The sequence below is a fragment of the Roseococcus microcysteis genome, from assembly GCF_014764365.1.
Taxonomy (GTDB): domain Bacteria; phylum Pseudomonadota; class Alphaproteobacteria; order Acetobacterales; family Acetobacteraceae; genus Roseococcus; species Roseococcus microcysteis.
Genome location: NZ_CP061718.1, coordinates 280,996 through 1,177,049, shown reverse-complemented (window position 1 = coordinate 1,177,049; position 896,054 = coordinate 280,996). Strand labels below are relative to the sequence as shown.

The window sequence follows — 896,054 nt, the reverse complement described above, 5'->3', positions numbered from 1 at the left end:
ACAAGCCCTGGATCTACGGGCCCTTCGCCTGGGTGTTCCACCAGCATGTCTCGCTGTGGTTCACCGTCATCGCCCATGCGCTCATCGTCTCGCACATGGTGTGGCTGCTGGGGCGCGTGGTGGGGTGGGGCTCGCCGCGCCGGCATGTGGCGCTGTGCCTGGGGCTTGCGGCGCTGACGGCGCTGCCCTGGTCCGTCTCCATCGTCATGCCCGATGTGCTGACGCCGGTCGCCATCCTGGGCACGGCGCTGCTGGCCTGGGGCTGGCCGGCACTGAGCCGGGCCGAGCGCGCCTGGCTGCTGCTGCTGACGCCCATCGCCGTGGCCTCGCATCTGTCGAATTTGCCGGTGATCTTCGCGGTGCTGGTGCTGGCCCTGCTGCTGCGGGCGGGCTGGGGCGTGGCGCTGCGGGCCGCGGTGCCGCTGCTGGGCGCCATCGCCCTGCTGCTGGTGACGAATGTGGTGGGACATGGGCGCCTCTCCATCTCGCCCTATGGCAGCACCTTCCTGCTGGCGCGGATGATCGCGGACGGGCCGGCCCAGCGCACCATCGCGGCCCTCTGCCCGGAGCGCGGCTGGTATCTCTGCCAATTCGTGGGCCAATTGCCGGATGATGCGGATGAGTTCCTCTGGAACAACACCAGCGCGATGAACCGCCGCCCCGACGGCACGGCCATCTTCCTGGGCGGCCGCGAGATCGCCCCGGAGGCGCGCGAGATCGTGATGGAGACCCTGCGGCGCGAGCCCGGCACGGTGGTGATGCTGGGGCTGGGCAATTTCCTGACGCAGATGACCTTGTCCGGCCTCGGCGACACCACCCGCCGGCGGGATGTGGGCTATGGCGTCATCCCGCATCTGCGCAACGGCTTCCCGGCCGCCGAGGTGGCCCGTTTCCAGTCCGCCCTGCAGCAGCGCGACGAGCTGAACGCCTGGGCCCTGGCCGTGGCGCGGGTCTTCCCCCTGGTGCTGATCCTGGCCGCGCCCTTCGCGCTGCTGGCCTGGGCACGGGCCCATGCGGCGCGGGATGCGCGGGCGCTGGGGCTGCTGCTGGCGCTGCTGGTGGGGATGACGGGCAATGCGCTGGCGGTGGGCGCGCTGTCGGGGCCGCATCCGCGCTACCAGGCGCGCATCGCCTGGTTCCTGCCGCTGGCGGCGGTGGTGTTCTGGCGCCCGCGGCAGGTCGTCATCCCGGCAGCAGCGGCTCCGGATCCAGCCAGGTCGCATACCAGCCCAGGCTGAAATGGAGATGCGGGCCGGTGACACGGCCCGTGGCGCCCATGTCGGCGATGCGGGCGCCCTGGTTCACCTCGGCGCCCTCGGCCACATGGATGTCGTTCAGGTGGGCGTAGAGGCTGTGGACCCCATGGCCGTGGTCCAGCACCACCAGCTTGCCGAAGAAGAAGAAATCCGCCGCCAGCGTCACGCGGCCGGGCAGGGTGGCGGCGATGGGCGTGCCCACCGGCCCCGCGATGTCGAGCCCATAATGCGGCGCGCGGGGCTGGCCGTTCAGCACGCGCTGGCTGCCGAAGACGCCGCTGATGCGCCCGCGCGCGGGCCAGGCGAGGTCGCCGGTGAAATCCGTGCGCGGCGTATCCGTGGCGCGCGCCTGGGCCAGGCGCGTGCGCTCCGCGCCGATGCGGCGCAGCGCCTCGGCATCGGGCGTGACCTGGGCGGGCGGCAGGCCGGTGATGTGCTGGATGCGCCAGTCGCGCGGCGCCACCTCCAGCACGCGCGTCTCGGCGCCCACGCGCAGCGTGGCGCGCGAGGCGTGGTCACGGCCGAAACCTAGCGCGAAGCGGCCATCTGGCGAGACGCGCACCGCGCGGCCGTCGAGAGTGACGGCTCGGCCCGCCGCCCCTTCGCCGCGCAGTAGCCCGCCCTGTTCGGGGCGCCCTTGCAAGGTGAAGGCGGCGGCGGGCCGGGAAAGGGCCAGTGCGGGCAGGGCGAGGGCGAGGCGGCGCGCGATCATAGCAGCGTCCCTTGCTTGTCCTCGGCGCTGGGCGCGCGGGCGGATTGGGCCTCCACCTGCCCATCCTGGAAGGTGAGGCGCAGCTTCTGGCCCGGCCGGACGGCGGCGGCGGTGGTGACGGCAGCCCCCTTGGCGTCCTGCACCAGGGCGAAGCCGCGCGCGAGCACGGCGTGGTAGCTGACGGCCTCCAGCCGCGCCGAGAGCCCGGCGAGCTGCGCGCCGCGCTCGCGGATCAGTGCCGAGACCGGCGCGGAGGAGAGGCGGCTCAGCGCCGGCGCGGCCGAACGGCGCTGCTGGCAGCGCGCCCAGGCGGCATCGGCGCGCTGGGCGAGGGAGGCGACCTGGGCGCGGGCGGCGGCCAGGATCTCGCGCGGGTGGCGCAGCCCCGCCTCGGCGCGAACGAGTTGCCCGCGCTTCACCTGCACCAAGGCGGGCAGGGCGCCGGCCAGCCTTTCGCCCCGGTCGTCGAGGCGCTGCCGGGCCTGGGCCAGCAAGGCCGGCGCGTCGGGGATGAAGCGTTCGGCGCGTGTCAGGTTCAGGTGCGCGGCGCGCAGCCGGGCCTGCACGGCCTGGTCCAGCCGCGCGGATTTCTGCGCGATGTCGGCCGCGATCTCGACGCGGGAGGGCACGGCCAGCTCCGCCGCCGCGGTCGGCGTGGGCGCGCGGCGGTCGGAGGCGAAATCGATCAGCGTGGTGTCGGTCTCGTGGCCCACCGCCGAGATCAGCGGGATGGTGCAGGTGGCGGCGGCGCGGACCACCTCCTCCTCGTTGAAGGCCATGAGGTCTTCGAGGGAGCCGCCGCCGCGCGCCACGATGATCACGTCCGGGCGCGGGATGGGGCCATCCGCGGGCAGCGCCGAGAATCCGTTGATGGCGGCCGCGATCTGCGCGGCGGCACCCTCGCCCTGCACCGCGACCGGCCACAGGATCACATGGCGCGGGAAGCGGCGGGCCAGCGTGGTGCGGATGTCCTGGATGACGGCCCCGCGCTCGCTCGTCACCACGCCGATGACGCGGGGCAGCAGGGGCAGGGGCCGCTTGCGCTCGAACAGGCCTTCCTTGAGCAGGGCCACGCGCAGGCGTTCGATGCGCGCCAGCAGCGCGCCCTCGCCGGCATATTCCAGCTTCTCGATGATGAGCTGGTATTTCGAGCGGTCGCCATAGGTGGAGACGCGGCCCGTCGCGATCACCTCCACGCCGTTCTCGGGCTTGAGGCCCAGGTTCCGCACGGCGCTCTTCCACACCACGCTCTCGATCTTGGCGTCCTGGTCCTTCAGCGAGAGGTAGATGTGGCCGGAGGGGTAGGGCTTCACCTCCGTCAATTCGCCGCGCACGCGGATGCGCGCGAAACTCCCTTCCAGGGTGCGCTTGATGGCGCCCGCCAATTCGCCGACACCGTATTCCGGGATGTTGGAGATGGTTCCGTCCATTGGGGCCTTATACGGAACGTTTCGGGTTTTGCGGAGGCAGTGGCATGCGGGTTCTCGTGGTGGGTGGTGGGGGCGGGAACACGCGCTGTGCTGGGCCATCGCGGCCTCGCCCTTGTTGAGCAAGCTGTGGTGCGCGCCGGGCAACCCGGGCATCGCGGAGGTGGCGGAATGCGTGGCGATCGGTGCCACGGACATCGAAGCCCTGGTGGCGTTTGCGAAGTCTGAACGCGTGGACCTCGTCGTGGTTGGCCCGGAGGCGCCGTTGACATTGGGGATCGCCGATGCCTGCGCGGCGGCGGGCATTCCCTGCTTCGGCCCGAGTGCCGCGGCGGCGCGACTCGAGGGCAGCAAGGCCTTCTTCAAGGAGGTGGCGGTGGCCGCCGGCGCGCCCACCGCGCACTACGCCGTCTTCACCGAGGCCGATGCCGCGCGTGCCCATATCCGCGGCCGCGGCGCGCCCATCGTGGTGAAGGCCGATGGGCTGGCCGCCGGCAAGGGCGTGGTCGTCGCCACGACGGAAGCCGAGGCGCTGGAGGCCGTCACCGACATGATGGAGGCCGGCATCCATGGCGCGGCCGGCGCGCGCGTCGTCATCGAGGAATGCCTGGTGGGCGAGGAGATCAGCTTCTTCGCGCTTTGTGACGGTGTCTCCGCCATCCCCTTCGGCGCCGCGCAGGACCACAAGCGCGCCCATGACGGCGACACGGGGCCGAACACCGGCGGCATGGGCGCCTATTCGCCCCCGCCCGCCTTCACGCCCGCGCTGCAGGAGGAGGTGATGGCCACCTGCATCCGCCCCGTGCTGGCCGAGATGGCGCGGCGCGGCGCGCCCTTCCGCGGCGTGCTCTTCGCCGGGCTGATGCTGACCGAGGCGGGACCCAAGCTGCTGGAATTCAACACCCGCTTCGGCGACCCCGAATGCCAGGCGCTGATGCTGCGCCTGAAGAGCGACCTGCTGCCCGCCCTGCTGGCCGCGACCCAGGGCGAACTCGCGCATTTCGACCTGCGGTGGGAGGGGCTGTCCTCCATCGTGGTGGTGATGGCGGCGGAGGGTTATCCCGCCGCCCCCGTCACGGGCAGCGAGATCCGCGCGCTGGAGGCGGCGGCGCAGGTGCCGGATGTGACCATCTTCCATGCCGGCACGGCGCGGCGCGAGGATGGCGCGCTGGTCGCCGCCGGCGGGCGCGTGCTGGGGGTGGCGGCGGTGGGGGCCAGCCTGCGCGAGGCCCGCGCGGCCGCCTATGCCGCGGTGGACCGGGTGGACTGGCCGGGCGGCTTCTGCCGGCGGGACATCGGCGCCCGGGGGCTTTGACGCCGCCTGGCGGCGCGCGTGCAGCCACCCCGCACCCATCGCGTTCCTTCCCTGTGGTGGCGGAAGGAGTTCGCGATATGGTGTCGTTCAAAGGCTATCTGGAAATGTGCAGGTTCCAGGATTCACCCGAGGCCGATTTCGTCCAGGCGGCCCTGGCCGATGGGCGGATCCATGGCGCGGGTTCCTGGGAGGAACTGCGCGCCTATCTTGAGACGGAGCGAAACGCCTCGGCGCGCGAGGTGCAGGCCGCGCAGAACATCTGGCAGGACTTCCAACGCTCGCCCTGAGCCTCAGATGTCCAGGCCCCAGTAATGGACGGTGCCGCCATTGACCTGGGCCGTGGAAATCCCCTCGGCCGGGATGGCGGTGGCCGTGCCGAATGGGCCCGCCGCGGGATAGACCGCGACCGCCATGGCGCTGCCGCCGATATCGCATTGCGCGACATAGCGCGTGGCGACGACCATGGGCGCGCGGATGGACATGCTGTCGGACACCAGGATCTGCACATGGATGGTCTTGCCGGCGGTGGCGTTCCAGGTGGCGAGGCGCCCGTGCTCGCCGCAGACCTCGAGGCCGAAGCCGATGCCTTCCACCTTGAAGTAGGGGTCGCTGTCCTTGGTGTCGTAGTCGAGCGTGCCTGGGTTCTTGCTCGCGGCGCCGTCGTCGAACTCCTTGTAGGCCTTCAGCAGGAAGCTGCCGTTCCGCAGCACGGGGCAGACATTGTAGGCCGCGTCATTCGTCCCCTGCGGCTTATGGTAGAAGATCGAGCCCGCCACCAGCACGAGCGAGCCGGCCTTCTTGGAGGTGGATTTCAGCGCCGAATAGATCGCGTGCTTGTCGTCGCGGTCCATGGCGAGGGGGCCATGCTGCGCCACCACCTTGCCGATCTGCCCGTAGCCGGACCAGAAATACTCGGGCGCCACCAGCATGCGCACGCCGGGCCTGCCGCCCTGCTTGGTCTTCAGGATCGCATTCGCCTGCTGGACCGTCATGTCGAACTCGGCGGCACGGTTCGCGGGGTTCGCCCCGAAGCCGTTCTTGTCCACCTTGAGCATGCCAAGGGCGAGGTAGGGCATGGCGCATCACTCCCCTGCGGCCCATGAAGCGGCCCGGTTGCGTGAAGGCTTCCAGATACGGCCCTGAGTTGCAAGGCCGATCCGGCCGGGTCAGGCGCCCTGGTCGAGCAGCGGCGCCAGGGCGGCGGCCTCGGCCTCGGGCAGCAACCCCTCGCGCAGGAAGAGGTGGATCAGCACCAGGTTCACGTTGAACTTCACGCTGTCCGTCTCGCGCACCGCCTCCAGCAGGCGGGCGGCGGGCCAGAGCTCGAAGCGCTCCACCTCGTCGTCGTTGGGGGTGGGGGTGAAGTCTTCGGGCAGGTCCAGGTCATAGACGTGCAGCACGTCGCGCCGGAGGCCCTCGGGCAGCGTCAGGATGTAGGAGACGCGGCCGGCGGGGCGGGCGCCCGCCACCAGCGCGGAGGGGATGGAGGCTTCCTCCGCGGCTTCCTTCACCAGCGTCTCGGCCGGCGTCAGTCCCGCCGGCACCCCGCCGCCCACCAGGTTGTCGAGCTGCCCCGGGGCCACCGCCTTGTCGCGCGCCCGCACCCCCACCCAGACATGCAGCCCATCGGCGCGCCGCACCAGCCCGTTCAGGTGGACGCCATGCCCGATGATGCCGAAGGCGGGGATGGCGCCGCGGTCGAGCGTGCCCAGCACCGGCCCCTCGAAGCCCGTGCGGATGTCGAAATTCTCGCCGCGGATGCGCAGGAAGCCCTGCTTGGCCAGGTCGCGGCAGGCGGCGGCCAGGGCGTCGGACCGCGCGCCGGCGCTGCGCAGCCGGCCCGCCATGGCGACGCCATCCCCGTCGAAATGGAAGCTCTGCGGCAGGAAGGTCAGCGCCTGGGCCAGCTCCTTCGACACCCAGCCCACCTGCGGCCCGCCGAAGCGGAAGGGCAGGAGGTGCGCGGGAGAGGGCGTGTTGTTGCAGGCCAGGATGTGGCGCATCAGCGTGGAGGACATGTCATCCATCTAACACCGGGCCCGCGCTTTCCAACCTGCGCGTTCCGCGCCATGTGGCTGCGATGCAACCGAAGCCCCCCGGAAACCACCGCAGCGCCCTGATCTCCATCCTCCCCTATCTCTGGCCACGCGGCGAGACGGAGATGAAGGTCCGGGTGGTGGTGGCGGTGATCTGCCTCATCCTCGCCAAGGCCGCGGGCGTGCTGGTGCCCATCGCCTATGCCCGCGCGGTGGACGCGCTGGCCCCGCGCGAGGGGGTGGGGGCCATGCTCGCCATCCCCATCGCGCTCATCCTGGGCTACGGGCTGCTGCGGGTGGTGAGCGCGGGGCTGGCGGAGCTTCGCAACGCCGTCTTCGCCAAGGTGCAGGCGCGGGCCGCGCGCTGGGTGGCGCTGCGGGTGTTCCGCCACCTGCACGCGCTGTCCATGCGCTTCCACATGGACCGCGCCACGGGCGGGCTGTCGCGCGTGATCGAGCGCGGCACGCGCGGTATCGCCATCGCGCTGAACTTCCTGCTGTTCAACATCATCCCGACCATCGTGGAAATCTTCCTGGTGGCGGGCATCCTGTGGTGGATGTTCGACGTCAGCTTCGCGCTGACGGTCATCGTCACCATCGTGGGCTACATCGCCTTCACGCTGATCTTCACCAATTGGCGGCTGCGCTTCCGCCGCGCGATGAACGCGATGGACGAGGAGGCGAACACCAAGGCCATTGACAGCCTGCTGAACTACGAGACGGTGAAGTATTTCAACAATGAGCGCCACGAGGCCGCGCGCTACGACGAAAGCCTGCAGCGCTACGAACGCGCCTATACCCGCAGCGAGACCACGCTGAACATGCTCAACGCGGGCCAGGCGCTGATCATGGCGGCGGGGCTGACGGTGGTGATGCTGCTGGCCGGCGGCGGCATCGCGAACGGCACGATGAGCGTGGGCGACTTCGTGATGGTGAACACCTACCTCATCCAGCTCTACCTGCCGCTGAACATCCTGGGCTTCGCCTACCGCGAAATCCGCCAGGGGCTGACGGATATGGAGCAGATGTTCTCCCTGCTCGATGTCCCGCGCGAGGTCGAGGACGCGCCCGGCGCCCCCGCGCTGAGCGTGCCGGAGGGGCGCGTGGTGTTCGACGACGTCCGCTTCCACTACCGCCCCGACCGCGAAATCCTGAAGGGCGTCAGCTTCGAGGTGCCGCCGGGGCGGATGCTGGCCATCGTGGGGCCCACGGGGGCGGGGAAGTCCACCATCTCGCGCCTGCTGTTCCGCTTCTATGATGCGACGGGCGGGCGCGTGCTGGTGGATGGGCAGGATGTGCGCGGCGTGACGCAGGACAGCCTGCGCCACGCCATCGGCGTGGTGCCGCAGGACACGGTGCTGTTCAACGACACCATCGCCTACAATATCGGCTATGGGCGGCCGGGGGCGAACGAGGCCGAGGTCATCGAGGCCGCTAAGCTCGCCCAGGTGCATGACTTCGTGATGAAGCTGCCCGATGGCTACAAGACGCGGGTGGGTGAGCGGGGCCTGAAGCTCTCGGGTGGCGAGAAGCAGCGCGTGGCCATCGCGCGCACCATCCTGAAGAACCCCCGCGTGCTGATCCTGGACGAGGCGACCAGCGCGCTCGACACCGCGACGGAACAGGAGATCCAGTCCGCGCTGCGGCAGGTGGCGACGGGGCGGACCACGCTGGTCATCGCGCACCGGCTTTCCACGGTGGTGGAGGCGGATGAGATCATCGTGCTGCAGGAGGGGCGCATCGCGGAGCGCGGCACCCATGCGGGGCTGATCGCGGAGGGGGGCTCTACGCCCAGATGTGGCAGCGCCAGGCCGATGCGGTGGCGGCCGCCGAGGCGGCGGCGCGGGCGGAGGCGGAGGCGCGCTTCGGCGAGGAGATGAGTGCGCGGCGACAGGGCGAACTTCCCTCCGGCGCCTGATCCGCGCCGGCGGACGCCGGAGCGGTGAATCAGTCGCCCAGCCAGCGCCTGATCCGCGCCGACGGACGCCGGAGCGGTGAATCAGTTGTCCATACATGAAGCAGCCGTAAGCTTTGCCCCCTTCCGTCGCGGCACCGCCTGCCCCATGTCGGGGCCTGCGTATGTAACCGGGAAAGAATGAGCATGGAGCAACAGACGCCCGAGGATCTGAGCCACGCGGGCTCGGTCGTGGACAAGGCGATCGAATACATGCTGGAGCAGAACATCGCGCCGGTCTCGGCGGCCTCGGCCCTGCTGGGCGGGGCGCTGGGATTGCTCTCGCGCAGCATGGATGACCGCTCCATCGCGGGCGTGCTGCGCCAGGCGCTGGCGAGCGTGGAGGCGGGGGAGCTGCGCCAGCTTCCGACCCTGCCGCGCTGAGGCCTTCCACGGGGGCGGGAATCGCCGCGCGCGCTTGACTTCGCGCGCCGGCTGACGCAAACAACCCCACGCATTGACACCGCGCGCGGTATGCCGCGCGCGCTTTTCGTTTGGGATCACGATCATGGCTCGCCGCTGCGGCATCACCGGCAAGACGGTTCAGTCTGGCAACAATGTCAGCCACGCGAACAACAAGACGCGCCGGCGCTTCCTGCCCAACCTGCAGCACCAGTCCTTCTGGTCGGACGTGCTGGGCACCTCCATCCAGATCCGCCTGACGACGCACGGCATCCGCACCATCGAGCACAATGGCGGCCTCGACGCCTTCCTGCTCACCACGCCGGACCGTCGCCTGCCGGCCGAGGCCATCACCCTGAAGCGCCGCGTCGAGCGCGCCCAGGCGAAGAAGGCCGCGGCCTGACAGCACGAACGGGCGCAAGCCCGAGCAAGCGCGCCGCGCCCGCAAGGGCCGGCGCGTTTTCGTTTTCACCGAGTCTCGCCGGATGAGACGGTCCAGGGTTTCTTAACCCTCCCCAGTTATCTTCCGCGTCATGTCGAGCGGTTCCATCCTCTTCTGCCTCTCCTTCCTGGTCCTCGCGGCGGGCCTGGTCGTGGTGTCCCTCTTCCGGCAGCGCCAACTGACGGCGCGCCTGGCCGCCGCGGAGGCACGCGCCACCCGCGGCGGCCGCGCCCTCGACCTCATGGCGCGGGAGGTGCACGGGCTGGGCCTGGGCCTGCTCGGCCGCGCCCAGGTGCTGGGCGGCGAGGCGGGGGCCGGCTTCGAGGCCGAGGCGCGGCGCATCCTCTCCCTCGCCGATGCGGTGGTGGAGGCGCATGGCGTGGTCAGCGCCGCGCGCGCCCTGCGCGATGAGCGCTTCGCCCTGGGCCCCGTCCTGGCCGATTCGGTGGAAGCCGCGCAGCGCCAACTCGGCCCCGGGCTGCGCCATTGGCGCCTCGACCCCGTGCTCGAATCGCTGGTGGTGCGGGCCGATGCCCGGGCGCTGCGGGGCGCGCTGGTGCAGGTGCTCTGCCGCGCCGCCCGCGCGACGGGCGAGGGCGACTTCATTGACATCCGCGCCGTGCAGACCCCCCAGGGCGTCACCATCGTGGTGGAGGATGAGGGGCTGGGCCTCGCTGTGGATGATCTCTCGCCCACCCTGCATTGCGGTGAGGAGCCGCGCACGCGCGGCCTGGTGCTGGGCCTTTCGCTCGCCCGCGCCCTGCTGCGCGCCCATGGCGGGGAGCTGGTGATGGAGGCCGCACCCGGCGTGGGCGCGCGTGCCTTCCTCTCCCTGCCCGCGAACCGGGTGGTGGCGAACTGACGCGCCCCTCAGGGCATCTCGTACAGCAGGATCATGCTGCGCTGGGCGGCGCGTTCATTGTCGTCGGAGATGAGGGCGACCAGGGTGCGCCCGGCCCGACGGGCCACGGCCACGCCTTCCCAATTGTCGGCTGGGCCATCGCCGGGCAGGCGCAGCAGCGTCTCACCGCGCAGCGGGGCCTGGCCCGCGAAGGCCTGGGGCGGCAGATGCGCCAGCCGGCACCGGAAGCCACCGAACAGCGAAAAATCCCGTTCGAGCACCAGCGCGCCGCCATCGGGCAGGCCGGCCGCGCCGGTCGGCACCATGGGGGTGGCCGGGGCGTAGTCGCGCGGGGTCCAGGCCACGCGGCGGCCCTGGATTGTGCCGAGCCAGGCGCGGGTGGTGCCGGGCGCGGTGCCGCGCAACTGCTCGGCCAGGGCCAGCAGCCTTCCATCGGCCAGCAGGGTCAGCCCCTCCAACCCACCATTGGAGGGCGCCTCGTTGAGGCCCGGCGGGGTGGGGAAGGGTGCGCCAGGCCCTTCCAGCTGGCGGTGGCGCTGAATGCGGTGGCGGCGCTCGAAGCCCACCAGCCAGTCGCCATCGGGCAGGCGGGTCAGCGCCTCCGCATCGCCATGGGTGATGCCCCGCAGGGGCGCGCCGGCGGCGTCACGCAGCGGGCCGTGCCGCACGCCGGAGAGGGCGCGGGGCGCGCCCGCCGCGTCCAACTCCAGCCGCGCCCGCCACCAGCGGCCGCGGTCGCTGACGGCGGTCAGGGTGAGGTCGGGCCTCATGTGCAGGCCGGAAAACCCGCCGAAGCCCCAGGCGCCGGTGTCCAGCACCAGCCCGCCCAGAGGGCGCAGGCCGGGCGTAGCTGGCTCGGGCAGGGGGAAGGCGCCGGCGCGCGGCAGCGGGTCGCCCCGCGCCGCGCAGGCGGGCAGGGCGAGGGGGAGGGCCAGGAAGGCGCGGCGTGGGGTCAGATCACCGCCGGGGCGCGCCGCATCAGATGACAGCCGGCGCGCGTTCGGAGGCGGCCCGTTGCCACGCCTCGGCCGCGTCCTCGTCGAAGAGTTCGGCCAGCTTCTTCATCATGGTGCCGCCCAGCTCCTCGGCGTCCACGATCGTCACGGCGCGGCGGTAGTAGCGCGTCACGTCATGGCCGATGCCGATGGCGATCAGCTCCACCTGGTTGCGCGTCTCGATGGTCTTGATCACGTCGCGCAGATGGCGTTCCAGGTAGTTGCCCGGGTTCACCGAGAGCGTGCTGTCATCCACCGGCGCGCCGTCGCTGATCACCATCAGGATGCGGCGATGCTCGCTGCGGGTCAGCAGGCGCTTGTAGGCCCAGTCCAGCGCCTCGCCGTCAATGTTCTCCTTCAGTAGCCCCTCGCGCAGCATCAGCCCGATGGAGCGGCGGGCGCGGCGCCAGGGCGCGTCGGCGGCCTTGTAGACGATGTGGCGCAAATCGTTCAGGCGGCCGGGGTTGCGGGGCTTGCCCTCGGCCACCCAGCGCTCGCGGCTCTGGCCGCCCTTCCAGGCGCGGGTGGTGAAGCCCAGGATCTCGGTCTTGACCGCGCAGCGTTCCAGCGTGCGGGCCAGGATGTCGGCGCACATGGCGGCCACCGTGATGGGGCGGCCGCGCATGGAGCCAGAATTGTCGATGAGCAGGGTCACGACGGTGTCGCGGAAATCCGCGTCGCGCTCCCGCTTGTAGGAGAGCGAGAGGGTGGGGTTGGCCACGACGCGCGCGAGGCGCGCCACGTCCAGGATGCCCTCCTCCAGGTCGAAATCCCAGGCGCGCTGCTGCTGCGCCATCAGCCGGCGCTGGAGCCGGTTGGCGAGCTTGGAGACCACGCCCTGCAAGTGCTGCAATTGCTGGTCGAGCTGCTGGCGCAGGCGGGTGAGTTCGTCGGGGTCGCAAAGGTCATCGGCCTCCACCACCTCGTCGAACTGGGTGGAGAAGGCGCGGTAGCGGCTGGCATCGTCGGTGACGGGGACCTCGCGGCGGGCCTGGGGGCCGCCGGGCTTCTCGTCGCCCTCGGCGGCCGCGCCCTCTTCCTCGGATTCCTGGGCCTCCTCGTCGGCGGCGTCGCCCTCCATGGTCTCGGGCTCGGCGCCCTGCATGGATTCCTGGTCCTGCGACTGCGCCTCGCCGGCCGAGGACTGGTCCTGCTGGCTGGCTTCCTCGGCGCCCTCGTCGCCCTCCTGGTCTTCGTTGGCCTCGCTTTCCAGCTCGGCCTCGGCCAGATCCATGGCGGCGAGCAATTTGCGCGCGGCGCGGGCGAAGCCCTCCTGGTCATCGGTGGCGGAGCAGAGCTCGTCCATCGCGGCGCTGGCTTTGTCGTCCAGGCTGTCGCGCCACATGTCCAGCACGCGTTGGGCCGCGGGCGGCACGGCCTCGCCCGAGATGCGTTCGCGCGCCATCAGGGCCAGCGCCGAATGCAGCGGCAGCTGGTCCTTGCGCGTCATGCGGTCATAGCCCTCCGCCTCGCACTCCTCCGAGAGGCGGGCGCGGAGGTTGGCGGCCACACCCGCCATGTGCCGGCTGCCCACCGTCTGCACGCGCACATCCTCCAGCGCGTCGAAGACCTCGCGCGCCTCCTTGCGGGCAGGCGCGCGGGCGGCGTGGGTCGCTTCGTCGTGGTGGCGCAGCTTGAGCGCCACGGCATCGGCGGCCCCGCGCAGCTTGGCCATCTCGGCGGGGGGAAGGCTGCGGGTGGGCAGCGGCAGGCGGGCGCGCTTGCCCGAGACGCCGGCGGGGCCAGGCTGGAAGGCGACCTGGACTTCCGTCTGTTGCGCGATGGCGCGCACGGCGCCAGCGGTCGCCCGCTTGAACTCTTCCTGCCGCGTGAGGTCCTGTTTGCTCATGTCATGCCTGCCTTGCGAGCCAGATCCAGCACGCGCCGCGCGCGAGCAGGCCGGTGGCGATCGAGGCGCCCAGCGCCTGGACGAGATTGGAAGTGACGCCCGAACCGACCCAGGGGTTGGACGCCTGGGTCAGCGAGAGGATGAGGCCGGCCAGCGCGCCCGCCACCATCCAGCGGGTGAAGGTGGCGGCGCGCTCCTGCGCGGGGGTCTGGACGGGGCGGGGCGGGGCCGTGGCGGCCTGCGCCTTGGGCGCGCGCCGGCGCGGCCCCAGCCTTTGCCGGGCGCTGCGTGGAATGGCCTGTGCCGCCCTGCGCCCCACCCTCGCCTCAGCCCGCCTTCTTGTAGAGGCCGGTCGCGATCTCCTCGTTGAAGCAGCGCTGGTAGTACTCCGCCACCGTCGAACGCTCGGCCTCGTCGCACTTGTTGAGGAAGGTCAGGCGGAAGGCGAAGCCCACATCGCCGAAGATGCGCGCATTGTCCGCCCAGGTGATGACGGTGCGCGGCGACATGACGGTGCTGATGTCGCCCGCGATGAAGCCGGCGCGCGTCAGGTCCGCCAGCGCCACCATCGCCTCGACCTGCTTCTTCATCTTGGGGTCGCTGCTGCCGATCTTGGCGAGGACGATCTCCGTCTCCTGCGCGTGCGGCAGGTAGTTCAGCGTCGCCACGATGTTCCAGCGGTCCATCTGGCCCTGGTTGATCTGCTGCGTGCCGTGATAGAGGCCCGTCGTGTCGCCCAGGCCCACCGTGTTGGCGGTGGCGAACAGCCGGAACATCGGGTGCGGGCGGATCACGCGGTTCTGGTCGAGCAGCGTCAGCTTGCCCTCGACCTCCAGCACGCGCTGGATCACGAACATCACGTCCGGACGGCCCGCGTCATACTCGTCGAAAACCAGCGCGCAGGGGTGCTGGAGCGCCCAGGGCAGGATGCCCTCGCGGAACTCCGTCACCTGCTTGCCGTCCTTGAGGACGATGGCGTCCTTGCCGATGAGATCAATTCGGCTGATGTGGCTGTCCAGGTTCACGCGGATGCAGGGCCAGTTGAGGCGCGCGGCCACCTGCTCGACATGGGTGGACTTGCCCGTGCCGTGGTAGCCCTGGATCATCACGCGGCGGTTGTGCGCGAAGCCGGCCAGGATGGCGAGCGTGGTCTCGCGGTCGAAGCGGTAGGCGGGGTCGGGCTCCGGCACATGCTCGGTCCGGACGGAGAAGGCCGGCACTTCCATGTCGATGTCGAGGCCGAAGACCTCGCGCGCGTTCACCGTCACATCCGGCATGTTGATCGCGCTGGTCGGGCGCACTTCACCGATCGGGGCCACTTGGTTCATCACGCTTCCGCTTCGCTGCAAGGGAGAGTTTCGGGATGTTAGGGCAGTCGTTCCCGGGCGTCACCCCGGGGCGAGGGGCCTAGCAAGGCATGGTGATGCGGCGCGAGGCCGCAAGCCCGTTCCAGCGCGCGCGCCTGGCGCATCACCGCATCGGGCCAGGTCACGCCCGTGGGGCTGAAGGGCAGGCCGGCACTCGCCAGCGCCCGCGCCGTCCAGGCGTTGCAGTTGTTCTCCAGCGTATAGGTCTCGCGCGCCTCGAAGAAGAGAAGATGCGGCAGGGCGTCCACGCGGATGGGGATGGGTGCCTGGCCCGCGAAGGCGTCGGCGATGAAGGCCGCCAGGCGCGCGCGGGTGGCGGGCGCCATGGGCAGGGCCGAGATGTCGCGCCCCGGCACCGCCTGTCCGGGCGGTGCGCGCAGCGGCGTGACCTGGAGGGCGGCGGGGCCGGGCAGGGGGCCGCGCAGCCATTCCCCCAGCGAGGGCTCGGGCGAGGTGATGAAGCTGCGCTTGCCGAAGCCGAACATGACCGTGTGCGCGTCCGGCAGGCGGGCGGCCAGCGCGCCCAGCACGGGGCCCTGCAGCGCCTCCATCGGCAATGCCACGTCGCTGTGCCAGGAGATGGCGACCACCCAGGCCGGCAGCCCGCCCGGATCGAGCGCGCAGGAGGTGACCTGCGGCTGGTGCAGGCTGGCGCAGCCCGGCAGCAGGGAAGCGGCGAGGACGGCGCGGCGGCTGGGCATCAGCCCGCCGCGGCCGCGGGCTCGGCCTGGGTGCCCACGCGGCGGCGCAGCAGGGAATAGGCGCGGTTGATGTCCTTCAGTCGTTCTTCGGCGCTGCGGTCGCCGCCGTTCGCGTCCGGATGGTAGCGCTTGGCGAGTTCCTTGTAGCGCGCCTTGAGCGTGGCGGCCTCCAGCGGCCAGGAGAGTTCCAGCAGGCCCAAGGCCGCGCGCAGCTCGGGCGGGGCCTCGCGCTTGGGCTCGACGCGGCGCTTCTCGTGCAGGGCGGTGTCGCGCAGGATGCCCAGCGGGTCCGCGACCCGATCGGGGTCCAGCCGCGCGCCCAGGCGGCCCAGCGGCCAGGTGGGACGCTGCCAGCCGGTGTCGGAGCGGATGGCGTGCTCGATGTCGTTGGGACCCATGCCGCGGTAGAAATCCCAGCCCTTGTTGTATTCGCGCACATGCTCCAGGCAGAACCAGAGATATTCGCTCAGGCGGCGATCCTTGGGCGCACGGAATTCCCCGGCCTCGGTGCAGCCGGGCGCGGCGCAGCCACGGGGCGGGGCCTTCGGGTCGGTCTGGGGCTGGAAGCTCGTGCGCCGGGCCATCGGTCGGTTATGGGTTTGCGGTGCGGGCTTGGCAACATCGCGGCGTTGGGCAAGTTTCGTGGCATGTCCGATCGCGCCACCCGCATCCGCACCGCGCTTGACGCGCAATTCCAGCCGCTTCACCTGGAGGTGGTGGATGACAGCCACATGCATGCGGGCCATGCCGGCGCGCGGCCGGAGGGCGAGACGCATTACAGCGTGCTGCTGGTCAGCCCCATCTTCTCGGGCATGTCACGCGTGAACCGTTCGCGCGCCGTGCACGCCACGCTGGCGGCGGAATTCGCCAATGGGCTGCACGCGCTGGCGCTGACGCTGCGCGCGCCGGAGGAAGTGGGTTAGCCTTGCTGAGCGACTGATTCACCGCTCCGGCGATTCCGCCTCCGCGGATCAGGCGCTATTCGGCCTTCGCGGGTTCAGGCGGCTGGTCGCTCCATTCCGGCCATTTCTTCCGGACGACCGGGCTCGACGGCGCATAGGCATGGCAGGTGCCGAGCAGCGCGGGGCGCTTGCGGGGCGCGCCCTTCGCCTCGGCCGCGCGCTGGGCGGCCTGGCGGCGGCTGCGGATGGGCCACATGGTCTGGAAGGCGACGGTGGCCATCTGGGCCAGCAATTCGCGCAGATGGGTGCAGCCCTCCACGCCGCCCACACGCTCATTCACCGCGCGGTTGAAGCCCGGACCGATGGAGAGCCCCGCCAGCCGCGCGAAATTGGGCGTGGCGCCGGGGCAGACGGCGAAGGGCGTGTGGTCGGAGGCGGCCTCGCAGGCGGTGATGACCATGTCCTCGTTCACCGTCAGGCGGATCCACATGCCATGGATGGGGTCGCCCGGGTTCACCTGGCCGCGGTGCTCGGAGGGGAAGCCGTAGGTCTTGGTGTCGGTGAGGTGCGCCTCCACGTCCACCAGCCCATCCTCGCGCAGGTAGCCGCGCAGCGAGATGTCGCGCAGGTGTTCGAGCTTGCGGGGGCGGGGGCGGGGAGGGGCATGTCCGGACAATAGGCGGAATGCTGCGTCGCCGCAAAGGCGCGGGGAAAGACGCCGCAAAGCGGCGCGGGGGATGCCTCGCAAAGCGGCGCGCCAGGGCCTGCGGGCTTCCGGCCCGGCGGGGGGCGTGGTAGCGCGCCCCACCTGTTCCAGAGCCAGAGAAGGGGCCACCCCCGATGTCCGACCAGCCCAACCCCACCCAGAATGGCGACGCCAACGGCAACCCGCCGCCGCCGCTCATCGTCGAGATCCAGTATGCGAAGGACATCTCCTTCGAGGTGCCGGGCGCGCCCGCCATCTTCACCACGCTCCGCAGCCAGCCCCAGGTGAACCTGGATGCGGACCTGGAGGTGAAGCAGCTCCAGGAAGGCGCCAATGTCTTCGAGGTGGCGCTGATGCTGCGCGTGGAGGCCCGCGCGCAGGAGGCGGTGTGCTACATCGTCGAGGTCACCTATTGCGGCGTCTTCACGCTGAACCTGCCGGCCGAGCACGCGGACCAGGTGCTGCACGTGGATTGCCCGCGGCTGCTCTATCCCTATGCGCGGACGATGGTGTCCGAACTCAGCGCCCAGGGCGGCTTCCCCACGCTGATGCTGCCGCCCATTGACGTGGCGCAGCTTCTGCACGCCAAGCGCCAGCAGCAGGCGGGTGCCTCGCCTTCCGTCGGCCACGCCTGATCCGGCGCCGGGCCGCGCGCCCGGTTCCCCACCCCTCCGCCGTCCGGGCCAAGGCCCGGCGAACCCGACCGGGCAGGCCTTCGCCGCCCGGTTTTTTCTTTCCGTATAAGTGCTTGTCGAGGGGTAAAGCCTCGGCCATCATCCCGTTGGACGAGTGTTTGGGGGGCTTCGTGCAACCTATCCGATGGGTGCGACGGCGGGTCGCGTCGCCGTGATGTCAATTTCTTTCATCGCAATTAACTAATAATTTATGCTTTCCCTGATTGCATGCAAGTGGAGTTTCGCTCTAGGTAAATTTATTCATGCAAGGTTGTCACAAAAAGTGCAACTTAACTCAATATTGACCCCGTCCGCCGCCGCGATCCTTCCCTTCCCCCGCGAAGCCCGAATCGCGCCGCGACCCATCCTCCTCTCGCCGCCCGAGCTCTCGGGCAACGAGCTGGACGAGGTGGCGCAGGCCCTGCGCAGCGGCTGGCTCGCCCCCGCCGGCCCCACCCTGGCGGCCTTCGAACAGGCCGTGGCCGAGAGCATGCAGGCGCCCGAGGCGATCGCGCTGAACTCGGGCACGGCGGCGCTGCACCTGGCCTATCGCGTGCTGGGCGTCGCACCCGGCGACGAGGTCTGGACCACCACCCTCACCTTCATCGCCACCATCGCCCCAGCCGTGCAGATGGGCGCCACCCCGCGCTTCCTCGACGTCTGCCCGCAGAGCTGGACGCTCGACCCCGCGCGGCTGCGGCGCGAACTCGCGGCCGCGGCGCGGCGGGGCCGTCTGCCGCGGGTGGTGGTGCCGGCGGACCTCTTCGGCCAGCCCTCCGACATGCCGGCCATCCGCGCCGCCTGCGCGCGCTGGGGCGTGCCCGTGCTGTCGGACAGCGCCTGCGCCATGGGCGGGCTCCAGCACGGAAGGCCGGCCGGGGCGGGGGCCGATCTGTCGGTGGTCAGCTTCAACGGCAACAAGATCATCACCACCGGCGGCGGCGGCGCCCTGCTGGGGGACCCCGCCCTGCTGGCCCGCGCCCGGCACCTGGCCACCCAGGCGCGGGAGGTCGCGGCGCACTACCAGCACGAGACGACCGGCCACAACTACGCCATGGGCAGCGTCACCGCCGCCATCGGCCTGGCCCAGCTGCCGGAGCTGGAGCGCCGGGTCGCCGCGCGGCGCGCCATCTTCCGCCGCTACCAGGAGGCGCTGGGCCATCTGCCCGGCATCACCTTCATGCCGGAACCGGGCTGGGCGCGGTCCTCGCGCTGGCTCACCGCCATGGTGGTGGACCCGCAGCGCTTCGGCGCCGACCGCGAGCTGATCCGCATGGCGCTGGCCGCCCAGGGCATCGAGAGCCGCCCGGTCTGGAAGCCCATGCACCTGCAGCCTGCCTTCCGCGACGCGCCGCGCTCGGGCGGGGCCTTCGCGACGGGGCTGTTCGAGGACGGGCTCTGCCTGCCCTCCGGCAGCGGGCTGACCGCGGCCGAGCAGGGGCGCGTCATCGAGGCGGTCCTCGGGGTGGCGCGGCGGGGCTGAGGCCGATGGCGCGCCTCCTCTACCTGCACCAGCATTTCTCCACGCCCGCCGGCAGCACGGCCACGCGCAGCCATGCCCAGGCGCGGGCGCTGGTGCGGGCGGGCCATGCGGTGACGCTGGCCACCGGCCGCTTCGAGGGCGCGGTGACGGGCCTCGACACCCCCTTCCGGCGCGGACGGCGGGAGGGGAGGGTGGACGGCATCCGCGTGGTGGAGTTCGCCATCCCCTACGGCAACGCGATGGGCCTCGCCGCGCGCAGCCTGGCCTTCCTGCGCTATGCGGCGCGCGCCACGCGGCTGGCGGCGGCGGAGCCCTGGGATGCGGTGATCGCCTCCTCCACGCCGCTCACGGTGGCGCTGCCGGCGCTGGAGGCGCGGCGGCGGCATGGCACGCCCTTCCTGTTCGAGATGCGCGACCCCTGGCCCGAGCTGCCCGCCGCATTGGGCCTGCGCGCGCGGCCCGTGCTGGCGGCGATGGGGGCCCTGGCCGATGCCGCCTGCCGCCGCGCGCGGCGCGTGGTGGCGCTGAGCGAGGGCATGGCGGCCATCGCCCGCGGTCGCGGTGCGGCGGAGGTGGCGGTCATTCCCCAGGGGGCCGATCTCGACCTCTTCGGCCCGCAGGTGGCGCCCTGGCGGCCTGAGGGGGTGGGCAGCCACGAGATCCTGGCCGTCTATGCGGGGGCGCATGGGGCGGCCAACGGGCTCGGCCTGCTGCTGGAGGCCGCGCGCCTGCTGGCCGCGCGGGGTGAACGGCGGGTGCGGCTGGTTCTGGTGGGCGAGGGGGCCACGAAGCCCGCCCTGGTCGCGCAGGCGGCGGGCCTGCCCAACCTCACCTTCCTGGACCCCCTGCCCAAGTGCCAGGTGGCCGGGCTGCTGGCGGGCGCGCAGGTGGGGCTTCTCTGCCTTGCCCCCGTGCCGGAATTCGCGGGGCATGTGGCGCCCAACAAGCTGGTGGACGTGCTGGCGGCCGGCCTGCCCGTGCTGTCCAACCTGCCCGGCGAGACGGCCGAGCTGCTGGCCACCCATGGCGCGGGCGAGACGGTGGGCCCGCGCGACGCGGCGGGCCTGGCCGATGCCCTGACGCGCCTGGCCGACGACCCCGCCCGCCGCCGCGCCATGGGCGAGGCCGCCCGGGCGCTGGCCCTGCGCCGCTTCGACCGCCGCCTGCTGACGGCGCGCTTCGTGGCTGAGGTGGAGGCCTGCCTGCCATGATCCTGATGCTCTCCGCCGCCCATCCGGCCGATGACATGCGCGTGGTCCGCAAGGAGGGCGCGGCGCTGGCGGCGGCGGGGTGGGAGGTGACGCATCTCTGCCCCGGGCCGGGTGGCGCGCTGCCCCCGGTGGCCGGCGTGGCCATCGAGACGGTGGCCGGGCGCGGGCGGCTCGCCCGCCTGCCGGCGCTCTATCGGCGCGCCATGGCGCTGCGGCCGCGGGCCATCCATGCCTCCGAGCCCGATGCCTGGGCCGTGGCGCGGCTGGCCGGCGCACGGCTGGGCTGCCCGGTGGTGCTGGATGTGCATGAGCACTACCCCTCGCGCCTCGATGCGCGCCTGCCCGCGCCCCTGCGCCCGCCGGCGCGGGCGGTGCTGCGCCGCGTGCTGGGCGGGCTGGCGCGCGGCTCCGACGCGGTGGTGCTGGCCAAGGAGGGGCTGGCGGCCGACTACCCCGCGGCACCCCGCGCCGTGGAGGTCCGCAATCACGCCCTGGCGCCCGAGGGCATCGCGCCGCGCCGCCATGGGCCGGGGCCGCTGACCCTGCTGCATCTGGGGGCCATCGGCGTCGCGCGGGGCTGGCCGCAGATGCTGGACGCGCTGGCGCTCGCCCCGCCCGACACGCGGCTGCTCGTGATCGGCCGCTTCACCGATGGCAGCGAGGAGGGCTTCCGTGCGCGGGCGGAGGCGCTCGGCCTCACGCCGCGCGTCACGCTGGCGGGCTGGATGCCGGCCGAGGCGGCGCTGGCGCGCGCGGCGGTGGAGGCGGATGTGAACCTCATCCTCTTCCAGCCCGGGGAGGAAAATCACCGCCTCGCCCTGCCGCACAAGCTGTTCGACGGCATGGCGCTGGGCCTGCCCGTCATCGCGCCCGGCTTCGCGGAGCCGGTGGCCGCCATAGTGGAGGACACCGGCTGCGGCCTGCTGGTGGATGTGACGCGGCCCGAGGCCATCGCGGGCGCCGTGGCCGAACTGGCCGACCCCGCCCGGCGAGCGGCGATGGGGGAGGCCGGGCGCGAGGCGGCGTCCACACGCTGGGGTTGGCCGGCGGAGGCCTCTCGCCTCGTGGGGTTGTATCGTGTGCTCTTGGGTGGAGTCGCTTGAACCTCTGAGTTAAGGAGGGCGCCATGAACAAGCTTGCCTCGGCCCGCGTCCTGCTGAACTTCGCGCTGGATGCGGCCCTCGCGGTGCTGGCTCTTCCGCTGGCGCTCTGGCTCTCGGGGCCGGGCAGCTGGCCGCCCGGCTCCGGTTGGTGGGGCATGGGCTTCACCCTGGCGGCGCTGACGGTGCTGCTTCCGGCCTGGGCCTTCGGCCTGCACAACCAGTATTGGCGCTTCGCCGGGCTGCGCGACCTGCTGGCGGTGATGGCCGCCTCACTCATGGCCGCGCTGTTCTTCTGGCTGGTGACCGCGGCCCTGGGGGCCTGGCGGCCCGCCAACCCCGCTTTTCCGGTGCTGCATGCCATGGTGCTGGCCGGCCTGTTGGGGGTGCCGCGGCTGGTCAGCCGGCTGCAGGCGCTGCGCCGCGTGTGGGAGCAGCAGGGGCTGCCGCCCATCCTGGTGGCGGGCTCGGCCGACCAGGTGGACATCTTCATCCATGCCCTGGCGCGGGAGAAGCGCCCCAGCTACCGCGTGCTGGGCGTGCTGACGCGCCGCACGCGCCAGACGGGAAGGCGCCTGCACGGCCAGCCCATCCTGGGCGCGATCGAGGAGGTGGAGGCGGTGCTGGACCGGCTGCGCGCCGAGGGCCGCCTGCCCGCCCTGCTGGTGCTGGCCGCGCCCGAGACGCGCGGGCCCGCGCTGGAGACGCTGCTCGACGCCGCCGACCGCCACGGCATCCCGGTGCGTGCCGCCCCCCTGCCCACGGCGCTGAGCCATGCCGCGCGGTCCTCGGGCGAAGGGCCGCGCATGGACCTCCGCCCCGTCTCCATCGAGGAATTGCTCGACCGCCCCCAGGTGCCGCTGGACCGCGAGGGGATGGCGCGCCTCGTGCAGGGGCGGCGCGTGCTGATCACGGGTGCCGGGGGCACCATCGGCGGCGAGCTGGCGCGGCAGGTGGCGGCCCTTGGTCCCGCCATGCTGACGCTGCTCGATCACGGGGAATACGCGCTTTATGAGATCAACCTCGAACTGAGCGAGCGCCATCCGGGCGTGCCCCGCCGCGCCATCCTGGCCGATATCCGCGACGAGGCGCGCCTGCGCCGCATCATGGAGGAGGCGCGGCCCGAATTGCTGTTCCACGCCGCCGCGCTCAAGCATGTGCCGATGGTCGAGAACGACCCGCTGGAGGGCATGCTGACCAACGCCCATGGCACCCGCGTGGTGGCCGAGGCCGCGCGCGCCGTGGGCTGCGGGCTGATGGTGTTCATCTCGACCGACAAGGCGGTGAACCCGACCAGCGTGATGGGCGCCACCAAGCGCCTGGCCGAGATGTTCTGCCAGGCGCTGGACAAGCAGGCGCGGGCCGGGGAGGGCCAGATGCGCTGCATCACCGTGCGCTTCGGCAATGTGCTGGGCAGCACGGGCAGCGTGGTGCCGCTGTTCCGCCGGCAGCTCGAACGCGGCGGGCCGCTGACCGTGACCCACCCCGACATGCGCCGCTATTTCATGACGGTGCGCGAGGCGGTGGGCCTCGTGCTCCAGGCCGCGGTGGTGGGGGCCACCGACCGCGAGGACGCGCCGCCCGAATTGCGCGATGGCGGCATCTTCGTGCTCGACATGGGCAACCCCGTGAAGATCGTGGACCTGGCCCGGCGCATGATCCGCCTGGCCGGCCTGCGCCCGGACGAGGATGTGGAAATCCGCTTCACCGGCCTGCGCCCTGGCGAGAAGCTGTTCGAGGAGATGTTCCACGGGCAGGAGCCGCCGCGCCCCACCGCCTTCCCGGGCCTGCTGGTGGCGACGCCCCGCACGGCCGATCCGGCGCTGGTCGGCCGCGCGCTGGAGGAGATCGCGGCCACGGCGCGGGCGGGGCAGGCGCGGCTCGCCCTCGCGCAGCTCTCGCGGCTGGTGCCGGAATTCGAGCATGAGGCGAACCCTGGCCAAAGCGGCAGTGCGGCGGGCTGAAGCCGCCCGGGCCATGCTTTGTCACATGGGGACATGAAACGGGACCGCCCCAAGGGGGGGAGGGGGCTTGATCCTTCCCGCGCGGCGTTGGACGAGGCCATCATGAACGTCATGCCAAAGCCCATCGCCCTCTTCGACATGCAGGCGCAGCAGGCGCTGATCCGCGAGGCGCTGGATGCGCGCATCGCCTCCGTCCTTTCCTCCGGCCGCTTCATCAATGGGCCCGAGGTGGCGGAGCTGGAAGCCCAGCTCGCCGCCTTCGCGGGGGTGGCGCACGCCGTCGGCGTCTCCTCCGGCACGGATGCCTTGCAGATCGCCATGATGGCCGAGGGAATCGGCCGGGGCGACGCGGTCTTCCTGCCCGCCTTCACCTACACCGCCACGGCCGAGGTGCCGCTGGTGCTGGGCGCCACCCCCATCTTCGTGGATGTGGACCGCGAGACCTTCAACATGGACATGGCGGACCTCGCTTCCCGCGTGGAGCAGGTGGCGCGCGAGGGCCGCCTGCGCCCCCGCGCCGTGGTGGGCGTGGACCTCTTCGGCCTGCCGGCGGACTGGCCCGCCATCCGCGGGCTTTGCGCGCGGCATGGCATGTTCACCCTGGACGACGCGGCCCAGGCCTTCGGCGCCCGGCTGCATGGCAGCCCGCTGGGGGGCCATGCGGAGGCGACGGCGCTGAGCTTCTATCCGACCAAGACGCTGGGCTGCTACGGCGATGGCGGCGCGTTGCTGACCAACAGCGCCGAGCGGGCGGAGCTGTATCGTTCGCTGCGCACCCATGGCGAGGGCGGGTCGCGCTACGAGGTGCTGCGGACCGGCATGAACGGCCGGCTGGACACGCTCCAGGCCGCGATCCTGCTGTGCAAGATGACGCTCTTCCCCGGCGAAATCGCCGCCCGCGCCCGCGTGGCCGGCTGGTATGCCGAGCGGCTGACCGGCCAGGTGGCGCTCCAGGCCCAGCCGGCGGGCTGCGAGAGCGCCTGGGGCCTCTACACCATCCGCTGCGCCGATGCGGCCGAACGGGCGCGGGTGCAGGCGTCGCTGAAGGGCCAGGGCATTCCCTTCGGCGTGTATTATCCCAAGCCCCTGCACCACCAGCCGGCCTATCAGGCCGCCCATGCGGCGGGTTTCGCGGGCACGCCGCCCGCTCTGCCCGTCAGTGAAGGCCTGTGCGACCAGGTGCTCTCCCTGCCCATGCACCCCTACCTGACCGAGGCGGAGGTGGAGCGCGTCTGCGCCGCCGTCAGCGCGGGGCTTTGATCGGGAATCTCGATCAGGCCGTTGAAAACTCTTCATTGGCCAAATCATGCTGCGTTGCGATATGTGAGCGCGCAGCCGGAACGAACCGGCGCATCTGAACCGGCGCCGCGCCCCGCGCGGCACCACAGGAGAAGCCGCATGCTGACCGTTGGCGACAAGTTCCCCGCCTTCAAGCTCACCGCCGTCAAGGGTGGCCCCGAGGGCCTGGGCGGCCCCGGCAAGTCCTTCGAGGAGATCACCTCCGACAGCAATCCCGGCAAGTGGAAGATCGTCTTCTTCTGGCCGAAGGACTTCACCTTCATCTGCCCGACCGAGATCGCGGCCTTCGGCAAGCTCAACACCGAGTTCGCCGACCGTGACGCCGTGGTCTATGGCGTGTCCACCGACAGCGAGTTCGTGCACCTGAACTGGCGCGTCTACAACGAGGACATCAAGACGCTGCCCTTCCCCATGCTGGCGGATGTGAAGCGCGAGCTGTCCACCGCGCTCGGCGTGCTGGACAAGGAGGCCGGCGTGCCCCTGCGCGTGACCTTCATCGTGGACCCCGACAACACCATCCAGCATGTGACGGTGAACGGGCTGAATGTGGGCCGCAACCCGCAGGAGACGCTGCGCGTGCTCGACGCGCTGCAGACCGACGAGCTGTGCCCCTGCAACTGGACGAAGGGCGAAGAGGCCCTGAAGCCGCAGGAACTGTTCGAAAAGGCGGCCTGAAGGCCGCGTCTGTCGCCGGCAGCGGTAGCCGCCACACCAACCCTACCGCCGCCGGCGAAAGGGGGGGCATCCAGCCCCCCTTAGACCCCCCGCTTTCGGCCGCCTGCGCGGCCGAAAGGTTGGTGTGTTCCCCTTGCCATCTGTTGTTGGAGCCCGCCATGTCGCTGGAAGCGCTGCGCAATGCCCTGCCCGAATACGCCAAGGACCAGAAGCTGAACCTCGGTTCGCTCTCCACCGAGCCCTCGCTCACCCAGCAGCAGCGCGCGGGCTGCTTCATCGTCTCCGCACTCGCCAGCCGCAACGCCATGGTCTCGAAGCACATCGTGGCGGAGTTCGGCCCGCAGCTTTCGGCCGAGGCGCTGAACGCCGCCAAGGCCGCGGCCTCCATCATGGGCATGAACAACATCTACTACCGCTTCACGCATCTGGTGCATGGCGACTATGCGACCATGCCGGCCAAGCTGCGGATGAACATCATGGCCAAGCCCGGCGTGGAGAAGATGGATTTCGAGCTGTGGTCGCTCGCCGTCTCGGCCATCAATGGCTGCGGCATGTGCATGGAAAGCCACGAGAAAATCCTGCTTCAGCACGGCGTGAGCAAGGAGCAGGTCCAGGCCGCCGTCCGCATCGCCGCGGTGGTCCATGCCACCGCCGCCACGCTGGACGCCGAGGCCGCGCTCGCCGCCTGAGACAGGACTTCACCTCCCATTAACCGCGCCATGCGCCTGATGCGCGCATGGACTTACCGCGCCACCAGGCCGACCGAGAGCGTTTCATCGCCTTCGCCTTCGCCGCCGCCGAGCTTCTGGTGGAGGTGGGGGCGGATGGCCGGGTCGTCTTCGCCGCCGGCGCCTTTCGCCAGCGCCTGGGGCGCGAACCCGAAAGCCTGGTGGGGCGCCTGCCCAGCGAAATCCTCGCCCCCGAGGACCGTGACGCCTTCGCCGCCGCCATGGCGCTGCTGCCCACCCGCGGCCGCCTGCCACCCAGCGCCTATGCGCTCAATGATGGCGAGCGCACGCCCTTCGCCGTGGCGGGCCTCTCCATGCCCCATGCCTGCGGCACCTCCCGCTTCTGCCTGACCTTCGCGCCGCTGCCCCAGGGCAGCGCGCATGCCGCCACCAAGACCAGCCCCAGCCTGTTGACCCGCGCGGCCGAGCAACGCCTGCGGGAGGGGGAGAGGGCGCGCCTCGCCCTCATCGAGGTGGCGGGCGTGCCGGAGGCCGAGGCGGACGCGCTGCGCGGGATGCTCGCCTCCGGCCGGGGGGGCGGGCTGTCCTTCTGCCATGACCCCACCGCGCCGGGGGCGGGCCCGGACCACCCCATCCGCGCGCGCCTTCCGGAAATGGAATCGCTCCGCAACATCCTGACGCGGGAGACGGGCGGCGCCCTGGTCGCGCGCCTGGCCCCGGGCCGCTACGGGGTGTTGCAGGAACCCGACGCCACGCCCGATCTCGCCGCCATCGCCCGCGCGGTCGAGGCGGTGCTGGGCGACCAGGCGGAGGTCTCGGTGAACCTTGCCGCGCAAATTGACCTGGCGCCCGGCGCGCTCTCGCCCATCCAGGCCGCGCGCGCGCTGCGGCACGGGCTGTCGGTCTTCGCGCGGCTGGGGGCGGAGGGGCTGAAGGAGGCCGGCTTCGAGAACGGGCTGGAGGGCATCGTCTCGCGCATCGCGGCGCGGGCGGGGGCCTTGCGCCTCGCGGTGGCCGAACGCCGCTTCCGGCTGGAATTCCAGCCCATCGCGGCCCTCGCCACCCGCCAGATCCACCATTACGAGGCCCTGCTGCGCCCCCACCCCGAGGTGCTGAAGCCCGGCGAGGGCCCGCAGGACTTCATCACCCTGGCCGAGACGGTGGGGCTGACGGAGGAGCTGGATCTGGCCGTGGCCTCGCTCGCCATCGCCTCCATTCCCGCGCTGCCGGCGGGGCGGCATCTGGCCTTCAACATCTCCGGCCTGTCGGCGCAGTCCAAGACCTTCCGCGCGCGGCTGCTGGCCCTGGTGGACCGCGACCGCCGCGCCGCCGCCCGGCTGATGGTGGAGCTGACCGAGAGCGCCGAGATCGAGAACCAGGCCAGCGCCGCCCTCACCCTGTCCGAGCTGCGGGAGCGGGGGGTGCGGGTCTGCCTCGATGATTTCGGCGCGGGCGCGGCCTCCTTCCGCTATTTGCGTGCCTTCCCGGTGGATTACGTGAAGGTGGATGGCAGCTATGTCGTCGCCGCCCTGACCAGTGAGCGGGACCGCAGCTTCGTGCAGGCCATGGTGGACCTCTCCCAGGCCGTGGGTGCCGCCGTGGTGGCCGAGCATATCGAGACCGAGGAATGCGCCGCCCTGATGCGGGAGCTGGGCGTGAAGTTCGGCCAGGGCTGGCTGTTCGGGAAGGCGGGGCCGCTCTAGCGTCTGATCGGCTTCGGGGTTCTGCCGAAGCCGTGAATCAGCCGCCTTCGTGCAGCGGCGCCCGTAACGGGGCAACGCGCGGATGGCGCGAGGGGGGCACCTCGCGCCACACTCGCCGCCATGGACAGCATTGCCCCCAACCTCGACGATCTCCGCTGGCAGGCGGTGCTGGGGCGGGACGCCGCGCCCGCCTGCGGGGATTTCCTTTACGCCGTCACCACCCAGGGCGTCTTTTGCCGGCCGGGCTGCCCGGCGCGGCCGCCCTTGCGGCGCAACACCCGCTTCTTCGCCTGCGTCGCCACCGCCGAGGCCGCGGGCTTCCGCGCCTGCAAGCGCTGCGACCCCAAGGGGGACCGCGCCGCCTTGCACCGCGACGCGGTCGCCGCCGCCTGCGCGCTGATCGAGGCGTCCGAGACCATCCCGAGTCTGGAGGCGCTGGCCGCCCGCGCCGGCTATGCCCGCCACCATTTCCTGCGGATGTTCCGCGAGGTGACGGGCGTCACGCCGCGTTCCTTCGCCGAATCCGTGCGCGGGCGGCGCTTGCAGGCGGCCTTGGCCGGGGGTGCCAGGGTGGCCGATGCGGTGGCCGAGGCGGGGTTCGGCAGCGAAAGCCGCGTCTACGGGCGGCCCGCGCTGGGCATGACGCCGGGTGCGGCGCGCCGGGGCGCGCGGGGGGAGGTGATCTCCATCGCCCGCGCGGAGTCGGTCATGGGGCCGCTGCTGGTGGGCGCGACCGCGCGCGGCGTCTGCTTCATCGGCTTCGCGGAACCCTTCGAGGCGCTGGAGGGCGATTTGCGCCGCCGCTTCCCCCACGCGACCTTGCAAGAAGACCCTGCACTGGCGGAGACGGTGGCCGCCATCGCGGCGCATCTGCGCGAACCCGCGGCGGCGCTGCACCTTCCATTGGACATCCGCGGCACCGCCTTCCAGCGGCGGGTGTGGGAGGCGTTGCAGGCCATCCCCTCTGGCGAGACGCGCAGCTATGCGGGGCTGGCGGCCGAGATGGGCGCGCCGGCGGCCACGCGCGCCGTGGCCCGGGCCTGCGCGCAGAACCCGCTGGCGCCGATCATTCCCTGCCACCGGGTGGTGGCGAAGGATGGGAACCTGACGGGCTATCGCTGGGGGTTGGCGGCGAAGAAGCGGCTGCTGGCGGGGGAGGGGGCGGCAACGCCGGAGCGGTGAATCCTCAGGCCGCCGCCACCTTCGCCGCCCGCGCCCTCTGCCAGGCCAGCAGCGCCAGCGCCGCCACCAGCGGCGGCAGCAAGGTCAGGTTCAGGATGGACCAGCCGAACCGGGCATGGAGGAAGCCCGAAAGGAAGGCCGTGCAGGCCACGGTGCCGAAGACGATGAAGTCATTGGCGGCCTGGGCCCGCACCCTCTCCTCGGGCGCGTAGCTGGTGGCGAGCAGGGTGGTGGCGCCCACGAACATGAAGTTCCACCCCACGCCCAGCAGGGCGAGGCCGGTGGAGAAATGCCAGAAGCTCTGCCCCGTGAGTGCTACGGCCACGCTGGCGGCCGTCAGCCCCGCACCGGTGGTGATGATGCGCATCACGCCGAAGCGGGCGATGAGGTGGCCGGTGACGAAGCCCGGCGCGAACATCGCCACCGCATGCGCCTGGATGACGGTGGCCGACGCGCTGACCGTGAAGCCGCAGAGCATCATCTCCAGCGGCGTGGCCGTCATGGCGAGGTTCATGGTGCCATAGGCCACCAGCCCCGCCACGGCGGCGGCCACGAAGGCGGGGCGGCGGATGATCTCGCCCACCGGGGTCGCCACCTTGGGCTTGGGCGGCGGCGGCGGCAGGCGCAGCCCCGCCAGAAGCACCATGCAGGCGAGCGGCAGCAGCGCCATGACCATGTAGGTGCCCAGGAACATGTAGGGCAGGAAGAGCTGGTTGGTGTGCTTCACGATCTCGGGGCCGAAGATCGCGGACAGCACGGGCCCGGCCATGACCAGCGCGATGGCGCGGGGGCGATAGGCGGGGGTGGCGGCCTCGGCGGCGGCGAAGCGGTAATGCTGGGCGATGCCGAAGCCCGCGCCCGCGAAGACCGCGCCCGCGCAATAGACCACGAAATCCTGCACCAGCAGCCCGGTGGCGAAGGTGACGGAGCCCAGGATGGACAGCACCGCACCCAGGAAGAAGCCCGTGCGGCGGCCATAACGGCTGAAGACGAAGGAGGCCGGGATGGAAATGGCCATCACCGCCGTCATCTGCACGGCCATGGGCAGGGTGGCGAGCGCGGCGTCGCCCGAGAGGGAATGGCCGATGAGCGCGCCCATCGCCACCTGGCCGATCATGGTGGCGTTCATCAGCGCCTGGCAGAAGAAGAGCCGCCACACGGTGGCCTTCATGGCGCGGTCTTCGATGTCGCTCACAGATGGCTCCAGCCCAGGGTCGCGGGCGTGATGTCGGCCCCGTCCGCGTCGCGCAGCGTCACACGGGGTTCGCCTTGGGTGAAGCGACCCAGGCGCATGACGGGCGTGCGGGCTGCGGCGGCCGCGGCCTCGATGCGGGCGCGGTCCTGCGGGGCGGCGGCGAAGAGGAGCTCGTAGTCGTCGCCGCCCGTCACCAGGGCGGCGATGGGGGCCATGGGGTCGGAGACGGGCACGCGGGCGGCCTCGACCTCGGCCGCCAGGCCCCCCGCGCGGCAGAGGTGGGAGAGGTCCTGCAACAGCCCGTCCGAGACATCCATGGCGGCATGGGCCAGGCCCCGCAGCGCGCGCCCCAGGGCGAGGCGCGGCTCCGGCAGGCGGTAGCGGCGGGCCAGGGCGCCATCGGGGTCCGGACGCTCGCCCCGCGCCGCGCGCAGGCCGAGCCAGCCATCCCCGATGCGCCCGCTGACCCAGAGGTCATCGCCCGCAAGCGCGCCCTCCCGCCGCAGCGCCTGTCCGCGCGGGACGGTGCCGAGGATGGTCAGCGACAGGGTGAGCGGCCCGGGCGTGGACACGGTGTCGCCCCCCAGCACGGAAAGCCCGAATTCCCGCTGATCCTCCAGCAGCCCGGCGGCGAAGCCCGCCACCCAGTCATCTTGCGTGCCGCGGGGCAGGGCCACCGTCATGAGGTAGCCCAGCGGGTCCGCGCCCATGGCCGCGAGGTCTGAGAGGTTCACGCGCAGCAGCTTGCGCCCGATGGTCTCAGCCGGGTCATCGGGCAGGAAATGCACGCCGGCCACCATGGCATCGGCGGCCAGCACCAGTTCCTGGCCCGCGGGCGGGGTCAGCAGCGCCGCGTCATCGGCGAGGTCCAGCGCCCCTTCCCCCGCCAGCGGCCGGAAGTGACGGCCGATGAGGGAGAACTCCGGGGGCAGGCTCACTGCCGCGCGAACTCCTCCGCCCGGAAGCTGCGGGCCATGGCGTCCAGCACGCCGTTGCAGAAGCGGGGTTCCTCGCCGCCGAAGAAGCCATGGGCAATGTCCATGTACTCCTTGATGACGACGCGGGCGGGCGGGCCGCCCATGTCGCGCATCTCGCCCCCGGCGGCGCGCAGGATGGCGCGCAGCACGGGGTCAAGGCGGTTCAGCGCCCAGCCCTGGGCCAGGTGCTGGGTGATGACCTGGTCGAGGTCATCGGGGTTGGTGGCGGCGCCGCGCAGCACGCGGGCGAAGAGCGAGACATCGGCGGCCTCGACGCGGCCATCCTCGAAACCCTCCTGGCCGGGGATGGAGCCCAGGCGGTGGCGGACGAACTGGTCCAGCACCGTCTCCACGCTCTCGCCCGATTGCTCGGCCTGGAACAGCGCCTGGACGGCGGCCACGCGCGCGCCCGTGCGGGGGCGGGCGGGATTCTGCGGCGGGCGCGCCTTCACGCGAGCCCCCAGCGGCGCCGCAGGCCCAGCTGCATGAGCGCGGCCTGCGCGGCCTCGGCGCCCTTGTTGTGGTGGTCGTCGCGCGAGCGGGCGATGGCCTGGGCCTCGGTGTGGACGGTCAGCAGGCCGCAGCCGATGGCGGCCCCGGTTTCGGCGGAGATCTGCATCACGCCCGACATCGCCTCGCGGCAGATGTGGTCGTAATGGTCCGTCTCGCCGCGGATGACGCAGCCCAGCAGCACATAGGCGTCCCAGCGGGGGGCGGGGTTGGGCGCGGCGTTCAGCGCCATGCGGAGGGTGGCGGGCAGTTCATAGGCGCCGGCCACGTCCACCACCTCCAGGGTCGCGCCGGCCTCGGCGGCCACGCGCTCCACGCCGGCGCGCATGCCGCCCACGATCTCGGCGTAGTAGGGCGCCTGGATCAGCAGCAGGCGGGGGGCGGGGCCGTCGAGGCGAATGGTCTCGCGGGCGGGGGCGTCGGCGGTGCTCATCGCTGTTTTTCCCCGGCGAGCGGCCGCGTCTCGACCACGCGCAGCCCCCAGCCCTCCAGCCCCACCAGCGGGCGCGGGTGGTTGGACAGGCGGATGATGTCGGTGACGCCCAGATCGGCCAGGATCTGCGCGCCGATGCCATAGTCGCGCAGCATGGGCTGGCCCGAGGGCAGGCGCTCGGCGCGGAGCTGGCTGGACAGCCCGTCGCGCCGCCAGTCGCGCAGGATGACGACCACGCCGCGCCCCTCGGCCGCGATGGCCTCCATGGCCGCGTGCAGCTCGAAGATCGAGCGCCCCACCACCATGTCGTTCAGCAGGTTGCCCGCGTGCATCCGGGCCAGGACCGGCTCCGGCCCGGTGATGTCGCCCTTCACCAGGGCGATGTGCTCGCCCCGCTCCAGGCCGGATTCATAGACATAGAGCTTCCATTCGCCGCCGATGGCGTTGCGGATGGTGCCCTCCTCCACGCGCTTGGCCATGCGCTCGGTGCGGCGGCGATGGGCGATCAGGTCCGCGATGGTGCCGAGCTTCAGGCCATGGTGCTGCGCGAAGGCCACCAGGTCCGGCAGGCGGGCCATGGTGCCGTCATCGTTCATGATCTCGCAGATCACGCCCGAGGGGTTGAGGCCCGCCAGCCGCGCGAAGTCCACGGCCGCCTCGGTGTGGCCGGCGCGGACCAGCGTGCCGCCCTCGCGCGCCACGAGCGGGAAGACATGGCCCGGGGTTACGATGTGCTCGCGCCCCAGTTCCGGGTTGATGGCGACGGCGACGGTGCGCGCGCGGTCGGCGGCGCTGATGCCGGTGGTCACGCCGTCGCGCGCCTCGATGGAGACGGTGAAGGCCGTCTGGTGCCGCGTGCCATTGGACTGCGCCATCAGCGGCAGCCCAAGCTGCTCCACCCGCTGCCGCGTCATGGCGAGGCAGATCAGCCCGCGCGCGTGGCGGGCCATGAAGTTGATGGCGTCGGGGGTCGCGAACTGGGCGGGGATGACGAGGTCACCCTCATTCTCGCGGTCCTCGTCATCCACCAGGATGAACATGCGGCCGCGCCGCGCCTCCTCGAGCAGCTCCTCGGTGGGGGTGATGAATTCATGCAGGCTGGTGGTGGTGGTCTGGACGCTCACGCGCGGAACTCCATCAGGCGGGCCACGTAGCGCGCCAGCGTGTCGATTTCGAGGTTCACCGCGTCGCCGGGCTGCAGCGTGCCGAAGCTGGTCACGGCGGCGGTGTGGGGGATGATGTTCACCCCGAATTCCAGCCCGTCAACCTCATTGACCGTCAGGGAGACGCCATCAATGGCGATGCTGCCCTTCACCGCGATATGCGGGGCCACATGGGCCGGCGCGCGGAAGCGCCAGCGCACCGAGGCGTTCTCCGGCGTGGCGGAGAGCACCTCGCCCACCCCGTCCACATGGCCGGACATGAGGTGCCCGCCCAGCTCGTCGCCGAGCTTGAGGGACCGCTCCAGATTGATGCGCCGCCCGGGCTTCCAGGCGCCGAGCGTGGTCTTGGACAGCGTCTCGGCGCTGGCATTGGCGGAGAAGCTGTCGGCATAGAGGTCCACCGCCGTGAGACAGGCGCCGGAGCAGGCGATGGAACAGCCCACCACCGCGCCGGCCAGGAAGTCCGGCTCCACGCCGATGACCAGGCGCATGTCGTGCCCGCCGCCGATGGGCTGCACCTCGCGCAGGCTGCCCAGCGCCGTGACGATCCCCGTGAACATCAGCCAGGCTCCTTTTCGAACTCGGTCATCACATCCTCGCCCACCGCGGCCACCGACACGCGCCGGAAACGGGGCATGCGCGCCAGCGGCGCGACGTGCAAGGGGCCCGCGCTGGGCCAGCCCTCCGCCCCCATCACGCCGGGAGCGTGGAACCAGACCAGCCGGTCCACCAGCCCCGCGGCCAGCAGCCCGGCGGCCAGCCCCGCGCCGCCTTCCACCAGCACCCGCGTGACGCCCCGGGTGCCGAGCGCGGCCAGCATGCCCCGCGGCTGCAAACCGCCCCCCGGCGCGCGGCGGATGCTGATCACCTGCACGCCCGCGCGGATATAGGGCGAAAGCGCGGAAGGGCGATGGCCCGAACCCGTCAGCAGCCATGTGGGGTGGGCGGGGGCGTCGCGCACCAGGCGCGCGCCGGGGGGCGTGCGCAGCCGCGCATCGGCCACCACGCGCAGCATGGGCACGGGATCGAGCCCCGCGATGCGGCAGGTCAGGTCCGGGTCATCGGCGATGACGGTGCCGCTGCCCACCATCACCGCGTCATGGCGCGCCCGCAGGGCATGGACGGCGCGGCGGGCCTCGGCGCCCGTGATCCAGCGGCTTTCCCCGGTGGCGGTGGCGATGCGCCCGTCCAGCGTGGCGGCGAGCTTGAGCGTGACGAGCGGCCGGCCCTGGGTGATGCGGTTCACGAAGCCCGCGTTCAGCCGCGCGGCCTCGGCGCCGAACAGGCCTTCCTCCACCGCGATGCCGGCCTCGCGCAGGCGGCGGAAGCCGCGGCCATCCACGCGGGCGTCGGGGTCGCGCATGGCGACCACCACGCGCGAGACGCCGGCGCGAATCAGCGCGTCGCAGCAGGGCGGCGTGCGGCCGTAATGGGAGCAGGGTTCGAGGGTGACATAGGCGGTGGCGCCACGGGCGGCCTCGCCGGCGCGGGTCAGCGCCTCCACCTCGGCATGGGGGCGGCCGCCGGGCTGGGTCCAGCCGCGGCCCACCACCTGGCCGTCACGCACCAGCACGCAGCCGACCGCCGGGTTGGGCCAGGTGTTGCCAAGGCCCCGCGCCGCGAGCCGGAGTGCGGCGCGCATATGGGCCTCGTCCTCCGCCGCCACGTCAGGGCTTCTCGAGGTCGCTGAGGAAGGCGCCGAAATCCTTTGCCTCGGAGAAATTCTGGTAGACGGAGGCGAAGCGGACATAGGCCACCTCGTCCACGCCGCGCAGCGCCTCCATCACCATCTCGCCGATGCGGCGGGAGGGGATTTCGGCCTCGGTCTCCATCTCCAGGCGGCGCTGGATGCCGTTCACCACGCGCTCGATCCGTTCATCATCCACGGGGCGCTTGCGGCAGGCGATGCGGATGGACTTCGCCATCTTGTCGCGGTCGAAGGGCACGCGGCGGCCATCGGATTTCGTGACGACGAGTTCCTTGAGCTGCACGCGCTCGAAGGTGGTGAAGCGGTTGCCGCAGGCGGGGCAGAAGCGGCGGCGACGGATGGAGGAGCCGTCCTCGGAGGGGCGGCTGTCCTTCACCTGGGTGTCGTCGTTACCGCAGTAGGGGCAGCGCATTTTTTTATGCCCTCAAGTGCCGGGCGCCGCCTCCGGCGGCTTGGCTTCGCCGCGCGGCAGGTGCGCCGGGCCGCGCGGTCATGTGGGCGGCGCCGGCCGCGTTGCGGCCGGAGCGTGGGAAGGGACCGCTGGTTTTGCGGCGTGGCGTCATCTGGTCAGTAGATCGGGAAGCGGGCGCAGAGCGCCTTCACATCCTTGGCCACCGCCTGCTCCACCGCGCTGTTCGCCTCGGGGTCGTTCGCCTGGGAAAGCCCGTCCAGCACGCGCACGATCATGCGGCCCACCTCGCGGAACTCCGTCTCCGTGAAGCCGCGCGTGGTGCCGGCGGGGGTGCCGAGGCGGATGCCGCTCGTCACCATGGGCTTGGCGGGGTCGAAGGGGATGGCGTTCTTGTTGCAGGTGAGGTGCGCGCGGCCCAGCGCTGCCTCCGCCGCCTTGCCCGTCAGGCTCTTGGGGCGGAGGTCCACCAGCATCAGGTGGCTGTCCGTGCCGCCCGAGACGATGGCGAGGCCACCCTTCACCAGCTCATCGGCCAGCGCGCGGGCATTGGCCACCACCTGCTTCGCATAGGCGCGGAATTCGGGGCGCAGCGCCTCGCCGAAGGCCACGGCCTTGGCTGCGATGACATGCATCAGCGGCCCGCCCTGCAGGCCCGGGAACATCGCGGAATTGATCTTCTTCGCGATGGCCTCGTCATTGGTCAGCACGAGGCCGCCGCGCGGGCCGCGCAAGGTCTTGTGGGTGGTGGTGGTCGTCACATGCGCGTGCGGCACGGGCGAGGGGTAGGCGCCCGCCGCCACCAGCCCCGCGTAATGCGCCATGTCCACCATCAGGATGGCGCCCACCTCATCGGCCACGGCGCGGAAGCGGGCGAAATCAATCTCGCGCGAATAGGCGGAACCACCGGCGATGATCAGCTTGGGCCGGTGCTCGCGCGCCAGGCGCTCCATCGTCTCGTAGTCCAGCAGGCCATCGGCCTCGCGCACGCCATAGGCGATGGGCTTGAACCACTTGCCGGAGAAGTTCACCGGCGCGCCATGGGTCAGGTGCCCGCCCGCCGCCAGGTCCATCGCCAGGAAGCTGTCACCCGGCTGGAGCAGGGCGAAGAACACGGCCAGGTTCGCGCTGGCGCCGCTGTGCGGCTGCACATTGGCGAATTGCGCGCCGAAGAGCTGCTTCGCGCGCTCGATGGCGAGCGTCTCGGCCACGTCCACATATTCGCAGCCGCCATAATAGCGCCGGCCGGGATAGCCCTCGGCATACTTGTTGGTCAGCACCGAGCCCTGCGCTTCCAGCACGGCGCGGCTGACGATATTCTCGGAGGCGATCAGCTCGATGCCGTCCTGCTGGCGCGTCAGCTCCTGGCCGATGGCGGCGGCGATCTCGGGGTCGCTTTCCGCCACGGGCGCCTGGAAGAAGCGGGCGGGGAGGAAGCGGGCGGTGCTCTCGTTCATCGGCCTGGCCTTTTCTCGGGCGGAATCGCTGGCTGCCCCGGGATTACCACAGGGGGCGGTGCGGGGGATATGGGCGCGGCTCAGCCTGTGGGGGCGAGCTTGGCCAAGCGGTTGTCATGCCGCCCGCCCTCATAGGTGGTGGCGAGGAAGGCGGTCAGCGCGTCCAGCGCCACCTCCACCCCCAGGGTGCGGGCGCCGAAGCAGGCGATGTTGGCGTCATTGTGCGCGCGGGTCAGCCGCGCCTCGGTGGCATCATGCAGGACGGCGGCGCGGATGCCGGGGTGGCGGTTGGCCGCGATCGCCATGCCGATGCCGCTGCCGCAGACCAGCACGCCGAAGCGCGCGCAGCCGGCCGCCACCTGGCGCGACACCGCATGGGCGAAGTCCGGATAGTCCACGCTGTCGGGGCCATGGGTCCCGGCGTCGAGCACCGAATGGCCCTGGGCCTCCAGCGCGGTCTTGAGGGCCTGCTTCAGCGGCAGGCCGGCATGGTCGGAGCCGATGGCGATGATCATGCCCGGCCGCTTACCAAGTCACGCGGCCCACATGAAGCGCGCAAGCGGCATGGCGCAATCGCGCCCCAAGCAGGTTAGGGCTGCGCGTGCCGCGCGAGGAACTCCATCACCGCCGCGCGCGCGGCCAAGCGCGCGGCCGGGTTGGGGCCGGCCGTCACGTCGCGGCCATTGGGCAGGCTGACGCGGCGCAGCGCCACCGTGTCCGGCGCGTCGAAGGCGTGATGGGCGCCGGCGTGGAGGTCATAGGCCATGCGCCCCCCGGACCGCGCGGCCAGCTCCACGCAGCGGAAGGCGGGCGTCCAGTCATCGGCGTCGCCCAGTTGCATCAGCAGGGGCGCGGTGCCGCGGGGCTGCCAGCCGCGGCCCATCGGGACCGGGCCGCAGCCCGGATAGAAGGCGATGGCCGCCGAAATCGTGCCGGGCGCCGCCCGCGCCCAGGCATGCAAGGTGGTGCTGCCGCCATGCGACCAGCCCAGCAGCACCGGCGCGCCCCGATTCCAGGGCTGCGCCGCCGCCCAGTCGCGCGCGGCCAGGGCATCGCCGGCGCGCAAGGCGGGCGGGGCTGCGTGGTCGGCGCGGCCGCAGGCGGGGCCGAGGTCGCGGCTGCCGAAGCTGTCGGGAAAGACCACCGGGTGCCCCGCCGCCACCAGCAGCGCCACCCATTCGCGCTCCCGCGCCGAAAGCCGGGGCGGGCGCGCGGCCCCGCCCAGCCCGCCGCAGCCATGCAGGGCGATGATGGTGGGGCGCGTGGCCTCGGCGGGGCGTTCCAGGATGGCGCGCAGCGTGACCCCCTTCGGGCCGGGAAGGGCGATGATTTCGGCCCGCGCGGGCAGCGCGAGCAGCAGGAGGAGGGCAGCCAGGCGTCGCATGGCGGCAGCCTCCCGCAGGGCTTGCGCCGGCGCAAGGGCATGCGCCGGCACATGTTCCATATTGCCGGGCATGAATGATCCCTGGACCCTCTCCGCCGATGGTTTCGCCGGCCTCGCCACGCCGCGGGCCCGGCTGCTTGTGCTGGCGGGCCATGCCATCCTGGCCCCCTCCTCGCACAACACCCAGCCCTGGCGGTTCCGCCTGGGCGCCGATCGGCTGGACCTGCTGGCCGACCGCAGCCGCGCCCTGCCGGTGGTGGACCCCGAGGACCGGGCGCTGGTCATCTCCTGCGGCGCCGCACTCGGCCATCTGCGCGTGGCGGCGGAGGCGCTGGGGCAGGGGCTGGATGTCACCCTCCTGCCCGACCCGGCGGAGCCTGACCTGTTGGCGCGCATCCGGCCCGGCCCCGCCTGCGCGCCGCACCGGCCCGAATTGCTGGCCGCGATCCACGCCCGCCGCACCACCCGCGCCGCCTTCACCACCGAAGCTTTGGCGCAGCCGCTCCCCTTGGCCGAGGCGCCGGGCGTCACCCTGCATTGGCGCACCGCGCCGGCCGAGCGCCACGCCATCGCGGAACTCGTGGCGGAAGGGGATCGCGCGCAGATGGCCGACCCTGGCTTCCGGGGCGAGCTCGCCGCCTGGGTGCGGTCCCGCCACGCCGCCTCGCGCGATGGCATGTCGGGCGCCGCCTTCGGCATGCCGGACCTGCTCAGCTTCGTGGGCGCCATGGCCATCCGCCGCTTCGACATGGGGGCGGGGCAGGCGGCGCACGACATGGCGCTGGCCGAGAATTCGCCCGCGCTGGGCGTCCTCACCACGCCGGGCGACACGCCGCTGGACTGGCTGCGGGCGGGCGAGGCGCTGAGCCGCGCGATTCTGGCCCTCACCGCCGCGGGGCTGAAGCATTCCTACCTGAACCAGCCCATCGAGGTGCCGGCGCTGCGCCCGAAGCTCGCCGCGCTGCTGGGCACGCGCGAATTCCCGCAAATGCTGATGCGGGCCGGGCATGGGCCGGACATCCGTCCCTCCGTCCGCCGCCCGCTGGAGGAGGTTCTCGCGGAGGCTTGATCGCCCCTTCCAGCCACACCGCCATCCCGGCACTGTGGTGCTTTGCCGGAGGTGCGCGCGTGCTGATCCATGTGGTGACGGATATCGAGACGGATGGGCCCGATCCCGGCATCCATTCCATGATCAGCCTGGCTGCCGTCGCCTGTGATGAAACAGGGGCGCGCCTGTCCCACCTGGCCCTCAACCTCGAACCCATCCCCGGCCACGCCGCCGACCCGGGCACGATGGCATGGTGGGCGACCGAACCCGAAGCCTGGGCCGCGACCCTCTCGAACCGCCTGCCGCCCGCCGAGGCCATCGCCCGCTACGTCGCCTGGGTGCGCGGTTTGGGCGGCACGCCGGTCTTCGCGGCCTACCCCCTCATCTTCGACGGGGCCTGGGTGGACTGGTACCTGCGCCGCTACGCCAGCCTGCGCCTGCTGACCGCGCCGCGCAGCACGGAGACCCTTTTCCTGGGCGGAGGCCTCGACATCGCCTCCTTCGCCCTCGGCCGCACGCGGCTGGACTACGACAGCCTCACCCGCAAATCCTTCCCCGACACCTGGCTCGGCGGATACCCCCACTCCCACATCGCGCTGGACGACGCCGAAGGCTACGCCCACCTCCTGGGAACCCTGCTGCGCGACGCGGGGGAAGGGCGGCGCTGAGGGTGCCGGCGGGGGCTGCCGCCTCCGAACCCCCGCCAGGGGCCATGGGCCCCTGACCCCATGTGTGATGGCCATTTGTGGGGAGGGGCATCAAGGTCGCATCCGTGATGAAGGGCACGCCATGCCCCTCCCCAGAAATGGCCATGAGACGGGTTCCGAGGGCCAAGGCCCTCGGCGGGAGGGGTCTGGGGAGGGCAGCGCCCTCCGCAGTGGCGCCCTATCCCCTCCGCCGCAGCACCAGGGTGCTCCAGGGGGTGAGCGAGATCCGGCGTTCCAGGACGAGGCCTTGGCGGCGGTGCGCGGCGAGGACCATCCGGACCTGGCTGTCGAGGAGGCCGGCCAGGATGGCGCGGCCGCCCGGGGCCAGGTGTTGGGCCAATTCCTTGGCCATGGCGCAGAGGGGCCGGGCCAGGATGTTGGCGAAGACGAGGTCATAGGGCGCGCGGGCGTGGATTTCGCGGTGGTTCCAGCCGAGGGCCAGCACGGCGCGGATGCGCCCGCGCAGCCCGTTGGCGATGGCGTTCTCCTCGGCCACGCGCACCGACCAGGGGTCGAGGTCGCTGGCCAGCACGCGCACATGGGACAGTTTGGCCGCGCCCATGGCGAGGATGCCGCTGCCCGCGCCCAAATCCAACACGCGGGCATTGGGCGGCAGGCGCAGGGCTTCGAGGGCGGTGAGGCAGCCGCGGGTGGAGGAATGCTCGCCCGAGCCGAAAGCCAGGCCCGCATCCAGCGTCAGCACATGGCGCCCCCAGACGCGCCGCTGCTCGGCATGGGAGGGGCGGACCAGGAAGCGCGTCGCGATGGGCTGTTCGGGAAAGGCCTCGACGGTGCGCGCGAGCCAGCCCTCGGCCTCGGTGGGGTTGCGGGCGAGGGTCGCGTCATGGCCGGTGAGGCCGGCGGCGAGCGCCAGCGCGGCGGACAGCGCATCCTGGTCGGCCGTCGCCTCGCGCACCGCCTCGATGCGCCAGGTGTCGGTGGCCTCGTCGCGGAAGAGGGCGACCGTGGCGCTGACGGCCTGGAGCGCGGCCTCATAGGCCGGCACCGCCTCGTCCGGAAGCTGGTCGAGGATGAGGGTTTCGAGGGGTTGGATGTGGCGTTTCATGCGGGGTCCACGAAGCGGTCGAGGACGCGCTTTTGGCCCGCCTTCTCGAATGCGATGTCGAGCTTGTCATCCTCGACGGCGATGACGCGGCCATAGCCGAATTTCTGGTGGAAGACGCGCTGGCCCGCGGCGAAGCCGCCCTCGCGCGCGGGGCGGGCCGCGACCTCCCAGGCGCCGGCCTCGATCAGCCGCGGGCGGCGCTGGCTGGAGAGGGGGCCCGCGCCGAAGACGGAGCTGGGGATGTGGCGGACGGGCTCGGCGCCCTCGCGCACCACCTCCTCCGGCGGCAATTCGTCGAGGAAGCGCGAGGGGATGGTGCTGGTCCAGTTGCCATAGATGCGGCGGTTGGCGGCGTGGCTGATGATGCAGTGCCGCCGCGCGCGGGTGATGCCGACATAGGCGAGGCGGCGTTCCTCCTCCAGGCTCTTGTTGCCGCCCTCATCGAGGCTGCGCTGGCTGGGGAAGAGGCCCTCTTCCCAGCCCGGCAGGAAGACCATGTCGAATTCGAGGCCCTTGGCCGCGTGCAGCGTCATGAGCGAAACGCGGGCGCCCTCCGCGTTCTGGTCATTCTCCATGACGAGGGCGATGTGTTCGAGGAAGGCGGCCATGGTGCCGAAATCCCCCATGGCGCGGAGCAGTTCCTTGAGGTTGTCGAGGCGGCCCGGCGCCTCGGGCGTGCGGTCCTGCTTCCACATCTCGATATAGCCGCTCTCCTCCAGGATCTGGGAGGCGACGACGATGTGGCCAAGCGATTCCAGCCCCGCATGCCAGCGCGCGAAGCCTTCCAGCAGGTCGCGCAGGGCGGCGCGGGGGCGGGGGCGGAGCGCGTCGGTCTGGATGAGTTGACCGGCGGCGATGCGCAGCGGCACGCCCTGTTCGCGCGCGGCGCGGTGCAGCGTGGCCAGCGCCGTGTCGCCCAGGCCGCGCTTCGGGGTGTTCACGATGCGCTCGAAGGCCAGATCATCGGCCGGGTTCACCATGGCGCGGAAATAGGCGATGGCGTCGCGGATTTCCTGCCGCTCATAGAACTTGGCGCCGCCATAGACGCGGTACGGGATGCCCTGGGTGACGAGGCGTTCCTCGAAGCTGCGCGTCTGGAAACCCGCGCGCACGAGGATGGCGATTTCGCTCAGGTCCTGGCCCGCGCGTTGGGCTTCCTCGATGCGGCCGCCCACCATGCGGGCCTCCTCCTCGCTGTCCCAGAGCGAGACGACGCGGACCTTCTCGCCCGAGGCATCGGCGCGGCCGGGGCGCAAAGTCTTGCCAAGGCGCCCTTCGTTCTTGGCGATCAGCCCCGAGGCGGCGGCGAGGATGGGGCGGGAGGAACGGTAATTCGCCTCCAGCCGCACGATGACGGCGCCGGGGAAATCCTTCTCGAAGCGCAGGATGTTCTCGATCTCGGCGCCGCGCCAGGAATAGATGGACTGGTCATCGTCGCCCACGCAGCAGATGTTCCTGTGCCCCTGCGCGAGCAGCCGCAGCCAGAGATATTGGACCAGGTTCGTGTCCTGGTATTCGTCCACCAGGATGTAGCGGAAGAGGCGGTGGTAGCGTTCCAGCACCTCGGGGTTGGTGCGGAGGATTTCCGTCACGTGCAGCAGCAGGTCGCCGAAATCCGCGGCGTTGAGCGCGACCAGCCGCGCCTGGTAGGCGGCATAGAGGGCTTCCGCGCGGTTGTTCGCGTAGTCGGAGCTTTCCGCCACCGGGATGCGCCCCGGCGTGAGCCCCCGGTCCTTCCAGCGCTGGATGATGCCCATGAGCCCGGCCACCGGCCAGCGCTTCATGTCCACGCCGCCCGCCTCCATCACCTGCTTGAGCAGCCGCGTCTGGTCATCGGGGTCGAGGATGGTGAAGTCGGATTTCAGCCCCACCAACTCCGCATGGCGGCGCAGCATCCGGGCGGCGAGCGCATGGAAGGTGCCGAGCCAGAGGCCTTCCACCGGCCGGCCGATGATGGCGCCCACACGCTCGCGCATCTCGCGCGCGGCCTTGTTGGTGAAGGTGACGGAGAGCACCTGGTGCGGCTGGGCGCGGCCCGTCATGAGCAGATGGGCGAAGCGCGTGGTCAGCACGCGGGTCTTGCCCGTGCCGGCGCCGGCCAGGACCAGCAGCGGGCCGTCGAGGGTTTCGACGGCGGCACGCTGCTCCGGGTTCAGGCGGGACAGGTATTCGGAGGGGGACGGTGTTGCGGACACCGGGGGGGTATAGAACACTGCCCCTGGCCCACCAACCGCGCGGAGGAACGCCCCTGATCCGGACCTTCCTCGAAGGCTGCGCCATGCGCGGCGCGCAGCTCCTGGCGGCCGCGATCTTCGTGGGGCTCTTCGTGCCCCCGCTGGCCGCGCTGTTCCGCGACGCGATCACGGCTGTGGTCTTCTTCCTGATGGTGCTGGTGCTGCTGCGCGTGGACCCCGCGCAGGTGCTGGCCTATCTGCGTCGGCCCGTGCTGGTCGGCGCCATGCTGCTCTTCCTGCTGGTGGCATGCCCGGTGCTGGCCTGGGCGGTGGTGAGCGCCATGGGCTTCAGCGGCGGGCTGGCCGCGGGGCTGGTCGTGGTGGCGACAGGCTGTGCCGCCACCTCCTCCCCCGCCTTCGCGCGGCTGGTGGGGCTGGATGGCGAGATCGCGCTGGTGGTTTCCCTGCTGTCCACCCTGCTGGTGCCCTTCACCGCGCCGCCGCTGGCGCTGGGACTGATGGGCATAGACCTCGCCATATCGCTGCCGGGGCTGATGCTGCGGCTCGCGCTGCTGGTGGGGTTGCCGCTGGTGATTTCCATCCTTCTCCGGCGCCTGATGGGGCCGGTGCGGCTGGGCTATTGGGGCCGGTCGGTGGATGGGGCCGTGGTGCTGCTGGTGGTCTTCTACGGCTTTGGCGTGATGGATGGCGTGCTGGCCCTGCTGCTGGCCGACCCCGCCTTGGTGCTGGGCGGCATCGCGCTGGCCTTCGCAGGCATGCTGGGGCTGAACCTGATCACGGCGCTGGCCTTCCGGGGGGCGGGGCTGCGGCTGGGGCTGTCGGCGGGGCTGCTGTCAGGCAACCGGAACATGGCGCTCTACCTGGCGGTGCTGCCGGCGGCGACGGACCCGCTGGTGCTGCTGTTCCTGGTGCTGTGCCAGTTTCCCCTGTTTCTCAGCCCCTTCCTGTTGCGGCCCATTTATGCACGCCTTCTGGGCAAAGGGGCGATTGTGACCTGAGGACTGCTTGACGCCCTGGCAGGGTGCCCACAGGCTTGGCATCTCCATCGAGGGATTTCGGGCATGCGTTTCTCCCGCCGGGCCGGTCTGCTGGCCTCCCCCTTCCTCCTGCCGGGCCTGGCCAGCGCCCAAGGATGGGCGCCGACCCAGCCGCTGCGCGTCATCATCCCCTTTCCGCCGGGCGGCACCATGGACCCCGTGGTGCGCCTCGCGCAGGATATCCTGGCGGCCGATCTGGGCCGGCCCGTGGTGGTGGAGCATCGGCCGGGCGGGGCCACCGTGGTCGGCACCATCGAATTGCAGCGCGCACCCGCCGATGGCCACACCATGCTGATGATCGCGAACAGCTTTTCCGCGAATGTCACCCTGCGGCCCAACACCCCCTACAACGGGTTGCGCGACTTCGCGCCGCTGGTGATGGCGACCGTGGTGCCGCATGTGCTGGCCGTGCACCCCTCGGTGGCGCGCGACTTCGCGGGCTTCCTGGAGGCGGCGCGCCGGCCGGGGCAGGGGATGAGCTTCGGCTCCTACGGCATCGGCACCTCCAACCACCTGGGCGGCGAGCAATTCCGCGAGCTGGCGGGGCTCAACGCCACCCATGTGCCCTATAGCGGCTCCAGCCAGGCCAATACGGACCTCATCGGCGGGCGGCTGCACTTCATGTTCGCGAACCTGCCGGACATGATCCCGCTGGTGCAGTCGGGGCGGGTGGTGGCGGTGGGCATCTCCAACGAGACCCGCGCGCGGGAACTGCCCGACGTGCCCACCATGGCGGAGCTGGGCTTCCCGCTGGTGCTGTCCGACAGCTGGTTCGGCCTGATCACCCGCGCGGAGGTGCCCGCGCCGGCCCGCGCCCGGCTGGAGGCCGCCTGGGTGGCCGCCCTGGCCAGGCCCGAGGTGAAGGCGCGGCTGGAGGAACAGGGCTTCACCGTGCTGGCGCGGCCCGCCGACCAGTTCGGCACGGAAATCCGCCGCTATGCCGAGACCTACGCGCAGGTGATCCGCGCCAACAACATCACCGTGAACTGAGGAAGGAACGCCACATGACGCCGCTGGAACACATTTTCCCCGAGGGCGAGTTCAAGGTCTCGGCCCCGCTTTCGCCCGCCGTGCGCTGCGGCAACCAGCTCTGGATCTCGGGCATCCCGGCCTATGATTCGCAGGGAAAGCTGGCGGTGGGCGACTTCACCGCGCAGATGAACCAGGTGATGGCCATCATCACCAAGATCCTGAAGGAGGCCGGCGCGGGCTGGGACCGGGTGGTGAAGGTGAACGTCTTCCTCACCCGGCGCGAGGATTTCGAAGAGATGAACCGCATCTACGCGGCGCATTTCCCGGACGGGAAATACCCCGCCCGGACCACCTGCATCGTCTACTCCCTGCCGCGCCCGAACTTCCTGCTGGAGATCGAGTGCACGGCGGTGCTGGACTGACCCTCTCGCTCCTTAATCGAAGCGGCTGTCGATGCACGCCGCATAGCCGGGGTGGTGGCTCATCGCCCCGGCGCCGATCATGGACACCGCCAGCCGGTCCAGCGCCGCTTCCGGCAGGCGCGTCGTGCCCTCCCATAGCCCCAGCGACTTGTAGCGCCGCACCGCGGCCAGCAGGTGGGCGGGCTTGGTGTCCGCGAAGCGGGGCGCCAGCAATTCCGCGATGGTCTCGGGCGTGCTGGCGGCGATCCAGTCCAGCGCCTCGCCGAGGGCCGCCACGGCGCCGCGGAAGGCCGCCTCCTTCTCCGCGATGCGCGGTGTGATGGCATAGAGCGCGCTATAGGCCGTGGGCCCGCGGCTGGCCGCCGCATACCACAGCGCGGCGCCCTGTTCCTCCAGCGCCGAGGCGAAGGGCTCGAACAGCAGCACCGCATCCACCTCGCCCGCCAGCAGCGCCTTCGCGCCCTCGCCCATGGGCATGAAGCGAATGCCGGGCATGGCGGCCGGGTCCACGCCCGCGTCGCGCAGATCCTGTTGCAGGCACCACCAGGGGGTGGGCACCTCGGAGGGGATGGCGACGCGCATCGAAGCCAGCTCCGCCATGGCGAAGCCGGGGCGCGCGCCCATGCCCATCAGCAGGAAGGGGTCGCGCATGATGGCCGCGCCGAAGCTGCGCAGCGGGCTTGCGTCGTTGCGGCTGCGCTCCAGCATGGGGCGCATGGGGCCGGACCAAGCCAAATCCGCGCTGCCATCCAGCAGGCGGGCGGCGGCGGCGTCCGGCGTGCCCGCCGTCTCGATGCGGATGTCGGCGCCATGCGCGGCGAAGAGGCCACGATCGAGCGCCACGTAGTAGGGGGTGTAGAAGACGGCCCGGAAGGGCTCCATCAGCAGAAGCTGCGCCATGGCTCAGGCCCTCCGCAGGATGGGCAGCCAGCGCGCACCCTCTTCGCGGATGGTGCGGGCCAGCGCCGAGGCATCGCCGTTGATCACCTCGATCCCGCGCTCGGTGAAGCGGGCGCGCACGGCGGGGTCGTCCAGCACCTTCTTCATGGCGGCGCCCAGCGTGGCCAGGATGGGCGCGGGGGTCGCCGCCGGCGCCAGCATCATCTGCAGCGAGGAGGTCTGGTAGCCCGCCACCCCGGCCTCCGCCATGGTCGGCAGGTCGGGCAGCATGGCGGAGCGCCGGGCGGTGGTCACCGCGATGCCCTTCACCCGCCCGTCGCGGATCATGGGCGCCAGCAGGGTCTGGCTGTCGATCATCATGTCCACGCGGCCAGCCAGGAAGTCGGTCACCGCCGCCGGCGTGCCGCGGTAGGAGACGAAGGTGAAGTTCACCCCGGCCATGTTCTTCAGCAGCTCGCCCGCCAGATGCGAGGCGGCGCCGATGCCGGTGGTGGAGAAGGTCGCGTCCCCGCCGCGCGTCCGCAGCCAGGCCAGCAGCTCGGGCAGGGTGTTGGCCGGCACGCCGGGATGGACGCAGAGCACGAAGGGCTGCTCGGAAATCAGCGAGATCGGCGCGAAATCCGCGACATTGTCGAAGCCCGCATCGGGGAACAGCGCGGGAATGACGCTGTGCGCCGCCCCCGTCACCATGATGGTATGGCCATCCGGCGTGGCGCGGGCCACATGGCGCGCCCCGATGGTGGTGCCGGCGCCGCCCATGTTCTCGACCACCACGGTCTGGCCGAGCTCCTGGCCCAGCGGCTCCTGGACCAGCCGCGCGGTGACGTCGATCACCCCCCCGCGTTGAAGGGCACGATGATCCGGACCGGGCGATCGGGCCAGCGCGGCTGGGCGAGGGCGGCGGCGGGCAGCAGAAGCGGCGCGGCAAGGAGGGAACGGCGGCTGGCCATGGCATGTCTCCGGCGGATATGGCGCGGAGGAGACCGCCTCCGCCCCGGCTTGTCAAAAGCGGGGCGGCGAAAAAATGGGCAAACATGCTGGATTCAACGGGTGAATCCGCATGTTTGCCCAGAAGCTACTCAGGCGGAGGCGCTGACCCCGGCCGGGCGCGCGCCCAGGATATGCGCGATGGCATAGGTCAGATCCGGGCGGTTCAGCGTGTAGAAGTGGAACTCGTCCACGCCATTGGCCTGCAGGATGCGGACCTGCTCGGCGGCCACCGTCGCGGCCACCATGCGGCGCGTGCTCTCATCCTCGTCCAGGCCCTCGAACAGCTTGCCCAGCCAGTCGGGCACCGAGGCGCCGCACATGGCCGAGAACCGCTTCACGCTGGCGAAATTGGTCACCGGCATGATGCCGGGGACGATCGGCACCGTGATGCCACGCGCGTGGCAGCGGTCGAGGAAGCGCAGATAGATGTCGGTGTCGAAGAAATACTGCGTGATGGCGCGGTTGGCGCCGGCATCGATCTTGCGCTTCAGGAAGTCGAGATCGGCGTCGGCGTTCAGCGCGGCCGGGTGGGTCTCCGGATAGGCGCCCACGCTGATGTCGAAATCCCCGATTCGGCGCAGGCCGCGCACAAGGTCCTCGGCCTGGGCATAGCCGCCCGGATGGGGTTCGTAGCGCGAGGCCCCGGCCGGCGGGTCGCCGCGCAGGGCCACGATGTGGCGCACGCCGGCCGCCAGGTATTCGCGGGCCACCTCGTTCACCTCGTCCTGGGTGGCGCCCACGCAGGTGAGGTGCGCGGCGGGCGTCAGCGAGGTCTCGCGTGCCAGGCGCGCCACCGTGTCATGGGTGCGGCTGCGGGTGGAGCCGCCCGCGCCATAGGTGACGGAGACGAAGCGCGGCCCCAGCGGCTCGAGCCGGCGGATGCAGGCCCAGAGGTCGGCCTCCAGCTTCTCGTTCTTCGGCGGGAAGAACTCGAAGGAGAGCTTCGGGGCCGGCATGGCGGCGGGGGCGGGCAGGGTGCCGACGCGCGGCCCGGTGAGCCAGCGTTCCAGCGTGTTCGGGGGCGCGGTGTCCATGCGGTCGGAATGGGGGCTTGCCGGAGTTTGCGCAAGGGGTTTGCCGAGGCCGTTGATACAATGTCGGGGAGCCCCGCCGGCCCGCGATACTTGCCTTGGGGAGGGGTGTGTGTTTTCCTCAATCGTCAGCCGCGCCTCGGCCTGATGTCCCATGGGCCTTGCGCCCGGAAAGGTTTCCACCCGGCCATGCGCCTCTCCCGCCTTCTCGCCCCCCGTCTCCTTGCGATGGCCGCCCTGGCGGCGGGCCTCAGCGCCTGCGCCACCCGCCCCCCGGCCAGCGAGCCGGAGGCCTTGGCGGAGTTCCAGGCGGCCAATGACCCGCTCGAACCGCTGAACCGGACCATGTACCAGGTGAATGAGGGCCTGGACACGCTGGTGCTGCGGCCCGCGGCCGAGATCTACCGCTTCTTCCTGCCTTATGAGGTTCGGCTCGGCGTCCGCAACGTCCTGACCAATCTGCGCGCGCCCACCGTGCTGGCCAATGACCTGCTGCAGGGCCAGACCCAGCGCGCGGGCCGCACCGCCTCGCGCTTCGTGATCAATTCCACGCTGGGCCTCGGCGGCATCATCGACGTCGCGGACCGCGGCTTCGGCATCCGCGGGCACAACGAGGATTTCGGCCAGACCCTGGCCGCCTGGGGCGTGCAGGGCGGCCCCTACCTCTTCGTCCCCGGCCTCGGCCCCAGCAACCCGCGCGACCTTTTCGGGTTTGGGGTGGACGCGGTGGCCAGCCCCTGGTTCTGGGTGGGGCAGGGCACCGCCGTGGAGGCGCTGCGGTACTCGCGCACCGGCGCCACCATCGTGGACACGCGCGAAGGGGTGATCGATACCTTGGACGACATCAACCGCACCTCCCTCGACCCCTACACGACCATTCGCAGCGGCTACCGTCAGCGGCGTGAGGCCGAGATCCGCAACGAACTCGTGCCGGCCGGCCGCCGCACCGGGCTCACGCCGTGAGCGCCGTGACGCGCCGCCTGGCGCTCGGCCTGCTGGCGCTGCCGGCGTTGGCCCCGTTCGCCTTCCCCGCCCAGGGCCAGACCATGGACCCCGGCCGCGCCGCGGGCTTCATCACCACCACCGGCGAGGAGCTGGTGGCCGTGCTGAACAGCGACGCGCCCGTGGAGCAGCGCCGTGAGCGCGTGGCCACCATCCTGCGCCGCGCGGTGGACATCGAGGGCACGGGCCGCTTCATCCTGGGCCGCTGGTGGCGCGTGGCGACGCCTGAGGAGCAGCGCGAATATCTGCGCCTCTTCGAAGAGACGCTGATCCGCAACCTCGCTTCCCGCTTCGGCGAGTTCCAGGGCGTGCGCTTCACCGTGGGCCGCAGCCAGACGCGCAGCGAGGAGGACGTGCTGGTCACGACCGTGGTCGAGCGCCCCAACGCGCCGGCCGTGACGCTGGACTGGCGCGTGGGCGAGGTGGGCGGGCAACCGCGCATCGTGGACCTGGTGGCCGAGGGCGCCTCGCTCCGCCTGACGCAGCGCAGCGAATACAGCGCGGTCATCACCCGCAGCGGCAACCGCATCGCCGCCCTGCTGGACGCCATGCGCGGCCAGATCGAACGGATGGGCTGACCGCCACCGCCCAGCCACGCCGCGCCGATGGAGGTCGTGCAGCTCGTCCTGGCCCTGATGGGGGCCTGCGTGCTGCTGGCCCTGCTGGCGCGGCGGCTGCGACTTCCCTACGCGGTGGTGCTGATCCTGGCCGGCATGGTGCTGGCCTTCCTCCCCGGCGTCCCGGTCGTGACGCTGGACCCCGCCTTGGCGCTGGCCTTCTTCCTGCCGCCGCTGCTGCAAGGCAGCGCCTATCGCACCGACTGGAAGGCCTTCCGCCGCGACCTGCGGCCCATCCTGCTGCTGGCCGTCGGCGCCGTCATCTTCACCGCCTTCCTGATGGGCGCACTGGCCCGCGTGCTGGTGCCGGAAATGCCCTGGGCGGCCGCCCTCGCGCTGGGCGCCATCCTGGCCCCCCCTGATGCGGTGGCCGCGGCCGCCGTGCTGCAACGCCTCAATTTGCCCCGCCGCCTCGTCACCCTGCTGGAGGGCGAGAGCCTGATGAACGACGCCACGGCGCTGGTGCTCTACCGCTTCGCCATCGCGGCGGCGGCGGTGGGCAGCGTGGCGCCGCACCTGGCCGCGGCGAGCTTCCTGGCCGTGGCGGTGGGGGCGTGCTGGTGGGCTGGCTGGTGGCGCGTGGCACGCTCTGGGCCATGGCGCGGCTGAACGACACGCTGCTGGAAACCGCGCTCTCCTTCCTGGCCTGCTACGGCGCCTTCCTGGCGGCGGAGGCGATCGGCGTCTCCGGCGTGCTGGCGGTCGTCACCACGGGCATCATGCTCTCGCGCGCGCAATACCGCGTCTTCTCCGCCCGCACGCGGATCGAGACGCGGGTGGTGTGGCAGTTCGTCGAATTCGTGCTGACCTCGCTGGTGTTCATCCTGATCGGGCTGCAGCTGCGTGGCGTGCTGGAGGGGCTGGCCGGGCGCGGCGCCTGGGATCTGGCCTGGCTCGCCTTCGCCATCTCGGCCGGGCTCATCGCCTCGCGCTTCCTGTGGGTCTTCGTGGCGGGGGGCGCGCAGGCCCTGCTGGGCGACCGGATGCCCGTGGCGCAGCTCACCGTTCTGTCCTGGGCGGGGATGCGGGGCGTGGTGTCGCTGGCGGCGGCCATCGCCCTGCCGCTCGACTTCCCGGAGCGGGAACTCATCGTCTTCCTCGCCTTCTGCGCCATCCTCGCCACGCTGGTGGTGCAGGGCACGACGCTGGGCTGGCTGATCCGCCGCCTGCGCCTGGTCCAGCCGCCGCACCGGGATGGCATCAACCTGCAGGAGGCCGCGCTGCGCCACCAGGCGGCCCGCGCCATGCTGGGCGCCATCGAGCGGCGCGCCACGGACGTGCTCTACGGCCCCATGGCGCAGGACCTGCTGGCCGAGCACCGGGACCGCGCGGCGCATCTGGAGCGCGTCTCACGCGGGGGCGGCGCCGCGGCGGCCGAGCGCGCGGCCCGTCGCGCCCTGCGCCTGGAGGGGCTGGAGGCGGCGCGGGCGGTGCTGCGCGAACACCATGCGCGCGGCGAGGTGCCGGAGGACATGCTGACCAAGCTCGCCGAGGAGCTGGACTATGAGGAGAATCGGCTGCGACGCGCCCTGGGCTGACCCTATACGGGTGCGCCATGACCCTCGCCGCCACGCTCCAGGACGCGCGCCGCGCCCTGCTCGACCTCTCCACCCGCAACCGCCTGCTGGCCTTGCCCGCCACATCCCGCGCGCGCGGGGTGCTGCGCATCGAGGGCGAGCGGGCCGCCTTCGTGGTGGAGCGGCTGGCCGCCGGCCGCGCCTTCGGTTTCGAGGCCACCGAGGCCAGCCAGGCGCGCGGGCGTCGCAAGTCCGAGGGCGTGCGCGCGGCCAGCGCCAGCGCGACCGAGGCCGAGTGGCAGGCCGATGACCATCTGCGCGTGGCCGTCCCGCCGGAGGAACTGGCCCGCCGCCTGCGCGACATCCTGACCGATGCCCGCACCACGCGGGAGGAGAGCGGCGTGCCGAGCCTGTTCCTGGCGGTGGGCGGGCTGCATTGGCGCGACCCGGGCACGCCGGCGACGCCACGCCTGGCCCCTTTGGCGCTGATCCCTGCCACACTGGAACGCGAGGGCGCCACCAGCCGCTTCCGCCTGCGCGCCAATCCGGAGGAGGTGCAGGAGAACCTTTCGCTGCGGGAGAAGCTGGCGGCCGAGTTCCAGATCACCCTGCCCGAATTCGGTGACTACGATCCGGAAGCCTGGGCCGCCGCCGTCGCCTCCGCCGCCACGGGGCGCGAGGGCTGGTCGGTGGAGGCGGATGCCATGGCCCTTGGGCTCTTCGCCTTCACGAAATTCCTGATGTGGCGGGACCTGAACCCCGAGATCCATCCCGGCCTGCTGGAACACCCCCTGCTGCGCCGCCTGCTCGACCCCGCGCCGCCGCCGCCCGACCCTGTGCCGTTCCCTGACGACGCGGACGTGGACAAGGAAATCCCGGTCGAGAAGCTGGACCATGTGCAGGAGATGGATGGCAGCCAGGCGCTGGCGGCCGAGGCGGTGCGGCGCGGGCATTCGCTCGTGGTCCAGGGCCCGCCCGGCACGGGCAAGAGCCAGACCATCGTGAACATCCTGGCCCAGGCGGTGCTGGACGGGCGCAGCGTGCTGTTCGTGGCGGAGAAGGCCGCGGCGCTGGAGGTGGTGAAGCGCCGCATGGACGCGCTGGGCCTGGGGGCGGCGGTGCTGGAACTGCACAGCGGCAAGCCCAGCAAGCGCGCCGTGCTGGATGAGCTGCGCGCGACGCTCGCCCTGCCCCCCGTGCCGGCGCACGCGCGGGAAGAGGCGATCCAGCGGCTGGGCGAATTGCGCGGCCGGCTGAACCGCCATGCTGCCTCCATGCGCGCACGGGTGGGCGAGAGCGGGCTTGCCGTGCAGGAGGTGATCGCGCGCCTGGCCGCGCTGCGGGCGCGGGGCGCGGCGGCGCCGGGCTTCACCTTGGATGCCTCGGGCTGGGATGCCGCGCGCATCACCACGTTGCGCGGTGCGGTGACGGAGCTGGTGGCGCGATTGCCCGGCGCGCGCAGCCCCTGGCGCGGCGTGCGGCCGGACTTCGACGCGCTGGCCGCCGAACGCCTGCTGGCCGACCTGCCCCGCCTGCTGCGCGCCTTCGCCGCCTGCCCTGGCGGCGTGGCCGAGGCACGGGCGGCCGTGGAGGCCGAGGCGCTGCGTGCCCAGGCCCCCATGCCGCTGGAGACACTCCCCGCCGCCCGCGCACGCCTCGCGGACCTGCAATTGCTGGACGCGGCGGGGCGGGACCCGCGCTTCCTCTCGGGCGCCTTGGGCGCCACGGGGCTGGAGGCGGCGCGGGCCACGCTCGCGCAGCCCGGCGGCATGCTGGGCTTCCTGAACGGGGCGCGGCGGGAGGCGAGGGCGCGCCTCGCGGCGGCACTGCGCGACCCCGAGGATGGCGCGGCGCTGGACGCGCTGCTGGCCGCGCAGGCGGCGGCCCTGCGGCTGCGCCATGGCCCCGAATCCGCCGGACTGGCCGCCGCCGCCCTGGCGCGCGAGATCGGCTGGATGGAGGCCCATGCCCAGCGCCTGGCCCTGCCCGGGCCGGATGCCGCGCAGCGCGCGGCGCTGGAAGCCTGGGAGGGGCTGCACGCCGCGACGGGCATCGCCGCGCCGCCGAGCTTCGCCGCGCTTGCCGAGACGCTCGCCCTCTGGGCCGCGGAGCCCGAGGGGCTGGCGGCGTGGCAGGGCTGGGCGCGGGCGGTGGCGGCGGCGCCGGAGCTGGCGGCGCTCGCGGGCGCGTTGGAGGGCGGCACACTGCTGCCCGAGGCGGCGCCAGAGGCCTTCGAATTCGCGCTGATGGAATCCCTGCGCGGTATCGCCTTGCGCGAGCACCCGGCGCTGGCCGGTTTCGACGGCGAGGGCGCGGATCGGCTGGTGGCCGATTTCCGCCACGCCGATGCCGCGCGCGTGCGGCTTGCGCGGCACGAGGCGGCCTCCGTCCATGCCGCCCGCGTGGCGGAGCTGCGCCAGGGCGCCCATCCCGCGGCACTCGCTTTCCTGCGCGGCGAGTTCGAGCGAAAGCGCGGCCATGCCCCGGTGCGCGTCCTGCTCTCGCGCGCCGCGCCGCTGATCCGCCAGGCCAAGCCCATTCTGATGATGAGCCCGCTCTCGGTCGCGCAGTTCCTGGGCAACCCGCACCACGCGACGCTGCCGGGCTTCCCCGAATTCGACCTGCTGGTGATGGACGAGGCCAGCCAGATCGAGCCCGTGGACGCGCTGGGCGCCATCGCCCGCGCGCGCCAGGTGGTGGTGGTGGGCGATGACCGGCAGATGCCGCCCACCCGCTTCTTTCAGCGCATGACCGAGGACGATGCCGAGGCGCCGCAGGACGAGGACGCCGCGCTGGCGGCGCGCGACGTCGAGAGCATCCTGGGCCTCGCCAATGCGCGCGGCATCCCGCGCATGATGCTGCGCTGGCACTACCGCAGCCGGCATGAGAGTCTGATCGCGACCTCCAACGCCGAGTTCTACGAGAACCGGCTGCTGGTGCTGCCCTCGCCACGGCCGCGCAGCGCCGCACTTGGCCTGTCGCTGGTGCGGGTGGAGGGACGCTTCGTGGCGAGCGGCAACGCCGCCGAGGCGGAGGCCGTGGCGCAAGCCGTGATGCGCCACGCGCGCGAGACGCCGGGGGATACGCTGGGCGTCGCCGCCTTCTCCGTCACGCAGCGCGATGCGATCATGGACGCGGTGGAGCGGCTGCGGCGTGACAGCCCTGAGACGGAACCCTTCTTCAACGCCCACCCCGACGAGCCCTTCTTCATCAAGAACCTGGAGAACGTGCAGGGCGACGAACGCGACGCCATCCTGATCAGCGTGGGCTATGGGCGCGACGCGAATGGGCGCCTGGCCATGCGCTTCGGGCCTTTGTCCAATGACGGCGGCGAGCGGCGGCTGAACGTGCTCATCACGCGGGCCAAGAAGCGCTGCATCGTCTTCTCGGGCATCGGCGCGGAGGAGGTGGACACGGAGCGTGCCAAGGGCCGCGGCGTGGCGGCACTCAAGACCTTCCTGGGCTTCGCGGCCAATGGCGGGGTGCGCGAAATCGTGGCGGGCGAGGCCTCGCCCATCGCCGCGCTGATCGGCCAGGTGATGGCCGAGGCGGGGCAGGAGGCGGTGCCGCGCGTGGGGCTGTCGGGGTTGTTCCTCGACGTGGCCGGTCGGGGGGCCGAGGGCTTCGAACTCGGCGTGGAACTCGACGCCGCCGACTGGGCCGGGCTGCGCTGCGCGCGTGACCGTGATCGCGGCCGGCAGATGGCGCTGGAGATGATGGGCTGGCGGCTGGCGCGCGCCTGGTCGCTCGACTGGCTGAACCAGCCCGAGGCGGCGCGGGCCAGGATGCGCGCGGCGCTGGGGCTGGAGGCGCCGGCCGCGGCCGCCCCTGTCGGGCCCGTGGGGGCCGCGCTGGCCGAACCCTATCGCGAGGCGGTGCTGGAACGCGCGCCCACCAACCGCGCGGAGCTGACCGATCTGGTCGTCGCCATCCTGCGCATCGAGGCGCCCATCCATCGCGACGCGCTGCTGGAACGCGCGCGCCTGCTGCTGGGCGAGGGTTTTGACGCGCGCGAGACGGCCGCCGCGCTGCGCGAGGCGGAGTTGCTGCACGGCGCCCGCGAATCGGGCGGGTTCTACGTGCTGGAGGACACGCCGCCCCCCACGCCCCGCGACCGCCGCGCCGCCAGCCCCCATCTGCGCCGCGCCGCCATGGTCCCGCCCGCCGAGATCGAGGCCGCCGCCCGCCTGCTGCTGGAACTGCAGCCCCGCGCGACGGAGGCGGAACTGGCCGCCGGCGTGGCGCGGATGCTGGGGCTGGAGGCTTCCGCCAGCACGGCCTTGCTGGCGCGCATCGCCCTGCTTTCCGCTTCGGGCAGGCTCGTGGCAGGATCGGGGGCATGACACGCCCCGATCTCGCCCAGCAGGTGACCTTCCTCTACGCCGAGGACACCGAAGCCTCCTGGCGCTTCTACGAAGAGACCCTGGAACTGCCTTTGGTGCAGGACCAGGGCACCTGCCGCATCTACGCCGCCGCGCCGGGCGACCGCGCCTTCCTGGGCGTCTGCCGCGCCCGCGCGCCGCGCGCCAGCGACAATCCGCGGGTGGTGGGGGGCGTGGTCTTCACCTTCGTGACGCCGGATGTCGAGGGCTGGCACGAATTCCTGAAGGCGCGCGGCGTGGCGCTGCCGCCCAAGCCGGAATATTCCGAGGCCTATCGCGTCACGCATTTCTTCGTGACCGACCCGGCCGGCTACACCATCGAATTCCAGCGTTTCGAGCGCGAGGACTGGCCGGAGGTCTGAAATTGCCTGGCGCCGTGATTCACGTCTTCGGCTTGCCCTCCGGCGATCATGGATGCTGGCGCCTGATCGGCTTCGGAGCCGACGGCGCCGTGGACCGGCCGCTCAACAATCTCGAAAGCATGATCGACGAAACTTGATCATGCGGTAGCGCCCGCGCGCGGTTTGCGGCACACCCATGCCGCACCGCAACATGACGGTGTTGAGGAAGAGGTAAAGCATGGCGGAACCGCAGATCTGGGTCGTGTGGGGCGGCGTCTTCACCGACATGACCTTCACCACGCTGGAACAGGGCAAGGAGGAATTCTACGGCCCCTTCCATGACGAGGAATCGGCCATCCGCCGCTGGCGCGAGGGCATGGCCCGCTTCGTGGACATCGCGAGCCACCGGCTGTTCGTGCTGCGCGCCCGGCAGGGGTAGCGTCAGGCCTCAGTCCGCGAAGTCCGGCTGTTCCTTCAGCAGGATGCGCTTGACGCTTTCCAGGTGCAGGCGGGCGCTCTCGCGGTCGCCCTCGCGCATCTGGGCATAGGTGGCCTGGGCCAGTTCGGGCGAGACGGGCTTCAGCGTGCGCCCCGTGGCCATGGCCAGGCGCTGCACCTCGGCCGCGCGCTCGAGGTAGTAGAGGTCATCCCAGGCCTCGGCGATGCTGGGGCCCACCACCATCACGCCGTGGTTCTTCATGAAGACGATGTCGGCGTCACCCAGCGACGCCGCGATGCGGTCGCCCTCGGCCTCGTCGAGCGCGAGGCCGTTGTAGTGCTCGTCCACCAGGGTGCGGCCGTAGAATTTCAGCGCCGTCTGCCCGGCCCAGACCAGCGGCGGGCCCTCCAGCATGGACAGCGCCGTGGCGTTGGGCATGTGGGTGTGGAAGGCGGCCTTGGCGCGCGGGTGCTTCATGTGCAGGCGGGCGTGGATGTAGAAGGCGGTCGCCTCCGGCACGCCGTGGCCCGCCACCACGCGCCCCTGGAAGTCGCAGATGACGAGGTTGGAGGCCGTCACCTCCGCGAAGGAATACCCATAGGGGTTCACCAGCATCAGGTCGTCGCGCCCGGGCACGACGAAGCTGAAGTGGTTGCAGATGCCTTCGCTGAGGCCGAGCTTGGCCGCCATGCGGAAGCAGGCGGCGAGATCGAGGCGCGCCTGGCGCACCTCCGGCCGGTCGAGGTCGCTGTTGCGGAGCAGGGCGGGGGCGGTGTTCAGCGCATGGGCCATGGGCGCAGCATGGCGCGCCCTGGCGCCCCTGCCAATCATCGCCCAACTCCTTATGGTGCCGCGCAGGAACAGGAAGGGGACCGCGGCCCATGGCCACCAACCAGCGCATCGACGGCAAGCGGCTGTGGGACAGCCTGATGGCCATGGCGGAGATCGGCGCCACCCCCAAGGGCGGCGTGAAGCGGCTGACGCTGACCGAGGTGGACCGCCAGGGCCGCGCCCGCTTCGCCGAATGGTGCGCGGCGCAGGGGCTGACCATGCGCGTGGACGCCATCGGCAACATGTTCGCCCGCCGCGAGGGGCGCGACCCCGCGCGCCCGCCCGTGCTCATGGGCAGCCACCTCGACAGCCAGCCCACGGGCGGCAAGTTCGACGGGGCGCTCGGCGTCATCGCCGGCCTGGAGGTGATCCGCACGCTGAACGACCTCGGCATCGAGACCGAGGCGCCCATCGAGCTGGTGAACTGGACCGATGAGGAGGGCAGCCGCTTCGGCCATTCGCTGATGGGCAGTGGTGTGTGGTCCGGCGTCTATGAGCTGGAGAAGGCCGAGGCGCTGCGCGACCTGGACGGCGTGACCGTGGGCGAGGCGCTGGACGCCATCGGCGCCCGCGGCCCGCACCCCGCCAAGCCCTTCCCCGCCGACGCCTATTTCGAGCTGCATATCGAGCAGGGGCCCATCCTGGAGGCCGAGGGCAAGATGATCGGCGTCGTCACCGGCGCCCAGGCGCAGGTGTGGTATGACGCCGTCATCACCGGCCAGGACAGCCATGCCGGCACCACGCCGCCCGCCAACCGGCGCGACGCGCTGGTGGCGGCCGCCCGCGTCATCACCCATGTGGATGCCACCATGCGCGCGCGCGGCGCCGATGGCCGCGGCACCGTCGGGCAACTGACGGTGCTGCCCAACAGCCGCAACGTGGTGCCGGGCGAGGTGCGCTTCTCCGTCGAATTCCGCCACCCGCGCACGGAGGAAATGGAGGCCATCGCCGCCCGCTTCCCGGAAGAGGCCGCGGCCCTTGTCGCGGAAACCGGCTGCCGCCTGGAATTGACGGAACTCTTCCGCATCCCGCACCAGCCCTTCGACGAAAGCTGCGTCGCCCTGGTGCGCGAGGCCGCCGCCCGCCTGGGCTACAAGGCGCGCGACATGGTCTCGGGCGCCGGGCACGACGCCGTCTACGCCGCCCGCCGCATCCCGGCCGCCATGATCTTCACGCCCTGCAAGGATGGCCTCAGCCACAACGAAGCGGAAAGCATCCTCCCCGAGGAAGCCGAAGCCGGCTGCCAGGTGCTGTTCGAAGCCGTCCTGGCCCGCGCCAACCGACGGCCCTGACGCCGCGATGGGGCAGGGGGTGCGTCCCGGGGAGGGCGCCGCCCTCCCCGGACCCCTCCCGCCGAGGGCCCAGGCCCTCGGAACCCGTCTCATGGCCATTTGCAGGGAGGGGCGTCAGGGGCGCGCCCGTGATCACGGACACGTCATGCCCCTCCCTGCAAATGGCCATCACACATGGGGTCAGGGGCCCATGGCCCCTGGCGGGGGTGGTCTGGCGGGGGCGGCAGCCCCTGCCAGGGCGCACCCTCGCCCTATTGCGGCGCCAGGGCCACTTCGGTCAGGCCGCGGGCCAGGCGGGCGCGTTGGCGGTTCAGGTCGGCGCGGGCGGTCTGGTATTGCAGCAGGGCGCGGCCGGCCAGGGCGGGCGGGGCGGGCAGGCGGCTGGTGGCGGGGTTCACCGCCTGGCCGTTCACGTGCAGCTCGTAGTGCAGGTGGGGGCCGGTGGACATGCCGGTGGAGCCCACGCGGCCGATGGTCTGCCCCTGGCGGACGCGGGTGCCGGCCGCCATGCCGGGCGCGAAGCGCGAGAGGTGGGCGTAGAGGGTCATGACATTGTTCGGGTGACGGACGCGGATGACGTTGCCATAGCCGCGCTCACGCCGCACGGAATGCACCACGCCATCGGCGGCCGCGTAGATGGGCGTGCCGGTGGGGGCCGCGAAATCCACGCCGCGATGCATGCGGTTGTAGCCCAGGATGGGGTGCCGCCGCGGGCCGAAGCCCGAGGACATGCGCGCCCCGTTCAGCGGCGTGCGCAGGAAGCCGCCGGCGAGCGGCCGGCCGGCCGCGTCATACCAGCCCACCTCGCCATCCGGGCCTTCGTGGCGCCAGATTTCCTGGGTCTGGCCGGAGAGGGTGAGGGCGGCGTAGAGCACGCGCCCGTGCCGCAGCAGCGTGCCATCCTCGCTGCGCATGCGCTCGAAGGCCACGGCCACGCGGTCGCCCGCGCGCAGGTCGCGCTGGAAGTCCACGCGGTGCGAATAGGCGCGCACGATCGAATAGGCGAGCTGGGGCGGAAGGCCCGCATTCACCAGCGCCGGGAAGACGCCGCCCGTCACCACCGCCTCCACCTGGGCGAGGTGCGGGTGCTCGGGCAGGCGGGCCTCATCGGCCTGCCAGCCTTCGCCCTGGCGTTCCACTGCAACCGTGTGGCCGGGTCCGGGGTTGATCTCCAGCGCCATGAGGCGCGTCTCGTCCTCGACGTCGAAGCGCAGGAGCAATTCCTGCCCGGGGCGGAGGCGGTTGGCCGGGAAGAGAGGCAGCAATTCGGCCAGCGCCGCATGGGCGTCGCCGCTGGGCACGCCCGCCTCGGTGAGCAGGCCGAGCAGCGTATCACCGGAAGCGACCGTCACGCTCTGCTCCGTGAAGGCGGGCTCGGGCTCCGGGTCCGGGGTGCCGGGGGCCGCATAGGGCACGGCCTCGACCAGCGCGGCCTCGGGCGCATCGAGGGTGAGGGGTGCTTCGGCCAGTTCCCCGACGGCCGGCTCCTCCGCGAAGGGGGCCATCGGGGCGGGGGCCAGCGCCGCGTCGGGTAAGGCCGCGGCTTCCACGTTCACCTGTTCCGCTGTCGGCCATGCGAAATGCACGGCGGGCAGCAACAGGAGGGCGGGCAGCAGCAAGCTTGTCGCGCGGCGCAACTTCATCATGCGGTGTGTATTTTCCCCACGGCCTTCCGACGGGCCATGGCCCTTTGCCTAACCATCACGACCCTGCGCCGCAAGGCGAAATTATCGCCATATGTCGCGGAACAACCAAGGATTTCCCGTTACATTCCGGCGCCGGCGCGGGCTGTTTGGGCCGGGGCGGGCAGCAGCAGGGGCGGCGGCAGCGAGGCCAGGAAGGCTTCCACCGGCATGGGCCGCGCCACAAGCCAACCCTGGATGACCTGGCAACCGGCCTCGCGCAGGGCAGCGGCCTGGGCCTCGGTCTCCACCCCCTCGCCCACCACCTCGATTCCCATCCCCCTCGCCAGCGCCATGGTGGCGCGCAGCACGGCCAGGGCCTTCGCGTCCTCGGGCAGTTGCGCGACGATGGAGCGGTCGAGCTTGAGGCGCTGCACCGGCAGCCGCACCACATGGGGCAGGCCCGAATGCCCGCTGCCGAAATCATCGAGGGCGAGCGTCACCCCCACCTCGCGCAGGGCCGTCAGTGTCTGGTGGACGGCGGGCAGGTCGCGCACCGCCAGGTCCTCCGGGATTTCGATTTCGAGCCGCCCGGGCGCCACCCCGGCGGCGTGCAGCACGTCCTGGACCTCCCCGGCGAAGCCCTGGTCGTGCAGGGTGCTGACGGAGATGTTGATGGCGAGGCAGGGCGGCGGGCCAGGCCAGCCGGCCAGCAGCTGGACGGCGCGGCGCAGCACCTGGCGGTCCAGCCGCCCCACCAGCCCCAGCTCGGCCGCCGCGGACAGGATTTCGGCGGGCGCGACCCAGCGGCCCAGGCGCGGGCTGTTCCAGCGCAGCAGCGCCTCCACCCCGGCGAGGCTGCCGTCCTCCAGGTTCCGCTGCGGCTGGAGGTGCAGTTCCAGCTCCTCCGCCTCCAGCGCGGCCGCCAGCGCCTCGCGCAGCCGCGCGCGCTGCTCGTCCCTTTCGCGCAGGGCGTGGGTGAAGAGGCTGACGGTGTCGCCGCCCATCTCCTTGGCCTCGATGACGGCGAGGCCCGCGGCGCGCAGCAGCGTGGCCGGGTCGCCGCCATGCTGGGGCGCCACCGCGAGTCCGATGGAGGCGGTGACCGGCACCTCCCTTCCCTCGGCCCGCAGCGGCGTGCGCAGCGCGGCCCGCACCCGCCCGGCGAGCGCCGGCGCCGCATGGGCCCCGGCCTCGAAGGCCAGCACCGCGAATTCGTCGCCCCGCGTCCGGCACACCAGGTCCGAGGGGCAGAGGGCGCCGCGCAGCCGGTGCGCCGCCTCGCGCAGCAGCGCATCGCCCACCGCATGGCCGTGGCGGTCATTGTGCTGGGCGAAGGCGTCGAGATCCACCAGCATCACCACCCCGCCCCGCGGGTCCTCCGCCATGGCGGCTAGGGCGGCCTGGAAGGTCGCGCGGTTGGCGAGGCCCGTCAGCGGGTCATGTTCGGAAAGATGGGCAAGGCGCGCCTGGGCATGGCGCAGCGCGCCGAGGTCGAGCACCGAGAGCAGCCGCCCCTGCGGCGCCCCGCCGGGCGGGTCCCAGGGGACGACACCCAGCAGCACGGGGCGTTCGGTGCCGTCCGGCAGGGGCATCAGGGTCTCGACACCTTCCGTCGGGGTTGGCTGGGGCAGCGTGGGGCGGGGGAAGCGGGACGGCACCTCGCCCTGGAAGAGGCGACGCAGCCTGGCGTTGGTGAAGAGCGTGCGGCCGTGGGCGTCCAGCTTCCACAGCCCGACCGGGGCGTGTTCCAGTAGGGCGAGCAGCCGCGCCTCCGAACTGGCGAGGGATTGCTCGCGCTGTCGCGCCTCCGTGATCTCGGCCGAGAAGCACACGGTTCCCCCGCTGGGCAGGCGGAATTGCCGCCGCTCGAACCAGCGCCCCTGCGCGTCCTGCACGCGCTGCGGCGTGCCGTCGGCGCGCAGATGGGCGTCGAGGCCGGCATTGACCATGGCCTCCCGCGCATGGGGCGGCAGGTGGCCATGCGCGGTCCTGAGGCGATCCTCCTCGCGGCCCGTGGTGTCCGCCCCGGTGAAGCTCGGACCGCTGCCCGCCTGCCAGAGCGGCCGGCGGTCCGGCCGCATCACCAAGGCATGGCAGGGCATGACGCGCAGCACGGCCAGGGCGTCCCGCAGCGCGATCTCGCGCAGGGCGACCCAGGTGAGGAGGCTGCCCAGCAGCCCCGACGCCACCGCGCCCCGCCAGGGCCAGCCCATCAGCGCACCGAGCATCGCCCCCGCCAGGAATCCCGCCGTCAGGAGAGGCGCCAGCCGGCCGCGCGGCGCGGGCCGCGCCGGGAGAGGGGCCGAAATGACATCAGGGAAAGGCCAGGGCAGCGTGGCAGGGCGGCGGCGGCGAGGGCGCATGAGGGTCTCCACCCCTCATGATGGGCGGCCGAAGCTTAACGAAGCCTGACCACGCTCAGGCCAGCATGCTGGCCAGCAGCGCGGCGAGCGCGCCCGCGACACCCAGCGCCAGCGCGCGCGCCGCCCCCCCCGCGCGCACCTGGCCCTTCGCCGCGGCCAGGCCCCAGCCCGCGCCCAGCATGACCGCCGCGCCCAGGGCGACAGGCCACGGCCAGCCCAGTTCGGGCGCGAGCCAGAGCGGCAGCAGCGCCAGCACGCCGCCAGCCAGGAAACCCAGCACCAGCAGCAGCGCCTCGCGCATCGCATGGGCGGGTTGGGGTTCGATCAGGTCCAGCTCGAAGCGCATCATGAAGTCCACCCAGCGCCGGCGGTCGGCGGCGATGCCCTCCACCGCGCGGGCCAGGGTGTCGCCGCGCAGCCCGTAGCGGTGGAGGATGGCCGCCACCTCCCAGCGTTCGCGCTCGGGGTAGAGGTGGGTTTCCTCCTCCTCGCGGCGGCGTTCGGCGGCGTAGCGTTCGGCCGCGCCCAGCACCGCGAAATAGCGGCCAAGCCCGGCCAGGATGGCGCCGGCGGCGAGTGCCGCGAGCCCGCCCGCGAGTGCGGCCGTGGCGGGGGTGCCGGCCGCCAGCAGCGCCACCACCAGCGCCACCGGCAGCAGCGGGCCCTGGGCCAAGCCCGCCAGCAGCGGCACCTGGGCGGCGCGCAGCAGGGCGTGCTGCTCGCCCTCGGGCGGGCCGGGCGGGGCGGGCGGCAATCCGTCGCGATACGGGTGGGGGGCGGGCTGGTCCATGGCGCGCAGCATAGCGAATTCGCGCCGATTGCGCGCTATGCGCCTGGCGGGTCGTCCTCGCGCCGCGCCTGGTCGAGCAGGGTGCGACGGCGGGCTTCCTCCGCGGCGTCGCGCGCCTTCTGCCCCTTGGTGCGGCCGAAGGCGACGCGGTTGGCGGCGGCCTGGGCCTCGGCCTCCATCTTCGCCTTGGCGGCGCGCCACTTTCGCAGGTTCACGACCTCGGCCATGCTGCGAAGCTACAGGAAACGCCCGCGACCCGTCCAGGAAAGGCCCTGCCCATGAACATCGCGCTCACCGCCGCCGACGGCCACCGCCTCGCCGCCTACAAGGCGGGCCCCGAGGATGCGACCCGCGCTTTGGTCATCGTGCAGGAGATCTTCGGCGTGAACCGCCACATGCGCCGCGTGGCCGACAGCTTCGCGGCCGAGGGCTATGCGGTGGTGGTGCCCGCCCTGTTCGACCGCACGGAGCGCGGCGTGGAACTCGGCTATACCGGCGACGACGTGACGCGCGGCCGTGCGCTGCGCGGCCAGATTGACGAGCACAAGACGCTGCTGGACATCCTGGCCGCGGCCGGCGCCCTGCCGGCGGGGGCCGCGCGCGGCATCGTGGGTTATTGCTGGGGCGGCACCGTCGCCTGGCATGGCGCGACCCGCAGCAGCGCCTTCCAGGCTTCGGTCGGCTGGTATGGCGGCGGCATCGCGGCGGCCAAGGACGAGGCCCCGCGCTGCCCGGTGCAGCTGCATTTCGGGGAGGTGGACGCCTCCATCCCGCTCACCGACGTCCATGCCATCGAACAGGCGCGGCCGGAGGTGGAGGTCTTCGTCTACAAGGGCGCCGGCCACGGCTTCGGCTGCGAGGAACGCGGCAGCTATGTGGAGGGCGATGCCGAGGTGGCGCAGCGCCGCACGCTGGAATTCTTCGCGCGGCATCTGGGGGCTGAGGCCCCCCGCCCTTTCAGAGGCCCTTCAGCTTCCGCTCCACCACCGCGGCCAGGACGCCCGCGCCATAGGGGATGGCCTGGTCGTTGAAATCGAAGCGGGGGTTGTGGACCTCGGCGCTGTCGCCATTGCCGCAGACGATGTAGGCGCCGGGGCACTTCTCCAGCATGTAGGCGAAATCCTCGCCGCCCATGACCGCGGGGAATTCGCGCTTCAGCCGGCCCTCGCCCACCAGGGCGGCGGCGGCATCGCCCAGCGCCTCGGCCTCGGCCGCGTCGTTCACCAGCGGCGTGGTGATGACGCGGAAATCCAGCACGGCCGAACCGCCCAGGCCCGCCGCCACACCCTCGCCGATCGCGCGCATGCGGCTTTCCACCAGGCCCATGATCTCGTTGGAGAAGGCGCGGACGGTGCCGCCCAGGCGCACCTCGTTCGGGATCACGTTGTAGGCCTGGCCGGCGTCGAAGCGGGTGACGGAGAGCACGGCGCGCTCGGCGGCCGGCACGTTGCGCGCGACGACGGATTGCAGCGCCTGCACGACGGCGGCACCCATCACCACGGGGTCGTTCGTGGCCTCCGGCCGCGCGCCATGGCCGCCCTTGCCGGTGATGACCATGTCGTAGAAGGCGACACCCGCCATCATCGGGCCCGCGCGCAGGCCGAATTCACCCAGCGGCATGCCGGGGCGGTTGTGGATGCCGTAGACCGCATCGCAGGGGAAGCGGGTGAAGAGACCGTCCTCCAGCATGGCCAGCGCGCCGCCGGCACCCTCCTCGCCGGGCTGGAAGATCAGGTTCACGGTGCCGTTGAAGTTCTTCGTCGCGGCCAGGTATTTGGCGGCGGCCAGCAGCATGGTGGTGTGGCCGTCATGGCCGCAGGCATGCATGCGGCCCGGGATGGTGCTGGCATGGGCGAAGCCGTTCGCTTCGGTCATGGCCAGCGCGTCCATATCCGCGCGCAGGCCGATGGCGGGGCCGTTGCCGTTGCGGATCACGCCGACCACGCCGGTCTGGCCCACGCCCTCATGCACCTCGATGCCCCATTCGCGCAGCTTGGCGGCGACGAGTGCGGCGGTGCGGTGTTCCTCCAGCCCGAGTTCCGGGTGGGCGTGGATGTCGCGGCGGATGGAGGTGAACTCCTCCTGCCAGGCGGAGATCTGTTCGACTGGGGTGCTCATGCCCCAGAGTTGCGCCCCTGCGTGGCCAAGGCAATGGCCTCCCGCAGCACTTCCGCATCACCGATATGGTTGGCCAGGATCAGCACGAGCTTGGCATCCAGCCGGCGCGAGGCGGCGTCGTCCAGCCCGCGATGCGCCTCCATCAACAGGGCGTAGAGCGCATCGGGATCGGCCAGGCGTGGCTCGGTGCGGAGGTGCGTCATCGGCCGAGCGCCCTGTCATGCGCGGCGAGGATGGGCGCGGCCTCTGTCGCCGGCAGGCGGGCGGCGAGCACCTGGTCGGGCCGGAACAGCGCGGCCTCGCCGGGCGCCAGGCCCAGGCGCGCGGCGGCGAGCCCCGAATGGTCCAGCAGCGCGCCCGACCGCGGCGCATCGGCCAGCAGGATGGTCGTGATGCCGGGAAGGGCGGGCGGCACGGCGTCGCGCGCCACGAGCGTGAAGCGGCCATCGGCGCCGATATGGCGCAGCAGCCAATCCGGGGTGTCGTCGCGCAGCACCGGCGCGTCCGCCGCCACCTCCTGCCCGGACCAGGGGCGGGAGAGGCGGCCGGAATTCACGAAGGGACGGGCAAAGGCTTGGTCCTCCGCCAGTTCCAGCACGGCATCCCTGTAGGCCGCCGCGGCGGCGTTCTTGGGCGTGATGAAGTCGGTGGCGCGGGTGGAGTGGAGGATGTTCTCCTCCGCCGCCGGGATGCGCTCGGCGTCATAGAAATCGAGCAGGGTCTCGGGCGCCTCGCCCCCCAGCACGGCGGCGAGCCGCCAGCAGAGATTGTCCGCATCCTGCACCCCGCCATTGCCGCCGCGAGCGCCGAAGGGCGAGACCTGGTGCGCCGCATCGCCCAGGAAGATCGTGCGGCCATGGCGGAAGCGTTCGAGGCGCCGGCAGCGGAAGGTGTAGATGCTGATCCATTCGATCTCGAAGGGCACCTCCGGCCCCAGCATGGCGGCGACGCGGGCACGCACGCGTTCGGGGTCGCGCTCCGCCTCCGGGTCCGCATCCCAGCCGAGCTGGAAGTCTATCCGCCACACATCATCGGGCTGGCGGTGCAGCAGCACGGATTGTCCGGGGTGGAAGGGCGGGTCGAACCAGAACCAGCGTTCGGTCGGGAAATTCGCCCGCATGGTGACGTCGGCGATGAGGAAGCGGTCGCGGAAGACCTGCCCCTCGAAGGGCAGGTCCATGGCGCGGCGGATGAAGCTGCGCGCCCCATCGCAGGCCAGCAGCCATTGGGCATGCAGCGTGTAGTTCCCGCCGGGGGTCTCGATGGCGAGGCGCGCGCCCTCCGCGCCGTTCTCCACCCCCACCACCCGGTGGCGCCAGCGCAGATCCACAAGGCCCGTGGCCTCGCAGGCCTCCACCAGCCACTGCTCCGCGTAATACTGCTGCAAGTTCACGAAGGCGGGGTATTCGTGGCCCTGCTCGGGCAGCAGGTCGAAGCTGTAGGCCTCGCGGTCCTGGCGGAAGACGCGGCCGCGATTCCAGGTGATGCCCTTGTCGAGGAAGCGCTGGCCGAGGCCAAGGCGGCCATAGATTTCCAGCGTGCGCTTGGCGAAGCAGATGGCGCGACTGCCCTCGCTGACCTGGTCGTCCTCATCGAGCAGAACGACGCGCAGGCCGCGCCGGGCAAGGTCCAGCGCCGCCGTCAGCCCCACCAGGCCCCCGCCCGCCACCACCACCGGGGCGGTTTCACCGGACGGGCCGGGGGGCGCGGCGGGGAAGCGCATGTCAGGGCGCGTCGGCCGGCTTGGGCGGCGCGTCCTGTTCGAGCGCCTGCCACATCTCGAGGTCGCGCTCCGCCGTCCAGATGCGCGGCTTCACGATGCCGCTCGCCTCGTCATAGGCGCGGGAGACGTTGAAGGGCATGCAGTGGTCGAAGATCACCCAATGGCCGTAGCGCGGGCGCATCTTCTCCATGGCCTCGTCGTAGAACTGCTTGAGTGACCAGCCCTTCTCCACCGCGGCCAGGGCCATGGCGAAGAGCGTCTCCACATAGGTGGCCGTATCGTGCAGCGCCTGCTCGCAATCGGCCCTCGTGGTCAGGGCGGGGCCGCGGCCGGGGACGAGCTTCTCGGGGCGCAGGCGGCGGAGGGCGGCGATGGTGGCGGACCAGTCGTTGAACCAGGCGTCGCCGCAATAGGGGGTCGCGCCGGCCTCCACCGTGTCGCCGGCGAAGAGCACCTTCTCCTTCGGCAGCCAGACCACCGTGTCGCCCGAGGTGTGGCTGCGGCCGATCTGGATGATCTGCACCTCGCGCTTGGCCTGCCACAGCGACATGCGGGCGCGGAAGGTCTCGGTGGGCCAGGTGAGGCCCGGCACCTCCTCCCGCCCGCGGAAGAGGCGGGGGAAGCGGCCGATCTCGCTGTCCATGTCCTGCTGGCCGCGCTCCTTGATCAGGTCGCGCGTGGCATCGGAGGCGATGATCGCGGCCCCCTCATAGGCGGAGGCACCCAGCACCCGCACCGCATGGTAATGGGTGAGCACCACCTTCTGGACGGGCAGCGAGGTGACGCCCGCGATCCGCGACTGGACCTCGCGCGCCAGCAGCGGCGTGGCCTGGGCGTCCACCACGATGACGCCCTTGTCGCCCACGACGACGCCGGAATTCGGGTCGCCCTCGGCGGTGTAGGCGTAGAGGCCCGCGCCCAGCTCGTCGAAGGAGATGCGCTTCTCGCCGAGATCCTGGCTTGAGGCGAAGCCCGCGGCCCGGGGTGCGGGCGAGGGCGCGGGGGCCGGCGGGGCGTCAGTGGAAGTCACGGCCGCGGCCCCCATGGAGGCGGGCTGCGGCGCCGCCTTGGCGGGCACCATCCGGTTGTTGCGGGACCGGCTGCGTCGCTTCGTGGCCATGGGTTTTCCTTCAATTTACTGTGCGGCACCATAGCCCAGTCCCCATCGCTGGACAGCAACAGTCCCGGGCCTTCATCGGGGCTGGGGCTTCACGCCCCAGGAATAGGCATAATCCTCCCATTCCACCTGGCGCGCGGCCTCGCCCATGTCCAGTGCGTCGCGCGTGTCGAGCATCACGGCGTATTCGTCGGTCGCGGGCTTCTTCGGCGTGAAGGCGTTGCCCAGCGCCTTGGGGTGCGGGCCATGGGTGAAGCCGCAGGGGTGCAGCGTCATCATGCCGGCATGGATGTTGTCGCGGCTGAAGAAGTCGCCCGCGTGGTAGAACAGCACCTCGTCGTAGTCGTCATTGTTGTGGAAGAACGGCACCTTCAGCGCGCCCGGATCCGTCTCGAAGGGGCGGGGGGTGAAGGTGCAGACCACGAAGCGGTTGGCCACGAAGGTGGTGTGGGCGCTGGGCGGCAGGTGGTAGCGGTGGGACATCAGCGGGCGGATGTCCTCCACGTTCAGCTTCACGGGGGCGAGGTCCCCATGCCAGCCCACCGCGTCCAGCGGGTTGAAGGGGTAGGTGACGGTGGAGAGCGCGTCGCGCCGCTTGATCACCACGCGGGTTTCGCGGGCGCCTTGCTGGGCGCGGAAGGCGTCGTCTATCGCCGGCGTGGCCAGCACCGCCGGGTCGAACTGCGCGTGCTTGCCCAGGATGCCGCGGTCGGGCAGCTGGTAGGTGCTGCCGGTGGCCTCGATGAGCAGGGCGGCGACGGGCGCATCGCATTCGATGCGCCACATGGTGCTGCGCGGCAGCAGGATGTAGTCGCCGGCGCGGAAGGGCATGTGGCCGTAGTCGCAGAACAGGCGGCCAGCCCCTGTGTGGATGAACAGAAGCTCATCGCCATCGGCGTTGCGCGCCAGGTGGTCCATGGCGGCCGGCGCCCGCCAGAAGCGCAGGCGGCAATGGGCGTTGTGCAGGATGTCGGCCGCGTCCCAGGGGCTCGGCTGCTCGGCGTTGATGCGGGCGAGGTCGAAGGCGCGGGGGCGGAGCGGGCCTTCCCAGCGCGTCCAGCCGGTGGGCGGGTTCGCATGATACATGTGGGTGGCGGGGCCGAAGAAGCCCTCCTTGCCCATCTCACGCTCATAGGTGCCCTGGGGGAGGTCGGCATGGGCCTGGCGCGAGGAAAGGCCCTCGCTGCGCGGGAAGGCGATGTATTGCTTGCTGGCCATGGTGCCGTTTCCCCTGCCTTGCGATTGCAGCCCAGGTAGTTTCAAATGCAACTGATGTCAAGCGAAGCGCCCGATTTCCGCCTGGAGGATTTCCTGCCCTACCGGCTGTCGGTGGCGGCCAACCGCGTCTCGCGCCGCTTCGCGGACCGCTATGGCGCGGCCTTCGGGCTGTCCATTCCGGAATGGCGGGTGATGGCGGTGCTGGGCCGCTTCGGCCGGCTGCCGGCGCGCGAGATCACGGCGCGCACGGCCATGGACAAGGTGAAGGTGAGCCGCGCGGTGCGGCAGCTGGAGGCGCGCGGCTTCCTGGAGCGCGCGGCCGATGCGGCCGATGCGCGGCTGCACTGGCTGGCATTGTCCAAGGCCGGACAGGGCGTCCATGGGGCCATCGTCCCCATGGCGCGCGAAATGGAGGCCGAGGTGGTGCAGGGCCTGACCGCCGAGGAATTGGCGGTGCTGCACGCGGCGCTGGGGCGGATCGCGGAGCGGTTTCCGGGGGAGGGGGTGGATTGACCAATATCACTTGAATCGGCGGGCGGAGCGCGTAGTCTCAACCTCAGGATGTGCTTTGGAAAGGCAAGGGCATTCATGGATCGTCGTCGACTCGCAACCCTTGCCATGGGGACGGCTCTCGCCACGCCCGCGCTCATCGGCCGCGCCGCAGCGCAATCCGGGACCGCCGCGGCGCCCCGCATGCAGACGCCGGGCTTCTTCCGCTTCCGGGTGGGCAGCTTCACCGTCACGACCTTGCTGGACGGGTTCTCGCCCTGGGTGGACCCCGCGACGAGCCTCGTCGTGAACGCCGACCGCGCGGCCGTGGAGGGGGCGCTGCGGGATGCCATGCTGCCGCCCGCACAGATCAACGACCTGTTCGCGCTGACGCTGCTGGAGACGCCGGCGGGCCTCACCCTCTTCGACAGCGGCACGGGGGGGCAGCTTGTTCCCACCGCCGGCATGCTGCCCGCGAGCCTCGCGGCGGCCGGCGTGGATCCCGCGCGCGTCGAGCGCGTCGTGCTGAGCCATTGCCACCTGGACCACATCACCGGTCTCACCACGCCCGACAACGTGGCGGTCTTTCCCAATGCGCGGATCCTGCTGCCCGAGGCGGAATGGAACTTCTGGACCGATGCGTCGAATGAGGCGCGCGTGCCGGATTACCAGCGCAACAACTTCGCCAACATCCCGCGACGTCTCGCCCCCTATCGCGGCCGGGTGGAGCGCTTCGCTCCGGGCGCCGAGATCCTGCCCGGGGTGCGCGCCGTGGCGGCGCCCGGCCACACGCCCGGCCACACGGTCTTCCACGTGGCGGAGGGTGCGGACCAGCTTTTCATCATGGGCGATACGGCCTCACGGCCGGAGCTTTTCCTGCGCCACCCGGAATGGCATCACAGCTATGACATCGACCCGGTGACGGCGTCCGCGACGCGCTTCCGCCTCTTCGACCGTATCGCCGCCGAGCGGGCGCGGATGACGGCCTACCATTTCCCCTTCCCGGCAAACGGGCATGTCCGGCGGGTCGGCGAAGGGTTCATCTTCGTGCCCGCGGATTGGAGCACCGCCCTCTAGAGCAATGTCCGGCCGGACGGCATGATCCGGTCCGACCACTTGCTTCAGAAACTGTAATGGCTGGAGCAGCCTTTTCCCATCTGGCGGAACCGCGCGCCGTTCCGCCAGACGGGACGCGGCTCCAGCCAGCGGCCGGCATCACGGAAGGGCAGGGGAGACCACATGGAAGACGTCGCGAAGAACAAGGCGCTGATCCGCTGGGTGTACGAGGAAGGCTTCAGCAACAACGACCTTGGCGTCATGGATGTGGCCTTTGGGGAAAGCTACATCTGCCGCTTCCCCGCGCTGGAGCCCATCGTGGGCCTCGAGGCCTGCAAGCGTGCGATCGGCGCCTTCCTCCGCGCCTTCCCGGCCACCTACCGCATCGAGCATCTGGTGGGGGAAGGCGACCGTGTGGTGGCGCGCTGGAATGCCCAGGGCGTCCATGCCGGCGATTTCCAGGACATGCTCGATCCTGGCCGGATCTATCCTGCCACTCACCTTCCGGTGCGGTTCAGCGCGACCGACATCTACCGGTTCGAGGGTGGGAAGATCGTGGAGGAGTGGAACAGCCTCGAGGAATTCGGCTTGCTCGCGCAGATTGGCGGGCTGGTCCGCCCTGGCTGAGCACCCCGGCAGGGGCCGCCACCTTCCTGGTCAGGCCCGCCGGTAGCGCGCCGCCGTCAGCGCATCCTCGCGCAGCGCGGCCGCCACGTCCCCATGCGGGTCCAGCGCCAGCACGCGGTCGAACCAGGGCACGGTGCCGCGCACGCGCCCCTGGAAGAGCATGTCCAGCGCCTTCGCCGCCTCGCCCCGGCCCAGGCAGCAGCCGCAGGCGGCGGCGTGGGGCGCCTCGCCAGGCTTGAAGGCGGTGATGGCCACCGCGCCATCGGGCGCGGCCTCGCCGCCCACCGTCAGCACGGCGGCGGGTTTCCCGCGCGAGAGGGCCAGCGCGAGGTTGTCCTCATTCGCCAGCAGGTGGACCGGGATTCGGGCGTCAATGGACCACGTCATGCGCTGGACATAAGGATATGTTTATGCCATTTGCAAGCCCATGGAAGACCTCCTCACGCAATTGCGCGCCGCGGCCGAGCCGACACGGCTGCGGCTGCTGGCCCTCTGCGCGCGGGGGGCCTTCAACGTGTCCGAGCTTTGCGCGGTGCTGGGGCAGTCGCAGCCGCGCCTTTCGCGCCACCTGAAGCTGCTGGCCGAGGCGAATTTGCTGGAGCGCCTGCCCGAGGGCCCGCATGTCTATTTCCAGCTTCCCGCCGGCGCCGACCTCGCCCGGCTGATCCTGGCCCGCCTGCCGGAGGACGAGCCCGTGCTCCAGGCCGACCGCCGCCAGGCCGCCCGCATCGCGGCGGAGCGGGCCCGCGCCGCCTCCGAGGCCTTCCGCCGCGACGGCATGGATTGGGATGAAATCCGCGCGCTCGGTCTCGATGCCGGCGCCATCGAGGCGGCGCTGCTCGATGCCCTGCCGCCCAGCGTGGAGCATCTGCTCGACATCGGCACCGGCACGGGCCGGCTGCTGGAATTGCTGGCCGACCGCGCGCGCCGGGCGCTGGGCGTGGATGCCAGCCGCGAGATGCTGGCGCTGGCCCGCGCGCGGCTGTCCGAACGCGGCCTGGCGGAGCGCTGCTCCGTGCGCCTGGCCGACATGTACCGCCTGCCGCTGGCCGATGCGCGCTTCGACGTGGTGACGCTGCAGATGGTGCTGCACTACGCCGAAGACCCCGCCGCTGCGCTGGCCGAGGCCGCGCGGGTGCTGGCGCCGGGGGGCAGCCTGCTGGTGCTGGACCTCGCCCCGCATGACCGCGCCGAGGTGCTGTCCCGCTTCGCCCATCGCTGGCCGGGCTTCGATGATGCCGCCATGGCCGGCTGGCTGGGCGGGGCGGGTTGCGCGCTGGCCGGCACCGCCCAACTCCCGGGTCCGCTCGAGGTGCGGCTGTGGTGCGCGACGCGCCTGCCGGCCCATGCCCTCGCCGTTGCCTGAATCTTCACACCGACACCAGAGAACTCTGACACATGGCCTCCAGACCGCACCTCCTCGATGCCCTGCGCGACCGCGTCCTGCTCTGCGATGGCGGCATGGGCAGCCGCGTGCAGGCGCTGACGCTCGATATCGTGAAGGATTTCTGGGACAAGGAGAATTGCACGGAGGTGCTGTCCCTCTCGCGGCCCGAGCTCATCCGCGAGATCCATCGTGGCTACTACGAGGCCGGCGCCGACATGGTGCTGACCAACACCTTCGGCGGCAGCCCCATCACGCTGGAGGAATTCGAACTCGGCGATCGCGCCTTCGAGATCAACAAGGTGGGCGTGGAGCTGGCGCGCGAGGCGGCGGAGAGCTTCGCCGATGGTCGCCACCGCTGGGTGGTGGGAGATATCGGACCCGGCACGAAGCTGCCGAGCCTGGGGCACGTCACCTATGACGCGCTGGAGGCGGCGCTGACCGAGCAATGCCTCGGCCTCATCGCCGGCGGGGCGGACGCGATCCTGACCGAGACGAACCAGGACACGCTCTACATCAAGGCCGCCGTCAACGCGGCCAAGATCGCGAAGGCGAAGACCAAGTCCGACATCCCCATCTTCGTGCAGGTGACGGTGGAGACGACGGGCACGCTGCTGGTGGGCCCCGACATCGCGGCCGCCGCGGCCGTGATCCATTCGCTGGACGTGCCGCTGATCGGCCTGAACTGCGCGACCGGCCCGCAGGAGATGGCGGAGCATGTGCGCTGGCTCAGCCAGAACTGGCCCGGCCTGCTGAGCGTGCAGCCCAATGCGGGCCTGCCCGAGCTGGTGGACGGCAAGACGCACTACCCGCTGGGCGCCGAGGAGATGGCGACCTGGATGGAGCGCTTCGTCGTGGAGGACGGCTTCAACCTCATCGGCGGCTGCTGCGGCACCTCCACGCCGCACATCGCGGCGCAGGACGCGATGCTGCGCCGGCTGGGCGGGGACAAGCACCGCCCCGCGCCCGTGAAGCGCAAGTATCACTGGGTGCCGAGCGTGGCCTCGCTCTACTCTTCCGTCTCGCTGCGGCAAGAGAACAGCTACTTCTCCATCGGCGAGCGCTGCAACGCCAACGGTTCCAAGGCTTGGCGCGAGCGTCAGGCGGCGCATGACTGGGACGGGTGCCTGGCGATCGGGCGCGAGCAGGTGGCCGAGGGCTCCAACTCGCTCGACATCTGCACGGCCTTCGTGGGCCGCGACGAGATGGCGGAGATGAGCGAGGTCATCACCCGCTTCACCTCCAGCGTGAACGCGCCGCTGGTGATCGACAGCACCGAGACGAATGTCATCGAGGCCTCGCTGAAGCTGCATGGCGGTAAGCCCATCATCAACTCGATCAACTTCGAGGAAGGCGAGGGCGCGGCGCATGACCGCATGAAGCTCGCCAAGAAGTTCGGCGCGGCCGTCATCGCGCTGACGATTGACGAAGTCGGCATGGCCAAGACGGCGGAGGACAAGCTGCGCATCGCCGAGCGGCTGGTGGATTTCGCCTGCACGCAATACGGCCTGCCGCAATCCGATCTGATGATCGATCCGCTGACCTTCACCATCGCGACCGGCAACGAGGATGACCGCAAGCTCGGCGTCTGGACGCTGGATGGCATCCGGATGATCCGGGAGAAGTTCCCGGACATCCAGATCATCCTGGGCCTGTCCAACATCTCCTTCGGCCTGAACCCGGCCGCGCGGCATGTGCTGAACAGCGTGTTCCTCGACCATGCCGTGAAGGCCGGCATGACGGGGGCGATCGTGCATGTCTCCAAGATCAAGCCCCTGCACCAGATCCCGCCGGAGGAGGTGCAGGTGATGGAGGATCTGATCTACGACCGCCGGCGCGAGGGATATGACCCCCTGCAGAAGGTCCTGGAGATGTTCTCCGGCCGCAAGGCCGCGGACAATGTGGCCAAGGTGAAGGCCGCCACCGTGCAGGGTCGCCTCAAGGACCGCATCGTGGATGGCGACCGCAAGGGGCTGGAGGACGAGCTTGCCGCCGCAATGGCGGAAGGCATGACGCCGCTCGCCATCATCAACGACGTGCTGCTGGACGGCATGAAGGTGGTGGGGGAACTGTTCGGCGCCGGCAAGATGCAGCTGCCCTTCGTGCTGCAATCGGCGGAGACGATGAAGGCGGCGGTGGCTTACCTCGAACCGCACATGGAGCGCGTGGAGGGCCAGGAGAAGGGCATCATCGTGCTGGGCACCGTGCGCGGCGACGTGCACGACATCGGCAAGAACCTGGTGGACATCATCCTCACCAACAACGGCTACAAGGTGGTGAACCTCGGCATCAAGGTGCCCTTGCAGCAGATCGTGGACGCGGCGCGGGAGCACAAGGCGCATGCCATCGGCATGTCCGGGCTGCTGGTGAAGTCCACCGTCGTGATGCGCGAGAACCTGGAGGAGATGTCCCGCCAGGGCGTGGACATCCCCGTGCTGCTGGGCGGCGCGGCGCTGACACGCAACTATGTCGAGGAGGACTGCGTGCAGGCCTATGCGAGCGGCCGCGTCGTCTATGCGCGTGACGCCTTCGACGGCCTGCACCTGATGGACAAGGTGATGGGCAACGACTTCGACGGCTATCTGGGCGCCATCCAGCAGAAGCGCTCGGGCAAGTCGAAGAACGAGAAGCGCACGCTCGGCACCGCCGACCCGCGCGGCTTCGCCCCCGTGGACCTGGCCTATGCCCAGGCCCGCCGCCGGCGCGAGACCGCCGGCCTGCCCGTGCCCACGCCGCCCTTCTGGGGCGCGCGCCTCATGGAGGCGGACCCCAAGGCGCTGGTGCCCTTCATCAACGAACGCAGCCTGTATCAGTTCCAGTGGGGCTTCCGGAAAGCCGGCCGCAGCCTGGAGGATTTCCTGGGCTGGGCGAAGCAGGAGCTGCGCCCGGTGCTCAAGCGCATGCTGGCGCTGGCGCAGGAACAGGACATCCTCAAGCCCCAGGCCATCTACGGCTATTGGAAGTGCGCGGGGCAGGGCAATGAGCTGATCCTCTTCGAGGAGGACGGCACCACCGAGGCCGCCCGCTTCCACCTTCCGCGACAACCGAAGGATGACGGGGATTGCATCGCCGACTTCGTCCGCGACGTGGACGATGCCGAGCGCGACGTGATCGGCCTGCAGGTGGTGACGGTGGGCCAGAAGGCTTCCGACATGGCGCGGGAGTGGTTCGACGGGAACCGCTACCAGGACTACCTCTACCTCCACGGTCTCTCGGTCGAGATGGCGGAGGCGCTGGCGGAATACGTCCACAAGCGCATCCGCGCCGAGCTGGGCTTCGCCGGCGAGGATGCGCGCGACATGGAGAAGATGCTCGCCCAGGGCTATCGCGGCGGGCGTTATTCCTTCGGCTATCCGGCCTGCCCGCGGCTGGAGGACCAGGTGCCGCTGCTGAAGCTGCTCCAGGCGGAACGTATCGGCGTCGAGATCAGCGACGAGTGGCAGCTCCACCCCGAGCAGAGCACCAGCGCCATCGTCCTGCACCACCCGCGGGCGAAATACTTCACGGTGTGATGGTGCTACCTGCCGGGGGCCATCATGCCCCTTGGCCCGGAACCCCCTGCTGGGGCATTGTCGCGCGGTTGCACCGCGCCCCTTCTGGCACGCGCGTTTGTAACCTTTGGTTGCGTTCGGGCGATGAGAGAGGTGGTGGAATGGGGCGACGGATGCGAATGGCGGCCCTGGCGGTCCTGGTCTCGCTGGGCTTCGCCATGATCGCCGCCGCTTCGCCCGCCGCGGCGCAGCCGGCCGGCACGGCGGCCACGCCCGGCACCGTGCATCTGCGCGTGGTGGGCGGGCTGGCCAGCATCAGCCAGTATGTTCGCTTCGAGAAACCCTTCTGGGAACAGAGGATCCAGGCCCTCTCGGGCGGGCGGATCACCGCGCAGATCGCCCCCTTCGACGAGAGCGGGCTGCGCGCGCCCGAATTGCTGGCCATGCTCCGCCTCGGCGTCGTGCCCTTCGGCACCGTGCTGCTGGGCGCGGCCGCGGCGGATGAGCCCGAGTTCAACGTGCTGGACCTGCCGGCGCTGAGCCCCGACTTCGCCACGCTGCGCCGCAACGTGGCGCGGGTGCGGCCCTATGTGGAAGCCCTCCTGCGCGACCGGCACAATGTCGAGGTGCTGGGCCTCTACACCTACCCCGCCCAGGTCCTGTTCTGCCGCCGGCCCTTCAACGGGCTGGGCGACCTGCGGGGGCGGCGCATCCGCACCTCGGGCGTCGCGCAGTCGGAACTGGTGGAGGCGCTGGGCGCCACCCCCGTCGTGATCCCCTTCGCCGAGATCGTTCCCGCGGTCCGCAACAACCTCGTGGAATGCGCCATCACGGGCACCCTTTCGGGCAATGCCATCGGGCTGCACGAGGTGACGGGGCATGTCCACGCCATGGCCATCTCCTGGGGGCTCTCGGCCTTCGGCGCCTCGCGCGGGGCCTGGGCCGCCCTGCCGCCCGACATCCAGGCGCTGCTGCGCGAGGCGGTGGCGGGCTTGGAGCGCGACATCTGGGACGGCGCCGACCGCGAGACGGGCGAGGGCCTGGCCTGCAATGCGGGCCGCCCGGGCTGCGAGCGCGGCACGCCGGGCCGCATGCAGATCGTCCCCGTCTCGCCCGCGGACACGGCGCTGCGCGACCGCCTGCTGCGCGAGACGGTGGTGCCGCGCTGGATCAGCCGTTGCGGCGATGACTGCGCCGAGGTCTGGAACCGCCATCTCGCACCCGTGACCGGCTTCCGCGCCGTGGGCGAGTGAATGCAGACCGGCCGCCTTCTGCGCGCCGCGGTGGTCGCGGCGGGCCTCATCATCCTGCTGGCCCAGATCGCGGCCAACCTGCTGCTGACCGAGCGTGCGCATCGCAGCGCGCTCGACAACGCCGAGGAGACCGTGACCCGCGTGGCGCGCTCGGTCGAGGCGACGATGAACCGCGCCTTCCTGCAGGTGGACAGCCTCCTGCTCGGCCTGCCCACGCTGCTTGGCCCCTTCGAAGGCTGGGGGCCCGGGGGCAGCTTCGACCGCGCCGCGGCGGGGCGGCTGCTACGGGAGCTGAACAACCAGAACCTGACCGTCCGCGACATCCTGCTGGTGGGGCCAGGCGGGCCGGAGGTCTCGGGCCTGACCGTCTCGCGCCGCCGCGCCCTGCCCATAGACCTGACGCGGGACCTTCGCCCCGCGGGGCTTCCGGGGGCGGGGCTGCAACTGGCCGGGCCGGTGCGGAACCCGGGCACGGGCGAATGGTCTCTCTTCTTCGCGCGGAACGTCAACATCCAGGGCCTGGGGGCGATGATGGCCGTGGCGGAGATGCCGGTCGCCGTCGTCACCGGCCTGCTGGGCGCGGGCGGGGAGCCCGAGGGGCTGCGCGTCAGCCTCGAGATGCGCGACGGCACCTTGCTGGCCACCCTGCCGCCCGATGAGACGCGCATGGGCCAGCGCCTGGACCGCGCCGCGGGGCAGGGGCTGGTCAGCGTCTCGCGCTTCGACGGCACGGCGGTGATCGGGGTCGAACGGCCCACGCTCTACCCTTCGCTCGCCATCAGTGTTTCGCTCGACCGCGATGTGGCGCTCGCCGCGTGGCGGGTCCAGCGCGACCGTGCGGCGGTGGTGGCGACGGCGCTGACGCTGCTGGTGCTGGCGGTGGTGGCCGCCATGCTGGTGGCGCTGCGCCAGCGCGCGCGCGTGGACGAGGAGCGCCTGCGCTGGCGCCGCACGCTGGAGAACGCGCTGGAGAGCATGACCGACGGCTTCGTCATGTTCGACGCCGAGGACCGCCTGGTCATCTGCAACCAGCGCTACCGTGAATTCTACGCCGAGAGCGCGCCCTTCATCGAGGAGGGCGCCTTCTTCGACGACATCATTCGCGGCGGCATCGCCAACGGGCAGTACCCGCAGTTCGAGGGCGACGTGGACGGCTTCATCGCCGAGCTGAAGGTCTGGCGCCGCTCGGGCGGCGCGCCGATCGAGCGGCTGCTGCCCGATGGCCGGTGGATCCTGATCACGGAACGCCCCACCCCCGATGGCGGCACGGTGGGCATCCGCACCGACATCACCGCGCTGAAGGAGGCCGTGCGCGAGGTCGAGGCCGCGGCCGAGGCCAAGAGCATGTTCCTGGCCCGCATGTCGCATGAGCTCCGCACGCCGCTGAACGCCATCCTGGGCTTCGCCGGGCTGTTGCTGTCGGACCGCACCATGACGCCCGCCCATTACGAGCAGCTGCGCCTGCTGCACGAGGCGGGGTCCCATGTGCGGGAGCTGGTGAACGGGTTGCTGGACCTCGCCAAGATCAATGCCGGCAAGCTGGAGCTGGAACAGGCGCCGCTCGCGCTCACGCCGCTCCTGGAGGGGTGCCTGGGCTTCCTCAGCCCGGATGCGCGGCGCAAGCAGATCACGCTGCGCATGGTGGCCGACCCGGACCTGCCGGCGGGCGTGCTGGGAGATGCGACCCGGCTGCGGCAGATGATCCTGAACCTGCTGTCCAACGCGGTGAAGTTCACCCCCGTGGGCGGGCGGGTGGAGCTGCGGGTGCGCCCCATCTCGGGCGGCATCCGCGTCGAGGTGCAGGACAGCGGCCCGGGCGTGCCGCGTGAGAAGCGCCATCTGCTGTTCCAGGACTTCACCCAGCTGGGTGAGCTGGGCGATCCCGAGAGCCCGGGAACGGGCCTCGGCCTTGCCATCACCGCGCGGCTGGTGGCGCTCATGCAGGGGAGGATCGGCGTGGAGAGTGAACCAGGCCAGGGGGCGATGTTCTGGGTGGAGGTGCCGCTCGCCGAGGCGACCCCCCGCGCGAGCCGGCGCAGCCGGGCATGGCCGGCGGCGCGGTGCGGCCGCTGCGCCTTCTGGTGGCGGACGACATCGCGCCCAACCGCCTGCTGATGCGCGCCCTGCTGGGCGCGGCCGGCCATGAGGTGACGGTGGTGACGGATGGTGCCGAGGCGCTGGCCGCCGTCCAGTCCCAGCCTTTCGACGCGGTGCTGATGGATGTGCGGATGCCCGGCATGGACGGGCTGGAGGCCACGCGGCGCCTGCGCGCCCTGCCGGGGCCCGAGGCCCGCCTGCCCGTGATCGCGGTGACGGCCTCGGCCTTGCCGGAGGAGATCGCGGAATGCCGCGCCGCGGGCATGGACACGCATGTGGCCAAGCCCGTGGACCGGGCGGTGCTGCTGGCGTTGCTCGCGCGCATCACCGCCGGGCCCGAGGCCCCGCCCGCCGAGGCCGTCCCGCCCGACCCCGTGGCCGCGCTGCGCGCCGAGCTGGGCGAGGCGGCGCTTCCCCTGCTGCACGGCTTCATGGACGAACTGGACGAGGTGGCGGCCGCGCTGGAGGTGCCGGGCGTGTCGGGCCAGATCCTGAACGCGCTCATCCATCGCGGCCAGGGCGCCGCCGCCAGCCTGGGCGACCGGCCCGTGATCGCGGCGCTGGAAGCCGCCCAGCGCCGCCTGCGCGAGGGCGAGGCCGCCCCCGCCGTCCTGGCCGGGCTGCGTCCCGCCCTGCGCGCCGAGTTGCCGCGGCTGCGCGCCGCGCTGGAGAAGGCGCTGGGGCCTTCCGCGGTGGCGAAGTAGGGCGGGCCGGACGCTACCGGTCCACTTCCTCCACGCTGAGCCCGAAGGCGGCCACGCCCTCGGCCAGCAGGTCGCCCAGGCCTTCCATGCCGGCCAGGTAGGCGCTGGCCGAGCCGGCCGCGTTGCGCTCGGTCGCGAGCTTCAGGGCCTCGTTCCACTCTTCCGGCTCATGGTCGCCGCGGCCCACCCAGGCCAGCGCGATCAGCGCCACCTGCTGCTCCTCGTTCAGCTCATCGAGGTAGTCGGTCAGCATTTCCTCGGTGATCTCGTCCTCGAGGTCGTCGTCCAGCTCCTCGTCGTCATCGGCGCGGCCGGCCTCGGCCTCCTCGGCTTCCTGGACGGCGCGGGCCAGGTCCACCACCGTGGCCACCACCTCGAGGCTGATGCCCAGGTCCACCTCGCCGTCTTCGTTCTCTTCGACTGCCATGCTAAGTCTTCCTCGTCCGCGTTACGGGCGTCTTGTGCGCCCGGTGTGCCACCCATGGGGCCACGCATCCGGTTGCTCCGGGGAGGGGGCGTGCATGTCCGCCACCCCTGGCCCCGAACTTCCGGCGCATGTCGTCATCTGGGCCTACCGCCTCATTCTAGGCCGTGATGCCGAGAGCAAGGAAGTCATTCGGCAATGGCAGTCGCTGGGCGATGCGCCAGCGCTGGTGCGACATTTCATGGACAGCGCCGAATTCCGCCAGACCCGTGCCGGCCGCGGCCTGGCGCCCGAGAGCTTGGTGCCGCCCGACGCGGAGGCGCTCGATGCCTGGCACTGGCTGCGCCATGGACGGCCGGCGCCCCGGGAGACGGGGCCCGTGCCCCCCTTCCTCACCCTGCGCGAGGCGCTGCTGCATGGCTGGGACACGCTGCCGGAGGTCCCGCCCGATGCGGTGCTGGTGGAGGTGGATGGCAGGCCGCATTGGGTGCGCGGCATCGCGGGCGACCCCTATCTGCGAAACGCGCCGAACGAGGCGGCCATGCTGCAGCGCCTCGTCCGGCTCACGCGCGCCCTGCTGCCCGATGGCGGCGAGGGCGCGGTGCTGCTCGATGGCGGGGCGAATCTGGGGCTGAGCGCGCTGGCCATGGCGGCCGGCGCGCCGCGCCACGCCCGGCTGCTCGCCATCGAGCCCAATCCGCGGCTGAGTGCCCTTCTGCGGGACAATTTGGCCCGGAATGGGCTGGCGCGCGCCGAGGTCCATCAGGCCGCGCTGGTGGCCACCCCGGGCGAGGTGCTGCTGCACGACCCCGCGAGTGCGTCGGTGGCCTTCGTGACCGCGGCCGAGAATGGCGTGGGCAGCGGCGCGCGGCATGTCGTCCCGGGGCTGACGCTGGACGAACTCGCGCGGCCTCTGGCGCGCCTGGACCTCGTGAAGCTGGACATCGAGGGCTCGGAGACCCAGGCCATCAAGGGCGGTCTCCGGAGCCTGCGGCGCCTGCGCACGGCCGTCTATGTGGAGCTGAACATCTGGACGCAGCTGCGCTTCGCCGGCGTCAACCCGCTGCGCGTGATCGAGACATGGGCGAAGTGGTTCCCGCATGTCGTGCACTTCACCGAGGCCGGCCCGCGCCCCGTCGAGGGCGTGCATGCGCGGAGCAAGATGGTGCACGATATCCTGATGTCGCCGGGTCGGCATGACGACATCGTGCTGTGCTTCGACCTCGACTGGGTGAAGCGCTGGGTCTGAGGCCTTGGAGCGGGATGCGTTGAGGTGGAATCACCGAAAACGCTGAATCCCGCTCTCAACAAAGGTGAGAGCAGGCTGCGTGAACGCATGTGAACGCAGCATGCTCTAGGCCGCCCAGTCGGGCGCGAAGTCGGGGTTCACGAGGCGCCGCCCCTTGGGCAGGGCGTCCAGCGCCGCGATGTCGGCCGCCGAGAGCGTCACGTCCAGCGCGCCCAGGTTCTCCTTCTGGCGCGCGGCGCTGGCCGCCTTGGGAATGGCCGAGACATCGCCCTTGGCGAGGAGATAGGCCAGCGCCACCTGCGCGGGCGTCACCCCATGCCGGGCGGCGATGGAGGCGATCTCAGGCCCTTCCGCGGCCTTTCCCTTGCCCAGAGGCGTGTAGCTGGTCAGCACCATGCCGGCCGGGCCGGTGATGGCCAGCAGCGCCGACTGGTCCAGCAGGACATGGTGCTCCACCTGCAGGCAGGCCAGCGGCGTGATCTTGAGGTTCAGCGCCTGGCGCAGCAGGCCGGGCGGGAAGTTGGAGACGCCCACCGCACGCGCCTGCCCGCCCTGGCGCAGCGCCTCCAGCGCCTCCAGCACCGAGGGGAGGTTAAGCTGCGGCGAGGGCCAATGGACCAGCAGCAGGTCCACATAGGGCGTGGCGAGGCGGTCGAGGCAGGCCAGCGCGGCTTCGCGGAAGCGCGGCCCGTCGGGCTTGTCGAACCAGACCTTGGTGGTGAGGAAGATGTCCCCGCGCGCGACGCCGCTGGCGCGGATCGCGGCCCCCACCTCCACTTCGTTGCCATACATCTCGGCCGTGTCCACATGGCGGTAGCCGAGGCCGAGTGCGGATTCCACCGCCGCCTGGCCTTCGGCGCCCTTCAACGGCCAGGTGCCGAGGCCGAGGCGCGGCATGGACATGTGCGGGGTGGTGATGACGGGGCTCTGGCCCATGCGGCGTCGCTCCTGGTGGCGCGTGATCGGCAGCGGCGAATCAGGCGGGGAGGGGAAATCCTAGCGCTTGGAGAGGTCAATCAAGCCGGCGAAACCCGTCTCCGTGCCGAAGGCGAGGTGGGTCCCGGTGGCGTTCCAGGCCAATGCCGAGACGCCGCCATGCCCGGGCGGGGCCAGCGGCAGCACCCGGCCCGAACCGACCTCGGCCAGAAGCACCAGCCCGTCCTCGAAGCCCGCCGCCACCATCTCGTGCTGCGGGTGGCAGGCCACGCGCGTGCACATCACCTGGTCGCCGCCGGCGAGTTCGGTGGGCGCCTTGCCCATGGGCCCGCCGCCGAAGAAGGGCCAGAGCACCACGGCCTCGGCCCCGCTGGTGGCGAGCCACTTCCCCTTGGCGCTGAAGCTGAGGCTGTGCGTCTTGGTGGGGTAGCCCGACATGCGCATGTGCTGGCCATCGGCGAGGCGCCAGCCATGCAGCGACATCTCCTGCATGGCGGTGACGACATGGGTGCCGTCCGGGCTGAAGGCGATGGCGTGGTGGCTGCCCTTCCATTCGAGCACGCGCGGCTTGTCCTCCTTCGCGTTCACGAACCAGAGGGAGGCGCCGTTGTAGTGGCTGACGGCGAGGCGCTTGCCCTTGGCGTCGAAGCACAGCCCGCCCACGGTGGAGGGATGGGCCAGCGACTTCACCGCCTCGCCCTTCGCGTCCAGCACATGCACGGCCTTGGCGACGGAGGCGGCGCGGAAGCCCCCTTCATGGGCGGCCACATGCTCCACCCATTTCCGGCCGAAGCGGGCGAGTTCGGTGGCGGTGCCGTCGGGGGCCACCTGCATCAGCCGGCCATCATCGCCGCCTGTCAGCACGCCCTCGCGGATGTCGGCGCAGAGGTCGAGACAGGCGCCCTCATGCGCCGCCACACTTCGCCATTCGGCGCCGGCGGCGGTCGTCATGTGGACGCTGCCATCGCCCAGGCCGAAGGCGAGGCTGCGCCCCTCGCGGCCGAAGGCGATGCCGACCACCCAGGCGCCCAGCTCCCGCGAGACGCCGCGGCTGTCGAGCAGATAGGCGATATCCTCGTCCTGCATCAGGCCGGGACCTGGCAGGCCTCGAAGCCGCGGCGCAGCTGGGGCCGGTTCAGGTCCCGCCCGATGAAGACGATCTTGGAGCGGCGGGGGTCGCCTTCCTTCCAGGGCGAGATGTAGTCGCCATCCGCGATCATGTGGACGGCCTGGAAGGCGAAGCGACGGTCCTCGCCGGGATAGGCCAGGATGCCCTTGGTCCGCAGCAGGTCCTGGCCCTTGGCGGCGAGAAGGTCCGTCATCCAGGTGTTGAACTTCTCGGGGTCGATGGGGCGCTCCACCTCGAAGCTGACGGAGTTCACCTCGCTGTCGTGCTCGTGGTCGTCCTCGCCCGAGAGGAAGTCGGGTTCGCGGGCCAGGATGCGTTCCAGGTTGAAGGCGTCGCGGCCGATGACGCTGCCGATGTCCACGTTGGACTTGGTGCTGCGGACCAGCTCAGCCATGGGGTTGATGGCGCGGATCTTCGCCTCGACCGCCTTGGCCTCCTCCTCCGATACGAGGTCCATCTTGTTGAGCAGGATGAGGTCGGCGAAGGCGATCTGCTCCTCGGCTTCCTTGCTGTCGTTCAGGCGGGCGGAGAGGTGCTTGGCGTCCACCACGGTCACGATGGAATCCAGACGCGTGGCCTTCTTCACATCCTCATCCACGAAGAAGGTCTGGGCGACGGGGGCGGGGTCGGCGAGGCCCGTGGTTTCCAGGATGATGCCGTCAAACTTGTCGCGCCGCTTCATCAGGCCCGAGAGGATGCGGATCATGTCGCCGCGGACGGTGCAGCAGATGCAGCCGTTGTTCATCTCGAACACTTCCTCGTCGGCATCCACGACGAGGTCATTGTCCACCCCCAGCTCCCCGAACTCGTTGATGATCACGGCGAATTTCTTGCCGTGGTTTTCGGTGAGGATGCGGTTCAGCAGGGTGGTCTTGCCGGCGCCGAGATAGCCGGTGAGCACGGTGACGGGGACGGGCGCGCGGGTGGCTTCGCTCATGAGGGGTCCTCCAGGGACGGAAATCATTGTCCCAAGAGATGGACCGGGCGGGGGGCGGTGAAAACCCCCCGCCGCCACGGGCGCCATGAGGGCTCAGTAATACTTGAGGTCCCGCGCCTTCCCGCCGAACACCCGCCACACATAGAAGGTGTAGAGAAAGATCATCGGCAGCACCGCCGCCGCGCCGAACAGGATGATCAGCAGCGATTCCGGTGCCGAGGCCGCCTCGAAGATCGTCACCTGCTCGGGCACCACATAGGGCCAGAAGGAATAGGCCAGCCCCTGGAAGCACAGCACGAAGATGGCGGCGGTGGCGGCGAAGGGCACCCAATCCAGGCTGTGGTCCACGCGGGGGAAGCGGCGCAGGAAGATGTGCAGCACCAGGAACAGCGCGCCGGTGGCCAGCGGGATGGGCGCCAGCATCAGCGCCTCGGGCATGGAGAACCAGCGCTCGAAGATGCGGGGGGAGGCCAGCGGGGTCGCGGCACTCACCACCAGCACGCCCGCCCAGGTGGCATAGAGCGCCCCCCGCGCCCAACGCGCGGCGCGCAGCTGCAACTCGCCCTCGGCCCGCCAGACCAGCCAGCAGGCGCCGACCAGCGTGTAGCCCGCCACCGTGAAGACCCCCACCAGCAGCGAGAAGGCGAAGGCGGCCCAGGAGGGGTCGAAGCCCAGGATGTAGCTGCCCAGCATCCAGCCCTGGCTGAAGGCGGCCATGATGGAGCCCAGCTGGAAGGCCACATCCCATTTGGGCTTTTGCGGCTCGGGCGCCTTGGCGCGGAACTCGAAGGCCACCCCGCGCAGGATCAGGCCGGCCAGCATCAGCGCCACGGGGATGTAGAGCGCCGTCAGGATCATGCCATGGGCCACGGGGAAGGCCACCAGCAGCAGCCCCACGCCCAGCACCAGCCAGGTCTCGTTCGCGTCCCAGAAGGGGCCGATGGAGGCGATCATCCTGTCGCGCTGCGCCTCCTCGCCGGTGGCGCGCAGCAGCACGCCCACGCCGAGGTCATAGCCGTCCAGGATGGCGTAGAGCAGCATCGCGACGGCCATCAGCACCGCGAAGGTGATGGGCAGCCAGGCGCCGTCGGGGAGGGTTTCCATGGGCGTCACTCCGCGGGGGCGATGGTGGGTCGCATCGGGTCGCGCGGCCCGAGTTCCTCGGGCTCCGGCGCGGTGGGGCGGCGGGCCAGGTGCATCAGCGTGCCGATATAGGCGGCCAGCAGCGCCACATAGATCAGCAGGTACATGAGCAGCGAGCCCATGATGGTGGTGGCCGCGACCGGCCCCGCCGCCTCGCCCGTGCGCAGGATGCCGGTGACGAGCCAGGGCTGGCGGCCGATTTCGGTCACATACCAGCCGGCCGGCGTCGCCACCCAGCCGGAGAAGGTCATGCCCACCAGGGCACGCGCCAGCCAGGGGGTGATGCCGCGGCGCCAGAGCGTGTAGGCGCCCCACCAGGACACCACCAGCATCAGCATGCCGATGCCCACCATCACGCGGAAGGCGTAGAAGACCGGCGCCACGGGCGGGTGCTCGCCCATGAATTCGTTGAGGCCGCGCACCTCGCCCTGCCAGTCATGGGTCAGGATGAAGGACGCCACGCCCGGGATCGCGATCTCCATGCGGTTGCTGCGGGTGGTCTCGTCCGGGATGGCGAAGAGGCGCAGCGCGGCCCCCTGCTCGGTCTCCCAGATGCCCTCCATGGCGGCGACCTTGGCGGGCTGGTGCTGCAGGGTGTTCAGCCCATGCAGGTCGCCCGCCAGGATCTGCGCGGGGATCAGCACCGCGCCCATCACCACGCCCGTCCGCAGCGCCTTGAGCACGCCCGGCGCGCGGTCGCCACGCAGCCAGCGCCAGGCGGAGAGGCCCGCCACCAGGAAGGCCACGGTCAGCCCCGAGGCCAGCAGCATATGCGCCAGGCGATAGGGCATGGAGGGGTTGAAGACGATGGCCCACCAATCCACCGCATGCACGATGCCGTCGCGGATCTCATGCCCCGCCGGCGTGTGCATCCAGGAATTCAGCACCAGGATCCAGAAGGCGGAGAGGGTGGTGCCGCCCGCCACCAGCACGGTCGCCAGCGTGTGGATGCGGTTGGACACGCGTCCATAGCCGAAGAGCATGATCGCGAGGAAGGAGGCCTCCAGGAAGAAGGCTGTGATGACCTCATAGGCCAGGAGCGGGCCGGCCACATTGCCCACGCGCTCCATGAAGCCCGGCCAGTTGGTGCCGAACTGGAAGGACATGACGACGCCCGAGACGACGCCGAGCGCGAAGCTCAGCGCGAAGACCTTCACCCAGAATTTGTAGGCGTCCATCCAGGCCGCATCGCCCGTCGCGTTGAAGCGCAGCTTGAAGAACAGCAGCACCCAGCCCAGCGCGATGGTGATGGTGGGGAACAGGATGTGGAAGGAGATGTTCGCCGCGAACTGGATGCGGGCGAGGAGGATCGGGTCCATGTCCATGGCGGCTCAGCCTTCCTGTGCCTTGCGGCGGGGCTTGCGGGTGACGATCTCGTGGAAGCGGTCCGTGGCCTCCAGCACGCGGGCCACGCGCCCGCCGAGCTTGAGCAGCGCCACCAGCCGTTCGTCGGGCAGCTTCTGCACGTCATCCATCCAGCCGGTGAGCAGCGAGATGACCTCGTGCAGGCTCTCCATGCGCTTGTGGGCGTGGCGCTCGGCGTCGCTGCGGGGCGTCTGCATCAGCGTGTCGCGCAGCAGGGTCAGGGTGGGGTCCACCTCGCGCTTGCGCCGCTCCTCGGCCAGCGTGCGGACGATGGCCCAGACGTCATCGGGCGTCGTGAAATGCTCGCGCCGGTCGCCGGGGAGGTGCTGGAGCTTGATGAGGCGCCAGTTCTCCAGCTCCTTCAGCCCCATGGAGACGTTGGAGCGGGAGAAGCCCAGCGACTGCGCGATCTCGTCCGCCGGCAGGGGGCGGTCGGAGAGGAAGAGCAGGGCATAGATCTGCCCCACCGTGCGGTTGATGCCCCATCGCGAGCCCATCTCGCCGAAATGGAGGACGAAGGCGGTGGTGGAGGGGGGCAGGTCCATGGAGGACGATATGTTCAGGAATTTCTGAAATGACAAGCGTGTTAGGCGGGGATTTTTGCCGGCGCCTTGCGCGCCGCGCTATAGCCGGCGCTTCATGGCCCTCCCGCCCTCCTTCCTGGACGAGCTCCGCGCCCGCACCCCCATGCCCTCGCTGGTGGGGCGGCGGGTGCGGCTGGCCAAATCCGGGCGGAACTGGAAGGGGCTGTGCCCGTTCCACAACGAGAAATCCCCGTCCTTCTATGTGTATGAGGACAGCTTCCACTGCTTCGGCTGCGGCGCGCATGGCGATGCCTTCGCCTTCGTCATGCGGGCCGAAGGCCTGGGCTTCATGGAGGCGGTGGAGCGCCTCTCGGGCGAGGCCGGGCTCGATGTCCCGAAGGCCACCCCCGAGGCCGCGGCGCGCGAGGCCCGGGCGCGCGACCTCTACGGCGTGCTGGAAGCGGCCGAGGCCGCCTATCGCCGCCGCCTGCACAGCGCCGAGGGCGCGGAGGGCCTCGCCTATCTGCGCAAGCGCGGCCTGACCGACGACACCATCGCGCGCTTCGGCCTGGGCTGGTCCGGCGGCGGGCGCGGGGCGCTGGCGGCGGAATTGCGGGAGCTGGGCATCACGCCCGCGCAACTCATCGAGGCCGGGCTGATGCAGCCGCGCGATGAGGGCGGCGCCTCCGACCTCTTCTTCAACCGCGTCATGTTCCCCATCCGCGACCGGCGCGGCCGCACCATCAGCTTCGGCGGCCGCATGCTGGGGGATGGCCAGCCCAAATATGTGAACGGGCCGGAGACGGCGCTGTTTTCCAAGCGCCGCAACCTCTATGGCCTCGACCTGGCGCGGGAGGGGGTGTTCCGCGGCGCCACCCTCATCGTGGCCGAGGGCTACATGGACGTGATCGCCCTGCACCAGGCGGGCTTCACGGGGGCCGTGGCCCCCCTCGGCACCGCGCTGACGGCCGAGCAGCTGGAAGCCCTGTGGCGCGTCAGTCCCGAACCCGTGCTCTGCTTCGACGGGGATGCCGCCGGCAGCCGCGCCGCCGGTCGCGCGGCCGAGGTGGCCCTGCCTTTGCTGACGCCCGAACGCACGCTGCGCTTCGCCACCCTGCCGCCGGGCGATGACCCGGACACGCTGATCCGCAAATCCGGCCCGGGCGGGATGCAGGCGCGGCTGGACGACGCGCAACCCCTGGCCGACGCCCTGTTCGGCCTGATCGCGGGGGCGAAGCTGCCCACGGGGCCGGAGGCGCGCGCCGCCATCCGCAACCGCCTGGCCGCCGCCGCCGCGGCCATTCCGGACAAGGCCTTGGCCGCCGAATTCCGCGGCGCGCTGTTCAACCGCTTCTTCTCGCAATCCCGCCGCCCCGATGCCCGCGCGGCCCCCCGCCACCCGCGCCCCGTGCCGGATGCGGCTGCCATCCAGGCGCAGCGGGCGCGGCTGCTGCTGGCGATATGCCTCCACCATCCGGACCTGCTACGCGAGGTTGAGGAGCCCTTGGCGCTGCTCGAATTGCCCGAGGGGCCGGCGAAGCAGGTCAGGGATGCCCTCCTGGCCTGGATTCCGCGGGCCGAACGCCTTGACTCCGTGGAGTTGATCGCCCACCTCGCACAGAGTCCCGTCTCGGCCGCCAGCGCCTGGGTGCTCCGCCCTGCGGGGCTGCCCATGGAAGCCCGTTCCGGGGCCCAACCGAAGGAGGCGCTGGACGCCTTCTGGCAGATTTTCGGCTTTCTCCGCGGCGAGGCGGAGCTGGCGGAGGATGCGCGGGCGGCGGAGGCCGCCTTCGCGGGGTCGAACGACCCGGCCGCCCAGGCGCGGCTGATCCGCCTCCGCGCCGCGCTGGATGCGCTGCGCCGGGGTGAGGTCGAGGATGAATTCTCCCCCGCCTGAGGGCGGTGGCATAGGGTAGGGGGGTTTTTCTCCCCGCAAGCATGGAGTGAGGCATGGCGAGCAAAACGGCAGCGGCGGGCGAGACGGCCGAGGCGCGCGAGGAAGCGGTGGAGGGCGCGTTGCTCGACATCACCTCGGCGGCCGTGAAGAAGCTCATCGCCCGCGGCAAGGAGCGTGGCTACGTCACCTTCGACGAGGTGAACTCCGCCATGCCCGAGGGCCAGGTCTCGCCCGAATTCATGGAGGACACCCTATCCTCCCTCTCCGAGGCCGGCATCAACGTGGTCGAGGCCGAGGAGACCGAGGAGGACGGCACGCCCAAGCCCGCCAAGGCCGAGGGCGAGGAGGATGAGGAGGAGAGCGGCGGCAATGTGGACGAGGAAAGCCTCGGCCGCACCGACGACCCCGTCCGCATGTATCTGCGCGAGATGGGCAGCGTGGAGCTGCTCTCGCGCGAGGGCGAGATCGCCATCGCCAAGCGGATCGAGGCCGGCCGCGACATGATGATCGGCGGGCTGTGCGAAAGCCCGCTGACCTTCAAGGCCATCGTCGCCTGGCATGACGCGGTGCGCGAAGGCCGCATGCTGCTGCGCGACGTGATTGACCTCGAGGCCACCAACAACGCCGACAACCCCGACGGCGCGCCCGCCGAGCCCGAGGAATTCGAGGAGGGCGAGGAAGGCGAGGGTGCGGGCCTGTCGCTCTCGGCCCTTGAGGAGAAGCTGAAGCCCGAGGTGCTGGCCAATTTCGAGGCCATCGAGAGCATCTATTCCAAGCTGAACAAGATTTCGTCCAAGCGTATGGACGCCTATACCTCCGGCGGCGACTTCGCGGGCCGCAGCGAGAAGAACTATGAGAAGCAGCGCCAGGAGCTGGTGGCGCTGGTGGAGAAGGTGCACCTCCACAACAACCGCATCGAGGAGCTGGTGGACCAGCTCAAGCAGCTGAACCGCAAGCTGAACGCGCTGGACGGGCAGGTGCTGCGCCTCGCGGAAAGCCACAAGGTGCGGCGCGAGGACTTCCTGCCGCTGTGGAAGGGGTCGGAGCTGGACCAGGCCTTCATGGACCGCGCGGCCCAGATGAAGGGCAAGGCGTGGCAGAACTTCTCGTCCAAGTCGCGTGACGACCTGGAGCGCATCCGCGTCGAGATTTCCGCTGTCGCCGGCGCCACGGGCCTGCCGGTGAGCGAGTTCCGCCGCGTTTACGCCACGGTCAGCCGCGGCGAGCGCGACATGAACCAGGCGAAGAAGGAGATGATCGAGGCCAATTTGCGCCTCGTGATTTCCATCGCCAAGAAATACACCAACCGCGGGCTGCAGTTCCTGGATTTGATCCAGGAGGGCAACATCGGCCTGATGAAGGCGGTGGACAAGTTCGAGTATCGCCGCGGCTACAAGTTCAGCACCTACGCGACCTGGTGGATCCGCCAGGCCATCACGCGCAGCATCGCGGACCAGGCGCGGACCATCCGCATCCCGGTCCATATGATCGAGACGATCAACAAGCTGGTGCGCACCTCGCGCCAGATGCTGCACGAGATCGGCCGCGAGCCGCAGCCGGAGGAGCTGGCCGAGAAGCTCGGCATGCCGCTCGAGAAGGTGCGGAAGGTGCTGAAGATCGCGAAGGAGCCGATCAGCCTCGAAACGCCCATCGGCGACGAGGAGGACAGCCACCTCGGCGACTTCATCGAGGACAAGAACGCCATCATCCCGCTGGACGCCGCCATCCAGTCCAATTTGCGCGAGGCCACGACGCGGGTGCTGGGTTCGCTGACCCCGCGCGAGGAACGCGTGCTGCGGATGCGCTTCGGCATCGGCATGAACACCGACCACACGCTGGAAGAGGTCGGCCAGCAGTTCAACGTGACGCGCGAGCGCATCCGGCAGATCGAGGCCAAGGCGCTGCGCAAGCTCAAGCACCCCAGCCGTTCGCGCAAGCTGCGCAGCTTCCTCGAAACCTGACGGCCGGCGATGTGGACCAAGGAGCCATCCACCCAGGTCACGGTGGATGTCACCTTCCTGCGGATGGATCGGGCCCCCGTGGAGCCCGGCCCCGCCTTGCCGGCCCCGCTGGCCGTCGAGTGGCTGCGGCCGCGCTGCGAGGTGGCGCAATATCGCCGCCTCTATGACGGCGTGGGCCATGACTATCTGTGGTGGCTGCGCCGCACCCTCTCCGATGCCGAGTTGGACGCGGTGCTGGCCGACCGCGCCATCAGCATCCACCTGCTGCATGACCGAGGCGAGGAGTTGGGCTTCTACGAGCTGGACCGGCGCAACTGGCCGCACATCAACCTGGCCTATTTCGGGCTGATGCCGGCGGCGATCGGGCGCGGGGTGGGCATCGCCTTCCTGCACCATGCCATCCGCACCGCCTGGGCCGAGGGGTGCAGCGCGCTCACGGTCAACACCTGCACGGCGGACCATCCGCGCGCCCTGCCCAACTATGTGAAGGCGGGATTCCGGGTGCTGCGGACGCTGCGCGAGGAATGGCCCATCCCCGACCGCTTGGGCCTGCCCATTCCGGAGCGAGTGCGGGGCTGATCAGGTCCGGTTCAGGAAGGGCCGGGCCGCGTTCAGCGCCGGGCCGCAGCCTGGCGCCGCATCACGCAGGGTGGATTCGGCCGGCAGGCGGCCGATCCAGATGCCGATGCCGGTGCTGATGGCCCACCAGGGGTCCTGCGTGGCGCGTGCCAGCAGGGCAGGTGTGGCCTGTGTGACGCAGGCCGTGACGTCGGTCACCACCTGGCGCGGCGCGTTTTCGAGGCGCGCGGCGAGTTCCGATTGCAGCGGCGCGATGAGGAAGGTGCTGAGCAGGAAGGCCAGGATGTCGTTCAGCACGGCGCGGCCTCGCGCCGGCGCGGGGTGGTGATGTGCGATGCCATGGCGGTTCCCTCATTCCGTGACGGAGGGTTCGACATCGCGCCGGCCCCCACACAGGAGACATCGGCGCCAGAGGGGCCCGAACCACGACAGCAGGAATGGCCCCGCCGCGCCCGGGCTTCAAGGGGGCGCTACAGCGCGGCGTCGAGCGCGCGCAGCATCATCCCCTCGGTGAGGATCTGCGGCAGCACCACCGGCGCGCCGCCGCCCGGCGGGTAGAGCAGATAGAGCGGCACGCCATCCCGCCCATGCTCCCGCAGCAGGGCGGTGATGGCGGCGTCGCCGCGCGTCCAGTCGCCCGTCAATTGCGCGACGTCGCCCGCGCGCATGCGGGCCTGGGTGGCGTCGGTGTGGAGCGCAATGCGCTCATTCACCTTGCAGGAGATGCACCAGGCGGCGGTGAGGTTCACGAAGACCGGGCGGCCCTCGGCGCGCAGTTCCGCGAGGCGGGCGGCGGACCAGGGCTCGGCCGCGCCGGTCGTGGCGGGGGCGGGGGTGGAGGCGGTGGCATTGCCCAGCAAGGGCAGCAGGGCGAGGGCCGCCACCAGGGCCAGCGCGGCGGTGGCCTGCCCCACGCGGCGCGGCGCCCGGCCGGCCTGCTGCGCCAGCCCGAAGGCCCAGGCGGCCAGCGCCACCAGCACGCCGCCGGCCAGCACCATCAGCACGCCATCGGGCCCCGCCTGCTGGGCCAGCACCCAAACCAGCCAGGCGGCCGCGCCATACATGGGGAAGGCCAGGAATTGCCGCAACCGCTCCATCCAGGCGCCCGGGCGTGGCAGGGCGCGGGCCAGGGCGGGGAAGACGCCCAGCAGCGCATAGGGCAGGGCAAGGCCCAGGCCCAGCGCCGCGAAGACGCCCAGCGTCGCGGCCGGGGGCAATGTGAGCGAGGCGCCGATGGCCGTCGCCATGAAGGGCGCCGTGCAGGGGGTGGCCACCAGCACGGCCAGCACGCCCGTGCCGAAGCTGCCGCCCGCATGGCCCGACAGCACCGGCCCCCGCACCGCGAAGACGCCCGAGAGGTTCAGCCCCACCGCCAGCATCAGCCAGGCCATGCCGGCCACGAAGGGCGCCCAGGTGAATTGGAACCCCCAGCCGGCGGCGAGCCCCGCCGCGCGCAGCCCCAGCATCAGCCCGCCGATGGCGAGGAAGGTCACCAGCACGCCGGCGGTGTAGCCCGCGGCCTCGGCCCGCACGGCGGAGCGGGCGGCACCACCCAGCTTCGCCAGCGCCATGGCCTTCATGGCCAGCACGGGGAAGACGCAGGGCATCAGGTTCAGGATCAGCCCGCCCAGCAAAGCGAGGCCCAGCACCTGCCAGAGCGGCAGGCCGGTGGCGGGGAGGGTGCCGCCCGGTTCGGCCGAGATGAGGTAGGCGCCGCGGACGCCGGCCGCGTCGGTGAGCGTCAGCACGCCCTCGACGCGCGTGGGCCAGGGGGCTTCGGCGGGGGGCAGCGCCAGGGTCAGCGCGCCCTCGCGCACCGTCAGTGGCTGGGCGGGGGCGTTCTCGATCAGGTTCTGGGCGAAGGGGAAGAAGGCGGCCTCGCGCAGGCTGGCGGGGTTCAGGCCTTCGCCCTCCACCGTCAGGGCGGCGCGGGCGCCCTCGCGGGCGAAGCGGGCGGTGAAGGGGGCGGGGCGGGGCAGGGCGGCCTCGGCCGCGAGGAAGAGGGGCAGGTTGGCCGGGCGGGGGCTCGCTTCCACGGGCAGGGTGAGGCGGAAGGCGCCTTCCTCCGGGATGCAGATGTCGGCGCAGGCCAGCCAGGTCCCGGTGGCGTCCAGGGTGACGGTCTCGCCTGGGCGCAGCGTAGTGGGTGCGGTGAGGGTGAAGGGGAAGGCGGCCTCGTTCAGATAGCCGAAATTCATCAGCGGGCCGAAGGGGATGCGGCTGGGGGCGGGGAATTGCAGCGGCGTGGATTGCCAGCCCTCGGGCAGCGCCAGGTCGAGTTCGGGCGGCGCGCCGGCATCGCCCGCATTGGACCAATAGGTGTGCCAGCCGGGGGCGAGGCGGATGCGAAGCAGGGCGCGGAACTCCTCGCCCGGGGCGATGGCCGCGCGGTCGGCGTGGAGGGTGACGGTGGCGCGCGGCGACACCACGGGCGCGGAATCGGCGGCCCGCGCCGGCAGGGCGAAAAACGTCAGCAGCAGAACGAAAAGCAGGCGGGCCATGCGGGGATAAAAGGCCCCAAACCCCAGCCGGCACAAGGGCAAACCACGCATGGAAGGGTGGCCCCCTGGAGCCCTCCCGTGGCTTCGCCACGGGAGGCGGTGCCCAACGCGCAGGATGGGCACCCAACCGGGGCCCCCAAGAAATCGCACTTCGCGATTTCTTGGGGAGGCGGCTACGCCGCCAAAATCGCCAGCAGCAGCAGCGCCACGATGTTGGTGATCTTGATCATCGGGTTCACGGCCGGCCCGGAGGTGTCCTTGTAGGGGTCGCCCACCGTGTCGCCCGTCACGGCGGCCTTGTGGGCATCGCTGCCCTTGCCGCCGTAATGGCCCTCCTCGATGTACTTCTTGGCATTGTCCCAGGCGCCGCCGCCCGTCGTCATCGAGATGGCGACGAAGAGGCCCGTCACGATGACGCCCAGCAGCATCGCCCCCAGCGCCGAGAAGGCCGCGGCCTTCCCCGCGATCATCAGCACCACGAAGTAACACACCACGGGGCTGAGCACCGGCAGCAGCGAGGGCAGGATCATTTCCCGGATGGCGGATTTGGTCAGCATGTCCACCGCCCGGCCGTAATCGGGCTTCTCGGTGCCGGCCATGATGCCGGGCTTCTCGCGGAACTGGCGGCGGACTTCCTCGACCACGGATTGCGCCGCGCGGCCCACCGCCGTCATGGACATGCCGCCGAAGAGGTAGGGCAGCAGGCCGCCGAACAGCAGGCCCACCACGACATAGGGGTTGGCCAGGCTGAAATCGATCGCCCCCAGGCCCGCGAAGTACGGGTAGGCCTCGGGCCGGGCGATGAAGTAGTTCAGGTCCTGCGTGTAGGCCGCGAACAGCACCAGGGCACCGAGGCCCGCCGAGCCGATGGCATAGCCCTTCGTCACGGCCTTGGTGGTGTTGCCGACCGCGTCCAGCGCGTCGGTGGTGACGCGCGTCTCGGCCGGCAGGCCCGCCATTTCCGCGATGCCGCCGGCATTGTCGGTGACGGGGCCGAAGGCATCGAGCGCCACGATCATGCCGGCCAGCGCCAGCATGGTGGTGGTGGCGATGGCAATCCCATAGAGGCCCGCCAGCGCGTGGGTGGAAATGACGCCCGCGATGATGATGAGCGCGGGCAGCGCCGTGCTCTCCATGGAGACCGCGAGGCCCCGGATCACGTTGGTGCCATGGCCGGTCTGCGAGGCCTCGGCGATGGAGCGCACCGGGCGGAAGCCCGTGCCCGTGTAGTATTCCGTCACCCAGACGATGGCGGCGGTGACCGCCAGCCCCACGGCCGCGCAGAGCCAAAGCCCGAAGGCGCCGACGGTGCGGCCCCCGGCCTCCACCCCCGAGAAGCCGAAGAAGATGAAGGCGAGCGGCAGGATCGCGACCAGCGACAGCGCCCCCGTCACCATCAGGCCGCGATACATGGCCCCCATGATGGAGTTGTTGGCCGGCAGCTTCACATAATAGGTGCCGACGATGGAGGTGATGACGCAGACCGCGCCGATGGCCAGCGGGAACAGCATGCCCGAGGCGCGGCCCGCATCGGTGAAGCTGATGGCGGCCAGCACCATGGTGGCGACGGCGGTCACGGCATAGGTCTCGAAGAGGTCGGCGGCCATGCCCGCGCAGTCGCCCACATTGTCACCGACGTTGTCGGCGATGGTGGCGGGGTTGCGGGGGTCGTCCTCGGGGATGCCGGCCTCGACCTTGCCCACCATGTCGCCGCCCACATCGGCGCCCTTGGTGAAGATGCCGCCGCCCAGCCGCGCGAAGATGGAGATGAGGCTGGCGCCGAAGCCCAGCGCCACCAGGCTGTCGATCACGAGGCGGGAATTGATGGCGTGCCCGCCGATGACGACCAGGATGAAGAAATAGCCCGCGACCCCCATCAGGGCGAGGCCCGCCACCAGCATGCCGGTGATGGCGCCCGACTTGAAGGCGAGGTCGAGCCCCGCCGCCAGGCCCAGCCGGCTCGCTTCCGCCGTGCGGACATTGGCGCGCACCGAGACGTTCATCCCGATGAAGCCCGCGGCCCCCGACAGCAGCGCGCCGATCAGGAAGCCGATGGCCACCGGCCCGCCCAGCAGCACCCACACCAGGGCCATGAGCACCACGCCCACGCCCCCGATGGTGATGTATTGCCGGCGAAGATAGGCGGAGGCGCCTTCCTGGATGGCGCGGGCGATTTCCTGCATGCGGGCATCGCCCGCCGGTTTCGCCATGATTTCCTTGGTCGTGATCCAGCCATAGGCGATGGAAGTTGCGCCCAGCAGGAGGACCAGCAGCAACGTCGCTGTGATCACTTTGCTCTCCCATGTTTATTGTTGCGTCGCGGTAATCGGCGATCGTTTTGAAAGCCTAGAACTATCGCACGGCCAGCGTCCACGGCCCTGCAAGCCCTCCCGGGCGGGTTTTGCGGTATTTTCCCGGGGGATGGCGGCAGGCCTCGCGCATCCCCCCTCGCGCCGGCACGGATTTTGTGGTGGAAAGCCGGGCCTTCCCAAACCGGAGCCCAGAGTCCATGCGTATTGACGCCATCCCCATCGGCAAGAACCCGCCCGAGGACCTGAACGTCATCATCGAGGTGGGCGTGGGCGGGGAGCCGGTGAAGTACGAGCTGGACAAGGATGCCGGCACGCTCTTCGTGGACCGCTTCCTCTACACCCCCATGCGCTACCCCGGGAATTACGGCTTCGTGCCCCACACCCTGTGCGGCGATGGCGACCCGCTGGACGTGCTGGTGGCCAATACCCGCCCCATCGCGCCCGGCGCCGTCATCAATGTGCGCCCGGTGGGCGTGCTGAAGATGGAGGATGACGGCGGCATGGACGAGAAGATCATCGCCGTGCCCTCGCCCAAGCTGACCAAGCGCTACGAGAACGTGTTCAACTACACGGACCTGCCCAAGATCACGATCGAGCAGATCCGGCACTTCTTCGAGCACTACAAGGATCTGGAGCCCGGCAAGTGGGTGAAGATCACGGGCTGGGGCGATGCCGAGGAGGCCAAGCGCTACATCCTCGAATCCATCGAGCGCGGCAAGGAAGCCTCCTGGCCCATGCACGAGCGGCGCAAGCCCACGCCCTGAGGCGCCACTGGACGGGGCGCGCGGCTCTCTGCATCTTCGCGCCCCCATGCGCCCGTAGCTCAATTGGTTAGAGCGGGCCGCTCATAACGGCTTGGTTGCGGGTTCAAGTCCTGCCGGGCGCAAGTCATTTCTCTTCTATGGCGGTGCGACATGCGGCAGGCCACGCGCCGCCGCCGCCACCCGCCCGCGCAGCCAGCGATGGGCGGGGGCACCGCCCAGCACCTCGGGCCAGAGCGCGGTCGTGGTGAAGCCGGGCAGGGGCAGCGGCGCCTCGCGCAGCTCCAGCCCCAGCGCCGGCCCGTGTTCCAGGGCCAGGCTGCGCGGCAGGGTCACCGCCATCGCCGTCTGCGCCACCATCCGCAGCGCCGCGTGGAAATGCGGCAGCCAGAGCGCCACCCGCCGCCGCCGGCCCAGCGCGGCCAGCGCGTCATCCACCGCCCCCGTCCCGCGCCCGGTGATGGAGACGAGGATGTGGTCCAGCGCGCAAAACCCCTCCAGCGACCACTCGTCCAGGGCGGGGTGGCCCGCGCGCAGCACCGTCACCAGCCGGTCCTGGTAGAGGGGCAATTGCCGCAGGCTGGCCGGCAGCGGCGCCCCCATCACCGAAAAGGCCAGGTCGAGCCGCCCCGCCGCCAATTCCTCCACCGTGCTGCCCGTGATGGGCAGCACGCGCAGCGCGAGGCCCGGCGCCTCGGCGGCCAGAAGCGGCACCAGGCGGGGCAGCAGCATCAGCGTGTCATGGTCGGTGGCGGCGATGCGCATCACGGTCTGCAGGCGCGCGGGGTCGAAGCCCTCGCGCGAGACCAGCTCCGCCGTCTCGGCCAGCAGGGCGGCGAGGCGGGGTGCCAGCGCCTGGGCGCGCGGGGTGGGGATGAGGGCGCCTGATGGGCCACGCACCAGCAGCGCATCGCCCAGCAGGCCGCGCAGCCGGCCCAGCGCGCGTGAGACGGCGGGCTGGCTCATGCCCAGTTCCTCCGCCGCGCGGGTGACGGAGGCGTGGCGCAGCAGGGCGCCCAGCACCGTCAGCAGGTTGAGGTCCACGCCGCGCAGTTTCACTTCGTGCATGTTCAGATTAACGAACATGCATTGGGAACATGTCCAGCCTTCCGGCATTCCTGTCACCAGCACAGGAGAACCCAAGCCATGTTCCTCATCGCCGGACTCACCGGAAACACGGGCGCCGCCGCCGCCCGGACGCTGCTCGACGCGGGCCACCAGGTGCGCGGCCTGGTCCGCGACCCCTCCCGCGCGGCGGGCTGGGCCGCGCGCGGCGTCGAACTCGCCACGGCCGATCTGCGCGACACCGCGGCGCTGACCGAGGCCATGCGCGGCGTGGCGGGGGCCTATCTGCTGATCGCCGCCCCCATCCAGGCGGAGGATGTGATCGGCGACTACATCACGATCGCCACCAGCATCCGCGCGGCGGCGCGGGCGGCGGGGCTGCGGCGCCTTGTCTTCCTCTCCTCGGAGGGCGCGCACCTGGCCTCGGGCACCGGCGCCGTGCGGGCGCTGCATGTGGCCGAGGCGCTGCTGGCCGATGCGGCGCCCAGCGTCACCTTCCTGCGGCCTTCCTATTTCCAGGAAAATTGGCGCGGCGTCTTCGACGCGGCGCGGCATGAGGGGGTGCTGCCCTCCTTCCACCCGGCGGAGGCGCCGCCGCGCGGCATGGTGGCCACGCGCGACATCGGCGCCGAGGCCGCGCGGCTGCTGACCGAAGCCACGACGCCCCCCGTGGTGGAGTTCACCAGCGCCATCCAGGCCACCGACGCCGATGCCGCCGCCGCCGCGGCCCAGGTTCTGGGCCGCCCGGTCCAGGTGGTGCGCCCGCCGCGCGAGGCCTGGGAGGGCATCCTGCGTGGCGCCGGGCTGGGCGCCGACTACACGAGGCTGCTGATCGGCCTCTATGACGGCATCAATTCCGGGCATCTGGGCTTCAGCGGTGCCGCGCCGCTGCGCACCGGCCCCACCACCCTCTCCCAGACCATGCGCGACTGGGTGTAGCGGGGCGCCGCGCCGGCATGGCAGCCTGATGGCCATGCCGGACCCCGACCACATCGCCCATCTCCGCCACGCCTTCACCGTCGCCCGCCGCGCGCGGGCGAACGGCAAGCACCCCTTTGGCGCCACCCTGGTGGACGAACAGGGCCGCGTGCTGATGGAGCAGGAAAACGCCTTCGACACGGAAGGCCGCACGGGCCATGCCGAGACGGTGCTGAGCCGCCGCGCCTGCGCCGCCTACAGCGCCGAGGAGTTGGCGCGAACCACCATGTATGTGAGCGCCGAGCCCTGCGCCATGTGCGCGGGTTCCCTCTACTGGGCCGGCATCGGCCGCCTCGTCTATGCGATGAGCGAGGAGAAGCTGAAGCGCATCATCGGCCCGCACCCCGACAATCTGACGCTCGATTTGCCCTGCCGCGTGGTGCTGGCAAGCGGCCAGCGGCCCGTGGAGGTGATCGGCCCCCTGCTGGAAGATGACCCCGAGGCGGCCGCCCTGCATGACGGCGTCTGGGACCGGCCCCCGGCTGCCATTGAAGCCCCACCCCCCGGGCTGTAGAACGGCGCCAACCCCCCTTCGCGCCGACAGGAATTGCCATGCCCGCCTACCAGTATGTCTATGTGATGAAGGACCTCACCAAGAGCTATCCCGGTGGGCGCGAGGTGTTCAAAGGCATCACCCTCTCCTTCCTCCCCGACGCCAAGATCGGCGTGCTCGGCCCGAACGGGGCCGGCAAGTCCACGCTCATGCGCATCATGGCCGGGCAGGACACGGATTACGGCGGCGAGGCCTGGGCGGCCGAGGGCGCGCGCGTGGGCTACCTCAGCCAGGAGCCGCAGCTCGACCCCGACAAGACGGTGGGCGAGAACGTCCGCGCCGCCTTCACCGAGCTTGAAGCCCAGCTCAAGCGCTTCAACGAGATTTCGGAAAAATTCGCCGAGCCGATGGAGGAGGACGAGATGAACGACCTCCTCGCCGAGCAGGGCCGCCTGCAGGAGGCGATCGACGCCGCCGATGGCTGGGACATCGATCGCCGCGTGGACATCGCGCTGGACGCGCTGCGCTGCCCGCCGGCGGACAGCGCCGTGACCAACCTCTCGGGCGGCGAGCGCCGGCGCGTGGCGCTGTGCCGGCTGCTGCTGGAAAAGCCCGACCTGCTGCTGCTGGACGAGCCCACCAACCACCTGGACGCCGAAAGCGTGTCCTGGCTGGAGACCACGCTGCGGGAATATCCGGGCGCGGTGCTGGTGGTTACCCACGACCGCTACTTCCTGGACAATGTGACCAACTGGATCCTGGAAGTGGATCGCGGCCGCGGCTTCCCCTACCAGGGCAACTACTCGGCCTATCTCGACCAGAAGCGCAAGCGGCTGGAGCAGGAGAACCGCGAGGACCAGGCCCGCATCCGGGCGCTCGCGCAGGAGCAGGAGTGGATCGGGCGCAGCCCCTCCGCCCGCCAGGCCAAGAGCAAGGCGCGCATCCAGCGCTACGAGGAACTGCTGGAAAAGAGCCAGGAGCGTGGCCCCGGGGAGCTCGAAATCCTCATCTCGCCGCCGCCGCGCCTGGGCAACACCGTCATCGAGGCCGAGGGGCTGCGGAAGGCCTATGGCAACCGCCTGCTGATTGACGACCTCTCCTTCAAGCTGCCGCCCGGTGGCATCGTGGGCGTCATCGGGCCGAACGGCGCGGGCAAGACCACGCTCTTCCGCATGATCACGGGCAATGAGGAGCCCGATGCCGGGTCCTTGCGCATCGGCGAGACGGTGCAGCTCGGCTATGTGGACCAGTCGCGCGACAGCCTGGATGACAAGAAGTCGGTCTGGCAGGAAATCTCGGGCGGCGATGATGTGATCAACATCGGCAAGCGCTCCATCCCGTCGCGCGCCTACACCGCCGCCTTCAACTTCAAGGGCGCGGACCAGCAGAAGCGCGTGGGGGTGCTCTCGGGCGGTGAGCGCAACCGGGTGCACCTGGCCAAGATGCTGCGCACGCCGCACAACGTGCTGCTGCTCGACGAGCCGACCAACGACCTCGACGTGGACACGCTGCGCGCCTTGGAAGAGGCGCTGATGGAGTTCGCCGGCTGCGTGGTCGTCATCAGCCACGACCGCTGGTTCCTCGATCGTCTCGCCACGCATATCCTGGCCTTCGAGGGCGACAGCCATGTCGAATGGTTCGAGGGCAACTTCCAGGCCTATGAGGCGGACAAGAAGCGGCGCCTGGGCAAGGATGCGGACCAGCCGCACCGGATCAAGTATCGTCCTCTGGAGCGCTAGGCGTTCTCCCCACAAAGTCGCCTTCGGCGCCTTTGCGGGGGCCCCGGTCTTGGCGCCTTTCCTGCGCAGGCGCACCAGTTGGCGCGGCAAAGCCGCGCCGCCTTGGCACGCGGGCGCGTGGGTGGGGCGCGCCTGTTCTTTTCTGTTCCTCTGGGGACGTCATGACGCACCAGCTTTTCCGTGCGCCGCGCACGGTCACGACGCCGCGCCTGTCCCTGCTGCCGCCGGGGCCGGAGCATTTGCCGGACCTCATTCGCCTCAAGGGGGATGAGGCCGTGTTCGGCTACATGCTGCACGGCACCCGCTCGCCCGAGCGCACGCGCGAGGAACTCGAGGACGACATGGATTTCTGGCAGGTGCGCGGCTACGGCACCTGGTCGGTCTTCGAGCGCGGCACGGGCGAATTCCTGGGCATCACGGGGTTGATGGAACGGCCGGACGGGCGCGGCGTGGCCGTGCGCTTCGCCCTCTGGCCGCATTGCCGCGGCAAGGGCTATGCGCGCGAAGCGGCCCGCGCGGCGCTGGATTTCGGGCATGCGGCGGGCCTGCCCCGCATCATCGGCGTGGCGCGGGAGACCAACCTCGCCTCGCGCGCGGTGCTCACCGATTGCGGGATGACGCTCTGCGCCGAATTCCCGCATCGCGGCCACAACATGCTGGTCTACGAGAGCCTGGCCTGACCCTTCGGGGCTGGCCGAAACCGATGCGCGGGGCGCATCCTATCCTCCGCACATGTCCAGCCTCGCCGCCATCGCCGCCCTGATCGGCGACCCCTCCCGCGCCGCCATGCTCCAGGCCCTGCTCCCGGGCGAGGCGCTGACGGCCGGCGAACTCGCCCGCGTGGCCGGCATCGGCGCGCCGGCGGCCTCCTCGCACCTCAAGGCGCTGGTCGAGGCGGGGCTGCTGCGCGTCCATGCCCAGGGCCGCCACCGCTATTTCGCGCTGGGTGGGGAAGAGGTGGCGGCGGCGCTGGAAACCCTGCTCTGCCTCGCGCGCCCCGCCGTTTCGGTGCGGCCCCCCTGGCCGCATGGCGAGGCCTTCCGCACGGGGCGCCTGTGCTGGCACCACCTGGCGGGGCGGCTTGGCGTGGCCCTCTACGCCCGCCTGACGGAAGATGGCTGGCTGGAACCCGCCCCCGGCGGCTGGGCCACCACGGCGCGGGGCGAGGCGCGCTTCACGGAACTCGGCGTGGACCTCGCCGCCGCCCGCGCCGCCCCCCGCTTCGCCTGTGACTGCATGGACTGGTCCGAACGCCGGCCACACCTCTCGGGCGGGCTGGGGCGCGAGGTCACCTCCCTGCTGCTGCGCCGCCGCTGGCTGAACCGCATCGAGCCCCGCGCCGACGAGGCCCTGCGCCGCCGCCGCCTGGAATGCACGCCCGAGGGGCGGCGGGCGCTCGCCGCCGAGTTCGGGCTGGCGGCGTGAGTCCTTCGGCGCGGCTGGGCGTGGCGCTCGCGGGCATGACGGTGGTGTCCCAGTTCCATCGCGCGGCGGTGGGGGTGGTGGCGCCGGAGCTGGCGGCCGATCTCGGCATGGGGCCCGGTGCGCTGGGGGCCGCCAACACCGCCTTCTTCGGGGCGCTGCTGCTGGCGCAGATTCCGGTGGGCGTGGCGCTCGACCGGATGGGGCCGCGGCGCCTCGTGCTGGCGCTCACCGCCCTGGCCGTGCCGGCCGCGCTGTTGCAGGCGCTGGCGCAGGATGGCGGGCAATTCCTCGCCGCGCGCTTCCTGCTGGGGCTGGGCTGCGCGGCCAGCTTCATGTCGGTGGTGGTGCTGGCCGGGCGCTGGCACCGGGGGCCGGCCATGACGGGGGCGGTGGCGCGCATCTTCGCCTGGAGCCAGTTGGGCATCCTGGCCGCAGGGGCGCCGCTGGCGGTGGTCTCGGGTGTGATCGGCTGGCGCGGGGCCTATGGGGCGTCGGCGGGGCTGACCCTGATGCTGGGCCTGCTGTGGTGGCGCTTCGCGGCCGATGACCCGCCCGGTACGGCCCCCCGCCTGGCCCCGCGCGAGACGCTGGCCGAAGTGCTGGCCGGGCAGTTCCAGGTCTGGGCCACGCCTGGCCTGCCGCGCATCCTGGCGCTGCACATGGTGGGCTATGGCGTGATGGCGACGCTGCTGGCCCTCTGGGCCGGGCCCTATCTGAACGATGTGCATGGCCTCGACCCCGCCGCGCGCGGGGCGGTGCTGCTGGCCATGGGGCTGGCCGTGCCGGCCGGGCAATTGGCCCTGCCCCTGATCGAGCGCCGGCTGGGGCGGGAGCGCACGGTGCTCGCCATGGCGGGGGTCGCGCTGGTGGCGCTGCTGGCCTTGGCCTGGCCCGGCCTGGCGCTCTGGCCGGCGGCGGGGTTGCTGGTGGGGGTGTGCTTCTTCTCGGCCTATCCCATCCTGCTGGTGACGCAGGGCAGGGGGCTGTTTCCGGAGCATCGGGTGGGGCGGGGCGTCACCACGGTCAACCTGGCGCAGGTGCTGGGCTCGGCGCTGCTGCCGGTGCTGGTGGGGGTGGCGCTGGACGGGTTCGGCCTGACGCCGGCCGGCTATCGGGCGGGTTTTTTGCTTTTGGGGGCGGCGCTGGCGGCGGGCATGGCGGGGTATCGCTTCCTGCCGCGGGGATAGCTCAATACATGGTGGCCTTGATCCGCTCCGGATAGCTGGCGTCCACCTCATCCGCCGCCACGCGGCCGGCCATCTGGCTGGCGAGCAACTGCCCCATGGTCGGCACGCCCTCCGGCCGCTTGCGCCCATCCCACAGCTTCGAGCGCATCAGCGCCTTGGCGCATTGCATGAAGAGGTCCTGCACCGCGATCACCAGCAGCGTTGCCGGCTCCTTCCCCTGGGCCATATGGGCGGCGCGCAGCGCGGGGTCGGTGGTGATGTGGGCGGTGCCATGGACGCGCAGCGTCTCCGCCACCCCGGGCACGAGGAAGAGCAGGGAGACGCGGTTGTCCTCCATCAGGTCGCGCAGGGCATCAATGCGGTTGTTGCCGCGCCGGTCGGGCAGGATGAGGGTGTGCGGGTCCGCCACCGTCACGAAGCCGGGCGCGTCGCCGCGGGGCGTGATGTGCAGGCCGCGCGCCCCGTTGGTGCCCAGCAGCACGAAGGGGCTGGCGGCGATGAAGGCGGCGGTCTTGGCGTCCACCCGGTCCGTCACCTTGTTCTGCGCGATCTCGGAAACGGGGCCGTAGAGCGCCTCCAGCTCGGCCAGGGTGGAGATGCGGTGCGGGTCGGGGATGTGGGCGTCCATGGGCGCATGGTGGCGCAATGGGGCGCGGGCCGCTATATCAATCTCTTCCACCAATATCTGAAGTTTGCCATGGCCGGCCATTCGCAATTCAAGAACATCATGCACCGCAAGGGGGCGCAGGACGCGAAGCGCGCCCGCATCTTCTCCAAGCTGGGGCGCGAGATCACGGTCGCGGCCCGGATGGGCCAGCCCGACCCCGCCTTCAACCCGCGCCTGCGCGCCGCCCTCATCGCCGCCCGCCAGGCGAACATGACCAAGGATGCGGTGGAGCGGGCCATCAAGAAGGCCAGCGGCGCGGGCCAGGGCGAGGACTACACCGAGGTCCGCTACGAGGGCCGCGGCCCGGCCGGCGTGGCGCTGATCGTCGAGGGCCTGACCGACAACCGCAACCGCACGGCGAGCGACGTGCGCTCCATGTTCAGCAAGCATGGCGGCGCGCTGGGCGAGACGGTGGCCTTCCAGTTCGACCGGCTGGGGGTGGTGCGCTACCCGGCCTCCGTGGCCGATGCCGACACGGTGCTGGAGGCTGCCATCGAAGCCGGCGCGCAGGATGTGATCAGCGGAGAGGAGGCGCATGAAATCCTTTCCGCCCCCGAAGACCTCAACACGGTGCGCGACGCGCTGGAGGCCCGCTTCGGCGAGGCGCAATCCGCCCGGCTCGACTGGCGCCCCAACCTGACCGTCCCGCTGGACGAAGAAGGGGCCGCCGCCGTCTTCAAGCTGATCGAGGCGCTGGACGACCATGACGACGTGCAGAACGTCTATGCCAATTTCGAGGTGAGCGACGCCGTGATGGCCAAGCTCTCCGAAGGCTGACCGCTGGCGGGGGTTCGCATCCTGGGGCTCGACCCTGGCCTCACCCATACGGGCTGGGGCGTGGTGGAGAGTGCCGGTTCGCATCTGCGCTTCATCGCGGCCGGCGCCATCAGCACCAGCGCCGGGGAGGAACTCTCCGCGCGGCTGGTGGTGTTGCACCGGGCGCTGGCGGCGCTGATTGGCGAATGGACGCCGGATGAGGCCGCGGTGGAACACACCTATGTGAACAAGAACCCCGCCGCGGCGCTGAAGCTCGGCCAGGCGCGGGGCGTGGTGTTGCTGGCGCCCGCGCTGGCCGGCCTGCCGGTGGCCGAATACCAGGCCATGGAGGTGAAGCGTGCGGTCGTCGGCACCGGCCATGCCGACAAGATCCAGGTGCAGGACATGGTGAAGCGCCTGCTGCCGGGGGCGGTGCTGAAGCGTGCGGATGCGGCCGATGCGCTGGCCATCGCCATCTGCCACGCGCATCACCGCGGCACGCGGGCCGCGATGGCCCGGCTGGCGGCCCTGCCATGATCGCCTCGCTGACCGGGAGCGTGCAGTCGGCGGGGGAGGGGCATTGCGTGCTGGACGTGCAGGGCGTGGGCTACCTCGTCGCCTGTTCGCGCAAGACGCTGGATAGGCTGACGGCGCGCGAGGGCACGCAGCGCCTGCTGGTGGAGGCGCGCTTCGCCGCCGAGACGGGCCTCACCCTCTACGGCTTCCTGGACGCGGCCGAGCGCGAGGCCTTCCGCGCGCTGAACGAGGTGAAGAACGTGGCCGCCAAGACGGCGCTGGCGGTGCTGTCCACCCTTTCGCCCGAGCAATTGGCGCGGGTGATCGCGGCCAAGGACCGCAAGGCGCTCTCGGCCGCCAAGGGGGTTGGGCCGACCACCGCCAACCGCATCATTGACGAGCCCGCCATGCAGAAATGGGCGGTGGGCCGCGCGACGCCGGAGGAAGGGGGCGAGGCCGCGCTGGCCGCGCCCCTGCCGGCGCAGGGCGTGGAGGCCGATGCGGTCAGCGCGCTGTCCAACCTCGGCCTCAAGCGGCCGGAGGCGGAGCGGGCCGTGGCGCGAGCCAAGGCGCTGCTGGGGGAGGGGGTTGAGCTGAACGCGCTGATCACACTGGCGCTCAGGGAGAGCGCGCGATGAGTGAGCGCCTCACCTCCGGCACCCGCCAGGACGAGGATGCGGGCGAGGCCTCGCTGCGCCCGCAGCGCCTCTCCGAATTCACCGGCCAGCAGCGGCTGCGCGAGAACCTCTCGGTCTATATCCAGGCTGCCTCGGCGCGGGGTGAGGCGCTGGACCATGTGCTGCTGCACGGCCCGCCCGGCCTGGGCAAGACCACGCTGGCGCAGATCGTGGCGCGGGAGATGGGGGTGGGGTTCCGCGCCACCTCCGGCCCCGTGCTGCAGCGCGCGGGCGATCTCGCCGCCATCCTGACCAATCTTCAGCCGCGCGACGTGCTCTTCGTGGACGAGATCCATCGGCTGCAGCCCGTGATCGAGGAAACCCTCTACCCGGCCATGGAGGATTTCCAGCTCGACCTCATCATCGGCGAGGGGCCGGCCGCGCGCACCGTGCGCATTGATCTGCCGCCCTTCACCCTGGTGGGGGCCACCACGCGCTCGGGCCTGCTCTCCACCCCGCTGCGCGACCGGTTTGGCATTCCGCTGCGGCTGAACCTCTACGCGCCGGAGGAACTCTTCGGCATCCTGCAACGCGGCGCCGTGAAGCTGGGCTTCGCGCTCAGCGAGGAGGGCGCGCGCGAAATCTCGACCCGCTCCCGCGGCACCCCGCGCATCGCGGGAAGGCTGCTGCGGCGCGTGCGGGACTTCGCGGCGGTGGGCGGCCGCGTGGCCGACCGCGCGCTGGTGGACATGGCGCTCGATCGGCTGGAGGTGGACGCCAAGGGCCTCGACGCCATGGACCGCCGCTACCTCCGCCGCATCGCGGAGCACCACAATGGCGGCCCCGTGGGCGTCGAGACCCTGGCCGCCGCGCTGTCCGAAAGCCGCGACACGCTGGAGGATGTCATCGAACCCTTCCTGATCCAGGAAGGGTTCGTCCTGCGCACCCCTCGCGGCCGCATGCTGGGCGAGCCTGGCTGGCGGCATCTGGGCCTGACGCCGCCCGCCGGCACCACCATCCAGCCGGACCTGCTCGATGAGTGACTTCGCCCATCGCCACCCGCTCCGCGTCTATTACGAGGACACGGATGCGGGCGGCATCGTCTATCACGCCGCCTACCTCCGGTTCGCCGAACGGGCGCGGACCGAGGCCCTGCGTGACATGGGCCTGCCGCATTCGCGGATGCAGGAAGAACATGGCTGCTTCCTGGTGGTGAAACGGGCCGCGCTGGAGTATGAGCGGCCCGCGCGGCTCGACGATTCGCTGGTGATCATCACCCGGATCCGCCGCGCGGCCGCCTCGCTCCTGCTCGACCAGCAGGCCTGGCGGGGGGAGGAGAGGCTGGTGCGCATCGAGGTGAAGCTGGCCTGCGTGGACCAGGCCACCTTGTCCGCGCGCCGGTTGCCCGAACCCTGGCTGGGCGCGCTCCGCGCCCGCATATCCGACTGTCCCGCCGAAGGAGGCCTCGCGCCGTGAACAACGTGACCACCGCAGCGCTCGGCGCCACGCACGACATGTCGGTGCTCGGCCTCTTCATGATGGCCGACTGGGTCGTGAAGACGGTCATGATCGGGCTGCTGCTGGCCTCCATCATCGTCTGGGCCATCGCCTTCGACAAATACGGCCAGCTCCGCCGCGCCAAGCGCGACGCCGACACCTTCGAGGACGAGTTCTGGAAGGGCGGCAGCGTGGATGAGCTCTACAAGCGCCATGGCGAGGCGCCGACGCACCCGCTGGCGGCGGTGTTCTCGGCCGGCATGGGCGAATGGCGGCGCAGCACCGAGGCGGGCACCAGCCCCTTCCTGGTGGTCGGCACCAAGGAACGCGTCGAGCGCGCCATGTCCGTCACCATCCAGCGTGAGATGGAACGCATCGAGAAGCGGATGACCTTCCTGGCCTCCACCGGCTCGGCCGCGCCCTTCGTCGGCCTCTTCGGCACGGTCTGGGGCATCATGAACAGCTTCACCGCCATCGCGGGCATGCAGAGCACGAACCTGGCCGTGGTGGCGCCGGGCATCGCGGAGGCGCTGCTGGCCACCGCCATCGGCCTCGTCGCCGCCATCCCGGCCGTGATCCTGTACAACAGCCTCTCCTCCGAATCGGCCAAGTTCGCCGGGCGGCTGGAGGGTTTCGCGGCCGAATTCGGCGCCATCCTCGCCCGCCAGACCGAGGCCGCCGCCCAGGCGCCCCGGGCCGCGGCGGAATAACGCCATGGCAGGCCCCCTGATGAAGCGCGGCGGCGGTGGCCGCTCCCGCTACCGCCCCATGTCGGACATCAACGTGACGCCCTTCGTGGACGTGATGCTGGTGCTGCTGATCATCTTCATGGTGGCGGCGCCCATGATGACCACGGGCGTGCCCGTGGACCTGCCCCGCACCGCCGCCCAGCCGCTGAACCAGGAGCAGGAACCGCTGACCATCTCGGTCAACAGCGAGGGCGCCATCTATCTCCAGGAAACCGAGGTGCCGCTGGATGGCCTCGTGGCCCGGCTGCAGGCCATCGCCCAGGCGCGGCCGGAGGGCACGCCGGAGCCGCGCATCTTCGTCCGCGGTGACCGTGCCATCTCCTATGGCCGCGTCATGGAGGTGATGGGCACGATCAGCGCGGGCGGGTTCAGCCGCGTGGCGCTGCTGGCCGAGCAGCAGCAGGCCGCGCCGGCGCCGCGCCGCTGATCATGCCGTTCGGGACCACGGAGGAGGGGCGGTTTCGCCTGTGGGTGGGGGCGTCGCTCGCCCTGCACCTGGCGCTGCTCGGCCTCGCCTTGGTCCAGTTCGATTCGCGCCGGCTCGAGGAGCCGCGTGAGACGGCGATCGCGGTGGAACTCATCGCCCCCGCCCAGGTGGCGCAGGGCGATGAGCCCGCGCCCAGCCCGGCGCCCCCGCAGAACGTCCCGCAGCCCCCCACGCCGGAGCCGCCCGCGCCCGAGGTGACGCAAGCCACACCGAGCCCGCCGCCGCCACCCCCTCCGCCGCCGCCCGCGCCTGCCGCTTCGGCCGCGCCGCCCGCGCCCACGCCCCCCGCGCCGACCGTGGCGCTGCCGGCCCCGCCGCCGCCCACGCCCACGCCGCCCGCCCCGGCCGCGACGCCGCCCACGCCCGCGACTCCCACGCCGCCGACGCCCGCGCCTGCTCCGGCGCAGGTGGCGGAGGCGCTGCCCATGCCGCCGCCGCCCGCGCCGGCCCCGCCCGCGCCCACGCCGCCGCGCCCGGAACCCACGCCGCCCACCCCCGCGCCGACCCCGCCGCGCCCGGCCACCCCGCCGCCGCCGCCCGCCGCCGCGCGCCCCACCCCCGCGCCGCCCCTGCCCACGCCGCCGCCGCCGACTCCGCCGCCGCCCCAGCCCGCGCAGACGCCGGGCACCGGCCGCACGCCGCCCGTGGCGCGGCCGGAGGAGCGCAGCCAGAGCGTGCTGAACACCCTCGAACGGCTGCGCCAGCAACAGCAGCAGCAGGAACCGCCCCGCGCCCGGCCGAGCCCGCCCCAGGGCGCCCCGCAGCGGGGTGGCGGCGCGCCCACCGGCTCCGCGCCGCTCACGGCCGGTGAGCGCACGGGCATCGCCGACCGCATCGCCGAATGCTGGGTGGTGGATGCCGGCGCGCCCAATCTTCGCGACATCATCGTGGAGCTGCGCGTGCAGGTGGACGCCCAGGGCATCGTGCGCGTGGTGACGCCCAATGGCGCGGTGCCCAGCGACCCGCGCGCCCGCATGGTGTTCGAGGCCGCCCGCCGCGCCCTGCTGGACCCGCGCTGCAACCCCATGCCCCTGCCGCCCGACCGCCTGGCCGCGCTGCGCGACGCCGTGTTCCGCTTCAACCCGCGCGATGTGGGCATGCGCTGACGCGCGCCCGCAACCGGGTCTGCGTGAAAGCGTTACAGTCGCGCCCCTTGACCCATGCCCTGGACCGGCCGAAGTGCGGGCGGAGTATCAATGCGGTTGGAGTTCCGTCCCGGTGAAGACACCCGCCATCCATCGCCGTGCCCTCTTCGCCAGCGCGGCCGCCACGCTGGTGGCCCCAGGCATCTGGTCCACGCCGCTGCCCGCCGCGGCGCAGGGGACGGGCGGCACCGTGATCGACATCACGCGCGCCCGCACCGAGCCCATTCCCATCGCCGTGCCGGACATGGCGGGCGCGGGGCCGGACGCGCAGCGCATGGGGCAGAACATCGCCCGCGTCATCGTGAACAATCTGCGCAGCTCCGGCCTGTTCCGGCCGATCGAGCGCGCGGCCTTCATCCAGACGCCCGAGGCCGCCGCCCAGGCGCCGCGTTTCCAGGACTGGCGCGTGCTGGGCGCCGTGGCGCTGACCACGGGCCGGGTGGAGCTGTCGGGTGACCGTCTGCGGGTGGAGTTCCGCCTGTGGGACATCCTGCCCGAGCAGCAGGCGCTGGGCACTGCCTACAACGCCACCGCCTCCAACTGGCGGCAGATCGCGCACATCATCTCGGATGATATCTACAAGCGGCTCCTGGGCGAGGACGGGTATTTCAACACCCGCGTCGCCTATGTGAGCGAAAGCGGGCCGCGCGACCGTCGCACCCGGCGCCTCGCCATCATGGACCAGGATGGCGAGAACCACCGCTTCCTGACGGATGGCCAGTTCCAGGCCCTGACGCCGCGCTTCCACCCGAACGCGACGCAGATCGCCTTCATGTCCTATCTGCGGAATGAGCCGCGGGTGTACCTGTTCAACCTCCAGACCGGGCGGCAGGAGGTGCTGGGCAATTTCGGCGGCATGACGCTGAGCCCGCGCTTCTCGCCCGATGGGCGGTCGGTGATCCTGTCCGCGATCCGGGGCGGCGATGCCTCCATCTTCGTGGTGGATCTGGCCTCGCGGCGGGAGCGGCAGCTGACCAACGCCGCGGGGCTGGACGTGTCGCCCTGCTTCTCGCCCGACGGGCAGCAGATCGTGTTCAACTCGGATCGCGGCGGGGACCAGCAGCTCTACGTCATGGACGCCAATGGCGGCGGCGTGCGGCGCATCAGCTTCGGCAATGGCCGCTATGCCACGCCCGTGTGGTCGCCCCGCGGGGACCTGATCGCCTTCACGCGCATCGGGCGCGGGCAGTTCGCCATCGGCGTGATGCGGCCCGACGGTTCGGGCGAGCGCATCCTGAGCGAGGGCTGGGCCATGGAAAGCCCCACCTTCGCCCCCAATGGCCGCGTGCTGATGTTCTACCGCGAGACGCCGGCGCGTGACGCGCGCGGCGCGGGCTTCTCGGCGCGCATCTCCTCCATTGACATCGCCGGCTTCAACGAGCGCCAGGTGGTGACGCCCAATGACGCGACCGATCCCTCCTGGTCGCCGCTGCTGAGCTGACACCAATGGTTACACAATCGCGGCACGCTGCCGTCTTCCCGCCATGTTTGCGCCACGCCCGCGCACCACTGGCCACGATTGATTAGAGGTTGCCGCGCATTTCTGCCGCCGCCCCCGGGATGGTCCGGGGGTGCGTGGCGCAGCCCCGCGCTGCTAGACAGGAGTTCATGATGTCCACCGCCAAGACCCTTCTCTCCCTGATGGCCGCCACCGGCCTTCTGGTGGCCTGTTCGAACACCGAACAGGCCGCCGTGACGGCCGGTGCGGGTGCCGGCGGCGCCGGCCAGATCCGCCCGGGCAGCCAGGAGGATCTCGTCGCCAATGTGGGCGATCGCGTGTTCTTCGACACCGACCGCAGCACCATCCGCGCCGACCAGCGCACCGTGCTGGACCGCCAGGCGGCCTGGATGCAGCAGAACGCCGCCGTGCAGGTGACCGTGGAAGGTCATGCGGACGAGCGCGGCACGCGCGAGTACAACCTGGCGCTCGGCCAGCGCCGCGCCAATTCCGCCCGTGACGTGCTGGTGGCCGGCGGCGTCGCCCCCGCGCGCATCCAGACCATCAGCTACGGCAAGGACCGTCCGGAGGCGCTGGGCTCCAATGAGGACGCCTGGGCGCAGAACCGCCGCGCCGTGACCGTGGTGCGCTGAGCATGACCATGCGCGTGGCCGCCACCTTCATCCTGGGGTTGACCCTCCTGGCCGGGCCGGCGGCCGCGCAAATGGAAAGCCGCGAGGGGATCGCGCTGCAAAACCAGATCCTGCAGTTGCGGCAGGAGATGGAGCAGGCCCTGCGTGGCCGTGGGGCGGCCCCGCCGATGGCCGGGCCCTCCATGGCCCCGCCCATGACGGGCTCCGCCAATGATCTCGTGGCCCGGCTGCTCGACCGGGTGAACGTGCTGGAGGAGGAGGTGCGCCGCCTGCGCGGCCGCACCGATGTGCTGGAAAACCAGAACACCCGCCTGCGCGAGGACCTGGAGAAGCTCCAGGGCGACATGGAGTTCCGCTTCAGCCAGCAGGGCGCGCCCGCCGCGGCCCCGCCGGCGGCCGCACCCGCCCGTCCCTCCGCGCCGGCACCCGCCGCGGCCGAGCCGGCCGCCCGTCCGCCCCGCACGCCGGAGCGCGCGTTGCAGGAAGGCCAGACGGCGCTCGCGCGTCGTGACTTCGCCACCGCCGAGGCCGCCGCGCGCGAGGTGATCGCGAGCCGCGCCGCGCCGCAGCAGGTGGCGGCGCAGCTGCTGCTGGCCGAGGCGTTGTCCGGCCGGCGTGACCACGCCAATGCGGCCATCGCCTACAATGAGGCCTATGTGCGCGCCCGCACCGGCCCCCGCGCCCCCGAGGCGCTGCTCGGCCTCGCCAATTCCTTCACCGCGCTGAACAGCCGGCGCGAGGCCTGCGACACGCTGAACGACTTGCGCAGCCAGTTCCCGAACCTGCGCCCGCCGCTCTCCGAACAGGCGGCGGCCGCGCGCCAGCGGGCCGGCTGCCGCTGACGGCCCCGGCCGAGCCCATCGGCGCGGCGGAATTCGCCGCGCGGATGGCGCCGCTCGGCCCCTTCGTCTTTCCCATCGCCATCGCCTGCTCGGGCGGGCCGGATTCGCTGGCGCTGACCTGGCTCGCCCATCGCTGGGCTGGCGGGAAGGCGGTGGCCTTCATCGTGGACCATGGGCTGCGACCGGAAAGCGCCGCCGAGGCGGCCGGCGTCGCGGCGCAGCTGGCGGAACACGGCATCGCGGCGCGGGTGCTGGCGCTGTCCTTGCCGGGCGGCGCGGGCTTGCAGGAACGCGCCCGGGCCGCGCGGCGGGCGGCGCTGCTGGAGGCCTGCCACGCGGCCGGCGCCGTCCATCTGCTGCTGGGCCACCACGCGCGCGACCAGGCCGAGACCATCGCCTTCCGTGCCCTTCGTGGGAGTGGCGCGCGTGGGCTCGCGGGCATGGCGCCGCTCTCCGTGGCGGCCGAGGCCCTGCTGCTGCGGCCCTTGCTGGACGTGCCGCCAGCGCGGCTGGCCGCCACCTGCGCGGCGGCGGGGCTGCGTCCGGTGACCGATCCTTCCAATGCCGACCCCCGCTTCGCCCGTGCCCGGCTGCGGCAGGTGGGCGCGCTGGAGGCCCTGTTGGCTGCCGCCCCCGCCTTTTCCGCCCGGCGCGCGCGCGAGGAGGCGGCGGTGCGGGCGCGCGCCGCGACCTGCCTGCGCCTGCTGCCCGAGGGCTGTGCCTTCCTCGACCGCGCGGCCCTGGGCCGGGATGCCACGGCCCGCGCCCTGCTGGCCGCCCTGGTGCGGATGGTGGGTGGGCGGCCGCACGCGCCTTCCCCCGACGCCGTGGCGCGGCTGCTGGTGGCGGGCCAGGGCAGCCTGGGCGGGTGCGTCTGGCGGGGTGGCTGGCTGGCGCGTGAGGCCACCGCCCACACCATCCCGGCCCGGCCCGGCGCGTTGTGGGATGGGAGGTTCCGCCTCCCCCGCGACCCCTTCCTGGAAGATGCGCAGGTGGCCGCCCTGGGCCCGGCCGTGGCGGCACGGCTGCGCGCCCGCCACCGCCATTTGCCGAGCCTCGCCCTCGCGGCACTTCCCGTCCTGCGCGGGGGGATGCAATGCTGGCCAAGGCCGCCCATCTCCCCTACCGTGAGACGTTGCGCGCGGGCTTGTCCGCCGCGCGCTTCACGCCCCTCGGCGGGCCGCTTGCGGGTTGAGTTTTTCCCGGCGGCCATTTCCGAACCAGGCGTAGACACTATCTCTAGGACGAGCCGGCCAGGGTCGCCGGTGAAGGGGAATGCGGATCGTGAGCAATTTCGGCCGGAACCTGGCCTTGTGGGTGATCGTGGCGCTGCTGCTGGTGGCGCTGTTCAACCTGTTCCAGCCTTCGGGCGGGCAGAACCGCGCCCAGCTCCAGGTGGCCTACAGCGACTTCCTGAACGAGGTGAACCAGGGCCAGGTGCGCGACGTGGTCATCCAGGGCCGCACCGTGTCGGGCCAGCTCACCGACGGGCGCAGCTTCACCACCTTTACCCCGGAGGACCCGGCCCTCGTCTCGCGCCTGACCGAGCGCGGCGTGCGCGTGGTGGCCCGGCCGGAGGAGAGCGACGTGAACCCGCTCTTCCAGATCCTGATCTCCTGGTTCCCGATGCTGCTGCTGATCGGCGTCTGGATCTTCTTCATGCGCCAGATGCAGGGCGGCGGCGGCCGGGCCATGGGCTTCGGCAAGTCCAAGGCCAAGCTGCTGACCGAGAAGCATGGCCGCGTGACCTTCGAGGACGTGGCCGGCATTGACGAGGCCAAGGCCGAGCTCGAGGAGATCGTGGACTTCCTCCGCGACCCCCAGAAGTTCCAGCGCCTCGGCGGCAAGATTCCCAAGGGCGTGCTGTTGATCGGGCCGCCGGGCACCGGCAAGACGCTGCTGGCCCGCTCCATCGCCGGCGAGGCGAACGTGCCCTTCTTCACCATCTCGGGCTCCGACTTCGTGGAGATGTTCGTGGGCGTGGGTGCCAGCCGCGTGCGCGACATGTTCGAGCAGGGCAAGAAGAACGCCCCCTGCCTGATCTTCATCGACGAAATTGACGCCGTGGGCCGCCATCGCGGCGCGGGCCTGGGCGGCGGCAATGACGAGCGCGAGCAGACGCTGAACCAGATGCTCGTCGAGATGGACGGCTTCGAGTCGAACGAGGGCGTCATCATCATCGCGGCCACCAACCGGCCGGACGTGCTGGACCCCGCGCTGCTGCGTCCCGGCCGCTTCGACCGCCAGGTGGTGGTGCCCAACCCCGACGTGAACGGGCGCGAGAAGATCCTGCGCGTGCACATGCGGAAGGTGCCGCTGGCGAGCGACGTGGACCCCAAGACCATCGCGCGCGGCACGCCGGGCTTCTCGGGCGCGGATCTCGCCAACCTCGTGAACGAGGCCGCTCTGCTGGCCGCCCGCACCGGCCGCCGCACCGTGGGCATGGCCGAGTTCGAGGCCGCCAAGGACAAGGTGATGATGGGAGCGGAGCGCCGCAGCCTCGTCATGTCCGAGGACGAGAAGAAGATGACGGCCTATCACGAGGCCGGCCACGCCCTTGTCGCCATGCACGAGCCGGAATGCGACCCGGTGCACAAGGCCACCATCATTCCGCGCGGCCGGGCGCTCGGCCTCGTCATGTCGCTGCCGGCGGGAGACCGCTACAGCAAGCACAAGTCCAAGATGAAGGCCGAGCTGGCCATGGCCATGGGGGGCCGCGTCGCGGAGGAGATCGTCTTCGGCTCCGACAAGGTCTCCAACGGCGCCAGCGGCGACATCAAGATGGCCACCAATCAGGCGCGCATGATGGTCACCGAATGGGGCATGTCCGAAAAGATCGGCATGGTGGCCTATGGCGAGAACAGCCAGGAGGTGTTCCTCGGCCATTCGGTCACCCAGTCGAAGAACCTGTCGGAAGAGACCGCGCGGATCATCGACAGCGAAATCCGCGGTATCATCGACAGCGCCTATGCCCGCGCCAAGCACATCCTGACCGAGAACAGGGAGGAGCTGGAGCGGCTGGCCAAGGGCCTGCTGGAATATGAGACCCTCTCCGGCGACGAAATCCGCCAGGTGCTGCGCGGCGAGGCGGTGGTGCGTGTGCGCCCCGACGAACCCACCAGCGCCGGGCGCGGCAGCGTGCCCAGCTCGGGCGGCGGGCGTACCCCGCGGCCGGACACGGGGGGCGGGCTCTCGCCCCAGCCCGCGGGCTGAGTTTGACGCTGATCGAGCCGCACGGCCTGCTCGACGGGCCGGCGGCGGAGGCGGCGATCCGTGAGGGGCTCGCCCTGCCATTGCAGGGCGGGCCCTTTGCCTTCACGGGGCTGCGCGACCACGCCGGCGCGCCCCTGCCGCTGGCCGCGGCACCCGCCGCGATGACCACCTCGCCGCCGCCCTTCGCCGGCCTTGCGCGCCACCGCTTTCGGCCGCTGGTCATGGGCATCGTCAACTGCACGCCGGACAGCTTTTCGGGGGATGGGCGCGCGGCGCACGCGGCCGCCATCGCCCACGGCCATGCCCTGCGGGCCGAGGGCGCGGACATCCTGGATGTGGGGGGCGAGAGCACCCGCCCCGGCGCCGCCCCCGTGACACCCGAGGAGGAGCAGGCGCGCATCCTGCCGGTCATCGCCGCCCTGGCGCCGGGCGGGCCTGTCAGCGTGGATACGCGCCACGCCGCCACCATGGGTGCCGCACTCGCCGCCGGGGCCAGCATCGTGAACGATGTCAGCGCGCTGGCGCATGACCCGGAGAGCCTCGCCACCGTCGCCGCCGCCGGCTGCCCGGTGGTGCTGATGCACATGCGGACGCTCGACCCGCGCACCATGCAGCAGGGCGTCGCCTACACGGACGCCGCGCGCGAGGTGGCCGCGCATCTGGCCGCCCGCATCGCCGCCTGCGAGGCGGCGGGGATTCCCCGCGCGCGCATCGCGGTGGACCCCGGCATCGGCTTCGGCAAGCGGGTGCGGGACAATCTGGACCTCGTGGCGCGACTGCCGCTTCTGGCCGCCTTGGGCTGCACCATTCTGGTGGGGGCCTCGCGCAAGGGTTTCATCGGGCGCATCACCGGCGTGGTCGAGCCTTCCCGCCGCGTGGCGGGAAGTGTCGCCCTGGCCCTGGAGGCGGCGCGGCGCGGGGCCCATATCCTGCGGGTGCATGATGTGGGCGCCACCGTCGAGGCACTGAAAATCCAGGAGGCCGTGACCATGGGCTGGACCGAATGAGCGATTGGCTTCCCCTGCTGGGCTTCTTCGCCGCCTGCTTCGCCACCGCGGCCTCGGGCGCCATCTTCTCGCCCGGCGCCTGGTATGAGGGGCTGCGCAAGCCCTGGTGGCGCCCGCCCAACTGGCTGTTCGGCCCGGCCTGGGGGGTGTTGTTCTGCTGCATCGCCGTGGCCGGCTGGCTGGTGTGGCGGGAGGTGGGGTTTGGGTTGGCGCTGGCGGTCTATGGCGTGCAGCTCGTGCTGAACTTCGCCTGGTCCGCGCTGTTCTTCGGGATGCGCCGGCCGGACCTCGCCTTCTGGGACCTCTGCGCGCTCTGGGTGAGCATTGCTGTCTGCATTGCCCTGTTCGCGCCCATCAGCGCCGCCGCCGCCTGGCTGTTCGTGCCCTATCTGGCCTGGGTGAGCTTCGCCGGCATCCTGAACCTCACCATGTGGCGACTGAACGGTCCCCGCCCGGCCTGAGCCGGGGGTGGGTGATGTGGGGGCGCCCCGGGGAGGGCGCCGCCCTCCCCGGACCGCTCCCGCCGAGGGCCCAGGCCCTCGGAACCCTTTTGACTTAATGGGTATTCAGAGGGAGGGGCGTCACGGGCGCGCGCGTGATCCAGTGCACAACATGCCCCTCCCTCCGAATACCCACTGAATCGAACGGGGTCAGCCCCACGCCACCTACCCCTCCGGATAGGCCGCGCGCAGGCGGTCCAGCAGCTCGGCCACTTGGCGGCGGGCGTCTGGGTGGTTGTCGCGCAGCGCGCGCATGGCGGCACGGGCCTCTTCCACGAAGCCCGCCCCGCCCAGATGGCCCACAGTGCCCGCGATGGCGTGGACGGGGCCAAGCAGGGGCAGGTTGTCCACCAGGGCGGCGTCCAGCTCGCGCAGGCGGGTGGCGAGTTCGCCCCGGAAGAGTGGCCGCAGCGCCTCCTCCTCCGGCAGGTCGCCCTGGCCGAGGGCGAGGACGATGCCGCGCATCAGCCCCACCCGCTCGACGGGTTTGGGTACATGGCCCGTCATGCCGGCCGCGTGGCAGGCGGCGATGTCCTCGGGGAAGCTGCTGGCGGTGACGGGGATGACCGGCACCTGCCCCAGCGCCCCGGGCAGGGCGCGGATCCGGCGCGTGCATTCCAGCCCGTCCATGCCCGGCATCACCACATCCATCAGCACGGCGTCGAAGGGTTGCCCGTTGGCGGCGGCGGCGGTGAGGGCCTCCAGCGCCGCGGGGCCATCCGTCACCGTCTCCAGCGTGAAGCCCGTATTGGAGAGCAGCGCGCGCAGGACGGAGAGGTTGGCGGGCGAATCATCCACTCCCAGCAGCCGAAGCCGCCCGCTGGGCCAGGGTGCCGTGGGCGGCGGGGACAGGGGCACGGGTGCGGCCGCGGGCGGGGGCGGCGCCGCGGGGGGCGGCACTTCGCTGTAGAGACCCAGGCGGAAGCCGCCTGGCAACGTCGCCGCACTGGCCAGCACCCAGCGCCCATCGGGCTGTGGCTGCGGCTTGGGGCCTGGCGGAGGCGGCGGGTCGGTGAAGAGCGCGCCATACCGGCTGTTGCAGCGCAGCAGCCGCCCTTGCCCATCCCACAGGGCCAAGGCGTGCGGGCTGCTTTCGAAGCCCGCAACGACGGGACGATAGTCAGGGGAGGAGGGGGGCGCCGGGGTTGGGGGCGCGTCCAGGCCAAGGCCAGCCCCGCGCCCAGCGCTACGCCGACGGCAACCAGGCCGACCGCACGCAGGGCCCAGCCAGGTTCCTCCAACAGGCCGGGAAGCATCATGTGGCGCCAGCACCGGCGAAGGCGCGAGGCTCCGTCGGTCTGGCGCGTCGGCGGTGCAACATCTGGTTCCTGCGGCGCCTGGCGGCCGCCAGGGGATGGCCACCCCCATAGCGGCCATGCCCTGCCAGAATGTCGGCCGCGGGTTAAGCCTTCCCGAACACCCTCAGGGCCGGATCAGCGTGCCGGCCCCGCCATCGGTCAGCAGCTCGCGCAGCACGGCGTGGGGCAGGCGGCCATCCAGGATGACGGCGCCCTTCACCCCCTGCTCGACCGCATGGATGCAGGTCTCGACCTTGGGGATCATGCCGCCCGCGATCCAGCCCGCCGCGATGCCGGCGCGGGCCTCGGCCACCGTCATCTCGGGGATGAAGTTCTTGTTCGCATCCATCACGCCGGCGACATCGGTCAGCATCAGCATGCGCTCGGCCCGCAGCGCCCCCGCGATGGCGCCCGAGACGGTGTCGGCGTTGATGTTGTAGGTCTGCCCATCCGCCCCCACGCCCACGGGCGCGATGACGGGGACGATGTCGGCGTCAATCAGCAATTCCAGGACGCGGGTGTCCACGCTCTCGGGCTCACCCACCAGGCCAAGGTCCAGCACCTGCTCGATGTTGGAGCCGGGGTCCTTCATGGTGCGCGTGGCCTTGCGGGCGCGCACCAGCCCGCCATCCTTGCCCGAGATGCCGACGGCCATGCAGCCCGCCCGCGTGATGGCGGAAGCGAGCTGCTTGTTGACGGTGCCGGCCAGGACCATCTCGACCACCTCCACCATCTGCGCATCGGTCACGCGCAGGCCCTGGACGAAGGTGGACTTCACACCCAGCCGCGACAGCATGGCGTTGATCTGCGGCCCGCCGCCATGGACCACCACGGGGTTCACGCCCACCTGCTCCAGCAGCGCGATGTCGCGGCCGAAGCGGTCGGCGGCGTGCTCCTCGCCCATGGCGTGGCCGCCATACTTCACGACGACGATCTGGTCGTCATAGCGCTTCAGGTAGGGCAGCGCGCCGATCAGGGTCTGCATCTGGGTGAGCGCGTCATCGGCCATCTGGCATTCCTCGAAACCTGGACCGCGCTATCCGGCGCGGGGCGCGATCCGTCAAGCGAGGGCGGCGAGTTCCGCGCGCAGCTCTTCCATGCCGCGGCCGGTGCGGCTGCTGGTGGTGAGCACCAGCGGGTGGCCGGCGGGGTGCTTGCGCGCCAGGCCTTCCACCTCGGCCTGGCGGGCGGCCAGTGCGGCGGGCTTCACATCATCGGCCTTGGTGAGCACGAGCTGGAAGGCGACGGCGGCCTTGTCGAGCAGGTCCATCACCGCGTGGTCCGAGGCCTTGGTCTCGATGCGCGCGTCCAGCAGCAGCAGCACGCGCCGCAAATTGGGCCGGCCGCGCAGGAAGTTGAACATCAGGCCCTGCCAATCCTCCTTCACCGACTTGGCGGCCTTGGCGAAGCCATAGCCCGGCATGTCCACCAGGGTCAGGCGGCCCTCGATGGTGAAGAAGTTCAACTGCTTGGTGCGCCCGGGCGTGTGCGAGACGCGGGCGAGGGCGTTCTGCCCCGTCAGCGCGTTCATCAGCGAGGACTTGCCGACATTCGAGCGCCCGGCCAGCGCCACCTCCACGCCATCCGGCGGGGGCAGGTGGTCCAGCGCCTGGGCGGCGGTGAAGAAGGTGCAGGGGCGGGCGAAGAGCAGGCGTCCGGCCTCGATGAGGGCGGCGCGCTCCTCCTCGTCGCGCGCCTCCAGCAGGCCGCCGGCGGGAAGCTCCGTCACTTCTTCGCCGCGGCCGGGCCGGCCAGCTTGCCGCCGCCCTTGGGGGCGGGCGGGGGCGCGCCCCCGGTGCCGCCTTGCGCGGGCGGCTTGGCCGCCTGGGCCTTCGCATCGAGCCGCATGATGTACCACTGCTGCGCGATGGAGAGCAGGTTGTTCCAGGTCCAGTAGATGACCAGGCCCGCGGGGAAGCTCGCCAGCATGAAGGTGAAGATCACCGGCAGCCAGGCGAAGATCTTCTGCTGGATCGGGTCGGGCGGCTGCGGGTTCAGCTTCTGCTGCACGAACATGGTCAGGCCCATCAGGATCGCCCAGACCGGCAGGTGCAGGAACAGCGGCGGATCCCAGGGAATGAGGCCGAACAGCGTGAAGGCGTTGGTCGGGTCCATGTCCGACAGGTCACGGATCCAGCCGAAGAAGGGCGCGTGGCGCATCTCGATAGTGACGAAGAGCACCTTGTAGAGCGCGAAGAAGACGGGAATCTGCACCAGGATGGGCAGGCAGCCCGAGGCGGGATTGATCTTCTCGCTCTTGTAGAGCGCCATCATCTCCGCCTGCATCTTCTGCGGGTCTTCTTTGTAGCGCTCGCGGATTTCCTGCATCTTCGGCGCCACCAGCCGCATGCGGCTCATGGACTTGTAGGCCTTGTTGGCCAGCGGGAAAAACAGGATCTTGAGCGCCAGCGTGAAGATCAGGATGGCCACGCCGAAATTGCCGGTCAGGATGAACAGATAGTCCAGCGCATAGAAGAACGGCTTGGTGATGAAGTAGAACCAGCCGAAATCAATCGCCTTGTCGAAATCCTGGATGTTCAGACGGTCGCGGTAATCGTCCAGCAGGCGCACTTCCTTGGCGCCGGCGAAGAGGCGACTGCCGAAGCCCGCGCTCTGCCCGGGCGCGATCAGCTGCGGCGCGGCGGGCGCGATGTCCACCTGCCAACGGTCCACCCCGGCATCGGGGATGTGGCGGAAGGCGCTGCGGACGCGCTCATTGCGGTCGAGGCGGGTCAGCGCCGTCAGCCAGTACTTGTCGGACAGGCCGGCCCAGCCCTCGCTCGCCTCGTTCTCCCAGGCCGAGCCCAGGGCGCGGCGGGAATTCCCCTGGTCGCGCCCGTTGCTGTAGGTCATTTCCGTCAGGCGGCCATCCTGCACGGCGATGAAGCCCTCGTGCAGGATGAAGAAGCCCTGCACCTGGGGCGTGCGCTCGCGGCGGATGCGGGCCCAGGGCAGCACAGTCACGGCCTGCTCGGAGGTGTTCTCCACCGATTGCCGCACCTCGAACATGTAGTTCGCGTCGAGCGAGACCACCGCCTGGAAGATCTGGCCCTGGCCATTGTCCCAGCGGAAGGTGACGGGGCTGTTGGGGCCGAGGGGCCCGCCCGTCACCGTCCAGTCGGTGTCGTTGTTGGGAACCGGCGTGCGGCCATCGGCCTGGGTCCAGCCCCATTGCGCGAAGTAGCCCTCCGGCCGGCCGCGGGGGCCAGCAAGGTGACGTTCGGGCTGTTGCGCTCCACCGTCTCGCGGTAGTCGCGCAGGGTCAGCTGGTCGAGCGAGAGGCCACGGGCCGAGAGGGCGCCCTGCACGCGGGTGTTCTCCACCTGCACGCGCTGCGCCGGGACGGCGGGGGGCGCGGCGGTGACGGCGGTCTCACCGGGGCTGGCCGCTTGCGGCGCACCCGGCACCGCACCCGGCGCCACTTGGGGCGTGGCGGGCGCGGGCACGGCCGGCAGCGGCACATCGGCCTGCTGCGTGGCCACGGGGCGCGGCGGCGGCACCGGGGCGTTGCCGCGGTTCCACATCTCGAAGAGCAGCAGGATGCCGACGGAAAGGGCGATGGCCGCCAGGAGGCGCTTCTGGTCCATGGGTCTCGATCAACTCTCGGGGCGGGTATCGGGGCCGGCGGAAGGGGAGGCGGCGGGTCGGAGGCGGTTCAGCCCCGGCCTGCGCGGCGGCACGGGATCATAGCCGCCGGCATTCCAGGGGTTGCAGCGCAGGATGCGCCAGGCGGACATGGCGGCACCCTTCACCGCGCCGTGTTCGGTCACGGCCTCGATCGCGTAGTGCGAGCAGGAGGGGTGGAAACGGCAATTCGCCCCGATGAAGGGGCGCAGCGTCCACTGATAGGTGACGATGGCGCCCTTCAGCACATGCTGGGCGGGGTTCATGGCGCCCGCACCCCGGCCTTGGCCAGCGCCGATTCGAATTCGGCCCGCAGGGTGGGGAAGGGGCAGGTCGCGGTCCCGTCACGGGCGATGAGCACCAGATCCCAGCCTGGGGCCGGGGTGGCCTCCAGCGCCAGGCGCGCCATGGCGCGCAACCGGCGCTTGGCACGGTTGCGGACCACGGCGTTGCCGATCTTCTTCGTCGCGGTGAAGCCCAGCCGCGTGGCCTCGTCGGCGCGCGGCAGGGCCTGCACGACGAGCGTCCCGCGCCCGACCTTGCGGCCTTCGCGCGCAGCACGGAGGAATTCCGCGCGGCGCTTCAGCCGTGCGGGCGGGGCAGCAGGCATCGCGGGGTCTCCCGCGCCGCGTGTGGCGCGATCAGGCGGAGAGCTTGGCGCGGCCCTTCGAGCGGCGGTTGGCCAGGATCTTGCGGCCCGCCACCGTGGCCGAACGGGCACGGAAGCCATGGCGCCGCTTGCGGACGAGCTTGGAGGGCTGATAGGTGCGCTTCACGGCGGGCTCCTGAACGGGCGTAAGCAAATGGAAAGGGCGGGACCGCCATAGGCTGTCCCGTGCTGTGGGGGGTATAGGAAGGGGGCGGCCTCCGCGTCAACCTCCGGCCCACCCGGCGCGGCCCGCGGGTCGGATGTTGATGCGGTGCAGCAATGGGCCTATCCACACGTTGCAAGGGTTTGGAGACAGGCGGCATGGAACGCATCCTCGAAGGCCAGGCGGCCCTCATCACCGGATCCACCTCGGGCATCGGCCTCGGCATCGCGCGGCTTTACGCCGAGGCGGGTGCGAAGGTGATGCTGAACGGATTCGGCAAGTCCGAGGAAATCGCCAAGGCCCGCGCCGAGGTCGGCGCCCTGATGGGCGGCGGCGACGCCCCCTACAGCCCGGCCGACATGTCCAAGCCCGGCGAGGTCCGCGCCATGGTGGCCGCCGCCGAATCCGCCTTCGGGCGGCTGGACATCCTGGTGAACAATGCCGGCATCCAGTTCGTCTCGCCCGTGCAGGATTTCCCGGACGAGAAGTGGGACGCCATCATCGCCATCAACATGTCGTCCAACTTCCACGCCATCAAGGCGGCCATGCCGGGCATGCTGGCGCGGAAATACGGGCGCATCATCAATGTCGCCTCGGCGCATGGCCTGGTCGCCAGCCCCTACAAGAGCGCCTATGTGGCCGCCAAGCACGGGGTGGTGGGCATGACCAAGTCCATCGCGCTCGAGATCGCGGAAAGCCCCATGACCTGCAACGCCATCTGCCCGGGCTTCGTCCGCACGCCGCTGGCCGAGGCGCAGGTGAAGCCGCTGGCCGAGAAGCATGGCGTCTCGGAGGAGGTGGCGTTGAAGGACCACCTTCTCGCCAAGCAGCCCTCCAAGCGTTGGGTCGAGGTCGAGGAGGTGGCGCGCATGGCGCTCTACCTGGTCGGCCCCGGCTCGGGCGGGGTGAATGGCGCGGCGCTGTCCATTGATGGGGGCTGGCTCGCGGCATGACGCCTTCCGAGGTCTCGGCCCCCGTCATGGTCGAGGAGATGGTGGCCAAGCCCCCGGCCGCGCCCGCCCTGCGCGAGGTGAAGCCGCGCCGCGTGAACCTGGCCCTCCAGGGCGGCGGCACGCATGGCGCCTTCACCTGGGGGGCGCTGGACCGCCTGCTGGAGGAGGAGTCGATGGATTTCGACGGCCTCTCCGGCACCTCGGCCGGCGCCATCAACGGCGCGGTGCTGGCGCTGGGCCTGCTGGAGGGCGGGCGCGAGGGCGCCAAGGCGGCGCTGGACCGGTTCTGGCGGGCGCTGGGCGCCAAGTTCGCCGTCTCGCCGCTCCGCTCCACCCCTTTCGAGAAGGCGCTCTGGGGCTGGGACCTGACCTACAGCTTCGCCTACAACGCCTTCGACACGGCGACGCGGATGCTGAGCCCCTACCAGTTCAACCCCTTCCCGATGGAGTTCAACCCGCTGCGGAAGGCGCTGGAGCAGAGCCTGGACCTTGAGCGCCTGCGGGCCGACCGCAACGCCATGCGGCTCTACATCTCCGCCACCAATGTCCGCACCGGCAAGCCGCGGGTGTTCAACCGCGCCGAGATCACGGTGGATGCGCTGCTGGCCTCGGCCTGCCTGCCCAACATCTTCAAGGCCGTCGAAATTGATGGCGAGGCCTATTGGGATGGCGGCTACCTGGGCAATCCGGCGCTTTGGCCGCTCTATCATGACCGCCCGGCGTCGGACATCATCATCGTCCAGTTGAACCCGCTGATCCGGCCCGAGGTGCCGACCACCTCGTCCGACATCATGAACCGGCTGAACGAGATCACCTTCAACGCCAGCCTGATGAGCGAGATGCGGGCCATAGACTTCGTGCAGCGCATGCTCGAATCCGGCCGGCTGGAGCAGCCGCGCTATCGCCGCATCTTCCTGCACGCCATCGAGGACGAGGCGCGGATGCGCGCCTTCAAGCTCAGCACCAAGTTCAATGGCGACTGGGATTTCCTCTCCACCCTGCGGGATTACGGGCGTCAGGCGGCGGACAAGTTCCTGCGCGAGAGCGGCGCCAGCCTGGGCCGCGAAAGCACCCTCGACATCCAGCGCTATCTGTAGCAAAGCCCGAGCCATGGACATGGGCATTGTGCTCCGCATCGGAGCGGGGGCGGTGGTGGCGTTGCTGGGCCTCGTGCTGGCGACGCGGACCACGATCGAGCTGCGCGTGACGCAGGAGCAACTGGGGATCGTGCTGATCCTCGGCGGGGTGTTCGTCGCCTATCGGGCGGTGAAGGCCTGGTTCGACGCGGCGGACCACGACCGCCACGGCGACTGATTCGCCCGAAGCTTCCCTACCGGCCGCGGCGCGCCAGGTGAAAGCCGGGCCAGGTGGCGAGGCGCAGCGGCCTTCCGCGCAGCACATGGACCACCGCCGCCTGCCGGTACTTGCGCGCCAGCGCCGCGACGCGCGCGGGGTGGGCGCCCAGGAACAGGGTCCGCTCCGACCAGCCCTCCGCGCCGCAATCCCCGGCGAGGCGCGGCAGGTTGCGCGTCTCGCCCTCCAGCCGCGCCTGGAGGCGGGCGTTGCGGGCCGGGCCGGCCGGCCGGCCCCAGGGGTTCCAGGCGGTCAGGAAGCTCCCGCGCCAGAGACCCCAATCGCGGAGCACCGCATCGAGCGCGGGTGAGCGCCGGCCGATGCGCCCCTCGGCGGCACCGGCGCGGTAGATCGTCGCGGCCCAGGCGCGGTGCTGGGCCTTGAGGCCGCGCGCCGCCTTCGGGATGCGGCGGACAAGCCGCCCAGGGTCCCCGCTCATCGCAGCTGGAACAGCAGCGCCTTGAGATAGGCGCTCTCGGGCAGCAGGGGGTGGACCGGGTGGTCGGGCCCCGCGCCGCCCTGGAAGAGCAGCCGCGCCTCGCGCCGCGCCCGCCACACGCCCTGGGCCACCGCATCGGCGAAGTCGGGTGGCGCCACATGGTGCGAGCAGGAGGCGATGAACAGCACGCCCCCCGGCGCCACCAGCTGCGCGCAGAGCCGGGCGAGGCGCAGATAGGCCCGCAGCGCCGCCGGGATGTCCTTGCGCGCCTTGGCGAAGGCGGGCGGGTCGGCCACCACCACCTCGAAGCGGCGGCCCATGCCCACCATGCGTTCCAGCGCCTCCAGCGCCTCGCCGCGCTGGGCGGTGACGCGCTCGGCGAGCCCATGCGCGGCCGCGGTGCGCATGGCCAGTGCCAGGGCGGGCTCCGAACGGTCCAGCAGCGTCACATGCGCGGCCCCGGCCTGCGCCGCCACCAGGCCGAAGCCGCCCGTGTGGCAGAAGGCGTCGAGCATGGTGGCGCCGGGGGCCAGGGCGGCCACGCGCGCGCGGTTCTCGCGCTGGTCGTGGAACCAGCCGGTCTTCTGGCCGGAGAGCAGGTCCATCTCGAAGGCCAGCCCGCCTTCCTCGATGCGCGCCGTGGCGTCGGTGCCGTGCAGCAGGCGGGATTCGAGGGGCAGGCCCTCCAGCGTCCGCACCGGGCTGTCATTGCGCGCCACCACCACGCGCGGCGCCATCAGGGCGTGCAGCGCCTCCAGCACCAGGGGGGTCGCGGCCTCCATGCCGGCGGTGTTGGCCTGGAGCGCCACCGCATCGCCGTGCCGGTCCAGGATCAGGCCGGGCAGGCCGTCCGCCTCGGCATGCACCAGGCGGCAGTGGCGGGCGACGCCCAGCTTCTCGCGCAGGGCCAGCGCCTCGGCGATGCGGGCCTGGAACCAGGCGGCGTCGGGGCGGGCGGCGGGGTCGCGGTCCAGCACGCGGGCCGCGATGAGGCTGTGCGGGTTGAACTGCCAGATGCCATGCTTCACCCCGTCATCGCCCTCCAGCCGCACCGGGCTGCCCGGGGGCAGGGCGCGGGCCTCGGGCGACATGGCCACCTCGTTGGAATAGGCCCAGGGGTGGCCCCCCTTCACGCGGCGGTCACGGCCGGGCAGCAGGCGGAGCAGGGGAAGGTCCATAAGTTGCAGTTCCAATCAATGACGCGGGCGGGCGGGCGGCGGGCGCACCGCCAATGCCACGCCCAGCACGATGCAGGCCAGCGCCCCCCATTGCCGCCAGCCCAGCGCCTCGCCCACCAGCCAGGCGGCGCCGAGCGTGCCCACCACGGGCGTCAGCAGCGTGCCCAGCGCCGCGGTGGAGGCCGGCAGGCGCCGCAGCGCGCCAAACCAGGTCATGTAGGCGATGCCGAGCGGCCCCACCGCCATCCAGAGGAAATAGCCCCAGCCGGCGGGAGAGAGCGCGGCCCAGTCCACCTCCTCCCACAGCGAGGAGATGAGGAACAGCGGCAGGCTGCCCAGCCCCAACTGCCAGGTCACGGCCGAGAGGGGCGGCAGGGCCAGAGGCTTGCGCTTGGCGATGACCGCGCCCAGCGCGAAGAGCAGGGCGGCGGCCAGCAGCATGGCCCCGCCCAGCACCTTGTCCGGCCCGATCTCGACCTCCTGCGGGGTGAAGAGCAGCGCCACGCCCAGCGTGCCCAGCGCCAGCGCCGCGATCTTGGCCCAGCCCAGCGGCTCGCCCAGGATCAGCCAAGCCAGCAGCGCGGCCCAGACGGGCATGGTGTAGGCGATGATGGCGGCCTCGCCGGCGGCGAGCCAGAGCAGCGCCATGGAGGCGAAGCCCATCCAGGCCGTGACGTTCAGCAGGGCAAAGAGCCAGACGCGGCCCCATTGCTCGCGCGGGACGGCGAGGCTTTCGCCCCGCGCCAGCGCGATGACCCCCACCAGCGCGGCCGCGATGAAGCCCGCATAGGCGCGGGCGCCGAGCGGCGGCATCTCGGCCAGCAGCAGCTTGAGCAAGGGCCAGTTGGACCCCCAGCACAGCGCCGTCACGATCAGGAGAAGGAGGCCGGTGCTGCGTTGGGTCACAGACGCGAGGCTACCCTCAATCCGGAAAGCCGGCCATGGCGCGGACCTCGGCGGGGCTGCGCCCGGCCTCGCGCAGGGCGCGCAGGGTGGGGGCCTGGTCGCGCTTGGCCAGGCGCCGGCCCTCCGCGTCCCGGATCAGGGTGTGGTGGGCGTAGCAGGGTTCCGGCCAGCCCATCAGCGCCTGGAGCAGGCGGTGGATGTCGGTCGCCTCCAGCAGATCCTCGCCGCGGGTCACGAGGGTGACACCCTGCAAGGCGTCATCATGCGTCACGCAGAGATGGTAGCTGGCGGGAACGTCCTTGCGCGCCAGGACCACGTCGCCCTGGGCCAGGGGGTCGCAGCGGCGGGGGCCGTGGATCAGGTCCTGGAAAGTCAGCGGCCCGGTCTCGGCCAGGGCACGCGCCACGTCGAGGCGCAGCGCATGGGCCTCGCCGGCGGCCACGCGGGCGGCGGCCAGGGCGGGGTCCAGCCCCCGGCAGGTGCCCGGATAGACATGGGCTGGCCCGTGTTGGGCGGCGACGGCGGCGGCGATGTCGGCGCGGGTGCAGAAGCAGGGGTAGAGCAGGCGGCGGGCCGCGAGGCGGTCCAGCGCGGCCCGGTAATCCGCGAAATGGGCGGATTGCACCCGCACCGGTTCCTCCCAGCGCAGGCCGAGCCAGGACAGGTCCTCGAAGATGGCCTCGGTGAATTCCGGGCGGCAGCGCGTGGCGTCAATGTCCTCCAGCCGCAGCAGGAAGCGGCCCCCCGCCCGTGCGGCATACAGCGCCGCATGGGCATGGCCCAGATGCAGCAGCCCGGTGGGCGAGGGGGCGAAGCGGGTGACGGCGCCCTGGATCATGGCGTCCATCCTCTCGCGCCCTTTCCCCATGGCGGCAAGGGCTTGTGTGGGCGTGCGAGTGTGACGGGCCGGTGAAACCGCCAAGCCCCGCCCGGCGCTTGGCTTGCGGCGGTGCGGCATCCCTGTCATGCCTGCGCTGCAGTTGTGGCGCAGAACCGAATCGGGAGCGCGCCCGCTCCCTCCGGGTCCGGCTTCCGCGCCACGCGAGACGTGGAGGAGCTTCGCTTGCCCGACGGCAGCCTCATTCCGCAGATCAACGGCCCCGGCGGCTTTCCCGCCCTGGTGCTGAACGCGGATTTCCGCCCGCTATCCTATTTCCCGCTCTCGGTCTGGGCCTGGCAGGACGCGGTGAAGGCCGTGGTGCTGGACCGTGTCTCGGTGCTGAGCGAATACGAGACGGAAGTGCGTTCCCCCTCCTTCTCCCTGCGCCTGCCCTCGGTCATCGCGCTGCGCGAATACATCCCGGCCGCGCGCCGCCCGGCCTTCACGCGCTTCAACGTGTTCCTGCGCGACCGCTTCGAATGCCAGTATTGCGGCGATGGCCAGCCGGCGCAGAACCTGACCTTCGACCATGTGATCCCGCGCAGCCGCGGCGGCCGCACGAACTGGGAAAACGTGGTCGCCGCCTGCGGCCCCTGCAATCTCCGGAAGGCGGACAAGCTGCCGCGCGAATGCCAGATGCTGCCCCGCGCCACCCCGCGCCAGCCGACAAGCTGGGAATTGCAGGAAAACGGCCGCGCCTTCCCGCCCAACCATTTGCATGAGAGCTGGCGTGACTATCTCTATTGGGACAGCGAACTGGAACAGGGCTGACCCTCATGGCGTATTTCACGGGCCGCCGCGCCCTGGCGGGGCTGATACTGGCGGCACCCGCCCTGGCCTCGGCGCAGACGCGCGACCGCGTGGTGGTCTCTTCCAAGATCGACACCGAGGGCGCGCTGCTGGGCAACCTGATCCTGGCCGTGCTGGAACGCGCCGGCGTGCCGGCCGAGGCGCGGCTTTCGCTGGGCCCCACGCGCATCGTCCGCGCCGCGCTGCTGGCGGGTGAGATTGACCTCTACCCCGAATACACCGGCAACGCCGCCTTCTTCCACAACCGCGCCGACGACCCGGCCTGGAAGAACGCCGACCAGGCGCACGCCCTGGCCCGCGAGCTGGACGCGCCGCAGGGCCTGGCCTGGCTTGGCCGCGCGCCGGCCAACAACACCTGGGCCATCGCGGTGCGCCGCGACGTGGCGACGCGCGAGAACCTGCGCACCATGGAGGACCTGGCCGCCGCCGCGGGCCGTGGCGTCCTGCGCCTCGCGGCCTCGGCCGAATTCGTGGAAAGCGCCGCCGCCCTGCCGAGCTTCGAGCAGACCTACGGCTTCACCTTCCCGCGCGACCGCATCGTGGTGCTGCCCGGCGGCGACACGGCGGTGACCATGCGTTCGGCCGCGCAGCAGATCTCGGGCGTCAATGCCGCCATGGTCTATGGGACGGATGGCGCCATCTCGGCGCTGAACCTCGTGGTGATGACCGACACCAAGGGCGCGCAGATCGTCTATGAGGCCGCCCCCGTGGTGCGCCAGGCCGTGCTGGACCGCTTCCCCGCCATGCGCGCGCCGCTCGACGCCGCCTTCACCACGCTGGACCTCACGACGCTGCAAAGGCTGAACGCGCAGATCGCGGTGGAGGGCCGCCCCGCGCGTGACGTGGCGCGTGCCCATCTGGAGGCCGCGGCGCGCTGAGGTGACGCCCGCCTGGCCGCGCCTGCTGCCGGCCGCTGTGGCGCTGGCGGCGCTCATCTTCGGGCAGGATGCGCTGTCGCTCGCCCCCAACCGCCTGATGCCGGGGGTGCCTCTGCCGGCGCGCGAGGTGCTGCCCGGCTGGGCTTGGCTGTTGCTGCCCCTGCTCGCGTTGGGGACCGCGCCCTGGCGCCACGCGCCCATCGCCGCTTCCGCCGCCTTGCTGGTGCTGCTGGCCGCCCTCGGCGCCGCCGCCGCCGGGCTGCTGGAGGGCGCGGCGCCGGCGGCCCGTGCCACGCTCGGGGCCACGGCCTGGGTCGCGCTGGGCGCCACGGCCGCGCTGGTCTTCTGGCCGGGGCAACGCCGCCTGCTGGCTGCGGCGCTGCTGGCGCTGGGCCTGGGCGCGCTGGCCTGGGGCGGCGTGCTGGACGGGCTTTCCCTGGCCGTCGAGTTCCGCGCGCGGCGGGAGGCGGTGGGGGCGGCGCTTCTCACCCATCTGTGGCTGTCGCTGGCCGCGCTCGCCCTGGCGCTGGCCTTGGCGAGTGTGCTGGCGCTGGCGGGGCTGGCCTCGACACGGCTGACGGGCTTTCTCGACGCGCTACTGGGCGGTGTGCAGGTGGTGCCGGCCATCGCGCTGTTTGGCCTGCTGGTGCCTTTGCTGGCGGCGTTGCTGGGCGTCTTCCCGGGGCTGCGCGCGGCGGGCTTCGGGGCCATCGGCGCCACGCCGGCCTTGATCGGCATTGCCCTCTACCTCTCGCTGCCGCTGCTGCGCGCGCTTCGCACGGGGCTGACGGCGACCGACCCCGCCGTGCTCCAGGCCGCGACCGCGCTGGGCATGGGGCGGGGGCGGATGCTGGCCTGGGTGCGGCTGCCGCTCGGCCTGCCGCATTTCCTGGGCGGGTTGCGCGTGGCGGCGGTGCAGGCGGTGGGGCTGGTCACGCTGGGCGGGCTGGTGGGCGCGGGGGGCTTGGGGGCGCTCGTTTTCGAGGGCATGGCGCAATTCGCGACCGACCTGATCCTGCTCGGCGCCCTGCCGGTCGTGGCCCTGGCGCTGGCGGTGGATGCGGGGCTGGGCGTCCTGGAGCGGCGGGCATGATCGAATTCGACAATGTCTCGGTGCGCTTCGGCGCGGCGCATGCGGTGGAGGGCGTTTCCGTGACCATCCCGGCCGGCGCGCTGGCGGTGCTGGTGGGGCCGTCGGGCTCCGGCAAGACCACGCTGCTGCGCCTGGTGAACCGCATGGCGACCCCCAGCGCCGGCCAGGTGCGGGTGCGGGGCGAGGATGTGGCCATGGCCGACCCGGCCCGGCTGCGGCGATCCATCGGCTATGTCATGCAGTCCATGGGGCTGTTCCCGCATTGGTCGGTGGCGCGCAACATCGGCACCGTGCCGGCGCTGCTCGGCTGGGCGCCGGAGCGCATCGCGGCCCGGGTGGAGGAATTGCTGGCGCTGGTGCGGCTCGACCCCGCGCTGGCGGCGCGCCGGCCCGCGGCGCTCTCGGGCGGACAGGCGCAGCGGGTGGGGCTGGCGCGCGCGCTCGCCGCCGACCCCGACATATTGCTGATGGACGAGCCCTTCGGCGCGGTGGACCCCATCGTGCGGCGCGAACTGCGCGCGGAGCTGACGCGCATCCATGCGGCGACGGGCAAGACCATCCTGCTGGTCACGCATGACCCGATCGAGGCGCTGGAACTGGCCACCCATCTCATCGTGCTGCGCGAGGGGCGGCTGGTGGCGGCGGGCGAGGCGGCCTCGCTGGCCGCACCCCCGGCCGCGCCCTTCCTGCGCGCGCTGTTCGGGCCGGAGGCGTTGGCCCTGCGCCGCCTGTCGCTGCTGCGCGCGGGCGATGCCGCGCTGGACGGCCCCGCCCCGGACGCCGCGCCCGAGATCGCGCCCGAAGCCAGCCTCGCCGAGGCCTGGACCCTGATGCAGGAACAGGGCGCGCCCGTGCTTTCCGTGGGCGGGCGGCACTTGCCCTGGTCCGCGCTGCTGCCGCGATGAGGCCATTGCCGGCCCTGATCCTGGCCGGCTTGCTCGCGGCCCTGGCCAGCGCGCCCGGTGCCGCGCTGGTGGCGCGCGTCCTAAGGCTGGAGGGCACCCCCTTCGACACCGCCCGCCTGCTGGCGCTGGCCTCGCAGCATCTGCTGCTGGTGCTGGGCGGCGCGGGGCCGGCCATCCTGCTGGGCATCGCCGTCGGCCTCTGGGTGACGCGGCCCGAGGGCGCGGGGCGCGCCCTGCGCCCGGTGGCCGATGCGGGGGCCGCCGCCGCCCAGGCCATCCCGCCCGTGGTGGTGGTGGCGCTGGCCTTCCCGGCACTCGGCTTCGGCGCGGCGCCGACCCTGCTGGCGCTGGCGCTCTACGCCGTGATGCCCGTGCTGCGCGCGACCATCGCCGCCGTCGAGGCCACGCCGCCCGACGCGGTCCTCGCCGCCCGCGCCATGGGCATGCGCGAGGGCCAGGCGCTGTGGCGCATCGTGCTGCCGCTGGCCTGGCCCGCCATGCTGCCGGGTGTCAGGACGGCGGTGCTGCTGGCCGCCGCCACCGCCGCTGTCGGCTCGCTGGCTGGGGCCGCCACGCTCGGCACGCCCATCATCCTCGGCCTGCAGACGATGAACGAGCTGCTGATCCTGCAAGGCGCCGCGGCCACCGCCGCGCTCGCTTTCCTCTGCGACGCGGCGCTGGGCGGGCTTGCGGCGCGATTGACGGGGGGGCAAGGCGCTGCGATTCAAGCGGGAGGAGACCGAACATGACCTTGCAAGCCACCATCGAAGCCCTCTGGGACAAGCGCGACACGCTGAACAGCGGCACGCGCGGCGAGGCGCGTGACGCCATCGAGAGCGCCCTCGACATGCTGGACCGCGGCCAGGCCCGCGTCGCCGCCCCCACCGAGAATGGCTGGGTGGTGAACCAGTGGCTGAAGCAGGCGGTCCTGCTCTCCTTCCGCATCGAGGACAGCGCGCCCATGGCGACCAGCGCCGGCGCCTTCGACAAGGTGCCGCTGAAGTGGTCCGATTGGGGCCCGAACCGCTGGAAGGAAGCCGGCTTCCGCGCGGTGCCCGGCGCCGTGGCGCGGCGTTCGGCCTATATCGCGCCCAATGTGGTGCTGATGCCCTCCTTCGTGAATCTCGGTGCCTATGTGGGCGAGAACACCATGGTGGACACCTGGGCCACCGTGGGCTCCTGCGCGCAGATCGGCAAGAACGTGCACCTCTCGGGCGGTGTCGGCATCGGCGGCGTGCTGGAGCCGCTGCAGGCCAACCCCGTCATCATCGAGGATGACTGCTTCATCGGCGCGCGCTCCGAAGTGGTGGAGGGCGTCATCGTCGAGAAGGGCAGCGTGCTCTCCATGGGCGTGTTCCTCAGCGCCACCACCAAGATCATCGACCGCAACACGGGCGAGATCTTCGTGGGCCGCGTGCCCTCCTATTCCGTGGTGGTGCCCGGTTCGCTGCCCGGAAAGCCGCTGCCCGACGGTTCGCCCGGGCCCAGCCTCTACTGCGCCGTGATCGTGAAGCGGGTGGACGCGCAGACCCGCGCCAAGACCGCCATCAACGACCTGCTGCGGGATTGAGGCCCATGCCCCTCACCGACCCGATTCCCGTCGCGCAGGACCTCATCCGCTGCCCCTCCGTCACGCCCGCCGACCATGGGGCGCTGGACGTGGTGCAGCGCTTCCTGGAGTCCCTGGGCTTCCAATGCTCGCGCCTGGTGTTCGGGCCGGATGAGTGGCGGGTGGACAACCTCTTCGCCATGAAGGGGGGCGGCGCCTCGCCCCACTTCATGTATTGCGGCCACACCGACGTGGTGCCGCCCGGTGACCCGGCGCATTGGACGGACGACCCCTTCTCCGGCGTGGTGCGCGATGGCTGGCTCTATGGCCGCGGCTCCAATGACATGAAGGGCGGCGTGGCCTCCTTCCTCGCGGGGCTGAAGGACTACATCGCGGCGCATCCGGACCACCCCGGCACCATCAGCGTGCTGATCACGGGCGATGAGGAGGCGCGCAGCGTGGACGGCGTGGCGCGCGTCATGCCGTGGCTCGCGGAGCGTGACCTCGTGCCCGACATGGCGCTGGTGGGCGAGCCTTCCTCCGCGCGCAATGTGGGCGACGTGATCCGCATCGGCCGGCGCGGTTCGCTGACGGCGCGCATCACGGTGCAGGGCAAGCAGGGGCACAGCGCCATGCCGTCCCGCGCCGACAACCCGGTGCATCGCCTCATGGCCGCGCTGACGCCGCTGCTGGCCGCGCCGCTGGACCAGGGCACCGAGTTCTTCCCGCCCTCCACGCTCCAGATCACGGGCTTCGACGTGGGCAACACGGCCGCCAACGTCATTCCCGCCACCGCGCGGGCCATGCTGAACATCCGCTTCAATGATCTGCACACGCGGGCCGGGCTGATCGAGCGGCTGAACGCGGCGCTGACCGCCGCCGGCTGCCGCTACGAGATGCAGGCCGACAGCAACGCGGACCCCTTCCTGACCGAGCCCGGCCCCTTCGTGGACGCGCTGGTCCGCGCCATCCGCCGCACCACCGGCGAGGAGCCCGAGCTGAACGCGGGCGGCGGCACCTCCGACGCGCGCTTCATCCGCGCCTTCTGCCCCGTGGCGGAGTTCGGCGACATCGGCGCCACCGGCCACCAGGTGGATGAGCGCGCGGGGGTGGAGAACCTTCGCACGCTGTCGCGCGTCTACACCGCGATCCTGGAGGAGTGCCTGGCTTGAACCCCAGCAGCGCCGCGGGCCTCGCGGCCGCATTGCTCTTCGCGCGCGGCCGGCCCGAGGGGCTGGCGCTGCTGCCCAATGACCTCGCCACCGCCCGCGCCTCCTTCCGCGCGGCGCTGATCTGCCTGCCGATGTTCCTCGTGATGCGCCTGCTCTCCTGGGGCATGCGCGGGGCGCCGGAGGCGGGCATCCCCTACGCGCTGGTGGTGGAGCTGATCGGCTACACCCTCTCCTGGACGGCCTTCGCCGTGGTGTCGCTGCCGCTGGCGGCGCAGGCGGGCCGGGCCGAGCAATGGCCGCAATTCATGGCCGCCTGGAACTGGACCAATGTGGTGCAGTTCATCCTGCTGGTGGCGATGGCCGTGTTGGCCGCGCTGGGCCTGCCGGGGTGGATGGCGAACATGCTGGGGCTGGCGGCGCTGGGCTATGCCGTCTGGCTCGAATGGTTCGTGGTGCGGGTGGCGCTGAACGTCACCGGCGGCACGGCGGCGCTCTTCGTCATCACGGACCTCATCCTGGGGCTGTTCATCGGCGGCTATTCGTCGCGGCTGCTGGCGGGCTGAGGCGTCAGCTCAGCGCCTCGAAGGCATCGCCGCGCGGCGCCACGCCCTCGACATGCGCGCGGTGCCACAGCGCGTAGAAGAGCAGGTTCCAGGCGGCGGCGCCGGCGCGGCGGTCGGTGGCGCGGCGGAACAGCGCCTCGGCCCGGCCCGGCCGGCAGATTTCCGCGACGCCGGGCTGGCGCGCGACCAGGGGCGCGAGCCGCGCCGCCTCCGCCTCCAGCCAGGCGCCGATGGGCAGGCGCGGCGCCGTGCGCGGCGAGGGCGTGCCCAGCCAGCGGCGCAGCAGGTGCTTGCCCTCGCCCCCCCGCACCTTCAGCGCATCGGGCAGGCGGAAGGTGGCGGCGACGACGCCGGCATCGAGGAAGGGGGCCCGCGCCTCGATCCCGTGCCGGGCGCAGCAGCGGTCGAGCCCGGCCAGCAGCCCGTTGGTGAGCCAGTCGCCCATGTCCACCGCCTGGGCCACCTGCAACCGGCTGCGGCCGGAACCCGCCTCGGCCGTCTCGGCGGCGGCGATGCCGTCGCGCCAGGCGCGGGGCTCGATGCCCAGCGTCTCCAGCCGGTCGAAGGCGCCGCGGGCGCGCATGGCCCGTCCCCAGAGCCACCAGGGGCGCATGGCGGCGCGGTGGCGGCCATGGCCGGCCAGCAATTCGCTGGAGCCATCGGGGGCCAGCAGCGCCGGGACCTGCCCCCGCGCCGCCTCCGCCAGGAGCCAGTGCAGCACATGGGCGGGCTCGGCCGAGGGATCGTCCAGCGCCTGGGCCAGGACGGGCAGGCAGGCCCAGAAGGCGTCGCGCGTGACGGGGACGGGAATGGCGTCGCCGGGTGCCGCCTGGCCCTCCAGCACGGGTGCGAAGGCGGGCAGGGGGGGTAGCCCCAGCCGCGCCACACCCGCGACCAGCGCGGCCGCACCGGCGCCGCCGGTCAGCAGCAGGCCGGGGGTGGGGCCTTCCAGCCGGGCGGCGAGGCTGGCCAGGAAGGCGGCCTCGAAACGCGCCAGCGCCTCGGGCTCGGAGATGGCCTCGGGGCCGCCCTCGGGCAGGGGCGGCGCGCGGCGGCGTTCCACGATGGCGCCGCCCGCGATGGCGAGGCACTCGGCCGGCAGCACGCGCTGGATGCCCTCGAAGATGGTCTCGGCGCCGGTGGTGAAGCGCAGCTGCAGCAATTCGTCGCGCGCGGCGGGGCGCAGCCGGGGGGTGGCGAAGCCCGCCGCGATCAGCGCCGCGGGTTCGGAGGCGAAGGCGACCCCCAGCGAGGTCTCCGCGAAATAGAGGGGCGCGAGCCCGAAGGCGTCGCGCGCCAGCACCAGGCGCCGCATGGCGTGGTCGGCCACGGCCAGCGCATGGGCGCCGCCCAGCACAGCGCCGAAATCGAGACCCCGGCGGCGATACAGCAGCAGGGGCAACTCGGCGTCGCGCGCCTCGGGCAGGCCCTGGGCCGCGCGCAGCGCCTCGGGTGCCGCCAGCAGATGGCTCGCGACCAGCGTCGCCGCGCCGGCCGAGAGGGGTTCGGTGGGCAGGCCGCGCCCGACCAGCCCGAGGCCCGGGCCCAGCACGGGCGGGCCGGAGGCGGGGCCGCGATGGGCCAGGGCGGCCGACAGCGCCTCCAGCGGCGCCGCATCGGGCACGCGCCGCCCGCGCAGGACGAGGCCCGCGATGGCGCTCAAGCCGCGTCCCCGCGCGGCGGCATCAGCTCCAGGAAGCGGCGGGCGACGGCGTCGAGCAGAAAGCCCTCATGCAGGCGGCGCGCGGCGGCGGCACCCATGGCATCGGCGCGGGCGGGGTCGTCCAGCAGGGCGGCGAGGTGCGTGGTGACGCTGTCCTGGTCCATGCCGTCGCAGAGCAGGCCGGTGACGCCTTCCTCCACCGCATCGCCCGCGCCGCCCTCGCGGCCGGCCAGCGAGGGGCGGCCATGCCAGGCGGCCTCCAGGTAGACGATGCCGAAGCCCTCCACCGAGGCGCCCTCGCGCCGCACCGGCATGGCGAAGAGAGCGCACTCGGCCAGCAGTGCGGCTTTCTGCGCGTCATCCACACGGCCCAGGAAATGGACGTGCGGGGTGACGCGGAGTTCGGCGGCCAGGGCTTCCAGCCGGGCACGGTCCTCGCCCTCGCCCGCGATGGCGAAGGCGAGGCCCGGATGGCGCGGCAGCAGTTCGGGCAGGGCGGCGATGACCCGGTCCACGCCCTTGCGCTTCTCGAGGCGGCACACCGTGGCGATCAACGGCCCCGCGCCGACCCGCGCGCGCAGGGCGGCGCGGGCCTCGGGCGTGGGGTCGGGCTGGGGGGCGATGGGGGCGGGATGATCTCCATCCGCGCGCCGGGGGCGAGGTAGGGCGCCACCGCCGTGGCCGTGTGGCGCGAGATGGGCAGCACGACGCTCGCCTTCGCCAGCGCGGCCTGGATGCGCCGCGCGCGGCGCGGCGAGGGGTTCGGCGGCAATTCCATGCCCATGGCCGGCACCAGCACGGGGGCGCTGGTGGGGGGCAGGATCTCGGCGCTCTTCCAGCTGTCGCAGAGCACGCCGCGCAAGGCGGGGTTCGCCAGCGGCCCGCGCAGCGCCCAGGCCTTGCGCCAGCCGCGCAGCGGGTTCGGGCCGCCGAAGCGGTGCAGGGCGGTGTAGGGGTGGCCCTCAAGCTCCGCTCCGCCGCCGCGGATGCGGTGGGCGAAGACCTCGACGGGGCCTTCCGCCGCCAGCGCGCCGGCCAGCGCGTGCATCACGATGGCGATGCCCCCGATGTCCGGCGCGAAATTCTGGGTGACGACGACGAACATGGTCAGGCCACCGGCTCATGCGCCAGCAATTCGCGCGCACCCGCCAGGGCGGCCGAGACGCTCAAGCCGCGCATGGGCGCATGCCCGGCCCGGCCCGGCGCCACCACCGGGCGCGCGCGCGGCCCGATGGGCGCGTATTCACTGACCATGGAGGGGCCGAAGAGGCCGAGGGTGGGTGCGCCCGCCGCCGCCGCCAGGTGCATCAGCCCGGAATCATTGCCGACATAGAGCGCGGCGCGCGAGAGCAGCGCCGTCACCTCCGGAATGGAGAGGGTGCCGATCAAGGGCCGGGCCTCGGGCAGGGCGGCCAGCAGGGGGGCGGCCATGCGGGCCTCCTCCGCGCCCGGCCCGCCCAGGATCAGGATGGGCGCGCCGGGCAGGGGGCCGTCGGGTGCGGTCAGCCTCTGGGCCAGGGCCACGAAGCGCTCGGTGGGCCACATCTTGGGCGCCCAGGTGGCGGTGGGGCCGAGGACCAGGAAGGGGGCCGCCGGCAGCAGGGGTTCGACGCGCGCCATGTCCTCGGGGGCGAACCAGGCGACGGGCCGCGGGGCGGGGGTGATGTCCAGCACTTCCGCGATGTGCAGGATGCGATGGCCCGGCCGCCTGCCGCCCCGCTTCACCGCCCGCCGGCGGGCCGGCACCGTCCAGGCGAAGGCCGAGCCGCGGAGGTCCACCACCAGGTCCCAGCGGCGGGTCACGCATCGCGCCCAGAGGCCCAGCCAATGCAAGGCGAAGCGCCGCTTGCGCAGCACCAGCGTGGCCACGCGCCCGGGCATGCGCTCGAACACCCCGGCTGCGGCGGGGCCGCAGGCGATGGTGAAGCGGGCGTCGGGGTGGGCCAGCCGCAGATGTTCGGCGAGGCCGGTCGAGAGCACGGCGTCCCCGATGCGGCTCGAGGTGATGAACAGGATTTCCACCCGCGCGGCTTAACATGCATGGGGTTGAGGCGGGAGGCTGGGCCCCCGATATCCCGTTCATGACCATCGCATACCTGCCCGAACGGGGCGTGCTGGAGGTGACCGGCGCGGACCGCGTCGCCTTCCTGCAAGGGCTGATCTCCAACGACGTGGCGGCCGCCGACGGGCAGGCGGCCGTCTGGGCCGCGCTGCTGTCGCCGCAGGGCAAGTGGCTGGCGGATTTCCTGCTGGTCGCGGAAGGCGAGGCGCTGCTGCTGGACACCGACCGTGCCCAGGTGCCGGAGCTGGTGCAGCGCCTCTCGCGCTTCCGGCTGCGCAGCAAGGTGGCGCTGCGGGATGCGTCGGCGGAGTGGCATGTCCATGCCGCCTGGGGCGCGGCGCCGCCGGGTGCGGGGCTGGTGCGGCGCGACCCCCGCCACAAGGAGGCGGGCTGGCGCGTGCTCTCGCCCACCCCCCTGCCGGCCGACGCCACGGCCGAGGATTACGACCTCCACCGCCTGGCCCTGGGCATTCCTGATGGCGGGCGCGACATGGATTCGGAAAAGTCGGTGCTGCTGGAGGCGGGCTTCGACGAGCTGCACGGCGTCTCCTGGACCAAGGGCTGCTACATGGGCCAGGAGCTGACGGCGCGGACCAAGTATCGCGGCCTGGTGAAGCGGCGCCTGGTGCCGGTGCGCGTGGAGGGGCCCCTGCCGGCGCGCGGCACACCCGTCACGCGCGAGGGGGTCGAGCTGGGCGAGATGCGCTCCGGCCGCGACGGGCGGGGCCTCGCGCTGCTGCGGATGGAGGCGCTGCGCGGTGGCGCCCTCGATTGCGGCGCGGCCCGGCTGACCCCGGAGGTGCCGGGCTGGATGAAGCTGCCCGAAGGTGCCGCCGATGTCCCCGCCTGACGAGGACGCGCATGGCCCCGGCGTGAAGGTGCCGCCGCCGCTGATGGTGCTGGCGGGGCTGCTGCTGGCCTGGGCGCTGAACTGGCTGGCGCCGGTGATGCTGGGCCCGCCCGCGCCCGAGCTCGGCATGCCGGTGATGCTGCTGGCCTTCCTGCTGATGGGCTGGGCGCTGCTGGTGCTCGTTCGCGCCGGCAATGACCCGCGGCCCGACAGGCCCGACACCGCCTTCGTCGCGCGCGGCCCCTTCCGGCTGGGCCGCAACCCCATCTATTCGGGCTTCCTGCTGGTGGCGGCGGGCATGGCGCTGGTCTGGGGCACGCTCTGGGGGTGGCTGGCCGTGGGCGGCATCTTCCTGGCGCTGGATTTCCTGGTGGTGCGGCGCGAGGAAGCCTATCTGGAGCGCCGTTTCGGCCAGGACTACCTGGACTACAAGGCCAAGGTGCGCCGCTGGTTCTGAATTATTCGCGCCAGTGTTCGGCCACCCAGTCGGGCCGGCGCAGCGTCTTGTAGAATTTTTTGTACCAGGGCGCGGGCCAGCGCCCGTCCAGCACGTCATGCACGTCGGGCTTGCCGGTGAAGGCCACGAGGCGCGTGCCCGGCGCCAGCGGCGCCGGCCGCCACAGCCGCGCGGGCCAGGGCGGCAGTAGGGAATGCTTGAAGCTGACGCACCAGCCCTGCGGCCAGAAGGCGATGCTGTGCGCGTGGCGCGAGATGAACACCTGCTCGATGCGGTGGGCGGCGAAGACGCCGTCGAAATCCGCCTCCACCGCCGCCAGCAGATGCGCGTTGGAGCCCACACGCAGCCGGAAGCAGGAGGTGTTGCCGATCGCCTCGCTGCGCGAGGTCCAGTTGCGGATCACCACGAAATCCTGCTCCGGCGCGTGGTCGAAGAAGCCGTCCACATCGCCCGTCACCACGAGGTCGAGGTCGAGGAACAGCACCGGGCCGGTCAGGTCGCCCAGCGTCTCCCCCAGAGGGACATCTTGCGCCAGGGAAAGCGCTGGTGGTGGGCGGGGATGCGGATGGGGGGCAGGGGCTGCACCTCGATGCCGGGGTGAAGCCCCGTGGCATCCTCGGTGAAGCAGACGAAGCGCAGCGGGCGGCGCGTGTTCCGCCGCACCATGGCGTGCAGGCGGTTGGCGTATTCGGGGCCATAGAGCGTGCCCCACTTCATGCAGATGACGGTCTGCATGTTCAGGTCGCCGGCCGGGCCGCGAGCGCCAGGCCCAGCCCCATCAGGAAGATCCGCAAGGCCGCCTGGTCAATGCCCGCATAGGCGCCGGCCGTCGCCACCGGCCAGAGCGCGATCAGTGCCGAGAGGAAGAGGCCAAGCCGCAGCGGATCGCCCAGCGCGCCCCGCCCCAGCGCCCAGAGCAGCGCGAGGCAGGAGGCGGTGAACAGCGCCAGCCCCACGATGCCGCCATCCACCAGCGCCTCCAGGTAGAAATGGTGCACATGGGGCACGCACATCGCCTCGCCCCCGCCATCGCCCACGCCCCCCCAGCCGATGTGGAAGCGTGGGTCGTAGCAGCCGGTGCGAAAGGCCTCGGCGCCGGCGCCGAGCCAGGGATGCGCCTCGACCATGGCCAGCGCGCGGGCCAGGATCTGGCCGTAATGCGTCTCCGGGAAACCCGCGAGCAATTGCGGCAGGTGGACGGCGTAGCGGTAGAAGGTGATGGGGGCGAAGATGGCCGCCAGCCCCAGCATCCCGGCCACCCCCAGCACCGCCAGCAAGGCCGGCACCCGCAGCGGCCGCAGCACCAGCGCGGCGAGCGCGAGCCCGAACAGCACCATGATCAGCGGGCTGCGCTGCGAGGCCAGGATCACCGCCCCCACTGCCAGCGCCACCAGCGCCACCCCCGCGCCCCGCCCCCAGAGCCCATGGGCCGCCAGCGCCACCACCGCCGGCAGCAGCACGGGCCAGAGCGTGACGGAAAGATACCCCCCCGCCCGCGGCCGCAGGAAGGGCCCCGAGAGATAGCCCGGCAGTTCATCGCCCGAACGCACCAGCCCATGCCCGAAGGTGAATTGCAGCCAGACTTCCAGCGCGACGAAGACCACCGCCCCCGCCAGGGCCCAGAGCGCCAGGCGCTGCGCGCGCGCGCTGGCCAGCGCCCAGGTCGCGATGGCGAGCGTGGCCAAGGGAAACCGCCCCCAGGCCAGGGCCGCCAGCATCTGATCGGGGTTGGCGCCCGCCAGCGCCGTCACCAACACCAGCCAGGCCCAATAGGCGGCGGCCAGCAGGAACCAGGGGGCACGCAGGGGGGCCACATTGCGGGTGGCCAGCAGGTGAAGCACGAAACCCAGGGCCAGCCCCGCCACCACCGCCTCGGCCACCGAGCGCGAGGCGATGACCACCCAGGGGATCGCCACCCCCACCGCCATGGCCAGCACGCTGCCCGGCCCGTCGAGACGCCGCAGCCAGCTGGGCGGTGTCGTGCTGGTCTGCTCCACGCGACCTCCCTGGATTGCGGCGCGGTTATACAGGCTGGGGCCGGCGGGCCAAGGCTGGCCCCCCGGCGTGCCATTGGGTAAGCCTGGGGCATGTCCGCCCCTCGGCGCGTCGCGATGGTCCTGCCCGCCAAGGAGCGCTTCGGCCCCCGGGGCGCGGGCGGCGTGGCGCTGGTGGTGCGCGACCTGGCCCGCGCGCCGGCCCCGGGCTGGGAGGCCATGGTGCTGGGCAGCCCCATGCAGGACGCGCCCTTCGAGTTCTGCCGCTTCGAGGGGCTGTTGCCGGGCCCGCTGGCTTTTCTCGGCCGCAACCGCGCCCATGCCCGTGCGGCCGCGCGCTGGCTCAGCGCCCACCCGGCCGATGTGGTGGAGGCGCACAATCGCGCGCCGCTGGCCCTGCACCTGGCTGAGGCGCTGCCCTGCCCGGTGGTGCTGGTGCTGCACAACGCGGCCTCGGGCATGGGCGGGTTGCGGCGGCCGGAGGAACGCGCCGCGCTGCTGCGCCAGGTGCGGGCCGTGGCCTGCGTCTCGGACTTCCTGCGGCGGGATTTCCTGGAGGGGCTGCCCCCGGCGCTGGCGCCCCGCGTCCATGTGCTGCCTAACCCGCATGATCCTGCCGCCTTCCCTGCGCTGCGCGGCCCACGCGAGCGGCTGATCCTCTTCGTGGGGCGGCTCAATGCCGAGAAGGGTGCGGACAGCTTCGTGGCCGCCTGCGCCCGCGCCCTGCCGCGCCTGCCGGGCTGGCGGGCCGAGATGGTGGGGGATGCCTGGTTCGGCGGCCGGGCGGACACGCCCTTCGTCACCGCGCTGCGCGCCCAGGCGGCCGCGGCCGGGGTGGAGATGCTGGGGTATCTCGACCACGCGGCCACCCTCGCCCGGATGGGGCGCGCCGCCATCATCGTCATGCCCAACCGCTGGGCGGAGCCCTTTGGCCGCGTGGCGCAGGAGGCGCTGGGGGCGGGGGCGGCGCTGGTCGCCTCGCGCCGGGGCGGGCTGCCGGAGGCGGCGGGCGAGGCCGCGCTCTATGCGGACCCCGATGACCCCGGCGCCATCGCCGAGGCCATCCATCACCTCGCCACCCATCCGGAGGAACGCGCCCGCCGCGCGGAGATGGGGCGCGCGCATCTGGAGGGGTTCCTGCTGCCCGCCATCGCGCGGCGATGGGCGGCGCTGCGCGAGGGGCTGCTGGCGGGCTGAGGGCTACAGCACCGGCGGCTTGGCGGCCTCCGGGTCCACGGCGCGGACCACATGCTCGTCCATGTCGGGGCGGTAGCGGTTCCACATCAGGCGCAGCGCGGGCAGGGCGGCGTCGGCCAGGTCCACGCGCAGGTCCACATAGGGAAAGCGCTGCTCATGCACGACGAGCAGGCAGGCGGAGAGCAGGGGCCGTCCCTCGCCGCCCGCCTCCTCGCCCGCTTCCAGCGCGCGCATCAGGCGTTCGGCCAATGGTTCGCCGGGGTCCGCGGCGAAGGCGGTGGCCATGGCGGTGGGCACGTCGGTGTTGGCCATGATGTTGCCGAGTGCCACGCAGCCCGACGCATGCACGGCCGCGCGGGCGTGCTTCACCGCCTCGCCGTCGAAATGCGCGGTGCGGCCGGCGCGGTCCATGATCGCGATCTGCCGCCAGCGGTGATGGGGTGTGCTGGCGACCAGCGCGGCCAGGGCCTCCTCCGCCGAGCAGCCGCTGCGCAGCAAATCAAGGCCGCGCGGACCCAGGCGCGGGTCGGTGCGGTGCTGGGTCAGCACGGCGCCGAGCCCCGCTTCCGCGAAGGGCACCCGGGCGCCCACGCCCATGGCCGAGGTGGTGACGGCGCAGCCGAACTGCCCCGTGCGGGCGCAATGGCCGATGAGGGAGAAGGTCATGTCCGATGGTGCGGGCGGCCCGGCGGCGTTGGCAAGCCGGCCCCGCCCGCCGTGAAGCGCCCCACCAGCCGGTGCCGCCCGCCCGGATGCCAGAGCCGCGCGAAAGTGACCGGAATTTCGCCATTCCAGGTGCGGCGTTCCACGACCAGCGCGGGCTCGCCCGGCGGCATGCCGAGGAAGCGGGCGATGCGCGCGGGCGTGCTTGTGGCGAGGATGCTGTGCTCGGCCTCGGTCCAGGCGATGTGGTCCAGCAGCCAGCGGCCGGGCGGGGTCTCGGTGAAGCGCTCGGCCGCCGCCTCGGGGGCGGCCTGGAGATGGATGCGCCGTTCCTCCAGCTGCACGGGGCGGCCATCGGCCAGGTGGCGGGTGGTCAGCGCCAGGATGGGCGCGCCCTCGGCCACGGTCAGCGCCGCGGCGTCGGCGGCGGTGGCGGGGCGCGTCGCGCGGTGCAGGATGTCATGGCTGTGGACGCCCCCCGCGGCCGCGATCTCGGCGCCGATGTCCCAGATCTCGAAGACGGCGCGGCCGCGTGCTTCGGGGCTTGCGATGGTGCCGGCGCGGCGGTTGCGGCGGACCAGCCCCTCGGCGGCGAGCTGGGCCAGCGCCCGATGCACCGTCATGCGCGAGGCGCCGAACAGCGTCATCAGCTCCGCCTCGGAGGGGATGCGCCCGCCGGGCGGGATGCGGCCGGACAGAATGGCCTGGGCCACCGCGCGCCGGATTTGCGCGTGCAGCGGGCCTTCGCCATCCAGCGGGAAGTCGGTCATGCGGCCAGGATGCGGCCCAGCACCGCGGAGACGCGCGCCTCGGCTGCCGCGCGCAGGGGGTGGCGCCCATCCTCCACCACGCGTCGCCCGCGTACCCAGACTTCGCGGATGGGCGAGGTGCGGGTGGCGAAGACCAGCGCATCCAGCCAGCGGTCGCCCTCGCGCGCGGCGAGCGCGGGGTGCGCGGGGTCGAGCAGCACAAGGTCCGCCCAGGCGCCGGGGGTGATGCCGGCGGGGCCGGCGGCCAGGGCCTGGGTGCCGCCCGCCAGCGCGGCATCCCACAACGCGCGGCCGGTGGAGGCCTCGCGCGGGGCCAGCGCGTTGCGGGTGCGCAGCGCGAGGCGCTGCCCGTATTCCAGCGTGCGGAGTTCCTCCGCCGCGCCGATCAGCACATTGCTGTCCGTGCCCACGCCGTAGCGGCCCCCCGCCGCGCGATAGCTGGGCGCGGGGAAGATGCCATCGCCCAGATTGGCCTCGGTGACGGGGCAGAGGCCCACCACCGCGCCCGCTTGTGCCACGGCCGCGAGTTCCGCCTCGGTGCCATGGGTGGCATGGATCAGGCACCAGCGCGCATCGAGGCCCACCTGGTCCAGCAGGGCCTGGATGGGGGGTGCGCCCAGGATGGCGCGGCACGTCTCGACCTCGCGCAGCTGTTCGGCGGCGTGGATGTGCAGGGGTTCGCCGGGCGCCAGCATGGCGACCACGTCGCGGATTTCCGCGAAGGTGGCGGCGCGCAGGGAGTGGGGTGCGGCGCCCAGGACGGCCCCCGGCAAGGGGGCGATGGCGGCGCGGCTGGCTTCCAGCAGGCGGGCGAAGCCGTCGCGGTCGTTCAGGAAGCGGCGCTGGGCGGGCAGGGGGGCGCCGCCGCCGGCCTCGCCATGGGCATAGAAGCTGGGCAGCAGGGTGAGGTGGATGCCGGTGGCGTCGGCCGCGCCGGCGATGCGCGCGGCCATCTCCGCGGGGTTGGCGTAGGGGCGGCCCTCGGCGTCATGGTGCAGGTAGTGGAACTCGCCCACACGGGTGAAGCCCGTCTCCAGCATCTCGGCATAGGCCAGGGTGGCCAGGGCCTCGACATCCTCTGGTGTAAGCTGGCCCAGGAAGCGGTACATCAGCTCGCGCCAGGTCCAGAAGCTGTCCTCGTTGGCGCCGGCCTGTTCCGTGAGGCCCGCCATGCCACGCTGGAAGGCATGGGAATGCAGGTTGGGCAGGCCGGGCAGGGCGATGGCGTGCTGGTATTCGCCGCCGGTTGCGTCAGGCTCCACGCTGGAGATGCGGCCCGTGGCATCGAGCGTGACCAGCACCTCGCGGCGCCAGCCTTCGGGCAGCAGGGCATGGGCGAAAAGCAGCTTGCGCATCGGCCATCTCCGAAGCAGATTATGTCTATACATTATCGCACAGGCCGCAGGATAGCGGCACGTCCACCCACCGCAAGGAAACCAACGTAAGGATTGGCGCATGGCGGGCATCCCGACCGATCTGCTGTTCGAGGGCGCGCGGCTGGCCACCATGGCGGGCGCGGGCCTCGGCGTGGTCGAGGATGGCGTGCTGGCGGTGCGCGACGGGCGCATCGCCTATGCCGGCCCACGCGAGGGCGCGCCGCGCTTCGACGCGGCCGAGCGGGTGGAGTGCGACGGCCGCTGGATCACGCCCGGCCTCGTGGATTGCCACACGCACCTCGTCTTCGCGGGTGACCGCTCAGAGGAATTCGCGCGTCGCCTGGCCGGCGAGAGCTATGCCGAGATCGCGCGCTCGGGCGGCGGCATCGCCTCCACCGTGCGCGCCACCCGCGCGGCGGATGAGGCGGCGCTGCTGGCCGCCGCCCTGCCGCGGCTGGATGCGCTGCTGGCCGAGGGCGTCACCACCGTCGAGGTGAAGTCCGGCTACGGGCTCGACGAGGAGACCGAGCGGCGACAGTTGCGCGTGGCGCGTGCCCTGGCGGGGCAGCGGGCGGTGACGGTGCGCGCCACCTATCTCGGCGCCCATGCCGTGCCGCCGGATGGCACGCGTGCGGGCTATCTCGACCTGGTGTGCGACCGCATGATCCCCGCCCTGGCGGCCGAGGGTCTGGCGGACGCGGTGGATGTCTTCCAGGAGGGCATCGCCTTCACGGGCGCCGAATGCGCCCGCGTCTTCACCGCGGCGCGCATGGCGGGCCTGCCGGTGAAATCCCATGCGGAACAGTTGAGCGACACGGGCGGTGCCGCGCTGGCCGCGCGCTTCGGCGCGCTCTCGGCCGACCACCTGGAATATTGCTCCAATGCCGGGGCCGCGGCCATGGCGCAGGCGGGCACGGTGGCCGTGATCCTGCCCGGCGCCTTCCTCATGCTGAACGAGGCGCGCAAGCCGCCCATCGCCGCCTTCCGTGCGGAAGGTGTCGCGATGGCGGTGGCGACGGACCTGAACCCGGGTTCCTCGCCCATCGCCTCGCTGCGCGTTTCGGCGACACTCGCCTGCGTGCTGTTCGGCATGACGGTGGAGGAGGTGTGGCGCGGCATGACGCTGCACGCCGCGCGCGCGCTGGGGATGCAGGCGGAGGCGGGCAGCCTGGAGGTGGGCAAGCGCGCCGACCTGGCGCTGTGGTCGGTGGAGAACCTGGCGCAGGTCGTGGCGCAGATCGGGCCCTCGCCGCTTTGGGCGCGCTATCACGGAGGGGTGCGGGCATGACGCTGGTTCCGGGCGCGGTCACGCTGGCGCAATGGCGCGCCGTGCTGGAGGGGGCGGCCACGCCGCTCGACGAAGGCGCGCGGGCGGCGGTGGAGCGCAGCGCGGCCGCGGTGGCCGGCGTCATCGCGCGGGGCGAGACGGCCTATGGCGTGAACACGGGCTTCGGCAAGCTGGCCTCCGTACGCATCGGCGATGCGGATCTGGCCGCGCTGCAGCGCAACCTGATTCTGTCGCACGCCTGCGGCGTGGGGGCGCCGCTGCCGGCACCCGTGGTGCGGCTGATCATGGCGATGAAGGCCGCGAGCCTGGCGCGCGGCGCCTCGGGCGTGCGGTGGGAGGTGGTGGCGCAGATCGAGGCCATGCGCGCGCGCGACGTGCTGCCGCTGATCCCGGCCAAGGGGTCGGTCGGCGCCTCGGGCGATTTGGCGCCGCTGGCGCACATGACGGCGGCGATGCTGGGCGAAGGCGCGGTTCTGCCGAATGTCCCGGCGACGCGGGCGCTGGCGGGCGCGGGGCTTTCGCCCGTCGCCCTCGGGCCCAAGGAGGGGCTGGCGCTGATCAATGGCACGCAGGTGTCCACGGCGCTGGCGCTGGCGGGGCTCTTCGCCGCGCATCGGGTGTTCCAGGCGGCGCTGGTTTCAGGCGCGCTGACGGTGGACGCGCTGCGCGGCTCCGACACGCCCTTCGACCCGCGCATCCATGCGCTGCGCGGCCATGCGGGCCAGCGCGACGTGGCCCACGCGCTGCGCGGGCTGCTGGCGGGCAGCGCCATCCGCGAAAGCCACCGCGAGGGCGATGACCGCGTGCAGGACCCGTATTCGCTGCGCTGCCAGCCGCAGGTGATGGGCGCGGGGCTGGACCTGCTGCGCTTCGCCGCGCGCACCCTGGCGGTGGAGGCCAATGCCGTCACCGACAACCCGCTGGTCATGGAGGATGGGTCCATCCTCTCCGGCGGGAATTTCCATGCGGAACCGGTGGCCTTCGCCGCCGACCAGATCGCCCTGGTGCTCGCCGAGATCGGCAACCTGGCCGAACGCCGCATCGCCCTGCTGGTGGACCCGGTGATGTCCGGCCTGCCCGCCTTCCTGGCACGCGATGCGGGGCTGAATTCGGGGCTGATGATCGCGCAGGTGACGGCGGCCGCGCTCGCTTCCGAGAACAAGCAGCGCGCGGCGCCGGCCTCGGTGGACAGCATCCCGACCTCGGCCAACCAGGAAGACCATGTGTCCATGGCCACCCACGCGGCCTGGCGCCTGCTGGAGATGGCGGAGAACGCGGCGGCCATCATCGGCATCGAGGCGCTGGCGGCGGCCGAGGCGCTGGAGCATCGGCGCCCGCTGACCAGCTCCGTGCCGCTGGAAGCCGCCCATGCCGCCATCCGCGCGCGCATCGCGCCGCTGCTGGCGGACCGTTTCCTGGCGCCGGACATCGCCGCCGCCACATCCCTGGTGCGGGACGGCGCGCTCGCCGCCGCCACCGCCCACCCCCTGCCCGAGCTGGACACCGACGCATGAGCCGCATGGCCAACAGCCGCATCATCACCGCACCCCACGGCCCCGAGCTGACCTGCAAGAGCTGGGCGGCCGAGGCGGCCATGCGGATGCTGATGAACAACCTGGACGCCGCCGTGGCCGAACGCCCGCAGGAGCTGGTGGTCTATGGCGGCATCGGCCGCGCGGCGCGGGATTGGGAGAGCTATGACCGGATCGTGCAGAGCCTGACGCGCCTTGAGCCGGACGAGACGCTGCTGGTGCAGTCCGGCAAGCCCGTCGGCATCTTCCGGACCACCGAGGATGGGCCGCGCGCGCTGATCGCCAACTCCAACCTGGTGCCGCATTGGGCCACCTGGGAGAAGTTCCACGAGCTCGATCGCGCCGGCCTCATGATGTACGGCCAGATGACGGCCGGTTCCTGGATCTACATCGGCAGCCAGGGCATCGTGCAGGGCACCTACGAGACCTTCGCGGAAGTGGGCCGGCAGCATTACGGGGGTTCGCTGGCGGGCCGCTGGGTGCTGACGGGGGGGCTGGGCGGCATGGGTGGCGCGCAGCCCCTGGCCGCCACCATGGCGGGGGCCTCGATGCTGGCCGTGGAATGCCAGCCCTCGCGCATCGAGATGCGGCTGCGCACGCGCTACCTCGACACCCAGGCGGCGACGCTGGAGGAGGCGCTTTCCATCATCGAGGCTGCGCGCGTCGAGGGCCGCGCCGTCTCGGTGGGGCTGCTGGGCAATGCGGCGGAGGTCTTTCCCGAAATCCTGCGCCGCGGCATCCGGCCCGATGTGGTGACGGACCAGACCAGCGCGCATGACCCGCTGAACGGCTACCTCCCCGCCGGCTGGACGCTGGCCGAGTGGGAGGAACGACGGGAGCGTGACCCGGACGGTGTCGTGGCCGCCGCCAAGCGCTCCATGGCCGCGCATGTCGAGGCCATGCTGGGCTTCCACCGCCTGGGCATTCCCACGCTCGACTACGGCAACAACATCCGCCAGATGGCGCAAGAGGCGGGGGTGGCGGACGCCTTCGACTTCCCGGGCTTCGTGCCCGCCTATATCCGCCCGCTCTTCTGCCGCGGCATCGGGCCCTTCCGCTGGGCCGCACTGTCGGGCGACCCGGAGGACATTGCGCGCACCGACGCCAAGGTGCGCGAACTGATGCCTGATGACGCCAACCTCCACCGCTGGCTGGACATGGCGGGCAAGCGCATCGCCTTCCAGGGCCTGCCCGCGCGCATCTGCTGGGTGGGGCTTGGGGACCGGCATCGCCTCGGCCTCGCCTTCAACGAGATGGTGGCGAAGGGCGAACTCAAGGCCCCCATCGTCATCGGGCGCGACCACCTGGACAGTGGTTCCGTCGCGTCCCCCAACCGCGAGACGGAGGCGATGCGCGACGGTTCCGACGCCATCTCCGACTGGCCGCTGCTGAATGCGTTGCTGAACACCGCCTCCGGCGCCTCCTGGGTGTCGCTGCATCATGGGGGCGGGGTGGGCATGGGTTTCTCGCAGCATGCGGGCATGGTCATCGTGGCCGATGGCACCGAAGCCGCGGCGAAACGCCTGGCGCGCGTGCTGTGGAACGACCCCGGCACGGGCGTCATGCGCCACGCCGATGCTGGCTATGAATTGGCCATCGAGCACGCCCGCCGCACAGGCTTGAAGCTGCCGTCGCTCGGAATCGGCACATGAGGCCGCGGCGCCGCTTTACAGGCTGACAGCGCAACCGCAGCATCGCCGCGCAGGGAGAGACCCGCATGGACCAAGCCGCCACCACCACCGACCCCGAGGTTCAGGCCTTCGCCGAGGATGGCGCCATCCTCCTGCGCGGCGCCTTCGCCGACTGGGTGGAACCGCTCCGCGCCGGCATCGAGACGCTGATGGCCCATCCCGGCCCCTATGAGCGCAGCTACACGCCCAAGGATGGCAGCGCGCGCTTCTTCCAGGATTTGTGCAACTGGCAGCGCATCCCGGAATTCCGCGCCTTCGTGGAGCAGGGACCCGGGGCGGCCATCGCGCGCCGACTCATGGGCAGCCAGGGTGCGCGCTTCTTCCACGACCATGTGCTGGTGAAGGAGCCGGGGACGAGCCTCGTCACCCCCTGGCACCAGGATTCGCCCTATTACTGCGTGGAGGCGGAGCAGAGCGTCAGCTTCTGGATTCCCCTCGACCCCGTGGGCCGCGACGTGACGCTGGAATGCGTGGCCGGCAGCCATCTCTGGACCAAGGCGCTCAAGCCCAAGCGCTTCGACGGCACCGACCTCTACGAGGGCGATGACCGCGAGGACATGCCCGACATCGACGCCGAGCGCGAGAAGCACCGCATCCTGGGCTGGGAGATGCAGCCGGGTGACGCGGTGGCCTTCCACTACCGCACGATGCATGGCGCACCGGCCAACACCTCGCCGCAGCGGCGGCGGCGCGTCTTCTCCGCGCGCTGGGTGGGCGATGACGCGGTGTTCCGCGACCGTGGCGGCCGAGGCTCTCCCCCCATGCGGCATCTGCGCCTGGCGGATGGCGCGCCCCTCGAAGGGCCGGACTTCCCCCGCTTCACCTGACACCACCCACAAGAACACAAGAGGCAGAGACGAAGATGCAAAGACGCACCATCATCGGTTCGGCCGCGGCCGCGACCGCCGCGACCTTGGCCACCCCCGCCCTCAGCCAGGGCCGGATCGAGTGGCGCATGGTCACCATCTGGCCGCGCAACCTGCCGGGCCCCGGCGTGGCCGCGCAGCGCTGCGCCGACCGCATCGGCCAGATGTCGGGCGGGCGGCTGACGGTGCGCCTCTTCGCCGCGGGCGAGGTGGTGCCCCCCGCCGGCGCCTTCGACGCGGTGGCGGCCGGCACGGCCGATCTCTACCACGGCGTGCCCTCCTTCTGGATTTCCAAGTCCCCCGGCATCGGCTTCTTCGGCAGCTTCCCCTACGGCATGACGGCCTATGAGCGGCAGGGCTGGATGATGCATGGCGGCGGCCAGGCCATGTATGACGAGATGTATGCCCGCTTCGGCGTGAAGGGCTTCATCGTGGGCGACAGCGGCCCGCAATGGATGGGCTTCTTCCGCCGCGAGTTGAACAGCCTCGAGGATTTCCGCGGCCTGCGCTACCGCACGGCCGGCCTGGGTGGCGAGATGTTCCGCCGCGCCGGCGCCTCGGTCGTGTCGCTGCCGGCCGGGCAGATCTTCGCCGCCCTGCAATCGGGCACGATTGACGCCGCCGAATTCGTCGGCCCCTTCTCGGACCTGCCGCTCGGCCTGCACCAGGTGGCCAAGAACTACTACTACCCGGGTGTGCAGGAGCCGTCCTCCGCCGAGGAGATCGGCATCAACATGGCGCGCTGGAACGCCCTGCCGGATGACCTGAAGGCCGTGGTGCGCTTCTGCGCCCTCTCCCTGCACGAGGAGACGACCAGCGAATACGACGTGCGCCACCCCATCGCGCTGAACGAGCTGGTGACGCGCCATGGCGTGCAGGTGAAGGAAGTGCCGCGCGACATGCTGATCGCCTTCGGCAACATCGCGGGCGAAATCCTGGCCGAGTTGCGCGCCCACCAGGACCCGCTGGTGAAGCGCATCGCCGACAGCTACGCGGAGTTCCGCAACCGCAGCCAAGCCTACATGCTGCAATCCTACGCGGGGAACTTCAACTCGCGCGCCCTGCCCATTCGCTGGGGCTGAGCGGCTTGCGCCTCCTGCTGCGTGCCGCCGACGCGCATGACGCCCTGAGCCGCTTCCTGGCCCAGGGCGTCAAGTGGTTGGCGCTGGGGGTGGTGCTGGTGCAGTTCATCGTCGTGGTGCTGCGCTACGCCTATGGCTCCTCCTTCGTCTGGATGCAGGAGAGCGTGATCTACATCCATGCCACGCTGTTCATGCTGGTCATGGGCTACACCTGGATGGTGGACCAGCATGTGCGGGTGGACGTCTTCTACGCCGGCTGGTCCGTGCGGCGGCAGGCGGCGGTGGACCTCGCCTGCGTGATCGTCGCCGCACTTCCCTTCTGCGCGCTGGTGGTCTGGGCCTCCTGGGACTACGCGGCGCGATCCTGGATGCAGAATGAGGGGCCCATGGCGCTGGGGGGCGTGCCTTTCGTGCCCGCGCTGAAATCGCTCATCCCGGCCATGGGGATATTGCTGGGCTTGCAGGCCGTCTCCATCGGCATCCGCTGCGTGGCGGTGCTGACGGGCGCGGCCACGACCCACTTCCCGCAGCGCCAAAGGCAGGGCGAGGCATGAGCACCGCCGCCATCGGGCAGGTGCTGGACCTGCTCATGTTCGCCTCGCTCTGCGGGCTGATCCTCACCGGCATTCCCGTCGTCTTCCTGCTGGTGGGCTGCGCCATCGTCTTCGGCACGGCGGGCATCCTGCTCGGCGTCTTCGACACCTTCCTGCTCGCGGCGCTGGCGCAGCGCATCTTCGGCACCATGACGGGGGAGACGCTGGTCGCGATCCCGCTGTTCGTCTTCATGGGCATCATGCTCGAACGCTCCCGCATCGCGGAGGAGCTGCTGGAGGCCATGGGGCGCCTCTTCGGCACGGTGCGCGGAGGCCTGGCCATCAGCGTCTCGGTGGTGGGCGCGCTGCTGGCGGCCTCCACGGGCATCGTGGGGGCCACCGTCGTCACCATGGGGCTGATCGCGCTGCCGGCCATGCTGCGACGCGGCTATGACAAGCGCTTCGCCTGCGGCACGGTCTGCGCGGCGGGGACGCTGGGGCAGATCATCCCGCCCTCCACCGTCATGGTCATCCTGGGCGAGGTCATCTCGGCCGCCTACCAGCAGGCGCAATTGGCCCAGGGGCTGTTCTCGGTGCAGACGGTCTCGGTGGGGCAGCTCTTTGCCGGCGCCATGATCCCCGGGCTGATGCTGGTGGGGCTCTACATCCTCTACCAATTGCTGCTCTGCCTGTGGCGGCCCGAAATGGGCCCGGCCATGGCGCCCGAGGAGGCCGGGCGCGTCACCACCGGCCAGCTGCTGCGCGCGCTGCTGCCACCCATCATTCTGGTGGTGGCCGTGCTGGGCTCCATCCTGGGCGGGGTGGCGACGCCGACCGAGGCCGCCTCGGTGGGCGCCATCGGCGCCACGCTGCTGGCGGGGTTGCGCCACAAGGGGCCGCGCGGCTGGCTGATCTGGCTGGCGGGGCTGGCGGCCGTAGGGCTCGTGCTTCTGGGCGTCTTCTTCGACATGCGGCTGGGCCGTGCCGCACCCCCGCTGTCCGACCGCATCGCCATCGGCGTGGCGGGCGTGCTGGTGGTCATCCTGGCCGCGGGCATCGCGCTCGCGCTGTGGCGCACCTTCCGGGGCGGGGTGCTGTCCGCCGTGTCGCATTCCACCATGACCATCACGGCCATGATCTTCGCGACCCTGATCGGCGCCACGCTCTTCTCGCTGGTGTTCCGGGGCCTGGGTGGCGACGAGACGGTGAAGGAGTTGCTCTCCCTCATTCCCGGCGGCGCGCATGGCGCGCTGGTCGCGGTGATGGTCCTGATCTTCCTGATGGGCTTCTTCCTCGACTTCGTGGAGATCACCATCATCGTGGTCCCCATCGTGGGCCCGGTGCTGCTGGCCATGGGCATCGACCCCATCTGGCTCGCGGTACTGATCGCGCTGAACCTGCAGACCAGCTTCCTCACGCCACCCTTCGGCTTCTCGCTGTTCTACCTGGGCGGGGTGGTGCCGGCGGGGGTGGGCACGGGGGATATCTACCGTGGCGTCATCCCCTATGTGCTGTTGCAGTTGCTGGCCATCGCGTTTGTCATGGTCTTTCCGGCGCTGGCCACCTGGTTGCCGGCGCAACTCTTCTGAAGCGGCGCGTCGTTTCAGAAGCAGGGACACCAGCATATCTGGCATGACTGTTACTCTGGCGCCATCAACTGGAAGTGCGTTATTTTTATTTAGCTGTAACTGCCTGGCCCAAGCCTGAAATATGGTCCGGAGGTGTGGCGGCGGGCGGGGTTTCTGTGTAGCTTGGCTGCCGCATCATTCGGAAAGACCGAGTTCATCGCCTTCCATCTGGACAGCCGAAGGCGCGCGACGTGACCCACGCCTCCAAATCCGCCGAGCTTCGGGTCACGGCCACGCCAAACGGCAGCATGCCGTCAGCCAGGCCGCGGGGCGATGCCCGGGGCGGTCTGCCGGAATCCCTGCGCGGCAATAGCCGGGCGCCGCAGACCCGTGGCACGCGCCTCGTGCAGCTGTTGCCCCTCATGGCCGTGCTGCTGCCTTTGTGCATGCTGGGCGGCGGCGGGTGGGTGATGTGGCGCCTCACCTGGGCCGAGGCGGGCGAGGAACTGCTCCGCTCGGCCGAGGCCACCGCGGAATATGGCGCGCGCGCGCTCACGGGCTATGCCGTCGGCGCGGGCCGCATCAATGAGCGCCTGCGCGGGCTGACGGATGAGCAGGTCCTCAACGCGGGGCCGGGCTTGCAGGGCGAACTCGGCCGCATCATCCGCGAATTGCCGCACGCCGCCTTCGGCCATGTGGTGAGCCGGGAGGGCAGGGCGCTGCTCATCACGGGCCTGCCCTTGCCGGAGGCGGCCGTCTCCATGGCGGACCGCGATTATTTCGAGGCCCTGCGCGCCGAGGATGCGCCGCAGATCTTCGTCAGCCGCCAGTTCAGCGGCCGCATCCAGGGCTCGCTGCTGTTCACCGTGGCGCGCCGCCGCGAGGACACCGGCAATGACCTCCCCCCGGGCGAGACCTTCGATGGCCTCATCGGCGTGTCGGTGGACCCCAACACCCTGGCCGAGGGCATGCGCCGCCTTCAGGCGCCGACGGACAGCCTGGCCTTGGTGCGCGACGATGGCCATGTTCTGAGCCGCAGCCTGGGCCAGACGGAGCCGCTGCCCCAGGTCGCCGTGGACAGCCCCTTCCACGAGATCGCGGCGGGGCGGCGCCATTCGCACATCTACACCTCCTCGCGCACGCAGGATGGGGCGCCCGCGCTCTTCGCGGCCTATCCCGTCGAAGGCTTCGACGTGCATGCGGTGGCGCTGCGCCCGCGGCATGAGATCGTGGCCCGTTGGCAGCGTGCCATGTTGGGCTACATCCTCTTCGGCCTGCCCGCCAGCGCGGCCCTGCTGTGGCTGAGCCTGCGCGTGCGCGCGGACCAGCTGCGCCTGCGCGCCGCCAATGCCGCCCTGGGTCGGGACCTGGAGCGTGACGCCGACCGGCTGAACCGCGCCGCGCGCCTGGGTTTGGTCGGCACCTTCGAGGTGGACCTCGCCACCGGCGTCAGCCTGCGCTCGCCTGAATACATGTCGCTGCAGGGCTTGGCCGCGCGCGCGGCCGTGGAAGGGCATGCCGACTGGGTGCGCCGTCTGCACCCCGATGACCGTGATCGGGCGGAATCCACCCTGCTGGAGGCGGTGTCGGAGACAAGCGGCATCACCGACTACGCGCAGAGCTACCGCATCGTGACGCCGGCGGGCGAGGTGCGCTGGATCGCGGCGCGCGGCGAGATCCAGCGCGACCCCGATGGCCGCCCCCGCGTGCTGCGCGGCGCCCATGTGGATGTGACGCCGTTGCGCGAGACGCAGATGGCGCTGGCCGAGAGCGATGCGCGGCTGCGCCTGGCGCAGGAGGCGGTGGGCATCGGCACCTGGGAATGGTTCCCCGCCAGCCGCACCCTCAACTGGTCGCCCAAGATGATCGAGCTGTGGGGTTTCGACCCCGCCGAGGGCCAGCCCGACCTGCAGGAGGCGATGCGGCGGCTCCACCCCGAGGACCGGATGCGGGTGCGCCGCGAGATGGCGATGGCCAACCGCGCCGGCTGGCTGCGCAGCGAGTTCCGCCTCAACCGCCCCACGGCGGAGGGCGGTGTCGAGACCATCTGGGTCATCGTGCGCGCGCGCCTCGTGCCGCCCGAGGGCGGGCCCGGCGCGCGGCTGATCGGCGTCGCCTATGACGTGACGGAACGCAAGGAGGCCGAGGCGCACAGCGAGATGCTGGCCCATGAGGTCGAGCACCGGGCCAAGAACGCGCTCGCCGTCGTCACGGGCCTGCTGCGCGTCACCACCGCCGACACGCATGAGGAATATGTCGAGGTGCTGGAGGCGCGCATCCGCGCCTTGGCCGGCACCATGGCGCTGCTGGGCCGCCACCGCTGGAAGGGTGCCAGCGTGGCCGACCTGCTGCACCACGAGCTGGAACCCTTTGGGGTGGGCGAGGAGGATGCGCCCGTCACCCTGGAGGGTCCGGAGGTGCTGGTCGGGCCGCATGTGGCGCAGCCCCTCTCCATGGCGCTGCACGAACTCGCCACCAACGCCGCGAAGTATGGCGCGCTCTCCACGGCCGAAGGCCGGCTGGAAGTGCGCTGGTCGCTGCGCGGGCAGGAGGTGGTGCTGCAATGGCGCGAGAGCGGGGGGCCGCCGCTGGAGGGCCCGCCGGAGCGCGTCAGCTTCGGCTCGCAGATCATCACCCACAGCTTCGAGGGCACGCTGGGCGGCACCATCGAGCGCCAGTGGCGCCCCGAGGGGCTGGCCTGCGACATCCGCTTCTCGACCGACCGCGAGGCGCCCGTGTCCGGTCTGCGCGGCTGAAGCTGAAACCCGGCGGCCCACGGGCCGTTGAAGCGGGGAGATGAAGGAGATCCCCGCCATGGCGTCCCACGTCGCCTCCACCTGGCCGAACCCGCCCCCGCCGGAGGTGCCGCCCGCCCCGCCGCCCGGGCCCGATGTCCCCCCGCCCGCGCCGGGGCCTGACCTTCCGCCCATCCCGCAGGAAATGCCGCCCCAGACGCCCGATGGCCCGACCACGCCGCCCCCCGCCGGGCCACGGATGGAGTTGGGCCGATGAAGGTCGTCTGGTGGATCATCGTGCTGGCCATCGTCTCGATCGTGGCCGGCGTGCTGGGGTTGAGCGGCGTGGCGGCCGCCGCGGGCGGCGTCGCCAGCATCCTGTTCTGGGCGCTGATCATCTTTGGCGTGGTGGCGCTCCTGGCGGGGCTCGTCCGGCGCCGATAGCCGGCCGGCGAGCCAGGTTCCGGGAGACCATGGCGTGACCTTCGAACAGGAGCTTCTGGCGCTGCTGCCGCGTCTGCGGGCCTATGCCCGCAACATGGCCCGCAATGCGCATGACGCCGACGATCTGGTCCAGGACACCGTGCTGCGCGCGCTTTCGGCACGGGAGCGCTTCGCGCCGGGCACCAATATGCGTGCCTGGCTGTTCACCATCCTGCGCAACCGCTTCTTCAACACCGTCGCGGCGCATGGGAGAACCAATGTTCCCCTGGAGGACGCGCCGCCCGAGGCCCTGGTCACGCCCCCCGCCCATGAATGGGCCTTCCGCCAGTCGGAGCTGCGGCTGGCGCTGGGCAAGCTGCACCACCTCCAGCGCGAGGCGCTGCTGCTGAGCGTGGGGGCGGAACTGAGTTACGCCGAGATCGGCGAGATCATCGGCTGCCCGGTGGGCACGGTGAAGAGCCGCGTTTTCCGCGCAAGGCAGGAATTGGCGGCGCTGCTGGACCATTCCAGCACCCTGGAACCGGACTCGGTCTGAACCCGTAACCCCGCCCACCCGCCGCGCGTTCAAGGGCGATGGACATTCCCGCACAACCCTTGTCCGCCAGCCTGGACGCGCGCGCCCTGGGCGTGGCCGCCGCGTTGCGGGCCGCGCCGCCGCGCAATGCCGCGGCCGCGTTGCGCCACCTGGCACCCTTGCTGCCGCTGGCGCGGGCCGCGCCGCATGCGCTGTGGCAGGCACTGGTGACGCTGGGCCATGCCGATCTGAGCGCGGGGCGGCTGTTCGAGGGACATGTGAACGTCCTTCACCTGCTGGACGCGCATGGCGACGCCGCGCAGCGCGCACGGGCGGAAGGGGCGGGCCTGCTGGCCATCTGGGGTGCCGACGACCCCGCTGCGCCCGTGCTGCTGGAGGGCGGGCGAATGTCGGGCCGCAAGCTGTTCTGTTCGGGCGCGACCTCGGTGGGCGCCGTGCTGGTCACGGCGCGCACGCCCGAGGGTCCGGTGCTGGTCTGGATCGAGCGGCCCGAGGCGGCGCGCTTCACGGATGGATCGGCCTGGCCCATCGGCGGCATGCGCGCCAGTGAGAGCCGCGCCTGCGCGCTGGACGGGCTGCGGGTGCGGCCAGGGGATGTGATCGGGGGGCCGGGAGACTATTTGGCGCAGCCGGCCTTCTCGGGCGGGATCTGGCGCATCCTCGCGCTGCAACTGGGCGCAATGCGGCGGCTGGACGAGGCCATGCGGGCGCACCTGCTGGCGAATGACCGCGCCGGCCACCCGGCGCAGCGCGCGCGGCTGATGGAGAACGCGCTGGACCTGGAGAGCACCCGCCTCTGGACACTTGCGGCCGCCGAGGCGGTGGAGGCGGGCCAGGACAGCGAGGCCGCGCTGGCCCGGGTCGGGCTGGCGCGCGAGGTGACGACGCGCGCGGCCGAGGGCGTCCTGGCCCGCCTCCGGCGCGGCATCGGGCTGCCTGCCAGTGTGGTGGACGGAACCCCCGGCGGCGCGCCGGTGGAGCGCCTGGCCCGCGACCTCGACAGCTTCCTGCGCCAGCCCGGCCCCGATGCGGCGCTGGACCGCGCGACGGACATCCTCATCGCGCGCGGGGCGGGGGTGCTGGGATGAGCCGCGCCTCCATTCCCGCCGCCTATTTCGACCAGCTCTACCGCGAGCGTCCCGACCCCTGGGACCTGGCGGGCAGCGACTATGAGGCGGCGAAATACGCGGCCACGCTGGACGCCCTGCCGGCGCGCCGCTTCGCGCGTGGGCTGGAGGTGGGGTGTTCCATCGGCACGCTCTCCGCCCTGCTGGCGCCGCGCTGCGGGGAGTTCCTGGGCATTGACCACGCCGAGGCACCGCTGGCCGAGGCGCGGCGGCGCTGCCCGCGAGGCGTCTTCCACCATATGGCCGCGCCCGGCGAATGGCCGGAGGGCCGCTTCGACCTGATCATGTTGTCGGAGATGCTCTACTACCTCGGCTTCGCCGATCTCGACGCCCTGGCGCGCCGTTGCCAGGACAGCCTCGCCCCCGGCGGCGTGGTGCTGCTGGTGAATTGGCGCGGCGAGAATGACGGCACCATGTCGGGCGATGCCGCCACGCTGAGCTTCCTGGCCGCGCTGCCGGCGCATTGGCCCGCGCGGAACCTGGCGCTGGGCCCGCGCTACCGGATGGATATCGCGGAGGCTGGCTAAACCAGCGCCCCCTCCGGCGGCGCCTCGGGCAGGGGGATGCCCAGGCGGCGCAGGGCGCGTTCGGCGGCCCGCGTCTGGCGCGCCAGTTCGAGGGCGGGCACGGGCACGGGTTGCAGGCGCGGCGCCGCGGCGCGCAGCCTGGCCCAGCTCTGGTCCTCCGACAGCCCGGCGGTAAGCGCCACCGCCTCGGCGCCCGCAAGGCCGAGCCGCCCCGCCAGCCGCTCGATCTCGACACCCTCGCGCAGGGCGCGGCGCAGGCGGTGCCGACGCAGAACATGCGAGACGGGTTCGATGGAGGCATCGCAGAAGGGGTCCGCATCCTCCGCGCGGCGGCGGAGCGCATCGGCCATCCCCCCCGCCGCGCGCCCCTTCAGCCGGGCCGAGACATGCACCACGCAATCAGGCGCGTGGCGGATGCGCGCACCGATCTCGGCGAGGCGCGCGAAGAGCAGACGGTCCTCCGCCAGCGGCACGTCGGGCACGCCGCCGCAGCGCCAATAGGCCTCCTTCGCCACGGCGAAATTGGCGCCGGAATGGCCGGTGTGGCGGGGCCAGGGGTCCCAGGGCAGGGGGTCCAGCACGCTGGCCAGCCGGTCGAGCAATTGGGCGAGCCGCGCCTCGGCCCGCGCGCGCTCCCGCACGGCGGGCGGCAGGGTGCGGGCCGAGGCGCGTTCCATGATGGCCCAGCCCGCGATGGCGTCCGACCCCGCCGCATGATGCCGGGCGAGCCCGGCCAGCCAGTTCGGCGCCGGCGTGGCGTCGGCATCGGTGCCGGCCAGAAGGCCTTGCTCGCCCAGCAGGGCGGCGGCGCGGGCCATGGCGAGGCCGCGCGCATGGCCGGCGTGGCGGTCGCTCTCGGGCAGCGTCACCTCCTCCACATGCAGCGGATAGGGCAGGCGGGGGACGAGGCGCCGCGCTACCTCCGCGGTGTCATCGGTGCAGTTGTTGGCCAGCACCACCACGGCGAAGGGCGGGGCGTCGCGCTGCGCGGCCAGGGCGGCCAGGCAGCGCGGCAGCATCCGCGCCTCGTCATGCGCGGGGATGGCGACGGCGAGGGCGGGCGTCACCTGGTCAGCCGCCGGATCGCGTCGTTGAGGGGGATGGCGGCAGCGTCGAAGCCGCGCCAGGGGTCGGGCGGCATGCGCGCATCGGCCAAGGCGGGCAGGGTCAGCGCGGCGGGGTCGAGCCCCGGCTTCACCGCCGACCAGGCGATGGGATGCGCCACCGGCGCGCCCGGCCGCGCGCGGGGCGACCAGTTGGCGATGGCCGTGGCCAGCCGGTCGTTCCGCAGATAATCGAGAAAGATCTTGCCCGTCCGCGCCTTCTTCGCGAGCGTCACGGTGTAGCGATCCGGCGCGTCACGCACCATCAGCGTGCAGAGCAGCCGCGCGAAGGATTTGGCCGCCGCCCAATCCGCCGCCGCCCCACGCGCTGGGATGGCCAGCGGCACGACGAGGTGCAGCCCCTTGCCGCCCGTGACGCGCGGGAAGGCGGTGAGGCCCAGCGCCTTCAGCCGCGCCCGCAATTCCTTCGCGCAGGCGATGATGGCGGGCATCTCCACGCCCTCGGCGGGGTCGAGGTCGAAGACCAGCCGGTCCGGGATCTCGGGGCGGGCGGCGGTGGCGCCCCAGGGGTGCAGTTCCAGGGCCGATATCTGCGCCAGCGCGGCGAGTCCCGCCGCGTCGTCCACCGCCATGTAGGGCTTGTCCTGCCCCTCGATATAGACCTCGCGCAGGGCGGGCGAGGGGGCGTTGCCCGCGTGCCGCTGGAAGAAGAGCGGCTTGCCGAGCCCGCCCGGCGCCCGCAGCACCGAAAGGGGCCGGCCCGCGACATGGGCCAGGATGCGGTCGGCGAAGCGCTCGTAATGCGCGGCCAGCGCCTCCTTCGTCACGGCGGGCGGGCCGGGCCAGAGCACGCGGCCGGGGTTGGAGAGGCGGGCGCCGGAGGTGCGGCGCGGGGCAGAGGGCTTGGCCGGCGGCGTGGCCTCGACCGCCTCGGCGGGCTTGTCCTCGCGTTCGCCGAGGAAGCTGGCGTGGCGCAGGATGCCCTCCTCGGTCCAGCCGCCATAGGCGACTTCCACAACCAGTTCGGGGTCCACCCAGGTCACGTCGCTGAGGCGGGCGGGGGCGCCCTGCTCGAAGGGCGTGGTTTTGCGGCGCAGCCCCTCCAGCCGCTTCAGCAGGCGGGAGGAGGCGGCGGCGTTGAAGCCCGTGCCCACGCGACCGGCATAGCTGAAGCGGCCGTCGCGCTGCAGCCCGACCAGCAGCGCGCCCAGGCCCCGGCCCGAGGCCTGGGGCGAGAAGCCGCCCACCACGAATTCCTCGCGCCCCCGGCATTTGGACTTCACCCAGGACTCACCCCGGCCCGAGCTGTAGGGCGCGTCCTGCCGCTTGGAGACGATGCCCTCCAGCGCGAGGCGGCAGGCGGAGGCCAGCATCTGCGCGCCAGGCGCGTCGAAATCGCCCACGAAGCGCCAGGGGTCGCCCTCTGGCAGCCAGTCGCGCAGCGCCGCCTTGCGGGCGCGCAGGGGTTCGCCCCGCAGGTCGCGGCTTCCGTCGTGCAGCAGGTCGAAGGCGTGGTAGAGCAGGGTCGCCCCGCGTTCACCCGCGAGATGCGCCTGGAGGGCGGCGAAGCTCGTCTCGCCCTTGCGGTCCAAGGCCACCACCTCACCATCCACGAGGCCATCGGGCAAGGCGCGGGCGGCGCGGGTTAGCGGGCCGAAGCGCGCGGTCCAGTCGAGGCCGGTGCGGGTCAGCAGCCGCGCCTTCCCGCCCTCCACGCGCAGCTGCACGCGATAGCCGTCCAGCTTGGGTTCGTGCCGCCAGGCCGCGCCGCTCGGCGGTGTGTCCACCAGGCGGCAGAGCTGGGGTTCCACGAAATCCGGGATGGCGGCGGTGCCGGCCTCGATGGCGGCCAAGGTGCGGCCGGTGGCGATGGAGGTCTCGGCCTTCAGCACCGCATCGCCCTCGCCGGGGCGGGCCATGCTGTCGCGCTCCTTGATGAGCAGCCAGTTGGGTTGGCGCGGGTTCTCGCCGCGGCGGGGCTTGAGGCGCACCAGCAGGAAGCCGCCACGCAGCCGCTCGCCGGCGAGCACGAATTTCAGCTCGCCCTTGGCGAGGTTCTCCTCCACCTGGTCCGGGTCGAGCGGCGCCCAGGCGCCCCGGTCGAAGAGCTGCACCACGCCCGCGCCATAGCCGGGCTTGGGGATGACGCCCTCGAAGCCGGCATAGTCGAGGGGGTGGTCCTCCACCTCCACGGCCAGGCGCTTGTCGGCGGGGTCCAGCGAGGGCCCGCGCGTGACGGCCCAGGATTTCAGCACGCCGCCCCATTCGAGGCGCAAGTCATAGTGCAGCCGACGCGCGGCATGGCGCTGGACGACGAAGGCGAGGCGGCCCTCCTGGGGTGTGCCCCCCTCCGGCTCCGGCGAGCGGCGGAAGTCGCGCTTGGCGCGGTAGCGGTCGAGGGCGGCGCGGGCCATGGCTCAGCCGGCGGCGCGCCGGCGCGTCGCAGGCTTGGGCTTCGCCTTGGCGGCCGGCTTGGATTTGGACTTCGCGGCGGGGGCCTTGGCGGCGGGCTTGGCCTTCGCGGCGGGGCGCGCCTTCCCGCCGCCGCCCTTGCCGCCACCCTGTTCCAGGCTGCGCCGCAGCGCCTCCATCAGGTCAATGACATTGTCCTCGCGCGGGGGCGCCGCCGTCACACCGCCGCCATCGCCATCCTCCTTGGAGGCGATCAGCGCGCGCAGCGCCTCCTCGTAGCGGTCATTGAAGGCGGCGGGGTCGAAGGGGCCCTGCTGCTGCGCGATGATCTTCTCCGCGATCTCGATCATGGGCGCGTTGCGCTTGCTGGAGGGGATGTCGCCGAGGATCTCCTCCTCGTCGCGCATCTCGTGCAGGGCGCGCAGCGTGGTCACCAGCATGCCGCGCCCGCGCGGTTCGATCGCCACCACGCGCTCGCGCGTGGTCAGCACCAGGCGCGCCAGGGCGACCTTCCCGGCCTCTTCCATCGCGGTGCGGATGACGGAGAAGGCGTCGAGCCCGGCCTTGCCATCGGGCACCATGAAATAGGGGTCGCTCCACCAGATGCGGTCGATCTCCGAGGCATCCACGAAGCGTTCGATCTCGATGGTGCGGGTGCTCTCCAGCCGGACGGATTTCAGCTCCTCGTCGGTGAGGAGGATGTGGCGGTCCTTCTCGACCTCATAGCCCTTCACCAGGTCGCGCCGCTCCACCTCGCCCGCCTCGGGGTCGATGGTCTGCATGCGGATGCGGTTGCCGGTGGCGGGGTTGATGAGATGGAAATGCACCTCGTTCGCGGCGGTGGTCGCCGGGAAGAGGGAGACGGGACAGGCGACGAGGGAAAGCTTCAGATGCCCCCGCCAGCTCGGTCGCGGCGCCATGGGTGAACCTCCTGCTGCCGGGCTGGAACGCGGCAGGGGGGCAGGCGTTGCGCCGCGCCCAGGACGGGCGCGGCGCGGGCGCCTCAGGCGGCGGCCTTGTTCACTTCGCGCGTGGCGATGCGGTTCAGCAGGGTGTCGGCCTTCTTCTCTTCCTCGAGCGTCTGGCGGAGAAGCTGCGCCGCTTCCTCATGCCCCATCATCGCGGCCCAGGCGGCCAGCGTGCCATAGCGGGCCATCTCGTAATGCTCCACGGCCTGGCCGCAGGCGATGAGGCCGGCGTCGCGGACCTGGCTGGGCTCCGGCGCCTCCTCCATCAGTTCCTCGGCCTCCTCGATCAGGCCCAGCATCGCTTGGCAGGTCTGGCCCTGGGCGCGCTTGCCGATGATCTCGAAGACGCGGGAGAGGCGGGCCACCTGCTCCTGGGTTTCCTCCCGGTGCTCGGTGAAGGCCTGCTTCAGTGTCTCGCTCTGCGCGGCGCGGGCCATCTTGGGCAGCGCCTTCAACAGCTGGCGCTCGGCGAAATAGACGTCTTTCAGGGTGGTCAGGAACAGCTTGTCCATCGAATACATGGGCGTTTCTCCTTGCATGAAGCGGGCGTGTCGCCCGTGCTTCCGGAACCGGCATCGCGGCGGGGGGTTCATCCATGAAGTTTCAGACACCCAGGGCAACCCGCTGGTCCGGCTGTCGTTCCGGTTCGCGTCGGTGCGGGAGGGGCGGCTTGATGGGGATGATGGAGAACTTGCCGGCGGGACGTTTCGCGGCCTGGCTGTGCGCGTCCGGCCCAGGCGCCGTGCTGCTGAGCGCGGGCCAGAACATGGGCCTGGCCGCGGCCGCGGCGCGGCATCTCGCGCGCGCCGGGCAGGACGTTCTGCTGCTGCACGCGCAGGCCGACGAGGCCCTGGCCCTTTCCACAGCGCTCGACGTGGAGGCCGAGGGCCGGCGCTGCGAACTGGTCGCGGGCGCGCTGGACGATATCGAGGCCTGCGAGGAGGCCGCGCTGCACGCCGCCTTCCTGGGCCGTGGCCGCATCGCGGCGCTGGTCTGCGTGGAGGGTTCGGCGCCCGGCGCGCGGCAGGATGTCGCGGGCTTCGGCGCCGTGCTGCGCGCGGCGGTGCCACTGCTGGCGCCGGATGCGCGGGTGGTCCACCTCCATCCCGAATTGCCGCGCGATGCGGGGCAGGAGGCGCTGTCCGCGCGTCGCCTGCTGCAGCGTTCCGCGCGGCGGATGCTCGGCCGGCTGCGGCGTGAGCATGGGCTGCACGGGTTGCGCGTGACCGCCGCCGTCGGATGGGGATGGACGGCCGAACAGGGCCGCGCGGGGCTGGAGGCCGGCTCCTGGGCACCTTCGGCAGGCTGAACGGGTAACCAACGCCGACGCGTTGCGTTCTCCCTGCAAGCTGCCTCGTGCAGCGCAAGCAGGAGGATGACATGACCCAACGTAATTTCACGCGGCTACCGCTGCTCGCCGTCACGCTGACGGGTGGCCTCGCGCTTGGTGGCGCGGCCTTCGCGCAGCAGGCGCCCAATCCCACCGCCCCGCCCGCTTCGGCCACGCCGGGCGCGCCCCCCACGGGCACCCAGGCACCGGCGACCGCCGGGCAGGGCCAGCAGGCCCCCGTGCAGCGCCAGGCGCCGCAGCCCCCGGCCTCGGGTGAATCCGCGCGGCCCGCTCCGGCGGAACGCGGCGGCGTCGCGCCTGGCGGCATGGTGCCGGGCACGCGCGCGGGCGATTACCCGGGCATGCGTCCCCGCACGCAGCAGGATGGGGCCCAGCAGGGTGGCGCGCAGCAGGGTGGCGCGGCGGGACAGGCGCGCGGCACGGGTGCCGGTGGCGCCACGACGGCCCCCGCCGCCTCGGGCGGGCCGGCCGGCCCCAGCCCCGGCAGCCCGACCGCGACCACGGATCAGCGCCCGCCGGTGCCGCAGCAGCCGCAGGGCCAGCCACCTGTCTCCTATGGCACGCCGCAAAATCCGGACAACCCCGCGGCCGCGGCGGCGCCCGCCCCGACCGGTGCGCCGGCCGCCCAGCCGCAGGTGAGCCCGGGCGCCGCGCAGACCCCTGCCACCCCGCCGCAGCAGCCCGACCGGACGCCCACGCCGCAGCAGCCCTCGGGTGGCACACAGCCGGGCGGCTGAGGCCATCTTCCCACCGGGGCGGCGTTCCTCACGCCGCCCCTTTTCTTGTCTGGAGTATTGCGTGTGTCGTTGCACCAATTGATCGGCCTCACCCTGCGCAGGGCGGACCGTCACGTGCTGGGCCAAGTGGTGGACATCGTATTCGTGCCCGTGACCCCCGGCCCGATCGAGGTGCCGCGCCACCAGGTCGAGGGCGGACTGGTGGCGTGGGCGATGGTGGCGCCCCCGGGTGGCGATGCCCGCCCCATGCCCTTCGAGATCACGCGGCTTGAGCATGACCCCGCGGGTGACGGGATCATCCCCGCCGCCTCAGCCGGCTGAGCGCATGAAAAACGGGCCGGGGCTGATGCCGCCGGCCCGTTTGATATCCTGTGAAATCCTGTTGCGCGCTCAGCGCAGCCCCAGGAAGCCCAGGATGAAGAGGACGATCACGACGGCGCCCACGATATAAACGATGCTGTTCATGGCATATCTCCTTTCCGATGGTGAGCTAACGGGAGTGGCGTGGCACGGTTGCAGCGCCGTCACGTTCAAGGCGCGAAAAATGAACGCCCGGTGGATCACTAAATATGCAATTGCACGCGTATGGGGCGTTTTCAGGCGTGGCGGTCCAGAAATGCCGATTTTCAAAACGTAAAATTTAGTTTGCGCCGCGGCGATGCACGTAACCTCCAGGTGGTTTCACACCCCCCGTGAGGACGCCATGCGCGAACCCAGCCATTCCGTCACCCGCCGCGGCCTGTTGGCCGCCCCCTTGGCCGTCGGGCTGACCGCCCCCTTGGCCGCGCCCGCCCTCGGCCAGCAGGCGCCGATCCGGGTCGGCGTGCTGCATTCGCTGTCGGGCACCATGGCCATCAGCGAGACCGCGCTGCGCGACACCGTGCTGATGATGGTCGAGGCGCAGAACGCGCAGGGCGGGCTGCTGGGCCGGCGGCTGGAGGCCGTGGTGGTGGACCCCGCCTCCAACTGGCCCCTCTTTGCCGAGAAGGCGCGCGAGCTGCTGCAGATTTCGCGCGTGGACGTGACCTTCGGCTGCTGGACGTCCGTCTCGCGCAAATCCGTGCTGCCGGTCTTCGAGGAACTGAACGGGCTGCTCTTCTACCCCGTGCAGTATGAAGGCGAGGAGGAAAGCCGGAACATCTTCTACACCGGCGCCGCCCCAAACCAGCAGGCCATCCCGGCCGTGGAATACCTGCTGGGCGCCGATGGCGGCGAAGCCAAGCGCATCGCGCTGCTGGGCACGGACTATGTCTATCCCCGCACCACCAACCGCATCCTGCGCGGCTTCCTGAACTCCAAGGGCATTCCTGACGCGGACATCCTGGAGGAATACACCCCCTTCGGCCACAGCGACTGGCAGGGCATCGTGGCGCGCGTGAAGCGCTTCGCGGGCGAGGGCAAGAAGACCGCCATCGTCAGCACCATCAATGGCGATGCGAACGTTCCCTTCTACCGCGAGCTGGGCAACCAGGGCATCCGCGCCGAGGACATCCCCTGCGTCGCGTTCAGCGTGGGCGAGGAGGAGCTGGCGGGCATCGACACCCGCCCGCTGGTGGGGCACCTCGCGGCGTGGAACTACTTCATGTCCGTGCAGTCGCCCGCCAACACCGAGTTCCTGACCATGTGGCGCAACTACATCCGCAACCCGCGCCGCGTGACCAACGACCCGATGGAGGCCACCCTCATCGGCTTCAAGATGTGGGCGCAGGCCGTCACCGCCGCGCGCGGCACGGGCGTGGATGCGGTGCGCGAGGCGCTCTACGGGCAGAAGGTGGCGGCGCCCTCGGGCTATGAGGTGGAGATGCACCGCAACCATCACCTCTCGAAGCCGGTGATGATCGGCGAAATCCGCGCCGATGGGCAGTTCGACATCGTCAGCCGCACGCCGACGGCCATCGTGGCCGAGAACTGGTCGCCCTTCATCCCCGAGAACGCGAACCGCCGGCGCTGATGCCAAGCCCAGGGGGCGGCATGCGCCCGCCCCCTTTTCGTGGCGCGAAGAAGGAAGCGGCGGAGTTGATGCCCTGGTTTTTGCTGCGCGGCTTGGCCGCCGCGCTGGCCCTGCTGCTGTTCCTGGCACCCGCCCGGGCGCAGGAATATGAGGCGCTGTTGCCGGGCCTGGCCGGCGGCTTCGCGCAGCAGGCCGAGACGGTGGAGCGGCTTGGCCTGCTGGGCGACCCGCGCGCCATTCCGCTGTTGCAGGCCATGGCGGATGCGCGGCTGCTGCGGCTGGCCGATGGCAGCTTCGCCCCGCAGCAGGGTGCGGCGCCGCCCGAGGGCGCCACGCTGATCCGCATCAACAACCGCGTGCGGGGCGCGCTTCGTGGCGCGCTGGGCCGGCTGCAACTGGTCTCGCCCGACCCGGCCGAGCGGCTGCGCGCCGCGGAGGCCATCCTGCGCAACCGAAGCGCGGCCGACATCCCGTTGATCGAGGCCGCGCTGGCGCGCGAGACGCAGGCGCCCATCCGCGTGCGGCTCGGGCTGGCGCTGGGGGGTGCGCGGCTGGCGTCGGAGGATGTGGCGGTGCGGCGGGAGGGGATCGCGGCGCTGGGCGCCTCCGCCTCGCCCGAGGCGCGGGGACAGTTGCTCGCCGCGCGTGCCGCCAATGCCGAATTGCTGCCGGAAATCGAGGCCGCCATCGCCGCCATTGATCGCCGCCTGCAACTGCGCCGTGCGGCGGAGACGATGTTCCAAGGGCTCTCGCTCGGCTCGGTGCTGCTGCTGGCGGCGCTGGGGCTCGCCATCACCTTCGGCGTGATGGGCGTCATCAACATGGCCCATGGCGAGTTCGTGATGCTGGGCGCCTACACCACCGTGGTGGTGCAGGAACTTTGTCGTGGCATTCCCGAACTCGCGCCGTGGTCGCTTCCCTTGGCCGTGCCGGCCGCCTTCCTGGTGACGGCCGCCATCGGCGCCGCGATGGAGCGCGGGCTGATCCGCCACCTCTATGGCCGCCCGCTGGAGACGCTGCTGCTGACCTTCGGCGTGGGGATGATCCTGCAGCAGGTGGTGCGCCTCACCTTCGGCGCGCAGAACCGCGAAGTCATCAGCCCCGACTGGATGATGGGCACGCTGCTGCTGCCCGGAGGCGTCGCGGTCACGCAGAACCGCCTCTGGATCATCCTCTTCGCATTGGCCGTGCTGCTGGCCTGCTTCGCCGCCATCAGGCTCACGCGCTTCGGGCTGGAGATGCGCGCCGTGGTGCAGAACCGGCGCATCGCGGCCACCATGGGCATCCGCACCGGGCGGGTGGACGCGATGACCTTTGCCTTCGGATCGGGCCTCGCGGGGTTGGCCGGCGTGGCGCTGAGCCAGATTGACAACGTCTCGCCCAATCTCGGCACGGGCTACATCATCGACAGCTTCATGGTGGTGGTGTTCGGCGGCGTGGGGTCGCTGATGGGCACGCTGATCGGGGCTTTCAGCCTGGGGCTGCTGAACAAGGTGCTGGAGCCCTATACGGGCGTGGTGCTGGCCAAGGTGGCGGTGCTGGTCGGCATCATGCTGTTCATCCAGCGCAGGCCCAAGGGCCTGTTCGCGCTGAAGGGGCGCGCGGCCGACCAATGAACCGTCGCCTCGTCCTGCTGCTGTGCGTGCTGGCGCTGGCGGCACTTCCGGCCTTCAACGCGCTGCCGGCCGAGCATCCGCTGCATGTCCCGGATTTCCTCGTGAGCGTGGTGGGCAAGTGGATCTGCTACGCCATTCTCGCCTTGGCCATTGATCTTGCCTGGGGCTATGCGGGCATTCTCTCGCTGGGCCATGGCGCCTTCTTCGCGCTGGGCGGCTACGCGATCGGGATGCACCTGATGCGGCTGATCGGGCCGCGCGGCGTCTATGGCCATCCGGTGCTGCCGGACTTCATGGTGTTCCTGGGCTACACGGAGCTGCCCTGGTATTGGCTGGGCTTCGACTGGTTCGCCTTCGCCTTCCTCATGGCGCTGTTTGTCCCTGGGCTGCTGGCGCTGGTGGTGGGGTGGCTCGCGTTTCGCAGCCGCATCACGGGCGTTTATCTCTCCATCATCACCCAGGCCATGACCTATGCGCTGATGCTGGCCTTCTTCCGCAATGACATGGGCTTCGGCGGCAATAACGGCTTCACCGACTTCAAGGAATTGCTGGGCATGCCGCTCAATACGGCGGGCACGCGGGCCACGCTGTTCTATGCCTCGCTGGCCACGCTGGTGCTGGTGTTCTGGGGCTGCGCGCATCTGACGCAAACCAAGCTCGGCCGCGTGCTGACAGCCATCCGCGATGCCGAGAGCCGCACGCGCTTCCTGGGCTATGACGTGACACAGCACAAGCTCTTCGTCTTCGTGCTCTCGGCCATGATCGCGGGGCTGGCGGGCGCGCTCTATGTGCCGCAGGTGGGCATCATCAACCCCTCAGAATTCTCGCCGGGCAATTCCATCGAGGCGGTGGTGTGGGTGGCCTTCGGCGGCCGCGGCACGCTGGTGGGGGCGGTGCTGGGCGCCTTCTCGGTGAACGCGCTCAAGACCTGGCTGACCTCGGTGGCGCCGGACCTCTGGCTGATCGTGCTGGGGCTGTTGTTCGTCATCGTGACGCTGCTGCTGCCCAAGGGGCTCATCGGCCTGCTGCGGAGGCGCCAGCCATGAGCACCGCGGGCCTTTATGTGGACGGCGTCACCGTCACCTTCGACGGCTTTCGCGCGCTGAACAACCTCTCCCTGCTGGTCGAACCCGGTGAGTTGCGCGCCGTCATCGGCCCCAATGGCGCGGGCAAGACGACGATGATGGACGTCCTCACCGGCAAGACACGGCCCGACACCGGCATCGTCCGCTTCGCCGCGCGGGACCTGACGCGGCTGGACGAAGCCGCCATCGCCATGCTGGGCATCGGGCGGAAATTCCAGAAGCCCACCGTCTTCGACGCGCTGACCGTCTTCGAGAATCTGGAGCTGGCGTTGAAAGCCCCGCGCGGGCCCATCGCCTGCCTGCGCTGGGTGCTGTCGGGCCAGGCGCGCGCGCGCATCGAGGCCACGATGGAACAAATCGGCCTCACCGCCCGGCGCGAGGACCTGGCCGGGCTGCTCAGCCACGGCCAGCGCCAATGGCTCGAGATCGGCATGCTGCTGATGCAGGAACCCGAACTCCTGCTGGTGGACGAACCCGTGGCCGGCATGACCGACCATGAGACCGAGCAGACCGCCGCCCTGCTGCGCGGCATCGCGGGCACGCGCAGCGTGGTGGTGGTGGAGCACGATCTGGAATTCGTCCGCGCGCTCGATTGCCGGGTCACGGTGCTGCACGAGGGCAGCGTGCTGTCCGAGGGCTCCATCACCCATGTGCAGGCCGATCCGCGCGTCATCGAAGTCTATCTGGGGCGCTGAGCGATGCTGAGTGTCGAAGGCGTGGACCTCTCCTATGGCGCGAGCCGCTGCCTGCGGGGCGTTTCGCTCGCCGTGCAGCCGGGCCAAGTGGCGGCCGTGCTGGGGCGCAACGGGGTGGGCAAGTCCTCGCTGCTGCGGGCGATCATGGGGCTGGAGCGCATCCAGGGCGGGCGCATCACCTGGGAGGGGCGGAACCTCGCGGGCCTCTCGCCCGCCGATCGCGCGCGGGCGGGCATCGGCTATGTGCCGCAGGGGCGCGAGATCTTTCCCTTCCTGACGGTGCAGGAAAACCTGGAGACGGCGCTGGCCGCCGCCCCGCGCGGCAGCAAGGTGGACCCGGAGGTGTTCGACCTCTTTCCCATCCTGCGGCAATTCCTGCGGCGGCGGGGAGGCGACCTTTCTGGCGGGCAGCAACAGCAGCTCGCCATCGCGCGAGCGATGACGGCGCGGCCTCGCCTGCTGATCCTGGACGAGCCGACAGAGGGCATCCAGCCCAACGTCATCAAGGACATCGGCCGCGTGATCCGTCACCTCGCGCGGGACCGCAACTTCGCGGTGGTGCTGGTCGAGCAGTATTTCGAATTCGCGCGCGACCTCGCGGACCACATCACGGTGATGGTCCGCGGCGAGGTGGCGCTGGCCGGCCCCACCGAGGCGTTGGACGAGGCCGCGGTGCGCCGGCTGCTGACGGTCTGAGCTAAAGCTCGGGTCGCTGGTCCAGGTAGAGCCGCTGCACCAGGATCATCACCACCACCATCAGCGGCGTGGCCACCAGCACGCCCATGAAGCCGAAGAGCGTGCCGAAGACCAGCACGGCCATGATGGTCAGCAGCGGCGGCAAGGCCACCGCCCAGCGCTGGATCAGCGGCGTGATCACCTCGCCCTCCAGCTGCTGCACGGCGATGCACAGCAGCAGGACATAGAGCGCCTGCATCGCCCCCTGCGAGAAGGCGAAGATGACGGCGATGGCCGTGAACAGTGTGGCGCCGATGAAGGGCACGAAGCCCAGCAGCCCCGCCAGCACGCCGAGCGAGGCCGCCATGGGCACGCCCAGCAGCCATAGCCCCACGCCGCTCAGCACGCCGATCACGGTCATGGACATCACCTGGCCCAGCAGCCAGCCTTGCAGGCCCTCGCCCGCCGCGCGCATCGCATCCGCCACGCGCGGCCGCAGGTCATGCGGCATGAGCGAGACGAAGCCGCGCAGGTAGAAGCCGGGTGTCGCGGCCAGGTAGACGCCCATGAAGCCGATCAGCACCGCGTTCACCACGCCGCCCACGCCGATGCCGACATAGGCCGCGAGGCTGGCCCAGGGCACGGTCGCGGTGGCATCGGCCGGGTCGCCGAGGATTTCACGCAGGCCGATGCCGAGGCCGGAATCCTCGCGCAGCCAGGTGTCGGCGGCGTCCAGCGCCTCGGGCAGGGCGGTGCGGAGTTCGTTCACCTCGCGCACCATCTGCGGGCCCATCAGGGCCACCACGCCAAGCAGCAGCGCCGGTATGCCCAGCACCACCACAGCCAGCGCCAGCCCGCGCGGCAGCCCCGTCAGGCGCGACAATGCGTTCGCCAGGACCGCGCCGGCGGTGGCCAGCAGGATGCCGGCGAAGAGCAGCAGCAGCACATGGGACAGCAGCCATAACAGCGCGAAGGCGCTGGCCACGGCGCCGAACTGGGTGAGGCGGCGCGTGAAATCGTCGAGGCGGGGCAGGGGGTATTCCTTCGCGGTGCGTGGTCCGTCGCTGCAACGCGCTACCTTGGGTGGGCGTTGCCCCGCGGCTTTGACATTCCCGCGACCCATCGCCGCCGTGGAAATGCCACCCGCGCCGCCCATATGCGCGGTCATGACCGAAGGACGCCCCGCTTGATCGAAACCGTCGAAGCCTGGCTCACGGCCCATGGCGGCTGGGCGCCTCTCGTGGTGTTCCTGCTCACCTTCCTTGAATCCTTGCCCGGCGTGAGCCTGCTCGTGCCGGCCACGGCGCTGCTGGTGATGACCGGGGCGCTGCTGGGCGCGGGCACGCTCGACCCCTGGGGGGTGCTGGGCGGCGCCATCGCGGGCGCCATATTGGGCGATGCGGTGGGGTTCTGGCTGTCGCGCTGGCTGGGGCCGCGGGCGGTGCGGCGCATCCTGCCGCGCAGCCAGCGGCGCAACTATGCGCGCGGCCTGCTGCTGTTCCGCCGCTGGGGCTGGGCCGCGGTGTTCTTCGGCCGCTTCCTCGGGCCCATGCGGGCGGTGTCCCCCCTGCTGGCCGGCGTGGCGCGCATGCGGGAGCGGCATTTCCAGTCCGCCAACATTGCCTCGGCCTTCCTCTGGGCGCCGGCCATGCTGCTGCCGGGCTATGCGGCGGCGCGCGGGCTGGAACAGGTGGCGGCCTCCGACCACCCCTTGCTGCTGGGCGCGGCCCTGCTGGCGCTCGGGGGCCTCGCCTGGTGGGGATGGCGGCGCTGGCAGCGGCGCAACCTGCCGGCGGAGTGACCAGCCGCGCGTGACGAAGGGTAACCCCCTGCTGGCCAGGACGGGGCGGCGCGTTATCTGCGAAGCATGACCTTCGCCCTTCCACGTCGCACGCTTCTGGCGGTGCCCGCGCTGATCCTCGCCCGCCCCGGTGCCGCCCAGGAGAATGTCGTCGCCGCGGCGGCTCGGCTGGAACCGCTGCGCGGGCTGATCGTGGCCCGCCAGGGCGAGGCATTGCTGGAACACCGCTTCGCCGGCCCCGCGCTGGACCGGCCGGTGAATGTGAAATCCGTCTCCAAGGCCATCATCGCCGCCCTTGCGGGCGCGGCCATCGCGCGCGGGCTGCTGGAGGGGCCGGACCAGCGCATCGCCCCCATCCTCGCCGACCGGCTGCCGCGCGACGCCGACCCGCGGCTGCAGCGCATCACGCTGGACCACCTGCTCTCGATGCGGGCGGGGCTGGAGCGAACCTCGGGCGTGAACTACGGGCGCTGGGTGACGAGCCCGGACTGGGTGCGCCACGCGCTGGCGCGGCCCTTCGTGGCGGAGCCGGGCGGGCCCATGCTGTATTCGACGGGCAATTCGCATCTGGTTTCGGCGATCCTGACACGCGTCGCGCGCCGCTCCACCCATGCGCTGGCGGAGGAATGGCTGGGCCGGCCGCTCGGCATCGCGATCCCGCCCTGGCCGCTCGACCCGCAGGGCATCTTCTTCGGCGGCAATGACATGCTGCTTTCACCCAGGGCCATGCTGGTCTTTGGCGAGATGATCCGCGCGGGCGGCGTTCACGAGGGCCGGCGCGTGCTGCCCGAGGCCTGGGTGGCCACCTGCTTCGCGCCGCGCACGGCCTCCGCCTTCACAGGGGCCGCGCATGGCTATGCCTGGTTCACCGCGCCCGGCGCCGGGCCGGTGCGGCATTATGCCTGGGGTTTCGGCGGGCAGATGATCCATGTGGTGCCCTCGCTCGGCGCCACGGTGGTGATGACCTCCGACCCCACCCAGCGCTCGGGCGGGGCGCAGGGCCATGCGCGGGCGCTGCATGGCCTGATGGAAGAAGCCATCCTGCCCATGCTGGCACGCGGCTGAGGCGCGGCAGGCCTCACCAGAAGGGAAGCTGATGGCCGTGCCGCAGAAGGGCCGCCAGCAGCGAAGCGGCCCCCGCCGCGGCCAGCGCGAGGTTCCACCCGCGGGCAGGCCACCGCCGCAGGGTCGCGAGGAGTGCCCCGACCGTCCAGCCGCCCGTCAGCGCGACGAGCAGCGTGGCGTAGAGGGGCCCGGACAGATCATACGCGCCGCCGCCGATGCCCGGCGAGCGGGTGCCACCGAAATCGCCCAGCATGCCGAACAGCACGGCCGTCGGTGCGCCCAGGAGGATGATCCAGGCGAGGAATGCCCTGCCGCTCATCGCCGCGGCGCCTTGCCGTCAGCGAAGGTGGATGATGTGAGGCGGCTGCGCGCCCTGGCCCTTGGGCGACATCTCGGCATGGGCTGTCCTTCGGGGCTTTCCGGGACGGCAGGCTAGACGGCAAAGCCCGGCGGGGAAACGCGTCGCCCTCCGTTTGGGGCGGCGAGGGGCGCCGATCGCGCCGCCAGGGACGAGGCGGGCAAACCAGCGGTGGACGCTAAACGCCCAGGCGGAGCCCAAGGTTTCCGGCGTCAACGCATGGGTTGCAGCCCCCTGCCGCATGGCTTTTCCTGCCGGCCCAACCGGCTGGGAAGGAGACCGCCATGCCTCGCCTGGCGCCTGTCATTGCCGCCCTGGCATGGCTTTGCCTCGGCCAACCCGCCGCTGCCCGCCTGGTCATCGCCTGCGGCGCGGTGGGGACGGAGGCCGCGCTGTGCCGCGAGGGCGCCGAGGCCTGGGCCCGCGCGGAGGGGCGTGAGGTCGCGCTGGTCGCCATGCCGGCCGGCAGCACCGAGCGCCTGGCGCTGATCCAGCAGCTCCTCGCCGCGCGGTCGGCGGACATTGATGTCTTCCAGCTCGACATCGTCTGGCCGGGCATCCTGGCGCGGCACCTGCTGGACCTTGGCCCGCACCTTCCGCCGGAGGAGGTGGCGGCGCACCTGCCCGCGCTCATCGCCAACAACACGGTCGGCGGGCGGCTGGTGGCGCTGCCATGGTTCGCCAATGCCGGGCTGCTCTACTACCGCGCGGACCTGCTGGCGCGGCATGGGCGCGGCGTGCCGGAAAGCTGGGAGGCGCTGGAGGCGACGGCGCGGCACATCCAGGCCGCCGAGGGCGGCTGGGGCCTCGTCTTCCAGGGCCGCGCCTATGAGGGGCTGACGGTGAACGCGCTGGAATGGCTGCACGCCGCCGGCGCGGGCCGCATCGTGGAACCTGATGGCCGCGTGAGCATCGCGACGCCGGAGGCCGCCGCCGTGCTGCGCCGCGCGGCCGGCTGGGTCGGCACCATCGCGCCGCGCGGCGTGCTGAACCATGCGGAGGAGGATGCGCGCGGCATCTTCCAATCCGGCCAGGCCGTCTTCATGCGGAACTGGCCCTATGCCTGGCCGCTGCTGGAGGCGGAGGGCAGCGCCGTCGCGGGCCGCGTGGGCGTCGCCCCCCTGCCGGGCGGCGGCGCGGTGCTGGGAGGCGAGCAACTGGGCGTCTCGCGCCATTCGCGCCAGCCCGAGGCGGCCATCAGCCTGGTACGGCACCTGACCAGCGCGGCCGAGCAGCGGCGCCGCGCGCTGGCGGCCGGGGCGCCGCCCACACGTCCCGCGCTGTATGAGGACGCCGAATTGCAGGCCGCCAACCCGGCCTTCGCCTTGCTCGCCGCCGCGCTGGAGGGGGCGGTGGCGCGGCCATCGGCCGTCACGGGCAACCGCTACAACCAGGTCTCGGCCGAGTTCTGGAACGCGGTGCACAACACGCTCTCGGGCCGGCTGGAGGCGGAGGTCGCCCTGGCCCGTCTCGACCGCATCCTGGCGCGGGTGGGGCGCGACGGCCAATGGTGACGCCGCGCACCGCCTGGCTGTTCCTGGCCCCCGCGCTGCTGGTGCTGGCGCTGGTGGCGGGCTGGCCGCTGGGGCGCACCATCTTCTTCTCGCTGACCGATGCGCGGCTGGATGCGCTGGAGGAATGGCGCTTCCTCGGCCTGTCCAACTACGCCTTCCTGCTGACGGACCCCGACTGGTGGGGCGCGGTCTGGGTGACGCTGATCTTCGCCGTGGTGTCGGTGTCCATCGAGACAATGCTGGGCCTCGTCATCGCGCTGACGCTGAACGCGCGGATGCAGGGCAGGGGGCTGGTGCGGGCGGCCATGCTGGTGCCCTGGGCCATTCCCACCGTGGTCTCGGCGCAGATGTGGGCCTGGATGCTGCATGACCAGCACGGCGTGGTGAATGCGGCGCTGCTGGGAATGGGCGTGATCGCGCAGCCGCTGGCCTGGACGGCGGAGCCGGGCCTGGCGCTGGCCGCCGTCATCGCGGTGGATGTGTGGAAGTCCACGCCCTTCATGGCGCTGCTGACGCTGGCCGCGCTGCAACTCGTGCCCAATGAATTGTATGAGGCCGCGAAGGTGGACGGGCTCGGCCCCGTCGGCACCTTCTTCCGCATCACCCTGCCGCTGATCTGGCCCGCGCTGCTGGTGGCCATCCTGTTCCGCACGATGGATGCGCTGCGCGTCTTCGACCTGATGTATGTGCTGACGGGCAACAGCCGCGCCACGGCCTCCATGTCCGTCCATGCGCGGCAATTGCTCGTGGACTTCCAGGATGTGGGCTATGGCTCGGCGGCTGCCACCATGGTGGCGCTGGTGGTGGCGCTGGTGGCTGTGGCGCTGGTGACGCTCGGGCGGCTTCGGCTTTCGCCGGCGGGGCGGGCATGAGGCGCGTGGCGGGCCGGTTGGGCTTCGCGGCGCTGGTCGCGCTGATCCTGTTCTACACGCTGTTCCCCTTCTACTGGGCGGTGGTGTCCTCGCTGAAGTCGGGGGCAGATCTCTTCCTGGTGGAGGCCTGGCCGCGCGCGCCCGCCTGGGGGAACTATGCGGCGGTGTTCCAGGAGCAGCCCTTCGGGCGGAACATCCTGAATTCCGTGTTCGTGGCGGGGACGGTGGTGCTGGTCTCGCTGGCGCTGGCGGCCTCGGCGGCCTTCGCCCTGGCGCGCGTGAGTTTCCGCGGGCGGGGCCTGCTGCTGGGCACGCTGCTCTGCGTCTCCATGTTCCCGCAGGTCGCGGTGCTGTCGGGGCTGTTCGAGCTGATCCGGGCGTTGGGTCTCTACAACAACCTGCTGGGGCTGGTGCTGAGCTACCTCATCTTCACGCTGCCCTTCACCATCTGGGTGCTGACCGCCTTCCTGCGGGAATTGCCGCTGGAACTGGAGGAGGCGGCGGCGATGGATGGCGCCACACCCTTCGTCACGCTGACGCGCATCTTCCTGCCGCTGATGGCGCCCGCCATGGTGACGACCGGCCTGCTCGCCTTCATCGCGGCCTGGAACGAGTTCCTCTTCGCACTCACGCTCACGCTGACGAACGAGATGCGCACCGTGCCCGTCGCCATCGCGATGATCACGGGGTCGAGCCGCTATGAATTGCCCTGGGGGCTTATCATGGCGGCTTCCGTCATCGTGACCGTGCCGCTGGTGCTGCTGGTGCTGGTGTTCCAGCGGCGGCTGGTGGCAGGGCTGACGGCGGGTGCGGTGAAGGGTTGAGACAAGCCCGTGGCGCAACCTTGGACAGGGCTCCGCGCTGATGAGGTGACGCGGGACCTGCTGCGGCCTGTGCCGCGCGCACCGCCGGGGAAGCCAGGAGTATTGCCGTGTTCGACCAGTTCAATGCCGCCGCGCGAAGTGTCGTGCTGATGTTCTCCTGGGCGCCGCCATTGGTTGTCAGTGCCGGCGTGCTGATCGTGGCGGTCCTGGTCGCGCTGGCGCTGCATCGGCTCGTTTTCCGCGGCATGACGCGGCTGGTGCGGGACCGGGACCTGTTCTGGCGTTCCATCGTGGCGCGGACGCGGGGCCTCACGCGGCTCGCCATCATCATGTTCTGCCTGTCCATCGCCGCCGGCATCGCGCCGCTCACCCGCGTCGAGACCAGCATGGTGCGCCATTTGCTGCTGATCTGTTTCATCTTCCTGGTGGGCTGGGTCGCGCGCACGGCCATCCACATCTGGTCCACCCTCTATCTGCGCCGCTTCAAGCTGGACGCGGAGGACAACCTGCTCGCCCGCAAGCACACCACCCAGCTCAGCATCCTGAAGCGGGTGGCGACGCTGCTGGTGCTGGTGCTGACCTTCGCGGCCGCGCTGATGACCTTCGACGGCGTGCGGCAATATGGCGTGAGCCTGCTGGCCTCGGCCGGTGCCGCGGGCATCGTGGTGGGCTTCGCCCTGCAGCCGCTGCTGCGGAACCTGGTGGCGGGCATCCAGCTCGCCATCACCCAGCCCATCCGCATCGATGACGCGGTGATCGTGGAGAATGAGTGGGGCAATGTGGAGGAAATCTCCTCCACCTATGTCGTGGTGCGGCTGTGGGACTGGCGCCGGATGGTGCTGCCGCTGACCTATTTCATCGAGACGCCCTTCCAGAACTGGACGCGCGAGAGCTCCTCCCTGCTCGGCACCGTGATCATCCATGTGGACTACACGGCGCCGGTCTCCGCCATGCGCCGCAAGCTGGAGGAGATCGCGGCGGCGTCGGCCCTGTGGGACCGCCGCGTGGCCGGGCTGCAGGTGCTGGAATTGCGGCAGGACACGATGGAAATCCGCATGCTGGTGAGTGCCACCAGCGCCGGCCGCGCCTTCGACCTGCGCTGCGAGGTGCGGGAGAAGCTCATCGCGTGGCTGCAGGCGGAGTATCCGGGCGCCCTGCCGCGTCGCCGCACCGAGATCGCGAGCCTGCCGGAGGGCGCGGCCTGGCTGCCCGATGCGGCGCCGAAGCCGCGCGCGACCGTGGAGGGGAATTGAGGCGCGGGCCTCAATTCGCGGAGGCGGTGGGCCGGATGGTGATCTCGGTCGTGTCCACATTCGCTGGCGCCTCGATCACCTGGCGCACGGCGCGGGCGATGTCGGCCGGCTGCAGGGCCGTGGCACGGTAGCTTTCCATTATCGCCAGGGTCTCGGCGTGGGTGATGCTGGAGGCCAGTTCGCTCTCGACCACGCCAGGATTGACGCAGGTGACGCGGATGTTCCGGCTTTCCTGCCGCAACCCGTCGGAAATGGCGCGGACGGCGAACTTGGTGGCGCAATAGACCGCCGCCGTCGGCACCACCTGCAAGGCCCCGATCGAGGCGATGTTGATGACATGGCCGCTGCCCTGCGCCTCCATGACCGGCAGGACGGCGCCGATGCCCCACAGCACGCCCTTGATGTTGACGTCCACCATCCGCTCCCACTCATCCTGCTGGACGGCCGCGAGGGGCGAGAGCGGCATCACGCCCGCATTGTTGATCTGCACGTCCACGCGGCCCCATTTCTCCACCGCCGCCTGCACGAAGGCGGCCATGGAAGGGCGGGAGGTGACATCCAGTCGCTGCGCCTCGGCGGTGCCGCCCGCGGCACGAAGCTGCGTGGCGATGGCCTCGATGCGGTCCAGCCGGCGCGCGCCCAGCAGCACCTTGGCACCCGCGCCCGCCAATTCCCGAGCCAGGCCTTCGCCGATGCCGCTGGAGGCGCCCGTGATGACGATGATCTTGTCCATGTCCATCTCCTTGAACGGTGTGTGGGAACAGATGGACCCGGCGGATTGGTGCTGGTATCCGCCTTTCGCTGGACTGGGTGGTTAGTGACGCTGGACAATGACGACCGACCTCAACCTCCTGCCGCTGTTCCTGGCCGTGGGGCAGGAACGCAGTTTCCGCGCCGCCGCGGACCGGCTGGGCGTGACGCGCTCCGCCGTGAGCCAGGCGATCCGGCGGCTGGAGGATGGGCTCGGCATCGCGCTGGTGATGCGGACCACGCGTTCCGTCCATCTGACGGAGGCGGGGGAACGCCTGCACGCCGCCCTCTCGCGCCCGTTGGGCGAGGTGGCGCAAGCCCTGGAGGATGTGGCGGCGCAGGACGCGCCGCATGGCCTGCTGCGGATCGCGGTCACCTCCATCGCGCAGCGTTTTCTCTCGGGGCCGCTCATCGCCTCCTTCGCGGCCGCCCATCCGGGCGTCACCCTCGACGTGACGGTGACGGATGAGGAATTCGATATCGTCGCCACGGGCCATGACGCCGGCGTCCGGCTGGGCGAGGTGATCGCGCAGGACATGATCGCCATCCCCATCACCGGCGAGCAGCGCGAGATGGCGGTCGCAAGCCCGGCCTACCTGGCGGCGCATGGCGCGCCCGCGCATCCGCGCGAGCTGGTGCGTCACCGCTGCATCGGCTGGCGCCCCGCGCCCCATCTGCCGCCCTATCGCTGGGAATTCGCGGAGGGTGGCGTTCCCTTCGACGTGGCGGTCGAGCCGCAGGTCACCACCAATGATCTGACGCTGATGCTGCGTACCGCACTGGCGGGGGGCGGGATCACCTTCGCGCCGGAGGATGTCTTCCGGCCCTATATCGACGCGGGGGAATTGGTGCCGCTGCTGGGCGACTTCCTGCCGCCCTTCCCGGGCTTCTTCCTGTATTTCCCGCAGCGTCACCACATGGCGCCCAAGCTGCGGGCGCTGATCGAGCACGTGCGACGGGCTGGTGTCGCATGAGGGGGCGCGCGGCGCGGCTGTGGGGCGGTTTCAGGCAAGCCGCGATGGGAGAGCTGGCATGATGGCTCCGGCGGTAGGATTCGAACCTACGACCAACGGATTAACAGTCCGCTGCGCTACCGCTGCGCCACGCCGGATCATGCGGTGGCGGGCTGATACCAGAGGCCGCCCGGTCCCGCAACACACCCCCCTGCCTTCATGTGCGGAAAGCGACGAGGAGGATGGGGTGCGCTGGAGGTCCGGGGCGGAATTGAACCGCCGTAGAGGGTTTTGCAGACCCTTGCCTGACCACTCGGCCACCGGACCCCATGCGGGCGCTGTATCGAATGCCCGGCGCCCGGGGTCAAGCGTCCCGGCTTTCCGCGCCGCGCCCAGGCCCGTATAAGCGCCCCCGGAAAGGCAGGATGTGACGATGAACGCGCAGACCCAGGCGGAACAGGCAGGGCTTCCCGCAGGCATGGAGGCGCGTCCGCACGACCACGCGGCGGCGCGCCGGCTGATGGTGCTGGGGCAGATCACCCCCAATGGCGTGATTGACCCGCTGCTGATCGAGGCCCTGCGCGAGGTCCCGCGCGAGGCCTTCCTGCCCCCCGCGCTCGCCGTGCGCGCCTATGCCGACGAACACCTGGCGCTGGGCGGCGGACGCGTAATGCTCTCGCCCATGGTCCTGGCACGCATGATCCAGCTGACCATGCCCCAGCCCGGCGAGCGCGCCCTCGTGCTCGGGGCCGGCGTGGGCTATGGCGCGGCCGTGCTGGCGCGGATGGGGTTGTCCGTCACGGCCATCGAATCCGACGCCCGGCTGGGTGACGCGGCGCGGCGCGGCTTCGCGGCCGCGGGCCTCGCCCAGGCGCCGGAATGGATCGAGGGCGCCCCCGCCGCGGGGATGCCCGGCGGCGCCCCCTGGCGCCTCATCCTGATCGAGGGCGCGGTGGCAGCACTGCCCGAGGCGCTGACCCACCAGCTGGGCGAGGGCGGGCGGCTGGCCCTGCTGCGGGCCGGCGAGGCGGGCGGCCCCGTGGCCCGTGGCGTGCTGATCCGCCGTGCCGGCGGGGGCTTGAGCGAAAGCTGGGCCTTCGAGACCGCCTCCCACCCCCTGCCGGATTTCGCCGCCCCGCCGCGCTTCAGCTTCTGAAAAAGCGGTCATGTTTCCCTGCCCCGACTGACGGTTGGGGCAGATTCGTCAGAGTGGCGCGGCGTTTCGCGCCGGTTTAGTGTGCGGGGCATGTCCGACCGCACGCTCCGCCCCCTTCCGGCGCACCCTGCCGCACGCCCACAGCACTCCCTGGCCCGCGCCGCACGCCCGCGAATCGGCTGGGCGATCGCCGGGCTGGCCATGGCCGGGGCATGGCTGATCGCCACCCCTGCTTCCGCGCAGACCCTGCAGGAGGCGCTGGCGCGCGCCTACAGCAACAACCCCACCCTGCTCGCCGCCCGCGCCCAGCTGCGCGCCGTGGACGAGAACGTGCCCCAGGCCCTGGCCGGCTGGCGGCCGACCGTGGTGCTGAGTGGCTCGGTCGGCACCGCGCAGACCCGGGTGGACCAGCAGGGCCGCTCCACCACCGTGGAACGCTCCCCCACCGCGCTGACCGCGACCGTCACCCAGCCTCTCTACCGCGGCGGGCGGACCGTGGCGCAGACGCGCCAGGCCGAGAACGCGGTGCTGGCCCAGCGCGCCCGCCTGCTGGCCACCGAGCAGCAGGTGCTGGGCGAGGCGGTGAACGCCTATATCTCCGTGATCCAGCAGGCGGAGCTGGTGCGGCTGAACGTGAACAATGAGCAGGTGCTCTCCCGCCAGCTCCAGGCCACCAATGAGCGTTTCCGGGTGGGCGAGATCACCCGCACCGACGTGGCCCAGGCCGAAAGCCGGCTGGCCGGCGCGCGGACCAGCCGCACCCAGGCCGAGGGCAACCTCCAGGTGGCGCGCGCCACCTTCCAGCGGGTGGTGGGCGAGGCGCCGGGTCGCCTCGTGAACCCGCAGCCGCTGCGCGTGCCCGTGACCAGCGCGGCCGAGGCCCAGGCGCTGGCCGCCACCAACAACCCGACCGTGGTGGCCGCGCTCTTCGCCGCCGCCGGCGCGCGCGACAACATTGACGTGCAGATGTCCACCCTGATGCCCACCCTCTCCGCCTCGGCCCAGGCCTTCCGGCAGGAGAACCAGCAGACGGCGGGCAACACCACCACGGGCGGCCAGGCCACGCTGAACCTCTCGGTGCCCATCTTCCAGGGCGGGGCCGAGCACGCGCTGGTGCGCCAGGCGCGCCAGACCGCCCAGCAGAGCCTGCAACAGGTGGACGAGGCGCGGCGCCTGGTGGCGCAGCAGGCCGCCTCCAACTGGGAAAGCCTGCGCAGCGCCCGCGCCACGGTGGAGAGCGTCCGCTCCCAGATCCGCGCGGCCGAGATCGCGCTGGACGGCGTGCAGCGCGAGGCCATCGTGGGCAGCCGCACCACCCTCGATGTGCTGAACGCCGAGCAGGAATTGCTGAACGCGCGCACCAACCTTGTTAACGCGCTGGCCACGGTCATCAACGCATCCTACGCGCTGGCCGGGTCCATCGGCCGCCTGACGGCGCAGGATCTGGGGCTGCCGGTGGAGCAATATGACATGACGGCCTATTACAACGCCGTGCGGAACCGCTGGGTGGGCCTCGGGGATTACTCCATCCCCGCCGCCGCGCGGCGCTGACGACATGGCCGCCACACCTCCGTCGGGCTCCGGCGCGGACCCCTCGATGGACGACATCCTCGCCTCGATCCGCAAGATCCTGAACGAGGATGAGGCCCAGCCGGCGGCGGCCACCGCCCCGGCCGCGGTGGAGGCCGGGGAGGAGGCGCTCGACCTTACGCCCGACATGATGATCGCGCCGCCTGAGGTTGCGCCGCCGCCCGCCCCGCCCCAGCTCCTGCAGATGGAGCCAGCGCCCCCGCCCATGCCGCCACCGCCCGCCCCCCTGCCGGAGCCGCCTGCCGCACCCATGCTGGTCTCTGCGCCCGCGGCGGCCGCGGCGGCGGCGGCGTTGGGCCAGCTTTCCCGCGCGGTGGCGCAGGATCGCGCGGCCATCATCTCCCGCGCGCCTGGCCTCTCCATCGAGGATGTGGTGCGCGAGGAATTGCGGCCCCTGCTGAAGGAATGGCTGGACACCCATCTGCCACCCCTGGTGGAACGCCTGGTGCGCGCCGAGATCGAGCGCGTGATGTCCCGCGCCGGCTGAGGCGCGGCGCCATCCGCGCCGTTCAGCCCAGACAGGCCGCGCGCACCCCTTGACGCGCGCGCCCGCGCGGTGGACCTCTGGTCCATGCTCGACAAGGCCTTCGACCCAGCCACGCTGGAAGCCCGACTCTACGCCGCCTCGGAAGCCTCCGGCGCCTTCCATGCCGATCCGTCGCGCGCGGCCGCGCCCTACACCATCGTCATCCCGCCGCCCAACGTCACGGGCAGCCTCCATATCGGCCATGCGCTGAACAACACCCTGCAGGACGTGCTGGTGCGCTTCCGCCGCATGCAGGGGCGCGACGCGCTGTGGATGCCCGGCACCGACCATGCGGGCATCGCCACCCAGATGGTGGTGGAGCGCCTGCTGGCCACGGAGGGGAAGAAGCGCCAGGAGATGGGGCGCGAAGCCTTCCTGGAGCGCGTCTGGCAATGGAAGGGCGAGAGCGGCGGCACCATCACCCGCCAGCTGCGCCGCCTGGGTGCTTCGCTCGACTGGGAGCGTGAGCGCTTCACCATGGATGAGGGGCTTTCGGCCGCCGTGCTGGAGGTCTTCGTCCGCCTGCACAAGGAAGGGCTGATCTACCGCGACACGCGGCTGGTGAACTGGGACCCGGTGTTCCAATCCGCCATCAGCGACCTCGAGGTGGAAAGCCGCGAGGTGAAGGGCAACCTCTGGACGCTGCGCTATCCTGTGGAGGGGCAGCCCGGCCGCTTCATCCGCGTGGCCACCACCCGCCCCGAGACCATGCTGGGCGATACCGCGGTGGCCGTGCACCCGGAAGATTTGCGCTTCGCGGACCTCGTGGGCAAGTTCGCCATCCTGCCGCTGACCGGCCGGCGCATTCCCATCGTCGCCGACACCTATTCGGACCCGGAGAAGGGCACCGGGGCAGTGAAGATCACGCCCGCGCACGACTTCAACGACTATGAGGTGGGCCGACGCCACGACCTGCCCATGCCCTCGGTGCTGGACGCCGAGGCGCGGGTGATGCTGGGCGAGATCGAGGCCGAGCTTGCCGCCGTGGAGGGCGTGGCCGACCCGGGCTTCGTGCGGTCGCTGGCGGGCATGGACCGCTTCGCCGCCCGCAAGGCCATCCTGGCGGAACTGGAACGCCTGGAATTGCTGGAGGCCACCGAGCCGCACACCCATCAGGTGCCGCATGGCGACCGCTCGGGCGTGCCCATCGAGCCGCGGCTGACGCTGCAATGGTATTGCGACGCGGCCACGCTGGCGAAGCCCGCCATCGCGGCGGTGGAGGATGGCCGCACGCAATTCGTGCCGCGGCAATACGAGAACCTCTTCTTCGCCTGGATGCGCGACATCCAGCCCTGGTGCGTCTCGCGCCAGCTCTGGTGGGGGCATCGCATCCCGGCCTGGTATGGGCCGGATGGGCAGGTCTTCGTGGAGCGCAGCGAGGCCGAGGCGCTCTCCGCCGCCGCCGCGCATTACGGCCACGCCGTGGAACTGACGCGCGACCCGGACGTGCTGGACACTTGGTTCAGCAGCGCGCTCTGGCCCTTCTCGACGCTGGGCTGGCCTGAGCAGACGGCTGAACTCAGGAAGCACTACCCGACCGACGTGCTGGTGACAGGCTTCGACATCATCTTCTTCTGGGTCGCCCGGATGATGATGATGGGGCTGCACTTCATGGAGGGCGAGGTGCCCTTCAAGCATGTCGTCATCCATGGCCTGGTGCGCGACGCGCGCGGCCAGAAGATGAGCAAGTCCAAGGGCAATGTGCTGGACCCGCTGGAGCTGATCGACCAGCACGGCGCCGATGCGGTGCGCTTCACGCTGTGTGCGCTGGCCTCGCCCGGGCGCGACGTGAAGCTCGACCCGCAGCGGCTGGAGGGCTACCGCGCCTTCGCCACCAAGCTGTGGAATGCGGCGCGCTTCCTGGAGATGAACGGCGTGCGGGTGGATGCCTCCTGGCGGCCCGAGGGCGCCCAGGGCGTGCTGGCGCGCTGGCTGCTGGCCAAGGCCGATGACGCCGCGCGCGATGCGACGGCGGCGCTGGAGGCCTTCCGCTTCGACGACTACGCCAGCACGCTCTACGGCTTCACCTGGAACACCTATTGCGACTGGTTCATCGAGTTCGCGAAGCCCGTGCTGAACGGCCCCGATGGGCCTGAGAAGGACGAGGTGCGGGGTGTCGCGCAATATGTGCTGGGGCAGGTGCTGCGGCTGCTGCACCCGGTGATGCCCTTCATCACGGCGGAGCTGTTCGAGAAGCTGGGCTATGGCGAGGCCGTGGCGCTGACCACCGCTGCCTATCCGAAGGCCGAAGGGCAGGGGGCGGCGAGCGCCGAGGTGGACCTCGCCATCGCCGCCATCACCGCCATCCGCTCCGCGCGCTCGGCGCTGAACGTGCCGGCCGCGGCGGTGCTGCCGCTGCGCGTGGGGCAGGGGAGTGCCGCGGCACTCCAGGCGCTGCGCGACTTCGCCCCGCAGATCATGCGCCTGGCGCGCGTGGAGGCGCCGCAATTCGTGGCCGACGCCGCCGAGGGCGCGGGGCCGGGGGCGAGTGCCGTGGCGGTTGACGTGCCGCTCTTCCTGCCGCTTTCGGGCGTGGTGGATCTGGCCGCCGAAGCCAAGCGCCTCGCCAAGGATCGCGCGAAGGCCGAGGCCGAGCGCGCCAAGCTCGAAGCCAAGCTCGCCAACCCGGGCTTCCGCGCCAAGGCCGAGGAGGCCGTCATCGCCGAGACCGAGCAACGGCTCACCGACGCCGCCGCCGAGGTCGCGCGCCTCGACGCCGCGCTCACCCGTATTTCCAGCTGACCATCGAGGAAACAGCCAATGACCACCTGGGACAAATCCCGCCTGCCCAGCCGCCATGTCAGCGTGGGCCCCGAGCGCGCGCCGCATCGCAGCTACTACTACGCGATGGGCATGACGAAGGAGCAGATCGCCTCGCCGCTGGTCGGCGTGGCCACCTGCTGGAACGAGGCCGCGCCCTGCAACATCGCGCTGAACCGCCAGGCGCAGGCCGCCAAGCGCGGTGTGAGTGACGCCGGCGCCGCGCCGCGCGAATTCACCACCATCACGGTGACCGATGGTATCGCCATGGGCCACCAGGGCATGAAGTCCTCGCTGGTGTCGCGCGACGTGATCGCGGACAGCATCGAGCTGACCATGCGCGGCCATTGCTATGACGCGCTGGTGGGGCTGGCGGGCTGCGACAAGTCGCTGCCGGGTGTCATGATGGCGATGGTGCGGCTGAACGTGCCCAGCGTCTTCATGTATGGCGGCTCCATCCGCCCCGGCCAGCACAAGGGCCGCGACGTGACCGTGCTCGACGTCTTCGAGGCGGTGGGCACCCATGCCGGCGGCAACATGTCCGACGAGGAGCTGGAGGAGCTGGAGCAGCATGCCTGCCCCGGCGCCGGCGCCTGCGGCGGCCAGTTCACCGCCAACACCATGGCCTGCATCAGCGAGGTGATCGGCCTCGCCATTCCCTTCTCCGCCGGGGCGCCGGCGCCGGACACGGAGCGGGACGAATACGCCTACAAGTCGGGCCGCGCGGTGGTGGACCTGATCCGCAGCCAGCTTCGCCCGCGCGACATCGTGACCCGCAAGGCGCTGGAGAATGCGGCGCGCATCGTGGGGGCCACGGGCGGCTCCACCAATGCGGCCCTGCACCTGCCCGCCATCGCGCATGAGGCCGGCATCGACTTCCCGCTGGAGGAAGTCGCGCGGCTGATGCGCGACACGCCGCACATCGCGGACCTCAAGCCCGGCGGCAAGTATGTGGCGCAGGACGTGCACCGCATCGGCGGCGTGCCCGTCATCATCAAGGCGCTGCTGGAGGGCGGGCTGCTGCATGGCGACTGCATCACCGCCACCGGCAAGACGCTGGAGGAGAACCACAAGGACGTGGTCTTCCCCACCAACCAGGATGTGGTGCGGCCCGTCTCCAACCCGATCAGCCAGATCGGCGGCGTGGTGAGCCTCTTTGGCAACCTGGCCCCGGACGGCGCCATCGTGAAGATCGCGGGCATGCAGAAGCTGCGCTTCGAAGGCACGGCGCTCTGCTTCGACTGCGAGGAGGATGCCTTCGCCGCCGTCGAGGCGCGCGCCTACAAGCCGGGCGACGTCATCGTCATCCGCTACGAAGGCCCCAAGGGCGGCCCGGGCATGCGCGAGATGCTGTCCACCACCAGCGCCATCTATGGCCAGGGCATGGGCGACAAGGTGGCGCTGATCACCGATGGCCGTTTCTCGGGCGCCACGCGCGGCTTCTGCATCGGCCATGTGGGGCCGGAGGCCGCGGTGGGCGGGCCCATCGGCCTGCTGAAGAATGGCGACAAGATCATCCTGGACGCCCAGGCCGGCACCATCGAGGTGGCGCTCTCCGACGAGGAGCTGGCCAAGCGCCGCGCCGAGTGGAAGCCGCGCGGCCACAACTACAATTCGGGCGTGCTGTGGAAGTATGCGCAGACGGTCGGCCCGGCGCGCTACGGCGCCGTGACCCAGCCGGGGGCGAAGGCCGAGACGCACACCTACGCGGATATCTGAATTTTCCGCCTGACGCGGGTTTGGCGTCAGGCTTTCGTTAACCAGCACGGGCGCAAGTTCCGGTCTCAGGACATGGAGCTTGCGCCCGATGTGTTCCGACCTGGCAGAAAACCTGCCATCGCCCACCGAGACGCCTCCGCCGTCGCGGATGCCGAAGTTCACCCATGTGGCGGACCGCTTCGCCATCTGGGGGCTGAACGTGCCCTATGCGCGGGACGAGGCCTTCAAGGCCGCCTTCCGGGCCTCGGCCGTGCCGCTCATTCCCCTCATCCAGCACAAGACCCCCGAGGTGCTCCGCATCGAGTGGAAGGCCTATGTCTGCTGCTGGGCCGCGCGCCAGGCCCTGCTGATCGAGGGTGACTTCGTCGAGTGCGGGGTGAATTACGGCCTGCTGTCGCGGACCATGGCGGCCTATATCGACCTTGCCTCCCAGCCGGACCGCACGCTCTGGCTCTATGACACCTTCCGGGGCATCCCGACGGAGCAGATGAGCGCGCGCGAGGCCAAGGGCCTCGGCACCTGGCATAACAGGAACAACTACACGGACGACGTGCTGCCCATCGCGCGGCACCGCTTCGCGCCCTTCCCCAATGCGCGGCTGGTGCCCGGCATGGTGCCAGACACGTTGCACGAAGCCGCGCCCGCGCGCGTGGCCTGGCTGCACATCGACATGAACATCACCCTGCCCGAGATCGCGGCGGCGGAGTTCTTCTGGGACAGGCTCTCGCCCGGCGGCGTCATCATCCTGGATGACTACGCCTATGCCGGCCATGAGGAGCAGATGCTGGCCTTCCAGGACTTCGCGGCCGCGCGCGGCGCGCTGGTCCTGCCGCTGCCCACGGGGCAGGGGCTGATCGTGAAGGTCTGAGACATGTCCGAGCACGTGCTGGACGTGAACCTGATCTACCACAACGCGGAGGCGACGCTGGACGGCGCCATCGCCTCGGTGGTGGGGCAGAGCTGGCCGCATTGGCGGCTGACGCTGCTCGATGACGGTTCCACCGATGGCGGGCCGGCCATCGCGGCCTTCTGGGCCGCGCGGGATGGGCGCATCGCGCTGAAGCGCCACCGCGCGAACCAGGGCATCGTGGGCGCCTATCGCCGCGCCTTCACCCATGGCGACGCCGATTTCGTGATGCCGAAAAGCGCCGATGACCTGATCGCGCCCGACTTCATGGCGAAGCTGATGGCGGTGCTGCAGGCGGATCGCGACGTGGCCATGTGCCATGCCGGGGCGCTGAACATTGACGAGGCCGGCACGGTGCTGGGCGAGGTGCCGGCGCATACCCGCCTCGACACGCCCGATGGCGGGCCGTTGCAGCGCGCCATGCATGTCATGTCGCGCTACGCCTATTCGCCGAGCTTCTGGGGGATCTATCGCCGCGAGGCCCTGGACCTCGCCAGCCAGCCCATGGCCTGTGGCGGCTGGGACCATGCCTTCCTGGCCGAGATCGCGCTCTACGGCCACATACGCCATGTCCCGGAGCCGCTCTTCCTGCGGCGTGGCGGCCCCGCGCCGCTGTGGCGTCTGGCGCGCAATGCCGGCATGGCCTGGGCGCGCGTGCGTTCCGAACGCGATGTCTTCGCCGATGTCGGGCCGCTGGCGCCCAACGCCTCCTGCGCCTGGGCGCATGTGGAGACCTTCAGCCTGGCCCGCCTGAGCGCGCCCGAGCGTGCGGGGCTGATCGAGGCGGCGCGCGACATCCTGCGCGCCCGCTGGTCGGCCTCATTCGTGCGCGAGGCGGCGCAGGTCACGGCCCGGCTGCCAGGGGTGCTGTCCCAGGCGCGCGAGGTGGCGCGTGGCGGCGCGACCGGCGCGGCCACGCGGCTGCGCGTCGAGGCGATGCGGCTGGTGGAGGCCCTTCTCTGGGTGCTCGAACCCGGTCGGGAGGCCGAGGCGCTGGCCGCCACCTGGCGCGCGCAGACCGGGCTCGCGGTGGGGCCGGAGGTGGCGGCATGACGCGGCTTCATATCGGCTGTGGCCCCAAGGTGCTGGAGGGCTGGGTCAACATTGACAGCGTGGCGCGCGCACCCGGCGTTCGGACAGATGTGGACGTGCTGGCCATGCCCTTCGGCGATGCCAGCGTGGAGCACATCCTGGCCGAGCATGTCTTCGAGCATTTCGCCTTCGCGGAGGAGGAACGCCTCTGGCGCGAATGCGCCCGCGTGTTGCGTCCGGGCGGGCTGCTGGAAATCGAGGTGCCGGATTTCGAATGGGTCTGCCAGGCCTTCCTGGCCGGCGAGGACCGCTTCCGCGCCTTCTACCAGACGGGCGCGCTCGACCATTACTTCGGCTCTGGCCGCGACACGGGGCAGCGCTGGGGCATCGTGCAGACGATGTTCTTCGGCAATCAGAACGGCGCCGGCCAGTTCCACAAATCGGCCTACACCCAGGGCAAGATTCGCGACGTGGCCGCGCTCGCGGGCTTCGCGCAGGTCCGCCAGCACACCCTTCACAACAAGGGCGGCCAGGCCATCCGCGCCCTCATCACCCGCTAGGAGCACCCCATGCGAATCTTCGTCAGCGGCATCGCGGGCTTTCTCGGCAGCCACCTGGCCGAGCGGCTGATCGGCATGGGCCATCATGTCGTGGGCTGCGACACGCTGCTGGGCGGCGAGCTGTGGCACGTCCCGCCCGAGGCCGAATTCTACCAGTATGACTGCCGCGACTTCAACGCGATGCAGAAGATCTCGCAGGGCTGCGAGCTGGTCTACCACTGCGCGGCCACGGCCTATGAGGGGCTGTCCGTCTTCTCGCCCGCGCTGGTGATGGACAACATCGTGAGCGGCTCGGTCTCGCTGTTTTCGGCGGCCATCGCGAACAAGGCGCGGCGCATCGTCTTCTGCTCCTCCATGGCGCGCTACGGCAGCAATGAGGTGCCGTTCCGCGAGGATTACACGCCCCGCCCGCAGGATCCCTATGGAATCGCGAAGGTGGCGGCGGAGGAGGCGCTGAAGAACCTCTGCGCCGTGCACGGGGTAGAGTGGTCCATCGCGGTGCCGCACAACATCATCGGCCCGCGGCAGAAATTCGACGACCCCTACCGCAACGTGGCCTCCATCATGGCGAACCTGATGCTGCAAGGCCGCCCGCCCATCATCTATGGCGATGGCGAGCAGAAGCGCTGCTTCTCCTACGTCGAGGACTGCCTCTCCTGCCTGCTGGCCATGGGCCTCGACGACGTGGCGCTGGGCGAGACGGTGAACATCGGCCCCGATGAGGAGTTCGTGAGCATCAATGAGCTGTCGCGGGTGCTCGCCAAGCTCACCAACTTCACCGGCACGCCCATCTACGTCCCCGGCCGGCCGCAGGAGGTGAAGTTCGCCACCTGCTCGGCCGACAAGGCGCGGCGGCTGCTGGGCTATCGCACCACGACGAAGCTGGAGGACGGGCTGGCCTCCATCACGGACTTCATCCGCAAGGTGGGGCCGCGCAAGTTCCGCTACCACCTCGACATCGAGATCGTCAGCGACAGGACGCCGCGCACCTGGACGCAGCGCATGTTCTGAAGGCGGAGGCGGCGCAAGCCTTCCTTAACCCTTCGTCTCCTACACGGCGGATGGTCCCCGAAATCCGAGGGCCGCATCTGACAAAGGAAAAAGACCAATGTCGCTGAACTCCGTGAATACCAACCTGGGCGCCATGGTGGCGCTGCAGTCGCTCAACCGCACGAACGAGGAGATGGCGGCGACGCAAAAGCGCATCTCCACCGGCTCGCGCGTGGCGGATGCGCGGGATGACGGCGCGGCTTTCGCCGTGGCCGAGCGCATCCGCGGCGACCTCGCGGCCACCACCTCGGCGAACCAGCAGCTGGGTGGGGCGAAGGGGCTGCTCGACACGACCCGGACCGGTCTTGAGAACGTCTCCAAGGCGTTGCAGGACGTGAAGGCCACGGTCGTGAAGCTTTCGGACAGCAACATCACGCCCGCCCAGCGCGAGCAGTACATGGCGGGGCTGAAGGAGACCTTCTCGCAGATCGCGAACTTCATCACCGATACGCGCTACAACGGGCAGTCCATGCTGGTGACGGCCGCCGCGGCGACGGCGGGTGGGACCACGCTGGGTGAAATCCGCACGGTGCGTAACGGCGAGGGCGCGACCTACTCCTTCGCCAAGATCGCGACCGCGGCCATCAATGGCGCGGCTGCCTTCACCGGGCTGACCACCGTGGGCTACAACGGCGCCACGATGCTGACGGGGGCCTCGCTTCTGGCCGCCCTGACCGAGTTCAGCAACGCCCTGACGACGGGCGGCGCGGTCAATGTCGCCATCAACAACACCCTGACCTCGCTGAACAACCTCGGCAGCTACAGCCGTTACGTGGACAGCCAGATCAACTTCAACAAGGCCAAGATGGACGCGCAGGAAGCCGGCATGGGCGCCCTGATCGACGCCGATCTCGCCAAGGAATCCGCGCGGCTGCAGTCCCTGCAGATCCGTCAGCAGCTCGGTTCCCAGGCGCTCGGCATCGCCAACCAGGCGCCGCAGGTTCTGCTCTCGCTCTTCCGGTAAGACCTTGAACGGAGGCTGGCAGGAGGCCGCCTTCCCCCCTTCCGCGCAGCCCCCTTGGCTGATGCGTTCCCGAATTTTCCCCATGCACGGCGTCGCGGCCCCGAGGGCGCGCCCGTTTGGGTTCCGAAATCCATCGCGGGAGGTTTCCCACCATGTCCTTTGCCAGCAACACATCCTCTGCCGGCCGGTATCGCCGCCAGCTCACGCCCAAGCAGATGGAGGCCGAGGTCTTCGCGCGCGCGACCCGCGCGCTGCGCGACGCGGGCACCGAAGGCGGCATCGCGCAGGCCCGTGCCATCGCGGACAACCGGCGCCTTTGGGATGCCGTGCTCGACTCGGTGCTGGACCCCACCAATCGCCTGGCCGTGCCGTTGCGCGCGCAGATCGCCTCGCTCGCCCGCGCCGTGCTGCGCGAGCTCGACGCCGAGGCGCCTGACGCGGCGTTCATCATCGAGATGAACGAGCAGATGGCCGGCGCGCTGTGGAACTGAGGGGGCGGCCATGAACATCCACGCCACGCATGACACGGCTGCCCTGCGCCTCCTCGACCGCGGGCGCGACCTGCTGCGCGACCGCCGGCCAGCCGATGCCGCGCTGCTGCTTTCGCGCGCCGCCGCGCTGCCCGCGGCACCCGCCGAGGCGCATGGCCTGCTGGCCGAGGCGCTGATGGAAAGCGACGACGCGCCGGCCGCACTCATCGCCGCTGACGCGGCACTCACCCTGCGCGATGATGCCGCGCTGCGCCTGCTGCGCGCCCGCATCCGGCGCGCCCTGGGCCATGCGGATGGCGCCATGGATGACGCGGCCGCGGCCGTGATGGCCGCTCCTTCCGACCGTGACGCCAAGGCGCTGCTGGCCACCTGCCTGTCCGAGGCCGGGCGGCATGACGAGGCCATCTTCCTGTTCCACCAGGCCTTCGTGGCCGAGCCGGAGGCACCGCACCGTTCGGCCATGCTGGCCATGGCCATGATGCGCGGCGGACGCCACGCCGCGGCCGAGGAGCTTTATGCGCTGGCGCATTCGATGGCGCCCTATGCGCGCGGCATCGTGCCGCTACGCGCGCAGAACGCGCTGCTGGGCGGCGATCCGCACAAGGCCATCGCGCTGATCGAAGGGGCGCTGGGGCGGCAGCAGGGCGAGGCGGCGCTCTATTCCGTGCTCGGTCAGGCGCGGCAGAGGCTTGGCCAGCAGGAAGCCGCGGCGGAGGCCTATGCCGAGGCCGCGCGGCTCGACCCGGCGGACACATATCTCCAGCACCTCGCGGCGGCGATGACCAATGCCGGCGCCGCCCCGGACCGCGCGAGCGACCGCTACGTGGCCGACGTCTTCGACGGCTACGCGAACCGCTTCGAGGCCGCGCTCTTCGCGCTCGGCTACCGGGTGCCGGGCGTTATGCTGAAGCTGATCGAGGGCCAGGGCTATGCCCCTGGCGGCCGGCATCTGGGCGATGTGCTCGACCTTGGCTGCGGCACCGGCCTGATGGGCGCCACCTTGCACGACATGCTGGGCGGGCGGCTGGTGGGTGTGGACCTCTCGCCGCGCATGCTGGAGGAGGCACGAGCCAAGTGCGTCTACACCGAGCTGCGCTGCGCCGAGATCACCGCGGCGATGGCCGCCGACACCACCCTCTATGATCTGATCCTGCTGTCGGATGTGCTCTGCTACTTTGGTCGCCTGGATGCGGTTCTCGGTGCTGTCGCCTCCCGCCTCAAGCCGGGCGGCCTTGTCGCGCTGAGCATCGAATCCGGCGCGGCTGAGGGCGGCTGGGAATTGCAGGCCAGTGCTCGCTACCGTCATGACCCCGGCTATCTGCGCGCCGTGCTGGAACGCGCGGGGCTCGCCACGCTGGAGTTCCGCGAGGAGACGCTGCGCTGGGAGGGCGAGGCCACCGTACCGGGCGTCATCGCCCTCGTCCGCCGCGAGGGTTGAGGCGATGGACGGCCTGCCCGGCGAGGCCTCGGCCTTCCAGGCCGCCCTGGCCCTGCTGCGCCAGGGGCGCACCCAGGCCGCGCTGCCCCTGCTGGAGGCCGTGCTGGCCGAGGCGCCCTGGGATGGGCTGGCCGCGCTGAACCTCGCCATGGCGCGGATGGATCTGGGCCGGCTTGACGCCGCGGCGGGCCCTCTCGCCACCGCGCTGGAACGGCTGCCCCATCATCCCGAACCGCATTTCCGCCGCGGCCGCCTCGCGCATCTGCGGGGCCAGGCCGAGGCCGCGCGCCAGGGTTATGAGGCCGCGCTGGTGCGGGACCCCGGACATGTCGCGGCACTTTGCGGCCTGGCCGAACTGGCCCGTGCCGAGGGCCGGGCGGAGGCTTCGGTCACACTCCTGCGCGAAGCCCTGCTTTACGTCCCCCAGGATGAGGGCATCGCGCTGGAACTGGCCCGCGCCCATGTGGCGGCGAACCAGCCCGTCGAGGCCCTGGCTCTGGCCGCGCCGCTGCTGGCCCGGGAAGGCGCCCCGGGCCTGGCCGGTGTCGTCTGGAGCGAGGCGGTGCTGGCGCGGGACGGCGCGGAAGGCGCGCGCGCGGCCAGCGAGGAGGCGCTGGCGGCGGACCCTCTCTCCCCCGCGCGGATCGCGGCCCATGCCACCCTGCTCGACGCCTTCGGGCAGACGCGGGAGGGGCTGCGCCATTGGCACCTGGCCGAGGCGCTGGCGCCGGAGGATGTCGCCATCCTTTCGGGCCTTGCCCATGGGCTGTGGCGGGAGCGCGCCTACAAGGCGGCCCTGCCGGTCTTTGAGCGCGCGGTGGCCCTGGCCCCCGGCGAGCGCGGCCTGCGCGTGGGCCATGGCGAAATCCTGTTCCGCCTGCACCGCCTGGCCGAGGCGGCGGAATCACTGCGCGCCACCCTGGCCGATCTGGGCGGGGATGAACGCACCCATGCCACGCTGGCCCTGGTGCTCGTCTCGCAGGGATTGCAGGAGGAGGCGCGGCTCGCCACCGAGGCCGCGGGGGGCGAGAACGCGCTGGTCCATGCCCTGTGCAATGTCGGCCCCTACCACCCCGACATGGCGACCTCCGCGGCGCTGGGCGAAGCCGCCCGTGCGCTGAAGCAGCGGCTGTCGCAGGGCATCAACCCCTATGTGCCCGTGGCGCGCCCGCCCGGCGAGCGGCTGCGGGTGGGGCTGCTCTCGTCCAATCTAGGCCGGCATCCGGTGGGGTGGCTGACCCTGCCGGCCATTGAACACCTGCCGCGCGAGGAATTCGAGGTGGTGGCGTTCAGCCTCACCGACCGCGACGACCCGCTGGCGCGGCGCTTCCGCGCGCGCGCCGACCGCTGGATCAGCTTCGAGCCGGGGGCGCGAGACCAACTCGTGCTGGAACGTCTGCGCGCGGAGGCGCTGGACATCCTGATTGACCTCAGCGGCCATGGGCAGGGCGGGCGGGTGCGGGTGCTGCGCCACCGCGCGGCGCCGGTGCAGATCAAGTGGGTGGGGTCGCAATCGGCCAGCTCCGGCGTGCCCAACATGGACTGGATGCTGACCGACCGCTGGGAAACGCCCGAGGGCTTCGAACCCCATTACACCGAACGCCTGCTGCGCATGCCCGATGGCTATTGCTGCTACGTCCCGCCCGACCGCGCGCCGGATGTGGCGCCGCTGCCCGCCCTGGCACGCGGCCATGTCACCTTCGGCTGCTACAACAACCTGGCCAAGGTGACGCCCGCGGTGCTGCGTGCCTGGGCGCGCATCCTGGCAGCGCTGCCCACGGCGCGCCTGGTGCTGCGGACCCATGCCCTGGGCGATGACCCCACGCGCGCCGCCTTCCTGGAACGCGCCGCCGCGCTCGGCATGCCACTGGACCGGCTGGAACTGCACGGCGCCGTGCCGCATGAGGCGCTGCTGGCCGCCTATGGCGAGATCGACCTCTCGCTGGACCCCTTTCCCTATACGGGCGGCCTGACGGTCTGCGAATCGCTCTGGATGGGCGTGCCGGTGCTGACCAAGGTCAGCGAGGGTTTCGCGGGCCGCCACGCCCTGTCGCACCTCTCCAATGTGGGCCTGCCGGATTGGGCCGTGCCCGATGAGGACGCCTATGTGGCCGAGGCGCTGCGCCGCGCCACGGACCTGCGGGCGCTCGCGGAACTGCGCGCCGGGCTGCGGGCGCGGGTGGCGGCTTCGCCGCTGTGTGACGGGCCACGCTTTGGGCGGAACCTGGGGCAGGCGCTGCGGCAGGCCTGGGAACAGCGAGTGGCTTGACGGCCTGGCCGCCTCCCGGCCAGCAATATGACATGCACAACCTGACCCTCCCCGAAATCGCCAGCCACCGCGGCGGTGCCTTCCTCTGGCCTGAGAACAGCCTTCTCGCCATCCGCGAGGCGCTGAAGTGGCCCACCGAACAGGTGGAGCTGGATGTCCATGCCTCGGCCGATGGCGAGCCGGTGGTCATGCACGACGCCACGCTGGATCGCATGACGGACGGGCAGGGGCCGGTCGTGACGCAGTCCTGGGAGGCGCTGGCCCAGCTTCGCGTGCGCGGCACGGGGGGCGAGACCATCCCGCACCTCTCCCACGCCGCGCGGCTGATCCATGGGGGCGGGCAGGTGCTGCGGCTGGAGGTGAAGGCCGATGCCCAGGGCCGGCCCTATCCGGGCCTGGTCGCCCGCTGCGCCGCGGTGGTGGACCAGCACGGCATGCGCCCCCGCACCGTCTTCATGAGCTTCGAGGCGGCGAATGTCGCCGAGGCCGCGGCCATTGGCGGCTTCGCCCAGACCGTCTGGCTGGCCGAGGGGCGCGTGCTGCGCGGCATGCGCCCGCGTGACGCGGCGGCCATGTGCCGCAGCTGCGGCGCGACCGAGCTGGGCGTGCCCGAGGGCCTGTCCGATGTCGCCCTGCGCGACGCGCTGCGGGCCGAGGGGCTGCGGCTTTCCGTCTGGGGGGCGAACCATGCGCCCACCATCCACCGCGCCCTGCGCCTGGGTGTGGACGCGATGGCGACCGACGACCCGCCGCTGGCGCTGCGGCTGCGCGCATCGGGCGTTCCGGCGGCCTAGAATCCGCGCTAGCCTGCCTCCCTTCCGAGGAAGGGAACGAAATGTCCGGAAACGCCCACCTCCCCTCGCTGGATTTCGGCCTGGGGCCTGAGATTGACGCGCTGCGCGACACGGTGCGCGCCTTCGCCGCCGAGCGCGTCGCGCCGCTGGCCGCCGAGATCGACCGGACGGACGAGTTCCCCCGCCACCTCTGGCCCGAGATGGGCGCGCTCGGCCTGCACGGCATCACGGTGGACGAGGCGCGGGGCGGGGCCGGCATGGGCTATGTCGCGCATTGCGTGGCGGTGGAGGAGATCAGCCGGGCGAGCGCCAGCGTGGGGCTGAGCTATGGCGCGCATTCGAACCTCTGCGTGAACCAGATCGAGCGCAACGGCACCCCCGCGCAGAAGGCGCGCTACCTGCCCAAGCTGATCAGCGGCGAACATTTGGGCGCGCTGGCCATGAGCGAGCCGGGGGCGGGGTCGGACGTGGTGTCCATGAAGCTGCGCGCCGAGAAGCGCGGCGACCGCTACGTGCTGAACGGCACGAAGATGTGGATCACCAACGCGCATTACGCCGAGACGCTGATCGTCTACGCCAAGACCGACCCCGAAGCCGGCCCCAAGGGCATCACCGCCTTCCTGATCGAGCGTGGCTTCAAGGGTTTCACGCCGGCGCAGAAGCTGGACAAGCTCGGCATGCGCGGCTCCCCCACCTCCGAACTGGTCTTCGAGGATTGCGAGGTGCCGGAGGAAAACGTGCTCGGCCAGGTCAATGGCGGAGTGCGGGTGCTGATGTCGGGCCTGGACTATGAGCGCGTGGTGCTGGCCGCCGGGCCGCTTGGCATCATGCAGGCCTGCCTGGATGTGGTCGTGCCCTACATCCATGAGCGCAAGCAGTTCGGCCAGGCGATCGGCGAGTTCCAGTTCATCCAGGGCAAGGTGGCCGACATGTACACGCGCTTCAACGCGGCGCGGGCCTATGTCTATGCGGTGGCGCGCGCCTGCGATGCCGGGCAGACCACGCGCAAGGATGCGGCCGGCGCCATCCTCTTCGCGGCCGAGGAGGCGACGCGCGCCGCGCTCGACGCCATCCAGATCCTGGGCGGCAATGGCTACATCAATGACTACCCGACGGGGCGCCTGCTGCGGGATGCCAAGCTCTACGAGATCGGCGCCGGCACCAGCGAAATCCGCCGCCTGCTGATCGGGCGCGAGCTGTTTCGCGAGACGGCCTGACCATGCGTATCACCTCCAGCCTCGACACGCGCGGGAAGGACTTCCGCGCTCAGGCGGCGCGCACCCAGGAATTGCTGGACGAACTCGCGGCGCGCACGGTGCGGGCCGCCCTGGGCGGGCCCGAGGCCGCCCGGGCCCGGCATGTCGCGCGCGGCAAGCTGCTGCCGCGGCAGCGGGTGGAGCGGCTGCTCGATCCTGGCGCGCCCTTCCTGGAGCTTTCGCCGCTGGCGGCGCACGGGATGTATGGCGAGGAGATCGCGGGTGCCGGCCTCATCACCGGCATCGGCACCGTGGCCGGTCGGGCGTGTGTCATCGTGGCCAATGACGCCACGGTGAAGGGCGGCAGCTACTACCCCATGACGGTGAAGAAGCACCTCCGCGCGCAGGAGGTGGCGCAGCAGAACCGGCTGCCCTGCCTCTATCTCGTGGACAGCGGCGGCGCCAACCTGCCCAACCAGGACGAGATCTTCCCCGACCGCGAGCATTTCGGCCGCATCTTCTTCAACCAGGCGAACATGTCGGCTTCGGGCATCCCGCAGATCGCGTCCGTGATGGGCTCCTGCACCGCGGGCGGCGCCTATGTGCCGGCGATGTGCGACGAGGCCGTGATCGTCCGCAACCAGGGCACCATCTTTCTGGGTGGCCCGCCGCTGGTGAAGGCGGCGACGGGCGAGGTGGTGAGTGCCGAGGATTTGGGCGGCGGCGATGTCCACACGCGCCTCTCGGGCGTGGCCGACCACCTGGCGCAGGACGACATGCACGCGCTGGGGCTGATGCGGCGCATCGTGGGCAACCTCAACGCCGCCGCCCCGCCCGCGCCGCCCTTCGCGCCCGAGGCGCCCGCCTATGACCCTGCCGAGCTGAATGGCGTGATCCCCTCCGACGTGCGCGCGCCCTTTGAGGTGCGCGAGGTGATCGCGCGCATCGTGGACGGCTCCGTGCTGGACGAGTTCAAGCCGCGCTATGGCACCACTCTGGTGACCGGTTTCGCGCGCATCTGGGGCATGCCGGTCGGCATCATCGCGAACAACGGCATCCTCTTCAGCGAGAGCGCGCAGAAGGGCGCCCATTTCATCGAGCTGTGCTGCCAGCGCGGCATCCCGCTGCTGTTCCTGCAGAACATCTCGGGCTTCATGGTGGGCCGCAAATACGAGAGCGGCGGCATCGCCAAGGATGGCGCCAAGCTGGTGACGGCGGTCGCCACCGCCCAGGTGCCCAAGATCACGGTGCTGATCGGCGGCAGCTTCGGCGCGGGCAATTACGGCATGTGCGGTCGCGCCTACAGCCCGCGCTTCCTCTTCACCTGGCCCAATGCGCGCATCAGCGTGATGGGGGGCGAGCAGGCGGCCTCCGTGCTGGCCACGCTGCGGCGGGACAATCTCGAAGCCTCCGGCCGCGCCTGGAGTGCCGAGGAAGAGGAGGCGTTCAAGGCGCCCATCCGGGAGAAGTACGAGCGCGAGGGCGATCCCTACTACGCCACCGCCCGCCTCTGGGATGACGGCATCATCCCGCCGGCCATGACGCGTGACGTGCTGGGCCTTGCGTTCAACGCCGCGCTGCACGCGCCCATACCGCCGACGAAGTTCGGCCTGTTCCGGATGTGACGCGCATGTTCCGCAAGATCCTGATCGCCAATCGCGGCGAGATCGCCGCCCGCATCATGCGCACCGCGCGGCGCATGGGCATTTCGACCGTCGCCGTCTTCAGCGAGGCCGACCGCCGCGCCCTGCATGTGCGCGAGGCGGATGAGGCGTATTTCATCGGACCCGCCCCGGCGCGCGAAAGCTACCTCCGCGCCGAGGCCATCCTGGAAGTGGCGCGGCTGAGCAGCGCGGAGGCCATCCACCCCGGCTATGGCTTCCTGTCCGAGAATGCCGAATTCGCCGAGGCCTGCGCCCAGGCCGGCATCGCCTTCATCGGCCCCACGCCCCACGCCATCCGCGCCATGGGCAGCAAGGCGGAGAGCAAGCGGCTGATGGTGGCGGCCGGCGTGCCCACCGTGCCCGGATATCACGGTGAGGGCCAGGACGACGCGCTGCTGGCGGCCGAAGCACAGCGCATCGGCTTCCCCGTGTTGATCAAGGCCAGCGCTGGCGGGGGCGGGAAGGGGATGCGCCCCGTGTATGACGCCGCCGACTTTGCGCGCGAACTGGAAGGCGCGCGGCGAGAGGCGCTGGCCGCCTTCGGCGACGATCGCGTGCTGATCGAAAAGTATCTGACGAAGCCGCGCCATGTGGAGGTGCAGGTCATGGGCGACACCCATGGCCGCATCGTCCATTTGCACACGCGCGACTGCTCCATCCAGCGCCGCCACCAGAAGGTGCTGGAGGAGGCGCCGGCCCCCGCGCTCTCGGACGCGCTGCGCGCGCGCCTGCACGAGGCCGCGGTGAACGCAGCCGCCGCCGTGGGCTATGTGAATGCCGGCACGGTGGAATTCGTGGTGGAGGGGGAGAACGCCTTCTTCCTGGAGATGAACACCCGCCTGCAGGTGGAACACCCGGTCACCGAGATGGTGACGGGCCTCGACCTGGTGGAGTGGCAATTGCGCGTGGCCGCCGGGGAACACCTGCCTGCCTCCTGGCCTCCCGCGCCGCAGGGCCACGCGGTGGAGGTGCGCCTCTATGCCGAGGAGCCGGAGCACAATTTCCGCCCCGCCACCGGGCGACTGCGCAAGCTGTCGCTGCCCGGCCTCGGCGCCGATGTGCGGATGGACACGGGCTTCACGGAAGGCGACAGCGTGACGCCCTTCTATGACCCCATGCTCGCGAAGCTGATCGCCTGGGGGCCGGACCGGGGGGCGGCGCTGCTGCGGCTCTCCCAGGCGCTGGCGGCGCTGGAGGTGGAGGGGGTCGGCAACAATTTGCGTTTCCTCCGCCGCCTGCTGGGCACCGAGGCGCTGCGGGCCGCCGAACTCGACACCGGCTTCATCGCCCGCCATGGCGAGGCGCTGCTGGCCGCGCCCGAAGCCGCGCCGCCCGAGGTGCTGATCGCGGCCGCGGCGGGCGAGGCCATGCTGGCGCGGCAGCGTGCGGCGCCGGCCACGCCCTGGGCCCAGGCCGCGGGCTGGCGCTTGCAGGGCGGGGCGGAGACGGTTTCCCTCTGGGAAGACGGCGTGGCCCCGCGCCGCGTGGTGCTGCGCTGGCGGGAAGATGGCTTCGAGGCGGAGGTGGAGGGCGAAGCGCCCCGCCACGTCACCATCACCCTGCAAGACGGTCGCCTGGCCCTGGGCGAGGGCGACCGGCTGAGCGCCTTCACCCTCCAGCCCGAGGAGGATGGCGTGACGCTGCGCCTCGGCGGCGAAGCCTGGCGGCTGCATCGCCGCGACCCCTATGCGCCGGTCGAGGAGGGGGGCGCCTCGGAAAGCCGCCTTGCCGCGCCCATCCCGGGCCGGGTGGTGCAGATGCTGGTCGCGCCCGGCGATGCCGTGACGCGCGGGCAATTGCTGGCGGTGCTGGAGGCCATGAAGACCGAGATCAAGATCACCGCCCCGCGCGACGGGGTGGTGGCGCATCTGGGCTGCGCCGCGGGTGATTCCATCGAGGAAGGCACCGAGGTCGTCACCCTGGCCGACCCCTGAACATGAAAAGGCCCGGCGGATCGCTCCGCCGGGCCGGTCCTCCGGAAATGGTTCCCGGTCAGTCCTGGTTCCGCATGCCCATGAACTGCAGCAGGAACTGGAACAGGTTGATGAAGTTCAGGTAGAGGCCCAGCGCATCCATCACGCTGCGCTTGCCCGCCATCTCCGAGCCCTCGGCATAGGCGTGCTCGATGTAGTCGTTCTTGATCCGCTGCGTGTCCCACATGGTCAGGCCGCAGAAGATGATCACGCCCAGGATCGAGACGACGAAGGCAATGGCCGGAGAGCCGATGAAGATGTTCACCACCATCGCGATGATGATGCCGATGAGGCCCATCATCATGAAGCTGCCGAGCTTCGTCAGGTCACGCTTCGTCGTGTAGCCGATCAGACTCATCGCCGCGAACATCGCCGAGGTGGCGAAGAAGGTGCTCGCGATCGAGGACGCGGTGTAGATGACGAAGATGTTCGACATGCTCGCGCCCATCACGGCCGCGAACACCCAGAACAGCGCCTGGGCCGTCGTCTTGCTCATCCGGTTGATGCCGAACGACAGGGCAAGGACGAAGGCCAGCGGCGAGAACATCGCGATCCAGCCCAGGATGGTCGGCGCGGTGGCCAGCCCCCGCGGCGTGCGGACCGTGGTGTAGAAGAGTTCGGCGACGGCAGGCGTGCTCGCGATCAGATAGGCCACGATGGCCGTGAGCAGCAGGCCCGACGCCATCCAGTTGTAGACGCGGAGCATGTAGCTGCGCAGCCCCTCGTCGAGGACCGCCTGATCGAGCGCGCCGGCGCGGCCCCAGCCTTGCTGCGGCTGAGTCCACCGAGATTGGGGTTGGAGTGCCATGGGTGAAAGTGTCCTCCTGAATCGGGCGTTGCCCGTCATGCCGCTATATGGACCGGCTGTAATCCGAATTCAACGCCATTTCACGACCTCAACCCTTCGTTACGCTGCGGTGCGGTCTAGTCGTTCCGCAGCAGGGGGCCAGGGCGGGCGCGCAGCGCCAGCGCGGTGCCGGCATAGCCGAAGGCCAATACCAGAGCCATGCAGCCCAGAACCGTCAAGGCCAGGGTGCCAGGAAGAAAAAGCCATTCCTGCCGCATGATTCCGCGGACCACGCCCCAAGCGGCCGCGGTGCCGGCCGCGGCGGCCAGAAGCCCCGCGAAGGCGCCGAGCGCCCCGAACTCCACCAGGAAAGCCCGGCGGATCTGGCCGCGCGTGGCGCCCACGGTCTTGAGCACCACCGCCTCGCGCACGCGGCGGCGCTGCCCGGCGGCGACGGCACCCGCCAGCACCAGGGCGCCGGCGAGCAAGGTCACGGAGCCCGTGGCCGTCAGCGCGGTGGCGATTCGGCCCAGCAGCTCCGCCACCTGGGCCAGCGCATCGCGCACCCGCACGCCCGAGACATTGGGCAATGCGTCGGTAATCCGGCGCAGCAGCAGCCCGTCCTGCGCCGGGTCGCCGCGCACCGTGGCGATATGGGTGTGCGGGGCCGCCGAGAGCAGGCCGGGCGAGGCCACCAGCGTGAAGTTCATGGCCAGGCTGCGCCATTCCACCTGGCGCAGGTTCGCGATGGTCATTTCCACCTCGCGCCCCAGCACATTCACCGTGATGGTGTCGCCGATGCCCACGCCCCAGCCGCGCGCGAGATTGGCGTCGAAGGAGAGCAGGGTGGGCCCTGAATGGTCGGGCGCCCACCACTGGCCTTCGACCAGCCGCGTGCCCTCGGGCATTTCCGCCGTGTAGGTCAGGCCGCGCTCGCCGCGGAGCGCCCAGGCGGTGTCCGGGGTGGTCTGGTATTCCTCGGCCGGGATGCCGCGCACGGCGCTGATGCGCGCGCGCAGGCTGGCCACGCGGCGGACTTCCTCCACGCCGGGGGTTTCACGCGCCAGCCGGTCGAAGTCGCGCACCTGGTCGGGCTGGATGTCAATGAAGAAGAAATTGGGCGCACGGTTGGGCATCTCATTGCCGATGGCGGCGCGGAGATTGCCCTCGATCTGCGCGATGGCGGCCAGCGTGGTCAGCCCCAGCCCTAGCGCGACCAGCATGATGGGCGTGGCCGCGCCGGGCCGGTGCAGGTTGGCGAGCCCCAGCCGGATGGCCGGCCGGCGGATATGCGACAGGCGCTTCGCCCCCCACATCAGCACCGCCGCACCCAAGCGGAACAGCACCAGCGCCACCGCGGCACCCGCGCAGAAGGCCATGGCGAAGAAGGGCTGCTCGGCCGTCAGGATGACCAGCGCCACCAGGGCGGCGGCCGTCAGCGCGTTCAGCGCCATGACGCGCCAGCCGGGGCGGCGGGCCTCGGTGCGGAACATGTCACGGAACAGGGCCGCGCCCGGGATGCGCCCCGCGCGGCCGAGCGGCCAGAGCGCGAAGGTCAGCGCCGTCAACAGCCCGTAGAGGGCGGCCAGCCCCAGCGGCGCCGGGTAGAAGCCCATTCGGGGCGGCACGGGCAGGGCGCCCGCCAGCAATTGCGCGGCGAGGAAGGTGAGGCCCCAGCCGGCCAGCAGGCCAAAGAGGATGCCCACGGTGGAGAGCGCCAGCACCTGGAACAGATAGGCCGAGAAGATGGCCGTGCTCGGCGCGCCCATGCAGCGAAGGGTCGCGATGGTCCGCGCCCGCGCCTCCAGCCAGGCGCGCACGCCCGTGGCGACCCCGATGCCGCCCACCAGAAGCGCCGTCAGCCCCGCCAGCGTCAGGAAGGAGGCCGCGCGGTCGAGGAAGCGGTTCACCCCCGGCTCGGCCTGTTCCGCGAGCCGCACGCGCCAGGGGGCGGAGGGGAAAGCCGCGCGCAGCTCATTGCCGAAGGCCCGGGCCGAGGCGCCCTCGGGCAGGCGGATGCGGTATTCATGGCTGATCAGGCTGCCGGGCTGGGCAAGGCCCGTGCCGGCGAGTTGGTCCAGCGGGATGATGGCGCGCGGCCCGAAGACGGTGGGGGTGGCGACGCGGTCCGGTTCCTCCGTGATGCGCGCGGCGAAGGTGAACTGCGCCTCGCCCAGCCGTACCGCATCGCCGGTCGTCAGGCCCAGGCGGTCGGCCACGGCGGGTTCGGCCACGACGATGGGGCCGGTGAGGGGCGCCGCCGGGTCCAGCCGCAGCTCGCCGAAAAGGGGGTAGAGGCCATCGGCGGCCTTGAGTTCCACCAGGCTCCGCTCGCCCGAGGGGGCCACCAGCATGGCCCGCAGCATCCGCACCTCGCTGATGGTGCCGCCCCGCGCCCGCACCCAGTCGAGGGTGGCCGCATCCACCGGCTGATAGCCGCCGCGGATTTCGAGGTCGCCGCCCAGGATACGCGCGCCATCCGCCTGCAGCCCGGCCTGGATGCCCGCGCGCAGCGTGCCCACGGCCGCGATGGCGGCCACGCCCAAGGCGAGGCAGGCCAGAACCAGCCACAGCCCCCGCGCCCCGCCGCGCAATTCGCGCCGCGCGAGGCGCAGCCCCATCATCACATCGCGCATGGCTATTCCGCGGCCAGCGGGAGTTCGGCCGTGTCGCGCTCGATGCGCCCATCGGCCACATGGATCTGCCGCGCGCAGCGCGCGGCCAGCAGCGGGTCATGGGTGATCAGCAGCAGGGTGGTGCCGTGCCGTTCGCGCAGATCAAACAGCAGGTCCATGACCAGATTGCCCGTGGCGCGGTCGAGATTGCCGGTGGGCTCATCGGCCAGGATCAGGCGGGGGGTGGCAACGAAGGCGCGGGCCAGGGCCACGCGCTGCTGCTCGCCGCCTGAAAGCTGGCCGGGGTAGTGGCCGACGCGGTGGCCAAGGCCCACGGAGCCCAGCGCCGCCTCGGCCTTGGCGAAGGCGTCCGGATCGCCCGCGAATTCCAGCGGGATGGCCACGTTCTCCAGCGCCGTCATGGTCGGCACCAGGTGGAAGGACTGGAAGACGATGCCGACCTCCTCGCGCCGGAAGCGGGCCAGGGCGTCCTCGTCCAGCGCCGAGAGGTCGCGCCCCGCCACGCTCAGCCTTCCCGCGGTCGCGCGCTCCAGCCCCGCCAGCAGCATCATCAGCGACGTCTTGCCCGAGCCGGAGGGGCCCACGATGGCCACCGCCTCGCCCTCCGCGACCGAGAGGCTCACGCCGCGCAAGATGTTGACCCGCCCGGCGGCGGCCCCCACCTCGAAGCGGAGATCATGGGCCGCGATCAACGGCGAAGGGGTTTGCTGCTTGTCCATCACCTTGCGATATGGGCGCCGCGTTGCGCTGCAAAAGGGTTTGTTGCTTTCCGCAACTCTAGGTGTCGGCGCCGCCAGAGCGCAGGAGCCGGTGCGCCTGCTGGCGCTGGGCGACAGCCTGACCGCCGGCTACGGCCTGCCGCGCGGCGAAGGCTTCGTGCCCCGGCTGGAGGCGGCGCTGAACGCGCGCGGCCGGCAGGTGCGGGTGCTGGATGGCGGCGTCTCGGGTGACACCATGGCCGGCGGTGCCGCGCGGCTCGACTGGGCGCTGGCCGACCGGCCCCAGGCCGCCATCGTGGCGCTCGGCGGCAATGACGGGCTGCGCGGGCTGCCGGTGCCGCGCATGGCCGAGGCGCTGAATTCCATTCTGGACCGGCTGGAGGCGCGCAACATCCCCATCCTGCTGGCCGGCATGCACGCGCCGCCCAATCTCGGCGCCGATTACGGGCGGGAGTTCCACGCGGTCTTCACGGAGGCGGCGCGGCGCCGGCCGAACATGCTGTTCATGCCCTTCTTCCTGGAGGGCGTGGCGGGTGAGCGGGCGCTGAACCAGGCCGACGGCATCCATCCGAACGCCCGGGGCGTTGAGCGGATGATCGCCGAGATCCTGCCTGTCACGGAACAACTGCTGGACCGGGTGGCGTCTTCCCCGGCAGGATAATGGTCGAATCCGGAAGGGGGTGCCCATGCGTCTCTTCGTCGCTCTCGAACTTCCGGAGGCGGTGCGCGACAGCCTGGCCCTGATGGTGGGCGGCCTGCCCGGTGTGCGCTGGGTGCCGCCGGCCAACTACCACTTGACGCTGCGCTTCATCGGCAACGTCACCTCCGTCGAGGCGGAGGAGGTGGACCTCGCCCTCGCCGCCATCCGCGCCAAGCCCTTCGAGCTGCGCCTGCAGGGCCTTGGTACCTTCGAGAAGGCCGGCCGCGTCCAGTCGCTGCACGCGGTGGCGGAGCGCACGCCGGGCCTTGCTCACCTCCAGGGCAAGATCGAGACAGCGCTGCAACGCGCGGGCCTGCCGGCCGAGAAGCGCCGCTTCACGCCGCATGTGACCCTGGCGCGGACCGACCTAGTGCCCATCGACAAGCTCGCGGGCTTCGTCCAGGCGCACAACCTGTTCCGCACCGAGCCCGTGATGGTGGAGCATTTCGTGCTCTTCTCCTCACGGCTGGGCAAGGAGATGGCGGTCTACACCCCCGAGGTGGAGTATGCCCTGGCGGCTTGAGTGCGGCGCGAGGCTGGCCTAGACCCTCCCATGTGGGAGCCTTCCGCCGCCTGAGCTGCCTGGCCTTCGCCCTCGTCCTGTTCATGCAGGCCGGGGTGGGTGCGGCGCATTGCCTGCGCGGCCTGGGCGCCGCCCATGGACTGCTGGTCGAGATCTGCACCATCGAGGGCAAGCGCCTCGCCCTGCTGGACCATGAGGGCCAGCCCATGGAGGCCCCGGCCGAGGCCGGTTCCGGCATCTGTCCCGCTTGTGCCGGCCTGCCCGGCGTGGTGCTGCCGGCGGCGCCGACGCTGTCGGAGCCCGTGATCTTCGCCGCCGTCCCCGGCTTCTCCCTGACTGGCACCGCCCTGCCGGCCCCGCGCGCCCGCGCGCCGCCCTACAGCACCCGCGCACCCCCCGTCCTGGCCTGAACACCCCCTCCGCGCGGCGCCCGCCGCGTGGCCGCGTTCACGCCATCTCGGGAAAGTCCCCATGTCTGCTTCGTCGCGCGCCTGCTGGGCCGCACCGCTTCTCGTGCTCGCCGCGCCCGCCTGGGCGCAGGCCCCCGCCGAAATCCCCTCCGTGCTGGTGACGGCCCCGGCACCCTCGCTCACCGTGCCGAGCAATGAGCAGGCGCGGGTGCGGGCCTGGCTCAGCCCGGGCAACAACACCGTGGTCCCGGCCAGCGATTTCCAGGACCGCGCCGGCGCCACCACCCTGCGCGACGTGCTGGAATTCGTCCCCGGCGTCTTCACACAGCCCAAATGGGGCGAGGATTCGCGCCTCTCCATCCGGGGCTCCGGCGTCGCGCGCGGCTTCCACCTGCGGGGGGTGCGCCTCTATCAGGATGGCATCCCGGTGAACCAGGCCGATGGCAGTGGCGACTTCCAGGAGCTGGACCCGCTGACCTTCCAGCGCGTCGAGGTCTTTCGCGGCGGCAATGCCTTCGCGCTGGGCGCCAACACCCTGGGCGGCGCCATCAACTTCGTGACGCCGACGGGGCGCGACCGGCAGGGCTCCATGGTCCGGCTGGAGGCGGGCAGCTTCGGCCTCTTCCGCGGGCAATTGGCCCATGGGGTGGTGTCCGGGCCCTTCGACGGCGCCATCAGCATCACGGGCGCGCGGCAGGATGGCTACCGGCGCCACAGCGGCGGCGACAGCGCCCGGGTGAACATGAACCTGGGCTGGCGCGTGAATGACGACATCGAGACGCGGCTCTTCTTCACCTACAATTCCATCCGGCAGGACATCCCGGGCTCGCTGACGCGCGCCGCGGCCCTGTCCAACCCGCGCCAAGCGGCGGCGGCCAATCTGGCCCTGCGCTACGCCCGCAACATCGAGAGCCTGCGGATCGGCTCCCGCACCGCCGTGCGGCTGGGCGAGGGGGGCTGCTGGAATTCGGCGGCAGCTACGTCCATCGGCGCCTGGATCACCCGATCTTCCAGGTGATCGACAACCGCAATGACGACGTGAACCTCTTCGCGCGCGTCACGCTGGACGGACGGCTGGGTGGGCTTCGCAACCGTGTGGTCATGGGCGTGAACGCGGCCATGGGCGATGTGGACAACCGCCGCTTCGTCAACCTTTCCGGGCGGCGTGGGGCGCTGACCTTCTCGGCGCGGGAGACGGCCACCACCCTCGACGCCTATGTCGAGAACAGCCTTTATGTGCTGGACAACCTGGCGCTGGTCACCGGCATCTCGGGCGGGCAGGCGCGGCGCGAAAGTTCCAACCGCCTGAACCCCGCGCTGAGCGGGTCCGGCGACTGGTCCTTCGCCAATCCGCGCCTGGGCGTGATGTGGCAGGCGACGCCGGGGCTGCAGGCCTATGGCAACGTGACCTGGTCCACCGAGCCGCCGACGCTGTCGGACCTCGTCTCGCTGGTGCCGTTGGGCGGCTTCCAACTGCTGAAACCCCAGCGCGCCACCACCATCGAACTCGGCGTGCGGGGCGAGGTGGGCCCGGTCAACATCGAGGCCGCCATCTGGCACGCTTGGCTGCGCAACGAGATCCAGCTCTTCCAGGGCCCCACGGCCGGGTCGAGCTTCGCGCTGAACGCCGGCCGCACCCTGCACCAGGGCGCGGAGCTGGCCGCCACCTGGCGCGCGGCGCAAAGCCTGGTCACGGCGCAGGACAGCGTCGTGCTGCGCGGCGCCTACAGCTTCAGCGATTTCCGCTTCGACGGCGACCCGACCTACCGCGACAACCGCCTGCCCGGCGTGCCCCGCCACGTGCTGCGGGCCGAGGCGCGCTACAACCACCCCGCCGGCTGGTGGGTGGCGCCCAATCTGGACTACGTGCCGGAGGGCCTCTTCGTGGACAACGCCAACACCACGCGCACCAACAGCTACACGCTGATGGGCCTGCGCGCGGGCTTCGAACTGCCCGAGCGCGGCATCTCCGTCTTCGTCGAGGGGCGCAACCTGCTGGACCGCCGCTACATCAGCTCGGCCTCGGTCACGCCGGTGGCGACGGCCAGCTCCGCCCTGTTCGAACCCGGCTTCGGCCGCGCCGTCTTCGCCGGCACCACCTTCCGCTTCTGACCCGCAGGAGAGCGACACATCATGCGCAAGCTTCTCGCCCTGCTCCTGCTGGCCAGCGCGCCGGCCGGGGCCCATGTCACCATTGATCCGCCGGAGGCCGCCCCCAACAGCTTCCAGCGCATCGCCTTCCGCGTGCCGCATGGCTGCGCGGGGCAGCCCACCACGGCCATCGAGGTGACGCTGCCGGAGGGCATCACCTCCGCCCGCCCCAGCCCCAAGCCGGGCTGGGAGCTGACGGTGCGGATGCGCCCGCTGGAACGGCCCGTCTCCGGCGGGCATGGGCTGGTGCGCGAGGCGCCCAGCTTCATCGCCTGGAGCGGCGGCAACCTGCCCGACCCCTTCTTCGAGGAGTTCGTGATGATGATCCGCACCCCCAACCGCCCGGGCGAGACGCTGCTCTTCCCCGTGGCGCAGCTTTGCGCGGGTGGCGCGCGGCATGATTGGGTGGAGGTGGCGACGGCCGGCCAGGCCCGTCCGCGCAGCCCCGCGCCGACCCTGCGCCTGGGGGCCGCGCCATGAAGGGCGCGCTGCTGGCCCTGGGGCTGATCGCCGCCCCCATCGCCGTTTGGGCCTGCGACCCGGAGGAGATGGAGCGCGCCATGACCGAGATCTGCCAGGCCGCGGCCGAGGGGGCGGAGGTGGCCATCGCCGCCGCCCTCCCGCGCGCCACGGCGGAGGAGGCGGCGACGCTCGAAGCCGGCCTCGCCACGCTGCGCCGCGGCTGCATTGAGGGCGACCCGGTGGTCGCCGTGCGCCAGGCGCCGGCGCTGGCGCGCATCGCGGGCCGCATCGAGGCGCGGCCGGCCCAGGCCGCCCGCCACATCCTAACCCCTGCCCCGCAAGAGGAGCCTTCGACATGATCCATCGCCGCATCCTTCTCGGCGCCCTGCCGCTGCTGCCCGTGGCGGCGCAGGCCCATCACCACCAGGGCCATGCCCAGCCCGTGCAGCACCAGCACGGCGCCACCAGCCTTGGCCCGCTGCGGATCGAGGCGCCCTGGACGCGCGCCGCGCTGGAAGGCCGCCAGGGGGCGGGCTTCATGACCATCCGCAACACCGGCGCGGCGGCGGATCGGCTGGTTTCCGCCACCTCGCCCGTCGCGGGGCGGGTGGAGCTGCACACCCATATCCGCGACGGCGACGTGATGCGGATGCGCCCCGTGCAGGACATCCCGGTGCCGGCGGGCGGCAGCGCGACCCTCGCGCCGGGCGGGCTGCACCTGATGTTCATGGGGCTGAACCGCGCGCTGGTGGCGGGCGAGACCATTCCCGTGACCCTGCGCTTCGCCGAGGCGGGCGAGGTGACCGTGCAGCTTCGCGTCCAGGCGGCGGGTGCGCGCGGGCACGGCCACTGAGGCTTGGCCGCACGCGCCCCGATGACCGAAGGGCCTCCTGGCCCGGAGGTCTGAATCGGGCCGCGCGACATGTGTCCCGATGACCGGAGGGCCATCTGGCCCGGAGGTCTGAATCGGGCCGCGCCACAAGCGCCCCGATGACCGAAGGGCCGTCCGGCCCGAAGGTCTGAATCGGGTCGCGCCAGACACGCGGCCCGAATGGGTGCAGGATGGCGGGCATGAACCTTGTCATCCTCACCGGGGCCGGGATTTCGGCCGAAAGCGGGCTCGCCACCTTCCGCGACCTGGGCGGCATCTGGTCCCAGGTGCGGCTGGAGGAGGTGGCGACGCCCGAAGCCTTCGCCGCGGACCCAGGACGCGTGCAGGGCTTCTACAATGCGCGCCGCGCGCAGCTTCGCACCGTCGCGCCGAACCCCGCCCATGCGGCCCTGGCCCGGCTGGATGCCGCCTGGGACCGGGGCGATTTCCTGCTGGTCACGCAGAACGTGGATGACCTGCACGAACGTGCCGGCAGTCGCCGCCTGCACCACATGCATGGCGAGCTGCGCCGCGCCCGCTGCCTGGAATGCCGAGCGGACAGCCCCTGGCAGGACGACATCACGCTGGCCAGCGCCTGCCCCGCCTGCGGCGCCATGGGCCGGCTGCGGCCGCATGTGGTGTGGTTCGGTGAAGTGCCGCTGGGGATGGAGCGCATCGAGGCGGCGCTGGAGGCGTGCGACATGCTCGTCTCCATCGGCACCTCGGGCCGGGTCTGGCCGGCGGCGGGCTTCGCGGCCGCCGTGCGCGGGCGGGCGCGTACGCTGGAAATCAACCTGGAAGCTTCCGACGGCACCTCCATCTTCCACGAGACACGCCATGGCCCCGCCGGGCGCCTCGTGCCGGAATGGGTGGAGGAGATGTTGCGATGACGCGGACCGCCCTCGCGCTGCTGGCCTTGCTGCTGGCCCCTCCGGCCTTCGCCCAGACGAAATCCCCCGCGCCGCCGGGCGGCGTGCCCCAGGCCGTGCCGCTGCCGGGCATCGGCAGCTTCGACCCGCGCGCGCCGGTCTCGATGGGCGAGGCGCCCTGGACCTCCATCGGCGTGGTGCAGACCCAAGGGGGCGGGCGCTGCACCGGCACGCTGATCGCGCCCGACCGGGTGCTGACCGCCGCCCATTGCCTGCTGCTGGTCCGCACCGGTGACTTCACCCATCCTCGCGGGGTGAGCTTCCTGCTGGGCTATGAGCGCGGGCGTTTCCGCGCGCGCGGCGCCGTCATCGGCTACCAGACCGGCCCCGGCTATGACCCCGCGCTGCGCGGGCCGGGGCGGGAGGATTGGGCCATCCTGACGCTGGCCCAGCCCATCCGGGGCGTGGCCCTTCCGCTGCTGGACCGGCCCGCCGCCCCGCGCACACCGCTGGTGCTGGGCGGCTACCAGCAGGACCAGCCGGAGATGATCCTGGCCGACACCGGCTGCCGGCTGCTCGACCTGCGGGGCGGGCTGCTGCTGCATGATTGCGCGGGCACGCGCGGCGCCTCGGGCGCGCCGCTGCTGGTGCGGCAGGGGGCTGGCTGGGCGGTGGCGGGCATCGCCTCGCGCGTCGCGGCCGACATGGCGCTGGGGCAGGCGGTGGCGGTGGAGATGGTGCGGCCGGCCCTGCCTTGACCGCACGCGGCGGGGCGCACAGCCTGCGCGCATGACATGGTCCGGCACCCTTCTGCACATCCACACCACCCCGCGCGGTGGCGCCCCCATGGAGGCGCGGCCCGAGGCGCGGCTGCTGGAGGGCCAGGGGATCGAGGGCGACCGCTATCTGCTCGGCACCGGCACCTATAGCCCCAAGCCGCAGCGCGAACGCCAGGTGACGCTGATCGAGGTGGAGACGCTGGAGGCCCTGGCCCGCGACCACGCGCTGGAACTGGCGCCGCATGAGCATCGCCGGAACCTGACGGTGCGGGGCGTCCCGCTGAACCACCTGGTCGGCCGGCGCTTCCGGGTGGGGGAGGCGGTGCTGGAGGGCATCCGGCTGAACGTGCCCTGCCAGTATCTGGACGACCTGCTGGGGCGGCGGCTGTTCAAGCCGCTGACCAACCGTTCGGGGCTGAACTGCATCATTGTGCGGGGCGGTGTCATCCGGCCGGGGGATGCCCTCGCACCGATGTGAGGAAGCGGCCGAGCTCGGCCACCACCTCGGGCTCGCCCAATCGCAGCCAGCGCGAGGCGGGCGCGAAGCCCGCCATGATGTCAATATGGGAGAGGCGCGGCCACACCACATGCCGCACCGGCACGCCGGCCGCGCGCGCCCGTTCGGCCAGGATTTCGGAATGGTAGGGGCCCACCGTGGTGTCGCGCCCGCCGTGCAGCAGCAGCATGGGGGCCGCCCCCGTCAGCGGCGCGGGCGCGGCCTGGATGCGCTCCAGCCCCGCGAAGATGGCAGGCGGCGTCACCTCATGCGCGCCGAACTCATAAGGGCCGGAGATGCCGATGAGGCCTGACACCAGCGACCGCACGCCCCAGCGCGGATCGAGCGCCACGGCGGCCGCGTTGAACGCGCCGGCCGAATGGCCCATCACCACCAGGGGCCGGTCTTGTGGGGCCAGGAAGCGCAGCGCCAGCGCCGCATCCTCCACGAAAGAAGGGTAGGCGGCCTCGGGCCAGAGCCTGTAGTCCGCGACCGCCGCGACGGCACCGAGCCGGGCGAGCGTGATTCCCACGAAGCCATACTCCGCGCGTTGGCCCGAGACCCAGGCGCCCCCGGGGAGGAAAAGTACGAGAGGCGCGTCGGAGGACAGTCCCTCGGGCGTGTAGAGATCGAGGCGCTGGCGGGGCAGGGGGCCGTAGGCCAGCCCCTGCTCGCGCCGCACGCCCTCGCTCGGCGTGAGCCAACTCGCAAGGCGGGCGGGTGAGCAGGCGGCGAGGCCAAACAACCCCGCCACCGCGACCGCCCGCCGCCCCGCGACCAGGCTCAGTTCTTCGCCTTGTCCACCAGGGCGCCCTTCTTGATCCAGGGCATCATGCCACGCAGCTTCTCGCCCACTTCCTCGATGGAGTGTTCGGCGAGGCGGCGGCGGGTGGCCTTGAAACTGGCCTGGTTCACCTTGTTCTCCAGCATCCAGTCGCGCGCGAACTTGCCCGACTGGATGTCGTCCAGCACGCGCTTCATCTCGGCCTTGGTCTCGGCGGTGATGATGCGGGGGCCGGTGACGTACTCACCGTACTCCGCGGTATTGGAGATCGAGTAGTTCATGTTCGCGATGCCGCCCTCGTAGATCAGGTCCACGATGAGCTTCACCTCGTGCAGGCACTCGAAATAGGCCATCTCGGGGGCGTAGCCGGCCTCGACCAGCGTCTCGTAGCCGCCCTTGATGAGTTCCACGAGGCCGCCGCAAAGCACCACCTGCTCACCGAACAGGTCGGTCTCGCACTCTTCCTTGAAGGTGGTCTCGATCACGCCCGAACGCCCGCCGCCGATGGCGCTGGCGTAGGAGAGCGCGATTTCCAGCGCATTGCCCGAGGGGTTCTGCGCCACGGCCACGAGGCAGGGCACGCCGCCGCCCTTCTGGTATTCGCTGCGCACCGTGTGGCCGGGGCCCTTGGGCGCGATCATGAACACGTCGAGATCGGCGCGCGGGTCGAGCAGGTTGAAGTGCACGTTCAGGCCATGCGCGAAGGCGATGGCGGCACCGGGCTTCAGGTTGTCGTGCAGGTGGTCGCGGTAGAGGTCGCCCTGGCCCTCATCCGGCGTCAGGATCATGACGATGTCGGCCCACTTCGCGGCATCGGCCGGCGACATGACCTTGAAGCCCGCGGCTTCGGCCTTCTTCGCGGAACCGCCCGGGCGCAGCCCGATGACGACGTCGGTGACACCGCTGTCGCGCATGTTCATGGCATGGGCATGGCCCTGGGAGCCGAAGCCGATCACGGCGACCTTCTTCGCCTTGATCAGGTTCACATCGGCATCACGGTCGTAATAGACGCGCATCTCTCGCGCACTCCTGTGGTTATAGTCTTGAACTGGACGTCACAGCGCCATCTGCCGCGTGCCGCGGGCGATGGCAACCGCCCCGGTCCGGCAAATCTCGGCTAAGCCTAGCGGGCGCATCAGCGCGCAGAAGGCATCTATCTTCTCGGCATTGCCGGTCATCTCGAAGACGAAACTTTCCGTGGTCGCGTCCACCACGCGGGCACGGAAGGCGTCCGCCAGCCGCAGCGCCTCCACACGATGATCCCCGGTGCCGACAACCTTGATCAGCGCCAACTCCCGCACGAGGTGCGGCCCCTCCACCGTCAGATCCGCCACCTTGTGCACGGGCACGAGGCGATCCAGCTGCGCTTTGATCTGCTCGATCACCATCTCCGTGCCCGAGGTCACGACGGTGATGCGCGACAGCCGCCCCGCCTCATCCACCGGCGCCACGGTCAGGCTGTCAATGTTGTAGCCACGGCCCGAAAACAGGCCGATCACGCGGGCCAGCACGCCCGCCTCGTTTTCCACCAGCACGGCGATCGTCGCCGTGCGCGTATCCATTGCCGACATTTTTTTCAGTCATCCAAGGCGGAAGTAATGGGGAAGGGCGCATCCTCGGCGAATGCGGCCGCGAAGCGGACGCCGCGCCCAGACCTACCGTTTGGCACGTGCACCAATGATGGCGCGAAGCCAAGCGGCCGGAGGCCGCGCCCGGCGTCTGAGGGCATCAAACAAGGACCTTGCCCTCATCCGTCACGCTGGCCGCGTTCTTCTCCTGGTCCGGGCCCAGGATCATCTCGTTATGGGCGGCGCCGGACGGGATCATCGGGAAGCAGTTCTCCTTCTGGTCCACACAGATGTCCGCAATGACGGGGCCCGGATGGGCGATCATCTCGCGGATCACGTCATCCAGCTCGCCTAGCTTCGTGGCCCGCAGCCCGCGCGCGTGGAAGCTTTCCGCCAGCTTCACGAAATCGGGCAGGGAGGCGCTGTAGCTCTCCGAATAGCGCCCGCCATGCAGCAGTTCCTGCCACTGGCGCACCATGCCCATGTACTCGTTGTTCAGGATGAACACCTTCACCGGCAGGCGATACTGCGCGAGCGTGCCCATCTCCTGGATGTTCATCAGGATGGACGCCTCGCCCGCGATGTCGATGCACAGCGCGTCGGGGTGGGCGATCTGCACGCCCATCGCCGCCGGCAGCCCGTAGCCCATGGTGCCGAGGCCACCGCTCGTCATCCAGCGGTTGGGCTTGTCGAAGCCGAAATACTGCGCGGCCCACATCTGGTGCTGGCCCACCTCGGTGGAGATGAAGGTTTCGCGCCCCAGCTCCTGCGTGATCTCGTAGAGGCGCTTCACCGCGTGCTGCGGCTTGATGATGGCGCCGGGCTCGGGCGCCTGGGTGTAGGCGAGGCAGTTGATGGACCGCCAGCCGTCAATCTTCCGCCACCAGCCGAGCTGGGCGTCCTTCGCGATGGGCGTGTCATCGCTCTTCCACGCCTCGATCATCGCGGCCAGCACCTGGCCGGCATCGCCCAGGATGGCGACGTCCACCTTCACATTCTTGTTGATGGAGGAGGGGTCGATGTCTGCATGGATCTTCTTCGAGCCCACGCTGAACTTGTCCAGCCGCCCGGTGATGCGGTCGTCGAAGCGCGCGCCGATGTTGAACATCACGTCGCAGCCATGCATGGCGAGGTTCGCCTCATAGGTGCCGTGCATGCCCAGCATCCCCACGAATTGCGGATCGCTGGCCGGATAGGCGCCGAGGCCCATCAGCGTGTTGGTGCAGGGCATGCCCGTCAGGCGCACGAACTCCGTCAGCAGGCGCGACGCCTCGGGCCCGGAATTGATGACACCACCGCCCGCATAGATGATGGGCCGCTCGGACCGCTTCAGCAGTCGCACCGCCTCCAGGATCGCGTCGCGGTTGGGCGAGGTCACGGGGCGGTAGGAGCGGTGGGGCGCCTCAGCCTTGGGCGCGTCCACATAGGGTGCCGGCTTGATCAGGATGTCCTTCGGCAGGTCAATCACCACCGGGCCAGGCCGGCCGGACTTCGCCACATAGAAGGCGTCATGCATCACGCGGGCCAGGTCCTCGCTGCGCTTCACCAGGTAGTTGTGCTTGGTGGCGGGGCGGGTGATGCCGGTGGTGTCGGCCTCCTGGAAGGCGTCATTGCCGATGAGGTGCGTGGGCACCTGGCCCGTCAGGCAGACCACCGGGATGCTGTCCATCAGCGCATCCACCAGCCCCGTCACGGCATTGGTGGCGCCGGGGCCGGATGTGACAAGCACCACGCCCACCTTGCCGGTGGAGCGCGCATAGCCCTCGGCCGCGTGGACGGCGGCCTGCTCGTGCCGCACCAGGATGTGGCGGATGTGGTTCTGCTGGAACAGCGCGTCATAGATCGGCAGCACGGCGCCGCCGGGATAGCCGAAGATGACGTCCACGCCCTGGTCCTTCAGCGCGCGCAGGACGACCTCGGCGCCCGACAGATGGTCGGTGGCGGCGGGGGCGGTGGGCATGGCGGTGGCGGACATGGCGAGGTTCCGGAAATGTGCGACTGCGAAGGGCTTACGGGGGTGGGACGGCCCCGTCAACACCCTCACGAAGAAATGCGAAGATTTTTGCCCGTTCACATTCTGAAAATTGCGCTAGAGCCGCGAAACGCGCATTGATCCTATGCGCGTGCCGCACGGCCACCAGCGGCTGATGGCGGAACCAAGTGGCCTGGCGCCGTGTATAGGCGCCGGTGTTGGCGATGGCGCGGCGGCTCGCCTCCGCTTCCGTGATCTCGCCGCGCAGCAGCGCCGCCAGTTCCGGCACGCCATGGGCGCGCATGGCGGGCAGGGCGGGGTCGAGGCCCTGGGCCAGCAGCGCCGCGACCTCCTCGCGCGCGCCGCCCGCCAGCATCGCGTCCCAGCGTGCCGCTATGGCTGCGCGCAACGCCTCGCGCGGTGGGTCGAGCAGGATGGCGCGAAAGGCATAGGGCGCGGGCGGCAGCAGGGGGGCCGCGCGCTGCCAATGCGCCAGGCTCTGGCCCGTGCTGAGCCAAACCTCATGCGCGCGGGCGATGCGCTGGCTGTCGGAGGGGCGGATGGCCGCGGCATCCTCGGCGTTGAGCCGCGCGTGCAGCGCCTCCGGCCCTAGCTCCGCCAGAAGAGCGCGCGCCTCGGCGCGGGCGGCCGGCGTCACGTCGGGCAGGGCCGAAAGGCCCTGGGTCAACGCGCGCAGATACATCCCCGTGCCGCCGCAGAGGATGGGCAAGCTTGCCCCTTCCATCGCCTCCAGCGCCGCCGCCCGCCACCAGGCCACGCTGCCCGCCACGGCGGCCGGCAGCACGCCATAGAGGGCATGCGGCACGCGGGCCTCCTCCTCCGGCGTGGGCCGGGCGGTCAGCACGCGAAGCTCGCGATAGCATTGCATGGCGTCGGCGTTGATGACGGTGCCGCCCAGCCGCCCGGCCAGTTCCAGCGCCAGGGCCGATTTCCCGCTGCACGTCGGCCCGGCGATGATGAGGGCTTGGCGCATCACGCCGCACCCGGCATGGTCCGCCCGCCATGCCCCATATGCTGACCCTGATCGCCGCCCCCGGCACGCTGACCCCTGACCATCTGCGCGCCGCCCGCGCCGCCCTTTCGGCGCTGGGCGCCGACCTGGACGCGGCCGAATGGCTGTCGGAGGCCGAGGCGGTGGACCAGCCCTTCACGGCCCTCGCCGCCGAGCAGGCGGAGGCCGCGGTGCGCGCCGCGCTGGGCGATGCGCCGCTGGACCTCATCGCCCAGCCCCGCGACGGTCGTCGCAAGAAGCTGCTGCTGGCCGACATGGACAGCACCATCGTCACCAGCGAGACGCTTGACGAGATCGCGGCCTTCGCGGGCCTCAAGGAGCAGATCGCGGAGATCACCCGCCGCTCCATGAATGGGGAGCTGGATTTCGCCCAGGCGCTGACCGCGCGCGTGGCCATGCTGCGCGGCCTCGATGACAGCGCGTTGGAGGCCACCTGGAAGGCCACGGAACTCACGCCCGGCGCGGCGGAGCTGGTCGGCACCATGCGCGCGAACGGCGCCCACACCGCGCTGGTCTCGGGCGGCTTCACCTTCTTCACCGCGCGTGTGGCGGAACTCGTGGGCTTTCATGAGCACCATGCCAATACGCTGCTGGTCGAGGAGGGCAAGCTGACCGGCGCGGTGGGCCAGCCCATCCTGGACCGCGACGCCAAGCTCGCCACGCTGAAGCGCCTGGCCGCGCAGCTCGGCGTGCCGCTGACCGAGGCCGCGACGGTGGGCGATGGCGCCAATGACCTGGCCATGATCCAGGCGGCGGGGCTGGGGGTGGCTTTCCGCGCCAAGCCCGTGGTGGCGGCCGCGGCGCGCCACCGGCTGGAACATGCGGATTTGCGGGGGCTGCTGTTCGCCCAGGGCTATCGCGCGGCGGAATTCCGCCGGGCCTGAGCCCGAAGGCTATTCCGCGACCCCCTCCCTGGCGCCGCGGATTACTCCGCGGCGACGCGCGGAACGGGCAAGGGCAGGATGGTCGCGTCGGTGAAGGCGCGGGGTTCGTCGCGCATGTCGAAGATGTCGGTGGTCTCGACGGGCAGCGCCAGCACGAAGGGGTGCGGGGCCTCGCGCCGTGCGGGGCCGGCGGAGATCTGGCGGCGACGTGCCAGGATCAGGGGCTTCAGAACACGCATGGTTCCCTCCACTCCGGCCCTCGCGGCGGTTCGGGTTGCCCCCGTTCCGCCACGGCGCCGCCTTGACTGTGGCGGGGTCAAAGCATCTTTGCGCTTTGGTTACAAGGCCGGTGCGCTGGGAACCTGCAATGCGATTTCCAGGGAACGCGCGGCGCGGAAGCACAGATCGTCGCGATACAGAGCCGCCGCCACCTGCACCGCGCGCGGCATGCCTTCGGAATCAAGGCCCACGGGCACGGAGATGGCCGGCTGGCGGGTCAGGTTGAAGGCGAAGGTCCAGGGCGCCCAGTCGCGCCACAGGGCGGTCTCGGGGTGCAGGGTGGGCTGGTCGGCGGCGAAGGCGGCGGTCGGAGTCGCGGCGGTCAGCACCAGGTCGAATCGCTGGTGGAAGCGCGCCATGGCATGCGCGGCCTCGATGCGCAGCGCGTCGGCGCCCAGGAAATCCACGGCCGACATGCGCGACTGGCGCTCGGCCACCTCCATGATCCCCGCATCGAGCAGCCCGCGCGATTCCTCCGGGATGGAGGCCACGAGTCGTGCCAGCGCCACGCCCCAGACGCGGCCGAAGATGGCGCGGGTGTCGGGAAGGGCGGGGTCCGCTTCCTCGACATGGGCGCCGGCGGCTTCCAGGGCACGGGCGGCCTGGAGCAACGCTTCCTCGCCCTCGGCGTCCAGCGGGGCCTCGAAGCCCAGGCGTCGGACGACGGCCACGCGCAGCCCGGCCACGCCGTCCTCGATGCCATCGCGCCAGTCGCGGTTGTCATCAGGCAGGCAGAAGGGGTCGCGCAGGTCGTGCCGCGCCATGGCGTTCATCATCAGCGCGGCATCGCGCACCGAGCGCGCCATGGGCCCGGCCACCGCCACATTGGCGAAGGCGCCGAGCGGCCATTGCGGCACGCGCCCGAAGCTGGGCTTCACGCCCACCACGCCGCAGAAGGCGGCCGGGATGCGGATGGAGCCGCCGGCATCGGTGCCGATGTGCAGCGGCCCGAAGCAGGCCGCGGCCGCGGCCCCCGCGCCGGAGGACGATCCGCCCGGCGTCCGCTCCCGGTTCCACGGGTTGCGGGTGATGCCGTGCAGCGGGCAGTCGCCCGGCGACTTCCAGCCGAATTCGGTGGTGGTGGTCTTGCCCAGGATGACCGCGCCGGCCGACTTCAGCCCGAGCACGGAGGGTGCGTCCTCGCTGGCCGGGGTGGCCTCGGTCGCGCGGCTACCGCGGCGGGTGGGGAAGCCCGCGAGGTTCAGCAGGTCCTTCACGGTGCAGGGCACGCCATCGAGCGGCCCCATGGGGCGGCCGGCGGCCCAGCGCGCCTCGCTCTCGCCCGCCTGGGCCAGGGCGCGGGGGTTCATCGCCGCGAAGGCGTTGACCCAGGGGTTCATGCGCGCCACCCGCTCCATCACGGCCTTCAGCGCCTCGACGGGCGAGAGGGCGCGGCGGGCGTAGAGGCCGAGCAGTTGCTCGGCCTCCATCAGGGCGGGGTCGGTGGGAGTGCTCACGCCGCCCCCGATCGCAGGCGTGAATCGGTGGCGGGAATCATGCCCCCTTCGCCACGCGACGGAACTTGGTCAGCAGGAATTCCGTGTAGCCATTGGGCTGCGCCGCGCCCTCCAGCACCAGGGCCAGCGCCGCCTGGAAGGCCGGTCCGTCGAAATTGGGCGCCATGGCCACATAGGCCCCATCGCTCGCATTCTGCTTGTCCACCACGCCGGCCATGCGCTTCATCGTTTCCACGACCATCGCTTCCGTCACGATGCCATGGCGCAGCCAGTTGGCGATGTGCTGGGCCGAGATGCGCAGTGTCGCGCGGTCCTCCATCAGGCCGACATTGTTGATGTCGGGGACCTTGGAGCAGCCCACGCCCTGGTCCACCCAGCGCACCACATAGCCCAGGATGCCCTGGGCGTTGTTGTCCAGCTCGGCCTGCAGGTCGGCCGGCGCCCAGTTGGTGTTGGTGGCGACGGGAACCGTCAGTAGGTCCGCAAGCTGGGCGCGGCGGCCGCCCTTCGCGATCTCCTCCTGGCGCGCGGCCACATCCACCTGGTGGTAGTGCAGGGCGTGCAGCGTGGCGGCGGTGGGCGAGGGCACCCAGGCCGTGTTCGCGCCCGCCTTCGGGTGGCCCACCTTCTGCTCCAGCATCGCGGCCATGGCATCGGGCATGGCCCACATGCCCTTGCCGATCTGCGCGCGGCCGCGCAGCCCGCACATCAGGCCGATATCCACATTCCAATCCTCATAGGCCTTGATCCAGGCCGTGCCCCGCATGTCGTTCTTGCGGATCATGGGGCCGGCTTCCATCGAGGTGTGGATCTCGTCGCCGGTGCGGTCGAGGAAGCCCGTGTTGATGAAGCACACGCGCTCGGAGGCCGCAGCGATGCAGGCCTTGAGGTTGACGGTGGTCCGGCGCTCCTCGTCCATGATGCCCATCTTCAGCGTGGCGTGCGGCAGGCCGAGCACCTTCTCGACACGGCCGAACAGCTCCACCGCCCAGGCCACTTCCTTGGGCCCGTGCATCTTCGGCTTCACGATGTAGACGGAGCCCGCGCGCGAATTCATGCGCTTGCCCTTGATGTCATGGATGGCGATGAGGCTCGTCACCATCGCGTCCAGGATGGTCTCGGCCGTCTCCGCGCCGTTCCAGGTGACGGCGTCGGTCATCATGTGGTGACCCACATTGCGGACCAGCATGACCGAGCGGCCAGGCAGCGTCAGCGTCGAGCCATCGGGCGCGGTGTAGACGCGGTCCTCGTTCAGGCGGCGCGTGATGGTCTTGCCGCCCTTCTCCAGATCGGCGCTCAGCGAGCCGTTCATCAGGCCGAGCCAGTTGCGGTAGACCGCGACCTTGTCCTCGGCGTCCACGGCGGCGACGCTGTCCTCGCAATCCTGGATGGTGGTCAGCGCCGATTCCAGGATGAGGTCCGCCACACCCGCCGCATCCTCCTTGCCGATGGGGTGGTTGCGGTTGATCACCAGCTCGGCGTGCAGCCCGTTGTGGCGGAACAGGATGGAGGAGGGCGAGGCGGCATCACCGGTGTAGCCCGCGAAGCGCTCCTTGAACTTCAGCACCGTGGCGCCGCCGCCCGAGAGCGTGACCGACAGCGCCCCGTCCTTCACCACATACTTCAGCGCCTCGGCATGGCCCGCGCCCAGCAGGGGCACCATGCTGTCCAGCGTCTTGCGCGCGAAGGTGATGACGCGCTGGCCGCGGGCGGGGTTGTAGCCGCCGCCGCGCGTGGCACCCTCGGTCTCCGGAATGGCGTCGGTGCCATAGAGCGCGTCATAGAGGCTGCCCCAGCGCGCATTGGCCGCGTTCAGCGCGTAGCGGGCGTTGGAGACCGGCACCACCAGCTGCGGGCCCGCGATGGCGCCCATCTCGGGGTCGGTGTTGGCGGTGGTCACCTGCACCTCGCCCGGCTCGGGCAGCAGGTAGCCGATCTCGCGCAGGAAGGCCTCATAGGCCGGCACGTCGATCGGGCGCGCGGGGTTGGCCTGGTGCCAGGCGTCGATCTTGGCCTGGAGCGCGTCACGCTCGGCCAGCAGCTCGGCGTTGCGGGGGCCGAGATCGGCCAGGATGGCGGCGAAGCCATCCCAGAAGGCCTCGGGGCTGACGCCGGTGCCGGGCAGGGCTTCGGTTTCCAGGAAGGTCTTCAGCACGGGGGCGACGTTCAGCGTCATTTCACTCTCCAGCAGCCGGGGTCATCATGGGCTTTAAGCAACATCTGCGGGCTGTGAAAGGGGCGGGTGTTCCAATGGGGCGCCCCGTTGGAGGTGGCGCCACCCTCTGGCACCATGGGTTCCAAACCCGGAGAGAGACGCCGCATGACGATCCAGCCCCACCTCACGCAGAACTGGCACATCCGCAAGCCCGCGGGCCGCGCGGCGGGGGGGATGGTGGCCAGCCAGGCCAAGGCGGCGGCGGAGGCGGGGGCGGAAATCCTGCGCGCCGGCGGCACGGCGGCCGATGCGGCGGTGGGGGCGGCCTTCGCCCTGGCCACGGTGGAGCCCTGGAACAGCGGCCTTGGCGGCATCGGCTTCGCGCAGGTGATGGCGCCGGGTTCTTCCTGCCAGACCTTCGATTTCGGCCCGGTGGCCCCGCGCGGGCTCGACCCCTCGGCCTATCCGCTCACGGGGCGGCAGAAGCAGGACCTGTTCTCCTGGCCCGAGGTGGTGGGGGATGTGAACATCCATGGGCCGAAATCGGCGCTGATCCCCTCCTCGGTGGCCGGCTATGCGCTGCTGCATGAGCGCCATGGGCGGATGCCGCTGCGCGATGTGATGGCGCCCGCCGTGGCGCTGGCCAGGCGCGGCCTGCCGCAGGACTGGTACACGACGCTCAAGATCGCCGCGAGCGCCGCCGTGCTGCGCCTCTATGAGGAGAGCGCCCGCATCTACCTCCCCAACGGCCTGCCCCCCATCGCGCCCTACCAGGGCACGCCGGGCTTCATGCCGCAGGGGCGCCTGGCCGACACGCTGGAACGGCTGCAGCACGCCGGTCTGCGCGACTTCTACGAGGGCGACATCGCGCGCGAGATCGCGGCCGACATGAAGGCGATGGGCGGCTTCGTGACGGCGGAGGACCTGCGCGGCTGCCAGGCCCGCAGCCTGCCCGCCATCGAGGCGCGCTTCCGCGACCGGACCTGGATGCTGGCGGCGGGGCTGACGGCGGGCCCGACCCTGGCCGCCGTGCTGCGCCGCATGGAGGAGGCACCCTACACCGCCACCCCCGATGCGGCCTGGTATGCCCATCTGGCGCGGGCGCTCCGCGAAGCCTATGCCGAGCGGCTGGAGGTGCTGGGCGATGCCGAGCCCGCCGCCGCCGACAGCTGCACCACCCACCTGACCACCTGCGACAAGGACGGGATGATGGTGGCGATGACCACCACGCTGCTCTCCTCCATGGGCAGCCGCATGGTGCTGCCGCGCACCGGCGTGCTGATGAACAATGGCGTGATGTGGTTCGACCCGACGCCGGGCAGTGCCAACGCCATCGCGCCGGGCAAGCGGCCGCTGTGCAACATGTGCCCCGTCATCATGCTGGACGGGAAGGGGAACCCCGAGATCGCGGGCGGGGCCTCGGGCGGGCGGCGCATCATGGCCGCCGTGTTCCAGCTGCTTTCCTATGTGGCGGACTTCGCCATGGACCCGGAGGCGGCCGCCCACCACCCGCGCATCGACGTGAGCGGACCCGACCGCGTCACGGCCGACCGGCGCCTGGGCGAGGCGGTGCATGCCGCGCTGCGCGCCGACAGCCCGCTGGAGGTGGTGGAGCATGGGGTGATGCCGCTGAACTTCGCCTGCCCCAACCTCATCCAGCGCAAGGCGGGCATGACCATCGGCATCACGGATGCCATGTCGCCCTGGTCGGCGGCCGTGGCCGAATGAGCCAGGCGCTCTCCCTGCCGGAGGAGATCGTCCTCCTCACCCTGGACGACGCCACGGGCCGCCCCGTGGGGCGCCAGGGGCCGGCGGCGGGGCTGGCGCTGGCGGGCGCGCTGATGATGGAGCTGGCACTCGCCGGCCGCGTTGACACCGACCGCGACCGGCTGGAGGTGCTCTCCACCGAGCCGCTCGGCGATGCCGCGCTGGACGGCGCCCTGGCGCGCATCGCCGGGGCCGAGGACAGCCGGGGCGCGCTGATGCTGCTGGCGCGGGAGGAGGCCGGCCTGCGTGCCACCCTCCTGGCGCGGCTGGAAGAACAGGGCCTGCTGCGCCGGGTGGATGGCCGTGTGCTGCTGATCTTCCCCGAACGGCGCTGGCTCAAGCCCGAGGACCGCCCGGAGCCGCGCGAGGTCCGTGCCCGACTGCTGCGCGCCATTGAGACCGACGACATCCCCGAGCCGCGCGAGGCGCTGCTGCTGGGCTTGGCGCGCGCCACGGCCTTGTTGCCGCTGCTGCTGCCGGCCGAATTGCTGGCCATTCGGCAGGAGCGCGTGGCCTTCTTGGCGGGGCTTGAGGCGCTGAACCGATCCTTGACGCAGGCGGTGGGCGATCTCTACTCGATCCGCATGCGGTCGGGCTGAGTGGCACGTCTCTTGCTTGAGTCTGGGGGCGCAACGAAATCCTGCGGGGTTATTGCCTTGTTGTAAGGCAGACACCCGGCGGGGCCGCGCCCTGGGAGATCAGATTTCATGCAACGTCGCCAAATCTTCGGCATGGCCGCTGGCCTCATCGCCGCGCCGCTCGCCGCCCCCGCCATCGCCAACGCCCAGGCCGCCTGGCCGGGCAGCCGTCCCATCCGCCTGGTCGCGCAGTTCCCTCCCGGCGGGCTGGTGGACACCGTGACCCGCCTCGCCGCGCCGCCGCTCTCCCGTGCGCTGGGCGGGCACAGCGTGGTGGTGGAGAACCGCGCGGGCGCGGGTGGCGTGATCGGCACGGATTACGTGGCGAAGCAGCCGGCCGATGGCCACACCTTCCTGATGACGCACGCTTCCGTGATGGTCTATTCGGCCGCCACCCTGCCGCGCCTGCCCTTCGACCCCATCCGCGACTTCACCCATCTGGGCCTGCTGGTCGAGGCGACGAGCGTGCTGCTGGTGCGCGCCGACAGCCCCATCCGCACCTTCGAGGATTTCCTCCAGCACGCGCGCACGCGCCCCACGCGCTATGGCTCCTCGGGCATCGGCTCGGCGCCGCACATGCTGGGCGCCATGCTGGGGGGGCTTGCGAACCTCACCCAGCTCGACCACTCGCCCTATGCCGGCAGCGCGCCCGCGCTGAATGACCTGATGGGCGGCCATATCGAGAGCTTCATCGACCCCATCACCACCAATGTGAACAACATGAAGAACGGGGTGCTGCGCGCCCTGGCCGTCTCGGCGCCGGCCCGCCTGGCCGATTTCCCCGACCTCCCCACCTTCTCGGAGCTGGGTTTCCCGAGCCTGGTGCAGACGCAATGGGTGGGCATGTCCGCCCCCCGCAACCTGCCCGAGCCCATCGCGCAGCGGATGATGGCCGAGATCCCCAAGATCATCCAGGACCAGGCCTTCATCCAGCGCATGACGGAACTCCAGACCCTGCCGCGCAACCCGATCCCGCTGGGCCCGGATTTCGTGCGGATCATGGAGGCCGACCAGGCCGTCGCCCGCCAGGTGGCCGAGCGCTACAACATCCGCGCCGGCGCCTGAGCCGGCGCGAAACCGGGGGCGCCTCTACAGCGTGATCAACCTGTGTTGGTCACGCTGTAGTCTTGGCCGGGCGGCTGATTCACGGCTTCGGTGATTCCACCGAAGCCGATCAGACGCCAGCGGCGCCCCCGGAAGCGCTTACTCCGCGGCCAGTTGCAGCCGGTCCTGCCGGCATTGCATCAGGGGCTGGATGCGGGTGCCGAACATCTCGATCCCCTCCAGGAAATCGTCGAAGCACAGCATGATGCCCTTCACCCCGGGCATCGCCGCCACCTCGTCCAGCATGCGCGCGCAGGTGGCGGGGCTGCCCACGATGGTGCCCATGTTGAAGTTGATGGGCGAGGGGCTGCGCTGGATGGAGGCCGCCATGGAGGTCGCCTCCGTGTTCACGTCCGCCGCCGCATGGCCGAGCAGGTGCGCCAGCGCCGCGCGGTCCGCCCCCTTCTGGTAGCTGTCCCACTTGGCCAGCGCGGCTTCGTCCGTCTCGTCGCAGATCACCATGTAGAGCATGTAGGCCCCCACATCGCGCCCGGTCTTCTTCGCGTGCTCCAGCACCCGGGCGGGGACGGAGGCGGCCTTGGTGGGTTCGTTCACGCCCTCGCCCAGGCAGAAATTGTAGTTGCAGTAGGTGGCGCCGAACTCCATGCCGCGGTCCGACTGGCCGGCGCTGACGATCTCGATGGGCTTGGACGGGCGGGGGCTCAGCTTGCACTTGTCCATCTGGAAGTAGGTGCCCTTGCGGTCGCTCTCGCCCGTCTCCCAGAGGTCGCGCAGAATTTGCACGTATTCGGTGCTGTAGTCGTATCGCTTGCCGAAATGTTCATCGCCCGGCCACAGACCCATCTGCGTGTATTCCACCTTGTGCCAGCCCGAGACGATGTTCACCCCGAAGCGCCCGCCCGAGATGCTGTCAATCGTGACCGTCATCCGCGCCACGATGGCGGGCGGGATGGTCAGCACGGCGGTGGAGGCGAAGAGCTTGATGCGCGTGGTGACGGCCGCGAGGCCCGCCATCAGGGTGAAGCTCTCCAGCCCATGGTCCCAGAATTCGGTCTTGCCGCCGAATCCATGCAGCTTGATCATGGAGAGGGCGAAATCCATGCCGTAGCCCTCGGCCTTCTGCACCACCTGCCGGTTCAGCTCGAAGCTCGGCATGTATTGGGGCGCGTTTTCCGAGATCAGCCACCCATTGTTGTTGATGGGGATGAAGACGCCGATATCCATCGCTTGGGCCCTCGCCTCAGGGGCCGCCGGAGCGGCCGCGGTTGTTGCGCGGGTGCGACGCAGCAAACCCCATGCCAGGGGGTGCCCCCTGCCTCGCTGGACAGCGCCCCCGCGCGCGGACAACATCGGACGGAAGCGCGGGAGCCTCCCGCGCACCCCAGACCCGGAGCCGCGGCCATGACGCCCAACATGCCGGAGGAGATCATGCTCCTCCTGCTCGACAACAAGACGGGCCGTCCCGTCGGCCTGCCGGCCCCGGCCGGCGACTATGCCATCGCCACCGCCATCCTGATGCAGCTCTCGCTCGATGGCCGTATCGACACCGACCTCGACCGGCTGACGGTGGTGAACGAGGCCCCCTCCGGCGACCCGGTGCTGGACGAGGCGCTGGCCGTGATCGCCCGCGGCCCGCATGGGCATGACAGCCGCCACTGGATCGTGGAGCTCGGCCGCAACGCCGAACATTACCGCGGCATGGTGCTGGACCAGCTCGTCGCCAAGGGCATTCTGCGGCTGGAGGAGGGGCGCTTCCTCTGGGTCTTCCCCGACCGCCGCTACCCCAAGGGCCCGCTGGGCGAGGCGGAGGTGCGCGAGGTGCGCGCCCGCCTGCGCGCCGTGCTTCTCCAGGACGAGATCCCCGACCCTCAGGACGCGCTGCTGGTGGGCCTGGCGCGCTCGGCCGGTCTCATCCCGCTGATCCTGACGCCCGAGGAGCAGGACCGCGCGGGCAAGCGTGTGGACCAGGTGGCGGATCTGGAGGAGCTCAGCCGCACCCTGTCCAATGTGACGCGCGAGGTCTTCGCCGTGATGCTGGCCTTCGCCGGCGCGCATTGAGGGCGGCATGAAAAAAGGCGCCGACCTGATGGCCGGCGCCTTCCTGGGATTGGCGCTGGTGGCGCCGTATCAGCGCTGGGCCTGGAGATAGGCCAGCAGGTCGTTCAGCTGCTGCTCGTTGCGGATACCGTTGAAGGCCATGGAGCCGCGCGGCACCAGATCCTTCGGGTTGGTCAGGTACTGGCGAAGATTGGCCTCGTTCCACACCAGCCCGCCCTGGGCCAGTTCCTGCATGTTCGCCGAATAGCGGAAGCCCTGGATGGAGGCGGCCGGACGCTCCCACACACCGTGCAGGTTGGGGCCGACGCCGTTGCGGCCGCCTTCATTGATGGTGTGGCAGGCGCGGCACTGGTTGAACACGCGCTGGCCGGCGGCCGCATCCTGCGCCATGGCGGCGCCGAAGGGAGCGAAGGCGAAGACGGCGCCCAGGATCATCAAAGCCCGCATATGGAAATCTCCTCCTCGATCACGGTTCATACCCATTTGTGGGAAGTGTGGGCAAAGCCGCAAGCCCATGTGATCACTTCGCCACCGCAACGGGATAAAGGCATAACCCTGTGAACGAAAGATGGTTGCCGCTGGCCCTCGGTGTGGCATGGGCCATGGGCACGGCCCTTCTGGGCGCCTCATTGACCACCATCGGGCCCTGGTATCAGGGCCTGGAACGCCCTTGGTTCCAACCCCCCGATTGGGCCTTCGGGCCAGCTTGGACCTTGATTTTCGCGCTGTCCGGCTACGCGCTGATGCGCGCCTGGCGGGCCGGAGCGGGGGGAATTCTGCTCGGTGTCTTCGTGCTGAACGGGGGTTGAACGCGCTGTGGAGTTTCCTCTTTTTCACCTCCCGGAGACCTGACTGGGCATTGATCGAAATCGTTCCGCTGTGGCTGTCCATCCTGGCGATGATCTGGCTTGCGGCCCGGCATGACCGCGTCGCGGCTTGGTGCATCGTCCCCTACATCGCCTGGGTGAGCTTCGCCGCCGTGCTGAACCTCGCCATCGTGCGGCTGAACGGGCCCTTCGGCTGATGCAGGCGCTGTTCGACACGGGCCGCGCCGCGGACCTCGTGCTGCTGGCCTTGGCCCTGGAGGCCGCGGGGCTTTGGGCGTTGCGGCGCTGGGCGGGGCAGGGGCCGGGGCTGGCGGCGATGCTGCCCTTCCTCCTGGCGGGGGCCGCCTTCGCCCTGGCGCTGCGGGCGGCGCTGACCGGGGCGGGCTGGGCGCTCGTGGCCCTGCCGCTGCTCGCCGCCTTTGCCGCGCATCTGTGGGATATCACGCGGCGGTGGCGGGCATAATCCTACCGCCGCCAGAGCCGCCTGGCACCCAGGAAGCCGCGATACCCCAGCTCCAGCCCCTGCGCGATGCCTGGCCAGGCGGCGACGCGGCCCAGCCAGCGCCAGCCCGGCAGCGCCCGCCAGATGGCGGCGAAGGCCGCGGCGCCGTCGCGCAGCGTGCCGTCGGCCATCCGCACATGCATCCGTCGCAGTGCCGCCTCGCGGTCAAGGTCCGGGCCAAGCTCGGCCTGCTGGCTGACATCCACGAAGGCGAGCGTCTCCGCCCCGCGCCGGGTGCGGTAATGCGCGATCTCGCGCGAGCAGACGGGGCAGGCGCCGTCATAATAGACGGTGGTGCAGCGGGGGGTGTCGGACATGGGCCAGAGATGGTCTGGACCTCCTTCGCGCCAACCCCATGTGGTCGCGCATGAGCACCTATCCGGACTGGCTGGTGGCCGAACTCCGCTCCGACCATGCGGGCGAGACGGGCGCCGTGATGATCTACCGCGGCATCCTGGCCTTCTGCCGCGACGCCGAGCTGCGCGACTTCGCCGAGCGCCACATGGCCACCGAACAGGGCCATCTGCGCCTGCTGGAGGCCGAGCTGCCGCCCGCCCAGCGCTCCCGCCTGCTGCCCATCTGGCGGGTGGCGGGCTGGGTCACGGGCGCCCTGCCGGCCCTGCTGGGGCCGCGCGCCGTCTATGCCACCATTGATGCGGTCGAGAGCTTCGTGGATCACCATTACCAGCAGCAGATTGACCGGCTGGACGCGGAGGGCATCTTCCCCGAACTCCGCGCCATGCTGGCCCGCTGCCAGGAGGAGGAGGTCCACCACCGCGACGAGGCGCGCGAACGCCATGCGGGCGTGGTCGGCGCCCTGCTGCGCGGCTGGTCCTGGATGGTCGGCGTGGGCAGCGAGGCGGCAGTCGCGGCGGCACGTCGGGTGTAGGGGGCGCTGCGGGAGGGCGCTGCCCTCCCGAACCCTCCCGCCGGGGACTTTTGGTCCCCGGACCCCTTCTTGAGATCTTGTGGGATTTGGGGGGAGGGGCGTCGCGCGAGCGCCCGGGGTGACGGGCGCACCTGGCCCCTCCCTCCAAATCCCACCAAGTCCCAAGGGTCCAGGGAACAAGTTCCCTGGCGGGGGAGCGCGAGGGGGCAGGGCCCCCTCGCAGGGTGCCTCCTACCCGAAGATGTCCGCCGGGCTGTCGGTCAGCAATTCCTCGCCCAGCGCCTGGCCCAGCGCCACGGCATCCGTGGCGTGGCCCGTCAGCGTCCGGCGCAGCAGGAAGCTGCCATCGGCCCGCGCGACGAGGCCCGTCAGATGGATGCCGCCATCGGGCAGCAGCCGCGCATGGCCGCCGATGGGCGTGCGGCAAGACCCGTCCAGCGCGCCGAGGAAGGCGCGCTCGGCCAGGCTGACCGCGCGGGATTCGGTGTCGCAGATGGCGCTGAGCAATTCGTGCAGTTCCACGTCATCGGCGCGGACGGTGACGCCGATGATGCCCTGGCAGGCGGCAGGCACCATGTCGTCCTCGCTGATGACCACGCCCGCGCGGTGGTCGAGTTCCAGTCGCTTCAGCCCCGCGATGGCGAGCAGGGAGGCGTCGAACTCACCCGTGCCGACGCGCGAGAGGCGGGTCTGCACATTCCCGCGGATCACCTCGCAGCGCAGGTCCGGCCGGGCGTGCAGAAGCTGCGCCTGGCGCCGCACGGAGGCGGTGCCGATCAAGGCGCCGAAGGGGAGGGCGGAGAAGGGCGAGGCGCCGGCGCGGCAGGCGGCCTCGGCCGTGCCCTCGCAGGCGGTGCCGAGCACGATGGCATCGCGCGGGTCCTCGCGGCGCAGGGTGCAGGCGAGGACGATGCCGGGGGGAAGCTCCGTCTCCAGGTCCTTCAGCGAATGCACCGCGAAATCCACGCGGCCATCGAGCAGCGCCTCGTGGATCTCCTTGGCGAAGAGGCCCTTGCCGCCGATCTCGGCGAGGCGCCGGTCCTGGATGCGGTCGCCGGCCGTGCTGATCTCGTGTTCCTCGAAGGCCTCCACATCACGCAGGATGGGGCAGACGCTGCGGATCAGGTCGAGGAAATGCCGGGTCTGGTAGAGGGCGAGGGGTGAGCCGCGCGTGCCGACCTTCAGCGGAAGGGTGGGGCCATGATGCCGTGTCGCGCGGGCGCGGGCGTGGTGGGGGTGAGCCAGATCCATGTGTTAAGCCCTCGCCAGCCCGAGCAGATGGGCCATGTCCTTGAAGAAGATTTTGATGTGCGCCAGGGGGTCCTTCCGGACCAGTTCCTTGTTCATGTAGGATTCCCAGGTCAGGCGCTGGACATCCTTGTCCTCGCACATCTTCACGAAGTGCTCGCGCGTCCAGTCGGTCCGGTACCAGAAGGTCTGCATGATCCCGAGGATCCAGAAGACCTTGCCGTGGTCCTTCATGAAGCGCTTGCGCGCGGTCTTCAGCGCCGCCGCATCGCCGGTGGCGAGTGCCATCTGCACCGCCTCGGCGGCGAGCCGCCCGCCCAGCATGGCGTAGTAGATGCCCTCGCCCGAGGCGGGGGCGACGACGCCCGAGGTGTCGCCCGCCAGGACCACGTCGCGGCCATTGTCCCAGCGCTTCAGCGGCTTCATGGGGATGGGCGCGCCTTCGCGGCGGATGGTCTCGAAACCGGCCAGGCCGTGCTGTTCACGCACCTCGGCCGTCGCGCCGCGCAGGGAAAAGCCCTTGCGCGCGCTGCCCGTGCCGATGCTGGCGCTGTCCCCATGGGGAAAGATCCAGGCGTAGAAATCGGGGCTGGTGCGGCCGTTGTAGATCACGTCGCAGCGGGTGGCCTCGTAGGTCCCGCGGGCGGCGGTGTCCTCGGGCACCTTCACGATCTCGTGATAGGCGAAGACGCATTTCGGATGGGCCTGGCCCGGGATGGCCTGGCGGGCCAGGTCGCTGCGCGCGCCATTGGCCAGGATCACCATGCGCGCGCGGATGCGCTGGGCGGGTCCTTCCTTGGGTTCGACGGCGATGACGGCCACGCCGTCCGGGTCGCGTTCCAGGGCGGTGGCATCGCCCGTGATGCGCTCGGCGCCGGCTTCGGTCGCGCGCACCCGCAGCCATTCGTCGAATTCGCAGCGGTCCACCATGCCGACATAGCCATTCTCGACCGGCATAGGCACGCGCTTGCCCTTGGGCGAGATGATGTCGGCGCAGGTGATCTTCGCCTTCAGCAGGTAGTCCGGAATGGCGAAGTCACGGATGGCGCGGGGAGGGATGGCGCCGCCGCAGGGCTTGATGCGCCCCGCGCGGTCCAGCATGGCGACGTGCTTGCCGGCCCGCGCCAGGTCATGGGCCGCCGTCGCACCCGAAGGTCCGCCGCCGACGACAAGGACGTCATAGGTTTCCGCTGTCACGTGACGGCCTCCTTCAGGGGCGGAATGGGGAAGAGGGGCCGGGGGGCCACCGTCAGCCGCGCCGCCAGCACGGCGGCCACCAGGAAAAGCCCGGCCTGGAAGAGAAAGACCGCGCCATAGCCCGCCGCCGCGCTGCCGAGCGCCGCGCGGGCGATGTCGGCCAGCACGGCGCCCGCGAAGCCGCCGATGGCGAAGGCGATGGCCTGCGCCGCGCCCCAGAGGCCCATGCGCGTCCCGGCACGGCCCGCGCCGGCCAGCTGCATCATGCTGGCGATGGCGGCGGCGGCGAAGGCGCCGGTCGCGAAGCCGAGGCCCATGTAGATCAGCGTGAGCGGCGGGGCTTCCATTTCCGGCGTGGCGGAAAGCGCCACCAGCATGGCGCCGGATCCGATGCAGCCCCCCACCATCCAGCCGCGCAGCGAGGCCAGCCGCGCGCCCAGCACGCCGCTGCCGAAGATGGCCATCACGATCATGCCCGCCAGCGTGCCGGCGTTCTGCAGCCCGGCGAGCGTGGTGGACTGGCCGATGGTCATGCCGAAGACCTGGCCCGCGAAGGGCTCGATGATCAGATCGCTGAGGTTGTAGGCCAGCATCGAGACGAAGACGAAGATGGTGAAGCGCCGCGCCGTGGCATCGGACCAGACCTCGCCCAGCACGGCGCGGAAGCTGGGCTTGGGGCCGGTGGCGACGGTGCGGGGCGCGGGCGGCGTGGCCACGGAATTCTCCACCCCGCGCACCGCCAGCGTCGCGATGCACACCGCGATGAGCGAGATGATGGCGGTGACGGCCACAAGGCGCTCGGGCGAGAAGGGGTCGAGGAAGCGGCCCGCCGTGGTGGCCGTCACCGCGAAGCCCGCGATCATCATCACCCAGAGGATGGTGGCGGCCGGCGCGCGGCGCTGCGGCGCGACCTTGGCGGCCACCAGCGCCAGCAGGGAGGTGCCGGCCGCGCCCGAGCCCAGCCCCACCAGGAAGAAGCCCAGCGCCGCCACCGCGACACCCAGGACGAAGAGGCTGCCCATCAGCGCCACACCCAGCGCCGCGGTGGCGCCGCCCGCGCCCAGCACCGCCATGCCGCCGATGATCCAGGGCGTGCGCCGCCGGCCCATGTCGCTGCCATAGCCCAGGCGCGGCCGCAGCATCTGCACGCCGTGATGGATGCCGACCAGCAGGCCGGGCAGGGTGGCGGGCAGGGCCAGTTCCACCACCATCACGCGGTTCAGCGTGGTCGTGGTCATGATGATGATGGCGCCCAGCGCCGTCTGCACGAGGCCGAGGCGGATGATGGAGACCCAGGAGAGCCCGTTCATGCCAGGGCCCTCAGCGCGAAGGCGGCGGCCAGCATGCCCAGCACATAGGGTCCCACGCCGGTCGCGTTGTACCAGGGGGCGAGCTTGCGGGGGTCGGTCAACATCCGGCGCATGGCCCAGATTTGCACGCCGATGAGGGCCAGGATGATGATCGGGCTCAATACCGCGCCCCAGGCGAAGAGAATTCCGACCACCACCAGCTGCGGCACCGCCATCATCCAGCAGGCCACCAGCGCCGCGCGCTCCGGCCCCAGCAGGACGGGCAGGGAGTTGATGCCGGTGCGGCGATCACCCTCGATGGCCTTGAAATCGTTCAAGGTCATGATGCCATGGGCGCCGATGCCGTAGAGCAGCGCGATCAGCAGGATCTCGGGGCGTGGCGCGCCGCCCGCCATGATGGCGGCGGCCGTGATCCAGGGCAGGGTCTCGTAGGAGAGGCCCGTGGCGGTGCAGCCCAGCCAGCCATTCAGCTTCAGGCGCAGCGGCGGCGCCGAGTAGATCCAGGCCAGGATCAGCGCCACCACCGTGGCGCCGAAGCCCCAGGGGCCCAGCGCCGCCGCCACCAGCAGCGACATGCCGGACCAGAAGATCGCGATGTAGAGGCCCCAGCGCCCCGGGATGCGGCCCGAAGGGATGGGCCGGTCGGGCTCGTTGATCGCGTCCACATGCCGGTCGAACCAGTCATTCACCGCCTGGCTGGTGGCGCAGACCATGGGCCCGGCCAGCAGCAGGCCGAGCGCCAGATACCCCCACTTCCCCTCGAAGCTGGCGCCCGAGGCCACCGCGCCGCACAGGAACGCCCAGACCGGCGGAAACCAGGTGACGGGCTTGAACAGCTCCAGCACCGCGGAGGGGTCGAGGCGGGTGAGGGTTCGGCCGGACATCGCGCTCAGCTCTCCTCGTCCGGGCCGAGGTCGCCGATGCCGTAGCGGCGCAGCTTCACGTACAGCGACTGCCGCGACAGCCCCAGCATCTCGGCCGCGGAGGCGCGGTTGTTGTTCGTGAGCTCAAGCGCCGCCTCGATGGCCAGCTTCTCGATGACGTCGGTGGCTTCGCGCACCAGCTCCTTCAGCGGCACCCGGCCCACGAGTTCCGTGAGCTGGCCGGCCGCGGCGGGCAGGGTGGGCGGGCCGGTCTCGATGGGGGCGGGACGGGGGCCGATGTCGCGGATGGTGAAGCCGAAGCATTGCTGCCCGCCATCGAGCACGGAGGCGGCGGAGACCTCGACCTCCGCCTCCGCCCCCTGGTCGCCGCGGATGCGGGTGCGGAACAGCCGCACGGGGCCACGCCCGCGCACCTGCGCCAGCAGCACGTCCAGCTCCACCGCCTGGCGGCCCAGGAAGCGGGAGAGTTCCTCGCCCCGCGCCGTCGCCTCGTTGGGCAGTTGCGCGAGTTCGAGGAAGGCCGGGTTGGCGGTGATGATGCGCCCATCGGCGGCCGTCAGCACGAAGGCGTCGGGCGTGCTCTCCACGAAATCCGCAAGGCGGGCGCGCGATTCCGGGATGGGGTTCTCACCCGCCTCGCCGCCGAGGAAGGCGAGGCGCACCAGGAAGAGCGAGCTGCGCTCATGCCGCAGCAGCGAGGCCGAGAGCAGCGCTTCGCGCCCGGTGCCCCGCATGGAGACGCGCCGCTCCTCGGCCGTGCCGGCGGCGCGCACGGTGGCGAGCAGCGCCTCGACCCGCGCGCGGTCCTCGGGCGCGAAGGCGTCGAGGAAGGAGGGCTGGGCGCCGAAGATGCGATCCGCGGCAAGGTTCGCCTCCAGCACGCGCAGGCTCGCGGCATCCAGCACCATCACCGGCTCGCCCGACATCTGGAAGAGCAGGCGATAGCGTGTCTCGGCCTGGCGCAGCCTGCCGTATTCGCGCTCCATGGCCTGCTGCGCCTCGACGAGGCGTTGCTGCAGGGAGGCCAGCAGCCGCAGATCACGCGCGAAGAGCACCACGCGGTCGGTGCCCGGCAGCCGGTTGGCCGCGCAAAGTAACGGAATGGACGCACCATCCGCCGCACGCAGATTGAGATGCCGCCAGCGCGGCATGTCCTGGGCCGAAGCTTCGCCCAGCATGTCATGAACCTTGGAGCGGCTGTCCTCGGCAACGGCGTCGGCGAGCGCGCGGCCAAGCCACGCCTTGCGCCCGCCCAGCGCTGCCGCCAGGTCCGCATTGCCGAAGGCCATGTCGCGGATCACTCCCGCACCGTCCATCACGAGCGTGGCGTCAGCCGCCGCCGCGATGAGGCGAGAGGCAGCCTCCGCATCCATGACCCCCAGCGACTGGCTCGGGGTACCAAAACCCAACACGTGCGGCTTGTTCCTTTTGGGGATGAGGGGAGAGGCATGGCATGAACATCATGAATGCGCGGCCATCAAGCTCACGAGGCCCTCCGCGCGCGCGAGGGCCCCGGCGGCGTCATCTGCGGTGGCATCGGCCCCCGCCATGGCCGCCTTCGCGGCGTCGTCCTGGAAGGCGGCACCGCCCACCATGACCGCCACGTCAGGGTTGAAGGAATGGGTGCGAATCGAGGCGATCAGCCCAGGCAAGGCCGGCAGGCGCTCCGAGACGCCACAGGACAGCGCCACCACGCCGAACCATTCGCGTGAGACGCGGCGACGCAGTTCCTTCTCCGTCCCGCCGCAATCCTGCGCGACATGCCAGCCGCCGGCGCGGAAGAACTCCGCCACCATGGCGATGCCGAAGCTGTGCTGCTCGCCCGGCATGGGCAGCATCAGGGCCGAGCGGCGCTGCGAACCCACCTTGCCGCCGGCCAGCGAAGGCGCGAGGTCATGCAGGACGGATTGCAGCGCCAGCATGCCGAGCGTGACCTCGACGAAGCCGCAACGGTCCTGCTTCCACCAGTCGCCCAGCTCACGCGCCACTGTTGTCAAGGTGACAAGACAGAGCGATTCGGCGCTGTCGCCCTGCTGTCTTTTCGCCCTGACAGCGGCCAGCAGCGCCTCGGCATTTCCGGCAATGGCGAGGCGGGCCAGGCGTTCCGTCTCGGACTGGTCCGCGGCCTCGCGGGCCTCGCCGATGCGGGGCAGGATTTCGCGGCTGAGCGCCGTTTCGATATGGGAGGTGAGGCGCAGGATGCGGCGTTCGAGCACGGCGGTCGCGTTGCTGCCGCGGTACGGCGTGGAGCGCTTCGGTGGCGCGACCCTGGCCTGTGTGTGCAGCATTATCCGCCCTCGGACCGTTCCCTGACGCCCGGATCATCGGCGGAACGCGTCCTATCTGTCAACGCATCTTTACGTCAATCTTGCTTGACATGCGCGGTTCCGGCCTCCTAGCTTTCACCCGTTCGGAGCGATCCGGCCGCCGGAATCCGGAGGGAGGGCCCAGGCCCCGTCCCGGTTTCGCCCAAGCGGGCAGGCGGCGGCACGAGAAGCGGTTCCGATGCGGAGGGGTAGTCAAGACATGCTGTCAGGCCCGGTTCTCGACCGTCTCATCGCCGCGGTGGATTCCTGCCCTTACGGCACCAGCGCCGGCCGCACCCACCGCCAGCGCGCCCCACGCCCTCTCTATACGCCCGAGGAGCGCGTGCGCCGGGACGCGACACCCTGGACGATGGTGCAGGGCATCCTCGCCCCCGTGCAGTTCCTGGTGTTCCTGGTCAGCCTCGGCCTGGTGCTGAACTACCTGGCCACCGGCCAGGGGCTCTGGGCCGCCGAGGCCTCGGTCGTGGTGAAGACGCTGGTGCTCTACACCATCATGATCACGGGCTGCGTGTGGGAACGCGTGGTCTTCGGGAAGTACCTCTTCGCGCCCTCCTTCTTCTGGGAGGACGTGTTCTCCATGCTGGTCCTGGCCCTGCACACCGCCTATCTCGGCGCGCTGCTGTTCGCCTGGGGCGACACCTACTTCCAGATGTGGCTGGCACTGGCCGCCTATGCCGCCTACGTCATCAACGCGGGCCAGTTCGTGTGGAAGCTGCGCATGGCGCGGCTGCAGGCGCGGGGCACCTGAGCGCCATGCTGGACCACGTCCCCGCCAGCGGCTGCGACACCCGCCCCGTCCTGCGTGAGCGCGGCCAGCGCGAGGTCTTCTGCGGCCTCACCGGCATCGTCTGGATGCACCGCAAGATCCAGGACGCCTTCTTCCTGGTGGTGGGCAGCCGCACCTGCGCGCATCTGCTGCAATCGGCCGCCGGCGTCATGATCTTCGCCGAGCCGCGCTTCGCCACCGCCATCCTGGATGAGCGCGACCTCGCGGGCTTGGCCGACGCGCAGGAGGAACTTGACCGCAACGTGGCCCGGCTGCTGGAGCGCCGGCCGGACATCAAGCTGCTGTTCCTGGTGGGGTCCTGCCCCTCCGAAGTCATCAAGCTCGACCTGCACCGCGCCGCGCAGCGCCTCGATCGCCGCTTCAACGGTGTGCGGGTGCTGAACTATTCGGGGTCGGGGATCGAGACCACCTTCACCCAGGGCGAGGATGCCTGCCTCGCTGCGCTGGTGCCCGAGCTGCCCGCCACGGATGCGGCGCAGCTCGTCATCGTGGGCGCGCTGGCCGAGGTGGTGGAGGACCAGTGGCGCCGCCTCTACGCCACCATGGGCATCACGAACATCGCTTTCCTGCCGGCGCGTCGTGCCGGCGAGATGCCGGCCGTGGGGCAGGGCACGCGCTACCTCCTGGCGCAGCCCTTCCTGGCCGAGACGGCGCGGCTGCTGGACGCGCGTGGCGCCCGCCACATCCCGGCGCTGTTCCCGCTGGGCGCGGAGGGCACCACCGCCTTCCTGCGCGCCGGCGCCGAGGCGATGGGTGTCGGCGCCGGCCGCTTCGCCGAAGCGACCGCCGCCGCCGAAGCCCGCGCCCGCGCGGCGCTGGAAGGCCCCCGCGCGCGGCTGGCCGGCAAGCGGATCTTCTTCTTCCCCGACTCGCAGCTGGAGGTGCCGATGGCGCGCTTCCTCACGCGCGAATGCGGGATGGAGGCCGTCGAGATCGGCACACCCTACCTGCACCGCGCGCATCTGGCGGCCGAGATGCCGCTGCTGCCCGCCGCGGCCACGCTGTCGGAAGGGCAGGATGTGGAACGCCAGCTCGATCGCTGCCTGGCGGCGCGGCCGGACCTCGTGGTGTGCGGGCTTGGCCTCGCGAACCCGCTGGAGGCGCAGGGCATCACGACCAAGTGGTCCATCGAGCTCGTCTTCACCCCGGTGCAGGGCTACGACCAGGCGGCGGACCTCGCCAGCCTCTTCGCGCGCCCCTTCGCGCGCCGCGACATGCTGAGGGTCTGAGGCCATGCAGCTCACGCTCTGGACCTATGAAGGCCCGCCGCATGTGGGGGCGATGCGTGTCGCGACCGGCATGGAGGGGCTGCACTACGTCCTGCACGCGCCCCAGGGCGACACCTATGCGGACCTGCTGTTCACCATGATCGAGCGGCGCTCCAAGCGCCCGCCCGTCACCTACACCACCTTCCAGGCACGGGACCTCGGCGGCGACACGGCGGAACTGTTCAAGCGCGCCCTGCTGGACGCGGCCGAGCGCTTCAAGCCGCAGGCCTTCATCGTCGGCGCCTCCTGCACGGCGGAGCTGATCCAGGACGATCCGGGCGGCCTCGCGGCCACGGCGGGGCTGGATGTGCCGGTGGTGCCGGTGGAACTGCCCTCCTACTCCAAGAAGGAGAACTGGGGCGCGGCCGAGACGTTTTATCAGTTGGTGCGGCGCTTCGCGGTGAAGGCCGAGCAGCGCCCGGCCACCTGCAATGTGCTCGGGCCGACGGCGCTGGGCTTCCGCCACCGCGACGACGTGAAGGAGGTGTGCGGGCTGCTCGCGCGGCTCGGCATCACGGTCAATGTGGTGGCGCCGATGGGCTCCACGCCAGCCGATCTTGCGCGGCTGGGCGAGGCCAGTTTCAACGTGGTGCTCTACCCCGAGACGGCGGGCGTCGCGGCGTCCTGGATGCAGCGCAACCTCGGCCAGCCCTTCACCAGGACCGTGCCCATCGGTGTGGGCGCCACGCGCGACTTCATCGCGGAAGTGGCCGCGCTGGCGGGCTTGGATGCCACGGCCATGCTCGCCGCCGAGGAAAGCCGCCTCCCCTGGTATTCGCGCAGCGTGGACAGCACTTACCTGACCGGCAAGCGCGTCTTCATCTTCGGTGACGCGACCCACGCCGTGGCCGCCGCCCGCGTGGCGCGCGAGGAGCTGGGCTTCGAGGTGGTGGGCCTCGGCACCTATTCGCGCGAGCAGGCGCGCGAGGTGCGGGAGGCCGCGAAGGCTTTGGGCCTGGAGGCGCTCATCACCGATGACTACCTGGCGGTGGAGCAGGCCATCGCCGACGCGCACCCCGAGCTGGTTCTCGGCACGCAGATGGAGCGCCACACGGCCAAGCGGCTGGGCGTGGCCTGCGCCGTGATCTCGGCGCCCGTCCATGTGCAGGACTTCCCCGCGCGCCACTCGCCGCAGATGGGGTTCGAAGGCGCGAATGTGATCTTCGACACCTGGGTCCATCCCCTGATGATGGGCCTGGAGGAACACCTGATCGGGATGTTCCGCGAGGATTTCGAGTTCAACGACCAGGCGCCCTCGCATCTGGGCCACAAGGCGGCCCCCGCGGCGCCCCCCGTGCGCGAGGCGCCGCCCATGGTCGAGGCCGTGGCCGTGCTGGAAGCGCCTGCCGAAACGCGCTGGGCGCCGGACGCCGAGGCCGAGCTGAAAAAGATCCCCTTCTTCGTCCGGGGCAAGGCCCGTCGGAACACGGAAGCCTTCGCCCGGGAACGCGGCGTCGCCACCATCACCGTCGAGACCCTGTATGACGCAAAAGCTCATTACTCGCGGTAGCCCCCTCCATCTCGTCTTCGTGACGATGGACAGCCATCTCGGCCAGGCGGTGGACCGCGCGCGCGAGATGCTGCTGCGGGATTGCCCGGGTGTGCGGCTAATCGTCCATTCGGCCGATGAATGGGGCAGCGACCCGGTGGCGCTGGCCGCCTGCCGTGCCGACATCGCGCGCGCTGACATCCTGGTGGCCGGCATGCTGTTCCTCGATGAGCATGTGCGCGCCGTGCAGGACGCGATCGCGGCCAGGCGCGATGCCACCATGGCCACCGTCTGCCTGCTCTCGGCGGGCGAGATCGTGAAGATGACGCGGCTGGGCAAGTTCGACATGTCCACCGAGGCGCGTGGCGCCATGGCGCTGCTGAAGAAGCTGCGCGGGTCGAAGGGCAAGAACACCTCCGGCCGCGGCCAGATGAAGACGCTGGCCATGCTGCCCAAGCTGCTGCGCTGGATTCCCGGCACGGCGCAGGACGTGCGCATCTACATGCTGGCCCTGCAATACTGGCTGGCGGGCTCGGCCGAGAACATCGCGAACCTGGCGCGCATGCTGGTGCAGCGCTATGGCGGCCATGCCAAGCTGCTGGTGGGCGCGCCGGTGGAATACCCCGATGTGGGGCTCTATCACCCCGGCCTGCCCGGCCGCATCGCGGAGAATGTCGCGCAGCTGCCGCAGGCGGGCGCACAAGGCCGGGTGGGGGTGCTGCTGCTGCGCTCCTATGTGCTGGCGGACAACGCGGCGCATTACCGCGGCGTGATCGAGGCGCTGGAGGCCAAGGGGCTCAGCGTGGTGCCGGCCTTCGCGGCCGGCCTCGACCAGCGCCCCGCCATCGAGCGCTTCTTCCTCAAGGACGGACAGCCCATCGTGGATGCGGTGGTGTCGCTCACGGGGTTCTCGCTGGTGGGCGGGCCGGCCTACAACGACGCCCGCGCGGCCGAGGAAATGCTCGCGAAGCTCGATGTGCCCTACATCGCGGCCCACCCCCTCGAATTCCAGACGATCGTGGACTGGCAGGCCGATCATCGCGGCCTGACGCCGGTCGAGGCCACGATGATGGTGGCCATCCCTGAGCTCGACGGCGCCATCATGCCGATGACCTTCGGCGGTCGCTGCGGCACGGATGACCTGAAGCAGCGCTGTCCGGGCTGCGACGGCATCCGCTGCAAGGGCAACATGGTCCCTCACCACGAGCGCGCGGTGACGCTGGCGCAGCGCGTGGCGCGGATGGTGGCGCTGCGGCGCAAGGCGCGGGCCGAGCGGCGCGTGGGCCTCGTCATCTTCAACTTCCCGCCCAATGCGGGGAATACCGGCACGGCGGCCTATCTCGCGGTGTTCGACAGCATCTTCGCCACGCTCCGCGCCATGAAGGCCGAGGGCTATAGCGTGGACCTGCCCGCCAGCGTGGATATGCTGCGCGAGCGCATCCTGAACGGCAACCGCGAGCGCTTCGGCGCGCTGGCCAATGTCGCCGCGCGCATGCCGGTGGACGAGCATGTGCGCCGCCAGAGCTGGCTCGCGGAGATCGAGCGGCAATGGGGCCCCGCGCCCGGCCGCCTGCAGACGGACGGCGCGACGCTGCACATCCTGGGCGAGCGCTTCGGCAATGTCTTCGTCGGCGTGCAGCCCGGCTTCGGCTATGAGGGCGACCCGATGCGCCTGCTCTTCGAGCAGGGCTTCGCCCCCACCCACGCCTTCGCCGCCTTCTACCGCTGGCTGCGCGAGGATTTTTCCGCTGATGCCGTGCTGCATTTCGGCACGCATGGCGCGCTGGAATTCATGCCCGGCAAGCAGGCCGGCATGTCCAAGGATTGCTGGCCGGACCGGCTGATCGGGGATTTGCCCAATTTCTACCTCTACGCCTCCAACAACCCGTCGGAGGGGATGCTGGCCAAGCGGCGCGCGAATGCGACGCTGATCAGCTACCTCACGCCGCCCGTGGCCCATGCCGGGCTATATCGCGGCCTGCTGGACCTGAAGGCCAGCCTCGACCGCTGGCGCGCTCTCGAGCCCGAGAGCGGCGATGCGACCGACATGCTGACCATGCTCCAGGCCCAGGCCGCCGCGGTGGACCTGGCCGAGGCCGAGCCGCAATGGCCGCTGGAGGGCATCGTGGCGCGGCTGCACAAGCTGGCGAACGACCTGCTGGAGCTGGAATACACCCTGATCCCGCACGGCCTGCACAGCCTGGGCGTGGCGCACACGCCTGCCCAGCGCGTGGAACTGCTGGACGCCGCCGGTGTCACGGACATGGCCGAGCGCACGCGGCTCGACGCGCTGCTGGCGCAGGACCACGAGATCCCCGCCATCCTGCACGCGCTGGACGGCGGCTATGTCCGCCCCGCGCCGGGTGGCGACCTGCTGCGGACCACCGATGTGCTGCCCACCGGCCGCAACATCCATGGCTTCGATCCCTTTCGCATCCCTTCCGCCTTCGCGGTGGAGGATGGCGCGCGCCAGGCCGAACGCCTGCTGGCGCGCCATGTCGAGACCAGCGGCGCGCTGCCCGAGACCATCGCCGTCGTCCTCTGGGGCACCGACAACCTCAAGACCGAGGGTGGGCCGCTCGCGCAGGCGCTGTGGCTGATGGGCGCCGAGCCGCGGCTCGATGGCTATGGCCGCGTCTGCGGCGCGCAGCTCGTGCCGCTGGAGCGTCTGGGCCGGCCGCGGGTGGATGTGATGATCAGCCTCTCGGGCATCTTCCGCGACCTGCTGCCCATGCAGACGAAGCTGCTGGCGGAGGCCGCCTTCCTCGCCGCCGGCGCCGAGGAACCCACGGAGCTGAACTTCATCCGAAAGCACGCGCTGGCGCTGATGGCGGAGAAGGGCATCTCGCTGGAGGATGCCGCGCTGCGCGTCTTCGGCAATGCCGAGGGCACCTATGGCGCCAACGTCAACCTCACCGTGGACAACGGCGCCTGGCAGGATGAGGACGAACTGGCCGACACCTACATGAAGCGCAAGGGCTTCGCCTATGGCGTGGACGGGCACCCCCGCCGCCAGGAGGCGACGATGGCGCATCTGCTCGGCACGGTGGAATGCGCCTACCAGAACCTCGACAGCGTCGAGAGCGGCATCACCACCATCAGCCACTACTTCGACAGCCTGGGTGGGATCAGCCGCGCCGCCCGCCGCGCCCGCGGTGGCAAGGACACGGCGGTCTATATCGGCGACCAGACGCGCGGCGCGGGCAAGATCCGCACACTGGCCGAGCAGGTCACGCTGGAAAGCCGCACCCGCGCCCTGAACCCGAAATGGTTCGAGGCGATGCTGACCCATGGCTATGAGGGCGTGCGCCAGATCGAGGAGCACGTGACCAACACCATGGGCTGGTCCGCCACCACGGGCCAGGTGGCGCCCTGGGTCTATCAGCACCTGGCGCAGACCTACATGCTCGACCCCGAGATGCGCGCGCGCCTGGCCGCACTCAACCCGACCGCTTCCGTGAAGATCGCGAACCGCCTGATCGAGGCCACCGAGCGCAGCTACTGGGCGCCGGACGAAGCCACGCTCGAGGCGCTGCGACGCGCGGGAGAGGAACTCGAAGATCGCCTTGAGGGGATCACGCCGGAGATGGCCGCATGAACAAGATCGTCCGCACGGAGCTCATCCGTGGCTCGAATCGCGAAAAGGTTGGCGATGGCTCTGGCAGCGTCCAGGTGCACATGGACCAGGTGGCCAAGATCGACACCGCCAAGGTCTTCGCAGTCTATGGCAAGGGGGGCATCGGCAAGAGCACGACCAGTTCGAACCTCTCGGTCGCCTTCGCGAAGCTCGGCAAGCGCGTGCTGCAGATCGGCTGCGACCCCAAGCACGACAGCACCTTCACGCTGACCAAGTGCATGATCCCCACCGTGATCGACGTGCTGGAGGGCGTCGATTTCCACGCCGAGGAACTCCGTCCCGAGGATTTCGTGGTGGAGGGCTATGCCGGGGTGATGTGCGTGGAGGCGGGCGGCCCACCGGCCGGCACGGGCTGCGGCGGCTATGTCGTGGGCCAGACGGTGAAGCTGCTGAAGGAACACCATCTGCTGGAAGACACCGATGTGGTGATCTTCGACGTGCTGGGCGACGTGGTGTGCGGCGGCTTCGCCGCCCCTCTGCTGCACGCGGACCGCGGCGTGATCGTCGCCGCCAACGACTTCGACAGCATCTTCGCCATGAACCGCATCGTCGCCGCCATCCACGCCAAGGCGAAGAATTACGGCGTGCGGCTGGGCGGCGTCATCGCCAACCGCAGCGCGGCCACCGACCAGATCGAGCGCTACAATGAGCGCACCGGCATGAAGCTGCTGGGGCATTTCCCGGACCTCGATGCCATCCGCCGCTCGCGCCTCAAAAAGCAGACGCTGTTCGAGATGGATGCGACGCCTGAGATCGAGGCGGTGCAGCAGGAATATCTCCGCATCGCCGCCAGCCTCTGGGCCGGGGTGGAGCCGGTGGAGGCCGAGGCGCTGAAGGATCGCGACATCTTCGACCTGCTGGGGTACGACTGATGCACAGCGGCACCTACACCGCGCGGCGCGGCGAACTCGAAACCTATTTCGACCGCACCGCCTCCGAGAACTGGGCGCGGCTGACCTCGGAAGCGCCCGTCAGCGGCATCCGCGCCACGGTCCGCGCCGGCCGCAACGCGATGCGCGAGACGCTGCTCTCCTGGCTGCCGGATGACATGACGGGGCTGCGCCTGCTTGACGCCGGCTGCGGCACCGGCGCCCTGGCCAATGAGGCCGCCCGCCGCGGCGCCGAAGTGGTGGCCGTGGACCTGGCCGGCACGCTGATCGAACACGCCCGTGACCGCGCCGCGCATCTGGGCGGCAACCAGCCTGATTTCCGGGTGGGCGACATGCTGGACGAGACGCTGGGCCAGTTCGACCACATCGTGGCAATGGACAGCCTCATTCACTACAAGCCCGCCGACATCGTGGACGCGCTGGCGCGGGTGGCGCCGCGCTGCCGGGGGTCGCTGATCTTCACGGTGGCCCCGCAGACGCCGTTGCTGTCGGTGATGCACGCCGTGGGCCGCATGTTCCCGCGCAGCGACCGCGCGCCTTTCATCGAGCCGCTGGCGGAAGCCAAGCTGCGCCGCCTGATCGCGGCCGATCCGCGCCTCGCTGGCTTTGCTGCCGGCCGGCACCGGCGGATCAAGAGCGGCTTCTACACCTCCCACGCCTATGAATGGGTGCGGCGATGAGCACGCAGGGCTTCAGCCTGGCGCGGCAATGGATGAAGATCAGCCCGTCCATGCTGCCCTTCGCGGATGCGGCCTCGGCCGATGTGCCGCTGAGCCGGCTGTTGCGCCTGTCGCTCTTTCAGATCTCGGTGGGCATGGCGGCGGTGCTGCTGATCGGCACGCTGAACCGCGTGATGATCGTGGAGTTGGGCGTGCCGGCGGGGCTGGTGGCGGTGATGGTGGCCCTGCCACTGGTCTTCGCGCCGCTGCGCGCGTTGATCGGCTTCCGCTCGGACAATCACAAATCCGTGCTGGGCTGGCGGCGCGTGCCCTATCTCTGGTTCGGCACGATCTTCCAGTTCAGCGGCTTCGCGATGATGCCCTTCGCGCTGCTGATCCTGTCCGGGGACACCTGGGCGCCGCCCATCGCCGGCCAGCTTTCCGCGGCCATCTGCTTCCTGCTGGTGGGCGCGGGCATGCACATGACGCAGACGGTGGGCCTCGCTCTCGCCACCGACATCTCGCCGCGCGAGAAGCAGCCCAAGGTCGTGGCGCTGATGTCCGTGATGCTGCTGCTGGGCATGCTGGGCAGCGCGCTGGTCTTCGGCCTGCTGCTGACGCCGTTCAGCCAGATCAAGCTGATCCAGGTCATCCAGGGCGTGGCCGGCGCCACCATGATCCTGAACTTCGTCGCCATCTGGAAGCAGGAGGTGCGCGACCCCGCGCGCTCAGCCGCGCTGCCGGAAGACCCGAGCTTCCGCCAGGCCTGGCGCGAGTTGAAGTCCACCGGTCCCTGGATGCGGCGCATCGTGGCCATCAGCCTCGGCACCTTCGGCTTCGCCATGCAGGACATCCTGCTGGAGCCTTATGGCGGCGAAATCCTGGGCCTCGAGGTCGGCACGACCACGCTGCTCACCGCGCTCTTCGCCTTTGGCGGGGTCAATGGCTTCATGCTGGCCTCGGGATGGATCGGACGCGGCGCCTGCGCCAACCGCATCGCGGGCTATGGCATGGGCTGGGGCACGCTGGCCTTCGCCTGCGTGATGCTGGCCGCCCCCTTCGACAGCCCGTTGATGTTCGCCCTCGGTTCCCTGCTCATCGGCTTCGGCGGTGGCCTCTTCGCCCATGGCACGCTGACCAGCTGCATGCAGGCGGCACCACCCGACAAGATCGGCCTGACGCTGGGCATCTGGGGCGCGGCGCAGGCCACGAGTGCCGGCATCGCCATCGCGCTGGGCGGCCTGGTGCGCGACGTGGTGAGCCACCTGGCCGAAGCGGGTGCGCTTGGCCCGGCGCTGACCGGCCCGGCGGTTGGCTATTGCACCGTCTACCTCATCGAGATCGTCGTGCTGTTCGCGGGCATCATCGCGATCGGCCCGCTCGTCCGGGGCTCGCTTGTCCCGGAATCCCTTGCAGAACCGCGCGGTGCCGCAGCACCGCAGACCGCCCATTAGGGCGAAAGGAGAGAGAGTGCCATGCAACCTGGCTCATATTTCGCGGGCTTCGACCTCGTCACGGCCGCGCTCTATGGCTTCTGGGTCTTCTTCCTGGGGCTGATCCTCTACCTGAACCGGGAGAGCAAGCGCGAAGGCTATCCGCTGGTGACGCCGGGCAAGCCGAATGACCGCCCCCAAGGCTTCCCCGGTGTGCCCACGCCCAAGATCTTCAAGCTGGCCCATGGCGGCACCGTCCAGGCGCCGCGCAATGACGGCGACCCGCAGCCGCCCATCGCGGCCGTCTGGGCCGACCCGACGCCGGGCGCGCCGCTGATCCCGACCGGCAACCCGATGATCGACGGCGTGGGCCCCGCGGCCTATGCGCTGCGCGCCGATGTGCCGGACCTCACCTTCGATGAGAGCCTGCCCAAGATCGTGCCGCTGCGCGTCGCCACCGACGTGACCATCGACCCCGAGGACCCCGACCCGCGCGGCATGACGGTGGTGGACGCCGATTGGCAGCCCGCCGGCGTGTGCGTGGACATCTGGTACGACAAGTCCGAGGCCATCTTCCGCTTCCTCGAGGTCGAGGTCGCGACCGAGATGGGCTTCCGCCGCGTCATGATCCCGGTGCCGATGATGACCATCAACTCGGCCCGCAACGTGATCCGCGTGCGGTCGCTGCTGGCCGAGCATTTCAAGACCGCGCCCACGCTGAAGAACCCCGACACCATCACCCTCCTCGAGGAGGACAAGGTGGCGGCCTACTGCGCCGGCGGTCAGTTCTATGCCAAGCGCGAGCGCAGCGAGCCCTTCATCTGAGGGCCCAAGCCCGGCGCGCGGCCGGCGCGCCGGGAACTGCCGAGGGGGCAGGGGTTGCGCCGCATCAAGGCGGCGATCCCCTGGAACCCTCCAACATTGTCCATGCCAGAAGGCTGGAGGAAGGTTTCGATGAAAGACCAGCACATTCCCGGGATGCCCGAACACGAGATCGAACCCGTGCCTGGCCTGCCCGAACGCCTGCCCGACGGCGAGGGCATCATCTGGCAGGGTTCTCCCGCCTGGTGGCCCTTCGCGCGGCGCGCCATGCACCTCAAGGGGCTTGGCTTCTACTTCCTGGCGCTGGTGGCGTGGCACCTGGTGGAATCCATGATGGCCGGCGGTTCGCTGCTGGCGGCGCTGGCCGGGCCTTCCCTGTCGGTGGTGCTGGCGAGCCTCTGCCTCGTGATCCTGGCCTTCATCGGGCGGGCGGCGGCGCGGTCCACGCTCTACACCATCACCAACCGGCGCATCGTGATGCGGGTCGGCGTGGCGCTGCCGATGACCATCAACATCCCTTTCAGCGCGGTGCAGTCGGCCTCCGTGCGGCGCCATGCGGATGGCACCGAGGACATCGTGCTGGCCCTGCTGCCCGAGCACCGGGTCTCGATGGTGGCGCTCTGGCCGCATTTGCGTCCCTGGCGGATGGGTCGGCCCGAGCCCATGCTGCGCGGCCTGCCCGTGAGTGCGGGCGCGTCGCAGGTGCTCTCGCGCATGCTGGCGGCCTCGGCGCAGATGCCGGTGCCGGCCGCGGTCACCGAGCCGCCGCGCCGTCCGGTGCGCCTGCCTGGCGAAGCGGTGGCCTGAGATGGACCGGATGATGGACCGCCGCCACCTCCTGCCGCTGCTGGCCTGCGGGACCGTGATCGCGGGGACGCTCGCGCTGGTGGGGCCGCAGCAGAACCGCGCGCTCATTACCCGCCCGAACGAAACCCCGCTGCGTGAGCGCATGGTCCGTTTCGAGGATGGTCCGGATGGCTCCGTTGTCATCCGGGATGCGGCGAATCATTCGGTGCTGGCGCGGTTTCCGGTGGCGGAGGGTGGCTTCGTCCGTGGTACGCTCCGGGCATTGGCGCGGGAGCGTCGGCAGGAAGAACAAGGGCAGGAAATGCCCTTCCGGGTGTCCGCCTGGCGGGATGGCCAGTTGACCTTGGATGATGTCGCCACCGGGCGGCGTGTGGACCTGACGGCCTTCGGCTCCACCAATGCCGGGATCTTCGCCCGGCTGCTGACAGCCCAAGGAGAGACACAATGAAGAAGGCGTTGGGGGCTTTCTGGGAGAGCCTGTCCGGGCCGCGCGTCATCACCGTGCCCTGCACCGTGGAGATCGAGCAGAGTTTCGACAGTCTGCACGCGCATGCGGTGCCCGAGGGCATCACGCTGCGCCCCGGCGACCGGGTGGTGGTGAACAACCCGCCCGGCCTTCCCGAATTCGGCACGGCCACCACCTACGAGACGACGGCCACCGTCTATCGCGCCGGCCCCTTCACCCAGCTCTGGACCGAGGTCGCGGCCTTCGCCGAACTGGCCGAGCTGTACCATTGCGGCTTCGAACCCAAGGAGTATGGCGCATGAACGCCGTGACCGGGTCCACCCCGCGCGTGCTGAACGAGACCACGCGCATGGCCAGCACCGAGACGGTGCTCTCGCCGCGCTTCTACACCACCGACTTCGCGGCGATGGACGCGCTGGATGTCAGCTCCATCCGCCCGGAGTGGGACAAGCTGATGGACGAGTTCCGCGCGGACCCGAACAAGGGCCATTTCGTCCGCAACGAGCAGTTCGACCAGTTCCGCCTGGAGGATCTGCCGGAGCCCTTGCAGAAGGAGGTGGTGGAATTCCTGGTGAGTTCCGTGACCGCCGAATTCTCGGGCTGCGTGCTCTATGCCGAGATCAAGAAGCGCATCAAGAACCCCGACATCAAGGAGCTGTTCGCGGTGATGAGCCGCGACGAGGCGCGCCATGCGGGCTTCATCAATGACAGCCTGAAGGATATCGGCGTCGGCGTGGATCTGGGCTTCCTGACCAAGGCGAAGAAGTATCACTACTTCCGGCCCAAGTTCATCTTCTACGCGACCTATCTGTCCGAGAAGATCGGCTACGCCCGCTACATCACGATCTTCCGCCAGTTCGAGAAGCACCCGGAGCGCCGCTTCCACCCGATCTTCAACTGGTTCGAGAAGTGGTGCAATGACGAGTTCCGCCACGGCGAGGCCTTCGCCCTGCTGATGCGCGCGAACCCCTCGCTGCTGACGGGCATCAATGCCTATTGGGCCAAGTTCTTCCAGTTGGCGGTCTTCGCCACCATGTATGTCCGCGACCACGCCCGCCCGGCCTTCCACGAGGCGCTGGGCATGACGCCGACCGAATACGACATGCAGGTGTTCGACAAGACGACCGAGATCTGCAAGCAGGTCTTCCCCATCACGCTGGCCTGGGACAGGCCCGCCTTCAAGGCGGGGCTGGACCGTCTGTTCCGCATCTCGGAACAGCTGGGGCAGCTGCGCGCGCAGAAGGGCGCCTGGGCCGCCACCAAGCGCACGGCGCTGAGCGCCGCCGCCGGCGCCACCTTCCTGCGCCTGCTGGCCATGCCCGGCCGCCGCGCCCCCCTGCCGGCCGAAATCCGGCTGAGCCCGGCCTACTGAGGGAAGCGCGCGGTGGAATACGTCGGGCCCTGCCTGTTCGCGGTGTTCGTGTGGTGGTTTGGCACGGCGCTCGTGTTCATGCTGGACCAGCTGCCGCGCCACACCTACCGGCGCACCATGTGGGGGGCGACCCTCATGCTGGGGGCCGCGCTGCTTTGCGTCGTGACGCTGTCCGAACGCACCACCATGGCCAGCGCCTATGCGGGCTTCGCCTGCGGGGTGCTGGTCTGGGCCTGGCAGGAGATCGCCTTCCTGACCGGCGTCGTCACTGGCCCCAACCGCGCGCCACTGCCCGAGGGCACGGAGGGCTTCCCGCGCTTCCGCGCGGCCCTTTCCGCCATCATCCACAATGAGCTGGCCATGCTGGCGCTGGGGTTGGTGCTGTTGGCGCTGCTGTGGGACGCGCCCAACCAGATGGCGCTCTGGACCTACCTGGCACTTTGGGTGATGCGGCAATCGGCCAAGATCAACATCTTCCTGGGCGCCCGGAACCTGGGCGAGGCCATGCTGCCGCCGCACCTCGCGCACCTGGCCAGCTATTTCCGCCGCCGGCCGATGAACTGGCTGTTCCCCTTCTCGGTGACGGGCGGGACGGTGGTGGCAGTGCTGCTGGCATTGGCCGCCGTCCAGGCCGATGACCCCTATCTCATCACGGCCTATACGCTGCTGGCGGCCCTGCTGGCGCTGGCCGTCATCGAACACTGGTTCCTGATGCTGCCGCTGCCGCTGGACGGCCTCTGGACCTGGGGGCGGCCGGCCTCCGCCCACCCACCGGCCCCGTTGCGCCCGCCGCGCAACGAGCCCGCCTCCCTGCCGCTGCGGCCATGAACGAAGAAGGAAAGGTTGTCGCCATGAACTACGAGGCCCTGTTCCGGAAGCAACTCGACGGTCTGCGCCGCGAGGGCCGCTACCGCGTCTTCGCCGACCTCGAACGCCGGGCGGGGTCCTTCCCGCGCGCGGTCCATCACCGCCCGGGCGGCACGGCCGAGGTGACGGTCTGGTGCTCGAACGACTACCTGGGCATGGGCCAGAACCCCAAGGTGCTGGAGGCGATGCACACGGCCATCGACCGCGCCGGGGCAGGGGCGGGCGGCACGCGCAACATCGGCGGCACCAACCACTACCATGTGCTGCTGGAGAAGGAGCTCGCGGACCTGCACGGCAAGGAAGCCGCCCTGCTGTTCAACTCCGGCTACATGTCGAACTGGGCCACGCTCTCCACCCTCGCCGCCAAGCTGCCCGGCTGCGTGGTGCTGTCGGATGAGCTGAACCATGCCTCCATGATCGAGGGCATCCGCCACTCCCGCGCGCAGTGCATCGTCTGGAAGCACAACGACCTGGCCGACCTGCGCGAGAAGCTCGCGGCCCTGCCGGCCGACACCCCCAAGCTGATCGCCTTCGAGAGCGTCTATTCGATGGATGGCGACGTCGCCCCCATCGCTTCCATCTGCGACCTGGCCGATGAGTTCGGCGCCATGACCTACCTGGACGAGGTGCACGCGGTGGGCCTCTACGGCCCGCGTGGCGGCGGCATCAGCGAGCGTGACGGCGTGGCGCACCGCCTCACCGTCATCGAGGGCACGCTGGCCAAGGCCTATGGCGTGATCGGCGGCTACATCGCGGGCTCCGCCGCCATGGTGGATTTCGTGCGCAGCTTCGCCTCGGGCTTCATCTTCTCGACCGCGCTGCCGCCGGCCGTCGCCGCCGGCGCCACGGCCAGCATCCAGCACCTCAAGGAAAGCGCGGAGGAGCGCCAGCGGATGCACGAACGCGTGGCCACGGTCCGCAGCCGCCTCGATGGCCTCTCCATCCCGCATCTGCGCAACCCGAGCCACATCGTGCCCGTCATGGTGGGCAATGCCGTGCTCTGCAAGGAGATCAGCGACCTGCTGCTGGAGCGCTACTCCGTCTATGTGCAGCCCATCAACTACCCGACGGTGCCGCGCGGGACGGAGCGCCTGCGCTTCACGCCCTCGCCCGCGCACACCGATGCCGACATCGATCACCTGATGCTGGCGCTGGACGAGGTCTGGACGGAATTCCAGATCCAGCGGCGCGCCTGAGCATGGATGGCCTCGCGACGCGCCTGAAACCCAAGGCGCGCCGCCCGGCGCGGGTAAAGCCGCGGCCGGTCTTTCCCTTCACCGCGATGGTGGGGCAGGAGGAGATGACCCTCTCGCTCATCCTCTGCGCGGTGGACCCGGCGATCGGCGGCGTGCTGGCGCTGGGTGACCGGGGTACGGGCAAGTCCACCGCCATTCGCGCGCTCGCGGCCCTGCTGCCGCCCATGAAGGCAATTCGCGGCTGCCGCTTCAACTGCGCGCCGGGCAAGCCCGCGCAGATGTGCGATTCCTGCCAACAGCCCCGCGCCCCGCGCGTGAGCGTGCCCGTGCCCGTGGTGGACCTGCCGCTGGGTGCGACCGAGGACCGGGTGGTGGGCGCCCTCGATCTCGAACGGGCGCTGACCCAGGGGGAGAAGGCCTTCGAGCCCGGCCTGCTGGCCCGAGCGCACCGCGGCTTCCTCTACATTGACGAGGTGAACCTGCTGGAGGACCACTTGGTGGACCTGCTGCTGGACGTCGCGGCCTCGGGCGAGAACGTGGTGGAACGCGACGGCCTCAGCGTCCGCCACCCCGCGCGCTTCGTGCTGGTCGGCAGCGGCAACCCCGAGGAGGGCGAACTTCGCCCGCAATTGCTCGACCGCTTCGGCCTCTCGGTCGAGGTGATGACGCCGACCGATCTTCCCACCCGCATGGAGGTCATCAAGCGCCGCGACGCCTTCGAGCGTGACCCGCCCGGCTTCTGTGCCCGCTTCGCGCCTGAGGAAGCGGCGCTGCGTGCCCGCATCCTGGCCGCGCGTGCGGCGCTGCCGCATGTGGCGGTGCCCGATGCCATGCTGGAACAGGCCGCGCGCCTGTGCATGACGGCCGGCACGGATGGGCTGCGAGGGGAACTGACGCTCATCCGCGTGGCGCGCGCGCTGGCCGCCTACGAAGGCGCGGCTGAGGTGACGCTGGACCATCTGCGCCGCCTGGCGCCCCTCGCGCTGCGGCACCGCCTGCGCCGCAACCCGCTCGATGATTCGGTCGCCACCACCCGCGTGGCCCGCGCCGTCGAGGAGGTCTTCGGGCCGTGACCCCGCCCACCCCGCGCGAGGATGCCGCGCTCGCGGCCTGCCTGCTCGCGGTGGATCCGAGGGGGCTTGGCGGTGCCGTGCTGCGGGCGCGCCCGGGCGTGGAGCGCGACCGCTGGCTCAGCCTTCTGCAATCCCTCCTGCCCTCTGGCACCGCGCTGCGCCGCCTGCCGCCCGGTGTCGCGGATGACGCGCTGCTTGGTGGGCTGGACCTGACCGCGACGCTGGCCAGCGGCCGCCCCGTGCAGCGCGCGGGGCTGCTGGAGGCGAGTGCGGACGGCGTGCTGGTCATGCCCATGGCCGAGCGCCTGACCCGCCCGACCGCCGCCCGCCTCAACGCCGGCCAGGAGCGCCACGGCTACGCCATGCTGGCGCTGGACGAAGGGCTGGAAGAGGACGAGGCCCCGCCGCCCGCGCTGCTGGACCGGCTGGCCTTCTGCCCGGACCTGTCGGAACCACCGGCCCCCGCGCCGCATGACGCGGCCGCCATCGCCGCGGCGCGGGCCCGCCTGCCGGGCGTGGACAGCCCGGAGCCCATCATCGAGGCCATCCTCGCCACCGCCATGGCGGCGGGCATCCTTTCCCTGCGCGCGCCCGCGCTGGCCCTGCGCGCGGCCCGCGCCGCGGCGGCGCTGGGTGGCCGCGACGCCCCAAGCGCGGAGGACGCCACGCTGGCCGTGCGCCTCGTGCTGGGCCCCCGGGCCACGGTCCTTCCTGAATTGCCACCGGAACAGGAAGCGCCACCGCCGCCACCTGAGGAGCCGGACGCCGAACGCCCCGATGACGCCACGGACCCCGCGCAGCGCGGCCAGATGGAGGACGTGGTGCAGGAGGCGCGCGAGGTGCCGCTGCCCGCGCAACTCCTGGCAAGCCTCGCTGCCGCCACGCTGCGGCTGCGCGCGCCCTCCTCCGGCCGCACGGGGGCGGAGCGCATTTCCCTCAAGCGCGGCCGCCCCGTCGGCAGCCGCCCGGGCGAGCCGCGCAACGGGGCCCGCATCGCCCTGCTGGACACGCTGCGCGCCGCTGCCCCCTGGCAAAGGCTGCGCCCCGCGCCGCCCCGCGCCCGCGTGGCCGTCCGCCGCGAGGATTTCCGCATCCGTCGCTTCCGCGAGCACAGCGAGAGCACGGCGATCTTCGTGGTGGACGCCTCGGGCTCGGCCGCGCTGCACCGCCTGGCTGAGGCCAAGGGCGCGGTCGAGATGCTGCTGGCCGAATGCTATGCGCGGCGCGACCGGGTGGGCGTCATCGCCTTCCGGGGTGCCGCGGCCGAGACGCTGCTGGCGCCCACGCATTCCCTGGTGCGGGCCAAGCGTGCCTTGGCGGGGCTGCCGGGGGGAGGGGCCTCGCCGCTCGCCTCGGGGCTGGATGCCGCACTCGCCATGGCGCGGCTGGAGAAGCGCGCCGGCCGCACGCCCCTGATCGTGACCCTGACCGATGGCCGCGCGAACATGGCGCGCGACGGCAGCAGCGGCCGCGCCGCCGCCGAGGCCGATGCGCTGGCCGTGGCGAAGCTGCTGCGCGCGGAGGGCCATTCCGTGCTGATCGTGGACACCGCGCCCCGCCCGCAGCCCTTCGCCACCACCCTGGCCGCCGAGGCTGGCGGGCGCGCGCTGGTGCTGCCCCAGGCGCGGGCGGAGGTGCTGGCGGGCGCGGTGCGGCAGGTGATGGGGGCATGACCGCCACCGCTTCACGCCTCCGGGCTTCCGCCCTCCGGCGATCGGGGGCGGGATGAGCGCCACCCTCCTCCTCCCCGAACGGGCCATCGTCCCCGCGGCGGCTGATTGGCTCTCCGCGGCCGACTGGCCGCATCGCGCCGCCAGCCGCTTCGTGCTGGCGGGTGGGTTGCGCTGGCATGTGCAGGTGCTGGACGGGGCGGCGCGCGATGCGCCCGTGGCGCTGCTGCTGCACGGCACCGGCGCCTCCACCCATTCCTGGCGTGACATCGGCCCGCTGCTGGCCCGGCGCTACACCATTGTCATGCCGGATCTGCCGGGGCAGGGGTTTTCCGCGATGCCGCCGCCGGGAGGGCTCTCGCTCGCGGGCATGGCCACGGGCATCACCGCACTGCTGCGGGTGCTGGATGTGCGGCCGGAGCTGATCATCGGGCATTCGGCGGGGGCTGCGCTGGGCGCGCGGCTTTGCCTGGATGGAGTGGCCGCGCCGGAGCGGCTCATCTCCATCAATGGCGCGCTGCTGCCGCTGGGCGGCATGGCCGGCATGGTGTTCGGCCCCATGGCGCGGCTGATGGTGAACCTGCCTGGCGTGGCCCGCCTCGCCGCGCGCCAGGCGCGCGACCGCGCGACGGTGGAACGCCTGCTGCGCGACACCGGTTCCGTCCTGCCGCCCGAGGGCGTGGATCTCTACGCCCGCCTGTTCCGCCGGCCCGGGCATGTGGCGGCCACGCTCGGCATGATGGCCGCCTGGGACCTGCCAGGCTTGGCGCGTGACCTGCCGCTTCTGGCCACGCCGCTGACGCTGATCGTGGGCAAGCAGGACCGCACCATCCGCCCCACCGAGGCGCGCCGCCTGCAGGCGCTGCTGCCCGCCGCCCGCATCGAGGCGCTGCCCGGCCTTGGTCATCTCGCGCATGAGGAGGCACCCGGCCTCGTCGCGCGTCGCATCCTGGAGACCGCGTGATGGACGCCGAACCCCGCCTTGCGCCCGAGGACCTCGAAGCCTGCCGCGACCTGCTGCGGGTTGGCTCGAAGAGCTTCCATGCCGCCTCGCTGCTGCTGCCGCGGCGGGTGCGTGACAGCGCCACCGCCCTCTACGCCTTCTGCCGCCTGGGCGATGACGCGGTGGACAATGCCGCCGACCCGCGCGCCGGGCTGGCCCTCATGCGCCGGCGGCTGGACGCGGCCTATGCCGGCCTGCCCGAGAACCACCCGGCCGATCGCGCCTTCGCCGCCGCGGTGCGCCTGCACGACATTCCGCGCACCCTGCCCGAAGCGCTGCTGGAAGGCTTCGCCTGGGACGCCGAGGGCCGCCACTATCCGGACATCGAGGCGCTGCACGGCTATGCCGCGCGCGTGGCGGGCACGGTGGGGGCGATGATGACCCTCATCATGGGCGTGCGCAGCCATGCGGCGCTGGCGCGCGCGACCGACCTCGGGGCCGCGATGCAGCTGACGAACATCGCGCGCGATGTGGGCGAGGATGCGCGGGCCGGCCGCCTCTATCTGCCCTGCGCCTGGCTGCGCGAGGCGGGGGTGGCGCCACGCGACTTCCTGGCGCAGCCGGAGTTCTCGCCCGCCATCGGCATCGTGGTGGCGCGGCTGCTGGCCGAGGCGCAGCGCCTCTACACCCGCGCGGAAGCCGGCATCGCCATGCTGCCGCGCGACTGCCGGCCCGCGATCCGCGCCGCGCACCGCATCTATGCCGAGATCGGCGCGGAGGTGACGCGCCATGGCTTCGACAGCATCTCGCGCCGCGCCGTGGTGTCCTCCTCGCGCAAGCTGGCGCTCGTCGCGCGCGCGCGGCTGCCGAGCCTGGCGCGCGCCGAAGGTGGGGCGGAGCCGCCGCTCGCCGCCAATGCCTTCCTGGTGAATGCGGTGACGCCCGCGCCCATGGCCGTCGCGGCGCGCAGCCTGGACGAGCGCATCGGCTGGGCCATCGAGCTGTTCGCGGACCTGCAGACCCGGGGCCGCCTGCCGCAGTAACGCGCATCGCGCTTGCGGCACATCAAGGTTGTGCCTGCAAGCCCGCGCCTAGCCTGCCTCCATCGTCAATGGAGGTGTCGCGATGCGCATCGTGCTGGTTCACCCCAATTACCATTCGGGCGGTGCGGAGATCGCGGGGAACTGGCCGCCGGCCTGGGTCGCCTATCTCGCGGGCTACCTGAAGGCGGATGGCTACACCGACCTGACCTTCATTGACGCCATGACCAACAACCTGACGGATGAGCAGGTGCGCGACGCATTGGCGGAACTGAAGCCCGACATCGTGGGCGCCACCGCCATCACGCCCTCCATCTACAAGGCCGAGCGCCTGTTGCAGATCGCCAAGGAGGTCTGCCCGCAGGCCGTGACGGTGCTGGGCGGCATCCATGGCACCTTCATGTACCAGCAGGTGCTGGCCGAGGCGCCCTGGATTGACGCCATCGTGCGTGGCGAGGGCGAGCAGGTCTTTCTCGACCTGGTGCGCTGCGTGGATGACGGAAAGTGGCTGGCCGAGCGCGGCAAGGTCAAGGGCATCGCCTATCTCGACGGCGGGCAGGTCGTGGCCACGCCGGCCGCCCCGCCGATCAAGGAGCTGGACCGCATCCAGCCCGATTGGGGCGTGCTGGAATGGAGCAAGTACATCTACATCCCGCTCGGCAAGCGCGTCGCCATCCCGAACATGGCGCGCGGCTGCCCCTTCACCTGCTCCTTCTGCAGCCAGTGGAAGTTCTGGCGCGACTATCGCGTGCGCGACCCGCGCAAGGTCGTGGACGAGATCGAGACGCTGGTGCGCGACCATGACGTGGGCTTCTTCATCCTGGCCGACGAGGAGCCCACCATCCACAAGAAGAAGTTCGTGCAGTTCTGCGAACTGATGATCGAGCGGAACCTGCCCGTGCTCTGGGGCATCAACACCCGCGTCACGGACATCCTGCGCGACGAGGCGCTGCTGCCCATGTACCGCAAGGCGGGGCTGATCCATGTGAGCCTGGGCACCGAGGCGGCGGCGCAGCTGAAGCTCGACCGCTTCAACAAGGAAACCACCATCGCGCAGAACAGGAAGGCCATCCAGCTGTTGCGCGACAACGGCATCGTCACCGAGGCGCAGTTCATCGTGGGCCTGGAGAACGAGACGGTCGAGACGCTGGAGGAAACCTACCGCATGGCGCAGGACTGGGCGCCGGACATGGCCAACTGGGCCATGTACACCCCCTGGCCCTTCAGCGACCTGTTCCGCGAGCTGGGCGACAAGGTGGAGGTGTTCGACTTCGAAAAGTACAACTTCGTCACCCCCATCATGAAGCCCGACGCGATGGACCGCGCCACGCTGCTCGACCGCGTGATGCACAATTACCGCCGCTTCTACATGCGCAAGAGTTTCCTGAGCTACCCTTGGGTGCGCGACAAGGTGCGGCGCAACTACCTGCTGGGCTGCCTGAAGGCCTTCCTGAAATCGGGCTTCGAGCGGAAATTCTATGACCTCGGCCGCGTCGGCTACTGGGGCCCGCAATCGAAGAAGAAGGTGGATTTCCACTTCGACGCGAACCGCCAGATGACCGAGGAGGCGCGCGACTGGAAGCAGGCGCCCAGCCGCAGGCGCGCGGCAGCCGCGGACATCAAGGCCTGCGGCGGGGGCGCCGAGCAGCTCACCGAAGCGCAGATGGAGGGCACGGCCCCGCCGCGCATGAAGCTGTGAACGGCCAGGTCGGGCCCAATGCCATCACGCGGGTTGCGGAGGCGCTGCGCGCGCACCGCGGCGCACGCCTCTGCCGTGCGGTCTTCGCGCGCGCCGGGCTCACCCACCACCTGGACCAGCCGCCCACGCGCATGGTGGACGAGGCGGATGTGGCGGCCCTGCAAGCCGCGCTGCGCGAGACCCTGGGCGACGCCCATGCCGCCTGCATCGCGCGCGAGGCCGGCAAGCTGACCGGCGACTACCTGCTGGCGCATCGCATTCCCCACCCGGTGCAATGGGTGATCCGCGCGCTGCCCGCGCGGCTCGGCGCGCGGCTGCTGCTGGCGAGCATCGCCCGCCATGGCTGGACCTTCGCGGGTTCGGGACGGATGCGCGTCACGCCGGGCAACCCGGCGCGGTTGGAGATCGCGGGCTGCCCGCTCTGCCGTGGGGCGCGCAGCGCGCACCCCGTATGCGACCTCTACGCCGTCACCCTCGAACGGCTGTTCCACCGCCTGGTGGACCCGGGCACAGTGGTGCGCGAGATCACCTGCGAGGCGATGGGCGCCGATGCCTGTCGCTTCGCCATCGCCTGGACGTCGCAACGCGCGGCCGCGAGCTACCGCCGGCCAGGGCTGGAGGCAGGCTAGGGCGCCCGGCGCCGCCTCAGCTGTTCGGCCCGCGGCCCAGGTTCACCGGCTGCCAGCGTTGCAGCTTCGTGGTTTGCAGAACAGCCGGGTTCACGCAGCTCATCGGCCATTTGTTCTGCGCGACGAGGGCGAGTTCCGCGCCCACGCGGCGCTTGCGTGCCTCGTCGAAGCGCGCGCTGGCCGAGGCGGTGTGCGCCGAGAGGATCACGTTCTCCATCTTCAGCAGCGGGTTGTTGTGGCTGGGCGGCTCCACCTCCAGCACGTCGAGGCCGGCATAGGCGATCCAGCCCTGTTGCAGCGCCTTGATCAGCGCGGCTTCGTCCACCGTGGGCCCGCGGCCGACATTGAGGAAGATGGCGCTGGGCTTCATCTGCTTGAAGTGGCGTTCCGTCAGCATGCCGGTGCATTCGGGCCGGGCTGGGGCGTGCATGGAGACGAAGTCCGAGCGCGACATCACCTCGTCCAGCGTGGCGGGCACGACGCCGTTCTCGATCATCACCGTCTCGTCCAGGAACGGGTCATAGGCGATCATGTTCAGGCCGAAGGGCTTGGCGCGCTTGGCGACCGCACGTGCCACGCGGCCGAAGCTGACGAAGCCCAGCGTCTGGCCCATCAGGCGGGGAATTTGCAGCAGGGCCGGGCGGCCTTCGCGCCAGCGATGCTCGCGCACCATGCGGTCCTGCTCGATGGTGCGGCGGAAGGTGGAGAGCAGCAGCATCATGCAATGGTCCGCCACCTCCTCGATGAAGGTGTCGGGCACGTTGGTGACCGGGATGCCGCGGGCGGTGGCGGCCTTCACGTCCACGCTGTCCACGCCGACCGAGCCGAGGGAGATCACCTTGCACTTGTCCAGCGCGTTGATGATCTCTGCGGTGAAGGGAATGCCCTTGGCGTAGATGGCGTCCGCGTCGCGGGCGGCGGCGATGAAGGCGGCGGTGTCGGTGGGGGCCTCCACGATCTCGGCGTCGATGTTGGCGAGGTTAAGCGCCTCCATCTCATAGTCGTAGCCGCCGCCGGCCACGGTGAAGCTGGCGCCGGCCGGCGTCACGATGCGGAACTTTGCCATGTCGTTTCCTCCTGATGGGCGAAGCGAAGCATGCGGCCGCACGGCTCACAAGCCGGGTTGCCGCGGCAGCCCGTTGCGTCAGACTGCCGCCCAAGGTTCCAAAGCAGAGGGAGAGGAACGATGGCGCAGCTCAAGGGAAAGATCGCCTGGGTCACGGGGGCGGGCACGGGCATCGGCGAGGCGGGCGCGCATGCGCTGGCGGCCGAGGGGGCCGTGGTGGTGCTGACGGGGCGCACCGCCTCCAAGCTGGAAGCCGTGGCCAAGGCCATCGCGGCCAAGGGCGGTACGGCCGAGGTGAAGGCCTGCGACATGGCCGATGCGGCGGCCGTGCAGGCGGTGGCGGATGCCATCCTCTCCGCGCATGGCCGCATTGACATCCTGGTGAACAATGCCGGGCTGAACATCACCGAACGCGCCTGGTCGCGGCTGACGGCCGCCGGTGTGAAGGAGCTGGTGGACGGAAATTTGATGTCCGCCTTCCACGGCACGCTGGCGGTGCTGCCCGCCATGCGGAAGCAGCAGGACGGGCTGATCATCCACACCGCCTCCATGGCCGGCCGCTTCGTGAGCCCGCTGAGCGGCCCGGGCTACACCGCCTGCAAGCATGGTGTGGTGGCGATGAGCCACAGCATCAACATGGAGGAATGCGCGAACGGCATCCGCAGCACCGTGGTCTGCCCGGGCGAGGTCCGCACGCCCATCATGGACAAGCGCCCCAACAAGCTGAGCGAGCAGGAGCTGTCCGAGATGGTGCAGCCCGAGGATTGCGGGCGCCTCATCGCCTTCATCGCGGCCACGCCCGCGCATGTCTGCCTGAACGAGATCCTGATCACGCCCACGCGCAACCGCGGCTACCTGGCGGCGATGCAGCGCAAGCTGTGATGGCACGGTCCCTGCATTGACGCGCCCTGTCGGCAGGAGGGGCGGGTTTTCCGCCCCTCCTGCCCAGGCGCGCGGCAGCCGCCGCCCATGCGGGCGGCAACGCCGCGCCAGAACAGGGAGAGTGGGCATGGACCGCAGACAATTCCTCCAGACCGGGGCCGCCTTGGCGGGCAGCGCCGGCTTCGCCGCGCCGGCACTCAGCCAGGGCGCCGCCGCGCGCACGCTGCGCTTCGTGCCGCAGGCGAACCTCGCCAATTTCGACCCGATCTGGGGCACGCAATATGTCGTGCGCAATGCGTCGGCCATGGTGTGGGACACGCTCTATGGCGTGGACGACACGCTGACGCCGCGGCCGCAGATGGTGGAGGGGCACACCACCTCGCAGGACGGGCTGACCTGGACCTTCACGCTGCGCGCCGGCCTGCGCTTCCACGACAATGAGCCGGTGCTGGCGCGCGACGTGGTGGCCTCCATCACGCGCTGGATGCCGCGCGACCCGATGGGCCAGATGATCCGCGCCATCCAGAACGAGCTGGTGGCGGTGGATGACCGCACCTTCCGCTGGGTGCTGCGCAGCCCCTATCCGAAGCTGCTCTACGCGCTGGGCAAGACCAACACGCCCATCTGCTTCATCATGCCCGAGCGCATAGCGCGCACGGACCCCTTCCAGCAGATCGGCGAATATGTGGGCTCCGGCCCCATGCGCTTCATCCGCAATGAATGGGTGCCCGGCGCGCGCTCGGTCTTCCAGAAGTTCGACGGCTATGTGCCGCGGGAGAATGGCGGCACCTGGCTCTCGGCGTCGAAGCGCATGATGGTGGACCGCGTCGAGTGGATCGTGATGCCGGACCCGGCGACGGCCGCCTCCGCCTTGCAGAACAACGAGATCGACTGGTGGGAAAACCCCATCACCGACCTGGTGCCGCTGCTGCGGCGCAACCGCCGCGTGCAGGTGGATATCGCGGACCCGCTGGGCAATATCGGCTCCTTCCGGATGAACCACCTGCACAAGCCCTTCAACTCGCAGAAGGTGCGCCAGGCCATCCTGATGGCGATGAGCCAGGAGGACTATATGACCGCGCTGGTCGGCAGTGACAGCGCGTTGTGGAAGCCGCTGCCCGGCTTCTTCACCCCGGGCACCCCTGGCTACACCGAGGCGGGCGGCGACATCCTGAAGGGTCGGCGCGACATTGACGCCGCCAAGCGGCTGCTGGCCGCGGGCGGCTATGCCGGTGAGCCGGTCACCTGCATCGTGGCGCAGGACCAGCCCATCACGAAGGCGCAGGGCGACGTGACGGCCGACCTGCTGCGGCGTCTCGGCATGAATGTGGATTTCGTGGCGACCGACTGGGGCACCACCGGCCAGCGCCGCGCCATGCGCAACCCGCCCGGCCAGGGCGGCTGGAGCATGTTCCACACCTGGCACGCGGGCGCGGATTGCGTGAACCCCGCCGCCTACAACGCGCTGCGCGCCACGGGTGAGCGCGCCTGGTTCGGCTGGCCCGATTCGGCCGAGGTCGAGGCGGGTGTGGACGAGTGGTTCGCCGCCCCCGACGCGGCCGCCGAGAAGGCCGCCATGGACAAGGTGAACGCGGCCGCGATCCGCGACGTGGTGTATGCGCCGACCGGCTTCTTCCTGGGCTACACGGCCTGGCGGAGCAACGTCACCGGCATCCAGAAGGGCCCGCTGCCCTTCTTCTGGGGCGTGTCGAAGAGCTGACCCCTGGAGTGGCGCGTGCCAACAGCGCGCGCCACCTGCCGTCCCCCCGGGGTCGCGCTGCCTTCACGACCACCCGGCCGCAAAGCGGCCGGCGCGCCCAAACCAACATTCCACCAGCCGCACCAGCGCGAGGCGCGTAAGCCAAGCCGCCGGAGGCGGCGCCCGGCGCCTGAGGGCGAATAAAAAGCTGTCGGGCGCCTCAGCGCCCGACAGCGTAGCCCTGCATCCCGCGCGGATTGGCGCCGGCGAAGATCTGGCCATCCGCCTCCAGCCGCGCGCCCGTCAGGCGCCCCTCGCTCCATTCCCCGCCCATCTCGGCCGCATGGCCTCGGGCCTTCAGCGCCTCCAGCACCGCGGGCGCAAAGCGGCCTTCCAGCACCAGCTTCCCGGGCTTGGCGCCGCGCGGCCAGAAGCTGCTGACCCAATGCTCGGAGTGGAAGGAGGGCAGATCAATGGCCTCCTGGATGTTGAAGCCATGCGCCAGCATCCGCGCCAGCATGATGGGCTGCCACTGGTCCTGCTGCTCCCCGCCCGGGGTGCCGAAGCTCATCCAGGGCTTGCCGTCGCGCAGCACCATGGAGGGCGAGAGGGTGGTGCGCGGCCGCTTGCCGGGCTTGAGGCCGTTTGGCAGCTCCGCGTCCAGCCAGAACATCTGGCAGCGCGTGCCGAGGCAGAAACCGAGCTCCGGCACGGCCGGCGAGGATTGCAGCCAGCCGGCCGACGGCGTCGCACTCACGAAATTGCCCCAGCGGTCAATCACGTCCACATGGCAGGTGTCGCCCCCCGAGGCGCCGAGGCGCGAGACGGTGGGCTCGCCCGTGCCGGCGGCAGCGGTCATCTCGGCGGCGCGGCGGATGGCGGCGGCGTAGTCCACGCCCTGCGCCGTGCGGCCATCGGGGGTGCCGGGGCGGAACTCCATCGAGGCCTCGCGCCCGATCAGCTTGCGGCGCTCGGCGGCATAGGCGTCGGACAGCAGGGTGGCGAGCGGCACGTCCACGAAGGCCGGGTCGCCATAGAAGCCCTCGCGGTCGGCGAAGGCGAGCTTCATGGCCTCGGTGACGGTGTGGACGAATTCCTCGCCCACCGGGTCCATGGCCGAAAGGTCATAGCCGTCCAGCAGGGCCAGGGTCTGGAGCATGGCCGGGCCCTGGCTCCAGGGGCCGCATTTCAGCACGGTGTGGCCGCGGAATTCGCGGGTGGTGGGGGCCTCGACGCCCGCGCGCCAGTTCGCCATGTCCTGGCCGGTCAGCACGCCGGCGTGGCGCTCGCCCGAGGTGTCCATCATGGGCGTGCGGACGAAGCGGTCGATGGCCTCGGCGATGAAGCCGCCATACCAGGCGTCGCGGGCGGCCTCGATCTCCTGCTCGCGGGTGCGGCCGGGGGCCTCGGCCTCGCGCACCAGCCGGGCATAGGTCTCGGCCAGCACGGGGTTGGACCAGAGCTTGCCGGGCTGGGGCCCGCCATCGCGCAGCCACAGCGCGGCGGAGGTCTTCCACTCCGCCTCGAAGAGCGGCTTCACGGTGGCCAGCGTCTGGATCACGCGCGGGACCATGTGCGCGCCGCGCGCGGCATAGCCGATGGCGTATTCCAGCACGTCGCGCAGGCGCCAGGTGCCGTGTTCCAGCAGCATGCGCGCCCAGGCGTCGAAGGCGCCCGGGACGGGGGCGGCGAGGAAGCCGGTGCCGGGCATGATGGACTGGCCGAGCTGGTCGCGCATCAGCGCCACGGTCAGCCCGCCCGGGGCGGGGCCCTGGCCGCAGATCACCTGCTGGGCGCCCAGCTTCGCGCTGTGCAGGATGATGGGGCAGTCGCCGCCCGGGCCGTTCAGGTGCGGCTCGACGATCTGCAGGGTGAAGCCGGCCGCGGCGGCGGCGTCGAAGGCGTTGCCGCCGCGTTCCAGCACGCTCATCCCGACCTGCGAGGCGATCCAGTGAGTGCTGGCCACGGCACCGAAGGTGGCGGCGATCTCGGGGCGAGTGGTGAACATGGCTGGCCTCCTTGGCATTGTGGGGATAGGGACGCCTGCGGCGCAATTCGTCAATCCGGGGACGGTTCGATGTGGGTGGCGGTGGTGGGGCCCTCCGGGGCGGGCAAGGACACCTTGCTGGCGGCGGCGCGGGCGGCGCTGGCGGGGGACGGCCGGTTCCATTTCGCGCGCCGCGTCATCTCCCGCCCCGATGGGCTGGGGGAGGAAGGGCATGAGGCGCTGGACGAGGCGGGCTTCGCCACGGCCGACCTCGCGGTGCGCTGGCGCGCGCATGGGCTGCACTACGGCATCCGCACCGAGGAGACGCGCCGCGCGCCGGTCACGGTGATGAGCCTCTCGCGTGCCGTGCTGGAGGAGGTGGCGTCCCGCGCGCCGCTCACCGTCATCGAGGTGACGGCGCCGGCCGCCGTGCTGGCCGCGCGCCTCGCGGCCCGCGGGCGGGAGGGCGAGGCCGAGATCGCGGCCCGGCTGGCACGCGAGGTGCCGCTGCCGCCGGGCCTCAGGGTGGTGCGCGTGGTCAATGACGGGACCGTGAAAGCAGGCGCCGAGCGGGTGGTTTTGGCCCTGGAGGCTTGCGTTCCGGCGGGAATTCGGCCATGAGCCCCGCGCCGGTGGAATGGTTCCGCCGGTAATCCACACGCGGCGCCCCTTCCGGAATGGTGTTTCCACCATGGCAGGGTCCGGTCCCGGAGCGATCCGGGGTTTGCGCCGCGGAGGCCCAACCGGACTGAACAGGAAGGAGATCGCCATGGCGATGCCCGAAGTTTCCCTGCGCCAACTGCTCGAAGCGGGCGTGCATTTCGGCCACCACACGCGGCGCTGGAACCCGCGGATGGCCCCCTACATCTTCGGCGTGCGCAACCAGGTCCACATCCTGGACCTGCAGCAGACCGTCCCGATGCTGGAGCGCGCCCTGCGCGTGGTGCGTGACACGGTGGCCGGCGGCGGCCGCGTGCTCTTCGTGGGCACCAAGAAGAGCGCGGCGGAATACGTGGCCGAGGCCGCGACCCGCTGCGGCCAGTATTATGTGAACCACCGCTGGCTGGGCGGCATGCTCACCAACTGGAAGACGATCACGGGCAGCATCAAGCGCCTGAAGGAACTGGACCAGCGCCTGTCCGGCGACATCCAGGGTCTCACCAAGAAGGAGATCCTGATGCTGACCCGCGACAAGGAGAAGCTGGACCGCGCGCTGGGCGGCATCCGCGAGATGGGCGGCCTGCCGGACCTGATCTTCGTCATTGACGTGGTCAAGGAGAAGCTGGCGATCGAGGAGGCCAACACGCTTGGCATTCCCGTGGTCGGCGTGGTGGACAGCAACGCGGACCCCGTGGGCGTGACCTACCCCATCCCGGGCAATGACGACGCGATCCGCGCGATCAACCTCTATTGCGACCTGGTGGCGGGTGCGGTGTTCGACGGCATCTCGGCCGAGATGCAGGCCTCGGGCGCCGACCTGGGCGCTATGGCCGCCCCGATGCCCGAAGAGGTGGCGGTGCCGGCCGAGGAAGCCCCGGCCGCCCAGGCCTGATTCAGCAAGCAAAGGAATAGGCTCATGGCTGAAATCACCGCCGCGATGGTGCGGGAGCTGCGCGACGCCACCGGCGCGGGCATGATGGATTGCAAGAAGGCCCTGGTCGAGGCGGGCGGCGACATGGAAGCCGCCATTGACTGGCTGCGGAAGAAGGGTCTTTCGGCCGCCGCCAAGAAGTCCGGCCGCGTGGCCGCCGAAGGGCTGGTGGGCGTGGCCTCGGACGGCCAGGTGGCCGCCATGGTCGAGGTGAACGCCGAGACCGATTTCGTGGCGCGCAACGAGGCCTTCCAGGGTTTCGTCGAGAACGTGGCCAAGCTGGCGCTGACGGTGGGTGAGGATGTGGCGGCGCTGCAGGCGGCGCCCTATCCCGGCACCGGCCACACCACGCAGGACGAGCTGACCAAGATGATCGCCACCATCGGCGAGAACATGACCATCCGCCGCGCGCGGGTGCTCAAGGTCGGCCAGGGCGCGGTCGCGACCTATGTCCACAACGCGGTGAAGCCCGGTTTGGGCAAGATCGGCGTGCTGGTGGCGCTGGAGGGTGCCGGCGAGGCCGATGCCATCCTGACGCTGGGCCGGCAGATGGGCATGCATGTGGCCGCCACCCGGCCGGATGCGCTGGACGTCTCCGCCGTGGACCCGGCGGCGCTGGAGCGCGAGAAGGCGGTGCTGACCGAGCAGGCCCAGGCCTCCGGCAAGCCCCCCGCCGTCATCGAGAAGATGGTCGAAGGCCGCATCCGCAAGTTCTATGAGGAAGTGGTGCTGCTGGAGCAGGTCTGGGTGCATGACGGTGAGAGCCGCGTGAAGGCCGTGGTCCAGAAGGCCGGCCTGACCTGCACGGGCTTCGCCCGCTTCCAGCTCGGCGAGGGCATCGAGAAGCAGGTGACGGACTTCGCCGCCGAGGTCGCGGCCCAGGCGGGCGTCTGACACCCGCCGCATGGTGAGGGCGGGGTGCGCGGCTTGCCGCGCCCTTGACCCCTGCTAAACTCCGCCGGCCCACCGGGTCGGCGGGCTGTTCACGGCCGGCCTGCCGCGCCGCTTTCCACTGCGCCTTCAACAAGAGCGGAACACCCATGAGCGAAACGCCCGTCTACAAGCGTGTGCTGCTGAAGGTGTCCGGCGAGGCGCTGATGGGGGACCGCAACTACGGTCTCGACACCGGCACGCTCAAGGCCATCGCGAACGACATCAAGGGCGTGGTGGCGCTCGGCGTCCAGGTGGCGCTGGTCATCGGCGGCGGCAACATCTTCCGCGGCATCGCGGGGGCGGCGACCGGCATGGACCGCGCCCAGGCCGACTACATGGGCATGCTGGCCACCGTGATGAACGCGCTGGGCATGCAGTCCGCGCTGGAGCAGATCGGCGTGCAGACCCGGGTGCAGAGCGCCATCCCCATGGCCTCCATCTGCGAGCCCTATATCCGCCGGCGTGCCATCCGGCACATGGAGAAGGGACGGGTGGTGATCTTCGCCGCCGGCACGGGCAACCCCTTCTTCACCACCGACACCGCGGCCGCCCTGCGCGCGGCCGAGATGGGCTGCAACGCCCTGCTGAAGGGCACGCAGGTGGATGGCGTTTATGACAGCGACCCGCGCCGCAACCCCGACGCCCAGCGCTTCACCACGCTGAGCTACCTGGAGATGCTCTCGCGCGACCTGGCCGTGATGGACGCGGCCGCCATTTCCGTGGCGCGCGAAAACCATCTTCCCATCGTCGTCTTCAACATCCATGAACCCGGTGCCTTTACTGAGGTGATGCTGGGCCACGGCCGCTTCACCACCGTGACCGACACCCCCTGACCGCGAGGCGAACCCATGGCGGCCCCACCCCCGACCTCAAGACGCTCAAGGCCGATCTCATCCGCCGCATGGACGGCGCGATGGAGACGCTCAAGAAGGAATTCACCGGTCTGCGGACCGGCCGGGCCTCGCCCTCGCTGCTGGAGCCCATCCGCATCGAGGCCTATGGCAGCAACCAGCCGCTGAGCCAGCTCGGCACCGTCTCGGTGGGCGGGCCCTCCATGCTGTCGGTCCAGGTCTGGGACCGTTCGGTGGTGAAGGCGGTCGAGATCGGCATCCGCGATTCGGGCCTGGGCCTGAACCCGCAGACCGAGGGCCAGACCATCCGGGTGAACCTGCCCCCGCTCACGGAACAGCGCCGCAACGAGCTGGCCAAGACCGCGGCCAAGTATGCGGAAGGGGCGAAGGTGGCCGTGCGCGGCGTGCGCCGTGATGGCATGGAGCAGATCCAGGGCTGGAAGAAGAAGTCCGAGATCGGCGAGGATGACGCCAAGCGCTGGTCCGACGAGGTCCAGAAGCTGACCGACGAATATGTGAAGAAGATCGAGCAGGTCACCGCCGAGAAGGAAAAGGACATCAAGACCGTCTGATGTCCTCCTTGCCCGCCACCGCGGCGGGCGTGGGCGCGCCGCCGCCCCGCCACGTCGCCGTCATCATGGACGGCAACCGGCGCTGGGCGCAGGCACGGGGGCTTCCGGTCGCGCTTGGCCACCGGGCGGGCGCGGATGCGGCGCGGCGCACCATCGAGGCGGCCATCCGCTCGGGCGTGTCCTGGCTGACCCTTTTCGCCTTCTCCTCCGAGAACTGGGCACGGCCGGCCGATGAGGTGCAGGAGTTGACCGGCCTGCTGCGCCACTATCTGCGCGCGGAGGTCGGGCACCTCACCAAGGAAGGCGTGCGCCTGCGCGTGATCGGCGACCGGGAGCGATTCGGCGCCGAGACCCGTGCCGCCATCCTCCAGGCCGAGGAACGCACGGCGGGCGGCGCGCGGCTGAACCTGACCGTGGCCCTGTCCTATGGCGCGCGGGCGGAAATCCTGGCCGCGGCGCGGGCCGTGGCGGCGGCCGCCCAAGCGGGCCAGCTGGATCCGGCCACGCTGGACGAGACGGGTTTCGGCGCACGCCTCTTCACGGCCGGCATGCCCGATCCGGACCTCATCATCCGCACCTCGGGCGAGCAGCGCATCTCGAACTTCCTGCTCTGGCAGGCCGCCTATGCGGAGCTTGTCTTTCTTCCCGTGCTCTGGCCCGATTTCGGAGCCGAGCATTTCGACGCCGCCCTGGCCGATTTCGCCGCCCGGGAGCGCCGCTTCGGCGCCCGGGTGGGCTGAGCCATGGGCAGGGCGCGCCGGCCGGGCTGACACATGCAACGCTGGGGAGATCTGCGAAAGCGGGCGCTGACGGCGGCGCTGCTCGGGCCCGCCGCGCTGGCCTGCATGTGGATGGGCGCCGAGTGGTGGGCCGGGCTGATGGCCATCTGCGTGGCCGGCATGGCCTGGGAATGGGTGCGGCTGTGCGGCGGTTCGACTCGCGCGCTGCCTGGCATGCTGGTCCCGGGCGTGGTGCTGCTCGCCGGGCTGCTGGCGGTGCTGGGCCTGTCCATCTGGGGGCTGCTGGTCCTGGCGGCGGGCGCCTATGGGGCGCAATGGGTCGCGCGGCATCCGCGCGGGCCGGTGCCGCCGCTCTGGCTGGGCTTTGGCGTCGTCTATATCGGGCTGGCGGGCATCGCGCTGATCGAGCTGCGGGCCGATGACCGGGTGGGTCGCGACAACGTCATCTTTCTTTTCCTGGTGGTCTGGGCCTCGGACATCTCGGCCTATCTGGCGGGGCGGGCCTTTGGCGGGCCGCGCCTCGTGCCCTCCATCTCGCCCAACAAGACCTGGTCCGGGGCGCTGGGCGGGCTCGCGGGGGCCATGCTGGTGGGGCTGCTGGCCGCCATGGTCTTCACCTCCGATTTCTCCGTCTCGCGGGTGCTGCTGGTGGCGGCTCTGCTGGGCCTGGCGGCCCAGGCGGGGGATCTGCTGGAAAGCTGGATCAAGCGCCGATTTGGGGTAAAGGATTCCTCCGGCCTGATCCCCGGTCATGGCGGGCTGCTGGACAGGCTGGACGGCGTGCTGGCCGCGGCCCCGGTGGGCGCCCTGATCGGGGTGCTGCTCGGCGCCGGGGTTCATCTTTGGAGGTAGTCTTGGGTCCATCGCGCCGCATCACCGTGCTGGGGAGCACCGGCTCCATCGGGCGCAGCACCATGGCCCTGCTGGAGGCCGCCCCCCCGGGGCGCTTCGCCGTGGAGGCGCTGGTGGCGGGCCGGGACGTGGCCACGCTCGCCGCCCAGGCGCGCCGGCATGCTGCGCGTCTGGCCGTGGTGGCGGACCCCGGATGCGGCCCGGCCCTGGCCGAGGCGCTGGCCGGCAGTGGAATCGAGACCGCCTGCGGCCCGGAGGCGGTGATTGATGCCGCCGCCCGCCCGGCCGACTGGACCATGGCCGCCATCGTGGGCGCGGTGGGGCTGGGCAGCACCATGGCCGCGCTGGCCCGTGGCGGCACGCTGGCCCTGGCCAACAAGGAGAGCCTGGTCTGCGCCGGCCCCCTGGTGCTGGAGGCGGCGCGGGCCGGCGGCGCCACCCTGCTGCCCGTGGATTCCGAGCACAACGCCATCTTCCAGGCGCTGATGAGCCGGGGCGGCGAGGGCTACGCCGCAGTGGAGAAGATCATCCTCACCGCCTCGGGCGGCCCCTTCCGGCAGGCGAGTCTCGCCCAGATGGCCCAGGCGACGCCCGAGCAGGCGGTGCGCCACCCGGTCTGGTCCATGGGGGCCAAGATCAGCGTGGACAGCGCCACCATGTTCAACAAGGGGCTGGAGCTGATCGAGGCCGCGCGGCTGTTCCCGGTGCGCCCGGACCAGCTGGAGGTGCTGGTCCATCCGCAATCGGCCGTGCATGGGCTGGTGCAGTATTCGGACGGCTCGCTCATCGCGCAGCTCGGCACGCCCGACATGCGCACGCCGATCGCGCATTGCCTCGCCTGGCCCGACCGGATGGCGGTGGATGTGGGTCGGCTCGACCTCGCGGCACTGTCCAAGCTGGAATTCGAGGCGCCGGACCCGGCGCGCTTCCCCGCCCTGCGCCTCGCGCGCGCGGCACTGGCCGCCGGCGGGGGCGCGCCCTGTGTGCTGAACGCGGCCAATGAGGTGGGGGTGGCGCTGTTCCTGTCCCGCCGCCTGGGCTTCCTCGATATCGCGGCCGTGGTGGAGGAGACGCTGTCCGCGCTGGGCGGGCAGCCTGTGAATGAGCTGGCCTCCGTGCTGGAACTGGATGCGGCGGCGCGCGCCCGCGCGACCGACATCGCCGCCCACCGCGCGGCCGCCTGAGGACCCGACATGCTGGAATTCCTGCCCGAGACGCTGCGCACCATCCTGGCCTTCCTGGTCGTGCTGGGCGTGCTGATCTTCTTCCACGAGCTGGGGCATTACCTCGCCGCGCGCTGGCGGCGCGTCCATGTGGACGTGTTCAGCATCGGCTTCGGCCGCGCGCTGGCCCGCTGGACGGACCGGCAGGGGACCGAATGGCGGATCGCCTGGATTCCGCTGGGTGGCTACGTGAAGCTGCATGGGCATGTGCCGGCCGAGGAACTGCCGCCCGAGTCGCGCGTGGACGAACGGCCGGGCCAGACCTTCCACGACAAGCCGGTGCGCGACCGCGCCATCATCGTCGCCGCCGGGCCGGTGGCCAATTTCGTGCTGGCGGCGGTGCTCTTCGCCGGGCTCTACGCCACTTTCGGCGCGCCGCGCGACATGACGACGGTGGCCGCGGTGGGTCCCGGCTCGCCCGCCGAGATGGCCGGGCTGCAGCCCGGGGATGCCATCATCGCGCTGGATGGCGAGCGGGTGGTCCGCTTCGACCAGGTGCAGCGCCACATCCAGCCGCGGGCGGGCCAGCAGGTCCGTGTGACGGTGCAGCGCGATGGGCGAAATCTCGACCTGGTGGCCACGCCCATCGCCCGGCCGGGCAGCGAGGCCGAGCCCGTGGGCATCCTGGGCGTGCAGGGCGGGCAGGGGCGTTTCGAGCGCCTGGACCCGCTGAGCGCCCTGGGCGCCGGGGTGGTCCAGACCTATGACATGAGTGTGGCCACCCTGACGGGCATCTGGGAGATGATCACCGGCACCCGCAGCGCGCGCGACATGGGCGGGCCCATCCGCATCGCGGAGGTCTCGGGCCAGGCGGCGACGCTCGGCATCGTGCCGCTGATCAACCTGATGGCGCTGCTGTCCATCAGCCTCGCCCTGCTAAACCTCTTTCCCATTCCGCTGCTGGATGGCGGGCACCTGATGTTCTACGCGGCCGAGGCCATCCGTGGCCGGCCGCTGCCGGCCCGGGCCCAGGAATATGGCTTCCGGGTGGGCTTCGCCCTGCTCATCAGCCTCTTCGTCTTCGTCACCTTCAACGACATCGCCCATGGCTCCATCGGCCGCTGGATCGGGGGATTGCTGGGGTGAGGGGGGCGGATTTCCCCCTGGGGTGGCGGCACGCCGCCGCCCCGTCTATGTTCACGCCTGTTCCGTTCCAGAACGAAGGGATGGCTTTTCCTTGAGCCTCACGCTCCGCGTCCTGCTTCTCGCCAGCGCCACTCTCGTGGCCCTGCCGCATCCGTTCGCGGAGGCCCAGCCGCGCGCGGGCGCGCCGCGCGCCGCCCAGTCCGGGGATGTCATCACCTCCGTGGTGGTCCGCGGCAACCAGCGCATCGAGGCGGACACCATCCGCAGCTACATGCTGGTCCAGCCTGGCGACGTCTATGAATCCGACCGGGCGGACCGCAGCCTGCGGACCCTGTTCGCCACCGGCCTGTTCCGCGATGTCCGCATCGGCCGCGAGGGCGCGACCCTCGTGGTGGAGGTGGCCGAGAACCCCATCGTCAACCGGGTGGCCTTCGAGGGCAACCGGCGCATTTCCGACGATGTGCTGCGCCAGGCCACCCAGCTGCGCGAGCGCTCGGTGCTCACGCCACAGCTGGTCCAGCTCGACCGGCAGGCGATCCTGGACACCTACGCCCGGCGCGGTCGCTTCGGCGCGGTGGTGGAGCCCAAGCTCATCGAGCTCGATCAGAACCGGGTGAACCTGGTCTTCGAGATCACGGAAGGCCCGACGGCGCTGGTGGCGCGCATCAACTTCGTGGGCAACACCGGCTTCTCCGACGCCCGCCTGCGGGACGTGGTGGCGACGAAGGAGCAGGCCTTCTACCGCATCCTCTCCACCTCCGACAGCTTCGACCCCGAGCGCCTGGCCTTCGACCGCGAGCTGCTGCGCCGCTACTACCTGCGCAACGGCTATCCGGACGTGCAGATCGGCGCCGCGACGGCGGAGCTGGCGCCGGACCGCAGCGGCTTCTTCATCACCTTCGCCATCAATGAGGGGCCGCGCTACACCTTCGGCGACATTGACATCACCTCGGCCTTCCCGGACCTCGACCCGGCGACGCTGCGCCGCTTCCTGGAGGTCGCGCCGGGCGGCACCTATGATGGCGACGCGGTGGAACGGACCTCGCAGGCGCTGTCGGACGCGGCCAATCTGCGCGGCTTCCCCTTCGTGGAGGTGCAGCCCCAGATCACGCGCGACACCGAGGCGCGGCGGGCGAACATCACCTTCGCCCTGACCGAAGGGCCGCGCATCTACATCGAGCGCATCGACATCAGCGGCAACACCCGCACCCAGGACCGCGTGATCCGCCGCGAGTTCCGCCTGGCCGAGGGCGATGCCTTCAACGCCGCGCAGATCCGCCGCTCGCGCGACCGCATCCGCAACCTGGGCTATTTCGGCGACATCACGATCAACAACACCCCGGGCTCGGCGCCCGACCGGACGATCGTGGACACCCGCGTGGTCGAGCGCGCCACCGGCGAGATCAGCCTGGGCGGCGGCTTCTCGACCGATGCCGGCTTCCTGGCCGATTTCGGCATCCGTGAGAGGAACCTGGGCGGCACCGGCATTGACGCCCGCGTCAACACCACCATCGCGCAGCGCCGCAGCCAGGTGGACCTGTCGGTCACCGATCCCTCCTTCCTCGACCGCAACCTCGCGATCGGCGGCGACGTCTTCTACATCCAGCGCGATCTGCGCAGCGTCTCGGGCTTCGACGAGCGCCGCGCGGGCGTCTCGCTGCGCGCGGGCTATGAGTTCAACGAGCGTTTGCGGCAGTCCTGGTCCTACAGTCTGGTGCAGCGCCGCATCTCCAATATCCAGGCCGGCTCCTCGCGCTTCGTGGTGGAGCAGGCGGGGACCACCATCCTCAGCCAGGTCAGCCAGACGCTGACCTATGACGTGCGCGACAACCCGCTGGACACCCGCCGCGGCTATGTCATCCGGCTGGGCAATGACCTGGCCGGCCTGGGCGGCGACGTGGCCTATCTGCGCACGCGCCTCGACGGCGCACTGTTCCTGCCGCTGGAGCGGCTGCTGGGCGATCCGGACTTCGTGCTGAGCATCTCGGGCAGCTTCGGCATCCTGAACGGCTTCGACAGCAGCCGGCGCGACCGCATCGTGGACCGCTTCTTCCTGGGCGGCGAGAACCTGCGCGGCTTCGCCGTCGCCGGCGCCGGCCCGCGCGACATCGCCTCGCGCGACGCGCTGGGTGGGCGTCTGATGTGGACGCAGTCCACCGAACTGCGCTTCCCCCTGCCAGTGCCCTCGGAACTCGGCCTGGTGGGCAGGGCCTTCGTGGATGTGGGCTCGCTGTCGCGCACGGTCAGCGGCACCGGGATCGGCGACGACGCCAGCCCCCGGGTGGGCGCGGGCGTGGGCGTGTCCTGGCGCAGCCCCTTCGGTCTGATCAACATTGACGTCGCCCAGGCGATCGCCAAGCAGAGCTACGACGAGACACAGGTTGTGCGTTTCGGCTTTGGCACCCGCTTCTGAGCGCGAGGATAGGCATTTGCGCATGAACGTGTTTCGCATTCACCCCGCCCCCGTGATGGGCGCGGTCATCCTGGGCTTGGCCGCCGGGCTGGGGTCCGCCCCCGCGGTGGCCCAGCAGCAGCAGCAGTGGTTCGTCCCGCAGCAGGGCCAGGCCCCCGCGCAGCAGCAGCAGCAGCGCCCCCCGCCCAGCGCCCGGCCGCCCAGCCGGCTCGCCCCGCCACCACGCAGCAGCCCACGGCCGTCATCGGCATCGTGGACATTCCCGAGGTGCAGCGCGTCTCCACCGCCTTCAACCAGGTGCGCGAGGAGATCGAGCGCCGGCGCAACCGCCTGAACGAGGATCTCCAGCGCGAGCAGACCAACTGGCGTGAGGCGCAGCAGCAGCTCGCCACCCAGCGCGCCCAGCTCAGCGCCGACCAGATCCGTGCCCGCGAGCGTGAGCTGCAGGAACGCATCACCGACAGCCAGCGCATCTTCCGCAACCGCAGCCAGCATATCGAGGTGGCGGCCCAGCAGGCCCTGGTGCAGATCGAGGAATCGCTGGCCAACATCGTGCGGCAGGTGGCGCAGGCGCGGAGCGTGAACATGGTCCTGCCGCGGCCGCTGGTCATCATGAACGACCCTGCCTTCGACCTGACGGAAGAGGTGGCGCAGCAGTTCAACCGGGCCACGCGGGAGGTGCAGATTCCCCCGAGAATGACGGCAGCAGCCCGCCCACCATGCCCGGTGCCGCGGCCCCCGCCGCCCCGCCCGCGGCGCCCGCCGCCCGCCCGGCGACGCCGCCGGCCCAACCCCCGCGCCGCTGAGGGCGGCCCCTTGCTCCATGGCGGCTGACCCTCGCTTCTTCCCACAGGCGGGGCCCCAGCGCCTCGAAGACATCCTTGCGGCGCTGGGCGAACCCTGTGACGCGACGGTGGAGACGGGCCTTGTCCTCACGGGCGTGGCGCCGCTGGCCGAGGCGGAGCGCGGGCAGCTTTCCTATTGCGATGGCGCGCGCAACCTCGCGGCCTTGCGCCGCACCGCCGCCGGGGCCGTCCTGGTGCAGGAAGCCCAGCGGGGGGCGGTGCCCGAGGGGTGCCTCGCCTTGGTCGTGCGGCACCCGGCCCTCGCTTTCTCGCGCGCGGCCGCCCTGTTCCATCCGCCGCCACGGCCCCCCGCGGGCATCCATCCCACGGCCGTGATCGGCGCTGGCGCGGAAATCGGCGCGGGCACGCATGTCGGCCCCTATGCCGTCATCGGCGAGGGTGCGCGCATCGGGCCCGACTGCGTCATCGGCCCCCATGCGGTGGTGGGCGAGGGCGTGGTGCTGGGCGAGGGCTGCCGGCTGCACGCCCACAGCAGCATCAGCCATGCCATCTGCGGGCGTGGCGTCGTGCTGCATCCGGGCGCGCGGGTGGGCCAGGAGGGGTTCGGCTTCGTGCCCACCCCGGAGGGCCGCTTCGTGACCATGCCCCAGCTCGGCCTCGTGCGGCTGGAGGATGGGGTCGAGATCGGCGCCAATGCCTGTGTGGACCGCGGCAGCCACGCCGACACGGTGATCGGCGCCGGAACCCGGCTGGATAACCTGGTGCAGGTGGGCCACAACGTGCGCATGGGGCCCGGCTGCGTGCTGGTTTCGCAATCGGGCGTTTCCGGTTCCACCACGCTGGGGCGTTATGTGACGCTGGCTGGGCAGGCCGGGCTGACGGGGCACCTGACCATTGGCGACGGCGCGCGCATCGGCGCCCAGGCCGGGGTCATGCGGGACGTGCCGGCCGGCGCCGACATGCTGGGCAGCCCCGCCATGCCGGTGAAGGAGGCCATGCGGGCCATGACCATGATGAGACGGCTTGCCGCGCAGAATCGCGCCGGCGCCAAGGACGGGGAGAAGGAATAGGCGGATGGATCAACAGGACGCACCACCAGCCACCATCGGTGCCTATGGCATCCTGGAGGTGATGCAGGCCATCCCGCATCGCTTCCCCTTCCTGATGATCGATCGGGTGGTGGACATCCGGCCCGACCACTCCGCGGTGGGCATCAAGAACGTCTCGATCAACGAGAACCACTTCCAGGGCCATTTCCCGAGCGAGCCGGTGATGCCGGGCGTGCTGATCATCGAGAGCATGGCGCAGACCGCGGCCGTGCTGGTGGTCGCCACGCTGGGCGAGGCCTTCAAGGGCAAGCTGGTCTATTTCATGTCGGTCGAGGGCGCGAAGTTCCGTCGGCCCGTGGTGCCCGGCGACCAGCTCTTCATCCATGTCACGAAGGCGCAGCGCCGCATGAATGTGTGGAAGTTCTCCGCCCAGGCCAAGGTGGACGGCGTGGTCGTCGCCGAGGCCACCTACGCCGCCATGATCCGGGACCGGTGATCCGCGTGGATGGCATCTCCCCCACCGCCATGATCCATGCCTCTTCCGTGGTGGCGCCGGGCGCCGTCATCGGCGCGGGCTGCCGCATCGGGCCCTTCTGCACCGTCGGGCCGGATGTCGTGCTCGAGGAGGGCGTGGAACTTCTCTCCCATGTCGTGATCGAGGGGCGCACGCGCATCGGCGCGGGCAGCCGGCTTTCGGCCTTCGCCTCGGTGGGCCTCGCCCCGCAGGACCTGAAGTACAAGGGCGAGCCCACGGGCGTCGTGGTCGGCGCCCGCTGCCAGATCCGCGAACATGTCACCATCCACCGCGGCAGCGTGGGCGGCGAAGGCATCACGCGCGTGGGCGATGACTGCCTGCTCATGGCCTGTTCTCATGTCGGGCATGATTGCCAGGTGGCGGACCGCGTCATCCTCGCCAACAATGTCATGCTGGGCGGCCATGTGCGGGTGGGCGAGCAATGCTTCCTGGGCGGGGGGGCCGCCGTGCACCAGATGGTCCGGGTGGGGCGCCACGCCATGGTGGGCGGCCTCGCGGGCGTGACCAATGACGTGCCGCCTTTCGCCAATGTCTTCGGCCTGCCCGCACGGCTGGTGGGGCTGAACGCCGTCGGGCTGCGCCGCCGCGGCTTCTCGCGCGACAATCTGCACGCGCTGCGCGCCGCCTTCCGCCTGCTTTTCCGCGAGCCCGGCATCTTCGCCGAGCGCATGGAAATGGCCGCGCAGCGCTTCGCCGGTGATGCGCTGGTGGAGGAGGTGCTGGCCTTCCTCCAGGCGCGCGACCGCCGCCGCGAACTGATCCGTCCCGGCCGCATGGCCGCCGAGATCGCGCCGGAGGAAGAAGAGGCATGAAGCTCGGCATCATCGCGGGGGCGGGCCCTATCCCCGCCGCGTGGCCGATGCCTGGGTGAAGAAGGGCGGCGAGGTCTTCATCGTCTGCATCCGCGACTTCGCGGACCCCAAGCTGTTCGACGGCTACCCCTTCATGGTCGAGCGCGTGGGCGCGGCCGGCAACATCATCGCCCGCCTGCGGGCCGAGGGCGTCACCAAGCTCTCGCTCAGCGGGCGCGCGCGCCGGCCCTCCATCCTGTCGCTGCTGCCCGATGCCTGGACGGCCAAGGCCATCGCGCGCGTGGGCCGCAGCGCCTTCAGCGGCGACGACACGCTGCTGCGCGCCGCCATGAACCTGCTGCGCGAGGAAGGCTTCGAGATCATCGGGCCCATGCACATCCTGGGCGGCATCCTGGCCGAGGCCGGTCTGGTGGCGGGGCCGGAGCCCGATGCGATGGCGCGTCAGGACATCGCCCGCGGCATCGCCGTCCTTTCCGCCTTGTCGCCGCAGGATGTGGGGCAGGCGGTGGTGGTCCAGCAGGGGCTGGTGCTGGGCGTGGAGGCGATCGAGGGCACGGATGCCCTGCTGGCCCGTGCCGGCGAGCAGCGGCGCGATGGCCCCGGCGGCGTGCTGGTGAAGCTGCCCAAGATCGGCCAGGAGATGCGCGTGGACGCGCCCGTGATCGGCCCCGTGACCGTGGCCGGCGCGGTGGCGGCCGGGCTGCGCGGCATCGCCATCGAGGCGCTGGGCACCGTCATCGCCGACAAGCCCGAGACCCTGCGGGCCGCCGCCGATGCGGGGCTGTTCATCTACGCCGTCGAGTCCCAGCGTTTCACCCCCTGACCGGAGAACACCCCATGGCTGGCTTCAGCTACCTGCACACCATGCTGCGCGTGGGCGACCTTGACCGCAGCGTCGCCTTCTACACCACCCATCTCGGCATGAAGGAGCTGCGCCGGCGCGATGTGCCGGATGGGAAGTACACCCTCGTCTTCCTCGGCTATGAGGGCGGCGGTACCGAGCTGGAGCTGACCTACAATTACGGCGTGGACAGCTACGAGATGGGCAAGGCCTTCGGGCACCTCGCCATCGGCGTGCCCGACATCTACGCCACCTGCGAGAAGATGCGCGCGGCGGGTGTCACGATCTCGCGCGAGCCGGGGCCGGTGAAGTTCGGCACCACCCTCATCGCCTTCATCGACGACCCGGACGGCTACAAGATCGAGCTGATCCAGCGCGGCAGCCTCTGACGCCAGCCGACGCGGGCGCCTGGCGCGCCCGCGTTCCCCGCCTCAGTCGAGGCGGACGTTGCCGGCGCGCGCCACCTCGCGCCACTTCGTGATCTCATTGCGGACGAAGGTCGCGAATTCCTCCGGCGTGCCCGGGTCAGGCGTGGTGCCGAGGTTGAGCAGGCGCTGCACCACATCGGGCTCGGCCAGCGCCGCCCGCACATCGGTCGAAATCTTGGCCACGATCTCGGGCGGCGTCGCGGCCGGCGCCACCAGCCCCGACCAGCCCGCCGCCTGATAGCCGGGCGAGATGGTCTCGGCGATGGTGGGCGTCTCGGGCAATTGCGGCACGCGGCCCGCCACCGTCACGGCCAGCGGGATGGCGCGGCCGCCGCGGATATGCGGCAGGGCGGAGGCCACGCTGTCCATCATCAGCGGCACCACGCCCGCGATCAGGTCCGTGATGCCAGGGCCCGAGCCGCGGTAGTGGACGATGGAAAAGCGCAGGTCGGTGCGCATCTGCAGCAGCTCGATCGCCATGTGCTGGCTGGTGGCGGGGCCGGCGCTGGCGATGTTGATGTCGCCCGGGCGGGCGCGGACCATCTCGGCCATGGCGCGCACGTCGCGCGCGGCGAAGCTCGGATGCGCCACCAGCATCAGCGGCACCATGGCGATGTTGCTGATGGGCGCGAAGTCGCGCTCGGCGTCATAGGGCACGCGGGCCAGCACCGAGGGGTTCACGCCCAGCGTGCCCGAGGTGCCGGCGGTCAGCGTATATCCATCGGGGGCGGCGCGCGCCCCGGCCTCCAGCCCCGGCGCACCCGCCCCGCCGGCACGGTTCTCGACCACCACGGGCTGGCCCCAGCGCGCGGAGAGCTTGTCGGCCACGAGGCGCGTCACGGTGTCGGCCGCCTGGCCGGGCGGGAAGGGAACGATGATGCGCACGGGCCGGGCGGGCCAGCCCGCGGCCGCACCTGGGGTCCCACTCTGGGCCCGGACATGCAGAGGCGCGAGGGCGACGGGGGCGGCCAGCAGGCCGCGACGGGACAAGGTCATGTTTCCTCCTGAGAAGCCTCTTGGGCGCTTCGTCGGGAAAAGCTAGCCTGGAAGTCGGAGATAGGGGGAGGGGTCCATGCTGGCCAACAGCTACGACATCGCTGTATTGCCAGGAGATGGCATAGGCGTCGAAGTCATGGATGCGACGCTCGACCTGCTGCGGGTGGTGGACCAGCGCTATGGCGTGGGCCTCAGCTTCTCGATGCAGCGCGCCGGCGCCTTCGCCTACAAGGAGACCGGCACCGACCTCTCCGACGAGACCTTCGAGCGCACGGCGCGGGCGGACGCCATCCTGCTGGGCGCCATGGGCTGGCCGGGCATCCGCCACGCGGACGGGACCGAGCTTTCGCCGCAGATCACGCTGCGGCAGCGGTTGAACCTCTATGGCGGGGTGCGGCCCATCCGCGCGATCCCTGGCGTGCCGCTGCCCCTGGCGGACCCGCGCGCGGCGAAAATCGACTTCGTGATCCTGCGCGAGAGCACGGAGGGCCTCTTCTTCTCCAAGGACCAGGGCATGGTCAGCAGCGACTGGGCGGAGGAGACGCTGCGCCTGACGCGCCCCACCACCGAGCGCCTGGCCCGCATGGCCTTCCGCCTGGCCGACCACCGCGCGGGGCAGCTCGGCCGGCCCGGCCGTGTCACGCTGGTGGACAAGGCCAATGTGTTCCGCGCCTTCGCCTGGATGCGCGCCCTCTTCGCCAAGGTGGCCGAGAGCTATCCGCATGTGCGGCATGACGCGCATTACGTGGACGCGATGGCGCTCGACCTCGTCCGCCGCCCATGGGATTTCGACGTGCTGCCCATGGAGAACATGTTCGGCGACATCCTCTCCGACCTGGGGGCGGGGCTGGTGGGGGGCATGGGCTTCGCGCCCTCGGCCGATCTCGGTGACACGCATGGGCTGTTCCAGCCGAGCCACGGCACGGCGCCCGACATCGCGGGAAAGGGCATCGCGAACCCCACGGCCTGCTTCCTCTCGGCCGCGATGATGCTGGAATGGCTTGCGGTGCGCGGCGGCGGTCAGCGCCTGGCCGATGCCGCGCTGGGCATCCGCGCGGCGGTGGATACCGCCTTCGCGGAAGGGCTTCGCACCGCGGATGTGGGCGGCAGCGCGGGCACCGTGCAGGTGACCCGCGCGGTGATTACCGCGCTTCGCTCAGCCCCCTGATGATGAGCTGGGCGACGGCCTCGCCCAGGCAGCCATTCAGCCGCTCCAGCGCCGCCGCGCGGTCACCCCGGGCCGCGCGCTCGAGGTCGAGCGTGCCGGTGTCCACCCAATGGCGCATCAGGTCATAGCGTGGAAACAGCGCCGCCCCGGCCGAGGCCGCCAGCAGCCGCAGCCTGTCGCGATAGGGTTCCACATTGGCATTGGCCCGCAGGAAGCGGGAATATTGCTGGTCCATCACGATGAGCTCGGCGCCGGAGCGGCGGATGGCCTCCAGCCCCTCGCGCATCACCTCCGTCATCTCGTGCGGGTCCATCCCGCGCGAAAGTTCCACCGTGCCGGCCTGCCACAGCACCAAAGCGGGGGTGTATTCGCGCAGCGCGTCCTTCAGGCGCTGGAGGTTGTCCGTGACCGAGGCGCCGCGCGTGCCGCGAACCAGCACGCTGATGCGGGCCTCGCTGTAGCGGCGGCCCAGGGCGGCTTCCAGGCGGGAGGGCCATGTGGTCGCGGCCTCGGCGGTGCCGGCCTGGACCACGGAGGCGGAGCCCAGCACCAGGATGCGAAGCTGGCCGAGTTCCAGGGCGCGTTGCGCGGCCTGGAGCGGACGGGCCTCCTCCAGCATCTCGGCCGGCATGGTGCAGCTGCGCGGCACGGCGGCGGCCGGCGCGGCCAGCAGGGCCAGGGCGAGGCAGGAGAGCGCGACGGGCCGCGCCAGATGATGGAGGGCGGGAAGCACGCGGCGGATCATGCCTTTTCGGCTCCGGCAGGCAAGGGGGAATTGGGGGTGGGGCGCGGCGCGCGCTCGACCGAACGGCTCCATTCGGACACGACGGCCACGCCCAGCAGGGCCATGAAGCAGGCGAGGTTGACGACGAGCTGCACCTCCCACCCATCCCAGGCCTCGATGGCGAGCCGGGCCAGGAAGGACAGCAGGATGCCCACGCAGAAGACCGGCAGGCTGTGCTGCCCCATGCGCTGGAAGGGCCGGGCGAGGCGCGAGCGCACCAGCACCCCGTCCCGCGCCACGAAATGGCCAATGAGGTAGGCCAGCGCCAGGATGGAGGCGAGGCGCCAGGGGTGCAGCGACTGCTTGTCCACGCGGGAGAGCCATTCGGCCGCCCAATAGGGCAGATGGGTGTAGAAGTGGTTATAGCCCACCATGGCGGCCAGGCTCGCGCCCAGGACCAATAGGGCTGCGGCGGTCAGCCAGGGGCTGCGCGGCGGCAGGCCCACCGTCGGCGCGCCGCGCACCGACTGGCCGAGCATGAAGCCGATGAAGAAGAGAAGCTGCCACGCCAGCGGGTTGAAGAACCAGGTGCCTTCCTCCCAGCGGGGCAGGTTGAAGCCCGCGGCGCGCACGCCCACCCACAGCGCCACCGACAGCCCCAGCAGCAGCCATGGCCAGCCGCGCAGCAGAAGCGCCGGGATGAACAGCGCCAGGATGACGATGTAGAGCGGCAGGATGTCCAGGAAGTGCGGCTGGAAGCGCAGCAGCAGCGCCTCCAGCAGGGCGCGATAGGGCTGCTCGGCGAAGGGGTCCAGCGCCAGTTCGTCCAGGAAGGCCGCGCGGTCCAGGGCCGCGGCCGAGAAGCCCACCTGCGCCGCGAAGACCACCAGCAGGAAGATGTGCGCGACATAGAGCTTGCCCACCCGCTGCGCCACCGAGGCCGCGGCCGGCAGCCAGCCCTGGCGGTCGGCCTTGCCGGCATAGGCGAAGGCGGCGGCATAGCCCGCCAGCAGCACGAAGGCCTCGGTCGCGTCTGCCAGCGCGAAGTTGCGCAGCGTCCAGTCGCCGGCCGCGTTGCCGGGGGTGTGGTTGACCATGATCATCCACAGCGCGAGGCCGCGGCAGATATCCGCCCGCGAATCACGGGGGGCGGGCGTGCGAAGCTGCGTGGCGTCGGTCATGGAGTGTCGCTATAGTGGAGGAATGCTTCAGCGCCTGGTGCTGCCACTGATCCTGGCAGCCGGTTTCCTGGCGGGCCCGCCCGCCGCCCCGGCCCAAGCCGCGCCGCCCTCGGCGGTGCCGGCCGAGTGTCCGCGCCCGCGCCTGGCGCTGCCGCCCATGCCGGTGGATCTGCGCGACGGGACGCTGGTGATCGTGGCACTGGGCTCATCCTCCACCGAGGGGGCGGGCGCATCGGGGCCGCACGCGGCCTATCCCCACCGGCTGGAGGCCATGCTGCGCCGCGCCTTGCCGGGCGTGGCGCTGCGCGTGATCAACGCCGGGCGCTCCGGCGAGACCTCCGAGGACATGCTGGCGCGGCTCGACCGGGATGTGCTGGCGCATGAACCTGATCTGGTGATCTGGCAGGCGGGCGGCAATGAGGTGTTGCGCGGCCGCACGGTGGAATCTTTCCTGGATGTCATGCGCACGGGCCTCGCCCGGCTGCGCGCCGCCGGGGTGGGGGTGGTGCTGATGGACAACCAGCGCGCGCCCCGTCTCGATTCCGTGCCGCTGGCCGCGCGCATGGATCGCGCCATGGAAATTCTTTCGGCCGAGACGGGCGTGCCGCTCTTCGCGCGTTCGCGCCTGATGCGCGCCTGGCGCGCGGAGGGGGTGGCGCCCGGCGATGTGCTCGCCCCCGACCAGCTGCACCACAATGACCGGGGCTATGCCTGCCTCGCCGAGGCGCTCGCCAAGGCGCTGGTGGACGCCGCCCTGCCCGCACCCAGCCGCGACTTCGCGGCCCGTTGAGGACCCTGCTTCGAACATGACCGCCTTTGCCCCTCTCGCCCGCATTCATTCCCCGCCGCGCAACGCCATGCAATCGGGCCGCGCCAATACCGGGGGCTGGCTGCTGGAATACGCGCCGACGCCCCAGGCGCTGGACCCGCTGATGGGCTGGGTGGGGCGCGGTGACACGCGCAACCAGGTGCGGCTGCGCTTCCCGACGCTGGAAGCCGCGGTGGCCTTCGCCGAGGCGCGGGGCATCAGCTACGAGGTGGCGCCGCCGCCGGCGGAGCGGCCCATCAAGCCCAAGGTCTATGCGGACAATTTCCGCTATGGCCGGACGGAGAACTGGTCGCACTGACCGGTTGTAATCCGGGGGCAGCCCCGGCTTCGCGCCCTTAGCTCAGTTGGATAGAGCAGGAGCCTTCTAAGCTTCAGGCCGGTGGTTCGAATCCACCAGGGCGCGCCAATGCCTTGTGCCTTACTCGCAGCGTCAACTGCACCTTGGGCTCTAGCTCAACCGCACGGCACAGATGGCCGGCGGATTAAATCCGCCCACCGTGAAGTTGGCCCGGCATCCATTCCCCAACCACTGCGTTGAAGCCTTGTGACGATTGAACACCGTCTCCTTCGGGAGATGTTCACCGGGGCCCACCTCAAACCCGGCAAACAGGCAACAACATCAGCAGGAAAGGGGCCGTCATGCCCGACAAGGATCGTATCAAGGGTGCCGCCAACCAGGCCAAGGGTTCCGTGAAGGAAGGCGTGGGCAAGCTGATCGGCGACCAGAAGCTCCAGGCCGAAGGCAAGGCCGACAAGGCCACCGGCAAGGTGCAGAGCGCCGTCGGCGGGGCCAAGGACGCCGCGCGCGACGTCGTGAAGGACTGACCCGGTCCTCCGCCCCACTCCTGGGGCGGAATAGCAGCGGGCGGCACCCCCGCCCGCTGCACGCGCTTAACCTATAGGCGCCGCCACACACCCCTCCATCAATTCGCCACCTTTGCCCCGGCCAATGCCGCGTCCGGAGCATCGCGTGACCCCCACCTCCCAAAGCCCCGCCTACACCGCCCTTGCCGGCACGCTTGCCGCGCTCGCGGGCGCCGCCACCATCATCGTGCTGTTCGGCTGGCATGTGGTGCCGCCGCACAACCAGCACTGGATCCTGAGCGGCATGATCGGCCCCGATCCCGTGCAATACTGGCTGGGCTGGAACTTCTTCCGCGAGGCCCCCTGGTCATGGCCGCCCGGGTTGAACCCGCGCTACGGCATGGAACTCGCCTCTTCCATCTTCTACGCGGATTCCATCCCGTTGCTGGCCTTCCTCTTCAAGGCGATCCAGCCGCTGTGGGAGGTGCCGCAGTATTGGGGCATCTGGCTGCTGGCCTGCGGCGCGTTGCAGGCCTGGCTCGGCTGGCGGCTGGTGGGGTTGGCGACGTCCGACCCCATCGCGCGGCTCGCGGGCGCGCTGCTCTTCGTCATCCAACCCATGATGCTGAACCGGCTGGGCGGGCATTTCGCGCTGGGCGCCCATTGGCTGCTGCTCTGGGGCCTGCTGCTGGCGCTGACGCCGGGGGGCGCTGGCGGGTGCCGGGCTGGGCGCTGCTGGTGCTGGCTGCCTCCCTCATCCATTCCTACCTGCTGCCCATGGTGCTGGCCTTCTGGACGGCCGATCTGTGGCGCCGGCGCGACGCGGGCTGGCGTCTGTTGCTGGAGATGGCGCTGGTCCCGGCCGTGGGATTGGCGGGCCTCTGGGCCGCGGGCTTCTTCGTGCTGGACACGGGCTTCGCCGGCACGCGCGAACGCTTCGGCGAGATGCAGATGGACCTGCTGGCCCCCGTCAGCGCCACGGTCTGGGGCTGGCTGCTGCCCGACCTGCCGGACACCGGCCATGTCGAGGTCAATGGCAGCTATGCGGGGCTGGGCGCGCTGATCCTGTCGGGCTTCGTGCTGTTCGTGCGGCCGGTGCGGCGGCATTGGCCGCTGATGGTGGTGCTGGGGCTGATGCTGGCCTTCGCCATCACCCACCGCCCGAGCTTCGCGGGCCACCAGGTCACCCTGTTTCCCCTGCCGGAGCGGCTGGTGGAGATGGCCTCGGCGCTCCGCGCCTCCGAACGCTTCTACTGGCCCATGGCCTATGCGCTGATGGTGGCCGGCGCGGTGGGGCTGGTGCGCGTGGCGGGCCCGCCGCTCGCGGGGCTCATCATGGCGGCGCTGGTGGTGGTGCAGGTGGTGGACCTGCAGCCCGGCTTCCGGCGCCTCGCTTCCTATTTTCCGCCCGATGCGCCGCAGATGGCCGCCCAACTCCAGCACCCCTTCTGGCTGGCCGCGGCCGGGCAATACACCGCCATCCGCGCCGTCCCGGCCGCGAACCAGGGGCCTTATTGGGAGCCCATTGCCGTCTTCGCGGCCCAGCGGCGCATGGTGACGGATGCCGTCTATCTGGCGCGAAGTGACGAGGCGGCGAAGGAAAGACTGCGTGCCGACGTGCTGGCGCGCCTCGCCGAAGGCCGACCGGAGCCGGGCACCCTCTATGTGCTGCGCGATGCGGAGAGCCTTGCCGCCGCCCGCGCCGGCCAGCGCGCGGGGCGTGACGCGCTGTTCTTCCTGGACGGCATCCATGTCCTGGCGCCCGACTGGGGCGACACCAGATAACGGCGTAACCGCTGGCCGGTGCCGCGCGAAACCGTATCACCGCCGTCCCAAATCCAGGAGCCATGCCATGCTGATCCGACGCCGCCGCGGCTGGGAACTCCCCGAGACCGCCGCCACGCCCGAGCATTGGGTGCTGAACCGCCGTGCCCTGATGGGGGCGGGGGCGGCGCTGTTGCCTGGCGCGGCGCTGGCCCAGCGCGTCTCCGACCTGCCGGCCGGGCCCCCGCTGCCGGCCCATAGCCGAAATGAGCGTTACGTCGCCGGGCGCGAGCTGAGCCCGGAGCGCGAGGTCACCAGCTACAACAACTTCTACGAATTCGGCACGAGCAAGAGCATCGCCCGCGCCGCCCAGCGCATGCAGACCCGCCCCTGGACCCTGAAGGTCGAGGGCATGGTCGCCCGTCCGCGCGAGTTCGACATGGACGACCTGATCCGCCAGGTGCCGATCGAGGAGCGCGTCTATCGCCTGCGCTGCGTCGAGGCCTGGGCGCTGACCGCGCCCTGGACGGGCTTCGAGATGTCGCATTTGCTGCGCCTCGTGGAACCCCAGGCCGGCGCCCGCTACGTCACCTTCGAGACGGCGAGCCTCCCCAACGTTATGCCCGGGCTACGGCAGAGCTGGTACCCCTGGCCGCATGTGGAAGCCTGCACCATCGAGGAAGCGGCCAATGAGCTGACCTTCCTGCCCATCGGCCTGTTCGGCCGGCCGCTGCCGCAGCAGAATGGCGGGCCGCTGCGCGTGCTGTTCCCGTGGAAGTATGGGTTCAAATCCGGCAAGTCGCTCACGCGCATCACCTTCACGGCCGAGCGCCCGCGCACCTTCTGGCCCACCATCCAGGCCTCGGAATACGGCTTCTGGGCGAACGTGAACCCCGAGGTGCCCCACCCCCGCTGGAGCCAGGCCACCGAACGCCTTCTGGGCAGCGGCGAGCGCGTGCCCACCCAGCTCTTCAACGGCTATGGGGAGTTCGTGGCCGGGCTCTACACCAACCTCGGCCGCGAACGCCTCTGGGCCTGAGGGGCGTCAGGCGGGTGTCGTGCCGAGCGCGGCGCGCACCCGTTCGGCGAAGCGCGGCTTCACCTCCGGGTTGACGATGCGCGGCGGCATGCGGCCCGCCGCCAGCTCCCCGAAGGCCAGCGCCGCGATCTTCGTGATGTTGGCGCGGCTTTCATGCGTGACGCCCGCCGTGTGCTGGCTTGCCATCACGGCCGGGTGGTGCAGCAGGGGGTGGCTGGGCGTCGGCGGCTCGACCTCCCACACATCGAGGCCGGCCGAGGCCACATGCCCCGATTGCAGCGCCTCCAGCAGCGCATCCTCGTCATGGATGGAGCCGCGCGCGGTGGTGATAAAGACCACGCCCTTCTTCATGGCGGCGAATTGCGCGCGGCCGATCAGGCCCCGTGTGGCGGGTGTCAGCGGGCAATGCAGGCTGACCACGTCGGCGCGGGCCAGCAGCTCATCCATCTCCACCTTGGTGGCGCCGCGCGCCACCAGCGTCTCGGCATCCACGAAGGGGTCGCAGGCCAGGACCTCGCAGCCGAAGGCGGCGCGGACGATCTCCGCCACGCGGCCGCCCACATGGCCGCAGCCCACCAGGCCGACCACCCGGCCGCGTAGCTCGCGCCCCATCAGCGCCCCGCGGTCCTGCGCCTGGCCGGCCTTCATGGCGGCATGGGCCTCGGGCACGCGCTTGAGGCAGCCCAGCATGAGGCCCACCGCGTGCTCGGCGACACCTTCCGCATTGCCGCCCGCCTGGTTCACCAGGGCCACGCCGGCGGCGGTGCAGGCGTCGGGGTCGCAGGGGTCGTAGCCGGCGCCGGTGCTCGCCACCATCAGCAGGTGGGGCAGCTTGGCCAGCAGCGCCTCGTTTACGTGCAGGTGGCGCGGCAACTCGTCGCGCGAGGCCATGGCGTAATAGCCATGGCAGGAGGAGAGGATCTGCACCGCCTCGCCGATATCCGCCTCCAGCGGCACCCGGACCACCTCCAGCGCCGGGTCGGCCGCGCAGGTGTCGAAGAAATTCTGGTGCGGCACATAGCCGACATAGCCGATGCGAAAGGTCATGGTGCGGTGCGTCTCTCCCTCGTCGCGCAGACTGCCCAGGGGGCGGCGCTTGCAAAGGGGGGCGGCTGCCATAGGCTGGCCCCGCCACGGTGGGGAAGACAGATGACAGGGGGGAAGGGGCCGCTCGCGGGCATCCGCGTGCTGGACATGACGACGGTGCTGCTCGGCCCCTATGCCACGCAGCTCATGGCGGAGATGGGGGCCGAGGTCATCAAGCTCGAAGCCCCCGAGGGCGATGTGATCCGTCTCATCGGCCCCATGCGGAACCGGGGCATGGGCTGCATGTATCTCACGCTGAACCGCGGCAAGCGTTCGCTCTGCCTCGACCTCAAGCGGGAGGAGGGGCGCGCGGCGGCGCGGGAGGTGGCGCGCGGCTGCGACGTGGTGGTGACCAACATCCGTCCCGCCGCGATGAAGCGCCTGGGCATGGACGCGGCCAGCCTGCGCGCGGCCGATCCGCGCCTCGTCTACGCTGCCATCGTGGGCTTCGGGCAGGCGGGGCCCTATGGCAAGCTTCCGGCCTATGACGATCTGATCCAGGGCCTGGCCGCCCTGCCGCATCTGACGCAGCGCCAGGGCTCGGACACGCCGCGCTACACGCCGCTCGCCTTGGCCGACCGCGTGACGGGGCTGCACACGCTGACCGCCGTGCTGGCCGCGCTGGTGGAGCGGGGGCGCACCGGCCTCGGCCAGGAGGTGGAGGTGCCGATGTTCGAGGTGATGGCGAGCCTCGTCCTCGGCGACCACATGACGGGCCTGACCTACGACCCGCCGCTGGACGAGGGCGGCTACCCGCGCCTGCTCAGCCGCGACCGCCGGCCTTACGCGACGAAGGACGGCTATCTCTGCGCCATGATCTACAATGACGCGCAGTGGCGCCGCTTCTTCGCGGCCATCGGCCAGCCCGAGCGCTTCGACAACGACCCCCGCATGGCCAGCCACACCACGCGCACCCAGCACATTGACGCCATCTATGCCGAGCTGGGCGAGATCCTCGCCACCCGCACCACGGCGGAATGGCTGGAGGTGCTGGGCCAGGCCGACGTCCCCTGCGCGCCGGCCCACACGCTGGAGAGCCTGCGCGCCGACCCGCACCTCAACGCCGTGGGCTTCTTCCAGGAAGAAGACCACCCGACCGAGGGCAAGCTGGTCCGCATGGCCGCGCCGGTGCGCTTCTCGGCGCATGAGGACATCCCCCGCGCGCCCACGCGGCGGCTCGGCGAGGATGGGCCGGACATCCTGCGCGAGGCGGGACTGGATGCCGCCCGCATCGCGGCGCTGGCCGAGAGCGGGGCGTTGGTCACCCCCGCGTGAGGCTCTACAGCCGCGCCAGCACCCGCTCCACGAATTGCCGCGCGCTGCCGAGATAGCTTTCCGGCTCGCACAGCGCGGCCACGGCGGCGGCATCCAGTTGGCTGGCCACCGCCTCCTCCTGCATCAGTGCCTCGGCCAGCGGGATGCCGTGGGCGATGGCCTGGTCGCAGGCGCGGTTCACCACATGATGCGCCTCGCCACGGCCGAGCACCGGGGCGAGGCCCATCATCACCTGCTCGCCCGCGATCAGCCCGCCCGTGGAGGCGAGGTTGTGACGCATCCGCGCGGGGTCCACCACCAGCCCTTCCGACAGGAAGCGCGCCTGGGCCAGCGCGCCATGGGTCAGCACCAGGGTCTGGCCCAGCACCAGGGGCTCGGTCTGCCAGGGGCCGGTGCCGCGCTCCAGGTCCTGCGCCATGGCCGACAGCATCTGCCCCACCAGCGCGTGCACCCCGCGTGACTGCGCCAGGATGTATTCGCAGCTGATCGGGTTGCGCTTCTGCGGCATGGTGCTGCTGCCGCCGCGGCCGGTGACGTGCGGCTCGTTCACCTCGGCCACCTCCGTCTGCATCATGAGCATGATGTCGGTCGCGATCTTGGACAGCGCGCCGCAGAGCAGGCCGCAGAAGGTGACGACTTCCGCCAGCCCGTCGCGCGCCACATGCCAGGTGATGTCGGCCGGGTGCAGGGAGAGTTCGCGCGCCAGCTCCTCATGCACGGCCAGCCCCTGCTCGCCCAGCGAGGCCAGCGTGCCGGCCGCACCGCCGAATTGCAGCCGCAGCGCCCGGGGTTCGAGCTGGTCCAGCCGTTCCTGCATCGTGATCAGCGGCGAAAGCCAGATGGCCACCTTGTAGCCGAAGGTGACGGGCAGCGCGTGCTGGAGGTGCGTGCGCCCGGCCATCACCGTGCCGGCATGGGCGCGCGCCATGCGGCCGAAGCCCTGGATGGTGGCGGCGAGTTCCGCGCGGAGCAGCTTCAGCGCCTCGCGCAACTGCAGCACCACGGCGCTGTCCATGATGTCCTGGGTGGTGGCGCCCCAATGGGTCCAGCGGCCCGCTTCCGGCCCCGCCAGCGCCGAGAGCTGCTTGACCAGGCCCACCACCGGATAGCCCGTGTTGCGCGTGGCGGTGGCGAGTGCCGGCAGGTCCAGGCTCTCGGCGCGCGCGGCGGCGGTGATGGCGGCGGCGGCCTCGGCGGGCACGATGCCCAGGCGGGCCTGGGCGCGGGCCAGCGCGGCCTCCACATCCAGCATGGATTGCAGGAAGCGCGTCTCGCTCATCACGGCGCGCATGGCGTCGGTGCCGTAGAGCGCGCCCAGGACGGGCGAATCGGCGGGGTTCACGGTCATGGCGGTGGTCCGGAAAGGCGTTGGGAAGGGTCGGTTGAGCCTATGTCAAAAGCCGCACCAGCCAAAGGCTCAGCCCCGGAAAGGCCACGCAGAGCAGCAGCCGCGCCAGGTCCGCCCCCACATAGGGCAGCACGCCGCGATAGGTGTCGAGGATGGGCACGTTGCGCGCGATGGCGCTGATGACGAAGACGTTGAGCCCGATGGGCGGCGAGGTGAGGCCAATTCCCACCACCACCAGCACCAATATGCCGAACCAGATGGCCGTCTCCTCCGTGGTCAGGCCGAAATCGAGCGCCGTCACCACGGGGAAGAAGATGGGGAGCGTGAGCAGAATCATCGCAAGCTCATCCATCACGGCACCCAGCACCAGGTAGGTCAGCAGGAGCACGGCGAGAACCGCATAGGGGGCGAAGCCCTGCTCGCTCACCCAGAGGCCCAGCAAATCCGGCGCCTGGGTGAGGGCGAGGAAGGCGTTGAAGATCTCGGCGCCGAGCAGGATGGCGAAGATCATGGCCGTGGTCTCGGCGGCGGCGAGGATGGCGGCGCGGATTTCCACGAGCGGCAGCGAACGCCGCAGCCTCCCCACCGCCAGCACGGCGATGCAACCCACGGCGGCACTCTCGGTGGGCGTGAAGACGCCGCCATAGAGCCCGCCCACCACCAGCACCGCGATGCCCAGCACCGGCACCACGCGACGGAAGGCGGCGCGGCGCTCGGCGGCATCGAGCGGCGGGGCAGGTGGGCCGAGCCCCGGGTTCAGCCGCATCCTGAGCCAGATCACGATCATGTAGGACAGCGTGGCCAGCAGCCCGGGGATCAGCGCCGCCATGAACAGCTTCGCCACGTTCTGCTCGGTGCTGATGGCATAGACCACCAGGATGACCGAGGGCGGGATCAGTATGCCCAATGTGCCCCCCGCCGCGATGGTGCCGGTGGCGAAGCCGGGCGCGGTGCCATGGCGCAGCAATTCGGGCAGGGCGGCGCGGCCGAAGGTGGCGGTGGTGGCGACGGAACTGCCGCAGACCGCGCCGAAGGCGGCACTCGCGCCGATCACGCTCATGGCCAGGCCGCCGGGGCGCCGGCCCAGCAGCGCATTGGCGGCCGCGAAGAGGTCGCGCGCCAGCCCGCCGCGCTCGGCCAGCGCGCCCATCAGGATGAAGAGCGGGATGATGGACAGCGTGTAGTTCGCGAACAGGTGATAGGGCGTGGTCTTGAGGTAGTTCAGCAGCGCCGCCGCATCGAGTACATGCACATAGCCCGCCGCGCCGACCAGCAGCAGCGCGAGCGCGATCGGCGCCCGCAGCACGATCAACCCCATCAGCGCCGCGAAGCCCGTCGCGGCCAGCGCGAACTCCGGCGCCATTCAGCGCTCGCCCCGCAGCAGCCGCGGCAGCCAGACCAGCGAGACCACCCCCGCCAGCGCGAAGCACAGCGCGCCCACGCCCACCGCCCACCAGAAGGGCAGGGCCAGCAGGCCGATGGTGCGCATGTTGTTGGCCCAGGTCTCATAGGCGCCCTGGGCCATGCGCTCGGCGATCACCAGCAGGGCCAGCGCCCAGGCCAATGTCCAGAAGGCGTCCAGCGCGCCGGTCGCGCGGCGGGGCAGCCATTGGGTGAAGCTGTCCACCAGGATGTTCGCGCGCGTGGCGCTGCCATGCGCCAGGGCGCAGAGAACGGCCAACCCGCCGCCGATGGACACCAGCTCGAAATCCCCGCGGATGGGCTGGCCCGTCAGCCAGCGCAGCAGCACCGAGATCACCGTCAGCAGCGCGGCACCCAGCAGCACGAGGCCGCCCAGCAGGGCGACCCCGCCCGCCAACCGCGCGACCACGCCCGGCAAGGCCTCAGGCGACCCCTTGGCCGTATTGCGCGATCAAGGCGCGGGCGCGTTCCAGCAGCGCGCCGCCCTGGATGTTGCGCTCGCCCATGGCGCGCACCCAGGCGTCAATGACGGGCTGGGTGGCGGCGGCCCAGCGGCGCGTCTCGGCCTCGTCGAGTTCCACGATGCTGTTGTTGGCGCGCCGGCGAACCATGGTCTCCACGCTCGGCCCCTGCTCGTCCCAGACGCGGGCGGCCATGGTGGCGGCGGCCTGGCCGGAATTGGCGTCCACGACAGCCTTCAGGTCCGCCGGCAAGGCGTCATACTTCGCGCGGTTCATCGCGAGCACGAAGCTCGCCGTGTACAAGGTGGGGCTGCCGGCGAATTGCGTGTGGTTGCGCAGTGTCTCGTGCAGGCGGATGGCGGGCACCACTTCCCAGGGCACCACGGCGCCGTCGATCACGCCCTGGGCCAGGGCCTCGGGCACCTGCGGGATGGGCATGCCGATGGGGGCGGCGCCCAGCGCGCGCAGCGCCTCGCCCGCCTGGCGCGTGGGAAAGCGCAGCTTGAGGCCGTTCATGTCCTCCATGCGGTTCACCGCGCGGCGGGCATGGATCACGCCCGCATCATGCGCCCAGGCGCAGAGGATGCGCGTGTCCTGGAACTCGCTGGCAAACACCTCGTCATGCAGCTGCTGCACCACGCGGGCGTTCACGCTGGCGCGCTTGTGGGCGACGAAGGGCAGCTCGATCACCTCGATGGAGGGGAAGCGGCCGGGCGTGTTGCCGGGCAGGGTCCAGATGATGTCGGCCACCCCGTCGCGCGCCTGGTCGTAGAGCTGCGGCGGCGCGCCACCGAGCTGCATGGCCGGGAAGATCTGGATGCGGAGGCGGTTGTTGCTCTCCTGCTGCACCTTCTGCGCCCAGGGCTGCAGGAAGTGGCGATGCACGTTGGAGACGGCGGGCAGGAAGTGGTGCAGCCGCAGCGTCACCTCCTGGGCGGAGGCGCGGCTCGCGGCCAGCACGGCGGGGGCGCCCAGCAGCAGGGCGCGTCGGGGCGGCGAAAGGCGCGGCAACGAGACCGTCATGACGTGTTCTTCCCTGGATAGTTTCTATCGAAACTTTTTATCCGGCTTCCTGCTTCGCTTCAACCGGCAACTGGACGCGCCCCCGCTTCAGGCGGAAGCTTCGTCCATGGGGACGCCGAGCACCAAGACCGCGCCGCGCTGGCTGGTGATCGCACCCTTCCTGTTCGTGACCCTGTGGTCTGGCGGCTTCACCGCCATCGCGGTCAGCCTGCCGCATGTGGAGCCGCTGACCTTGCAGGTGCTGCGCTACGCCGCCGTGGTGGCGCTGCTGGCGCCGCTCTGGCTGGTGCTGCGCCCGTCGCTGCCGGGGCGCGCCACCTTCTGGCATCTGGCGCGGATGGGGCTGCTGGTGCAGTTCGCCTATTTCGCCTCCATGAACCTCGCCATGAAGGCGGGCATGGGGGCGGGGACCATCGCGCTGCTCATCGGGCTGCAGCCGGTGGCGGTGGCGGTGCTGGCGCCGCGCGTGACGGGCGACCCGCCGCTGGATGCACGGGGCTGGGCGGGGTTGGGCCTGGGTGTCGTGGGGGCCGCGCTGGTGATCCTGTCGGGCTCCGGCCTCGCCGCCAGCGGCTGGGTGGGGCTGTTCTTCGCCATGCTGGCCCTGGCCACCATGACCGCAGGCGCGCTGCTGGAGCGGCGGGGAGGGCAGGGGACGCATCTCGTCACCGCCAACCTCGTGATGTGCGCGGTGGCGCTGTTGGCGACCTTGCCGCTGGCCTTCGCCCTGGAGACCATGCGGGTGGACTGGGCGCCCGGCCTCTTCGCGGGGCTGGCCTATCTGGTGCTGGTGAATTCCCTCATCTCGCTTTCGCTGCTGTTTGCCATGCTGCGCCATGGCGAGGCGGCCCGCGCCTCCTCCGTCTTCTTCCTGGTGCCGCCGCTGGCCGCCCTCATCGCCTGGGCGGTGATGGGCGAAGCCATGGCTGGCCAAGCCATCATCGGCACCGCCGTCGCGGTGCTGGGCGTGGCGCTCGTGGTCCGGCGACGTTGACCGCGCGCGGCCCCGGGGCCAGCCTTGCACGAAACCCCTCGGGAGTGCGTCCCATGCCCCATGCCGGCCTGAACTTCGGCATCTTCCTCGCCCCCTTCCACCGGCTGGGCGACAACCCCACTTTGGCGCTGGGGCGCGACCTCGACCTGCTCGTGGCCCTCGACCAGCTGGGCTATGACGAGGCCTGGATCGGCGAGCACCATTCCGCCGGCTGGGAGACGATCGCGAGCCCCGAGCTGATGATCGCGGCGGCCGCCGAGCGCACGAAGCACATCCGCCTCGGTTCCGGCGTCACCTCGCTGCCCTACCACCACCCCTTCCTGGTGGCGCAGCGCTTCGTCCAGCTCGACCACATGACGCGCGGCCGCACGATGCTGGGCTGCGGGCCGGGCGCCCTGGTCAGCGACGCCTACATGATGGGGATCGAGGCCAGGACGCAGCGGCCGCGCATGGAGGAATCGCTCGCCGCCATCATGGCGTTGCTGGCCTGCGATGGGCCGGTGACGATGAAGACCGACTGGTTCGAATTGCGCGAGGCCAGGCTGCACCTCGCACCCTACACATACCCGCGCTTTCCCATCGCCGTCGCCTCCTCCACCACGCCGGCCGGCGCGCTGGCCGCGGCGAAGCATGGGCTGGGGCTGATCTCGTTGGGCGCCGGGCTGCCGGGCGGCCCGCAGAAGCTGGCCGAGCAGTGGCGCATGGCCGAAGCCGAGGCCGCGAAGCACGGCAAGACCATGGACCGCCGCAACTGGCGCCTCGTGGTCAACATGCATTGCGCCGATGATGACGAGCGCGCCTTCGCCGATGTCCGCGTGGGCGAACGCCTGGAGACGGAGACCTATTTCGGCGAGACGCTCGGCCGCCCGCCCACCCGCAGCGAGGACCCGCTGCGCGACGGGCTGAAGGCCGGCACCACCTTGGTGGGCAGCCCCGACACCGTCGCGCAGGGCATCCAGCGCCTGCTCGACTTCAGCGATGGCGGGGCGGGCACCATCCTGTTCCGCGCCCATGAATGGGCCGATCGCCGCCAGACGCTGCACAGCTTCGAGCTGTTTGCCCGCTGGGTGATGCCGCGCTTCCAGGGCTCGCTGCGCATGCCGGCCGAGAGCCGGCAATGGTGCCACGACAACCGGGAGGGCATCTTCGCCCCCAACCTCCAGGCGCTGAAGCAGGCCTTCGTGGATGCGGGGCAGTCGGTGCCGGAGATGGACCGCCTCAAGCTGCGGGAGCGCTCGCCGGGCTGAACGCCCGGCCGCTCTATTCGTGCAAATCCTCGAGCGGCAGGGAGATGCGGCAGACCAGCCCCTCCGGGGCGAAATCCACCTCCGCCCCGCCCGAGGGCGTGTATTGCAGGCTGCGCGTGATCACCGTCTGGCCGAAGCCCCGGTGCTTGGGCGGCGTGACGGGCGGGCCGCCGCTTTCGCGCCATTCCACGAGGAAGCGTTCCCCCTCCGCATGGCCGCGGACGGAGAGCTTCCCCTCCGGCACGGACAGGGCGCCATACTTCGTGGCGTTGGTCGCGAGTTCGTGGATGACGAGGCCCAGCGCGATGGCCGCGCGCGGCGCCAGTGACTTGCCGAGGTCCTGGATGGTGAAGCGCCCGGCGGCGCCGGCCGTGTAGGGGGCCAGCTCGCTCCGGACGACATCGCCGATGGTGAGGTTGGTCCAGGAATTCTCGGCCAGCAGGCTGTGCGTCGCCGCCAGGGCATGGATGCGGCCGGTGAAGGCCTGCTGGAAGCCCTCCAGCGTGTCCTCATGGTGCAGGGTGCGGCTCGCGATGGAGAGCACCAGGGCCAGGGTGTTCTTCACCCGGTGGTCCAGCTCGCGCATCATCAGCAATTGCTGCTTTTCGGCGGCCTTGCGCTGCGACAGGTCCACCATGGTGATGACGCAGCCATTGATCATGTCATGGCCCACCTGCAGGGGGCCGCGCTGACCAGGTAGTCCTTCACCTTGGGGGCCTTGGGCGCATGCGCCTCCACCCCCTGCACCGAGGCGCCATCCACCACCATCCGCACGATGTCCTCGGCCTGGAGCAGGCCGGTGGCGTCGGGGAAGATGAGGGGAATGGCGTCCGCGAAGGGCAGGCCCAGGAGATCGCCGCCGAAGGAAAGCTCGGCCGCCGCATTGGCGTGGGTGATCACCCCCTCGCGGTCGCAGACCACCACGGCCTCATTGGCGGAGGCGATCACGGCATGGGCCGCGCGCTCGCTCTGCTCGGCCGCTTCGGCGCGCACACGCTCGGACACGTCGGTGAAGGTGATGGCGAAGCCATGGGTGGTGGAGAGGCGCAGGGGCGTGGCGGTCAGGATGTAGTGGACCTGCTCGCCCAGCCGGTCGAAGCCCACCTCCTCCGAGGCCACGCCGAGGGCGGCGCGCGGCATGATCCGCTCCACCGCCGCGGCCACCTCTTCAGGCGCGATGTCGGTGAAGCGGCTGCCCTGCACGGAATTCTGCGTGAAGCCGAGGACGGCGGTCAGCCGCGCATTGGCGTAGAGGATGCGCCCCGTGCCGTCGATGGCGGCGGCACCCACATGCATTGCTTCCATGAAGACGTGGTAGGCCTCGGCCCCGCCGCCGATGTCGAAGACCTGCGAGACGTTCTGCTGTTCCACCACCAGCGCGTCCACATCGCCGTCGCGGATGGCGCGCAGCGTCTCCTCCGCCTCGGCGAGGCGCCGGCGAAGCTCGGCGACTTCGTCGAGGCTCATTCGCCCTGCACCTTCAGCGCCACCAGTACCTTCTCCACGTCGGAGAGATCGCCGATCACCTTGCGGATGGGCACCGGCAGCTCCCGCACCAGGGTCGGGATGGCGACGATGCTGTGCTCCTTCGCGAGCTTCGGGTTCTGCCGCAGGTCAATGACCTCGATCTCGTATTGCCCGGCCAGGGGGCCCGCCACCATCGCCTTGAGGTTGGCGATGGCCGCGATGGATTTCGGCGTCTGGCCGGCCACGTAGAGGGTCAGCTTCCTGGGGTGCGGCGTGTCGTTCATTTGATCTTCCCGTCGCCGCGGCGACTGATCTGCATGAGGGCGGCATCATCCGCCGCCCGTCGCTGGTAATCGGTCTCGGCGGAGGCGGCGCTGGCCATCTCCGCCTCATAACCCGCAAGCTCGGCCTGCAGGGCCTCGATCTGCGCGGCCGCCTTGCGGCGGCGGATATCAATCTGGAGGCGCGCGCGCTCCACCTGGGCCAGGCGCTCGGCCTCCGCGCGGCGCGCCCGCGCCTCCTCGGCCCGGCGCGTGGAGCCGGTGACGGCGCCGCCCTCGCCCAGATAGGGCGGCAGCAACTGGATGCCCTGGTCGTTCATCACGAATTCGCGCACCTGGTTGGAATGCGCGGTTCCCCGCGCCTTGAGCAGATAGAGTTCCCGATTGAACTCCCCACCCACCTCGCGGTTGAGCATAAGTACCCAGCCATCCATCAGCGAGGACAGCCCGACATCCGTGGCGTAGTCGCCGCCCTGGGTGTGCATGAGGTGGGTGAAGACCCCCGTGATGCCACTGCTCTTGAGGAAGTCCACCACGCGCAGCAGCATGGACTGCACCTCCAGCGGATCGCCACTTTCCATGAAGGCGGAGATGGGGTCCAGCACCACCAGCTGGGGTCGGAACTTCTGCACCTCCCGCAGCATGATCGCGAGGTGCATCTCCAGGCTGTAGAAGGTCGGCCGGGCGGAGATGAAGCGGATCAGCCCCTGTGCCTGGAAGGGCTCCAGGTCCAGGCCGATGGAACGCATGTTGCGGATGATCTGCCGCTCCGCCTCCTCGAAGGAGAAGTAGATGGCGCGCTCGCCCCGCGCCGCGGCGGCGTGCAGGAAGCTGGCCGCCATCGAGGATTTTCCGGCCCCCGCCACGCCCGAGACGAGGATGGAGGAGCCGCGGTGGAAGCCCCCGCCCTGGATCATCGCGTCCAGGTCCACGACGCCCGAGGCGATGCGCTCCTCGAAGACCTGGTGGTTCAGGCCAAGCGAGCTGACCGGCAGCACCGAGAACCCGTCGCGGTCAATCAGGAAGGGGTATTCATTCGTGCCATGCGCCGTGCCGCGATACTTCACGATGCGCATGCGCCGCGTGGAAATCTGGTTGTGCACGCGATGGTCCAGCAGGATCACGCAGTCGGAGACGTATTCCTCCAGCCCCTGCCGCGTCAGCGTGCCATCGCCACGCTCGGCGGTGATGACGGTGGTCAGCCCACGATCCTTCAGCCAGTCGAACAGCCGCCGCAGCTCGGCGCGCAGCACTGCCTGGTTGGTGAAGGCGGAGAAGAGGCTCTCGATGGTGTCGAGGACGACACGCTTGGCCCCCACCGCGTCAATGGCCATTTCCAGGCGCAGGAAGAGGCCTTCCAGGTCGTATTCGCCGATCTCCGCCAGCTCGGCGGGGTTGATGGCGATGTGCTCCATCGCCAGCTTTCCCTCGGCGATGAGGCGGTCCATGTCGAAGCCCAGCGAGGCCACATTGGCGATGATGTCGGCCGGCCGTTCCTCGAAGGTGACGAAGACGCCGGCTTCGTCGTAATCCCGCGCGCCATGCACCAGGAAGGTGGTGGCGAAGAGCGTCTTGCCGCAGCCGGCGGAGCCGCAAACCAGCGAGGGGCGCCCCTTCGGCAGTCCGCCCAGGGTCAGGTCGTCAAATCCCTCGATGCCCGTCAGGGATTTGGGAAGGCTAGGCAGGGCATGCATCGAGAGTCCCATCCGTGATGGAGCAGTGAACAGGGGTGTGCGGGCGCGGTAGGGCCATGGGAAGGGCGGCCTGGGCGGCGCCATCGCCCCACCCGCAGTCTTGAAGCGCGGCCTCTTGCCGCACACTCGTGGCGGGATTGGGGCGGGCCCCGGGTGTCAGGCCCGGCCGCTTCATGCCGGCAGGCGAATGGTCAGCTCCAGCAGGCGGAAGCTGTGCGTCTTGCCATGGCCGTCGAGGTTCAGGCTGCCATTCACGCCGCCTTCCAGCACCTCATCCACCACGAAGTTGAAGGCGTGCAGCTTGGGCAGGTCATACCGCTTGCAGCCGGTGGCGCCGCGGTGGCGGAACAGGTCCAGCACGCGCGCCTCCGTCACCTGCGCCGCGATCAGCTCGTAATGCGCGGGGTCGTAGGGGATGAGCGACATGTTCAGCCGGTTGCCCTTGTCGCCCGCACGGCTGTGCGCGATGGCGTGCAGCGGAACCTCCTTCATGCCGCGATCTCCTTTGCGGTCCGGGTGGTGACGCGCGTGGGCACGCGCTCGCGCAGCACGAGGTGGCTGCGGGTGAGGATGCGTGGCGTCACCCGCCACCTGGCACCCCCGGTGCCCGCCGTGCCGCAGCAGAGCATGGCCAGCACCTCGCGCGAGGCCTGGTCGGCGTCGTCGCGGGTGCGCGCCTCGACGGCCAGGCGGATGCGGATGTCCTGCGGTTCCGGACCGACATATCCGCGCCACAGGCTGCCCCCGTCATCATCATGCACGGAGGCGACGCCGATCAGGTCCACCCGCGCCCGCACATCCAGGCCACGCAGCTTCATCCGTTCCAGCAGCACATCGGCCGTGGCGCGGGCGCGGGCCAGCGCGTTGGGGCCGGCGACCGAGACCTCGCCCTCGCCCAGCCAGCTTCCCTCGAAGCTCGCCGTCACCTTCAGCGTGTCCGGGCGGGGGCGGCCGCGCAGGCCATGGACTGCCACACGGTCCGGACCCACCTGTTCCAGCCGGCATTGCGTGATGTCTAGCACCACGTCGGGGGTGATGTAGTGGGCCGGGTCGTGCAGTTCATAGAGAAGCTGCTCCTTCACCGTGCGCAGATCCACGATGCCGCCCGTGCCCTCGGGCTTGGTGATGACCAGGCCGCCTTCGGCCGTCACCTCCGCGATGGGAAAGCCGATATTGGCGGGGTCCGGGATGTCCTTGAAGCCCGGGTCCCAGAAGACGCCGCCCGTGACCTGGCTGCCGCATTCCAGCAGGTGGCCGGTGGCGGCGCCGAGCGCCAGTCGCTCCCAATCGTCGAAGCGCCAGCCGAAATGATGGGCGAGGGGGGCGATGGCCAGCGCCGGGTCGCTGGTGCGCCCCGCGACCACCACATCGGCGCCCTGGGCCAGCGCCTCCACCAGCGGCTCGGCGCCGATATAGGCGTTGGCGGCGATGAGCGACCAGCCGCCCATGTCCAGCCCCGCATCGGCTTCGTGCACCGGCAACTGCCCGCCGGCCACCAGCGGCGTCACGTCATCGCCCTCCACCAGGCCGATGCGAAGCTGGGGCAGCCCCTTGGCCATGGCCAGCTTCGCCACGGCCAGCGCCGCGGCCGGCGGGTTGGCGGCGCCCCAATTGCCCAGCAGCGGGATGCGGTGGGCATGGGCCTCCACCAGGATGGGGTCCAGCAACCGCTCCAGCATGGGCTCATAGCCGCGGGCGGGGTTTGCGCGCTTTTCCAGATGCGCGAGGGCCACCGTGCGCTCGCCCAGCGTCTCGAAGAACAGGGCGGCCGGGCCGCCGCGCGCGATCAGGCTGCGCAGCACGGGGATGGGGGCGTCCACGCGGTCGCCCGAGAAGCCCGCGCCATTGCCGAGGTGAAAGGTGCTCATCCCGCGCAGTTCGGCACCGCGCGCGCCCCCGGTCAACCGGCCGAGCGCACCCTTCGCACGGCGTCCTGCCATTCGGCGTGGCGCCGGGCTGCCTCGTCGCGCGCCATGCCGGGCTGGAAGCGGCGGTCGAGCCGCCAATGGGTCGCGGCCCCGCCAGGCGGGGCGAGCAATCCGGCTTGCACCCCGGCCAGGTAGGCGGCACCCAGCGCGGTGGTCTCCTGCACCACGGGCCGGTCCACCGGGGCGCCCAGGATGTCGGCCAGGAACTGCATGGTCCAGTCGCTGGCCGCCATGCCGCCATCCACGCGCAGCACCGTGCGGCCCATTTCGGGCCAGTCGCGGCGCATGGCCTCCAGCAGATCGGCGGTCTGGAGTGCCACGGATTCCAGGGCGGCGCGGCAGATCTCGGCGCGGCCGGAGGCACGGGTCAGCCCCAGGATGGCGCCGCGCGCCGCCGCATCCCACCAGGGCGCGCCGAGGCCCGTGAAGGCCGGCACCAGGGTCACCCGCTCGGCCGGGTTGGCCTGTGCGGCGAGCTCGCCCGCCTCGCGCGCCTCGCGGATGATGCCGAGGCCGTCGCGCAGCCATTGCACGGCGGCACCGGCCACGAAGATGGAGCCTTCCAGCGCATAGTGCCGCCGCCCGCCCAGCTGCCATGCGATGGTGGTCAGCAGCCGGTTCGTCGAGGGCACCGGTGCCTCGCCCGTCACCAGCAGGGCGAAGCAGCCCGTGCCATAGGTGGACTTGATCATCCCCGGTGCGAAGCAGGCCTGGCCCAGCGTGGCCGCCTGCTGGTCCCCCGCCATGCCGAGGATGGGGATGGAGCCGCCCAGCAGCTTGGTCTCGCCGAAGGGGGCGGCGTTGTCGCGCACCTCCGGCAGCAGGGCCGCGGGAATGCGGAACAGCTCCAGCAGCTCCGGGTCCCAGTTGCCCGTGCGGATGTCCAGCAACAAGGTGCGCGCGGCGTTGCTCGCGTCGGTGGCGTGGACGCGGCCCTCGGTCAGGCGGAACAGCAGCCAGGAATCGATGGTGCCGAAGCAGAGCTCGCCCCGCTCGGCGGCCGTCCGGGCGCCGGCGATATTGTCCAGCATCCAGCCGAGCTTGGTCGCCGCGAAATAGGGGTCCAGCAGCAGGCCGGTGCGGGCGGTGACCAGCGGCTCATGGCCCGCCGCGCGCAGCGCCTCGCAGGCGGGGGCGGTGCGCCGGTCCTGCCAGACAATGGCGCGCCCGACCGGCCGGCCCGTCCGCCGTTCCCACAGCACGGTGGTCTCGCGCTGGTTGGTGATGCCGATTCCCGCGACGTCGGCGGGTGTGCCGCCCACGCGCGCCAGCGCCTCGCGCAGCACGGTCAGGCTGTGGGCGAAGATCTCCTCCGCGTCGTGCTCCACCCAGCCGGGGGTGGGAAAGTGCTGTGGCAGGGGAATTTGGGCGGTGGCGCGGGGCTCCAGCGCCGAGTCGAACGCGATGGCGCGGGTGGAGGTGGTGCCCTGGTCGAGCGCGAGCAGCAGAGTCATGGCGCCGAGTATGCGCCCCTCGCGCCCAGGCGGAAGCCCCGGTCCGGGGCTCACCTTGCCGTCTCATGGAACGGCACGCTATGGTTGCATTCCCGGAAACACCAGACAGAAGGCTATGCGCCAATGCGCGTTTCGAACATGGTCCTGGGCGCGGCCGCCCTGGGCGTCGCGGCCCTTGCCGCTCCCGTCCTGGCGCAGAACTTCAACCTGCCCCCCGCCTTCGGCACGCTGAACCTGACGGCCGGCTTCATGCCCGACCCGCAGCATGTCGACCTCGTGGCGGGCGGCAACATTCCGGCCGGCCGCCTCGGGCGCGATTGCGCGGGCAGCATCGCCGATGCTCCGGACGTGCGGCTGAACTACACGGCGGGTGGCTTCCCGCTCTACATCTTCGCCAATTCCAGCCGCGACACGACGCTGGTGGTGAACCTGCCGGACGGGTCCTGGATCTGCAATGACGACTTCATCGGCCTCGACCCCGGCATCGTGCTGACGCGCCCCGCCTCGGGCCAGTACGACATCTGGGTCGGCGTCTTCGAGGGTGGCACGGCGCCCGCGCGCCTGGGCGTTTCGGAAATCCCGCCCCGGCGCTGAGCCCGGCAGGGGAGTGACGAAAGGGGGGCGCCGGGCGATGCTCGGCGCCTCTTTTCATTCTGAGGTGCCGCCCATGCCCATCATCAACCGCATCGCCGATTTCCACGCCGAGATGACCGCCTGGCGGCAGGACATCCATGCCCATCCCGAACTCTGCTACGAGGAGCATCGCACCAGCGAGATCGTGGCCACCAAGCTCGCGGAATGGGGCATCGAGGTGCATCGCGGCCTGGGTGCGACCGGTGTCGTGGGCGTTCTGCGCAGCGGCAGTGGCGGGCGGGCCATCGGGTTGCGCGCCGACATGGACGCCCTGCCCATGCCGGAGGAGACGGGGCTGCCCTATGCCTCGACCGTGCCCGGCAAGATGCACGCCTGCGGCCATGACGGGCACACGACCATGCTGCTGGGTGCGGCCAAATATCTGGCCGAGACACGCAATTTCGACGGCACCGTGGTCTTCATCTTCCAGCCGGCGGAAGAGGGTGGGGCAGGGGCCAGGCGCATGCTGGAGGACGGCCTGCTCGACCGCTTCCCCTTCGACACCGTCTATGGGGTCCACAACGCCTCCAACCTGCCGCTGGGCGAGGCGGCGGTGGTGGCCGGCCCCGTGCTGGCGGCGGCGGATGGCGTCACCATCCATGTGCGCGGGCGGGGCGGCCATGCCGCGCGGCCGCATATCGGCATTGATCCGGTGCTGGTCGGCGCGCAGATCGTGGTGAACCTGCAGGCGCTGGTCGCGCGCCGCGTGGACCCGCTGGACAGCGCGGTGCTGAGCCTCTGCCAGTTCCACGCCGGCACGGCGAGCAACGTCATCCCCGACACGGCCGAAATCCGTGGCACCGTCCGCACGCTGAAGGCCGAGACGCGGGCGGAGATGGAACGCCTCATCACCCAGATCGCGACCGGGGTGGGGGCCATGCACGATGCCGAGGTGACGGTCACCTACCGCCGCGGCTACCCGCCCACCGTGAACCACGCGAACGAGGCCGAGCGCGCGGCCAAGGCCGTGGGGCAGGTGCTGGGCGGCGACCGCGTGATCCGCAACCGCCCCCCCGCCATGGGCGCCGAGGACTTCGCCTATTTCCTGCTGGAGCGCCCCGGCTGCTTCGTCCATCTCGGCCAGCGCGACGGCGAGCGGGGCAAGAGCCCCGCCCACACCACGACCTATGACTTCAATGACGATCTGCTGCCGATCGGCGCGAGCTTCTTCTCGCGCCTGGTGGAGCAGGAGCTGCCGCGGGGCTAGCTAGCCCCGCGACACGCGCAGAACCTCGCCATCCTCGTGCTCGGTCAACAACCAGACCGAGCCGTCGCGATGGACACGCACGTCCCGGATGCGGCGGTCGAGGTCCCGCAGCATCCATTCCTCGCCCACGACCCGTCCATTGGCCATGCGCGTGCGGACCAAAGCGCGGGCCTCAAGGCCGCCATGCAGCAGCGCGCCGCGCCATTCCGGGAACATATCGCCGCGATAGACCACGAGGCCCGACGGCGCGACGGTGCGCTCGAAGATATGGAAGGCGCTCTCCATGCCCTCGCGGCGCGTGCCTTCGCCCAGCGGCGCGCCGGAATAGTCGCGCCCTCCCGTCAGATAGGGCCACCCATAGTTCCGACCGGCCCGGATGAGATGGATCTCATCCCCCCGCAACGGCCCGTGGTCATTGACCCAGAGCTGGTGCGATTCCGGGTCGAAGGCCATGCCCTGCACGTTCCGCAGGCCGATGGCGTAGATGTGATGGTCCTTGTCGGATTCATTGAGGAAGGGGTTGCCGGGCGCCGGGTCGCCATCGGTGGTCATGCGGATGATGGAGCCCGCATGGTCCTTCGGGTCCTGGGAACGGTTCATGTTCCGCCGGTCGCCGATGGAGAGCAGCAGGCTGCCGTCGCGCGGGTCGAAGGCCAGACGCCCGCCGAAATGCAGGCCGCTGCCATCGGGGTTGTTCATCATGAAGATGTTCCGCACATCCTCAAGGCGCGGGTTGTCGCCCTCGGTCAGACGCGCGCGCGTGACGGCGGTGCCCGCACCCTGTTCCGTCCAGCGCGAATGGCTGAGGAAGATCGTGCGGTTCTGGTTGAAATCCGGGTGCAGGGCGATGTCGAACATCCCGCCCTGGCTGCGATCAGTGGGACCCGGATAACGATAGACCTCGGGCGCGCCCTGCAGCGGTTCGGAGAGCGAACCCCCACGCCGGCCCATGCGGACCGCGCCCTTGTTGCGCTCCGTCACCAGGAAGCGGTCGCCCTCCAGGAAGGCGAGGCCCCAGGGGTGCTCCACTTGGGCGATACGCTCCACCTGGACCTCGCCCACCTCCGTGCGGAGCGTGCGGCGTTCGGCACGGGCCGAGGGGGCGAGGAACGCGGCCATCAGCCCCCCTCCGAGCAGCGCGCGGCCCAGCGGGCGGCGGGCGATGGGAAGGGTCGTGCGGGCGTTCGAATGGCGCATGCGATGGCCTCCTTCGCGAAGGGTTAAGCCGCCGTAACGCCACCTTCAGGAATGGGTTGCGCCCGGGCGGGACCCGGGCGCCGCTTCTCAACCCAGCGCGTGCAGGCCCTGTGCCAGGTCCGCCTTCAGGTCGGCCACGTCCTCGAGGCCGATATGGATGCGCACCGTCTGCCCGCCGAAATCCCCGGTGTTCGCGCTGCGGGTGATGAAGCCCGTGGTGGGGATGGCCAGGCTCTCATACCCGCCCCAGCTCGCGCCGATGCCGAACAGGGAAAGCCCGTCCACGAAGCGCAGCATGTCCTCATGGGAATAGCGCGCGTCCAGCACGATGCCGAAGAGCGAGCATGCCCCCGTGAAGTCGCGCTTGAAAAGCGCATGCTGCGGATGGGAAGGGAGCGCCGGATGCAGCACCTTCTGGATCTGCGGCTGCTGCTCCAGCCAGGCGGCGATCTCCAGCGCGGCCGCGGCCTGGGTCTTGAGGCGCACCGCCATGGTGCGCACGCCGCGCAGGGCCAGCCAGCAATCATCCGGGCTCGCGTAATGGCCCATGGCCGAGGCGGCGGAGCGCACCGCGAGGTGGTCCTCCTCGCTGTTGACCGTGACGCTGCCCAGCAGGATGTCGCTGTGCCCGCCCACATACTTGGTCAGCGCCTGGATGGAGACATCCACCCCATGCGCGAAGGGCTGGAAGGTGTGGATGCCCCAGGTGTTGTCCATCATCACCTTCGCACCCGCCGCATGGGCGGCGCGGGCGATGGCCGGGATGTCCTGCACCTCGAAGGTGTGGCTGCCGGGGCTTTCCGTATAGACCACCTTGGTGTTGGGGCGGATGAGGGCGCGCATGCCCGCCTCGTCCACGCAGGGATCGTAGAAGGTCGTCTCGATGCCCCAGCCCTGCATGAGGCCGGTGGCCAGGTTGCGCGCCGGGCCATAGACGCTGTCGGGCATCAGGCAATGGTCGCCCGCCTTGAGATAGGCCAGCAGCGGGACGGCCACGGCGGCGAGGCCCGTGCCCACGATGGTGCAGCGCGTGCCGCCCTCGATCTCCGCGATCACGTCTTCCAGCGCGTAGTGGGTGGGGCCCCCCTGCGTGCCATAGGTCATGTGCTGTTCGTAGCGCTTGGACGCGGCCGCCATGCGCGAGGCGGCATCCGGGAACAGCACGGTGGAGCCGCGGTGCACCGCCGGGTTCACGAAGCCATGGATGCGCACGCCCGCGCGCCCGGCATGGCTCATGCGGGTGGAGAAGCCGTGGCGGCGGCGATGGTCGTCGGGCATCAGGAAGAGACCTTTTCTGTTTCGGGGCGGCTCGCCCATTCGGTCCAGGAGCCGTCATAGACGGCGGGTTCGGGCAGGCCCGCGCGCACGGCGCCCAGCGCCAGCACGCAGGCGGTGACGCCGGTGCCGCAGCTCGTCACCAACGGCTTTTCGCCAGTGGCGCCGGCGGCGGCGAAGCGGGCGCGGAGCGCATCGGGCGGCAGCATGGTGCCATCGGCGGCCAGCAGCTCGTTGAAGGGCAGGTTGGCGGCCCCCGGCATGTGGCCGGAGGGCAGGCCGGCGCGGGGCTCGGGCGCGGTGCCGGCGAAGCGGCCGGCGGCGCGGGCGTCCAGCACCAGCGCCGAGCCATCTTCCAGCAGACGCTTCACATCGCCGATGCCGGCCACGCGGCGGGCCATGAAGTCGGCCACATAGGTCGCGGGCGCGGGGGTAGCGGGCGCGCCGGAGGCGGTGGCGCGGCCCTCGCGCAGCCATTTCGGCAGGCCGCCATCCAGCACCGCCACTTTCTCGTGGCCAAAGAGGCGCATCAGCCACCAGCCGCGCGGCGAGGACTGCATCCCCTTCTGGTCGTAGAACACCACCCGCGCGGCGCGGGTGACACCCATGGCGCCCAGCAGCTTCTCGAAGCGGGCGGCGGTCGGGATCATGTGCGGCAGCGGGTTTTCGGTGTCCGCCACCTCGTCCATGTCGAAGAAATGCGCGCCGGGGATATGCGCCTCGGCGAATTTCGTGCGGCCGTCGAAGGGCTCGTTCGGCAGGTATTTCGTGATGTCGAAGACGACGAGGTCCGGCTGGCCCAGATGGGCCGCCAGCCATTCGGTGTTGACGATCGCGTCCATGTCAGTTCTCCACCAGGGCGAGGCTGATCCGGCGGTTCTGCCGGCCCTTGTTTTCCAGTTTCAGGACTTCGAGGCGCCCGATCTCGGCGGTGCTGCGCACATGCGTGCCGCCGCAGGGCTGCAGGTCCACGGGTGCCGCCTGGGGGCCGATCCGCACCAGGCGGATGCGGCCCGCGCCGCGCGGGGGCTGCACCGAGAGGGTGCGGACGAGACCGGGATTGGCCTCCAGCTCCGCCTCGCTGATCCATTCCTCGGTGATGGGGTGGTTCGCCTCCACCAGGGCGTTCAGCCGTTCGGTCAGCCATTCCTTGGTGGGTGGCTCGGCCAGGTCGAAGTCGAGGCGGGATTTCTCCGCGCCCACCTGGCCGCCGGTGACGCCGGCGCCCGGGATCAGGCTGCACAGCAGATGCATGGCGCTGTGCATCCGCATGTGCCGGTGGCGGCGCGCCCAGTCCAGCACCAGCGTGACCTGGGTGCCCGGGGCGGGCAGGGGGGCGCCGTCCGCCAGCTTGTGCAGGATGGCGTCGCCCTCGCCCTTCACGGCCTCGGTGATGGCGGCATCGCCGCCGTTCCAGCAGAGCTTGCCGCTGTCGCCCGGCTGGCCGCCGGCGCGCGGGTAGAAGATGCTGCGGTCCAGCACCAGGCCCTCGGGGCCGGCCGAGACGACATGCGCCGCGGCCTCCTGGGCATAGGCGTTGTTGCGGAACAGGGCATCGGTCATGCGGCGGTCCAGTCCTGGCGCAGCCGCGCGCGGTGCTGGCGCAGCCAATGCAGGCACAGCGCGGCGGTGGCGTTGGTGATGGTGTTGGCGTCGAGGCGCGCGAAGGCGTCCACGGCCGGAAGGATGAGCAGGCGGATATCCTCCCCCTCCGCCGCCAGCCCATGCGTGGCGCCCGCGCCGGGTTCGGGCAGGCGGGCGCGGCCGCAATAGAGGTGCATCATCTCGTCGCAGCCGCCCTGCATCAGAAAGAAGCGGCCGATCTTCTCGATGCGGTCGGGGTCGAGGCCCGCCTCCTCCTGGGTCTCACGCCGCGCGGCCTCAGCGGGGTCCTCGCCCGCCTCCAGCAGGCCCGCCACGCATTCCGTTTCGATGGGCGGGTAGCCGGCGGCCAGGATGGGCAGCCGGAATTGCTCGATCAGCGCGACCCGGTCCGCCCAGGGATCATAGGGCAGCAGGGCCACACCCTGGCCGCGGCGCCACAGCTCCCAGGTCAATTCGCGCGAGGGCGTGCCGTCGAAGCGCGTATAGGTGAACACCACCCGTTGCAGCGGAAAGCGCCCCGACCAGACAAGCTCATCCGTGCGGACATCGAGGCCGGGATGGGCGGGAATGGGCGGGGCCTTGGGCGGTCGGGCGGTCATGCGGCGCGAAGCCTAGATCACTTCGGCGGGCGCGGAAATGCGGGCGGGCACCATGGGTTCGCCCGAATCAGGGCCTATCCAAACCGTCCCGCCAGGTTCACACCCGAAAGCCATGACGCCCGATCCCTCCCTCGCGCTCCGCGCCGCGCGCCGCCGCGCCATCATGGCGATCCTGGCCGCGGCCCTGCTCTTCGCCGTGGCGGCGGCCTTCGTGAAGACGCTGGGCGGCACCATTCCGCTGGCGCAACTCGTGCTCTTCCGCAGCCTTTTCGCCCTGCCGGTGTTGCTGCCCATGTTGCCGGCGGCGGGCGGGTGGAAGGTGCTCCGCACGCGCCACCCCCTCGGCCATGCCGCGCGAGTCTTCTGGGGGCTGCTCGGCATGATCACCGCCTTCTATGGCTACACCACCCTACCGCTCGCCAATGTCACGGCGCTGGGCTTCACCATGCCTTTGTTTCTCACGCTGCTGGCCGTGCCACTGCTGGGTGAGCGTGTGGGCTGGCGGCGGGGCCTCGCCGTGCTGGTGGGCTTCCTGGGCGTGCTGTTCATGGTCAGCCCCGGCGACACCGACGCCGCCGACCTCTGGCCCAGCCTGGTCGTGCTGTTCGGCGCCTTCGCCTGGGCCATGGCCATGATCAGCATCCGGCGCCTCGGCGAGAAGGGGGAGCCGGGCGTCGCCATCGTGCTGTGGTTCGCCATCGGCTGTTCCATCCTGGCGCTGGCCGCCAGCATTCCGGTCTGGGTCTGGCCCAGCCCGACCCAATGGGTGTTCCTGCTGGGCATCGGCATCGCGTCCGCCTTCGCGCAGCTGCTGATGACCGAGGCCTATCGCAAGGGTGAGCCCACCCTGGTGGCCCCCTTCGAATATTCCGGCATCGTCTGGACCACCCTGCTCGGCGCCGTCATCTGGGCCGAGGCGCCCGATGGCTGGGACGCGCTGGGCATCCTGATTCTGGTGGCGTCGGGCCTCTACATCTGGCGGCGGGAAGTCCAGCTGGGGATCAAGCGATGAGCCGCCGCCTCGCCTGGGTGCTGGCGCTGCTGGCCATCCCGCCGCTGGTGCTGGGGCTGCGCTGGTTCTCCTTCCTGCCCTCCGTGATGGATTGGGATGAGAGCCTCTATCTGCTCCAGGCGCGGGAATGGGCGCGGGGCGTCTGGCCGCTTTCGGGCGTGTGGGACATGCACCCGGTGGGCGCGCCGGCCATGATCCTGATCGCCTTCACCATTCTGGGCGAGAGCATCACCACCGTGCGCCTGCTGGGCGCCATCTGCGTCATGGCCACCTGCTACGCGCTGATCGCGCTGGTGCGCGCGGCCGGTGGGCCGCGGTCGCTGGGGCTGGGGGCCGCCCTTCTCTACGCCGGCCACAGCGTGTTGCTGGGCGGGCTGACGACCAACACCGAGATCCTCTTCGCGCCCATGGTGGTGGGCGCCTTCGCGCTGGCGCTGTGGCGGGGGCCGGAATGGCCGCGGCTTCTGGGGATGGGGGTGCTGATCGGGCTCGCGCTCACCATCAAGCCGGTGGTGACGCCCGAGGGCTGCCTCGCCTTCGCCCTGCTGGCCTGGCCCACCCTCCAGGCGCGGCGCTGGGGGCGGCTCCTCGCCATGGCGGGCGCCTATCTCATCCTCTGCCTGCTGCCCACGCTGCTGGTGGCGGGCCTCTACGCCCTGCGCGGCGAATTCGCCGACTGGCTGGAGAGTTCCATCCTCGCCCCCTTCCAATATGCGTCCGAGGGCGCGCCGGCCGAGGTGGTGCGCCACCGCGTCAGCCTGATCCTGCTGGAGATGCACTGGCTCTTCGTGCTGCCCATCCCGGCCCTGCTGCTGCTGCGCCACCTCTCGCCCGTGATGCGGCACCTGACCTGGTTCGGCCTCGCCTGGCTCGCGGTTGCGGTGCTGGCGGTGGCGGTGCCGGGCCATTATTTCGACCATTACTTCCTGATCCTGCTGCCGCCGCTCGTGCTGCTCTCGGCGCTCGGCATCTTCGGCGCCGCGGCCCATGCGGCGCCGGTTCGGGGGCAATGGCTGGCGGGCGGCGTGGTGGTGGCGATGGTGCTGAATCCCTTCCTCCTCGACCTGAGGAAGCGGATCATGCCGGGCTTCCACCTGGGCCAGCCCGATGCCCCCACCCGCATCGCGGACGCCATCCGCGCCGAGATGCGACCCGGCGACGTGGTCTTCGTCGCCAACTCCCAGCCCGTGATCTATTTCCTCACCGGCTCGCCCCTGCCCACGCGCTTTCCCTTCCCGGCCCATCTGACCGGGCCTTTCGGGGATCTGGTGGGGGTGAACATGGATGCCGAGCTGGCGCGCGTGCTGGCCACCCGTCCGCGCTTCATCGTGCAGGATGTCCAGCACTGGTATGGCGTGCGTCCGGAGGCCCGGGCCTTGATCACGGCCTCGCTCGATGCGGAATATGAACCGATGGCACCCTTCGACAACCCGCATGGCGCGGTCGTGATCCATCGCCTGCGGGAGGGCAATTGATGGAAGACTTCCTCTTCACCCTCTCGAAGCTGTTCTGGCTCTTCGCGCGCCCCAACACCTTCGCGCTCTTCCTGGTCTGCCTGGGTGTGGGCCTGCTCATCGCCCGCCGGCGCTTCGGGCGCTGGCCGGCACTGCTGGGCCTCTCCTGGTATGTGGCGGTGCTGCTGACGCCGCTGGCCGCCTGGATCACCCTGCCGCTGGAAGACCGTTTCCCCCGCCCCGAACTGCCCGCGCGGGTGGATGGCGTGGTCATCCTGGGGGGCGCGGTGGAACAGGCGCTGACCGAGGGGCGCGGCATCCCCGCGCTCAACGGCGCGGCCGAGCGCATGACCGAGGCCGTGGCGCTCGCCCGGCTGCGGCCGGAGGCGCGCATCGTCTTCACCGGCGGCTCCGCGGCGCTGGCCCCCGGCCAGATGAGCGAGGCCGATGTGGCGCGCGCCCTCTTCGCCTCGCTGGGCCTGGAGGGGGAGCGGGTGGTCTTCGAGGACCGCTCCCGCAACACCTGGGAAAATGCCGCACTCACCCACGCCCAGGTGAACCCCGCCCCCGGCGAGACCTGGCTGCTGGTCACCTCGGCCAGCCACATGCCGCGCTCCATGGGCACGTTTCGACGCGCAGGTTGGGACATCACCGCCTGGCCCGTGAACTACTCCACCCGTCCGGGCGGGGCGGGCTGGTTCGACCCGCCCTTTTCCTTCCGCCTGGGCCAGGCCGAATGGGCGGCGCGCGAATATGTGGGCCTGCTGGCCTATTGGCTGCTGGGGCGCACCAGCGCGCTGTTCCCGGCGCCCTGAACAACTCCAGGTGACGGCGGGCAGCCGAGCGTCCATGCTGGCTTCCGCGTCAGGCATGAGGCCGGATTGATGTTCCATCCCTTCGTCACCGACTTCTTCAGCGATTTCGTCACGCTGCTGGTCGTGCTGAACCCGGTGGCGAAGCTGCCCATCTTCCTCGCCCAGACCGCGGCGCTGGACAGCAAGACACGCAACCGCGTGGCGATGTGGGCCATCGTCATCTCCTTCGGCGTGCTGATGTTCTTCCTGGTGGCGGGGCAGTTCCTGTTGCAGGGGCTGGGGGTGGGGCTGACGGCCTTCCGCATGGCGGGCTCGCTGGTCCTGCTGCTCTTCGCCCTGTCCATGATCTTCGACAGCGCGCCCCCGCCGCCGCCGGGCGCCACCGACACGACACCGATGGAACGCGCAATCTTCCCCATCGCCATGCCCGCGCTCGCGGGGCCGGGGACCATGCTGACGGTCGTGGTGCTGACCGACAATGACCGCTTCGACTGGGCCCATCAGGTGGACACCGCCCTCGCCCTGGTCCTGGCGCTGGCGGTCTGCTTCATCGTGATGCGCTTTGCCACGCTGCTGGTGCAGGTGCTGCGCCGCGCCGGCATCAGCATCCTCTCGCGCGTCATGGGCCTGATCCTGGCCGCGCTGGCGGTGGAGGGCATGCTGGCCTCTACACGCAGCTTCATTCACAGCCTGTGAGTTGAGAGGCCTGGGCGGCCAACGAATCGGCTCGCTTTGTGTTCTACTGGTGAAATGTGCCCCGCTCTGCAATTCGACCCAGGCTGCTGATGACGACCAACTTCCTCACGGACTTCATCACCCTGCTGGTCGTGCTGAACCCGCTGGGCAAGCTGCCGATCTTCCTGGCCACGACGGTGGGGCTGGAGCGCGCGGTGCGAAACCGCGTGGCCTTTCACGCCGTGCTGATCTCCTTCGGCATCCTGATGGTCTTCCTTGTGGCGGGACAATTCCTGCTGCAGGCACTGGGCGTGGGGCTGAACACCTTCCGCTTGGCGGGTTCGCTGGTGCTCCTGCTTTTCGCCCTGTCCATGATCTTCGACACGGTGCAGACGCCGCCGCCCACTCAGCCGGACATCACGCCGACCGAGCGCGCGGTGTTTCCGCTGGCCATGCCCGCCATTGCGGGGCCCGGCACGATGCTGACCGTGGTGGTCCTGACGGACAAGGACCGGTTCCTGTTCGCCGAGCAGAGCAGCACGGCGCTCGCCCTCGTGCTGGTGCTGGCGCTGGTCTACCTGGTGATGCGCTTTGCCACGCCGCTTGTGCAGTTCCTGCGGCGGGCGGGCATTTCCATCCTCTCGCGCGTCATGGGGCTGATCCTGGCGGCGGTGGCCATGGAGGGGATGGTCGTCTCCGTCCTCGCCATCCTGAGGCAGCTATAGGTCCAGGATGCGCTCCGGCGCGGCGCGGCCGCGCAGCAGGTCCCATAGGCCGATCATGTTGCCGCGGAAGCGGCCCCAGCGGTCCACCTCGGGCTCCGGCCGGGCGCTGCGGAGCAGGTTGATGAGACAATGCCGCGCCGCCGAGGGAATGGCGTGGTTCCAGGGAAAGCTGCCTTTCCGGGCCAGGTAGATGGGGTTCACCACCTGGCTGTAGCCCAGCCGCACCCCGGGCACGCGCCCCGACTTGGCGCCCAGATGCACCCCCCGCGCCCCGGCCAGGCGAAGGATATTGCCGTGCGGCAACAGCCGGCGCGTGAGGTCAATATCCTCATACCAGGCATAAAGGGGCAGGCGTTCGTCGAAGCGCAGCCCGTGTTCGCGCATGGGGGCGAGGCGCACGGCCATGTTGCAGCCATAGCCGTTGAAATGCGGCTGGACCGCGAGGGCATCCTCAGGCGGCCTGTCGGCGGCCAGGAGGGCCCGGCCCTCCGCGACCGTGAGGCCCGGCCCCTTGGCGCCATCGGCGATGACGGTCCCGGTCGCGACCGCGCAGCCGGGGTGGGCCGTCATCACCCCCTCCAGCACGGCCAGCCATTCCGGCGCGGGCAGGAAGTCGTCGTCGAGATAGAGCAGCAGGTCGCAATCCGGCACCGCGTCCAGGATGCGGTTGCGTTGGCGCGGCAGGCCGCCGGGATTCTGGGCCAGGAACTCCACGCCGGGGAAGCGGGCGGGCAGGTCGGCCACATCCTCGGGCGTCACATGGCAGACCAGCACGCGGTCGGGCGCGCGGGTCTGGCGGTCGAGCTCGGCCAGCACCTCGCCCAGGATGCCTGGGCGGCCGCGGGTGGCGATGCCGATCGCGATCTTCATGGCGCGGGTTCCAGGGGCGCGGGCCAGGGCAGGGGGCTGGCCAGCATGCCCTGGGCGCGGCCAAGCAGGCTGGCCATGTAGTAGCGCGCGTGCAGCCCCCGCCCGCGGGCCAGCGAGACCAGCGCCCCGCCCAGCGGCCGGTAGAGGAAGGCCGCCCGCACCGCCAGCGGCACCGGATGGCGTCGCAGCGCGAAGCCGAGGCCAAGCCCGTAGCGCTGCGCCCGCGCCACCGCCTCTTGTGTCAGGCGCTTGTCGGGGTGGACCACGCGCAGGGCGGGGTCGTAGCGGGCCTCCATGCCCGCGGACAAGGCGCGGCAGACCAGGTCATTGCCCTCGGCGCTGCCGAAGCGGGCGCCGGGGCCCATCCCCTCGTCGAAGCCGCCGAGACGCAGCGCCGCATCGCGCCGGAGCCAAAGGTTGAATTCGATCACGCTGGTCCAGACATTCTCCAGCGTGATCGGCCCCGCCTTGCCGTTCCACCGGCCGGAGCCGAGTCCGCCCTCGGGCGCCGCCGCCGGCCCGGTCAGCGCGGCCAGCGCCGGGGCGGCGTCGAAGGTGGCCCGCACCCGGGCCAACGTGCCGGGCGGCAGCAGGCAGTCATCATCGGGGAAGGCCACGAGATCACCGCGCGCGTGGCGGAGCCCGAGGTTGCGCGCCGCATTGGCATGGGGGCGGGGCGCGCGCAGATGGCGCAGGTTCAGGCGCGGCGTCCATTCGGCCACGAGCGCATCAAGCCGCGCATCCGGGTTCTGGTCCACCAGGATCACCTCGAAGGCGGTGTCCTGCGCGGCGAGGCTGTCGAACAGCGCGCCGATCTCCTCCACCCGCCCCAGAGTGGCCACCACCAGCGAGATCATGCCAGCGCCCCCGCCACGGCCGCGCGCAGCCCCGCGCGGAATTGCGGAATGCCGAAGCGCTCGGCATTGGCGCGGCAGGCATGGGGCGTGAAGCGCGCCTCTTGCGCCACGAAGGCGCGGATGGCGGCGGCGAGGCTTTCCGGCGTCTGCTCCGCGAAGGTGAGGCCGGTGGCATCAGTGACGATGTCGCGCGCGCCGCCGCGGCCGAAGACGATCAGCGGCGCGCCGCAGGCCTGGGCCTCGACCATGCCGATGCCGAAATCCTCCTCGGCGGGGAAGACGAAGGCGCGGGCGGATTGCAGCAGCGCCACCAATTCCGCCTGGGGCACGCGGCCGCGGATCTCGATGTTGGGCGCGCCGCCGGCGGCCTGGCGCACCAGCGGCGCCGAGGGCCCGTCGCCCGCGATGACCAGCTTGAACTCCGGCAGGGTGCGGAAAGCCTCGGCCACCAGCTCGATGCGCTTATAGGCGACCTGCCGCCCGGCCACGACGAAGTGGGGGCGGGAGCCGGTGGCCAGCGGAAAGCCTTCAATGTCCACGGGCGGGTGCAGCACCTCCGCCTCCCGCCGCCAGACCTTGGCGATGCGCCGCTGGATGTAGCTGGAATTGGCGAGGATCAGGTCCGGGCGGGCCGCGCTCGCCTGGTCCCACATCCGCATCCGGTGCAGCAGCCAGCGCGTGTAGACGGATTTCACCCCGCGCGTCAGGCCCGACTGTTCCAGATATTGCCCCTGCAAATCCCAGGCATAGCGCATGGGCGAATGCACATAGCTGACATGGGTGGTGCCCGGCCCCGTGATCACGCCCTTGGCGACGGCGTGGGAGGAGGACAGCACCAGGTCATAGCCACGCAGATCGAACTGCTCGACGGCCAGCGGCATGAGCTGGAGGTAGTTGCGGAAGCGCTTGCGCGCCATGGGCAGGCGCTGGAGGAAGCTGGTGCGCGGCACCTTGCCTTGCAGGAAGCCGCGTTCGCCCTCGGGCAGGAAATCCACCAGGGCGAAGAGGTCGGCCTCGGGATAGCAGGCGATCATCTGCTCCAGCACGCGCTCGCTGCCGGCGTAGTTGTCCAGCCATTCGTGGATGATGGCGGTCTTCATGTGGTGATGAACCCCAGCAGCCGACGCGCGGCCGCCTCCCAGGAGAAATGCGCGGCGCGGGCGCGCCCGGCGGCGATGAGGGCCTGGCGCCGCGCGGCGTCGGTGGCGAGGGTGGCGATGGCGTCGCCCAAAGCGTCCGGCGCTTCCGGGTCGAACCAGAGGGCGGCCTCGCCGCAGACCTCGGGCACGGCGCCCGCGCGGGCGGCGATGACGGGGCAGCCGCACCACATGGCCTCCAGCGGCGGCAGGCCGAAGCCCTCGTAGCGCGAGGGGAAGAGCAGGGTCAGCGCGTTCTCATACAGCGCGCGCAACTCGGCGTCGGAGACGCGGCCCAGGGCGCGGACCTCGCCGCCGCCCTCGGCCTCGCCCGTGCGGAAGACGGCGGCGTCCTTGGCGCCGGCTACGGCCAGGACGAGCCCCTGCGCCGCCATGGCGCGGCGCACGATACCCAGATTCTTGTGCGCGGCCCCCGTGCCGATGACGAGCGCGTAGCGGCCTGGCTCCAGCCCATGCCGCGCCAGCACGCCTGGGTCGGCGGTCTCGCGCAGGATGTGCTCGCCGCCCTCCAGCGTGACGCCGATGCCCGCTTGGGGAATGCCCAGCGCCGCCGCGATCCGCCCCGCCGAGAATTCCGAGACGCTGAGGATGCGCGCCCCGCGCCGCGCCAGCCCGCGCTGCATGACGCGATACCAGAGGCGGAACTTCCACCCGTAGCTCTCCGGCGTGTCGAAGACGCCGGCGTCATGGATCACGACGGCCTGCCGTCGCCCGGCCAGCAGCGGCCCGGTATTGCCCAGGTTCAGCAGCAGGCCCTGCGCGGCGCGGGGCAGATCCCATTGTTCCCAGGCCTGGCCGCCGCGCCCACCCACCACGCGGGGGGCCAGGTGCGGGAAGGCCTCCATCCCCACGGCACCTGGCGGGGCCAGCAGCGTCATCGGCGGGGCCTCGCCCCGCGCGGCCAAGGCATCCAGCGCCAGCGTGATCTCGCGCGCATAGCGCTGCACGCCGGTCAGGCCCTGGGTGAGGAAACGTCCGTTCAGCGTGATCATGGGCGGAGCACCTGTCGCACTGCCCAGGGGCGGCGCAGAAGGGGGGCGAGGGCGCGGCGTTCCTCGGCCGGCAGGCGCGCGACGGCCAGCGCCAGCGCCAGCGCGAAGCCCAATCCCGCCACCAGGGCGGACCACATTCCCTCGGGCGCCAGCGCCGTGGCGGCCAGCGCGACCGCGGCCGCCACCAGGGCCGGCAGCAGCGCGCGGGGTGCCTCGGCGGCGGCCGGGTAGAGCCGGGCCGCGAAGAACAGCTTGCCCCCCGCATCGGCCGCGGCGCGCAACGCCCAGGCCAGCGCCGCGCCCTGGATGCCGAAGGCCAGCAGCAGCGCGGCGGAGAGCGGCAGGAAGACCACGATCTGCGCCAGCATGAACTTGGCGGTCACATCGGGGCGCCCGATCGCATCCAGCAGCGCCCCGGGGGCGTAGGCGAGGCAGGAGAAGAAGATGCCGCCCGCCAGGATACGCAGCACCATGGCACTCTCCGCCGCGAAGCCCGCGCCGAGCCAGAGCCGCAGCGCCGTCTCGGCGAAGCCGGCCAGGATCAGGCAGGGCGGCAGGGTCAGCAGCATGATCATCAGCGCGCCGCGCCGCAGCAGGCCGGCCGTGGCCTCCGGCAGCAAGCGGAAGGCCGAGGCCATGGCCGGCAACAGCGCCTGCGCCACCGCCACGGGAATGATCCACATGCGCAGCACGAGGTCCAGCGGCGTCGCGTAATAGGCCACCGCCGCCAGCGTCAGCACCGCGCCCACCAGGAAGCGGTCGGCATAGATCAGCGCCTGGTTCATCATGGAGGAGGCTGTCATCCACCCCCCGATCCGCAGCAGCGGAAGCACCAGCAAGGGCGATCCCAGCCGCAGCGGTGGCAGCAGCCCCCGGCACAGCCAGGCATAGGACAGGGTATTGGCCAGCCGGCAGGCCACCAGCGCCAGCATGACGCCGACCAGGCTCTGCCACACCATCAGCACCAGCACCGGCCCCAGGTAATACATTGCCGCCACGGGAATGGTGACGAGGTTGGCCGCCCGGAAGCGCTGGTGCGCCGCCAGCACGCCCCAGAGCGCCGCATTCACCACCACCAGCGGCGCGGCCACCGCCAGAATACGAAAGGCGGCCAGCGCCTCGGCCTGGAGGGATTCGGGCACGTTCAGTGCGGAGCCCATCAGCCAGGGCAAAGCGGCCCAGAGGGCGGCGGCCCCCAGCGCCGCGAAACCCGCCAGCGCCGCCATGGCGGTGCCGACCAGCCGGCCCGTCTCGGCCTCGGCATGGGGCGTCTCGGCCGTCATGCGTTCGGAAAGCGCCCGGGTCAGGGCCGGGCCCACGCCCAGGTCGAAGATGCCGAAGACGCCGACCAGCGCGAGGGCCAGGGTGAAGAGGCCCCAGCGTTCCAGCCCCATCTGGCCCACCAGCACGGGCGTGAGCACCAGGGCCAGCAGAAGGGGAAGGCCGCGGCCCAGCCCGTTCCAGACCATGCCGGACAAGAGCCGGCCTGCCCCGGCGCGGTCGCGCGCGGTGTCACTCATCACACTGAAACCCGGAGGTGGCGGGGTGAAGCTTAGCTCAGCAGGCGCCGCGGCGCGACAGCACGGCGAGCGGGGTCCGCAGCAGGATGCGGATGTCGTTCCACAGTGAGGGGCTGGCCACATAGGCCACGTCCAGCGCCACGCGCTGGGCGTAGCTGGTGTCCGACCGGCCCGAGACCTGCCACAGGCCGGTGATGCCGGGGCGCACGCTGATATAGTGCGCGGCGGCCGCGCCGTAGAACTGGTCCAGCTCCGACTGGATGACGGGGCGGGGGCCCACCAGGCTCATCTCGCCGCGCAGCACATTGATCAGCTGGGGCAGCTCGTCGAGCGAGGTGGCGCGGAGAAAGCGGCCGACGGCCGTCACGCGCGGGTCCTGGCGCAGCTTTCGGGTGGCCTCCCATTCGGCGCGTGCCTCCGCGTCGCTGGCCAGCAGGGCGTCGAGCCGCGCCTGGCTGTCCACCACCATGGAGCGGAACTTGAGGCAGCCAAAACCCTCGCCACCCCGGCCCACGCGGCGGTGGGCATAGAAGGCGGGGCCACCATCGCCGCGCACCAGCCAGGCCAGCACGAGCATGAGGGGGGCGAGCAGCAGCAGCAGCACCCCCGCGCCCAGGACGTCGAGGGCGCGCTTCAGGAAGGGGCGCGCCCCGCTGCGCCAAGCGGCATGCGGGGGGGCCAGCACCATGGAGGGTGCGGCATAGCCGGCGCCCATCACGCTCTCGCGCGAGGCGGGGTCGCGTTGCAGGGACGAGAATGCGTCCAGGCCGGGCATATCGAACCTTCCGTAACTGGGCCGGGGGTGGCCCGTCAGGGTTGCCGTGGCGGTGGAAGGGACCGTCCCTTCCTGACCACGCTGCCGTTATCCGGTTGATCGCAGGCGGCTTTTGGACCCGCCCAAGGCAATATTGTGGCGCGCTCGAAATCCATGCCCGGGGCGGCAAAGAAGCCCAGGAGGCTTCCGGATCAGTCCATCGCGGATTGATAATTCACAGCAGCAGCATCCCCGAATTCACTGATTGGAAAGGGTTCGCAGGTGTGCTTCGAGGTGGCGCTCGGCGGACGTTCGGCCGCGCGCGACATGGCTGATCTGTCCCAGGTGAAGGTCAACCATGCGGCACGGAGTTGCGCCTGGCGAAAATCTGAAATTGCAAGCGCGACATCGGGACGCAATCAAGGCAGCGCCGCCACAATTGCGGCGCGCCGTCTCAGCCCGCCTGCTGTCCCGCGAGGGGGCGCTCCGTCGGCACCATGCCGGAGCGCAGATGGCGCTCCACGATGTAGAGGGGCCGGCGTTTCGTCTCGTTGAAGATGCGGCCGAGATATTCGCCGATGATGCCCAGCATCATCATCTGCACGCCGCCCATGAACAGCACCACGGCCATCAGGCTCGGATAGCCCGCCACCTCATTGCCGAAGACCAGCGTGCGGACCAGGAGCTGCACGATGTAGAGCCCCGCCAGCACCGCCACCGCCAGCCCCACATAGGAGGCGAGCTTCAGCGGCCCCAGGGTGAAGCTGGTGATGCCCTCCAGCGAAAGGTTCCACAGCTTCCACCAGTTCCACTTGGTGGTGCCCGCGGCGCGGGGCGCGCGCGCATAGGGCACGGCCACGGCCGGGAAGCCCACCCAGGCGAAGAGGCCCTTCATGAAGCGGTGCTGCTCCCGCAGTTGCAGCAGCGCATCCAGCGCGCGGCGGGACATGAAGCGGAAATCGCCGGTGTCGGGGGGCAGGGCCACGCGGCCGCCGACCCGCTGCATCAGCCGGTAGAAGCCGGCGGCGGTGGTCCGCTTCAGCCAGCCCTCGCCGTGGCGGGCGCTGCGCTGGGCATAGGCCACGTCGAAGCCGCGGCGCCAGGCGGCCAGCAATTCGGGGATGACCTCGGGCGGGTCCTGGAGGTCGGCGTCGATCACGACCACGCCCTCGCTGCCGCGCGCGTGGTCGAGGCCCGCCGTCAGCGCGATCTCCTTGCCGAAATTGCGCGAGAGGTTGACCACGGCCACGCGCGGATCGGTCGCGGCCAGGTCCAGCATCAGCCCGAGCGTGGCATCGCGCGAGCCGTCATTCACATAGACCACCTCCCAGGGCAGGTCCTGGGCGGACAACACGGCGCCGAGGCGGCGGTGGAATTCGGGCAGCACCTCCTGCTCATTGTAGCAGGGCACCACCACGGACAGCGCCGGGCGCGGGGGGTCCAGGGGCAGGGCATCGGGCATGATGCGGAGGCTGGTCCGCCTTCATGGTTTTTCCGCGGCAGAAATCATCCCTTCTGGTCCGCGCGGGCCAGCCAATGCGCCGCGATATCCCGCCGCCGCGCCACCCAGATGCCGGGGGTTCGTGCCACATGGGCCAGCACCGCCTCCAGCCCCGCCATGCGCCCGGGCCGGCCGATGATGCGCAGATGCAGGCCGATGGAGAGCATCTTGGGCGCCCGCGCGCCCTCCGCCAGCAGCCAGTCCACGGCGCCGATGCAGTACCGTGAAAAATCCTCGGCCTGGACGAAGCCGCCGCCGGGCGAGAAGCGCATGTCATTCGTGTCGAAGGCATAGGGCAGGATGACATGGCCTGGCGCGTGAAGGCGCGGCAGGTCGTCGTCATAGGCGTCGCTGTCGTAGAGGAAGCCCCCTTCCTCCCGCAGCAGCCGCCGCGTGTTGGGCGAGGAGGCCGAGCGCGTGTGCCAGCCCACCGGCCGTTCCCCGGTCGCGTCACGGATGGCGGCAACGGTGGCGGCGATGACCTCGCGCTCGGTCGCCTCGTCCATGTTGGCGTGGCTTTCCCAGCGCCAGCCATGGGCGCTGATCTCGTGGCCGGCGGCGTGCGGGGCGGCGGCCAGATGCGGGTTGGCGGCAATGGCGCGGCCGCAGGAAGAGAAGGTGGCCTTCACCCCATGCCGGTCGAAGGCATCCAGGATTCGCCAGATGCCGGCCCGCGCGCCATAGGCGTAGTGGGTCTCCATGCAGGGGTCGGGCACGCCCACCACCTCCTCGCGGATTTCGTGCACGCTTTCATTGCGCGCATCGCCGCTGGCGAGGCTGAGCTCCGCCCCTTCCTCCACATTCACCACGAAGGAGAGCGCCAGGCGCGCGCCGCCCGGCCATCGCGGGTCGGGCGGCTGGTTCGCATGGCCGACAAGATCACGGCTTGTCGGGGGCATTCCGCCGGGCAGGGGCATGGGACATCCTTCGCAGGGGCAGAAGACGGGTTTAGGTTCGCGCAAAGTTCAGGAGAAGTCCCATGCTCACCGCCCAGGCCCAAGGCGTCTGCGTCATTTGCCCCACGCCCTTCCTGCCCGATGGCACGCTGGATGAACGCAGCGCCGCCAGCATGACCGAGGCCTATGTGGCCGCCGGCGCCACGGGCCTCACCATCCTGGGCATCATGGGCGAGGCGCCCAAGCTGGATGCCGAGGAATCGCTGCGCCTGGTGCGCATCGTGCTGAAGCATGCGGCGGGCCTGCCGGTCATCGTGGGCGTCTCGGCGCCGGGCTATGCGCCCATGCGCGCGCTGGCGCGCGGCTCCATGGACGCAGGCGCGGCCGGCGTCATGATCGCGCCCCCCATGGGTCTGCGCGGGGATGAGGCCATCATCTCCTGGATGCAGGGCGCCTCGGAGGCCGTCGCACCCGCGCCCTGGTGCCTGCAGGATTTTCCTCAATTGACCAACGTGACCATGACGGCGCGGATGATCGCCACCCTGGCCAAGGCCGATCCGCGCCTCGTCATGCTCAAGGCCGAGGACTGGCCGGGCCTCGACAAGATCAGCGCCCTCGTTTCCATGATGAAGGCGGGCGAGATGCCCCGCATCGCCATCTATGGCGGCAATGGCGGGCAATACCTCCCCGAGGAGACGCTGCGCGGCGCCGACGGCATGATGACGGGCTACGCCTTCCCCGAGATGCTGGTGCGCGTGCGCAACCTGCTGCTGGACGGCAAGCGCGACGAGGCGATGGACGCCTTCGAGGCGCACCTGCCGCTGATCCGCACCGAATTGCAGCCGGGCCTCGGCCTCGCCGTGCGGAAATACATCCTGGCGCGGCGCGGCATCATCGCGCACCCGACCCTGCGCGCGCCGGGGCCGAAGCTGTCCGACGCCACGCGGGCGGAGGTGGACTACCAGCTGGCCCGCCTGGCGCGGCGCGACCCCACCGCGCTGAAGCTCGCCGCCGAATGAGCGAGCTGGCCGGCCGTATCGCGCTGGTCACGGGCGCGCAGCAGGGCATCGGCGCCGCCATTGCCCGCGCGCTCGCCGCGGCGGGGGCGGATGTGGCGGTGAACTGGCTGGATGCCGAGCCGGTGGACCTCGCCACCGAAATCCGGGCCATGGGGCGGCGCTGCGCGTTGCTGCAGGGCAGCGTGGCGACCGTGCCGGAGGTGCGGGCATTGCACGCCGCGGCCGTGGAAGCGCTGGGCGTGCCGGACATCCTGGTGAACAATGCCGGCATCTTCCCCCGCTGCGACTTCCTGGCCATGGAGGAAGCCGAGTGGGACGCCGTGCTGGGCATCAACCTCAAGGCCGGCGCCTTCCTGACCCAGGCCTTCGCCCGCGCGCTGGCGGGGCGGCCGGGTTCGGTGATCAACTTGTCCTCCTCGGCCGTGCGGGGTGATCCGCGCGGGGTGCACTACACCGCCAGCAAGAACGGCGTGGTGGGGCTGACGCGCGCCACGGCCCTGGCGCTGGCGCCCGCCATCCGGGTCAACGCCATCGCGCCCGGCCTGACCGACACCGCCCAGCCGCGCTTCGGCATGACGGAGGAGGAGATCGCCGCCCGTAGCACCACCTTCCCCGTGGGCCGCATTGGCCGCCCGGAGGAGATCGCGGAGCTGGCGGTCTTCCTGGCTGGCCCGAAGGCGGGTTTCATCACGGGGCAGGTCTATCACATCAACGGGGGCATGTACCTCGCATGAGCCGTTTTGCCGGGGTCTTCCCGTACCTGGTCTCACCCATCGGCCCCGATGGCGCGGTGCTGGAGGCCCCGCTGCGCGACCTGGTCGAGCATCTGATCGGTGCCGGCGTGCATGGGCTGACGCCGCTCGGCTCCACGGGCGAGTTTGCCTATCTCAGCCACGCCCAGAGGCACGAGATCGTCCGCATCGTGGTGGAACAGGCGCGCGGCCGGGTGCCGGTGGTGGCAGGGGTTGCGGCCACCACCACGGCCGATGCGATGGCCCAGGCGCGCGACTACGAAAGGCTGGGCGCGGACGGCATCCTGGGCGTGATGGAGGCCTATTTCCCCGTCCCCGAAGCGGGCGTGGTCAGCTATTTCACCGCGCTGGCGGATGCGACCGGGCTGCCCCTCGTTCTCTACACCAACCCGAATTTCCAGCGCAGCGACCTCTCCCTGCCGGCCATCACGAAGCTGTCCCACCACCCGCGCATCGTGGCCATCAAGGATGCCAGCACGAACACCGGTCGGCTGCTGTCCATCATGAATGCGGTGGAGGGGCGGATGGATGTGTTCAGCGCCTCCGCCCACATCCCGGCCGCCGTCATGCTCATCGGCGGCGTGGGCTGGATGGCCGGCCCCGCCTGCGTGATCCCGCGCGAGAGCGTGCGGCTCTACGATCTCTGCCGCGCCGGCAACTGGGCCGAGGCGCTGCCGCTGCAACGCCGCCTCTGGCGCTTCAACGAGCTGTTCGCCCAATACGCCCTGGCCGCCTGCATCAAGGGCGCGTTGCAAATCCAGGGCTTCGCGGTGGGCGACCCGCTGCCGCCCCAGGCGCCGCTGAGCGAGACGGGCCGCGCCGCCGTGGCCGAGGCGCTGTCTTCCCTCGGAGCGGGCCTTGGCTGACGAGGATGATGAGGAGGAAGGCCCACCCGGTCTTCCCCCCGGCACCCCCTTCTACATGACGCCCGCCGGCCATGCGGCGCTGACGCGCGAACTGCATGAGCTGTGGCATGGCGAACGGCCCAAGGTGGTGGAAGTGGTCTCGTGGGCCGCGGGCCTCGGCGACCGCAGCGAGAACGCCGACTACCAGTACGGCAAGCGCCGCCTGCGACAGATTGACAGCCGCGTGCGCTTCCTCCGCCGCCGGCTGGAGCGTGCGGAGGTGGTGGATGCCGCGAAACAGACCCGGCGCGACAAGATCTTCTTCGGCGCCACCGTCACCTATGCCCGGATGGACGACAGCGAAGTGACCATCACCATCGTGGGCATGGAGGAGGCGGACGCGACGCAGGGCCGCATCTCCTGGGTTTCGCCCGTGGCGCGGGCATTGCTGGGCAAGACCGTCGGCGATGTCGTGAAGCTGCGGACCCCTGCCGGCCTTGAGGAGATCGAGGTGGTCACCATCACTTACCCGCCCGCGCCATGAGCAAGGCGCTCGTCATCGCCATCCTGGGCACCACCCAGACGCTCGCCTGGGCCGGCAGCTACTACATCCCGGCCATCCTGGCGGGGCGGATGGCGGATGAGCTGGGGGTGAACGCCTCCACCATCTTCGTCGCCTTCTCCTGCGCCCTGCTGCTGACGGCCTTCCTGGGGCCGCGCGTGGGCCGGGCCATTGACCAGCATGGCGGGCGCGCGGTGCTGATCGCCTCCAACCTGGTGCTGGCCACGGGGCTGGCAGTGCTGGCCATGGCGCAAGGGCCGGTGGTGATGTTCCTGGGCTTCGCCGTGCTGGGCATCGGCATGGCGATGGGCCTGTACGACGCGGGCTTTGCCGCGTTGGCGCGCATCTATGGGCGTGACGCGCGCGGCGCCATCACGGGCATCACCCTGATCGCGGGCTTCGCCAGCACGGTGGGCTGGCCCGTCACGGCCTGGATGCAGGCGGAGTTCGGCTGGCGCGGCGCCTGCGCGGGCTGGGCGCTGGTGATGCTGCTGCTCGCCCTGCCGCTCAACGCGCTGCTGCCGCGCGGGACGGTGCGGGCCCCCGAGGCGCAGCCCGCGCCACCCCCCGACGCTGAGACGGCGCGCCGCACCCGCCGCGCGGCGTGGCTCATGGCCTTCATCTTCGTCTCGGGCGGGTTCTCGGCCTCGGCACTGGCGGCGCATCTGCCGGGGCTGCTGGTGGCTGCCGGCGCCACGCCCGCGGCCGCGATCGCCGCCGGCGCGCTGATGGGGCCGGCCCAGGTGGCCGCGCGGGTCTTCGAATTCACCCTGCTGCGGCGGGCCCACCCGCTGCTGTCAGCACGGATCGCGCTGACCACCCACCCCTTGGGCGCGGTGCTGCTGCTGATCTTCGGCGGGCCGCTGGCCGCGCCCTTCGTGCTGCTGCACGGGGCGGGGAACGGCATCCAGACCATCGTGCGCGGCACCCTGCCGCTCGCGATCTTCGGGGCGGCGGGGTATGGCGCGCGGCAGGGGCTGGTGGTGGCGCCGGCCCGCTTCATGGGGGCGCTGGCGCCGGCCCTGTTCGGCTTCGTGGTGGAGGGCTACGGCGCCCACGCGCTCTGGCTGACCATCGCGCTGTCGGTGATGGCGTTCATTGCGCTGTTCTTCCTTCACGTCGCGCCAGAATCGAAAGAAGTGCGGCGTTGAATTCCTCCGCCGCCTCATAGGCCACCCAATGGCCGGCGGCGGGGATGACGGCCTCCAGCATCGAGGGGTCGCGCGCGCGGATCACGTCCAGCCGCGCGGCCACGTTCGGGAAGGCCACGGCGTCGAATTCGCCCCAGATGCCGTTGAGCGGCGCGGTCACGCGCTCCAGCGCATCCTTCAGCGACGTGCCGGAGGCGAAGCCCCGGCTGCGGAGCCGCGCATGGTTGGTGTGCCAGTCCTGGATGGCCAGCGCCGTGGCATCAATCTTCGCCGGGTCGTGGAACATGAGGCGCTTCAGATTCTCGCGGTTGGCCTCGACCCGGGCCGCGCCCTGCTTGTCGCGCACCTTCAGCAATTCCAGCGGCGGGCGTGCGAGGCCCAGCGAGGCCGCGCCCACCAGCGTCAGCGTGCGGACATGCTCCCCCTCCAGCGCCGCCAACTGCCCACTGACATTGGCGCCGAAGGAGAAGCCCGTCAGGTGGTAGCGCCGCTCAGGCCCCAGCAATTGCACGAGACCGTCGCGCAGCGGCAGCGCGGCCGATTGCGGCGTGGCCTCGCCGGGGGGCATGGCGCTCTCGCCCAGGCCCGGGATGTCGGCCGCCAGCACGCGGTAATGGCGCGAGAGCGGCCCCACATTGCGCGCCCAATGCCGCCAGCTGCCCGAGCCGCCATGCAGCAGCACCAGCGGCTGGCCCTCGCCCCAGCTGCGCCAGACCACATGGCCATCGCCGCAGCGGGTCTCGTGGCGGGTGGCGGCGTGGTCGAGTTCGATGATGTCGGGCGTCATGCGGGGGTACTCCGTCCGCGCCGCGCCTCGACGCGCGCGATCCAGCTGGTGGAGAGGAAGATCACGGCGGCACCGGCCAGGGTGGTCGTGGTCGGGATTTCCGAGAAGGCCAGGTAGCCGAGGCAGGCGGCCCAGATCAGGTCCAGGAACTTCACTGGTTGGGCCGCCGAGATGTCGGCGATGCGATAGGCCATGGTCAGCATCCAATGCCCTAGGCTGCCCAGCGCCCCACAGAGCAGCACGATGCCCCATTGCGCCAGGCTCGGCCATTCCCAGAGCCAGACCGCTACGGGCAGGGTGAAGACCGCGACCGTCAGCGACTGCCAGGCGACGATCACCTGCGGCGTGTCATGCCGCGTCAGCGCCTTGGCGATGAGGAAGGAGGCCGCGAACAGGGGGGCGGAGGCCAGCATCAGCAGCGCATGGTGCCCGCCCGTGCCGGTGAAGCTGGGTGCGACCACCACCAGCACGCCCAGGAAGCCCAGCAGGGCCGCGGCCCAGCGCTGCCAGAACATGCGCTCCTTCAGAAACAGCACCGCCCCCAGCATGATGAAGATGGGCCCGGTGAAGCCGATGGCCGTCAGCGTCGCGAAAGGAATATGCGGCAGGGCCGAGAACCAGAAGAACAGCGCTGCCGTATGCGCCACCCCCCGCCAGAGCTGCCCGCCCAGGGCCCGCGGCACATAGGCGGCGATACCCGCCTGGATGATCCAGGGGATCATGACCACCAGCCCCGCCCCATAGCGCAGGAACTGGACCTGGAAGGGGGGAAGCTCGCTCGCCAGCACGCGCAGGTTCAGGTTCAGCAGGGCGAAGGTGAAGCCCGCCCCCGCCGCAAGGATCATGCCGTTCAGGGTGGGCGTCATGCGGGAAGGGGCGGCGAAACCATGGGATTGAGCGTGGCGCGACGGGCGGCCTTGCGGAAGCCCCCGTGGTGCCTACCATCTGTGTGACCCTTGCATGGATGACAGCGATGCCGGACACCAACCTGCCCTTCGACCCGACGCGCCTGAAATTCGGCATCGGCCAGCCCGTGCCGCGGCAGGAGGACCCGAAGCTGCTGCAGGGGCAGGGGCGCTACACGGATGACGTGGCGCTGCCCGGCCAGCTTCATGCCTGGGTGTTCCGCAGCCCCTATGCCCATGCGAAGGTGCTCTCGCTGGATGTGAGCGCGGCCCGTGAGGCGCCGGGCGTGCAGGCCGTGATCACGGCGGCCGACCTCGAGGGATATGGCGCCATGGTCTGCGCCATGCCGCTGAAGAACGCCGATGGCAGCGCGCTGCGCACCACCCACCGTCCAGCCCTGGCCAGCGACCGGCTGCGCTTCGTGGGCGACCCCATTGCCGTGGTGGTGGCCGAGACGCGCGCCCAGGCGCGCGATGCGGCCGAACTCATCATGCTGGACGTGGACATGCTGCCGGCGGTGACCGAGGCCTCCGCCGCCGCCGCGCCGGACGCCCCGCTGCTCTATGACGACATCCCCGGCAATTGCGTGCTGGACTTCGCCTTCGGCGACGCCGCCCAGGTGGCCGAGGCCTTCGCCGCCGCGGCGCATGTCCAGAAGCTCTCCATCCGCAACAGCCGCGTCGTGGTGGCGGCGATGGAGCCGCGCAGCGCCATCGGCGAATATGACGCCGCCGAGGGCCGCTTCATCCTGCATGTGGGCTGCCAGGGCGTCTTCGGCCTGCGGAACCAGCTGGCCGATGACATCCTGAAGATGCCGCGCGAGAAGGTGCGCGTGCTGACCGGCAATGTGGGCGGCAGCTTCGGCATGAAGGCCAATGCCTATCCGGAATACCTGCCGCTGCTGCACGCGGCGAAGCAATTGGGCCGCCCGGTGAAGTGGACCGATGACCGCAGCGGCGCCTTCCAGTCCGACCAGCACGGGCGCGACCACGAGGTGGTGGCGGAACTGGCGCTGGACAGTGAAGGAAAATTCCTGGCCGTGCGGCTGACCAGCTACGCGAATATGGGCGCCTACCTGTCCACCGTGGCCCCGCTGATGGGCACGGGCAATTTCGTGAAGAACGTGCAGTCCAACTACACCATGCCGCTGATCGAGGTGCGGACGAAGAGCTTGCTGACCAACACCACCCCCGTCTCGGCCTATCGCGGCGCGGGGCGGCCCGAGGGCAACTACTTCATGGAGCGGCTGATCGAGGAAGCCGCCCGCGAAATGGGCAAGGACCCCGTCGCGATCCGCCGCCTGAACCACATCAGGCCTGACCAGTTCCCCTACGCCGCCCCCACGGGCAGCGTCTATGACGGGGGCGAGTTCTCCGCGATCCTGGAGGACGCGCTGCGCGCCGCAGACTTCGCCAATTTCGAATCCCGCCGCGCGGAATCCAAGGCGCGCGGCATGCTGCGCGGCATCGGCGTGGGCAATTTCCTGGAATGCACCGCGCCGCCCATGAAGGAGCAGGGCGGCATCCGCTTCGAGAAGGATGGCACCGTCACCATCATCACCGGCACGCTGGACTATGGGCAGGGCCATTGGTCGGCCTTCGCCCAGGTGCTGCACCAGAAGCTGGGCGTGCCCTTCGAGGCCATCCGCCTCAAGCAGGGCGACAGCGATGAGCTGGTGGCGGGCGGCGGCACGGGTGGCTCGAAGTCGCTGATGGCTTCGGGGGCCGCGATCGTGGAGGCCTCGGCGCTGGTGGTGGAGAAGGGCAAGCTCGCCGCCGCGCATGTGCTGGAGACGGCACCGGCCGATATCGAATTCGAATGGGGCCGCTTCGTCGTGGCCGGCACCGACCGCGCCATCGGCATCATGGAACTGGCGGAGAAACTGCGCGAAAGCCACAGCCTGCCGAGCGAGGTGCCCTCCAGCCTCGACGTGACGCATGTCTTCGACCAGGCGCCCCAGGCCTACCCGAACGGCTGCCATGTCTGCGAGCTGGAGGTGGACCCCGACACGGGCCACGTCACCTTCCTGAACTATGTGGCGGTGAACGACTTCGGCGTCATCGTGAACCCGCTGCTGGTGGCGGGCCAGGCGCATGGCGGCATCGTCCAGGGTATCGGCCAGGCGCTGCATGAGCGGGTGGCCTATAGTGAGGAAGGCCAGCTTCTCTCGGCCAGCTTCATGGATTACGGCCTGCCGCGCGCGGAGGATTTGCCGGACTTCCAGCTGTCCTCGCGCGAGGTGCCTTGCACCACGAACCCGCTCGGCGCCAAGGGCTGCGGCGAGGCGGGCTGCGCCGGCAGCCTGCCGGCCGTGATGAACGCGCTGGTGGAGGCGCTGCGGCCCGTGGGGGTGAACCACCTGGACATGCCCGCCACGCCGGAGGTGATCTGGCGGGCCATCCACAAGGTGTAGCCGCGCGGCCGATTCAAGCCCCTGGATCCACGAGGGGCATCAGCCCAGGAAACGCCGCGCGAGTTCCGCATAGTCGGCCTCGCGCATCGCCGCCTCGCGCAGCGCCTTGGGGGCTGTCCCGCCCACCTGGGCGGGCGGTGTGCCCTCGCGCAAGGCCTTCAGGGTCGCGTGGATGGCCTGGATGGCCGCCTGGAAGGGCAGGTGCCCCTGCAAGGCGATCCGCACACCGCGGCTGGCCAGATAGGCGCGGTCGCTGATCTCGTCGGACAGCGTGCCCAGAACCAGCGGCAGCTTCGCCTCGGCGGCCAGCGCGTCCAGCTCCGCGCGCTTCGTCACGCCGGTCAGGAAGATGCCATCCGTGCCGGTGTGGTTGTAGGCACGCACCCGCGCCAGCGCATCTTCCAGCCCCGTGATGGAGACGGCCCCCGTCCGCGCGAAGATGATGAGCGAGGCATCGTCGCGCGCCGCCACCGCCGCGCGCATCTTGGCCACGCCCTCGTCGAGCGGAATCAGCACGGGCTTCTCCGTGCCGAAGGGGCGGGGCAGGGCGGTGTCCTCGATGGAGAGCGCGGCGACTCCCGCCACCTCCAGCTCCTCCACCGTGCGCATGACGTTCAGCGCGTTGCCGTAGCCATGGTCCGCATCCACCACCAGCGGCAGGCGGGAGGCCGCGCGGTTGATGCGCCGCGCCTGTTCCGCGAATTCGGTCAGCGTCAGCAGGATGATGTCGGGGGCGCCCAGCACGGCCAGGCTGCCCGTGCTGCCGGCGAACATGCCGAGTTCATAGCCCAGATCCTCGGCGATCCGCGCCGCCACCGGCTCATGCACCGAGGCGGGGTGGATGCAGTCATGCCCCTCCAGCACAGCCCTCGCCGCCGCGCGCCGCTCACTCCACCGCATTGCATGTCTCCTGACCTTGTCCGGTCATCTTGCCCCGCCTAGCGTCATCCTGAAACGGGAGGTGCTCCATGAGCGAGAGGCTGAATTCCAACGAGTTGGATGGCGGCAAATATCTGGTCCTGCATGAGTTCGTGAAGGCGGCGAAGCAGAAGCTGAACGCGAACATCTGGGACTACCTGATCGGCGGCACCGAGACCGAGACGACGCTGGCCCGCAACCGCATGGCCATCGACACGGTCGCGCTGCGGCCGCGCGTGCTGAACGACGTCTCGCGCGTGGACACGGGGGTGGATTTCTTCGGCCACCGGATTCGCCTGCCGGTCTTCCTCGCCCCCGTGGGGTCGCTGGAAAGCTTCGAACCCGGCGGCGGCGCCAGCGTGGCGAAGGGCGCCGGCGATTACGGCGTGCCCTACATGCTCAGCAGCGTGAGCAAGCCCGGCATGGAGGAGACGGCCGCCGCCGGGCGCGGCCCGCGCGTCTTCCAGCTCTATGTCCGTGGCGGCGACGACTTCGTGGATGACCATGCCAAGCGTGCCATCGCCGCCGGCTATGACGCCTTCTGCATGACGGTGGACACCGCCCATTACAGCCGCCGCGAACGCGACATGGCCAAGCGCTTCGTCAAGACCTGGCGCGCGGCCAACACCGGCATGGACCACCAGGCGGCGCTGTCCTGGCGCGAGGTCGCGCGCTTCAAGGAGAAGCACAAGATCCCCCTGATCCTGAAGGGCATCGGCACCGGCGAGGACGCCGCCATCGCCTGCGAGCATGGGGTGGACGTGATCTACGTCTCCAACCATGGCGGGCGGCAGCTGGATGGCGGGCGTGGTTCGCTCGACGTGCTGCCCGAGGTGGTGGAGGCCGTGGCCGGCCGCGCCAAGATCATGGTGGATGGCAGCTTCAGCCGCGGCACCGACCTGGTGAAGGCCGTGGCGCTGGGAGCGGATTGGGTGGGGCTGGGGCGCCTCTACCTCTACGGGCTGGCCGCGGAGGGCGCCTCGGGTGTCAGCCGCGTGCTGGAAATCCTGGAGGACGAGACGACCAAGGCGCTCGGCCTGACGGGCGTGAACAGCTTCGGCGAGTTGACGCGCAAGCATGTGCACATCGGCGCGCCGCCGGTGGTGTTCCCGAATGTCCACAGCGCCTTCCCGCTGCTGCGCGAAGGATACTGAAACCTTGCTGCGCGGCTGATCACGCGGCCCCGGTGAAACCCACCGGGGCCGATCAGACGCGATGGCTTCAGCCGTTCAGCTTCATCAGCCCGTCCACGGCCACGCAGCCATCCGGGCGGCAGACCAGCGGGTTGATCTCGGCCTCCTCCAGCCGATCTCCGGCGGCGGCGGCGAAGGCCGAGAAGCGGGCGATGGCGTCGGCCACCGCTGCCACATCCACCTTCGCCGCGCCCCGGAACCCGTCCAGCAGCGGCCAGGCCTTGAGGCGCTTGAGCATGGCCATCGCGCCCTCGGGTGAGACGGGCGCCACTTCCAGCGCCACATCCTTCCACAGCTCCGCCTGCACGCCGCCCAGGCCCACCAGCACCATCACGCCGAATTGCGGATCACGCCGCGCGCCGAGGATGAGCTCGACGCCCCTCGCCTCCATCCGCTGCACCAGCACGCCATCCACCCGCGCGCGAGGCGCGTGTTGCGCAGCGCCGTCCTTGATGCGCGCGAAGGCGGCGGTGACGGCGCCGGAATCGCCCAGGTTGAGCTGCACGCCGCCCACCTCGGTCTTGTGGGCGATGTCGGGGCTGTCCACCTTCAGCACCACCGGATAGCCGAGGCTCTGCGCGGCCCGCACGGCGTCCTCGGCGGTGGCGGCGCGCAGTTCGCGCACCACGGGCAGGCCGGCTTCGGCGAAGGCGGTCTTGGCGGCGGCCTCCATCAACGTCTGTTCGCCGGCCGGCAGCTTCGCGGCGGCGGCGCTGGCAGCGGCATCCGGCGTCGCGGGCGCGGGCTTCGGGTCATGGTGGTGGAACCACAGCCGCAGCGCATTCATCATCCGCCGCATCGAGCGGAACAGCACCAGGTTGGGCGAGACATCCGCGGCCTCGGCGCCCGGCCCCTCCAGGCTCTCCGGCACCCAGGCGATGCAGATGGGCTTGCCGGTCGCGGCCGCCATCGGCTCCATCGTCTTCATGCGGGCCGGCGTCGCGCCGGGGGCGGGGTTGTGATAGACCACCGGGAAAACGACGGTCGCGTACTGGTCGTCATTCAGCATCGCCAGCATGCAATCCTCGAAATACTTGGGATTGGTGGCGACCTGCGCGGTCATGTCGCAGGGGTTGCGCGGGCTGCCGAAGTCCGGGAGCGTGGCGCGGAAGATGGCCTCCGTCGCCGGCGCGGGCTGGGGCAAGGCGAGGCCCGCGAATTCCGCGTGGTCGGCGGCCATGATGCCCGCACCGCCCGAGGGGGTGAGGATGCCCACGCCGCGCGCCTTGGGCGGACCGGCCTTGGCGAAGAAGCCCGCCGTCTCCAGCAGCGCGTCGAAATCCTCGACCTCCAGCATGCCGGCGCGTTGGAAGCCCGCACTCCAGGCCGCCGTGCTGCCGGCCAGGCTGCCCGTATGCGACATGGCCGCCTTGGCGCCGATCTCGCCGCGACCGAGCTTCAGGACGACGATCGGCTTGCCGGCCTTGCGCGCCAATTCGCCCAGTTCAAAGAGGCGCCGCGCATCACGCAACCCTTCCACAGCCAGCGCGATGGAGCGGCATTCGGGCATGGAGAGCTGGAAGGCCACGAGGTCACAGACATCGAGGTCGGTGGCATTGCCCGCGGTGGCCATATGGCACATGGCGAAGCCGCGCTCGGCCGCCTGCATCAGTGCGTAGCCGAGCGCGCCCGACTGGCTGACGACGCCCACGCCGCCGGCGGGTGCGGTCATCTTGAAGTAGTCGGGCATGAAGGTGGCGCCCGCGCGCTGCGTGTGGTCGCAGAAACCCAGGCAATTGGCGCCGAGCAGCGGGAAGCCCAGGGCGCGGGCGGTGTCGCGCAGCTCTTGCTCCTCGACCGCGCGCTCGGGCAGGTCCGTCTCGCCATAGCCGGAGGCATAGAGCACCGCACCGCCGCCGCCCTTCTTCGCCAGCGCCTGCACGGCGGCCATCACGCCGGTGCGCGGCAGCGCGATCACGGCCGAATCGGGAGCGCCCGGAAGCTCGTCCACCGAGGCGTAGCAGGGGCGGCCATGCAGCTCCTGCCCCGCATATTTCGGGTTCACGCACCACACCGGCCCGTCGAAATTCGCCATGTTCTGCACGGTGCGCGCGCCGAAGCCCGTGGCCTCGCCGGAAACGCCGATCACGGCCAGGCTGCGGGGGGCGAGAAGGCGCTTCAGGCTGCGCGGGTCGCGCAGGGCTTCGGTGGCCGGCATGGCGGTTTCCTCAACTGCTGTTGCCCGTATTCCGAAGCGAAATCATGCGCTCGGCAACCCCCCGGCGCGCCTGTCGAACGGCAGATTCACGCCTTGGGCGATTCCGCCCGAGGCGATCCGTCGCTAAAGCATCCCCATGCTGCGCGGCAGCCATAGCGCGATGCCCGGCAACGCGATGACCAGCGCCAGCGCCGCCAGCATGGCCAGCACCATCCAGCTCACCCAAGGGATGGTGGTCTGCATGGAGACGCCCGCGATGCGGCAACTCACCATCATGTTCACCGCCATGGGCGGCGTGAACTGCCCGATCGCGATCTTCATGGTGAGGATGATGCCGAACCAGGTCGGGTCCCACCCGAAATGCCGCGCGATGGGCAGCAGCAGCGGCAGCAGGATGAGGAAGATGGAAATGCCATCCAGGAACATCCCCACCACGATCACCAGCACCACCAGCAGTGCCAGCGTGCCATATTCGCCTAACCCCAGCCCCAGGATCGCCCCCACCACCGGCTGCACCATGCCGAGCGTGGAGGTGGCCCAGGCGAAGACGGTGGCGAGTGCCACCACCATGAGGATGACGGCCGAAATCTCGCCCGCTTCCACCAGGATCTCGTAGAGGTCGCGCAGCGTCAGGCTGCGATAGATCACGAAGCCCACGAACAGGCCGTAGAAGACGGCCATGACCGCGGCCTCGGTCGGCGTGAAGGCGCCGATCCGCATGCCGCCCAGGATGACCACGGGTGCCATCAGCCCCCAGAAGGCCTCGCGGAAGGCGCGCCACACAGAGAGCCCGCCCCGGTCGGGGTTGCGCCCCCCGAAATCCCGTAACCAGGAGATCAACAGGATGGGCACCAGGATCGCGACGCCGGCCAATAGCCCCGGAAACAGCCCCGCCATGAAGATGGCCGGCACCGAGACGCCAGGCACCATCACCGCATAGATGATGAAGGCGATGGAGGGCGGGATCAGAATGTCCACCGCCGCCGCCGCCCCCACCACGCTCGCGATGAAGGGGCGCGGATAGCCGTCGCGCACCATGCCATCCGTCATCACCTTGCCCACCGCCGCCGCCGTGGCGGGGCCGGAGCCCGAGATGCCACCCATCACCATCGCGACCAGCACCGAAACGGAAGCGAGCGCCCCGCGCCCCGCGCCCACCAGCGTGGTGGCGAAGCGCACGAGGCGCAGCGCCACCCCCGCACGGTCGAAGACGCAACCCACCAGGATGAACATGGGCAGGGCGATCAGCGGGTATTTCGCGATGCCGGCAGAGACGTTGGTGGGCATGGCCATCATCGCCTGGTCCGACAGCACGATGGCCGCCGCACCCGCGAGGCCGAGTGCCACGCCGATCGGCACGCCCCCCAGCAGCATGACCAGGAAGGCCGCGAAAAGGATGCCGCCCGTCACGCGTCCTCGCCCCGCAGCAGCCGCCAGATGCGCCCCGCCGCGCGCGCCATCACCAGCAGCGACAGCAGCGGCAGCCACACGGAATACAGCCATTGCGGGTGGCCGAGCCCGGGCGAGAGCGCCTCGAAGCGATACTCATCCCAGGCCATTAGCCCGCCATACCAGGCGAGCAGCGCGAAGCAGAAGAACAGCAGCGCCATGCCCGTGATTTCGGCCCAGCGCTGCCCGCGCGGCGAGAGCTTGCCCGTCAGCCAATCAATCCGGATATGACGCCCCGTGGCGGTGGCGAGAGCCGTGCCCACCAGCGTCACGATCACGATCAGGGCCACCGAGTATTCCTCGGTGAAGGCGAGCGAGACGTCGGTCAAATAGCGCGTGACCACGTTGGCGAGCGTGATCAGCGCCATCGCCGCCATGCCGGCCGCCAGCAGCACCCGCTCCAGCGAGAGCGGCAGGCGGGTGCGCGGTTCCGCCATCAGGACAGCGCGCGGATGGCGGCCTCGGCCTTCTGCACCAGCCCGGTGCCGATGCGGCTGGCCCAGCGCTCATGCACGGGGCGCAGCGCCTGGGCGAAGGCGCGCTTTTCCTCCACGCTCAGCACCGTCACCTCCACGTTGCGGCGGCGGAGTTCCTGGAGTGCGGCGTCATCCGTGCCCGGGATGCCGAGGCCCGCGCGGGCCAGGCGGATGTTGTTCGCCGCCGCCTCCCGCGCGCAGTCGCGCAGCAGCGCCTGGTCCTCGGCGTTGAAGCTGTTCCAGACCGATTTCGAGACGCCGAAGATCAGCGCGTCGTTCACATAGTTCCAGATGGTCATGTGGCGCTGCGCCAGCGTGTCCATGCGGAAGGCGAGGAAGAGGTTGACCGGGTTCTCCTGGCCATCCACCGCGCCGGAGCTGAGCGCCGGCTGGAGGTCCGCGAAGGACATCTGCAGCGGGTTGGCGCCCATGCCGGTGAAGATGTCGTTGAAGATGGCGCCGGCGGCGAAGCGGATCTTGAGGCCGCGCAGATCGGCCGGCGTGCGGATGGCGCGGCGCGAATTGCTGATTTCGCGGAAGCCGTTTTCGCCGAAGGCGAGGCCCACCACGTCGCGGCCATCCATCACCTGCATGATGTCGCGGCCCACCTCGCCCTCGATCAGCGCGTCGAAGGCGCGGTGGTCGGGCATCAGGAAGGGCAGCTGGAAGACGCCGGCCTCGCGCACCTGGGGCGCGATGTTGATGGTGCTGAAGACGCACATGTCGATGACGCCCTGGCGCATGGCCAGCAATTCCCGCGTCTGGTCCCCGCCCACGAGCTGGCTGCCCGGATAGACGCGCACATTGATGCGCCCGCCGCTGCGCTGCGTCACCAGCTCGGCCCATTGGAAGGCGCCCTCGGCGAAGGGGATGGGCCGGTTGCCCACGACCGAGAGCTTGTATTCGGGCCGGTAGGTCTGGGCGGCCGCGATGGCGGGGGCGGCCAAGGGGGCGGCCAGCGCGGAGGCCAGCAGCAGGCTGCGACGGGTGGTCATTCGGGCGGTCCCTCCAGGACGGGTGCGGCTTGCGCCGTCTGTGTCCCCGCAGAATGATGAACCCAAGGGCGCCCGGCAAGCGCCCATCTATGGGAAGGGATGGATCATGGCGGGTCTGGTCGCGGTGACGGGTGGCGCCTCGGGCATCGGGGCGGCGGTGGCGGAGGCGGTGCGGGAAGCGGGCGGCCAGGCCGCCGTGGCCGACCTGAACGCCGGCGCGGGTGCAACCCGCCTGGACGTGACCGATGACGCGGCCGTCGCCGCCTGGATGGAAGGGCTCGCGGGGCTCACGGGCCTCGTCTGTGCCGCCGGCATCTCGGCCAATACGCCGAGCCTCACCGCCGCCCCCTCCACCTTCCGGCGCGTGCTGGAGGTGAACGTCACGGGCAGCTTCCTCGCGGCCCAGGCGGCGGCGCGGCGGATGGAAGAGGGCGGCTCCATCGTCTTCATCGCCTCGGTCTCGGGGCTGGTCGGCATGGCGGACCGCGTGGCCTATTCGGCCTCCAAGGCCGCGGTCATCAACATGGCGGCCGCCATGGCGGTGGACCTGGCCCCCCGCGGCATCCGCGTGAACGCCATCTGCCCCGGCCCCGTCGAGACGCCCATGGTGCGCGAACTGCACGACGCCGCCACCCGCGCGGCCTGGCACGCCCGCGTGCCGCTGCGCCGCTACGCCGAGCCGGAAGAGATCGCGCAGATGGCCCTCTTCCTGCTCGACCCCGCGCGGAGCGGCTATGTCACCGGCCAGGCCATCGCGGTGGATGGCGGCTTTTCCACGGCCGGGCTGATGCCGTGATCCTTGCGGCCAATCTCGGGCGGCTGCTGACCTGGACGGCGCGGCGCCTGCCGGCCGCCCCCGCGCTGCGCTGGCGCGACCGCGTGTGGTCCTGGGCCGAGCTGGACGCGCGGGTGGACCGCCTCGCCGCCGCCCTGCGCGCGCATGGCGTGGCACCCGGCGACCGCGTGCTCGTCCATTCGCGCAACTCCAACCTGATGTTCGAGGCGGTCTGGGCCTGCTGGAAGGCCGGCGCCGTCTTCGTGCCCACCAATGTGCGCCTGACGCCGGCCGAGGCCGCCTATCTCGGCGCCGCCTCGGGCGCGGTGGCCATGCTGCGCGACCACGGCTTCGCCGCCCATGCCGATGCGGTGCGGGACGCCAGCCCCGCCTGCCGGCTGGTGCTCGCCCTGGGCGACGCGCGCGCGGGCGAGGTGGATGTGGAGGCGCTGATCGCCGACACGCCCCGCCCGCCCGCCGACCATGAGGCGGATGTGGCGCCGGACCACCCCGCCTGGTTCTTCTTCACCTCCGGCACCACCGGCCGCCCCAAGGCCGCGGTGTTGACCCACGGGCAGCTGGGCTTCGTGGTGAACAACCACCTGGCCGACCTCATGCCGGGTCTGACCGAGCATGACGTCTCGCTGGTGGTGGCACCCCTCAGCCACGGCGCGGGGATCCATGCGCTGGCCCAGGTGGCGCGCGGCGCCTGCTCCATCCTGCTGCCCGGCGAGCGGATGGAGCCGGGCGAGGCCTGGCGGCTGATCGCGGAGCACCGCGTGACCAACATGTTCACCGTGCCGACCATTCTCAACATGTTGGCGGCCCACCCCGACGCCGCGCCGCACGCGCTCCGCCACGTGATCTATGCGGGGGCGCCCATGTACCGCGCCGACCAGAAGCGCGCGCTGGAGCGCCTGGGCCCCTGCCTCGTGCAGTATTTCGGCCTGGGCGAGGTGACGGGCAACATCACCGTGCTGCGGCCGGACCAGCACAGCCTGAACGATGCCGACCCGCGCGCGGGAAGCTGCGGCGTGCCGCGCACGGGCATGGACCTCGCCATCCTGGACCCGGCGGGCCAGCGCCTGCCACCGGGCGAGACCGGCGAAATCTGCGTGCGCGGCCCCGCCGTCTTCGCCGGCTATCACGACAACCCCGAGGCCAATGCCGCCGCCTTCCGTGATGGCTGGTTCCACACCGGAGACCTGGGACACCTCGATGCCCAGGGTTTCCTGTTCATCACCGGCCGGGCGTCCGACATGTTCATCTCGGGCGGATCCAACATCTATCCGCGCGAGGTGGAGGAGGCGCTGCTGACCCACCCTGATGTGCTGGAATGCGCCGTGGTCGGCGTGCCCGATGCGAAATGGGGCGAGGTGGGCGTGGCTTGCGTCGTGCCGCGCGGAACCGCCCCCGACCCAGCGGCGCTGCTGGCGCACCTCGCGCCCGTGCTCGCGCGCTACAAGCATCCGCATCGCTTCGTCTTCTGGGACGAACTGCCGAAATCGGCCTATGGGAAGGTTCCGAGATCGCTGCTGCGCGCGCGGCTGGAGGCGGGTTAGCGCGCCTCCCGCCGCCAGCCCATCACCGCCACCCCCAGCAGCAGCGCCAAGGCCAGCCAGGGCGGCAGCAGGGGCATGGCCGCGATGCCCGTCACCGTGTGGTCCTCGCGCTGGCGCAGGCCGATCCAGCCGGACCCCGCCGCATCCCGCCCCGCCGCCACACGGCGAATGTCGGGAATGGCCGGCCCGCCGCCCACATAGCGCGCGGCCCCGCCCGTGGCGGAGACCACCGGCCGCATCAGCGCCGGGTCCGCGCGCAGATCGGCGAATTCCGGCGGGTTGGCGGGCATGGCGGCGGCAAAGGCCTGGCGCCGTCCGTCACTGACCTGCCACAGCCCGGGCTGGTCGGCCGGGGCCTCGCCGGTGGCGCGGCCGCTGCCCGCATCGCCCGAGAGGGTGAGGCGGCGGGTCGTGCCGTCCGGGGCCGTGATCGTCACTTCGGGGGGCGCCGTCCCCTCCACGCTGCGCCGCTGGACCAGCAGGCGGCCTTCCTCGATACGGGCCGTCAGCGCCTCCTCCTCCAGTTCCGGCTCGCGCATCAGCCAGTGGGCGACGCGGCGCAGCAATTCCTGCTGCGGCCCGCCGCCATCATAGCCGCGCGACCAGAGCCAGATGTGGTCCGACAGCATCAGGGCCACGCGGCCCTGGCCCACCCGGTCCAGCACCAGAAGCGGCGCGCCCTGGGCGCCTTCCATGACCGTGGTGCCGGCCCGCGCCTCGGTGCGGATGGTGCGGTACCAGCGGCCCCAGGCGGCCTCGGTGCCCTCGTCGGGGTTGGCGCCGGTCAGCCCCTCGGTCACGGGATGGCGCGCGCCGGGTGGCGTGACGCGTGGGCGGAAAGGCTGCTCCGAGATGGCCTGGGCCGGGCTGAGCGGTCGCGCCGGCAGCACCGCGCCCAAGGGCGTGTTGGCCAGGCTGGTGCCGCCCACATACTCAGGCCCCACCGACAGCAGCAGCGCGCCGCCCTGGCGCACATATTCCGCGATGTTGCGCATGTAGCTGGGCGGCAGGATGCCGCGATTGGCGAAGCGGTCGAAGATGACGAGGTCGAATTCGCGCAGCTTCACCTGGAACAGCTCGCGCACCGGAAAGGCGATGAGCGCGAGTTCGTTCAGGGGGGTCAGGTCATCCTTCTCGGGCGGGCGGAGGATGGTGAAATGCACCAGGTCCACGCCCGGATCGGCCTTCAGCAGTCGCCGCCAGGTGCGCTGGCCGGCATGGGGCTCGCCGCTCACCAGCAGCACGCGCAGCCGGTCGCGCACGCCATTGATGGTGACGACGACGCGGTTGTTCACGTCGCTCACCTCACCGGGCCGCGCCTCGGCCATGATGTCGATGACCGAGGGGCCGGCGCGCTCGATGGGCACGGAGATGCGGTGCTCCTGCCCCACGGGCACGCTCTGCGTCACCGGGGCCTCCCCGTCGCGGCGGAGCGTCAGGCGCGTGCTCCCCTCGGGGCGGGGGTCGCCCAGGTCCTCCACGATGAGGCGCAGCTCCACCTCGCGGCCCACGATGCCGAAGCCCGGCGCCTCGATCAGGCGGATGCGCCGGTCCACCTCGCCCGCGCGGCCGGGCATCAGGACATGGACCGGCACGCCGTCGCCGGCCGACCAATTGGCCTCGGTGGGAGCATCGTGCACCTGCCCGTCCGAGAGCATGATGACGCCCGCGAGCCGGGCCGCGGGCACATCGGCCAGCGCCCGGTCCAGCGCCGCGAAGCCGCGCGTGCCCTGGGTGCCGCCCTCCTCGATCTCGGCCACGCGCAGCTCCACGTCGCGCAGCCGGGCGATGCGCGCCTCGATGGCGGCGCGCGCGGCCTCCAGCGCGTCGGGCCGTCCGCGCACCGCCGCCATGCTGGCCGAACGGTCCAGCAGCAGCAGGGCGATATCGGGCCGCGTCTCGCGCGTCTGCTCGACGAGGCGCGGCCCGGAGAGTGCCGCGATCAGCAGGGCGAAGGCGGCCGCCCGCCACCACACCCCGCGCGCCCCGCGCCAGAAGGCCGGCACCAGCACCAGCAGGGCCAGCGCGGCCAGCGTGCCGATCAGCCAGAGCGGCAGGACCGGAGCAAGGTCGAAGGTCAGCGCGGTTCCCGTCAATTGCCGAGCCTTTCCAGGATGGCGGGCACATGGACCTGGTCGCCCTTGTAGTTGCCCGTCAGCGCGTAGATCACGAGGTTGGCCCCGAACCGGTAGGCCAGCGTCCGCTGCCGGGCACCCCCTGGCACGGCCGCATGGATGTTCTGCCCGCCCGCATCCACCGCCCAGGCGCCGGCCCAGTCATGCCCGCCGATGACCACGGGGCTCACGCTGTCATTGGCGCGGTCCTGCTCGCGGCTGACCCAGACGGTGCCGCCGGTGAAGCGCCCGGGCAGGTCGGCCAGCAGGTAGAAGGCGCGGCGCAACACATGGTCCTCGGGCACCGGGGCGAGGGGCGGGATGGCGAGGCCCTGCGTGACGCGCCGCAGCGCGGCCCGCGCGCCGGGGGCGAAGCCTTCGCCCGAGCCCTCGTCGCGCGTGTCGAAGAGGATGATGCCGCCCTGGCGCATGAAGGTGTTCAGCGCCTCGACGGCCGCGGCATCGAGCGCCGCGGCATCCGGCCGCACGGTGAAATAGAGCAGGGGGAAGAAGCTGAGGTCGTCGCGCCCCGGCACCACCCCCACCGGCTCGGCCAGGGCGGCCGCGGTGCGGCGGTTCACGAAATCCGACAGGCCGGCGAGACCTTGGTGCATGATCTGGTCCGTGCCCGCATCGCCGGTGACGACATAGGCCAGCCGCGTGACCAGCGCGTGCTCCCCGGGCTCGGCCGGCTGGGCCAGGGCGGCGCCGGGCAGCAGCAGCGCCAGCGCGAGCCCCGCCGCCCGCACGGGCCCCAGCAGCCCACGCAGCCGGAGCGAGGCCAGCAGGTCCACCATCAGCAACACCAGCGCCGCGGCGAGCAGCCAGGGGCCGAGATCCTGCTCGGGCGGAATGCCCGCGATGGAGCGCAGCGTGGTGCCGGCGGGCGGCGGCGCGTGCAGCACCGGGGGGGCAGGGTGGCGCCGAGGTTCAGCGCGCGACGGAAGCCTTCCGGCCCCTGGGTGCCATACCAGCCGGGCGGGTGCCGGGCGGAGGGCATGGGGTCATCCCCGGGTGCCAAGGGCTGGGCGCCGGGGGGCGGGGGAGCGAGGCGCCCGAAACCGTCCAAAGCCTCCAGCGGCGCCAGCATGCCCTCGCCCTCCTGTCCCGAGACGCCGGCCGAGAGCGCCACCAACCGCCGCAGCATCTGCACGAAGAGGCCCGAGAGCGGCAGGTCCGACCATTCGGCCGTGGCGGTGACGTGGAACAGCACGATGCGCCCCTCGCCGCGCGATTCCGCCGTGACCAGCGGCGTGCCGTCGGCGAGCCGCGCCCAGATGCGCTCCGCCAGCCGCGCGGAGGGTTCGGCCAGGACCTGGCGTGAGATGCTGACCTCGGCCGGCACGGGCAGGCCGGCGAAAGGCGAGCCCTCCGGGAAGGCGGCCAGGCGCTGCGGCTGCTCCCAGGACAGGGCGCCGCCCAATTGCCGCTCGGCCCGCAGCGGCACGGGCAGAAGGGTGTCAGGCCGTTCCGCCAGGCGGGCGCCGGCGAAGCGGATCAGCGTGCCGCCCTCGTTCACGAAGCGCGTCAGCGCATCCAGCTCGGCACCCGGCGCGATGGGCCGGTCGGCCAGCATCAGCACGGAGAGGGGGCGGGCCAGCAGGCGTTCGGCCGTGTCGCGGCGCAGCTCGGCATAAGGAGCGAGGGCGCGTTCCAGATAAAACAGGTCGCCGATCAAGGGTGTGTCTGCCGTCTCCTCCGCGCCGGGCAGCAGGCCCACGGGGCGCCGGCGGAAGCGCTCGTCCAGCAGGACCACCGCACCCGGCCCGGCCTCGCCCGCGAGGTCCAGGCGGAAGACGCGGTTGCGGATTTCCGTGGGCAATTCCAGCACCGCCTCGCCCTCGGTGGCGCCGGCGGCGAGGCGGAACTCGGCCTGGGCCAAGGCGCGTCCATCCTGGCCGCGGGCGATGACCTGCGCCTCGCTCGGCGCGCCGACCGGCGATTGGCGCAGCGTCACACGCAGGCTGTCACCCTCGGTGCGGGGTGGGCTGAGCAGCCGCACGGGACGTCCATCGGCGCGGGCCAGGGTCAGCGGGCCGAGGGTGGCGAGGCGCGCCATCAGCGCGTCGGCCGCCGGGTCGGCCCGGTGGGAGAGGCCGTCGGAAAGATAGATCGGCGTCACCGCCCCTGGCGCCTGGGCGCGCCAGGCATCGAGCGCGGCCAGCGCCGCCGCCCGGTCCGGTGCCCAGGCGCGCGGGCGCAGCGCGGCGAGGCGCGGCGCCAGATCCTCGGCCGGCATGGGGCCGATGACGCGGGGGGGCTGCGCGCCCTCGCCCGGGGTGGTGGCGAGCAGGGCCGTGGGGCGGCCTTCGCGCCCCGCCCGGTCCAGCTCGGACTGCGCGATGGCGATGCGCAGCGGCCAGTCGGGGCCGGAGGCCCAGCCGTCATCCACCACCAGCAGCAGCGTGCCGGTGCCCTGCGCCGTCCCGCCCGGCCCCCAGACCGGCCGCGCCAGGCCAAGAATGAGCAGCGCGGCGGCCAGCAGCCGCAGCAGCAGCACCCACCAGGGCGTGCGGGCCGGCGTCTCCTCGGTCAGCGGGAGGTCGCGCAGCAGGAGGGCGGCGGGGAAGGCCTGGCGCCGAGGCTGCGGCGGTGTCACGCGCAGCAACCACCACAATATCGGCAGGGCGGGCAGGGCCAGCAGCAGCCAGGGCGCGGCGAAGCTGATCATGGCGTGGACCCCATCGCCTGCCACAGCGCCAGCAGCGCCGCCTGGGGCGGGTGGTCGGTGCGGTGGGTGAGGAACCCCCAATCCGTGGCACGCGCCATGGCGGCCAGCGCGGCACGGTGGGCGGCGAGGCGTTCGGCGTAGAGGCCGCGCACATTCTCCACGCGCGGGACCACCAGCGGCGCCTCACCCTCCAGCCCCTCGAAGACCACGCGGCCGTGATAGGGCAGGGTTTCCTCGGCGGGGTCCAGCACCTGCACCATCTGCCCGCGCAAGGGCCGGGCGGCGAAGGAGGAGAGCGTCGCCTGCACCTGCGGCAGCGGCTGCAGGAAGTCACTGAACATGACGAGGCGCGCATGGCGGGGCAGGGTCGCGTCGGCCTCGGGCGCGCCGACGTGTGGGCGCAGCAGCGCCGCTGCCAGGGCGGGCAGCGCGGCCCTTCCCATGAAGGCGCGGCCCTGGCCGGGCAGCAGCCGCACCCGCTCGCCCCCGCGCAGCAGCAGCGAAGCGAGCGCCAGCAGCAGCAGATCCGCGCGCTGCGCCTTGGGGTGCAGCCGCTTGTCGGAGCGCCATTCCATCGAGGCCGTGGGGTCGCGCCAGAGCAGCACGGTCTGCGCGGCCTCCCACTCCGTCTCGCGCACATAGAGCCGGTCGGAGCGCGCACTCTGCCGCCAATCCACGCGCGAGGCCGCATCGCCCGCCGTGTAGGGCCGGAATTGCCAGAAGGCATCGCCATGGCCCGCGCGGCGGCGTCCATGCACGCCCTGCATCACGGTGCTGGCGACCCGGTCGGCCTCCACCACCAGGGCGGGGAGGCGCGCCGCCACCGCCTCTGCGGCGGCGGCCGAAAGGCGGGGCGCCGCCTCAGCCAATGGAGGCCTTCAGGGCCGCGATGACCTCGGAAAGCTTCACGCCATCGGCCCGCGCCGAGAAGGAGAGCGCCATGCGGTGCCGCAGCACGGGTTCAGCCAGCGCCAGCACATCCTCCACGCTGGGCGAGAGCCGGCCATCCAGCACGGCCCGCGCGCGCGTTGCCAGCATCAGCGCCTGGGCGGCGCGGGGGCCGGGGCCCCAGGCCAGGTTCTCCCGCACCTCGCGAAGCCCGTCCTCGGAAGGGCGGGCGCCGCGCACCAGCTTCAGGATGGCGTCCACCACCTGCTCGCCCACCGGGATGCGGCGGATGAGGGATTGGGCGGCCACCAGCTCGGCCCCGGTCAGCACCGGCTGGGCCTTGTCCTCCTCCGCGCCGGTGGTGGCCAGCAGCATGGCGCGCTCGGCGGCCTCGTCGGGGTAGACGACCTCCACCTCCAGCAGGAAGCGGTCGAGCTGCGCCTCGGGCAGGGGGTAGGTGCCCTCCTGCTCGATCGGATTCTGGGTGGCGAGCACATGGAAGGGCTCGGGCAGGGGCAGCACGCGGCCGCCGATGGCGACCTTCCGCTCCTGCATGGCCTGGAGCAGGGCGGATTGGGTGCGCGGGCTCGCGCGGTTGATCTCATCGGCCATGAGAAGCTGGCAGAAGATGGGGCCGGGCAGGAAGCGGAAGGCGCGGCGGCCCTCGGCATCCTCCTCCAGCACCTCGCTGCCCAGGATGTCGGCGGGCATCAAATCGGGGGTGAACTGCACCCGCCGCTCGCCCAGGCCCATGACGGTGCCCAGCGTCTCGACCAGCTTCGTCTTGCCGAGTCCCGGCACGCCCACCAGCAGCACATGGCCGCCGGAGAGCAGGGTGATCAGCGTCTGCTCGACCACATCCTCCTGCCCGAAGATGACCCGGCCCACGGATTCCCGGGCCTTTTGCAGCCGGGCACCGAGGGCTTCGATCTCGGCCAGCAGGGAATCTGCGTCGGACACTTCACCCATGCGGTTACGGTTCCCATATTGCTGTTCAGGAGAGATTGGGGATGCGGTGCCTCGGCGCCAGCCCTTTTTCCCTCCTTCGCGATGATGACCACTCATGCTTTGCACGTCAGGGAAGCCTATGCCGCCGGAACGTCGGAACAAAGCTCCGAATGGAGGCACACGGGAGGGAACGGTTCCGGAATGGGCCCGTGGTCCAACCCAGGGCAGCACGCTGACCGGCAAGGGCAGCCCGCCACCCCGCCCCAAACATGATTGCGGCGACCTGGACATGCGGATCGCCCGCGACGGGACCTGGTTCTACAAGGGCAGTCCCATCGGCCGGAAGGAACTGGTCTGCCTCTTCGCCTCGGTGCTCAAGCGTGAACCCGATGGCTCCTATCTCCTCGAAACGCCGGTCGAACGCGGCCGCATCACCGTCGAGGACGCCCCCTTCGTCGCAGTCGAGATGGTCTGGCGCCATTGCGATTGCGGCACCGGCCTCGCCCCCCAGCAGTGCCTCACCTTCCGTACCAATTGCGATGAGGTGGTGACCGCGGGCCGCAAGCACCCCATCCGCATCCAGCTCGACCGCCGCACGCGCGAACCCCGCCCCTATGTCACCATCCGCCCGGGGCTCGAGGCCAAGATCAACCGCGCCGTCTTCTATGAGATGGTGGCGCTGGCCGTGACCGAGCGCATGGACGGGCGCGAGATCATGGGCGTCTGGAGCGAGGGCGTCTTCTTCCCCATTGACGAGGTCACCGCCCTCGACATGGCCGCGGAGTGAGCCCAGGCGAACTGCGCGACCGCCTCGCCCGTCCCGGAGTGTTCGAGGCGGCGCCCGCCATTCCGTCCACGGAGGAACCCGGCGCCGCCACGCGGCTTTGCGCCGTGCTGGTGCCGCTCGTGCTGCATGCCGATGGACCCTCCGTTCTGCTGACGCGGCGCGCGGCGCACCTCTCCTCCCATCCCGGCCAGGTGAGCTTCCCCGGCGGCCGCATCGAGCCTGGCGAGACGCCCGAACAGGCGGCGCTGCGCGAGGCGATGGAGGAGGTGGGCCTCGACCCCCGCTGGCCGGAGCTTGCGGGCCGCATGCCCGTGCAGCGCACGCTGACCGGCTTCGAGATCACGCCCGTCATCGGTCTGCTTCAGCCGGGCTTCACCCTCCAGCCCGACCCCGGCGAGGTGGCGCTGGCCTTCGAATTGCCGCTGGCCACCGTGCTCGACCCCGCCGCCCCGCGCCGCGAACGCGCGGAATGGAAAGGACAGTTGCGCGAATACTGGGTCTGGCCACATGAGCAGGAGTTCATCTGGGGCGCCACCGCCACCATACTCGTTGAGCTCGCGCGGGGCTTGAGGGGGCAGGGCTGAGCGCCGCCCGCGCGTCATTTCTCCAGGGGTTTCCATTCATGGGCGTCGTTTTCGGACTGATCCTTTTCCTGCTGCCCTTCGGCATCTACGCGCTCTGGTGGTATCTCGCGGGGCAGCAGGAGGGCATCACGCCGCCGCCGCTCGTGCTGGGGCTGGCGGGCATCGCGGTGGTGATGACAGTGGGACTTGCCTTCTATTACGGCCTGTCGCGCAGCATTGACCGCGACGACGATTACGTCCCCGCCCGCATCGAGGGCAGCACCCCGCCCCCGGTGCAGCGCCAGCGCTGAGACCGTGCCCGCCCCCGCCTTCCTGGCCGACCCCGCGCCGCGCGCCATCTTCGCGGCCCTGCCGGGCGCGCGGGCGGTGGGCGGCTGCGTGCGGGACCACCTGGCCGCGCTGCCGGTGCACGACATCGACATGGCCGCACCCTTCCCGCCGGAGGAGATCGCCCGCCGCCTCAAGGCCGCGGGCTTGCGCGTCTTCGAGACGGGGCTCGCGCATGGCACCGTCACCGCCGTGCTGGACCGCGCGCCCATCGAGGTGACCTCCCTCCGGCGCGATGTCGTGACCGATGGCCGCCACGCCGAGGTGGCCTGGACCACCGACTGGAAGGAGGACGCCGCCCGGCGCGACTTCACCATCAACGCCATGTCCATGGAGGGCGATGGCACGCTGCACGACCCCTTCGGCGGCGTGGCGGACCTCGCCGCGCGGCGGGTGCGCTTCGTGGGGGATGCGGCCACGCGGCTGGCGGAGGATTACCTCCGCGCGCTGCGCTTCTTCCGCTTTCAGGCGCGTTATGGCGGCGAGGTCCCCGATGCCGAGGCGCTGGACGCCATCCGCGCCGCCGTGCCGGGCCTCGCCCGCCTTTCGGCCGAACGTGTCTGGAGCGAGATCAAGCGGTTGCTGGCCGCGCCCGACCCGCGCGCCGCCCTCACGCTGATGGCAAAAAGCGGCGTGCTGCCCGCCATTCTGCCCGAGGCCGGGGCCCCCACGCGGCTCGATGCCGCCGTGGCGCGGGGCGAGGGGGATGTGCTGCTGCGCCTGGCGCTGTTGCTGCCGGTGGGCACGGACATCGCGGCCCTGGCGCGCCGGCTGAAATTCTCGGGCGAGGAGGCGGCGCGGCTGCGCGCCCTGCACGCCATCGGGACGGTGCCCGCCGACCCCACCGACCCCCGCGCCCGCCGGCGCTTCGCGGCCGAGGTGGCGGCGCGCGGTCATGCCCGGCCGGGTGAGGTGGCCCTGGTGGCCGCCGCGCAGGGACGCCTTGACCTTGCCCCCCTGTTCGACCTCGGCCCGGGGCCGGATTTCCCGCTCCAGGGGCGGGACGCGCTGGCCTTGGGCGTGCCGCCCGGCCCGCGCGTGGGCGCCCTGCTGGCCGCGACCCGCGCCTGGTGGCTGGAAGGCGGCGCCGAAGCGGGGCGCGAGGCTTGCCTGGACCACCTGCGCGGCTTGCTTTAGCCGGGGGGCATGCCTTCCAAAGCCCTGGCCGAGACCGCCTCGCTGCCCCTCATCCGTCGCCTCTGGCGCGAACACCTGGTCCATGAGCGGCGGCGCTTCTTCCTGGCCATGGTCTTCACCCTGGGGCTGGCGGCGAGCACGGCCATCTATCCTATCATCATCCAGCAGGCTTTCGACCTCTTCACCGCGGGGCGGACCGAGGCGCTGGTCTGGCTGCCCCTGGTCATCATCCTGGCCACCTCGGTGCGGGCGGCCTTCATGTATCTCCAGCAGGTCAACCTGCACGGGGCGGCGCTGGGCACCATCGAGCACATCCAGAACGGGCTGTTCGGCGCGCTGACCCGCGCGGACTATGCCACCATCGCCGCCGAGGCGCCGGCGCGGCAGGCCATGCGCTTCACGACCGATGCCGCCGCCATCCGCGAGGCCATCGCGCGCAGCCTGAATGGCGCGGGGGATGCGCTGACCATCGTGGGGCTGGTGGCCTCAATGCTGTGGCTCGACTGGCAACTGGCGTTGATGGCGGCGCTTCTCTATCCCATCGCGGCCTGGCCCATCGCCGTCATCGGCAAGCGGGTGCGGCGGGCGGCCAGGGGCATGCAGGACCGGGCGGGCGACACCTCCGCCTTGCTGAACGAGAGTTTCGCGGCCGCGCGTGTGGTCCGAACCTACCGGTTGGAGGCGCAGGAGGAGGGTCGGGCCCGCCAGGCCTTCGCCGCCCTGCGGGAGAGCCTGCTGCGCATCGTCCGCGCCCGCGCGCGCGTGGACCCTATTCTGGAGGTGCTGGGCGGGCTGACGGTCGCCCTGGTGCTGCTGGTGGTGGGCTGGCGGGTGACCACGGGCCAGGGAACCATCGGCGAGTTCACGGGTTTCGTGGCGGCGGTGCTGATCGCGGCGCGGCCGGTGCGCGCGCTGGGAAGTCTGAACGCCGCTTTGCAGGAGGGGTTGGCCGGGCTCAACCGCGTCTTCGGCGTGATGGACACGCCGCGCCGCGTGACCGATGCGCCCGCGGCACTTCCGCTGCCCGCCGGGCGCGGCGCGCTGCGCTTCGAGGGCGTGGGCTTCCACTACCCGGGCAGCGAGATCCCGGCGATCGAGCGGTTGGATTTCCTGGCGGAGCCTGGGCAGACGGTGGCGCTGGTCGGGCCGTCCGGCGCGGGAAAGTCCACCGCCATCGCGCTGCTGCCGCGGCTGCATGACGCGACGGCCGGGCGCATCCTGTTGGATGGGGCGGATGTGCGGGAGGTGACGCTGGCCTCGCTGCGCGACGCCATCGCCTTCGTGGGGCAGGAGGCGGTGATCTTCGACGACACGGCGCTGGCCAACATCGCCTGCGGCCGTCCCGGCGCCACCCGCGCCGAGGTCGAGGCCGCCGCGCGTGCCGCCCAGGCCCATGCCTTTCTGGAAGCCCTGCCGCAAGGCTACGACACGGTGCTGGGGCCGGGCGGGGGCAGGCTCTCGGGCGGGCAGCGCCAGCGGGTGAGCCTCGCCCGCGCCCTGCTGCGCGACCCGCGCGTGCTGCTACTGGACGAGGCCACCAGCGCGCTGGACGCGGAGAACGAGGCCGCGGTGCAGGAGGCGCTGGCCAGGCTGCGCCAGGGGCGGACCACGCTGGTCATCGCGCACCGCCTCGCCACCGTGCAGAATGCCGACCGCATCGTGGTGATGAATGAGGGGCGCGATGTGGAGCAGGGCACCCATGCCGAGCTGATGGCGGCGGGCGGACTCTATGCGCGACTGGTTCGGACCCAGGCTTTCACGGCCGGATGAAGCGGGGCGCGCCGCCGGTCGGGCGCATCACGCCGTCGCCAGCAGCACCACCCCCGTCGCGATGAGGAAGATGGCGGCCAGCTTCTGCGCCCCCAGTGGTTCCTGGAAGAAGTACCAGCCGATGGCGGCGATCACGACATAGCTCGCCGCCGTGCAGGGCAGCGCCACGCTCATCGGGATGCGGCGCAGCGCCAGGATGTAGAGCAGCGCGCCCGCGCCATAGAAGCCGATGCCCAGGATGGTCTGCCAACGCAGCAATTGCAGGAAGAAGGACATCTGCGCCGCCGCATCCGCGCCGGCCTTCAGCAGCACCTGCCCCACCAGCGAGGAGGAAATGGCCGCGGCCAGGGCCGCCCAGTAGAGGCTCATTCCGCGCGGACCGGGGCGCGCGCCTGGATCACCTCACGCACCACCCCCTGCGGCTTGCCATTGGCCGAGAGGAAGGCGCGGCCGACATATTCGCCGAGCAGCCCCAGCATCATGAATTGCGCGCCGGAGACGAGCAGGATCAGCACCATCATGGACGCCCAGCCCGAGGGCGTGACGAAGAACAGCGCCTCGATCACCACGAACAGCGCCAGCAGGAAGCCCAGCGCCCCCATGGCCACCCCCGCCATGGTCGCGAAGCGCAGCGGCAGGATGGAGAAATTGGTGGCGAGGTTGAGCCACAGCCGCACCAGGCGACGCATGGTGTAGTTGGACCGGCCTTCGGCGCGTGGGTAATGCGCCACCTCGATGGAGGCGATGCGCTGCGTCACCTGCATGATCAGGCCGTCAATGTAGGGGTAGGGGCCGGTGTATTTCACGACCTCCTGCGCCACGAGCGCGCTCATGCAGCGGAAGGAGGAGAGGTAGAGGCCCTTGGGCTTGTCCAGCAGCGAATCCGCCACCTTGTTGGCGAATTTGGAGCCGAGGTTGCGCCAGCCCTCATGCTCCTTCTTGGCGTAGCGCGTATAGACCACGTCCCAGCCGCCCAGCCGCGCATGGTCATAGAGGCGGATCACCTCCTCCGGCGGGTTCTGCAGGTCGTCATCCATGTTGATGATGTAGGCGCCGCGGGCATGGCGCAGCCCGGTCAGCACCGCGTTGTGCTCGCCGAAATTGCGTGCGTGCTCGACATAGGTCAGGGGCACGGTGGCGGTTTCGGCCAGGCGCCGGCAGACATCGCCGCTGTCATCGGGGCTGCCGTCGTTCACCAGGACGATCTCGATGCCGCCCGCGGGCTTCAGGGCGGAGAGCGCCTCCACCAGCTTTCCGACCGTGGCGGCGCCACGATAGACGGGAACGACGATGGAAAGCCCCACGGGGTAATGGGTCTCGGTCATGGCACAGGTCCGGGCTTGCGGGCGGTGGCGAGGATGGACCCCCCGGCGGGGAAGCGCAGCCCCGCGCGAAGCATCGCGGATTCCAACGCGCAGATGCCGCTGAGGCTGCGATCAAGCCAGGGGGGAAAGGGCTTCACGTCGGAGGCGGCGTGGTCGTCGCGCTTCACCAGGCGCCGTTGCAGCAACATGAGTGGCAGCAACAGGCTGTTCCAGTGGCGGGGGGAAATCTCGGCAAGGCCCGCGGCGGCGAGTTTGCCCGCCACCTCGCCCCGCGCATAGCGGCGCGCATTGTGTACCCGCGCGTCATGGGCCGAGCGCAGCCATTCATGGGCGGGCAGGTTCAGCACCAGAAGGCCGCCGGGCCGCAGCACGCGGGTGAATTCCGCCAGCGCCGCGCCTTCGTCCACCGCCGCGTGACAGAGCACGTCCAGGCTTACCACCGCGTCGAAGCTCGCATCGGGGAAGGGCAGGGCGTTGACGGTGCCGGCGGCGACCGCGGCACCGGCCTTGGTGGCGGCGCGACGGGCGGCTTCGGGCGCGTATTCCACGCCGAAGAGGGGCGCGCCGGGCCGCGCGGCGCGCAGCTTCGCCAGCAGCCCGCCCGTGCCGCAGCCCGCATCCAGGATGCGCGCATCGGCGGGCAACGCCGCCAGCGCGGCCAGGGCATGGCCGTGCAAGGTGCGATACCACCACATGCGGTCCTCGACCGCATCCATCAGCGCGTATTCGGTTTGCTCCACGCTGCCCTTGTGTGCCCTGATCGTGGCCAAGACCAGCCCCCATCATGGCGGGGGCAGGGCGGCGTTTCCCACTGATGGACAGCGGGGGGTGCAAGGGCGAAGACTGCCCCCGGACGCGCAGGGCGGGGACATGGCGCAGCAGCATGATGGGGGCCGGGTGAGGGCCTACGGAACGGCGGGTGCCCCGCTTGCGTAACGACCCCATTCCGGGCCGCTCCACCAGCGGCGAGGCGGCGGTGCGCGGGATTGCGCTCGCGGCGCTGGGCTATTTCATCATCACCGGTGCCGATGCCGCGGTGAAGTTCGCCCTGCCCGAGATCGGCGTGGCGGGTGCCATGCTCTGGCGCGGGGTGGTGGGGGCGGTGGCCGTTGCCGCCATCGCGCGCGGCCTGGGGTTGTGGCCGCGCAATGGCCGTCTGGTCCTGGGGCGGTCCTTCCTGCACTGCGCGGTCTCGGCGCTGTGGTACTTTGTCTGGCTGGCGGGCCTCGGTCTCGCGGATTCCTATGCGGTCGCGGCGGCCGCCCCGCTGCTGATGACGTTGTTGGCCATTCCCATGTTGGGCGAATCCGTGGGCTGGCGACGCTGGATCTCCTGCCTGCTGGGCTTTTCGGGCGTGCTGTTCATGCTTCAGCCGGGGGGTGACCTCTGGCGGTGGGAGGTGGCGGTGCTGCTGGTGGCCGTGGTCGGCATGGCCGTCAGCCGCATCTGGACGCGGACCTTGGCCAGCACGGACACGGCGGCCACCATCGCCTTCTGGCTGATGCTGATGCACATCCCGCTCGGCCTCGCCCTGCTGCCGGTGACGGCGCTGTGGCCGGAGGGGCGACCGCCCAACCTCTTCCCCTCCTGGCCGATGTTCTTCCTGCTGCTGTTCTTCGGCGTGTCCAATGCCATCGCGCACCTGCTCTTCGCCCGTGCCTTCGCGCTGACGCGGGTGGCCTCGCTCGCGCCGCTGGAATACACCCCCCTGCTCTGGGGCCTGGTGCTGGGCTTCGTGATCTTCGCGGAGGTTCCGGCCTGGACGACCCTGGCCGGGGCCGCCGTGGTCATCGCCGCCGGCATCTACAACCTGCACCGCGAGCGCGTGCGCCGCGCCGAGGAAAGGGCGAGACATGGCGCTGCGTCATGATGCGAGGCGCGGGGCGCTGCTCATGCTGGGGGCCACCGCGCTGTTCACCCTGATGGGCGCGCTGGTGAAGCTGGTGGGCGACCGCATCCATTTCCTCGAGATCATGTTCTTCCGCAGCGTGCTGGCCCTGCCGGTGGTGCTGCTGATCGTGGCGCGGCTGGGCCAGGGGGTGCGGCTTCGCACCCAGCGCCTGCCGCAGCATGTGGGCCGCGCCATGACGGGCACCATGGCGATGAGCTGCGCCTTCTTCTCGCTGACCGTGCTGCCGCTGGCCGAGCAGACGGCGCTGACCTTCACCACGCCACTCTTCGTCACGCTGCTGGCCATTCCCTTCCTGGGCGAGCGGGTGGGCATCCATCGGTTCAGCGCGGTGCTGCTCGGCTTCGGCGGCATCCTGGTCATCGCGCTGGGGCAGGGGGCCTTCCAGGGCCGCATCGATCCATGGATCGCGCTGGGCATGTCCATCGCGGTGCTGCACGGCGTGTTTTCGGCCATGACGACGCTGCTGGTGCGCAGCCTCTCCGCCACCGAAAGCTCCACCACCATCGTCACCTGGCAGTCCATCCTCATGACCTGCTTCACGGGGCTGGCGCTTCCCTTCGTCTGGGTGACCCCCACGCCCTGGGAATTCCTGCTGCTGCTGGGGGTGGGGCTGGTGGGCGGCATCGCGCAGGTGATGCTGACGGAGGCCTATGCGTCCGCGCAGGTCTCCTCCCTTGGCGCCTATTCCTACACGGGCATCCTCTGGGCCGTGCTGCTGGGCTGGATCTTCTTCGGCGACACGCCCGGCATCGCGACCTTCGTCGGCGCCGGATTGATCGTGCTGGCCGCCCTCTACATCATGCAGCGCGAAATGCGCCGAGGAGTGAAGCGTTGAACGTCCCCTTCCTGCGAGACGACCCCCTCGAATACGGCACGGTGGAGCATATCGCCCCCGGCGTGCGGCGGGTGCTGTGCAACAACCCCTCGGCCTTCACCTTCCGCGGCACCAACACCTACCTGATCGGTGGCGGCAAGTCTGTCGCGGTGCTGGATCCGGGGCCGGAAGATGCGGCGCATCTGCAGGCCATCCTGGCCGCGACCAGCGGCGAGACGATCACGCATGTCATCGTCTCGCACACCCACCGGGACCATTCGCCGGGTGCCCGCGCGCTGCAAGCCGCGACGGGCGCGCCGAGCTACGCCCATGGCCCGCACGCGACGCCGCCGCATGACGGGCAGGAAGGGGGCGACCATGACTTCATGCCCGATGTCCGCGTGCCCGATGGCGGCGCGATCGAGGGCGCGGATTGGCGCCTGACCGCTTTGTTCACACCGGGCCATTGCGGCAACCATCTGTGCTTCGCGCTGGAGGGCACCGGCATCCTGTTCAGCGCCGACCATGTCATGTCCTGGTCCACCAGCGTGGTCAGCCCGCCCGATGGCGACATGCGCGCCTATCGCGACAGCCTGGCGAAGCTGCGCGCGCGCGAGGGGCAGGACAGGCTCTACCTCCCCGGCCATGGGCCGAAGCTGCCCGACCCCATGCCCTTCCTGGATGCGCTGAGCCTCCACCGGCAGAAGCGCGAGGCCCGGGTGATCGCGGCGCTGCGCGAACACGGGCCCATCGCGGCCGAGGCGCTGGTGGGTCCGGTCTATGGCCCGCTCGATCCGCGCCTCGTGCGCGCGGCGGGGCGGAGCCTGCTGGCGCAACTCATCATGCTGGAAGGCGAGGGCGCGGCCATCCGCGAGGGTGAGCTATGGCGCCTCGCTTGAGGGCCATTTGCGTTCCGCGGAAAAGCGATCGCGGCCCTTGATGGCCATAAGCGCGCGGGCGTCGCGCGCCGCCTGGTCCATGGAGAGCCAGGACTGGAATTCCTCCAGGATCATGGCAGTGATCCGCATCACGGGCTGACCGGCGAGGCCTGTGAGCGGGAAGAAGCGCAATTCCTCCAACTCGCCCGAGCCGCGGAGTTCGCCCTGGGCCGCGCTGGCGGGGGCCACCAGGAAGCGCGCATGGAAGCGGATGGGCCGGCCAGCCGGCGTGATGGCGCGGCTGAGATAGTCCATGCAGCCCAGATCCGGCGCGACCCGCCCGCCGCGCATCTCGCCCAGCACCAGCGCGGTTTCCTCGTGCAGCTCGCGCGCGGCGGCGACCGCCAGCGCGCGGGCGAGGCTGGCGGGCGAGGAGAGCCGCAGCATGGCCAGCGTGGGCGCCCGCAACTCGCTGATGGCGGGCGCCTTGTAGTCGGTGCGGTCCACCCGTCCGCCGGGGAAGACCAGCACGCCTGGCATGAAGCGCAGCGCGTGGTGGCGGCGGCCCATCAGCACCTCGGGGCCGGACGGTCCCTCGCGCCACAGAACGAGGCTGGCGGCGTGGCGGGGATGGACGCGACGGCGCGTCACGCCCGCCGCATCGGCACTGCCGGGATTGTCGGCCGTGGGTTCAGTCAAGGGCGAAGCCGCGCGAGCGCAGCCAGGCGCGGAAACCCGCGCGTTCCGGCACCGAGAGCTGGCGGGCGACGTTCTCGGTCCAGCTGCAGCCCTCGGGCGCCGGGCCGTGGATTTCCGGATAGCGCGGCTTGGCCCGTTCGCGCCTTGCGTCATAGGCCGACAGGGCCTGCGCCTCGCCCGAGGCGTCATAGCGTTCGCGGTGGATGGTGACCGAGGGCGGCAGGCGGGCGGAGGGTTCGTTGCGCGCCTCGGGCACGCCCAGCGTCAGGCCGGCAATCGGGAAGACGCCCTTGGGCAGGCCGAGCAGGGGCCCGACCTTCTCCATGTGGTTCCGCACATAGGAGATGGGGCAGGTGCCCAGGCCCGCCGCATCGGCCGCCGCAATGGTCATCCCCATGGCGAGCGCGGCATCCACCGTCGCGTTCAGCACGGTGTCGAGATTGTCATTGGCATGTTCGCGCCCCGCGCGGTCGCAGATGTCGCGGCCACGGCGCACATCGGCGCAGAAGACGAGAAACACCGGCGCCTGCTTGATCCAGGGCATGGTGCCGATCCAGTCCGCGATGGCCGCGATCTTGGCGGGATCGCGCAGCACCACCACCGACCATTGCTGCATGTCGCTCTTGGAGGGGGCCGAGGAGGCGGCGGCCAGCACCGTGTCCAGCAGCGCGTCGGAGACGGGCTCCGCGCGGTAGCGGCGCGTGACGCGACGGTCGAGCAGGGCGCCCAGCGTGTCCGGGATTTCGGCCGGCGGGTCGAAGGGGAGGTGGCCGTAGCGCGCCTCGATCAGCGGTTTCGGGTCCATGCTCACCTCCTCACGATCCAGGCATCGGCGACGGTCACGCCGCTCTCATGGATCATCAGCGGGTTGATCTCGGCCTCCGCGATGCCCTCCATGGCGGCGAGGCGCGAGACGGCGGCGATGGCGTGGGCCAAAGCCTCCACATCGCCGCGCGGCAGGCCACGCCAGCCCTCGATGACGCGCAGCGCCCGCACCTCCGCGATCATGCCGCGGGCCTCGTCGAGGTGCAGTGGCGCGAGGCGAAGCGCCACGTCGCGGTGCAGTTCCGCCAGCACGCCGCCGGCGCCCAGCAGCACCACCGGCCCAACTTCCGGATCGCGGCGGAAGCCCAGGATGACCTCGGCCAACCCCTTGGCCATGGGCTGCGCCAGGAAGCCGGTGATCCGCGCCTGGGGTGCGGCCTTCTCCACCCGCGCGCGCATGTTCAGCATGGCCGAACGCAGCGCCGCCTCATCGGGGATGTTGAGCGCGACGCCGCCCACCTCGGTCTTGTGCGCGAGATCCGGCGAGAGGATCTTCAGCGCCACCGGATAGCGCAGCCCCTCGGGCGGCGTGTCGCTGAAGCGGGCATAGTCCGTGCGCAGGCCGAGGGCCGCGAAGACCTCGCGCGCATCGGCCTCATCAGGCCTTTCGGGCAGCGTCACTTCGGGCGCGGCCATGTGCGGGGCCGGCAGCGGCGCGCGCCAGTCGAGGAAGGCGCGCATGGCATCCGCCAGCGATTCAGGCGTGCGGAAGGCGGGAATGCCGGCCTCGGCCAGCAGCCGCAGCGAGGCATCGGCCTGGGGCACGAGGAAGGCGGCCACGGGCTTCGCATCGCCCACCGCGTCCCGCCCGCGCACGATGCCCGCCACCGCGTCATGCGGCCGGAACTGCGCGGAGGAGCCGATGACGGGCACCACCACATCCGTGTCCCGCGCGGCGGCGAGTGCCACGATGGCGGCCTCCACCCGGTCGGGCTTGGTGCCGGCTAGCGTCATGTCCAGCAGTCGGCCATGCGGGTGCATGTCCACCGCGTGCAGCTTCGCGGTGGCGTGCGCGTCGGGGATGCGCGCCTCGATGCCGGCCACGCCCAGCGCGTCCACCGCCATGGCGCCGCCGCCGCCGGTGGTGGTCATCACCGAGACGGCGCGGTGGGTGGATACATGCGGCTTGCGCCCCAGGACCAGGGCGGGAAGCTCCAGAAAACTCTCCAGCATGGTGGCGCGCAGGATGCCATGCGCACGGAAGAAGGCTTCGGCCGCCATGTCGCTGCCGGCCAGGGCGCCGGTGTGGCTGGTGGCCAGCTCCGCCCCGTAGGGCGAGCGGCCGAGCTTGTAGGCGATGATGGGTTTTCCCGCGCGGTGTGCTTTCCAGGCGGCGTGCGCGTAGTGCTGCGGCTCCCGGATGGCCTCCAGGAAGAGCATCACCGCGTCCACGCCTGGCTCGTCCACCAGCATGGCGGCAATTTCGCCGGCGGTGAGGTCGGCCTCGTTGCCCGTGGCGATGAGGTGCGAGAACCCCATGCCCCGCGCGGCCCCGCGCCCCATGATGGCGCCCAGCATGGAGCCGGACTGGCTGACGAGGGCGAGGCGCCCGGCGGGCAGCGTCTCGGCTTCGAGTGCGGCGTTCACGCTGGCCGCGATGCGGGCCGGGATGTTGATGATGCCCATGGAATTGGGGCCGAGCAGGCGCAGCCCCGCGGCCTTCGCGGCCGCGACGCAGCGGTCCTGCAAGGCCTGGCCCTCCGGCCCCGCTTCCGCGAAGCCATCGGCCAGGATGCAGGCGACCTTGGCCCCCTTGGCCGCCACGGCTGCAAGCTGCGCTTCCACCTGCTGCGTGCCCAGCAGGATATAGGCGAAGTCGATCTCGCCCGGGATGTCCTCGACGCGCGCGAAGGCGGGTTCGCCCAGGATTTCGCTGGCACGCGGGTTCACCGGGAAAAGCTCACCCTGATAGCCGTGCCGGCGCAGATAGATCTGCGCCCGCGCGGTCAGGCGGGCAGGGTCGCCGGAGGCGCCCACCAGGGCGATCCGGCGGGGCTCCAGCAACGCCTTCATTTCGGCGGACGCTGTGAGAATGTCTGCCCGAACACGCCTTCGGCGATGCGGTTCTTCATCACCTCCAGGCTGCCGCCCGCGATCATCCAGCCGCGGGTGCGGCGCACGCAGTATTCGATGAGCAGGTCCTTCGAATAGCCCGTGCCGCCCATCACCTGCATGGATTCATTGGAGGCAAGCCAGCCCGCCTGGTTGCAGGCATATTTGGCGATGGCGACTTCCTGTGCGTCCGGCAGGCCGCGCCCGGCATTCACCGCCGCGCGGTAGAGCAGCAGCCGCGCGGCATCGAGCGCCACGCGCATCTCGGCGAACTTCCATTGCAGGCCTTGGAATTCCATCAGCGGGCGGCCGAACTGCCGGCGCGTCATGGCGTGGTCGCGCGCCGCGGTGAAGCAGTATTCGCCCAGCGCCAGCGCCCGCGTCGTATTGCCCACGCGCTCCACATTGAAGCCGCCGATCTGCTTCTTGAAGCCGCCGGGGCCCAGCAGCACCATCTCGGGCGGGATGTAGACATTGTCGAAGTAGAGGGCGCACCACTCCTCATCGTTCATGTAGAGGCTGGGCTGGCCGAGGCTGAACCCCTCCATGCCCCGCTCAACGAGAACGCTGCCGATGCCGCCCACGCCAGGCCCGAAGCGGCAGTAGATGACGAAGACATTGGCTTCCGCGCTGTTGGTGGTGAAGACCTTCTGGCCGTTCAGCCGGAAGCCCTCGCCATCCGGCGTGCAATGCGTCTTGAGGTCGGTGAGCGCCGAACCCGCGTCGGGCTCCGTCATGCCGACCGCCGCCACGGCCTCACCGGCCAGAAGCGGCTTGAAGAACCGTTCCTTCTGGTAGGGCGAAGCGTATTCCGCGAAGGTGCGGAAGGCGCCGAAATTGCCGGCCTGCAGCACGTCCGCGCTGCGCGGGCAGACCTGCGCGATCTGCTCCATGGCCAGCACCGCGTCGAAGACGGTGCCGCCGGCCCCGCCATCCTCCTCGGGCAGCATGATGCCGAACAAGCCTTGTTCGGCCATCAGCTTCGCGACATCCCACGGAAAGCCCACCGTGTGGGCGCGTTCCACCGCGCCCTTGGCGAGGTGGCGCTCGGCGAAGCCGCGCACCACCTCCTGGAAGGCCTTCTGCTCCTCGTTGAGCTCGAAGTTCACGTCACACGGGGTCCCAGCTGAACACGTCGCCCGAGCGCTCCATGGGCACGAAGTTCGCACGGAAGGCCGGCAGCGCGACTTCCGCGATCTTCTCCGGCGTCCAGCCGCTTTCGCTGTGGACCGAGCGGATGGGGCGGTTCTGGCTGAACAGGAACAGCTCATGCATGCGGGGCGCGAAGATCTGGCCTGTCACCTCCTTGGCCGCGTCCGAGGCCAGGAACACCGCGAGCGGCGCGTTCTTCTCCGGGCCCATCCGCATGATGCGCTCCACGCGCGCCTTCTGCTCCGGCGTCTCGGCGGGGATGGAGCTGGTCATGCGCGACCAGGCGAAGGGGGCCAGGCAGTTCGAGCGGACATTGTAGCGCTTCATGTCCAGCGCGATGGACTTCGACAGCGCCACGATGCCGAGCTTGGCGGCGGAGTAGTTCGCCTGGCCGAAATTGCCGATCAGCCCCGAGGTCGAGGTGATGTGGACGAAGCTGCCGCTTTCCTGCTTGCGGAAATGCTCGGCCGCGGCGCGGCTCATGAAGAAGCTGCCGTTCAGGTGGACGTTGATGACAGAGAGCCACTCCTCCGGCGTCATCCGGTGGAAGATCTGGTCGCGCAGGATGCCCGCGTTGTTCACCACGATGTCCACGCGGCCAAAGGCATCAATGGCGGTCTGGACGATCTTCTTCGCATTCTCCCACTCGGAGACGCTGTCGGTGTTGATGACGGCCTGGCCGCCCTTCTGTTCGATGATGGCCTTGGTCTGCTCGGCCGGGCTGGTCGAGAAGCCCTCGCCGCCCAGCGAGGCGCCGATGTCGTTGATGACGACCTTGGCGCCGGCTTCCGCCATGGCGACCGCGATCTCGCGCCCGATACCCCCACCGGAGCCCGTGACGATGGCGACCTTGTCCTTGAGCATCATGTGGCCATTCCTCCTGCCTGTGTTCGCGCGGAGGCTAGAACGCCATGCGCCACGCGGGAAGGTGGGGGCCGCGCCTTGCGCTATGCGACGGGTGTCGGGAGGGTTACAGGACCGGCGCGAACACAACCTGCCGGGGACGCGCGATGTATGATGTGGGGTGGCTGATGGCGCTTGCGGCGGCCATGGTGGCGACGGGCGTCGTCTCCGGGACGCTGGCGGGGCTGCTGGGCGTGGGCGGCGGCATCGTCATCGTGCCGCTGCTGTTCAACGTCTTTCCCTTCTTCGACATCCCGGACGCCATCCAGATGAAGCTGGCGGTGGGCACCTCGCTCGCCACCATCATCCCCACCTCCATCGTCTCGGCGCGCAAGCACCGCGCCACGGGCGCGATGGACGAGACGCTGCTGCGCTCCATCTGGCTGCCCATGATGCTGGGTGTGGCCATCGGCACCGCACTGGCCGTGCATGTGCGCGGCGAAGGGCTGACGGCCGTCTTCGCCGTGGTCGCGCTGCTGGTGGCGCTGAACATGGGCTTCACGGGCGTGGATTTCCGCGTGGCGGAGAAGGTGCCCGAAGGCCCGCCGCGCGCGGCACTCGGCATGGGCATCGGCAGCGTGAGCGCGATGATGGGAATCGGCGGCGGCACGCTGGGCGTGCCGATCCTGTCCATGTTCGGCCACCCCATCCGCGCGGCGGTGGCCACCTCCAGCGTCTTCGGCCTGATCATCTCGGTGCCAGCCACCATCGGCTTCATCTGGGGCGGCTGGAATGATCCGAATCTGCCGCCCTGGTCGCTCGGCTATGTCAGCCTGATCGGCTTTGCGCTGATCGTGCCCAGCTCCATCATCGCCACGCCCTGGGGCGTGAAGCTGGCCCACACCATCAAGCCGCTCTGGCTGAAGCGGGCCTTCGCGCTGTTCCTGGCCGTGACCAGCCTCAGGATGTTCTACAGCCTCTTCAGCTGAGGCCGCGCGCCTCAGACGTGGAAGCTCTCGCCGCAGCCGCAGCGGCCCTTCTCGTTCGGATTCACGAAGACGAAGCCGGCGCTCATCGGCTTCACCTCGTAGTCCATGGTGGTGCCGAGGAGGTAGAGGGTGGCCTTGCGGTCCACCAGGATGGTGATGCCCTTGTCGGTCACGCGCTCATCGCCCGGCCCTTGGCTTTCCACGAAGCTCAAATCATAGGCCATGCCGGAGCAGCCCTTCGTCTTCACGCCGATGCGCAGCAGCTTGCCGGCTTCCGCCTTGTCGTAGAGGCGGCGCAGGCGTTCGGCAGCCGCCTCGGAGAGGGACATCAGGGGCGGCAATTCCCGCTTCACGCGCGGGGCTTCGGTGGTGGTGCTCATGACGGCACTCCCTTCATCAGAACATGTTCAGCGCGAGGCGCGCATCCTCGCTCATCCGCGACTGGTCCCAGGGCGGGTCCCACACGATCTCGACCTGGCAATCGGTGACGCCGGGCATCTGGCGGATGGCCTCCTCGGCCATGGAGGGCAATTCCTGCGCCGAGGGGCAGGAGGGGGTGGTCAGCGTCATCTCGACCTTCACGCGCCCGCCCTCCTCCAGCTCGATCGCGTAGACGAGACCGAGTTCGTAGATGTCCACGGGAATTTCGGGGTCGAAGACGGTCTTCAGCGCCTCGATGACGCCCTCTTCGGTCACGGCCGGCAGGGTTTCGCCCTCCGGGGTCCAGCTTCCGTGGCTGGCGGCCTGGTCACTCACTGCTCGCCTCCTTCGATCCATCCAGCGCGGCGTCGAGCGCGTGCCACGCGAGCGTGGCGCACTTCACCCGGCTGGGAAATTCATGCACGCCCGACAGGGCGGACAGCCGTTCCAACGCCGGTGTGCTGCCATCGCGCACACCGGTCTTCGCCATCTCGCGCAGGCGGGCGCCCATGGCGCGGGCCTCCCCGGGCGTCAGGCCCGGCACCAGCTCCGTCAGCAGCGAGGCGCTGGCCTGGCTGATGGCGCAGCCGCGGCCGATGAAGCTGGCCTTGCTGATATGGCCATCCGCCAGCGCCAGGAAAAGCTCCACCCGGTCGCCGCACATCGGGTTGTCACCGCGGGCGGAGGCGTCGAAGACCTCCATGCGGAAATGGTTCCGAGGCTTGCGGCCATGGTCGAGGATGACCTCCTGGTAGAGGTCCCGCAATTCCTCGAACCCGGCCGCCTGCCCCGTCATGCGAAGAATTTCCGCGCGGCGACCAGCGCCTCGGCCAGCGCGTCGATTTCCTCGGCGGTGGTGTAGAGGCCGAAGGAGGCACGGGAGGTGCCGCCCTCCAGCCCGAAGCGCGCATGCAGCGGCTCCGCGCAATGGCGGCCGGCGCGGACGCAGATGCCCCGCCGGTCGAGGAAGGTGGACAGGTCATGCGGGTGCGCCACGTCCAGGGAGAAGGCGAAGACGCCGCCCCGGTCCTGCGCCGAGCCCAGCAGGGTCAGGCCGGGCACCTGGGCGAGGGTGGCGGAGGCGTGTTCCACCAGCGTGCGCTCATGCGCCTCGATGGCCTCCATGCCGATGGCGTTCACGTACTCGATGGCCGCCAGCAGGCCCGCCGCCTCGATGATGGCGGGCGTGCCGGGTTCGAAGCGGGCAGGGGGCGCGGCCCAGGTGGAGCCTTCCAGCGTGACCGTCTCGATCATGTCGCCGCCGCCCTGGAAGGGAGGCATGGAGTCCAGCAATTCGCGCTTGCCATAGAGCACGCCGATGCCGGTGGGCCCGTACAGCTTGTGCCCGGTGAAGGCGTAGAAATCCGCGTCAATGGCGCGCACATCCACGGCGCGGTGGACCGCGGCCTGGCTGCCGTCAAACATGACGCGGGCGCCGGCCTCATGCGCCATGCGCGCGATGCGGGCGGCCGGCGTCACGGTGCCCAGCACATTGGACATGTGCGTGACGGAAACGAGCCCGACATCGCCCTGCGCGAGGTGCCGGGCATAGTCGTCCAGGTCGAGTTCCCCCGCATCGGTCACGCGGATGAAGCGCAGCCCGATGCCGAAGCCCGCATCGCGCAGCATTTGCCAGGGCACCAGGTTCGCGTGGTGCTCCATCTCCGAGACCAGCACCACCTGCCCGCGCTTGAGCAGCGCGCGGCCGAAGCTGTGCGCGACAAGGTTGAAGGCCTCGGTGGAGTTGCGGGTGAAGACGATTTCCTCGGGCGTCGCGGCACCCAGGAAACGCTGCGCCGCCTCGCGCGCCGCCTCGAAATTGGCGGTGGCGACCTCACTCAGGTGATAGGCGCCGCGATGGACATTGGCATAGGCCGTTTCCATGCAGCGCGTCATCGCCTCGATCACGGCGCGCGGCTTCTGGGCGGAGGCGCCGCTGTCCAGGAAGACCAGTGGCTTGCCGCGCACCTGCGTGCCAAGGATCGGGAAATCCTGGCGGATGCGCGCCACGTCCAGCCGGGCGGGGAGGGCGTCCATCACACCGCTTCTTTCTGCCACCAGCCGGAGATGGCCTCGGACAGCGCCTCCTGCGCGAGGGGGTTGATCACGCCCTCGATCGCTTCGGTCAGGAAGGCCTCGACCAGCATGGCGCGGGCGGTGCTGGCCGGGATGCCGCGTGCGCGCAAGTAGAAGAGCTGCGCTTCGTCCAGGGCGCCCACCGTCGCGCCATGGCTGCACTTCACGTCGTCGGCGTAGATTTCGAGCTGCGGCTTGGCGTTGATCTCGGCATCGTCCGAGAGCAGCAGCGCCTGGTTCATCTGGTAGCCATCGGTGCGCTGCGCGGCCTGTCGCACCAGGATCTTGCCCTGGAACACGCCGCGCGAACGCCCGGCCAGCACCGTCTTGTAGGTCTGCCGGCTGGGGCAGTCCGGGGCTGCGTGGTCGAGGAAGGTGGTGGTGTCCGCGTGCTGCCCCTCGGCCACCAGCTGCGCGCCATTCATGTGGCAGGCGGCCTTGGGGCCTTGCAGCGCCACATGGATCTCGTTGCGGACCAGCCGCCCGCCGGCATTCAGCGTGAAATTGTCATAGGTGCCGCCGGCCTGCACCGTGGCCAGCACGGTGGAAAGCTGAAAGCCCGCGCGACCCTCGCGCTGGATGCGGACATGCGTGAGTTCCGCCCCCTCCGCCACCGCGATCTCATAGACCGGGTTGTGCAGATAGGTGGCCTCCGCCTCGCCCAGGCTGGTGTCGATCAGCGTGAGCCTGGCGCCTTCGCCGAGGCGGATCAGGTGGCGCGGATGGAAGGCAATGGCGCGGCCGGCATGGGTGGCGAAGGAGAGCAGTTCCATCTCCCCCGCATCCACGCCCGCCGGCACGTCCAACACCAGCCCATCCTCGAACAGCATGGTGTTCAGCGCCACGATCGGCAGGGTCTGCGCCAGCGCGCCCAGCCGGCCTTCGGTGGCGTCCAGCGCCTCGGCCAGCGGCGCCGCACCCGCCGGCAGTTGCGACAGCGCGGACGCGAAGCGGCCATCCACAAAGACGGCGCGGTGCGCGGCGCGGGCGGGCGGCAGGGCAGGGGCCTCGTCCGCCAGCGTCAGCGCCTCGGTGAAGCCAAGCTGCGCCAGCACGCCGAGATCCGTGTAGTGCCAGGCCTCGATGCGCCGGCCGGGCAGGCCCTGGGCGCGGAAACTCTCGGCCGCTTCGGCGCGCAGCTTCGCCACCCAGGGCGTGCGGCCGCCAGGCAGGCGTTCGCGCAGGCCCTCAAAGCGGCCCAGGAAGGAAGCGGCACCGGTCACCATGGTGTTCATGCCGCCACCTTCGCGTAGCCCTCCGCCTCCAGCTCCAGCGCGAGCTCGGGGCCACCGGTCTTCACGATGCGCCCGCCCATCAGCACATGCACGCGGTCGGGCGTGATGTGGTCCAGCAGGCGCTGGTAGTGGGTGATGACGAGCGCCGAGAAGCCCGGCCCGCGCATGGCGTTCACGCCATCGGCCACGATCTTCAGCGCGTCGATGTCGAGGCCGCTGTCGGTCTCGTCGAGGATGGCGAGCTTGGGTTCCAGCAGCGCCATCTGCAGCACCTCGTTGCGCTTCTTCTCGCCGCCGGAGAAGCCCACATTCACGTTGCGCTTCAGCATGTCCTCGCTCATCTGCAGCGCCTTGATCTTGGCGCGCGAGAGCTTGAGGAACTGCATGGCGTCCACCTCCGCCTCGCCGCGCGCGCGGCGGATGGCGTTCAGCGCGGTGCGGAGGAAGTTGGCATTACCCACGCCGGGCAGTTCCACCGGGTACTGGAAGGCGAGAAACACGCCCGACGCCGCGCGCTCCTCCGGCTCCATCGCCAGCAGGTCCACGCCGTTGAAGGTGGCGCTGCCGCCCGTGATCTCATAGCCCTCACGCCCCGAGAGCACGTAGGACAGGGTGGACTTGCCCGAGCCGTTGGGGCCCATGATGGCGTGCACCTCGCCCGCCGGCACCTCGAGGTTGATGCCGTTCAGGATCTGCTTGCCGTCGATTTCCGCGGTCAGGTTCTCGATCTTCAACATGGTCAGCCAACGCTCCCTTCCAGCGAGATGGCGAGCAGCTTCTGCGCCTCCACCGCGAATTCCATGGGCAATTCCTTGAGCACTTCGCGGCAGAAGCCGTTCACGATGAGGCCCACCGCCTCCTCCTGGTTCAGGCCGCGGGCGCGGCAGTAGAACAGCTGGTCCTCGGCGATGCGGCTGGTGGTCGCCTCATGCTCGATCTTCGCGGTGGCGCAGCGGTTCTCGATGTAGGGCACGGTGTGCGCCCCGCACTGGTCGCCGATCAGCAGGCTGTCGCACTGGGTGAAGTTGCGGGCGCCGGTGGCCTTGGGGCTGATCTTTACCAGGCCTCGATAGGTGTTCTGCCCATGCCCCGCGCTGATGCCCTTGGAGACGATGGTGGACCGGGTGTTCTTCCCGATATGCCACATCTTCGTCCCGGTATCGGCCTGCTGGCGGTTGTTGGTGATGGCGACGGAATAGAACTCGCCCACGCTGTCATCGCCCTGCAGAATGCAGGAGGGATATTTCCAGGTGATGGCCGAGCCCGTCTCCACCTGCGTCCAGGAAATCTTGGACCGCGCGCCACGGCAGGCGCCGCGTTTGGTCACGAAGTTGTAGATGCCGCCCTTGCCTTCGGCGTCGCCGGGGTACCAGTTCTGCACGGTGGAATACTTGATGGTGGCGTCGTCCATGGCCACCAGCTCGACCACCGCGGCATGCATCTGGTTCTCGTCGCGCTGGGGCGCGGTGCAGCCTTCCAGGTAGGAGACATGGCTGCCCGCTTCCGCGATGATCAGCGTGCGCTCGAACTGGCCGGTGTTCTGGGCGTTGATGCGGAAATAGGTGGACAGCTCCATCGGGCAGCGCACGCCCTTGGGGATGTAGACGAAGCTGCCATCGGTGAAGACCGCGCTGTTCAGGCAGGCGAAGTAGTTGTCGCCCTGCGGCACCACGCTGCCGAGATACTGCTTCACCAGCTCCGGGTGCGTGTGCACCGCCTCGCTGATCGAGCAGAAGATGATGCCCTCCTTGCCCAGCCGCTCCTTGTAGGAGGTGGCGACGGAGACGCTGTCGAACACCGCGTCCACCGCGATGCCCTGCAGCCGCTCCTGCTCGCGCAGGGGAATGCCCAGCTTCTCGTAGGTGCGGAGCAGTTCGGGGTCCACCTCGTCAAGCGACTTCGGCACCACCTTGTTCTTCGGCGCGGCGTAGTAGTAGGCGTCCTGGTAGTCGAATTTGGGGTAGGAGACGGCGGCCCAATCGGGCTCCTCCATCTTCAGCCACATGGCATAGGCCTTCAGCCGCCATTCCAGCAGCCATTCCGGCTCACCCTTCTTGGCGGAGATGAAGCGGACGATGTCCTCGTTCAGCCCCTTGGGGGCGAACTCCATCTCGATCTTGGTCTCGAAGCCGAACTTGTAGCCGCCTTCCTGGGCGGACTGGACGGTCTCGATGGTTTCTGCGACGGCGGGCATTGCGTGCTCCTACTCGGCAGCCAGGCGGAAATCGGCCTCGACGGGGGCGAGCGCGTGCCCCGCCAGTTCGGCCACGGAAATCTTCTCGAGCGCATCGCGGATCGCGGTGTTCACCGGATCCCAACGACCGCGCACGGGGCAAAGATGCTCGCTCTCGCACAGCCCCGACCCACCATCCACGCAGGCGGTCAGCGCGATGGGGCCGTCGAAGGCCACGATCACCTCGGTCAGCTTGATGTCGGGCAGCGGCTTGGCCAGGCGGTAGCCGCCGCGCGCGCCGCGCAGCCCTTCCACCACCCCGGCCTGGGCCAGGGTCTTCAGCACCTTGGCCACGGTGGGCTCGGGCAGGCCGGTGCGCGTGGCAAGGCCCGGGGCGCTTTGCAAGGCGGCGGCCTCCTCGCCCATGCGGGCCAGGACCACGACCGCGTAATCCGTCAGTCTGGAGAGCCTGAGCACAGCGGTATCCTTCTGCTCCGGCTTAAATAGGACCAATCAAGTCCGATTTCCAGTGGGTGAGGGGCGCAACCCTGCATGTTTTCGCCGCATGGTCGCGTCTGGACCTCTCCTTAGGCCCGCCGCATCCTCGCTGGCAACAGCAGGAGAAGCCCATGCCCCATGTCATGACCGATGATGGTGTCGCGCTCCATTACGTCGAGGCCGGAAGCGGCACCCCCATCGTCTTCGTCCATGAATTCGCCGGCGATGCGCGCAGCTGGGAGCCGCAGATCCGCTACTTCTCCCGCCGCTATCGCTGCATCGCCTACCATGCCCGTGGATACCCGCCCTCGGACGTGCCGACCGATCCGCGTGCCTATTCGCAGGACCGCGCCACCGACGATATCGCGGCCGTGATCCAGGGGCTGGGTCTTGGCCCCGCGCATGTGGTCGGCCTCTCCATGGGTGCCTTCGCGGCCCTGCATCTCGGCCTGCGCCACCCGCACCTGGCCCGCAGCCTGACCGCGGCCGGGGTGGGCTATGGCGCCGCGCCCGACAAGCGCGCGCAGTTCCAGGCGGAGATCGATGCCTCGGTGGCGAAGCTCCGCGCAGGCGGCATGCAGGAATTCGGCCGCATCTACGCCCATGGCCCGACGCGCCTCATCTTCGAGGAAAAGGACCCGCGCGGCTTCGCCGAATTCGAGGCGCAGATGTGCGAGCATTCTACCGAAGGCTCCGCGCTGACCATGCTGGGCTGCCAGCGCGAGCGCCCCTCGCTCTTCGACCTCGAAGCCGGGTTCCGGAAGATGACCGTCCCCACCTTCATCATCGCCGGCGACGAGGACGACCCGACCCTCGAACCCGCCCTCTACCTCAAGCGCACCATCTCCACCTCGGCGCTGCTCGTCATGCCCAAATGCGGGCACACGATGAACCTGGAAGACCCCGGCGCCTTCAACAGCGCGCTGCAAGACTTCATCACCACCGTGGACGCCAACGCCTGGCGCCCCCGCATCCCGGCCAGCATCAGCGGCGGGATCATCGCGCAGCGGTAGCGTAGGGAGGCTGGCTCTCGGGGGGACGCCGTCCCCCCGAACCCCCTGCCAGGGGCCCAGGCCCCTGGGACCCCGTCTCATGGGGTTGGAGAGGGAGGGGCGTCGCGGGTGTGACCTTGTCACGCGCGCACCAGGCCCCTCCCTCTCCAACCCCATCACACTGAGAGGTTTCCAAAGGCCCCCGGCCTTTGGCGGGAGGGTCCGGGAGGGCGGCGCCCTCCCGGGACACAGCGCCCCCTACGCCACCCGCTGGGTGAAGACCTCCGCCATGCGCTCGGCGGGCCAGGCGCCGCTGAACATCACGCGGCCGTCCAGGGCGAAACTCGGCACGCCGGAGATGCCGATGCGGCGGAACTGGGCGTCTTCGGCGCGGATTTCGGCCTCCTCGGCGCCGGAGGCGAGGAATTCGGCGGCACCGTCAAAGCCGGCGCCGGTGGCGAGGGCGGCGAGGGTGGCGTCGTCGCCGATGTCCTGGCCGTCGTGGAAATAGGCCTGGAACAGGGCTTCCACCATGGCATCCTGGCGCGGCCCGGCCGCCCAGCGGATGAGGCGATGGGCCTTGATGGTGTTGGGCGTGCGCAGCATGCGGTCGTGGCGGAATTCGAGGCCCACGGCGCGCCCGGCCTCGGCCACGCGCGCATCGGCCTCCCGCGAGCGTTCGAGGCTGCCGAACTTGGCCGCGCGGTAGCTGGCGCGCTCGACGCCCTCGACGGGCATGTCGGGGTTGAGCTGGTAGGGGCGCCAATACACGGCGAAACCGCCGCCGAGCTGGCTCAGCGCGGCTTCCAGCTGCCGCTTGCCGATCCAGCACCAGGGGCAGATCGCGTCCGAGATCACGTCAATGCGGCGGGCCTGTTCCATGAAACGTATCCCCGTTGCGGCGGCGCCCCGATTGCGCCATTGCCGGTCCGTCATTGTTCTGCGGGCTGGATCGGGCCCGCGCAAGCCGGAATAGGCGAGGATCACCCCCATGCAGCTTTCCATCATCGGCCTCGGCATCATGGGCGAGCGCCTGTTGCGCGCGGCGCTGGACCATGGCGGCACGCGGGTTGTGGGCGTGTGGGACCCTTCGCCCGCGGCGGCGGCGCGGCTGGCTGCCATCACGGGCGCGGTGCCCATGCTGGACAGCGCCGAGGCGGCGATCGGGGCGGCCGAGGCCGTCTATGTCGCCTCGCCCCCCGCCTCGCACATCGCGCATGGGCAGGCGGTGCTGGGGGCGGGGCGTTCGCTCTTCCTGGAGAAGCCGCTCGCCTCCGACGTGGCGGCGGCGCGCGCCTTCGTGGCGGCCGCGGCCGGGCAGCGGGCGGCGGTGAACTTCCCCATGGCCTCCTCGCCGGCCGTCGCGCAGCTGCGCGCCTGGCTGCCGGAGGTAGGCGAGATCCAGTCCATCTCCATCAAGGTGGCCTTCGCCGCCTGGCCGCGTGCCTGGCAGGCGGCCGCCGCCTCCTGGCTCGCGCTGCGCGCCGAGGGCGGCTTTACGCGCGAGGTGGTGTCGCATTTCCTCTTTCTCGCGCAGCGCCTGGGCGGTGGGCTGCGGCTGGAGCAGGCACACGCCGAATTCCCGGGCGGCGAGGCCTGCGAGACGGCCATCACAGCGCGCCTGATGGCTGGGGACGTGCCGGTGACGCTGGAAGGTTCGGTCGGCACCGTGGCGGCGGAGGACCACAACCTCTTCGTTGTGACCGGCACCAAGGGCGCGCTGCGCCTGCGCGACTGGTCCTTCGCCGAGCGCCAGGGCGCCGATGGCGGCTGGCACGCCGCCCCTGACGCCCTGCCCAACCCGCAGATGCGCCCGCTGACCCTGTCGCGCCAGCTCGACAAGCTGGCCGCGCTCACGCGGGGCGAGAGCGTGGACCTCGCCACGCTCGGCGAGGCGCTGGCGGTGCAGGAGGTGGTGGAGGCGATCCTGGCGGCGTAGCCAGGTTCAATTGCCCGGCAGCAGGCGGCTGGGCAGCAGCACGCCATGCTGCTCCAGCACCGGATGCGCCACGCTGGCCAGGTGCGCCGAGACGCGGCGCAGGTCACGCACGCAGTCCAGCACGAAGCTGGGCACGGCGCCGCCTTCGCTGGCCAGGGCGCCGCCGGCCGTGACCACGCGGCGGGCCGCCTCACGCTCGGTCTCGCGCAGCTTCTCCTTGGCCGCGACGAGGCGGCGCGCGGCGTCGAGGTCCTCCGAGAGGAAGACCGTCACGGCCAGCGTCAGCTGCGCGCCCAGCGCGGCATGCACCGCGTCCAGCATGTCCTGCCCCTCCCGCGTGAGGTCGAGCCCACGGCGCTGGCGCTTGGCGGCGTGCTGCGCGAGGTCCCGAGCCAGCACATCGGCCGCTTGCTCCAGGGCGATCACGAAGCCCTGGATGCGCCGGGCGCGGCCCGCCTCCTCATCACCCAGCGCCTCGGCGGGCAGGGCGGCGAGGTAGGCGTGGATGGCGCGGTGCAGCCCGTCCACCGTGTCGTCCATGCGCGCGACGGGCTTGCCGGCCCCCCGGTCCTCGGTGGCGAAGCCATGGGCGGAAGCGGCCAGCATGTCCTTCAGCACATCCGCCACCCGCAGCGCCTCGCGCGTCGCGTGGGCCAGCGCGACGGAGGGGGTGCCGAGCGCCCCGCGGTCGAGGTAGCGGGGGGCGGCAGGGTCGGCCTCGGGCGGGGGCGGGTGCAATAGCCGCGTCAGCAGCCAGGCTTGCGGACGCAGCAGGGGCAGCGCCACCAATGCTGTCATCAAATTGAAGGCCAGGTGTGCGTTGGCGACCAGCCGCACCGGGTCGGGGTCCAGCGCCGCCATCAGGGCGGTGAAGCTTGGCAGCAAGGCCAATGCCACGGCGCAGCCCAGGGCCCGGTTCATCAGGTTGCCCAGCGGCAGGCGCAGCCGCGGCGGCCCCCCCGTGCCGCCCTGCGCCTGCAGCAGCGGGTTCAGCGCCGTGCCGAGATTGGCGCCCAGCACCATGGCCACCGCCGCCTCGGGTTGCAGGCTGCCGCCGCCCGCCAGCGCCGCGACGAAGAGCACGCCGGCCACCGAGGAATGCGCCGCCCAGGCCAGGATAGCCGCCATCAGCACCAGGACCAGGGGCATGTCGGCCAGCACGGCCAGCACCTCGCGCAGCCCCGCTGAGCGTTCCACGGGCGCGAGTGTGGCACCCAGCAGCGCCAGCGCCAGCAGCATCAGCCCCAGCCCGATGGCGACCCGCGCGAGGTCGCGCGTGCGGGTGCGGCCCGCGCGCCGGAAGGCGACGACGCCCGCCAGGATCAGGAGCGGCGACAGCCAGGCCATGTCGAAGGAGAGGGCCTGCACCAGCAGCGCCGTGCCCAGATTGGCCCCCAGCATGGCCGCCAGCGCCGGTGCCAGGCCCACCAGCCCGGCGGCGGCGAAGGAGCCCACCATCAGCGCCGTGGCGGTGCTGCTTTGCAGGACCGCGGTGACGCCCAGCCCTGCCAGCACCGCCCGCCAGGGCCGGCCCAGCGCCGCGCCCAGGATGGATTGCAGCCGCCCGCCATAGGCGCGCTGGATGCCGGACTGCACCATGTGCAGCCCCCAAAGGAGAAGCGCGGCCTCGCCGGCGAGCTGAAGGAGGAAGCGGAATTCGTTCACGGTGGTGAACGAGGTTTACGCCATTCCGGTTGAAGATGACAGTTTGATGACAGGGCTAATCTCGCGGTCGCAACAGCCACCACAGTGCCCCGCCCGCCACCAGCCCCCAGAAGGCGGCCCCCACGCCCCCCACGGTCAACCCCGAGGCGCTGACCACGAAGGTGGTGATGGCCGGGACGCGTGCGGATTCGCGCTCCAGCGCCGTGGCCAAGGCACCCGCCAGCGAGCCCAGCAGCGCCAAGCCCGCCACGGCCTGGATGAGCAACGGCGGGGCCGCCGCCACGATCACCGCCGCCATGCCGGACAGCACGGCGAAGCCCAGATAGCCCGCACTGGCCACCGCCCCCGCCACCCAGCGGCGACGCGGATCGGGGTGGGATTCCGGCCCCGCGCAAAGCGCCGCCGTGATGGCGGCGAGGTTCACCAGCTGCCCGCCCGCGAAGCCACCGGCGAAGCTGCCCAGCCCGGTGGCCACGAAGATGGGCCGCACGCCCGGCCGATACCCGTTGGCATGCAGCACCGCGAGGCCCGGCAAGTTCTGCGACGCCATCGTGACCAGGAAGAGCGGCAGCGCGATACCCGCCAGCGTGCCCCATTCCAGCCGCGGCGCCACGAATTCCAGCACGGGTGGCGTGAAGCCCGAGGCCCCCGGCAGTCCCGGCCCCAGCAGCAGCACGGCCACCGCGACCAGCACCGCGACCGGCACGGCCCAGAGCCGGTTGAGCCTCAGCATCACCGCCCAGGCCAGCACCACCGGCAGGGCAAGCCAGGGAATTGCCCCCACCGCCCGCACCGGCGCCAAGCAGAGGTCGAGCAACACGCCCGCCAGCATGGCCGCTGCCAGAGGCGCCGGGATGCGCTCCACGGCCTGGGCAAAGGGCCGCCACAGCCCCGCCACCACCACCAGCGCCGAGGCCACGAGGAAGGCGCCGACCGCGGCCGGGAACCCGCCCTCGGGCATGGCCGAGCCCGCCAGCAGCGCCGCCCCCGGCGTGGACCAGGCGATGCTGATGGGCATGCGCCACCACACGGAGAAGGCCAGCCCCAGCCCCCCCATCAGCAGGCACAGCACCACGAGGCCGGACGCCGCCTGGGCCGGCGTCGCGCCCATGGCCGCGAAGCCCGCCAGCACCACCGCGAAGGAGGAGGAGAAGCCGACAAAGGCCGCGAGCAGCCCCAGCGTGACGGGTTGCAGCATCAGGGTGTCAGGCGCAGCCGGGCGGTCGTGGCGGCGGGCTCACGCGTGAGGCGCAGGGTCTCGCCCGCCCGCCAGCGTTCCAGCAGATCCCCCCAGTGGCGCGAGAGCGGGTGGCCGGACTGCCCGGTGCCGATGATGGCCTCCGTGGCGTCGGGGTCCGACAGGTCCACCGCGATCCGCAGCCCCGCGCCATGCACGGCCGCGAAGGGCTCCGGCCCGGCTATGCGGAAGCTCTGGCGCTGCACGGTGTGGCCGTCGCCGCCCACGGGCGCGGCCAGGCCTGTCAGCCGGTTCAGCACGGGCACAAAGCGCAGCAGCGGGTGGTCGAAGCGGGCCTGGTGCGCCTGGCCCCAGCGCCATTGGGCGGGCTCGGGGCCGAAGCGGGCCACGAGGTCCGCCACCGCTTCCGCCATGGCCAGCGCCGCCATGGCCCGGCAATCCCCGCCGCACCACCATTCGCCGCGCGGGTCCGTCAGCAGGAAGCGCAGGAATTCCGCGCTGGTGGGGGCGTCGGGCGCCCCCGCCTGGGCGACCGCAAGCCGCGGCATGTGGTGGGAGAAGGCGGCCCAGATCAGCGGTTCCGGCCGGGCCGGGTCCATGTCGCCATCCCAGCCCGCCAGCAGGGCCTGCGCCGCCCCCACCGCGCCCGAGCCGCGGGGCAGGGTGTTGAGGAAGGGCAGGGCCTCCCGCGCCGGCAGGGAGAGCGTGTCCATCTGCACCGCCGCGAAGCCGGCCAGCGTGAAGCGCGCGCCGGGCGAGAGCAGTTCATGGATGCGGCGGAAGCGCCAGTCGCCATACCAGTCGCGGCCGAGGAAGGCGGGGTGGCCCTCCGGGCTCACGCGGTTGTTGGCGTTCACCAGCAGGCCGCTCCCCGGGTTCTCCACATGCGGCAGATCGTCGAATGGGATGAAGCCCCGCCAGGGCGCGGTGCCGGGGAAGGAGCCATCGCCCTCGCTGCGGAGGGGAGTGCGGCCGGTGAGGTACATGGCGATGCCGCCATCGCGCGCCGCCACCATCAGGTTCTGCGGCGGCGAGGTGATGCGCGCGGCGGCGTCGCGTGCGCCGGCGAGGTCCCGCGCGAGCGCCAGGCGCCGCAGCCCGTCCGCCGCGGTGTCGTTCGGCTCCAGGTTGGCCATGCGCACGGCCAGAACCCGGCCATCGGTGCGCGGCGTCTCGTCGAGGTCCGAGAGCACGGGGCCGTTTTCGGTCTCGCGCACCTCGAAGGTGACGGGCTCGCGCCCACGCACGCGGATGGTCTCGGTCCGCACCACGCGGGCGGCGGATTCCGGCTCGATATAGACGTCCTGCGTGTCGGAATGGGTGGTGGTGAAGCCCCAGGCGAGGTCCTGCGTGCGGCCGAACACCAGGAAGGGCACGCCGGGCGAGGTGGCGCCCGCGCGCAGGCCGCCATCGGCCAGCTCCACGCGCACCAGGTACCACAGCACGGGGGCGCCATAGCCCAGATGCGGGTCGGCCGCGAGCAAGGGCGCCGTGCCGCCCGCGCGCGGCCCCGCCACGGCCCAGGAATTGGAGGCCGAGCTGGGCAGGGGCGCGTCCTCGCCAAAGACCGGGATCGCGGCCAGCACGCGGTCCAGCTGCGGCAGCGCGGCAAGGTCGGGTCGCCCCGCGCTGCCATCCAGCGGCCAGAGATCCCACAGCCGCTCGGCGGGGAGGAGGGCGGCGAGGCGCGCGCGTTCCATCTCCACGCGGAAATTGTTGGAGAGCCAAAGCCCCATCACCTTGGCCCAGAGCAGGGAATGCCGCGGCTCCCAGGGCTCGGGCGCGCCGAGCAGCAGGAATTCCGGCGCGGCGAAGCGGCCGCGCGCCGCGATCCAGGCATTCACCCCGGCCGCATAGGCGTCCAGCATGTCGCGCGTCGCGGGCTCGAGCCCCGCGAGGTCCGCCTCGGCCCGCTGGGCCAGGCCCAGCACGCGCGAGAAACGGTCGAGCCGCAGCGCCGCGCCGCCCGCGATCTCGGAAAGCCGCCCCTCCGCCCCGCGCCGCATCGCCTCCATCTGGAAGAGGCGGTCGCGGGCATGGAGGTAGCCCAGCGCCATGGTGGCGTCGCGCTCCGTGGCGGCGCGGATGCGCGGGACGCCATGCGCGTCGAAGCTCACCTCCACCGGCGCGGAGAGGCCGGGCAGGGCGAGGCTTTCGTCGCGCGGCGGCAGCGTCCACCAGACGAGGCCGAGCGCCAGCGCCGGCACCGCCAGCACCAGCAGCAACAGGCCCAGCAGCGCGCCGCGCCAGAGGGAGGGGCGGCGGCGCCGCCTCATGGTCTCATTCGGGCTCGATCCCCGCGCTGCGGATCATCTCGCCCCAGGCGGCGATCTGCGCCACGATGAAGCGGCCGAGCTCCTCGGGCGTGGAGGTGAGGCCCTCGAACCGCGCCTGCGCCATGCGTTCGCGGTATTCGGGCTTGGCGCCCAGGCGCTGCATGGCGGCGCCCAGCGTGGCCGTGACCTCGGCCGGCAGGCGGGCAGGGCCCAGCAGGGCCGCCCAGCTCAGCATCTCGAAGCCGGTCATGCCGCCTTCGGCGAGGGTGGGCACATCGGGCGCCAGCCGCGAACGCTGGCCGGAGGTGACGCCCAGCGCGCGCAGCCGCCCCTCGCTCACATGCGCGATGGAGGGGGCGAAATCCACCACCATGCAGTTCACGCGGTTGGTCAGCAGGTCCGTCAGCGCGGGCGGGACCGAGCGGTAGGGCACATGCGTCATCTCCACCCCCGCATGCTTGGCCACCGCCGCACCGCCGACGATGCCCGAGCCATTGCCCGAGGCGTAGGTGATGCGCCCCGGATTGGCGCGCACATGGGCGATGAATTCCGGCAGGGTGCGGGCCGGGATGTCGGGGTGCACCACCAGCCAGAAGGCGTAGTTGCCCAGGCGCGAGATGGGCGTGAAGTCCGCGATCGGGTCATAGTCCAGCCGGCGCAGCAGCCAGGGGTTGGCGGCGTGCGGCGTGTTGGTGGTGACGAGCAGCGTGTGCCCGTCAGGCTGGGCGCGGGCCACGGCCATGGCGGCGATGGTGCCATTGGCGCCGGCGCGGTTCTCCACGGTGATGGTCGCGCCATCCATCTCTGCCGAGAGCATCTGGGCGAGGATGCGCGTGACGGCATCCGTGCCCGAGCCGGCGCCGAAGGGCACGACGAGCGTGATGGGGCGCGAGGGGCGCCAGCCGCCCTGGGCCAGGGCAGGGGCTGACAGCGCGGGCAGGGCGAGCGATGCGCCCAGCAGCGTGCGGCGTTGGAACATGACGTTATCCTCCATGGTCAGTGCGGCGGATCACCTTCTCGGGGTTCTCGCCATAGGGTGGTGCGTAGATCACGAGCACGCGCACCGGCGTGTCGCCAATCACCTGGAAAAGGTGTTCGGCATCGGCGGGGAAGAAGCAGGCATCGCCGGGCCCCATCTCGCCCTCTTCGCCATTGCAGGCGACGCGGGCGCGGCCTTCCAGCAGGTAGCAGATCTGCTCCAGCCCCGGATGGGCGTGGGGCAGGGCGGAGCCGCCGGGCTGCAGCGTGCCGTGCAGCATCTCGACCTGGCGCGCACCCACCGTTTCGGGGCCGATGAGGCGGTGGTTGACGGTGCCGTGGTGGTTGGCGGGGGAATAGGGCGTCACGTCGCCCATGCGGACGATGAGGGTCATGCCGCCCCCGATCGCCGGAGGGCGGCAGCCCGGAGGCGTGAATCGGTGGCGAACATCATGCCAACTCCATCTCCGCGACGGCCAGGATCGTGGCGAGGCTCGCGCGCATGCCGCGCAGCGAATCCTCGATCTCCACGTCGATCCATTCCTCCAGCGAATGCGCGCGGCCCCCGCGCCCGCCCGAGCCGATGCGAAGGGCCGGGATGCCGAGGCTCATCGGGATGTTGGCATCGGTGGAGGACCATTCGAAGGAGGGGCTGTAGCCCTCCGCCGCCACCGCCGCCGCGGCCAGCCGCGCGATGGGCGCGCCATTGGGCGTGTGGCCCGCGGGCCTGTCGCCCACGGGGGTGATCTCCACGCGGATGGTGCCCTCGCGCGCCATGTTCTCGGCGGCCACGGCGCCTTCGACGCCGGCCAGGAAGGCGCGTTCCAGCTTGGACAATTCCTCGGCCGAGGCGGAGCGCAAATCCACCTCCATCGTCACCGTCTCCGGGATGGCGTTGATCGAGGTGCCGCCCGAGACCACGCTGACGCAATGCGTCGTCACGGGTTCGCGGGGCACGCGGATGGCGGCGAGGCTGCGCGCGGCCTCGGCCATGGCATACATCGGGTTCACCATGCCGAAGGCGGCGTAGCTGTGGCCACCCGGGCCACGGAAGGTCACGCGGAAGCGGCGGGAGCCGATGCCGCCGGTGACGATGCGCTCCACCTCCGGGCTGTCCACCGTCAGGAAGCCACGGATGCGCTCGCGCTTCGGATGGGTCGCGAAGAGGTGCCGGATGCCGCGCAAATCGCCCAGCCCTTCCTCGCCCACATCACCGACGAACAGGATGTCATGCCGCGTGCGGATGCCCGCCGCGTCCATGGCGCGCAGGAAGGCGAGGTTCACGGCCAGGCTGCGCGTGTCGTCGCCCACGCCGGGGGCGAACAGCTTGGTGCCCTCGCGCCGCACCCGCACATCGGTGCCGGCGGGGAAGACGGTGTCGAGATGCGCCGCCACCACCAGGATGTCGCCATTGCCGAAGCCACGGCGCAGGCCCATGACGTTGCCGACCTCGTCCTGCGCGACCTCGTCCAGCCCATGGGCGCGCAGCATGTCGAGATAGGCGGCCGCGCGCTTCTCTTCCGCGAAGGGCGGGGCGGGGATTTCCGTGAGGGTGATGATGTCCTGCACCGTGCGGTCATGCTCGGCGCGCAGCACGTCGCAGGCGGCCTGGTAGGCGGCGTGGCCGCGGATGGAGGCGATGGTCTCGTCGGTGGTCACGCGAATTCCCTTTGTGAAGCAAGTGCCGCGGGTATGGCCCCACGGCGCGCGGCCTCGGCCCAGACGCGCTCGATGGCGGCGGCCCCGCGGCGGATGATGGCATCGGCGTCGCCGCGCACCAGGTCGCCGCCGCGCACCCGGATTTCGCCGGCGGTGACGACGGTGTGGACGTCGCTGCCGCGCCCATTGGTCAGCAGCGCGCGCAGGGGGTTCCAGATGGGCTGGTAGCGTGCGGCGGAGAGGTCGAACATCACGACATCGGCCCGGGCGCCGGGTGTCAGCCGCCCGAGATCGGGGCGGCCCAGCGCATCGGCGCTGTCGCGCGTGGCGGCCGTCAGCAGGCGTTCGGCGCTGCCCGCGCCCGGATTGGTGGATTGCGTCTTGGCGAGCAGCGCGGCGGCGCGCAATTCGTCCACCATGTCGAGCGTCACGCCATCCGTGCCGATGCCGAGCCGCACGCCGGAATCGAGGAAGCGCGCAATGGGCACGCCCTTGCCGGAGCGCGCAAAACCCAGCGGGCAGCAGGCGATGGTGGCATCGGCCTCGCGCACCATCGCGATCTCCTCATCGGTCGCGAGGAAGCAATGGCCCAGGATCACGCCCGGGCGCAGCAGGCCGCAATCGCGCAGATGCTCCACGCTGCCCTTGCCATGGGCGGCGCGCACGGCTGCGATCTCCAGCGGGTTCTGCGCGCAATGGACGGAGACGATGGCGCCCATCTCCCGCGCCGCCGCATCCACGCGCCGCAGCAATTCGGGCGAGTTGCTGTCGGGCCCATGCGGCCCGAAGCCCACCGAGGCCAGCCCGTCCGGCCCCTGGTGCCATTCGGCGTGCAGCTTCATCACGAAGTCGAAGCTGGCGTCGGAGGCATCCTCACCCTGCCAGACCGGCGTGCCCTCGGGCCCCATGGCGAGGTTGGGCACGGTGAAGGTGTAGGGGCAGGACCAGGTGCGCAGGCCCAGCGCCGTGGCGCGGGGCACGAATTCATGCTGCTGCGGGCGCCAGATGTCGAGCATCGCCGTCGTGCCCGTCATCAGGCATTCGAGCAGCGCCATCTCCACCGCGTCGCCGATGGCGTCCGGCTCCATGATCTCGGCGACCAGGTCGCCCAGCGGCATCAGCAGCGAGAACAGGATGTGCCCCGGCAGGCTGCCCGGCTGGATGTCATCCGCCAGCCCCCGGAACAGCGGGGCCGAGAAGGCGTGGTTGTGCAGGTTGATCAGCCCCGGCGTCAGCAGCCCCTGGGGTAGGGCGATGCGTTCGGCGTCCAGGCTCGGCGCCTCGTTGAGAATGGCCGTGATGCGGCCATTCTCGATGACGAAATGCGGGTGCTCCCTGAGGCCGGTCTCGGCGCACCAGGACCAGCGCGGCGAGAGCACCAGCGCCATGGCTCAGGCCACCTGGTTCACGAGGCTGGCCTCGCCGCGCTGGAGACGGCCGATGTTCTCCATCATCAGGTCCAGCACGTTGATCTCATAGGCGCAGGTCTCGCCGCCGGTATGCGGCGTCAGGTAGCAATTGGGCAGCGTCCAGAGAGGGGATTCCTCGGGCAGCGGCTCGGCCATCATCACGTCCAGCGCGGCGCCACGGATGGCGTTGGATTGCAGGGCGGTGATCAGCGCGGGCTCGTCCACCACGGCGCCGCGCGCGCAGTTGACGAGGTAGGCGCCGGGCTTCATGGCCGCCAGTGCTTCGGCGCCGATCAGGCCGCGCGTGGCGTCGGTCAGCGGGCAGACCAGCACCACGAAATCCGCGCGCGGCAGCAGGCCGGGCAGGGCGGAGGTGGCATGCACCTCATCGGCGCCCGCCGTGCCGCTGGCCGGGTTCTGCCGGACGCCGATGACATGCATGTCGAAGGCCTTGAGCAGCTTGATCAGCCGCGCGCCGATGCGCCCCGTGCCGACGACGATGGCGGTCTTGCCGGCCAGCTCATCCTCGCGCTGCGCGAAGTCACCCTTCATGCCGGAGAAGAACTTCTTGTGCTGGTCGTCGCGCGCCACGAACAGCTTGCGCGTGATGCCCAGCATCAGCCCCACCGCATGCTCGCTGACCGCATTGGCATTGGCGCCGGCGGCGGAAGCCAGGCGGATGCCGTGCTGCGCGAAGACCGCGCGGTCATACTGGTCCGTGCCGGCCGACAGCGACTGGACGAACTTCAGCCGGGGCGAGAGCGCGGGCAGGGTGTTGCGCCAGAGGCCGCTGACCACCAGCACATCCGCCTCGCCGATCCGCGCCTCGAGTTCGGCCAGGGAGCGCACCTCGAAATGGGGGAAGGGCGCGCCCCGCTCGGCGAAACGCTCGGCGCAGCGATAGGCCACATGGGCGAAGCAGATGGTGGGGTTGGTCGGAAATGTCACGCGGATGCCTCTTCAAGAAAGACCTGCACGGCCTGGAACAGAGCGCCCCGGTTGCGCTCCATGAGCATGGTGTGGGTGCCCTCGCCCAGCAGCACCATCCGCCGCCCGGGCGAGGAGGTCAGCAGCGGCAGGATGGTGAAGGCCATGGAGGGCGGCGTGTCGCGGTCCCATTCGCCCACCACCAGCAGGGTGGGGGCGGTGACGCGGCCGGGTTCCCAGAAGGGGCGGCCCGCCTGCCAGTATTCGCGGCTGTCCTGCAGCACGCCATTGGGCGCGCGCAGCGCCGCGGGGCTGCGGCGCAACCCTTCGGGATCCGTGGCCCAGGTGACGCCGGCCCAATGCTCGAACCAACCGCCGGGGATCAGGTTGGCGCGGGCCGCTTGCGGCACGCCATTCATCCAGCGCTCGCGCGCCTGGGCCTGGGTGACGAAGCGGTAGGCGCCCATCGCATCGCCGGCCGGGCTCGCGCCCTCGCGCAGCCAGACGGGGGCGAAGAGGACCAAGCGTTCGACCAGGGTCGGGTTGTCGGCGGCGAAGCGGCCCATCAGCGCGGTGCCCCAGGACCAGCCCATATGGATCAGGCGGGGGACGGAGCGGCGCTCGCGGATGAAGGCGGCGGCGGCGGCGATGTCGGCCACCGCGACCTCGCCGCGCACCAGGGGCGGGTTGGCCTCGGGCGGCTGGGCCATCTCGGGCGGGCGGGTGCTGCGGCCGTAGCCGCGCAAATCGAGGCACCACACGTCGAAGCCGCGGCCGGCCATGTAGTCCATCCAGGACAGCCCCCCCAGCGGCAGGTCGAAGGAGGTGTGGGCCGGGTAGGTCGCGCCATGCACGAACAGCACGGTGCGCGCGGGCGAGAAGCTGGTGAGGTTCTCCGGACGCTTGTTGCGCAGGAACAGCTCGATCCCCGCATCGCCGGACGGGACCATGAATTCCTCGCTCACCAGCGCGGCCTGGGCCGAGGCGGGGCTCGGCAGGAGAAGCGGCGCGGCGAGCAGCGGCGCGGCCAGCACGGCACGGCGTTGCATGGAAACCTCCTCGGCTTGTTGGGCGGCAGACTAGCCAAGCCCGCCCGGTTCCGCGAGGGGCCTACCTCTCGCAGCGTATGAAGAGTGTGGAGCGGTGCGCGACATCCCCCACATCCGCCGTGGACAGGTCGCGCCCCCGGCTTTCGGCCAACAGGGGCGTGATGCCGGCGCGGCGCGCGAATTCCAGTGCCGTGCGCCCCTGCACCGCGAAGTTGATGTTCTGCGCGATGTCGCCCGTGCTCTGCGCCAGGCGCTGGGCGTTGAGCTTGGAGACGATGACGCCCACCACATTTCCCTGCATGTCCAGCAGCGGCCCGCCGGAATTGCCGGGCTGGACCTCGGCGCTGATCTGGAACTGGTTGGGGTTGTCGCGCAGGCCGCGCAGCCCGTTCACCTCGCCGCGCGTCAGCTTGGGTTCGGAGCTCAGCAGGCCAGCCAGCGGGAAGCCATAGGCCACCACCCCCTCGCCCCGGCGCAGGGCGGGCGCCTCGCGGAAGGGCAGGGCGGGCCCCACCAGCCCGGGGACGTTCAGGATGGCGAGGTCGAGCGCCGCATCGGCCCGCGCGGGCGGGGCGGCGGCCAGCCAATGGCCGGAGGGCGTGTTGAGGATGATGCGGTTGCAGCCATCAATCACATGCTGGTTCGTCATCACCAGGCCATCGGCGATGAGGAAGCCCGAGCCGGTGGAGACGCGCTGGGCCCGCCGGTTGGGCTCGGCACGCGGCACCTGGGGGTTGGCGGGGCCGGCCATGCGGGGCGCGGCTGCGACGGCGGCGGCCAGGCGCTGGAGGTCCAGGTTGCGGTTCACGCAGATATCCTGGTCGCGCAGCACGGCCTCGCGCCCGTCCTGGGCCACGAGTCGCAGGTCGAAGCGGCAGCCGGCATCGGCGCTGGGCGTCACGCGGAAGCCTCCGCCATCGGGCAGGGGCCGGTCGGGGCGCAGCAGGTTGGGCCCCCAGTCGCCCGCCCCGCCGCGCGGGCTGCGGACGGCGTGCAGGGCGGTGGCCGGTACGCCCGAGCGGTTCACCACCCGGAATTCCTGTGGTTGCGCCGCATTCTGGGCGAGGGAGGGGAAAGCCAGGGTCGCCCCCAGCAGCAGGGTGGCCATGAATGCGCGCATGCCAGCCATGTGCCGTCCCGCTTGCGCTGGCGCAAGGTCAATCCGGCCTTGACCCTGCCATGGTGTCAGGCACCACCTGTCGGAACATGATGGATCACGCCGCCACCCTTTCCCGGACCACCCTCGCTTTGTCGGGGCTGAGCTGCGCCAGCTGCGTGCGCCGCGCGGAGGCCGCGCTGGCCGCCGTGCCCGGCGTGGCCGAGGCACGGGTGAACCTGGCCGATGAAAGCGCCACCGTCACCGGCACCGCCGATCTGCCCGCCCTGGAGGCCGCGCTGCGCCGCGCGGGCTACGGCCTGCGGGAAGAGGTGCTGGAGCTGGGCGTCACGGGCATGAGCTGCGCCTCCTGCGTGGGCCGGGTCGAGCGCGCCCTGCGGGCCGTGCCGGGGGTGATCGAGGCCGGGGTGAACCTGGCCACCGAGCGCGCCACCCTGCGCATCATGGCCGGCACCGAAACCTCCGCGCTGGAGGCGGCCCTCACCCGCGCCGGCTATGCCCTGGCCGAGACGGAGCAACGCCGCCGCCTGCCGCGCGAGGATCTGGCGCTGGGCGCCGCCTTCCTCCTGGCCCTGCCCTTCATGGCCGGGATGCTGGGCATGGCGCTGGGCCAGGGCATGGCCTGGATGCCGGGCGGCTGGTGGCAGCTGGCGCTGGCCACGCCGCTTCAATTCGGGCTGGGCTTCCGCTTCTACCGCGCCGGCTGGGCCGCGCTGCGCGCCGGCACGGGCAACATGGACCTGCTGGTGGCCATCGGCACCAGCGCGGCCTTCGGGCTGTCGCTCTGGATGCTGCTGCTGGGGCATGACCACCTCTATTTCGAGGCCGCCGCCCTCATCATCTTCTTCGTCCTGCTGGGCAAGCGGCTGGAGGCGCGGGCCAAGCGCTCCACCGCCGGCGCCATCCGCGCCCTGCTGGACCTCCGCCCCCGCACCGCCCGCCGCATCGAGAATGGCGAGGAGCGCGAAGTCCCCGCCGCCCTGCTGCGCGTGGAGGACCGCGTGGCGCTGCGCCCTGGCGAGCGCGTGCCCGCCGATGGCGTGATCGAGCGCGGCGAGGCGGGGCTGGACGAGGCCGCCATCACCGGCGAAAGCCGCCCGGTGCCCAAGCATCCGGGCGATGCGCTGATCACCGGCACGGTGGTGCTGGACGGGCATTTGACGCTCCGCGTCACCGCCACCGGCGAGGACACGGTGCTGGCGCGCGTGGCCGCCCTGGTCGCCGCCGCCCAGGCCAGCCGCGCTCCCATCCAGAAGCTGGTGGACCGCGTCTCGGCGGTCTTTGTGCCGGTGGTGATGGCGCTGTCCTTCGTCACGCTGCTGGCCTGGCTGGCGCTCGGCGCGGGGGCGAGGAGGCCATCCTGCACGCGGTCGCCGTGCTGGTCATCGCCTGCCCCTGCGCGCTGGGCCTTGCCACGCCCGCCGCCATCATGGCCGGCACCGGGGCCGCGGCGCGGGCGGGCATCCTGCTGCGCGACGCGGATTCCATCGAGCGCGGCCATGCCGCCACCCTCGTCGCCTTCGACAAGACGGGCACGCTGACCGAAGGGCGGCCCGTGCTGGCGGCGCTTCATGAGGCGGAGCCGGGCGCGCTGGCGCTCGCCGCCGCGCTGCAGGCTGGCAGTGAGCACCCGCTGGCCCGCGCCGTGCTGGCCGCCCATGGTGGCGCCACGGCACCCGTCGAGGATTTCCGCGCCCTGCCCGGACGAGGCGTGCGCGGCGTGGTGGCGGGCCGCGCCCTGCAACTGGGCGGCCCGCGCCTGCTGGCCGAGAGCGGTGCCGCACCCGCCTTCACGACCGAGGCCGCCGAACATGAGGCCGCCGGCCGCACTTTGGCCTGGCTGGTGGAGGGCGAGCGGGTGCTGGCCCTGCTGGCCTTCGAGGACGCCGTGAAGCCCGGCGCCGCCGAGGCCGTGGCGCGTCTGGCCGCCATGGGCGTGCGGGTGGCCATGCTGTCGGGTGATTCGCCCGCGGCGGCCCAGGCGGTCGCGTCCCGTCTCGGCATCACCGAGGTCGAGGCCGGGCTGCTCCCCGCCGACAAATCCGCCCGCATCGCGGGCTGGCAGGCCCAGGGGCTGAAGGTTGCCATGGTGGGCGATGGGGTGAATGACGCGCCGGCTCTGGCGGCGGCCGATCTCGGCATCGCCATGGGCAGCGGCACGGACGCGGCCATCGCGGCCGCCGGGGTCACGCTGCTGCGTGGCGACCCCCGCCTTGTGCCGGCGGCGCTGGAAGTGGCGCGGGCCACGCGGCGCAAGGTCCGGCAGAATCTGTTCTGGGCCTTCATCTACAATTCGGCCGGGCTGCCGCTGGCGGCGTTCGGATTTCTGTCGCCCGCATTGGCGGGGGCGGCCATGGCGGCCTCCTCCGTCTCGGTGCTGGGCAATGCGCTGCTGCTCTCCCGCTGGACGTGGAGAGAAGCCAAGGAGAGGGGGACCCCGGAATGAACATCGGCGAGGCGGCGGCCGCGAGCGGCGTCAGCGCCAAGATGATCCGCCACTACGAGACGCTGGGCCTGGTGCGGCCCGAGCGGCGGATGAACAATTACCGCGCCTACACCGAGCAGGACGTGTCGGTGCTGCGCTTCATCCGGCATGCGCGGGAACTGGCCTTCCCCCTCTCCGAGGTGAAGCGGCTGCTCGCGCTGTGGCAGGACAGCGGGCGCAAAAGTGCCGAGGTGCAGCGCATCGCGCTGTCCCATGTCGAGGCGCTGGAGGAGAAGGCGCGCTCGCTCCAGGCCGTCGCGGCCTCGCTGCGGCATCTGGCGCGGGCCTGCCAGGGCAATACGCGGCCCGAATGCCCCATCATCGAACATCTGGAGAGCTGAGCATGGCCACCATGGAACTGACGGTGCAGGGCCTGACCTGCGGCCATTGCGTGCGCGCCGTAACCGAGGCCATCCAGGCGCGCGACCCCGCGGCCCAGGTGGCGGTGACGCTGGAGGGCGGGCTTGTGCGCGCCGAGACGGTGCTGGACCGCCTGGCGATGGTCGCCGCCATCGAGGGCGAGGGCTACAAGGTGACAGGCTAGACCGCCCGCGCGCGGCCTTCCCAGAAGGGTGCGCGCAGCTTGCGCTTCAGCAGCTTGCCATTGGGGTCGCGCGGCATGGCCTCCACCGCCTCGTAGCTGCGGGGCACCTTGAAGCCGGCCAAAACCCCGCGCAGCCCCTCCTGCAAGGCCGCCGCGTCCAGCGCCGCCCCGGCTTCGAGCTGCACCACGGCGTGCAGCCTCTCCCCATATTCCTCGTCTGGCACGCCGAAGACGGCGCAATCCAGCACGGCCGGCTGGCGCAGCAGCGCGGCCTCGATCTCGGCCGGGTAGATGTTCACGCCGCCCGAGATCACCATGTCCGAGGCGCGGTCGGCCACGTAGAGGAAGCCGTCGCCGTCCAGCCAGCCCATGTCGCCCAGGGTGAAGAGGCCCTCATGCTCCACGGCCGCCCGCGCTTCCGGGTTGTTGTGGTAGGTCCAGTCCGGATAGGCGTGGTTGCGGGCATAGATGCGGCCCACGACGCCGGGCGGGCAGGGGCGGCCTTCCTCATCCAGGATGCGCAGCGTGACATCGGCCACGGGGCGGCCCGCCGTGCCGGGGCGGGCCAGGCTGTCCTCCGCGCGGCAGGCGGTCAGCATGCCGGTCTCGGTGCTGGCATAGGTCTCGGTGATGATGGGGCCGAACCATTCGATCATGGCGCGCTTGACCTCGGGCGCGCAGGGGGCGCCGGTGGAGGCCACGACCTTCAGCGAGGAAATGTCGTAGCGCGCCCGCACCTCCGGCGGCAGGCGCAGCAGCCGGACATACATCACGGGCACGAGATAGACGGTGGTGATGCGGTGGCGCTCGATCAGCGCCAGCGTTTCCTCCGCGTCGAAGCGCGGCGCCAGCACCAGGAGGTCGCCGAAGGCCAGGGCGTTCTGCGCGATCACGGTGGGCCCGGCATGGTAGAGCGGGGCCGAGACCAGCACGCGGCTGCCCTCCGTCACCCCCAGCGTCTCCTCCACCACGCGGCGCATCCGCGCCTGGCGGGCCGGCAGTTCACCGAGCGGGATGGGCAGGCGCCGCACGCCCTTCGGCCGGCCGGTGATGCCGGAGGTATAGCCCATCTGCCCGCGCGGACTGGCGGGGGGGCCGGCATAGGGGGGCTGGGCGGCGAGCCAGGTCTCATAATCCAGCGCGCCCTCCGCCCCGCCCACCGCCAGGACCGGCAGGCCGGGCGGGAGGATCTCGCGCAAGGCGGGCAGCAGCGCCGCGTCCGCGATCAGCGCCTTGGCCCCGCTGTCGGCCAGGATGAAGGCGATCTCGGGCGGGGTCAGGTGCCAGTTCAGCGCGGCGTAGTAGGTGCCGCCGATCCTGCAGGCGAGGATCACATCCGCCCAGACCGGCCCGTTGCGCAGCAGCACCGCCACCGCGTCATTTTCCTTGAGGCCGAGCCCCCGCAACCCTCCGGCCAGCGCGGCCCCGCGCCGATCCAGCGCCTCGCCCGGGATGCTCTGCCGTTCGAAGATCAGGGCGCTGGTCATGGCGGGTCGTCTCCGGGGAATCTATGATTTATTTCTGCAAAGGCGTTGCATCAGACCCGTCAAGTGCTTGATGAAGCACGCCGAAACATTTCGCCCTTGTCAAGCTTAGGCCAGTCGCGCCACCTTCTGCATGCGCCCATGACGGCGAGCCACTCCTGCCCCGAGGAGAATGGTCATGGTCAATCACAATGTCGCGAATCAAGTTACGGACAAGGCTAGGAAAAAACCCCAACCTACGCCGCGTGCCCTGTCATCTGCCCGTCTGGACGAGGAAGTGCAGGGCGGCGAATTCTGGGTGCTGATGCGTGCGGCCGGGATCCTGATCGGCCTGGTGGTCGTGGTCGGCTGGATCATCAGTTGACCTGGCGGTGATCAACTCAAGGTTGCGTTACTGGCGCAGCACCTGCCCCCGTGCGGCCAGGAATTCCCGCACCGCCTCGACCAGCGCATCCAGGTCCGCATCGGACAGTGGCAGCGACAGGCTGATCATCCCGCGCCGCGCCACATAGATGCCGGCCGCCAGCATATCGAGGAAAAACAGTTCCCGCCGCTGCTCATCCTCCGGCGTGGAGGTGTAGGGCGCGGTGATGGCGCCGGCGCGGAAATGCACCGTCATCATGCTGCCCGCGCCGGTGAACTGCATGGGCAGGCCGGCTTCGGCGCAGGCGGCGTTGAGCCGCGCGCGCAGGGTCTCGCCGCGGGCGAAAAGGGCTTCCGCGGCCTCGCCGGTAAAGATCTCCCCCAGCGCCACCCGCCCCGCCGCCATGGACCAGACATTGTTGTTGAAGGTGCCGGCATGGGGCAGGGCATTGGCGCGGTGGCCGTTGAACACATCCATGATGTCGGCGCGGCCACCGAAGGCGCCCACGTTGAAGCCGCCCGCGATGTATTTGCCGAGCGTGGTCATGTCGGGCGTGATGCCATGCCGCGCCTGCATGCCGCCGGGTCCGTGGCGGCTGGTCATCACCTCGTCGAAGATGAGCACGGCCCCCGTCTCCGCGCAGGCCTCGCGCAGCGCGGCCAGGAATTCGCGGCTCGCCGGGATGCAGCCGCCCGAGCCCAGCATGGGCTCGACCAGCACGGCCGCCAGCGCATCGCCCGCCGCGCGGATGGCGGCGGCGGCGCCCTCAGGGTCGTTGTAGTCCATGAAGCGCGTGGGCACCGGCAGGTTTACCGCGCTGCGTTCCTTGGCGAAGGTCAGCACGCCGCCGTGATAGGCGCCGCGCGCCACCATCATGTCGGTGCGGCCGGTGAAGGCGCGGGCGGTGGCCAGCGCCATGATGTTGGCCTCGGTGCCCGAATTGGTGAAGCGCACCCGTTCCACCGACGGGAAGCGGGCGCACACCAGGCCCGCGAAGGCGGCCTCGTCCCGGCCGGCGGCCGCAAGGTTGATGCCGCGCGCCATGGCGGCCTGGGCCGCGGCGAGGATGCGGCGCTCGCTGTGGCCGAACAGCCCGGCCGTGTACTCGCCCAGGAAATCCCGGTACTCCAGGCCGTCCGCATCCCACAGCCGCGCGCCCTCGCCGCGCGCCATGCTGATGGGGAAGGGGGTCCAGAACAGCACCGAGCGCGTGCTGCCCCCGGGCATCACGGCCTGGGCGGCCTGGTGCGCTTCGGCACTGGCGGGCCGCGCCTTGGCATAGAGGGTGCGGGCCTCGGCCAGGGCGGCGTCGAGGTCGCTGTTGCGGCGTTCGGGGGCGTCGAGCGGGCTCATGGAGGAAGGCTCGCCCGGCCCCGGCCCCCGGGTCAACCGCCGAATTTCCTTGGGTGCGCGGGCGCTTGCCGCGTCGGACGGGCAGTCCGCGCTTGGCGGGGGCGGCGGGGGGGTGTAAGACCACCCGCATGGAACGTCGCCTCTTGCTGGGTGGCCTGGCCGCGCTGATCGCCGGTCCCGCCGCCGCCACCAATCGGCCCGTCATGGCCCCCATGGCGCCGCCCGAGGGCACACGCACGCTCACCGCCTCGCCAGAGGCGCTGCGCCGGCTGGGCGAGAGGCTGCTGCGCCTCGACGAGGATGGTCTGAACCCCGGCTGGTATGGGCTCGACGCCGTGCGCGCGCAGGACCCCTACGCCGTCGCCAATGCCGCCGCCGGCGCGCTGACCGACCTGGTGCAGGGGCGGGTCACGCAATTGCCGGGCCGTGTGGATCTACGCCGCAGCGCCGACCCCGCCGCGCTCGCCACCTGGTTCGAGCGGATCGCCGCCGCCGAGGAACCCGCCGCCGTCATTGACGCCGCGGCCCACCGGGCGCCGGGCACCCTGCCGCTCAAATCCGCGCTGGCCGCGGCGCGGCTGCGGGCCGAGACGGGCTGGGGCAGCGTGCCGCGCGGCAATGGCCGGGTGCTGGAGACGGGCCGGTCGGACGCGGTCCGGGTGCCCGCCCTGCGCGCGCGCCTCGCCGCGACCGACCCCGTCTTCGCCGCCGACCCGGGCGATGGCGATCTCTTCGATGCGAAGCTTGCCGACGCCGTGCGCCGCTTCCAGGCCCAGGCGGGGCTGGAGGCCGATGGCCGGGTGGGCGGTGGCACCATGGCCGCGCTGAACCGCACCCCGCAGGAGCTGGTGGACCAGCTCCGCGTCGCCCTCGACATGCGCCGCGCCGAAGCCCCCGCCCCGCGCGAGCGGCATGTGGACGTGAACATCCCCGATTTCCGCCTGGCCGTGATCGAGGAGGGGCGGACGCTGATGGACATGGTCGTGATCGTGGGCCGGGCCGACCGCGCCACGCCCATGATCACCACGCGGCTGACCTCCGTGCAGTTCAACCCGCCCTGGGGCGTGCCCCAGCGCAACGCCGCGCAGGATTTGCTGCCGCGGCTGCGGCGCGACCCTCAGGCGGTGGCGCAGCGGGGCTTCCGCATCTTCCAGCGCGTGGCGGGCGAGACGGTCGAGGTGGACCCCATGTCGGTGGACTGGCACGCCATCCGCCCCGACCGCTTCCCCTATTTCATCCGCCAGGATGCGGGGGATGCGAATGCGCTCGGCCGGCTGAAGTTCATCATGCCGAACCGGGACGACATCTTCCTGCACGACACGCCGGACCGTCACCTCTTCCGCATGACGGACCGCGCCTTCTCCTCGGGCTGCATCCGGCTGGAACGCCCGATGGACCTGTTGCTGCTGCTGCTCTCCGGCAATGGGGGCTGGGACCAGGCACGGGCCGACCGCGTGCTGGACAGCCGGCAGACCATCGTGATCGCGCTGCGCCGCACCCTGCCCATCCGGTTGCACTACGACACGGTGATGGTGCGGGGGAACGAGGTCCGGATCCGACAGGACATCTACGGGCTGGATGCCGCCTATGCCCGTGCCATGGCCGCGCCCGCGCGCGATGGCGTGCCCCTGGCCTCGCGGGGCTGAGCATGCGGCTCTTTGCGCATTCGTGCCCGGCCTGCGAGGGGCTGGAGGGGGTCTCCTGCGAACCCGTGCTGGGCCGCCGTGCCATGTTGGGCGGCGCGCTGGCGCTGGCCACCGCGCCGCTGGCCAGCCCCGCCTTGGCCCAGGCTGTGGCCGGCAGCACCCGCCGCATCAGTCTGCGCCGCATGCAGACCGGCGAGAGCTTCTCCGGCATCTACTGGCGTGACGGTCATTACGACCGCAGCGCCCTGCAACAGCTCGACTGGGTGATGCGTGACCCGGGCGCGCAGGAAGCGACGCCCATGGACCCGCGCCTCTTCGACGTGCTGGTGGGGGTCCAGGGCCGGTTGAATTCCGACGCCACCTGGGAGGTGGTCAGCGGCTACCGCGCGCCCGAGACCAATGCGGCCCGCGCTCGGCAGTCGCGGCGGGTCTCCACCGCCTCGCTGCACATGTCGGGCATGGCGGCGGATTGCCGCCTGCCGGACCGCAACTCGCTCGCCGTGGCGCGTGCGGCGGCCGATATGCAGGTGGGTGGCGTAGGGCTCTATCGCCGCGATGGCTTCGTTCACCTGGATTGCGGGCCCTCACGCCGCTGGTGAGGCGCCCCGCTCCCGCCGCACCGCATCCAGGATGGCGCGCCCGATGGGTGTGGCGGTAAGGCCCGCGCCATCTTCGGAAAGGCGCAGCCGCCAATTGGGCCGCTGCCGGTCGGTCCCTGGCAGGTTCACCGCCACGCGCTCTCCGGCCAGATCTTCAGCCTGCACAAGCAGGACCGCGCTGGGCGTGGCCGCGACGTGCCCATGGATGGCGGCCGCGATATCGGGCGTGAAGGGGCCGTCGGCCGCGCCTGCGGGCAGGGGGTGGCCGGAGGCGGCCAGGGCGTCCAGCAGTTGCGTGCGCTCGGCGGCGCGCTCGGCGCGGGCCGCGCGGGCGGCGGCGGCGTCGAAGAGACCCAGCGCCTCCCGTTCCCGGATGTCCTCGCCCTCCCACCAGCCGGCCAGCGTCGGCACGTCATGGGTGGCGACGCAGGCCACGGCGGCCTCGGGCCAGCGTGCGGGGGGAATGAAGCGCTGCCCCTCCCGCTCGAACCACAGCACGCGGTAGGACAGCAGCCCAGCCTCGCCCAGCGCCTCGCGCAGGCCCTCGGGCACGGTGCCGAGATCCTCGCCCACCACGGCGCAGCCGGCGCGGTGGCTTTCCAGCCGGATTTCGCCGAGCAGGCCGGGCAGGTCCTGCGCCAGGTAGCAGCCCTCCGAGGCCGGGGCGCCATCGGGCACGAGGAACAAACGCTTCAGCCCCAGCACATGGTCAATGCGCAGCGCGGCGGCGTGGCGCATATTGGCGCGGATGAGGGCGGCGAAGCCCGCATGGCCCTCTTCCATCGAGGCCACGGGGTCGGGCGGCGGCACGCCCCAGACTTGGCCCTGCGGGCCCAGCGGGTCCGGCGGCGCGCCCATGGAGAAGCCGCGCAAGGTGGGCAGGGCGCGGCACCAGGCCTCGGCGCCATCGGGGGCGGAGCCCACGGCCAAGTCACGGTAGAGCCCGGCCCCGCCGCGCGCGGCCTCGGCCAGTTGGCGGTCGGCCAGGAATTGCAGGAAGGCGTGGAAGCCCACGGCATCGGCGTGGCGCGCGGCGAAATCGGCCACGCTGCGGTCATGCGCGTGGGCCAGCCCCGCGCCCCAGCGCGCCGGATCGCCATGGCCATGGTGCTCGGCCAGCGCGCCATAGGTCGCGAAATCCTCGAGCGCGGTGCCGCCGGCGCGGCGGAATGCCTGAAATTCGGGGTCGGCGGCGCCCACGCGTGCCCATTCCGCGGCCAGCACCGCACGCTTGGCGGCCCAGGCGGCGTCGTAATCCACCTGATGCCCGGCACCAGGCCAAGTTAGACCCTGGGCAGAGGCCAGCCGTGACACGTCAATCAGGAAGGGTTCCAGGAAGCGCCGGTCGCTCGGCTGGTAGGGGCTGGCGCGGGCGCGGTCCATCAGGTGCAGCGCATGCGGCGGCGAGAGACCGAGCCAGAGCGCGCCCTCCGCCCGCAAGGCCCGGGCCAGCTCGCCAACCGCGGTGAAGTCGCCCAGGCCCTGGTCCCGCGCGTGGCGCAGCGCGTAGATCTGCGCGGTGGCGCCGAAATGCCGGCCCGGCGGCGGCGGCACGGCCTGGGCGGGCGCGATGGTCAGGTGGCAGAGCGCCGTGCCGTGTTCCAGCCGATGGCGGCCGCTGGGCAGAGGCGGCAGGGTGACGAGGCCATCCTGCGGCAGCAGGGCCAGTTCGCGCCGCTCCCCGCCTTCCAGATGCAGTGCGAGCGTCAGGCGGCGGGCCGTGCCCACCTTCAGCCGGGTGGGCTGGCCGGTGATGCCGGCGACATGGGGCGGCAGCAGCGGGACGGTCATGCGGCGGGCCAAGCTATCACGCGCCTGCGCGGCGGTCTCGGCGGGCAGGCCGAGCGCGCCGAGTAGCGCGCGCAGCGTGCCCTCGGGCACCAGATGCCGGCGCCCCTCCACGTCATGCCAGATGGGCGCAAGGGCCGCGGCCTCGGCGAGGCGGCCCAGCAGGGCGGGTTCCGGCGCCCCCGCCTTTCGGGCGGGCCGGCTTTCCTCCACCAGCAGCACGACGGAGCGCGGCGCGATGGAGAGCGGCGAGGCGGCCTCCCCCTCGCGCGCAGGCTCCGCGCTGTCGGCCAGCAGGCGCCAGCGATGGCCCCAGCGAGGCAGGGGCAGGTGTGCCACGGCTGCCGCCTCGTCGCGGTGGAAGAGCGCCACCACGCGGTCGCCCTCATGGTGCAGGGCCACCATCAGGCTGCGGGCGCGCTCCCAGGCGGCGCCCTCCAGCGGTTCGCCCGTGAGTGTCAGCCAAGCCACGTCCCGGAAGCCGTCCTGCGCCTCGCCGGTCAAGGGCACCGTGGCGTGCAGGGCGGGGTGGGCGAGGCGGGCGGCGATCAGGCGCGCGGTGAAGTCGCGCAGCGCGGTGTCGCCCTTCGCCCAGTCCAGCCAGGAGATGTCATTGTCCTGGCAATAGGCGTTGTTGTTGCCGCCCTGGCCGCGGCCCAGCTCATCGCCCATGGCGAGCATGGGCACGCCGCGCGCCAGCAGCAGCGTGGCCAGCAGGGCGCGCGCGTCATTGGCGCGGCGGGCGCGGATGGCGGGGTCTTCGGTCGCGCCCTCCACCCCGTGGTTCCAGGAGAGGTTGTCCGCCGTGCCGTCGCGGTTGAATTCGCCATTGGCGAGGTTGTGCCGCGCGGCATGGCTGACCAGGTCGGCCAGGGTGAAGCCGTCATGGGCGGTCACGAAGTTCACGCTGTCGCCCGGCCGCCCGGGCAGCAGGTCGGAGGAGCCGGCCAGCCGCGTGGCGAGGCGCCCGGCCATGCCCGCATCGCCCCGCCAGAAGCGCCGGACATCGTCGCGGAAGCTGTCATTCCACTCGCCCCAGCCGGGGGGGAAGGCGCCCAGGCTGTGCGCCTCCATGTCCCAGGGCTCGGCAATGATACGCCGGGTGCGCAGCACGGGGTCCTGGCGCATGGCGGCCAGCAGGGGGGCGTGGGGGTCGAAGCCGTGACCCTCGCGCCGGCCGAGCGTGGTGGCGAGGTCGAGGCGGAACCCGTCCACCCCCGCGCCCTCGGCCCAATGGCGCAGCGCGTCCATGACCAGGCGCAGCGGCCAGGGCCGGTCCAGCGCCAGCACATTGCCGCAGCCCGACTGGTTGGCGCCGGCGCGATACCAATGCGCCTCGCCCAGGCCGCGCAGGCTGAGGGTGGCGCCCTGGGCGTCGCTTTCGGCCGTGTGGTTGAACACCACGTCCAGGAGCACGCCGATGCCCGCCGCGCGCAGGGCGGCGACGGCGGCGCGCACCTCCGCCATGCCCCCGGGCGCAAGGCGCGGGTCCGGGGCGAGGAAGGCCACGGGGTTGTAGCCCCAGTAATTGGTCAGGCCGAGCGCGGGCAGATGCCGCTCATCCGCCCAGGCCGCGCAGGGCAGGAGTTCCAGATGCGTGACGCCGAGGCCCTGCAGATGCGCGATCACGGCCGGGTGGGCCAGCGCCGCGAAGGTGCCGCGGATGTCGGCCGGCACTTCCGGGTGGCGCATGGTGAGGCCCCGCACATGCGCCTCGTAGATCACCTGGGGGCGGGGGGGCAGCGGCGCCCAGTCCAGCGGGGGCAGGTCGGCCGTGACGACCGCCTTGGCCATGTGCGGCGCGCTGTCCTCCGCGCTGGGCGCGACGCCCGTGTCGAATTGGCTGGCATGGAAGGGCTGCGGCCGGTCCAGCGCCCGCGCCCAGGGGTCGATCAGCAGTTTGGCGGGGTTGAAGCGGCCGAGGCTGGCCGGCCCCTCCGCGCGCAACCCGTAGCGCGCGCCGACCCCCACGCCGGGGATGAGGCCGCGGAACACCTCGTCCGCGCCGGGGGTGAGCCGGTGCCGCGCCACCTCCTCCTCGCCCTCGAAGAGGCACAGCCAAAGGGCGGTGGCACCGGGGGCAGGAATGGCGACGGAAAGCCCCTTGGGGCCGGGGGTCGCGCCGAGGGCCTCAGCCACCGGCGCGCATTTCGTGGAACAATGTGGCATATCTCCGGGCGGAACGTGCCCAGGAGACATCGGTTGCCATGGCGTTGGCGCGCAGCCGCGCCCAGGTCTCGGGCTGGCGATAGAGGCGGATGGCGCGCTCGATGCTGGCCTGGAGCATGGGGTGGGTGACGGGGGCGAAGTTGAACCCCGTGCCGGCGCCGGCCGCCAGCGCCATTTCGTTGGCGTCCACCACCGTGTCGGCCAACCCGCCCACGCGCGCCACCAGGGGCAGCGCGCCATAGCGCAAGGCGCAGAGCTGCCCGAGGCCACAGGGCTCGAAGCGCGAGGGCAGGATTACCGCATCCGCCCCGCCATAGCAGAGCCGCGCAAAGCCCTCGTCGAAGCCGATGAAGCTGCCCACCCGGCCGGGATTGGCCGCCGTCGCGCCATGCACCCGGTCTTCCAGCGCGCCATCGCCGGTGCCGAGCAGCGCGATCTGCGCGCCATTGTCGAGCACGGCGGGCAGGGCCTCCAGCACCAGATCAATGCCCTTCTGCCAGGTGAGGCGGCCGATGAAGGCGAAGAGCGGCGCATCCGGGTCGGGGGCGAGGCCCATCCGCGCCTGGAGATGCACCTTGTTGGCGGCGCGTGCCGAGGGGTCCGCCGCATCGTAATGGGCGGGCAGCAGCGGGTCCGTCGCGGGGTTCCATTCGTCGGTGTCGAGCCCGTTCAGGATGCCCTCCAGCGCCCGCGCCCGGCCGCGCAGCAGCCCATCCAGCCCCATGCCCCATTCGGGCGTGCGGATTTCCGCGGCATAGCTGGGCGAGACGGTGGTGATGCGGTCGGCGAACCACAGCCCCGCCTTGAGGTAGCCCACCTGCCCGTAATACTCGACGCCGGCGGGACCGAAGGCGTCCCAGGGCAGGCCCAGCGCCGGGAAGATGTCGGCCGGGAACTGCCCCTGGAAGGCCAGGTTGTGCAGCGTGAAGAGGCTGGGCAGGCGCGGCGCGTCGAAGCGCAGATAGGCCGGCGCCAGCCCCGCCTGCCAGTCATGCGCGTGCAGCGCGTCGAAGCCGCCCGTCTGCGCCAAGGTCGCCGCGGCGCGCGAGAGGGCGGCGAAGCGCATCGGGTTGTCCGGCCAGTCCTGCCCCCAGGGGGCTAGGTAGGGCGAACCCCCGCGGGCAAAGAAATGCGGCGCGTCCAGTGCCACCACATGCTGCCCGCCCGGCGCCGCATGGACCAGCCGCGCGGGGCCACCCAGCAGATCGGGGAGGGGCTCCACCCGCTGCACGGTTTCGAGGGCCGCCATCACCGCCGGATAGCCGGGCAGCAGCGTCGTGACCTCGACGCCCTCGGGCGCCAGGGCGGCGGGCAGGGCGCCCACCACATCGGCGAGGCCCCCGGTCTTGATCCAGGGAAAGGCCTCCGACGCCACGGCCAGCACGCGCAGCGAGGGGCGGGGGGCGGCGGGCGCTGCGTCCTGCGGCATCGCCGAAGGCCTGGGCGGCCAGTTCACTTCAGCCGGTCCAGCATGGCCTGGGTGATGAGCACGACGCCGCTCTCCGACCGGCGGAAACGCTGGGCGTCCAGCTCGGGGTCCTCGCCCACCACCAGCCCCTCGGGAATGCGGCAGGAGCGATCCACCACCACGCGGGAAAGGCGCGCCCCGCGCCCCACATCCACGCCCGGCAGCACCACCGCCTCGTGCAGGCGGGCATAGGAATGGACGTGGACGTTGGTGAACAGCAGGGACCGCCGCGCCGAACCGCCCGAGATGATGCAGCCGCCCGACACCAGCGAGGAGATGGCCTCGCCCCGACGCCCTTCCTCGTCATGGACGAACTTGGCGGGAGGCACGACCTCGGCATGCGTCCAGATGGGCCAGTCCTGGTCATAGAGGTCGAGCGGGGGGACGATGTCCGTGAGGTCGATATTCGCCTCCCAATAGGCGTCCACCGTCCCCACGTCGCGCCAATAGGGCGAGGATTCGCGCACGGACATCACGCAGGAGCGCTCGAAGCGGTGCGCGACCGCGTGGCCGTTCTCCACGATCCAGGGGATGATGTCCTTGCCGAAATCATGGCTGGACTCCGGGTTCTCGGCGTCGCGCTTCAGCAGTTGCAGCAGATAGCGCGTCTCGAAGACGTAGATGCCCATGGAGGCGAGTGCCAGGTCCGGCCGGTCCGGAATGCCGGGCGGGTCCTTGGGCTTCTCCAGGAAGTTCGTGATGCGGGAATTGCGGTCCACGGCCATGATGCCGAAGCCTGAGGATTGCTCGCGCGGGAAGGCGAGGCAGGAGACGGTGACGTCGGCGCCGCTGTCCACATGCTGCTGCAGCATGCGTTCGTAGTCCATCTTGTAGACGTGGTCGCCCGCCAGGATCACGATGTGGCGCGGTGCGGCGTCCTCGATGATGTCAATGTTCTGGTAGACCGCATCGGCCGTGCCGAGATACCAGCTGTTCTCGCTGACGCGCTGGCTGGCGGGCAGGATGTCGAAGCTCTCGTTGCGCTCGCCGCGGAAGAAGTTCCAGCCGCGCTGCAAATGCCGGATCAGGCTGTGGGCCTTGTATTGCGTCGCCACCGCCACGCGGCGGATGCCCGAGTTCAGTGCGTTGGACAGCGCGAAGTCGATGATGCGCGACTTGCCGCCAAAATAGACGGCGGGCTTGGCGCGGCGGTCCGTCAGCTCCATCAGGCGGGAGCCGCGGCCCCCCGCCAGCACGAAGGCCATGGCGGTGCGGGCCAGGGGCGCGGGCGCCAATTGGCGGTCAGGCATCGTTTTCCTCCGGTGGCGGCCATTCTTCGGGCGCCAGATAGACAACAGCGAGTGGCGGCAGCATGACCCAGGCCGAGGCGGGCTGGCCGAAGGCGGGCATGTCCCGGGCGCGCACCACGCCGAGATTGCCGAGGCCCGAGCCGCCATAGACGGTCGCGTCCGTGTTCAGCAATTCGCGCCAGCGTCCGGCCGCGGGCAGGCCGATCAGATGCGCCTCGCGCGGGGCGGCGGTGAAGTTGCACAGCACGGCCACGGGCGCGCCGCCCTCACCGTCGTGGCGCAGCCAGGTGAAGGTGCAATCGGCGCTGTCATCGGCGTCAATCCAGTGGAAGCCCTCGGGCTGCGCATCGGCCGCGTGCAGCGCGGGCAGCGCCTGGTGCAGGGCGTTGAGGTCGCGCACCAGGGTCTGCACGCCGGTGTGTCGCGCGTGCTGCAACAGCCACCAGTCGAGTTCCCGCGCCTCCGACCACTCGCGCCATTGCGCGATCTCATTGCCCATGAAGAGCAGCTTCTTGCCCGGGTGGCCCCACATGTAGCCGAGATAGGCGCGCAGGTTCGCGAAGCGCTGCCAGTCATCGGCGCCGTCGCCGCCCTTGGGCATGCGCCCCAGCAGGGAGCCCTTGCCATGCACCACCTCGTCATGGCTGAGCGGCAGGATGAAGTTCTCGTTGAAGGCGTACATGAGGGAGAAGTTCATCAGCTGGTGGTGCCAGCCGCGATGGATGGGCTCCTTCGCCACATAGCGCAGCGTGTCGTTCATCCAGCCCATGTTCCACTTGAAGTCGAAGCCGAGCCCGCCTTCCTCGGCCGGTGCCGTGACGCCGGACCAATCCGTGGCTTCCTCTGCGATCATCACGGCACCTTGGCCGGCGCGCCGCACCAGCGCGTTGATGTGGCGCAGGCAGGCGATGGCGTCGCGGTTGTCATTGCCGCCATCGGCATTGGGCGACCATTCGCCGGGCCCGCGCGAATAGTCGAGGTGGATCATGGAGGAGACGGCGTCCACCCTGAGCCCATCGGCGTGGAAGCGCTCGATCCAGAACATGGCGTTGGAGGCGAGGAAGGCGCGCACCTCGGTGCGGCCATAGTCGTAGATGGCCGTGCCCCAGTCCGGGTGGAAACCGCGCTGCGGATCGGGATGCTCGAAGAGCGGCGTGCCGTCGAAGCGCGCCAGGCCATGCGCGTCCTGCGGGAAATGCGCCGGCACCCAGTCGAGCAGGACGCCGAGCCCGGCCTCATGCGCGGCGTTGATAAAACGCATCAGGCCGCGCGGCCCGCCCAGCCGCGCCGTCACCGCATGCATGCCCACGGGCTGATAGCCCCAGGAGGCATCGAGCGGATGCTCCATCACGGGCATGAGCTGGATGTGGGTGAAGCCGAGCGAACGGACATAAGGGATGAGGTCGGCCGCCAATTCATCCCAGTTCCAGAACCTCCCATCGGGGTGTCGCTTCCACGACGGGGCGTGAACCTCGTAGACCGACATGGGTTGCGTGCGCGGCGCGGATTTGGCGCGCGCGGCCATCCAGGCGGCATCCGTCCATTCGAAGCCGTCCAGATCCGCCACGACCGAGGCATTGGCGGGGCGCAGTTCCGCCGCGAAGCCGAAGGGGTCGGCCTTTAGCGGCAGCAGCGTCCCCGCGGGGCCGAGCAGCTCATATTTATAGACCGTGCCGGGGCCGATGCCGGGCAGGAACAGCTCCCAGATGCCGCTGTCCACGCGCCGGCGCATGGTGTGGCGCCGCCCGTCCCAGAAGTTGAAGTCGCCCACCACCGAGACGCGCTTGGCATGCGGCGCCCAGACCGCGAAGCGCGTGCCCGCCACGCCCCCATGCGTGCCGGGATGCGCGCCCAGCCGCTCATGCAGCCGATGATGCGTGCCTTCGAGAAGAAGATGGTCGTCAAGTGGGCCGAGTGCGGGGCCCAGCGCATAGGCGTCATGGACCTCCCGCGCGCCGGCCGGCTCATGGACGCGCAGCCGCGTGCAGGCCTCGCGCCGCACTCCGGGCAGGAAACCCTCGAAGAAGCCCTGCTCGCCGCGCGGCGCGATCGGCCGCGCACCCTGCGGCAACAGCGCCTCCACGCGCGAGGCGCCGGGGAAGAAGGCGCGCCACACCACCCCGCCCTCGGTCGCGTGCGGGCCCAGCAGGGCGAAGGGGTCGCCATGGGCGGCGGCCAGGAAGGAGGCCAGCTCCGCCTCGCTGGCGCGCCAGTCTTCCATCGCCGTGCCGCTCAACGTTCCACCGGCACGCGCCAGATCTCCTCCGCGTATTCGCGGATGGTGCGGTCGGAGGAGAACCAGCCCAGACGCGCCGTGTTCAGGATGGCCGCGCGCTGCCATTCGGCCTGCTGCGCCCAGAGCATGTCCACCTCGCGCTGCTTGGCGAAGTAGCTGTCGAAATCGGCGGTGACGAGGAAGTGGTCATGGTCGCGCAAATTCCGCACCATCTCGGCATAGCGGCCGCGATCATCGGGCGAGAGCACGCCGGAACTCAACTGGTCCATCACCTGCGAGAGGCGGAAGGAGGCCCCGATGGCCATCTGCCCGTGCCAGCCTTCCCTTCGGCGCTTCTCCACCTCCGGCGTGGTCAGGCCGAAGATGAACATGTTCTCCGCGCCCACATGCTCCAGCATCTCGACATTGGCGCCGTCCAGCGTGCCGATGGTGAGTGCGCCATTGAGGCCGAGCTTCATGTTGCCGGTGCCCGATGCCTCCATGCCCGCCGTGCTGATCTGCTCGGACAGGTCGGCGGCGGGGATGATCACCTCGGCCAGCGAGACGTTGTAGTTGGGCAGGAACACCACCTTCAGCCGGTCGCGCATCATCGGGTCGCGGTTGACCATCCGCGCCACGTCATGCGCCAGCTTGATGATGAGCTTGGCGCGATGGTAGCTCGCCGCCGCCTTGCCCGCGAAGATCTTCACGCGGGGCTGCCAGTCGCGGTGCGGCTCGGCGCGGATCGCGTCGTAGAGCGCGATGGTCTCCAGCACGTTCAGCAATTGCCGCTTGTATTCGTGGATGCGCTTGATGTGGATGTCGAACATGGCCGTCGGGTCCACGCGGATGCCCGTGCGTTCGCGGATCACCTGCGCCAGCGCCTGCTTGTTCACGCGCTTCACTTCGGCGAAGCGGTGCTGGAAACCGGCATCGCCCGCGAGCTTCTCCAGCCCCCGCAGCGCTTCGGGGTCGTCCAGGAAATCCGGCCCGATGCTCTCGACCAGCAGCTCGGTCAGGCAGGGGTTGCACTGCTGCAGCCAGCGCCGGAAGGTCACGCCATTGGTCTTGTTGGTCAGCTTGTGGGGCTGGAGCATGTGGAAGTCGCGGAAGACCGTCTGCTTCAGCAGTTCCGAATGCAGGGCCGAGACGCCGTTCACCTTGTGGCTGCCCACGAAGGCCAGGTGCCCCATGCGAACGCGCCGCCCGGACTGCTCCTCGATGAGCGACAGGGAGGCCAGCAGCCGGTTGTCGCCCGGATAGGCTTCCGACACCTCGCCCAGATGCACGGCATTGATCATGTAGATGATCTGCATGTGGCGCGGCAGCAGCTGTTCCATCAGCGCCACGGGCCAGCTCTCCAGCGCCTCGGGCAGCAGGGTGTGGTTGGTGTAGCTGATGCAGCCCTGGGTGACGCGCCAGGCGTCGGCCCATTCCATCCCGTTGTCATCGAGCAGGATGCGCATCAGCTCCGCCACCACGATGGCGGGGTGGGTGTCGTTGAGCTGGATGGCGACGCGGTCGGGCAATGTGTTCAGGCTGCCATAGACGCGCTGGTGCCGCCGGATCAGGTCCTGCAGCGCGGCCGAGGAGAAGAAGAATTCCTGCCTCAGCCGCAACTCCTGCCCCGAGGGGCTGTCATCGGCCGGGTAGAGGATGCGGCTGATGGCCTCGGCCCGCGCGCGTTCGGAGACGGCGCCGATATGGTCGCCGCGGTTGAAGGCCTCCAGCCGCAGCACGTCGGGTGCGCGGGCTGACCACAGGCGCAGCGTGTTCACATGCTTGCCGCGCCAGCCCACGATGGGCGTGTCATAGGCCACGGCCAGCACCGTCTCGGCGGGCTTCCAGACATGGCGGATGCTGCCGTCGCCGCCCTCCACCTCCTCGACGCTGCCGCCGAAGCCGATGGGGTGGGCGATCTCGGGGCGCGCGAATTCCCAGGGGTTCGAGAAGTTCAGCCAATCCTCGGGGAATTCCTCCTGCCAGCCGTCGCGGATGGCCTGCTTGAACAGCCCGTGGTCGTAGCGGATGCCATAGCCGAAGGCGGGGATGGAGAGGGAGGCGAGGCTCTCCATGAAACAGGCCGCGAGCCGCCCGAGGCCGCCATTGCCAAGCGCCGCGTCGGGCTCGCAGGCCTCGACCAAGGCGGGGCTGACATCGAGCGAGACCAGCGCCGCCCGCACATCGGCCATCAGGCCGAAATTCGACATGTTCTCGCGCAGCAGCCGGCCGATGAGGAATTCGAGCGAGAGGTAGTAGACCTGCTTCTCGCCGGTGTCGTAGGCGGCGCGCATGTCATTCAGCCAGGGCTGCACCACATGGTCGCGCACCGCGAGCGCGGTGGCCATGAACCAGTCGCGGTCCAGCGCGCCGGCGCGGCTCTTGCCGATGTCGAAGGTCAGCTTGCGCAGGATGGCATCGCGCATGGCCTCCGCGCCACGGGCGACGGGGGCGGGGCTGTTCGTGTCGGGCGGTGTCACGGAGTGGCGCATCCTCAACTTGGGCGGTGCGATCCTCGCATGGATCGGCGGGGTGCCGGAAGCGTCTTCGGGCCCGTGCGGCTAGCCCTGTTCGGCCAGGAAAGCCTCGGTCTCGGCGCGGGTGGCGGTGGTGCCGTCCCGCGCGCGCAGGGCGCCCGCGGCATTGGCGAAACGCAGTGCCGCCTCCACCGGCCGGCCCTCGGCGATGGCGAGCGCATAGGCCCCGTGGAACACGTCGCCCGCGCCGGTGGTGTTGGTGGCGGCGACCGGGAAGGCCGGCATCTCGCGCGGCGTGCGCTGGCCGCGCGTCAGCCACAGCACGCCCTTCTCGCCGCGCGTGACGGCCGCGACCTCGGTCACGCCCTCGGCCAGGGCCCGGCGCAGGCCTTCCGCCGGGCGCGCGCCGGGGGCGAAGTTCATCAGCCCGGGGACGGAGAAGATGGCATGCCGCGCGCGGGGCACGAGGTCGAGCAGGATGCGCGTCTCGCTGCGCTCAGCGTCCAGCACGCTGGGCAGGTTGGCCGTCTCCGCCGCGGCCAGCGCCGCCACCGCCCCTTCATGCCAGCGCGGGTCACACAGCAACGCGCCCGCACCGGCCAGGGCACCGAGCGGCAACCAGGCCGGGTCCACAGCCAGGTGTTCGCCGCGATAGCCCAGGATCGCGCGCTCCCCCACCGCATCCACCAGCACGGCGGAGACGGGGCTGACCGCGCCCGGGATCACGCGCACCGCATCGGTGGCCACCCCTTCGGCCGCCAGCGCCGCCAGCAGCATGGCCCCGTTCGCGTCATCGCCAAGGCGCCCCCAGAAGGCGGCCCGCCCGCCCAGGCGCCGCGCCGCGATGGCCGCATTGGCCGCCATGCCGCCCGCTGTCAGCGCATAGCCGCGCGCACGGGCCTTGGCCGGCGGCTGGGGCACATCGTCCACGCGGAACACATGATCCGCCACGGCATTGCCGAGGCAGATGACGAGCGGGGAGGGGGTCAGGGAAGGGCCGTCCATGCCCGGCCATCTGGCCTGATCCGGCCCGCGCCGCGCAAGCTTCTCCTCGTTGCGGGCATGTTGCCGGGTGGCCGCGCTTGGCCCAACCTGCTTGCCATCGCATTCGTCAGGAGAGCCCATGGCCGCCCCCCTCCACCCCGATTGCCTCACGCTGCTGGAGATGGTGAAGGCCTCGGGCCGTCCCGCCTTCAACCTGATCTCACCCGAGGAGGCGCGCGAACTCTACGCCGCCGGCCGCCCCGTCCTGCAGCCGCCCCCGCCCGAGGTGGCCGAGGCGCGTGACCTCGTGCTGCCCGGCGGCAACCGTGCGCGCCTCTACCGCCCGGCCGGCAGCGTGCCGGGCCAGGTGCTCCCCGGGATGCTCTACATGCATGGCGGCGGCTGGGTCTTCGGCGACATCGACACCCATGACCATCTGGCGCGCAGCCTGGCGAACCAGGCGGGCTGCGCCGTGCTCTCGGTGGACTACCGCCTGGCGCCCGAGCACCGCTTCCCCGCCGCCATCGAAGATTGCGCCGCCGCCTTCCGCCACATGGCGGAGAATGCCGCGACCTATGGCATGGACCCCGCACGGCTCGCGGTGGGCGGTGACAGCGCGGGCGGTTCCATGGCGGCGGTGCTGGCGCTGATGTCGCGTGATGGCGCGTTGCCGCCGGTGAAGTTCCAGCTGCTGCTCTACCCCGCGACCGACATGGCGATGCGGCACGAGAGCTATGCCCGCTTCACCGGTGGCGTGCCGCTGACCGCCGTCATCATGGAGTGGTTCCGCGACCACTACGCGCCCGACCCCGGGAGCTGGAATGACTGGCGCGCCTCGCCGCTGCGCGCGCCTTCGCTGGCCGGGACCGCGCCCGCCTATGTGCTGACCGTGGCGCATGACCCGCTCTGCGACGAGGGGCGCGACTATGCCGCGCGGCTGGAGCGCGAGGGGGTGCGGGTGCAGCACCTGCACGCGGCCGACATGCTGCACGGCATGCTGACCATGGGCGCCATCATCCGCCCCGCCGCCACCTATATCAGCGGCGCCGCGGCGGCGCTGCGCGACGGGCTATCCTAGAACACACAAGAAGGAGGGGAGGATGCGCTTCAAGGACAAGGTGGCGGTGGTGACCGGGGCGGCCAATGGCCTCGGCCTCGACGCCGCACAGGGCTTCGCGCGCGAAGGTGCCCACGTGCTGCTGGTGGACCGTGACCCGGCCGTGCATGACGCCGCCGCCGCGCTGCGGGCGGAAGGCCATGACGCGCAGTCGCGCATCGCGGACGTCACGCGCGCGGCCGATGTCGCTTCCTATGTCGCCGCCGCCGTGGAGAGCTGGGGTGGCATCCACTGCTTCTTCAACAATGCCGGCATCGAGGGCCATGTCCGCCCCCTGGTCGAGCAGGAGGAGGAAGTCTTCGACGCCGTCATGGCCGTCAACGTGAAGGGCGTCTTCCTCGGCCTGCGCGCGGTGCTGCCCGTGATGCTGCGCCAGGGCGCGGGCGCGGTGGTGAACACGGCCTCCACGGCGGCTCTGGCGGGCTCCATGGGGCTCGCGCCCTATGTGGGCTCCAAGCATGCGGTGCTGGGCATCACGCGCTCGGTGGCGGGCGAGGTGGCGCGGCAGGGCGTGCGGGTGAACGCCGTCTGCCCCGGCCCCACCGAGACGCGCATGATCCATTCGCTGGAGGAACAGGCCGGGCTGCGCGGCGTGAACGACGCGGCGGAACGCTACAAGGCCAATATCCCGCTGGGCCGCTATTCCACCCCGGCCGAGGTCACGGCGGCGGTGCTGTTCCTGTGTTCGGACGCGGCCTCGGCCATCACGGGCGCGCATCTGCAGGTGGATGGCGGGCGCACGGCCTGCCCGGCGGCCAGCGCGCTACGGTAGCGCGGCACCCCCGCGCAGCACGGCCTCGGCCGCGGGCGTGAAGGAGCCGTCCGCGGCGTGGAGGACAAGGCCGGGCAGCACCTCATCCGCCCCCCGCCCGCCCCGCCGCGCCTGGATCAGCACGCGCTTGGCCGCCACCCCCGCGCGCGGCCAGAGCGGCAGCAGCCGCACCGACCCGCAGCCCGCGCCGCGCAGCGCCGCCGCGGCGGCGGCGAAGCGGCCGGCAGGCAACACCAGCGTCAGCGTGCCAAGGTGCCGCAGCGGCCGCGCCAGCATGGCCACCCAATCCTCCAGCGCCGCATCCTCATGCGCGGCGTCGCGCCGGCGCGGCTGGGGCGAGGGCGTGCCGCCCGGCCAATAGGGCGGGTTGGCGAAGGCGTGGTCGCAGCGAGGCAGGGGGGGCGGGGTGCGGATGTCGGCGGCATGGATCATCGCCGCCGCGCCATTGCCCTCCGCGTTGCGCCGAGCCAGCGCCGCCATCTCGGCGTCGCGCTCGACGGCCTGCACGGCCACCCCGGGCACCCGGACCGCGAGGCAAAGGAAGGCCGCCCCGCTGCCGCAGCCGGCCTCCAGCACCGTCTCGCCGGGCCGGGCGGGGATGAAGGCGGCCAGCAGCACGGGGTCGAGCGCGGCACGAAACCCCTCGCGCGGCTGGGTCAGCCGCACGCGGCCCCCCAGCAACGCATCCTCGGTGAAGGCCTCGGCGGGCGGCTCAGACCCCGGCATCGGCCAGGATGCGCCGGGCGCGCGGCCCATCCTCGCGTCGCACGGCCAGGCGCCGGGGGAAGACGGCCAGCCCCAGCCCCGCCAGGTTCGCGTCCAGCATCACGGGCTCGATGCCGGCATCGCGCAGCAGGGCGGCCAGGAACTGCATGCGCACCGGGTCACCATCCTCCGCCACAACCTCCACGCGCGTCCCCTCCAGCGGTGCCGAGCCCTTGCCAGGCCTTGCCTTGCCGCCATCTGTGCCGGGGCCTATCCTGCGGCGCGGCGCGGAACGGTCAAGCCGTGATGTCCGGTTGAGCGGCCCTGGGCCGGCCGCGTCTTTTCTGACCATTGGCCATCGCGCGGGACATGGCGCGTTTCGGGGGCATGACAGCGTGGGTGGTGTGATCGAGGCGAAGGACCAGGGCGCGGCCGGGCATGGCGAGGACGCGCTGAAACGCCTCACCGCCCTCGTGGCCGAGGACCTGGCGCAGTGCAACCGCCTGATCGTCGAGCGCATGCACAGCCCGGTGGCCCTCATCCCGCAGCTCGCCGCGCATCTGGTCAGCTCGGGTGGGAAGCGGCTGCGGCCGGTGCTGACGTTGGGTGCCTCGCGCATGTGCGGCTATGAGGGGCCGCGCCATGTGGCACTCGCCGCCTGCGTGGAGTTCATCCACACCGCCACCCTGCTGCATGACGATGTGGTGGACGAAAGCACCCTGCGCCGCGGCCAGGCCAGCGCCAACGCCCTCTTCGGCAACAAGCCCTCGGTCCTGGTGGGCGACTTCCTCTTCGCCCGCGCCTTCCGCCTGATGGTGGAGGATGGAAACCTGGAGGTGATGCGCATCCTCTCCTCGGCCGCCGCCACGCTGGCGGAGGGCGAGGTGCTGCAACTCCTCATCCAGAACGACCTGGGCACGACCGAAGCGCAATACCTCGAAGTCATCGAGGGCAAGACAGCCTCGCTCTTCGCCGCCGCCACACGCCTCGGCGCCGTCGTCGCCGACCGGCCCGAGGCGGAAGCCGAGGCGCTGGATTCCTATGGCCGCAACCTCGGCATCGCCTTCCAGCTGGTGGACGACGCCCTCGACTACGCGGCCGAACAGGAAAAGCTGGGCAAGACCGTCGGCGACGATTTCCGCGAGGGCAAGATCACCCTGCCCGTGCTCGCCGCCTTCCACGCCGGCGACGCGGCCGAGCAGCAGTTCTGGCGCCGCACCATCGAGGAACGCCAGCAGGACGAGAGCGATTTCGCCGAAGCCCAGCGCCTGATGACGCGCCACGGCGCCGTCGCCAAGACCATCGCCCGCGCGGAAGCCTATGGCGAGGCCGCCCTGCAATCCCTGGCCGGCTTCCCCGACAACCCCTTCCGCCACGCCCTGGCCGAGGTGGTGCGGTTCTGCATCGCACGGGCGCGTTGAGGCCCGGCGGGGGCTGCCGCCCCCGGACCCCCGCCAGGGGCCATGGGCCCCTAACCCCGTTCGATTCAGTGGGTATTCGGAGGGAGGGGCACGTTGTGCCCTGCATCACGCGCGCGCCCGTGACGCCCCTCCCTCTGAATACCCATTAAGTCAAAAGGGTTCCGAGGGCCTGGGCCCTCGGCGGGAGGGGTCTGGGGAGGGCAGCGCCCTCCCCGGGGCCTCACCTCACCCCGTGAGCTGCAGTCCCCGCAGCACCGCCTCGCGCGCGGCGACGACGTTCGCGAAGGCGGCGGTGGCTTGGTCGCGCGTCGCGGCGGGGGCGGTGCGGGGGTTTCCGGCCTGGAAGGGCGGGTGGGGGTCATACTGCATGTAGAGCTGGATGAACTGGGCCGCCTCGGACCCACGCAGCTTGGCGGCCACGTGCAGGGCGCCGTCGAAGCCCGAGGTCACGCCGGCCGCGGTCACGAACTTGCCGTCCTCGACCACGCGTTCATCCACCGGGGTGGCGCCCAGCAGGGGCAGCAGGTGGTGGCTGGCCCAATGGGTGGTGGCGCGGCGGCCGCGCAGCAGCCCGGTGGCGCCCAGCAGCAGGGAGCCGGTGCAGACGGTGAAGACCAGTTGCGCCCCTTCGGCCTGGCGCTTCAGCCAGTCCAGCAGGCGCGGGTCGCGCATGGCAGCGTCCACGCCGAAGCCGCCCGGGACGTGCAGCACGTCGAGCTGCGGCGCATCCTCCAGCACGGCATCGGGCAGAATTCGCAGGCCCTTCATGTCGGTGACGGGGTCGAGGCTGGGCCCGTAGAGGCGCCAGGTCGAATCGGGCAGGCGGGACAAGATCTCGTGCGGCCCGGTCAGGTCCACCTGGTCGAGGTCCGGGAAGATCACGCTGCCGATGGTCAGATGCGTCATGGAACGGGCCCCCTTTGTGGTTGTCCCGCCATTGTCGGGCTTTCCCGGGCGCCGTCCAGGTCGGAGGTCAGGAGGTGGCGAGTGCCACCTCGATCAGGCGTTGCAGCACCTCGCCCTCTTGGGCGCCGGCGATGGCGTGCTGCCCGTCCACCAGGAAGCAGGGCACCCCGTTGATGCCCAGGCGATGGGCGCGGAGGTTCTCCAGATGGACCCACTCGGTCTCGGCGGGGCTGGCCAGGAATTGGCGGGCTTCGGCGGGGTCGAGCCCCTCGGCGGCGGCCAGCGCGGCCAGGACGCTGTGCTGGCCGATATCCTGCCCCTCGCTGAAATAGGCCTGGAAGATGCGCTCCACGAGGCCGTCCAGCGGCCCCTGTGGGGCGGCCCAGCGCAGCAGCCGGTGGCCATCCAGGCTGGAGGGGATGCGGCGCATCAGCTCGAAGCGGAAGGCGATGCCCTCGGCCTGGCCCAGCTCGGCGATGGTGCCGTGCAGGCGGCGGGCGCGTTCCTCGCCGCCAAATTTCCGGGTCAGCCAGTCCTGGCGGGGGACGCCGCCGGGGGCGATGTCCGGGTTCAGCAGGAAGGGGCGCCAGAGCAGTTCGGCCTGCAGGTCCGGCCGCTCGGCCAGGACGCGCAGCAGGCGGCGCACGCCCAGATAGCACCAGGGGCAGACGAGATCGAAGACGATCTCGACGGAAAGCCGCGGCCGGGGTGGTGCGAGGACGTTCACGGGGCCATTCTACGCAGACCACCGCAAAACGATAGGGTTCCGTATGGAAAGCAAGGACTCAGTAGCCCGGCTGATCGGGCTGCTGGCAGCGGGCCTGCTGGCGCTGGCCTGCTTCCTGGTGCTGCGGCCCTTCATCTCGGCCCTGCTGGGGGCGGTCATCCTGGTCTTCTGCACCTGGCCCATCTTCCGCTTCCTCACCAACCGCCTGACCCTGCGGCCGGGCTATGCGGCGGTGGTGATGGTGGCGCTGGAATTCCTGCTGCTGGGCCTGCCCCTGCTGCTGGCGACGCCCGTCACGCGCGAGGATGTGGACGGCATCCGCGCCTGGATCGAGCGCGTGCTGACCGAGGGGCTGCCGGATCTGTCCGGCGTGCTGCTGCCCATCCCGCTGGTGGGCGGGCCGCTGAACAGCTTCTGGGACTCGCTGGCGGGCGACAGTTCGCAGCTCACGGCGCTGGTCGGCCCCTATGCCGGGACCATCGCGCAGCAGGCGCTGGGGCTGTTGCTGCTGCTGTTGTCGGGGCTGGTGGAGGTGCTGGTGGCCATCATCCTCGCCTTCTTCATCTACCGCGACGGGCCGGCCATCGCGGCGCATTGCTACCGTCTGCTGGAGCGGCTGGCCGGTGACCGCGCGCTGCACCTGTGGGAGCTGACGGGCAATGTGACGCGGGGCGTGGTCTATGGGCTGCTGGGCACGGCGCTGGCGCAAGGCTTCCTGACGGCCATCGGCCTCTGGGTGGCAGGGGTGCCGCAGCCTGTCCTGCTGGGGGTGGTGGCCGGGGTGATCTCCATCTTCCCGGTGGGGGCGCCGCTGGTCTGGCTGCCGGCCTCGATCTGGCTCTTCGCCACCGATTCCTGGGGCTGGGGGCTGTTCATGCTGCTCTACGGGGCGCTGGGCATCTCCTCCGTGGACAATGTGATCCGCCCCTGGCTGATCGCCCGCGGGGCGGACCTGCCCCTGCTGCTGACCCTGCTGGGCGCTTTGGGGGGGGTCTTCGCCTTCGGTTTCCTGGGCCTCTTCCTCGGGCCGGTGGTGCTGGCGGTGGGCTATGCGCTGCTGCTGGACTGGGGCGGGGTGAAGCAGGCCCCCCCACCCTGAACGAGGGCTTGCCTTTCGGGCCTTCCTGCCGGACACCCGGGAAAGCCACCCATCCGCAGCCCAGGAGACTTCCCATGAACGCCCCCCGTCGCGCGCTGCTCGGCGCGGCCCTCGCGGCACCGCTGGCCGCCCCTGGCCTCGCCCGCGCCCAGGCCGCCTGGCCCTCCCGCCCCATCCGCATCGTCGTCCCCTTCGCGCCCGGCGGCGCGGTGGACATCACCGGTCGCCTGCTGGCCGAGCGCATGCAGCCGCTGCTGAACGCCACCGTGGTGGTCGAGAATCGCGGCGGCGCCGGCGGCAACCTGGGCGGCGACATGGTCGCGAAGGCCGAGCCCGATGGGCACACCATCCTGCTCGGCACCGCCTCCATGCTGGCGGCGAACAAGTTCCTCTACCGCCGCTCCATGCCCTTCGACCCCATCCGGGACCTCGCCCCCGTGACGCGGGTGGTGACGGGGACCGTGCTGCTGGTCGTGAACGCCCGCCGCCCCTGGCAGAATTTCGGGGAGCTGGTGGCCGCCGCCCGCGCCAATCCGGGGCGGATCAGCATGGGTTCCTCCGGCACGGGCACGGTCAGCCACCTCACGCTCTCCAGCATCAACCGCGCGGCGGGCATGGACATCACCCATGTGCCCTATCGCGGCGGCGGTCCGGCCATCGTGGACCTCGTGGCGGGCAACATCGACATGATGTTCGACGTGATCCCGGCCCTGATGCCCCATGTGCGCGAGGGCCGCTTCCGCGCGCTCGCCGTGGGCAGCGCCGAGCGCGTGACCTATGTGCCCGAGCTGCGCGACGTGCCCGGCATGGCCGAGCTGCTGCCGCAGGCGGGCATCGACATGCAGTCCTGGTACGCGGTGAACGTGCCGGCGCGCACGCCGGCCCCCGTGATCGCGCGGCTGCACCAGGTCCTCACCCAGATCGCGCGCTCGGACGAGTTCAAGGGCCGGATGGAGCCGCTGGGCTTCACCCCCGTGACCGATGAGAGCCCCGAGGCCTATGGCCGCTACATGGCCGAGCAGGAGCGCGTCTGGCAGGGGCTGGTGGAGGCCTCGGGCGCCACGCTGGACTGACGGGGGCCCTTGGAGCGAGCTGCGTTCCCGCGGCCCGCTCCAGCCATGGCTGAGAGCGGGACTCAGCGTCTTCGGTGATTGCACCTCGACGCATCCCGCTCTTGCGGGTGGGTCAGCCCGCCCGCTCCAGGATGCTCACATAGTTGGCGACGGCCGCGCCGCCCATGTTGAACACGCCCGCCACCTCGGCGCGGGGCAATTGCATCTCGCCCGCCTCGCCGCACAGCTGCATGGCGGCGAGCGCGTGCATGGAGACCCCCGTGGCGCCGATCGGGTGGCCCTTGGCCTTCAACCCGCCCGAGCGGTTGATGGGCAGCTTTCCATCCTTGGCCGTCCAGCCCTCCAGGATGGCGCGGTGGCCCTGGCCCTCGGGCGTCAGCCCCATCGCCTCGTATTCGATGAGTTCGGCGATGGTGAAGCAGTCATGCACCTCGGCGAAGGAGAGGTCGGAGAGGCCCAGCCCCGCCGCCTCGAAGGCGCGCGCCCAGGCCTCGCGCGGGCCCTCGAAGCGGGTGATGTCGCGGCGCGCGATGGGCAGGAAGTCCTGCACATGGGCGGTGGCGCGGAAGCGGGCGGCGCGGGGGGCGGACTGGGCCACATCGCCCTCCGCGATGATGATGGCGGCGGCGCCGTCGCTCACCAGGCTGCAATCGGTGCGCTTGAGGGGGCGGGCGACGAAGGGGTTCTTCTCGCTCTCGGCGCGGCAGAACTCATACCCCAGGTCCTTGCGCATCTGCGCCCAGGGGTTGTCCACGCCATTCTTGTGATTCTTGGCGGCGATGGCGGCCAAGGCGTCGGACTGGTCGCCATGGCGCTGGAAATAGGCCTCGGCGATCCGGGCGAAGACGCCGGCGAAGCCCGCCTCGATGCCGCCCTCGGTCTTGAGGTGGCTGGCCGAGAGCAGGATCTCGCCCACGCGCGGCCCGGGGGTCGCGGTCATCTTCTCCACGCCCACGACCAGGGTGATCCGGCCGCGCTTCGCGGCGAGGAAATCGAGCGCGCCATGGATGGCGGCGCTGCCCGTGGCGCAGGCGTTCTCATAGCGGGTGGCGGGGCGGAAGCGGAGTTCCGGCACGGCCTGGAACACCAGCGAGGCCGGGAATTCCTGGGGCGTGAAGCCGCCATTGAACTGGCCGAGGAAGACCGCGTCCACATCGGCGGGTTCCAGCCCCGCATGCTCGATGGCCTGGCGGGCGACGAGGCCGATCAGCGCCTCGGCGTCGGGCGCGTCCTCGATCTTGCCGAAGCGGCTATGGGCCCAGCCGATGATGGCCGCGTCATGGGTGTGTCCGGTCATCGCATCCTCCATGTGTTGCGGGGGAGGATAGCGGGTGCGGGGCGGGCGCGAAATCACCGCCTGAGCGAGGGTTGAAACTTCGTTGTCATGGAAATTTTGTTAGGCGATGCGTTATCGAAAGGGTCTTGAAGAGGACCGGAACGGTCCCCATCTAAGGTAGGTCGGCAGGGCTTACGCCCTCCCGACAGCTTTGCCTTCCTCAACCTTGCCTTGGCCGCTCCCGAAAGGGGGCGGCCTCTTTTTATGTTCAGGCGGGCAGCAGCAGGCTCACGGCGGTCTGGCAGGCGATACCTTCGCCGCGGCCGGTGAAGCCCAGGCGTTCCGTGGTGGTGGCCTTCACGCCGATGCGGCCGATTTCCACGCCCAGCAGATCCGCCAGCCGCGCGCGCATCGCGGCGGCATGGGGGCCGATCTTGGGCCGCTCGCAGATCAGCGTGACGTCGGCATTGACCAGCATGCCGCCCCTTGCCGCGATCCGGCCGGCCGCGTGGATCAGGAACTGGGCGCTGTCGGCATCCTTCCACTTCATCTGCGAGGGCGGGAAGAAGGTGCCGATATCGCCCTCGGCCAGGGCGCCATAGATGGCGTCGCACAGGGCATGGATGCCCACATCGGCGTCCGAATGGCCATCGAGGCCCATCTCATGCGGCACCACCACCCCGCACAGCACCAGCGGCCGGCCAGGAACGAGGCGGTGCACGTCGAAGCCCGTCCCCACGCGCGGCAGCATCCGGGCGGTCATGTCATGTTCCATGCGGGGCAAATCCTCCGGGCGGGTGATCTTGATGTTGCGCTCCGACCCCTCGACCAGGGCCACGGGCAGGCCGGCCGCTTCCAGCAGCGCGGCGTCGTCGGTGGCGTCCTGGGTGGCGGCGCGGTGGGCGGCCAGGATGGCAGGGAAGCGGAAGGCCTGGGGCGTCTGGGCGCGGAACAGCCCCTCGCGCGGGACGGTGGCCGCGATCACGCCGCCCGCGCCGCGTTTCAGCGTATCGGCCACCGGCACGGCGGGGATGGCGCCGGGGTGGCTTTCCAGCGCCGCCAGCAGGGCAGGGATGGTGCCGGGCGGGAGGTAAGGCCGCGCCCCATCATGGATCAGCACCACATCGGGCGCATGCGCGGCCAGCGCCTCCAGCCCCGCCCGCACGCTGGCCTGGCGGGTGGCACCCCCGGCCACGATGGGCAGATGCGGCAGGCCGGCCAGCACGGGGGCGATGGAATCGGCCTCGCCCACGGGTTGCAGCCATGTCACCGCGCCGCCGGCCAGCAGCGCCTCGGCCGCGTGGCGCAGCACGGGCCGTCCGGCCAGGGGGGCGAACTGCTTCGGGACGGGGCCGCCGAAGCGTGAACCCGTCCCGGCGGCCAAGAGGAGAGCGGCGATCTTCATGCCCGCCTCGCTACCCCGCTTTGGGTTCCCTGCAAATGACCGGGGACAAATCGCCCCGCGACGATGCAAGGGCGACATGGACGCCGCGCCCGGATTTGCGTATGGCTGCCCAAATGATGAGCAACCCCCAGTCGCAGCCCCTGGCGCCCATCACCCTCGCCAAGGGTGTGTGCATCCAGACGCCCGTCATCCTCGCCCCCATGTCGGGCGTGACGGACCTGCCATTCCGCCGCCTGGCGCGGGCCGAGGGCACGGGGCTCGTGGTGTCGGAGATGATCGCCTCCGCCGCCATGATCCGGGAGAACCGCCAGAGCCTGAAGATGGCCGAGGTCGAGGGCTTCGGCGCCCCCAGCTCCGTCCAGCTGGCCGGCTGCGAGCCCACGGTCATGGCCGATGCCGCGCGCCTGGTGGTGGACCGGGGGGCGGCCATCGTGGACATCAATTTCGGCTGCCCGGTGAAGAAGGTGGCGGTGGGGCAGAGCGCGGGCTCAGCCCTCATGCGCGACGAGGTGCGGGCGGCCGCCATCCTGGAGGCCGTGGTGCGCGCGGTGCCCGTGCCCGTCACGCTGAAGATGCGCATGGGCTGGGATCACAACAGCCTGAACGCGCCGCGGCTGGCGCGCATCGCCCAGGAATGCGGCATCCGCCTCGTCACCATCCATGGGCGCACCCGGCAGCAGCTCTACACCGGCACGGCCAACTGGGCCTTCATCGCGGAGGTGAAGGCGGCGGTGGACATCCCCGTCATCGCCAATGGCGACATCCTCACCGTGGATGACGCGGCCGAGGCGCGGCGCCTGTCCGGGGCGGATGGCGTCATGATCGGCCGCGGCTGCTACGGGCGGCCCTGGTTCCCCCGCCAGGTCGCGGCCTTCCTGAACGAGGGGGTTCGCCTGCCCGACCCCACCCTGGCCGAGCAGCACGAGATCCTGCTGCGGCATTACCGCGCCATCCTGTCGCATCATGGCGTGAACACGGGGGTCCGCATGGCGCGCAAGCACATCGCCTGGTATTCGCGCGGCCTGCCCGGCAGCGCCGAGTTCCGGGCCCAGGTGAACCGCGTGGACACGCCGGAGGAGGCCGAGGCGCTGATGGACGGCTTCTACCGCCCCCTGATCGAGCGGGGCGTCGAGGCCTGCCGCGACGCCTTCCGCGAGGCGGCATGAGCAGGCGGCAACTGGCCATGCCACCCACGCGCCCTGGCAGCGACATGCCCGATGCGGTGAACATCCTCTCCGCCTTGCCCATGCCCGCCGTGGTCCTGGATGGGGAAGACAATTTCCGCTTCGCCAACCCGGCGGCCGAGCTGTTCTTCCAACACTCCCAGGTCACGCTGGCGAGCCTGCCGCTGGGTGAGCTGTTGCCGCCCGACAACCGCCTCTTCGCGCTGCTGCACCAGGTGCGCCGCACCGACAGCCCGGTGGCCGACCACGACCTGACGCTGGAAAGCCCGCGCCTGCACCGTTCCGGCGTCTCGGCCTATGGCGCGCCCATGCCGGACATGCCGGGCGGCGTGGTGCTGATGCTGCAGGATGGCTCGACGGCCGCCATGCTCGACCGGCAGCTGCATTTCCTGGGGGCGGCGCGCGGCGCCACCGCCATGGCGGCGATGCTGGCGCATGAGGTGAAGAACCCGCTGTCGGGCATCCGCGGTGCGGCCCAGCTGCTGGAACAGGGCGCGTCGCAGGGCGATCGGGACCTCTGCATCCTCATCCAGGAGGAGGCGGACCGCATCCGCACCCTGGTGGACCGGATGGAGATGTTCTCCGACCGGCCCATCACCCCACGCCCCGTGAACATCCATTCCGTGCTGGACCATGTGCGCCGCGTGGCGCAATCGGGCTTCGCCTGCCACCTGCGGATCGCCGAGGAGTACGACCCCTCGCTGCCGCCCGTCTGGGGCGATCGCGATCAGCTCATCCAGATCATGCTGAACCTGGTGAAGAACGCGGCCGAGGCGGTGGACGCCCGCGAGGGTGAAATCCAGCTCGGCACCGCCTATCACCATGGCGTGCGGATCGCCGTGCCCGGCTCCAATGAGCGGGTCCACCTGCCGCTCACCGTCACCGTGCGCGACAATGGCCCGGGCATTCCGGAGCCCCTGCGCGCCACCCTGTTCGAGCCCTTCGTCACCACCAAGCGGGGCGGGCAGGGGCTGGGGCTCGCCATCGTCGCCAAGCTCGTCGCCAACCAGGGAGGGCTGATCGAGTGCGACAGCCGCCCCGGCCGCACCACCTTCCGCCTTTCCCTTCCCGCGCCGCCGCCCGGCGAGGACATGACCGAGACCGATGAATGACCGAGACGCGCACCATCCTGATCGCCGATGACGACCGCGCGATCCGCACTGTCTTGTCCCAGGCGCTGTCGCGCGCGGGCTACAATGTGCGCGCCACCTCCTCCGCCGCCACGCTGTGGCGCTGGGTGGAGGATGGGGAAGGGGACCTCGTCATCACCGATGTCGTGATGCCCGACGAGAATGGTCTCGACCTGCTGCCACGCATGAAGCGCGTGCGGCCCGATCTGCGCGTGGTGGTCATGTCCGCGCAATCCACCTTCACCACGGCGGTGAAGGCGGCGCAGCGCGGCGCCTTCGAATACCTGCCCAAGCCCTTCGACCTGAAGGAATTGCTGGCGGTGGTGGAACGCGCCCTGGCCCAACCCGCCACCGCCCTGCCGCCCGATGACGGTCAGGAGGGGGGCGAGCGCCTGCCGCTGGTGGGCCGCTCGCCCGCCATGCAGGAGATCTACCGGACGGTGGCGCGCCTCACCACCGCCGACCTGACCGTCATGGTCACGGGCGAGAGCGGCACGGGCAAGGAACTCATTGCCCGCGCCCTGCACGACTACGGCAAGCGCCGCACGGGGCCCTTCGTCGCGATCAACATGGCGGCGATCCCGCGCGAACTCATCGAGAGCGAACTCTTCGGCCATGAGCGCGGCGCCTTCACCGGCGCGCTGACCCGTGGCATCGGCCGCTTCGAGCAGGCGGCCGGCGGCACGCTCTTCCTCGACGAGATCGGCGACATGCCGCCCGAGGCCCAGACCCGCCTGCTGCGCGTGCTGCAGGAGGGCGAGTTCACGACCGTCGGCGGCCGCAGCCCCGTGAAGGCCAATGTCCGCATCGTCGCCGCCACCCATCGCGACCTGCGCGCCGCCATCCGCGCCGGCCTGTTCCGCGAGGACCTGTTCTACCGCCTGAACGTGGTGCCCATCCGCCTGCCGCCGCTGCGCGAGCGCACCGAGGACATTCCCCTGCTGGCCCGGCATTTCCTGGAGCGCGCCCGTGCCTCCGGCCTGCCCGCCAAGTCGCTCAGCCCCGAGGCGCTGGAACGCCTCAAGCGCCATGCCTGGCCCGGCAACGCACGGGAGCTGGAGAACCTGATGCGGCGCCTGGCCGCCCTCTACCCGCAGGAGATCATCGGGGAGGAGGCGGTCTCGGCCGAACTCGCCGAAGCCGATGCGCCCACCGATGGCGCGCCGCGCAGCGCCGAGACACTGGAACAGGCGGTCGAGCGGCACCTCAAGCTGTTCATGGCGGCCCACAAGGACGGCATGCCCGTGCGCGACCTGCATGAGCGCGTGATCAGCGAGGTGGAGCGGCCGCTGCTGCGCCTGGCACTCAGCGCCACGCGGGGCAACCAGATCAAGGCGGCGGCGCTGCTCGGCCTCAACCGCAACACCTTGCGGAAGAAGCTGAAGGACCTCGACCTGCCCGTGGTGCGTGGGCTGACCTGATGGCCGTGGCGGCCCGCCCGCGCGTGCCCCTGCTGCGGCGGCTGGCCGACATGCTGCTGGGGCGCGGCGTGACGCTGGGCCTGGCGCTGGCCGCGCTGGTGATGGGGGTGGCGACCTTCGTCGTGCTCTCCGACGGCTCGCCCTTCGGGCCCACCAGCCCGGGGCAGCTCGCGGCCATCTTCCTGGGCAACACCGCGGTCGTGCTGCTGCTGCTGGCCTCGCTGGCCGGGCGGCTCGTGCGCGTCTGGGCGGAGCGACGGCGCGGCTCGGCCGGGTCGCGGCTGCACACGCGCCTCGTGCTGCTGTTCTCGGTGGTGGCGGTGGTGCCGGCCATGCTGGTGGCGGGCTTCTCGGTCACCTTCTTCAACCTGGGCATCCAGGCCTGGTTCAACGACCGTGTGCGGACGGCGCTGGAGGCCTCGCTCATCGCCTCGCGCGCCTATCTCCAGGAGCACCAGAACGCCATCCGCGCCGATGCGCTGGCCATGGTGAACGACCTCAACCGCGCGGTGGTCCTGCTGCCCGACCAGAACCTCGCCTTCGCGCGCGTGCTGGGCGGGCAGGCCAGTCAGCGCGGCCTGACCGAGGCGGTGGTCTTCGAACCGCTGCTGGGGCGCATCGTCGCCCATGCCGGCGTCACCTCCGCCTTCATGCTGGCGCCACCGCCCGGCTGGGCCATCGACATCGCCCGCAATGGCGAGGTGGCGGTGGTCGCGGGCGAGGAGGAGGGGCGGGTGCGCGCCGTTCTCGCGCTGGCGCCGCAGACCGGCCTCATGCTGATGATCGGCCGGCCGCTCGATGGCACGGTGCTGGAGCATATCAGCCGCACCGAGGCCGCCGTCACCGCCTACCAGGCGCTGGACCGAAATCGCGACGGCCTGCAGATCACCTTCATCATGATCTTCGCCGCCGGCGCGCTGCTGGTGCTGCTGGCGGCGGTGCTGATCGGCCTTGTGCTCGCCAACCAGCTGGCGCGGCCCATCTCGCGCCTCATCACCGCGGCCGAGCGGGTGCGGGCGGGCGACCTCTCCGTGCGGGTGGAGGAGGGCGACGCGGATGACGAGGTCGGCAGCCTGTCGCGCGCCTTCAACCGCATGACCAACCAGCTCGCCGCCCAGCGCAGCGAGCTGATGGAGGCCTATCGCCAGATCGCCGACCGGCAGAGCTTCACGGAGGCCGTGCTGGGCGGGGTTTCGGCGGGCGTCATCGGCCTCGACGCCGATCTCAGCATCAACCTGCCCAATCGCGGTGCCAGCAAGCTGCTGGGCCTCGACCTGGAGCGCGAGATCGGGCGGCGCCTGGCCGAGGTGGTGCCGGAGTTCGCGCCCCTGCTGGCCGGCCCCGCCGGGCGCACGGCGGAAATCAAGCTGGGTTCCCCCTCGGAGCGCCGGACCCTGCTGGCCCGCCTCTCGCCCGAGATGGAGGGGCAGGGCTTCGTCGTCACCTTCGACGACATCTCCGCCCTGCTGACCGCTCAGCGCCAGGCGGCCTGGGCCGATGTGGCGCGGCGCATCGCGCACGAGATCAAGAACCCGCTGACGCCCATCCAGCTCAGCGCCGAGCGGCTGAAGCGCCGCTACCTCAAGCAGATCACCAACGACCCCGAGACCTTCACCGCCTGCACCGACACCATCGTGCGGCAGGTGGGCGATATCGGCCGCATGGTGGACGAATTCAGCGCCTTCGCCCGCATGCCCCAGCCTGTGATTCGCGAGGAGGAGTTGTCGCGCATCGTGGAGGAGGCGCTGGTGCTGCCACGAACCGGCAGCCCGGAAATCGCCTATGAATGGTCCCCGCCCGGCATGCCCGTGCATGTGGCCTGCGACCGGCGGTTGATCCAGCAGGCCCTGGCCAACCTGCTCCAGAACGCGGCCGATTCCATCCGCCTGCGCGCCCAGGCGGAGGCGCCGGCGGATGAGGAGGCGCCCGCCACGCCCTCCCGCTCCCGGCCGCTCGGCCATATCCGGATCAGCCTCGCGCCTGCATCCGGTGGGGCGGGCATGGTCGCGATCCGTGTCGAGGATGACGGCCTCGGCCTGCCCGATGGCGAGGAGCGCGAGCGCCTGACGGAACCCTACGTCACCCACAAGCCCAAGGGCACCGGCCTTGGTCTTGCCATCGTGAAGAAGATCATGGAGGACCACGGCGGCCGCCTCCTGCTGGGGGATGCGGCGACCGGGCGCGGTGCGCGGGCGGAGCTGTTGCTGCCGCTCCGGCCGGCCGAAGGCAGCCCTGCGGAGGTCCGTGGGGCCGAGGCAGGCGGGGATGTGGTGATGGAGCGCGGCCATGGCGCATGACATCCTGATCGTGGATGACGAGCCGGACATCCGCGCCGTGATCGAGGGGATTCTCTCGGACGAGGGCTATGACACGCGCCAGGCGCACAACAGCGACACGGCCTTGCAGCAGTTCCGCGCGCGCAAGCCCTCGCTCGTGATCCTGGACATCTGGCTGCAGAATTCGCGCCTGGACGGGCTGGGCATCCTGGAGGCCATGCACCGCGAGGAGCCGCAGGTGCCCTGCGTGATGATCTCGGGCCACGGCACCATCGAGACGGCGGTGCAGGCCATCCAGCAGGGCGCCTATGACTTCATCGAGAAGCCCTTCAAGTCCGACCGCCTGCTGCTGATCGTCGAGCGCGCGCTGGAGGCCGCCCGGCTGCGCCGCGAGGTGAATGAGCTGCGCCTGCGCGCCGGCCCCGAGACGGAGCTGCTGGGCATCTCGCCGCACATCGCCCAGCTGCGCGGCGCCATCGACAAGGTGGCGCCCACCAATTCGCGCGTGCTGATCACAGGCCCCGCGGGCTCGGGCAAGGAGGTGGCGGCGCGCATGCTGCACGCCCGTTCCCGCCGGGCGGGCGAGCCCTTCGTGGCACTCAACTGCGCCACGCTGAACCCCGCCCGCATCGAGGAGGAGCTGTTCGGCGTCGAAGCCCAGGGCGATTCCCCGCGCCGCATCGGCACGCTGGAACGCGCCCATGGCGGCACGCTGCTGCTGGACGAGGTGGCGGACATGCCGCTGGAGACCCAGGGCAAGATCGTGCGCGCGCTGCAGGAGCAGGGGTTTGAGCGGGTGGGAGGGGCCACGCGCATCAAAGTGGATGCGCGCGTCATCGCCACCACCAACCGCGACCTCCAGGCCGAGATCGCGGCGGGGCGCTTCCGCGAGGATCTGTTCTACCGCCTCTCGGTCGTGCCGCTGCGCGTGCCCGCCCTGCGCGAGCGGCGTGAGGATGTGCCGGTGCTGGCGCGGCATTTCGTGGCGCGCTCGGTGGAGGCTTCGGGGCTGCAACCGCGCGAATTGGCCGAGGACACGATTGCCGCGTTGCAGACCTATGAATGGCCCGGCAATGTGCGGCAGCTGCGCAACCTGATCGACTGGCTGCTCATCATGGCGCCGGGCGAGGCGCAGGCGCCCATCCGCGCCGAGGCCCTGCCGCCCGAGATCGTCTCCGCCGCGCCGGCCATGCTGCGGCTTGATCGTTCCAGCGAGATCATGACCCTGCCGCTGCGCGAGGCGCGGGAGATGTTCGAGCGGCAATACCTCGAAGCGCAGCTGATGCGCTTCGGCGGCAATATCAGCCGCACCGCCAATTTCGTGGGCATGGAACGCAGCGCGCTGCACCGCAAGCTGAAATTCCTGAACGTCCAGGCGGAGGACAAGGCGGCCGGGACGGCCTAGACTGCCTGCCTCATTTGCGGAAAGCCCTGCATGTCCCGGATTGCCTATGTGAACGGCGCCTATCTGCCGCAGCGCAACGCCAGCGTGAACATCGAGGACCGCGGCTACCAGTTCGGTGACGGCATCTATGAGGTGGTGCATCTGCACGCCAACCGCTTCATCGACGAGGACCGCCATTTGGACCGGCTGGAGCGCAGCCTGAAGGAAGTCGCGCTGCCCATGCCGATGCCGCGCGCGGCACTCCGCATGGTGCTGGTGGAGGTGGCGCGCCTCAACCGCGTCACCGAGGGGCTGCTCTACATGCAGGTGACGCGGGGCGTGGCCCGGCGCGACCATGCCTTCCCCACGAAGCCGGTGCCGCCGGCGCTGGTGGTCACCATCCGCCGCATCCCCCCCTATCCGCGCGATATCGCGCGCTGGACCATCAAGGCCATCACCACGCCCGACCTGCGCTGGGCGCGGCGCGACATCAAGAGCGTGAACCTGCTGCCCAATTGCCTGGCCCGCCAGGCGGCGCGCGAGCAGGGCGCGGGCGAGGCCATCCTCTACGACCCCGTGACCGGCATGGTGACCGAGGGCGCGGCCACCACCATCTGGATCGTGGATGCGGAGGGCGTGCTGCGGACCCGCCACCTCGATTCCGTGATCCTGCCCGGCTGCACCCGCGGCGCGCTGATTGCGGAGCTGGACGCGGCGCGCATCCCCTACAGCCTGGAGGAATTTCACCGCGACGCGCTGGCCACGGCGCGCGAGGTGTTCCTGACCTCCGCCACCTCCTTCGTGAAGCCCATCGTGGCCGTGGATGGCGTGGCGGTGGGCGATGGCACGCCGGGGCCGATGACGCGGCGCCTCTTCGATCTCTTCGCGCGCCACGTCCACCAGCAGGCGGGCAATGCGGCATGAGGCCGCGCGCGCTGCTGTTCGACTGGGACAACACGCTGGTGGATGGCTGGGCCGCGATCCAATACGCGCTCAACACGACCTTCGCCGCCTTCGGCAAGCCCGCCTGGTCGCGCGAGGAGGTTCTGGCGAATGTCCGCAAATCCCTGCGTGACTCTTTCCCCATCCATTTCGGGGATGAGTGGGAGCGCGCGCGGGACATCTTCTACGACGCGATCCACGCCACGCACCTCGACGCGGTGCGGCCGTTGCCGGGTACGGCGGTGATGCTGGAAGCGGCCGCATCCTGGCCGCTGGGTGTCGTTTCCAACAAGCAGGGCGCGTTGCTGCGCGAGGAGGCCGCGCATCTCGGCCTTGCCCAGCATTTCAAGGTGCTTGTGGGCGCCGGCGACGCGGTGGCGGACAAGCCCAGCGCGGCACCTTTGCTGATGGCGCTGCGTGCGCTCGACCTGCCGCCCGGCCCTGACATCTGGTATGTCGGAGACACCGCGATCGACATGGAGGCGGCGCGCGCGGCGGGCTGCCGCGCGGTGTTGCTCGGTGATGCGGCACATGACGGCGGCGTCACGCATTGTGCCCCAGATATGGCATTTGCGGATGGCGCTGCGCTGGCCGTGCATCTCTCAGCCCTGGACAAGCCCGCCGCAACCCGCGAGACTCAGCCCGGTTGAGCGACGAGCGGGCCTGCCCGCCATGAAGAAGAGGAAGGAGGCCACCATGGCCGAGAAGTCCCAGAACGTGCAGGACGTGTTCCTGAATCACGTGCGGAAGAGCAAGACGCCGGTGACGGTCTTCCTCGTGAACGGCGTGAAGCTCCAGGGCATCATCACCTGGTTCGACAATTTCTCCGTCCTGCTGCGGCGGGATGGGCACACGCAACTGGTCTACAAGCACGCCATCAGCACCGTGATGCCGGGCGCGCCCATCATGCTGTTCGACCCGCAGGCGGCCGCGCAGGCCGCGCCAGCGTCCGGCGGCGCCGCGCCCGTGCGCGAGACCACATTGACCATGAACCGGGAGCCCGCCACTGCCCGCGACGAGTGAGGAGACCGCGGCGCCCCCCACCCGCGCCGCCGTCATCCTGCCCTATGGCCGCACGGCACGCGGCTCCGTCACCGAATTCGCACCGCCCGGCGCCATGCCGCGCGCGGCGGAGGCACGCCTTGCGGAGGCCGTGGGCCTCGCCGCCTCCATCGGCGTGACCATCGTCCACCAGGCCATCCATCCGCTGCGCGCCCGCCGGCCCTCCACCCTGCTGGGCGAGGGCCAGGTCGAGATGGTGCGCGCCGCGCTGGAGGAGCAGGAGGCCGGCCTCGTCGTCGTGGACGCGGCACTCACGCCCGTGCAGCAGCGCAACCTGGAACGCGCCTGGAAGGCCAAGGTCATTGATCGCACCGGCCTGATCCTGGAAATCTTCGGCGAGCGTGCCCGCACGCGCGAAGGCAGCCTGCAGGTCGAGCTCGCGCATCTGGAATACCAGCGCACGCGCCTCGTGCGGTCCTGGACCCACCTGGAGCGCCAGCGCGGCGGCTTCGGCTTCCTGGGCGGCCCCGGCGAGAGCCAGATCGAGATTGACCGCCGCCTGATCGGCGAGCGCATCGTGCGCCTCAAGAAGGAGCTGGAGCAGGTGCGCCGCACCCGCGGCCTGCACCGCAAGTCACGTGAGCGCGTGCCTTATCCCGTCATCGCGCTGGTGGGCTACACCAATGCCGGCAAGTCCACGCTGTTCAACGCGCTGACCGGTGCGGGGGTGATGGCGCAGGACCAGCTCTTCGCCACGCTCGACCCCACCATGCGGCAGATCACGCTGCCATCGGGCCGGCCGGCCATCCTGTCGGACACGGTGGGCTTCATCAGCGAATTGCCGACGCAGCTCGTCGAGGCCTTCCGCGCCACGCTGGAGGAGGTCGCCTCGGCTGACATCATCCTGCATGTGCGCGACGTGGCGCACCCCGACAGCGCGGCCCAGCGCGCCGATGTCCATGCCGTGCTGGATGGCATGGCCGACGGCGAGCACCCGTCCATGGGCGATGACTGGCGCGGGCGCACCATCGAGGTGCTGAACAAGGCCGACCTGCTGGGCGGGCCCGAAGCCGTGGCCGCGCGCATCGAGGGTGGGCTGGCCGTCTCGGCCCTGACGGGCGAGGGGCTGGACCAGCTTCGCGCGACGCTCGACGAACGCCTCTCCGCCGGCATGGTGACGGCGGAGCTGACGCTGGCGCCCTCCGATGGCGCGCGCCTGGCCTGGCTCTACCGTCATGGCGAGGTGCTGGAGCGGGTGGAGGAGGAGCGCGCGGTGCGCCTGACCGTCCGTCTCTCGCCCGCCGACCGCGCGCGTTTCGGGCAGCTTCCATGAGAATTTCCGCGACCGCGGCGCGGGAGGTGGCGCAGCTTCTGCGGACCGCCGCGTGCGCCGAGATCCTGCCGCGCTTCCGCCGTCTCGCCTCGGGCGATGTACGGACCAAATCCGGCCCGCTCGACCTCGTCACCGAGGCCGATGAGGCGGCCGAACGCCATATCGAGGCCGGGCTGCGCCGCCTCTTCCCCGAGGCCGTCATCCTGGGCGAGGAGGCGGCCGCGGCCGACCCCTCCAAGCTTGCCAACATGGCCGAGGCGCGGCTGTGCATCGTGGTGGACCCCGTGGACGGCACGGCCAATTTCGCCGCGGGCGTTCCCCTCTTCGGCGTGATGGCGGCCGCGATCTACCAGGGCGAGACCATCGCCGCCTGGATCCATGACCCCATGGGCGATGACACGCTGATCGCCCTACGGGGCGAGGGGGCCTGGGTGGAGGGGCAGGAAGGCCACCTGCATGATTGCCGGGTCTCCGCCCCCGTGCCGCTCGCGCGCATGGTGGGCGCCATTTCCTGGGGCTTCATGCCGCGCGACCGGAAGGCGGCGGTGCTGCCCAAGCTCGCGGGCTTTGCTTCGGTCATGAATTTCCGCTGCGCCGCGCATGAATACCGCCTGGTGAACACGGGCGGCGCGCATGTGCTGGTCTATAACCGGCTGCTCCCCTGGGACCATGCCGCGGGCGTGCTGATCCATGCCGAGGCCGGCGGGTATTCCGCCCAGTTCGACGGCGCGCCCTATTCCCCCCTGCGCCATACCGGCGGCATCATCTGCGCGCCCAACCAGGCCGGGTGGGAAGAAGTGCGGGCCTGGCTGCTGGGTTGAGGCTTTCCACGTTACGGTGATGGACAAGCGCGGCCCAGCGCTTATTCTGCGCCGCAACACGGCGCGAGGCGATAGAACCGGCGCCCTTGTTTTCAGGAAGGTAACAGCATGAGCGGCAGCAACGGCTCCATCACGATCACCCTGGACGGCACCAACCGGAGCACGACGCTGCCCCTGCTGTCCGGCACCGAAGGCCCGGATGTCGCGGACATCCGCAAGCTCTACGCCAATCTTGGCATCTTTACCTTCGACCCCGGCTATGGCGAGACCGCCAGCTGCGAGAGCAAGATCACCTACATCGATGGCGATGCCGGGGTGCTCATGTACCGCGGCTACCCGATCGAGCAGCTGGCCGAGCAGAGCGACTTCACCGAGGTCTGCTACCTGCTGATGAATGGCGAGCTGCCGACGGCCGCCCAGCTGAAGGAATTCAGCAATGGTGTGACCTATCACACCATGGTCCATGAGCAGATCCGTAACTTCTTCAACGGCTTCCGCCGCGATGCGCACCCCATGGCCATCCTGTGCGGGGTGGTGGGCGCGCTGGCGGCCTTCTACCACGACAACCTCGACATCAATGACCCCGAGCAGCGGCGCATCGCGGCCTTCCGCCTGATCGCGAAGGTGCCGACCATCGCGGCCATGGCCTACAAGTATTCGCTGGGCCAGCCCTTCGTGTATCCGAAGAATGCGCTGTCCAGCGGCCCGCAGGGCTATGCGCGCAACTTCCTGCACATGCTGAAGTCCGTGCCGGCCGAGGAATACGAGGTTCCCGACGTGCTGGCGAAGGCGATGGACCGCATCCTGGTCCTGCACGCGGACCATGAACAGAACGCCTCCACCTCCACCGTCCGCCTGGCCGGTTCCACGGGTGCCAACCCCTTCGCCTGCATCGCGGCGGGCATCGCGGCCCTTTGGGGCCCGGCCCATGGCGGCGCGAACGAGGCCGTGCTGAAGATGCTGGCCGAGATCGGCGATGTGAAGAACATCCCGGCCTTCATCGAGGGCGTGAAGGACAAGAACAGCGGCGTGAAGCTGATGGGCTTCGGCCACCGGGTCTACAAGAACTTCGACCCGCGCGCGAAGATCATGAAGGAAAGCTGCGACGAGGTGCTGGCGGCACTCGGCGTCGAGCACGAGCCGCTGCTGGAGATCGCGCGCGAGCTGGAGCGCATCGCGCTCAGCGACGACTACTTCATTTCGCGCAAGCTCTATCCGAACGTGGACTTCTATTCGGGCATCATCCTGAAGGCGATGGACATCCCGACCAGCATGTTCACCGTGATCTTCGCCGTCGCCCGCACCGTGGGCTGGGTGAGCCAGTGGAAGGAACTGGTGGAGGACCCGGCGCAGCGCATCGGCCGCCCGCGGCAGATCTACACCGGCGCCTCCAAGCGCGACTACAAGCCGCTCTCGGCGCGCTGAGGTCGTCATGTCCAGCTTCCAGCCCGTCATCGGGATCATCGGCGGTTCCGGCATCTATGACATTGACGGGCTGGAGGGGCGCGAGTGGAAGCGCGTCTTCACCCCCTGGGGCGAACCCTCGGACGAGATGCTCTTCGGCACGCTGGGCGGGGTGCGCTGCGTCTTCCTGCCGCGCCACGGCAAGGGGCATCCGCTACCGCCCTCCGCGCTGAACTACCGCGCGAACATTGATGCGCTGAAGCGCTCGGGCGTCACGGACGTGATCTCGCTCTCGGCCGTGGGTTCGCTGCGGGCGCAACTGCCGCCCGGGCATTTCGTGGTGGTGGACCAGTTCATTGACCGCACCTTCGCGCGGGAGAAATCCTTCTTCGGGCCGGGCTGTGTGGCGCATGTCAGCGTGGCGCACCCGACCTGCCCGCGCCTGTCCGACGCGGCCGAGGCGGCGGGGGCGGAGATCGGCCTGCCCATGACGCGGGGGGCCACCTACCTCGTCATGGAAGGCCCGCAATTCAGCACCAAGGCGGAGAGCGAACTCTACCGCGCCTGGGGCTGCGACGTGATCGGCATGACCAACATGCCCGAGGCCAAGCTCGCCCGCGAGGCGGAGCTTTGCTACGCCTCCGTCGCCATGGTGACCGATTTCGACTGCTGGCACCCCGACCATGACCATGTGACGGTGGACCAAGTGGTGAAGGTGCTGCAGGGCAATGCCGAAAAGGCGCGCGCCCTGGTCAAGGCGCTGATCCCGCGCATCGGCGCCGCGCGCGGCCCTTGCCCGGCGGGCTGTGACCGTGCCCTCGAATACGCCCTGATCACGGCGCCGGAAAAGCGCGACCCGGCGCTGCTGGCCAAGCTCGACGCCGTCGCCGGCCGGGTGCTGAACGCGGCCTGATCCGGTGCGCGCCGCCTTCGGGTTGATGTGCAAGGCGCCACGCCCTGGCGTCAGCAAGACGAGGCTAGCCGCGGTGGTGGGTGCGGCGCGCGCGGCGGCCTTGGCGCGGGCCTTCCTGCTGGACAGCGCCGATATCCTGCGCTTCCTCGCCCCGCGCTATGGCGCCACGCTCACGGCCTTCCACGCGCCCGCCGACGCCAGCGAAGAGATGGCCGCGCTGTTGCCCGGCTGGGCACTGGCGCCGCAGCCGGGTGGAGACCTCGGGGCACGGATGGGGGCGGCCTTCGACATGTTGTTCCAACCCGGCATCGGCTGCGCCCTGCTCACCGGCACCGATGCGCCGACCTTGCCGCCGGCCTTGCTGGAATTGCTGCCCGCCGCCATCGCGGGGGGCGCGGATGCCGCGCTGATCCCCGCATTGGATGGTGGCTATTGCGCCATCGCCATAGCGCGCCCGCTGCCCGCGCTGCTGGAGGGCATGCCCTGGAGCGCGCCTGGCCTGCTCGACGCCACCCGCGCCCGGGCGGCGGCGGAGGGGCTGCGCCTCGACGTGCTCCAGCCCTGGCATGACGTGGATGGCGCCGAGGATCTGGAACTGCTGCGCCTCAGCCTCGCCGCCGCGCAGCCGCCCGGCTGTTCGCCTTTGCCGCCCTATCGCGCCAACCACAGCCGGGTGGCGCTGGAAGCGCCCTGATCAGGCCTTGGCCGACGCGCCCCGGCACATGCGGCCTTCCTTCGCCGCGCGACGCAGCGCGCACAACCCGACCACGCCCGCCGTGCCGGCGACGGCGCCCAGGGTGAAGGCCCCGCGCACCGCCATCTTCGTCAGGACCACCTGCGCGCAAAGCAGCTTCAGGACCATCTTCGCCTCCTCTCGGAAGGCCTGGAGATGGGCCTGAAGCCGCGAAGCCGCAAGCGTCATCCCCGCAACCGTTACCCTCGAACGAGCGGGCAGCCGCCGTCGGCGAGGGGGCGGAAGGCCTCCTCGGCCGGGACGGTCGCGCGCAGCTTGTAGAAATCCCACATGCCGCGGCTCTCGGCGGGGGACTTCACCTCGAAGAGATAGGCGGGGTGGATCTTGCGGCCATCCTCGCGCACGCGGCCGGGGCCGAAGGCGTCGTCATCGGTCGGCATGCGCTTCATCACGTTGATGACCTCGATGCCCGAGGCCTTGGCGCGTGCCACGCCCACCTCGGCCACCGCCTTGAGGTAGTGGATCGCGCAGGAATAGGTGCCGGCGTGTTCCTGGCTGGGCATGTTGTCCGGCGTGCGGCGCAGGATGCGCTGCGCGAGGCCGCGCGTGCGGTCGTTCAGGTCGTGGTAGAAGACCTCGCTCATCACCATGCCCTGGGCGGATTCCAGGCCGATGGTGCGGATGTCCTGCACGAACATGATCATGCCGGCCAATTGCTGGCCGCGCCGCGTCAGCCCGAACTCATGCGCCTGCTTCACGCAGTTCTGCATGTCGCCGGCGGCCATGGCGAGGCCCACCACCTTCGCGCGGCTGGCCTGGGCCTGGAGCAGGAAGCTGCTGAAGTCGGTCGTGCCGGGGAAGGGGTAGCGTGCGCTGCCCATCACCCGCCCGCCAGCCCGCGTCACGAACTGCCCCGCGTCGCGCTCCAGCTGGTGGCCAAAGGCGTAGTCGGCCGTGATGAAATACCAGCTGTCCCCGCCCGAGCGCACCGTGGCCCCGCCGACCACATTGGCGAACATCCAGGTGTCATAGGTCCATTGCAGGGTGTGGGTGCTGCATTGCGGGCCGGTCAGTGCGGAGGAGGCGGCACCCGAGGCGAGCTGCACCTTGTCCCGCTCGCGCACCAGATTGGCGACGGCGAGCGCGATGGCGGAGTTGTTCACCTCGCAGATCATGTCCACGCCCTGGGTGTCGATCCAGCGCCGCGCCAGCGCCAGGGCGGCATCGGGGCGGTTGAGGTGGTCGCCCTGGATGACCTCGACGTTGATGCCGCGCTGCGCCACGCCGAGATCCTCGATGGCCTGCTGCACGGCGGCGACGGAGGTGGGCCCGGAGGTGTCGCGGTAGGGGCCCGAGAAATCGGCCAGCACACCGATGCGGATGGTGTTGTCGCGGCTCTGGGCGCGGCCCGCGACAGGAAGGGCGGCGACGCCCAGCGCGCCGCCCATTGCGGTGCGGCGGGTGATGCTTGTCATTGTTCGTTTCCTCGGCACTAGTGGCCAAGGGATGCTGCGCGGCGCCGCGACGCCGCGCAAGGGGAGGCTTTGAGGCCGCTTGAAAACGCTGGCGGGTCGGCTGCGCGGATCTTTTCCGTCCCCGATGCGTTGCCGGCCTTGCCGATGCTGCCAGCATCGGCCGCGCCCGGCGCCTTTCAGGGACGAAAAATCCCTCGCGCATCCTCCGCCGCCAGCATTCCCAAACGGCCTCTCACCGAAACACGAGGTGCGGCAGGAACAGCACCAGCGTCGGCACATAGGTGATGACCATGAGGCAAGCGAAGACCACGCCGATGAACACCACCAGGTAGCGCATCATCTGGTCCACCCCGCAGCCGGCCACCTGGGCGGCGGCGAAGAGGTTCACGCCGAAGGGCGGGGTGATCATGCCCAAGGCGAGGTTCACCACCATGATGGTGCCGAAATGCACCGCATCCACGCCGAGCCGCCCCGCCGCCTCCTGCAGGATGGGGGCGAGCACGATGATGGAGGCCGAGGTCTCCACGAACATCCCCACCAGGAACAGGAACAGGTTCACCACCAGCAGGAACAGCGCCGGGCTGTCGAATGAGGTGGCGAGCCAGGCCGCCGCCGCGTCCGGCACGCCCTGGCGGTTCAGCAGCCAGGAGAACAGCCCCGCGCAGGCGATGATGAACAGGATCACCGCCGAGGTGATGACGCTCTTGCGGAAGATGGGAAACAGGTCCGGCAGGCGGATTTCGCGGTGGATCACCACGCCCACGATGAGCGCGTAGACCACCGCGATGACCGAGGCCTCGGTCGGCGTGGTGATGCCGCCATAGATGCCGCCCAGCACCACCACGGGCATCATCAGCGCCCAGCCGGCCTGGCGCGTGGCGGTGAGGAAGGGCAGGCGGCCCTCGCCATCCTGCTTGCCCCAGCCCTTGATGCGGCACCAGACCAGCACCGTGGCGATGAGCGCGCCCGCGATCAGGATGCCAGGGCCGATGCCCGCGATGAACATCTCGGGGATCGAGGTCTGGGTGGTGACGCCATAGAGGATCATGGGAATGGAGGGTGGGATGACCACGCCCAGCTCCGCCGCCGTGGCCTGCAGCGCCGCCGCGAAGCCCACCGGATAGCCCGCCCGCACCAGCGCCGGGATCATGATGGCGCCGATGGCGAAGGTGGTGGCGACCGAGGAACCGCTGATGGCCGCGAAGATCATGCAGGTGACGACGCAGGTCGCCGGCAGCCCGCCCTGGATGCCGCCCACGATGGAGCGCGCGAATTCCACGAGGCGGCGGGAAATGCCACCCATCTCCATCAGCGCACCGGCCAGGATGAAGAAGGGGATGGCCGCCAGCGGGAACTTGTCGAGCGCCACGAACAACTGCTGCGCCGCCACGATCAGCGGGAAGGAGGTAAAGCCCGCGATCCCCACCACGGCCGATATGCCGATGGCCACCGCCACCGGCACGGCGGCGGCGAAGAGCACCAGCATCACGGTCAGCATCATGCCGCTCATAGGGCGGTCTCCAGCTCGTCGGTGGGCTTTCGGTCGAGGAAATGGGCGATGGCGCCGATCATGGCGAAGCAGGCCCCGATGGGGATGGCGGCATAGCCCCAGGACATCGAGACCTCCAGCCCTGCCATCTCCTGGAACTTCACCCGTTCGGCCATCATCCAGCCGAACCAGAACATGACGCCGAGAAGCGAGAGGATGGCGGCCAGCGAGGCAGCCTCCAGCGCGCGCTGCACATTGCCGCGGGTGAGGCGGCGGGCCACGTCAATGGACACCAGCGCCCCGGCGCGCAGCGCCACCGCGACGCCGATGAACGCGACCCAGACGATGGCGGTGCGGACCAGCGCCTCGGACCAGACCGAGGGGGTCTCGGTCGCGAAGCGCGCCACCACCTGCCAGGCGCCGGCGGCCACGGCCACCGCCATGGCGAGGGTGGCGAGGATGGCCGCGGCCCCGCTGGTGAGGCGATCCACCGCCAGGAAGGCGCGGCGCACCTGCCCCCGCGCGCCCGCCTCGCCCGAGCCCGCCCAGAGGGCCAGCGCCACGGCCAGGACCGTGGCCACGCCCATGATCTGGAGCGGCAGGACATTCATCGCATTCATGAAAAACCCCCGGCGGGCAGACGAAGGGGGCGCGGCGGAACCGCGCCCCCGGACAAGAAGGCTTTACCCAGGCTCAGTTCGGGCGCCAGTCGCGGATGCGGCGCAGCAGGGCGGCGTCCAGGCTGCGCTCCCATTCGGCGAAGGCGGGGGCCAGGGCTTCCTGGAAGGCGGCCGTGTTCACCGTCGTCACCACGGTCATGCCGCGGCTGCGGAGCAGTTCCACGCCGTTCGCGTCATCCTGGGTCACGCGGTCGCGGTTGGCGCGCTGGGCGGCGCGGGCCGCGGTCATGAAATGCTCGCGGTCGGCCGGGGTCATGCGCTGCATGAGGCCCGGGTTGCAGATCATGACGGAGGGCGAATAGACGTGGTTCGTCAGCGTCATGTAGCGCTGCACCTGGTTCAGGTTGTTCGCCACGATCACCGAGATCGGGTTCTCCTGCCCATCCACCGTGCCCTGCTGCAGGGCGGGCACCAGTTCGCTGAAGGCCATGGGCGTGGGCAGGGCACCCAGCACCGTGAAGGCCCGCATATGGACCTGGTTCTCCATGGTGCGGACCTTGAGGCCGCGCAGGTCCGCCGGCGCATTCACCTCGCGACGGGAATTCGTCAGGTGGCGGAAGCCGTTTTCGGTCCAGATCACGCCGTGCAGGCCGCGCGCGCTGAAGCGGGCCAGCACCTGCTGGCCGATCTCGCTGTCCAGCACGCCGCGGGCATGGGCGGTGTCGCGGAACAGGAAGGGCACGTCGAAGATGCGGACCTCCGGCACGAAGTTGCCGACGGGACCGGTGGAGGTGAAGGTGCAGTCGATGGTGCCGATCTGCACGCTCTCGACCATCTCGCGCTCATTGTCGTTGCGCTGGGCCACCACGCGGTAGCGGCCATTGGTCAGCCGTTCAAAGACTTCCTTGATGGCGGCGGGGCCCACGCCGGTGTGGCTGTTGGCCGGAAGGGCGTGCTGGATGGTGATCTGCGTCTGGGCGATGGCGGGGCCGGCCAGGAAAGCGGCGATACCCGCCGCCAGCGCCGAACGTCGGAACATGGACATTTCGTTTTTCTCTCCCTGAGTATCAATTGCATAGGGCATGTTCCGGCCCGGTTGCAATCGGACAATCAGGCGAGGGGCGCGTGATGAAAAAGGGGGCACCGGTCGCCCGGCACCCCCTTCGATTCGCGCCCGAACCAGCGCTCAGTTCGGCTGCCAGTCCCGGATGCGGCGCAGCAGGGCCGCGTTCAGGGTGCGCTCATATTCGGCGAAGGCCGGGGCCAGGGCCTCCTGGAAGGCGGCGGTGTTCACGGTCGTCACCACCGTCATGCCGCGCCGGCGCAGCTCCTCCACGCCCGATTCCTCATCGGCCGTCACGCGCGCCCGGTTGGCGGCCACACCCGCGCGGGCCGCTTCCTGGAAGGCCGTCCGGTCGGCGGCCGACATGCGGGCCAGCATGGCCGGATTGCAGATCAGTACGGCCGGCGAATAGACGTGGCTGGTCAGCGTCAGGAAGCGCTGCACCTGGTTCAGGTTGTTGGCCACGATGACGGGGATGGGGTTCTCCTGCCCATCCACCGTGCCCTGCTGGAGCGCGGGCACCAGTTCGCTGAAGGCCATCGGCGTGGGCAGCGCGCCCAGCGTGGAGAAGGCCCGCATATGCACCTGGTTCTCCATGGTCCGCACCTTCAGCCCGCGGATATCGGCGGGGTTGTTCACTTCGCGCCGGGAATTGGTGAGGTGGCGGAAGCCGTTCTCCATCCAGGCCACGCCCGCGAGGCCCCGGGCGTTGAAGCGGGACAGCAACTCCTGGCCAATCGGCCCGTCCAGCACGCCGCGGGCATGGGCGCTGTCGCGGAACAGGAAGGGCACGTCCAGGTTGCGCGTGTCGGGCACGAAGTTGCCGACCGGGCCGGTGGAGGTGATGACGCATTCGATCGTGCCGATCTGCACGCTCTCGATCGCCTCGCGCTCATTGTCATTGCGCTGGATGACGACGCGGTAGCGGCTGCCGGCCGCGCGCTCGAAGGCCTCCTTCAAGGCGGTTGCGCCGGCGCCGTAATGGCTGTTCAGCGGCAGCGGGTGCTGGATGGTGATCTGGGTCTGGGCGGCGGCGGGGCCGGCCAGCAGGGCGGTGAGCCCGGCGGCCAGGGCGGTGCGGCGGAACATGGGCATTTCCTGATTTCTCCCTCTTCTGAGGCATGGATTAAGTAGCATCCGGTGCCTTTGCAATCGGGCCGGCAGGTGGTTGGCGCGGGCCGGTCCCGGGTTCATCCTGAGGGCCGATTCCGCTTCAGATGAGGTTCCGCCCATGCCCCTGCGTTGTGATCTGGTGATCCGGGACGCCACCGTGCTGGATGGCACCGGCGCCCCCCGCTTCACCGCCGATGTGGCGGTGGAGGGCGACCGTGTGGTGGCCGTGGGCGAACTCGGCTCGGCCTCCGGCCAGGCGGAGCTGGACGCCAAGGGCCTGGCCCTCGCCCCCGGCTTCATTGACGCCCACACCCATGACGACCGGGCCGTGCTCTGCGGCCCGAACTGTCTGCACTGCAAGTCGAGCCAGGGCGTCACCACCGTGGTGGTGGGCAATTGCGGCGTCAGCCTCGCGCCCACCCGCATGAGCAAGCGCCCCCCGCCGCCACTGGACCTGCTGGGCGATGAGAGCTGGTTCACGCTCGGCAGCTTCGGCGAATACGCGGAGGCCTTGGCCAAGAACCCGCCCGCCGTGAACACGCTGGCCTTCTGCGGCGCGCAGTCGCTCCGCGTCGAGGCCATGGAGGGCGATGTCTACCGCGCCGCGAAGGACCACGAGATCGCGCGCATGCAGGGTCGCCTTCGCGAAAGCCTGCGCCAGGGCGCCTGCGGCTTCACCACCGGCCTCTACTACGCGCCCAATGCCCAGGCGACGACCGAGGAATGCATCGCCATCGCCTCGGTGCTGGCGGAGGAGGGCGGCCTCTACGCCACCCATATGCGCGACGAGGCCGACCATGTGCTGGACAGCATCCGCGAGACGCTGCGGGTGGGGCGCGAGGCGGGGCGCGAGGGCGCGCCGCTGGAGGTCGTCATCAGCCACCACAAATGCTCGATGAGCGAGAATTTCGGTCGCTCGCGCGAGACGCTGGCCCTGATGGACACGCTGGGCCAGGACCAGCCGGTGGCCTTCGACGTCTATCCTTATCCGGCCGGCTCCACCGTGCTCATGCCCGACAAGCTGCGCCAGGATGTGAAGGTCCAGATCACCTGGTCGGTGCCGCACCCGGACCAGGCGGGGCGGGACCTCGATGACATCGCGCAGGATTGGGGCATGACGCGGCGCGCGGCGGCCGAGAAGCTCCAGCCTGCCGGCGCCATCAGCTTCATGATGGACGAGGCCGATGTGCAGCGCATCATGGCTCACCCGCGCAGCATGATCGGCAGCGATGGCATCCCGCATGACGAGAAGCCGCACCCGCGCCTCTGGGGCACCTTCCCCCGGGTGCTGGGCCGCTATGTGCGCGACTTGCAGCTGTTCAGCCTGGAAACCGCCATCCACAAGATGACGGGCCGCACCGCGCAGATCTTCGGCATACCCGACCGCGGGGTGATCCGCGCCGGCGCCTTCGCGGACCTGGTGCTGTTCGACCCGACGCGGGTGCGCGACCACGCGACCTACAAGAACCCCACCGCGCTGTCGGAAGGTGTTGTGAAGGTGTGGTGCAACGGCATCCCGACCTTCGAGGAAGGTGCGGAGACGACCACCGCCGCCGCCGGCCGCTTCCTCGGCAACCCGAGGCTGAAGGCCGCCTGATGGGCGTCGAGCCCGAGGTCACGCGCGGGCGCATGTGGCAGTCCGGTACGCTGCCCAGGGCGGGGGCGATGGCGCTGGTGCTGGCCGCCATGCTGCTGTTCCTGTCCTGGCTCTCGCCAGACCGCGCGCCGCCCACCGATGTGGACCGCTACCTCCGCCGCGGCGAGGTGGCGGGGGCGGAGGCGCTGCGCGCGGATCTGGTGCGGCTTTCCCCGGCGGGCACGGATTCCGGGCCGGCGGTGCAGCACCTCATCTCGCTCGGTTTCAACTGCGTGGCGCCCATGCTGCCCAATGGCAGCTGGACCTGCCTGCACCGCCGCCCGGCGGAAGGGCGGGTGCTGCTCAGCTTCGAGGCGCGTGTCCGCCTGGATCGCGGCAGCACTGCCGAGATCACGACCCGAATCTGGGATGAGCCGATCCGCTGACATAGCCCGCCCAGCCGGCGGCGCGCAGCTCGCAGGCCGGGCATTCGCCACAGCCATGGCCCCAGGGGTGCAGCACGTCGCGCACGCCCTTGTAGCAGGAATGGCTCTCGCGCCGGATCAGTTCCACCAGCGCTGTGCCGCCGAGGCGCTCCGCCAGCCGCCAGGTGGCTGGCTTGTCCCGCCACATCAGCGGCGTGTGCAGCACGAAGCGGGAGGCCATGCCGAGGTTGATGGCCACCTGAAGCGCCTTGATGGTGTCGTCGCGGCAATCGGGGTAGCCCGAGTAATCCGTCTCGCAGACGCCGGTGACGATGTGGCGCAGGCCCCGCCGTGTCGCCAGCGCGGCCGCGAAGGTCAGGAAGATCAGGTTGCGGCCGGGGACGAAGGTGGTGGGCAGGCCATCTTCGCGCAGCGCGATCTCGGCCTCGCGCGTCAGGGCCGTGTCCGACAGCGCGCCCAGCACGCCGAGGTCCAGCAGGTGGTCCTCGCCCAGGCGCGGGCTCGCCATGCCGTCGCGCAGCGCGCCGCGGCAATCGAGTTCCACGCGGTGGCGCTGGCCATAGTCGAAGCCCAGCGTCTCCACATGGGCGAAGCGGTCCAGCGCCCAGGCGAGGCAGGTGGCGCTGTCCTGCCCACCGGAGAACAGGACAAGCGCGGCATCGTCTCTCATGCGGGAAGCCTTTCCAGGGCCCAGGCGGCGGCCTCGGCCAGCACGGGGTCGGGGTCGCGCGCCAGTGTCTGCGCGGCGGGGCGCAGCGCCGCATCGCCGCTGTTGCCGATGGCGATGGCGACGTTGCGCAGGAAGCGGTTGCGGCCGATCCGCTTGATGGGGCTGCCCGCAAAGCGTGCGCGGAAGGCGGCATCGTCCAGTTCGGCCAGCTCGGCCAGGGGTGGGGCCACTTCGCCGCGCGGGTGCAGCGCCATCTCGGCGGCTGCGCGGGCGAATTTGTTCCAGGGGCAGGCGGCCAGGCAGTCATCGCAGCCATAGATGCGGTTGCCCATGGCAGCGCGGAATTCCTCCGGAATGGGGCCGTGGTGCTCGATGGTGAGGTAGGAGAGGCAGCGCCGCGCATCCAGCACATAGGGCGCGGGGAAGGCGGATGTCGGGCAGGCATCCAGGCAGGCGCGGCAGGTGCCGCAATGGTCGCGCTCGGGCGCCTCGGGCGGAAGGTCGAGTGTGGTGTAGATCTCGCCCAGGAACAGCCAGGACCCCCATTCGCGGCTGACCAGGTTGCTGTGCTTGCCCTGCCAGCCCAGCCCCGCCTGCTGCGCCAGTGGCTTTTCCATGACGGGGGCGGTGTCCACGAAGACCTTCAGCGGCTCGCCCTTGAAGCGCCGTGCCATCCATTGCCCAAGCGCCTTGAGGCGCTTCTTCACGACGTCGTGATAGTCGCGCCCCTGGGCGTAGCAGGAGATCGTGGCGCGGGAGGGCTGTGCGAGGCTCGCCAGCGGGTCGTAATCGGGGCCGTAATTCTGGCCGAGGCTGATGACGCTGACCGCCTCCGGCCACAGGGCCTGGGGATGGGCGCGCTGCTCCACGCGTCGCTCCATCCATTCCATGCTGCCATGATGGCCGGCGGCGAGGCTGGCATCGAGCCGCGCGCGCGCCTCCTCCGGCAAATGGGCGCGGGTGAAGCCCACCGCATCAAAGCCCAGCCGCAACGCCTCGGCGCGGATTTCCGCCGCGACGTTCATGGCCGGTCGGTGAGGATGGCGGTGGCCTCGATTTCCAGCAGCGCCTCGGGCTCCACCAGCGCCGAGACCTGCACGAAGGTCATGGCCGGGAAATGCGTGCCCATCACCTCGCGCCAGGCATCGCCCAGTGCGGGCAGGTTCGCCTGGTAGTCGCGCAGGCTCAGCACGAACCAGGTCATGCGCGCGAGGTCGGGCGCGCCGCCGCCGGCTTCGGCCAGCACGGCCAGGATGTTGGACAGGGCCTGGCGCGCCTGGTCCACGAAGCCCGTGGGGAAGCGCCCCTCGCTGTCGCAGCCCACCTGGCCGCCCAGCACCACCAGGCGGCCGCTGCCGGCCCAGCCATGGGTGTGCCCGCGCGGGCGGGGCCAGCCTTGCGGATGGAGCTTGGTGAGCGGCATGGGTGGGGCTTTCGCAGCGGTGGCGCTTCCTGTCCAGCGTGATCTGTGCGGGGCGCACGGCGCGTGGCATCTTGCGCCGCAAGCAGGAGGAGGGGGGCATGACGGCACCGGTGCTGATCGCGGGCGGGGGCGTGGGCGGGCTGACGCTGGCCCTCTCCCTGCATGAGCGCGGCATTCCGTGCGAGGTCTTCGAGGCCGCGCCCGAGGTGAAGCAGCTCGGCGTCGGCATCAACACCCTTCCGCACGCCATCCGGGAATTGTCCGCGCTGGGATTGCTGGAGGCGCTGGACGCCATCGCCATCCGCACCCGCGAGTTGCGCTACCTCGACCGCTTCGGCAACCGCATCTGGACCGAGGCGCGCGGGCTGCATGCGGGGCATGAGGCGCCGCAATTCTCCATCCATCGCGGGCGGCTGCACGGCGCGCTGTGGCAGGCGGCGATGGAACGCCTGGGACCCGCGCGCATCCACACCAACAAGCGGCTGCAAGGCTATATGCAGGACAGAAGCGCGGTGACGGTGCGCTTCACCGATGGCAGCACGCGGCGCGGCAAGGCGCTGGTGGGGGCGGATGGCATCCACTCCGCCCTGCGCGCGCTGATGCACCCGCATGATGGCGGCATCCGCTGGAACGGCATCCAGATGTGGCGGGGCGCGGTGGATTGGCCCGTCTTCGAGGGCGGCGACGTGATGACGGTGGCCGGCGACATGCGGGAGAAGCTGGTGCTCTACCCCATCGCCGCCGGCGCCACGCCGCAGACGCGCCTGACGAACTGGGTGGTCTGCGCCCAGATCGGCGATGCCACGCAGCCGCCGCCGCGCCGCGAGGATTGGTCGCGCCCCGGCCGGCTGGAGGATGTGCTGCCCCATGTGCAGCGCTTCCGCGTGCCCTGGCTGGATGTGGAGGCGCTGGTCCGTGCCACGCCCGAATTCTGGGAATATCCCATGTGCGACCGTGACCCGCTGCCGCACTGGACCGAGGGCCGCGTCACGCTGCTGGGCGACGCCGCGCACCCCATGTATCCGGTGGGCTCCAATGGCGCCTCCCAGGCCATATTGGATGCGCGGCTGCTGGCGCGGTTGCTGGGCGAAATGACCGTGCCAAAGGCCCTGGCCGCCTATGAGGCCGAACGCCTGCCCGCCACGCGCGAGATCGTGCTCGCCAACCGTCGCGGCGGGCCCGAGCGCGTGGTGGATGTGGTCAGCGAACGCGCGCCCGAGGGCTTCGCCGACATCGCGCAGGTGATCGCACAGGACGAACTCGCCGCCATCGCGCGCGGCTATGCCCAAATGACAGGAGCCCGCCGATGAGCCGCATCGAGATCGAGGAACGCGGCGACATCCGCCACGTCATCGTGGCCAATGACGCCAAGCTGAACACGCTGAACTCGCCGCTGCTGGAGGCGCTGGCCGAGGCCTTCGCGGTGGGGCCGGACACGCGCGCCGTGGTGCTGGCGGGCGAGGGGCCGCGCGCCTTCATCGGCGGCGCCGACATCCGCGAGATGGGCGCCATCACCACGCCGGAGGGCGGGCGCGAATTCATCACCCGGGTCCATCGCGTGAGTGCCGCCATCCGTGCCTGCCGCGTGCCCGTCATCGCGCGCATCCAGGGCTGGTGCCTGGGCGCGGGGATGGAGATCGCGGCGGCCTGTGACATGCGGCTTGCTTCCACCGCCGCGAAATTCGGCATGCCGGAGGTGCGCGTGGGTATCCCTTCGGTGGTCGAGGCCGCGCTGCTGCCGGGCCTGATCGGCTGGGGCCGCACGCGCCGCCTGCTGCTGCTGGCCGAGACCATAGATGCCGCCACCGCCGAATCCTGGGGCTTCTGCGAGCGGGTGGTGGAACCGGAGGCGCTGGACGGCGCCCTCGACGAATGGCTGCACCTGCTGCGGGAGGCCGGCCCGCGCGCCATCGCCGACCAGAAGGCGCTGATCCGCGCCTGGGAGGATTTGCCGCTGAGCCAGGCCATCGCCGCAGGCATCCCCGCCTTCGCCCGCGCCTTCGAGACCGACGAGCCGGGGCGGATGATGGGGCAGTTTCTTCATCGGAAGCGCTGAAGCGCGATCGCCGCAGGGCGGATGCCCGGAGGCGTGAATCGCGCGCGCCGCTGGTCGCGATCGCCGCAGGGCGGATGCCCGGAGGCGTGAATCGCGCGCGCGCCGCTGGTCGCGATCGCCGCAGGGCGGATGCCCGGAGGCGTGAATTGCGCGCGCCGCTGGTCGCGATCGCCGCAGGGCGGATGCCCGGAGGCGTGAATCGCGCGCGGATATATCAGCCCCGCAGCGCCTTGATCTGCGCCGGATAGCTGGAGGGGTCGGTGCGCACATCAATGAGGCGCGGGCCGGGCGTCGCCTCCGCCTCGGCCAATGCCGCGCGCAGCCCGGCCGCATCCGCCACCCGCCAGGCCGTCCCTCCCATGCCGCGCATCACCTGCGCGAAATCGGCTTCGGGCCAGTCCAGCGCGCCCTCGGGCAGGTCACGCGCGCCTTTCTTGATGTCGATCAGCGAGAGCAGCGCGTCGTTGAACACCACCACCGTCAGGTTCAGCTTCATGGCGGCGGCGGTGGCCAATTCGCCGAGGCACATCATCAGCCCGCCATCGCCCGTGAAGGCCAAGGCACCCCGCGCGGGGTCGTGCCAGGCGGCGGCGATGGCCGCGGGCAGCGCATAGCCCATGGTGGCGAGGCCGTTGGAAATCAGCAGGTCCCCGGGCGCGAAGCATTCCCAGAAGGTCGTGCAGGGGAACATATGCGCCCCCGCATCCACCGCGACGCGCGGATGACCGGATAGCGCTGCCTGGGTGGTGGTCACGATCTCCGACGGCGCCATGCCACGATTGCCGCCGGCCGTGTTTCGTAGCGACTCCGCCCAGGCGGCGCGGCGCCGCGCCACTTCGCCGGTGGGCCAGGGGCGGGCGGGGCAGGTGCCGGCCAATTCCTCGGCCGCCGCCTCCCAGGCGCCATGCATGGCGAGGGCGGGCGGCGTGTAGTCGAGCCGGCGCGGGGCGGTGGCGAAATCGAGCACGGGGGCGGCATAGCGCCAGGCCTGGCCGATGAACTCCACCGGGTCCGCGCCCAGCAGGATGATCAGGTCCGCCTCGCGCAGCAGTGGCGCCTCGGCCTCGCCGCCCGTGAAGACGCCGGCGAACAGGGGGTGGCGGTCCGGCACCACGCCCTTGGCCTTGTAGGTGACGAGGGCCGGCGCCCCCAGCGCCTCCACCAGGGCGCGGGTCGCGGCGGCGCGGGCCGGGGCGGTGGCCTCCAGCCCGATGACCAGGGCGGGGCGCTGCGCCTGCCCGATCATCCGGCGCGCGGCGGCGATGGTCGCCGCATCGGGGGGCGGCAGTTCGGGCATGCGGAAGTCGGGTCCGGACACGGCCGCGCCGCCCGCCACATCGCCCGGCAGTTCGAGATAGGCGGGGCCGCGCGGGGCGGCCAGCGCGGCTTCGAGTGCGGCGCATGTGGCCTCGCCCGCCGGCACCTCCTGGGCGCGGAGCCGCGCGGAGGTGACGGGCGCCATCATCGCCGCCTGGTCGAACCATTGGTGGGTGGTGAAGCGCGCCTCGGCCGCCGGGAAGCCATCGGCGAAGAGGATCACGGGCGCCCGTTCCAGCGCCGCATTGGCCATGGCATTGGCGGCGTTGGACACGCCCGGGCCCCGCGTGGTCAGCAGGCCGACGGGCCGATGGGTCAGCTCCGCCAGGGCCCCGGCCATGATACCGGCACCCCCCTCGGTCCGGGCCAGTACGAAGGGAATGCCCTGGCGCTTTGCGGCGGCGATGAGGTCGAGGCTCGATCCACCGCCCGGAACGCCGAAGATGGCCGGCATGCCGGCCGCGGCGCAGCAGGCCATGACGGATTGCGCGCCGGTGAGGCGCTGTGGCGTCTGATCCATGGATGTGGTTCCCCCCGAGGCGTGTCGCCCATCATACGCCCCGGGCCGCCCCGGCCCAGCCCGGCGCTGCCTGTCCGGGCGGCAACTCCGTGCCGCTGCCCCGCTTTTTGCGTCGGGCTGGCTTGCGTCGGGCGCAAGGCCTTGGTCAATTCGGCGTTATGAGTCAAAGCCAATCCCAGGGCGGGCCCCGCACCCCCCCGCCGCCTTCGACGAGCTGGGCCAGGGTGCCGAGGTGCGCGCCGCCTATGCCGCCGTCGCCGCCTGGCTGGAGCGCACCCCGCCTGCCGAGCTGGAGGCCAAGCGCGCCGAGGCCGAGCTGCTGTTTCGCCGTGTCGGCATCACCTTCGCCGTCTATGGCGAGGGCGGCGACCCGGAGCGGCTGATCCCCTTCGACATCATCCCCCGCGTGCTGGCCCGCAGCGAATGGGACCGGCTCAGCGCCGGCCTCTCCCAGCGCGTACGCGCGCTGAACGCCTTCCTGGCCGATGCCTATGGCAAGCAGGAAATTCTCAAGGCAGGCGTGATCCCGGCAAGCCTCGTCACCGGCAACGAACAGTTCCGGCCCGAGATGCAGGGTTTCCAGCCCCCCGGCGGCGTCTATACCCATATCGCGGGCATCGACCTGGTCCGCACCGGGCCGGACCAGTTCTATGTGCTGGAGGACAATGCGCGCACGCCGTCGGGCGTCTCCTACATGCTGGAAAACCGGGAGGCGATGCTGCGCCTCTTCCCGCGTTTGCTGGCGCGCCACCGGCTGGCGCCGGTGAACCGCTACCCCGAGGATTTGCTGACCACACTGAAGGCCGCGGCACCCGACCGCGCGGGGCCCAACCCCACCGTCGTGATCCTGACGCCGGGCGCCTTCAACAGCGCCTACTATGAGCACTGCTTCCTGGCCGACGAGATGGGCGTGGAGGTGGTGGAAGGCGCCGACCTCTTCGTGGACGAGAACGTGGTCTTCATGCGGACCACGGCCGGCCCGCGCCGGGTGGACGTGATCTACCGCCGCATTGATGACGACTACCTGGATCCGCGTGCCTTCCGCCCCGATTCCATGCTGGGCGTGCCCGGCCTCATGGCCGCCTATCGCGCGGGCAATGTGGCGCTGTGCAACGCGCCCGGCTGCGGCATCGCGGACGACAAGGCGATCTACCCCTTCGTTCCGCAGATGATCCGCTTCTACCTGAATGAGGACCCCAAGCTGGCCAATGTCCCCACCTATCTCTGCGAGCGCGACGCCGACCGCGCCTATGTGCTGGACCACCTGGATGAGCTGGTCGTGAAGCTCGCCCAGGGCTCCGGCGGCTATGGGATGATGATCGGCCCCCATGCCACGGCGGCCGAGCGCGCGGATTTCGCGGCGCGCATCAAGGCGCGGCCCGCGGACTACATCGCCCAGCCGACGCTCGCGCTCTCCACCGTGCCCACCCTCTGCGCGAACGGCGTGGCGCCGCGGCATGTGGACCTCAGGCCCTTCGTGCTCTCCACGAAGGATGAGGTGCGGATCGTCCCCGGCGGGCTGACGCGCGTGGCGCTGCGCGAGGGTTCGCTGGTGGTGAACTCCTCCCAGGGCGGCGGCACCAAGGACACCTGGGTGCTGGAGAACGACCCCCAAGAAGGCGGCGCGCAAGGAGCCGTGGCATGCTGAGCCGCTCCGCCGACAGTCTCTTCTGGCTGGGCCGCTACACCGAGCGCGCGGCCAATGTGGCGCGCGGCCTTTCGGTGGCGTTGCGCATGGCGGGGCTTTCCGCGCAGCTGGGCGCGGAGGGCGATGAATGGCGCTCGCTGCTGATCGCCACCGGCTGCGAGCCCGCCTTCTTCGGGAAGCACGAGGAGGCCAGCCAAGAGAACGTCGTGGACTTCCTGGTGCGCGACCCGGACAACCCCACCGGCATCATCTCCTGCTTCGCCGCCGCCCGGCACAATGCGCGCAGCGTGCGCACCGCGCTGACGGTGGACATGTGGGGCGCGCTGAACGATTCCTGGAACACGCTGCGCCACGCCGAATTCCAGGGCGAACGCCTGCCGGGCTTCCTCGAATGGGTGCGTGAGCGGGTGCTGCTGTTCAACGGCGCGGCGCATGACACCATGCTGCGCGGCGAACCCTGGCTCTTCGTGCAGCTCGGCACCGCGCTGGAGCGTGCGGACAACACGGCGCGGTTGCTGGACGTGAAGCACCATCTGCTGGCGCCCGCGCAGCAGGCGACCGTGGAATACGCGCAGTGGCAGGCCATCCTGCAATCGGTCTCGGCGCTGCGGGCCTATCACTGGGTCTACAAGGACCGGCTGGAGCCGGCCAAGATCGCGGAACTTCTCATCCTGCGGCCCGAGCTGCCGCGCAGCCTCACCGCCTGCCATGGCCGCGTGCTGGAGGTGCTCGACCGCATCGCGGCCGGCCAGGCGGGGCGGCGAGGCGAATGCCACCGCATGGCGGGCGAGCTGCATGCCCGGCTGCGCTACGGGCGGATCGAGGAGATCCTCTCGGCCGGGCTGCACGAATACCTGACCGACATGATCATGCGCACGGCCGAGTTGGGGAACGAGATCGAGGCCTTCTACATCAGGGCGTAACAGCGCGGACTCCTCAGGTCTGTGCCCCGCCATTCACCTGCAGCATCTGCCCGTTCACATAGGCACCGCCCGACGAAACCAGCAGGCGCAGCACGGCGGCCACCTCGGCCGGCGTGCCCTCGCGTCCCACCGGCACTTTCGCCACGGCCGCGGCGCGGTAGGCCGCGCCCTCGCCCGTGGCCGGGTCATCGGCCGCGATCGGGCCAGGGGAGATGGCGTTCACCGTGACGCCGCGCGGCCCGAATTCCTTCGCCAGCGCCTTGGTCAGTCCCCAGACCCCGTGCTTGGCCACCGAAACCGGCGCGCGCCCGGCATAGCCATGGATGGCGTTCATCCCGGTGAAGTTCACGATACGCCCCCAGCCGCGTTCCAGCATGCCAGGCAGGCAGGCGCGCGAGAGCCACACCGCCGCATCCATGTCCACGGCGATGACGCGGCGCCATTCCTCCTCGCTCATCTCCAGGAAGGGTTTGGCGGGGCGCAGGGCGGCGTTGTTCACCAGCACATCCACGCCACCCGAAAGTGTCATCGCCTCCTGCGCGATGCGCGCGCATTCGGGGGCGCTGCCCACATCGCCCATCACGACCTGGGCGCGCACGCCATGCGCGCGGGCCGCCTCGGCCACCGCCTCGCAGGCCGCGCGGTCGCGTGAGCCGTTGATGACGACGTCGAAGCCATCCTGCGCCAGGCCCAGCGCCACGGCGCGGCCGATGTTGCGGCCGGCGCCGGTGATGAGGGCGGTCTTGCGGGTCGCGGACATGGGCATCCTCCTGATTTCTTGAGGTTGCCATCCAGCCATGGGCGGGCGGGGGGCGCCAGCCCCGGCCCGTCAGTGCATCAGGGCCGGCCGCGCGGGGCCGGGCAGGCGCAGCCCCTGCGCGGCCAGGATGGCGGCGAAGCGCTGCGCGCTGGCCAGCGCCGGCGTCACCTGGCCCGCCGGCAGCCAGTCCGTGAGAATCCGCACCGGCATGAAGGCATCGCCCTGCTGCAATGCCCCCATGAGCGAGAGCATGTGCACCTCGTCCTCGCCAAGGGCGGGGCAATGGCAGCAACGCACCTCGATCAGGCGCCGGGCATGGCCGGCCACCACCTCCATCAGCCGGTTGAAGCCCTGCGCGCCCTCGCCGGGCACCCCGGCCAGGCGCAGGATTTCGCGCCAGTTCGGGTGCTCCTGTCCGGGCTTGACCAGGGGTGCCACCCAGGCGCGCATCGCGCCCACCACCAGCAGGGCAGGGATGTCCAGCGCGTGCACGGGCCGGTCGGTGTCGGCATGGCCGTCCGGGCAGGGAGGGGTGTGGGACATGCGGCCTTCCTTCAAGCTGTCTCTTTCGGAACGGCCGGAGCCTATGCTAAATGAGAATGCGTCGCAATTACATTAAAGCCAGCCCGGAGCCCCCCATGCCCGATCACAACCCCCCCAACACGGCGCTGGCCATGCTGCTCGGCCGCGCCTCCGTCTCGCCCACGCAGCTTCGCCCGCCCGCGCCCGATGCGGCCGCGCTGGAATTGTCGGTGGCCGCGGCCTTGCGCGCACCCGACCATGGCGGGCTGCGCCCCTGGCGCTTCCGCATGATCGCGGGCGAGGCGCGGGCGCGCTGGGGCCAGGTGCTGGCGGATTCGCTGGCCCGCCGCATCCCCGAAACCCCGCCCGAGCGGCTGGAACTCGAAGCAAGCAAGCCGCTGCGGGCCCCGCTGGTGATCGCGGCGGGGGCCGCGCTGCGGCACAACCACCGCATCCCGGTCTGGGAACAGGAGGCCACGGCCGCGGCGGGCATCATGAACCTGATGAACGCGCTGCACGCCCAGGGCTATGGCGCCATCTGGCTCTCCTCCGGCGCGCTGGAGGACCCGGTGGTGAAGCGCGCCCTGGGCCTGGCCGAGGCCGATTTGCTGCTGGGCTGGATCTATGCCGGCACGCCGGCCGCCCCCGTAGCACCCGTGCCGCGTCCGGACCCTTCCGCCTTCTGGTCGGAATGGGAGTGAAGCCGCGCGGATCGCGCCCACATCAAACCCCAAGGCCGCCTTCCTGCCTGGCCTGACCTGAGGAGAAACCGCCCATGTATGTCGCCTGCAACCGCTTCCGGGTGATCCCGGCCGCCACTGCCGAGTTCGAGGCCATGTGGCTCAACCGCGAGAGCCACCTGCACGAGGTGGACGGCTTCATGACCTTCCATCTGCTGCGCGGGCCGGCGGCGGAGGACCATGTGCTCTATTCCTCCTTCACCCTCTGGGCCTCGCGCGAGGCCTTCGAGGGCTGGACGCGCTCCGAGCAGTTCCGCCGCGCCCATGCCGGGGCCGGGGGGTCCAAGCCCACCACCATCGGCCCGCCGCAATTCGAGGGCTTCGAGGTGCTGCAGACCATCGGCGCCGCGGCGCCGGCGGGCTGAGGGCGGTCAGGCCGTCCGCCACCCATAGGTGTCGAAGGCGATGCCGCGCGGGCGTGGATCGTCCGGATGCGGGACGGTCTCGCCCGTGTCGATCTCAAGCCGGACGAAGGGACGGCTCGGGCGGCAGGGAATGACCAGCCGCTCGGCATGGCCGCGCAATGGCTCGAAGAGGTGCGGAGCGGGTGCGCCATCCACCAGCACCGCGAGGCGCCCCCGCAGCGACGGGTCGCCATAGCCGCGCACCCAGACCAGCAATTCGATCGGCATGCCGGGCGGCACCGGCATGTAGAGCAGCAGCCGGGGCCCGGGGCCGGACCACAGGGACCGGAAGGGCGTGCCCGCGCCGTCGCGCGGGTGGAAGCCGCGGCCGATGAGCGGGCCGCGCACGCTGAAGCACATCGCCTCGCCGTCGAAGTCACCACGCAGCAGGGCGGTGGTGGCGGCGGCGTCGCGCGCCTCGAAGGCCTCGTCCGTCCAGGCCTGGGCGGTGGCGCGGTGGCGGGAATCGAAGAGCTCCACGGCGCGGGCATGGAGCTGGGCGTCGAAGCGGGTCAGCGACGCCAGTTCCTGCGCGGCCGGGCCGCTCTCGATGGCCCGGACGCGGTCCGAGGCGCTGTCGTTCAGCCGGGGGAAAGCCGCGACGGGCGGCAGGCCAAGGCGTTCGGCGATGGCGTTGCGCGTCAGGTCCAGCTCCTCGGTGAGGCCCACCACCTCGATGTCCTCCTCAAGGCAGGCCAGCGCGGCGCCCAGCAGCAAGGCGGGGTCGGCCGTCTCGCAGAAGGCCTTGTCGAGCCGACTGGAGGCGAGGATCCGCGTCATCGTGTTGTCCACATAATGCCGGTAGGGGCCGCGCCTGTGCCGCATGAGGAAGTCCTTGAGCGGCAGGCGCCGGGTATCGCTCACCATTTCGTGCAGGTCGGCCGGCCCATGGCGCGTGTCCGCGTCATCGAGCCGCCGCCAGTCGGAGATATGGGACACAAGCCGTGCCATCGGTTCGCGCAGCACGGTCAGTCGCAGCGTGCCGGGGGGGCATGTGCGATCAGGTTGCGGTGCCCATGTACCACGGCGGCGGACAGGAAAACGGTGCGGGTGCGAAGCAGGGTGCTCTGCATCAACCCGTCCCAGCGCCGCTGGTCGCCCGCCAGCGTGTCGAGCCAGCTGTTCAGCGAGGTGCCGGCGCATTTCATGATGTGGGCGTGCAGCACGCGCTGCCAGCGGGGGCTGGCCAAGCCGTTGGCCGCCTGGAAGCCGCCGGTCTGCAGCCCCGCCTCGCCGGCCTCGCGCGGGGCGGGTGGGGCCGGCTGGCCCGCTTCCAGCACGGAGGCCACATGGCTGAGGCTGGTCGCCACGGTCAGCGCCGGGGCGGTGGGCAGGGCGCCGTCCAGCATCTCCGCGCGCCCGGGCCCGCCATGGGACGCGATGTGGTCGAGATGCGGGAGGATCAGGGGCGCCTGCGCCAGCTCGGGCAGGGCGCGTCCCAGCGCGACCAGGGCCTCGGCCAGGCCCTGCGTCGCCTCCGGCGCCCCCAGCGCCTCGGCGAGGCGGGCCACCGCATGGCGCAGCGGCAGGTAGCCATAGAAGACCAGGGGCGCGGGCAGTTGGGGCCGATGCGCCGCCAGCAGCGCCAGCCAGTCCCCCAGCGCCGCCTCGCCCGCGGCATCGTCCCCGGCCGCCGCGACCCTGGCGCTGGCCTGCGCGAGATCGGAGGCGAAGCCTTCCGCGCCGGCCTCGCGCAGCCGCGCATCCGCCAGGCGCGCCGCCGCCATGAAGCCCGCCATCTCGTGCGGGGGCAGCTCAAGGTCGGCCAGGCCCGCCGCATGGGCAGCGGCCTCGTTGAGCAGCGCCAGATAGGTGGGGCTGTGGGTCTGCACAGGTGTCAGTGCATGTGGTCGCGGACGGTGCGGGCCAGCAGCAGGCCGAGCAGCGCGCCCAGCAGGGCGAGCGCGGCCGCCGTGCCCAGATGCTCCAGCCGGCGCGGATAGGCGGCGGAGCGGGGCAGGGTGGGCCGCACCACCTCGGCCAGATAGAGCTGCTGGCGGCTCGCATCGCTGCGCGCGCGCTCCAGCGAGCCCAGCAAGGCCTCATAGGATCGCAGGGCGAGCATGGACTCGGTCTCCAGCGTCTCATAGCCGCGCAGCGCACCGGCCAGCGCCTCGGCGTTCTGGCCGGTGGTGCGCTGCGCGATCTCGCGCAATTGCCCCTCCAGCGCGGCGATGCGCTGGCGCAGCTGCACGATGGCGGGCGCGTTGTCGGCGGTGAAGCGGCGCAGCTGGGTGAGGCGCGCACGTTCCTGCGTGATCTCGGCCTCCAGCCGGGCGCGCAGCTCGTCGCTCGCCTCGGCGGTGCGGCGGGGGTCCAGGATCTCGTTGGCCTCACGGAACCGGCGCAGCGCGTCGCGGGCGCGGGCGAGGCGGGTCTCGGCCTCGGCCACCTCCGCCTCCACCGCGTCCAGCAGGCCGCGCCGGGCGGCGAGCGACATGCGGTTCACCAGCTCCTCGGCGAGCGCGCGGGTGGCCTGGGCCAGGGCCAGGGCGTCCTCGGCCGAGAAGGCGCGCGCCTCCACCGCCACGATGCCATTGGTGTGGTCGAAATAGGGGCGAAGCTGGCTGGAGAGGTAGCGCCGCAGCCGCTCGGGCGAGGCATCGGCCGGCAGCCGCGCCAGGGGATCAATGGTGGGCGCGCCGAACATCCGCCGCAGGTCGAGCCGCTCCTCCAGCGTCTGCAAGGCGTCATGGCTGCGGAGGAACTGCACCACGGCATTGCTCTCGGTGACGGTGGCGAGCATGGGCGTGCCCATCATGGGCATGGCCCCCTGCACCCTAGGCTGGTCGGCCTGGCGCACGGCGAAGCGGACCTCGCTGACATAGACATCCGACGCCCAGAGGAAGAGGTAGGCGGCATAGGCCATGAAGCCCGCCAGCGCCGCCAGCAGCCACCAGCGCGTGCCGCCCCGCTTCCGGGGGCGCCCCAGGGAGGGCACGGCGAGCGGCGGTGGCGCCGCGGGCGCGGGCGGTGCCGCCGCCTCGCGCCGGGCCGGGGTGCGTGCGCGTTCCTCAAGCATGGGAGACCCCCATCAACGCCGCATAGGCGGCCATGGCCTCGTCCACCGTGTCATAGGGGGTGAGGGAACCGCCATCCAGAATGGCGCAGCAATCGCACAGCGCGCGGATGGTGGCGCTGCTGTGTGAGACGAGAATGAGCGAGGAGCGCGTCAGCCGCTCGCGGAAGGCCTGGGAGGATTTGGCGCGGAAGCGCGCATCGCCCACCTCCGTGATCTCGTCCACCAGATAGACGTCGAAATCGATGGCGAGCGACAGCCCGAAGGCGAGCTTGGCCACCATGCCGGAGGAGTAGGTCTCGATCGGCATGTCGAGCCAAGGGCCGAGTTCCGCGAAATCGGCCACGAAATCCAGCACCTCCCGCGGGGATGCCCCGTAGAGGCGGGAGAGGAAGAGCAGGTTCTCCCGCCCCGACAGCCCGCCATGGAAGGTGCCCGAGAAGCCCATGCTGAAGGAGACGCGGCAGCGGCGCTCGATCCGCCCGGCATCGGGCGCCTCGCTGCCCGCGATCAGGCGCAGCAGGGTGGACTTGCCCGCCCCGTTGCCGCCCAGGATGCCGACATTGCGTCCGGGCGGGAAGGCGATGCTGACATCGCGCAGGATGGGCTTTCGGCTGCCGTCGCGCGCCCGGTAGGCCTTGCTGACGCCGTCCAGCACGATCATGTCGCCCCCCGCAGCCGTCGGTGGAAGGCCGCCACCAGCAGCCCGCCCAGCAGCATGGACGCCAGCGACCAGCGCAGCAGGTAGCCGGTGTCGAGATAGGGCGAGACATAGAGCGGATAATAGGCCTGCCGCACCCATTCCAGCGCGTGGAGCAGCGGGTTCCACAGCGCCCATTCGCGGATGCCGGCCGGCATCATGTTCGGATGGTAGAAGATGCCCGAGACGAAATAGAGGCCGCGCAGCGAGACGGTCCAGATCCGTTCAGGCAGCTCGCTCAACTCGCTCAGCACCATGTTCGCCAGCGCGATCCCGCTGGCCAGCAGGAACAGCACCACATAGGCCGCGAGCAGCGAGAGCGGATCATCCGGCAGGCGCGCGAAGCCCATGGCGATGAAGGCCGTGAGCGTCACGAGGAAGACCACCACATCGGTGGCCGCGCGCAGCAGCAGGCGCGCGGCCGCGATGTCGCCCAGTGTCACCACCGGCACCGAGAGCAGCACCCGGCTGTCGCGCGCCATGTGCATGCCGCGTTCGGTCACATGGCAGAAGAAGAGGTAGGGCAGAACGCCCGTCATGTAGAAGACGGGCAGGCTGTCGCCGATCGGCGCCCGGCTCCCGCCCATGAGGCCGATGGCGACGAACAGGATGAAGACGTGGGTGATGGGCTCGAACAGGGACCAGGCATAGCCCAGCCGGCTATGGGTGAATTGCGTGCGCGCCTCGCGCAGCATCAGCGCGTCCACGATGCGCGCGCGCGTGCGCAGCAGCGGGCCCCATGCGACGCGGGGCCGTGGCGGCAGGCTGGCGGGCAGGCGGGCCCAGGCGGGCGTCTCGCGGCGTGGCGCCTCGATGTGGACGGGCGGCGGCGCGTGTTCGCGGTTGAGCGCCTCGGCGCCGCTGGAGACCAGCACCTCCTCCGCGAAACCCACCTGGTCGGCCGAGAGGGAGGCGGCGCGGCGGCTGGCGGCGATGGCCTCCTCCACCTGGCCCAGCGCCAGATGCGCGGCGGAGGCCATGCGCCAGGCCACGGCATGCTCCGGTGCCAGGCCGATGGCGCGCCCCGCCGCCAGCAGCGCCGCGCCGGGTGCCCCCTGTTGCAGGCGCAGCCCGGCCAGGTGGATGAGATATTCCTCGGCGCGCGGGTCGAGGCGCACCGCCGCCTCCGCCGCCTCAATGGCCAGGCGCTGCCGGCCCAGCACGGACCAGATGCCGCTCAGCACGCGGGCGAAAAGCGGCCCGGTGCCGGCTTCAGGCCAGAGCGGCAGCATGGCCTGCTCGGCCCAATGCGGCTCTTCGGCCTGGAGCAGCAGGCAGGCGGCTTCGATGCGCGGGAACTCCGCGCCTGGGGCCTCCGCCATGCGATCGAGGGCACCGGCCAGCCGTCCGGCGGGTTCGGCCGGGAAGGGGGCACGCAGCAGGGGCGCCAGCGCCTCAGGCGTCCAGGCCTCGCCCCGCGGCGCGGCCGCGCCCAGCAGCAGCGCGGCAAGACGCAGGGCGGGTCCATCCTCGCCCCGCGCCATCGCCGCCGCGATGCGCGCGCGCGCCTCGTCAGCGCGGTCCTCCCGCACCAGGGATGCGAGTGCCGCAGGGTCTTCCTGGCCGGTGCCGTCGCGGATCACACGGGGGGTCTCATCTGGGGAAGGCCCGCACCAGGCCGCCCGGCTTGCCATCGAACTGTGCCGGCGCCTCGGGGCCGTAATCGTGCCAGCCTGGCGGGGCGCCAGGGACGTTGTACTGCACGTGGTAGATGTCGCGTGGGATGGCGGCGAAGAGGTCGGCCGCGCTCTGGCCGAACTGCGGCAGGAATTGCGGGTGGACCTCGATGAAGATGCGTGGCCGGCATTCGCGCAGCATCCGCTGCGCGCCCATCAGCGCGCCCGCCTCGGCGCCCTCCACGTCGAGCTTGAGGAAGGAGGGGCGCGCGTCCAGGTAGTCGTCCAGCGGTTCGATCGCGAGCGGGAAGGCGCTGGCGGCGCGGTTGATGGGCTTGTTGCCGCTGGTCATCTGCACTTCCAGCTCGGTCATCACCGTCTCGCGCTTCACGCCCACGCCGGTGCGCGTGGAGGTGAGCCAGGGCGTGTCGTTCAGGATGGCCTGGGCCTCCACCTGCAGGTAGTTCTGCGGGAAGGGGTCGAAGGCGATCACGCGGCCGCTGGGGCCGGTGGTCTTGGCGAAGAGCATCGCGATCTCGCCCGCATGGGCGCCGCAGTCGAGGATGGTCTCTCCCGGCCGCGCATAGCCCTCGGTCACATAGAAGCCGCCGTGATGCTGGGTGCTCTGCGCATACCAGGAGAGCGAGTTGGGCGTGCCGATCAGCATGGGAAAGCGCGGGTCCATCCCACGCTCCACGAAGCAGGGCTTGAGGAAGCATTGCCCGCCCCGGTAGTCATGCTGCGCCATGGCGGCCTCGGCCATGCGCAGGAATTCGGCCCGCGCCTCGCGCGTCCGGCCGAGATCGGGCGGGCCGGTCAGCGCCGCCAGCTTCTCGTAATAGGGGTTGAAGCTGTAGGGGGCGTAGTCCTGCCCGGCGAAGCCGCGGGCGAAGCGCAGCGTGACCTCGCCCTCGAAGGGCTTGATCACCGCGACCAGCTGCAAGGAAGGCGATTGCGGCCGGGCCGCGATGCGCGAGGCCACGGAAAGGTGGCTCACGGCCCGCACCGGCATATGGCCCGCGAAGAGGAAGTCCTGCCCTTCGGCGATGCCCAGCGCCAGCCCCTCCACCACCGCGATGCGCCCGCATTTGAGCGAGAGTGCGGCGACGGTGCCGAAGCGCGGGTCCTCCACCGCCTCGGGCAGGAAGGGCAGGCGCAGGATGAGATGGCCGTTCTTCGCGGCCGTCCCCGTCCGGCGCAGCGTGATGGAGAGGTCCACCACATCCCCCCGCGCACGCCGCGCGGCCGAGATCGCGTGGAAGGTGACGCTGGCCGAGGGACGCTCCTCCTCGCCCAGCCCGTTCCAGGCGAGTTCCATCAGCAGCGGGTGGCAGCCCGGCTCATGCGTGACACCCGTGAGGTCGAGGCCGCTCGCGCTCACTTCCGGGCCGCTCAGCAGGAAGACGTCGTCATGCCGGACCAGGAAGCGGGCGGCGATGGCCTCCGGCACGCCTTCGGGAAGGGGATGTTCCATGGATTCAGCCTTTCACGCGCGCAGCGGGCGCGGGACGAGAGGTAGGGGCATCAGCGGGCATGGCGGCGATACACGGCACAGATGTTGCCGGGCGCCTCGGGCTGGTGGAGGAGGTCCACGCATTCGGCCATCTCATCCAGCAGCTCTCGGGCGGCGGTGGTGGTCTTCCATTGCGCGTCGTCGAACAGGATGATGCCGCCCGGCCGCACGCGGCGCCCATAGCGCAGCACATCCTCGGCGGCGGCGAGCCGCGCGTGGGAGCCATCGATGTGCAGGTAGTCGATGCTGGGAAAGAGCGTCGCCACCTCGGTCGAGGGCGCTTCCAGGATGCCCACCTCGCGCACCAGGTCGTGCTCGGCCAGGAACCGCAGGAAGCCGCGCTTGATCGGCGCGAAATCGAGGCCGGCCCACCAGTCGTCATTGTCCTTCGTGCCGCGGTCGCGCACCGCGAGCGTGCCGGACCAGCCCTCCACGCCCCAGATTCGCCCCTGGCCCAGATGCCGCAGTGCCGCGGCGCAAGGGATGAGGGAGCGCCCGCCATAGACGCCCACCTCGACGCAGACGAGGGGCCGTTCCTCCAGCACCAGCCGCGCGATGAAGAGGGATTTCTCGCGGTAGCACCAGCCTTCCAGCTGACTCTCCGCGGCCTCGATGAGGGCCAGCACCGAGGGAGGAACGCCGGCCCGCAGCGCAGGGCCGGTCAACGCCGCGGCGTCGCGCAGGACGGAGGCGGTGTTGCGCAGGAAGTCCGCCAGCACGCCTGGCGTGTCGGGCAGCGACGTCCCCCGCGCATGGGCCTGGAAGGCCTCGTGCGCCAGGAGATAGGCGTGGTGGCGCGCCAGCTCCTCGCGCAGGGTGGGCGGCAGCACCGGGGTGGCGAGTGTGAGGGCCTCCGGCAGCGCCTCGACCAGCGAAGCGAGATCCCGGGGGGGCTCGGTGCCCAGCAGGTCCCGCCAATGCTGCGCCAGCTCATGGGGCAGCGGAGGGAGGGCGGCGAGGGGCGCGCTCGCGTCGTCGGCCATGGGCTGCGGCTCCGGCTCAGCGCCCGGCCTGCGCCGCGGCGGGGGCTGCGTGCAGGCGGACATACATCTCGGCATTGGTGCGGGTGTTGAAGGGCATCTCGACGCCGCGCCGGTCGCGCGCGGGCTCGGCCATCACGCGCTGGGCGAGTTCTGCGTAGTTGCCGATGTCGAAGAACTCGATCTCGTCGGGGAAATAGCGCGCGAGCTGGAGGAAGGCCCGTGTGCGACTGGCCACCACGCGGCAACCCATGTTGAGCGCCAGCGCGATGGCGCCGCTGCTGGTCTGGCCCACCTCCAGGTAAGGCATGACGACGGTGTCGCAGATGGCCATGGCGCGTGCGAAGCCGGCATCGTCCAGCACGCCCATGAAATGGATGCGTGGGCCGAGATCGCCGGGATGCGTCTCCATCACGCGCGCGGCATCGGCTTCCAGCCGCAGTCCGCCCGCGCCCTCCTCGCGCAGAACGTCGAGCACGGAGCGCCCCACCCGACCCTCGCGCAGGATCTGGTCCAGGTAGGGGTCAATGGTGGCGTACCGCTTGATGGCCTGCGGGTGCACACCGCCGAAGACCAGCAGGTGGTGGTCGGGCGGCAGCAGGCGCAGCGCGCGCACCGCCGTCTCGAACCCCTTGTAGGGCGAGAGGAAGCCGAAGGTGCCGATCAGCTTCGCATCCGCGGGCAAATGGCGCAGCTGCGGGAAGTCATGCCGGTGCGCGGTGGCCCGGACCGTCTCGCTCTCGCTGGCGCTGACGAAGCTGAGCGGGTGATGGGAGACGTCGCGGAAGCCCATCACCTCGCGCAGCAGCCGCGCATCCCGCCGGTTGTGTGCGATGAGGCGCAGCGTCTTGCGCCGTTCCGTGCGCCGCAGCAGCCCATAGGCGCGGCGGGCGAGAATGTCGTCGCGGAGCCCACCCACCAGCGCCGCCGCCGCGCGGTGCGGCCGCAGCCGCGCCAGTGCCGCGCCGGCTTCGGCCCAGCGCAGGCCGGTGCTCACCTCCAGCATGGTGTGGAAGGTGATGCTGACCGCCGGCGCGGCGTCGAGCAGCCAGCCCAGCCGGCGCAGGATGCGTTCCGCGGTAAGGCCCAGCGTGCCGTATTCCAGTTGGATGTTCACGAAGTCAAAGGCGGGCAGGGCGCGCGCGATCTCCTGGATGTGGCGGTCCGCCTGCTGCCGCACGCGCCGGTGCGGGCTGCGCAGCAGAAACTGGTCGAGGTCGAACACCGTCACGTCCATGTGCGGTGAGAGCTGCTTCTCCAGCGCGCGGGTGTAGCCCGCGATGCCGCAAAGCTCGTCGAAGGTGCTGATGATGGCGAGCCGGGTGCGCCGGGGCGTGATCTGAGGCAGGTCCATCCGTGCACTCCCCGAAGGCGATGGCCGACCATGCTGTCGGACCAAGAAACGCCTGATCTTCCTTGGCTGCAACTTGAACGGGAAAAACTCTTTACGCAAGAGGAAGCGAAACTTAGAGTTCAACATGTCAGGGAGCTATTCGCTTTTGGGGACGCAGCCGGAAACGCCACAAAAGCGTGTGGGGAGGATAAATTGACCGTCGTGAGCTCCGTTGACGGAATATTAACCGCACTGCCGCAGCAAGTGTCGCTGCTGGCGCCGGAGACATTGCCGCCGGTTCTCCGACCTCCGGTAAACCCAGGATCGCCCCCGGTCGTCTGGCTCGACGTCTCCCGGCTTCTCTGGCGCGTTTTTCGTGGGAATCTCACGGGTATCGACCGGGTCGAACTCGCCTATGCCGAGCATCTGCTGGATGCGGAAGGCGAGGTGGAGACGCATCTCGTGGGCTTCGACTATCGGGGTGGGTTTCGCCTCCTCCCGAGCGCCCGGGCCAGGCGTCTGGTTCGCGCCGTCCGCCCCGCCCTCGCCGCCGGCCGCCTGTCAGAACTGCGCCGCCAGGCTGTTGGGCTGCTGACCGCGGGTGTGACAGGCGTGCTGCCGCATCCTTCGGCCCGGGGGCGGGCCGCCATCTACCTGAACGTCTCGCACCATCCATTGCACCATGGCGGGGCCATCGCACGGCTGCTGCGCCGGACGGGTGCGCGCTTCGTGCCCCTGGTGCATGACCTGATCCCGCTGGACTGGCCCGAATTCTCCCCGCCCGCCGAAGTGGCGCGCCATCGCCGCCGCCTGGACACCGTGAACGCCCTCGCCGATGCGGTGCTGACCAATTCCGCCGCCACCGCGGCCGTGCTGCGTCCGCGGCTGCGGCCTGGCCTGCCCGTCGTCGCGGCCCCACTCGGCGTGACGCCGGTCATGCCCGCGTCTGGCGCGGCGGGGCTGGCGCAGGGGCGGCCCTACTTCCTGGCGGTCGGCACCATCGAGCCGCGCAAGAACCATCTGCTTCTGCTCCATGCCTGGCGTCGCATGGCGGCGACGGGGCGCGGGCCCACGCCGCTGCTGCTGCTGGTGGGGCGGCGCGGCTGGGAGAACGAACAGGTGCTCGACGTGCTGGAACGCGGTCCGCTCGCGGGCCGTGAGGTGCGCGAACTGGGCGGGTTGAACGATGGCGAACTGGCTGGGCTGATGCTGGGCGCGCGCGCCCTCCTGATGCCGAGCTTCACCGAGGGTTTCGGCCTTCCCGTGGCCGAGGCGCTGGCGCAGGGCGTGCCCGTGATCGCGAGCGCCATTCCCGCGCACCAGGAGGTGGGCGCGGGCGTGCCCGAGTTTCTCGACCCTGGCGACCTGCCGGCCTGGCAGGCGATGATCGAGAACTACGCCGCCCCCTGCAGCCCCTTCCGCGAGGCGCAAATGCTGCGGCTGCGCGGTTGGGCGGCACCGCGCTGGGAGACGCATATGCGCACAGCCCTCACACTCCTGCGCGAGGTGGCCGAGGAAGGGCCGCGACTCTCCGCGCCATCGGCACCGGGCCTGCACTTGCACGGCGTCAGCTAGAGCGGGATGCGTTGAGGTGGAATCACCGAAAACGCTGAAGGCTGCGCTCCAATGGCTGGAGCGTGTTGCGTGAACCCATGTGAACGCAGCATACCATAGACAGGCCCGGGCAACGCCAGTGCCTGTGGCTTTGGTCAGGCCTTCGTCTCGGGCATGTGGCCCAGCGTGCCCTCGTATTTCTCCGCGGCCTCGGCGGGCAGGAACTGACCTTCCAGCTCGCGGATGCGGTCGAACCCCGCGAAGCCGTGCAGATTGCCCATGGGGTGCTGCTTGAAGCGGGCGTCCAGCGCGGCCTCGGCCATGGTGCCGTGTTCGCGGATGCTCATGGCGAAGTCGTGCACGGCCATGATGGTGGTGCGCATCGCGGCACCCGGCAGGATGCAGACGCCAATACCCATGCGCGCCATGTCCGCCTCCGAGAGGCGCGGCGAGATGCCGGTCATGTTGTAGAAGACGGGCCCCTTCACCTCACGGCCCACCTGCGCCACCTCCTCGACATTGGCGGGGCCTTCCACGAAGGCCATGTCGGCGCCGGCGTCCAGAAAGGCATTGGCGCGCCAGATGGCCTCCTCCAATGAACCTCCATGGGCGCCGCGCGCATCGGTGCGGGCGATCAGCACGAAGTCCGGGTCCAGCGCATCGCGCGTGGCCGCGGCGGCGCGGATCTTCTGGATGGCCTCCTCGCGCGGCAGCACCTCGCGCCCGGCCACATGGCCGCAGCGCTTGGGCGCCACCTGGTCTTCGAGATGGATGCCGGCGACACCCGCGCGCAGGAACTCCTCCACCGTGCGGATCACGTTGATGGCATTGCCATGGCCCGTATCGGCATCGGCGATCACGGGCACCCGCACCGCGCCCGCGATGCACTTCGCGTTGAAGACCATCTCGGTCAGTGTGGCCAGGCCCGCATCGGGCAGGCCCAGCAGCGAGAGTGAGGTGCCATAGCCCGACATGTAGACGGCCGGGAAACCCGCATGCTCCAGCACACGCGCCGAGAGCGCGTTGTAACAGCCCGGCACGACGAGCGGCTTGTTGGACTGCATCAGCGCCCGCAGGCGCGTGGTGGGGCGTTGGGATTCGGCGGTGCCGAGGCGCATCAGAGGGGTGCCCCTTCACAGGGTTTGCACGGCGCCATGTCACTCTCCCGAACCCGTTGATTGGCGGGATGGTAGCCACGCGGCGGCCGCGCGAGTCAACCCGGCGCGACCCTCATCCGGTGCGGCGCAGCGCGGTGGGGTAGAGGCGTCCACCTTCCGCGGCGCGCATCGCCTCCAGCACGAAATTGCCGGGCGCTTCGAGGGTCTCGCGCAGCGGCGGCGCATCATCGGCGGCGCGGAAGGCGGCGCGCAGCGCGCGCCCCTCCATGCCCTCGCCCGCGAGCCCCATGCCGTGCAGCAGCGTGGGCACGATGTCGGTGAGGTCCGCGGGTTCCTGGGCGACAATGCCGACGCCGAAGGCGCCGCCCTGCATGACCAGAACGGTGGCGAGTTCGGCGCGGTGCAGCCCGCCATGCATGCCGCCACCATCGGGCACGTCCGGCGCGTCGAAGGGCGCGCGGCCGGGCAGGCCCCAATGGTCTGGCTCTTCATCGCCCGCGAAGGTGACGACGAGGTCCGCGCTGCGCGCATGCGCGCTGCCCAGCAGCGACAGCGGCAGGGCACGGCCCGGGGCGAGGATGCCAGGGTCGCGCGCCAGCAGCGGCCCGGCCCAGTCCTGGGTGGCAAGATAATCCGCGATCTGCGGGGCGAGCGCCGCGTCCCGCAGCCACAGCCCGGGCGCCGAGGCGGGGGCGACCACCACATCCACATCCGCCGCCATGCCCGTGCCGGCGCGGAAGCCCGCGCGGCACAGTTCCTCGCGCAGGGACATCTTGCCATGGCCGGTGACATGGCCGTGGTCGGAGAGGATGATGAGGCCGATCTCGGCCGCATCGGGCTGTGCGTCGCGCCAGGCGATGATGCGGCCCAGCACGGCATCGGCCGCGCGCAGGGCCTCCAGCGTCGCCTGTGAACCCAGGCCGGCCCAGTGGAACGCCACGTCCGGTTCGGAGAGCCAGATCAGCGCCACATCCGGCCGGTGGCGCGGCAGGACGTGTTCGAGCAGCACGCGGCCGGCGAATTCCACCCGAGCCGTGTTGGGCGTGCCGTGCGGGGGCGTGGCGCCCAGCGCGTCGCGCACCTCGGCGGCGGTGGCGCCTTCCATGTCCTCGACATTCCAGCGGAAGCTGCCCAGGCGCTCGGCCGCCGGGTGCAGCAGCCGCGCGGCCCCGGCCGTGCCGGCGCTGACCAGGGCGAAGCTCTTGCCTTGCCGGGCCAGGCGCTCACCCAGGCTCGGGCGTTGCAGCGGCGTCTCGCCGCCCGCGGCCATGGCCAGCACATCCTCGACCAGCTTGGTCCGCAGCAGCCGGTCCGGCGCCACGGAGGCGTCGAACAGCGTGTTCGCCACCATGCCATGCCCGCCTGGCCGACAGCCGGTGATGAGCGAAGGCGTGGCGACCCGCGTCTCCGAAGGGAAGACACTGCGGCTGTTGGCGAAGCGTGTACCGCGCGTCGCAAGCGCCGCCAGGTTAGGCGTGTTGGCGGCGTTGACCATGTCCGGCCGCAACCCGTCCAGGGCGACCATGAGGCAGCGTTTCATCTCAGGCATTCCTCGCGGGTCTTCTCAGCGCAGTGTGGGGTCCAGCCGGTCGCGCAGCCAATCCCCGATCAGGGAGACGGAGAGCGTGGTCAACACGATGACGACGGCCGGCGCCAGCAGGATCCAGGGCGCGCGCGTCAGATACTCCCGTCCGAACCCCACCATGTTGCCGAGCGAGGTGGCCGGCGGCTGCACGCCCAGACCGAGGAAGGAGAGGCCGCTCTCCAGCAGGATCACCTCGGGGAAGGCCAGCGTCATGGAGACGATCAGCGTGGAGGCGATGTTGGGCAGGATGTGCCGCCCATAGACACGCAGCGGCCGCGCGCCCAATTGCCGCACCGCCCCCGCATAGCCCTGCGCCGAGGCCGAGATGGCAAGCCCGCGCGCGATGCGCGCATAGCGCTCCCATGCATGCAGCCCCAGCAGGAGGACGAAGAGCAGCATGGAATTGCCGAAGAAGGCCAGCACCGCGAGAGCGAGGATCAGGAAGGGGATGGAGGCGGAGAAATCCACCAGCGCCATCACGAAATTCTCCACCACCCCGCGGAAATGCGCGGCGAGGAAGCCCAGCGTGGTGCCCAGCACCGCGCCCACGATGGTGGCGCCGAAGGCGATGATGAGGCTGGTGCGGATGGAGTAGATCAGCCGCGAGAGCACATCACGCCCCAGCTCATCCGTGCCCAGCGGGTGCAGCCAGGTGCCGCCCGCAAAGACAGGGGGCGCCAGGCGGTTGCGAAGATCGAGCGCCGTGTAGGCGTAGGGGCTGATGAAGTCGGCCAGCAGCGCCACCACCAGCATCAGCCCGACCCAGAACAGGCCGAAGGTGACGAGGGCTGGCGGCAATTCGCGCTTGCGGGCGGGCGGCGCGCCGAGTGCCACATCGGTCATGGGGGCTTCGGGCATGGTTCAGGCCTCCGCCTTGCGTCCGCCGCCGCGCAGCCGCGGGTCGAGCACGCCATAGAGCAGGTCCACCACCAGATTGGCGGTGATCATGGTCATGGCCACCAGCAGCAGGATGCACTGCACCACCGCGAGGTCACGGTTGGAGACGGCCGTCACCAGCAGGCGGCCCACGCCGGGCCAGGAGAAGACGCTCTCCACCACCACGGCGCCCGCGATCAGCGAGCCGAACATGAAGCCGATGATGGTGACGGTCGGGATGGCGGCATTGGGCAGCGCATGGTTGGCGACGACCCGCCGCCAGGCCACGCCCTTGGCCGAGGCGGTGCGGATATAGGGCTGGCCCAGCACCTCCAGCATGGCGCTGCGGGTGAAGCGGGCGAGTGCGGCCGCACCGCCGATGCCCAGCGTGATCACCGGCAGGATGGCGTGGCGCCAGCTCTCCTGCCCGCCCGAGGGCAGCCACCCCAGCTGCACCGCGAAGACCAGCACCAGCAGCAAGCCCAGCACGAAGGAGGGGATGGTGAAGCCCGCCACCGCGAACATCATCACCGCCCGGTCGAGCGCCGAGTTGCGATAAAGCGCGGCCAGGATGCCCGCCGGGATGCCGAGTGCGAGCTTGATGACCAGCGCCGGCACGGTCAGCGCCAGCGTGGCCGGAATGCGTTCCAGCACCAGCACGATGGCCTCGCGCCCGTCGCGCATGGAGCGCCCCAGATCGCCCGAGAAGATGGCGCCGAAATAAGAGATGTATTGCACCCAGATCGGCTCATCGAGGCCCCAGGCGGTGCGGAAGGCGTCCACCGCCTCGGGCGGAGCGTCGGCCCCCATGATGATCTGCGCGGGGTCGCCCGAAAGGCGCAGCACCACGAAGGCGAAGGTGACGACCATCACGATGGTGATGACCGCGCGCAGCAGGCGCGTGACGGTGAAGCGCAGCATTCAGGCGACCCTTTCGAGGGGCGTGGTCCAGGCCTCGGCCGGGAGGTCGTCATCGGCGCGGTGGCAGGCGACGGTGCGGCCATCGCTGGCGCGCGGCGCCAGTTCCGGCACCACGGCGCGGCAGATCTCGGTGGCGAAGGCGCAGCGGGGATGGAAGGCGCAGCCCGAGGGTCGGTCGGCCGGGTTGGGCGGGTCGCCTTGCAGCACGATGCGCGGGGCGAGCCTGGCCCCGGCCCGCCGCGGCTGCGGAATGGCCGAGACGAGCGCGCGGCTGTAGGGGTGGGCGGGGCGGTGCAGCACGGCATCCGGCTCGCCCTCCTCCACGATGCGGCCGAGATACATCACGGCGACGCGGTGGCTCACCTGGCGCACGGCGCGCAGATCGTGGCTGATGAAGAGCATGCCCACGCCGCGCTCGGCCTGGATGTCGGTCAGCAGGTTCATCACCTGCGCCTGGATGGAGACGTCGAGCGCGCTGATCGGCTCGTCGCAGACCAGGAAGGCCGGGTCGGTGGCGAGCGCGCGGGCCAGCACGGCCCGCTGCCGCTGGCCGCCGGAGAGTTCATGCGGGTAGCGCGCCGCGTGGTCACGCCGCAGCCCCACGCTTTCCAGCAGGGGAATGACGCGCGCGGTGTCGAGGCCATGGATTTCCAGCGGCTCGGCCACCTGCGCGCCGATGGGCAGGCGGCGGTCGAGCGCGCCCAGCGGGTCCTGGAACACCATCTGCATGCGCGCGCGGCTGCGGCGCCATTCGGCGGAGTTGGGGGCGGGCATGGGGGCGCCGTCGAAGCGCACTTCGCCGCTGTCGGGCCGTTCGAGGCCGAGCGCCAGCCGCCCGGTGGTGGACTTGCCGCAGCCCGACTCACCCACGAGGCCCAGGGTCCGCCCGCGCTCGATGGTGAGCGAGACATGGTCCACCGCACGGACCTCCACGCTGCCGCCCAATATGCCGCGACGCAGACGATAGCTGCGCGAGATGCCGCGGGCTTCGAGCAGGGCGCTCATGCGTGCTGCATCGCGGTCATGCGCGCCGGCGCCACGCGCAGGCAGGCCGCCCGGTGCGCCGGGCCCACGGGGATATCACTGGGCATCTCGGCCTCGCAGGCGCCCATGCGGGCGGGGCAGCGCGGGGCGAAGGCGCAGCCCTTGGGCATGGCCCAGGGCTCGGGCACCCCGCCCGGAATGGCGGAGAGGCGCCGGCGCGCGCCATCCAGCGGCGGCAGCGCGCCCAGCAGCCCCTGGGCATAGGGGTGGGCGGGGCCATCGAAGAGCCGCTCCACCGGCGCTTCCTCCACGATGCGGCCGGCATACATGACCGCCACGCGCTCACAACTGTCGGCCACCACGCCGAGGTCATGGCTGATCAGCACCAGCGCCATGTTCCGCTCGCGCCGCAGCGACCGCAGCAACTCCAGGATCTGCGCCTGGATGGTGACGTCGAGCGCGGTGGTGGGTTCGTCGGCCACCAGCATCTCCGGGTCGCCCGCCAACGCCATCGCGATCATCACGCGCTGGTTCTGGCCGCCGGAGAATTCATGCGGGTAGGCATCAATGCGCCGCGCCGCGTCGGGGATGCCCACCAGGTCGAGCAGGCGCCGCGCCTCGGCCCGCGCTGATGCGCCCGTGATGCCCCGGTGCAGCGCCAGCGCTTCCATGATCTGCGTGCCGATGCGGTGCACGGGGTTGAGGCTGCTGGCAGGGTCCTGGAAGATCATGGCGACACGACCGCCGCGCACGCGTTCCAGCGTGGAGGCAGGCGCGCCCAGCAGTTCCTGACCATCCAGCTTCACGCTGCCGGTGATACGCGCCTTGCCGGGCAGCAGGCCCAGCGCGGCAAGCCAGGTCACGGACTTTCCGCAGCCGGACTCGCCCACCAGCCCCAGCGCCTCGCCCCGCGCGAGGTCGAGGTCAATGCCGCGCAGCGCGGGCTGCCCGCCAAAGCTGACATGCAGGCTGCGCAGCGAAACCAGCGGCGCCGTCATGCCGGGAAGGCCAGGTTGCCGGCGCGGAAGTCGAGCGGCCAGCCGCGCGAAGCCCTCCACCGGATGTCGCGCCGCTTGGCCACGAAGGTCGCCGCCGTGTGCAGCACCATGTAGCCGGGGTCCTCGCGCTCGATGATCTCCAGCATGCGCTGGAACACCACGCGGCGACGGGCACGGTCGGTGCCGCCGTCCAGCTCGGCGGAGAGGCGGTTGAACTCCTCATTCGTCCATTCGCGGTTGCGCTGCAGCGGTCCGCCAGGGCCCATGGCGCGCGAAAGCGAACCCACCGGGTCGCTGAAGACATGGGTGTTGGACCAGTCGCGGATGCCGCGGGTGGGGCCCGGTTCCTGGATCTGCGACCAGTTCTCCATCATCTGGAGCTGGACGTTCAGGCCCGCGGCCCGCCACATCTCCACCATCACCTGCGCGGTGGCGGTCTGGTTGATGTAGTAGTTGTTCAGGCAGCGATAGGGGATGGGTTCGCCGCGATAATTGGCCTCGCGCAGCAGGCGGCGCGCCTCGGCCAGGTCGAAGCGGGGGTTGTCCCACTCGCGCAGATACATGTCGCCGAAGAATTCGAGCTGCATGCCGCGCGAGACCTCGGTGCGCCCGGCCCAGAGCGCCTCCACGATCGCGCGCCGGTCAATGGCGTGCGTCATGGCGCGGCGTACCAGCGGGTTGCGCAGCACGGCGTGGTTCTGGTCGAAGACGATGAGGCGGATGTTGTTGATGGGGCTGCCCAGAACCTCGAAGCGGGCATTGCGCTCCACCGCCGCCACCTGGTCAGGCGGGATGTCGGTCGCGAAATCCACCTCGCCGGAAACCAGCGCATTGATGCGCGAGGACACCTCCGGCACTTCCAGGATGCGCACGCGCCGCGCGGGCGGGCGGCCGCCCCAATAGTCGTCATGCGCCTCGAAGATCAGGGACTGGTCGGGGCGGAATTCCGCCACGCGATAGGGGCCGGTGCCGACGGGCTGACGCGCCCAGGCCAGCCAGTTGCCCGCCGCCTCGAAGGCCGCGCGGGAGAAGATCACACCCACATTCTGCGCCACGCGCCCTTCGATGGTAACATCGGGCGTGCGGTTGACGAAGCGCACCACGCCGTCCCGCACGATCTCGACGCGCTCCAGGCCGGGGAAGGTGCGGCGGGCGGTGGCGATCACCTCGGGCTGGGGTTCGAGGCCGTCCTGGCCGGCGGTGATGCCGCCGCGCGTGCGGCCCTCGCCGCTGCCGAAGAGGCGCGCACCCGCCAGCGAGAACTGCACATCCTCGGCCGTCATGGTGCGGCCGTCATGCATCCGCACGCCCTGCCGCAGGTCGAACTCGACGGTGCGGTCATCCACGCGGCGCCAGGCGGAGGCGAGCTCGGGCAACTGGCCCATGTCGCCCGTCCAGTTCGTGCCGATCAGGCTTTCGGCGTAGAGGGTGGAGATGCGGAAGCCTACATTGGATTGCTCCCGCGGCGTCTCCAGTGTGTTGGAGTTGGAGATCTTCTGCACCGCCACCGTCACGGTGGGGCGCTGGTCGGCCTGTGCGAGCGCGGGGGCGGCGAGGCCGATTGCGGGCAGCAGGGCAAGGTCGCGGCGGCGCATGGTCAGGCCCCCCAGTTGCCGGGACGGAAGTCCATGGCGAAGGCGGGGCTCGCCTTCCAGCGGATGTCGCGGCGCTTCGCGGTGAAGGTCGCGTTCTGGTGCAGCACGGTGAAGGCAGGGTCCTCGCGCTCCGCGATCTCCAGCATGCGGCGGAACACCACGCGGCGCCGGGCGCGGTCGGTGCTGGTCTCCAGCTCGCCCGAGAGGCGGTTGAACTCCTCATTCGTCCACTCGCCGACCTGCTGCTGCTGGCCACGCGGCCCGTGCTGGTTCACGAGCGAGGAAACGGGGTCATTGAAGGGGGCCGAGTTGGACCAGTCGCGGATGGCGCGCGGCGTGCTGCGGTCGAAGATCTGCGCCCAGTTCTCCACCGTCTGGATCTGCACGTTCAGCCCGGCGGCACGCCACATCTCGACCAGGATCTGCGCGGTGGCGTTCTGGTTCGTGTAATAGCCGGCCAGCAGGCGGTAGGGGATGGGGTCGCCGCGGTAGTTCGCCTCGCGCAGCAGGCGGCGGGCCTCGGCCAGGTCGAAGCGCGGCACGGACCAGTCCGCGTGGAACATGTCGCCGTAATATTCCCACTGCAGGCCTTTCGGCACGACGGTGCGGCCGGCCCAGAGGCTGTCCACGATGGCCTGGCGGTCAATGGAGTGCGTCAGCGCGCGGCGCACGCGGGCATCGGCCAGGGTGGGGTGGTTCTTGTCGAACACCGTCAGGCGGTGGTTCAGGATGGTGCCGCCCTGCACCTCGAAGGTGCGGTTGCGCTCGATGCCCTGGATCTGATCCGGCGGGATGTCGCAGGCGAAGTGATACTCGCCGGAGAGCAGGCCGTTGATGCGCGAGGACACCTCGGGCACCTCCACGAAGCGGATCTGCCGCAGCGGCGGGCGGCCGCCCCAGTACTCGTCATGCGCGACCAGCGTCAGCGACACGTCGGGGCGGAATTCCGCCACCTTGTAGGGGCCGGTGGTGATGGGCTTGCGCGCCCAGTCGAGCCAGGTGGCGGCCTCGCTGAAGCCGCGGCGCGAGATGATGTCGCTGCCATAGCGCGCGAGGCGCCCTTCCAGCGTCACGTCCGGCGTGCGGTTGACGAAGCGCACGCGGTGCGGGTTCACGATCTCCACACGCTCCAGCGCGGGCCAGATGCGGCGCGCCACGGCCGGCACCTCCGGCGGCGGCTCGCGCCCACCGCGACCGGCGGCGGGGATCTGCTGAAACAGGGGCGTGTTGCCGCCGGCCTCGCCGCCGAACATGCGCTCGCGGCCGAAGGTGAAGGCCACGTCCTCGGCCGTCATCACGTCGCCATTGTGGAAGCGCACGCCCTCGCGCAGGTCGAGTTCCACCGTCCGGTCGTCAATGCGGCGCCATTCGGTGGCGAGGCCGGGCACGCTTTCGAGGTTGCCCATCCAGTTGCGCGAGATCAGCCCCTCCCACAGCGAGGAGTAGAAGACGCGCTCGCCCACATTGGACTGCTCGCGCAGCACCTCCAGCGTGTTGGAGTTCACGATCTTCTGCACCGCGATGGTGATGGAAGGGCGCTGGTCGGACTGCCCCAGCGCGGGGGCGGCCAGTAGCGCGGGCGGCGCGATCAGCAGCGAACGGCGGTTCAGCATGGGGGCGGTTCTCCTGGTCACTGCGCCGCCAGCGGCAGCGCGGGGCGGGAAGGGATGTCGCGTTCCTCGAGACCCGAGGGCGTCGCGCGGAAATGGGTCAGGGTGCGTTCAGCATGGCGCATGCGGTGGGAGAGGGCGCGCTGCGCCCAGTCGCGGACTTCGGCCGCGTATTCGGGCTTGTCCGCCAGGTTCTCGAACATGTGCGGGTCACGTTCGAGGTCGAAGAAGAGCGGCGGCAGACCCGAGAAGTGCACATACTTCCGCGTGCCGTCCTGGATGGCGCAGAGCGCGCAATCATCCATGGCGAGGCCCAGCGAGGTTTCGGGGCGCGAGTAAAATACGTCACGGAAGTCGTATTCGGTGAAGGCGAAGCGGCGCCAATCGGCGGGAGCCGCGCGATGGACCAGCGGCATCAGGTCATGCCCGTCGCTCGCGCGGGGGATGTCGCCGCCGAGTGCGGCGAGGATGGTGGGCATCACGTCCACGCTCTCGGTGAAGGCGGCCTCGACCTCGCCCGCGCGGGGGTTGTGGCCGGCATCCTTGATGACGAGCGGGATGCGGAAGCTCTCGTCGTGATAGCCGATCTTGCCCAGCAGCCAGTGGTCGCCCAGCTGCTCGCCATGGTCGGAGGTGAAGATCACCATCGTCTCCTCCCACTGGCCCGTCTCCTCCAGGTGGGCGAAGACCTGGCCCAGGCAGTCGTCAATCTCGGTGATGAGGCCGCAATAGGTGGCGCGCATCTGGCGGATGGCGGCTTCGTCCAGCTCGTTCGCCGCACCCTCCGCGCCGCGGAAGAAGGAGCCTTGCGCGACATGGCGCAGGTAGTGGTCGAGCAGCGGGTGCTGCGACGCTTCCTCCTGCCAGGTGCCGCGGCGCACGGGGGCGGGCATGTCCTCGGGCGAATACATCGCGTTGTAGGGCGCGGGCGCGATGAAGGGCGGGTGCGGGCGATAGAAGCCCAGGTGCAGGAACCAGGGGTGCTTGCCGCGACCCTTCAGGTAGGTCAGGGCGCGCTCGGTGAAGTAGGCGCTGTCCGACAGCTCGCGCGGGATGCGGCAGGGCAGGGCGGTGACGCCGGGTTCCGCATCCATGCCCTCGGGCAGCCAGATATTCTCGCGCGGCTCGGGCAGTTCGTAGCCCTTGTGCGCCAGCCAGCCGAAATACCCGTCCATCGAGGGCTCGAAGGCGCCGACGCTGCGGAACCCCTCCATCAGGTCACCCAGCGTGGTGAAGCGCGGGTCGCGCGGGCCGGTGGTGCGTGGGTCTGGCGTGGTGGTGGTGTAGCCGATCAGCGCCGGGTCATAGCCGATGAGGCGCAGCGCCTTGCCCAGGTTGAAGTGGCGCGCATCGAGCGGCACGGTGTTCTGCACCGCGCGATGGTTCATCAGATAGAGGCCCGTCAGCAGCGAAGCGCGCGCCGGGCCGCAGGGCACGGTGTTGGTGACGTGGTTGCGGAAGGTCACGCCCTCGCGGCACAGCCGGTCCAGATTGGGCGTCCGCAGGAAGCTGGCACCCAGATGCGGGATGAAATCCGCCCGCCACTGGTCCACCACGATGAGCAACACATTCTTCCGCCGCGCCATGCTTCGTCATTCCCCGCTCGTTGGGGCGGAGCGTTAGCCGCTGCCTGGTCACAGCCGCGTGACGATGCGGGGGAGGTTCCGTGACAATGCGCGCCGCTGCGGCATGCCCCCAAAGCGAGGCGTGGCGGCGGTTTGCCGCGCATGGCGACGGATCGGCACGGATGTCAGAGCGCGGTGGTCCACGCGAATGTTGCAATGGGACGACGCGGGCGTGGCCTTGGCGTGACGTTGCCCGCGGGACCGGGGGATGCCGCTTGTTGGGGGTTCATGCTACAGGTTGATCTCTGGACTGGTCAGGCCAAAGGAAGCGACAAGCGATGCAAGACGAGAATCCCGCCCAGGGTCTGGGCCGCCGCAACATGGCCGCGGCTGCCGCTGCCGGCCTGACACTGGGGGCGATGGCGCTGGCCCCCGCGGTACGCGCACAGAACGCCGCCCCAGCCCTGCCGGCCGGCGTGACCGCCACGCAGATCGCACGTTGGGACGTGGCGCGGCTCAATCGCATCCTCACCACCGACATGCCGGCCTTCTCAGGCGTGAATGTGGAATATCCCGCGGCCCGCAACGCGGTGCGCCTCTACCGCGTGACCTATCCTTCGGTTGTGCCGGAGCTCGGCAACAAGCCGGTGGCACTGACAGGGCTGGTGGCCATTCCCGAGGTGTCGCAGACCACCTTGCCGCTGGTGTCCTACCAGCACGGCACGGTCTACGGGAAACAGGAGGTGCCCTCCTACCCCGAGAACTCGCCCGAGACGCAGCTGATGATCGCGCTCTTCGCGGGGCAGGGCTACCTGCTGACGGGCGCGGACTATGTCGGCATGGGCGACTCGCGCGAACCCCAGGGCTACATGGTGAAGGCGAGCCACCAGCAGGCGACGGCGGACTTGCTGCCGGCGGCGCGTGCCTTTCTCGCGGCCCAGGGACTTACGCCCTCACAACTCTTCCTCGGCGGATGGTCGCAGGGTGGCTACGTCACCATGGCCATGCTGGAGCGGCTTGAGGCCATCGGGGTGCCGGTGCGCGCCGCGGCCACGGCCAGCGCCCCGGTGGACCCTTGGGCGGCGCTGAACGGCTTCCTGAACTTCCCGCGCCCGAATGATGCGGACTGGGTGGGGACGCTCTTCATCCTGGCCTCCTTCTCCTACGAGAATTACTACCGGGTGCCGGGCCTCGCGCGGTCGCTGCTGAAGCCCGAGCATTATGACGTGTGCCGCAGCGCCTATGAGGGCCAGGCGGTGGATCCGACCAAGATTCCCACCAAGCTGCGCGACCTCGTGACCGAACCCTATTTCGACGCGGCCTTCTTCGCGGGATCGCCTTTCGGCAGGATGCTCTTCGAGAACCAAGCCTATCGCTGGGTGGTGCGCACGCCCACGCGCAACTACTACGGCGATACGGATGAGGCCATCTCGCAGGGCATCGGCCGCCTCGCCATGGTGTTCCAGCAGGCCATGGGCAACGACAAGGTGGAAGCCATCTCCACCGGCCCCACCAGCCACCGCGGCACCTATGCCCGCGGCGCGGCCGAGTGGAAGCGCTGGTTCGACAGCCTGGCCTGAGGCGGGCCGCCGCTTTCGCCGCGCGGCATGTCGGGCCGCGCGGCTTGCCAGCCCCGGAACCCTGCGCCATATCTCGTTCTCCGGGAGAAACGCAGGGCACAAGCCCGCGGGAGATGAGATTGCGAGCAAGGCTGTTTTGCGGCACCGCATCAGGCGGGGCCGGAAGGTGACGCTTGTCCTGGATGTGGCGGGGCTTTCCATCCGCTTTCCGAATGGGTTGAAGGCGGTGGACGGGCTTTCGCTCCGTGTCGGCGCGGGGCAGACGCTGGCCGTGGTGGGCGAGTCCGGCTGCGGCAAGTCGGCCACGGCACTCGCCATCATCGGGCTGCTGGCCGAGGGCACGCAGGTGGGAGGTGCCGTTCGCCTGTCCAACCAGGAATTGCTGGGTCTCGCGCCGGACGAGATGCGACGCCTGCGCGGCGGCGATGTCGCCATGATCTTCCAGGAACCCATGACCAGCCTGAACCCCGCCTTCACGGCGGGCGACCAGGTGGCGGAGGCCATCCGCGCCCACCGCGCCATTTCCAAAGCCGAGGCGGCACGCGAGGCGGTGGCGATGCTGGAGCGCGTGCGCATCCCCGACGCCGCGCGCCGCGCCCGGCAATACCCCCATGAAATGAGCGGCGGCATGCGTCAGCGCGTCATGATCGCCATGGCGCTGGCCTGCCGCCCGAAGCTGCTGATCGCGGATGAACCCACCACCGCGCTCGACGTCACGGTGCAGGCGCAGATCCTGGCCCTGCTGGACGAGCTGAAGCGCGAGACGGGCACGGCCGTGCTGCTCATCACCCATGATCTCGGCGTGGTGGCCGACCATGCGGATCATGTCGCCGTCATGTATGCCGGGCGTATGGTCGAGCACGCGCCGGCCGCGCAGCTCTTCGCCCGGCCGGAGCACCCCTACACCATCGGCCTGCTGGGGGCGCGGCCCTCGGCGGCCTCGCCCACGGCGCGGCTTGCGTCCATCGAGGGCACGGTGCCCGACCTCCGCACCCCGCCGCCGGGCTGCCGCTTCGCGCCGCGCTGCCCCTTCCGCATTGCGCGCTGTGAGACCGAGGCGCCGGCGCTGACCGCCCTCGGCGCGGAGCATGGCGTGGCCTGCCACCGCGCGCCGCTGGAAGCGAGCCTCGCGGCATGAGCGACCTGCTTACCCTTTCCAACGTCGTGAAGCATTTTCCGGTGCGCGACGGCATGGGCCGTGCCCGCGGCGCGGTCCGCGCGGTGGATGGCGTGACGCTCTCCGTCGCCGCGGGCGAGGTGCTGGCCATCGTGGGCGAGAGCGGCTGTGGCAAGTCCACGCTGGGCCGCGTCATGCTGCGCCTCATCACGCCCGACAGCGGCCAAGTGCGCTTCGCGGGCGAGGACCTGGGCACGCTCTCGCCACGCGCCCTGCGTGCGCGCCGGCGGGAGATGCAGATCATCTTCCAGGACCCCTTCGGCAGCCTCGACCCGCGCATGACGGTGGAGGCTGCGGTGGCCGAGCCCCTGCGCCTGCACGGCATCGTCCCGCCATCGCAGGAACGCGCGGAGGTGGCGAGCCTGCTGGAACGGGTGGGCCTGCGCCCCGAGCATGCGCGCCGCTGGCCGCACGAGTTCAGCGGCGGGCAGCGCCAGCGCATCGCCATCGCGCGCGCGCTGGCCTCGCGCCCGCGCCTCATCATCGGCGATGAGCCCGTCTCGGCGCTGGATGTCTCGGTGCAGGCGCAGGTGGTGAACCTGCTCTCGGACCTGATCCGAGACCTCGGCCTCACCTTCGTGCTGATCAGCCATGATCTCGGCGTGGTGCGTCACCTCGCGAACCGGGTGGCGGTGATGTATCTCGGCCAGATCGTGGAGGAGGGGAGCGTGGCGGAAATCTTCGCCAACCCGCGCCACCCCTATACCCGTGCGCTGCTGGCGGCCATTCCGGGCCATGGCGGCGGGGCCCCCATCGCGGGCGATGTGCCGAGCCCCATCGCACCCCCCTCCGGCTGCCGTTTCCGCACCCGCTGCCCCCACGCCGAGGCACGCTGCGCGGCCGAGATGCCCGCGCTGGTGGGCGGCGTGGCCTGCCACTTCGCCGACACCCTGCCGCCCATCCCCGCCCCCGCGCCCCGCATGGCGCCCGATGCGCGGCTCAGGCACCTGCAATCCTTTTTCCAGCCGGCCTCATCACAGGGAGAGAGAGCATGAGACGCCATTTCGTCGCCGCGGCCATGGCCGTGGGGGTCGCGCTCGGCACCGGGCTTGCGGCCCAGCCCGCCGCCGCCCAGCAGCACCTGCGCATCGCCCTGCGCGAGGACCCGGACATTCTCGACCCGACGCTGGCCCGCACCTATGTGGGGCGCATCGTCTTCGCCTCGCTCTGCGACAAGCTGTTCGACATCAATGAGCAGCTGGAGATCGTCCCCCAGCTCGCCACCGGCTATCGCTGGGAAAACCCCACCACCCTCATCATCACCCTGCGCGAGGGCGTGCGCTTCCATGACGGCGAGCGGATGGACGCCGAGGCGGTGGTCTATTCCCTCAACCGCCACGCCAATTTCCAGGGCAGCTTCCGCCGCAGCGAGCTGACGGGCATCGAGAAGGTGGAGGCGGTGGACCCGCTCACGGTCCGCATCACGCTGCGCGCGCCCTCCGCCGCCTTCCTCTCGGTGCTGACCGACCGCTCGGGCATGATCCTGAGCCCCCGCGCCGCCGAGGCCGCGGGCCGTGACTTCGGTCTGCGCCCCGTCTGCGCCGGCCCCTTCCGCTTCGTGGAACGCGTCGCGCAGAGCCGCATCGTGGTGGAGCGCTTCGCCGACTACTGGAACCCCTCCGTCATCCACCTCGACCGCATCACCTACCTGCCCATCCCGGACAACAACGCCCGCATCGCCAACGTCCAGTCGGGCGCCGTCGAGTTCGCCGAGCGGATGGAGCCCGACCATGTCGAGATGGTGGCCCGCAACAACCGCCTGCGCGTGGTGCAGGTGCCCGAGCTCGGCTACCAGGGCATCACCTACAACCTGAACAACGGCCCGCGCGCCCAGACGCCCTTCGGCCAGAACCCCCGCGTGCGCGAGGCCTTCGAGCTGGCCATTGATCGCGCCGCCATCAACCAGGTGGTCTATAGCGGCGCCTATACGCCGACCGCCCAGGCCGTGCCGCCCGCCAACCCCTTCCACATCCGCGACTTCCAACCGGAGGCGCGCAACGTCGCCCGCGCCCGCCAGCTGCTGCGCGAGGCCGGGGTGCAGACGCCGGTGCGCGTGGAACTCACGGTCCCCAACAACCCGGACCTTCGCCAGGTGGGCGAGGTGATCCAGGCCATGGTGCGTGAGGCGGGCTTCGAGCTGCGCATCAACGCCATGGAATTCGCCTCCTCCCTCCAGGCGGCGACGCGGGGCGAGTTCGAGACCTACCTGCTCGGCTGGTCCGGCCGCGTGGACCCGGACGGCAACATCTACACCTTCGTCCACAGCCGCGGCCCCGCCAATGACGGCAAGTACAGCAACCCCGAGGCTGACCGCCTGCTCGATGCGGCCCGCGTGGAGCTGGACGCCGACCGCCGCCGCCAGCTCTACGCGCAGCTGAACCAGGTGGCGCTGCGGCAGGACCGCGCGCGCATGTATCTCTGGCACCGGAAGAACATCTTCATCCACTCCACGCGCCTGCAGGGCTATGTGCCGGTGCCGGATGGGATGATCCGGGTCCAGGGCCTGCGGCTGAACTGACCCATGGGCATCTGGCTGCTGCGGCGGGTGGGGCAGATCATCCCCACCCTGCTCATCCTCTCCGTGATGATCTTCGGGCTGCAGCAGCTGATGCCCGGCGACCCCGCGCTCATCCTCGCGGGCGAGGAGCGGGGCGACCCGCAGGTGCTGGCGCAGATCCGCGCCGAGCTGCTGCTGGACCGCCCCCTCTATGAGCAATACCTGGCCTGGATGGGCCGGGTGCTGCAGGGCGATTTCGGCTTCTCCTGGCGCATCCGGGTGCCGGTCTCGGAACTCATCCTGGAGAAGCTGCCCGTCACCTTCCAGCTGGGCGCGATGGCCTTCATCATCGCGGTGCTGATCGGTGTGCCGCTCGGCATCCTCTCTGCCGTTCGGAAGGACCAGCCGGCCGACTGGGCGGCCAATGGTGCGGCGCTGTTCGGCATTTCCATGCCGAACTTCTGGCTGGGCATCCTGATGATCCTGCTGTTCAGCGTGCAGCTGGGCTGGCTTCCGCCCTCGGGCTATGTGCCGATCACCGAGGATTTCTGGCAGTCCATCGCCACCACCATCATGCCGGCCTTCGTGCTGGGCACCGGTGTGGCCGGCGTGCTGATGCGCCACACCCGTGCCGCCATGTTGGGCGCGATGAGCCAGGACTATGTCCGCACCGCCCGCGCCAAGGGCCTGCGGGAGCGCGTGGTGGTGTGGAAGCACGCGCTGCGCAACGCGCTGATCCCCGTCGTCACGCTCGGCACCATCGAGTTCGGCCGCCTGCTCTCGGGCGCGGTCCTGACCGAGCAGATCTTCTCCATCCCGGGCTTCGGCAAGCTGGTGGTGGATGCGGTGTTCAACCGCGACTACCCGGTGGTGCAGGGGGTGGTGCTGGCCACCGCCCTCATCTTCGTCCTGCTGAGCCTGTTGGCGGACATCCTCTACATGGCCATCAACCCGAGGCTGCGCCGCGCATGAGTGCCGTGATCCAATCGGGCGAAAGCCCCACCCAACGCGCCTTCCGCCGCTTCCTGCGGCACCGCCTCGCCATGGCGGGGCTGGTGGTGGTGGTCCTCTTCGTGCTGGTGGCGGCCTTCGCGCCGCTGCTGGCCCCCTATGACCCGAACCAGACCTCGTGGTCCGCCATCCGCCGCGCACCCTCCGCCGCGCATTGGTTCGGCACGGATGAGAATGGGCGTGACGTGCTCTCGCGCGTCATCTGGGGCGCGCGCGCCTCGCTGATGGCGGGCGTGCTGGCGGTGCTGGGCGCCGTCATCATCGGCGTGCCCATCGGGCTGCTGGCGGGCATGGCGGGCGGCTGGGTGGACGCGGTGATCTCGCGCATCGCGGACGCCATGCTGTCGGTGCCCTTCCTCATCCTGGCCATCGCGCTCGCGGCCTTCCTGGGACCGGCGCTGGAAAATGCGATGCTCGCCATCGCCATCTCGGCCTCGCCGGTCTTCGTGCGGCTGGCGCGCGGCATGGCGCTGGAGGCCATGTCCACCGACTGGGTGGAGGCGGCGCGCGCGCTGGGCAACCCGCCCTGGCGCACGGCCATCGTGCATGTGGCGCCCAACATCGTGCCGCCCCTGATGGTGCAGGCCACGCTTTCCATCGCGGAGGCCATCATCGCCGAGGCCTCGCTGTCCTTCCTGGGCCTCGGCATGCAGCCGCCGGACCCGTCCTGGGGTTCGATGCTGAACTCGGCGCAGCGTTTCCTGACGCAGGCGCCCTGGCTCGCCATCTTCCCGGGGCTTGCCATCTTCCTGGTGGTGCTGGCCTTCAACCTGGCGGGGGATGGGCTGCGCGACGCGCTGGACCCGCGGTCGGATCGCAAGTAGCCGGCTCAGGCCGGCTCCCGCATGGCCTCCGGGTCGAAATGCGGGATGGCGGCCAATAGTTCCCGCGTGTAGGCGGCCTGGGGTGCCGCAAAGAGGGCGGCGCTCGGCCCCTGTTCCACGATGCGGCCTTGGCGCAGGACGATGGTGCGCTCACACATCATCCGCACCACATTGAGATCGTGGCTGACGAAGAGATAGCCCAGCCCGTCCTCGCGCCGCAGATCGTCCAGCAGCTTCAGGATCACCGCCTGCACCGAGACGTCCAGCGCGGCCGTCGGCTCATCCAGCACCAGCAGGCGCGGGCGCGTGGCGATGGCGCGCGCGATGCCCACCCGCGCCTTCTGCCCGCCCGAGAGCTGGTGCGGGAAGCGGTCCAGCAGCTCGCGCGGCAGGCCGCAGCGCTCGGCGCATTCCTCCACACGCGCGCGCAGCGCGGCCTCGGACGGCAGGCGGTCCAGCCGGCGCAGCGGGTGGGCGATGCTGTCGAAGGCGCTGAAGCGCGGATTGAGGCTGTCGGTCGGGTCCTGGAAGACGATCTGGATGTCGCGGCGCTGCGGCGCCTTGTGAAAATGCCGCGCGGGCGTGGCCGCGATGGAGTGGCCGTCGAACATGATCTCCCCCGCCGTGGGGTCTATCAACCGGCAGATGAGGCGCGAGATGGTGCTCTTGCCCGAGCCGCTTTCGCCCACCAGGCCCAAGCTTTCCCCTGGCTCCAGCGTGAAGGAGACGTCGTCCACCGCGCGGGTGCGGGCATATTGCTTGGACAGCCCCTGCACCTCCAGCAGCGGCGGCGTGCCGGGGGCGCGGGGCCTATGGCAGGGTGGGGGCGGGGCATCGCCTTCCACCAGGTCGGCCACGGTCGAGGTGCGCGTGGGCGAGGCCGCGATCAGCCGGCGCGTATAGGGATGGACCGGCGCCTGGAAGAGCCGCGCCGCCGCACCTTCCTCCACCACCAGGCCACGCTCCATCACCGCGACGCGCCGGCAATATTGCGCGGCGAGGCCGAGGTCATGCGTGATCAGGATCATGGCCATGCCGCGCTCGGCCGTGATGCGGGCCAGCAGATCCATCACCGTCTTCTGGGTGGTGACGTCGAGGCCCGTGGTAGGCTCGTCCGCGATCATCAGCGCGGGTTCGCAGGCGATCGCCATGGCGATCATCACGCGCTGGCACATGCCGCCCGAGAGTTCGTGCGGATAGGCGTCGAGATTGCCCTCCGGGTCGCGGATCAGCACGGCGCGCAGCAGGTCGAGCGCGCGGGCGCGGGCATCCGCCGCCGAAATCGGGTTGTGGGCGCGCAGCACATCGCCGATCTGGCGACCCACGGTGCGGATGGGGTTCAGCGCCCCGCGCGGGTTCTGGAAGATCATGGACATGGCATTGCCGCGCAATTCGCGCAGTTCGTGCCGCCCGGCGCGGGTGATGTCGCGCCCGCGGAACCGGATGCGGCCCCCCGTGATGCTGCCCGCGCGGTCGAGCAGATGCGTCACCGCATAGGCCGTGACCGACTTGCCCGAACCGCTTTCGCCCACCACGCCCAGCGTCTCGCCAGGCGCCAGTTGCAGGGAGACGCCACGCACCGCCTCCACCGGGCCGCGCCTGGTGGAGAAGCGGATGTGAAGGTCCTCGACCTCCAGCAGCGGCGCGGTCATGTCCGCATCCTGGGGTCGAGGATGTCGCGCAGCCCATCGCCCAGCAGGTTGAAGCACAGCACCGACAGCATCAGCGCCAGTCCCGGAAAGCCCACCAGCCACCAATGGCCGGAGGTGATGAAACGCGCGCCCTCGGCGACCATGATGCCCCATTCCGGCGTGGGCGGCGTGATGCCGAGCCCGATGAAGGAAAGCCCCGCCGCGTTCAGGATGGCCCAGCCGAGGTTGAGCGAAATCTGCACCGCCATGGCCGGCAGCACATTGGGCAGCAGGAAGCGCAGCACCACCGAGAGATCGCTGTCGCCCGAGGCGCGCGCGGCCTCCACCCAGCCCAGGTTGCGGCGGACATTCACCTCGGCGCGGGCGAAGCGGATGTAGAAAGGCAGGTTGATGAAGGCGGTGGCGAGGATGATGTTCTCGATGGAATTGCCCAGCGCCGCCACCAGCGCCATGGCCAGCACGAAGAGCGGGAAGGCCATCAGCACGTCCACGAGGCGCCCCACCACGCGGTCCAGCGCGCCGCCCACATAGCCGCAGAAACTGCCCACCACCGCGCCGATCACGAAGGAGAGGCTGACCGCCGAGAAGGCGATGGCGAGGTCCACGCGCGTGCCATGGAGGATGCGGCTGAACACGTCCCGGCCCAGTTGGTCGGTGCCGGCCCAATGCGCCGCGCTGGGCGGTTGCAGGGCATTGGGCACGTTGGAGGCGATGGGGTCATAGGGCGCCAGCCAGGGGGCGAAGAAGGCCACCAGGATCAGCAGCGTGGCCCCGGTGGCGGCCGTCGCCGTCACCAGGTTGCCGCGCAGCACCCAGCCCACATGGCGCAGGGTGGCGCTCATGCCACCGAGGCCCGTGGGTCGGCCACGCCGTAGAGAATGTCGATCAACAGGTTCACCATGACGAAGATGGTCGCCATCAGCAGCACGAAGCCTTGCACCGGCGCGTAGTCCGAGGCCAGCAGCGCATCCAGCGCGTAGGAGGCCACGCCGGGCCAGGAGAACACCTTCTCCACGAGCACATTGGCGCCCAGCATGGTCGAGAAGACGATGCCCGAGATGGTCAGCACCGGCAGCAGCGCATTCCGCAGCGCATAGACCACGATGATGCGCCAGTTCGACAGGCCGAGCGACTTCGCCGTCCGCACGAAATCACTGCCCAGCACGGCCAGCATCGAGGCGCGCGTCATGCGCGCCAGCGGCGCCAGGACGAAGAGCGCCATAGTCGAAGCGGGCAGGATCAACTGCCCCGCCGCGGCTCGCCAGCCCTCCCAATCCCCCACCAGCGCGAAGTCAATGAGGAGAAAGCCCGTGATCTCGGGCGGCGTGGCCGCGAAGATGTCGAGCCGCCCCGTCGGGTCCGGCGCCCAGGCCAGCAAATAGTAGAAGACATAGATCAGCAGCAGGCCGGAGACGAAGGTCGGCACGCAGACGCCCAGCGTGCAGAGGAAGCGCACGACATGGTCCACCAACGTGCCCGGCCGCAGCGCCGCCACGATGCCCAGCGGCAGGGCGAGGCTCAACGCCAGCAGCAGCGCCGAGAAGGTCAGTTCCAGCGAAGCCGGCAGCCGCTCGATCAGATCCGTCCGCACGGGCTGCCCCGTGGTCATGGAATTGCCGAGATTGCCCCGGGTGATGTCCCAGAGGTAGCGCACCAGCTGTTCATGCATGGGCCGGTCGAGGCCCATCTGCTCGCGCACCATGTCGATCTCCGCCTGGCCCGCATTGGCGCCGGCGGCGAAGAACACCGCCGGGTCGCCGGGCAGGACGCGCATCAGCAGGAAGGTGAAGATCAGCACGCCGAACAGCGCGGGCACGGCGGAGAGCAGGCGCACACCCACCCGCCGCCCCACCGCGCCCCACTTGCCCCCGCGCGGCGCGGGCTGCGCGGCGTCAGACACGCTTGAGGTCGCGGAAATCCGCCTGCCGGTAGAACCAGTAGGTGTAGCCCTCGATGTTGCGGGCCATCACCGCCTCGTGCAGCGGCTGCCAGGCGAGGATCAGGGGCACCTCGGCGGCGAGGATCTCGATCATGCGCTTGCAGGCGGCGTCGTAGCGGGCGGCATCCGTCTCGAACTGCGCCTCGCGCGTCAGGGCGTTGATTTCCTCATTGTTGAAGCTGGCGAAGTTCCAGCGCTGCGGCCGCGTGAAGTAGAGGCGGAAGAAGTAGTCCGGCGCCGGCAGCCAGGCCGTGCCGGCCTCGGTGTAGAATGGCAGGGTGCGTTCGGCCTGGCCCGTGTTGAACTGCGCGTCGGGCAGCTTGCGGATGTCCACATTGATGTTGATCCGCGCGAGCGATTCCTTGATCAGCGCCGCCATCGGCTCCGCCCAGGCCGAGACGCCCGTGCCGATGGTGAAGGTGGTCGAGAACCCGTTCGGGTGCCCCGATTCGCGCAGCAATTCCCGTGCGCGTTCCAGGTTGGTGTGCAGCGGCATGGGCTGCGGGAAGTCCGAATTGGGCGGCGTCGTGGTCCAGTCCGCGCCGAACAGCGCGCGGCCGCGGCTGAACAGCGCCGCCTGGAACATGTCCTGGTAGGGCAGGGCGGCGGCGATGGCCTGGCGCACCTTCACATCGTCGAAGGGCGCCATGGTGTTGTTCATGGAGATGTGCGTGAAGCCATTGGTCTGCGGCACCGAGACCACCTTCACCCGCCCGCGCTGCGCCAGCGCCGCGACATCGCTCGGCTGCAGATCAATGGAGAGGTCGGCATCGCCGCGTTCCACCAGGTTCGCGCGCGTCGCCACCTCCGGCACGGTCTGCACGATGACGCGGCGGAAGCCCGGCTGCTCGCCGCCCCGCCAGTTGTCGTTGCGGCGCAGGATGGTCTGGGTGCCGGGGCGGTGCTGCTCCACGATATAGGCGCCGCCGGCGGCCGAATTGTCCTTCAGCCAGTTCAGCGCCCAGGGGTCGTCCGTGGTCGCGTGACGCTTGGCGAGGGTGGAGTTGATCATGATGGCGTAGGGCACGCACATGTTGGACAGCGCGAGGCGGTCCGGCCGCTCCACCATCATCTCCACCACGCGCGGCCCGGCGATTCGGAACTGCTCGGGGCTGGTGATGGAGCCCGTGGACATCTGCGGCGGCGCCAGCGAACGGGCGGAGACGGCGCGGTCCAGCGACCACTTCACATCCTCGGCGGTGACGGGCGTGCCGTCATGCCATGTGGCCCCCTGCCGGATGTGGAAGGTGAAGGTGCGGCCGTCCGGGCTGCGGTCAATGCGCTCGGCCAGCTCGCCGCGGATGTCGTTGTGGTCGAAGACCCAGTTGTCGCCCAGCCGCTTGCGGCCGAAGGCGGCCAGGCGGTCATAGACATTCATGCTGAGGCCGAAGCTCTCGCGCGTGGAGCCGGGCACGCTCGGGTCGAGCGAGTTGACGGTGTTGCCCGTCACATAGCGCAGCGTCTCGGCGCGCGTCTGGGCCGAGGCCTCGCCCGCAGGCAGGGTTGCGCCCATGGCAAGTCCGCCCGCGGCGGCGAGGCCCTGTCTCCGATTGAATTCCATGCTCGTCCACCTCCGGTGCGTGGCCGGTGCGTGGCGTCGAACTCCCGGTGCGGAGGTTAGGACGTTGTCGGGCGGAAGCACAAGCGAGGGCGGGGGCCCTCAGGCGTGGCCGACCGGCCCCAGGCTGTCGGTGCTGGTGGCCCGCACCACGGAGGCGAAAAGGCGCAACGCATCCGGCCCGCCGCGGTCCTGCAACATGCCGCCCTCCATTTCGAAGGCCAGGAGTTCGGCGTGTTCGGCGAGGGTTTCCGCGGCGCGGCGCAGGGCTTCGCGCGCCAGGACAAGCTGGAGTTCGTCGGGCAAATGCTTCCAGTCCGGCGAAGACATGGGGGGCTATTCCTGCTGCCCGCCCTTCTGGCGGCTGGTCACTCGGGCCGGTTCGGCTCCTCGCCACCACATCCCATGCCGGGCGTTAACGCCGGGTAAACACGCCTCAGGTGAAGCGCAGCGTCACCCGGCCCAGCAGGTCGAACTCCACCTCCACCGCGCAGGGTCCGCCCAACCAGATCGGCGGGGTCACGGAGCCCAGCCAGACCACCTGTCCCGCCTTCAGCCCCCGAATTCCCGCGCGGCGCCCGAGCCCGCGAGCCAGGCCAGCGCCTCCAGCGGATGGCCCAGCAGATCGCGCCCGTGGCCCGACCCACGCACCTGGCCGTCCACGCGCAGCTCGCCCCGCGCGGCGCCCAGATCCAGCGCGCGCCAATCCGTCACCGGCGCGCCCAGCACGCCCGAGGCATGGAAGACCTGATCCGCGATCAGCGTGGGCGTGCCGAGCTGCCCCAGATCGCCATAGCGCTTTTCCACGATCTCGATGGCGGCGAAGACCTCGGCCACCGCCTCGGCCGCGGCCTCGCGGGTCGTGGGGCGGGCGGGCATGTCGCGCCCGAGTCGCACCGCCACCTCGCACTCCACGCCCGCGTTCAGGAAGTCGGCATAGGCGACGCTCAGGCCATCGGCATTGATGGAGCTGGCCGGCACGAAGCCCGCGGCCGGCCCGCCCAGGCCCAGGATTTCCTGCATCTGCCGCGTCGTGGCGCCGATCTTGAAGCCCGCGGGCGGGATGGCGCCCTGCGCTTCCGCCACGCGGCGCTGCACGGCATAGCCCTCGGCCTCCGTGCGGGGCGCGGCATTGCCCAGCGGGGCCAGCACCCGCTTGGCGCGCCAGGCTTCGAGAATCATGGCGGCGGCGTCGTTCATGCGGTCATTCCCTCACCAGTTCGTAGAGCGCCACGGCCGCGGCGGCCGAGACGTTCAGGCTTTCCATCGCGGGCATGATGGGCAGGCGGACGAGTTCATCACAATTCTCGCGCGTGAGTCGCCGCAGCCCCTCGCCCTCGGCGCCCAGCACCAGCGCCACGCGCCGCCCCTGCAAGCCCGATTGCGCGAGGGTGACGGGCCCCGCCGCCTCCAGCCCCACCACCCAGAGCCCGGCCTTCTTCAAGGCCTGCAAGGCGCGGGAGAGGTTCACCTCGCGCAGGATGGGCACCACCTCCAGCGCGCCCGAGGCGGCGCGGGCGAGCGAGCCGGTCTCCTGTGGGGCATGGCGGTCCTGCATCACCACCGCCGCCGCGCCGAAGGCGGCGGCGGAACGGAGGATGGCGCCGACATTGCGCGGGTCCGTCACCTGGTCCAGCACCAGCACGGGGCCGGTGGAGCCTTCCAGCACCTTCTCCAACAACAGCTCGGGCAGCGGCTCGACCAGCAGGGCCGCGCCCTGGTGGACGGATTCGGGTGGCAGCAGGGCCGCCAGCCGGTCCCGCTCCACCAGTTCGGGCGTGATGCGCCAGGGGTTGGGCACCCGCTCGGCCAGCTCGCGCTCGGCCTCGCGCGTCACCAGCAGGCGGCGCAGGCGGCGGGCGGGGTTGGCCAGGGCGGCGGCGACCGGGTGCAGGCCGTGCAGCCAGACGCCCTCCGCGTTCCCCCTTTGGCCCTCGGCCGGGCGGTGGTGGGCGGGGCCGCGGGCGCGCGGCGAGGGACGGTTGGGGCGCATGGCCCCATGAAGCGCGCCCGTCGCCTGCTGACAACCCATGGCCCCCTGCCGTAGAAGGACGCGCCTGGCCGGGTTAGCTCAGCGGTAGAGCAACCGCCTTGTAAGCGGTAGGTCGTCGGTTCAATCCCGACACCCGGCAGGGCCCGTCACATTTCATCACCTCCCGGGGCCCGCTTCGCCACGCAGGCGTTACAAGCGGGGTGCATGGTTGGCTCATCGGACGGAACATTCCGCCCGGCATTGAGGAGACCACCATGGCCCAGTTTCGCATTCCCTCCCTGTTCGGTGCCGCCATCCTGGGCGCCGGCCTGCTCGCGGGCGGCGTTGCCTTCGCCCAGCCTGGCCCCGGCGCCGGTCCGGGCGGTGGCCCCGGCGCCCGTATGTTCCAGCAGCTCGACACCAACAATGACGGCCGCATCACCTGGGACGAGGCCTGGGGTGTGATCACCCAGCGCTTCCAGGCCGCCGATGCCGACCGCAGCGGCGGGCTCACGCTGGAGGAATTCGGCAACATGTTCCCTCAGCGTGAGGGCCGCCCGCAGCGCGAGGGCCGTCCGCAGCGTGAAGGTCGTCCCGAGGCCGGCCCCCGCGCCGAGCGCATGCAGCGGCACCGCGCCGCCCTCTTCCGCGGCCTCGACGCCAACCGCGACGGCGTCGTGACGCTGGAGGAGATGCGTGCCCCGGCCGAGATGCGCTTCCGCATGGCCGATGTGAATGGCGATGGCGCCATCACCCGTGACGAGCTGCCCCGCCGCGCCCCCCGTGGCGAGGGCCGCGGCCCCGGGCAGCCCGGCCAGCCGGGTGCGCCCGCCGCCCCCGCCACGCGGTAAGGCGGCTACCCGCCGAGCGCCAGGCGCTCGGCGATCAGGAAGGGGGCGCCGGGGCCGGCCTGGGTGAACAGGCAGACCTCGCGCACCCGCCGCGCCCGGCCGGCCACGGTTGCGAAATGCGCCGCGGCGGCCGGGCGCACCACTGCGGTTTCCTCGGGCGTGAGGCGGCGCGTCAGCGTCACGTGGAACTGCCAATCCTCTTCGAGATAGGGATAGCCCCAGCGCGCCAGCATCGCCTCCTGGCGGGCAGAGAGCCCGGCTTTGCGGCGCCGTGCAAGCTCCTCCTCCGATGGGGGCGCGCGATGGGCGTCCAGCGCGGCCACCGCGCCATCGGTCAGTGCGCGCAGGGCGGGGCAGGGCGTCGTCTCCCGCAGGGCCAGAAACCCCTTCAGATCCATCACCGCGAGCGGCGGCAGGTCGAATGGCGCCGTGCGGGCCGCGAACACCGCCGCGTCCTGGCGCAGCGCGGCATAGGAGGTGGCGAGGCGGAAGGGCGGCTTCAGTGTCGCGTGCAGCCCATATCCCCGCGCATCAGCGGTGATCGCATGCAGGTCGGGGACGGGGGGCTGGGGCAGGGTGGCCCCCGTCTCGGCATCGCGCCCCAGCCAGGCGCTGCCCGCCGCGTGCAGCGGATCGTCCAGCTCCGGCGCCCAGTAGAGGGCGGCGCGCATCGTCACGCCACCCGCTCCCCGCCGCGCCACACGGCGCGAATCACCGGAATGCCCTGGTGCGGCAGCACGCGCACGATGTCGGCACGCTGCCCGATTGCCAGCCGCCCGCGATCCTGCAGGCGGCACATGTCGGCGGCATTGGCGGTGATGGTGGCGATGGCGGCGGGCAGGCCCGTGACCTCCGCCATGGCGAAGGCGGCCTCGATCAGCGCGGGCGGCACGTAGTCGCTGGCCAGCACGTCCACGGCGCCGGCGCGCACCAGGTCCATGGCCGCCACATTGCCCGAATGGCTGCCGCCGCGGACGATGTTGGGTGCGCCCGCGATGACGGAAACACCCAGCCGCGCCGCCTCCGCCGCCGCTTCCATGGTCACGGGGAATTCGCTGACCATGATGCCGTCGGCCGCGTTGCGCGCGACTTCGGCGGGCACCTCGTCATCATGGCTGGCCAGGGGCACGTTCCGGCCGGCGAAGCGGTCCAGCACCATGCGGCGTTGCGGTTCGCGCAGGCGGCCACGCTGTTCCAGCAGTTCCGCGATGCGCGCCTCGATCTGCGCCTCGGTCATTCGGGTGGTGCGCAGCCGCATCGCACGGTAGCGCACGAGGTCGCGGTACTGGCCCACGCCCGGCGAATGATCCATCAGGCTGACCATGGCGACGAGCGGATGCTCCGCCACGGGGTCGAGCAGGGCGGGCATGTCGGCCGCCGGCAATTCGCAGCGCAGATGTAGCAGGTGGTCCACCTTCAGCACGCCCTCGGTGGTCAGTGCCGTGATGTCGCGCACCCCGTCCTCGAAGGTCTTGCCGCGTTCCACGTCGAAGCCGAGATCGCCCAGGCAGAGCGCGTCCAGCACGGTGGTGACGCCGGCCACCGCGCATTGCGCGTCATGGCTGAGGAAGGCCGAGCGCGAGGGCCAGCGCGCATTGTTGCGCGGCATCACCTGGCGTTCGAGGTTGTCGGTGTGGACGTCCACCACGCCCGGCATCAGCACCTCGCCGCCGCAATCCACCGCCGAGGGGTGGTGGGCGCGGCCGGGCTGCACATCGGCGATGACGCCATCGCGCAGCACCAGCGTGCCATCCAGCTCCTGGTCAGGCAGGATGAGGCGCGCATGGGTCAGGATGGTTTCGCGCGCGGCGGGGGCGCGGTGAAGGATGGCGCTCATCGGGCCTCGCTGTGGGGTGTGACGTGTATGTGGGCGCTCATGCCGCGTCTTCTAGCGGCCGCACCTCATGCAGGCGATCCGCGACGCGGGCGCGCACCTCGCTGTCATGGAAAATTCCCAGAATGGCCGCCCCACGCGCCTTGGCTTCGGCGATCAGGGCGATCACCACCTCGCGGTTGGCGGGGTCGAGGCTGGCGGTGGGCTCGTCCAGCAGCATCAGCGGGTAATGGGCCACGAAGCCGCGGGCGATGTTCACCCGCTGCTGCTCGCCGCCCGAGAAGGTGGCGGGCGGCAGGCCGTGCAGGCGTTCGGGCAGGTTGAGTCGGGCCAGCAGGCCAGCGGCCTGGGCTTCGGCCTCGGCGCGCGGGACGCCACGGAGGCGCAGGGGTTCGGCCACCACCTCCAGCGCCGGCACGCGCGGGATCACGCGCAGGAATTGCGAGACATGGCCGAGGCTTTCCGCACGGATTTCCCGCATCAACCGCGCATCGGCGGCCGCGAGGTCCACCATGGCGTCCCGATGCCGCAGGCGGATATGGCCCGAATCCGCGCCGTAATTGCCCGCGATGCAGCGCATCAGCGTGGACTTGCCGGCGCCCGAGGGCCCGGTCAGTGCCACGCATTCGCCCGCGTGCAGCACCAGCGCCGCATCCTCCAGCACGGGAAAGCTCACGCCGCCGCGCAGGTGCAGGGTGAAGCGCTTGGACAGCGCCGCCACCTCCAATGCCACGTCGCTCATGCCGCCAGCACCGAGGCGACGAGAAGCTGGGTGTAGGGGTGCCGCGGGTCATCCAGCACACGGTCGGCCAGGCCTTCCTCCACGATGCGGCCATGGCGCATCACCACGATGCGGTGCGCGAGCAGCCGGGCGGCCGCGATGTCATGCGTCACGAACAGAACGGCCAGGTTCAACTCCGCCACCAGGGAACGGATCAGGTCCAGCAGCCGCGCCTGCACGCTGACATCGAGCCCGCCCGTGGGTTCATCCATGAAGACCAGGCGCGGGCGCGTGACCAGGCAGCGCGCGATCTGCAGTCGCTGCTGCATGCCGCCCGAAAAGTTGCGCGGCGCCTCGTCCATCCGGGCGGGGTCCATTTCCACGCGCGCCATCCATTCGGCGGCGGCCGTGCGGATATTGCCGTAGTGCCGGCCGCCCGCCGCCATCAGCCGCTCGCCAATGTTGCCGCCGGCCGAGACGCCCATGCGCAGCCCGTCGCGGGCATTCTGGTGCACGAAGCCCCAGTCGCGGCGCATCAGCGTGCGGCGCTCGGCCTCGCGCAGGGCGTGGACATCCTGCGTGGCACCCTTGGCGTCGTGGTAGAGCACGCGCCCGGCCTGGGGTTCCATGAGCCCCGCCAGCACGCGCAGCAAGGTGGACTTGCCCGATCCACTCTCACCCACGATGGCCACCACCTCGCCGGGCCAGAGCGAGAGCGACACATCATCCAGCGCGCGCACCGCGCCGAAGCGCAGCGCGAGATTCTGGCCTTCCAGGATCGGGCTCATTCCGCGGCCTTCCGCGCCATCTGGTTTTCGGCGCAATGATCGGTGTCGGAGCAGACGAACATGCGCCCGCCGCGGTCGTCGGTGACGATTTCGTCCAAGTAGCTGGTCGTACTGCCGCAGGCCGCGCAGGCATGCAGGGCGCGGACCGGCCGGAAGGGATGGTCGTCGAAGTCGAGGCTGACGACGCTGGTGTAGGGCGGCACGGCGTAGATCTTCTTTTCGCGCCCCGCGCCAAACAGCATCAGCGCCGGTGACATGTGCAGCTTCGGGTTGTCGAAGCCCGGGATGGGCGAGGGCGACATGAGGTAGCGGTGGTTCACCATGACCGGATGGCTGTAGGCGGACCCGCCCTCGCCCTGCCGCGCGATGTCCTCATAGAGCTTCACCTGCGCGAGGCTGTAGTCGCCAAGGGCGTGCAGGCGCCGGGTTTCCGCGAGGCGCGGTTCCAGCTTGAACAGCGGCTCCGGCATCGGCACCTGGAAGACCATCACCTGGCCCTCGGTCAACGGCCGCTCGGGGATGCGGTGGCGGGTCTGGATGATGGTCGCCTCGGCCGTGCGCGTCGTGGTGCGCACGCCGGCCACGCGGTGGAAGAAGCGACGGATGGAGACGGCGTTGGTCGTGTCATCCGCGCCCTGGTCGATCACCTTCAGCGTGTCGTCGGGGCCGAGGATGCTGGCCGTGACCTGGATGCCGCCCGTGCCCCAGCCATAGGGCAGCGGCATCTCGCGTGCGCCGAAGGGGATCTGGTGGCCCGGGATGGCGATGGCCTTGAGGAGCGTGCGACGGATCATCCGCTTCGTGGCTTCGTCCAGGTAGGCGAAGTTGTAGCCGGGGTCGCTCATTCCGCCGCCTCCGCGCTGCCGCCCCGCGCCGCTTCCCAGCGCGCGCGGATGCTCCGCAGCTTCTCCAGCTCGCTTTGGAAATCCACGTGGTGCGGCAGCTTGAGATGTTCCACGAAGCCCGTCGCCTCCACATTGTCCGCGTGCAGCAGCACGAATTCGTGGTCCTGGGCGGGGGCCGTGACCTCCTCGCCCAGGTCGCGCGCCATCAGGGCGCGGTCCACCAGCGCCATGGCCATCGCCTTGCGCTCGCTGTGGCCGAGCGAGAGCCCGTAGCCGCGGGTGAATTGCGGCGGCGTGTCGGCCTGGCCCGCGAACTGGTTCACCATCTGGCATTCGGTCACGGTGATCTCGCCCAGGCTGATGGGAAAGCCCAGCTCCGGCGGGGTGATCAACACCTCCACCTCACCCATGCGCAGCTCGGCCACGAAGGGATGGGCGTTGCCGTAGCCGCGCTGGGTGGAATAGCCGAGGCCCAGCAGGAAGCCCTCATCGCCGCGCGCGAGCGATTGCAGGCGCAGCGCGCGCGGGGCGGGGAAGGGCAGGGGGTCGCGCGTCAGGTCGGGCGGCGGGGCATCGTCGCCGGGTGGTTCGCGGCGCATCAGCCCCTCCTGCGCCAGGATGTCACTGACGCGCGGCATGGGCGCGCCCGTGGCTTCGGCCTCTTCGGGGGCGGTGGCGCCTCGCCTTCCGCCAGCAGCGCGAAGTCCAGCAGGCGGTGGGTGTAGTCGAAGGTCGGGCCCAGAACCTGACCGCCAGGCATGTCCTTGTAGGTGGCGCTGATGCGCCGGCGCACGCGCATGGCCCCCGTGTCCACCGGCTCGGCCGCCGGGAAGCGCGTCAGGGTGTTGCGGTAGGCGCGCAGCAGGAAGGCGGCCTCGATCAGGTCGCCGCGCGCCTGCTTGATGGCCAGTGCCGCCAGCTCCCGGTCATGGCAGCTGCCTTCCGCCATCACGCGGTCCACCGCGAGGCCCAGCTGTTCCTGAAGCTGTGCCGCGGAGAGCTCGGGCAGGGCGGTGTTCCCGCGCCGCTGCTCGGCCAGCCAGGCATGGGCGGCGGCGATGGCCGCATCGCCGCCCTTGACCGCGACATACATCAGCCACCCTCCCTGAGCGCCACGCTGCGCGGCAACGCGGCCAACCGGCCCCCCGCGCAGAGCACCACATCCACGCCGCAAGGGAAGCGCGCCGCATTGGCGCGCCATTGCGCGGGGAAATCCGCGGGCATGCCCGTGGCGGACAGGCGATGCTCGCGCTGGATGCCCGGCCCCGTCAGCCGCCAGCCCGACCCCTCCGCCAGCCCCGTGACCTGGCGGATGAGCGTGGCGCCGTCCTGCGGCGTCTCGTCCTGGCCCGCGTGCAGCGTGGCCAGTGCGGGCATGGTGGCCCCGGTGTTCAGCAGCAGCATGGCGGAACCCGCCTCCGCCACCAGCGGTGCCCCAGTGTGGAAGGTGATCCAGGCGCGGGCCTCCTCGCCCGCATCTGTCCAGAGCGGCGTCTCGGCATCGGCCAGCGTCAGGATGGCGGCGGCGGCGGCGGCTTCCAGCCCGGCCGGCAGTTCGGGCGGCGGAATGACCTGCTGGATCCGGCCCGGCCGGGCCATGGCCTCCATCAGCGCGCGGAAGCCGGCCTGGGCGTCGAGGACGGGGTCTGAGAAGGCGGGCTTCATCGCATGGCCGCCAGGGTGGCGAAGCGCACCTCGGTCGCGGCGGTGCGGCGGGCGTCGCGGGCGGTGGCGGCGCGCTGGGCCTCGGCCAGGGGCGTCACCACCCGTTCCAGCCATTCGGCCCGCCTTGCCTCGCCCTGCAACAGCGCGTCCAGCACGGCGGCCCATTCGGCGGCGCGCTTGCTGCGACCCAGCCGCCAGCCATGGCCGAGCGTGCCATCCTCCAGCGCCACGGTGCAGCGCGCGACGGTGGCTTCGCTCAGGTTGAAGACGGCGCCATCGCCGCCGGCGCGACCGCGCAGCATGGTCAGCCCCACCTCGGGGCCGCGCACGCGGCGATGCGGGGGCAGGGGCGGGGCGCCGGCGAGGGCGGCCTCGATCTCGGCTTCGGTGGCGCGGGCCAGCACGGCCATCCAGGAGGGGCGGTCCATCATTGGTCTAGACAGCTACACATCTTTCGGGCAGGGTCAATGCCAATGACGCCGCGCAGACATCCATGGGCTTGAAGCTTCCGTGACACCTGATCCCTATCCCCTTCAGCGCGGCGCCGGTCTCGCGCTGTGGCGGCAGATCGCGGCCAGCCTCGAAGCCACCATCCGCGACGGCACGCACCGCCCTGGCGCGCGCCTGCCCACCGAGGCCGAGCTCTCGGCCCGCTTCGCGGTGAACCGCCACACCATCCGCCGCGCCATGGAGGAGCTGGAGGGCAGGGGCCTCGTCCGCATCGAGCAGGGGCGCGGCAGCTTCGTGGCCGAGGATGTGCTGGACTACCCGCTCGGCCCCCGCACCCGCTTCAGCGAGATCATCCGCGCGCAGAACCGCGAACCGGCGGGCCGCGTGCTGCGGATGGCCGAGGTGCCGCCCGAGGCGCGAATCGCAGAATTGCTCGGCCTGCGCCGCGGCCGCACCGTGCTGCAGGTGGAGCGCCTGGCCCTGGCCGATGGAAGGCCGCTGGCCATCGGCCTGCACCACTTCCCCGCCCAGCGCTTCCCGCAGATGGCCGCCCTGCTGCGCGAGGACGCCTCCATCAGCCGCGCGCTGGCCGCCTGCGGCGTGCCCGACTACCGCCGCAAATCGACCCGCATCACCGCCCGCATGCCCACCGCCGAGGAGGCTGCCCTGCTCCAGCAATCCCGTGCCCGCCCGCTGCTCGTCAGCGAGGCGCTCAACATCGACAGCGAGGGCGAGCCCGTGGACGCCACCATCACCCGATATGCCGCCGGCCGCGCCCAGCTGGTGGTCGAGCCATGAGCTGGCGCATCACCGGCGGCCAGGTGCTGCGCGAGGGCCGGCTCGTCCCGGGCGAGCTGCATCTCTCCGGCGATACCATCGCCGAGGGGGGCGCGGGGCGGGGCTTCGACGCCACGGGCCTGTGCGTCATGCCGGGCCTGGTGGACATCCATGGCGACGCGCATGAACGCGCGATCCAGCCACGTCCTGGCGTCGCCTTCCCCACCGATTTCGCGCTGCGTGACGCCGCCGCGCAATGCTTGGCCTCGGGCATCACCACGGCCTGCCTGGGGGTGACGCTGTCCTGGGAGCCGGGGCTGCGTTCGGTCGAGACCTTCCGGGCCACCCTCGACGCCCTGGCCAAGCCCCCGCCGGGCACGGACCTCCTCGTCCACCTGCGCTTCGAGGCCGACAACCTGGACGCGGAGCCCGACGCCCTGGCCGCCATCTCCGCCGGCCGCGTGCATGTGCTGGGCTTCAACGACCACACGCCCGGCATCGTAAAGAAGCTCTCCAACCCCAAGGAACTCGGCAAATATGCCGGCCGCGCGGGCGTGGGCGAGGCGGAGTTCGAGGCGCTGGCGCTGCGCGCCAAGTCCCGCCGCGGCGAGGTGCCGGAAAGCCGCGCCCGCATGGCCGCCGCCTGCCGCGCGGCGGGCTTGCCCATGCTGAGCCATGACGATGCCACGCTCGACCAACGCGCAAAGTTCCGCGCCCTCGGCGCCCATATCTGCGAATTCCCCATGGCCGAGGCCGTTGCCGAAGACGCGCGCGCCCATGCCGAGCCCGTGGTGATGGGTGCGCCCAATGTGGTGCGCGGCGGCAGCCATCTGGGCTGGGCCAGCGCCGCGCCGCTGGCCGAGCGCGGCCTCGTCACCGTGCTGGCCTCCGACTACCACTGGCCGGCGCTGCTGGCGGCCCCCTTCCGCATGGCGGCGCGCGGGGTGATGACGCTGGCGCAGGCCTGGGCGCTGGTGTCGGAGAATCCGGCGCGGGCGCTGGGTCTGAACGACCGCGGACGGATCGCACCCGGGCTGCGCGGCGATTTGGCACTCGTCACGCCGGATGGGTCGCTCGCGGCTGTCTTCCTGGGCGGCGAACCCGCCTGGATCGCGCCATCCGCCGCCGCGCGCTTCGGCTGAGGCCTCAGCGCCGCGCGGGCTGCGCCATCTCGATGATGCTGGCCAGCGAGGCGGTGAAAGCCAACTGGATCCCCGCCACCAGCACCGTCATCGAGGCGAGGAAGAGGCGGGGGGAACGTGGATCCTCCAGGGGCCCGAGGCCGCGCCCCACCCAATCGGTCAGCGTATCGGCCATGCCCGCGCCGCCCAGCAGGACCAGGAAGGCGCCCAGGATCAGTCCGCGTTCGAAGTTCATCAGTCCGAGCAACCGCGCATCCAGCCCGGTGGGTGGCGGCAGGTAGCCGCGCCGCACGCCGACCTGCTTCGAGATCACGGCGAAGGTCACCACCTGCAGCCCCACCAGAACGGCAAGACACCCCGCCATGAAGGAGTGCATGTCGAAGGTGACGCCCGCGACCCGCAGCGGGCCGGGGAAGAGCAGTCCCGAAACCAGCGCGCCCAATCCCAGCAGGAGCAGCCCCGGATACAGGAACAGCCAGCGCGGCGAATAGAACAGCAGGAAGCGCAGGTGCCGCCAGCCATCGCGCCAGGTGCGCAGGTGCGGCGGACGCGACCGGCCATCGGGGCGCAGCCGCGTGGGCACCTCCACGATGCGGTAGCGGGCCAGGGCGGCACGCACCACCATCTCTGAGGCGAATTCCATCCCCGGCGTGGTCAGGCCGAGTTCCATGATGCGCGCGCGGGAGAAGCCGCGCAGCCCGCAATGGAAGTCGCCCGCCGGCACGCGGAAGAGCAGCCTTCCGATGAAGCTCAGCACCGGGTTGCCCAGATAGCGGTGCAGGAAGGGCATGGCGCCCTTCTCGATGCCGCCGCGGAAGCGGTTGCCCATGACGAGGTCCGCCCCCGCGCGCAGCTCCGCCACGAAGCCGTCGAGGTTTGCGAAGTCATAGGAATTGTCGCTGTCGCCCATGATGACGAAGCGGCCCCGCGCCGCCGCGATGCCTCCGCGCAGCGCCGCGCCATAGCCGCGCTCCGTGATGGGGACCACGCGCGCCCCTAGGCGCTGCGCGATCTCCTGCGAGCCATCGGTGCTGCCATTGTCGGCTATCAGAACCTCGCCCGCGATGCCGCTGCGCGCGAGGAAATCCTGTGCCTCGCGGATGCACAGCGCCAGCGTCTCCGCCTCGTTGAGGCAGGGCATGAGGATGGTCAGTTCCAGACCGGGGACCTGGGTGTCGGCGCCTGGGGGGCGTGCGGGGCGATATCCATCCCGCCCCATATGGGGCTTTCAGGATGTTAATGGGAGGGCAGGCTAGACAACACCAGCACGCAACAGGTCATGCAGGTGCAAAATGCCCACGGGGCGGCGCTGGTCCATCACGAACATGGAGGTAATGGCCCGCGTGTTCATCAGCGTCACCAGCTCCGGCGCCAGTGAATCCAGCCGCGCGATGGTGGGTGTCGCCGTCATCACCTCCGTGACCTTGCGGTCCACGAACCCTTGGTTGAAGGCGCGACGGATGTCGCCATCGGTGATGACGCCGAGCAATTCCCCCTCCGCCCCCACCACGCCGCCGATGCCAGAGCGGCGCGATGTCATGGCCACGATCGCCTCCGACAGCATCGCCTCCGGGCCAAGCAGCGGCAGGTTGTCGCCGCTCTGCATCAGATCCGCCGCGCGCAGCAACTGCGCGCCGAGCTTGCCGCCAGGATGAAAGACCCGAAAATCGGAGGCCGAGAAGCCCCGCGCCTCCAGGAGGCACATGGCGAAGGCATCGCCCAGCGCCATCTGCATGGTGGTGCTGGTGGTGGGCGCCAGGCCGTTCGGGCAGGCCTCGGCCGAGGAGGGCAGGATCAGCGGATAGTCCGCCGCACTGCCCAGCTGGCTTTCGGCGCGCGAGGTGATGCCGATGAGCGAGACGTCGAAGCGCCGCGCATAGGCGATGATGGTCGCCAGTTCAGGCGTGTCGCCCGACCAGGAGAGGGCCAGGACCACATCCTCGGGCACGATCATGCCGAGGTCGCCGTGGCTCGCCTCGCCCGGATGGACGTAGAGGGCCGCCGTGCCGGTGGAGGCCAGCGTCGCCGCGATCTTGCGCGCCACATGGCCGGACTTGCCCATGCCGGTGACCACGCAGCGCCCCTTGCGGCGCAGCATCATCTGCACGGCGGCGACGAGGCGCGCGCCCAGCTCGTCTTCCAGCGCCGCGCGCAGGGCGTTCAGCCCCGCGGCCTCCAGCTCGATGGTGCGAAGGGCGCTCTCGCGCAGGCGCTGGCCGATCGGGGTGTCGAGCGGGCTCATGCGCGGGCCTCCCACAGGGCGCGGGCGCGTGCCAGGTCCTCGGGCGTGTCCACGCCGAGGGGGATGTCGTCCACCACCGCCGCGTCCACCCGCATGCCATTCTCCAGCGCGCGGAGCTGTTCCAGCTTCTCACGCTGTTCGAGGGGCGAGGGCGGCAGGGCGACGAAACGCGCCAGCGCATCCCGCCGCCAGGCATAGAGGCCGATATGGTGCCACAGCGGGCCCTCGCCCCAGGGGGCGGTGGCGCGGGTGAAGTAGAGGCAGCGGAAGCGGCCGGGCGCGCGCTCGGTCCCCACCATCTTCACGACGGAGGAAGCGGTCCGCTCCTCCTCGCGCGTGATGGGGGCGACCAGCGTGCCGAGTGCCACCTCGGGCGGGTCCATCACCTCCAGCACCGCGCGAATGGCGCGAGGGGCGATGAGAGGCAGGTCGCCCTGCACGTTCACGACCAGGTCGTGGCGGCCCTCGGGGTCGAGCTGCGTCACGGCCTCATGGATGCGGTCGCTGCCGGAGGGGTGGTGGGCCGCGGTCATTTGCGCCTTGCCGCCGGCGGCGCGCACCACATCCGCCACCTCCGCGCTGTCGGTCGCCACCACCACGGGGCCGAGATCGGCCTCCTGGGCGCGGTGCAGCACCTGCACTATCATGGGCAGGCCGCCGATCTCGGCGAGCGGCTTGCCGGGCAGGCGGGTGGCACTCATGCGCGCGGGGATGAGGACGAGGGGGCGGCTCACGCGGCCCAGCCCTTCACCACGGCATCGAGCGCCTGGAGGCGGGTGATCAGCGCCTCGAACCGCGCCAGCGGCACCATGTTGGGGCCGTCGGAGGGCGCGCGATCAGGATCTTCATGGGTCTCGATGAAGAGGCCGGCCACGCCCACGGCCACGGCCGCGCGCGACAGGGTTTCCACGAATTGCCGCTGACCGCCCGAGGCGCCGCCCTGGCCGCCAGGCTGCTGCACCGAATGGGTGGCGTCGAAGATCACGGGCAGCCCCGTCTCCTCCGCCATCACGGGCAGGCCCCGCATGTCCGAGACCAGGGTGTTGTAGCCGAAGGAGGTGCCGCGCTCGGTCAGCAGCACGCGCGGATTGCCGGCGCCCGTGATCTTGGCCGCCACATGCTTCATGTCCCAGGGGGCGAGGAACTGGCCCTTCTTCACATTCACCGCGCGGCCCGTGGCGGCGGCGGCCAGCAGAAGGTCGGTCTGGCGGCAGAGGAAGGCCGGGATCTGCAGCACATCCACCACCGGGGCCACGGCCGCGCAATGGGCGGCTTCGTGCACATCGGTCAGGCAGGGCAGGCCCAGGCGGTCGCGGATTTCGGCGAAGACGGGCAGGGCGGCCTCCAGCCCCATGCCGCGCGGCGCCTGGCCGGAGGTGCGGTTCGCCTTGTCGAAGCTGGTCTTGTAGATCAGCCCGATGCCGCGCCGGGCGGCGATGTCCTTCAGCGCCGCGGCCATCTCCAGCGCATGTTCCCGGCTTTCCATCTGGCAGGGCCCGGCGATGAGCGCGATGGGCAGATGCGAGGCGAAGGCCACCGGGCCGATGGTGATGGGAGAGGCGGGCATCAGGGCAGTTCCGATCCTGGCAGGCTTTGCCGCGGCGGGGCAGCAAAGCCGCTACATAGGGCAGCGGGGCTGTCCGGGCTACCGCCCCTCAGGCCGCGGCGCCCGGGCGCCCTTCGTCCATGGAGAGCATCGCCGCCAGGGTCCCCACTGACGCTCACGGCCGTCCGATGGAGTGGTAGGTGAAGCCCGCCTCGCGCATGGCCGGCGGGTCATAGACATTGCGCAGATCCAGCAGCAGGTCTCCGCGCATCATGTTGCGCAGCTTGGTGGGGGCGATGTTGCGGTATTCGTTCCACTCGGTCAACAAAACGACGGCATCCGCCCCCTGGGCCGCGTTCAGCGCGCCCGAGGTGTATTCCACCGTGGCCGGCAGCAGGCGGCGCGCGGCATCCATGCCCTCCGGATCATGCGCGCGGATATGCGCGCCGGCGGCCACGAGGCGCGGGATGATCTCAAGCGAGGGAGCATCGCGCATGTCATCCGTCTCGGGCTTGAAGGTCAGGCCCAGGATGGCGATGACCTTGCCGTCCACATTCCCGCCGCAGGCACGGATGACGCGGTCGGCCATCGCCATCTTGCGCGAATCATTCACCGCGATGGTCGTCTCGATCAGGCGCAGCGGCGTGCCGAAATCCTGCGCCGACCGCGCGAAGGCCAGCGTGTCCTTGGGAAAGCAGGAGCCGCCATAGCCCGGCCCCGCATGCAGGAATTTCCGACCGATTCGGCCATCGAGGCCGATGCCGCGCGCCACGTCGTGCACATCGCCGCCCGCCGCCTCGCACAGATCAGCCACCTCGTTGATGAAGCTGATCTTCATGGCGAGAAAGGCATTGGCGGCGTATTTGATGATCTCGGCCGTCTCGAGGCGCGTGGCCACCATGGGCGTCTCGATGAGGAAGAGCGGACGGTAGAGGCGCCGCAGCACCGCCTCGGCCCGCGCCCCCGCCTCGCCATCCTCCACGCCGATCACGACACGGTCGGGGCGCATGAAGTCACCGATCGCGGCCCCCTCGCGCAGGAATTCGGGGTTGGAGGCGACGGCGATGTCGAGGTCGGGCCGCACCGCCTGGACGCGCCGCTTCACCTCGCGCCCCGTGCCCACCGGCACGGTGGACTTCGTCACCAGCACCAGCGGCTTGGTGGCGGTGCGGGCCACCTCCTCGGCGGCCGCGAAGACATAGGTGAGGTCGGCATGGCCATCCCCGCGGCGGGTGGGCGTGCCGACGGCCAGGAAGACGGCCTCCGCCCCCTGCATGGCCGCGGCCAGGTCCTGGGTGAAGGAGAGGCGGCCCTCGCGCACATTATCCGTGACCAGGGCTTCGAGCCCGGGCTCGTAGATGGGCATGCGGCCCTCACGCAGCATGCTGATCCGCCCGGCATCGGTGTCCACCAGCGTGACTTCCGTGCCGAATTCGGCAAAGCAGGCCGCCGACACGAGACCGACATAGCCGGCACCGAGGATCGCGATACGCATATTTTAACCTTTCGGTCACAATATATTTGCGGGCGGGAAAGCAGAGCGGGCAATGGCGCCGCCACAAACCCCATTATCGGAAGTTGCGTATATTGCACAACACTTGGCCGACCGGCAGAAATCACGGCGCGTCCCGCTGGCGGGCGGCTGGCATGATCGGCGGTGCAGGGGAGTTTGGATCATGGGCAGGATTCTCGTCACGGGGGCGGCCGGGTTCATCGGGGCGCATCTCTGCCAGGCGTTGCTGGCACGGGGCGAGGCGGTGCTCGGCCTCGACAATTTCAACGCCTATTATGACCCTTCGCTGAAGCAGGCGCGCCTCGCGGCGCTGACCGGCCAGGCGCCGGCGGACCGGTTCCGGATGGCCCGCCTGGACCTCGCCGACCATGAGGCGGTGCTGGCGCTGCTGCGGGAGAACCCCGACATTGACCGCGTGGCCCATCTGGGCGCCCAGGCGGGCGTGCGCTGGTCGCTGGAGGCGCCCTTCGCCTACACCGCCGCCAACGTCACGGGGCACCTCTCGGTGCTGGAGGCGGTGCGCCGGGCGGAAGGGCGAATCCGGCATGTCGTCTATGCCTCCACCAGTTCGGTCTATGGCAGCCGCACCGATGGCGCCTTCCGCGAGACGGACCGCGTGGACCGCCCCGCCTCGCTCTACGCCGCGACCAAGCTGGCCGATGAGGCGATGAGCAGCGCCTATGCGGACCTGTTCGGCCTGTCGCTCACGGGGCTGCGCTTCTTCACCGTCTATGGCCCCTGGGGGCGGCCGGACATGGCCTATTGGCTGTTCACCGAGGCCATGCTGGCCGGGCGGCCCATCCAGCTCTTCAACGAGGGGCGGATGCTGCGCGACTTCACCTATGTGGACGATATCGTCCAGGGCGTGATGGCCGCGCTGGACAACCCGGCGCCGGGCGGCGGGCACCGGCTCTACAACATCGGGAACAATCGGCCGGAACAGCTGCTCGACCTCGTCGCCATCCTGGAGGAATTGCTGGGCGTGCGGGCCCAGCGCGTGCTGAAGCCCATGCAGCCGGGCGATGTGCCCGCCACCTATGCCGACATCTCCGCGATGCGGCGGGATTTCGGCTGGGCCCCCACCACCGACCTGCGCACCGGGCTGACGCGCTTCGTCACCTGGTGGCGTGCTTATTTCGGCGATGGCCCCGGAAGGGCTTGATCATCACCATGATCTGAAAGACGACCTTCCGGGACTGCCGCGATCCACGAGGACAATGTCATGCAACCCGTCCAGACCCAAAGCCTCAGCCCTCATCTGCGGCGGCTTGAGGCCGAGGGGATCGCCATCATCCGGGAGACGGTTGCCAGTTTCCGCAACCCCGTCCTGCTCTACTCGATCGGCAAGGACAGCTCGGTCGTGCTGCATTTGGCCATGAAGGCCTTCGCGCCCGGCCGCATACCTTTCCCGTTGCTGCACATCGCGACCGGCTGGGATTTCCGTGACATGCTGGAATTCCGCGACCGCCGCGCGGCGGAGCTCGGTGCCCGTTTGATCGTGCACACCAACCCTGACGGCCTCGCACGCGGCATCGGTCCGCTGACCCATGGCAGCCAGGTCCATATGGATGTGATGGGCACCCAGGCGCTGAAGCAGGCGCTGGACATCGGCGGCTATGACGCGGCCCTGGGCGGCGCGCGGCGCGACGAGGAAAAGGCCCGCGCGAAGGAGCGCGTCTTCTCCCACCGCGCCCCCGGCCATGTCTGGGAACCGCGCGGCCAGCGGCCGGAACTCTGGGGCCTCTACAACACGCGCATCGCGCCGGGCGAGACCATGCGCGTCTTCCCCCTTTCCAACTGGACCGAGTTCGACGTGTGGGACTACATCGCGGCCGAGCAGATCCCCGTCGTACCCCTCTATTTCGCGGCCGAGCGGCCCGTGCTGCGCCGCAGCGGCGCGCTGATCATGCGCGACGACGACCGCATGCCGCTGAACGAGGGCGAGCAGGTGGAGAAGATGTGGGTGCGCTTCCGCACCATGGGCGACTGGCCGCTGACCGGCGCGCATGAGAGCCGCGCCCAGACCATGGAGCAGGTGCTGGAGGAACTCCGCCTCTCCCGCGTCTCCGAACGCCACGGCCGCCTGATTGACAACGACCAGGAAGCCTCCATGGAACGCAAGAAGCGCGAGGGGTATTTCTGAGATGGACGGCAGCACCATGTTGCGCGGCCTGCTGCGCGTTCTCACCTGCGGCTCGGTGGATGACGGCAAGTCCACGCTGATCGGCCGGCTTCTCCATGACAGCCAGATGATCATGGACGACACGCTCGCCGCCATCACCCGCGACAGCCGCAAGCACGGCACGGTGGGGGAGGAGGTGGACCTCGCCCTTCTCGTGGACGGGCTGGAGGCGGAGCGGCAGCAAGGCATCACGATTGATGTCGCCTATCGCTTCTTCACCACACCGCGACGCAGCTTCATCGTGGCCGACTGTCCGGGCCATGAGCAGTACACGCGCAACATGGCGACGGGGGCTTCCAACTCCGAGCTCGCCATCATCCTGGTGGATGCGCGCAAGGGGTTGCTGACCCAGACGCGGCGTCATTCCTACATCTGCTCACTGTTGGGCATCCGGCATGTCGTGCTGGCGGTGAACAAGGTGGACCTGGTCAATTTCGACCAGCAGGTCTTCGACCGCATCGTGGGCGAATACGCGACCTTCGCGGCCGGGTTCGGCTTCCACACCATGGTGCCCATTCCGGTTTCAGGCCGCTATGGCGACAATGTCAGCACCCGCTCCGGCAACACGCCCTGGTATCGCGGCGAGACGCTGCTGGAGCACCTGGAAAGCGTCAGCGTCGAGGAACAACTCACGCAGCTTGCCTTCCGCTTCCCGGTGCAGTGGGTGAACCGCCCCAGCCAGGATTTCCGCGGCTTCTCCGGCACGGTGGCCAGCGGCGTCGTGGCGCTGGGCGAGAACATCGTGGTCGCGGCCTCGGGGGTGACCAGCCATGTGACGCGTATCCTGGGCCCGGCGGGCGAGCAGGAGCGTGCGGTGGCGGGCGAAGCCGTCACCATCTGCCTCGCCGACGAGGTGGACGTGGCGCGCGGCGACGTCCTCGCCCCCATCGCGGACCGGCCCGCCGTGGCCGACCAGCTCGCCGCGCACCTGCTCTGGATGGACGAGGAGCCGATGCTTCCGGGCCGCCAGTACATGATGCGCATCGGCAATGTCTGGACCTCGGCCTCGGTCACTTCCATCAAGCACCGGGTGGACGTGACGACGCTGGACCACCAATCGGCCACGCGGCTGTCGCTGAACGAGATCGGGCTGTGCAACCTCAGCACGGCGCAGCGCGTGGCGATGGATCCCTACGCGCGGAACCGGCTGACCGGCGCCTTCATCCTGGTGGACCGTTTCACCAATCGTACCTCCGGCTGCGGGATGATCAATTTCGCGCTGCGCCGCGCGACCAATGTCCACCATGAGCACTTCCTGGTGGACAAGGCGGCGCGCGCCACGGCGCTGCACCAGAAGCCCATGCTGCTATGGTTCACGGGGCTTTCCGGCTCGGGCAAATCCACGGTGGCGAAGCTGGTCGAGCAGGCGTTGCACCGTGCCGGGCGCCACACCTATTCCCTGGACGGTGACAACCTGCGCCATGGGCTGAATCGCGACCTTGGCTTCACTGACCAGGACCGTGTGGAGAACATCCGCCGCGTGGGCGAAGTCGCGAAGCTGATGGTGGATGCGGGGCTGATCGTGCTGGCCTCCTTCATCTCGCCCTTCCGCGCGGAGCGGCAGATGGTGCGCGAGATGCTGGGCGAGGGCGAGTTCCTCGAGATCTTCGTGGATACGCCGATCGAAATCTGCATGCAGCGCGACGTGAAGGGGCTGTATGCCAAGGCCAGGCGCGGCGAGATCGCCAACTTCACCGGCGTGACCAGCCGCTATGAGCCGCCGGGGGCGGCGGACATCGTGCTCGACGGCGGCAGCTCCCAGCCGGAGGCCTTGGCGCAGCAGGTATTGGAGGTGGTGAACCGGCGCTTGGGGGCGGAGTGAGTGGATACGCGCCTGCCATCATGGCAATGCAAACTGCCCCGCTTGGGTGGCCGCTCTCCTGCGGACCCTAAAGATCGCAGCTTTCCATCTTATTGATCCGATTTCGCAATGATGTCCCCACATGCGGGGCAAGGCCACACTCGCCCCGATGCCATTTCTGTCCCCCACACTTCAGTGAGTGGTTCGAGGATTACAACACCATCAATTTCCAAAGCGATATGTCCGCCTTGACTTGGCTCCGTTCCAATTTTTACTTGGGACGTTTAATATATGTGCTTGTTCGTGAATGATACCATTGTGGTAGAAATTGTGGTCCGTCGGGTTGACGGTTCGGTTTTCGCTGGAGCGCAAGCCTATGTTCAAGATCGCAAATCGCACGCAAGGGTTGGGTTATGCCACCTCTGATGCCAGATTGCGCAAAACCGGCCATTTCACATTTACGACGGAAACGGCGCGCGATTAATATGCGGTCTTGCTGCCTTTATCTTCGGCTCAACACCAGAACTTGGCTACCATTGGGGTTGAACGGCTTTGTCTGACAGCCCATCCGGGAAGTTTGCTTTCACGCTGAGCGTCTTGGGGCCAGACGCCGAAGCATGATGCGGATCATGGCCATGCGCACGAAGGCGGCAGCGATACGGCAGTGGCGCTCGAAATCGCGGGCCAGCCGTCGGTTGCGGCTGATCCAGCCGATGGTGCGCTCCACGATCCAGCGCTTCGGCAGCACGACGAATTTGTGCCTGTCGCAGCGGCGGACGATCTCCATCTTCCACAATCCGGTGCGGGCAACGACAGCAGCCATCTTCGGCCCCCCATAGCCCGCATCGCCGATGATGCGCTCGACAAAGGGGAACAGCCTGCGCGCCTGGCGCAGCAGCGGCTCGGCGCCGTCGCGGTCTTGCACGCTGGCTGGGTGAACAACCACACCGAGCAGCAAGCCCAGCGTATCGGTCAGCAGGTGACGCTTGCGGCCGACGATCTTCTTGCCCGCGTCATAGCCGGACGGATCAAGCGTAGAGCCCCCTTTTGCGCCGCCTTTGCCGTCTGGCTGTCGATGATCGCCGTCGTAGGGCTGGCCTCACGGCCTGCCTGCTCGCGCACCGCGACAAAGAGCACGTGGTGCAGGCGCTCGATGGTCCCTTCCCACTCCCAGCGCGAGAAGTAGTCCCACACCGTGCTCTTCGGCGGCAGGTCCTTCGGCAGCGCGCTCCACTGGCAGCCGGTCGAGAGCACATAGAACACCGCGTTCAGCACCTCGCGCACATCCACCCTGCGCGGCCTGCCTCCGTGCTTCGCGGGTCGGATCAGCGGCGCCACCAGCGCCCATTCCGCATCCGTCAGGTCAGAGGGGTAACGCAGCCCGCGCCGATCCGCCGCACGTCGATGCTCCGCCGTCCACGCCATCCGTCTGCTCCCGCGAACCGTCCGTAGGACCAGAGAATCACATCCGATTCAGACGATTCAATTCCTTTCCGGATGGGCTCTGACAGAATGCCCCAAGCCCTTTCCCCTGCAAGAAAAAAAAGCTAGCTTTGTAAGGAAGGCGCAGAGCCCTGGCGCCTCGCCGTGGGCGTCACCGTCAGGAAAGGCATCGTATGCGTTTCGTCGTCGTGATCCCTGCCCGCTATCGGTCAGTTCGTCTCCCCGGCAAGCCGCTTGTAGACCTTATGGGGAAGTCCCTGGTGCTGCGTACCTATCTGCAGTGCGCGAAGGTGGTGCCGCAGGAGTTTATTTACGTCGCGACGGACGATGAACGCATCGCGGACCACTGCAGGGCCCATGGCATGCAGTACATCATGACTTCGCCCGACTGCCCGACCGGCACGGATCGTGTCGCGGAGGTGGCGACCCGAATTCCGGCCGATCTCTACGTGAACGTGCAGGGCGACGAGCCGCTGTTCAATCCAGGGGACATCGAGGTCATCCTCGATGCGGCGCGACGTGCGCCCGGCAGCGTCCTCAACGGTTTCGCGCCGTTCACGGATGAAGCGCTGTTCCGCAATCCCACGATTCCGAAGGTGGTGATGCGCCCCGATGGGCGCCTTCTCTACATGTCGCGCGGCGCGATCCCGACGACCAAGCGGCTCTCCTTCGAGGGTGCGCGGCGGCAGATCTGCATCTATGCGTTTCCTCCCGAGACGCTGCGCGCCTTCGCAGCGGCTGGCGGCAAGACCCCCCTGGAGAGCCTGGAGGACATCGAGATTCTCCGCTTCCTGGAACTGGGGTTCGAGGTGCAGATGGTGCCGCTGTCCGACCATTCCATTGCCGTGGACACGCCAGAGGATGTGGAGCGCGTATTGGCCGTGCTGCGGGCCTCGGCTTCCACGGACTGAAGGCGGATGTCCAAACCCCCGCCGGCGAACGCCGATCTTTCTTGCCGTTTCGACCTCGCTCGTCTGCACATCATCGCCATTCGACCCGGCGCGCTTGCCATGACGGTGCGGGTCGGCACGAAGATGCACACGACCGGCTTCGATGCCCAGCACCGCGCCGAGGCGACATTCCTGCTGGCCGATCTCCAGGAGGAGGCCTCGCTGGAGCATGAGGTGCAGCTTCTGCTGGCCGACGGGACATCCGCCACCTTGTCGGTGCCGCTCATGACGCGGGTTGATATCCGCACCGACGCGGAGTTTCTGGACCGCGTCCAATCTCTCCGGAACCGCATCAAGGACCCCGCCGCGGTTCGTTTCTGCGCCCGCCGCCTCCTGCATCGCCGGCCCGCCGCATCGCCCGCGCTGCGCGCCGCGGCGCTCTGCGCCATTGGCTACCGTATTGCCGAGAGCCTCGATCAACTCGACCCTGACCTGCCGCTGTTCTGGCGCGAAGTGGGTTGCCTCCTCGCCGAAGTTGAGGGCGGCGAGGACCTGGTTCGATGGACGACCTCGGTCACCATGTGCGCCACCTACGTGGCGATCTTGTTGCAAAACGACGTCGAGGCGGAAGCGCTGCTGCGCAAGACACTGTCCTACCGGTCGTTCCTGCCCAAATTGTCTCTCCTGCACACCAATTTTTCTCGTAGTGACATGTTGCTGGCCCTCATTCGTTTGGCGCGAGGGGACAGTCATGGCGCAGCGCTGCTGCTGAAGGACGTGCCGGACGTCGCCCGCACCGGCGTCGCCCACAGCCATATCGACAATCCCATGAAGGGTCGCAGCCAGTTCAGCGAGATCTTCGCGGTCATCAAGTCGCTCCGCATCGCCCACGGCATCGCTCAGGGGTTGCCACAGGCAACCAATGGCGAGCAGATGCTTCGTTTCGCGCTCGGCATATCAATCGGCGAAGTGACGAACATCACCCGGGGGCTGGAGGCAAAGGGGCATTGGTCCCGTCTGTTGATGCGCGCCGCCGGACGCGATGGCGATGAGGAATTGCCATCTCCGCAACGTATGATGGCTGCGGCGCCGGCGCCGGCGCCGGCGGCGGCAACGCCCCTCTCCGCCAACGCGGAAGCCTTGTGGCGCGCCGCGTTGGCCGCCCTGTCCGCGGGTGGGGAGGCGCCCCGATCCGATGGGCTTGCCGACCTTGACGCGGAGCTCGACGCGAACCATCGGCGGGGACGTTTTGATTGGCAAGCCGCTTTGGAGCTGTCACGGGCCCGCCTATGTCTGGCGTTGCTGGCCCGCGTACAGAATGATGAGAATTTGGCCTTTGATCTTGCCGCCGAAGCGGGGCCGCGCATCAAAAATTTGCTGTCTGTAGGCAGTCTCAACGCTTCGGAGGATTTTGATGCAGCTGGACTGATGGTTCTCTGTGCATCCTCCAGTTTCCTCTTTGCTCACCGCTTCCTTCGGCCCTTGCCGCCTTTGCTGAAAGATAATTTGGCAGGACAAGAATTTATCAAAACAACCAATCGTGTATTGCAGGATCCAGTTTTGCCTAAGTTACTTGATGAATTCCTGCAGCTTCATTTAAGCGAAGATGATATTTATGCTGGCTTAAGGTCATCTTCGGGAGTTCAATTGTTGAAGAAAAAAACAAAAAACGAGTCGCAAGTAAAGGGATTAAATTGATGAATCTTGATATTGCGTAGTGGTATTGTGTTGCCTCGACGCCGCTATTGGCCAATAGAGGGAGATTCATTTGCTTTTGGTGGGGGTGCGTTTACCACTTAGGGCGAATTTCTTGAACCATCCCGCCATCTTGGGCGCGCGCATCGGCATATGCCTGGGCCAACTGCCTCCAGCGCACTGACCGTCAGGCCGAGTTTCGCGATGCACGGCGCCCCTGCGCTTCTCGGCCAGTTCCCCGCAGCGCTGCAGTTCACATCATTGCCGCTCGCGGATGCTCTGCCTTTCCGCGGCAGCCAAAAGTTTCTCGATACGGTCATGGATGGATGGGTTTGCTCCCACCAAAACAGCGTCTTGCGCCACGGCCCTGGCCTCTGCGTGGCGACCCATCCGGGCATGCAGCTCTGAAAGAGCCGGCAGGGCAAGCCTTGTCTCGCCAAGATCACGGGCTTTTTCGAAATCGGCCATTGCATCTGACAGCCTGCGCATCTGCAGCAGCGTGCGGCCGCGTTCGACCCGGAACTTGCCAGAGCGTGGGGCGAGACGACAGGCGGTATCGTAGGCGGAGAGAGCCTCTTCCACTCGCCCGGCGCGCCGCAGTGGCATGGCCACGGCAAAGGCGACGCCCTTGTCTTGAGGCGCAAGCCGCAGAGCCGTCTGCGCGGCGAAGGTCGATAGGGCGGGACGGCGGCGACTGGCGAGTATCGCGAGGCGCGTCCACCAGAGTGCGTTGTTGCGGCGCATCTCACGGAACTTGTTCCGTATGTCGCCCGCTGGCTTGCCATGAATGGCAGCAAGTACCCACGGCTTCAGAAGCCCCGCCTTGGCAAGAGTCTTTCCGACGGGATGCCCCCCGAATGGAATGACCAACGGCATGCTATTTGCTGAAAAAGTCAGCAAATTCGTCGCATGCAGTTGCTCGGATGTCATGACTGGATCGTATGTGATATGAAATTCCGCGTCCGGGCAAAGGAGCTCACTCATCTCATCCCGCAAGAAACCGGGGCCTGCGAGGATGCGCTTTGCATGCGACAGGTAGCGCGGATCCCAGGGTGCTTTGGCCGGGTCAATGGAAAATTGCGGTGAGATCGATATGATCGCAGCCGCTCCGAGGGCCTTGCTGCAAACCGCGGCTGCATAGCCCCCCATGCTCGACCCGTAAGTCACAACCCGCTCGAATCCGCGGGCATGTTCTCGAATCGCAGCGAGAGCTTGGTAGGTCTCAGGCGTCTGGAACCAGTGATCGAACGACACCGTGACATGCGCCGCGGCGATGTTCTCCTTCGCCAGCAGGGCCTCGGCAAACCCCTTCCGATCGAGCCTGTTTCCCGCGCTGGAGGCAGGGAACGTGACCACCAAAGTATGGCTACCGCCTGGCACCAGACGGACGCGTATGTCCTGACCGGAAAAGATGATCTGTCCGGTTTGTGTAATCGCATCTTTTGCCATGCACTTAAATTAACACCGTAAGTGGTGGAGCCGCAATGCTTGCTTTTGGACTGTTTCCCTCCAAGCGGACACTTGGTTTTCGACCTGCTCCGCTGAATGTGTCCACCCAGTCGGAAATTCCTCTGCGTCGATGGTTTGAAAGCGATGTGACGTCCAGCAACGCCAAGCAGTGCCTATGTAGTCGTCCATTGTGCGAAGAATGCGAGGACGCCGACACAGCGTAATGCGCCAGACACGAAATCGAACGGCCAGCGCTGGTTCACCCCCCGCGGCTGCGCCATTGGCGCCCGGGTGCCCCATGCCCGTTTCCGGGCGCCGCATTGGCCACCTTCGGCTCTTCCTCTCGATAACGCCGCAACAGCTTCTTGCGGATCGGCGCCAGGCCCTCGCGCGCCAGCAAACGGCCCAAGCGATAATACCCAAACCACCGCAGCTGGCGTAGGCCCGTATCGTCTGCCAGGCATCGGCTGACGCTTGGCCGCTCGGGGCAAGGCGGATCAGATCACGCCAGACGCTCGCTCAGCCCGTGACATCCTCGGCATGGGCGATCGCCTCCGCCAACGGTTTCTTCCGCCTGGCATTCGGCTCCTCATGCACCTGAAGCCGTTTGGCCTCGGTCACCTCAAGCCTGCCGACTGCCCGGTCGAAATGGGGGAGGTTCCAGCTTGTCGTGCATTTGAGCCGCATCCATGTGTATATGAGCAGAGAATCTAGGAAGCATGGCTTGGAACCTCGCTCCCATCACGTCGCCATGGAGGCCCGCTTCGGGCTGGGGCTATCGCCGCGTGAAGCACTGTCTGCCCACGGCGCGCAGCGCAGCACGCCGCAAGACTGGACGCAGCGGATGGCAGATCCGCTACCTCCGGGAACACTGAACGCGGTTGAGGGGCTGGATCACTTCCTGCGGCGGCGCGCGTCGGTGATCGCCACGCGCGCCCGAGGTGGGCGGCCTGGAGAGGGTCGGGACTGGCTGACACCAGGCGAGGTGGCCGAGCAAGTCCTCAAGGCGCGGCTGGACGCCGCGGCAACCACACAGGCAGGCTTCGCCGAGAGGTTGGTCTGGTTCTGGAATGATCACTTCACCGCCAGCGCCGCCATCATCTTCGTGGCCTACTTCCTGCCCGACCGCGAGCAGGCGGTGATCCGCCCGGGGCTGCGGGGTTCGTTTGCCAGTTTGCTCAAGGGTGCGGTGCTGCACCCGTCCATGATCTTCTACCTCGATCAGCGTCGGTCGCTGGGCCCGAACTCCGAATTGGGAGCGCGATTCCGCGGACGCCTCGGCTTGAATGAAAACCTCGCGCGCGAAATCCTCGAATTGCACACGTTGGGTGCGGACGGTGGGTACACCCAGGAGGATGTGTCGGAATTTGCGTTGGCCTTGACCGGCTGGTCCATGGACGTCAGCCCCCAGGCCCCCACCGGTCAGCGTCTCGGCTTTTTCCCGGAGCGGCAGGAGCCAGGGCCGCGCCGTGTTCTGGGGCGCGTCTACACGCAGACGGGGCCTGACCTTGCCCTCGCCATCCTGGACGATCTTGCCCACCATCCCGCCACTGCCAGAAACGTCACGCGCCGCATGGTCCGGCACTTCGTCGGGCATGGCCTGCCAGGGCTGGAAGCGCGGCTTGAGGCGACGTTCCTCCGCACGCAGGGGGATCTGGGCGCCGTGACCCGCGCGCTGGTCGAGGATGTGGAGGCATGGGGCCCGCCGCGCAAAGTGCGCTCCCCCATGGAGTTCCTCTTCGCCACGGCGCGGCTGCTCGGCGGCTTGCCCGCGGCTGTGAAGCCCACCAGTGCCTTGACGGCCATGGGCCAACCCTTCTGGTCCCCGTCCTCGCCCAAGGGCTGGCCCCTCGAGGACGAGGCCTGGGCCGCGCCCGACGCCATCAAGACGCGGCTCGATTGGGCGAAGGAGGTGGCGGCGCAAGTGCCGCCTACGCTGGACCCCGTGGCCTTGCTCGACGCCACCTACGGCTCCGCCGCCAGCCCGGAGACCCGCCGCGCCGTGGCCCGCGCCGCCGATCGTCGGCAGGGCCTCGCCCTGCTGCTCCTCTCGCCGGAGTTCCAGCGCCGATGATGCATCCCATTGCCCGCCGCACCGCCCTTGCGGGGCTGGGCTCGCTCTTCGCCTGGGGCTTCGCACCCCGCCTCGCCACCGCCGCGGCCGGTGACCCGCGGCTGCTCGTCATCCTGCTGCGCGGCGGGCTGGACGGGATCTCCATGATCCAGCCCGTGGGTGACCCCGCCTTCGCCGCCCTGCGCGGCGCCGATGCCGGCGAGGCCGTGCCGCTGGACGGTCTCTTCGCGCTGCATCAGGGCATGCCCAACCTGCTCGCGCTGTTCCGCGCGGGGCAGGCGCTGCCGATCCACGCCGTTCATACCCCCTATCGCGAGCGGTCGCATTTCGACGGGCAGGATGTGCTGGAAACCGGCCTGCCCCGGGTGATGGCCGGCGCGCGCACCGGTTGGCTGAACCGCGCCCTGGCGGAGATCCCGCGCGGGGCACGCCTTCCGGCGCCACGGGGCCTCGCGGTCTCGCCCGTCGTGCCCGTCATCATGCAGGGGCCGGCGGCGGTGGAGACCTGGCAGCCCCAGGCCTTCCGCTATGCCGATGAGGACTTGGTGGCCCGCCTTCTGGACCTCTACGAAGCACGCGACCCTGGCCTCGCGGCCGCCTTGCGCGCGGGCGCCGATCTGGACCGCGCCATGCAGGAGGTGCCGGCCGGCCAGCCAGGTACGACCCGCATCCCCGGGCGCCCCGACTTTGTCACGGAAGCCGCCGGGGCGGCGCGCATCATGGCTCTGCCGGATGGGCCACGCGTGGCCGCGCTGGGGCTGACCGGCTGGGACACGCATGCGGGGCAGGGGACGGCGCGCGGCAACCTGGCCAACCGTCTCGGCGCGCTGGACGATGCCATCGGCGCCATCCATACCGGCCTGGGGCCGGTATGGGGCGATACGGTCGTGGCGATCGTGACGGAATTCGGCCGCACGGTGAGGATGAACGGCAGCGCTGGCACCGACCACGGGATGGCGACCTGCGCCCTGCTGCTGGGCGGCCGGGTCGCGGGCGGGCGGGTCCTGGCGGACTGGCCTGGGCTGGCTCCGCACCAGCTTCACGAGGGGCGGGACCTTCGCCCCACGGCCGACCTGCGTGGCGTCCTCGCGGGAGTTCTGGCCGACCAGCTCGGCTTGTCGGGCGCCGCATTGTCGCGGGCCTTCCCGGATGCCGCCGGCACCTCGCCCTGGCGGGGATTGATTCGTACCTGAATCGGGGTGAGGGGTTACCGTGAAGTGCTTTACGCAGGTGAGGTAAATGCCTAATAGCGAAATCATGTCTCGGGAGGAAACGAACCTGTGGCCTGATCAACAACCGGACCTTGATGCGCTCAGTGTCAACGTCAAGGTGCACGCCGAATTTGTCGAAGGTGAAGATCGCATTGCCTTTCTAGTCGAGGTGACAGACGTGCCGCCCTCCCTGTTGGGGGTGCGGATGCGGCTGGCCTTGGGGCCTGTGACGGTGATGACATTCACGCCGCCCGACAGGCCCACTACGCATCCGCTGCGCTTCGGGCCGACCCGTCTGGACTATGCGAACGTGGTGTTGCTCAACTCGCATGTCTTGACCCTTCGGCCCGATGACGCGACTGCTCAGGCTGCCGTTACGGTCCATCACGGCACGGGCGAGGTGATGGAGGCGATGACCCTCCGGGACGAAGCCGTCTTTTTCGAGCGCATCCAGTTGCATCACAGCCGCTTCCGCGACCGACGGCTGCTGGTGCTGGGGGCCCGCGCGTCTTTTCCTCACCTGGCCTCGTTCGAGGCGCGCTGCGCCGCCCTGACCGTGGTGGCCCACCGCCTGCTGGAGGCCGATCCGGCCGAGCCGCCGTCCAAATTCGCGTCCGCGCTGGCCGCCTGGGTGTTGTCCGAAGGCGACATATTGGTGACTGAAGGCGCGGCGCGGCTTGCGCAGGCGCGGGAGGCGGCCTGGAGCGATGTCCGCTGGACCGTCTCACTGGCCACCGTTTGCGCTCTGCTAAGCCTTTGCCGGGACGATATCGAGGGCGCGCATCACCATTTCGGGATCGCGGCGGCCCAGACGCATCATGTGGCTGTTGCCCCCGTGAGCGCCTTGAATCTCGTGAATGCGTGCCTGTTCAAGGGCCTCCTGCTGGCCATGGACGATCGGATGGAGGAAGCGCGGGAGCATTTCGAGCGGGGCGTAAAGGCCTTCCCCCCCTGCGTGGCAGCGCAGAACGTGATGCTGAACGTATGGGTGATCGGCGATCTGATCAACGTCGCGCGCGCGTCACGCCTCTGTTTCATCGCACTCGCCCGTTGTGGTCTGTTGCCGCCAAGTAACGAGCCGGTGATCAGTCCCGGTTCCCATCTTGATCTCGGCGGCGTCCAGTCTCCGGTGGCGCGCATCCTGGCGGCCGGCCACGCCCGGCGTCTCGCGGAATTCGTCGCTTCCGTCGCCGAGGTGTCGCCAAAGGTTCTTGCCTCATGATCTCGAGCATTCCTTCCGTCATCGAGGTCACCGCCGTATTGGATGAAGCCGCCCGGACCGCGGTTTTTTCGTTGCAGCCAGGGCTGCGCTTGCCGGGAAAGTCCTCCCGGCAATGGGTGGTCTCGTTGGGTGGCAGGGTGCTCGCGCGCTTCCCGGCGGACATGCTGGCACCGGTCAGCGCTGTCGTCCCGCTGGCGGAGCTGTATGAAACCGCCCACGGCCTTCTGGAAATTCATGACGACCAGGGCAAGGACGTCTCGGACTGGGTGCAGCTGAAGGGCGAGGGCGAATTGTTCGCCGCCTTGCGCATCGGCAGCGCGGAGGAGTTCTTCACGCGGCTGCAGCAGCACCACACCCGCTTTCGCTCTCTCTTCCTGCTGGAACTCGGCGCCCGCCTGGCCTTCGGGTCGGCCTGGGCGGACTACCGGGTGCGCGCCAGCGCGCTGACCATCATCGCCCACCGCTACCTGGAGCGCCTGCCAGGCCGCTTCACGGCCCAGGATGAGCGGCGGCTGGACTGGCTGATGGATGCCGCGGAGAAGCTGTTGCCGGAGGGCGAGGCGGCGCTGCTCAACGGACCGTTGGACTGGGAGATCGCCCGGTGGACCACCTCCCTCGCCACGGTTTGCGGCTACATCGCCCTGATCCGCCAGCAGCCGGATCGCGCACGGGAGTTCTTCGCCGTGCATGGCCGGCAGACCGGCACGGTGGAAGTCGCGCGGGTCAGTGCCCTGAACCTCGTCGTCGGCTGCTTCATGCATGGCCTGCTCTCGCACTTGGCGGGCCGGACGGAGGATGCGCGGCGCAGCCTCATACAGGGCCTTGAGACCGTGAAGCCCTCCGTCCAGGCGCAGGACCTGTTGGAAAACGTCTGGGTCATTGGCGACCTGATGAACGTCATGGCTGTGGGGCGTCAATGCTTCATCGCCCTGGTAAGGCTGCGCCTGCTGCACTCCGACCCCAGGCAACCGGTGCTCGATGCGGACGCCTCCATCGAGCCTTCGGCTGTGACGGGGCCATTGCAGAAGCTTCTCGAAGGCGGATACGTGCCGGAACTGGAAGCCCACCTCCTTCGCTATCGGTCCGCCTGACGGTTTTTTTTGCACTGCAGCACAAGGCGATTGACCCCATGTCTGTTCACCTTGATGATCATGGAATGATCTTCGGGCTGCATGGCATGTCGAATACAGTGAACTGGGCACGCGGAGCGTGAACGTTCCTGCATCGCCACCCGCGGGGATGCCTGGGATGCGAGAGCACCCCTTCCGTTCATGGACATTTTTCCCATGACTGCGGCACGCCGACGCCCGCCACGGTCGCATCGTTCCACCCCACGTCATCCGGAGACCACAGCCATGATCCTAGGCGCCATCGAAGAAGTGGAGCCCAACGCTGTCGCGGGCTGGATCTACGTTCGTAACGCGGATTTGCGCGATGCCACCGTGCTGGCCTTCCTGGACCGGCAATGCGTGGGCTCGGGCCGCGTGGGTCTGTTTCGCGAGGACCTGAAGGCCGCGGGCCTGGGTGATGGCCATCTGGGATTCCGCTTCGGCATCACCCTGCCGCGGCCGGCCGATGCGCTGCGCGTGACCGTGAGGCTGGAAGGGTGTGAGGCCGTGCTGCTGCAGGCCGACGCGCATGTCGGCAGCCGGCTCACGCCGCGCCCCGCCTCGGCTTTCATCGCCGGCGTCATGCCGTCCGAACCGGTGCGCGCCTGGCGTCACAATCGTGGGTGGCTTGATACCGGTACCGCCGACCTTCTCGCGACGCTCGAGGACTTCGGTGCCGTCACCCTTCCGATTGACGCCAGCCGGCAGGCCCCGGCGGATGCGGCACGCAACCTCTTCGAGGCGGTGACGCTGGCGCCTGTCGAGATTGCGACTGTGGATCTCGGGCCCATCAAGGGCATGCGGGCCCGCCTGCTGGACCCCACCGCGCCATGGGCGAACACGGGCCTGTTCGTGCTCTCGGCCGAGCGACGGCTGACCTTGCGGGTCGTGGAGATGGCCGGTTGCTCGCCCGAGACGTTGCTGGAGGAAGCCGACCTCTCAGGCGCGCTCGATTATCCGTTGGACCAGCGCAGCATGCTGGCGGTACGCCGTTGGGTGCACTTCGCACCCGGCCGCGTGGCCGGCGAAGGCAAGTTGCTGCTGCATTATCCGGTGGCCGCGGGCCAGCCCGCCGATGCGGCACAGACAGGGGCTACGGTGCCGGCCTGACAAGGTGGGCCGCTTGTGGGTCGCCGGGGATTCAAGGTAGCGTAGAGAACATTGGAAGAAGGAAATCGTGGCGATGGTCGAGCTCCTGGATTGCACCCTCCGCGATGGTGGCTATTACACGGCCTGGGACTTCGAGCCCGGTCTGGTGCGCACCTATCTCGCCGCGATGGCCAAGCTGCCGGTTCGTCACATTGAGCTCGGCTATGTGAACGACCCCATGCCCGGCTATGCGGGCGAGTTCTTCTTCCTCTCTCCCGAGCGGCTGCGCCAGGCGCGCGCCGCACTGCGTCCCGACCAATCCCTCGTTGTGATGATCGACGGCAAGGGCACGACGCCCGAGCGCATGGCGCCGCTGTTCGGCCACTTGGTCGGGCTCGTGGACATGGTGCGGATCACCGTATCGCCCGACAAGCTGGACCACGGCATCGCCCTGGCGCGCGCCATCAAGGCGACCGGGATGAAGGCCGGCTTCAACGTCATGTACCTGTCCACCTTCCAGACGCAGCTTTCGAAGATCTCCGCGGCGTTCGAGGTGCCTGAGGTGTTCGACAGCATTGCCCTGGTGGACAGCTATGGCGGCTGCACCCCGGAACGCGTGGAAAGCCTGTTCCGCGAGATGCGCGCCGCGCTGCCTGACAAGACCATCGGTTTCCACGGCCATGACAACATGTGCCTTGCCATGGCGAATTCCATCGCGGCGATCGCGGGCGGCGCCGATGTGGTGGATGGCACGCTGATCGGCATGGGCCGTGGCGCGGGCAACCTGCGCCTGGAGGCGATGCTGGCCTATCTGGACGGCCGCCCGGGCAACATGCCGGTTGACTACGAGGCGCTCTCCTCCGTGGTGGAGCCTTTTGACGCGCTTCAGCGTGAATATGGCTGGGGCACCAATCTCCCCTACATGATCAGCGGCGTGAACAACCTGCCGCAGCGCGACGTGATGGATTGGATCGGCAAGAAGCGTTACTCGGTGCTTTCCATCATCCAGGCCCTGCAGCGCCAGGCGGCGAGCGAGACCGATAGCCGTGCCTATCCCTCGCTGCAGCCGCTGGCCAATTCGACCCGCCCCGTGGTGGTCGTGGGCGGTGGCCCCTCGGTTCGGCGCCACGCCGATGCGATCGCCCGCTTCGTGGACCGCAGCGGCGCGCTGGTCCTGTTCTCCTCCTCGCGGCACATCGACCTGTGTGACCAGCTGGGCGGCGAACAGCTGCTGTGCCTGCCGGGCCATGATGCCATGCGCGTCGAGGTGACGGACAATCTCGGTCGCATGACGGCCGCCATCGTACCCACGCCGCCGCGGGTGGATGGCTGCGTGCCCGCCGGCTTCCCGCTCCAGGTGCAGCAGGCCGCGCAGCTCACCGCCGCCGGAACCGGCGACACGATCGGCCCTGTCTCGGATGTCAGCCCGCTGGACCTGGCGCTGGGCGCGGTGGTGGCCCTCGCCACGAAGGACTGCCTGCTGGTCGGCTTCGACGGCTACGAAACCGCCAGCACCGCCGAGCAGAGCCTGGCGCGCGAGGTGCAGAGCATGCTTGACGTCTTCCGTCAGAAGTACCCCGGCACGCGGCTGCGCAGCCTGACGCCGACCTTCTACGACATCGACGCCTTCTCCGTGTACGCCGAGCTGGCTGCGCTCAGCTGATCACTGATGATCGAAGACGGCGAGGTCCAGGCAGTCGTCTTTGACTGCGACGGCGTGTTACTCGACTCGAACGAGATGAAGGTGGCCTGCTTCCGCGATGCCGTGGAAGCGGCCGGCTTCTCACCGGGCGATGTCGAGCGCTTCAGCGCCTTCCAGCGTGCCAATTTCGGGACCTCGCGGTTTCGGCTTTTCGAGGCTCTGCTGGGTTGGGATCTGGAGCGGCGCCCACCGGTGGATCGTGACGGTCTGGTCGCGCTCTATGCGGAGCGGCTGCGCCACCTCTATGTCGAAGCCGCCGCCACCCCGGACATGCGGGCGGTCGTGGGTCGGCTGGCCGCGAAGCTTCCCACCTACGTGGTCTCCGGCTCAGACGAGGCGGAACTGCGTGACGTGCTGGCCACGCGGGGCGACGCGGCCATGTTCCGCCTGATCCTCGGCTCCCCGCGTACCAAGGTCGAGAACCTGCTCACACTTTTCGCCCGGCCCGAACTGGTGGCTCTGCCACGCTCCGCCATCACCTTCGTGGGCGATGCCGAGGCGGATTGGAAGGCGGCGCGCGAGACCGGATGCCGCTTCGTCTATATGGACCGCTTCTCGACGGTCCAGGCCCGGATGCGCGCGCTCGCCATCGAGGAGGGCTTCCCCGTGATCGAGGACCTGCGGGGCCTGCCCGCCGCGCTGGGCATGACGCAACCTGAGGATGGTTCACCCGCATGCTGACGGCCTTTCTTCCCTGCCGTGCCGGCAGCCAGAGGGTTCCCCACAAGAACACGCGCACCTTTGGCGGTGATAGGACTGGGCTGCTGGGCATCAAGCTGCGGCAGCTTCTGGCAGTGCCGGAGCTGGATCGCATCCTGCTCTCCACCAATGATCCCGAGGTGATCGCCTTGGCGGAGCCCTTCCTGGCCGCCAACCCCGGCCGGATGGTGCTGGACCGCCGGCCGGATCATCTCTGCTCCTCCGCCACTTCGACCGACGAGGTCATCGCCTATCTGCCGACGGTGATCGCCGAGGGCGATGTGCTCTGGACCCATGTCACTTCCCCCTTCCTTGGCAGCACCGACTATTCGGAGGCGATCCGCCTCTACCGTGAGGCACGGGCGGCCGGCACGCATGACAGCCTGATGGGCGTGCTGGAACTTCGGACCTTCATCTGGACACAGGACGGGCCGCTGAACTACGACCGCAATGTCGAGAAATGGCCGCGCACCCAGACACTGCCGGTCTATTACGAAGTGAACTCCTCGGTCTTCCTGGCCCCGCGCGCCACCTATGTCGAAACGGGCGACCGGATCGGCCGGACGCCGCTGCTGTGGTCGGTGTCAAAGGACCGATCCTTCGACGTGGACTGGGAGGAGGACTTCGTGTTGGCTTCGGATATCTGGCAACTTCGCCACGCCCCGCGCTGATCTGCCGCGGGGTGCGATATGCCTGCTCCAGCTATTGTGGAGGGCGGAACTCAACGGTTCCGCTAGTTCCACCTTTGCGGGTGCTGCTCTCGTACCCCGAATAAGGAAAGAGATCGGAGCGTTCCGCCAATCCGTGGCGAATACGCTGCGATGTCAACGAAACAGGGCAGCATTATCCCGCTGACGCGTCATTCTGCGCCTCACGAACGCTCCACCTGGTGCAGGGCGCCGATCACGCGCATCAATCCGTCCTGCCAGGGCGGCAAGGTGACACCGAAGGTCGCGTGCAGCTTGCCGAGCTCGAGGCGTCCGTCCGCGGGGCGTGTCGCCTTCACCGGATAGTCCTGCGTCGCAATGGGGTGCACGACCGGTCGCGGTCCGCCGAAGGGCTGCGCCGCGGCGAAGATCGCTTCGGCGAAGGCATGCCAGGTGGTGGCGCCCTGCGCGACGGCATGAAACACACCGCGATACTCGGCGCGCCAGCCGGTCTCCCGGGTGCGGGCCAGGATGGCGGCGATGGCGTCGGCAAGGTCGGGCGCCGCGGTGGGATGTCCATGCTGGTCCGCCACCACGCGCAATTCCGGCCGCTGCGCGCCGACAGCCAGCATGGTCCGGACGAAGTTCCTGCCGATCGGCGAGAAGACCCAGGCGGTGCGCAGCACGGTGGTCATCGGATTGCCCGCCAGCGCCGCCCATTCTCCCGCGAGCTTCGTGCGGCCATAGGCGGAAACCGGATGGGGCAAGTCCGACTCGTGATAGGGCTCGCCCTTCAAGCCATCATAGACGTAGTCGGTGCTCACCTGGATCAACGGGATCCGGGCAGCCGCGCACAGCCCGGCCAAAAGCGCGGGGCCGAGGGCATTGGCGCGGAAGGCGCCCGGTTCATCATCCTCGGCGGCGTCCACCGCGGTCCAGGCGGCGCAGTTCACCACCGCATCGGGCCGGGTTGCGGCGAAGGCGGCGCGGACGGTCTCTGGCTTGTCGAACTCGAAGTCAGGTTGCCCGACCAGGAACGCCTCGAAGCCCTGTGCCGGAAGGCTTGCCTCGAGGCCGGTGGCAAGCTGACCGCCGCGGCCGGTGACGAGAATTCGCCGCATCACCAGCTCCCACGCGGAAAGATGACCCCAGCCTCCGCGAGACGCGGCGCATTCGCGTCCTTGGCGGACAGGGTAGGGCCCTCCACTGGCAGCGGCCATTCGATGCCAAGTGCGGGGTCGTTCCAGGCGATGCCGCCATCGGCCTCGGCGTTGTACTCGCCATCCACCTTGTAGAGCACCTCGGTGTCGGGTTCGAGGGTGATGAGGCCGTGCGCGAAGCCGCGCGGCACCCAGATCTGGCGCCAGTTGGCCGCCGAAATCTCCGCCGTCACGTGCTGTCCGTAGGTCGGGCTGCCTTCGCGGATGTCCACGACCACATCCAGGATGCGCCCGCGCACCACGCGGACCAGCTTGCCCTGCGCATGCGGGGGACGCTGGAAATGCAGCCCCCGCAGCACGCCGACATCACGCGAGAAGGAGTGGTTGTCCTGCACGAACTCCACAGCGAGCCCCGCGGCGGAGAGCGCGCTTTTCTTCCACACCTCGCTGAAAAATCCCCGCGCGTCGCCGAAGCGGGACGGTTCGATCAGCAGCACGTCGGGGATGGCGAGCGGCGTGACCTTCATTCGGGGTGCGATCCGTTCGCGACGTCGATCAGGTAGCGGCCATAGGCGGTCTTGCCGAGCGCCTCGCCGCGCGTGCGCAGTTCTTCCGCGGAGAGGAAGCCGCGGCGGAAGCCGATTTCCTCCGGCGCCGAGACGAACAGGCCCTGCCGCTCCTGCACGGTCTGCACGAAGGTCGCGGCCTGCAGCATGCTGGCCGGCGTGCCGGCATCGAGCCAAGCGAAGCCCCGGCCAAGCTGCTCGCATGCAAGCGCCCCGTCCTGCATGTAGAGCAGGTTGAGATCCGTGATCTCGAGCTCGCCGCGCGCCGAGGGGCGCACCTGCTTCGCCATCTCCACCACGCGCCGGTCGTAGAAGTAAAGCCCGATCACCGCCCAGTCGGATTTGGGCTTGCTCGGCTTCTCCTCGATGGAGGTGACGCGGCCGGTGGCGTCGAACTCGGCAACGCCGTATCGCTCCGGGTCGACGACGCGGTAGCCGAAGACCGTCGCGACCCCGTTCTGCGCCCGGTTGCCGGCGCTGAGCAGCATCCGCGACAGGCCCTCGCCGTAGATGATGTTGTCGCCGAGCGCCAGGGCGCAGGGCTCGCCGCCGATGAAATCCTCGCCGATCAGGAAGGCCTGGGCGAGACCGTCGGGGGAGGGCTGCTCGGCATAGGACAATGTGATGCCGAAGGCACTGCCGTCGCCGAGCAGGCGTTGAAAAGCCGGCAGATCCTGCGGCGTCGAGATCACCAGGATGTCACGGATGCCGGCCAGCATCAGCGTGCCCAGCGGATAGTAGACCATCGGCTTGTCATAGACCGGCAGCAACTGCTTCGACGCCGCCAAGGTCATCGGGTGCAGCCGCGTGCCGGATCCCCCGGCGAGGATGATGCCCTTCATGCCTTCACTCCCAGGCGCTGGCCCGCATAGGCCTTGTCACGGATCGGCCGCCACCACGCCTCGTTGTCCAGGTACCAGCGGATCGTATGCTCGAGACCCGTTTCGAAATCATAGCGAGGCTTCCAGCCCAGCGCCGCTTCGGCACCGGAGGGGTCCATCGCGTAGCGGAAATCGTGGCCCGGCCGATCCTTCACATAGGTGATCAGCCGCTCGCGCGGACCGGCGGCGTCGGGCCGCAGGCGATCGAGGGTCGCGCAGATCGCGCGCACCACTTCGAGGTTGGTGCGTTCCTGGCGCGGTCCGATGCAATAGGTGGCACCCGGCGTGCCCCGCATCAGGGCAAGCACCAGCGCCTCGGCGTGGTCCTCGACATGGAGCCAGTCACGGATGTTGTCGCCCTTGCCGTAGACGGGCAGCGGCCGGCCCTCCAGCGCGTTCAGCGTGACGAGCGGGATAAGCTTCTCGGGGAATTGCCAGGGGCCGTAGTTGTTCGTGGTGTTGGAGACGAAGGAGGGAAAGCCGTAGGTGTGCTTCCAGGCCCGCACCAGGTGGTCGGACGCAGCCTTCGACGCGCTGTAGGGGCTGCGCGGGTCATAGGGCGTTTCCGGCGTGAAGGGCGGGTCGCCGGGATAGAGCGAGCCGAACACCTCGTCGGTGGAGACATGGTGGAAGCGGAAGGCGGACTTCGCCGGCTCAGGCAGCGCCGCCCAGTGTTCGCGGGCGGCTTCCAGCAGCACTTGCGTCCCCACGACGTTCGTGCGGACGAACTCCGCCGGACCGTCGATCGAGCGGTCCACATGGCTTTCCGCGGCCAAGTGCATCACGTGGCTGGGGCTGTGGGTGCGGAACACCATCCGCATCGCCTCGATGTCGCAGATATCGGCCTGGATATGGATGCATCGGGGGTCACCCGCGTGCATGGCGAGGGCGGCAGGACTTGCCGCGTAGGTCATCTTGTCAACATTGACGACCGTCTCGTCCGAAGTGGCAAGAATATGGCGGACAACGGCTGAACCGATGAAGCCAAAGCCACCTGTCAGTAAAATTGTCACCGCATACGATCCCGTTTACTCCGAGATCATTCGCATCCGGCGTGGGAGAAAACAAGGCCGGGTCGGGGGGGCGGGCACGGGCGGTCCTGGGTGTTGCCGCTATGCGGTGAGCCATACAGCGAGGCGCCCGCGGCCCTTGGCCGGATGCGGGCAATGCCGTCGTGTCCCGGCATTGTCCGCGTGACTGGCGTCTCGATCCCGGTCGTGAGAAGCGCCTTACCTCCGGGCGCCGGCCGAGGCCCGCATGGGGCTCTTGGGCATCTCGGCCGATTCCGTCTTGAACGGTGCAATGGCCTCGGGGGAAACCTCCGCCGCATTCATGAAGACCTCGATGCCGCTCGGCGGGGGCGGCAGCATCTGCTCGCCGAAGGTGCATCGCGCGTCAATGAACAGCAGCCGGTCGGGACCCAGCGCATATTCGACGGACGCCTTCGAAGAGGCACGATCCGCCTGCAGGTGGGAACCTTCAACGATATCCAGACGAGCTCGCTCCCGCGCCCAAAGGGCGATGACGGAGGGCAGGGTGCCTTGCTTCTTCAGGAAGGCGACGACGTCACCCGTGCTGGGAAGGTTCACCCTGACCGTCTCGACGCTGCCCAGATTCATGAGGCCCATCAACTCGCCAACCGCATGGGCCGGGTCGCGCACATCTGCCTCGAGCCGGTCGGGACGCTCAACCGGGATGGTCAGCGTGCGATCATAAACCCCAAGCTGCCGGAAGAAGCGCAGGAAGTCGTAGTCCGACTGGGAAAGCCAGCCGCGGCCCTGCATCCATTGCAAAGTCTCAAGCGTCATCGCAAGCGCCCCCTGAGGCAGCTTGGGGGCCGGCCCGGCGGCACCGACGATCCGGCTCGTCGCCTGCACCAGGAGGGCGTCGCTGCCTTCGAGCTTGACGATGAGCCGCTTGCCATCCGCTGGATCCGCAAGGGTGACGGGGAAGGAAAACCCGAACCGACCATCGTCCAGGCCGGCTTCGGCCAGATCGTTACGCTTGATTTCGACCTTGCCCCCGCCGACACACAGCGAGTCCACGAAGGCAAGGACGGTCAATCCCCTCAGGTCAACCGACGGAGAGTAGATCCATCCACCAACAGTGTTGCCCTGAACTTTTTCAATTGCGCCTCTGAGCATGGGACCTCCTATTGCTACTGTAGGTAGCTACAGTATGATGAGTGAAGTCAATAGGGTACGCCATGAAAATCTGTGCATGCGGGATCGTCACACCCGCTCGCGCCAAAGCCGAGTAGGGGCGCGAAGCGTTGCATAACGTAGTCAAAACACTTTTCTGGTCGGGAAAATTACGGTAAACATCATTTGGGATCGTCAAATTTACCGCCTCGGTAGGTCGCCGCGTGGGAGAGCAAATGTTTCGTTCTTTCGATGAAAATTTTCAACTAGGAATTGATTGTGTGGCCGCGCTCGGTGCGTCGAAGCGGGTGGTCTATGGCTGGCACATGACGCCGCGGGGTGTCCCCGTCAGCCTCGGCTTCTCGACGCCCGATGGCCGCGCCTGCCGGATTTGCCACATTTCCCGTCACGCCCGCGCGGACGTGGTTCCGGAGGACCCTGGCGCCGCCACGGTGGGGGGTTTCTCGATCATCGTCGCGCTGCCGCATGCGGCGCGTGGCCTGATCATGACGGTGACCGCGGGCGATGAGGTGGCGTCCGTCAATCTGGACGCGCCGGCCACGACAGATCTCTTCGCCGCGAACGAGGTGCGTGACTGGGGTGTGACCTTCGACCTGCTGAGGGAGTGCATCGGGCAGCCTGAACTTTTGCCGCTGCTGCAATATCAGTATCGCCCTTTTGGGGCCTTCGCCGGATGGATGGCGCATTTGCCCGTAGTCCAGGGGGAGGCCGAGAATTTCGGCATCGTCGCGCAGGTGGCATGCTCCTGCTCCCCGGCGGGCGAGGTCGCCCTGGACCTGCGCTTCATCGGGCGGTCGCGCAGCACCGTCCGCATAGACGCCGTTGCCATCGCGCGCTTGCGCAGCGACGATGGCGGGCCGGACGAGATTTCGCTGATGCCGTTTCACGATGTCCTGACGCGGCATGTCCCTGGGGCCAGCGCCTTCTATGGCAGAATGCAATGGGAGCATGTCGCGAGGCTGCGCGGCGTGGATCTCCTGGTGCAGATCACCTTCGACGATGAACGCGTCTGGCTGCGCTGCCAGCCCCGCGTCGAGTCGGTTCCAGCCTTCCTGGACATGCTCAGTTCCGCCCTGGCCGGCCAGACCGGTCAGACAACCCTCATTGCCGATGTGGCCGAGCGGCGCATCGCCCTCGTCACCGCCCTGATCGAGGCGGAGCAGGAGAGGGCGGCGGGTACGCCCTCCTTCCCGATGCTGGAGTTGCCCGAACTCGCGCTGGTCGGCGTGGAAGACGTGAGCGCATGCCGTCTCCTGCATCTGCTCGCTCCGGAGCTGGAGTCCGGCGCCAGCCGGCTCATGGTGCTGGGAGAGGCCGCGGAGACCGCAGCCCAGATCTTCAACCGGCGTGGCCGCCTGTCCGCCGTCGTGGCACGCGAGGGTGGCGCCATCCTTGCGCGGGTGGCGGAGGTCGGACCGACCAATCTCGTCGCCGTTGATGTGCCCTCCCTGGCCGCCGCCGCCATCGAGGGCGGGGTGTCCGGCCTGTTGCGGCAGGTCCGGGTGGGGGGTCTGGCATACCTTCTGCTGCTGCATTCGCTCGCCGGGCCAACCAGGGCTCTGGGCGAGACCCTCACGCGCTATGGGGCGATGCTGCGCGATCCGAACCTGCCCTGGCTGCCGGTTGCCCATGACTGGCGGACCTCGCTGGCCGCGGAACTGGTGAACGAGCATCTGGAAGTGATCTGGCGGGACGTCCTGGCGGTGTCGTCATCGGGAGTCAGCCCTGAACCTGCCCTGACGGTCCTGGAGATCGAAGCATGAGCGGCGTATCCCTGACGCGGCCCTCGGTCTGCGTCCTTTCCCATGCCCATCCGGATTTCTCGAAGGGCGGTGGCGAGATCGCGGCGTATCGGCACTACCAGACGATGCGAGGGGCGGGCTGGAACACCACCTTCGTGGCCGCCGCCGATCTGCGCCCCGCGGGGACAAAGGCCGGCCTGCCGCCGCTGCCCGTCGTCATGCCCTATGCCGAGGGCGAACACCTCATCACCACCGACCGGATGACCGAGGACCGGCTGTACTGGGAGGATGCGGATCAGAGGCGGGCGCTGGTGCGTTTCCTGGCCGGGCTCCAGGTGGATGTGTACCATTTCCACCATTACTGGCGGCTCGGCATGGACATGATCGCCGATCTTGTGGAGGCGCGGCCAGACGCTCATTTCGTCATGACCCTGCATGAAATGCTGGCGATATGTCTGCACCATGGTCAGATGATCAAGACGCGAGGTCGCGAGTTGTGCAACACGCAGTCGGCGGTGCGCTGTCTCTCCTGCTTTCCGTCGGAGGGCATTGATGCGCTGGTGCTGCGCAAGGCCTACATGCTGAAGGGCCTGCAGTGCATGGACCACCTGATCTACTGCTCCGAATTCCTGCAGGCGCGATACCTGGACTGGGGCTTGCACAATCGCGGCTCGGTGCTGGAAAACTATCTGGGCGACGACATGCTGGCCCTGCCGCGCCCCAAGCCCAGCGGGACGAATTCGCATCGCTTCGCCTTCTTCGGCCAACCCACCGCCTTCAAGGGGCTCGACGTGCTGCTGCGCGCCATGGCCCTGCTGCCGAAGGCCGGCCGCAAGGCCGGTACCAGCCCATTGCTGCTCGTCTTCGGGGCCGAACAGGCCGATGTGCTGCGCCTGTTCCCCAACTTGGCGCCCGTCATCGAAGCGCTCGGCCAATCCGTGATCTTTGCCGGACGTTATGAATCCAGCGACGTGATCCCGTTGATGCGATCGGTCGGGTGGGTCGTCGTGCCCTCCATCTGGTGGGAGAATTCCCCCGTGGTCATCCAGGAGGCGCGCCGCGCCGGTACGCCGCTCATCGTCTCGGACATCGGCGGCATGGCCGAGAAGGTCACGCCCGGACGCGACGGTCTGCATTTCCGCCGCAACTCCGCCACCGACCTGGCCGAGACGTTGGAATACGCGTCCAAATCCACGGTGCGGGCGCAGTTCGCCGCCTCGGTGGAAGATGTCATTGACCGGGACACCTTCCTGGCGGGGCTTGCCGAAGCCTATGCGCCCACGGCCGCCCGCGCGCCTTTCCGCCAGCAACAAGAGGCTGTCAGCTGAGCTTGCGTGAGAGAACCGTGCCCGATAGTTTCAGCTTGCTTGTACAGATGCCGGTGAGGTTGCGGGAAATCTCTCCCGAGCTGGAGCGGAATGGTCAGGCATGACAGTCAAGCAGGGAATTGGCTGACGTTCTTCCCATTCCGCTTCGGTTCATGGAGGACGACCGGCCAGGCTGTAACGGCAGGTCCTTTGGGAAGTCCACTCAAGGACTTCAGTCATTTTTGTATTTTTGATATGTTCTGGTAAAATTCATTCGGAATAGTGGTGTCGCGCATCGCATTTTGAACGCATGGTCGAGGTGGCAAGTTCCGACCGTGCGTCTGAATGACGCCGCACCGCGAAGGGCTTTCCAGGACTCGCCACACATCACATCGCATCCACCGAAGCGGGGCAGCAGTTTCAGAAGCATGCAAGTTCATCTCACGCCGGTGATGGTGCGCTGGGCCTATCGCCTACTGCTTGGCCGCGAACCGGAGAGCCAGGCGACCATCGACAACTGGTGCGGCGTGGGCAGCTTCCACGACCTGCGCGAAGGCATCCTCTCCAGTCCGGAAATGGCGGAACTCTCGATAGCAGGGTTCCCGGAGACGGGGGGGTGGATGGATGATGAGGTGACGGAGGAGGCCGTTTTCACCCTCCTCATGCTACGCGACGGTCAGCCCCCTGGCGCCGGGGTGATGGAAGCCTTTCAAGCGCAGCATGCCAACCTCCTGGACATGCGCCGCGCCCTGCTGCTCAGCCCTTCGATCAATGGGCGAATGCCGCGGGATGCCCATTCCGGCAGCCGGCAACTCGTGCTTCCAGGCGGCCTGGCACGGCTGTGGGGCGACCCCCGTGATCCGGAATTCGTCGGCGCTCCCGGCTTTGCCCCGCGCTATGCGGCGCTGCTGCAGGCCGCCTGGGCTGATGGTGGCGAGGGGCGTGTCATGGTGGAGAGCGAGGCCGGTATCGGCGTGGTGACCCTCGGGCTCGCCATGGGCGCACCACGCCACGCAATGCTGCTCACGCATGAGCCATCGCTCCGCAAGGCCGCGACGCTGGCGGAGAACGTCGCCGGCAACCGCCTCTCAACGGCGCATGTGCGCGATTTCGAGATGGGCGGGATCGCGCCGATGATGGAGCGGGAAGGGCTGGAGCGCCTGGACCTGCTGCGCCTGGCCGAGCCCGGCGCGCTGCGCCTCGCGCTCGAGAACGCGCCTCTGCTGCGGGCGCATGGCACCTTCGTGATCATCGGCTTCGACCTGACGCAGCTTCTGCTCCAGCCAGGGCCAAGCCCACTCAGCCTGCTGGCCGAATGCTGCGCCACCTTCGCCCATGTGGTCGCCTTCGGCGCATCGAACGAACCCATCGCCCTGCTCGACGAGGTGATGATGAAGGTCGCGCTGCGCCGAGCCTTGATGCGGCCCGACCGCCGCGATGAGTTCATCCTCTGCCCGGATCTCGACTGGATCGACCGTTTTCGCCTGTTCTGACGCCCCCCTTGTTCGGGTGCAGCCCGCGGTGAGGTGCGTCCCGGGGGCAGGGGAAGGGGCGCCACGCGGCACAAGGAGCTGGCCTCCTGGCGAAGCGGCAAACCACACCAACGGTGTTGCTCGCTTGGGAGGGGGCGTATCCCGCCGCTGCGCCGATGCGCCTCCAGGGCCGTGCCCTGCGAGCGGACATATCCAGGCTTCGGCGACAGCCCCTGTCCGGCCCGGTTGAGGAGTGCGAAATCTGGCACGGTGAGACCGAAGCGCCCGACAAGCCGGGCGCACCGTCCCACCGACGGGGCCTCACGCCGCGGCGCGCGCCCGGTAGCCATTGGGTTGGGCCGCATGCCAGTCCCAGGCCGTGCGGACGATCTGGTCGAGCTCCGCGAAGCGGGGCGTCCAGCCCGTCTCCGCCCGCAGCCGGGCCGAGGATGCCACCAGCGCGGGCGGGTCACCCGCGCGGCGGGGGCCGTTCTCATGCGGCACGGGCCGGCCGGCCACGCGCTCCACAGCCGCCATGACTTCGCGCACCGAATGCCCGGCGCCATTGCCGATATTGTAGCGCACCGAACCCTGGTCCAGCCGTGGAAGCACCGCGATATGGGCGGCCGCGAGGTCCGCCACATGCACATAGTCGCGCACCGCCGTGCCGTCGGGCGTGTCGTAGTCGGTGCCGAAGACGTGCAGCGGCGGCAGTTCGCCCAGCGTGGCCAGGATGGCGCGCGGGATCAGATGCGTCTCGGGGTCATGGTCCTCGCCCGCGCGGCCGGCCGGGTCCGCACCCGCCGCGTTGAAATAGCGCAGGGCGGCCGAGCGCAGCCCATGCGCGCCTTCCGCCCAGGCCAGCGCCTGCTCCACCATCAGCTTGGAGAGGCCATAGGGGTTGACCGGGGTGGTGGGGGCCTCCTCGGTGATGGGCACCTCGCGCGGCACGCCGAACACCGCCGCCGTCGAGGACAGCACGAACTTGGTGCAGCCCGCCCGCGCCGCCGTTTCGGCCAGGAAGAGGCTATTCGCCACATTCTCGCGGCAGTAGCGCAGCGGCTCCTTCATGCTGTCGCCCACCAGCGAGAGGGCGGCCATGTGGAAGACCGCGTCGAAGGACCAGGCGGCGAAGACCTCCTGCACCCGCGCGCGATCGGACAGGGTGGCCTGCACGAATTCCGCTGACGCCGGCACGGCCGCACGGTGGCCCATGCTGAGATCGTCCAGCACCACCACCTCATGCCCCGCGTCGAGCAGGGCCAGCACGAGATGGCTGCCCACATAGCCCGCGCCGCCGGAAACCAGATATCGCATCGTCAGATCTTTCCTGCCTCAACCGCGCGCCGCTTCCCCATGACCATCATGGCTGGCTTGAAGGCCGCCAAGTCTCATGCCGACAAAACCGATGATGGAAGCGGAACGAAGAATATGAAGGAGCTTCAGCCCCGGCAAGATCATCACCAGATCACACCGGCGATAATGAGGCAGGCCTGATGGTGCGGGACCCGATGACCGGCAATGCCGGATGCCTCGGCGATCCGCGTCATCACGGGCCCTTGGCTCGGCGCTGGGAGCGAGGTCCTGGCGCGGGTGGCGGCCATCAGGTGGCCTTCGCCGGAACAGGCGCGACAGGTCCTGGGTCAGGACCGGAAGGGCCGTGCCACCATCCCCTCATGCGCGAAGCGGTGCATCGTATGGGAGGGGTCAGGGGCCTGCGCGGTGGTGAACCGGGTGGGATTCGAACCCACGGCCATTCGATTAAAAGTCGAATGCTCTACCACTGAGCTACCGGTTCGCACGCGCGCGGGGCGGAGAAACGCCACCGCGCGCGGCAAGTCAACCCGAGAGGGTTCAGGTGGCGTCGGCCAGCACCTGCATGCGGATCAGCCGGTCCGGATTGCGCACCTGGCCCGACTGGCCGGCGCCGCGGGTGATGCGGTCCACATGCTCCATGCCCGCCGTCACCTGGCCCCAGATGGTGTACTGGCCATCGAGGAAGCTGCCCGGCGCGAACATGATGAAGAACTGGCTGTTCGCGCTGTTGGGGTTCTGCGAACGGGCCATGCCGCAGGTGCCGCGCAGGAAGCGCGCGCGGGAGGGGGGCACGAATTCGGCGGGAAGATCGGCGAAGCCGCGGTCGCGGAAGCCGCCGGTGCCGGTGCCGGTGGGGTCGCCGCCCTGGGCCATGAAGCCCTCGATCACGCGGTGGAAGGGCGTGCCGTCATAGAGGCCCTGGCGCGTGAGCGTCTTGATGCGCTCCACATGCAGCGGCGCCAGGTCCGGGCGCAGCTGGATGGTGACGAGGCCATTGTCCTTCAGCGTCATCCGCAGCGTGTTCTCGGGGTCCTGCGCGGGCGTCTGGGCCTCGGCTTCGTTCGTCTCGGTCATGATCGCTCCTGCGGCGAGAAGGGTGGTGGCGGTGAGAAGGGCGCGGCGTTGCATGTCGGGCCTCCTGTTCGGGTTTGGCGCGCGCTTGCCGGTCAGGCCTTGCGCGTGCGGGCGAGGGTGCGTTCGAGCGTCAGCGGGGGGACGAAGCTGTGGATGTCACCGCCCAGCTGCGCGATCTCCTTCACGAAGCGCGAGGAGATGAAGTGGTTCCGCTCGCTGGCCATCAGATAGACCGTCTCGATCTCGGGATCGAGACGGGCATTCATCCCGGCCATCTGGAACTCATAGTCGAAATCGGTGACGGCGCGCAGCCCGCGCACGATCATCTGCGCGCCCACCTCGCGCGCGAAATGCACGAGCAGGCCGGTGAAGGGCACCACCTCGATGTTGCAGCCCGTGCGCGCGGCGATGGCGTCGGTTTCGGCGCGGACCAGCTCCGCGCGCTCCTCCAGGGGGAAGAGGGGGCCCTTGCCGGCGTTCATCGCCACACCCACCACCAGCCGGTCCACCAGCCGCGCGGCGCGGCCGATCACGTCCAGGTGGCCATTGGTGACGGGGTCGAAAGTGCCCGGGTAGAGGGCCGTGCGTTCAACCATCTTCTTGCGTTTCCTCGACTTCTTCCAGGACGGGGAAGCAGCTCGTCACCCGCTCGCCCTCGTCCAGCCTCTGCAGCATGACGCCCTGCGACTGCCTTCCGGTCTTGCGGACCTGTTCCGCCGCGAAGCGGATGGCCTGGCCGCCATCGGTCATCAGCATGATGTGGTCGCCCGGATGGACGACGAAATTGGCCACCACCGCAGAACCGGTGCGGGCCGACAGGGTGAGGTTGGCGATGCCCTGCCCACCACGGCCCGTCACGCGATATTCATAGGCGCTGCTGCGCTTGCCGAAGCCGCGATCGGTGACGGTGAGGAGGAATTGCTCCGCCTGCTCCATCTCGGCCATGCGCTCGGCCGAGAGGGTGATTTCCTCCGACACCTCCGCGTCCTCGATCACGGCGGGCACGGCCTCCATCTCCTCGCCGGCGGCGCGGCGGCGGGCGCGCAGATAGGCTTCGCGCTCGGCGGGGCTCGCCTCCACGTGGCGCAGCACCACCAGCGCGATCACGCCATCCCCAGGGGCGAGGCGGATGCCGCGCACGCCCGTCGAATCGCGGCCGGCGAAGACGCGCAGCGTGTCGGCATCGGCCACGAAGCGGATGGCCTTGCCCTGGCGGGTGGCCAGCAGCACGTCATCGCCCTCCTGGCAGGTGGCGACGCCGATGAGCTTGTCACCCTCATCCAGCTTCATGGCGATGAGGCCGGAGGAACGGATGTTGCGGAAATCCGACAAGCGGTTGCGCCGCACGTCGCCGCCCGCGGTGGCGAAGACCAGGTGCAACGCGTCCCACAGCGTCTCATCCTGCGGCAGCGGCAGGACGGCGGTGATGGTCTCGTTCTCCTGCAATTGCAGCACCTGCCGCAGGGAGCGGCCCTTGCCGCCGGTACCGCCCTCGGGCAGCTGCCAGACCTTCTCGCGGAAGGCGATGCCGCGGCTGGTGAAGAAGATGACCCATTGGTGGGTGTGCGCCACGAAGCTGCGCACCACCACGTCATCGGCGCGGGTGGAGGCCGCACTCCGGCCCCGCCCGCCGCGATGCTGCGCGCGGAACACGTCGAGGGCGGTGCGCTTCACATAGCCGTCGCGTGTCAGCGTCACGACCATGGAGGCGGGGGCGATCAGGCTTTCGTCGTCAATGTCGCCGTCAATGTCCTCGATGCGCGTCATGCGCGGGCTGGCCAGCGTGGCGCGGACGGCGGTGAGTTCCTCGGCCATCACCTCCATGCGGCGGGGGCGGCTGCCCAGGATGTCCAGCAGTTCGACGATGCGGGCGCCCACTTCCTGCAGCTCGCCCTCGATCTTGGCGCGTTCCAGCCCGGTCAGGCGTTGCAGGCGCAGTTCCAGGATGCCGCGCGCCTGGGCTTCCGTCAGGCGCATGGTGCCGGTGTCGGAGAGGATGTTCCCCTCGTCCTGCACCAGGGCCACCAGCGGCGCCACATCGGCCGCCGGCCAGTCGCGCGCCATCAGCGCCACGCGGGCCGCGGCCGCGTCGGGGCTTTCGCGGATGAGGCGGATCACCTCGTCAATGTTCGCCACCGCGATGGCGAGGCCCACCAGATTGTGCGCCCGCTCCCGCGCCTTCATCAGGCGGTGGCGCGAGCGGCGGAGGATCACTTCCTCACGGAAGGCGATGAAGGCCAGCAGCGCCTCGCGGATGCCCATCTGCTGCGGGCGGCCGCCATTCAGCGCCAGGAAATTCACCGGGAAGCTGATCTGCAGCTGCGTCATGCGATACAGCGTGTTGAGCACGATCTCCGCCACCGCGTCGCGCTTCAGCTCGATCACGATGCGCAGCCCCGAACGGTCGCTTTCGTCGCGCAGGTCGCTGATGCCCTCGATCAGCTTGGAGCGCACCAGTTCCGCGATCCGCTCCACCAGGGTGGACTTGTTCACCTGGTAGGGAATCTCGGTGACGATGATGGCCTGGCGGGCGCCCTTCACCTCGATGTCGCAGACCGCGCGCAGCGGGATGGAACCACGCCCCGTCTCGAAGGCGGAGCGGATGCCCGAGCGCCCCAGGATGATGCCGCCCGTGGGGAAGTCCGGCCCCGGGATGATCTCCATGAGTTCCTGCAGCGTGGTCGCGGGCTCCGCGATCAGCTTCAGCGTGGCGTCGATCACCTCGGTCGGGTTGTGGGTCGGGATGTTGGTGGCCATGCCCACCGCGATGCCGCCCGCGCCATTCACCAGCAAATTGGGGAAGGCGGCCGGGAGCACTTTGGGCTCGTTCGCGCTCTCATCGTAGTTGGGCGCGAAATCGACCGTGTCCTCGTCAATCCCTTCCAGCAGCGCGGTGGCGGATTTGGCCAGCCGCACCTCCGTGTAGCGCATGGCCGCCGGCGGGTCGCCGTCCATGGAGCCGAAATTGCCCTGCCCATCCACCAGCGGCACGCGCATGGAGAAGGGCTGCGCCATGCGGACCATGGCGTCATAGATCGCGCTGTCGCCGTGCGGGTGATACTTGCCCATCACGTCGCCCACCACGCGGGCCGATTTGCGGTGCGGCTTGTCGGCCGTGTAGCCGGCCTCGTCCATGGCAAACAGGATGCGCCGGTGCACCGGTTTCAGCCCGTCGCGCACATCGGGCAGCGCGCGGCTGACGATGACGCTCATCGCGTAGTCGAGATAGGACCGCCGCATCTCCTCTTCGAGGGCGATGGGCGCGATGTCCGAAGACGGTTCGTCCGGGGCGGTGTCGCTCAAGTCGCAATCCTCATGGCGCGGGCGCGCGCCTGGTCATTCGGCAAGGGGTAGGGGGAGGGCAGGGGGTCAGAAGGGGATGTCGTCGTCCAGGTCGGCCTTCTTGGGCGCGTCCCAGCCCGAGCGCTGCGCGCCGCCCGTCCGGCCGCCGCCGCCATAGCCGCCAGCGCGCTGGGGGGCAGGGCTGTCGCCACCGCCATAGGAACGCTCCTCGCCCATGTCGCCGCCACCGCCGCCGCCGCGCCCGCCCACAAGGGTGAGCTCACCGCGGAAGTTCCGCAGCACGATCTCGGTGGTGTAGCGCTCCTGGCCCGCCTGGTCCTGCCATTTGCGGGTTTCGAGCTGGCCTTCGATGTAGACCTCGCTGCCCTTCTTCAGGTAGCGCTCGGCGATTTCGCCCAACTTCTCATTGAAGATGGCGACGGAGTGCCACTCTGTGCGCTCCTGCATGTTGCCATCACGGTCCTTGTAGCGCTCGGAGGTGGCGAGGCGCAGGTTCACCACGCGGCCGCCATTCTGGAAGTTCCGCACTTCCGGGTCCTTGCCGAGCCGGCCGAGGATGATCACCTTGTTCACGCCGGCCATGGGGGGAAAGCTCCTTGCAATCGGGTCGGACAACCTACCTTTTCGGCGCCCTCCCGCCAAGCCGAGGGCGTCGCCGCACTGCGTCCATAACTGTCACAACCACCCCCTAGGATGGGCCGATGACCCTTGCCCGCCGGAGTTCGCCCCATGCCGCGTGATGCCGCCCCCGAGACCCCGGCCACGCGCGGGGATGCCCGAAGCGACCTGATCCGCATCCGCGGCGCCCGGCAGCACAATCTGAAGTCGCTGGACATTGACCTGCCGCGCGGAAAGCTGGTGGTGCTGACCGGGCTGTCCGGCTCGGGCAAATCCTCGCTGGCCTTCGACACCATCTATGCCGAGGGGCAGCGGCGCTATGTCGAATCGCTCTCCGCCTATGCGCGGCAATTCCTGCAATTGATGCAGAAGCCCGATGTGGATTCGATCGAGGGCCTGAGCCCCGCCATCTCCATCGAGCAGAAGACCACCAGCCACAACCCGCGCTCCACCGTGGGCACGGTCACGGAAATCCATGACTACATGCGCCTGCTCTGGGCGCGGGTGGGCGTGCCCTACAGCCCGGCCACCGGCCTGCCCATCGAGGCGCAGACCGTCAGCCAGATGGTGGACCGGGTGCTGGCCATGCCGGAGGGGACGCGCCTGCTGATCCTGGCGCCTGTGATTCGCGGCAAGAAGGGCGAGTACCGAAAGGAACTCGCCGAGTACCAGCGCCGCGGCTTCGAGCGGGTGAAGGTCAATGGCGCGTTGCACCTCATCAGCGAAGCACCCAAGCTCGACAAGAAGCTCAAGCACGACATCGAGGTGGTGGTGGACCGCATCGTGGTCCGCGAGGGCATCGCGCAGCGCCTGGCGGACAGCTTCGAGACGGCGCTGGCTCTGGCCGATGGCATCGCCTATGCCGAGAACGCGGACAATGCCGAGCGCACCGTGTTCAGCCAGAAATTCGCCTGCCCTGTCAGCGGCTTCTCCATCGAGGAAATCGAGCCGCGGCTGTTCAGCTTCAACTCGCCCCAGGGCGCCTGCCCGGTCTGCGACGGGCTGGGGACCGAGAGCTTCTTCGACCCGGCCCTGGTCGTGCCCAATGAGGCCGCCAGCCTGCGCGAAGGCGCCATCGCCCCATGGGCCGGCAATGCCTCCAGCCCCTATTACGACCAGACGCTGGCCTCGCTGGCCAAGCACCTCAAGATCAACCTGGACCATGCCTGGGAGGAGCTGCCTCAGGTCGCCCGCCAGGCCATCCTGCACGGCACCGGCCCGGACCCGGTGACGCTCCGCTACAAGGATGGCTTGCGCGCCTATGAGGTGAACAAGCCCTTTGAGGGCGTGATCGCGAACCTCCAGCGCCGCTTCCGCGAGACGGACAACCCCTGGGTGCGCGAGGACCTGGCCCGCTACCAGGCGCAGAAGCCCTGCCATGCCTGCAACGGCCATCGCCTCAAGCCGCAATCGCTCGCGGTGAAGGTGGCCGGCTGCCATATCGGCGAGGCGAGCGCTCTGTCCATCCGCCGCGCGCGGGAATGGTTCGCGGGGGTGAACGAGACCCTCACCCCGCAGCGCCAGGAAATCGCCCGCCGGATTCTCCGCGAGATCGAGGACCGGCTGCAATTCCTGGTGGATGTGGGGCTGGACTACCTGTCGCTCGCGCGGTCCTCGGCCACGCTTTCGGGCGGGGAGAGCCAGCGCATCCGCCTCGCTTCCCAGATCGGCTCGGGGCTGACCGGCGTGCTCTATGTGCTGGACGAACCCTCCATCGGCCTGCACCAGCGGGACAATGAACGCCTGCTGGTGACGCTGCGCCGCCTGCGCGACCTCGGCAATTCCGTGCTGGTGGTGGAACACGACGAGGACGCCATCCGCACCGCCGACCACCTGGTGGATATCGGCCCCGGGGCGGGGGCGGCGGGCGGCACGGTGGTGGCGCAGGGCACGCCGGAGGAGGTGGCGGCCCACCCCACCTCCGTCACCGGCGCCTACCTTTCCGGCCGACGCGAAATTCCGATGCCGCCCGCGCGCCGGCCGATTGATCGCAAGCGCATGCTGCGGGTGGTGGGCGCCACGGGGAACAACCTGAAGAATGTGGATGCGGAATTCCCGCTGGGCACCTTCACCGCCATCGCCGGCGTGTCGGGCGGGGGCAAGTCCACGCTGGTGATCGAGACGCTGTTCAATGGCCTCTCGCGCCGGCTCATGGGGGCCAGCGTGGTGCCCGCGCCGCACCAGCGCATCGAGGGCATCGAGCTGATCGACAAGGTCATCGACATTGACCAGTCGCCCATCGGCCGCACGCCGCGCTCCAACCCCGCGACCTATACGGGCCTCTTCGCGCCCATCCGCGACTGGTTCGCGGAACTGCCGGATTCACGCTCGCGCGGCTACAAGCCCGGCCGCTTCAGCTTCAACGTGAAGGGCGGCCGCTGCGAGGCCTGCCAGGGCGATGGCGTCATCAAGATCGAGATGCACTTTTTGCCGGATGTCTACGTCACCTGCGACACCTGCAAAGGGAAGCGCTACAACCGCGAAACCCTGGAGGTGAAGTTCCGCGGCAAATCCATCGCCGACGTGCTGGACATGACGGTGACGGAGGGCCGCGCCTTCTTCTCGGCCGTGCCCTCCATCCATGAAAAGCTGCGGATGCTGGAGGAGGTGGGGCTCGGCTACATCCATCTCGGCCAGCAGGCGACGACGCTCTCGGGCGGCGAGGCGCAGCGCATCAAGCTCGCCAAGGAACTCAGCCGCCGCGCCACGGGCCGCACCCTCTACATCCTGGACGAGCCCACCACCGGCCTGCATTTCGAGGATGTGCGCAAGCTGCTGGAGGTGCTGCACCAGCTTGTCGCCACCGGGAACACGGTGGTGGTGATCGAGCACAACCTCGAGGTCATCAAGACCGCCGACTGGGTGCTGGATCTCGGGCCCGAGGGCGGCGAGGGCGGTGGGCGTATCGTGGCCCAGGGCACGCCGGAGGACATCGCGGCCAACCCCGAAAGCCACACCGGCCGCTTCCTCCAGCCCATCCTGGCGCGCCACGCGCCGCCGGCGAAGCCCAAGCGCAAGCGGGCAGGCTAGGACGCCCGCGCCGCCGCCTCGCCAGACAGCCAGGCGCCGGCGACGGTGCCGGCGAAACGGCTATGCGTGGCCTCGCCCGCGAAGGTGAGGCGCCCTTCGCCCAGTGGCGCCGCCAGCACGGCGCGCGAGGCATGGTGCCCCGGCCGCGCATGGCTGTAGCTGCCGAGGAACAAAGGGTCATCGCCCCAGCGCGTGACCAGCGCCTCGCCCAGCGCGGCGTCGCTGCCGAACATGGCGGCGAAATCGGCACGGGCGGCGGCCTCGGTGGCGGCCACGCCCTCGCGCAGCAATGCCCAGGCCCGCGCCCCGCCCACGAAGCCGAAGACCAGCGGCGCGTCGAAGGGGCGGAACACCCAGGACATGGGCTGCGGCGCGGCCGCCGTCACGACGCGGCGCGCGGAGTGGAAGGGCGCCACGCCCACATCGCGCCGCAGCCGGAAGGCGAATTTCGTCAGCAGCCCCATGGGCAGGCCCGCGATGGCGTCGCGTGTGGCCGGAGGCAATTCGGGTGTGAAGCGCAGCCCGCCAGCCGCCAGCACGCCGGTCGAGACGGTGACGATGGCGCGCGCGGCCCGCAGCGTGCCGAAATCGCCCTCCGCCACCACGCCCGGCCCTTCCCAGCGCAGGTGGCGCACGGGGTGGTGGAGGCGGATGTCGAGGCCCTCGGCCAGCCGCGCCACGAGCCCGCCCACGCCCTCGCGCGGCAGCAGGTTGGGCCCGTCCAGGTCGGTGCGGACGTAGTCCTCCAGCGAGATGCGCCCCAGCTCGGCCCCGTTGATCTGACTGCCCAGCCAATGCGCGATGGTGGCGTCCCAGCGGCCGCCCCGCGGCGCGGCCTCAGTCACGGGGCGGTCGGGCGTGAGGGGTGCCGCCGCCAGCGCATCCTCGAAGGCCCCATGGGCGCGCCAGTAGTCCTGGAATTCCTCGGCCGTCGCGAATCGGTCGCCCAGATGCAGATGGCGTTCGCGCACCGTGTCGTGGTCAATGTGCTCGGCCACATGCGCCGCCAGCGGGTTTTCATCCGCCTGGTGCAGCCAGGTGGCGCCATGGTCGAAGGGCACCCCAAGCGTCGTGCAGGTCCGCGCCCGCCCGCCCAGATGGCCCGAGGCCTCCAGCACCACGCAGCTTCGCCCCGCCGCGCGCAGCGCGCGCGCCGCCGCGATGCCGGCGCAGCCCGCGCCGATGATGAGCACCTCTGGATCGCTTCCGGACATGCCCGCATCATGCCCCCGATCACGGAGAACGCCCATGCTGCAGCCACCCCCCGCCGAACCCGGCATGCGCGAGGACGAGGTGGACACGCCCGCCTTGCTGCTCGACCTCGACGCCTTCGAGCACAACCTCGACACCATGGCCGCACTGCTGGCGCCCACCAATGTGAAGCTGCGGGCCCACGCCAAGACGCACAAATCGCCCGTGATCGCGCGGATGCAGATGGCGCGCGGGGCCATCGGCCAATGCGTGCAGAAGGTGGCCGAGGCCGAGGCGCTGGTCTGGGGCGGCGTGCCCGATGTGATGGTGACCAACCAGGTGGTGGGCGCGCGCAAGCTGGCGCGGCTCGCGGCGCTGGCGAAGGTGGCGCGCGTCTCCATCTGCGCCGACGACCCTGCCCATGTGGACGCCATCGAGGAAGCGGCCGAGGCCGCCGGCGTGCGTATCCCCGTGCTGGTGGAAATTGACGTGGGTGCGGCGCGCTGCGGCGTGCAGCCTGGCCCGCCCGCTGTGGCCCTGGCCCAGCGCATTGCGGCGTCGAAGCATCTGAGCTTCGGCGGCATCCAGGCCTATCACGGCAGCGCCCAGCACATCCGCACGCCCGAGGGCCGGGCCACCGCCATCCGCGGCGCGGCCGAGGAAGCCCGGCGCACGGTGGAGCAATTGCGCCAGCAGGGCCTCGACTGCCCCGTGGTGGGCGGCGCCGGCACCGGCACCTTCGCGCATGAGCTGGCGAGCGGCGTCTATACCGAACTGCAAGCCGGCTCCTACGCGCTGATGGACGCCGACTACGCCCGCAACGAGGAGGCACCGCCCTTCCAGCACGCGCTCTTCGTGCTGGCGACGGTGATGAGTGCCGCCACGCCGCACATCGCCGTGCTGGACGCCGGCCACAAGGCGATGCCGACCGACAGCGGTTATCCCTTGGTCTGGGGGCGGGAAGGGGTGCGCTATGTCGGCGCGTCCGACGAGCACGGGAAGCTGACGGTGGAGGACCCGTCGCTGCGTCCGCGGCTTGGAGAAAAGCTGCGCCTCGTCCCCGGCCATTGCGACCCCACGGTGGACCGCTACGACTGGTATGTGGGGGTCCGGAAGGGGCGGGTGGAATGCCTCTGGCCCGTCGCGGCGCGGGGGGGATGGCCTAGCGTCCGATCGTCCCGGCGCAGCCGGGGCGTGAATCGGCCGCGGGGAAAGCGTCCGATCGTCCCGGCGCAGCCGGGGCGTGAATCGGCCGCACCCCTACCTTCGCCGGAACCTCTCCACCGCCGCCACCAGCGCCGTGCGGATGCCGGGTTCCAGCGCCGAATGCCCGGCATCGGCCACCACGGTCAGCCGGGCGCGGGGCCAGGCGGCGGCCAGGTCGAAGGCCGTCTCGGCCGGGCAGACCATGTCGTAGCGCCCCTGGATGATCTCGGCCGGCATGTGCGCGATGCGGTGCATGCCGCCCAGCAGCCCGCCCTCGGGCAGGAAGAGCCGGTGCTTGAAGTAATGCGCCTCGATGCGCGCCAGCCCCAGCGCCGTGCGGTCCTGCGCGAAGGACGCCACCGTCTCGGGCGAGGGCAGCAGGGTGGAACAACTGCCCTCGTAATGGCTCCAGGCCCGGGCGGCGGGCAGGTGCAAGGCGGGGTCGGGGCTGGTGAGGCGCCGCAGATAGGCCTCCAGCAGGTCATGCCGTTCCTCGGGCGGGATGTGCTCGGCGAAGGCGGACCAGGCATCGGGGAAGAAGCGCCGCAGCCCGTGCAGGAACCACTCCACCTCCGCGTCGCGGCCGAGGAAGACGCCGCGCAGCACGCAGCCAGTCACCCGTTCCGGGTGCGCCTGGGCGTAGGCCAGCGCGAGGGTGGAGCCCCAGGAGCCGCCGAACAGCAGCCAGCGCTCCAGCCCCAGGAAGCGGCGCAGCGTCTCGATGTCCTCGACCAGATGCGGCGTGGTGTTGGCCGTGAGCTCCCCCAAGGGACGCGAACGGCCGGCGCCGCGCTGGTCGAACACCACCAGCCGCCAATGCGTGGGGTCGAAGAAGCGGCGGTGCACCGCGCCCGCCCCGGCACCCGGGCCGCCATGGAGAAACAGCACGGGCTGGCCGCGGGGATTGCCCACCTGCTCCCAATACATGACATGCCCGTCGCCGAGCGGCAGCAGGCCGGTCTCGAAGGGCGCGATATCGGGGAAAAGGTCGCCACGGGGCATCCCACAGTTATCCTTCGCCGCGCCGCGCGGGGCAATGGCTTCGGCCATCTGCGCCGATCATCATTCTCCCCCCTTCGCCTTCGGCCCAGGACTGCCTAGTTTAGCATTATGCCAGTTTCGCGACCCGGCCAGAGCGCCGCGTCCACCGCACCCCAGGGGGCCGTGTGCGCGGTCTGCGGCACCGAAAGCCGCCAGGCCCTGTTCCGCGCCACCGCGCCGGAGCAGGCGCCGGACCTCGACCTGCGGCCGGGCCAGCCGCTGCGCGCCACCATGGGCCGCTGGCTGCAGCAATGCCCGAGTTGCGGATATTCGGCGCCGGACATCACCCAGGCCCACCCGGCCGCGGCCCAGGCGGTGGGCGGGGCGAATTACCGCGCCCTGCTGAACGATGCCTCGCACCCGCCGCTGGCGCGGCGCTTCCTGGCCTGGGCGCTCGTGCTGGAAGAGACGGGCGCGCTGCACGCCGCCGCCGAGGCCACCCTCCAGGCCGCCTGGACCGCCGATGATCTGGGCCGTCCCGAACTCGCGCGCAGCTGGCGGCTGGAGGCGGTCGCACTCTGGCGCAGCGGCCCGCCGCTGGATGCCGAGCAGACCGTCCGCGTCGTGGACGCCCTGCGCCGCGCCGAGGAATGGGAGGATGCCGGCCACACCGCCCGCGCCCTGTTGCAGGACGACCCGCCCGAGGCGGTGGCCCAGGTATTGGCCCTGGAGTTGCGGCTGATCGAGGCCGAGGACGCGGCCCGCCACAGCGTGGCCTCCGCCCTGCCGCCGCCCTCGCGCCGGCCGCATGTCTCGCACCAGCGCCGCCAGCCGCGCCGCGATGGGCTCTTCGGTTGGCTGCGGCGGCTGTTCCGGCGTTGACCTGCGGGGGCGCCCCGTCCAGATAGGTTATAACATACCTATCTCGCGAGGTGCCCGATGAACCGCCGCCTTCTCCTGGCCCTTCCGGCCCTGCTGCCCTTTACCGCCGTCCGCGCCCAGTCGCGCCCCGTCGTGGCGGCCTCCTTCACCATCCTGGGCGACCTGACCCAACAGGTGGTGGGTGACCGTGCCGAGCTGCGCGTCATCGCCGGCCCCGATGTGGACGCGCATCATTTCCAGACCCGCCCCTCCCATGCCGAGGCGGTGCGCACCGCCAATGTCGCCATCCGCAACGGGGCGGGCTTCGACAACTGGTTCAACCGCCTGCTGGGCAGCACCAATTTCCGCGGCACGCGGGTGGTGGCGACGGAAGGCCTGACGCTGCTGCGCGAGGCCCCACGCCCCGGCCACAACCACGGCCACAACGACCCCCATGCCTGGCAGGATGCGCGCCTCGCCGCCCGCTACATCCGCAACATCGAGGCCGGCATGACCCGCGCCGACGCCGATGGCGCCGCCCATTACCGCGAACGCGCCGAGGCCGCCGTAGCCCGGCTGGAGGCGCTGGATGGCTGGGTGCGCGCCCAGATCCAAACCGTGCCGGAGGCGCGGCGCGTCGTCGTCACCAGCCATGACGCCTTCGCCTATTTCGGCGCCGCCTATGGCGTGCGCTTCCTCGCCCCCCAGGGCATCGGCAACACCGAGCCCTCGGCGCAGCAGGTGGCGCGCCTCATCCGGCAGATCCGCGAGAACAACATCACCGCCGTCTTCGTGGAAAACATCAGCAACCCCGCCACGCTGGAACGCCTGGCGCGCGAGGCGGGTGTGACGGTGCAGGGCCGGCTCTACGCCGACGCCCTTTCCGCCGCCGATGGCCCGGCCGCCACCTATGAGGCGATGATGCGCCACAATGTCGGGCTGATGGTCCGGGCCATGGCGGGCTAAAGTCAGCTCTCCAGCCGGCGCAGGCGGCCGCTGCGGACCAGCTCCGCCCAGCGGGCCGCGTCGGCGCGGAAATAGGCGGCGAAGCCCGCGGCGTCGGTCGGAATGGGTTCCACCAGCGCCTGGCGCATGCGCTCCTGCACGGCCGCGGTGGCGATGGCCTCGCGGCAGGCGGCCTCCAGGCGCTGGAAGGCGGCCTGGGGCGTGCCGGCACGGGTGAAGAAGCCCAGCCACAGGCCGAATTCGTAGTCCGCCACCCCCTGCTCGGCCACGGTCGGGACGTCGGGGAAGACGGCGGTGCGCGCCGCCGAGGTCACGCCCAGCGCCCGCACCGCGCCGCCCCGCACCTGGCCCGAGGCCGAGCCCGCCGCATCCAGCAGGAAGTTGATGCGCTGGCTGATCAGGTCCGGATAGACCGCGCCCGAGCCGCGATAGGGCACGTGCAGCAGCTGGGTGTTCGTCGCCGCCGCCAGCAATTCGCCGGCCAGGTGGCTGCCCGTGCCGGGGCCGGAGGAGCCATAGCTGATCTCGCCCGGCCGGGCCCGCGCGGCGGCCAGCAGCTCGCCCAGGTTCTGGAAGGGGGCTTGCGGCGAGACCACCAGCAGCATGGGCACGGCGCCGATGCCGCTCAGCGGCGTCAGGTCGTTCAGCGGGTCGTAGTTCAGCGTCTGCAAGGAAGGCCCGGTGGCCTTGGAGACCGAGCCGAGGACGAAGCTGTAGCCATCGGCCGGCGCGCTGCGCGCGACATGCGCGCCGCCGATATGCCCGCCGGCGCCCGGCCGCTGCTCCACCACCACCGTCTGGCCCAGGATGCGCGACATCTCGGGCGCGATGACCCGGCCCAGCACATCGGCCGAGCCGCCGGTGGCATAGGGAATGACCATGGTGACCGGGCGCTCGGGAAAGGCGGCGCGGGCGATGCCGGGGGCGGCGAGGCCAAGCCCCGCGAGGAGGGGGAGGGAACGGCGATGCAGCATGGGGCAGTCTCCTGGATCGGCTTGGGGCTCCAGGTAGGCATGAACCATGCCAAGGGGCCCCGCCGCCGCGAGACCCTTTATTGCACGATCTGATTTGGTAGGAAAGCTAGGCCGATATTTCCGCGGCCTTGCGCTGTAGAATAGCCTTGTCCACCTTGTTGGTGCCCGCCAGCGGCAGCGCCTCCAGGAACCACACCCGGCGCGGATGCATGAAGGCCGGCGCGTGGCGCAGGGTGAAGGCCTTGAGCGTGGCTTCGTCCACCGTCGCACCCGGCCGGCGCACCACGAAGGCCACGGGCTTGGTGCCCTTGATGTCGTCGGGCACGGGGATGACGGCGGCCTGCTCCACCTCCGGGTGGCGTTCGAGGACGGCCTCCACCTCACCGGGGAAGATGTTCTCGCCGCCGGAGATGAACATGTCATCGGCCCGGCCGACGACGTAGAAGAAGCCATCGGCATCGCGCCGCATCACGTCGCCCGTGACGTAGAATCCGTCCGCGGTCACGGGGGGCTTGAGGTCCGGCCGGTTGAAATAGCCGTTCATGAGGCCGGGTGTGCGCTGTTCCAGCACGCCCTCATCGCCCAGCGTGCCATCGGGCGCGCGCAGGCGCAGCTCCACCACCGGCAGCGGGTAGCCCACGGAAAGCTGCGGCGTGGGCAGGCCCTTGGGATGTGGCCCGAAGACCACCGGCCCGGCCTCGGTCGTGCCATAGGCGTTGATGAGGCGCGCGGTGGGGAAGGCGGCCTTGATGGCGGCCGCCAGCGCCTCGCTGACCGGGGCGGAGCCCAGGCGGATGGAGCGCACGCTGGTCGTGTCCGTCTCCGCCAGCAGCGCCTTCTCCCGCAGCAGCATGGCGAACATGGGCGGCACGGCGGTGAGCCAGGTGCAGCGCTCCTCGCCGATGGCGCGGATGTAGTCGGCCTCGCGGAATTGCGGCAGCAGCACGATGGTGGCGCCCGCGGCCAGCGCCAGCTGCGCCAGCGCCAGCCCGTTCATGTGGTAGAGGGGCGCCGCGATGAGGAAACGCTCCTCCCGCTGCGGCGCGGCCTTCAGGCGTTGTTCCACGATCCAGAGATGGGATTGGTGCGACAGCACCACCCCCTTGGGCTTGCCCGTGCTGCCCGAGGTGTAGAGGAAGAGCGCCGGCTCGGCCGGGGCGGGGAGGACGGGGTCCAATGCCCCCGCATCAAGAAATCCATGCCAATCAGGGCTTTCCAGGGGCAGGGTGGGAATTCCACCGGGCACCTGGTTGGCAAGGGCTGCGTCATGCGCGACCAGACTGACTTCCGCATTGCCCAGCACATAGGCAATCGTTTCGGGCGGGAAGCGCCAATTCACCGGCACCGCCACCACGCCCACGCGCATGGCGCCGCAGAGCAGCGCCAGGAACTCGACCGAATTGGCGCCGAGCAGCCCCAACCGGTCGCCGCGGACCAGGCCACGGCGCAGCAGGCCACGCCCGGCCGCATCGGCCAGGGCGTCGAACTCCGCATAGGTCACGACGCGCCGGGCGCCACCGGACCGGAAGACCAGGGCGGGCTTGTCGCCCGCCACATCGCCCGGCGTCAGCGCGCCGAGGTTGCGCGCCGTGAACCCGCTCATGCCTTCGGCGGGGCCGGGGGGGCCGTGAGGTAGACGCCGCGGCCCGAGGCGCAGAGCTTGCCGTCCCCGTCGAACACCGAGGCCTCGGCCACCGAGAACTGCCCGCCCGCGCGCACCACCTTGCCCTTGCAGGTCAGGTCGCCCGGCATGGCGGCGCGGTGATAGTCCACCCGCATGTCGATGGTGGGCACGCCGCGCCCGGTGCTCGAGACCAGCGCCCAGTCGGCCGTCAGGTCCACCAGCGCGGCCAGGATGCCGCCATGGGTGTAGCGGCGGTCGGGGTTCACCACCCATTCCTCGCGCCAGGTGGCCTTCAGCTCGATGGTGCCTTCGCCAACCGCGATCACCTTGATGCCGAGCCACTGGTGGTAGGGGCCACGCAGCAGCATGGCCTCGACCTCGGCGGGGGTGGGGAGGGGCTTCTTCTCGCTCATCCTTCGTCTCCGTTCGGCAGCACCACCACCTTGCCCAGCACCTCGCGGTCGCGGATCAGGCGCAGACCCTCCGCGGCTTCATCGAGCGGCAGCACCTTGTCGAGAACCGGCGCGATGCGCCCGTCCTGGATCATCTCCATCAGCGCGGCCAGGTTGTCGTCGTAGAAGGAATTGGAGCCGATGATCTGCAGCTCGAAGGACCAGACGTAGCGCAGGTCTTCCTTCGGGTCGTGGCCCGCGGTGGCGCCGCAGACCAGGATCTTGCCGCCCCGCTTCACGCAGCGCAGCGTCTTGGCCCAGGTGTCGCCGCCGGTGAAGTTGATGACGACATCCACGCCGCCCTCATAGTTGCGGCGCTGCGGCTTGCCATACTTCTCGGTGGCCCATTTGGAGAAGTCCACCTCATTGTAGTTGATGGCCTCGTCGGCGCCCATCTTGAGCAGCGCCTCGCACTTCTCGGCCGAGCCCGCGCAGGCGATGACATGCGCGCCGAGCTGCTTGGCCAGGATGACGCAGCCCGTGCCCACGCCGCCCGAGGCACCGAGGATCAGCACCTTGTCGCCGGCCTTGATCGTGTTGTGCGTCACGATCATGCGATGCGCCGTGCCATAGGCCACGGGCAGCGAGGCCGCCTGGGCGAAGGTCACGCCCGCGGGCATCTTGATGAGCTGGTCGGCGGCGACGCGGCAATATTGCGCCATGCCGCCATCGAGCATCTCGCCCATCAGCCCCTTCTTCTTGTTCAGCGGGTTGACCAGCACGCGGTCCCCACCGACCAGCCGGTGACGCCGGCACCCACCTCGGTGATGGTCCCCGCCATGTCGAGGCCGATCACGACCGGCATGGGCACCTTGATGCCCGGCATGCCCTTCACCGTGAACACGTCATGGTAGTTGAAGGAGGAGGCGCCGACGCGGATGACGACATGCCCCTCATCGGCCACCGGCATGGGGTGGTCTTCCACCACCTGGAGCTTGTCGAGGTCGCCATGTTCGCGCAGCAGCAGCGCGCGCATCGTTCCGGCCATCATCCATTCCCGTCTTGTGCAGCGATGCCTTGGAAACTACTGCACCTTGTCCGCATGACAAGCCGCGCACCCCCCAGAAGCGACCTCGTGAAACTGCGTAGATGCCAGTTGGAACTGGCCGCGCGGGCGGTGCGGGAGGATGCGCTGGGCGCGGTGCGGCGCATCGCGGGGGTGGATGTCTCCTCCTCGCGCTTCGACCCGGCGCGCATGGTGCATGCGGCGGTGGTGGTGTTGGATTGGCCCTCGCTGGAACCCGTGGCGCGCGCGGCGGTGAGCCTGCCGGCGCCCATGCCCTACATCACCGGGCTGCTGGCCTTCCGGGAAATCCCGGCCATCCAGGCCGCGCTGGCGCAACTCCCTGAGCCACCGGACCTGTTGATGGTGGACGGCCAGGGCATCGCCCACCCGCGCCGCTGCGGCATCGCCACGCATCTGGGCGTGGTGACGGACCTGCCCAGCATCGGCGTGGCGAAGTCGCGGCTGGTGGGCCAGCCCGTGGCGCCGCTGGGCGAGGAGCCCGGCGCCCTGGTCGAGGTGACGGACCGTGGCGAGGTGGTGGGCGCCCTCCTGCGGAGCCGCCTGCGCGCCAACCCGCTGCACATCTCGCCCGGCCACCGTGTCAGCCTCGACACCGCGCTGCATTGGGTGCGGGCCACGCTGCGCGGCCGCCGCCTGCCCGAGCCGACGCGTGCGGCGCATGAATGGGCCGGACAGGCGCGCCGCGCGGCCATGGCGCCGCCGCCCGGCGCGCAGTAGAGAGGGGCATGCAAAGACTCTGGTTCAGCGCGGCGGGCCTGGCGGGCTGCGCGGCGGTCGCCTTGGCCGCTCTTGGCGCCCATGCGCCCCTCGACGCGCGCGAAATGGTGCAGTCGGTGGCCATGATCCTGGGCTGGCACGCGCCGGCGCTGCTGGCCTTCGGCGTGTGGAACGACGCCCGGGGCCGGGCGGTGGCGGCGCTCATGCTGCCGGGCCTGGTGCTGTTCTCGGGGGCCGTGCTGTTCCGCGCCTTCACCGGCGTCTCGCCCGGCCCCATCGCGCCGCTGGGCGGCTTCGCGCTGATGGCGGGCTGGCTCGTATTGGTGGCACTCGCCCTGCGCAGCCCGCGCGCATGATCCGCGCCGCCTACCTGGCCGATGAGGGGCTGGAGACGGCGCTGGAGGAGGAGCTTGCCCTCTCCGGCCGCGCCGTCACGCGCTGGCATGGGCGCCTCGCCCTCTCGCCCGACCCGCCGGCGCCCGCCGCCTGGGCGCTGGATGTCTGGGATGCCCCGCGCGAAATTCCGGTGGCCTCCATCAAGGAGGCCGCCGATGCGCTGCGCGCCATCCAGCGCAACTGGTCGCTGGTGCCCGCCCTGCATCATCGCCGTGCGGCACTCATCGAGGCGCGGCTGCCGCCGGTGAAGGCGCGGCCGCTCGTCTTCCCCGAACCCGCGCCCACCGGGCATCTGGGCGGCTGGACCTTGCTGGAGACGGGGCTGATCCTGGCTTCGCCCACCAAATCCTCGCCCTTTCCGGGCGGCGCCGTGCGCTTCGTGGAGGACCGCGAGGGCCCGCCCTCGCGCGCCTATCTGAAGCTCTGGGAGGCGCTGACGCGGCTTGGCCGCCACCCCGCGCCCGGGGCGCGCTGCCTCGACCTCGGTGCCTCGCCGGGCGGCTGGACCTGGGCGCTGGCCCAGCTCGGCGCGCAGGTGACGGCGGTGGACAAGGCGCCGCTCGATCCGCGCGTGATGGCCATGCCCGGCGTCACCTGGCGGCAGGAGAGCGCCTTCGCGCTCGAGCCCGAGCCGGTGGAATGGCTGTTCAGCGATGTCATCTGCTACCCCGCCCGCCTGCTGGCCCTGGTGCGGCGCTGGCTGCCCATGGCCACGAACATCGTCTGCTCGGTGAAGTTCCAGGGGCCGACCGACCACGCCATCGTGGCGGATTTCGCGGCCATTCCGGGCGCCATGTTGTTCCACGGCGCCCACAACAAGCATGAGCTGACCTTCGCCCGCCTGGGGTGAGACTCCTAGGGCGCGTGATTCACGCTTCGGGCGCGGACGCCTGATTCACGCTTCGGCGGCAACCCCGGACTTCACCGCACGTTGACGGCGCGACGCGTGATCGCCGCTCCGGCGAAGGAGTCTCACCCCCCCATGTCCGATTTCCGCCGTGCCTATCACTCCATTCGGCCGGCGGGCGCACCGGAGGGCGGCACCAACCTCGCCCTGATGGCGCTGCTGGTCATGGGCGTGCTGTATTTCGCACGGGAATTGCTGGTGCCGCTGGCACTGGCCGTGCTGCTCTCCTTCGTGCTGGCGCCCATCGTGCGCGCCTTGCGCCGGGTGGGCACCCCGCGGGTGCTGGCCGTGCTGGCGGCGGTGCTGGCCGCCGTCGCGGTCCTTCTGGTGCTGGGCCTGGTCATGGCCCGGCAGCTCAGCGAACTCGCCAGCGACATTCCCTTCTACCAGTTCGAGCTGACCCGGAAGCTCGCTTCCATCAACGCCAGCGGCGGGATGATCGAGCGCGTGCAGGAGATGCTCCAGGGTCTCGCCGCCGGCGCGGAACGCGCGGCGGCCCCCGAGCCAGCACCCGTCCCCGCCGCCGACCCGGTGCGGCCATTGCCGGTGCAGGTCCATCAGCCGCCGCCCCGCACCTTCGAGGTGCTGCGCACGGTGGTCGAACCCTTGCTCTACCCGCTCGCCACCTTCGGCATCGTCATCGTCTTCGTCATCTTCGTGCTGCTCTACCGCGAGGATCTGCGCGACCGCCTCATCCGCCTGATCGGCGCGCATGATCTGCAGCGCACCATGGCCGCCATGGATGACGCGGCCTATCGCCTGTCGCGCTTCTTCCTGGCGCAGGTCGCGATGAACTCGATCTACGGGATGGTCATCGCGCTCGCGCTGTTCTTCATCGGCGTGCCGCAGCCCATCCTCTGGGGTATCGTGGCCGGGCTGATGCGCTTCGTGCCCTTCGTGGGCACCATCATCGCGGTTGCCTTCCCGCTGATCCTGGCGCTGGCGGTGGAGCCGGGCTGGACCATGCCCCTGCTGGTGCTGCTGCTCTTCGCGGTGGGCGAGGGCGCGATGGGCCAAGTTTTTGAACCGCTCATCTTCGGTCGGTCCACCGGCCTCTCCCCCATCGCCGTCATCGTGGCCGCCACCTTCTGGACCTGGCTCTGGGGGCCCATCGGGCTGGTGATGGCGGTGCCGCTCACGGTCTGTCTCGTGGTGCTGGGGCGGCATGTGGAGCGCTTCGAATTCCTGGAGGTGGCGTTGGGCGACCGACCCCCCTGGAACCGCCCGAGACCTTCTACCAGCGTGCCTTGGGCGACGATCCCGACGCGCTGGTCGAGCAGGCGGAGGGCGCGCTGAAGGAATGCCGCCTCTCCCGCTACTACGACACGGTGGCGCTGCCGGGCCTCGTCCTGGCACAGGGCGATGCCCAGCGCGGCCGACTGGGCGAACGCCAGCTCGATGGCATGCGCGCCCGCCTGGCCGCGCTGCTCGAGGATCTGGAGGAGGATGTGGAGGCAGATGTGCCACCCCATCCCACGGGGAAGGACGCACCCGCGGCGCCCCCCCCATCGCCGCCATCATCCGCCGGCCCGGTGCTCTGCGTGGGCGGGCGCGGCCCCTTCGACATGGCGGCGGCCGCCATGCTGGCCCAGGTCCTGCGCAAGCGTGGGTTGGACGCCGGGGCGGCCCCGGCCGAGATGCTGCGCGGCGATGCGACCCCCGCCGAGGAACTGGCGCGCATCCGCCAGGCCTGGCTCTGCACGGTGGAGGGCATGGGCTCCACCGCGGCCGCCCGTTCCATCCTGCGCCGGGTGAAGCGGCGCCTTCCGGGGGTGGAGGTGAATGTGCTGGTCATCGGCAATGAGGGGCGCCTGGCCGACGCCCTGCGCCAGGAGGGTGCGGGGTCCGTGACCAACAGCATCGAAGCCACCGCCACCCAGGCGTGCGAGGCCGGCGAGGACGAGAAGGACGCCTAGAGCAATATCCGACCGGATGGAATCATCCGGTCGGATTTCCTGCTATGGAGCGGGATGTGTTGAGGTTGGAGCAGGCTGCGCGAACGCATCCCGGGGCCAAACACCTAGTGCCGCCGCAACAGCCGCCCGGGCAGGCGCCCGGTGGGCGTGCCGTGGCGATAGGTGACCTGGCCGCGCTTGATCGTGGCCTGGTAGCCCCGCGCGCCCTGGATCAGCCGTTTCCCGCCGGCCGGCAGGTCATGGATCATGCGCGGCTGGGGCAGGGCGAGTTCCCCCTCCGCGATGAGGTTGATGTCGGCCAGCAGCCCCGGCGCCAGGACGCCGCGATCGGTCAGGCCCATGGCGCGGGCGGTGTCGCTGGTCTGGCGGCGGATCAGTTCCTCCATGGGGAAGCCGCGCTTGGACCAGTGCATCAGGGTGAAGGTCGGGAAGCTGCCATCGGAGATGAAGCCCACATGCGCGCCGCCATCCGACAGCCCCACGATGGCGTGGCGGTGCCGCAGGCATTCGGCTGACGCATCAAGCGTGTAGTCGGCGAAGTTCGTAAGTGGCGCGAAGATGAAGGCACTCCCATCCCCGGCGCAGAGCAGGTCATAGGCCACCTCCTCCGGGCGGCGGCCCTCGCGCGCGGCCTGGGCCTCGAGGCTCGCCTCGCGCGGGGGCGCGTAGTCGGGCGGGTCACCGAAGGGGAACATCCGCGACCAATGCAGGCGGGTGATGAGGGGGAAGTTGGACCCCGCCACCCGGTCCTCGGACAGGATGGCCGCGCGGCGGGCGGGCTCGCGCATGGCCGCCGCGCGCTCGGCCGGCGGGAGGTGCGCGATCTCGCGGTAGGAGGGGCAGCCGGAGAAGGGGTTCTGGGACCCCACCAACCCCATCAGGATGCCGATGGGCCGCGGCGGAAAGACCGGGCGGATGTCGAGCCCGGCCGCGATGGCCTCCCCGGACAGGGCCAGCAATTCCTTCCAGGCCTCGGTGCGGTCATGGCGCGCCGTCAGGCTGAACACCACGGGCTGGCCCGAGGCCGCGGCCACGCGGCGCACGATGGCGAATTCCGTGGCGGGGTCCGGCGTGTTCCAGTCGGAGACCATTTCCAGCAGCCCCCCACCGCCCTCTGCCATGCCGGCGGCGAGGCCGATGAGTTCCTCCTCCTGCGCCTTGAGGGTGGGTGTGGGGTCGCCGGCCAGCGTCTTGTGGCTGATGGTGCGGCTGGTGCTGGTGCCGAAGGCCCCGGCCGCCACCGCCTCGGCCGTGATGGCGCGCATGCGGGCGATGTCCTCGGCGGTCGCGTTCTCCAGGCGCAGGGCGCGCTCGCCCATAACGTTCACGCGCACGGCGCCATGCGGCAGCAGGGCCGCGATATCAATGTCGCGCGCCTTGCGTTCCAGCGCGTCGAGATATTCGGGGAAGCTTTCCCAGGACCAGTTCAGCCCCTCATGCAACACGGGGCCGGGGATGTCCTCCACACCCTCCATCAGTTCGATCAGCGTGTCGCGGTCCTCGGCGCGGCAGGGGGCGAAGCCGACGCCGCAATTGCCCATCAGCGCCGTGGTGACGCCGTGCAGGGCGGAGGGGGCGAGGTGGGAATCCCACACCGCCTGGCCGTCATAATGGGTGTGGATGTCCACGAAGCCGGGCGTGACCAGCAGGCCCTTTGCGTCCAGCTCCTCCCGGCCTGAGCCGTGCACCGTGCCGACCGCCGTGATGGTCTCCCCATCCACCGCGATATCGGCCTGAAATCCGGGCGCACCGGTGCCGTCCAGCACCCAGCCGTTGCGGATGACAAGGTCATGCTTCATGGCTTGGCTCCCCGGATCAGGCGGCCGGGCAGGGCGCCCGTGGCCTCTCCGTTCTGATGGACCACCTGGCCGGAGACGAGGGTCGCGACATAGCCCCGCGCCCCCTGCACCAGCCGCTTCCCGCCCGCCGGCAGATCGTAGCGCATGTTCGGGCGCTCGATGGAGAGTTCATCGAAATCAATGACGTTCAGGTCAGCTTTGAGACCGGGTGCGAGCCTGCCACGGTCATTCAGCCCCAGCGCCGCGGCATTGTCGGCGGAAAGCCGCTTCACCACGAACTCCACCGGCAGCTTCGCGCCACGCGCGCGGTCGCGCGCCCAATGGGTCAGCATATGGGTGGGGGCCGAGGCGTCGCAGATATAGCCCACATGCGCCCCGCCATCGCCCAGGCCCATCAGCGTGTGCGGGTGGGTGACCATCTCGCGGATCGCGTCCAGGTTGCCGTCCGCATAGTTCAGGAGGGGCCGGTTCAGGATGGCGCGGCCGCCTTCCTCCAGCATCCAGTCGTAGCAGAGGTCCTCGGGGTCGCGGCCCATGGCGCGCGCCTGCTCCAGCACGCTGGAATCCGGCGGGGGCTCGTAATCCATGGTCAGCTTGTAGATGCGGGCATAGTTGTTGAGGCGCGCCTTGAGCGCGGGGTCCGTCGGCTCGGCCAGAATGCGGGCGCGGCGTTCGGGGTCGCGCAGGGCGGCGGCGCGGGCGTCAATGGGCAGATGCGCCACCTCCTGGTAGGCCGCACGGGTCAGGAAGGGGTGCTGGGACAGCTCCCAGCCGAACATCAGCCCCACCGGCCGCCCCATCACCTGCCCCGAGACCTTCAGCCCCTCGGCATTGGCGCGGTCCACCTGCGCCAGGATCCAGCGCCAGAAATCCGGCTTGGACTCGCGCTGCAACAGCGAGAAGGTCATCGGCCGGCCCGAGAGGCGCATGATGCGCAGCAGGCGCTCCCATTCCTCCTCCGCCGGCTCGTCGAAGTCGGAAATCAGCTGCATCCAGCCGCCGCCCAGGCCGCGGGCGATCTCGGCCAGCTCGATCTCGGCGGCACCCAGGGTGGGGGTGGGCTCGCCCGCCAGCGTCTTGTGGGCGATGGCGCGGGAGGTGGAGAAGCCCAGCGCCCCGGCCGCGATCCCCTCACGCGCCAGGCGCGCCATCTCGGCGCGGTCGGCCTCGGTGGCGGGTTCGCGCTCGAAGCCGCGGCGGCCCATGACATGGACGCGCAGCGCGGCGTGCGGCACCTGGGTCGCGATGTCCATGTCATAGGGGCGACTGTCGAGGGCGTTGAGGTATTCCGGGAAGCTTTCCCAGTTCCAGGGAAGTCCTTCCGTCAGAACCACTTCCGGGAGGTCCTCGACACCTTCCATGAGCTTCACCAGCATGTCCCGCGCCTCGGGCCGGCAGGGGGCGAAGCCCACCCCGCAATTGCCTAGCAGCGCCGTCGTCACCCCATGCAGCGAGGAGGACAGGATTTCCGAGGTCCAGGTCGCCTGGGCGTCGTAATGGGTGTGGATGTCCACGAAGCCCGGCGTGACCAGCTTGCCGCGCGCATCGATCTCGGGCGTGCCACGGGGCGCCGCGATGTGCCGCTCGACGGCGGCGATCCGGTCGCCGGAAAGGGCGATGTCGGCCTCGCGCGGCGGCGTTCCGGTGCCATCGGCCACGAGCCCGCCCCGGATGATGAGCGTGGGGTCCGCCATGGACATTCTCTCCCGAAGTTGTTCGGACGATCATGTCATGTGTCAGGGGGGCTTGTGGACCCCTGCACGGACAAATCTCAGTAGGGCGCGCCGCCGCGCCCCGCATCATGCAGCGCATCGCCGCGCCGCTGGCCGTTGCGGAAGGCGGCACGCAGGGCAGCCGGGGTGGGACGGCGGTCCTCCGCCTCGTCGCGGCAGATGCGGATGGCGGCTTCGCCCAGGCCGCAGGTGACCGCGAAGGTCCAGGCGCTGACAGTGGCGCTGCCCCAGAAGGGCGCCAGTTTCAGGGCCTGGCGCACCATCCAGAACATGGCGTGGCGCAGCAGGAAGCCCGCGCCCAGCCCCGCGATCAGCGCGGCCCAGATGGCGGCGTCCGCGCCCAACCCGTAGCGCCGCGCGATGGCGCGCACCATGGCCGCCTGGAAGACCATGGCGGGCACCCCGCCCAGCAGGGGGAACGGGGGTGCATCGGCCGCCGCCGCGGCCATGGCCCAGGGCAGGATCACCTGCTGGCGGATGCCCTCCTCCGGGTCGGGCCCGGGGGCGAGGCCGGGCACCAGCTCGGGCGCCAGGGCCTGCATGGCGGCCAGGAGCTGGGGCAGCCCGTAGTCATGCGGCTCCCGCAGCCCCTCGCCCTCGGTGAGGTCCAGCGGCACGAAGCCATCCGCCAACCCCGAGAAGGCGGCGCGCTGGCCGGCCAGCGCCGCCGCGAGAGCGGGCGGGACGGGGTTCACCGCCATGGCCGGGGTGAAGGGATAGGGGGTGGGGTGGCCCGTGCCTTCGGGATACAGCTCATGCAGCCGGGTCTGCGCCACGAGCACCCGCCAATCCGGATGCGCCTCGCGGATGGTCCGCAGGGCGGCGCGCAACCCGCTATGATCGAGCTCCGCCGCCGCCAGGGTCACGAGGATGAGGCCGGGCGAGGCCTCCATGAAGGCCATGTCCTCCGACGGGTCATAGGGTTCGCCCGGCCGCAGCCCCGTGGTCAGCAGGAAGCGGATGAGGGGCAGTTCCTCGGGGTGGGCGAATTGCTCGGCGGTGGGGGTGGCGGGTTCGAAGGTCGGGCGCAGTGCCGCGCGCCAGCCATGAACCAGATGCGCGACCAGGCTGCTCTGCCCCGCGCCGGCATGGCCCAGCATCCAGAGAATAGGCGCCGCATCGCTGGCGCGCACGCGCGCGGCCTCGATCTTGCGCTCAACCCCCATTGTCCTGCCTCCCTCGGGCAATCTGGGGTTGGACTATATCCCTGCCTTTTCGGGCCGCTATTGTTCCGCCGCAAGGGCGATGCACGCAAACCCGACCCTGGCCTCGGTCGGTACGCCGAACAGGGCGGTGTGCCGGGCGGGCAGGCCGTTGGGGAAGAATTTCACGTATTCGGCGTTGCAGGCGGCGTAGTCGGCCCGGTCGCTGATGAGCATGGTCACCTGCACCACCCGGTCGAGCCCGCTGCCCGCCTCCTCCAGCAGCCCCGCGATATAGGTCAGCGCGTTGCGCACCTCCTCGGCCGGGGTGGCGCCGCGGTGGATGCCGCGCGCCGGGTCATGCGGGGCCGAGGCGCCGGAGACATAGACCATGCCGCCGGCCTTCACGGCGCGGGAGAAGGGGCGCGCCTCGCCCGGGCCGGGCGGGTGGAGGAAGGCGATCGTCATGCGGCCCGCACCAGCACATGCTTCTTCTTGCCGGCCGAGAGCTTGGCCGCGCCGTCGCGCAGATCATCGGCCGTGACGGTCAGCGCCGCGTCGTTCACCGGCGCATCGTTCAGCCGCACGCCGTTCTGGGCCACGAGGCGCCGCGCCTCGCCCTTGCTGGCGACGAGCCCGGCGCTCACCAGGAGATCGGCCAGGGGCGCGGGCAGGGTGGCGGTGATGCTGGGCAGCGTCTCGGCGGCCGCCCCCTCCTCGAAGGCGCGGCGCGCGGTCTCGGCGGCGAGGTCGGCGGCTTGGCGGCCGTGCAGGATGGCCGTGGCCTCGGTGGCGAGGATCTTCTTCGCGTCATTCACCTCGGACCCTTGCAGGGCGCCCAGGCGACGGACCTCCGCCATGGGCAGTTCGGTGAAGAGGGCGAGGAACTTGCCCACATCGGCATCCTCGGCATTGCGCCAGAACTGCCAGTAATCGTAGGCCGAAAGCCGCTCGGGGTTGGTCCAGACCGCCCCCGCCGCCGTCTTGCCCATCTTGGCGCCCGAGGCGGTGGTGATGAGGGGCGTGGTCAGGCCGAAGGCCTCGGCCTGGTCCATGCGGCGGATCAGGTCCGCGCCCATGACGATGTTGCCCCACTGGTCGCTGCCGCCCATCTGCAGCACGACGCCATGGCGGCGACGAAGCTCCACGAAATCATAGCTTTGCAGCAGCATGTAGTTGAATTCGATGAAGGTCAGCGGCTGGTCGCGCTCCAGGCGCAGGCGCACGCTGTCCATGGTCAGCATGCGGTTCACGCTGAAATGCCGGCCCACCTCGCGCAGGAAGGGGATGTAGCTCAGCTGGTCCAGCCATTCGGCATTGTCCAGCATCATCGCCTTGCCCGGGCCGTCGCCGAACTGAAGGATGGCGTCGAAGGTCTTGCGGATGCCGGCCTTGTTGGCCTCGATCTGCGCCTCGGTCAGGATCTGGCGCGTCTCGTCGCGGCCCGATGGGTCGCCGATCTTGGTCGTGCCGCCGCCCATGAGCACCACGGGCCGGTTCCCGGTGGTGCCGAGCCAGCGCAGCATCATGATCTGGACCAGGTGGCCGACATGCAGGCTGTCGGCGGTGCAGTCATAGCCGATATAGCCCGCGATGGGGCCGGCGTTCAGCCGCGCCTGGAGCGCGACCTCGTCGGTGACCTGATGGATGAAGCCACGCTCGCGCAGCACATGCAGGAAATCGGCGGAACTCATGGGGAAACGTCCAATTGGCGGGTGGGCGCCTCGCGTAGCACACTCGGCCGATGTTGAGAATCGTGGGGCTGATGAGCGGGACTTCCCTCGACGGGGTGGACGCCGCCTGGGTGGAGACGGATGGGGAGCGCGTGGAGCGCCTGGGGCCCACCCTGACCCTGCCCTATGATCCGGTCTTGCGCCGTGATCTCAGGCGCTTGTTGGAGTTGGCTCCCACATTGCATGAGGATGACGAATTCCTCGCCGGCGTCACCGCGCGCCTGACCGATGCCCATGTCGAGGCCGTGCGCCGCGTGATGCGCGAGGCCGCCCGCAACGGGCTTCCCGAGGCGGAACTGGCGGGATTCCACGGCCAGACCATCCTGCACCGCCCGCTCCGCCCCGGTGATGCCCGCAACGCCCAGGGCTTCACGTGGCAGATCGGCGATGCCCAGGCCCTGGCCCGCGCCACGGGGCTTTCCGTCGCCTTCGACTTCCGCACCGCGGATGTGGCGGCCGGCGGGCAGGGGGCGCCGCTGGTGCCCATTGCCCACCACGCCCTCGCAGCAAACCTCCCCAAGCCATTGGCTGTGCTGAATTTAGGCGGTGTGGGCAACGTCACCTGGCTGGGCGCGCAGGGCGAGATGCTGGCCTTCGACACCGGCCCGGCCAACGGCCCGCTGGATGATTGGGCCAAGCGCTCCATCGGGCGCGACTATGACCGCGATGGAAGGTTGGCCCTGGCGGGTGAGGTGGATGGCGCGGTGCTCGGGCGCCTCATGGCCCACCCCTATCTGGCGGCCCCGCCGCCCAAATCCCTGGACCGGTTGGATTTCGACCGGGCATTGCGGGAGGCCGGTGCCCACAACCTTTCCCCGCAGGATGGCGCGGCGACGCTGGTCGCCTTCGCCGCCGTCTGCGTGGCCGTGGCGGGCCGGCACTTCCCCGAACCGCCCATGCAATGGCTGGTGGCCGGCGGCGGGCGACGCAATCCCGCCCTGATGCGCGCGCTGTCGGCCGCCCTGTCCGAACCGGTGCGCCCGGTGGAAGTGGTCGGCTGGGATGGTGACGCCCTGGAAGCGCAATGCTTCGCCGTACTGGCGGCGCGCACCGCCCGCGGGTTGCCCATCAGCTTTCCAGAGACCACGGGCGCGCCACGCCCCATGGTGGGCGGGCGGGTCCTGGGGTCCTTGTTGTAGCGCTCAGCCCTTGTCGTGATGCAGGCGGGTGGGGCGGCGGCCGGTGCGGGCCACGCGCACCGGAATGGGCTGCGGCGCCGGGGCGATGAGGGCGGCCGCGGCCTCGCGAGTGGCCCTTGCCGCGGCGGCAATCGCCAGCGCGGCCTGGGCCAGAGAAATTCCACGTCCCGTGAGGCGAGTGGTCATGGCGGCGATCCTTGATGCCATTTCAATAAGTGGTGCGTGGCTGCCCGGTTGAAAGGCATTCGCCCCATAATCTTCCAACGCGAAGGTTAAGGCGCGGTTGCAGCTAAACCCATTGCCCGAAAAAAGATCAACTATCCGACTGTGACATTGTTGGCGCGGATCACCTCGCGCCAGCGCGCCACCTCCGTGCCCACGAATTCCGTCATGAAGGCCGGGTCCATATTGGTGCCCTCCACGCCCAGGCTCGCCAGGCGCTCGGTCACGGCGGGCAGGGCGAGGGCGGTGCGCAATTCGCTCACCCAGCGGGCGGCGATGGGCGCGGGCAGGCCCGCGGGGGTGCAGAAGCCGAACCAGTTCATGCCCGTGGCCTCCCCCACGCCGATCTCGTTGAAGGTAGGCGTGTCGGGCAGGGCGGGGCTGCGCGCGGGGCCGCTGACGGCCAGCGCCTTGATGCGCCCGGCGCGGATATGGCCGATCGCGGCACTCAGCGTGTCGATCATCACGGGCACGGTGCCCGCCATCACGTCGTTCAGCAGCGCGCCCGAGCCACGATAGGGCACGAAGGTGGGCGACATGCCCGCGGCCCGGTGCAGCGACAGCCCGATCAGGTGCGAGGCCGTGCCATTGCCGCCATATCCCATGGTCAGCGAGGCCCCCTGCTGGCGACCGGCCGCCAGCAACGCCGCCGCATCCGCCGCCGGGAAGGAGGGGTGCGCCGCCAGCACCATGGGCAGCGCGCCCAGCAGGCCCAGATGGGTGAAGTCGCGCTGCGCGTCATAGGCCACACCCGGGAAGAGGGTGGGCGAGACGCCATGCGGCGCGAAGTTGCTCACCATCACCAGATGCGTGTCGCCACGGCCCTGAAAGAGGATGTTGGCGGCCAGCGTGCCCCCCGCGCCGGCCCGGTTCTCGGGCGCGATGGGCTGGCCCAGGCTGCGGCTGACATGCTCGCCCAGCAGCCGGGCCAGGATGTCGGCCGTGCCGGCGGGCGGGAAGGGCACCACCCAGCGGATGGGCCGCTCGGGCCAGTTGCCCTGGGCGAGGGCCCGGGTGGCGAGGGCGGGTGTGGCAAGGGCGGCGGCGCCGGCCAGGGCCAGGGCGCGACGGGGCAGGCGGGTCATGCGGGTCATGCGGGGCTCTCCCATCACTGCACGGTCATGCCGGTGGCACGGACCAGCTCGGCCCATTGCTGCCGGTCGCGCGCGATATAGGTGCCGAATTCCTCGGGACTCATCGGCAGGGGCTGGGCGCCCTGGCTTGCCAGGCGCTCCAGGAAGGCCGGGCGGCCCAGCAGGGTCTGCATATGGGCGTGCAGCGTGGTCACGATGTTGGCGGGCAGGCCACGGGGCCCGGCCAGGCCATACCAGTTCAGCACCTCATAGCCCGGCACGCTGGCACCCAGCGGCGGCACATCCGGCAGCACCGGCAGCGGCGCGGGGCTGGAGACGCCGATGGCCCGCACCCGCCCGTCGCGGATGGCGGGCAGGGCGGAGGTAATGGTGTCCGTCATGCCGATGATGCGCCCGGCCAGCAGGTCGGGCATGGCCAGCGCCGTGCCGCGATAGGGCACATGCGTGACATCCAGCCCCGCCATGTGCAGCAGCAGCGCCATGGTCATGTGGGTGGAGGAGCCGATGCCGGCCGAGCCATAGGAGAGCTGCCCCGCCCGCGCCCGCGCATGGGCCGCGAATTCCGCGAAATTCGTGATGGGCAGGTCGCGGTTCACGATCAGCACGGCGGGCACGCCGGCCAAATTCGCCACCGGCACGGTATCGGTGGCCGGGTCGAAACTGAGGCGCGTGATGTTGGGAACGATGCCATGCGTCGCCTGGCTCGCCATCAGCAGGGTGAGGCCATCGGGGCGGGCGCGGGCCACGGATTCCGTGCCCACCGCGCCGCCGGCGCCGGTGCGGTTCTCCACCACCACCTGCTGGCCGAGCAGGGGCGAAAGATCCTCGGCCACGATGCGCGCGAGAATGTCGGCCGCCCCCCCGGCGGCGAAGGGCGCGATGAGGCGCACGGGCCGGTCAGGCACCCAGCCCGATTGGGCCGAGGCGCCGACGGGAAGGGCAGTTGCCGCGAGAATGGGCAGAAGCGAACGGCGACGCATCAGGTGAACCCCACATGGCAAGTTGATTGCCTGGGGTTCAGCAAATTGCGTGCCGGGCTAACGGCGAAGCGACACCGCTGAAGGAACGGTGATGAGCGACCGCATTATATGCTCTTTAATGTAATTATATTTCGTCATTTTGACTCGGCGTCTCCGGCATTACTACGGCACCAGCTTCACGAAATCGAGAAAAATTGTCGTCGAGATACTTATCGAACTTGGTATTTTTTACTTCTCTATGTCCGCCTGTGCTGCCCTGATTTCGGGTAAGCCCAAATACTATAGAGCGCTTTCCTTGATTTTTCCCCGACTTATTTTGTCTTGCTTCATCTATAAATTCCTCGGATGAAAGAATCCAAGTCGATTTTAATATTTCCGAGTAAAATATGAAAAAATAATTGTCGCGCTTTTCAGGATGTGAGATGGCCGAAAAGCGTGCCGCGCTTCCGTATCTGACATTTTCGGAGCGCGCTTTGATCTGAACTTCAATAAAAGTTCCGTCCGACTTCCGGATAATGGCATCTATTCCGAAATCGTCAACAAGTGGAACGTAAACATCAAGGCGATGTTTGAGCATCTGGCCAATAATCCAGTACTCAATTCGACGTCCAAATGAAGCCCTGCTGCGAAATGACGTATCCATGGGACCGCTACCTAATGCGCTCACGTCCCAGTATCAGTCGATCTAACGAGTCAGGGAAGCGCTTGGTCAGCCAAAGAATGAGAGTTATTCCTCCGGCGCGAGCTCCAGCGGCGTCAGCGTCCAGGGCGTGCCCGGCGCGGCCCAAAGGGGCAGAGCGTTGGGCGTGCGGATATTGGCCGTCATCCCCGCCTCGTGGCGGAAGGCGCGCCACAGCGCGCCATGGGCCACCACCAGCACGGGGCCGGGCAGGGCGGTGGCGCGGTTGATGGCGCGCACGGTCCGGGCGCGGAGTTCCGCGAAGCTCTCCGCACCCGCGGGGGTGTAGTCGCCCGCGATCCAGCCATCATACCAGTCGCCCATCAACTGGCCTTCCTGCTCGCCGAAATTCACCTCCTCCAGCTCGGGGTCGAGCTGGATGGGAAGGCCCAGCGCCGCGGCCACCGTCTCGGCGGTGACGCGGGCGCGCGACAGGGGCGAGGCCACGATGGTCGTGATCTTCTGGCCCAGCAGCGTCCGAGCGGCGCGGCGCGCCTGCATCTCGCCCACATGGTTCAGCGGGATGTCGGTGCGGCCCTGGCTGCGGCCCTCGGCGTTCCAGTCCGTCTCGCCATGGCGGAGGAACCAGAAGGGGATGGGGTTCAACGCCATGCGCGCCCTCAGCAGAACAGCGAGGAGACGGAACTCTCCTCGCTGATGCGCCGCATGGCCTCGGCCAGCAGGGGCGCGATGGGAAGCTGGCGGATATTGTTGGAGTTCCGCACCGCATCGGTCGCCGCGATGGTGTCGGTCACGGCCATGGATTCGATGGGGGCCTGCGCCACCCGCGCCACCGCGCCGCCCGAGAAGACGCCATGCGTGACATAGACGGAGACGCTGCGCGCCCCGTTCTTGATCAGCGCCTCGGCCGCGTTGCAATGGGTGCCGCCGCTGTCGATGATATCATCGATCACGATGCAGTCGCGGCCCGACACGTCGCCGATCACGTTCATCACTTCGGAGACGCCCGCCTGCGGCCGGCGCTTGTCGATGATGGCGAGGTCGGTGTTGAGCCGCTGCGCGATGGCGCGCGCGCGCACCACGCCGCCCACATCGGGGCTGACCACCATCAGCTCGCGGCCGGCGTAGCGGTCCTGGATGTCGCGCGCGAAGAGCGGCGCGGCATAGAGGTTGTCCACCGGGATGTCGAAGAAGCCCTGGATCTGCCCGGCATGCAGGTCCATCGTCAGCACGCGGTCGGCACCCGCCTGGGTGATGAGGTTCGCCACCAGCTTGGCCGAAATGGGCGAGCGCGGGCTGCTCTTCCGGTCCTGCCGGGCATAGCCGAAATAGGGCACCACGGCCGTCACGCGCCGCGCGGACGAACGCCGCAGCGCGTCCAGCGTGATCAGCAGCTCCATCAGGTGGTCATTGGCCGGATAGCTGGTGGACTGGATCACGAAGACATCCTCGCCGCGGATGTTCTCGTGGATCTCCACGAAGACCTCCATGTCGGCGAAGCGCCGCACCGAGGCGTTGGTCAGCGGGATGCCCAGCGCATCCGCGACCGCCTGGGCCAGGGGGCGATTGCTGTTGCAGGCGACGATCTTCATCGGGCCAGTTCACCCCTTGTTTCGTGCGCGGCAGGGATAGCCGCAGGGCATCGCGCTGTAAACTTCACGCCACGGCAGCCCTGGCATGTGGCGTCACGGGTTGGCCGCGTTGCGAATCACCTGCTGCACGCCGCCGGCGGCCTCCTGCGCGGCGGCGAAGGCGATGTCGCCCCAGAATCCATTCAGCCGCCCGGCCGGCACCTCGTTCAATTGCAGCACGCGCCCCAGCTCATGCCCGTCGCGGCGCGAGACGATCCATTGGATCTCCACGCGCTCGGTGCGCGGCGCGGGGGCGGGGACGACACTGACCTCGGCGGTCACGGCGAAAGCCGCGCCATCTGCGATGTCCTGCACCACATAGCCCTGGGCGGAGAGAAATTCGCGCAGCCTGGCCGTCAGCGCCTGGTTGCCGTCGCCGGGCGCGCCGGTGGCGGGCAGCAGGCGCACCCGCTCGGGGCCGGCGGCCAGGGCGGCGGGCGAGGCCGAGGCGCGCGCGGCCTGGATGCCCAGGATGAGCTGCGCGACCTTCGCCCCCGCATCGGAGGCCACGGCATCGAGGGTGGGCTGCTCGGCCGCCGCCCAGGCCGCGACGGGCACCAGATTGCCGCCCACGCTGCCCTGCGGGCGCCCATCGGCGTCCAGCAGCCGGTAGATGGGGCGCACCGTGCCGCCCTGGTTCTCGGCCAGGATGACGAGGCGCCAGTCGAGCGGCAGGGGCGTCGTGGCGGTGGCCGGCACGTCACCGGCCTGCAGCGCGTTGCTGACCGCCTCGGCCAGCCGCGCGGCATCGGCGGAGGGCATCAGCGCGGCCTCGGGCGGCGGGATGGCGATGCGGACAGCCAGCGGCCGCGACAGCCAGGGCGCCGCCCCGCCCGGATTGCCCCAATGCGGCGGTCGCGGCTCGATCCCGCAGGCCGCGACCAGCAGCGCCAGCGCGGCCAGCAGGAGGCTACGCGATGACACAGGAGACCATCGCGGTCAGCAGCAGCAGGGCGAGGAAGATGATCATGTAGGGCATGGCAGGGTCATAGCATGATGGCGGAAAGCTGATGTCCAAGGGGTCCGCCGCCGGCCAATGTGCGGCGGCGGTGGCTGAAGAAGCGCGCCTCATCGGCCAGCGTGTCCACCCCCAGCACCAGCGCCGCGCCGATGCCCGAAAGGCGATGGGCGCAATAGCCGGCCAGGTCGAACTGGAAATGCGCCGCGTCGCGGCCGGGGGCGAAGAAGCGCGCATCGCCCACCGCATCCCGCAAATCGGCCCGCACCTCATAGCTCGGCTGGGCGATGCAGGGGCCGATGACGGCGATGATGCGCGCCGGCTCGGCGCCCAGCTTCACCATGGCCTCCACGGTCGCTTCCAGCACGCCCGCCACCGCGCCGCGCCAGCCCGCATGGGCGGCGCCGGCCACGCCGGCCACGGGGTCGTGGAAAAGCACGGGCGCGCAATCGGCGGTGATGATGCCGAGCGCCAGGCCCGGTCGGTTGGTCACCAGCGCATCGGCCTCGGGCAGGGTGGCCCAGCCGGGTTCGGCCTCCACCACCGCCGGGCCATGGACCTGGCGGAGCGAGACAAGCCGCTCCGCCCCCAGCGCCGCCGTGGCCCGCGCCCGGTTCTCCGCGACATTGGCCGGGTCGTCATCGCCGCGCAGCCCGCAATTCAGCGAGGCATAGCCGCCCCCCGAGACGCCGCCGCGCCGGGTGAAGAAGCCGTGCCGGGCCGTGAGCGCGCCATGGGTCAGGTATTCGGCCATTCAGTTCTCGAAGCCTGCCGGAGTGGGAAGGGCAGGGTGCGCCAGGGCCAGCGCCTTGAACAGCCGCCCCATGCCCTCGGGCGCCACGAGGCGCTGCGCGGCGGCCAGGATGGCCCCCGCCTGGGCCGGTGCCGCCCGCGCCAGCATGGCCGAGCGCGCCATGAGCCCGAGGCGTTGCAGGAAGACACCCATCGGGATCGGGCCATGGGTGGACGCCCCGGCGCCGCGCCCCGCGGCGGCGAGGGCCGCGAAATCCACATGGGCGGTGATGTCCACGCTGCCAGGCTCGGCCAGGGGGTCGGCGGCGGCGTTGTCGCGCAGCGCCTGGAGCGTGTCGCCCAGGCCGGATTCGGCCGGGCCATAGTCCAGGATCAGCGCGGCCCCGCCCTCGCGCGCCAGCCGCGCGGCGAGGCTCTTGGCCACGGCGGAACCGGCCTCGCAGACCTCGCGCACCGCGCCTTCGGGCGCCTCGCCCTGGTCCTCGGCCGGCTGTTCCACGAAGGCGCCATCGGCCACGAAGCGCTCCGTCCAGCCCGCGCCCCTTCGCACGAATTGGCGGATGGGCAGGGCGTCGAAGAACTCATTGGCCAGGAGGATCATGGGGCCGGGGGGCAGGGTGTCGGCGCTGTCATGCCACGTCGCGGAAAGCCGCTCCGCCTGCGCCGCCCGCAGCAGGGGCGAGGACTCGACCAGGTGCAGATCCAGCGCGGCGGCGAAGGCGGGCACCATCTCGCGCACCGCCCGCAGCGCATCGGCCATCAGCGTGCCGCGCCCGGGGCCGAGTTCGGCCAGCACCACACGCGGCGGCGCGCCCATGGCCTGCCAGGTGACGGCACACCACAGGCCCAGGCATTCGCCGAAGGCCTGGCTCATCTCGGGCGCCGTGGTGAAGTCGCGCCCCAGCGCGGCGCGGCGCGCGTAGTAGGCGGCGCCGGCACGGGCCATGAAGGCGTCCAGGCGTTCCATGCCCTGGGCCATGTCAGCCCGCGCGGCGCGCGCGGAGCATGAGGAAGACGCCCACCAGGATCATCGGCAGCGACAGCAATTGCCCCATCGTCGCGCCCGCCAGCAGGAAGCCCAGATTGGCGTCGGGCTGGCGGAACAGCTCGCCCACGCTGCGCGCCACGCCATAGCCCGCGATCAGCGCGCCGGTCAGCATGCCGGGCCGCGCGCGGTTGGAGCGCACCGACCACAGCGCCAGCATCAGCGCGAAGAGGGCGATCCCTTCCAGCCCCGCCTGGTAAAGCTGGCTCGGGTGACGTGGCAGTTGCAGCGGGTCACGCGGGAAGATCATGGCCCATGGCACATGGGACGGGCGCCCCCAGAGCTCGCCATTCACGAAGTTGGCGATCCGCCCGAGGAAAAGGCCGATCGGCACGACCACCGCCACGCGGTCGCCGAAAGCCAGGGGGTTCAGCTTCTCGCTGCGGCAGAACAGCAGCGCGGCCACGATGACGCCCAACGCCCCGCCATGGAAGGCCATGCCCCCCTCGGTGATCATCACGATCTCCAGCGGGTTCTGGAGGTAGTAGGCCGGCCGGTAGACCAGCACATAGACCAGCCGCCCGCCCAGGATGATGCCCAGCGTGGCCCAGGTGACGAAATCATCCATCTGCCGCGCCGTGCCGGCGGCGGGCGCGGCCTCCACCAGCCGCCGCGCCACGCGCCAGGCGATGACGATGCCGACGATATAGGCCAGCGCATACCATCGGATGGCGATGGGCCCGATCTGCAGGGCCACGGGGTCGATCTCGGGGAAGGGGATCATGCGCGGAGCGATAGCCCGGAACGACGCGCCAGACGAGGGTTCAGGGCGCGCGCAGCAGCCCCGCGCAGGCGGCGGGCAGGGCGGGCGGCGGGCCGGGGCGGGCAGGGGGGCGCGGCGGGCGGCGGGCCTCCTCGCTCAGCCACCAGTCGAGGCTCGCATCGCAGCCATCGCCGGCCGGGATGGGGGGCGCCTCCTGGCAGGCGGCATCGCCCGGGGCGCAGCGCAGGCGGATGTGCATGTGGCTGTCATGCCCGCGCCAGGGGCGCACGCGCCGCAGCCAGGCCTCGCCGCGATGGGCGGCGCAGAGGCTGCGCTTGATGCCATGGTTCACGATGACGCGGTCCACGCCCGGATGTTCCGCCGCCTGCCGGATCAGCGCCGCGTGGCGGGCGGTGAAGTGGCGCGGGTCCACGCCCGACTGGTCGGGCAGCACGAGCGAGGTGATGCGGATCTCCTCCCGCGCCGCGCGCGGCTGCGGGGGCTTGGGCAGCAAATCGAGCCAAATGTCCACGTCGAGGCCGGTCTGGTGGCTCACATGGCCCCAGGGCATGGGCCCGCCGCGCGGCTGCGCCAGGTCGCCGATCCAGAGGTCGGGCAGGCCGCGCCGCTGCGCCTCGGCCGCGAAATCCTGCACGAAGCGGATGGTGATGGGGTGGCCCCAATGCCGATTCCGCGAGACGCGCACCGCCTGGTAGCCCACGCCCTCCAGCGGAAGCTGCACCCCGCCCGCGAGGCAGCCCAGCGAGGCGCCCCCGATGGAGCGCGCGGTGCCGGCGGTCGGGCCGGCCACCTCGGCCCAGGCATTGCTGCGCGGCGCCTGCGCCTGGGCGGGCAAGGCGAAGGCCAGCAGCAGAAGCACCGCACGGATCATGACCGCATCCTCTCGACCATGCCGGTGGTGGAGCGGCCCGGCAGCAATTCCAGCAGCACCGTCCGCCCGCCCCAGGAGGCGATCTCCGGCGCGCCCACCACCTCCTCGATGCGGTAGTCCTGGCCCTTGAACAGCACGTCCGGCCGCAGGGCGAGGATGGCTTCCAGCGGCGTGTCCTCGGCGAAGCCCACCACCGCGTCCACGGCGGCCAGGGCGCCGATGACCGTGGCGCGGTCGGCGAGCGTGTTGATGGGGCGCGAGGGGCCTTTCAGCCGCGCCACCGAGGCGTCGTCGTTCAGCGCCACCACCAGCCGGTCGCAATGGCCGCGGGCCGCGCGCAGCAGGCCGACATGACCGGCATGCAGCAGGTCGAAGCAGCCATTGGCGAAGCCCACCCGCAGCCCCTGGGCCTGCCAGGCGCGCACCTGCCGCGCGGCCTCGGGCCAGGTGAGCAGCGTGCCGTCACCCTCGCGCAGCGCCGCTTCCAGCTCGGCCAGGGAGCAGGTGGCGGTGCCGAGCTTGCCCACCACCACGCCCGCGGCCGCATTGGCCGCGCGCATAGCGGCCTCCAGCGACAACCCGCTGGCGACGCCCAGCGCCAGGGTCGCGATGACCGTGTCGCCCGCGCCGGAGACGTCGAAGACCTCGCGCGCCATGGCGGGGATGAGGGTGGCGGGGGTGTCGCGCGGCACCAGCATCATGCCCTTCTCGCTGCGGGTGGCGAGGATGGCGCGGGCCTCGATCCGCGTGAGCAGGTGGCGTGCCGCCGCTTCGCATTCGGCATCGGTGGCGACGGGTAGGCCCGCCGCCTCGGCCAACTCCCCGGCATTGGGTGTGAGCACATCCACCCCGGCATAGCGCGCGAAGTCCCGCCCCTTGGGGTCGGCCAGCACGGGGATGCCGCGCGCGCGGGCGCCGGCGATGGCGGCCGCGATCACGGCGGGGGGCAGGGTGCCCTTGGCGTAGTCGGACAGCACCACGGCCTGGGCGCCGTCCAGCGCGGCGGGGAGGGCGTCCAGCAGGGGGGCGGCGTCCATGAGCGGCGCGGCCTCCTCCTCATCCACCCGCACCACCTGCTGGCGGCCGGCGATGACGCGCAGCTTCACGGGCGTCATGCGCCCGGGGACGCGCAGCAGCCGCGCGGCGGGGCCGAGCAGCGCGGCCAGCTCCTCCCCCGCCGCATCGGCGCCGATGGCGGCCAACAGAAGCACCTCGCCGCCCAGGGCCTGGATGTTGCGCGCGACATTGCCCGCCCCGCCCGCCATGGCGCGGCGTTCGGACAGGCGCACCACCGGCACCGGCGCCTCGGGCGAGAGGCGCCCCGCCGCGCCATAGACGAAGCGGTCCAGCATCACATCGCCGAGAACGAGGACGCGGCGTCCCGAGGGGTCGAACATGCACCCTGTTTAGGCCTTGGCGCGCCCAAGGGGGAGAGGTGGGCGAGGGGTGGCTTCACGCGCGCCCCCGGCCCCGCCACCATCGCGCCCACGCAACGGGAGGACATGCCATGCAGATTTCCATCGAGGGCCGACGCGCGCTCATCACCGGGGGCTCGAAGGGGCTGGGGCTCGCCATGGGCCTGGCCTTCGCCCGCGCGGGCGGGCATGTGGCGCTGGTGGCCCGCGGCGCCGAGGCGCTGGCCGCCGCCAAGGCCGAGATCGAGGCCGCCGCGCCGACCGCGAAGGTGGCCGCCATCGCGGGCGATATCCGCGAGGCCGCCGAATGCGTGCGCCTGCACGCCGAGGCCGAGGCCGCCATCGGGCCCATCGACATCCTGGTGAACAATGCCGGCACCTCGCAGCGCGGGCCCTTCCTCGATATCAGCGACGCGCTCTGGCAGGACGACCTGGACCTGAAACTTATGGCGGCGGTGCGCTTTTGCCGCGCCGTGCTGCCGGGCATGCGTCAGCGCAAATGGGGCCGCATCATCAATGTGCTGAACATCGGGGCCAAGGCGCCGCTGGCCACCTCCACCCCCACCAGCGTGTCGCGCGCCGCGGGCATGGCGCTGACCAAGGCGCTGGCGAATGAATACGCGCCGGACAATATCCTGGTGAACGCCATGCTGGTCGGCATCATCGAGAGCGACCAGTGGGTGCGCCGCCACGCGGCCGACAAGCGCAACATCACCTGGGAGGAATGGAAGGAGGAGCAGGGCCGCGTCGTGCCGCTGGGCCGAATCGGCAAGCCGGAGGAGTTCGCCTCCCTCGCGCTGCTGCTGGCGAGCGAGCAGGGCGGCTACATCACCGGCACCGCCATCAATGTGGATGGGGGTCGCAGCCCGGTGGTGTGACGGGTCTGGATTGGGCAGGCGTTACCAACTCTGCCCTGAAATGATGCAGAATGGCGGCGGGGCTTGGAGATTTCGCCCTTGCCGCCCGCTCTTGCGGCACGCACACCCACCAATCTCATGGAGACCAGCCCAGGGAGTCTCCATGGCCCGCATGTTCCGCCGCGACCCTGTCCTTGATGTCTGCGCCTGCGGGGTGGGCCACCCGGCCGCCTTCGCCTGCGCCCCCGAGGCCCCGCCCGACGGCACGGGCGAGATGGGGCGCGTGGTGAACGAGGCGGCGTTGCGCGCGGCCTTCCCCAATGCGGCGACACGGCGCGGGCTGCTCTCCCTCTTCGGCGCGGGCACGCTGCTGTCGGCGCTGGAAGGCGTGCTGCCGCTGGGCAATGTGCGCGAGGCGCTGGCCCAACCGGCCGCGGCGCCCGAGAAGCGCGACCTCAAGATCGGCTTCATCCCCATCACCTGCGCGACGCCCATCATCATGGCGGACCCGATGGGCTTCTACCGCCGCCACGGGCTCAATGTGGAGGTGATCCGCACCGCCGGCTGGGCCGTGATCCGCGACCGCGCCATCGCGCGCGAATATGACGCGGCGCATATGCTGGCCCCCATGCCGGTGGCGATGTCGCTGGGCGTGGGCGTGGCCAACCCCATCCCCTTCGCCGTGGCCGCCATCGAGAACATCAACGGCCAGGCCATCACCCTCGCCAACAAGCACCGCGACAAGCGCAACCCGCGCGACTGGCGCGGCTTCCGCTTCGCCGTGCCCTTCGACTTCTCCATCCACAACTACCTGCTGCGCGCCTATGTGGCGGAGGCGGGCCTCGACCCCGACCGCGACATCCAGATCCGCTCCGTGCCGCCGCCGGAGATGGTCGCCAATCTGCGCGCCGACAACATTGACGGCTTCCTGGGCCCCGACCCCTTCAACCAGCGCGCGGTCTTCGACGGGGTGGGCTTCATCCACATCCTGACGCGCGAGCTGTGGGACGGCCACCCCTGCTGCGCCTTCGCCGTGCCGCGCAGCATGATCACGGACACGCCCAACACCTATGCGGCGCTGCTGCGCGCGATCGTGGAGGCGACTGCCCATTCCAATGACCCCGCCAACCGCGTGGCGGTGGCGCAGGCCATCCATGGGCCCAACTACCTCAACCAGCCGCTGACGGTGGTGCAGCAGGTGCTGACCGGCACCTTCGCCGACGGGCTGGGCGGGGTGCAGCGCGTGCCGCAGCGCATCGGCTTCGACCCCTATCCCTGGCATTCCATGGCCGTCTGGATCCTGACGCAGATGCGCCGCTGGAACCAGTTGCAGCGCGACGTGGACTGGGCGGCGGTGGCGGAACAGACCTTCCTCGCACTCGATGCCGGCCGTGCCATGCGCGATCTGGGCCTGCCCGTGCCCGAGAGTCCGATGCGCACCGAGACCATCCTCGGCCGCAGCTTCGACCCGCGCCAGCCCGAGGCCTATATGGCGAGCTTCGCCATCCGCCGGAACTGAGCCATGGCCGCGAAGGGGGAGGGCTGGCGCGCGGCGCTGCTGTCCGTGCTGCTGCTGGCGGTGCTGCTGGGCGCCTGGGAATGGGCGGTGAAAGGGGGCGGCGGGCCGGGTGGCCCGGCCGTGGACCCCGAGCTGGCCGCGCTGCTCAGCCCCGCCGCGGCGGCGGGCGGGCAGACGGCCATGCCCGCGCCGTCCGACATCGGCGCGCGGCTGATCGAGCTGCTGCGCGACCCCTTCCACCAGCGCGGCACCAATGACCAGGGCATCGGCATCCAGATCGCGTGGTCGCTCTGGCGCGTCATGGCGGGCTTTCTGCTGGCGGCGGCCATCGCCATTCCGCTGGGCTTCGTCATCGGCATGTCGCCGCTGCTGAATGCGGCGCTGAACCCGTTCATCCAGGTGCTGCGGCCGGTCTCGCCGCTCGCCTGGATGCCGCTTGCGCTCTACACCATCAAGGACAGCAACATCTCGTCCATCTTCGTCATCTTCATCTGCTCCATCTGGCCCATGCTGCTGAACACGGCCTTCGGCGTGGCGAGCGTGCGGAAGGAGTGGCTGAACGTGGCGCGCACGCTGGAGGCCGGGCGCTGGCGCACGGCCATGCGCGTGATCCTGCCCGCGGCCGCGCCCACCATCCTGACGGGGATGCGCATTTCCATCGGCATCGCCTGGCTGGTGATCGTGGCGGCGGAGATGCTCGTGGGCGGCACGGGCATCGGCTACTGGGTGTGGAACCAGTGGAACAATTTGAGCATCGCCGACATTGTCATCGCGATCCTGATGATCGGGCTGGTGGGGCTGCTGCTGGACCGCGCGCTTGGCCTCGTGGCGCGCGCGGTGGCGTGGCAGGAATGAACGCGATGACGGGCATGGGCGGGGCGCAGCGCCTGGTCAGCATCGAGGGGATCGCGCGGCGTTTCCCGGGGCTCACCGTCTTCCAGGACCTCTGGTTCCATGTGGACCGGGGGGAGTTCGTCTGCCTGGTCGGCCATTCGGGCTGCGGCAAGACGACCATCCTGAACATCCTGGCCGGGCTCGACGTGCCCGATGAGGGCGGCGTGCTGGTGGATGGGCGGGAGATCAGCGGGCCCTCGCTCGACCGCGCGGTGATCTTCCAGGGCCATGCGCTGATGCCCTGGCTCTCGGCGTTGGAGAACGTGGCCTTCGCCGTCTCCTGCCGCAATCCCAGTTGGGACAAGGCAGGGGTGCGCGATGCGGCGCGCGCGGCGCTGGCCCGCGTGGGACTGACCCAGGCGGCGGAGCGCAAGCCCGCGCAGCTTTCGGGCGGCATGAAGCAGCGCGTGGGCATCGCGCGCGCCCTGGCCGTGAACCCCAAGCTGCTGCTGATGGACGAGCCCTTCAGCGCGCTGGACGCGCTGACGCGCGGCACGCTGCAGGAGGAGGTGTCACGCCTCGTCACCGAGGCCGGGCAGACCGCCTTCATGATCACGCATGACGTGGACGAGGCCATCCTGCTGGCGGACCGCATCCTGCTGATGACCAACGGGCCCGAGGCGCGGGTGGCGGAGGTGGTGCAGAACACGCTGCCGCGGCCGCGGGCGCGCGCCAACCTGCACCACATGCCAGGCTACCACCCGCTGCGCGACCACATCATGGACTTCCTGATCACGCGCAGCCGCACGCTGGCGGGCAAGCCGCCCGAGGGCTGGGATGCGCGGCGGCCGCCGGTGGTGGTGCCGGCGGCGGTCTAGCTGGCCCGAACCAAGACACCCCCGAGGAATCCGGCCGCAGCGCGGCCGGCGGCGCCCAAGGGACATCGCAACAGGCGCGACCGCCGCGCGCCGAAAGCCCAGCGCGCGCAGCGCGCGCCCGGCGTTTGAGGGCAGAAACATGACCCGTGCCGACCTGACCGAGAAGCTGCTCGACATCAAGCGCGAGAAGAACTGGACCTGGAAGTATATCTGCGAGGAGATCGGCGGCATGTCGCCCACCCTCATCGTCGGCGCGCTTCTGGGCCAGATGAAGCTCGTGAAGCCGCTCGCCGCCAAGGCCGCCAAGCTCTTCGGCCTGTCGGAGGTCGAGGAACGGATGCTGAACGAGGTGCCCTATCGCGGCACGCAGATGCCCCCCACCGACCCGCTGATCTACCGCTTCTACGAGATGGTGATGGTGAACGGCCCGGCCTGGAAGGCGCTGATCGAGGAGGAGTTCGGCGACGGCATCATGTCCGCCATCGACTTCGACTTCCACTTCGAGCGCATGGCCCATGAGAAGGGCGACCGCGTGAAGATCGAGATGACCGGCAAGTTCCTGCCCTACAAATACTACGGCAACGAGCAGGGCATCCCGGCCTACGGCTTCAAGGAGGACTGACCTCCCGCCCTTGCCGGCGCGGCCTTCCCGCCCTTGCGGGCGAAGCGATGGGCGGGCATCAACCCCGGCGACACATCCGCCGGAGGAACCCGCCCATGTCCCGCACCCTCACCGTCGGCATCGCCGGTCTCGGCGCCATTGGCCTGCACCTTGCCCGCGCGCTGGACGCGGGGGTGGAGGGGCTGAGCCTGCATTCCGTCGCCGCGCGCGACCACGACAAGGCGTGCGCCAACCTGGCCGGCTTCCGCAAGATGCCCGCGATCACCGACCTCGCCGGCCTCGCCGAGGCCGATATCGTGGTCGAAGCCGCCCCCGCCTCCATCTTCGAGGAGGTGGCGACCGCCGCCATCGCCAAGGGGCGCATCTTCGTGCCCTCCTCCTGCGGGGCGCTGCTGCCGCGCATGCACCTGGTCGAGGAAGCGCGGAAGACCGGCGCGCGGATCATCGTCCCCACCGGCGCGCTGCTCGGCCTCGACGCCGTGCGCGCGGCCGCCGAGGGCGATGTCGCCTCCGTCACCATCGAGACGCGCAAGCCGCCGCGCGGCCTGGTCGGCGCGCCCTATCTCGAACAGCACAAGATCGACGTGCTGGCCGTGACCGATGAGAAGAAGCTCGTCTTCAAGGGCAACGCCTTCGACGCCGCCCAGGGCTTCCCCGCCAACGTCAACGTCGCCGCCGCGCTGGCCCTGGCCGGCATCGGCCCGCAGAAGACCATGATCGAGATCTGGGCCGACCCGCACGTCACCCGCAACACCCACACCATCCGCGTGGACGCCGCCTCGGCCCGCCTGACCATGACCATCGAGAACGTGCCCAGCGAGGAAAACCCCCGCACCGGCAAGATCACCCCCCTCTCCATCCTGGCCTGCCTGCGCGGCCTGACCAGCACGCTGAAGGTGGGCAGCTGAAGGGGCGCCGTGGGGAGGACGCTGTCCTCCCCACACCCCACCTGCCAAAGGCCATGGCCTTTGGAAACCGTCAGTTTTGGGGTTTGCGGGAGGGGGCGTCACACGCGCGCCCTTGATCGAGGGCACGACATGCCCCCTCCCGAAAACCCCAACAATCGAATGGGTGTCCAGAGGCCCTCGGCCTCTGGCAGGGGGTGCGGGGGACAGCGTCCCCCGCCGCGCGCCCTACAGCAGCGCCACCCCCAGCGCGCCGCCGCCGGCGAGGACCCAGAGGGGGGAGTATTTCGTCCGCCACACGAAGACGAAGGAGATGGCGAGGATCACCCAGGTCAGCCATCCGGTCGTGGCGGCGCGGGCGAGGGTGATGCCCGAGGCGCCGATGAGGCCGACGGCGATGGGCACCAGGCCGAACTGCGCGGGCTTGAGCCAGCGCGCCCCGCGCAGGCGGTGGGTGGCCCCGGCCACATACCAGGCCAGCACCGCCGCCGGCAGCAGCATGCCCAGCGTCGCCATGGCCAGGCCGCCCAGGCCCGCGATGTTCCACCCCATCAGCGAGGCGGCGAGGATGTTTGGGCCGGGTGCCGCCTGGGCCAGGGCGAAGAGTTGGGTGAAGGTCGCGTCATCCATCCAGCCATGGACGACCACCAGCAGGCGGTGCATCTCCGGCAGCACGGCGGTGGCGCCGCCCACGGCCACGAGGGAGAGGGTGGCGAAGGCCAGGAAGATCTGCAGCAGCAGGCTCATTTCGCGGGCGCCTCCCGGTAGGCCCGGCGGATGGAAAGCCAGATGCCGATGGGCGCCAGGCTGAACACGATCAGCAGCAGCGGCAGGCGCAGGAAGGCGGCCGCCACCAGCGCCGTGATGCCAATGGCGATGAGTTCCGGCGGCGGGCGCAAATTCTGCCCCATCTTGAGCGCGGTCGCGATCACCATGCCGGCGGCCGCGGCGGCGATGCCATGCATGAAGGAGGCGACGCCGGGCGCCTCGGCGAAGTTGTCATAGAGAAGGGCCAGGCCCATCAGCACCGTCAGCGGCCCGATATAGAGGCCCGAGGTGGCCAGCAGCGCGCCCACCAGCCCATGGAAGCGGCGCCCGATCATCACCGAGGCATTGCCCACATTGGGCCCGGGCAGGATCTGCCCCATACCCAGGATTTCGGCGTATTCGCGCTCGGTCAGCCAGCGGCGTTCCTCGACGATGACGTGGCGCGACCAGGCGGCGACACCGCCGAAGCCCAGCAGCCCCATCTTCGCATAGCCCAGGAAGAGTTCCGTCCGGGTCGGGGTCCGCGTCTCACTCACGGGGCAGCAGCTGCTCGGCGAGGGTGGACCACCAGGAGGCGCCGATGGGAAGGATCTCGTCGTTGAAGTCATACATGGGGTGGTGGACCGAGGCGTCATTGGCCCCGCGCCCGCCGCCCAGCATGAGGTAGCTGCCGGCCTTGGCCTCCAGCATGAAGGCGAAGTCCTCCGCGCCCATGGTGGGCTTGTCCATGTGCTGGACGGCGGCGGCACCCGCGATGGTCTCGGCGGCGCGGACGGCGAGGCGCGTGCTGTCGCCCTCGTTGATCGTGGCCGGGTAGGCGCGGCGGAAGACGGGCTCCGCCGTGGCGCCGAGGCTGGCGGCCACGCCGGTCACGATCTCCTTGAAGCGGCGCTCCAGCAGGTCGCCCACCTCGGGGAGGAACCAGCGGGCGGTGCCCGTCATCTTCACCACCTCGGGGATGACGTTGCCGGCCTCACCCGCGTGGATGCTGCCGATGGTGATGACGCCCGCATCGGCCGCGTCCATGTTGCGCGCCACGATGGTCTGCAAGGCCTGGATGATGGCGGCGGACGCCACGATGGGGTCCACCGTCTGGAAGGGGAGGGCGCCATGCCCACCCTTGCCCGTGACGGTGATCTCCAGCCCCGCCACGGCCGCCATGACCGGACCTTCGCGCCAGAGGAAGCTGCCCGCGGGGGCGCCCGGCCAGTTGTGCAGGCCGAAGACGCGCTCCATCGGGAAGCGTGTGAAGAGGCCTTCCTCGACCATCACGCCGCCCCCTCCGCCACCCTCTTCCGCCGGCTGGAAGATGACATAGACGGTGCCGTCGAAGTTGCGGGTCTCGGCCAGGTATTTGGCGGCGCCCAGCAGCATGGCCGTGTGCCCGTCATGGCCGCAGGCGTGCATCTTGCCGGGGATGGTGGAGGCGTGGGGCAAGCCCGTCGCCTCATGGATGGGCAGGGCGTCCATATCGGCGCGCAGACCGATGGCGCGGCCGCCCTTGCCCTTCGCGCCATGGATCACGCCCACCACGCCGGTCTTGGCGATACCGGTGATGACCTCGTCGCAGCCGAACTCCCGCAGCTTGCTGGCCACGATGCCGCTGGTGCGGACCTCCTCGAAGCCGAGCTCGGGGTGGCGGTGGAAATCCTGGCGCCACTCCGTCATCTCGGGGTGGAACTCGGCGATGCGGTTGAGGACGGGCATGGGGCGGAGACTCCGACTTTGCCCCATCAAAACGTCTGTTTGAGCCCGGCGGCAAGGGGGCGTGGCGCAATGCCCAGTGTGGCGCGCATCGGCGCGATGTCGAAGGCCTTGTCCTCGGTCAGGCGGCGGATTTCGTCGCGGCCGATGCGGGGCAGGAAGGGCAGGGCGCGGGTGAGGGGGGCGAAGGCCATCAGCGCCGAGGCCGGGATGGGCAAGACAGGGCGGGGTGCCATTCCCGCCGCGCGGGCCACGGCGGCGCAGAATTCGCGATAGGGCAGCGCTTCGGGCCCCGCGATGACCAGCGCGCCCGCCAGGCCGCGCGCGCGCCCTATGGCCGCCAGCAGGCAGGCGGTGACATCCCCCTGATGGATGGGCTGCACCAGCGCCCGCCCGCCCTGCGGCAGGGGCAGCACGGGCAGGCGGCGCATCAGGGCGGCCAGGCGCTGCACATTGTCCTCGCCCTCCGCGCCATAGATCATGGTGGGGTGCAGCATGACGCCAGGCCGGCCGGAGGCGAGGAAGGCCGCCTCGCCCGCCCGCACGCCATCCCCATGATCATCCGGCCAGCGCGAGAAGCGGCGGGTGGACCCCATCAGGATGAAGGCGGCCCCCGGGGGCGCCGCGGCCAGGATGGCGGGCGCGTGGCGCGCATGGGCGGTGGAGACCACCACCTCCGCCCCCGCCAATGCGGCGGCCAATGCCACCGGGTCGGTGAGGTCCGCGAGGGCGGGCGTCTCCGGCCCCGTCCACTTCAGGGCGTCGCGCAGCACGGGCCGGAAGGGCAGGCCCGCTTCGCGCAGGGCGGCGGCCAGCGCCCGCCCCGACCGCCCGCTGGCCCCGATGAGGGCGAGCGTCAGCGGGTGCTCCGTGCGGGCAGTTCGCAATCCACCTGGCGGGTGTGGTCCTCGGTGTCGGGCATGTCGCTGATTTGCACCGAGGCCCCGCGCCGGCACAAGGAGGCGGCGAGCAGCATGGGCTGGAACCCCGTGCCCACCACCACCAGCGGGTCGCCGGGGGCGCAGCGATGGGCGGCGATCTGACGGCGCGCCTCGGTCAGCGCCTCCTCGCCGCTGCGGGGCTGGGCCGTGAACAGTGTCACGGTGCAGGGCTGGAACGGGTCGGCATGGGCCGGCGCCGCCGCCAGGCATGGCAGCAGTACGGCCGCGAACAGGTGCCGCGACATGGCAATTTTCCTCCGGGCGCGGGCCGTTCTGCGACCCCGGATGGAGTCGGCAGCCCGTCACCTGAAGGAAAGCCTAACCCTGGCCCTTGGTTGCCGGCTACAGCGCGCGCGACATGCGTCGCACGCGGTTTCGCCGTGGCTCAGCGCCCCGAAGCGGAGGCGCGCTATTGCCCCTCCGGCAGCAGGAAGCGCAGATCGGCCCCCTGCGGCGCCTGGGTCACCTCGCGCCGCACCAGCGCGTCCCAGCCGCGCTTCGGCACCTTGGGCGGGGTCCAGCGGGCGCGGCGGGCGGCCAGCGTCGCCTCGTCCACCAGCAGGTCGAGGCTGCGCTTCTCCACCGAAAGCCGCACGCGGTCGCCGGTTTCCACCAGCGCGAGCGGCCCGCCAGCCACCGCCTCGGGCGCGATGTGCAGCACCACCGTGCCGAAGGCGGTCCCGGACATGCGGCAATCGCTCATCCGCACCATGTCCTTCACGCCCTGTCGGGCCAGCTTCTTCGGGATGGGCAGGTAGCCGGCCTCGGGCATGCCGGCGCTGGACAGCGGCCCGGCGCCCTTCAGGATCATGATGTCGCCCGGCTCCACGTCCAGCGCGGGGTCGTCGATGCGGGCCGCCAGATCCTCCAGCCCGTCGAAGACCAGGCAGCGCGCCTCGGTCTCGAAGAGGGCAGGGGTGGCGGCGGAACGCTTCAGGATGGCCCCCTCCGGCGCCAGCGAACCGTGCAATGCCACCAGCCCGCCCACCGGCGAGACCGGGTTCTCCCGCGCCTTGATGTAGGTGCGGTCCACATAGGCCGGGCCCGCGCCCAGCCGCTCGCCCAGCGTGACACCGTCGAGGTCGGGGCAATCCAGGTGCAGCAGGTCACGCAGCTCGTGCAGCAGCGCCTTCATGCCGCCGGCGAAGTGGAAATCCTCCATGTAGCCCTCGCCGGTGGGCTTCAGGTCCACCAGCACGGGCGTGGTGTCGGAGAGTTCGTTCAGCCGGTGGTAGTCGATGGCCACCCCCGCCCGGCCCGCGATGGCCGCCAGATGCACCAGCGCATTGGTGGACCCGCCCAGCGCCAGCAGGACGCGCAGCGCGTTCTCGATGGATTGCGGCGTCAGCAGCGCCGTGGGCGCCACGGGCTTGTGGATCAGCCGCACGGCCTGGGCGCCCGCCTCCTCCGCGATGCGCAGCCGGTCGGCATGGACGGCCGGGATGCTGGCCCCCTCCAGCGGCATGAAGCCCAACACGGCGGCGATGCAGGCCATGGTGCTGGCCGTGCCCATCACGCCGCAGGTGCCGGCGGTGGTGGCGAGCGCGCCCTCCACCTCCTCGATGCGCGCCTCATCCACCTCGCCCGCGCGGTAGCGGGCCCAGTAGCGGCGGCAATCGGTGCAGGCGGCCAGGCGCTCGCCCTGGAAACGGTTGGCGCTCATCGGCCCCGTGACGAGCTGCACGGCCGGCACGCCCGCGCTGGCCGCGGCCATGAGCTGGGCCGGCACCGTCTTGTCGCAGCCGCCCACCAGCACCACCGCATCCATGGGCTGGGCCGAGATCATCGCCTCGGTGTCGAGCGCCATGAGGTTGCGGTAGTGCATGGAACAGGGGTTCAGATAGGGCTCGCACAGGCTGACGGTGGGAAAGCTCATCGGCAGCCCGCCCGCCATCAGCACGCCGCGCTTCACCGCCTCGATGAGCTCGGGGGCGGTGCGGTGGCAATTGTTGAGGTCGCTGCCCGTGTCGGCGATCCCCACCACCGGCCGCGCCAGCGCGTCGCGTGAATAGCCCATGGACTTGGCGAAGGAGCGGCGCAGATACAGCGCGAATTCCCGGTCTCCGTAATTGGCCGCGTTCCGGGCCAGCCCCTTCTTCTCTTCCATGGTCATTCCCTCATGCCCCTCAGGCGGGGCGGTGGCACACGCAGCACAGCTTGTTCCCGTCCGCGTCGCGGACATAGGTCCCGTAGTAGTCGGGATGGTAGTGCGGGCGAAGCCCCGGGGGCCCCTCGCAATGCCCGCCCTGTTCGAGGGCGATGCGGTGGAATGCATCCACCGTCGCGCGGTCCTGCGCCTCGAAGGCGGCCATGGCGCCATTGCCGATGGTCGCCGCTTCGCCGTTGAAGGGCTTCATCAGGTAGAATTGCGGCGTGGCCTCGGGGTGGGTGCCATAGCCAATGAGGCCATGGGCGGGGTCGCTGTCGATGCGCCGGAAGCCCAGGCGCGTCATCAGCGGATCGTAGAAGGCGGCGGCCCGCGCGAGGTCATTGGTGCCGAAGGTGACGTGGCTGAACATGCGGCATCTCCCTTGGGTGGTGTCCCGCAGGTGTAACGCCGCATGGCCTGGCGCGTCTTGCGAAGGTCAGGCGCCGGGGGTGATGCCCGCGCGGCTCATCAATTCGCGGTTCTGCTCCAGCTCGCGCGGGATGCGGGCGACCAGCGCCTCCGTGCCGAACTCGTCGGGGGCGAGGCCGCGGCTTCGCATGAAGGCGATGGCCTCCGGCGTGCTGAAGCTCTCGATCGCGGCCTGGGTGATCCGGCGCGCCTGCTCGGGCTGCATGCCGCGCGGGCCGTGCAGCGAATACCAGGCGCCCCCGCCAAAGCCCGCGAAGCCCTGTTCGGCGACGGTCGGGATGTCGGGATAGGCCGCGATGCGCTCCTTGTTGGCCGCGCCCAGCACGCGCACCCGTCCCGCCTCCACCTGCCCGCGCGAGGCCGCGACCAGGACGATCATGCAGTCCACCCGGCCGGAGATCACTTCGGTCAGCGCCGCAGGGGCGCCGTTGAAGGGCACGTGCAGCATCTCGACCCCCGCCCGCGCCGTCAGCTCGACCATGGGCAGGTGGGCCGTGGTCCCCACACCCCAGCTCGCGTAGCTGAGCTGGCCCGGGCGCTGGCGGGCGGCGGCGAAAAGCGCTTCCAGGCTGCCCCAGCGCTCATTCGCCACCAGCCAGGCCTCGGTGGTGCAGACCGCGGTCATGTGCGTGAAGTCGCGCACCGGGTCATAGCCGGGCTCGCGGATGGCGAGCGGCGCCATGGCCATGGTGACCACGGTGGCCAGCAGCAGGGTGCGCCCATCGGGCTGGGCGCGGGCCACGTGCCGGGCGGCGATGGTGGTGGAGGCGCCGGGCTTGTGGTCCATGATGAAGGTGCCGCCCAGGCGTTGCGCCAGGCCCTCGGTCACGATGCGCCCCACCACGTCCGAGGCGCCGCCCGCCGCATAGGGAATGACGACGGAAGTGACGCCCGACTGCGCGCGGGCCGGGATGAAGGGGGCCGCGAGCAGTGGCGCGGCGAGCGCCGCGCGGCGGGTGATGGACATGCGTGTTTCCTCCAGGGATTCTTCTGGTTGTGACGCAGCCTGCCAAGCCGGGCGGGGGAAAAGCAAGAAATTGCCGCGCAATCCGGTATGATGATACCACGCACGAAAAACCCAGTCCGCGCTTGACCTCGCGCGCCACCTGGGGCACATGAGCGTCGGTTTTTCAATTCCAGGGTAGATCATGCTCAGCACACAGACCCGCTCGCTGAAGCCGGCGGAGGTCCAGAAGGGCTGGTGGGTGATTGACGCCGACGGCCTCATTCTCGGCCGCCTCGCGTCCATCGTCGCCAACCGGCTTCGCGGCAAGCACAAGCCGCAATTCACCCCGCATGTGGATTGTGGCGACCATGTCGTCATCATCAATGCCGACAAGGTGCGGCTGACCGGCAACAAGGCCGAGCAGGAATTCTTCTACTGGCACACCGGCTATGCCGGTGGCGTGAAGGGCCGCAGCCTGCGCCAGCGCCTCGAAAGCCGCTACCCCGAGCGCGTGGTCGAGAAGGCCGTGGAGCGCATGATCACCCGTGGTCCGCTCGGCCGGAAGCAGATGAAGAACCTGCACATCTACGCCGGCACCGAGCATCCCCATGCCGGCCAGTCGCCCGTGGCCCTCGATGTCGCGGCCATGAACCGCAAGAATGTCGCGCCTGGCGCGCAGAAGGCCTGACCCAGATGAGCGAGCAGACCACGGCGAATTCCCTCGCCGACCTCAAGAGCCTCGTCCAGGGCACCCCGGCCGCCGAAGGCGCCGCCGAGGCCGTGAAGCGCGAGCCGAAGCGTGACGCCCAGGGCCGCGCCTATGCCACCGGCTCCCGCAAGGAGAGCGTGGCGCGCGTCTGGATCAAGCCGGGCAAGGGCGTCATCACCATCAACGACAAGCCGGCGTCGAAGTATTTCGCGCGCCCGGTGCTGCGGATGCTGATCACCCAGCCCTTCCTGGTGGCCGACCGCTACCAGACCTTCGACGTCATCGCGACGGTGGTGGGCGGCGGTCTCTCGGGCCAGGCCGGCGCGGTGCGCCACGGCATCTCCCGCGCGCTGACCAACTATGAGCCGGAACTGCGCGGCATCCTGAAGAAGGCCGGCTTCCTGACGCGCGACCCGCGTGCGGTCGAGCGCAAGAAGTACGGCAAGATGAAGGCGCGACGTTCCTTCCAGTTCAGCAAGCGCTGACCGCCGGGCCCGGCGTCAGCGCCGGCCCGAACGGCTGTCATACCTTCCGAAAGGGGCGGGCCCACCAGGGTCCGCCCCTTTCTTATTCGCCCCTTCCGGTCCAGACTTGGCGCAGAGGAAAGCCCCATGACCCCCAGCATCTTCATTGACGGCGAGGCCGGCACCACCGGGCTGCAAATCCGCCAGCGCCTGGAACTGCTGTCCAATGTCACGGTCCGTTCCATCGCGCCCGAGCGCCGCAAGGACCCCGAGGCCCGCCGCGCCATGATGGAGGAGGTGGACCTGGTGGTCCTCTGCCTGCCCGATGACGCGGCGCGGGAGAGTGCTGCGCTGGCCGCCTCGCTGGGCGAGCGCGCGCCCAAGCTGCTGGACGCCAGCACCGCCCACCGCGTTGCCGCCGACTGGGAATACGGCCTGGCCGAACTCTCGCCCGAGCAGCCGGCCCGCATCGCCGCCGCCGCGCGCGTCTCCAACCCCGGCTGCTATCCCACCGGCGCCATCCTGCTGCTGCGGCCCCTGGTCGAGGCCGGGCTGATCCCGGCCGACTTCCCCATCAGCGTGAACGCCGTCTCGGGCTATTCCGGCGGCGGCAACGCCATGATCGCGGCCTATGAGGCCCGCACCGCGCCCGATTTCGAACTCTACGGCCTCACGCTGGAGCACAAGCATGTGGCCGAGCTGCAGCTCCATGCCGGGCTGACGCGCCGGCCCATCTTCGTGCCCTCGGTCGGGGATTTCCGCCAGGGCATGATCGACAGCATCCCGCTGCACCTCGACCTGCTGCCCGGCAATCCGGACCCGGCCGCGCTGGAGGAGGCGCTGCGCGCCCGCTATGCCGGCGCCGAGCATGTGCGCGTGGTCCCGGCCGAGCCGGGCGCCAAGCTCGAACCCCAGGCGCTGAACAACACCAATGGCATCGAGCTGCGCGTGCATGGCAATGCCAAGCGCGGCCAGGCGGTGCTGACGGCCCGTTACGACAACCTCGGCAAGGGCGCCTCGGGCGCGGCGGTGCAGAATATCGGATTGATGCTGGGGATCGCGGTGCAGACCACGCTGCCCGGTGCCACGCAACAGGCGGCGGAGTGACGCGCATGGGTCCCCTCTATCCCTTCGAAGGCAAGCTGCCGGTGGTGCACCCCGAGGCCTGGGTGGCGCCCACCGCGGCCGTCATCGGCGATGTCGAGATCGGGGCCGGCGCCAATATCTGGTACCATTGCGTGCTGCGCGGTGACACGAACGTCATCCGCATCGGGCCGCGCACCAATATCCAGGACGGCACCATCATCCATGTGAATGCCGGACGGCAGTCCACCATCATCGGCGCCGATGTCACGGTGGGCCATGCCGCCATCATCCACGCCTGCAAGCTGGAGGACCGCGCCTTCGTCGGCATGGGCGCCACCGTGCTGGATGACGCGGTGGTGGAGGCGGGCGGCGTGCTGGCCGCGGGGTCGGTCCTGCCGCCGGGCAAGCGCATCGGCGCGCTGGAACTCTGGATGGGCAACCCCGCGAAGCTGGTCCGCGTTCTCACGGTCGAGCAGCGCGCGGGTTTCGACACGACGGCGAAGCATTATGTGGAGCTGTCGGGGCGGCACCGTGCCTCGCTCGCCCCCCTCCTGGAACCGGAGACGCACAGCCCATGACCCCGAAGCGCCGTGCCCTGATCATGCTCATGCCGGTGGCGCTCGCCGCCTGCGCGGGCGTCACGCCACCCGAAACAGCGACCATGCCCAGCAACTATCTGCTGGGCGCGGGCGACCCCACGCGCGGCGCGGTCTTCGCCGCCAGCGGCACCTTCGCCCGGCCCGGCCAGCTTCAGGGCCGGCCGGCGGCGGCCGCGCGGGCCCTGGCCAACATGGAATACATCACCGTGGCCCTCCCGCAGGACCAGTTGATGAGTATCCGGCTGGACGGGATGACGGAGCTGCAGCTTCTCGCCGCGCGCCGCGAATGGCGGGCAGCGCTGGGTATCGCCGAGGCCGCGCCCGCGCAGGGTGTGATTGATGGCCTGCTGGCGGCCGAGGCGGCGCTTTCGGCCAATGAGCCGGGCAGGGCGGGGGCGGCGCTCAGCACGCCCGCCTTCACCGCCGGGCCCGAGGCCACGCTGGGGCGCCTCGCCGCGCTGCCACCCCTGCCGCAGACGGCCCGCGCCGCCGAGATGGCCCGCCTGTCGCTCGACCGGCAGATCGAGGTGCCCCGCAGTGTCTCAAGCCTGGGCCGCCACCGCTGATGCGCGCGCTGGGCGTCCTTGCCATGGCGGCGCTGCTGGCGGGCTGCGCCGAGGCGCGCCGCCCGGCCGTGCCCGAACCCGCGGCCGAATTGTCGGATGGGCGGGTGGTGACGCCGCTCAGCGCCATTCTGGACCTCGCCATTGCCGATGCGACCGCGCCCGAGACGGCGCGTGACAACCGCCCGGTCGAGGCCGCGCATGCCGCCGCCCGGCTGGAATGGCTTTCAGGCGAGACGCGGGCGGGCTACCGGCTGGCGAATCTTCCCTCCTCGCACCGCTTCGCCCTGCAACGCGCGGTGGATGAAAGCCGCGCGGCGCTGGCCATCTCACCCGATGCGACGCCCGAGCAGGTGGTGCAGGCACTGCTGGCCGCCTCGCGTGCCCTGCAGGCCAATGACGCGGCGGCGGTGCAGCAGGCCATGAATTCGCCGGTCTTCCTGCGCGTGCGTCCCGACGCGCTGGCACGTCTGCGCCAGCCGGGACCCCGCCCGGGCGCGGCCCTGGCCCTGCCCGCGCTGCGCGAGGAATTGGAGCGCCACCAGGGCTTCGCCGGACGGGGCCTTGGCGGCCCGGTGGGCGCCGAGCCGGTGGGGGTGCTGAACTGGATGGGGCTGGCCGGCCCGCCGCTCTGACGCGTCCGATCGTCCCGGCGCAGCCGGGGCGTGAATCGGCCGCGCAGCCCCTTCAGTCCACCGCCATCACCCGCACATAGCTGCCAGGCGCGGCCTCGATGGGCTTGAGCTGCCCATCGCCCGGCTTGCGCGCGGGCACCTGCGTGTTGTCCATGGCGCTGGCCCAGCGGTGCCAGTCCGGCCACCAGCTTCCGGCCAGCTCCGTGGCACCGGCCAGCCAGGCCTCGGGGTCGGGCGGCAGGTCCTCGTTGATCCAGTGGCTGTACTTGCCGGAATCGGGCGGGTTCACCACGCCGGCGATATGGCCGGACGCCGCGAGGACGAAGCGCACCTTGCCGCCATAGACCTGGGTGGCGCGGTAGGTGCTCTTCCAGGGCGCGATGTGGTCCTCGCGCGTCGAGATCATGTAGGTCGGCACCTTGATCTTGCGCAGGTCGATCTTGGTGCCGAGCAGTTCCAGCACGTTCGGCTTGATGAGGTCATTCTGCTGGTACATCCGGCGCAGGTAGAAGCTGTGCATCCTGGCCGGCATGCGCGTGCTGTCGTCGTTCCAGTAGAGCAGGTCGAAGGGGAAGGGGTCCTGGCCCATCAGGTAGTTGTTCACCACGAAGGACCAGATCAGGTCGTTGGCGCGCAGCATGTTGAAGGTGGTGGCCATCTCGCGGCCATCCAGGAAGCCGCGCTTGTCCATCTTGCCTTCGAGCGCCGTCAGCTGCTCCTCGTCAATGAAGACGCCGAGTTCGCCGGGCTGCGCGAAATCCGTCAGCGTCACGAAATAGGTGGCGGATTTGATGCGGTTGTCGCGCCGCACGGCCATGTGGGCGAGGGTGGTCGCCAACAGCGTCCCGCCCAGGCAATAGCCGATGGCGTTCACCTCGCGCTCACCCGTCGCGGCCTCGATGGCGTCCAATGCCGCCAGCACGCCCTCGCGCATGTAGTCGTCGAAGCCCTTGTCGGCCAGGCTCTCGTCGGGGTTCACCCAGGAGGCGACGAAGACCGTGTGCCCCTGGTCCACCGCCCAGCGGATGAAGCTGTTCTTGGGCCGCAGGTCCAGGATGTAGAACTTGTTGATCCAGGGCGGGAAGATCACGAGCGGGCGCTTCAGCACCGTCTCGGTGGTGGGGTTGTACTGGATCAGCTGCATCAGGTCGTTCTGGAAGACGACCTGGCCCGGGGTGACGGCGATGTTCTCGCCCACGCGGAACTTGCTGTCATCCGTCATGCGGATGCGCAGCTTGCCCTTGCCGCGCTCCAGGTCGGCCAGGAGGTTGGACAGGCCCTTGAGCAGGTTGGTCCCGCCCGTCTCGGCCGTGCGGCGCAGCACCTCGGGATTGGTCAGGACGAAGTTCGCGGGGCTCATCGCGTCCACGAATTGCCGTGTGTAGAAATCCACCTTCTGCGCGGTCTTCTCGTCCAGCCCATCGGCGCTGTTGACGGCCGTGGTGAAGTAACGCGCCGCCAGCAAATAGGACTGGCGGATGAAGTCGAACACCTCGTTCTCGCGCCAGGCATCGTCCTTGAAGCGGCGGTCGCCGCGCGGTTCCTCGATGACGGGGCCGGGGTCGCCGCCCATCATGCGCCGCGCGGTGTGGGACCAGAGCGTGATGTAGTCCTGCCAGAAGCCGAGCTGCGCCTCCATCAGCTTGGCCGGGTTGGCCATGAGGCGGCTCGTCATCTCCATGAAGGCGCCGCCGATGTTCAGCGGGTCCGGGTTGGCGTCGGTCTCGGCCTGGCGCTTCAGGAAGTCGCCCACGATGCGCTGGCTGCGCTCGGCCACCTCGGCCATGGTGCGGGTGACGAGGCGGGGGTCGGGCAGGCGGAAGTCTGGCATCGGGTCGCCGGGCTTTTCGGTCATTCGAGGTCCTATGGGCGGGGTCCCGTGGCCGGGACCGTCGTCTTGCGCGCAGAATAGGCCCTTTCCACGCGCCGCGCGAGTTTCGCGGTGCATTCCGGCGGGCGGCGATCTGCTTTATCCAGGCGGGAGACGTCGGAGGGGACAACGCGTGCCGCGCCAGACCATGCCTGCCCAAGCCCTGCCGGGGCTCGCCCTGCTGGCGCTGCTGCTGCCTGGCTGCGGCGCCCTGCCCGAGCGCGGCAACCCCATCTCCCTGTGGCGGGACGCGACGGGGGCCAGCCTGGACGCGCGGCTACCGCCCCCAGGCCTCGACCAGCCCACGCCCAACCTCGCCAGCGTGCCGCCCGTGCCCAACCGGCCGGACCTCGCCACGCGCAACGCCATCCTGCGCGGGCTGGAGGGCACGCGCGACGCCGCCGCCGCCCCGCTGCCCGACGGTCGGCCCGATGCGCCCCGCGCCGCCTCCGCCTCGCCGGGCAACCCGCCCATTCCGGCCGGCCCGCCGCCGCCGCCGCGCCTGGTGCGCGCGCCGGGCGTGCCCTGGGGCCCCGCGCGCGGCGCGGCGCCCGAGCCTGCCCTGCCGCCGCTGCCCCAGCCGGAACCCGGCGCCCTGCCGCCGCCGCCCGCGCCGGAGCTTCTGGCGCCCCCGCCGCCGCCGAACCTGCGGGGCGGATGACGCACTGCCACGACTCCGCTACACCCGCCCCATCATCAACCGCCAATGGCCCGCGCCCGCGGGCCTAGCCCGGCAGGCCAAGCGCCCGCCCGACCGAGGAGTGGCCACCCATGGCCGAGGAATTCCACCGCATCCGCCGCCTGCCGCCCTATGTCTTCGCCGAGGTGAACACCGCCAAGGCCAAGGCCCGGGCCGCCGCGGAGGACATCGTGGACCTCGGCATGGGCAACCCCGACAGCCCGACGCCCGCGCATATCGTGGCCAAGCTGGTCGAGACGGTGCAGGATCCGCGCAGCCACCGCTATTCCATGTCCAAGGGCATCCCCGGGCTGCGCAAGGCGCTGGCCGGCTACTACGCCCGCCGCTTCGGCGTGAAGCTGGACCCGGAGACGGAGGTCGTCGCCACGCTCGGCTCCAAGGAGGGGCTGGCGAACCTCGCCCAGGCCATCACCTCGCCGGGCGACACCATCCTGGTGCCCAACCCGTCCTATCCCATCCATCAGTTCGGCTTCATCATCGCGGGCGCGACCGCGCGCAGCATTCCCTACACGCCCGATGACGCGATGTTGGAGGCCATCACCCGCGCGGTGAAGCATTCCGTGCCCAAGCCCACCGCGCTGATCGTGAACTTCCCCTCGAATCCGACGGCGCTGCTGGCCAGCCGCGAATTCTACAAGGAGCTGGTGCGGATCGCCCGCCAACACGAGCTGTTCATCCTGAGCGACCTGGCCTACGCGGAACTCTATTTCGACGAGGCGAACCCGCCGCCCTCCGTGCTGGAAATCCCGGGGGCGATGGATTGCACGGTGGAGTTCACCAGCCTCTCCAAGACCTACAACATGCCGGGCTGGCGCATGGGCTTCGCGGCGGGCAACCCGCGGCTGATCTCGGCGCTGGCGCGGGTGAAGTCCTATCTGGACTATGGCGCCTTCACGCCCATCCAGGTCGCGGCCGCCGCCGCGCTGAACGGCCCGCAGGATTGCGTGGCGGAGATGCGGGCGCTGTACCGCGAGCGGCGCGACGTGCTGGTGAAGGGGCTGCAACAGGCCGGCTGGGACGTGCCCCCCTGCGAGGGCTCCATGTTCCTCTGGGCGCCGATCCCCGAGCGCTTCCGTGACCTGGGCTCGGTCGGCTTCTCCAAGCTGCTGCTGGAAAAGGCCAAGGTGGCCGTGGCCCCCGGCGTGGGCTTCGGCGAGCATGGCGACGGGCATGTCCGCATCGCCCTCGTCGAGAACAGCCAGCGCATCCGTCAGGCGCTGCGCGGCATCCGGACTTTTTTGCAGGGGGACAATGCAGCCCCCGTCGAGGAACAGATCAAGGCATGACGTCTCCCCTCAAACTTGGCGTGGCGGGGCTCGGCACCGTCGGCGCCGGCGTGATCTCCCTGCTGCGCGCCAATGCGGGGCTGATCGCGGCCCGCGCCGGCCGGCCCATCGAAGTGGTGTCCGTCTCCGCGCGGGATCGCGGGCGGGACCGTGGCGTGTCGCTGGACGGCCTCGCCTGGCATGAGGATCCCGTGGCGCTAGCCACGACGCCTGGGCTGGATGCGGTGGTCGAGGTGATGGGCGGCTCGGAAGGCCCGGCCCGTGCGCTGGTCGAGGCGTCGCTCGCCGCCGGGCGGCCCGTTGTCACGGCCAACAAGGCGCTGCTGGCCACCCATGGCGTGGCGCTGGCGCGGCTGGTGGAGAAGACGGGCGCGACCATGGCCTATGAGGCCGCGGTGGCCGGCGGCATCCCCGCCATCAAGGCCCTGCGCGAAGGCCTGGCCGCCAACCGCATCACCCGTGTGGCCGGCATCCTGAACGGCACCTGCAACTACATCCTGACCGAGATGCGCGTGAAGGGCCTGCCCTTCGCCACCGTGCTCAAGACCGCGCAGGAACTCGGCTATGCCGAGGCCGATCCGGGCTTCGACATTGACGGCGTGGATGCGGCGCACAAGCTGGCCATCCTGGCCGCGCTCGCCTTCGGACGGCCGGTGGACCTGGACGCGCTGCACATCGAGGGCATCCGCCACGTCTCCGCACTCGACATCGCGCTGGCGGGCGAACTCGGCTACCGCATCAAGCTGCTGGGCATCGCCTCGCGCGAGCAGGGCGGCGTGACCGCCCGCGTCCACCCCTGCATGGTGCCGGAAGCGAGCCCGCTGGCCGCGGTCGAAGGCGTGTTCAACGCCGTGCTCGCCGAGGGCGACGCGGTGGGCCGCGTGGTGCTGCAAGGCCGCGGCGCCGGCGCCGGCCCCACGGCCAGCGCGGTGGTGGCGGACCTCATTGACCTCGCGCGCGGACGTGCCGCACCGCTCTGGGGGGCGGCGTCGGACACGCTCGACGCCTCGCCCGCCTTGCCCATGGCGGCGCATCGCGGCGCCTATTACCTGCGGCTGATGGTGCTGGACCAGCCGGGCGTGATCGCGGACGTGACGGCGGTGCTGCGCGATGCGCGCATCAGCCTCGAATCCATGCTCCAGCGCGGCCGCGCGCCGGGCGAGGCCGTGCCCGTCGTCCTCGTCACCCATGAATGCGAGGAGGCGCAGATGAGCCAGGCGCTTGCCCGCCTCGCCGCCCTTCCCACCGTGGTGGAACCCCCCGCCATGATCCGCATCGAGGCGCTGTGAGCGTCCACCCCCGGAGGAACGACCAATGAGCGAGACCGAAGCCAAGCCCATGATGCAGGTGGACCGCAACCTGGCGCTGGAGCTGGTGCGCGTGACCGAGGCCGCCGCTCTTTCGGCCAGCCGCTGGGTCGGCAAGGGCGACAAGAACGCGGCCGATGGCGCGGCGGTGGAAGCCATGCGCGCGGCCTTCGACAGCGTGGCCATTGACGGCACCGTCGTCATCGGCGAGGGCGAGATGGACGAGGCGCCGATGCTCTATATCGGCGAGAAGGTGGGGCTCTACGCCCGCTCGGGCGGCGGCATGCGCGCCGACATCGCGGTGGACCCGCTGGAGGGCACCAGCACCACGGCCAAGGGCGGCCCCAATGCCATGGCCGTGGTGGCGCTGGCCGGGCGCGGCGGCTTCCTGCACGCCCCCGATGTCTACATGGACAAGATCGCGGTCGGCCCCGGCCTGCCGGAGGGCGTCGTGGATCTGGACCGCAGCCCCGAGGAGAACCTGCGCGCGCTCGCCAAGGCCAAGGGCGCGGAGGTGGGCGACCTCACCGTCTGCATCCTGGACCGCGACCGCCACAAGGACATCATCAAGGCCTGCCGCGCGGCCGGCGCCCGCCTCATGCTGATCCCGGATGGCGACGTGTTCGGCGTGCTGGCCGTGGCCCAGCCCGAGGCGGGCGTGGACATGTATCTGGGCTGGGGCGGCGCGCCGGAGGGCGTGCTGGCGGCGGCGGCGCTGCGCTGCATCGGCGGGCAGATGCAGGGGCGCCTCATCTATGAGGACGACACCCAGATCGAGCGCGCGCGGGAGATGGGCATCACCGACGTCCACGCCAAATATTCCATGGAAGAGATGGCCAAGGGCGATGTGATGTTCGCCGCCACCGGCGTCACCACCGGGCCGCTGCTGCGCGGGGTGCGCTTCTTCGCGGGCGGGGCGACCACGCATTCCATCGTGATGCGCAGCAAGTCCGGCACGGTGCGCTATGTGGAAGGCCACCACAATTTCCGCGTGAAGCCCATCTTCTGATGGAGACCGCGCTCGGGGTCGAGCGCAGCCTGAGCGGGCGGGCCTGGTATTGGCGCCCATATGAGGGGCGGATCGCGGCCGGGCTGTCCCAGCGCCTGGGCCTGCCCGAGCTGATCGGGCGGCTGATGGCGGCGCGGGGCGTGGGCCTCGACGCCGCGCAGGACTTCCTCAACCCCACCCTTCGCGCCCTGCTGCCCGACCCCTCGGTGCTGCTGGACATGGATGCGGCCGCGGCGCGCATCGCCGATGCGGTGGCGCGGGGCGAGCGCGTGGCCGTCTATGCCGATTACGACGTGGACGGCGCCTGTTCGGGCGCCATCATGCTGCACGCGCTACGCCAATGGGGCGTGGTGGCCACACACTACGTGCCTGACCGTCTGGCCGAGGGCTATGGGCCGAACGGCCCCGCCATCGCCCGGCTGGTGGCGGCGGGGGCGCAACTCATCATCTGCGTGGATTGCGGCATCGCGGCGCATGAGGCGCTGGCCGTCGCCGCCGGCCAGGCCGATGTGGTGGTGCTGGACCACCACAAGAGCGATGGCGCGCCGCCGCGTGTGGTGGCGGCGGTGAACCCGAACCGCTTCGACTGCCCCTCGGGCCTGCGGCAGCTTTGCGCGGCGGGGGTCGCTTTCCTGGCCGTGGTCGCGATCCAGCGCGAATTGCGAAGGCGCGGCTTCTTCGCGGCGCGGCCGGAGCCCGATCTGCGCCTGTTGCTCGATCTCGTGGCGCTTGCCACGGTCTGCGACGTGGTGCCGCTGGTGGGCGTAAACCGCGCGCTGGTGGTGCAGGGCCTGCGCGTGCTGGCGCGACGGGAACGCGCCGGGATGGCCGCGCTGCTGGACCTCGCGGCCGCGCGGGATGCGCCCAGCGCGCACACGCTGGGCTTCGTGCTGGGCCCGCGCATCAATGCGGGCGGGCGGATCGCGGCACCTGATCTCGGCCTGCGCCTGCTGACGGAATCCGACCCCATCACCGCCCGCGCCATGGCCGAGCGGCTGGATTCCGTGAACCGCGAACGCCAGGAGGTGGAGGCGGGCGTGCTGGCTTCCGCCATGCGCCAGGCCGAGGCGCAGCGCGAGGCGGGCCACGCCGTGCTGCTGCTGCATGGCGAGGGCTGGCACCCGGGCGTGGTCGGCATCGTGGCGGGGCGCGTGCGGGAACGCTTCAACCGCCCGGCCTGCGTGGCCGGCGTGGCGGAGGGCGTGGCGAAGGGTTCGGGCCGCTCGGTGCCGGGCTTCGACCTGGGCGCGGCCGTGATCGCGGCGCGGCAGGCGGGGCTGCTGCTGGCGGGCGGCGGACACGCCATGGCGGCGGGCTTCACCATCGAGGCCAGGCACCTGCCCGCGCTGCACACCCTTCTGGACGAGGCGCTGGCGCCGGCGCGCAACCTGCCGGACGTGGCGCCCATGGTGCTGGACGGCGCGCTGACAGTGCGCGGCGCCACGCTCGATCTGGCGCAATCCGTGGCGAGCCTCGGCCCCTTCGGCGCGGGCCATGACGAACCCGTGCTGGCCCTGACCCGCGCGCGCGTGGTGAAGGCGAGCCGTGTGGGGCGGGAAGGGACCACCATCCGCACCTTCCTTCAGGGCGAGGATGGCGGGCGGCTCAAGGCCGTGTGCTTCCGCGCGGGGGATGGACCCCTTGCCGCGGCGCTGGATTCCCCTGGCGCGGCATTGAATCTTTGCGGCTACCTGCGGACGGAACATTGGCAGGACCAGGTGGGCGTGGGCTTCCATATTCTGGACGCGGCGCGCTGCTGAGCGCAGCTTGTTTTGAATGCGTTCAGAATGTGTGAGAGAAAATTCCTGTAGTCCGCTGAAATTCCGGCATGTCACCCACCGCGCGCGGTTGTGGCGCAAGAAAAATTTCAACCAAACCCAAAAACTCCTTTGCGTGTGACATTTAACCTATGATTAAAATCAACCCACGGCGTGGTCGGAATTGGGAGCACAATCCATGGGTGAAATTCTTCCTGTCGTGAAGGGGCCCGTGTTGGACCGGAAGGTGCGGGAATGCCTGGACCGCTGGCCCCAGCGCCCGCCCGGCATCGAGCCCTCGCTCAAGCAGCCGGGAACCTGGCTGAAGGCGCGCCCCGACAGCGCCTGCACCGTCCATCAACCCTATCTGAAGCTGCCGGGTTCCAAGCAGCTCAAGACCTTGCCGGATGGGCTCTACCTCCATTTCAGCCCCCGCCCGGACGAGCCCTATGTGGACATCCTCTGCATCGAGGCGTGCAGCACCTATCAGAATCTGCTGGACAAGCGTTCGCGCTTCGCGCCCTCCACGGGCTCCCTGCTGGCCGTGTGCCCGGTGGACTGGCTGATGCAGCCCATCCGACCCGGCAGCGCCATCCCGCGCTGGCGGCTGATCCGCACCATCAACCATGAGCCGCGCGCGCCGCTCATCCTGCCGGTGCGCGATGCGCGGGTGCTCTTCGCCCTGCGGCCGCAGCACTACATGGGCTTCGTGTCCTCACAGACCGCCCATGCCCATGAATTCTACTGCCCCATGGACGCGCTGATGGACGAAGGCGGGGACCAAAATCCTGCCCTGCGCGCCCTGATGGCCCGTGCCGCCGCCGCGGCCAACTTCATGGAACTCCCCGCCCGCGCCGAGGGCTGGGATGGCGCCCCGCTGGACAAGGATTGAGCAGAGGCCGCGCGACGGCACCGCGACACGCGCCGCCGGCGCATTCCCCAGGCCGCCGCTCCGGCCCATAAGGGGGCATCCCTCCCGGCTGAGGTCGCCCGCCTTGCTCATCACCGATCCCTGGTTCTACGCGCTCGCCATCCCGGCCTTCCTGCTGACGGGCATCAGCAAGGGCGGCTTCGCCTCGGGGGCGGGGAATGCTGCCGTGCCGCTCATGTCGCTGGCCATCCCGGCACCCCAGGCGGCGGGCATCGCGCTGCCGGTGCTGTGCGCGATGGACATCTCGGCGCTGCGCGCCTGGTGGGGGCGCTGGGACTGGGCGCAGCTGCGCGCCACCCTGCCAGGGGCGATGGTGGGCATCGGGGCGGGCAGCCTGGTGTTCGGCGCGTTGTCCGATGCCGCGGTGAAGCTCATCATCGGCCTCATCACGCTGGCTTTCATCGCGCGCAGCCTTTGGCTGGAGCGGGCGGGGGCCAGCCGCAAGCCGGCCGAGACGAACCACGCCAAGGGCAATTTCTGGGGCGGTGTCTCGGGCTTCACCAGCTTCATCGCCCATGCGGGCGGGCCGCCGCTGGCCGTCTATCTCTACCCGCTGCGGCTGGAGCGCGCCCGGCTGGCCGCCACCACTGTCTTCTTCTTCGCCAGCATCAACTACGTGAAGCTGGTGCCGTATTTCTTCCTGGGCGCGCTGTCCGTGCAGAACGTGCTGACCAGCCTGGTCCTGCTGCCGCTGGCGCCCATTGGAATCAAGCTCGGCGTCTGGCTTTCCGCGCGGGTGGATGACAAGCTCTTCTACCGCATCATCCATGTGCTGTTGTTCGTGACCGGCTGCCAGCTGGTCTATGAGGGGCTTCGATGACACAAATCCTGGGCGTGCTGGGCGGCATGGGACCGCTGGCCTCGGCCGACTTCATGCGGCAGCTCACTTTGCTGACGCCTGCCGAGGACGATCAGGACCATATCCCCACCATCCTCTGGTCCGACCCGCGCGTGCCCAACCGCACCGCGGCGCGGCTCGCGGGCGGCGAGGACCCGCTGCCCGCCCTGATGCGAGGCATCCGTGGGCTGGAGGCGGCCGGCGCCGGCGCCATCGCCATTCCCTGCAACACGGCACATGGCTGGTTCGAGGCCATGTCGGCGCAGACGGCGCTTCCCATCCTGCACATCGTGGACGCGGCGCGAGCCGACCTGCTGCGCCAGGGCGTGAGCGAGGGCCCCATCGGGCTGATGGGCACGGCCGGCACGCTCGCCATGCGGCTCTATCAGGAGCGGATTGGCTTCGACTGCCTGACGCCCTCCGAGGAGGAAATGGCCCGCCTCGTCACCCCCGCCATCGGCGCCGTGAAGGCCAACCGCGTGGATGCGGCCTACGCCCCCCTGGCCGAAGCCGCCCGCCTGCTCCGTGCGCGCGGCGCGAAGGCCGTGGTGCTCGGCTGCACCGAAATCCCGCTCGGCATCGCGGCCGGCCCGGCGTTGGAATTCCCGGTGGTGGACACGGTGGCGGCCCTGGCGCGCGCTTCCATCCTCTGGTCGGGGCGTCAGCCCGTCCAGTAGCCCTGGTGGGGGAGGGCGCCCTCGTCTTCCAACAGGGGGCCCAGCACCGTGACGGGTTGGGCCGCGCTCTCCAGCACCGCGCGACAGGAGAGCGAGAGGCCCGCATTCTCGGGCTTCGCATTCCGCAGGTGCAGGATGGCGCCCGCCGAAAGTCCGTACACCACCCGCCCGATGCCGGTGTAGAAGATGGCCGCCGCGCACATGGCGCAGGGTTCCCCGCTGGAATAGATGGTGGCGGCGCGCAGCCTCTCACGCGGAATGCCCGCCGCGATCACCGCCCCGCAGGCATTCATCTCGGAATGGGCCAGGGTGCCGCCGCCGCCCGCGCCCTGGGTGGACATGCCCTCGGCCAGCACCGTGCCGTCCGGCCCCGCGATCACCGCCGCGAAGGGCCGGTCGCCCCGCGCCCGCGCTTCGCCGGCCAGGGCGAAGGCGTGGCGCAGCAGCGTGAGGTCCAGCGCGCTCGCCGTCATGCGATGGGCTTCACCCCGCACCAATCCGCGATGAAGGTGGCCATGGCGAGCGTCGTGGTCTTCAGGTGCGCCAGGTTCGTCCGCTCGTCGAAGGCGTGGGCGCCCTCGCCCTTGGGGCCGTAGCACAGCGCCGGGATGTCGAAATACAGCCCGTAGAAGCGCGTGTCGTTCACCGCCGTCGTGATGCGGGCCGGCATGTCCTCGCCAAAGGCCTGGCGGTGGGCGTCGGCCAGCACGGCCTCGGCCTCTGTGCCGGGTTCCAGCACATAGCCATCGGCCAGGAAGCCGTGCCAGAGGATCTCGGGCGGGTTGTTGGCCAGGAAGTTGTTGGACCGCGCCGCGGCCGCCACGGCGCGCTCCACCCCCGCGCGGGCCTCGGCCACGTCGGTGCCGGGCAGCAGGCCGATGCGGCAATCCACCTCGCACCAGGCCGGCGTCGAACTGGCCCAGTCGCCCCCGCGGATGATGCCCGGGTTGAACTTCACCGGGTCCGGCACGTCCTTGTACCAGGGGTGGGATTTCGCGGCCTCGTTCACCGCCGCCGTGTGGTCATACAGCGCCTGGATGAGGTGATAGGCGCTCATGATCGCGTTGCTGCCCGTCTGCGCCACGGCCACATGCACGGGCACGCCCCGCACGCGGATGCGGAACCACAGCGTGCCGGTGTGCGCGCGGGTGATGGTGCCGCCGGTGGGCTCCGGGATCAGGCAGGCATCGGCGCGGTAGCCGCGCAGCAGGGTCGCCAGCGCGCCATTGCCGGTGCTCTCCTCCTCCGTCACGGTCTGGAGATACACGTCGCCGCAGGGGGCGTAGCCCGCGCGCGTCACCGCTTCCATGGCGAAGCACATGGCCGCCACGCCCGCCTTCATGTCATGCGCGCCGCGGCCATACATCCAGCCATCATGGATGGCGGCGGCGTAGGGCGGGTGGCTCCACATCTCGTGCGGGCCCTCGGGCACCACGTCGATGTGGCCCTGGATGATCAGGCTGCGGCCCGTGGCGGGCTCGGCCCGCTTCGTCGCCACCACCTGCATGGAGAGGGCAGGGTCCACCTCCACCATGGGGCTCGCCTTAGGGTGGTCCTTCAGCGGCACGTCGGCGATGGAGAAGCGGTCCACCACATAGCCGCGCTGCGCGAACCAGCGGGCGATGTGGTCCTGCAGGGGCCCCTCGCGCCCGCGCAGCGAGGGGTGGCGGACGATCTCGGCCAGGAAGCGCACCTGCTCGTCGAAGCCCGCCTCCACCGCTTCGGAGAGGCGCTGGAGGATCACGGGGTCAGCCATGGGACGGGTCCTGTTCAGGCCGGGGTGGCCAGGATGGCGTTGGTGTAGAAAAGGGGCGAGGGATCATACCGCACCCGGTTCCGCAGCCCCGCCCAATTGTTCCGCAGGTAGTGCACCGGGATGATGCCGAGATCCGCCGTCAGCGCCCGCATGGCCTGCTGGGTCAGCGCGGTGCGGCGCGCCTCGTCCATGGTCCGCAGCGCTTCCTCCAGCGGACGATCCACCTCGGCGTTGGAATAGAGCAGGCGGTTGAAGGGGCCGACACCCGTCGCCGGGTCCCGCGTCATGGCCACCTGGCGCATCATGTTGGCGGCGGTGCTGGTGGTGAAGGTCGCGAAGATCACGGAGAATTCGCGGGCCGTCGCGCGGCTGTAGAAATTGGCCGGTGGCAGCACCTCCACCCGCGTCTCGATGCCCGCGCGCGTCCAGCCCTGGGCCACCGCCTGCAGCAGGTCCGCATCGCCCGGGATCCAGCCATTGGGGCCATGGATGGTGAGGCGGAAGCCCTCGCCCCAGCCCGCCTCGCGCAGCAGGGCGCGGGCGCGGTTCACGTCATAGGCCATCTCCGGCAGGTCCGGCACGCGGTCGGGCAGGGAGGGGGCGGCGAACTGGTTGGCCGGCCGCCCCTGGCCCTGGAACAGCCGCTCCACGATGCCCTGGCGCGGAATGGCGAGGCTGAGCGCCTGGCGCACCCGCACGTCGCGCAGGGGGTTGCGCTCCAGCGGCTGCCCCGCGCGGTTGAACATGTGCGGCGCGGGTTCGCGCACCGTGTCGGGCATGATGTAGCTGGTGGTGACGCTGTCCACGCTGAACAGCGCGATGCGCGGGTCGTTGTTGAAGCGCGGGATGTCCTGGAAGGGGACGTTGTCGATCAGGTCCACATCGCCCGCCAGCAGCGCCGCGCTGCGCGCGCCGGCATTGGTCAGGAAGCGGAAGACGGCGCGCGGCCAGGGGGCGGGGTCGCCCCAGTAGTCGGGGTTGCGCTCCACCTCCAGCCGCTCGCCCTGGGCGTAGGAGACGAACTTATACGGCCCGGTGCCGATCATGCCGCGGCCCGCGTTGAAGTCGGCCAGCGTCGCGTTCGCATGGATGCGGCGCGAGAGGATATGGATCGCGATGATGTCGCGCGGGAAGAAGGGCGTGGGCGCGCTGGTGTGGAAGCGCACCGTTACGGGGTCCACCACCTCGACGCGGCGCACGCTGCGGACCATGGGGGTGAAGGGGCCGGGCGAGTTGGGCACCTGGGGCACGCGCTCGAAGCTGAAGGCGATGTCCTCGGGTTCGAAGGGCGTGCCGTCGTGGAAGCGCACGCCGGAACGCAGCTTGAACTCCCAGGTCAGGTCATCCATCACCCGCCAGGATTCCGCGAGGCGGGGGCGCAGGCTGCCATCGGTGTGCATGAGGACCAGCGTCTCGAAGATCTGGCCCAGCAGCGCGTTGTTGTTGTTGGTGCTGTGGAAATGCGGGTCCATCCCGGTCGGGATGCCGGCCATGCCGACCGTCAGCGGGCGGTTGGGCTGGGCCAGCGCCGCCCCCGCGGGCAGGGCAAGGAAGGGGGAGGCGAGCAGGGCGCGGCGTTGCATGAAGGGGCTCTCGACAGGGCAATGAAGAATGCCATGCGATGCGCTGCCCCCGCACCTGTCAAGCCGTCACTCCACGCGGCGCCGGAAGAAGAGCAGCGGGATGCCCACCCCCGCCACCAGCGCGCCCAGCAGCATCCACTTGATCCAGGGCTGGTAGTGGGGCGCGCCGAATTTCTCGAGGAAGATGATGAAGATGACGGTGGTGCCGATGATGCTGAAGCCCACGAATCGGCCCGCGATGCTGACCTCGTGGCGCGGTTTGCCTTGTTCCATGGCGTCCTCCCTTCCGCTGACCTTCACCTGGGTCCGAGTGCCGTCGCGTAAAGCTCGGGCTTGAAGCCCAGCAGCCGACGGTCGCCCAGGTCCAGCACGGGCCGCTTCACCATCGAGGGCTGGGCCAGCATCAGCTTCACGGCGCGCGCCTCGTCGAGGTCGGTGCGCTCCGCCTCGGGCAGCTTGCGGAAGGTGGTGCCGGCGCGGTTCAGCAGCGCCTCCCAGCCCAGCTCCTTCACCCAGGCGTCGAGCAGGGCAGGGGGCAGCCCATCCGTCTTGAAGTCATGGAAGCGGTGGGCGACGCCCGCCTGGTCCAGCCAGGCCCGCGCCTTCTTCACCGTGTCGCAGTTGCGGATGCCGTGCAGCGTGATCAATGGCCACGTCCTCGCCCTTTGTGGTGTGGAAGCATGACGCCTTTCGGGGGTGTCGTGAAACCGGCTTCTGCGTCCGGCGTTGCCGTTGCACACCCGGAGCATTCCCATGGCCAAGCAACCCCCCAGCATCAGGACCACCAGCCCGGCAGCGAGGCCGAGATGACGCCGCGCCCGCGCAGCTTCATGGAGGACTGGCCCGGCGGCGACGCGCTGGCGGGCAAGACCGCCATCATCAGCGGGGGTGATTCCGGCATCGGCCGGGCCGTCGCCATCGGCTTCGCCAAGGAGGGGGCCGATGTGGTCATCCTCCACAAGGAGGAGCACGAGGACGCCGCCGAGACCCTGCGCCACATCGTCGAGGCCGGCGGCCGCGGCCACGCCATCGCGGGCGACATCGGCGACCCGCAATTCTGCGCCCGCGCGGCGGCGGAGGCGGTGGAGTTCCTGGGCGGCCAGGTGGACATCCTGGTGAACAACGCGGCCGAGCAGCACCCCTGCGACGACTTCGCCGAAATCCCGGTGGGCCAGGTGGACCGCACCTTCCGCACCAACATCCTGGGCATGTTCTGGCTGACCAAGGCGGTGCTGCCGCACATGCCCAAGGGCTCGGCCATCATCAACTCCACCTCGGTCACGGCCTATAAGGGCAGTCCGCAGCTGGTGGACTATGCCTCGACCAAGGGCGCGATCGTTGGCTTCACGCGCAGCCTGGCGCTGGCGCTGTGGGAGGACCGGCAGATCCGCGTGAACGGCGTGGCGCCGGGCCCGATCTGGACGCCGCTGATCCCTTCCTCCTTTGGCGAGGAGCGCACCTCCGAGCATGGTTCGGGCGTTCCGCTGGACCGTCCGGGCCAGCCGGATGAGGTGGCGCCCTGCTATCTCTTCCTCGCCGACCCGCTGCGCTCCTCCTACATGACGGGCCAGGTGCTGCACCCCAATGGCGGGACGGTGGTGAACGGGTGAACCGGGCCCAGTGGTATGCCGGGCTGCGCAAGCCCGGCTGGAAGCCACCGGATTGGGCGGTGCCCGTGGTCTGGGGCGTGCTCTACCCCATGATCCTGCTGGCGGGCTGGCTGGTCTGGCGCCGCGTGGGCTGGGGGGCCGAGATGGCCGCCTGGACCGCGCAGATGGCGCTGAACCTGGCCTGGCCCGTCGTCTTCATGGGGCTGCGTTCGCTGGGCGGCGCGGTGGCGCTGGCCGCCCTGCTGTGGCTGTCCATCCTGGCCTGCGTGGTGCTGTTCTGGCCGGTCAGCGCCTGGGCCGCGGGGCTGATGCTGCCCTACCTGCTCTGGGTGGGCTTCGCCGTGGCGCTGACCGAGGCCATCCGGCGCCGCAACCCATAGAAATGGGCGCGAGGCATGGCCCCGCGCCCAGATCCGTTCCACTGATCCGGAGATCAGCTGCCGCGGCCACCACCATGGCTGGCCTGACCGCCCTTGCGCCCGGCCTCGGCGGCGCGCTCGCGGTCCTGGGCGAAGTTGCCGCCGCCCGACTTGGAGCCATCGCCACCGCCGGACTGGTTGCCGCCCGACTGGTTGCCGCCGGAATGGCTGGCCTGGCCGCCCTTGCGCCCGGCCTCGGCGGCCAGCGCATGGTCCTTCGAGAAGGACCGATCCCCGGGCGCCACGCTCTGCCCACCCTTGCGGCCGGCTTCCGCGGCCAGTTCAGGGTCCTGCGAGAAGCTGCGCTTCTCGGCCGGCACGCTCTGCCCGCCCTTGGAGGCGATCTCACGCTGCTTGTCGTCATCCATCGCGGCGAAGCCGCGTTCGCTCTTCTGGTCAGCCATAATGTATTCCTCCAGTTGATCTGGCCCGCCTCAGCGGCGGACATGAGATCAACCAGTCAGAATTGGTATAGTTCCTTCATGAACCGTGATGAAATATGTAAAGAGATTAACGGTGACTGGACACCACCGTAAGCTTGGCGGTTTTCGGTGGTTATTATTTAAAACGCATTTTATTTTTTTATTTTATTGGAAGTGAATGGCGGATGAAGGCGTGGGAATGCGGCGATCCTGCAAATGCCCCGACTGCGCTGGATGCGAGGTTGGCGGGCTCGGAGGGCCTCTGGGAAGCGGGCGCCGGAAGATGCGGAAGATGGGCTTCTCCCGCATGAAAGACCGCCGTCGCGACCCATGTCGCGCATCAGGGCCCGGAAAGGCCCGCCGGCGTTCTCGAACACTCTCAGCGATACCCGTAGGAGCGCAGCACATACATGGTGCCCAGCATGCCACCCAGTGCCGCCAGCAGGCATGCGAGCCCGATCACGGCACCCAGGGGCCTGAACCGCTTCCTCTCCGCGTCGCGCGTCATGGGCTCGGTCCGCGCGCCCAGGATGATCAGTGTCACACCGATGATGATGAGAGGCCCCACCAGGGCGGAGGCGACGGACCAGGTCCTGATCGAGGCTACGCCCTGTTGGGCGAGCTGGATGCGCTCAAAGATGGTGGGCCAGGAGATGGCCGCGCCGGCCAGGATGCAGGCCAGGCCGGCCAGCCGGTGTTTCACATCCGAGTTCATGAGTTTCTCCGCTAAGTCCATGGCGAAGCTTCATGATGGGATATGAATGATGGCGGCGACGAGGCCATCAGCCCCGCCGCCCACGCGCCTCAGCCGCGCGTCTTGTCGGGGGTTTCCGCCCCCGGCTTGCCGCCGAGGCGGCCGGCTTCCGCCACCCGGTCATGCTCCTGCGAGAAGTGGCGGGCAATTCCGGGCGAGGGGTTGGGCTCCTGGCGCGGGACGCCGGTGAATTTGGGCTCGGCCAGGGCGGGATCGGGCTGATGGTCCTGCTTTTTCTGGGCCATGGTGGGGTTCCTCCTGTGATGGCCGCGACGGGCGCGGACAAGGGGAGAACCGGCGAAGGGGGCGGGTGGTTTCCGTTCCCCGCGCGATGGCATTCATTCATTTCTATGATATTTTGAAAGCCACGGCCGATTGGAGAAGGATCAGGCGCAATGGCGCTGCTGGGACGCGCGAATTTCGCCTGGCAATCGGATCATGGGCAATTCCACGTCATTGACACGGAGGATGCCGGCTTCAGCCCGCCCGTGACCCTCACGCCCGAGATGGAACGTCGCCGCCTGCATGTGCCCCAGAGCGGCCTCGTCATCTACACCCATGACGGCCTGCAACAGCACATCCGCATCGCCATCCATGCTTCGCAGCCCGTGCCTTCCGACAAGGAGCCCATGAGCGGCCGGGCCTGGACGCGCGTCGAGACGGTGCGGGCGCGGTTTCCCTACCGCACCTTCACCCTGACCAGCCCCTCGGCGCCGGATGTGCTGCCCTGCGGCCCCTTCTTCGCCCTGCCGGCGAGCGAGGTGATGGTGCGGATCAGCTGGATGGAGTTCGAGGGCAGCCGCGACGACAGCCGGCCCGTCGAACCCGATGTGATCCAGCTGGAGTTCTGGCCTGCCTGAGGCCTACTCCCACTCGATCGTCCCCGGCGGCTTGCTCGTGATGTCATAGGTCACGCGGTTCACGCCCCGCACCTCGTTCACGATGCGGTTGGAGACGCGTGTCAGGAAGGACATGTCGAAGGGATAGACATCCGCCGTCATGCCATCCGTGCTGGTCACGGCGCGCAGCGCGCAGGCGCTGTCATAGGTGCGGCCATCGCCCATCACGCCCACGGTCCGCACCGGCAGCAGCACGGCGAAGGCCTGCCAGATGGCGTCATAGAGGCCCGCCGCGCGGATCTCCTCCAGGAAGATGCTGTCCACCTTCCGCAGGATGTCCGCCTTCTCCCGCGTCACCTCGCCCGGAATGCGGATGGCGAGGCCAGGCCCGGGGAAGGGGTGCCGGCCCACGATCTCCTCGGGCATGCCCAGTTCACGGCCCAGCGCCCGCACCTCGTCCTTGAACAGGTCACGCAGCGGCTCCACCAGCTTCATGCGCATGCCGGCCGGCAGCCCGCCCACATTGTGGTGCGATTTGATGGTGACCGAGGGGCCGCCGGTGGCCGAGATGCTCTCGATCACATCCGGGTAGAGCGTGCCCTGGGCGAGGAAATCCGCGCCGCCAACCTTATTCTGCTCCTCCTCGAAGACCTCGATGAAGAGGCGGCCGATGGTCTTGCGCTTCACCTCCGGGTCCGTGACGCCGGAAAGCTGGCCGAGGAACAGGTCCGAAGCGTCGCGGTGCACCAGCTTGATGTTGAAGCGGTCGCGGAAGGTGGCCACCACCTGCGCGCTTTCGTTCGCGCGCATGAGGCCGTGGTCCACATAGATGCAGGTGAGTTGGTCGCCGATCGCCTCATGGATCAGCACCGCCGCCACCGAGGAATCGACGCCGCCCGAAAGCCCGCAGATCACCCGGCCATTCCCCACCTGGGCGCGAATCCGGGCCACCGCCTCGGCGCGATAGGCGCCCATGGTCCAGTCGCCGCGGCAGCCGCAGACGCCCTGGGCAAAGTTCTGCAGGAGCTGGGCGCCATGCGGGGTGTGGACCACCTCCGGGTGGAACATGGTGCCGTAGAAGCGGCGGGCATCGTCGGCGATGACGGCGAAGGGCGCGCCTTCGCTGCTGGCCACCACGCGGAAGCCGGGCGGCAGCTTCGTGATGCGGTCGCCATGGCTCATCCAGACCTGTTCGCGCGCGCCGGGCGCCCAGATGCCCTTGGTGATGGCGCATTCGCCCGTCACATCCACGAAGGCGCGGCCGAATTCCTTGTGGTCGGAGCCCTCGACCAGCCCGCCCAGATGATGCGCCATGGCCTGCTGCCCGTAGCAGATGCCCATCAGCGGCAGGCCCATCTCGAAGACCTCGGCCGGGGGGCGGGGGCTTTCGCCCTCGTTCACGCTGGCCGGGCCGCCGGAGAGGATGATGCCCTTCGGCGCGAATTCCCGGATTCGCGCCTCCGGGGCGGCGTTGAAGGGCCAGATCTCGCAATAGACGCCGGATTCACGCAGGCGGCGCGCGATCAGCTGCGTCACCTGGCTGCCGAAATCGAGGATAAGGATGCGGTCGTGCTGGCTCATGGCCGCTTGGACCATTTTTCCCCGCGCCGCTCAAGCCGCCGCGTCGCGGGTCAGCGCGGCAGCTTGGTCGTGGCGGTCGCCGTCAGCAGGGTGTGGATGGGGTCCCAGGCATAGGCGAGCTGCTGGACGGGGGTCCCGCCGAAGTTCAGCCCCTCCCGCGCCACAAGCCGCGCCCCCAGCCTTTCGTAGAACCAGCGGGACGGGTTGCCCTCCAGCACCCAGGCGAAGGCCGATTGCGCGCCGAGCGAAGCCAGGTGCGAGGCGGTGGCGCGCATGAGCCGCCGCCCGATGCCGCGCTCGCGGAAATCCTCCAGGAGATAGAGCGTCTCGATCTCACCCTCGGCCAGCCCCTCGCGCCGGGCGAGGCCACCGGTGGCGAAGCCCACCACGCCCGAGCCAGCGGCCTCGTTGCCATCCGCCACCGCCACGAAACCCGCATGGCCGCCCCGGCGCAGCATCATGGCGCGTTCGTATTGCGCGGCCTCCTGCGACACCGAGATTCCCGCCAGGTAGTCATCGGGCAGGATGCCGGCATAGGTCCCGCGCCAGCAGGCCAGGTGCACCAGGGCCATGCCCTGCGCGTCACCCGGGCGGGCGCGCCGGATGGTGACCATCGCCTGCGCCGCCCGTCAGGCCGCGCGCGTGAGCACGGCGCAGAAGAAGCCGTCCGTGCCATGCGCGGCGGGGGAGAGCAGCAGATGCGGGCCGGGGCAGGGGGCATCCCCCGGCAGCCCGGCCTCGGCCCAGGCCTGGGCGAGGGGGACCGCACGGAACTCGGGCCGGGCGTCGAGCAGATGCTGGACCTGCATGTCATCCTCCTCGGGCAGCAGCGAGCATGTCGCGTAGATGAGCCTACCCCCAGGCTTCACCAGCTGGGCCGAGATTGCAAGAATTTCACGCTGCTTGATGACGAGTTCGGCGAGGTCCTCGGCCGTGGTCCGGCTGCGCGCATCGGGGTTGCGGCGCCAAGTGCCGGTGCCCGTGCAGGGGGCATCCACCAGCACACGGTCGAAGGTGCCGGCGCGGCGCTTGGCGAAGCGGTCACCGGGCGTCAGCAGATGGGTCTCGGCGTTGTGGACGCCCGCGCGCCGCAGCCGCTTCATCGCCCCCTCGAGTCGCGGGGCGGAGACGTCGCAGGCGGTGATCCGGCCCTGGTTCTGCATGTCGGCCGCGATGGCGAGCGTCTTGCCCGCCGCCCCCGCGCAATAATCCAGCACCCGCATCCCTGGCCGCGCGGCGACCAGGGCGGCGATGAGCTGGCTGCCCTCATCCTGCACCTCGATCAGCCCCTGGAGATAGGCGGGGCTGGCCGCGATGGGCGCGCGGTGGGGCAGGCGCAGCCCGTCGGGCGAGAAGCGCATGGGCTCGGGCTTCAGCCCCTCGGCGCGGAGGGCGGCCAGGGCCGCGTCGCGGTCGCAGCGCAGCCGGTTGGCGCGCAGGTCGAGGGGGGCATTGGCCTCCAGCGCCGCGGCCTCCTCGGCCAGGGTGGCGCCAAACCGGGCTTGCAGGCCGGGATAGGCCCATTCGGGCAGGTTCAGCCGCGGCGCCTCGGGCATGGATTTGCCGGCCAGCGGCTTGCCCACCAGCGCCTGGGCCACGCCCACCTCGCCCACATCGAGGCTGCCGGCGCCATAGCGCCCGCCCTCGAAGCGGCGCCCGGCCTCGTTGGGCTTCAGCCCTTCCACCAGGATGAGATGCGCCAGCACCAGCAGGCGCGGCGTGATGCGGGCGCCAACCTCGGCCAGCCACCATTCCAGGCGCAGCCGCTGCCGCAGCACCCCCCAGGCGAGGTCCGAGATGAAGCGGCGATCGCTGCCGCCGATATAGCGCCGCGCACGGAAGAAGTCCGCGGCGATGGCATCGGCCGGGCGGCGGGGCTGGTCCAGCACCGCGTGCAGCAGGTCAATGGCGGCGGCGTGCCGGCCTTCGGGGGTCACGGAAGGGGGTCAGCCATCGGCGCGGTAGTTGGGGGCCTCGCGCGTCACCGCCACGTCGTGCACATGGCTTTCGCGCAGCCCGGCATTGGTGATGCGGCGGAAGCGGGCATTCTTCTGCAGGTCGGGGATGGTGGCGGAGCCCGTATAGCCCATGGCCGCCTTCAACCCGCCCACCAGCTGGTGGATGACCGGCCCGACCGGCCCCTTGTAGCCCACCTGGCCCTCGACGCCCTCGGGGACGAGCTTCAGCGTGTCCTGCACCTCGGCCTGGAAGTAGCGGTCGGCGGAACCGCGCGCCATGGCGCCCAGCGAGCCCATGCCGCGATAGGATTTGTAGCTGCGGCCCTGGTAGAGGAAGACCTCGCCCGGCGCTTCATCGGTCCCGGCGAAGAGGCTGCCCATCATCACGCATTCGGCGCCGGCGGCGATGGCCTTGGCGATGTCGCCCGAATTGCGGATGCCGCCATCGGCGATGGCCGGCACGCCCTGTTCCTTCGCGGCCGCCGCGCATTCCAGTACGGCGGTCAGCTGCGGCACGCCCACGCCGGCCACGATGCGCGTGGTGCAGATGGAGCCGGGCCCGATGCCGATCTTCACCGCGTCCGCGCCCGCCTCGATCAGCGCCAGCGCGCCCTCGGGCGTGGCCACATTGCCCGCCACCACCTGCACGGTGTTGGACAGGCGCTTGATGCGCTCGATGGCCTTCAGCACGCCGCCCGAATGGCCATGGGCGGTGTCCACGATGACGACATCGGCCTCGGCCCCCACCAGCAGCTCGGCGCGCTTGAAGCCATCCTCGCCCACGCCGGTGGCGGCGGCGGCGCGCAGACGGCCCAGCGCGTCCTTCACCGCGGCGGGGTGGGCCTCGGCCTTGTCCATGTCCTTGACGGTGATGAGGCCGACGCAGCGGCCCTGCTCATCCACCACCAGCAGCTTTTCCAGGCGGCGGCTGTGCAGCAGGGTGCGCGCCTGTTCGGCCGTGACGCCGGGATGGGCGGTGACCAGGCGTTCGCGCGTCATCAGCTCATAGACGCGCTGCTTGGGGTCGGTGGCGAAGCGCATGTCGCGGTTGGTGATGATGCCGACCAGGCGGTTGGTGCCGGGCTCCACCACCGGGAAGCCGCTGATGCGGTGCTGGGCCTTCAATGCCAGCAATTCGGCCAGCGTCTGGTCCGGATGGACCATGACGGGGTTCACCACCATGCCGCTCTCGAAGCGCTTCACGCGGCGCACCTGCTCGGCCTGTTCCTCGGGCGTCAGGTTCTTGTGGATGACGCCGATGCCGCCCCGCTGGGCCATCGCGATCGCCATCGGCGCCTCGGTCACCGTGTCCATCGCCGCCGAGATCAGGGGGATGTTCAGCGCGATCTCGCGCGTCATCCGCGTGCGGGTGTCCGTCTGGCTGGGCAGGACCGTGGAATAGGCCGGCAACAGCAGAACATCGTCAAAGGCGTAGGCCTCGGCGATGCGGATGGGCTGGGGGGAGGTGATGTCTGCCATGGGCGGGGGCCTTTCGGGCGGTCACGCGCGACCTTGGCGCGCTCCCTTAACCCTGGCGCCCCGTGCGGGCAAGGGAGGTTTGGGGTGCGATCCGCGAAGGCGGCATCGCCGGAGCGGTGAATCGCCCCCCCAGCCAAGGCTGGACCGTGGTCCGCGGAAGCGGATCACGGTTCAGGACGGAACCCTGTGGCCACGACATAGGTCTCGCTCGATTCCTTGCGGCTGGCCGGCGGCTTGGCGTGGCGGACCTCGGCGAAATGGGTTTTCAGGCGCGTCAGCATGTCGCGCTCGGCGCCACCCTGGAACAGCTTGGCCACGAAGGCGCCGCCCGGGTTCAGCACGCGCAGCGCGAAATCCAGCGCCAGTTCCGCCAGCGCCGTGATCCGCAGATGGTCCGTCGCGCCATGGCCCGTGGTGTTGGGCGCCATGTCCGACAGCACCACATCGGCCGGGCCATCCAGCGCCGCCAGGACCGCGCGCTCGGTCGCCTCGTCCTGGAAATCGCCCTCCAGGATGGTGGCGCCCGCCACGCCGTCCATGGGCAGCAGGTCCAGCGCCACCACGCGGCCATGCGAACCGACGCGGCTCATCGCCACCTGGGTCCAGCCGCCCGGGGCCGCGCCCAGATCCACCACGCGCTGGCCGGGCTTGAGCAGCTTGAAGCGGTCATCCAGCTCGGTCAGCTTGAAGGCGGCGCGGGAGCGCCAGCCGGCCTGCTGGGCGGCCTTCACATAGGGGTCGTTCAACTGACGCTGAAGCCAGCGCTGGCTGGCCGTGGTGCGGCCGCGCGCGGTCTTGAGGCTGGTGTGCGTCTGGCGCTTTCCGGGGGGAGGGGGCATCGCCTGGGCTTACGCCGCGCCGCGCCCGCCGTCACCACCTCTTCCCTCGGCTCGGCCGCCATCGCCGCGCATCAGGCGCATCAACATGCCCTCGCGCAGGCCACGGTCGGCGACCGTCACCTCCGGCATGGGCCAGAGGCGGCGGATGGCGGCATAGACGGCGCAGCCGGGCAGCACGAAATCCGCCCGTTCCGGCCCCACGCAGGGGTGGGCCACCAGCCCGGCCCGGCCCATGGCGAAGAGGGTTTCCAGCGCGTCATCGGCGGCGTCGGCGTTGATGCGCTGCCCGTCCACCAGCTGGCGGTTGTAGCGGGGCAGGGCGAGCACCACCCCGGCCAGCGTGGTGACGGTGCCCGAGGTCCCGATCAGCCGCACCCCGCCCGCGCGGATTTCCTGGCCGATGCAGTGCAGCCGGTCGAAGGCGGCCAGCCGGTCCGCGATGTCATCCACCACGGCGCCGAAGCCGCGGGTGGTGAAGCAATCCTCACCTTCCGACAGCGTCACCACGCCGCAGGGGATGGAAAGATAGCCGATGAGCTCCGGCCGCAGCCCCGTGCGAATCCAGGCGATCTCGGTCGAGCCGCCGCCGATGTCGAAGAGGATGGCGCGACGGTCCCCCCGCTCCAGCAGGGGGGCGCAGCTTTCCATCGCGAGCTCGGCCTCCTCGCGGGGCGAGATGATGCGCGGGCGCAGCCCGGTCTCCAGCGCGGCGCGGGCCAGGAATTCCTGGCCGTTGCGGGCGCGGCGGCAGGCCTCGGTGGCGACGGCGGCCAGGCGCCGCACGGGGCGGCGTTCCAGCCGGTCGGCGCAGGCGGACAGCGCCGCCAGGGTGCGCTCCATCGCCGGCTCGGACAGGGTGCCGGAGCGTGCCAGGCCCTCGCCCAGCCGCACCACGCGGGAAAAGCTCTCCACCACCCGGAACCCGCCGCGCACGGGCGCGCCGATCAGAAGCCGGCAATTGTTCGTGCCTAGGTCCAGCGCCGCGAAGAGCTGCGGCGGCGGGGCGCGGAGGGGTTGGGCGCCGGACAGGGGCTGGAGGGAGGGGGGCATGGGGATACGATATGGTGTTCTTTGTCATGATCCCGAAGTGTTTCATCCGCTGCAAGGGGAAAGCGGGTTGGCAAGGCCGCGGGGCTTTGGTATCCACCCGGCCGAGCCAACGGCACCCCGGATGCGGGTGCCCGTTGGGGGATAGTTTAACGGTAGAACTCCCGACTCTGACTCGGGCAGTCTTGGTTCGAATCCAGGTCCCCCAGCCACTTACCCCTCCCTCGCCTTCAACTTTCCAGCGGCGCCTTCGCCTGTTCCAGGAAGAAGCGCAGCATCTCGCGCGAGGCATCCGGCCCCCTGGGGTCGGTGTAGGACCCCGCGCTGCTGCCGCCGGACCAGGCATGGCCGCCCCCATGCACCACCCATTGCTCCAGCATCAGCCGGCCCGCCGCATCGGCATGGAGGGTGCGGGTATAGGCATGCCCGCCCGGCACCTGGCCGCGCTCCATCGTCACGCGCAGCCGGCCGCCGCCCGCCTGCGCGATCACCTGATCCCCATTGCGCGGGTGCACCGTGGTGTCCCGGTCGGCATGGAACACGATGGTCGGCACCAGGCGCCCGCTTGGGTCGGGGCGCGCGCCGCCTTGGCGCATGGCGGCGAAGGCCGAGGGCATGTCGCGCGCCGCACCGCAGGCCAGCCCCGAATGCACCCCCGCCGCCGCGTAGAGCTCCGGGTAGGCCTGCGCCATGATCGCCGCCGCCGCGCCGCCGGCGGAAAGGCCGGCCACGAAGACCCGCGCCGGGTCCGCCCCATGCTCCCGCATCACCTGCCGGGTGATCCCGGCGATGAGCGCGGGTTCCCCCTCTTCGCGCCGCTGGTCGGTCGGATTGAACCAGTTCCAGCATTTTTGTGGGTTCGCCGAGGAAGTCTGCCCGGGATAGACCACCAGGCAGCCATGCGCCTCCGCCAGCGCGTTCATCCGCGTGCCCGCCGCGAAATCCTCGGGCGACTGCGTGCAGCCATGCAGCATGACCAGGAGCGGCCGGGGCCCCGCGCTGGGTGTGGCGGGAATATAGAGCCTGTAGCCCCGGCTGCCCGCCGCCCCGGCGAAGCTGCCGGCGAGGAAGCGCGCGCCCTCGGGCAGCGCGGGCGAGGGCGCGGGGCCACCAGGCCCGAAGGGGCCGCGCAACGCCTCGCCCATCGCCCCGCCGCCGCGCCAGCCTGGGGACGCGTGGGCCTCGCCGCTGCGGGGGTCCACGTCGAACAGGCGCCCCTGGCGGGCGGCCGGCGGGGCCTGCGGCGCTGGCGGGGGCGTGGCGCCGGAAAAGCCGCCCTGCAGCAGCGCGGTCGCCTCGGCGAGCTTGCCCTCACGGGTGAGGCGTGTCGCCTCACGCATGAGGTCGGCGGAAAACGCGTTCATGTGACTGTGCTTTCAAGCGGCGCGGAGGTTCCGCGCCTGGGTTCGTGCGGGAGGCGCTCAGCGCATCCGGTCGGCGAGCGCGGCCTTCACCTCGGCGCTGGCCTGGAGCGCGCCCAGCACCGAGAGGGAGGCGATGGCCGCGCGGGCCAGTTCGGGCGTCACATCGGCCGCGATGCTGGCGAGGCCCAGCACCCGGATCTCCAGCGGCCGGCCCGCATCACGCGCCGCCTCCAGGTCCGCCCGGGTGAAATGCCGCAGCCCCAGGTCCAGGCTGCGCCGTGCCACGGATTGCCGCGCGGCCTCCGCATGGCGCTCGACCTGGTTCCGGATGGCGGTGCGGATGAAGTCGGTGCGGTTGGCGTAGAAACCGTCCTGCACCAGCAGGTCTATGTGGCCGAGGTCCACATAGCCGAGGTTGATGGTGATCTTTTCGGAGTCGCCGCCGGCCTTGGGCCGTAGCTCATGCACATTGCCGGCCATCTGAACACCATCCTGTCACCATCCGTGTGGATGGTAGATGGCGAGTGGCGGTGGTGCATTCAAGGCGTCACGCCGCGTGGGCGCCCTCACCGAACTGCAACCGCGCCAACCGCGCATAAAGCCCGCCCTCGGCCACGAGCGCCGCATGGGTCCCCATCGCCACCACGCGCCCGCCCTCCATCACCACGATCCGATCCGCCCGCCGCACGGTGGCCAGGCGATGCGCCACCACCAGCGTGGTCCGCCCCTCCGCCAGGCGCGCGATGGCCTGCTGCACGGCCTGTTCGCTCTCCGCGTCGAGCGCGCTCGTCGCCTCGTCCAGCAGCAGCAAAGGCGGGTCGCGCAGGATGGCGCGGGCGATGGCGATGCGCTGGCGCTGCCCGCCCGAGAGCAGCACGCCGCGCGGGCCCAGCTGGCTCGCATAGCCCTCGGGCAGGGCCGAGATGAACTCATGCGCGGCCGCGGCGCGGGCGGCGGCCTCCACCTCGGCATCGGTGGCGTCGGGGCGGCCGTAGCGGATGTTCTCGGCGGCGCTGGCGGAAAAAATCACCGGGTCCTGCGCCACCAGCGCCATGCGCCCGCGCAGGGCGGCGGGGTCGAGGTCGCGCAGGTCCACCCCCTCCAGCGTGATGCGCCCCTGGGCCGGGTCATAGAAGCGCAGCAGCAATTGCAGCACCGTGGTCTTGCCCGCGCCCGAGGGGCCCACCAGCGCCACCGTCTCGCCCGGCGCCACATGCAGGGTGAAGCGGTCCAGCGCGGGCGTGGCGGGGCGCGAGGGGTAGTGGAAGGTCACGTCCTCGAAGTCGACTTCGCCACGCGGGGCGGGCAAAGCGGCGGGAAGGGCAGGGGCGGCGATGAGGGGGGTGATGTCCAGTACCTCCACCAGCCGGTCGGCCGCGGCCGCCGCCCGCTGCACCTCCCCCCAGAGCTCCGACAGCGTGCTGCCCGAGGAGGCCAGCAGCACCGCATAGAAGACGAAGGCCGTCAGCTCGCCCCCGGTCATCCTTCCTGCGATCACATCCTGCCCACCCACCCAGAGGCTGAAGGTGATGGCCCCGAACCCCAGCAGGATCACGATCAGGATCAGCATGGCGCGCGAGCCGATGCGCCGGAGCGCGGCCTGCACCGAACGCTCCACCGCCGCGCCGAAGCGGGCGCGCTCATTGCCCTCCTGGGTGTAGGCCTGGACGGTGCGGAGGCTGTTCAGCGCCTCCTCCGCCTGGGCCGAGAGGTCCGCCACCCGCTCCTGCGCGGTGCGCGACAGCCGCCGTTCGCGCCGTCCGAACAGCACCAGCGGCACGACCACGATCGGCACCACCACCAGCACGATGCCCGCGAGCTTGGGGCTGGACGCCACCAGCAGCACCAGCGCGCCCGTGGAGGTCAGCGCCGTCCGCAGCCCCATGGAGATGGCCGAGCCGATCAGCGCCTGCAGCAGCGCGATATCGGCCGTCATGCGGGAGAGGATGTCGCCCGTGCGCGCCGTCTCGACGCTGGCGGGCGAGAGGCGCAGCACATGGCCGAAGACGGCGGCGCGCAGATCGGCCGCCACCCGCTCGCCCAGCCAGGAGACCAGGTAGAACCGCAGCGCGGTGGCGAAGCCGAGCGCGGCCACCACCGCGAACATGAACAGGGCCGCGGCGTTGAGGCTGGAGGCATCCTGGCTGGCGAAGCCGTCATCAATCAGCCGCCGCAGCCCCTGGCCGATGAGCAGCACGAGGCCCGCCGCCAGCAGCAGCGCGCCGGCGGCGGCCAAGGCGCGCTTCCAGTGGGGACGGAGGAACGGGAACAGCACGCGCAGCGCGCCGAGATTGCGGGGGGCAGGGGCCATGGCGCCCATCATGCCAGCATTCGCGTGGCGCGGCATGGCCCAAGGGACAAACTGTCAGCAATCCTGGACGGCGGCGCTGTCAGCCGACTAGCCTCGCCCCCATGGACCATGCCCATCCCGGCCCGATGACGCCGCCCTTGCGGCCCGCGCCGCACCGCAACCTCTGCACCGATTGCGGCGTCTCGCGCATGGAGGATCCGAAGGCCTGCGGCCGGGCCTGCCAGTTCGTGGCGCCCGACTATCCGGCGCTGGAGGCCCAGGTGCATGGCCGTGCCCGCGACCCCGCGCGGCCGGATGAGCTGCATTTCGGCCCGCATCTGCGCATGCTGCGCGCGAAGCTGCGCGCGCCGCTACCGGGCGCGCAATGGACCGGCATCACCACGCGGCTCGCCGCCCGGCTTCTGGAGGTGGGGGCGGTGGACGCGGTGCTGACCATGGCGCCCGACCCGGAGGACCGCTGGAAACCCACCCCCGTGCTGGTGACGAGGGCCGAGGACATGGCGGGCGTCCGCGGCATGCGCATGGGCTATGCGCCGCTGCTCGCCCTGCTGGAGCCCGCGCGGGCGGCCGGGCATCGGCGGCTGGCCGTCGTCGGCATTCCCTGCCAGGTCTATGCGCTGCGGGCGCTGGAGCAGGAGCTGGGCTTCGATAGGCTTTACGTCATCGGCACGCCCTGTTCCGACAACACCACCACGGAAAATTTTCATCATTTCCTGGCCCTGCTGGACGAGGATCCAGGAACAATCACCTATCTGGAATTCCGCGCCGATTTCCATGTGGAGCTGCGCTACGTGGATGGGCGGCGGCGGGAGATTCCCTTCCTGCAACTCCCCATTTCAAAACTTCCCAAGGATTTCTTTCCGCTGACCTGCCGCAGCTGCGTGGACTACACCAACGTCCTGGCCGACATCACCGTGGGCTATATGGGCGGGGAGGGGCGGCAATGGCTCATCCTCCGCAACGAACGCGGAGAGGAGTTGCTCTCCCTGCTGGGCGATGAGGTCGAGACCTCCACCCCCGGCAGCGCCGGCAAGCGCGCGGGGCCGGTGAAGGGCTTCCTCGCCAACACCCAGCGCGCGGCGGGCGGGCTGCCGCTGCGGCGCATGCCGAACTGGCTGCGGCCCATCGTCGGCTGGCTCATGCCCCGCATTGGCCCGCGCGGCCTGGAATTCGCCCGCGCGCGGGTGGAGATGAAGGCGGTGGAGAGCGTCATCCACCTCCAGCGCGAACAGCCGCGCCGCGCCCCGCGCATGATCCCGGCCCATGTGTGGGAGCTGGTGCGGCCCTATGGGCTGGAGCGTCCCAAGGACTAGCCGAACGCCCCCACCTCATGGCTGACGGCGGCCGAGCAGTTCCGCAGCAGGTCGAACATCTGCCGCATGGGGCCGAAGATCTCGGCATGCTCGCGCCCATAGCTCGGCCCCTCATCGGGGGCCGAGGGCTCATGGAAGTCGAGGCCCGTCACCGGGTCGGGCGCGGCGGGGAAGATCTGTTCCAGCAGGGTCACGGCCGGCTCCACGTCCAGCGCCAGGATGCGCGCCAGCACCCCCTCGCGCGTCGCGCCGTGCCTGGGACTGAATTCCGGCACCCGCACCGCCAGCAGCCACAGCCGATGGATCAGCGCGAGGCGCAGCGCGTGCAGCAGAACCAGGCGCTCCGGCATCTGGGGCAGTTCGGGCCAGGCGGCGCGCAGCGCCAGGTGATCGGCCTTGAGGCGGCGGTAGAGGCGGCGCAGCGGCGCCTCCAGCTCCATCGCGTCCAGCGGGTCCGCCACGGCCAGCAGCGCCTCGCGCCGGCCGGGGCGCAAGGTGGCCGAGGCCCGGTCCAGCCAGGTGCCCGGGTCCAGCGTGCCGATCACCGCCCGCACCACCCCGATGTCCGAGCATTCCGCCGCCCGCAGCGCCATCCCCAAGGCGCGCCGGAAGCGCGGGGAACGCGCGCGCAGATCATGGAAGGCCTCGGGATTGGCCGTCACCGCCGCGCCCAGCCCATGCAGCGTGTTCGCGAGCCACCCCACCTGGTGCAGGATGGCGTTGTTCGGGATGGCGCGCAGCTGCGAGGGGTGGGTCAGCCGCGCGGGCCCGCCCACGCCATCCGCCTGCCGCGCGGAGGGGCGGGAGCCGGTGCGCTCGATCAGCCCCGGCCCGAAGCCGCCCAGCAGGGCTGCGTAGCCCGGGTCCGCCACCAGCGCCTGCACCTCGCGCCGAAGGGTCGCGAAGAAATCCGCGCCATAGTCGCTCTCGGTGTAGATGGGGTCCACGCCGGCGGGCAGGGCGGCGAAGGCGTGCTCGGCGATGCGGGCCACGGTGGCGCGCGCCAGTTCGGGCGTGGCCCAGAGCAGATAGCCATCGCCGCCCTGGAAGCTCGATTCCTCGCGCGCCGGCAGCCCGGCCTCGGCCAGCGCCGCCCGCGCCTGGGGCGGAAACAGGTAGTCCAGCCGGTCCGCCAGGCTGTCCGGGTGCCCGCCGCGGCCGATGCTCTCGCCATGGGTGTCGAACAGCACGACCTCGATGCCGGACAGGCCATGTTTCCGCAGCAGTTCCGCCAGCCGCAGCTTCAGCCGTTCCACCAGATAGGAGGCGGCGAGCTGCCCCACATAGCGCCCGGAATCCGAATAGCCGAATTGCAGGCAAAGCCGCCCGTGCAGGCGCAGATAGTCGCGGAAGGAGGGGCTGCGCAGCGCCTCGTCCAGCACGCGCTCGCCACGTTCCAGCGCATCGGCCGTCTCGAAGAGGGGCGAGATCTCCACATGCCGCTCGCAGCCGAAATGCCGGGCGAGCCACAGCGCCGCCAGCAGGGTGAAGCCCGTCTCCGTCTCCGCGATCAGGAAGCGGATGGGCGCGGTGCGGTCCACATGCTTCGCGATCTGCGCGACATTCATCATCAGCTTGGCGGCCGAGGCCTGCTCGGCCAGCAGGGCGCCGTAATCCACCGGCCGGGCCCGCACATTCGCGAGCGCCGCGTTCACCTGGGCCAGCAAAGTGCGGCGCTGGGCCATGTCCTCGGGCGCGGTGGTGATGTCCAGGCGCTGCCGCACGGCATTGTGCACCTGCGTCGCGTTCAGCCGGACATGGGTGTGGGCGAGCGAAAGCCCATGCGCCACCAGCCCCGCCCGCGCCACGGCCAGCTTGCGGCGGGCGGCGTCGTCCGCGGCCTCCTCCAGCGCGGCGTCGAAGAGGGTGAGCAGGGGCGTCAGATCCGTCATCGCCGCCTCCCGCCGCGCCAGCATCTCGGCCGCCATGGCCTGCACCGCGGCGGGGGTGGGCCGGTCGGGGACGGAGGCGATCTGCATGTTGACGGCGTCCACCGCCTGTTCGGCGCGCTCGCCGATGGCGGTGCCGGGAAGCTGGGCGGCCAGCCGTTCCAGTTGCAGCCGCTTCATGATGAGGCGCAGCCGCAGCGTGTCCCACCAGCCGATATCGGTGCGCCCATCCGTGTCATACCCCACCCAGGAGGCGAGCTTCACGGGCGAGGGCCGCAACTGCGCCCAGCGGTCGGGCCAGATGGCGCGGGCGGCATCCAGCAGGGCGCCCGCGAATTCATCCAGCGCGTCGCGGCCGCGCAGGATGGCGGCGCAGGCCTGGTCGAATTCCTCGGTCAAGGTCACCGGCGCGGGGCGGTGTGCCAGGCCGCGCGCCGGGGCCTCGCCCGTGCTGGCGGCTTGGGCGAGCGCGCCATGGGTCGTGAGCGGCAGCGAGAAGGTGGGGTGCGCGGTGAAGACGGCCGCGAAGCGTGCGCGCTCGACCAGGGCGCGATAGGCGGCGAAGGGGATGGGGCTGTCCAGCGGGTCGGGCCGCGCCAGGCGTTGCGCGAGGCCGGGGAAGGGGTCCGCCCCCGGCGCATGGCCCAGATAACGCGCCAGCCGCCGCGCCCGCCCCGCCATGGCGTCATCGGCCAGTTGCTGGATGATGTCGCCCAGCCGGCCGAGGTCGAGCGAGCCGTCATCCAGTCCACGGCTGACCGAAAGCGCCGTCAGCAGCACCGGGTCGCCGAAGGGGTCCTGGGCGGAGGCCGCGCGCGCGTCGCGCATACGGCCGAGCAGGCGCGGGAGGAGATCGGGGTTGGTTCCATCCATGGCAAGGATGCTGCACCCGCGAAGGCCCCAAGACCAGTGAATTCCTAACCGGTCACCACCGCCCTTATGGCGAAGCTGGACTGGATGCGCGCCACGCCGGGCATGCGGCTCAGCTGTTCCTTGTGGATGCGTTCGTAATCGGCCGCGTCGCGGCATTCCACGCGCAACAGGTAATCCGCCATGCCGGTCATGAGGTAGCATTCGCGCACCTCCGGGCAGCGACGGATGGCGGCCTCGAAGCGGGTGAGGTGCTGTTCCGTCTGCCGGTCCAGCGTGATCTGGACGATGACCGTGACCTGGCCCGCCCGCTGCGGCTCGGCCAGCAGCACGGTGTAGCCGCGGATGACGCCGCGATGTTCCAGCAGCCGCAGCCGCCGCAGGCAGGCCGACGGCGAGAGCCCCACCGCCTCGGCCAGCCTGGCATTGGTGACGCGCGCATCCAGGCGCAGTTCGCGCAGGATGGCGAGGTCGGTCTCGTCCAAGGCGTGCATGGTGGTTTGTGCCACTTCCTCGCAGAATCTTGCAAGATTTCGCGCAAACGCCCGGTTCTGCGCAAGATGCGCGGAAACCACGCATGATCCTCCCGATACTGTCAGCCATTCGGCCAATCTGGAGGCGGCGATGCGGGTTCTCGTTCTCGGCAGTGGTGTGGTCGGTGTCACCAGCGCCTGGTATCTCGCCCAGGCGGGCCATGAGGTGACGGTGCTGGACCGCCAGCCCGGCGCCGGCATGGAGACCAGCTTCGCCAATGCGGGCCAGGTCTCGCCCGGCTATTCCGCCCCCTGGGCTGGCCCCGGCATCCCCGTCAAGGCCATGAAGTGGCTGATGATGCGCTATCGCCCCCTGGTGCTCTGGCCGCAGGCGAAGGGCGGGCTGTACCCCTGGCTCGCGCGGATGCTGGCGAACTGCACCGAGGCCGCCTACGCCACCAACAAGGCCCGCATGGTCCGCATCGCGGAATATTCGCGCGACGCGCTGCTGGCCCTGCGCGCCGAGACGGGCATCCAGTACGACCAGCGCACCCAGGGCACGCTGCAACTTTTCCGCACCCAGAAGCAGCTCGACGCCGTGCAGGCCGATGTCGCCGTGCTGCGCGAAAGCGGCGTGCCGCATGAGCTGCTGGACATGGCCGGCTGCATCGCGGCCGAACCCGCCCTGGCGCGTGTCGCGCAGAAATTCGTGGGCGGGCTGCGCCTGCCGGGCGACGAGACGGGCGATGCCTTCCTCTTCACCCAGCGGCTCGCCGAGATGGCCGCCGCGCGCGGCGTGGTGTTCCGCCAGGGCGTCTCCATCCAGGCCATCGAGCAGGAAGGCGGCGAGGTGACGGGCGTGGTCACCGACCAGGGCCGCTTCACCGCCGACCGCTACGTCGTCGCCCTCGGCAGCCATTCGACGGCGCTGCTCCGGCCGCTCGCCGTCTCCATCCCCGTCTATCCGGTGAAGGGCTATTCCCTCACCCTGCCGGTGCGCGACGCCGATGCCGCGCCTGTCTCCACCGTGATGGATGAGACCTACAAGATCGCGGTGACGCGCCTCGGCGACCGCATCCGCGTGGGCGGCACGGCGGAGCTGGCGGGCTTCTCGCTCAAGCTGCGCAAGCCCCGGCGCGCGACGCTGGAACACACGCTGACGGACCTCTTCCCCGATGCCGGCAACCCCGCCGAGGCGCAGTTCTGGACCGGCCTGCGGCCGATGACGCCGGATGGCACGCCCATCGTCGGCCCCACGCGCTACCGCAACCTCTTCCTGAACACGGGGCATGGCACGCTGGGCTGGACCATGGCCTGCGGCTCGGGCCGGCTGCTGGCCGATCTGGTCAGCGCCCGCGCGCCCGAGATCGCGCATAATGACCTGGCCCTGGCGCGCTACGCGCCGGCCTGAGGGGCGCTGAGGCGCCCCGACCAGGCGCTAGCCTAGCAACGCCGCCTTGAGCCGCGCGATCAGCGCGGCCCGCGCCGTGGGGTCGGCGGCGTGCTCGATGGCCTCCTCCACGCCCAGCAGCAGGGCCGCGCGTTCATTGTGCCAGTCGGGCCGGGCCAGGGCCTCGGGATCCATTCGGCGGGCATTCTCGGGCGCGGGCAGCGCCATCGGCGCCCCGCCCGCCGGCAGGCGCCAGCGCGAATCCAGCACGGGCCGCACCACCTGCTTGCCCAGCCGGGCGGCGAAGCCCTCGATGGCCTCGGGCTCGCCATGGGTCAGGAAGATGCCGCCGGCGATGGGCCGCCGCGCCTCCACCCAGCGGGCCAGTTCGGGCCCGTCGGCATGGCCCGAATAGCCTTCCAGGCGGGTGATGCGCGCCGCGACCTCGATGGTTTCGCCCTGGATGCGGACGCGCGGCGCGCCCTCCTGCAACAGCCGCCCCAGCGTGCCGCTGGCCTGGAAGCCCACCAGCACCACCATGGCCGCCGGGTCCCATAGCCTGGACTTCAGATGCTCGCGGATGCGCCCGGCATCGCACATGCCCGACCCGGCCAGCACGATGTGGAAGCCCTTGTGCTGCGCCAGCTTCCGGCTGGCCGCGCCCTCCACCACATGCAGCAGCCGGTGGGATTGCAGGGCGGCGCGCAGCGCCTCGCCCTCCTCCATGCCATGCGCGTGGCGGGCGAAAACCTTGCTGGCGCGGGTGGCGAGCGGGCTGTCCATATGGATGGTCGCGGCCGGGATCTCGCCGCGCTGCATCAGCAGCACCAGGTCCAGCACCACCTCCTGCGCCCGCTCCACCGCGAAGCTCGGGATGAGCAGGGCACCGTCGCGCTCCGCCGCCTCGCGCACCAGCGCCGCCAGGGCGGCGCGGCGTGCCTCGGGCGTGATGACCGGCCGGTCCTCATCGCCATAGGTGCTTTCGCAGATGAGGTGATCGAGGCCGCGCGGCCCCTCGGGCCCCGGGTGCAGCGTGCCGTCATCCGGGCCGATGTCGCCGGAGGCCATGACCCGTACCTCCCCGAACTCCATCTCGATGGAGGAGGAGCCCAGCATGTGCCCCGCATTCCACCAGCGCGCCCGCACGCCCTTCGCGGGGGTGATCCATTCGCCATAGGCCACGGGTTGAAAGGCTTCCAGCGCCGCATCGGCATCGGCGGGGCCATAGATGGGGCGGACCTCCTCGCGCCCGCGCCAGCGGCGGCGGTTGCGGCGGTTCAGCATCCGCACCTCGCTCTCCTGGATGTGGCCGCTGTCGGGCAGCAGGCAGGCGCAGAGTTCGATGGTGGCGGGGGTGGCGTGGATGGCGCCGCGGAAGCCCTCCTTCACCAGCCGCGGCAGCAGCCCGCTATGGTCTATGTGCGCGTGGGTCAGCAGCACCGCGTCGAGGCTGGCGGGGTCGAAGGGGAAGGGCTCGTGGTTCAGCGCCTTCAGCGTCTTGGGGCCCTGGAACATGCCGCAATCCACCAGCACATGCGCGCCCGGCGCCTCGAAGCGCAGGCAGGAGCCGGTGACGGTGCGCGCCGCGCCATGGACATGCAGGGTGACGGACATCGCTTGGCATCCCTTCGGCGCGCCATTGGTTGGAGGGGGGCGCTTGTGGGCGCATCATGCGCGCCGCGGCGCGGGGGGAGAAGATGACGGAGCACAATGACAACCCGGCCTATCGCCTGGCCCTGCTCGACGAGGATTTCCTGCGCGGCCCCGCCATGCGCGGCGTGCGGCTGCAACTGGAGGCGGTGAAGGCGGATGAAGCCCTGCGCGCGGCCCGCGTGGGCTCCACCATCGTCGTCTTCGGCGGGGCGCGGATCCGCGAGGACGGGCCAGGCCACCACCCCCGCTGGTATGCCGAGGCGCGGCGCTTCGGGCAGATCGCCTCCATGCGCGGCGGCGCGCTGGAACCCATAGACGGCTGGCGCGAGAACGTGATCGCGACGGGCGGTGGCCCCGGCATCATGGAGGCCGCCAACCGCGGCGCGCATGACGTGGGCGCCCCCAGCATCGGCTTCAACATCCAGCTGCCGCAGGAGCAGCACCCCAACCGCTATTCCACGCCCAACCTGACCTTCCAGTTCCACTACTTCGCCATCCGCAAGCTGCACCTGGCCATGCGGGCGCGGGCGCTGGTGGTCTTCCCCGGCGGCTTCGGCACGCTGGACGAGCTGTTCGAGATCCTGACCCTGCGCCAGACCGGCCGCACCCCCGCCGTGCCGGTCGTGCTGGTGGACAGCGCTCATTGGCGCGGCCTGATCAACTGGCAGGCCTTCCAGGACGCCGGGCTGATCGGCGAGGCCGATATGGGCCTGCTGCATTTCGTGGACGATGCGAAGGCCGCCTGGGCCGTCATCGCGGCGCATGAGCCGCCGGTTTTGCCGCGCGGCCCCGGTGTGGGTATGTGAACCTCCCTTGAGGAGGGGCGCATGGAGCTGGCGGAACACATGGCGGGCCAACTCGCGCGATCGGCGCGGGTGCTGGAGGCGATGGCGGCGGATGCGGCGCTCTGCGCCACCGCGGCCCGCGTGGCCGAGGTCACGACCGCGGCGCTGCGGGCGGGGCGCAAGCTGCTGCTCTGCGGCAATGGCGGAAGTGCCGCCGACGCCCAGCATTGGGCCGCGGAACTCGTGGGCCGCTTCCTGCACGACCGCCCGCCACTGCCCGCCATCGCGCTGACGACCGACAGCTCGGCCCTGACCTGCATCGGCAATGATTACGGCTTCGACCAGGTGTTCTCCCGCCAGGTGGCGGCGCTGGGGCAGGGGGGGATGTGCTCTTCGCGCTCTCCACCTCCGGCAATTCCGTGAATGTTCTGGCCGCGCTGGAGGCGGCACGGGCGCGGGGCATGGTGTGCGTGGGCTTCACGGGGGCGCGCGGGGGCCGCATGGACGCGCTGTGCGACCACCTGCTGCGCGTGCCCAGCACCGAGACGGCGCGCATCCAGGAGGGGCATGAGGCGCTGGGCCATGCGCTGTGCGGCGCCATCGAGGCCGCGATCTTCCCGCCGCCCGGGCCGTGACGGGACGGCGCGCACTCTTCCTCGACCGCGACGGGGTGGTGAACGAGGATCTGGGCTATGTCCACCGCATCGAGGATTTCCATTTCCGGCCGGGCATCTTCGAGCTGTGCCGGGCCGCGCGTGGGCTCGGCATGGCGCTGGTGGTGGTGACGAACCAGTCCGGCATCGGTCGCGGCATGTATTCCGAAGAGGATTTCGCGGCGCTGACGGAATGGATGTGCGCGCGTTTCAGGGCGGAGGGCGCGCCGCTCGACCGCGTGGAGCATTGCCCGGACGTGGCCCCGAGCCGCCGGCGCAAGCCCGCCCCGGGGATGATCCTGGATGCCGCGGCGGCGCTGGGCCTCGACGTGGCGGCCTCGGTGATGGTGGGGGACCGGCGGACGGACATGGCGGCGGCGAAGGCGGCGGGGATAGGCCTGAGGCTATTGTTCCCAAATGATCTTGCGGAAGTTTCTGACAACTGTCCTAGGACAATCGTCTTTTCCGTCAAGGACTCGCTGGTGACAGCGATTTCCTTCCTGTCGGCGAATTATGGTAAATCTTCCTAGAGCCGGCCCCCTGGCCTGGCATCCCATCCCGCGCGAGAACGAACTGAAGACGCCAAAGGACACGCCCATGGACACGCTGCCGCAGCTCGACACCATCGCCTTCGAAACCCCGGCCCCGCATGTGCTCGTGGCCAGGCTGAACCGGCCCGAGGTCTCCAACGCGCTGAACACCCAGATGGGGCGCGACCTGCTGACGCTCTGGACCCAGCTCACGGCCGAACCCGGCGATACGCGCTGCGTCATCTTCACCGGCACCGGCGGCCGCGCCTTCTGCGGCGGCGGTGACCTGAAGGAGCGCAACGGCATGACCGACGCGCAATGGATCGCCCAGCACGAGATCTTCGAACGCGCCTATTGGGCGCAGATGGACTGCCCCATCCCCATCATCGCGGCCGTGAACGGCCACGCCTATGCGGGGGGCCTCGAGATGGTCCTGGCCTCGGACTTCGCCTATGGCCAGCACGGCACCCGCTTCGCGCTGACCGAGGTCACCATCGGCATCATGCCGGGTGCGGGCGGCACCATGACGCTGCCCCGCACGGTGGGCGAGCGTCGGGCCAAGGAAATCATCCTCACGGGGCGCCCGTTCACCGCCGAGCAGGCGCTGGAATGGGGCATCCTGAACGCGCTGCACCCGGCCGAGGCGCTGTTCGACGCCGCGCTGGAGACGGCACGCACCATCGCGGGCAATGCGCCGCTCTCGGTGCGGCAGGCGAAGAAAAGCATCCATTTCGGCATGCAGATGGACCTCCGCACCGGGCTGCGCTTCGAAGTGGAGGCCTATAACCGCCTGGTGCCCACCGAGGACCGGCGCGAGGGCATCGCGAGCTTCAACGAGAAGCGCCGGCCAGTGTTCAAGGGGCGGTAGCGCCCGATCGTCGTCGGCCGCAGGCCGACGGCGTGAATCGGTCGCTCAGCTTCCGCCCAGGTTCCAGGGGTTCTCCCCCAGCCAGGCCACATATTCCGCGACACCCTGCTCCAGCGGTGTCGCGGGCGCCGCGAAGCCCGCCTGGCGCAGCCGCGCCATGGGGGCCTCGGTGAAATACTGGTACTTGCCCGCGAGGTCGGCCGGCATCGGCACATACTGGATGTCCGGCGCCCGCCCCAGCGCCGCGAACAGCGCCCCCGCCAGATCCGCGAAGCTGCGCGCCCGCCCGCTGCCCAGGTTGAACAGGCCCGAGACGCGGGGGGTGTCCAGCAGCCACAGCATGGCCGCCACCGCATCGCCCACCCAGACGAAGTCACGCATCTGCCCGCCATCCGGAATGCCCGGCCGGTCGGAGGCGAAGAGGCGCGCGGGCTGCCCCGCCATCACCTCCCGCCATTTGTGCAGCACCACGCTGGCCATGCGGCCCTTATGGGCCTCGCGGGGCCCGTACACGTTGAAGAATTTCAGCCCCACCCATTGCGGTGGGGCAGGGCGGCCCAAGGCCAGTATCTGCGCCACCCGCCGGTCAAAGGCGTGCTTGGACCAGCCATAGAGGTTCAGTGGCCGGAAGCGGGCCAGGCCCGCCGCGTCCTGCACGTCGTCGAAGCCTTCCGCGCCGTCACCATAGGTGGCGGCGGAGGAGGCGTAGATCAGCGGCACCTGCCGGGCCGCGCACCACTCCCACAGCCGCAGCGACAGCATCAAATTGTCGGCCGCCACCGCATCGCCATCGGTCGCCGTGGTGGCGCTGATGGCGCCCAGATGCACCACGGCGCGCGGTGCCATGGCGAGCGCCGCGTCCAGCGCCTCGGGCGGCCACAGCCCGGCCAGCACGCAGCCTTCGAGGTTGCGCCACTTCTCCCCCTCGCCAAGCCGGTCGAGGACCACCACCTCCTCCCCACGCGTGCTCAGCGCCTGGACGAGGTTGGAGCCGATGAAGCCGGCGCCGCCGGTGACGAGGATCATGGGCGCGGGTTATAGCGGGGCCCGCACGACGACAAGCGGCGCAGGAAGGATCAGGACATGCGGAACGAGGCAAGGCAGCGGCTGGACGACATCGCGGGTGTGGCGGGCGGCGCCTTCTCCCTGCTGTCGGGCATGCGCGCGGAGATGGAGGCCATGGCCCGCGCCCAGGCCGAGGGCATGGTGCGGCGCCTGGAACTGGCCCGCGCGGCCGACCTCGACGCCGTGATGGAGGTGGCCCGCCGCGCCCGCGAACAGGCCGAGGCGCTGGAGGCCCGCGTGGCGGCGCTGGAGGCGGAGATCGCCGCACTCCGCGCCGCCGACCCGGACCCGGAGCCGGTGGCCGGCGCGACGGGCTGAACCGACGCCCTTCGGGCGCTACCGGCTGAGCCGCAGATCCAGCCCGCGGCGCCGCCACCCCTCGTCAATCTCGTCGAGGTCGGTGAGGCCCGAGGGGTTCTGCCGGCTCGGGCTGTCGCGCAGCCCGGGTTCGCGCAGGGTGCGCCACAGCTTCATCAGGCGCTCAAGCTCATCCAGCGGCGCGCGGTGGTCGTCCACGCGCAGATCTATGTCCGGGAAATCCTCGACCGTGGTCAGGATCAGCGCGGCGGATTGCCGGCCGCGGCGGTCGCCGCCCGCGGCCTCGCCCGCCTGCATGGCGGCCAGCATGCGCTCGGGCATGGGCAATTCCTCGCGCGTGAGGAAGGCGGCGGCGGTGTCGGAGATCACCTCCTCGCCCGAAAGCATGTTGCCCGCCACCGACCAGCCCTGGCCGCTGCGCGAACCCGCATGCGCCACGCAGTTCCGCCCGGTCCAGGCCGCGGCGCGGCCGTGCCGGTCCAGCGCATGGACCTGGCGGAGATGCTTGCCGTCATCGCCCACCAGGGCGCCCTCGATGGCGGCCTGGGGCGAGAGGCCACGCGCCAGCCCCGCCAGCACCGCCGGCCCCAGGTAGCGGTTGGTCAGCGACTGGGTGGAGACCGCGCCCACCCCGCTGCGCACGAAGGGGCAGGAGGCCCCGACCGCGAGATTGCAGGTGGTGATCGCCACGGCGAAGGCCTGGCTCTCGGGGTCATGGACAAGCAGGGACCAAGTCACAGGGAACCTTCCTTTTCCCATTTTCTAGCACGGAGACGCCGGAAATTGGCAAGCTGGACCTTCTGATTGAGTTGTGGGGCCACCCCAACCATATACCCATGAAACGCATGCACGTATCGAGTGTCATATGTGGCACATTCATCAACTAAGGCGGGTATCCCGTCGCGACTTGCAAGTTCCGCATCTTCCCGTTGTGCCACCCTTCGCCCGGGCTAAAGTCGCGGCCAAGGGAGGAACGAATCCAATGATCAAGATCACCCGCCGCGCGGCCGGCGCCGCGCTGCTGCCGTTGCTGGCGGCCCCCTCGCTCCAGGCCCAGCCCGCCTGGCCGGACCGCAATATCCGTCTCATCGTGCCCTTCGGCGCGGGTGGGGCGGTGGATACGCTTTCCCGCATCGTCGCGGCCCGCTTCCCCGAGGTCGCGAACGGCCACACCCTGGTGGTGGAGAACCGACCCGGCGCGGGCGGCACCATCGCCGGCGCCTTCACCGCCCAGCAGCGCCCGGACGGGCAGACGCTGATGATGGCCGATATCGGCGCCAACGCCATCGGCAAGGAGCTGAACCCCAGCCTCTCCTACGACCCGATGACGGCCTTCAGCCCCATCATCCACCTGGTGAACCTGCCCTCCGTGCTGCTGGCCCACCCGACCATCGAGGCCCGCACCACCCAGGAGGTGATCGACCTCGCCCGGGCGCGGCCCGATGGCTACACCTATTCCTCGGCCGGGAACGGCAATGGCTCGCACCTCTTCATGGAGCTGTTCCTGCGCCGCGCCGGCATCCGCATGGTCCATGTGCCCTACCGCTCGGGCGCGGAGCTGGTCACCGCCCTGGTCCGCGGCGATGTGCAGTTCGCCTTCCCCTCCGTTTCCTCGGCGCTGTCCATGATCCGGGAGGGCAGGGTGCGCGCGATCGGCGTGGGTTCGCCCGCCGGCACGCCGCTGCTGCCCGAGACGCGGCCCGTGGCCGATGTGCTGCCCGGCTTCAACACCGCCATCTGGCACGGCATCCTGGGCCCGGCCGGCATGGACCGCGACCTGGTGCTGCGCATCAACGCCGTCTTCGCCCGCATCGCCGCCATGCCGGAGGTGGTCGAGCAGGTGGCACGCCAGCAGGCGGGACAGATGGTGCCCGGCACGCCCGAGGCCTTCGCCACCCATATCCGCACGGAGTTCGACACCTGGGCGCCCATCATCCGCGAGGGGAACATCCGCGCCTCCTGATGGTCTGGCCAAGCGGCGCCACCCGCGCTTGAGTGGCGCCCATGGACACGCCAGCCCCCGCCAAGCCCCGCCCCGCCGCCACCATCCTCCTGCTGCGCGACGGCGCGGCGGGGCTGGAGGTGCTGATGGTGGCCCGCGCGCGGGAGGTGGACTTCGCCTCCGGCGCGCTGGTCTTTCCGGGCGGGCGGGTGGAGGCGGCGGATTCGGCCCTGGCGCCCGAGGGCGACCCCCTCGGCCACTACCGCATCGCCGCCATCCGCGAAGCCTGGGAGGAATGCGGCCTGCTGCTGGCCCGCCCGCCCGCACCCCCGCCGGCCGAGGGCGCCTTCGCCGCGCATCTGGCGGGCCTCGGCCTGCGGCCGCATCACGAGGTCCTGACGCCCTTCGCCCACTGGGTGACGCCGGTGCACAGCCCCAAGCGCTTCGACACCCATTTCTTCGTGGCCCCGGCGCCCGAGGACCAGGTGGCGGTGCATGACGGGCGGGAGATGGTCGAGGCCGTCTGGATGCGCCCGGCCCAGGTGCTGGAGGAGGCCGAGGCCGGCCGCCGCACCCTGGTCTTCCCTACGCGGCTGAACCTCGGCCGCCTCGCGCGCCACCGCAGCATGGCGGAGGCCATCGCGGCCGCCCGCGCCACCCCCATCGTGACCGTGATGCCCGAGCCGGTGCCGGACGGGGAGGGGAATGTCATGCTCCGCATTCCCGAGGCGGCGGGCTATGGGGGCAGCCTGTTTCCGGCCAAGGACCGCCCGGCTTCGGGCGGGCGCTGGCCGGGGCAGAAGGGGTAGGGGCTGCCGGCGAAGGGTCTAAAGCCCCCGCGCCTTCGCCGCTTGCCACTCCGCCTCCATGGCTTCCAGCCCCGCATCGGCGGGCGCCTGGCCGCGTTCAGCCAGCGCCGCCTCCACCGCGCCGAAGCGGCGTTCGAACTTGGCATTGGCGCTGGCGAGGCAGGCCTCCGGGTCCAGGCCCAGCTTGCGGGCCAGGTTGGCCATGACGAAGAGCATGTCGCCCAGCTCATCCGCCAGCCGCGCGGGGTCGGCCGCCGGCAATTCGGCGCGCAGTTCCGCGGTTTCCTCGGCCAGCTTGTCGAGCACGGCGCCGGCATCGGGCCAGTCGAAGCCCACACGGGCCGCGCGCTTGGTCAGCTTTTCGGCGCGGGTGAGGGCGGGCAGGGCGGTGGCCACCCCGGCCAGCGCACCCGTCTCGGCCCGGGCCGCGCGCTCGGCGGCCTTGGCATCTTCCCAGGCCGCGGTCTGGGCGGCGGCGTCCGCGATCTCAGCCGCGCCGAAGACGTGCGGGTGGCGGCGGATCATCTTGGCGGTGATGCCGGCCGCCACATCGGCGAAGGCGAACCAGCCGCGCTCCTCCGCCATGCGCGCGTGATAGGCGACCTGGAGCAGCAGATCGCCCAGCTCATCGCGCAGCATGGCCGGGTCCGGGCCGCGCCGGATGGCATCCGCCACCTCATAGGCTTCCTCGACCGTATAGGGCGCGATGGAGGCGAAATCCTGCGCCACATCCCAGGGACATCCGGCCTCCGGGTCACGCAGCCGCGCCATGACGGCCAGCAGGGCGAGGGTGGCCTGGGCGGGGTCGGGGGAGGTCATGCGCGGGTTCTATCCGTCCATACATTTCTGTCCACAGGGCGTGGATACCGCATAAGATTTATTATGGAATTTTTCGGGGTGGGGAAAAGCCTGTGGATCAAGCCTGGGATCACGGGTGCAGCTCCATCCCGTCGAAGCCCGGCTCGACCCCCTCCGGCAATTCGTCGCGCAGCGTGGCGTAGTCCAGCGCGCCGCTCATATGCGTCAGCACGGTGCGCGGATGGCCCAGCGCCTCGCGCCACGCCAGCACCTGGTCGAGGTTCGCATGCACCGGATGCGGCACGCGCTGGAAGCAGCCCACCACCCAGAGCGACAGCCCGTGCAGCCGCGCGAAGCTCTCGGGCGGAAACGCCACCACATCGGTCGTGTAGGCGAAGCGGCCGATGCGCAGGCCCAGGCTGCGCATCACCCGGTGGTCCTGGTCCAGCAGCTCCACCTGCAGCCCGCCCAGGCGCAGGGTCTGGCCGGCCTCCACCTCGCGCGCGTCCAGCGCCGGGCGGTAGAAGCCGCGCGTGGGCGGCAGGAAGCAATAGTCGAAGCGTGCCTTCAGGGCCGTGATCGTCGTGGCGGTCGCATAGAGCGGCAGCGCCTGGCCCATGCGGCGGTTGATGGCCCGCATCTCATCCAGGCCGGCGATATGGTCCGCATGGGCGTGGGTGACGAGCAGCGCGTCCAGCCGGTCCACCCCGGCCGCCAGCAATTGCGCGCGGATGTCGGGCCCGGCATCCACCAGCAGCCGTGTGCCGTCCGCGGCCTCGATCAGCGCGGCGCTGCGGGTGCGCTGGTTGCGCGGTTCCGCGGGGTCGCAGTCGCCCCAGAGGCCGCCCAGCTCCGGCACGCCCTGGGACGGGCCCGTGCCCAGCAGCCGGACGCGCAGGCCCGTCACCCTTTCCTCGTCATTGGGCTTTGGTGAAAAGCCGGTGGAAGTTGGCCGTGGTGGTGGCCGCGATCTCCTCGGGCGAAACGCCGCGCGTCTCGGCCAGCACCTTGGCAGTCAGCGCCGTGTAGCCCGGCTCGCAGCGCTTGCCGCGAAAGGGCACGGGCGCGAGGTAGGGTGCATCCGTCTCCACCAGCAGCCGGTCCGCCGGCAGCCGCGCCGCCAGCTCCCGCAGCTCGGCCGAGCGCGGGAAGGTCAGGATTCCGGAAAAGGAAATAAATCCTCCCATCGCGATCGCGGCCTCGGCGAGCGCCGGGGTCGAGCTGAAGCAGTGCAGCAGGAAGGCGAAGGCCCCCCCTGCCCGCTCTTCCTCCAGGATGGAGGCGATGTCGTCATCGGCATCGCGCGCATGGACCACCAGCGGCAGCCCGGCCGCGCGCGCCGCGCGGATGTGGCGGCGAAAGCCCTCGCGCTGGGTGTCGCGTGGCGATTTGTCGTAGAAATAGTCGAGGCCGCTTTCCCCGATGCCGATCACGCGCGGGTGCCGGGCCAGGGCGACCAATTCCTCCACCGTGGGCATCACGCCCTCACCGGCCCGGTGCGGATGCACGCCGATGGTGCCCCAGACCTGCGGGAAGCGCTCGGCCAGCGCCACGACGGCCTCGGCTTGCGGAATGGAGGTGCCGATGGTGACCATCCGTTCCACCCCCGCCTCATGGGCGCGGGCGAGGATGCCCTCGATCTCGGCCTCGGTGAAGTAGTCGAGGTGGCAATGGGAATCGATCAACATCAGGGAATTACGCCGCGTTCTGGATTTTCTGGAAGAGCGGCGCGGGCGCGGGCAAGGCCAGCCCCTCCGGCAGTGGCGTGGCCAGCGCGGCCAGGCTGCGGGCCTCCGGCGGCACGCCCAACTGGTCCAGCAGCCGCGCCATGGTGTCGGGCATGAAGGGCTGCAGCAGGGTGGCAAAGACGCGCAGCGCATCGTGCAGGTTGCGCAGCACGGCCAGCATCCGCACGGGGTCGGTCTTCTTCAGCGCCCAAGGCGCCTCGCGGGTGATGTAGCCGTTGGCCTCGCGCACCGCCTCGAAGACGGCTTCCAGCGCCAGATGGAATTCCATCTTATCAAGGCGTTCGGCGACGCGGCTCGGGAGCGGGTCGAGGTAGGCGGCGAACAGGCCTTCCGTATCCGCCGCCGACCGCGCCACCCCCGGCAGCCTTGTCTCGCAATTCCGCTGGATCAGGCTCAGCACCCGGTTCGCCAAATTCCCTAGCGCGTCCGCCAGTTCGCCATTCAGCCGGTTGGTCAGCGCGGCGCGCGAGAAATCGCCATCCTGGCCGAAGGGCACCTCGCGCAGCAGGAAGTAGCGCACAGGGTCCAGCCCGAATTCCTGCACCAGCGCCAGCGGGTCAATGACATTGCCCACGGATTTGCTGATCTTCTGCCCCTCATTGGTCCACCAGCCATGGGCGAAGACGCGCCGCGGCGGTGGCAGGTCCGCCGCCATCAGGAAGGCTGGCCAGTAGATGGCGTGGAAGCGGACGATGTCCTTGCCCACCATATGCACATCGGCCGGCCAGAACTTCCAAAGCTCGGACTTTTCATCGGGATAGCCCAGCGCCGTGATGTAGTTTGTCAGCGCGTCCATCCAGACATACATCACATGCGCGTCATCGCCCGGCACCGGCACGCCCCAGCGGAAGGAGGTGCGCGAGATGGACAGATCCGTCAGCCCCGACTTCACGAAGGCCATCACCTCGTTGCGCCGCGTCGCGGGCTGGATGAATTCCGGGTGGTCCTCATAGAATTTCAGCAGCTTGTCGCCCCAGGCGGAGAGGCGGAAGAAATAAGAAGGCTCCCTTACCCACTCCACCGGCGCGCCGGAGGGGGCGTATTTCACCCCGTCCCGCTCCGTCAGCTCGTCCGGGCCATAGAAGGCCTCATCCCGCACCGCATACCAGCCCTCATAGGCGCCGAGATAGATCTCGCCCTTCTCCACCAGCCGCTTCCACAGCGCCTGGCAGGCCTCGCGGTGGCGCGGCTCCGTCGTGCGGATGAACCCGTCATTGGAGAGGTTCATGGACGCGGTCAGGTCGCGGAAGGCCTGGCTCACGCGGTCGGTGAAGGCCTGGGGGTCCTGGCCGGCATCCTGGGCGGCCTTTTCCACCTTCTGGCCATGCTCATCCGTACCGGTGAGGAAGAAGACCTCCTCCCCGGCCAGGCGGTGCCAGCGGGCCAGCACATCGGTCGCCAGGCTGGTGTAGGCGTGGCCGATATGGGGCTTGTCGTTCACATAATAGATGGGCGTGGTGAGATAGACGGGCATGGGCGCCTTCATGGCGCCCGGACGCGCGCGCGGCAAGGTGGCTTCACCGCCCGCGCAACGTCTCCATGGCCACCAGCACGGCCTGGCGGCGGTCCAGCGAGAGGCGCTCGGCCTCCTGCGCCTGTTGCGTCAAGGCGCTCGCGGCCTCCGCCCAGGCGGCGAGCGGCCTGGTGGCCAGCCAGCCGGGCATGGCCCCGCCCCGCGCCGCCTCCCGCACGGATTGCGTCAATTGCCGCACCAGCAGGGCGAAGAAAGCCGGGAAGGCCAGCGCCGCATCGCGTCCGGCGATACGGTCGGCCAGGGCATGGGCGCCGGCGGCATCGGGCAGCGCCTCCAGCACGGAACGGGCCAGCCTCGCCAGCTCCACCCCCTGCCCTTCGGCCAGTTCCAGCGCGCGGCCGGGCGCGCCCTCGGCCAGTTCCATCAGCGCGGCGCGATCCTCCGCGGACGTGTCGGGCAGCAGGGTGGCGAGGCACTCCGCCATGGCGCCCTCTTCCAGCGGGAACAGGTCGAGGCGCCGGCAGCGGCTGCGGATGGTGGGCAGCAGTCGCCCCGGCGCATCCGTCACCAGCAGCAGCACGGTCCGCGGCGGCGGTTCCTCCAGCGTCTTGAGAATGGTGTTGGCGGAGGCCGCCTCCATCGCCTCCGCCCCATCCACCAGCACCACGCGCCAGCCGCCCTCGGCCGCCGTCAGGGCCAGGAAATGGCGGGCGGCGCGCACCTCCTCCACCTTGATGATGCGCCGCTTGCCGGGTTCGGCCTGGGGGGCGAGTTCCAGCACATCGGCATGGGCGCCGGCGGCCACGCGGCGGAACACCACATCCTCGGGCGGCAGGTGCAAGGGCGGCCTGGCGTGTGGCCCGCCCGCCAGCACCCAGCGCGCGAAACGCCAGGCCAGCGTCGCCTTGCCGATTCCCGGCGGCCCACAGAACAGCCAGGCATGGGCGAGGCGGCCGGAATGGAAGGCGCGGGCGAGGCTCGCCTCCGCCTCCGCATGGCCGAACAGGCTGGGCGTGGCGCGCGGGCTCATGGCGCGCCCAGCCGCGTGCGGCAGGCTTCCAGCATGGCGGCCAGCACCTCGGGCGCGGGGCGCGTGGCGTCCAGCACGGCGAAGCGCCCGGGTTCCTCGGCGGCCTGGGCCAGGAAGCTGGCCCGCACCCGCTCATGGAAGCCCTGGCCCAGCGCGTCATAGCGGTTGACCTCGCCGCGCGCCTGGGCGCGGGCCAGCCCCGCCGCCACGGGCAGGTCCAGCAGCAGGGTCAGGTCCGGCGCCGCATCCCCCAGCGTGGCCGCCCGCAGCGCGGCCCAGGTGGCGCGCGGCGCCCCCTGCCCGCCCACCTGGTAGGCCAGCGTGCTGTCGAAGAAACGGTCGCAGACCACCCAGATGCCGGCCGCCAGGGCGGGTGCGATGGTGCTGGCCCAATGTTCGCGCCGTGCGGCGAAATGCAGTGTCATCTCCGCCACCGGGTCCCAGCCGCCGCGGCCCAGCAACAGGGCGCGGATGGCCTCGGCCCCCGCGCTGCCGCCCGGCTCGCGCGTGCGCAGCACCGGCAGGCCGCCCGACGCCAGGGCGGCGGCGAGCGCCCTGCCCTGGGTGGACTTGCCCGCCCCCTCGCCGCCCTCCAGCGAGATGAAGCGGCCTCGCATCTGGCCCGTCAGCGTCCCAGCAGGCCGCGCGCCAGCACCGGGATGCGGGCCAGCACGCCCAGCTTCTCCACATCCGCCCCGGCATAAAGCGGCAGGCTGAGCGGCGTGACACCCGCGCCCGACACCTCCATCCGCGCCAGTTCCTGCCCGCGCAGCACGGGGGCCGGCACGGGCGTGTCGTAGCGCAGCCGAACCTGGAGCTGGTCGCGCCAGCCGCGCGGCAGGGTGACCACCACATCGCGCCCCCCCACCAGCGGCACGCTGGCGCGCTCGCCCATATGGACCGGCACATCCTCGATGGTGTCGGCGGCGCGGAACAGCACGACATTGTCGAAGGCCTGGAAGCCCCATTCCATCAGCCGCTCGCTCTCCTCCGCGCGGGCGCGTTCGCTGGCGAGACCGGCCACGACCAGGATCAGCCGGCGGTTGTCGCGCAGCACGCTGGCGGTGAGGCAATAGCCCGCCTCGTCCGTGCGCCCGGTCTTGAGGCCATCCGCGCCGCGCATCCGCTCCAGCAGCGGGTTGCGGTTGGGCTGGGTGATGTTGTTCCAGCGGAAGGACCGCTCCGAATAGAAGCGGTAATGGTCCGGGAAGTCGGTGATCAGGCGCCGCGCCAGGGTGGCGAGGTCGCGCGGCGTCATCCGGTGCTCGGGGTCGGGCCAGCCGGTGGAATTGCGGAAGACGCTGTCGCGCAGCCCGATGGTGGGGGCCACGGTGTTCATTAGTTCCGAAAAGGCGCGTTCGCTGCCGGAGATGGCCTCGGCCAGCACCACGCAGGCATCATTGCCCGACTGGATGATGACGCCCCGCGCCAGATCCTCGACCGTGACGCGGCTGTTGAGCTCCAGGAACATGCGGCTGCCGCCCATGCGCCAGGCGGCCTCGCTGACCGGCAGCGTCTGGTCCAGCCGCAGCCTTCCCTGCCGGATCTGGTCGAAGACCACATACATGGTCATCAGCTTGGACATGGAGGCGGGCGGGATGGACTGGTCCGCCCCCTTGTCCAGCAGCACCGCCCCCGTGTCGAAATCCATCAGCAGCGCGTTGCGCGCGATGGTCTCGACAGGCCCGAGCGGCGACTGGCCCGGCGTGGCGGGCGGCGGCGCGGGACGGGCGGCGCGGGCGGCCGGGCGCGGGGATTGCGCCAGCGCGGGCATGGGCGCGAGGGCGGCGGCGCCGGCCAGCAGGGCCGTGCGGCGGGTCGGGTTGTTCACCATCTCCGGGACTTCGCGCATCTCTCAATCCACCACAAGGCGCAGTTCGGTGAGCCCGACCGCGATGGCGCGGGCCATGGCCGCATCGGCCTCCGCGAGGCTGCGATAGGGGCCGGTGCGGACGCGGAATTGCTGCTGCCGCCCGCGCGGCCCGCCGGCCACGCCCAAGGGCTCCACCCGGCCGCCGCTCAGGCGCGCGGCCTCGCGCGCGGCCAGTTGCCGGTTGAAATAGGTGCCGGCCTCGATCCAGAGCAGGCCGGGCCGGGGCGCGCCCTGAATCACCTGCTCGGGCAGGCGTTCGGGCGGGCGGGCCGTGGCCTGGGCCGCCACGGTCTGCACCGCGGGGCGCGCGGGCCGCGGCGCGGCAGTGGCGAGGCCGCGCGCGCCGGGCGGCGGGGCCAGGGCCTCGCGCCCCACCTCCCCCACCGGGGCGGCGGCGACGGGCAGCGCCTCCGCCTGCCCCGCGAGGCCCGCGATGGCGGCGCGCGAGGCCTCGGCGTCAATCACCACCCGCGCCTGGAAGGGGCCGGCCGCGCCCAGCAGCGCGGCGGCGCGGGGGGCGACGGCGATGACGCGCCCGGGCTCGGCCGGGCCGCGGTCATTCACGCGCAGCCGCAGGGAGCGGCCGTTTTCCAGATTGGTCACGGTGACGATGGCGGGCAGTTGCAGCGTGGGGTGGGCGGCGAACATGCCATCCTCCCGCCGCTCGCCATTGGCGGTGAGCGTGGCGCCGGCGCGGCGCGGCAGCAGGGACGCAATGCCCGTCTGGTCGAGGGCGAAATCCTCGCGCGGATAGGCCCAGAGCGGGCCCTGCCGCCAGGGTTCGCCCAGATGGTAGCGCGCCTCGGTGGGCGGTGGCGCGCGGCCGCAGCCCGCCAGCACGGCCAGCGCCAGAAACCCCGCCAGGGCGCGCCCCATGGTCAGGCCACGCGGTCGGACAGCAGCCCCACCGCCGTCGCGTAGAAGTTGGACGGGTTGTAGCGGCGGATGGCCATGAAGTTGGCGCCCACCAGGAAGGCCTGGCTGTCGCCGCGCGAAAGGCCCGGCATGACGATGGCCCATTCCCCGCCCATATCCGGCAGCCCGCCCGCCCCGGCGCGCGTCACGCGCATCCGCGCCCATTCGGCCACGGGGCGCATGCGCCGGTGGTCGGCCAGGGCGGTGTCGAAGCCCGGCGGCAGCGTCACCTCGAAGCCCCAGGGGGCGGGCTCGCGCCAGCCATGGTTCGCGAGGTAGTTGGCGATGGAGGCGAGCGCATCGGCCCGGCTGTCCCAGATGTCGCGGCGGCCATCGCCGTCGAAATCCACCGCCAGCCGCTCGAAGCTGGTCGGCATGAATTGCGGGTTGCCCATGGCGCCGGCGTGGCTGCCACGCATGCGGCTGACATCCACATGGCCGGCATCGAGGATGCGCAGCGCGGCCATGAGTTCCGCGCGGAAGAAGGCCGCGCGACGGCCTTCCCAGGCCAGCGTCGCCAGCGCCTCGATCACGTTGAAATTGCCGGTAAATCCGCCGTAATTCGTCTCCAGCCCCCAGATCGCGACCACCACGCGGCCACTGACGCCATGCCGGGCCTGGATGGCCTCCAGCAGGGTGCGGTTCTGGGCATAGGCGCGGCGGCCGGCCTCGATTCGCTGCGGCGAGAGCCGCGCGTCGCGGTATTGCGGCCAGGTCTGGGTGAATTCCGCTTGGCGGCGGTCCAGCTCGATCACCCGCTCATTGGGCTGCAGGCCGGATAAGGCGCGGTCCAGCGTCGCCTGGCGCACGCCCGCCCGGCGGGCTTCGGCGCGCACGCCCTGGAGAAAGGCGGCAAAGCTTTCCTGCGCGAAAGCGGGCCGGGCCGCGAACGCGCCGGCGGCGGTTCCGGCGAGGAGGCTGCGTCGGGTGAACATGGGGGGATAGGTGCCACTTCTATGCGTCTGGCGCAATTCGAACCGGCCGGTTCCAGCACGGCGGAAGACGGCGTAGCATCGGCGCAATTGCGAAAGGAAACATGTCCATGGTCGCGGTCACCGAAACCTTCGCCCGCTATGCCGCCACGATCCGCCACGCGGACCTGCCGGCCGAGGTGGAGGCACGCACGCGCTTTCTCATCCTGGACCTGGTGGGCAACATGGTCCGTGGCGGGGTCGAGGCCGAGAGCAGCCCGCCGCTGCGCGCCGCCGCCCGCGCCATGGGGCTGGGCCACGGCCAGGCCGCCGTCTTCGGCGAGGCCGCGCGCTGGTCGCCCGCCGGGGCCGCGCTGCTGAACGGCGCCTATGCCCACAGCCTCGACTTCGACGACACCCATGCCGCCGGCAGCCTGCACCCGGGCGCGCCCGTGATCCCGGCCGCACTCGCCGCCGCCGAGATGTGCGGCGCCAAGGGCGCCGACGTGATCGCCGCCATCGTGGCGGGCTATGAGGTGACGAACCGCCTGGCCGTGGCCCTGCCCGCCGGCGACCATTACGACCGCGGCTACCACCCGACCGCGACCTGCGGCGCCTTCGGGGGCGCGGCCGCCGCCGCGCGCGTGATGGGGCTGAACGAGGCGCAGATCACGGACGCCTTCGGCATCGTCCTCAGCCAGGCGGCCGGCAGCCTGCAATTCCTGGCCAATGGCGCCTGGACGAAGCGCTGGCAGGTGGGCTGGGCGGCCATGGCGGGCCTGTCCGCCGCGCTGCTGGCGCGCGAGGGCTTCCGTGGTGCGGCCCAGGCCATGGAGGGCAAGGCCGGCTTCCTCAGCGCCTATGCGCCCAACCCCATCCCCGAACGCGCCATCCGCAACCTGGGCGGCGAGTTCGAGCTCATGGAGACGGCGGTGAAGCCCTACCCCTCCTGCCGCTATGGCCATGCGAGCGTGGACGCCGCCCTGGCGCTCCGCGCCGAGCACGGGCTGCGTCCGGAGGAGATCGAGAGCGTCACCATGGGCCTACCCAACAAGGGCATGCTGCTGGTGGGCGCGCCGCTGGAATACAAGCAGCACCCGAAGAACACGGTGGATGGCCAGTTCAGCGGCCCCTTCGTGGTGTCCTGCGCGCTGGGCCACGGCCATTTCGGCTGGGACAGCTATGCCCGCATGGACGACCCCGTGCTGCGGACCCTGATGCCCAAGGTGACCTGCGTCGAGGACCCCGAGGTGCAGGCCGAATTCCCGCGCAACATGTCGGGCAAGCTGACCATCCGCGCGCGGGGCCAGGAATTCACGAAGTTCGTGGTGGTGCCCAAGGGCGAGCCCGGCAACTTCCTCACCGAGGCCGAGCTGCGCGCCAAGTTCCATGGCCTGTCCGACCAGGTGCTGGGCGCGGACCGCGCGGCCGCGCTGGCGGATGCGGTGCTGGGGCTGGCCGGGGCCGCGGATGTGAACGCCATGATGCGCCTGGGCAGCACGCTGGGAGCCGAGCCGGCCGCGCGCCTCGCGGGGGAGTGATCCCCTCGCGCGGCGCGCGCGGCGGCTGTATAGGCGCTGCGGCGCCCGGGACAGGTGGCCGAGTGGTTTAAGGCAGCGGTCTTGAAAACCGCCGTGGGGGCAACTCTACCGTGGGTTCGAATCCCACCCTGTCCGCCAGTTCCTATCGACGTCCCGCTCTCCGCCAGACCCACCGCCGCACTGAGCGGCAGGTTTCCTGGGGTTTTCGTGCTGGACCTGTTGACCGGCCCGAGGCGGAAGCTGCCGAAAATCGCTCTCCGGAGGCTATTTCTCTCCGGACCTCCTGACTTGGCCGATTCGGTACGGACCTCGAGAACATAGGTAAAAGGTCGATTTCGGCGCGGCCGGGGCCTGGTTGGTTTCGAATGCCACTCGCCAGAAACCGTACCATTCAAGCGGACACTCAGTACGCCCAGCAGAGGCATATCACTCCTCTGAGAAGAAATCCTCATCGAGACGCTTAAATTCAACGGTCCGGCTGGTGCGTACCCCTACACCGTGCTCGACCATTAGTTCTGTCAGTCGCTTGCCGCTGATGAGGATTACGCGTTGGGGGATGCGAGACGCAAAATCGATCGCCTGCGCCGAAAAACCGGCCGTCGTAACAAACACGCCCTTTGATGCGCCAAGGCCCACCAGGCTTCCTACGAAGGCCTGAACCTCTGGGCGCCCTATGGAATTACCTGGTGCGTGGCGCTTGGCCTGCACATAAACGCGGTCGAGGCCAAGCACATCCTCGTTGATCACACCGTCGACGCCACCATCCCCCGATTTACCAAGCTGCTCGGCGGCATTCAGACGAGAGCCGCCGTAGCCCATGGCAACGAGGAGGTCGACGATCAGTTGCTCGAAGAAACCCGGGCTGTTCTGCAGGATGCGTTCTAGCAACTCGTCGCGCAGTGCCGCCTGGAAGGCGTTGTGCGCCGCGTCGACGATCTCCTCAGGAGTGGCGACTGCGGGCTCAGCGGTTGTGACCGCGGAAGCATCGCTGGATCCCTGGTCACCGCGATAGAACTCATGGAAGGCCGGGATCGTCAGCAGGTACTTTGTGTCAAGCTTGGGAGGTGGTGCGGTGAGTACCTGCCGCCCCGAGTCCGTGATGGCGAAGCGCCCGCGCTTGGGGCTGGTGAGTAGGCCGGCCTTTGTCAGGTAGAACTTCGCCCAATGCAGGCGATTATGCAGCACAGTTTGCTTCCCGCTTGGAAGCCTCTTGGTGCGCTCCTCCTCGGACAGCCCAAGACGCGCTGCAACTTCCGCCTCTGCAATCGGGACCGATGACTCGCCCTTCGCGCCGATCTCCAGAAGGGGCAGCATGAGAGACTGGTAGTCTGGCATCGCCATCGTGGTTCGCTCCCGGGATACTGCAGATCGTCCAACGTCATCCGGCGAATGGCATATAGTCGACCGGCTCTCTGGCAGTGCGGATCACATCACTTGTCGAAGCCTGATGCGTGTCTGCGTGTCGGCCAGAGAAGATTGCGATCACTCCGTGCTCGCCCGCAAACCCGCAGCTTGGTCGGGCATGGCTGCCTCAAAGATGTTCTCGCGGTGCCAAATGACCCAGGCACGGTGCTGGGCCGTCAGCGGCAGCGGCTCCGACCAGGCAAGAGCCGTCAGAGCCTGGCTGCTCAGACTTCTGGACAGGCGAGGCGTCCCGTCGTCCTCGAACGTGACCAGGCCTCGGTCAAAGGCCGCGTCCCAGAGGGCGGAGAGCAGCAGGCCGTTGTGAACGTCCAACCGCTCGGCATCACTGGCGCAGCGCGCCCAGGGCTTTATGTGCGAGGCGCGGAGCAGCGCCGGGTCCGTGATGCCAGTGAGCGGGCAGCGGCCGCCCCAGTAGGCCAGCAAGCCCTCGCGGAAGATATCCTGGCCGACCCGCTGCACGACCAGACGCTCGGCCTCGGTGGAGCGCGGGAGATCTTTTGTCTTCGCGACAAAGGTCTGTAGCGGTGCATCAGGCAGGCTGCGCGCGAGCGCATAGACCCGGGCGAGGAGCACATAGAGATCCCGCAGCGTCGAGAAGGTGTAGCGCGCGTGGCCAGGACCAGGGATGCCCGCCGAGGTCAGGCCGAGTTCGGCAATGACGCCGGGATGGTCGAGCGCAAGAAACCACGGACCGTCTGGACCAGCAGCGCCAAGATGGATGTCCCCGCGCGCCGTGGTCGAGCTGTAGCGAGCCCATCCGTCCTGTTGTCCGAAGGTACGTCGGTAGCCGCTCTGCCAGGCTGCTTTGCGGCATTCCTCCGCGACGACGAAACCCTGCGGCGCCTCGAGCTTCATGCGCGTCCCTCCGCCTGCGCCTTGAGCTGGGCTGCCGACACGCCCATCACGGTTTCCACCGCGTTCGCCGCCCGCATCACCCCGTAGAGATCGAGCCCGGTGAAGGCCCCCTTATAGGCGTCGAGGTAGCTCTCGCTCCGCGGCTTCAGGCCGTTGCGCATCGCGACGAGATAGGCGGTCATCTCCGCCTCGACTTCTCGTTCGGCGAGCGATCGGTCTCTGCGATCTCTGATGTCGCGTCCCTTGTCCGCACCAAGATGACCGAGGAAGGCGTGGGCCAGCTCGTGAGCGATGGTGACGAGCTGCGTCCGCGCCGGGTGATTGCGATTGAAGGCAAGCTGGTAGCGCTGCTTGCCCTTCGGGGTGGCGGGGTGCCCGTGCCGGCGGATCCAGCCTGCTTCCGCATCGCCCCGGTCCAGCTCGACCAGTTCGAAGCCGGCACCGGCCACGCTGGCGAGGATCTGGTCGAAGCGTTGGCGCGACAGCGTCCCCAAGGTGGGGAAGGAGAAGGCATTCTCCGGCAGTTCGCGGCCATGGGTGTCGAGGATGTCGAAGACGAAGTCGACCGGGCCGCGCATGCGCATGATGAGGAGGGGCCGCGCGCCAGGCTTGGGAACGCGGCCGAAGCGCTCCCACCAGTCCTTCGCCGTTGCCGCGTGAGTGAGGCCGGGCTTCTGGATGTGCAGGATCATCGCGTTGAAGGGCGCGAAGGCGCGCAGGCGGATCGTGAAGTCGAGGAGGTCCTGTACCGCCGTGCTGTTGGCGTAGAGGCGGGTGGCGGCGATGAGCTGATCGAGGAGGGCCCGGTCGCGCTGTTCGTCATCGCTTTCCAGCGGAAGATTCGGTTGCTCGATGACGGCCGGCACGGGGCGTGGGTTGAAGAGCCCGCCCAGGCGTTCCTCGGCGAAGAGCGAGGCAGGGTTCGGCGTCGGTCTGCCGAGCAGGAATGGATCCAACCGGCTCAGCAGGACTTCTCCCAGGAAGGCCCGCAGATGCACCAGCAGGTTCTGACATGCTGGCGGGGCGAAGCCGGCAGTGGCGGCTTCCTGCGCGATGCGCTGGGCTATCTGGTAGGCGTCGTCTCCCGGTTTGCCGAAGGTCGCAAACGCGGCGAGGAAGTGCGGCCTGGCCTTCTGGATCAGCGCGGGGTCGGTCGCGGCCATCGGGACGTTCGCCTACATCCCCATGGACCGGAAGGCTCCTTCGCCTTCCATGCGGTCCCAGGCGGCAAGCACAAGGCGGCCGGTACGGTATTCGCCGTGCTGACGGATCTCGTTCTGCTTCAGCACACGGAAGGTCTCGGAGGGGTAGTCGGCGCCCTTCACGTCCGCAGGGTCTAGGATATAGCGCAACTCGTCGCGGGTCAGGCCGTAGGCGCGGGCGTAGAAGGCGTCGAGTTCGGCGCGCAGATGGGCGCGGCGGTCCTCGTTCCAGGCGAAGGGCGGGCCTTCATGGCCAAGGTCGCGGGCGAAGGGCGCGAGGGCACGCGACGTATAGGTGAGTTCGAGGACGCGGGGGACGACGAAGGCGAGGCGGTCGGGCGTGTAGACATCAGGCGGCACGACAGGAAACTGCTTTACATATGTATACGTGAGGTGGGTTCCCCCACTGACTGACGGGCAGCATAGTCGAGAACCAGCGCGTTCAAGTTGCCCAGCAAGCAAGACCACTGCACCGGCTCGGCGCTGGCAAAGATCAGCGGCGCGGTGTGGCCAACGCCAACACGCGGCACCGAGGCGACGATAACGGTCCGCTCATCCGTAGCGCGCGCGATGTCACGCCACCCCATGAGCCAGCCGCGCCTCCAAGACTTCCCGGCCAGACGCTCTTCCACCTCCGCCGCCGGCACCCAGTAGCGCGGCGCGGGCTCGAAGTCCGGGTCGCGCTTCTGAGCGGGCGTCGGAGCGGCGCTATCTTCGCCGTCCGCCGCATAGCTGGCCCAGCGATGGTCGAACTGGTGGACCATCTTGGCCTCGTAGAGTGGGACGTAGCGTCGCGGCGTGCGCGGACCGCCACCTGACAGATCGAGCGCACCGCCGCCGGCGCCCTCGACGGCCAGCACGGCTTGGCGTGGCTTCGCCCCTTCAGCCAGCCAGTCGCTGCCCTGCCGTACGAACCCCTCCGCTCCCAGTTGCGTGCCGGTGCGAAATAACGTGCTGTCGTTGGCCATGTCGAACAGCCGCGCGAAGGTGATGCCCCACGGATTGCCCGCAGCGCCTTTCGCCTCCTCGATCAGGGCCGGCACACGGGCGTAGATCTTGGCTGTGAGCTCGGCGTCGGCGCGGGTACGGAAGATGGGTGTCGTCAGCGTATTGGGGTTCAGGCGCGCGATCTGCTCGGGGGAAAGGGTGAAGCAACGCTCGGTGTCCGCGAGTTGCGCAACCTCGTCGAGAAAGAACGCAAACTCGGCCTTGCCCTTCCCGGAGCCGATAGTCAGCAAACAAAACGGGTTGCGATCATCTGTCGCCGTGAAGATGGCGCGGATCTCCCGGAACGAGCGAAGTGACCGAAGGCGATCAGTTGCAATGAGGCTCGCGAAGAATGGTGCGGTTGTAGCATCGGTGGCGATCCCGGTCGGCACGATCACTCCGGCGCATCCACCGTCCCGCGCGACCCGTGCGAAAAGCTCGGCGAAGAGCGCATAGGTGTTGATGTCTCCCCGCCCAGTCAGCGGGAAACGGCCGCCGATGGTGACCTTCCTCGTCACACCGCGGCGGTCCGTGACCTCCTCCTCGGCTGGGACGCGCGCGAACTCGCTCGCCGCCTCCGCTTCTCGCTTTGCCGAGATGAAGGCCGCATGCAGCGCCCGTTCCTGCGAGCCCTCGGGCGCTGCCGCCAGCGCCTTGATCATCCGCTCCCGCGCCGCCTTGTTCGGGGCTGCGGCAATCTCAGGCGAGCGCGCCGCGAAGAACTCCTGCTCCTGCAGCTTGATCCGTTCCCAGGGTGGGTTGCCCAGCACCGCGTCGAAGCCACCGCGGGCCATCACGTCCGGGAACTCCAGCGGCCAGTGGAAGGCTCGCGCCGTCTCCGCGAGTTCGACAACCCGCCCGACCAATGGCGGATACGGCATCCGCCCCGCCATCGCGTCCCAGACATGCGCCGTGGTCGGGATGGTCACCGTGTTGCGGTTGGGCGGCACACCGCCCGACTTGGGCACCAGGAAGGCCGCCACGTAGGCATCGCAGGCCACCTTCCAGCCGTACCAGGCTGGACCGCTGCGCAGGGACTGATACTGCCGTGCCTTGGCGGCGATTTCCTCCAACGTGTCCTCGCGCAGCGCGCGCAGCTTGCCGCCCAGGTCGGCGAACTGCCGGGCGGCCGGCATCGCGCCGCCGCCACGCGCGAAGTCCAAAGTGCCCTGGCCGGCCCGTTCGCTCCGATTTCGCGCCGCAAAATGCCGCGCCGTCTCTCTGTCGTCTCCGGCGAGCGGCTTGTATGCGGAGTCCGGAATGCCAGCCTCCAGCGCCTTCAGATCGAAGACGCCGAGCAGAGAGTCCCCGCAGCGGATCTGCGCATCGAAGAAGCCGAGCGGAAGACCGGGATCGACGGTTTCGATCCAAAGCGCGACCTTGGTCAGCTCCACCGCCATGGGATTGCGATCCACGCCATGGATGCAGCGCCGCGCGACGTCGCGCAGTGCGTGGCGGAAATCGTTGGAAGACGGCGTGCCATTCGCTCGATGGCGTGCGACGCGCGTGGCGATGCGCCGTGCCGCTGCGAGCAGGAAGTGACCGGAGCCGCAGGCTGGGTCCACCACTGTCAGATTTAGCAGAGCCTCGGCCGGGTCGTCGGCGCTGGCTTCCGCGCGATCCAGAACCGGGTCCAGCGTGGTGTCGAGCAGGGCCTGAACCAGGCTGTCCGGCGTGTAGTAGCTGCCGGTGGTCTTGCGCTGGTTGCCGCGCTGCTCCGCGGCATCCGACGCGAAGATGAGGCGTCGCCCGTCCTCGGCGAGCTGCGGCTGGAGCTCAAGCAAGGTTTCGTAGACCGAGCCAAGCTCCTCGGTCTCCATCGCCTGCCAGTTCACCGGTGCCACCGCAGTGCCGTCCGACAGCCAGCCGAGGCGGAACAGGGCGGAGAGGAGGGCTCGGTTGGAAAGCTGGGCACCTTCGAGTGTCGGCAGTTGCCCCGGCGTGAACAGGCCGCCGAGAGCCGGGAGACCGAGCCGGCGCTCGCCACCGGCCAGCGCACGGAAGACGATCTTCAGGCCTTCGTAGCGATCGTGGTGCCTGTCCCAGGCCGCGCGGCGCGCCGCTTGGGCGCGAAGCATGGCGAGGCTGTAGCCCTCGACGTAGAGCCGGTGTTCGTCCGCGCCGGCGTCCGGCGAATGGAGGAGGTTCCGGTCCTCTGCCACCATCAGAAAGATCAGGCGGTAGACTAGGCGCAGCAGTTCGTTGAACCACTCCGTCAGGCCAATCTCATGCGCGATGAGCTTCTCTCGCAGGTCGCGGTTCGCCTCGAGGAAGCCTGAGCCGAGGATTTTCAGGGCTTGCTCAACCTGCCCGGCCAAGCGATCGCGGGCGGCCTCGCCAGCTTTGGCGCCGGCATCCCGCCAGCGCTCCAGGGCACAATCGTTGGGCGGCGCCCCGGCCGGGCCGAAGCGCGAGCGGTGCATAAGCAGCCACAGCACCGCGAAGGACGCCATGTCCTCCGTCTCGAAGATCTGAGCGACGTTCACCTCGATGAAGGCGGGCCGGGTGAGCGAAGCGTTGTCCCGCATGAGGCGGAGGACGCTGCCATTGGAGGCGAGGCCCCAGGTCGCCTTGTCGGAGCCGCTTAGACGGTCCTGCAGGACAAGGGCCGCGGAACGGGGACGATCCGTCGAGAGCGAAGCGCTGCGGCGGTCCAGCTCGTCCGCGGGCGGCACTACGACGATAGGTACACGGCCATCGCCAGCAACCAGGGAACCGGGGCCGGTGTCCTCCTGCAGGTCGGCGAAGCCCAACGTCTCCCGCAGGAAGTCGCGGACGAAGCGGGTCGCGGCGGTGGCGGTGGGTGAGTGAGCCTTCAGGAACGAATCATAGTGCGCTTGGCCAACCCGGAAGGCGGTCGAGATCTCGTCCCGGATGGTTAGGCCCTTTCGGACACCGTAGGCGGTCTCGTCCTGCTCGGGCGCCTCGCGCCGATCGATGGAGGCGATCATCGCCGGGGAGATCAGGCTGCCCTCCAGCGTGAGGGCAGGCCAGGCAGTGACATCGGTTGCGGGCTTGCGTGGCATGGCAGGTCAAGCCCCGCCCGGAAGCACAACGAAGAGGCCGATCACGTCGGGAGGCAGGACGGCCTCGACCGTCACCCGAGACGCGGCACCAGCCGCGGCGCGCAGGCGGCCGTGGTCTTCGAGCAATCGAGCGGCGCGTCGCTCGACATGCTGGCGGACTGGGCCATCGAGCATGCCAGGAAGCTCGTCCTGCGCCATGCGCAAGAAACGTGTACGGGCAATCTCGGCGAGGTCGTGGCTGGCGGGGGCACCAAGAATAGCTCGCGCCTCCTGCCCATCGGCGATGACCTTCCCGCCTTCGACCGCGAGCAGCGCAGCCTCTTCCGCAAGCAGGAGCCTCTCGCGCCGCGCATGGACGGTGAGCTTCATGCGCAGGCGCAGGAGCAGGAGCGTCGTTCGGCGGCTGACCGAAGTGGTCGGCCACGCACCAGTGCGGCCAAGGCTGAGACCCGGCAGAGCGGCAGGATCGAGCGCGCCTTCGAGCAGGGCCTCAGCGAGCGTTGCCGTAAGCGGATGCGTCCGCGTCAGCAGATCCGCACCGGCGGGCGCAGGGTCAGAGCTGGCGAGGCGGATGGTGCCGCTCAGGCCGCGCTCGGCGAGACGCTCGCGCAGGCGATGGTCCAGGCCATGCAGGTGGGCTGCGTGGATCGCGCGCCGCGGCTCAAGCGGAGCGTCGAAGCGCCGCATCGCGGCTTCGACGAAGGCCAGCGCGGCGTCAGGCCCCCCGAGGAGATCGCGTGCCCGGGCCCATTCGGGCGCCACCTCCTGCGGCTTCATGGCGTTCTGTGCAAAGCGTGCACGCGACTTACGCTCATTCTCCTGCGCATCGCGCCACCGCTGCTCCATGGCTGCCCTGCCATCGGCGAGCCGCAGATCGAGCACGAGCTGCTGCTTGTCGCGCCGGCGCAGCATCATCGCGGCCATCAGCGCATCGGTGACGGGGCCACGCTCGTCGGGGAGCGGGACGGTGACGCCAGTGGCCTTCCGGATCGCCTCTGCCTTCCGAAGGATGACATCAAGCACCGCACCGTCGATGGCACTGTCGGGGGAGAACATCAGTACCGAACGAACCTCAGGTGCCGGCTGGCCGAATCGATCGACCCGCCCCTCGCGCTGCTGGTGCCGTGTCGGGTTCCAGGAGAGGTCGTAGTGCACCACAGCGTCGAACAGCTTCTGGAGGTTGATGCCTTCCGATAGGCAGTCGGTCGCCACGAGGATGCGCTGCTCGTCCTCCGCCATGTCGGCGACGCGGTCGCGCCTTTCTTCGGGCGTTAGGAGCCCAGTGACGGCTTCGATCCGGATCTTCGGGAAGGCCCGGCGCAACGCGTCGCGCACGTGCTCGGCGGTACTGATGAAGCGGCAGAAGATGACTGGATTAGCGCCGCCTCGAATGATGGGCTTTAGCAGATCGATCAGCGCGCTGGCCTTCGGATCTGGCTCTCTCGTAAGCTGGTTCGCGGTCTGGATGAGCGCGGCCAGCGCTCCATCGGCGGCCATTGCCGCTGCAGGCTCCACGTCGACAGCGTCTTCGTCCTCGCCATCCTCGTCGTAGATTTGCGGCTCGAGGCGCTCCACCTCGCTGGCCATCCTGTTGCGTAGGGCGCTCAGCGCCGCCGCCGGCGAGGAACCGACGCAGCGCATCAAGGCCAGCGTACCCCAGAAGGCCAGTCGCCGTTCCCTCTCGCCGGTGCCAGCCCGCGAAACGACACCGAAGCAGTAGTCCAGGACTGCCTCCTGGAAGGCGAGATGCTGCGCGTTGAGACGGTAGGGAGACTCTGTCGTGATGTGCTTGGGGAAAGCGCGCTCCTCAGCCCACTCGGCCGAGGTTAGGTCGATGCGGCGGCGCTGGACGTAGTGGCGTGCGAGCCGCTCCCTATAGCGAGCGTCGTCGAACTGGAGCGAAGCAAAGCCCGGGTCGATGAGCGAGAGAAGGCGTGCGAAAGCCTCCTCGTCGCCGCTGTGGGGAGTGGCGGTCAACATAAGCATCCCCCGGTCGGGATCTCGGGCCAGCTCGGAGAGGAGACTGAAGCGCTGCTGACGTCCCTTATGCGTTCCAACGCAGGCGTGCGCCTCGTCAACCACCACCATGTTGGGGCAGGCGCGAGCAAAGGCTTCACGCCGCTTCTCGGCCTTGATGTAGTCCAAGCTGACTACAGTGAACGGATGCGCGTTGAAGAGCGTCTGGTGGACGGGGAGGCCTCGCTCAAGCCGAGCGGCGGTACCCGCCGTGACGGCAACGGCTTCGAGCCCGAAGCGGGTGCTGAGCTCTCCGGTCCATTGCTCGACCAGGTGCGGAGGACACAGAACTGCGAAGGCATCGAGCTCGCCGCGATCATACAACTCGCGGAGGATGAGGCCCGCCTCGATCGTCTTGCCGATACCGACATCGTCGGCGATCAGGAGCCTGGGCACCTGGAGCCGCAGGGCCATTAAGAGTGGGACAAGCTGGTAGACGCGAGGCTCGAATGCGATCTGCGCTGCTGAACGGAATGGCCCGGCCCCTCGGCGAAGAGTGAGGCGCAGTGCGTCAGCGAGCAGCACAGCGTTGACTTGGGTAGTGACCAGCGCGTCTGCAGGCAGATCGAAGCGCGCCGGCTCGACCGGCTGCAGTTCCAACTCCGGCTTGAGCACCACGCGATCGGCCTCAGAGCCCGAGAGCGGGCGCAGCGCGAGCCACCCCTCCCGCGACGTCGGTAGGTTGACCCACTCGCGGCCACGAGCACGAACGATATCACCGGGGGCGAAGACATGGGACATAAAGTCAGCCCCTTAGCTGTGCTGCGAGCGCGTCTGGAACACCGGCTGCAGTATCGTCCGATAGCTCTACCAGCAGCCAGCCGGCGGCTTGTGCCTCATTCTGAGCTTCAGCCGGGATTGGCGCGACGTCTGCGGCGACGAAGTGCGACCGCCAGGCAAAGCGCAGCGCGCAGCCACCAAACGTCACGCCTGCCGGATCGGGTGCCGGCAGCTTCGCTCGCTCAAACTCTGCCACCCAGCCCTCCTCAGCATCCTCCGGCCCGTTCGGCTTCAGGGTCACTTCGCCCCGCGCCATCATGAGCAGAATTCGCTGCGCATCCTCATCTCGGCGATCGATAAGCTCGTGGTCGGGCTGGTTGAAGTAGGAGAGCAGGCAGCGGTAGCAGGCTTGCGCGCACGTATCTTCGGCGGTGTCGCGGAGAGCGACTGGGTCGCACGTCCGCACCGCCAAGTCGACATCAGCATAGTGCATCAGGCGCAGAGCCTCGCGGGCCACGCGGCCGAGCGCTAGTCGGTCGGAGATGATCCGATTGAGGACGCCGGCGCCACCTTCCGAGACCTCGTAAGCAAGCATGGCGCGTCGATCGTCTCGCGCAGGGAGTGGCTCGCTGAGCACTTCTCCTTCCTCTAGCTGATACGCGATCTCGACGCCCCTCATCAGGGCGTGCTGGACCGTGGCTATTGCCTCCCTCGAGAACCTGGCCGGATCCGCAAACCGCAGCAGAAGCGCATTCTTGCGGTCGCGGACGATCGGCACGATGCGAACCGACCGGACCTCCTCTGGGGATGGCGTGTCATTCTGATCCTGGTCTTCGTCGTCAGCCTTGCTCCAGTAGCCAGTGCGCGGGTCGATGTGGAACCCGAGCAGGGCTTTGTCCCGGCGCCGCTTTAGGCCTTTGTTGAGCCGGCTGATCTCTGCGCCATTTGCATACTGGAGCGTCAATAGGGCGTCACCGTCAGCCTCCAGCACGCCCTCTGTCACGACGACCTGGCCGTTGCGACGCGGCCATGAGAACACGGTCTGGATCTCGAAGCCCTGTCGAACCCGCTCCTCATCATTTGCCGTGATGCGGTCAGCGGGCGCGGTCTCCACGTTGTCAATCCGCAAGGTCTTGCGGATGGGCATGGCCCCGACCATCGAAGCTCTGCAGGCATGGCACCGTTCGACCTCGACGTCGTGCGAAGCGCCGCAGGCTCGACACACGAAGACTTCCTTCGTCGCGAGACCGTCGCCCTCAGCGCTACGGGCCTCAGGCGGCAGCTTCGCCTTTACAACGCGGTAGGCCCGTCCCTCGTGATAGATCAGGCTGCGTGGTCCGAACTCAGAGATCGCGAGGAATCGTGCTCGCTGAATAAATGCACCCTGGCCTGCAGCGGCCGGAATGTATGCATAAAGCGGCAGGCGAGGGAAATTGTAACCCGGCAAGAAACCCTCGGTTGCCAGGTAACGGTAAGAGTAGAAATCCGAGCCGTTAGTAGCGCGACCTTGCTCTAAGATTTCGAGCTGCTGATTCGCTTGTGCCTGCGCTTCCTTGATCCGGCGCCGCTCGACACCTGACAGGCCCGCCGTCTCGGAGCGTACGTTTGCATCCGCGAGTTGCCTACGCGCCGAGCTATAAAGCTCTCGCCATCGATCGAACGCGCGATCAAACTCCCTGGGCGCCTCCGCCGCGGCACGCGAGACGAAGGCCTCGGGGTCTCCAAGCCAGGTTGGCGTGCTGCTGCCGAGCGAGGCGATGACCTGATCGAAAACCCGGCGCATCGGGATCTGTGCCCGCCGGGTCAGGTCAGGATCAGAGACGCGGGCCAATATCTCCGGCTTGAGCGGAAAGCCCCGCGTGCCTAGATCCAGAATGTCGGGGATGTCTGGTGCCAGCGCGAGGCCAGCTTCCGCGAGCCAGACGGCCTGCAGGTGGGACGTGACGAGAGCCTCGTTGCCGAGGTCGAGCGCAGGCGGGCGCACAACTCCCGCCACCATCTCGTCGCGGCGCGCGAAGAAATACTGGTCGTGCGGACTCTGAGCGGAACAGTAGGTGACGATGGCTGCTGCTTGCCCTGAGCGGCCGGCGCGGCCAGCGCGCTGCGCGTAGTTCGCCGGCGTCGGGGGTACATTACGCAGATAGACTGCGTTGAGCGCGGAGATGTCGACACCGAGCTCCATTGTCGGTGAGCAAAAGAGCGCCGGAAGAAATTGCGTAGGCTCGGCCGCGGCTCGCATCTCCGCCTCGTGCTCAAGGATGCTCTTCCGGTCCTCCTCTTCGAACCGAAAGCGCCACTCGCGCCACTCGCGCTGCTCTTGCCGGACCTGAGCTGTGTGTTCGCGGCTCTCGAGACCGAGGTAGGGGGTAGCTCCGATGCGAAGGCTATCGGCAATCTCCAGGTAGAGCCTGTGGAAGTAGGAGTTACCGCTCGGCTGCCCACTCAGGGCGGACTCACCAGGCAACAGGCGGACCGCAGATGGCACGATCCGCCACCCCGGGCGATCCTGCCAAGTACCCACCTCCCGCACCAGGCCCTCGTCGCTCAGGACCCCAAGGATGCCCTCCATCAAGGAACGGTATTCACCGGTTTTCAGGCGCGCGCCGATGATTGATTTACGGTTGATCTGCCGAGCGAGACGAGAGCGAGCGCCACCGCGCAGAAACGTCTGCTCGTCGCGCAGCCCGGTCTCCCGGCGCGGCGGCGCGTCGAGCATAAATGCGGTCTGGCCTCTGAGTACCTCGTTGCGATCGACGGCCCATGGATCGCGGAGGAGCGAGCGCGAGTTCTGCGAAACGGCGTCGAGTACCGTGAGATCGAGCGCCTCGGTGTCGACCGCGAGTCCTTCTAGCATGAGGTCGAGGACCTGGCGCAAAACGACTTCCCGGGCCGCCGGTTCAAGGCGGCCGAGCACCGGGCTCGCTGCGTCCATCCGCGCTGTGTCCGCCGACAGCTCAGCCAGCCCCACGTACTCGACCCGAACGAGCTTCAGTACGCCAAGGCTCGGGTTGGTGATGCGCCAGCCGCGACGCAGGTCTGTCCAGACACGATGTGCGAGGATCTTCGTGAGGACCCGCTCTGCGTCTTTCCGTTGGATACCGCTTGCCTTCGCGTCGGCCATCCAGTGGATGCGTGTTCCCGCATTGTCCGCTGTAAAGCCGAGGGCGCGGCTGACGCGGAGGCCGAACTCGTCATCGGAGAGTCCTTCCGGGCCTCCGGCGAGGACAGCCCTTAGGATCGCACCACGCAACAAGCTGACGAAGAGGAAGTCGTTGAAGTGACCAGCCTGTAGCGCTGCGTCCTGCCGGTTGTCGGTGAATCCGAGCAGCTTGCGCTTATCGGCAGGAACGGCGCTGTCCCGGCGGTTCAGCCACTCGAGTGCGCTTGCGACAATCAAGGTTGTGGCGGAGCTTCGTCCCTCGGCTGAGAGGCCCGCGAGCTTGATCCGCTCGCTCGATCGGGATGCCGGGATCTCACGGCAGCATGGACAGAAGCCGAATTTGCCTGGAAGGAACCAGAATGGATTGCCGTCCGGTCGGATAGAGCCGTCGGCCGCTACGTGCACCCTAACAGGAGCCTGCTTCTTCCTGTTTGGCCTGAGGCGGACCGTCTCCCCCTGCTCTTCCAGCCAATCCTCGGGGAAGCTATCGATCTCGCCAGTGAATTCGTAGTCTTCGTCGCCGTCTCCGACCGGCGTCAGGTAGCCCGCCACATTGTCGTCCTCCTGGGCGGTGAGCGGCGTATCGTCGATGTCGCGCCGCAAGAATACCTGTTGCCCCTCGACCTCCGACAGCGTCACCACGTGGTACTCTTGCCCGCACGAGCGGCAGAAACGCGTGGGATAGAGTCTCGCCTCGGGGTCGCCCGGATCCCTTACCTGCCCCTCCAGCGAGACGCTCCGCGGCGCGGGCCGGAGAGTCGTGTAGACCTCGCCAGACCCAGCGATAAAGCGGTGGAGCTTAAAGGCAAGAAACGCGCGCTCACCTGATCCGCCTCGGGCATCCTCCGGCAGACTCGCCTTTGTCAGAAAGGCTTCGAGCTTGGCAGCGCATTCCTCTTTAGACAGTCCAGTTTCGTCCGCGAGCGCCTGCGCCGCGTCGCCGAACGGCAAGGGCCTCCTGCGCCGCAGAACCTGGCCGTCGTCAAGACCAAGCGCCAACTCGGCCCAGACCGCGAGTGGATGGCGGCGTAGCTCCGTGTCCGGAAGGTGATCTGGCAGTCGGGCCTCAACTGCGCCACGCAGAAGCGGCCGTACGTCGGCGAGGGAGAGCCCATCGTCGGTCGCGCGGCGAAGGCTTTCGTCGATGACGGACTCAGGACCAATCGCGACGCCGAAGAGCCTTGAGGCGACCTCCGCGACGCTGCCCGCGCGCGACGCGTCGGATCCCTCGCTAACCATCGTCGCAGACGTTCCAATGCATAATGGGTGCCTGTCTCCGGCGCACCGGTCACGCAGCCGCCGTACGAGCACCGCGACGTCCGCGCCCTGGCGCCCGCGGTAGGTGTGCAGTTCATCGAGGACGATGAACTCGACGCCACCGGCGTTCGCGATCACCCTCTTGTCGAGCTCATCCTGCCGAGTGAGCAAGAGCTCAAGCATCATGTAATTTGAGAGAAGAATATCCGGCGGATTATCCGCGATGGCTTGGCGCTCTGCCTGCTTTTCCTGGCCCGTATATCGCTTTACAGATGGCCGAAGTTGCTCAGGAAGATCTGCTTGCGCAATAAATTTTTCGATCTCCTTGAGCTGGCTATTTGCGAGGGCGTTCATGGGGTAGACGATTATTGCCCTCGTCCGCCGTTCACTCCGTTTTTTTCTTGCCCGAATCGCAGCGTCGATGATAGGGACGAAAAAGCAGAGTGACTTTCCGGATCCTGTCCCAGTCGTGACCACGAAGCTCTGGTGGGCGCGCGCTTTAGCGAGGGCCTGAGCTTGATGCGCGTGAAAGCGGATCGTGTCTCCTTTGACGCGAAATACGCGAGCGGTTAGCGGATCCAGATCGCCGGAAGTCGCCAGAGCGTCTGCTGTTGGGCCAGGCTCGTACTGCGGGTTGATCGACAAAAGTGAATCTGGCCAGAAATATCCACTATCGTACTGCCGATCGATTGATTCGCGCAAATCACCCGCGCGTATCTTGCTGAAAGATCTCGAAAAGCTGGAGTATTTTTCAATCAAGCTCCGGTCGAGATCAAAGGCCTTCACCCGAAACTCCCTCGCTCCGCGCCGAAATCTGACGCAGAATTCAGCGCCAGATACCTGTCACTCAAAATTCGCCGAACCGGCTCTCAGACTAGCCGGCTGATTACGGATCATCAATCGCTTATGGGCGCCGAGTATCCCTGTAACGGTCGCTGCCTGGGCGCGAACAGCCCAAAGAGAGCTGATACCGCCGAGCCTATGAACTGACCTTCGCGAGCCAGGGGAACGCGCAGAGGGATTGGAGGCGCTCTGGCGTCAGCGCGTTCCACGCTTCGCAGCAGGCGCTGACGATGTCGTCGTAGCCATCGAGCAGCCTGTGCGAGAGGAAGCGTTCACGCAGGAACAGCCAGACACGCTCGACCGGGTTCAGCTCGGGCGCGTAGGGCGGCAGCGGCACGAGCGTGATGCTCGGCGGCACGACCAGGCTCCGGGATCCGTGCCATCCCGCCCTGTCCAGCACGAGGACGGCATGGGTGTCCTCGGCCAGCGTGGCCGCGAAGTGGCCGAGGAAGGTCTGCATCGCGCCGGTGGACACTTCCGGCAGCACGAGAGCGAAGTCGCCGCCGGTGGCCGGGCGCACGGCGCCGAACAGATAGGCCCATTCGAAGCGCCGGTCGCACAGCCCGCGCGGGCGCTCGCCGCGCACCCACCAGCGGAACCCTGTCCGACCCTTCTGGCCGACGCGGGCTTCGTCCATGAACCAGAGTTCGATCCGCTTGCCCGGGTTCGCCTTGGACGCCGCCGTCAGCGCGTCGCGGAGCCCCTTTTTGCGAACGCAGCCTTGGCTTTCTCGTCAGCCATCGGGTGTAGCGACCGGGTCTTCTGCCGCGACAGGTCCAGGCGGCGCAGGACCCGCGACAGGCTGGCCGGGTGCAACCGCTTGTCGAAGCGGCGCTCGATCCAGCGGCAGAGCATCGGCAGGGTCCAGTCGGTGCCGCCGTCCTCAGCGCGATCCGGGCCGCGGAAGACAGCGTCCAGCAGCAGTGCCTGCTCCGCCTCGGTCAGCGTCGGGGTTCGGCCCGGTTTCGGCCGGTCGCGCAGTCCGTCCAGGCCCTCGGCGTTGTAGCGGATCACTGCGTCGCGCAGCGCCTGCCGCTCGATCCCCGCCAGGCGCGCCGCCTCGGCTCGGCTCATACCCTCCAGCGCGCCCGCGATCGCCAGCATCCGCGACGCCGTGCGTGGGTTCCGTTCCCGGCGTGCCAGCCGCCGCAGCCGGGCCGCGCTCACCACGTCCGTCCGGATCGCCAGCGCCCCTCCCATCGGCCCCTCCGTGTCCACCCGCCCAGAGGGAATCACGACCGGCGCCGCCGTGGGGTCACAGCCGAGTCAGTTCATCAGCGCGGCGGTATGAGACGGCCACTCTACCGGGAACGACTCCATCAGCGCCGGCAGCGTCGTCCCCTCAGGCTGCCGCCCATCCAGGATCGCCTCGACGATGTCGGGGGCCAGCAGCGTCAGCCGCAGCACGCGCGAGACATAGGACGAGTTGATCTTCTCGGCCGCTGCCAAGTCCTTGATCGTGGCGAACTGGCCGGATTCCAGCATCCGCCGCCACCGGAAGGCGCGTGCGACCGCCTTAATCAGCGTGATGTCCTGCCGACGCTCCAGCGCCAGCACGCCGGGCGTGACCATCGCCTTCCGCCCGCCGAGCGGCTTCACCCGGAGCGGGATGACCACTGTGAGGGTCTGCGCCTCCTCACTCATGCCGCAGCCCTCCCGGCCTCGGGCTCTCGCGCGGCGAGGTCACGGACCAGGCTGCCGAGCCCGTCTAGTGGGAGCCGCACCGCGGCGCCTTCGGCCCGGACGTCGACCCGGTCCACCAACAGCCGAACGATGCGCGCCCGTTCCGCAGGGAATAGCTCGTTCCACAGCGGCTCGATCCGCTCCAGCGCCAGCACCACCTCCTGCTCCGACACATCCGTCACCGTTGCGCGTGCCGCCCGCCAGGTGCCGACCGCCATCTCGGGCTGCCGCAGCAGCGCGCGAACCTGGGCGACCACCGCGGCCTCGATCTCCCCGGCCGGGAGGCGTGCGATCGCCGGCCGCTCCGTCGCGCCGCCCTTCAGCACGGCTTGGCTGACATAGTAGCGGTACATCTGCCCGCCCCGGCCGCGGCTATGGCTCGGCGACATGGCGCGCCCCTCGCTGTCGAAGATCAACCCGCGCAGCAGCGGCGCGGTGGTATTCCGCGTTCGGTTGACCCGCACCCGCGGGCTGACCTGAAGCACGGCGTGCACCGCGTCCCACTGCGCCTGCGCGACGATGGCGTCGTGCTCGCCGGGATAGGCCGTGCCCTTGTGCACCGCCTCGCCGAGGTACACGCGGTTGCTGAGGATGCGGTAGACGTCGCTCTTCGTCAGCGGGCGACCCCGCTTCGTGGTGGCGCCCTCGCCGCGCAGGATCTGCACCAGCTTGGTGCAGGACTCCGTCTCCACGAAGCCCTGAAAGATCCGCCGCACCAGCGCCGCCTCGGCGTCGTTCACCACGAGCTTCCGGTCGCGCACGTCGTAGCCGAGCGGCACGTAGCCTCCCATCCACATGCCCCGCTTGCGCGACGCCGCCACCTTGTCGCGGATTCGCTCGCCGATGACCTCACGCTCGAACTGCGCGAAGCTGAGCAAAATGTTCAGCGTCAGCCGCCCCATGCTGGTGGTGGTGTTGAAGGACTGGGTGACCGACACAAAGGTCACGCTGTTCGCATCGAACACCTCGACCAGCTTGGTGAAGTCGACCAACGAGCGGGAGAGGCGGTCGATCTTGTAGACCACCACCACGTCGACCAGCCCCTCCTGGATGTCCGCGACCAGCCGCTTCAGGGCTGGGCGCTCCAGGGTGCCGCCGGAGATGCCGCCGTCGTCGTAGCGGTCGCGCACCAGCACCCAGCCCTCCGCACGCTGGCTGGCGATGAAGGCCTCGCAGGCCTCGCGCTGCGCGTCGAGGGGTTGAACTCCATGTCGAGGCCTTCCTCGCTCGACTTCCGGGTGTAGACCGCGCAGCGCAGCTTGCGCACGGTCGCCGGCATCGCGCCGGCCGGCTTCGCGTCGCGCTTCATGCCGCAGCACTCCGGCTCGGGCGCAGCCCGAAGAACACGCGCCCGTTCCACCGCGTGCCGGTGATGGCGCGGGCGATGGCGGAGAGCGACTGGTAGGGCTGGCCCCCATACTCGTAGCCAGCGCGGGTCACGGTGACGACGTGCTCGACGCCCTGGTACTCCCGGATCAGCTGGGTGCCGGCGATCGGCTTGTCGTCGCCGCGCATGCGGCGGACGGTGACCTTCCCGCCGTCGAACTGCTGGCCCAGCGCCTCAAGCCGGGCCAGCGTCTCGGGCTTCAGGCCGCCATAGGCGAGTTCCTGGACCCGGTAAGCGAGGCGGCTTTCCAGGAAGCGCCGGTTGTAGGGCGGCGGTTCCGTGCCGAAGAGGTCCCGCCATTGCTGCTTCAGCACCGGCGTGGCGGCGCTCTTCAGGGCGGCGAGTCGGCCGAGCACGTCGGCGGGCGGGATGGCGGGGGCGGTGAACGCCGGCCGGGGGGTGGGCTTGGGCTTCGTGGTGCGCGTCATGCGTCTCTCCGGGTGGTCCGGTTCGCATGCAGGCGCTGCGTGGCCGTGAAGTGTAGCGGCCGCTCTCCGCTGTCCGCGGCGTCGCGCGCTGCTTGCTCGGCAGCGCGGCTGCGCAGCCGCAGCAGGCCGCGGGCGAGAAGGTCGCACACCTCGCGGAGGTGGGGCGGGAGATGCTGATTGAGGGGCTGGGCGGCGAGGCGGACCATGCCCCGCTGCTGCCAGATGAGCGACCGCCCGTGCAATGCACTGATTGCAGCGGGCGCGCAGCCCTCACATCCCGACCTGGCGCCCGAGCCAGATCACCCGCCCGATGACGTGGATCGCGTCCGGCTGGATGTCGCTGAAGGTCGGATACAGGTCCTTGTTGTCCGAGATCACGCTGATCCGCCCGTTGGTCGGGTTCACCGCGACCCGCTTTACCTGCAGACCGCCATCGGTGCGGATCACATAGATCCCGTCCTTCTGGCCCGGCCGCTGCTGGCCCATGTCGACCAGCACCGAATCGCCTTGGCGCAACGTCGGCTCCATCGAGTCGCCGTCGACCGTCAGCACCACCAGATCGCCGATGTTCCCGCGCGCCGCGCGGCGCAGCCAGTCCACCCGGAACGCAATGCGATAGGAGGGCGGTGCGTCCTCGGCCTCGAGCCCCGGGCCCGCAGAGACCATGTCGTCGTAGACCGGCAGCATGGCGAATCGGTCACCGCCGATCTGGACGATCTCCGGCATTGCGCGCGCGCGTCCCCCGGCCACGCTCGAACCCGCCTCCAGGTAGCCGAGGATCACCGGAATCTCGTGGGCGCGCATTGGCCGCTTGCCCGCCAGCAGCCGGCTTATGGTGCTGTTGTCGACGCCCATCGCCGCGGCCAGGCCCTTCTGCGACTTGCCGGGCTGGGCGAGCCCTTCCCGGATCTGCTCGATTGTCAGCATGGCGATTCGGCGCGCCGCATCGGTCTGCGCACGGATCGGGCTGTCGGCATGGAGGGGCTCCCACCTGGATTCGCCCCGGCTGTCCATGGGGAAAGCTGTGGATACCGGGGATGATGTTGCGTAATCCGCAATGCGAGGTGGGTCAACCACGGCACGCGCAAATAGTGCATTGTGGCGCGCGCGGAGGACGATCTACCTATCGCCCATGCCCCCGGTTGATCCCGCCGCCACCGTCCTCGCCCGCTTCGGCGGCGCAGGCCCGCTCGCCCAGTTGCTCCGCCTCGACCGAAGCGCCGTGCATCGCTGGGCGCTGCCCAAGCACCGCGGCGGCAGCGGCGGGCTGGTCCCCGCGCGCCACCACCAGCGTCTCCTGGCGCTGGCCGCCGCACAGGGCATCGCGCTCAGCCCCGCCGACCTGGTCGGCACGCCCGCGGCCACCGGCGATCCGCCCCGCGCCGGGGCCGACGACGGATAGCCCCGCCCCGTCCTTCTCCTTCTCCACGCCCGACCCGTCCCCGCCCTTCACGGAGCATCGCTGCATGCTGTCCGAACGGTTGCCTATTCCCGAAATCCAGCTCGCCGCGGCCGTCATCCACCGCGCGCTGGAGGACGCCGCCACCCCCGATGCGCGCCTCGCCCGCCCGCGGATGATCGACACGCCGCAGGGGCCGCGCCGCACCTTCACGCCTGGCCTCAAGCCGCAGGAGCGCGAGGAGGCGGTGCGCTTCCTGCTGGATAGCGGGCCCAACTGGCGCCAGACGCGCGAAGCCTGGTGCGAGATCGCTGACCTCTGCCCCCTGCGGCTGCGGCGCAGCGCCCTCGCACGCATCCCGCATTCCGCCATGCCGGCGGACCTCCGCCGCGCGCTACGGATCCCGGAGCCGACACCAGCCCCGGCCATCGCCGATGGCGCCTCCGTGGTCCGCGCCACGCCCATGCAGGAGGCCGCCTGACCATGGACACGCGCTCCAACCGTCCGACCCTGGACGCGCTGCGTCAGCTGCCGGTGGGTGAGGTGATCGCCCTGCCGGCCGAGCATCTCGCGCTGCTCCAGTCCGATGCCCGCGAGGCGCTGGACGCGGCCAAGCGCACCCTCGACTGGATCGAGGGCGCCATCGCGCTCCGCTACGAACAGCGCGCGGTCGGCGCCCGCGCAGCGGCGGGCAAGGACACCGGCATCGTCCGCTTCGAGGACGGGACCGTCGAGGTTGCCGTCGAACTGCCTAAGCGGGTGGAATGGGACCAGCGGCGCCTCGCCGCGCTGGTGGAGCAGATCCGCGCCGGCGGCGAGGACCCGGGCGAGTATGTCGAGCTCACCTTCAAGGTATCGGAGCGCGCCTATGCCGCCTGGCCCGAGCGTGTCCGCTGCGCCTTCGAGCCCGCGCGGACCGTGCGGACCGGAAAGCCCAGCTACCGCCTCACCATCCTGAACAACGTCGCCCTGCGCGACAGTCCGCACGGCGCCGGCATTCGCCCTGCCATCGGAGGGCCGCGCTGATGGCACTTCGTATCGTCACCGCCGATGAGCGCCTGTCACGCGCGGCGAACAAGACCACCATCGCGCTATTCGGTCCGACCGGCGTCGGCAAGACAACGCAGTTGAAGCGCCTCGCACCCAGCGAGACGGTCTGCATCGACCTCGAGGCCGGGATGAAGTCGGTCCAGGACTGGCCGGGAAACAGTATCCCTGTCCGCTGCTTCGAGGACATGGTGGTGCTCGCCTCGCTGGTGGGTGGGTCAAACCCCGCCGCGGCCCCGGAGGCGTTCTTCTCGCAGCAGCACTACACGCACTTCGCCGGCCAGCATCCCGAGCTGGTCGCGCTGCTCGCCAGCAAGTCGATCGTCTTCCTGGACAGCATCACCGACCTGACGCGCCAGGCGATGGCCTGGGCCAAGAAGCAGCCCGAGGCCTTCTCCGAGAAAACCGGCAAGCCCGACGTGCGAGGTGCCTACGGCCTGATGGCGCGCGAGGTGATCGGGCTGCTGAAGCACCTCCAGCACGCACCAGGCAAGACCACGATCATGGTCGGCATCCTGGAGAAGCACACCGACGAGTTCGGCAAGGTCAGCTGGCAGCCGCAGATGGAGGGCGGCAAAGCCGGCCGCGAGCTCCCCGGCATCGTCGACCAGGTGATCTCCATGTCGCTCTTCGCGCGGGAGGAGGACGGCACGCTGCGCCATGACCCCGAGCGCGGCACCGAGCGGCGCTTCGTGTGCCGCGCCGGCAATCGGTTCGGCCTGCCGGCGAAGGACCGCTCTGGCCGGCTCGACGAGACCGAGCCCGCCGACCTCGCCGCGCTGCTCCGCAAGATCAACGCCCCCGCTGCGCCCATTGCCTGAGCCGAGAGGAGACCTCGATGTACGACATGAACGATGCCGAGCTGCCGCGCAGCTCCGACCTGATCCCGGACGGCACCTTCGCGAAGGTGACGATGGTGATCCGCCCCGGCGGGATTGACGGCCAGGGCGAAGTCGACCGCGGGTTGCTGAAGGCCTCGCGCAGTGGCGGCGACACCAAGATGATCGATGCCGAGTTCACGGTGCTGGTCGGCCCGCATGCCAAGCGGAAGTTCTGGCAGAACTTCACTATCGCTGGCGGGAAGGTCGACGAGCACGGCGTCTCCATCGCCTGGAAGATCTCGAAGGGGACCTTCCGCGCCATGATCGACAGCGCCCTCGGCCTCGATCCGCAGGATATGAGCGAGGCGGCCAAGGCCAAGCGTGTGCTGCGTGGGCTGGCCGATCTCTCCGGCATCACCTTCGCCGCCAAGATCAAGGTCGAGGCATCGACGAACGCCGAGTATGGCGACCAGAACAGGCTCGACCGGGTCGTGCTGCCGGGCGAGCCCGAATACGCGCGCATCATGGCCGGCGAGGTGGTGCCGCCGTCGCCCTCCACGCATCGGACGCCGCGCCCCGCCTCCGCACCCTCTGCGGCGGCGCCCGCCTGGGCCAACACGGGCGTACCCCGGGCGCCGGTGACCGCCGCCCCGGCATGGGCCGCCCCTTCCGCCGCGCCGCCCGCCCCGCCCGCGGCTGCGCCGCCGCAGGCACCGCTCGCCAACGGTCCGGCTTGGCTGAACGGCTAATGGCGGCATGGCCCGACGACGCTGGAGCCGGCCACGGGAGGTCCGCGCTGCCGCCGCGAAGCCGATGCCGCTGCCGGGCTGCAGGCCGGAGGACCAGGTTCGTCGCCTGGTCTGCGCCCTGTGCAGCCGTGAGGCGAAGGGCTTCGGCTACGTGCACGAGATGCGGCTCGGCGAGTTCCCGCACCACCGGTTCTGCAGCATGGCCTGCTGCGACGCCGGTGGCGCGCTCGCGCGGAGATCGAACGGCGTGATCGATAAGACGCAGATGGAGGCGCGCGCGATCAAGGAGGCGCGGCGGCCGCTCGCGGAGGTGCTGGTCGAGCTGCAGCTCATGGCGCCGTTCCACGACCGCAGCGCGGCGGAGATCGATCGCATCATCGAGGCCTGCGTCGACGGCTTCCAGGCCTCGATGCAGCGCCAGGCAGCCGAGCGCGATCCGCTCGACGATCCCATTCCGTTCTGAGGTGACGGTGCTGCTCGACCTGAACCACGGCTCCGGTGCTGTCTATGGGCGGGGCGACGCACAGCCAAGCGACGCCGCGGTCATCACCGCGCGCATCAACATGCACATCGACGCCGCGCTCCTCGCGCGCCAGCGGCAGCAGGTGCCTCGCGACTATCTCGGTGGCAGCCGCGTCGGCGAGCCTTGCGCCCGCAAGCTGGTCTACGAGATCACCCACGCGCCGAAGGATCGCGACTTTGACGCTGGCATCCTCCGCGTCTTCGATGCGGGGCACCAGTTCGAAGCGCTGTCCATCCGCTGGCTCCGCCTGGCCGGCTTCGACCTGCGTGACCGTGGCGCCGATGGCGAGCAGTTCGGCTTTGCCGCCGCAGGCGGGCGGCTCCGCGGCCACGCAGATGGCGTCATCGTTGCCGGCCCCGATGTTGGCGTCCGCTGGCCTGCCCTATGGGAGCACAAGGCGCTCGGCCAGAAGTCCTGGACCGACCTGCTCAAGCGCGGGCTGCGCTTCTCCAAGCCGATCTACTTCGCGCAGGTGCAGCTCTACATGGCGTACCTCCAGCTCGAGGTGGCGCTGCTCACCGCGCTGAACCGCGACACGCTCGCCCTTCACCACGAGGCCGTGCCGTTCGAATCAGCAGAGGCGCAACGCCTGTCCGACCACGCCGCCGAAATCCTCCGCGCCGCCGAGGCGGGCGAGCTGCCGCCGCGCATCGCACAGGCCGCCGACTTCTTCCTCTGCCGCCTCTGCCCCTACGCCACGCGCTGCTGGGAGGCGCCGGCATGAGCATCACACCCTCGCCGCAGCAGGCCGCGGCCATCGCCGGTATCGTCGACTGGTATCGGACGCGCCGCAGCCAGCAGCAGGTGTTCCGACTCTTCGGCTATGCAGGCACCGGAAAGAGCACGATCACCGCGGCCGCGATCGAGGCGCTCGGCCTCGACCCCATGGCGCGCGACGGCGACACCGCCGGGGGCGTGCTGTTCGCGGCGTTCACCGGCAAGGCCGCGTTGGTGATGACGCGCAAGGGCACGCCCGCCTCGACCATCCACTCCCTCATCTACCGCGTCTCGGAGGCGACGCCGGAGGAGATCGCACGCGTCGAGAAGGAGCTGTTCGACCTCCAGCGCGATCTGCGCCGCATGGGCCCTGCCGAGCGGGCCTTCGCGGAGACGCAGATCAGCAAGCTGCAGCTCCGTCTCGCCGAATTCCACAAGCCCTCCTTCCTGCTGAACGAACAATCGCGCGTGCGGGACGCCGCGCTGGTCGTGCTGGACGAGGTCTCCATGGTCGGACCGGAGATGGCGGCCGACCTGCTCGCCTTCGGCAAGCCGATCCTCGTGCTCGGCGATCCTGGCCAGCTCCCGCCGATCAAGGGCGCGGGTGCATTCACCGAGGCGCCGCCCGACGTGGTGCTGACCGAGATCCACCGCCAGGCCGGCGAAAGCGCCATCATCCGCCTCGCCACCATGGCGCGGCAGGGGATCGAGATCCCGCCTGGCGGGCATGACGAGCATGTCTGGAAGCTGCCGCGGAACGCCGTCGGTGCGGCGCAGATGCTACGTGGCGGCCAGGTCATCTGCGGACGGAACAGCACCAGGCTGTGGCTGAACGGCGCCATGAAGGCGGCGGCCGGCTTTTCGGCCACCTATCCAGAGGGCTGCAGCGAAAAGATTATCTGCCTCAAGAACCGGCATGACCTCGGCCTGGTCAACGGCATGTTCGTCAACCTCACCGACATCGAGGATGACGGCCCTCTTTCCTTCCGTGCCAGCGTTACGACGGAGGATGGCCTCGCGATCGCCGGCCGGCATCGCTTCTACAAGGGGCACTACGACGACCACGTCCGACTGCAGCCGGATCGCGCGCGGCAGGATTGGCGTGAGCTCCGCGGCCTGATCGAGACCTCCTGGGGCTACGCGATCACCTGCCACAAGGCGCAGGGCAGCCAGTGGGAGAATGTCGTCGTCTATGACGACGGCCTCTCCCGCACACCCGACGACCGTGCCCGCTGGCTCTACACCGCGATCACGCGCGCCGAGCGCGGGCTGGTGCTGCTTGATTGACCTGAACGACGCGGCGCCGGCGCCGGCGCGCTACGACCTCGAGGCCATTGTGCAGCGCCTGCGTGACACGGCCCCTGCCTGGGTGCCGGGCATGTTCCCGAACGGCCGGCGGCAGGGCGACGAATGGCGACTGGCGAACATCCACGGCGCGCCGCCGCGGCAGTCGGGCTCCTGCGTCATCATGCTGCGCGGCGAGCACGCCGGCGACTGGCACGACTTCGACGGCGGCGATGGCGGTGGGCCGCTCTCGACGCTGGCGCACGGCACAGGGCTGGCGGATCGGGCGCTGTTCGCGCACGCGACGGGCATGACCGGCTGGGCCGGCGAAGGCCCTCCGCGCCAGGAGCCGCCGCCCCCGCCGAAGGCCGAGCGCGACGCCTCCCGCGACATCGCCTTCATCCTGGAGCATGCGCTGCCGATCCAGGGCACGGCGGCGGAGCGCTACCTGCTCGGCCGCGGGCTCTCCGTGTCGGACGGCGCGGACCTGCTCTTCCACCCCGACCTGGCGAACTTCGAAACCCGCGCCGGCTATCCGGCGATGGTCGCGCTGGTCCGAAACCTCGCCGGCGAGGTGGTGGCGGTGCACCGGACCTACCTCCGAGAGGATGGCGAGGCGGTCCGCAAGGCCGAAATCCCGAAGCCGCGCATGGTGCTCGGCCGGAGCGGTGGCGGCACGGTGCGACTGGCCCCGCTCGGCCCACATGGTGTGCTCGGCCTCTGCGAGGGCATCGAGACCGGGCTCTCGGCGATGCTGGCCTGCCCCGGGCTGCCAGTCTGGGCCGCGCTCTCGACCACCGGCCTCGAGCAGGCGCTGCTCCCGCCCGAGGTCAGGCGCGTCGTCATCCTCGCCGACCACGATGCCTCGGGTGCGGGCGCGCGGGCCGCCGAAGCCGCCGCCGCGAAGCTTCGCCTCGAGGGTCGCGAGGTCTCCATCGCCCTGCCTCCACGCGAGGGCAACGACTTCAACGACATGCTCCTGCGTGACGGGGCGGAGGCGATCGCCGCGCTGGTCGACCAGGCGATGCGCAGCGCCGCTCCCAAACCACCGCCTCAGGAGCCCGAGACCGGCCGGCACCTGCCCATCGGCTTCCTGGAGCCGGCACATCCGCTCCCGACCGCCCGCGCTGACGAGGGCAATCTCGACCGCGCCACCGCGCGCGCCTGGGGCCTCGTGTTGTCCGCCAACCGCTCGCCCTGGCTGTTCCGTCTCGGCGGCGAGCCATCCTGGGTCGTGCCCGACGATGACGGCCGGCCCGTCGCCGTCACCGTGCGCGAGGAGCGCCTGCGCCACATGCTGGCGAAGCTCGCCGACTGGCGAAAGGCGAACGCCAAGGGCGACCTCGTGCCCACCCCGCCGCCGACAGGCTTGGTGAAGTCGCTCGTCGCCACGCCTGACCCGGCGCTGCCAGTACTGGCTGGAATCGTCACGGCGCCCGTGCTCGGTCGCGGCGGCGTGCTGCTCACCGAGCCCGGCTACCACCCCGACGCCCGGCTGCTCTACCGCCCGCCGCCGGGCTTCGTGCTGCCGCCGGTGCCGGAGCGGCCGACGCCACCCGAGATTGCGGCTGCGCGCAATCTCCTCCTCGACGATCTGCTCGGCGATTTCCCCTTCACCGGCGAGGCGGAGCGTGCCCACGCGCTCGCGCTCCTGCTGCTCGGCTTCGTGCGGCCGATGATCGACGCGCCGACGCCGCTGCACATGATCGAGAAGCCCACGCCCGGCACCGGCGCGACGCTCATGGTGGACGCCATCGCCACCATCCTCACCGGCGCCGGCGCATCCGTGATGACGGAGGGGCGCGACGAGGACGAATGGCGCAAGCGTCTCACCGCAAAGCTGCGCCAGCTGCCAACGCTGCTCCTGATCGATAACCTCCGCCAGGAACTCGACAGCTCCGCCCTTGCCGCGGCCCTGACCGCTCCGGTCTGGGAGGACCGCGTGCTCGGCGCCTCGGACATGGTCCGCCTGCCGGTGCGCTGCGCCTGGGTCGCTACGGGCAACAACCCGGCCGTCTCGCACGAGATCGCCCGCCGCCTCGTCCGCATCCGCCTCGACGCCCGCACCGACCAGCCGTGGCGGCGCGATGGCTTCCGGCATCCCGACCTCATGGTGTGGGTCCGAGCCCAGCGCGGGCGCCTGGTCGCGGCCTGCCTCACGCTGTGCCGCGCCTGGATCGCAGCAGGTCGTCCGCGCGGGGCCCACAGCCTGGGCAGCTTCGAAGTATGGAGCCAGACGCTGGGCGGCATCCTGCAGGTCGCGGGCGTCGCTGGCTTCCTGGAGAACCTCGAAGAGGTGATCGCCGCCTCTGACAGCGAGGGCGGGGCCTGGCGCGCCTTCATCCAGCTCTGGTGGGACCGCTTCGGCAGCGCCGAGGTCAGCGTCAGCGATCTGCTCGGCCTGGCGCAGAGCGCCGAGGCCAGCCTGCCAATCAGCGCGAAGAACGAGCATGGCCTGAAGGTCTCGCTCGGGGCGGCCTTCACCAAGCTGCGCGACCGCGCCTTCCGCATCAGCGACCGACTGGTCCACCTCCGGCAGGGGAAGGTGCTGCACAATTCGCAACGCTGGCGCCTCGAACCCGCTGAGGCGGCGCCCGTACGTGGGGGTCTTGGGGGTCTTGTGGGGGTCTCACGCGGCGAGACCCCCATTGGTTCAGGCCAGGAAATCCGCGGGGTTGATGGGTCTTGGGGGTCTTGGGGGTCTTTTTCCAACCCCTGCGCACATGCGCGCGCACATGCGTGAGGAAGAGGCCAGAAAAGTCCCCCAAGACCCCCAAGACCCCCAAAGCCCAGGAGATACTTGCGTTTCCGCCGGGGGATCTTCCAACCAAAGACCCCCACAGACCCCCATGGCGCCTCCGTGGCTGGACGGCGTGCCGTGAGGCTTCGCCCGCACAGCACCGGGCCGCCTGCGAGCGGTCCATCCCGAAAAGCCGGGCAGCAACGGCGAGCTCCGCCAAGAACCGCGCCGTCGCCGCCCTCACCACGACGATCCCCTCTCGGAGACCCCATGGCTCTCGCGACTCTCCCCATGCCCGCGGCGCGCGCAAGCGGGCCGCCGCTCACCGCCCCGCCGCACGTCGCCCTGCGGCATCACGCCGTCCTGGCCCTCGACCTGGGCACCACCACCGGCTGGGCGCTCCGCGGCCACGACGGCGGCATCACTTCGGGCACCATCTCCTTCAAGCCGAGCCGCTTCGAGGGCGGCGGCATGCGCTACCTCCGCTTCCGCGGATGGCTGACCGAGATGGCCGGCCTCGCCAGCGGCCTTTCCCGCATCGCCTTCGAGGAAGTCCGCGCCCACGCCGGCACCGACGCCGCGCACCTCTACGGCGGCTTCCTGGCCCACCTCTCCGCCTGGTGCGAGGAACGCGGCATTGCCTACGAGGGCGTGCCCGTTGCCACCATCAAGCGCTTCGCGACTGGCCGCGGCAACGCCGACAAGGCGGCGATGATCGCAGCAATCCAGGCGCGCGGCTTCGCGCCGGCCGATGACAATGAGGCCGACGCCATCGCCATCCTGCTCTGGCTCACCGACGCACAGGGAGGCCGTGCATGAGCCTCCCCGGCGCACCCACCCTCGCGCGCAGTCCGATCGGGCGGCTGCGAAGCCCGACGAGCGAGCCCGAGCTCAACGCCATGCGCGCCGCCGCCTGGCACCGGCACGGCGTCGCCGCGATCCCGGTCGACGACATCAGCGATCCCTGGCTGCGCCAGGCGATCACCAACGAGGCCAATCGCCGCTGGGGGCGGCGGCAGGGAGGCGACAGCGATGGCAGGTAAGCGGAAGGCGAAGCGCACGACGTCACAGCGCGAGGATCTCTCCAGGCCCTCGAGGTGGCGGCTGCAGCACGGCGGCTTCGACGAGGGCGTCCGCGGGACCGATCCGGATACGGGCACGCCCATCCTGCACCGTCGCGCTGTCGACAGTCTGGGCGTGCTGCTCGCTAACGGCAGCATCACGCCGCAGATGCACGAGGCAGGCGAGATCTTCCGCGCCGTGTTCCAGCGTGCGGCGCTCGATCGCGTGCGGACCATGCCGATGATCCGCATCCCCGGCGGCAAGGCAGACCTGCTCTCCGAGAGCCAGACCGTCGCACGCGAGCGCGTAGCCCGCGCGATGACGCATCTCGGCGGCTTCGGCAGCCCATCCGGCAGCATCGCCTGGTACGTGCTCGGCCTCGAGCATAGCGTACGCGACTGGGCGCTGCGCCAGGGCTGGAACGGGCGCGCGGTCACGCCTGCGATCGCGCACGGAATCCTGCTCGGAACACTCGGCATTCTGACGGCGCACTACGGCCTTGCTCCGCCCGCCCGTGCTGCATTCGCCGCAACAGCATCGGTCGCTTCGACGGACGCTGCTGCTGCAAAATCTGCACAGCCTCAATGAGTGCATTGCTCGGTGTGATTTCGCCATGCTTGTCTGCCGTCACTGGCGAGGCGTGCGTCTCGCTGGTGGCGGTGGCTCACCGGCCACAGCGTCGCTCGATCGAGACAGTGGCTCGCGAACCGCAGGGTCCTTCCTGGGCCAGGCGTATGCGGGGGGCGGAAGCGCGCAAGGTTCCTAGCGCCAGGCCAGTCTTCCAGGTTGCCAGGTTGCCGCGCCGATCGTTCGGAGCTTGCGGGTAGATCTGGAACTCGGCAACCTTGCAGAGATGGCTTTGCCGCAGGGCTTTACTTTCGCTCGCAGGCTGCCGTCGCGGCGTGGATCGCGGCCATCACGGTCTCCATTGCGGTGAACATTTCGCTGACGATGGAGGTCATCATGGTTGCTAACGTCGAACTCTTGGGCGTGGTGAAGCTTGCGGTGTTGTGGAGACCTGGTGGTTGCCGATCCACGCCGGCGACGGAACTGAAAGCATAGTACGGCCACAGGCAGAGAGCACCGCGAGGGGTTCAATTCCCCTCCTCCACATCCACTGAAGTGCTCCTGAGCTCCATCACAACGCACTCCCATTTCCGTCAGCAGGTCCCGATGCCCAAGGCCCCCTGGGCCGCGAGCGCCGTCGAGGCGCGCGCGGTCGCCGCGCTGCTGCCCTATGCCGGCAACGCGCGCACGCACTCCGCCGACCAGGTGGCGCAGATCGCGGCAAGCATCCTCGAGTTCGGCTTCGTCGCGCCGGTGCTGGTGGACGAGCGTGGCGAGATCATCGCCGGCCACGGACGGTTGCTGGCTGCGAAGTCGCTCGGGCTCGACACCGTGCCGACCATCGTCCGCACCGGCCTGACCGAGCCGCAGAAGGCCGCGTATCGACTCGCGGACAATCGCATCGCGCTGAACGCCGGCTGGGACGAGGCGCTGCTCGCGGCCGAGGTCACGAAGCTGCAGGAGATGGGCGGCGTCGACCTGGCGCTGACCGGCTTCGAAGCCGCCGAGATCGAGCGGCTGCTGGCCGGGCTGGAAACCGATGCCGGCAACCTGCCGGCGCCGGCGGTTGCCAGCGGTGCCGAGCCGGCCCCTGGCAACCAGCCGGACGCGGATAGCGCCGAGCCAGCCGACGACCCCGCGGATGCCACGCCGGAGCCGCCGCGGCAGGCGGTCGCGCGGGTCGGCGACATCTGGCTGCTGGGCGAGCACCGCCTCGCCTGCGGCGACAGCACGAACCGCAGCACCGTCGCGCGCGTCATGGGCGCGGATCGCGCGGCGCTGCTCTTCACCAGCCCGCCCTACGGGAACCAGCGGGACTACACCACCGGCGGCGTCTCCGATTGGGATGCGCTGATGCAGGGCGTGTTCGCCCATCTCGACGGCGCGCTGCGCCGCGACGCGCAGGTTCTGGTGAATCTCGGGCTGATCCATCGCGAGGGGGAATGGCAGCCTTATTGGCAGGGCTGGCTCGACTGGATGCGTGGCCAGGGCTGGCGGCGCTTCGGGCTCTACGCCTGGGACCAGGGGCCCGGCCTGCCGGGCGACTGGAACGGGCGCCTCGCGCCTGCCTTCGAGTTGGTCTTCCACTTCAATCGCGAGGCGCGCCAGGCCAACAAGATCGTGCCGTGCAAATGGGCCGGCACGCCGAACAAGGGCAGCGGGCTCCGCGCCGCCGACGGCGAGGTGAAGGCCTACACCCACATCGGCCTGCCGGTGCAGGAGATGCGCATCCCGGACAGCGTGCTGCGCATCACCCGCCACAAGGGGCGGGGCATCGAGACCGAGCACCCGGCGGTGTTCCCCGTCGCGCTGCCAGAGTTCCTGATGCGCGCCTACACGGACGAGGGCGACGTCGTGTTCGAGCCGTTCGGCGGCTCCGGGACGACCATCCTGGCGGGCCAGCGGAGCGGGCGGCGGGTCCGCGCCATCGAACTCGCGCCGGCCTATGTCGACCTGGCGATCGCCCGCTGGCGGATGCTGAATCCCGAGCTGCCGGTGACGCTCGCCGATGACGGGCGAGATTACGATGCCGTCGCCGCCGCGCGCGCGGAGGCAATGGCCGATGCTGCCTGACCTCCGCGTCGAGATGATGCCGGTGGCCTCGCTCGCGCCCTATGCCGCCAATGCACGGCTGCACCCCACCGAGCAGGTGGCGCAGCTGGCGGCCTCGATCGGCGAGTTTGGCTTCAACGTGCCGGTGCTGGTGGACGATGCCGGCGTGCTCATCGCCGGCCACGGCCGCGTGCTCGCCGCGAAGGCGCTCGGCCTCGAGGAGGTGCCCGCGATCCGGCTCGGGCACCTGACCGAGGCGCAGGCGCGGGCCTTCCGGCTGGCGGACAACCAGCTGGCACTGAACTCCACCTGGGACGAGGGACTGCTAGCCGCCGAGCTGTGCGCGCTGCGCACCGACGAGTTCGACCTCGGGCTGATCGGCTTCGACAGGGCGACGCTCGACCGGCTGCTGGACGAGGCGGCGTCAGACGCCCCGGCCGCACCTTGCGGGGACCCCGACGCACCGGCGCCGGAGCCGCCGCCGGCTCCCATCACCCGGCCTGGCGATCTGTGGCTGCTCGGCCCGCACCGGCTGCTCTGTGGCGACGCCACCTCCGCTGAGGACGTCGCGCGGCTGCTCAACGGCGCGCGGCCACACCTGATGATCACGGACCCGCCCTACGGTGTGAACTACGATCCCGAGTGGCGGAATGAGGCGGGCGTCTCGGCCACGATGCGCACAGGCAAGGTGGCGAACGACGACCGCGCCGACTGGCGTGACGCCTGGACGCTGTTCCCTGGCGCCGTGGCCTATGTCTGGCACGCCGGCGTGCACGCGCGGACCGTGATCGAGAGCCTCGATGCCGCCGGCTTCGCGGTGCGGAGCCAGATCGTCTGGGCGAAGTCGCGCTTTGTGCTCGGGCGAGGCGACTACCACTGGCAGCACGAGCCCTGCCTCTACGCGGTGCGCAAGGGAGCGACCGGTCACTGGCAGGGCGCGCGGGACCAGGCGACGCTCTGGCCGATCAGCACCGGCGGCGACGAGGACGCGGCGACGGTGCAGGGCACGCAGAAGCCGGTCGAGTGCATGCGCCGGCCGATGCTGAACAACAGCGCGCCGGGGGATGCGGTCTACGAGCCGTTCTGCGGCAGCGGCAGCACCATCATCGCCGCGGAGACCATTGGTCGCATCTGCTTCGCGATGGATCTCGATGCCCGCTATGTCGATGTGGCGGTGCGCCGCTGGCAGGCCTTCACGGGCCGTGCGGCAGTGCTGGCGGGGGATGAGCGGGTCTTCGACGACATCGCCGCCGCCCGCGGCGCGCGGGCGGCGGCATGATCGGTGCGGCGCGCGTCAGGCCGGCAGGTGGTAGACGGTGTAGGACCCCTTCGCGCCCTCCTTGTTCGGGCCGACCTGGCGCACCCGCTCCAGCACCTGCACCTCGATCCCCTGGCGCTTCTTGAGGCCCGCGAAGAACCCGCGGACCGTGTGCTGCTGCCAGCCGGTCGCCTCGCAGATCTGCGCGATGGTCGCGCCCTCCTTGCGGCGGAGCATCGCCAGGACCGTCTCCTGCTTCGTGCCCTCGCGCGGCTTGCGCGGCGTGCCGGGCTCGCGCGGTGCGCGGGGCGGCTTACCGGCGAGGGCGGCGCGGAGCGCCTGCATCGGTCCGTCGAGGGCGGTGATCATGTCGGTCTCGCGGTTGGCCTCGTCGTCCCAGGCGGCCAGCACCGCCGCGGCGGCGTCGCGCAGGCTCGCGCGCAGGGCGGGCGCGGGCGCGCCCTGGGCGGGTTCGGACTCCTCCGCGGGGGCATCCCCCTCCGCCGGCTCCTCCCCGCCCGTGGGCGCCGGATCGGCCACCGGCGCGACGGCCTCGGCGACGGCGTGGCGCTCGGCGTTGCGGCGCGCGATGGCCTCGGCGCTCTGCTCGTCCTCCTCGCGCGCGTCGTCCTCGTTCGGGTCGATGCCGATGGCGCGCAGCCCGTCGTCGGTGATGCGCGCGACGATCCAGGTGCCGTCCTCATCCTGTCGCCAGCCGAGCCCGACATGCTCCCGCGGGGCGTTGATCTCCGTGAGCAGGTTGTTCTTGATCAGGCTGCGGAACACCGCGTTGCGGGCGGCGGCCGGCAGGGTCTTCGGCGCGCGGGCGAGGCCCATCTCGTGCTGCGCCGCGGCGCTCAGGATCACGCGCTGGGTATCGGAAAGCTTCATCGTCGGGATCTCCGGTTCGGCACCCGACCAGCCGGGTGCTACCACCCCGAGCCCCGCAGGCCTTGCCTGTCGGGGCGGTGGCGGCGCCGCGTGGCGGGCTACTCGGCGAATTCGCCGCGCTTGAAGTAGCAATCGGTCACGCTCGCCAGTCGGCTGTTCCAGTGTTCGAGCGTCGCCGCCTCGCCCCAGAGGACCTCCTCGGGATCCGCCCCGAAGTGATCCGCGCTCATCTGCTGAAGCTCGGCGACCATCGCGTCGAAGCGGGCCTTCTGCTGCAGGAAGGCTTCGAGGCTCTTCTGCTGATTGCGGGCGGCGCGGGCTTCGCGGTCGGTCATCTTCGTCTCCGTCTGGCGCGCGGTGCTCCGCGCGTGACCGACCATTCGCGCTGCGGCGGGGGCTGAGCCAAGCGCCATCGGCACGACGGCGATTGCTTTCTTCGAGGGGCCTCGATCACATCATGATCGCCACCGCGCAGCCGGGCCGCGTGGCCTCGCAGCGCGAGGTGGCGCGCCGCCTCGGCATCTCCCACACGGCGTTGCAGAAGGCGCAGCGCGCCGGCCGCATCGCGCCCGAGGCCGACGGCGCCTGGGATGTCGAGAAGGTTCGCGCGCGGCTGGCGGACAGCAGCGATCCTGTCCGGAAGACCGCGACTCTGGTGCAGCCAGCAGTGGCAGCACCCCGGCCCGCATCGCCGCCGCCTGTCGCCGCGATTCCGCCGGCCGCCGATCCCCTGCCGCGCGCCGCCCAGAACACCTTCCACGATGCGCGCACGGCGAACGAGGTGCTGAAGGCGCAGGAGCGTCGGCTACGGCTCGACGAACGAAAGGGCAAGCTGGTCGACAAGGCTCGCGCGCTCCTGCTCGTGCACCGGCTCGCCAAGGAGGAGCGCGACGCCATCCTAGCCTGGCCCGCCCGCGTCGCTGCCGAGATGGCGGCCGAGCTCGGCGTCGATGTGCATCGGCTGCAGACCATGATGGACACGCGCCTGCGCCAGCACCTGGCCGAGCGACACGATGTCCGAGTGACCGTCGGCTGATGGTGGGCGAGCATCTGCTCGACGAGCTCGGCCGCTTCGAGGGCGACGCCAAAATACTGCAGGCGTGGCGCGACGGCATGGCGCCGGAGCCGGCGCTGCTCGTGTCGGAATGGGCCGACCGACATCGCCTGCTCGGCAGCCGCGGCTCCGCCGAGCCCGGGCCGTGGCGCACCGCACGCACGCCCTATCTGCGCGAGATCATGGACGCGCTGTCGCCGGCGGACCCGGCACGGCGCGTGGTCTTCATGAAGGGCGCGCAGGTCGGCGGCACCGAGTGCGGCAACAACTGGATCGGCTACGTCATCCACCACGCGCCCGGGCCGATGCTCGCGGTGCAGCCGACGACGGAACTGGCGAAGCGCTTCTCCGACCAGCGCATCGATCCGTTGGTCGAGGAGACGCCGGCGATCCGCGAGCGGGTCGCACCAGCCCGCTCGCGGGACAGCGGCAATCGCCAGCTCAGCAAGGAGTTCCCCGGCGGCCAGCTGGTGATGACTGGCGCGAACAGCGCCGTCGGCCTGCGCTCGATGTCGGCGCGCTTCCTGTTCCTCGACGAGATCGACGCTTATCCGGGTGATGTCGAGGGCGAGGGCGATCCGATCGCGCTCGCCGAGGCACGGGCGCGGACCTTCGGCTGGCGGCGCAAGATGCTGCTGGTCAGCACGCCGACCATCGCCGGGCTGTCGCGGATCGAGCGCGAATACCTTGCGACCGACCAGCGGCGCTACTTCGTGCCCTGTCCGCATTGCGGCCACCGCCAGCACCTGCGCTTCGAGCGGCTGGTCTGGGACGACGGCGAGCCCGAGACGACGCGCTACCTCTGCGAGGACTGCGACGCGGCGATCGGCGAGCAGCACAAGGCGGCGATGCTGGCCGCGGGGGAATGGCGGGCCACGGCCACGGCGACGGACCCGCACGCCGTCGGCTTCCACATCTCGGCGCTCTACTCGCCGCCGGGCTGGATGCCCTGGTCGGAGATCGCCCGGCTCTGGCTCGCCGCGCAGGGCGACGACCGGGCGATCAAGACGTTCCGGAACACCGTGCTCGGCGAGACCTGGCAGGAGGCGGGCGAGGCGCCGGACTGGCAGCGCCTCTACGACCGCCGGGAGCACTGGCCCGCCGGCACCGTGCCGATGGGCGGGCTGCTGCTCACCGCGGGCGTGGACGTTCAGCGCGATCGCCTCGAGGCGAGCCTCTGGGCCTGGGGCCAGGACCGCCAGTCCTGGCTGGTCGAGCACCGCGTGCTGGCGGGGAACCCGTTCGAGGCGCTGGTGTGGGAGGAGCTGCGGCTGCTGCTGGGCGAGACCTGGCGACACGCGAGCGGGCACCGCCTGCCGATCGCCATGGCGGCGATCGACAGCGGCGACGGCATGACCACCGCGGAGGTGTACGCCTTCGTGCGGCGGGCCGGTGCGGGCCGCGCCATCGCCGTGAAGGGCCAGGATGGGTTGCGCGCCGCGGTCGGTCAGCCGGCCGCGACAGAGGTGCGGCGGAACGGCCGCAAGCTCGGCGGCCTGAAGGTCTGGCCCGTGGGATCCTCCTTCCTGAAGGCCGAGACCTACGGCTGGTTGAAGCTCGACCGGCCGACCGAGGAGAGCGGCGACCCGTTCCCGCCGGGCTACGTGCACCTGCCGGTGCACGCGGCGGGCGAGGAATTCTGCCGCCAGCTCACCGCCGAGCAGCTCGTCGCCCGGGCCGGCCGCAACGGCTTTCGCCGGCTGGAGTGGGTGAAGACGCGCGAGAGGAACGAGGCGCTGGACTGCCGGGTCTATGCCCGCGCGGCCGCGGCGGCGCTGGGGATGGATGGCTGGGGCGACGGCCGCTGGGCGCGGATGGCCGATGCGCTGTCGCTGCCTGCGGCCGAACTTCCTGTCAACGGGAATGTCGCTCCGGCGTCGCCCGCGCAGGCGGCACCCGACACTCATCGCCCGAGGGCCTGGCTCGCGCCGCGCACAGGCTGGCTTCGATAAGCAGGTAGCGAGACGAGCGGCTAGCGCCGCGATGTAGCTCGGCGCCCTTCCGTTTGCGCCAACAGGGCAGCCTCGTGATGCTCACGCAAATAATCCGGGTGCGCCTTCGTGGTCAGTCTGCTGCCGTGCAGCGGCTGGTAGTGACTGCGATCAAGGGTCTTGCAGAGGACAACGCGTCCGTCGGAAACGCTCAGCAGACCAGCATCGAAGAGGCGGTGCAGATCCGCGCGCAGCGCGATTCCATTCAGCGGATTGGTCCTGTGAGCCGGATGTGCCGCATACGGTAGCACGTGAGCTGCCTCAAGTACCTGCTGCGTGCTCTCTCCCGTGATAGCGCAGCGAAAGTCATGGTCCTGGAGAACAGCTGTTCGAAACGCCCCTTGTGAGGGCCGAGCTAATGCCTTTCGGAACCGGTCGAGCAGTTCTTGGCGCTGCTCCTGGCGATGCTGTTGCAGGGCCGACGCCGCGTTCCGCTCGTGAACAGCGAGGGCGAAGTGACGGTAATGGCGTTCCCACTCATCAACGTGAAGCGGCAGGATGTGCATGGTTTGCCGCAACGCGTAGCTCAATCGATCACCGACTTCCGATCGGCCCGAGCCCGCGTCTCTGATCTGCTCGTACGACACCGGCGGCCTGATGAGACGAACCTGCGTGATCCGCACGTTGAGATCGCTCGGACCGTCTGCTGAAATCTCGGCAGCTCTTGCCTTCGCGGTGAGGCCCCTACCATGGCTTCCGGGCTCGCGTTCGTGCACCCAGAGATAGAGCGTGTCGCCAACCCTCATCTCGGGAATCTCGGTGGCGTCCGCGTCTGTGGTGCGATGGGGCCGAGGAACATTGATGGTTCCTCCCTCCCACTGGGATGCTGCGGTCGGCACAGCAAGCCCATCGGGACAAAGCCTTCCATTGAACTTGCACAAGAATGAAGCCAAGGCGCCGGTCCTCAGTCGGATTGCGCAATAGACTACGGCGCCGGTTGCTGCCTGAGAACTGGCAAGGTCGAGGATTGCATGACTCCACTCGTCTTGGCGTGGGCGCTGGCGCAGCCGGCCGGCAGCCGCGCAGCTGCACTGGCGGCAGCCTACACGGGGGGCACCACGCGCGTGACTTTCGACGGGCGGACGGTGGAGTACCGCAGCCTGGATGAGCTCGGCCGCGCGCTGGCGGTGCTGCGCGGGGCGGAGATGACGGCGGCCCGCCGCCCGTCCGTGACGCTGGCCAGCTTCTCCCGCGAGGGAACCAGGTGATGGGGCGGCTACGAGACGCGTGGAACGCGCTGCGGGGCTATGCGGCGGCGCAGGACCAGCGCGCCTCTGCCTGGGCCCCGTCCGGGGGCAGCGCCACGGCCGAGGTTGGCATGGCCGCGGCGACGGTGGCGCGCCGCGCGCGGGATGCCGTCCGCAACGACCCCTACGCCAGCCGCATCGTCGACCTCTGGACCGGCAATGCGGTGGGCGCGGGCATCACGACCCGCTGGCCGGATGCGCTCCATGCCGATGCGTGGCGGCGTTGGGCGGAGAGCACGGCCTGCGACGCCGAGGGCCGGCTCGACCTCTACGGGCTGCAGGCGCTGGTCATGCGCGCCGTCGTCGAGAGCGGCGAGTGCTTCGTTCGCTTCCTGATGACAGCTACGTCGCTGACGAACCCGATCGGCTTGCGCCTGCAGGTGCTGGAGAGCGACCACCTCGACACGGCGCGAAACGGGACGGTCAGTGGCGCGCAGACCATCCAGGGCATCGCCCTTGGCGAAGCGGGAGAGCCGGTCGGCTACTGGCTACACAGGGTGCATCCCGGCGCGGCCTGGATCCTGCCGGGCGCGACCTGGCTCAGCAGCGAGCGCATCCCGGCCGGCGATGTGTTGCACGTCTACCGCAAGCGCCGACCGGGCCAGCTGCGCGACGTCTCCTGGCTCGCGCCCATCCTCCTTCGGCTGCGTGACCTCGGCGACTACGAGGCGGCGCTGCTGATGAAGGCGAAGATCGAGGCGTGCCTGGCGGCGGTCGTCACCGAGGAGGGCGATGAGGCGCTGACGGGCGCCGCCGCCGGCCTGCTCCGCGATGCCCAGGGCCGGACGGTGGAGAGCTTCGAGCCGGGGATGATCCTCTACCGTCGTGGCATGGGCTCGGTGGAGGTGGTGAACCCCTCGGGCGGCGGTTCGCACGCCGCTTTTGCCCGCCGCGCGCTCGAAGCCGCCGCCGTCGGCGCGGGCCTGACTTACGACCAGGTCTCCGGCGACCTGACGCAGGCGAACTACTCGTCGCTCCGCGCCGGCAAGATCGAGTTCCGCCGGCTCTGCGAGCAAGTCCAGTACGGGATGCTGATCCCGATGCTGGTGCGACCCATCGCCGACCGCTTCCACGCCCAGGGCGCGCTGCTCGGGCTCTGGGGTACGGAGATGCCGGACGGTGTCAGCCACGTCCCACCGGCACACGAGATGATCGATCCGCTGAAGGACACCACCGCCCTCATCGCCCAGGTCCGCGCCGGCTTCGTGCCGCAGCCCGAGGCCGCCGGTGCCTTCGGCTACGATTTTCGGGCCGCGGTGGAGATGATCCGCGAGGCCAATGCGCTGCTCGACGAAGCGGGCATCTCGCTCGACACCGATCCGCGTCGCGTCGCGAAGTCCGGTGCCGCCCAGGACGCCGCGCAGATGGCCGCCGTCGAGATCGCCGCCACCGGCGCCGCCGCGCCTGCTGCAGGAGAGCCCCGATGATCGCCGGCGCCTATGACTGGACGGACGACATGCTCAAGATCAAGAGCATGCAGAAGAAGTTCCGCGACAGCTTCAACGGGACCGAGATCAACCCGGCCCGCTGGGACGTCGCCGCCAGCGGCAGCGGCATGGCGCTCGCGGTCGCCGACGGCACCGTCACCATCTCGACCGGCACGACCCTCGACGACGAGCTGGTGCTGACGAGCCGCACCGCCTTCACCATCCCGCTGCGCGTCATGGTGGCGGTGAACCTGAGCCAGCGCATCGCTGGCCAGTCGGTCTGGCTCGAGCTGGTCTCGGTCGATCCGACCTCCGCCCAGCCCGACGGCCGCAGCGCCGCCGCCTGGCGGCTCGACGGCACCAGCCCGACGCTCGCGAATTATGAGGTGCAGAGCGAGGGCGCGCCACGGTTGGCGAGTTCCTCGGGCTCGCCGATCCCGACCACCGTCCCCACCGGCTGGTCGGTGCTGGAGATCGAGCCGACCAACGACGAGTGCTGGTTCCACGGAAGGCAGATCGACACCACGGCGGCGCGCTCGAACTCCTATGTCCGCCACCAGCAGATCCCGGAGCCGAATGCGCTCTACCGCTTCCGGATCCGGGTGCGGAACCGGCAGTTCATCAACGGCATCTCGGCGGTCGCCAACAACGGCTCCGGCCTGGTGCGGATCACCCGGGCCGCGCATGGCTTCGCGACGAACGACATGGTCACGGTCGCCGACGTCTCCGGCGTGCCCGGGGCGAACGGCACCTTCACGATCACGGTCATCGACGCGAACAGCTTCGACCTCGTCGGCTCGACCTTCTCCGGCGCCTACCTCAACACCGGCTGGGCCTCGGTCTCGCGCAACCTGGCGCCGGCCTCGAGCACCGACGTGAAGGTGCAGTTCGTCACCATCGCGGACTACGCCGAGCTCACCACCGAGATCACCGCAGGGCGCGGCCAGTCGGTCGCCGGCCAGGGGCTCGGGGTCAACGTGCTGAGCAGCATCGCGCCGACGCTGACGGCGGTGGGCGGCCAGGCGCGCAACACGAACGGCGCGCTGCCGGTGCTGGTCGCGACTGGGCTATCGGCCAACCCGACGGCGGTGACCACCGGCCGCGGCATCGACCTGCTCGCGACGCTGATCGGCGCGCTGGTGAACAAGCCCTTCTCGATCCCGGAGGCGGATTGGCAGTACGCCGGCGCCGCGGGCGGGATCGTCAACACCACCGACGTGGTGCTCAAGGCGGCAGCCGCGGCGGGCATTCGGAACTACGTGACCTCGATCGACCTGCGGAACGCGCATGCGACCGTCGCGACGGAGGTGGTGATCAAGGACGGGGCAACGGTGATCTGGCGGCAGCTGCTGCCGGCGGCGATGGCGACCCCGGTGGACATCACCTTCCCGACCCCGCTGCGCGGCACGGCGGCGACGGCGGTGAACTTCGCCTGCCTGACCACCGGCGCGCAGGTCTACGTCAACGCGCAGGGCTACGCCGCGCCGTAGCGGCGGCGGCCGCCAGGAATCCAGCATGACTGAGACGACCGAACCGGGCGGGGGCGACCCCGCGCCGGATGACCCTGCCATGCCGATCGTGGCGCAGCGCGCGCTGGCGGCCCCGGCCACCGTCGATCGTGCTGCGCGCACCGTCGAGGTGGTGTGGTCGACCGGCGCCCGCGCCCGCAACTTCGTCCCCGCCCTCGGCCTGATCACCGAGGAGTTGGAGATGTCGCCGAACGCGGTGCGCATGGAGGCGCTCCGCTCGGGCCAGGCCCCGGTGCTGAACACCCACCGGCGCGGCGACGCCCGCGACGTGCTCGGGCGCGTCACCGCTGCCCGCCTCGAGCGCGGCCGCGGCTACGCCACGCTGCAGTTCAGCACCGCCGCCGACGTGGAGCCGGTCTGGCAGCGCATCGCCGACGGCACGTTGCGCGCGGTGAGCGTCGGCTACCGCGTTCACCGCTACGAGCCGCGGCCCGACGCCGCGACCGGCGAGACCGTCCACCGCGCGGTGGATTGGGAGCCCTTCGAGATCTCCGTCGTGCCGGTCCCGGTGGATCGGGATGCGGCGGTCCGCGCGCAGGGGGAGCAGGGCCTCCCCGCGCCGGCGATCGAACCCGCCCTGCCTGACGAGGAACCCATCATGCCCGAGACGACGCCGGAGACCCCGGCTGCCCCGCCCGCGGCGCCGCCCTCCGCCGCGCCGTCCACGCCGCCCCAGGAGAATCCCGTGACCACTACGCCGAGCGCCCCGCCGCCCGAGCCCACCCGCGCCGCGCACGCGCCGGCCGCCCCGCCGATCGACCTCGACGCGATCCGCGCCGAGGCCGAGCGCGCCGTCGCCGAACGCATCGCCAGCTACGAGCCGGTGCTCGCCGCGGCGCGCGGCCTGCTCCCCGCCGACACCATCGACGCGCTGCGCCAGGCCGCGATGCGCGATCGCGCCAGCCCCGAGGTGCTGCGCGCCCGGCTGTGGGAGGCCTTCACCCAGGCGCAGACGGCCCGCCCCACGCTCCCGGCCCGCCCGGAGAGCGGCCCCGGCCACGATGACCCGGCGCAGCTGCTCGACGCCATGGCCGAGGCGCTCGCCGCCCGCTCCATGCCGGGCTACCAGCCGCCCAGCACCGGCCCCGGCGCTGGCCGCCACGCCGAGTTCATGGGCTGGCGCCCCTCCGACATGCTGCGCGAGCTCCTCGCGCGCCGGGGCGATCGCAATCCGCCGCGCAACCCGACGCTCCTCGCCGAGCGCGCCTTCCACACCAGCTCCGACTTCCCGGCGCTGCTCTCGGCCGCCGCCAACAAGATGCTGCTCGCCGCCTACGCGCCGGCGCAGCCGACCTACCGGCAGATCTTCCTCCGCCGCGACTTCCGCGACTTCAAGCCGCACCGGCACCTGCGCATCGGCGACTTCCCGACCCTTCTGCCGCTGCTGGAGAACGGTGAGATCCAGGTCGGCACCATGTCCGAGGGCCAGGAGATCGTCGTCCTGCAGACCTTCGCGCGGCGCATCCGCGTGACGCGACCGATGCTGGTGAACGACGACCTCGGCGCCTTCACCGACTTCGCCGCGGCGATCGGCCGCCGCGTCGCCGAGTTCGAGAACGCGACGGCCTACCAGCTGCTGAACAGCGGCAATGGCGACGGCCCGACGCTCACCAGCGGCAACGCCACCGTGTTCGGTACGGGCGCGGGGCGCGCGAACAAGGCCGGCGCGGGCTCCGCCCTCGACCTGCCGAACCTCGCCGTCGGCCGCGCGGCGATCATGCGCCAGAAGACGCTGGACGGCCTGCCCATCTCGATCGGCAGCACCATGCGGCTGCTGGTGGGCCCGAGCCAGGAGCTCGCGGCGCGGCAGCTCACCATCAGCGTCGCCGCCAACCAGATCGGCAACGCGAACGTCTTCGCGGGCTTCGTGCAGCCGCTCGTCGAGCCGCTCATCGGGGCGAACCGCTGGTACCTCTTCTCCGACCCGCTGAGCGCGCCGGTCTACGTCTATGGCTACCTGAACGGGGCGGAGGGGCCGCAGGTCACCACCGGACCGGTCCAGGGCGCGGACGGGATCGAAGTCAGCGTGATCTTCGACTTCGGTGTCGGCGCCATCGACTGGCGCGGCGCCTGGTTCAATCCGGGCACCTGACCGCCCAACCACCCCTCGTGCACCGATGCAGAGGCCGCCCACCCGGGCGGCTTCTGCGTTTCTGGAGACCCCATCCCCATGCGCAACTGCATCCGTCCCGACGCCCGCTCCGTCCCCATGGTCGTGCCCTATGCCGGCGGCGTCCTCTCCGGCCAGGGCATGCTGGTCGGCGCCTTCTTCGGCGTGGCCGCGGCCGACGCCGCGCAGAACGCCACCGTCGAGTGCGAGACCCGCGGCGAGTTCGAGCTCACCAAGGATCCGACCCAGGCCATGGCCGCCGGGACGCGCGTCTTCTGGGACAATACCAACCGTCGCCTGACCACCACCGCGACGGGCAACTTCCAGGTCGGCGTCGTCACCGTCGCCGCCCTCGCTGCCGACGCCACGGTCCGCGTCATGCTGGCCCGCGTGCCGGCCTCGGGGGCGTGACCATGGATCCCAAGGCCAGCCGGGGCTACCGCAACCGCAACCCCGGCAACATCGAGCACGTGGCCACGAACAAGTGGCTCGGGCTCGTCGATCCGCCTTCGGACGGGCGCTTCTGCCGCTTCCGCTCACACCAGCACGGCATCCGCGCGCTGGCCCTGCTGCTGCAGAGCTACCAGGACCGGCATGGGCTGCGCACGGTCCGCGGCATCGTCGCGCGCTGGGCGCCGAGCAGCGAGAACGACACCCGCGCCTACCAGGCGGCGGTGGCCGCGCGGCTCGGCGTCGCGCTCGACGATCCCGTCGACCTGCACGACGCGGCGACGATGCGCGGGCTGGTGGAGGCGATCATCCGCCATGAGCTCGGCGGCATGCCCTACGCGCCGGAGACGATCGCAGAGGGCCTGCGAATGGCGGGCTTGGTCCAGCCCGGCCTCGCCCACAGCGGGACGGTCCGTGCTGCGGCGGGCTCGGTGGTCGCCGGCGTCACGGCCGCGGCGGTGGTCGACGCCGTCACAACGCTCGCGCCGCATGCCGAGGGGCTGGCCGCGGTGCTGCGGGCGCTCGGCCCCTGGGGCGTCGCCGCCGCGGTGATCGGCGTCGCGGCCTGGACCATCCATCAGCGGCTGCAGCGGCAGCGGGAGGTCGCCCGATGACGGACCACGACCGCGAACTCGGCACCATCGTCACCCGCCTGACCGAGATCGAGCGGCGCCTGGCGGAGGGCGACAAGGACATGCGCGAGCTCACCCGCACCGTGACCGAGCTGGTCAAGGCGATGGCGGGTCTCACGGCGCGGCTGTCGCTGGCGGCGGGCGGCGCTCCGGCCGTGTCGCCGGCGGTCCCGGCCACCGGTGCGGCGGCAGCCGGCGGCATCGTCGGCGCGGCGGTCGGCGCGAAGCTCGCCTCCTGGCTCGGGCTCGGCTGAACCGGGATGGGCGTGTTCGACGATGCACTGGCGGTGCTCGCCGCCGACCCGAACTTGGGCGTCGAGGCGACCTACCGCGCCGCAGGTACCGGCGCGCCCGTGCCCCTCCGCGTCCTGCGCTCCAGCCCCGATCGCGTGGTGGACGCCTTCGACACGCCGATGCTGCGCGCGACCGATGTGCTGACCGTCAGCATCGCCCTGCTGGCGGCGATCGAGGCGGGCGATACCTTCGCCATCGGCGCGGACCTGCTGACGGTGGACAGCGCCGAGCGGGATGCCGCCGGCGTCGCCTGGCGCGTGCTCTGCCGGCGGTAGGCGATGCGCCTCTCCGCCATCGTCGGTGACCTCCGCAAGGCGCTCACGGAGGAGGTCCGCGCCGGTGAGCGCGCCGCCTCCCGCGCCGTGCGCGCCGAGACCGACGCGCTCAAGGGGGAGCTCCGCGGCCAGGTCACGGGCTCGCTCGGCGGCAAGGCGCGCGGCATCGCCAATGCCTGGCGCTCGCAGGTCTTCCCGCGGACCGGCGTGTCGATGCGCGCCGCCGGCCTGGTCTGGAGCAAGACCCCGCTGGTGATCGACGCCTTCGAGCGCGGGGCGCTGATCCGGCCGAAGGGCGGGGGGCGGTTCCTGGCGATCGCCACCGGCTTCAACGCGGCCCGCGGCTGGCGCGGCCGGGGCGACAAGGGGCTGCGCGTCACGCCGGCTCAGATGGTCGCCTCCGGCCAGGGCTTCCTCCGGCCGTTCCGCTCGGGGCGGGGCTTCGTCTGGTGCCTGCCGCTGCGCCAGGGCACGGCAACGGGCCGGCGCCGGCGCACCCGCCTCATCGCCGGCGGCGTCGCCGAGGTCGGCACCGCGAACCGGAAGGGCCGCGAGGCCTGGGCCCGCGGCCTACTCGAACAGGGGATGGTGCCGATGTTCCTGCTGCTGCCACAGGTGAAGCTGGCCAAGCGCCTCGACGTGCGCGGGGCATCGCTCCGCGCTCTGCGGCGCCTGCCGCGGCGCTTCGTGGCGGCCTGGAAAGCCGAAGCGGGGAGGTCCGGGTGAGTGTCCGCGAGACAGCCCTGGCCGCCCTGTCCGCACGCCTGGGTGCCGCCCTGGCCGTGCGGAACCCCGCCCCGAAGGTCCTCCGCAACGAGACCGTCCCGCAGCGCCTGCCCGCCGGTGGGCTCGTGGTGGTCCGCGACGGCGAGACGCTGGAGGAGACCCCGATCCTCTCGCCGCTCGCCTGGGCGGTCGAGCACCGCGCCGAGGTCGAGGTCGTCGCGAGCACGGGCGCGCTGCTCGACGCGCTGCTGGTCGACATCGCCGCCGCCATCGCTGGCGACCGCACCCTCGGCGGCGCGGTCGAGTGGGCGCAGCCCGGCGCGCCCTCCTTCGACGATGCCGAGGCCGAAGGCGCTGCCGCGGCGCGCGCCGCCTCCGTCCCCGTCACGCTGTCCTTCACCGTCGCCGGCTCACCGCTGGCCTGATCCCGCTCCCGGAGACGCCCCATGCCCCGTGCCATCGGCGCGAACTCGCGCCTGCTCATGATCCCCGAGGACACCTATGGCACCGCACCAGGCGGCAACTGGCGGCGCGTGCCCTTTCTCTCCTGCAACCTCGGCGCCGAGCAGCCGCTGCTGGATGCGGACGTCATCGGCCTCGGCGGCAATCGCGATCCCGCCGCGCCGTTCTTCGACACGGTCACCGTCGAGGGCGACGTCGTCGTGCCGGTGGACCTGATCAACATCGGGCATTGGCTGCGCCTGCTGCTCGGCGCGCCGACCACCACCGGCACCAACCCGAACTTCACACACACTTTCGGCTCCGGCGCGGCGACGCTGCCCTCGCAGGCGATCGAAATTGGCTACCCCGACGTGCCGAGCTACGACGTCTGCGCTGGGGTCCGTGCGGACGCGCTGGAGATCGACTTCTCGCCGACCGGGCCGGCGACGGCCACGATCAAGCTGATCGCCCAGGGCTCGACGCGCTCGGGCTCGTCCTCGGGCGGCACGCCGGTCTCGGCCGCCTACACCGCCTTCAACAAGGCGCAGGGCTCGATAAGCCGCGCTGGCTCGGCGCTGGCGCAGGTCACCGGCGCGCGCCTCGCTTACTCGAACACCGTGGAGGCGGTGCGCACCATCCGCGCCGACCGCAAGATCGAGGGCGCGGATCCCGGCATCGCGCGCGCCACCGGCCAGATCACCGCTCGCTTCGCCGATACCACGCTGCTGACGCAGGCGCAGAACGGCACGGCAGCGGAGTTCGGCTTTGCGTTCACCATCGACGCCAACCGCAGCCTCACCTTCACGCTGCATGAGGTCTACCTGGCGCTGGCGAAGACGCCGATCGACGGGCCGGCTGGCGTCGAGGCGACCTTCGAGTTCCGCGCGGCCTTCAACGCGACGGCGACGCGCATGATGACCACCGTGCTGAAGAACCAGCAGGCGGGGACGGAGTATGCTTAGCCCGCCTTCAAGCTGTCCCTGAGATATCCCGCCGCGGCCTCGTGACACTCCTCAACATACTTCAGGCCAACCGAGCGCACGATCAGGAAGCCAAGGCCCGCAGAAACCAGCATCCCAAAGACGGGAATATACTTTCCGACCTGCTGCATGATGGCGGGAGTTCCAGCTGCCTTGAGAAGAAGCAGGGCTCCTTCAGACGCCAGCAATTTGACAAGGTTCCGTGCCGCTAAGAGCCAAGCTGGCGGCGAGCCAGGAACTACGGTTGCCGCAATGATATCGAGGTTGTAAGCCGTAGCCACGCGATCAAGCATTTTTACAACATTCCCAAGATCTACCGCGACATTTAACCCAGGGATCGGATTTGCGCCGTTTGCGGCAGATATGAGGGAGTGAGTTAGGACCATACCCTCGACCGCAGATCGTTTTTTTTGCAGAAATTCTTCTGTGAATGCCTGAAAGTCGCGATAGAGAATATCTGCTTTAGAGCCCATCCGGAAAGGAATTGAATCGTCTGAATCGGATGTGATTCTCTGGTCCTACGGACGGTTCGCGGGAGCAGACGGATGGCGTGGACGGCGGAGCATCGACGTGCGGCGGATCGGCGCGGGCTGCGTTACCCCTCTGACCTGACGGATGCGGAATGGGCGCTGGTGGCGCCGCTGATCCGACCCGCGAAGCACGGAGGCAGGCCGCGCAGGGTGGATGTGCGCGAGGTGCTGAACGCGGTGTTCTATGTGCTCTCGACCGGCTGCCAGTGGAGCGCGCTGCCGAAGGACCTGCCGCCGAAGAGCACGGTGTGGGACTACTTCTCGCGCTGGGAGTGGGAAGGGACCATCGAGCGCCTGCACCACGTGCTCTTTGTCGCGGTGCGCGAGCAGGCAGGCCGTGAGGCCAGCCCTACGACGGCGATCATCGACAGCCAGACGGCAAAGGCGGCGCAAAAGGGGGCTCTACGCTTGATCCGTCCGGCTATGACGCGGGCAAGAAGATCGTCGGCCGCAAGCGTCACCTGCTGACCGATACGCTGGGCTTGCTGCTCGGTGTGGTTGTTCACCCAGCCAGCGTGCAAGACCGCGACGGCGCCGAGCCGCTGCTGCGCCAGGCGCGCAGGCTGTTCCCCTTTGTCGAGCGCATCATCGGCGATGCGGGCTATGGGGGGCCGAAGATGGCTGCTGTCGTTGCCCGCACCGGATTGTGGAAGATGGAGATCGTCCGCCGCTGCGACAGGCACAAATTCGTCGTGCTGCCGAAGCGCTGGATCGTGGAGCGCACCATCGGCTGGATCAGCCGCAACCGACGGCTGGCCCGCGATTTCGAGCGCCACTGCCGTATCGCTGCCGCCTTCGTGCGCATGGCCATGATCCGCATCATGCTTCGGCGTCTGGCCCCAAGACGCTCAGCGTGAAAGCAAACTTCCCGGATGGGCTGTAAGGCTCTTACGATGATCGAGTTCACCCGGGGAGACATGTTCACGATGGCGGCCGACGCCCGCGTGAACACTGTGAACTGCAAGGGCGTTATGGGAGCCGGGGTCGCGCTGGCGTTCAAGCAACGTTTTCCAGACATGTTTAAGGATTACCAACGAGCTTGCCGCAGTGGTGCTGTGAAGCCAGGCAAGCTTCATGTATGGCGAAATCTTTCCGGCGACTGGGTGATCAACTTCCCCACAAAGCGGGACTGGCGCGAGCAGTCGCGCTACGAAGACATAGAGGCTGGCCTCGACGCGCTCCGCGAGTACCTCAAGCCGCATGGTCCCATCACGGTCGCATTACCGGCTTTAGGCTGTGGGAACGGCGGTCTCGACTGGACACGCGTGTCATCGATGATCAAGGAAAGGCTGTCCGACATCGAGGCTCGTATCCTCGTTTTCGAACCCGCAGACTCGCACACCGCAGAAGCCAAGGCTCAAGCCGAACCGACACCTGACGAAATCCGAGCGCTGCGCAATTTGGGCTTTGAGTATGGGCCGCTGACCGCGTTGCCGTGTGCCAACGGGAAGCCTACTCGCGCCTCTTACAGAGGCGACATGCGCGCACTGTCTGGCAAGTGGATCGCCTTAATGCCAGCGAGATCACCATCTGATCGTGAGCAGGCCGCGCTGCGCGCGGTCGCGCGACAGCTTTGTCAGGCACCCGACGCCGCCACCGTCGCGCTTGTCCACGCGACTCGCGCGACAGAGCAGGTGGCAGAAGCCTTCCGGCAGGAGGGGGTGCCGGTCGTTATGATCTTGCCGTTCGGCCCGCTGACGAGACAGAAGATTTTTGACGCCGCTACGAGTAAATCCAGCTCGATGGTGACAACACTATCCCTCGCGGCTCCAAGCGAAAGCTGGAGTCGTCAACTCTTCGTCCAAGCGATGAGCTTTCTTCGTGCTAGAGCGGCCGGTGTACTTATTTCCGACCCCGATCCGGATTGGCTCAGCAGCGGGTTGGCTGCGTCGCTTGGAGAAGTGCCGGTCTTTTACATCCGCTATGAGGCGAACTCGCACATTGCCGCGCGCCTTCAAAATGCAGGCGCTCGGCCGATAGGGCGCAAAGCAGAGACAGGAGAACCGAACATCGATGCACTGCTAGCGGCGTCCAAAGCCGCGAACAACTCAGCTGGCGAGGCGACGCCAGCGGCGGAGGATGACGCGGTAACCGGCAGAGGCCAGCGGGCAGACGACGCAGCCGAGTCTCCGGGACAGCCTAGCGAACCCGGGGGCGCACCGGACTTCTACGCGCTATTCGTGCAGCGCCTGGGCGAGCTGACGGCCGGTAAGGCGATGCCGAGTGAGGAGATCGCTGCCAGCCTAGCTTTGGAGAAGGCGCAGGTTGCGGCTTGGCTCAAGCGCGGCGTCGCCGAGGGGCGGATCCAGAAACAACTCAAGCCGCCGAGGTATAAGCTTGCGATGCCCCGCTATGGCCAAGCGTCCCTGTTCGGCGCGCCTTGACCCTGGCCTCGGTGGTCTTCGGCGGCGGCCGGTCTGCGCCGCACGAGCGCCGTCTGGCTTCAGCTTTGCGCACCGGCCAGGTGGTCCGCCAAGCCGAACGGAGCCGGGGCCGCACCGGACTTCTACGCGCTATTCCTGCAGCGCCTGGGCGAGTTGACAGCGGGTACGGCGATGCCGACTGAGGAGATCGCTGCCAGCCTGGCTTTGGAGAAGGCGCAGGTTGCGGCTTGGCTGAAACGCGGAGTCGCCGAGCGGCGGATCCAGAAGCAAGTCAAGCCGACGAGGTATAAGCTTACGATGGCCGGTGATGGACAAGCGTCCCTGTTCGGCGCGCCCTGACCCTGGCCTCGGTGGTCTTCGGCGGCGGCCAGTCCGCGCCGTAGGAGCTCCGTCTGGCTTCACCTTTGCGCACCGGCCAGGTGGTCCGCCAGCGTTTCATGTTCGTCGAAGCCTGTCGCGTACTTGAATATGCTCCGCGCGAAACATCGATACCGCAGGAAGGACGCTGAAGAACGCTTTACGCGCGTCTACGACAAAGTCGAAGGGGACAGGTGCATTTATTGCGGGATGCCGAACGACGGCAAGTATGATCATCAACCACCGGTCTATGTTCTGCACAGATTCGCAGGCGGTGAACTCGTCACGAAAAGGCAGATCCGCGATCATTTCGGATCATGCAGATTGGTTCCATGCTGCACTATCTGCAATATGGGTCTGGGCGCCTATCATGGCAGCGACGATAACGACCGAAGAAGGGAAATCCTAAACTGGTTTCTTCCTGACGACAAATTCCCAGAAGACCAGACCATCCTAACGATCGGGTATAAACTCATCGAAAAGCGCCTTCAGGTCGGCCCTGAGAAGAACATCTATGTCTTTCCTGGCGTCGGTCGCGCCATCTACATTCAGTCGCTGTCTGGATTCATAGAGGGAAAATTCACGAGCCCTGCTGATTTTCCGGAATGGCTCAAGCTCACGCAGTCGGAACTGGCGATGTGGCTGCGTGAAGAGCCCAGGCGGAAATCTCAGTACTTCTTGGACATGGCCAATCTCCAAAGTTACGATCTCTTGCCCCATGCCCGGAGCGACCCTCGCGGTCAGTTCGAATAGAGCCCCGCAGCCAGCGCCGCCGAGTCCGGCGGCGATCAACTGTGCCTACGCATCCGCCGCGTCGAAAGGGTTCTGGAACCCCTCCCGGCAGCCTGCGCGCCGCTCATCAGAAGAGCCAGTCTTGGCTAGGCTTCGACGGGGACACGCCTCATTTGACGCGTGCTCTGCTGACGCGTGCTCTGCCGCTTTGGTGTCGTGGGCCCCGACGACCTAGACGGCTTGGCAACGGGCTTGGTGGGTAATTGGCCGAGCTCCGAAAAGCCAGCGAGCTTCACCGGCGGGCGGTCCTTGAACACAGCGCGCAGCTCAAGGTCGGCACCCATCGCCCGCAGATAGCCGCGCAGCGTAGAGATCATCAGATCGCTGCGCTTCTCGATACGCGACACCGCGACCTGCCCGACATCAAGCTTACGGGCGATCTGGACCTGAGTCTTCGCCATGGCCTTGCGGAGGTCCCGGATTGCGAGCTCCTGGCTCACGAGTTCCGCGGTTCGCTCGCTGACGCGCCGCTGAGCGTCGGGCGAGAGCTCCGCGATCTTCATTCCGAGTGACTTGCCCATCGCCTTACCTCGATTTCTTTGGCGGCTTCAGAGAAGCCAAGTGCTCCGCAAAGCGCTCGTCGGCGCGCCGGATGAGCGACCTGTAAAATCGCTTCTCCGACCCGCCGGACTTGTCGCCCCCCACGAGCAGGATTGCCCGCCGGTTTGGATCAAAAGCGAAAGCTACCCGCCACACACCATCGGCGGCCGCAAACCGAAGCTCCTTTATGTTCGCGTAGGCCGAGCCGTCGAGCGTATCCGCATGAGGCCGCCCGAGAGATGGACCAAACGCGGCCAGCAGCCCCGCCTGCGCCAGAAGTTCCTCCCGAACAGCCTCTGGCCATTCGTCGAATTCGGCCTCGAACCGATCGTGGAACTCGACTTCCCAGGCGGCCACCAAGATATGCCTTCAAGAGCCTAGAACCTCAAGAGCATATTTTGGGGGCGCCTTCAAGGGTACGCGAGGTCCAGCAGCATCCCAACTCATTGCGCCTGCGCGCCGGTCACGTGCTTGGTCGCAGACCTGACAGCGGCTCTCCAAGGCAACAGGTCGGCGACGGTTCGAATCCGGGTGCACTCCCTCCGCCAGCCCGTCTCGAAGACATTGATAACCCCCCGTGCGTTGGAGAACCAACTCCCCAGCGCGCTCCCCGCCTTTCCTCACTCGTATCCGACCTTGCCGATACGATGTCCTTCCCGGGGCAGGCCTTCTCCAACCGGATCTGAGCCAGACGGGCGGAATCAGGCGCCAAAGCCACCGCCGAGGCCGGCAGGCACAAAAGGTGGATGCCTTGCCGCCCGCATCGGCACAGAAGCTTCACAAGTCTGACACCCGCTTGCAGCACGGCTTCGCTAACCCCCTGCCCGAACGACATTGACGCGCCACGCCACAGGGGCCTGCGCGCCCAGGCGGTCGGGGAAGGCACAAGACGGGCATGGCAGGGATCGTCATCAGCGGCGTGCGGAAACGCTTTGGCGAGGTGCAGGCGCTGCGCGACGTCTCGATCTCGGTGGCGCCCGGCGAATTCCTGGCCCTGGTGGGCCCCTCCGGCTGCGGCAAGACCACGCTGATGCGCATCGTGGCCGGCATCGAGCGGCAGGATGCGGGCAGCGTCGTCATCGGCGGGCGCGAGGTGGGCGGGCTGCGCGCCGCCGACCGCGATGTCGCCATGGTGTTCCAATCCTACGCGCTCTACCCGCATCTCACCGTGGGGGAGAACATCGCCGTGCCGCTCACCATGCGGCGGCTGTCCACCTGGCAGCGCCTGCCGCTGATGGGGCGGTTCTGGCCAGGCGCGCGCACCGCCCGCGCCGGCATCGCCGCCGATGCGGCGGCAGCCGCCGAGGCGCTGGGGCTGGGCGCCATGCTGGGCCGCCGCCCGGCGCAGCTTTCGGGCGGGCAGCGGCAGCGCGTGGCACTTGCCAGGGCGATCGTCCGCAGCCCCAAGGCGTTCCTGATGGACGAGCCGCTGTCCAACCTCGACGCCGCGCTGCGCGTGCAGACCCGGCGCGAGATCGTGGACATCCACCGCCGCGTCGGCGCCACCACCCTCTACGTGACGCATGACCAGTCCGAGGCGCTGACCATGGCGGACCGCGTCGCCGTCATGCAGGCGGGCGAGATCCTGCAGGTGGACACGCCCGCGCGCATCTACACCGACCCCGCCGATTTGCGGGTGGCCACCTTCATCGGCTCGCCGCGCATCAACACGCTGCCGGCGGAAATCCGGGCCGACGGGCTGGTGACGGTGGCCGGCGCCGCGATGGATCTTCGCGCGGAGGGCGGCATGGGCGAGGCCACGCTGGCGCTGCGCCCCGAGGACCTCCGCCCCGACCCCGCCGGCCCCCTCTCGGTGGTGGCCGAGCATCTGGAATTCCTGGGCGAATGCACCCTGCTGCATGCGCGCCATGCGGGCCTGGGCACGCCGATCACGCTGCGCCTGCCGCCTGGTGCCACGGCCCCCGAGGGCCCCTTCCGCCTGGGCTTCGCCGCGCACCGCGCGCTGGTCTTCGGCGCCGATGGCCGCCGCCGCGCCGCAAGGGTGCTGGAAGCCGCGCATGTCTGAGGCGGTGGTACGCGCGCGCCCGTTTGTCGCGGCGCGTGGCGAGGGCTGGGCGGGCTGGATGCTCTGCCTGCCGGCCGTGCTGTCCTACCTGTTGCTGCTGCTGCTGCCCACGCTGGCGGCCGTGCTGCTGGCCTTCACCGATTATGAGCTGGGCGCGCCGGCGCTGAACTGGATCGGCCTGGGCAATTTCCAGGAATTGCTGGGCGACCGGGGCTTCCGCATCTCGCTGCGCAACACCCTCGTCTATGTGGGCATCGTGGCCCCCGTTTCCATCGCGGGCGCGCTGGGCCTCGCCCTGCTGATCGAGGCCGCCACGCGCGGCCGCGCCCTGTTCCGCGCGGTGTTCTTCCTGCCCGTGGTCTCGCTGCCCGTGGCGATGGCGACCGCCTGGCAATACCTGCTGCACCCGACCATCGGGCCGCTGAACGCGGCGCTGGCGCAGATCGGCCTCGCCGGCCCGGCCTGGCTGACCTCCTCCGACACGGTGCTGCTCAGCCTCGCCTTCATCGGCATCTGGGAAGCCATCGGCTTCAACCTGGTGCTCTTCCTGGCCGGCCTCACCGCCATCCCGCGCGAGCTGCACCAGGCGGCCGAGGTGGATGGCGTGACCTCGGCCTGGGAACGCTTCCGCCTGGTCACCTGGCCGCTGCTCGGCCCCACCACGCTGTTCGTGGTCACCATCACCATGATCCGCTCCGTGCGGGTCTTCGACAGTGTCGCGGTGCTGACCCAGGGCGGGCCGAACCGGGCGTCGGAGGTGCTGCTCTACACCATGTACACCGAAGGCTTCACCTTCTTCCGCCTGGGCTATTCGGCGGCGATCACGCTGGTGTTCCTCGTCATCGTGCTGGGGCTGATGCTGCTGCAGACCCGGGTGCTGGACAAGCGGGTGCATTATGGCTGAGCCGCGCGCGAACCCCTGGCCCGCCGTGCTGCGCTTCGCCTTCCTGGCGGCACTCGGGCTGCTCTTCCTGATGCCCTATATCTGGATGATCTCGGCCTCGCTGAAGCCGCTGGACGAGATCTTCCGCGCCTCGCTCAACCTCCTGCCGGAGACGGGCGGCACGCTGCGGAACTACGCCCGCGTCTTCGAGAACGTGCCGGTGCTGACCTATCTCTGGAACGGGGTGGTGGTCTGCGCGGGCATCCTGTTTTTCCAGCTCCTCTTCGCCGTGCCGGCCGGCTACGCGCTGGCCAAGCTGCACTTCCCGGGGCGCGACTGGCTGTTCGGCCTGGTGATGCTGGGGCTGCTCGTGCCCTACCATGTGCCGGCGCTGCCGCTCTATGTGGGCTTCTCCTGGCTCGGCCTGCTGAACACCTACACGGCGCTGATCACGCCCTCGGTCATCTCCGTCTTTGCCATCTTCCTCTTCCGGCAATTCTTCAAGGCGTTGCCGGATGAGCTGATCCACGCCGCGCGCATCGATGGGATGAACGAGCTGTCCATCGTCTGGCGCGTCATCCTGCCCAACGCCCTGCCGGCGGCCACGGCCTTCGCCATCTTCTCGGTCGTGGCGCATTGGAACGACCTGTTCTGGCCGCTGATCGTCGTGACGGGGGCGGAGCGCGCGACGCCGGCCCTTGGCGTGCTGACCTTCCGCTCGGAAGAGGCCGGCGATGATTTCGGCGCGCTGATGGCCGCCTCCGTGATCATGACGGCCCCCCTCGTCCTCGCCTTCCTCTTCGCGCAGCGGCGCTTCGTGGAAGGCATCGCGACCACCGGCCTCAAGGGCTGACAGGAGACATCACGCCATGACCCATCGCCTCACCCGCCGCGCCGCGCTGGCGCTGCCCGGATCGCTCGCCCTGCCCTCGCTGGCGCTGGGCCAGGCGCCGGTGGACATCACCGTCCACTACGCCCAGCCCTTCATCTTCAAGCCCTCCTACGACGCCATCACCGAGGCCTTCGCGCGCGTCGAGCCGAACATCCGCATCACCTACGTCACCTCGCCCGGCTATCCGGAGGGCACGCAGCACATCCTGCGCCAGGCGGCCACGAACCAGCTGCCCGACCTCTCCTTCCAGGGGCTGAACCTGCTGCGCGTCTTCGCCGAGCGCGGTATCGCGCAGGATTTGATGCCCTTCATCACGCGCGAGGGCAGCCCGCAGAGCCAGGGCTACACCGACGGGCTGCTCAGCCTCGGCCGCTTCAACAACTACCAGGCGGGGCTGGCCTATGCGGCCTCCACGGCCATCACCTTCCTCAATGCCGATCTCTGCCGCCGCGCGGGCTTCGATCCGGACAACCTGCCCACCGACTGGGACGGCCATATCCGCCTCGCCGCCGCGGTGAAGGAACGCGCGGGCGGGCCGGACGGCATGTGGTTCGCCTGGAGCGAGTGGATGTTCCAGACCCTCGTCCTCGCCCATGGCGGCGCGATGATGACGCCGGGCGAAACCGACATCGCCTTCCAGGGCGAGGAAGGGCTGCGCACCCTGCGCCTGCATGAGCGTTTCGTGCGCGAAACGCAGATGCCCGCGCTGAATTCCAACAGCGCCTCCCAGGCCTTCTCCGCCGGCCGCCTGGGCGCCTTCTACTGGACCACCGCGGTGGTGCGGAACTTCATCCAGTCCGTCGGCCAGTCCTTCGACTTCCGCACCTACCCGCTGCCCATCATCCCCGGCGTGGCCAATGGCACGCTGGCCACGGGCGGCGCGGCCGGCATGCTGACGGCGCGCGACCCCGCGAAGCGCGAGGCCGCCTGGAAGTTCCTGCGCTTCGCCACCAGCCCGCAGGGCCAGGCGCTGATGGTGATGAACAGCGGCTACGTCCCCTGCAACCAGATCGCCATTGATGATCCGCGCTGGCTGGGGGATTTCTACCGCCAGAACCCGCTCTTCCGCGCGGCGGTGACGCAGATGGGCCGCATGGCGCCCTGGTTCGCCTTCCCGGGTTCGAACGGCGTGCGCATCACCCAGGCCATGACCAACAACACCGCGCGCGTGATCGAGCTGACGGCCACGCCCGAGGTCGCGCTGGCCGACATGGCCGCCGAGGTGCGCCGCCTTCTGCCGCGGCGGAGCTGAGCCATGACGACGCGCATCCTTCAGATCAGCGACACCCATCTCTCGCCCGTCCACACCCATTTCCAGTCCAACTACGAAAGGCTGCTGGAGTGGATGAGCGAGAGCCCGCCCGACCTCGTGATCGTGACCGGCGATCTTTCGCTCGACGGCGCGGACCAGGAGGCGGATCTGCGCTTCGCCGCCGAACAGCTCGCCCGGCTGCCGGCGCCGTGGCTTGCACTGCCCGGCAATCATGATGTGGGTGACTACCCCGTGCTGGGCGGCCACCAGCCGACCGATGCCACGCGCATGGCGCGCTGGCGCGCGGTGCTGGGCGCCGACCATTTCGTGGAGGATGTGCCGGGCTGGCGCCTCATCGGGTTGAACACCCAGACCATGGGCTCCGGCCTGCCGGAGGAGGCGGCGCAGGAGGCGGCGCTCCATGCGGCGGTGGCCGGGGCAGCGGGGCGCGCCACGGCGCTGTTCCTGCACAAGCCACTCTGCCAGCACCGGCTGGACGACACGGTGGTGGATTACTGGCCCGTGCTGCAACCCGCGCGCACCGCGCTGGTGGCCGCCTTCGGCGCCACGCCGCCGCGCTTCGTGGCCTCAGGACACATCCACCAATGGCGTGACCACGCGCCGGACGGGCTGCGGCAGATCTGGGCGCCGCCCCTTTCCTTCATCGTGGGCGAGGACCGCCAGCCCAGCATCGGCAGCAAGCTGATCGGCCTGGTGGAACACCTGCTGCACGAGGACGGCACGCATGACAGCCGCCTGCTGCTGCCCGAGCGGCTGGCGCTGAACGACCTTTCGCGCCTGCCGCATCTCTACGCCCGGCCCGTGGCCGCGGCCTGAAACCCTTTCCGGAGACACATCCATGAACCGCCGCCAGATCCTGCTGTCCGGCCTCGCCGCCGGGCTGCCCCTCGCCTCGCCCGCCCTGGCCCAGGCCGCGCGCGCCGTGTGCTACAACTGCCCGCCCGAATGGGCCGACTGGGGTGGCATGCTGCGCCTGCTGCAATCGCGCCTCGGCCTGACCGTGCCGCCCGACAACAAGAATTCCGGCCAGTCGCTGGCCGCGCTGCTGGCCGAGCGCGCGCGCCCCGTGGCCGACGTGGTCTATCTGGGCGGCCAGGTGGGCCCCCAGGCGCGCGAAGCCGGCGTGCTGGCCCCCTACAAGCCCGAGCGTTTCGACCGCATCCCCGAGGGCCTCAAGGACGAGGATGGCTACTGGTTCACCATCCATTCCGGCACGCTCGGCCTCTTCGTGAACACGCGCGCGCTGGGCAACAAGCCCGTGCCGCAAAGCTGGCGTGACCTGCTGAACCCCACCTATCGCGGCATGGTGGGCTACCTGAACCCGACCTCGGCCGCGGTGGGCCAGGTGGGCGTGGTGGCGGTGAACCTGGCACTCGGCGGCAGCTACGACAATTTCGACCCGGCGATGGATTTCTTCCGCCGCCTGCGCGCCAACCAGCCCATCGTGCCCATGCAGACGGCCTATGCGCGCGTGCTCTCGGGCGAAATCCCCATCCTGCTCGACTACGACTTCAACGCCTATCGCGCGCAATACAGCGACGGCGCGCCCACGCGCTTCGTCATACCCACCGAGGGCACGCAGACCCTGCCCTATGTCATGGGCCTGGTGGCCAACGGCCCCAACCCCGACAACGGCAAGCGCATGCTGGACTTCCTGCTGTCGGACGAGGGCCAGCGCCACTGGGCCGGCGCCTTCCTGCGCCCGGTCTTCCCGGAGCTGATGCCCGAGCAGGCCGCCGCCCGCTTCCTGCCGGCGGAGGACTACGCCCGCGCCACGCCGCTCGACGTGCGGCGCTTGGCGGGCGCGGTGCGGATGCTGGCCGACCGCTACCAGCGCGAGGTGGGCTGATGCCGGACCGCCTGCGCGCGGCGCTGCTGCTCGCGCCCGCGCTGGCGGTGTTCGGCGCCTTCTTCCTCATCCCGCTCGCGCAGCTCGCCATCGCGGGCGGCGCGGGCGGCTACACCACCATCCTGACCGAGCCGCGCTACCTGCGCAGCCTGGGCGTGACCCTGCTGGTGGCGGCGCTGACCACCGTCATCACGCTGGGCATCGCCACCGCCGTGGGGCTGTTCCTCGCGCGCAACCGCTTCCCGGGGCGCGGCACGCTGCTGGCTTTGATGACGCTGCCGCTCGCCTTTCCCGGCGTGGTGGTGGGCTATCTGGTCATCATGCTGGCGGGGCGGCAGGGGCTGGTGGCCGAGATCTCGATGGCGCTGGGCGGCGAGCGCATCGTCTTCGCCTATTCCATGGCCGGGCTGCTGCTGGGCTATGTCTACTTCTCCATCCCGCGCACGCTGCTGACGGTGATCGCGGCCGCCGAGAAGCTGGACCCCAGGCTGGAGGAGGCGGCGCGTTCGCTCGGCGCCTCGCCCTTCGGCGTGCTGCGGGACGTGCTGCTGCCGGGCCTGGCGCCGGCGCTGACGGCGGCCGGCGCCATCTGCTTCGCCACGGCGACCGGCGCCTTCGGCACGGCCTTCGCGCTGGCCTCGCGCATCGATGTGCTGCCAATGGTGATCTACACGGAGTTCACGCTTCAGGCGAACCTGGCGGTGGCGGCGGCGCTGTCCTTCCTGCTGGGGCTGGCCACCTGGGCGGTGCTGGCGCTGGCGCGCGGTGCCAGCGGGGGTGCGGCCGGATGAGGCGCGGCTTGGGCTTCTGGACCGGGCTCGGCTTCACGCTGTTGATCTCGGCCTTCCTCATCCTGCCGGTGCTGGTCTCGGTGCTGGCGGGCGTCACGGCCAACCAGTTCGAGGGCCTGTCCAGCGGCCTCACCACCCGCTGGCTGCGCGAGGTCTGGGCCAATTACGGCGGCACCGTCCTGCTCTCCCTGCAGATCGCCCTCGCCACCCTCGTCATCACGCTGCTGGTGGGCGTGCCGGCCGCCTATGTGCTGGCACGCCACGCGGGGCTGACGGCGCGGCTGGTGGAGGAGGCGCTGGTCATGCCCGTGGCCGTGCCAGGCATCGCCACCGCGCTGGGGCTGATCCTGGCTTATGGCGCGGTGGGAGACCTGCGCGCCTCCTGGCTGTTCATCCTGGTGGGCCATGTCGTCTTCTGCCTGCCCTTCATGGTGCGGGCCGTGCTGGCCGTGCTGCTCTCCATGGATCTGAAGGGGCTGGAGGAGGCGGCGCGCGCCTGCGGCGCCTCCTGGCCGCAGCGCTTCCTGGGCGTGATCCTGCCCAACATCGCGGGCGGGATGCTGGCGGGCAGCCTGATGGTGGTCACTCTCTCGCTTGGCGAATTCAACATGACGCTGCTGCTGCACACCCCCTTCACCCGCACCCTGCCGGTGGGCTTGGCCGACGCCTACACCGCGCTGCGCACCGAGATGGCCTCGGCCTACACGCTCATCTTCTTCGTGCTGATCGTGCCGCTGCTGAGTGCCATGCAATGGGCCGCGGGCCGCGCCGACCGCGTGGGCGCGGTGCGATGAGCGTCGCGATCACGCTGCGCGGCTGCGGCAAGACCTGGACGGGCGGGGCGGTGGCGCTGCACCCGCTGGACCTCGACATCGCGGCGGGCGAGACGCTGGTGCTGCTGGGCCCCTCCGGCTGCGGCAAGACCACGCTGCTGCGCCTCATCGCGGGGCTGGAGGCGCCCGACCCTGGCGGCCAGGTGCTCTTCGATGGCGAGGACGTGACTCGCCTGCCCATCGAGCGCCGCAATGTCGGCATGGTGTTCCAGTCCTACGCGCTGTTCCCCAACATGGATGTGGCCGGGAACATCGGCTACGGGCTGCGCGTGCGCGGGGTGCCGCGCGCCGAGGCCGCGCGCCGCGTGGACGAGATGCTGGAGATGACGCGCCTCAGCGAATTCGCGCGGCGGCGCGTGGATGCGCTCTCCGGTGGGCAGCGCCAGCGCGTGGCGCTGGCGCGGGCCATCGCGCCCCGCCCGCGGGTGCTGCTGCTGGACGAACCGCTCTCGGCACTCGACGCGCGGCTGCGTGAGGAGCTGCGGCAGGAGATTGACGCGCTGCTGCGAAGCTTGGGCATCACCGCCATCTACGTCACCCATGACCAGGCCGAGGCGATGGCGCTCAGCGACCGCATCTGCGCGATGGAGCGCGGGCGCATCGCGCAGATCGGCACGGGGCGCGACCTGTATCATCGCCCGGCCAACGACTTCGTGGCGGGCTTCGTGGGCGACACCAACCGCCTGGTCCTGGCGGGCGAGGAAAGGCTGGTGCGGCCCGAGCAATTGACGCTGCACCCCTCGCCATGCGGCGAATGGACGGTGCTGCGCGCGACCTTCCTCGGCCCCTTCGTGCGGGTGCGGCTGCGCGATGCCGGGGGCCGCGAGGTGCTGGTGGACATGCCCGAGGCAGGGCCGCTCAGCCCCGGCACACGAATGGACCTCCATGTGCGGGAGCCGATGCCCGAGGCCTTGCCGCCGCCGTGACAGGGCGGGATGCGGCGGGATGGTCCTGGAAGCCCCTTCCCTGACGGTGATCCTGCGGACCTTGGTCTCTCCAGGCACGATGTGTTGAAGGTGCCGCAAACCCTGCGTGCAAGCCCGCTTCAGAACGCGTAGCCGCCCCAGTCCAGCTCCTCGCGGAACCGCGCCTCGACAAGTTTCCGCAACGCGGCATCGTAGCAGGTCCGGTAGGGCGCATGGTCGCCGCGGTTGCGGTGCGGCAGCTCCCCTGGCGGCCAGGGCCCGCTTGTAGTCCGCGAGGCGGGAGTGCTTGCGCGTGCCGAACCCGTCATTCCGCACGTCGAAACGCTCGGTCCCGTCCTGCGAGCCGGTGACGCTCTTGCTGTCCTCGGAACAGGGCAGCAATATCTCTGATATCGAATTGCCGCCCGACTTGCCACGATGGATGAACAGGAAGGCGTGGCGGATCGAGATCATAAGTTGGAACGACTAGCAGTTCGGGTTACGCCTCATCCAGGAAGGCCCCGCTGAACAGGGCGCGGGCCTGCAGGGAGAGGCATCACCGCGCATACCCACCGGGGCCTCCATGTTGGCTGCACGCAAGATCTTCCACCTGCACATCTCGAAATGCGGCGGCACGGCGCTGAACGCCGCGCTGGATTCCGAAACCCATGCCGAGCGCGCGCGGCCGCCCGCCGAGTTCGGGCAGCGCCTGCGCGACCGCGGCATCGCCCACACCGACATCGCCGCCCTGCAGGACCCTGCCCTGCGCGCCATCATCGCGGAGGCCGCCCTCGAAAGCATCGCCTGGTTCGACGTGCTGCACGGCCATGTGGACATCGCCCCCTGGCTGGACGCGGACGACCATGTCTTCACGGTGCTCCGCCGGCCCGACCGTCGCGCCCTGTCGCAATTCCAGGATTATCGCCGGCTGGCGCCGCACGACTACGCCCACAAGCCCGACGACTGGCGCCGGATGCACGAGGCCTGCCGGGAGCTGGCCGACTTCGCCCAGCTGCGCGCCGCCTTCGGCGACGCCCTGCCCTTCCGCAGCATGTTCGAGGACCACCAGTGCCGCGCCCTGACGCAGCACAGTGTCAGCGCGGAGGCCTTCGCCGCCATGCCGCCGGAAGAGCGCGCCGCGCAGGCCTGGCGCACATTGCAATCCTATGGCGCCCGCATCGGCGTGCTGGAGGAGGTGGACCGGCTGCGCGGCGAGCTGGCGCGCGACATGGGCTGGTGTCCCCCCGCCCCGCTGGAGGTTCGCAACCGGACGGCGCCGGAGCGACATGGCGAGGCCGCGCTCGCCGCCGCCGCCGCGATCACGGCCGGTGACCGCATCCTGCACGAGCGCGCCGTGGCGGCGCTGCGCGACACCCGCGCCGCCGACTACACCCTCGCGGAGTTCGAGGCCGAGTTCGTCGCCGCCCGCCTGACCGCGCTGGCGCCGATGCGGATCGGCGCGGAGCATGTCTTCGACATGAACATGCCGCTGGTCGGCCGGGGCCTCCATGGCCGCGACGCCGCCGGCACCCGCGAATGCTGCCGTTGGGTGGGTGCCGACCGCGACGCCCTGATCTACCTGCCGGTGCCCGGGCCCGGCGCGCGGCTGACCCTGCGCCTCTACAACAAGGGCTGGGTGGACCCTGCCCTGCGCGACCGGCTGACGGTGACGGTGGACGGCGTGCCGGTGCGGAGCTGGTCCGAACCGCGGCGCGAGGTGGCCGAGGCGATCTGCTTCCGCGCGGTCTCCCGGCGGGGCTGGATGCGCGTGGGCCTGCATGGCGAGCAGGCGCTGACGGACACCGAGGCCGGGCGCCCCAGCGACGATGGCCGCCCCAAGATCTTCAACCTCTGGCGCTACAGCTACCAGGCCGACTGACGTCGAGGCCGCCCAACCGCCCGCTTCGACAACATCCCTGGCGAAAAGCTTCGGCATTCTTCAACTCTAAATAGTTTTTTGCCATGCTTCCTCCCATGGCAGCGATGGCGGGCGAAAACGGGGAGGCGGGGCAGCGGCCGCAATACGGCTCCGCGGCCGCGACACCGCGGGATGAGCGCGCCTGCCTCCTGGCCAGGGCGCGGCAGGCGCAGGATGGCGGCGATCATGCGGCGGCGCTGCCCATGTGGGATGAGGCGCTGCACCGCTGGCCGGAACATGCCGGCCGCGACGAGACCCTCGCCTTCGCCCGCGCCCTGTTCGCCTTCAACCGTCCGCGCCGGCCCGAGGATGCGCTCGTTCCGCCGCACGCCGCCGCGGCCCTGACCCGGCTGCACGCGCGCTGGCCGGAGGAGCCTCTGGGCTGGATCGGGCTGGCCAAGCTCGCCGAGTGGCGCCACGCCTGGCCGGAGGCCCGGGCGCACTGGCAGGCGGTCCTCGACCGCTTCGACGCCGTGGCGGAACCTGACTGGTACGAACAGGCCATGAACGCGGCCTGGATGAACCATGATGGGGCCGGCTTCAAGGCGCTGCGTGTCATCCTGCGCCGCCGCTGGCCCGGCCACGAGACCTGGTGGGACCGCTACGCCTCCGGCGGCCGCGCCATCGCCATGAGCGGCGCCGAGCCCCGCCATGGGCCGAGCCTCAGGGACGTGGAGGACCTGCTCCGCTTCGCCACCCCCGCCGAGGCCAGGCGGGTCCTGGAAACGCTCTCCCCGCTCGACCAAGGGAGCGCGACCGGCCGCGCCTGCGCCCAGATCATCCGCACCGTCGAGCGCAGCGGGCTGATGGAGGATCTCGCGGCCGGCGGCGCCGACCTCGCGCGGCCCGCCACCAGCTTCGTCTGGCGCAATTCGGCCGGCGCGGACCGGGCGCTGATCGTCTTCGCGGGCGGTGGCCGGGGCTTCTGGCCGCTGGTGGACGAGCTGCACCGCGTGTTGCGCGGCTGCGGCGCGCACCTGATCTATCTGCGCGACCTGGGTGGCAGCTTCTACTTGGCGGGCGACCCGGATCTCGGCATCGCGGACTATGGTGGCGTGCTCGACCTGCTGCGGGCGCAGGCGGCCGGGCTGGGTGCGGCGCGCCTCGCCTGCCTCGGCAATTCCGCCGGCGGCTATGCGGCGCTGCGCTATGCGCTCGACCTGGGGGCCGAGGCGGCGCTCGCCTTCAGCCTGCTCACCAATCCGCAAACGCGCCACGACCCGCAGGTCTCGCCGGCCCTGCGGGCCATCGCCCAGCGCAACCCGGGCCTCGTCCTCGACCTGGCGCAGGCCTATGCCGCCGTGGCGCATCCCCCGCGCGCCATCCTGTGCTTCGGCGAGGGCCATGAGGCGGATCGCGGGGAGGCCGAACGGATGCGGGGCATCCCCGGCGTGCGGCTGGTGCCGGCCGAGGGGCTGGCCGAGCATGGCGCGCTCCGCTGGTTCCTGCGCCGGGGCGAGGTGCCGGGCCTGGTCGCCTCCCTGTTCCAGGCGCCACCGGCGTGAGGATCACGCTGCAAGGCATCGGGCTGGACTATCCCGGGCCGCATGGCCCCCTGCGCGCCGTGGACGGGCTGGACCTGGAGGTGGCGCCCGGGGAGTTCCTGGGCCTGATCGGCCCCAGCGGCTGCGGCAAGTCCTCGGTTCTGGCCATGCTGGCCGGGCTGCGAACGCCCAGCGCCGGCCGCATCCTCTTTCCCGGCTGGGCCGGCCCCCGCCCGCCCCGCCGCCTGATGGCCTTCCAGGAGCATGGGCTGCTGCCCTGGCTGAGCGTGCTGGACAATGTCGCCTTCGGCCTGGAGGCGCAGGGCATGCCGCGCGCCGCGCGTGAGGCCCGCGCCCATGCCATGCTGCGCCGCCTGGGGCTGGAAGGCTTCGCCGCCTCGCGCCCGGACCAGCTCTCGGGCGGCATGCGCCAGCGCGCGGCGCTGGCCCGCCTCTTCGTCGCCGAGGCCGAGGCGATGCTGCTGGACGAGCCCTTCTCCGCCCTCGACGCGCAGACCCGCGTGGTGCTGCAACAGGAGCTGCTGGACCTTTGGTCCGGCACCGGTCGCAGCGTGGTCTATGTCACCCATGACATCGAGGAGGCGCTGCTGCTCTGCGACCGCGTGGTGGTGCTCTCGGCGCGGCCGGGGCGGGTGATCGCGGACATCCCGGTGCCCTTCCCGCGCCCACGACGCATCATGGGCCCGCCGCCGCCTGAGGTGGCCGCCCTGCGCTGGCGGATCTGGGACATGCTGGCGCCCGCCATCATGCCGCCGGCGGCCTGATGCCGCATCTGCTCGCCCTCCTCCTCGCCGCCGCGGCCTGGGAGGGCGCCGCGCGGGCGGGCTGGGTGACCACGCTGCTCTTCCCGCCGCCCACCACCATCCTCGCCTGGCTGCTGGACAGCCTGCGCAGCGGCGAGATGGCCGAATCCCTGGCGGCGAGCGGGCAGCGCCTGGCCATGGGCTTCGGCCTGGGGGCCGGGCTGGGCACGCTGGCCGGGCTCGCGATGGGCCTGCTGCCGCGCCTGCACCGCGCCTTCGATCCCGTGATCGCCGCCCTGCACCCCATGCCCAAGGTGGCGCTGCTGCCGCTCTTCCTCGTGCTGTTCGGCTTCAGCGAGACGGCGCGGATGGTGCCGGTGGCGCTGGTCGCCTTCTTCCCCGCGGCCATCGCCGCCGCCGTCGCCGTCCGCGCCATTGACCCGCTGCTGTGGAATGTCGCGCGCAACTATGGCGCGCCGCCCCTGATGGTGCTGCGCCGCCTGGTGCTGCCGGGTGCCTGGCCGGTGCTGCGGGCGGGGCTCAGGCTCTCGCTCAACGCCGCGATCGTGGTGCTGATCTCGGTCGAGATGCTGAGCGGCCATGACGGGCTGGGCGCCGCGGTCTGGCAGTCCTGGCAGACCATGCGGGTGGAACAGCTCTACGGCACGCTGCTGGTGCTGGCCATGCTCGGCCTTGTCTTCAACCGCTGTCTCGGCCGCTGACCCGATGTGGCCGGCCGCCTTTCCGAAGGATCACCCCGGATGCTGACGAAGCCAGGATGGACGCGTGCCGCCCGCGTTGCGGCACGTGCCGGCCGGATGCTGGGCCTGGCACTGTGCCTCGCGGCGCTGCTGCCGGCGGCGCCACGGGCGGAGCGCGTGAAGCTCGTGGTGCTGCCCTTCCTGTCGCAGGCGCCCATCTTCATCGCGCTGGAGGAGGGCCTCTTCGCGCGCGAGGGCATCACCATCGAGCCGGTCGCCCTCTCCTCCTCCCACCTCGCCTTGCCGGGGCTGATGAGCGGCGATCTCGACGCCGGCATCCCGCAGGCCTCGCCCGCGCTGTTCAACGCGGTGGCGCGTGGCGGCCGTGCCCGGCTGGTGGCCTCCGGCGTGATGCTGGCGCCGGCGCCATGCTCCTATGCCGCCTTCTACGGCACCGGGCTCACGCTCGCGGCGCTGACCTCGGGCGAGGCGCGGTCGCTGCGCGTCAGCGCCGACCCAAACGCCTTCGAGGGTTTCCTGGTGGACCTGCTGCGGCAGCGGCGCGGCGCCGAGCGGCTGCAGGTGCAGTTCCGGGAAATGCCGGTGCCGGCGCAGCAGGCGGCGCTGGCCGCGGGCGCGCTGGACCTCGCCTTCCTCTCCGAGCCCTGGGTGGCGCGGCTCGATCAGGCCGGGGTGGGGCGCGTCGCGGTGGGCGCCGAGGAATTGCTGCCGGGCGGGCAGTTCACCGCGCTGATGTTCTCCGAGCGGATGCTGGCGGATGGGCAGGCGCTGGGACGCCGCTTCCTGCGCGCCTACCGCGAGGCGCTGCTCCGCTACAATGAGGGCAAGACGCCGCGCAACCTCGAGATCCTGGCGCGTGCCACACGGCTTTCGCCCGAGCTGCTGGAGCGCGCCTGCTGGCCCAGCATGCCGGCCGATGGCGCGCTGCGGATGGAGAGCCTGCTGGCCTACCAGGATTGGCTGCGGCAGCGGCGACTGATTGACCGCGTGCTGGCGCCGTCCGAGCTGGTGGCGGAGATCACGCCGTGATCCCCTTCGAACGCGCCGAGTTCGACGGCACGATCCCCAACCGCCTGCGCCGCATCGTCGAGGCCCTGCCGGACGCCGAGGCGCTGGTCGAGGACGGGCGCGCCCTCACCTACGCCGCGCTGGACGCCGAGACCGACCGCGCGGCCGCCGCGCTGGCGGACCTGCCGCCGGGCGCGGCGGTGGCCCTGGTCTTCGGCATCGGCACCGAGGCCGTCATCGCCCTGCTCGGCGCGCTGAAGGCCGGCGTGCCGGCCATGCCGATAGACCCGGCCGCGCCGCCCGAGGATGTCATGGGCCTCTTCGCCCAGGTGGCGCGCATCGTCACCGCGCCGGCGCAGGAGGCCTGGTGCCGCGACCGCGCGGGCGATGTGCCGCTGCGGGTCGGCACCTCGTGCGCCGCGCCCGGCGGTGCGACCCGGGCGCCGGGGCCGGAGGACCCGGCCATCATCTACCTCACCTCGGCCAGCACCGGGCCGGCCAAGGGCGTGGTCCGCACCCAGCGTTCGCTGTGCTGGCATGCCGGGCTGCAGACCCGCCACCACGGCTATGCGCCGGGCGACCGCATCGCGCACCTCTCCTCCTTCGCCTTCGCGGGTTCCATCCCGGCCATCTTGGGCGGGCTGCTGGCCGGCGCCACGGTGGAGGTCTTCGACAGCCGCCGCCACGGCCTGCTGACCCTCGGGCGCTGGGCGGCGGAGCGGCGGATCACCGTGCTGCCGGTGACGCCCCCCGTGCTGCGGGACCTCGTCGAGGCGCGCATGCCCGAACGCCAGGCCTGGCAGCCGCGCCGCATCATCGTGGGCGGCGAGGTGCTGCGGCCGGAGGATGTCACGGCGCTGCGCGACCGCCTGGGCTGGGACTGCGCCGTGGTGAACCGCCTGGCCAGCAGCGAGGCCGGCATGATCGCCGAATGGGTGGTGGACCCGGCGGCCGTGCAGGGGCGCGAGGCGGTGCCGGTCGGCTGGCCGGTCGAGGACCGGCACGTCACCCTGGTGGACGAGGAGGGCGAGCCGGTGCCCCTGGGCGAGATCGGCGAGATCGTCGTCTCCGGCGACTACACGGCCATCGGCTACTGGAACCGCCCGGAGCTGACGGCGGAACGCTTCCGCCCCGACCCCGCGCGCCCGGGGTCTTTCCGCGTCTTCACCGGCGACCTCGGCCGGCTGCACCCGGACGGGATGCTGGAGCATCTCGGCCGGGCCGACCACATGGTGAAGATCCGCGGCTATCGCGTGGAGCTGGCCGCCGTGGAGGCGGTGCTGTGCCGGCAGGAGGGCGTGGCCGAGGGCGTCGTGCAGGCCGTGCGGACTTCGGGCGGCGACATGCGCCTGGCCGCCTGGGTGCAGCCCGCGCCGGGTGTGGAGATCAATGGCCTTGCCCTGCGGCGGCGCCTCGCCGCGCTCCTGCCGGACTACATGCTGCCCTGGCGCGTCGGCGTCTTCGCGGCCCTGCCGCGCTCGGCCGGCAACAAGATCGCGCGCGGCCGCCTGCCGCCGCTCAGCGGCACGCGCCCCGACGGCATGGCCCCGCCGGTGCCGACGCGCGGCGAGACCGAGTGGCTGCTGGCCGAAATCTGGTGCGAGATCTTCGAGGTGGACGAGGTCGGCCGCGAGGATGACTTCTTCGAATTCGGCGGGGATTCGCTCGACATGCTGCAGGTGGCCGCCGGCCTCTACGAGCGCCGCGCGGTGTTCATCACCGATTCCGACCTGCTGGAGCACCCGCGCCTCGCCGACATGGCGGCGGCGGTGGACCGCCTCACGGAAGACGCGGCCTGAGGAGCCCGGCGATGTACCCCCTCGAACCCCGCGCGGGCGAGATCGGCCGGCTGGCGGCGCAGGGCGCCTGGCTCACGGAGGAGACCGAGGCGCTGCTCTCCTCCATCGGGGTCGGGCCGGGCTGGCGCTGCCTCGACCTCGCCTGCGGGCTGGGCGACGTGACGCGGCTGATGGCGGCGCGGGCCGGCGCGCCGGGCCTGGTGGTCGGCCTGGACCTGGAACGCCGCTTCCTCGACCACGCGCGCGCCCAGGCGGCGGGCGCGGTCGAGTATCTGGAGGCGGATGCCTGCCGCACCGGCCTGCCCGATGGCGGCTTCGACCTGGTGCATGGCCGCTTCCTCTTCGCCGGCGCGGCGCGGTTCGACCCACTGCTCACGGAGGCCATCCGGCTGGCCCGCCCTGGGGGAACCATCGCGCTGCAGGAGCAGGACCTGTCCAGCATGGCCTGCTTCCCGCCGCACCCCGCCTTCGCGCGGCTGAAGGGGATGCTCGGCGCGGGGCTGGAGCAGGGCGGCACCGGCCGCGGCGTCGCCCGGCGGCTGTTCGGTCTGCTGCGGCAGGCGGGGCTGCGCGAGCTGCGCTACCGCCCCTTCCTGGTGTCCTGCCAGGCGGGCGACCCGCAGGCCGCCTGGCTTCCGGACATCGTGGACTCGCTGCGCGGCCCCTTGCTGCGCGCCGGGTTGACCGACGGCCCCGCCCTGGACGAGGCCATCGCCGCCTGCCGGTCGCACCTCAACGATCCGGGCACGACGGCGATCCTCTACACCGTTGTGCAGGTCTGGGGGCGCAAGCCGGCGGCGGCCGAGGCGCCATAGGGCCCGGCCCGCCGTAGGCCCCGCCTCACACCACCCCCAGGGCCTGCAACAGCGGCAGTCGCTGCGCGGCGAAGCCCTCCGCCAGCCGGGTCATCTCCGCCAGATTCTCCTCTTCCGAGGCGAGCGGCTTGCCCTCGCGCAGCAGGCCCTGGCCCTGGCTCGCCAAGGTGGCGCAGGCCGCCTCGGCCCAGGCGGCGGGCCGCGCGATCCCGGCCGCGCGCGCGCCCAGGAACATCTGCGCCACACGGTCCACCGGCACCCCGCCGCCCGTCACGGGGCTGGCCAGCCAGGTCACATCCCCGCTGCCCCGCGCCGCCGCGCAGAGATGCGTGTTCAGCCGCGCCACGACGGGCCGCGCGGCCTGGATGGCCGCCTCGTCCTGGGCGGGCGCCACCTGGCCCGAGCCGCACAGCAGCAGCACCGCCTCCAGCAACTGGCCGAAGCCGCCCTGCGCGGGCAGGGGCAATTCCCCGATGGCGCGCGGCGTGTGGTCGGCCAACGCGTCCAGCACCGGGCCATAGACGGCGGGGTTGAGCGTGACCTCGCCCAGCGGCCCGGGCAGCGTGAAGGAGACCTCGGCGCGCGGCACCGCCAGCACCACCCGCTCCTCCCGCAGCCGCTCGACCAGTTGCAGGGGCGAGGCCTCGCGCCGCCCCTTCACCCAGTAATCGCGGCGGAACTGGGTGTTCAGCATGAAGTCCCGCACCGTCTCGCGGAACATCCGGTCGGGGATGTCGGCCAGCAGGTTGCGCTGCTCGGGCGTGAGGCCGAGGGCGGGCACATGCTCCGTCAGGTTGGCGGAACAGGCGTAGCTGAGCTTGGCCGGCGCCAGCCAGTCCGCCACCGTCGCCACATGCATCGGGTGCCAGTCGCGGTTGAAGAATTCATGCGCGAGGTAGTGGCGATTGTAGCCCTTCATCGCCTCCACCCGCTCCGCCACCAGCGGGTTGGCGCGGGCGAAGAGCGGCTGGGTGGCGAAGAGCCGGCCCACGAAATCCAGCGCGCCATCAATCCGCGCCGTGATCCCCTGCCCGTCGCTGCCCAGCACGCCCATGTGCTGCGCCATCAGATGCCGCATGGGCGCGAAGGAGGCCCAGCCCGGCATGGTGTTGTAGCTGATGCACAGCACACCCCCCACCGCCAGCTTGCGGCGCAGGAAATCCACCAGCACCTCGCGGTTGGCGTCGGACACCCAGGACCAGACGCCGTGCAGGCCGATGAAGTCGAATTCGGGCAGGGAGGCATCGGCGCAGAATTCCGCGAAGGCCTGGTCGCGCAGATGGGCCCGCACGCCCGAGGCGCGCGCCATCTCCCGCGCGAAGCCGGTCTGGGTCGGGTTGAAATCCGTGCCGTGCCAGGTGGCACCCGCGGCGGCCGCGTGGATGTTCACGCTGACCCCCTGCCCGAAGCCCAGTTCGCAGGCATGGCGGAACTCGGGCGGCAACAGCCCGGCGCTGAGCAGCGCCAGGCGCGCGCGCTGCGGGTTCAGCTCCGGGTAGTAGCCATAGGTGTAGGCGATCTCGGACACATAGCCCGCGGTCCAGTCCTGCATGCTGAATTCCTTTCCATGAAGGGCCCCGGTTTTCGGGGCCCGTGCCGTGTCAGAAGCGAAGCGCCGCGCGGGCCGAGAGATCGCCCGAGAAGACGCCGTGGTCGGAGACGCCCGCACCCCCGTTCAGGCGCAGGCTCAGCGCGCCCGTGGGGCGGAATTCCACGCCCATCCGCGCCTCGCCCGTGACGGTGCCGAGCCCGGGCGCGTTGACGGAGAAGCGGCCCGGATCCCCCGCGAAGCCCGCATCCACCCGCCGGCGCGAGCCCGCGAAATCCGCGACCACGCGCAGCCCGCCCGTGACGGTGAAGCGCTCCGAGGCCTGGAATTCCGTGCCGAAGCCCGCATCGAGCACGAGGCCGGAGGAGGTCTGCCGCCCCACGCTCAGCGCCTCCAGCGCCGCGGCATTGCTCTCGGTGAAGGCGCGGGTGCTGGCGCTGCCATAGCCGAGGCCCACTTCCGGGCGCAGCTGCCAGCGCCCGCCCCGCCAGGCGGTGTAGCCGGCCGCGAGCCGCACCATCCCCGCATCGGAGCGGGTTCGGAAGCGCGAGCTGCCCGTCAGCGTCTGGCGCCGGCCATCCTGGCCGAAGCTGGCATAGATGCCGTCCAGCGAGAGCGTCAGGTCCCGCGCGGGGTCGAGCAGATAGGACAGCCGCCCACCGAAGCTCCAGCCATCGGCGTTGCCGCGCAGCAGGGGCGTGTTGACCGTGCCCCGTTCCATCCCGCCGAAGACGGCCAGGCGCAGCCGCTCGACACCCGTCTCGGCGCCGAACTGCATCCCGGAGGAGGTGATGGTGTAGCCCGCCCCGTCATGCGAGCGCGAACGCCCGGCGCGGGACATCTCGCCCGCCGCGAAGACCGTGAACCGGCCCATGCGGTGCTGCTCCCCGTCCCGGAAGGCGGCGGCGAGATGGGCGCGCGCGGCGCGGCGCGCATGGTCGTTCAGCCCCGCATAGCCCTCGGGCGAGCTGCGCTGGAACACCCGCGACGCCGCCTCGGGCGAGACGCCATCGGCCTTCAGCGCATCGGCCACCAGGCGCCCGCCGTGGAACTGCTCCACATTGCCCGCGGTGCCGGCCACGCGCAGGTCCCGCACCATCCGCCGTTCATTGGCGGTGCGGCCGAGGCTGGCTTCCAGCGCCTCGCCCACCGGGCGGCCGGTGCCGATGGCCTCGCCCGTGCCGAGGTTCACGACGATGCCCCGGCCGAAATCGGAGGTGATGCTGCCGAAGGCGCCCGAAATCCGGCCCAGCCCGGCTTCCAGGAAGCGGAAGCTCTGGCCGCGCGCCGCCTCGAAGGCCCCGTTGGAGGTGAAGGGCCCGGTGTAGCGCCGGATGTCCAGCGCCGCCGCGCGGTCAATGGTGATGTCGCCGCTGGCGCGATAGACGTCATGCCCATCCAGCGCGCCCGCCCCGGCCGCGCCCTCGATTTCCAGCTCCACACGGCCGCCGGCGCCGATGGTCAGGTTGTCGAAACTCAGCGCGCCGACCGAGAAGCCCGCCGCCAGCAGACCGCCCCCCATCACCTGCGTGTTCCCGGTGACGGTGCCCGTGCCGCCCAGCATGCCGCCGGTCCCCGAGATCATCATCTGGGTGTTCTGCACGGTGCCGCCCGTCAGGGTCATCGTGCCCAGCACCTGCGTGAGGCCCGATTGCAGCGTACCGCCCACCTGGGTGGAGCCGCCGCTGGCCAGCGTGAAGTTGGGCGTGTTCACCTGCCCGCCGGGCGCGATGGTCATGTCGCCCTGCACCATCGTCATGTCGGTGGAGGTGACGGAGCCCGTCACGTCCAGCTGCCCGCCCTGCCCCACCGTCAGCTGCGTCTGCCGCGTGTCGCTGCCGATCTGCAACTGGCCGGCGGAGACCAGCACGTCGCCCGCGCCCTCGAAGGCGCCGGTGAAGATGCTGTTGCCCGTGACGCGCAGCTCGAAGCCGTTCAGCACGATGTTGCCGGCGCCGCTGAGGTCGCGGATGGTCTGGTCGCCGCCCAGCAGCGCGAGCCGCCCGGTGGTGCGGATTTCCACCCCCGCCTGGTCGCTCAGCAGCTGGGCGCCCATCAGGCCGAGCGTGGCATTTTCCAGCACCAGCACCGAGCCGGCGGCCGAGGGCGCGGTGAGGAAGCTGTTGCCCGCCACCTGCATCTCGCCCGCGCCCAGCGGCGCGTTGACCGCGGCGTTGGTCAGCTCATAGCGCGGCGCGGTGAAGGTGGCGGGGCCGTTCAGCGTGCCGGCCGAGACCAGCAGCGTGCCCGTCACCTGCACCGGCGCCCCTGCCTGCGCCACGCCGCCCGACCGCACCGACAGCGCCTGGAGGTTCACCCCCGGCGAGCTGCCCTGCACCGCGAACAGCCCATCCACCAGCACCTGCGAGGAGCCGGCGATGCCGCCCATGCCGCCCAGCGCCAGGCTCGCGCCCGCGGCGATGGTGGTGGGGCCGGCATAGGTGCTGGCCCCGGTGAAGACCGCCGCGCCGGCATCCACGAAGAGGCCGCCCGCGCCGGTGATCTGGCCGCCGAAGCTGCCCTCCGCCGCCGTCAGGCGCAGGCTGCGCGGAGTGCCGGCATCATTGCCCAGCACCACCTGGCCCGTGCCGGTCAGCGCGCGCAGCGAGGCCCCGACCGATGTGGCCGAGATGTCAAAGATGCCCCCCAGCGCCAGGCCCGAGGCGGTGGCGATGGCGCCCGAACCGGCCAGCGCCAGCGTGGCGCCGGGCTGCACGGTGGCCAGCCCCGTGAAGCCCTGCGCGCCCGTCAGCGTCAGCGTGCCGGCGCCCGCGCGGGTGAAATCGCCCGGCCCCTGCATCACCCCCGCGAAGGTGGAGTTGCCGGATTGCGCGATGGTGAGCCGCCCGCCCTCGGTCAGCGTCACGCCACCGCCGCCGGTGAACTGGCCGAGGGTGAGCGTGCGCTGGCCTGTGACGGTCAACTGCCCATCCTGGGTCACGGTCTGGCCCGAAGCGTTCAGGTCGGCGTCGAGCGCGATGGTCCCGCCCGCCTGGTTCTGCACGGCGCCCAGGCTGGTCAGCACCCCGTTCAGCGTCATCGCGCCAGTGCCGGTGTTGAGCAGGCTCGCCACCGTCAGCGTCTGCCCGGCGTCCAGCGTCACGGCGCCGCTATTGGCCAGCGCGCCGATGGCCTCGGAGGTGCCGAAACTCAACCGCGCGCCGTCATTCACCGTGAAGGCTCCGCCCCCGGCCAGACGGCCCGCGGAACCCGAAGTGCGCAGATGCCCCGCCTCCACCGTGGTCAGCCCGGTGTAGGTGTTCAGCCCGGTGAGCACGAGCTCACCCTTGCCCTGGCGGTGGAAGGCGCCGCTGCCCTCGATCACGCCGGCGAAGGTCGAATCCCCGCTCTGGTTCAGGTTCAGCCGGCTGCCGGCGGAGAGCGTCACCGTGCCATCGCCCAGGAACTGCGCCGCGCTGATGCCGCGCGTGCCCGTCACGGTCAGCTGCCCGTCCTGCGTCACCACCTGGCCCGTGGCCAGGATGTCGGAGGCGAGGTGCAACGTGCCGCCCGCCGCGTTCCACACCGGGCCGGCGCTGGTCAGCGTGTTGTTCAGCGCCAGCGTGCCGCCCGAGCGGTTGGTCAGCCGCGCCACGGCCAGCGTCTGGTTGACCGTGAGCAGGCCCTCATTGGTGGTGATGCCCAGGCTCTCGGCGGTGTCGAGCGTGACCACGCCCGAGGAGGCCACGCGCAGTTCCGGTGTGCCCGCCAGCCGGTTCGGGCTGCCCTGGGTGCGCAGATGCCCGTCCAGCACGTGCACGATGCCGGAAAGCGTGCTGCCGCCCGTCAGGGTCAGCGTGCCGCCGCCGGTCAGGGACAACTCGCCCGCGCCGGTGAAGATGCCCGCGAAGGTGGAGGTGCCGGTCTGCGCCAGCAGCAGATGGTCCGGCGTGTCGCCGCCCTTGGCCATGCCGATGCTGCCCGCGCCGGTCAGCCCCGCCGTGGAGAGGGTGCGCGCGCCGGTGACGGTCACGTCGCCATCCTGCGTCACGGTCTGGCCCGAAGCGTTCAGGTCCGCGTCGAGCGCGATGGTCCCGCCCGCCTGGTTCTGCACCGCGCCCAGGCTGGTCAGCACGCCGTTCAGCGTCATCGCGCCCGAGCCGGTGTTGAGCAGGCTCGCCACCGTCAGCGCCTGCCCGGCGTCCAGCACCACGGCGCCGCTATTGGCCAGCGCGCCGATGGTCTCGGAGGTGCCGAAACTCAACCGCGCGCCGTCATTCACCGTGAAGGCTCCGCCCCCGGCCAGACGGCCCGCGGAACCCGAAGTGCGCAGATGCCCCGCCTCCACCGTGGTCAGCCCGGTGTAGGTGTTCAGCCCGGTGAGCACGAGTTCGCCCTTGCCCTGGCGGTGGAAGGCGCCGCTGCCCTCGATCACGCCGGCGAAGGTCGAATCCCCGCTCTGGTTCAGGTCCAGCCGGCTGCCGGCGGAGAGCGTCACCGTGCCATCGCCCAGGAACTGCGCCGCGCTGATGCCGCGCGTGCCCGTCACGGTCAGCTGCCCGTCCTGCGTCACCACCTGGCCGATGGCCAGAATGTCAGCGCCGAGGTTGATCACGCCTTCCGACTTGTTCCACACCGCGCCCAGGCTGGTCAGCGGCCCGTCCAGCGTCACGGTCCCGCTGTTGAGCAGCCCCGCCACCTGCAGCGATTGCCCCGCTTGCACCGTGAGCGAACCTGCATTGCCCACCGTGCCGATGGCCTCGGGCGTGGCGAAGGTCAGGCTGCTCTTGCCCTCGATCAGGAAGTCACCGCCGCCGCCGAAGACCGGCCCGGACCCGCCGGTCAGCAGATGCGCCTGCTGCACCGTGGTCACACCCGTGTAGGTGTTGGCGCCGGTCAAGGTGAGTTGCCCGCCGCCCGTGACCGTCAGGTGGCCCTTGCCCTCGATCACGCCCGCGAAGGTGGAGGTGCCGCTCTGCTCCAGGATCAGGTGGTCCGGATTGGCCGAGGCCAGCGTCACCAGCCCCGAGCCGACCAGGCTGCCCACCGTGAGGCGCTGCGGCCCCAGCACCACCAGCTGCCCGTCCTGGGTGAAGACCTGGCCAGTGGCATCCAGCCCCGCGCCGAGCAGGATCAACCCGTCCTGGTCGTTCAGCACCGCCCCGCGCGAGACGCTGTCGAAGCCGATGGCGATGATGCCGCCCTTGTTGGTCAGGCTCGCCATATTCAGCGCGCGCAGGATTTCCACGTCGCGCACCAGCGACAGCACGGGCACGCCGCTGCGCCCGTCCACCCGCCCGTTCACCGTCAGCGCGCCGATGGTGTCGGTGGTGCCGAAAAGGAAGCGGCCGCCCTGGTTGACCGTGACGGCGCCCGTATCGGCCAGCGTCCCGCCGGGTACCAGCACATTGTTGGAGTTCGTCCATTCCTGCGTGCTGACCGTGCCGAAATCCACGATCGTGCCGCCGGTGTAGGTGTTGGCGCCGCGCAGATGCAGGAAGCCATTGTAGCCCGGTGCGCCGATCCGCAGCGCGCCATTGCTGATGACGCCGTCCATGATCGCGATGGCATCGGCCGTGGCGCCATGGCGGAGGATGATGCTGCGCTCGGCCCCCGCCAGGTTGATGGGGTTGCGGAAGCGCACCGCCGCATCCGCATAGGCCGAGCCGAAGACCAGCGAGGCGTCGTTCGGCACGAAGCCATTGGTGCCCCAGGTCAGGGTCTGCGGCGTGAGGCTGCCGCCCAGGTTCACCACCAGCTCATCGGCGATGGCCGCGAAGCCGCCGCTGCCCGTCCATTGCACGCGGTTGCTCTGCGTGCCCACCTGCCGGTTGAAGGCGCCGGAGGAGAGCAGCACGCCCGCCGACAGCTCATCCAGCGCCGTCATCCCCGCAAGTCGCCCCGCGCCCGCGAAGGTGACGTTGCTGTTGGCATGGATGCCGGTGCCATCGAGCGCCGCCAGCGCGCCGCCCGCGATGACCGTGGCGCCCGTATAGGTGTTGACGCCGTTGAAGATGGTCAGGCCCGCGCCGATGGTCAGCCCCGCGCCATCGCCCGCCGCGAAGGGCGCGCCCTCATAGCTGGCGCGGCTGTCATCGGCGATGGAACCCATGAAGATGGCCACGTTGCCGATGCCCGGCGCGATGGTGACGGAGGCGCCGCGCATCATGAAGATGTCGCTGCCCACCCCCGCCCCGGCCTGCCCGCCCGTGCCAGCCGAACCGCCGGCCGCGTTGTTGTCGCCGAAGAAGCTGTTGCCGGTGATCAGCAGCGTGCCGCCATCGCGCACGAAGATGGCACCACCCATGCCCGCGCCGCCGCCGCCGCCGATGCCGTCGCCATTGGCGCCCGCGCCACCGCCGAAGCCCGCGATGCCGCCCGCGCCGGGCGTGCCCTCGCGGAAGAAGGCGCCCGAGCCCGCGCTGCCACCCGCGCCGCCCTGGCCGCCGCCCGCGCCGAAGCCGCCCGTGCCGCCCGCGCCGCCATTGCCGCCATTGCCGGCCGTGCCGCTGCCCGTATTGCCGGCATCGCCGCCGCTGCCGCCCGCGCCACCCGCGCCGCCACCATAGAAGGTGGCGCCATTGCCGCCGCGCCCGCCCTCGCCGCCATGGCCGCCCGAGGCGACCTCACCCAGGGCCAGCGCCACGTTCCAGGCCGCGAACTGGGCGATGGACAGGGCGAGGTCCACCTTGGCGTCCACCAGCGCCGCCTTGAAGCCCACCGAGAGCGGGATGTTGGGCACGGGCGGCACGCCGATGGGCACGAGCGAGCCCGCCACCAGCCCCGCCTGCAAGGCCACATTCGACTTGGCCGTGTAGATCGCGGCCATCAGGTTCACATTGACCGGCAGGCCCGAGGAGCCATTGCCGCCGGCACCCCCCGTCCCGCCCGTGCCGGTGCCCGTGCCGCCAGGTGCCGCGATGCCGCCCGCCTGGCCCTCGCCCGAGGCCAGCACCGTGCCGATCCAGGAGGCGTTGTTGCCGTTCTTGCCGCCCGCCCCCACCGTCACCGCGGGCATGCCCGCATAGGGGGTGACGGCGATGTTGTTCATCGCGCCGCCCGCCGTGAGCGGCGAGGCGATGACGAGGCGATCGAGGCTGCCCGAGGGCACGAAGCCCGGCACCGTCAGCAGGATTTCGCCGCCGCCGAGATTGGTCACGGCCGTCACGGTGTAGGTTCCCACGCCGGGCACGGTCACGGTGAAGCCGTTCTGCACCGTGGCGGGGTCCACCCCCAGCAGGCGCAGCTGCCCGGACGCGGCGGACACCACGTTCGAGAAGGCAAGGCCGCTCGCGGTGTCGGGCAGGCTGTTGCTCAGCGTCACCACATTGCCGTTGATGGCGGTGATGGTGGTGTTGGCTGGCACGCCCTCGCCCACCAGCCGCATGCCGACGGCCAGCCGCGGGTTGGGCACGGGCAGCGTCAGGGTGGTGCCGTTGATGGGCGCGAGGCGCGCCTCGAAGCCCGTGACCGCGCCGGTGACCGCCTGGCTCAGCGTCAGGTTCTGGCCGCTGATGGCGGTGATGGTGGTGCCGGCCGCGATGCCCGCCCCCTCCAGCACCATGCCCACCCGCAGCCCCTGCGCCACCGGGTCCACGGCCAGCACCAGGCTCGTGCCGGCCGCGCTGGTCACGCTGTTCGCGGTCATACCCGTCACGTTGTAGAGGGCCGCCGAGACGGGGGTGTCGCTCGCGCCGGGCAGTTGCAGCTGGCCGATGGGCGCGCTGCCGCCGGGCGGCGCCGCGTAGGTGAGGATGCCGGCATTGCCGCCGCCGCTGGGCTGCAGGTTCTGCACCACCAGCGAGATGTCGCGGTCGAAGCTGACGGGGGCGAGCGAGAAGACGTCGTGGTTGCCGCTCATCGTCACGACATTGCCGTTGATGGCGATGATGGTCCGCGACGGGTTGGAGGCGAGGCGCATGCCGACCGTGAGTCCGGCGGTGCTGGCCAGTTCGAGCTGGTTCAGCTCCGGCACGCCATTGAGGTTGCGCGTCACGCGCTCCTCGACCAGCAGGGTGGCGTTGGCCTGGATGCCGGTGATGTCGTTCACCAGGATCGTGTTGGGATCGGAGCCGAGGCGCACCTCGCGCGTGATGACGGAGGCGCCCGTCAGCGTGCGGTCCAGCGTGATGGTGCCGTCGGAATTGACGCTCTGGATCACGGCCTGGCCCGCATTGGGCACGGAGACCGCCATGCCCGCGGCAAGGCCCTGCGTGTTGCCGATGGCCACGCGGTTGAAGTCCCCGAACTCGTTCAGCAGCGGCACGGCGCCCTGCTCGTCCAGGGGGCGGACATCCACCTGCAGGCTCGTCAGCGGCAGGCCGATGGTGCCGAGGCTCAGGCTGGGCCCGCCGCCGCCATTGCCGCCGCGCACGGCGTTGGTGTTGAAGTCCACATTGTTGAGGGTGAGCTGCCCGCCCTGGTCCACGAAGAAGACGCCGCCCATGCCGGCGCCGCCACCGCTGCCATCGCCGCCACGGGTGACGAAATTCGTGAAGATCTTGCCGTCCACCGTCACATGGGTGGCGCCGGTGGCGGGGCCGACCATGAAGCCGCCGGCCGCGTTGCCATCCACGAGATCGCGTGTGTCGGCCAGGGAGGTGGCGGGAACGCAGAAGGCGGCCGAGGCCAGCAGGAGATGACGCAGACGAAGCTGACCCGGCACATGCGACATGAAACCACCCTGTCCAAAAGACCTATTGCCCGCGTGCCCGGACCGCGCCCGGAAGGCATGCGCGACGAATCACGCTCCCCCGGGCCGTGATCGGCACGGGAGGGACATTGATGGCCGCCGCATGTAGGATTGGTTAAGCGATCCGTCCCAAGGGGATGCGCGACACCCTTTTGCCAAGGAGCCCCGCCATGGCCGACGACAAGGCTTCCCTCTCCGCCCGCATCGGCGTGGATCTCGGCGCGCGCCTAAGGCTGGAGGAGGGGCTGGAATGGGCGGCGGCCGCGGGTTTCGCGCATCTGGACATCCGCCTGGGCGATACGGGCAATGAGTTCGACGGCTTCGACGGCGCGCGCCTGCGCGCGGCGCGCGGGCTGAAGGAACGGCATGGGCTGCAACTCGGCCTGCACACCCTCTCGGCCGTGAACATGGCCGAGACCGCCCCCTATCTCGCCGCCGCCACCGACAACTACCTGCGCGCCTATGTGGACCTGGCCGGGCCGCTCGGCGCGGGCTGGATCGTGGTGCATGCCGGCTACCACTTCACCGACGATTACGAACGTCGCGCCGAGGCCGCGCTCACCCGACTGCGACGCCTGGGCGACTACGCCCGCACCCAGGGCGTGCGTCTGCTGCTGGAGAACATGAACCCCGAGCCGGCCGATGCCGAGGTGCGCTACCTGGCCTGCGACATCCCCGAATGCGAGCGCTTCTTCGCGGCCCTGGACCCGGAGGTCTTCGGCTGGTCCTTCACCGCCAACCACGCGCACATGCTGCCCGTGGGCGTGGAGGGCTTCTACCGCCATTTCGGCCCGGCCCGGATGGCGGAGGTGCGCCTCGCCGACAATCGCGGCGGCAAGGAGGAGCACCTGTTTCCCGGCGAGGGCAACATGGACTTCAACGCCCTCTTCCGCCTGATCGAGAGCGAGGGCTATCGGGGCCACTACATGCTGGCCTTCGGCGGCCCGGAGGACATGCGCGCGGGCCGCGACAAGCTGGTGGCGGAGTGGGAGGCAGCGTCCGGCGTCTGATCGCCTTCGGTGAACTCACCGAAGGCGTGGATCAGCCGCCCAACCAACCCGCCCGCGCGATCAACAGGCGTTGGTCACGCGGCGGGCGCCGGATGCAGCGCCGTGAACCAGTCGCCGATCTCCGACGAGGTCGCGAAAGCCACCTGCGGGTGCGCCGCGAGTTCCTCCATCACGGCCCAGAAACTCTCCATCCGGTGCGCCACGCCGATGACGTGCGGATGGAGCGCAATCGTCATCACCCGCGTCCGCTCGAAACCGCCGCGCGCGTAGAATTCCATGCTGGCGCGGATGCGGTCGGCCATGGCGGTCGAGCCCTGCGAGGCCAGCATGTAGATGGGCACGTCGTTCAGCTCGACCGTGTAGGGGAGCGAGAGCAAAGGCCCCGCCTCGGTCCGCATCCAGACGGGCACGTCATCCACCAGCCAGTCATGCAGGAATTCGACGCCGTTGCGCTTCAGCACCTCGGGCGTATCGGCCTTCTCGCTGAGGCCCGCGCCCAGCCAGGTGCGCACCTTCTGGCCGGAGAAGCGGCGCATGGTGGACAGCGCCTCCTCCACTGCGGCCTTGTCATCCTCGATGGTGGCCAGCGCCCGCTGATACACGCCATGCCCCACGAATTCCCAATCGGCCTGGAGCATCGCCTCCGCCAGGCGCGGGTAATGCGTGCAGATCTGGGAATTGGAGAGGTTGGAGGCGCGGATGCCGAGCGCCCGACACATCTCCAACAGCCGCGACATGCCCACGCGCAGCCCATATTCCACCCAGGTGAAGTTGGGCACGTCCGGGATGGCCTTGATGCCATGCGGCGGCGTCAGGATGGCGCGCGGCATGGGCTGGTCGAAGGGCCAATGCTCCACATTCACGGCCAGGTTCACGATGACGCGCTTGCCGCGGAAGGCGGGCAGCGGCGGCGCGTCGGATTCGAGGCGGAAGGGGATGCGCGGGTTGGGGTCAGGCATGGCGGGCTCCGTCCAGGGGCGGGCATCATGGCCCCCGCCCCCGCATGCGACCAGCCTCAGGCGAACTGCACGGTGATCCGGCCCACGGGCGCCACGGCGGCCGACCATTTCTCGCCCGGGTTGGGCACGCGGCCGAGAGCGAGGCCCGCCACCACCAGCACGGCCCCGGCCGGCATGGGGCCCCAGCGGCGCGCATCCTCGACCAGCTGGTCCATGAGCGGGGCCAGCTTCACCTCGAAGGGGCGCGGGCGGGTGCCGGTGGGGCCGATCCGCACCGACACCACCTCGGGCAGCGGGCCGACGAAGCGCTTGCCCACCAGCACATGGCCGAGCCCGCCAAGGTCCGCCACGCGCTGCGCGGCATCGGGCGCGCCCTGGGCGTAGCGTTCCGCCGCCACGTCCACGACAGGGTGCAGGGCGGAGAAGACGGGGGGCGCGTCGGTCAACTCCTCCCCCAGCACGCCCAGGATGCCGGCGGTGATGCGGATATGCCGCAGCGCGGCCAGCGCGACCGGCGTGCCGGCGCGCAGCAGGCGCGGCTCCAGCAGCGGGGCGGAGACCCAGGTGTCGCCGGGCGCCGGGGCGAGGCGCATGCCCGTCACCGGTATCTCCAACGTCTCGACCAGGGCGGCGGCGATGGCCTCGCCGGCGGCGAGGTCCGTGGGGGCCATTTCCTCGGGAAAGGGGGCGAGCGGGTTGCCCGTCTCCCAGGCCTCGTGCAGCCAGTTCGCGGCCTGGGTGGTGATGTCGGTCATGCGGTCCATGCTGCTCAGTTGAAGGCCGGCAGGGCGGGCTCCTCATCCACGGAGAAGCCGCCATCCGGCACGGTCAGTTCCTGACCCGGCCCGCCGACATTGTCGTAGAGGTAGGAGGGCAGCCAGGTCGCGATCTCCGGGAAGATGTAGAGCATGGCCATGGCGAAGACCACGATGCCCACGAAGGGCAGGCAGCCCAGGAAGATCTCCGACAGCTTCACATGCGGCGGCGCCACCCCCTTCAGGTAATAGGCCGCCATGGCGACGGGCGGCGTGAGGAAGGAGGTTTGCAGGTTCAGCGCCACGATCACGCCGAACAGGATCGGATCAATCTCGAAGGTGCCCAGCAGCGGCAGGAAGATGGGCACGAAGATCAGCACGATCTCGGTCCATTCCAGCGGCCAGCCCAGCAGGAAGATGATGATCTGCGCCATCAGCAAGAACATCATGGGCGAGAGGTCGAGGGCCTTCACCGCCTCCTCCACCACATGGTGGCCGCCCAGCCAGCCGAAGACCGAGGTGAAGATATAGGCGCCGATGAACAGCCAGCAGACCATGGCGGTGGTGCGGGCCGTGAGGAAGACACTCTCCTTCAGCTTGGTGAAGGTGAGGCTGCGGTAGAGCAGCGCCAGCAGCACCGAGCCCGCGGCCCCCATCGCCGCCGCCTCGGAAGGCGTGGCCAGCCCGAACAGGATCGCGCCCAGCACCATGCCGATGAGCACCGCGAGCGGCACGAAGGAGGTGACGAGGGCGAGCAGGATCTGCGCGACCGGCGTCGTGCGCTCCTCGGGCGGCAGGCGGGGCGCCATGCCGGGCTTCACCGTGGCCAGGATCAGCACATAGAGCATGTAGAGGAAGGCAAGGCCGACACCCGGCAGGAAGGCCGCGGCGTAGAGGCGCACCACGCTCTCGCCCGCCGTCGCCCCGTAGAGGATCAGCATGATGGAGGGCGGGATCAGGATGCCGAGGCACCCGCCCGCGCAGGTGACGCCCGCCGCGAGCTTGGGGTCGTAGCCCGCGCGCAGCATGGCGGGGAAGGCCAGCAGCCCCATCAGCGTCACCACCGCGCCCACGATGCCCGTGGCGGTGGCGAACAGCGCGCAGGTGGCGAGAGTGGCGATGGCGAGCGACCCGGGCAGCCCGCCCGAGGCCATCTGCAAGGCGCGGAACAGCCGGTCCAGGATGTTCGCGCGCTCGATCACATAGCCCATGAAGATGAAGAGCGGCACCGAGATCAGCACGTCATTGGCCATGACGGCGTAGGTGCGCTGCACCAGCAGGTCGAAGACGCGCGGGCCCAGGCCGAGATAGCCGAAGCCCAGCCCCATGGCGGTGAGGGTGAAGGCGACAGGGAAGCCGAGCAGGATCACGAAGATGAAGCTGCCCAGCATGATCATGCCGAGAACGGGGTCGGTCACAGGGGCATCTCCGCGCGGCGGGCGGCCGCGATTTCGGCCTCGCGGGCGGCGGCCGCCTGCTTCAGCGTCAGCACTTCCAGCTCCTCCACGTCATGCAGGCGGTCGGGCCAGGCGCCGGTGCGCCAGGCGATGGCGGCGCGCGCCGTCTCGGCCAGGCCCTGCAGGATCATGAGCGCGCCGGCGAAGGGGATGATGAATTTGAAGGGCCAGATATAGGGCCCGTTCGGGCTGATCGAGGACCGTTCATTCTGCCAATAGGACAGGCTGAAGAAGTCCCACCCGAAATAGACCAGCGCCAGCATGCCGGGAAAGAAGAACAGGATGTAGAGCACAAAATCGAGCCCGCCCTGCACCCGCACCGGAAACAGCCGGTAGATGAAATCCGCCCGCACATGCCCCTGGCGCGACAGGGTATAGGCGCCCGCCATCATGAACAGCGTGCCGTAGAGCATGTAGGAGACATCGAAGGCCCAGGCGGTCGGCGCGCGGAAGAGGTAGCGCGCGAAGACCTCATAGACGATGGCCCCGGTCAGCAGCACGATGCACCAGGCAAAGACCTTGCCGATGAAGGCGCTGATCCGGTCCACATTCACCAGCAGTGATTGCACCTGGTCGGCTCCGTGGCGGAAGGGCATGAAAAACGCCCGCCCCGGGGGTTCGGGACGGGCGTGGTGGGGTCAGTGGCTCAGCGCCGCGCGAAGAAGTGGTTGAAGGCGGCGGCGGAGGAGGCGTTGTTGCGCAGGTAGAAGGCGCTGACGCGGCGGCACCAGTCGCGCTGGCTGTCCGTCACCTTCTTGAAGAAGGGGTCGCTCTCCAGGTTCGAGATCACGCCGTCCCAGGCGCGCAGCTGCGCGTCCAGGATGGGGCGGGGCGTGATGTGCACGTTCACGCCGCTGTTGGTCACCATCGCCTGCAGGTCGTTCGGATAGCGCAGCTGCTGCTTCCAGGACATGTCGGCCGAGGCGGCTTCGGCCGCCACGCGCAGCACCGCCTTCAGCTCGGCCGGCAGGCCGTCGAAGCGGCCCTTGTTCCACAGCACCTCGAAGGTCTCGGTGTTCTGGTGGTAGGATTGCAGCATGTAGTTCTTGGCCACGTCCGGGAAGCCGAGGACGCGGTCGGAGGACGGGTTGTTGAACTCCGCGCCGTCAATGACGCCGCGCTCCAGCGCGGGCACGATCTCGCCGCCCGGCAGGGCCGTCACGGCGGCCCCCATGGCGTTGAACAGGTCGGTCGCGAGGCCCACGGTGCGGTAGCGCATGCCGCGCATCTGCTCGGCGTTCTCGACGCGGTTGCGGAACCAGCCCAGCGGCTGCGTCGGCATCGGGCCGGTCTGGAAGCCCACCACGTTCACGCGCAGGATGTCGGTGATCAGCTCATTATACAGCGCCTCACCGCCGCCATAGTAGAACCAGGCGAGGTAGGAGTTCGCGTCGTAGAACCAGGCCGGGGGCGTGCCGAACAGGCTGAAGGCCTTGTTCTTGCCGAACCAGTAGGCCGAGACGCCATGGCCGCCATCGAGCGTGCCGGCGGAGACCGCGTCGATCAGCTGGAAGGCGCCGACCACCGCGCCCGCGGGCAACAGCTCCACCCGCAGCCGGCCGCCGGCCAGCGTGTTGACGCGCGTCACGTAGTCATTGGCGAATTCGTGGAAGATGTCGCGCTGCGGCCAGGTGGACTGGAAGCGCAGGGTGGTGGTCTGCGCGCGGCTGACGCCGGGGGTGGCCAGCACGGCGGCGCCGGCCGCGGCGACCGCGCCGGCCTTGAGCAGGCCGCGGCGGGCGGTCCCGGAGGTGGATGAGGTCATTGGTTTTTCTCTCCCAGTATTCTGTGCCGTTCGCGCGGCCGACGCTTACTGGTTTAGTGAAACAGAAGAAGCCATGCAACGGCTTATGACACCGCGCCGCGCTTGACAGTGCGGCGACCGTTCCGCCAACTGGCCGGCAACAGAGTGGGAAATGATGCGCGACGAGCAGGAGCCCGCGGCCGCTTCGCCCGAGACAAGTGTCTCCGCCCCCGGCTACAGCCTGGACGCCTCGGCCGGGCACATGCTGCGGCGCGCCCACCAGCGCTACCAGTCCATGTTCCAGGAATGCGCGGCGGGGCTCGGCCTCACGGGGCCGCAATTCGCGGCCCTGCTGCGCCTGTCCGAGATGGGGCGCGTCACGCAGAACCATCTGGGCCGGCTGGCCGCCATGGATTCCGCGACCGTGCAGGGGGTGGTGCGGCGCCTCGTGGATCGCGGCCTGGTGCAGGCCGAGGCGGACCGTCAGGACCGTCGCACCCGCATCCTCACCATCACCGAGGCGGGGGCCGAGCTGCTGAGTGCCGCGCAAAAGGCGGGGCGGCGGGCCAATGATTCGGTGCTGGCGCCCCTCTCGGCGGCCGAGCGCCGGCAACTTCTGGCCATGCTGCGGCGGGTGGCGGAGGGTTAGCGTCTGATCCGCGGAGGCGGAATCGCCGGAGCGGTGAATCAGCCGCTCAAGCGATCTGGCCGCCCCGCGTCGCCAGCACCGCCGCGGCCAGATCCTCGCCCGCCCAGCCCACCGACTTGAACAGCGTGATCTGCCCCGGATCGGTGCGGCCCGGATGCGCGCCGCGGCACAGCTCCGCCAGTTCCGCCACCACATGCCCGGCCGTGATGTGCCCCTCCGCGATGGCCTGCACGATGTCCCCCGCCTCGGCCATGGCACCCGCGCGCGTGTCCACCACGCACAGCGCCCGTGCCAGGGCCGGCCCATCGGCCTCGCGCATGTCGGGGCGATAGGCGCCGACCAGGTCGAGATGCATCCCCGGCGCCAGCGCCGCCCCCATGACCAGCGGCGTGGTGGCCAGCGTGGCGGCGCTGATGATGTCGTGGTCGGCGGGCTCGGGGCTGTCCACCGCCACCGCCGGCACCCCATGCGCCGCGAGCCGCGCGGCCAGGGCCCGCGCCTGCTCGGGCCGGCGCGCCCAGATGGAGGTGCGTTCCATGCCATAGGCGGCGTGGAAGGCCTCAGCCAGCGCGGCCGCCACCTTGCCCGCGCCCAGCACCAGGTGCCGGCGCGAATCGGGCCGCGCCAGGTGACGCGCCGCCAGCACCGAGGCGGCGGCCGTGCGGCGGTCCGTCAGCTCCCCGCCATCGAGCAGCGCGACCGGCACGCCCGTCGCGGCATCGGACAGCAGGTATTCCGCATGCACCGCGGGCAGGCCCAGCGCGGCATTGCCGGGGGCCACATGCACGATCTTCACGCCCGAATGCCCCTGCCCCACCGCCGGCATCAGCAGCAGGCTGCCGCCCCCCGGCAGGGGGTGGCGGTGGCGCAGCGGCGCGTCGCAGCCCTCGCGGAACATGGCGGCCAGCGCCTCCACCAGGGCGGGCCATGGCAGGCGGGCGGCGATCTCCTGGCGGTCGAGCTGCAGCATGAACCTTCCCTCTTCGGCACGGCCAGAGGTTGCGCGGCCAGGGCCCAGGCAACAAGGCCCGGCTGTCACATTCCGCAAAAGCCGCGCGATTGATCCCCAGGCGGTGATGGCGCAGTGTCCGGCCCGACCTGCGGTGCCCACGGGCGGCCGCGCCAAGGTTCCAGGAGATGCATATGCCGAACCGGCGACCCCTCGCCCATGCCCTGGGTGGGGCCCTGCTGATGTCCCTCGCGATCGGCCCGGCGGCCGGCCAGGCGCCTGCGCCGCAGGCAACCCCAGCGCCGCAGGCAACCCCGGCGCCGCAGGCGGCCCCAGCACCAGCCCCGGCCCCGGCCCCCGCCGCGACACCCCCTGCGCCCGCCGCGCCCGCCCCAGCGGCACAGCCCCCCGCCGCCGCCGCGCCGGCAGCCCAGGCGCCTGCGCCGGCAGCCCCCGTCAGCATGATTGACACCATCCGCAACCGCGGCGCCCTGCTCTGCGGGGTGAATGCGGGCCTGGCGGGCTTCGCCGCGGCCGATGCCCAGGGCCAGTGGCGCGGCTTCGACGTGGATTATTGCCGCGCCATCGCCATCGCCATCTTCGGCACGGCCGAGGAGCGGGTGCGCTTCATCCCCACCGGCGCCCAGAACCGCTTCACCGCCCTGCAATCGGGCGAGATCGACGTGCTGCTCCGCAACACCAGCTGGACCTTCGCCCGCGACGCCGGCATGGGCTTCGACTTCGGCCCCATCAATTTCTTCGACGGCCAGGGCTTCATGCTGAAGGCCTCGCTCGGCGTGCAGAACGCGCGGCAGATGGCCGGCGCCACCGTCTGCGTGCAGTCCGGCACCACGGCCGAGCAGGTGCTGGCCGAATGGGCCCGCGCCAACCGCATCAACCTCCGCCCCGTCGTGATCGAGCGGCTGGAGGAGATCGTCACCGCCTATGCCGGCGGGCGCTGCGACGCCTTCACCTCCGACATCTCGGCGCTGGCCGCCATCCGCGCCGTGCAGCCCAACCCGGCCGACCACATCATCCTGCCTGACGTGCTGAGCAAGGAGCCCCTGGCCCCCGTGATCCGCCAGGGCGATGGCCGCTTCGCCGACCTGGTGCGCTGGGTGCATTTCGGCCTCGTCACGGCGGAGGAGCTGGGCGTCACCGCCGCCCAGGCCCGCCAGATGGCCGAAGGCGACCCCCGCCCCGAGGTGCAGCGCCTGCTGGGCCGCACGGGCGATCCGGGGCGGCCCTTCGGCCTGGACAATGCCTGGATGCTGAACGTCATCGCCGCCCTCGGCCATTATGGCGAGATCTATGAGCGCAACCTGGGGCCCATCGGCCTGCAGCGCGGGCGCAACGCGCTCTGGACCCAGCCGGGCGGGCTGCAATACGCGCCGCCCTTCCGTTGAGCGGCCGGCCCGCCATTCTCATTGTAGCGGGCCTTTCCATCCTGTAATGGGCGAATGTCCCGCCGCCATGCGCGGCGGGGCCGCCTGGCGGCGCGAGGCCGCCCAGGGGCCGGCGACAGACCGGCCCACGCCATCGCAGGGTTACGCTTCCTCATCCTCGTTCGGGAGTTCGCTGCCGCATGTCCGCCTCCATCGCCACCGCTCCGGCGGCGGCCCCCGCCATCGCCTCCTCCGTGCAGGCGGATGCGCCGCCGGCCATCCTGCTTTCCGGCGTCAACAAATGGTTCGGGTCGCTGCACGTGCTGCGCGACATCCATCTGGAGGTGGCCACCGGGGAGCGGGTCGTGGTCTGCGGCCCCTCGGGCTCGGGCAAGTCCACCCTGATCCGCTGCATCAACCGGCTGGAGGAGCACCAGAAGGGCCGCATCGTCGTGGACGGCATCGAGCTGTCGGGCGATCTGCGCAGCCTGGACGCCATCCGCCGCGAGGTCGGCATGGTGTTCCAGAGCTTCAACCTCTTCCCCCACCTCACCATCCTGGAGAACTGCACCCTCGCCCCCATCTGGGTTCGCAAGATGCCCCGCAAGGAGGCCGAGGAGCTGGCGATGGAATTCCTCACCCGCGTCCGCATCCCCGAGCAGGCGCACAAATACCCGGGCCAGCTCTCGGGCGGGCAGCAGCAGCGCGTCGCCATCGCCCGCGCGCTGTGCATGCGCCCCAAGATCATGCTGTTCGACGAACCGACCTCCGCGCTGGACCCCGAGATGATCAAGGAGGTGCTCGACACCATGGTCATGCTGGCCGAGACGGGCATGACCATGATCTGCGTCACGCATGAGATGGGCTTCGCCCGCCAGGTGGCCGACCGCGTGGTGTTCATGGACCGCGGCGAGGTGGTGGAACAGGGCCCGCCCGCCGAGATCTTCAGCAACCCCCGCACCGAACGCCTGCAGACCTTCCTCGGCCAGATCCTGCGCGGGCATTGACGCATAAGGGCCTTGCGGGGCTGCCATGCGGCGTTCAGGTTTGATCCGGGCGGGCGGCGGGTTCACACCGCGCGCCGCACCGTGACGGAGCACGTCCTTGGCCGACCCCCTCAAACCTGAAAGCCGCACCCCGGAGCGCGCCGCGAGCGCCGCTGCCTTGCTGGGCGTGCTGGGCGTCGTCTATGGCGACATCGGCACAAGCCCGCTCTATGCCATGCGCGCGGCCGCCCACCATTTCAGCCATGACGGGCTGGAGCGCTGGGAGATCCTGGGGCTGCTCAGCCTCATATTCTGGTCGCTGAACATCGTCGTCACCATCAAATACGTCACCTTCGTGCTGCGGGCGGACAACCGCGGCGAGGGCGGCATCCTGGCGCTGACGGCCCTGGCCCAGCGCGGCCTCACCTCGCCGCGGGCCAAGGCGGGCGCCATCCTGATCGGCATGGTGGGTGCGAGCCTCTTCTTCGGGGATGGCATCATCACGCCCGCCATCTCGGTGCTGTCGGCGGTGGAGGGGCTGAAGGTCGTCTCCCCCGCCTTCGAGGAGGCGGTGGTCCCGCTGGCGGTGGTGGTCCTGCTGCTGCTCTTCCTGGTGCAGTCGCGCGGCACCGGCGCGGTGGGCATGGTGTTCGGGCCCATCTGCGCCGTGTGGTTCCTGGTGATCGGCGCGCTCGGCCTTGTCGAGATCATCCGCCACCCGAGCATCCTGGTGGCGCTCTCGCCGCACTACGCCATCCAGTTCACCCTGGCCTATGGGCTGATCGCCTTCATCGCCTTCGGCTCGGTCGTGCTGGCGGTGACGGGGGCGGAGGCGCTCTACGCCGATATGGGCCATTTCGGCCGCAAGCCCATGCGCTATGCGTGGCTCTTCTTCGTGCTGCCGGCGCTGTGCCTGAACTATTTCGGCCAGGGCGCGCTGCTGCTGTTCGAGCCCGAGGCGCTGGTGAACCCCTTCTACCTGCTGGCCCCCGAATGGTTCCGCCTGCCGCTGGTGGTGCTGGCGACCATGGCCACCATCATCGCGAGCCAGGCGATGATCTCGGGCGCCTTCTCCATCGCGCGGCAATGCGTGCAGATGGGCTTCCTGCCGCGGCTGGAGGTGCGCCACACCTCGGCCACCGAGGAAGGGCAGATCTACCTGCCCCAGGTGAATTTCCTCCTGCTGGTGGGCGTGCTGACGCTGGTCATCATCTTCGGCGAGTCCGAGCGCCTGGCCGCCGCCTATGGCTTCGCGGTCACGGGCACCTTCGTCTGCACCACCCTGCTGGCGGCGGCCGTCTACCACGCGCAGTTCCGCTGGCCCGTGGCGCTGGTCGTCCCGGTCTTCGGCGCCTTCCTGCTGCTGGACGTGGTGTTCTTCGCCTCCAACGTGCTGAAGATCCCCGATGGCGGCTATGTGCCGCTCATTGTCGGGACCGGCATCTTCCTGCTGATGACGACCTGGCAGCGCGGGCGGGACCTGCTCTTCGCCCGCTTCCGGCAGGATGGGCTTCCCCTGCGCTCCTTCATCGCGCGGCTGCCGCAGAGCCGCACCCTGCGCGTGCCCGGCATCGCGGTCTTCATGACCAGCCAGGCCGACTACCTGCCCGGCGCCCTGCTGCACAACCTCAAGCACAACAAGGTGCTGCACGAGAACGTGCTGTTCGTGACCGTGACCAATGAGAGCATCCCCCATGTCGGGCCCGAGCGCCGGCGCGAGGTGGAGGAACTGGCTCCCGGCATCCACCGCGTCAGCCTGCACTACGGCTTCCAGGAGAGCCCCAACATCCCGCGCGAACTCGAATCCCTGCGCGAGCTGGGCATCCCCTTCGAGCCCATGCAGACCAGCTATTTCCTGGGCCGCGAGACCATCGTGGCGGCGGCCGTGCCGCGCATGTCGCGCTGGCGGCAATGGCTGTTCATGCTGATGAGCCGCAACGCCGTGCCCGCCACGGAATTCTTCCGCATCCCCTCCGACCGCGTGGTGGAACTGGGCGTCAGGGTCGCGATCTGACCATGGTGTTCCTGCGTTCGCTGCTGTTCAACATCGCCTTCTATGGCTTCACGGCGCTGATCTCGCTCGCGGCGCTGCCGCTGCTGGCGGCGCCGCCCGCCGCGATTCGCTGGGCCATGCGCGTCTGGGCGCGGGGATCGGTGGCCATGCTGCGCGGCATCTGCGGCGTGAAGATCGTGGTGGAGGGGCGCGAGCACCTGCCCGCGGGCGGGCCCGCCCTCATCGCCTCGCGCCATGAATCGGCCTTCGACACCCTCATCTGGATCACCCTGGTGCCGGACAATGTCTATGTCCTGAAGCGGGAACTGTTGCGCATCCCCGTCTTCGGCTGGCACGCACGCCATGCGGGGATGATCAGCGTGGACCGTAAGGCGGGTGCGACGGCCATGCGCGGCCTGCTGCGCGACGCCAGGGAAGCGACCGCCGCCGGCCGGCAGATCGTCATCTTCCCCGAAGGCACGCGCGCGCAGCCCGACCAGACCCTGCCGCTGCAACCCGGCATCCTGGCGCTCGCCAAGGCGACCGGCCTGCCGGTGATCCCGGTCGCGACCAATAGCGGGCGCGTCTGGGGAAAGCGCGCCTTCCTCAAGCGGCCGGGCACCATCATCCTGCGCATCCTGCCACCCCTGCCCGCCCAGGACCTGCTGCCGCGCCTCGCCGCCTGCCTCCAGGCGGAGCAGGCGCGGCTTTAACCCGGCGGGGCTTCCGGCGGGCGCACCGACAGCCGGTCCAGCCGCAGCCCGCGCCGTTCCAGGATGCGGATGCCATAGCCATCCAGCACCAGCTCCTGCCCCACGGGCGGGATGCCGCGGTGCCGCCCCACGACGAAGCCGGCCAAGGTCGCGGCCTCGTTCTCCGGCAGGTTCCAGCCCAGCTCGCGGTTGAGGTCGCGCAGCCGCACATCGCCCCGGATTTCGAGGGTGCCGTTGCCCGCGAGGTCGGAGAGGATGGGCTCGCCGCGCTCCGCGATCTGGCCCACGACCACCTCGAGAATATCCTCCAGCGTGACGATGCCCTTCAGCGTCCCGTATTCGTCCACGACGATGGCGATGCGGTGCGGCGTGCGCCGGAAATCCTGGAGCTGGGCGCGCAGGGGCCGCCCCTCGCTCACCACCATGGGCGGTGTCGCGATGGCGGCGAGGTCCAGCCGCGCGGCATCGCCCCCCGCCGCCGTCAGCGCCCGCAGCACGTCGCGCGGGCTGATGATGCCCAGCAGGTCCTCGCCATTGCGTCGCCACAGCGGCAGGCGCTGGTGGGGCTGGTCCAGCAGCAGGGCCACGAGCTCGGCCGCCGGGCGGTCCGCGTCCAGCGCCACCACGCGCGAGCGGTGGGTCATCACGTCACGCACCACCATGTCGTCCAGCGCCAGCACGCCGCGCAGCATGCGGCGTTCCTCCATGGCGGCGAGGTCGGCCTCGCCCTTCTGGCCCATGCCGTGCAGCTCGATGGCGCCCAGCAGCTCGTCTTCCGTGATGCCGGGATTGTCGGTGGCGGGGGGCCTGGAGCCGAAGACGCCGAGCGTGGCGCGCACGATGGCGTTCACCCCCGCCGCCACCGGCCCCAGCAGCGCCATGACGCCGGCCAGCAGCGGGGTCAGGCGCAGCGCCGCATTGTCGGGCCGGCGCAGCGCGACCGTCTTGGGCAGCACCTCCGAGAAGATGACCAGCAGCGCCGTCATGGCCAGCGAGGCATAGACCACGCCCCCTCCCCGAACCAGGAGATGAGCAGGGCCGAGGCCAGGGCGGTGGCCGTCGTGTTCACCAAGTTGTTGCCGACCAGGATGGCGGCCACCACCTGCTCCTTCCGCTCGGTCAGGCCGGAGAGGCGGTTGGCGCGGCGGTCGCCCTCGCGCGCGCGGCGCAGCACGAAGGCGCGGCTGGCGGCGGTGAAAGCCGTCTCGGTCCCGGAGAACAGCGCGGAGGCCATCAGCAGCAGGACGATCAGTCCCAGGGTGATCAGGCTTCCGAAGTCCATTGCGTCCTCTCACGCCGCGGTGGCGGCTGCGCCCATGATATCGGGGGCCCATGGTATCGGGGGCGGCATCAGCCCGCGAGGCTGGCTTCGATCCGCAACGCCGCGTCCAGCGCCGCGCGCCCCGCCGCGCCATCGGCCTCATAGGCGCCGCCGCCCTGGATGGCGGCGATGAAGGCCGCGTGCTGGGCCTCCAGACTGTCATGGTCGGTCCAGGAATGGCGGTCCAGGCCCCAGCCTGGCATGTGCTCCACCGGGCTCGCGCCACCGGGGGCCAGGGCCTCCAGGCTGCGGGCCAGGAAATCCACCCGCAGCTCGCCCTCCGGCCCCATGGCGCGCAGGCGGCGTTCGAGGCCGACGGCCACGCGGCTGGCCGTCACCTGGGCCTGGGTGCCGTCGGCGAAACGAAGCTGGGCCACGGCCCAGTCCGGGTGGTCGCTGGCCACCCGGCCGCCCACGGCGCGGACCTCCGCCAGCGGGGCCGGCACCAGGGAGAGAATTAAATCCAGGTCATGGATCATCAGGTCGAGCACGACCGAGACATCCAGGCTGCGCGGCCGGAAGGGGGCGACCCGCACCGCCTCGATGGCCTGCAGCCGCCGACCGGAGAGCGAGGTGCGCAGCGTGCGGATGGCCGCCGAATGCCGCTCGATATGCCCCACCATCAGGACCCGGCCCCGTGCCGCGGCCAGGGAGACCAGCGCATCGGCCTCTTCGGTCGTGGCGGCGATGGGCTTTTCCACGAACACATGGCGCCCCGATTCCAGGGCGCTCGTGGCCAGCGGGGCGTGGAAGCGGGTGGGGGTCGCGATCACCACCGCGTCGCAGGCCGCGATCAGCTCCTCGGCGCCCAGGGTGGCGCAGCCGGCCTCCCCCGCCACCTGGGCGGCCCGGGCCGGGTCCGCGTCATGCAGCCCCACCAGGGTGGCGCCGGGGGCCCGCGCCAGCTTGAGGGCATGGAAGCGGCCGAAATAGCCCGCGCCGAGGACGCCGATGCGTAAGGACATGTTGCGTCATGCCTAGCCTGAGCGGGGCGCACTTGCATCCCCCCTCCCCCTCGTCATGTTCCCGCCGCGCAGACGGGGCTCTTCGGTCACATGATGTATTTTTCGCGTTGGAAGACGTTTTCCATCCTGGGCGTGTGCCTGGCGGCGCTGCTGCTGAGCCTGCCCAACCTCTTCCCGCGCGCCTCCGCGCCCGAATGGTTCCCCATGCGCCAGGTGAACCTGGGCCTTGATCTGCGCGGCGGGTCCTACCTGCTGCTGGAGGTGGACACTTCCGTCCTGCTGCGCGAGCGGCTGGAGGCGGTGGTCGAGGGCACGCGCCGGGGCCTGGGCCAGGCCACCCCGCGAATCTCCTACACCGGCCTGACCGCCCAGCCCGACCAGCGCCGGGTGCAGCTGCGAATCACGGACCCCGCCCAGCGCGACACGGCCCTGCGCATCATCCGGGAGCTGGCGAACCCCGTCACCGTCAGCGCCGGCAACCAGCAGCCCGACATGGAGGTGGCGGCCGGCCCGGATGGCACCATCACCGCCACCATCACCGAGGCCGGGCTGCGCGCCAAGGCGACCAACGCGGTCGAGCAATCCATCGAGATCGTCCGCCGCCGCATCGACGAGACGGGCGTGGCCGAGGCGCTGATCGCCCGCCAGGGTGCCAACCGCATCCTGGTCCAGCTGCCCGGCGTGGAAGACCCCCAGCGCATCAAGGACCTGCTGGGCCGCACCGCGCGGATGACCTTCCATCTGCTGGACGAGACGGCCAACCTCCAGGCCATCACCGCCCCCCCGGCGTCATGTTCCTGACCGGCGAGCAGACGGGCGAGCGCTTCGCCGTGCGCCGCCGCGTGGAGGTGGATGGCGCGAATTTGAACGACGCCCGCGCCGCCCAGGACAGCCGCACCGGCGAATGGGTGGTGAATTTCAGCTTCGATTCGATCGGCACGCGCCGCTTCGCGGACATCACCCGCGCCAATGTGGGCCGGCCCTTCGCCATCGTGCTCGATGACCGCGTCATCACCGCCCCCGTGATCCGCGAGCCCATCACGGGCGGCCGCGGGCAGATCAGCGGCAGCTTCACCGTCCGCACCGCCAATGACCTGGCCGTGCTGCTGCGCGCCGGCGCCCTGCCCGCGCCGCTGACGGTGGTCGAGGAGCGCACCGTCGGGCCCGAGCTGGGCGAGGACGCGATCCGCGCGGGCCTCATCAGCCTCGCCGCCGGCTTCCTCTTCGTCTTCCTCTACATGGGCTTCGCCTACGGGTTGTTCGGCTGGATCGCGAACATCGCGCTCGGCATCAACATCCTGCTGCTGATCGCGGCCATGTCGCTGCTGGAAGCGACACTCACCCTGCCCGGCATTGCGGGCATCGTGCTGACGCTGGGCACGGCGCTCGACGCCAACATCCTGATCAACGAGCGAATCCGGGAGGAGGTGAAGAATGGCCGCTCCCCCCTCTCGGCGCTGGAGACGGGCTATACCAAGGCCTCCGGCACCATCCTCGACGCCAATTTGACCAACCTGATCGCCATGGGCTTCCTCTATGGCTTCGGCTCGGGCCCGGTGCGCGGCTTCGCGGTGACGGTCGCCATCGGCACCCTGGCGCAGATGTGGACGGCCACGGTGCTGGTCCGCCTCTTCACCGTCTGGTGGTATCGCTGGCGCCGCCCGAAGGAGCTGCCGGTCATCGAGAAGCCCGGCGTGGGGCTGATGGAGCGGCTGCGCCGCCCCCTCTTCCGCATCGTGCCGGATGTGACGCGCATTCCCTTCATGAAGGGGGCGGTCATGGGGCTCGTCGTCTCGGGCCTGCTCTCCACCGCCTCCGTCATCGGCGCCTTCTACCCGGGGCTGCAGCGCGGCATCGACTTCCAGGGCGGCATCATCATGGAGGTCCGCACGCCGGAGCCCGCGAACCTCCCCGCCATGCGCGCGGCCGTGGCCGGTCTTGACACCGGCGATGTCGGCCTGCAGCGCTTCGGCGACGAGAACACGGTCCTGGCCCGCGTGGCCGCGCCCAATGACGAGGCGCAGACCCAGGCCGTGGTGAACAGCGTCCGTGCCGCGCTGGAAGGCGCGCAGGAGGGGCTGCGCGTGCTGCGCGTGGAGGCCGTGGGCAACCGCATCTCGGCCGAGCTGTTCCAGGGCGGGCTCATCGCGCTCGGCCTCTCGCTGCTGGCCATGATGGTCTATATCTGGGTGCGCTTCGAATGGGAGTTCGGCTTCGCCGCCCTCATCACCCTGATCCTGGACACCACCAAGGCCGTGGGCTTCATGGTGCTGTTCCAGATCGAGTTCAACCTGACCACCATCGCGGCCATCCTGACCATCATCGGCTTCTCGGTGAACGACAAGGTCGTGGTCTATGACCGGATGCGCGAGAACCTTCGCCGCTACAAGGTGATGCCGCTGCGCGACGTGGTGGACCTCTCCATCAACGAGACGTTGAACCGCACCATCGGCACCTCCATGACGCTCGCGCTGGCCGTGCTGCCGCTGGCGCTGTTCGGCGGCGCCACGCTGGCGGGCTTCGCCTGGGTGATGCTGTTCGGCGTGGTGCTCTGCACCTCCTCCTCCATCTTCATCGCCGCCCCCATCGTGCTCTTCACCGGGGCGAAGCGCCTGCGGCCCGGCCTGGCTGCGGAGGGCGCCGGCGAAAAGAAGGAGGTTGCCACGCCGTAAGGCTCCGCCCCGCCCTGTCCAGGCATTGAGACGGGGCGGCGCGGCGTATAGGCTACCGCACTGTTCGCATTTCCAGGTGCCTTTGCCCCAGAACGAGACATCCAGGCCCAAGGCGGAGCCCGCCGAAGCCGCTCCGGCCGCTCGCATCGCCGTGGTGACGCGCGACCCCCGGCTCGCCGAGGCCGTCCGGGCCGCCGCCTCCCGGGCCGGGGTGGAGCCGCCCATCGTGCTCGACGGGCATGCCGCGCTGATGGCCGCGGTGCTGGAAGGCAGGGGCGGCTTCGCGCACCTCTTCCTCCAGGAGAGCATGACGGGTGTGGAATCCACCCTGCTCGACGCCCTGGCCGAGGCCTCGCCCGGCGCCACCATCCTGCCCCTGCCCGCCCATGCCCCGCCCGCCGAGCTGGAAGCGCGCATCCGCGCGGCGCTGACGGGCGGCCCCCCGCGCCCCCCACGCCGCGTGGCGGCGGCCTCGCGGGCATGGCGCGGCGGCTCGATGGGGATGACGGGCTGCTGCTGCGCTACCAGCCCATCGTCCGCGTGCGCGACCGCCGCCTCGTCATGGTCGAGGCCCTGGCGCGCTGGCGGGGCGACCCGGTGGCGCTCGGCCCCGGCAGCTTCGTGCCCGCCCTGGAACGCGCGGGGCTGGCGCGGCGCCTGGCCGCCGCCGTGGCCCGCATCGCGGCGAGCGACCTGATGCGCAACGGCACCCCCGCGGGCCTCGCCGTCTCGGTGAACCTGCCGGTGGATGAGCTGGAGAAGCGCGACACCCTCTCCTGGATCGCGGACCAGCTGCGCGCGGCCCGGATGCCGCGCCACCGCCTGGCCATCGAACTGACCGAGACCTCACCCGTGCGCGACTTCTCGCGCCTGGGCCGTTCGGTGCGGCGGCTGCGCGCGCGCGGCCACCAGGTGCTGATTGATGATTTCGAGATGGATGACCGGCGGCGGCGCCTGCTGCGCCTGCCCTTCTCCGGCGTGAAGCTCGACAAGGACTTCGTGCAGAGCCTCGCCACCTCCGCCCGGGCGCGGCAGCAGGTGCGGCGGCTGGCGCGGCAGGGGCTGAGCATGACGGCGGAGGGTGTCTCCACCGCCGCCATCTGGCGTTCGCTGCGCCACCTGGGCGTGGAGCGGGCCCAGGGCTTCTGGCTGGCCCGCCCGCTGCCGCTGGCCGCCCTGTCCGCCTGGGTGGACCGCTGGCGGGCGTCCCAAGCGGGATGAGGCCTGCGGGATGAAGCCGGCGGGCGTCAGGCCCCCCGATAGGCCTCCGCATACAGCGCCATGATCTGCTCCGCCGCCGGCACGCGCGGGTTGTTGCCCGGGCTGCCCGAGGCCAGCGCCTGCGCCGCCATGGTGGGCAGCAGCCCGTTCCAGCGCGCCTCCTCGATGCCCCAGGCGGCGGGGGTGGGCACCTCCAGCTCCGTGTTCAGGGCGCGCAGTTCCTCCAGCAGCTTGGCCCCCGCCACCTGGTCGGCATCGCTCGGCGCGGCGCAACCCATGCAGCGCGCGGCCTCGGCATAGCGCGGCAGGGCGGCATCCAGGCTGAAGCGCGTGACCGCCGGCAGCAGCATGGCGTTGGAAAGGCCATGCGGCACATGGAAATGCGCGCCGATGGGCCGCGACATGCCATGCACCAGCGCCACCGAGGCGTTGGAGAAGGCGAGCCCCGCCAGCGTCGCCCCCAGCATCATCGCCTCGCGCGCCGCGGCGTTCCCGCCATCGGCATAGACGGGGCGGAGGTTGGGGCCGATCAGGCGCATCGCCTCCCGCGCATACATGTCCGAGACGGGGTTGGCGCGCTGGCTGACGAAGGCCTCCAGCGCATGGGTCAGGCTGTCGATGCCCGTGTCGGCCGTGATGCGGCGCGGCAGGGTGAAGGTCAGCTCATGGTCCACCACGGCGGCCAGCGGCAGGGCGCCCAGGCCCGCGATGAGCATCTTCTCATCGGTCTCGGTGTCGGTGATGACGGTGAAGCGCGTGGCCTCGCTGCCCGTGCCGGCCGTGGTGGGCACGCAGATGACGGGCAGCGCGCCGCGATCCGCCGCCACGGGCACCTTGAAGTCGCGCATCTTCGCACCGGACGGCGCGGCGGCGAGGATGGCCATGGCCTTGGCCGTGTCCATCGGGCTGCCGCCGCCGAAGCCCAGCAGCACGTCGTAATCGCCGCCCCGCAGGACGGCGACGCCGGCCTCGATCACCGTGTCGGTCGGGTCGGGCACGGTCTCGTGGAACACGACAGGGGTCATGCCGGCCTCGCGCAGCGGGGCGAGGCAGCGTTCGACCAGCCCCGAGGAGACCATGAAGGGGTCCGTCACCACCAGCGGGCGGGAGAAGCCGAACTGACCGAGCAGCGCCCCCAGCCGCGCGATGCTTCCCGCCCCCACCAGCATCTGACGGGGGGCCACGATCGCCTGGACCATGCGTTTCCTCTTGCGCGAGTTATGTCCGCGCGGCCGCCTCCGCGTAGAGGGCGAGCCGCTTCGCCGCATTGGGGGCCAGGCCGCCGGCGAAGTCCACCCCCGCCGGGGGCAGTTCATCGGCCAGGTGGCAGGCCACGCCATTCTTCAGCACCGGATCCTGCTGGCGGCAGATGTCCTGCGCGTAGGGGCAGCGCGTGTGGAAGCGGCAGCCGGGCGGGATGTTCATGGGGCTGGGCACGTCGCCGCCGAGCGGTGTCACGCGGCCCTTGCGCGAGGGGTCCGGGTGCGGGATCGCGGCCAGCAGCGCCCGCGTGTAGGGGTGGCGCGGGTTGGAGAAGAGCGCGCGCTTCTCGCCGATTTCCACGATGCGGCCGAGATACATGACCGCGATCCGGTCGGCCACATGCTTCACCACCGCGAGGTCATGCGCGATGAAGAGATAGGCCAGCCCGAGGCGCCGCTGCAGGTCGCGCAGCAGGTTCACCACCTGCGCCTGGATGGAGACGTCGAGCGCGGAGACCGGCTCGTCGCACACCACGAGGTCCGGCTCCACGGCCAGCGCGCGGGCAATGCCGATGCGCTGCCGCTGCCCGCCGCTGAACTCATGCCCGTAGCGCTGCGCGTGATAGGGCGCGAGGCCCACCAGCTTCAGCAATTCCTCGACGCGGGCCTTGCGGGAGGCGGCGTCACCGATGTTGTGGACCTCCATCGGCTCCGCGATGGTCTGCCCCACCGTGTAGCGCGGGTTGAGCGAGGCGTAGGGGTCCTGGAAGACGATCTGCGCGCGACGGCGGAAGCCCTTGAGCGTCGCGCCATCCAGCGTGGTGATGTCGGTCCCCTGGAACTTCACGGCCCCCGTGGTGGGCTCGATGAGGCGCAGCACCAGGCGCGCGGTGGTGGATTTGCCGCAGCCGCTCTCGCCCACCAGGGCCAGGGTTTCGCCGCGGTTGAGCGTGAAGGAGACACCATCCACCGCGCGCACCAGCCCGACCTGCTTGGCCAGGATGGCGCCCTTGCGGACGGGGTAGTGCTTGGCGAGGTTCTCGACGTCCAGCAACACGGTCATGCCGCCTCCGATCGCAGAAGGGTGGCGCGCAGCGGCGCCCGAAGGCGTGAATCGGTGGCGCAAACGGTCATGCCGCGACACTCGCTTCAACGGGCGCGCGGATGCACGCCACTTCATGGCCAGGAATGATGGACCGCAGCGGCGGGATCTCCGCGCGGCAAGCCTCGATGGCGAAGGGGCAGCGCGGGTTGAAGCGGCAGCCGCGCGGCAGGTTGAAGGGGGGCGGCACGGTGCCGCGGATGGCCAGCAGGTTCTCGCGGTCCTCATCCAGGCGCGGAATGCTGCCGAGAAGGCCCAGCGTGTAGGGGTGCTGCGGGTCCTCGAAGAGGGCGCGGGCGTTCGTGCGCTCCACCACCTTGCCCGAATACATCACCGCCACCTCATCGGCCATTTCCGCGATCACGCCGAGGTCATGGGTGATGAGGATGATGGCCATGCCCGTCTCGGCCTGGAGTTCGCGCAGCAGGTCCAGGATCTGCGCCTGCACCGTCACGTCCAGCGCCGTGGTGGGCTCATCCGCGATGAGCAGCTTGGGCGAGCAGGCCAGCGCCATCGCGATCATGACGCGCTGGCGCATGCCGCCCGAGAGCTGGTGCGGGTATTCGTCGAAGCGCCGCTCCGGCGAGGGGATGCGCACGCGCTTCAGCGCCTCGATGCCGCGGTTGCGCAGTTCGGCGTTGCTCGCGCGCGGGTCGTGGGCGCGGATGGCCTCGGTGATCTGGAAACCCACGCTGTGCACGGGGTTCAGCGAGGTCATCGGCTCCTGGAAGATCATCGCGATGTCGCGGCCGCGCACCTGGCGCATCTCGGCCATGGAGAGCGAGGCGAGGTCACGCTGGCCCAGCATCACCCGGCCCGCCGCGATGCGCCCGGGATGCGCCACGAGGCGCATCACGGACAGCGACAGCACGGATTTCCCGCAGCCGCTCTCGCCCACGATGCCGAGCGTCCTGCCGCGATGGACCTCGAGCGAAACGCCATCCACCGCCGGCACGTCGCCGCCCGAGGTGCGGAAGACCGTGCGAAGGCCCTCGATGCGGAGCAGGGGTTCGGACATCACAGCCACTTGAAGGTGGGGGGGCGATCTTGTCCACCGGCCGGTGTGCCCAGTCCTGCTGGGTGGCCTTGGCGGTGATGCGCTTCTGCGCTTCGGCCAGATGGGCGGCGGCCTGGCGGAAATCCATGGTCAGGACCTCGCCATTCTCCACCACCTTCTCGCCATCCACGAAGACGTCCTTCACCGCGCGGTCGCCGGCGGCGTAGATCAGGCTGCGCACGGGGTCGTGGCGCGGCTGCATGCGCGGATGGGTCGCGTCCACCAGCACGATGTCGGCGCGGGCACCGACCGCGAGGCGGCCGATATCGTCGCGCCCCAGCGCCTTCGCGCCGCCGATGGTGGCGGCGTTGAAGATGTCGTTGGTGGTGGTGGTGCGCGGGTCGTTGGCCTGGGTGCGGGCCAGATAGGCCACGAGGCGCAGCTCATCCAGCATGTTGTGCGGGTAGGTGTCGGTGCCCACGCCGAGGTTCACGCCGCGGCGGTGATAGCGCCCGAAATCCTTCATGGTGATGCCGCGCCGCGCGAAGACGGTCGGGCAATGGGCCACCGTGGTGCCCGTCTCGGCGAGGATCGAGAGGTCGCGGTCCGTGTGCCAGGGCGTGCTCGGATGGTCGTCCAGGAAGATGCCGTGGCCGATGATGGATTGCTGGTCGAGCAGCCCCATCTCGTGCAGCCACTGGATGGGCGTGAAGCCGTGGCGGCGCGTGATCTCGTGGAACTCCACCACGGACTGCGCGGCGTGGATCTGCCAGGAGATGCCGCGGGCGCGGGCCTCGGCGCGGCTGTCGCGCAGGAGTTCGGGCGTGCAGGTGTCAATCTGCGCGGGGCAGGCCATGCCGAAGAGGCGGCCCGAGGGGTGCTGTTCCGCGCGCTGGATGAGGGTGAAGGCCTCTTCCATCGCCTTCTCGCCGGCCTTCTCGTCCCACTCATATTCGACGACATGGCCGTTCTTGGTGAACCACCGCGCCGACTTGAACATCGGCGCGATGCAAACGCGCATGCCGGCCTCGGCCAGCAGGTCGAGCCAACCCGGATGCGCCATGGACAGGTCGCACAGCGTGGTGACGCCGGAGAGCAGAAGCTCGCTCAGCGCCACGCGCACGCAGTCCGGCACCGCCTCCGCGTCCGAGCGGAAGATGGGCATGAACTCATAGAGGGAGGAATTGTAGAGGCCGGGGCTGCCGATCTCGTCGAGCAGCCCCTTGTTCATCGGCTCGCTGGTCGGGTGCGAGTGGATGTTCACGAGGCCCGGCATGACCAGCATGCCGGTGCCGTCCACCACCTTGTCCGCCACGCCGTCATAGCCCCGGCCGACGAAGCGGATGACGCCCCCTTCGAAGGCGAGGTCCGCATCGGGCATGTAGACATGCCGCTTTTCCGAGGCATCCCAGGCGACGATGAGTTCGGCGCCCTTGATCAGCGTGGTGGCCATGGTGGTGCTTCCTTGCCGTTTACTGCTTCAGCGGACCCGCAGGTCCAGGCCCTTGTAGATCGCGATGCCGTAGAGGCCGTGCGCGCGCGCGCCCTCCACCCGGCGGGTGCTGAACAGGTTCAGGTTGTTGTGCGCGATGTTCATCCAGGCCGAGCTTTCATTGAGCTGGCGCTGGAGGTCCGCCATGGCGCGCGCGCGCACCGCGGGGTCCGTCGCCGAGCGGCCTTCTTCCAGCCAGGCGTCGGTCTGCGGGTCGTTCCAGTTCATGCGGTTCGGCGTGGGCCGCGAACGGCTGTGCCAGTAGAGGTTCAGCGCGTCATTGGCCGAGATGTAGGGGTAGCTCAGGAACAGCACGTCGAAGTCCTGGCTGGCCAGGCGCCCCCAGGCCACCGTCGCGTCGAAGAGCTGCACGCGCAGCTCGATCCCCACCTGGCGCACGGCCTGCTGGATGATCTCGCCCAGGCGCTGGTTCACCAGGTTGTTGATGGCGAAGAGCGTGAGCGTGGCGCGCTGGCCGTCCTTCACGCGGACGCCATCGGGCCCGGCGCGCCAGCCGGCCTCGTCCAGCATGCGGCGGGCGGCGGCGGGGTCGAAGGCGGGCACGCCCTGGTCACCGGCCTCGTAGTAGTCGAGTGCCGTGGGGTTGATGATGCCGCGCGCGGGCCGCGCATTGCCGGACCACACGGCGCGCACCATGGCCGGCCGGTCCACCGCCATGTGGAAGGCGCGACGGATGGCGATGTCATTGGCCACCGGGCGGTCCACCTTGAAGCCCAGATAGGTGTCCCACAGGTAGTTGGGCTGCGTGTCGATGGTGACCGTGGGCACCCGGCGCAGGGATTCGATGAAGGCGTCGGGGATGTACTGCGTCAGATCCGCCTGGTTGGACTGCAGCGCGGCCACGCGCGAGGCGGCCTCCGGGATCACGCGCCAGACGATGCGCTCCACATGGGCCGGGCCCTGGTTCTGCATCACCGGCGGGCCCCAGCGGTAGTTGGGGTGGCGCGTCAGCACCAGCTGGTTGCGGGGCGTCCAGCTCTCCCAGCAGAAGGGGCCGGTGCCGTTGAAGCCCTGCACGCCGAAATTGTCGCCCAGCCGCTCCACCGCGGCGGGGTCCAGCGCCGAGGCGAAGAACTGCGCGAGGTTGGGCAGCAGCTCCGAATGCGGGCGGTTCAGCTCATAGACCAGCGTGTGCGGGCCGGTGGCCCGGATTTCCTTCACATCGCCCGCGCGCCAGGCGACGGGCGAGGTCACGCGCGGGGTGGTGCGGCCGATCCAGCGGTTCAGGCTGAAGGCCATGGCTTCCGCGGTGAAGGGCGTGCCGTCGCAGAAGGTGACGCCCTGGCGCAGATGGAAGGTGTAGGTGAGGCCGTCCTCCGACACGTCCCAGCGCTCGGCGAGGCCGGGGCGGATGGTGCGCATGTCGTAGTCCATGCTGACCAGCGTGTCGGACAGCATGGTGATGACCTCGCCGGCGGCCAGTGCCGTCGAGCGCGCGGGGTCATAACGGTCGGCGTCGATCTCGCGCATGATCGTGATCTGGTTGCGCGGCTGCGCCTGCGCCTGCCCGGCCACGAGGGCGAGGCCCATCGCGGCCAGCCCCCCCAGCGTCGCGCGTTGCCAGAAGCTTTTCATCTCTTTGCTCTCCCTGATTGGACTAGATCCGATCGCACATGGCCGCTTGCGGCCATTGCGTGAATCGGCTCGGAAAATGACGGCAAAGGCGGTTTCCGCGCATGTGGAAACCGCCCTAAATGCGCAGCCGGGGATCGAGCGCGTCGCGCAGCGCATCGCCCAGCAGGTTGAAGGCCAGCACGATCACGAAGATGCCCAAGGACGGGATCACGCTGATGTGCGGCGCGATGAAGAGGAAGTTGCGCCCCTGCGCCGCCATGGCCCCCAGCTCCGCCGTCGGCGGCTGCGCGCCGAGGCCGAGGAAGGAGAGCGCGGAGCCCAGCAGAATGACCTGGCCCAGCCGCAGCGTGGAGAACACGAAGACGGAGGAGAGGCAGTTGGGCGCCAAATGCCGGAAGATCAGCCGCAGGTCGTTCATGCCGATGGCGCGCGCGGCCTCGATGTAGTCGAGGCCCATCACCACCAGCGCGGAGCTGCGCACGATGCGCGCCATCAGCGGGATGGTCGCGATGGACAGCGCGATGATGACGGCGGTCAGGCCGGGTCCGAAGATCGCCGCCAGCGCCAGGCCGAAGAGGATGGCCGGGAAGCTCAGCAGCATGTCCATCAGCCGCATCAGCAACCCGTCTATGCGACGGTAATAGGCCGCGCAGAAGCCCACCACCGCGCCGATCACGCCGCCCACGACCAGCGAGAGCAGGCCCATGCCCAGCGTCACGCGCAGGCCGAACAGCATGCGCGAGAAGATGTCGCGCCCCTGCCCGTCCGTGCCGAACCAGTAGCGCGAGGAGGGGGGTTCCATCACCGCCATCAGGTCGGTGGCGAAGGGATCATGCGGCGCGAGCCAGGGCGCGAAGACCGCCAGCAGCACGATCAGGATGACGAGGATGAGGCTGACCGTCCCGCCGAAATCCCGCAGCAGCATGCGCAGCGCCGAGGGGCGGCGCGGGGCCGAGGGGGCGGTGGTGGCGTCGAGGGTGGTGTCGCTCATGTCCCTGCCCTCACGATTGCCGCACGCGCGGGTCGAGCACCGCGTAGAGAAGGTCCACGATCAGATTCACCAGGATGAACCCGGCCGAGAGCACGATGATGGTGCCCTGCGCCATGGGGAAATCGGCGGAGAGGATGGCGCCCACCGCAAGCCGCCCCACGCCGGGCCAGGAGAAGATGGTCTCGGTCACGACGGCGCCGCCCAGCAGGAAGCCGATCTGCAGGCCGATCAGCGTCACCACCGGGATCAGCGCGTTGCGCAGCGCGTGGCGCAGCACCACCAGCCGCTCGTTCAGCCCCTTGGCGCGCGCGGTACGGACATGGTCGGCCGAGAGCGTGTCCACCACCGCCGTGCGCGTCATGCGCGCCACGGGCCCGACCAGCACGCCGCCCAGCGTGATGGCGGGGAGGATGATGGCGCGTATGCCCTCCCAGGTCCAAAGCGGGCCCTCGCGGCCGGTGAAGGGCAGCAACTGCCACTGGAAGCCCGCGAACCAGATCAAGACGAGGCCCAGGAAGAAGACCGGCACCGAGACGCCCGCCACGCTGACGGCCATGATGGTGCGGTCCAGGATGGAGCCGCGCCAATAGGCCGCGATGGTGCCGAGGAAGATGCCCGTGGGAATGGACCACACGAGCGAGGCCAGCATCAGCTCCACCGTCGGCCCGATGGTCGCGCCCAGTTCCTGCGTCACCGGCACGTTGTTGATGATGGAGACGCCCAGATCCCCCTGCGCCAGCCGCCAGAGATAAAGGCCGAACTGCACCCAGATGGGCTGGTCCAGCCCCAGCTCCGCGCGGATGGCGGCCACCACCTCCTGCGTGGCCGTGGGGCCGGCGCGCACGGTGGCGGGGTCGGTGGGCACGATCTGCATCAGCAGGAAGCCGATCACCAGCACCCCGAAGAGCACCGGGATGGCGAGCGCGATGCGGTGAAGCGCGTGGCGCAGCATCAGCCCAGCTCCCCGTTGCGGTCGAAGATGGGAACGCCGCCGCGCAGGGTCAGGTGGGCCTGCACATCCGGGTATTCCTCGGGCGCGATCTGCGTGAGGTCACGCGACATCACCGCGATGTCCGCATCCATGCCCACCTCCAGCGTGCCGCGCTGGTTCTCCGCGAAGGTGCTGTAGGCGCCGCAGACCGTGTAGCAGTGCAGCGCCTCCTGGATGGACAGCCGCTCCTCCGGGCCGAAGACGGTGCCCTGGTTGGTCTGGCGCGTCACCATGGTCAGCAGGTTCAGGAAGGGGTCGGGCGTGGAGACGGGCGCGTCGGAGCTGGCGGCGGGGTAGTGCCCCTCGCTCAGCCAGGTCTTCATCGGATAGGCGCAGGCGGTGCGCGGCAGGCCGAGGTTCCGCAGATACAGGTCCCCGAACTCATACATGAAAATGGGCTGCGGCACGGGCAGGATGCCGCGCGCCAGCATCCGCCGGCGCTGGTCGCGCGTCAGGAAGCCGCAATGCTCGATGCGGTGGCGGCGGTCGGGCGTGGCACCCGCCTGCTCCATCCCCACCAGCACCTGCTCGATCGCCGCATCGCCGATGGCGTGGATGTCGAGCTGCCAGCCCTGGTCGTGGTACTTGGCCAGCAGGGCGTGGATGGTCTCGGTCGGAAAGGTGAAGACGCCCGTGGTGTTGCCGATGAGGTAGGGGTCGAAGAAGGCCGCCGTCAGCCCCCCGGCCGAACCATCGGCGAAGACCTTCACGGCACCCCAGCGCAGCATGGCATCCGGGTCGTCGCCTGGCTTCCAGGGGCGCATGCCCGCCTCCCAGGCGTCATCCGCGATGCCCTCGGGGTTGCCGGCCAGCACCAGCCACATGCGTTGCAGGCAGCGGCCTTCCTCGACGGCGCGGGCGAAGGCCGCGACCTCGGCCAGGTTCGCCGTCATGCCCACATTCATGTCGGTGGCGGAGGCGAAGCCCATGGCGGCCAGGTGCCGCCCCGCCGCCTCGATCGCGTCCACCATGCGCCCCGTATCGGGCGAGGGCACGGCCGCCTTGATGAGCGACAGCGCGCGTTCCTGGATCAGCCCCGTCAGCGCGCCGTCGCGGCGCTCGATGACGCCGCCCTCGGGGTCATGCGTGTTGTGGTTGATGCCGGCCGCGCGCAGGGCGGCGGTGTTCGCCACGCCCATATGCCCGCAGGTGCGGGTGATGAAGACCGGGTGGTCCGGCACCGCGGCATCGAGTTCCGCCACCGTCGGGTGGCGATTGATGTCGAGTGCGGCATGATCATAGCCGCGGCCCAGCACCCATTCGCCCTTGGGCGTCTTGTCGGCCGCCGCGCGCAGCCGGGTGCGGACCTCATCCAGCGTGCGGACCTCCTCCGCGCGGAGGTTCACCATGGACAGCCCGAGCCCGAAGGGCAGCAGGTGCATATGCGCTTCGTTGAAGGCGGGAATCGCGAGCCGCCCGTCCAGCGCCACGCGCTTCGTGCCGGCCCCGGCCAGCGCCTCGATCTCGGCATTGGTGCCGACCGCGGCCACCTTGCCGCCGCTGACCGCCACGGCTTCCGCCATGCCGCCCGCCAGGCCGCGAAACACGCTGCCGCCCGTGAGGATCAGATCCACCGCCAAAACCCATGCCCCCAAACTTTGCCTTGCAGCAATCGTCACTGGCCCCAGGACGCCCGTCAACTGGCCCGGACACTTCCATGCCCACCGTGACGCGTGCCACGCTGCGGCATGCGGCACAGCTTGTGCCGGCTGGCGCAACCTTGGGCATGATGATGAACCGGCATCCCTTCGCGGCGGATTTCAAGGCACGTCCCTGGTGGTGGGAGGCGGCCGAGCCCCCCACCCGCGACACCACCCTGCCCGAGCGCACCCGCGTTGCCATCGTGGGTGGAGGTTACACGGGGCTTTCCGCCGCGCTGACGCTGCGACGCCTGGGCCATGAGGTGGTGGTGCTGGATGCCGAGCGAATCGGCTGGGGCGCTTCCTCACGCAATGGCGGCATGGTCTCGGGCGGGCTGAAGGTGGCGCGCGGGCCGCTCGAGAAGAATTTCGGCCCCGAACGCGCGGCCGAGATCGCGCGCGCCTGCGGCGCCAGCTTCCCCTTCATCGAGGAGACGATCGCGCGCGAGGGCATTGATTGCGACTATGTGCGCTGCGGCCGTTTCGTGGGCGCCTGGACGCCCAAGCATTTCGACACCCTGGCCAAAACGCTGCCCCGCATCCAGGAGATCTCGGGCCACCCCGCCCGCATGGTCGCGCGCGGCGAGGAGAGCGGCTTCATCGCCACCACCCATTACCATGGCGGCATGTTCGCCGAGGGCTCGGGCAGCCTGCACCCAGGCAAGTATGCGCGCGGCCTGGCCGCCGCCGCCGAGCGTGCCGGCGCGCACCTCGTGGACCAGGTGCGGGTCGCCGCCGCGCAGCCGGAAGGTTCCGGCTTCCGCCTGCACACCAGCGCCGGCGAAATGCGCGCCGATACGGTGCTGATGGCGACGAATGGCTATTCGCGCGGCGGGCCCATGCCCTGGCTGACGCGGCGGCTGCTGCCCGTCGCCTCCTACATCATCGCGACCGAGGAGCTGGGCGAGGAGCGCATCGAACGCCTTTTCCCCAAGCGCCGCATGATCAGCGACACCAAGCGCGTGCTGAACTACTACCGGCCCTCGCCGGACGGGAAGCGCATCCTCTGGGGCGGGCGGGCCAGCTTCGCCCCGCAATCGGCCGAGGCCGCGGCCCCGCGCCTGCACGCCATGATGTGCGCCGTCCTGCCCGAGCTGCGCGACGTGAAGGTGACCCACGCCTGGACGGGCAATGTCGCCTTCACCTTCGACTACCTGCCGCATCTGGGCGAGGAGGCGGGCGTGCACTACGCCGCCGGCTGCCAGGGCAGCGGGGTCGCGATGGCGACCTGGATGGGCCACAACGCGGCGCTGAAGATGGCGGGTGCGTCCAATGCCGGCTTCGCGCTGGACGGCCTGCCGTTTCCGGACCGCGCCCTCTACAACGGCAACCCGGACTGGTTCCTGCCGATGGTGGGGGCGTGGTACCGGCTGCGGGACCGGATTGACCGGATCGCGGCCTGAGTCAGGAACCCCTCTTCCGCAGCGTCACCCGCCGCGTCGCTTCACCCGTCGCCACCTTCGCGAAGTTGTCCAGCACATATTGCGGCCACTTGCCGACGCGCCGCGTCGTCATGTCCACGCAAAGATACAAAAGCTCGTTCTCCGACGACACCCAGCCCTCGGTGAAGTGGAACATGCGGTGCTTCATCAGCAGGCGCTTGTCGTCATAGGCCACCACCATGCTGTCGCAGCCGATGGGCATGCCCTCGGTCATCTCGCGCTGGTAGTCGAGCCAGGCCTCGGCCGCGAAGGTGCCCATCTCGATCCGGCGCAGCGCGTTGCCCAGGCCCAGCGGCGTCCAGACCCGGTCCGTCTGCAGGTCGAAGGCCACCATGTAGTAGCCCATGTTCAGGTGCGCGTTCCCGTCCACCCATTCGCGCTTCACGCTGGCCAGGGGCTGGTCCCAGCGGAACCAGCCCCCCTCCATGCGCGGCTTTGGCGCATCGTCGTCGAAGGGCATTCAGTGGATCTCGTCGGACTTCGCCAGCGCGTCGCGCAGCATGCCGATGTCGAAGTCGGGCCGCTTGGCCATTTCCAGGATCACGGCCTCCTTGCGCGTCAGCAGGTCAATCGCGGCGGGGATGGCCTTCACCGCCTCGGCCGGGATCACGACGGCGCCGTGGCGGTCGGCATGGACCACCTCGTCATGGTTCACGGACATGCCGGCCACGCTGACGGGGCGGCCCCAATCCACGATGTGGACATAGGCGTGGGACGGATTCACCACCCCCAGCAGCTGGAAGCCCTGGGCCACCATGTCGAGGTCGCGGATCGAGCCATTGGTGACGCAGCCCAGCGCCTTCAGCCCCTTGTGGACATTGGTGTTCACCTCACCCCAGAAGGCGCCGGTGCCGGGCACGTCGTCGAGGTCCTGCAGCACCACCACCGTCGGCATGTCGGTGTTCGCGACATACTCATACCAGCCGATGCGCGCCGCGCGGTCCGCTTCCTTGCTGCGGCCCGAGGGGTGGGCGGCGCGGATGGTGCCCACGCGCGCCGGCCCGCAGATGGGCGGCATGGAGGGGTGGGCCGCCGTCAGCGGGCGCACCGTGAAGCCATGGCCGCGGCGGGCCGGCACCACGACTTCCAGCGCGTTGCAGATGGTGGGCGTGTCCCAGGCGCAGAGCGCGTCGAGGTCGGCCTGGGTGTAGGGGCGTTGCATGGCGAATTCCTCCGTAGGGGGCGCAGCTTGTTGCGCGACGCCGCTTGCGTCAAACCTGCGGCGTGGATTTCCTTCGCGCCGCCCTCTTCGCCGCCGAGCCGCGCTTCGCCGCCATCGAGGAGCGGGCAGGCCCCCTGCCCTGGCGCACGCGCCCGCGCGGCTTCGCGGGACTGCTGCGGACCATCTGCGGGCAGCAGATCAGCAACCAGGCGGCGGGGGCGATCTGGCGGCGGCTTTCGGCGCTGCCAGGCGCGCTGGAACCGGCGGGGTTCCTGGCGCTGGATGACGCGGCGCTGTGCGGTGTGGCGGGGCTGTCGCGCCCCAAGGCGGCACATGGGCGCGCGCTGGCCTTGGCCTGCACCGATGGCACGCTGGATTTCGACCGGCTGGCGGAGTTGGACGATGAATCGGCGGTGGCCATGCTCTGCGCGGTGCGCGGGCTGGGGCCCTGGACGGCGCAGGTGCATCTGCTCTTCGCGGAAGGCCGGCCGGACATCTTCCCAAGCGGCGACATCGCGTTGGCCAATTCCGCGCGGCACCTCTTCGCGCTGGAAACACGCCCCACGCCGCGCGCGCTGGCCGCGATGGCGGCCGCGTGGTCGCCCGCGCGTGGCCTGGCCGCGCGCCTGCTCTGGCACCATTGGCGGCACGAGACGGGCCGCCCGCTGATCGAGGACCCCTGACCTTGCCCCGCTTCTCCCCCGCCATCCTCGCCACCGCCGAACCACCCATCCCCGCCGCGCGCGAATGGGCCGCGCGCTATGCGGGCCGGCACGGGCCGGCGCTCGATTTGACCCAGGCCGTGCCCGGCTATCCGCCCCACCCCGAATTGCTGGCGCGGCTGGGCGAGGCGGCGGCTCGGCGCGACGCGGCGGGCTATGGCCCCATCGCGGGCGATGACGCGCTGCGCGAGGCCCTGGCCGAGGATGCCTCGCGCTTCTACGGCAGCAAGATCGGCGCGGCGGAGGTGGCCATCACCGCCGGCTGCAACCTCGCTTTCGCCATGGCCATGACCGTGATCGCGGAGCCGGGCGCCGAGGTGCTGGTCCCCACCCCCTGGTATTTCAACCACGAGATGACGCTGCGCATGCAGGGTGTGGCGGCCCGCCCCCTGCCCTGCCGCGCCGAGGATGGCTTCGTGCCCGACCCGGCGCGCGCGGAGGGCCTCATCACCGACCACACGCGCGCGATCCTGCTGGTCAGCCCCAACAACCCGACCGGCGCCATCTACCCCGCCGCGACACTCGCCGCCTTCGCGGAACTGGCGGCGCGGCGTGGGCTGTGGCTGGTGCTGGACGAGACCTATCGCGACTTCCTGGCCGAAGCCCCGCACGACCTGTTCGAGACGGCGCGCGAGAACCTGGTCCACCTCTACAGCTTCTCCAAGGCGCATTGCATCCCGGGCCACAGGCTCGGCGCCGTCATCGCGCCGCGCGCCTTCCAGGCGCAGCTCGCCAAGGCGCTGGACAGTTTCCAGATCTGCCCCGCCCGCCCCGCGCAGCGCGTCATCGCCTGGGCCATCCCGGCGCTGCGCGACTGGCGCGAGGCGAACCGCCGGCTGATGGAGGAGCGCGCCCAGGCCTGCCGCGCCGCGCTGAACCACGCGCGCATTGACGCGCTGGGCGCCTATTTCGCCTATCTCCGCCTGCCCGAGGACGCGCCGGACGCCATGGACGCCGCCGCCTGGCTCGCCGAACATCGCGGCGTGATGACCCTGCCCGGCCCCTTCTTCGGCCCCGGCCAGGATCGGCATCTGCGCCTCGCCTTCGCCAATGCCGAGGCCGCGCGGCTGGCCGAACTCGGCGCCCGCTTCAGCTTCACGGAGAGCACCCGATGAGCGAGACCTACACCATCACCACCGGCACCAACCACCAGCGCGCGGCGGTGAGCGACTGGCTCTGGGGGCTGGACCGCGTCTCGCCCAAGGTGCGGGACGACATCGTGACCGCATGGGTCACCACCTGGGCCTCGTCCAGCTACGAGAAGCTGGAGGACATGGTGTTCCAGCCCGCCACGCCCAGCTACCCGCTCGGCCACCATGTGAACGAGGTGACGCGCGCGGGCGTGGACCTGGCGCAGCGCGCCATGGCCGACTGGGGCATCACGCTGGACTGGGACGTGATGATGTCCATCCTCATCCTGCATGATGTGGACAAGCCGCTGCTCTACACGCCGACGGAATACACGCGCCTCTACCGCGAGCTGCCGCACGGCGTGGTGGGGGGCATGCTGCTGAAGGAGCTGGGCTTCCCCCACCGCGTGGTCAGCACCGTCACCACCCACGCCACCAACGCGCCCTTCCACACCGAGAACCCGGAGGCGCATGTGCTGCACTATGCCGACCTCTTCGCCGCGGACCACGCGCTGCGGTCCACGGGGAAGGTGCCGTTCTATCTTCGCAAATAGTCGGCGCGAAATGGCCCGAGGCCCGCGCGCAGCAAGCTAATCGAGCCGGATGTTGCCCTCCCGGATCACCCGCTCCCACTTCGTGAGTTCGGCCTCCAGGAAGGCGCGGAACTCGTCCGGCGTGTTGCGGCGCGTGCCCACATTCAGCCCGGCCAGGCGCTCGGCGACGGCCGGGTGGGCGATGGCCTCGTTCATGGCGGCGTTGAGGCGCTGCACGACCTCGGCCGGCGTGCCGCGGGGGACGAAGGCGCCGTTCCACTCATAGGCCTCGAAGCCGGGCAGCGTCTCGGCCACGGCGGGCACGTCGGGCAGGCTGCCAAGCCGCCCCGTGCCGCTATGCCCCACCGCACGCAGCGCGCCCGACTGCACATGGCCCGTGGAGGCGCTGGCATTGCTGAAGAAGAAGTTGATCTGCCCGCCGATCACGTCGGTCAGGGCCGGCCCGCCGCCGCGATAGGGCACATGGGTCAGCGGCAGCTGCGTCATCTGCCGGAACAGTTCCAGCGCCATGTGCTGCGCCGAGCCATTGCCCGAGGAGGCCCAGTTCAGCCCGCCCGGCGTGTTGCGCGCGAGGGTGATCACGTCCTGCACCGTGCGGACCTGCACGCTGGGCGTCACCACCAGCAGGTTCGGCACCACGGCGGAGAGGAAGACCGGCACCAAATCCCGCCGCACGTCGAAGGGCAGATGCGGCATCAGGAACGGGTTGATGGACAGCCCCGTCGCGTCATAGAGCAGCGTGTAGCCATCGGCGGCACTTCGGACGGCGGCGTTGGCGCCGATGGTGCCCGTGGCGCCCGGCCGGTTCTCGATGACGAAGTTCTGGCCCAGGATCTCGGCCACGCGCGCGAAGAGGATGCGCCCCACCGTGTCCGCCCCGCCGCCCGGCGGCCAGGGGATGATGACGCGCACCGGGCGCTGCGGCCAGGCGCCCTGCGCCTGCGCGACGACAGGCGCGGCGAGCGCGCCGAGCAGCACGGCCCGGCGCGCGGTGGTGATGGTGGACATGGCGACTGCCTCCCTGGTGGTTGGAGGCAGTATGCCCGGCCCTCACTCCGGCTGGAAGTTCGCGATCCGGAGCAGTTCCTGCGTGCGGTTGAAGTCGGCCTGGATGAAGTCCACCAGCTCCTGCCCGCCCTGGAACAGCGGCTCGATGCCCAGCGTCACCGTGCGCTGCGCCACGTCGGGCTCCAGCATGGCGGTGGAGAGTTCGCGCTGGATGCGCTCCGTGATCTCGGCCGGCACGCCGCGCGGACCCCACATCGCCCACCAGGATTGCAGGTCCACGCTCGGCATGCCGCCCTCGGCCGTGGTCGGCACCTCGGGCGCCGCCGGGCTGCGGCGCGCCGAGGTGATGGCGACGGGCTTGGCGCGGTTGGCGCGCACCGGCGGCAGCGTGGCCAGCATCGGGTCGAAGATGAGCTGGACGCGGTCGGCGAACAGGTCCGGCAGGGCGGGGCCGGTGCCGCGATAGGTCGCGATCGGCACCTCGACCCCCAGCTGGCGGATGAATTCCACCGTGGCGAGGTGCCCCGCCGCCCCCAGCGAGGAGGTGGCGAAGGTCCAGTCGCGCGGATTGGCGCGGATGGCGGCCACCACCTCCTGCAAGGTGGTCTGCGGGCGGCCCGGCGACATGATCAGCAGCAGCGGCCCCTGCCCCACGCGGGCCACCGGCGCCAGGTCCACCATGGGGTCATAGCCCGGGTCGCGCAGCACCAGCCGCGCCAGCGTCTGCACGCTGGCCGAGAAGCAGAAAGTGTAGCCATCCGGCGCGGACTGCGCGACATAGCGCCCGCCCACAGTGCCGCTGGCGCCGGAACGGTTCTCGACCACCACGTTCTGGCCCAGCCGTTCCTGGAGCTTCTGCGCGGTGATGCGCGCCATCGCGTCCACCGAGCCGCCCGGCGCGTAGGGTGCGACCAGGCGGATGGTCCGGTTGGGCCAGGCGCCCTGCGCCCGCACCGCCGGTGCCGCCAGCAGGCCGACGCCCGCCGCGGCCAAAATCCCACGCCGATTCATTATAATGGCCTCCTTGCCGATTGATTGCAGCGACGCTAACCAACCGGCCCCGCCGCCGCAATCACAAGGTTGCGGGCGGATGACGCCGCCATGCGGCCTGTGCCGCTTGCTTAGTCAGCGAAGCCGTTGGGCGTGATGCCGCGCGGGGCGATCATGTCGTAGGGCGCGCGGGGCAGGAATTGGCCGGTGCCGGGCTCGGCCGTGACCTTGTCGTTGTGCATCACGCTCTCGCCCCGGCGCAGCACGCGCACCGGCCAGCCCGTGACCTCCATGCCCTCATAGGGCGTGTAGTCGGCCACATGCTGCATCATGGCGTTGGTCAGCGTGCGCTTGTGCTGTGGGTCCCACAGCGCGATATCGGCGTCCGCCCCCACATGGATGCCGCCCTTGCGCGGCCAGAGGCCCAGCATCTTGGCCGGGTTGGTGGCGACCAGGCGCACGAAATGCTCGGGCGTGATGCGGCCCTTGGAGACACCCTCGCTGAACATGATGGGCAGGCGGGCGGTGAGGCCGGGGATGCCGTTCGGGATCAGGTCGAAGCGGTCCGTGCCGTTCTGCCGCTTGCCCTTGGGTCCGTCGAAGCTGTAGGCGCAATGGTCGCTGGAGACGACGTCCAGCACGCCGCGGCGGATCATGTCCCAGACGCGCTCATGCTCGTCAGGCCCGCGCGGGGCGGGGCTGCAGATGAACTTCGCCCCCTCGAACGCGCCATCCTTTTCGCTGGTGCGGGCCATGTCGTCGGCCGTCAGCGTGACGTATTGCGGGCAGGTCTCGCCCCAGACCTTCACGCCACGCGCCTGGGCGGCGGCGATCTCCTCGGCCACCTCGGCGCAGCTGACATGGAAGATCTGGATGGGCTGGTCCACGAGTTCCGCCAGCGCGATGGCGCGGTGCGTGGCCTCGCGCTCCACCACGGGCGGGCGCGCCCAGGCGTGATACTTCGGCGCCGTCATGCCGGCGGCCAGCAGCGCCTCGATGCGCCACTTGATGGCGTCGTAATTCTCGCAATGGACATGGACCAGGCATTGGTGCTTCCGCGCCGCGCGCAGCACGCGGAGATATTCGGCGTCGCTCAGATGTACCGCGTCATAGGTCAGGAACACCTTCAGGCTGCGGATGCCGCGCGCCACCACCTGCGGCAGCTCCTTCTCCAGCACCTCGTCGGTCGGGTCGGTGATGATCTGGTGGAAGCTGTGGTCCAGCATGCCGGTGGCGGCGCGGCGGGCGTAGTCGTCGGCGCGCTCCAGGATGCCATGGCCCTTCCATTGCGGAATGAAGGAGACCGTGCTGGTCGTGCCGCCCGCGAAGGCGGCGCGGGAGGCGGTGATGAAGCTCTCCTCGCTGAGACCGCCCGCGACATTGGGTTCCTCGATATGGCAATGCGTGTCCACGCCGCCTGGCATCACCCACAGCCCATCGGCCTCGATGACTTGCGCGGCCCCCTCGATCCGTTCCGCCAGCGCCACCACGCGCCCGCCCGCGATGCCCACATCGGCCCGCCGCATGCCATCGGCGGTCACGATCATGCCGCCACGGATCGCCAGTTCCACTTCGCTCATGCCCGCACTCCTGGTTCCAACATATCAAAGTCCTTGGATTGATCAGGCGCAAGGCGATAGGACGGAGCGACAAGGCAGCATCCTGACCCATGAAGCTCCTCGACCGCTCCGGCTACGCCCAGGCCAACCTGCCGCGCTACACCAGCTACCCCACCGCGCCGCATTTCGGCCCGCTGGAGGAGGCGACCTATCGCGGCTGGCTGTCCCGCATGCCGCCGGCCGAGGCGCTCTCCCTCTACGTCCACATCCCCTTCTGCCATGAGCTGTGCTGGTATTGCGGCTGCCACACCTCGGTGACGCGCAACGAGGAGCGCATCGCCCGCTATGCCGAGGCGCTGCACCGCGAGGCGCGGCTGCTCGCCCTCGCTTTGCCCGCCGATGGCATCGTGCAGCACCTGCACCTGGGCGGCGGCACGCCGAGCGCGCTCGGCGCCGCCCGGCTCTCGGCGCTGATGGGCAAGCTGCGCGCGCTGTATCCCTTCGCGCGGCATGCGGAACTCTCCATCGAGCTGGACCCGCGCACGCTGACCGAAGAGGTGGTGGCGACGCTCGCGCGGGAGGGCTTCACCCGCGCCTCGCTGGGTTTGCAGGATGCGAACCCGGAGGTGCAGGAATTGATGGGCCGCATCCAGCCAGCCGAGATGGTGCGCACCGCCGTCGAGCGGCTGCGGGCGGCGGGGGTTTCGGCCATCAACCTCGACATGATGTATGGGCTGCCCGGCCAGAGCCGCGCCCATGTGGCGGCGACGGCGGCGCTGGCGGCGGAACTCGGCGCCGACCGCGTCTCGGTCTTCGGCTATGCCCATGTGCCCTGGATGAAGCCCGCCCAGAAGGCGATCCTTGAGAGCGACCTGCCCGATGCCGCCGCCCGCATGGAACAGGCGCAGGAAGCCTCCGACGTGCTGCGCGCGGCAGGCTTCGTGCCCATCGGCCTCGACCACTTCGCCCGGCCCGCCGACCCCATGGCGCGGGCCGCCGCGGCGGGCCGGCTGCGCCGCAACTTCCAGGGCTACACCACCGATGACGCGCCGATGCTGCTGGGGCTGGGCGCTTCCTCCATCGGCGCGGTGCCGCAGGGCTATGCGCAGAACATCCCCGATGAGCGCGGCTATGTGGCGGCCGTCGAGGCGGGGAAGCTGCCCGTGATCCGTGGCCTCGCCCTCACGGGCGAGGACATCATCCGCCGCGCGGCCATCGAACGGGTGATGTGCGACCTGGCGCTGGACCTCGACACGCTGCCGGCGGCGGTGCTGCAATCCGCCCTGCCCGGGCTGCAGGGGCTGGAGCGCGATGGGCTGGTGCGGCTGGCCGGCGCCTGGCTGACGGTGCCGGATGAGGCGCGGCCCTTCCTGCGGCATGTCGCTTCCTGCTTCGACGCCAGGCTGAACAGCGGCAACGGCAGGCACAGCGCGGCCGTATAGCACTCCCCACGACATCGCCTGCGGCGCTGCCGCGGGGGCCCCAAATTACTCCCCACGAAACCGCCTTCGGCGTCTTCGCGGGGGCCCCGAAGTATTCCCCACGAAACCGCCTTCGGCGTCTTCGCGGGGGCCCCGAAGTATTCCCCACGAAACCGCCTTCGGCGTCTTCGCGGGGGCCCCGTTTCGGGCCGGCCGCCTTACTATCTTACTATCTTACCATCTTACTATCTTACCCGTGCCCCGCACGCGGCGGGCATGGGAAGGGCGTCGGCAACCCGCACAATGCCCTGAAAAACTGAAGAAAGTCAAGGAAATCAGCGTGGCAGGAAGGGGTTCGTCCGCCGCTCCGTGCCGAAATCCGAGCCCGGGCCATGGCCGCAGAGGAACTGGATGTCGTCGCCCAGCGGCATCAGCTTGGTCATGATGGCGCCGATCAGCGCGTCATGGTCGCCATAGGGGAAATCCGTGCGGCCGATGGAGCCCTGGAACAGCACATCCCCCACGAAGGCGATCCGCAGCGCCTCGGAGACGAAGACCACGCTGCCCGGCGAATGCCCCGGGCAATGCAGCACCGCGAAGTCCTGGCCGGCGATGGTGACCGTCTCGCCCTCCGTCAGCCAGCGGTCGGGCGTGAGGTTGCGCGCCACAAGCCCATAGGCGGAGGCCTGCTTCTCCAGATTGTCCAGCAGCATCTTGTCCGCGACGTGCGGCCCCACCACGGGCACGCCGGGCGAGGCCTCGCGCAGCTCATCCGCCCCGCCGGCATGGTCTATGTGGCCGTGGGTGAGCAGAATCTGCTCCAGCTCCAGCCCCTGCTCCGCCAGCACCTGCCGAATGCGCGCCACATCGCCGCCGGGGTCAATCACGGTGGCGCGCAGGGTCGTGTCGTCCCAGACCAGGGCGCAATTCTGCTGGAAGGCGGTGACGGGGAGGATGGCGGCCTTGAGGGCCATGGGCGGGTCTCCGTTCCGGGGTCCGCCCCTGGCTATCACCCCGGCAGCAGCATCACCACCCTCAGCCCGCCCTGGTCCTCGCCCGAGGCCGGGCGGTTGTGCAGCGTCACCTCCCCGCCATGCGCCCGGAAAATGCTGCGCGCGATGGTGAGGCCGAGGCCCGTGCCGCCCGTCTCGCGGTTGCGGCTGCCCTCGATGCGCTGGAAGGGCTGGAACACCTTCTCGTGGGAGTGGTCGGGAATGCCCGGCCCGTCATCCTCCAGCACCAGGCAGGCGCCGCCGCCGCGCGGTTCCAGCGTCAGCCGCGCCGCATCGCCGTATTTCAGCGCATTGGCGACCAGGTTGCCCAAGGCGCGCTTCATGGCCAGCGGCCGCAACGGCATCACGAAATGCTCGGGCCCCTCGTAATGGATGCGCTCGGCCATGTCGGGGTTGGCGTCGCTCGCCTCGTCCAGCACGGTGCGGGCGAGGCTGGCCAGGTCCAGCGGGCTCGCGGGTTCCGCCGCCGCGTCGTCGCGGGCGAAGGCCAGCGTGGAGGCGATCATCGCCTCCATCTCGGCCAGGTCCGCCAGCATGCGGCGCTGCTGGTCCTCGTCATCCATGAATTCGGCACGCAGCCGCAGCCGGGTGATGGGTGTGCGCAGGTCATGGCTGATGGCGGCCAGCATCTGGGTGCGGTCGGCCACGAAGCGGCGGATGTTGCTGGCCATGCCGTTGAAGGCGGCGGCGGCCTGGGCGACCTCGCGCGGGCCGTTCTCCGGCAAAGCGGGCGCGTTTACGTCGCGGCCCAGGCGCTCGGCCGCGGCCGCGAGGTCCGCCACGGGCCGCGTCAGCCGCCGCACCGCCCAGAGGATGAGCAGCAGCGCCGTGACCGACATGGCCGCGAAGGCGAAGAGGAAGCGGTCGGAATGCCAGGGCCGGGGGGCGGGCACGCGCATGGAGAGGTTCAGCCAGGCGGGCGGCGCCCAGGGCGGGTCGGCGAAGCGCAGCGAGATCACGATATGCGAAGGCCCGGCCATGCCGGAGACGACATCGGCCGGGCGCAGGCGGCGCGCCACGATGGGCGGCGGGCCCTCCAGCCGGAACAGCCGCGCATGGCCCGGGGCCACGGGGGGCATGTCGGGCTTGGCACGGGGGGTGCTCTCCAGCGTGGCGGTCACCTCGGGGGGAATTCGGCCTCGGCCAGCAGGGCGATTCGGCGTTCGGGCGGCGCGGTGGCCAGCACCCGCCACAGGCCGATGATGCGGTTGGAGATGTAACGCGCCTCGGCCGCGCGTTGCAGTTCGATGCGGTCGAAGGCGTGGATGGTCAGGCCCAGCCCCTGCACGGACATCAGCCCCACCACCAGCACCAGCGCGGTGCGGCCGGCGAGCGTGCGCGGGCGCAGCCAGCCGAACCAGCGCCAGCGCGGCTCGCCCTGGGTGGTGCTCAACCCCGTTCGACCGTGGCCGAGAGCACGTAGCCGCCGCCGCGCACGGTCTTGATGACCGAGGGGTTGCGCCCGTCATCCTCCAGCTTGCGCCGCAGCCGCGAGATGGCGACGTCAATGGCGCGGTCGAAGGGGCCGGGCTGGCGGTTGTGGATGATGTCCATGAGCATGTCGCGCGTCATCACGCGGTTGGGGCGGTCGAGCAAGGTGGTCAGCAACTCGTATTCGCCGCCGGTCAGCGGCACCTCGGCGCCGTCGGGGTTGAGCAGGCGGCGGCGCGTGGGCTCCAGCACCCAGCCCGCGAAGCGCAGGATCTGGTCGGGCACGGCCTCCTGCGCCTCCGCGCCCTGGGCGCGGCGCAGCACGGCGCGGATGCGGGCCAGCAATTCGCGCGGGTTGAAGGGCTTGGCCATGTAGTCGTCGGCGCCCAACTCCAGGCCCACGATGCGGTCCGTCTCCTCGCCCATCGCGGTCAGCATCACGATGGGGATGCTGGATTGCTGGCGCAGCCAGCGCGCGAGGTCGAGGCCGGATTCGCCCGGCATCATCAGGTCCAGCACCACGAGGTTGTAGCGCGCGAGCGGCCACAGCTTGCGCGCATCGCGCGCGTCGCGCGCCAGCGTCACGCGCAGGCCCTGCTTTTCCAGGAATTTTCCCAGAAGCTCCCGGATGTCGCGGTCGTCATCAATGACGAGGATGTGCGGCTTGGTCTCCATGCCGGGAATGTTACAGCGGGGCCGTGTTGCGCGGTGTGGCCTATTGTAACAGAGCTGGCGGCTCTCGACCCCCGCGCGGGGCGCGTGATATGCAGCGCCCACGGGGGCGTGCCGGAACGGTAGACGGACTCGGCTCAAAATCGAGCGGCCGCAAGGCCATGGGGGTTCGAGTCCCCCCGCCCCTACCAGCCTCTCCCTTCCCTGAAATGAAGCCGTTTTTCCGAACGCGCCACGGCCGCGCCAACGCTTAACAAAATGGTTGACCATTCGCGCCGCCGCGCAGATACTAAACCTTATGGATAAGCATTCCGCCCCGCTGGACCAGGTCTTCGCCGCGCTGGCCGACCCCACCCGCCGTGCCCTGCTGGAACGCCTGGCGGCGGAGGACGGGCAGACCGTCTCCGCGCTGGCCGCCCCCATCGCCATGTCACTGCCCGCCGTGATGAAGCACCTGGATGTGCTGGAGGGCGCGCGCCTCATCACCCGCCGCAAGACCGGCCGCACCGTGCAGTGCCGGCTGGCGGCCGCGCCCATGGAGGACGCCATGGCCTGGCTCGCCCGCTACCAGCGCTTCTGGGCCGAGAGCCTGGATCGGCTGGCCGCCATCGTCGAGGAAAAGGAGGCCAAATGAACGCCGTGACACCCAGCCTGACCCTGGTGCGCCGCTTCAGGGCCACGCCCGAGCGCGTCTGGGAGGCCTGGACGAGCCCGGAGGTCATCGCCCTCTGGTTCGGCCCGCACCACACGCGGGTGGAATCGGCCCGCGTGGACCTGCGGCTGGGCGGCGAGCTGAACGTGGTGCTGCGTGAGGACAATGGCGAACGCCACGAGACCAAGGCCGTGTTCCAGGTGATCGAGAAGCCGCGCCGGCTGGTGCTGGACTGGTCCTGGATCACGACGCCCGAGCGCGTCTCGCGCCTCACGGTCGTGCTGCGCGCGGTGGAGGAGGGCACGGAACTCACCCTCACCCATGACCGCTTCGCCGACGAGACCACCGCGACCAACCACCGCCGCGGCTGGACCGAATCGCTGGAGCGGCTGCTGGCCGCGCTCGGCTGAGAACCACACCACCAGGAAGGAAGGACACGCCCATGGACACCCACCACCAGGCCCAAGCGGCCCCTACGGATCTGCGGATGACGCGCCGCCTGCCCGCCCCGCCCGAACAGGTCTTCGGCGCCTGGACCAGCGCCGCGGAGCTGCGCGAATGGTTCGGCCCCAAGGGCATGACCCTCACGGCCTGCGAGGTCGAACCGCGCATGGGCGGCCGCTTCCTGACGCGGCTCGGCGGCCCTTCGGGCGAGGAATGCGGCGGCCTCGGCTTCATCGAGGCGATCGAGGCGCCGCGCCGCCTGGTGATGCGGCTGGACGAGGCGGAGGGCAGCCCCCTGCCCGGCGCGCGCCTCGCCCTCACCTTCACGCCCGAGGCGGACGGCACCCGCCTCGGCATCCACTGGTCCCACCCCACGGCCGCGATGCGCGCGGAGCATGAGGCCATGGGATTCGAACGCGGCTGGGGCGAGATGATGGACCGCCTGACCGCCTTCGTGACACGCCCGGCCCAGATGTGCCCCATGGGCACGCCGCCCGCCCATGGCCATGGCTGGCTGCACCGCTTCCTGGGCGAATGGGACTACACCGGGGAGTTCATGGGCCCGGATGGCCAGAGCTTCACCGGCACGGGCACGGAGCGGGTCCGCTCCCTCGGCGGCTATTGGATCATGGGCGAATCGCGGGGCGAGATGCCGGGCGGCGGCGGCGAGGCGCATTGCGTCATCACCCTGGGCTACGACCCGGTGCGGGAGCGCTTCATCGGCAGCTGGGTGGGGTCCATGATGTGGCACCTGTCCATCTATGACGGCGCGCTCTCCGAGGATGGGCGGGAGCTGGTGCTGGAAAGCGAGGGCCCCGCCTTCACCGGCGAAGGCACGGCGCTCTACCGCGACACCCTCATCTGGGAGGATGCGGACCACCGCCGCATGGAAACCTCCGTGCGCGGCCCGGATGGCGGCTGGACGCCGCTGATGGTGCTGCGCCACGCAAGGCGCGCGTGAGACGGGGCCGGGCGGGCGCCCACCCCCGGCCCCGCCCGTCCCCCGCGGCCAGCCCCCCTTGACCCCCCGGTGCCCGGGGCTGGCCGCCACACCTGTGGTAACGCTTGGTCACATGAGCCCCGCGCGGGGCGCGCTGGACAGCGGGGCCACAACGCGCCAAAGACTGCGCCTCATTCCCATTATGGAGCCCGTCGCCATGTCCTCGGCGCCGCCTGCCAATGCCTTCGACACCATCGCGGAGATCATCGCCGAGACGGCGAATGTGGACCGCGCGAAGATCACGCCCGAGGCGCATGTCATCAATGACCTGGGCATCGACAGCCTCGATTTCCTCGACATCGTCTTCGAGATCGACAAGCGCTTCGGCGTGAAGGTGCCGGTCGAGGCCTGGACCGAGCAGGTCAATTCCGGCAAGGCCCCGGCCGAGCAGTTCTTCGTGATGGGCAGCCTGGCCAAGCGCATCGAGGAACTCGTGGCCGCCAAGCAGGGCTGAGCCTTGCGCCTCGAATATTTCGAGATGGTGGACCGGGTGCTGGAGCGCGAGGCGGACCGCCTCGTGGCGCTGGCGCGCGTGCCCGAGGAAAGCCCCGTCTTCGATGGTCATTTCCCCGGCTTCCCCCTGCTGCCCGGCGTGCTGATGGTGGAGGCCATGGCCCAGGCCGCCGGCTGGCTGGTCGTGGCGCGGCACGGCTTCACCCGCATGGCCGTGCTGGCCAAGGTGAGCGAGGCCAAGCTGCGCGGCATGGTCAGGCCCGGCGCGGAACTGACCGTGACGGCCGAGTTGATCCATGACGGTTCGGGCTATGCCGTGCTGCGGGGCGCGGTGAACGAGGGCACCGCCCGCGCGGCGGAGGCGGAACTGACCTTGAAAACTCTTCCCTTCCCCGCGCCAGGCCTCGAACCCGCGCTGCGGGCGCGCGCCACCGCCATCGGCCTGCTGCCATGACGCCCGTCATGGTGACGGGGGTGGGCCTCATCTCCAGCCATGGCGAGGGGCGCGGCGTGCATGCCCCCCTGCTGGCCGGCGGCGTGCCCCCCGTGCTGGCCCGCGCCAAGGACGCGCCCTACGACATCCACCCCACCCCCGAATTGCCGCTGGACCGCTTCATCCCGCGCCGCGAGATGCGGCAGATGGAGCCCTGGCAGCGCATCGGCGTGCACGCGGCCGGCATCGCCATCGAGGAGGCCGGGCTCAAGCCCCAGGTCGCCCGCATGGACGTGACGGTGGCCGCCGGCGGGGGCGAGCGCGATGCCGCGCTGGACGCCGCCATCCTGGCCGCGAAGCCTGACCCGGCCGGGGTCCACAAGATGCTGCTGGAGGGGCTGCGGCCCACCCTCTTCCTGGCACAGCTTCCGAACCTGCTGGCGGGCTCCATCTCCATCACCCATGGCGTGGCGGGCTCCTCCCGCACCCTGATGGGCGAGGAGGTGGCCGGCGCCGAAGCCGCGCGCGTGGCGGCGCGTCGCGTCGCGGCCGGCACCTCGCCCGTCGCGCTGACGGGCGCGGCCATGACCAGCGACCGGCCGGAATTGCTGCTGCTCTATGGCTTCGGCGGCGCGCTGCACCAGGGCCCCTGGGCGCCGCTGCCCGCGCGCCAGGGCATGGTGCTGGGCTCGGTCGCCGCCTTCCTGACGCTGGAGCCGGAGGGGGCCAACCCGGCACCGCTGGCGCGGCTCACCGCCATCGAGACCAGCCAGGCGCGGCCCGAGGGGCGCGTGGCGCGGCTCCGCGCGCTGCTGGACCGGGTGGGGGCGGAGGCCGACATGATCATCTCCACCGCCTCCGGCGCGCCCGAAGCCACGGCGGATGAACTGGCGGCCCTGCCCCGCGCGCCCGACCTTTTCACCGCCGACCTGTTCGGCCATTCGGCCGAGGCCGCCTTCCCGGCCGGCCTGGCGCTGGCCACCTACGCGATCGCCGAGGGGCGCGCGCGGCGCGTCCTGGTCACGGGGTGCGGACAATGGCGTGGCGAGGCCGCGGCGGTGCTGGAGGCGATCTGATGCGTGTGGCGGTCACGGGAATCGGGATGGTCACGGCGGTGGGCCGGGACGCGGCGTCGAGCTGGGCCGCCATCCGTGCCGGGCGCTCCGGCGTGCGCGACATCACGCGCTTCGACACCACGGGGATGAAGGCGCGGGTCGCCGCCTGCGTGGACTTCCCGGAGGATGCCTCCGGCACGCCGCTGGTGGCACCCGAACGGCTGCGGCGCATGGGCGAGGCCGCCATCGCCGAGGCGCTGGCCCAGGCGGGAATGCCGGGCCCCTTCCCCGGCCCGCTCTGCTTCGGCCTGCCGCCCGTCGAGATCGAATGGCCGCAGCGCCTGGCCCTGGGTGCCGGGGACCATGCGGGGATGATCGCGGGCGGCGCCGGGATGGCCCGTCATTACCAGGATTTCCTGCTGGGTGGCGTGGCCACCTGGCTGGCGGAACGCTTCGAGACCCAGGGCGTGCCCCAGGCCGTGACCACCGCCTGCGCCTCGGGGGCCTCCGCCATCCAGCTCGCCATCGAGGCGATCCGGCGGGGCGAGGCGGATTGCGCCATCGCGGGCGGGGCCGAGGCCTCGCTGCAGCCTGAGGCCTTCATCCGCTTCGGGCTTCTGCAGGCGCTGTCCGGCCGCAACGAGCCGCCCGAGGCCGTGTCCCGCCCCTTCACCAAGTCGCGCGACGGCTTCGTGATGGGCGATGGCGCGGGGGCGCTGGTGCTGGAGAGCGAGGCCCATGCCCGCGCCCGCGGCGCCACCATCCTGGGCTATATCCTGGGCGTGGGCGAGGCGGCGGACACCTTCCACCGCACCCGTTCCTCGCCCGACGGGCATGCCATCGTGGCCGCCATGGAACGCGCGCTGGCCGATGCGGGGCTGACGCCAGCGGAGGTGGGCTACATCAACGCCCATGGCACCTCCACGCCCGAGAACGACAAGATGGAGACGCTGGCGGCGAAGCTGGTGTTCGGGACCGAGGCGCCGCCGCCCATTTCCTCCACCAAATCCATGATCGGCCACACGCTCTCGGCCGCGGGCGCGATCGAGGCGGGGGTCTGCCTGCTGGCGCTGCGCGACCAGTTCCTGCCGCCCACCATCAACCAGGACGACCCGGACCCCGAGATCGGCATGGACACGGTGCCGGTGGGGCGGCCGCATGATTTCCGCGCGGCGCTGTCGAACAGCTTCGGGTTTGGTGGGCAGAATGTGTGCGTGGTGGTGGGCGCGGCGTGAAGCTTTTCCGAGCGGCTGATTCAGCGCGCCGGCTGCGCCTGCGCGCATCAGGCGTGGCGTTGCCGAGCGACTGATTCAGCGCTCCGGCTGCGCCTGCGCGCATCAGGCGCTACAGACAGGCCAGCACCGCATCCCCCATCTGCGCCGTGGTCAGCACCGCCTCGCCAGGGGCCGCGATGTCGCCCGTGCGGGCACCCTGCGCCAAGGCCCGCTCCACCGCCGCCTCCAGATGCGCGGCGTCCTCGGGCCGTCCAGCACTCCAGCGCAGCAGCAGCGCCACCGAGAGGATGGACCCCAGCGGGTTCGCCACCCCCTGCCCCGCGATGTCGGGCGCCGAGCCATGCACCGGCTCATAGAGCGCCCGCCGCCGCCCCGCCGCATCCGGCGCCGAGAGCGAGGCCGAAGGCAGCATGCCAAGCGAACCGATGATGGCGCCCGCCGCATCGCTCAACAGGTCGCCGAAGAGGTTGTCGGTCACGATCACGTCGAAGCGGCGCGGGTTGCGGGCCAATTGCATGGCGCAATTGTCGGCCAGCATGTGTTCCAGCGTCACATCCGGGAATTCGCGCGCGTGCAGCGCGCCCACCACCTGGCGCCACAGCGCGCCGGCCTCCATCACATTGGCCTTGTCCACGCTGGTGACGTGGTTGCGCCGCGTGCGCGCCAGCTCGAAGGCGAAGCGGGCGGCGCGGGTGATCTGCGCCTCGGTGTAGCTGTGGGTGTTGATGCCGCGCTTGGTGCCGTCGGGCAGCGTCTCCACCCCGCGCGGCTCGCCGAAATAGATGCCGGCCGTCAGTTCGCGCACGAAGATCAGGTCCACATGCTCGGTGATGCGGGGCTTGTAGGGGCTGGCCTCGGCCAACGCCGCCGGCATTTTCACGGGCCGGAGGTTGGCGAAGAGGTCCAGCGCCCCGCGCATCCGCAGTAGCGATCCCTTGCGGCGTTCCTCGGGCGGGACGGCGGCGGCCTGGTCCAGGCTGCCGGTGGCGCCGAAGAGGATGGCGTCGGCGTCCAGGATGCGCGCCCAGGTCTCGTCGGGCATCATGGTGCCGTGGCGGCGCCAGTTCTCCATGCCGAAAGTGCGGTGGGTGATGTCGAGCGCGAGGCCACGGTGGCGCGCGAACCAGTCGAGCACGCGCAAGCCCTGTTCCGTGACCTCGGTGCCCACGCCATCCCCGGGCAGGACGAGCAGCTTCACGCCACGCTCTCCCAGGCCCAGCCTCGCGACTGCTTGTCGCGCGCCTTCCAGGCGGCGATGGCCTCCGCCTGCTTCAGCGTCATGGCGATGTCGTCGAGGCCTTGCAGCATCGCCTCCTTCTTGCGGCCATCCACCTGGAAGGGGATTTCGCGGCCCGTGGGCGTCACGACCACCTGGCGCGCGAGGTCCACCGTGGTGCGGGCATTGCCGGGGCCGGCTTCCGTTTCCTCCGCGATGCGGCGGATCTCCTCGATGGGCAGGCGCACGGGCAGCAGCCCGTTCTGGAAGCAATTGGCGAAGAAGATGTCGCCGAAGCTGGGGGCGATGACGCAGCGCACGCCCATGCCCATCAGCGCCCAGACCGCGCCCTCACGCGAACTTCCGCAGCCGAAATTCTCGGCGGCGAGCATGATGGGGCTGCCGCGATAGGGTTCGCGGTTCGGCACGAAGTCCATGTTGTCGGTGCCGTCGGCATTGTAGCGCAGGCGTTCGAAGGCGTAGGGGCCGAGGCCGTCGCGCCCCGTGCCGACGAGCCGCTGGATGGGGATGATGACATCCGTGTCCACATTGGCCGCCATCAGCGGGATGGCGGGGCCGGTGACGGTGGTGAAGCTCTGCATGCCCATCAGAAATTCCTCACATCCACGATGCTGCCGGCAAGTGCCGCCGCGGCGGCCATGGCGGGCGAGGCCAGATGGGTGCGCGCCCCCGTGCCCTGCCGCCCCACGAAGTTGCGGTTGGAGGTGGAGACGCAGCGGGCGCCGGGCGGCACCGCCTCGCCATTGGCCGAAACACACAGGGCGCAGCCCGGTTCCCGCCATTCGAAGCCGGCTTCGAGGAAGCGGTGGTGCAGGCCCTCGGCTTCGGCTTCCGCCTTCACCTTCTCGCTGCCCGGCACCACCCAGGCGGTGACGTGCGGTGCGCGCTTGCGGCCGCGCAGCACGTCCGCGGCCGCGCGCAGGTCGCTCACGCGGGAATTGGTGCAGGAGCCGATGAAGACCCAGTCCACCTTGGTGCCGATGAGGGGCTGGCCGGGCTCAAGGCCCATGTAGCGCAGTGCCGCCTCCCAGGATTTCGCGCGGGCGGCGTCGGGCGCGCTTTCGGGGCGCGGCACATGGCCGGTGACGTCCGCCACCTGCTCGGGGCTGGTGCCCCAGGTGATCTGCGGTGCGATGCTCGCCATCTCGATCACCTCGTCGCGGGTGAAGCGGGCCTCGGTGTCGGAGGGCAGCCTGCGCCAATCGGCGAGCGCCGCCTCCCAGGCGCGGCCCTTGGGCGCGAAGTCGCGGCCGGCCAGGTATTCGAAGGTGGTGTCGTCGGGCGCCACCATGCCGACCTTGGCACCCATCTCGATGGAGAGGTTGCACAGCGTCAGCCGCTCCTCCAGCGACATGGCGCGCACGGCGCTGCCCGCATACTCCATCGCCATGCCCGTGCCCGCCGCCGCGCCGAAGCGGCCGATGGCGGCGAGGATCATGTCCTTGGCCGTGACGCCGGCCGGGCGCGCGCCCTCGAAGCGGATGCGGAAGGTGCCGGGGCGGCGCTGCGGCAGGGTCTGCGTGGCCAGGGCGTGGCTGAGTTCGCTGGCGCCGATGCCGAAGGCCATCGCCCCCACGCCGCCATTGGTGCAGGTGTGGCTATCCCCGCAAGCAAGGGTCAGGCCCGGCAGCACGATGCCCATCTCGGGCGCGATCACATGCACGATGCCATTGCCGCGCTGGCCCAGGTCGAACATCCGCACGCCCTCGGCCGCGCAGCGCGCGCGCAGGCTGCGGAGCAGTTTCGCGCCCACGGGGAAGGTCTCGGCGGTGCGGCCGGGCGCGGAACTCACGGCATGGTCGGGCGTGGCGAAGACGTGGCGCGGCTCGGCCAGCCTGTAGCCGGCCTGCGCGACCTCCTCCATGGCGCGGCCGCCCGAGAGGTCATGCACCAGGATGCGGTCGAGATAGAGCAGCGACCAGCCCTCGCCGAGATCGGCCACCACATGCTGGTCCCAGATGCGGTCGAACATGGTGCTGGGCATTCTTGATTCCTCCCCGGTCTTGCGGGTGTTTCAGGCGAGCGCGCGGCGCACGATCGCGTCATCCACGCAATGCGCGTAGCCGGGCGCACGGCGGATGGCGCCGGCGGTGAGCATGTGCCGCTCCAGCCGTTCGAAGGGCTCGGCCGGGAAATGCGGCGTGGTGGTCCAGATGCCGAGGTCGAGATAGCGCGCGATGGCGCGTTCCATCACCGCCGCGTCCAGGTCGGGGAAATAGGGACGGATGGTGGCGGCGATGGCGGTGGGCCCGGCCGCATGGAACCAGCGCTGTGTCGTGGCCAGCGCGCGGATCATCGCCATGAACTCCGGCGCGTATTCCGCGATGTTGGTCGCGGTGGAATAGAAGGTGGTGTAGCTGGTCGGCCCGCGCGCGGCGCAGGCGTGCCAGACATGGCCCGTGCCCGCCATTTCCATCTGCGAGACCAGCGGCTCGAAGAGCTGCGCGACGTCGAGGCGGCCTTCCGCCACGGCCGCCGCGTTCTCGGCCATGGAGCGATCGGTGACGCGGCTGAGCGTGGTGGGGTCGAGGCCCGCCTGCCGCACATCCTCCTGCAGGGCCCACCAGGGGGTGGGCACCTCGGCCACCGTGCCGAGCGTCATCCCCGCGAGGTCCCGCAGCGTGAAGCCGGGGCGCGCCTCGCGGCCCACCAGCAGGAAGGGGTCGCCCAGGATCGCCGCGCCGAAATTGCGCAGCGGGCAGGCAGGGTCGGCGTCATGCGCGAGCAGGATGCGCATGGGCCCGCCCCAGGCGAGATGCGCGGCACCGCTCAGCACGCTGTCCTTTGCGAGCGAGGGCACCTCGCCCGGCAGCACGCGCACCGTGACACCCTCCGCCGCATAGGCATCGCGCGCGAGCGCGGCGTAGTAGGGCGCATAGAACAACGCCCGGAATGGTTCTTGCAGATTGATGTGGCGCAGCGTGCTCATGGCGTTAGTGTCGCCCAGGCACGCCGAAACGCAAGATGAGGAACTGATTTCATGCCGCTTCCATCTTCTTCCCGTCGCATGCTGCTGGGTGCCTCCGCCGCGCTGGCGCTTCCCTCCCTCGCCCGCGCGCAGGCCGCCTATCCCAACCGCCCCGTGCGCATGCTGATCCCGGTGGGCGTGGGCGGCGTGACCGATGTGGTGGGGCGCATCATGGCGGAAGCCATGCAGGCGGCGCTCGGCCAGCCCGTGGTGCCGGAGAACCTGGTGGGCGCGGGCAGCCGCGTGGGTGCGGCGGGTTTCCACCGCCTGCCCAATGACGGCTACACGGTGTTCATCGGCACCAACAACCACCCGGTGATGCAAGCGATTGACCCGAACTTCGCCCATCATCCGGTGACTGATTTCGAGCCGATCTCGCTGGTGGCGCAGCAGCCCTTCGTGCTGGCGGTGCATCCCGACGTGCCGGCCAATGACCTGCCGAGCCTGCTCACCTGGCTGCGCGCCCAGGGCGAGCGCGCGAATTTCGGCACGGCCGCGCCGGGTGCGACCAACTACATGGCGGGCGCGCTGTTCCAGCAATTGTCGGAGACGAGCTTCACCCTGGTGCCCTATCGCACCGCGGCGCAGGCGGTGGCGGATCTGCTGGCCGGGCGGATGCAGTTGTCCATCGACAGCCCCACGCTGATGATGCCGCTGATCCGCGACGGGCGCCTGCGCCCCATCGCGGTGACGAGCGAGGGGCCGTCGGCGCTGGTGCCCAATTTGCCGCCCATCGCCACCGCCCTGCCCGGCTATGCGCTGGTGGCCTGGCAGGTGCTGTTCCTGCGGCCCGGCGCGCCGGAGGAGGCCAAGCGCATCCTGACCGAAACCGCCGCCCGCGTGCTGCGCGACCCCGCCGTGCTGGAGAAGCTGCGCGGCGCGAATGTCGAGCCCTGGCCCGACGCCACCCCCGCCGCCGCCGCCCGCCATGTGGCGCGCGAGGTGGAGGTCTGGGCGCCCATCGCCGCGCGCATCCCGCGCTGAGGGCAGCTTGACCTCTCGCGCCGCGCGGCCAAACCTCCCTGGAGTGATGGGGAGGGGCGGCCATGTTCGCATTGGACGGCAAGCGCGCGCTGGTGACGGGGGCGAGCGGCCTGCTGGGCGCGCATTTCGGCCGCGTGCTGCGCGGCGCGGGGGCGGAGGTGGTGCTGGCCGCGCGCCGCCCCGAGGCCTGCGCGGCACTCGCCGCTGAACTGGGCGCCACCGTGGTGGCGCTGGACGTGCAGGCGACCGACAGCGTGGCACCCGCCTTCGACGCCGCGGGCCGCGTGGACATATTGGTGAACAATGCCGGCATCGCCGCCACGCGCGGCTTCCTGGAGCATTCCCTGGAGGATTTCGACCGCGTGCTGGAGGTGAACCTCCGCGGCGCCTTCCTGGTGGGGCAGGAGGCGGCGCGGCGCATGGCCGCCGCCAAGACGGGTGGGTCCATCATCAACATCGCGTCCGTGCTGGGCGCGCGGATCATTCCCGGTGTGGCGGGCTATACGGCCGCCAAGGCGGGGCTGATCCACATGACGCGCCAGATGGCGGTGGAGCTCGCGCGGCACAACATCCGCGTGAACGCCATCGCACCCGGCTACATCGCCTCCGACATCAATGCCGAATTCTTCGCGACCGAGGCCGGGCAGGCCATGGTCAAGCGCATCCCGCAGCGGCGCCTGGGCAACCCTGATGATCTCAGCGGCCCGCTGCTGCTGCTCGCCTCCGACGCCGGCCGCCACATGACGGGCAGCGTGGTCACGGTGGATGGCGGGCATTCCGTGAACCCCCTTTAGGGCAGATCGCGCCGGGCCGATGGCGGCCCGGCGCGTGAAGCTGCCCGCAAGACATAGGACGTTCCAGATGGACTTCACCCTCGACCCCCGCAGCGAAGCCAAGCGCCAGGCCGTGCGCGAATTCGTGCAGGACCGGCTGATTCCGCTGGAAGCCGACCGCGCGAACTACGACGAGCATGAGAACATCGCGCCCGCCCTGCTGAAGACGCTGCGCGCGGAGGTGAAGGCGGCCGGCCTCTGGTGCCTGCAACTGCCCGAGGAGATCGGCGGCCAGGGCCTGCCCTTCACCGGCATGGCCGCCTGCTATGAGGAGATGAACCGCTCCATCTTCGGCCCCGTCTGCTTCAACTCCGCCGCGCCCGATGACGGCAACATGATGGTGATGAACAAGGTGGGCACGCCCGCCCAGAAGGAATGGTGGATGATGCCGGTGGTGCGGGGCGAGGTGCAGTCCAGCTTCGCCATGACCGAGCCCGAGGGCGCGGGCAGCGACCCGGGGATGACGCTGACGCGGGCCGAGCGCGTGGGCAATGACCGCTGGCGCATTTACGGCCGCAAGTGGTTCATCACGGGTGCGGGCGAGAGCAAGCATTTCATCGTGATGGCGCGCACCAGCGAGGATGCGCGCAAGGGCCTCACCGCCTTCCTCTTTCACGCCGACCAGCCCGGCTGGAAGATCGAGCGACGCATCCCGATCATGGGCCCGGAGGAACATGGCGGGCATTGCGAGATCACCTTCGACGGGCTCGAAATCCCGGACGAGAATGTGGTCATGGGCGTGGGCGATGGCCTGAAGCTGACGCAGATCCGCCTCGGTCCCGCGCGGCTGACGCATTGCATGCGCTGGACGGGCCTCGGCCGCCGTGCGCTGGAAATCGCGATGGCGCGCATCGAGCAGCGCCACGCCTTCGGCCAGAAGCTCGCCGACAAGGAGAGCATCCAGATGATGGTGGGCGAGGCGGCGATGCAGCTCGACATCTCGCGGCTGCTGACGATGCGCGCGGCCTGGAAGCTCGACCAGGGCGATTTCGCGCGGAAGGAGATCAGCACCGCCAAGATCCAGGCCGCCGACGCGCTGCACCGCGCCGCCGACACGGCGCTGCAATTGCTGGGCGCGCGCGGCTATTCCAAGGACACGATCGTGGAGTGGATCTACCGCTATGCGCGCCAGGCGCGGCTGGTGGATGGCGCGTCCGAGGTACACCGCATGGTGATCGCCAACTTCCTGCGCCGCGAGGGCGGTGACTATTTCGGCTGGCGCACCCATGGATGAGGCGCGGCTCGCCGCCTGGCTGAGCGCGGAGGCGGGCGCGCCTGTTGCCATCCGCGCGGCGTCGCTGCTGACGGGGGGCGCGATCCAGCAGAACTGGGCGCTGTCGGTCACGCGCGGCGGCGCGCAGGAAGAGTGGGTGCTGCGGACGGACAATGCCGCGACACTCGCCGTCTCGCTGCCGCGGCTGGAGGAATTCGCGCTGTTCCAGGCGGCGCATGCGGCGGGTGTGACGGTGCCCGAACCCCTCTTCGCCTGCGCCGATACCTCGGTGCTGGGTGCCCCCTTCTTCGTGATGCGCCGCGTGGCGGGGAGTGCGACGGCGCACAAGCTGGCCAAGGCCGCCGCCGCGCAAGGCGGGGATGACGCGCTGGTGGCGGCACTCGGGCGCGAGTTGGCGCGCATCCATCGCATCACGCCGCCGCGCGACGACCTGGCCTTCCTCGGCGCGCCGCCCGCCGACCCGGCGCTGGCCTTCGTGGCCGCCATGCGCGCGCGGCTGGACGCCGCCGGCACGCCGCGCCCGGTGCTGGAATGGGGGCTGGAGGCGCTGTCCCGCCACGCGCCCCCGCCGCTTCCGCCCGTGCTGAACCACAATGACTTCCGCACCGGCAATGTCATGGTCGAGGGCGGGCGGCTGACGGCGGTGCTGGACTGGGAATTCGCCGCCTGGGGCGACCCGCATGCGGATCTCGGCTGGTTCTGCGCGCCCTGCTGGCGCTTCGGCAACCGCGCGCTGGAGGCCGGCGGCCTCGGTTCCCGCGCCGCCTTCCTGGCGGGCTATGCCGAGGCTGGCGCCGCCCCCGACCCCGCCCGCCTGCCCTTCTGGGAGCTGGCGGCCACCATCCGCTGGGCCGTGATCGCGGCCGACCAGGGGGCGCGGCACCTCTCGGGCCGCGAGCGCGGGCTGGAGCTGGCCCTGACGGCGCAGATCGTGCCCGAGCTGGAGCTGGACATCCTGGCGCAGGTGGACGGGCTGGAGGGCGTCGCGGTGCAGCCGACTGCACCGGAAGCGGTGCCGCGCAACCCGCCCTCGCCCCTGCTGGAAGCACCCGACGCGGCCGACCTTCTCGCCACCGCGCGCGAGGCGCTGCTGGGCAAGCTGCTGCCCGCCTTGCCGCCCGCGCTGCACTACGAGGCGCGGATGGCGGCCAATGCCATCGCCATCGCCTCCCGCGCCATCGGCGTGGCGCCGGGCTTCGCGCCGGACCTCGCGGCGCTGGCCGCCGAAATCCGCAACGGCACCGCGCGGCGGGAGGAGGTGCGCGCCCTGCTGCGCCGCCTCACCCACCTGCGCTGCGCCATCACCAATCCCCGCGCCCTGGGCGCGGCACAATAGGAGAGAGACGACATGGGTCCATTGCGCGGCGTGAAGGTGCTGGAGATGGCGGGCATCGGCCCCGGCCCCTTCTGCGCCATGCTGCTGGCCGACCTGGGCGCCACGGTGATCCGCATCGAGCGCCCCGACGGCCCGCCCGGCGACCGGCGCGATGTCGTGATGCGCGGCCGCCGGTCCCTCGCGCTGGACCTGAAGAACCCCAAGGCGGTGGAGGCGGTGCTGCGCCTCGCGGAACAATCCGACGTGCTGATCGAGGGCTTCCGGCCGGGGGTGATGGAGCGCCTGGGCCTCGGCCCCGAGGCGGTGCGCGGCCGCAATCCGCGCCTGGTCTATGGGCGCATGACGGGATGGGGGCAGGACGGCCCCATGGCGAAGCTGGCGGGCCATGACATCAACTACATCGCGCTGACGGGCGCGCTGCACGCGATGGGCCGGGCGGGCGAGCCCCCTGCCCCGCCGCTCAACCTGGTGGGCGATTACGGCGGCGGCGGCATGCTGCTCGCCATGGGCATCATGGCCGCCTTGGTGGAACGCGCCACCAGCGGCGAGGGCCAGGTGGTGGACGCCGCCATGGTGGATGGCGCGGCCCTGCTGATGGCGCCCATCTTCGGCATGAAGGCGCGCGGACGTTGGGGGGCAAAGCGCGGCGCCAATTTCCTCGATGGCGCGGCCAGCTTCTATGACAGCTACGCCTGCGCCTGCGGCGGCTTCGTGGCCGTCGGCCCCATCGAGCCGCAATTCTTCGCGGAGATGCTGGCGCGCATGGGCCTCGACCCCGCCCGTTTCGAGGACCGGATGAACCCCGCCCAATGGCCCGCCCACAAGGCCCTCCTGGCCGAGGCCTTCCGCGCCCGCACCCGCGACGAATGGGCCGCCATCTTCGCGGACAGCGATGGCTGCGTGGCGCCCATCCTCTCCATGGAGGAAGCGCCCTCCCACCCGCACAACGCCGCCCGCGGCACCTTCGTGGAACGGGATGGCGCGGTGCAGCCCGCCCCCGCGCCGCGCTTCTCGCGCACGCCGGGCGAAATCGGCGCCCCGCCGGCGCTGAAGGGCGAGCACAGCCGGGAGGTGCTGGCGGAATTCGGTTTCGCCCCGGAGGAAATCGAAGCCCTCGCGCCCGCCGCAAGCCCGCGCTAGCCTCGCGCCCAAGAACCGGAGGAACTTCGATGGACACCAATGCCGCCGCCGCGCGCCCCTTCCGGGCCCGCGACATCTTCTCGACCGAGCACGAGATGTTCCGCGACCAGGTGCGCCGCTTCGTGGAGCGCGAGGTCGCCCCGCACCACCGCGACTGGGAACATGCGGGCGTGGTGCCGCGCGAGCTGTGGCGGAAGGCCGGCGAGCAGGGTCTGCTCTGCACCATGCTGCCGGAGGAGCTGGGCGGCGCGGGCGGGGATTTCGGCCATGCCTGCATCGTGCTGGAGGAACTGGCGCGCGTGAACGCGAGCGGCGTCGCCTTCCAGCTCCATTCGGACATCGTGGTGCCCTACATCCAGCACTACGCCACGCCGGAGAAGCGCGCGGAATGGCTGCCGAAGATGGTCTCGGGCGAGATGATCGGCGCCATCGCCATGACCGAACCCGGCATGGGCAGCGACCTCAAGGCGGTGCGCACCTCCGCCGTGCGTGATGGCGATGAGTGGGTCATCAACGGGTCCAAGACCTTCATCTCCAACGGGCAGAATGCGGGCCTCGTCATCGTGGTCTGCCGCACGGACCCGGAGGCGGGGCGACGCGGCATGTCGCTGATCTGCGTGGAGGAGGGCACGAAGGGTTTCACCCGCGGCCGCAACCTCGAAAAGATCGGCATGCACGCCCAGGACACGAGCGAGCTGTTCTTCGAGGATGTGCGCGTGCCCGCCGCCAATCTGCTGGGCGAGCTGAACATGGGCTTCCGCCAGCTGATGCACCAGCTGCCGCAGGAGCGCCTCATCATCGCCGTGCGCTGCGGCATCAGCATGGAGACCATGCTGGAGAAGACCATCGAATACACCAAGCAGCGGCAGATCTTCGGCCAGACGGTGTTCGACTTCCAGGTGCACCGCTTCAAGCTGGCCCAGGCCAAGGCCGAGATCGGCATGTTCCGCGTCTATCTGGACGACTGCATCGCCCGCCACATGCGCGGCGAGCTTTCGGCCGAGGAGGCGGCGGCGGTGAAGCTGCTCGGCACCGAGATGCAGAACCGGCTGCTCGATGATTTCCTGCAGATGCATGGCGGCTATGGCTACATGGCCGAATATGAGATCGGCCGCGCCTGGGCCGATGCGCGGGTGGGCCGGATCTATGGCGGCTCCTCCGAGGTCATGCGCGAGATCATCGCGCGCACGCTGTAAGAACGAAAAAAACCTACAGGGAGAACATCACATGAACCGTCGCAAGCTGCTGCTGGCGTCGCTGGCCGCGCCGGCCATCGCGCCCAACCTCGCCGCCGCGCAATCCTTTCCGAACCGCCCCATCACGCTGCTGGTGCCCTTCCCGCCGGGCGGGGCCACCGACATCCAGATGCGCAGCTTCGCCGAGGCCGCCACGCGCGCCTTCGGCGTGAACGTGCTGACCGAGAACCGGCCGGGCGCGGGGGCGACGCTCTCGGCCTCGACGGTCGCGCGCGCGCGGCCCGATGGCTACACCATCGCGCAATTCCCGCTGCCGGCCATGCGCCTGCCCTTCATGCAGCGCATGCCCTTCAACCCGCGCACCGACTTCACGCCCATCATGCACCTGACGGGCTATCTCTTCATCATGTGCGTGCGCGGCGACAGCCCCTATCGCACATGGGCCGACCTCGTGGCCGATGCGCGGCGCCGCCCGGGCGAGGTCCGCATCGGCAACACCGGCGCCAATGGCACGCCGCATCTGGCGAACATCGACCTCGCCACGCGGTCGAACATCGAGGTCACGCACGTCCCCTTCCGCGGCGAGGGCGATGCCATCCCGGCCCTGCTGGGCGGGCATATCGAGGCGACGGCCAGCGGCTCGGGGCCCATCCAGCTCATCACCGAGGGGCGGCTGCGGGCGCTGAACGTCTGGACGCGCGAACGCTCGCGCCGCCTGCCGGATGTGCCGACGCTGATCGAACTGGGCTTCCAGGACATGGTCGTCACCTCGCCCTATGGGCTGGTGGGCCCGGCCGGCATGGACCCCGAGATCGTGGCCCGGCTGCACCAGGGCTTCCGCACCGCGCTGAACGACCCCGCGCATCTCGCCACGCTGGAGCGGCTGGACATGCCGGTGGAATACCTGAACCCCGCCGACTACGCGGCCTTCATCGCGCGCACCATCCAGGAGGAAGAGGCGCGGGTGGACCGTCTCGGCCTGCGGGGCTGAGGGGATGGACATGAACCGTCGCACCCTGCTGCTGGCCGGGCTTGCCGCGCCGGCCATCGCGCCCGGCCTCGCCGCCGCGCAGAGCTTCCCCAGCCGGCCCATCACGCTGCTGGTGCCCTTCCCGCCGGGTGGCTCGACCGACATCCAGATGCGCGCCTTCGCCGAGGCCGCGACGCGCGCCTTCGGCGTGAACGTCATCACGGAAAACCGGCCGGGCGCGGGGGCCACGCTGTCGGCCGCCGCCATGCTGCGGACCCAGCCCGATGGCTACACCATCGCGCAGCTTCCCCTGCCCGCGCTGCGCCTGCCCTTCATGCAGCGCATGGCCTTCAACCCGCGCACGGACTTCACGCCCATCATCCACCTGACGGGCTACCTGTTCATGATGTGCGTGCGCCAGGACAGCCCCTATCAGAGCTGGGCGGATCTGGTGGCCGATTGCCGCCGCCGCCCGGGCGAGGTGCGCTGGGGCAATACCGGCGCCAATGGCACGCCGCACCTGACGCTGGTGGACATCGCGCAGCGCGAGAATCTGGACGTCATCCACGTCCCCTTCCGTGGCGAGGCCGACAGCACGCCCAATATCCTGGGCGGGCATATCGAGGCGGCGGCGACGGGTTCGGGGCCGCTGACGCTGATCGCGCAGGGGCGGATGCGGGCCTTGAACGTCTGGTCGCGCGAACGCTCGGCCAAGATCCCCGAGGTGCCGACGCTGACCGAACTCGGCTACGAGAACATGGTCGTCACCTCGCCCTATGGGCTGGTCGGGCCGCGCGGCATGAACCCCGAGATCGTCCATCGCCTGCATGAGGGCTTCCGCGCCGCCCTGCACGACCCCGCGCACCTGGCCACGCTGGAGCGGATCGACATGCCCCTCGAATACCTCAACACGGCCGACTACGCGGCCTTCATGGCGCGCACGACCGATGAGGAAGAGGCGCGCGTGAACCGCCTGGGGCTGCGCATGTGATGTTCGCGCCCGATTTCATGGCGGGGCAGCGCGTCCTCGTCACCGGGGGCGGGTCGGGGCTCGGCCGGATGATGGCCGAGTTCCTGCTGGCCCATGGCGCCGAGGTGGAAATCTGGGGACGGCGCGCGCCGGTCCTGGAGGAGGCCTGCGGCCAGCTCAACGCCGCCCACCCGGGCCGCGCGCGCTTCCAGGCGGTGGACATCAAGGACGCCGACGCCGTCGAGGCCGCCATCGCGGCCAGCTTCGCGACCGGGCACGGGCCCACGCGGCTGATCAACAACGCGGCGGGCAACTTCATTTCCCGCACGGAGGATCTGTCGCATCGCGGCTTCCGCGCCGTCTCGGACATCGTCTTCAACGGGACCTTCCATGTGACCCATGCGCTGGGCAAGCGCTGGATCAGCGAGGGGACGGGGGGTGCCATCGTCACCATCCTCGTCACCTGGATCTGGACGGGCTCGCCCTTCGTGGTGCCGTCGGCCATGTCCAAGGCGGGGCTGGATGCCATGACCAAGTCGCTCGCCATCGAATGGGGGCGGCATGGCATCCGGTTGAACGGCATCGCGCCCGGCCTCATCCCGACCGAGGGCATGCTCGCCCGCATCCGCCCCGGCGAGAACGACCCGGCCGCCAAGTGGAACGCGCGCAACCCCTTGGGCCGCACCGGCACGCCCGAGGATATCGGCCGCCTCGCCGCCTTCCTACTGAGCGACGGGGCGGGCTGGATCACGGGCCAGACCGTGGCACTCGATGGCGGGCAGTGGCTCGCCAATGGCGCGGGGTCCTACACGGAGTATCTCGCCTGGGGCGATGCCGAATGGGCCGAGGCGCGTGAGCGCATCAAGGCCCGCAACGCGGCGGACAAGGCGCAGCGCGGCAGCTGATTCACCGCGCCGGCGGCCGCAGCCCGGCCAGGGCCGCGGCCTGGCCCGGCCGGACGAAGCGTTGCCTTTCGCGCTGGCCGATCGGCCCGCAGGGGCAATGCCGGTCATTCTCCCAGCCTGGATAGTCCATGACGGGATAGACGCAGACCCCCTCCAGCGGCACGCCCGCCGCCAGGGCCGCCGCGCATTCCGCCGCGACATAGCCGAGCCAGGAATCGCCCTCCGGCTCCTCCGCGCCGGTCTCGGACAGCGCCAGCCGGACGGGAAAGCGCGCCGCCACCGCCGCCAGCAGGTCGCGCAGGGGGCGGTGGCCGGGGTCGCCGGGGTGAAGCCGTTCGCCCTGCGTGTCCCACTGGTTGTGGGGGTAGTGGTTCAGGCCCAGCACGTCGAAGGCTTGCCCATCGCGGGCGAGCAGCCATTCCACCGCCTCGAAGGCGCCTTCCATCTGCGCCCGCGCCGCCGCCTCGCTCCCGTCCTCGCCCAGGCGGGGCACCACATGGATCAGCGGCTCGCACAAGATCACGGGCTGGTGCGCGCCCGCGGCGCGAAGCGCCCCCACCACCGCGAGATGCGCATGGAGAAGCTGCGCCTTCAGCGCCCCGCCCTCGCCCGTGAGGAAGGGCGCGAAGCCGCCCGTCGTGCCGCCGGCCCAGGCCCAGAAGCCGATCTCGTTGACCGGCACCCAGCCCGCCGTGGCCACGCCCTCGGCCTGCAGCATTCGCGCGGCGGCGGCGGCGAAGCGCGCCAGGCGGCCGGGGAAGGCCGGGCCCATGATGTCGAGCCCCTCCGGCACGCCCCAATGGCAGAGGTCCCAGATGACCTCCACGCCCGCCGCGCGCGCGCCCTCGATCTGCGCGCGGGCGGAGGTCCAGTCGAACCGGCCCTCCTGCCGCTCGATGAGGTGCCAGCGCAGGGATTCCCGCGCGGTGCGGATGCCGAGCGAGCGCAGCAGCGCATGGTCCAGCGCGGCGTGGCGGTCATGGCCGCTGCCGGCGATGGAATCCACGCGCCGGCCGTCGGGGTAGAGCTGGGTCGCGCCCTCGAAGCCGCCCCAGACGAAGCTGCGGAACGCCACGCCGCTACTCCGCGGCCAGCGCAGCCCCCTGCCCCGCCACCAGGCGCCGCGCCGCGGCCAGGGCCTGGCCCACCACCTGGTCCATGTTCATGTAGCGATAGGTGCCGAGCCGGCCGAGGAAGGTGACCCCCGGCTCCGCATCGGCCAGCGCCTCATAGCGCTTGAACAGCGCCTGGTTGGCGGGGTTGGGCACCGGGTAGTAGGGCTCGCCCTCGGCCGAGGAGCGTTCGCGGCACAGGCTGGTCTGGCGATGGGCCTGGCCCGTCATGTGCTTGAACTCGGTCGTGCGGGTGTAGGGCGTGTCCAGCCCCGGATGGTTGATGGTGGCGACGGGCTGGGCGAACTCGACCGCCCGCGTCTCATGCTCGAAGACGAGGGAGCGATAGGGCAGCGGGCCGAAGCGGTGCCCGAAATAGGCGTCCACCGGGCCGGTGAAGACGGTGTGGCGGAAGCGCGCGCGCGGGACCGTGGCGAAGTCCGTGCCGGTCATCACCGTGATGTTCGGGTGGTCCAGCATGTTCTCGAACATGCGGGTGTAGCCGTGCAGCGGCATGCACTGGTGCCGGTCCTGGAAGTAGCGGTCATCCTCGGAGAGGCGCGTCGGCACGCGCGCGGTGACGCTGCGGTCCAACTCGCTCGGGTCGAGGCCCCATTGCTTCAGCGTGTAGCCGCGGAAGAACATCTCGTAGAGCTTCCGCCCCACGGAGGAGACGACGAAGTCCCGCGCGTTGGCGATATGCGCCATGGGCTCGGCCAGCGTGGCGAGGAAGGCTTCCGCCGCCGCCTCGTCCGGCAGCTCGCGGTTGAACACCCGCGAGAGGGTGGTGCGGTTGATGGGCATGGGCACCAACCCGGCCTCCACCTCGGCCAGCACGCGGTGCTCATAGGGCCGCCACGCCGTGAAGGCGGAGAGGTAGCGCAGCACCTCGTCGCTGTTGGTGTGGAAGATGTGCGGGCCGTAGCGGTGCACCAGCAGGCCCGCCGCGTCATGCTCGTCGAAGGCGTTGCCCGCGACATGGGGCCGCCGGTCCACCACCAGCACCCGCGCGCCGGAGCGCGCCAGCCGCTCCGCCATCACGGAACCCGCGAAGCCCGCGCCCACCACCAGGTGGTCGGCGATGGGCGCGGGGCGCGGGCAGGAAGCGGGCGCGGCCAGGGTCGGCCCAGTACCGCAGGCGGCGAGCAGCGCCGACATGCGGTCATGGATCATGTCCCAGGACATCTCGGCCAGCATGTCGTCCACCGCCACGAAGTCGTCGGCGCCGGTTTCCGCCATGGCGGCCTCGGCGGCGGCGAGGAAGCCCTCGACGCCCTCCGCGATCGTGACGGCGCGGATGCCGGCATAGCGGCGCACCACATCGGCCACGGGCGTGGACAGGACGCGCTTGCCGCCGGCGAGATATTCGGGCGCCTTGGTCGGGCTGATGAAGCGCGTGGCCTCGTTCATGGCGAAGGGCATCAGCGCCACATCCCAATGGGCGAGGTAGCGGGGCAGCTCCTCATAGTTCTTGGGCCCGAGCCAATGGAGGTTGGGCGCCTGGGGCAGTTCCTCCGGGCGGAGCTTCGCGACGGGGCCGACCATGGCGAAATGCCAGTCCGGCCGGCGCGCGGCCATGCCGGCCAGCAGGCCCATGTCGAGGCGTTCGTCCACCACGCCGAAATAGCCGAGCAGCGGGCGCGGCAGATGCGCCTGGTCCGCGGGCTCGTCCAGCGGCGCGCGGGCGGACATGAAATGGGCCAGGTCCACGCCGGAGGGGAAGCAATGCAGGTTGCGGTGGCGGCCGCGGCGCGCCGCATAGAGGCTGGCGCCGCCGGTGAACACCACATCGGCCCGGCGCATCAGCGCGTCTTCCCAATCCTTGATGTCGGCGGGGGCGTGGCGGAAGGCCGACAGCTCATCCATCACGTCGAAGGCGATGGCCTGCCAGGGCAGGTGCGCGGAGAAGGCGAAGGCCATGGGGGTGTAGTACCAGGCGGCGGCGGGGCCGATCTCGGCCATGAAGGCGTTCAGCAATGCGCGCAGCGCCGCGCGGTCCGACGGGTTGGGCAGAAGCGGGGTGACGACATTCACGCCCGTGCGCGGGCATGGCGCGACGCGCAGCCCGGCGGTGGCGTGGAACACCGGCTCCTCGAAGAAATGGACGGGGCGTTCCGCGGCGAAGCGCGACATGAGCTGCTGCGGGCGCTGGAACACCGAGTGCCAGCGAAGATGCGAGAAGCAGATCAGGGGAACCGCGGCGGGCGTGCGTCTTCGCACGGGGACAGGCGTGGTTCCGTGAGGCATGGGGGTTTCCAGCGATCGGGGGTTTGATGTCGCGGGCCGGAAGGGGGGACCCGCCTCACATCAAACGCCCACGGAACGGGCTGGTTGCACCGCCACATGCGAGGGGGTGGAATGCCGCCCCCCTGCCGCCACGCTAGAGGTAGCGTTCCTTCAGCACGCGGCGGAGCAGCTTGCCCGCCTCGCTGCGGGGGAGTTCGTCCAGGAACTCCACCGCGCGCGGCTGCTTGGGGCCGGCGAGGTTCTGCCTGCACAGGGCCAGCAGTTCCTGCGCCAGGGCGTCATTGCCCGGCGGGTGACGCGGCACGATCAGGGCGCGGGGGCGTTCACCGAACTCCTCGTCCTTGACGCCGATGACGGCGGCCTCGCTGACCTCGGGGTGGGTGAGGAGGACAGCCTCGATCTCGGCCGGATAGACGTTGACGCCGCCGGACAGGATCAGGTCCGCGCGGCGGTCGGAGAGGAAGAGGAAGCCATCCTCGTCCAGCCAGCCGAGGTCATGCAGGCTGGCCCAGCCGCGGTCATTATAGGCCTGGGCGGTCTTCTCGGCGTCATTGTGGTAGGCGAAGCGGGCGCCGCCCTCGAACCAGATGCGGCCCGTCTCGCCGGGCGGGAGTTCGCGGCCCTCATCGTCCAGGATGTGGACCTTGCCATAGGCGGGGCGGCCGACGGAGCCGGGCTTGTTCAGCCAGGTCTCGCTGTCGATGAAGCAGGTGCCGATGCCCTCGCTGCCCGCGTAGTATTCGCGGATGATGGGGCCCCACCACTCGATCATGGCGCGCTTCACCGGCACGGGGCATGGCGCGGCGGCGTGGATGGCGCAGCGGTGGCTGGAGAGGTCATGGTCGGCGCGGACGGCCTCCGGCAGGGCCAGCAGCCGCACGAACATGGTGGGCACCCATTGGCTGTGGGTGACGCGGTGCCGGGCGATCATGGCCAGGCAGCGCTCGGCGTCGAACTTCTTCAGGATGACGGCGGTGCCGCCATGGTCCATCGCGCGCTGGACGTAGCGGTTGGGCGCGGCGTGGTAGAGCGGCGCGGGCGAGAGATAGACCGTGTTCTCGTCGAAGCCGTAGAAGCCCTTCCAGCTCATGTCGAATTCGGGCTTGTGCCGGTCCTCATAGGGAATGAGGGGGCGGCGGATGCCCTTGGGCAGGCCCGTGGTGCCCGAGGAATAGAGGAATTCCCGGCCGATGGGCCGCGCCCCCGGCCAGGTGGTCGGGTTGTCCTCGATCAGCTCGTCCAGCGGCGCGTAGCCGGGCAGCGCCCCGCCCGAGACGAAGCGGTGCGGGATGGAACGGAGGTCCAGCGCGCCCGCGAGCGAGGCCAGGGAGGCGCTGGCCACCAGCAGCGCCGCGCCCGAATCGCGCAGCACATGCGCGACCTCATTGGGGCGGAGATGGATGGAGAGGGGTGTGACCATCAGCCCCGCGCGCTTGGCGCCATAGGTCAGGATGAGGAAATCCGGCCCGTTCTCCAGCAGCAGCGCGATTCCCTGGCCGGGCTCCAGGTCCAGCGCGATGAAGCCATGCGCCGCCTGGTTCGCGCGTGCGTCGAGCTCGCGAAAGGTCAGCCCCTCGCCCGAATCCGGAAAGATGGCGGCCAGCTTGTCCGGCGTGCGCGCGGCGCGTTCGGCGAGCAGCGGCATGGGCGTTCCTCATCATGTTTCCCGGCATGGTCGTGAGGGTGGCGGCTTGCGTCAAGCAAGGGGAAGTGGTGCGCTGCGCCCGCAAGTCAGGGAGAAGACGCATGGATGTTCAGGGTACCGTCGCGATCGTGACGGGGGGCGCCTCCGGGCTCGGGCTGGCCAGCGCGAAGCGGCTGGCGGCCAAGGGCGCCAAGGTGATGATCGTGGACCTCGAGACCAGCAATGGCGCGGCGGTCGCGCAGGAGCTGGGCGGCCAGTTCGCCGCCGCCGACGTGACCGATGAGGCGACCATGCAGGCCGCCGTGGCGCAGGCCGAGACAATGGGCCCGGTGCGCGTTCTGGTGCATTGCGCGGGCCGCGGCGGCGCGCTGCGCATCCTGGAGCGCGATGGCACGCCGGGGAGCCTCGCGCATTTCGAGAACATCATCCGCGTGAACCTGACGGGCACCTTCAACGCGGTGCGCCTCGCGGCGGCCGCCATGGCCAAGACCGAGGCGATGGCCGATGGGGAGCGCGGGGTGTGCATCCTGACCGCCTCCGTCGCCGGCTATGAGGGGCAGATCGGGCAGATCCCCTATGCCTCCTCCAAGGCGGGCGTCATCGGCTTCACTATCTGCGCGGCGCGCGACCTCGCCAGCAAGTCCATCCGCGTCTGCACCATCGCGCCGGGCATCTTCGACACGCCCATGCTGCAAAGGCTGGCGGACCCCATCAAGCAGTCGCTGGCGCAGACGGTGCCGAACCCGCACCGGCTCGGCAACCCGGATGAGTATGGCAAGCTCGCCATGCAGATCGTGGAGAATGGCTACCTGAACGGCGAGACCATCCGCCTCGACGGCGCCATCCGCATGGCGCCCCGCTGATGCGCAAGCGGCCCGAGGACCTTCGCAGCCATCGCTGGTTCGGCGTCGAGACCATGCGCTCGGCCAACCACCGTTCGCGGCTTCTGCAACTGGGCTTCGGGCCGCAGGAATTCCGCGGAAGGCCGGTGATCGGGGTGATCAACACCTGGTCCGACCTGATGCATTGCCACGGCCATTTCCGCGAGCGCGCGCAGGATGTGAAGCGCGGCGTCTGGGCGGCGGGGGGTTTCCCCGTGGAAATCCCGGCCATGGCGCTGCCGGAGGTGTTCCAGAAGCCCTCCACCATGCTCTACCGCAATTTCCTGGCGATGGAGACGGAGGAGATCGCGCGGTCCCTGCCGCTGGATGGCCTCGTGCTGATGGGCGGCTGCGACAAGACCGGCCCCGCGCTGATCATGGGCGCCATCTCCATGGGGCTGCCGGCCATCTATGTGCCGGCCGGGCCGATGCTGAGCGGCAACTGGCGCGGGCGGAAGCTCGGTTCGGGCAGCGATGTGTGGAAGTATTATTCGGAACTGCGCGCGGGCACGATCGCGCAATCCGACTGGAACGAGATGGAGGCGGGGCTGTCGCGCTCCGCCGGCACCTGCATGACGGCGGGCACGGCCAGCACCATGGCGCTGGCGGCGGAAGCCCTCGGCCTGACCCTGCCCGGGGCGGCCAGCATCCCCGCCGTGGACAGCGCCCATCCGCGCATGGCGGCGGCGGCGGGCAGCCGCATCTTGGAGATGGTGTGGGAGGATTTGACCATCACGCGCCTGCTGGACCAGCGCAGCCTCGACAATGCGGTGGCGGCGACCATGGCCTTCGGCGGCTCCACCAACGCCATTCCGCACCTGATCGCCATCGCGCGGCGGGCGGGCATCGCGATGGATCTGGAGCGGTTTGATGCCATCAGCGCGCGCGTGCCGCTGATCGCGAATTTGCGCCCCAATGGCGACCGCTACCTGATGGAGGATTTCTTCTACGCCGGCGGCAGCCGGGGGTTCCTCGCGACCCTGGCGCCGCATCTGGCGCTGGATGCCACGACCGTGAACGGCACGCTGGGCGCGCAGCTGGAAGGTGCCGAGGTGTTTGACCGCGACGTGATCCGCGCGCTCGACAACCCGCTGCACCCCAATGGCGGCGTGGTGGTGCTCCGGGGCACGCTGGCGCCCGATGGCGCGGTGATCAAGCAGAGCGCGGCCAGCCCCGAGAAGCTCTCCCACACCGGGCCGGCCGTGGTCTTCGAGGACTACAACGACCTCGACGCGCGGCTGGATGACCCCGCGCTGGAGGTGACGCCGGACAGCGTGCTGGTTCTGAAGAATGCGGGCCCCGTGGGCGGGCCGGGCTTCCCCGAATGGGGCATGCTGCCCATCCCGAAGAAGCTGCTGGCGCAGGGCGTGCGGGACATGGTGCGCGTCTCGGATGCGCGCATGTCGGGCACCAGCTATGGCACCTGCGTGCTGCATGTGGCGCCCGAGGCGGCGCTGGGCGGGCCGCTCGCGCTGGTGCGCGATGGCGACATGATCCGGCTGGATGTGGAGGCGCGCAAGCTGGACCTGCTGGTGGATGCGGCCGAGTTGGAAGCCCGCCGCGCCGGCTTCACGCCGCGCAAGCCCGTGCAGGCGCGCGGCTGGACGGGGCTCTACCAGGCGCATGTGCGCCAGGCGGACAGGGGCTGCGACATGGATTTCCTGGAGCGCGGCGCGGTTCCGGCCGAGGAGCCGGAAATCCATTAGTCGGAAAATTCCCGGCTCAAGCGTTCCCACCGCGTCCCCTTCTGCCATACTGCCGGCCGGGGGCGGCACCCTTCGCCCCGAGACACCGAGGGAGAAGCCATGATGACGCCTCGCAACTGGATGCTGGGCCTCGCGCTCGCCGCCGGCATCGGCACGGCCCAGGCCGCGACCGTGACCACCGCCTGGGAAGCCATCAGCGACGGGCAGGATGCCTGCCTCAGCACCGGCGTGGAGGCCACGCGCCAGGCGGGCTTCCGTGGCAGCATCTCGAACGACCGGCAGACGGTGTTCGGCTGGCGCGGCGATGACAGCATCGCCATCCGCTGCATCGGCGACCGGCGGCTCGCGGTCATCTTCATCTATGTGGTGAGCCGCGAGGACAACAACGCGCTGCTGCAGACGGTGCGGAACACCTATCGCCGGCCGACGAAGGGGTGAGCGGGGGGCTCAGCCCCCCACCCGTAGAGCCGCTTCGCCTCCGCCGGGCTGACCAGCCCATCGGCCACGTCGCGCGCGACCAGTTCGGGGTCGCGCTGGCGCGGATCGCCCATGCCGCCGCCGCCGGGCAGCTTCAGCAGCAGATGCCGGCCCTTGGGCACCACCTGGAAGCCCTTGGTGCGGAGCACGGTGCCGTTGGCGTCATCGAGGCCGACCCAGCCATTGGCCCCTTCCCCGCCGCCGAGACGCCCCTTGGGGGCGTTCGCCACGCGGTCGAAGATGGCATTCACGGCGAATTCGGCATCGCCCTTGGCGCCGATCTCCATGATCTGCCCGAAGCCGCCGCGCGTCTTGCCCGCGCCCGCGCTGTCGGGGCGCAGCTCCTTCCGCCAGAAGATCACGGGCGCCACGTTCTCCGTGGCCTCCACCGGCATGGTCCGCACACCGGAGGGGAAGGCGATGCCGTCCAGACCATCCTTCATGGGCCGCGCGCCGGTGCCGCCGGAGTTGAAGGTGATGATCTCGAAATCCTCGGTCTCGGCCGCCTGGCCGCTGACCTGGCTGCCGCCGCGCAAGGGCGGGTTCCACAGCGCCGAGGAGCCTTCCGCGTTCACGCGGTCCGGCACCGCATGGCTGAGGCAGCCCATCATCAGGTCCGGGATCAGCTGGCCGATGACGTGCCGCACGCTGACCGGATAGGGCCGCGGCGCGTTGAGGATGCAGCCCTCCGGGATCACCATCTCGAAGGGCTTGAGGCTGGCCCAGTTGTTGGGGATTTCGGGCGCCACCACGCACTTGATCCCGAAGCAGGAATAGGCGCGGCAATAGGAGGGCGGCACGTTGATGCCGCGCGTGGACAGGCCCGAGGTGCCCGCATAATCCACCACGATGCGGTCCGCATGCAGCGTCATGGCGGCCTTCAGCGTGACGGGCGCCTCATAGCCATCGCTGCGGATTTCGGCGTGGAAGGTGCCGCGCGGCAGGGCGGCGATCGCTTCCTGCGTCGCGGCCAGGCTGCTGTCGAAGATGAAGGTGGCGAGCCCGTCCAGGCTGTCCATCTTGTACTCGTCCATCATCTCGACGAGGCGCTTCGCCCCCGCGTCATTGCAGGCGCAGAGGGAGTAGATGTCGCCCTCCAGCTCCACCGGCGTGCGCGAGCCGACGCGGATGAAGTCGAAGAAGGTCTCGTTGGGCGTGCCCTGGTCGAAGCACTTCACGATGGGGATGTAGAGGCCTTCCTCGAAGACCGACCGCCCCTCGGGCCCCATGCCGAGGCCGCCGATGTCGATGATGTGCGCCGTGTTGGCGAAGAGGCCCACGATGGCGCCGTTGCGGAAGGCGGGTGTGACCACCGTCAGGTCATGCAAATGCCCGGTGCCGAGCCAGGGGTCGTTGGTGATGTAGTGATCCCCCGGCTTCATGCCGGCGGGGGGGAATTTCGCGAGGAAATGCCCCACGGATTCCATCATGGAATTCACATGGCCCGGCGTGCCGGTCACGGCCTGGGCCAGCATGCGCCCTTCCAGGTCGAAGATGCCGGCCGAGAGATCACCCGCCTCGCGCACCGTGGTGCTGAAGGCGGTGCGGATCATGGTCTGCGCCTGTTCCTCGACCACCGCGATGAGGCGGTTCCACTGGATCTGGCGCTGGATTTTTTCGAGGGCGTTCATGCCGCGTCTCCCTTGGTCAGCTCCAGGTATCCCAGCCCATCCATCCGGCACGACCACCCCGGCCCCACCAGCGTGGAGGTCTCATCCTCCACCACGATGCAGGGCCCGGGCACGGTCGCCCCAGGTGCCATGTCGTCGCGGGCATAGACGGCCCACTCGGCCACCTGGCCCGTCGCGGTGTCGCGCACCTGCTGGGTGCGGATGGGCGCGGGCGCGGGCGCGTCCATCACCTCGGCCACCGGGTCGGCGTGGTCCACCACGGTGGCGACGGTGACGGCGAAGCTCAGCACCTCCACATCCGAACCCGGCACGGGGCGGTCGTAGAAGCGGGTATACTCGGCATCATAGGCCGCGCGGATGTCGGCGATGTCGGCGGGCACCAGCGGCCGCACGGGCATGGGCACCGCGATCTCATGCCCCTGCCCCACATAGCGCATATAGGCGATGCGCGTTTCGGTCGTGGGCGCGCCGAAGCTGCCCTCGGCGACAACCTGCGACGCCTCCGCGCTCATCGCCGCCAGCAGCGCGTTCACGCCGTCGAGGTCGAAGCGGGCGAAGCGGGTGTAGAGGCTTTTGACCACCTCATAGGCCACGGGCGCACGCAGGAAGCCGATGGCGGAGCCCACGCCGGCGCCCGAGGGCACCAGCAGCCGGTTCACGCCGATCTTCTCCGCCACGCGATACCCATGCACGGGCCCGCCGCCGCCGAAAGCGATGATGGCGCGGCCCTCATAGGACTTCGCGCTCTCGATGGCATGGACGCGGGCGGCGTTGGCCATGTTCTCGTCCACCATCTCGACCACGCCCAGCGCGGCCATGCCGGCATCGAGGCCGAGCTTGCCGCCCACATGCGTCTCCAGCGCGGTGGCCGCCGCGGCTTCATCGAGTGCCAGCGAACCGCCCGCGAAACTCGCCGCGTCATAGCGGCCGAGGGTGAGGTTCGCGTCCGTCACCGCGGGCTTCGTGCCGCCGCGGCCATAGCAGGCGGGGCCGGGCATGGCGCCGGCGCTTTCGGGCCCCACCTGGATGCGGCCCATGGCGTCGAGGCTGGCCAGCGAACCGCCGCCCGCGCCGATCTCCACCATCTCGATCACGGGGATGCGCAGCGGCAGGCCGGAGCCGCGCTTGAAGCGGCCCACACGCGCCACCTCGAAGGTGCGGCTCGCTTGCGGCGCGTAGTCGTCAATGAGGCAGACCTTGGCGGTGGTGCCGCCCATGTCGAAGCTGAGCACCTGCTTCCAGCCGCGCTGCCGTGCCACGAAGGCCGAGAAGATGGCGCCGCCCGCGGGCCCGCTCTCCACCAGGCGAATGGGGAAGCGCGCGGCCGTCTCGACCGTGGTGAGGCCGCCGCCCGAGAGCATCAGGAAGAGCGGCGCGGCGACACCCATCTCGCGCAGCCCCGCCTCCAGCCGGCCGAGATAGCTGGCCATCAGGGGCTGCACATAGGCGTTGGCGACGGTGGTGCTGAAGCGCTCCCACTCGCGCATCTCGGGGCTGACTTCGCTGGCCAGCGAGACGGGCACGCCGGGCAGTTCCGCGCGCAGGATTTCGGCGGCGCGCTGCTCATGCGCGGGGTTCACGAAGCCGTGCAGGAAGCCGACCGCGATGGCCTCGATGCCTTCGGATTTCAGGAAGGGGATGTGCGCGCGCAGGCTGGCTTCATCCAGCGGGCGCAGCACCTTCCCGGTGTTGTCGAGGCGTTCCACCACCGGCAGGCGCCAGCGGCGCGGCACCAGCGGCTGCGGCAGCTCGATGTTCAGGTCATACTGGTCGTAGCGGCTCTCATTGCCGAGGGCCAGCACGTCGCGGAAGCCCTCGGTCGTGATCAGCGCCGTCTTGGCGCCCTTGCGCTCGATCAGCGCATTGGTGGCCAGCGTGGTGCCATGGATCACGAGCGTGACGTCGGCGGGGGTGAGGGAGGCGCGGGCCAGCGCCACGCGCACGCCCTCCAGCACGCCGAGTTCGGGCGCGTGCGGCGTGGTCAGGACCTTGGCGGTCCAGCGCGTGGCCTCGCCCTCGGCGTCCTGCGCTTCGAGGGCGACGTCGGTGAAGGTGCCGCCGATATCGGCGGCGAGGCGAACGGAGGTGTAGCTGGGCATGCTCACCACCCGCGCACCATCCCGCCATCCACGCGCAGCACGCAGCCCGTCATGTAGGCGGCCTGGTTGCTGCACAGGAAGGCGACCAGCGGGCCGTATTCGTCGGGCAGGCCGTAGCGCCCGGCGGGGATGGTCTTGGAACGCTCCGCGATCACGTCCTCCACCGACTTGCCCTGGCGCGCGGCCAGGCTGCCGGCGGTTTCCAGGCTGCGGTCGGTGCGGATGGCGCCGGGGGCCACGATGTTGCAGGTGATGCCCTCATGCGCCACCTCGGCCGAGAGCGTCTTCATCCAGCCCATGATCGAGGCGCGCAGCGTGTTGCTCAGCACCATGTTGGGCAGGGGCTGCAACATGCCCGTGCTGCCCACATTGATGATGCGGCCCCATTTCCGCTCACGCATGCCGGGCAGCAGCGCGTTGGTGAGGCGAACCGGCGAAAGCACGATGCGCTGGAACCAGGTGGAGAGCAGTTCCTCGCTGACTTCCAAGGCGGGGCCGGGCGGCGGGCCGCCATGGTTCTGCACCAGGATGTCCACGCCGCCCATCGCGGCCGTGGCCCCCTGGGCCAGCGCGTCCATCTGCGCCGGGTCCGCCACATCGGCCACGATGCCCTGGGCGAAGCTGGCCCCCTTGGCGCGGAGTTCGGCGCAGGCGGCGTCCAGGCTCGACTGGTCGCGCCCCGTGATGACGAGGGAGGCGCCCTCGGCCGCCAGCGCTTCCGCGATGCTCCGCCCCAGCCCCTTCGAGGCCCCCATCACCAGCGCGCGACGCCCTGCCAGCCCGAAATCCATGCGAAAAACCCCTGTGGTGAACCTGTGGCGGACCCTGCCCAAAGGCGCCCCCTCTGGCAAGGCGGGGGCCAGCGGGTATGGTGCGGGGCAAGACCGGAACTGACCAGGAATTCACCATGACCAAGCCCGTCCTGCTGCTGACCCGCAAGCTGCCCCAGGCCATCGAGGCCCGTGCGGCCGCCGAGTTCGATGCGCGGCTGAACCCGCAGGACGAACCCTGGTTCCGCGACGGCGCCGAGATCGCGCGCCGCGCCACCGAGGCCAATGCGGCCGGCATCCTCTGCGCGGCCGGTGACCCGATGAATGCCGAGACCATCGCGGCCCTGCCCGAGAGCGTGAAGGCCATCGCCACCTTCAGCGTGGGCTATGACCATATCAATGTCCCCGCCGCGAAGGCGCGCGGCATCACGGTGACGAACACGCCCGAGGTGCTGTCCTTCGCCACGGCGGAAACCGCGCTGACTCTCATGCTCATGGCCGCCCGCCGCGCCGGCGAGGGCGAGCGCATGGTCCGCGCCCGCAAATGGGAGGGCTGGGCGCCGACGCAGCTGATGGGTGTCACGCTGGAGGGCAAGAAGCTCGGCATCCTCGGCATGGGCCGCATCGGGCGGGAACTCGCGTCCATGGCGCGCGGCCTGCGCATGGAAATCCATTACCGCGACGTGCAGCGCCTGCCGGCCGATGCCGAGCAGGGCGCCATCTTCCACGACAGTGACGCGGGCTTCCTCTCGACGATTGACGTGATCTCCATGCACGTCCCGGGCGGCGACGCCACGCGCAAATGGCTGAACGCGGAGCGGCTGGCGCAGATGAAGCCCGGCAGCCTCGTCGTGAATTCGGGCCGTGGCGGCAGCGTGGATGACGCGGCGCTGGTGGCCGCACTCAAATCCGGCCACATCCGCGCCGCGGGCCTCGATGTCTATGATGGCGAGCCGGTGGTCTTCGAGGGCTATTTCGGCCTGGAGAATGTGGTGCTGCTGCCGCATCTGGGCAGCGCCACCATCGAGGTGCGCGACGCCATGGGCCATCGCGCGCTGGACAATCTGGCCGCCGTGCTGGCCGGCAAGCCGGCGCTTCACCCGGTGGGGTGAAACGCCTTGGACATCCGCGCGAGGCCCTCCGCGGCCTCGCGCGCCATGCGTTCCACGATGGCGCCGGCGGGCTCCACGCCCTCGATCAGCCCCACGCATTGACCGGCCCAGAGGTAGCTCTGGTCCAGCTCGCCATCCTCCACGCCGCGCGCGTTCAGGGGGCCCGCGATCATGGGCACAATGTCCTGGCCCGCCGCCTCGGCGGCCAGGATGGCCTCGGTGTGGGCCGAGCGCAAAGCCCGCCCCGGCATCCCCAAGGACCGCTTGATGACGGTGGTGCCCATGGGTTCCGCCGCCACCAACGCCTGCTTGTAGTTGGCATGCGCGTGCGCCTCGGCGCTGGCCACGAAGCGGGTGCCCATTTCCACGCCCTCGGCCCCCAACGCCAGCGCCGCCAGCAGCCCCGCCCCATCCGCGATGCCGCCCGAGGCCAGCACGGGAATGGAGACGGCGCGCACCACGCGCGGCACCATCACCATGGTCGTCTCGTCGCCCCGGCCGAGATGCCCGCCGCCCTCATAGCCCACGGTGGCGACGAGGTCGGCGCCCGCGCCCTCGGCCTTCTTCGCCAGCTCCGGCCCCGCGATCAGCACCAGCACCTTGGCGCGGCCATCAATGCGCTTGATCCAGGGCGCGGGGTTGCCGGCGGTGAGCGCGATGACGGCCACCCCCTCCTCCAGCGCCACCTCCATCATGGCGGTGAAGTCCATCCGGCCGAGGGGGAAGTTCACGCCAAAGGGCTTGTCGGTCAGCGCCCGGGCGCGGCGGATCTCGGCGCGCAGGGCGTCCGCATCGGCCAGCCCCACGGTGGAGATCTGCCCCAGCCCCCCCGCCGCGCTGACGGCCGCGCAAAGCTCGGCCTTGGCGACACGCGCCAGGCCCCCCTGCACGATGGGATAGCGCACGCCCAGCAAGCGGGAGGCGCGGGTCTGAATGGAATGGGTCATCCGTCGGCCCTGATGTTGGCGGCGCGCACGGCCTCGCCCCAGGTCGCGACCTCGCGCGCCAGGAAGTCACGGAATTCCGCGGGGGGCATGCCGGAGGGCAAGGCGCCGGCCGCGCGCAGCCGCGCCGCATGCTCCTCCTGGCGCAGCGCGACGGCGATGATCTCGGCCACGCGCGCGATGATGGGCGCGGGTGTCGCGGCCGGCGCCATCAGCGATTGCCAGGCGACGGGCGCGAAGCCCTCCCAGCCCAGCGCGGCGCCGATGGGGCGGATGTCGGCGAAGTCCGGATGCGGCTCGGTCGAGGAAATGCCGAGGCCCCGGATACTGCCCGCGCGCAGCTGTCCCGATTGCGGCGGCAGGTTCTCGAACACGGCCTGCAGCCGCCCCGCCACCAGCTCCGTCACCGCGGGCGCGGAACCCCGGAAGGGCACATGGGTCGCCGTGATGCCCGCGCGGCGGCAGAACATCTCCATGGCCAGATGCGGCACGGTGCCGATGCCGGCCGAGCCATAGGTGATGCCGCCTGACTGCCCGCGCGCCCATTCCACGAAGCCCCGCGCATCCTGCGCCGGCGAGCCGGGGTGCACCGAGAGCACATTGGGCACCATCATCACCACGGTCACCGGTGCCAGGTCCCGCAGCAGGTCGAAGGGCATCTGGCGGTAATAGGTCTGGTTGATGGCCGCGGCGGCGGCGGCCACCACGAAGACCGAGCCATCGGCCGGCCCCCGCGCCACATGGTCCATGCCGAGATTGCCGCCCGCGCCGGTGCGGTTCTCCACCAGGAAGGTGCCGCCCGTGGCGGCGCCGAGCGCCTGGGCGACGAAGCGGGCCGAGAGGTCCGACGCCCCGCCCGGCGTGAAGGGCGAGACGATGCGCACCGGGCCTTGCGGCCAGGATTGCGCGCCCAGGGGCGAAGCCAGAAGCGCGGGCGCGGCCAGCAAAGCCGGCGCGGCGAGCAGGTGGCGGCGTCGCATCATCTTGCGTTCCTCTCCTTGATCATGTCGCGGGCGATCAGCAGGCGCTGGATGTCGGAGGCGCCCTCGAAGATGCGGAAGAGCCGCACGTCGCGGAACAACTGCTCCACGGCCGTGCCGCGCATGTAGCCGGCGCCGCCATGGATCTGCACGGCGTGGTCGGCGACGCGGCCCACCATCTCGGAGGCGAAGAGCTTGCAGCAGGCGATGTCGGCGATGATGGGGCCCTGCGCCTCGCCCGCCGCGTCGAAGGCGCGGGCCGTCTCCAGGATCATGCTGCGGGCGGCCAGCGCTTCGCTGCGCATGTCGGCGAGCCGCCCCTGCACCATCTGGAATTCCGCCAGTGCCTGGCCGAATTGCCGGCGGTTGCGGGCGTGGAACAGCGTCTCCTGGATCAGCCGCTCGGCCTGGCCCGCGCAGGTGACGGCGACATGCAGGCGCGCGTGGTTGATGCCGCGCATGGCGGTCTTGAAGCCGCCGCCCTCGCGCCCGCCGATGAGGTTCTCCGCCGGCACGCGCACGCCATCGAAGAAGACCTCCGAGGTCGCGCTGCCATCCTGGCCCATCTTGCGGTCGGCGGGGCCGCAGCTCAGGCCCGGCGTGCCCGCGGGCACGATGAAGGCCGAGATGCCGGAGGCATCGCGCGTCTCCAGATCCGTGCGCGCCATCACGATGAAGACATCCGCCTGGCGGGCATTGGTGATGTAGCGCTTCACCCCGTCCAGCACGTAGTCGCCGCCGTCACGGCGCGCGGTGGTCCGCACGCCGCCGGCGTCGCTGCCGGCCTCGGGCTCGGTCAGGCAGAAGGCGGCGGTGACTTCGCCGCTCGCCATGCGGGGCAGCCATTCGGCGCGCTGCGCCTCGCTGCCATTGTAGAGGATGGGCTGGGAGCCGAGGCCGATCGTGGTCGAAAAGCGCGCCCGGAACACCGAGCTCGCCCGCGTCACCTCCAGCATGACGCGCACCTGCTGCTCCATGCTGAGGCCCAGCCCGCCATGGCGTGTGGGGATGGAGATGCCGAAGAGGCCCATGTCACGCAGGCGCTGCGTCAGGTCCTCAGGCAGGGTTTCCTGGCCTTCCAGGCGGGGCTCGGCGGGGATGAGCACCTCGTCCACCAGGCGGCGGACATTCTCCAGGTATTCGGCGAATTCCGCCGCGCCGGCGCGTGCCGGCATGCCGTCATTCATGGCGCGCCCCTCCCGCTTGTCATCCTTGGTTGAGGGGGAGCGTCGGCGCCACGGCGCGCCGCGTCAAGCCGAGGTTTCCCCCTCGCGGCGGCACGGGCTAGTCTCACCGCCCAACGACTCAAGGCCCGCCCCGCATGGACCAGCCCCGCATGACGCTGCGCCTGCCCCCCGGCACGGAGGAGGTGGCGCGGCTGCTCGACGAGGTGGAGGCCTTCGCGGAGCAGGCCGAAATCCCCACCGCGCTGGCCATGCGGCTTGCTCTGGTGGCGGAGGAGCTGGCGGCCAATGTCGTCATGCATGGCACGGGCGCGGGCTTCTTCGCCTTCACCGCCGAGGTCACCGAGGCGGGTGTGGCCATCACCTTCGAGGATGACGGGCCGGAATTCGACCCGCTGGCCGCGCCCGCCGCCCACACCCAGGAGGGTGTGGAGTCGCGCGAGGTGGGCGGGCTCGGCCTGCATCTGCTGCGGAAGATGACGCGGGGCGCCGCCTGGGAACGCGCGGGCGGCGTGAACCGGCTGACCTGCCTGCTGCCGCGCGAAAGCTGAAATTGCCCGCGCGGGCCGGATTTCGCGCCGCGCGCATCTTGGATTAACCTGCGCCTGACAATGGGCCTCCGCCCTCGCGGACGGCCCCCACAACGGAGCGACCACGCATGGAGATCACCGAGACCAGCGAAGGCGGAAAGGCGGTGGCCGTGCTCGACGGCCGCCTCGACACCGCGACGGCGGCGGCGGCCGAGGCGAAGCTGCTGGCGATGCTGGGCCAGGGTGCCGTGATCGCGGATCTCTCGGCGGTGCGCTACGTCTCCTCGGCCGGGCTGCGCGTGCTGCTCAAGGCGGCGAAGCAGGCCAAGGCGGCGGGGCATGGCTTCGCGGTGGCGGGGCTCCAGCCCGCCGTGCGCGAGGTCTTCGAGATCAGCGGCTTCGACAAGATCATCCCCGCCTACGACACGCGGGCCGACGCCGCCGCGGGCTGACCGCCCATGTCCGCGCCCGCCCGCCTGGCCGATGGCGACCTGGCGGAGGGCGTGATGGGCGCGCTCGGGCGCATCGCGGGGCTGGCGCCCTCGCCCGTGCTGGCGGGGCGGCTCGCGGCCGCCTCGGCGCTGCTGCCCGCCTGCGCCGAGGCCCCCGAAGACCATGACCACCCGGCCTGGGCCGCGCTGCTCGATGCGGTGACGGTGCAGGAGACGCGGCTGTTCCGCATCCCTGCGCAATGCGCCGCACTGGGCGCCCTGCTGCCGGAACTCGCGGCGCGCGCGCGGGCCGAGGGGCGGGCGCTGCGCCTGCTCTCGGCCGGCTGCGCCTCGGGCGAGGAGGCCTTCACCCTCGCCGCCCTGGCGCGCGCCGCGGCGCCCGAATGGCCGGTGGAGGTGCTGGGGGTGGACCTCTGCCGCCCCGCTTTGGCCCGCGCGCAATCGGGCCGGCTGGAACCCGGCCTGGGTGACCCGCTGGCCCTGGTGCCCCCTGCCTTGCTGCCGGATTTCGCGGGGGGCCACCCCTCGCCCGCCCTGCGCGCGCGGGCGCGTTTCCGCCGCGCCAACCTGCATGCGGGACTTGGCGCCGCCGGCGAATTCGACGTCATCTTTTGCCGCAACGTGCTGATCTACCTGACGGAGGCGGCGCGGGAGGCGCTGCTGGCGCGGCTCGCGGCCGCGCTGGCGCCCGGCGGCGTGCTGGGCCTCGGCCCCACCGACCGCCACCCACCCGGAATGGCGCATCTGGGCGAGAACCTTCTCCATGGCTGAGCCCGCCCCCCTGCTGCCCTTGCCCGGCGGCGGCTGGTGCGCGCTGGGCGGCGGCACGGCCGAGCCCGTCGCCGCCCCGCCACGCGCGCCGCAGGCCCAGGCCGCGCCCCTGCCCGAAGCCGCGCCGCCCCCCGCCGCGCGCCGCCGAGGCACGGGGCTGGAGGCGCTGCATCTGAGCCTCGGGGGCGTGGCGCTGGCCCTGCCCTCCGCGCTCGCCGAGCACATCCACCCCATGCCCGAGCTGCTGCCCCTGCCCGGCGCGCCCCCTTGCGTGCGCGGGCTGGCGCTGGCCGGCGGCGCGCCCGTCCTTGTGCTGGACAGCCTCGCCCTCGCCGGCGGCGGCGGCGTGGAGGAGGCCCCCGCCTGGCTGCTGGCGCTGCGCTGGCAGGGGCGGCGGCTCGGCTTGCCCGCTGCGCGCATCGCGGCCGGGCCGGCCGTGCCCGCGCTGCGGCGCTTCGAGGAATGGCTGGACGGCCCCGAGGCGCGGGCGGCGCTGGCGCTGGCCCCTCCCGCATTGGAAGAGGCCACCAGCCGCACCATCCCCGAACGCCATCTGGTGCTGTTCCGGGCGGGCGGGCTGCGCGCCGCCCTGCCGGCCGAGGCGGTGCGCGCCGTGCTCGCCCCCGTCCGCGCGCAATCCCTGCCCGGTGGTGGCGGTGTGGTGGCGCCGCACCGGGGCGAATTGCTGCCGGTGCGCGACGCCGGGCTGCGCCTGGGCGCCGCCCCCGCCGCAAACGGTTCCGCGGCCCCCATGATCCGGCTGGCGCTCAGCCGCGAATGCCTGGTGGCCGTCTCGGCCATCGAGGGGGTGCGGCGCGTCCCGGCCGCCGACATCACGCCGCTGGGGGCCGGCGAAGGCCTCGTCACGGGCCTCGCCCGGGTCCAGGGGGAGAATTTGATGCTGCTCTCCCCCACGGCGCTGGCGGCATGAGCGGCGCCCCCCTCCGCGTGGTCGTGGTGGATGACAGCGCCTTCATGCGCATGGCGCTGCGCCGCATCATCGAGGCCGATGGCGACCTCAGCGTGGTGGGCGAGGCCGCGGATGGCGCGGCCGGCGTCGAGGCCGTGCGCCGCCTGCGGCCCGAACTCGTGGCGATGGATGTGGAAATGCCCGTGCTGTCGGGCATCGAGGCCACGCGGCGCATCATGGCGCTCGACGCCCCGCCCGCCGTCGTCATGGTCAGCCAGCACACCCAGGACGCCAGCCCGGCCGCGCTGGAGGCGCTGGCCGCGGGCGCGGCGGACTACATCAGCAAGGAGACGGGGCTGGGCGGGCTCGACCTGGGTCATCTCGACCGCGCCCTGCGCGACCGGCTGCGGCATTGGGCGCGGGCGCGGGCGCAGGTTTCGCGCCCGGGGGCCATGCCGGGGCGGGAAGCGCTGGGGGCGCCGCCGCCACTCGTGCTGGTCGCGGCCTCGACCGGCGGGCCGGAGGCGCTGGCCGCGCTGCTGGCCGCCTCGGGCCCGCTGCCCGTGCCCATGGTGATCGCCCAGCACATGCCGCGCGGCCTGGCGCCGGAACTGGCCGCGCAACTCACGCGCCGCGCGGGCTGGACGGTGCGCGCGGCGGGGCCGGAGGAGGCGCTGCGCGGCGGCGAGGCGCTGCTGCTGCCGGAGGATGGCGTGGTGCTGCGCGCGGGCGACGGGCTGCGGCTGCGCCTGGCCCCCGGCGGTGGCGTGGTGCATCCCTCGGCCGACCTGCTGTTCCGTTCCGCCGCCACCTCCGGCCTGGCGGCCGCCGCCGTGGTGCTGACCGGCATGGGCGAGGATGGCGCGGCGGGGGCCGAGGCGCTGGCCGCGATTGGGGGCCGCGTGCTGGTCCAATCCGCCGAAAGCGCCGTGGTGCCGGGCATGCCGCGCGCCACCGCCGCCCGTGTGACGGGGGCGGAGGCGCTGCCGCCCGCCGATCTCGGCGCGCTGCTGCGCGGCTGGTGGCCCGCATGACCGACCCCGAGCTTCTCGCCGCCTTCCAGGAGGAATTCGCCGCCGGCTGCGCCGCCCTGGCCACCGCCCCCGACCTCACGGCCGCGCGGCGCCAGGTGGCGCAGCTTCTCGCCATGGCGGAGGCGCTGGAGATGGCGCCGCTGCGCGATGCCCTGGCCGCGCTGGAGGGCGAGGAGGCGCTGGAGGCCCTGCGCCAGGCCGCCCCCGTGCTGGCCGCGCTCGCCTCCGGCGACGCCCCCGCCGCCGACACCACCGCCCGCGTGCTGATCGTGGATGACAGCGCCACCATCCGCCGCCTGCTGCGCGAAATCCTGGCGACCGACCCTTTCTTCACGGTGGTGGGCGAGGCGATGGACGGAAGCGCGGGCCTCGCCGAACTGGCCCGGCTGCGGCCGGACCTCACCTTGCTCGACCTCGAGATGCCCGTGCTGGACGGCATGGGCTTCCTGGCCGAATGGGCGCTGACGGGGCCGGGCGAGGTGGTGGTGGTCTCCTCCGCCGCGCACCCGGGCAGCCCGGCGGCGCTGGAGGCGCTGCGGCGCGGGGCGCGGGCGGCGGTGGCCAAGCCCTCGGGCGCGCTCTCGCCCGACCTCGCCGCGCGGTCGGGCGAGGCCATCCTGCGCGCCGCCCGCGCCGCATTGGAGCGCTGATGGAAGCCGACGACCCGCTCTGGCAGGAATTCGCGGCCGAGACGGCGGAGCATCTGGACACGCTCGAACAGGGGCTGGACGGCAGCGCGCCGGTGGATGTGCTGTTCCGCGCCATGCACAGCCTGAAGGGCATGTCGGCGGCCCTTGGCGCGCAGGGCATGGGCGCGCTGGCCCATCGCGCCGAGGATGTGCTGGGCCTGGTCCGGGCCGGCCGCATGGCGCTGGACGCGCCGGCGCGTGACGCGCTGCTGGCGGCGGTGGACGCGCTGCGGGCGCAGCGGACGGCGCTGCTGGAACGCCAGGCCGATGCGCCGCCGCCGCCCGATTTGCTGACGCGGCTGTCGGCTTTGGCGGAAGGACGCCCCGAGGCCGCGCCCGCCGCCGCCTCCGCCGGCCCGGTCACGGGCGCTTCGCCGCTCCGCCTCAGCCTCGCCGCGCGGCTCGCCGAGGAGGTGCCGGCCCTGGCGCGGGGCGAGGCCCTGCCCGGCCTGGCCGAGGCCGCCGAGGGCGCGGGGCTGCCGCGGCTCGCCATGCTGCTGCGCGCCGCCCCCGGTTCCGCCGCCGGTTTCGGCCGGCTGCGCGCGGCGCTGCTTCTGCTGGAGGCGAATACCGGCCTGCCCGCCGGTGCCAGCATCGCCTGGCCCGACCCGCCCGACCCGGACCCGCTGCGCGCCGCCTCCGACGCCGCCTTGGCCGAAGCCGCGCGCGACTACGCCGATGCCGCCCTCGCCCATGGCATGGAAGGGGCCGAGACGCTTGGTCGGCAGGTGCAGGACCTCGCCCTGCGCGGCCTGCCCCGGCCCGCCGGGCTGGAAGCCGCGCTCACCGCCGGGCGGCCGCTGGAGGGCGCGCTGGCGCCGCCCCCGCCGCCGCTGACGCCGGGCCTCGCCGCCGTGCTGCCGCCCTCTTCCCATGCGCGTGCCGCCGCCGCCATGGCATCGGGGCAGCGCATCTGGCGGCTGCGGCTCGGGCCGCTCGCCGCCGCCGAGGCCATGGCCGCCCCCTTCCTGGCCCGCGCCGGCGAGGTGCTGGCCAGCGCCGGCCCGCCCGAGGCCATGGACATCTTCCTCGCCAGCGCCCTGCCCCCCGGCGAGATCGCGGCACTCCGCGCCGAGACCGACCCCGAGGGCGTGGCGCTGGCGCATCTCGCCCCCGCCGACGCCCCGCCCCCCGCCCCCACCATGCGGGTGCGGCAGGACCGGATTGATGCCGTCATCGCGCTGGAGACGGAGCTGCGCGCGGCCTCGCTCGCGCTGACCGAGGCGTTGGCGGCGCCCGAGGCGCGCTCGGCGCTGGCGGAGCTGGGCGCCTTGCAGGGCCGCCTGCCGCCGGCCTTCGCCGCGCGCATCGCGGGGCCGCTGGAGCGGCTGCGCGCCGCGACGGGGGCCGCCGAACGCGCGGCCAGCCGCGTCTCCCTGACGCTTGGCCAACTGGATGAGGCGGTGCTGGCCTTGCGCGTCGTGCCCTTCGCCACCCTGGCCGCCCGCCTGCCCCGCGCCTTGCGCGCCGCCGCCGAGGCCGGGGGCAAGCAGGCCGCCCTGGTGGTGGAGGGCGAGGATGTGCAGCTCGACCGCGCCTTGGCCGATGCGCTGGCGGACCCGCTGCTGCACCTGATCCGCAACGCCGCCGACCATGGGGTCGAGCCGCCCGCCGAGCGCATGGCCGCGGGCAAGCCCGCCACCGCGCAGCTGGTTCTGAGCGCGGAACGCCTGCCCGGAAGGCTGCGCGTGAGCCTTTCCGATGACGGGCGCGGCATTGACGAGGCGCTGGTCCTGGCGCGCGCGGTGGATCGGGGGCTGGTCTCGCCGGACGCCGCCGCTCGGCTGGCGCCGGCCGACATCCATGCGCTGCTCTTCCTGCCCGGCTTCTCGACGCGTGAGGCGGTGAGCGAGACCTCCGGCCGCGGCGTGGGCCTCGATGTGGTGCAGGAGGCGGCGCGGCGCGCGGGCGGCGTGGTGCGGGTGGAGAGCGTGCGCGGCCAGGGCACGCGCTTCACCCTGGACGTGCCGCTCAATGCCGCCATCCAGCCCGTGCTGCTGGTGGAGGCGGGCGGGCATGCCTATGCGCTGCCGGCGGGGCGGGTGGAGGCGGTGCTGCGCCCGGAGGAATGCCCGGCCGATGCCGCGCCCCTGGCGCTGGAGACCGTGCTGCGTCTGCCGCCCGCGCGGCCCGGCGCGGTGGTGGTGCTGCGGCGGCCGGCAGGGAAGCTTTCGCTGGCCGTGGCGCGGCTGGGGCGGCGGACGGATCTGCTGCTGAAGCCGCTGCACCCCGACCTCGCCGCCACACCGGGGGTGGGCGGCGTGGGCGTGCTGGGCAATGGCGAGGCGGTGCTGCTGCTGGAGCCGGACGGGTTGTAGCTTTTTGCGCGGCCGATTCACGCCGCCGGCTGGCGCCGGCGACGATCGGACGCTTTCCGCGCGGCCGATTCACGCCGTCGGCTGGCGCCGACGACGATCGGACGCGGCGCCTTAATTTTCTACCTCAACTCATTGTCCCGGATGGATTCCGCGCCCTTTTTCTCGTTCAGCTTGCCCAGCTGCGTGTCCAGCAGCGCGCGCAGCTTCTTGATGGCGCCAGCCCAGGCCTCGGGCAGCGTGGCCGCCATATGCGTCACGGCCACGGGCTTCTGGCCGGAGGGCCGCGCCTCCATCAGGCAGCGCTTGTCATTGTCGCCGGGCTTGGCGGCGTTCTCGTCGCTCAGATGCACCTCGATGCGCGTCACCTGCTGGGCGAAGCGGGCCAGGCCCTGCTCCACATCTTCCTGCACCCGGGCCACCAGCGTTTCGCGGCCGGAGATGTTGTCGTCCGTGTTCACCTGGATCTGCACGCGTTTCCCTCATTGCAGTGTCTGGGGAAACAGCGCATCGGGCGGCGTCAGGTTGCGGCGCGGCGCAGCGCCAGCACGGTCACGTCATCGGCGGCCGGCGCGCCGTCCACGAAGCCCGCCACGGCCGCCAGCAGGGTGGCGATGGCGGGGGCCGGTTCCACCTGGCCGGTCAGCGCCTCCACCACACGCTCCTTGCCGAAGAGGGCGCCGGCATGGTCCTGCGCCTCGGTCACGCCATCGCTCAGCAGCAGCAGCCCCTGGCCGGGGGCCAGGGCGAAGGGGGCGCTGGCATAGGCCAGCCCCTCGATGATGCCGAGCGCGGGCTGGATGCGATAGCCGCCGAGCGTCTCCACCCCGGCCGGGCCCAGCAGCAGCGGCGCCTCATGCCCCGCCACCGCGATGCGGCCCGTGCCATCGCGCGTGTCCACGATGCCGAGGGCCGCGGTGATGAAGGTCATGTCCTCATTGTCGGCGGCGAGGTCCTCATTGGCGGTGGCCAGCAGCGCGCCGGGGTCGGGCAGCGTGCCCGCGGCATCCGCCAGCCGGGCCGCCGCGCGCAGCAGGCCAAACGCCCGCGCCATCGTCATGCCGGCCGAGGCCCCCTTCCCCGCCACATCCGCCACCACGAACATCAGGTGATGCGCGCCGAGCGGCAGGATGTCATAGAGGTCGCCCCCCACCTCGCGCGCCGGCTCCATATGCGCGGCGACCGTGATGGCACCGCGCGAGAGGCCCGCGAAATCGCGCGGCACCAGGGAGAGCTGCGCGCGGCGGGCGGATTCGAGTTCCGCCTCCAGCGCCGCCAGCCGCTCATCGGCCAGGTCCCGCAGGCGCTTCTTCTCCAGCACGGCGGCGAGGCGCGCGCGCAGCAGGGGCGGGTCGAAGGATTTCGGGAGGTAGTCCTCCGCGCCCAGCTCGATGCAGCGGATCACGCCCGACATCTCGGTCTGCGCGGAGATGACGATCACGGGCGGCGCATGGGGCTGGCCGTGCAGCGCCTCCAGCACGCCGATGCCGTCGAGTTCGGGCATCTCGAGATCCAGCAGCATCACGTCGAAGCGGCGGGCCGCGATGGCCGCCAGCGCCTCGCGGCCGTTCGTGACCATCTCCGGCTCGGGATAGCCCAGTTCCCCAAGGCGGCGCTTCAACAGCAGCCGGTTGAAGCTGCTGTCGTCCACGACCAGGATGGAGGCGCTCATGCCGGGCGGGCCGCCATGCTCTCCACCGCGGCGCGGGACTCGCTGGCGAGGCGGGACAGATCGATCATGGTCACGGTGATTTCCTCCGCGGCCGTCGCGTTGGACTGGCCGATGCGCGTGAGCGTCGCCACGCGGGTGTCGAGCGAGGCCATGGTGGCCTGCTGCTCCTCCATGGCGACGGCGATGCCGGCGGCGAGGCGGGCGCTCTCGCTGGAGAGCGTCTCCAGCCCGTCCATCGCCTCGCCCACGGCGGCCGCCGTGCCCGCGCCCTCGCGCGCGCGGCGGCCGGCGAGCAGGACCACATCCGCGATCTCCTGCGCGAGCGCCTCGGAATTGGCGGCCAGCGCGCGGACCTCCTCGGCCACGACGGCGAGGCCCCGCCCGTGCTCGCCCGCGCGGGCGGCCTCGATGGCGGCGTTGATGGCGAGGATGTTGGTCTGGGTCGCGATCTTGGCGATGACGCCCGCGATGCGCGTCACGCGCTCCGTGTCCTCGCCCACCGCGTCCACGGTTTCAATGAGTTGGCGGACCTTCTTCAGGTTTTCCGCCAACAGGGCGCGGGCCTCGGCCGCCGTGTCGCGGGCCTGCTGGGTGCCGCGGCCCACCTCGGCGATGGCGTCCGCGGTCTGGGACAGGGCGTCGGAGACCTGCCGCAGTTCGGCCAGCTGGGTCATGGCGCCCTCGCTCACTTGGCCGATGGCCTGGCTGGCTTGCGTCGTGACGACGGCGGTGCGGCGGGCGCCTTCCAGCGCCTGGTCCATCAGGCGCTGGGTGTTGGCGAGGTTCTGCTTGAACACCTCCACGGCGCGGGCCATCTCGCCCACCTGGTCGGGACGGGCCGCCTCGGGCACGCGCACGCCGGCATCGCCACGGGCGAGCGCCTGCATGGCGCGGGCCAGGCGTTCCAGCGGCTGGGCCGTCAGCCGCACCAGCACCACCCAGACCAGAAGCACGCCCAGCACGCCCACCCCGGTCGCGATCAGGATGGCGCGGCGGCCGGAATCCTGGATTCCGCGCGCGGTGGCCAGCGAGGCATCGGCATCGGCCTTGCTGATCTCGCGCGCCCGGGCCGAGACGGCATTGAAGGCCACCACGATGTCGAGCCATTCCTCCTGCAGCGGCCCGTACTGGTCGCGCGCGCGGGCGGCGAAGGCGGCGCGCACGCGCTCCGACAGGTCCGGCAGGCGGGCGGCCATGTCGCGCGCGGCCTCGATCACCACGCTGTCCAGCCGGTGGCCCACCAGCTCATCCAGCAGGGCGAAGGATTCCGAGATGCCCTCCGCGTTGCGGACCATGCGGCCCGCGGTGACGCCGGGTGGCAGGGCACCGGCCATGACGGCGGCGAAGGCCTGGGCGTATTCGGCGACGTCGTTGGAGAAATCGTCCACCGCCTCGGTCGCCACGCGGTCGCGCACGCCCATGCGCTCGATGATCTCGCCCTGGCGCGACAGCAGCCACAGCGAACTGCCCGCGAGATAGACCAGCACCGCGAAGATCAGCAGCACGATGCCGGCCGCGCGCGTGCCGATGCGTCCCATGAAGCGGCCGCGCGGCGCCGCCTCCCGCGACGGGACGACCTGCGGTGGGATGGGGGCCTGGGTGTCCGGTGCCATGGGAGGTAGCCTATCTCCATTCCGCCCCTCCGGGCCACAGCACAAGGAACTTCCCGTGGCGCGCATCCTGGTCATCAACAGCAACACCACCGAGGGTGTGACGCGGCGCATCGCCGATGCCGCCGAAAGCGCCGCCCCGGCGGGCGCAGAGGTCACCACCATCACCGCGCCTTTCGGCCTTCCCCTGATCGTGACGCGCGCGGATTGGCTGGTGGCCGGGCCGGCGACCCTTGCCGGGTTGGCGGCCCACCGGGGCGATTTCGACGCCGCCGTGGTGGCCTGCTTCGGCGATCCGGGCGTGGAGGCGGCGCGGGAGATGTTCGACGTGCCCGTGATCGGCATCAGCGAGGCCGCCTTCCACGCCGCCTGCCTGCTGGGGCGGCGCTTCGGCATCGTGAGCTTCACCGCCGCCCTGCGGCCCATGTTCGAGGATTGCCTGGAGCGTTCGGGCCTCGCCGCGCGCTGCGCCGGCTTCCGCATGGGCCCGGCCTTCGCGGGCGACCCGGGCCAGGTGGCCGAGGAACGCCGCGGCCTGCTGCTGGAGCTGGTGCGGGCCAGCGTGGAGGAGGATGGCGCGGAGGTGGTCATCCTCGCCGGTGGGCCGCTGGCGGGCGTCGCCGCCACGCTCCAGAAGGAGGTTTCGGTGCCGCTCGTGGATGGCACGGTGGCCGGCGTGCGGCTGGCGGCCGCGCTCGCGGGCATGGCACCTGCCCGGCGCAGCCCCCGCGCCCGCCCCCTTTCGGGCTATCCGGAGGGGCTGGGCCGGCTTTATGGCGGATAGAGTGCGATCCGCGATGGCGGCTTCGCCGTCGCGGTGAATCGCCCTCCCGGCCAGGGCTACTCCTTGGCCGGCGCGGGCTCGCCCGGGAAGCTCACGCCCTTCACCCCCGGCACGCCCTCGGCCAGGACGCGCAGCGCCCGCTGCACCTCCGTGGGCTCGGCGAAGCCGTAGAAGGTGACATGGCCCGCGCGCACGGTGAAATGCACCGAATAGGCATGCGACCAGGAGGCGTGGTGCAAGGCGCGGATGATGCTGGCCCGCAGGTCGCGGTCATCCACGCTGGCGGGGCCGGGCGAATCGGGCGTCAGCAGCGCACGCAGCAGGTCGGCGCGGCTGAGCATGCCCACCAGCCGCCCGTCCCGCAGCACCGGCAGGCGGCGGATGTTCAGCGATTCGAGCATCTGCGCCGCTTCCTCGATGCTGGTCTCCTCCGAGACGGATTTCAGCGGTGCGGTCATGATGTCGCGCGCCGTGCGGCCGCGCGTCTTGGCGTAGTCCAGCGCCTCCGCCGGCGCCGCCGAGAACAGGCTCTTGAGCCAGGAGGGCGCGGGGGCGGCCTTGGCGGCCAGGCGGTGCGCCAGGTCGCTTTCCGTGACCACGCCCAGCACGGAACCATCGGCCGCCACCACGGGGGCGCCGGAGACATGGGCCTCCGACAGCTGGGCGGCGACCTCCTGGATGGGCGTCTCGGGGGCGACGGTCAGCACCCCGCGCGACATGACGTCCTTGACCTGCATTGTCCTCAACCTTTCGGGATCACGGCATGCCGAGCATGAAGGGCGGCGGCGGCGCGAGGTCAAGGCTGACCCCCCGCACGCCCGGCACCCCCTCGGCCAGCGCGCGCAGCCCCTGCACCACGGCGGGGCTGCGGGCGAAGCCCGAGAAGGTGACGTGGCCGTGCTTCACGCTGGCATGCAGGAAGTGGCGGTCCACCCAGGGCTGCTGGCGCAGGCGCCGGGCGAGTTCGGCGCGGATGGCGGCATCGTCCGCGGCCTCGGGCGGGGCTTCGGGGGCGGGCGCGTCCAGCACGGCCTTCAGCAGGTCCGCGCGGCTGACCACGCCGAGCAACCGCCCGGCCGCCACGATGGGCACGCGGCGGATGTCCTTGTCCTCCAGCAGCTTGGCCACGCGGGCGATGGGGACGTCGGGGCCGAGCGTCATGGGCTCGGGCGTCATGACATCCTGCGCGGTGCGGCCATGGCTGCGGGCGTAGCGGCGGGCGAGATCGGCCGGGTCATGGAACAGCCCGCCCAGCCAGCCGGGCTTGGCGTCGGTGGGCGCGGCGATGCGGCGCATCAGGTCCGTCTCGGTGACGACGCCGAGCAGGGTGCCCTCGGCGTCCACCACCGGCGCGCCGGAGATGCCGCGGTCGGAGAAGAGGCGGGCCAGTTCGCCCACGGGAGTCTCGGGGCGCACGGTCACCACCTCCCGCGTCATGATGTCCTCGGCGCGCATGGCGATCTCCTCAATTTCCTGGGGGCATTCAAGCCCGCCGCCGGCCGGGAATCATTGCGCGGGATCAATCTTCCGGAAAGATCGGGCGGGCCGGGACGACGCTTGCGGGTTCCTGGGCAAGCCACTCGGCGCATGGGATTTTCCGCGCGCGTCCGTCTTCGTCAGTATTCGGCGTAGATCTCGATGATGTTGTCCTCCGGGTCACGGAAGAACAGCGTCCGGTGCCGCCACTGCGGCAGGTCCGTGGGCGCCCGGAGGATGGGAACGCCGCGGGCTTCCAACAGGCGGTGCCACGCATCCACGCCGGCCAGCGGCACCTGGAAGGCCAGCTGGATGGCGGCCGAGCCGCGCGGCCATGGCCCATCGTCGCAGACGGACCAGGCGCCCCGCGGGCGCAGGGTCAGCATGGTGGCGCCCAGGCGGAAGCTGACCCAGTTCTCCCGGTCCTCCGCCAGGGGAAGGGCCAGGACGTCCTGATAGAAGGCCCGCATCCCCGGCAGGTCGCGGCACGGGAGGATGGTGTAGCCGAGGCTTTCGATGGCGGGCGGCACCATGGTGCCGGCCATCTATTCCTCGCCCCAGAGGCGCGGGTTGGCCAGCACCTCGGCCGCCCGCGTGGCGATGGCATCGAGCAGTTTCGCGCCCTTCTCGGCGCTGGCGGTGCGGGCGTCGCCCACCACGCCGGTCTCGCTGATCTCGCGGAAGGAACGGCGCATCAGCAGGCCGGGGGGCTGGCCTTCCACGCGGCTGGATTTCGGGCCCACCGCCTCGGGCAGGCGCTCGGGCCGCACGCCCTCGGGCATCAGGTGCCAGACCATGGAAGTCTCGGCCTCGCAGGCATGCATCAGGGTGGGCTGGGCTTCGAGCAGGGGGGCGATGGCCTCGGGCACCATGTGCCAATAGGTGGCGCCGGCGACGCGGATGCCGAATTCCACGGCCAGTTCGGTGGCGGCGGTGCCGATGGCCTCGGCATTGCCGCCATGGCCGTTCATCAGCATCACGCGCTGGAAGCCGTGGCGCGCCACGCTGCCCACCACCCCGTGCAGCAATGCCTGGAAGACGCTGGAATCGAGCGTCACGGTGCCGCCGAAGGCCATGTGGTGCTCGGCGAGGCCGGTCCAGACCACGGGCGTCACGATCACGGGCATGCCGCCGGCCTGGAGGCGCTTCGCCGTCTCCACCGCGACATTCCCGCCCAGGATGATGTCCGTGCCGGTGCAGAGATGCGGCCCGTGCTGTTCCAGCGAGGCCACGGGCACAATGACCAGCGCGTTCTCGGCCGCCGCCTGCTGCACCTCGGCGGCGGTGAGCTTCATCCATTCGAGGGCGCGGGGCATCTGATATTCTCCGGTTGTCCGCGTGAGGGTTCCGCGCGCGGGCCGCCGGGTCAAGGCAGGGGCGCGTGCTGGTCCAGGAAGGCCTTCGCCTGCGCCCGCATGGCCTTGAGCTTGGCCCCCTCCATCTTCCGCAGGTTGGCGAGCGGCATGGACATGCGCGGATTGGAGGCGAAGCGGCGTTCGTGGCGCGCGATGAAGTCCCAGTAGAGATAGTTGAAGGGGCAGGCGCGTTCGCCCGTGCTGGCCTTCACGTCGAAGCGGCAGCGCCCGCAATGGTCGCTCATGCGGTTGATGTAGGCACCGGAGGCCGCATAGGGCTTGGACGCCATCACCCCGCCATCGGCATGGATGGCCATCCCATGCGTGTTGGGCAACTCCACCCATTCATAGGCATCGGCGTAGACGGCGAGATACCATTCATTGATCGCCGCGGGTGCCACGCCGGCCAAGAGAGAAAAATTGCCGGTGACCATCAGGCGCTGGATGTGGTGGGCATAGGCCATATCGCGCGTCTGGCCGATGGCGGCGTCCATGCAGCGCATGCCGCTTTTCGCGGTCCAGTAGAATTCGGGCAGGGCGCGATGGGCTTCCAGCGCGTTCAGCTTCGCGTAGCCCGGCATCCGCAGCCAGTAGAGGCCGCGCACATATTCCCGCCAGCCTAGGATCTGCCGGATGAAGCCCTCCACGGCGTTCAGCGGCGCGTCGCCGCGCCGCCAGGCGGCTTCCGCCGCGTCGCAGGCCGCGCGGGGGTCGAGGAGACCGAGGTTCAGGCTGGTGCTGATCAGCGCGTGGAAGAGGGTGGTTTCCCCCTCGGCCATGGCGTCCTGGTAGTCGCCGAAGCGGGGCAGGCGCTGGGTGATGAAGGCGTGCAGCGCCTCGCGCGCCTGTTCGGCGGTCACGGGCCAGGCGAAGCCGTCCATTTCGCCGAAATGCTGGGGGAATTTGCGGCCGACCAGGTCCATGACCTCGCGCGTGATGGCGTCGGGCGGGAAGCGCTTCGGCGGTGGCGGGATGACGTCGCGCGGCAGGCGCTTGCGGTTCTCGGCGTCGAAGTTCCATTCGCCGCCGGCCGGGGCGTCACCCTCCATCAACAGGCCGGTGGCACGGCGCATCTCGCGGTAGAAGAACTCCATCCGCAGCGACTTCTTGCCATGGGCCCAGCGGCGGAAGAAATCGAGGCTGGCCAGGAAGCGGGTGTCGTCGCGGATGTCCACGGGGATGCCCAGGGCGTCTTCCCAGCCGCGCATGGCCTCCAGCACGCGCCATTCGCCGGGGTGGGTGGCGATGACGCCCTCGGGCCTGTGGCGGGCCACGGCGCGGGCGACCTCGCCCGTGAAGGAATGGGTGTTGGCGGGGTCGTCCAGCGCCACGTAGTCCACCCGCACGCCGCGCGCCCGCAGGGCGGCCGCGAAGTGGCGCATGGCGGAGAGGATCAGCACGATCTTCTGCGGGTGGTGGGGGACGTAGGTGCATTCCTCCCGCACCTCCAGCATCAGCACCACGTCGCGCGCCGCGTCCAGGCCTTCCAGGGCGGAAAGCCCCTCGCTCAGCTGGTCGCCGAGCACCAGGCGCAGCGCGCCGCCCTTCATGCGCCCCTCTTCATGCAGGGGCGTAGCTCACCGTCACGCCGTCATCGCCGCGCACGGAATAGCCCACCCAGCGGCCCTCGGCCGTGTAGTCCAGCACGGCCTCGATCTCGCCCGCGGTGCGCCAGCGCGTGCCGCCGCCCGGCAGGGCCTCGCGCGCCCAACGCAGTTCGAAGGGCCGCCCGGTGCTGGTGCCGAACAGCGGCACCTGGCCGCCGAAGCGCTGCGGCTCCCACCAGGAGAGGGGCACGGCGCCGCTGGGCAGGCGCAGCGCGCCCTCCGGCCCCTGCACCTCCACGCCATTCGCGCCGGCGCGGGCCTCGACCTCCACGATGGTGCCGTTGCGATTGAGGCGCGAGGCGACGGAGACGAAGCGCCCGCCCCGCGTCACCTCGCTGTAGCGATGCTCATAGCGATAGACCACGACGCCCAGGAAGGAGGGCGTGATGGTGACGTCCGACAGCGCCACCACCTCCTCGCCGCGCTGGGTGAAGGTGACATTGTGGGTGCCGATGGCGCTGCCCTGGCGGATCACCCGCCAGCGATAGGCCTCGCGCGGCGGGATGGCCCGCCCCTGGCCCCGCGCAGCGGAAATGGGGGCCAAAGCCGTGGCGGGCGTGGCGAGCAAAAGGGGAAGCGCGCGTCGGAGGATCATGCAAAGGCCTCAGCCGGTCTTGGTCCGCAGGGTGCCGCGCCCCCCATCCACGCCGATGACCTGGCCCGTGATCCAGCCGGCATCAGGCGAGAGCAGCAGGTCGGCGAGCGCGGCCACGTCCTCGGGCTCGCCGAGGCGCGGAATGGGGTGCAGCTTGCCAATGGCTTCGGCCATGGCGGGGTTGCGCGTCAAGGGCTCGGCGATGCGGGTCCGGGTCAGGCTGGGCGCGATGCAGTTCACCCGCACCGCGGGCGCAAGCTCGGCCGCGAGCGAGACGGTCATCCCCTCCACCGCCGCCTTGGCCGCGCCGATGGCCAAATGGTTGGCGAAGCCCGCCCGCGCGGCCACGCTGCTGAACAGCACCACGCTGCCATTCCCGGATTGCAGCGCCGGAATGGCCGCCTGCACCGCCATGGCCGCGCCGATGACATTCAGGCGATAGGTGTCGGCCAGATCGGCCTCGGTCACCCGCGTCGCGGGCTTCAGCAGGATGGAACCCACGCAATAGGCCAATCCCGAAAGCGGCCCGTCCAGGCCGGTGACGGCGGATTTCAGCGCGGCCATGTCGGTCACGTCCACCACATGCGCCTCGGCGCCCGGGATTTCGGCGGCCAGCGCCTCCAGCCGCGCCGCGTCGCGCGCCATCAGCACGGGCGTCGCCCCGCGCGCCGCCACCCGCCGGGCCAGCGCCGCCCCGATGCCCCCCGTCGCCCCCAGGATCACGATGCGTCCGGCCATCCGCCTGCCCTTTCCTTGCAAGGCCGCACAGATGGGGCGGCTTCGCGGTTGCGAAACCCCGGCGATGAGGGGGTGGGACAGGGCGCCCACGCCGTGGCATGATGCCGCGCGATGCGTCAGCTCCTGCTGTTCCGCCACGCCAAATCCTCCTGGGATGACGCGCGGCTCACCGACCACGCCCGGCCGCTGAACATGCGGGGGCGCAAGGCCGCCGATGCCATGGCGGCCGAGATGCGCGAACTCGGCCTGGCGCCCGATGTGGTGCTGGTCTCCTCCGCGCGCCGCACGCTCCAGACGCTGGAGGCGCTGCAGCCGCTGGAAGGCCCGCCCATCATCGAGGTGATGGACGACCTCTACCTCGCCCCCTGGCCCGCCATGCTGGACGTGCTGCGCCGGCTGCCGCAGACCGCGCGCTCGGCCATGGTGATCGGCCACAACCCGGGTCTGCACGATCTGGCGCTGGCCCTGCTGGGCCCGGCGGGCGCGGCCATGGGCAGCGCCGCCGCGCAGCGCCTGGCGGCGGGCTTCCCGACCGGCGCGCTGGCGGAATTCACGCTGGCCGCGCCCTGGGGGCAGATCGGCGAGGGCAGCGGACGGCTGGTGCGCTTCCTGGCCCCGCGCGACCTGCCGGAGGTGGCCGCCTGAGCCTGCGCCTCGAGGCGGAGTGCGGCGACAGCCTGCCCCGCCACCCCCTGCTTTCTTCCGGGACGCCGCCCCGCTGGCGGCGCGAGAGCTGGACCTGGCTGCGCCCGACCGGTGATGACGACGCCCCCCTGCTGCTGCGCCGCCAACGCCGGCTGCACGCGGTGGAGCCCCTGCCGCCCGAGGATGCCACCCTCCTGCCCGGCGCCCTGCCGGCCCCCGTGCCGCTGGACGTGCCGCCCGAGGGCGAGCTGGCCGAGATCGCGCGCTTCACCGGCCGCGCCACCTCCCCCCTGCCCGGCCTGACCTGGATCGAGGGGCGGATCATCGCGGGCGAGGCCTCGCGCCGCGTGGGCCGGCTCGTGCTGGAGGGACCGGCCGCCGAGGTGCTGTCGCAGGCTGCCACCCTGGCCGAGACCCTGCCCCTGCTGCCCGCCCGCGCGAGCCTGGACGAGCTGGCCCTCGCCCTGGCCGAGGGCCGCGCCCCCCGCCCGCGCCGCGCCGGCCCCGCCGCCCTGGGCCAGGCCCGCACCGTGGAGGAGGCGTTGCGCGCGGCCATCGGCCACCTGCTGGAGGTGCTGCTGGCCGAAAGCGCCCACTGCACATTGGAGGCCGGGCCGCGCGGCGTGCACCAGTCGCGCGTGGCGCTGCGCCGCCTGCGTTCCCTGCTGCGGATCTTCCGGCCCGTGGTGGATGGCCCGGAATGGCGCGACTGGGATGCGAAGCTCAAGGAGGCCGCCGCCATCCTGGGCGGGGCGCGCGACTGGGATGTCTTCCTGGGCGGGCTGGGCGAGGCCGCCTTCCAGGCGCTGGACCGCGACCCGCGGATGAAGCGCATGCTGGCCGCGGCGGGGCGGGAGCGCGCCCTGGCCTATGAACGGGTCGCCGCCCTGCTGGAGGGCCCGCTGTTTCGCGGCGCCCTCTGGTCCGGGATAGGCCTGCTGGCGCTGCGGCCGGCCGCGCCGCCCGACGCGCCCCTGCGCCCCTTCGCCGCCGAGGTGCTGCGCAAGCGCTGGAAGCGGCTGCGCCGGGCGGGCGCGCAAATGAAGGAGCTGGACGCCGAGGCGCTGCACGAGATGCGCCTCGATGCCAAGCGGCTGCGCTACGCGGCCGAACCCTTCGCCGCAATCTGGCCGGGCAAGGCGCCGCGCCGTTTCAACCGGCGCCTCGCGGCCTTGCAGGAGGCGCTGGGGCTGGCCAATGACGCTGTGGTGGCCCGCGGCCTGGCCGCAAGGCTGGAGGGCAAGGGCGCGGGTGGCTTCGCGCTGGGCGCGGTCTCGGGCTTCGCGGCGGGGCGGGCCGAGGGCAGCCGCTTGGCCGCGCTGGAGGCCTGGGCGCGGCTGCGAAAGGCAGGCCAGTTCTGGTCTCGCCCAGAAAATGAATGCGAATGAGTTTCCCATCTTCCGGGTTGCCAGCCTCCCTGCCCACGGGTTAACGACCCCCCATGCGTCGCCGCCGTATTTTCCGCCCCACGCGCCCCCCGTTTCGATGGGGAAAGGCCCTTCTCCTCGGGGGGCCGCTGGGCTTGGCGTGCTGATCCTGGGCTTTGGCCTCCCGGCGGAGTTGATGGGCTCCGCTCCGCGCAATCCTGAGTGGCGGGCTGATGCGCCGGATGTCCGCGTGCTGGATGGTGACACGCTGCGCCTGGGCGAGCGCACCTTGCGCCTCTATGGCCTCGATGCGCCCGAGCGCGGGCAGCAATGCGTGACGCCCGCGGGCCAGACCTATGATTGCGGCGGCGCCGCCGCGGCCGCCCTGGCGCAGCTGGTGGCCGAGCGCGCCGTCACCTGCCGCCTGCATGGGCGGGACCGTTTCGGCCGCGCGCTGGGCGTCTGCCAGGCCGAGGGGGTGGAGCTGAACGCCTCCCTCGTCTCGGCCGGCTGGGCGCTGGCCGATGGCGCCCGCCAGCCGGCCCTGGTGCCGCTGGAGGCCGCGGCGCGCGCCCGGCAGAGCGGGCTCTGGGCCGGGGGCTTCACCCCGCCCGCGCATTGGCGCTCCGGCCGGTAGGGTCGTTTGGGCGACTGATCACCGCTCCGGCGATTTCGCCTCCGCGGATCAGGCGCTGGTCTTGAGCGACTGATTCACCGCTCCGGCGATTTCGCCTCCGCGGATCAGGCGCTGGTCTTGAGCGACTGATTCACCGCTCCGGCGATTCCGCCTCCGCGGATCAGGCGCTGGTTTTCGCTTCCGCGAGTCCCGCGTGGTTTTCTGGGGATTCGGTGAATCCCGGGGGTATCTTCCGGCACCCCCTTCCCCCCGGTCCGCGCCCCTGCCATGCCACAAGCGACGGTTGCAGCCGCCGGGCGAGGCACCAATTCTGGCGCCCGCAAGGCGCGGAAAACCGCCGCTTGTGGCGCGGGGGTCACACATGATCTGGTATCCGGCGCCACCTTGGCCGCTAGATGTGGTTGAATGCCGCGGCGAGTTGGGGCATGTTCGCCGGCCGTAGCAGAGGGGGTGCCTACCGTGTTCGACGCCGTACAATTGCAGGGGCACCACCAGGTGCAGGTGGACCGGTCGCGCGACGCGCTGCTGACCGATTTCGGCCGCGCCACGCTCGATGACCGCTACCTCCTGCCGGGCGAGAGCTACCAGGACCTCTTCGCGCGCGTGGCCTCGGCCTATGGCGATGACGCGGCGCATGCGCAGCGCCTCTATGACTACATCTCGCGGTTGTGGTTCATGCCCGCGACGCCCGTGCTGTCCAATGGGGGGACGACGCGCGGGCTGCCCATCTCCTGCTTCCTGAACGAAGCCAGCGACAGTCTCGAATCCATCGTGGGGCTCTGGAACGAGAATGTCTGGCTGGCCTCCAAGGGCGGCGGCATCGGCTCCTACTGGGGGAACCTGCGCTCGCTCGGCGAGAAGGTGGGGCAGAACGGGAAGACCTCAGGCATCGTCCCCTTCATCCGCGTGATGGACAGCCTGACGCTGGCCATCTCCCAGGGCTCGCTGCGGCGTGGTTCGGCGGCGGTCTACCTGCCGGTGCACCACCCGGAGATCGAGGAATTCGTGGAAATCCGCCGCCCCACCGGCGGCGACCCGAACCGCAAGGCGCTGAACCTGCACCACGGCATCCTGATCAGCGACGCCTTCATGCGCGCGGTCGAGGCCGATGAGGCCTGGGCGCTGACCTCGCCCAAGGATGGCGCGATCGTGCGCACCGTCTCGGCGCGGGGCCTCTGGATCCGCATCCTGACGGCGCGCATCGAGACGGGCGAGCCCTACATCATCTATGCCGACCACGTGAATTCGGCGCGGCCCGAGCACCACAAGCTGGCGGGGCTGGAGGTGAAGACCTCCAACCTCTGCTCCGAGATCACGCTGCCTACCGGCCTCGACCAGCATGGCGAGCAACGGACGGCGGTGTGCTGCCTCTCCTCCCTCAACCTCGAGACCTGGGACGAGTGGAACAAGGACCCGCTGTTCATCACCGACGTGATGCGCTTCCTGGACAACGTCCTGCAGAACTTCATCGACACCGCGCCGGACAGCATGGCCAAGGCCCGCTATTCCGCGATGCGCGAGCGTTCGGTGGGGCTGGGCGTCATGGGCTTCCACTCCTTCCTGCAATCGAAGGAGGTGCCCTTCGAAAGCGCGGTGGCGAAGGCCTGGAACAAGAAGATGTTCAAGCACATCCGCACCCAGGCGGATGCGGCCTCGCGCCTGCTGGCGGAAGAGCGCGGCGCCTGCCCGGATGCGGCCGAATACGGCTTCCAGGAACGCTTCTCGAACAAGATGGCGATCGCGCCGACGGCGTCCATCTCGATCATCTGCGGGGGTGCCTCGCCGGGGATCGAGCCGATCGCGGCCAATGTGTACAACCACAAGACGCTGTCCGGCAGCTACATCGTCCGCAACCCATACCTCAAGAAGGTGCTGGCGCGGCATGGGCGGGATGACGCGGACACCTGGACGACCATCACGGTCAACAAGGGCTCGGTGCAGCACCTCGACTTCCTGAGCGAGGATGAGAAGGGCGTGTTCAAGACGGCCTTCGAGCTGGACCAGCGCTGGGTGATCGAACATGCGGCGGACCGCACGCCCTATATCTGCCAGGCGCAGTCGCTGAACCTGTTCCTGCCGGCGAACATCCACAAGCGCGACCTGCATGGGCTGCATTGGATGGCGTGGAAGCGGGGGGTGAAGTCGCTTTACTACTGCCGTTCGCTCTCCATCCAGCGGGCCGATGCGGTGAGCGAGAAGGCGGTGGCGATCGCGGTGGACCAGCCGATATTGGCGAAGGCGACGAGCACGACGGATTATGAGGAATGTCTGGCGTGCCAGTGACCAGGGGCTCTGCCCCTGGACCCCGGCAGGAAACTTAGTTTCCTGCACCTTCGGGTTTCTTGTAGCGCGCCAGTTCGACCATAGATCAGCCAAAGTAATGAAGGTCCAGGAAACGAGTTTCCTGGCGGGGTTTCAGGGGCAGAGCCCCTGAGTTCAACCAAAGGACATCACCATGCCCGACGGCACACAAGACCAGCTTCCCATTCGCTTTGATCTTCTCACCTCCAACCCGGTCTACAAGCCCTTCCGCTACCCCTGGGCCTATGAGGCCTGGTTGCAGCAGCAGCGGATCCATTGGCTGCCGGAGGAGGTGCCGCTCGCGGATGACGTGAAGGACTGGCAGAAGAACCTCACGCCATCCGAGAAGAACCTGCTCACCCAGATCTTCCGCTTCTTCACCCAGGCGGATGTCGAGGTGAACAACTGCTACATGAAGCAGTACTCCCAGGTCTTCAAGCCGACCGAAGTGCTGATGATGATGTCGGCGTTCAGCAACACCGAGACCATCCACATCGCCGCCTACTCCCACCTTCTCGACACCATCGGGATGCCGGAGACGGAGTATACCGCCTTCCTCAAATACAAGGAGATGAAGGACAAGTACGACTACATGCAGGCCTTCTCGGTCGAGAACAAGACCGAGATCGCGAAGACGCTGGCCGCCTTCGGCGCCTTCACCGAGGGGCTGCAGCTCTTCGCCTCCTTCGCCATCCTCATGAACTTCCCCCGCTTCAACAAGATGAAGGGGATGGGCCAGGTCGTCTCCTGGTCGGTGCGGGACGAGACGCTGCATTGCCTCAGCGTGATCCGCCTCTTCCGCACCTTCGTGCAGGAAAACCCGGAGATCTGGAACGAGGAGCTGCGGCGCGACCTCTACCTCATCTGCGCCACCATCGTGGACCATGAGGACGCCTTCATCGACCTGGCCTTCGAGCTGGGCGGCGTGGAAGGCCTGACCGCGGCGGACGTGAAGCAGTACATCCGCTTCATCGCCGACCGGCGCCTGACGCAGCTGGGCCTCGACCCGCTTTACCACGTCGAGAAGAACCCCCTGCCCTGGCTCGACGAGATGCTGGGTGCCATCGAGCACACCAACTTCTTCGAGAACCGCGCGACCGAGTATTCCCGCGCCTCGACCGAGGGCACCTGGGAGGAGGCCTTCGCCGGCCACACCTTCAGCAGCGCCCAGCCCGAGGGCGAGATCAAGCTGCCCCCGCACTGAGGGCAGCCACGCGCCGCGGCCCCATGCACGCCGCGGCGCCTTGCGCTATATAAGCCGCATGCTTCGAATCCTTCGTCTCTCCAGCCTGCTCCTGATCCTGATGGTGGGTGGCGTCTGGGCCTTCGCCTGGGCCACCAAATCCCCGCAGGAAACCCTGGGCGAGGCCTTCGCCAACCGCCTGGCCTCGGTTTTCGGGCAGGACATGCCGAGCCCCTCGGCCGGCGGCGGCGGCATGCAGCTGCCCCCCGGGGTCACGCTGGGCGGCGCCTTCAGCCTGACCGACCACACCGGCCGCGACGTGACCCAGCAGGATTTCGCCGGGCGCTGGATGCTGGTCTATTTCGGCTTCACCTATTGCCCGGATGTGTGCCCGACCGAACTCGGCACCATCGCGGCCGCGCTGGACATCATGGGCCCGGAGGGCGAGGCGGTGACGCCCCTGCTCATCACCGTGGACCCGGAGCGCGACACGCCCGCGCAGCTGGCCGACTATGTGGCGGCCTTCCACCCGCGCATGATCGGCCTGACCGGCACGGCGCAGCAGGTGGCCGATGCCGCGCGGCGCTACCGCGTCTTCTACGCCCGCGCCCAGCGGCCGGAGATGACGGAATACACCATGGACCATTCCAGCTTCGTCTATCTGGTGGGGCCGGATGGGCTGGTGCGGACTTTGTTCCGCGCCGAGACCACGCCCGAGGCCATGGCGGCGGCGGTGCGCGGCCAGCTGCGCGCCGCGGGGCGCACCGGCGCGTGAGGCGGCGCGTGGCTGGCCAAAGGGGCGCGCATGCATCGGCCCCTGGCGACACGGGCTGTTCCATGTCCATAAGATTTCCAATTGAGAACGACAGGCGCGGCGCCGCCGTGCGAGGAGTGCGACATGGCGGATGAAGACGACCACGGCCAGGCCGGAGAAGAGGGCACGCGCGCCGGCGCGCCGCCGCGCCAGGGCCGCCGCCTGTCGGACAAGATCCTGGTGGCCTTCCACCAGGCCTGCGACCAGTCGGATTTCGAGGTGGCGGAGCAGTTGCTGCGCGTGCTGGAGATGATGCTGACGCGCCGTGCCGTCTCGCCCGACGCCAACCGCCGCCGCAACATCGAGACGCTGGTGGCCGCGCATGAGCGGCTGTGGCACCTGCGCCACCCGGACGCCGACCAGGAATTGTAAGGGGGGCGCGCCCCCCTTCCCTTCAGAGCGCGCCCTTCAGAGCGCCTTCGCGGCTTCCATCACCTGGGCGGCATGCGCCTCGGGCTTCACCTTGCGCCAGATGGCCTTGATGGTGCCATCGGCGCCGACCAGGAAGCTCGTCCGCTCCATGCCCATGTATTTCTTGCCATACATGGATTTCTCGACCCAGGTGCCATAGGCGCTGGCGACCTTCTGGTCCGCGTCCGAGGCCAGGGGGAATTCCAGCCCGTATTTCTTCGCGAATTTCTCGATGGGCGGCATGGCGTCGGGGCTGACGCCGATGACGGTGAGGCCGAGCTTGCCGAGCTGCGGCAGCGCCTCCTGGATGCCGCAGGCCTGCTTGGTGCAGCCGGGCGTGTCGGCCTTGGGGTAGAAATAGAGCAGGTAGGGCTGGCCCTTCAGCGCCGCGCGGCTGACCTGCCGCCCGCCCGAGGCCGGCATGGTGAAATCCGGCGCCACATCGCCCACCGACAATTCGCTCATCTCGCGCGCATCCCTCTCTGGTCGCGAACCGCAGATGCGTCCGCGCCCATGTCTTTCAACCGCCCAGCACGCGGCGCAGCTTGCGCACCGCGCTGTCGGGGGTGGTGAAGACGGGCAGGCCCGTGGCCTCGGCCACCGCGGGCGCCACATGGGCCAGGCTGAACTGGCCGAGTGCGATGGCGTCCACGCCCTGGAAACGCTGCGCCGCCTCGATGGCCAGGGCGTCGTGCCGCGCCACCCCGCCGGCATCAAGCGCGGCCAGCGCGCCCTCGGCCAGCATGGGCACCACCTCGATGCCCGGCGGAAATTCGGGGGGCATGGAGGTCAGCGTGCCGGGGAAGGTGGCCAGCAGGCCGATGCGGCGGTGGCCGGCCTCGATGATCTCCTCGATCATCGCCTCATTGGGCTTGAGCACGGGGATGGCGGCCTGCTCCGCCGCCACCGCCTCGATGCAGGGGCCGAAGGCGGAGCAGGTGAAGAGGATGGCGGCACTCCCCGTGCCGGCCGCGTAGCGCCCCAGCGTCAGGAAGCGTTCGGTCATGGCGGGGGTGAGCTGCCCCTCCCGCGCCAGGTCGGCCGAGAGGCTGTCATCCAGCAGGTTCATCAGCACCTGGCCGGGCCAGATTCGCGCGAAGGCGGCCTCGATGGGCGGCGGCGAATGGCGCAGCGCGTGGATCAGGGTGATGCGGTGGGCCATGTGCGTCAGGTCCGGCAGCGGCGCAGCACCGAGGGGAATTCGATGCAGTTGGGAAAGGCGATCTCGTCATCGCCGCGGCGGACCACGCGCAGCAGGTCCGGGTTGTTCTCGCAGCCGAAGCCGGATTCGGGCATCATCCGCCCGCCCTGCGAGACGAGGCGGATTTCCACCCCGTCATTGGTCAGCGCCACCGTCTCGATCAGGCGCTGGCGGTAGGCCACGTCCAGGTTGGCCATGCGCATGATCACGTCGCGCGTGAAGATGACGACGGCATTGCCGAAGCAGCCCGGCCCCTGGGTGTCCACGGCGGGGAAGATGCCGCCGGTCCAGGTGCCGAAGAGCCATTCATGGGGCGGGCCCGATTGGGCGCGCAGCGTCGCGGGGGCCGCGAGGGCGGGGGCGGCGAGCAGCAGGGAACGGCGGCGCAAGCTGGGCAAGGTGAATTCTCCGGGCCGGGGTCAGGGCTTTGTAGCGGCTTGCGCGGGGAGTGCCAAAGCCGGCCCGTCGCGCACGGGCAGATGCACCAGGGCGGCGAAGGCGGCGGCGGCGATGCTGAGGCTCCACATCAGGTCATAGCTGCCGGTCAGGTCGAAGATCAGCCCGCCCAGATAGGCGCCGGTGAAGCCGCCGATCTGGTGGCCCAGGAAGACCAGGCCGAAGATGGTGGCCAGCCAGCGCGTGCCGAAGTTGCGGGCGACCAGGGCCACGGTGGGCGGCACGGTGGAGAGCCACAGCACGCCCATCATCGCCGAGAAGATCAACACATTGGTCGTCGTCTTGTCGGCGAGCAGGAAGGCCGTCATCAGCACGCCGCGGCCGGCATAGATCAGCACCAGCAATTCCCGCCGCCGCCAGCGCTGGGAGAGTTCGCCCGCGGCCAGCGAGCCCGCGATGTTGAACAGCCCGATCAGCGCGATGGATGCCGCGCCCACGCTGGCCGGCAGCATGCAGGAGGCCACGAAGCCCGGCATGTGGACGGCGAGGAAGCTGACATGCAGGCCGCAGACGAAGAAGCCGAAGAAGAGGCACCAGAAAGTCGGCGAACGCAAAGCCAGCCGCAGCGCCTCGCCCGCCGTCTGCTCCACCTCGCCCGCCACCGGGGGGGCGGGCTTGTCGTTCAGCGGCAGGGCGAGCGGCACCATCAGCAGCGCGGCCCCGGCCAGCAGGAACAGCGCCCCCTGCCAGCCGGCAACCGAGATGCCCAACTGGCTCAGCGGCACCACCAGGAACTGACCGAAGCTGGAGCCCGCCGTGCCCAGGCCCACGGCGCGGCCGCGCATCTCGGGCGGCAGCAGCCGCGTCAGGCTCGCGATGATGACGGGCATGCCGGCGGCGGAAACCGCCACGCCCATCACGATGCCCGCGAAGAAGGTGAACCAGAACAGCGAGGTGGACAGCGCCATGCCCATGATGCCGAGCGCGTAGAACAGGGCGCCGCCCATGATGACGCGCCGCCCGCCGATGCGGTCGGCCACCTGGCCGCAGATGGGCTGGGCCACGCCATTCACCAGCACCTGCAAGGCGATGGCCAGCGCGAAGCCCGAGGCCGACCAGCCCAGCGTGGTCGTCATGGGGGCGAGGAAGAGGCCGAAGCTCTGGCGCAGCCCCATGGCGAGGGCGGCACCCAGCACGGCACAGGCGATCAGCAGCCCCGCGGCGCGGGGGGTGGCGGACATGGGGCGAGTCTCTCCGGTTCGGCCCATCCTGGCATGGTGGGGGCGTGCGGTCATCCGGCATGCTGTGGCGCCGGTTGCGTGCGGGCTTGGGGCGCGCTACCGCCCGGCCTCCCATGCCGCTTTCCCCCGCCGATTTCGACTTCGCCCTGCCCGAGGCGTTGATCGCCCAATCCCCCATCCGCCCGCGCGACGCGGCGCGGATGCTGGTGGTGCAAGGCGACGCGCCCGAGGATTTCGGCGTGCGCGACCTGCCGCGCTTCCTGCGGCCCGGCGATGTCATGGTGGTGAACGACACCCAGGTGATCCCCGCGCGCCTGCGCGGGCGGCGGGGTGAGGCGCGGGTCGAGATCATGCTGAACCGCGCCGAGGGCGATGGAAGCTGGCACGCGCTGGTCCGCAACGCGCGGCGGCTGCGCGTGGGCGACGAGGTGGCGATCGAGGGTGCCGATCTCACCGCCCGCGTGCTGGAGAAGTTCGAGGGCGGCGCCGCGCGGCTTGATTTCGGCGCGGACCCGGCCAGGCTGGCCGCGGCGCTGGAGGTGGCGGGCGAAATCCCCCTGCCCCCCTATATCAGCCGCGAGGGCGGCACGCGCCCCGAGGACCGGGACGACTACCAGACCCTCTTCGCCGCCCGCCCCGGCGCCGTGGCGGCGCCCACGGCCAGCCTGCATTTCACGCCCGAATTGTTGGCGGCCATCGAGGCGCGGGGCGTGAAGCGCGCCACCGTCACGCTGCATGTCGGCGCCGGCACCTTCCTGCCGGTGCGCGACGAGCAGATCGCCACCCACAAGCTGCACGCCGAATGGTGCGAGTTGAGCCCCGAGGCCGCCGCCACCATCAACCAGGCCCGCGCCGAGGGCCGCCGCGTGCTGTGCTGCGGCACCACCGCGCTGCGGCTGCTGGAGACGGCGGCGCGTGGCGTGACGGACCCCCGCGCGCCCATCCCGCCCTATCGCGGCCTGACGGACATCTTCATCCTGCCGGGCTTCGAGTTCCGCGCGGCCGACATGCTGCTGACCAATTTCCACCTGCCGCGCTCCACGCTGCTGATGCTGGTCTCGGCCTTCGCGGGCATGCGGCGGATGCGCGCGGCCTATGACCACGCGGTAGCGCAGCGCTATCGCTTCTTCTCCTATGGCGACGCCTCGCTGCTGTTCCGCCAGGACCAGGACATTTCCGCATGACGCTGCGCTGGACGCTCGAAGCCACGGATGGGCGCGCGCGCGCCGGGCGGCTGCACACCGCCCATGGCGAGGTGGAAACCCCCGTCTTCATGCCCGTCGGCACCGCCGGCACGGTGAAGGGCATGACGGCCGATGGCGTGCGCAGCACGGGCGCCCGCATCGTGCTCGGCAACACCTACCACCTGATGCTGCGGCCAGGGGCGGAGCGTGTGGCGCGCCTGGGCGGGCTGCACAAGATGATGGACTGGCACGGGCCGATCCTCACGGATTCCGGCGGCTTCCAGGTGATGAGCCTCTCGGGCCTGCGGAAAATGGATGAGGATGGCGTGACCTTCGCCTCCCATGTGGACGGCTCCAAGCACCGCATCACACCGGAGCGCAGCATCGAGATCCAGCACCTGCTGGGCAGCGACATCACCATGTGCTTCGACGAATGCACCCCCTTCCCCGCCACGCATGAGGAAGCGGCGCGGTCCATGCGCCTGTCCATGCGCTGGGCGGCGCGCAGCCGCGCCGCCTTCACCCCGCGCGAGGGCCATGGGCTGTTCGGCATCGTCCAGGGCAGCACCTATCCCGATCTGCGCGCCGAGAGTGTCGCGGCGCTGACCGCCATCGGCTTCGAGGGCTATGCCATCGGCGGCCTCGCGGTCGGCGAAGGCCAGGAGGCGATGTTCGACACGCTGGACGTCACCACGCCGCTGCTGCCCGAAACGCATGCGCGCTACCTGATGGGCGTCGGCAAGCCCGACGATCTGCTGGGGGCGGTGCGCCGCGGCGTGGACATGTTCGACTGCGTGATCCCGACGCGGTCGGGGCGCATGGGCCGGGCCTATACCTCGCGCGGGCCGCTGAACCTGCGCAACGCGAAGCACGCCGAGGATTTGCGGCCGCTGGACCCCGATTGCGACTGCCCCGCCTGCCGGAACCACAGCCGCGCCTATATCCACCATCTGTTGAAATGCGACGAGATGCTGGGGCCTATCCTGCTGAGCTGGCACAACATCCACTACTACCAGGCGCTGATGCGCCGGATGCGCCAGGCCATCCAGCAGGGACGCTTCGAGGACGAGGCCGCCCGCATCGAGGCCGATTGGAACCGACCCGAATGACCGCCACCACCGACACCACCGGCCTGACCCTGCTGGGCGCCGCCTCTCGCCTGCCCGCCAACCCGGACGAGGCGGTGCTGGAGCGCGTGCCCAACCCGCACCCGGACCTCGCTTATTGCGTGCGCTTCGCCGCGCCCGAATTCACCTCGCTCTGCCCGCTGACGGGGCAGCCGGATTTCGCGCATCTGGTGATCGACTACATCCCCCGCGCGCATCTGGTGGAGAGCAAGAGCCTGAAGCTCTTCCTCGGCAGCTTCCGCAACCACGGCGCCTTCCACGAGGCCTGCACCGTGGAGATCGCGCGGCGGCTGGTGGCGCTGCTCGACCCGGTGTGGTTGCGGATCGGGGGGTATTGGTATCCGCGCGGCGGCATCCCGATCGACGTCTTCTACGCGACCGGGGCGCCGCCCGAGGGGGTGTGGATCCCCGACCAGGGGGTGGCGCCCTATCGCGGGCGGGGGTGACGCCTACAAGGCGGGTCTTTTCGCGCGGTGGCCGTTCTCGGTCTCCAGCGCGTGGCCGGCCGCCAGCACCAGCCCATCCTGCCAGGGCTTGCCCACGATCTGCACCGCCACCGGCAGCCCGCCGGCGCCGAAGCCCGTGCACACGGAGAGTGCCGGCCAGCCCAGGATGTTGAAGGGGATGGTGAAGCCCGGCTTCTCGATGCTGGCGAACTTGCCCACCTCCGTGATCTTCGGCGCCTCGCCCACCACGGCGGCGGTGACCAGCAGATCCACGCCCTCGGTCGCGGCGAAGCTCCGCGCGATGATCTCGCGCCGCCTGCGCTGGGCCTGGAGGTAGTCGCCCGCCGTCAGCAGCGCGCCCATGCCCAGGCGCGCGCGCAGGGCCTCGCCATACTTCATGGGCTTTTCGCGCATCCAGGGCTCATGGACGGCCCAGGCCTCGGCCGCCAGCGTTACCCAGCCCGCGGCGTGGAAATCCTGGAGCGGCGGCAGGGTGACCTCCACCACCTCCATGCCCCGCGCGCGGAAGATGGCGAGGCTCTCCTCGATGCCGCGCAGCGTGGCGTCGGAGACGCGGTGGTCGCTCTCGTGGAAATGTCGGATCACGCCCACGCGCCGCGCGCGGAGGTCCTGCTTCACGTCAAAGCTGGGCAGCGGGTGGCTGGCGCTGCTGGGGTCGGCGGGGTCGTGGCCGGCCATGGCTTCCAGCAGCAGGGCGCAATCCTCGCTGGTCCAGGCCATGGGCCCGGTCGTGTCCAGCGTGTGCGCCAGCGGCAGCACGCCCGAACGTGAGCACAGCCCGTAGCTCGGCTTGATGCCGGCGATGCCGCACAGCGCCGCCGGGCCCCGGATGGACCCGCCCGTGTCCGAGCCCGTGCCACCCAGGATCATGCCGGACGCCACCGCGGCACCCGTGCCGCTGCTGCTGCCGGCGGTGAAGCGCTCCGTGTCCCAGGGGTTGCGGGCGGGGGGCCAGGGCAGGTCGAAGCTGGGGCCGCCAAAGGCGAATTCATGGGTGGCGAGCTTGCCCAGGAGCACGACACCCGCCTCGCGCCAGCGCGCCACGGTGAAGGCGTCCTGCGCCGGCACATGGTCCTGCATCTGCGCGGAATGGCCAGTGGTGGGGATGCCGGCCGTCTCGTAGATGTCCTTGTGGCCGATGGGGATGCCGTCGAGCTTCCCGCGCAGGCGGCCCGCCATCTGGCGCGCTTCGGCGGCGCGGGCATCGTCCAGGGCACGTTCGGGCGTTTGCAGGATGAAGGCGTGCAGGGCGGGCTGGTGGGCCTCCACGCGCGCCAGGCAGGCCTGCGCGAGTTCCACGGGCGAAAGGCGCTTGGCCGCGATCTCGCGCGCGGCCTCGGCGATGGTCGGGATCATGCGCGCGCCACCGGCACGGCGAAGGTATAGGCAGGCTCGGCGGCCATGGGGTTGGAGGGCGCGCGCAGCCGGTCCAGCAGCACGCGCAGATGGGGGTGGGCCAGGCGCAGCGCCTCCGCCTCGGCGGGCGGGAGGTCGAGGCCCACCTGGCGCATCACCAGGCTGAATTCCTCGGGGCTCAAGGGCGGGTGCAACTCGGCCATGCGCGTCTCCTGTGCGGGCCACCAGCTTGCGGCCGCTCCGGCGCGAGGTCTAGCGTGGCCCCCAACCAGCAAGGAAAGGAAGCGCCATGAAGGTCGGCGACGCCATCGCGGAGATCATGAAGCGGGAGGGGATCGAAATCCTCACCGGCTACCCCGTGAACCACCTCATCGAGCACGCGGCGGCGGTGGATATCCGCCCCGTCATGGTCCGGCAGGAGCGCATCGGGCTGCACATGGCGGATGCCATCAGCCGGGTCACCTCGGGCAAGAAGCTCGGCGCCTTCTGCATGCAGCACGGGCCGGGGGCGGAGAACGCCTATGGCGGTATCGCGCAATGCTTCGGCGAGAGCATTCCGGTGCTGGTCATGCCCATGGGCTATCCGCGGCGCATCGCGCATGTGCCGCCCAACTACAATTCCACCATCCAGATGCGCGGCGTGACGAAATCCGCCGAGGCGATCATGTCGGCGGCCGAGGTCCCCAACATCATGCGCCGCGCCTTCGCGCGGCTGCGGAACGGGCGCGGCGGGCCCGTGCTGGTCGAAATCCCGACCGACATGTTCAACGAGGAACTGCCCGGCGAGCTGGACTACACGCCCGTCGTCGCCACGCGCTCCGGCGCCGATCCGGTGGACATCCGCCGCGCCGCCGAGATGCTGGCCAATGCCCGCCGCCCCGTGATCTATGCCGGCACCGGCGTGCATTGGGCGCAGGCCTGGCCGCAGCTGCGGGAGCTGGCGGAACTGCTGGCCATTCCCGTGACGTCCAGCCTGGGCGGGAAGTCCTCCTTCCCCGAGGATCATGCGCTGGCGCTGGGCTCGAGCGGCCTCGCCATGCCCAAGCCGGTGCGGCATTTCCTGGACAATGCCGATGTGATCTTCGGCATCGGCTGCTCCTTCACCGAGACGAATTTCGGCGTGAAGATGCCGGCGCGGAAGCCTGGCGGCGTGAAGTTCATCCACGCCACGCTGGACCCCGACCATATCGACAAGGACATCCGCTGCGACATCGGCCTGGTGGGCGATGCCGCGCTGATCCTGGACGCGCTGCTGGAGGAGCTGCGCGGCCGCGTGAAGGAAAAGCGCGACCACGCGCCGGTGCAGCAGGAGATCGAGGCCATCCGCGCGCCCTGGCTCGCGCAATGGGCGCACAAGCGGGATTCCAACGACGCCCCGCTCAACCCCTACCGCGTGCTGCGCGACCTCTGGCGCACGGTGGATGTGGACAACACCATCATCACCCATGATGCGGGCAGCCCGCGTGACCAGCTTTCCCCCTTCTGGATCAGCCGCACGCCGCTGTCCTACCTGGGTTGGGGCAAGACCACGCAGCTCGGCTATGGGCTGGGGCTGGCCATGGGCGCCAAGCTCGCGGCCCCCGACAAGCTCTGCATCAATGTCTGGGGCGATGCGGCCATCGGCTTCACGGGGATGGATTTCGAGACGGCGGTGCGTGAGCGCATCCCCATCCTGTCCATCCTGCTGAACAATTTCTCGATGGCGATCGAGCTGAAGATCATGGCCCTCAGCACCGAGAAATACCGCACCACCGACATCAGCGGCGACTACGCCGCCATGGCGCGGGCCTTCGGCGGCTATGGCGAGCGGGTGACGGAGGTGGCGCAGATCATCCCCGCCATCCAGCGGGGCATCGAGCAGACGCGCAACGGCGTGCCCGCGCTGCTCGAATTCATCACCAGCAAGGAGACCGAGGTCTCCCGCCTGTAGGGCGCGGCCGCCGTGGGTCAGAAACCCGCGGCGGCGCTCGCGACGCCGCGGCGGCCCGCCTGGGCCTCCGCGGTCTGCAGATGGGCCTCCGCGTCATTGCGCAGACGCTGGGCCGTGGCCTCGGGGCAGCGCGTGCTCTGGAACAGGTCGCTGCCGGGGTTCGTCACCTCCAGCTTGGCGCGCACGCGGCAGACCAGGCTGCGCGTGTTGCCCGGGCTCGCGCCATGCCAGCGGCGCAGCGCCTCGGTCCAGGAGCCGTTGTTCTCCCGTGCCCAGCGCGCCAGCACGCCGCCCGCCCAGTCGGCGGCGGTGAAGGGATCGAGCGGCCAGTCCTCGCCGCGCGCATGGACGCGCGCATTCACCTGCATGCAGCCCGCCATGACGCTGCCACGCGCCTGGCGGAGCAGTTGGCGCGCCTCATCGAGGTCGGCCGGATAGTGGGGGGTGCCGCGGATGGACAGCGCATGGGCGTGCAGCCCGCTCTCCGACAGGGCGATGGCGGTCAGCAGCCCGCGGGGCAGGCCGTGGATGTCCTCGGCCCGGCGGGTGGCCAGCAGGCAGGCGGCCCGGGGGCCGCGCGTGGCGCCCCGGAACTGCGGGTCGAAGGCCGGCAGCAGCTCCTGCGGGGCGTCGCGCATGCGCGGCTGGTCCGCTCGCGCACTACTTGGCGCGACAGAAAAGCCGACCGCGAGGACGCAGCCGGCAAGTATTGCGAAAGCAAAGCGCTTGTACGCCATGCGGGGGCCCCAGGGTGCACGCCGATCCGGCGCTGCCGTGGGAAGGTGATGCCCGTCCAACATGAAACAGCGCGTAGCATGCTGTGACGCGAAAGGGCAACCCAAGTGGTTTTCCTGAGGCCAGGACTGCCCCATCTGATGCAGGAGGAAGGTAATTTCATGCCAAATTCCCGCCGCATTTTGCTGACCGCTGCCGCTGCTTCGCTTGGTTGCGCCACCGTCTTGTCGTCTCCGCGTGCCCAGACGGCAACACCGGGTTCGGTGCGCCTCGTCACGCCCTTCTCGGAGGGGGGTGTCGCCGACATCGCGGCCCGCCGCTTCGCCCGCCACGCCGTGCGCCATCGTGGCGCCGGCGCCTTGCCGCTGCGGGTCGAGAACATGCCCGGCGCCTCGGGCGCGCTGGGCACGGCCGCCGTGGCGCGCGCGGCGCCAGACGGCGAGACGCTGCTGCTGGCGCGCGTCGCCTCCTCCGCCATCCTGCCCGCCACCGACCCGCGCACGGCCTATGGGCTGGATGACTTCACCTGGCTCGGCCTGCTCGATGCCAACCCCTTCGTCATCGCCGTGCCGGCGGGCGCGCCTTTCGCGGACCTTCCCGCGCTGCTGGCCCGGCTGCACGACACCGCCCAGCCGCCGCTGCGCTTCGCCACCAGCGGGCCGGCCACCATCCTCGACCTTGGCATCCGCAAGATGTTCGTGCTCGCGGGCCTGCCGATTGACGCGGCGGAGGCGGTGGCGACGCGCGGCGGGGGCGAGGCGCTGGCCGCCATGCTCGCGGGCGAGGCGGATTTTCTCGGCGGCAACCTCGGCGACATGATGGAGGCCATCCGCGCGCGGCGCGTGCGGCCCCTCGCCATCGCGGGGAATGCGCGGCTGCCCCTGCTGCCCCAGGTGCCCAGCACCGCCGAGGCGGGGCTGCCCGACATGGCGCATCTGTCGGGCTGGAGCGCCATCGCCGCCCCCGCCGGCCTGCCCGATGAGCTGGCCCGGGAGTGGGAGGGCGTGATCCAGCGCGTGGGCGCCGACCCGCGCTGGGTCCGCGAGACCGAGGCCGAGGGCAGCCGCCCCATCATCACCGATGGCGCGGGCGCCCGGGCGCATGTGCTGGCGCAGATCACCCTCTACCGCGACATCGCGCGGCGGCTCGGCCTGGGCTGAGGGCGCGAACGGAAAAGCGGGCCATTTCATCGGCCATGCGGTTGACGGATCGCGGCGTGGGGGCAACCCTCTGCCCGCGATGATCGCTCGCGGCATGAATGCTGACGCCGATCCCGGGGGGAGTTGAATTCCGCGATGACGCCACACGCCAGAAAGGGGGCCAAACGCCCATGAAGAATCCCGCCTACATCGTCGGTGCCTTCGAGCACCCGACGCGCAAGGCCGAGACCAAGTCCACCGCCCAGCTCCATGCGGAAGTCGCCTATGGCGCGCTGCAGGATGCGGGGCTGCAGGCCTCCGACATCGACGGCTATTTCTGCGCCGGCGACGCGCCCGGCATGGGCGGCCTGTCCATGATCGACTACATGGGCCTCAACAAGCTGCGCCACTATGACACGACGGAGAGCGGTGGCTCCTCCTACGTGATCCATGTGGGCCATGCGGTCGAGGCCATCATCCAGGGCAAGTGCAATGTCGCGCTGATCACGCTGGCCGGCCGTCCGCGCGCCGAGGGCATGCAGACCGGCACCGCCGTGCGCAGCTTCGGCGCGGGCGTGCCCGATGAGAGCTTCGAGCTGCCCTATGGCCGCACCATCGCCACCATGCACGCCATGGTCGCCACGCGGCACATGTACGAATTCGGCACGACCAGCGAACAGCTCGCCTGGATCAAGGTCGCGGCGTCCACCCATGCGCAGTACAACCCGCACGCCATGCTGCCCAAGGTGGTGACGGTCGAGGATGTGGTGAACTCGCCCATGGTGGCGGACCCGCTGCACCGCCTCGACTGCTGCGTGATTTCCGATGGCGGCGGCGCGCTGATCGTCGCGCGGCCCGAGATCGCGAAGTCGCTGAACCGCCCCAAGGTGGGCGTGAAGGGCTGGGGCGAGGCCTACAAGCACCAGAACTCCGGCGGCATCGACCTGACCTACTCCGCCGCCGCGATGTCGGGGCCGATGGCCTATGAGAAGGCCAAGGTGAAGCCTTCCGACATCAAATACGCCTCGATCTATGACAGCTTCACCATCTCGGTGCTGGTGCAGCTGGAAGACCTCGGCTTCTGCGAGAAGGGCAAGGGCGGCCAGTTCGTGCAGGATGGCGGCCTGATCTCGGGCGTGGGCAAGCTGCCCTTCAACACGGATGGCGGCGGGCTCTGCAACAACCACCCGTCCAACCGCGGCGGCATGACCAAGGTGATCGAGGCGGTGCGCCAGGCGCGCGGCGAGGCCCACCCGAAGGTGCAGGTTCCGAACGCCGACCTCGTGCTCGCCAACGGCAAGGGCGGCAACCTCGGCACGCGGCATGGCTGCGGCACCGTCATCCTGGAGAGGGAGTGATCCTCATGGCAACGCAAGCCTTTGACCGCACGCCCCAGGCGCCCGCGGAAAGCCCCGACAACAAGCCCTATTTCGACGGCTGCCGCGAAGGCAAGCTGATCCTGGGCAAGTGCAAGGACACGGGGAAGCTGTTCCACTACCCGCGCCATGTCTCGCCCTTCACCCTCTCGAACAATGTCGAGTTCGTCGAGGCGAAGGGCACGGGCGAGATCTATTCCTGGTCCGTCGCGCGCGGGAAGGAGCCGTTCTGCGTGGCCTATGTGAAGCTCGATGAAGGTCCGATCATGCTGACCAACATCATCGAGTGCGACCTGGACGCGCTGAAGTGCGGCCAGAAGGTGAAGGTGAAGTTCAAGGCGACCGAGGGCGATGGCGCCCCGGTGCCGATGTTCGTCCTGGCCTGATACGTTTTTGAGCGACTGATTCACCGCTCCGGCGATTCCGCCTCCGCGGATCAGGCGCCTGGCCAGCAGCCCCCGCCGGAAACGGCGGGGGCTTTTTCGTGTTCAGCCCATCGAGGAATTGAACGCGCCGCCATCCATCACGAGGTTCTGCCCCACGATGAAGCCCGCCTGCGCGCTGCACAGGAAGGCGCAGGCGCGGCCGAATTCGTCGGGGTCGCCCAGGCGGCCGGCGGGGTTGCGCGCGGCGTTGGCGGCCAGCTCCTCCTCGGCCGTCTTGCCGCTCTTCGCCGCGGCCGCGGCCGCATTGCCGCGCAGCCGGTCGGTCAGGAAGGGGCCGGGCAGCAACCCGTTGATGGTCACGTTGTGCGCCGCTACCTGGCGCGCCAGCCCCGCCACGAAGCCCGTCAGACCCGCCCGCGCGCCATTGCTCATGCCCAGCGCCGGGATGGGCGCCTTCACCGAGGCGGAGGTGATGTTCACGATGCGCCCGAAGCGCCGCGCGATCATCCCATCCACCACCGAGCGGATCAGGAAGATCGGCGTCAGCATGTTGGCGTCCAGCGCCTTGATCCAGGCGTCGCGCTCCCAGTCGCGGAAATCGCCAGGGGGCGGGCCGCCGGCGTTGTTGATCAGGATGTCCGGCTCCGGGCAGGCGGCGAGTGCGGCGGCGCGGCCTTCCTCGGTGGTGATGTCGCCGGCGACGGCCGTCACCTCGGCGCCGGTGGCGGCGCGGATTTCGGCGGCGGTGGCCTCCAGCGCCTCACGCCCACGCGCGGTGATGACGAGGCGCACGCCCTCCCCTGCCAGCGCGAAGGCGCAGGCCCGGCCGAGCCCCTTGCTGGCCGCGCAGACGATGGCGCTGCGCCCCTTGATGCCGAGGTCCATCTCTCTCTCCCTTGTGTGGTGACGTTCAGCGGGCGGTGCCGAAGATGCGGTGCTCGACCAGATCTCCGACGCGCAGCCCGAAGCGTTCGGCGGCCCCCGCCTGCAATTCCAGCGTGGCGCGCACCGGGCCGCGGCTGTCTATCGTGGCGAGGCTGAGCGGTGTCGCGCGCTCATGGATACGATGGATGCGGCCATCGGCGCGGATGAACACCATGTCCAGCGAGATGAGCGTGTTGCGCATCCACATGGAGCTTTCGCGCGGCGCGCCCCAGTCGAAGAGCATGCCCTCATCCGGCTCCATGCTGCTGCGGAACATCATGCCGACCATCTGCTGGTCCGGGCTGAGGGCCATCTCGGTGCGGAAGGTGTGGCGGGCGCCGTCGCGGGTCACGATGACCAGGGGCTCCGTGGGCAGGCGCGGCTGCGGGCGGTCCACGCCGGGCTGGGCGGCGGCCATGAAAGGCGCCAGCAGGAGGGCGAGCAGGAAGGGGCGCTTCTTCATGGCGCCATCATGCCATGGCGAAGAGGCTTTCGGGCAGCCCCCGGGCGAGCAGGGCGCGCACCTCCGCGCGCACGGGGCCTTCGCGCGGGGCGTCGAGCAAGGTGGTGAACCAGTGCGGCGCGGGGTTGCGGCCGGCGGCGCGGTGGAAGCTGAGGCCGCGCAGCACCTGTTCGGCGGCGTCCGGCAGGCGCAGCGGTGGGGCGATGCCGTTCAGCTCCGCCCAGGCCAGCGTCCAGCAGCGGGCCACGGACCAGGGGTTGTAGCCCCCTCCCCCCAGCAGGATCAGCCGCGGCGCCGCGCCGCGCAGCGAAGCCACGAGGTCCCGATGCGCATTGTTGGAGAGGGCGAGGCGCGAAAGCGGGTCCTCTAGCAGCGCGTCGGAGCCGCATTGCAGCATGATGGCCTGGGGGCGGAGGCGCGCGATGAGGGGTTCGATCAGCCCCTCGCGCAGCGCGCGCATCTCGGTGTCATGGAAGCCCGCCGGCACCGGCAGGTTCAGGGCCTGGCCGCCGGCCATGTCCTCGGCCGCGCCGCTGAAGGGCCAACGGGCGCCCTCATGGATGGAGACGGTGACCACGCGCGGCTCGTCCTGGAAGGCGTCCTGCACGCCATCGCCGTGATGCGCGTCCACGTCGAGGTAGAGAAGGCGCGTCAGCCCCTGGTCCAGCCAGGCGAGCAGCCCCAGCACGGCGTCGTTCACGTAGCAGAAGCCGGAGCCACGATCGCGCCGGCCATGATGCGTGCCGCCGCCCGGCACATGCACCACGCCGCCCTGGCGCGTGAGTTCGGCGGCCAGCAGCACGCCGCCCGCGCTGGTGGCGGGGCGGCGGAAGACCTCGCGGTAGACGGGGTTGCCGTCGGCGCCGATGCGATAGCGCTCGCGGTCCTCGGGCGTCACCGCCTGCGCTTCCTCGGCGCGCTGCAGGGCCGCGATGTAGCCGGGGTCGTGAAAGCGGGTCAGCGCCGCGACATCCGCCATGGGGCTGTCGCGGTATTGCGCGGGCTCCACCCAGCCCAGCGCCCGGATGAGGTCGAGCGTGGTGGAGACGCGCGGGATGGCCAGCGGGTGCTTGGGGCCATAGGTGGAGCGGCGATAGATCTCGCTGCCCACCAGCAGCGGGCGGCTCAAGAGCTTTGCGGCATGCCCTCGGGGATGATGGTGCGAACGAGGCTCGCGTCCAGCTCCTCATATTCGTGGTAGCGGATGGTGGCGTAGAGCTCGGCCCGGGTCTGCATGCGGTCGAGCGCGCCCTGGGTGCCGCCCTCGGCCGCGATCTGGGCGTAGAGCTTTTCCCAGGCCTTGGCGGCGATGCGCAGGTGCGAGACGGGCCAGATCACCATGGAATAGCCCATGGATTCGAATTCGGCGGCGGTGAAGAAGGGGGTGCGGCCGAACTCGGTCATGTTGGCGAGCAGCTTCACGCCCGGCATCCGCCGCGCGAACTCGATGAACATGTCGCGGGTGACCAGCGCCTCGGGGAAGATGGCGTCGGCGCCGGCTTCGAGGTAGCGCTTGGCGCGGTCCACGGCGGCGTCCATGCCCTCGCTCGCCACCGCGTCGGTGCGGGCGATGACGTAGAGGTGGCGACGCGCCTTGCGGGCGGCGGCGACCTTGGCGGCCATCTCGTCCACGGAGGCGAGCTTCTTGTCGTTCAGGTGGCCGCACTTCTTGGGAAGGTGCTGGTCCTCAAGGTGGACCGCGGCCGCCCCCGCATCCTCGAAGGCGCGGACCATGTGCATGACGTTCAGCGCCTCGCCATAGCCGGTGTCGCCATCCACCAGCAGCGGCATTCCGGTGGCGCGCGCCACCTGGCGGATGTGGAAGCAGACATCCTCCACCGTGATCATGCCGAGGTCGGGCAGGCCCATGGTGGCCGACATGGCGGCACCCGAGAGATACAGCGCCTCGAAGCCCTGCTTCTGCGCCAGCAGCGCGGCCAGGCCGAGATGCGCGCCGGGCATCTGCAGGATGTTCGGGCGGTCCAGCAGGGCGCGGAAACGCTCGCCGGCGGGACGGTCGGGCAGGTCGGCGCCGATGACATAGGGCATGGCAGGGCTCCCGTCAGTGGAGGAAGAAGAGGAAGGTGCACAGCACGAAGAGCGGCACCAGGAACAGGCAGGCCCAACCGAAATAGCCGAAGAAGGAGGGCATGCGCACCCCGTTCTCCTCCACGATGGCCTTCACCATGAAGTTGGGCGCGTTGCCGATATAGGTGTTGGCGCCCATGAAGACCGCGCCGGCCGAGATGGCGGCGAGCGTGGCCGCGCCCTGCGTCATCAGGAATTGTGGATCACCACCCGCCAGGTTGAAGAAGACGAGGTAGGTGGGTGCGTTGTCGAGGAAGCTCGACAGCGCGCCGGTCAGCCAGAAATACACCCAGGGGATGGGCGCGCCCGCGCCATCGGAGGTCAGCGCCACCAGCGGCGCCATGGCGCCCGCGGGGCCGGCCTTCAGGATGGCGATGACCGGGCCCATGCAGAGGAAGATGGCGGCGAAGAGCTTGGCCACCTCCGCCATGGCGCCCCAGGTGAAGCCGTTCGCCTCGCGCAGGGACTTCGACGTCAGCAGCATGGAGACGGCGGTGACGGCCAGGAAGATCGCGATGGCGACGAGCCGCTCGATCCCCACGGTCTGGCCGAGGACGGTGGTGGTGCCGGGGCTCCAGATGCCCTGGAGCAGCACGCCGAAGACCACGACCAGGATGAGGCCCACATTCACCCAGCCCTCGATGGACAGGCGCACGCGCGCGCCCTCGAAGCCGGGCTTCACCGGCTCCTTCGCGTAGAGCCAGGTGTCGAGCAGGAAGTAGATGCCCAGCAGCACCACGGCGCAGACGGCGAAGGGCAGGAAGAGGTGGATGGTGGGCCAGAAGAAGGACACGCCCTTCAGGAAGCCGAGATAGAGCGGCGGGTCGCCGATGGGCGTCAGGCTGCCGCCGATGTTCGACACCAGGAAGATGAAGAAGACGAAGCTGTGCACCTTGCGCGTGCGGTCCGCATTGGCGCGCAGCAACGGGCGGATCAGCAGCATCGAGGCCCCGGTGGTGCCCATCATGCTGGCCAGGATGGTGCCGACGGCGAGGATGGCCGTGTTGGTCAGCGGCGTGCCCACCAGCGTGCCGCGCAGCAGCACCCCGCCGCCCGTGGTGTAGAGCGCCAGCAGCAGCACGATGAAGGGGATGTACTCGTCCACCAGCACGAAGGCGACCTCGTTCGCCGCGGCCCCCACACCGAAGAGGGCGGCGAAGGGAATGAGGAAGGCCGCACCCCAGGCGGCCGCCACCTTGCCGTAGTGGTGGTGCCAGAAATGCGGCGCCAGCAGCGGCATCAGCGCGATGGAGAGCAGGATGCCCGCGAAGGGCAGGCCCCAGATCAATCCGATCTGGCTGCCATCTATGGACGCGGCATGGGCGGGGGTGACGACACAGGCGAGCAAGAGCGCGATCAGAACCGGACGCAAGGCCACCCCCTGGAAAAAGCGGCCAAGGCTTTCCCCAAAAAACCCCGCGCGTCAACAGAACGACCACGGTTTCCAGCCCTTGGGACACCCCCCGGCGCACCGGGGGGTTTGCGTGGGGGCGCCCCGGCCCCTAATAACGCGACAAGCTTAGGAGATATCCCATGGAAATGTCCGGCGAGCGCCGGATCGAGGCGCCCCGCGCCGAGGTCTGGGCGGCCCTGAACGACCCCGAGGCGCTGAAGGCCGCCATCCCGGGCTGCGAGAGCATCGAGAAACTGTCCGAGACCGAGCTTGCGGCCCGGCTGGCCATCAAGATCGGCCCCATGGCCGCGAAGTTCTCGGCGAAGGTGAAGCTCGACAACCTCAACCCGCCGGCCAGCTACACCATCACCGGCGAGGGCAATGGCGGTGCCATGGGCTTCGCCAAGGGCGGCGCCGATGTCCATCTGGACGAGGTCAGCCCCACCGAGACCCTGCTGCGCTATCATGTGAAGGCGCAGGTGGGCGGCAAGATGGCGCAGCTCGGCGCGCGGCTCATTGACAGCACCGCCAAGCAGATGGCCGACCAGTTCTTCGACCGCTTCAAGGCGAACCTGGAGCCCAAGGCCCATGTGGTGGCGATGCCCGGCGCGGCGCCCCCGCCGGCCCCCGCGCCCGCGCCCGCCGCGATCTCGGTCTTCTCCCTCATCCCTTCGGAGTTCCTTGGAATGCCTCTCGTCTTCTGGATCGGCAGCGCGGCCATGCTCTTCGTGCTGTTCCTGATCTTCCTGACGTGACCGCCACGCTGCCGGCCGATGTCGCGGCCACCACCGCGCTGCTCGCGGCGGGCGGCTATGTGGCGGATGCGGCGCTGGCCACCACGGTCCACCTGGCGCTGCGCATGGGCCGCCCCCTCTTTCTGGAGGGCGAGCCCGGCACCGGCAAGACCGAGATCGCGAAGGTGCTGGCCGCGCAACTGCCGCGCGGCCTGGTGCGGCTGCAATGCTATGACGGGCTGGACCTCTCGGCCGCGGCCTATGAGTGGAACCATGCGCGCCAGCTCATGGCCATCCGCATGGCCGAGGCGCGGGGCGAGACGGCCAATCTCGAAGCTTCCATCTACGAACGCCGCTATTTGGAGGCGCGGCCCCTGCTGCGCGCGCTGGAGGGCGAGCCCTCCGTCCTGCTCATTGATGAGCTGGACCGCGCGGACGAGCCCTTCGAGGCCTTCCTGCTGGAGGTGCTGAGCGACTTCCAGATCACGGTGCCCGAGCTCGGCACCATCCATGCGGCCACGCCGCCCGTGGTCATCATCACGTCGAATCGCACGCGCGAGGTGCATGACGCCATCCGTCGGCGCTGCCTCTATCACTGGGTGGACTACCCCGACGCGGCGCGCGAGCGCGCCATCCTGGCGCTGCGCGCGCCGCAGGTGGCGGAGACGCTCTCGGCCCAGGTGGTGGCCTTCGTGCAGCGCCTGCGCCAGGGCGACTACTACAAGCTGCCCGGTGTCGCCGAGACCATTGATTGGGCCAACGCCCTGGCGGCGCTGGATGCGCGGGAGCTGGAGGCCGGCGCGGTGAACGCCACGCTCGGCGTGCTGCTGAAATACCAGGACGACATCGCGAAGCTGCGCGGCGAGGAGGCGGCGCGACTGGTGGCGGAGGCGAAGGAAGGCGCGCGGGCGTGATCCCGCCGCGCGAATCCATGCAGGTTCCGCCGGCGCCGCTCAGGCCGGCGGCCGCCCTCGCGCCGAACATCCAGGCCTTCGTGCGCCTGCTGCGCCGGGCCGGCCTTCAGGTCGGCCCCGGCGATGCGCTGCTGGCCATGGAGGCGCTGAGCATCGCGGGGCTCGACAGCCGGGCGGGCTTCCGCGCCGCGCTCAAGGCCACGCTGCTGCGCAAGCACGAGCAGAACGACATCTTCGACGCCGCCTTCGAACTGTTCTGGCGTGACCCCGAGCGCGCGCGGGCGGGTGCGGCCATGGCGCTGATGGAGGCCCAGAAGCCCGAGGAGCGCGCGAAGCCGGGAGGGCGGCGCCTCGCCGAGGCCATGGCGGGCGACCGCCCCAAGCCCCCGCCTCCGGAGGAGGAGGAAAAGCGCGAGCTGGACGCCTCCATGACGGTGTCCGAGCGCGAACGCCTGCAGCAGATGGATTTCGAGGCGATGAGCGCCGCCGAGATCAGCCAGGCCAAGCAGGAGATCCGCAAGCTCGTCCTGCCGCTGGACGCCCGCCCCACCCGCCGCTTCCGCCCGGACCCCCTGGGCCCGCGCGTGGACATCCGCGCCACCATCCGTGCCGCGACGCGCACGGGCGGCGAGATCGCGACCATCGCCCGGCGTCGCCAGGTGGAGCGGACGCCGCCCTTGGTGGCCATCTGCGACATCTCGGGCAGCATGGCGCGCTACGCGCAGATCCTGCTGCATTTCATGCACGCCGTGACGGCGGACCGCGACCGGGTGCACAGCTTCCTCTTCGGCACGCGGCTGTCCAACATCACGCGGCAATTGCGCCACAAGGACCCCGAGATCGCCTTCGAGATGATCAGCCACATCGTCCCCGACTGGTCGGGCGGGACGCGCATCGGCGAGGCGCTGGAACGCTTCAACCAGGATTGGGGCCGCCGCGTGCTGGGCCAGGGAGCCGTGGTGCTGCTGATCACGGACGGGCTGGACCGCGAGGGCGGGCGGGGCTTGGCCGAGGCCACGGACCGGCTGCAACGCTCCTGCCGGCGGTTGATCTGGCTGAATCCGCTGTTGCGCTACGCCGGCTTCCAACCCAAATCCCAGGGCATCCGGGCGATGCTGCCCCATGTCCATGACTTCCGCCCGGTGCACAACCTCGCCAGCCTCAAGGCGCTGGTGGATGCGCTGAGCGAAACCCCCAAGCGGGAGCACGGACGATGACCGAGGACATGCTGGAAACCGCCGCCGCCTGGGCCGAAGCCGGTGAGCAGGTGGCCATCGCGACGGTGGTGGAAACCTGGGGTTCCTCGCCGCGGCCGGCGGGGTCCATGCTGGTCGTCACCGCCTCGGGGCGGATGGCGGGTTCGGTCTCGGGCGGCTGCATCGAGGGGGCGGTGGCCGAGGTGGCGCAGGAGACGATGCGCACCGGCCAGCCGCAACTGCTCGATTTCGGCATCAGCGATGAGCGCGCCTGGGAGGTGGGGCTGGCCTGCGGCGGGAAGCTCAAGGTCTTCGTGGAGAAACTGGCGTGAAACTCTCCCTGCTGGCCAGCCTGCGCGCCGCCCGCGCGGCGGGTCGCCCCGTGGTGCTGCTGACGCGCCTCTCCGACGGCCATCAATGCCTCTGGCCCGACGAGGCGCTGCCGGGTGCGCTGGCCGAGGCCGCGCAGGCGGCGCTGGATTCCGACCGCACCGCGAATATCGAGAGCGAGGGCGAGGCCTGGTTCGTCCAGCCGCACAACCCGCCCCTGCGCCTCGTCATCGTGGGCGCCGTGCATGTGGCACAGGCGCTGGCGCCCATGGCGGCGGGGATGGGCTTTGACGTCACCATCGTGGACCCGCGCCGCGCCTTCGCCACCGAGGAACGCTTCGCGGGCGTCACCCTCAACCATGAATGGCCAGACGAGGCGATGACGGCGCTCTCGCCCGACACGCGCACGGCCATCGTGACGCTGACGCATGACCCGAAGCTCGACGACCCCGCGCTGGATGTGGCGCTGAAGAGCCCCGCCTTCTACATCGGGGCACTTGGCAGCCGGCGCACCCATGCGAAGCGCGTGGACCGCCTCAAGGAACTGGGGCATGGCGATGCCGCCATCGCCCGTATCGCGGCCCCGGTGGGGCTGGACATCGGCGCCGTGACGGCGCCTGAAATCGCGCTGTCCATCATGGCGCAAGTGGTGGCGCGGAGGCGCGGCAAATGATCTTTGGTCCCACGCCCCTGGACGAGGCCGAGGGCGCCATCCTCGCCCACACCATCCGCCTCAAGGACCGCGTGTTGAAGAAGGGCACGGTGCTGGACGCCGACGCCGTGGCCGCGCTGCGCGCCGCGGGCCAGCCCCAGGTGGTGGCCGCCCGCATGGCCCCGGGCGATGTGCCGGAGGACGAGGCCGCGGCGCGCATCGCCGATGCGGCGTTGCGCCCGTTGATCGCGCGCAGCAAGTCGGCCACGGGGCGGGTGAACCTGCTGGCGGAGAGCGCGGGGCTGCTGGTGCTGGATGCCGCGCTGATCGAGCGGCTGAACACGCTGGACGAAAGCATCACCATCGCGACCCTGCCCAATTACAGCCAGGTCAGCCCCAAGGAGATGCTGGCCACCATCAAGATCATCCCCTTCGCCGTGCCCGGCCCGGCGCTGGCGGTGGCGGAGGCGCTGTTGCGCGGCGGCCAGGCCCTGTCGCTGCACCCCTACCGCGCCATGAAGGTGGGGCTGGTGATGACCGAGCTGCCGGGCGTCAAGGAAAGCGCCATGGAGGGCGCGGTGGAGGTCACCCGCGCCCGGGTGGAGGCCCTGATGGGCACGCTGCTGCCGGTGGAGCGCGCGCGGCACGAGGCCGGGCCCACCGCCGATGCGCTGATGCGCCTCAAACGCCAGGGGGCGGAGATGCTGCTCATCGCCGGCGCCTCGGCCACCGTGGACCGGCGCGATGTCGGCCCCGCGGCCATCGTGAAGGCGGGCGGGCGCATCGAGCATTTCGGCATGCCGGTGGACCCGGGCAATCTGATCTGCCTGGGCGAGGTGGATGGCATCCCGGCCATGGTCCTGCCCGGCTGCGCCCGCAGCCCCAAGCTCAACGGCTTCGACTGGGTGTTGCAGCGCCTCTTCGCCGGCATTCCCGTGCGGGCGCGCGACATCATGGCCATGGGCGTGGGAGGCCTGCTCAAGGAGATCGAGACGCGGCCCCTGCCGCGCGAGAAGGCGCCGGCAACCCCTCCCCCCGCCCGCGCCCCGCGCCGGCCGCGCCAGGTGGCGGGCCTCGTTCTCGCCGCCGGACGTTCGCGCCGCATGGCGCCGCTGAACAAGCTGCTGGTGGCCGACGCGCAAGGTGTGGCCATGATCGCCCGCGTGGTGGATTCCGTGCTGGAGAGCGGCGTGCGCCCGGTGCTGGTCGTGACCGGCCATGAGCGCGACCGGGTGCAGGAGGCGCTGACCGGCCGCCCCGTCATCTTCGCCCATGCCGAGGATTACGCGGAGGGGCTGTCGGCCAGCCTGCGCGCCGGCCTCGCCGCCCTGCCCGAGGGCGCGGAGGGCGTGCTGGTGGCACTGGGCGACATGCCGCTGGTGACGCCCAGCGTGATCCAGCGCCTCGTCTCCGCCTTCGACCCGGAGGAGGGCCGCGCCATCGTCCAGCCCACCTTCCGCGGCAAGCAGGGCAACCCCGTGCTCTGGGGGCGGGAATTCGTGCCGGCCATGATGGAGATCACGGGCGATGTGGGCGCGCGGCAACTGGTGGGCCGCCACGCCGACCGCCTCGTGGAGGTCGAGGTGGCCGATGATGGCGTGCTGCGCGACTTCGACACGACCGAGGCGCTGCGGGCCAGCCCGGGCTTCCAGGCCGGCCGGGTGAAGGAGAAGGGCTGACCCCTTTCTCTACTTGAGCGGGAAGCCCAGCGCGCGCACCGCCGCCTTCAGCCGGTCGCGCCCGTTCAGCGCGCGGATGCTGCCCATGCGTTGCAGGACGCGGCCCGACCAGTTGTCATTGTCCATGCCCTGGCGCGCGGAGAAGGCGGCCATCTCGCCATCATAGGCGGCGCGCAGACTCGCTTCGTCCTGCGTGGCGTAGCGGTCGTGGTGCAGCACGCTGGCCTGGGGCAGGCGCGGCTTCACCTCGTTCGCAACACCCTCGGCGGCATAGCCCACGCAGAGGCCGAAGACGCCCATGACGCCCTGCGGCAGGGCCAGCAACTGCGCCACCTGCTCGGGGTCGTTGCGGAGCGCGCCGATATAGACGGTGGAGAGGCCCAGGGACTCCGCGGCGACCACGGCGTTCTGCGCGGCCAGCGCGGCATCAATCGCCGCCACCAGAAAACTTTCCAGATAGGGCAGGCCTTCCAGCACCTTGCCCTGTTCCTCGGCCATGCGGGCGTTGCGCGAGAGGTCGGCGCACCACACCAGGAAGATGGGGCATTGCTCGATATGCTTCTGGTTGCCGGCCAGCTTCGCCATGGCCGCGCGCTTGGCCGGGTCGGTCACCGAGACGACCGACCAGGTCTGCAGGTTCGAGCTGGTGGCGGCGGATTGCGCGGCGGCGACCAGCGTCTCCAGCGTACCCGCGGGCGGGGCGTCGGGGCGGTAGCCGCGGATGGAGCGGTGGGAGAGCAGCAGCGCGATATGCTCGTTCCACGGCCCGGCAGCGGGGGTGGCGGCGCCATAGCGCGCGGTCAGCGCCTCCTGCTTCGTGGTGGCGATGGGGGTGGCAATGTCCATGCTCGTCTCTCTCTCGGGGTCGTTCAGGGCTTGGCGCAGGCGGCGCAGAGGCCTTCCAGTTCCACCGTCATGCGCTCCACGCGGAAGCCCGCGCGGGCGGCGGCCGCTTCCAGGGCGTGCGCCGCCGCGTGGTCGGTGAGTTCGGTGGTGGTGCCGCAGCGGCGGCAGATCAGGAATTGGTGGGGGTGGCTGTGGGCGCCATGGTCGTGCCCGGCCTCGATGCAGGGGGTGAAGGCGTTCAGCCGCTCCAGCTTGTGGATCAGCCCCTGTTCCAGCAGGAAATCCAGGGCGCGATAGACGGTGGGCGGGGCGGCGCCGGCGCGCTGGGCCTTCAACTGGTCCAGCAGGGCGTAGGCGCCCACGGGCTGCTCGGCCTCCAGCACCAGGCGCAGCACCTGGCGGCGCAGGGGCGTCAATTGCGCGCCGCGCTTCGCGCATTGCGCCGCCGCCTGTTCGAGCATGGTGTCCAGCTCCATCCGCCCCTCATCGCGCTGCCGCTTCTGACATATAGTGTCGGACGATGACGGACACCCCCTCCCCCCTCCCTCTCCAGGATGCGGCCGCCCGCGCCCGCATCCTGGCCGCGGTGCGCTTCGACATGCGCGGCCTGGTGCCGGCCATCGCCCAGCAGCACGACACGGGCGAGGTGCTGATGATGGCCTGGATGAACGCCGAGGCGCTGGACGAGACGCTCGCCACCGGCCGCGCCTGCTACTACAGCCGCAGCCGCGGCGGGCTGTGGCGCAAGGGCGAGACCTCCGGCCAGCACCAGGAGGTGCGGGATTTGCGCCTCGACTGCGATGGCGACACCATTCTCCTGCTGGTGCACCAGCATGGTGTGGCCTGCCACACCGGAAGGCGCAGCTGCTTCTATCTGGCCCCGCGCGAGGGCGAGCTGGCCGAAATCATGGCCCCCCTCATCAGCCCCGAAAGGCTCTATGGCGCATGAGCACCCCCGTTACGCTGCTGACCGGCTTCCTGGGCGCGGGCAAGACCACGCTGCTCAACCGCCTGCTGCACGACCCCGCCATGGCCGGCACCGCCGTGCTGATCAACGAGTTCGGGGAGGTGGGGCTGGACCACCTTTTCATCTCCGCGCCGGAGGAGGATTCGGTGCTGCTGGCCTCGGGCTGCCTGTGCTGCACCATCCGCGGCGACCTGTCGCGCGCGCTGCGTGACCTGGCCGCCCGGGGGCGCGAGTTCCGCCGCGTGGTGATCGAGACGACGGGCCTGGCCGACCCCGCCCCCATCCTGCACACCCTGATGCGCGACCCGCTGCTGCTGCGCGACTATCGCCTCGATGGCGTGGTGACGCTGGTGGATGCGGTCGCGGGCATGGCGACGCTCGATGCCCAGGAGGAGGCGCGGCGGCAGGTGGCGGTCGCGGATCGGCTGGTGATCAGCAAGACGGACCTCGCGGACCCCGCGCCGCTGCGCCAACGCCTCGCCGCGCTGAACCCGGTGGCGCCGGTGCTGGATGCGCGCACGGCAACCGTCGAGGAACTGCTCGACGCCGGGCCCTTCGGCGCCGATGGCAAGCTGCCCGACATCACGGGCTGGATCGCCGCCGCCGGGCACCACCACCACCATCACCACCACGACGTGAACCGGCATGATGCGCGCATCCGCGCGCTGTGCCTGCGCTTCGACAGCCCCCTGCCCTGGGAGAGCCTCGCCAGCTACCTGGAAATGATGGCCATGACCCAGGGCGAGCGGATGCTGCGCGTGAAGGGCATCCTGAACCTGAAGGGCGAGGCCGGGCCCGTGGTGATGCACGGCGTGCAGCACAGCTTCCACCCGCCCCAGCGCCTGGCGGAATGGCCGGCGGGGGATGACCGGTCCTCGCGCCTCGTCTTCATCCTGCGCGATCTGGAGCCGAAGGTGGTGGAGGACGGGTTGCGCGCCTTCCTGGAGGCGGCGGCATGAGCCTGCGGCTGGAAACGCTGGCCGGCGCCGCCGCGCGGCCGCACCTCGCATCGCTGGCCGCGCTGCGGACGGAGGTTTTCGCCGAATACCCCTATCTCTACGCGGGTGACCGCGAGGAGGAGGCCCGCTACCTCGCCACCTATGCCGAAGGGCGCGGCGCCGCCATCGTGGTCGCATTGGAGGGCGAGACGGCGGTGGGGGCCGCCACCTGCCAGCCCATGGCGGAAACCCATGGCGAGGTGCGGGAGGCTTTCGCACGCTCGGGCCATGACATCGCGGCCAGCTGCTATTTCGGGGAATCCGTGCTGCGGGCTTCCTATCGCGGCCAGGGCATCGGCGTCGGCTTCTTCACGGCGCGCGAGGCGCATGCGCGCGCGCTGGGCCTGCGCATCGCCACCTTTTGCGCCGTGGTCCGCAACCCGAACGACCCGCGACGGCCCGCGGACTACACGCCGCTCGACGCGTTCTGGCGCAAGCGCGGCTATGTCCATCATCCGGAACTCTCCTGCGTGATGCGCTGGCGGGAATTGGAGGATGACCGGGAGACGCCGCACACCCTCTCCTTCTGGGTGAAGGAATTGGCGTGAGGCTCGCGACCCTGGCCTGGCCGGTGGAGCCGCTGCCCGATGTGGCGGCCTATGCCGCCAAGCTCGATCATTGGTGCGGCGAGGCCCGCGCCGGCGGGGCCGATCTGCTGCTGACGGCCGAATATGCCTGCGTGGAGCTGGGCGCCGCCCTGGCCGGCAATCGCGAGGCGGATGAGGCGACCGAACTCCGCGCCATGGTGGCCGCGAGCGGCGCCATCCTGGACGCCATGCGACGGGCGGCGATGCGGCACGGGATCTGGCTCGCCCCCGGCACGCTGCCCGTGGCGATGGGCGGGCGCATCATCAACCGCGCGCCGCTGATCACGCCCGAGGCGCGCATCGCCTTCCAGGACAAGTTCCGCATGACGCGCTTCGAGGCCGAGCGCTGGGGCGTCGAGGCGGGCGCGCCGCCGGGCGTCTTCGAGACACCCTGGGGCAGGCTTGGCCTGTCCATCTGCTATGACGGGGAATTCCCCGGCCTGGTGCGGGCGCAGGTGGAGGCGGGGGCCTGGCTGATCCTCATGCCTTCTTGCACCGACACGCTGCATGGCTGGCACCGCGTGCGCATCGCGGCCGCCGCCCGCGCCATGGAGAACCAGTGCTTCGTGGCGGTGGCGCCGACGGTGGGCGGCTTCGCGGCCTCGGCCGCGCTGGACGAGAACCACGGCGCGGCCAGCGTCTTCGGCCCGGTGGACCGCGGCTTCGCGGAGGATGGCGTGGTGGCGGCGGGCGTGCTGGATGCGCCGGGGCTGGTCTTCGCGGACCTGGACCCGGCACGGCTGGACGCGGTGCGGGCCGATGGCGCGGTGCGGAACCATCGCGACTGGCCTGCCGCCGTGCCGCCCCCCGCCCCCCTGCCCTTCGCATGAGCCTGATCTACCTCTCGGCCGGCGAGGCCTCGGGCGATGTGCTGGGCGCGCGGCTGATCACGGCGCTGCATGCCCGCGCGCCCGATCTGGAATTCGCCGGCCTGGGCGGGGAGCGCATGGCCGAGCAGGGCTTCGAGAGCCTGTTCCCCATCCGCGAACTCGCGCTCATGGGGTTCCTGGAGGTGCTGCCCAGCCTGCGGCGCCTCGCGCGGCGGCTTGATGAGGCGGTGGCCGACATCGCGCGCCGCCGCCCGCGCCTGGTGGTGACCATAGACAGCCCCGGGTTCAATCTGCGCCTCGCCGCACGCGTCAGGCCGCTGGGCATCCCGGTGGTGCATTACGTGGCGCCGCAGATCTGGGCCTGGCGGCCGGGGCGGGTGAAGAAGATCGCGCAGCGGGTGGATCGCATCCTCGCGCTGCTGCCCTTCGAGGCGCCGCTCTTCGAGGCCGCGGGCATCCCCGTGAGCTTCGTGGGCCACCCCATCCTGGAGAGCGAGGCCGCGCAAGGCCATGCCGCCCGCTTCCCGCTGGAGGGGCCGGGGCTGGTGGTCATGCCCGGCAGCCGGCGCGGCGAGGTGGGGCGGCTCTGGCCCATCTTCGCCGAAACGCTGCGCGCCCTGCCGCCGGAGGTGGTGCCCGTGCTGGGCCTCGCCGGCACCGTGGCGGAGGAGGTGAAGGCCAAGGCCGCAAGCCTCGGCCGCCCCGTCCGCTTCGTGCGGGAACCGCGCGAGAAGGCCGATGCCTTCGCGGCCGCGACGGCCGGGCTGATCAAATCCGGCACCTCCTCGCTGGAGGCGGCGGTGGCCGGGCTGCCGCATGTGGTGGCCTATCGGGTGAACCCCATCACGGCGGCCATCGCGCGGCGCCTGGTGCGGGTGCGCTTCGCGAGCCTGGTGAACCTGCTCTGCGACCGTGAGGTGGTGCCGGAATTCATCCAGCAGGACTGCACGCCCGAGAAGCTGGCAGTGGCATTGCGTCCCTTGCTCGCGGGCGGCGAGGCGGCGGCGGCGCAGCGGGCGGGCTTCGCCGAGGCGCTGGCCCGCCTCAGCCCCGCCCAGGGCCTGCCGAGCGAGGCGGCGGCGGAAGCCGTTCTGGGCATGATGTAAGGCCTGCTTGCCGACTGGACATTTTTCTTGTGTCAGTTTCGCGTGACACATAGGGGCTGACGGTGTCATGCTCTCCCTTCGGAAGGGAGACGCCCCATGGACATCACCGCGCGGATCGAGCGGAGCCTGCACACGGCCCTCGCCCCCGGGGCGACGCCGCCCCTCTTGAACCTGGCCATGCAGCACGCCGTCTTTCCCGGCGGGGCAAGGGTGCGGCCGCGGCTGTGCCTGGCCGCGGCCGAGGCCTGTGGCGGCGATGACCCGGCACTGGCCGAGGCGGCGGCGGCCGCCATCGAGCTGATGCACTGCGCCTCGCTCGTGCATGACGACATGCCCTGCTTCGACGATGCCGCGACACGGCGCGGGCGGCTCTCCGTGCACCGCGCCTTCGGCGAGCCGCTGGCCCTGCTGGCGGGCGATGCGCTGATCGTCCTCGCCTTCCAGACCGTGCTGCGCGCCCCGGCGCGCAACCCCGCGCGGAGCGCCCAGGTCATGCGCATCGTGGCGGATTCCGTGGGGACTCCGAGCGGCATCGTCGCCGGCCAGGCCTGGGAATGCGAGACCCATGTGGATGTCTCGGCCTACCACCGCGCCAAGACGGCGGCCCTTTTCGCCGGCGCCAGCATGGCGGGCGCCGCGGCGGCGGGCGGCCCCATCGAGGAATGGCGCGCGGTCGGCGAAAGGCTGGGCGAGGCCTACCAGGTGGCCGACGACATCGGCGACGCAATCTCGGCCGCCGAGGAGATGGGCAAGCCCGTGGGCCGGGACGCGGCGCTGGGCCGGCCCAGCGCGGTGCGCGAGCTGGGGCTGCGGGGTGCCGTGGCGCGACTCGAGGCGCTGGCCGACGCGGCTGCCGCCGCCGTGCCGCCCTGCCGTGGCCGGGCGGCGCTGGGCGCCCTGATTCGCGAGGGCGCGCGCCGCCTTTTGCCCAAGACCCTGCCCGCCGGAGCGATGTGACCTTCCCGACACCATGGGTATATGTCCATTTTACTTGACACCTGTCATCGTCACCTTACAGTGACCCTACATCTTCCTGGGGGAAGTCCCGTCCAAATGGACACGATCGCCGTCATCCTCACCGAGCCCGAGAACCTGCGCCTGCAGCGTGTTGGCCTCGTCGCGCCGGGCGATGAGGATGTGGTCGTGGATGTCGAGTGGTCGGGCATTTCCACCGGCACCGAGAAGCTTCTCTACACCGGCCGCATGCCGAACTTCCCCGGCATGGGTTACCCGCTGGTGCCCGGCTATGAGAGCGTGGGCCGCGTGGTCCAGGCCGGCCCGGCCTCGGGCCAGGCGGTCGGGTCGCGGGTGTTCATCCCCGGATCGCGCGGCTTCCGCGATGTGCGCGGGCTGTTCGGCGGCGCGGCCGGCCGCCTCGTCTCCTCCGGCAAGCGCGTGGTGCCGGTGGCCGAGGATCTGGGTGAGCGCGCGGTGCTGCTGGCGCTGGCCGCCACCGCCTACCACGCCATCGCGGAGCATCCGCCCGAACTCATCATCGGCCATGGCGTGCTGGGGCGGCTGCTGGCGCGCATCACGCTCGCCATCGGCGCGCCCGCGCCCATGGTGTGGGAGACGAGCGCCCACCGCGCCACGGATGCCGTTGGCTACCAGGTGCTCGACGCCGAGCGCGACAACCGCCGCGACTATGGCCGCATCTGCGATGCGAGCGGCGACGCGAACATCCTGGACATGCTGATCGGCCGGCTGCGTTCGGGCGGCGAGATCACGCTGGCGGGCTTCTATGACCGCCTCTCCTTCGCCTTCGCGCCCGCCTTCATGCGCGAGGCGCGCATCCGCATCGCCGCCGAGTGGCACCCCGCCGACATGGTCGCGCTGAACGCGCTGATCACGTCCGGGAAGCTCTCGCTGGACGGTCTCATCACCCATCGGGAACCCGCGGCGACGGCGCCCGATGCCTATCGCACCGCCTTCGGCGATGCGCGCTGCCTGAAGATGATTCTTGATTGGAGGAAGTTCGAATGAACGCTGTGTCCGGGAACATGCAGCCTTCGTCTTCCGCCGACGCCGCCTCGATCGAGGCGCCGCCGGCCGTGAAGCAAACACAGATCATCGCGATCTATGGCAAGGGGGGCATCGGCAAGTCCTTCACCCTCGCGAATCTCAGCTACATGATGGCGCAGCAGGGCAAGCGCGTGCTGCTCATCGGCTGCGACCCGAAGTCCGACACCACCTCGCTGCTGTTCGGCGGGCGTTCCTGCCCCACCATCATCGAGACCTCCTCCAAGAAGAAGGCGGCCGGTGAACAGGTGCAGATCGGCGATGTCTGCTTCAAGCGCGACGGCGTCTTCGCGATGGAACTGGGCGGGCCGGAGGTGGGCCGCGGCTGCGGCGGGCGCGGCATCATCCATGGCTTCGAGCTGCTGGAGAAGCTGGGCTTCCACCAGTGGGATTTCGACTACGTGCTGCTCGACTTCCTGGGCGACGTGGTCTGCGGCGGCTTCGGCCTGCCGATCGCGCGCGACATGTGCCAGAAGGTGATCGTCGTCGGCTCGAACGACCTGCAGTCGCTCTATGTGGCCAACAATGTGTGTTCGGCGGTGGATTACTTCCGCAAGCTGGGCGGCAATGTCGGCGTGGCGGGCCTGGTCATCAACAAGGATGACGGCACGGGCGAGGCGCAGGCCTTCGCGGATGCCGTGGGCATTCCCGTGCTGGCCGCCATCCCGGCCGATGAGGACATCCGCCGCAAGAGCGCCAATTACGAGATCGTGGGCACGCCGGGCGGCCAATGGGCCCCGCTGTTCGAGGCGCTGGGCGTGCAGGTGGCCGAAGCGCCGCCGCTGCGCCCCACGCCCCTCTCCCACGAAAACCTGCTGAACCTGTTCAAGGGCGATGCGGTGGGCCGTGGCGTGGTGCTCGACCCCGCCACCATGGAGGACATGTGTGGCAGCGAGGTTCTGAACAAGCCCTCGCTCGAAGTGGTCTACGAGGGGGTCTGAGGCATGGACGCCCTCCCCCCACGCGCGACGGAAGGCTCGGGCTGCCATGGCGGCCGCGAGACGCTGGACGCGGCGGCGCGCGCCGCCGGCAAGACGGCGGTGATGGACCAGCTGATGGCCGACTACCCGCGCGGGCCCCATGACCAGCCGCAGAGCATGTGCCCCGCCTTCGGCAGCCTCCGCGTGGGGCTGCGGATGCGGCGGGTGGCGACCATCCTCTCAGGCAGCGCCTGCTGCGTCTATGGGCTGACCTTCACGAGCCACTTCTACGGCGCCAAGCGGACCGTGGGCTATGTGCCCTTCAACTCCGAGACGCTGGTCACGGGCAAGCTGTTTGAGGACATCCGCGACGCGGTGCACGAGATGGCGAAGCCCGAGGATTACGACGCGGTCGTCATCACGAATTTGTGCGTGCCCACCGCCTCGGGCGTGCCGCTGGAACTCCTGCCCAAGGAGATCAATGGCGTGCGGATCATCGGCATTGACGTGCCGGGCTTCGGCGTGCCGACCCATGCGGAGGCCAAGGACGTGCTGGCGGGTGCCATGCTGCGCTACGCCCGCAACGAGGCCGAGGCCGGCCCCGTCGCGCGCCCGCGCAATATGACGGATGCGCGCCGCGTCACGCTGATCGGCGAGCTGTTCCCCGCCGACCCGGTGGGCATCGGGCAGGTGCTGGCGCCCATGGGCCTCGCCGCCGGCGCGCAGGCGCCCTGCCGCGAATGGCGCGACATGTATGCCGCGCTGGACTGCGCGGCGGTGGCCGCCCTGCACCCCTTCTACACGGCGAGCGTGCGTGAGTTCCATGCGGCCGGGCGCCGCGTGGTGGGCTCCGGCCCCGTGGGCGTGGAGGGCACGGCGGAGTGGATCGAGGCGATCGGGCTCGCGGCGGACGTGCCCTCCGCCCAGCGCGAGGCCGCACGCCAGGCGGTGATCCCGGCCATCCGCGGCGTGCTGGCGAAGAACAGCGTGAACGCGCGCATCACCGTCTCGGGCTATGAGGGCAGCGAGCTGCTTGTGGCGCGCCTGCTGATCGAGGCCGGCGCCGAGGTTCCCTATGTCGGCACCGCCTGCCCGCGCACCGAATGGTCCGCGGCCGATGCCGAATGGCTGAAGGCCCATGGCTGCCACGTGCAATACCGCGCGAGCCTGGAACAGGATTTGGCCGCGATGAAGGAAGCCAAGCCCGACCTGGCGCTCGGCACCACGCCGCTGGTGCAGAAGGCGAAGGAGATGGGCACGCCCGCCCTCTACTTCACCAACATGGTCAGCGCCCGGCCGCTCTTCGGCATCGCGGGCGCGGCCTCCATGGCCGGGATCGTCGCGGCGCAGACCAAGGGCCGCGAGCGCTTCGGCCGCATGGTCAGCTTCTTCGAAGGTGTCGGCACCCCCGACGGCGCGGGCTACGGCTTCGCCGGCAAGCCCATTGACCCGCCCGGTTTCCGCGACCGCCAGCGCAAGCTGCGGGCCGCGCAGGCCAAGGCCCTCGAAGCGGTGGGGACCTAGGCCATGCTGGTTCTCGATCATGACCGCGCCGGTGGATATTGGGGCGCCATCTATGCCTTCTCGGCCGTGCGTGGGCTGCGCGTGGTGATTGATGGCCCGGTGGGCTGCGAGAACCTGCCCGTCACCGCCGTGCTGCACTACACCGACGCGCTGCCGCCGCATGAGCTGCCCATCGTGGTCACGGGCCTCGATGAGGAGAGCCTCAGCCAGAACGGCACCGAGCCCAACATGCGCCGCGCCGCCGCCACGCAGGACCCCGAGCTGCCCGCCGTGGTGGTGACGGGTTCCATCGCCGAGATGATCGGCGGCGGCGTCACGCCGCAGGGCTCGAACCTGCAGCGCTTCATCTGCCGCACCATTGATGAGGACCAGTGGCAGGCCGCGGACCGCGCCATCATGTGGCTCTGGACCGAGTTCGGCGCACGGGGCCGCAAGGTGCGCGCGCGCAACCCCAAGCTGGGCGAGAAGCCGCGCGTCAACATCATCGGGCCGATCTACGGCACCTTCAACATGCCCTCCGACCTGGCCGAAATCCGCCGCCTGGTCGAGGGCATGGGCTGCGAGATCAACCTGGTCTTCCCGCTGGGCAGTCACATCGAGGACATCGCGAAGCTGCCGGATGCGGATGTGAACATCTGCCTCTACCGCGAGTTCGGCCGGAAGCTCTGCGAGGAGCTGGAGCGCCCCTACCTCCAGGCGCCCATCGGCATGTTCGCGACCACCAACTTCCTGCGCAAGCTGGGCGAACTCACGGGCCTCGACCCCGAGCCCTTCATCGAGCGCGAGAAGCACACCACGCTGAAGCCGCTGTGGGATCTGTGGCGGTCGGTGACGCAGGATTTCTTCGCCTCCGCGCCCTATTCCGTCGTGGCGACGCACACCTACACGCATGGGCTGACGCAGTTCCTCACCGAGGAGATGGGCATTCCCTGTGCCTATGCCGCCAGCCGCCAGGCGGGCCAGAAGCCCGACAACGCGGCCACGCGCGAGGCGATGAAGGCGCCGGGCCTCGTCGTCTTCGGCAGCTTCAACGAACGCATGTACATGGCCGAGGCCGGGCAGAAGGCGGCCTACATCCCGGCGAGCTTCCCCGGTGCCATCATCCGCCGCGCCACCGGCACGCCCTTCATGGGCTATGCGGGTGCCACCTACATCATCCAGGAATACTGCAACGCGCTGTTCGACGCGCTGTTCCACATCCTTCCGCTGGGCACCGAGCTCGACAAGATCGCGGCGACGCCCGCGCGTGCCTCCGACGTGTGGGAGGAGGCGGCGCAGGCGCTGCTCGATGCGCGCGTGGAGCGCGAGCCCTTCCTCATCCGCATCTCGGCCGCCAAGCGCCTGCGCGAGCAGGTGGAGCAGGCGGCGCGCGATGCCGGTGAGCCGCGTGTGACGCTGGAGCGCGCGCGCACCATCCTTGCCCCCGAGATGCAGCCGGCATGACCGCGCATCCGGCCCAACCCACTGCCCGCCCGGCCTCGCCGGGAAGACAGATGTGCCGGGCGATCCTCGCCCTGCACGACCCTGCTGCGCGGGATTTGCGCGGTAACCGGCCGCAAGGTCGTATGGAGGTCAACACATGGCCGAAGTGATTGCTAGGGCAGGCCTGACCGAGCCCGAAGCGCGTGAAGTCCACCGCCTCGTCATGCAGGGCTGGATCTTCTCGGTTTTCGCCTCGATGGGCGCGCACATCCTGGTGTGGATGTGGCGGCCGCTCGTCTACGGCAGCCAGGTGGTTCCGCCCGACTGGCGCTTCTTCATCAACTGAGGCGCGCAGGCTGCCCGTCCGCGGGCGGCCTGCACCTCACGTTCTCATTCAGGAGACCAACACATGCATAAGATCTGGATGGTGGCGAACCCGCTCCGTCTCGGCATGCTGGGCGCCGTCGGCGTCATCGGCATCGCGGCGGTGATCCACTTCGTGGTCCTCAGCTCGCCCCGTTACTGCGACCACCTCGGCTGGTGCTCGGAAAGCCTCGCCTACACGGCGGGTCAGCCCGTGGCCCGTACGCCCGCCGGCGTCCGGTAGGCACAGGCCGTGTCGCTCCACGGCAGTGGGCGAAGCAAGCGCAGCGGGCGTCGCCCGCTGTCGCGGATGACGACACACAGGGGCAGGTTCCGCGCCTGCCATGACAGGAGCATCAAGCCATGGCGATGCTGACTTTCGAAGCCAAATATCGTGTTCGGGGAGGCACCCTCGTCGGGGGGAACCTGTTCGATTTCTGGGTGGGTCCCTTCTACGTGGGCTTCTTCGGCCTCACGACCTTCTTCTTCTCGCTGGTGGGCACGGCCCTGATCCTCTACGGCGCGGCCATCGGCGGCACGTGGAATCCGTGGCTGATCAACATCGCGCCGCCGGATCTTCGCTATGGCCTGGGCCTTGCTCCGCTGCGCGAGGGCGGGTTGTGGCAGATGATCACCATCTGCGCGATCGGCGCCTTCGTGTCCTGGGCACTCCGCCAGGCCGAGATCTCGCGCAAGCTCGGCATGGGGATGCACATTCCCTGGGCCTACAGCATGGCGGTCTTCGCCTACATCACCCTGGTGGTCATCCGCCCGGTGCTGATGGGCGCCTGGGGCATGCCTTCCCCTACGGGATTTTCAGCCACCTCGATTGGGTGAGCAACGTCGGCTACCAGTACCTCCACTTCCACTACAACCCGGCGCACATGATCGCGGTGACCTTCTTCTTCACCACGACGCTCGCGCTGTCGCTCCATGCCTCGCTGGTGCTCGCCGCCATCAACCCCAAGAAGGGTGAGACGGTGAAGACCGCCGAGCACGAGAACACCTTCTACCGCGACTTCATCGGCTACTCGATCGGCACGCTGGGCATCCATCGCCTCGGCCTGTTCATCGCGCTGTCGGCGGGGTTCTGGAGCGCGGTGTGCATCGTGATCAGCGGCCCCTTCTGGACCCGCGGCTGGCCCGAATGGTGGAACTGGTGGCTTCAGCTGCCGATCTGGAACTGAGGGAGGGACGCGACGATGGAATATCAATTCATCTTCACGCGGGTCCAGCCGCACCCGCCTTCCTACCCGGGCGTGAAGCTGCCGCGTGACAACCAGGTGCGTGTGGGCAATGCGCGCCACAGCCGTCTGCTCGGCCTCTTCGCCGACGCGCAGATCGGGCCCTTCTACCTGGGCTGGCTCGGCCTGCTCTCGGTGGCCTGCGGCTTCATCGCCTTCGAGATCATCGGCCTGAACATGCTGGCCTCGGTGAACTGGAACGTGGTGGAGTTCATCCGCCTGCTGCCCTGGCTGGCGCTGGAGCCCCCCGGCCCGCAATGGGGGCTGCGCATCCCGCCGCTGAACCAGGGCGGCTGGTGGCTGATGGCCGGCTTCTTCCTGACGGCCTCCGTGCTGCTCTGGCTTGCGCGCACCTGGCGCCGGGCGGACCAGCTGGGCCTCGGCCAGCACACCTTCTGGGCCTTCGCGGCGGCCATCTGGCTCTACCTGGTGCTGGGCTTCCTGCGCCCGCTCTGGATGGGCTCCTGGAGCGAGGCGGTGCCCTTCGGCATCTTCCCGCACCTGGATTGGACGGCCGCCTTCTCGATCCGCTACGGGAACCTCTTCTACAACCCGTTCCACGCGCTCTCGATCGTGTTCCTCTACGGCTCCGTGCTGCTGTTCGCCATGCACGGCGCCACGATCCTGGCCGTGGCCCGCTTCGGCGGGGAGCGCGAGGTGGACCAGGCCATGGACCGCGGCACCGCCGCCGAACGCGCCGGCATCTTCTGGCGCTGGACCATGGGCTTCAACGCCACCTACGAGAGCATCCACCGCTGGGCCTGGTGGTTCGCGGTGCTGACGCCACTGACCGGCGGCATCGGCATCCTGCTGACCGGCACGGTCGTGGACAACTGGTACCTCTGGGCGATCGAGAAGCGCTTCGCGCCGGCCTATCCGGCCGTGTGGGGCCCGATCATCGACCCGACGCGCTGAGGGAGGGAGCGAAATGAAGCCCGAGTTCTTCAGGAAGTTCAACTTCCTCTTCGGCACCGCGGTGGTGGCTCTCGCCGCCGCGGCCTTCCTGGTCGTCACCTTCGAACGGCCCACCGTGCAGACCGTGCAGTCCGGCTTCCGCGGCACCTCGATGGGGCAGGTGTACAACACCCGCACCATCGCGGCCGTGGCCGCCCGCAACACGGTGCCCGAGATGGACGAGGCCATTCCCAATGATCCCGAAAGCCCCCGGGCCTCCGAGATCTACGAGAATGTCCAGATCCTGGGCCATCTGAGCGTGGAGCAGTTCGGCCGGATCATGCTCGCGATGAGCGAGTGGATCTATCCGAACGCCGAGGATCCCGCGCAGAGCTGCAATGGCTGCCACGTCCCCGGCAACTTCGCCTCCGAGGACATCTACACCAAGCATGTGGCGCGGCGGATGCTGCAGATGGTGCACACCATCAACACCACCTTCAGCAACCACGTGAACGCGAATGGCGAGGTGGGCGTCACCTGCTACACCTGCCACCGTGGCCAGGCCGTGCCGGCCGCCGTGTGGTCGCAGCTTCCCTCCAACGCCGCGCCCTCGCGCATGTGGGCGGTGGCGGGCGAGCAGAACCGGCCCGTCTCGGCCACCGGCTACGCCACCCTGCCGACCGACCCCTTCACCCCCTACCTCTGGGGTGACGAGGAAATCCGGGTGATCTCGGGCTCCGCGCGCGAGCGGAACAACAACCAGAGCATCCTGCAAACCGAATGGACCTATGGGCTGATGATGCACATGTCCACGTCGCTCGGCGTGAACTGCACCTTCTGCCACAACAGCCGTTCCTTCGCTTCCTGGGACAGCAGCACGCCGCAGCGCGTGACGGCCTGGCACGGGATCCGGATGGTGCGCGCCATCAACAACGACTACATCGAGAGCCTGCGTGAACGCTTCCCGCCGAACCGCCTGGGCCCGCTGGGCGACACGCTGAAGGTGAACTGCTCCACCTGCCACCTGGGCGTCTACCAGCCGCTCTATCGCGCGGCGATGCTGCGGAACTATCCGGAGCTGGTCCTGCCCACCCAGACCTCGGCCCCCGCGGCGGACCCCTCGGCCCCCGTGCAACCGGCCGCGGCACCGGCGCCCGCGCTGAACTGAGCGGTACGCCGTGCTAGACCGAAGGGGCGGAGGGCGCAGGCCTTCCGCCCCTTTCCTTTGCGGTGCCGATGACAACTCTGCTTGCCCTTCTCAGCCTGTTCTTCGTGGCGCTGGGCGCCGCCTCGCTGCTGCCCATGGCGTCCGAGCCCGTGCTGGTCGGCATGCTGCTGGCGTCCGAGATCGATCCCTGGCTGCTGGTGGCGGTGGCGAGCCTCGGCAACACGCTCGGCTCCGTCATCAACTACGTGCTGGGGCGGCTGGTGGAGCGCTTCCGCGGCCGGTCCTGGTTCCCTGCGAGCGAAGCGGCACTCGACCGCGCGCAGGGCTGGTATCATCGCTGGGGCCGCTGGTCGCTGCTGCTGAGCTGGGCGCCCATCATCGGCGACCCGCTGACGGTGGTGGCGGGCATCATGCGCGAACCGCTTTGGAGCTTCGTGCTGCTCGTCGCCATCGCAAAGACCGGGCGCTATGTCGTGCTCGCGCTCATCACGCTCGGTTTCGTCTGAAAGCCGCGCTTTCCCTTGGCCTGAGCGCGCGCGATGCGCGATGATGGCGCACTCGCAGGAACACGCCACGATGAACGTCATCTCCTCCCCGCCCCGCCCTGAGGCCGTCGTGATCGGCGCGGGGTTTGGCGGGCTCGCGGCCGCGGTGCGGCTGCTGGCGCGCGGCTTCCGCGTCACGCTGGTCGAGAAGCTCGATGCCCCGGGCGGCCGCGCCTACACCTTCCGCCAGGACGGGCATGTCTTCGACGCGGGCCCCACCATCATCACCGCCCCCTATCTGCTGGAGGAACTCTGGACGCTGCACGGCGAACGCATGCAGGACGCGGTGGATCTGCGCGCGATAGACCCCTTCTACGTGATCCGCTTCGACGACGGCACCGAGTTCCGCGCCAGCGCCGATGTGGAGAAGATGCGCGCCGAGGTGGCGCGCCTGGCACCCGAGGATGTGGAGGGCTTCGACCGCCACATCGCCGCCAGCAAGGCCATCTACGACGTCGCCTTCGCGGAGCTGGCGGACAAGCCCTTCCACCGCTTCGCCACCATGCTGCGCGCCATTCCGGACATGGTGCGGCTGCAGGGCTATCGCTCGGTGTTCGGCAAGGTCGCCTCGAACTTCAAGAACCACAAGATGCGGGTGGCCTTCAGCTTCCACCCGCTGCTGATCGGCGGCAATCCGCTCAGCACCACGGCCTATTACTGCCTCATCGCGCATCTGGAGAAGCTGCACGGCGTGCACTACGCCATGGGCGGCACGGGGGCGATCGTGCGCGCGCTGTGCGACCTCATCACGCGCCAGGGCGGCCAGCTTCGGATGAACAGCGAGGTCGCGGAAATCCTGACCGAGCAAGGCGCGGTCAGCGGCGTGCGCCTTGCCTCCGGCGAGGTGCTGGCGGCCGATGTCGTCGTCTCCAACGCCGACCCGGCCTGGACCTATGGCAAGCTGATGGGCGGCACGAAGCGGCGGCGCTGGACGGACGCCAAGCTCTCGCGCGCCGCCTACTCCATGGGGCTCTTCGTCTGGTATTTCGGCACCGACCGCCGCTTCGACGACGTCTATCACCACACGATGGTGCTGGGCCCGCGCTATGAGGGGCTGTTGCGCGACATTTTTTCCAGGAAGAAGCTGACGGACGACTTCTCGCTGTATCTGCACCGCCCGACGGCGAATGACCCTTCACTGGCGCCGGAAGGCTGCGACAGTTTCTACGTCCTCTCGCCCGTGCCCAATCTCGGCAGCGGCACGGATTGGGCGCGCGAAGCCAAGCCCTATCGCGACCGCGTGCTGAAGCGGCTGGAGGAGACGGTGCTGCCTGGGCTCGGCCGCCACATCACGACGGAACGCATCCTGACGCCGCTCGACTTCCAGCACCGCCTCAACGCGCGCGACGGCGCCGCCTTCGCCATGGAGCCGCAGCTGTTCCAGTCGGCCTGGTTCCGCCCGCACAATGTCAGCGAGGAGGCGCGCAACCTCTTCCTGGTCGGTGCCGGCACGCATCCGGGGGCGGGGGTGCCGGGGGTGGTGGCCTCGGCGCGGGTGCTGGACCAGGTGGTGCCGGACGCGGCCAGCTTTCAGCGCGTGCGGGCCTGAAGCCCCAGCCCCTGCACGGGGCGCGAACGGCCGGCGCGGTCTTCCAGCAGCCGCGCGGCGGCCAGCCGCCCCGACATCGCCGCCATGGGAATGCCCGGCCCCGGATGCGCGGAGCCGCCCGCGAGATACAGCCCGGGCAGCGGCCCGCGCGCGCCCGGCCGGGCGAAGCTGCCCGCCATGCCGTGATTGGCGCGGCCATAGAGCGCGCCGCCGGTCGCGGGAAAGAGAGCGTGGAAGCCCTCGGGCGTGGTCGCGACCATGCCCTCACGTTCCACCTCCAGGCCGCAGGCTTCGAGCAGGGCGAAGGCGCGCGCTTCCTCGGCCGAGGCATCGAAGCGCGCCACATCGCCATCGGGCGGCGCGTTGACCAGCACCAGCAGGCGTTCGGGCGCGCCGGGCACGGGGGCCTCGCCCACCGCGCCGCGGTCTTGCGCGCAGATGTAGACGGTGGGCGCCTCGGCCACGCGGCGCCGCTTGAACACGGCGTCGAATTCGGCGGCGTAATCCTCGGCGAAGAAGACGTTGTGGTGCGCCAGGTCGAAGCCCGAAGTCGGCGCGTTCACGCACCAGGTGATGGCGGAGAGGGAACGCTTCGCGCGCGGCGTCGCCACCCCGCCCGCCCCCAATGCCGGCAGGGCGGAGACGTCGCCGTTGAACACCACGGCATCGGCGTGCAATTCCTCGCCGCCGGCCAGCCGCACGCCGGCCGCGCGCCCGCCTTCCACCAGCACGCGCTCCACCGGCGCGTTGAAGCGGAAGCTTGCCCCCTGCCCCTCGGCCAGACGGTGCAGCGCCAGCGCCACGGCGCGCATCCCGCCCCTCACCTGCCAGACGCCATCCTGCTCCACATGTGCCACCAGCATCAGCGTGGCCGGCGCCAGGAAGGGCGAGGAGCCCACATAGGTCGCGTAGCGCGCGAAGAGCTGCCGCAGCCGCGCGTCGCGGAAATGCACGCCCAACGCGGAATGCAGCGTCCGCATCGGCATGGTGCGCCACAGCGCGCCCAGGTCGCCCACCCGCCGCACCAAATCCAGCATGGAGGGCCGTTCCGAGGCGATGAAGGGCTCGACCAGCGTGTCGTGGATGGCGGCGCTGCGCGCGCAGAAATCGCGATAGCCCTGGGCATCGGCGGGCGAGGCGAACTCCGCGATAGCCTCCGCCGAGCGTTCGATGTCGGCGAACAGGTCGAGCCGCCCGCCCGCCCGCCAGGCGTGGCGCGCCAGCAGGTCGGAGGGAGCGATGGTCAGGTGGTCCGTGAGGCGCTGCCCCGCATCGGCGAAGAGCCCCTCGAAGATCCAGCGCATGGTGAAGACGGTGGGCCCGGCATCCACGCCGCGGCCGGCCACCTCCACATGGCGCATCTTCCCGCCGGGTGAGGCGGCGGCCTCCAGCACCGTCACCTCGCAGCCCTGGCGCGCCAGATCGGCGGCGGCGGCGAGGCCGCCCATCCCCGCCCCCACGACGATGACACGCATGGTCAGGCCGCGGCCGCCGCCGCGCGCCGCGCCCGAAGCCCCAGGTCGATCTTGCGCCGGTGCCAGATGATCAGCCCCACGCCGATGACCAGCGGCACCGCCCACATGGCCGGGTGCAGCGCGAGCCAGGGCATGACGCGGACCGAGCCGAAGGCGAAGAAGGCCGTGTAGACGCTGATCCCCGCGCCCACGAGACCCTTCAGATGCTCCTTCAGCCAGTCCATCTGGCCGGGGCGCGGATTCAGGATGAAATACATGTTCGTGCCGAAGGTCGCGAAGCCCACCAGCGCGATGCCCACCATCAGTGGCTGGCCGATGATCCAGCCGTCCAGCGCGCAGGCGAAGGCGGCGGCCAGCAGCAGCCATTGCAGCGCCATGTTCAGCGGCGTGCGGTTGGCCGCGTGGTCGCGGCGGTTCCACACGCACATCCAGCCATACCAGACGAGGTTCACGGTCAGGATGGCGTTGTGCAGCATCATCCAGCCGAAGATGCCGCGGATGAACTCGGCGTCGAACATGCCCACCAAATGCGGGTGGGTGCCCAGCGGGTCCAGCAGGGTCAGGATGCTCATGCCCACGGCGAAGAGGCCCGTCACCAGCAGGCAGGCGTTGAACACCTTGCCCCAGGATTTGTGCCTGACGCCGCCCTTCCTGCCCGCGATCGGCACCCAGAAAGCGATGGCGCCGATGCTGCCGGTGACGATGTGGAGTGCCACCAGGGTGTGAAAGAGATCCATGCGCCTGGCCCTGCCTGTGCCGAAGTTGACAATGCCACTTGACAGTTTTGGCTGTAAAGCGCGGCAATGGCCTTACCGATGAACAGCGTCTTCACCCCGCCCAAGCCCACCTCCTTCGCGGCGCTGGTGGCCCTGCTCCGCGTGGTGCTGCGCGGCGATGGCGACCTGCTCTCCCTGCTGCCGGCCTCGGCCTATCGCACCGAGATCGGGCATCTGGGCTGGTCGCGGCGGCAGACCGTCATCGTGAACCGCCCCGACCAGGTGCGCCGCGTGCTGTCCGACCCCGAGGGCATCTTCCCCAAGAGCGACCTGATGGTGGAGGCGCTGGACCCGCTGATCGGCGACAGCATCTTCGTCTCCTCCGGCGCCACATGGAAGCGGCAGCGGCGGATGATCGACCCCTCGCTCAGCATGATGCGGGTGAACAACGCCTATCCCGACATGGTGGCGGGCTGCGAGGCGGCGGAGGCCACGCTGGACCAGGCGGCCCGCGACGGCACGCGCCTGTCCCTGGACCTGGCCATGAGCCACCTGACGGCGGACATCATCTGCCGCACCGTGTTCTCCACGAACCTCCAGCACCAGGCCGCGCATGACGTCTTCGAGGCCTTCACCCTGTTCGAACGCAGCGTGGCGCAGGTGGAGATCAAGCGCCTCATCTTCGATCCGGCCTGGACCCGCGCGCCGCAAAAGCCCGAGGTGCTGGAAGCCTGCGCCACCATCCGCGCGCATCTCGCCGCGCTGATTGATACCCACATCGGCGAGGACGCCGCCCGCTTCGACGACATCGCGACCGCGGTGCTGGGCGCCCGCGACCCCGACACCGATGCCCCCTTCACGCGGGAGGAGCTGATCGACCAGCTGGGCGTGCTGTTCCTCGCGGGCCATGAGACCTCCGCCAGCGCGCTGACCTGGGTGTTTTATCTGTTGGCGACGCATCCGGCGCTGGTGGCGCGCCTGCGTGACGAAGTGCGCGAGGTCTGCGGCGATGGCCCCGTGGAATTCGAACACACCAAGCGCCTGCCCTTCGTGCGAAACATCTTCAGGGAAACGCTGCGCCTCTACCCGCCCATCACCTTCCTGCCGCGCATCGCGCAGGAAGCGACCACCATCGGCGACCTCAAGGTGCGGCGCGGGGCGCTGGTGATGGTGGCGCCCTGGGTGCTGCACCGCCATGCGCGCTACTGGAAGCGCCCGCACGAATTCGACGCCGACCGCTTCAGCCCCGAGCGCGAAAGCGAGATCACCCCCGGCACCTACATCCCCTTCGGCCAGGGCCCGCGCGTCTGCGCCGGTGCCGCCTTCGCCACGACCGAGGCCGTGCTGCTCATCGCGCGCCTCTTCCGCCGCTTCGACTTCCACATCGAGGCGCCGGAGCGCGTGCGCCCCGCCGCCCGCCTCACCACCCGCCCCACCGAGCAGATCTTCTGCACCGTGAGCCGCGCGGGCGCATGAGCGCGCCCACCATCCTGCTGACGCTGGGGCGGCTGCCCAAGGGGCTGGACGTGGCGCGGTCCTTCGCGGCCGCGGGCTGCCGGGTGGTGGTGGCGGAACCCTTCTCGCGGCATCTGGTCGGCGCCTCACGCGCGGTCGCGAAATCCGTGGTGGTGCGGCCGCCCAGCGCGGGCAAGCGCGGATATCTGGAGGACCTGGCCCGCGTGGTGCGCGAGGAGGGCGTGGACTGGGTCATCCCCATCTCCGAGGAGACGATGCACGTCACCTTCCTGCGTGACCTTGTGCCGGAGCATGTGACGATCTTCACGCCCCCGCCCGCGGCGCTGCTGCCGCTCTATGACAAGCACGGCTTCACGCGGTTGTGCGCGGAGTACGGCGTGCGCGCGCCGGAGACCTTCATGCTCGGCACGCCCGAGGCGACGGCGCTGGCGGCGCGCTGCAAGGTGGTGGTGAAGCCCATCCATTCCTGCGCCGGGCGTGGCGTGCGCATCCTGGAAGCGGGCCAGCCCCTACCCGCCGACGACGTGCCCTGCGTGGTGCAACGCTTCGTGGAAGGCAACATCTTCTCCTCCTGCGCCATCGCGCGGGAGGGGCGCATCCTGGGCAACATCCTCTACCGGGGCGCGATGTTCCAGGGCTCCGTCGCCATCCTCTTCGAGCGCGTGGAGGATGCGCGCCTGACCGAATGGATCACCCGCTTCGTCGCCGCCGCCGGCCACACCGGCTTCATCTCCTTCGACCTGATCCAGGATGCGGCGGGCGAGGTCTGGGGCATCGAGTGCAACCCGCGCACCACCTCGGGCATCCACTTCTTCGACAACCCCACCATCGCACGCGCCGTGCTGGACAACACGCCCGCCACACCGCGTGCCGAGGCAAGGTTGCAGCAATTCTACTCGGTGCTGACGGCGCTCTCAGGCGTGATGTTCCGGCGGGGCTATTTCGCGGTGCTGCGGCAACTGCTCGGCACTCGGGACGTCACCTTCGACCGGCGCGACCCGATGCCCGCGCTGACCATGACCTGGACCACCTGGCCCATCATCCGCCTCGCCATGCGGAAGAAGGCGCCCTTCGGCGAGGTGGCGACGCTGGATGTGGGCTGGTTCGAAGGCGAGCGCCTGGATTAACGGAACGCCCGCGGCACCTTCCACGGCAGCATCGCGTACATGGCCGGGTTCTTGAAGCGGTCCAGCTCCAGGCTTTCATGCACCGCCGTCGTCTCCTGGCCCAGCAGCGTGGTGCGGATTTCGGAACGGGAATAGAAGGGCGTGTCCTCCAATGTCCGCACGACGCGGGCATGGCCTGTCTCGGAGCGCGTGGGCCGGCGGATGCGCCACAGGGTGCGCGGCATGGTCGCCGGCGGCGGCACGGCGATGTCCACCACCGCGCCGTCATCCGTCGCCTTCAGCGCGAGGGACTGCTTCGACCCGTCGCGCCGTTCGGCGTTGTAGAGGATGGCCGTCGCGTCGTTCATCGGCGCACGGCACCAATCCCATTCACGGAAATCCTCCTCCAGCGGGGCGGCGCCGTGGTTGGTGTCGAAATAGGCGGGGCCGGACCAGCGCAGGCCGGGGCTGGTGAGTTCCACCTCGACGCGCGAGCGCGGGGCGATGGGCTGCCAGCGGTGCCGCCCATGGCTGTCCAGCGTGAATTCCCGCTGGCCCAGCGCGCGCGGCCGCACGCGCACCGTGCCTGTGATCCGCGAAGGGATGGGCGCCGTCACCTCGTTGATGTGGATGGTCAGCGTCTCGCCATCCCAGTCGAGGCGCGAGGGGCCGATCTGCAGATGATCCGGTCCGCGCGAGAGCGCCCCGCGACGGCGGTCGGTCATGGCCCAACGGCGCGGGCTGCCATAGAGCGCCACGTTCAGGCAGCAATGGTTCCGCGGGTCGGCCGCACCCCGCCGGTGCGCCGCCGCATACCAGGGCGAGAACACCGTGCCGATGAAGGCGATGAGGGTGATGCCATGCGCCCCGTCATCGGACAGCGCGTCCACATACCACCAGGCATAGCCGCGCTCGGGCACATGCCGGTCGAATTCCCAACCTCTCATCATCGCTCCTCAAGAATGGCCTCGGCGGCGAACCGCCCGGAAAGTGCCGCCATGGCGAGCCCCGCGCCAGGATGTGTGCCGCCGCCCGCCAGGAACAGCCCGGGCAGGCGCGTGGCCGCGCGCGGGCGTTCGAAGGCGGCGTTCCAGCCCTGCATGGCGGGCCCGTAGAGCGCACCGCCCGTGCCGGGGAACAGCGCCTCATAGCCGCCGGGGCTGGTGGCGTGGCTGTGCGTGACCTCCAGCGCGAAACCCGCCGCGGCGAGCTGCGCGAGGCGCGTCTCCGTCAGCGCCGCCAAATCCGGCACCGCTTCCGCGCCGCGCGCGGGGGCGGTGAGGTTGAGCTGGAAGCCCTCCTCGCCCGCCGGCGCCGCGCCGTCATCGCCGCGGTCGAGCGCGGTCAGGTGCAGGGTGGAGGCGGCGGGGATGCGGGCGCGGAAATCCAGCACGGCATATTCGCCGCCCGGCGCGGGAAAGACCACATTGGTGGGCAGCGCCGGGCGGCCCGTGACGCGCCCACGCAGCAGCCAGGTGACGGCCGAGAAGGAGCGCTGTCGCGGCGGCACCGCCTCCACCGCGCCCGCGGCCGCCGCGCCGAAAAGCCCCGCGCCGAGGGCCGCCACATCGGCGTTGATTACCACCGCATCGGCCGCGACCTCCTCGCCATCCGCGAGGCGCAGCCCGGAGGCGCGGCCGCCGGCCACCAACACCTCCGCCACGGGCGCGTCGCGGCGCAGCCGCACGCCCATGCCCTCCGCCACCCGCGCCAGCGCCGCCGCGAGGCGATGCACACCGCCCGCCACGCGCCAGACGCCCTCCTGCTCCACCGCCGCCACCATCATCAGCGTGGCGGGGGCGCGCAGCGGCGAGGCGCCGACATAGGTCGCGTAGCCGCCAAACAATTGCCGCAGCCGCGCGTCGCGGAAATGCTTGCCCAGCGCGTCATCCAGCCGGGCGAAGGGCGAAAGGCCGAGCAGCCGCCCCATGCCGAGTTCCGCCGCCAGCCCCAGCGCGGTGGGCCGCGCGCGTTGCAGGAAGGCCGCGTCCAGCGCCGCGCGCACATCCCGGGCGCGGGCCATGAAGTCGCGATAGCCGCGCGCCTCGGCGGCACCCGCGAAGGCACCGATGGCGTCGGCGTTGCGGGCCTCGTCGCGGTGCAGGTCGAGCGTGCTGCCATCGGGCCAGACATGGCGGCCGAGGGTTTGCGCCTCGGTGAGATCCAGATGCGCGGCGAGCGAGGTGCCGCCCATGGCGAAGAGCGCCTCGAACACCGGGCGCAGCGTGAGCTGGGTGGGCCCGGCATCCATCGCGACGCCGCCAAGTTCCACCGCGCGCAGCTTGCCGCCGGGTGCGGCCGCGGCTTCAAACACGGAAACGGCACAGCCACGCGCGGCGAGATGGATGGAAGCTGCCAGCCCCCCCACCCCGGCCCCCACGATGGCCACGCGCCTGTCCCGCCCCGTCATGCCCCGAGTGACCCCTTCCCGGCCCTGATTGTCAATCCATCCTGACAATGCTGGTGACAAGGCAAGTCGCTGGGCTATCCTCCCCGCATGAAGACCGCAGGAATTTTCGCATGAGCGACCAGGTGGCCGAAGCCCCGCTTGCCCTTTCGCTGCGGGACCGTTTCCTCGCCTTTCGCGACCGCATGGTGTCGAGCCCGCGCTTCCGGGCCTGGGCCGCGCGCTTCCCGCTGACGCGGCCATTGGCCCGCCGGCGCGCGCGGGCGCTGTTCGACCTGAATGCGGGCTTCGTCTACTCGCAGATCCTCACCGCCTGCGTGCGGCTGCGGGTTTTCGACGCGCTGCGCGAGGGGCCGCGTTCGGTCGCATATCTCGCCGTGAAGCTCTCCCTCTCCACCGAGGCCACACTCAGGCTGATGGAAGCCGCCGCCGCGCTGGACCTGGTCGAGGCGCGCGGCGGTGACCGCTATGGCCTGGGCTCGCTGGGCGCCGCGCTGGTGGACAATGAAGGCGTGGTCGCGATGGTCGAGCACCATGCCATGCTCTACGCCGACCTGGCCGACCCCGTGGCCCTGCTGCGCAGCCCGCGCGGGGGCACGAGGCTCGCGGCCTATTGGGCCTATGCGGGCAATGACGGCGCGGCCGCGCTCGATCCCGGCGCGGTGGGCGAATACAGCGCGTTGATGGCGGCCTCCCAGCCCATGATCGCGGCCGAAATCCTGGGCGCCTACCCGCTTGCGCGCCACCGCTGCCTGATGGATGTGGGCGGGGGCGAGGGCGCCTTCCTCAGCGCCGCGGGGCACAGCGCGCCACAGCTCCGCCTGATGCTGTTCGACCTGCCCGCCGTCGCCGAACGCGCGCGCGCGCGCCTGGCCAGCGAAGGCCTGTCGGACCGCGCCACGACCCATGGCGGCAGCTTCCACACCGATGCGCTGCCCGAGGGGGCGGACGTCATCTCGCTCGTGCGCGTCATCCATGACCATGACGATGACGCGGCCGCCGGCATCCTCGCCCGCGCCCATGCCGCCCTGCCCCCAGGCGGCACGCTGCTGCTGGCCGAGCCCATGTCCGGCACGCCCGGCGCCGAGCCCATCGGCGAGGCCTATTTCGGCTTTTATCTCCTGGCCATGGGGCGGGGACGGCCGCGCCGGATGGACGAACTCCAGCGGATGCTCGCGGCGGCGGGGTTCAGCACCAGCCGCCCCGTCCGCACCCGCACGCCCATGCTGACCAGCCTGCTGGTGGCGACGAAATAGCACCTGGCATTGTCGGCGCCGCGCGCCGCGCCTAGCCTTCCCGCCAGGAGGAACCCCCCATGTCCGACCGCCTCGAATTCGGCTGGTACCTGCCCACCTCGGGCGACACGGTCTGCTATGGCGACCGCGGCAGCGACATCCCGCCCTCGGCGGAAATGTTCGACCGGGTGGTGATGGCGGCCGAGGCGGCGGGCTTCGAATACTTCCTGGTTCCCGTCGCCGCCCCCTGCTGGGAGGCCTTCACCGCCAGCGCCATGGCGGTGGCCAAGACGAAGAGCATCAAGGCCCTCGTCGCCGCGCGCCCCGGCTACATCACGCCGCTGCAATTCGCGAAGATGATCGCGACCTTCGACCAGCTCTCGGGCGGGCGCATCGCCGTCAACCTCATCGCGGGGCAGAGCGAGGCGGAGAACCGCGCGGAGGGTGTGAACCTCGCCAAGGAAGACCGCTACGCGATGATGGAGGAGGATGTCTCCATCATGAAGGCGCTGTGGAGCAGCCCCTCCCCCGTCACCTTCCATGGCCGCTTCCACCGCCTGGAAGGCGCGCGCATCGCGCCGCAGACCCTCCAGCAGCCCAGTCCGCGCTTCTATCTCGGCGGCGGGTCCATGGAGGCCTGGGAGGTCTCGGCCAAACACGCCGACGTTCACCTCTTCTGGGGCGACACGCCCGCCACCATCGCGAGCAACATCGCCACCCTGCGCGACATGGCCGAACGCCACGGCCGCCGCGACGCGCTGGGCTTCGGCATGCGCCTGCAGATCTGCTGCCGCGACACCGAAGCCGAGGCCTGGGACGCCGCGCATGAACTCGTCCGCGGCGTGACCGCGGAACAGACCCGCAAGGTGCAGGAGAACATCGCGGGCTCCGCCGCCAACCAGCGCGTGCAGCAACTCGCCCGCGAGCATGGCGACCTCATCGCGCCGCACCTCTGGTCCGGCCTCACCCGCGCGCGCCAAGGGGCCGGCATCATGGTCGTGGGCAACCCGCAGCAATGCGCGTCCACCCTGCAGGAGTTCATCGAGGCCGGCTGCACCTCCTTCTGCCTCTCCGGCTACCTGCACGACGAGGAAGCGACCCGCTTCGCCCGCCTGGTCCGCCCCCTGCTCGCCGAACGCAACCGCGGCCGCATGCTGGCGGCCTGAGGCGCGAGCGACCGGCCTTCCATACCCCGCCAGGGGGATGACACGAGGCCCACCGCCCGGTCGGCCCCGTGCATGAACGGCGTCATGTGCCGTGACCGTCCGCTTGCGGTGGGTGTGCGAAGGCCGCGGCTTCGCGGGACCGCTCCGGCGTCGGCAGCCAACCCCTGGATCGCTCGGGCGCGCCTGTTGGCGGCGCCGCCGCAAACCCTGGGTGGCCATCCCCGGCAGGCGCCGGCCGAATGGCGCCCCCCGCACGCCGGCGTAACGAAGAGTTGAAACATCTCGCTAGGCGATACTTCACGGCATAAAGCATCAAGTTTCACGCCTGCATCGTGACTTGAGATATGCGCTGCGTCCAAAAGAAAAACATTGAACTTTCTCCTCCGCCTCGTGTCCGCTCCCCCGGCTGATCGGCAGGCTGAACGGCCAGAGTGACGGCATGAGCAGGGCGGAGAGCGCGCAATGTCCGATGATCATTTGACCGCTCTGCGTCGCATCCTGCTCGAGGATCTCAGCGCACGTGACGTTACTTCCGCCGCATCGCTGCGTGCGCTGGAGGAATTGCTCGGTCGCGCCGCGAAGGCATCGAACCTCTCGCTGCCCGAGGCGCCCGAGGCCGCGCGCGGCATCGAGGACCTGGTCCCCACGCCGGCCGTCAGCACCCCGCCCCTGGGCGGGCGCGGCCCCGCCGGCCCCGTGACGCTGCTGCGGCACGAGGCGGGCCCGCGCCTGCTCGACGCCGCGCGCGCCGACCCCGCCATCCGCAACCTCCAGCCCGCGGAGGTGCTCGGCCCCTTCCGCGACCGGCTGGGGCGCGACGTGGTGATCGACGTGCTGCGGCCGGTCCGCAAGATCACCCTTCGCACCAGCGCCGCGGCACCGCCCTGGCTGCTGTTCACGCGCGCCAGGCTGCCGCGCGCGGGCGAGACCTCCGTGGCGATCCGCGCCGGCACGGTCTGGATCGCCGCCAGCGCCCTCGTCGGGGGGGCGCCGGCGAATGGCTATGTCGGGCTGCTCGTCGAGGGCGGCACGCTGGACCTGCCCTCGGCCCCCACCATCAACGGCGATGACCTGATCCTCGGCGGGCAGCGGCGCGGCCGGCTGCGGCTGACGCTCCGCCAGCCCGCGGGCCCGACGGGCGAGGTCACCGCCCCCCGCCCGCGGAGGTGACGCTCGACTGGGCCGCGCGCGGGGTCGCGGCGGGGCTGACGGCGACGACGGTGACGGTCGGCGCGGTGGGCCTGGCCTTCTCCCCGGCCCATGGGCTGCGCCATGACGCCGCGCGGGGCGAGATCGCCTGGGCCTGCACGGTGGCGCCCGACCGGCTGGATTCGGCGGCGCTGACCCTGGGCGGCGCGGAACTCGCCGGCGCCACGCGGCTGGCGAGCCCAGGCTGGGCGGTGCCCATCACCACCACGGCCGATCCGCTCAGCCTGCCGGAGGCCGCCGGCCTCTTCGCCTGGACCGTCGCCTTCGCCGACGCGGTCACCGCCCGCTGGCCCGGTGGCCCCGCGACGCCGGCACGCCTTGCCGCCGCGCGGCTCGCCATCGCCCCAGGCTCCTTCCTGCTGCAGGACCAGGCCACGCCCGGCGCGGCGGGCGACCGGCACCGCTTCCAGCTCTGGCAACTGCCCGGCCGGCCGCACCGCGCCACCGTTTCGGTCACGCTGACGGCCCCCTTCGCCTTCTCGACCGGCTGGACGGCGGAGGGCGGGGAGTTCGTGGCCTTCGAGGGCCTGCTCTCAGGCCGCCTGGACCGGCCGGTGGACGCGATGGGCGCGCCGGTGCCCTTCGTGGACGAGCCGGTGCGGGTGCAGATCCTCGGCGAGGGTGACAGCCGGCAGCTTCGCATCGCGGCGACCGATCTCGGCCGGAGCGTCGCACCCTCGCGGCGGATGCTGGTGCTGGAGAACGCCTACCTGGCCGCCGGCGCGCTGCGCTTCGTGGGGATGGCCGGCGCGCTTCACGGCGGCACCGAGGTGCGGGACGCGCGGACCGGCCTGCTGGTGCCGGTGCTCGGCTGGATCCCGACGCTGCCCGACCCCTATGTGGACAACCTGGACCCCGACCAGGGCAGTTTCGCCGGGCGGCAGGTGGTGGCGAACCTGCTCGGCCTCTTCGCCTGGGAGGCGGGCGAGGCCGAGTTCACGCTGAACGGCCAGCTCGGCACGCCCACCGCCCGCCAGGGCAACCCCTCCAAGGGCGGCACCCGGCCCCTGCGCGGCAGCGACGGCGAACCGGCCTATCGCGGCCAGACGGCGCAGGGGGCCCGGATCGCCCAGGGCAAGGGGATCCGCGACGAGCGCGTCAGCGCCGCGCCGGCGCGCCCCCAGCCGGGCCAGCCCGCCGAGGCCTCCCGCGCCGCCAACGCCATCTTCGAGCGCAACCTGGCGGAGATACGGCTCGGGCCCACGGCGCTGCTGCTCGACGTCTCGACCGCCCGCCATCAGATCGGCGTGGCGCTCAGCCTGGTCGCGGGCGACACCTTTGCCAGCGTGTCCGCGCCGCCCCCCACCGCCGCGCGCTTCCTGGTGCAGGGCATGCGGCTCGGCACCTTATTGTCGGCGCTGCGCGTCTTCGCCCTGCCGCAGATCCAGTGGGAGCCGGTCCGCACCCTGGACATTGACCAGGACCCGGTCACGCTCGGTCTCTTCCCGACGCCGCTGGCCTCGGCGACGGATGGCGGGCCGACGGTGATCACGGCCAATGCCGCCGCCCTGGCCCCCGCGATCCCCGACCTGGCGCTGGACGGCGCGCTCGCGGCCTTCGAGGGCGGGGAGGGCATGACGGTGGTCACCACCCTGCCCTTCGGCCTGCGCGCGCTGGTGCGGCTGCGCCCGCGCGCCACCGGCGGCCGCGCGGCGGACACCGCGAGCTATGTGCGCCCCAGCTTCGACGGCGCGCTGCCGCTCTCGGGCGGGCTGCAACTCGCGCTCGAGGCGCAGGGCGGCCGGGGGGTGGCGGGCGCCGAGAGCCCCTCCTTCGACGGCCTCGCGGTGCAGACGCTGAACGGCGTGGACCTGTTCACCGGCGCGCCGCTCGACATCAGCGTGCTGGGCGCGACGGCGGGCAGCGCGGGCTCGGTCGAGACGCTGTTCAACCAGGAATTCGCCCTGGCCCGCCCGCGCGTGCCGGTGACGCGCTACGACATCTCGGGCTACGGCGCCTCCACCTTCAGCGACTGGGCGAACCCCAAGGGCAGCTTCGCCGAGACGACGCGCGCGCAGTTCCAGGTGATGGTCGGCCGCACCGCGCTGGAGGTGGTGAAGGTCGCGAGCGTGCTCTACCCCTGGGGCATCCGGCTGACGCGCTCCGTCACCATCGAGCGGCGGGGCGGCGGCGGCGTGCTGCGGCGCGACAGCGGCTGGCAGGCGCAGACGCCGGGCCTGTTCGACTTCACCACCGACACCCTGCCGGCGCAGCCCTACGAGATCCATCCCGGCCTGATCCGGGGCATCCACGCGGTCGAGCGGGTGCGCCCGCTGGCGAATGCGGCCATCCCGCTGCCGGGCGGCGGCGCGGTGCTGCCCATGGCCTTCGACGCCGAGGTGGCGCTGGAAGGCTTGCAGGGGCCGGGGCGCACGCGCGCCATGGGCCTCGTCGGCTACCTGCATGTGGCACCCGTCGGCAGCCCCATCACGCCCGCGGCGCTGGCCGCGCTGATCCGCCACCAGGGCGCCATCGGCGGGCCGGTGGACGCGCTGGTGGATGTCGGCGGCTCGGGCTTCGTGCTGCGGGCGCTGCGCATCGAGGTGGGGCTGTCGGAGACGGCGGGCAATCTCCGCTTCGTCGGCGCGGTGCGTGGCGCGCCGCGCTTCGGCCCCGCGGGCGCCTGGTCCGTCGTGCGCCTGCCCGGCCCCGCCGGCGGCCCGCCGGGCGATGCGAGCGCCGTGGAGGACGGGCTGCCCGTGCTGCGCGAGGGCCGCGCCCAGGCCGGGGACAGCCAAGTGATCAACGCGCCGCTGACCGGCCCCTACCGCTTCGCCGACCCGGCCGACCTCTTCGCCGGGGCCAGCCCCGCGACCGATTACGGCCTGCTGCAGGGCGACACGACGCACCGCTTCCTGTTCCGCCGGCCCATCCTGCCGGCCGGCACGCGGCGGCTGGAATCCGCGCTGCCGCCCGCCTTCGTGGACTTCTTCGCCGCCACCTCGTCCAAGGGCCTCTTCCCGCCCATCGCCAACGCGATCCAGCTGACCGACCGGCCCTACCGGCTGGAGGTGCAGCCCGGCACCGGCTTCCTGGCGTTGCAGCCCGCCGTGGATCTCACCGCGCCGCGCCCCGACCTGGTGATGTCCGAGACGGTGGCGGACGCCTTCCGCATCGCCTATGGCGGGTCGCGGCTGCGCTTCAGCCTGGGCCCCACCGACTGGGCGCTGGAGTTCGACCGGCTGGAGCTCTGGACCGACACGGCGGATGTGCCGCAGCTCAGCGGGACGCGCCTGAAGCTGCAGGGCGGAACGGGGCGCCGCGCGCAGCTCGACCGCATCCAGACGCTGATGAGCCCGGTGCTGGAGGGGCTGTTCAACGCGCTGCCGATGATGGGCAACCGCGGCACGCACGGCCCGGTGGACCTCGGCGCCACCAACCTCAAGGTCGGCGGCAAGTTCACGGCCGGGCTCGACACCATTCTGGAGGCGCCGCCCTACGTCGCCATCCGGCTCTACGCGCTGCTGGAGTTCGCGGAGGAGATCAAGTCCGGCAGCCCCGCCGCCGTCTCGCTCGGCGCCAAGACCGGCTACGAGGCGCGCTTCAGCTTCCCGATCGAGCCCTATCCGGTCGCGGTGATCTTCGGCTGGCAGATCACGCTGGGCGGCAAGGTCTACCTGAAGGGGCCGGATGCCGGGAAGACGAAGGGGCTGATCGAGGCGCGCATCTATATCGGCCTCGCCTTCGGCAAGGACCTCGGGCCCTTCAAGGCGACGGTCGCGACCGGTGCCGGGCTGATCATCATCCGCGGCAGCGAGATGGGGATCGGCGGCTTCATCTTCCTCGAGATCAACGCGAAGCTCGATCCGGTGGTGAAGCTGAAGATCACCGGCGAATTCGCCTGCCTGCAGATCGAGAAGCCCGACGGCAAGTATCACCGCTGGAGCGGCTCGGTGGGCATCAACGTGTCCTTCTTCATGATCATCTCGATCAAGATGTCCGCCGACGTCAGCGACGAGAAGAAGGTGGATTGAGAATGGGGAGCCAGCGATGAGCACCGCACCCGCGCGCCTGACCCTCGCCGCCTATCTGGACCGCTGGGACCCCGATGCGGGGCGGCTCTCGGTCAACATCCTGGTGGTGCCGGTCGGCGACCCCTTCGCGCCGCTCTCGCAGGGCTGGCCGGGCGTGCCGGCGAGCCCGCCCTTCGCGGGCGCGACGCTGGACGTCGTGGCGCATCTCGGCACCGACCCCACGCGGCCCCCCACCGATGCCGACGTGCCGGCCGGGCCCGTGACCTTCACCCTCGCCCCGCCGGCCGAGCAGGACGCCATCCTGCGCCACATGGCGGCCGCCTATGACGTGACGGCGGGCCAGGATGCGCCGGTGCGCAGCGGCCGGGCCAACCTCAAGAAATACCTGCCCACCTCCTACCGCCAGGCCTTCGGCTTCACCGCGCCGGCCACCGCGCTCGCCGTCACGGATGACAGCTATCACTGCGCCCGCCGCTGCCCGCCCGAGGCGACGCCGCCCGGCGCGCCGTGGGAGGCCAGGATCAGCTGGGGCGACGTCTTCGCCATGCTGCTGCGCCAGCCCCGCGTGGCGCGCGCGGCGGGGCTGATCCATACCGTGACGCTCGATGTCGGCACGACGCTGGCGGCGGGCGGCTGGCTGTTCTTCCGCCTGGCCCCGGGCGGCACCTTCCAGGCGCAGGCCGCGGCCTCGGCCGGCTTCGCGCGCAGCTTCGCGACGCGCATCCCGGCGCTGGGGGGCCGCCGGCCGGTCTTCACCGCCGTGCTGTTCCCGGTGGCGGCCAACGCCGCCGCCGCCGCCGCCTTCGGGCCGCTCGACAAGGCCTATCCGGAGGCGGTCGCCTATGATGACGGCTTCGCGCGCATCGTCCATGCCAGCCAGGCGCGCACCGCCGACCATGGCGAGGATGACGCGAACGACGATTTCCCGCTGCCATTGCGTGACGAGGGCGTGCGCCTCGGCTGGGACGATGAGAGCGTGGTGGAACGGCTGGACCGCGGCCTCTCCACCGAGACGCCGGAGGGCGCCCCGCTGCCCGATGCGCCGACCGGCGCGGCCGGCTTCCGGGTGGATGTGCGGCCGCGGGGCGGCGGGGCCTGGACCTCGCTGAACCTGATTGACAGCGCCGGGCTCATGGTCGGCGCGGCGATGATCCCGCCCTTCCGCAGCGAGCTGCTGGTGGAGGTGCATCCGAGCCAGCTCGGCACGCAGTTCTGGGTGCCGCCCTGGTACACGCGCTGGCGCGGCGGCTCGCTGGTGGCGGAGAGCCGCGACGAACGCGACATCACCGATCCCGAGCGCGTCTCGGAGCCGCCCTATGAGCCGGCGCAGCCCGGCCCCCTGCCGCTGCGCTATGGCGAGAGCTACGAATTCCGCGTCCGCATGGCCGACATCACCGGCGGCGGCCCGGGGCCGGACGAGGCGCCCTTCCATGAGGGCGAGGCGCCGGTGGCCGCCCTGCCCTTCCGCCGCTTCGTCCCCCTCGGCGCGCTCGGCGTCGCGGCGCGCGGCGCGACGCCGGCGGCGGGCTTCGCGCTGACCCGCCCGCGCATCGGCTGGCCCCAGGCGGGTTTCGCCGGCGCGGTGGACGCGGCGGCGCGGCTGGCCGCGCAGGCGCGGGCGAACCGCGGGGGCGGCGTCGTCGCGCCGCTCGGCCTGCCCGACCCGGACGCCCTTTTCGTCGAGATCCGCGTGCTGGTGCTGCATCCGCGCTTCGACCCGCTCGGCGATGATGCCGGCTATGTGGAACTCTATCGCACCACCCGCGCCTTCCCGGCGCTCGACGCCGGGGGCGAGGAGACGGGGCCGCTCGACATCGGGTTCGACTGGGTGGATTGCGCGCGGCTGTCGGACGTGGCCTGGCCCGACCCCGCGGCGCCCGCCGGCAGCGTGACGGGCCCGCTGCCATTGCCGACCGCGCGCGCGGTGCGGGTGGAAGCGCGGGCCATGGGCCGGGCCGATGCCACCTATTTCGGCGATGCGCGCGCGGCCCTCGGCGACGTCGCCCTGCTGACGCCGCAGCCGCTGCGGCGCAACGCGACGGCCGAGGCCGCGCCCTTCTTCCGCCCCGTGCAGCCCGCGGCCGCCCTGGCCACGGTGCTGCTCCGGCCCGACCCCGTCTCCGAGAACGGCTCGGAGGCGCCGGTCGTGCAGGCGCGCCCCTCCGCCGTGCTGGCGACGCGGCTCGCGGGCGCGGTGGGGCTCGTCGAGGACGAGGCGGTGCTGCTGGATGCGCCGGGGCGGCGGACGCTGTTCGCCTGCCACGGCCTGAAGCACGCGCTGGCGCCCGATCTCTCCAGCCTGCAGCTCACCTCGCTCGGCGAGCTGCCGGGGCGCTTGGTGAGCGTGCTGCGCCTCGACATCGAGCGGGACTGGAGCTGGCTCGGCTACCAGGACGGCGCCTTCGTGGTGACACGCACCATCTCGCTGGTCGGCACCGGCGAGGTGCGGCAGCGGCAGCTCGGCGTCATCGGCATCCAGAACACGGTGGGTCTCCAGGCGGTGCGCGGGGCCGTGCAGCGCGACCGCTTCCACCTCTGCCTCCTGGACGCCTTCGAGCCGATGCTGGGCGCGGACGGCCTGCCCTATGAGCTGGACGTCCGCTACGAGATCCGCGCGCGGCTGCGCACGGGGCCCGAGCAGGTCTTCACGGTGGAGACGCGCCTGCCGGTCACGATGCCCCCCGACCAGGTGCCGCGCGTGGTCGCGACCGGACATGCCTTCAGCGACTACCAGGTGATCGGCGACTACGAGGAAACGGCGGCGCGCGAGCGCGTGCTGTGGATCGAGATGGCCGAGCCCCTGCGCGACCCGCGCGACGCCTATTTCGCGCGGCTGCTGCACGGCACGACCGACCCGATGCTGATGCCGGCGGCGGAGCCCCTGGCGGACCCGCCCGCCTATGACAAGCCGCCGCTCGACCCGGAGCTGGTCCGGGTGATCCGCCCCGGCCAGGTGCGCGACCAGGCGGGGCTCTCGATCGCGCAGCGGCTGATCCCCTGCGCCACGCCGCCCGGCGTCGCGCCGCGCCACTTCCTGCTGCGCATCCCGCCCTCGCTCACGCCTCATGCGCCGGAGCTGTTCGGCTTCTTCACCTACGAGCTGACGGTGGGGCATGACGCGCCGCTCTGGGTCACGGCGCAGGGCCGCTTCGGCCCGCCGCTGGTGCTCGAAGGCGTGCAGCACCCGCCGCCGCCGCTCGCGCTCGACATTTATCGCGACAAGCCGGGCCGCCGCATCGAGCTGTCCGCCGGCTTCGCGCGGGCGGTGCGGGACGGGCGGGACCTCGGCCCGCGCGAGCCGGCGACGGAGCTCTGGCTCGTCGCCTATGCGCGGCTGCGCCAGGCGGATGGAACGGCTTGGCGGAACGTGAAGCTCGCGCAGCGCCGGGCGGCGCCGCAGCGCAGCCGGCGCGCGCGTGCCTCCAACCTCGCGGGCGGGGTGGTCGGCACCGCGGCCTGGACGCAGGATGAGCTGCGCCAGCGCCTGGCCATCTTCGGGCTGCCCGAGAACACACCGCTCACCTTCCTGGCGGTCGAGCTGCTGCCGGAGCCGAATGGCCGCTTCGACGACCCGCTGCGGGGCGATCTGGGCCAGGTGCGCATCCTGCGCACCTCGCGCCTGGTCACCGCGGGCGATGCCTGCTGCGCCTGAGTTGGCGGCGGCGCGGCGGGGTCAGGGCTTGGCCGGGGCCGGCGGCCCGCTGAGCTTGGCGCAGGCCATCATCCCATGCGCCCCCGCGCGCCCGTCCGGGCAGCCTTCCTCGATCCAGAGGAAACAGGCGATTTCGCGGAGCTGGCCCCAGGCGGGGCTTCCCACAGCCCCTCTTGCACAGGCTTGACGCGCGTCCAACAGCACGCGGGGCGGCGCATCTTCACGCAACCCGGCGGCGCCATCCGCGATTAATCCCGCTGACGCCGCCCATCGCCGCGAGATGGGCCACCACGCCGAACAGAAGGGCGCGCACCGCAGCCGGGGCGGCCCCGGAAGGACAGCGCGATGCCGAAGCCACGCACGGTCGTAGTCACGGGCGGATCCGCGGGGGTGGGGCGCGCCACGGCGCGTGCCTTCGCGCGCCTGGGCTGGAATGTCGCGCTCATCGCGCGCGGGCGGGAACGGCTGGAGGCCGCGCGCGCCGAGATGACCGAGGCGGGAGCGGCCGGCGTGCTGGCCATCTCCGCCGATGTCGCCGATGCGGATGCGGTGTTCGCCGCCGCCAGGCAGGTCCTGGATGGGTTTGGCGGCATGGATGTCTGGGTCAACAACGCCATGGTGACGGTGCTGGGCGCGGTGTCGCAGATCAGCCCCGCGGAGGTGCGGCGCGTCACCGAGGTGACCTATCTGGGCGGGGTGCATGGCACCATGGCCGCGCTGCGGCACATGCAGCCGCGCGACGCCGGCACCATCGTCCAGATCGGCTCCACCCTCGCCTATCGCGCCATTCCCCTGCAATCGGCCTATTGCGGGGCGAAGTTCGCGCTGCGGGGCTTCACGGATTCCCTGCGGAGCGAACTGATCCACGCGGGCAGCGCCGTGCGCCTGACCATGGTGCACCTGCCGGCCGTGAACACGCCGCAGTTCGACTGGGCGCGCAACCACATGCCGCACCGGCCGCGGCCGGTGGCCCCCGTCTTCACGCCCGAGGCGGTGGCCGAGCACATCCGCGACGCCGCGTTCCAGGCCCCGCGCGAAATCTGGGTCGGCGGGCCCACCGTGCAGGGCATCCTCGGGCAGTTCGCCGGGCCGGGCCTGCTGGACCGCTACATGGCCCACACCGCGCATGACGGGCAGATGAGCGAGGAGCCGAAGCCCATGGCGCCCGACAACCTCTTCGAGCCGGCGCCGGGGAACCAGGCGGCCGATGGCAGGTTCGCGGGTGAGGCCCAGCACCATGTGCGTGCCTTCAACCCCACCGCGCTGCGCGTGGCGGGGGCGCTGCTGGGCGCGGGTGCGGTGGGCGGCGCCTCCCTGCTCGGCCGGCGGCTGTTGCGCGGCCGTCGCTGAGGCTTTCGGGCCCCGCCGGATGACACCGGCGCAACCCACCGGCAACCCCCGCATTCATCCTGGAACGAATGGCAGGAGGGAAGGACCATGCGCGACCAACAGCCATCGGCCGGTCCACGGGAGATCGGCATCGTCGGCCTGGGCAAGATGGGCGGCAACATCGCGCGCCAGGCCCTGGAGGCCGGGTTCCGCGTCGTGGGGCAGACCAAGGGCGAGGCGCCGCCGGAACTGGTCGAGGCCGGCCTGGAGGTGGTCGAGAACCCCGAGGGGTTCCGCGCGGCGCTGAGCCGGCCACGCCTGGTGTTCCTCTGGGTGCCCGCCGGCCCCATCGTGGACCAGATGCTGGACGCCCTGGCCGATGCGCTGGAGCCGGGCGACATCCTCGTGGACGGCGGCAATTCCTACTGGGGCGATTCCATCGCGCGCCATGCGCGCCTGCGTGAGCGGCAGATCCGGTTCGTGGACCTGGGCACGAGTGGCGGCCTCTCCGGCGCGCGGGATGGCGCCTGCTTCATGGCGGGTGGCGAGGCCGAGGCGGTGGAGCGGCTGGAACCCGTCTGCCGGGCGCTCGCCGTCGAGGGTGGCTTCGTCCATGCGGGCGGGCCGGGCATGGGGCATTTCGTGAAGCTCGTCCATAACGGGATCGAGTTCGGCATGCTGCAGGCCATCGCCGAGGGCTACGCGCTGCTGCGCCACCACGAGAAGCAGCTCGACCTGCAGGGCACCCTGGAGGCCTGGCGCCATGGCTCCGTCATCCGCTCCTGGCTGGTGGATCTGCTGGCGGAGGCGCATCGCGGGGACCCCGGCCTCGGCCGTGCCGAAAGCGGCTACATCGAGGACACCGGCGAGGTGAACTGGCTGGTGATGGACGCGATGCGGATGGAGGTGCCCGTGCCGGTCATCGCGCAATCCGTCATGCGGCTCTTCGAATCCCGCCGCGCCCCGGCCGAACGGGATGGGGCGCGCGCCATCATGGCCATGCGCCACGGCTTCGGCGGCCACCCCTTCGGCCCGGAGGAATCCATCGCGAAGGAGCGCAAGGAGGGCCGCGTCGGCCCCATCCGCCCCCCGATGGGAGTGGATTGACCGATGCCGGTTCCGAACGGGCTGGCCGCCCTGCCCCCGCCGGGCCGCGAGGCCGAGCGCGACTTCCTGCCCATCAGCGCCTATGGGCTGATCGGCGATGGCCACGGGGCCGCGCTGGTGGGCCGCGACGGCTCCATGGACTGGTGCTGCTTCGAGCGCTTCGACGCGCCGCCCAGCTTCGCGCGGCTGCTCGACCGCCGCCGGGGCGGCTTCCTGCAGCTTCGCCCGGAGGGCGAGGTGACGGTGGTTCGCCGCCGCTACCTGGAAGAGACCGCGCTGCTGGAGACCAGCTTCGAGACCGGCACCGGCATCGTCGTCGTCACCGACCTGATGCCCATCGCGAGCCGGCCCGATGGCAGCGCGGGCCCCGCCGGCTGGATCGTGCGGCTGGTGGAGGGGCGGCGCGGCGAGGTGGCCATGCGGGCCAGCCATCAGCCCATCGTGGATCTCGGCGCGCCCCAGCCTGACATCCGGCTGGGGCGGGATGGATGCTGCGTGCTGCCGGAGGGCTGCCCCACGCTGCACGCCGACACCCCCTTCGCGCTGCACCCGGGCGCGGGCGAAGGGGCGCCCGTCACCGCGGTCGCGTCCTTCACCCTGCGCGCGGGGGAGCGGCGCGCCTTCGTCCTGGCGCCCGCCGGCGCGGAGGTGGCGGACCCCGCCGCCACCGCCGCCGAGTTCTTCCACGCGACCCAGGCCTTCTGGCGCGAATGGGTGCGCGGCATCACCTATGCCGGCCCTTACCGCGAATCGGTGGTCCGCAGCGCCCTCGTGCTGAAGCTGCTGATCTACGCGCCCACCGGCGCGATGGTCGCCGCGCCCACGACCTCCCTGCCCGAGGCGCTGGGGGGCTGCCGCAACTGGGATTACCGCTTCTGCTGGCCGCGGGATGCCTGCTTCGTCCTCTATGCCTTCCAGAAGCTGGGGTTGCGGCAGGAAACCGAGGGCTTCTTCCGCTTCCTGCTGGAGGCCGCCGAAGGGACCCTGCCCAGCGTCCCGCCCCTGTTCAGCCTGGATGGCAAGCGCTGCCACAAGGAGCGCACCGTGGAGGAGGCCGAGGGTTACATGGGCAGCCGCCCCGTCAGGCTCGGCAACGAGGCGGCGGAGCAGCACCAGCTGGACGTCTATGGCCAGCTGCTGGACCTGATGCACCTGCACGCCCGCGGCCGCGAGCCGCTGAATGGCGACCTGCGGCGCGTGGGCACGGCGCTGGCGGACCATGTGGCGGCCCATTGGCAGGACCCCGACCACGGCATCTGGGAGCCCCGTCTGCCGCCGCGCCGCAACACCCACAGCGCCATGATGGCCTGGGCGGCGCTGGACCGCGCGCAGGACCTGTTCGGCCCCCATCCCGGCTGGGAGGAAGCACGGCGCGGCCTGCTGCACGACATCCGCACGCGCGGCGTGCACGCCGAGGGCGGCTACCTCACCCAGGTGCTGGATGGCGAGGATGTGGACGCCGCGCTGCTGCTCGCGCCCATGATCCACCTTCCGGTCGAGGACGCGGTGCTTGAGCGGACAGTCGACGCCGTGATCGGGCAACTCGGCGAGGGGCCGCTGGTCTGGCGCTATCGCAGCGAGGACGGCCTGCCCGGCGAGGAAGGCAGCTTCCTCGCCTGCGCCTTCTGGCTGGTGGATGCGCTGCTCGTCCTCGGCCGCGGGGAGGAGGCGCGCGCGCGCTTCGAGGCGCTGCTGGCGCTGGGCAATGACCTTGGCCTCTTCTCCGAGGAGATGGAGGCGGACGGGACCTTCCTCGGCAATTTCCCGCAGGCCTTCACGCACCTGGCGCTGCTGCAATCGGCGCTGATGCTGGATCTCTACGAGGCCGGCGGGGCCGAGGCGCTGCGGGGCACGCATGCGGACCGCGCCGGACGCATCGCCGCGCGGCGGGAGGATGCGACGGCCAGGCAGGAACGGCCAAGACGAGAGGAGGAGCGTGCATGATCGGGCAAACGACCTGGGCGATCGCGGAGGGCTACATCCCCTCCGAGAGCACCGGCGAGGGGCGCGCCATGGAGAGCCATGAGACCGCCTGCATCCTCAACCCCAATGACCGCGACGCGATGGTCGAGGTGACGCTCTTCTTCGCGGATCGCGAGCCGGTCGGGCCCTATCGCGTCGCGGTGCCGGCGCGCCGGACGCGCCATCTGCGCTTCAACGACCTGTCCGAGCCCGAGCGCGTGCCGCGCGACACGGATTACGCGAGCCTGCTCCGCTCCGACGTGCCGGTCATCGTGCAGCATTCGCGGCTGGATTCCCGGCAGGCGGCGCTGGCGCTGATGTCGGCGCTGGCCTATCCGGCCGGGAATTCCTGAAGCCGGCGGCGGCCCTACAGGTCAAGCTCCGGGTAGTTCCGGAAGATGCCGTATTCGTTGAAGGGAATGCGGCGTTCGCTCGCCAGGTAGGCGGCGATGCGCGGCCGCGCGGCCACCGCCTTCGCCAGCGCCGCCACCTGGGGCGTGCGCCGCAGCGCCCGCCGGGTCGCCTTCGGAAAGGCGTAGCCGAGCCCCGCGACAAGCTGGAACAGCGAGAGATCCGCGTAGGAGATGCGCGCGCCCACCAGGTGCCCGCCGCCCTTCGGATTGCGCTTCAGCACCGTCTCGAACCAGCCGAGGAACTTGGGCATGCGGTGGCGGCAGAAATCCTCCGCGCGCCGCTTCGCCTCCGGCTTCTGGTCCTCGTAGTAGAGCTGCGACGCGACGGGGTGGTGCGTGTCATGCGCCTCCGTCACCGCATCGGCGATGGTCAGCTGGAGCTGGTGCGTCCAGAGGCGGCCGGTCTCGGTCTTCGGCGCCAGCCCGTGCCGGTCGCCCAGGTAGAGCAGGATGGCGGCGGTCTGGCCGATGACCCGCCTGCCATGCCGCAGATAGGGCGGGGCGAAGGGCGGGGTGGCGAGGCCGGCCTCGGTCAGGCCCTTGGCCACGAGGCGCGAGGCCTTGCCCTCCGCCCCCTCCTGCGCGACGTCGCGATACGCGGCGCCGGCCTCCTCCAGCGCGAGGCGCACGAATTCGCCCCGCCCCTGCAGGCCGGGCCAGTAGAGCAGTTCATAGGACGCCACGGGTCACCTCCAACGCTGCGACGAAGGTTCAACGCATGAGCGCGGCTTGAGGCCGGCACCGTCACCCGCCTTGCTCCCTTCGCCGAAACCCTGGGCATGGTGCCAGGGCGGGGCACGGCCCGAGGCGCGCCCTCCAGCACCAGGCGCATCCGCGCCGCGAAGCTGCGACCCGGCCAAGGCAGGTACTCGATTTATTCCGGGTTTCGGCGGCTTGCACGACATCGCGCCCGGGTGCGAAGGTCGCCCCGGGCGCCGGCCGCGCGGCCCGCGCCGGGGGAGAGCTTCCATGCTGCATCTGACGGCCGAGGATCAGGCCCGTTCCTGGCTCACGCGCCTCTCCGTGGCGCTTGGCGCGGGGAACGCGCCCGCCGTCGCCGAGCTGTTCGACACCAACGGCATCTGGCGCGACCTGCTCTGCTTCACCTGGTCCATCGCCACCTTCGAGGGCCGGGCGGAGATCGAGGCCATGCTGGCGAGCTGCCTGCCCCAGGCCGCTCCGCGCCACCTGGCCCTCGAGCCCGGCACCGCGCGCGACACGGAGGGCCTGGTCGAGGCCTGGTTCACGCTGGAGACCTCGCAGCTGCGCGCCCGCGGCCATCTGAGGCTGCGCGAGGGGCGCTGCCAGACGCTCTTCACCACGGCCCGCGCCATCATCGGGCATGAGGAACGCGCCGGCCGGCGGCGTGAACGCGGCGCCCCGCCCGGCCCCGCACGGCACGCGGAGACCTGGACGGAGCGGCGCCGGCGGCAGGCCGAGGCGCTCGGCCGCAGCGAACAGCCCTATTGCCTGATCATCGGCGGCAGCCAGGGCGGGCTCGCGCTGGCGGCACGGCTGCGCCGGCTCGACGTGCCGACGCTGGTCCTCGACCGCCTGGCGCGCCCCGGCGATGCCTGGCGGCGGCGCTATCGTTCCCTCTGCCTGCACGACCCCATCTGGGCGAACCACCTGCCCTACCTGCCCTTCCCCGACCACTGGCCGGTCTACATCCCCAAGGACCGGATGGCCGACTGGCTTGATGCCTATGCCGGCCTGATGGACATTGATTTCCAGGGCGGCACCGTCGCGCGGCGCGCGCGCTTCGATGAGGCGCGACAGGGCTGGTCGGTCGAGGTCGAGCGCGAGGGCGTGGCCAGCACTCTGCACCCGCGGCAGCTCGTCATCGCGACCGGCCTGTCCGGCGCGCCGGCGATCCCGCGCTTTCCCGGCGCCGAGACCTTCCGTGGCGTGCAATGCCATTCGAGCGCCTTCGAGGGCGGCCCGGGCCATGCCGGCCGGCGCGCCGTCGTGATCGGCTCGAACAACTCCGCGCACGACATCTGCGCCGAGCTCTGGGAACAGGGCGCCTCCGTCACGATGGTCCAGCGCTCCTCCACCCTCGTCGTGCGCGCCGAGACGCTGTTCCGCGAGATCACGAGCCGGCTGTTCTCGGAAGACGCGCTGGCCGCGGGCATCGGCACCGAGCAGGCCGACGACATCGCGGCCTCCCGCCCCTTCGCCATGCTGACGGAGCTGCACCGCGGCCTCTACCGCCGCATCCGCGAGGTGGATGCCGAGTTCTACGACAGCCTCGCGCGCGCGGGCTTCATGCTCGATTTCGGAGAGGACGACACCGGCCTTTCGCTCAAGTATCTCCGCCGCGCCTCGGGCTATTACATTGATGTGGGCGCCTCGGGCCTCATCGCGCGCGGGGAGGTGGCGCTGCGCAGCGGCGTGGAGGTGGCGCGGCTGCGGCCGGAGGGCGTGGAGCTTTCCGACGGGACGCTGCTGCCCGCCGACCTCATCGTCCATGCCACCGGCTACCAGCCGATGGAAAGCGTGATCGCGGAGCTGATCTCGCCGGAAGTCGCGGCGCGCGTGGGGCCTGTCTGGGGCCTTGGCTCCGGGACGCGGCGCGACCCCGGCCCCTGGGTGGGCGAGCTTCGCAACATGTGGAAGCCGACGCGCCAGCCCGGCCTCTGGCTGCAGGCCGGCAACCTGCAGCAGGTCCGCACCTATTCGCGCATCCTCGCGCTGCAGATCCAGGCGCGGATGCTGGGCCTGCCGACGCCGGTCCACGACCCCAAGGCGCTCGGCTGAGCCCGCCAGGCGGCGGCTTGCCGGGGCGACGGGCTCACCTATCCTCGGTCCCGCGCCGATCGGCGGCGCGTCGTGAGGGAACAGGCGGCATGGCGGGCGAGGCGGAACCGCAGCGGCAGGCGCGCGGCAGGCAGCGGGCCGGGCGCATCCTCGATGCCGCCGACGGGCTGATCCGCCGCGATGGGCAGGTGGGCCTCAGCCTCCAGCAGGTCGCGGAGGCGGCGGGCATCCCGCCCGCATCGCTCTACCATTACTTCCCGACGCCCCAGGCGCTGCTGACCGGCCTCGCGCAGCGCTACATCGCGGTCTTCGAGACGCTGGCCGCGCGCGAGATGGACCATGGCGGCCTGACCTCCTGGAGCGACCTCTGCGCGCGGCATGCCGAGACGGCCCTGGGCTTCTACCATGAGCATCCGGTGGCGATGCGCCTCTTCCTCGGCCCCGAGAGCGGCTGGGAGATCCGCCACGCCGACCTTGCCGCCAACCGGCGCATCGGCGGCATCTACTACCGCAAGCTGATCCGTCACTTCGCCGTGGCCGAGAGCGCGGCGCTGGAGCAGGCGATGGTCATCGCCGTCTCCATCTCGGACGCCATCTGGGCGATGTCCTTCGCGCGGACCGGGGAGGTGGAGCCCGCCATGGCGCGCGAGGCGCTTCGCGCGCGGCTGGCCTATCTGCGGCTCTATGTCGGCGAATATGTGGAGAAGCGGGCCAGGCCGCTTGAGCCCGCCGCCTGATCTCGCGGCAAACTCGGGAATTTTCGAATTTGTTTGCCCCGCGCGGCCCCGCATGTGACCCTTCCGAAACTCGGTCCTGTTCGAGTTTCAGCCAGGGGTCTCCGCGTGCTCGTCCTTCATTCGCCGCTCCAGGCGCGGCACCACTCCCGCCAGTTCCTGCGCCATGGCCGCTTCGTCGCGACGCGCGACGTGCCGGCGCGCGCGGACAACATCCTCGCCGCGCTGCGCGCCGACGGCCACGTGATCCGCGAGGCGCCGGACCATGGCCCCGCCCCGGTCGCCGCGATCCACACCCCGGAATACCTCGACTTCCTCGCCACCGCCTGGCCCGAGTGGCAGCGCATCGAGGGCGCGGCGGAGGAGGTCATGCCCTATGTCTTCCCGGTGCGCGGCATGGACCACGCCTACCCGACCTCGGTCGCCGGGCGCGCGGGCTGGCACGCGCAGGATCTCTGGGCGCCGATCGGCGAGCACAGCTGCGCCGTGGCCATGGCCTCGGCCAATTTGGCGGTGGAGGCGGCCGCGCAGGTGCTGGCCGGCGCGCCCATGGCCTATGCGCTGTGCCGGCCCTCGGGCCACCACGCCTTCGCCGACATGGCGGGAGGCAACTGCTACCTGAACAATGCCGCGATCGCGGCCCAATACCTCCGCCGCGGCCATGCCCGCGTCGCGCTGGTGGATGTGGATGTCCACCACGGCAACGGCACGCAGGCCATCTTCTATGCGCGCGACGACGTGTTCTTCGCCTCCCTCCACCGCGACCCGGTGGACTACCACCCCTTCTTCTGCGGCCACGCGCAGGAACGCGGGACGGGCGCGGGGATGGGGTGCAACCTCAACCTGCCGCTGCCCGCGGGCTTGGGCGATGGGGCGGTGCTGGCCGCGCTCGAGACCGCCTGCACGCGCATCACCGCCCATGGCGCGACGGCGCTGGTGGTCTCGCTCGGCGTGGATGGGCATGAGGAGGACCCGACGCAGGGCCTCGCCATCACCCATGACGGTTTCGGGCGCATCGGCGCGCGGCTCGCCGCCCTCGACCTGCCCACGGTGATCGTGCAGGAGGGCGGCTACAACATCGGCACCATCGCCCGCTGCGTGAGCACCGCCCTCGCCGGCTTCGAGGGCCGGAGGGCGGGCGCATGACGCCCGAGGAGGAACTCGCCCCGATCCGGGGCGTCGCCTATATGGATGGCCGCTTCGTCCCTCTGGCCGAGGCCGCGATCCCGGTGGTGGACCGCGGCTTCGTGCGCTCGGACGTGACCTATGATGCG

848 protein-coding genes, 9 tRNA genes and 12 pseudogenes (2 of these 869 only partly in view) are annotated in these 896,054 nt (G+C 70.7%); 469 read left to right on the top strand and 400 right to left on the bottom strand.

All coding sequences use genetic code 11. The features are described 5' to 3' along the window. Positions 1-1,238: the 3' portion of a hypothetical protein gene (locus ICW72_RS05565; protein ID WP_223880849.1), read on the top strand. The gene continues 181 nt to the left of window position 1, outside the view; 1,238 of the gene's 1,419 nt are visible here — the last part of the coding sequence; the start codon falls outside the window, past its left edge; it ends in the stop codon at positions 1,236-1,238. Here the strand turns inward: ICW72_RS05565 and ICW72_RS05560 are convergent. Together ICW72_RS05560 and xseA are read right to left on the bottom strand one after the other, a co-directional pair. Continuing rightward, entirely contained in the window at positions 1,183-1,968 is a 786-nt protein-coding gene (locus ICW72_RS05560; protein WP_191085309.1) for a M23 family metallopeptidase, read from the bottom strand. The two genes, ICW72_RS05565 and ICW72_RS05560, sit on opposite strands and share 56 nt — an antisense overlap. Next, positions 1,965-3,398, bottom strand: a complete 1,434-nt coding sequence (gene xseA / locus ICW72_RS05555) for an exodeoxyribonuclease VII large subunit (protein WP_191085308.1) — start codon at positions 3,396-3,398, stop codon at positions 1,965-1,967. Before xseA ends, ICW72_RS05560 begins: the two co-directional genes overlap by 4 nt. A gap of 44 nt (positions 3,399-3,442) precedes the next feature. Between xseA and purD the strand changes: the two are divergent. Further along, positions 3,443-4,710 (top strand): annotated as a pseudogene (gene purD, locus ICW72_RS05550) (phosphoribosylamine--glycine ligase). 77 nt (positions 4,711-4,787) lie between these two features. After that, a complete protein-coding gene (locus tag ICW72_RS05545) occupies positions 4,788-4,997 on the top strand; it encodes a hypothetical protein (protein ID WP_191085307.1) in 210 nt (69 codons plus the stop codon). Between the two features lie 3 nt (positions 4,998-5,000). Here ICW72_RS05545 and ICW72_RS05540 read toward each other — a convergent pair whose 3' ends face one another. Both ICW72_RS05540 and ICW72_RS05535 read right to left on the bottom strand, forming a co-directional pair. After that, on the bottom strand, positions 5,001-5,786 hold the full coding sequence (locus ICW72_RS05540) for a nitrilase-related carbon-nitrogen hydrolase (protein WP_191085306.1): 786 nt from the start codon (positions 5,784-5,786) through the stop codon (positions 5,001-5,003). 90 nt (positions 5,787-5,876) lie between these two features. After that, on the bottom strand, positions 5,877-6,728 hold the full coding sequence (locus tag ICW72_RS05535) for an NUDIX hydrolase (RefSeq protein WP_191085305.1): 852 nt from the start codon (positions 6,726-6,728) through the stop codon (positions 5,877-5,879). 62 nt (positions 6,729-6,790) lie between these two features. Here ICW72_RS05535 and ICW72_RS05530 point away from each other — a divergent pair. The 4 genes and pseudogenes from ICW72_RS05530 (at position 6,791) to ICW72_RS05515 (ending at position 10,406) form a co-directional block, all read left to right on the top strand. After that, positions 6,791-8,664, top strand: a pseudogene (locus ICW72_RS05530) (ABCB family ABC transporter ATP-binding protein/permease). A gap of 177 nt (positions 8,665-8,841) precedes the next feature. After that, positions 8,842-9,084: a hypothetical protein gene (locus ICW72_RS05525; protein ID WP_184383447.1), complete on the top strand. Its 243-nt coding sequence runs from the start codon at positions 8,842-8,844 to the stop codon at positions 9,082-9,084. Between the two features lie 124 nt (positions 9,085-9,208). Beyond that, entirely contained in the window at positions 9,209-9,505 is a 297-nt protein-coding gene (gene rpmB / locus ICW72_RS05520; protein WP_184383446.1) for a 50S ribosomal protein L28, read from the top strand. 130 nt (positions 9,506-9,635) lie between these two features. Further along, entirely contained in the window at positions 9,636-10,406 is a 771-nt protein-coding gene (locus ICW72_RS05515; protein WP_191085304.1) for a sensor histidine kinase, read from the top strand. Between the two features lie 8 nt (positions 10,407-10,414). Here the strand turns inward: ICW72_RS05515 and ICW72_RS05510 are convergent, their stop codons facing one another. From ICW72_RS05510 to ICW72_RS05485, 6 genes are all read right to left on the bottom strand, one after another. Beyond that, positions 10,415-11,224 carry an esterase-like activity of phytase family protein gene (locus ICW72_RS05510; RefSeq protein WP_191085303.1) on the bottom strand — a complete coding sequence of 270 codons (810 nt, stop codon included), beginning with the start codon at positions 11,222-11,224 and terminating at the stop codon, positions 10,415-10,417. A gap of 160 nt (positions 11,225-11,384) precedes the next feature. Then, positions 11,385-13,250 (bottom strand): cobaltochelatase subunit CobT, encoded by a 1,866-nt coding sequence (gene cobT, locus ICW72_RS05505; RefSeq protein ID WP_191085302.1) that lies wholly within the window; start codon positions 13,248-13,250, stop codon positions 11,385-11,387. 1 nt (position 13,251) lies between these two features. Further along, on the bottom strand, positions 13,252-13,569 hold the full coding sequence (locus tag ICW72_RS05500) for a hypothetical protein (RefSeq protein ID WP_191085301.1): 318 nt from the start codon (positions 13,567-13,569) through the stop codon (positions 13,252-13,254). 7 nt (positions 13,570-13,576) lie between these two features. Further along, positions 13,577-14,578, bottom strand: coding sequence for a cobaltochelatase subunit CobS (gene cobS / locus ICW72_RS05495; RefSeq protein WP_191085300.1), 1,002 nt, complete (start codon positions 14,576-14,578; stop codon positions 13,577-13,579). 38 nt (positions 14,579-14,616) lie between these two features. Then, positions 14,617-15,318 carry a DUF2459 domain-containing protein gene (locus ICW72_RS05490; RefSeq protein WP_191085299.1) on the bottom strand — a complete coding sequence of 234 codons (702 nt, stop codon included), beginning with the start codon at positions 15,316-15,318 and terminating at the stop codon, positions 14,617-14,619. Continuing rightward, on the bottom strand, positions 15,318-15,902 hold the full coding sequence (locus tag ICW72_RS05485) for a J domain-containing protein (protein ID WP_191085298.1): 585 nt from the start codon (positions 15,900-15,902) through the stop codon (positions 15,318-15,320). The genes ICW72_RS05490 and ICW72_RS05485 overlap by 1 nt, the downstream gene beginning before the upstream one ends. Before the next feature lie 63 nt (positions 15,903-15,965). Between ICW72_RS05485 and ICW72_RS05480 the strand changes: the two genes are divergently transcribed. Next, entirely contained in the window at positions 15,966-16,241 is a 276-nt protein-coding gene (locus ICW72_RS05480) for a BolA family protein (protein WP_191085297.1), read from the top strand. A 55-nt stretch (positions 16,242-16,296) separates the two neighbouring features. Here ICW72_RS05480 and ICW72_RS05475 read toward each other — a convergent pair whose 3' ends face one another. After that, complete coding sequence (locus ICW72_RS05475; RefSeq protein WP_191085296.1) at positions 16,297-16,896, bottom strand: DUF2889 domain-containing protein; 600 nt, start codon at positions 16,894-16,896, stop codon at positions 16,297-16,299. A 164-nt stretch (positions 16,897-17,060) separates the two neighbouring features. Here ICW72_RS05475 and secB point away from each other — a divergent pair, with 164 nt between their 5' ends. The 10 genes from secB (at position 17,061) to ada (ending at position 28,906) form a co-directional block, all read left to right on the top strand. Then, a complete protein-coding gene (gene secB, locus ICW72_RS05470; RefSeq protein ID WP_191085295.1) occupies positions 17,061-17,561 on the top strand; it encodes a protein-export chaperone SecB in 501 nt (166 codons plus the stop codon). Positions 17,562-17,901: 340 nt separating this feature from the next. Continuing rightward, positions 17,902-19,083 (top strand): DegT/DnrJ/EryC1/StrS family aminotransferase, encoded by a 1,182-nt coding sequence (locus ICW72_RS05465; protein WP_223880848.1) that lies wholly within the window; start codon positions 17,902-17,904, stop codon positions 19,081-19,083. A 5-nt stretch (positions 19,084-19,088) separates the two neighbouring features. Continuing rightward, the gene (locus tag ICW72_RS05460) at positions 19,089-20,294 is read left to right on the top strand and encodes a glycosyltransferase family 4 protein (protein WP_191085293.1); all 1,206 of its coding nucleotides are present in this window, start codon (positions 19,089-19,091) and stop codon (positions 20,292-20,294) included. Further along, positions 20,291-21,397 (top strand): glycosyltransferase, encoded by a 1,107-nt coding sequence (locus ICW72_RS05455; RefSeq protein WP_191085292.1) that lies wholly within the window; start codon positions 20,291-20,293, stop codon positions 21,395-21,397. Before ICW72_RS05460 ends, ICW72_RS05455 begins: the two co-directional genes overlap by 4 nt. A gap of 23 nt (positions 21,398-21,420) precedes the next feature. Further along, the gene (locus ICW72_RS05450) at positions 21,421-23,358 is read left to right on the top strand and encodes a polysaccharide biosynthesis protein (RefSeq protein ID WP_191085291.1); all 1,938 of its coding nucleotides are present in this window, start codon (positions 21,421-21,423) and stop codon (positions 23,356-23,358) included. A gap of 102 nt (positions 23,359-23,460) precedes the next feature. Then, positions 23,461-24,618, top strand: a complete 1,158-nt coding sequence (locus ICW72_RS05445) for a DegT/DnrJ/EryC1/StrS family aminotransferase (protein WP_191085290.1) — start codon at positions 23,461-23,463, stop codon at positions 24,616-24,618. 138 nt (positions 24,619-24,756) lie between these two features. Further along, complete coding sequence (locus ICW72_RS05440; protein ID WP_191085289.1) at positions 24,757-25,332, top strand: peroxiredoxin; 576 nt, start codon at positions 24,757-24,759, stop codon at positions 25,330-25,332. 158 nt (positions 25,333-25,490) lie between these two features. Next, positions 25,491-26,021, top strand: a complete 531-nt coding sequence (locus tag ICW72_RS05435) for a carboxymuconolactone decarboxylase family protein (protein WP_191085288.1) — start codon at positions 25,491-25,493, stop codon at positions 26,019-26,021. 47 nt (positions 26,022-26,068) lie between these two features. After that, positions 26,069-27,724 carry an EAL domain-containing protein gene (locus ICW72_RS05430; RefSeq protein ID WP_191085287.1) on the top strand — a complete coding sequence of 552 codons (1,656 nt, stop codon included), beginning with the start codon at positions 26,069-26,071 and terminating at the stop codon, positions 27,722-27,724. Positions 27,725-27,844: 120 nt separating this feature from the next. Next, positions 27,845-28,906 (top strand): bifunctional DNA-binding transcriptional regulator/O6-methylguanine-DNA methyltransferase Ada, encoded by a 1,062-nt coding sequence (gene ada, locus ICW72_RS05425; RefSeq protein WP_191085286.1) that lies wholly within the window; start codon positions 27,845-27,847, stop codon positions 28,904-28,906. A 4-nt stretch (positions 28,907-28,910) separates the two neighbouring features. On the opposite strand, the gene ICW72_RS05420 is transcribed toward ada, so the two are convergent. The 11 genes from ICW72_RS05420 to ICW72_RS05370 form a co-directional block, all read right to left on the bottom strand. After that, the gene (locus tag ICW72_RS05420) at positions 28,911-30,101 is read right to left on the bottom strand and encodes an MFS transporter (protein ID WP_223880847.1); all 1,191 of its coding nucleotides are present in this window, start codon (positions 30,099-30,101) and stop codon (positions 28,911-28,913) included. Continuing rightward, positions 30,098-31,039 carry a thiamine-phosphate kinase gene (gene thiL, locus ICW72_RS05415; RefSeq protein ID WP_191085285.1) on the bottom strand — a complete coding sequence of 314 codons (942 nt, stop codon included), beginning with the start codon at positions 31,037-31,039 and terminating at the stop codon, positions 30,098-30,100. The genes ICW72_RS05420 and thiL overlap by 4 nt, the downstream gene beginning before the upstream one ends. Continuing rightward, complete coding sequence (nusB, locus tag ICW72_RS05410) at positions 31,036-31,530, bottom strand: transcription antitermination factor NusB (RefSeq protein ID WP_223880846.1); 495 nt, start codon at positions 31,528-31,530, stop codon at positions 31,036-31,038. The genes thiL and nusB overlap by 4 nt, the downstream gene beginning before the upstream one ends. Continuing rightward, positions 31,527-32,021, bottom strand: coding sequence for a 6,7-dimethyl-8-ribityllumazine synthase (gene ribH, locus ICW72_RS05405; RefSeq protein ID WP_191085284.1), 495 nt, complete (start codon positions 32,019-32,021; stop codon positions 31,527-31,529). The genes nusB and ribH overlap by 4 nt, the downstream gene beginning before the upstream one ends. Further along, positions 32,018-33,145, bottom strand: coding sequence for a 3,4-dihydroxy-2-butanone-4-phosphate synthase (gene ribB / locus ICW72_RS05400; protein WP_184383422.1), 1,128 nt, complete (start codon positions 33,143-33,145; stop codon positions 32,018-32,020). Before ribB ends, ribH begins: the two co-directional genes overlap by 4 nt. Then, the gene (locus ICW72_RS05395; RefSeq protein ID WP_191085283.1) at positions 33,142-33,744 is read right to left on the bottom strand and encodes a riboflavin synthase; all 603 of its coding nucleotides are present in this window, start codon (positions 33,742-33,744) and stop codon (positions 33,142-33,144) included. The genes ribB and ICW72_RS05395 overlap by 4 nt, the downstream gene beginning before the upstream one ends. After that, positions 33,744-34,850 (bottom strand): bifunctional diaminohydroxyphosphoribosylaminopyrimidine deaminase/5-amino-6-(5-phosphoribosylamino)uracil reductase RibD, encoded by a 1,107-nt coding sequence (gene ribD / locus ICW72_RS05390; RefSeq protein ID WP_269749840.1) that lies wholly within the window; start codon positions 34,848-34,850, stop codon positions 33,744-33,746. Before ribD ends, ICW72_RS05395 begins: the two co-directional genes overlap by 1 nt. A 1-nt stretch (position 34,851) precedes the next feature. Further along, the gene (gene nrdR / locus ICW72_RS05385; protein ID WP_184383420.1) at positions 34,852-35,304 is read right to left on the bottom strand and encodes a transcriptional regulator NrdR; all 453 of its coding nucleotides are present in this window, start codon (positions 35,302-35,304) and stop codon (positions 34,852-34,854) included. A gap of 155 nt (positions 35,305-35,459) precedes the next feature. Continuing rightward, the gene (glyA, locus tag ICW72_RS05380; RefSeq protein WP_191085282.1) at positions 35,460-36,758 is read right to left on the bottom strand and encodes a serine hydroxymethyltransferase; all 1,299 of its coding nucleotides are present in this window, start codon (positions 36,756-36,758) and stop codon (positions 35,460-35,462) included. Between the two features lie 80 nt (positions 36,759-36,838). Beyond that, positions 36,839-37,273, bottom strand: a complete 435-nt coding sequence (rpiB, locus tag ICW72_RS05375; protein WP_191085281.1) for a ribose 5-phosphate isomerase B — start codon at positions 37,271-37,273, stop codon at positions 36,839-36,841. Between the two features lie 74 nt (positions 37,274-37,347). Further along, positions 37,348-38,142 (bottom strand): dienelactone hydrolase family protein, encoded by a 795-nt coding sequence (locus ICW72_RS05370; protein WP_191085280.1) that lies wholly within the window; start codon positions 38,140-38,142, stop codon positions 37,348-37,350. A gap of 70 nt (positions 38,143-38,212) precedes the next feature. Here ICW72_RS05370 and ICW72_RS05365 point away from each other — a divergent pair, with 70 nt between their 5' ends. Both ICW72_RS05365 and ICW72_RS05360 read left to right on the top strand, forming a co-directional pair. Further along, complete coding sequence (locus ICW72_RS05365; protein ID WP_191085279.1) at positions 38,213-39,211, top strand: Acg family FMN-binding oxidoreductase; 999 nt, start codon at positions 38,213-38,215, stop codon at positions 39,209-39,211. Further along, entirely contained in the window at positions 39,208-39,858 is a 651-nt protein-coding gene (locus tag ICW72_RS05360; protein WP_191085278.1) for a 3'-5' exonuclease family protein, read from the top strand. Before ICW72_RS05365 ends, ICW72_RS05360 begins: the two co-directional genes overlap by 4 nt. A gap of 217 nt (positions 39,859-40,075) precedes the next feature. Here ICW72_RS05360 and ICW72_RS05355 read toward each other — a convergent pair whose 3' ends face one another. Together ICW72_RS05355 and ICW72_RS05350 are read right to left on the bottom strand one after the other, a co-directional pair. Next, on the bottom strand, positions 40,076-40,963 hold the full coding sequence (locus ICW72_RS05355) for a 50S ribosomal protein L11 methyltransferase (protein ID WP_191085277.1): 888 nt from the start codon (positions 40,961-40,963) through the stop codon (positions 40,076-40,078). Then, positions 40,960-43,158, bottom strand: a complete 2,199-nt coding sequence (locus ICW72_RS05350) for an ATP-dependent helicase (RefSeq protein WP_223880845.1) — start codon at positions 43,156-43,158, stop codon at positions 40,960-40,962. Before ICW72_RS05350 ends, ICW72_RS05355 begins: the two co-directional genes overlap by 4 nt. Before the next feature lie 83 nt (positions 43,159-43,241). Between ICW72_RS05350 and ICW72_RS05345 the strand changes: the two genes are divergently transcribed. From ICW72_RS05345 to ICW72_RS05335, 3 genes are all read left to right on the top strand, one after another. Beyond that, positions 43,242-44,156 (top strand): hypothetical protein, encoded by a 915-nt coding sequence (locus tag ICW72_RS05345; RefSeq protein WP_191085275.1) that lies wholly within the window; start codon positions 43,242-43,244, stop codon positions 44,154-44,156. A gap of 63 nt (positions 44,157-44,219) precedes the next feature. Then, positions 44,220-45,185: a Bug family tripartite tricarboxylate transporter substrate binding protein gene (locus ICW72_RS05340; RefSeq protein ID WP_191085274.1), complete on the top strand. Its 966-nt coding sequence runs from the start codon at positions 44,220-44,222 to the stop codon at positions 45,183-45,185. A 14-nt stretch (positions 45,186-45,199) separates the two neighbouring features. Beyond that, the gene (locus ICW72_RS05335) at positions 45,200-45,589 is read left to right on the top strand and encodes a RidA family protein (RefSeq protein ID WP_191085273.1); all 390 of its coding nucleotides are present in this window, start codon (positions 45,200-45,202) and stop codon (positions 45,587-45,589) included. A gap of 12 nt (positions 45,590-45,601) precedes the next feature. Here ICW72_RS05335 and ICW72_RS05330 read toward each other — a convergent pair whose 3' ends face one another. The 3 genes from ICW72_RS05330 to metF form a co-directional block, all read right to left on the bottom strand. Then, positions 45,602-46,489 (bottom strand): ABC transporter substrate-binding protein, encoded by an 888-nt coding sequence (locus tag ICW72_RS05330; RefSeq protein WP_191085272.1) that lies wholly within the window; start codon positions 46,487-46,489, stop codon positions 45,602-45,604. 3 nt (positions 46,490-46,492) lie between these two features. Continuing rightward, positions 46,493-47,323: a tripartite tricarboxylate transporter substrate-binding protein gene (locus ICW72_RS05325; protein ID WP_191085271.1), complete on the bottom strand. Its 831-nt coding sequence runs from the start codon at positions 47,321-47,323 to the stop codon at positions 46,493-46,495. A gap of 245 nt (positions 47,324-47,568) precedes the next feature. Continuing rightward, positions 47,569-48,513, bottom strand: coding sequence for a methylenetetrahydrofolate reductase [NAD(P)H] (gene metF / locus ICW72_RS05320; RefSeq protein WP_191085270.1), 945 nt, complete (start codon positions 48,511-48,513; stop codon positions 47,569-47,571). A 186-nt stretch (positions 48,514-48,699) separates the two neighbouring features. On the opposite strand from metF, the gene ICW72_RS05315 reads away from it, so the two are divergent. From ICW72_RS05315 to ICW72_RS05285, 7 genes and pseudogenes are all read left to right on the top strand, one after another. Beyond that, complete coding sequence (locus ICW72_RS05315; protein ID WP_223880844.1) at positions 48,700-49,473, top strand: MlaA family lipoprotein; 774 nt, start codon at positions 48,700-48,702, stop codon at positions 49,471-49,473. Then, the gene (locus ICW72_RS05310) at positions 49,470-50,090 is read left to right on the top strand and encodes an MlaC/ttg2D family ABC transporter substrate-binding protein (RefSeq protein WP_223880843.1); all 621 of its coding nucleotides are present in this window, start codon (positions 49,470-49,472) and stop codon (positions 50,088-50,090) included. The genes ICW72_RS05315 and ICW72_RS05310 overlap by 4 nt, the downstream gene beginning before the upstream one ends. Before the next feature lie 27 nt (positions 50,091-50,117). Next, positions 50,118-51,667 (top strand): annotated as a pseudogene (locus tag ICW72_RS21280) (Na+/H+ antiporter). A 17-nt stretch (positions 51,668-51,684) separates the two neighbouring features. Further along, on the top strand, positions 51,685-55,989 hold the full coding sequence (locus tag ICW72_RS21020; protein WP_191085266.1) for a DUF4011 domain-containing protein: 4,305 nt from the start codon (positions 51,685-51,687) through the stop codon (positions 55,987-55,989). Next, a complete protein-coding gene (locus ICW72_RS05290; RefSeq protein WP_191085265.1) occupies positions 55,986-56,390 on the top strand; it encodes a VOC family protein in 405 nt (134 codons plus the stop codon). The genes ICW72_RS21020 and ICW72_RS05290 overlap by 4 nt, the downstream gene beginning before the upstream one ends. Positions 56,391-56,404: 14 nt before the next feature. Beyond that, on the top strand, positions 56,405-56,527 hold the full coding sequence (locus ICW72_RS21015) for a hypothetical protein (RefSeq protein ID WP_269749839.1): 123 nt from the start codon (positions 56,405-56,407) through the stop codon (positions 56,525-56,527). An 80-nt stretch (positions 56,528-56,607) separates the two neighbouring features. Next, positions 56,608-56,808, top strand: coding sequence for a DUF4170 domain-containing protein (locus ICW72_RS05285; RefSeq protein ID WP_191085264.1), 201 nt, complete (start codon positions 56,608-56,610; stop codon positions 56,806-56,808). 9 nt (positions 56,809-56,817) lie between these two features. On the opposite strand, the gene ICW72_RS05280 is transcribed toward ICW72_RS05285, so the two are convergent. Beyond that, positions 56,818-57,600, bottom strand: a complete 783-nt coding sequence (locus ICW72_RS05280; protein WP_191085263.1) for an aldolase — start codon at positions 57,598-57,600, stop codon at positions 56,818-56,820. A gap of 89 nt (positions 57,601-57,689) precedes the next feature. Here ICW72_RS05280 and ICW72_RS05275 point away from each other — a divergent pair, with 89 nt between their 5' ends. Next, positions 57,690-58,931 (top strand): Zn-dependent hydrolase, encoded by a 1,242-nt coding sequence (locus ICW72_RS05275; protein WP_191085262.1) that lies wholly within the window; start codon positions 57,690-57,692, stop codon positions 58,929-58,931. A 251-nt stretch (positions 58,932-59,182) separates the two neighbouring features. On the opposite strand, the gene ICW72_RS05270 is transcribed toward ICW72_RS05275, so the two are convergent. The 4 genes from ICW72_RS05270 to ICW72_RS05255 all read right to left on the bottom strand — a co-directional run bounded on the left by ICW72_RS05270 (position 59,183) and on the right by ICW72_RS05255 (position 63,936). Beyond that, complete coding sequence (locus ICW72_RS05270) at positions 59,183-60,577, bottom strand: M23 family metallopeptidase (RefSeq protein WP_191085261.1); 1,395 nt, start codon at positions 60,575-60,577, stop codon at positions 59,183-59,185. 119 nt (positions 60,578-60,696) lie between these two features. Further along, positions 60,697-62,784: a putative bifunctional diguanylate cyclase/phosphodiesterase gene (locus ICW72_RS05265; protein ID WP_191085260.1), complete on the bottom strand. Its 2,088-nt coding sequence runs from the start codon at positions 62,782-62,784 to the stop codon at positions 60,697-60,699. 190 nt (positions 62,785-62,974) lie between these two features. Continuing rightward, complete coding sequence (locus ICW72_RS05260) at positions 62,975-63,709, bottom strand: VIT1/CCC1 transporter family protein (RefSeq protein WP_191085259.1); 735 nt, start codon at positions 63,707-63,709, stop codon at positions 62,975-62,977. Positions 63,710-63,744: 35 nt separating this feature from the next. Beyond that, a complete protein-coding gene (locus ICW72_RS05255; RefSeq protein WP_191085258.1) occupies positions 63,745-63,936 on the bottom strand; it encodes a DUF4169 family protein in 192 nt (63 codons plus the stop codon). Positions 63,937-63,987: 51 nt separating this feature from the next. Here ICW72_RS05255 and ICW72_RS05250 point away from each other — a divergent pair, with 51 nt between their 5' ends. Further along, positions 63,988-64,740, top strand: a complete 753-nt coding sequence (locus ICW72_RS05250; protein ID WP_191085257.1) for a dienelactone hydrolase family protein — start codon at positions 63,988-63,990, stop codon at positions 64,738-64,740. Here the strand turns inward: ICW72_RS05250 and ICW72_RS05245 are convergent. From ICW72_RS05245 to ICW72_RS05225, 5 genes are all read right to left on the bottom strand, one after another. Further along, positions 64,667-65,827 carry a M20 aminoacylase family protein gene (locus ICW72_RS05245; RefSeq protein WP_191085256.1) on the bottom strand — a complete coding sequence of 387 codons (1,161 nt, stop codon included), beginning with the start codon at positions 65,825-65,827 and terminating at the stop codon, positions 64,667-64,669. The genes ICW72_RS05250 and ICW72_RS05245 overlap by 74 nt on opposite strands. Further along, the gene (locus tag ICW72_RS05240; RefSeq protein WP_191085255.1) at positions 65,824-66,030 is read right to left on the bottom strand and encodes a DUF2783 domain-containing protein; all 207 of its coding nucleotides are present in this window, start codon (positions 66,028-66,030) and stop codon (positions 65,824-65,826) included. Before ICW72_RS05240 ends, ICW72_RS05245 begins: the two co-directional genes overlap by 4 nt. Further along, complete coding sequence (locus tag ICW72_RS05235; RefSeq protein WP_191085254.1) at positions 66,027-67,550, bottom strand: FAD-dependent oxidoreductase; 1,524 nt, start codon at positions 67,548-67,550, stop codon at positions 66,027-66,029. Before ICW72_RS05235 ends, ICW72_RS05240 begins: the two co-directional genes overlap by 4 nt. Before the next feature lies 1 nt (position 67,551). Then, entirely contained in the window at positions 67,552-68,670 is a 1,119-nt protein-coding gene (locus tag ICW72_RS05230; protein WP_223880842.1) for an MBL fold metallo-hydrolase, read from the bottom strand. A 72-nt stretch (positions 68,671-68,742) separates the two neighbouring features. Beyond that, positions 68,743-69,885, bottom strand: a complete 1,143-nt coding sequence (locus tag ICW72_RS05225; RefSeq protein ID WP_191085253.1) for a homogentisate 1,2-dioxygenase — start codon at positions 69,883-69,885, stop codon at positions 68,743-68,745. A 54-nt stretch (positions 69,886-69,939) separates the two neighbouring features. Between ICW72_RS05225 and ICW72_RS05220 the strand changes: the two genes are divergently transcribed. From ICW72_RS05220 to ICW72_RS05210, 3 genes are all read left to right on the top strand, one after another. Continuing rightward, complete coding sequence (locus ICW72_RS05220) at positions 69,940-70,398, top strand: MarR family winged helix-turn-helix transcriptional regulator (RefSeq protein ID WP_223880841.1); 459 nt, start codon at positions 69,940-69,942, stop codon at positions 70,396-70,398. Positions 70,399-70,503: 105 nt separating this feature from the next. Continuing rightward, the gene (locus ICW72_RS05215) at positions 70,504-71,451 is read left to right on the top strand and encodes an MBL fold metallo-hydrolase (RefSeq protein WP_223880840.1); all 948 of its coding nucleotides are present in this window, start codon (positions 70,504-70,506) and stop codon (positions 71,449-71,451) included. Between the two features lie 162 nt (positions 71,452-71,613). Further along, on the top strand, positions 71,614-72,057 hold the full coding sequence (locus tag ICW72_RS05210) for an ester cyclase (RefSeq protein ID WP_191085250.1): 444 nt from the start codon (positions 71,614-71,616) through the stop codon (positions 72,055-72,057). Between the two features lie 30 nt (positions 72,058-72,087). Here ICW72_RS05210 and ICW72_RS05205 read toward each other — a convergent pair whose 3' ends face one another. Further along, positions 72,088-72,444: a hypothetical protein gene (locus tag ICW72_RS05205; protein WP_191085249.1), complete on the bottom strand. Its 357-nt coding sequence runs from the start codon at positions 72,442-72,444 to the stop codon at positions 72,088-72,090. A gap of 40 nt (positions 72,445-72,484) precedes the next feature. Between ICW72_RS05205 and ICW72_RS05200 the strand changes: the two genes are divergently transcribed. The 5 genes from ICW72_RS05200 (at position 72,485) to ICW72_RS05180 (ending at position 80,986) form a co-directional block, all read left to right on the top strand. Further along, positions 72,485-73,423: an ArsR/SmtB family transcription factor gene (locus tag ICW72_RS05200; RefSeq protein WP_191085248.1), complete on the top strand. Its 939-nt coding sequence runs from the start codon at positions 72,485-72,487 to the stop codon at positions 73,421-73,423. Between the two features lie 32 nt (positions 73,424-73,455). Then, positions 73,456-76,953 (top strand): methionine synthase, encoded by a 3,498-nt coding sequence (metH, locus tag ICW72_RS05195; protein WP_191085247.1) that lies wholly within the window; start codon positions 73,456-73,458, stop codon positions 76,951-76,953. 152 nt (positions 76,954-77,105) lie between these two features. Beyond that, complete coding sequence (locus tag ICW72_RS05190; protein ID WP_223880839.1) at positions 77,106-78,185, top strand: TRAP transporter substrate-binding protein; 1,080 nt, start codon at positions 77,106-77,108, stop codon at positions 78,183-78,185. Further along, positions 78,186-80,300: a sensor histidine kinase gene (locus tag ICW72_RS05185; RefSeq protein ID WP_191085246.1), complete on the top strand. Its 2,115-nt coding sequence runs from the start codon at positions 78,186-78,188 to the stop codon at positions 80,298-80,300. Further along, positions 80,231-80,986 (top strand): response regulator, encoded by a 756-nt coding sequence (locus tag ICW72_RS05180; protein WP_191085245.1) that lies wholly within the window; start codon positions 80,231-80,233, stop codon positions 80,984-80,986. Before ICW72_RS05185 ends, ICW72_RS05180 begins: the two co-directional genes overlap by 70 nt. 13 nt (positions 80,987-80,999) lie before the next feature. On the opposite strand, the gene ICW72_RS05175 is transcribed toward ICW72_RS05180, so the two are convergent. Next, positions 81,000-81,413, bottom strand: coding sequence for a DUF3775 domain-containing protein (locus ICW72_RS05175; RefSeq protein WP_191085244.1), 414 nt, complete (start codon positions 81,411-81,413; stop codon positions 81,000-81,002). 94 nt (positions 81,414-81,507) lie between these two features. On the opposite strand from ICW72_RS05175, the gene ICW72_RS05170 reads away from it, so the two are divergent. After that, complete coding sequence (locus ICW72_RS05170; protein ID WP_191085243.1) at positions 81,508-82,659, top strand: FkbM family methyltransferase; 1,152 nt, start codon at positions 81,508-81,510, stop codon at positions 82,657-82,659. Between the two features lie 105 nt (positions 82,660-82,764). Here the strand turns inward: ICW72_RS05170 and ICW72_RS05165 are convergent, their stop codons facing one another. The 6 genes from ICW72_RS05165 to ICW72_RS05140 all read right to left on the bottom strand — a co-directional run bounded on the left by ICW72_RS05165 (position 82,765) and on the right by ICW72_RS05140 (position 88,714). Further along, the gene (locus ICW72_RS05165) at positions 82,765-83,595 is read right to left on the bottom strand and encodes an aldo/keto reductase (RefSeq protein WP_191085242.1); all 831 of its coding nucleotides are present in this window, start codon (positions 83,593-83,595) and stop codon (positions 82,765-82,767) included. 60 nt (positions 83,596-83,655) lie between these two features. Continuing rightward, entirely contained in the window at positions 83,656-84,681 is a 1,026-nt protein-coding gene (locus tag ICW72_RS05160; RefSeq protein WP_191085241.1) for a WD40 repeat domain-containing protein, read from the bottom strand. Next, complete coding sequence (locus tag ICW72_RS05155; RefSeq protein ID WP_191085240.1) at positions 84,681-85,661, bottom strand: CobW family GTP-binding protein; 981 nt, start codon at positions 85,659-85,661, stop codon at positions 84,681-84,683. The genes ICW72_RS05160 and ICW72_RS05155 overlap by 1 nt, the downstream gene beginning before the upstream one ends. Before the next feature lie 93 nt (positions 85,662-85,754). Further along, a complete protein-coding gene (locus tag ICW72_RS05150; protein ID WP_191085239.1) occupies positions 85,755-86,765 on the bottom strand; it encodes a cytochrome d ubiquinol oxidase subunit II in 1,011 nt (336 codons plus the stop codon). Positions 86,766-86,770: 5 nt separating this feature from the next. After that, positions 86,771-88,129, bottom strand: coding sequence for a cytochrome ubiquinol oxidase subunit I (locus ICW72_RS05145; RefSeq protein ID WP_223880838.1), 1,359 nt, complete (start codon positions 88,127-88,129; stop codon positions 86,771-86,773). Positions 88,130-88,135: 6 nt separating this feature from the next. Next, positions 88,136-88,714, bottom strand: a complete 579-nt coding sequence (locus tag ICW72_RS05140; RefSeq protein ID WP_191085238.1) for a GbsR/MarR family transcriptional regulator — start codon at positions 88,712-88,714, stop codon at positions 88,136-88,138. A gap of 94 nt (positions 88,715-88,808) precedes the next feature. Here ICW72_RS05140 and dnaG point away from each other — a divergent pair, with 94 nt between their 5' ends. From dnaG to ICW72_RS05125, 3 genes are read left to right on the top strand one after another with little or no spacing between them, the layout of a single operon-like run. Next, complete coding sequence (dnaG, locus tag ICW72_RS05135; protein WP_191085237.1) at positions 88,809-90,590, top strand: DNA primase; 1,782 nt, start codon at positions 88,809-88,811, stop codon at positions 90,588-90,590. Between the two features lie 53 nt (positions 90,591-90,643). Continuing rightward, on the top strand, positions 90,644-92,551 hold the full coding sequence (gene rpoD / locus ICW72_RS05130) for an RNA polymerase sigma factor RpoD (protein WP_191085236.1): 1,908 nt from the start codon (positions 90,644-90,646) through the stop codon (positions 92,549-92,551). Between the two features lie 9 nt (positions 92,552-92,560). Then, positions 92,561-93,130 carry a GNAT family N-acetyltransferase gene (locus ICW72_RS05125; protein ID WP_191085235.1) on the top strand — a complete coding sequence of 190 codons (570 nt, stop codon included), beginning with the start codon at positions 92,561-92,563 and terminating at the stop codon, positions 93,128-93,130. Here ICW72_RS05125 and ICW72_RS05120 read toward each other — a convergent pair whose 3' ends face one another. From ICW72_RS05120 to ICW72_RS05110, 3 genes are all read right to left on the bottom strand, one after another. Next, on the bottom strand, positions 93,131-93,427 hold the full coding sequence (locus tag ICW72_RS05120; RefSeq protein WP_191085234.1) for a hypothetical protein: 297 nt from the start codon (positions 93,425-93,427) through the stop codon (positions 93,131-93,133). Between the two features lie 173 nt (positions 93,428-93,600). Further along, positions 93,601-95,631 (bottom strand): protein-disulfide reductase DsbD family protein, encoded by a 2,031-nt coding sequence (locus ICW72_RS05115; protein WP_223880837.1) that lies wholly within the window; start codon positions 95,629-95,631, stop codon positions 93,601-93,603. 173 nt (positions 95,632-95,804) lie between these two features. After that, positions 95,805-97,922, bottom strand: a complete 2,118-nt coding sequence (locus tag ICW72_RS05110) for a sodium-translocating pyrophosphatase (protein WP_191085232.1) — start codon at positions 97,920-97,922, stop codon at positions 95,805-95,807. A gap of 218 nt (positions 97,923-98,140) precedes the next feature. On the opposite strand from ICW72_RS05110, the gene ppa reads away from it, so the two are divergent. Further along, positions 98,141-98,707, top strand: a complete 567-nt coding sequence (gene ppa / locus ICW72_RS05105) for an inorganic diphosphatase (protein ID WP_191085231.1) — start codon at positions 98,141-98,143, stop codon at positions 98,705-98,707. Positions 98,708-98,755: 48 nt separating this feature from the next. Further along, positions 98,756-98,829: transfer RNA gene (locus tag ICW72_RS05100), tRNA-Ile, on the top strand. Between the two features lie 13 nt (positions 98,830-98,842). Here ICW72_RS05100 and ICW72_RS05095 read toward each other — a convergent pair. Further along, positions 98,843-99,772: a LysR family transcriptional regulator gene (locus ICW72_RS05095; RefSeq protein WP_191085230.1), complete on the bottom strand. Its 930-nt coding sequence runs from the start codon at positions 99,770-99,772 to the stop codon at positions 98,843-98,845. A gap of 78 nt (positions 99,773-99,850) precedes the next feature. On the opposite strand from ICW72_RS05095, the gene ICW72_RS05090 reads away from it, so the two are divergent. The 6 genes from ICW72_RS05090 (at position 99,851) to ICW72_RS05065 (ending at position 105,591) form a co-directional block, all read left to right on the top strand. After that, entirely contained in the window at positions 99,851-100,708 is an 858-nt protein-coding gene (locus ICW72_RS05090) for an NmrA family NAD(P)-binding protein (RefSeq protein ID WP_191085229.1), read from the top strand. 28 nt (positions 100,709-100,736) lie between these two features. Next, entirely contained in the window at positions 100,737-101,261 is a 525-nt protein-coding gene (locus ICW72_RS05085; RefSeq protein ID WP_223880836.1) for a nucleoside deaminase, read from the top strand. 38 nt (positions 101,262-101,299) lie between these two features. Continuing rightward, entirely contained in the window at positions 101,300-102,979 is a 1,680-nt protein-coding gene (ettA, locus tag ICW72_RS05080) for an energy-dependent translational throttle protein EttA (protein WP_191085227.1), read from the top strand. A gap of 161 nt (positions 102,980-103,140) precedes the next feature. Beyond that, positions 103,141-103,659 (top strand): GNAT family N-acetyltransferase, encoded by a 519-nt coding sequence (locus tag ICW72_RS05075; protein ID WP_191085226.1) that lies wholly within the window; start codon positions 103,141-103,143, stop codon positions 103,657-103,659. Positions 103,660-103,711: 52 nt separating this feature from the next. After that, a complete protein-coding gene (locus tag ICW72_RS05070; protein ID WP_191085225.1) occupies positions 103,712-104,404 on the top strand; it encodes an ArsR/SmtB family transcription factor in 693 nt (230 codons plus the stop codon). Continuing rightward, positions 104,401-105,591, top strand: coding sequence for an MFS transporter (locus tag ICW72_RS05065; RefSeq protein WP_191085224.1), 1,191 nt, complete (start codon positions 104,401-104,403; stop codon positions 105,589-105,591). The genes ICW72_RS05070 and ICW72_RS05065 overlap by 4 nt, the downstream gene beginning before the upstream one ends. 1 nt (position 105,592) lies before the next feature. Here the strand turns inward: ICW72_RS05065 and ICW72_RS05060 are convergent, their stop codons facing one another. Then, positions 105,593-106,219: an MSMEG_1061 family FMN-dependent PPOX-type flavoprotein gene (locus tag ICW72_RS05060; protein WP_191085223.1), complete on the bottom strand. Its 627-nt coding sequence runs from the start codon at positions 106,217-106,219 to the stop codon at positions 105,593-105,595. A gap of 69 nt (positions 106,220-106,288) precedes the next feature. On the opposite strand from ICW72_RS05060, the gene ICW72_RS05055 reads away from it, so the two are divergent. From ICW72_RS05055 to ICW72_RS04990, 15 genes and pseudogenes are all read left to right on the top strand, one after another. Further along, positions 106,289-107,035 (top strand): YebC/PmpR family DNA-binding transcriptional regulator, encoded by a 747-nt coding sequence (locus ICW72_RS05055; protein ID WP_191086130.1) that lies wholly within the window; start codon positions 106,289-106,291, stop codon positions 107,033-107,035. A gap of 3 nt (positions 107,036-107,038) precedes the next feature. Further along, positions 107,039-107,551 (top strand): crossover junction endodeoxyribonuclease RuvC, encoded by a 513-nt coding sequence (ruvC, locus tag ICW72_RS05050; RefSeq protein ID WP_191086129.1) that lies wholly within the window; start codon positions 107,039-107,041, stop codon positions 107,549-107,551. Beyond that, complete coding sequence (gene ruvA / locus ICW72_RS05045; protein ID WP_191085222.1) at positions 107,548-108,168, top strand: Holliday junction branch migration protein RuvA; 621 nt, start codon at positions 107,548-107,550, stop codon at positions 108,166-108,168. The genes ruvC and ruvA overlap by 4 nt, the downstream gene beginning before the upstream one ends. Further along, positions 108,165-109,190 (top strand): Holliday junction branch migration DNA helicase RuvB, encoded by a 1,026-nt coding sequence (gene ruvB / locus ICW72_RS05040; protein ID WP_191085221.1) that lies wholly within the window; start codon positions 108,165-108,167, stop codon positions 109,188-109,190. Before ruvA ends, ruvB begins: the two co-directional genes overlap by 4 nt. Next, positions 109,183-109,623, top strand: a complete 441-nt coding sequence (ybgC, locus tag ICW72_RS05035; RefSeq protein WP_191085220.1) for a tol-pal system-associated acyl-CoA thioesterase — start codon at positions 109,183-109,185, stop codon at positions 109,621-109,623. Before ruvB ends, ybgC begins: the two co-directional genes overlap by 8 nt. A 38-nt stretch (positions 109,624-109,661) precedes the next feature. Then, on the top strand, positions 109,662-110,354 hold the full coding sequence (gene tolQ / locus ICW72_RS05030) for a protein TolQ (protein WP_184383655.1): 693 nt from the start codon (positions 109,662-109,664) through the stop codon (positions 110,352-110,354). A 4-nt stretch (positions 110,355-110,358) separates the two neighbouring features. Then, on the top strand, positions 110,359-110,820 hold the full coding sequence (gene tolR, locus ICW72_RS05025) for a protein TolR (protein ID WP_191085219.1): 462 nt from the start codon (positions 110,359-110,361) through the stop codon (positions 110,818-110,820). Positions 110,821-110,822: 2 nt separating this feature from the next. Continuing rightward, entirely contained in the window at positions 110,823-111,986 is a 1,164-nt protein-coding gene (locus ICW72_RS05020; protein ID WP_191085218.1) for a hypothetical protein, read from the top strand. Between the two features lie 112 nt (positions 111,987-112,098). Beyond that, entirely contained in the window at positions 112,099-113,466 is a 1,368-nt protein-coding gene (gene tolB / locus ICW72_RS05015) for a Tol-Pal system beta propeller repeat protein TolB (RefSeq protein WP_223880835.1), read from the top strand. Between the two features lie 167 nt (positions 113,467-113,633). Beyond that, on the top strand, positions 113,634-114,116 hold the full coding sequence (pal, locus tag ICW72_RS05010) for a peptidoglycan-associated lipoprotein Pal (RefSeq protein ID WP_223880834.1): 483 nt from the start codon (positions 113,634-113,636) through the stop codon (positions 114,114-114,116). A 2-nt stretch (positions 114,117-114,118) separates the two neighbouring features. Next, a complete protein-coding gene (locus ICW72_RS05005; RefSeq protein WP_191085216.1) occupies positions 114,119-114,958 on the top strand; it encodes a tol-pal system YbgF family protein in 840 nt (279 codons plus the stop codon). A 44-nt stretch (positions 114,959-115,002) separates the two neighbouring features. Next, a pseudogene (gene tilS / locus ICW72_RS21275) lies at positions 115,003-115,545 on the top strand (tRNA lysidine(34) synthetase TilS); the annotation flags it as partial. A 697-nt stretch (positions 115,546-116,242) separates the two neighbouring features. After that, positions 116,243-118,171, top strand: a complete 1,929-nt coding sequence (gene ftsH / locus ICW72_RS05000; protein WP_269749838.1) for an ATP-dependent zinc metalloprotease FtsH — start codon at positions 116,243-116,245, stop codon at positions 118,169-118,171. Between the two features lie 2 nt (positions 118,172-118,173). Then, complete coding sequence (gene folP, locus ICW72_RS04995; RefSeq protein ID WP_223880833.1) at positions 118,174-119,178, top strand: dihydropteroate synthase; 1,005 nt, start codon at positions 118,174-118,176, stop codon at positions 119,176-119,178. Beyond that, positions 119,175-119,639, top strand: a complete 465-nt coding sequence (locus ICW72_RS04990; protein ID WP_191085214.1) for a TspO/MBR family protein — start codon at positions 119,175-119,177, stop codon at positions 119,637-119,639. Before folP ends, ICW72_RS04990 begins: the two co-directional genes overlap by 4 nt. Before the next feature lie 204 nt (positions 119,640-119,843). Here ICW72_RS04990 and ICW72_RS04985 read toward each other — a convergent pair whose 3' ends face one another. The 7 genes and pseudogenes from ICW72_RS04985 to rpmH all read right to left on the bottom strand — a co-directional run bounded on the left by ICW72_RS04985 (position 119,844) and on the right by rpmH (position 125,376). Next, the gene (locus ICW72_RS04985; RefSeq protein ID WP_191085213.1) at positions 119,844-120,755 is read right to left on the bottom strand and encodes a response regulator; all 912 of its coding nucleotides are present in this window, start codon (positions 120,753-120,755) and stop codon (positions 119,844-119,846) included. Positions 120,756-121,100: 345 nt separating this feature from the next. Beyond that, the gene (argB, locus tag ICW72_RS04980) at positions 121,101-121,985 is read right to left on the bottom strand and encodes an acetylglutamate kinase (RefSeq protein ID WP_191085212.1); all 885 of its coding nucleotides are present in this window, start codon (positions 121,983-121,985) and stop codon (positions 121,101-121,103) included. Between the two features lie 51 nt (positions 121,986-122,036). Beyond that, positions 122,037-122,705 carry a ribosome biogenesis GTP-binding protein YihA/YsxC gene (yihA, locus tag ICW72_RS04975; protein ID WP_191085211.1) on the bottom strand — a complete coding sequence of 223 codons (669 nt, stop codon included), beginning with the start codon at positions 122,703-122,705 and terminating at the stop codon, positions 122,037-122,039. Continuing rightward, positions 122,702-124,500, bottom strand: a pseudogene (yidC, locus tag ICW72_RS04970) (membrane protein insertase YidC). Before yidC ends, yihA begins: the two are co-directional and overlap by 4 nt. Positions 124,501-124,572: 72 nt before the next feature. Beyond that, the gene (gene yidD, locus ICW72_RS04965) at positions 124,573-124,866 is read right to left on the bottom strand and encodes a membrane protein insertion efficiency factor YidD (protein ID WP_191085210.1); all 294 of its coding nucleotides are present in this window, start codon (positions 124,864-124,866) and stop codon (positions 124,573-124,575) included. Further along, on the bottom strand, positions 124,863-125,210 hold the full coding sequence (gene rnpA / locus ICW72_RS04960) for a ribonuclease P protein component (RefSeq protein ID WP_191085209.1): 348 nt from the start codon (positions 125,208-125,210) through the stop codon (positions 124,863-124,865). Before rnpA ends, yidD begins: the two co-directional genes overlap by 4 nt. Positions 125,211-125,241: 31 nt before the next feature. Next, a complete protein-coding gene (gene rpmH, locus ICW72_RS04955) occupies positions 125,242-125,376 on the bottom strand; it encodes a 50S ribosomal protein L34 (protein ID WP_184383339.1) in 135 nt (44 codons plus the stop codon). 194 nt (positions 125,377-125,570) lie between these two features. On the opposite strand from rpmH, the gene ICW72_RS04950 reads away from it, so the two are divergent. From ICW72_RS04950 to ICW72_RS04940, 3 genes are read left to right on the top strand one after another with little or no spacing between them, the layout of a single operon-like run. Next, the gene (locus ICW72_RS04950; RefSeq protein WP_191085208.1) at positions 125,571-126,365 is read left to right on the top strand and encodes a 3-hydroxybutyrate dehydrogenase; all 795 of its coding nucleotides are present in this window, start codon (positions 125,571-125,573) and stop codon (positions 126,363-126,365) included. Continuing rightward, on the top strand, positions 126,362-127,462 hold the full coding sequence (locus ICW72_RS21010) for a patatin-like phospholipase family protein (RefSeq protein WP_269749837.1): 1,101 nt from the start codon (positions 126,362-126,364) through the stop codon (positions 127,460-127,462). Before ICW72_RS04950 ends, ICW72_RS21010 begins: the two co-directional genes overlap by 4 nt. A 13-nt stretch (positions 127,463-127,475) precedes the next feature. Then, the gene (locus ICW72_RS04940) at positions 127,476-127,679 is read left to right on the top strand and encodes a hypothetical protein (protein ID WP_191085207.1); all 204 of its coding nucleotides are present in this window, start codon (positions 127,476-127,478) and stop codon (positions 127,677-127,679) included. Positions 127,680-127,695: 16 nt separating this feature from the next. Here ICW72_RS04940 and ICW72_RS04935 read toward each other — a convergent pair whose 3' ends face one another. The 4 genes from ICW72_RS04935 to gluQRS are packed head-to-tail and all read right to left on the bottom strand — an operon-like array spanning position 127,696 to position 131,079. Beyond that, positions 127,696-128,157, bottom strand: a complete 462-nt coding sequence (locus ICW72_RS04935) for a DUF3293 domain-containing protein (RefSeq protein ID WP_191085206.1) — start codon at positions 128,155-128,157, stop codon at positions 127,696-127,698. After that, positions 128,154-129,335: a class I SAM-dependent rRNA methyltransferase gene (locus tag ICW72_RS04930; RefSeq protein ID WP_191085205.1), complete on the bottom strand. Its 1,182-nt coding sequence runs from the start codon at positions 129,333-129,335 to the stop codon at positions 128,154-128,156. Before ICW72_RS04930 ends, ICW72_RS04935 begins: the two co-directional genes overlap by 4 nt. Before the next feature lie 15 nt (positions 129,336-129,350). Continuing rightward, on the bottom strand, positions 129,351-130,241 hold the full coding sequence (locus ICW72_RS04925) for a DMT family transporter (protein WP_223880832.1): 891 nt from the start codon (positions 130,239-130,241) through the stop codon (positions 129,351-129,353). Positions 130,242-130,257: 16 nt separating this feature from the next. Further along, the gene (gluQRS, locus tag ICW72_RS04920) at positions 130,258-131,079 is read right to left on the bottom strand and encodes a tRNA glutamyl-Q(34) synthetase GluQRS (RefSeq protein WP_191085204.1); all 822 of its coding nucleotides are present in this window, start codon (positions 131,077-131,079) and stop codon (positions 130,258-130,260) included. Between the two features lie 225 nt (positions 131,080-131,304). Here gluQRS and ICW72_RS04915 point away from each other — a divergent pair, with 225 nt between their 5' ends. From ICW72_RS04915 to ICW72_RS04880, 8 genes are read left to right on the top strand one after another with little or no spacing between them, the layout of a single operon-like run. Then, a complete protein-coding gene (locus ICW72_RS04915) occupies positions 131,305-131,892 on the top strand; it encodes an HNH endonuclease (RefSeq protein ID WP_223880831.1) in 588 nt (195 codons plus the stop codon). 5 nt (positions 131,893-131,897) lie between these two features. After that, positions 131,898-132,809: a glycine betaine ABC transporter substrate-binding protein gene (locus ICW72_RS04910; RefSeq protein WP_191085203.1), complete on the top strand. Its 912-nt coding sequence runs from the start codon at positions 131,898-131,900 to the stop codon at positions 132,807-132,809. Position 132,810: 1 nt separating this feature from the next. Further along, positions 132,811-133,902: an ABC transporter permease gene (locus tag ICW72_RS04905; RefSeq protein WP_223880830.1), complete on the top strand. Its 1,092-nt coding sequence runs from the start codon at positions 132,811-132,813 to the stop codon at positions 133,900-133,902. Further along, positions 133,899-134,807: an ATP-binding cassette domain-containing protein gene (locus ICW72_RS04900; RefSeq protein ID WP_191085202.1), complete on the top strand. Its 909-nt coding sequence runs from the start codon at positions 133,899-133,901 to the stop codon at positions 134,805-134,807. Before ICW72_RS04905 ends, ICW72_RS04900 begins: the two co-directional genes overlap by 4 nt. Then, positions 134,804-135,556: an ABC transporter permease gene (locus tag ICW72_RS04895; protein WP_191085201.1), complete on the top strand. Its 753-nt coding sequence runs from the start codon at positions 134,804-134,806 to the stop codon at positions 135,554-135,556. The genes ICW72_RS04900 and ICW72_RS04895 overlap by 4 nt, the downstream gene beginning before the upstream one ends. Continuing rightward, the gene (gene dapD, locus ICW72_RS04890) at positions 135,553-136,377 is read left to right on the top strand and encodes a 2,3,4,5-tetrahydropyridine-2,6-dicarboxylate N-succinyltransferase (protein ID WP_191085200.1); all 825 of its coding nucleotides are present in this window, start codon (positions 135,553-135,555) and stop codon (positions 136,375-136,377) included. The genes ICW72_RS04895 and dapD overlap by 4 nt, the downstream gene beginning before the upstream one ends. A gap of 5 nt (positions 136,378-136,382) precedes the next feature. Next, positions 136,383-137,528, top strand: a complete 1,146-nt coding sequence (gene dapE, locus ICW72_RS04885) for a succinyl-diaminopimelate desuccinylase (RefSeq protein ID WP_191085199.1) — start codon at positions 136,383-136,385, stop codon at positions 137,526-137,528. Next, the gene (locus ICW72_RS04880; RefSeq protein ID WP_191085198.1) at positions 137,525-138,091 is read left to right on the top strand and encodes a hypothetical protein; all 567 of its coding nucleotides are present in this window, start codon (positions 137,525-137,527) and stop codon (positions 138,089-138,091) included. Before dapE ends, ICW72_RS04880 begins: the two co-directional genes overlap by 4 nt. Positions 138,092-138,095: 4 nt before the next feature. On the opposite strand, the gene ICW72_RS04875 is transcribed toward ICW72_RS04880, so the two are convergent. From ICW72_RS04875 to ICW72_RS04860, 4 genes are read right to left on the bottom strand one after another with little or no spacing between them, the layout of a single operon-like run. After that, positions 138,096-139,754 (bottom strand): asparagine synthetase B family protein, encoded by a 1,659-nt coding sequence (locus ICW72_RS04875; protein ID WP_191085197.1) that lies wholly within the window; start codon positions 139,752-139,754, stop codon positions 138,096-138,098. After that, positions 139,751-140,335 (bottom strand): glycosyltransferase, encoded by a 585-nt coding sequence (locus tag ICW72_RS04870; protein WP_332309003.1) that lies wholly within the window; start codon positions 140,333-140,335, stop codon positions 139,751-139,753. Before ICW72_RS04870 ends, ICW72_RS04875 begins: the two co-directional genes overlap by 4 nt. Then, positions 140,305-140,859: a hypothetical protein gene (locus tag ICW72_RS04865; RefSeq protein ID WP_191085195.1), complete on the bottom strand. Its 555-nt coding sequence runs from the start codon at positions 140,857-140,859 to the stop codon at positions 140,305-140,307. The genes ICW72_RS04870 and ICW72_RS04865 overlap by 31 nt, the downstream gene beginning before the upstream one ends. Before the next feature lie 2 nt (positions 140,860-140,861). Next, positions 140,862-141,776, bottom strand: a complete 915-nt coding sequence (locus tag ICW72_RS04860; protein ID WP_191085194.1) for a glycosyltransferase family 9 protein — start codon at positions 141,774-141,776, stop codon at positions 140,862-140,864. A gap of 59 nt (positions 141,777-141,835) precedes the next feature. Here ICW72_RS04860 and ygfZ point away from each other — a divergent pair, with 59 nt between their 5' ends. Next, positions 141,836-142,666, top strand: coding sequence for a CAF17-like 4Fe-4S cluster assembly/insertion protein YgfZ (ygfZ, locus tag ICW72_RS04855; RefSeq protein ID WP_191085193.1), 831 nt, complete (start codon positions 141,836-141,838; stop codon positions 142,664-142,666). Beyond that, a complete protein-coding gene (locus ICW72_RS04850; RefSeq protein WP_191085192.1) occupies positions 142,653-143,123 on the top strand; it encodes a methyltransferase family protein in 471 nt (156 codons plus the stop codon). Before ygfZ ends, ICW72_RS04850 begins: the two co-directional genes overlap by 14 nt. A 1-nt stretch (position 143,124) precedes the next feature. Here the strand turns inward: ICW72_RS04850 and ICW72_RS04845 are convergent, their stop codons facing one another. The 3 genes from ICW72_RS04845 to ICW72_RS04840 are packed head-to-tail and all read right to left on the bottom strand — an operon-like array spanning position 143,125 to position 145,120. Beyond that, on the bottom strand, positions 143,125-143,607 hold the full coding sequence (locus ICW72_RS04845; RefSeq protein ID WP_223880829.1) for a hypothetical protein: 483 nt from the start codon (positions 143,605-143,607) through the stop codon (positions 143,125-143,127). A gap of 8 nt (positions 143,608-143,615) precedes the next feature. After that, on the bottom strand, positions 143,616-143,858 hold the full coding sequence (locus ICW72_RS20540) for a hypothetical protein (RefSeq protein WP_223880828.1): 243 nt from the start codon (positions 143,856-143,858) through the stop codon (positions 143,616-143,618). Between the two features lie 2 nt (positions 143,859-143,860). Next, complete coding sequence (locus ICW72_RS04840) at positions 143,861-145,120, bottom strand: O-antigen ligase family protein (RefSeq protein WP_191085191.1); 1,260 nt, start codon at positions 145,118-145,120, stop codon at positions 143,861-143,863. A 90-nt stretch (positions 145,121-145,210) separates the two neighbouring features. Between ICW72_RS04840 and ICW72_RS04835 the strand changes: the two genes are divergently transcribed. Continuing rightward, positions 145,211-146,314 (top strand): glycosyltransferase family 4 protein, encoded by a 1,104-nt coding sequence (locus ICW72_RS04835; protein ID WP_191085190.1) that lies wholly within the window; start codon positions 145,211-145,213, stop codon positions 146,312-146,314. Positions 146,315-146,317: 3 nt separating this feature from the next. Here the strand turns inward: ICW72_RS04835 and ICW72_RS04830 are convergent, their stop codons facing one another. From ICW72_RS04830 to ICW72_RS04820, 3 genes are read right to left on the bottom strand one after another with little or no spacing between them, the layout of a single operon-like run. After that, a complete protein-coding gene (locus ICW72_RS04830) occupies positions 146,318-146,980 on the bottom strand; it encodes a DUF1028 domain-containing protein (RefSeq protein WP_191085189.1) in 663 nt (220 codons plus the stop codon). After that, entirely contained in the window at positions 146,977-147,747 is a 771-nt protein-coding gene (locus tag ICW72_RS04825; RefSeq protein ID WP_191085188.1) for a UTRA domain-containing protein, read from the bottom strand. Before ICW72_RS04825 ends, ICW72_RS04830 begins: the two co-directional genes overlap by 4 nt. Beyond that, positions 147,744-149,102: a formimidoylglutamate deiminase gene (locus tag ICW72_RS04820; RefSeq protein WP_191085187.1), complete on the bottom strand. Its 1,359-nt coding sequence runs from the start codon at positions 149,100-149,102 to the stop codon at positions 147,744-147,746. Before ICW72_RS04820 ends, ICW72_RS04825 begins: the two co-directional genes overlap by 4 nt. Positions 149,103-149,202: 100 nt before the next feature. Here ICW72_RS04820 and hutI point away from each other — a divergent pair, with 100 nt between their 5' ends. From hutI to ICW72_RS04755, 13 genes are all read left to right on the top strand, one after another. Then, positions 149,203-150,411: an imidazolonepropionase gene (hutI, locus tag ICW72_RS04815; protein WP_191085186.1), complete on the top strand. Its 1,209-nt coding sequence runs from the start codon at positions 149,203-149,205 to the stop codon at positions 150,409-150,411. Next, entirely contained in the window at positions 150,408-151,925 is a 1,518-nt protein-coding gene (hutH, locus tag ICW72_RS04810; protein ID WP_191085185.1) for a histidine ammonia-lyase, read from the top strand. Before hutI ends, hutH begins: the two co-directional genes overlap by 4 nt. Continuing rightward, positions 151,922-153,595 carry a urocanate hydratase gene (gene hutU / locus ICW72_RS04805; protein ID WP_191085184.1) on the top strand — a complete coding sequence of 558 codons (1,674 nt, stop codon included), beginning with the start codon at positions 151,922-151,924 and terminating at the stop codon, positions 153,593-153,595. The genes hutH and hutU overlap by 4 nt, the downstream gene beginning before the upstream one ends. Positions 153,596-153,660: 65 nt before the next feature. Continuing rightward, entirely contained in the window at positions 153,661-154,461 is an 801-nt protein-coding gene (locus ICW72_RS04800) for a phytanoyl-CoA dioxygenase family protein (RefSeq protein WP_191085183.1), read from the top strand. A 35-nt stretch (positions 154,462-154,496) separates the two neighbouring features. Further along, a complete protein-coding gene (locus ICW72_RS04795) occupies positions 154,497-155,582 on the top strand; it encodes a TRAP transporter substrate-binding protein (RefSeq protein ID WP_191085182.1) in 1,086 nt (361 codons plus the stop codon). A gap of 5 nt (positions 155,583-155,587) precedes the next feature. After that, complete coding sequence (locus ICW72_RS04790) at positions 155,588-156,136, top strand: TRAP transporter small permease subunit (protein ID WP_191085181.1); 549 nt, start codon at positions 155,588-155,590, stop codon at positions 156,134-156,136. After that, positions 156,133-157,704 carry a TRAP transporter large permease gene (locus ICW72_RS04785; RefSeq protein WP_191085180.1) on the top strand — a complete coding sequence of 524 codons (1,572 nt, stop codon included), beginning with the start codon at positions 156,133-156,135 and terminating at the stop codon, positions 157,702-157,704. Before ICW72_RS04790 ends, ICW72_RS04785 begins: the two co-directional genes overlap by 4 nt. Before the next feature lie 287 nt (positions 157,705-157,991). Further along, entirely contained in the window at positions 157,992-160,439 is a 2,448-nt protein-coding gene (locus tag ICW72_RS04780) for a sensor histidine kinase (RefSeq protein WP_191085179.1), read from the top strand. Between the two features lie 58 nt (positions 160,440-160,497). After that, a complete protein-coding gene (locus ICW72_RS04775) occupies positions 160,498-160,695 on the top strand; it encodes a hypothetical protein (RefSeq protein ID WP_191086359.1) in 198 nt (65 codons plus the stop codon). Then, positions 160,692-160,862: a DUF1328 family protein gene (locus ICW72_RS04770; RefSeq protein WP_191085178.1), complete on the top strand. Its 171-nt coding sequence runs from the start codon at positions 160,692-160,694 to the stop codon at positions 160,860-160,862. Before ICW72_RS04775 ends, ICW72_RS04770 begins: the two co-directional genes overlap by 4 nt. A gap of 34 nt (positions 160,863-160,896) precedes the next feature. Continuing rightward, positions 160,897-161,397: a sigma-70 family RNA polymerase sigma factor gene (locus ICW72_RS04765; RefSeq protein ID WP_191085177.1), complete on the top strand. Its 501-nt coding sequence runs from the start codon at positions 160,897-160,899 to the stop codon at positions 161,395-161,397. A gap of 59 nt (positions 161,398-161,456) precedes the next feature. Then, positions 161,457-162,485: an acyl-CoA dehydrogenase family protein gene (locus ICW72_RS04760; RefSeq protein WP_191085176.1), complete on the top strand. Its 1,029-nt coding sequence runs from the start codon at positions 161,457-161,459 to the stop codon at positions 162,483-162,485. Continuing rightward, positions 162,482-163,051 carry a class I SAM-dependent DNA methyltransferase gene (locus ICW72_RS04755; RefSeq protein ID WP_191085175.1) on the top strand — a complete coding sequence of 190 codons (570 nt, stop codon included), beginning with the start codon at positions 162,482-162,484 and terminating at the stop codon, positions 163,049-163,051. The genes ICW72_RS04760 and ICW72_RS04755 overlap by 4 nt, the downstream gene beginning before the upstream one ends. On the opposite strand, the gene ICW72_RS04750 is transcribed toward ICW72_RS04755, so the two are convergent. The 4 genes from ICW72_RS04750 to ICW72_RS04735 all read right to left on the bottom strand — a co-directional run bounded on the left by ICW72_RS04750 (position 163,048) and on the right by ICW72_RS04735 (position 168,016). After that, a complete protein-coding gene (locus tag ICW72_RS04750) occupies positions 163,048-164,118 on the bottom strand; it encodes a glycosyltransferase (protein ID WP_191085174.1) in 1,071 nt (356 codons plus the stop codon). The two genes, ICW72_RS04755 and ICW72_RS04750, sit on opposite strands and share 4 nt — an antisense overlap. Beyond that, entirely contained in the window at positions 164,115-166,529 is a 2,415-nt protein-coding gene (gene ligD / locus ICW72_RS04745) for a DNA ligase D (RefSeq protein ID WP_191085173.1), read from the bottom strand. Before ligD ends, ICW72_RS04750 begins: the two co-directional genes overlap by 4 nt. 3 nt (positions 166,530-166,532) lie before the next feature. Beyond that, positions 166,533-167,447, bottom strand: a complete 915-nt coding sequence (gene ku, locus ICW72_RS04740; RefSeq protein ID WP_191085172.1) for a non-homologous end joining protein Ku — start codon at positions 167,445-167,447, stop codon at positions 166,533-166,535. An 83-nt stretch (positions 167,448-167,530) separates the two neighbouring features. Further along, a complete protein-coding gene (locus ICW72_RS04735; protein WP_223880827.1) occupies positions 167,531-168,016 on the bottom strand; it encodes a YciE/YciF ferroxidase family protein in 486 nt (161 codons plus the stop codon). Positions 168,017-168,186: 170 nt separating this feature from the next. Between ICW72_RS04735 and ICW72_RS04730 the strand changes: the two genes are divergently transcribed. From ICW72_RS04730 to ICW72_RS04720, 3 genes are all read left to right on the top strand, one after another. After that, positions 168,187-168,804 carry a hypothetical protein gene (locus tag ICW72_RS04730; RefSeq protein WP_191085170.1) on the top strand — a complete coding sequence of 206 codons (618 nt, stop codon included), beginning with the start codon at positions 168,187-168,189 and terminating at the stop codon, positions 168,802-168,804. A 71-nt stretch (positions 168,805-168,875) separates the two neighbouring features. Beyond that, positions 168,876-169,583 (top strand): hypothetical protein, encoded by a 708-nt coding sequence (locus ICW72_RS04725; RefSeq protein WP_191085169.1) that lies wholly within the window; start codon positions 168,876-168,878, stop codon positions 169,581-169,583. A gap of 63 nt (positions 169,584-169,646) precedes the next feature. Continuing rightward, positions 169,647-169,904 carry a hypothetical protein gene (locus ICW72_RS04720; protein ID WP_191085168.1) on the top strand — a complete coding sequence of 86 codons (258 nt, stop codon included), beginning with the start codon at positions 169,647-169,649 and terminating at the stop codon, positions 169,902-169,904. 69 nt (positions 169,905-169,973) lie between these two features. Here the strand turns inward: ICW72_RS04720 and ICW72_RS04715 are convergent, their stop codons facing one another. Further along, entirely contained in the window at positions 169,974-170,117 is a 144-nt protein-coding gene (locus tag ICW72_RS04715; protein ID WP_191085167.1) for a hypothetical protein, read from the bottom strand. Between the two features lie 169 nt (positions 170,118-170,286). Here ICW72_RS04715 and urtA point away from each other — a divergent pair, with 169 nt between their 5' ends. Genes urtA through urtE form a run of 5 tightly spaced genes read left to right on the top strand, consistent with a single transcriptional unit; the run spans position 170,287 to position 175,626 of the window. Beyond that, positions 170,287-171,534 carry an urea ABC transporter substrate-binding protein gene (urtA, locus tag ICW72_RS04710; RefSeq protein ID WP_191085166.1) on the top strand — a complete coding sequence of 416 codons (1,248 nt, stop codon included), beginning with the start codon at positions 170,287-170,289 and terminating at the stop codon, positions 171,532-171,534. Between the two features lie 20 nt (positions 171,535-171,554). Further along, entirely contained in the window at positions 171,555-173,150 is a 1,596-nt protein-coding gene (gene urtB, locus ICW72_RS04705) for an urea ABC transporter permease subunit UrtB (protein WP_223880826.1), read from the top strand. Further along, the gene (gene urtC, locus ICW72_RS04700; RefSeq protein ID WP_191085165.1) at positions 173,147-174,196 is read left to right on the top strand and encodes an urea ABC transporter permease subunit UrtC; all 1,050 of its coding nucleotides are present in this window, start codon (positions 173,147-173,149) and stop codon (positions 174,194-174,196) included. Before urtB ends, urtC begins: the two co-directional genes overlap by 4 nt. After that, positions 174,193-174,930, top strand: a complete 738-nt coding sequence (gene urtD, locus ICW72_RS04695; RefSeq protein ID WP_191085164.1) for an urea ABC transporter ATP-binding protein UrtD — start codon at positions 174,193-174,195, stop codon at positions 174,928-174,930. Before urtC ends, urtD begins: the two co-directional genes overlap by 4 nt. Before the next feature lie 3 nt (positions 174,931-174,933). Next, positions 174,934-175,626 carry an urea ABC transporter ATP-binding subunit UrtE gene (gene urtE, locus ICW72_RS04690; protein ID WP_191085163.1) on the top strand — a complete coding sequence of 231 codons (693 nt, stop codon included), beginning with the start codon at positions 174,934-174,936 and terminating at the stop codon, positions 175,624-175,626. Between the two features lies 1 nt (position 175,627). Here urtE and ICW72_RS04685 read toward each other — a convergent pair whose 3' ends face one another. Further along, positions 175,628-176,590 (bottom strand): AI-2E family transporter, encoded by a 963-nt coding sequence (locus ICW72_RS04685; RefSeq protein WP_191085162.1) that lies wholly within the window; start codon positions 176,588-176,590, stop codon positions 175,628-175,630. A gap of 201 nt (positions 176,591-176,791) precedes the next feature. Between ICW72_RS04685 and ICW72_RS04680 the strand changes: the two genes are divergently transcribed. Both ICW72_RS04680 and ICW72_RS04675 read left to right on the top strand, forming a co-directional pair. Next, complete coding sequence (locus tag ICW72_RS04680) at positions 176,792-177,406, top strand: DedA family protein (RefSeq protein WP_223880825.1); 615 nt, start codon at positions 176,792-176,794, stop codon at positions 177,404-177,406. Between the two features lie 66 nt (positions 177,407-177,472). Next, positions 177,473-178,471, top strand: coding sequence for a serine hydrolase domain-containing protein (locus tag ICW72_RS04675; protein ID WP_191085160.1), 999 nt, complete (start codon positions 177,473-177,475; stop codon positions 178,469-178,471). Between the two features lie 13 nt (positions 178,472-178,484). Here the strand turns inward: ICW72_RS04675 and ICW72_RS04670 are convergent, their stop codons facing one another. Beyond that, the gene (locus ICW72_RS04670; RefSeq protein ID WP_191085159.1) at positions 178,485-178,790 is read right to left on the bottom strand and encodes a hypothetical protein; all 306 of its coding nucleotides are present in this window, start codon (positions 178,788-178,790) and stop codon (positions 178,485-178,487) included. Between the two features lie 323 nt (positions 178,791-179,113). On the opposite strand from ICW72_RS04670, the gene ICW72_RS04665 reads away from it, so the two are divergent. The 4 genes from ICW72_RS04665 (at position 179,114) to ICW72_RS04650 (ending at position 183,292) form a co-directional block, all read left to right on the top strand. Beyond that, positions 179,114-180,343, top strand: coding sequence for an ABC transporter substrate-binding protein (locus ICW72_RS04665; RefSeq protein ID WP_191085158.1), 1,230 nt, complete (start codon positions 179,114-179,116; stop codon positions 180,341-180,343). Further along, positions 180,337-181,215 (top strand): carbohydrate ABC transporter permease, encoded by an 879-nt coding sequence (locus tag ICW72_RS04660; RefSeq protein ID WP_191085157.1) that lies wholly within the window; start codon positions 180,337-180,339, stop codon positions 181,213-181,215. Before ICW72_RS04665 ends, ICW72_RS04660 begins: the two co-directional genes overlap by 7 nt. Next, positions 181,212-182,039: a carbohydrate ABC transporter permease gene (locus ICW72_RS04655; protein ID WP_191085156.1), complete on the top strand. Its 828-nt coding sequence runs from the start codon at positions 181,212-181,214 to the stop codon at positions 182,037-182,039. The genes ICW72_RS04660 and ICW72_RS04655 overlap by 4 nt, the downstream gene beginning before the upstream one ends. A 107-nt stretch (positions 182,040-182,146) precedes the next feature. Next, entirely contained in the window at positions 182,147-183,292 is a 1,146-nt protein-coding gene (locus ICW72_RS04650; RefSeq protein ID WP_223880824.1) for a mechanosensitive ion channel family protein, read from the top strand. A 10-nt stretch (positions 183,293-183,302) separates the two neighbouring features. On the opposite strand, the gene ICW72_RS04645 is transcribed toward ICW72_RS04650, so the two are convergent. Next, on the bottom strand, positions 183,303-184,025 hold the full coding sequence (locus tag ICW72_RS04645) for an SDR family oxidoreductase (protein WP_191085155.1): 723 nt from the start codon (positions 184,023-184,025) through the stop codon (positions 183,303-183,305). 97 nt (positions 184,026-184,122) lie between these two features. Between ICW72_RS04645 and ICW72_RS04640 the strand changes: the two genes are divergently transcribed. Further along, a complete protein-coding gene (locus tag ICW72_RS04640) occupies positions 184,123-185,016 on the top strand; it encodes a LysR family transcriptional regulator (protein WP_191085154.1) in 894 nt (297 codons plus the stop codon). Between the two features lie 62 nt (positions 185,017-185,078). Here the strand turns inward: ICW72_RS04640 and ICW72_RS04635 are convergent. Both ICW72_RS04635 and ICW72_RS04630 read right to left on the bottom strand, forming a co-directional pair. Next, positions 185,079-185,153, bottom strand: a tRNA-Asn gene (locus tag ICW72_RS04635). Between the two features lie 95 nt (positions 185,154-185,248). Then, positions 185,249-185,322: transfer RNA gene (locus ICW72_RS04630), tRNA-Cys, on the bottom strand. Between the two features lie 151 nt (positions 185,323-185,473). Between ICW72_RS04630 and ICW72_RS04625 the strand changes: the two genes are divergently transcribed. The 17 genes from ICW72_RS04625 to ICW72_RS04545 all read left to right on the top strand — a co-directional run bounded on the left by ICW72_RS04625 (position 185,474) and on the right by ICW72_RS04545 (position 207,045). Beyond that, entirely contained in the window at positions 185,474-186,151 is a 678-nt protein-coding gene (locus ICW72_RS04625; protein WP_191086120.1) for a protein-L-isoaspartate O-methyltransferase family protein, read from the top strand. Between the two features lie 90 nt (positions 186,152-186,241). Next, positions 186,242-187,702, top strand: coding sequence for a TolC family outer membrane protein (locus ICW72_RS04620; protein WP_223880822.1), 1,461 nt, complete (start codon positions 186,242-186,244; stop codon positions 187,700-187,702). Positions 187,703-187,706: 4 nt separating this feature from the next. Next, positions 187,707-188,228 carry a DUF2497 domain-containing protein gene (locus ICW72_RS04615; protein ID WP_223880821.1) on the top strand — a complete coding sequence of 174 codons (522 nt, stop codon included), beginning with the start codon at positions 187,707-187,709 and terminating at the stop codon, positions 188,226-188,228. An 84-nt stretch (positions 188,229-188,312) separates the two neighbouring features. Next, entirely contained in the window at positions 188,313-191,009 is a 2,697-nt protein-coding gene (locus ICW72_RS04610; RefSeq protein ID WP_191085153.1) for a valine--tRNA ligase, read from the top strand. 18 nt (positions 191,010-191,027) lie between these two features. Next, a complete protein-coding gene (gene ilvD / locus ICW72_RS04605) occupies positions 191,028-192,746 on the top strand; it encodes a dihydroxy-acid dehydratase (RefSeq protein ID WP_191085152.1) in 1,719 nt (572 codons plus the stop codon). A 148-nt stretch (positions 192,747-192,894) separates the two neighbouring features. After that, on the top strand, positions 192,895-193,614 hold the full coding sequence (locus ICW72_RS04600) for a TylF/MycF/NovP-related O-methyltransferase (protein WP_191085151.1): 720 nt from the start codon (positions 192,895-192,897) through the stop codon (positions 193,612-193,614). 3 nt (positions 193,615-193,617) lie between these two features. Next, positions 193,618-194,706, top strand: a complete 1,089-nt coding sequence (locus ICW72_RS04595; protein ID WP_191085150.1) for a glycosyltransferase family 2 protein — start codon at positions 193,618-193,620, stop codon at positions 194,704-194,706. Further along, positions 194,703-195,245: a class I SAM-dependent methyltransferase gene (locus ICW72_RS04590; protein WP_191085149.1), complete on the top strand. Its 543-nt coding sequence runs from the start codon at positions 194,703-194,705 to the stop codon at positions 195,243-195,245. The genes ICW72_RS04595 and ICW72_RS04590 overlap by 4 nt, the downstream gene beginning before the upstream one ends. 9 nt (positions 195,246-195,254) lie before the next feature. Then, positions 195,255-196,256, top strand: a complete 1,002-nt coding sequence (locus tag ICW72_RS04585; RefSeq protein WP_184383261.1) for an NAD-dependent epimerase/dehydratase family protein — start codon at positions 195,255-195,257, stop codon at positions 196,254-196,256. 97 nt (positions 196,257-196,353) lie between these two features. After that, a complete protein-coding gene (locus ICW72_RS04580) occupies positions 196,354-197,259 on the top strand; it encodes a flagellin (protein ID WP_191085148.1) in 906 nt (301 codons plus the stop codon). A gap of 152 nt (positions 197,260-197,411) precedes the next feature. Continuing rightward, on the top strand, positions 197,412-197,750 hold the full coding sequence (locus ICW72_RS04575; RefSeq protein ID WP_191085147.1) for a flagellar biosynthesis regulator FlaF: 339 nt from the start codon (positions 197,412-197,414) through the stop codon (positions 197,748-197,750). A gap of 10 nt (positions 197,751-197,760) precedes the next feature. After that, positions 197,761-199,188: a methyltransferase domain-containing protein gene (locus ICW72_RS04570; RefSeq protein WP_191085146.1), complete on the top strand. Its 1,428-nt coding sequence runs from the start codon at positions 197,761-197,763 to the stop codon at positions 199,186-199,188. Positions 199,189-199,192: 4 nt separating this feature from the next. Beyond that, positions 199,193-201,457 carry a tetratricopeptide repeat protein gene (locus tag ICW72_RS04565; RefSeq protein ID WP_191085145.1) on the top strand — a complete coding sequence of 755 codons (2,265 nt, stop codon included), beginning with the start codon at positions 199,193-199,195 and terminating at the stop codon, positions 201,455-201,457. Then, positions 201,454-202,251 carry a glycerophosphodiester phosphodiesterase gene (locus ICW72_RS04560; protein ID WP_191085144.1) on the top strand — a complete coding sequence of 266 codons (798 nt, stop codon included), beginning with the start codon at positions 201,454-201,456 and terminating at the stop codon, positions 202,249-202,251. Before ICW72_RS04565 ends, ICW72_RS04560 begins: the two co-directional genes overlap by 4 nt. 41 nt (positions 202,252-202,292) lie before the next feature. After that, positions 202,293-203,468 (top strand): isovaleryl-CoA dehydrogenase, encoded by a 1,176-nt coding sequence (locus ICW72_RS04555; RefSeq protein WP_191085143.1) that lies wholly within the window; start codon positions 202,293-202,295, stop codon positions 203,466-203,468. Between the two features lie 2 nt (positions 203,469-203,470). Continuing rightward, on the top strand, positions 203,471-205,072 hold the full coding sequence (locus tag ICW72_RS04550; RefSeq protein ID WP_191085142.1) for a carboxyl transferase domain-containing protein: 1,602 nt from the start codon (positions 203,471-203,473) through the stop codon (positions 205,070-205,072). A gap of 5 nt (positions 205,073-205,077) precedes the next feature. Next, positions 205,078-207,045, top strand: a complete 1,968-nt coding sequence (locus ICW72_RS04545) for an acetyl/propionyl/methylcrotonyl-CoA carboxylase subunit alpha (RefSeq protein ID WP_191085141.1) — start codon at positions 205,078-205,080, stop codon at positions 207,043-207,045. Positions 207,046-207,103: 58 nt separating this feature from the next. On the opposite strand, the gene ICW72_RS04540 is transcribed toward ICW72_RS04545, so the two are convergent. The 3 genes from ICW72_RS04540 to ICW72_RS04530 form a co-directional block, all read right to left on the bottom strand. Continuing rightward, on the bottom strand, positions 207,104-207,892 hold the full coding sequence (locus ICW72_RS04540) for a Bax inhibitor-1/YccA family protein (RefSeq protein ID WP_191085140.1): 789 nt from the start codon (positions 207,890-207,892) through the stop codon (positions 207,104-207,106). Between the two features lie 116 nt (positions 207,893-208,008). After that, positions 208,009-210,507, bottom strand: a complete 2,499-nt coding sequence (locus ICW72_RS04535; RefSeq protein ID WP_191085139.1) for an ABC transporter permease — start codon at positions 210,505-210,507, stop codon at positions 208,009-208,011. A 2-nt stretch (positions 210,508-210,509) separates the two neighbouring features. Continuing rightward, a complete protein-coding gene (locus tag ICW72_RS04530; protein ID WP_191085138.1) occupies positions 210,510-211,226 on the bottom strand; it encodes an ABC transporter ATP-binding protein in 717 nt (238 codons plus the stop codon). A gap of 91 nt (positions 211,227-211,317) precedes the next feature. Here ICW72_RS04530 and ICW72_RS04525 point away from each other — a divergent pair, with 91 nt between their 5' ends. The 11 genes from ICW72_RS04525 (at position 211,318) to ICW72_RS04475 (ending at position 218,469) form a co-directional block, all read left to right on the top strand. Next, entirely contained in the window at positions 211,318-211,887 is a 570-nt protein-coding gene (locus tag ICW72_RS04525; RefSeq protein WP_223880820.1) for an arylesterase, read from the top strand. A 25-nt stretch (positions 211,888-211,912) separates the two neighbouring features. Then, on the top strand, positions 211,913-212,449 hold the full coding sequence (thpR, locus tag ICW72_RS04520; RefSeq protein ID WP_191085136.1) for an RNA 2',3'-cyclic phosphodiesterase: 537 nt from the start codon (positions 211,913-211,915) through the stop codon (positions 212,447-212,449). 32 nt (positions 212,450-212,481) lie between these two features. Next, on the top strand, positions 212,482-212,859 hold the full coding sequence (locus ICW72_RS04515; RefSeq protein ID WP_191085135.1) for a DUF2946 family protein: 378 nt from the start codon (positions 212,482-212,484) through the stop codon (positions 212,857-212,859). A 61-nt stretch (positions 212,860-212,920) separates the two neighbouring features. Continuing rightward, complete coding sequence (locus tag ICW72_RS04510; RefSeq protein WP_191085134.1) at positions 212,921-213,877, top strand: TonB-dependent receptor plug domain-containing protein; 957 nt, start codon at positions 212,921-212,923, stop codon at positions 213,875-213,877. After that, a complete protein-coding gene (locus ICW72_RS04505) occupies positions 213,874-214,971 on the top strand; it encodes a TonB-dependent receptor (RefSeq protein WP_191085133.1) in 1,098 nt (365 codons plus the stop codon). The genes ICW72_RS04510 and ICW72_RS04505 overlap by 4 nt, the downstream gene beginning before the upstream one ends. A gap of 21 nt (positions 214,972-214,992) precedes the next feature. Then, positions 214,993-215,490 carry a YcnI family protein gene (locus ICW72_RS04500; protein WP_191085132.1) on the top strand — a complete coding sequence of 166 codons (498 nt, stop codon included), beginning with the start codon at positions 214,993-214,995 and terminating at the stop codon, positions 215,488-215,490. Next, entirely contained in the window at positions 215,487-215,831 is a 345-nt protein-coding gene (locus tag ICW72_RS04495; protein ID WP_191085131.1) for a hypothetical protein, read from the top strand. The genes ICW72_RS04500 and ICW72_RS04495 overlap by 4 nt, the downstream gene beginning before the upstream one ends. Continuing rightward, positions 215,828-216,325, top strand: coding sequence for a copper chaperone PCu(A)C (locus ICW72_RS04490; protein ID WP_191085130.1), 498 nt, complete (start codon positions 215,828-215,830; stop codon positions 216,323-216,325). Before ICW72_RS04495 ends, ICW72_RS04490 begins: the two co-directional genes overlap by 4 nt. A gap of 218 nt (positions 216,326-216,543) precedes the next feature. After that, positions 216,544-217,233 (top strand): NAD-dependent deacylase, encoded by a 690-nt coding sequence (locus tag ICW72_RS04485; protein WP_456300177.1) that lies wholly within the window; start codon positions 216,544-216,546, stop codon positions 217,231-217,233. Then, positions 217,230-217,970, top strand: coding sequence for a trypsin-like serine peptidase (locus tag ICW72_RS04480; protein WP_191085128.1), 741 nt, complete (start codon positions 217,230-217,232; stop codon positions 217,968-217,970). Before ICW72_RS04485 ends, ICW72_RS04480 begins: the two co-directional genes overlap by 4 nt. A gap of 31 nt (positions 217,971-218,001) precedes the next feature. Next, positions 218,002-218,469 (top strand): MOSC domain-containing protein, encoded by a 468-nt coding sequence (locus ICW72_RS04475; RefSeq protein ID WP_191085127.1) that lies wholly within the window; start codon positions 218,002-218,004, stop codon positions 218,467-218,469. Here the strand turns inward: ICW72_RS04475 and ICW72_RS04470 are convergent. The 5 genes from ICW72_RS04470 to miaA form a co-directional block, all read right to left on the bottom strand. After that, complete coding sequence (locus ICW72_RS04470; RefSeq protein WP_191085126.1) at positions 218,435-219,241, bottom strand: alpha/beta hydrolase; 807 nt, start codon at positions 219,239-219,241, stop codon at positions 218,435-218,437. The two genes, ICW72_RS04475 and ICW72_RS04470, sit on opposite strands and share 35 nt — an antisense overlap. Before the next feature lie 29 nt (positions 219,242-219,270). Then, the gene (gene ilvC, locus ICW72_RS04465) at positions 219,271-220,287 is read right to left on the bottom strand and encodes a ketol-acid reductoisomerase (protein WP_191085125.1); all 1,017 of its coding nucleotides are present in this window, start codon (positions 220,285-220,287) and stop codon (positions 219,271-219,273) included. A 39-nt stretch (positions 220,288-220,326) separates the two neighbouring features. After that, entirely contained in the window at positions 220,327-220,842 is a 516-nt protein-coding gene (gene ilvN / locus ICW72_RS04460; protein WP_191085124.1) for an acetolactate synthase small subunit, read from the bottom strand. A 157-nt stretch (positions 220,843-220,999) separates the two neighbouring features. Then, complete coding sequence (locus ICW72_RS04455) at positions 221,000-222,814, bottom strand: acetolactate synthase 3 large subunit (protein ID WP_191085123.1); 1,815 nt, start codon at positions 222,812-222,814, stop codon at positions 221,000-221,002. Positions 222,815-222,848: 34 nt separating this feature from the next. Beyond that, on the bottom strand, positions 222,849-223,805 hold the full coding sequence (gene miaA, locus ICW72_RS04450) for a tRNA (adenosine(37)-N6)-dimethylallyltransferase MiaA (RefSeq protein WP_191085122.1): 957 nt from the start codon (positions 223,803-223,805) through the stop codon (positions 222,849-222,851). Between the two features lie 29 nt (positions 223,806-223,834). Between miaA and serB the strand changes: the two genes are divergently transcribed. After that, the gene (gene serB, locus ICW72_RS04445) at positions 223,835-224,728 is read left to right on the top strand and encodes a phosphoserine phosphatase SerB (protein ID WP_191085121.1); all 894 of its coding nucleotides are present in this window, start codon (positions 223,835-223,837) and stop codon (positions 224,726-224,728) included. Between the two features lie 41 nt (positions 224,729-224,769). Here serB and ICW72_RS04440 read toward each other — a convergent pair whose 3' ends face one another. The 3 genes from ICW72_RS04440 to ICW72_RS04430 all read right to left on the bottom strand — a co-directional run bounded on the left by ICW72_RS04440 (position 224,770) and on the right by ICW72_RS04430 (position 228,640). Then, entirely contained in the window at positions 224,770-224,967 is a 198-nt protein-coding gene (locus ICW72_RS04440) for a hypothetical protein (RefSeq protein ID WP_191085120.1), read from the bottom strand. A 99-nt stretch (positions 224,968-225,066) separates the two neighbouring features. Next, a complete protein-coding gene (locus ICW72_RS04435) occupies positions 225,067-226,464 on the bottom strand; it encodes an amidase (protein ID WP_223880819.1) in 1,398 nt (465 codons plus the stop codon). A gap of 37 nt (positions 226,465-226,501) precedes the next feature. Next, positions 226,502-228,640 carry a malate synthase G gene (locus tag ICW72_RS04430; RefSeq protein WP_191085119.1) on the bottom strand — a complete coding sequence of 713 codons (2,139 nt, stop codon included), beginning with the start codon at positions 228,638-228,640 and terminating at the stop codon, positions 226,502-226,504. A gap of 144 nt (positions 228,641-228,784) precedes the next feature. On the opposite strand from ICW72_RS04430, the gene ICW72_RS04425 reads away from it, so the two are divergent. The 3 genes from ICW72_RS04425 to ICW72_RS04415 all read left to right on the top strand — a co-directional run bounded on the left by ICW72_RS04425 (position 228,785) and on the right by ICW72_RS04415 (position 232,089). Then, positions 228,785-230,347: a gamma-glutamyltransferase gene (locus ICW72_RS04425; RefSeq protein WP_191085118.1), complete on the top strand. Its 1,563-nt coding sequence runs from the start codon at positions 228,785-228,787 to the stop codon at positions 230,345-230,347. After that, positions 230,344-230,985: a GOLPH3/VPS74 family protein gene (locus tag ICW72_RS04420; protein WP_191085117.1), complete on the top strand. Its 642-nt coding sequence runs from the start codon at positions 230,344-230,346 to the stop codon at positions 230,983-230,985. The genes ICW72_RS04425 and ICW72_RS04420 overlap by 4 nt, the downstream gene beginning before the upstream one ends. A gap of 108 nt (positions 230,986-231,093) precedes the next feature. Next, complete coding sequence (locus ICW72_RS04415) at positions 231,094-232,089, top strand: Bug family tripartite tricarboxylate transporter substrate binding protein (RefSeq protein WP_191085116.1); 996 nt, start codon at positions 231,094-231,096, stop codon at positions 232,087-232,089. Positions 232,090-232,227: 138 nt separating this feature from the next. Here the strand turns inward: ICW72_RS04415 and rutA are convergent, their stop codons facing one another. Then, positions 232,228-233,313, bottom strand: a complete 1,086-nt coding sequence (gene rutA, locus ICW72_RS04410) for a pyrimidine utilization protein A (RefSeq protein ID WP_191085115.1) — start codon at positions 233,311-233,313, stop codon at positions 232,228-232,230. A 177-nt stretch (positions 233,314-233,490) separates the two neighbouring features. Between rutA and ICW72_RS04405 the strand changes: the two genes are divergently transcribed. Beyond that, entirely contained in the window at positions 233,491-234,147 is a 657-nt protein-coding gene (locus ICW72_RS04405; protein WP_191085114.1) for a GOLPH3/VPS74 family protein, read from the top strand. A 69-nt stretch (positions 234,148-234,216) separates the two neighbouring features. On the opposite strand, the gene ICW72_RS04400 is transcribed toward ICW72_RS04405, so the two are convergent. Continuing rightward, entirely contained in the window at positions 234,217-234,594 is a 378-nt protein-coding gene (locus tag ICW72_RS04400; RefSeq protein WP_223880818.1) for a c-type cytochrome, read from the bottom strand. Positions 234,595-234,749: 155 nt separating this feature from the next. Between ICW72_RS04400 and ICW72_RS21005 the strand changes: the two genes are divergently transcribed. The 3 genes from ICW72_RS21005 to ICW72_RS04390 are packed head-to-tail and all read left to right on the top strand — an operon-like array spanning position 234,750 to position 235,437. Then, positions 234,750-234,956 (top strand): tryptophan-rich sensory protein, encoded by a 207-nt coding sequence (locus ICW72_RS21005; protein ID WP_269749835.1) that lies wholly within the window; start codon positions 234,750-234,752, stop codon positions 234,954-234,956. Positions 234,957-235,006: 50 nt separating this feature from the next. Further along, positions 235,007-235,171, top strand: a complete 165-nt coding sequence (locus ICW72_RS21000) for a TspO/MBR family protein (RefSeq protein WP_332308985.1) — start codon at positions 235,007-235,009, stop codon at positions 235,169-235,171. Continuing rightward, positions 235,171-235,437, top strand: a complete 267-nt coding sequence (locus ICW72_RS04390) for a hypothetical protein (RefSeq protein WP_191085113.1) — start codon at positions 235,171-235,173, stop codon at positions 235,435-235,437. The genes ICW72_RS21000 and ICW72_RS04390 overlap by 1 nt, the downstream gene beginning before the upstream one ends. Before the next feature lie 2 nt (positions 235,438-235,439). Here the strand turns inward: ICW72_RS04390 and ICW72_RS04385 are convergent, their stop codons facing one another. Next, positions 235,440-235,793, bottom strand: coding sequence for a thiol-disulfide oxidoreductase DCC family protein (locus tag ICW72_RS04385; RefSeq protein WP_191085112.1), 354 nt, complete (start codon positions 235,791-235,793; stop codon positions 235,440-235,442). Between the two features lie 50 nt (positions 235,794-235,843). Between ICW72_RS04385 and ICW72_RS04380 the strand changes: the two genes are divergently transcribed. After that, positions 235,844-236,365, top strand: coding sequence for a demethoxyubiquinone hydroxylase family protein (locus ICW72_RS04380; RefSeq protein ID WP_223880817.1), 522 nt, complete (start codon positions 235,844-235,846; stop codon positions 236,363-236,365). Between the two features lie 231 nt (positions 236,366-236,596). On the opposite strand, the gene hemC is transcribed toward ICW72_RS04380, so the two are convergent. The 6 genes from hemC to ICW72_RS04350 are packed head-to-tail and all read right to left on the bottom strand — an operon-like array spanning position 236,597 to position 243,220. Further along, a complete protein-coding gene (gene hemC / locus ICW72_RS04375; RefSeq protein ID WP_191085110.1) occupies positions 236,597-237,616 on the bottom strand; it encodes a hydroxymethylbilane synthase in 1,020 nt (339 codons plus the stop codon). A 3-nt stretch (positions 237,617-237,619) separates the two neighbouring features. Further along, a complete protein-coding gene (locus ICW72_RS04370) occupies positions 237,620-238,810 on the bottom strand; it encodes a geranylgeranyl diphosphate reductase (protein ID WP_191085109.1) in 1,191 nt (396 codons plus the stop codon). Next, positions 238,807-240,120, bottom strand: a complete 1,314-nt coding sequence (locus ICW72_RS04365) for a BCD family MFS transporter (RefSeq protein WP_191085108.1) — start codon at positions 240,118-240,120, stop codon at positions 238,807-238,809. The genes ICW72_RS04370 and ICW72_RS04365 overlap by 4 nt, the downstream gene beginning before the upstream one ends. After that, complete coding sequence (gene chlG, locus ICW72_RS04360) at positions 240,117-241,004, bottom strand: chlorophyll synthase ChlG (RefSeq protein ID WP_191085107.1); 888 nt, start codon at positions 241,002-241,004, stop codon at positions 240,117-240,119. The genes ICW72_RS04365 and chlG overlap by 4 nt, the downstream gene beginning before the upstream one ends. Positions 241,005-241,009: 5 nt before the next feature. After that, entirely contained in the window at positions 241,010-242,413 is a 1,404-nt protein-coding gene (gene ppsR, locus ICW72_RS04355; protein ID WP_456300176.1) for a transcriptional regulator PpsR, read from the bottom strand. A gap of 51 nt (positions 242,414-242,464) precedes the next feature. Further along, the gene (locus ICW72_RS04350) at positions 242,465-243,220 is read right to left on the bottom strand and encodes a cobalamin B12-binding domain-containing protein (protein ID WP_191085106.1); all 756 of its coding nucleotides are present in this window, start codon (positions 243,218-243,220) and stop codon (positions 242,465-242,467) included. Positions 243,221-243,530: 310 nt separating this feature from the next. Here ICW72_RS04350 and bchF point away from each other — a divergent pair, with 310 nt between their 5' ends. From bchF to bchJ, 20 genes are all read left to right on the top strand, one after another. After that, positions 243,531-244,079, top strand: a complete 549-nt coding sequence (gene bchF, locus ICW72_RS04345; RefSeq protein WP_191085105.1) for a 2-vinyl bacteriochlorophyllide hydratase — start codon at positions 243,531-243,533, stop codon at positions 244,077-244,079. Between the two features lie 5 nt (positions 244,080-244,084). Then, on the top strand, positions 244,085-245,347 hold the full coding sequence (locus ICW72_RS04340; protein WP_191085104.1) for a ferredoxin:protochlorophyllide reductase (ATP-dependent) subunit N: 1,263 nt from the start codon (positions 244,085-244,087) through the stop codon (positions 245,345-245,347). A 4-nt stretch (positions 245,348-245,351) separates the two neighbouring features. Then, complete coding sequence (bchB, locus tag ICW72_RS04335) at positions 245,352-246,896, top strand: ferredoxin:protochlorophyllide reductase (ATP-dependent) subunit B (protein WP_191085103.1); 1,545 nt, start codon at positions 245,352-245,354, stop codon at positions 246,894-246,896. A gap of 25 nt (positions 246,897-246,921) precedes the next feature. Continuing rightward, the gene (locus tag ICW72_RS04330; RefSeq protein ID WP_232370797.1) at positions 246,922-250,473 is read left to right on the top strand and encodes a magnesium chelatase subunit H; all 3,552 of its coding nucleotides are present in this window, start codon (positions 246,922-246,924) and stop codon (positions 250,471-250,473) included. After that, on the top strand, positions 250,470-251,384 hold the full coding sequence (bchL, locus tag ICW72_RS04325) for a ferredoxin:protochlorophyllide reductase (ATP-dependent) iron-sulfur ATP-binding protein (RefSeq protein ID WP_191085101.1): 915 nt from the start codon (positions 250,470-250,472) through the stop codon (positions 251,382-251,384). The genes ICW72_RS04330 and bchL overlap by 4 nt, the downstream gene beginning before the upstream one ends. Next, complete coding sequence (bchM, locus tag ICW72_RS04320) at positions 251,384-252,082, top strand: magnesium protoporphyrin IX methyltransferase (RefSeq protein WP_191085100.1); 699 nt, start codon at positions 251,384-251,386, stop codon at positions 252,080-252,082. The genes bchL and bchM overlap by 1 nt, the downstream gene beginning before the upstream one ends. Beyond that, the gene (locus ICW72_RS04315; protein ID WP_191085099.1) at positions 252,079-253,515 is read left to right on the top strand and encodes a BCD family MFS transporter; all 1,437 of its coding nucleotides are present in this window, start codon (positions 252,079-252,081) and stop codon (positions 253,513-253,515) included. The genes bchM and ICW72_RS04315 overlap by 4 nt, the downstream gene beginning before the upstream one ends. A 21-nt stretch (positions 253,516-253,536) precedes the next feature. Beyond that, positions 253,537-254,319, top strand: coding sequence for a photosynthetic reaction center subunit H (gene puhA, locus ICW72_RS04310; RefSeq protein ID WP_191085098.1), 783 nt, complete (start codon positions 253,537-253,539; stop codon positions 254,317-254,319). A gap of 129 nt (positions 254,320-254,448) precedes the next feature. Further along, a complete protein-coding gene (gene puhB, locus ICW72_RS04305) occupies positions 254,449-255,123 on the top strand; it encodes a photosynthetic complex putative assembly protein PuhB (RefSeq protein ID WP_191085097.1) in 675 nt (224 codons plus the stop codon). 1 nt (position 255,124) lies between these two features. Beyond that, the gene (puhC, locus tag ICW72_RS04300; protein ID WP_191085096.1) at positions 255,125-255,571 is read left to right on the top strand and encodes a photosynthetic complex assembly protein PuhC; all 447 of its coding nucleotides are present in this window, start codon (positions 255,125-255,127) and stop codon (positions 255,569-255,571) included. Further along, positions 255,568-255,891 carry a hypothetical protein gene (locus tag ICW72_RS04295; protein ID WP_184383207.1) on the top strand — a complete coding sequence of 108 codons (324 nt, stop codon included), beginning with the start codon at positions 255,568-255,570 and terminating at the stop codon, positions 255,889-255,891. Before puhC ends, ICW72_RS04295 begins: the two co-directional genes overlap by 4 nt. Then, the gene (acsF, locus tag ICW72_RS04290; protein ID WP_191085095.1) at positions 255,888-256,961 is read left to right on the top strand and encodes a magnesium-protoporphyrin IX monomethyl ester (oxidative) cyclase; all 1,074 of its coding nucleotides are present in this window, start codon (positions 255,888-255,890) and stop codon (positions 256,959-256,961) included. The genes ICW72_RS04295 and acsF overlap by 4 nt, the downstream gene beginning before the upstream one ends. Before the next feature lie 12 nt (positions 256,962-256,973). Further along, entirely contained in the window at positions 256,974-257,789 is an 816-nt protein-coding gene (gene puhE / locus ICW72_RS04285) for a putative photosynthetic complex assembly protein PuhE (protein WP_191085094.1), read from the top strand. Between the two features lie 23 nt (positions 257,790-257,812). Then, positions 257,813-259,024 (top strand): 5-aminolevulinate synthase, encoded by a 1,212-nt coding sequence (gene hemA / locus ICW72_RS04280; RefSeq protein WP_191085093.1) that lies wholly within the window; start codon positions 257,813-257,815, stop codon positions 259,022-259,024. 2 nt (positions 259,025-259,026) lie between these two features. Continuing rightward, entirely contained in the window at positions 259,027-260,097 is a 1,071-nt protein-coding gene (bchI, locus tag ICW72_RS04275; protein ID WP_191085092.1) for a magnesium chelatase ATPase subunit I, read from the top strand. Then, a complete protein-coding gene (locus ICW72_RS04270; protein WP_191085091.1) occupies positions 260,094-261,770 on the top strand; it encodes a magnesium chelatase subunit D in 1,677 nt (558 codons plus the stop codon). Before bchI ends, ICW72_RS04270 begins: the two co-directional genes overlap by 4 nt. A 52-nt stretch (positions 261,771-261,822) precedes the next feature. After that, positions 261,823-262,731: an alpha/beta fold hydrolase BchO gene (gene bchO / locus ICW72_RS04265; protein WP_191085090.1), complete on the top strand. Its 909-nt coding sequence runs from the start codon at positions 261,823-261,825 to the stop codon at positions 262,729-262,731. Further along, on the top strand, positions 262,731-263,753 hold the full coding sequence (locus ICW72_RS04260; RefSeq protein WP_191085089.1) for a phytoene/squalene synthase family protein: 1,023 nt from the start codon (positions 262,731-262,733) through the stop codon (positions 263,751-263,753). The genes bchO and ICW72_RS04260 overlap by 1 nt, the downstream gene beginning before the upstream one ends. 82 nt (positions 263,754-263,835) lie before the next feature. Continuing rightward, on the top strand, positions 263,836-265,449 hold the full coding sequence (gene bchE / locus ICW72_RS04255) for a magnesium-protoporphyrin IX monomethyl ester anaerobic oxidative cyclase (RefSeq protein ID WP_191085088.1): 1,614 nt from the start codon (positions 263,836-263,838) through the stop codon (positions 265,447-265,449). Beyond that, positions 265,446-266,078, top strand: a complete 633-nt coding sequence (gene bchJ / locus ICW72_RS04250) for a bacteriochlorophyll 4-vinyl reductase (protein WP_191085087.1) — start codon at positions 265,446-265,448, stop codon at positions 266,076-266,078. Before bchE ends, bchJ begins: the two co-directional genes overlap by 4 nt. Positions 266,079-266,094: 16 nt before the next feature. On the opposite strand, the gene ICW72_RS04245 is transcribed toward bchJ, so the two are convergent. Continuing rightward, a complete protein-coding gene (locus ICW72_RS04245) occupies positions 266,095-267,144 on the bottom strand; it encodes a C-terminal binding protein (protein WP_191085086.1) in 1,050 nt (349 codons plus the stop codon). Between the two features lie 120 nt (positions 267,145-267,264). Here ICW72_RS04245 and ICW72_RS04240 point away from each other — a divergent pair, with 120 nt between their 5' ends. Both ICW72_RS04240 and ICW72_RS04235 read left to right on the top strand, forming a co-directional pair. Next, a complete protein-coding gene (locus ICW72_RS04240; RefSeq protein ID WP_191085085.1) occupies positions 267,265-268,026 on the top strand; it encodes an SDR family oxidoreductase in 762 nt (253 codons plus the stop codon). A gap of 127 nt (positions 268,027-268,153) precedes the next feature. Further along, positions 268,154-269,746: an ABC transporter substrate-binding protein gene (locus ICW72_RS04235; RefSeq protein ID WP_191085084.1), complete on the top strand. Its 1,593-nt coding sequence runs from the start codon at positions 268,154-268,156 to the stop codon at positions 269,744-269,746. A gap of 199 nt (positions 269,747-269,945) precedes the next feature. Here ICW72_RS04235 and ICW72_RS04230 read toward each other — a convergent pair whose 3' ends face one another. Beyond that, positions 269,946-271,733: a gamma-glutamyltransferase family protein gene (locus tag ICW72_RS04230; protein WP_191085083.1), complete on the bottom strand. Its 1,788-nt coding sequence runs from the start codon at positions 271,731-271,733 to the stop codon at positions 269,946-269,948. 69 nt (positions 271,734-271,802) lie between these two features. Here ICW72_RS04230 and ICW72_RS04225 point away from each other — a divergent pair, with 69 nt between their 5' ends. The 16 genes from ICW72_RS04225 (at position 271,803) to gloA (ending at position 286,405) form a co-directional block, all read left to right on the top strand. Beyond that, a complete protein-coding gene (locus ICW72_RS04225; RefSeq protein ID WP_191085082.1) occupies positions 271,803-272,333 on the top strand; it encodes a phosphonate metabolism protein/1,5-bisphosphokinase (PRPP-forming) PhnN in 531 nt (176 codons plus the stop codon). Between the two features lie 148 nt (positions 272,334-272,481). Further along, entirely contained in the window at positions 272,482-273,264 is a 783-nt protein-coding gene (gene rpsB / locus ICW72_RS04220; protein ID WP_191085081.1) for a 30S ribosomal protein S2, read from the top strand. A 24-nt stretch (positions 273,265-273,288) separates the two neighbouring features. Next, positions 273,289-274,197 carry a translation elongation factor Ts gene (gene tsf, locus ICW72_RS04215; protein ID WP_191085080.1) on the top strand — a complete coding sequence of 303 codons (909 nt, stop codon included), beginning with the start codon at positions 273,289-273,291 and terminating at the stop codon, positions 274,195-274,197. Between the two features lie 146 nt (positions 274,198-274,343). Further along, complete coding sequence (gene pyrH / locus ICW72_RS04210; RefSeq protein WP_184383192.1) at positions 274,344-275,069, top strand: UMP kinase; 726 nt, start codon at positions 274,344-274,346, stop codon at positions 275,067-275,069. 68 nt (positions 275,070-275,137) lie between these two features. Further along, complete coding sequence (gene frr, locus ICW72_RS04205) at positions 275,138-275,659, top strand: ribosome recycling factor (protein ID WP_191085079.1); 522 nt, start codon at positions 275,138-275,140, stop codon at positions 275,657-275,659. Beyond that, positions 275,659-276,399, top strand: coding sequence for a polyprenyl diphosphate synthase (uppS, locus tag ICW72_RS04200; protein ID WP_191085078.1), 741 nt, complete (start codon positions 275,659-275,661; stop codon positions 276,397-276,399). Before frr ends, uppS begins: the two co-directional genes overlap by 1 nt. Positions 276,400-276,432: 33 nt before the next feature. Then, positions 276,433-277,251 carry a phosphatidate cytidylyltransferase gene (locus tag ICW72_RS04195; RefSeq protein ID WP_191085077.1) on the top strand — a complete coding sequence of 273 codons (819 nt, stop codon included), beginning with the start codon at positions 276,433-276,435 and terminating at the stop codon, positions 277,249-277,251. 2 nt (positions 277,252-277,253) lie between these two features. After that, positions 277,254-278,435, top strand: a complete 1,182-nt coding sequence (gene dxr / locus ICW72_RS04190; RefSeq protein WP_191085076.1) for a 1-deoxy-D-xylulose-5-phosphate reductoisomerase — start codon at positions 277,254-277,256, stop codon at positions 278,433-278,435. A 9-nt stretch (positions 278,436-278,444) separates the two neighbouring features. Continuing rightward, the gene (gene rseP, locus ICW72_RS04185) at positions 278,445-279,560 is read left to right on the top strand and encodes an RIP metalloprotease RseP (RefSeq protein ID WP_223880815.1); all 1,116 of its coding nucleotides are present in this window, start codon (positions 278,445-278,447) and stop codon (positions 279,558-279,560) included. A gap of 91 nt (positions 279,561-279,651) precedes the next feature. Further along, entirely contained in the window at positions 279,652-281,973 is a 2,322-nt protein-coding gene (bamA, locus tag ICW72_RS04180; RefSeq protein ID WP_223880814.1) for an outer membrane protein assembly factor BamA, read from the top strand. A 252-nt stretch (positions 281,974-282,225) separates the two neighbouring features. After that, positions 282,226-282,807, top strand: coding sequence for an OmpH family outer membrane protein (locus ICW72_RS04175; RefSeq protein WP_232370763.1), 582 nt, complete (start codon positions 282,226-282,228; stop codon positions 282,805-282,807). Next, positions 282,797-283,849, top strand: coding sequence for a UDP-3-O-(3-hydroxymyristoyl)glucosamine N-acyltransferase (lpxD, locus tag ICW72_RS04170; RefSeq protein WP_191085074.1), 1,053 nt, complete (start codon positions 282,797-282,799; stop codon positions 283,847-283,849). The genes ICW72_RS04175 and lpxD overlap by 11 nt, the downstream gene beginning before the upstream one ends. Positions 283,850-283,853: 4 nt before the next feature. Continuing rightward, positions 283,854-284,324, top strand: coding sequence for a 3-hydroxyacyl-ACP dehydratase FabZ (gene fabZ, locus ICW72_RS04165; protein WP_191085073.1), 471 nt, complete (start codon positions 283,854-283,856; stop codon positions 284,322-284,324). Positions 284,325-284,353: 29 nt separating this feature from the next. Continuing rightward, positions 284,354-285,175, top strand: a complete 822-nt coding sequence (lpxA, locus tag ICW72_RS04160) for an acyl-ACP--UDP-N-acetylglucosamine O-acyltransferase (protein WP_191086113.1) — start codon at positions 284,354-284,356, stop codon at positions 285,173-285,175. A gap of 40 nt (positions 285,176-285,215) precedes the next feature. Next, positions 285,216-285,998 carry an LpxI family protein gene (locus ICW72_RS04155; RefSeq protein WP_191085072.1) on the top strand — a complete coding sequence of 261 codons (783 nt, stop codon included), beginning with the start codon at positions 285,216-285,218 and terminating at the stop codon, positions 285,996-285,998. Positions 285,999-286,012: 14 nt separating this feature from the next. After that, positions 286,013-286,405, top strand: coding sequence for a lactoylglutathione lyase (gloA, locus tag ICW72_RS04150; protein WP_191085071.1), 393 nt, complete (start codon positions 286,013-286,015; stop codon positions 286,403-286,405). A gap of 42 nt (positions 286,406-286,447) precedes the next feature. Here gloA and ICW72_RS04145 read toward each other — a convergent pair whose 3' ends face one another. After that, positions 286,448-287,329, bottom strand: a complete 882-nt coding sequence (locus ICW72_RS04145) for a Bug family tripartite tricarboxylate transporter substrate binding protein (RefSeq protein WP_223880812.1) — start codon at positions 287,327-287,329, stop codon at positions 286,448-286,450. Positions 287,330-287,516: 187 nt separating this feature from the next. Here ICW72_RS04145 and ICW72_RS04140 point away from each other — a divergent pair, with 187 nt between their 5' ends. Next, complete coding sequence (locus ICW72_RS04140; RefSeq protein WP_191085069.1) at positions 287,517-288,608, top strand: isocitrate/isopropylmalate dehydrogenase family protein; 1,092 nt, start codon at positions 287,517-287,519, stop codon at positions 288,606-288,608. On the opposite strand, the gene ICW72_RS04135 is transcribed toward ICW72_RS04140, so the two are convergent. Together ICW72_RS04135 and ICW72_RS04130 are read right to left on the bottom strand one after the other, a co-directional pair. Then, positions 288,583-289,341: an SGNH/GDSL hydrolase family protein gene (locus tag ICW72_RS04135; protein ID WP_191085068.1), complete on the bottom strand. Its 759-nt coding sequence runs from the start codon at positions 289,339-289,341 to the stop codon at positions 288,583-288,585. The genes ICW72_RS04140 and ICW72_RS04135 overlap by 26 nt on opposite strands. Positions 289,342-289,349: 8 nt before the next feature. Beyond that, on the bottom strand, positions 289,350-290,513 hold the full coding sequence (locus ICW72_RS04130; RefSeq protein ID WP_191085067.1) for an OpgC family protein: 1,164 nt from the start codon (positions 290,511-290,513) through the stop codon (positions 289,350-289,352). 22 nt (positions 290,514-290,535) lie between these two features. Between ICW72_RS04130 and ICW72_RS04125 the strand changes: the two genes are divergently transcribed. The 7 genes and pseudogenes from ICW72_RS04125 (at position 290,536) to msrP (ending at position 294,949) form a co-directional block, all read left to right on the top strand. Then, positions 290,536-291,303 (top strand): SGNH/GDSL hydrolase family protein, encoded by a 768-nt coding sequence (locus ICW72_RS04125; protein WP_191085066.1) that lies wholly within the window; start codon positions 290,536-290,538, stop codon positions 291,301-291,303. A gap of 16 nt (positions 291,304-291,319) precedes the next feature. Next, positions 291,320-291,640: an ETC complex I subunit gene (locus ICW72_RS04120; protein ID WP_191085065.1), complete on the top strand. Its 321-nt coding sequence runs from the start codon at positions 291,320-291,322 to the stop codon at positions 291,638-291,640. Between the two features lie 31 nt (positions 291,641-291,671). Beyond that, a tRNA-Arg gene (locus tag ICW72_RS04115) sits at positions 291,672-291,748 on the top strand. A gap of 233 nt (positions 291,749-291,981) precedes the next feature. Then, positions 291,982-292,167, top strand: coding sequence for a CsbD family protein (locus tag ICW72_RS04110; RefSeq protein ID WP_184383176.1), 186 nt, complete (start codon positions 291,982-291,984; stop codon positions 292,165-292,167). A 124-nt stretch (positions 292,168-292,291) separates the two neighbouring features. Continuing rightward, positions 292,292-292,792 (top strand): annotated as a pseudogene (locus ICW72_RS21270) (DUF6311 domain-containing protein); the annotation flags it as partial. A 71-nt stretch (positions 292,793-292,863) separates the two neighbouring features. Beyond that, positions 292,864-293,931, top strand: a complete 1,068-nt coding sequence (locus tag ICW72_RS04100; protein ID WP_191085063.1) for a DUF6311 domain-containing protein — start codon at positions 292,864-292,866, stop codon at positions 293,929-293,931. 67 nt (positions 293,932-293,998) lie between these two features. Continuing rightward, positions 293,999-294,949 (top strand): protein-methionine-sulfoxide reductase catalytic subunit MsrP, encoded by a 951-nt coding sequence (msrP, locus tag ICW72_RS04095; RefSeq protein WP_191085062.1) that lies wholly within the window; start codon positions 293,999-294,001, stop codon positions 294,947-294,949. Positions 294,950-294,955: 6 nt separating this feature from the next. On the opposite strand, the gene ICW72_RS04090 is transcribed toward msrP, so the two are convergent. Continuing rightward, entirely contained in the window at positions 294,956-295,996 is a 1,041-nt protein-coding gene (locus tag ICW72_RS04090; RefSeq protein ID WP_191085061.1) for an NAD(P)-dependent oxidoreductase, read from the bottom strand. A gap of 102 nt (positions 295,997-296,098) precedes the next feature. On the opposite strand from ICW72_RS04090, the gene ICW72_RS04085 reads away from it, so the two are divergent. Further along, positions 296,099-297,310: a CaiB/BaiF CoA transferase family protein gene (locus ICW72_RS04085; RefSeq protein ID WP_191085060.1), complete on the top strand. Its 1,212-nt coding sequence runs from the start codon at positions 296,099-296,101 to the stop codon at positions 297,308-297,310. A 4-nt stretch (positions 297,311-297,314) separates the two neighbouring features. Here ICW72_RS04085 and ICW72_RS04080 read toward each other — a convergent pair whose 3' ends face one another. Genes ICW72_RS04080 through ICW72_RS04065 form a run of 4 tightly spaced genes read right to left on the bottom strand, consistent with a single transcriptional unit; the run spans position 297,315 to position 301,564 of the window. Continuing rightward, entirely contained in the window at positions 297,315-298,658 is a 1,344-nt protein-coding gene (locus tag ICW72_RS04080) for a class-II fumarase/aspartase family protein (protein WP_191085059.1), read from the bottom strand. Between the two features lie 40 nt (positions 298,659-298,698). Beyond that, a complete protein-coding gene (locus tag ICW72_RS04075; RefSeq protein WP_191085058.1) occupies positions 298,699-300,021 on the bottom strand; it encodes a TRAP transporter large permease in 1,323 nt (440 codons plus the stop codon). After that, complete coding sequence (locus ICW72_RS04070) at positions 300,022-300,489, bottom strand: TRAP transporter small permease (protein ID WP_223881017.1); 468 nt, start codon at positions 300,487-300,489, stop codon at positions 300,022-300,024. Positions 300,490-300,502: 13 nt separating this feature from the next. Then, positions 300,503-301,564, bottom strand: coding sequence for a TRAP transporter substrate-binding protein (locus ICW72_RS04065; RefSeq protein ID WP_191085056.1), 1,062 nt, complete (start codon positions 301,562-301,564; stop codon positions 300,503-300,505). Between the two features lie 106 nt (positions 301,565-301,670). Here ICW72_RS04065 and ICW72_RS04060 point away from each other — a divergent pair, with 106 nt between their 5' ends. Together ICW72_RS04060 and ICW72_RS04055 are read left to right on the top strand one after the other, a co-directional pair. Next, the gene (locus ICW72_RS04060) at positions 301,671-302,558 is read left to right on the top strand and encodes a DMT family transporter (protein ID WP_191085055.1); all 888 of its coding nucleotides are present in this window, start codon (positions 301,671-301,673) and stop codon (positions 302,556-302,558) included. A gap of 53 nt (positions 302,559-302,611) precedes the next feature. Then, the gene (locus ICW72_RS04055) at positions 302,612-303,805 is read left to right on the top strand and encodes an LLM class flavin-dependent oxidoreductase (protein ID WP_191085054.1); all 1,194 of its coding nucleotides are present in this window, start codon (positions 302,612-302,614) and stop codon (positions 303,803-303,805) included. A 13-nt stretch (positions 303,806-303,818) separates the two neighbouring features. Here the strand turns inward: ICW72_RS04055 and ICW72_RS20535 are convergent, their stop codons facing one another. From ICW72_RS20535 to glpK, 7 genes are all read right to left on the bottom strand, one after another. Beyond that, the gene (locus tag ICW72_RS20535) at positions 303,819-304,466 is read right to left on the bottom strand and encodes a sensor histidine kinase (protein WP_223880811.1); all 648 of its coding nucleotides are present in this window, start codon (positions 304,464-304,466) and stop codon (positions 303,819-303,821) included. Continuing rightward, complete coding sequence (locus tag ICW72_RS20530) at positions 304,463-305,272, bottom strand: PAS domain-containing protein (protein ID WP_223880810.1); 810 nt, start codon at positions 305,270-305,272, stop codon at positions 304,463-304,465. Before ICW72_RS20530 ends, ICW72_RS20535 begins: the two co-directional genes overlap by 4 nt. Then, on the bottom strand, positions 305,269-305,556 hold the full coding sequence (locus ICW72_RS04045) for a circadian clock KaiB family protein (protein WP_191085053.1): 288 nt from the start codon (positions 305,554-305,556) through the stop codon (positions 305,269-305,271). Before ICW72_RS04045 ends, ICW72_RS20530 begins: the two co-directional genes overlap by 4 nt. Then, positions 305,553-307,247, bottom strand: coding sequence for a circadian clock protein KaiC (gene kaiC / locus ICW72_RS04040; protein ID WP_191085052.1), 1,695 nt, complete (start codon positions 307,245-307,247; stop codon positions 305,553-305,555). The genes ICW72_RS04045 and kaiC overlap by 4 nt, the downstream gene beginning before the upstream one ends. Positions 307,248-307,418: 171 nt before the next feature. Next, positions 307,419-307,739, bottom strand: coding sequence for an AtuA-related protein (locus ICW72_RS04035; RefSeq protein WP_191085051.1), 321 nt, complete (start codon positions 307,737-307,739; stop codon positions 307,419-307,421). Further along, positions 307,736-309,115, bottom strand: a complete 1,380-nt coding sequence (locus ICW72_RS04030; protein WP_191085050.1) for an acyclic terpene utilization AtuA family protein — start codon at positions 309,113-309,115, stop codon at positions 307,736-307,738. The genes ICW72_RS04035 and ICW72_RS04030 overlap by 4 nt, the downstream gene beginning before the upstream one ends. Positions 309,116-309,147: 32 nt before the next feature. Then, positions 309,148-310,629 carry a glycerol kinase GlpK gene (glpK, locus tag ICW72_RS04025; RefSeq protein WP_191085049.1) on the bottom strand — a complete coding sequence of 494 codons (1,482 nt, stop codon included), beginning with the start codon at positions 310,627-310,629 and terminating at the stop codon, positions 309,148-309,150. Positions 310,630-310,752: 123 nt separating this feature from the next. Here glpK and ICW72_RS04020 point away from each other — a divergent pair, with 123 nt between their 5' ends. Both ICW72_RS04020 and ICW72_RS04015 read left to right on the top strand, forming a co-directional pair. Then, a complete protein-coding gene (locus tag ICW72_RS04020) occupies positions 310,753-311,223 on the top strand; it encodes a peptidase S1 (protein ID WP_223880809.1) in 471 nt (156 codons plus the stop codon). Between the two features lie 73 nt (positions 311,224-311,296). Then, positions 311,297-312,469, top strand: coding sequence for a M20 aminoacylase family protein (locus ICW72_RS04015; protein ID WP_191085048.1), 1,173 nt, complete (start codon positions 311,297-311,299; stop codon positions 312,467-312,469). Here the strand turns inward: ICW72_RS04015 and ICW72_RS04010 are convergent, their stop codons facing one another. From ICW72_RS04010 to ICW72_RS03990, 5 genes are all read right to left on the bottom strand, one after another. After that, on the bottom strand, positions 312,470-313,666 hold the full coding sequence (locus ICW72_RS04010; RefSeq protein WP_191085047.1) for a PQQ-dependent sugar dehydrogenase: 1,197 nt from the start codon (positions 313,664-313,666) through the stop codon (positions 312,470-312,472). 87 nt (positions 313,667-313,753) lie between these two features. Next, on the bottom strand, positions 313,754-314,944 hold the full coding sequence (gene metC / locus ICW72_RS04005; protein WP_191085046.1) for a cystathionine beta-lyase: 1,191 nt from the start codon (positions 314,942-314,944) through the stop codon (positions 313,754-313,756). After that, positions 314,944-315,783: a sulfurtransferase gene (locus ICW72_RS04000; protein ID WP_191085045.1), complete on the bottom strand. Its 840-nt coding sequence runs from the start codon at positions 315,781-315,783 to the stop codon at positions 314,944-314,946. Before ICW72_RS04000 ends, metC begins: the two co-directional genes overlap by 1 nt. A 1-nt stretch (position 315,784) precedes the next feature. Next, on the bottom strand, positions 315,785-316,504 hold the full coding sequence (locus ICW72_RS03995) for an alanyl-tRNA editing protein (protein WP_191085044.1): 720 nt from the start codon (positions 316,502-316,504) through the stop codon (positions 315,785-315,787). After that, on the bottom strand, positions 316,501-317,145 hold the full coding sequence (locus tag ICW72_RS03990) for an NUDIX domain-containing protein (protein ID WP_191085043.1): 645 nt from the start codon (positions 317,143-317,145) through the stop codon (positions 316,501-316,503). Before ICW72_RS03990 ends, ICW72_RS03995 begins: the two co-directional genes overlap by 4 nt. Before the next feature lie 112 nt (positions 317,146-317,257). Here ICW72_RS03990 and ICW72_RS03985 point away from each other — a divergent pair, with 112 nt between their 5' ends. From ICW72_RS03985 to ICW72_RS03965, 5 genes are all read left to right on the top strand, one after another. Continuing rightward, a complete protein-coding gene (locus tag ICW72_RS03985) occupies positions 317,258-318,157 on the top strand; it encodes a DMT family transporter (protein ID WP_191085042.1) in 900 nt (299 codons plus the stop codon). Then, positions 318,154-319,632 (top strand): ArnT family glycosyltransferase, encoded by a 1,479-nt coding sequence (locus ICW72_RS03980; RefSeq protein ID WP_191085041.1) that lies wholly within the window; start codon positions 318,154-318,156, stop codon positions 319,630-319,632. Before ICW72_RS03985 ends, ICW72_RS03980 begins: the two co-directional genes overlap by 4 nt. Beyond that, positions 319,632-320,426 carry a YdcF family protein gene (locus ICW72_RS03975; RefSeq protein WP_191085040.1) on the top strand — a complete coding sequence of 265 codons (795 nt, stop codon included), beginning with the start codon at positions 319,632-319,634 and terminating at the stop codon, positions 320,424-320,426. Before ICW72_RS03980 ends, ICW72_RS03975 begins: the two co-directional genes overlap by 1 nt. A gap of 69 nt (positions 320,427-320,495) precedes the next feature. Further along, on the top strand, positions 320,496-321,122 hold the full coding sequence (locus ICW72_RS03970; protein ID WP_191085039.1) for a MarC family protein: 627 nt from the start codon (positions 320,496-320,498) through the stop codon (positions 321,120-321,122). A gap of 89 nt (positions 321,123-321,211) precedes the next feature. Then, positions 321,212-321,826, top strand: coding sequence for a MarC family protein (locus ICW72_RS03965; RefSeq protein ID WP_191085038.1), 615 nt, complete (start codon positions 321,212-321,214; stop codon positions 321,824-321,826). On the opposite strand, the gene ICW72_RS03960 is transcribed toward ICW72_RS03965, so the two are convergent. The 8 genes from ICW72_RS03960 to ICW72_RS03925 form a co-directional block, all read right to left on the bottom strand. Next, a complete protein-coding gene (locus ICW72_RS03960) occupies positions 321,821-322,696 on the bottom strand; it encodes a glycosyltransferase family 2 protein (protein WP_191085037.1) in 876 nt (291 codons plus the stop codon). The two genes, ICW72_RS03965 and ICW72_RS03960, sit on opposite strands and share 6 nt — an antisense overlap. Next, on the bottom strand, positions 322,693-323,553 hold the full coding sequence (locus tag ICW72_RS03955) for a glycosyltransferase family 2 protein (protein ID WP_191085036.1): 861 nt from the start codon (positions 323,551-323,553) through the stop codon (positions 322,693-322,695). The genes ICW72_RS03960 and ICW72_RS03955 overlap by 4 nt, the downstream gene beginning before the upstream one ends. Further along, a complete protein-coding gene (locus ICW72_RS03950) occupies positions 323,550-324,653 on the bottom strand; it encodes a glycosyltransferase (RefSeq protein WP_191085035.1) in 1,104 nt (367 codons plus the stop codon). Before ICW72_RS03950 ends, ICW72_RS03955 begins: the two co-directional genes overlap by 4 nt. Next, entirely contained in the window at positions 324,650-325,702 is a 1,053-nt protein-coding gene (locus ICW72_RS03945; RefSeq protein WP_191085034.1) for a glycosyltransferase family 4 protein, read from the bottom strand. The genes ICW72_RS03950 and ICW72_RS03945 overlap by 4 nt, the downstream gene beginning before the upstream one ends. Beyond that, positions 325,699-327,222, bottom strand: a complete 1,524-nt coding sequence (locus tag ICW72_RS03940; protein ID WP_191085033.1) for a flippase — start codon at positions 327,220-327,222, stop codon at positions 325,699-325,701. Before ICW72_RS03940 ends, ICW72_RS03945 begins: the two co-directional genes overlap by 4 nt. 37 nt (positions 327,223-327,259) lie before the next feature. Then, complete coding sequence (locus tag ICW72_RS03935; protein WP_191085032.1) at positions 327,260-327,997, bottom strand: sugar transferase; 738 nt, start codon at positions 327,995-327,997, stop codon at positions 327,260-327,262. 433 nt (positions 327,998-328,430) lie between these two features. Next, on the bottom strand, positions 328,431-329,438 hold the full coding sequence (locus ICW72_RS03930; protein WP_191085031.1) for a glycosyltransferase family 2 protein: 1,008 nt from the start codon (positions 329,436-329,438) through the stop codon (positions 328,431-328,433). Between the two features lie 44 nt (positions 329,439-329,482). Then, entirely contained in the window at positions 329,483-330,394 is a 912-nt protein-coding gene (locus ICW72_RS03925) for a polysaccharide deacetylase family protein (RefSeq protein WP_223880808.1), read from the bottom strand. Between the two features lie 62 nt (positions 330,395-330,456). On the opposite strand from ICW72_RS03925, the gene ICW72_RS03920 reads away from it, so the two are divergent. The 5 genes from ICW72_RS03920 to ICW72_RS03900 are packed head-to-tail and all read left to right on the top strand — an operon-like array spanning position 330,457 to position 334,702. After that, positions 330,457-331,392 carry a dihydrodipicolinate synthase family protein gene (locus ICW72_RS03920; protein WP_191085030.1) on the top strand — a complete coding sequence of 312 codons (936 nt, stop codon included), beginning with the start codon at positions 330,457-330,459 and terminating at the stop codon, positions 331,390-331,392. Next, the gene (locus ICW72_RS03915) at positions 331,389-332,126 is read left to right on the top strand and encodes an SDR family NAD(P)-dependent oxidoreductase (RefSeq protein WP_191085029.1); all 738 of its coding nucleotides are present in this window, start codon (positions 331,389-331,391) and stop codon (positions 332,124-332,126) included. The genes ICW72_RS03920 and ICW72_RS03915 overlap by 4 nt, the downstream gene beginning before the upstream one ends. Then, positions 332,123-333,010 (top strand): dihydrodipicolinate synthase family protein, encoded by an 888-nt coding sequence (locus ICW72_RS03910; RefSeq protein ID WP_191085028.1) that lies wholly within the window; start codon positions 332,123-332,125, stop codon positions 333,008-333,010. Before ICW72_RS03915 ends, ICW72_RS03910 begins: the two co-directional genes overlap by 4 nt. 55 nt (positions 333,011-333,065) lie before the next feature. Further along, on the top strand, positions 333,066-333,533 hold the full coding sequence (greB, locus tag ICW72_RS03905) for a transcription elongation factor GreB (RefSeq protein ID WP_456300191.1): 468 nt from the start codon (positions 333,066-333,068) through the stop codon (positions 333,531-333,533). Next, complete coding sequence (locus ICW72_RS03900) at positions 333,530-334,702, top strand: MFS transporter (RefSeq protein WP_191085026.1); 1,173 nt, start codon at positions 333,530-333,532, stop codon at positions 334,700-334,702. Before greB ends, ICW72_RS03900 begins: the two co-directional genes overlap by 4 nt. Here the strand turns inward: ICW72_RS03900 and ICW72_RS03895 are convergent. Together ICW72_RS03895 and ICW72_RS03890 are read right to left on the bottom strand one after the other, a co-directional pair. Continuing rightward, positions 334,647-335,489, bottom strand: coding sequence for an alpha/beta fold hydrolase (locus tag ICW72_RS03895; protein WP_191085025.1), 843 nt, complete (start codon positions 335,487-335,489; stop codon positions 334,647-334,649). The two genes, ICW72_RS03900 and ICW72_RS03895, sit on opposite strands and share 56 nt — an antisense overlap. Further along, the gene (locus tag ICW72_RS03890) at positions 335,486-336,355 is read right to left on the bottom strand and encodes a DMT family transporter (RefSeq protein WP_223880807.1); all 870 of its coding nucleotides are present in this window, start codon (positions 336,353-336,355) and stop codon (positions 335,486-335,488) included. The genes ICW72_RS03895 and ICW72_RS03890 overlap by 4 nt, the downstream gene beginning before the upstream one ends. A gap of 107 nt (positions 336,356-336,462) precedes the next feature. On the opposite strand from ICW72_RS03890, the gene ICW72_RS03885 reads away from it, so the two are divergent. Continuing rightward, entirely contained in the window at positions 336,463-338,808 is a 2,346-nt protein-coding gene (locus ICW72_RS03885; protein WP_191085024.1) for a xanthine dehydrogenase family protein molybdopterin-binding subunit, read from the top strand. A 39-nt stretch (positions 338,809-338,847) separates the two neighbouring features. Here the strand turns inward: ICW72_RS03885 and ICW72_RS03880 are convergent, their stop codons facing one another. After that, positions 338,848-339,708, bottom strand: a complete 861-nt coding sequence (locus ICW72_RS03880) for an isocitrate lyase/PEP mutase family protein (RefSeq protein WP_191085023.1) — start codon at positions 339,706-339,708, stop codon at positions 338,848-338,850. A gap of 68 nt (positions 339,709-339,776) precedes the next feature. On the opposite strand from ICW72_RS03880, the gene ICW72_RS03875 reads away from it, so the two are divergent. Beyond that, positions 339,777-340,880 (top strand): alpha-hydroxy acid oxidase, encoded by a 1,104-nt coding sequence (locus ICW72_RS03875; protein WP_191085022.1) that lies wholly within the window; start codon positions 339,777-339,779, stop codon positions 340,878-340,880. Between the two features lie 67 nt (positions 340,881-340,947). Here ICW72_RS03875 and ICW72_RS03870 read toward each other — a convergent pair whose 3' ends face one another. The 4 genes from ICW72_RS03870 to dctP (ICW72_RS03855) all read right to left on the bottom strand — a co-directional run bounded on the left by ICW72_RS03870 (position 340,948) and on the right by dctP (ICW72_RS03855) (position 345,997). After that, entirely contained in the window at positions 340,948-343,077 is a 2,130-nt protein-coding gene (locus tag ICW72_RS03870; RefSeq protein WP_191085021.1) for an acetate--CoA ligase family protein, read from the bottom strand. Between the two features lie 123 nt (positions 343,078-343,200). Beyond that, on the bottom strand, positions 343,201-344,487 hold the full coding sequence (locus ICW72_RS03865) for a TRAP transporter large permease (protein WP_191085020.1): 1,287 nt from the start codon (positions 344,485-344,487) through the stop codon (positions 343,201-343,203). Next, entirely contained in the window at positions 344,484-344,963 is a 480-nt protein-coding gene (locus tag ICW72_RS03860; RefSeq protein WP_191085019.1) for a TRAP transporter small permease, read from the bottom strand. The genes ICW72_RS03865 and ICW72_RS03860 overlap by 4 nt, the downstream gene beginning before the upstream one ends. Then, positions 344,963-345,997 carry a TRAP transporter substrate-binding protein DctP gene (dctP, locus tag ICW72_RS03855; RefSeq protein WP_191085018.1) on the bottom strand — a complete coding sequence of 345 codons (1,035 nt, stop codon included), beginning with the start codon at positions 345,995-345,997 and terminating at the stop codon, positions 344,963-344,965. Before dctP (ICW72_RS03855) ends, ICW72_RS03860 begins: the two co-directional genes overlap by 1 nt. A 106-nt stretch (positions 345,998-346,103) precedes the next feature. On the opposite strand from dctP (ICW72_RS03855), the gene ICW72_RS03850 reads away from it, so the two are divergent. Together ICW72_RS03850 and ICW72_RS03845 are read left to right on the top strand one after the other, a co-directional pair. After that, complete coding sequence (locus ICW72_RS03850; RefSeq protein ID WP_191085017.1) at positions 346,104-346,793, top strand: SDR family NAD(P)-dependent oxidoreductase; 690 nt, start codon at positions 346,104-346,106, stop codon at positions 346,791-346,793. After that, on the top strand, positions 346,790-348,334 hold the full coding sequence (locus ICW72_RS03845; protein WP_191085016.1) for an acyl-CoA synthetase: 1,545 nt from the start codon (positions 346,790-346,792) through the stop codon (positions 348,332-348,334). Before ICW72_RS03850 ends, ICW72_RS03845 begins: the two co-directional genes overlap by 4 nt. On the opposite strand, the gene ICW72_RS03840 is transcribed toward ICW72_RS03845, so the two are convergent. From ICW72_RS03840 to ICW72_RS03825, 5 genes are read right to left on the bottom strand one after another with little or no spacing between them, the layout of a single operon-like run. After that, complete coding sequence (locus ICW72_RS03840) at positions 348,331-350,430, bottom strand: hypothetical protein (protein WP_191085015.1); 2,100 nt, start codon at positions 350,428-350,430, stop codon at positions 348,331-348,333. The two genes, ICW72_RS03845 and ICW72_RS03840, sit on opposite strands and share 4 nt — an antisense overlap. After that, positions 350,427-351,353, bottom strand: a complete 927-nt coding sequence (locus ICW72_RS21195; protein WP_332308984.1) for a DUF4159 domain-containing protein — start codon at positions 351,351-351,353, stop codon at positions 350,427-350,429. Before ICW72_RS21195 ends, ICW72_RS03840 begins: the two co-directional genes overlap by 4 nt. Continuing rightward, positions 351,245-353,119 (bottom strand): BatA domain-containing protein, encoded by a 1,875-nt coding sequence (locus ICW72_RS03835; RefSeq protein ID WP_332308983.1) that lies wholly within the window; start codon positions 353,117-353,119, stop codon positions 351,245-351,247. The genes ICW72_RS21195 and ICW72_RS03835 overlap by 109 nt, the downstream gene beginning before the upstream one ends. Further along, positions 353,116-353,988 (bottom strand): DUF58 domain-containing protein, encoded by an 873-nt coding sequence (locus tag ICW72_RS03830; RefSeq protein ID WP_223880806.1) that lies wholly within the window; start codon positions 353,986-353,988, stop codon positions 353,116-353,118. The genes ICW72_RS03835 and ICW72_RS03830 overlap by 4 nt, the downstream gene beginning before the upstream one ends. Then, positions 353,981-354,976, bottom strand: a complete 996-nt coding sequence (locus ICW72_RS03825) for an AAA family ATPase (RefSeq protein WP_191085014.1) — start codon at positions 354,974-354,976, stop codon at positions 353,981-353,983. Before ICW72_RS03825 ends, ICW72_RS03830 begins: the two co-directional genes overlap by 8 nt. A 118-nt stretch (positions 354,977-355,094) precedes the next feature. Here ICW72_RS03825 and ICW72_RS03820 point away from each other — a divergent pair, with 118 nt between their 5' ends. Genes ICW72_RS03820 through ICW72_RS03800 form a run of 5 tightly spaced genes read left to right on the top strand, consistent with a single transcriptional unit; the run spans position 355,095 to position 359,560 of the window. Further along, positions 355,095-355,742 carry a DUF1285 domain-containing protein gene (locus ICW72_RS03820; protein ID WP_456300175.1) on the top strand — a complete coding sequence of 216 codons (648 nt, stop codon included), beginning with the start codon at positions 355,095-355,097 and terminating at the stop codon, positions 355,740-355,742. After that, complete coding sequence (locus ICW72_RS03815; protein WP_191085013.1) at positions 355,739-356,326, top strand: CoA pyrophosphatase; 588 nt, start codon at positions 355,739-355,741, stop codon at positions 356,324-356,326. The genes ICW72_RS03820 and ICW72_RS03815 overlap by 4 nt, the downstream gene beginning before the upstream one ends. A 38-nt stretch (positions 356,327-356,364) precedes the next feature. Continuing rightward, a complete protein-coding gene (locus ICW72_RS03810; RefSeq protein WP_191085012.1) occupies positions 356,365-356,616 on the top strand; it encodes a hypothetical protein in 252 nt (83 codons plus the stop codon). Between the two features lie 4 nt (positions 356,617-356,620). Next, positions 356,621-357,790: a CCA tRNA nucleotidyltransferase gene (locus ICW72_RS03805; RefSeq protein WP_191085011.1), complete on the top strand. Its 1,170-nt coding sequence runs from the start codon at positions 356,621-356,623 to the stop codon at positions 357,788-357,790. 9 nt (positions 357,791-357,799) lie between these two features. After that, on the top strand, positions 357,800-359,560 hold the full coding sequence (locus tag ICW72_RS03800) for an ABC transporter ATP-binding protein (RefSeq protein ID WP_191085010.1): 1,761 nt from the start codon (positions 357,800-357,802) through the stop codon (positions 359,558-359,560). 27 nt (positions 359,561-359,587) lie between these two features. On the opposite strand, the gene ICW72_RS03795 is transcribed toward ICW72_RS03800, so the two are convergent. The 3 genes from ICW72_RS03795 to ICW72_RS03785 are packed head-to-tail and all read right to left on the bottom strand — an operon-like array spanning position 359,588 to position 361,625. Beyond that, a complete protein-coding gene (locus tag ICW72_RS03795) occupies positions 359,588-359,929 on the bottom strand; it encodes a DMT family transporter (protein ID WP_191085009.1) in 342 nt (113 codons plus the stop codon). Continuing rightward, positions 359,926-360,885 carry a glycosyltransferase family 2 protein gene (locus ICW72_RS03790; RefSeq protein WP_191085008.1) on the bottom strand — a complete coding sequence of 320 codons (960 nt, stop codon included), beginning with the start codon at positions 360,883-360,885 and terminating at the stop codon, positions 359,926-359,928. The genes ICW72_RS03795 and ICW72_RS03790 overlap by 4 nt, the downstream gene beginning before the upstream one ends. After that, positions 360,882-361,625 (bottom strand): class I SAM-dependent methyltransferase, encoded by a 744-nt coding sequence (locus ICW72_RS03785; RefSeq protein WP_269749833.1) that lies wholly within the window; start codon positions 361,623-361,625, stop codon positions 360,882-360,884. Before ICW72_RS03785 ends, ICW72_RS03790 begins: the two co-directional genes overlap by 4 nt. A gap of 179 nt (positions 361,626-361,804) precedes the next feature. Between ICW72_RS03785 and ICW72_RS03780 the strand changes: the two genes are divergently transcribed. Genes ICW72_RS03780 through ICW72_RS03770 form a run of 3 tightly spaced genes read left to right on the top strand, consistent with a single transcriptional unit; the run spans position 361,805 to position 364,510 of the window. Further along, positions 361,805-362,755 (top strand): DMT family transporter, encoded by a 951-nt coding sequence (locus ICW72_RS03780; protein WP_223880805.1) that lies wholly within the window; start codon positions 361,805-361,807, stop codon positions 362,753-362,755. After that, positions 362,739-363,632 (top strand): DMT family transporter, encoded by an 894-nt coding sequence (locus tag ICW72_RS03775; RefSeq protein ID WP_191085007.1) that lies wholly within the window; start codon positions 362,739-362,741, stop codon positions 363,630-363,632. The genes ICW72_RS03780 and ICW72_RS03775 overlap by 17 nt, the downstream gene beginning before the upstream one ends. Further along, a complete protein-coding gene (locus ICW72_RS03770; protein WP_191085006.1) occupies positions 363,629-364,510 on the top strand; it encodes an MBL fold metallo-hydrolase in 882 nt (293 codons plus the stop codon). The genes ICW72_RS03775 and ICW72_RS03770 overlap by 4 nt, the downstream gene beginning before the upstream one ends. On the opposite strand, the gene ICW72_RS03765 is transcribed toward ICW72_RS03770, so the two are convergent. From ICW72_RS03765 to ICW72_RS03750, 5 genes are read right to left on the bottom strand one after another with little or no spacing between them, the layout of a single operon-like run. Further along, positions 364,493-365,188 (bottom strand): NUDIX hydrolase, encoded by a 696-nt coding sequence (locus ICW72_RS03765; RefSeq protein WP_223880804.1) that lies wholly within the window; start codon positions 365,186-365,188, stop codon positions 364,493-364,495. The genes ICW72_RS03770 and ICW72_RS03765 overlap by 18 nt on opposite strands. Next, positions 365,181-365,993, bottom strand: coding sequence for a nitroreductase family protein (locus tag ICW72_RS20525; RefSeq protein WP_223880803.1), 813 nt, complete (start codon positions 365,991-365,993; stop codon positions 365,181-365,183). Before ICW72_RS20525 ends, ICW72_RS03765 begins: the two co-directional genes overlap by 8 nt. Positions 365,994-365,995: 2 nt before the next feature. Next, a complete protein-coding gene (locus ICW72_RS03760) occupies positions 365,996-368,017 on the bottom strand; it encodes an acetate--CoA ligase family protein (protein WP_191085004.1) in 2,022 nt (673 codons plus the stop codon). A 5-nt stretch (positions 368,018-368,022) separates the two neighbouring features. Continuing rightward, complete coding sequence (locus tag ICW72_RS03755; protein ID WP_191085003.1) at positions 368,023-369,174, bottom strand: acyl-CoA dehydrogenase family protein; 1,152 nt, start codon at positions 369,172-369,174, stop codon at positions 368,023-368,025. 1 nt (position 369,175) lies between these two features. Continuing rightward, positions 369,176-370,084 carry an SDR family NAD(P)-dependent oxidoreductase gene (locus ICW72_RS03750; RefSeq protein ID WP_184383112.1) on the bottom strand — a complete coding sequence of 303 codons (909 nt, stop codon included), beginning with the start codon at positions 370,082-370,084 and terminating at the stop codon, positions 369,176-369,178. Between the two features lie 143 nt (positions 370,085-370,227). Between ICW72_RS03750 and ICW72_RS03745 the strand changes: the two genes are divergently transcribed. Then, entirely contained in the window at positions 370,228-371,049 is an 822-nt protein-coding gene (locus ICW72_RS03745; RefSeq protein ID WP_191085002.1) for a sulfite exporter TauE/SafE family protein, read from the top strand. 11 nt (positions 371,050-371,060) lie between these two features. On the opposite strand, the gene ICW72_RS03740 is transcribed toward ICW72_RS03745, so the two are convergent. The 8 genes from ICW72_RS03740 to ICW72_RS03705 are packed head-to-tail and all read right to left on the bottom strand — an operon-like array spanning position 371,061 to position 377,430. Beyond that, positions 371,061-371,429 (bottom strand): HesB/IscA family protein, encoded by a 369-nt coding sequence (locus ICW72_RS03740; RefSeq protein WP_191085001.1) that lies wholly within the window; start codon positions 371,427-371,429, stop codon positions 371,061-371,063. Positions 371,430-371,445: 16 nt separating this feature from the next. Next, positions 371,446-371,826: an SUF system Fe-S cluster assembly protein gene (locus ICW72_RS03735; protein WP_191085000.1), complete on the bottom strand. Its 381-nt coding sequence runs from the start codon at positions 371,824-371,826 to the stop codon at positions 371,446-371,448. Further along, complete coding sequence (gene sufU, locus ICW72_RS03730) at positions 371,798-372,265, bottom strand: Fe-S cluster assembly sulfur transfer protein SufU (RefSeq protein ID WP_191084999.1); 468 nt, start codon at positions 372,263-372,265, stop codon at positions 371,798-371,800. The genes ICW72_RS03735 and sufU overlap by 29 nt, the downstream gene beginning before the upstream one ends. Beyond that, positions 372,262-373,506, bottom strand: a complete 1,245-nt coding sequence (locus tag ICW72_RS03725; RefSeq protein ID WP_191084998.1) for an aminotransferase class V-fold PLP-dependent enzyme — start codon at positions 373,504-373,506, stop codon at positions 372,262-372,264. The genes sufU and ICW72_RS03725 overlap by 4 nt, the downstream gene beginning before the upstream one ends. Further along, complete coding sequence (sufD, locus tag ICW72_RS03720; RefSeq protein WP_191084997.1) at positions 373,506-374,780, bottom strand: Fe-S cluster assembly protein SufD; 1,275 nt, start codon at positions 374,778-374,780, stop codon at positions 373,506-373,508. Before sufD ends, ICW72_RS03725 begins: the two co-directional genes overlap by 1 nt. Then, positions 374,777-375,517 (bottom strand): Fe-S cluster assembly ATPase SufC, encoded by a 741-nt coding sequence (gene sufC / locus ICW72_RS03715; RefSeq protein WP_191084996.1) that lies wholly within the window; start codon positions 375,515-375,517, stop codon positions 374,777-374,779. Before sufC ends, sufD begins: the two co-directional genes overlap by 4 nt. A 2-nt stretch (positions 375,518-375,519) precedes the next feature. Continuing rightward, positions 375,520-376,974 carry a Fe-S cluster assembly protein SufB gene (sufB, locus tag ICW72_RS03710; protein ID WP_191084995.1) on the bottom strand — a complete coding sequence of 485 codons (1,455 nt, stop codon included), beginning with the start codon at positions 376,972-376,974 and terminating at the stop codon, positions 375,520-375,522. A 9-nt stretch (positions 376,975-376,983) separates the two neighbouring features. Continuing rightward, positions 376,984-377,430: an SUF system Fe-S cluster assembly regulator gene (locus ICW72_RS03705; RefSeq protein WP_191084994.1), complete on the bottom strand. Its 447-nt coding sequence runs from the start codon at positions 377,428-377,430 to the stop codon at positions 376,984-376,986. 152 nt (positions 377,431-377,582) lie between these two features. Here ICW72_RS03705 and ICW72_RS03700 point away from each other — a divergent pair, with 152 nt between their 5' ends. Then, positions 377,583-378,464, top strand: a complete 882-nt coding sequence (locus tag ICW72_RS03700; protein ID WP_191084993.1) for an alpha/beta fold hydrolase — start codon at positions 377,583-377,585, stop codon at positions 378,462-378,464. 237 nt (positions 378,465-378,701) lie between these two features. Here the strand turns inward: ICW72_RS03700 and ICW72_RS03695 are convergent, their stop codons facing one another. Continuing rightward, a complete protein-coding gene (locus ICW72_RS03695; RefSeq protein ID WP_191084992.1) occupies positions 378,702-379,325 on the bottom strand; it encodes a DsbA family oxidoreductase in 624 nt (207 codons plus the stop codon). Between the two features lie 109 nt (positions 379,326-379,434). Here ICW72_RS03695 and ICW72_RS03690 point away from each other — a divergent pair, with 109 nt between their 5' ends. Further along, complete coding sequence (locus ICW72_RS03690; RefSeq protein WP_191084991.1) at positions 379,435-380,382, top strand: Gfo/Idh/MocA family protein; 948 nt, start codon at positions 379,435-379,437, stop codon at positions 380,380-380,382. Positions 380,383-380,388: 6 nt separating this feature from the next. Here ICW72_RS03690 and ICW72_RS03685 read toward each other — a convergent pair whose 3' ends face one another. From ICW72_RS03685 to ICW72_RS03640, 10 genes are all read right to left on the bottom strand, one after another. Beyond that, positions 380,389-382,047 (bottom strand): Na/Pi cotransporter family protein, encoded by a 1,659-nt coding sequence (locus tag ICW72_RS03685; protein WP_191084990.1) that lies wholly within the window; start codon positions 382,045-382,047, stop codon positions 380,389-380,391. Positions 382,048-382,102: 55 nt separating this feature from the next. Then, a complete protein-coding gene (locus tag ICW72_RS03680) occupies positions 382,103-383,245 on the bottom strand; it encodes a benzoate/H(+) symporter BenE family transporter (protein WP_191084989.1) in 1,143 nt (380 codons plus the stop codon). Then, complete coding sequence (locus ICW72_RS03675) at positions 383,245-385,521, bottom strand: penicillin acylase family protein (RefSeq protein WP_191084988.1); 2,277 nt, start codon at positions 385,519-385,521, stop codon at positions 383,245-383,247. Before ICW72_RS03675 ends, ICW72_RS03680 begins: the two co-directional genes overlap by 1 nt. Positions 385,522-385,525: 4 nt before the next feature. After that, complete coding sequence (locus ICW72_RS03670; protein WP_191084987.1) at positions 385,526-386,500, bottom strand: Bug family tripartite tricarboxylate transporter substrate binding protein; 975 nt, start codon at positions 386,498-386,500, stop codon at positions 385,526-385,528. Between the two features lie 4 nt (positions 386,501-386,504). Next, positions 386,505-386,894 (bottom strand): cupin domain-containing protein, encoded by a 390-nt coding sequence (locus ICW72_RS03665; RefSeq protein WP_191084986.1) that lies wholly within the window; start codon positions 386,892-386,894, stop codon positions 386,505-386,507. Between the two features lie 55 nt (positions 386,895-386,949). Beyond that, positions 386,950-388,158 (bottom strand): M20/M25/M40 family metallo-hydrolase, encoded by a 1,209-nt coding sequence (locus ICW72_RS03660; RefSeq protein WP_191084985.1) that lies wholly within the window; start codon positions 388,156-388,158, stop codon positions 386,950-386,952. Next, complete coding sequence (locus ICW72_RS03655) at positions 388,155-389,546, bottom strand: amidohydrolase family protein (RefSeq protein ID WP_191084984.1); 1,392 nt, start codon at positions 389,544-389,546, stop codon at positions 388,155-388,157. Before ICW72_RS03655 ends, ICW72_RS03660 begins: the two co-directional genes overlap by 4 nt. Positions 389,547-389,549: 3 nt before the next feature. Further along, entirely contained in the window at positions 389,550-390,515 is a 966-nt protein-coding gene (locus ICW72_RS03650; RefSeq protein ID WP_191084983.1) for a D-2-hydroxyacid dehydrogenase, read from the bottom strand. Further along, positions 390,512-391,543, bottom strand: a complete 1,032-nt coding sequence (locus ICW72_RS03645; protein ID WP_191084982.1) for an alpha/beta hydrolase — start codon at positions 391,541-391,543, stop codon at positions 390,512-390,514. Before ICW72_RS03645 ends, ICW72_RS03650 begins: the two co-directional genes overlap by 4 nt. Positions 391,544-391,604: 61 nt before the next feature. Continuing rightward, complete coding sequence (locus ICW72_RS03640; RefSeq protein WP_223880801.1) at positions 391,605-392,663, bottom strand: S1C family serine protease; 1,059 nt, start codon at positions 392,661-392,663, stop codon at positions 391,605-391,607. Between ICW72_RS03640 and ICW72_RS21190 the strand changes: the two are divergent. The 4 genes and pseudogenes from ICW72_RS21190 to ICW72_RS03625 all read left to right on the top strand — a co-directional run. After that, positions 392,654-393,949 (top strand): annotated as a pseudogene (locus tag ICW72_RS21190) (heavy metal translocating P-type ATPase); the annotation flags it as partial. The gene ICW72_RS03640 and the pseudogene ICW72_RS21190 overlap by 10 nt on opposite strands. Before the next feature lie 86 nt (positions 393,950-394,035). Continuing rightward, entirely contained in the window at positions 394,036-395,106 is a 1,071-nt protein-coding gene (locus ICW72_RS21185; RefSeq protein WP_332308982.1) for a heavy metal translocating P-type ATPase, read from the top strand. Further along, on the top strand, positions 395,103-395,486 hold the full coding sequence (locus tag ICW72_RS03630) for a MerR family transcriptional regulator (protein ID WP_191084980.1): 384 nt from the start codon (positions 395,103-395,105) through the stop codon (positions 395,484-395,486). Before ICW72_RS21185 ends, ICW72_RS03630 begins: the two co-directional genes overlap by 4 nt. A 2-nt stretch (positions 395,487-395,488) precedes the next feature. Next, a complete protein-coding gene (locus ICW72_RS03625) occupies positions 395,489-395,689 on the top strand; it encodes a heavy-metal-associated domain-containing protein (RefSeq protein WP_191084979.1) in 201 nt (66 codons plus the stop codon). On the opposite strand, the gene ICW72_RS03620 is transcribed toward ICW72_RS03625, so the two are convergent. After that, complete coding sequence (locus ICW72_RS03620; RefSeq protein ID WP_191084978.1) at positions 395,686-397,176, bottom strand: AMP-binding protein; 1,491 nt, start codon at positions 397,174-397,176, stop codon at positions 395,686-395,688. The two genes, ICW72_RS03625 and ICW72_RS03620, sit on opposite strands and share 4 nt — an antisense overlap. A gap of 175 nt (positions 397,177-397,351) precedes the next feature. Here ICW72_RS03620 and ICW72_RS03615 point away from each other — a divergent pair, with 175 nt between their 5' ends. Continuing rightward, positions 397,352-397,537 (top strand): hypothetical protein, encoded by a 186-nt coding sequence (locus ICW72_RS03615; RefSeq protein ID WP_191084977.1) that lies wholly within the window; start codon positions 397,352-397,354, stop codon positions 397,535-397,537. Between the two features lie 27 nt (positions 397,538-397,564). Here the strand turns inward: ICW72_RS03615 and ICW72_RS03610 are convergent, their stop codons facing one another. Beyond that, a complete protein-coding gene (locus ICW72_RS03610) occupies positions 397,565-398,890 on the bottom strand; it encodes an aspartate aminotransferase family protein (protein ID WP_191084976.1) in 1,326 nt (441 codons plus the stop codon). A 128-nt stretch (positions 398,891-399,018) separates the two neighbouring features. Between ICW72_RS03610 and ICW72_RS03605 the strand changes: the two genes are divergently transcribed. Together ICW72_RS03605 and ICW72_RS03600 are read left to right on the top strand one after the other, a co-directional pair. Then, positions 399,019-400,536 (top strand): L,D-transpeptidase family protein, encoded by a 1,518-nt coding sequence (locus ICW72_RS03605; protein ID WP_191084975.1) that lies wholly within the window; start codon positions 399,019-399,021, stop codon positions 400,534-400,536. A 2-nt stretch (positions 400,537-400,538) separates the two neighbouring features. Next, the gene (locus ICW72_RS03600) at positions 400,539-401,135 is read left to right on the top strand and encodes a DUF882 domain-containing protein (protein WP_191084974.1); all 597 of its coding nucleotides are present in this window, start codon (positions 400,539-400,541) and stop codon (positions 401,133-401,135) included. On the opposite strand, the gene glgX is transcribed toward ICW72_RS03600, so the two are convergent. The 6 genes from glgX to ICW72_RS03570 form a co-directional block, all read right to left on the bottom strand. Next, positions 401,121-405,062, bottom strand: coding sequence for a glycogen debranching protein GlgX (gene glgX, locus ICW72_RS03595; protein WP_223880800.1), 3,942 nt, complete (start codon positions 405,060-405,062; stop codon positions 401,121-401,123). The two genes, ICW72_RS03600 and glgX, sit on opposite strands and share 15 nt — an antisense overlap. Next, positions 405,055-406,482: a glycogen synthase GlgA gene (gene glgA, locus ICW72_RS03590; protein WP_191086106.1), complete on the bottom strand. Its 1,428-nt coding sequence runs from the start codon at positions 406,480-406,482 to the stop codon at positions 405,055-405,057. The genes glgX and glgA overlap by 8 nt, the downstream gene beginning before the upstream one ends. Positions 406,483-406,544: 62 nt before the next feature. After that, complete coding sequence (glgC, locus tag ICW72_RS03585; RefSeq protein ID WP_191084972.1) at positions 406,545-407,810, bottom strand: glucose-1-phosphate adenylyltransferase; 1,266 nt, start codon at positions 407,808-407,810, stop codon at positions 406,545-406,547. Beyond that, a complete protein-coding gene (gene glgB / locus ICW72_RS03580; protein ID WP_191084971.1) occupies positions 407,803-410,031 on the bottom strand; it encodes a 1,4-alpha-glucan branching protein GlgB in 2,229 nt (742 codons plus the stop codon). Before glgB ends, glgC begins: the two co-directional genes overlap by 8 nt. Positions 410,032-410,042: 11 nt before the next feature. Continuing rightward, positions 410,043-412,505, bottom strand: coding sequence for a glycogen/starch/alpha-glucan phosphorylase (locus tag ICW72_RS03575; RefSeq protein WP_332308981.1), 2,463 nt, complete (start codon positions 412,503-412,505; stop codon positions 410,043-410,045). 81 nt (positions 412,506-412,586) lie between these two features. Continuing rightward, positions 412,587-413,507 carry a PfkB family carbohydrate kinase gene (locus ICW72_RS03570; RefSeq protein ID WP_191084969.1) on the bottom strand — a complete coding sequence of 307 codons (921 nt, stop codon included), beginning with the start codon at positions 413,505-413,507 and terminating at the stop codon, positions 412,587-412,589. 118 nt (positions 413,508-413,625) lie between these two features. Between ICW72_RS03570 and ICW72_RS03565 the strand changes: the two genes are divergently transcribed. Both ICW72_RS03565 and ICW72_RS03560 read left to right on the top strand, forming a co-directional pair. Further along, positions 413,626-414,564, top strand: coding sequence for an alpha/beta hydrolase (locus tag ICW72_RS03565; protein WP_191084968.1), 939 nt, complete (start codon positions 413,626-413,628; stop codon positions 414,562-414,564). A gap of 22 nt (positions 414,565-414,586) precedes the next feature. After that, positions 414,587-415,375, top strand: coding sequence for an SDR family NAD(P)-dependent oxidoreductase (locus ICW72_RS03560; protein ID WP_191084967.1), 789 nt, complete (start codon positions 414,587-414,589; stop codon positions 415,373-415,375). Here the strand turns inward: ICW72_RS03560 and ICW72_RS03555 are convergent. Together ICW72_RS03555 and ICW72_RS03550 are read right to left on the bottom strand one after the other, a co-directional pair. Then, positions 415,367-416,101 (bottom strand): tRNA1(Val) (adenine(37)-N6)-methyltransferase, encoded by a 735-nt coding sequence (locus tag ICW72_RS03555; protein ID WP_191084966.1) that lies wholly within the window; start codon positions 416,099-416,101, stop codon positions 415,367-415,369. The two genes, ICW72_RS03560 and ICW72_RS03555, sit on opposite strands and share 9 nt — an antisense overlap. Further along, positions 416,088-416,285: a putative signal transducing protein gene (locus ICW72_RS03550; protein ID WP_191086358.1), complete on the bottom strand. Its 198-nt coding sequence runs from the start codon at positions 416,283-416,285 to the stop codon at positions 416,088-416,090. Before ICW72_RS03550 ends, ICW72_RS03555 begins: the two co-directional genes overlap by 14 nt. Positions 416,286-416,484: 199 nt before the next feature. Between ICW72_RS03550 and ICW72_RS03545 the strand changes: the two genes are divergently transcribed. Then, positions 416,485-417,501 carry a polyprenyl synthetase family protein gene (locus ICW72_RS03545; RefSeq protein WP_223881014.1) on the top strand — a complete coding sequence of 339 codons (1,017 nt, stop codon included), beginning with the start codon at positions 416,485-416,487 and terminating at the stop codon, positions 417,499-417,501. 225 nt (positions 417,502-417,726) lie between these two features. On the opposite strand, the gene ICW72_RS03540 is transcribed toward ICW72_RS03545, so the two are convergent. Then, positions 417,727-418,407 (bottom strand): DJ-1/PfpI family protein, encoded by a 681-nt coding sequence (locus ICW72_RS03540; RefSeq protein ID WP_191084964.1) that lies wholly within the window; start codon positions 418,405-418,407, stop codon positions 417,727-417,729. A 67-nt stretch (positions 418,408-418,474) separates the two neighbouring features. After that, positions 418,475-419,134, bottom strand: coding sequence for a DsbA family oxidoreductase (locus ICW72_RS03535; protein WP_191084963.1), 660 nt, complete (start codon positions 419,132-419,134; stop codon positions 418,475-418,477). Between the two features lie 43 nt (positions 419,135-419,177). Here ICW72_RS03535 and ICW72_RS03530 point away from each other — a divergent pair, with 43 nt between their 5' ends. Both ICW72_RS03530 and ICW72_RS03525 read left to right on the top strand, forming a co-directional pair. Next, on the top strand, positions 419,178-420,233 hold the full coding sequence (locus ICW72_RS03530; protein ID WP_191084962.1) for an AI-2E family transporter: 1,056 nt from the start codon (positions 419,178-419,180) through the stop codon (positions 420,231-420,233). A gap of 74 nt (positions 420,234-420,307) precedes the next feature. After that, positions 420,308-421,306 carry a Bug family tripartite tricarboxylate transporter substrate binding protein gene (locus ICW72_RS03525; protein ID WP_191084961.1) on the top strand — a complete coding sequence of 333 codons (999 nt, stop codon included), beginning with the start codon at positions 420,308-420,310 and terminating at the stop codon, positions 421,304-421,306. Positions 421,307-421,418: 112 nt separating this feature from the next. Here ICW72_RS03525 and ICW72_RS03520 read toward each other — a convergent pair whose 3' ends face one another. Together ICW72_RS03520 and ICW72_RS03515 are read right to left on the bottom strand one after the other, a co-directional pair. Next, positions 421,419-422,603: an acetyl-CoA acetyltransferase gene (locus ICW72_RS03520; RefSeq protein ID WP_191084960.1), complete on the bottom strand. Its 1,185-nt coding sequence runs from the start codon at positions 422,601-422,603 to the stop codon at positions 421,419-421,421. A gap of 247 nt (positions 422,604-422,850) precedes the next feature. Beyond that, positions 422,851-423,987 carry a bifunctional 2-C-methyl-D-erythritol 4-phosphate cytidylyltransferase/2-C-methyl-D-erythritol 2,4-cyclodiphosphate synthase gene (locus ICW72_RS03515; RefSeq protein WP_191084959.1) on the bottom strand — a complete coding sequence of 379 codons (1,137 nt, stop codon included), beginning with the start codon at positions 423,985-423,987 and terminating at the stop codon, positions 422,851-422,853. Between the two features lie 116 nt (positions 423,988-424,103). Between ICW72_RS03515 and dusB the strand changes: the two genes are divergently transcribed. From dusB to ICW72_RS03450, 13 genes are all read left to right on the top strand, one after another. Further along, positions 424,104-425,153, top strand: coding sequence for a tRNA dihydrouridine synthase DusB (gene dusB / locus ICW72_RS03510; RefSeq protein ID WP_191086104.1), 1,050 nt, complete (start codon positions 424,104-424,106; stop codon positions 425,151-425,153). A 17-nt stretch (positions 425,154-425,170) separates the two neighbouring features. Continuing rightward, entirely contained in the window at positions 425,171-426,283 is a 1,113-nt protein-coding gene (locus ICW72_RS03505; RefSeq protein ID WP_223880799.1) for a two-component system sensor histidine kinase NtrB, read from the top strand. Continuing rightward, on the top strand, positions 426,280-427,722 hold the full coding sequence (gene ntrC / locus ICW72_RS03500; protein ID WP_191084958.1) for a nitrogen regulation protein NR(I): 1,443 nt from the start codon (positions 426,280-426,282) through the stop codon (positions 427,720-427,722). Before ICW72_RS03505 ends, ntrC begins: the two co-directional genes overlap by 4 nt. Next, complete coding sequence (locus tag ICW72_RS03495) at positions 427,722-430,019, top strand: sensor histidine kinase NtrY-like (RefSeq protein WP_191084957.1); 2,298 nt, start codon at positions 427,722-427,724, stop codon at positions 430,017-430,019. The genes ntrC and ICW72_RS03495 overlap by 1 nt, the downstream gene beginning before the upstream one ends. Next, positions 430,009-431,403: a nitrogen assimilation response regulator NtrX gene (gene ntrX / locus ICW72_RS03490; RefSeq protein WP_191084956.1), complete on the top strand. Its 1,395-nt coding sequence runs from the start codon at positions 430,009-430,011 to the stop codon at positions 431,401-431,403. The genes ICW72_RS03495 and ntrX overlap by 11 nt, the downstream gene beginning before the upstream one ends. Positions 431,404-431,433: 30 nt before the next feature. Further along, positions 431,434-432,306, top strand: coding sequence for a D-amino-acid transaminase (locus ICW72_RS03485; protein ID WP_191084955.1), 873 nt, complete (start codon positions 431,434-431,436; stop codon positions 432,304-432,306). After that, on the top strand, positions 432,303-432,974 hold the full coding sequence (locus ICW72_RS03480; RefSeq protein WP_191084954.1) for an HAD family hydrolase: 672 nt from the start codon (positions 432,303-432,305) through the stop codon (positions 432,972-432,974). The genes ICW72_RS03485 and ICW72_RS03480 overlap by 4 nt, the downstream gene beginning before the upstream one ends. Positions 432,975-433,020: 46 nt before the next feature. After that, positions 433,021-433,347: an RNA chaperone Hfq gene (hfq, locus tag ICW72_RS03475; RefSeq protein ID WP_191086103.1), complete on the top strand. Its 327-nt coding sequence runs from the start codon at positions 433,021-433,023 to the stop codon at positions 433,345-433,347. A 94-nt stretch (positions 433,348-433,441) separates the two neighbouring features. Next, complete coding sequence (gene hflX, locus ICW72_RS03470) at positions 433,442-434,659, top strand: GTPase HflX (RefSeq protein ID WP_191084953.1); 1,218 nt, start codon at positions 433,442-433,444, stop codon at positions 434,657-434,659. Continuing rightward, positions 434,656-435,480, top strand: coding sequence for an inositol monophosphatase family protein (locus ICW72_RS03465; RefSeq protein ID WP_191084952.1), 825 nt, complete (start codon positions 434,656-434,658; stop codon positions 435,478-435,480). Before hflX ends, ICW72_RS03465 begins: the two co-directional genes overlap by 4 nt. A gap of 108 nt (positions 435,481-435,588) precedes the next feature. Next, positions 435,589-436,905 (top strand): citrate synthase, encoded by a 1,317-nt coding sequence (locus ICW72_RS03460; protein WP_191084951.1) that lies wholly within the window; start codon positions 435,589-435,591, stop codon positions 436,903-436,905. A 7-nt stretch (positions 436,906-436,912) separates the two neighbouring features. Further along, positions 436,913-437,797, top strand: coding sequence for an S-methyl-5'-thioadenosine phosphorylase (locus tag ICW72_RS03455; protein ID WP_191084950.1), 885 nt, complete (start codon positions 436,913-436,915; stop codon positions 437,795-437,797). Between the two features lie 4 nt (positions 437,798-437,801). Further along, a complete protein-coding gene (locus ICW72_RS03450; protein ID WP_191084949.1) occupies positions 437,802-438,491 on the top strand; it encodes a TIGR04282 family arsenosugar biosynthesis glycosyltransferase in 690 nt (229 codons plus the stop codon). On the opposite strand, the gene ICW72_RS03445 is transcribed toward ICW72_RS03450, so the two are convergent. The 6 genes from ICW72_RS03445 to ICW72_RS03420 form a co-directional block, all read right to left on the bottom strand. Beyond that, a complete protein-coding gene (locus ICW72_RS03445) occupies positions 438,492-438,659 on the bottom strand; it encodes a hypothetical protein (protein ID WP_191084948.1) in 168 nt (55 codons plus the stop codon). Positions 438,660-438,730: 71 nt separating this feature from the next. Then, positions 438,731-439,966, bottom strand: coding sequence for an ABC transporter substrate-binding protein (locus ICW72_RS03440; protein WP_191084947.1), 1,236 nt, complete (start codon positions 439,964-439,966; stop codon positions 438,731-438,733). 232 nt (positions 439,967-440,198) lie between these two features. Beyond that, positions 440,199-441,476 carry a TRAP transporter large permease gene (locus ICW72_RS03435; RefSeq protein WP_191084946.1) on the bottom strand — a complete coding sequence of 426 codons (1,278 nt, stop codon included), beginning with the start codon at positions 441,474-441,476 and terminating at the stop codon, positions 440,199-440,201. Further along, a complete protein-coding gene (locus ICW72_RS03430; protein ID WP_223880798.1) occupies positions 441,473-442,075 on the bottom strand; it encodes a TRAP transporter small permease in 603 nt (200 codons plus the stop codon). The genes ICW72_RS03435 and ICW72_RS03430 overlap by 4 nt, the downstream gene beginning before the upstream one ends. A 73-nt stretch (positions 442,076-442,148) precedes the next feature. Next, the gene (dctP, locus tag ICW72_RS03425) at positions 442,149-443,114 is read right to left on the bottom strand and encodes a TRAP transporter substrate-binding protein DctP (protein WP_223880797.1); all 966 of its coding nucleotides are present in this window, start codon (positions 443,112-443,114) and stop codon (positions 442,149-442,151) included. A 147-nt stretch (positions 443,115-443,261) separates the two neighbouring features. After that, positions 443,262-444,227, bottom strand: coding sequence for a DctP family TRAP transporter solute-binding subunit (locus ICW72_RS03420; protein ID WP_223880796.1), 966 nt, complete (start codon positions 444,225-444,227; stop codon positions 443,262-443,264). Positions 444,228-444,369: 142 nt separating this feature from the next. On the opposite strand from ICW72_RS03420, the gene ICW72_RS03415 reads away from it, so the two are divergent. Next, the gene (locus ICW72_RS03415) at positions 444,370-445,848 is read left to right on the top strand and encodes an N-acyl-D-amino-acid deacylase family protein (RefSeq protein WP_191084943.1); all 1,479 of its coding nucleotides are present in this window, start codon (positions 444,370-444,372) and stop codon (positions 445,846-445,848) included. Then, the gene (locus tag ICW72_RS03410) at positions 445,848-446,273 is read left to right on the top strand and encodes a hypothetical protein (protein WP_191084942.1); all 426 of its coding nucleotides are present in this window, start codon (positions 445,848-445,850) and stop codon (positions 446,271-446,273) included. The genes ICW72_RS03415 and ICW72_RS03410 overlap by 1 nt, the downstream gene beginning before the upstream one ends. On the opposite strand, the gene queC is transcribed toward ICW72_RS03410, so the two are convergent. The 3 genes from queC to ICW72_RS03395 are packed head-to-tail and all read right to left on the bottom strand — an operon-like array spanning position 446,239 to position 448,366. Then, positions 446,239-446,943, bottom strand: a complete 705-nt coding sequence (queC, locus tag ICW72_RS03405) for a 7-cyano-7-deazaguanine synthase QueC (protein ID WP_191084941.1) — start codon at positions 446,941-446,943, stop codon at positions 446,239-446,241. The genes ICW72_RS03410 and queC overlap by 35 nt on opposite strands. Continuing rightward, positions 446,940-447,968: a tRNA epoxyqueuosine(34) reductase QueG gene (gene queG / locus ICW72_RS03400; RefSeq protein ID WP_191084940.1), complete on the bottom strand. Its 1,029-nt coding sequence runs from the start codon at positions 447,966-447,968 to the stop codon at positions 446,940-446,942. The genes queC and queG overlap by 4 nt, the downstream gene beginning before the upstream one ends. Then, a complete protein-coding gene (locus tag ICW72_RS03395; RefSeq protein ID WP_191084939.1) occupies positions 447,965-448,366 on the bottom strand; it encodes a RidA family protein in 402 nt (133 codons plus the stop codon). The genes queG and ICW72_RS03395 overlap by 4 nt, the downstream gene beginning before the upstream one ends. 98 nt (positions 448,367-448,464) lie before the next feature. Between ICW72_RS03395 and ICW72_RS03390 the strand changes: the two genes are divergently transcribed. Next, a complete protein-coding gene (locus ICW72_RS03390) occupies positions 448,465-449,676 on the top strand; it encodes a flavin-dependent oxidoreductase (RefSeq protein ID WP_191084938.1) in 1,212 nt (403 codons plus the stop codon). Continuing rightward, positions 449,673-450,422 (top strand): enoyl-CoA hydratase, encoded by a 750-nt coding sequence (locus ICW72_RS03385; protein WP_191084937.1) that lies wholly within the window; start codon positions 449,673-449,675, stop codon positions 450,420-450,422. The genes ICW72_RS03390 and ICW72_RS03385 overlap by 4 nt, the downstream gene beginning before the upstream one ends. Before the next feature lie 214 nt (positions 450,423-450,636). Here the strand turns inward: ICW72_RS03385 and ICW72_RS03380 are convergent, their stop codons facing one another. Beyond that, positions 450,637-452,259, bottom strand: a complete 1,623-nt coding sequence (locus ICW72_RS03380) for a thiamine pyrophosphate-binding protein (protein ID WP_191084936.1) — start codon at positions 452,257-452,259, stop codon at positions 450,637-450,639. 232 nt (positions 452,260-452,491) lie between these two features. Here ICW72_RS03380 and ICW72_RS03375 point away from each other — a divergent pair, with 232 nt between their 5' ends. Beyond that, the gene (locus tag ICW72_RS03375) at positions 452,492-453,907 is read left to right on the top strand and encodes a circularly permuted type 2 ATP-grasp protein (RefSeq protein ID WP_332308979.1); all 1,416 of its coding nucleotides are present in this window, start codon (positions 452,492-452,494) and stop codon (positions 453,905-453,907) included. Further along, positions 453,901-454,830: an alpha-E domain-containing protein gene (locus ICW72_RS03370; protein WP_191084934.1), complete on the top strand. Its 930-nt coding sequence runs from the start codon at positions 453,901-453,903 to the stop codon at positions 454,828-454,830. The genes ICW72_RS03375 and ICW72_RS03370 overlap by 7 nt, the downstream gene beginning before the upstream one ends. A gap of 13 nt (positions 454,831-454,843) precedes the next feature. On the opposite strand, the gene ICW72_RS03365 is transcribed toward ICW72_RS03370, so the two are convergent. Continuing rightward, entirely contained in the window at positions 454,844-455,590 is a 747-nt protein-coding gene (locus ICW72_RS03365; protein WP_191084933.1) for an SDR family NAD(P)-dependent oxidoreductase, read from the bottom strand. Between the two features lie 69 nt (positions 455,591-455,659). Next, a complete protein-coding gene (locus ICW72_RS03360; protein ID WP_191084932.1) occupies positions 455,660-456,133 on the bottom strand; it encodes a hypothetical protein in 474 nt (157 codons plus the stop codon). Between the two features lie 95 nt (positions 456,134-456,228). Between ICW72_RS03360 and ICW72_RS03355 the strand changes: the two genes are divergently transcribed. Both ICW72_RS03355 and ICW72_RS03350 read left to right on the top strand, forming a co-directional pair. Further along, positions 456,229-456,813, top strand: a complete 585-nt coding sequence (locus ICW72_RS03355; protein WP_191084931.1) for a nitroreductase family protein — start codon at positions 456,229-456,231, stop codon at positions 456,811-456,813. 74 nt (positions 456,814-456,887) lie between these two features. Then, positions 456,888-457,217 (top strand): antibiotic biosynthesis monooxygenase family protein, encoded by a 330-nt coding sequence (locus ICW72_RS03350; protein ID WP_191084930.1) that lies wholly within the window; start codon positions 456,888-456,890, stop codon positions 457,215-457,217. A gap of 6 nt (positions 457,218-457,223) precedes the next feature. Here the strand turns inward: ICW72_RS03350 and ICW72_RS03345 are convergent, their stop codons facing one another. Genes ICW72_RS03345 through ICW72_RS03310 form a run of 8 tightly spaced genes read right to left on the bottom strand, consistent with a single transcriptional unit; the run spans position 457,224 to position 466,438 of the window. Next, a complete protein-coding gene (locus tag ICW72_RS03345) occupies positions 457,224-458,222 on the bottom strand; it encodes a hypothetical protein (protein ID WP_191084929.1) in 999 nt (332 codons plus the stop codon). Between the two features lie 2 nt (positions 458,223-458,224). Beyond that, complete coding sequence (locus ICW72_RS03340) at positions 458,225-459,088, bottom strand: hypothetical protein (RefSeq protein WP_191084928.1); 864 nt, start codon at positions 459,086-459,088, stop codon at positions 458,225-458,227. A gap of 5 nt (positions 459,089-459,093) precedes the next feature. After that, positions 459,094-460,278 (bottom strand): hypothetical protein, encoded by a 1,185-nt coding sequence (locus tag ICW72_RS03335; RefSeq protein ID WP_191084927.1) that lies wholly within the window; start codon positions 460,276-460,278, stop codon positions 459,094-459,096. Next, entirely contained in the window at positions 460,271-460,939 is a 669-nt protein-coding gene (locus ICW72_RS03330; RefSeq protein ID WP_191084926.1) for an ABC transporter ATP-binding protein, read from the bottom strand. The genes ICW72_RS03335 and ICW72_RS03330 overlap by 8 nt, the downstream gene beginning before the upstream one ends. Then, positions 460,936-462,558 (bottom strand): ABC transporter permease, encoded by a 1,623-nt coding sequence (locus tag ICW72_RS03325; protein WP_191084925.1) that lies wholly within the window; start codon positions 462,556-462,558, stop codon positions 460,936-460,938. Before ICW72_RS03325 ends, ICW72_RS03330 begins: the two co-directional genes overlap by 4 nt. Before the next feature lie 10 nt (positions 462,559-462,568). Then, entirely contained in the window at positions 462,569-464,065 is a 1,497-nt protein-coding gene (locus ICW72_RS03320; protein ID WP_191084924.1) for an FkbM family methyltransferase, read from the bottom strand. 50 nt (positions 464,066-464,115) lie between these two features. Beyond that, positions 464,116-465,087, bottom strand: coding sequence for a class I SAM-dependent methyltransferase (locus ICW72_RS03315; RefSeq protein ID WP_191084923.1), 972 nt, complete (start codon positions 465,085-465,087; stop codon positions 464,116-464,118). A 16-nt stretch (positions 465,088-465,103) separates the two neighbouring features. Next, on the bottom strand, positions 465,104-466,438 hold the full coding sequence (locus ICW72_RS03310) for a glycosyltransferase family protein (RefSeq protein ID WP_191084922.1): 1,335 nt from the start codon (positions 466,436-466,438) through the stop codon (positions 465,104-465,106). 201 nt (positions 466,439-466,639) lie between these two features. On the opposite strand from ICW72_RS03310, the gene ICW72_RS03305 reads away from it, so the two are divergent. Beyond that, a complete protein-coding gene (locus tag ICW72_RS03305; protein WP_223880795.1) occupies positions 466,640-467,992 on the top strand; it encodes a glycosyltransferase family 4 protein in 1,353 nt (450 codons plus the stop codon). 134 nt (positions 467,993-468,126) lie between these two features. On the opposite strand, the gene ICW72_RS03300 is transcribed toward ICW72_RS03305, so the two are convergent. The 9 genes from ICW72_RS03300 to pehA form a co-directional block, all read right to left on the bottom strand. Beyond that, positions 468,127-469,089: an isocitrate lyase/PEP mutase family protein gene (locus tag ICW72_RS03300; RefSeq protein WP_191084920.1), complete on the bottom strand. Its 963-nt coding sequence runs from the start codon at positions 469,087-469,089 to the stop codon at positions 468,127-468,129. A gap of 112 nt (positions 469,090-469,201) precedes the next feature. Beyond that, positions 469,202-470,629: an alkaline phosphatase family protein gene (locus ICW72_RS03295; RefSeq protein ID WP_191084919.1), complete on the bottom strand. Its 1,428-nt coding sequence runs from the start codon at positions 470,627-470,629 to the stop codon at positions 469,202-469,204. A gap of 24 nt (positions 470,630-470,653) precedes the next feature. Then, on the bottom strand, positions 470,654-471,532 hold the full coding sequence (locus ICW72_RS03290) for an ABC transporter permease (RefSeq protein WP_223880794.1): 879 nt from the start codon (positions 471,530-471,532) through the stop codon (positions 470,654-470,656). Positions 471,533-471,535: 3 nt separating this feature from the next. Next, positions 471,536-472,471: an ABC transporter permease gene (locus ICW72_RS03285; protein ID WP_191084918.1), complete on the bottom strand. Its 936-nt coding sequence runs from the start codon at positions 472,469-472,471 to the stop codon at positions 471,536-471,538. Then, a complete protein-coding gene (locus ICW72_RS03280; protein ID WP_191084917.1) occupies positions 472,472-473,476 on the bottom strand; it encodes an ABC transporter ATP-binding protein in 1,005 nt (334 codons plus the stop codon). Beyond that, positions 473,473-474,453, bottom strand: coding sequence for an ABC transporter ATP-binding protein (locus ICW72_RS03275; protein ID WP_191084916.1), 981 nt, complete (start codon positions 474,451-474,453; stop codon positions 473,473-473,475). Before ICW72_RS03275 ends, ICW72_RS03280 begins: the two co-directional genes overlap by 4 nt. Further along, a complete protein-coding gene (locus tag ICW72_RS03270) occupies positions 474,450-476,048 on the bottom strand; it encodes an ABC transporter substrate-binding protein (RefSeq protein ID WP_191084915.1) in 1,599 nt (532 codons plus the stop codon). The genes ICW72_RS03275 and ICW72_RS03270 overlap by 4 nt, the downstream gene beginning before the upstream one ends. A gap of 2 nt (positions 476,049-476,050) precedes the next feature. Next, on the bottom strand, positions 476,051-477,661 hold the full coding sequence (locus ICW72_RS03265) for an ABC transporter substrate-binding protein (RefSeq protein WP_191084914.1): 1,611 nt from the start codon (positions 477,659-477,661) through the stop codon (positions 476,051-476,053). A 17-nt stretch (positions 477,662-477,678) separates the two neighbouring features. Next, entirely contained in the window at positions 477,679-479,244 is a 1,566-nt protein-coding gene (gene pehA, locus ICW72_RS03260; protein WP_191084913.1) for a phosphoric/sulfuric ester hydrolase PehA, read from the bottom strand. Between the two features lie 317 nt (positions 479,245-479,561). On the opposite strand from pehA, the gene ICW72_RS03255 reads away from it, so the two are divergent. The 6 genes from ICW72_RS03255 (at position 479,562) to ICW72_RS03230 (ending at position 486,312) form a co-directional block, all read left to right on the top strand. After that, the gene (locus ICW72_RS03255; RefSeq protein ID WP_223880793.1) at positions 479,562-480,803 is read left to right on the top strand and encodes an alpha/beta hydrolase family protein; all 1,242 of its coding nucleotides are present in this window, start codon (positions 479,562-479,564) and stop codon (positions 480,801-480,803) included. Between the two features lie 166 nt (positions 480,804-480,969). Next, positions 480,970-481,941, top strand: coding sequence for an ABC transporter ATP-binding protein (locus ICW72_RS03250; protein ID WP_223880792.1), 972 nt, complete (start codon positions 480,970-480,972; stop codon positions 481,939-481,941). Beyond that, complete coding sequence (locus ICW72_RS03245; protein ID WP_191084911.1) at positions 481,938-482,975, top strand: ABC transporter ATP-binding protein; 1,038 nt, start codon at positions 481,938-481,940, stop codon at positions 482,973-482,975. Before ICW72_RS03250 ends, ICW72_RS03245 begins: the two co-directional genes overlap by 4 nt. Further along, complete coding sequence (locus tag ICW72_RS03240; RefSeq protein WP_191084910.1) at positions 482,972-484,498, top strand: ABC transporter substrate-binding protein; 1,527 nt, start codon at positions 482,972-482,974, stop codon at positions 484,496-484,498. Before ICW72_RS03245 ends, ICW72_RS03240 begins: the two co-directional genes overlap by 4 nt. Positions 484,499-484,501: 3 nt before the next feature. Next, on the top strand, positions 484,502-485,449 hold the full coding sequence (locus ICW72_RS03235) for an ABC transporter permease (protein ID WP_191084909.1): 948 nt from the start codon (positions 484,502-484,504) through the stop codon (positions 485,447-485,449). Further along, positions 485,446-486,312 (top strand): ABC transporter permease, encoded by an 867-nt coding sequence (locus tag ICW72_RS03230; protein ID WP_191084908.1) that lies wholly within the window; start codon positions 485,446-485,448, stop codon positions 486,310-486,312. Before ICW72_RS03235 ends, ICW72_RS03230 begins: the two co-directional genes overlap by 4 nt. Before the next feature lie 5 nt (positions 486,313-486,317). Here the strand turns inward: ICW72_RS03230 and ICW72_RS03225 are convergent, their stop codons facing one another. From ICW72_RS03225 to rlmB, 7 genes are all read right to left on the bottom strand, one after another. Next, entirely contained in the window at positions 486,318-487,964 is a 1,647-nt protein-coding gene (locus ICW72_RS03225) for a dipeptide ABC transporter ATP-binding protein (protein ID WP_191084907.1), read from the bottom strand. Next, entirely contained in the window at positions 487,961-488,806 is an 846-nt protein-coding gene (locus tag ICW72_RS03220; protein ID WP_191084906.1) for an ABC transporter permease, read from the bottom strand. Before ICW72_RS03220 ends, ICW72_RS03225 begins: the two co-directional genes overlap by 4 nt. Next, complete coding sequence (locus ICW72_RS03215; protein ID WP_223880791.1) at positions 488,803-489,864, bottom strand: ABC transporter permease; 1,062 nt, start codon at positions 489,862-489,864, stop codon at positions 488,803-488,805. The genes ICW72_RS03220 and ICW72_RS03215 overlap by 4 nt, the downstream gene beginning before the upstream one ends. Then, on the bottom strand, positions 489,857-491,416 hold the full coding sequence (locus ICW72_RS03210) for an ABC transporter substrate-binding protein (protein WP_223880790.1): 1,560 nt from the start codon (positions 491,414-491,416) through the stop codon (positions 489,857-489,859). Before ICW72_RS03210 ends, ICW72_RS03215 begins: the two co-directional genes overlap by 8 nt. 147 nt (positions 491,417-491,563) lie before the next feature. Continuing rightward, entirely contained in the window at positions 491,564-491,791 is a 228-nt protein-coding gene (locus ICW72_RS03205) for a hypothetical protein (protein ID WP_184383012.1), read from the bottom strand. A 222-nt stretch (positions 491,792-492,013) separates the two neighbouring features. Next, positions 492,014-492,661: a 2-keto-4-pentenoate hydratase gene (locus tag ICW72_RS03200; protein WP_191084904.1), complete on the bottom strand. Its 648-nt coding sequence runs from the start codon at positions 492,659-492,661 to the stop codon at positions 492,014-492,016. Between the two features lie 4 nt (positions 492,662-492,665). After that, positions 492,666-493,454: a 23S rRNA (guanosine(2251)-2'-O)-methyltransferase RlmB gene (gene rlmB / locus ICW72_RS03195; RefSeq protein WP_223880789.1), complete on the bottom strand. Its 789-nt coding sequence runs from the start codon at positions 493,452-493,454 to the stop codon at positions 492,666-492,668. Between the two features lie 67 nt (positions 493,455-493,521). Between rlmB and ICW72_RS03190 the strand changes: the two genes are divergently transcribed. Together ICW72_RS03190 and ICW72_RS03185 are read left to right on the top strand one after the other, a co-directional pair. Continuing rightward, positions 493,522-493,593: transfer RNA gene (locus ICW72_RS03190), tRNA-Thr, on the top strand. A 115-nt stretch (positions 493,594-493,708) separates the two neighbouring features. Further along, positions 493,709-494,284 carry an EF-hand domain-containing protein gene (locus ICW72_RS03185; protein ID WP_191084902.1) on the top strand — a complete coding sequence of 192 codons (576 nt, stop codon included), beginning with the start codon at positions 493,709-493,711 and terminating at the stop codon, positions 494,282-494,284. Between the two features lie 5 nt (positions 494,285-494,289). Here the strand turns inward: ICW72_RS03185 and ICW72_RS03180 are convergent, their stop codons facing one another. From ICW72_RS03180 to phnG, 9 genes are read right to left on the bottom strand one after another with little or no spacing between them, the layout of a single operon-like run. Beyond that, positions 494,290-494,955: a DUF1045 domain-containing protein gene (locus ICW72_RS03180; protein ID WP_191086098.1), complete on the bottom strand. Its 666-nt coding sequence runs from the start codon at positions 494,953-494,955 to the stop codon at positions 494,290-494,292. Between the two features lie 2 nt (positions 494,956-494,957). Then, positions 494,958-496,121: an alpha-D-ribose 1-methylphosphonate 5-triphosphate diphosphatase gene (locus ICW72_RS03175; RefSeq protein ID WP_191084901.1), complete on the bottom strand. Its 1,164-nt coding sequence runs from the start codon at positions 496,119-496,121 to the stop codon at positions 494,958-494,960. A gap of 37 nt (positions 496,122-496,158) precedes the next feature. After that, positions 496,159-496,860, bottom strand: a complete 702-nt coding sequence (gene phnL / locus ICW72_RS03170) for a phosphonate C-P lyase system protein PhnL (protein ID WP_191084900.1) — start codon at positions 496,858-496,860, stop codon at positions 496,159-496,161. Further along, on the bottom strand, positions 496,857-497,627 hold the full coding sequence (phnK, locus tag ICW72_RS03165; protein ID WP_191084899.1) for a phosphonate C-P lyase system protein PhnK: 771 nt from the start codon (positions 497,625-497,627) through the stop codon (positions 496,857-496,859). Before phnK ends, phnL begins: the two co-directional genes overlap by 4 nt. Continuing rightward, positions 497,624-498,472 (bottom strand): alpha-D-ribose 1-methylphosphonate 5-phosphate C-P-lyase PhnJ, encoded by an 849-nt coding sequence (locus tag ICW72_RS03160; protein ID WP_191084898.1) that lies wholly within the window; start codon positions 498,470-498,472, stop codon positions 497,624-497,626. Before ICW72_RS03160 ends, phnK begins: the two co-directional genes overlap by 4 nt. Continuing rightward, positions 498,469-499,110 (bottom strand): carbon-phosphorus lyase complex subunit PhnI, encoded by a 642-nt coding sequence (locus ICW72_RS21400; protein WP_332308975.1) that lies wholly within the window; start codon positions 499,108-499,110, stop codon positions 498,469-498,471. Before ICW72_RS21400 ends, ICW72_RS03160 begins: the two co-directional genes overlap by 4 nt. Next, positions 499,071-499,565 (bottom strand): carbon-phosphorus lyase complex subunit PhnI, encoded by a 495-nt coding sequence (locus ICW72_RS21395; RefSeq protein ID WP_332308974.1) that lies wholly within the window; start codon positions 499,563-499,565, stop codon positions 499,071-499,073. The genes ICW72_RS21400 and ICW72_RS21395 overlap by 40 nt, the downstream gene beginning before the upstream one ends. Further along, positions 499,565-500,137, bottom strand: a complete 573-nt coding sequence (phnH, locus tag ICW72_RS03150) for a phosphonate C-P lyase system protein PhnH (protein WP_191084897.1) — start codon at positions 500,135-500,137, stop codon at positions 499,565-499,567. Before phnH ends, ICW72_RS21395 begins: the two co-directional genes overlap by 1 nt. Continuing rightward, positions 500,134-500,568: a phosphonate C-P lyase system protein PhnG gene (phnG, locus tag ICW72_RS03145; protein WP_223880788.1), complete on the bottom strand. Its 435-nt coding sequence runs from the start codon at positions 500,566-500,568 to the stop codon at positions 500,134-500,136. The genes phnH and phnG overlap by 4 nt, the downstream gene beginning before the upstream one ends. A gap of 79 nt (positions 500,569-500,647) precedes the next feature. Here phnG and phnF point away from each other — a divergent pair, with 79 nt between their 5' ends. Together phnF and ICW72_RS03135 are read left to right on the top strand one after the other, a co-directional pair. Further along, entirely contained in the window at positions 500,648-501,385 is a 738-nt protein-coding gene (gene phnF, locus ICW72_RS03140; RefSeq protein ID WP_191084896.1) for a phosphonate metabolism transcriptional regulator PhnF, read from the top strand. After that, positions 501,382-502,506: an alpha-D-ribose 1-methylphosphonate 5-triphosphate diphosphatase gene (locus tag ICW72_RS03135; RefSeq protein WP_191084895.1), complete on the top strand. Its 1,125-nt coding sequence runs from the start codon at positions 501,382-501,384 to the stop codon at positions 502,504-502,506. Before phnF ends, ICW72_RS03135 begins: the two co-directional genes overlap by 4 nt. A 4-nt stretch (positions 502,507-502,510) precedes the next feature. On the opposite strand, the gene ICW72_RS03130 is transcribed toward ICW72_RS03135, so the two are convergent. From ICW72_RS03130 to ICW72_RS03110, 5 genes are all read right to left on the bottom strand, one after another. Further along, positions 502,511-503,647 (bottom strand): glycosyltransferase family 2 protein, encoded by a 1,137-nt coding sequence (locus ICW72_RS03130; RefSeq protein ID WP_223880787.1) that lies wholly within the window; start codon positions 503,645-503,647, stop codon positions 502,511-502,513. Positions 503,648-503,758: 111 nt separating this feature from the next. Further along, positions 503,759-504,748, bottom strand: coding sequence for a KpsF/GutQ family sugar-phosphate isomerase (locus tag ICW72_RS03125; RefSeq protein WP_191084893.1), 990 nt, complete (start codon positions 504,746-504,748; stop codon positions 503,759-503,761). Continuing rightward, complete coding sequence (locus tag ICW72_RS03120; protein WP_191084892.1) at positions 504,745-505,482, bottom strand: 3-deoxy-manno-octulosonate cytidylyltransferase; 738 nt, start codon at positions 505,480-505,482, stop codon at positions 504,745-504,747. The genes ICW72_RS03125 and ICW72_RS03120 overlap by 4 nt, the downstream gene beginning before the upstream one ends. Then, a complete protein-coding gene (kdsA, locus tag ICW72_RS03115; RefSeq protein WP_191084891.1) occupies positions 505,479-506,315 on the bottom strand; it encodes a 3-deoxy-8-phosphooctulonate synthase in 837 nt (278 codons plus the stop codon). The genes ICW72_RS03120 and kdsA overlap by 4 nt, the downstream gene beginning before the upstream one ends. Positions 506,316-506,469: 154 nt before the next feature. Beyond that, a complete protein-coding gene (locus ICW72_RS03110) occupies positions 506,470-507,789 on the bottom strand; it encodes a UDP-glucose dehydrogenase family protein (protein WP_191084890.1) in 1,320 nt (439 codons plus the stop codon). 181 nt (positions 507,790-507,970) lie between these two features. Here ICW72_RS03110 and ICW72_RS03105 point away from each other — a divergent pair, with 181 nt between their 5' ends. The 3 genes from ICW72_RS03105 to cysN are packed head-to-tail and all read left to right on the top strand — an operon-like array spanning position 507,971 to position 511,811. Then, the gene (locus tag ICW72_RS03105; protein WP_191084889.1) at positions 507,971-508,969 is read left to right on the top strand and encodes an NAD-dependent epimerase/dehydratase family protein; all 999 of its coding nucleotides are present in this window, start codon (positions 507,971-507,973) and stop codon (positions 508,967-508,969) included. Positions 508,970-509,029: 60 nt separating this feature from the next. Further along, positions 509,030-509,950 carry a sulfate adenylyltransferase subunit CysD gene (gene cysD / locus ICW72_RS03100; protein ID WP_191084888.1) on the top strand — a complete coding sequence of 307 codons (921 nt, stop codon included), beginning with the start codon at positions 509,030-509,032 and terminating at the stop codon, positions 509,948-509,950. A 1-nt stretch (position 509,951) separates the two neighbouring features. Further along, positions 509,952-511,811, top strand: a complete 1,860-nt coding sequence (gene cysN, locus ICW72_RS03095) for a sulfate adenylyltransferase subunit CysN (RefSeq protein WP_191084887.1) — start codon at positions 509,952-509,954, stop codon at positions 511,809-511,811. Positions 511,812-512,373: 562 nt separating this feature from the next. Here the strand turns inward: cysN and ICW72_RS03090 are convergent. Continuing rightward, a protein-coding gene (locus ICW72_RS03090) for an IS5 family transposase (protein WP_408639218.1) occupies positions 512,374-513,215 on the bottom strand; the annotation gives its coding sequence in 2 pieces (ribosomal slippage) (positions 512,374-512,834 and positions 512,834-513,215; 843 coding nt in all). A gap of 191 nt (positions 513,216-513,406) precedes the next feature. Here ICW72_RS03090 and ICW72_RS03085 point away from each other — a divergent pair. After that, positions 513,407-514,144 (top strand): 3-deoxy-manno-octulosonate cytidylyltransferase, encoded by a 738-nt coding sequence (locus ICW72_RS03085; protein ID WP_191084886.1) that lies wholly within the window; start codon positions 513,407-513,409, stop codon positions 514,142-514,144. Between the two features lie 6 nt (positions 514,145-514,150). Continuing rightward, on the top strand, positions 514,151-515,821 hold the full coding sequence (locus ICW72_RS03080; protein ID WP_191084885.1) for a hypothetical protein: 1,671 nt from the start codon (positions 514,151-514,153) through the stop codon (positions 515,819-515,821). A 255-nt stretch (positions 515,822-516,076) separates the two neighbouring features. On the opposite strand, the gene ICW72_RS03075 is transcribed toward ICW72_RS03080, so the two are convergent. Continuing rightward, positions 516,077-517,267, bottom strand: a complete 1,191-nt coding sequence (locus ICW72_RS03075; RefSeq protein ID WP_191084884.1) for a tetratricopeptide repeat protein — start codon at positions 517,265-517,267, stop codon at positions 516,077-516,079. Positions 517,268-518,018: 751 nt separating this feature from the next. On the opposite strand from ICW72_RS03075, the gene ICW72_RS03070 reads away from it, so the two are divergent. From ICW72_RS03070 to ICW72_RS03035, 8 genes are all read left to right on the top strand, one after another. Then, positions 518,019-519,341: a DUF1800 domain-containing protein gene (locus ICW72_RS03070; RefSeq protein ID WP_191084883.1), complete on the top strand. Its 1,323-nt coding sequence runs from the start codon at positions 518,019-518,021 to the stop codon at positions 519,339-519,341. Further along, entirely contained in the window at positions 519,338-520,534 is a 1,197-nt protein-coding gene (locus ICW72_RS03065; protein WP_191084882.1) for a DUF1501 domain-containing protein, read from the top strand. Before ICW72_RS03070 ends, ICW72_RS03065 begins: the two co-directional genes overlap by 4 nt. Before the next feature lie 64 nt (positions 520,535-520,598). Further along, positions 520,599-521,774, top strand: coding sequence for a hypothetical protein (locus ICW72_RS03060; protein ID WP_191084881.1), 1,176 nt, complete (start codon positions 520,599-520,601; stop codon positions 521,772-521,774). Continuing rightward, entirely contained in the window at positions 521,771-522,865 is a 1,095-nt protein-coding gene (locus ICW72_RS03055) for a hypothetical protein (protein WP_191084880.1), read from the top strand. Before ICW72_RS03060 ends, ICW72_RS03055 begins: the two co-directional genes overlap by 4 nt. Before the next feature lie 264 nt (positions 522,866-523,129). Further along, on the top strand, positions 523,130-523,993 hold the full coding sequence (locus tag ICW72_RS03050; RefSeq protein ID WP_191084879.1) for a hypothetical protein: 864 nt from the start codon (positions 523,130-523,132) through the stop codon (positions 523,991-523,993). Between the two features lie 73 nt (positions 523,994-524,066). Beyond that, positions 524,067-525,635 carry a beta/alpha barrel domain-containing protein gene (locus ICW72_RS03045; protein WP_191084878.1) on the top strand — a complete coding sequence of 523 codons (1,569 nt, stop codon included), beginning with the start codon at positions 524,067-524,069 and terminating at the stop codon, positions 525,633-525,635. Positions 525,636-525,641: 6 nt separating this feature from the next. After that, on the top strand, positions 525,642-526,355 hold the full coding sequence (locus tag ICW72_RS03040) for an HAD family hydrolase (protein WP_191084877.1): 714 nt from the start codon (positions 525,642-525,644) through the stop codon (positions 526,353-526,355). Continuing rightward, the gene (locus ICW72_RS03035) at positions 526,349-527,044 is read left to right on the top strand and encodes an acylneuraminate cytidylyltransferase family protein (protein ID WP_191084876.1); all 696 of its coding nucleotides are present in this window, start codon (positions 526,349-526,351) and stop codon (positions 527,042-527,044) included. Before ICW72_RS03040 ends, ICW72_RS03035 begins: the two co-directional genes overlap by 7 nt. 200 nt (positions 527,045-527,244) lie before the next feature. Here the strand turns inward: ICW72_RS03035 and rfbD are convergent, their stop codons facing one another. From rfbD to ICW72_RS03010, 5 genes are all read right to left on the bottom strand, one after another. Beyond that, positions 527,245-528,141, bottom strand: coding sequence for a dTDP-4-dehydrorhamnose reductase (gene rfbD, locus ICW72_RS03030; RefSeq protein WP_332308973.1), 897 nt, complete (start codon positions 528,139-528,141; stop codon positions 527,245-527,247). Next, the gene (gene rfbC / locus ICW72_RS03025; RefSeq protein WP_191084875.1) at positions 528,141-528,707 is read right to left on the bottom strand and encodes a dTDP-4-dehydrorhamnose 3,5-epimerase; all 567 of its coding nucleotides are present in this window, start codon (positions 528,705-528,707) and stop codon (positions 528,141-528,143) included. The genes rfbD and rfbC overlap by 1 nt, the downstream gene beginning before the upstream one ends. After that, positions 528,704-529,588, bottom strand: coding sequence for a glucose-1-phosphate thymidylyltransferase RfbA (rfbA, locus tag ICW72_RS03020; RefSeq protein ID WP_191084874.1), 885 nt, complete (start codon positions 529,586-529,588; stop codon positions 528,704-528,706). The genes rfbC and rfbA overlap by 4 nt, the downstream gene beginning before the upstream one ends. Continuing rightward, positions 529,585-530,640, bottom strand: coding sequence for a dTDP-glucose 4,6-dehydratase (gene rfbB / locus ICW72_RS03015; protein WP_191084873.1), 1,056 nt, complete (start codon positions 530,638-530,640; stop codon positions 529,585-529,587). The genes rfbA and rfbB overlap by 4 nt, the downstream gene beginning before the upstream one ends. A 216-nt stretch (positions 530,641-530,856) precedes the next feature. Next, positions 530,857-531,771 (bottom strand): hypothetical protein, encoded by a 915-nt coding sequence (locus ICW72_RS03010; protein WP_191084872.1) that lies wholly within the window; start codon positions 531,769-531,771, stop codon positions 530,857-530,859. A gap of 278 nt (positions 531,772-532,049) precedes the next feature. Between ICW72_RS03010 and ICW72_RS03005 the strand changes: the two genes are divergently transcribed. From ICW72_RS03005 to ICW72_RS02995, 3 genes are all read left to right on the top strand, one after another. Then, on the top strand, positions 532,050-533,552 hold the full coding sequence (locus ICW72_RS03005; protein ID WP_191084871.1) for a hypothetical protein: 1,503 nt from the start codon (positions 532,050-532,052) through the stop codon (positions 533,550-533,552). Then, the gene (locus ICW72_RS03000) at positions 533,549-534,859 is read left to right on the top strand and encodes a glycosyltransferase (protein ID WP_191084870.1); all 1,311 of its coding nucleotides are present in this window, start codon (positions 533,549-533,551) and stop codon (positions 534,857-534,859) included. Before ICW72_RS03005 ends, ICW72_RS03000 begins: the two co-directional genes overlap by 4 nt. A 314-nt stretch (positions 534,860-535,173) precedes the next feature. Continuing rightward, positions 535,174-536,331 carry a hypothetical protein gene (locus ICW72_RS02995; protein WP_191084869.1) on the top strand — a complete coding sequence of 386 codons (1,158 nt, stop codon included), beginning with the start codon at positions 535,174-535,176 and terminating at the stop codon, positions 536,329-536,331. A 300-nt stretch (positions 536,332-536,631) separates the two neighbouring features. Here ICW72_RS02995 and galE read toward each other — a convergent pair whose 3' ends face one another. Continuing rightward, positions 536,632-537,627 (bottom strand): UDP-glucose 4-epimerase GalE, encoded by a 996-nt coding sequence (gene galE / locus ICW72_RS02990; RefSeq protein ID WP_191084868.1) that lies wholly within the window; start codon positions 537,625-537,627, stop codon positions 536,632-536,634. 39 nt (positions 537,628-537,666) lie between these two features. Between galE and ICW72_RS02985 the strand changes: the two genes are divergently transcribed. Next, positions 537,667-537,807, top strand: a complete 141-nt coding sequence (locus ICW72_RS02985) for a hypothetical protein (RefSeq protein ID WP_191084867.1) — start codon at positions 537,667-537,669, stop codon at positions 537,805-537,807. A 226-nt stretch (positions 537,808-538,033) separates the two neighbouring features. Here ICW72_RS02985 and ICW72_RS02980 read toward each other — a convergent pair. The 5 genes from ICW72_RS02980 to ssb all read right to left on the bottom strand — a co-directional run bounded on the left by ICW72_RS02980 (position 538,034) and on the right by ssb (position 542,586). Then, positions 538,034-538,108, bottom strand: a tRNA-Lys gene (locus ICW72_RS02980). A 56-nt stretch (positions 538,109-538,164) separates the two neighbouring features. Further along, complete coding sequence (locus ICW72_RS02975; RefSeq protein WP_191084866.1) at positions 538,165-538,755, bottom strand: peptidylprolyl isomerase; 591 nt, start codon at positions 538,753-538,755, stop codon at positions 538,165-538,167. Positions 538,756-538,793: 38 nt separating this feature from the next. Further along, complete coding sequence (coaD, locus tag ICW72_RS02970; protein WP_191084865.1) at positions 538,794-539,297, bottom strand: pantetheine-phosphate adenylyltransferase; 504 nt, start codon at positions 539,295-539,297, stop codon at positions 538,794-538,796. Continuing rightward, positions 539,290-542,004: a DNA gyrase subunit A gene (gyrA, locus tag ICW72_RS02965; RefSeq protein WP_223880786.1), complete on the bottom strand. Its 2,715-nt coding sequence runs from the start codon at positions 542,002-542,004 to the stop codon at positions 539,290-539,292. The genes coaD and gyrA overlap by 8 nt, the downstream gene beginning before the upstream one ends. A 66-nt stretch (positions 542,005-542,070) precedes the next feature. Then, positions 542,071-542,586, bottom strand: a complete 516-nt coding sequence (ssb, locus tag ICW72_RS02960; protein ID WP_191084864.1) for a single-stranded DNA-binding protein — start codon at positions 542,584-542,586, stop codon at positions 542,071-542,073. 147 nt (positions 542,587-542,733) lie between these two features. On the opposite strand from ssb, the gene uvrA reads away from it, so the two are divergent. Continuing rightward, the gene (gene uvrA / locus ICW72_RS02955) at positions 542,734-545,652 is read left to right on the top strand and encodes an excinuclease ABC subunit UvrA (RefSeq protein WP_191084863.1); all 2,919 of its coding nucleotides are present in this window, start codon (positions 542,734-542,736) and stop codon (positions 545,650-545,652) included. Here the strand turns inward: uvrA and ICW72_RS02950 are convergent. Beyond that, positions 545,649-546,866 carry a flavin monoamine oxidase family protein gene (locus ICW72_RS02950; protein WP_191084862.1) on the bottom strand — a complete coding sequence of 406 codons (1,218 nt, stop codon included), beginning with the start codon at positions 546,864-546,866 and terminating at the stop codon, positions 545,649-545,651. The genes uvrA and ICW72_RS02950 overlap by 4 nt on opposite strands. On the opposite strand from ICW72_RS02950, the pseudogene ICW72_RS02945 reads away from it, so the two are divergent. Continuing rightward, positions 546,814-547,941, top strand: a pseudogene (locus ICW72_RS02945) (DSD1 family PLP-dependent enzyme); the annotation flags it as partial. The gene ICW72_RS02950 and the pseudogene ICW72_RS02945 overlap by 53 nt on opposite strands. A gap of 162 nt (positions 547,942-548,103) precedes the next feature. Here ICW72_RS02945 and pip read toward each other — a convergent pair. Continuing rightward, positions 548,104-549,051 (bottom strand): prolyl aminopeptidase, encoded by a 948-nt coding sequence (gene pip, locus ICW72_RS02940; protein ID WP_191084861.1) that lies wholly within the window; start codon positions 549,049-549,051, stop codon positions 548,104-548,106. A 162-nt stretch (positions 549,052-549,213) separates the two neighbouring features. Here pip and ICW72_RS02935 point away from each other — a divergent pair, with 162 nt between their 5' ends. Beyond that, complete coding sequence (locus tag ICW72_RS02935; protein ID WP_223880785.1) at positions 549,214-549,912, top strand: hypothetical protein; 699 nt, start codon at positions 549,214-549,216, stop codon at positions 549,910-549,912. Between the two features lie 57 nt (positions 549,913-549,969). Continuing rightward, positions 549,970-550,857, top strand: a complete 888-nt coding sequence (locus ICW72_RS02930; RefSeq protein ID WP_191084859.1) for a metal ABC transporter solute-binding protein, Zn/Mn family — start codon at positions 549,970-549,972, stop codon at positions 550,855-550,857. Between the two features lie 2 nt (positions 550,858-550,859). Here the strand turns inward: ICW72_RS02930 and ICW72_RS02925 are convergent, their stop codons facing one another. The 5 genes from ICW72_RS02925 to ICW72_RS20520 all read right to left on the bottom strand — a co-directional run bounded on the left by ICW72_RS02925 (position 550,860) and on the right by ICW72_RS20520 (position 554,883). Next, the gene (locus tag ICW72_RS02925) at positions 550,860-551,831 is read right to left on the bottom strand and encodes a tripartite tricarboxylate transporter substrate binding protein (RefSeq protein WP_191084858.1); all 972 of its coding nucleotides are present in this window, start codon (positions 551,829-551,831) and stop codon (positions 550,860-550,862) included. A gap of 106 nt (positions 551,832-551,937) precedes the next feature. Beyond that, positions 551,938-553,434: a class I adenylate-forming enzyme family protein gene (locus ICW72_RS02920; RefSeq protein ID WP_191084857.1), complete on the bottom strand. Its 1,497-nt coding sequence runs from the start codon at positions 553,432-553,434 to the stop codon at positions 551,938-551,940. After that, entirely contained in the window at positions 553,431-553,868 is a 438-nt protein-coding gene (locus ICW72_RS02915) for a PaaI family thioesterase (RefSeq protein ID WP_184383700.1), read from the bottom strand. The genes ICW72_RS02920 and ICW72_RS02915 overlap by 4 nt, the downstream gene beginning before the upstream one ends. Then, positions 553,865-554,629, bottom strand: coding sequence for an SDR family NAD(P)-dependent oxidoreductase (locus ICW72_RS02910; protein ID WP_223880784.1), 765 nt, complete (start codon positions 554,627-554,629; stop codon positions 553,865-553,867). Before ICW72_RS02910 ends, ICW72_RS02915 begins: the two co-directional genes overlap by 4 nt. Then, entirely contained in the window at positions 554,611-554,883 is a 273-nt protein-coding gene (locus ICW72_RS20520) for an alcohol dehydrogenase catalytic domain-containing protein (protein ID WP_223880783.1), read from the bottom strand. The genes ICW72_RS02910 and ICW72_RS20520 overlap by 19 nt, the downstream gene beginning before the upstream one ends. A 99-nt stretch (positions 554,884-554,982) precedes the next feature. Between ICW72_RS20520 and nfi the strand changes: the two genes are divergently transcribed. From nfi to ICW72_RS02885, 5 genes are all read left to right on the top strand, one after another. Next, positions 554,983-555,651, top strand: coding sequence for a deoxyribonuclease V (nfi, locus tag ICW72_RS02905; RefSeq protein ID WP_232370762.1), 669 nt, complete (start codon positions 554,983-554,985; stop codon positions 555,649-555,651). 8 nt (positions 555,652-555,659) lie between these two features. Beyond that, complete coding sequence (locus ICW72_RS02900) at positions 555,660-556,007, top strand: DUF423 domain-containing protein (protein ID WP_191084855.1); 348 nt, start codon at positions 555,660-555,662, stop codon at positions 556,005-556,007. After that, positions 556,004-556,897, top strand: coding sequence for an SAM-dependent methyltransferase (locus tag ICW72_RS02895; protein WP_191084854.1), 894 nt, complete (start codon positions 556,004-556,006; stop codon positions 556,895-556,897). The genes ICW72_RS02900 and ICW72_RS02895 overlap by 4 nt, the downstream gene beginning before the upstream one ends. 132 nt (positions 556,898-557,029) lie before the next feature. Then, complete coding sequence (locus ICW72_RS02890) at positions 557,030-558,250, top strand: AI-2E family transporter (protein WP_191084853.1); 1,221 nt, start codon at positions 557,030-557,032, stop codon at positions 558,248-558,250. Next, positions 558,202-558,870, top strand: a complete 669-nt coding sequence (locus tag ICW72_RS02885; RefSeq protein ID WP_191084852.1) for a hypothetical protein — start codon at positions 558,202-558,204, stop codon at positions 558,868-558,870. Before ICW72_RS02890 ends, ICW72_RS02885 begins: the two co-directional genes overlap by 49 nt. A 104-nt stretch (positions 558,871-558,974) precedes the next feature. Here the strand turns inward: ICW72_RS02885 and ICW72_RS02880 are convergent, their stop codons facing one another. The 5 genes from ICW72_RS02880 to tyrS all read right to left on the bottom strand — a co-directional run bounded on the left by ICW72_RS02880 (position 558,975) and on the right by tyrS (position 565,238). Continuing rightward, positions 558,975-560,669 (bottom strand): N-acyl-D-amino-acid deacylase family protein, encoded by a 1,695-nt coding sequence (locus ICW72_RS02880; protein WP_191084851.1) that lies wholly within the window; start codon positions 560,667-560,669, stop codon positions 558,975-558,977. Continuing rightward, the gene (locus ICW72_RS02875) at positions 560,666-562,363 is read right to left on the bottom strand and encodes an N-acyl-D-amino-acid deacylase family protein (protein ID WP_191084850.1); all 1,698 of its coding nucleotides are present in this window, start codon (positions 562,361-562,363) and stop codon (positions 560,666-560,668) included. The genes ICW72_RS02880 and ICW72_RS02875 overlap by 4 nt, the downstream gene beginning before the upstream one ends. A 77-nt stretch (positions 562,364-562,440) precedes the next feature. Then, entirely contained in the window at positions 562,441-563,568 is a 1,128-nt protein-coding gene (locus ICW72_RS02870) for a hypothetical protein (protein ID WP_191084849.1), read from the bottom strand. Positions 563,569-563,625: 57 nt separating this feature from the next. Next, positions 563,626-564,012, bottom strand: a complete 387-nt coding sequence (locus ICW72_RS02865) for a RidA family protein (protein WP_191084848.1) — start codon at positions 564,010-564,012, stop codon at positions 563,626-563,628. Further along, positions 564,009-565,238: a tyrosine--tRNA ligase gene (gene tyrS / locus ICW72_RS02860; protein ID WP_191084847.1), complete on the bottom strand. Its 1,230-nt coding sequence runs from the start codon at positions 565,236-565,238 to the stop codon at positions 564,009-564,011. Before tyrS ends, ICW72_RS02865 begins: the two co-directional genes overlap by 4 nt. Before the next feature lie 53 nt (positions 565,239-565,291). On the opposite strand from tyrS, the gene ICW72_RS02855 reads away from it, so the two are divergent. Continuing rightward, a complete protein-coding gene (locus ICW72_RS02855; RefSeq protein WP_191086094.1) occupies positions 565,292-566,416 on the top strand; it encodes an anhydro-N-acetylmuramic acid kinase in 1,125 nt (374 codons plus the stop codon). Positions 566,417-566,419: 3 nt separating this feature from the next. Here the strand turns inward: ICW72_RS02855 and ICW72_RS02850 are convergent, their stop codons facing one another. From ICW72_RS02850 to rfaE1, 12 genes are all read right to left on the bottom strand, one after another. Further along, positions 566,420-566,602, bottom strand: a complete 183-nt coding sequence (locus ICW72_RS02850; protein WP_191084846.1) for a hypothetical protein — start codon at positions 566,600-566,602, stop codon at positions 566,420-566,422. Between the two features lie 131 nt (positions 566,603-566,733). Next, positions 566,734-567,732: a Bug family tripartite tricarboxylate transporter substrate binding protein gene (locus ICW72_RS02845; RefSeq protein ID WP_223880782.1), complete on the bottom strand. Its 999-nt coding sequence runs from the start codon at positions 567,730-567,732 to the stop codon at positions 566,734-566,736. A 14-nt stretch (positions 567,733-567,746) separates the two neighbouring features. Then, positions 567,747-568,712 (bottom strand): Bug family tripartite tricarboxylate transporter substrate binding protein, encoded by a 966-nt coding sequence (locus ICW72_RS02840; protein ID WP_191084845.1) that lies wholly within the window; start codon positions 568,710-568,712, stop codon positions 567,747-567,749. Between the two features lie 124 nt (positions 568,713-568,836). Beyond that, positions 568,837-569,379 (bottom strand): PDDEXK-like family protein, encoded by a 543-nt coding sequence (locus ICW72_RS02835; RefSeq protein WP_223880781.1) that lies wholly within the window; start codon positions 569,377-569,379, stop codon positions 568,837-568,839. 60 nt (positions 569,380-569,439) lie between these two features. Beyond that, positions 569,440-570,003 (bottom strand): histidine phosphatase family protein, encoded by a 564-nt coding sequence (locus ICW72_RS02830; RefSeq protein WP_191084844.1) that lies wholly within the window; start codon positions 570,001-570,003, stop codon positions 569,440-569,442. 8 nt (positions 570,004-570,011) lie between these two features. Then, the gene (locus ICW72_RS02825; RefSeq protein WP_191084843.1) at positions 570,012-570,944 is read right to left on the bottom strand and encodes a ribose-phosphate pyrophosphokinase; all 933 of its coding nucleotides are present in this window, start codon (positions 570,942-570,944) and stop codon (positions 570,012-570,014) included. A 93-nt stretch (positions 570,945-571,037) separates the two neighbouring features. Continuing rightward, positions 571,038-571,907, bottom strand: coding sequence for a hypothetical protein (locus ICW72_RS02820; protein WP_191084842.1), 870 nt, complete (start codon positions 571,905-571,907; stop codon positions 571,038-571,040). Between the two features lie 62 nt (positions 571,908-571,969). Then, positions 571,970-572,695, bottom strand: a complete 726-nt coding sequence (gene pgeF, locus ICW72_RS02815; RefSeq protein WP_191084841.1) for a peptidoglycan editing factor PgeF — start codon at positions 572,693-572,695, stop codon at positions 571,970-571,972. Continuing rightward, a complete protein-coding gene (locus tag ICW72_RS02810) occupies positions 572,696-573,661 on the bottom strand; it encodes a class I SAM-dependent methyltransferase (RefSeq protein WP_223880780.1) in 966 nt (321 codons plus the stop codon). A 13-nt stretch (positions 573,662-573,674) separates the two neighbouring features. Further along, positions 573,675-574,463 carry a prolipoprotein diacylglyceryl transferase gene (gene lgt, locus ICW72_RS02805; RefSeq protein WP_191084839.1) on the bottom strand — a complete coding sequence of 263 codons (789 nt, stop codon included), beginning with the start codon at positions 574,461-574,463 and terminating at the stop codon, positions 573,675-573,677. Between the two features lie 40 nt (positions 574,464-574,503). Further along, complete coding sequence (mepA, locus tag ICW72_RS02800) at positions 574,504-575,334, bottom strand: penicillin-insensitive murein endopeptidase (protein WP_191084838.1); 831 nt, start codon at positions 575,332-575,334, stop codon at positions 574,504-574,506. Next, positions 575,331-576,731: a D-glycero-beta-D-manno-heptose-7-phosphate kinase gene (rfaE1, locus tag ICW72_RS02795; protein WP_191084837.1), complete on the bottom strand. Its 1,401-nt coding sequence runs from the start codon at positions 576,729-576,731 to the stop codon at positions 575,331-575,333. The genes mepA and rfaE1 overlap by 4 nt, the downstream gene beginning before the upstream one ends. A gap of 110 nt (positions 576,732-576,841) precedes the next feature. Here rfaE1 and ICW72_RS02790 point away from each other — a divergent pair, with 110 nt between their 5' ends. From ICW72_RS02790 to ICW72_RS02765, 6 genes are all read left to right on the top strand, one after another. Beyond that, on the top strand, positions 576,842-577,627 hold the full coding sequence (locus tag ICW72_RS02790; protein WP_191084836.1) for an SDR family NAD(P)-dependent oxidoreductase: 786 nt from the start codon (positions 576,842-576,844) through the stop codon (positions 577,625-577,627). 142 nt (positions 577,628-577,769) lie between these two features. Beyond that, the gene (locus tag ICW72_RS02785) at positions 577,770-579,125 is read left to right on the top strand and encodes a CmpA/NrtA family ABC transporter substrate-binding protein (protein ID WP_223880779.1); all 1,356 of its coding nucleotides are present in this window, start codon (positions 577,770-577,772) and stop codon (positions 579,123-579,125) included. A gap of 3 nt (positions 579,126-579,128) precedes the next feature. After that, positions 579,129-579,980: a nitrate ABC transporter permease gene (gene ntrB / locus ICW72_RS02780; protein WP_191084835.1), complete on the top strand. Its 852-nt coding sequence runs from the start codon at positions 579,129-579,131 to the stop codon at positions 579,978-579,980. Further along, on the top strand, positions 579,977-580,837 hold the full coding sequence (locus tag ICW72_RS02775; RefSeq protein ID WP_223880778.1) for an ABC transporter ATP-binding protein: 861 nt from the start codon (positions 579,977-579,979) through the stop codon (positions 580,835-580,837). Before ntrB ends, ICW72_RS02775 begins: the two co-directional genes overlap by 4 nt. A gap of 139 nt (positions 580,838-580,976) precedes the next feature. Next, a complete protein-coding gene (gene cynS / locus ICW72_RS02770; RefSeq protein WP_191084834.1) occupies positions 580,977-581,459 on the top strand; it encodes a cyanase in 483 nt (160 codons plus the stop codon). A gap of 95 nt (positions 581,460-581,554) precedes the next feature. Further along, complete coding sequence (locus ICW72_RS02765) at positions 581,555-582,367, top strand: aspartate dehydrogenase (RefSeq protein WP_191084833.1); 813 nt, start codon at positions 581,555-581,557, stop codon at positions 582,365-582,367. A gap of 225 nt (positions 582,368-582,592) precedes the next feature. Here ICW72_RS02765 and ICW72_RS02760 read toward each other — a convergent pair whose 3' ends face one another. From ICW72_RS02760 to ICW72_RS02730, 8 genes are all read right to left on the bottom strand, one after another. Further along, positions 582,593-583,111, bottom strand: a complete 519-nt coding sequence (locus ICW72_RS02760; RefSeq protein WP_191084832.1) for a chromate transporter — start codon at positions 583,109-583,111, stop codon at positions 582,593-582,595. Further along, a complete protein-coding gene (locus tag ICW72_RS02755) occupies positions 583,108-583,668 on the bottom strand; it encodes a chromate transporter (protein WP_191084831.1) in 561 nt (186 codons plus the stop codon). Before ICW72_RS02755 ends, ICW72_RS02760 begins: the two co-directional genes overlap by 4 nt. Then, entirely contained in the window at positions 583,661-584,839 is a 1,179-nt protein-coding gene (locus ICW72_RS02750) for a M20 aminoacylase family protein (protein ID WP_191084830.1), read from the bottom strand. Before ICW72_RS02750 ends, ICW72_RS02755 begins: the two co-directional genes overlap by 8 nt. 26 nt (positions 584,840-584,865) lie before the next feature. Beyond that, on the bottom strand, positions 584,866-585,723 hold the full coding sequence (locus ICW72_RS02745; protein ID WP_223880777.1) for an NAD(P)H-binding protein: 858 nt from the start codon (positions 585,721-585,723) through the stop codon (positions 584,866-584,868). Further along, the gene (locus ICW72_RS20515) at positions 585,693-586,022 is read right to left on the bottom strand and encodes a hypothetical protein (RefSeq protein ID WP_223880776.1); all 330 of its coding nucleotides are present in this window, start codon (positions 586,020-586,022) and stop codon (positions 585,693-585,695) included. The genes ICW72_RS02745 and ICW72_RS20515 overlap by 31 nt, the downstream gene beginning before the upstream one ends. Before the next feature lie 164 nt (positions 586,023-586,186). Further along, positions 586,187-587,884 (bottom strand): dihydroxy-acid dehydratase, encoded by a 1,698-nt coding sequence (locus tag ICW72_RS02740; protein WP_223880775.1) that lies wholly within the window; start codon positions 587,882-587,884, stop codon positions 586,187-586,189. A gap of 19 nt (positions 587,885-587,903) precedes the next feature. Next, positions 587,904-588,296 (bottom strand): VOC family protein, encoded by a 393-nt coding sequence (locus tag ICW72_RS02735; protein ID WP_191084827.1) that lies wholly within the window; start codon positions 588,294-588,296, stop codon positions 587,904-587,906. A gap of 66 nt (positions 588,297-588,362) precedes the next feature. Next, the gene (locus tag ICW72_RS02730; protein WP_191084826.1) at positions 588,363-589,322 is read right to left on the bottom strand and encodes a tripartite tricarboxylate transporter substrate binding protein; all 960 of its coding nucleotides are present in this window, start codon (positions 589,320-589,322) and stop codon (positions 588,363-588,365) included. 181 nt (positions 589,323-589,503) lie between these two features. On the opposite strand from ICW72_RS02730, the gene rplM reads away from it, so the two are divergent. The 6 genes from rplM (at position 589,504) to ICW72_RS02700 (ending at position 593,357) form a co-directional block, all read left to right on the top strand. Beyond that, positions 589,504-589,989, top strand: a complete 486-nt coding sequence (gene rplM / locus ICW72_RS02725; protein ID WP_191084825.1) for a 50S ribosomal protein L13 — start codon at positions 589,504-589,506, stop codon at positions 589,987-589,989. A gap of 5 nt (positions 589,990-589,994) precedes the next feature. Further along, complete coding sequence (gene rpsI / locus ICW72_RS02720; protein ID WP_191084824.1) at positions 589,995-590,495, top strand: 30S ribosomal protein S9; 501 nt, start codon at positions 589,995-589,997, stop codon at positions 590,493-590,495. A 126-nt stretch (positions 590,496-590,621) separates the two neighbouring features. Further along, positions 590,622-591,581 (top strand): N-acetyl-gamma-glutamyl-phosphate reductase, encoded by a 960-nt coding sequence (gene argC / locus ICW72_RS02715; protein ID WP_191084823.1) that lies wholly within the window; start codon positions 590,622-590,624, stop codon positions 591,579-591,581. A gap of 5 nt (positions 591,582-591,586) precedes the next feature. Continuing rightward, positions 591,587-592,138, top strand: a complete 552-nt coding sequence (locus ICW72_RS02710; RefSeq protein WP_191084822.1) for a gamma carbonic anhydrase family protein — start codon at positions 591,587-591,589, stop codon at positions 592,136-592,138. Beyond that, complete coding sequence (locus tag ICW72_RS02705) at positions 592,135-592,725, top strand: hypothetical protein (RefSeq protein WP_191084821.1); 591 nt, start codon at positions 592,135-592,137, stop codon at positions 592,723-592,725. The genes ICW72_RS02710 and ICW72_RS02705 overlap by 4 nt, the downstream gene beginning before the upstream one ends. Then, complete coding sequence (locus ICW72_RS02700; protein ID WP_191084820.1) at positions 592,725-593,357, top strand: hypothetical protein; 633 nt, start codon at positions 592,725-592,727, stop codon at positions 593,355-593,357. Before ICW72_RS02705 ends, ICW72_RS02700 begins: the two co-directional genes overlap by 1 nt. Positions 593,358-593,409: 52 nt before the next feature. Here ICW72_RS02700 and ICW72_RS02695 read toward each other — a convergent pair whose 3' ends face one another. Then, entirely contained in the window at positions 593,410-595,212 is a 1,803-nt protein-coding gene (locus tag ICW72_RS02695) for a PHA/PHB synthase family protein (RefSeq protein WP_191084819.1), read from the bottom strand. A 163-nt stretch (positions 595,213-595,375) separates the two neighbouring features. Here ICW72_RS02695 and ICW72_RS02690 point away from each other — a divergent pair, with 163 nt between their 5' ends. The 8 genes from ICW72_RS02690 (at position 595,376) to cuyB (ending at position 603,732) form a co-directional block, all read left to right on the top strand. Continuing rightward, the gene (locus ICW72_RS02690) at positions 595,376-595,888 is read left to right on the top strand and encodes a hypothetical protein (RefSeq protein WP_191084818.1); all 513 of its coding nucleotides are present in this window, start codon (positions 595,376-595,378) and stop codon (positions 595,886-595,888) included. A gap of 110 nt (positions 595,889-595,998) precedes the next feature. After that, complete coding sequence (locus tag ICW72_RS02685) at positions 595,999-597,213, top strand: LL-diaminopimelate aminotransferase (protein ID WP_191084817.1); 1,215 nt, start codon at positions 595,999-596,001, stop codon at positions 597,211-597,213. Then, positions 597,210-598,502, top strand: a complete 1,293-nt coding sequence (locus ICW72_RS02680) for a homoserine dehydrogenase (RefSeq protein WP_191084816.1) — start codon at positions 597,210-597,212, stop codon at positions 598,500-598,502. The genes ICW72_RS02685 and ICW72_RS02680 overlap by 4 nt, the downstream gene beginning before the upstream one ends. A 25-nt stretch (positions 598,503-598,527) precedes the next feature. Continuing rightward, positions 598,528-599,529: a class II fructose-bisphosphatase gene (glpX, locus tag ICW72_RS02675; RefSeq protein ID WP_223880774.1), complete on the top strand. Its 1,002-nt coding sequence runs from the start codon at positions 598,528-598,530 to the stop codon at positions 599,527-599,529. After that, entirely contained in the window at positions 599,529-601,289 is a 1,761-nt protein-coding gene (gene recJ, locus ICW72_RS02670) for a single-stranded-DNA-specific exonuclease RecJ (RefSeq protein WP_191084815.1), read from the top strand. Before glpX ends, recJ begins: the two co-directional genes overlap by 1 nt. Before the next feature lie 196 nt (positions 601,290-601,485). Further along, positions 601,486-602,178 carry a hypothetical protein gene (locus tag ICW72_RS02665; RefSeq protein WP_191084814.1) on the top strand — a complete coding sequence of 231 codons (693 nt, stop codon included), beginning with the start codon at positions 601,486-601,488 and terminating at the stop codon, positions 602,176-602,178. Positions 602,179-602,281: 103 nt separating this feature from the next. Beyond that, positions 602,282-603,037, top strand: a complete 756-nt coding sequence (locus ICW72_RS02660) for a sulfite exporter TauE/SafE family protein (protein ID WP_223880773.1) — start codon at positions 602,282-602,284, stop codon at positions 603,035-603,037. Further along, positions 603,034-603,732 (top strand): cysteate racemase, encoded by a 699-nt coding sequence (gene cuyB, locus ICW72_RS02655; RefSeq protein WP_191084812.1) that lies wholly within the window; start codon positions 603,034-603,036, stop codon positions 603,730-603,732. Before ICW72_RS02660 ends, cuyB begins: the two co-directional genes overlap by 4 nt. On the opposite strand, the gene ICW72_RS02650 is transcribed toward cuyB, so the two are convergent. The 5 genes from ICW72_RS02650 to ICW72_RS02630 form a co-directional block, all read right to left on the bottom strand. After that, the gene (locus ICW72_RS02650; RefSeq protein WP_191084811.1) at positions 603,717-604,205 is read right to left on the bottom strand and encodes a nucleoside deaminase; all 489 of its coding nucleotides are present in this window, start codon (positions 604,203-604,205) and stop codon (positions 603,717-603,719) included. The genes cuyB and ICW72_RS02650 overlap by 16 nt on opposite strands. Then, on the bottom strand, positions 604,202-605,488 hold the full coding sequence (locus tag ICW72_RS02645) for an ArgE/DapE family deacylase (protein ID WP_191084810.1): 1,287 nt from the start codon (positions 605,486-605,488) through the stop codon (positions 604,202-604,204). The genes ICW72_RS02650 and ICW72_RS02645 overlap by 4 nt, the downstream gene beginning before the upstream one ends. 14 nt (positions 605,489-605,502) lie before the next feature. Continuing rightward, positions 605,503-607,071 (bottom strand): ABC transporter substrate-binding protein, encoded by a 1,569-nt coding sequence (locus ICW72_RS02640; RefSeq protein WP_191084809.1) that lies wholly within the window; start codon positions 607,069-607,071, stop codon positions 605,503-605,505. A gap of 66 nt (positions 607,072-607,137) precedes the next feature. Next, entirely contained in the window at positions 607,138-607,344 is a 207-nt protein-coding gene (locus tag ICW72_RS02635) for a hypothetical protein (RefSeq protein WP_191084808.1), read from the bottom strand. A 23-nt stretch (positions 607,345-607,367) separates the two neighbouring features. Further along, entirely contained in the window at positions 607,368-607,718 is a 351-nt protein-coding gene (locus ICW72_RS02630; protein WP_223880772.1) for an ArsC family reductase, read from the bottom strand. Between the two features lie 159 nt (positions 607,719-607,877). On the opposite strand from ICW72_RS02630, the gene ICW72_RS02625 reads away from it, so the two are divergent. After that, on the top strand, positions 607,878-608,681 hold the full coding sequence (locus ICW72_RS02625) for an SDR family oxidoreductase (RefSeq protein WP_223880771.1): 804 nt from the start codon (positions 607,878-607,880) through the stop codon (positions 608,679-608,681). Next, complete coding sequence (locus ICW72_RS02620; protein WP_191084805.1) at positions 608,678-609,061, top strand: TspO/MBR family protein; 384 nt, start codon at positions 608,678-608,680, stop codon at positions 609,059-609,061. The genes ICW72_RS02625 and ICW72_RS02620 overlap by 4 nt, the downstream gene beginning before the upstream one ends. Positions 609,062-609,114: 53 nt before the next feature. Here ICW72_RS02620 and ICW72_RS02615 read toward each other — a convergent pair whose 3' ends face one another. The 3 genes from ICW72_RS02615 to ICW72_RS02605 form a co-directional block, all read right to left on the bottom strand. Further along, positions 609,115-609,504 carry a con-10 family general stress protein gene (locus ICW72_RS02615; protein ID WP_191084804.1) on the bottom strand — a complete coding sequence of 130 codons (390 nt, stop codon included), beginning with the start codon at positions 609,502-609,504 and terminating at the stop codon, positions 609,115-609,117. Between the two features lie 397 nt (positions 609,505-609,901). Then, positions 609,902-610,237 (bottom strand): hypothetical protein, encoded by a 336-nt coding sequence (locus tag ICW72_RS02610; RefSeq protein ID WP_191084803.1) that lies wholly within the window; start codon positions 610,235-610,237, stop codon positions 609,902-609,904. 89 nt (positions 610,238-610,326) lie between these two features. After that, complete coding sequence (locus ICW72_RS02605; RefSeq protein ID WP_191084802.1) at positions 610,327-610,521, bottom strand: hypothetical protein; 195 nt, start codon at positions 610,519-610,521, stop codon at positions 610,327-610,329. Between the two features lie 150 nt (positions 610,522-610,671). Here ICW72_RS02605 and ICW72_RS02600 point away from each other — a divergent pair, with 150 nt between their 5' ends. After that, positions 610,672-611,136, top strand: coding sequence for a hypothetical protein (locus tag ICW72_RS02600; RefSeq protein WP_191084801.1), 465 nt, complete (start codon positions 610,672-610,674; stop codon positions 611,134-611,136). 3 nt (positions 611,137-611,139) lie between these two features. Here the strand turns inward: ICW72_RS02600 and guaA are convergent, their stop codons facing one another. From guaA to ICW72_RS02570, 6 genes are all read right to left on the bottom strand, one after another. After that, complete coding sequence (gene guaA / locus ICW72_RS02595; RefSeq protein WP_223880770.1) at positions 611,140-612,696, bottom strand: glutamine-hydrolyzing GMP synthase; 1,557 nt, start codon at positions 612,694-612,696, stop codon at positions 611,140-611,142. A gap of 50 nt (positions 612,697-612,746) precedes the next feature. After that, positions 612,747-613,310: a GNAT family N-acetyltransferase gene (locus ICW72_RS02590; protein ID WP_191084800.1), complete on the bottom strand. Its 564-nt coding sequence runs from the start codon at positions 613,308-613,310 to the stop codon at positions 612,747-612,749. A gap of 15 nt (positions 613,311-613,325) precedes the next feature. Beyond that, a complete protein-coding gene (locus ICW72_RS02585) occupies positions 613,326-614,633 on the bottom strand; it encodes an RsmB/NOP family class I SAM-dependent RNA methyltransferase (protein WP_191084799.1) in 1,308 nt (435 codons plus the stop codon). Between the two features lie 9 nt (positions 614,634-614,642). Then, complete coding sequence (gene guaB / locus ICW72_RS02580; RefSeq protein ID WP_191084798.1) at positions 614,643-616,133, bottom strand: IMP dehydrogenase; 1,491 nt, start codon at positions 616,131-616,133, stop codon at positions 614,643-614,645. A 164-nt stretch (positions 616,134-616,297) separates the two neighbouring features. Continuing rightward, a complete protein-coding gene (locus ICW72_RS02575) occupies positions 616,298-616,972 on the bottom strand; it encodes an RlmE family RNA methyltransferase (RefSeq protein WP_191084797.1) in 675 nt (224 codons plus the stop codon). A 9-nt stretch (positions 616,973-616,981) separates the two neighbouring features. After that, entirely contained in the window at positions 616,982-618,022 is a 1,041-nt protein-coding gene (locus ICW72_RS02570; protein ID WP_191084796.1) for a Ppx/GppA phosphatase family protein, read from the bottom strand. Between the two features lie 135 nt (positions 618,023-618,157). Here ICW72_RS02570 and ICW72_RS02565 point away from each other — a divergent pair. After that, a tRNA-Gln gene (locus ICW72_RS02565) sits at positions 618,158-618,231 on the top strand. A gap of 18 nt (positions 618,232-618,249) precedes the next feature. On the opposite strand, the gene ICW72_RS02560 is transcribed toward ICW72_RS02565, so the two are convergent. The 3 genes from ICW72_RS02560 to ICW72_RS02550 all read right to left on the bottom strand — a co-directional run bounded on the left by ICW72_RS02560 (position 618,250) and on the right by ICW72_RS02550 (position 621,694). Continuing rightward, on the bottom strand, positions 618,250-619,383 hold the full coding sequence (locus tag ICW72_RS02560) for an extracellular catalytic domain type 1 short-chain-length polyhydroxyalkanoate depolymerase (protein ID WP_191084795.1): 1,134 nt from the start codon (positions 619,381-619,383) through the stop codon (positions 618,250-618,252). A gap of 57 nt (positions 619,384-619,440) precedes the next feature. Further along, positions 619,441-619,863: a CopG family transcriptional regulator gene (locus tag ICW72_RS02555; protein ID WP_191084794.1), complete on the bottom strand. Its 423-nt coding sequence runs from the start codon at positions 619,861-619,863 to the stop codon at positions 619,441-619,443. A gap of 67 nt (positions 619,864-619,930) precedes the next feature. Further along, entirely contained in the window at positions 619,931-621,694 is a 1,764-nt protein-coding gene (locus ICW72_RS02550) for an ABC transporter transmembrane domain-containing protein (protein ID WP_223880769.1), read from the bottom strand. Between the two features lie 101 nt (positions 621,695-621,795). Between ICW72_RS02550 and ICW72_RS02545 the strand changes: the two genes are divergently transcribed. Then, positions 621,796-623,007 carry a Coenzyme F420 hydrogenase/dehydrogenase, beta subunit C-terminal domain gene (locus ICW72_RS02545; RefSeq protein WP_191084793.1) on the top strand — a complete coding sequence of 404 codons (1,212 nt, stop codon included), beginning with the start codon at positions 621,796-621,798 and terminating at the stop codon, positions 623,005-623,007. Here the strand turns inward: ICW72_RS02545 and ICW72_RS02540 are convergent. Together ICW72_RS02540 and ICW72_RS02535 are read right to left on the bottom strand one after the other, a co-directional pair. Then, positions 623,004-625,769, bottom strand: coding sequence for a phosphoenolpyruvate carboxylase (locus ICW72_RS02540; RefSeq protein ID WP_191084792.1), 2,766 nt, complete (start codon positions 625,767-625,769; stop codon positions 623,004-623,006). The genes ICW72_RS02545 and ICW72_RS02540 overlap by 4 nt on opposite strands. A 44-nt stretch (positions 625,770-625,813) precedes the next feature. Further along, the gene (locus tag ICW72_RS02535; protein ID WP_191084791.1) at positions 625,814-626,260 is read right to left on the bottom strand and encodes an Lrp/AsnC family transcriptional regulator; all 447 of its coding nucleotides are present in this window, start codon (positions 626,258-626,260) and stop codon (positions 625,814-625,816) included. A gap of 130 nt (positions 626,261-626,390) precedes the next feature. Between ICW72_RS02535 and ICW72_RS02530 the strand changes: the two genes are divergently transcribed. Beyond that, entirely contained in the window at positions 626,391-627,650 is a 1,260-nt protein-coding gene (locus tag ICW72_RS02530) for a D-amino acid dehydrogenase (RefSeq protein WP_191084790.1), read from the top strand. A gap of 27 nt (positions 627,651-627,677) precedes the next feature. Here ICW72_RS02530 and ICW72_RS02525 read toward each other — a convergent pair whose 3' ends face one another. Further along, complete coding sequence (locus ICW72_RS02525) at positions 627,678-629,243, bottom strand: MBL fold metallo-hydrolase RNA specificity domain-containing protein (RefSeq protein WP_191084789.1); 1,566 nt, start codon at positions 629,241-629,243, stop codon at positions 627,678-627,680. Between the two features lie 83 nt (positions 629,244-629,326). Between ICW72_RS02525 and ICW72_RS02520 the strand changes: the two genes are divergently transcribed. From ICW72_RS02520 to ICW72_RS02505, 5 genes are all read left to right on the top strand, one after another. Next, on the top strand, positions 629,327-630,088 hold the full coding sequence (locus ICW72_RS02520) for an LOG family protein (protein ID WP_223880768.1): 762 nt from the start codon (positions 629,327-629,329) through the stop codon (positions 630,086-630,088). 21 nt (positions 630,089-630,109) lie between these two features. Next, positions 630,110-630,490: an SIS domain-containing protein gene (locus ICW72_RS21390; protein WP_456300174.1), complete on the top strand. Its 381-nt coding sequence runs from the start codon at positions 630,110-630,112 to the stop codon at positions 630,488-630,490. Further along, positions 630,454-630,702 (top strand): hypothetical protein, encoded by a 249-nt coding sequence (locus tag ICW72_RS21385; protein ID WP_456300173.1) that lies wholly within the window; start codon positions 630,454-630,456, stop codon positions 630,700-630,702. Before ICW72_RS21390 ends, ICW72_RS21385 begins: the two co-directional genes overlap by 37 nt. Then, entirely contained in the window at positions 630,699-631,250 is a 552-nt protein-coding gene (locus tag ICW72_RS02510) for a D-glycero-alpha-D-manno-heptose-1,7-bisphosphate 7-phosphatase (RefSeq protein WP_191084787.1), read from the top strand. The genes ICW72_RS21385 and ICW72_RS02510 overlap by 4 nt, the downstream gene beginning before the upstream one ends. A gap of 67 nt (positions 631,251-631,317) precedes the next feature. Continuing rightward, positions 631,318-632,118 carry an enoyl-CoA hydratase/isomerase family protein gene (locus tag ICW72_RS02505; protein WP_191084786.1) on the top strand — a complete coding sequence of 267 codons (801 nt, stop codon included), beginning with the start codon at positions 631,318-631,320 and terminating at the stop codon, positions 632,116-632,118. Positions 632,119-632,163: 45 nt separating this feature from the next. On the opposite strand, the gene rfaD is transcribed toward ICW72_RS02505, so the two are convergent. Beyond that, positions 632,164-633,144 carry an ADP-glyceromanno-heptose 6-epimerase gene (rfaD, locus tag ICW72_RS02500; RefSeq protein WP_191084785.1) on the bottom strand — a complete coding sequence of 327 codons (981 nt, stop codon included), beginning with the start codon at positions 633,142-633,144 and terminating at the stop codon, positions 632,164-632,166. A 57-nt stretch (positions 633,145-633,201) separates the two neighbouring features. On the opposite strand from rfaD, the gene ICW72_RS02495 reads away from it, so the two are divergent. Beyond that, complete coding sequence (locus ICW72_RS02495; protein WP_191084784.1) at positions 633,202-633,501, top strand: accessory factor UbiK family protein; 300 nt, start codon at positions 633,202-633,204, stop codon at positions 633,499-633,501. Positions 633,502-633,519: 18 nt separating this feature from the next. Here the strand turns inward: ICW72_RS02495 and ICW72_RS02490 are convergent, their stop codons facing one another. Beyond that, positions 633,520-634,239: a DUF1028 domain-containing protein gene (locus ICW72_RS02490; protein ID WP_191084783.1), complete on the bottom strand. Its 720-nt coding sequence runs from the start codon at positions 634,237-634,239 to the stop codon at positions 633,520-633,522. A gap of 244 nt (positions 634,240-634,483) precedes the next feature. On the opposite strand from ICW72_RS02490, the gene ICW72_RS02485 reads away from it, so the two are divergent. Further along, positions 634,484-635,464: a Bug family tripartite tricarboxylate transporter substrate binding protein gene (locus ICW72_RS02485; RefSeq protein WP_223880767.1), complete on the top strand. Its 981-nt coding sequence runs from the start codon at positions 634,484-634,486 to the stop codon at positions 635,462-635,464. Positions 635,465-635,505: 41 nt separating this feature from the next. Beyond that, complete coding sequence (locus ICW72_RS02480) at positions 635,506-636,252, top strand: NUDIX hydrolase (RefSeq protein WP_191084782.1); 747 nt, start codon at positions 635,506-635,508, stop codon at positions 636,250-636,252. 18 nt (positions 636,253-636,270) lie between these two features. On the opposite strand, the gene mazG is transcribed toward ICW72_RS02480, so the two are convergent. The 9 genes from mazG to ICW72_RS02435 form a co-directional block, all read right to left on the bottom strand. Continuing rightward, the gene (gene mazG / locus ICW72_RS02475) at positions 636,271-637,071 is read right to left on the bottom strand and encodes a nucleoside triphosphate pyrophosphohydrolase (RefSeq protein ID WP_191084781.1); all 801 of its coding nucleotides are present in this window, start codon (positions 637,069-637,071) and stop codon (positions 636,271-636,273) included. Positions 637,072-637,180: 109 nt separating this feature from the next. Further along, positions 637,181-637,948, bottom strand: coding sequence for an MBL fold metallo-hydrolase (locus ICW72_RS02470; RefSeq protein ID WP_191086086.1), 768 nt, complete (start codon positions 637,946-637,948; stop codon positions 637,181-637,183). A 19-nt stretch (positions 637,949-637,967) separates the two neighbouring features. Beyond that, positions 637,968-638,738, bottom strand: coding sequence for a TatD family hydrolase (locus ICW72_RS02465; protein WP_191084780.1), 771 nt, complete (start codon positions 638,736-638,738; stop codon positions 637,968-637,970). 7 nt (positions 638,739-638,745) lie between these two features. Continuing rightward, positions 638,746-640,272: a methionine--tRNA ligase gene (gene metG, locus ICW72_RS02460; RefSeq protein ID WP_223880766.1), complete on the bottom strand. Its 1,527-nt coding sequence runs from the start codon at positions 640,270-640,272 to the stop codon at positions 638,746-638,748. 43 nt (positions 640,273-640,315) lie between these two features. After that, positions 640,316-641,302 (bottom strand): DNA polymerase III subunit delta', encoded by a 987-nt coding sequence (locus tag ICW72_RS02455; RefSeq protein ID WP_191084778.1) that lies wholly within the window; start codon positions 641,300-641,302, stop codon positions 640,316-640,318. Beyond that, positions 641,299-641,919: a dTMP kinase gene (tmk, locus tag ICW72_RS02450; protein ID WP_191084777.1), complete on the bottom strand. Its 621-nt coding sequence runs from the start codon at positions 641,917-641,919 to the stop codon at positions 641,299-641,301. Before tmk ends, ICW72_RS02455 begins: the two co-directional genes overlap by 4 nt. A gap of 8 nt (positions 641,920-641,927) precedes the next feature. Then, positions 641,928-643,154, bottom strand: a complete 1,227-nt coding sequence (locus ICW72_RS02445) for a D-alanyl-D-alanine carboxypeptidase family protein (RefSeq protein WP_223880765.1) — start codon at positions 643,152-643,154, stop codon at positions 641,928-641,930. Positions 643,155-643,157: 3 nt separating this feature from the next. Then, complete coding sequence (locus ICW72_RS02440) at positions 643,158-644,051, bottom strand: septal ring lytic transglycosylase RlpA family protein (RefSeq protein ID WP_191084776.1); 894 nt, start codon at positions 644,049-644,051, stop codon at positions 643,158-643,160. Positions 644,052-644,053: 2 nt separating this feature from the next. Beyond that, complete coding sequence (locus ICW72_RS02435) at positions 644,054-645,025, bottom strand: lytic murein transglycosylase (RefSeq protein WP_191084775.1); 972 nt, start codon at positions 645,023-645,025, stop codon at positions 644,054-644,056. A 107-nt stretch (positions 645,026-645,132) separates the two neighbouring features. Here ICW72_RS02435 and ICW72_RS02430 point away from each other — a divergent pair, with 107 nt between their 5' ends. Then, positions 645,133-646,542, top strand: a complete 1,410-nt coding sequence (locus tag ICW72_RS02430; protein WP_191084774.1) for an MmgE/PrpD family protein — start codon at positions 645,133-645,135, stop codon at positions 646,540-646,542. 48 nt (positions 646,543-646,590) lie between these two features. Next, positions 646,591-646,680 (top strand) — tRNA-Ser (locus tag ICW72_RS02425). Between the two features lie 288 nt (positions 646,681-646,968). Here ICW72_RS02425 and ICW72_RS02420 read toward each other — a convergent pair. The 13 genes from ICW72_RS02420 to ICW72_RS02365 form a co-directional block, all read right to left on the bottom strand. Next, a complete protein-coding gene (locus ICW72_RS02420; RefSeq protein ID WP_223880764.1) occupies positions 646,969-647,856 on the bottom strand; it encodes a restriction endonuclease in 888 nt (295 codons plus the stop codon). A 168-nt stretch (positions 647,857-648,024) separates the two neighbouring features. Beyond that, entirely contained in the window at positions 648,025-648,822 is a 798-nt protein-coding gene (locus tag ICW72_RS02415) for an HNH endonuclease (protein ID WP_191084772.1), read from the bottom strand. After that, entirely contained in the window at positions 648,819-649,985 is a 1,167-nt protein-coding gene (locus ICW72_RS02410) for an ImmA/IrrE family metallo-endopeptidase (RefSeq protein ID WP_191084771.1), read from the bottom strand. The genes ICW72_RS02415 and ICW72_RS02410 overlap by 4 nt, the downstream gene beginning before the upstream one ends. 12 nt (positions 649,986-649,997) lie before the next feature. Continuing rightward, on the bottom strand, positions 649,998-650,384 hold the full coding sequence (locus ICW72_RS20510; RefSeq protein ID WP_223880763.1) for a hypothetical protein: 387 nt from the start codon (positions 650,382-650,384) through the stop codon (positions 649,998-650,000). Positions 650,385-650,398: 14 nt separating this feature from the next. Further along, the gene (locus ICW72_RS02405; RefSeq protein WP_223880762.1) at positions 650,399-654,037 is read right to left on the bottom strand and encodes an Eco57I restriction-modification methylase domain-containing protein; all 3,639 of its coding nucleotides are present in this window, start codon (positions 654,035-654,037) and stop codon (positions 650,399-650,401) included. 6 nt (positions 654,038-654,043) lie between these two features. Then, positions 654,044-656,794 carry a DEAD/DEAH box helicase gene (locus ICW72_RS02400; protein WP_191084770.1) on the bottom strand — a complete coding sequence of 917 codons (2,751 nt, stop codon included), beginning with the start codon at positions 656,792-656,794 and terminating at the stop codon, positions 654,044-654,046. Between the two features lie 4 nt (positions 656,795-656,798). After that, positions 656,799-661,976 (bottom strand): DEAD/DEAH box helicase, encoded by a 5,178-nt coding sequence (locus ICW72_RS02395; RefSeq protein ID WP_191084769.1) that lies wholly within the window; start codon positions 661,974-661,976, stop codon positions 656,799-656,801. Positions 661,977-662,169: 193 nt separating this feature from the next. Then, entirely contained in the window at positions 662,170-662,670 is a 501-nt protein-coding gene (locus tag ICW72_RS02390; protein WP_232370761.1) for an IS630 family transposase, read from the bottom strand. Between the two features lie 47 nt (positions 662,671-662,717). After that, entirely contained in the window at positions 662,718-663,137 is a 420-nt protein-coding gene (locus tag ICW72_RS02385) for a helix-turn-helix domain-containing protein (RefSeq protein ID WP_191084768.1), read from the bottom strand. A gap of 162 nt (positions 663,138-663,299) precedes the next feature. After that, positions 663,300-663,677 (bottom strand): hypothetical protein, encoded by a 378-nt coding sequence (locus ICW72_RS02380; RefSeq protein ID WP_191084767.1) that lies wholly within the window; start codon positions 663,675-663,677, stop codon positions 663,300-663,302. Next, positions 663,674-665,134, bottom strand: a complete 1,461-nt coding sequence (locus ICW72_RS02375; protein ID WP_332308970.1) for a recombinase family protein — start codon at positions 665,132-665,134, stop codon at positions 663,674-663,676. The genes ICW72_RS02380 and ICW72_RS02375 overlap by 4 nt, the downstream gene beginning before the upstream one ends. Beyond that, the gene (locus ICW72_RS02370; protein WP_223880761.1) at positions 665,022-665,531 is read right to left on the bottom strand and encodes a DUF2924 domain-containing protein; all 510 of its coding nucleotides are present in this window, start codon (positions 665,529-665,531) and stop codon (positions 665,022-665,024) included. The genes ICW72_RS02375 and ICW72_RS02370 overlap by 113 nt, the downstream gene beginning before the upstream one ends. Before the next feature lie 270 nt (positions 665,532-665,801). Further along, on the bottom strand, positions 665,802-666,545 hold the full coding sequence (locus tag ICW72_RS02365) for a LexA family transcriptional regulator (RefSeq protein ID WP_191084766.1): 744 nt from the start codon (positions 666,543-666,545) through the stop codon (positions 665,802-665,804). Between the two features lie 118 nt (positions 666,546-666,663). Here ICW72_RS02365 and ICW72_RS02360 point away from each other — a divergent pair, with 118 nt between their 5' ends. The 14 genes from ICW72_RS02360 to ICW72_RS02295 all read left to right on the top strand — a co-directional run bounded on the left by ICW72_RS02360 (position 666,664) and on the right by ICW72_RS02295 (position 679,771). Further along, positions 666,664-666,933: a hypothetical protein gene (locus tag ICW72_RS02360; RefSeq protein ID WP_191084765.1), complete on the top strand. Its 270-nt coding sequence runs from the start codon at positions 666,664-666,666 to the stop codon at positions 666,931-666,933. A 64-nt stretch (positions 666,934-666,997) separates the two neighbouring features. Then, positions 666,998-667,411, top strand: a complete 414-nt coding sequence (locus tag ICW72_RS02355) for a hypothetical protein (RefSeq protein ID WP_191084764.1) — start codon at positions 666,998-667,000, stop codon at positions 667,409-667,411. A 2-nt stretch (positions 667,412-667,413) separates the two neighbouring features. After that, entirely contained in the window at positions 667,414-667,956 is a 543-nt protein-coding gene (locus tag ICW72_RS02350; protein ID WP_191084763.1) for a hypothetical protein, read from the top strand. Beyond that, on the top strand, positions 667,956-668,798 hold the full coding sequence (locus tag ICW72_RS02345) for an ATP-binding protein (RefSeq protein WP_191084762.1): 843 nt from the start codon (positions 667,956-667,958) through the stop codon (positions 668,796-668,798). The genes ICW72_RS02350 and ICW72_RS02345 overlap by 1 nt, the downstream gene beginning before the upstream one ends. A gap of 17 nt (positions 668,799-668,815) precedes the next feature. Continuing rightward, positions 668,816-669,547, top strand: a complete 732-nt coding sequence (locus ICW72_RS02340; protein WP_191084761.1) for a hypothetical protein — start codon at positions 668,816-668,818, stop codon at positions 669,545-669,547. Between the two features lie 7 nt (positions 669,548-669,554). Further along, positions 669,555-670,010 carry a DUF6511 domain-containing protein gene (locus tag ICW72_RS02335; protein ID WP_223880760.1) on the top strand — a complete coding sequence of 152 codons (456 nt, stop codon included), beginning with the start codon at positions 669,555-669,557 and terminating at the stop codon, positions 670,008-670,010. 7 nt (positions 670,011-670,017) lie between these two features. Next, positions 670,018-670,794, top strand: a complete 777-nt coding sequence (locus ICW72_RS02330; protein ID WP_191084760.1) for a hypothetical protein — start codon at positions 670,018-670,020, stop codon at positions 670,792-670,794. Next, positions 670,791-672,074, top strand: coding sequence for an ATP-dependent DNA helicase (locus tag ICW72_RS02325; protein WP_191084759.1), 1,284 nt, complete (start codon positions 670,791-670,793; stop codon positions 672,072-672,074). The genes ICW72_RS02330 and ICW72_RS02325 overlap by 4 nt, the downstream gene beginning before the upstream one ends. Continuing rightward, a complete protein-coding gene (locus ICW72_RS02320) occupies positions 672,067-674,814 on the top strand; it encodes a DUF7146 domain-containing protein (protein WP_223880759.1) in 2,748 nt (915 codons plus the stop codon). The genes ICW72_RS02325 and ICW72_RS02320 overlap by 8 nt, the downstream gene beginning before the upstream one ends. A 288-nt stretch (positions 674,815-675,102) precedes the next feature. Beyond that, positions 675,103-675,630, top strand: coding sequence for a crossover junction endodeoxyribonuclease RuvC (locus ICW72_RS02315; protein WP_223880758.1), 528 nt, complete (start codon positions 675,103-675,105; stop codon positions 675,628-675,630). After that, positions 675,627-675,854: a hypothetical protein gene (locus ICW72_RS02310; RefSeq protein WP_191084757.1), complete on the top strand. Its 228-nt coding sequence runs from the start codon at positions 675,627-675,629 to the stop codon at positions 675,852-675,854. The genes ICW72_RS02315 and ICW72_RS02310 overlap by 4 nt, the downstream gene beginning before the upstream one ends. Beyond that, on the top strand, positions 675,844-676,461 hold the full coding sequence (locus ICW72_RS02305) for a hypothetical protein (RefSeq protein ID WP_191084756.1): 618 nt from the start codon (positions 675,844-675,846) through the stop codon (positions 676,459-676,461). Before ICW72_RS02310 ends, ICW72_RS02305 begins: the two co-directional genes overlap by 11 nt. Positions 676,462-677,046: 585 nt before the next feature. Further along, positions 677,047-678,513 carry a site-specific DNA-methyltransferase gene (locus ICW72_RS02300; RefSeq protein WP_191084755.1) on the top strand — a complete coding sequence of 489 codons (1,467 nt, stop codon included), beginning with the start codon at positions 677,047-677,049 and terminating at the stop codon, positions 678,511-678,513. Beyond that, on the top strand, positions 678,503-679,771 hold the full coding sequence (locus tag ICW72_RS02295; RefSeq protein ID WP_191084754.1) for a site-specific DNA-methyltransferase: 1,269 nt from the start codon (positions 678,503-678,505) through the stop codon (positions 679,769-679,771). Before ICW72_RS02300 ends, ICW72_RS02295 begins: the two co-directional genes overlap by 11 nt. 15 nt (positions 679,772-679,786) lie before the next feature. On the opposite strand, the gene ICW72_RS20505 is transcribed toward ICW72_RS02295, so the two are convergent. Both ICW72_RS20505 and ICW72_RS02285 read right to left on the bottom strand, forming a co-directional pair. Continuing rightward, entirely contained in the window at positions 679,787-680,641 is an 855-nt protein-coding gene (locus tag ICW72_RS20505) for a DUF3489 domain-containing protein (protein WP_223880757.1), read from the bottom strand. 98 nt (positions 680,642-680,739) lie between these two features. Continuing rightward, on the bottom strand, positions 680,740-680,976 hold the full coding sequence (locus ICW72_RS02285; RefSeq protein WP_191084753.1) for a hypothetical protein: 237 nt from the start codon (positions 680,974-680,976) through the stop codon (positions 680,740-680,742). Between the two features lie 122 nt (positions 680,977-681,098). Here ICW72_RS02285 and ICW72_RS02280 point away from each other — a divergent pair, with 122 nt between their 5' ends. Both ICW72_RS02280 and ICW72_RS02275 read left to right on the top strand, forming a co-directional pair. Then, positions 681,099-681,677, top strand: coding sequence for an elements of external origin (locus ICW72_RS02280; protein ID WP_191084752.1), 579 nt, complete (start codon positions 681,099-681,101; stop codon positions 681,675-681,677). Then, positions 681,677-683,647, top strand: coding sequence for a phage terminase large subunit family protein (locus ICW72_RS02275; protein WP_191084751.1), 1,971 nt, complete (start codon positions 681,677-681,679; stop codon positions 683,645-683,647). Before ICW72_RS02280 ends, ICW72_RS02275 begins: the two co-directional genes overlap by 1 nt. A gap of 20 nt (positions 683,648-683,667) precedes the next feature. Here ICW72_RS02275 and ICW72_RS02270 read toward each other — a convergent pair whose 3' ends face one another. Continuing rightward, positions 683,668-684,579 carry an HNH endonuclease gene (locus ICW72_RS02270; protein WP_191084750.1) on the bottom strand — a complete coding sequence of 304 codons (912 nt, stop codon included), beginning with the start codon at positions 684,577-684,579 and terminating at the stop codon, positions 683,668-683,670. Between the two features lie 78 nt (positions 684,580-684,657). On the opposite strand from ICW72_RS02270, the gene ICW72_RS02265 reads away from it, so the two are divergent. The 11 genes from ICW72_RS02265 (at position 684,658) to ICW72_RS02215 (ending at position 693,779) form a co-directional block, all read left to right on the top strand. Beyond that, positions 684,658-684,894 (top strand): phage head-tail joining protein, encoded by a 237-nt coding sequence (locus tag ICW72_RS02265; protein ID WP_191084749.1) that lies wholly within the window; start codon positions 684,658-684,660, stop codon positions 684,892-684,894. Beyond that, the gene (locus tag ICW72_RS02260; protein ID WP_191084748.1) at positions 684,894-686,360 is read left to right on the top strand and encodes a phage portal protein; all 1,467 of its coding nucleotides are present in this window, start codon (positions 684,894-684,896) and stop codon (positions 686,358-686,360) included. The genes ICW72_RS02265 and ICW72_RS02260 overlap by 1 nt, the downstream gene beginning before the upstream one ends. Continuing rightward, positions 686,357-687,850: a ubiquitin-activating E1 FCCH domain-containing protein gene (locus tag ICW72_RS02255; RefSeq protein ID WP_191084747.1), complete on the top strand. Its 1,494-nt coding sequence runs from the start codon at positions 686,357-686,359 to the stop codon at positions 687,848-687,850. The genes ICW72_RS02260 and ICW72_RS02255 overlap by 4 nt, the downstream gene beginning before the upstream one ends. Positions 687,851-687,875: 25 nt before the next feature. Then, entirely contained in the window at positions 687,876-689,981 is a 2,106-nt protein-coding gene (locus tag ICW72_RS02250; RefSeq protein WP_191084746.1) for a prohead protease/major capsid protein fusion protein, read from the top strand. A gap of 78 nt (positions 689,982-690,059) precedes the next feature. Further along, complete coding sequence (locus tag ICW72_RS02245) at positions 690,060-690,410, top strand: DUF2190 family protein (RefSeq protein ID WP_191084745.1); 351 nt, start codon at positions 690,060-690,062, stop codon at positions 690,408-690,410. 2 nt (positions 690,411-690,412) lie between these two features. Then, on the top strand, positions 690,413-691,063 hold the full coding sequence (locus tag ICW72_RS02240) for a structural protein (RefSeq protein WP_223880756.1): 651 nt from the start codon (positions 690,413-690,415) through the stop codon (positions 691,061-691,063). Next, positions 691,060-691,335, top strand: coding sequence for a hypothetical protein (locus ICW72_RS02235; protein WP_191084744.1), 276 nt, complete (start codon positions 691,060-691,062; stop codon positions 691,333-691,335). Before ICW72_RS02240 ends, ICW72_RS02235 begins: the two co-directional genes overlap by 4 nt. 6 nt (positions 691,336-691,341) lie before the next feature. Next, positions 691,342-691,650, top strand: a complete 309-nt coding sequence (locus ICW72_RS02230) for a head-tail joining protein (protein ID WP_191084743.1) — start codon at positions 691,342-691,344, stop codon at positions 691,648-691,650. A gap of 3 nt (positions 691,651-691,653) precedes the next feature. After that, a complete protein-coding gene (locus tag ICW72_RS02225) occupies positions 691,654-692,376 on the top strand; it encodes a DUF6441 family protein (RefSeq protein ID WP_191084742.1) in 723 nt (240 codons plus the stop codon). Further along, entirely contained in the window at positions 692,373-692,801 is a 429-nt protein-coding gene (locus ICW72_RS02220) for a hypothetical protein (RefSeq protein ID WP_191084741.1), read from the top strand. Before ICW72_RS02225 ends, ICW72_RS02220 begins: the two co-directional genes overlap by 4 nt. A 21-nt stretch (positions 692,802-692,822) precedes the next feature. Continuing rightward, positions 692,823-693,779 (top strand): phage tail tube protein, encoded by a 957-nt coding sequence (locus ICW72_RS02215; RefSeq protein ID WP_191084740.1) that lies wholly within the window; start codon positions 692,823-692,825, stop codon positions 693,777-693,779. Here ICW72_RS02215 and ICW72_RS02210 read toward each other — a convergent pair. Continuing rightward, complete coding sequence (locus ICW72_RS02210; RefSeq protein WP_191084739.1) at positions 693,776-694,270, bottom strand: hypothetical protein; 495 nt, start codon at positions 694,268-694,270, stop codon at positions 693,776-693,778. The two genes, ICW72_RS02215 and ICW72_RS02210, sit on opposite strands and share 4 nt — an antisense overlap. 72 nt (positions 694,271-694,342) lie before the next feature. On the opposite strand from ICW72_RS02210, the gene ICW72_RS02205 reads away from it, so the two are divergent. From ICW72_RS02205 to ICW72_RS02195, 3 genes are all read left to right on the top strand, one after another. Then, a protein-coding gene (locus tag ICW72_RS02205; protein ID WP_408639218.1) for an IS5 family transposase occupies positions 694,343-695,184 on the top strand; the annotation gives its coding sequence in 2 pieces (ribosomal slippage) (positions 694,343-694,724 and positions 694,724-695,184; 843 coding nt in all). Positions 695,185-695,220: 36 nt separating this feature from the next. Further along, positions 695,221-696,711 carry a macro domain-containing protein gene (locus ICW72_RS02200; protein ID WP_191084738.1) on the top strand — a complete coding sequence of 497 codons (1,491 nt, stop codon included), beginning with the start codon at positions 695,221-695,223 and terminating at the stop codon, positions 696,709-696,711. Positions 696,712-697,278: 567 nt separating this feature from the next. Further along, positions 697,279-697,821: a hypothetical protein gene (locus ICW72_RS02195; protein WP_191084737.1), complete on the top strand. Its 543-nt coding sequence runs from the start codon at positions 697,279-697,281 to the stop codon at positions 697,819-697,821. Between the two features lie 125 nt (positions 697,822-697,946). Here ICW72_RS02195 and ICW72_RS02190 read toward each other — a convergent pair whose 3' ends face one another. Together ICW72_RS02190 and ICW72_RS02185 are read right to left on the bottom strand one after the other, a co-directional pair. Continuing rightward, positions 697,947-698,381, bottom strand: coding sequence for a helix-turn-helix domain-containing protein (locus ICW72_RS02190; protein WP_191084736.1), 435 nt, complete (start codon positions 698,379-698,381; stop codon positions 697,947-697,949). Between the two features lie 4 nt (positions 698,382-698,385). Next, the gene (locus tag ICW72_RS02185) at positions 698,386-698,757 is read right to left on the bottom strand and encodes a type II toxin-antitoxin system RelE/ParE family toxin (RefSeq protein WP_191086080.1); all 372 of its coding nucleotides are present in this window, start codon (positions 698,755-698,757) and stop codon (positions 698,386-698,388) included. A 538-nt stretch (positions 698,758-699,295) separates the two neighbouring features. Between ICW72_RS02185 and ICW72_RS02180 the strand changes: the two genes are divergently transcribed. The 16 genes from ICW72_RS02180 to ICW72_RS02105 all read left to right on the top strand — a co-directional run bounded on the left by ICW72_RS02180 (position 699,296) and on the right by ICW72_RS02105 (position 716,362). Beyond that, positions 699,296-700,426, top strand: a complete 1,131-nt coding sequence (locus tag ICW72_RS02180; protein ID WP_191084735.1) for an ABC transporter ATP-binding protein — start codon at positions 699,296-699,298, stop codon at positions 700,424-700,426. Then, positions 700,419-701,330 carry a carbohydrate ABC transporter permease gene (locus ICW72_RS02175; RefSeq protein WP_191084734.1) on the top strand — a complete coding sequence of 304 codons (912 nt, stop codon included), beginning with the start codon at positions 700,419-700,421 and terminating at the stop codon, positions 701,328-701,330. Before ICW72_RS02180 ends, ICW72_RS02175 begins: the two co-directional genes overlap by 8 nt. Next, the gene (locus ICW72_RS02170; protein WP_191084733.1) at positions 701,323-702,162 is read left to right on the top strand and encodes a carbohydrate ABC transporter permease; all 840 of its coding nucleotides are present in this window, start codon (positions 701,323-701,325) and stop codon (positions 702,160-702,162) included. The genes ICW72_RS02175 and ICW72_RS02170 overlap by 8 nt, the downstream gene beginning before the upstream one ends. A 16-nt stretch (positions 702,163-702,178) precedes the next feature. Beyond that, positions 702,179-703,453: an extracellular solute-binding protein gene (locus ICW72_RS02165; RefSeq protein WP_191084732.1), complete on the top strand. Its 1,275-nt coding sequence runs from the start codon at positions 702,179-702,181 to the stop codon at positions 703,451-703,453. 3 nt (positions 703,454-703,456) lie between these two features. Then, positions 703,457-704,290: a metallophosphoesterase family protein gene (locus ICW72_RS02160; protein ID WP_191084731.1), complete on the top strand. Its 834-nt coding sequence runs from the start codon at positions 703,457-703,459 to the stop codon at positions 704,288-704,290. 22 nt (positions 704,291-704,312) lie between these two features. Then, complete coding sequence (locus ICW72_RS02155) at positions 704,313-705,323, top strand: extracellular solute-binding protein (protein ID WP_191084730.1); 1,011 nt, start codon at positions 704,313-704,315, stop codon at positions 705,321-705,323. Beyond that, positions 705,323-706,114 carry an ABC transporter permease gene (locus ICW72_RS02150; RefSeq protein WP_191084729.1) on the top strand — a complete coding sequence of 264 codons (792 nt, stop codon included), beginning with the start codon at positions 705,323-705,325 and terminating at the stop codon, positions 706,112-706,114. The genes ICW72_RS02155 and ICW72_RS02150 overlap by 1 nt, the downstream gene beginning before the upstream one ends. 8 nt (positions 706,115-706,122) lie before the next feature. Next, entirely contained in the window at positions 706,123-706,908 is a 786-nt protein-coding gene (locus tag ICW72_RS02145; RefSeq protein ID WP_332308969.1) for an ABC transporter permease, read from the top strand. After that, positions 706,905-707,873: an ABC transporter ATP-binding protein gene (locus ICW72_RS02140; RefSeq protein WP_191084727.1), complete on the top strand. Its 969-nt coding sequence runs from the start codon at positions 706,905-706,907 to the stop codon at positions 707,871-707,873. The genes ICW72_RS02145 and ICW72_RS02140 overlap by 4 nt, the downstream gene beginning before the upstream one ends. 562 nt (positions 707,874-708,435) lie before the next feature. Beyond that, positions 708,436-709,731 carry a hypothetical protein gene (locus ICW72_RS02135; protein WP_191084726.1) on the top strand — a complete coding sequence of 432 codons (1,296 nt, stop codon included), beginning with the start codon at positions 708,436-708,438 and terminating at the stop codon, positions 709,729-709,731. A 95-nt stretch (positions 709,732-709,826) separates the two neighbouring features. After that, positions 709,827-711,275: a tetratricopeptide repeat protein gene (locus tag ICW72_RS02130; RefSeq protein ID WP_191084725.1), complete on the top strand. Its 1,449-nt coding sequence runs from the start codon at positions 709,827-709,829 to the stop codon at positions 711,273-711,275. Continuing rightward, a complete protein-coding gene (locus ICW72_RS02125; protein WP_191084724.1) occupies positions 711,272-712,039 on the top strand; it encodes an ABC transporter ATP-binding protein in 768 nt (255 codons plus the stop codon). The genes ICW72_RS02130 and ICW72_RS02125 overlap by 4 nt, the downstream gene beginning before the upstream one ends. After that, complete coding sequence (locus ICW72_RS02120; protein WP_191084723.1) at positions 712,039-712,740, top strand: ABC transporter permease; 702 nt, start codon at positions 712,039-712,041, stop codon at positions 712,738-712,740. Before ICW72_RS02125 ends, ICW72_RS02120 begins: the two co-directional genes overlap by 1 nt. A 39-nt stretch (positions 712,741-712,779) precedes the next feature. Continuing rightward, positions 712,780-713,769, top strand: coding sequence for an ABC transporter substrate-binding protein (locus ICW72_RS02115; protein ID WP_191084722.1), 990 nt, complete (start codon positions 712,780-712,782; stop codon positions 713,767-713,769). Further along, the gene (locus ICW72_RS02110; RefSeq protein ID WP_191084721.1) at positions 713,766-715,547 is read left to right on the top strand and encodes a non-ribosomal peptide synthetase; all 1,782 of its coding nucleotides are present in this window, start codon (positions 713,766-713,768) and stop codon (positions 715,545-715,547) included. Before ICW72_RS02115 ends, ICW72_RS02110 begins: the two co-directional genes overlap by 4 nt. Positions 715,548-715,558: 11 nt before the next feature. Continuing rightward, positions 715,559-716,362 (top strand): class I SAM-dependent methyltransferase, encoded by an 804-nt coding sequence (locus ICW72_RS02105; RefSeq protein WP_191084720.1) that lies wholly within the window; start codon positions 715,559-715,561, stop codon positions 716,360-716,362. Positions 716,363-716,387: 25 nt separating this feature from the next. Here the strand turns inward: ICW72_RS02105 and ICW72_RS02100 are convergent, their stop codons facing one another. Together ICW72_RS02100 and ICW72_RS02095 are read right to left on the bottom strand one after the other, a co-directional pair. Continuing rightward, positions 716,388-717,914, bottom strand: coding sequence for a class I SAM-dependent methyltransferase (locus tag ICW72_RS02100; RefSeq protein ID WP_191084719.1), 1,527 nt, complete (start codon positions 717,912-717,914; stop codon positions 716,388-716,390). 49 nt (positions 717,915-717,963) lie between these two features. Then, positions 717,964-726,525 (bottom strand): autotransporter-associated beta strand repeat-containing protein, encoded by an 8,562-nt coding sequence (locus tag ICW72_RS02095; RefSeq protein WP_191084718.1) that lies wholly within the window; start codon positions 726,523-726,525, stop codon positions 717,964-717,966. 188 nt (positions 726,526-726,713) lie between these two features. On the opposite strand from ICW72_RS02095, the gene ICW72_RS02090 reads away from it, so the two are divergent. Further along, positions 726,714-727,553, top strand: coding sequence for a sugar phosphate isomerase/epimerase family protein (locus tag ICW72_RS02090; RefSeq protein ID WP_191084717.1), 840 nt, complete (start codon positions 726,714-726,716; stop codon positions 727,551-727,553). A 74-nt stretch (positions 727,554-727,627) separates the two neighbouring features. Here the strand turns inward: ICW72_RS02090 and ICW72_RS02085 are convergent, their stop codons facing one another. The 5 genes from ICW72_RS02085 to ICW72_RS02065 all read right to left on the bottom strand — a co-directional run bounded on the left by ICW72_RS02085 (position 727,628) and on the right by ICW72_RS02065 (position 732,489). Next, a complete protein-coding gene (locus tag ICW72_RS02085; RefSeq protein ID WP_191084716.1) occupies positions 727,628-728,512 on the bottom strand; it encodes a polysaccharide deacetylase family protein in 885 nt (294 codons plus the stop codon). Positions 728,513-728,568: 56 nt separating this feature from the next. Beyond that, positions 728,569-729,276 carry a hypothetical protein gene (locus ICW72_RS02080; protein WP_191084715.1) on the bottom strand — a complete coding sequence of 236 codons (708 nt, stop codon included), beginning with the start codon at positions 729,274-729,276 and terminating at the stop codon, positions 728,569-728,571. 5 nt (positions 729,277-729,281) lie between these two features. After that, complete coding sequence (locus ICW72_RS02075) at positions 729,282-730,685, bottom strand: TRAP transporter large permease (protein WP_223880755.1); 1,404 nt, start codon at positions 730,683-730,685, stop codon at positions 729,282-729,284. Then, positions 730,682-731,293: a TRAP transporter small permease subunit gene (locus tag ICW72_RS02070; protein ID WP_191084714.1), complete on the bottom strand. Its 612-nt coding sequence runs from the start codon at positions 731,291-731,293 to the stop codon at positions 730,682-730,684. The genes ICW72_RS02075 and ICW72_RS02070 overlap by 4 nt, the downstream gene beginning before the upstream one ends. 77 nt (positions 731,294-731,370) lie before the next feature. Beyond that, positions 731,371-732,489, bottom strand: coding sequence for a TRAP transporter substrate-binding protein (locus ICW72_RS02065; protein WP_191084713.1), 1,119 nt, complete (start codon positions 732,487-732,489; stop codon positions 731,371-731,373). A gap of 151 nt (positions 732,490-732,640) precedes the next feature. On the opposite strand from ICW72_RS02065, the gene ICW72_RS02060 reads away from it, so the two are divergent. Further along, positions 732,641-733,117 carry a MarR family winged helix-turn-helix transcriptional regulator gene (locus tag ICW72_RS02060; RefSeq protein WP_223880754.1) on the top strand — a complete coding sequence of 159 codons (477 nt, stop codon included), beginning with the start codon at positions 732,641-732,643 and terminating at the stop codon, positions 733,115-733,117. A gap of 46 nt (positions 733,118-733,163) precedes the next feature. Here ICW72_RS02060 and lhpI read toward each other — a convergent pair whose 3' ends face one another. Then, positions 733,164-734,087: a bifunctional Delta(1)-pyrroline-2-carboxylate/Delta(1)-piperideine-2-carboxylate reductase gene (gene lhpI / locus ICW72_RS02055; protein ID WP_191084712.1), complete on the bottom strand. Its 924-nt coding sequence runs from the start codon at positions 734,085-734,087 to the stop codon at positions 733,164-733,166. A 440-nt stretch (positions 734,088-734,527) separates the two neighbouring features. On the opposite strand from lhpI, the gene ICW72_RS02050 reads away from it, so the two are divergent. From ICW72_RS02050 to ICW72_RS02035, 4 genes are all read left to right on the top strand, one after another. Continuing rightward, a complete protein-coding gene (locus tag ICW72_RS02050) occupies positions 734,528-735,472 on the top strand; it encodes an amino acid ABC transporter substrate-binding protein (RefSeq protein WP_191084711.1) in 945 nt (314 codons plus the stop codon). Between the two features lie 179 nt (positions 735,473-735,651). Further along, the gene (locus ICW72_RS02045; protein WP_191084710.1) at positions 735,652-736,458 is read left to right on the top strand and encodes an amino acid ABC transporter ATP-binding protein; all 807 of its coding nucleotides are present in this window, start codon (positions 735,652-735,654) and stop codon (positions 736,456-736,458) included. A gap of 97 nt (positions 736,459-736,555) precedes the next feature. Further along, positions 736,556-738,451 (top strand): potassium transporter Kup, encoded by a 1,896-nt coding sequence (locus ICW72_RS02040; RefSeq protein ID WP_223880753.1) that lies wholly within the window; start codon positions 736,556-736,558, stop codon positions 738,449-738,451. Positions 738,452-738,453: 2 nt separating this feature from the next. Beyond that, positions 738,454-739,143 carry a lysophospholipid acyltransferase family protein gene (locus ICW72_RS02035; RefSeq protein WP_191084709.1) on the top strand — a complete coding sequence of 230 codons (690 nt, stop codon included), beginning with the start codon at positions 738,454-738,456 and terminating at the stop codon, positions 739,141-739,143. On the opposite strand, the gene ICW72_RS20500 is transcribed toward ICW72_RS02035, so the two are convergent. From ICW72_RS20500 to ICW72_RS02025, 3 genes and pseudogenes are all read right to left on the bottom strand, one after another. Then, the gene (locus tag ICW72_RS20500; RefSeq protein WP_223881010.1) at positions 739,140-739,568 is read right to left on the bottom strand and encodes a transporter associated domain-containing protein; all 429 of its coding nucleotides are present in this window, start codon (positions 739,566-739,568) and stop codon (positions 739,140-739,142) included. The two genes, ICW72_RS02035 and ICW72_RS20500, sit on opposite strands and share 4 nt — an antisense overlap. 117 nt (positions 739,569-739,685) lie before the next feature. Next, positions 739,686-740,377: pseudogene (locus tag ICW72_RS20495) on the bottom strand (CNNM domain-containing protein); the annotation flags it as partial. A 116-nt stretch (positions 740,378-740,493) separates the two neighbouring features. Next, on the bottom strand, positions 740,494-741,429 hold the full coding sequence (locus tag ICW72_RS02025) for a Gfo/Idh/MocA family protein (RefSeq protein ID WP_191084708.1): 936 nt from the start codon (positions 741,427-741,429) through the stop codon (positions 740,494-740,496). A 90-nt stretch (positions 741,430-741,519) separates the two neighbouring features. On the opposite strand from ICW72_RS02025, the pseudogene secD reads away from it, so the two are divergent. Together secD and ICW72_RS02015 are read left to right on the top strand one after the other, a co-directional pair. Next, positions 741,520-744,101 (top strand): annotated as a pseudogene (gene secD, locus ICW72_RS02020) (protein translocase subunit SecD). Between the two features lie 480 nt (positions 744,102-744,581). Continuing rightward, a complete protein-coding gene (locus ICW72_RS02015) occupies positions 744,582-745,322 on the top strand; it encodes an EAL domain-containing protein (protein WP_191084707.1) in 741 nt (246 codons plus the stop codon). A 26-nt stretch (positions 745,323-745,348) separates the two neighbouring features. On the opposite strand, the gene ICW72_RS02010 is transcribed toward ICW72_RS02015, so the two are convergent. The 8 genes and pseudogenes from ICW72_RS02010 to ICW72_RS01975 form a co-directional block, all read right to left on the bottom strand. After that, on the bottom strand, positions 745,349-746,521 hold the full coding sequence (locus ICW72_RS02010) for an iron-containing alcohol dehydrogenase (RefSeq protein WP_191084706.1): 1,173 nt from the start codon (positions 746,519-746,521) through the stop codon (positions 745,349-745,351). Positions 746,522-746,540: 19 nt separating this feature from the next. Next, positions 746,541-747,587: an ABC transporter ATP-binding protein gene (locus tag ICW72_RS02005; RefSeq protein ID WP_191084705.1), complete on the bottom strand. Its 1,047-nt coding sequence runs from the start codon at positions 747,585-747,587 to the stop codon at positions 746,541-746,543. 67 nt (positions 747,588-747,654) lie between these two features. Next, positions 747,655-748,644, bottom strand: coding sequence for an ABC transporter ATP-binding protein (locus tag ICW72_RS02000; RefSeq protein ID WP_191084704.1), 990 nt, complete (start codon positions 748,642-748,644; stop codon positions 747,655-747,657). Between the two features lie 211 nt (positions 748,645-748,855). Continuing rightward, positions 748,856-749,854, bottom strand: a pseudogene (locus tag ICW72_RS20910) (amidohydrolase family protein); the annotation flags it as partial. Between the two features lie 249 nt (positions 749,855-750,103). Continuing rightward, positions 750,104-751,711, bottom strand: coding sequence for an ABC transporter substrate-binding protein (locus tag ICW72_RS01990; RefSeq protein WP_191084703.1), 1,608 nt, complete (start codon positions 751,709-751,711; stop codon positions 750,104-750,106). Between the two features lie 115 nt (positions 751,712-751,826). After that, a complete protein-coding gene (locus ICW72_RS01985) occupies positions 751,827-752,702 on the bottom strand; it encodes an ABC transporter permease (protein WP_191084702.1) in 876 nt (291 codons plus the stop codon). Between the two features lie 10 nt (positions 752,703-752,712). Then, positions 752,713-753,654: an ABC transporter permease gene (locus ICW72_RS01980; protein ID WP_191084701.1), complete on the bottom strand. Its 942-nt coding sequence runs from the start codon at positions 753,652-753,654 to the stop codon at positions 752,713-752,715. Continuing rightward, positions 753,654-755,267, bottom strand: coding sequence for an amidohydrolase (locus tag ICW72_RS01975; RefSeq protein WP_223880751.1), 1,614 nt, complete (start codon positions 755,265-755,267; stop codon positions 753,654-753,656). Before ICW72_RS01975 ends, ICW72_RS01980 begins: the two co-directional genes overlap by 1 nt. An 83-nt stretch (positions 755,268-755,350) precedes the next feature. Between ICW72_RS01975 and ICW72_RS01970 the strand changes: the two genes are divergently transcribed. After that, a complete protein-coding gene (locus ICW72_RS01970; RefSeq protein ID WP_223880750.1) occupies positions 755,351-756,736 on the top strand; it encodes an NAD(P)/FAD-dependent oxidoreductase in 1,386 nt (461 codons plus the stop codon). Position 756,737: 1 nt separating this feature from the next. On the opposite strand, the gene ICW72_RS01965 is transcribed toward ICW72_RS01970, so the two are convergent. Both ICW72_RS01965 and ICW72_RS01960 read right to left on the bottom strand, forming a co-directional pair. Next, entirely contained in the window at positions 756,738-757,235 is a 498-nt protein-coding gene (locus tag ICW72_RS01965) for a thioesterase family protein (RefSeq protein ID WP_191084699.1), read from the bottom strand. Further along, a complete protein-coding gene (locus tag ICW72_RS01960) occupies positions 757,236-757,937 on the bottom strand; it encodes an RraA family protein (RefSeq protein ID WP_191084698.1) in 702 nt (233 codons plus the stop codon). Between the two features lie 62 nt (positions 757,938-757,999). Between ICW72_RS01960 and ICW72_RS01955 the strand changes: the two genes are divergently transcribed. Genes ICW72_RS01955 through ICW72_RS01945 form a run of 3 tightly spaced genes read left to right on the top strand, consistent with a single transcriptional unit; the run spans position 758,000 to position 760,343 of the window. Continuing rightward, positions 758,000-758,620, top strand: a complete 621-nt coding sequence (locus ICW72_RS01955; RefSeq protein ID WP_191084697.1) for a DNA-3-methyladenine glycosylase family protein — start codon at positions 758,000-758,002, stop codon at positions 758,618-758,620. Between the two features lie 2 nt (positions 758,621-758,622). After that, positions 758,623-759,774 carry an aminotransferase gene (locus ICW72_RS01950; RefSeq protein WP_223880749.1) on the top strand — a complete coding sequence of 384 codons (1,152 nt, stop codon included), beginning with the start codon at positions 758,623-758,625 and terminating at the stop codon, positions 759,772-759,774. After that, positions 759,771-760,343, top strand: coding sequence for an HD domain-containing protein (locus tag ICW72_RS01945; RefSeq protein WP_191084696.1), 573 nt, complete (start codon positions 759,771-759,773; stop codon positions 760,341-760,343). Before ICW72_RS01950 ends, ICW72_RS01945 begins: the two co-directional genes overlap by 4 nt. Before the next feature lie 36 nt (positions 760,344-760,379). On the opposite strand, the gene ICW72_RS01940 is transcribed toward ICW72_RS01945, so the two are convergent. The 3 genes from ICW72_RS01940 to hydA form a co-directional block, all read right to left on the bottom strand. Next, on the bottom strand, positions 760,380-761,351 hold the full coding sequence (locus tag ICW72_RS01940) for a Bug family tripartite tricarboxylate transporter substrate binding protein (protein WP_191084695.1): 972 nt from the start codon (positions 761,349-761,351) through the stop codon (positions 760,380-760,382). A gap of 42 nt (positions 761,352-761,393) precedes the next feature. Then, positions 761,394-762,362: a Bug family tripartite tricarboxylate transporter substrate binding protein gene (locus ICW72_RS01935; RefSeq protein ID WP_191084694.1), complete on the bottom strand. Its 969-nt coding sequence runs from the start codon at positions 762,360-762,362 to the stop codon at positions 761,394-761,396. 110 nt (positions 762,363-762,472) lie between these two features. Then, positions 762,473-763,921 (bottom strand): dihydropyrimidinase, encoded by a 1,449-nt coding sequence (gene hydA, locus ICW72_RS01930; protein ID WP_191084693.1) that lies wholly within the window; start codon positions 763,919-763,921, stop codon positions 762,473-762,475. 89 nt (positions 763,922-764,010) lie between these two features. Here hydA and hemN point away from each other — a divergent pair, with 89 nt between their 5' ends. Beyond that, complete coding sequence (gene hemN, locus ICW72_RS01925; protein ID WP_191084692.1) at positions 764,011-765,342, top strand: oxygen-independent coproporphyrinogen III oxidase; 1,332 nt, start codon at positions 764,011-764,013, stop codon at positions 765,340-765,342. A 314-nt stretch (positions 765,343-765,656) separates the two neighbouring features. On the opposite strand, the gene ICW72_RS01920 is transcribed toward hemN, so the two are convergent. The 4 genes from ICW72_RS01920 to ICW72_RS01910 are packed head-to-tail and all read right to left on the bottom strand — an operon-like array spanning position 765,657 to position 768,440. Beyond that, positions 765,657-766,295: an MBL fold metallo-hydrolase gene (locus ICW72_RS01920; RefSeq protein WP_191084691.1), complete on the bottom strand. Its 639-nt coding sequence runs from the start codon at positions 766,293-766,295 to the stop codon at positions 765,657-765,659. Positions 766,296-766,330: 35 nt separating this feature from the next. Beyond that, positions 766,331-767,455, bottom strand: coding sequence for an ATP-binding protein (locus ICW72_RS01915; RefSeq protein WP_223880748.1), 1,125 nt, complete (start codon positions 767,453-767,455; stop codon positions 766,331-766,333). Then, entirely contained in the window at positions 767,452-767,727 is a 276-nt protein-coding gene (locus ICW72_RS20490; RefSeq protein ID WP_223880747.1) for a hypothetical protein, read from the bottom strand. The genes ICW72_RS01915 and ICW72_RS20490 overlap by 4 nt, the downstream gene beginning before the upstream one ends. Next, positions 767,724-768,440, bottom strand: coding sequence for a response regulator (locus ICW72_RS01910; protein ID WP_184383837.1), 717 nt, complete (start codon positions 768,438-768,440; stop codon positions 767,724-767,726). Before ICW72_RS01910 ends, ICW72_RS20490 begins: the two co-directional genes overlap by 4 nt. Positions 768,441-768,542: 102 nt before the next feature. Between ICW72_RS01910 and ICW72_RS01905 the strand changes: the two genes are divergently transcribed. The 8 genes from ICW72_RS01905 to ICW72_RS01870 all read left to right on the top strand — a co-directional run bounded on the left by ICW72_RS01905 (position 768,543) and on the right by ICW72_RS01870 (position 773,709). Further along, a tRNA-Leu gene (locus ICW72_RS01905) sits at positions 768,543-768,628 on the top strand. Between the two features lie 107 nt (positions 768,629-768,735). Beyond that, the gene (locus ICW72_RS01900; RefSeq protein WP_191084689.1) at positions 768,736-769,071 is read left to right on the top strand and encodes an ArsR/SmtB family transcription factor; all 336 of its coding nucleotides are present in this window, start codon (positions 768,736-768,738) and stop codon (positions 769,069-769,071) included. Further along, the gene (locus ICW72_RS01895) at positions 769,068-769,499 is read left to right on the top strand and encodes an SRPBCC family protein (protein WP_191084688.1); all 432 of its coding nucleotides are present in this window, start codon (positions 769,068-769,070) and stop codon (positions 769,497-769,499) included. The genes ICW72_RS01900 and ICW72_RS01895 overlap by 4 nt, the downstream gene beginning before the upstream one ends. Positions 769,500-769,531: 32 nt before the next feature. Continuing rightward, a complete protein-coding gene (locus ICW72_RS01890; protein ID WP_191084687.1) occupies positions 769,532-770,494 on the top strand; it encodes a DUF1579 family protein in 963 nt (320 codons plus the stop codon). A 196-nt stretch (positions 770,495-770,690) separates the two neighbouring features. After that, a complete protein-coding gene (locus ICW72_RS01885) occupies positions 770,691-770,987 on the top strand; it encodes an acyl carrier protein (protein WP_191084686.1) in 297 nt (98 codons plus the stop codon). A 3-nt stretch (positions 770,988-770,990) separates the two neighbouring features. Then, on the top strand, positions 770,991-771,440 hold the full coding sequence (locus ICW72_RS01880; protein WP_191084685.1) for a 3-hydroxyacyl-ACP dehydratase FabZ family protein: 450 nt from the start codon (positions 770,991-770,993) through the stop codon (positions 771,438-771,440). Continuing rightward, entirely contained in the window at positions 771,437-772,495 is a 1,059-nt protein-coding gene (locus tag ICW72_RS01875; RefSeq protein WP_191084684.1) for a beta-ketoacyl-ACP synthase, read from the top strand. The genes ICW72_RS01880 and ICW72_RS01875 overlap by 4 nt, the downstream gene beginning before the upstream one ends. Further along, positions 772,495-773,709: a beta-ketoacyl synthase N-terminal-like domain-containing protein gene (locus tag ICW72_RS01870; protein ID WP_223880746.1), complete on the top strand. Its 1,215-nt coding sequence runs from the start codon at positions 772,495-772,497 to the stop codon at positions 773,707-773,709. Before ICW72_RS01875 ends, ICW72_RS01870 begins: the two co-directional genes overlap by 1 nt. A 109-nt stretch (positions 773,710-773,818) precedes the next feature. Here ICW72_RS01870 and leuB read toward each other — a convergent pair whose 3' ends face one another. The 4 genes from leuB to ICW72_RS01850 are packed head-to-tail and all read right to left on the bottom strand — an operon-like array spanning position 773,819 to position 777,875. Continuing rightward, entirely contained in the window at positions 773,819-774,907 is a 1,089-nt protein-coding gene (leuB, locus tag ICW72_RS01865) for a 3-isopropylmalate dehydrogenase (protein WP_191084682.1), read from the bottom strand. Then, positions 774,904-775,527: a 3-isopropylmalate dehydratase small subunit gene (gene leuD / locus ICW72_RS01860; protein ID WP_191086074.1), complete on the bottom strand. Its 624-nt coding sequence runs from the start codon at positions 775,525-775,527 to the stop codon at positions 774,904-774,906. Before leuD ends, leuB begins: the two co-directional genes overlap by 4 nt. A 5-nt stretch (positions 775,528-775,532) precedes the next feature. Next, positions 775,533-776,930: a 3-isopropylmalate dehydratase large subunit gene (gene leuC / locus ICW72_RS01855; RefSeq protein ID WP_191084681.1), complete on the bottom strand. Its 1,398-nt coding sequence runs from the start codon at positions 776,928-776,930 to the stop codon at positions 775,533-775,535. A gap of 30 nt (positions 776,931-776,960) precedes the next feature. Then, complete coding sequence (locus ICW72_RS01850; RefSeq protein WP_191084680.1) at positions 776,961-777,875, bottom strand: ABC transporter substrate-binding protein; 915 nt, start codon at positions 777,873-777,875, stop codon at positions 776,961-776,963. A gap of 78 nt (positions 777,876-777,953) precedes the next feature. Between ICW72_RS01850 and ICW72_RS01845 the strand changes: the two genes are divergently transcribed. The 9 genes from ICW72_RS01845 (at position 777,954) to ICW72_RS01805 (ending at position 787,482) form a co-directional block, all read left to right on the top strand. Beyond that, positions 777,954-778,898: a Bug family tripartite tricarboxylate transporter substrate binding protein gene (locus ICW72_RS01845; RefSeq protein WP_191084679.1), complete on the top strand. Its 945-nt coding sequence runs from the start codon at positions 777,954-777,956 to the stop codon at positions 778,896-778,898. Positions 778,899-778,960: 62 nt separating this feature from the next. Continuing rightward, the gene (locus ICW72_RS01840) at positions 778,961-779,692 is read left to right on the top strand and encodes an SDR family NAD(P)-dependent oxidoreductase (RefSeq protein ID WP_191084678.1); all 732 of its coding nucleotides are present in this window, start codon (positions 778,961-778,963) and stop codon (positions 779,690-779,692) included. Positions 779,693-779,759: 67 nt separating this feature from the next. Further along, a complete protein-coding gene (locus ICW72_RS01835; protein ID WP_191084677.1) occupies positions 779,760-780,965 on the top strand; it encodes an acyl-CoA dehydrogenase family protein in 1,206 nt (401 codons plus the stop codon). After that, entirely contained in the window at positions 780,958-782,301 is a 1,344-nt protein-coding gene (locus ICW72_RS01830) for a phosphotransferase (protein WP_191084676.1), read from the top strand. Before ICW72_RS01835 ends, ICW72_RS01830 begins: the two co-directional genes overlap by 8 nt. Before the next feature lie 12 nt (positions 782,302-782,313). Beyond that, positions 782,314-783,441 carry a CaiB/BaiF CoA transferase family protein gene (locus ICW72_RS01825; RefSeq protein ID WP_191084675.1) on the top strand — a complete coding sequence of 376 codons (1,128 nt, stop codon included), beginning with the start codon at positions 782,314-782,316 and terminating at the stop codon, positions 783,439-783,441. Between the two features lie 29 nt (positions 783,442-783,470). Further along, the gene (locus ICW72_RS01820) at positions 783,471-784,637 is read left to right on the top strand and encodes an acyl-CoA dehydrogenase family protein (RefSeq protein WP_191084674.1); all 1,167 of its coding nucleotides are present in this window, start codon (positions 783,471-783,473) and stop codon (positions 784,635-784,637) included. Between the two features lie 31 nt (positions 784,638-784,668). After that, positions 784,669-785,628, top strand: coding sequence for a tripartite tricarboxylate transporter substrate binding protein (locus ICW72_RS01815; protein ID WP_191084673.1), 960 nt, complete (start codon positions 784,669-784,671; stop codon positions 785,626-785,628). A 10-nt stretch (positions 785,629-785,638) separates the two neighbouring features. Then, positions 785,639-786,598, top strand: a complete 960-nt coding sequence (locus tag ICW72_RS01810; RefSeq protein WP_191084672.1) for a tripartite tricarboxylate transporter substrate binding protein — start codon at positions 785,639-785,641, stop codon at positions 786,596-786,598. Further along, positions 786,598-787,482 (top strand): SDR family oxidoreductase, encoded by an 885-nt coding sequence (locus ICW72_RS01805; RefSeq protein ID WP_191084671.1) that lies wholly within the window; start codon positions 786,598-786,600, stop codon positions 787,480-787,482. Before ICW72_RS01810 ends, ICW72_RS01805 begins: the two co-directional genes overlap by 1 nt. Position 787,483: 1 nt before the next feature. Here ICW72_RS01805 and ICW72_RS01800 read toward each other — a convergent pair whose 3' ends face one another. The 3 genes from ICW72_RS01800 to ICW72_RS01790 all read right to left on the bottom strand — a co-directional run bounded on the left by ICW72_RS01800 (position 787,484) and on the right by ICW72_RS01790 (position 792,486). Further along, positions 787,484-788,557 (bottom strand): glycoside hydrolase family 1 protein, encoded by a 1,074-nt coding sequence (locus tag ICW72_RS01800; protein WP_191084670.1) that lies wholly within the window; start codon positions 788,555-788,557, stop codon positions 787,484-787,486. Between the two features lie 4 nt (positions 788,558-788,561). Beyond that, positions 788,562-790,814, bottom strand: coding sequence for a UDP-galactopyranose mutase (gene glf / locus ICW72_RS01795; RefSeq protein ID WP_223880745.1), 2,253 nt, complete (start codon positions 790,812-790,814; stop codon positions 788,562-788,564). A 160-nt stretch (positions 790,815-790,974) separates the two neighbouring features. Beyond that, on the bottom strand, positions 790,975-792,486 hold the full coding sequence (locus ICW72_RS01790) for an AMP-binding protein (protein ID WP_191084669.1): 1,512 nt from the start codon (positions 792,484-792,486) through the stop codon (positions 790,975-790,977). A 101-nt stretch (positions 792,487-792,587) separates the two neighbouring features. Between ICW72_RS01790 and ICW72_RS01785 the strand changes: the two genes are divergently transcribed. From ICW72_RS01785 to ICW72_RS01775, 3 genes are all read left to right on the top strand, one after another. Beyond that, the gene (locus tag ICW72_RS01785) at positions 792,588-793,349 is read left to right on the top strand and encodes an SDR family NAD(P)-dependent oxidoreductase (protein ID WP_191084668.1); all 762 of its coding nucleotides are present in this window, start codon (positions 792,588-792,590) and stop codon (positions 793,347-793,349) included. After that, positions 793,349-795,073, top strand: a complete 1,725-nt coding sequence (gene araD / locus ICW72_RS01780; protein ID WP_191084667.1) for an L-arabinonate dehydratase — start codon at positions 793,349-793,351, stop codon at positions 795,071-795,073. The genes ICW72_RS01785 and araD overlap by 1 nt, the downstream gene beginning before the upstream one ends. Positions 795,074-795,172: 99 nt before the next feature. After that, positions 795,173-795,511, top strand: a complete 339-nt coding sequence (locus ICW72_RS01775) for a hypothetical protein (protein ID WP_191084666.1) — start codon at positions 795,173-795,175, stop codon at positions 795,509-795,511. On the opposite strand, the gene ICW72_RS01770 is transcribed toward ICW72_RS01775, so the two are convergent. The 3 genes from ICW72_RS01770 to ICW72_RS01760 are packed head-to-tail and all read right to left on the bottom strand — an operon-like array spanning position 795,487 to position 800,071. Continuing rightward, on the bottom strand, positions 795,487-797,181 hold the full coding sequence (locus ICW72_RS01770; RefSeq protein ID WP_191084665.1) for a hydantoinase B/oxoprolinase family protein: 1,695 nt from the start codon (positions 797,179-797,181) through the stop codon (positions 795,487-795,489). The genes ICW72_RS01775 and ICW72_RS01770 overlap by 25 nt on opposite strands. Continuing rightward, positions 797,178-799,280, bottom strand: a complete 2,103-nt coding sequence (locus tag ICW72_RS01765; RefSeq protein ID WP_191084664.1) for a hydantoinase/oxoprolinase family protein — start codon at positions 799,278-799,280, stop codon at positions 797,178-797,180. The genes ICW72_RS01770 and ICW72_RS01765 overlap by 4 nt, the downstream gene beginning before the upstream one ends. 2 nt (positions 799,281-799,282) lie before the next feature. Continuing rightward, positions 799,283-800,071, bottom strand: a complete 789-nt coding sequence (locus tag ICW72_RS01760; protein ID WP_191084663.1) for an SDR family oxidoreductase — start codon at positions 800,069-800,071, stop codon at positions 799,283-799,285. A 116-nt stretch (positions 800,072-800,187) separates the two neighbouring features. Here ICW72_RS01760 and ICW72_RS01755 point away from each other — a divergent pair, with 116 nt between their 5' ends. Further along, positions 800,188-801,162: a 2-hydroxyacid dehydrogenase gene (locus tag ICW72_RS01755; RefSeq protein WP_191084662.1), complete on the top strand. Its 975-nt coding sequence runs from the start codon at positions 800,188-800,190 to the stop codon at positions 801,160-801,162. Here the strand turns inward: ICW72_RS01755 and ICW72_RS01750 are convergent. From ICW72_RS01750 to ICW72_RS01740, 3 genes are read right to left on the bottom strand one after another with little or no spacing between them, the layout of a single operon-like run. Next, entirely contained in the window at positions 801,147-802,109 is a 963-nt protein-coding gene (locus ICW72_RS01750) for an NAD(P)H-dependent flavin oxidoreductase (protein WP_191084661.1), read from the bottom strand. The genes ICW72_RS01755 and ICW72_RS01750 overlap by 16 nt on opposite strands. Continuing rightward, on the bottom strand, positions 802,106-803,089 hold the full coding sequence (locus ICW72_RS01745; protein WP_191084660.1) for a Bug family tripartite tricarboxylate transporter substrate binding protein: 984 nt from the start codon (positions 803,087-803,089) through the stop codon (positions 802,106-802,108). Before ICW72_RS01745 ends, ICW72_RS01750 begins: the two co-directional genes overlap by 4 nt. Next, positions 803,086-804,261, bottom strand: coding sequence for an acyl-CoA dehydrogenase family protein (locus ICW72_RS01740; RefSeq protein WP_191084659.1), 1,176 nt, complete (start codon positions 804,259-804,261; stop codon positions 803,086-803,088). Before ICW72_RS01740 ends, ICW72_RS01745 begins: the two co-directional genes overlap by 4 nt. Positions 804,262-804,407: 146 nt before the next feature. Between ICW72_RS01740 and ICW72_RS01735 the strand changes: the two genes are divergently transcribed. The 7 genes from ICW72_RS01735 to ICW72_RS01705 all read left to right on the top strand — a co-directional run bounded on the left by ICW72_RS01735 (position 804,408) and on the right by ICW72_RS01705 (position 810,974). Beyond that, on the top strand, positions 804,408-804,821 hold the full coding sequence (locus tag ICW72_RS01735; RefSeq protein WP_191084658.1) for an ATP-binding protein: 414 nt from the start codon (positions 804,408-804,410) through the stop codon (positions 804,819-804,821). A 107-nt stretch (positions 804,822-804,928) separates the two neighbouring features. Next, on the top strand, positions 804,929-805,252 hold the full coding sequence (locus ICW72_RS01730) for an STAS domain-containing protein (protein WP_191084657.1): 324 nt from the start codon (positions 804,929-804,931) through the stop codon (positions 805,250-805,252). A gap of 6 nt (positions 805,253-805,258) precedes the next feature. Further along, on the top strand, positions 805,259-806,023 hold the full coding sequence (locus ICW72_RS01725; RefSeq protein ID WP_191084656.1) for a CheR family methyltransferase: 765 nt from the start codon (positions 805,259-805,261) through the stop codon (positions 806,021-806,023). Continuing rightward, positions 806,016-806,954, top strand: coding sequence for a chemotaxis protein CheW (locus ICW72_RS01720; RefSeq protein WP_191084655.1), 939 nt, complete (start codon positions 806,016-806,018; stop codon positions 806,952-806,954). The genes ICW72_RS01725 and ICW72_RS01720 overlap by 8 nt, the downstream gene beginning before the upstream one ends. Next, on the top strand, positions 806,951-807,967 hold the full coding sequence (locus tag ICW72_RS01715; protein ID WP_191084654.1) for a chemotaxis protein CheB: 1,017 nt from the start codon (positions 806,951-806,953) through the stop codon (positions 807,965-807,967). The genes ICW72_RS01720 and ICW72_RS01715 overlap by 4 nt, the downstream gene beginning before the upstream one ends. Continuing rightward, a complete protein-coding gene (locus tag ICW72_RS01710; protein WP_191084653.1) occupies positions 807,964-808,617 on the top strand; it encodes a response regulator in 654 nt (217 codons plus the stop codon). The genes ICW72_RS01715 and ICW72_RS01710 overlap by 4 nt, the downstream gene beginning before the upstream one ends. Then, positions 808,617-810,974, top strand: coding sequence for a chemotaxis protein CheA (locus tag ICW72_RS01705; protein WP_191084652.1), 2,358 nt, complete (start codon positions 808,617-808,619; stop codon positions 810,972-810,974). The genes ICW72_RS01710 and ICW72_RS01705 overlap by 1 nt, the downstream gene beginning before the upstream one ends. A gap of 119 nt (positions 810,975-811,093) precedes the next feature. Here ICW72_RS01705 and ICW72_RS01700 read toward each other — a convergent pair whose 3' ends face one another. From ICW72_RS01700 to ICW72_RS01690, 3 genes are read right to left on the bottom strand one after another with little or no spacing between them, the layout of a single operon-like run. Beyond that, on the bottom strand, positions 811,094-811,444 hold the full coding sequence (locus ICW72_RS01700; protein ID WP_191084651.1) for an HPF/RaiA family ribosome-associated protein: 351 nt from the start codon (positions 811,442-811,444) through the stop codon (positions 811,094-811,096). Between the two features lie 47 nt (positions 811,445-811,491). Then, complete coding sequence (locus tag ICW72_RS01695) at positions 811,492-812,643, bottom strand: PP2C family protein-serine/threonine phosphatase (RefSeq protein ID WP_191084650.1); 1,152 nt, start codon at positions 812,641-812,643, stop codon at positions 811,492-811,494. After that, positions 812,640-814,256, bottom strand: coding sequence for a methyl-accepting chemotaxis protein (locus ICW72_RS01690; protein ID WP_191084649.1), 1,617 nt, complete (start codon positions 814,254-814,256; stop codon positions 812,640-812,642). The genes ICW72_RS01695 and ICW72_RS01690 overlap by 4 nt, the downstream gene beginning before the upstream one ends. 55 nt (positions 814,257-814,311) lie before the next feature. On the opposite strand from ICW72_RS01690, the gene ICW72_RS01685 reads away from it, so the two are divergent. Next, positions 814,312-815,037, top strand: coding sequence for an aspartate/glutamate racemase family protein (locus tag ICW72_RS01685; RefSeq protein WP_191084648.1), 726 nt, complete (start codon positions 814,312-814,314; stop codon positions 815,035-815,037). Between the two features lie 56 nt (positions 815,038-815,093). On the opposite strand, the gene ICW72_RS01680 is transcribed toward ICW72_RS01685, so the two are convergent. The 7 genes from ICW72_RS01680 to ICW72_RS01650 all read right to left on the bottom strand — a co-directional run bounded on the left by ICW72_RS01680 (position 815,094) and on the right by ICW72_RS01650 (position 820,808). After that, positions 815,094-815,774 (bottom strand): CBS domain-containing protein, encoded by a 681-nt coding sequence (locus ICW72_RS01680; protein ID WP_191084647.1) that lies wholly within the window; start codon positions 815,772-815,774, stop codon positions 815,094-815,096. A gap of 19 nt (positions 815,775-815,793) precedes the next feature. Next, positions 815,794-816,492 (bottom strand): CBS domain-containing protein, encoded by a 699-nt coding sequence (locus ICW72_RS01675; protein ID WP_191084646.1) that lies wholly within the window; start codon positions 816,490-816,492, stop codon positions 815,794-815,796. Positions 816,493-816,653: 161 nt separating this feature from the next. Further along, positions 816,654-817,058 carry a VOC family protein gene (locus tag ICW72_RS01670; protein ID WP_191084645.1) on the bottom strand — a complete coding sequence of 135 codons (405 nt, stop codon included), beginning with the start codon at positions 817,056-817,058 and terminating at the stop codon, positions 816,654-816,656. After that, positions 817,059-817,829, bottom strand: a complete 771-nt coding sequence (locus ICW72_RS01665; protein ID WP_191084644.1) for a creatininase family protein — start codon at positions 817,827-817,829, stop codon at positions 817,059-817,061. It abuts the gene before it with no gap. A gap of 50 nt (positions 817,830-817,879) precedes the next feature. Beyond that, positions 817,880-819,418, bottom strand: a complete 1,539-nt coding sequence (locus ICW72_RS01660) for a cryptochrome/photolyase family protein (RefSeq protein ID WP_191084643.1) — start codon at positions 819,416-819,418, stop codon at positions 817,880-817,882. A 10-nt stretch (positions 819,419-819,428) separates the two neighbouring features. After that, positions 819,429-820,070 (bottom strand): DUF6134 family protein, encoded by a 642-nt coding sequence (locus tag ICW72_RS01655; protein ID WP_191084642.1) that lies wholly within the window; start codon positions 820,068-820,070, stop codon positions 819,429-819,431. Between the two features lie 9 nt (positions 820,071-820,079). Further along, on the bottom strand, positions 820,080-820,808 hold the full coding sequence (locus tag ICW72_RS01650; protein WP_191084641.1) for an SDR family NAD(P)-dependent oxidoreductase: 729 nt from the start codon (positions 820,806-820,808) through the stop codon (positions 820,080-820,082). Positions 820,809-820,919: 111 nt separating this feature from the next. On the opposite strand from ICW72_RS01650, the gene ICW72_RS01645 reads away from it, so the two are divergent. From ICW72_RS01645 to ICW72_RS01615, 7 genes are all read left to right on the top strand, one after another. Further along, on the top strand, positions 820,920-821,453 hold the full coding sequence (locus tag ICW72_RS01645) for a SixA phosphatase family protein (protein WP_191084640.1): 534 nt from the start codon (positions 820,920-820,922) through the stop codon (positions 821,451-821,453). Between the two features lie 161 nt (positions 821,454-821,614). Then, entirely contained in the window at positions 821,615-822,841 is a 1,227-nt protein-coding gene (locus ICW72_RS01640) for a CYTH and CHAD domain-containing protein (protein WP_191084639.1), read from the top strand. Positions 822,842-823,070: 229 nt separating this feature from the next. Next, the gene (locus tag ICW72_RS01635) at positions 823,071-823,457 is read left to right on the top strand and encodes a thermonuclease family protein (protein WP_191084638.1); all 387 of its coding nucleotides are present in this window, start codon (positions 823,071-823,073) and stop codon (positions 823,455-823,457) included. Between the two features lie 405 nt (positions 823,458-823,862). Further along, on the top strand, positions 823,863-825,740 hold the full coding sequence (locus ICW72_RS01630) for a ribonucleoside-diphosphate reductase subunit alpha (RefSeq protein ID WP_191084637.1): 1,878 nt from the start codon (positions 823,863-823,865) through the stop codon (positions 825,738-825,740). Positions 825,741-825,912: 172 nt separating this feature from the next. Beyond that, positions 825,913-826,962: a ribonucleotide-diphosphate reductase subunit beta gene (locus ICW72_RS01625; protein WP_191084636.1), complete on the top strand. Its 1,050-nt coding sequence runs from the start codon at positions 825,913-825,915 to the stop codon at positions 826,960-826,962. A 58-nt stretch (positions 826,963-827,020) separates the two neighbouring features. Then, entirely contained in the window at positions 827,021-827,716 is a 696-nt protein-coding gene (locus ICW72_RS01620; protein WP_191084635.1) for an SCO family protein, read from the top strand. Between the two features lie 123 nt (positions 827,717-827,839). Further along, positions 827,840-828,127 (top strand): hypothetical protein, encoded by a 288-nt coding sequence (locus ICW72_RS01615; RefSeq protein ID WP_191084634.1) that lies wholly within the window; start codon positions 827,840-827,842, stop codon positions 828,125-828,127. Positions 828,128-828,163: 36 nt separating this feature from the next. Here the strand turns inward: ICW72_RS01615 and bcp are convergent, their stop codons facing one another. From bcp to ICW72_RS01595, 4 genes are read right to left on the bottom strand one after another with little or no spacing between them, the layout of a single operon-like run. After that, positions 828,164-828,631, bottom strand: a complete 468-nt coding sequence (gene bcp, locus ICW72_RS01610; RefSeq protein WP_191084633.1) for a thioredoxin-dependent thiol peroxidase — start codon at positions 828,629-828,631, stop codon at positions 828,164-828,166. A 55-nt stretch (positions 828,632-828,686) separates the two neighbouring features. Beyond that, complete coding sequence (locus tag ICW72_RS01605) at positions 828,687-829,328, bottom strand: aspartate/glutamate racemase family protein (protein ID WP_191084632.1); 642 nt, start codon at positions 829,326-829,328, stop codon at positions 828,687-828,689. 5 nt (positions 829,329-829,333) lie between these two features. Beyond that, entirely contained in the window at positions 829,334-829,756 is a 423-nt protein-coding gene (locus ICW72_RS01600) for a hypothetical protein (protein ID WP_191084631.1), read from the bottom strand. Between the two features lie 30 nt (positions 829,757-829,786). Continuing rightward, positions 829,787-831,004 carry an MFS transporter gene (locus tag ICW72_RS01595; protein ID WP_191084630.1) on the bottom strand — a complete coding sequence of 406 codons (1,218 nt, stop codon included), beginning with the start codon at positions 831,002-831,004 and terminating at the stop codon, positions 829,787-829,789. A gap of 113 nt (positions 831,005-831,117) precedes the next feature. Here ICW72_RS01595 and queA point away from each other — a divergent pair, with 113 nt between their 5' ends. Genes queA through queF form a run of 3 tightly spaced genes read left to right on the top strand, consistent with a single transcriptional unit; the run spans position 831,118 to position 833,761 of the window. Continuing rightward, positions 831,118-832,188, top strand: coding sequence for a tRNA preQ1(34) S-adenosylmethionine ribosyltransferase-isomerase QueA (gene queA, locus ICW72_RS01590; protein ID WP_191084629.1), 1,071 nt, complete (start codon positions 831,118-831,120; stop codon positions 832,186-832,188). Beyond that, positions 832,185-833,297 (top strand): tRNA guanosine(34) transglycosylase Tgt, encoded by a 1,113-nt coding sequence (gene tgt / locus ICW72_RS01585; protein ID WP_191084628.1) that lies wholly within the window; start codon positions 832,185-832,187, stop codon positions 833,295-833,297. Before queA ends, tgt begins: the two co-directional genes overlap by 4 nt. Further along, positions 833,294-833,761: a preQ(1) synthase gene (gene queF / locus ICW72_RS01580; protein ID WP_191084627.1), complete on the top strand. Its 468-nt coding sequence runs from the start codon at positions 833,294-833,296 to the stop codon at positions 833,759-833,761. The genes tgt and queF overlap by 4 nt, the downstream gene beginning before the upstream one ends. Before the next feature lie 3 nt (positions 833,762-833,764). On the opposite strand, the gene ICW72_RS01575 is transcribed toward queF, so the two are convergent. Beyond that, complete coding sequence (locus ICW72_RS01575) at positions 833,765-835,138, bottom strand: amidase (protein ID WP_191084626.1); 1,374 nt, start codon at positions 835,136-835,138, stop codon at positions 833,765-833,767. Then, a complete protein-coding gene (locus tag ICW72_RS01570) occupies positions 835,135-835,341 on the bottom strand; it encodes a hypothetical protein (protein WP_191084625.1) in 207 nt (68 codons plus the stop codon). The genes ICW72_RS01575 and ICW72_RS01570 overlap by 4 nt, the downstream gene beginning before the upstream one ends. Positions 835,342-835,427: 86 nt before the next feature. On the opposite strand from ICW72_RS01570, the gene ICW72_RS01565 reads away from it, so the two are divergent. Beyond that, positions 835,428-837,068: a thiamine pyrophosphate-requiring protein gene (locus ICW72_RS01565; RefSeq protein WP_191084624.1), complete on the top strand. Its 1,641-nt coding sequence runs from the start codon at positions 835,428-835,430 to the stop codon at positions 837,066-837,068. Positions 837,069-837,085: 17 nt separating this feature from the next. Here ICW72_RS01565 and ICW72_RS01560 read toward each other — a convergent pair whose 3' ends face one another. Then, a complete protein-coding gene (locus ICW72_RS01560; RefSeq protein WP_191084623.1) occupies positions 837,086-837,706 on the bottom strand; it encodes a lysozyme family protein in 621 nt (206 codons plus the stop codon). Between the two features lie 321 nt (positions 837,707-838,027). On the opposite strand from ICW72_RS01560, the gene ICW72_RS01555 reads away from it, so the two are divergent. The 3 genes from ICW72_RS01555 (at position 838,028) to ICW72_RS01545 (ending at position 840,704) form a co-directional block, all read left to right on the top strand. After that, the gene (locus ICW72_RS01555) at positions 838,028-838,963 is read left to right on the top strand and encodes a tripartite tricarboxylate transporter substrate binding protein (RefSeq protein ID WP_191084622.1); all 936 of its coding nucleotides are present in this window, start codon (positions 838,028-838,030) and stop codon (positions 838,961-838,963) included. Between the two features lie 170 nt (positions 838,964-839,133). Continuing rightward, positions 839,134-840,300, top strand: coding sequence for a thiolase domain-containing protein (locus ICW72_RS01550; RefSeq protein ID WP_191084621.1), 1,167 nt, complete (start codon positions 839,134-839,136; stop codon positions 840,298-840,300). Positions 840,301-840,305: 5 nt separating this feature from the next. Further along, the gene (locus ICW72_RS01545) at positions 840,306-840,704 is read left to right on the top strand and encodes a Zn-ribbon domain-containing OB-fold protein (RefSeq protein WP_191084620.1); all 399 of its coding nucleotides are present in this window, start codon (positions 840,306-840,308) and stop codon (positions 840,702-840,704) included. 102 nt (positions 840,705-840,806) lie between these two features. Here the strand turns inward: ICW72_RS01545 and ICW72_RS01540 are convergent, their stop codons facing one another. Genes ICW72_RS01540 through ICW72_RS01520 form a run of 5 tightly spaced genes read right to left on the bottom strand, consistent with a single transcriptional unit; the run spans position 840,807 to position 845,551 of the window. After that, a complete protein-coding gene (locus ICW72_RS01540; protein WP_191084619.1) occupies positions 840,807-841,589 on the bottom strand; it encodes an SDR family oxidoreductase in 783 nt (260 codons plus the stop codon). A 25-nt stretch (positions 841,590-841,614) separates the two neighbouring features. After that, complete coding sequence (locus ICW72_RS01535) at positions 841,615-842,091, bottom strand: DUF192 domain-containing protein (RefSeq protein ID WP_191084618.1); 477 nt, start codon at positions 842,089-842,091, stop codon at positions 841,615-841,617. Positions 842,092-842,098: 7 nt separating this feature from the next. Beyond that, positions 842,099-843,220 (bottom strand): acetoin utilization protein AcuC, encoded by a 1,122-nt coding sequence (locus ICW72_RS01530; protein ID WP_191084617.1) that lies wholly within the window; start codon positions 843,218-843,220, stop codon positions 842,099-842,101. Beyond that, positions 843,217-844,140 (bottom strand): methylisocitrate lyase, encoded by a 924-nt coding sequence (prpB, locus tag ICW72_RS01525; RefSeq protein ID WP_191084616.1) that lies wholly within the window; start codon positions 844,138-844,140, stop codon positions 843,217-843,219. Before prpB ends, ICW72_RS01530 begins: the two co-directional genes overlap by 4 nt. Positions 844,141-844,153: 13 nt before the next feature. Further along, positions 844,154-845,551, bottom strand: a complete 1,398-nt coding sequence (locus ICW72_RS01520; protein WP_223880743.1) for a sodium:proton antiporter — start codon at positions 845,549-845,551, stop codon at positions 844,154-844,156. Between the two features lie 161 nt (positions 845,552-845,712). Here ICW72_RS01520 and ICW72_RS01515 point away from each other — a divergent pair, with 161 nt between their 5' ends. From ICW72_RS01515 to ICW72_RS01490, 6 genes are read left to right on the top strand one after another with little or no spacing between them, the layout of a single operon-like run. Further along, a complete protein-coding gene (locus ICW72_RS01515; RefSeq protein ID WP_191084614.1) occupies positions 845,713-846,327 on the top strand; it encodes an SRPBCC family protein in 615 nt (204 codons plus the stop codon). Next, a complete protein-coding gene (locus ICW72_RS01510) occupies positions 846,324-847,220 on the top strand; it encodes an AAA family ATPase (protein ID WP_191084613.1) in 897 nt (298 codons plus the stop codon). Before ICW72_RS01515 ends, ICW72_RS01510 begins: the two co-directional genes overlap by 4 nt. Further along, the gene (locus ICW72_RS01505) at positions 847,217-848,437 is read left to right on the top strand and encodes a vWA domain-containing protein (RefSeq protein ID WP_332308965.1); all 1,221 of its coding nucleotides are present in this window, start codon (positions 847,217-847,219) and stop codon (positions 848,435-848,437) included. Before ICW72_RS01510 ends, ICW72_RS01505 begins: the two co-directional genes overlap by 4 nt. Continuing rightward, complete coding sequence (locus tag ICW72_RS01500) at positions 848,434-848,748, top strand: XdhC family protein (RefSeq protein WP_184383994.1); 315 nt, start codon at positions 848,434-848,436, stop codon at positions 848,746-848,748. The genes ICW72_RS01505 and ICW72_RS01500 overlap by 4 nt, the downstream gene beginning before the upstream one ends. After that, entirely contained in the window at positions 848,745-849,419 is a 675-nt protein-coding gene (locus tag ICW72_RS01495) for an XdhC family protein (protein WP_191084612.1), read from the top strand. The genes ICW72_RS01500 and ICW72_RS01495 overlap by 4 nt, the downstream gene beginning before the upstream one ends. Then, on the top strand, positions 849,416-851,077 hold the full coding sequence (locus tag ICW72_RS01490; protein ID WP_191084611.1) for an NTP transferase domain-containing protein: 1,662 nt from the start codon (positions 849,416-849,418) through the stop codon (positions 851,075-851,077). Before ICW72_RS01495 ends, ICW72_RS01490 begins: the two co-directional genes overlap by 4 nt. Before the next feature lie 9 nt (positions 851,078-851,086). On the opposite strand, the gene ICW72_RS01485 is transcribed toward ICW72_RS01490, so the two are convergent. Together ICW72_RS01485 and ICW72_RS01480 are read right to left on the bottom strand one after the other, a co-directional pair. After that, entirely contained in the window at positions 851,087-851,923 is an 837-nt protein-coding gene (locus ICW72_RS01485; RefSeq protein ID WP_191084610.1) for an NADPH-dependent oxidoreductase, read from the bottom strand. Between the two features lie 23 nt (positions 851,924-851,946). Next, complete coding sequence (locus ICW72_RS01480; protein ID WP_191084609.1) at positions 851,947-852,399, bottom strand: Fur family transcriptional regulator; 453 nt, start codon at positions 852,397-852,399, stop codon at positions 851,947-851,949. 44 nt (positions 852,400-852,443) lie between these two features. On the opposite strand from ICW72_RS01480, the gene hisI reads away from it, so the two are divergent. From hisI to crtI, 17 genes and pseudogenes are all read left to right on the top strand, one after another. Further along, positions 852,444-852,872 carry a phosphoribosyl-AMP cyclohydrolase gene (gene hisI / locus ICW72_RS01475; RefSeq protein WP_191084608.1) on the top strand — a complete coding sequence of 143 codons (429 nt, stop codon included), beginning with the start codon at positions 852,444-852,446 and terminating at the stop codon, positions 852,870-852,872. Then, positions 852,869-853,849: a CobW family GTP-binding protein gene (locus ICW72_RS01470; protein ID WP_191084607.1), complete on the top strand. Its 981-nt coding sequence runs from the start codon at positions 852,869-852,871 to the stop codon at positions 853,847-853,849. The genes hisI and ICW72_RS01470 overlap by 4 nt, the downstream gene beginning before the upstream one ends. Beyond that, a complete protein-coding gene (locus tag ICW72_RS01465; RefSeq protein ID WP_191084606.1) occupies positions 853,846-854,436 on the top strand; it encodes a GNAT family N-acetyltransferase in 591 nt (196 codons plus the stop codon). The genes ICW72_RS01470 and ICW72_RS01465 overlap by 4 nt, the downstream gene beginning before the upstream one ends. Then, positions 854,433-855,305 carry a carbon-nitrogen hydrolase family protein gene (locus ICW72_RS01460; RefSeq protein ID WP_223880742.1) on the top strand — a complete coding sequence of 291 codons (873 nt, stop codon included), beginning with the start codon at positions 854,433-854,435 and terminating at the stop codon, positions 855,303-855,305. The genes ICW72_RS01465 and ICW72_RS01460 overlap by 4 nt, the downstream gene beginning before the upstream one ends. After that, on the top strand, positions 855,302-856,411 hold the full coding sequence (gene lpxB / locus ICW72_RS01455; RefSeq protein WP_191084605.1) for a lipid-A-disaccharide synthase: 1,110 nt from the start codon (positions 855,302-855,304) through the stop codon (positions 856,409-856,411). Before ICW72_RS01460 ends, lpxB begins: the two co-directional genes overlap by 4 nt. Positions 856,412-856,507: 96 nt before the next feature. Next, positions 856,508-857,368 (top strand): polyprenyl synthetase family protein, encoded by an 861-nt coding sequence (locus ICW72_RS01450; RefSeq protein WP_191084604.1) that lies wholly within the window; start codon positions 856,508-856,510, stop codon positions 857,366-857,368. 96 nt (positions 857,369-857,464) lie between these two features. Continuing rightward, a complete protein-coding gene (gene bchC, locus ICW72_RS01445; protein ID WP_191084603.1) occupies positions 857,465-858,394 on the top strand; it encodes a chlorophyll synthesis pathway protein BchC in 930 nt (309 codons plus the stop codon). Then, the gene (locus tag ICW72_RS01440; RefSeq protein ID WP_191084602.1) at positions 858,391-859,371 is read left to right on the top strand and encodes a chlorophyllide a reductase iron protein subunit X; all 981 of its coding nucleotides are present in this window, start codon (positions 858,391-858,393) and stop codon (positions 859,369-859,371) included. The genes bchC and ICW72_RS01440 overlap by 4 nt, the downstream gene beginning before the upstream one ends. A gap of 3 nt (positions 859,372-859,374) precedes the next feature. Continuing rightward, positions 859,375-860,874: a chlorophyllide a reductase subunit Y gene (bchY, locus tag ICW72_RS01435; protein WP_191084601.1), complete on the top strand. Its 1,500-nt coding sequence runs from the start codon at positions 859,375-859,377 to the stop codon at positions 860,872-860,874. 3 nt (positions 860,875-860,877) lie between these two features. Further along, a complete protein-coding gene (gene bchZ / locus ICW72_RS01430; RefSeq protein ID WP_191084600.1) occupies positions 860,878-862,317 on the top strand; it encodes a chlorophyllide a reductase subunit Z in 1,440 nt (479 codons plus the stop codon). A gap of 136 nt (positions 862,318-862,453) precedes the next feature. Beyond that, positions 862,454-862,642 (top strand): M14 family metallopeptidase, encoded by a 189-nt coding sequence (locus tag ICW72_RS01425; RefSeq protein WP_191084599.1) that lies wholly within the window; start codon positions 862,454-862,456, stop codon positions 862,640-862,642. A 63-nt stretch (positions 862,643-862,705) separates the two neighbouring features. After that, entirely contained in the window at positions 862,706-862,903 is a 198-nt protein-coding gene (pufA, locus tag ICW72_RS01420) for a light-harvesting antenna LH1, alpha subunit (protein ID WP_191084598.1), read from the top strand. Between the two features lie 119 nt (positions 862,904-863,022). Further along, positions 863,023-863,846: pseudogene (pufL, locus tag ICW72_RS01415) on the top strand (photosynthetic reaction center subunit L). Positions 863,847-863,861: 15 nt separating this feature from the next. Continuing rightward, entirely contained in the window at positions 863,862-864,818 is a 957-nt protein-coding gene (pufM, locus tag ICW72_RS01410) for a photosynthetic reaction center subunit M (RefSeq protein ID WP_191084597.1), read from the top strand. 13 nt (positions 864,819-864,831) lie between these two features. After that, positions 864,832-865,965: a photosynthetic reaction center cytochrome PufC gene (pufC, locus tag ICW72_RS01405; RefSeq protein ID WP_191084596.1), complete on the top strand. Its 1,134-nt coding sequence runs from the start codon at positions 864,832-864,834 to the stop codon at positions 865,963-865,965. A 68-nt stretch (positions 865,966-866,033) separates the two neighbouring features. After that, a complete protein-coding gene (locus tag ICW72_RS01400) occupies positions 866,034-866,471 on the top strand; it encodes a YqaA family protein (protein WP_191084595.1) in 438 nt (145 codons plus the stop codon). A 70-nt stretch (positions 866,472-866,541) separates the two neighbouring features. Next, positions 866,542-868,059 carry a phytoene desaturase family protein gene (crtI, locus tag ICW72_RS01395; protein WP_191084594.1) on the top strand — a complete coding sequence of 506 codons (1,518 nt, stop codon included), beginning with the start codon at positions 866,542-866,544 and terminating at the stop codon, positions 868,057-868,059. On the opposite strand, the gene crtD is transcribed toward crtI, so the two are convergent. Further along, entirely contained in the window at positions 868,041-869,534 is a 1,494-nt protein-coding gene (gene crtD, locus ICW72_RS01390) for a 1-hydroxycarotenoid 3,4-desaturase CrtD (RefSeq protein ID WP_191084593.1), read from the bottom strand. The genes crtI and crtD overlap by 19 nt on opposite strands. A 2-nt stretch (positions 869,535-869,536) precedes the next feature. Further along, on the bottom strand, positions 869,537-870,271 hold the full coding sequence (locus ICW72_RS01385) for a hypothetical protein (RefSeq protein ID WP_191084592.1): 735 nt from the start codon (positions 870,269-870,271) through the stop codon (positions 869,537-869,539). A 78-nt stretch (positions 870,272-870,349) separates the two neighbouring features. Between ICW72_RS01385 and ICW72_RS01380 the strand changes: the two genes are divergently transcribed. Continuing rightward, positions 870,350-871,726, top strand: a complete 1,377-nt coding sequence (locus ICW72_RS01380) for a cytochrome P450 (protein ID WP_223880741.1) — start codon at positions 870,350-870,352, stop codon at positions 871,724-871,726. Next, positions 871,723-872,853, top strand: coding sequence for an ATP-grasp domain-containing protein (locus ICW72_RS01375; RefSeq protein ID WP_191084590.1), 1,131 nt, complete (start codon positions 871,723-871,725; stop codon positions 872,851-872,853). The genes ICW72_RS01380 and ICW72_RS01375 overlap by 4 nt, the downstream gene beginning before the upstream one ends. On the opposite strand, the gene ICW72_RS01370 is transcribed toward ICW72_RS01375, so the two are convergent. Both ICW72_RS01370 and ICW72_RS01365 read right to left on the bottom strand, forming a co-directional pair. Further along, complete coding sequence (locus ICW72_RS01370) at positions 872,850-873,782, bottom strand: carotenoid 1,2-hydratase (RefSeq protein ID WP_191084589.1); 933 nt, start codon at positions 873,780-873,782, stop codon at positions 872,850-872,852. The genes ICW72_RS01375 and ICW72_RS01370 overlap by 4 nt on opposite strands. Then, the gene (locus ICW72_RS01365; protein ID WP_191084588.1) at positions 873,779-875,242 is read right to left on the bottom strand and encodes a phytoene desaturase family protein; all 1,464 of its coding nucleotides are present in this window, start codon (positions 875,240-875,242) and stop codon (positions 873,779-873,781) included. The genes ICW72_RS01370 and ICW72_RS01365 overlap by 4 nt, the downstream gene beginning before the upstream one ends. 110 nt (positions 875,243-875,352) lie before the next feature. On the opposite strand from ICW72_RS01365, the gene ICW72_RS01360 reads away from it, so the two are divergent. The 9 genes from ICW72_RS01360 (at position 875,353) to ICW72_RS01320 (ending at position 891,226) form a co-directional block, all read left to right on the top strand. Further along, complete coding sequence (locus ICW72_RS01360) at positions 875,353-876,495, top strand: methyltransferase (RefSeq protein WP_191084587.1); 1,143 nt, start codon at positions 875,353-875,355, stop codon at positions 876,493-876,495. 59 nt (positions 876,496-876,554) lie between these two features. Continuing rightward, positions 876,555-877,640, top strand: a complete 1,086-nt coding sequence (locus ICW72_RS01355; RefSeq protein ID WP_191084586.1) for an LLM class flavin-dependent oxidoreductase — start codon at positions 876,555-876,557, stop codon at positions 877,638-877,640. 462 nt (positions 877,641-878,102) lie between these two features. Beyond that, positions 878,103-878,810 carry a hypothetical protein gene (locus ICW72_RS01350; RefSeq protein WP_191084585.1) on the top strand — a complete coding sequence of 236 codons (708 nt, stop codon included), beginning with the start codon at positions 878,103-878,105 and terminating at the stop codon, positions 878,808-878,810. After that, positions 878,807-882,823: a hypothetical protein gene (locus ICW72_RS01345; protein ID WP_191084584.1), complete on the top strand. Its 4,017-nt coding sequence runs from the start codon at positions 878,807-878,809 to the stop codon at positions 882,821-882,823. Before ICW72_RS01350 ends, ICW72_RS01345 begins: the two co-directional genes overlap by 4 nt. Before the next feature lie 16 nt (positions 882,824-882,839). Then, on the top strand, positions 882,840-886,475 hold the full coding sequence (locus tag ICW72_RS01340) for a hypothetical protein (protein WP_191084583.1): 3,636 nt from the start codon (positions 882,840-882,842) through the stop codon (positions 886,473-886,475). Positions 886,476-886,820: 345 nt separating this feature from the next. Further along, positions 886,821-887,825, top strand: coding sequence for an SDR family oxidoreductase (locus tag ICW72_RS01335; protein WP_191084582.1), 1,005 nt, complete (start codon positions 886,821-886,823; stop codon positions 887,823-887,825). Positions 887,826-887,912: 87 nt separating this feature from the next. After that, positions 887,913-888,911: an NADP-dependent phosphogluconate dehydrogenase gene (locus ICW72_RS01330; protein ID WP_191084581.1), complete on the top strand. Its 999-nt coding sequence runs from the start codon at positions 887,913-887,915 to the stop codon at positions 888,909-888,911. A 3-nt stretch (positions 888,912-888,914) separates the two neighbouring features. Next, positions 888,915-890,855 (top strand): glycoside hydrolase family 15 protein, encoded by a 1,941-nt coding sequence (locus tag ICW72_RS01325; protein WP_191084580.1) that lies wholly within the window; start codon positions 888,915-888,917, stop codon positions 890,853-890,855. After that, positions 890,852-891,226 (top strand): sensory rhodopsin transducer, encoded by a 375-nt coding sequence (locus ICW72_RS01320; RefSeq protein ID WP_191084579.1) that lies wholly within the window; start codon positions 890,852-890,854, stop codon positions 891,224-891,226. Before ICW72_RS01325 ends, ICW72_RS01320 begins: the two co-directional genes overlap by 4 nt. A 14-nt stretch (positions 891,227-891,240) precedes the next feature. Here the strand turns inward: ICW72_RS01320 and ICW72_RS01315 are convergent, their stop codons facing one another. After that, positions 891,241-891,969 (bottom strand): glutathione S-transferase, encoded by a 729-nt coding sequence (locus ICW72_RS01315; protein WP_191084578.1) that lies wholly within the window; start codon positions 891,967-891,969, stop codon positions 891,241-891,243. A 286-nt stretch (positions 891,970-892,255) separates the two neighbouring features. On the opposite strand from ICW72_RS01315, the gene ICW72_RS01310 reads away from it, so the two are divergent. The 4 genes from ICW72_RS01310 to ICW72_RS01295 form a co-directional block, all read left to right on the top strand. Next, entirely contained in the window at positions 892,256-894,046 is a 1,791-nt protein-coding gene (locus ICW72_RS01310) for an NAD(P)/FAD-dependent oxidoreductase (protein ID WP_191084577.1), read from the top strand. Between the two features lie 89 nt (positions 894,047-894,135). Further along, positions 894,136-894,783 carry a TetR/AcrR family transcriptional regulator gene (locus ICW72_RS01305; RefSeq protein ID WP_191084576.1) on the top strand — a complete coding sequence of 216 codons (648 nt, stop codon included), beginning with the start codon at positions 894,136-894,138 and terminating at the stop codon, positions 894,781-894,783. 105 nt (positions 894,784-894,888) lie between these two features. Further along, positions 894,889-895,926 (top strand): histone deacetylase family protein, encoded by a 1,038-nt coding sequence (locus ICW72_RS01300; protein WP_191084575.1) that lies wholly within the window; start codon positions 894,889-894,891, stop codon positions 895,924-895,926. Continuing rightward, positions 895,923-896,054: the start of an aminotransferase class IV gene (locus tag ICW72_RS01295; RefSeq protein ID WP_191084574.1), read on the top strand. It continues 783 nt past the right edge of the window; the window shows 132 of its 915 coding nt (coding positions 1-132); the start codon lies at positions 895,923-895,925; the stop codon falls past the right edge of the window. Before ICW72_RS01300 ends, ICW72_RS01295 begins: the two co-directional genes overlap by 4 nt.

Bases quoted from the DNA above. Each gene is read 5' to 3' on its own strand.
- ICW72_RS04490 (WP_191085130.1), top strand. From the start codon at position 215,828: ATGATCCATCGCCGCATCCTTCTCGGCGCCCTGCCGCTGCTGCCCGTG.
- ICW72_RS02690 (WP_191084818.1), top strand. From the start codon at position 595,376: ATGCCTGCCCAAGCCCTGCCGGGGCTCGCCCTGCTGGCGCTGCTGCTG.
- ICW72_RS05190 (WP_223880839.1), top strand. From the start codon at position 77,106: ATGCGAATGGCGGCCCTGGCGGTCCTGGTCTCGCTGGGCTTCGCCATG.
- ICW72_RS04245 (WP_191085086.1), bottom strand. From the start codon at position 267,144: ATGGCAAAGTTCCGCATCGTGACGCCGGCCGGCGCCAGCTTCACCGTG.
- ICW72_RS02710 (WP_191084822.1), top strand. From the start codon at position 591,587: ATGGGTCCCCTCTATCCCTTCGAAGGCAAGCTGCCGGTGGTGCACCCC.
- ICW72_RS05180 (WP_191085245.1), top strand. From the start codon at position 80,231: ATGGCCGGCGGCGCGGTGCGGCCGCTGCGCCTTCTGGTGGCGGACGAC.
- ICW72_RS02240 (WP_223880756.1), top strand. From the start codon at position 690,413: ATGGATCCCAAGGCCAGCCGGGGCTACCGCAACCGCAACCCCGGCAAC.
- ICW72_RS02315 (WP_223880758.1), top strand. From the start codon at position 675,103: ATGCCCGCGGCGCGCGCAAGCGGGCCGCCGCTCACCGCCCCGCCGCAC.
- ICW72_RS01305 (WP_191084576.1), top strand. From the start codon at position 894,136: ATGGCGGGCGAGGCGGAACCGCAGCGGCAGGCGCGCGGCAGGCAGCGG.
- secB (WP_191085295.1), top strand. From the start codon at position 17,061: ATGTCCGACCAGCCCAACCCCACCCAGAATGGCGACGCCAACGGCAAC.
- ICW72_RS01360 (WP_191084587.1), top strand. From the start codon at position 875,353: ATGAGCGACCAGGTGGCCGAAGCCCCGCTTGCCCTTTCGCTGCGGGAC.
- ICW72_RS03455 (WP_191084950.1), top strand. From the start codon at position 436,913: ATGTCCAGCTTCCAGCCCGTCATCGGGATCATCGGCGGTTCCGGCATC.
- ICW72_RS03355 (WP_191084931.1), top strand. From the start codon at position 456,229: ATGCCCGATCACAACCCCCCCAACACGGCGCTGGCCATGCTGCTCGGC.
- ICW72_RS01605 (WP_191084632.1), bottom strand. From the start codon at position 829,328: ATGGCCCACCGCATCACCCTGATCCACGCGCTGCGCCATTCGCCGCCG.
- ICW72_RS05490 (WP_191085299.1), bottom strand. From the start codon at position 15,318: ATGCCCAGCCGCCGCGCCGTCCTCGCCGCTTCCCTGCTGCCGGGCTGC.
- sufD (WP_191084997.1), bottom strand. From the start codon at position 374,780: ATGAACACCATGGTGACCGGTGCCGCTTCCTTCCTGGGCCGCTTTGAG.
- ICW72_RS03185 (WP_191084902.1), top strand. From the start codon at position 493,709: ATGGCCCAGTTTCGCATTCCCTCCCTGTTCGGTGCCGCCATCCTGGGC.
- ICW72_RS04910 (WP_191085203.1), top strand. From the start codon at position 131,898: ATGGCGTATTTCACGGGCCGCCGCGCCCTGGCGGGGCTGATACTGGCG.
- ICW72_RS20515 (WP_223880776.1), bottom strand. From the start codon at position 586,022: ATGTCGCGGCACCTGTTCGCGGCCGTACTGCTGCCATGCCTGGCGGCG.
- ICW72_RS05525 (WP_184383447.1), top strand. From the start codon at position 8,842: ATGAGCATGGAGCAACAGACGCCCGAGGATCTGAGCCACGCGGGCTCG.
- ICW72_RS05215 (WP_223880840.1), top strand. From the start codon at position 70,504: ATGGGGACGGCTCTCGCCACGCCCGCGCTCATCGGCCGCGCCGCAGCG.
- ICW72_RS01325 (WP_191084580.1), top strand. From the start codon at position 888,915: ATGCCGGTTCCGAACGGGCTGGCCGCCCTGCCCCCGCCGGGCCGCGAG.
- rfaD (WP_191084785.1), bottom strand. From the start codon at position 633,144: ATGATCCTCGTCACCGGCGGCGCCGGCTTCATCGGCTCCAACCTCGTC.
- ICW72_RS03985 (WP_191085042.1), top strand. From the start codon at position 317,258: ATGACGCCCGATCCCTCCCTCGCGCTCCGCGCCGCGCGCCGCCGCGCC.
- ICW72_RS04015 (WP_191085048.1), top strand. From the start codon at position 311,297: ATGCCCATCATCAACCGCATCGCCGATTTCCACGCCGAGATGACCGCC.
- ICW72_RS01375 (WP_191084590.1), top strand. From the start codon at position 871,723: ATGAGCGCGCCCACCATCCTGCTGACGCTGGGGCGGCTGCCCAAGGGG.
- ICW72_RS01695 (WP_191084650.1), bottom strand. From the start codon at position 812,643: ATGAGCGCCTCCATCCTGGTCGTGGACGACAGCAGCTTCAACCGGCTG.
- ICW72_RS03435 (WP_191084946.1), bottom strand. From the start codon at position 441,476: ATGAGCGGCATGATGCTGACCGTGATGCTGGTGCTCTTCGCCGCCGCC.
- ICW72_RS02550 (WP_223880769.1), bottom strand. From the start codon at position 621,694: ATGGCCCCTGCCCCCCGCAATCTCGGCGCGCTGCGCGTGCTGTTCCCG.
- ICW72_RS03925 (WP_223880808.1), bottom strand. From the start codon at position 330,394: ATGCCCCTGCCCGGCGGAATGCCCCCGACAAGCCGTGATCTTGTCGGC.
- ICW72_RS04440 (WP_191085120.1), bottom strand. From the start codon at position 224,967: ATGCGTGTTCTGAAGCCCCTGATCCTGGCACGTCGCCGCCAGATCTCC.
- ICW72_RS04950 (WP_191085208.1), top strand. From the start codon at position 125,571: ATGGAACGCATCCTCGAAGGCCAGGCGGCCCTCATCACCGGATCCACC.
- ICW72_RS03810 (WP_191085012.1), top strand. From the start codon at position 356,365: ATGGGCGTCGTTTTCGGACTGATCCTTTTCCTGCTGCCCTTCGGCATC.
- ICW72_RS02525 (WP_191084789.1), bottom strand. From the start codon at position 629,243: ATGTCCGTCACCCTGCATGTCCATGGCGCGGCGCGCACCGTCACCGGC.
- xseA (WP_191085308.1), bottom strand. From the start codon at position 3,398: ATGGACGGAACCATCTCCAACATCCCGGAATACGGTGTCGGCGAATTG.
- ICW72_RS02325 (WP_191084759.1), top strand. From the start codon at position 670,791: ATGAGCATCACACCCTCGCCGCAGCAGGCCGCGGCCATCGCCGGTATC.
- ICW72_RS02465 (WP_191084780.1), bottom strand. From the start codon at position 638,738: ATGTTGATCGATTCCCATTGCCACCTCGACTACTTCACCGAGGCCGAG.
- ICW72_RS02925 (WP_191084858.1), bottom strand. From the start codon at position 551,831: ATGCTGCATCGCCGTTCCCTCCCCCTCCTCGCGGGGCTTGGCCTCGCC.
- ICW72_RS01990 (WP_191084703.1), bottom strand. From the start codon at position 751,711: ATGAAAAGCTTCTGGCAACGCGCGACGCTGGGGGGGCTGGCCGCGATG.
- ICW72_RS01980 (WP_191084701.1), bottom strand. From the start codon at position 753,654: ATGCTGCGCCACGCGCTTCACCGCATCGCGCTCGCCATCCCGGTGCTC.
- ntrC (WP_191084958.1), top strand. From the start codon at position 426,280: ATGACCGAGACGCGCACCATCCTGATCGCCGATGACGACCGCGCGATC.
- ICW72_RS03275 (WP_191084916.1), bottom strand. From the start codon at position 474,453: ATGACGGCGCCGCTGGTTTCGCTGCGCAGCCTGCATGTCAGCTTTGGC.
- ICW72_RS04640 (WP_191085154.1), top strand. From the start codon at position 184,123: ATGACGACCGACCTCAACCTCCTGCCGCTGTTCCTGGCCGTGGGGCAG.
- rfbD (WP_332308973.1), bottom strand. From the start codon at position 528,141: ATGCGGCGAATTCTCGTCACCGGCCGCGGCGGTCAGCTTGCCACCGGC.
- hisI (WP_191084608.1), top strand. From the start codon at position 852,444: ATGACGGACACCCCCTCCCCCCTCCCTCTCCAGGATGCGGCCGCCCGC.
- ICW72_RS03335 (WP_191084927.1), bottom strand. From the start codon at position 460,278: ATGCTTGAGGAACGCGCACGCACCCCGGCCCGGCGCGAGGCGGCGGCA.
- ICW72_RS02345 (WP_191084762.1), top strand. From the start codon at position 667,956: ATGGCACTTCGTATCGTCACCGCCGATGAGCGCCTGTCACGCGCGGCG.
- bchF (WP_191085105.1), top strand. From the start codon at position 243,531: ATGCTGTCAGGCCCGGTTCTCGACCGTCTCATCGCCGCGGTGGATTCC.
- ICW72_RS02005 (WP_191084705.1), bottom strand. From the start codon at position 747,587: ATGACCGTGTTGCTGGACGTCGAGAACCTCGCCAAGCACTACCCCGTC.
- sufB (WP_191084995.1), bottom strand. From the start codon at position 376,974: ATGCCCGCCGTCGCAGAAACCATCGAGACCGTCCAGTCCGCCCAGGAA.
- ICW72_RS02095 (WP_191084718.1), bottom strand. From the start codon at position 726,525: ATGTCGCATGTGCCGGGTCAGCTTCGTCTGCGTCATCTCCTGCTGGCC.
- ICW72_RS02765 (WP_191084833.1), top strand. From the start codon at position 581,555: ATGTCCCGCACCCTCACCGTCGGCATCGCCGGTCTCGGCGCCATTGGC.
- ICW72_RS04540 (WP_191085140.1), bottom strand. From the start codon at position 207,892: ATGGCACTCCAACCCCAATCTCGGTGGACTCAGCCGCAGCAAGGCTGG.
- rfaE1 (WP_191084837.1), bottom strand. From the start codon at position 576,731: ATGTTCGACCCCTCGGGACGCCGCGTCCTCGTTCTCGGCGATGTGATG.
- ICW72_RS03960 (WP_191085037.1), bottom strand. From the start codon at position 322,696: ATGAAGATCGCGATCGGCATCGCCACCCGCGGCCGCCCAGGCATCCTG.
- bchB (WP_191085103.1), top strand. From the start codon at position 245,352: ATGCAGCTCACGCTCTGGACCTATGAAGGCCCGCCGCATGTGGGGGCG.
- ICW72_RS20530 (WP_223880810.1), bottom strand. From the start codon at position 305,272: ATGAGCCTCGACGAAGTCGCCGAGCTTCGCCGGCGCCTCGCCGAGGCG.
- ICW72_RS02700 (WP_191084820.1), top strand. From the start codon at position 592,725: ATGCGCGCGCTGGGCGTCCTTGCCATGGCGGCGCTGCTGGCGGGCTGC.
- ICW72_RS05365 (WP_191085279.1), top strand. From the start codon at position 38,213: ATGAATGATCCCTGGACCCTCTCCGCCGATGGTTTCGCCGGCCTCGCC.
- ICW72_RS03395 (WP_191084939.1), bottom strand. From the start codon at position 448,366: ATGCCGCTCACCAAGCTCCATCCGCAAGGCTGGCCCCGCCCGCGCGGG.
- ICW72_RS03035 (WP_191084876.1), top strand. From the start codon at position 526,349: ATGCTGACGGCCTTTCTTCCCTGCCGTGCCGGCAGCCAGAGGGTTCCC.
- ICW72_RS05155 (WP_191085240.1), bottom strand. From the start codon at position 85,661: ATGAGCGAAGCCACCCGCGCGCCCGTCCCCGTCACCGTGCTCACCGGC.
- ICW72_RS02520 (WP_223880768.1), top strand. From the start codon at position 629,327: ATGACGGAGCACAATGACAACCCGGCCTATCGCCTGGCCCTGCTCGAC.
- ICW72_RS01940 (WP_191084695.1), bottom strand. From the start codon at position 761,351: ATGTCCACCATCACCACCGCGCGCCGGGCCGTGCTGCTCGGCGCGCTC.
- serB (WP_191085121.1), top strand. From the start codon at position 223,835: ATGCCCCATATGCTGACCCTGATCGCCGCCCCCGGCACGCTGACCCCT.
- ICW72_RS02065 (WP_191084713.1), bottom strand. From the start codon at position 732,489: ATGACCTCATCCACCTCCGGGACCGCCCGCCGCGGCCTGCTCAAGGCC.
- ICW72_RS04940 (WP_191085207.1), top strand. From the start codon at position 127,476: ATGGACATGGGCATTGTGCTCCGCATCGGAGCGGGGGCGGTGGTGGCG.
- ICW72_RS20535 (WP_223880811.1), bottom strand. From the start codon at position 304,466: ATGATCAATGGCTGCGTCATCACCATGGTGGACCTGTCGCAGCGCAAG.
- ICW72_RS03955 (WP_191085036.1), bottom strand. From the start codon at position 323,553: ATGATCTCGCTGGTGGTGGCCACTCTGGGGCGGGTGGAGGAGATCGGC.
- ICW72_RS02555 (WP_191084794.1), bottom strand. From the start codon at position 619,863: ATGGCCGGCAATGTGCATGAGCTACGGCCCAAGGCCGGCGGCGACTCC.
- ICW72_RS03200 (WP_191084904.1), bottom strand. From the start codon at position 492,661: ATGAACGACGCCGCCGCCATGATTCTCGAAGCCTGGCGCGCCAAGCGG.
- ICW72_RS05185 (WP_191085246.1), top strand. From the start codon at position 78,186: ATGCAGACCGGCCGCCTTCTGCGCGCCGCGGTGGTCGCGGCGGGCCTC.
- ICW72_RS03265 (WP_191084914.1), bottom strand. From the start codon at position 477,661: ATGCTGAACCGCCGTTCGCTGCTGATCGCGCCGCCCGCGCTACTGGCC.
- ICW72_RS05170 (WP_191085243.1), top strand. From the start codon at position 81,508: ATGTCCGCCACCCCTGGCCCCGAACTTCCGGCGCATGTCGTCATCTGG.
- mazG (WP_191084781.1), bottom strand. From the start codon at position 637,071: ATGACCTCCCCCGACCCCGCCCAGGCCACCCTCGCCCTGCTGGCCGTC.
- puhB (WP_191085097.1), top strand. From the start codon at position 254,449: ATGAAAGACCAGCACATTCCCGGGATGCCCGAACACGAGATCGAACCC.
- rutA (WP_191085115.1), bottom strand. From the start codon at position 233,313: ATGGATATCGGCGTCTTCATCCCCATCAACAACAATGGGTGGCTGATC.
- ICW72_RS03625 (WP_191084979.1), top strand. From the start codon at position 395,489: ATGGCCACCATGGAACTGACGGTGCAGGGCCTGACCTGCGGCCATTGC.
- ICW72_RS02350 (WP_191084763.1), top strand. From the start codon at position 667,414: ATGGACACGCGCTCCAACCGTCCGACCCTGGACGCGCTGCGTCAGCTG.
- ICW72_RS02760 (WP_191084832.1), bottom strand. From the start codon at position 583,111: ATGAGCCTGCTGCTGCAGATCTTCCTGGCCTTCGCCACCCTCTCCCTC.
- ICW72_RS01960 (WP_191084698.1), bottom strand. From the start codon at position 757,937: ATGCAACGCCCCTACACCCAGGCCGACCTCGACGCGCTCTGCGCCTGG.
- ntrB (WP_191084835.1), top strand. From the start codon at position 579,129: ATGGCCGCGAAGGGGGAGGGCTGGCGCGCGGCGCTGCTGTCCGTGCTG.
- ICW72_RS02785 (WP_223880779.1), top strand. From the start codon at position 577,770: ATGGCCCGCATGTTCCGCCGCGACCCTGTCCTTGATGTCTGCGCCTGC.
- ICW72_RS02010 (WP_191084706.1), bottom strand. From the start codon at position 746,521: ATGGTCCAGGCGATCGTGGCCCCCCGTCAGATGCTGGTGGGGGCGGGA.
- mepA (WP_191084838.1), bottom strand. From the start codon at position 575,334: ATGATCCGTGCGGTGCTTCTGCTGCTGGCCTTCGCCTTGCCCGCCCAG.
- phnG (WP_223880788.1), bottom strand. From the start codon at position 500,568: ATGATGGACCGCCCCTCCTGGATGGCCGTGCTGGCCCGCGCCACCGAA.
- pehA (WP_191084913.1), bottom strand. From the start codon at position 479,244: ATGGCGCGGCGGAAGAATGTGTTGCTCATCGTGGTGGACCAGTGGCGG.
- ICW72_RS03235 (WP_191084909.1), top strand. From the start codon at position 484,502: ATGGGCATCTGGCTGCTGCGGCGGGTGGGGCAGATCATCCCCACCCTG.
- ICW72_RS01885 (WP_191084686.1), top strand. From the start codon at position 770,691: ATGTCCTCGGCGCCGCCTGCCAATGCCTTCGACACCATCGCGGAGATC.
- tolQ (WP_184383655.1), top strand. From the start codon at position 109,662: ATGTCGGTGCTCGGCCTCTTCATGATGGCCGACTGGGTCGTGAAGACG.
- ICW72_RS03820 (WP_456300175.1), top strand. From the start codon at position 355,095: ATGCCGCCGGAACGTCGGAACAAAGCTCCGAATGGAGGCACACGGGAG.
- ICW72_RS01515 (WP_191084614.1), top strand. From the start codon at position 845,713: ATGGAAATGTCCGGCGAGCGCCGGATCGAGGCGCCCCGCGCCGAGGTC.
- guaB (WP_191084798.1), bottom strand. From the start codon at position 616,133: ATGGCAGACATCACCTCCCCCCAGCCCATCCGCATCGCCGAGGCCTAC.
- ICW72_RS01485 (WP_191084610.1), bottom strand. From the start codon at position 851,923: ATGGACATTGCCACCCCCATCGCCACCACGAAGCAGGAGGCGCTGACC.
- ICW72_RS03525 (WP_191084961.1), top strand. From the start codon at position 420,308: ATGAACGCCCCCCGTCGCGCGCTGCTCGGCGCGGCCCTCGCGGCACCG.
- ICW72_RS03310 (WP_191084922.1), bottom strand. From the start codon at position 466,438: ATGGACCTGCCTCAGATCACGCCCCGGCGCACCCGGCTCGCCATCATC.
- hemC (WP_191085110.1), bottom strand. From the start codon at position 237,616: ATGGATCTGGCTCACCCCCACCACGCCCGCGCCCGCGCGACACGGCAT.
- ICW72_RS05280 (WP_191085263.1), bottom strand. From the start codon at position 57,600: ATGGCCCATGCGCTGAACACCGCCCCCGCCCTGCTCCGCAACAGCGAC.
- ICW72_RS03505 (WP_223880799.1), top strand. From the start codon at position 425,171: ATGCCACCCACGCGCCCTGGCAGCGACATGCCCGATGCGGTGAACATC.
- ilvD (WP_191085152.1), top strand. From the start codon at position 191,028: ATGACCACCTGGGACAAATCCCGCCTGCCCAGCCGCCATGTCAGCGTG.
- hutH (WP_191085185.1), top strand. From the start codon at position 150,408: ATGACGCTGGTTCCGGGCGCGGTCACGCTGGCGCAATGGCGCGCCGTG.
- crtI (WP_191084594.1), top strand. From the start codon at position 866,542: ATGAACGTCATCTCCTCCCCGCCCCGCCCTGAGGCCGTCGTGATCGGC.
- ICW72_RS02310 (WP_191084757.1), top strand. From the start codon at position 675,627: ATGAGCCTCCCCGGCGCACCCACCCTCGCGCGCAGTCCGATCGGGCGG.
- ICW72_RS03045 (WP_191084878.1), top strand. From the start codon at position 524,067: ATGGTCGAGCTCCTGGATTGCACCCTCCGCGATGGTGGCTATTACACG.
- miaA (WP_191085122.1), bottom strand. From the start codon at position 223,805: ATGCGCCAAGCCCTCATCATCGCCGGGCCGACGTGCAGCGGGAAATCG.
- ICW72_RS04330 (WP_232370797.1), top strand. From the start codon at position 246,922: ATGGACAGCCATCTCGGCCAGGCGGTGGACCGCGCGCGCGAGATGCTG.
- ICW72_RS03690 (WP_191084991.1), top strand. From the start codon at position 379,435: ATGCAGCTTTCCATCATCGGCCTCGGCATCATGGGCGAGCGCCTGTTG.
- ICW72_RS04615 (WP_223880821.1), top strand. From the start codon at position 187,707: ATGGCCGCCACACCTCCGTCGGGCTCCGGCGCGGACCCCTCGATGGAC.
- ICW72_RS01615 (WP_191084634.1), top strand. From the start codon at position 827,840: ATGGCGGATGAAGACGACCACGGCCAGGCCGGAGAAGAGGGCACGCGC.
- ICW72_RS02045 (WP_191084710.1), top strand. From the start codon at position 735,652: ATGTCCGCCTCCATCGCCACCGCTCCGGCGGCGGCCCCCGCCATCGCC.
- ICW72_RS03240 (WP_191084910.1), top strand. From the start codon at position 482,972: ATGAGACGCCATTTCGTCGCCGCGGCCATGGCCGTGGGGGTCGCGCTC.
- ICW72_RS04485 (WP_456300177.1), top strand. From the start codon at position 216,544: ATGAACCTTGTCATCCTCACCGGGGCCGGGATTTCGGCCGAAAGCGGG.
- ICW72_RS05290 (WP_191085265.1), top strand. From the start codon at position 55,986: ATGACACGCCCCGATCTCGCCCAGCAGGTGACCTTCCTCTACGCCGAG.
- ICW72_RS04645 (WP_191085155.1), bottom strand. From the start codon at position 184,025: ATGGACAAGATCATCGTCATCACGGGCGCCTCCAGCGGCATCGGCGAA.
- ICW72_RS04385 (WP_191085112.1), bottom strand. From the start codon at position 235,793: ATGTCCGACACCCCCCGCTGCACCACCGTCTATTATGACGGCGCCTGC.
- ICW72_RS04725 (WP_191085169.1), top strand. From the start codon at position 168,876: ATGACCCAACGTAATTTCACGCGGCTACCGCTGCTCGCCGTCACGCTG.
- ICW72_RS04795 (WP_191085182.1), top strand. From the start codon at position 154,497: ATGCAAAGACGCACCATCATCGGTTCGGCCGCGGCCGCGACCGCCGCG.
- ICW72_RS02790 (WP_191084836.1), top strand. From the start codon at position 576,842: ATGCAGATTTCCATCGAGGGCCGACGCGCGCTCATCACCGGGGGCTCG.
- galE (WP_191084868.1), bottom strand. From the start codon at position 537,627: ATGCGATATCTGGTTTCCGGCGGCGCGGGCTATGTGGGCAGCCATCTC.
- ICW72_RS01350 (WP_191084585.1), top strand. From the start codon at position 878,103: ATGTCCGATGATCATTTGACCGCTCTGCGTCGCATCCTGCTCGAGGAT.
- leuC (WP_191084681.1), bottom strand. From the start codon at position 776,930: ATGCCCAGCACCATGTTCGACCGCATCTGGGACCAGCATGTGGTGGCC.
- greB (WP_456300191.1), top strand. From the start codon at position 333,066: ATGACGCCCGCCGGCCATGCGGCGCTGACGCGCGAACTGCATGAGCTG.
- ICW72_RS04420 (WP_191085117.1), top strand. From the start codon at position 230,344: ATGAGCCAGGCGCTCTCCCTGCCGGAGGAGATCGTCCTCCTCACCCTG.
- dctP (WP_191085018.1), bottom strand. From the start codon at position 345,997: ATGACCACCCGTCGCAGCCTGCTGCTGGCCTCCGCGCTGGCCGCCCCC.
- ICW72_RS05345 (WP_191085275.1), top strand. From the start codon at position 43,242: ATGCGCGGCGCGCAGCTCCTGGCGGCCGCGATCTTCGTGGGGCTCTTC.
- ICW72_RS05335 (WP_191085273.1), top strand. From the start codon at position 45,200: ATGACGCCGCTGGAACACATTTTCCCCGAGGGCGAGTTCAAGGTCTCG.
- ICW72_RS03430 (WP_223880798.1), bottom strand. From the start codon at position 442,075: ATGAATGCGATGAATGTCCTGCCGCTCCAGATCATGGGCGTGGCCACG.
- ICW72_RS03060 (WP_191084881.1), top strand. From the start codon at position 520,599: ATGTCTCGGGAGGAAACGAACCTGTGGCCTGATCAACAACCGGACCTT.
- ICW72_RS01735 (WP_191084658.1), top strand. From the start codon at position 804,408: ATGGACCAGCCCCGCATGACGCTGCGCCTGCCCCCCGGCACGGAGGAG.
- ICW72_RS03665 (WP_191084986.1), bottom strand. From the start codon at position 386,894: ATGACCCTCATCGTCCGCATGGGCGACGTGACGCCCTATTCCCCCGCC.
- tmk (WP_191084777.1), bottom strand. From the start codon at position 641,919: ATGCGAGGCCGCTTCATCTCGCTGGAGGGCGGCGAGGGGGCGGGCAAG.
- ICW72_RS03365 (WP_191084933.1), bottom strand. From the start codon at position 455,590: ATGTCCGCGACCCGCAAGACCGCCCTCATCACCGGCGCCGGCCGCAAC.
- ICW72_RS01355 (WP_191084586.1), top strand. From the start codon at position 876,555: ATGTCCGACCGCCTCGAATTCGGCTGGTACCTGCCCACCTCGGGCGAC.
- ICW72_RS01755 (WP_191084662.1), top strand. From the start codon at position 800,188: ATGACCAAGCCCGTCCTGCTGCTGACCCGCAAGCTGCCCCAGGCCATC.
- ICW72_RS04195 (WP_191085077.1), top strand. From the start codon at position 276,433: ATGCAACGCTGGGGAGATCTGCGAAAGCGGGCGCTGACGGCGGCGCTG.
- ICW72_RS04735 (WP_223880827.1), bottom strand. From the start codon at position 168,016: ATGTATTCGATGGACAAGCTGTTCCTGACCACCCTGAAAGACGTCTAT.
- ICW72_RS01965 (WP_191084699.1), bottom strand. From the start codon at position 757,235: ATGCCCTTCGACGACGATGCGCCAAAGCCGCGCATGGAGGGGGGCTGG.
- ICW72_RS01750 (WP_191084661.1), bottom strand. From the start codon at position 802,109: ATGACCCATTCCATTCAGACCCGCGCCTCCCGCTTGCTGGGCGTGCGC.
- ICW72_RS03935 (WP_191085032.1), bottom strand. From the start codon at position 327,997: ATGCCCGGCCTGGACGCATTCTCGTCCCTGCAACGCGACCCCGCCTCG.
- ICW72_RS03680 (WP_191084989.1), bottom strand. From the start codon at position 383,245: ATGCTGCAACCCGTCACGCTGGGGCTGCTCGCGGCCTTTGTCGGCTTC.
- ICW72_RS04900 (WP_191085202.1), top strand. From the start codon at position 133,899: ATGATCGAATTCGACAATGTCTCGGTGCGCTTCGGCGCGGCGCATGCG.
- uppS (WP_191085078.1), top strand. From the start codon at position 275,659: ATGTCCTCCTTGCCCGCCACCGCGGCGGGCGTGGGCGCGCCGCCGCCC.
- ICW72_RS03610 (WP_191084976.1), bottom strand. From the start codon at position 398,890: ATGAGCCCGCTCGACGCCCCCGAACGCCGCAACAGCGACCTCGACGCC.
- ICW72_RS02575 (WP_191084797.1), bottom strand. From the start codon at position 616,972: ATGCCCCCTCCCCCCGGAAAGCGCCAGACGCACACCAGCCTCAAGACC.
- prpB (WP_191084616.1), bottom strand. From the start codon at position 844,140: ATGCCCTATGTCATCGGCGCCGACCTGCCCGACCGTCCCGCCGGCGAG.
- ICW72_RS02540 (WP_191084792.1), bottom strand. From the start codon at position 625,769: ATGGATGGAACCAACCCCGATCTCCTCCCGCGCCTGCTCGGCCGTATG.
- lpxB (WP_191084605.1), top strand. From the start codon at position 855,302: ATGAGCCTGATCTACCTCTCGGCCGGCGAGGCCTCGGGCGATGTGCTG.
- ICW72_RS01570 (WP_191084625.1), bottom strand. From the start codon at position 835,341: ATGGCCGAGTTGCACCCGCCCTTGAGCCCCGAGGAATTCAGCCTGGTG.
- ICW72_RS03210 (WP_223880790.1), bottom strand. From the start codon at position 491,416: ATGGGCGCAACCCTGCCTGCGGGCGAGGCCTCGGCCCAGACGCGCGCC.
- ICW72_RS04390 (WP_191085113.1), top strand. From the start codon at position 235,171: ATGCAGGCGCTGTTCGACACGGGCCGCGCCGCGGACCTCGTGCTGCTG.
- ICW72_RS01560 (WP_191084623.1), bottom strand. From the start codon at position 837,706: ATGCGCGACGCCCCGCAGGAGCTGCTGCCGGCCTTCGACCCGCAGTTC.
- ICW72_RS20525 (WP_223880803.1), bottom strand. From the start codon at position 365,993: ATGGACCCGAAACCGCTGATCGAGGCGCGCTACGGCCACCTCCCCTTC.
- cuyB (WP_191084812.1), top strand. From the start codon at position 603,034: ATGACACAAATCCTGGGCGTGCTGGGCGGCATGGGACCGCTGGCCTCG.
- ICW72_RS01775 (WP_191084666.1), top strand. From the start codon at position 795,173: ATGATGACGCCTCGCAACTGGATGCTGGGCCTCGCGCTCGCCGCCGGC.
- ICW72_RS02810 (WP_223880780.1), bottom strand. From the start codon at position 573,661: ATGGAACGCCTGGACGCCTTCATGGCCCGTGCCGGCGCCGCCTACTAC.
- ICW72_RS05060 (WP_191085223.1), bottom strand. From the start codon at position 106,219: ATGGACGCCCACATCCCCGACCCGCACCGCATCTCCACCCTGGCCGAG.
- ICW72_RS03735 (WP_191085000.1), bottom strand. From the start codon at position 371,826: ATGGATCGAAGGAGGCGAGCAGTGAGTGACCAGGCCGCCAGCCACGGA.
- ICW72_RS02685 (WP_191084817.1), top strand. From the start codon at position 595,999: ATGGCCGAGGAATTCCACCGCATCCGCCGCCTGCCGCCCTATGTCTTC.
- ICW72_RS05220 (WP_223880841.1), top strand. From the start codon at position 69,940: ATGTCAAGCGAAGCGCCCGATTTCCGCCTGGAGGATTTCCTGCCCTAC.
- ICW72_RS05330 (WP_191085272.1), bottom strand. From the start codon at position 46,489: ATGGCGCAGCTTCTGCTGATGGAGCCCTTCCGGGCCGTCTTCTACACC.
- tolR (WP_191085219.1), top strand. From the start codon at position 110,359: ATGGCAGGCCCCCTGATGAAGCGCGGCGGCGGTGGCCGCTCCCGCTAC.
- ICW72_RS20500 (WP_223881010.1), bottom strand. From the start codon at position 739,568: ATGGTGGTGAGCGAGGGGCGGCCCCTGCGCGCCCAGCTCCAGGATTTC.
- hutU (WP_191085184.1), top strand. From the start codon at position 151,922: ATGAGCCGCATGGCCAACAGCCGCATCATCACCGCACCCCACGGCCCC.
- ICW72_RS04655 (WP_191085156.1), top strand. From the start codon at position 181,212: ATGAGGCGCGTGGCGGGCCGGTTGGGCTTCGCGGCGCTGGTCGCGCTG.
- ICW72_RS02440 (WP_191084776.1), bottom strand. From the start codon at position 644,051: ATGGGGCGCGCCCTGGCGGGGTTTCTGGCGCTGGCCGTGCTGGCGGGC.
- ICW72_RS02615 (WP_191084804.1), bottom strand. From the start codon at position 609,504: ATGGCTGACCAGAAGAGCGAACGCGGCTTCGCCGCGATGGATGACGAC.
- ICW72_RS05395 (WP_191085283.1), bottom strand. From the start codon at position 33,744: ATGTTCACGGGGATCGTCACGGCGCTGGGCAGCCTGCGCGAGGTGCAG.
- ICW72_RS03800 (WP_191085010.1), top strand. From the start codon at position 357,800: ATGCCTTCCAAAGCCCTGGCCGAGACCGCCTCGCTGCCCCTCATCCGT.
- ICW72_RS01645 (WP_191084640.1), top strand. From the start codon at position 820,920: ATGCGTCAGCTCCTGCTGTTCCGCCACGCCAAATCCTCCTGGGATGAC.
- ilvN (WP_191085124.1), bottom strand. From the start codon at position 220,842: ATGTCGGCAATGGATACGCGCACGGCGACGATCGCCGTGCTGGTGGAA.
- ICW72_RS01540 (WP_191084619.1), bottom strand. From the start codon at position 841,589: ATGGACCTCGGCATCAAGGGGCGCAGCGCCATCGTCTGCGCGGCCAGC.
- ICW72_RS03315 (WP_191084923.1), bottom strand. From the start codon at position 465,087: ATGGCCGACGACGCGAGCGCGCCCCTCGCCGCCCTCCCTCCGCTGCCC.
- ICW72_RS01825 (WP_191084675.1), top strand. From the start codon at position 782,314: ATGGGTCCATTGCGCGGCGTGAAGGTGCTGGAGATGGCGGGCATCGGC.
- ICW72_RS03290 (WP_223880794.1), bottom strand. From the start codon at position 471,532: ATGCCCGAAGCCCCCATGACCGATGTGGCACTCGGCGCGCCGCCCGCC.
- kaiC (WP_191085052.1), bottom strand. From the start codon at position 307,247: ATGCATGCCCTGCCTAGCCTTCCCAAATCCCTGACGGGCATCGAGGGA.
- ada (WP_191085286.1), top strand. From the start codon at position 27,845: ATGGACAGCATTGCCCCCAACCTCGACGATCTCCGCTGGCAGGCGGTG.
- ICW72_RS21005 (WP_269749835.1), top strand. From the start codon at position 234,750: ATGGGCACGGCCCTTCTGGGCGCCTCATTGACCACCATCGGGCCCTGG.
- ICW72_RS05250 (WP_191085257.1), top strand. From the start codon at position 63,988: ATGAACATCGCGCTCACCGCCGCCGACGGCCACCGCCTCGCCGCCTAC.
- frr (WP_191085079.1), top strand. From the start codon at position 275,138: ATGGACGGCGCGATGGAGACGCTCAAGAAGGAATTCACCGGTCTGCGG.
- ICW72_RS02535 (WP_191084791.1), bottom strand. From the start codon at position 626,260: ATGCACGCCTTGGACGAGACCGACCTCGCCATCCTGCGCGAACTGCGC.
- ICW72_RS04340 (WP_191085104.1), top strand. From the start codon at position 244,085: ATGCTGGACCACGTCCCCGCCAGCGGCTGCGACACCCGCCCCGTCCTG.
- ICW72_RS05435 (WP_191085288.1), top strand. From the start codon at position 25,491: ATGTCGCTGGAAGCGCTGCGCAATGCCCTGCCCGAATACGCCAAGGAC.
- ICW72_RS01680 (WP_191084647.1), bottom strand. From the start codon at position 815,774: ATGCAGGTCAAGGACGTCATGTCGCGCGGGGTGCTGACCGTCGCCCCC.
- gloA (WP_191085071.1), top strand. From the start codon at position 286,013: ATGGCTGGCTTCAGCTACCTGCACACCATGCTGCGCGTGGGCGACCTT.
- phnK (WP_191084899.1), bottom strand. From the start codon at position 497,627: ATGAGCCCGATCCTGGAAGGCCAGAATCTCGCGCTGCGCTTCGGCGCG.
- pufC (WP_191084596.1), top strand. From the start codon at position 864,832: ATGAAGCCCGAGTTCTTCAGGAAGTTCAACTTCCTCTTCGGCACCGCG.
- ICW72_RS03675 (WP_191084988.1), bottom strand. From the start codon at position 385,521: ATGAGGCGGCGCCGCCGCCCCTCCCTCTGGCGCGGCGCGCTGCTGGGC.
- ICW72_RS03790 (WP_191085008.1), bottom strand. From the start codon at position 360,885: ATGACCGAGACCCATTACCCCGTGGGGCTTTCCATCGTCGTTCCCGTC.
- ICW72_RS04405 (WP_191085114.1), top strand. From the start codon at position 233,491: ATGACGCCCAACATGCCGGAGGAGATCATGCTCCTCCTGCTCGACAAC.
- ICW72_RS03950 (WP_191085035.1), bottom strand. From the start codon at position 324,653: ATGAAGACCGCCATCATCCACGAATGGCTGGACAACTACGCCGGCAGC.
- ICW72_RS05225 (WP_191085253.1), bottom strand. From the start codon at position 69,885: ATGGCCAGCAAGCAATACATCGCCTTCCCGCGCAGCGAGGGCCTTTCC.
- ICW72_RS01340 (WP_191084583.1), top strand. From the start codon at position 882,840: ATGAGCACCGCACCCGCGCGCCTGACCCTCGCCGCCTATCTGGACCGC.
- ICW72_RS01850 (WP_191084680.1), bottom strand. From the start codon at position 777,875: ATGAGCACGCTGCGCCACATCAATCTGCAAGAACCATTCCGGGCGTTG.
- ICW72_RS03225 (WP_191084907.1), bottom strand. From the start codon at position 487,964: ATGACCGCGCCGCTGCTGGAGGTCGAGGACCTTCACATCCGCTTCTCC.
- ICW72_RS02180 (WP_191084735.1), top strand. From the start codon at position 699,296: ATGGCAGGGATCGTCATCAGCGGCGTGCGGAAACGCTTTGGCGAGGTG.
- bchE (WP_191085088.1), top strand. From the start codon at position 263,836: ATGCGCATCGTGCTGGTTCACCCCAATTACCATTCGGGCGGTGCGGAG.
- dapD (WP_191085200.1), top strand. From the start codon at position 135,553: ATGACCTTGCAAGCCACCATCGAAGCCCTCTGGGACAAGCGCGACACG.
- glgB (WP_191084971.1), bottom strand. From the start codon at position 410,031: ATGGAAGACTGGCGCGCCAGCGAGGCGGAGCTGGCCTCCTTCCTGGCC.
- ICW72_RS02890 (WP_191084853.1), top strand. From the start codon at position 557,030: ATGTCCGATTTCCGCCGTGCCTATCACTCCATTCGGCCGGCGGGCGCA.
- ICW72_RS03990 (WP_191085043.1), bottom strand. From the start codon at position 317,145: ATGACCGCCCGACCGCCCAAGGCCCCGCCCATTCCCGCCCATCCCGGC.
- ICW72_RS03330 (WP_191084926.1), bottom strand. From the start codon at position 460,939: ATGATCGTGCTGGACGGCGTCAGCAAGGCCTACCGGGCGCGCGACGGC.
- ICW72_RS04315 (WP_191085099.1), top strand. From the start codon at position 252,079: ATGAGCACGCAGGGCTTCAGCCTGGCGCGGCAATGGATGAAGATCAGC.
- ICW72_RS05005 (WP_191085216.1), top strand. From the start codon at position 114,119: ATGACCATGCGCGTGGCCGCCACCTTCATCCTGGGGTTGACCCTCCTG.
- ICW72_RS04835 (WP_191085190.1), top strand. From the start codon at position 145,211: ATGTCCGCCCCTCGGCGCGTCGCGATGGTCCTGCCCGCCAAGGAGCGC.
- tsf (WP_191085080.1), top strand. From the start codon at position 273,289: ATGGCTGAAATCACCGCCGCGATGGTGCGGGAGCTGCGCGACGCCACC.
- dapE (WP_191085199.1), top strand. From the start codon at position 136,383: ATGCCCCTCACCGACCCGATTCCCGTCGCGCAGGACCTCATCCGCTGC.
- ICW72_RS03940 (WP_191085033.1), bottom strand. From the start codon at position 327,222: ATGAGTGACACCGCGCGCGACCGCGCCGGGGCAGGCCGGCTCTTGTCC.
- ICW72_RS01985 (WP_191084702.1), bottom strand. From the start codon at position 752,702: ATGAGCGACACCACCCTCGACGCCACCACCGCCCCCTCGGCCCCGCGC.
- ICW72_RS01725 (WP_191084656.1), top strand. From the start codon at position 805,259: ATGTCCGCGCCCGCCCGCCTGGCCGATGGCGACCTGGCGGAGGGCGTG.
- ICW72_RS04455 (WP_191085123.1), bottom strand. From the start codon at position 222,814: ATGTCCGCCACCGCCATGCCCACCGCCCCCGCCGCCACCGACCATCTG.
- ICW72_RS02480 (WP_191084782.1), top strand. From the start codon at position 635,506: ATGGACACGCCAGCCCCCGCCAAGCCCCGCCCCGCCGCCACCATCCTC.
- ICW72_RS01830 (WP_191084676.1), top strand. From the start codon at position 780,958: ATGGATGAGGCGCGGCTCGCCGCCTGGCTGAGCGCGGAGGCGGGCGCG.
- ICW72_RS01620 (WP_191084635.1), top strand. From the start codon at position 827,021: ATGCTTCGAATCCTTCGTCTCTCCAGCCTGCTCCTGATCCTGATGGTG.
- ICW72_RS04380 (WP_223880817.1), top strand. From the start codon at position 235,844: ATGAGCACCTATCCGGACTGGCTGGTGGCCGAACTCCGCTCCGACCAT.
- ICW72_RS03390 (WP_191084938.1), top strand. From the start codon at position 448,465: ATGACGGCACCGGTGCTGATCGCGGGCGGGGGCGTGGGCGGGCTGACG.
- ICW72_RS04120 (WP_191085065.1), top strand. From the start codon at position 291,320: ATGACCGCCTTTGCCCCTCTCGCCCGCATTCATTCCCCGCCGCGCAAC.
- ICW72_RS03180 (WP_191086098.1), bottom strand. From the start codon at position 494,955: ATGCGCGCCGCCCTCTACTGGGCGCCGGAGCTGGACGATCCGCTGCAC.
- ICW72_RS02605 (WP_191084802.1), bottom strand. From the start codon at position 610,521: ATGGCCCAGAAAAAGCAGGACCATCAGCCCGATCCCGCCCTGGCCGAG.
- ICW72_RS01625 (WP_191084636.1), top strand. From the start codon at position 825,913: ATGCCCGACGGCACACAAGACCAGCTTCCCATTCGCTTTGATCTTCTC.
- ICW72_RS04565 (WP_191085145.1), top strand. From the start codon at position 199,193: ATGGACGGCCTGCCCGGCGAGGCCTCGGCCTTCCAGGCCGCCCTGGCC.
- ICW72_RS02895 (WP_191084854.1), top strand. From the start codon at position 556,004: ATGATCCGCGCCGCCTACCTGGCCGATGAGGGGCTGGAGACGGCGCTG.
- ICW72_RS05545 (WP_191085307.1), top strand. From the start codon at position 4,788: ATGGTGTCGTTCAAAGGCTATCTGGAAATGTGCAGGTTCCAGGATTCA.
- ICW72_RS04535 (WP_191085139.1), bottom strand. From the start codon at position 210,507: ATGCGCGATGTGATGATGGGGCTGCGCCTCGCGCGGCGCGAATTGCGC.
- rpoD (WP_191085236.1), top strand. From the start codon at position 90,644: ATGGCGAGCAAAACGGCAGCGGCGGGCGAGACGGCCGAGGCGCGCGAG.
- ICW72_RS03835 (WP_332308983.1), bottom strand. From the start codon at position 353,119: ATGATCAGCTTCGCCGCGCCCTGGCTGCTGCTGGCCCTGCCCGCCCTG.
- rseP (WP_223880815.1), top strand. From the start codon at position 278,445: ATGCTGGAATTCCTGCCCGAGACGCTGCGCACCATCCTGGCCTTCCTG.
- ICW72_RS02915 (WP_184383700.1), bottom strand. From the start codon at position 553,868: ATGAGCGAGAAGAAGCCCCTCCCCACCCCCGCCGAGGTCGAGGCCATG.
- ICW72_RS03410 (WP_191084942.1), top strand. From the start codon at position 445,848: ATGGGCGTCGAGCCCGAGGTCACGCGCGGGCGCATGTGGCAGTCCGGT.
- ICW72_RS02120 (WP_191084723.1), top strand. From the start codon at position 712,039: ATGCCGCATCTGCTCGCCCTCCTCCTCGCCGCCGCGGCCTGGGAGGGC.
- puhC (WP_191085096.1), top strand. From the start codon at position 255,125: ATGGACCGGATGATGGACCGCCGCCACCTCCTGCCGCTGCTGGCCTGC.
- ICW72_RS04500 (WP_191085132.1), top strand. From the start codon at position 214,993: ATGCGCAAGCTTCTCGCCCTGCTCCTGCTGGCCAGCGCGCCGGCCGGG.
- glyA (WP_191085282.1), bottom strand. From the start codon at position 36,758: ATGAACGAGAGCACCGCCCGCTTCCTCCCCGCCCGCTTCTTCCAGGCG.
- hydA (WP_191084693.1), bottom strand. From the start codon at position 763,921: ATGAGCGAAGTGGAACTGGCGATCCGTGGCGGCATGATCGTGACCGCC.
- pal (WP_223880834.1), top strand. From the start codon at position 113,634: ATGATGTCCACCGCCAAGACCCTTCTCTCCCTGATGGCCGCCACCGGC.
- glpK (WP_191085049.1), bottom strand. From the start codon at position 310,629: ATGACTCTGCTGCTCGCGCTCGACCAGGGCACCACCTCCACCCGCGCC.
- ICW72_RS01875 (WP_191084684.1), top strand. From the start codon at position 771,437: ATGACGCCCGTCATGGTGACGGGGGTGGGCCTCATCTCCAGCCATGGC.
- ICW72_RS01720 (WP_191084655.1), top strand. From the start codon at position 806,016: ATGGCTGAGCCCGCCCCCCTGCTGCCCTTGCCCGGCGGCGGCTGGTGC.
- cysD (WP_191084888.1), top strand. From the start codon at position 509,030: ATGCAACCCGTCCAGACCCAAAGCCTCAGCCCTCATCTGCGGCGGCTT.
- ICW72_RS03630 (WP_191084980.1), top strand. From the start codon at position 395,103: ATGAACATCGGCGAGGCGGCGGCCGCGAGCGGCGTCAGCGCCAAGATG.
- ICW72_RS05095 (WP_191085230.1), bottom strand. From the start codon at position 99,772: ATGCACGAAGTGAAACTGCGCGGCGTGGACCTCAACCTGCTGACGGTG.
- ICW72_RS02225 (WP_191084742.1), top strand. From the start codon at position 691,654: ATGCGCCTCTCCGCCATCGTCGGTGACCTCCGCAAGGCGCTCACGGAG.
- ICW72_RS03670 (WP_191084987.1), bottom strand. From the start codon at position 386,500: ATGTTCCAACGCCGCACGCTGCTGGGCGCATCGCTCGCCCTGCCCGCG.
- ICW72_RS02495 (WP_191084784.1), top strand. From the start codon at position 633,202: ATGCGGAACGAGGCAAGGCAGCGGCTGGACGACATCGCGGGTGTGGCG.
- ICW72_RS04030 (WP_191085050.1), bottom strand. From the start codon at position 309,115: ATGAGCACCTTTCACCTCGGCAATGGCGCGGGCTTCTCGGGCGACCGC.
- ICW72_RS03440 (WP_191084947.1), bottom strand. From the start codon at position 439,966: ATGACAAGCATCACCCGCCGCACCGCAATGGGCGGCGCGCTGGGCGTC.
- ICW72_RS04480 (WP_191085128.1), top strand. From the start codon at position 217,230: ATGACGCGGACCGCCCTCGCGCTGCTGGCCTTGCTGCTGGCCCCTCCG.
- ICW72_RS04550 (WP_191085142.1), top strand. From the start codon at position 203,471: ATGCGTATCACCTCCAGCCTCGACACGCGCGGGAAGGACTTCCGCGCT.
- thpR (WP_191085136.1), top strand. From the start codon at position 211,913: ATGCGTCTCTTCGTCGCTCTCGAACTTCCGGAGGCGGTGCGCGACAGC.
- ICW72_RS05430 (WP_191085287.1), top strand. From the start codon at position 26,069: ATGGACTTACCGCGCCACCAGGCCGACCGAGAGCGTTTCATCGCCTTC.
- ICW72_RS03565 (WP_191084968.1), top strand. From the start codon at position 413,626: ATGGCCGCCCCCCTCCACCCCGATTGCCTCACGCTGCTGGAGATGGTG.
- ICW72_RS02445 (WP_223880765.1), bottom strand. From the start codon at position 643,154: ATGCGCGAAGTCCCGGAGATGGTGAACAACCCGACCCGCCGCACGGCC.
- ICW72_RS03050 (WP_191084879.1), top strand. From the start codon at position 523,130: ATGATCCTAGGCGCCATCGAAGAAGTGGAGCCCAACGCTGTCGCGGGC.
- ICW72_RS04400 (WP_223880818.1), bottom strand. From the start codon at position 234,594: ATGCGGGCTTTGATGATCCTGGGCGCCGTCTTCGCCTTCGCTCCCTTC.
- ICW72_RS03445 (WP_191084948.1), bottom strand. From the start codon at position 438,659: ATGGTCCTGAAGCTGCTTTGCGCGCAGGTGGTCCTGACGAAGATGGCG.
- dusB (WP_191086104.1), top strand. From the start codon at position 424,104: ATGAGCAACCCCCAGTCGCAGCCCCTGGCGCCCATCACCCTCGCCAAG.
- ICW72_RS05165 (WP_191085242.1), bottom strand. From the start codon at position 83,595: ATGGGCCAGAGCCCCGTCATCACCACCCCGCACATGTCCATGCCGCGC.
- ICW72_RS03640 (WP_223880801.1), bottom strand. From the start codon at position 392,663: ATGCGCGCATTCATGGCCACCCTGCTGCTGGGGGCGACCCTGGCTTTC.
- ICW72_RS03415 (WP_191084943.1), top strand. From the start codon at position 444,370: ATGCCCCTGCGTTGTGATCTGGTGATCCGGGACGCCACCGTGCTGGAT.
- ICW72_RS03230 (WP_191084908.1), top strand. From the start codon at position 485,446: ATGAGTGCCGTGATCCAATCGGGCGAAAGCCCCACCCAACGCGCCTTC.
- argB (WP_191085212.1), bottom strand. From the start codon at position 121,985: ATGGCCGATGACGCGCTCACCCAGATGCAGACCCTGATCGGCGCGCTG.
- ICW72_RS04780 (WP_191085179.1), top strand. From the start codon at position 157,992: ATGCCGTCAGCCAGGCCGCGGGGCGATGCCCGGGGCGGTCTGCCGGAA.
- ICW72_RS20540 (WP_223880828.1), bottom strand. From the start codon at position 143,858: ATGCAGACCGTCATCTGCATGAAGTGGGGCACGCTCTATGGCCCCGAA.
- ICW72_RS01335 (WP_191084582.1), top strand. From the start codon at position 886,821: ATGCCGAAGCCACGCACGGTCGTAGTCACGGGCGGATCCGCGGGGGTG.
- ICW72_RS02115 (WP_191084722.1), top strand. From the start codon at position 712,780: ATGCTGACGAAGCCAGGATGGACGCGTGCCGCCCGCGTTGCGGCACGT.
- ICW72_RS02775 (WP_223880778.1), top strand. From the start codon at position 579,977: ATGAACGCGATGACGGGCATGGGCGGGGCGCAGCGCCTGGTCAGCATC.
- ICW72_RS01730 (WP_191084657.1), top strand. From the start codon at position 804,929: ATGGAGATCACCGAGACCAGCGAAGGCGGAAAGGCGGTGGCCGTGCTC.
- ICW72_RS01665 (WP_191084644.1), bottom strand. From the start codon at position 817,829: ATGCCCCGCGCCCTCGAATGGATGAAGCTCACCGCCGCCGAGGTGCAG.
- sufU (WP_191084999.1), bottom strand. From the start codon at position 372,265: ATGACGGGGCAGGCGGCCGGGTTCGAGGAATTGCGGGACCTCTACCAG.
- ICW72_RS20505 (WP_223880757.1), bottom strand. From the start codon at position 680,641: ATGAAGCTTTCCGATACCCAGCGCGTGATCCTGAGCGCCGCGGCGCAG.
- ICW72_RS01400 (WP_191084595.1), top strand. From the start codon at position 866,034: ATGACAACTCTGCTTGCCCTTCTCAGCCTGTTCTTCGTGGCGCTGGGC.
- ICW72_RS02175 (WP_191084734.1), top strand. From the start codon at position 700,419: ATGTCTGAGGCGGTGGTACGCGCGCGCCCGTTTGTCGCGGCGCGTGGC.
- ICW72_RS04580 (WP_191085148.1), top strand. From the start codon at position 196,354: ATGTCGCTGAACTCCGTGAATACCAACCTGGGCGCCATGGTGGCGCTG.
- hemA (WP_191085093.1), top strand. From the start codon at position 257,813: ATGAACTACGAGGCCCTGTTCCGGAAGCAACTCGACGGTCTGCGCCGC.
- ICW72_RS02435 (WP_191084775.1), bottom strand. From the start codon at position 645,025: ATGTTCACCCGACGCAGCCTCCTCGCCGGAACCGCCGCCGGCGCGTTC.
- ICW72_RS01675 (WP_191084646.1), bottom strand. From the start codon at position 816,492: ATGCGCGCCGAGGACATCATGACGCGGGAGGTGGTGACCGTGCGCCCC.
- ICW72_RS01820 (WP_191084674.1), top strand. From the start codon at position 783,471: ATGGACACCAATGCCGCCGCCGCGCGCCCCTTCCGGGCCCGCGACATC.
- ICW72_RS05175 (WP_191085244.1), bottom strand. From the start codon at position 81,413: ATGGCAGTCGAAGAGAACGAAGACGGCGAGGTGGACCTGGGCATCAGC.
- ICW72_RS03385 (WP_191084937.1), top strand. From the start codon at position 449,673: ATGAGCCGCATCGAGATCGAGGAACGCGGCGACATCCGCCACGTCATC.
- ICW72_RS02300 (WP_191084755.1), top strand. From the start codon at position 677,047: ATGCCCAAGGCCCCCTGGGCCGCGAGCGCCGTCGAGGCGCGCGCGGTC.
- ICW72_RS03515 (WP_191084959.1), bottom strand. From the start codon at position 423,987: ATGAAGATCGCCGCTCTCCTCTTGGCCGCCGGGACGGGTTCACGCTTC.
- ICW72_RS02130 (WP_191084725.1), top strand. From the start codon at position 709,827: ATGGCAGCGATGGCGGGCGAAAACGGGGAGGCGGGGCAGCGGCCGCAA.
- ICW72_RS03850 (WP_191085017.1), top strand. From the start codon at position 346,104: ATGGCGGGTCTGGTCGCGGTGACGGGTGGCGCCTCGGGCATCGGGGCG.
- yidD (WP_191085210.1), bottom strand. From the start codon at position 124,866: ATGAACCCCGCCCAGCATGTGCTGAAGGGCGCCATCGTCACCTATCAG.
- ICW72_RS04555 (WP_191085143.1), top strand. From the start codon at position 202,293: ATGTCCGGAAACGCCCACCTCCCCTCGCTGGATTTCGGCCTGGGGCCT.
- ku (WP_191085172.1), bottom strand. From the start codon at position 167,447: ATGGCGCCGCGACCGAGCTGGCGGGGGCATCTGAAGCTTTCCCTCGTC.
- ICW72_RS02295 (WP_191084754.1), top strand. From the start codon at position 678,503: ATGCTGCCTGACCTCCGCGTCGAGATGATGCCGGTGGCCTCGCTCGCG.
- ICW72_RS01630 (WP_191084637.1), top strand. From the start codon at position 823,863: ATGCCGCGGCGAGTTGGGGCATGTTCGCCGGCCGTAGCAGAGGGGGTG.
- ICW72_RS03285 (WP_191084918.1), bottom strand. From the start codon at position 472,471: ATGCTGCGCTTCACCGTCACGCGCCTGCTGCGCGCGGTCATCACCATC.
- ICW72_RS04755 (WP_191085175.1), top strand. From the start codon at position 162,482: ATGAGCCGCGCCTCCATTCCCGCCGCCTATTTCGACCAGCTCTACCGC.
- ICW72_RS03745 (WP_191085002.1), top strand. From the start codon at position 370,228: ATGTATGATGTGGGGTGGCTGATGGCGCTTGCGGCGGCCATGGTGGCG.
- ICW72_RS01810 (WP_191084672.1), top strand. From the start codon at position 785,639: ATGAACCGTCGCACCCTGCTGCTGGCCGGGCTTGCCGCGCCGGCCATC.
- ICW72_RS03040 (WP_191084877.1), top strand. From the start codon at position 525,642: ATGATCGAAGACGGCGAGGTCCAGGCAGTCGTCTTTGACTGCGACGGC.
- ICW72_RS05480 (WP_191085297.1), top strand. From the start codon at position 15,966: ATGTCCGATCGCGCCACCCGCATCCGCACCGCGCTTGACGCGCAATTC.
- ICW72_RS01910 (WP_184383837.1), bottom strand. From the start codon at position 768,440: ATGGAGACCAAGCCGCACATCCTCGTCATTGATGACGACCGCGACATC.
- ICW72_RS03420 (WP_223880796.1), bottom strand. From the start codon at position 444,227: ATGTTCCGCCGCACCGCCCTGGCCGCCGGGCTCACCGCCCTGCTGGCC.
- ICW72_RS02085 (WP_191084716.1), bottom strand. From the start codon at position 728,512: ATGCCTGACCCCAACCCGCGCATCCCCTTCCGCCTCGAATCCGACGCG.
- ICW72_RS02600 (WP_191084801.1), top strand. From the start codon at position 610,672: ATGGCGCTGCTGGGACGCGCGAATTTCGCCTGGCAATCGGATCATGGG.
- ICW72_RS01535 (WP_191084618.1), bottom strand. From the start codon at position 842,091: ATGAAGAAGCGCCCCTTCCTGCTCGCCCTCCTGCTGGCGCCTTTCATG.
- ICW72_RS04365 (WP_191085108.1), bottom strand. From the start codon at position 240,120: ATGAACGGGCTCTCCTGGGTCTCCATCATCCGCCTCGGCCTCGTGCAG.
- ICW72_RS04865 (WP_191085195.1), bottom strand. From the start codon at position 140,859: ATGTTCGTCGTCGTCACCCAGAATTTCGCGCCGGACATCGGGGGCATC.
- ettA (WP_191085227.1), top strand. From the start codon at position 101,300: ATGCCCGCCTACCAGTATGTCTATGTGATGAAGGACCTCACCAAGAGC.
- ICW72_RS01565 (WP_191084624.1), top strand. From the start codon at position 835,428: ATGAAGGTCGGCGACGCCATCGCGGAGATCATGAAGCGGGAGGGGATC.
- ICW72_RS03725 (WP_191084998.1), bottom strand. From the start codon at position 373,506: ATGGACGCCCTCCCCGCCCGGCTGGACGTGGCGCGCATCCGCCAGGAT.
- urtE (WP_191085163.1), top strand. From the start codon at position 174,934: ATGCTGAGTGTCGAAGGCGTGGACCTCTCCTATGGCGCGAGCCGCTGC.
- cobS (WP_191085300.1), bottom strand. From the start codon at position 14,578: ATGAACCAAGTGGCCCCGATCGGTGAAGTGCGCCCGACCAGCGCGATC.
- ICW72_RS02255 (WP_191084747.1), top strand. From the start codon at position 686,357: ATGATCGCCGGCGCCTATGACTGGACGGACGACATGCTCAAGATCAAG.
- ruvA (WP_191085222.1), top strand. From the start codon at position 107,548: ATGATCGCCTCGCTGACCGGGAGCGTGCAGTCGGCGGGGGAGGGGCAT.
- metF (WP_191085270.1), bottom strand. From the start codon at position 48,513: ATGGACACCGCGCCCCCGAACACGCTGGAACGCTGGCTCACCGGGCCG.
- ICW72_RS05315 (WP_223880844.1), top strand. From the start codon at position 48,700: ATGCGCCTCTCCCGCCTTCTCGCCCCCCGTCTCCTTGCGATGGCCGCC.
- ICW72_RS02105 (WP_191084720.1), top strand. From the start codon at position 715,559: ATGTACCCCCTCGAACCCCGCGCGGGCGAGATCGGCCGGCTGGCGGCG.
- ICW72_RS01935 (WP_191084694.1), bottom strand. From the start codon at position 762,362: ATGAATCGGCGTGGGATTTTGGCCGCGGCGGGCGTCGGCCTGCTGGCG.
- ICW72_RS03930 (WP_191085031.1), bottom strand. From the start codon at position 329,438: ATGCCCGATGCCCTGCCCCTGGACCCCCCGCGCCCGGCGCTGTCCGTG.
- ICW72_RS03995 (WP_191085044.1), bottom strand. From the start codon at position 316,504: ATGACCGATGCCCTGTTCCGCAACAACGCCTATGCCCAGGAGGCCGCG.
- ICW72_RS03885 (WP_191085024.1), top strand. From the start codon at position 336,463: ATGCCGGACACCAACCTGCCCTTCGACCCGACGCGCCTGAAATTCGGC.
- ICW72_RS04675 (WP_191085160.1), top strand. From the start codon at position 177,473: ATGACCTTCGCCCTTCCACGTCGCACGCTTCTGGCGGTGCCCGCGCTG.
- ICW72_RS02140 (WP_191084727.1), top strand. From the start codon at position 706,905: ATGAGCGTCGCGATCACGCTGCGCGGCTGCGGCAAGACCTGGACGGGC.
- ICW72_RS01650 (WP_191084641.1), bottom strand. From the start codon at position 820,808: ATGGCCGGACGCATCGTGATCCTGGGGGCGACGGGGGGCATCGGGGCG.
- ICW72_RS03695 (WP_191084992.1), bottom strand. From the start codon at position 379,325: ATGGAACAGGCCCGCCGCATTGACGTGATCTCGGACGCGATCTGCCCC.
- ICW72_RS03495 (WP_191084957.1), top strand. From the start codon at position 427,722: ATGGCCGTGGCGGCCCGCCCGCGCGTGCCCCTGCTGCGGCGGCTGGCC.
- ICW72_RS05275 (WP_191085262.1), top strand. From the start codon at position 57,690: ATGGCCACCAACCAGCGCATCGACGGCAAGCGGCTGTGGGACAGCCTG.
- ICW72_RS03255 (WP_223880793.1), top strand. From the start codon at position 479,562: ATGCAAGACGAGAATCCCGCCCAGGGTCTGGGCCGCCGCAACATGGCC.
- ICW72_RS04575 (WP_191085147.1), top strand. From the start codon at position 197,412: ATGTCCTTTGCCAGCAACACATCCTCTGCCGGCCGGTATCGCCGCCAG.
- ICW72_RS01745 (WP_191084660.1), bottom strand. From the start codon at position 803,089: ATGATGCGACGCCGCCACCTGCTCGCCGCGCCGGCTTTGCTGGCCGCG.
- ICW72_RS04475 (WP_191085127.1), top strand. From the start codon at position 218,002: ATGACATGGTCCGGCACCCTTCTGCACATCCACACCACCCCGCGCGGT.
- ICW72_RS03915 (WP_191085029.1), top strand. From the start codon at position 331,389: ATGAGCGAGCTGGCCGGCCGTATCGCGCTGGTCACGGGCGCGCAGCAG.
- ICW72_RS03205 (WP_184383012.1), bottom strand. From the start codon at position 491,791: ATGTCTTCGCCGGACTGGAAGCATTTGCCCGACGAACTCCAGCTTGTC.
- ICW72_RS04415 (WP_191085116.1), top strand. From the start codon at position 231,094: ATGCAACGTCGCCAAATCTTCGGCATGGCCGCTGGCCTCATCGCCGCG.
- ICW72_RS02135 (WP_191084726.1), top strand. From the start codon at position 708,436: ATGTTGGCTGCACGCAAGATCTTCCACCTGCACATCTCGAAATGCGGC.
- ICW72_RS03080 (WP_191084885.1), top strand. From the start codon at position 514,151: ATGTCCAAACCCCCGCCGGCGAACGCCGATCTTTCTTGCCGTTTCGAC.
- ICW72_RS02545 (WP_191084793.1), top strand. From the start codon at position 621,796: ATGGACCATGCCCATCCCGGCCCGATGACGCCGCCCTTGCGGCCCGCG.
- ribH (WP_191085284.1), bottom strand. From the start codon at position 32,021: ATGAGCACCGCCGACGCCCCCGCCCGCGAGACCATTCGCCTCGACGGC.
- ICW72_RS05160 (WP_191085241.1), bottom strand. From the start codon at position 84,681: ATGCAGGACGAGGATATCGCCTATCTGCTCGACAGCCGCGGCGTCTCG.
- ICW72_RS01595 (WP_191084630.1), bottom strand. From the start codon at position 831,004: ATGTCCGCCACCCCCCGCGCCGCGGGGCTGCTGATCGCCTGTGCCGTG.
- ICW72_RS01365 (WP_191084588.1), bottom strand. From the start codon at position 875,242: ATGACGGGGCGGGACAGGCGCGTGGCCATCGTGGGGGCCGGGGTGGGG.
- urtB (WP_223880826.1), top strand. From the start codon at position 171,555: ATGCGCCCGCCCCCTTTTCGTGGCGCGAAGAAGGAAGCGGCGGAGTTG.
- ICW72_RS04590 (WP_191085149.1), top strand. From the start codon at position 194,703: ATGACGCGGCTTCATATCGGCTGTGGCCCCAAGGTGCTGGAGGGCTGG.
- ICW72_RS04545 (WP_191085141.1), top strand. From the start codon at position 205,078: ATGTTCCGCAAGATCCTGATCGCCAATCGCGGCGAGATCGCCGCCCGC.
- ICW72_RS04625 (WP_191086120.1), top strand. From the start codon at position 185,474: ATGGAGGCGCGTCCGCACGACCACGCGGCGGCGCGCCGGCTGATGGTG.
- ICW72_RS02695 (WP_191084819.1), bottom strand. From the start codon at position 595,212: ATGACCGAAAAGCCCGGCGACCCGATGCCAGACTTCCGCCTGCCCGAC.
- ICW72_RS03870 (WP_191085021.1), bottom strand. From the start codon at position 343,077: ATGCCGGCCACCGAAGCCCTGCGCGACCCGCGCAGCCTGAAGCGCCTT.
- ICW72_RS03900 (WP_191085026.1), top strand. From the start codon at position 333,530: ATGAGCAAGGCGCTCGTCATCGCCATCCTGGGCACCACCCAGACGCTC.
- hutI (WP_191085186.1), top strand. From the start codon at position 149,203: ATGGCGGGCATCCCGACCGATCTGCTGTTCGAGGGCGCGCGGCTGGCC.
- pufA (WP_191084598.1), top strand. From the start codon at position 862,706: ATGCATAAGATCTGGATGGTGGCGAACCCGCTCCGTCTCGGCATGCTG.
- ICW72_RS01805 (WP_191084671.1), top strand. From the start codon at position 786,598: ATGTTCGCGCCCGATTTCATGGCGGGGCAGCGCGTCCTCGTCACCGGG.
- ICW72_RS02245 (WP_191084745.1), top strand. From the start codon at position 690,060: ATGCGCAACTGCATCCGTCCCGACGCCCGCTCCGTCCCCATGGTCGTG.
- ICW72_RS02210 (WP_191084739.1), bottom strand. From the start codon at position 694,270: ATGGGCTCTAAAGCAGATATTCTCTATCGCGACTTTCAGGCATTCACA.
- ICW72_RS05285 (WP_191085264.1), top strand. From the start codon at position 56,608: ATGGCGGAACCGCAGATCTGGGTCGTGTGGGGCGGCGTCTTCACCGAC.
- ICW72_RS01655 (WP_191084642.1), bottom strand. From the start codon at position 820,070: ATGATCCTCCGACGCGCGCTTCCCCTTTTGCTCGCCACGCCCGCCACG.
- guaA (WP_223880770.1), bottom strand. From the start codon at position 612,696: ATGAGCCAGCACGACCGCATCCTTATCCTCGATTTCGGCAGCCAGGTG.
- ICW72_RS01425 (WP_191084599.1), top strand. From the start codon at position 862,454: ATGGCCGAAGTGATTGCTAGGGCAGGCCTGACCGAGCCCGAAGCGCGT.
- pyrH (WP_184383192.1), top strand. From the start codon at position 274,344: ATGAGCGAAACGCCCGTCTACAAGCGTGTGCTGCTGAAGGTGTCCGGC.
- ICW72_RS02560 (WP_191084795.1), bottom strand. From the start codon at position 619,383: ATGAACGCGTTTTCCGCCGACCTCATGCGTGAGGCGACACGCCTCACC.
- ICW72_RS04775 (WP_191086359.1), top strand. From the start codon at position 160,498: ATGGCGTCCCACGTCGCCTCCACCTGGCCGAACCCGCCCCCGCCGGAG.
- ICW72_RS04610 (WP_191085153.1), top strand. From the start codon at position 188,313: ATGCTCGACAAGGCCTTCGACCCAGCCACGCTGGAAGCCCGACTCTAC.
- nrdR (WP_184383420.1), bottom strand. From the start codon at position 35,304: ATGCGCTGCCCCTACTGCGGTAACGACGACACCCAGGTGAAGGACAGC.
- cysN (WP_191084887.1), top strand. From the start codon at position 509,952: ATGGACGGCAGCACCATGTTGCGCGGCCTGCTGCGCGTTCTCACCTGC.
- ICW72_RS02665 (WP_191084814.1), top strand. From the start codon at position 601,486: ATGGGTGAAATTCTTCCTGTCGTGAAGGGGCCCGTGTTGGACCGGAAG.
- ICW72_RS03775 (WP_191085007.1), top strand. From the start codon at position 362,739: ATGGCGCTGCGTCATGATGCGAGGCGCGGGGCGCTGCTCATGCTGGGG.
- leuD (WP_191086074.1), bottom strand. From the start codon at position 775,527: ATGCAGAGCTTCACCACCGTCACCGGCCCCGCCATCCCGCTGATGGCG.
- ICW72_RS04110 (WP_184383176.1), top strand. From the start codon at position 291,982: ATGCCCGACAAGGATCGTATCAAGGGTGCCGCCAACCAGGCCAAGGGT.
- ICW72_RS05020 (WP_191085218.1), top strand. From the start codon at position 110,823: ATGCCGTTCGGGACCACGGAGGAGGGGCGGTTTCGCCTGTGGGTGGGG.
- tyrS (WP_191084847.1), bottom strand. From the start codon at position 565,238: ATGAGTTCCGCCGATTTCCTGCATGTGCTGCGCGAGCGTGGCTTCATC.
- ICW72_RS05210 (WP_191085250.1), top strand. From the start codon at position 71,614: ATGGAAGACGTCGCGAAGAACAAGGCGCTGATCCGCTGGGTGTACGAG.
- ICW72_RS02000 (WP_191084704.1), bottom strand. From the start codon at position 748,644: ATGTCCGAACCCCTGCTCCGCATCGAGGGCCTTCGCACGGTCTTCCGC.
- ICW72_RS01310 (WP_191084577.1), top strand. From the start codon at position 892,256: ATGCTGCATCTGACGGCCGAGGATCAGGCCCGTTCCTGGCTCACGCGC.
- ICW72_RS04825 (WP_191085188.1), bottom strand. From the start codon at position 147,747: ATGACCGACTTCCCGCTGGATGGCGAAGGCCCGCTGCACGCGCAAATC.
- ICW72_RS21395 (WP_332308974.1), bottom strand. From the start codon at position 499,565: ATGTATGTCGCGGTCAAGGGCGGCGATGCGGCCATCGCCGCCGCCCAT.
- ICW72_RS03130 (WP_223880787.1), bottom strand. From the start codon at position 503,647: ATGCCCTGCCTCAACGAGGCGGAGACGCTGGCGCTGTGCATCCGCGAG.
- ICW72_RS05115 (WP_223880837.1), bottom strand. From the start codon at position 95,631: ATGGCCCGCCTGCTTTTCGTTCTGCTGCTGACGTTTTTCGCCCTGCCG.
- rplM (WP_191084825.1), top strand. From the start codon at position 589,504: ATGCTCAGCACACAGACCCGCTCGCTGAAGCCGGCGGAGGTCCAGAAG.
- ICW72_RS02165 (WP_191084732.1), top strand. From the start codon at position 702,179: ATGACCCATCGCCTCACCCGCCGCGCCGCGCTGGCGCTGCCCGGATCG.
- lpxD (WP_191085074.1), top strand. From the start codon at position 282,797: ATGGCGGCTGACCCTCGCTTCTTCCCACAGGCGGGGCCCCAGCGCCTC.
- cynS (WP_191084834.1), top strand. From the start codon at position 580,977: ATGACCCGTGCCGACCTGACCGAGAAGCTGCTCGACATCAAGCGCGAG.
- ICW72_RS03055 (WP_191084880.1), top strand. From the start codon at position 521,771: ATGATCTCGAGCATTCCTTCCGTCATCGAGGTCACCGCCGTATTGGAT.
- ICW72_RS04930 (WP_191085205.1), bottom strand. From the start codon at position 129,335: ATGGACCTTCCCCTGCTCCGCCTGCTGCCCGGCCGTGACCGCCGCGTG.
- dnaG (WP_191085237.1), top strand. From the start codon at position 88,809: ATGGCCCTCCCGCCCTCCTTCCTGGACGAGCTCCGCGCCCGCACCCCC.
- ICW72_RS02845 (WP_223880782.1), bottom strand. From the start codon at position 567,732: ATGACCCGCATGACCCGCCTGCCCCGTCGCGCCCTGGCCCTGGCCGGC.
- ICW72_RS05460 (WP_191085293.1), top strand. From the start codon at position 19,089: ATGGCGCGCCTCCTCTACCTGCACCAGCATTTCTCCACGCCCGCCGGC.
- rfbA (WP_191084874.1), bottom strand. From the start codon at position 529,588: ATGAAGGGCATCATCCTCGCCGGGGGATCCGGCACGCGGCTGCACCCG.
- ICW72_RS21020 (WP_191085266.1), top strand. From the start codon at position 51,685: ATGACCCTCGCCGCCACGCTCCAGGACGCGCGCCGCGCCCTGCTCGAC.
- ICW72_RS02195 (WP_191084737.1), top strand. From the start codon at position 697,279: ATGCCGAACGACGGCAAGTATGATCATCAACCACCGGTCTATGTTCTG.
- ICW72_RS03965 (WP_191085038.1), top strand. From the start codon at position 321,212: ATGACGACCAACTTCCTCACGGACTTCATCACCCTGCTGGTCGTGCTG.
- ICW72_RS01900 (WP_191084689.1), top strand. From the start codon at position 768,736: ATGGATAAGCATTCCGCCCCGCTGGACCAGGTCTTCGCCGCGCTGGCC.
- ICW72_RS02400 (WP_191084770.1), bottom strand. From the start codon at position 656,794: ATGTCCCATGTCTTCGCCCCCGGTGATATCGTTCGTGCTCGTGGCCGC.
- ICW72_RS04065 (WP_191085056.1), bottom strand. From the start codon at position 301,564: ATGACGGTCTCGTTGCCGCGCCTTTCGCCGCCCCGACGCGCCCTGCTG.
- ICW72_RS03065 (WP_191084882.1), top strand. From the start codon at position 519,338: ATGATGCATCCCATTGCCCGCCGCACCGCCCTTGCGGGGCTGGGCTCG.
- fabZ (WP_191085073.1), top strand. From the start codon at position 283,854: ATGGATCAACAGGACGCACCACCAGCCACCATCGGTGCCTATGGCATC.
- ligD (WP_191085173.1), bottom strand. From the start codon at position 166,529: ATGGCCCGCGCCGCCCTCGACCGCTACCGCGCCAAGCGCGACTTCCGC.
- ICW72_RS04060 (WP_191085055.1), top strand. From the start codon at position 301,671: ATGGGGACGCCGAGCACCAAGACCGCGCCGCGCTGGCTGGTGATCGCA.
- ICW72_RS05445 (WP_191085290.1), top strand. From the start codon at position 23,461: ATGAACGTCATGCCAAAGCCCATCGCCCTCTTCGACATGCAGGCGCAG.
- ICW72_RS04990 (WP_191085214.1), top strand. From the start codon at position 119,175: ATGAGCGATTGGCTTCCCCTGCTGGGCTTCTTCGCCGCCTGCTTCGCC.
- ICW72_RS04620 (WP_223880822.1), top strand. From the start codon at position 186,242: ATGTCCGACCGCACGCTCCGCCCCCTTCCGGCGCACCCTGCCGCACGC.
- ICW72_RS02100 (WP_191084719.1), bottom strand. From the start codon at position 717,914: ATGCAGGACTGGACCGCGGGCTATGTGTCCGAGATCGCCTACACCTAT.
- ICW72_RS02215 (WP_191084740.1), top strand. From the start codon at position 692,823: ATGCCCCGTGCCATCGGCGCGAACTCGCGCCTGCTCATGATCCCCGAG.
- ICW72_RS01440 (WP_191084602.1), top strand. From the start codon at position 858,391: ATGAACGCTGTGTCCGGGAACATGCAGCCTTCGTCTTCCGCCGACGCC.
- ICW72_RS05485 (WP_191085298.1), bottom strand. From the start codon at position 15,902: ATGGCCCGGCGCACGAGCTTCCAGCCCCAGACCGACCCGAAGGCCCCG.
- ICW72_RS02485 (WP_223880767.1), top strand. From the start codon at position 634,484: ATGATCAAGATCACCCGCCGCGCGGCCGGCGCCGCGCTGCTGCCGTTG.
- ICW72_RS02610 (WP_191084803.1), bottom strand. From the start codon at position 610,237: ATGAACTCGGATGTGAAACACCGGCTGGCCGGCCTGGCCTGCATCCTG.
- ICW72_RS02750 (WP_191084830.1), bottom strand. From the start codon at position 584,839: ATGCCCGTCCTCAACCGCATCGCCGAGTTCCACCCCGAGATGACGGAG.
- ICW72_RS02230 (WP_191084743.1), top strand. From the start codon at position 691,342: ATGGGCGTGTTCGACGATGCACTGGCGGTGCTCGCCGCCGACCCGAAC.
- ICW72_RS04140 (WP_191085069.1), top strand. From the start codon at position 287,517: ATGCTGGCCAACAGCTACGACATCGCTGTATTGCCAGGAGATGGCATA.
- urtC (WP_191085165.1), top strand. From the start codon at position 173,147: ATGAACCGTCGCCTCGTCCTGCTGCTGTGCGTGCTGGCGCTGGCGGCA.
- ICW72_RS03010 (WP_191084872.1), bottom strand. From the start codon at position 531,771: ATGCTCAGAGGCGCAATTGAAAAAGTTCAGGGCAACACTGTTGGTGGA.
- ICW72_RS02380 (WP_191084767.1), bottom strand. From the start codon at position 663,677: ATGAGTGAGGAGGCGCAGACCCTCACAGTGGTCATCCCGCTCCGGGTG.
- ICW72_RS02985 (WP_191084867.1), top strand. From the start codon at position 537,667: ATGACCATCATGGCTGGCTTGAAGGCCGCCAAGTCTCATGCCGACAAA.
- ICW72_RS02625 (WP_223880771.1), top strand. From the start codon at position 607,878: ATGACGCCGCGCCCGCGCAGCTTCATGGAGGACTGGCCCGGCGGCGAC.
- bchZ (WP_191084600.1), top strand. From the start codon at position 860,878: ATGCTGGTTCTCGATCATGACCGCGCCGGTGGATATTGGGGCGCCATC.
- cobT (WP_191085302.1), bottom strand. From the start codon at position 13,250: ATGAGCAAACAGGACCTCACGCGGCAGGAAGAGTTCAAGCGGGCGACC.
- ICW72_RS03945 (WP_191085034.1), bottom strand. From the start codon at position 325,702: ATGATCACGCTGAACGGACGTTTCCTCACCCAGGGCCTGACCGGCGTG.
- ICW72_RS05205 (WP_191085249.1), bottom strand. From the start codon at position 72,444: ATGACGTGGTCCATTGACGCCCGAATCCCGGTCCACCTGCTGGCGAAT.
- crtD (WP_191084593.1), bottom strand. From the start codon at position 869,534: ATGCGTGTCATCGTCGTGGGGGCGGGGATGGGCGGCCTCGCCGCCGCC.
- ygfZ (WP_191085193.1), top strand. From the start codon at position 141,836: ATGACCATCGCATACCTGCCCGAACGGGGCGTGCTGGAGGTGACCGGC.
- ICW72_RS04600 (WP_191085151.1), top strand. From the start codon at position 192,895: ATGCCGAAGTTCACCCATGTGGCGGACCGCTTCGCCATCTGGGGGCTG.
- ICW72_RS04935 (WP_191085206.1), bottom strand. From the start codon at position 128,157: ATGAGCGGGGACCCTGGGCGGCTTGTCCGCCGCATCCCGAAGGCGGCG.
- queC (WP_191084941.1), bottom strand. From the start codon at position 446,943: ATGAGAGACGATGCCGCGCTTGTCCTGTTCTCCGGTGGGCAGGACAGC.
- ICW72_RS04225 (WP_191085082.1), top strand. From the start codon at position 271,803: ATGTGGGTGGCGGTGGTGGGGCCCTCCGGGGCGGGCAAGGACACCTTG.
- ICW72_RS03485 (WP_191084955.1), top strand. From the start codon at position 431,434: ATGTCCCGGATTGCCTATGTGAACGGCGCCTATCTGCCGCAGCGCAAC.
- ICW72_RS04125 (WP_191085066.1), top strand. From the start codon at position 290,536: ATGCTTCAGCGCCTGGTGCTGCCACTGATCCTGGCAGCCGGTTTCCTG.
- ICW72_RS03750 (WP_184383112.1), bottom strand. From the start codon at position 370,084: ATGATGCTCAAGGACAAGGTCGCCATCGTCACGGGCTCCGGTGGGGGT.
- ICW72_RS01790 (WP_191084669.1), bottom strand. From the start codon at position 792,486: ATGCCGCTGCTCGCCGAACGCGCCGCGCGCACGCCGGACAAGCTGGCC.
- ICW72_RS02080 (WP_191084715.1), bottom strand. From the start codon at position 729,276: ATGGACCGCATGACCGACATCACCACCCAGGCCGCGAACTGGCTGCAC.
- ICW72_RS03570 (WP_191084969.1), bottom strand. From the start codon at position 413,507: ATGGACGGCCCTTCCCTGACCCCCTCCCCGCTCGTCATCTGCCTCGGC.
- lhpI (WP_191084712.1), bottom strand. From the start codon at position 734,087: ATGCTGCAGCTCGACCGCCAGGAGATCGCCGCCCGCCTGCCATGGCCC.
- ICW72_RS04800 (WP_191085183.1), top strand. From the start codon at position 153,661: ATGGACCAAGCCGCCACCACCACCGACCCCGAGGTTCAGGCCTTCGCC.
- ICW72_RS05540 (WP_191085306.1), bottom strand. From the start codon at position 5,786: ATGCCCTACCTCGCCCTTGGCATGCTCAAGGTGGACAAGAACGGCTTC.
- ICW72_RS03135 (WP_191084895.1), top strand. From the start codon at position 501,382: ATGAGCTGGCGCATCACCGGCGGCCAGGTGCTGCGCGAGGGCCGGCTC.
- ICW72_RS01500 (WP_184383994.1), top strand. From the start codon at position 848,434: ATGACCGAGGACATGCTGGAAACCGCCGCCGCCTGGGCCGAAGCCGGT.
- ICW72_RS05265 (WP_191085260.1), bottom strand. From the start codon at position 62,784: ATGCTCGGTGCGCTGATGGGCTGGCCCTGGCGGGGCGCGGTGGCGTCG.
- ICW72_RS05260 (WP_191085259.1), bottom strand. From the start codon at position 63,709: ATGGACCAGCCCGCCCCCCACCCGTATCGCGACGGATTGCCGCCCGCC.
- ICW72_RS02265 (WP_191084749.1), top strand. From the start codon at position 684,658: ATGACTCCACTCGTCTTGGCGTGGGCGCTGGCGCAGCCGGCCGGCAGC.
- ICW72_RS02355 (WP_191084764.1), top strand. From the start codon at position 666,998: ATGCTGTCCGAACGGTTGCCTATTCCCGAAATCCAGCTCGCCGCGGCC.
- ICW72_RS02735 (WP_191084827.1), bottom strand. From the start codon at position 588,296: ATGTTCAGCCACGTCACCTTCGGCACCAATGACCTCGCGCGGGCCGCC.
- ICW72_RS04570 (WP_191085146.1), top strand. From the start codon at position 197,761: ATGAACATCCACGCCACGCATGACACGGCTGCCCTGCGCCTCCTCGAC.
- ICW72_RS02410 (WP_191084771.1), bottom strand. From the start codon at position 649,985: ATGGCCGCGACCGACCCCGCGCTGATCCAGAAGGCCAGGCCGCACTTC.
- ICW72_RS03360 (WP_191084932.1), bottom strand. From the start codon at position 456,133: ATGTCCCACACCCCTCCCTGCCCGGACGGCCATGCCGACACCGACCGG.
- ICW72_RS01320 (WP_191084579.1), top strand. From the start codon at position 890,852: ATGATCGGGCAAACGACCTGGGCGATCGCGGAGGGCTACATCCCCTCC.
- ICW72_RS02530 (WP_191084790.1), top strand. From the start codon at position 626,391: ATGCGGGTTCTCGTTCTCGGCAGTGGTGTGGTCGGTGTCACCAGCGCC.
- hflX (WP_191084953.1), top strand. From the start codon at position 433,442: ATGCCGCGCGCGGCGGAGGCACGCCTTGCGGAGGCCGTGGGCCTCGCC.
- ICW72_RS01330 (WP_191084581.1), top strand. From the start codon at position 887,913: ATGCGCGACCAACAGCCATCGGCCGGTCCACGGGAGATCGGCATCGTC.
- ICW72_RS04585 (WP_184383261.1), top strand. From the start codon at position 195,255: ATGCGAATCTTCGTCAGCGGCATCGCGGGCTTTCTCGGCAGCCACCTG.
- pgeF (WP_191084841.1), bottom strand. From the start codon at position 572,695: ATGGCCGAATACCTGACCCATGGCGCGCTCACGGCCCGGCACGGCTTC.
- ICW72_RS02015 (WP_191084707.1), top strand. From the start codon at position 744,582: ATGGCGCGGCGGCTCGATGGGGATGACGGGCTGCTGCTGCGCTACCAG.
- phnH (WP_191084897.1), bottom strand. From the start codon at position 500,137: ATGAAGCCCGCCTTCTCAGACCCCGTCCTCGACGCCCAGGCCGGCTTC.
- ICW72_RS01480 (WP_191084609.1), bottom strand. From the start codon at position 852,399: ATGGAGCTGGACACCATGCTCGAACAGGCGGCGGCGCAATGCGCGAAG.
- coaD (WP_191084865.1), bottom strand. From the start codon at position 539,297: ATGGTTGAACGCACGGCCCTCTACCCGGGCACTTTCGACCCCGTCACC.
- ICW72_RS03175 (WP_191084901.1), bottom strand. From the start codon at position 496,121: ATGAGCGCCATCCTTCACCGCGCCCCCGCCGCGCGCGAAACCATCCTG.
- ICW72_RS21390 (WP_456300174.1), top strand. From the start codon at position 630,110: ATGGAGCTGGCGGAACACATGGCGGGCCAACTCGCGCGATCGGCGCGG.
- ICW72_RS02385 (WP_191084768.1), bottom strand. From the start codon at position 663,137: ATGCTGGCGATCGCGGGCGCGCTGGAGGGTATGAGCCGAGCCGAGGCG.
- ICW72_RS02645 (WP_191084810.1), bottom strand. From the start codon at position 605,488: ATGGCTGACCCCGTGATCCTCCAGCGCCTCTCCGAAGCGGTGGAGGCG.
- ICW72_RS05370 (WP_191085280.1), bottom strand. From the start codon at position 38,142: ATGCGACGCCTGGCTGCCCTCCTCCTGCTGCTCGCGCTGCCCGCGCGG.
- araD (WP_191084667.1), top strand. From the start codon at position 793,349: ATGCGCAAGCGGCCCGAGGACCTTCGCAGCCATCGCTGGTTCGGCGTC.
- ICW72_RS03085 (WP_191084886.1), top strand. From the start codon at position 513,407: ATGCGTTTCGTCGTCGTGATCCCTGCCCGCTATCGGTCAGTTCGTCTC.
- bchL (WP_191085101.1), top strand. From the start codon at position 250,470: ATGAACAAGATCGTCCGCACGGAGCTCATCCGTGGCTCGAATCGCGAA.
- ICW72_RS05450 (WP_191085291.1), top strand. From the start codon at position 21,421: ATGAACAAGCTTGCCTCGGCCCGCGTCCTGCTGAACTTCGCGCTGGAT.
- ICW72_RS03920 (WP_191085030.1), top strand. From the start codon at position 330,457: ATGCTCACCGCCCAGGCCCAAGGCGTCTGCGTCATTTGCCCCACGCCC.
- ICW72_RS05090 (WP_191085229.1), top strand. From the start codon at position 99,851: ATGTTCCTCATCGCCGGACTCACCGGAAACACGGGCGCCGCCGCCGCC.
- ICW72_RS01895 (WP_191084688.1), top strand. From the start codon at position 769,068: ATGAACGCCGTGACACCCAGCCTGACCCTGGTGCGCCGCTTCAGGGCC.
- ICW72_RS02870 (WP_191084849.1), bottom strand. From the start codon at position 563,568: ATGGGGGTTGAGCGCAAGATCGAGGCCGCGCGCGTGCGCGCCAGCGAT.
- ICW72_RS03895 (WP_191085025.1), bottom strand. From the start codon at position 335,489: ATGACGCCCGACATCATCGAACTCGACCACGCCGCCACCCGCCACGAG.
- ICW72_RS04045 (WP_191085053.1), bottom strand. From the start codon at position 305,556: ATGAACGACACGCCGCACCCCAGGAAGCTGACCCTCTACGTGGCCGGC.
- ICW72_RS03975 (WP_191085040.1), top strand. From the start codon at position 319,632: ATGGAAGACTTCCTCTTCACCCTCTCGAAGCTGTTCTGGCTCTTCGCG.
- ICW72_RS04240 (WP_191085085.1), top strand. From the start codon at position 267,265: ATGGCGCAGCTCAAGGGAAAGATCGCCTGGGTCACGGGGGCGGGCACG.
- ICW72_RS01765 (WP_191084664.1), bottom strand. From the start codon at position 799,280: ATGCCCAGCTACACCTCCGTTCGCCTCGCCGCCGATATCGGCGGCACC.
- ICW72_RS02370 (WP_223880761.1), bottom strand. From the start codon at position 665,531: ATGACGCGCACCACGAAGCCCAAGCCCACCCCCCGGCCGGCGTTCACC.
- metH (WP_191085247.1), top strand. From the start codon at position 73,456: ATGGCCTCCAGACCGCACCTCCTCGATGCCCTGCGCGACCGCGTCCTG.
- ICW72_RS05070 (WP_191085225.1), top strand. From the start codon at position 103,712: ATGTCCAGCCTCGCCGCCATCGCCGCCCTGATCGGCGACCCCTCCCGC.
- ICW72_RS03740 (WP_191085001.1), bottom strand. From the start codon at position 371,429: ATGAGCACCACCACCGAAGCCCCGCGCGTGAAGCGGGAATTGCCGCCC.
- lpxA (WP_191086113.1), top strand. From the start codon at position 284,354: ATGATCCATGCCTCTTCCGTGGTGGCGCCGGGCGCCGTCATCGGCGCG.
- ICW72_RS02730 (WP_191084826.1), bottom strand. From the start codon at position 589,322: ATGTCCATCACCCGCCGCGCGGCGCTCGCCGCGCCACTGCTCGCGGCC.
- ICW72_RS04075 (WP_191085058.1), bottom strand. From the start codon at position 300,021: ATGGCGCCGGAGTTCGCGCTGGCCGCGACGGGCTTCGCGGCGCTGATG.
- ICW72_RS04530 (WP_191085138.1), bottom strand. From the start codon at position 211,226: ATGGACAAGCAGCAAACCCCTTCGCCGTTGATCGCGGCCCATGATCTC.
- ICW72_RS03620 (WP_191084978.1), bottom strand. From the start codon at position 397,176: ATGACCAGCGCCCTGATCTTCGAACGGCAGAGCATCCCGGGCGAGGCG.
- ICW72_RS03480 (WP_191084954.1), top strand. From the start codon at position 432,303: ATGAGGCCGCGCGCGCTGCTGTTCGACTGGGACAACACGCTGGTGGAT.
- ICW72_RS05340 (WP_191085274.1), top strand. From the start codon at position 44,220: ATGCGTTTCTCCCGCCGGGCCGGTCTGCTGGCCTCCCCCTTCCTCCTG.
- rlmB (WP_223880789.1), bottom strand. From the start codon at position 493,454: ATGCGCCCCAACCGTCCCTCGCCGCGCGCCCGCGGCCCCGCCCACCAC.
- ICW72_RS02035 (WP_191084709.1), top strand. From the start codon at position 738,454: ATGGTGTTCCTGCGTTCGCTGCTGTTCAACATCGCCTTCTATGGCTTC.
- gluQRS (WP_191085204.1), bottom strand. From the start codon at position 131,079: ATGATCCAGGGCGCCGTCACCCGCTTCGCCCCCTCGCCCACCGGGCTG.
- ICW72_RS01575 (WP_191084626.1), bottom strand. From the start codon at position 835,138: ATGATCCCGACCATCGCCGAGGCCGCGCGCGAGATCGCGGCCAAGCGC.
- ICW72_RS03980 (WP_191085041.1), top strand. From the start codon at position 318,154: ATGAGCCGCCGCCTCGCCTGGGTGCTGGCGCTGCTGGCCATCCCGCCG.
- ICW72_RS05125 (WP_191085235.1), top strand. From the start codon at position 92,561: ATGTGGACCAAGGAGCCATCCACCCAGGTCACGGTGGATGTCACCTTC.
- ICW72_RS01450 (WP_191084604.1), top strand. From the start codon at position 856,508: ATGGACATCACCGCGCGGATCGAGCGGAGCCTGCACACGGCCCTCGCC.
- chlG (WP_191085107.1), bottom strand. From the start codon at position 241,004: ATGTCCGGCCGAACCCTCACCCGCCTCGACCCCTCCGCGGTGCTGGAG.
- ICW72_RS01835 (WP_191084677.1), top strand. From the start codon at position 779,760: ATGGACTTCACCCTCGACCCCCGCAGCGAAGCCAAGCGCCAGGCCGTG.
- ICW72_RS03465 (WP_191084952.1), top strand. From the start codon at position 434,656: ATGAGAATTTCCGCGACCGCGGCGCGGGAGGTGGCGCAGCTTCTGCGG.
- ICW72_RS03110 (WP_191084890.1), bottom strand. From the start codon at position 507,789: ATGCGTATCGCGATCCTCGGTGCCGGCTATGTCGGTCTCGTGTCGGCG.
- ICW72_RS02390 (WP_232370761.1), bottom strand. From the start codon at position 662,670: ATGGACGAAGCCCGCGTCGGCCAGAAGGGTCGGACAGGGTTCCGCTGG.
- ICW72_RS03000 (WP_191084870.1), top strand. From the start codon at position 533,549: ATGAGCGGCGTATCCCTGACGCGGCCCTCGGTCTGCGTCCTTTCCCAT.
- hemN (WP_191084692.1), top strand. From the start codon at position 764,011: ATGAAGCTCCTCGACCGCTCCGGCTACGCCCAGGCCAACCTGCCGCGC.
- queG (WP_191084940.1), bottom strand. From the start codon at position 447,968: ATGAACGTCGCGGCGGAAATCCGCGCCGAGGCGTTGCGGCTGGGCTTT.
- ICW72_RS02200 (WP_191084738.1), top strand. From the start codon at position 695,221: ATGATCGAGTTCACCCGGGGAGACATGTTCACGATGGCGGCCGACGCC.
- ICW72_RS05075 (WP_191085226.1), top strand. From the start codon at position 103,141: ATGACGCACCAGCTTTTCCGTGCGCCGCGCACGGTCACGACGCCGCGC.
- ICW72_RS01890 (WP_191084687.1), top strand. From the start codon at position 769,532: ATGGACACCCACCACCAGGCCCAAGCGGCCCCTACGGATCTGCGGATG.
- ICW72_RS05560 (WP_191085309.1), bottom strand. From the start codon at position 1,968: ATGATCGCGCGCCGCCTCGCCCTCGCCCTGCCCGCACTGGCCCTTTCC.
- ppa (WP_191085231.1), top strand. From the start codon at position 98,141: ATGCGTATTGACGCCATCCCCATCGGCAAGAACCCGCCCGAGGACCTG.
- ICW72_RS01870 (WP_223880746.1), top strand. From the start codon at position 772,495: ATGCGTGTGGCGGTCACGGGAATCGGGATGGTCACGGCGGTGGGCCGG.
- ICW72_RS04080 (WP_191085059.1), bottom strand. From the start codon at position 298,658: ATGACCGTGAACCCCGCCGATTCGCCCGTCCTGGGCGCGCTCTACGGC.
- ICW72_RS02375 (WP_332308970.1), bottom strand. From the start codon at position 665,134: ATGGGGGCCAGCCCTACCAGTCGCTCTCCGCCATCGCCCGCGCCATCA.
- ICW72_RS04850 (WP_191085192.1), top strand. From the start codon at position 142,653: ATGTCCCCGCCTGACGAGGACGCGCATGGCCCCGGCGTGAAGGTGCCG.
- urtD (WP_191085164.1), top strand. From the start codon at position 174,193: ATGAGCACCGCGGGCCTTTATGTGGACGGCGTCACCGTCACCTTCGAC.
- ICW72_RS04830 (WP_191085189.1), bottom strand. From the start codon at position 146,980: ATGACCTTCTCCCTCATCGGCCATTGCGCCCGCACGGGGCAGTTCGGC.
- ICW72_RS01840 (WP_191084678.1), top strand. From the start codon at position 778,961: ATGTTCGCATTGGACGGCAAGCGCGCGCTGGTGACGGGGGCGAGCGGC.
- ICW72_RS02260 (WP_191084748.1), top strand. From the start codon at position 684,894: ATGGGGCGGCTACGAGACGCGTGGAACGCGCTGCGGGGCTATGCGGCG.
- ICW72_RS21010 (WP_269749837.1), top strand. From the start codon at position 126,362: ATGACGCCTTCCGAGGTCTCGGCCCCCGTCATGGTCGAGGAGATGGTG.
- pip (WP_191084861.1), bottom strand. From the start codon at position 549,051: ATGCCCCGTGGCGACCTTTTCCCCGATATCGCGCCCTTCGAGACCGGC.
- rpiB (WP_191085281.1), bottom strand. From the start codon at position 37,273: ATGATCATCGCCATCGGCTCCGACCATGCCGGCCTGCCGCTGAAGCAG.
- ICW72_RS02880 (WP_191084851.1), bottom strand. From the start codon at position 560,669: ATGAAGCATGACCTTGTCATCCGCAACGGCTGGGTGCTGGACGGCACC.
- bcp (WP_191084633.1), bottom strand. From the start codon at position 828,631: ATGAGCGAATTGTCGGTGGGCGATGTGGCGCCGGATTTCACCATGCCG.
- ICW72_RS02335 (WP_223880760.1), top strand. From the start codon at position 669,555: ATGGCCCGACGACGCTGGAGCCGGCCACGGGAGGTCCGCGCTGCCGCC.
- ICW72_RS03880 (WP_191085023.1), bottom strand. From the start codon at position 339,708: ATGCGGTGGAGTGAGCGGCGCGCGGCGGCGAGGGCTGTGCTGGAGGGG.
- ICW72_RS04595 (WP_191085150.1), top strand. From the start codon at position 193,618: ATGTCCGAGCACGTGCTGGACGTGAACCTGATCTACCACAACGCGGAG.
- ICW72_RS03370 (WP_191084934.1), top strand. From the start codon at position 453,901: ATGCTGAGCCGCTCCGCCGACAGTCTCTTCTGGCTGGGCCGCTACACC.
- ICW72_RS21400 (WP_332308975.1), bottom strand. From the start codon at position 499,110: ATGCCGCGCGTCAGTGACATCCTGGCGCAGGAGGGGCTGATGCGCCGC.
- ICW72_RS02900 (WP_191084855.1), top strand. From the start codon at position 555,660: ATGCAAAGACTCTGGTTCAGCGCGGCGGGCCTGGCGGGCTGCGCGGCG.
- ICW72_RS02405 (WP_223880762.1), bottom strand. From the start codon at position 654,037: ATGCCACGCAAGCCCGCAACCGATGTCACTGCCTGGCCTGCCCTCACG.
- ruvB (WP_191085221.1), top strand. From the start codon at position 108,165: ATGAGTGAGCGCCTCACCTCCGGCACCCGCCAGGACGAGGATGCGGGC.
- bchO (WP_191085090.1), top strand. From the start codon at position 261,823: ATGAGCGCCACCCTCCTCCTCCCCGAACGGGCCATCGTCCCCGCGGCG.
- bchM (WP_191085100.1), top strand. From the start codon at position 251,384: ATGCACAGCGGCACCTACACCGCGCGGCGCGGCGAACTCGAAACCTAT.
- ICW72_RS04085 (WP_191085060.1), top strand. From the start codon at position 296,099: ATGACAGGGGGGAAGGGGCCGCTCGCGGGCATCCGCGTGCTGGACATG.
- ICW72_RS03910 (WP_191085028.1), top strand. From the start codon at position 332,123: ATGAGCCGTTTTGCCGGGGTCTTCCCGTACCTGGTCTCACCCATCGGC.
- ICW72_RS03560 (WP_191084967.1), top strand. From the start codon at position 414,587: ATGCGCTTCAAGGACAAGGTGGCGGTGGTGACCGGGGCGGCCAATGGC.
- bchC (WP_191084603.1), top strand. From the start codon at position 857,465: ATGGACACGATCGCCGTCATCCTCACCGAGCCCGAGAACCTGCGCCTG.
- ICW72_RS02050 (WP_191084711.1), top strand. From the start codon at position 734,528: ATGATTGACACCATCCGCAACCGCGGCGCCCTGCTCTGCGGGGTGAAT.
- ICW72_RS02650 (WP_191084811.1), bottom strand. From the start codon at position 604,205: ATGACGGCGAGCGCGCTGGACCTCACGCTGCTGCGCCACGCCTTCGCC.
- ICW72_RS03125 (WP_191084893.1), bottom strand. From the start codon at position 504,748: ATGAGCCCGCTCGACACCCCGATCGGCCAGCGCCTGCGCGAGAGCGCC.
- ICW72_RS05240 (WP_191085255.1), bottom strand. From the start codon at position 66,030: ATGACGCACCTCCGCACCGAGCCACGCCTGGCCGATCCCGATGCGCTC.
- ICW72_RS03070 (WP_191084883.1), top strand. From the start codon at position 518,019: ATGGAGGCCCGCTTCGGGCTGGGGCTATCGCCGCGTGAAGCACTGTCT.
- msrP (WP_191085062.1), top strand. From the start codon at position 293,999: ATGCTGATCCGACGCCGCCGCGGCTGGGAACTCCCCGAGACCGCCGCC.
- ICW72_RS05145 (WP_223880838.1), bottom strand. From the start codon at position 88,129: ATGGACATGGACCCGATCCTCCTCGCCCGCATCCAGTTCGCGGCGAAC.
- ICW72_RS02825 (WP_191084843.1), bottom strand. From the start codon at position 570,944: ATGAAGATCGTCGCCTGCAACAGCAATCGCCCCCTGGCCCAGGCGGTC.
- dctP (WP_223880797.1), bottom strand. From the start codon at position 443,114: ATGTTCCGACGTTCGGCGCTGGCGGCGGGTATCGCCGCTTTCCTGGCC.
- ICW72_RS04010 (WP_191085047.1), bottom strand. From the start codon at position 313,666: ATGCGCCATTCGAACGCCCGCACGACCCTTCCCATCGCCCGCCGCCCG.
- ICW72_RS01465 (WP_191084606.1), top strand. From the start codon at position 853,846: ATGAGCCTGCGGCTGGAAACGCTGGCCGGCGCCGCCGCGCGGCCGCAC.
- ICW72_RS03105 (WP_191084889.1), top strand. From the start codon at position 507,971: ATGGGCAGGATTCTCGTCACGGGGGCGGCCGGGTTCATCGGGGCGCAT.
- ICW72_RS01385 (WP_191084592.1), bottom strand. From the start codon at position 870,271: ATGGATCTCTTTCACACCCTGGTGGCACTCCACATCGTCACCGGCAGC.
- ICW72_RS01945 (WP_191084696.1), top strand. From the start codon at position 759,771: ATGAGCGAGACCTACACCATCACCACCGGCACCAACCACCAGCGCGCG.
- ICW72_RS03350 (WP_191084930.1), top strand. From the start codon at position 456,888: ATGTATGTCGCCTGCAACCGCTTCCGGGTGATCCCGGCCGCCACTGCC.
- ICW72_RS03600 (WP_191084974.1), top strand. From the start codon at position 400,539: ATGCGGCTCTTTGCGCATTCGTGCCCGGCCTGCGAGGGGCTGGAGGGG.
- ICW72_RS01690 (WP_191084649.1), bottom strand. From the start codon at position 814,256: ATGGCACCGGACACCCAGGCCCCCATCCCACCGCAGGTCGTCCCGTCG.
- ICW72_RS05440 (WP_191085289.1), top strand. From the start codon at position 24,757: ATGCTGACCGTTGGCGACAAGTTCCCCGCCTTCAAGCTCACCGCCGTC.
- ICW72_RS03795 (WP_191085009.1), bottom strand. From the start codon at position 359,929: ATGAGCCTCTACTGGGCGGCCCTGGCCGCGGCCATTTCCTCCTCGCTG.
- ICW72_RS03645 (WP_191084982.1), bottom strand. From the start codon at position 391,543: ATGCAACGCCGTGCCGTGCTGGCCGCGCCGCTGCTCGCCGCGCCGCTT.
- ICW72_RS01785 (WP_191084668.1), top strand. From the start codon at position 792,588: ATGGATGTTCAGGGTACCGTCGCGATCGTGACGGGGGGCGCCTCCGGG.
- rpmB (WP_184383446.1), top strand. From the start codon at position 9,209: ATGGCTCGCCGCTGCGGCATCACCGGCAAGACGGTTCAGTCTGGCAAC.
- ICW72_RS03160 (WP_191084898.1), bottom strand. From the start codon at position 498,472: ATGAGCGACCCCGGCTACAACTTCGCCTACCTGGACGAAGCCACGAAG.
- ICW72_RS03890 (WP_223880807.1), bottom strand. From the start codon at position 336,355: ATGACGCCCACCCTGAACGGCATGATCCTTGCGGCGGGGGCGGGCTTC.
- rpsI (WP_191084824.1), top strand. From the start codon at position 589,995: ATGAGCGAGCAGACCACGGCGAATTCCCTCGCCGACCTCAAGAGCCTC.
- ICW72_RS02455 (WP_191084778.1), bottom strand. From the start codon at position 641,302: ATGAGCCCGCGCGCCACGCCCAGCCTGTTCGGCCATGCGGAGGCGGAG.
- ICW72_RS05270 (WP_191085261.1), bottom strand. From the start codon at position 60,577: ATGATGAAGTTGCGCCGCGCGACAAGCTTGCTGCTGCCCGCCCTCCTG.
- ICW72_RS03615 (WP_191084977.1), top strand. From the start codon at position 397,352: ATGGTCAATCACAATGTCGCGAATCAAGTTACGGACAAGGCTAGGAAA.
- ICW72_RS02865 (WP_191084848.1), bottom strand. From the start codon at position 564,012: ATGACGATCGCCTTCCTCCACCCGCCCGGCCCGGGCGAGGCGCGCCCC.
- ICW72_RS03555 (WP_191084966.1), bottom strand. From the start codon at position 416,101: ATGCCGGGGTCTGAGCCGCCCGCCGAGGCCTTCACCGAGGATGCGTTG.
- ICW72_RS02060 (WP_223880754.1), top strand. From the start codon at position 732,641: ATGATGCGCGACGAGCAGGAGCCCGCGGCCGCTTCGCCCGAGACAAGT.
- ICW72_RS03700 (WP_191084993.1), top strand. From the start codon at position 377,583: ATGCCCCATGTCATGACCGATGATGGTGTCGCGCTCCATTACGTCGAG.
- ICW72_RS02975 (WP_191084866.1), bottom strand. From the start codon at position 538,755: ATGCAACGCCGCGCCCTTCTCACCGCCACCACCCTTCTCGCCGCAGGA.
- ICW72_RS02160 (WP_191084731.1), top strand. From the start codon at position 703,457: ATGACGACGCGCATCCTTCAGATCAGCGACACCCATCTCTCGCCCGTC.
- rnpA (WP_191085209.1), bottom strand. From the start codon at position 125,210: ATGCCTGCTGCCCCGCCCGCACGGCTGAAGCGCCGCGCGGAATTCCTC.
- glgC (WP_191084972.1), bottom strand. From the start codon at position 407,810: ATGCCTGACCGCCAATTGGCGCCCGCGCCCCTGGCCCGCACCGCCATG.
- ICW72_RS02305 (WP_191084756.1), top strand. From the start codon at position 675,844: ATGGCAGGTAAGCGGAAGGCGAAGCGCACGACGTCACAGCGCGAGGAT.
- ICW72_RS03530 (WP_191084962.1), top strand. From the start codon at position 419,178: ATGGAAAGCAAGGACTCAGTAGCCCGGCTGATCGGGCTGCTGGCAGCG.
- ICW72_RS01380 (WP_223880741.1), top strand. From the start codon at position 870,350: ATGAACAGCGTCTTCACCCCGCCCAAGCCCACCTCCTTCGCGGCGCTG.
- bchY (WP_191084601.1), top strand. From the start codon at position 859,375: ATGGACGCCCTCCCCCCACGCGCGACGGAAGGCTCGGGCTGCCATGGC.
- ICW72_RS02275 (WP_191084751.1), top strand. From the start codon at position 681,677: ATGGTGGGCGAGCATCTGCTCGACGAGCTCGGCCGCTTCGAGGGCGAC.
- ICW72_RS02285 (WP_191084753.1), bottom strand. From the start codon at position 680,976: ATGACCGACCGCGAAGCCCGCGCCGCCCGCAATCAGCAGAAGAGCCTC.
- ICW72_RS02280 (WP_191084752.1), top strand. From the start codon at position 681,099: ATGATCGCCACCGCGCAGCCGGGCCGCGTGGCCTCGCAGCGCGAGGTG.
- ICW72_RS02505 (WP_191084786.1), top strand. From the start codon at position 631,318: ATGGACACGCTGCCGCAGCTCGACACCATCGCCTTCGAAACCCCGGCC.
- ICW72_RS01660 (WP_191084643.1), bottom strand. From the start codon at position 819,418: ATGAAGGGCGGCGCGCTGCGCCTGGTGCTCGGCGACCAGCTGAGCGAG.
- ICW72_RS02875 (WP_191084850.1), bottom strand. From the start codon at position 562,363: ATGGCGGACCCCACGCTCATCATCCGGGGCGGGCTCGTGGCCGATGGC.
- ICW72_RS02190 (WP_191084736.1), bottom strand. From the start codon at position 698,381: ATGGGCAAGTCACTCGGAATGAAGATCGCGGAGCTCTCGCCCGACGCT.
- ICW72_RS02930 (WP_191084859.1), top strand. From the start codon at position 549,970: ATGAACCGCCGCCTTCTCCTGGCCCTTCCGGCCCTGCTGCCCTTTACC.
- metC (WP_191085046.1), bottom strand. From the start codon at position 314,944: ATGCCCGACGACCATCGCCGCCGCCACGGCTTCTCCACCCGCATGAGC.
- ICW72_RS05255 (WP_191085258.1), bottom strand. From the start codon at position 63,936: ATGGCCGAGGTCGTGAACCTGCGAAAGTGGCGCGCCGCCAAGGCGAAG.
- ICW72_RS02740 (WP_223880775.1), bottom strand. From the start codon at position 587,884: ATGGAAGAGAAGAAGGGGCTGGCCCGGAACGCGGCCAATTACGGAGAC.
- ICW72_RS01920 (WP_191084691.1), bottom strand. From the start codon at position 766,295: ATGGCCCTCAAGGCCGCCATCCTCCCCGTCACCGCCTTCCAGCAGAAT.
- ICW72_RS03075 (WP_191084884.1), bottom strand. From the start codon at position 517,267: ATGGCAAAAGATGCGATTACACAAACCGGACAGATCATCTTTTCCGGT.
- hfq (WP_191086103.1), top strand. From the start codon at position 433,021: ATGGCCGAGAAGTCCCAGAACGTGCAGGACGTGTTCCTGAATCACGTG.
- ICW72_RS03970 (WP_191085039.1), top strand. From the start codon at position 320,496: ATGTTCCATCCCTTCGTCACCGACTTCTTCAGCGATTTCGTCACGCTG.
- phnL (WP_191084900.1), bottom strand. From the start codon at position 496,860: ATGAGCGACGTGGCATTGGAGGTGGCGGCGCTGTCCAAGCGCTTCACC.
- ICW72_RS02570 (WP_191084796.1), bottom strand. From the start codon at position 618,022: ATGCCCCCCTCCCTCCAGCCCCTGTCCGGCGCCCAACCCCTCCGCGCC.
- ICW72_RS02830 (WP_191084844.1), bottom strand. From the start codon at position 570,003: ATGGCGTTGAACCCCATCCCCTTCTGGTTCCTCCGCCATGGCGAGACG.
- ICW72_RS04035 (WP_191085051.1), bottom strand. From the start codon at position 307,739: ATGAAGGAGGTTCCGCTGCACGCCATCGCGCACAGCCGTGCGGGCGAC.
- ICW72_RS03320 (WP_191084924.1), bottom strand. From the start codon at position 464,065: ATGGAACATCCCCTTCCCGAAGGCGTGCCGGAGGCCATCGCCGCCCGC.
- ICW72_RS01670 (WP_191084645.1), bottom strand. From the start codon at position 817,058: ATGGCCGGCACCATGGTGCCGCCCGCCATCGAAAGCCTCGGCTACACC.
- ICW72_RS04230 (WP_191085083.1), bottom strand. From the start codon at position 271,733: ATGTTCACCACTCGCCCCGAGATCGCCGCCACCTTCGGTGCCGTGGCC.
- uvrA (WP_191084863.1), top strand. From the start codon at position 542,734: ATGCCGCGTGATGCCGCCCCCGAGACCCCGGCCACGCGCGGGGATGCC.
- ICW72_RS01705 (WP_191084652.1), top strand. From the start codon at position 808,617: ATGGAAGCCGACGACCCGCTCTGGCAGGAATTCGCGGCCGAGACGGCG.
- ICW72_RS04000 (WP_191085045.1), bottom strand. From the start codon at position 315,783: ATGGACGCGATCGTCAACACCGAATGGCTGGCGGCCCATCTGGGCCAG.
- ICW72_RS02235 (WP_191084744.1), top strand. From the start codon at position 691,060: ATGACGGACCACGACCGCGAACTCGGCACCATCGTCACCCGCCTGACC.
- argC (WP_191084823.1), top strand. From the start codon at position 590,622: ATGACCCCCAGCATCTTCATTGACGGCGAGGCCGGCACCACCGGGCTG.
- ICW72_RS02360 (WP_191084765.1), top strand. From the start codon at position 666,664: ATGCCCCCGGTTGATCCCGCCGCCACCGTCCTCGCCCGCTTCGGCGGC.
- ICW72_RS03540 (WP_191084964.1), bottom strand. From the start codon at position 418,407: ATGACGCATCTGACCATCGGCAGCGTGATCTTCCCGGACCTCGACCAG.
- ICW72_RS03380 (WP_191084936.1), bottom strand. From the start codon at position 452,259: ATGGATCAGACGCCACAGCGCCTCACCGGCGCGCAATCCGTCATGGCC.
- ICW72_RS03245 (WP_191084911.1), top strand. From the start codon at position 481,938: ATGAGCGACCTGCTTACCCTTTCCAACGTCGTGAAGCATTTTCCGGTG.
- ICW72_RS04670 (WP_191085159.1), bottom strand. From the start codon at position 178,790: ATGAGCGGCAGGGCATTCCTCGCCTGGATCATCCTCCTGGGCGCACCG.
- ICW72_RS04425 (WP_191085118.1), top strand. From the start codon at position 228,785: ATGACGATCCAGCCCCACCTCACGCAGAACTGGCACATCCGCAAGCCC.
- queF (WP_191084627.1), top strand. From the start codon at position 833,294: ATGACCGCCACCACCGACACCACCGGCCTGACCCTGCTGGGCGCCGCC.
- ICW72_RS04260 (WP_191085089.1), top strand. From the start codon at position 262,731: ATGGACGCCGAACCCCGCCTTGCGCCCGAGGACCTCGAAGCCTGCCGC.
- ICW72_RS03300 (WP_191084920.1), bottom strand. From the start codon at position 469,089: ATGCGCCTCGGCACCGCCGAATCCCAACGCCCCACCACGCGCCTGCGG.
- ICW72_RS04820 (WP_191085187.1), bottom strand. From the start codon at position 149,102: ATGCGCAAGCTGCTTTTCGCCCATGCCCTGCTGCCCGAAGGCTGGCGC.
- ICW72_RS05535 (WP_191085305.1), bottom strand. From the start codon at position 6,728: ATGTCCTCCACGCTGATGCGCCACATCCTGGCCTGCAACAACACGCCC.
- ICW72_RS01770 (WP_191084665.1), bottom strand. From the start codon at position 797,181: ATGAACGCCCTCGAAAAAATCCAGCGCCAGATCCAGTGGAACCGCCTC.
- ICW72_RS05230 (WP_223880842.1), bottom strand. From the start codon at position 68,670: ATGGCCACGAAGCGACGCAGCCGGTCCCGCAACAACCGGATGGTGCCC.
- ICW72_RS03825 (WP_191085014.1), bottom strand. From the start codon at position 354,976: ATGGGTGAAGTGTCCGACGCAGATTCCCTGCTGGCCGAGATCGAAGCC.
- ICW72_RS02840 (WP_191084845.1), bottom strand. From the start codon at position 568,712: ATGCGTCGCCGTTCGCTTCTGCCCATTCTCGCGGCAACTGCCCTTCCC.
- ICW72_RS02635 (WP_191084808.1), bottom strand. From the start codon at position 607,344: ATGGAACAAGGCAAACCGCGCCACGAGGTCAGCATCGCGGGCCGATTC.
- ICW72_RS02340 (WP_191084761.1), top strand. From the start codon at position 668,816: ATGTACGACATGAACGATGCCGAGCTGCCGCGCAGCTCCGACCTGATC.
- ntrX (WP_191084956.1), top strand. From the start codon at position 430,009: ATGGCGCATGACATCCTGATCGTGGATGACGAGCCGGACATCCGCGCC.
- ICW72_RS03280 (WP_191084917.1), bottom strand. From the start codon at position 473,476: ATGAGCGCCCTGCTCGAAGCCCGCGGCATCTCGCGCAGCTATCGTCTG.
- ICW72_RS04130 (WP_191085067.1), bottom strand. From the start codon at position 290,513: ATGACCGACGCCACGCAGCTTCGCACGCCCGCCCCCCGTGATTCGCGG.
- ICW72_RS04770 (WP_191085178.1), top strand. From the start codon at position 160,692: ATGAAGGTCGTCTGGTGGATCATCGTGCTGGCCATCGTCTCGATCGTG.
- ICW72_RS01370 (WP_191084589.1), bottom strand. From the start codon at position 873,782: ATGATGAGAGGTTGGGAATTCGACCGGCATGTGCCCGAGCGCGGCTAT.
- ICW72_RS05515 (WP_191085304.1), top strand. From the start codon at position 9,636: ATGTCGAGCGGTTCCATCCTCTTCTGCCTCTCCTTCCTGGTCCTCGCG.
- ICW72_RS05055 (WP_191086130.1), top strand. From the start codon at position 106,289: ATGGCCGGCCATTCGCAATTCAAGAACATCATGCACCGCAAGGGGGCG.
- ICW72_RS01545 (WP_191084620.1), top strand. From the start codon at position 840,306: ATGGCAACGCAAGCCTTTGACCGCACGCCCCAGGCGCCCGCGGAAAGC.
- ICW72_RS01550 (WP_191084621.1), top strand. From the start codon at position 839,134: ATGAAGAATCCCGCCTACATCGTCGGTGCCTTCGAGCACCCGACGCGC.
- tgt (WP_191084628.1), top strand. From the start codon at position 832,185: ATGACGCTGCGCTGGACGCTCGAAGCCACGGATGGGCGCGCGCGCGCC.
- bchI (WP_191085092.1), top strand. From the start codon at position 259,027: ATGGATGGCCTCGCGACGCGCCTGAAACCCAAGGCGCGCCGCCCGGCG.
- lgt (WP_191084839.1), bottom strand. From the start codon at position 574,463: ATGATCCCCTTCCCCGAGATCGACCCCGTGGCCCTGCAGATCGGGCCC.
- ICW72_RS02090 (WP_191084717.1), top strand. From the start codon at position 726,714: ATGGCCGACGACAAGGCTTCCCTCTCCGCCCGCATCGGCGTGGATCTC.
- ICW72_RS02415 (WP_191084772.1), bottom strand. From the start codon at position 648,822: ATGAAGCTCGAGGCGCCGCAGGGTTTCGTCGTCGCGGAGGAATGCCGC.
- ICW72_RS05355 (WP_191085277.1), bottom strand. From the start codon at position 40,963: ATGAAACGCCACATCCAACCCCTCGAAACCCTCATCCTCGACCAGCTT.
- ICW72_RS02430 (WP_191084774.1), top strand. From the start codon at position 645,133: ATGGTCGCGGTCACCGAAACCTTCGCCCGCTATGCCGCCACGATCCGC.
- ICW72_RS04430 (WP_191085119.1), bottom strand. From the start codon at position 228,640: ATGACGCTGAACGTCGCCCCCGTGCTGAAGACCTTCCTGGAAACCGAA.
- ICW72_RS02365 (WP_191084766.1), bottom strand. From the start codon at position 666,545: ATGGACAGCCGGGGCGAATCCAGGTGGGAGCCCCTCCATGCCGACAGC.
- ICW72_RS05140 (WP_191085238.1), bottom strand. From the start codon at position 88,714: ATGGACCTGCCCCCCTCCACCACCGCCTTCGTCCTCCATTTCGGCGAG.
- ICW72_RS03220 (WP_191084906.1), bottom strand. From the start codon at position 488,806: ATGAGCGCCACCCTGCGCCATGTGGGCTGGGTGCTGCGCGGCAACCTG.
- ICW72_RS02680 (WP_191084816.1), top strand. From the start codon at position 597,210: ATGACGTCTCCCCTCAAACTTGGCGTGGCGGGGCTCGGCACCGTCGGC.
- ICW72_RS03655 (WP_191084984.1), bottom strand. From the start codon at position 389,546: ATGGCGCTGGTGCTCTCGCCGCGCTGGTCCTGGTGCGCCGAGACCGGC.
- ICW72_RS04665 (WP_191085158.1), top strand. From the start codon at position 179,114: ATGCCTCGCCTGGCGCCTGTCATTGCCGCCCTGGCATGGCTTTGCCTC.
- ICW72_RS02705 (WP_191084821.1), top strand. From the start codon at position 592,135: ATGACCCCGAAGCGCCGTGCCCTGATCATGCTCATGCCGGTGGCGCTC.
- kdsA (WP_191084891.1), bottom strand. From the start codon at position 506,315: ATGCCCGCCTCTCCCATCACCATCGGCCCGGTGGCCTTCGCCTCGCAT.
- ICW72_RS02640 (WP_191084809.1), bottom strand. From the start codon at position 607,071: ATGCAACGCCGCGCCCTGCTCGCCTCCCCCTTCCTTGCCCTGCCCGCG.
- ICW72_RS03270 (WP_191084915.1), bottom strand. From the start codon at position 476,048: ATGCGCCGCCGCGACCTTGCCCTGCTGCCCGCAATCGGCCTCGCCGCC.
- ICW72_RS02950 (WP_191084862.1), bottom strand. From the start codon at position 546,866: ATGTCCGGAAGCGATCCAGAGGTGCTCATCATCGGCGCGGGCTGCGCC.
- metG (WP_223880766.1), bottom strand. From the start codon at position 640,272: ATGCCCGTCTATCTCACCACGCCCATCTATTATGTGAACGACAAGCCC.
- ICW72_RS02155 (WP_191084730.1), top strand. From the start codon at position 704,313: ATGAACCGCCGCCAGATCCTGCTGTCCGGCCTCGCCGCCGGGCTGCCC.
- ICW72_RS03605 (WP_191084975.1), top strand. From the start codon at position 399,019: ATGGAACGTCGCCTCTTGCTGGGTGGCCTGGCCGCGCTGATCGCCGGT.
- ICW72_RS04090 (WP_191085061.1), bottom strand. From the start codon at position 295,996: ATGACCTTTCGCATCGGCTATGTCGGCTATGTGCCGCACCAGAATTTC.
- ICW72_RS01470 (WP_191084607.1), top strand. From the start codon at position 852,869: ATGAGCACCCCCGTTACGCTGCTGACCGGCTTCCTGGGCGCGGGCAAG.
- ICW72_RS05200 (WP_191085248.1), top strand. From the start codon at position 72,485: ATGGAAGACCTCCTCACGCAATTGCGCGCCGCGGCCGAGCCGACACGG.
- ICW72_RS05245 (WP_191085256.1), bottom strand. From the start codon at position 65,827: ATGAGCACCCCAGTCGAACAGATCTCCGCCTGGCAGGAGGAGTTCACC.
- ICW72_RS01760 (WP_191084663.1), bottom strand. From the start codon at position 800,071: ATGGATTTCGGGCTGGCAGGGCGTCGCGCGCTGGTGATGGGGGCCTCG.
- ICW72_RS01815 (WP_191084673.1), top strand. From the start codon at position 784,669: ATGAACCGTCGCAAGCTGCTGCTGGCGTCGCTGGCCGCGCCGGCCATC.
- ICW72_RS04055 (WP_191085054.1), top strand. From the start codon at position 302,612: ATGCCCCATGCCGGCCTGAACTTCGGCATCTTCCTCGCCCCCTTCCAC.
- ICW72_RS02250 (WP_191084746.1), top strand. From the start codon at position 687,876: ATGACTGAGACGACCGAACCGGGCGGGGGCGACCCCGCGCCGGATGAC.
- ICW72_RS04895 (WP_191085201.1), top strand. From the start codon at position 134,804: ATGAGGCCATTGCCGGCCCTGATCCTGGCCGGCTTGCTCGCGGCCCTG.
- ICW72_RS05455 (WP_191085292.1), top strand. From the start codon at position 20,291: ATGATCCTGATGCTCTCCGCCGCCCATCCGGCCGATGACATGCGCGTG.
- ICW72_RS03295 (WP_191084919.1), bottom strand. From the start codon at position 470,629: ATGAAACGCTGCCTCATGGTCGCCCTGGACGGGTTGCGGCCGGACATG.
- ilvC (WP_191085125.1), bottom strand. From the start codon at position 220,287: ATGCGCGTCTATTACGACCGTGATGCCGATGTGAACCTGATCAAGGCG.
- urtA (WP_191085166.1), top strand. From the start codon at position 170,287: ATGCGCGAACCCAGCCATTCCGTCACCCGCCGCGGCCTGTTGGCCGCC.
- rpsB (WP_191085081.1), top strand. From the start codon at position 272,482: ATGGCGATGCCCGAAGTTTCCCTGCGCCAACTGCTCGAAGCGGGCGTG.
- ICW72_RS04495 (WP_191085131.1), top strand. From the start codon at position 215,487: ATGAAGGGCGCGCTGCTGGCCCTGGGGCTGATCGCCGCCCCCATCGCC.
- queA (WP_191084629.1), top strand. From the start codon at position 831,118: ATGCCGCTTTCCCCCGCCGATTTCGACTTCGCCCTGCCCGAGGCGTTG.
- ICW72_RS20520 (WP_223880783.1), bottom strand. From the start codon at position 554,883: ATGCGCGCGCTGCTGCTGCGCGAACATGGCGACCTCGACAAGCTCCAG.
- ICW72_RS02850 (WP_191084846.1), bottom strand. From the start codon at position 566,602: ATGACCACTCGCCTCACGGGACGTGGAATTTCTCTGGCCCAGGCCGCG.
- ICW72_RS02420 (WP_223880764.1), bottom strand. From the start codon at position 647,856: ATGCTGCCCCTTCTGGAGATCGGCGCGAAGGGCGAGTCATCGGTCCCG.
- ICW72_RS01845 (WP_191084679.1), top strand. From the start codon at position 777,954: ATGCTGCTGGGTGCCTCCGCCGCGCTGGCGCTTCCCTCCCTCGCCCGC.
- ICW72_RS04785 (WP_191085180.1), top strand. From the start codon at position 156,133: ATGAGCACCGCCGCCATCGGGCAGGTGCTGGACCTGCTCATGTTCGCC.
- recJ (WP_191084815.1), top strand. From the start codon at position 599,529: ATGGAGACCGCGCTCGGGGTCGAGCGCAGCCTGAGCGGGCGGGCCTGG.
- puhA (WP_191085098.1), top strand. From the start codon at position 253,537: ATGCAACCTGGCTCATATTTCGCGGGCTTCGACCTCGTCACGGCCGCG.
- ICW72_RS04295 (WP_184383207.1), top strand. From the start codon at position 255,568: ATGAAGAAGGCGTTGGGGGCTTTCTGGGAGAGCCTGTCCGGGCCGCGC.
- ICW72_RS03460 (WP_191084951.1), top strand. From the start codon at position 435,589: ATGAGCGGCAGCAACGGCTCCATCACGATCACCCTGGACGGCACCAAC.
- ICW72_RS05235 (WP_191085254.1), bottom strand. From the start codon at position 67,550: ATGCGCTTCCCCGCCGCGCCCCCCGGCCCGTCCGGTGAAACCGCCCCG.
- ICW72_RS03860 (WP_191085019.1), bottom strand. From the start codon at position 344,963: ATGGCGGAACCGCGCACCCGCCTGCCGCTCTCGCTGGAGCGGGTGCTG.
- ybgC (WP_191085220.1), top strand. From the start codon at position 109,183: ATGAGTGACTTCGCCCATCGCCACCCGCTCCGCGTCTATTACGAGGAC.
- ICW72_RS03875 (WP_191085022.1), top strand. From the start codon at position 339,777: ATGAGCGAGAGGCTGAATTCCAACGAGTTGGATGGCGGCAAATATCTG.
- ICW72_RS02150 (WP_191084729.1), top strand. From the start codon at position 705,323: ATGCCGGACCGCCTGCGCGCGGCGCTGCTGCTCGCGCCCGCGCTGGCG.
- ICW72_RS03520 (WP_191084960.1), bottom strand. From the start codon at position 422,603: ATGACCGGACACACCCATGACGCGGCCATCATCGGCTGGGCCCATAGC.
- ICW72_RS01710 (WP_191084653.1), top strand. From the start codon at position 807,964: ATGACCGACCCCGAGCTTCTCGCCGCCTTCCAGGAGGAATTCGCCGCC.
- ICW72_RS02170 (WP_191084733.1), top strand. From the start codon at position 701,323: ATGGCTGAGCCGCGCGCGAACCCCTGGCCCGCCGTGCTGCGCTTCGCC.
- glpX (WP_223880774.1), top strand. From the start codon at position 598,528: ATGAGCGAGACCGAAGCCAAGCCCATGATGCAGGTGGACCGCAACCTG.
- ICW72_RS05085 (WP_223880836.1), top strand. From the start codon at position 100,737: ATGGCCATGCCGGACCCCGACCACATCGCCCATCTCCGCCACGCCTTC.
- ICW72_RS01970 (WP_223880750.1), top strand. From the start codon at position 755,351: ATGCCCACCGTGACGCGTGCCACGCTGCGGCATGCGGCACAGCTTGTG.
- ICW72_RS04510 (WP_191085134.1), top strand. From the start codon at position 212,921: ATGTCTGCTTCGTCGCGCGCCTGCTGGGCCGCACCGCTTCTCGTGCTC.
- ICW72_RS04235 (WP_191085084.1), top strand. From the start codon at position 268,154: ATGGACCGCAGACAATTCCTCCAGACCGGGGCCGCCTTGGCGGGCAGC.
- ssb (WP_191084864.1), bottom strand. From the start codon at position 542,586: ATGGCCGGCGTGAACAAGGTGATCATCCTCGGCCGGCTCGGCAAGGAC.
- ICW72_RS02025 (WP_191084708.1), bottom strand. From the start codon at position 741,429: ATGTCCTTACGCATCGGCGTCCTCGGCGCGGGCTATTTCGGCCGCTTC.
- ICW72_RS01740 (WP_191084659.1), bottom strand. From the start codon at position 804,261: ATGCCGGCACGCGCCGGCGCGGCGGAATTCGCCGAATACCTGGAGAAT.
- ICW72_RS02590 (WP_191084800.1), bottom strand. From the start codon at position 613,310: ATGGTCACCATCCGGCGCGCCCGCCCGGGTGACGCGCAGGGCATGGCC.
- ICW72_RS05150 (WP_191085239.1), bottom strand. From the start codon at position 86,765: ATGGAAACCCTCCCCGACGGCGCCTGGCTGCCCATCACCTTCGCGGTG.
- ICW72_RS01490 (WP_191084611.1), top strand. From the start codon at position 849,416: ATGATCTTTGGTCCCACGCCCCTGGACGAGGCCGAGGGCGCCATCCTC.
- acsF (WP_191085095.1), top strand. From the start codon at position 255,888: ATGAACGCCGTGACCGGGTCCACCCCGCGCGTGCTGAACGAGACCACG.
- ICW72_RS04660 (WP_191085157.1), top strand. From the start codon at position 180,337: ATGGTGACGCCGCGCACCGCCTGGCTGTTCCTGGCCCCCGCGCTGCTG.
- ICW72_RS04020 (WP_223880809.1), top strand. From the start codon at position 310,753: ATGCGCGTTTCGAACATGGTCCTGGGCGCGGCCGCCCTGGGCGTCGCG.
- sufC (WP_191084996.1), bottom strand. From the start codon at position 375,517: ATGTTGAAGATCGAGAACCTGACCGCGGAAATCGACGGCAAGCAGATC.
- ICW72_RS02920 (WP_191084857.1), bottom strand. From the start codon at position 553,434: ATGAGCGGGTTCACGGCGCGCAACCTCGGCGCGCTGACGCCGGGCGAT.
- ICW72_RS01715 (WP_191084654.1), top strand. From the start codon at position 806,951: ATGAGCGGCGCCCCCCTCCGCGTGGTCGTGGTGGATGACAGCGCCTTC.
- pufM (WP_191084597.1), top strand. From the start codon at position 863,862: ATGGAATATCAATTCATCTTCACGCGGGTCCAGCCGCACCCGCCTTCC.
- rfbC (WP_191084875.1), bottom strand. From the start codon at position 528,707: ATGAAGGTCACGCCGCTCGCCATCCCCGACGTGCTGCTGATCGAACCG.